This is a genomic window from Hymenobacter cellulosilyticus (assembly GCF_022919215.1).
Lineage (GTDB): Bacteria > Bacteroidota > Bacteroidia > Cytophagales > Hymenobacteraceae > Hymenobacter > Hymenobacter cellulosilyticus.
The window spans coordinates 4,728,844-5,647,870 of sequence record NZ_CP095046.1 but is presented as its reverse complement, the minus strand read 5'-3'; the positions used below and the strand labels follow the sequence as shown (position 1 = coordinate 5,647,870).

Annotated in this window: 847 protein-coding genes, 4 tRNA genes, 3 rRNA genes and 44 pseudogenes (2 of these 898 running past the window's edge); 442 read left to right on the top strand and 456 right to left on the bottom strand. The window is 59.3% G+C overall.

The annotated features are described in order from the left end of the window. The 3 genes from MUN79_RS27620 to MUN79_RS27610 form a co-directional block, all read right to left on the bottom strand. Positions 1-340 carry the 5' portion of a DMP12 family DNA mimic protein gene (locus tag MUN79_RS27620; protein WP_244675665.1) on the bottom strand. It extends 35 nt beyond the left edge of the window, so the window shows 340 of its 375 coding nt (coding positions 1-340); its start codon is at positions 338-340; its stop codon lies beyond the left edge, outside the window. A gap of 9 nt (positions 341-349) precedes the next feature. Further along, entirely contained in the window at positions 350-1,105 is a 756-nt protein-coding gene (locus MUN79_RS27615; RefSeq protein ID WP_244675664.1) for an urease subunit beta, read from the bottom strand. A gap of 87 nt (positions 1,106-1,192) precedes the next feature. After that, complete coding sequence (locus tag MUN79_RS27610; protein WP_244675663.1) at positions 1,193-1,777, bottom strand: urease accessory protein; 585 nt, start codon at positions 1,775-1,777, stop codon at positions 1,193-1,195. Positions 1,778-2,089: 312 nt separating this feature from the next. Here MUN79_RS27610 and MUN79_RS27605 point away from each other — a divergent pair, with 312 nt between their 5' ends. Both MUN79_RS27605 and MUN79_RS27600 read left to right on the top strand, forming a co-directional pair. After that, complete coding sequence (locus tag MUN79_RS27605) at positions 2,090-4,270, top strand: PAS domain-containing protein (RefSeq protein WP_244675662.1); 2,181 nt, start codon at positions 2,090-2,092, stop codon at positions 4,268-4,270. Continuing rightward, entirely contained in the window at positions 4,192-5,157 is a 966-nt protein-coding gene (locus MUN79_RS27600; protein ID WP_311136803.1) for a response regulator, read from the top strand. Before MUN79_RS27605 ends, MUN79_RS27600 begins: the two co-directional genes overlap by 79 nt. A gap of 10 nt (positions 5,158-5,167) precedes the next feature. On the opposite strand, the gene MUN79_RS27595 is transcribed toward MUN79_RS27600, so the two are convergent. Further along, on the bottom strand, positions 5,168-5,902 hold the full coding sequence (locus tag MUN79_RS27595) for a LytR/AlgR family response regulator transcription factor (protein WP_244675661.1): 735 nt from the start codon (positions 5,900-5,902) through the stop codon (positions 5,168-5,170). Between the two features lie 189 nt (positions 5,903-6,091). On the opposite strand from MUN79_RS27595, the gene MUN79_RS27590 reads away from it, so the two are divergent. Together MUN79_RS27590 and MUN79_RS27585 are read left to right on the top strand one after the other, a co-directional pair. Beyond that, positions 6,092-6,514, top strand: a complete 423-nt coding sequence (locus MUN79_RS27590) for a hypothetical protein (protein ID WP_244675660.1) — start codon at positions 6,092-6,094, stop codon at positions 6,512-6,514. Positions 6,515-6,712: 198 nt separating this feature from the next. After that, positions 6,713-7,207 (top strand): hypothetical protein, encoded by a 495-nt coding sequence (locus tag MUN79_RS27585; protein WP_244675659.1) that lies wholly within the window; start codon positions 6,713-6,715, stop codon positions 7,205-7,207. Between the two features lie 71 nt (positions 7,208-7,278). On the opposite strand, the gene MUN79_RS27580 is transcribed toward MUN79_RS27585, so the two are convergent. Beyond that, positions 7,279-8,823, bottom strand: coding sequence for a hypothetical protein (locus MUN79_RS27580; protein WP_244675658.1), 1,545 nt, complete (start codon positions 8,821-8,823; stop codon positions 7,279-7,281). A gap of 94 nt (positions 8,824-8,917) precedes the next feature. On the opposite strand from MUN79_RS27580, the gene MUN79_RS27575 reads away from it, so the two are divergent. The 12 genes and pseudogenes from MUN79_RS27575 to leuB all read left to right on the top strand — a co-directional run bounded on the left by MUN79_RS27575 (position 8,918) and on the right by leuB (position 22,190). After that, positions 8,918-9,226, top strand: a complete 309-nt coding sequence (locus tag MUN79_RS27575; protein ID WP_244675657.1) for a hypothetical protein — start codon at positions 8,918-8,920, stop codon at positions 9,224-9,226. Positions 9,227-9,332: 106 nt separating this feature from the next. Further along, positions 9,333-10,229: a branched-chain amino acid transaminase gene (locus MUN79_RS27570; RefSeq protein WP_244675656.1), complete on the top strand. Its 897-nt coding sequence runs from the start codon at positions 9,333-9,335 to the stop codon at positions 10,227-10,229. Positions 10,230-10,344: 115 nt separating this feature from the next. Further along, on the top strand, positions 10,345-12,006 hold the full coding sequence (gene ilvD, locus MUN79_RS27565; RefSeq protein WP_244675655.1) for a dihydroxy-acid dehydratase: 1,662 nt from the start codon (positions 10,345-10,347) through the stop codon (positions 12,004-12,006). Positions 12,007-12,094: 88 nt separating this feature from the next. Then, positions 12,095-13,761, top strand: a pseudogene (ilvB, locus tag MUN79_RS27560) (biosynthetic-type acetolactate synthase large subunit). A gap of 147 nt (positions 13,762-13,908) precedes the next feature. Beyond that, complete coding sequence (gene ilvN, locus MUN79_RS27555) at positions 13,909-14,514, top strand: acetolactate synthase small subunit (RefSeq protein ID WP_244675654.1); 606 nt, start codon at positions 13,909-13,911, stop codon at positions 14,512-14,514. A 288-nt stretch (positions 14,515-14,802) separates the two neighbouring features. Continuing rightward, a complete protein-coding gene (gene ilvC, locus MUN79_RS27550; RefSeq protein WP_244675653.1) occupies positions 14,803-15,867 on the top strand; it encodes a ketol-acid reductoisomerase in 1,065 nt (354 codons plus the stop codon). Then, positions 15,860-16,752: pseudogene (locus MUN79_RS31550) on the top strand (pyridoxal-phosphate dependent enzyme); the annotation flags it as partial. The gene ilvC and the pseudogene MUN79_RS31550, both read left to right, overlap by 8 nt. A gap of 81 nt (positions 16,753-16,833) precedes the next feature. Beyond that, positions 16,834-17,133 (top strand): hypothetical protein, encoded by a 300-nt coding sequence (locus MUN79_RS32145; protein ID WP_375378276.1) that lies wholly within the window; start codon positions 16,834-16,836, stop codon positions 17,131-17,133. Between the two features lie 466 nt (positions 17,134-17,599). After that, positions 17,600-18,766 carry a 2-isopropylmalate synthase gene (locus tag MUN79_RS27540; protein ID WP_244675652.1) on the top strand — a complete coding sequence of 389 codons (1,167 nt, stop codon included), beginning with the start codon at positions 17,600-17,602 and terminating at the stop codon, positions 18,764-18,766. A gap of 159 nt (positions 18,767-18,925) precedes the next feature. Further along, a complete protein-coding gene (gene leuC / locus MUN79_RS27535) occupies positions 18,926-20,320 on the top strand; it encodes a 3-isopropylmalate dehydratase large subunit (RefSeq protein ID WP_244675651.1) in 1,395 nt (464 codons plus the stop codon). 164 nt (positions 20,321-20,484) lie between these two features. Continuing rightward, positions 20,485-21,081 (top strand): 3-isopropylmalate dehydratase small subunit, encoded by a 597-nt coding sequence (gene leuD / locus MUN79_RS27530; RefSeq protein ID WP_244675650.1) that lies wholly within the window; start codon positions 20,485-20,487, stop codon positions 21,079-21,081. Beyond that, complete coding sequence (gene leuB / locus MUN79_RS27525) at positions 21,069-22,190, top strand: 3-isopropylmalate dehydrogenase (RefSeq protein WP_244675649.1); 1,122 nt, start codon at positions 21,069-21,071, stop codon at positions 22,188-22,190. Before leuD ends, leuB begins: the two co-directional genes overlap by 13 nt. Before the next feature lie 79 nt (positions 22,191-22,269). Here leuB and MUN79_RS27520 read toward each other — a convergent pair whose 3' ends face one another. The 10 genes from MUN79_RS27520 to fbaA form a co-directional block, all read right to left on the bottom strand. Then, complete coding sequence (locus MUN79_RS27520; protein WP_244678403.1) at positions 22,270-23,319, bottom strand: carbohydrate-binding protein; 1,050 nt, start codon at positions 23,317-23,319, stop codon at positions 22,270-22,272. Further along, the gene (locus MUN79_RS27515; RefSeq protein WP_244675648.1) at positions 23,247-24,272 is read right to left on the bottom strand and encodes a glycosyl hydrolase family 18 protein; all 1,026 of its coding nucleotides are present in this window, start codon (positions 24,270-24,272) and stop codon (positions 23,247-23,249) included. Before MUN79_RS27515 ends, MUN79_RS27520 begins: the two co-directional genes overlap by 73 nt. 126 nt (positions 24,273-24,398) lie before the next feature. After that, positions 24,399-24,566, bottom strand: a complete 168-nt coding sequence (locus MUN79_RS32405) for a T9SS type A sorting domain-containing protein (RefSeq protein ID WP_511177048.1) — start codon at positions 24,564-24,566, stop codon at positions 24,399-24,401. Further along, positions 24,548-26,326 carry a glycosyl hydrolase gene (locus MUN79_RS27510; protein WP_244675647.1) on the bottom strand — a complete coding sequence of 593 codons (1,779 nt, stop codon included), beginning with the start codon at positions 26,324-26,326 and terminating at the stop codon, positions 24,548-24,550. Before MUN79_RS27510 ends, MUN79_RS32405 begins: the two co-directional genes overlap by 19 nt. Positions 26,327-26,473: 147 nt before the next feature. After that, on the bottom strand, positions 26,474-28,300 hold the full coding sequence (locus tag MUN79_RS27505) for a carbohydrate-binding protein (RefSeq protein ID WP_244675646.1): 1,827 nt from the start codon (positions 28,298-28,300) through the stop codon (positions 26,474-26,476). Beyond that, a complete protein-coding gene (locus MUN79_RS27500) occupies positions 28,297-28,923 on the bottom strand; it encodes a hypothetical protein (protein ID WP_244675645.1) in 627 nt (208 codons plus the stop codon). Before MUN79_RS27500 ends, MUN79_RS27505 begins: the two co-directional genes overlap by 4 nt. A gap of 122 nt (positions 28,924-29,045) precedes the next feature. After that, positions 29,046-30,152 carry a carbohydrate-binding protein gene (locus MUN79_RS27495; RefSeq protein WP_244675644.1) on the bottom strand — a complete coding sequence of 369 codons (1,107 nt, stop codon included), beginning with the start codon at positions 30,150-30,152 and terminating at the stop codon, positions 29,046-29,048. 32 nt (positions 30,153-30,184) lie between these two features. Next, positions 30,185-30,472: a glycoside hydrolase family 16 protein gene (locus MUN79_RS27490; RefSeq protein ID WP_244675643.1), complete on the bottom strand. Its 288-nt coding sequence runs from the start codon at positions 30,470-30,472 to the stop codon at positions 30,185-30,187. Between the two features lie 554 nt (positions 30,473-31,026). After that, on the bottom strand, positions 31,027-31,560 hold the full coding sequence (locus tag MUN79_RS27485) for a TetR/AcrR family transcriptional regulator (RefSeq protein WP_244675642.1): 534 nt from the start codon (positions 31,558-31,560) through the stop codon (positions 31,027-31,029). A gap of 303 nt (positions 31,561-31,863) precedes the next feature. Continuing rightward, positions 31,864-32,949: a class II fructose-bisphosphate aldolase gene (gene fbaA, locus MUN79_RS27480; RefSeq protein WP_244675641.1), complete on the bottom strand. Its 1,086-nt coding sequence runs from the start codon at positions 32,947-32,949 to the stop codon at positions 31,864-31,866. Between the two features lie 307 nt (positions 32,950-33,256). On the opposite strand from fbaA, the gene MUN79_RS27475 reads away from it, so the two are divergent. From MUN79_RS27475 to MUN79_RS32140, 4 genes and pseudogenes are all read left to right on the top strand, one after another. Continuing rightward, positions 33,257-34,303: a LacI family DNA-binding transcriptional regulator gene (locus tag MUN79_RS27475; RefSeq protein WP_244675640.1), complete on the top strand. Its 1,047-nt coding sequence runs from the start codon at positions 33,257-33,259 to the stop codon at positions 34,301-34,303. 347 nt (positions 34,304-34,650) lie between these two features. Further along, positions 34,651-35,826 carry a thrombospondin type 3 repeat-containing protein gene (locus MUN79_RS31540; RefSeq protein WP_311136617.1) on the top strand — a complete coding sequence of 392 codons (1,176 nt, stop codon included), beginning with the start codon at positions 34,651-34,653 and terminating at the stop codon, positions 35,824-35,826. Beyond that, complete coding sequence (locus MUN79_RS27465) at positions 35,814-36,305, top strand: OmpA family protein (RefSeq protein ID WP_244678402.1); 492 nt, start codon at positions 35,814-35,816, stop codon at positions 36,303-36,305. Before MUN79_RS31540 ends, MUN79_RS27465 begins: the two co-directional genes overlap by 13 nt. A gap of 224 nt (positions 36,306-36,529) precedes the next feature. After that, positions 36,530-37,860, top strand: a pseudogene (locus tag MUN79_RS32140) (carboxylesterase family protein). A gap of 289 nt (positions 37,861-38,149) precedes the next feature. Here MUN79_RS32140 and MUN79_RS27450 read toward each other — a convergent pair. From MUN79_RS27450 to MUN79_RS27430, 5 genes are all read right to left on the bottom strand, one after another. After that, a complete protein-coding gene (locus MUN79_RS27450) occupies positions 38,150-39,325 on the bottom strand; it encodes an acyltransferase family protein (RefSeq protein WP_244675637.1) in 1,176 nt (391 codons plus the stop codon). A 932-nt stretch (positions 39,326-40,257) separates the two neighbouring features. Further along, a tRNA-Arg gene (locus tag MUN79_RS27445) sits at positions 40,258-40,331 on the bottom strand. A 124-nt stretch (positions 40,332-40,455) separates the two neighbouring features. After that, on the bottom strand, positions 40,456-40,719 hold the full coding sequence (locus MUN79_RS27440) for a TVP38/TMEM64 family protein (protein ID WP_244675636.1): 264 nt from the start codon (positions 40,717-40,719) through the stop codon (positions 40,456-40,458). Next, positions 40,719-41,165: a TVP38/TMEM64 family protein gene (locus MUN79_RS27435; protein WP_244675635.1), complete on the bottom strand. Its 447-nt coding sequence runs from the start codon at positions 41,163-41,165 to the stop codon at positions 40,719-40,721. The genes MUN79_RS27440 and MUN79_RS27435 overlap by 1 nt, the downstream gene beginning before the upstream one ends. 112 nt (positions 41,166-41,277) lie before the next feature. After that, positions 41,278-42,159, bottom strand: a complete 882-nt coding sequence (locus MUN79_RS27430) for a DUF2167 domain-containing protein (RefSeq protein ID WP_244675634.1) — start codon at positions 42,157-42,159, stop codon at positions 41,278-41,280. A gap of 172 nt (positions 42,160-42,331) precedes the next feature. Between MUN79_RS27430 and MUN79_RS27425 the strand changes: the two genes are divergently transcribed. From MUN79_RS27425 to MUN79_RS27405, 5 genes are all read left to right on the top strand, one after another. Beyond that, positions 42,332-43,471, top strand: coding sequence for a cystathionine gamma-synthase (locus MUN79_RS27425; RefSeq protein WP_244675633.1), 1,140 nt, complete (start codon positions 42,332-42,334; stop codon positions 43,469-43,471). A gap of 148 nt (positions 43,472-43,619) precedes the next feature. Continuing rightward, positions 43,620-44,102, top strand: a complete 483-nt coding sequence (locus tag MUN79_RS27420) for a GDSL-type esterase/lipase family protein (RefSeq protein WP_244675632.1) — start codon at positions 43,620-43,622, stop codon at positions 44,100-44,102. Further along, positions 44,099-44,302, top strand: coding sequence for an SGNH/GDSL hydrolase family protein (locus MUN79_RS27415; RefSeq protein WP_244675631.1), 204 nt, complete (start codon positions 44,099-44,101; stop codon positions 44,300-44,302). The genes MUN79_RS27420 and MUN79_RS27415 overlap by 4 nt, the downstream gene beginning before the upstream one ends. A 108-nt stretch (positions 44,303-44,410) precedes the next feature. Next, positions 44,411-45,394: an MBL fold metallo-hydrolase gene (locus MUN79_RS27410; protein ID WP_244675630.1), complete on the top strand. Its 984-nt coding sequence runs from the start codon at positions 44,411-44,413 to the stop codon at positions 45,392-45,394. A 393-nt stretch (positions 45,395-45,787) separates the two neighbouring features. Next, on the top strand, positions 45,788-48,631 hold the full coding sequence (locus MUN79_RS27405) for a TonB-dependent receptor (protein ID WP_244675629.1): 2,844 nt from the start codon (positions 45,788-45,790) through the stop codon (positions 48,629-48,631). An 89-nt stretch (positions 48,632-48,720) separates the two neighbouring features. Here the strand turns inward: MUN79_RS27405 and MUN79_RS27400 are convergent, their stop codons facing one another. Both MUN79_RS27400 and MUN79_RS27395 read right to left on the bottom strand, forming a co-directional pair. Next, a complete protein-coding gene (locus MUN79_RS27400) occupies positions 48,721-50,199 on the bottom strand; it encodes a hypothetical protein (RefSeq protein WP_244675628.1) in 1,479 nt (492 codons plus the stop codon). 166 nt (positions 50,200-50,365) lie between these two features. Further along, entirely contained in the window at positions 50,366-51,310 is a 945-nt protein-coding gene (locus MUN79_RS27395; RefSeq protein ID WP_244675627.1) for an OmpA/MotB family protein, read from the bottom strand. 484 nt (positions 51,311-51,794) lie between these two features. Here MUN79_RS27395 and accD point away from each other — a divergent pair, with 484 nt between their 5' ends. The 7 genes from accD to MUN79_RS27360 all read left to right on the top strand — a co-directional run bounded on the left by accD (position 51,795) and on the right by MUN79_RS27360 (position 57,823). Beyond that, on the top strand, positions 51,795-52,679 hold the full coding sequence (gene accD, locus MUN79_RS27390; RefSeq protein WP_244678401.1) for an acetyl-CoA carboxylase, carboxyltransferase subunit beta: 885 nt from the start codon (positions 51,795-51,797) through the stop codon (positions 52,677-52,679). 224 nt (positions 52,680-52,903) lie between these two features. Beyond that, positions 52,904-53,644, top strand: coding sequence for a YiaD family glycine zipper/OmpA-like lipoprotein (locus MUN79_RS27385; RefSeq protein WP_244675626.1), 741 nt, complete (start codon positions 52,904-52,906; stop codon positions 53,642-53,644). A 492-nt stretch (positions 53,645-54,136) separates the two neighbouring features. Next, positions 54,137-54,811, top strand: coding sequence for a YiaD family glycine zipper/OmpA-like lipoprotein (locus MUN79_RS27380; protein WP_244678400.1), 675 nt, complete (start codon positions 54,137-54,139; stop codon positions 54,809-54,811). A gap of 143 nt (positions 54,812-54,954) precedes the next feature. Then, entirely contained in the window at positions 54,955-55,713 is a 759-nt protein-coding gene (locus MUN79_RS27375) for an endonuclease III domain-containing protein (protein WP_244675625.1), read from the top strand. A 65-nt stretch (positions 55,714-55,778) separates the two neighbouring features. Next, complete coding sequence (locus MUN79_RS27370) at positions 55,779-56,762, top strand: radical SAM protein (RefSeq protein ID WP_244675624.1); 984 nt, start codon at positions 55,779-55,781, stop codon at positions 56,760-56,762. Positions 56,763-56,867: 105 nt separating this feature from the next. Further along, positions 56,868-57,386, top strand: a complete 519-nt coding sequence (locus tag MUN79_RS27365; RefSeq protein ID WP_244675623.1) for a gamma carbonic anhydrase family protein — start codon at positions 56,868-56,870, stop codon at positions 57,384-57,386. 98 nt (positions 57,387-57,484) lie between these two features. Further along, positions 57,485-57,823 (top strand): hypothetical protein, encoded by a 339-nt coding sequence (locus MUN79_RS27360; protein WP_244675622.1) that lies wholly within the window; start codon positions 57,485-57,487, stop codon positions 57,821-57,823. An 89-nt stretch (positions 57,824-57,912) separates the two neighbouring features. On the opposite strand, the gene MUN79_RS27355 is transcribed toward MUN79_RS27360, so the two are convergent. Then, positions 57,913-58,713 carry a hemolysin family protein gene (locus MUN79_RS27355; protein WP_244675621.1) on the bottom strand — a complete coding sequence of 267 codons (801 nt, stop codon included), beginning with the start codon at positions 58,711-58,713 and terminating at the stop codon, positions 57,913-57,915. A gap of 70 nt (positions 58,714-58,783) precedes the next feature. Further along, the gene (locus MUN79_RS27350; RefSeq protein WP_244675620.1) at positions 58,784-59,242 is read right to left on the bottom strand and encodes a CNNM domain-containing protein; all 459 of its coding nucleotides are present in this window, start codon (positions 59,240-59,242) and stop codon (positions 58,784-58,786) included. 227 nt (positions 59,243-59,469) lie between these two features. Between MUN79_RS27350 and MUN79_RS27345 the strand changes: the two genes are divergently transcribed. The 3 genes from MUN79_RS27345 to MUN79_RS27335 all read left to right on the top strand — a co-directional run bounded on the left by MUN79_RS27345 (position 59,470) and on the right by MUN79_RS27335 (position 64,072). Next, a complete protein-coding gene (locus MUN79_RS27345; RefSeq protein WP_244675619.1) occupies positions 59,470-61,683 on the top strand; it encodes a protein-disulfide reductase DsbD family protein in 2,214 nt (737 codons plus the stop codon). Between the two features lie 705 nt (positions 61,684-62,388). Next, positions 62,389-62,853 (top strand): Lrp/AsnC ligand binding domain-containing protein, encoded by a 465-nt coding sequence (locus MUN79_RS27340; RefSeq protein ID WP_100337573.1) that lies wholly within the window; start codon positions 62,389-62,391, stop codon positions 62,851-62,853. A gap of 259 nt (positions 62,854-63,112) precedes the next feature. Beyond that, positions 63,113-64,072: an energy transducer TonB gene (locus tag MUN79_RS27335; protein ID WP_244675618.1), complete on the top strand. Its 960-nt coding sequence runs from the start codon at positions 63,113-63,115 to the stop codon at positions 64,070-64,072. Between the two features lie 80 nt (positions 64,073-64,152). Here the strand turns inward: MUN79_RS27335 and trxA are convergent, their stop codons facing one another. From trxA to MUN79_RS27310, 5 genes are all read right to left on the bottom strand, one after another. Beyond that, a complete protein-coding gene (trxA, locus tag MUN79_RS27330; protein WP_135464677.1) occupies positions 64,153-64,482 on the bottom strand; it encodes a thioredoxin in 330 nt (109 codons plus the stop codon). Between the two features lie 192 nt (positions 64,483-64,674). Continuing rightward, positions 64,675-65,061: a hypothetical protein gene (locus MUN79_RS27325; RefSeq protein ID WP_244675617.1), complete on the bottom strand. Its 387-nt coding sequence runs from the start codon at positions 65,059-65,061 to the stop codon at positions 64,675-64,677. A 69-nt stretch (positions 65,062-65,130) separates the two neighbouring features. Then, positions 65,131-65,565, bottom strand: coding sequence for a DUF1731 domain-containing protein (locus tag MUN79_RS27320; protein WP_244675616.1), 435 nt, complete (start codon positions 65,563-65,565; stop codon positions 65,131-65,133). A 59-nt stretch (positions 65,566-65,624) separates the two neighbouring features. Then, positions 65,625-66,047 carry an NAD-dependent epimerase/dehydratase family protein gene (locus tag MUN79_RS27315; RefSeq protein ID WP_244675615.1) on the bottom strand — a complete coding sequence of 141 codons (423 nt, stop codon included), beginning with the start codon at positions 66,045-66,047 and terminating at the stop codon, positions 65,625-65,627. Positions 66,048-66,162: 115 nt separating this feature from the next. Then, complete coding sequence (locus tag MUN79_RS27310) at positions 66,163-66,687, bottom strand: GbsR/MarR family transcriptional regulator (RefSeq protein WP_244675614.1); 525 nt, start codon at positions 66,685-66,687, stop codon at positions 66,163-66,165. Positions 66,688-67,029: 342 nt separating this feature from the next. Between MUN79_RS27310 and MUN79_RS27305 the strand changes: the two genes are divergently transcribed. After that, a complete protein-coding gene (locus MUN79_RS27305) occupies positions 67,030-67,476 on the top strand; it encodes a YsnF/AvaK domain-containing protein (RefSeq protein ID WP_311136802.1) in 447 nt (148 codons plus the stop codon). A 47-nt stretch (positions 67,477-67,523) separates the two neighbouring features. Next, positions 67,524-68,393 carry a YsnF/AvaK domain-containing protein gene (locus MUN79_RS27300; protein WP_244675612.1) on the top strand — a complete coding sequence of 290 codons (870 nt, stop codon included), beginning with the start codon at positions 67,524-67,526 and terminating at the stop codon, positions 68,391-68,393. Between the two features lie 69 nt (positions 68,394-68,462). On the opposite strand, the gene MUN79_RS27295 is transcribed toward MUN79_RS27300, so the two are convergent. The 6 genes and pseudogenes from MUN79_RS27295 to MUN79_RS32310 all read right to left on the bottom strand — a co-directional run bounded on the left by MUN79_RS27295 (position 68,463) and on the right by MUN79_RS32310 (position 73,756). After that, positions 68,463-68,783: a hypothetical protein gene (locus MUN79_RS27295; RefSeq protein ID WP_244675611.1), complete on the bottom strand. Its 321-nt coding sequence runs from the start codon at positions 68,781-68,783 to the stop codon at positions 68,463-68,465. 133 nt (positions 68,784-68,916) lie between these two features. After that, entirely contained in the window at positions 68,917-69,918 is a 1,002-nt protein-coding gene (locus MUN79_RS27290) for a hypothetical protein (RefSeq protein WP_244675610.1), read from the bottom strand. Positions 69,919-70,043: 125 nt separating this feature from the next. Continuing rightward, entirely contained in the window at positions 70,044-70,820 is a 777-nt protein-coding gene (locus MUN79_RS32325; protein WP_262922955.1) for a DNA polymerase III subunit alpha, read from the bottom strand. Between the two features lie 11 nt (positions 70,821-70,831). Continuing rightward, entirely contained in the window at positions 70,832-71,923 is a 1,092-nt protein-coding gene (dnaE, locus tag MUN79_RS32320; protein ID WP_262923087.1) for a DNA polymerase III subunit alpha, read from the bottom strand. After that, positions 71,915-72,090 (bottom strand): annotated as a pseudogene (locus tag MUN79_RS32315) (hypothetical protein); the annotation flags it as partial. The pseudogene MUN79_RS32315 and the gene dnaE, both read right to left, overlap by 9 nt. Positions 72,091-72,169: 79 nt before the next feature. Next, positions 72,170-73,756, bottom strand: coding sequence for a PHP domain-containing protein (locus MUN79_RS32310; protein ID WP_262922954.1), 1,587 nt, complete (start codon positions 73,754-73,756; stop codon positions 72,170-72,172). 635 nt (positions 73,757-74,391) lie between these two features. Here MUN79_RS32310 and MUN79_RS27280 point away from each other — a divergent pair. Both MUN79_RS27280 and MUN79_RS27275 read left to right on the top strand, forming a co-directional pair. Next, a complete protein-coding gene (locus tag MUN79_RS27280; RefSeq protein WP_244675609.1) occupies positions 74,392-74,892 on the top strand; it encodes a fatty acid desaturase in 501 nt (166 codons plus the stop codon). Beyond that, the gene (locus MUN79_RS27275; RefSeq protein WP_311136801.1) at positions 74,892-75,380 is read left to right on the top strand and encodes a fatty acid desaturase; all 489 of its coding nucleotides are present in this window, start codon (positions 74,892-74,894) and stop codon (positions 75,378-75,380) included. The genes MUN79_RS27280 and MUN79_RS27275 overlap by 1 nt, the downstream gene beginning before the upstream one ends. Positions 75,381-75,464: 84 nt before the next feature. Here MUN79_RS27275 and MUN79_RS27270 read toward each other — a convergent pair whose 3' ends face one another. The 12 genes and pseudogenes from MUN79_RS27270 to MUN79_RS27215 all read right to left on the bottom strand — a co-directional run bounded on the left by MUN79_RS27270 (position 75,465) and on the right by MUN79_RS27215 (position 86,532). After that, on the bottom strand, positions 75,465-75,611 hold the full coding sequence (locus MUN79_RS27270; RefSeq protein ID WP_244675608.1) for a LysM peptidoglycan-binding domain-containing protein: 147 nt from the start codon (positions 75,609-75,611) through the stop codon (positions 75,465-75,467). Positions 75,612-75,709: 98 nt separating this feature from the next. Further along, positions 75,710-76,264 (bottom strand): hypothetical protein, encoded by a 555-nt coding sequence (locus MUN79_RS27265; RefSeq protein ID WP_244675607.1) that lies wholly within the window; start codon positions 76,262-76,264, stop codon positions 75,710-75,712. A gap of 101 nt (positions 76,265-76,365) precedes the next feature. Next, positions 76,366-76,629: a LysM peptidoglycan-binding domain-containing protein gene (locus MUN79_RS27260; protein ID WP_244675606.1), complete on the bottom strand. Its 264-nt coding sequence runs from the start codon at positions 76,627-76,629 to the stop codon at positions 76,366-76,368. Between the two features lie 14 nt (positions 76,630-76,643). Further along, positions 76,644-76,811, bottom strand: a complete 168-nt coding sequence (locus MUN79_RS27255; RefSeq protein ID WP_244675605.1) for a LysM peptidoglycan-binding domain-containing protein — start codon at positions 76,809-76,811, stop codon at positions 76,644-76,646. Between the two features lie 178 nt (positions 76,812-76,989). Further along, positions 76,990-77,991 carry a LysM peptidoglycan-binding domain-containing protein gene (locus MUN79_RS27250; RefSeq protein ID WP_244675604.1) on the bottom strand — a complete coding sequence of 334 codons (1,002 nt, stop codon included), beginning with the start codon at positions 77,989-77,991 and terminating at the stop codon, positions 76,990-76,992. Beyond that, positions 77,955-78,293 carry a transglycosylase SLT domain-containing protein gene (locus MUN79_RS27245; RefSeq protein ID WP_244675603.1) on the bottom strand — a complete coding sequence of 113 codons (339 nt, stop codon included), beginning with the start codon at positions 78,291-78,293 and terminating at the stop codon, positions 77,955-77,957. The genes MUN79_RS27250 and MUN79_RS27245 overlap by 37 nt, the downstream gene beginning before the upstream one ends. Positions 78,294-78,770: 477 nt before the next feature. After that, positions 78,771-81,782, bottom strand: a complete 3,012-nt coding sequence (locus MUN79_RS27240; RefSeq protein ID WP_244675602.1) for an outer membrane beta-barrel protein — start codon at positions 81,780-81,782, stop codon at positions 78,771-78,773. 97 nt (positions 81,783-81,879) lie between these two features. Then, positions 81,880-82,519: pseudogene (locus tag MUN79_RS27235) on the bottom strand (O-methyltransferase). A 26-nt stretch (positions 82,520-82,545) separates the two neighbouring features. Continuing rightward, positions 82,546-83,307, bottom strand: coding sequence for a DUF4184 family protein (locus tag MUN79_RS27230; protein WP_244675601.1), 762 nt, complete (start codon positions 83,305-83,307; stop codon positions 82,546-82,548). Between the two features lie 68 nt (positions 83,308-83,375). Next, entirely contained in the window at positions 83,376-83,825 is a 450-nt protein-coding gene (locus MUN79_RS27225; RefSeq protein WP_244675600.1) for a YDG/SRA domain-containing protein, read from the bottom strand. A 266-nt stretch (positions 83,826-84,091) separates the two neighbouring features. Beyond that, positions 84,092-85,324, bottom strand: coding sequence for a M16 family metallopeptidase (locus tag MUN79_RS27220; RefSeq protein WP_244675599.1), 1,233 nt, complete (start codon positions 85,322-85,324; stop codon positions 84,092-84,094). Between the two features lie 176 nt (positions 85,325-85,500). Further along, positions 85,501-86,532: a glycosyltransferase family 9 protein gene (locus MUN79_RS27215; RefSeq protein WP_244675598.1), complete on the bottom strand. Its 1,032-nt coding sequence runs from the start codon at positions 86,530-86,532 to the stop codon at positions 85,501-85,503. A gap of 142 nt (positions 86,533-86,674) precedes the next feature. Between MUN79_RS27215 and MUN79_RS27210 the strand changes: the two genes are divergently transcribed. Then, entirely contained in the window at positions 86,675-87,973 is a 1,299-nt protein-coding gene (locus MUN79_RS27210; RefSeq protein ID WP_244675597.1) for an aminopeptidase P N-terminal domain-containing protein, read from the top strand. Positions 87,974-88,274: 301 nt separating this feature from the next. After that, positions 88,275-89,729, top strand: coding sequence for an OmpA family protein (locus MUN79_RS31535; protein WP_311136615.1), 1,455 nt, complete (start codon positions 88,275-88,277; stop codon positions 89,727-89,729). 31 nt (positions 89,730-89,760) lie between these two features. On the opposite strand, the gene MUN79_RS27200 is transcribed toward MUN79_RS31535, so the two are convergent. From MUN79_RS27200 to MUN79_RS27170, 7 genes are all read right to left on the bottom strand, one after another. Then, entirely contained in the window at positions 89,761-91,038 is a 1,278-nt protein-coding gene (locus MUN79_RS27200; RefSeq protein WP_244675596.1) for an alpha/beta hydrolase-fold protein, read from the bottom strand. Between the two features lie 179 nt (positions 91,039-91,217). Next, positions 91,218-91,778: a DUF4252 domain-containing protein gene (locus MUN79_RS27195; protein ID WP_244675595.1), complete on the bottom strand. Its 561-nt coding sequence runs from the start codon at positions 91,776-91,778 to the stop codon at positions 91,218-91,220. Positions 91,779-91,844: 66 nt separating this feature from the next. Beyond that, entirely contained in the window at positions 91,845-92,666 is an 822-nt protein-coding gene (locus tag MUN79_RS27190; protein WP_244675594.1) for a hypothetical protein, read from the bottom strand. Further along, positions 92,597-93,331, bottom strand: a complete 735-nt coding sequence (locus MUN79_RS27185; RefSeq protein WP_244675593.1) for a hypothetical protein — start codon at positions 93,329-93,331, stop codon at positions 92,597-92,599. Before MUN79_RS27185 ends, MUN79_RS27190 begins: the two co-directional genes overlap by 70 nt. Before the next feature lie 245 nt (positions 93,332-93,576). After that, positions 93,577-93,984 carry an EVE domain-containing protein gene (locus tag MUN79_RS27180; RefSeq protein ID WP_244675592.1) on the bottom strand — a complete coding sequence of 136 codons (408 nt, stop codon included), beginning with the start codon at positions 93,982-93,984 and terminating at the stop codon, positions 93,577-93,579. A 99-nt stretch (positions 93,985-94,083) separates the two neighbouring features. Further along, a complete protein-coding gene (locus MUN79_RS27175) occupies positions 94,084-94,500 on the bottom strand; it encodes a hypothetical protein (protein WP_244675591.1) in 417 nt (138 codons plus the stop codon). Between the two features lie 68 nt (positions 94,501-94,568). Next, on the bottom strand, positions 94,569-94,964 hold the full coding sequence (locus tag MUN79_RS27170) for a hypothetical protein (protein ID WP_244675590.1): 396 nt from the start codon (positions 94,962-94,964) through the stop codon (positions 94,569-94,571). A gap of 187 nt (positions 94,965-95,151) precedes the next feature. On the opposite strand from MUN79_RS27170, the gene MUN79_RS31530 reads away from it, so the two are divergent. From MUN79_RS31530 to MUN79_RS27145, 6 genes and pseudogenes are all read left to right on the top strand, one after another. Then, positions 95,152-95,739 (top strand): helix-hairpin-helix domain-containing protein, encoded by a 588-nt coding sequence (locus tag MUN79_RS31530; RefSeq protein WP_311136614.1) that lies wholly within the window; start codon positions 95,152-95,154, stop codon positions 95,737-95,739. Next, positions 95,727-96,887 (top strand): PHP domain-containing protein, encoded by a 1,161-nt coding sequence (locus MUN79_RS27165; protein WP_311136613.1) that lies wholly within the window; start codon positions 95,727-95,729, stop codon positions 96,885-96,887. Before MUN79_RS31530 ends, MUN79_RS27165 begins: the two co-directional genes overlap by 13 nt. A 42-nt stretch (positions 96,888-96,929) precedes the next feature. After that, positions 96,930-97,927: pseudogene (locus tag MUN79_RS27160) on the top strand (glycosyltransferase family 9 protein). A gap of 100 nt (positions 97,928-98,027) precedes the next feature. Further along, a complete protein-coding gene (locus MUN79_RS27155) occupies positions 98,028-98,261 on the top strand; it encodes an OsmC family protein (protein WP_244675589.1) in 234 nt (77 codons plus the stop codon). After that, positions 98,231-98,482, top strand: coding sequence for an OsmC family protein (locus MUN79_RS27150; protein WP_244675588.1), 252 nt, complete (start codon positions 98,231-98,233; stop codon positions 98,480-98,482). Before MUN79_RS27155 ends, MUN79_RS27150 begins: the two co-directional genes overlap by 31 nt. 13 nt (positions 98,483-98,495) lie before the next feature. Then, complete coding sequence (locus MUN79_RS27145) at positions 98,496-98,759, top strand: UBP-type zinc finger domain-containing protein (RefSeq protein ID WP_244675587.1); 264 nt, start codon at positions 98,496-98,498, stop codon at positions 98,757-98,759. A 79-nt stretch (positions 98,760-98,838) separates the two neighbouring features. Here MUN79_RS27145 and serS read toward each other — a convergent pair. Then, positions 98,839-100,112 (bottom strand): annotated as a pseudogene (gene serS, locus MUN79_RS27140) (serine--tRNA ligase). A 445-nt stretch (positions 100,113-100,557) separates the two neighbouring features. On the opposite strand from serS, the gene MUN79_RS32130 reads away from it, so the two are divergent. From MUN79_RS32130 to MUN79_RS27120, 4 genes and pseudogenes are all read left to right on the top strand, one after another. Beyond that, positions 100,558-101,397 (top strand): transcription termination factor Rho, encoded by an 840-nt coding sequence (locus MUN79_RS32130; protein WP_375378201.1) that lies wholly within the window; start codon positions 100,558-100,560, stop codon positions 101,395-101,397. 61 nt (positions 101,398-101,458) lie between these two features. Then, on the top strand, positions 101,459-101,644 hold the full coding sequence (locus tag MUN79_RS27130; protein WP_244675586.1) for a hypothetical protein: 186 nt from the start codon (positions 101,459-101,461) through the stop codon (positions 101,642-101,644). After that, positions 101,629-102,750: pseudogene (gene rho, locus MUN79_RS27125) on the top strand (transcription termination factor Rho); the annotation flags it as partial. The gene MUN79_RS27130 and the pseudogene rho, both read left to right, overlap by 16 nt. A gap of 119 nt (positions 102,751-102,869) precedes the next feature. Beyond that, positions 102,870-103,538 carry a DsbA family protein gene (locus MUN79_RS27120; protein WP_244675585.1) on the top strand — a complete coding sequence of 223 codons (669 nt, stop codon included), beginning with the start codon at positions 102,870-102,872 and terminating at the stop codon, positions 103,536-103,538. Positions 103,539-103,556: 18 nt separating this feature from the next. Here MUN79_RS27120 and MUN79_RS27115 read toward each other — a convergent pair whose 3' ends face one another. From MUN79_RS27115 to MUN79_RS27100, 4 genes are read right to left on the bottom strand one after another with little or no spacing between them, the layout of a single operon-like run. Further along, entirely contained in the window at positions 103,557-104,180 is a 624-nt protein-coding gene (locus tag MUN79_RS27115) for a hypothetical protein (protein WP_244675584.1), read from the bottom strand. A 6-nt stretch (positions 104,181-104,186) separates the two neighbouring features. Next, positions 104,187-105,140 carry a UbiA family prenyltransferase gene (locus tag MUN79_RS27110; protein ID WP_244675583.1) on the bottom strand — a complete coding sequence of 318 codons (954 nt, stop codon included), beginning with the start codon at positions 105,138-105,140 and terminating at the stop codon, positions 104,187-104,189. Between the two features lie 33 nt (positions 105,141-105,173). After that, positions 105,174-105,962 carry a class I SAM-dependent methyltransferase gene (locus MUN79_RS27105; protein WP_244675582.1) on the bottom strand — a complete coding sequence of 263 codons (789 nt, stop codon included), beginning with the start codon at positions 105,960-105,962 and terminating at the stop codon, positions 105,174-105,176. An 8-nt stretch (positions 105,963-105,970) separates the two neighbouring features. Next, positions 105,971-106,420, bottom strand: a complete 450-nt coding sequence (locus tag MUN79_RS27100; RefSeq protein ID WP_244675581.1) for a hypothetical protein — start codon at positions 106,418-106,420, stop codon at positions 105,971-105,973. A 145-nt stretch (positions 106,421-106,565) separates the two neighbouring features. Here MUN79_RS27100 and MUN79_RS27095 point away from each other — a divergent pair, with 145 nt between their 5' ends. The 10 genes from MUN79_RS27095 to MUN79_RS27050 all read left to right on the top strand — a co-directional run bounded on the left by MUN79_RS27095 (position 106,566) and on the right by MUN79_RS27050 (position 114,113). After that, complete coding sequence (locus tag MUN79_RS27095; protein ID WP_244675580.1) at positions 106,566-107,219, top strand: hypothetical protein; 654 nt, start codon at positions 106,566-106,568, stop codon at positions 107,217-107,219. Then, the gene (locus MUN79_RS27090; protein WP_244675579.1) at positions 107,216-107,515 is read left to right on the top strand and encodes a winged helix-turn-helix domain-containing protein; all 300 of its coding nucleotides are present in this window, start codon (positions 107,216-107,218) and stop codon (positions 107,513-107,515) included. Before MUN79_RS27095 ends, MUN79_RS27090 begins: the two co-directional genes overlap by 4 nt. Before the next feature lie 52 nt (positions 107,516-107,567). Then, the gene (locus MUN79_RS27085) at positions 107,568-109,199 is read left to right on the top strand and encodes a DUF4153 domain-containing protein (RefSeq protein WP_244675578.1); all 1,632 of its coding nucleotides are present in this window, start codon (positions 107,568-107,570) and stop codon (positions 109,197-109,199) included. A 179-nt stretch (positions 109,200-109,378) separates the two neighbouring features. After that, positions 109,379-109,651, top strand: a complete 273-nt coding sequence (locus tag MUN79_RS27080; protein WP_244675577.1) for a hypothetical protein — start codon at positions 109,379-109,381, stop codon at positions 109,649-109,651. Between the two features lie 31 nt (positions 109,652-109,682). After that, the gene (locus tag MUN79_RS27075) at positions 109,683-109,919 is read left to right on the top strand and encodes a hypothetical protein (RefSeq protein ID WP_244675576.1); all 237 of its coding nucleotides are present in this window, start codon (positions 109,683-109,685) and stop codon (positions 109,917-109,919) included. Between the two features lie 25 nt (positions 109,920-109,944). After that, a complete protein-coding gene (locus MUN79_RS27070) occupies positions 109,945-110,349 on the top strand; it encodes a hypothetical protein (RefSeq protein ID WP_244675575.1) in 405 nt (134 codons plus the stop codon). Positions 110,350-110,435: 86 nt separating this feature from the next. Next, positions 110,436-110,822, top strand: coding sequence for a hypothetical protein (locus MUN79_RS27065; RefSeq protein WP_244675574.1), 387 nt, complete (start codon positions 110,436-110,438; stop codon positions 110,820-110,822). Beyond that, positions 110,819-111,154 carry a hypothetical protein gene (locus MUN79_RS27060; RefSeq protein ID WP_244675573.1) on the top strand — a complete coding sequence of 112 codons (336 nt, stop codon included), beginning with the start codon at positions 110,819-110,821 and terminating at the stop codon, positions 111,152-111,154. The genes MUN79_RS27065 and MUN79_RS27060 overlap by 4 nt, the downstream gene beginning before the upstream one ends. A gap of 77 nt (positions 111,155-111,231) precedes the next feature. Beyond that, the gene (locus MUN79_RS27055) at positions 111,232-111,624 is read left to right on the top strand and encodes a hypothetical protein (RefSeq protein WP_244675572.1); all 393 of its coding nucleotides are present in this window, start codon (positions 111,232-111,234) and stop codon (positions 111,622-111,624) included. 116 nt (positions 111,625-111,740) lie between these two features. Next, on the top strand, positions 111,741-114,113 hold the full coding sequence (locus tag MUN79_RS27050) for a transglycosylase domain-containing protein (protein ID WP_244675571.1): 2,373 nt from the start codon (positions 111,741-111,743) through the stop codon (positions 114,111-114,113). 38 nt (positions 114,114-114,151) lie between these two features. On the opposite strand, the gene MUN79_RS27045 is transcribed toward MUN79_RS27050, so the two are convergent. The 4 genes from MUN79_RS27045 to MUN79_RS27030 all read right to left on the bottom strand — a co-directional run bounded on the left by MUN79_RS27045 (position 114,152) and on the right by MUN79_RS27030 (position 117,473). Then, a complete protein-coding gene (locus tag MUN79_RS27045; protein ID WP_244675570.1) occupies positions 114,152-115,270 on the bottom strand; it encodes a hypothetical protein in 1,119 nt (372 codons plus the stop codon). 108 nt (positions 115,271-115,378) lie between these two features. Continuing rightward, complete coding sequence (locus tag MUN79_RS27040) at positions 115,379-116,296, bottom strand: TIGR01777 family oxidoreductase (protein WP_244675569.1); 918 nt, start codon at positions 116,294-116,296, stop codon at positions 115,379-115,381. A 99-nt stretch (positions 116,297-116,395) separates the two neighbouring features. Then, positions 116,396-117,073, bottom strand: a complete 678-nt coding sequence (gene folE / locus MUN79_RS27035; RefSeq protein WP_244675568.1) for a GTP cyclohydrolase I FolE — start codon at positions 117,071-117,073, stop codon at positions 116,396-116,398. Further along, positions 117,066-117,473 (bottom strand): 6-pyruvoyl trahydropterin synthase family protein, encoded by a 408-nt coding sequence (locus tag MUN79_RS27030; RefSeq protein ID WP_244675567.1) that lies wholly within the window; start codon positions 117,471-117,473, stop codon positions 117,066-117,068. Before MUN79_RS27030 ends, folE begins: the two co-directional genes overlap by 8 nt. Before the next feature lie 318 nt (positions 117,474-117,791). Here MUN79_RS27030 and MUN79_RS27025 point away from each other — a divergent pair, with 318 nt between their 5' ends. Beyond that, positions 117,792-118,469 carry a DNA repair ATPase gene (locus MUN79_RS27025; protein WP_100337622.1) on the top strand — a complete coding sequence of 226 codons (678 nt, stop codon included), beginning with the start codon at positions 117,792-117,794 and terminating at the stop codon, positions 118,467-118,469. Positions 118,470-118,546: 77 nt separating this feature from the next. Here the strand turns inward: MUN79_RS27025 and MUN79_RS27020 are convergent, their stop codons facing one another. From MUN79_RS27020 to MUN79_RS27010, 3 genes are read right to left on the bottom strand one after another with little or no spacing between them, the layout of a single operon-like run. Then, the gene (locus MUN79_RS27020) at positions 118,547-119,137 is read right to left on the bottom strand and encodes an inorganic diphosphatase (protein WP_244675566.1); all 591 of its coding nucleotides are present in this window, start codon (positions 119,135-119,137) and stop codon (positions 118,547-118,549) included. 10 nt (positions 119,138-119,147) lie between these two features. Further along, positions 119,148-121,556, bottom strand: a complete 2,409-nt coding sequence (locus tag MUN79_RS27015) for a M1 family metallopeptidase (protein WP_244675565.1) — start codon at positions 121,554-121,556, stop codon at positions 119,148-119,150. Between the two features lie 50 nt (positions 121,557-121,606). Beyond that, positions 121,607-121,906 (bottom strand): hypothetical protein, encoded by a 300-nt coding sequence (locus MUN79_RS27010; protein WP_244675564.1) that lies wholly within the window; start codon positions 121,904-121,906, stop codon positions 121,607-121,609. A gap of 354 nt (positions 121,907-122,260) precedes the next feature. On the opposite strand from MUN79_RS27010, the gene MUN79_RS27005 reads away from it, so the two are divergent. Beyond that, the gene (locus tag MUN79_RS27005) at positions 122,261-122,665 is read left to right on the top strand and encodes a hypothetical protein (RefSeq protein ID WP_244675563.1); all 405 of its coding nucleotides are present in this window, start codon (positions 122,261-122,263) and stop codon (positions 122,663-122,665) included. An 86-nt stretch (positions 122,666-122,751) separates the two neighbouring features. Here the strand turns inward: MUN79_RS27005 and rplS are convergent, their stop codons facing one another. The 9 genes from rplS to MUN79_RS26960 all read right to left on the bottom strand — a co-directional run bounded on the left by rplS (position 122,752) and on the right by MUN79_RS26960 (position 130,958). Beyond that, positions 122,752-123,108 carry a 50S ribosomal protein L19 gene (gene rplS, locus MUN79_RS27000; RefSeq protein WP_100337626.1) on the bottom strand — a complete coding sequence of 119 codons (357 nt, stop codon included), beginning with the start codon at positions 123,106-123,108 and terminating at the stop codon, positions 122,752-122,754. Between the two features lie 182 nt (positions 123,109-123,290). Beyond that, positions 123,291-123,968: a tRNA (guanosine(37)-N1)-methyltransferase TrmD gene (trmD, locus tag MUN79_RS26995; protein ID WP_244675562.1), complete on the bottom strand. Its 678-nt coding sequence runs from the start codon at positions 123,966-123,968 to the stop codon at positions 123,291-123,293. Continuing rightward, positions 123,929-124,585: a ribosome maturation factor RimM gene (gene rimM / locus MUN79_RS26990; protein ID WP_244675561.1), complete on the bottom strand. Its 657-nt coding sequence runs from the start codon at positions 124,583-124,585 to the stop codon at positions 123,929-123,931. The genes trmD and rimM overlap by 40 nt, the downstream gene beginning before the upstream one ends. A gap of 95 nt (positions 124,586-124,680) precedes the next feature. Then, on the bottom strand, positions 124,681-125,226 hold the full coding sequence (locus MUN79_RS26985; RefSeq protein WP_244675560.1) for a 30S ribosomal protein S16: 546 nt from the start codon (positions 125,224-125,226) through the stop codon (positions 124,681-124,683). Between the two features lie 261 nt (positions 125,227-125,487). After that, positions 125,488-126,246: an acyl-CoA desaturase gene (locus tag MUN79_RS26980; RefSeq protein WP_244675559.1), complete on the bottom strand. Its 759-nt coding sequence runs from the start codon at positions 126,244-126,246 to the stop codon at positions 125,488-125,490. Positions 126,247-126,464: 218 nt separating this feature from the next. Then, positions 126,465-127,178, bottom strand: coding sequence for an RluA family pseudouridine synthase (locus tag MUN79_RS26975; RefSeq protein WP_244675558.1), 714 nt, complete (start codon positions 127,176-127,178; stop codon positions 126,465-126,467). A 34-nt stretch (positions 127,179-127,212) separates the two neighbouring features. Next, positions 127,213-128,028, bottom strand: coding sequence for a 3-methyl-2-oxobutanoate hydroxymethyltransferase (gene panB, locus MUN79_RS26970; RefSeq protein WP_244675557.1), 816 nt, complete (start codon positions 128,026-128,028; stop codon positions 127,213-127,215). Positions 128,029-128,223: 195 nt separating this feature from the next. Then, positions 128,224-130,506, bottom strand: coding sequence for a putative LPS assembly protein LptD (locus tag MUN79_RS26965; RefSeq protein WP_244675556.1), 2,283 nt, complete (start codon positions 130,504-130,506; stop codon positions 128,224-128,226). Next, positions 130,473-130,958: a hypothetical protein gene (locus MUN79_RS26960; protein WP_244675555.1), complete on the bottom strand. Its 486-nt coding sequence runs from the start codon at positions 130,956-130,958 to the stop codon at positions 130,473-130,475. Before MUN79_RS26960 ends, MUN79_RS26965 begins: the two co-directional genes overlap by 34 nt. A 377-nt stretch (positions 130,959-131,335) precedes the next feature. Between MUN79_RS26960 and MUN79_RS26955 the strand changes: the two genes are divergently transcribed. The 14 genes from MUN79_RS26955 (at position 131,336) to MUN79_RS26890 (ending at position 142,712) form a co-directional block, all read left to right on the top strand. Further along, complete coding sequence (locus tag MUN79_RS26955; protein ID WP_311136612.1) at positions 131,336-131,980, top strand: N-acetylmuramoyl-L-alanine amidase family protein; 645 nt, start codon at positions 131,336-131,338, stop codon at positions 131,978-131,980. A gap of 72 nt (positions 131,981-132,052) precedes the next feature. Further along, a complete protein-coding gene (locus tag MUN79_RS26950) occupies positions 132,053-133,039 on the top strand; it encodes an MlaD family protein (protein ID WP_244675554.1) in 987 nt (328 codons plus the stop codon). A 262-nt stretch (positions 133,040-133,301) separates the two neighbouring features. Beyond that, positions 133,302-134,930 (top strand): acyl-CoA carboxylase subunit beta, encoded by a 1,629-nt coding sequence (locus MUN79_RS26945; protein ID WP_244675553.1) that lies wholly within the window; start codon positions 133,302-133,304, stop codon positions 134,928-134,930. 182 nt (positions 134,931-135,112) lie between these two features. Further along, the gene (locus MUN79_RS26940; protein WP_244675552.1) at positions 135,113-135,655 is read left to right on the top strand and encodes a hypothetical protein; all 543 of its coding nucleotides are present in this window, start codon (positions 135,113-135,115) and stop codon (positions 135,653-135,655) included. A gap of 326 nt (positions 135,656-135,981) precedes the next feature. Beyond that, entirely contained in the window at positions 135,982-136,614 is a 633-nt protein-coding gene (locus tag MUN79_RS26935; protein WP_244675551.1) for a helix-turn-helix domain-containing protein, read from the top strand. 124 nt (positions 136,615-136,738) lie between these two features. Further along, positions 136,739-137,320 (top strand): HPP family protein, encoded by a 582-nt coding sequence (locus MUN79_RS26930; protein ID WP_244675550.1) that lies wholly within the window; start codon positions 136,739-136,741, stop codon positions 137,318-137,320. Between the two features lie 74 nt (positions 137,321-137,394). Beyond that, positions 137,395-137,673, top strand: coding sequence for a hypothetical protein (locus MUN79_RS26925; RefSeq protein ID WP_244675549.1), 279 nt, complete (start codon positions 137,395-137,397; stop codon positions 137,671-137,673). A gap of 92 nt (positions 137,674-137,765) precedes the next feature. Further along, a complete protein-coding gene (locus MUN79_RS26920) occupies positions 137,766-138,365 on the top strand; it encodes a DUF2268 domain-containing putative Zn-dependent protease (protein ID WP_244675548.1) in 600 nt (199 codons plus the stop codon). Between the two features lie 132 nt (positions 138,366-138,497). Then, entirely contained in the window at positions 138,498-138,884 is a 387-nt protein-coding gene (locus MUN79_RS26915; RefSeq protein ID WP_244675547.1) for a hypothetical protein, read from the top strand. Next, positions 138,866-139,021 (top strand): hypothetical protein, encoded by a 156-nt coding sequence (locus tag MUN79_RS26910; RefSeq protein ID WP_244675546.1) that lies wholly within the window; start codon positions 138,866-138,868, stop codon positions 139,019-139,021. Before MUN79_RS26915 ends, MUN79_RS26910 begins: the two co-directional genes overlap by 19 nt. Before the next feature lie 189 nt (positions 139,022-139,210). Then, a complete protein-coding gene (locus tag MUN79_RS26905) occupies positions 139,211-139,765 on the top strand; it encodes a helix-turn-helix domain-containing protein (RefSeq protein WP_244675545.1) in 555 nt (184 codons plus the stop codon). Positions 139,766-139,836: 71 nt separating this feature from the next. Beyond that, positions 139,837-141,177, top strand: a complete 1,341-nt coding sequence (locus MUN79_RS26900) for a thiamine pyrophosphate-binding protein (RefSeq protein WP_244675544.1) — start codon at positions 139,837-139,839, stop codon at positions 141,175-141,177. Next, positions 141,090-141,563 carry a thiamine pyrophosphate-dependent enzyme gene (locus tag MUN79_RS26895; RefSeq protein ID WP_244675543.1) on the top strand — a complete coding sequence of 158 codons (474 nt, stop codon included), beginning with the start codon at positions 141,090-141,092 and terminating at the stop codon, positions 141,561-141,563. Before MUN79_RS26900 ends, MUN79_RS26895 begins: the two co-directional genes overlap by 88 nt. Before the next feature lie 264 nt (positions 141,564-141,827). Then, a complete protein-coding gene (locus MUN79_RS26890) occupies positions 141,828-142,712 on the top strand; it encodes a transglutaminase-like domain-containing protein (protein WP_244675542.1) in 885 nt (294 codons plus the stop codon). Positions 142,713-142,906: 194 nt separating this feature from the next. Here MUN79_RS26890 and MUN79_RS26885 read toward each other — a convergent pair whose 3' ends face one another. After that, on the bottom strand, positions 142,907-143,515 hold the full coding sequence (locus tag MUN79_RS26885; RefSeq protein WP_244675541.1) for a redoxin domain-containing protein: 609 nt from the start codon (positions 143,513-143,515) through the stop codon (positions 142,907-142,909). A 15-nt stretch (positions 143,516-143,530) separates the two neighbouring features. After that, on the bottom strand, positions 143,531-144,199 hold the full coding sequence (locus MUN79_RS26880; RefSeq protein ID WP_244675540.1) for a 4'-phosphopantetheinyl transferase family protein: 669 nt from the start codon (positions 144,197-144,199) through the stop codon (positions 143,531-143,533). Between the two features lie 157 nt (positions 144,200-144,356). Between MUN79_RS26880 and MUN79_RS26875 the strand changes: the two genes are divergently transcribed. From MUN79_RS26875 to MUN79_RS26840, 6 genes and pseudogenes are all read left to right on the top strand, one after another. Continuing rightward, positions 144,357-145,292: a WD40 repeat domain-containing protein gene (locus MUN79_RS26875; RefSeq protein WP_244675539.1), complete on the top strand. Its 936-nt coding sequence runs from the start codon at positions 144,357-144,359 to the stop codon at positions 145,290-145,292. 109 nt (positions 145,293-145,401) lie between these two features. Continuing rightward, complete coding sequence (locus tag MUN79_RS26870; protein ID WP_244675538.1) at positions 145,402-146,424, top strand: DivIVA domain-containing protein; 1,023 nt, start codon at positions 145,402-145,404, stop codon at positions 146,422-146,424. A 163-nt stretch (positions 146,425-146,587) separates the two neighbouring features. Continuing rightward, entirely contained in the window at positions 146,588-146,959 is a 372-nt protein-coding gene (gene folB / locus MUN79_RS26865) for a dihydroneopterin aldolase (RefSeq protein ID WP_244675537.1), read from the top strand. A 204-nt stretch (positions 146,960-147,163) separates the two neighbouring features. Continuing rightward, a complete protein-coding gene (locus MUN79_RS26855; protein WP_311136611.1) occupies positions 147,164-150,148 on the top strand; it encodes a M56 family metallopeptidase in 2,985 nt (994 codons plus the stop codon). A gap of 129 nt (positions 150,149-150,277) precedes the next feature. Further along, positions 150,278-152,859 (top strand): annotated as a pseudogene (locus tag MUN79_RS32125) (DUF5916 domain-containing protein). Between the two features lie 171 nt (positions 152,860-153,030). Further along, complete coding sequence (locus MUN79_RS26840) at positions 153,031-153,420, top strand: VOC family protein (RefSeq protein WP_244675536.1); 390 nt, start codon at positions 153,031-153,033, stop codon at positions 153,418-153,420. Here the strand turns inward: MUN79_RS26840 and meaB are convergent. Beyond that, entirely contained in the window at positions 153,415-154,389 is a 975-nt protein-coding gene (gene meaB, locus MUN79_RS26835; protein ID WP_244675535.1) for a methylmalonyl Co-A mutase-associated GTPase MeaB, read from the bottom strand. The genes MUN79_RS26840 and meaB overlap by 6 nt on opposite strands. Before the next feature lie 222 nt (positions 154,390-154,611). Here meaB and MUN79_RS26830 point away from each other — a divergent pair, with 222 nt between their 5' ends. The 4 genes from MUN79_RS26830 (at position 154,612) to MUN79_RS26815 (ending at position 157,802) form a co-directional block, all read left to right on the top strand. Continuing rightward, positions 154,612-155,361 carry a hypothetical protein gene (locus tag MUN79_RS26830; protein ID WP_244675534.1) on the top strand — a complete coding sequence of 250 codons (750 nt, stop codon included), beginning with the start codon at positions 154,612-154,614 and terminating at the stop codon, positions 155,359-155,361. Beyond that, positions 155,271-155,966, top strand: a complete 696-nt coding sequence (locus MUN79_RS26825; protein ID WP_244675533.1) for a DUF5723 family protein — start codon at positions 155,271-155,273, stop codon at positions 155,964-155,966. Before MUN79_RS26830 ends, MUN79_RS26825 begins: the two co-directional genes overlap by 91 nt. A 275-nt stretch (positions 155,967-156,241) precedes the next feature. Further along, positions 156,242-157,099: an SDR family oxidoreductase gene (locus tag MUN79_RS26820; protein WP_244675532.1), complete on the top strand. Its 858-nt coding sequence runs from the start codon at positions 156,242-156,244 to the stop codon at positions 157,097-157,099. 130 nt (positions 157,100-157,229) lie between these two features. Then, entirely contained in the window at positions 157,230-157,802 is a 573-nt protein-coding gene (locus MUN79_RS26815) for a Crp/Fnr family transcriptional regulator (RefSeq protein ID WP_244675531.1), read from the top strand. Between the two features lie 139 nt (positions 157,803-157,941). Here the strand turns inward: MUN79_RS26815 and MUN79_RS26810 are convergent, their stop codons facing one another. The 4 genes from MUN79_RS26810 to MUN79_RS26795 form a co-directional block, all read right to left on the bottom strand. Next, the gene (locus MUN79_RS26810) at positions 157,942-159,045 is read right to left on the bottom strand and encodes a YncE family protein (RefSeq protein ID WP_244675530.1); all 1,104 of its coding nucleotides are present in this window, start codon (positions 159,043-159,045) and stop codon (positions 157,942-157,944) included. A gap of 125 nt (positions 159,046-159,170) precedes the next feature. Beyond that, entirely contained in the window at positions 159,171-160,232 is a 1,062-nt protein-coding gene (locus MUN79_RS26805; RefSeq protein WP_244675529.1) for a hypothetical protein, read from the bottom strand. Positions 160,233-160,299: 67 nt separating this feature from the next. After that, positions 160,300-160,836, bottom strand: a complete 537-nt coding sequence (locus MUN79_RS26800; RefSeq protein WP_244675528.1) for an NUDIX hydrolase — start codon at positions 160,834-160,836, stop codon at positions 160,300-160,302. A gap of 682 nt (positions 160,837-161,518) precedes the next feature. Beyond that, positions 161,519-162,250 (bottom strand): L,D-transpeptidase family protein, encoded by a 732-nt coding sequence (locus MUN79_RS26795; protein WP_244675527.1) that lies wholly within the window; start codon positions 162,248-162,250, stop codon positions 161,519-161,521. 232 nt (positions 162,251-162,482) lie between these two features. Here MUN79_RS26795 and MUN79_RS26790 point away from each other — a divergent pair, with 232 nt between their 5' ends. The 4 genes from MUN79_RS26790 to MUN79_RS26775 all read left to right on the top strand — a co-directional run bounded on the left by MUN79_RS26790 (position 162,483) and on the right by MUN79_RS26775 (position 164,467). Next, the gene (locus MUN79_RS26790) at positions 162,483-162,929 is read left to right on the top strand and encodes an alpha/beta hydrolase (protein ID WP_244675526.1); all 447 of its coding nucleotides are present in this window, start codon (positions 162,483-162,485) and stop codon (positions 162,927-162,929) included. 17 nt (positions 162,930-162,946) lie between these two features. Beyond that, entirely contained in the window at positions 162,947-163,444 is a 498-nt protein-coding gene (locus MUN79_RS26785) for an alpha/beta fold hydrolase (RefSeq protein WP_244675525.1), read from the top strand. 271 nt (positions 163,445-163,715) lie between these two features. Next, complete coding sequence (locus MUN79_RS26780) at positions 163,716-164,087, top strand: glycerophosphodiester phosphodiesterase (protein ID WP_244675524.1); 372 nt, start codon at positions 163,716-163,718, stop codon at positions 164,085-164,087. A 23-nt stretch (positions 164,088-164,110) separates the two neighbouring features. Next, on the top strand, positions 164,111-164,467 hold the full coding sequence (locus tag MUN79_RS26775; RefSeq protein WP_244675523.1) for a hypothetical protein: 357 nt from the start codon (positions 164,111-164,113) through the stop codon (positions 164,465-164,467). A gap of 102 nt (positions 164,468-164,569) precedes the next feature. Here the strand turns inward: MUN79_RS26775 and MUN79_RS26770 are convergent, their stop codons facing one another. The 3 genes and pseudogenes from MUN79_RS26770 to MUN79_RS26760 all read right to left on the bottom strand — a co-directional run bounded on the left by MUN79_RS26770 (position 164,570) and on the right by MUN79_RS26760 (position 166,064). After that, entirely contained in the window at positions 164,570-165,076 is a 507-nt protein-coding gene (locus tag MUN79_RS26770; RefSeq protein WP_244675522.1) for a GNAT family N-acetyltransferase, read from the bottom strand. A 127-nt stretch (positions 165,077-165,203) separates the two neighbouring features. Next, positions 165,204-165,646 (bottom strand): annotated as a pseudogene (locus MUN79_RS26765) (DUF6428 family protein). Positions 165,647-165,713: 67 nt separating this feature from the next. Then, positions 165,714-166,064, bottom strand: coding sequence for an ArsR/SmtB family transcription factor (locus MUN79_RS26760; RefSeq protein WP_244675521.1), 351 nt, complete (start codon positions 166,062-166,064; stop codon positions 165,714-165,716). A 271-nt stretch (positions 166,065-166,335) separates the two neighbouring features. Between MUN79_RS26760 and MUN79_RS26755 the strand changes: the two genes are divergently transcribed. From MUN79_RS26755 to MUN79_RS26745, 3 genes are all read left to right on the top strand, one after another. Continuing rightward, entirely contained in the window at positions 166,336-166,533 is a 198-nt protein-coding gene (locus MUN79_RS26755; protein WP_244675520.1) for a hypothetical protein, read from the top strand. 104 nt (positions 166,534-166,637) lie between these two features. After that, a complete protein-coding gene (locus MUN79_RS26750) occupies positions 166,638-167,129 on the top strand; it encodes a J domain-containing protein (RefSeq protein ID WP_244675519.1) in 492 nt (163 codons plus the stop codon). After that, positions 167,108-167,380: a hypothetical protein gene (locus MUN79_RS26745; protein WP_244675518.1), complete on the top strand. Its 273-nt coding sequence runs from the start codon at positions 167,108-167,110 to the stop codon at positions 167,378-167,380. Before MUN79_RS26750 ends, MUN79_RS26745 begins: the two co-directional genes overlap by 22 nt. An 86-nt stretch (positions 167,381-167,466) precedes the next feature. Here the strand turns inward: MUN79_RS26745 and MUN79_RS26740 are convergent, their stop codons facing one another. From MUN79_RS26740 to MUN79_RS26730, 3 genes are all read right to left on the bottom strand, one after another. Next, positions 167,467-168,258 carry an SDR family NAD(P)-dependent oxidoreductase gene (locus tag MUN79_RS26740; protein WP_244675517.1) on the bottom strand — a complete coding sequence of 264 codons (792 nt, stop codon included), beginning with the start codon at positions 168,256-168,258 and terminating at the stop codon, positions 167,467-167,469. A 153-nt stretch (positions 168,259-168,411) separates the two neighbouring features. Then, the gene (locus tag MUN79_RS26735; RefSeq protein ID WP_244675516.1) at positions 168,412-170,028 is read right to left on the bottom strand and encodes a T9SS type A sorting domain-containing protein; all 1,617 of its coding nucleotides are present in this window, start codon (positions 170,026-170,028) and stop codon (positions 168,412-168,414) included. 797 nt (positions 170,029-170,825) lie between these two features. After that, positions 170,826-171,557 (bottom strand): metal-dependent hydrolase, encoded by a 732-nt coding sequence (locus tag MUN79_RS26730; protein ID WP_244675515.1) that lies wholly within the window; start codon positions 171,555-171,557, stop codon positions 170,826-170,828. Between the two features lie 280 nt (positions 171,558-171,837). Here MUN79_RS26730 and MUN79_RS26725 point away from each other — a divergent pair, with 280 nt between their 5' ends. Beyond that, on the top strand, positions 171,838-173,076 hold the full coding sequence (locus MUN79_RS26725) for an NHL repeat-containing protein (RefSeq protein ID WP_244675514.1): 1,239 nt from the start codon (positions 171,838-171,840) through the stop codon (positions 173,074-173,076). Further along, positions 173,019-173,474 carry a T9SS type A sorting domain-containing protein gene (locus MUN79_RS26720; protein ID WP_244675513.1) on the top strand — a complete coding sequence of 152 codons (456 nt, stop codon included), beginning with the start codon at positions 173,019-173,021 and terminating at the stop codon, positions 173,472-173,474. Before MUN79_RS26725 ends, MUN79_RS26720 begins: the two co-directional genes overlap by 58 nt. 88 nt (positions 173,475-173,562) lie before the next feature. On the opposite strand, the gene MUN79_RS26715 is transcribed toward MUN79_RS26720, so the two are convergent. The 4 genes from MUN79_RS26715 to MUN79_RS26700 all read right to left on the bottom strand — a co-directional run bounded on the left by MUN79_RS26715 (position 173,563) and on the right by MUN79_RS26700 (position 176,321). Then, complete coding sequence (locus MUN79_RS26715) at positions 173,563-174,885, bottom strand: T9SS type A sorting domain-containing protein (RefSeq protein ID WP_244675512.1); 1,323 nt, start codon at positions 174,883-174,885, stop codon at positions 173,563-173,565. A gap of 131 nt (positions 174,886-175,016) precedes the next feature. Beyond that, positions 175,017-175,358 carry a hypothetical protein gene (locus MUN79_RS26710; protein WP_244675511.1) on the bottom strand — a complete coding sequence of 114 codons (342 nt, stop codon included), beginning with the start codon at positions 175,356-175,358 and terminating at the stop codon, positions 175,017-175,019. 106 nt (positions 175,359-175,464) lie between these two features. Beyond that, complete coding sequence (locus MUN79_RS26705) at positions 175,465-175,935, bottom strand: hypothetical protein (protein ID WP_244675510.1); 471 nt, start codon at positions 175,933-175,935, stop codon at positions 175,465-175,467. 47 nt (positions 175,936-175,982) lie between these two features. Further along, positions 175,983-176,321, bottom strand: a complete 339-nt coding sequence (locus tag MUN79_RS26700) for a winged helix-turn-helix transcriptional regulator (RefSeq protein ID WP_244675509.1) — start codon at positions 176,319-176,321, stop codon at positions 175,983-175,985. 173 nt (positions 176,322-176,494) lie between these two features. Here MUN79_RS26700 and MUN79_RS26695 point away from each other — a divergent pair, with 173 nt between their 5' ends. Then, on the top strand, positions 176,495-177,265 hold the full coding sequence (locus tag MUN79_RS26695; protein ID WP_244675508.1) for an MBL fold metallo-hydrolase: 771 nt from the start codon (positions 176,495-176,497) through the stop codon (positions 177,263-177,265). A gap of 266 nt (positions 177,266-177,531) precedes the next feature. Here MUN79_RS26695 and MUN79_RS26690 read toward each other — a convergent pair whose 3' ends face one another. The 5 genes from MUN79_RS26690 to scpA form a co-directional block, all read right to left on the bottom strand. After that, positions 177,532-177,834: a GIY-YIG nuclease family protein gene (locus tag MUN79_RS26690; protein ID WP_244675507.1), complete on the bottom strand. Its 303-nt coding sequence runs from the start codon at positions 177,832-177,834 to the stop codon at positions 177,532-177,534. Between the two features lie 196 nt (positions 177,835-178,030). After that, complete coding sequence (locus MUN79_RS26685; RefSeq protein WP_244675506.1) at positions 178,031-178,744, bottom strand: hypothetical protein; 714 nt, start codon at positions 178,742-178,744, stop codon at positions 178,031-178,033. A 437-nt stretch (positions 178,745-179,181) separates the two neighbouring features. Continuing rightward, entirely contained in the window at positions 179,182-180,546 is a 1,365-nt protein-coding gene (locus tag MUN79_RS26680) for a hypothetical protein (RefSeq protein ID WP_244675505.1), read from the bottom strand. A gap of 5 nt (positions 180,547-180,551) precedes the next feature. Next, complete coding sequence (locus MUN79_RS26675) at positions 180,552-181,625, bottom strand: hypothetical protein (RefSeq protein ID WP_244675504.1); 1,074 nt, start codon at positions 181,623-181,625, stop codon at positions 180,552-180,554. A 38-nt stretch (positions 181,626-181,663) separates the two neighbouring features. Then, positions 181,664-183,799: a methylmalonyl-CoA mutase gene (gene scpA, locus MUN79_RS26670; protein ID WP_244675503.1), complete on the bottom strand. Its 2,136-nt coding sequence runs from the start codon at positions 183,797-183,799 to the stop codon at positions 181,664-181,666. Between the two features lie 267 nt (positions 183,800-184,066). Between scpA and MUN79_RS26665 the strand changes: the two genes are divergently transcribed. Both MUN79_RS26665 and MUN79_RS26660 read left to right on the top strand, forming a co-directional pair. Continuing rightward, positions 184,067-184,570, top strand: coding sequence for a hypothetical protein (locus tag MUN79_RS26665; RefSeq protein WP_244675502.1), 504 nt, complete (start codon positions 184,067-184,069; stop codon positions 184,568-184,570). Beyond that, positions 184,549-185,070: a hypothetical protein gene (locus MUN79_RS26660; RefSeq protein WP_244675501.1), complete on the top strand. Its 522-nt coding sequence runs from the start codon at positions 184,549-184,551 to the stop codon at positions 185,068-185,070. Before MUN79_RS26665 ends, MUN79_RS26660 begins: the two co-directional genes overlap by 22 nt. A 421-nt stretch (positions 185,071-185,491) precedes the next feature. Here the strand turns inward: MUN79_RS26660 and MUN79_RS26655 are convergent, their stop codons facing one another. Then, positions 185,492-186,709, bottom strand: coding sequence for a methylmalonyl-CoA mutase family protein (locus MUN79_RS26655; protein WP_244675500.1), 1,218 nt, complete (start codon positions 186,707-186,709; stop codon positions 185,492-185,494). 891 nt (positions 186,710-187,600) lie between these two features. Between MUN79_RS26655 and MUN79_RS26650 the strand changes: the two genes are divergently transcribed. The 4 genes from MUN79_RS26650 to MUN79_RS26635 all read left to right on the top strand — a co-directional run bounded on the left by MUN79_RS26650 (position 187,601) and on the right by MUN79_RS26635 (position 191,758). Next, positions 187,601-188,362, top strand: a complete 762-nt coding sequence (locus MUN79_RS26650) for a 5'-nucleotidase C-terminal domain-containing protein (RefSeq protein WP_244675499.1) — start codon at positions 187,601-187,603, stop codon at positions 188,360-188,362. A gap of 227 nt (positions 188,363-188,589) precedes the next feature. After that, a complete protein-coding gene (locus MUN79_RS26645; RefSeq protein ID WP_311136610.1) occupies positions 188,590-189,459 on the top strand; it encodes a bifunctional metallophosphatase/5'-nucleotidase in 870 nt (289 codons plus the stop codon). Between the two features lie 142 nt (positions 189,460-189,601). Next, a complete protein-coding gene (dnaA, locus tag MUN79_RS26640; protein WP_244675498.1) occupies positions 189,602-191,095 on the top strand; it encodes a chromosomal replication initiator protein DnaA in 1,494 nt (497 codons plus the stop codon). Positions 191,096-191,134: 39 nt separating this feature from the next. Continuing rightward, positions 191,135-191,758, top strand: a complete 624-nt coding sequence (locus MUN79_RS26635) for a hypothetical protein (RefSeq protein ID WP_244675497.1) — start codon at positions 191,135-191,137, stop codon at positions 191,756-191,758. Positions 191,759-191,808: 50 nt separating this feature from the next. Here MUN79_RS26635 and MUN79_RS26630 read toward each other — a convergent pair whose 3' ends face one another. The 3 genes from MUN79_RS26630 to MUN79_RS26620 all read right to left on the bottom strand — a co-directional run bounded on the left by MUN79_RS26630 (position 191,809) and on the right by MUN79_RS26620 (position 192,821). After that, complete coding sequence (locus tag MUN79_RS26630) at positions 191,809-192,234, bottom strand: hypothetical protein (RefSeq protein ID WP_244675496.1); 426 nt, start codon at positions 192,232-192,234, stop codon at positions 191,809-191,811. 159 nt (positions 192,235-192,393) lie between these two features. Beyond that, complete coding sequence (locus MUN79_RS26625) at positions 192,394-192,648, bottom strand: OsmC family protein (protein WP_244675495.1); 255 nt, start codon at positions 192,646-192,648, stop codon at positions 192,394-192,396. A 29-nt stretch (positions 192,649-192,677) separates the two neighbouring features. After that, entirely contained in the window at positions 192,678-192,821 is a 144-nt protein-coding gene (locus MUN79_RS26620) for an OsmC family protein (protein WP_244675494.1), read from the bottom strand. Positions 192,822-192,928: 107 nt separating this feature from the next. Here MUN79_RS26620 and MUN79_RS26615 point away from each other — a divergent pair, with 107 nt between their 5' ends. The 6 genes and pseudogenes from MUN79_RS26615 (at position 192,929) to MUN79_RS26590 (ending at position 199,481) form a co-directional block, all read left to right on the top strand. Further along, positions 192,929-193,444, top strand: coding sequence for a hypothetical protein (locus MUN79_RS26615; protein ID WP_244675493.1), 516 nt, complete (start codon positions 192,929-192,931; stop codon positions 193,442-193,444). A 64-nt stretch (positions 193,445-193,508) separates the two neighbouring features. Continuing rightward, a pseudogene (locus tag MUN79_RS26610) lies at positions 193,509-195,001 on the top strand (GH3 family acyl-acid amido synthetase). Between the two features lie 5 nt (positions 195,002-195,006). After that, positions 195,007-195,447: a hypothetical protein gene (locus tag MUN79_RS26605; RefSeq protein WP_244675492.1), complete on the top strand. Its 441-nt coding sequence runs from the start codon at positions 195,007-195,009 to the stop codon at positions 195,445-195,447. Positions 195,448-195,558: 111 nt separating this feature from the next. After that, positions 195,559-196,119 (top strand): SMI1/KNR4 family protein, encoded by a 561-nt coding sequence (locus MUN79_RS26600; protein ID WP_244675491.1) that lies wholly within the window; start codon positions 195,559-195,561, stop codon positions 196,117-196,119. Between the two features lie 393 nt (positions 196,120-196,512). After that, positions 196,513-196,977, top strand: coding sequence for a 3-oxoacyl-ACP synthase (locus tag MUN79_RS26595; protein ID WP_244675490.1), 465 nt, complete (start codon positions 196,513-196,515; stop codon positions 196,975-196,977). A gap of 215 nt (positions 196,978-197,192) precedes the next feature. Continuing rightward, entirely contained in the window at positions 197,193-199,481 is a 2,289-nt protein-coding gene (locus tag MUN79_RS26590; RefSeq protein ID WP_244675489.1) for a GH92 family glycosyl hydrolase, read from the top strand. Positions 199,482-199,498: 17 nt separating this feature from the next. On the opposite strand, the gene MUN79_RS26585 is transcribed toward MUN79_RS26590, so the two are convergent. Continuing rightward, positions 199,499-199,981 carry a hypothetical protein gene (locus MUN79_RS26585; protein ID WP_244675488.1) on the bottom strand — a complete coding sequence of 161 codons (483 nt, stop codon included), beginning with the start codon at positions 199,979-199,981 and terminating at the stop codon, positions 199,499-199,501. Positions 199,982-200,114: 133 nt separating this feature from the next. Here MUN79_RS26585 and MUN79_RS26580 point away from each other — a divergent pair, with 133 nt between their 5' ends. From MUN79_RS26580 to MUN79_RS26570, 3 genes are all read left to right on the top strand, one after another. After that, positions 200,115-201,281: a 1-deoxy-D-xylulose-5-phosphate reductoisomerase gene (locus MUN79_RS26580; protein WP_244675487.1), complete on the top strand. Its 1,167-nt coding sequence runs from the start codon at positions 200,115-200,117 to the stop codon at positions 201,279-201,281. A gap of 147 nt (positions 201,282-201,428) precedes the next feature. Continuing rightward, complete coding sequence (gene rseP / locus MUN79_RS26575) at positions 201,429-202,769, top strand: RIP metalloprotease RseP (RefSeq protein ID WP_244675486.1); 1,341 nt, start codon at positions 201,429-201,431, stop codon at positions 202,767-202,769. Positions 202,770-202,847: 78 nt separating this feature from the next. After that, positions 202,848-203,381 (top strand): DUF6702 family protein, encoded by a 534-nt coding sequence (locus MUN79_RS26570; RefSeq protein WP_244675485.1) that lies wholly within the window; start codon positions 202,848-202,850, stop codon positions 203,379-203,381. Positions 203,382-203,636: 255 nt separating this feature from the next. On the opposite strand, the gene MUN79_RS26565 is transcribed toward MUN79_RS26570, so the two are convergent. Beyond that, a complete protein-coding gene (locus MUN79_RS26565) occupies positions 203,637-205,664 on the bottom strand; it encodes an OmpA family protein (RefSeq protein WP_244675484.1) in 2,028 nt (675 codons plus the stop codon). 267 nt (positions 205,665-205,931) lie between these two features. On the opposite strand from MUN79_RS26565, the gene lon reads away from it, so the two are divergent. The 4 genes and pseudogenes from lon (at position 205,932) to MUN79_RS26545 (ending at position 212,267) form a co-directional block, all read left to right on the top strand. Continuing rightward, entirely contained in the window at positions 205,932-208,439 is a 2,508-nt protein-coding gene (gene lon / locus MUN79_RS26560) for an endopeptidase La (RefSeq protein ID WP_244675483.1), read from the top strand. 364 nt (positions 208,440-208,803) lie between these two features. Then, entirely contained in the window at positions 208,804-209,874 is a 1,071-nt protein-coding gene (gene porQ / locus MUN79_RS26555; protein ID WP_244675482.1) for a type IX secretion system protein PorQ, read from the top strand. 125 nt (positions 209,875-209,999) lie between these two features. Continuing rightward, positions 210,000-211,411 (top strand): annotated as a pseudogene (hslU, locus tag MUN79_RS26550) (ATP-dependent protease ATPase subunit HslU). Between the two features lie 127 nt (positions 211,412-211,538). Continuing rightward, positions 211,539-212,267, top strand: a complete 729-nt coding sequence (locus MUN79_RS26545) for an SDR family NAD(P)-dependent oxidoreductase (RefSeq protein WP_244675481.1) — start codon at positions 211,539-211,541, stop codon at positions 212,265-212,267. A 58-nt stretch (positions 212,268-212,325) separates the two neighbouring features. Here MUN79_RS26545 and MUN79_RS26540 read toward each other — a convergent pair whose 3' ends face one another. From MUN79_RS26540 to MUN79_RS26460, 17 genes and pseudogenes are all read right to left on the bottom strand, one after another. Next, the gene (locus tag MUN79_RS26540) at positions 212,326-213,960 is read right to left on the bottom strand and encodes a RagB/SusD family nutrient uptake outer membrane protein (protein WP_244675480.1); all 1,635 of its coding nucleotides are present in this window, start codon (positions 213,958-213,960) and stop codon (positions 212,326-212,328) included. A gap of 19 nt (positions 213,961-213,979) precedes the next feature. Continuing rightward, complete coding sequence (locus tag MUN79_RS26535) at positions 213,980-217,144, bottom strand: SusC/RagA family TonB-linked outer membrane protein (protein ID WP_244675479.1); 3,165 nt, start codon at positions 217,142-217,144, stop codon at positions 213,980-213,982. A 394-nt stretch (positions 217,145-217,538) separates the two neighbouring features. Continuing rightward, positions 217,539-218,054 carry a hypothetical protein gene (locus MUN79_RS26530; protein WP_244675478.1) on the bottom strand — a complete coding sequence of 172 codons (516 nt, stop codon included), beginning with the start codon at positions 218,052-218,054 and terminating at the stop codon, positions 217,539-217,541. A 39-nt stretch (positions 218,055-218,093) separates the two neighbouring features. Beyond that, on the bottom strand, positions 218,094-219,731 hold the full coding sequence (locus MUN79_RS26525; protein WP_244675477.1) for a SusD/RagB family nutrient-binding outer membrane lipoprotein: 1,638 nt from the start codon (positions 219,729-219,731) through the stop codon (positions 218,094-218,096). 26 nt (positions 219,732-219,757) lie between these two features. Beyond that, a complete protein-coding gene (locus MUN79_RS26520; protein WP_244675476.1) occupies positions 219,758-221,902 on the bottom strand; it encodes an outer membrane beta-barrel protein in 2,145 nt (714 codons plus the stop codon). A 38-nt stretch (positions 221,903-221,940) separates the two neighbouring features. After that, the gene (locus MUN79_RS26515) at positions 221,941-222,456 is read right to left on the bottom strand and encodes a TonB-dependent receptor plug domain-containing protein (RefSeq protein WP_375378275.1); all 516 of its coding nucleotides are present in this window, start codon (positions 222,454-222,456) and stop codon (positions 221,941-221,943) included. Between the two features lie 10 nt (positions 222,457-222,466). Beyond that, on the bottom strand, positions 222,467-222,994 hold the full coding sequence (locus MUN79_RS26510; RefSeq protein ID WP_244675475.1) for a carboxypeptidase-like regulatory domain-containing protein: 528 nt from the start codon (positions 222,992-222,994) through the stop codon (positions 222,467-222,469). A 279-nt stretch (positions 222,995-223,273) separates the two neighbouring features. Continuing rightward, entirely contained in the window at positions 223,274-224,755 is a 1,482-nt protein-coding gene (locus tag MUN79_RS26505; RefSeq protein WP_244675474.1) for a SusD/RagB family nutrient-binding outer membrane lipoprotein, read from the bottom strand. Positions 224,756-224,791: 36 nt separating this feature from the next. Beyond that, a complete protein-coding gene (locus MUN79_RS26500; RefSeq protein ID WP_244675473.1) occupies positions 224,792-228,025 on the bottom strand; it encodes a SusC/RagA family TonB-linked outer membrane protein in 3,234 nt (1,077 codons plus the stop codon). A gap of 278 nt (positions 228,026-228,303) precedes the next feature. Further along, positions 228,304-229,379, bottom strand: a pseudogene (gene prfB / locus MUN79_RS26495) (peptide chain release factor 2). A 95-nt stretch (positions 229,380-229,474) separates the two neighbouring features. Continuing rightward, entirely contained in the window at positions 229,475-230,560 is a 1,086-nt protein-coding gene (locus MUN79_RS26490) for a branched-chain amino acid aminotransferase (RefSeq protein ID WP_311136609.1), read from the bottom strand. Between the two features lie 66 nt (positions 230,561-230,626). Next, positions 230,627-231,178 (bottom strand): cob(I)yrinic acid a,c-diamide adenosyltransferase, encoded by a 552-nt coding sequence (locus MUN79_RS26485; RefSeq protein ID WP_244675472.1) that lies wholly within the window; start codon positions 231,176-231,178, stop codon positions 230,627-230,629. 93 nt (positions 231,179-231,271) lie between these two features. Beyond that, positions 231,272-231,983 (bottom strand): annotated as a pseudogene (locus MUN79_RS26480) (ABC transporter ATP-binding protein). An 18-nt stretch (positions 231,984-232,001) separates the two neighbouring features. Further along, positions 232,002-235,055 carry a tetratricopeptide repeat protein gene (locus MUN79_RS26475; RefSeq protein ID WP_244675471.1) on the bottom strand — a complete coding sequence of 1,018 codons (3,054 nt, stop codon included), beginning with the start codon at positions 235,053-235,055 and terminating at the stop codon, positions 232,002-232,004. A gap of 9 nt (positions 235,056-235,064) precedes the next feature. After that, a complete protein-coding gene (gene gatC / locus MUN79_RS26470) occupies positions 235,065-235,352 on the bottom strand; it encodes an Asp-tRNA(Asn)/Glu-tRNA(Gln) amidotransferase subunit GatC (protein WP_135397914.1) in 288 nt (95 codons plus the stop codon). Between the two features lie 27 nt (positions 235,353-235,379). Beyond that, positions 235,380-236,222 (bottom strand): lysophospholipid acyltransferase family protein, encoded by an 843-nt coding sequence (locus MUN79_RS26465; RefSeq protein ID WP_244675470.1) that lies wholly within the window; start codon positions 236,220-236,222, stop codon positions 235,380-235,382. Between the two features lie 78 nt (positions 236,223-236,300). Further along, positions 236,301-236,885 (bottom strand): NUDIX domain-containing protein, encoded by a 585-nt coding sequence (locus tag MUN79_RS26460; RefSeq protein ID WP_244675469.1) that lies wholly within the window; start codon positions 236,883-236,885, stop codon positions 236,301-236,303. A gap of 442 nt (positions 236,886-237,327) precedes the next feature. On the opposite strand from MUN79_RS26460, the gene MUN79_RS26455 reads away from it, so the two are divergent. Both MUN79_RS26455 and rnhB read left to right on the top strand, forming a co-directional pair. Next, positions 237,328-237,570 carry a hypothetical protein gene (locus tag MUN79_RS26455; protein WP_244675468.1) on the top strand — a complete coding sequence of 81 codons (243 nt, stop codon included), beginning with the start codon at positions 237,328-237,330 and terminating at the stop codon, positions 237,568-237,570. Between the two features lie 118 nt (positions 237,571-237,688). After that, positions 237,689-238,264 (top strand): ribonuclease HII, encoded by a 576-nt coding sequence (rnhB, locus tag MUN79_RS26450; protein WP_244675467.1) that lies wholly within the window; start codon positions 237,689-237,691, stop codon positions 238,262-238,264. Positions 238,265-238,516: 252 nt separating this feature from the next. On the opposite strand, the gene MUN79_RS26445 is transcribed toward rnhB, so the two are convergent. From MUN79_RS26445 to MUN79_RS26430, 4 genes are all read right to left on the bottom strand, one after another. Further along, a complete protein-coding gene (locus MUN79_RS26445; protein ID WP_244678394.1) occupies positions 238,517-238,789 on the bottom strand; it encodes a response regulator in 273 nt (90 codons plus the stop codon). A 225-nt stretch (positions 238,790-239,014) separates the two neighbouring features. Next, positions 239,015-239,443 carry a sensor histidine kinase gene (locus tag MUN79_RS26440; RefSeq protein ID WP_244675466.1) on the bottom strand — a complete coding sequence of 143 codons (429 nt, stop codon included), beginning with the start codon at positions 239,441-239,443 and terminating at the stop codon, positions 239,015-239,017. Then, positions 239,413-240,555, bottom strand: a complete 1,143-nt coding sequence (locus MUN79_RS26435; protein WP_244675465.1) for a sensor histidine kinase — start codon at positions 240,553-240,555, stop codon at positions 239,413-239,415. The genes MUN79_RS26440 and MUN79_RS26435 overlap by 31 nt, the downstream gene beginning before the upstream one ends. Before the next feature lie 30 nt (positions 240,556-240,585). After that, positions 240,586-240,951 carry a CZB domain-containing protein gene (locus MUN79_RS26430; protein WP_244675464.1) on the bottom strand — a complete coding sequence of 122 codons (366 nt, stop codon included), beginning with the start codon at positions 240,949-240,951 and terminating at the stop codon, positions 240,586-240,588. A gap of 206 nt (positions 240,952-241,157) precedes the next feature. Between MUN79_RS26430 and gcvT the strand changes: the two are divergent. Further along, positions 241,158-242,262: pseudogene (gcvT, locus tag MUN79_RS26425) on the top strand (glycine cleavage system aminomethyltransferase GcvT). 215 nt (positions 242,263-242,477) lie between these two features. Then, positions 242,478-243,194: a 2-phosphosulfolactate phosphatase gene (locus MUN79_RS26420; protein WP_244675463.1), complete on the top strand. Its 717-nt coding sequence runs from the start codon at positions 242,478-242,480 to the stop codon at positions 243,192-243,194. A 266-nt stretch (positions 243,195-243,460) separates the two neighbouring features. Here MUN79_RS26420 and MUN79_RS26415 read toward each other — a convergent pair whose 3' ends face one another. Both MUN79_RS26415 and dtd read right to left on the bottom strand, forming a co-directional pair. Further along, the gene (locus tag MUN79_RS26415; protein WP_054411554.1) at positions 243,461-243,787 is read right to left on the bottom strand and encodes a nucleotide pyrophosphohydrolase; all 327 of its coding nucleotides are present in this window, start codon (positions 243,785-243,787) and stop codon (positions 243,461-243,463) included. A 340-nt stretch (positions 243,788-244,127) separates the two neighbouring features. Next, a pseudogene (gene dtd, locus MUN79_RS26410) lies at positions 244,128-244,588 on the bottom strand (D-aminoacyl-tRNA deacylase). Positions 244,589-244,611: 23 nt separating this feature from the next. Here dtd and MUN79_RS26405 point away from each other — a divergent pair. Both MUN79_RS26405 and MUN79_RS26400 read left to right on the top strand, forming a co-directional pair. Continuing rightward, positions 244,612-244,929 carry a hypothetical protein gene (locus MUN79_RS26405; protein ID WP_244675462.1) on the top strand — a complete coding sequence of 106 codons (318 nt, stop codon included), beginning with the start codon at positions 244,612-244,614 and terminating at the stop codon, positions 244,927-244,929. 97 nt (positions 244,930-245,026) lie between these two features. Next, on the top strand, positions 245,027-246,163 hold the full coding sequence (locus tag MUN79_RS26400; RefSeq protein WP_244675461.1) for a hypothetical protein: 1,137 nt from the start codon (positions 245,027-245,029) through the stop codon (positions 246,161-246,163). Between the two features lie 18 nt (positions 246,164-246,181). On the opposite strand, the gene mltG is transcribed toward MUN79_RS26400, so the two are convergent. The 3 genes from mltG to MUN79_RS26385 all read right to left on the bottom strand — a co-directional run bounded on the left by mltG (position 246,182) and on the right by MUN79_RS26385 (position 249,647). After that, on the bottom strand, positions 246,182-247,252 hold the full coding sequence (gene mltG, locus MUN79_RS26395) for an endolytic transglycosylase MltG (protein ID WP_244675460.1): 1,071 nt from the start codon (positions 247,250-247,252) through the stop codon (positions 246,182-246,184). Between the two features lie 21 nt (positions 247,253-247,273). Then, positions 247,274-247,876, bottom strand: a complete 603-nt coding sequence (locus tag MUN79_RS26390; RefSeq protein WP_244675459.1) for a class I SAM-dependent methyltransferase — start codon at positions 247,874-247,876, stop codon at positions 247,274-247,276. A gap of 316 nt (positions 247,877-248,192) precedes the next feature. Continuing rightward, positions 248,193-249,647 (bottom strand): helix-turn-helix domain-containing protein, encoded by a 1,455-nt coding sequence (locus MUN79_RS26385; RefSeq protein WP_244675458.1) that lies wholly within the window; start codon positions 249,645-249,647, stop codon positions 248,193-248,195. 241 nt (positions 249,648-249,888) lie between these two features. Between MUN79_RS26385 and MUN79_RS31525 the strand changes: the two genes are divergently transcribed. From MUN79_RS31525 to aceA, 3 genes are all read left to right on the top strand, one after another. Beyond that, the gene (locus MUN79_RS31525; protein WP_311136608.1) at positions 249,889-250,227 is read left to right on the top strand and encodes a hypothetical protein; all 339 of its coding nucleotides are present in this window, start codon (positions 249,889-249,891) and stop codon (positions 250,225-250,227) included. Beyond that, positions 250,179-251,522, top strand: a complete 1,344-nt coding sequence (aceB, locus tag MUN79_RS26380; RefSeq protein WP_311136607.1) for a malate synthase A — start codon at positions 250,179-250,181, stop codon at positions 251,520-251,522. Before MUN79_RS31525 ends, aceB begins: the two co-directional genes overlap by 49 nt. A gap of 194 nt (positions 251,523-251,716) precedes the next feature. After that, on the top strand, positions 251,717-253,009 hold the full coding sequence (gene aceA / locus MUN79_RS26375; protein WP_244675457.1) for an isocitrate lyase: 1,293 nt from the start codon (positions 251,717-251,719) through the stop codon (positions 253,007-253,009). 368 nt (positions 253,010-253,377) lie between these two features. On the opposite strand, the gene MUN79_RS26370 is transcribed toward aceA, so the two are convergent. Continuing rightward, on the bottom strand, positions 253,378-254,553 hold the full coding sequence (locus MUN79_RS26370; protein WP_244675456.1) for a ribonuclease D: 1,176 nt from the start codon (positions 254,551-254,553) through the stop codon (positions 253,378-253,380). Between the two features lie 147 nt (positions 254,554-254,700). Further along, the gene (locus tag MUN79_RS26365; protein WP_244675455.1) at positions 254,701-255,198 is read right to left on the bottom strand and encodes a hypothetical protein; all 498 of its coding nucleotides are present in this window, start codon (positions 255,196-255,198) and stop codon (positions 254,701-254,703) included. A gap of 213 nt (positions 255,199-255,411) precedes the next feature. Here MUN79_RS26365 and MUN79_RS26360 point away from each other — a divergent pair, with 213 nt between their 5' ends. Next, positions 255,412-255,666 (top strand): hypothetical protein, encoded by a 255-nt coding sequence (locus MUN79_RS26360; protein ID WP_244675454.1) that lies wholly within the window; start codon positions 255,412-255,414, stop codon positions 255,664-255,666. Positions 255,667-255,723: 57 nt separating this feature from the next. On the opposite strand, the gene MUN79_RS26355 is transcribed toward MUN79_RS26360, so the two are convergent. After that, on the bottom strand, positions 255,724-256,143 hold the full coding sequence (locus tag MUN79_RS26355) for a DUF2721 domain-containing protein (RefSeq protein ID WP_244675453.1): 420 nt from the start codon (positions 256,141-256,143) through the stop codon (positions 255,724-255,726). Positions 256,144-256,398: 255 nt separating this feature from the next. Here MUN79_RS26355 and MUN79_RS26350 point away from each other — a divergent pair, with 255 nt between their 5' ends. Next, on the top strand, positions 256,399-258,861 hold the full coding sequence (locus tag MUN79_RS26350) for a M14 family metallopeptidase (RefSeq protein WP_244675452.1): 2,463 nt from the start codon (positions 256,399-256,401) through the stop codon (positions 258,859-258,861). A 76-nt stretch (positions 258,862-258,937) separates the two neighbouring features. Here the strand turns inward: MUN79_RS26350 and MUN79_RS26345 are convergent, their stop codons facing one another. The 4 genes and pseudogenes from MUN79_RS26345 to MUN79_RS26335 all read right to left on the bottom strand — a co-directional run bounded on the left by MUN79_RS26345 (position 258,938) and on the right by MUN79_RS26335 (position 261,575). After that, positions 258,938-259,255, bottom strand: a complete 318-nt coding sequence (locus MUN79_RS26345; RefSeq protein ID WP_244675451.1) for a hypothetical protein — start codon at positions 259,253-259,255, stop codon at positions 258,938-258,940. Positions 259,256-259,519: 264 nt separating this feature from the next. Then, positions 259,520-260,442: pseudogene (locus MUN79_RS26340) on the bottom strand (S-adenosylmethionine:tRNA ribosyltransferase-isomerase). Positions 260,443-260,468: 26 nt separating this feature from the next. After that, entirely contained in the window at positions 260,469-260,747 is a 279-nt protein-coding gene (locus MUN79_RS31520; RefSeq protein WP_311136606.1) for an S-adenosylmethionine:tRNA ribosyltransferase-isomerase, read from the bottom strand. 48 nt (positions 260,748-260,795) lie between these two features. Beyond that, the gene (locus MUN79_RS26335; RefSeq protein WP_244675450.1) at positions 260,796-261,575 is read right to left on the bottom strand and encodes a class I SAM-dependent methyltransferase; all 780 of its coding nucleotides are present in this window, start codon (positions 261,573-261,575) and stop codon (positions 260,796-260,798) included. Positions 261,576-261,823: 248 nt separating this feature from the next. On the opposite strand from MUN79_RS26335, the gene MUN79_RS26330 reads away from it, so the two are divergent. Then, positions 261,824-262,441 (top strand): hypothetical protein, encoded by a 618-nt coding sequence (locus tag MUN79_RS26330; protein WP_244675449.1) that lies wholly within the window; start codon positions 261,824-261,826, stop codon positions 262,439-262,441. Positions 262,442-262,615: 174 nt separating this feature from the next. Here the strand turns inward: MUN79_RS26330 and priA are convergent. From priA to rpsF, 7 genes and pseudogenes are all read right to left on the bottom strand, one after another. Further along, positions 262,616-265,152, bottom strand: a pseudogene (gene priA / locus MUN79_RS26325) (replication restart helicase PriA). A 109-nt stretch (positions 265,153-265,261) separates the two neighbouring features. After that, complete coding sequence (locus tag MUN79_RS31510; protein WP_311136603.1) at positions 265,262-266,533, bottom strand: thioredoxin domain-containing protein; 1,272 nt, start codon at positions 266,531-266,533, stop codon at positions 265,262-265,264. Next, entirely contained in the window at positions 266,470-266,805 is a 336-nt protein-coding gene (locus MUN79_RS31505) for a hypothetical protein (protein ID WP_311136602.1), read from the bottom strand. The genes MUN79_RS31510 and MUN79_RS31505 overlap by 64 nt, the downstream gene beginning before the upstream one ends. 44 nt (positions 266,806-266,849) lie before the next feature. Then, a complete protein-coding gene (locus tag MUN79_RS31500; RefSeq protein WP_311136601.1) occupies positions 266,850-269,525 on the bottom strand; it encodes a GSCFA domain-containing protein in 2,676 nt (891 codons plus the stop codon). A gap of 302 nt (positions 269,526-269,827) precedes the next feature. Beyond that, positions 269,828-270,271, bottom strand: a complete 444-nt coding sequence (gene rplI, locus MUN79_RS26310) for a 50S ribosomal protein L9 (RefSeq protein ID WP_244675448.1) — start codon at positions 270,269-270,271, stop codon at positions 269,828-269,830. Between the two features lie 21 nt (positions 270,272-270,292). Continuing rightward, the gene (rpsR, locus tag MUN79_RS26305; protein WP_100338887.1) at positions 270,293-270,544 is read right to left on the bottom strand and encodes a 30S ribosomal protein S18; all 252 of its coding nucleotides are present in this window, start codon (positions 270,542-270,544) and stop codon (positions 270,293-270,295) included. Between the two features lie 4 nt (positions 270,545-270,548). Then, a complete protein-coding gene (rpsF, locus tag MUN79_RS26300; protein WP_244675447.1) occupies positions 270,549-270,926 on the bottom strand; it encodes a 30S ribosomal protein S6 in 378 nt (125 codons plus the stop codon). A gap of 382 nt (positions 270,927-271,308) precedes the next feature. Between rpsF and MUN79_RS26295 the strand changes: the two genes are divergently transcribed. From MUN79_RS26295 to MUN79_RS26185, 23 genes and pseudogenes are all read left to right on the top strand, one after another. After that, positions 271,309-271,635, top strand: coding sequence for a c-type cytochrome (locus MUN79_RS26295; protein WP_244675446.1), 327 nt, complete (start codon positions 271,309-271,311; stop codon positions 271,633-271,635). After that, a complete protein-coding gene (locus tag MUN79_RS26290) occupies positions 271,605-272,582 on the top strand; it encodes a cytochrome c3 family protein (RefSeq protein ID WP_244675445.1) in 978 nt (325 codons plus the stop codon). Before MUN79_RS26295 ends, MUN79_RS26290 begins: the two co-directional genes overlap by 31 nt. 237 nt (positions 272,583-272,819) lie before the next feature. Further along, positions 272,820-275,848, top strand: a pseudogene (locus MUN79_RS26285) (TAT-variant-translocated molybdopterin oxidoreductase). Positions 275,849-276,066: 218 nt separating this feature from the next. After that, a complete protein-coding gene (gene nrfD, locus MUN79_RS26280; RefSeq protein ID WP_375378200.1) occupies positions 276,067-277,413 on the top strand; it encodes an NrfD/PsrC family molybdoenzyme membrane anchor subunit in 1,347 nt (448 codons plus the stop codon). Then, positions 277,406-277,930, top strand: a complete 525-nt coding sequence (locus MUN79_RS26275) for a DUF3341 domain-containing protein (protein WP_100338892.1) — start codon at positions 277,406-277,408, stop codon at positions 277,928-277,930. Before nrfD ends, MUN79_RS26275 begins: the two co-directional genes overlap by 8 nt. Beyond that, positions 277,930-278,652 carry a c-type cytochrome gene (locus MUN79_RS26270; protein ID WP_244675444.1) on the top strand — a complete coding sequence of 241 codons (723 nt, stop codon included), beginning with the start codon at positions 277,930-277,932 and terminating at the stop codon, positions 278,650-278,652. The genes MUN79_RS26275 and MUN79_RS26270 overlap by 1 nt, the downstream gene beginning before the upstream one ends. A 2-nt stretch (positions 278,653-278,654) precedes the next feature. Then, a complete protein-coding gene (locus tag MUN79_RS26265; RefSeq protein ID WP_244675443.1) occupies positions 278,655-279,986 on the top strand; it encodes a quinol:cytochrome C oxidoreductase in 1,332 nt (443 codons plus the stop codon). A 94-nt stretch (positions 279,987-280,080) separates the two neighbouring features. Next, a complete protein-coding gene (locus MUN79_RS26260; protein WP_244675442.1) occupies positions 280,081-281,151 on the top strand; it encodes a cytochrome c oxidase subunit II in 1,071 nt (356 codons plus the stop codon). A 26-nt stretch (positions 281,152-281,177) separates the two neighbouring features. After that, positions 281,178-283,040, top strand: a complete 1,863-nt coding sequence (locus tag MUN79_RS26255; RefSeq protein ID WP_244675441.1) for a cytochrome c oxidase subunit I — start codon at positions 281,178-281,180, stop codon at positions 283,038-283,040. Between the two features lie 171 nt (positions 283,041-283,211). Beyond that, positions 283,212-284,291 carry a COX15/CtaA family protein gene (locus MUN79_RS26250; protein WP_244675440.1) on the top strand — a complete coding sequence of 360 codons (1,080 nt, stop codon included), beginning with the start codon at positions 283,212-283,214 and terminating at the stop codon, positions 284,289-284,291. Between the two features lie 51 nt (positions 284,292-284,342). Beyond that, positions 284,343-285,194, top strand: a complete 852-nt coding sequence (gene cyoE, locus MUN79_RS26245; RefSeq protein ID WP_244675439.1) for a heme o synthase — start codon at positions 284,343-284,345, stop codon at positions 285,192-285,194. 9 nt (positions 285,195-285,203) lie between these two features. Then, positions 285,204-285,791, top strand: a complete 588-nt coding sequence (locus tag MUN79_RS26240; protein ID WP_244675438.1) for a cytochrome c oxidase subunit 3 — start codon at positions 285,204-285,206, stop codon at positions 285,789-285,791. Between the two features lie 22 nt (positions 285,792-285,813). Continuing rightward, positions 285,814-286,587 carry a cytochrome c oxidase subunit 3 gene (locus MUN79_RS26235; RefSeq protein ID WP_244675437.1) on the top strand — a complete coding sequence of 258 codons (774 nt, stop codon included), beginning with the start codon at positions 285,814-285,816 and terminating at the stop codon, positions 286,585-286,587. A gap of 47 nt (positions 286,588-286,634) precedes the next feature. Beyond that, complete coding sequence (locus MUN79_RS26230; protein ID WP_244675436.1) at positions 286,635-286,976, top strand: cytochrome C oxidase subunit IV family protein; 342 nt, start codon at positions 286,635-286,637, stop codon at positions 286,974-286,976. Positions 286,977-286,979: 3 nt separating this feature from the next. Then, entirely contained in the window at positions 286,980-287,654 is a 675-nt protein-coding gene (locus tag MUN79_RS26225; protein ID WP_244675435.1) for an SCO family protein, read from the top strand. Beyond that, a pseudogene (locus MUN79_RS32120) lies at positions 287,629-288,182 on the top strand (DUF420 domain-containing protein). Before MUN79_RS26225 ends, MUN79_RS32120 begins: the two are co-directional and overlap by 26 nt. A 41-nt stretch (positions 288,183-288,223) precedes the next feature. After that, positions 288,224-288,469 carry a CAMCR motif-containing small membrane protein gene (locus MUN79_RS26215; RefSeq protein WP_244675434.1) on the top strand — a complete coding sequence of 82 codons (246 nt, stop codon included), beginning with the start codon at positions 288,224-288,226 and terminating at the stop codon, positions 288,467-288,469. A 361-nt stretch (positions 288,470-288,830) separates the two neighbouring features. Further along, complete coding sequence (locus tag MUN79_RS26210; protein ID WP_244675433.1) at positions 288,831-289,976, top strand: hypothetical protein; 1,146 nt, start codon at positions 288,831-288,833, stop codon at positions 289,974-289,976. A 616-nt stretch (positions 289,977-290,592) separates the two neighbouring features. Next, a complete protein-coding gene (locus MUN79_RS26205) occupies positions 290,593-291,045 on the top strand; it encodes a hypothetical protein (RefSeq protein ID WP_244675432.1) in 453 nt (150 codons plus the stop codon). Beyond that, a complete protein-coding gene (locus MUN79_RS26200) occupies positions 290,931-292,076 on the top strand; it encodes a histidine kinase dimerization/phospho-acceptor domain-containing protein (RefSeq protein ID WP_244675431.1) in 1,146 nt (381 codons plus the stop codon). Before MUN79_RS26205 ends, MUN79_RS26200 begins: the two co-directional genes overlap by 115 nt. A 32-nt stretch (positions 292,077-292,108) precedes the next feature. Further along, entirely contained in the window at positions 292,109-292,453 is a 345-nt protein-coding gene (locus MUN79_RS26195; protein WP_244675430.1) for an ATP-binding protein, read from the top strand. A 167-nt stretch (positions 292,454-292,620) separates the two neighbouring features. After that, positions 292,621-293,010, top strand: a complete 390-nt coding sequence (locus MUN79_RS26190) for a hypothetical protein (RefSeq protein ID WP_244675429.1) — start codon at positions 292,621-292,623, stop codon at positions 293,008-293,010. Next, positions 293,010-296,156 (top strand): DUF8818 domain-containing protein, encoded by a 3,147-nt coding sequence (locus MUN79_RS26185; RefSeq protein ID WP_244675428.1) that lies wholly within the window; start codon positions 293,010-293,012, stop codon positions 296,154-296,156. The genes MUN79_RS26190 and MUN79_RS26185 overlap by 1 nt, the downstream gene beginning before the upstream one ends. Positions 296,157-296,262: 106 nt before the next feature. Here the strand turns inward: MUN79_RS26185 and MUN79_RS26180 are convergent, their stop codons facing one another. The 4 genes and pseudogenes from MUN79_RS26180 to MUN79_RS26165 all read right to left on the bottom strand — a co-directional run bounded on the left by MUN79_RS26180 (position 296,263) and on the right by MUN79_RS26165 (position 300,714). Then, a complete protein-coding gene (locus MUN79_RS26180) occupies positions 296,263-297,885 on the bottom strand; it encodes a tyrosinase family protein (protein WP_244675427.1) in 1,623 nt (540 codons plus the stop codon). Then, complete coding sequence (locus tag MUN79_RS26175; RefSeq protein ID WP_244675426.1) at positions 297,882-298,256, bottom strand: hypothetical protein; 375 nt, start codon at positions 298,254-298,256, stop codon at positions 297,882-297,884. Before MUN79_RS26175 ends, MUN79_RS26180 begins: the two co-directional genes overlap by 4 nt. A 366-nt stretch (positions 298,257-298,622) precedes the next feature. Further along, positions 298,623-299,129: a hypothetical protein gene (locus MUN79_RS26170; protein WP_244675425.1), complete on the bottom strand. Its 507-nt coding sequence runs from the start codon at positions 299,127-299,129 to the stop codon at positions 298,623-298,625. Beyond that, positions 299,096-300,714, bottom strand: a pseudogene (locus MUN79_RS26165) (beta-N-acetylhexosaminidase). The gene MUN79_RS26170 and the pseudogene MUN79_RS26165 overlap by 34 nt, the downstream one beginning before the upstream one ends. Before the next feature lie 126 nt (positions 300,715-300,840). On the opposite strand from MUN79_RS26165, the gene MUN79_RS26160 reads away from it, so the two are divergent. After that, a complete protein-coding gene (locus MUN79_RS26160) occupies positions 300,841-302,625 on the top strand; it encodes a hypothetical protein (RefSeq protein ID WP_244675424.1) in 1,785 nt (594 codons plus the stop codon). A gap of 12 nt (positions 302,626-302,637) precedes the next feature. Here MUN79_RS26160 and MUN79_RS26155 read toward each other — a convergent pair whose 3' ends face one another. From MUN79_RS26155 to MUN79_RS26130, 6 genes and pseudogenes are all read right to left on the bottom strand, one after another. Continuing rightward, the gene (locus MUN79_RS26155) at positions 302,638-303,996 is read right to left on the bottom strand and encodes a DUF58 domain-containing protein (RefSeq protein WP_244678393.1); all 1,359 of its coding nucleotides are present in this window, start codon (positions 303,994-303,996) and stop codon (positions 302,638-302,640) included. Positions 303,997-304,061: 65 nt separating this feature from the next. Next, a pseudogene (locus MUN79_RS26150) lies at positions 304,062-304,953 on the bottom strand (AAA family ATPase). A 306-nt stretch (positions 304,954-305,259) separates the two neighbouring features. Next, positions 305,260-306,666 (bottom strand): DUF4350 domain-containing protein, encoded by a 1,407-nt coding sequence (locus MUN79_RS26145; protein WP_244675423.1) that lies wholly within the window; start codon positions 306,664-306,666, stop codon positions 305,260-305,262. A 12-nt stretch (positions 306,667-306,678) separates the two neighbouring features. Next, on the bottom strand, positions 306,679-307,377 hold the full coding sequence (locus MUN79_RS26140) for a DUF4129 domain-containing protein (RefSeq protein ID WP_244675422.1): 699 nt from the start codon (positions 307,375-307,377) through the stop codon (positions 306,679-306,681). A gap of 179 nt (positions 307,378-307,556) precedes the next feature. Then, positions 307,557-308,516, bottom strand: a complete 960-nt coding sequence (locus MUN79_RS26135) for a hypothetical protein (protein ID WP_244675421.1) — start codon at positions 308,514-308,516, stop codon at positions 307,557-307,559. Between the two features lie 13 nt (positions 308,517-308,529). Then, on the bottom strand, positions 308,530-309,480 hold the full coding sequence (locus MUN79_RS26130; RefSeq protein WP_244675420.1) for a stage II sporulation protein M: 951 nt from the start codon (positions 309,478-309,480) through the stop codon (positions 308,530-308,532). A gap of 252 nt (positions 309,481-309,732) precedes the next feature. On the opposite strand from MUN79_RS26130, the gene MUN79_RS26125 reads away from it, so the two are divergent. Then, on the top strand, positions 309,733-310,458 hold the full coding sequence (locus tag MUN79_RS26125; RefSeq protein ID WP_244675419.1) for an RDD family protein: 726 nt from the start codon (positions 309,733-309,735) through the stop codon (positions 310,456-310,458). A 118-nt stretch (positions 310,459-310,576) separates the two neighbouring features. Here MUN79_RS26125 and MUN79_RS26120 read toward each other — a convergent pair whose 3' ends face one another. From MUN79_RS26120 to MUN79_RS26095, 8 genes are all read right to left on the bottom strand, one after another. Continuing rightward, positions 310,577-311,686: a DUF4394 domain-containing protein gene (locus MUN79_RS26120; RefSeq protein WP_244675418.1), complete on the bottom strand. Its 1,110-nt coding sequence runs from the start codon at positions 311,684-311,686 to the stop codon at positions 310,577-310,579. Between the two features lie 8 nt (positions 311,687-311,694). Beyond that, entirely contained in the window at positions 311,695-312,579 is an 885-nt protein-coding gene (locus MUN79_RS26115; RefSeq protein ID WP_244675417.1) for a DUF4394 domain-containing protein, read from the bottom strand. A 235-nt stretch (positions 312,580-312,814) separates the two neighbouring features. Next, on the bottom strand, positions 312,815-313,372 hold the full coding sequence (locus MUN79_RS26110; protein ID WP_262922953.1) for an SDR family NAD(P)-dependent oxidoreductase: 558 nt from the start codon (positions 313,370-313,372) through the stop codon (positions 312,815-312,817). Beyond that, entirely contained in the window at positions 313,369-313,545 is a 177-nt protein-coding gene (locus MUN79_RS30455) for an SDR family NAD(P)-dependent oxidoreductase (RefSeq protein ID WP_262922952.1), read from the bottom strand. The genes MUN79_RS26110 and MUN79_RS30455 overlap by 4 nt, the downstream gene beginning before the upstream one ends. Before the next feature lie 171 nt (positions 313,546-313,716). Further along, a complete protein-coding gene (locus MUN79_RS26105) occupies positions 313,717-314,196 on the bottom strand; it encodes an RDD family protein (RefSeq protein ID WP_244675416.1) in 480 nt (159 codons plus the stop codon). A gap of 123 nt (positions 314,197-314,319) precedes the next feature. Further along, a complete protein-coding gene (locus MUN79_RS30450) occupies positions 314,320-314,631 on the bottom strand; it encodes an arginase family protein (protein ID WP_262923086.1) in 312 nt (103 codons plus the stop codon). Continuing rightward, positions 314,517-315,218, bottom strand: coding sequence for an arginase family protein (locus MUN79_RS26100; RefSeq protein ID WP_262922951.1), 702 nt, complete (start codon positions 315,216-315,218; stop codon positions 314,517-314,519). The genes MUN79_RS30450 and MUN79_RS26100 overlap by 115 nt, the downstream gene beginning before the upstream one ends. 57 nt (positions 315,219-315,275) lie before the next feature. Continuing rightward, entirely contained in the window at positions 315,276-315,575 is a 300-nt protein-coding gene (locus MUN79_RS26095; protein WP_244675415.1) for a putative quinol monooxygenase, read from the bottom strand. Positions 315,576-315,962: 387 nt separating this feature from the next. Between MUN79_RS26095 and MUN79_RS26090 the strand changes: the two genes are divergently transcribed. Together MUN79_RS26090 and MUN79_RS26085 are read left to right on the top strand one after the other, a co-directional pair. Continuing rightward, entirely contained in the window at positions 315,963-316,802 is an 840-nt protein-coding gene (locus tag MUN79_RS26090) for a type 1 glutamine amidotransferase domain-containing protein (protein WP_244675414.1), read from the top strand. A 450-nt stretch (positions 316,803-317,252) separates the two neighbouring features. Beyond that, on the top strand, positions 317,253-317,741 hold the full coding sequence (locus MUN79_RS26085) for a Crp/Fnr family transcriptional regulator (RefSeq protein WP_244675413.1): 489 nt from the start codon (positions 317,253-317,255) through the stop codon (positions 317,739-317,741). Positions 317,742-317,945: 204 nt separating this feature from the next. On the opposite strand, the gene MUN79_RS26080 is transcribed toward MUN79_RS26085, so the two are convergent. The 4 genes from MUN79_RS26080 to MUN79_RS26065 form a co-directional block, all read right to left on the bottom strand. Then, positions 317,946-320,582: a beta strand repeat-containing protein gene (locus tag MUN79_RS26080; protein WP_244675412.1), complete on the bottom strand. Its 2,637-nt coding sequence runs from the start codon at positions 320,580-320,582 to the stop codon at positions 317,946-317,948. Positions 320,583-321,405: 823 nt separating this feature from the next. Next, the gene (locus MUN79_RS26075; RefSeq protein ID WP_244675411.1) at positions 321,406-322,200 is read right to left on the bottom strand and encodes an SDR family oxidoreductase; all 795 of its coding nucleotides are present in this window, start codon (positions 322,198-322,200) and stop codon (positions 321,406-321,408) included. A gap of 98 nt (positions 322,201-322,298) precedes the next feature. Further along, positions 322,299-323,228: a helix-turn-helix domain-containing protein gene (locus tag MUN79_RS26070; protein ID WP_244675410.1), complete on the bottom strand. Its 930-nt coding sequence runs from the start codon at positions 323,226-323,228 to the stop codon at positions 322,299-322,301. A 472-nt stretch (positions 323,229-323,700) separates the two neighbouring features. After that, entirely contained in the window at positions 323,701-325,242 is a 1,542-nt protein-coding gene (locus MUN79_RS26065) for a bifunctional GNAT family N-acetyltransferase/carbon-nitrogen hydrolase family protein (protein ID WP_375378274.1), read from the bottom strand. A gap of 366 nt (positions 325,243-325,608) precedes the next feature. Here MUN79_RS26065 and MUN79_RS26060 point away from each other — a divergent pair, with 366 nt between their 5' ends. After that, complete coding sequence (locus tag MUN79_RS26060; RefSeq protein ID WP_244675408.1) at positions 325,609-325,986, top strand: hypothetical protein; 378 nt, start codon at positions 325,609-325,611, stop codon at positions 325,984-325,986. A 129-nt stretch (positions 325,987-326,115) separates the two neighbouring features. On the opposite strand, the gene MUN79_RS26055 is transcribed toward MUN79_RS26060, so the two are convergent. From MUN79_RS26055 to MUN79_RS26005, 11 genes are all read right to left on the bottom strand, one after another. Continuing rightward, on the bottom strand, positions 326,116-326,940 hold the full coding sequence (locus MUN79_RS26055; protein WP_244675407.1) for a hypothetical protein: 825 nt from the start codon (positions 326,938-326,940) through the stop codon (positions 326,116-326,118). A gap of 109 nt (positions 326,941-327,049) precedes the next feature. Next, positions 327,050-327,706, bottom strand: coding sequence for a CoA transferase subunit B (locus tag MUN79_RS26050; protein ID WP_244675406.1), 657 nt, complete (start codon positions 327,704-327,706; stop codon positions 327,050-327,052). 81 nt (positions 327,707-327,787) lie between these two features. Then, the gene (locus MUN79_RS26045; protein ID WP_244675405.1) at positions 327,788-328,117 is read right to left on the bottom strand and encodes a cupin domain-containing protein; all 330 of its coding nucleotides are present in this window, start codon (positions 328,115-328,117) and stop codon (positions 327,788-327,790) included. An 11-nt stretch (positions 328,118-328,128) separates the two neighbouring features. Next, positions 328,129-328,833, bottom strand: a complete 705-nt coding sequence (locus MUN79_RS26040) for a CoA transferase subunit A (RefSeq protein ID WP_244675404.1) — start codon at positions 328,831-328,833, stop codon at positions 328,129-328,131. A gap of 253 nt (positions 328,834-329,086) precedes the next feature. Then, the gene (locus MUN79_RS26035; protein WP_244675403.1) at positions 329,087-330,040 is read right to left on the bottom strand and encodes a bifunctional riboflavin kinase/FAD synthetase; all 954 of its coding nucleotides are present in this window, start codon (positions 330,038-330,040) and stop codon (positions 329,087-329,089) included. 53 nt (positions 330,041-330,093) lie between these two features. Continuing rightward, positions 330,094-330,909 (bottom strand): tRNA pseudouridine(55) synthase TruB, encoded by an 816-nt coding sequence (gene truB, locus MUN79_RS26030; RefSeq protein ID WP_244675402.1) that lies wholly within the window; start codon positions 330,907-330,909, stop codon positions 330,094-330,096. After that, positions 330,906-331,694 (bottom strand): undecaprenyl-diphosphate phosphatase, encoded by a 789-nt coding sequence (locus MUN79_RS26025; protein WP_244675401.1) that lies wholly within the window; start codon positions 331,692-331,694, stop codon positions 330,906-330,908. Before MUN79_RS26025 ends, truB begins: the two co-directional genes overlap by 4 nt. Then, on the bottom strand, positions 331,695-332,021 hold the full coding sequence (locus tag MUN79_RS26020; protein WP_244675400.1) for a DUF3098 domain-containing protein: 327 nt from the start codon (positions 332,019-332,021) through the stop codon (positions 331,695-331,697). It lies immediately after the preceding gene. 83 nt (positions 332,022-332,104) lie between these two features. Beyond that, positions 332,105-332,998: a cell division protein FtsX gene (locus tag MUN79_RS26015; protein WP_244675399.1), complete on the bottom strand. Its 894-nt coding sequence runs from the start codon at positions 332,996-332,998 to the stop codon at positions 332,105-332,107. A 124-nt stretch (positions 332,999-333,122) separates the two neighbouring features. Continuing rightward, complete coding sequence (locus MUN79_RS26010; protein WP_244675398.1) at positions 333,123-334,985, bottom strand: translocation/assembly module TamB domain-containing protein; 1,863 nt, start codon at positions 334,983-334,985, stop codon at positions 333,123-333,125. Positions 334,986-335,044: 59 nt separating this feature from the next. Further along, on the bottom strand, positions 335,045-337,729 hold the full coding sequence (locus tag MUN79_RS26005) for a DUF748 domain-containing protein (protein WP_244675397.1): 2,685 nt from the start codon (positions 337,727-337,729) through the stop codon (positions 335,045-335,047). Positions 337,730-337,966: 237 nt separating this feature from the next. Between MUN79_RS26005 and tsaD the strand changes: the two are divergent. The 7 genes and pseudogenes from tsaD to MUN79_RS25975 all read left to right on the top strand — a co-directional run bounded on the left by tsaD (position 337,967) and on the right by MUN79_RS25975 (position 343,914). Further along, positions 337,967-338,976 (top strand): annotated as a pseudogene (gene tsaD / locus MUN79_RS26000) (tRNA (adenosine(37)-N6)-threonylcarbamoyltransferase complex transferase subunit TsaD). Positions 338,977-339,209: 233 nt separating this feature from the next. After that, on the top strand, positions 339,210-339,644 hold the full coding sequence (smpB, locus tag MUN79_RS25995) for an SsrA-binding protein SmpB (protein ID WP_244678392.1): 435 nt from the start codon (positions 339,210-339,212) through the stop codon (positions 339,642-339,644). A 167-nt stretch (positions 339,645-339,811) separates the two neighbouring features. Continuing rightward, positions 339,812-340,615, top strand: coding sequence for a C40 family peptidase (locus tag MUN79_RS25990; RefSeq protein ID WP_244675396.1), 804 nt, complete (start codon positions 339,812-339,814; stop codon positions 340,613-340,615). A gap of 203 nt (positions 340,616-340,818) precedes the next feature. After that, the gene (locus tag MUN79_RS25985) at positions 340,819-341,316 is read left to right on the top strand and encodes an HNH endonuclease (protein ID WP_244675395.1); all 498 of its coding nucleotides are present in this window, start codon (positions 340,819-340,821) and stop codon (positions 341,314-341,316) included. Between the two features lie 260 nt (positions 341,317-341,576). Next, positions 341,577-341,804, top strand: a complete 228-nt coding sequence (locus tag MUN79_RS31485) for a hypothetical protein (protein WP_311136599.1) — start codon at positions 341,577-341,579, stop codon at positions 341,802-341,804. Continuing rightward, the gene (locus MUN79_RS25980; protein ID WP_311136598.1) at positions 341,783-342,643 is read left to right on the top strand and encodes a fatty acid desaturase family protein; all 861 of its coding nucleotides are present in this window, start codon (positions 341,783-341,785) and stop codon (positions 342,641-342,643) included. Before MUN79_RS31485 ends, MUN79_RS25980 begins: the two co-directional genes overlap by 22 nt. Positions 342,644-342,969: 326 nt before the next feature. Then, positions 342,970-343,914 carry a fatty acid desaturase family protein gene (locus MUN79_RS25975; protein WP_311136597.1) on the top strand — a complete coding sequence of 315 codons (945 nt, stop codon included), beginning with the start codon at positions 342,970-342,972 and terminating at the stop codon, positions 343,912-343,914. Between the two features lie 91 nt (positions 343,915-344,005). Here MUN79_RS25975 and MUN79_RS25970 read toward each other — a convergent pair whose 3' ends face one another. Then, positions 344,006-344,884 carry an alpha/beta fold hydrolase gene (locus MUN79_RS25970; RefSeq protein ID WP_244675394.1) on the bottom strand — a complete coding sequence of 293 codons (879 nt, stop codon included), beginning with the start codon at positions 344,882-344,884 and terminating at the stop codon, positions 344,006-344,008. A 373-nt stretch (positions 344,885-345,257) separates the two neighbouring features. Here MUN79_RS25970 and MUN79_RS25965 point away from each other — a divergent pair, with 373 nt between their 5' ends. From MUN79_RS25965 to MUN79_RS25955, 3 genes are all read left to right on the top strand, one after another. Then, entirely contained in the window at positions 345,258-346,889 is a 1,632-nt protein-coding gene (locus tag MUN79_RS25965) for a glycosyltransferase family 39 protein (protein WP_244675393.1), read from the top strand. 176 nt (positions 346,890-347,065) lie between these two features. Further along, positions 347,066-347,824 (top strand): class I SAM-dependent methyltransferase, encoded by a 759-nt coding sequence (locus MUN79_RS25960; RefSeq protein WP_244675392.1) that lies wholly within the window; start codon positions 347,066-347,068, stop codon positions 347,822-347,824. A 21-nt stretch (positions 347,825-347,845) separates the two neighbouring features. Further along, positions 347,846-348,817: a glycosyltransferase family 2 protein gene (locus MUN79_RS25955; RefSeq protein WP_244675391.1), complete on the top strand. Its 972-nt coding sequence runs from the start codon at positions 347,846-347,848 to the stop codon at positions 348,815-348,817. A 19-nt stretch (positions 348,818-348,836) separates the two neighbouring features. Here the strand turns inward: MUN79_RS25955 and MUN79_RS25950 are convergent, their stop codons facing one another. Beyond that, positions 348,837-349,433, bottom strand: a complete 597-nt coding sequence (locus tag MUN79_RS25950) for a hypothetical protein (RefSeq protein WP_244675390.1) — start codon at positions 349,431-349,433, stop codon at positions 348,837-348,839. A 176-nt stretch (positions 349,434-349,609) separates the two neighbouring features. Between MUN79_RS25950 and rpsA the strand changes: the two genes are divergently transcribed. From rpsA to cphA, 3 genes are all read left to right on the top strand, one after another. After that, positions 349,610-351,706, top strand: a complete 2,097-nt coding sequence (gene rpsA / locus MUN79_RS25945; protein ID WP_244675389.1) for a 30S ribosomal protein S1 — start codon at positions 349,610-349,612, stop codon at positions 351,704-351,706. Positions 351,707-351,921: 215 nt separating this feature from the next. Further along, a tRNA-Cys gene (locus tag MUN79_RS25940) sits at positions 351,922-351,992 on the top strand. Between the two features lie 269 nt (positions 351,993-352,261). After that, a complete protein-coding gene (gene cphA, locus MUN79_RS25935) occupies positions 352,262-354,901 on the top strand; it encodes a cyanophycin synthetase (protein ID WP_244675388.1) in 2,640 nt (879 codons plus the stop codon). A gap of 143 nt (positions 354,902-355,044) precedes the next feature. On the opposite strand, the gene MUN79_RS25930 is transcribed toward cphA, so the two are convergent. Beyond that, positions 355,045-355,992, bottom strand: a complete 948-nt coding sequence (locus MUN79_RS25930; protein WP_244675387.1) for a DUF8428 domain-containing protein — start codon at positions 355,990-355,992, stop codon at positions 355,045-355,047. 113 nt (positions 355,993-356,105) lie between these two features. Here MUN79_RS25930 and MUN79_RS25925 point away from each other — a divergent pair, with 113 nt between their 5' ends. Next, complete coding sequence (locus tag MUN79_RS25925; RefSeq protein ID WP_244675386.1) at positions 356,106-356,708, top strand: methyltransferase domain-containing protein; 603 nt, start codon at positions 356,106-356,108, stop codon at positions 356,706-356,708. 405 nt (positions 356,709-357,113) lie between these two features. Next, entirely contained in the window at positions 357,114-357,938 is an 825-nt protein-coding gene (gene kdsA / locus MUN79_RS25920) for a 3-deoxy-8-phosphooctulonate synthase (protein WP_244675385.1), read from the top strand. Between the two features lie 105 nt (positions 357,939-358,043). Here kdsA and MUN79_RS25915 read toward each other — a convergent pair whose 3' ends face one another. Both MUN79_RS25915 and apaG read right to left on the bottom strand, forming a co-directional pair. Continuing rightward, positions 358,044-358,814: an O-methyltransferase gene (locus MUN79_RS25915; protein WP_244675384.1), complete on the bottom strand. Its 771-nt coding sequence runs from the start codon at positions 358,812-358,814 to the stop codon at positions 358,044-358,046. Between the two features lie 154 nt (positions 358,815-358,968). Further along, positions 358,969-359,355: a Co2+/Mg2+ efflux facilitator ApaG/CorD gene (apaG, locus tag MUN79_RS25910; RefSeq protein WP_244675383.1), complete on the bottom strand. Its 387-nt coding sequence runs from the start codon at positions 359,353-359,355 to the stop codon at positions 358,969-358,971. A 107-nt stretch (positions 359,356-359,462) separates the two neighbouring features. Between apaG and MUN79_RS25905 the strand changes: the two genes are divergently transcribed. Continuing rightward, positions 359,463-360,128 carry a uracil-DNA glycosylase gene (locus MUN79_RS25905; protein WP_244675382.1) on the top strand — a complete coding sequence of 222 codons (666 nt, stop codon included), beginning with the start codon at positions 359,463-359,465 and terminating at the stop codon, positions 360,126-360,128. Between the two features lie 277 nt (positions 360,129-360,405). Here the strand turns inward: MUN79_RS25905 and lepB (MUN79_RS25900) are convergent, their stop codons facing one another. The 11 genes from lepB (MUN79_RS25900) to MUN79_RS25850 form a co-directional block, all read right to left on the bottom strand. Beyond that, on the bottom strand, positions 360,406-360,672 hold the full coding sequence (gene lepB / locus MUN79_RS25900; RefSeq protein ID WP_244675381.1) for a signal peptidase I: 267 nt from the start codon (positions 360,670-360,672) through the stop codon (positions 360,406-360,408). Next, complete coding sequence (gene lepB / locus MUN79_RS25895; RefSeq protein ID WP_244675380.1) at positions 360,653-361,606, bottom strand: signal peptidase I; 954 nt, start codon at positions 361,604-361,606, stop codon at positions 360,653-360,655. The genes lepB (MUN79_RS25900) and lepB (MUN79_RS25895) overlap by 20 nt, the downstream gene beginning before the upstream one ends. A 161-nt stretch (positions 361,607-361,767) precedes the next feature. Continuing rightward, positions 361,768-362,466, bottom strand: a complete 699-nt coding sequence (locus tag MUN79_RS25890) for a 4-hydroxy-tetrahydrodipicolinate reductase (RefSeq protein ID WP_311136596.1) — start codon at positions 362,464-362,466, stop codon at positions 361,768-361,770. Continuing rightward, complete coding sequence (locus MUN79_RS25885) at positions 362,463-363,113, bottom strand: DUF5683 domain-containing protein (RefSeq protein ID WP_244675379.1); 651 nt, start codon at positions 363,111-363,113, stop codon at positions 362,463-362,465. Before MUN79_RS25885 ends, MUN79_RS25890 begins: the two co-directional genes overlap by 4 nt. A 13-nt stretch (positions 363,114-363,126) precedes the next feature. Continuing rightward, positions 363,127-364,089: a ParB/RepB/Spo0J family partition protein gene (locus MUN79_RS25880; RefSeq protein ID WP_244675378.1), complete on the bottom strand. Its 963-nt coding sequence runs from the start codon at positions 364,087-364,089 to the stop codon at positions 363,127-363,129. Positions 364,090-364,444: 355 nt separating this feature from the next. Further along, the gene (locus tag MUN79_RS25875; protein WP_244675377.1) at positions 364,445-366,082 is read right to left on the bottom strand and encodes a family 43 glycosylhydrolase; all 1,638 of its coding nucleotides are present in this window, start codon (positions 366,080-366,082) and stop codon (positions 364,445-364,447) included. A gap of 53 nt (positions 366,083-366,135) precedes the next feature. Next, positions 366,136-367,188, bottom strand: a complete 1,053-nt coding sequence (locus MUN79_RS25870) for a glycoside hydrolase family 43 protein (RefSeq protein ID WP_244675376.1) — start codon at positions 367,186-367,188, stop codon at positions 366,136-366,138. 157 nt (positions 367,189-367,345) lie between these two features. Further along, complete coding sequence (locus tag MUN79_RS25865) at positions 367,346-368,764, bottom strand: RagB/SusD family nutrient uptake outer membrane protein (RefSeq protein ID WP_244675375.1); 1,419 nt, start codon at positions 368,762-368,764, stop codon at positions 367,346-367,348. Between the two features lie 195 nt (positions 368,765-368,959). Next, entirely contained in the window at positions 368,960-369,667 is a 708-nt protein-coding gene (locus MUN79_RS25860) for a SusC/RagA family TonB-linked outer membrane protein (protein WP_244675374.1), read from the bottom strand. After that, a complete protein-coding gene (locus MUN79_RS25855; protein WP_262923085.1) occupies positions 369,553-371,973 on the bottom strand; it encodes a SusC/RagA family TonB-linked outer membrane protein in 2,421 nt (806 codons plus the stop codon). The genes MUN79_RS25860 and MUN79_RS25855 overlap by 115 nt, the downstream gene beginning before the upstream one ends. Before the next feature lie 688 nt (positions 371,974-372,661). Further along, a complete protein-coding gene (locus tag MUN79_RS25850) occupies positions 372,662-373,762 on the bottom strand; it encodes a glycoside hydrolase 5 family protein (protein ID WP_244675372.1) in 1,101 nt (366 codons plus the stop codon). Positions 373,763-374,216: 454 nt separating this feature from the next. Between MUN79_RS25850 and MUN79_RS32115 the strand changes: the two are divergent. The 5 genes and pseudogenes from MUN79_RS32115 (at position 374,217) to MUN79_RS25830 (ending at position 377,398) form a co-directional block, all read left to right on the top strand. Continuing rightward, positions 374,217-374,842, top strand: a pseudogene (locus MUN79_RS32115) (family 43 glycosylhydrolase). After that, on the top strand, positions 374,842-375,285 hold the full coding sequence (locus MUN79_RS30440; protein WP_262923084.1) for a family 43 glycosylhydrolase: 444 nt from the start codon (positions 374,842-374,844) through the stop codon (positions 375,283-375,285). Before MUN79_RS32115 ends, MUN79_RS30440 begins: the two are co-directional and overlap by 1 nt. A 198-nt stretch (positions 375,286-375,483) precedes the next feature. Next, positions 375,484-376,065, top strand: a complete 582-nt coding sequence (locus tag MUN79_RS30435) for a LacI family DNA-binding transcriptional regulator (RefSeq protein ID WP_262922949.1) — start codon at positions 375,484-375,486, stop codon at positions 376,063-376,065. Beyond that, positions 376,056-376,526 carry a LacI family DNA-binding transcriptional regulator gene (locus MUN79_RS30430; protein ID WP_262922948.1) on the top strand — a complete coding sequence of 157 codons (471 nt, stop codon included), beginning with the start codon at positions 376,056-376,058 and terminating at the stop codon, positions 376,524-376,526. The genes MUN79_RS30435 and MUN79_RS30430 overlap by 10 nt, the downstream gene beginning before the upstream one ends. 290 nt (positions 376,527-376,816) lie before the next feature. Continuing rightward, positions 376,817-377,398: a hypothetical protein gene (locus tag MUN79_RS25830; RefSeq protein ID WP_244675370.1), complete on the top strand. Its 582-nt coding sequence runs from the start codon at positions 376,817-376,819 to the stop codon at positions 377,396-377,398. An 86-nt stretch (positions 377,399-377,484) separates the two neighbouring features. Here the strand turns inward: MUN79_RS25830 and MUN79_RS25825 are convergent. After that, positions 377,485-378,290 (bottom strand): annotated as a pseudogene (locus tag MUN79_RS25825) (ParA family protein). A 102-nt stretch (positions 378,291-378,392) separates the two neighbouring features. Then, the gene (locus MUN79_RS25820) at positions 378,393-379,073 is read right to left on the bottom strand and encodes a metal-dependent hydrolase (protein ID WP_244675369.1); all 681 of its coding nucleotides are present in this window, start codon (positions 379,071-379,073) and stop codon (positions 378,393-378,395) included. A 155-nt stretch (positions 379,074-379,228) separates the two neighbouring features. On the opposite strand from MUN79_RS25820, the gene MUN79_RS30425 reads away from it, so the two are divergent. The 6 genes from MUN79_RS30425 (at position 379,229) to MUN79_RS25800 (ending at position 383,437) form a co-directional block, all read left to right on the top strand. Next, on the top strand, positions 379,229-379,714 hold the full coding sequence (locus MUN79_RS30425) for an ABC transporter substrate-binding protein (RefSeq protein WP_262922947.1): 486 nt from the start codon (positions 379,229-379,231) through the stop codon (positions 379,712-379,714). Further along, positions 379,711-380,235: an ABC transporter substrate-binding protein gene (locus tag MUN79_RS30420; protein ID WP_262922946.1), complete on the top strand. Its 525-nt coding sequence runs from the start codon at positions 379,711-379,713 to the stop codon at positions 380,233-380,235. The genes MUN79_RS30425 and MUN79_RS30420 overlap by 4 nt, the downstream gene beginning before the upstream one ends. Beyond that, positions 380,232-380,894: an ABC transporter substrate-binding protein gene (locus tag MUN79_RS30415; RefSeq protein WP_262922945.1), complete on the top strand. Its 663-nt coding sequence runs from the start codon at positions 380,232-380,234 to the stop codon at positions 380,892-380,894. Before MUN79_RS30420 ends, MUN79_RS30415 begins: the two co-directional genes overlap by 4 nt. Positions 380,895-380,988: 94 nt before the next feature. After that, positions 380,989-381,318 carry a carboxypeptidase-like regulatory domain-containing protein gene (locus MUN79_RS25810; protein WP_244675368.1) on the top strand — a complete coding sequence of 110 codons (330 nt, stop codon included), beginning with the start codon at positions 380,989-380,991 and terminating at the stop codon, positions 381,316-381,318. Positions 381,319-381,323: 5 nt separating this feature from the next. Continuing rightward, on the top strand, positions 381,324-381,626 hold the full coding sequence (locus MUN79_RS25805; RefSeq protein WP_244675367.1) for a hypothetical protein: 303 nt from the start codon (positions 381,324-381,326) through the stop codon (positions 381,624-381,626). After that, positions 381,542-383,437: a TonB-dependent receptor plug domain-containing protein gene (locus MUN79_RS25800; RefSeq protein ID WP_244675366.1), complete on the top strand. Its 1,896-nt coding sequence runs from the start codon at positions 381,542-381,544 to the stop codon at positions 383,435-383,437. Before MUN79_RS25805 ends, MUN79_RS25800 begins: the two co-directional genes overlap by 85 nt. Before the next feature lie 144 nt (positions 383,438-383,581). On the opposite strand, the gene MUN79_RS25795 is transcribed toward MUN79_RS25800, so the two are convergent. From MUN79_RS25795 to pyrG, 3 genes and pseudogenes are all read right to left on the bottom strand, one after another. Then, positions 383,582-384,151, bottom strand: coding sequence for a DUF6438 domain-containing protein (locus tag MUN79_RS25795; protein ID WP_244675365.1), 570 nt, complete (start codon positions 384,149-384,151; stop codon positions 383,582-383,584). Between the two features lie 295 nt (positions 384,152-384,446). Further along, entirely contained in the window at positions 384,447-385,820 is a 1,374-nt protein-coding gene (yidC, locus tag MUN79_RS25790; protein WP_262923083.1) for a membrane protein insertase YidC, read from the bottom strand. An 836-nt stretch (positions 385,821-386,656) separates the two neighbouring features. Further along, positions 386,657-388,301 (bottom strand): annotated as a pseudogene (pyrG, locus tag MUN79_RS25785) (CTP synthase). A 316-nt stretch (positions 388,302-388,617) separates the two neighbouring features. Here pyrG and MUN79_RS25780 point away from each other — a divergent pair. The 4 genes from MUN79_RS25780 (at position 388,618) to MUN79_RS25765 (ending at position 392,611) form a co-directional block, all read left to right on the top strand. Next, complete coding sequence (locus tag MUN79_RS25780; protein ID WP_244675364.1) at positions 388,618-389,937, top strand: D-alanyl-D-alanine carboxypeptidase/D-alanyl-D-alanine-endopeptidase; 1,320 nt, start codon at positions 388,618-388,620, stop codon at positions 389,935-389,937. 59 nt (positions 389,938-389,996) lie between these two features. Next, the gene (locus MUN79_RS25775) at positions 389,997-390,410 is read left to right on the top strand and encodes a hypothetical protein (RefSeq protein ID WP_244675363.1); all 414 of its coding nucleotides are present in this window, start codon (positions 389,997-389,999) and stop codon (positions 390,408-390,410) included. Beyond that, positions 390,407-390,670 (top strand): hypothetical protein, encoded by a 264-nt coding sequence (locus tag MUN79_RS25770; protein WP_244675362.1) that lies wholly within the window; start codon positions 390,407-390,409, stop codon positions 390,668-390,670. The genes MUN79_RS25775 and MUN79_RS25770 overlap by 4 nt, the downstream gene beginning before the upstream one ends. Before the next feature lie 306 nt (positions 390,671-390,976). Further along, complete coding sequence (locus MUN79_RS25765) at positions 390,977-392,611, top strand: PA14 domain-containing protein (protein WP_244675361.1); 1,635 nt, start codon at positions 390,977-390,979, stop codon at positions 392,609-392,611. 98 nt (positions 392,612-392,709) lie between these two features. Here the strand turns inward: MUN79_RS25765 and MUN79_RS25760 are convergent, their stop codons facing one another. From MUN79_RS25760 to serA, 4 genes are all read right to left on the bottom strand, one after another. After that, positions 392,710-393,759, bottom strand: coding sequence for a nucleotidyl transferase AbiEii/AbiGii toxin family protein (locus tag MUN79_RS25760; protein ID WP_244675360.1), 1,050 nt, complete (start codon positions 393,757-393,759; stop codon positions 392,710-392,712). A gap of 12 nt (positions 393,760-393,771) precedes the next feature. Continuing rightward, a complete protein-coding gene (locus MUN79_RS25755) occupies positions 393,772-394,371 on the bottom strand; it encodes a hypothetical protein (protein ID WP_244675359.1) in 600 nt (199 codons plus the stop codon). A 95-nt stretch (positions 394,372-394,466) separates the two neighbouring features. Continuing rightward, positions 394,467-394,952 (bottom strand): hypothetical protein, encoded by a 486-nt coding sequence (locus MUN79_RS25750; protein ID WP_244675358.1) that lies wholly within the window; start codon positions 394,950-394,952, stop codon positions 394,467-394,469. A 50-nt stretch (positions 394,953-395,002) separates the two neighbouring features. Beyond that, the gene (gene serA, locus MUN79_RS25745) at positions 395,003-396,934 is read right to left on the bottom strand and encodes a phosphoglycerate dehydrogenase (protein WP_244675357.1); all 1,932 of its coding nucleotides are present in this window, start codon (positions 396,932-396,934) and stop codon (positions 395,003-395,005) included. An 89-nt stretch (positions 396,935-397,023) separates the two neighbouring features. Between serA and MUN79_RS25740 the strand changes: the two genes are divergently transcribed. Together MUN79_RS25740 and bamE are read left to right on the top strand one after the other, a co-directional pair. Then, on the top strand, positions 397,024-397,734 hold the full coding sequence (locus tag MUN79_RS25740; protein ID WP_244675356.1) for a hypothetical protein: 711 nt from the start codon (positions 397,024-397,026) through the stop codon (positions 397,732-397,734). A gap of 85 nt (positions 397,735-397,819) precedes the next feature. Further along, positions 397,820-398,398 (top strand): outer membrane protein assembly factor BamE domain-containing protein, encoded by a 579-nt coding sequence (bamE, locus tag MUN79_RS25735; RefSeq protein ID WP_244675355.1) that lies wholly within the window; start codon positions 397,820-397,822, stop codon positions 398,396-398,398. A gap of 11 nt (positions 398,399-398,409) precedes the next feature. On the opposite strand, the gene gloA2 is transcribed toward bamE, so the two are convergent. Further along, on the bottom strand, positions 398,410-398,799 hold the full coding sequence (gloA2, locus tag MUN79_RS25730; RefSeq protein ID WP_244675354.1) for an SMU1112c/YaeR family gloxylase I-like metalloprotein: 390 nt from the start codon (positions 398,797-398,799) through the stop codon (positions 398,410-398,412). A 73-nt stretch (positions 398,800-398,872) separates the two neighbouring features. Further along, positions 398,873-399,586 (bottom strand): DUF421 domain-containing protein, encoded by a 714-nt coding sequence (locus MUN79_RS25725; protein WP_244675353.1) that lies wholly within the window; start codon positions 399,584-399,586, stop codon positions 398,873-398,875. Positions 399,587-399,773: 187 nt separating this feature from the next. On the opposite strand from MUN79_RS25725, the gene MUN79_RS25720 reads away from it, so the two are divergent. Continuing rightward, positions 399,774-400,454 (top strand): alpha/beta hydrolase, encoded by a 681-nt coding sequence (locus tag MUN79_RS25720; protein ID WP_244675352.1) that lies wholly within the window; start codon positions 399,774-399,776, stop codon positions 400,452-400,454. Between the two features lie 75 nt (positions 400,455-400,529). On the opposite strand, the gene MUN79_RS25715 is transcribed toward MUN79_RS25720, so the two are convergent. Continuing rightward, entirely contained in the window at positions 400,530-400,823 is a 294-nt protein-coding gene (locus MUN79_RS25715) for a hypothetical protein (protein WP_244675351.1), read from the bottom strand. Between the two features lie 345 nt (positions 400,824-401,168). On the opposite strand from MUN79_RS25715, the gene MUN79_RS25710 reads away from it, so the two are divergent. Next, positions 401,169-402,026 (top strand): pirin family protein, encoded by an 858-nt coding sequence (locus tag MUN79_RS25710; protein ID WP_244675350.1) that lies wholly within the window; start codon positions 401,169-401,171, stop codon positions 402,024-402,026. 196 nt (positions 402,027-402,222) lie between these two features. Here MUN79_RS25710 and MUN79_RS25705 read toward each other — a convergent pair whose 3' ends face one another. The 4 genes from MUN79_RS25705 to MUN79_RS25690 all read right to left on the bottom strand — a co-directional run bounded on the left by MUN79_RS25705 (position 402,223) and on the right by MUN79_RS25690 (position 405,336). Further along, positions 402,223-403,431, bottom strand: a complete 1,209-nt coding sequence (locus MUN79_RS25705) for an alpha-amylase family glycosyl hydrolase (RefSeq protein WP_244675349.1) — start codon at positions 403,429-403,431, stop codon at positions 402,223-402,225. Further along, positions 403,407-403,661, bottom strand: a complete 255-nt coding sequence (locus MUN79_RS25700; protein WP_244675348.1) for a hypothetical protein — start codon at positions 403,659-403,661, stop codon at positions 403,407-403,409. Before MUN79_RS25700 ends, MUN79_RS25705 begins: the two co-directional genes overlap by 25 nt. 76 nt (positions 403,662-403,737) lie before the next feature. Beyond that, positions 403,738-404,151: a DUF983 domain-containing protein gene (locus MUN79_RS25695; RefSeq protein ID WP_244675347.1), complete on the bottom strand. Its 414-nt coding sequence runs from the start codon at positions 404,149-404,151 to the stop codon at positions 403,738-403,740. A gap of 231 nt (positions 404,152-404,382) precedes the next feature. Continuing rightward, positions 404,383-405,336 carry an aldo/keto reductase gene (locus MUN79_RS25690; RefSeq protein WP_244675346.1) on the bottom strand — a complete coding sequence of 318 codons (954 nt, stop codon included), beginning with the start codon at positions 405,334-405,336 and terminating at the stop codon, positions 404,383-404,385. 214 nt (positions 405,337-405,550) lie between these two features. Between MUN79_RS25690 and MUN79_RS25685 the strand changes: the two genes are divergently transcribed. The 3 genes from MUN79_RS25685 (at position 405,551) to MUN79_RS25675 (ending at position 407,406) form a co-directional block, all read left to right on the top strand. Continuing rightward, the gene (locus tag MUN79_RS25685; protein WP_244675345.1) at positions 405,551-405,952 is read left to right on the top strand and encodes a YciI family protein; all 402 of its coding nucleotides are present in this window, start codon (positions 405,551-405,553) and stop codon (positions 405,950-405,952) included. Between the two features lie 132 nt (positions 405,953-406,084). Then, positions 406,085-406,888 carry a penicillin-binding transpeptidase domain-containing protein gene (locus MUN79_RS25680; protein WP_244675344.1) on the top strand — a complete coding sequence of 268 codons (804 nt, stop codon included), beginning with the start codon at positions 406,085-406,087 and terminating at the stop codon, positions 406,886-406,888. Between the two features lie 59 nt (positions 406,889-406,947). Then, complete coding sequence (locus tag MUN79_RS25675) at positions 406,948-407,406, top strand: hypothetical protein (protein WP_244675343.1); 459 nt, start codon at positions 406,948-406,950, stop codon at positions 407,404-407,406. A 47-nt stretch (positions 407,407-407,453) separates the two neighbouring features. Here MUN79_RS25675 and MUN79_RS25670 read toward each other — a convergent pair whose 3' ends face one another. Both MUN79_RS25670 and MUN79_RS25665 read right to left on the bottom strand, forming a co-directional pair. Further along, entirely contained in the window at positions 407,454-408,200 is a 747-nt protein-coding gene (locus tag MUN79_RS25670) for a FlgD immunoglobulin-like domain containing protein (RefSeq protein WP_244675342.1), read from the bottom strand. A gap of 5 nt (positions 408,201-408,205) precedes the next feature. After that, positions 408,206-410,500, bottom strand: coding sequence for a TIM-barrel domain-containing protein (locus tag MUN79_RS25665; RefSeq protein WP_244675341.1), 2,295 nt, complete (start codon positions 410,498-410,500; stop codon positions 408,206-408,208). Positions 410,501-410,618: 118 nt separating this feature from the next. On the opposite strand from MUN79_RS25665, the gene MUN79_RS25660 reads away from it, so the two are divergent. Both MUN79_RS25660 and MUN79_RS25655 read left to right on the top strand, forming a co-directional pair. Continuing rightward, positions 410,619-410,969: a hypothetical protein gene (locus tag MUN79_RS25660; RefSeq protein ID WP_244675340.1), complete on the top strand. Its 351-nt coding sequence runs from the start codon at positions 410,619-410,621 to the stop codon at positions 410,967-410,969. A 76-nt stretch (positions 410,970-411,045) separates the two neighbouring features. Further along, positions 411,046-411,399, top strand: coding sequence for a hypothetical protein (locus MUN79_RS25655; RefSeq protein WP_244675339.1), 354 nt, complete (start codon positions 411,046-411,048; stop codon positions 411,397-411,399). 182 nt (positions 411,400-411,581) lie between these two features. On the opposite strand, the pseudogene ggt reads toward MUN79_RS25655, so the two are convergent. From ggt to MUN79_RS25645, 3 genes and pseudogenes are all read right to left on the bottom strand, one after another. Next, positions 411,582-412,663 (bottom strand): annotated as a pseudogene (ggt, locus tag MUN79_RS25650) (gamma-glutamyltransferase). A gap of 128 nt (positions 412,664-412,791) precedes the next feature. Continuing rightward, positions 412,792-413,181, bottom strand: a pseudogene (locus tag MUN79_RS31480) (gamma-glutamyltransferase); the annotation flags it as partial. 237 nt (positions 413,182-413,418) lie between these two features. Next, a complete protein-coding gene (locus MUN79_RS25645; RefSeq protein ID WP_244675338.1) occupies positions 413,419-414,198 on the bottom strand; it encodes a hypothetical protein in 780 nt (259 codons plus the stop codon). Between the two features lie 232 nt (positions 414,199-414,430). Between MUN79_RS25645 and MUN79_RS25640 the strand changes: the two genes are divergently transcribed. From MUN79_RS25640 to MUN79_RS25630, 4 genes are all read left to right on the top strand, one after another. After that, positions 414,431-416,200: an alpha-amylase family glycosyl hydrolase gene (locus MUN79_RS25640; protein ID WP_311136595.1), complete on the top strand. Its 1,770-nt coding sequence runs from the start codon at positions 414,431-414,433 to the stop codon at positions 416,198-416,200. A 20-nt stretch (positions 416,201-416,220) separates the two neighbouring features. After that, complete coding sequence (locus MUN79_RS31475; protein WP_311136594.1) at positions 416,221-416,472, top strand: alpha amylase C-terminal domain-containing protein; 252 nt, start codon at positions 416,221-416,223, stop codon at positions 416,470-416,472. Between the two features lie 367 nt (positions 416,473-416,839). Continuing rightward, complete coding sequence (locus MUN79_RS25635) at positions 416,840-417,571, top strand: helix-turn-helix domain-containing protein (protein ID WP_244675337.1); 732 nt, start codon at positions 416,840-416,842, stop codon at positions 417,569-417,571. A 119-nt stretch (positions 417,572-417,690) separates the two neighbouring features. Further along, positions 417,691-418,401: an SDR family oxidoreductase gene (locus MUN79_RS25630; RefSeq protein WP_244675336.1), complete on the top strand. Its 711-nt coding sequence runs from the start codon at positions 417,691-417,693 to the stop codon at positions 418,399-418,401. A gap of 191 nt (positions 418,402-418,592) precedes the next feature. On the opposite strand, the gene MUN79_RS25625 is transcribed toward MUN79_RS25630, so the two are convergent. Beyond that, positions 418,593-419,066, bottom strand: a complete 474-nt coding sequence (locus MUN79_RS25625) for a YdeI/OmpD-associated family protein (protein ID WP_244675335.1) — start codon at positions 419,064-419,066, stop codon at positions 418,593-418,595. Positions 419,067-419,093: 27 nt separating this feature from the next. Continuing rightward, positions 419,094-420,140, bottom strand: coding sequence for a glycosyltransferase (locus MUN79_RS25620; RefSeq protein ID WP_244675334.1), 1,047 nt, complete (start codon positions 420,138-420,140; stop codon positions 419,094-419,096). A gap of 191 nt (positions 420,141-420,331) precedes the next feature. Between MUN79_RS25620 and MUN79_RS25615 the strand changes: the two genes are divergently transcribed. The 3 genes and pseudogenes from MUN79_RS25615 (at position 420,332) to MUN79_RS32105 (ending at position 422,771) form a co-directional block, all read left to right on the top strand. Continuing rightward, a complete protein-coding gene (locus MUN79_RS25615; RefSeq protein ID WP_244675333.1) occupies positions 420,332-420,643 on the top strand; it encodes an alpha-glucosidase domain-containing protein in 312 nt (103 codons plus the stop codon). Next, positions 420,583-422,355, top strand: a pseudogene (locus MUN79_RS32110) (glycoside hydrolase family 31 protein); the annotation flags it as partial. The gene MUN79_RS25615 and the pseudogene MUN79_RS32110, both read left to right, overlap by 61 nt. A 23-nt stretch (positions 422,356-422,378) precedes the next feature. Then, complete coding sequence (locus MUN79_RS32105; RefSeq protein WP_375378273.1) at positions 422,379-422,771, top strand: DUF5110 domain-containing protein; 393 nt, start codon at positions 422,379-422,381, stop codon at positions 422,769-422,771. Positions 422,772-423,769: 998 nt separating this feature from the next. Here MUN79_RS32105 and MUN79_RS25600 read toward each other — a convergent pair. From MUN79_RS25600 to MUN79_RS25585, 4 genes are all read right to left on the bottom strand, one after another. Then, a complete protein-coding gene (locus MUN79_RS25600) occupies positions 423,770-424,855 on the bottom strand; it encodes an esterase/lipase family protein (RefSeq protein ID WP_244675330.1) in 1,086 nt (361 codons plus the stop codon). Beyond that, positions 424,852-425,781 carry a T9SS type A sorting domain-containing protein gene (locus MUN79_RS25595; RefSeq protein ID WP_244675329.1) on the bottom strand — a complete coding sequence of 310 codons (930 nt, stop codon included), beginning with the start codon at positions 425,779-425,781 and terminating at the stop codon, positions 424,852-424,854. The genes MUN79_RS25600 and MUN79_RS25595 overlap by 4 nt, the downstream gene beginning before the upstream one ends. 130 nt (positions 425,782-425,911) lie before the next feature. After that, the gene (locus MUN79_RS25590; protein ID WP_244675328.1) at positions 425,912-426,769 is read right to left on the bottom strand and encodes a rhomboid family intramembrane serine protease; all 858 of its coding nucleotides are present in this window, start codon (positions 426,767-426,769) and stop codon (positions 425,912-425,914) included. A 59-nt stretch (positions 426,770-426,828) separates the two neighbouring features. Continuing rightward, the gene (locus MUN79_RS25585) at positions 426,829-427,899 is read right to left on the bottom strand and encodes a SusC/RagA family TonB-linked outer membrane protein (RefSeq protein ID WP_244675327.1); all 1,071 of its coding nucleotides are present in this window, start codon (positions 427,897-427,899) and stop codon (positions 426,829-426,831) included. A 154-nt stretch (positions 427,900-428,053) separates the two neighbouring features. Between MUN79_RS25585 and MUN79_RS25580 the strand changes: the two genes are divergently transcribed. The 7 genes from MUN79_RS25580 to MUN79_RS25550 all read left to right on the top strand — a co-directional run bounded on the left by MUN79_RS25580 (position 428,054) and on the right by MUN79_RS25550 (position 436,630). Continuing rightward, complete coding sequence (locus MUN79_RS25580; RefSeq protein ID WP_244675326.1) at positions 428,054-428,365, top strand: hypothetical protein; 312 nt, start codon at positions 428,054-428,056, stop codon at positions 428,363-428,365. Between the two features lie 70 nt (positions 428,366-428,435). Next, complete coding sequence (locus MUN79_RS25575) at positions 428,436-428,723, top strand: hypothetical protein (protein ID WP_244675325.1); 288 nt, start codon at positions 428,436-428,438, stop codon at positions 428,721-428,723. Positions 428,724-428,898: 175 nt separating this feature from the next. Then, a complete protein-coding gene (locus MUN79_RS25570) occupies positions 428,899-429,645 on the top strand; it encodes an arylamine N-acetyltransferase family protein (RefSeq protein ID WP_244675324.1) in 747 nt (248 codons plus the stop codon). A gap of 377 nt (positions 429,646-430,022) precedes the next feature. Beyond that, positions 430,023-431,561, top strand: coding sequence for a glycoside hydrolase family 10-like protein (locus tag MUN79_RS25565; RefSeq protein ID WP_244675323.1), 1,539 nt, complete (start codon positions 430,023-430,025; stop codon positions 431,559-431,561). 374 nt (positions 431,562-431,935) lie between these two features. Continuing rightward, complete coding sequence (locus MUN79_RS25560; RefSeq protein WP_244675322.1) at positions 431,936-434,920, top strand: SusC/RagA family TonB-linked outer membrane protein; 2,985 nt, start codon at positions 431,936-431,938, stop codon at positions 434,918-434,920. Between the two features lie 46 nt (positions 434,921-434,966). After that, on the top strand, positions 434,967-435,863 hold the full coding sequence (locus MUN79_RS25555) for a RagB/SusD family nutrient uptake outer membrane protein (RefSeq protein WP_244675321.1): 897 nt from the start codon (positions 434,967-434,969) through the stop codon (positions 435,861-435,863). After that, positions 435,860-436,630, top strand: a complete 771-nt coding sequence (locus tag MUN79_RS25550; protein WP_244675320.1) for a RagB/SusD family nutrient uptake outer membrane protein — start codon at positions 435,860-435,862, stop codon at positions 436,628-436,630. The genes MUN79_RS25555 and MUN79_RS25550 overlap by 4 nt, the downstream gene beginning before the upstream one ends. Positions 436,631-436,703: 73 nt before the next feature. Here MUN79_RS25550 and MUN79_RS25545 read toward each other — a convergent pair whose 3' ends face one another. Then, entirely contained in the window at positions 436,704-437,132 is a 429-nt protein-coding gene (locus MUN79_RS25545) for a Fur family transcriptional regulator (protein ID WP_244675319.1), read from the bottom strand. A 192-nt stretch (positions 437,133-437,324) separates the two neighbouring features. Here MUN79_RS25545 and MUN79_RS25540 point away from each other — a divergent pair, with 192 nt between their 5' ends. Further along, positions 437,325-437,462 (top strand): hypothetical protein, encoded by a 138-nt coding sequence (locus tag MUN79_RS25540; RefSeq protein WP_244675318.1) that lies wholly within the window; start codon positions 437,325-437,327, stop codon positions 437,460-437,462. Then, a complete protein-coding gene (locus MUN79_RS25535) occupies positions 437,450-438,508 on the top strand; it encodes an acyltransferase family protein (protein ID WP_244675317.1) in 1,059 nt (352 codons plus the stop codon). The genes MUN79_RS25540 and MUN79_RS25535 overlap by 13 nt, the downstream gene beginning before the upstream one ends. Positions 438,509-438,535: 27 nt before the next feature. Here the strand turns inward: MUN79_RS25535 and MUN79_RS25530 are convergent, their stop codons facing one another. Then, the gene (locus tag MUN79_RS25530) at positions 438,536-441,646 is read right to left on the bottom strand and encodes a PAS domain S-box protein (protein WP_244675316.1); all 3,111 of its coding nucleotides are present in this window, start codon (positions 441,644-441,646) and stop codon (positions 438,536-438,538) included. Between the two features lie 550 nt (positions 441,647-442,196). On the opposite strand from MUN79_RS25530, the pseudogene MUN79_RS32100 reads away from it, so the two are divergent. Next, positions 442,197-442,549 (top strand): annotated as a pseudogene (locus MUN79_RS32100) (DUF2059 domain-containing protein). Between the two features lie 73 nt (positions 442,550-442,622). On the opposite strand, the gene MUN79_RS25520 reads toward MUN79_RS32100, so the two are convergent. The 4 genes from MUN79_RS25520 to MUN79_RS25505 form a co-directional block, all read right to left on the bottom strand. Beyond that, positions 442,623-444,254, bottom strand: coding sequence for a 3-(methylthio)propionyl-CoA ligase (locus tag MUN79_RS25520; protein WP_244675314.1), 1,632 nt, complete (start codon positions 444,252-444,254; stop codon positions 442,623-442,625). 242 nt (positions 444,255-444,496) lie between these two features. Then, positions 444,497-444,679, bottom strand: coding sequence for a hypothetical protein (locus MUN79_RS25515; RefSeq protein WP_244675313.1), 183 nt, complete (start codon positions 444,677-444,679; stop codon positions 444,497-444,499). 2 nt (positions 444,680-444,681) lie between these two features. Next, a complete protein-coding gene (locus MUN79_RS25510) occupies positions 444,682-445,212 on the bottom strand; it encodes a hypothetical protein (protein WP_244675312.1) in 531 nt (176 codons plus the stop codon). A gap of 96 nt (positions 445,213-445,308) precedes the next feature. Beyond that, positions 445,309-448,605, bottom strand: coding sequence for a serine hydrolase domain-containing protein (locus tag MUN79_RS25505; RefSeq protein ID WP_244675311.1), 3,297 nt, complete (start codon positions 448,603-448,605; stop codon positions 445,309-445,311). A gap of 609 nt (positions 448,606-449,214) precedes the next feature. Between MUN79_RS25505 and MUN79_RS25500 the strand changes: the two genes are divergently transcribed. Further along, positions 449,215-450,930: a cellulase family glycosylhydrolase gene (locus MUN79_RS25500; RefSeq protein ID WP_244675310.1), complete on the top strand. Its 1,716-nt coding sequence runs from the start codon at positions 449,215-449,217 to the stop codon at positions 450,928-450,930. Between the two features lie 425 nt (positions 450,931-451,355). On the opposite strand, the gene MUN79_RS25495 is transcribed toward MUN79_RS25500, so the two are convergent. Continuing rightward, positions 451,356-452,366, bottom strand: a complete 1,011-nt coding sequence (locus MUN79_RS25495) for an alkaline phosphatase D family protein (protein ID WP_244675309.1) — start codon at positions 452,364-452,366, stop codon at positions 451,356-451,358. 208 nt (positions 452,367-452,574) lie between these two features. Between MUN79_RS25495 and MUN79_RS25490 the strand changes: the two genes are divergently transcribed. Next, entirely contained in the window at positions 452,575-453,870 is a 1,296-nt protein-coding gene (locus MUN79_RS25490) for a carboxypeptidase-like regulatory domain-containing protein (protein ID WP_244675308.1), read from the top strand. Positions 453,871-453,946: 76 nt separating this feature from the next. Here the strand turns inward: MUN79_RS25490 and MUN79_RS25485 are convergent, their stop codons facing one another. Further along, positions 453,947-454,663, bottom strand: a complete 717-nt coding sequence (locus tag MUN79_RS25485; RefSeq protein WP_244675307.1) for a 3-ketoacyl-ACP reductase — start codon at positions 454,661-454,663, stop codon at positions 453,947-453,949. 100 nt (positions 454,664-454,763) lie between these two features. After that, a complete protein-coding gene (locus MUN79_RS25480) occupies positions 454,764-455,714 on the bottom strand; it encodes a bifunctional helix-turn-helix transcriptional regulator/GNAT family N-acetyltransferase (RefSeq protein WP_244675306.1) in 951 nt (316 codons plus the stop codon). A 229-nt stretch (positions 455,715-455,943) separates the two neighbouring features. On the opposite strand from MUN79_RS25480, the gene MUN79_RS25475 reads away from it, so the two are divergent. From MUN79_RS25475 to MUN79_RS25450, 6 genes are all read left to right on the top strand, one after another. Then, positions 455,944-457,821 (top strand): DUF885 domain-containing protein, encoded by a 1,878-nt coding sequence (locus MUN79_RS25475; protein WP_244675305.1) that lies wholly within the window; start codon positions 455,944-455,946, stop codon positions 457,819-457,821. 471 nt (positions 457,822-458,292) lie between these two features. After that, positions 458,293-462,498, top strand: a complete 4,206-nt coding sequence (locus tag MUN79_RS25470; protein ID WP_244675304.1) for a T9SS type A sorting domain-containing protein — start codon at positions 458,293-458,295, stop codon at positions 462,496-462,498. A gap of 170 nt (positions 462,499-462,668) precedes the next feature. Then, positions 462,669-464,453 carry a DUF885 domain-containing protein gene (locus MUN79_RS25465; protein WP_244675303.1) on the top strand — a complete coding sequence of 595 codons (1,785 nt, stop codon included), beginning with the start codon at positions 462,669-462,671 and terminating at the stop codon, positions 464,451-464,453. 177 nt (positions 464,454-464,630) lie between these two features. Further along, on the top strand, positions 464,631-465,260 hold the full coding sequence (locus MUN79_RS25460; protein WP_244675302.1) for a flavin reductase family protein: 630 nt from the start codon (positions 464,631-464,633) through the stop codon (positions 465,258-465,260). A gap of 98 nt (positions 465,261-465,358) precedes the next feature. Beyond that, positions 465,359-465,781, top strand: coding sequence for a DUF4126 family protein (locus MUN79_RS25455; protein ID WP_244675301.1), 423 nt, complete (start codon positions 465,359-465,361; stop codon positions 465,779-465,781). Continuing rightward, on the top strand, positions 465,754-465,918 hold the full coding sequence (locus MUN79_RS25450) for a hypothetical protein (protein ID WP_244675300.1): 165 nt from the start codon (positions 465,754-465,756) through the stop codon (positions 465,916-465,918). Before MUN79_RS25455 ends, MUN79_RS25450 begins: the two co-directional genes overlap by 28 nt. A 66-nt stretch (positions 465,919-465,984) precedes the next feature. Here MUN79_RS25450 and MUN79_RS25445 read toward each other — a convergent pair whose 3' ends face one another. Together MUN79_RS25445 and MUN79_RS25440 are read right to left on the bottom strand one after the other, a co-directional pair. Next, positions 465,985-466,287: a hypothetical protein gene (locus MUN79_RS25445; RefSeq protein ID WP_244675299.1), complete on the bottom strand. Its 303-nt coding sequence runs from the start codon at positions 466,285-466,287 to the stop codon at positions 465,985-465,987. Further along, the gene (locus MUN79_RS25440) at positions 466,275-466,439 is read right to left on the bottom strand and encodes a hypothetical protein (protein ID WP_244675298.1); all 165 of its coding nucleotides are present in this window, start codon (positions 466,437-466,439) and stop codon (positions 466,275-466,277) included. The genes MUN79_RS25445 and MUN79_RS25440 overlap by 13 nt, the downstream gene beginning before the upstream one ends. 155 nt (positions 466,440-466,594) lie before the next feature. Here MUN79_RS25440 and MUN79_RS25435 point away from each other — a divergent pair, with 155 nt between their 5' ends. Then, on the top strand, positions 466,595-467,194 hold the full coding sequence (locus MUN79_RS25435; RefSeq protein ID WP_244675297.1) for a Dph6-related ATP pyrophosphatase: 600 nt from the start codon (positions 466,595-466,597) through the stop codon (positions 467,192-467,194). A 111-nt stretch (positions 467,195-467,305) separates the two neighbouring features. On the opposite strand, the gene MUN79_RS25430 is transcribed toward MUN79_RS25435, so the two are convergent. The 5 genes and pseudogenes from MUN79_RS25430 to MUN79_RS25410 all read right to left on the bottom strand — a co-directional run bounded on the left by MUN79_RS25430 (position 467,306) and on the right by MUN79_RS25410 (position 472,558). Further along, complete coding sequence (locus MUN79_RS25430; protein WP_244675296.1) at positions 467,306-468,214, bottom strand: RES family NAD+ phosphorylase; 909 nt, start codon at positions 468,212-468,214, stop codon at positions 467,306-467,308. Positions 468,215-468,396: 182 nt separating this feature from the next. Continuing rightward, a pseudogene (locus tag MUN79_RS25425) lies at positions 468,397-469,415 on the bottom strand (MBL fold metallo-hydrolase). 107 nt (positions 469,416-469,522) lie between these two features. After that, positions 469,523-471,088, bottom strand: coding sequence for an HTTM domain-containing protein (locus MUN79_RS25420; RefSeq protein ID WP_244675295.1), 1,566 nt, complete (start codon positions 471,086-471,088; stop codon positions 469,523-469,525). A 114-nt stretch (positions 471,089-471,202) separates the two neighbouring features. After that, on the bottom strand, positions 471,203-471,937 hold the full coding sequence (locus MUN79_RS25415) for a hypothetical protein (RefSeq protein WP_244675294.1): 735 nt from the start codon (positions 471,935-471,937) through the stop codon (positions 471,203-471,205). A gap of 225 nt (positions 471,938-472,162) precedes the next feature. Beyond that, entirely contained in the window at positions 472,163-472,558 is a 396-nt protein-coding gene (locus MUN79_RS25410; protein ID WP_244675293.1) for a hypothetical protein, read from the bottom strand. A 292-nt stretch (positions 472,559-472,850) separates the two neighbouring features. On the opposite strand from MUN79_RS25410, the gene MUN79_RS25405 reads away from it, so the two are divergent. The 4 genes from MUN79_RS25405 to MUN79_RS25390 all read left to right on the top strand — a co-directional run bounded on the left by MUN79_RS25405 (position 472,851) and on the right by MUN79_RS25390 (position 476,018). Further along, positions 472,851-473,276: a thiol-disulfide oxidoreductase DCC family protein gene (locus MUN79_RS25405; protein ID WP_244675292.1), complete on the top strand. Its 426-nt coding sequence runs from the start codon at positions 472,851-472,853 to the stop codon at positions 473,274-473,276. A 48-nt stretch (positions 473,277-473,324) separates the two neighbouring features. Further along, positions 473,325-474,329 carry a zinc-binding dehydrogenase gene (locus MUN79_RS25400; protein WP_244675291.1) on the top strand — a complete coding sequence of 335 codons (1,005 nt, stop codon included), beginning with the start codon at positions 473,325-473,327 and terminating at the stop codon, positions 474,327-474,329. Between the two features lie 108 nt (positions 474,330-474,437). Beyond that, positions 474,438-474,704, top strand: a complete 267-nt coding sequence (locus tag MUN79_RS25395) for a hypothetical protein (RefSeq protein WP_244675290.1) — start codon at positions 474,438-474,440, stop codon at positions 474,702-474,704. Between the two features lie 186 nt (positions 474,705-474,890). Further along, positions 474,891-476,018, top strand: coding sequence for a metallophosphoesterase (locus tag MUN79_RS25390; protein ID WP_244675289.1), 1,128 nt, complete (start codon positions 474,891-474,893; stop codon positions 476,016-476,018). Here MUN79_RS25390 and MUN79_RS25385 read toward each other — a convergent pair. Continuing rightward, a complete protein-coding gene (locus tag MUN79_RS25385) occupies positions 476,015-477,406 on the bottom strand; it encodes an FAD/NAD(P)-binding protein (protein WP_244675288.1) in 1,392 nt (463 codons plus the stop codon). The genes MUN79_RS25390 and MUN79_RS25385 overlap by 4 nt on opposite strands. A 199-nt stretch (positions 477,407-477,605) precedes the next feature. Next, positions 477,606-478,571, bottom strand: a complete 966-nt coding sequence (gene rfaD, locus MUN79_RS25380) for an ADP-glyceromanno-heptose 6-epimerase (RefSeq protein WP_244675287.1) — start codon at positions 478,569-478,571, stop codon at positions 477,606-477,608. Positions 478,572-478,725: 154 nt separating this feature from the next. Here rfaD and MUN79_RS25375 point away from each other — a divergent pair, with 154 nt between their 5' ends. The 4 genes from MUN79_RS25375 to lpxB all read left to right on the top strand — a co-directional run bounded on the left by MUN79_RS25375 (position 478,726) and on the right by lpxB (position 482,335). Next, positions 478,726-479,643: an ABC transporter substrate-binding protein gene (locus MUN79_RS25375; RefSeq protein WP_244675286.1), complete on the top strand. Its 918-nt coding sequence runs from the start codon at positions 478,726-478,728 to the stop codon at positions 479,641-479,643. After that, positions 479,640-480,647 carry a FecCD family ABC transporter permease gene (locus MUN79_RS25370; RefSeq protein WP_244675285.1) on the top strand — a complete coding sequence of 336 codons (1,008 nt, stop codon included), beginning with the start codon at positions 479,640-479,642 and terminating at the stop codon, positions 480,645-480,647. The genes MUN79_RS25375 and MUN79_RS25370 overlap by 4 nt, the downstream gene beginning before the upstream one ends. A 93-nt stretch (positions 480,648-480,740) precedes the next feature. Then, entirely contained in the window at positions 480,741-481,157 is a 417-nt protein-coding gene (locus MUN79_RS25365) for a 6-pyruvoyl trahydropterin synthase family protein (protein WP_244675284.1), read from the top strand. A 68-nt stretch (positions 481,158-481,225) separates the two neighbouring features. Next, the gene (gene lpxB, locus MUN79_RS25360; protein ID WP_244675283.1) at positions 481,226-482,335 is read left to right on the top strand and encodes a lipid-A-disaccharide synthase; all 1,110 of its coding nucleotides are present in this window, start codon (positions 481,226-481,228) and stop codon (positions 482,333-482,335) included. Positions 482,336-482,518: 183 nt separating this feature from the next. Here the strand turns inward: lpxB and clpX are convergent, their stop codons facing one another. The 4 genes from clpX to MUN79_RS25340 form a co-directional block, all read right to left on the bottom strand. Further along, complete coding sequence (gene clpX, locus MUN79_RS25355) at positions 482,519-483,748, bottom strand: ATP-dependent Clp protease ATP-binding subunit ClpX (protein ID WP_244675282.1); 1,230 nt, start codon at positions 483,746-483,748, stop codon at positions 482,519-482,521. A gap of 235 nt (positions 483,749-483,983) precedes the next feature. Continuing rightward, positions 483,984-484,691: a ClpP family protease gene (locus MUN79_RS25350; RefSeq protein WP_100339045.1), complete on the bottom strand. Its 708-nt coding sequence runs from the start codon at positions 484,689-484,691 to the stop codon at positions 483,984-483,986. A 182-nt stretch (positions 484,692-484,873) separates the two neighbouring features. Continuing rightward, positions 484,874-486,205, bottom strand: a complete 1,332-nt coding sequence (tig, locus tag MUN79_RS25345) for a trigger factor (RefSeq protein ID WP_244675281.1) — start codon at positions 486,203-486,205, stop codon at positions 484,874-484,876. A 101-nt stretch (positions 486,206-486,306) separates the two neighbouring features. Then, positions 486,307-486,388, bottom strand: a tRNA-Leu gene (locus tag MUN79_RS25340). A 317-nt stretch (positions 486,389-486,705) separates the two neighbouring features. Between MUN79_RS25340 and MUN79_RS25335 the strand changes: the two are divergent. The 13 genes and pseudogenes from MUN79_RS25335 to MUN79_RS25275 all read left to right on the top strand — a co-directional run bounded on the left by MUN79_RS25335 (position 486,706) and on the right by MUN79_RS25275 (position 502,518). Further along, positions 486,706-488,911: pseudogene (locus MUN79_RS25335) on the top strand (RelA/SpoT family protein). Positions 488,912-489,059: 148 nt separating this feature from the next. Then, entirely contained in the window at positions 489,060-489,533 is a 474-nt protein-coding gene (locus MUN79_RS25330; RefSeq protein WP_375378197.1) for a Fur family transcriptional regulator, read from the top strand. Then, a complete protein-coding gene (locus tag MUN79_RS25325; protein WP_135398235.1) occupies positions 489,530-489,877 on the top strand; it encodes an STAS domain-containing protein in 348 nt (115 codons plus the stop codon). The genes MUN79_RS25330 and MUN79_RS25325 overlap by 4 nt, the downstream gene beginning before the upstream one ends. Continuing rightward, positions 489,877-491,160: an adenylosuccinate synthase gene (locus tag MUN79_RS25320; RefSeq protein ID WP_244675280.1), complete on the top strand. Its 1,284-nt coding sequence runs from the start codon at positions 489,877-489,879 to the stop codon at positions 491,158-491,160. Before MUN79_RS25325 ends, MUN79_RS25320 begins: the two co-directional genes overlap by 1 nt. 779 nt (positions 491,161-491,939) lie before the next feature. Then, a 16S ribosomal RNA gene (locus MUN79_RS25315) occupies positions 491,940-493,453 on the top strand. Between the two features lie 246 nt (positions 493,454-493,699). Then, positions 493,700-496,607, top strand: a 23S ribosomal RNA gene (locus MUN79_RS25310). Positions 496,608-496,695: 88 nt separating this feature from the next. Then, a 5S ribosomal RNA gene (gene rrf, locus MUN79_RS25305) occupies positions 496,696-496,807 on the top strand. Together the 16S, 23S and 5S rRNA genes form the textbook arrangement of a ribosomal RNA operon. A 378-nt stretch (positions 496,808-497,185) precedes the next feature. Beyond that, positions 497,186-499,246: a BatA domain-containing protein gene (locus MUN79_RS25300; RefSeq protein WP_244675279.1), complete on the top strand. Its 2,061-nt coding sequence runs from the start codon at positions 497,186-497,188 to the stop codon at positions 499,244-499,246. 54 nt (positions 499,247-499,300) lie between these two features. Beyond that, the gene (locus tag MUN79_RS25295) at positions 499,301-499,831 is read left to right on the top strand and encodes a DUF4199 domain-containing protein (RefSeq protein ID WP_244675278.1); all 531 of its coding nucleotides are present in this window, start codon (positions 499,301-499,303) and stop codon (positions 499,829-499,831) included. Positions 499,832-499,890: 59 nt separating this feature from the next. Continuing rightward, positions 499,891-500,403 carry a DUF4199 domain-containing protein gene (locus tag MUN79_RS25290; RefSeq protein ID WP_244675277.1) on the top strand — a complete coding sequence of 171 codons (513 nt, stop codon included), beginning with the start codon at positions 499,891-499,893 and terminating at the stop codon, positions 500,401-500,403. After that, positions 500,396-501,385 (top strand): glycosyltransferase family 2 protein, encoded by a 990-nt coding sequence (locus MUN79_RS25285; protein WP_244675276.1) that lies wholly within the window; start codon positions 500,396-500,398, stop codon positions 501,383-501,385. Before MUN79_RS25290 ends, MUN79_RS25285 begins: the two co-directional genes overlap by 8 nt. A 6-nt stretch (positions 501,386-501,391) precedes the next feature. Continuing rightward, on the top strand, positions 501,392-501,709 hold the full coding sequence (locus MUN79_RS25280; RefSeq protein WP_244675275.1) for a hypothetical protein: 318 nt from the start codon (positions 501,392-501,394) through the stop codon (positions 501,707-501,709). Beyond that, positions 501,694-502,518, top strand: a complete 825-nt coding sequence (locus MUN79_RS25275; protein WP_244675274.1) for a glycosyltransferase — start codon at positions 501,694-501,696, stop codon at positions 502,516-502,518. Before MUN79_RS25280 ends, MUN79_RS25275 begins: the two co-directional genes overlap by 16 nt. Before the next feature lie 210 nt (positions 502,519-502,728). On the opposite strand, the gene MUN79_RS25270 is transcribed toward MUN79_RS25275, so the two are convergent. From MUN79_RS25270 to purB, 6 genes are all read right to left on the bottom strand, one after another. Next, positions 502,729-503,823 (bottom strand): glycosyltransferase family 9 protein, encoded by a 1,095-nt coding sequence (locus MUN79_RS25270; RefSeq protein ID WP_244675273.1) that lies wholly within the window; start codon positions 503,821-503,823, stop codon positions 502,729-502,731. A gap of 810 nt (positions 503,824-504,633) precedes the next feature. Next, entirely contained in the window at positions 504,634-506,388 is a 1,755-nt protein-coding gene (locus MUN79_RS25265; RefSeq protein WP_244675272.1) for a T9SS type A sorting domain-containing protein, read from the bottom strand. 103 nt (positions 506,389-506,491) lie between these two features. After that, positions 506,492-507,169, bottom strand: coding sequence for a LuxR C-terminal-related transcriptional regulator (locus MUN79_RS25260; protein ID WP_244675271.1), 678 nt, complete (start codon positions 507,167-507,169; stop codon positions 506,492-506,494). 419 nt (positions 507,170-507,588) lie between these two features. Then, positions 507,589-508,944 carry a T9SS type A sorting domain-containing protein gene (locus tag MUN79_RS25255; RefSeq protein ID WP_244675270.1) on the bottom strand — a complete coding sequence of 452 codons (1,356 nt, stop codon included), beginning with the start codon at positions 508,942-508,944 and terminating at the stop codon, positions 507,589-507,591. Then, positions 508,893-509,270: a hypothetical protein gene (locus MUN79_RS25250; protein ID WP_244675269.1), complete on the bottom strand. Its 378-nt coding sequence runs from the start codon at positions 509,268-509,270 to the stop codon at positions 508,893-508,895. The genes MUN79_RS25255 and MUN79_RS25250 overlap by 52 nt, the downstream gene beginning before the upstream one ends. Positions 509,271-509,319: 49 nt before the next feature. Continuing rightward, the gene (purB, locus tag MUN79_RS25245) at positions 509,320-510,684 is read right to left on the bottom strand and encodes an adenylosuccinate lyase (protein ID WP_244675268.1); all 1,365 of its coding nucleotides are present in this window, start codon (positions 510,682-510,684) and stop codon (positions 509,320-509,322) included. Between the two features lie 159 nt (positions 510,685-510,843). Here purB and MUN79_RS25240 point away from each other — a divergent pair, with 159 nt between their 5' ends. Further along, positions 510,844-512,988: a transglycosylase domain-containing protein gene (locus tag MUN79_RS25240; RefSeq protein WP_244675267.1), complete on the top strand. Its 2,145-nt coding sequence runs from the start codon at positions 510,844-510,846 to the stop codon at positions 512,986-512,988. 96 nt (positions 512,989-513,084) lie between these two features. On the opposite strand, the gene MUN79_RS25235 is transcribed toward MUN79_RS25240, so the two are convergent. From MUN79_RS25235 to hemG, 3 genes are read right to left on the bottom strand one after another with little or no spacing between them, the layout of a single operon-like run. Continuing rightward, positions 513,085-514,047 (bottom strand): TerC family protein, encoded by a 963-nt coding sequence (locus tag MUN79_RS25235; protein ID WP_244675266.1) that lies wholly within the window; start codon positions 514,045-514,047, stop codon positions 513,085-513,087. A gap of 40 nt (positions 514,048-514,087) precedes the next feature. After that, positions 514,088-514,885 (bottom strand): polyprenol monophosphomannose synthase, encoded by a 798-nt coding sequence (locus MUN79_RS25230; RefSeq protein WP_244675265.1) that lies wholly within the window; start codon positions 514,883-514,885, stop codon positions 514,088-514,090. Positions 514,886-514,903: 18 nt separating this feature from the next. Continuing rightward, on the bottom strand, positions 514,904-516,136 hold the full coding sequence (hemG, locus tag MUN79_RS25225; protein ID WP_244675264.1) for a protoporphyrinogen oxidase: 1,233 nt from the start codon (positions 516,134-516,136) through the stop codon (positions 514,904-514,906). 181 nt (positions 516,137-516,317) lie between these two features. Between hemG and MUN79_RS25220 the strand changes: the two genes are divergently transcribed. Then, a complete protein-coding gene (locus MUN79_RS25220) occupies positions 516,318-516,854 on the top strand; it encodes a D-glycero-alpha-D-manno-heptose-1,7-bisphosphate 7-phosphatase (RefSeq protein WP_244675263.1) in 537 nt (178 codons plus the stop codon). Positions 516,855-516,934: 80 nt separating this feature from the next. Here MUN79_RS25220 and MUN79_RS25215 read toward each other — a convergent pair whose 3' ends face one another. The 3 genes from MUN79_RS25215 to MUN79_RS25205 form a co-directional block, all read right to left on the bottom strand. Next, positions 516,935-517,084 carry a hypothetical protein gene (locus MUN79_RS25215; protein ID WP_244675262.1) on the bottom strand — a complete coding sequence of 50 codons (150 nt, stop codon included), beginning with the start codon at positions 517,082-517,084 and terminating at the stop codon, positions 516,935-516,937. 205 nt (positions 517,085-517,289) lie between these two features. Then, complete coding sequence (locus tag MUN79_RS25210; protein ID WP_167856214.1) at positions 517,290-517,442, bottom strand: hypothetical protein; 153 nt, start codon at positions 517,440-517,442, stop codon at positions 517,290-517,292. A gap of 104 nt (positions 517,443-517,546) precedes the next feature. After that, positions 517,547-518,947 carry a type III PLP-dependent enzyme domain-containing protein gene (locus tag MUN79_RS25205; RefSeq protein ID WP_244675261.1) on the bottom strand — a complete coding sequence of 467 codons (1,401 nt, stop codon included), beginning with the start codon at positions 518,945-518,947 and terminating at the stop codon, positions 517,547-517,549. 390 nt (positions 518,948-519,337) lie between these two features. Between MUN79_RS25205 and MUN79_RS25200 the strand changes: the two genes are divergently transcribed. The 15 genes from MUN79_RS25200 (at position 519,338) to MUN79_RS25135 (ending at position 532,674) form a co-directional block, all read left to right on the top strand. Continuing rightward, positions 519,338-520,243, top strand: a complete 906-nt coding sequence (locus MUN79_RS25200) for an arginase (protein WP_311136593.1) — start codon at positions 519,338-519,340, stop codon at positions 520,241-520,243. 411 nt (positions 520,244-520,654) lie between these two features. Then, complete coding sequence (gene argS, locus MUN79_RS25195) at positions 520,655-522,448, top strand: arginine--tRNA ligase (RefSeq protein ID WP_244675260.1); 1,794 nt, start codon at positions 520,655-520,657, stop codon at positions 522,446-522,448. Positions 522,449-522,519: 71 nt separating this feature from the next. Beyond that, the gene (locus MUN79_RS25190; RefSeq protein WP_244675259.1) at positions 522,520-523,101 is read left to right on the top strand and encodes an LOG family protein; all 582 of its coding nucleotides are present in this window, start codon (positions 522,520-522,522) and stop codon (positions 523,099-523,101) included. A 106-nt stretch (positions 523,102-523,207) separates the two neighbouring features. Next, the gene (locus MUN79_RS25185) at positions 523,208-523,762 is read left to right on the top strand and encodes a glutathione peroxidase (protein ID WP_311136592.1); all 555 of its coding nucleotides are present in this window, start codon (positions 523,208-523,210) and stop codon (positions 523,760-523,762) included. A gap of 161 nt (positions 523,763-523,923) precedes the next feature. After that, positions 523,924-524,865: a 1,4-dihydroxy-2-naphthoate polyprenyltransferase gene (locus tag MUN79_RS25180; protein WP_244675258.1), complete on the top strand. Its 942-nt coding sequence runs from the start codon at positions 523,924-523,926 to the stop codon at positions 524,863-524,865. Positions 524,866-524,994: 129 nt separating this feature from the next. Continuing rightward, positions 524,995-525,669: a type VI secretion system tube protein TssD gene (gene tssD / locus MUN79_RS25175; protein ID WP_244675257.1), complete on the top strand. Its 675-nt coding sequence runs from the start codon at positions 524,995-524,997 to the stop codon at positions 525,667-525,669. After that, a complete protein-coding gene (locus tag MUN79_RS25170) occupies positions 525,558-526,241 on the top strand; it encodes a TNT domain-containing protein (protein WP_244675256.1) in 684 nt (227 codons plus the stop codon). The genes tssD and MUN79_RS25170 overlap by 112 nt, the downstream gene beginning before the upstream one ends. Next, positions 526,238-526,876: a hypothetical protein gene (locus MUN79_RS25165; protein WP_244675255.1), complete on the top strand. Its 639-nt coding sequence runs from the start codon at positions 526,238-526,240 to the stop codon at positions 526,874-526,876. The genes MUN79_RS25170 and MUN79_RS25165 overlap by 4 nt, the downstream gene beginning before the upstream one ends. A 56-nt stretch (positions 526,877-526,932) precedes the next feature. Continuing rightward, positions 526,933-527,556, top strand: coding sequence for a hypothetical protein (locus MUN79_RS25160; RefSeq protein WP_244675254.1), 624 nt, complete (start codon positions 526,933-526,935; stop codon positions 527,554-527,556). Positions 527,557-527,632: 76 nt separating this feature from the next. After that, positions 527,633-528,265, top strand: coding sequence for an SseB family protein (locus tag MUN79_RS25155; protein ID WP_244675253.1), 633 nt, complete (start codon positions 527,633-527,635; stop codon positions 528,263-528,265). Between the two features lie 9 nt (positions 528,266-528,274). Continuing rightward, positions 528,275-528,688: a hypothetical protein gene (locus tag MUN79_RS25150; RefSeq protein WP_244675252.1), complete on the top strand. Its 414-nt coding sequence runs from the start codon at positions 528,275-528,277 to the stop codon at positions 528,686-528,688. 300 nt (positions 528,689-528,988) lie between these two features. Beyond that, positions 528,989-529,591, top strand: a complete 603-nt coding sequence (locus MUN79_RS25145) for a glutathione peroxidase (RefSeq protein ID WP_244675251.1) — start codon at positions 528,989-528,991, stop codon at positions 529,589-529,591. A gap of 268 nt (positions 529,592-529,859) precedes the next feature. Next, positions 529,860-529,994, top strand: coding sequence for a hypothetical protein (locus MUN79_RS30400; RefSeq protein ID WP_262922943.1), 135 nt, complete (start codon positions 529,860-529,862; stop codon positions 529,992-529,994). Positions 529,995-530,152: 158 nt separating this feature from the next. Continuing rightward, a complete protein-coding gene (locus MUN79_RS25140; protein ID WP_244675250.1) occupies positions 530,153-530,446 on the top strand; it encodes a carboxypeptidase-like regulatory domain-containing protein in 294 nt (97 codons plus the stop codon). A 17-nt stretch (positions 530,447-530,463) separates the two neighbouring features. Continuing rightward, a complete protein-coding gene (locus MUN79_RS25135; protein WP_244675249.1) occupies positions 530,464-532,674 on the top strand; it encodes a DUF5686 family protein in 2,211 nt (736 codons plus the stop codon). 404 nt (positions 532,675-533,078) lie between these two features. Here MUN79_RS25135 and MUN79_RS25130 read toward each other — a convergent pair whose 3' ends face one another. Beyond that, positions 533,079-534,401: a DEAD/DEAH box helicase gene (locus MUN79_RS25130; RefSeq protein ID WP_244675248.1), complete on the bottom strand. Its 1,323-nt coding sequence runs from the start codon at positions 534,399-534,401 to the stop codon at positions 533,079-533,081. A gap of 289 nt (positions 534,402-534,690) precedes the next feature. On the opposite strand from MUN79_RS25130, the gene MUN79_RS25125 reads away from it, so the two are divergent. Further along, positions 534,691-535,800 (top strand): CaiB/BaiF CoA transferase family protein, encoded by a 1,110-nt coding sequence (locus MUN79_RS25125; RefSeq protein ID WP_244675247.1) that lies wholly within the window; start codon positions 534,691-534,693, stop codon positions 535,798-535,800. 171 nt (positions 535,801-535,971) lie between these two features. Then, a complete protein-coding gene (locus MUN79_RS25120; protein WP_244675246.1) occupies positions 535,972-536,832 on the top strand; it encodes a hypothetical protein in 861 nt (286 codons plus the stop codon). 226 nt (positions 536,833-537,058) lie between these two features. Here the strand turns inward: MUN79_RS25120 and trpS are convergent, their stop codons facing one another. From trpS to MUN79_RS25075, 9 genes are all read right to left on the bottom strand, one after another. Then, entirely contained in the window at positions 537,059-538,036 is a 978-nt protein-coding gene (gene trpS, locus MUN79_RS25115; protein WP_244675245.1) for a tryptophan--tRNA ligase, read from the bottom strand. A gap of 10 nt (positions 538,037-538,046) precedes the next feature. Then, the gene (locus MUN79_RS25110; protein WP_244675244.1) at positions 538,047-538,709 is read right to left on the bottom strand and encodes a hypothetical protein; all 663 of its coding nucleotides are present in this window, start codon (positions 538,707-538,709) and stop codon (positions 538,047-538,049) included. 37 nt (positions 538,710-538,746) lie between these two features. After that, complete coding sequence (locus MUN79_RS25105; RefSeq protein WP_244675243.1) at positions 538,747-539,115, bottom strand: hypothetical protein; 369 nt, start codon at positions 539,113-539,115, stop codon at positions 538,747-538,749. A 288-nt stretch (positions 539,116-539,403) separates the two neighbouring features. Further along, positions 539,404-540,150: a queuosine precursor transporter gene (locus tag MUN79_RS25100; protein WP_244675242.1), complete on the bottom strand. Its 747-nt coding sequence runs from the start codon at positions 540,148-540,150 to the stop codon at positions 539,404-539,406. Positions 540,151-540,251: 101 nt separating this feature from the next. Beyond that, complete coding sequence (locus tag MUN79_RS25095; protein WP_244675241.1) at positions 540,252-541,169, bottom strand: ribonuclease Z; 918 nt, start codon at positions 541,167-541,169, stop codon at positions 540,252-540,254. 132 nt (positions 541,170-541,301) lie between these two features. After that, complete coding sequence (locus tag MUN79_RS25090) at positions 541,302-541,676, bottom strand: STAS domain-containing protein (RefSeq protein ID WP_044002696.1); 375 nt, start codon at positions 541,674-541,676, stop codon at positions 541,302-541,304. A 100-nt stretch (positions 541,677-541,776) separates the two neighbouring features. Further along, positions 541,777-542,604, bottom strand: a complete 828-nt coding sequence (locus MUN79_RS25085; protein ID WP_244675240.1) for a DUF4198 domain-containing protein — start codon at positions 542,602-542,604, stop codon at positions 541,777-541,779. 135 nt (positions 542,605-542,739) lie between these two features. Continuing rightward, positions 542,740-544,584, bottom strand: a complete 1,845-nt coding sequence (locus tag MUN79_RS25080) for a glycosyltransferase (RefSeq protein WP_244675239.1) — start codon at positions 544,582-544,584, stop codon at positions 542,740-542,742. 152 nt (positions 544,585-544,736) lie between these two features. Beyond that, a complete protein-coding gene (locus tag MUN79_RS25075; RefSeq protein WP_244675238.1) occupies positions 544,737-546,554 on the bottom strand; it encodes an alpha-amylase family glycosyl hydrolase in 1,818 nt (605 codons plus the stop codon). A gap of 176 nt (positions 546,555-546,730) precedes the next feature. Here MUN79_RS25075 and MUN79_RS25070 point away from each other — a divergent pair, with 176 nt between their 5' ends. Continuing rightward, entirely contained in the window at positions 546,731-547,417 is a 687-nt protein-coding gene (locus MUN79_RS25070) for a hypothetical protein (RefSeq protein WP_244675237.1), read from the top strand. Positions 547,418-547,474: 57 nt separating this feature from the next. Here the strand turns inward: MUN79_RS25070 and MUN79_RS25065 are convergent, their stop codons facing one another. The 3 genes from MUN79_RS25065 to MUN79_RS25055 all read right to left on the bottom strand — a co-directional run bounded on the left by MUN79_RS25065 (position 547,475) and on the right by MUN79_RS25055 (position 548,954). Then, positions 547,475-547,924, bottom strand: a complete 450-nt coding sequence (locus MUN79_RS25065) for a YetF domain-containing protein (RefSeq protein ID WP_244675236.1) — start codon at positions 547,922-547,924, stop codon at positions 547,475-547,477. Continuing rightward, on the bottom strand, positions 547,900-548,169 hold the full coding sequence (locus tag MUN79_RS25060) for a DUF421 domain-containing protein (RefSeq protein ID WP_244675235.1): 270 nt from the start codon (positions 548,167-548,169) through the stop codon (positions 547,900-547,902). The genes MUN79_RS25065 and MUN79_RS25060 overlap by 25 nt, the downstream gene beginning before the upstream one ends. A 62-nt stretch (positions 548,170-548,231) precedes the next feature. Beyond that, positions 548,232-548,954 carry a DUF421 domain-containing protein gene (locus MUN79_RS25055; protein WP_244675234.1) on the bottom strand — a complete coding sequence of 241 codons (723 nt, stop codon included), beginning with the start codon at positions 548,952-548,954 and terminating at the stop codon, positions 548,232-548,234. A 299-nt stretch (positions 548,955-549,253) separates the two neighbouring features. On the opposite strand from MUN79_RS25055, the gene MUN79_RS25050 reads away from it, so the two are divergent. Continuing rightward, positions 549,254-549,655, top strand: coding sequence for a DUF6960 family protein (locus MUN79_RS25050; protein ID WP_244675233.1), 402 nt, complete (start codon positions 549,254-549,256; stop codon positions 549,653-549,655). Between the two features lie 224 nt (positions 549,656-549,879). On the opposite strand, the pseudogene MUN79_RS25045 reads toward MUN79_RS25050, so the two are convergent. Continuing rightward, positions 549,880-551,225 (bottom strand): annotated as a pseudogene (locus tag MUN79_RS25045) (YfcC family protein). A gap of 131 nt (positions 551,226-551,356) precedes the next feature. On the opposite strand from MUN79_RS25045, the gene MUN79_RS25040 reads away from it, so the two are divergent. Continuing rightward, the gene (locus MUN79_RS25040; RefSeq protein ID WP_244675231.1) at positions 551,357-551,599 is read left to right on the top strand and encodes a hypothetical protein; all 243 of its coding nucleotides are present in this window, start codon (positions 551,357-551,359) and stop codon (positions 551,597-551,599) included. A 243-nt stretch (positions 551,600-551,842) separates the two neighbouring features. On the opposite strand, the gene MUN79_RS25035 is transcribed toward MUN79_RS25040, so the two are convergent. Beyond that, positions 551,843-553,501 carry a M28 family peptidase gene (locus MUN79_RS25035; protein ID WP_244675230.1) on the bottom strand — a complete coding sequence of 553 codons (1,659 nt, stop codon included), beginning with the start codon at positions 553,499-553,501 and terminating at the stop codon, positions 551,843-551,845. A gap of 309 nt (positions 553,502-553,810) precedes the next feature. Here MUN79_RS25035 and MUN79_RS25030 point away from each other — a divergent pair, with 309 nt between their 5' ends. Further along, the gene (locus MUN79_RS25030) at positions 553,811-554,374 is read left to right on the top strand and encodes a GNAT family N-acetyltransferase (RefSeq protein WP_244675229.1); all 564 of its coding nucleotides are present in this window, start codon (positions 553,811-553,813) and stop codon (positions 554,372-554,374) included. On the opposite strand, the gene MUN79_RS25025 is transcribed toward MUN79_RS25030, so the two are convergent. The 5 genes from MUN79_RS25025 to MUN79_RS25005 form a co-directional block, all read right to left on the bottom strand. Then, a complete protein-coding gene (locus tag MUN79_RS25025; protein WP_244675228.1) occupies positions 554,371-554,895 on the bottom strand; it encodes a hypothetical protein in 525 nt (174 codons plus the stop codon). The genes MUN79_RS25030 and MUN79_RS25025 overlap by 4 nt on opposite strands. Continuing rightward, positions 554,892-555,188, bottom strand: a complete 297-nt coding sequence (locus MUN79_RS25020; RefSeq protein ID WP_244675227.1) for a hypothetical protein — start codon at positions 555,186-555,188, stop codon at positions 554,892-554,894. The genes MUN79_RS25025 and MUN79_RS25020 overlap by 4 nt, the downstream gene beginning before the upstream one ends. A 111-nt stretch (positions 555,189-555,299) precedes the next feature. After that, a complete protein-coding gene (locus MUN79_RS25015) occupies positions 555,300-555,749 on the bottom strand; it encodes a GNAT family N-acetyltransferase (protein ID WP_244675226.1) in 450 nt (149 codons plus the stop codon). A 69-nt stretch (positions 555,750-555,818) separates the two neighbouring features. Then, entirely contained in the window at positions 555,819-556,181 is a 363-nt protein-coding gene (locus MUN79_RS25010; RefSeq protein ID WP_244675225.1) for a hypothetical protein, read from the bottom strand. A gap of 48 nt (positions 556,182-556,229) precedes the next feature. After that, entirely contained in the window at positions 556,230-557,537 is a 1,308-nt protein-coding gene (locus MUN79_RS25005; protein WP_244675224.1) for a PAS domain-containing protein, read from the bottom strand. A 304-nt stretch (positions 557,538-557,841) separates the two neighbouring features. Here MUN79_RS25005 and MUN79_RS25000 point away from each other — a divergent pair, with 304 nt between their 5' ends. The 7 genes and pseudogenes from MUN79_RS25000 (at position 557,842) to MUN79_RS24970 (ending at position 566,099) form a co-directional block, all read left to right on the top strand. Beyond that, complete coding sequence (locus MUN79_RS25000; protein ID WP_244675223.1) at positions 557,842-559,653, top strand: DUF885 domain-containing protein; 1,812 nt, start codon at positions 557,842-557,844, stop codon at positions 559,651-559,653. Positions 559,654-559,883: 230 nt separating this feature from the next. Then, positions 559,884-561,854, top strand: coding sequence for a tetratricopeptide repeat-containing sensor histidine kinase (locus MUN79_RS24995; RefSeq protein WP_244675222.1), 1,971 nt, complete (start codon positions 559,884-559,886; stop codon positions 561,852-561,854). Positions 561,855-562,121: 267 nt separating this feature from the next. Further along, positions 562,122-563,101, top strand: a pseudogene (locus MUN79_RS24990) (aldo/keto reductase). 36 nt (positions 563,102-563,137) lie between these two features. Further along, on the top strand, positions 563,138-563,677 hold the full coding sequence (locus tag MUN79_RS24985) for a DUF4136 domain-containing protein (protein WP_244675221.1): 540 nt from the start codon (positions 563,138-563,140) through the stop codon (positions 563,675-563,677). A gap of 122 nt (positions 563,678-563,799) precedes the next feature. After that, a complete protein-coding gene (locus tag MUN79_RS24980) occupies positions 563,800-564,081 on the top strand; it encodes a hypothetical protein (protein ID WP_244675220.1) in 282 nt (93 codons plus the stop codon). A 131-nt stretch (positions 564,082-564,212) separates the two neighbouring features. Continuing rightward, positions 564,213-564,662: a hypothetical protein gene (locus MUN79_RS24975; RefSeq protein ID WP_244675219.1), complete on the top strand. Its 450-nt coding sequence runs from the start codon at positions 564,213-564,215 to the stop codon at positions 564,660-564,662. Between the two features lie 309 nt (positions 564,663-564,971). Beyond that, positions 564,972-566,099 carry a glycoside hydrolase family 43 protein gene (locus tag MUN79_RS24970; RefSeq protein WP_244675218.1) on the top strand — a complete coding sequence of 376 codons (1,128 nt, stop codon included), beginning with the start codon at positions 564,972-564,974 and terminating at the stop codon, positions 566,097-566,099. 266 nt (positions 566,100-566,365) lie between these two features. On the opposite strand, the gene MUN79_RS24965 is transcribed toward MUN79_RS24970, so the two are convergent. From MUN79_RS24965 to MUN79_RS24950, 4 genes and pseudogenes are all read right to left on the bottom strand, one after another. Continuing rightward, a complete protein-coding gene (locus tag MUN79_RS24965) occupies positions 566,366-567,568 on the bottom strand; it encodes a Gfo/Idh/MocA family protein (RefSeq protein ID WP_244675217.1) in 1,203 nt (400 codons plus the stop codon). 105 nt (positions 567,569-567,673) lie between these two features. Continuing rightward, a pseudogene (locus MUN79_RS24960) lies at positions 567,674-568,357 on the bottom strand (aldo/keto reductase); the annotation flags it as partial. A 161-nt stretch (positions 568,358-568,518) separates the two neighbouring features. Further along, positions 568,519-570,243: a PQQ-dependent sugar dehydrogenase gene (locus tag MUN79_RS24955; protein WP_244675215.1), complete on the bottom strand. Its 1,725-nt coding sequence runs from the start codon at positions 570,241-570,243 to the stop codon at positions 568,519-568,521. 150 nt (positions 570,244-570,393) lie between these two features. Next, positions 570,394-571,272, bottom strand: coding sequence for a pirin family protein (locus MUN79_RS24950; RefSeq protein ID WP_244675214.1), 879 nt, complete (start codon positions 571,270-571,272; stop codon positions 570,394-570,396). Positions 571,273-571,489: 217 nt separating this feature from the next. Here MUN79_RS24950 and MUN79_RS24945 point away from each other — a divergent pair, with 217 nt between their 5' ends. Then, entirely contained in the window at positions 571,490-572,329 is an 840-nt protein-coding gene (locus MUN79_RS24945; protein ID WP_244675213.1) for a hypothetical protein, read from the top strand. A 134-nt stretch (positions 572,330-572,463) separates the two neighbouring features. On the opposite strand, the gene MUN79_RS24940 is transcribed toward MUN79_RS24945, so the two are convergent. Continuing rightward, positions 572,464-574,218 carry a T9SS type A sorting domain-containing protein gene (locus tag MUN79_RS24940; protein ID WP_244675212.1) on the bottom strand — a complete coding sequence of 585 codons (1,755 nt, stop codon included), beginning with the start codon at positions 574,216-574,218 and terminating at the stop codon, positions 572,464-572,466. A gap of 475 nt (positions 574,219-574,693) precedes the next feature. Between MUN79_RS24940 and MUN79_RS24935 the strand changes: the two genes are divergently transcribed. The 7 genes from MUN79_RS24935 to MUN79_RS24905 all read left to right on the top strand — a co-directional run bounded on the left by MUN79_RS24935 (position 574,694) and on the right by MUN79_RS24905 (position 581,773). Continuing rightward, complete coding sequence (locus MUN79_RS24935; RefSeq protein WP_244675211.1) at positions 574,694-575,098, top strand: hypothetical protein; 405 nt, start codon at positions 574,694-574,696, stop codon at positions 575,096-575,098. A gap of 165 nt (positions 575,099-575,263) precedes the next feature. Further along, entirely contained in the window at positions 575,264-575,869 is a 606-nt protein-coding gene (locus MUN79_RS24930; protein WP_244675210.1) for a DUF433 domain-containing protein, read from the top strand. 123 nt (positions 575,870-575,992) lie between these two features. Then, positions 575,993-578,188 (top strand): TonB-dependent receptor, encoded by a 2,196-nt coding sequence (locus MUN79_RS24925; RefSeq protein ID WP_244675209.1) that lies wholly within the window; start codon positions 575,993-575,995, stop codon positions 578,186-578,188. Between the two features lie 190 nt (positions 578,189-578,378). Beyond that, entirely contained in the window at positions 578,379-579,101 is a 723-nt protein-coding gene (locus MUN79_RS24920) for a hypothetical protein (protein ID WP_244675208.1), read from the top strand. A 177-nt stretch (positions 579,102-579,278) separates the two neighbouring features. Then, positions 579,279-580,226 (top strand): sensor histidine kinase, encoded by a 948-nt coding sequence (locus MUN79_RS24915; protein WP_244675207.1) that lies wholly within the window; start codon positions 579,279-579,281, stop codon positions 580,224-580,226. Positions 580,227-580,454: 228 nt separating this feature from the next. Then, positions 580,455-580,826, top strand: a complete 372-nt coding sequence (locus MUN79_RS24910; RefSeq protein ID WP_244675206.1) for a DUF6463 family protein — start codon at positions 580,455-580,457, stop codon at positions 580,824-580,826. Between the two features lie 167 nt (positions 580,827-580,993). After that, positions 580,994-581,773 (top strand): LytR/AlgR family response regulator transcription factor, encoded by a 780-nt coding sequence (locus MUN79_RS24905; RefSeq protein WP_244675205.1) that lies wholly within the window; start codon positions 580,994-580,996, stop codon positions 581,771-581,773. Between the two features lie 254 nt (positions 581,774-582,027). Here MUN79_RS24905 and MUN79_RS24900 read toward each other — a convergent pair whose 3' ends face one another. The 7 genes from MUN79_RS24900 to MUN79_RS24870 form a co-directional block, all read right to left on the bottom strand. Beyond that, a complete protein-coding gene (locus tag MUN79_RS24900; protein ID WP_244675204.1) occupies positions 582,028-582,786 on the bottom strand; it encodes a LytR/AlgR family response regulator transcription factor in 759 nt (252 codons plus the stop codon). A 43-nt stretch (positions 582,787-582,829) separates the two neighbouring features. Further along, on the bottom strand, positions 582,830-583,189 hold the full coding sequence (locus MUN79_RS24895) for a DoxX family protein (protein WP_244675203.1): 360 nt from the start codon (positions 583,187-583,189) through the stop codon (positions 582,830-582,832). Between the two features lie 140 nt (positions 583,190-583,329). Next, complete coding sequence (locus tag MUN79_RS24890) at positions 583,330-584,355, bottom strand: sensor histidine kinase (protein ID WP_244675202.1); 1,026 nt, start codon at positions 584,353-584,355, stop codon at positions 583,330-583,332. Between the two features lie 35 nt (positions 584,356-584,390). Next, positions 584,391-584,915, bottom strand: a complete 525-nt coding sequence (locus MUN79_RS24885) for a DUF2867 domain-containing protein (RefSeq protein WP_244675201.1) — start codon at positions 584,913-584,915, stop codon at positions 584,391-584,393. A gap of 21 nt (positions 584,916-584,936) precedes the next feature. Continuing rightward, a complete protein-coding gene (locus MUN79_RS24880) occupies positions 584,937-585,263 on the bottom strand; it encodes a hypothetical protein (RefSeq protein ID WP_244675200.1) in 327 nt (108 codons plus the stop codon). Then, a complete protein-coding gene (locus MUN79_RS24875) occupies positions 585,221-585,805 on the bottom strand; it encodes a hypothetical protein (RefSeq protein WP_244675199.1) in 585 nt (194 codons plus the stop codon). Before MUN79_RS24875 ends, MUN79_RS24880 begins: the two co-directional genes overlap by 43 nt. A gap of 37 nt (positions 585,806-585,842) precedes the next feature. Beyond that, entirely contained in the window at positions 585,843-586,295 is a 453-nt protein-coding gene (locus MUN79_RS24870; protein ID WP_244675198.1) for an ABA4-like family protein, read from the bottom strand. Positions 586,296-586,470: 175 nt separating this feature from the next. Here MUN79_RS24870 and MUN79_RS24865 point away from each other — a divergent pair, with 175 nt between their 5' ends. Beyond that, on the top strand, positions 586,471-587,154 hold the full coding sequence (locus tag MUN79_RS24865) for a hypothetical protein (protein WP_244675197.1): 684 nt from the start codon (positions 586,471-586,473) through the stop codon (positions 587,152-587,154). 134 nt (positions 587,155-587,288) lie between these two features. Here the strand turns inward: MUN79_RS24865 and MUN79_RS24860 are convergent, their stop codons facing one another. The 5 genes from MUN79_RS24860 to MUN79_RS24840 all read right to left on the bottom strand — a co-directional run bounded on the left by MUN79_RS24860 (position 587,289) and on the right by MUN79_RS24840 (position 592,817). Further along, positions 587,289-587,675 carry a hypothetical protein gene (locus tag MUN79_RS24860; RefSeq protein ID WP_244675196.1) on the bottom strand — a complete coding sequence of 129 codons (387 nt, stop codon included), beginning with the start codon at positions 587,673-587,675 and terminating at the stop codon, positions 587,289-587,291. A 24-nt stretch (positions 587,676-587,699) separates the two neighbouring features. Next, on the bottom strand, positions 587,700-589,922 hold the full coding sequence (locus tag MUN79_RS24855; protein ID WP_244675195.1) for a dipeptidyl-peptidase 3 family protein: 2,223 nt from the start codon (positions 589,920-589,922) through the stop codon (positions 587,700-587,702). Between the two features lie 127 nt (positions 589,923-590,049). Next, the gene (locus tag MUN79_RS24850) at positions 590,050-591,189 is read right to left on the bottom strand and encodes an AMP-binding protein (protein WP_244675194.1); all 1,140 of its coding nucleotides are present in this window, start codon (positions 591,187-591,189) and stop codon (positions 590,050-590,052) included. A 136-nt stretch (positions 591,190-591,325) separates the two neighbouring features. Then, positions 591,326-592,033, bottom strand: coding sequence for a M949_RS01915 family surface polysaccharide biosynthesis protein (locus tag MUN79_RS24845; protein ID WP_244675193.1), 708 nt, complete (start codon positions 592,031-592,033; stop codon positions 591,326-591,328). Between the two features lie 67 nt (positions 592,034-592,100). Next, positions 592,101-592,817 carry a DUF1266 domain-containing protein gene (locus MUN79_RS24840; RefSeq protein WP_244675192.1) on the bottom strand — a complete coding sequence of 239 codons (717 nt, stop codon included), beginning with the start codon at positions 592,815-592,817 and terminating at the stop codon, positions 592,101-592,103. Between the two features lie 181 nt (positions 592,818-592,998). Between MUN79_RS24840 and MUN79_RS24835 the strand changes: the two genes are divergently transcribed. After that, a complete protein-coding gene (locus MUN79_RS24835; protein WP_244675191.1) occupies positions 592,999-593,214 on the top strand; it encodes a hypothetical protein in 216 nt (71 codons plus the stop codon). Between the two features lie 76 nt (positions 593,215-593,290). Here MUN79_RS24835 and MUN79_RS24830 read toward each other — a convergent pair whose 3' ends face one another. From MUN79_RS24830 to MUN79_RS24795, 8 genes and pseudogenes are all read right to left on the bottom strand, one after another. Further along, the gene (locus MUN79_RS24830) at positions 593,291-594,340 is read right to left on the bottom strand and encodes a hypothetical protein (RefSeq protein WP_244675190.1); all 1,050 of its coding nucleotides are present in this window, start codon (positions 594,338-594,340) and stop codon (positions 593,291-593,293) included. A gap of 5 nt (positions 594,341-594,345) precedes the next feature. Next, the gene (locus MUN79_RS24825; RefSeq protein WP_244675189.1) at positions 594,346-594,855 is read right to left on the bottom strand and encodes a hypothetical protein; all 510 of its coding nucleotides are present in this window, start codon (positions 594,853-594,855) and stop codon (positions 594,346-594,348) included. Between the two features lie 81 nt (positions 594,856-594,936). Continuing rightward, positions 594,937-595,305, bottom strand: a complete 369-nt coding sequence (locus MUN79_RS24820) for a DUF6370 family protein (RefSeq protein ID WP_244675188.1) — start codon at positions 595,303-595,305, stop codon at positions 594,937-594,939. A gap of 122 nt (positions 595,306-595,427) precedes the next feature. After that, on the bottom strand, positions 595,428-596,252 hold the full coding sequence (gene menB / locus MUN79_RS24815) for a 1,4-dihydroxy-2-naphthoyl-CoA synthase (RefSeq protein ID WP_244675187.1): 825 nt from the start codon (positions 596,250-596,252) through the stop codon (positions 595,428-595,430). A 64-nt stretch (positions 596,253-596,316) separates the two neighbouring features. Further along, positions 596,317-598,209 (bottom strand): 2-succinyl-5-enolpyruvyl-6-hydroxy-3-cyclohexene-1-carboxylic-acid synthase, encoded by a 1,893-nt coding sequence (menD, locus tag MUN79_RS24810; RefSeq protein WP_262922942.1) that lies wholly within the window; start codon positions 598,207-598,209, stop codon positions 596,317-596,319. A 99-nt stretch (positions 598,210-598,308) separates the two neighbouring features. After that, a pseudogene (locus tag MUN79_RS24805) lies at positions 598,309-598,883 on the bottom strand (chorismate-binding protein). A 47-nt stretch (positions 598,884-598,930) separates the two neighbouring features. Then, positions 598,931-599,542 (bottom strand): chorismate-binding protein, encoded by a 612-nt coding sequence (locus MUN79_RS24800; RefSeq protein WP_244675184.1) that lies wholly within the window; start codon positions 599,540-599,542, stop codon positions 598,931-598,933. Next, entirely contained in the window at positions 599,539-599,982 is a 444-nt protein-coding gene (locus tag MUN79_RS24795) for a hotdog fold thioesterase (protein ID WP_244675183.1), read from the bottom strand. Before MUN79_RS24795 ends, MUN79_RS24800 begins: the two co-directional genes overlap by 4 nt. A 77-nt stretch (positions 599,983-600,059) precedes the next feature. Between MUN79_RS24795 and MUN79_RS32095 the strand changes: the two are divergent. The 7 genes and pseudogenes from MUN79_RS32095 (at position 600,060) to MUN79_RS24755 (ending at position 607,799) form a co-directional block, all read left to right on the top strand. Then, positions 600,060-600,685: pseudogene (locus MUN79_RS32095) on the top strand (histidine phosphatase family protein). 234 nt (positions 600,686-600,919) lie between these two features. Further along, positions 600,920-602,664, top strand: a pseudogene (locus MUN79_RS24780) (pyruvate dehydrogenase complex dihydrolipoamide acetyltransferase). A 184-nt stretch (positions 602,665-602,848) separates the two neighbouring features. After that, positions 602,849-603,865, top strand: coding sequence for a TonB-dependent receptor (locus tag MUN79_RS24775; protein WP_244675181.1), 1,017 nt, complete (start codon positions 602,849-602,851; stop codon positions 603,863-603,865). Continuing rightward, positions 603,862-605,421, top strand: a complete 1,560-nt coding sequence (locus MUN79_RS24770) for a TonB-dependent receptor plug domain-containing protein (protein ID WP_244675180.1) — start codon at positions 603,862-603,864, stop codon at positions 605,419-605,421. Before MUN79_RS24775 ends, MUN79_RS24770 begins: the two co-directional genes overlap by 4 nt. Before the next feature lie 170 nt (positions 605,422-605,591). Next, positions 605,592-606,128: an ATP-dependent protease subunit HslV gene (hslV, locus tag MUN79_RS24765; RefSeq protein ID WP_100336811.1), complete on the top strand. Its 537-nt coding sequence runs from the start codon at positions 605,592-605,594 to the stop codon at positions 606,126-606,128. Positions 606,129-606,143: 15 nt separating this feature from the next. Continuing rightward, complete coding sequence (locus MUN79_RS24760; RefSeq protein WP_244675179.1) at positions 606,144-606,680, top strand: hypothetical protein; 537 nt, start codon at positions 606,144-606,146, stop codon at positions 606,678-606,680. Positions 606,681-606,828: 148 nt separating this feature from the next. Beyond that, a pseudogene (locus tag MUN79_RS24755) lies at positions 606,829-607,799 on the top strand (deoxyhypusine synthase family protein). A 674-nt stretch (positions 607,800-608,473) separates the two neighbouring features. Here MUN79_RS24755 and MUN79_RS24750 read toward each other — a convergent pair. The 3 genes from MUN79_RS24750 to MUN79_RS24740 form a co-directional block, all read right to left on the bottom strand. Then, positions 608,474-609,103: a hypothetical protein gene (locus tag MUN79_RS24750; RefSeq protein WP_244675178.1), complete on the bottom strand. Its 630-nt coding sequence runs from the start codon at positions 609,101-609,103 to the stop codon at positions 608,474-608,476. Positions 609,104-609,447: 344 nt separating this feature from the next. Next, positions 609,448-610,359, bottom strand: coding sequence for a DUF3667 domain-containing protein (locus MUN79_RS24745; protein WP_244675177.1), 912 nt, complete (start codon positions 610,357-610,359; stop codon positions 609,448-609,450). Positions 610,360-610,651: 292 nt separating this feature from the next. Next, positions 610,652-611,962: a cystathionine gamma-synthase family protein gene (locus MUN79_RS24740; RefSeq protein WP_244675176.1), complete on the bottom strand. Its 1,311-nt coding sequence runs from the start codon at positions 611,960-611,962 to the stop codon at positions 610,652-610,654. Positions 611,963-612,111: 149 nt separating this feature from the next. Here MUN79_RS24740 and MUN79_RS24735 point away from each other — a divergent pair, with 149 nt between their 5' ends. Beyond that, positions 612,112-612,666 (top strand): hypothetical protein, encoded by a 555-nt coding sequence (locus MUN79_RS24735; protein ID WP_244675175.1) that lies wholly within the window; start codon positions 612,112-612,114, stop codon positions 612,664-612,666. Positions 612,667-612,722: 56 nt separating this feature from the next. Here the strand turns inward: MUN79_RS24735 and MUN79_RS24730 are convergent, their stop codons facing one another. From MUN79_RS24730 to MUN79_RS24710, 6 genes are all read right to left on the bottom strand, one after another. Further along, positions 612,723-613,301 carry a HEAT repeat domain-containing protein gene (locus MUN79_RS24730; RefSeq protein ID WP_244675174.1) on the bottom strand — a complete coding sequence of 193 codons (579 nt, stop codon included), beginning with the start codon at positions 613,299-613,301 and terminating at the stop codon, positions 612,723-612,725. Between the two features lie 36 nt (positions 613,302-613,337). After that, a complete protein-coding gene (locus MUN79_RS30395; protein WP_262922941.1) occupies positions 613,338-613,463 on the bottom strand; it encodes a hypothetical protein in 126 nt (41 codons plus the stop codon). Beyond that, the gene (locus tag MUN79_RS24725) at positions 613,448-614,071 is read right to left on the bottom strand and encodes an ATP-grasp domain-containing protein (protein WP_244675173.1); all 624 of its coding nucleotides are present in this window, start codon (positions 614,069-614,071) and stop codon (positions 613,448-613,450) included. Before MUN79_RS24725 ends, MUN79_RS30395 begins: the two co-directional genes overlap by 16 nt. A gap of 36 nt (positions 614,072-614,107) precedes the next feature. Continuing rightward, positions 614,108-615,148 (bottom strand): N-acetylmuramoyl-L-alanine amidase family protein, encoded by a 1,041-nt coding sequence (locus tag MUN79_RS24720; protein ID WP_244675172.1) that lies wholly within the window; start codon positions 615,146-615,148, stop codon positions 614,108-614,110. Between the two features lie 418 nt (positions 615,149-615,566). Further along, the gene (locus MUN79_RS24715; protein ID WP_244675171.1) at positions 615,567-616,412 is read right to left on the bottom strand and encodes an SDR family oxidoreductase; all 846 of its coding nucleotides are present in this window, start codon (positions 616,410-616,412) and stop codon (positions 615,567-615,569) included. Between the two features lie 380 nt (positions 616,413-616,792). Further along, positions 616,793-617,695, bottom strand: a complete 903-nt coding sequence (locus MUN79_RS24710; RefSeq protein ID WP_244675170.1) for a helix-turn-helix domain-containing protein — start codon at positions 617,693-617,695, stop codon at positions 616,793-616,795. Positions 617,696-617,859: 164 nt separating this feature from the next. Here MUN79_RS24710 and MUN79_RS24705 point away from each other — a divergent pair, with 164 nt between their 5' ends. The 3 genes from MUN79_RS24705 (at position 617,860) to MUN79_RS24695 (ending at position 619,592) form a co-directional block, all read left to right on the top strand. Next, complete coding sequence (locus tag MUN79_RS24705; RefSeq protein ID WP_244675169.1) at positions 617,860-618,324, top strand: hypothetical protein; 465 nt, start codon at positions 617,860-617,862, stop codon at positions 618,322-618,324. Positions 618,325-618,336: 12 nt separating this feature from the next. Beyond that, the gene (locus MUN79_RS24700) at positions 618,337-618,753 is read left to right on the top strand and encodes a helix-turn-helix domain-containing protein (protein WP_244675168.1); all 417 of its coding nucleotides are present in this window, start codon (positions 618,337-618,339) and stop codon (positions 618,751-618,753) included. A gap of 77 nt (positions 618,754-618,830) precedes the next feature. Further along, positions 618,831-619,592, top strand: coding sequence for an SDR family NAD(P)-dependent oxidoreductase (locus MUN79_RS24695; protein ID WP_244675167.1), 762 nt, complete (start codon positions 618,831-618,833; stop codon positions 619,590-619,592). 140 nt (positions 619,593-619,732) lie between these two features. Here MUN79_RS24695 and MUN79_RS24690 read toward each other — a convergent pair whose 3' ends face one another. The 7 genes from MUN79_RS24690 to MUN79_RS24660 form a co-directional block, all read right to left on the bottom strand. Then, complete coding sequence (locus MUN79_RS24690) at positions 619,733-619,909, bottom strand: hypothetical protein (protein ID WP_244675166.1); 177 nt, start codon at positions 619,907-619,909, stop codon at positions 619,733-619,735. Positions 619,910-620,126: 217 nt separating this feature from the next. Then, on the bottom strand, positions 620,127-620,591 hold the full coding sequence (locus MUN79_RS24685; RefSeq protein WP_244675165.1) for a hypothetical protein: 465 nt from the start codon (positions 620,589-620,591) through the stop codon (positions 620,127-620,129). 93 nt (positions 620,592-620,684) lie between these two features. Then, entirely contained in the window at positions 620,685-621,299 is a 615-nt protein-coding gene (locus tag MUN79_RS24680; RefSeq protein WP_244675164.1) for a 2'-5' RNA ligase family protein, read from the bottom strand. A 6-nt stretch (positions 621,300-621,305) separates the two neighbouring features. Continuing rightward, complete coding sequence (locus MUN79_RS24675) at positions 621,306-621,878, bottom strand: DUF1572 family protein (protein ID WP_244675163.1); 573 nt, start codon at positions 621,876-621,878, stop codon at positions 621,306-621,308. Between the two features lie 176 nt (positions 621,879-622,054). Continuing rightward, positions 622,055-623,338 (bottom strand): outer membrane beta-barrel family protein, encoded by a 1,284-nt coding sequence (locus MUN79_RS24670; protein ID WP_244675162.1) that lies wholly within the window; start codon positions 623,336-623,338, stop codon positions 622,055-622,057. Positions 623,339-623,349: 11 nt separating this feature from the next. After that, positions 623,350-623,700, bottom strand: a complete 351-nt coding sequence (locus MUN79_RS24665) for a hypothetical protein (protein WP_244675161.1) — start codon at positions 623,698-623,700, stop codon at positions 623,350-623,352. A gap of 35 nt (positions 623,701-623,735) precedes the next feature. Then, a complete protein-coding gene (locus MUN79_RS24660) occupies positions 623,736-624,530 on the bottom strand; it encodes a TonB-dependent receptor (RefSeq protein ID WP_244675160.1) in 795 nt (264 codons plus the stop codon). A 663-nt stretch (positions 624,531-625,193) separates the two neighbouring features. Between MUN79_RS24660 and MUN79_RS24655 the strand changes: the two genes are divergently transcribed. From MUN79_RS24655 to MUN79_RS24645, 3 genes are all read left to right on the top strand, one after another. Further along, positions 625,194-625,556: a hypothetical protein gene (locus MUN79_RS24655; protein ID WP_244675159.1), complete on the top strand. Its 363-nt coding sequence runs from the start codon at positions 625,194-625,196 to the stop codon at positions 625,554-625,556. A gap of 9 nt (positions 625,557-625,565) precedes the next feature. Further along, positions 625,566-626,105, top strand: a complete 540-nt coding sequence (locus MUN79_RS24650; protein ID WP_244675158.1) for a PAS domain-containing protein — start codon at positions 625,566-625,568, stop codon at positions 626,103-626,105. Between the two features lie 176 nt (positions 626,106-626,281). Then, entirely contained in the window at positions 626,282-628,342 is a 2,061-nt protein-coding gene (locus MUN79_RS24645; protein ID WP_244675157.1) for a hypothetical protein, read from the top strand. A gap of 184 nt (positions 628,343-628,526) precedes the next feature. Here MUN79_RS24645 and MUN79_RS24640 read toward each other — a convergent pair whose 3' ends face one another. Then, on the bottom strand, positions 628,527-628,922 hold the full coding sequence (locus MUN79_RS24640) for an SMP-30/gluconolactonase/LRE family protein (RefSeq protein WP_244675156.1): 396 nt from the start codon (positions 628,920-628,922) through the stop codon (positions 628,527-628,529). After that, on the bottom strand, positions 628,919-629,548 hold the full coding sequence (locus MUN79_RS24635) for a hypothetical protein (RefSeq protein ID WP_244675155.1): 630 nt from the start codon (positions 629,546-629,548) through the stop codon (positions 628,919-628,921). Before MUN79_RS24635 ends, MUN79_RS24640 begins: the two co-directional genes overlap by 4 nt. A gap of 46 nt (positions 629,549-629,594) precedes the next feature. On the opposite strand from MUN79_RS24635, the gene MUN79_RS31465 reads away from it, so the two are divergent. Beyond that, positions 629,595-629,840, top strand: a complete 246-nt coding sequence (locus MUN79_RS31465) for a DUF2256 domain-containing protein (protein ID WP_311136589.1) — start codon at positions 629,595-629,597, stop codon at positions 629,838-629,840. Positions 629,841-629,938: 98 nt separating this feature from the next. Then, complete coding sequence (locus MUN79_RS24625; RefSeq protein ID WP_244675154.1) at positions 629,939-631,576, top strand: amidase; 1,638 nt, start codon at positions 629,939-629,941, stop codon at positions 631,574-631,576. Positions 631,577-631,662: 86 nt separating this feature from the next. Here MUN79_RS24625 and MUN79_RS24620 read toward each other — a convergent pair whose 3' ends face one another. The 4 genes from MUN79_RS24620 to MUN79_RS24605 form a co-directional block, all read right to left on the bottom strand. Further along, positions 631,663-633,300 (bottom strand): S1C family serine protease, encoded by a 1,638-nt coding sequence (locus tag MUN79_RS24620; RefSeq protein WP_244675153.1) that lies wholly within the window; start codon positions 633,298-633,300, stop codon positions 631,663-631,665. A 364-nt stretch (positions 633,301-633,664) separates the two neighbouring features. Beyond that, positions 633,665-634,276 (bottom strand): GAF domain-containing protein, encoded by a 612-nt coding sequence (locus tag MUN79_RS24615; protein ID WP_244675152.1) that lies wholly within the window; start codon positions 634,274-634,276, stop codon positions 633,665-633,667. An 824-nt stretch (positions 634,277-635,100) separates the two neighbouring features. Next, positions 635,101-635,532, bottom strand: coding sequence for a hypothetical protein (locus tag MUN79_RS24610; RefSeq protein ID WP_244675151.1), 432 nt, complete (start codon positions 635,530-635,532; stop codon positions 635,101-635,103). Between the two features lie 9 nt (positions 635,533-635,541). Then, complete coding sequence (locus MUN79_RS24605) at positions 635,542-636,126, bottom strand: hypothetical protein (RefSeq protein WP_244675150.1); 585 nt, start codon at positions 636,124-636,126, stop codon at positions 635,542-635,544. 175 nt (positions 636,127-636,301) lie between these two features. Here MUN79_RS24605 and MUN79_RS24600 point away from each other — a divergent pair, with 175 nt between their 5' ends. Next, a complete protein-coding gene (locus tag MUN79_RS24600; RefSeq protein ID WP_244675149.1) occupies positions 636,302-638,230 on the top strand; it encodes an ABC-F family ATP-binding cassette domain-containing protein in 1,929 nt (642 codons plus the stop codon). A 96-nt stretch (positions 638,231-638,326) separates the two neighbouring features. Here the strand turns inward: MUN79_RS24600 and MUN79_RS24595 are convergent, their stop codons facing one another. From MUN79_RS24595 to MUN79_RS24575, 5 genes are all read right to left on the bottom strand, one after another. After that, positions 638,327-639,313: a hypothetical protein gene (locus MUN79_RS24595; protein WP_244675148.1), complete on the bottom strand. Its 987-nt coding sequence runs from the start codon at positions 639,311-639,313 to the stop codon at positions 638,327-638,329. A gap of 191 nt (positions 639,314-639,504) precedes the next feature. Continuing rightward, positions 639,505-640,911: a cytochrome-c peroxidase gene (locus tag MUN79_RS24590; protein WP_244675147.1), complete on the bottom strand. Its 1,407-nt coding sequence runs from the start codon at positions 640,909-640,911 to the stop codon at positions 639,505-639,507. Further along, positions 640,845-641,324 carry a hypothetical protein gene (locus tag MUN79_RS24585; protein ID WP_244675146.1) on the bottom strand — a complete coding sequence of 160 codons (480 nt, stop codon included), beginning with the start codon at positions 641,322-641,324 and terminating at the stop codon, positions 640,845-640,847. Before MUN79_RS24585 ends, MUN79_RS24590 begins: the two co-directional genes overlap by 67 nt. Next, a complete protein-coding gene (locus MUN79_RS24580) occupies positions 641,321-642,169 on the bottom strand; it encodes a leucine-rich repeat domain-containing protein (RefSeq protein ID WP_244675145.1) in 849 nt (282 codons plus the stop codon). The genes MUN79_RS24585 and MUN79_RS24580 overlap by 4 nt, the downstream gene beginning before the upstream one ends. A gap of 74 nt (positions 642,170-642,243) precedes the next feature. Continuing rightward, entirely contained in the window at positions 642,244-643,911 is a 1,668-nt protein-coding gene (locus tag MUN79_RS24575; RefSeq protein ID WP_244675144.1) for an alkaline phosphatase PhoX, read from the bottom strand. Positions 643,912-644,101: 190 nt separating this feature from the next. Between MUN79_RS24575 and MUN79_RS24570 the strand changes: the two genes are divergently transcribed. After that, positions 644,102-645,361: a type IX secretion system plug protein gene (locus tag MUN79_RS24570; RefSeq protein ID WP_244675143.1), complete on the top strand. Its 1,260-nt coding sequence runs from the start codon at positions 644,102-644,104 to the stop codon at positions 645,359-645,361. Positions 645,362-645,680: 319 nt separating this feature from the next. Here the strand turns inward: MUN79_RS24570 and MUN79_RS24565 are convergent, their stop codons facing one another. Together MUN79_RS24565 and MUN79_RS24560 are read right to left on the bottom strand one after the other, a co-directional pair. Further along, positions 645,681-646,904, bottom strand: coding sequence for a hypothetical protein (locus MUN79_RS24565; protein WP_244675142.1), 1,224 nt, complete (start codon positions 646,902-646,904; stop codon positions 645,681-645,683). Then, positions 646,885-647,880, bottom strand: a complete 996-nt coding sequence (locus MUN79_RS24560; protein WP_244675141.1) for a DUF2157 domain-containing protein — start codon at positions 647,878-647,880, stop codon at positions 646,885-646,887. Before MUN79_RS24560 ends, MUN79_RS24565 begins: the two co-directional genes overlap by 20 nt. A gap of 224 nt (positions 647,881-648,104) precedes the next feature. On the opposite strand from MUN79_RS24560, the gene MUN79_RS31460 reads away from it, so the two are divergent. The 10 genes from MUN79_RS31460 to MUN79_RS24515 all read left to right on the top strand — a co-directional run bounded on the left by MUN79_RS31460 (position 648,105) and on the right by MUN79_RS24515 (position 659,250). After that, positions 648,105-648,557: a M48 family metalloprotease gene (locus MUN79_RS31460; RefSeq protein WP_311136588.1), complete on the top strand. Its 453-nt coding sequence runs from the start codon at positions 648,105-648,107 to the stop codon at positions 648,555-648,557. Further along, a complete protein-coding gene (locus MUN79_RS24555) occupies positions 648,554-649,558 on the top strand; it encodes a M48 family metalloprotease (RefSeq protein ID WP_311136587.1) in 1,005 nt (334 codons plus the stop codon). The genes MUN79_RS31460 and MUN79_RS24555 overlap by 4 nt, the downstream gene beginning before the upstream one ends. A gap of 349 nt (positions 649,559-649,907) precedes the next feature. Beyond that, a complete protein-coding gene (locus MUN79_RS24550) occupies positions 649,908-650,780 on the top strand; it encodes a M48 family metalloprotease (RefSeq protein ID WP_244675140.1) in 873 nt (290 codons plus the stop codon). After that, positions 650,759-651,364: a hypothetical protein gene (locus MUN79_RS24545; protein WP_244675139.1), complete on the top strand. Its 606-nt coding sequence runs from the start codon at positions 650,759-650,761 to the stop codon at positions 651,362-651,364. Before MUN79_RS24550 ends, MUN79_RS24545 begins: the two co-directional genes overlap by 22 nt. A gap of 324 nt (positions 651,365-651,688) precedes the next feature. Further along, on the top strand, positions 651,689-652,906 hold the full coding sequence (locus MUN79_RS24540; RefSeq protein WP_244675138.1) for a sensor histidine kinase: 1,218 nt from the start codon (positions 651,689-651,691) through the stop codon (positions 652,904-652,906). A 78-nt stretch (positions 652,907-652,984) separates the two neighbouring features. Beyond that, positions 652,985-653,725 (top strand): LytR/AlgR family response regulator transcription factor, encoded by a 741-nt coding sequence (locus MUN79_RS24535; protein WP_244675137.1) that lies wholly within the window; start codon positions 652,985-652,987, stop codon positions 653,723-653,725. A 116-nt stretch (positions 653,726-653,841) separates the two neighbouring features. Beyond that, complete coding sequence (locus MUN79_RS24530) at positions 653,842-654,612, top strand: CPBP family intramembrane glutamic endopeptidase (RefSeq protein ID WP_244675136.1); 771 nt, start codon at positions 653,842-653,844, stop codon at positions 654,610-654,612. A gap of 169 nt (positions 654,613-654,781) precedes the next feature. Then, positions 654,782-655,678 carry an ABC transporter ATP-binding protein gene (locus tag MUN79_RS24525; RefSeq protein ID WP_244675135.1) on the top strand — a complete coding sequence of 299 codons (897 nt, stop codon included), beginning with the start codon at positions 654,782-654,784 and terminating at the stop codon, positions 655,676-655,678. Between the two features lie 10 nt (positions 655,679-655,688). Beyond that, on the top strand, positions 655,689-656,906 hold the full coding sequence (locus MUN79_RS24520; protein WP_244675134.1) for an ABC transporter permease: 1,218 nt from the start codon (positions 655,689-655,691) through the stop codon (positions 656,904-656,906). A 1,009-nt stretch (positions 656,907-657,915) separates the two neighbouring features. Beyond that, a complete protein-coding gene (locus MUN79_RS24515) occupies positions 657,916-659,250 on the top strand; it encodes a M1 family aminopeptidase (protein ID WP_244675133.1) in 1,335 nt (444 codons plus the stop codon). Positions 659,251-659,344: 94 nt separating this feature from the next. On the opposite strand, the gene MUN79_RS24510 is transcribed toward MUN79_RS24515, so the two are convergent. The 3 genes from MUN79_RS24510 to MUN79_RS24500 form a co-directional block, all read right to left on the bottom strand. Continuing rightward, the gene (locus MUN79_RS24510) at positions 659,345-659,554 is read right to left on the bottom strand and encodes a zinc ribbon domain-containing protein YjdM (RefSeq protein ID WP_244675132.1); all 210 of its coding nucleotides are present in this window, start codon (positions 659,552-659,554) and stop codon (positions 659,345-659,347) included. Between the two features lie 22 nt (positions 659,555-659,576). Further along, positions 659,577-660,677: a redox-regulated ATPase YchF gene (ychF, locus tag MUN79_RS24505; RefSeq protein WP_244675131.1), complete on the bottom strand. Its 1,101-nt coding sequence runs from the start codon at positions 660,675-660,677 to the stop codon at positions 659,577-659,579. Between the two features lie 447 nt (positions 660,678-661,124). After that, entirely contained in the window at positions 661,125-661,481 is a 357-nt protein-coding gene (locus tag MUN79_RS24500) for a DUF3276 family protein (RefSeq protein WP_244675130.1), read from the bottom strand. Between the two features lie 271 nt (positions 661,482-661,752). Between MUN79_RS24500 and MUN79_RS24495 the strand changes: the two genes are divergently transcribed. Genes MUN79_RS24495 through MUN79_RS24485 form a run of 3 tightly spaced genes read left to right on the top strand, consistent with a single transcriptional unit; the run spans position 661,753 to position 663,176 of the window. Then, positions 661,753-662,670 (top strand): DUF58 domain-containing protein, encoded by a 918-nt coding sequence (locus MUN79_RS24495; RefSeq protein WP_244675129.1) that lies wholly within the window; start codon positions 661,753-661,755, stop codon positions 662,668-662,670. Between the two features lie 7 nt (positions 662,671-662,677). After that, complete coding sequence (locus MUN79_RS24490) at positions 662,678-662,926, top strand: hypothetical protein (protein ID WP_244675128.1); 249 nt, start codon at positions 662,678-662,680, stop codon at positions 662,924-662,926. Positions 662,927-662,960: 34 nt separating this feature from the next. Further along, positions 662,961-663,176, top strand: a complete 216-nt coding sequence (locus tag MUN79_RS24485) for a hypothetical protein (RefSeq protein ID WP_244675127.1) — start codon at positions 662,961-662,963, stop codon at positions 663,174-663,176. Between the two features lies 1 nt (position 663,177). On the opposite strand, the gene MUN79_RS24480 is transcribed toward MUN79_RS24485, so the two are convergent. Genes MUN79_RS24480 through MUN79_RS24470 form a run of 3 tightly spaced genes read right to left on the bottom strand, consistent with a single transcriptional unit; the run spans position 663,178 to position 664,467 of the window. Further along, positions 663,178-663,696 (bottom strand): DNA-3-methyladenine glycosylase family protein, encoded by a 519-nt coding sequence (locus MUN79_RS24480; protein WP_244675126.1) that lies wholly within the window; start codon positions 663,694-663,696, stop codon positions 663,178-663,180. Then, positions 663,666-663,824 (bottom strand): hypothetical protein, encoded by a 159-nt coding sequence (locus MUN79_RS24475; RefSeq protein WP_244675125.1) that lies wholly within the window; start codon positions 663,822-663,824, stop codon positions 663,666-663,668. The genes MUN79_RS24480 and MUN79_RS24475 overlap by 31 nt, the downstream gene beginning before the upstream one ends. Beyond that, positions 663,811-664,467, bottom strand: a complete 657-nt coding sequence (locus MUN79_RS24470) for a metallophosphoesterase (RefSeq protein ID WP_244675124.1) — start codon at positions 664,465-664,467, stop codon at positions 663,811-663,813. The genes MUN79_RS24475 and MUN79_RS24470 overlap by 14 nt, the downstream gene beginning before the upstream one ends. 210 nt (positions 664,468-664,677) lie before the next feature. On the opposite strand from MUN79_RS24470, the gene nhaA reads away from it, so the two are divergent. Both nhaA and MUN79_RS30390 read left to right on the top strand, forming a co-directional pair. Beyond that, on the top strand, positions 664,678-665,514 hold the full coding sequence (nhaA, locus tag MUN79_RS24465) for a Na+/H+ antiporter NhaA (RefSeq protein WP_262922940.1): 837 nt from the start codon (positions 664,678-664,680) through the stop codon (positions 665,512-665,514). Then, entirely contained in the window at positions 665,459-665,860 is a 402-nt protein-coding gene (locus MUN79_RS30390) for a Na+/H+ antiporter NhaA (protein ID WP_262922939.1), read from the top strand. Before nhaA ends, MUN79_RS30390 begins: the two co-directional genes overlap by 56 nt. Here the strand turns inward: MUN79_RS30390 and MUN79_RS24460 are convergent. Continuing rightward, positions 665,857-666,897 (bottom strand): threonine aldolase family protein, encoded by a 1,041-nt coding sequence (locus MUN79_RS24460; RefSeq protein WP_244675123.1) that lies wholly within the window; start codon positions 666,895-666,897, stop codon positions 665,857-665,859. The genes MUN79_RS30390 and MUN79_RS24460 overlap by 4 nt on opposite strands. 115 nt (positions 666,898-667,012) lie before the next feature. On the opposite strand from MUN79_RS24460, the gene MUN79_RS24455 reads away from it, so the two are divergent. Continuing rightward, positions 667,013-667,195: a hypothetical protein gene (locus MUN79_RS24455; protein ID WP_244675122.1), complete on the top strand. Its 183-nt coding sequence runs from the start codon at positions 667,013-667,015 to the stop codon at positions 667,193-667,195. Between the two features lie 357 nt (positions 667,196-667,552). After that, positions 667,553-667,813 carry a hypothetical protein gene (locus MUN79_RS31455; RefSeq protein ID WP_311136586.1) on the top strand — a complete coding sequence of 87 codons (261 nt, stop codon included), beginning with the start codon at positions 667,553-667,555 and terminating at the stop codon, positions 667,811-667,813. Here the strand turns inward: MUN79_RS31455 and MUN79_RS31450 are convergent. Beyond that, positions 667,786-668,079, bottom strand: coding sequence for a metallophosphoesterase family protein (locus MUN79_RS31450; RefSeq protein ID WP_311136585.1), 294 nt, complete (start codon positions 668,077-668,079; stop codon positions 667,786-667,788). The genes MUN79_RS31455 and MUN79_RS31450 overlap by 28 nt on opposite strands. A 205-nt stretch (positions 668,080-668,284) precedes the next feature. Here MUN79_RS31450 and MUN79_RS24445 point away from each other — a divergent pair, with 205 nt between their 5' ends. The 3 genes from MUN79_RS24445 to MUN79_RS24435 are packed head-to-tail and all read left to right on the top strand — an operon-like array spanning position 668,285 to position 669,491. Then, the gene (locus tag MUN79_RS24445) at positions 668,285-668,776 is read left to right on the top strand and encodes an NUDIX hydrolase (protein WP_244675121.1); all 492 of its coding nucleotides are present in this window, start codon (positions 668,285-668,287) and stop codon (positions 668,774-668,776) included. Then, positions 668,716-668,988, top strand: coding sequence for an NUDIX hydrolase (locus MUN79_RS24440; RefSeq protein ID WP_244675120.1), 273 nt, complete (start codon positions 668,716-668,718; stop codon positions 668,986-668,988). The genes MUN79_RS24445 and MUN79_RS24440 overlap by 61 nt, the downstream gene beginning before the upstream one ends. Positions 668,989-669,008: 20 nt before the next feature. Further along, on the top strand, positions 669,009-669,491 hold the full coding sequence (locus tag MUN79_RS24435) for a hypothetical protein (protein ID WP_244675119.1): 483 nt from the start codon (positions 669,009-669,011) through the stop codon (positions 669,489-669,491). Here the strand turns inward: MUN79_RS24435 and coaD are convergent. From coaD to MUN79_RS24415, 4 genes are all read right to left on the bottom strand, one after another. Continuing rightward, positions 669,488-669,967 (bottom strand): pantetheine-phosphate adenylyltransferase, encoded by a 480-nt coding sequence (gene coaD, locus MUN79_RS24430; protein ID WP_244675118.1) that lies wholly within the window; start codon positions 669,965-669,967, stop codon positions 669,488-669,490. The two genes, MUN79_RS24435 and coaD, sit on opposite strands and share 4 nt — an antisense overlap. Positions 669,968-670,190: 223 nt before the next feature. After that, positions 670,191-671,033 carry a DUF3822 family protein gene (locus tag MUN79_RS24425; RefSeq protein ID WP_244675117.1) on the bottom strand — a complete coding sequence of 281 codons (843 nt, stop codon included), beginning with the start codon at positions 671,031-671,033 and terminating at the stop codon, positions 670,191-670,193. 147 nt (positions 671,034-671,180) lie between these two features. After that, complete coding sequence (locus MUN79_RS24420; RefSeq protein ID WP_244675116.1) at positions 671,181-671,696, bottom strand: NUDIX domain-containing protein; 516 nt, start codon at positions 671,694-671,696, stop codon at positions 671,181-671,183. Positions 671,697-671,716: 20 nt separating this feature from the next. Then, entirely contained in the window at positions 671,717-672,187 is a 471-nt protein-coding gene (locus tag MUN79_RS24415) for a DUF4126 domain-containing protein (protein WP_244675115.1), read from the bottom strand. A gap of 572 nt (positions 672,188-672,759) precedes the next feature. Here MUN79_RS24415 and MUN79_RS24410 point away from each other — a divergent pair. The 6 genes from MUN79_RS24410 to MUN79_RS24385 all read left to right on the top strand — a co-directional run bounded on the left by MUN79_RS24410 (position 672,760) and on the right by MUN79_RS24385 (position 677,016). Beyond that, on the top strand, positions 672,760-672,900 hold the full coding sequence (locus MUN79_RS24410; protein ID WP_244675114.1) for a hypothetical protein: 141 nt from the start codon (positions 672,760-672,762) through the stop codon (positions 672,898-672,900). Between the two features lie 34 nt (positions 672,901-672,934). After that, positions 672,935-673,372, top strand: coding sequence for a PaaI family thioesterase (locus MUN79_RS24405; RefSeq protein ID WP_244675113.1), 438 nt, complete (start codon positions 672,935-672,937; stop codon positions 673,370-673,372). Positions 673,373-673,740: 368 nt separating this feature from the next. Next, positions 673,741-674,061, top strand: coding sequence for a hypothetical protein (locus MUN79_RS24400; RefSeq protein ID WP_244675112.1), 321 nt, complete (start codon positions 673,741-673,743; stop codon positions 674,059-674,061). Between the two features lie 35 nt (positions 674,062-674,096). Beyond that, a complete protein-coding gene (locus MUN79_RS24395; protein ID WP_244675111.1) occupies positions 674,097-675,515 on the top strand; it encodes an ATP-dependent DNA helicase in 1,419 nt (472 codons plus the stop codon). Between the two features lie 122 nt (positions 675,516-675,637). Further along, positions 675,638-676,300, top strand: a complete 663-nt coding sequence (locus tag MUN79_RS24390; RefSeq protein WP_244675110.1) for a DUF4136 domain-containing protein — start codon at positions 675,638-675,640, stop codon at positions 676,298-676,300. Positions 676,301-676,470: 170 nt separating this feature from the next. Next, positions 676,471-677,016, top strand: coding sequence for a DUF1573 domain-containing protein (locus tag MUN79_RS24385; protein WP_244675109.1), 546 nt, complete (start codon positions 676,471-676,473; stop codon positions 677,014-677,016). A 290-nt stretch (positions 677,017-677,306) separates the two neighbouring features. Here MUN79_RS24385 and MUN79_RS24380 read toward each other — a convergent pair whose 3' ends face one another. The 6 genes from MUN79_RS24380 to MUN79_RS31440 all read right to left on the bottom strand — a co-directional run bounded on the left by MUN79_RS24380 (position 677,307) and on the right by MUN79_RS31440 (position 681,382). Beyond that, positions 677,307-677,684 (bottom strand): DUF423 domain-containing protein, encoded by a 378-nt coding sequence (locus tag MUN79_RS24380; RefSeq protein ID WP_244675108.1) that lies wholly within the window; start codon positions 677,682-677,684, stop codon positions 677,307-677,309. A gap of 84 nt (positions 677,685-677,768) precedes the next feature. After that, complete coding sequence (locus tag MUN79_RS24375) at positions 677,769-678,452, bottom strand: YggS family pyridoxal phosphate-dependent enzyme (RefSeq protein WP_244675107.1); 684 nt, start codon at positions 678,450-678,452, stop codon at positions 677,769-677,771. A 145-nt stretch (positions 678,453-678,597) separates the two neighbouring features. After that, a complete protein-coding gene (locus tag MUN79_RS24370; RefSeq protein WP_244675106.1) occupies positions 678,598-679,491 on the bottom strand; it encodes a VWA domain-containing protein in 894 nt (297 codons plus the stop codon). A gap of 124 nt (positions 679,492-679,615) precedes the next feature. Beyond that, a complete protein-coding gene (locus tag MUN79_RS24365; protein ID WP_244675105.1) occupies positions 679,616-680,533 on the bottom strand; it encodes a hypothetical protein in 918 nt (305 codons plus the stop codon). Position 680,534: 1 nt separating this feature from the next. After that, positions 680,535-681,089, bottom strand: coding sequence for a DUF58 domain-containing protein (locus tag MUN79_RS31445; RefSeq protein WP_445991686.1), 555 nt, complete (start codon positions 681,087-681,089; stop codon positions 680,535-680,537). A 26-nt stretch (positions 681,090-681,115) separates the two neighbouring features. After that, positions 681,116-681,382 (bottom strand): DUF58 domain-containing protein, encoded by a 267-nt coding sequence (locus MUN79_RS31440; RefSeq protein ID WP_311136583.1) that lies wholly within the window; start codon positions 681,380-681,382, stop codon positions 681,116-681,118. A gap of 91 nt (positions 681,383-681,473) precedes the next feature. On the opposite strand from MUN79_RS31440, the gene MUN79_RS24355 reads away from it, so the two are divergent. Next, the gene (locus tag MUN79_RS24355) at positions 681,474-681,830 is read left to right on the top strand and encodes a DUF4296 domain-containing protein (RefSeq protein ID WP_244675104.1); all 357 of its coding nucleotides are present in this window, start codon (positions 681,474-681,476) and stop codon (positions 681,828-681,830) included. Here MUN79_RS24355 and MUN79_RS24350 read toward each other — a convergent pair. From MUN79_RS24350 to egtB, 7 genes are all read right to left on the bottom strand, one after another. Next, positions 681,827-682,183: a tRNA-binding protein gene (locus tag MUN79_RS24350; protein WP_311136582.1), complete on the bottom strand. Its 357-nt coding sequence runs from the start codon at positions 682,181-682,183 to the stop codon at positions 681,827-681,829. The genes MUN79_RS24355 and MUN79_RS24350 overlap by 4 nt on opposite strands. 24 nt (positions 682,184-682,207) lie before the next feature. Beyond that, entirely contained in the window at positions 682,208-682,684 is a 477-nt protein-coding gene (locus MUN79_RS24345; RefSeq protein ID WP_244675103.1) for a DUF922 domain-containing protein, read from the bottom strand. 208 nt (positions 682,685-682,892) lie between these two features. Continuing rightward, positions 682,893-683,072, bottom strand: coding sequence for a hypothetical protein (locus tag MUN79_RS24340; protein ID WP_244675102.1), 180 nt, complete (start codon positions 683,070-683,072; stop codon positions 682,893-682,895). Between the two features lie 31 nt (positions 683,073-683,103). Then, a complete protein-coding gene (locus MUN79_RS24335; protein ID WP_244675101.1) occupies positions 683,104-684,258 on the bottom strand; it encodes an MATE family efflux transporter in 1,155 nt (384 codons plus the stop codon). 71 nt (positions 684,259-684,329) lie between these two features. After that, positions 684,330-685,121 (bottom strand): pyridoxal phosphate-dependent aminotransferase, encoded by a 792-nt coding sequence (locus MUN79_RS24330; RefSeq protein WP_244675100.1) that lies wholly within the window; start codon positions 685,119-685,121, stop codon positions 684,330-684,332. Beyond that, complete coding sequence (locus MUN79_RS24325; RefSeq protein ID WP_244675099.1) at positions 685,027-685,428, bottom strand: hypothetical protein; 402 nt, start codon at positions 685,426-685,428, stop codon at positions 685,027-685,029. The genes MUN79_RS24330 and MUN79_RS24325 overlap by 95 nt, the downstream gene beginning before the upstream one ends. 33 nt (positions 685,429-685,461) lie before the next feature. Beyond that, on the bottom strand, positions 685,462-687,810 hold the full coding sequence (egtB, locus tag MUN79_RS32305; RefSeq protein WP_445991685.1) for an ergothioneine biosynthesis protein EgtB: 2,349 nt from the start codon (positions 687,808-687,810) through the stop codon (positions 685,462-685,464). 296 nt (positions 687,811-688,106) lie between these two features. On the opposite strand from egtB, the gene MUN79_RS24310 reads away from it, so the two are divergent. From MUN79_RS24310 to MUN79_RS24275, 9 genes are all read left to right on the top strand, one after another. Next, on the top strand, positions 688,107-688,412 hold the full coding sequence (locus MUN79_RS24310; RefSeq protein ID WP_244675098.1) for a KGG domain-containing protein: 306 nt from the start codon (positions 688,107-688,109) through the stop codon (positions 688,410-688,412). A 160-nt stretch (positions 688,413-688,572) separates the two neighbouring features. After that, on the top strand, positions 688,573-689,112 hold the full coding sequence (locus MUN79_RS31435) for a hypothetical protein (RefSeq protein ID WP_311136581.1): 540 nt from the start codon (positions 688,573-688,575) through the stop codon (positions 689,110-689,112). Beyond that, positions 689,052-689,615, top strand: a complete 564-nt coding sequence (locus MUN79_RS31430) for an enolase C-terminal domain-like protein (protein ID WP_311136580.1) — start codon at positions 689,052-689,054, stop codon at positions 689,613-689,615. The genes MUN79_RS31435 and MUN79_RS31430 overlap by 61 nt, the downstream gene beginning before the upstream one ends. A 134-nt stretch (positions 689,616-689,749) precedes the next feature. Continuing rightward, positions 689,750-690,970 (top strand): aspartyl protease family protein, encoded by a 1,221-nt coding sequence (locus MUN79_RS24300; RefSeq protein ID WP_244675097.1) that lies wholly within the window; start codon positions 689,750-689,752, stop codon positions 690,968-690,970. Between the two features lie 143 nt (positions 690,971-691,113). Further along, positions 691,114-692,274, top strand: coding sequence for a lysophospholipid acyltransferase family protein (locus tag MUN79_RS24295; RefSeq protein WP_244675096.1), 1,161 nt, complete (start codon positions 691,114-691,116; stop codon positions 692,272-692,274). Between the two features lie 203 nt (positions 692,275-692,477). Next, positions 692,478-693,503 (top strand): alpha/beta hydrolase fold domain-containing protein, encoded by a 1,026-nt coding sequence (locus MUN79_RS24290; protein ID WP_244675095.1) that lies wholly within the window; start codon positions 692,478-692,480, stop codon positions 693,501-693,503. 170 nt (positions 693,504-693,673) lie between these two features. Next, positions 693,674-694,210, top strand: coding sequence for a phasin family protein (locus tag MUN79_RS24285; protein WP_244675094.1), 537 nt, complete (start codon positions 693,674-693,676; stop codon positions 694,208-694,210). A 141-nt stretch (positions 694,211-694,351) separates the two neighbouring features. After that, a complete protein-coding gene (locus MUN79_RS24280; protein WP_244675093.1) occupies positions 694,352-695,557 on the top strand; it encodes an ABC1 kinase family protein in 1,206 nt (401 codons plus the stop codon). Between the two features lie 38 nt (positions 695,558-695,595). Then, positions 695,596-696,033: a hypothetical protein gene (locus MUN79_RS24275; RefSeq protein WP_244675092.1), complete on the top strand. Its 438-nt coding sequence runs from the start codon at positions 695,596-695,598 to the stop codon at positions 696,031-696,033. A 45-nt stretch (positions 696,034-696,078) separates the two neighbouring features. Here MUN79_RS24275 and MUN79_RS24270 read toward each other — a convergent pair whose 3' ends face one another. Next, positions 696,079-697,224: a hypothetical protein gene (locus MUN79_RS24270; protein WP_244675091.1), complete on the bottom strand. Its 1,146-nt coding sequence runs from the start codon at positions 697,222-697,224 to the stop codon at positions 696,079-696,081. Between the two features lie 371 nt (positions 697,225-697,595). Between MUN79_RS24270 and MUN79_RS24265 the strand changes: the two genes are divergently transcribed. Together MUN79_RS24265 and MUN79_RS24260 are read left to right on the top strand one after the other, a co-directional pair. Beyond that, entirely contained in the window at positions 697,596-697,964 is a 369-nt protein-coding gene (locus MUN79_RS24265; RefSeq protein WP_244675090.1) for a hypothetical protein, read from the top strand. A gap of 23 nt (positions 697,965-697,987) precedes the next feature. Beyond that, entirely contained in the window at positions 697,988-698,659 is a 672-nt protein-coding gene (locus MUN79_RS24260; protein ID WP_244675089.1) for a hypothetical protein, read from the top strand. A 320-nt stretch (positions 698,660-698,979) separates the two neighbouring features. Here MUN79_RS24260 and MUN79_RS24255 read toward each other — a convergent pair whose 3' ends face one another. From MUN79_RS24255 to hppD, 5 genes and pseudogenes are all read right to left on the bottom strand, one after another. Next, positions 698,980-699,501, bottom strand: a complete 522-nt coding sequence (locus MUN79_RS24255) for a hypothetical protein (RefSeq protein ID WP_244675088.1) — start codon at positions 699,499-699,501, stop codon at positions 698,980-698,982. Between the two features lie 720 nt (positions 699,502-700,221). Beyond that, positions 700,222-701,163 (bottom strand): porin family protein, encoded by a 942-nt coding sequence (locus MUN79_RS24250; RefSeq protein ID WP_244675087.1) that lies wholly within the window; start codon positions 701,161-701,163, stop codon positions 700,222-700,224. Between the two features lie 52 nt (positions 701,164-701,215). Beyond that, on the bottom strand, positions 701,216-701,404 hold the full coding sequence (locus MUN79_RS24245) for a hypothetical protein (RefSeq protein WP_244675086.1): 189 nt from the start codon (positions 701,402-701,404) through the stop codon (positions 701,216-701,218). A 146-nt stretch (positions 701,405-701,550) separates the two neighbouring features. After that, a pseudogene (locus MUN79_RS24240) lies at positions 701,551-703,286 on the bottom strand (phospho-sugar mutase). A 303-nt stretch (positions 703,287-703,589) separates the two neighbouring features. Further along, positions 703,590-704,723, bottom strand: a complete 1,134-nt coding sequence (hppD, locus tag MUN79_RS24235; protein WP_244675085.1) for a 4-hydroxyphenylpyruvate dioxygenase — start codon at positions 704,721-704,723, stop codon at positions 703,590-703,592. A gap of 211 nt (positions 704,724-704,934) precedes the next feature. Here hppD and MUN79_RS24230 point away from each other — a divergent pair, with 211 nt between their 5' ends. The 3 genes from MUN79_RS24230 to MUN79_RS24220 all read left to right on the top strand — a co-directional run bounded on the left by MUN79_RS24230 (position 704,935) and on the right by MUN79_RS24220 (position 706,858). Next, the gene (locus MUN79_RS24230; RefSeq protein ID WP_100336725.1) at positions 704,935-705,333 is read left to right on the top strand and encodes a hypothetical protein; all 399 of its coding nucleotides are present in this window, start codon (positions 704,935-704,937) and stop codon (positions 705,331-705,333) included. Positions 705,334-705,441: 108 nt separating this feature from the next. After that, complete coding sequence (locus MUN79_RS24225) at positions 705,442-705,822, top strand: DUF952 domain-containing protein (protein ID WP_244675084.1); 381 nt, start codon at positions 705,442-705,444, stop codon at positions 705,820-705,822. A 142-nt stretch (positions 705,823-705,964) separates the two neighbouring features. Next, positions 705,965-706,858, top strand: coding sequence for a hypothetical protein (locus MUN79_RS24220; RefSeq protein WP_244675083.1), 894 nt, complete (start codon positions 705,965-705,967; stop codon positions 706,856-706,858). A gap of 61 nt (positions 706,859-706,919) precedes the next feature. On the opposite strand, the gene MUN79_RS24215 is transcribed toward MUN79_RS24220, so the two are convergent. Continuing rightward, positions 706,920-708,836 carry an ABC-F family ATP-binding cassette domain-containing protein gene (locus tag MUN79_RS24215; protein WP_244675082.1) on the bottom strand — a complete coding sequence of 639 codons (1,917 nt, stop codon included), beginning with the start codon at positions 708,834-708,836 and terminating at the stop codon, positions 706,920-706,922. Positions 708,837-708,932: 96 nt separating this feature from the next. After that, on the bottom strand, positions 708,933-709,166 hold the full coding sequence (locus tag MUN79_RS24210; RefSeq protein WP_244675081.1) for a hypothetical protein: 234 nt from the start codon (positions 709,164-709,166) through the stop codon (positions 708,933-708,935). Positions 709,167-709,286: 120 nt separating this feature from the next. Here MUN79_RS24210 and murI point away from each other — a divergent pair, with 120 nt between their 5' ends. The 21 genes and pseudogenes from murI (at position 709,287) to MUN79_RS24105 (ending at position 731,663) form a co-directional block, all read left to right on the top strand. Then, positions 709,287-710,123, top strand: coding sequence for a glutamate racemase (murI, locus tag MUN79_RS24205; protein WP_244675080.1), 837 nt, complete (start codon positions 709,287-709,289; stop codon positions 710,121-710,123). A gap of 92 nt (positions 710,124-710,215) precedes the next feature. Further along, on the top strand, positions 710,216-710,863 hold the full coding sequence (locus MUN79_RS24200; RefSeq protein ID WP_244675079.1) for a hypothetical protein: 648 nt from the start codon (positions 710,216-710,218) through the stop codon (positions 710,861-710,863). A 62-nt stretch (positions 710,864-710,925) separates the two neighbouring features. Beyond that, positions 710,926-711,590 (top strand): annotated as a pseudogene (locus MUN79_RS32090) (endonuclease V). Positions 711,591-711,722: 132 nt separating this feature from the next. Next, a complete protein-coding gene (locus MUN79_RS24185) occupies positions 711,723-712,397 on the top strand; it encodes a Cj0371 family chemotaxis-regulating polar lipoprotein (RefSeq protein WP_244675076.1) in 675 nt (224 codons plus the stop codon). 18 nt (positions 712,398-712,415) lie between these two features. Continuing rightward, positions 712,416-713,594 carry a glutathionylspermidine synthase family protein gene (locus MUN79_RS24180; RefSeq protein WP_244675075.1) on the top strand — a complete coding sequence of 393 codons (1,179 nt, stop codon included), beginning with the start codon at positions 712,416-712,418 and terminating at the stop codon, positions 713,592-713,594. 267 nt (positions 713,595-713,861) lie between these two features. Then, positions 713,862-714,497: a CsgE family curli-type amyloid fiber assembly protein gene (locus MUN79_RS24175; protein ID WP_244675074.1), complete on the top strand. Its 636-nt coding sequence runs from the start codon at positions 713,862-713,864 to the stop codon at positions 714,495-714,497. Between the two features lie 23 nt (positions 714,498-714,520). Then, complete coding sequence (locus MUN79_RS24170) at positions 714,521-714,664, top strand: curli assembly protein CsgF (protein ID WP_244675073.1); 144 nt, start codon at positions 714,521-714,523, stop codon at positions 714,662-714,664. Further along, on the top strand, positions 714,625-714,960 hold the full coding sequence (locus MUN79_RS24165) for a curli assembly protein CsgF (protein ID WP_311136798.1): 336 nt from the start codon (positions 714,625-714,627) through the stop codon (positions 714,958-714,960). The genes MUN79_RS24170 and MUN79_RS24165 overlap by 40 nt, the downstream gene beginning before the upstream one ends. 13 nt (positions 714,961-714,973) lie before the next feature. Beyond that, positions 714,974-716,380, top strand: coding sequence for a CsgG/HfaB family protein (locus tag MUN79_RS24160; RefSeq protein WP_244675072.1), 1,407 nt, complete (start codon positions 714,974-714,976; stop codon positions 716,378-716,380). 251 nt (positions 716,381-716,631) lie between these two features. Beyond that, positions 716,632-717,606, top strand: coding sequence for a hypothetical protein (locus MUN79_RS24155; protein ID WP_244675071.1), 975 nt, complete (start codon positions 716,632-716,634; stop codon positions 717,604-717,606). 220 nt (positions 717,607-717,826) lie between these two features. Next, positions 717,827-718,414, top strand: a complete 588-nt coding sequence (locus tag MUN79_RS24150) for a hypothetical protein (RefSeq protein WP_244675070.1) — start codon at positions 717,827-717,829, stop codon at positions 718,412-718,414. A 105-nt stretch (positions 718,415-718,519) separates the two neighbouring features. After that, complete coding sequence (gene csgH, locus MUN79_RS24145) at positions 718,520-718,915, top strand: curli-like amyloid fiber formation chaperone CsgH (protein ID WP_244675069.1); 396 nt, start codon at positions 718,520-718,522, stop codon at positions 718,913-718,915. Positions 718,916-718,969: 54 nt separating this feature from the next. Next, positions 718,970-720,106, top strand: a complete 1,137-nt coding sequence (locus MUN79_RS24140; protein WP_244675068.1) for a carboxypeptidase regulatory-like domain-containing protein — start codon at positions 718,970-718,972, stop codon at positions 720,104-720,106. After that, entirely contained in the window at positions 720,055-720,507 is a 453-nt protein-coding gene (locus tag MUN79_RS24135) for a TolB family protein (protein WP_244678418.1), read from the top strand. The genes MUN79_RS24140 and MUN79_RS24135 overlap by 52 nt, the downstream gene beginning before the upstream one ends. 686 nt (positions 720,508-721,193) lie before the next feature. Beyond that, positions 721,194-722,009, top strand: coding sequence for a hypothetical protein (locus tag MUN79_RS24130; protein WP_244675067.1), 816 nt, complete (start codon positions 721,194-721,196; stop codon positions 722,007-722,009). Positions 722,010-722,113: 104 nt separating this feature from the next. After that, positions 722,114-724,360 carry a T9SS type A sorting domain-containing protein gene (locus tag MUN79_RS24125; RefSeq protein WP_244675066.1) on the top strand — a complete coding sequence of 749 codons (2,247 nt, stop codon included), beginning with the start codon at positions 722,114-722,116 and terminating at the stop codon, positions 724,358-724,360. 174 nt (positions 724,361-724,534) lie between these two features. Then, positions 724,535-725,482: pseudogene (locus MUN79_RS32400) on the top strand (IPT/TIG domain-containing protein); the annotation flags it as partial. Between the two features lie 69 nt (positions 725,483-725,551). Then, positions 725,552-726,532: a hypothetical protein gene (locus tag MUN79_RS24120; protein ID WP_244675065.1), complete on the top strand. Its 981-nt coding sequence runs from the start codon at positions 725,552-725,554 to the stop codon at positions 726,530-726,532. After that, positions 726,478-728,169, top strand: a complete 1,692-nt coding sequence (locus MUN79_RS24115) for a DUF8696 domain-containing protein (RefSeq protein WP_244675064.1) — start codon at positions 726,478-726,480, stop codon at positions 728,167-728,169. Before MUN79_RS24120 ends, MUN79_RS24115 begins: the two co-directional genes overlap by 55 nt. A gap of 17 nt (positions 728,170-728,186) precedes the next feature. Further along, positions 728,187-730,139: a T9SS type A sorting domain-containing protein gene (locus MUN79_RS24110; RefSeq protein ID WP_244675063.1), complete on the top strand. Its 1,953-nt coding sequence runs from the start codon at positions 728,187-728,189 to the stop codon at positions 730,137-730,139. Positions 730,140-730,700: 561 nt separating this feature from the next. Beyond that, complete coding sequence (locus tag MUN79_RS24105) at positions 730,701-731,663, top strand: T9SS type A sorting domain-containing protein (RefSeq protein WP_244675062.1); 963 nt, start codon at positions 730,701-730,703, stop codon at positions 731,661-731,663. 96 nt (positions 731,664-731,759) lie between these two features. On the opposite strand, the gene MUN79_RS24100 is transcribed toward MUN79_RS24105, so the two are convergent. From MUN79_RS24100 to MUN79_RS24085, 4 genes are all read right to left on the bottom strand, one after another. After that, positions 731,760-732,086, bottom strand: coding sequence for a HesB/IscA family protein (locus MUN79_RS24100; RefSeq protein ID WP_100336708.1), 327 nt, complete (start codon positions 732,084-732,086; stop codon positions 731,760-731,762). A gap of 92 nt (positions 732,087-732,178) precedes the next feature. Beyond that, on the bottom strand, positions 732,179-732,586 hold the full coding sequence (locus MUN79_RS24095) for a hypothetical protein (protein WP_244675061.1): 408 nt from the start codon (positions 732,584-732,586) through the stop codon (positions 732,179-732,181). 88 nt (positions 732,587-732,674) lie between these two features. Then, a complete protein-coding gene (iscU, locus tag MUN79_RS24090; RefSeq protein ID WP_100336707.1) occupies positions 732,675-733,091 on the bottom strand; it encodes a Fe-S cluster assembly scaffold IscU in 417 nt (138 codons plus the stop codon). 92 nt (positions 733,092-733,183) lie between these two features. After that, complete coding sequence (locus MUN79_RS24085) at positions 733,184-734,398, bottom strand: IscS subfamily cysteine desulfurase (protein ID WP_244675060.1); 1,215 nt, start codon at positions 734,396-734,398, stop codon at positions 733,184-733,186. A 162-nt stretch (positions 734,399-734,560) separates the two neighbouring features. On the opposite strand from MUN79_RS24085, the gene mce reads away from it, so the two are divergent. The 3 genes and pseudogenes from mce to MUN79_RS24070 all read left to right on the top strand — a co-directional run bounded on the left by mce (position 734,561) and on the right by MUN79_RS24070 (position 737,276). After that, the gene (mce, locus tag MUN79_RS24080; protein ID WP_244675059.1) at positions 734,561-734,980 is read left to right on the top strand and encodes a methylmalonyl-CoA epimerase; all 420 of its coding nucleotides are present in this window, start codon (positions 734,561-734,563) and stop codon (positions 734,978-734,980) included. Next, positions 734,973-735,566, top strand: a complete 594-nt coding sequence (locus MUN79_RS24075) for an L-threonylcarbamoyladenylate synthase (protein WP_244675058.1) — start codon at positions 734,973-734,975, stop codon at positions 735,564-735,566. Before mce ends, MUN79_RS24075 begins: the two co-directional genes overlap by 8 nt. 281 nt (positions 735,567-735,847) lie before the next feature. Beyond that, positions 735,848-737,276: pseudogene (locus MUN79_RS24070) on the top strand (CCA tRNA nucleotidyltransferase). 188 nt (positions 737,277-737,464) lie between these two features. Here MUN79_RS24070 and MUN79_RS24065 read toward each other — a convergent pair. From MUN79_RS24065 to MUN79_RS24055, 3 genes are read right to left on the bottom strand one after another with little or no spacing between them, the layout of a single operon-like run. Further along, a complete protein-coding gene (locus MUN79_RS24065; RefSeq protein ID WP_244675057.1) occupies positions 737,465-738,052 on the bottom strand; it encodes a GIN domain-containing protein in 588 nt (195 codons plus the stop codon). After that, positions 737,983-740,136, bottom strand: coding sequence for a PspC domain-containing protein (locus MUN79_RS24060; protein ID WP_244675056.1), 2,154 nt, complete (start codon positions 740,134-740,136; stop codon positions 737,983-737,985). The genes MUN79_RS24065 and MUN79_RS24060 overlap by 70 nt, the downstream gene beginning before the upstream one ends. Positions 740,137-740,194: 58 nt before the next feature. After that, the gene (locus tag MUN79_RS24055; protein ID WP_135391453.1) at positions 740,195-740,554 is read right to left on the bottom strand and encodes a PadR family transcriptional regulator; all 360 of its coding nucleotides are present in this window, start codon (positions 740,552-740,554) and stop codon (positions 740,195-740,197) included. A 316-nt stretch (positions 740,555-740,870) separates the two neighbouring features. On the opposite strand from MUN79_RS24055, the gene MUN79_RS24050 reads away from it, so the two are divergent. The 7 genes from MUN79_RS24050 (at position 740,871) to MUN79_RS24020 (ending at position 748,771) form a co-directional block, all read left to right on the top strand. Continuing rightward, on the top strand, positions 740,871-741,038 hold the full coding sequence (locus MUN79_RS24050) for a hypothetical protein (protein WP_244675055.1): 168 nt from the start codon (positions 740,871-740,873) through the stop codon (positions 741,036-741,038). Continuing rightward, positions 741,020-741,862 carry a putative type IX sorting system protein PorV2 gene (locus MUN79_RS24045; RefSeq protein ID WP_244675054.1) on the top strand — a complete coding sequence of 281 codons (843 nt, stop codon included), beginning with the start codon at positions 741,020-741,022 and terminating at the stop codon, positions 741,860-741,862. The genes MUN79_RS24050 and MUN79_RS24045 overlap by 19 nt, the downstream gene beginning before the upstream one ends. A gap of 190 nt (positions 741,863-742,052) precedes the next feature. Then, positions 742,053-742,244 carry a hypothetical protein gene (locus tag MUN79_RS24040; RefSeq protein WP_244675053.1) on the top strand — a complete coding sequence of 64 codons (192 nt, stop codon included), beginning with the start codon at positions 742,053-742,055 and terminating at the stop codon, positions 742,242-742,244. Further along, complete coding sequence (gene porU2, locus MUN79_RS24035) at positions 742,166-744,601, top strand: putative type IX secretion system sortase PorU2 (RefSeq protein ID WP_244675052.1); 2,436 nt, start codon at positions 742,166-742,168, stop codon at positions 744,599-744,601. Before MUN79_RS24040 ends, porU2 begins: the two co-directional genes overlap by 79 nt. Next, the gene (locus MUN79_RS24030; RefSeq protein WP_244675051.1) at positions 744,598-745,404 is read left to right on the top strand and encodes a CARDB domain-containing protein; all 807 of its coding nucleotides are present in this window, start codon (positions 744,598-744,600) and stop codon (positions 745,402-745,404) included. The genes porU2 and MUN79_RS24030 overlap by 4 nt, the downstream gene beginning before the upstream one ends. A gap of 38 nt (positions 745,405-745,442) precedes the next feature. After that, positions 745,443-747,272 (top strand): interleukin-like EMT inducer domain-containing protein, encoded by a 1,830-nt coding sequence (locus MUN79_RS24025; RefSeq protein ID WP_244678387.1) that lies wholly within the window; start codon positions 745,443-745,445, stop codon positions 747,270-747,272. A gap of 242 nt (positions 747,273-747,514) precedes the next feature. Next, on the top strand, positions 747,515-748,771 hold the full coding sequence (locus tag MUN79_RS24020) for an acyltransferase family protein (protein ID WP_244675050.1): 1,257 nt from the start codon (positions 747,515-747,517) through the stop codon (positions 748,769-748,771). Here the strand turns inward: MUN79_RS24020 and MUN79_RS24015 are convergent. From MUN79_RS24015 to MUN79_RS24005, 3 genes are all read right to left on the bottom strand, one after another. After that, the gene (locus MUN79_RS24015; RefSeq protein ID WP_244675049.1) at positions 748,743-749,228 is read right to left on the bottom strand and encodes a dihydrofolate reductase; all 486 of its coding nucleotides are present in this window, start codon (positions 749,226-749,228) and stop codon (positions 748,743-748,745) included. The genes MUN79_RS24020 and MUN79_RS24015 overlap by 29 nt on opposite strands. Next, a complete protein-coding gene (fmt, locus tag MUN79_RS24010; RefSeq protein ID WP_244675048.1) occupies positions 749,225-750,169 on the bottom strand; it encodes a methionyl-tRNA formyltransferase in 945 nt (314 codons plus the stop codon). The genes MUN79_RS24015 and fmt overlap by 4 nt, the downstream gene beginning before the upstream one ends. A gap of 155 nt (positions 750,170-750,324) precedes the next feature. Then, entirely contained in the window at positions 750,325-751,560 is a 1,236-nt protein-coding gene (locus MUN79_RS24005) for an exo-beta-N-acetylmuramidase NamZ family protein (RefSeq protein WP_244675047.1), read from the bottom strand. 48 nt (positions 751,561-751,608) lie between these two features. Here MUN79_RS24005 and MUN79_RS24000 point away from each other — a divergent pair, with 48 nt between their 5' ends. From MUN79_RS24000 to MUN79_RS23980, 5 genes are all read left to right on the top strand, one after another. Next, positions 751,609-752,265 carry an ABC transporter permease gene (locus MUN79_RS24000; protein WP_244675046.1) on the top strand — a complete coding sequence of 219 codons (657 nt, stop codon included), beginning with the start codon at positions 751,609-751,611 and terminating at the stop codon, positions 752,263-752,265. A 56-nt stretch (positions 752,266-752,321) separates the two neighbouring features. Beyond that, the gene (locus MUN79_RS31425; protein ID WP_311136797.1) at positions 752,322-752,822 is read left to right on the top strand and encodes an ABC transporter permease; all 501 of its coding nucleotides are present in this window, start codon (positions 752,322-752,324) and stop codon (positions 752,820-752,822) included. Between the two features lie 274 nt (positions 752,823-753,096). Continuing rightward, on the top strand, positions 753,097-753,723 hold the full coding sequence (locus MUN79_RS23990; protein ID WP_244675045.1) for a (2Fe-2S)-binding protein: 627 nt from the start codon (positions 753,097-753,099) through the stop codon (positions 753,721-753,723). Next, positions 753,720-754,703 (top strand): FAD binding domain-containing protein, encoded by a 984-nt coding sequence (locus tag MUN79_RS23985; RefSeq protein ID WP_244675044.1) that lies wholly within the window; start codon positions 753,720-753,722, stop codon positions 754,701-754,703. Before MUN79_RS23990 ends, MUN79_RS23985 begins: the two co-directional genes overlap by 4 nt. 13 nt (positions 754,704-754,716) lie before the next feature. After that, on the top strand, positions 754,717-756,957 hold the full coding sequence (locus MUN79_RS23980) for a xanthine dehydrogenase family protein molybdopterin-binding subunit (RefSeq protein ID WP_244675043.1): 2,241 nt from the start codon (positions 754,717-754,719) through the stop codon (positions 756,955-756,957). Positions 756,958-757,174: 217 nt separating this feature from the next. Here the strand turns inward: MUN79_RS23980 and MUN79_RS23975 are convergent, their stop codons facing one another. Continuing rightward, entirely contained in the window at positions 757,175-757,951 is a 777-nt protein-coding gene (locus MUN79_RS23975; RefSeq protein ID WP_244675042.1) for an SDR family NAD(P)-dependent oxidoreductase, read from the bottom strand. Positions 757,952-758,147: 196 nt separating this feature from the next. Here MUN79_RS23975 and MUN79_RS23970 point away from each other — a divergent pair, with 196 nt between their 5' ends. Both MUN79_RS23970 and MUN79_RS23965 read left to right on the top strand, forming a co-directional pair. Next, positions 758,148-759,236 carry a PAS domain-containing sensor histidine kinase gene (locus tag MUN79_RS23970; RefSeq protein ID WP_244675041.1) on the top strand — a complete coding sequence of 363 codons (1,089 nt, stop codon included), beginning with the start codon at positions 758,148-758,150 and terminating at the stop codon, positions 759,234-759,236. A gap of 155 nt (positions 759,237-759,391) precedes the next feature. Further along, the gene (locus tag MUN79_RS23965; protein WP_311136579.1) at positions 759,392-761,068 is read left to right on the top strand and encodes a carboxylesterase/lipase family protein; all 1,677 of its coding nucleotides are present in this window, start codon (positions 759,392-759,394) and stop codon (positions 761,066-761,068) included. A 358-nt stretch (positions 761,069-761,426) separates the two neighbouring features. Here MUN79_RS23965 and MUN79_RS23960 read toward each other — a convergent pair whose 3' ends face one another. Then, entirely contained in the window at positions 761,427-762,146 is a 720-nt protein-coding gene (locus MUN79_RS23960; protein WP_244675040.1) for a DUF92 domain-containing protein, read from the bottom strand. Between the two features lie 278 nt (positions 762,147-762,424). Here MUN79_RS23960 and MUN79_RS23955 point away from each other — a divergent pair, with 278 nt between their 5' ends. The 5 genes from MUN79_RS23955 (at position 762,425) to MUN79_RS23935 (ending at position 769,364) form a co-directional block, all read left to right on the top strand. Further along, positions 762,425-763,756 (top strand): Gfo/Idh/MocA family protein, encoded by a 1,332-nt coding sequence (locus MUN79_RS23955; RefSeq protein WP_244675039.1) that lies wholly within the window; start codon positions 762,425-762,427, stop codon positions 763,754-763,756. A 629-nt stretch (positions 763,757-764,385) separates the two neighbouring features. Beyond that, the gene (locus MUN79_RS23950) at positions 764,386-765,864 is read left to right on the top strand and encodes a Dyp-type peroxidase (RefSeq protein WP_244675038.1); all 1,479 of its coding nucleotides are present in this window, start codon (positions 764,386-764,388) and stop codon (positions 765,862-765,864) included. A 35-nt stretch (positions 765,865-765,899) separates the two neighbouring features. After that, the gene (locus MUN79_RS23945; protein ID WP_244675037.1) at positions 765,900-768,281 is read left to right on the top strand and encodes a hypothetical protein; all 2,382 of its coding nucleotides are present in this window, start codon (positions 765,900-765,902) and stop codon (positions 768,279-768,281) included. Positions 768,282-768,300: 19 nt separating this feature from the next. Beyond that, the gene (locus tag MUN79_RS23940) at positions 768,301-768,966 is read left to right on the top strand and encodes an NAD(P)/FAD-dependent oxidoreductase (RefSeq protein WP_244675036.1); all 666 of its coding nucleotides are present in this window, start codon (positions 768,301-768,303) and stop codon (positions 768,964-768,966) included. 101 nt (positions 768,967-769,067) lie between these two features. Beyond that, positions 769,068-769,364 (top strand): NAD(P)/FAD-dependent oxidoreductase, encoded by a 297-nt coding sequence (locus tag MUN79_RS23935; RefSeq protein WP_244675035.1) that lies wholly within the window; start codon positions 769,068-769,070, stop codon positions 769,362-769,364. A gap of 25 nt (positions 769,365-769,389) precedes the next feature. Here MUN79_RS23935 and MUN79_RS23930 read toward each other — a convergent pair whose 3' ends face one another. After that, positions 769,390-770,073 (bottom strand): peptidoglycan DD-metalloendopeptidase family protein, encoded by a 684-nt coding sequence (locus tag MUN79_RS23930; RefSeq protein WP_244675034.1) that lies wholly within the window; start codon positions 770,071-770,073, stop codon positions 769,390-769,392. A gap of 204 nt (positions 770,074-770,277) precedes the next feature. On the opposite strand from MUN79_RS23930, the gene MUN79_RS23925 reads away from it, so the two are divergent. Next, positions 770,278-771,366, top strand: a complete 1,089-nt coding sequence (locus tag MUN79_RS23925; RefSeq protein WP_375378195.1) for a 2Fe-2S iron-sulfur cluster-binding protein — start codon at positions 770,278-770,280, stop codon at positions 771,364-771,366. A 377-nt stretch (positions 771,367-771,743) separates the two neighbouring features. Then, positions 771,744-773,489 (top strand): M3 family oligoendopeptidase, encoded by a 1,746-nt coding sequence (locus MUN79_RS23920; RefSeq protein ID WP_244675032.1) that lies wholly within the window; start codon positions 771,744-771,746, stop codon positions 773,487-773,489. 92 nt (positions 773,490-773,581) lie between these two features. Here the strand turns inward: MUN79_RS23920 and MUN79_RS23915 are convergent, their stop codons facing one another. The 5 genes from MUN79_RS23915 to MUN79_RS23895 form a co-directional block, all read right to left on the bottom strand. Further along, positions 773,582-774,175, bottom strand: a complete 594-nt coding sequence (locus MUN79_RS23915; protein ID WP_244675031.1) for a hypothetical protein — start codon at positions 774,173-774,175, stop codon at positions 773,582-773,584. A gap of 155 nt (positions 774,176-774,330) precedes the next feature. After that, positions 774,331-775,125 carry an alpha/beta fold hydrolase gene (locus tag MUN79_RS23910; protein ID WP_244675030.1) on the bottom strand — a complete coding sequence of 265 codons (795 nt, stop codon included), beginning with the start codon at positions 775,123-775,125 and terminating at the stop codon, positions 774,331-774,333. Between the two features lie 144 nt (positions 775,126-775,269). Next, positions 775,270-775,473 (bottom strand): hypothetical protein, encoded by a 204-nt coding sequence (locus tag MUN79_RS23905; RefSeq protein WP_244675029.1) that lies wholly within the window; start codon positions 775,471-775,473, stop codon positions 775,270-775,272. A gap of 37 nt (positions 775,474-775,510) precedes the next feature. Continuing rightward, a complete protein-coding gene (locus MUN79_RS23900; RefSeq protein WP_244675028.1) occupies positions 775,511-776,152 on the bottom strand; it encodes an NmrA family NAD(P)-binding protein in 642 nt (213 codons plus the stop codon). A 140-nt stretch (positions 776,153-776,292) separates the two neighbouring features. Further along, positions 776,293-777,171 carry a helix-turn-helix transcriptional regulator gene (locus MUN79_RS23895; protein WP_244675027.1) on the bottom strand — a complete coding sequence of 293 codons (879 nt, stop codon included), beginning with the start codon at positions 777,169-777,171 and terminating at the stop codon, positions 776,293-776,295. Positions 777,172-777,474: 303 nt separating this feature from the next. On the opposite strand from MUN79_RS23895, the gene thiL reads away from it, so the two are divergent. Continuing rightward, a complete protein-coding gene (gene thiL / locus MUN79_RS23890) occupies positions 777,475-778,503 on the top strand; it encodes a thiamine-phosphate kinase (RefSeq protein WP_244675026.1) in 1,029 nt (342 codons plus the stop codon). 9 nt (positions 778,504-778,512) lie between these two features. Next, positions 778,513-778,905: a hypothetical protein gene (locus MUN79_RS23885; RefSeq protein ID WP_244675025.1), complete on the top strand. Its 393-nt coding sequence runs from the start codon at positions 778,513-778,515 to the stop codon at positions 778,903-778,905. A gap of 267 nt (positions 778,906-779,172) precedes the next feature. Here MUN79_RS23885 and MUN79_RS23880 read toward each other — a convergent pair whose 3' ends face one another. After that, positions 779,173-779,904, bottom strand: a complete 732-nt coding sequence (locus tag MUN79_RS23880; RefSeq protein WP_244675024.1) for a hypothetical protein — start codon at positions 779,902-779,904, stop codon at positions 779,173-779,175. 121 nt (positions 779,905-780,025) lie between these two features. After that, the gene (locus tag MUN79_RS23875; protein ID WP_244675023.1) at positions 780,026-780,901 is read right to left on the bottom strand and encodes a LysR family transcriptional regulator; all 876 of its coding nucleotides are present in this window, start codon (positions 780,899-780,901) and stop codon (positions 780,026-780,028) included. A gap of 202 nt (positions 780,902-781,103) precedes the next feature. Here MUN79_RS23875 and MUN79_RS23870 point away from each other — a divergent pair, with 202 nt between their 5' ends. Continuing rightward, positions 781,104-782,078 carry a ketopantoate reductase family protein gene (locus MUN79_RS23870; RefSeq protein ID WP_244675022.1) on the top strand — a complete coding sequence of 325 codons (975 nt, stop codon included), beginning with the start codon at positions 781,104-781,106 and terminating at the stop codon, positions 782,076-782,078. A 123-nt stretch (positions 782,079-782,201) separates the two neighbouring features. On the opposite strand, the gene MUN79_RS23865 is transcribed toward MUN79_RS23870, so the two are convergent. From MUN79_RS23865 to MUN79_RS31420, 7 genes are all read right to left on the bottom strand, one after another. Beyond that, positions 782,202-782,597, bottom strand: a complete 396-nt coding sequence (locus MUN79_RS23865; RefSeq protein ID WP_244675021.1) for a hypothetical protein — start codon at positions 782,595-782,597, stop codon at positions 782,202-782,204. A gap of 67 nt (positions 782,598-782,664) precedes the next feature. Beyond that, the gene (locus tag MUN79_RS23860; RefSeq protein ID WP_244675020.1) at positions 782,665-782,964 is read right to left on the bottom strand and encodes a GIY-YIG nuclease family protein; all 300 of its coding nucleotides are present in this window, start codon (positions 782,962-782,964) and stop codon (positions 782,665-782,667) included. A 140-nt stretch (positions 782,965-783,104) separates the two neighbouring features. Then, positions 783,105-784,511 (bottom strand): 23S rRNA (uracil(1939)-C(5))-methyltransferase RlmD, encoded by a 1,407-nt coding sequence (gene rlmD, locus MUN79_RS23855; RefSeq protein ID WP_262922938.1) that lies wholly within the window; start codon positions 784,509-784,511, stop codon positions 783,105-783,107. A 534-nt stretch (positions 784,512-785,045) separates the two neighbouring features. Next, on the bottom strand, positions 785,046-788,810 hold the full coding sequence (locus MUN79_RS23850; protein ID WP_244675019.1) for a PKD-like domain-containing protein: 3,765 nt from the start codon (positions 788,808-788,810) through the stop codon (positions 785,046-785,048). After that, on the bottom strand, positions 788,723-789,664 hold the full coding sequence (locus MUN79_RS23845) for a hypothetical protein (RefSeq protein ID WP_244675018.1): 942 nt from the start codon (positions 789,662-789,664) through the stop codon (positions 788,723-788,725). Before MUN79_RS23845 ends, MUN79_RS23850 begins: the two co-directional genes overlap by 88 nt. Beyond that, on the bottom strand, positions 789,645-790,310 hold the full coding sequence (locus tag MUN79_RS23840; protein WP_244675017.1) for a hypothetical protein: 666 nt from the start codon (positions 790,308-790,310) through the stop codon (positions 789,645-789,647). The genes MUN79_RS23845 and MUN79_RS23840 overlap by 20 nt, the downstream gene beginning before the upstream one ends. 81 nt (positions 790,311-790,391) lie before the next feature. Continuing rightward, positions 790,392-792,620 (bottom strand): GEVED domain-containing protein, encoded by a 2,229-nt coding sequence (locus MUN79_RS31420; protein ID WP_311136578.1) that lies wholly within the window; start codon positions 792,618-792,620, stop codon positions 790,392-790,394. Positions 792,621-792,813: 193 nt separating this feature from the next. Between MUN79_RS31420 and MUN79_RS23820 the strand changes: the two genes are divergently transcribed. Beyond that, the gene (locus tag MUN79_RS23820; protein WP_244675016.1) at positions 792,814-793,620 is read left to right on the top strand and encodes an SDR family oxidoreductase; all 807 of its coding nucleotides are present in this window, start codon (positions 792,814-792,816) and stop codon (positions 793,618-793,620) included. Between the two features lie 72 nt (positions 793,621-793,692). Here MUN79_RS23820 and MUN79_RS23815 read toward each other — a convergent pair whose 3' ends face one another. After that, a complete protein-coding gene (locus MUN79_RS23815; protein WP_244675015.1) occupies positions 793,693-794,157 on the bottom strand; it encodes a hypothetical protein in 465 nt (154 codons plus the stop codon). 322 nt (positions 794,158-794,479) lie between these two features. Between MUN79_RS23815 and MUN79_RS23810 the strand changes: the two genes are divergently transcribed. Then, positions 794,480-794,555, top strand: a tRNA-Lys gene (locus MUN79_RS23810). A gap of 266 nt (positions 794,556-794,821) precedes the next feature. Here MUN79_RS23810 and MUN79_RS23805 read toward each other — a convergent pair. The 5 genes from MUN79_RS23805 to MUN79_RS23785 all read right to left on the bottom strand — a co-directional run bounded on the left by MUN79_RS23805 (position 794,822) and on the right by MUN79_RS23785 (position 798,326). Continuing rightward, a complete protein-coding gene (locus MUN79_RS23805; protein WP_244675014.1) occupies positions 794,822-795,007 on the bottom strand; it encodes a hypothetical protein in 186 nt (61 codons plus the stop codon). A gap of 2 nt (positions 795,008-795,009) precedes the next feature. Next, complete coding sequence (locus tag MUN79_RS23800; protein WP_244675013.1) at positions 795,010-795,744, bottom strand: adenylate/guanylate cyclase domain-containing protein; 735 nt, start codon at positions 795,742-795,744, stop codon at positions 795,010-795,012. Positions 795,745-795,841: 97 nt separating this feature from the next. After that, positions 795,842-796,111 carry an acyl carrier protein gene (locus tag MUN79_RS23795; RefSeq protein ID WP_244675012.1) on the bottom strand — a complete coding sequence of 90 codons (270 nt, stop codon included), beginning with the start codon at positions 796,109-796,111 and terminating at the stop codon, positions 795,842-795,844. Positions 796,112-796,184: 73 nt separating this feature from the next. Continuing rightward, on the bottom strand, positions 796,185-797,000 hold the full coding sequence (locus MUN79_RS23790; RefSeq protein WP_244675011.1) for a pirin family protein: 816 nt from the start codon (positions 796,998-797,000) through the stop codon (positions 796,185-796,187). 678 nt (positions 797,001-797,678) lie between these two features. Then, the gene (locus MUN79_RS23785; protein WP_244675010.1) at positions 797,679-798,326 is read right to left on the bottom strand and encodes an FMN-dependent NADH-azoreductase; all 648 of its coding nucleotides are present in this window, start codon (positions 798,324-798,326) and stop codon (positions 797,679-797,681) included. A gap of 135 nt (positions 798,327-798,461) precedes the next feature. Here MUN79_RS23785 and MUN79_RS23780 point away from each other — a divergent pair, with 135 nt between their 5' ends. Beyond that, entirely contained in the window at positions 798,462-798,833 is a 372-nt protein-coding gene (locus MUN79_RS23780; RefSeq protein ID WP_244675009.1) for a winged helix-turn-helix transcriptional regulator, read from the top strand. Positions 798,834-799,020: 187 nt separating this feature from the next. On the opposite strand, the gene MUN79_RS23775 is transcribed toward MUN79_RS23780, so the two are convergent. The 5 genes from MUN79_RS23775 to MUN79_RS23755 all read right to left on the bottom strand — a co-directional run bounded on the left by MUN79_RS23775 (position 799,021) and on the right by MUN79_RS23755 (position 802,935). Next, on the bottom strand, positions 799,021-799,914 hold the full coding sequence (locus MUN79_RS23775) for an alpha/beta fold hydrolase (RefSeq protein WP_244675008.1): 894 nt from the start codon (positions 799,912-799,914) through the stop codon (positions 799,021-799,023). Between the two features lie 193 nt (positions 799,915-800,107). Then, complete coding sequence (locus MUN79_RS23770) at positions 800,108-800,929, bottom strand: sugar phosphate isomerase/epimerase family protein (RefSeq protein ID WP_244675007.1); 822 nt, start codon at positions 800,927-800,929, stop codon at positions 800,108-800,110. Between the two features lie 268 nt (positions 800,930-801,197). Then, positions 801,198-801,467 carry a LytTR family DNA-binding domain-containing protein gene (locus MUN79_RS23765; RefSeq protein ID WP_244675006.1) on the bottom strand — a complete coding sequence of 90 codons (270 nt, stop codon included), beginning with the start codon at positions 801,465-801,467 and terminating at the stop codon, positions 801,198-801,200. After that, the gene (locus tag MUN79_RS23760) at positions 801,464-801,910 is read right to left on the bottom strand and encodes a LytR/AlgR family response regulator transcription factor (RefSeq protein ID WP_244675005.1); all 447 of its coding nucleotides are present in this window, start codon (positions 801,908-801,910) and stop codon (positions 801,464-801,466) included. Before MUN79_RS23760 ends, MUN79_RS23765 begins: the two co-directional genes overlap by 4 nt. Continuing rightward, a complete protein-coding gene (locus MUN79_RS23755; RefSeq protein ID WP_244675004.1) occupies positions 801,904-802,935 on the bottom strand; it encodes a sensor histidine kinase in 1,032 nt (343 codons plus the stop codon). Before MUN79_RS23755 ends, MUN79_RS23760 begins: the two co-directional genes overlap by 7 nt. 203 nt (positions 802,936-803,138) lie before the next feature. Between MUN79_RS23755 and MUN79_RS23750 the strand changes: the two genes are divergently transcribed. The 5 genes from MUN79_RS23750 to MUN79_RS23730 all read left to right on the top strand — a co-directional run bounded on the left by MUN79_RS23750 (position 803,139) and on the right by MUN79_RS23730 (position 806,693). Continuing rightward, entirely contained in the window at positions 803,139-803,738 is a 600-nt protein-coding gene (locus tag MUN79_RS23750) for a hypothetical protein (protein ID WP_244675003.1), read from the top strand. A gap of 66 nt (positions 803,739-803,804) precedes the next feature. Then, positions 803,805-804,224 (top strand): cupin domain-containing protein, encoded by a 420-nt coding sequence (locus MUN79_RS23745; protein WP_244675002.1) that lies wholly within the window; start codon positions 803,805-803,807, stop codon positions 804,222-804,224. Positions 804,225-804,361: 137 nt separating this feature from the next. Beyond that, a complete protein-coding gene (locus MUN79_RS23740; RefSeq protein WP_244675001.1) occupies positions 804,362-805,291 on the top strand; it encodes an alpha/beta fold hydrolase in 930 nt (309 codons plus the stop codon). Positions 805,292-805,372: 81 nt separating this feature from the next. Next, a complete protein-coding gene (locus MUN79_RS23735; RefSeq protein WP_244675000.1) occupies positions 805,373-805,885 on the top strand; it encodes a RidA family protein in 513 nt (170 codons plus the stop codon). 430 nt (positions 805,886-806,315) lie between these two features. Further along, positions 806,316-806,693, top strand: a complete 378-nt coding sequence (locus tag MUN79_RS23730) for a DUF4260 domain-containing protein (RefSeq protein ID WP_244674999.1) — start codon at positions 806,316-806,318, stop codon at positions 806,691-806,693. A 139-nt stretch (positions 806,694-806,832) separates the two neighbouring features. On the opposite strand, the gene MUN79_RS23725 is transcribed toward MUN79_RS23730, so the two are convergent. The 5 genes from MUN79_RS23725 to MUN79_RS31415 all read right to left on the bottom strand — a co-directional run bounded on the left by MUN79_RS23725 (position 806,833) and on the right by MUN79_RS31415 (position 810,442). After that, positions 806,833-807,045: a hypothetical protein gene (locus MUN79_RS23725; protein WP_244674998.1), complete on the bottom strand. Its 213-nt coding sequence runs from the start codon at positions 807,043-807,045 to the stop codon at positions 806,833-806,835. 524 nt (positions 807,046-807,569) lie between these two features. Continuing rightward, complete coding sequence (locus tag MUN79_RS23720; protein ID WP_244674997.1) at positions 807,570-808,328, bottom strand: MeeY/MeeF family manganese export membrane protein; 759 nt, start codon at positions 808,326-808,328, stop codon at positions 807,570-807,572. A gap of 19 nt (positions 808,329-808,347) precedes the next feature. Beyond that, positions 808,348-809,067, bottom strand: a complete 720-nt coding sequence (locus MUN79_RS23715; RefSeq protein WP_244674996.1) for a DUF2490 domain-containing protein — start codon at positions 809,065-809,067, stop codon at positions 808,348-808,350. A gap of 80 nt (positions 809,068-809,147) precedes the next feature. After that, positions 809,148-810,302 (bottom strand): CitMHS family transporter, encoded by a 1,155-nt coding sequence (locus MUN79_RS23710; RefSeq protein WP_311136577.1) that lies wholly within the window; start codon positions 810,300-810,302, stop codon positions 809,148-809,150. Further along, a complete protein-coding gene (locus MUN79_RS31415) occupies positions 810,299-810,442 on the bottom strand; it encodes a hypothetical protein (RefSeq protein WP_311136576.1) in 144 nt (47 codons plus the stop codon). The genes MUN79_RS23710 and MUN79_RS31415 overlap by 4 nt, the downstream gene beginning before the upstream one ends. Positions 810,443-810,609: 167 nt before the next feature. On the opposite strand from MUN79_RS31415, the gene MUN79_RS23705 reads away from it, so the two are divergent. Then, on the top strand, positions 810,610-811,293 hold the full coding sequence (locus MUN79_RS23705) for a response regulator transcription factor (protein WP_244674995.1): 684 nt from the start codon (positions 810,610-810,612) through the stop codon (positions 811,291-811,293). Between the two features lie 23 nt (positions 811,294-811,316). After that, positions 811,317-812,597 carry a sensor histidine kinase gene (locus tag MUN79_RS23700; RefSeq protein WP_244674994.1) on the top strand — a complete coding sequence of 427 codons (1,281 nt, stop codon included), beginning with the start codon at positions 811,317-811,319 and terminating at the stop codon, positions 812,595-812,597. Positions 812,598-812,787: 190 nt separating this feature from the next. Here MUN79_RS23700 and MUN79_RS23695 read toward each other — a convergent pair whose 3' ends face one another. After that, positions 812,788-813,204 (bottom strand): winged helix-turn-helix transcriptional regulator, encoded by a 417-nt coding sequence (locus MUN79_RS23695; RefSeq protein ID WP_244674993.1) that lies wholly within the window; start codon positions 813,202-813,204, stop codon positions 812,788-812,790. A gap of 177 nt (positions 813,205-813,381) precedes the next feature. Between MUN79_RS23695 and MUN79_RS23690 the strand changes: the two genes are divergently transcribed. Further along, positions 813,382-814,254 carry an SDR family oxidoreductase gene (locus MUN79_RS23690; RefSeq protein WP_244674992.1) on the top strand — a complete coding sequence of 291 codons (873 nt, stop codon included), beginning with the start codon at positions 813,382-813,384 and terminating at the stop codon, positions 814,252-814,254. A 114-nt stretch (positions 814,255-814,368) separates the two neighbouring features. Here MUN79_RS23690 and MUN79_RS23685 read toward each other — a convergent pair whose 3' ends face one another. The 13 genes and pseudogenes from MUN79_RS23685 to MUN79_RS23630 all read right to left on the bottom strand — a co-directional run bounded on the left by MUN79_RS23685 (position 814,369) and on the right by MUN79_RS23630 (position 834,851). After that, entirely contained in the window at positions 814,369-815,718 is a 1,350-nt protein-coding gene (locus MUN79_RS23685; protein WP_244674991.1) for a family 43 glycosylhydrolase, read from the bottom strand. A gap of 32 nt (positions 815,719-815,750) precedes the next feature. Beyond that, positions 815,751-817,319, bottom strand: a complete 1,569-nt coding sequence (locus MUN79_RS23680) for a glycoside hydrolase family 43 protein (RefSeq protein ID WP_244674990.1) — start codon at positions 817,317-817,319, stop codon at positions 815,751-815,753. Positions 817,320-817,334: 15 nt separating this feature from the next. Continuing rightward, complete coding sequence (locus MUN79_RS32085; protein ID WP_262923082.1) at positions 817,335-817,964, bottom strand: glycosyl hydrolase family 8; 630 nt, start codon at positions 817,962-817,964, stop codon at positions 817,335-817,337. A 20-nt stretch (positions 817,965-817,984) separates the two neighbouring features. Further along, entirely contained in the window at positions 817,985-818,641 is a 657-nt protein-coding gene (locus MUN79_RS30380) for a glycosyl hydrolase family 8 (RefSeq protein WP_262922937.1), read from the bottom strand. Positions 818,642-818,842: 201 nt separating this feature from the next. Next, a complete protein-coding gene (locus MUN79_RS23670; protein ID WP_244674989.1) occupies positions 818,843-820,789 on the bottom strand; it encodes an alpha-glucuronidase in 1,947 nt (648 codons plus the stop codon). Positions 820,790-820,986: 197 nt separating this feature from the next. Continuing rightward, positions 820,987-821,847 carry a family 43 glycosylhydrolase gene (locus MUN79_RS23665; protein WP_244674988.1) on the bottom strand — a complete coding sequence of 287 codons (861 nt, stop codon included), beginning with the start codon at positions 821,845-821,847 and terminating at the stop codon, positions 820,987-820,989. A 118-nt stretch (positions 821,848-821,965) separates the two neighbouring features. Then, positions 821,966-823,892 (bottom strand): annotated as a pseudogene (locus MUN79_RS23660) (alpha/beta hydrolase-fold protein). Positions 823,893-823,971: 79 nt separating this feature from the next. Continuing rightward, entirely contained in the window at positions 823,972-825,900 is a 1,929-nt protein-coding gene (locus MUN79_RS23655; RefSeq protein ID WP_244674987.1) for a glycoside hydrolase family 97 protein, read from the bottom strand. A 41-nt stretch (positions 825,901-825,941) separates the two neighbouring features. Next, entirely contained in the window at positions 825,942-827,615 is a 1,674-nt protein-coding gene (locus MUN79_RS23650) for a glycoside hydrolase family 43 protein (RefSeq protein ID WP_244674986.1), read from the bottom strand. 243 nt (positions 827,616-827,858) lie between these two features. Then, complete coding sequence (locus MUN79_RS23645; RefSeq protein WP_244674985.1) at positions 827,859-829,472, bottom strand: RagB/SusD family nutrient uptake outer membrane protein; 1,614 nt, start codon at positions 829,470-829,472, stop codon at positions 827,859-827,861. After that, entirely contained in the window at positions 829,469-832,837 is a 3,369-nt protein-coding gene (locus MUN79_RS23640) for a TonB-dependent receptor (protein ID WP_244674984.1), read from the bottom strand. The genes MUN79_RS23645 and MUN79_RS23640 overlap by 4 nt, the downstream gene beginning before the upstream one ends. Before the next feature lie 234 nt (positions 832,838-833,071). Then, entirely contained in the window at positions 833,072-834,112 is a 1,041-nt protein-coding gene (locus MUN79_RS23635) for a FecR family protein (RefSeq protein ID WP_244674983.1), read from the bottom strand. 142 nt (positions 834,113-834,254) lie between these two features. Continuing rightward, entirely contained in the window at positions 834,255-834,851 is a 597-nt protein-coding gene (locus MUN79_RS23630) for an RNA polymerase sigma factor (RefSeq protein ID WP_262922936.1), read from the bottom strand. Between the two features lie 287 nt (positions 834,852-835,138). On the opposite strand from MUN79_RS23630, the gene MUN79_RS23625 reads away from it, so the two are divergent. The 19 genes from MUN79_RS23625 (at position 835,139) to MUN79_RS30370 (ending at position 851,641) form a co-directional block, all read left to right on the top strand. Beyond that, entirely contained in the window at positions 835,139-835,723 is a 585-nt protein-coding gene (locus tag MUN79_RS23625; protein WP_244674981.1) for a Crp/Fnr family transcriptional regulator, read from the top strand. 98 nt (positions 835,724-835,821) lie between these two features. Further along, positions 835,822-836,199 carry a DUF4260 domain-containing protein gene (locus tag MUN79_RS23620; RefSeq protein WP_244674980.1) on the top strand — a complete coding sequence of 126 codons (378 nt, stop codon included), beginning with the start codon at positions 835,822-835,824 and terminating at the stop codon, positions 836,197-836,199. Positions 836,200-836,672: 473 nt separating this feature from the next. Next, positions 836,673-837,221: an RNA polymerase sigma factor gene (locus MUN79_RS23615; RefSeq protein WP_244674979.1), complete on the top strand. Its 549-nt coding sequence runs from the start codon at positions 836,673-836,675 to the stop codon at positions 837,219-837,221. Positions 837,222-837,571: 350 nt separating this feature from the next. Then, positions 837,572-838,168, top strand: a complete 597-nt coding sequence (locus tag MUN79_RS23610; RefSeq protein ID WP_244674978.1) for an alkaline phosphatase family protein — start codon at positions 837,572-837,574, stop codon at positions 838,166-838,168. Next, positions 838,072-839,112: an alkaline phosphatase family protein gene (locus tag MUN79_RS23605; RefSeq protein WP_244674977.1), complete on the top strand. Its 1,041-nt coding sequence runs from the start codon at positions 838,072-838,074 to the stop codon at positions 839,110-839,112. The genes MUN79_RS23610 and MUN79_RS23605 overlap by 97 nt, the downstream gene beginning before the upstream one ends. Positions 839,113-839,222: 110 nt before the next feature. Further along, on the top strand, positions 839,223-840,170 hold the full coding sequence (locus MUN79_RS23600) for a FecR family protein (RefSeq protein ID WP_244674976.1): 948 nt from the start codon (positions 839,223-839,225) through the stop codon (positions 840,168-840,170). Positions 840,171-840,254: 84 nt separating this feature from the next. Then, positions 840,255-843,548, top strand: a complete 3,294-nt coding sequence (locus tag MUN79_RS23595; RefSeq protein ID WP_244674975.1) for a SusC/RagA family TonB-linked outer membrane protein — start codon at positions 840,255-840,257, stop codon at positions 843,546-843,548. A gap of 145 nt (positions 843,549-843,693) precedes the next feature. Next, entirely contained in the window at positions 843,694-845,202 is a 1,509-nt protein-coding gene (locus MUN79_RS23590; RefSeq protein ID WP_244674974.1) for a RagB/SusD family nutrient uptake outer membrane protein, read from the top strand. Next, on the top strand, positions 845,199-845,294 hold the full coding sequence (locus MUN79_RS23585; protein ID WP_244674973.1) for a RagB/SusD family nutrient uptake outer membrane protein: 96 nt from the start codon (positions 845,199-845,201) through the stop codon (positions 845,292-845,294). Before MUN79_RS23590 ends, MUN79_RS23585 begins: the two co-directional genes overlap by 4 nt. 48 nt (positions 845,295-845,342) lie before the next feature. Further along, entirely contained in the window at positions 845,343-846,179 is an 837-nt protein-coding gene (locus MUN79_RS23580; RefSeq protein ID WP_244674972.1) for a hypothetical protein, read from the top strand. Then, entirely contained in the window at positions 846,098-846,355 is a 258-nt protein-coding gene (locus MUN79_RS23575; protein WP_244674971.1) for a hypothetical protein, read from the top strand. Before MUN79_RS23580 ends, MUN79_RS23575 begins: the two co-directional genes overlap by 82 nt. A 446-nt stretch (positions 846,356-846,801) precedes the next feature. Beyond that, positions 846,802-847,416 carry a DUF434 domain-containing protein gene (locus MUN79_RS23570; RefSeq protein ID WP_244674970.1) on the top strand — a complete coding sequence of 205 codons (615 nt, stop codon included), beginning with the start codon at positions 846,802-846,804 and terminating at the stop codon, positions 847,414-847,416. Then, entirely contained in the window at positions 847,413-847,544 is a 132-nt protein-coding gene (locus MUN79_RS30375) for a hypothetical protein (protein WP_262922935.1), read from the top strand. The genes MUN79_RS23570 and MUN79_RS30375 overlap by 4 nt, the downstream gene beginning before the upstream one ends. 105 nt (positions 847,545-847,649) lie before the next feature. Continuing rightward, positions 847,650-848,264 (top strand): FMN-binding negative transcriptional regulator, encoded by a 615-nt coding sequence (locus MUN79_RS23565; protein WP_262922934.1) that lies wholly within the window; start codon positions 847,650-847,652, stop codon positions 848,262-848,264. A gap of 177 nt (positions 848,265-848,441) precedes the next feature. Continuing rightward, positions 848,442-848,831, top strand: coding sequence for a hypothetical protein (locus MUN79_RS23560; protein WP_244674968.1), 390 nt, complete (start codon positions 848,442-848,444; stop codon positions 848,829-848,831). Between the two features lie 286 nt (positions 848,832-849,117). Next, positions 849,118-849,612: a LexA family protein gene (locus MUN79_RS23555; protein WP_244674967.1), complete on the top strand. Its 495-nt coding sequence runs from the start codon at positions 849,118-849,120 to the stop codon at positions 849,610-849,612. A gap of 2 nt (positions 849,613-849,614) precedes the next feature. Continuing rightward, a complete protein-coding gene (locus MUN79_RS23550; RefSeq protein ID WP_244674966.1) occupies positions 849,615-850,400 on the top strand; it encodes a Y-family DNA polymerase in 786 nt (261 codons plus the stop codon). After that, positions 850,367-850,912, top strand: coding sequence for a DinB/UmuC family translesion DNA polymerase (locus tag MUN79_RS23545; protein ID WP_244674965.1), 546 nt, complete (start codon positions 850,367-850,369; stop codon positions 850,910-850,912). The genes MUN79_RS23550 and MUN79_RS23545 overlap by 34 nt, the downstream gene beginning before the upstream one ends. A gap of 594 nt (positions 850,913-851,506) precedes the next feature. Then, complete coding sequence (locus MUN79_RS30370) at positions 851,507-851,641, top strand: hypothetical protein (protein WP_262922933.1); 135 nt, start codon at positions 851,507-851,509, stop codon at positions 851,639-851,641. 171 nt (positions 851,642-851,812) lie between these two features. Here the strand turns inward: MUN79_RS30370 and MUN79_RS23540 are convergent, their stop codons facing one another. From MUN79_RS23540 to MUN79_RS23530, 3 genes are all read right to left on the bottom strand, one after another. Continuing rightward, on the bottom strand, positions 851,813-852,517 hold the full coding sequence (locus MUN79_RS23540; RefSeq protein ID WP_244674964.1) for a RibD family protein: 705 nt from the start codon (positions 852,515-852,517) through the stop codon (positions 851,813-851,815). 138 nt (positions 852,518-852,655) lie between these two features. Continuing rightward, positions 852,656-853,870 carry an alpha/beta hydrolase gene (locus MUN79_RS23535; protein ID WP_244674963.1) on the bottom strand — a complete coding sequence of 405 codons (1,215 nt, stop codon included), beginning with the start codon at positions 853,868-853,870 and terminating at the stop codon, positions 852,656-852,658. 286 nt (positions 853,871-854,156) lie between these two features. Next, the gene (locus MUN79_RS23530; RefSeq protein WP_244674962.1) at positions 854,157-855,923 is read right to left on the bottom strand and encodes a glycoside hydrolase family 13 protein; all 1,767 of its coding nucleotides are present in this window, start codon (positions 855,921-855,923) and stop codon (positions 854,157-854,159) included. A 302-nt stretch (positions 855,924-856,225) separates the two neighbouring features. On the opposite strand from MUN79_RS23530, the gene MUN79_RS23525 reads away from it, so the two are divergent. After that, entirely contained in the window at positions 856,226-856,426 is a 201-nt protein-coding gene (locus tag MUN79_RS23525; RefSeq protein WP_244674961.1) for a YqaE/Pmp3 family membrane protein, read from the top strand. Positions 856,427-856,714: 288 nt separating this feature from the next. Here the strand turns inward: MUN79_RS23525 and MUN79_RS23520 are convergent, their stop codons facing one another. The 3 genes from MUN79_RS23520 to MUN79_RS23510 all read right to left on the bottom strand — a co-directional run bounded on the left by MUN79_RS23520 (position 856,715) and on the right by MUN79_RS23510 (position 859,147). Then, on the bottom strand, positions 856,715-857,503 hold the full coding sequence (locus tag MUN79_RS23520; RefSeq protein ID WP_244674960.1) for an MBL fold metallo-hydrolase: 789 nt from the start codon (positions 857,501-857,503) through the stop codon (positions 856,715-856,717). Between the two features lie 274 nt (positions 857,504-857,777). Continuing rightward, positions 857,778-858,338 carry a T9SS type A sorting domain-containing protein gene (locus MUN79_RS23515; RefSeq protein ID WP_244674959.1) on the bottom strand — a complete coding sequence of 187 codons (561 nt, stop codon included), beginning with the start codon at positions 858,336-858,338 and terminating at the stop codon, positions 857,778-857,780. A 5-nt stretch (positions 858,339-858,343) separates the two neighbouring features. Then, the gene (locus MUN79_RS23510) at positions 858,344-859,147 is read right to left on the bottom strand and encodes an RCC1 domain-containing protein (RefSeq protein ID WP_244674958.1); all 804 of its coding nucleotides are present in this window, start codon (positions 859,145-859,147) and stop codon (positions 858,344-858,346) included. A gap of 472 nt (positions 859,148-859,619) precedes the next feature. Here MUN79_RS23510 and MUN79_RS23505 point away from each other — a divergent pair, with 472 nt between their 5' ends. The 5 genes from MUN79_RS23505 to MUN79_RS23485 all read left to right on the top strand — a co-directional run bounded on the left by MUN79_RS23505 (position 859,620) and on the right by MUN79_RS23485 (position 862,666). Beyond that, positions 859,620-860,591 (top strand): class I SAM-dependent methyltransferase, encoded by a 972-nt coding sequence (locus MUN79_RS23505; RefSeq protein ID WP_244674957.1) that lies wholly within the window; start codon positions 859,620-859,622, stop codon positions 860,589-860,591. 108 nt (positions 860,592-860,699) lie between these two features. Then, positions 860,700-861,311 (top strand): phosphatase PAP2 family protein, encoded by a 612-nt coding sequence (locus MUN79_RS23500; RefSeq protein ID WP_244674956.1) that lies wholly within the window; start codon positions 860,700-860,702, stop codon positions 861,309-861,311. A 358-nt stretch (positions 861,312-861,669) separates the two neighbouring features. Next, on the top strand, positions 861,670-861,978 hold the full coding sequence (locus MUN79_RS23495; RefSeq protein ID WP_244674955.1) for a hypothetical protein: 309 nt from the start codon (positions 861,670-861,672) through the stop codon (positions 861,976-861,978). After that, positions 861,978-862,223 (top strand): hypothetical protein, encoded by a 246-nt coding sequence (locus MUN79_RS23490; protein ID WP_244674954.1) that lies wholly within the window; start codon positions 861,978-861,980, stop codon positions 862,221-862,223. Before MUN79_RS23495 ends, MUN79_RS23490 begins: the two co-directional genes overlap by 1 nt. Further along, a complete protein-coding gene (locus MUN79_RS23485) occupies positions 862,220-862,666 on the top strand; it encodes a helix-turn-helix transcriptional regulator (RefSeq protein ID WP_244674953.1) in 447 nt (148 codons plus the stop codon). Before MUN79_RS23490 ends, MUN79_RS23485 begins: the two co-directional genes overlap by 4 nt. Positions 862,667-862,860: 194 nt before the next feature. Here MUN79_RS23485 and MUN79_RS23480 read toward each other — a convergent pair whose 3' ends face one another. The 6 genes from MUN79_RS23480 to MUN79_RS23455 form a co-directional block, all read right to left on the bottom strand. Continuing rightward, positions 862,861-863,499 (bottom strand): CatB-related O-acetyltransferase, encoded by a 639-nt coding sequence (locus MUN79_RS23480; protein WP_244674952.1) that lies wholly within the window; start codon positions 863,497-863,499, stop codon positions 862,861-862,863. A gap of 75 nt (positions 863,500-863,574) precedes the next feature. Then, entirely contained in the window at positions 863,575-863,967 is a 393-nt protein-coding gene (locus tag MUN79_RS23475) for an NUDIX hydrolase (protein WP_244674951.1), read from the bottom strand. A gap of 94 nt (positions 863,968-864,061) precedes the next feature. Next, positions 864,062-864,598: an FISUMP domain-containing protein gene (locus tag MUN79_RS23470; RefSeq protein WP_262923081.1), complete on the bottom strand. Its 537-nt coding sequence runs from the start codon at positions 864,596-864,598 to the stop codon at positions 864,062-864,064. Between the two features lie 5 nt (positions 864,599-864,603). Next, positions 864,604-865,158: a hypothetical protein gene (locus tag MUN79_RS23465; protein WP_244674949.1), complete on the bottom strand. Its 555-nt coding sequence runs from the start codon at positions 865,156-865,158 to the stop codon at positions 864,604-864,606. Positions 865,159-865,929: 771 nt separating this feature from the next. Further along, entirely contained in the window at positions 865,930-867,480 is a 1,551-nt protein-coding gene (locus MUN79_RS23460; protein WP_244674948.1) for a T9SS type A sorting domain-containing protein, read from the bottom strand. Positions 867,481-867,798: 318 nt separating this feature from the next. Then, positions 867,799-868,821: a helix-turn-helix transcriptional regulator gene (locus MUN79_RS23455; RefSeq protein ID WP_244674947.1), complete on the bottom strand. Its 1,023-nt coding sequence runs from the start codon at positions 868,819-868,821 to the stop codon at positions 867,799-867,801. A 387-nt stretch (positions 868,822-869,208) separates the two neighbouring features. Here MUN79_RS23455 and MUN79_RS23450 point away from each other — a divergent pair, with 387 nt between their 5' ends. Beyond that, positions 869,209-869,793: a hypothetical protein gene (locus MUN79_RS23450; RefSeq protein WP_244674946.1), complete on the top strand. Its 585-nt coding sequence runs from the start codon at positions 869,209-869,211 to the stop codon at positions 869,791-869,793. A gap of 60 nt (positions 869,794-869,853) precedes the next feature. Here MUN79_RS23450 and MUN79_RS23445 read toward each other — a convergent pair whose 3' ends face one another. From MUN79_RS23445 to MUN79_RS23415, 7 genes are all read right to left on the bottom strand, one after another. Next, a complete protein-coding gene (locus tag MUN79_RS23445) occupies positions 869,854-870,426 on the bottom strand; it encodes a GNAT family N-acetyltransferase (protein WP_244674945.1) in 573 nt (190 codons plus the stop codon). A 170-nt stretch (positions 870,427-870,596) separates the two neighbouring features. Continuing rightward, positions 870,597-871,220, bottom strand: coding sequence for a hypothetical protein (locus tag MUN79_RS23440; RefSeq protein WP_244674944.1), 624 nt, complete (start codon positions 871,218-871,220; stop codon positions 870,597-870,599). A gap of 18 nt (positions 871,221-871,238) precedes the next feature. Further along, a complete protein-coding gene (locus tag MUN79_RS23435) occupies positions 871,239-873,170 on the bottom strand; it encodes a PKD domain-containing protein (protein WP_244674943.1) in 1,932 nt (643 codons plus the stop codon). 202 nt (positions 873,171-873,372) lie between these two features. Beyond that, the gene (locus MUN79_RS23430) at positions 873,373-874,794 is read right to left on the bottom strand and encodes a ligand-binding sensor domain-containing protein (protein ID WP_244674942.1); all 1,422 of its coding nucleotides are present in this window, start codon (positions 874,792-874,794) and stop codon (positions 873,373-873,375) included. A 118-nt stretch (positions 874,795-874,912) separates the two neighbouring features. Next, positions 874,913-876,772 (bottom strand): DUF5686 family protein, encoded by a 1,860-nt coding sequence (locus tag MUN79_RS23425; protein WP_244674941.1) that lies wholly within the window; start codon positions 876,770-876,772, stop codon positions 874,913-874,915. Further along, positions 876,661-877,455 carry a carboxypeptidase-like regulatory domain-containing protein gene (locus MUN79_RS23420; RefSeq protein ID WP_244674940.1) on the bottom strand — a complete coding sequence of 265 codons (795 nt, stop codon included), beginning with the start codon at positions 877,453-877,455 and terminating at the stop codon, positions 876,661-876,663. Before MUN79_RS23420 ends, MUN79_RS23425 begins: the two co-directional genes overlap by 112 nt. A gap of 468 nt (positions 877,456-877,923) precedes the next feature. Then, the gene (locus MUN79_RS23415; protein ID WP_244674939.1) at positions 877,924-879,501 is read right to left on the bottom strand and encodes a flavin-containing monooxygenase; all 1,578 of its coding nucleotides are present in this window, start codon (positions 879,499-879,501) and stop codon (positions 877,924-877,926) included. Between the two features lie 521 nt (positions 879,502-880,022). Here MUN79_RS23415 and MUN79_RS23410 point away from each other — a divergent pair. After that, entirely contained in the window at positions 880,023-883,214 is a 3,192-nt protein-coding gene (locus tag MUN79_RS23410; RefSeq protein ID WP_244674938.1) for a PAS domain S-box protein, read from the top strand. Positions 883,215-884,667: 1,453 nt separating this feature from the next. Here the strand turns inward: MUN79_RS23410 and MUN79_RS23405 are convergent. Beyond that, entirely contained in the window at positions 884,668-886,398 is a 1,731-nt protein-coding gene (locus MUN79_RS23405; RefSeq protein WP_244674937.1) for a glycoside hydrolase family 2 protein, read from the bottom strand. 306 nt (positions 886,399-886,704) lie between these two features. Between MUN79_RS23405 and MUN79_RS23400 the strand changes: the two genes are divergently transcribed. Both MUN79_RS23400 and asnA read left to right on the top strand, forming a co-directional pair. Next, positions 886,705-887,415, top strand: coding sequence for a PD-(D/E)XK nuclease-like domain-containing protein (locus MUN79_RS23400; RefSeq protein WP_244674936.1), 711 nt, complete (start codon positions 886,705-886,707; stop codon positions 887,413-887,415). A 394-nt stretch (positions 887,416-887,809) separates the two neighbouring features. Further along, positions 887,810-888,847, top strand: a complete 1,038-nt coding sequence (gene asnA / locus MUN79_RS23395) for an aspartate--ammonia ligase (RefSeq protein ID WP_244674935.1) — start codon at positions 887,810-887,812, stop codon at positions 888,845-888,847. A gap of 145 nt (positions 888,848-888,992) precedes the next feature. Here asnA and MUN79_RS23390 read toward each other — a convergent pair whose 3' ends face one another. The 7 genes from MUN79_RS23390 to MUN79_RS23365 form a co-directional block, all read right to left on the bottom strand. Further along, a complete protein-coding gene (locus MUN79_RS23390) occupies positions 888,993-890,837 on the bottom strand; it encodes an endo-1,4-beta-xylanase (protein ID WP_244674934.1) in 1,845 nt (614 codons plus the stop codon). 516 nt (positions 890,838-891,353) lie between these two features. After that, complete coding sequence (locus MUN79_RS23385; protein ID WP_244674933.1) at positions 891,354-892,223, bottom strand: phospholipase C/P1 nuclease family protein; 870 nt, start codon at positions 892,221-892,223, stop codon at positions 891,354-891,356. A 269-nt stretch (positions 892,224-892,492) separates the two neighbouring features. Further along, a complete protein-coding gene (locus MUN79_RS30365) occupies positions 892,493-892,786 on the bottom strand; it encodes a prolipoprotein diacylglyceryl transferase family protein (RefSeq protein ID WP_262922932.1) in 294 nt (97 codons plus the stop codon). 117 nt (positions 892,787-892,903) lie between these two features. Beyond that, positions 892,904-893,485, bottom strand: a complete 582-nt coding sequence (locus MUN79_RS30360) for a prolipoprotein diacylglyceryl transferase (protein WP_262922931.1) — start codon at positions 893,483-893,485, stop codon at positions 892,904-892,906. A gap of 131 nt (positions 893,486-893,616) precedes the next feature. Continuing rightward, positions 893,617-893,811: a hypothetical protein gene (locus MUN79_RS23375; protein ID WP_244674932.1), complete on the bottom strand. Its 195-nt coding sequence runs from the start codon at positions 893,809-893,811 to the stop codon at positions 893,617-893,619. Continuing rightward, entirely contained in the window at positions 893,808-894,314 is a 507-nt protein-coding gene (locus tag MUN79_RS23370; protein ID WP_244674931.1) for an RNA polymerase sigma factor, read from the bottom strand. Before MUN79_RS23370 ends, MUN79_RS23375 begins: the two co-directional genes overlap by 4 nt. 307 nt (positions 894,315-894,621) lie before the next feature. Beyond that, positions 894,622-895,929 carry a flavin monoamine oxidase family protein gene (locus MUN79_RS23365; protein ID WP_244674930.1) on the bottom strand — a complete coding sequence of 436 codons (1,308 nt, stop codon included), beginning with the start codon at positions 895,927-895,929 and terminating at the stop codon, positions 894,622-894,624. A gap of 175 nt (positions 895,930-896,104) precedes the next feature. On the opposite strand from MUN79_RS23365, the gene MUN79_RS23360 reads away from it, so the two are divergent. Then, positions 896,105-896,503, top strand: a complete 399-nt coding sequence (locus MUN79_RS23360) for a hypothetical protein (protein ID WP_244674929.1) — start codon at positions 896,105-896,107, stop codon at positions 896,501-896,503. A 13-nt stretch (positions 896,504-896,516) separates the two neighbouring features. Here the strand turns inward: MUN79_RS23360 and MUN79_RS23355 are convergent, their stop codons facing one another. From MUN79_RS23355 to MUN79_RS23345, 3 genes are read right to left on the bottom strand one after another with little or no spacing between them, the layout of a single operon-like run. Next, entirely contained in the window at positions 896,517-897,722 is a 1,206-nt protein-coding gene (locus MUN79_RS23355) for an AsmA family protein (RefSeq protein ID WP_244674928.1), read from the bottom strand. A gap of 8 nt (positions 897,723-897,730) precedes the next feature. Next, entirely contained in the window at positions 897,731-899,230 is a 1,500-nt protein-coding gene (locus MUN79_RS23350) for a translocation/assembly module TamB domain-containing protein (RefSeq protein WP_244674927.1), read from the bottom strand. Next, the gene (locus MUN79_RS23345; protein ID WP_244674926.1) at positions 899,155-899,760 is read right to left on the bottom strand and encodes an AsmA family protein; all 606 of its coding nucleotides are present in this window, start codon (positions 899,758-899,760) and stop codon (positions 899,155-899,157) included. The genes MUN79_RS23350 and MUN79_RS23345 overlap by 76 nt, the downstream gene beginning before the upstream one ends. Before the next feature lie 881 nt (positions 899,761-900,641). On the opposite strand from MUN79_RS23345, the gene MUN79_RS23340 reads away from it, so the two are divergent. From MUN79_RS23340 to MUN79_RS23310, 7 genes are all read left to right on the top strand, one after another. Then, on the top strand, positions 900,642-901,409 hold the full coding sequence (locus MUN79_RS23340; RefSeq protein ID WP_244674925.1) for a sporulation delaying protein family toxin: 768 nt from the start codon (positions 900,642-900,644) through the stop codon (positions 901,407-901,409). A 95-nt stretch (positions 901,410-901,504) separates the two neighbouring features. Next, the gene (locus MUN79_RS23335; protein WP_244674924.1) at positions 901,505-902,056 is read left to right on the top strand and encodes an SdpA family antimicrobial peptide system protein; all 552 of its coding nucleotides are present in this window, start codon (positions 901,505-901,507) and stop codon (positions 902,054-902,056) included. Between the two features lie 41 nt (positions 902,057-902,097). Continuing rightward, on the top strand, positions 902,098-903,012 hold the full coding sequence (locus MUN79_RS23330) for a sporulation-delaying protein SdpB family protein (protein ID WP_244674923.1): 915 nt from the start codon (positions 902,098-902,100) through the stop codon (positions 903,010-903,012). A gap of 123 nt (positions 903,013-903,135) precedes the next feature. After that, entirely contained in the window at positions 903,136-903,351 is a 216-nt protein-coding gene (locus MUN79_RS23325) for a hypothetical protein (protein WP_244674922.1), read from the top strand. Positions 903,352-903,486: 135 nt separating this feature from the next. After that, entirely contained in the window at positions 903,487-904,107 is a 621-nt protein-coding gene (locus MUN79_RS23320) for a hypothetical protein (protein ID WP_244674921.1), read from the top strand. Positions 904,108-904,319: 212 nt separating this feature from the next. Further along, positions 904,320-905,123, top strand: coding sequence for an SDR family NAD(P)-dependent oxidoreductase (locus tag MUN79_RS23315; RefSeq protein WP_244674920.1), 804 nt, complete (start codon positions 904,320-904,322; stop codon positions 905,121-905,123). A 198-nt stretch (positions 905,124-905,321) separates the two neighbouring features. Further along, positions 905,322-905,720, top strand: coding sequence for a cupin domain-containing protein (locus tag MUN79_RS23310; protein ID WP_244674919.1), 399 nt, complete (start codon positions 905,322-905,324; stop codon positions 905,718-905,720). 93 nt (positions 905,721-905,813) lie between these two features. On the opposite strand, the gene MUN79_RS23305 is transcribed toward MUN79_RS23310, so the two are convergent. The 4 genes from MUN79_RS23305 to MUN79_RS23295 form a co-directional block, all read right to left on the bottom strand. Further along, positions 905,814-905,987 carry a DinB family protein gene (locus MUN79_RS23305; protein ID WP_244674918.1) on the bottom strand — a complete coding sequence of 58 codons (174 nt, stop codon included), beginning with the start codon at positions 905,985-905,987 and terminating at the stop codon, positions 905,814-905,816. Beyond that, entirely contained in the window at positions 905,966-906,337 is a 372-nt protein-coding gene (locus tag MUN79_RS23300; RefSeq protein ID WP_244674917.1) for a DinB family protein, read from the bottom strand. Before MUN79_RS23300 ends, MUN79_RS23305 begins: the two co-directional genes overlap by 22 nt. A gap of 63 nt (positions 906,338-906,400) precedes the next feature. Next, a complete protein-coding gene (locus MUN79_RS30355) occupies positions 906,401-906,565 on the bottom strand; it encodes a WCX domain-containing protein (RefSeq protein WP_445991684.1) in 165 nt (54 codons plus the stop codon). Then, on the bottom strand, positions 906,556-907,377 hold the full coding sequence (locus MUN79_RS23295; protein ID WP_262922929.1) for a helix-turn-helix transcriptional regulator: 822 nt from the start codon (positions 907,375-907,377) through the stop codon (positions 906,556-906,558). Before MUN79_RS23295 ends, MUN79_RS30355 begins: the two co-directional genes overlap by 10 nt. Positions 907,378-907,594: 217 nt before the next feature. Between MUN79_RS23295 and MUN79_RS23290 the strand changes: the two genes are divergently transcribed. The 3 genes from MUN79_RS23290 to MUN79_RS23280 all read left to right on the top strand — a co-directional run bounded on the left by MUN79_RS23290 (position 907,595) and on the right by MUN79_RS23280 (position 914,334). Beyond that, the gene (locus MUN79_RS23290) at positions 907,595-909,196 is read left to right on the top strand and encodes a protein adenylyltransferase SelO (protein ID WP_244674916.1); all 1,602 of its coding nucleotides are present in this window, start codon (positions 907,595-907,597) and stop codon (positions 909,194-909,196) included. 516 nt (positions 909,197-909,712) lie between these two features. Next, positions 909,713-914,026, top strand: a complete 4,314-nt coding sequence (locus tag MUN79_RS23285) for a glycosyl hydrolase (RefSeq protein WP_244674915.1) — start codon at positions 909,713-909,715, stop codon at positions 914,024-914,026. 68 nt (positions 914,027-914,094) lie between these two features. Beyond that, complete coding sequence (locus MUN79_RS23280; RefSeq protein ID WP_244674914.1) at positions 914,095-914,334, top strand: T9SS type A sorting domain-containing protein; 240 nt, start codon at positions 914,095-914,097, stop codon at positions 914,332-914,334. Here MUN79_RS23280 and MUN79_RS23275 read toward each other — a convergent pair. From MUN79_RS23275 to MUN79_RS23255, 5 genes are all read right to left on the bottom strand, one after another. Further along, positions 914,331-914,942, bottom strand: a complete 612-nt coding sequence (locus tag MUN79_RS23275; protein WP_244674913.1) for a DUF3592 domain-containing protein — start codon at positions 914,940-914,942, stop codon at positions 914,331-914,333. The genes MUN79_RS23280 and MUN79_RS23275 overlap by 4 nt on opposite strands. Before the next feature lie 154 nt (positions 914,943-915,096). Next, the gene (locus MUN79_RS23270; protein WP_244674912.1) at positions 915,097-915,825 is read right to left on the bottom strand and encodes a ThuA domain-containing protein; all 729 of its coding nucleotides are present in this window, start codon (positions 915,823-915,825) and stop codon (positions 915,097-915,099) included. 178 nt (positions 915,826-916,003) lie between these two features. Beyond that, entirely contained in the window at positions 916,004-916,504 is a 501-nt protein-coding gene (locus MUN79_RS23265) for a hypothetical protein (RefSeq protein ID WP_244674911.1), read from the bottom strand. Between the two features lie 58 nt (positions 916,505-916,562). Beyond that, the gene (locus MUN79_RS23260; protein WP_244674910.1) at positions 916,563-917,069 is read right to left on the bottom strand and encodes a DinB family protein; all 507 of its coding nucleotides are present in this window, start codon (positions 917,067-917,069) and stop codon (positions 916,563-916,565) included. A gap of 230 nt (positions 917,070-917,299) precedes the next feature. Continuing rightward, a complete protein-coding gene (locus MUN79_RS23255) occupies positions 917,300-918,469 on the bottom strand; it encodes a YncE family protein (protein WP_244674909.1) in 1,170 nt (389 codons plus the stop codon). A 540-nt stretch (positions 918,470-919,009) separates the two neighbouring features. Here MUN79_RS23255 and MUN79_RS23250 point away from each other — a divergent pair. Continuing rightward, a protein-coding gene (locus tag MUN79_RS23250; protein ID WP_244674908.1) for a hypothetical protein crosses the window boundary here: on the top strand, positions 919,010-919,027 show its 5' end (the start). Its footprint extends 663 nt past the window's final position; only the first 18 of its 681 coding nucleotides appear in the window; it begins with the start codon at positions 919,010-919,012; the stop codon falls past the right edge of the window.

Below are 919,027 nucleotides of genomic sequence, written 5' to 3'. Positions count from 1 at the left end.
TTGAAACCGTGAGCAGCCGTAGGATCTTCGTGACTAATTCTCCGGCCTTCCCGGCTTGAAGTTTCTGCTGATACTCCAGCAGCCTTTTTCGTATTCGAAGCTTTGCTTGGTCATCGATAACCCAGTCGTTCTCGCCCCACTGAAGCATACTGTCGTTTTCCTCGTTGATTATATCGAGCACTGCAGTTTGATAGTCCAGAAAGTAAACCTCTTCTTCTGTCAGAATTAGAACATTTTGATGCGTGGCATGGGAAAGAGCCCAGTCGACAACGTCAGAGTATTCCAGTTCATCTTCGTCTACACTTTCATCGGGCACACACAGGAAAAAGCGCAGATTCATTGTCAGCCGCTAAGAATGAAAACGGGCTCCATCTAACTTCGCTTTACCCAAAGCGCCCTGCTTCCCTTCCTCACTCAACTGCCCATCAATCCAGCCGTTGCCGCCATACACGATTCGCTCGCCGCCCAGGGCTACCAGCGTCACGCGCTTCCGCTCCCCGGGCTCGAAGCGTACCGCCGTGCCGGCCGGAATATTGAGCCGGAATCCGTAGGCCGCGGCCCGGTCGAACTGCAGGGCGGCGTTGGTTTCGAAGAAGGGGTAGTGGGAGCCCACCTGCACCGGCCGGTCGCCCATATTCACGACTTCCACTTCCACCGTGTCGCGGTTTTCGTTCAAAATCAGCTCGCCTTCGGTTAGCTGGTACTCGCCGGGCGTGTCGTTGATCAGGTTGTCGGGCTGGGCTACGGCGGCCGTGCGGGTCAGGCCGGAGCCGTAGAGGGCCAGGGCCGGGTCACCGGTTTCGCGGCAGATGGGATGGTGCACCGTGACCAGCTTAGTGCCGTCGGGAAAAGTGCCTTCCACCTGCACCTCGTGAATCATGTCGGCCACGCCGGGCATCACGTCCTGCAAGCCCAGCAGCAGCTTGCCCTTGTTCATGAGCGTGGTCACGGCCTCCCCGTCGCGGATAAACTCCAGCAGCTGGGTGGCCAACAGGGCCAGGGCTTCGGGATAGTTCAGCAGCAGGCCCCGGGCGTAGCGCTTCTGGGCCACGAAGCCGGCTTGGTGCAGCACCAGTTTGTCGAGGTCTTTGGGAGTCAGGTGCATCGCTTGGTAAGGATTGCTAAAGGAGAATAGTGGTTGTAGCGGAGTGGTTTGGGGAAAGCCCGGAGTTGTTCCTCAACTACTGGACAATCACCATTTCATATTCACGTAAATCATCCAGGCGCCATAGCCCACGCAGAGGACGGACGAGAGCAGGATGCTGCCGAATTTCAGGACCCGGTTGACTTTCATGCGCCTGGTAAATGGAATGCTGCACAAGCCGGCCACCACGAACATGCCCAGAATAGAGCCCAGCCCGAACACCAGCATATAAAGAATGCCGGGCAAAGGCCGGCGAATTTCGCTCATCACCAGCAGCACCAGGGCCCCGCTGCCCGCCAGGCCGTGCAGCAGGCCCACGGTGTAAGCCAGGCGGTGCTGGTAGCGGGCCGGGCGCACGTTGATGGGCTTGTCCCAGCCTACCAGCCGGCTCAGGCCCATGGCAATGAGCAGCACGCCCACAGCCGCTTCGAAGTAGCCGGAAGTCAGGAACGTGACCCGGCTGAGCAGCACCACCGAGCCCACCAGTACCAGCATGGTGGTGTGGCCCAAGCCCCAGTAGATACCGTCGCGCAGGGCCTCGGCCGTGGTGTCCCGGCGCGACACCATATTGCCCACCGCCAGCAGGTGGTCGGGCTCGAAGGCGTGCCCCAGGCCGGCCACTGAAGCAAACATAATCGGGACTAAAGCTTCCATGCAGAGCTGCGCATACCAAAGGCTTGAGCGCTCAATATAGAAGATAGTCAGGCTTAGCGCCCGCTGAGCCGCATATTTTCCTTTAAAAAGCCGCGGCCGGTTCGTCTTCCGCGGGCAGGTTCAGTTGCGAATAGGGTTAACGCTGCGGGCCGGATTCCTTTTTTCTCCGCAAGTGTTCAACCAGTCGGGGCCACGGTTGGCGTGGTGCTGGAACCCATTCGGCCAAAAAATTCCTGTGCTTCCGGCATTCTCTATTTCTTGCATAGTTGCCCGATATCGTAGTGCCTTAGTATGTCTGAATTAACCTCTTCCGCAGCTACTCCTTCCCTCGCCGATTTTGCCCAGGCCCAGGCGCGTATCGCGCAGCTTGAACAGGCGCTGCACCAGGCTCACCAGGCCAAGCAGGTCGCCGATGAGCGCATGGCGTATTATGCCAACTACCTCACGGAAGGAGTGGTGCTGCTGAATTCGGAAGGCCGGGTGTTATTGCTGAATGAGCCTTTCTGCCAGTTTTTCGGTGTTCCGCACCCGGCCAGTCAGTGGCTGCAACGGTCGGTGGCCGAGCTCAGTGCCGAAATCACCTTGTGCTGCGACCAGACCCAACAGCTGGTTCACGAGTTTGAGGCCGTGGCGCAGAGCGGGCAGCCCGCCTACGGCAAGCAGGTGCTGCTGACCAACGGCCGGATTCTGGACTGCGACGTGGTGCCCTTGCAGGCCCTGGAAGTAGGCTCGACCAACGTGCTGCTGCGCTACCGCGACGTGACCAGCCAACACCAGGCCGCGGCCGAGCTGCAGGCCATGTCGCGTATTCCGGAGCAGAACCCCAACCCGGTGCTACGTTTCCAGAAGGATGGGGAGCTGTTGTTTGCTAATGCAGCCCTGCGCCACCTACGTGACAATCTTGACGCCGAGAGCCGGACTCAGGTATGGCAATCCTTGCTGGCCGCTGCCGCTCAGGCCCTGGCCACGGATACGTCCCAAACCCTGGAAGTGGCCTTCGGCCCGCGGCTGTTCCGGGTTAAGGTTATGCCCTTCGTGGCGGAAGAATACACCAACCTCTACCTGCAGGAAATTACCGAGCAGCGTGAGGTAGAGCTGCAGATGGCCAAGCAGCGCCAGTTCTACGAAACGATTCTGGATGAGCTGCCGGTAGAGGTCGTGATGCTCGATGCCCAGCAGCGCTACCTCTACGCCAATCCCTACGCCGTGCCCGACGCTGAGGCCCGGGCCTGGTTGCCGGGTCACACCATCACCGAGTTTTGCCAGCGCTACAACTACCCGCTGACACTGGCCGAGCAGCGCCACAGCATGTTTGAGCTGGCCCAGCAAGACGATCAGCTCATCATCTGGGACGATATTACGCCCTATCCCGACGGCATGCGCTGCCACCAGCGCCACTTCAAGGCCATTGCCGGTCCCGACGGCACCCTGCAGTTTATGCTTGGCTACGGGCTCGATATTACCGACCGGGTAAAGGCCCAGCAGCAGCTCCTCGACGAGCAGAAATTCACCCAGCAGGTGCTGGACACCATTCCCAGCCTGATTTACGTGCGCGACGCGGCCGGCAACCTGGTATTTCGCAACCACGCCATGCGCCAACTCCAAGAGTTTCGGCCCTATCGGGCCAAGGCGGCCCAGGAACCCGGCAGCATTGTGGCCCGGGAAGAGCAAGAGTACACCGCCGCCGATGCCCACGTGCTGGCTACCGGGGAAGAAATCAAAAAGGAAGACCCTTACACGCTGCCTACCGGCGAAACCCTGTGGTTCCAGACGACCAAGCGCCCCCTACGCCGGCCCGATGGCACTGTGGAAGTGCTGGGCGTCAGCACCGACATTACTGACCTGAAAGCGGCCACCGAAGCTGCCGAAGCTGCCGCCAAAGCCCGGGAAAACTTCCTGGCCAACATGAGCCACGAGATTCGCACGCCCCTCAACGGAGTGCTGGGCATGGCCGGGCAGCTGGCCAAAACCAACCTCAACGAGCGGCAGCAGGAACTGCTGAAGGTGATTCGCTCCTCCGGGCAGCACTTGCTGGGCATCCTGAACGACGTGCTCGACATGGCCAAGATTACCTCGGGCAAGCTGGAGTTTGAGCAAACCGCCTTCAACCTCTGCGACTCAATGGGGCAGGCCGTGGAGCCGCTGGCGCTGCTGGCCATTGAAAAAGGCCTTGAGTTTAAGGGCACCCCGCTGCGGGAAAGCTGCCCCAACTCCTGGGTGGTCGGCGACCCGTTCCGCCTCAACCAGATTCTGATCAACCTCGTGTCCAACGCCGTGAAGTTCACTGAGCGCGGCACCATCACGGTGGGCGGCTACTACGTGGGCGAAACCGAAACCCACCTGACCACTGAGTTTCGGGTCACGGATACCGGCATTGGCATTGCCCCGACAAAATTGACCGGATTTTCGAAGGCTTTACCCAGGCCTACGCCGATACGACCCGCCGCTTTGGCGGCACGGGACTGGGCCTGAGCATCAGTCGGGTGCTGGTCGAAAAGCTGGGCGGCGTGCTCAAGGTGGAAAGTGAAGTTGGGCGCGGCAGCACCTTCTCCTTTACGCTCACTCTGCCCAAGGCCGAAGCGCCCCGGGCCAAAACCGAGGACGTACTGGATAACGGCTCGTTGATCGGTCGCCGGATTCTGCTGGCCGAAGACAATGAAATTAACCGCGACGTGGCCCGCCTCATGCTGGAAGAATGGCAGGTGCAGGTGGATGAGGCCCCCGACGGCTTAATCGCCGTAGAAATGCACGCTGCCAACGCCTACGACGTGATTCTGATGGACATTCAGATGCCCAACATGAATGGTCTGGAGGCCACGGCCCGCATCCGGCAGCATCCCGACTCGCAGCGCGCCCAGGTTCCGATTCTGGCTCTAACGGCTAATGCCTTCCGGGCTGACAACGAGTTGTACCTGGCCGCCGGCATGAACGACTGCCTGGCCAAGCCTTTCGAGGAAGACGCACTGTATCAGAAGCTGGTCAACCTGGTAGCCTCGGCGGCCCAGCACACCCGCAGCTACGACTTGACCAGTCTGCGGGAGCTGGCCCGCGGCAAGCAGGCCTTTGTCGACAAGATTATTCGCTCCTTTTTGCGCAATATTCCCGAAACCGTGCAGGACCTGCGCCTGGCGGCCGGCGACGGAAACTGGGTGCGGGTAGCAGAGCTGGTGCACCACATCAAGCCCAACCTGGTGCAGCTGGGCGTGGAGGGGGTGGATGAAGCCGTAAAGCAGCTGGAGCAGGCCCGTCACGGTATCGGCGCCTCCGAAACCCGCCTGGCCGCCGTTGGTCACCTGACCACCCGCCTCGACCGGGTGGTGCAGGAGCTACCCACCGAGCTCAGCTCAGAAGGCGCGTAACGGCTACTACTTAAAGACTGCGCAGCTTGCGGAAAAACTCTTCCTGGTAGGATTTGCCCACCGGAATTTCATGGTCGCCGAGCAGGAGCTGGTTGTCTTCGACGGCCTCAATGCGCTTGGTATTGACGATGAAGGAGCGGTGCACGCGCACGAAATGGCTGAATGGTAGCCGCTCTTCCAAGGCCTTGAGCGTGATGTATACGATGTGCTTGTGCTTGGCCGTCACGAACACCGAGTAGGTAGACATGGCCTCGATGTACAGCACCTCATTGAAGTCGAGCTTAACGAGCTTGTTGTTAACCTTAACGAAAAGCTCCGAGTTGTTGGTGGCTGAGCTGCCTTCGGGCAGGGTCGGGGCCGGCATGGCTGCGCGCTGGGCCAGCACCCGGGCCACTGCTTTGCTGAAGCGGGCAAAGTCTACGGGCTTGACCATATAGTCGGCGACGGCCAGCTCGAAGGCGGCGACGGCAAAATCGGCGTGGGTAGTGACCAGGATTACCTCGGGCTGGGGTTCGGGCAGGGCGCGCACCAGGTCCAGGCCGCTGAGGTGGGGCATTTCAATATCCAGAAACAGCAGGTCGATGGGCGTGCCGCTGCGCAGCAGGTTCAAGGCCTGCACCGCATCGGGGAGGGAGGCTACCAGTTCCAGGGAGTCCGTCATTTCCACGAAATGCTCGAGCGTAAGACGATTAATTTCGTTATCGTCGATAACCAGGCAGCGCAGACGAGCAGGGGAAGTAGGCATGAAGAGCGTAAAAAAGGGAGGTGCAAAAGGGCGGGGTAGCGGCAATTCAGTCGTTGGCATAGGCAGCCAGTCCGTTCGGAAAGCCAAAGGTAATGTTGAGCTAAAAGGCCAGCGTCAAGATAAGGTACAATCTACGTTTGCGTCGTTCAGTTTCACAAACACTTCTCGCTAACCTGTTTTTGCTGCCCGATGAAAAACGTACTGCACCTGTTGATTGGATTTACCTTCGCTGCATTTAGCTCCACATCGGCCCACGCTGCCACTCCATTCGCATCGGGCAAGCCTAGCCCTACGGCTGACCAGAGCTACCGGGTCCGGGCCCTGCAGCTTTCCTGCTACTACACCTCGGCCCTGCGGCTGAGTATGAGTCAGGCCACGGCGGTAAAGCAGGCTACCACTCAGGAATTGCAGCAACTCACTCAGCTTGAGGAAGCCGCCGAAGCTGCCAATCCAGCGAAGGCTCCATCTTTTACCACCGAGCAGGTTTTGCAGCAATACGACGCGGCCATGCTGCGTATTCTGACGCCCGATCAATACAACACGTTTCACCTCTTGCAGGCGCGGCAGTCTGGCCAGGTACTACAACTCAATGGCCACCTTGCCCATAGATAAGTGACGTAAGACGGTTGGCGGCTTTCGTTGGCCTAATTCAGGTGCGCATCGGCTTGGCTGGTGCGCACTTTTTTTATACTTGCACGAAAGACCAGCTACAGCGCTTCAGCCTTGAGTAGCAGGTTCTAAGAATAGAAAAAGTAGTTTTTATTAATCTTTTTTATTAATCTTATGGGCCGCTTTTATCAACCCGAGCCCATGAAATACCTGGCTGCATTCTCGCTCATGCTGGCCCTTGCCGGCCCCGTAGTAGCACAGTCGGGCAAGGCTGGGCACGTTCTGGAACAACGGCGGGCCACCTTGGGCACCGACGTACACAAGTTTCGGCACCTGGTGCCCGAGCGGGTCGAGACCAGCACCCAGACGGTATACTACACCAGCAAGCGCGAAAATCTGCAGGTTGGCGGCTACACCGTCACCGGAATCAGCTACGGTTTTTATAAAGACAAGCTTTGCTCAATAGAGTTGCGCGTGATGGGCGACGTGAACTGCAAAGGCATTCACAACCTGCTCCTCACGGAATACGGCCCCAGCCAGCGCGTGGCAGCCAAGAGCGAGAACTGGACCGACCCGCAGGTGACGCTACGCTACACCGAAGTGCCCCAGGGCTTTGCTACCATCGTGCTGGCCAGCAAAACCCTGATGGAGCAGCGCCTGGCCGAAAGCAAGCTGCCCGCTTTTCACAGCGCCTAGCCGCTAAAGCTTCAAACCAAACGTTTTCAGACAGGAGCCCGCAGGGCTCCTGTTTTTGTTTGCGGCAAATCCTACTTCAGTCCCCGGAACTTGCGCTGCATGATTTCCTGAACCGGCACATTCTCAATTTTGCTTTCCAGCCAGGAAATAATGTCGAGGTAGAGGAAGGGACGGCGCTCAAAGGGTTGGGCGGCAATGCGGATTAGCTGCTCCTTGAGTTGAATAAAGGCAGCCTTCAGCTCGTCGGGGGCCACGTCGCCCACGCTGCGCAGAAACTGGAAGATGGCCACCTGCATCTGCTGCTGGTCGTTCATCTTGCCCAGAAAGCGGTACACCGACTTGATTTGGTACTCCAACGCCTCGTCGCGGCCGGCTTCATAGTGGGCAATCAAGTTCAGGATGCGAGCAAAGCACTGAATGTCCTCGCGCAGGCTCACGTCCCGAAACTGGATTATTTTGGTGAGGTACTCAATGGCCTTGTCGTTGTTGCCGCTGCCGAAATATAGGCTGGCAATCTTGTAGTAGAACACGAGCCGGCGGTGCGAATCGAGCTGCACCTGGAACCGGTCGAGGTTGTCGAGCAAGTCAGGAATAAGCGTCAGGCCGGCCGTAAAGCGGCCCTGCAGGAAGTAGGCGTTGATGCGGTTGGTGTAGATGTACAAGAACAGCAGCATCTCCGTATTCGGGTTGGTGCGGCGCTCCGGGTCGGCGGCAAAGGCCTCCAGGGTTTCGAGTACTTCGATGAACTTGCTGAAGTAGAGCAGGTTGTAGAGCGAAATCAGTAGGTTGTGCAGGCCCTTGATGTAGAGCATGGTTTGCTGCTCCTTCATGGGCGGGTTCTGTTCAAACAAATCCACCCATTTCTGGGCGTAACGGAAGCAGGCCGGGAAATTCTGGGTGATGGTATGGTACCACACGTGGGCCTGGTAGTAGTAGAGCCGCTCGTAAAAGCCGGCCTGCTGCATATCTACCGTCGGTAGGGCGTCGTGAAAGTAGGCCGTGATGTTGTCGTAGTCTTCCTGGTTGCGGACGTGCCCGATTTTCAGGTATAACCCGTACATGCGCAGCGCCACGTTAGACAATTCGTGCATCTGGGCCACGTGCGCAGCCGTGTCGGAGGACTCCGCCGACAGCACCTCGGCCCGGCCCCGCAAGCTGCGCGTAATGTATTGCGACTCAATGAGCTTCTCAAAATCCAGGGCCAGCAGGGCAATATGGGGCATTTCGACCTGATGGGCGGTCTGCTTTACTTTCTCCAGCATTTTGAGACTCTGCTGGTAGAGGCCGCGGTTGTAGAGCACCCGGGCGTAGTCGAGCTGCTCGTGCAGCTGAATGTCGAGGTTCTGGCCCGAGTGGTACATGCGCAGGCTGGCCAGCAGCTGCTTGTAAAGGTTGGCCTTCAGGTTGGCCACTTGCACTTTTTTGATAGCCGGCACCTGGGCCAGTACTCGCTCTTCGTCGTAGGCTGCCTGCCCGTCGAGGGCGTCGAAGAGTTGCAGAAACTTCAGGCCTTCGTTGGAGCCCTGACGGTTGGTAAACAGCCGGAAGTGCCGCTTTTCAGAGCGGGTTAAGGACTTAATTAACTGAAAAACAGGGTCAATGCTTTCGTTAGGCATTGTAATGGCTTGTTTGGTAAGTGTTTGTATTTCAGGTAATTGCAGAGATATAAGCTATAATTGGAAATAGTGGTTATCCTACATATTGGTTTTCGTGGGGGCTGCTGCGGCTGCTACTTGCTGGCAGCTTAGGGCACTAGCCGGCTACTTCCGGGCAAGTTACAACTGCTTCCGACTTTGGCTAATCACCGCTCAAATTCCGGAACCCGCAGACAACTCAAACCAGAATCCGTCGCCAGTTATTGCCCGGCAATTGGAATTGCTGACCACCAATTTAAATAAAACCAAGTGGATTGCAGGGCTACGCTTCGTTTGCACCAACCCCGCCGCCCGTCTGCCTTTTGCCATGCTCTTCGCCTTTCTAGTCGTCATTCGGGTCATTATTCCGCCGCCGCTGGGCTGAAGGGACTGCTTTTGTTTGCCACAAACGAGCCTTTCTAAGCCCCGCGCTCAGGAAGGCTTTTTTACTACCTGCTCCTGCCAACTGCTTCCACTTAACCTCACCGTTTATGTATTTCAACAGTAACACCGTCGCCTTCCTGGATGGTGAGTTCGTGCCGGCCTCCGAGGCTACCTGTGGGGCTTACGCCCAGTCGCTGCACTACGGATACGCCGTTTTCGAGGGCATCCGGGCCTATAATACGCCCCAGGGTTCCCAGGTTTTCAAAGCACGGGAGCATTACGAGCGGTTTCACTACTCCTGCCAGGCCATCGGGCTGCCGCTAAACTACTCGGTGGAGGAACTGACCCAGATAACCTACCAGCTGCTGGAAAAAAACGGGCTAACCGACGCCTACATTCGGCCCCTGGCCTACGCCGCCACGCCCAATATGAGCCTGAAGCACGCCACGACCGGCAACCTGCTGATGGCCGTGTGGGAGTGGGGCAAGTACCTGGGCGACCAAAGCCTGCGCCTGACGGTGTCGCCCTACGAGCGGCCCAACCCCAAGGCCGTGCCGATTGAAGCCAAAGTGGCCGGGCACTACGTCAACTCCATCATTGCCAGCTCCGAGGCCAAGGGCCGGGGCTACGACGAAGCCTTGCTGCTGGACATGAACGGCTACGTGGCCGAAGGACCCGGCGCCAACTTCTTTTTCGAGAGAGACGGAGAACTGTATACGGCCCCGGCCGGCAGCATTCTGCGCGGCATCACCCGCAATACTATTATTGATCTGGCCCGCGAAGCCGGTATTCGGGTGCACGAGCAGTTTTTCACCCCGGCCGAGCTGCAAGGCGCGCAAGGTGCCTTCATGACCGGCACCGCCGCCGAGGTTATCGGTGTCTCGTCGGTGGATGATGTGGTGTTTGAAAAGCCTTTTGCCGAAACCATCGGGGCTCAGCTAGCCAGCCGCTACCACGACCTGGTAACTGGTGTGCTGGTTCCGGCGCACCTGGTTCAACGCTAGGGAAGCAGCACCCGCGCCCGGTAGCTGAGCTGCTCTCCGGGTAATATTCTAAAACAAACAGCCCGCATGCCCGGGCGCGTTTCCGCGCCCGACGGCCCAGTCGTGCCCTTTTCAGATGAACAAATACAGCCGCATTTACACCCAGAACGACAGTTTGCCCGCTTCCCAGGCCATGCTTATTGGCTCGGGCTTGTCGGAGGCCGACCTGCGCAAGCCGTTCGTGGGCATCTGCTCCACCGGCTTCGACGGCAACACCTGCAACATGCACCTGAACGGCCTTGCCGACCATGTAAAGGAAGGCGTGCAGGCGCACGGGCTGGTGGGGCTGCGGTTCAACACCATTGGCGTTTCCGACGGCATTACCAACGGCACGCCGGGCATGCGCTACTCGTTGGTGTCGCGCGAAATCATTGCTGATTCCATCGAGGCCATGGCCGGGGCCCACAACTACGACGCGCTGGCCTGCGTGGTGGGCTGCGACAAAAACATGCCCGGCTCTTTGATGGCCATGGCGCGGCTAAACCGCCCGGCGCTGATGGTATACGGCGGCACAATTAAGGGCGGGGAGTTCAAAGGGCAGCAGCTCAACATCGTGTCGTGCTTCGAGGCCTACGGCAAGAAGCTGCAGAACAATATTTCCGACGAAGATTACCGCGGCATTATCAAACACGCCTGCCCGGGCCCCGGGGCCTGCGGCGGCATGTACACAGCCAATACCATGGCCTCGGCGGCCGAAGTGCTGGGCATGTCGGTGCCGTATTCGTCGTCGGCGCCGGCCGTAAGTCAGCAGAAGCGCGAGGAGTGCCTGCGCACCGGCGAGTACCTGCTGCGCCTGCTGGAAATGGACCTCAAGCCCCGCGACATTCTGGTGCGCGAGGCCTTCGAAAACGCCATGGTGCTTATTACGGCCCTGGGTGGCTCCACCAACGCGGTGATTCACCTGATGGCCATTGCCGACGCGGCCGGGGTGAAGTTGACCCTGCAGGACTTCCAGGCGGTAAGCAACCGGGTACCCATGCTGGCCGATCTGAAGCCCAGCGGCAAGTACCTGATGGAGGATTTGTCGGCCCTGGGTGGGGTGCCAGCGGTAATGAAAACCCTACTCAACGAAGGACTGCTGACCGGTGACCTGCTGACCGTGACGGGCAAAACGCTGGCTGAAAACCTGGCCGGTATTTCCGCTCTGGGTGAGGAGCAGGACTTACTGCGGCCGTTTTCGAACCCCATCAAAGCCGACGGTCACATCCAGATTCTCTACGGCAATCTGGCTCCGGAAGGCGCCGTGGCTAAAATTACCGGTAAGGAGGGCACCCGCTTCGAGGGCCCGGCCAGCGTGTTCGACTCGGAGGAAGAATTGAACGAAGGTCTGAGCCAGGTACAGCCCGGGCAGGTGGTGATTATCCGCTACGTGGGGCCCAAGGGCGGACCGGGTATGCCCGAAATGCTCAAGCCGACCTCGGCCATCATCGGGGCCGGGCTGGGCGACAAAGTGGCTCTGGTCACCGACGGGCGCTTTTCGGGCGGCACCCACGGCTTCGTCATCGGCCACGTGAGCCCCGAGGCCTACGACGGCGGGCCCATTGCCCTGGTCCGCAACGGCGACCAAGTGGTGCTGGACGCGGCCAATAACACGATGACCGTGCTGGTAGACGAAGCCGAGCTGGCCGCCCGCCGCGCCCAGTGGACGCCACCGGCCGTGAATGCGCCCCGGGGCGTATTGCGCAAATACATCCGCACCGTGGGCTCGGCCAGCGAGGGGTGCATTACTGATTCGTGAGTCCGTCAAACCCCAAGACTATGTTGATCCAGGAAAAGACAACTCAGCTGTTGCCGGAAACGGCCCTCCAAACGATGTCGGGGCGGAAATGACTTTGCGGGCCCTGCTGGCCGAAGGCGTAGACACGATTTTCGGCTATCCGGGCGGCGCCATCATTCCCATCTACGACGCGCTGTATGACTTCGACGGGCAGCTCAACCACGTGCTGGTGCGCCACGAGCAGGGCGGCATTCACGCGGCCCAGGGCTACGCCCGGGCCTCAGGCAAAGTAGGCGTCGTGTTTGCTACCAGCGGACCGGGGGCTACGAACCTGGTGACCGGCCTGGCCGACGCCCAGATTGACAGCACCCCGCTGGTGTGCATCACCGGGCAGGTTTTTGCGCACTTGCTGGGCACCGACGCTTTCCAGGAAACCGACATCATCAACATCACCACGCCGGTTACCAAGTGGAATTTCCAGGTCACGGAAGCCAGTCAGCTGCCCGAGGCCCTGGCAAAGGCCTTTTACATTGCCCGCAGCGGCCGGCCCGGCCCGGTGCTCATTGATATTACCAAGAATGCCCAGCTCCAGAAGCACGACTTTGCGGAGTATCAACCCTGCAACCACATCCGCAGCTACCGGCCCGCGCCCATTGTGCGGCCCGAGTACATCCGGCAGGCAGCGGAGCTGATTAATCGGGCGGCGCGTCCGTTGGTTCTGTGGGTCAGGGAGTGTTGTTGGGTCAAGCCGAAGCTGAATTTCGCGCCTTCATTGACAAAAGCGGTATTCCAGCCGCCTGGACGATTCTGGGAGCCGGAGCTTTGCCTACCGACCACCCGCTGAACGTGGGCATGCTGGGCATGCACGGCAACTACGGCCCCAACGTGCTGACCAATGAGTGCGACGTGCTCATCGCCATCGGTATGCGCTTCGACGACCGGGTGACGGGCCGCCTCGACAAATACGCCAAGCAGGCCCAGGTCATTCACCTCGATATCGACCCCACCGAAATCGACAAAAACGTGGCCGCTACGGTGCCAGTTTGGGGCGACTGCAAGGAAACCCTGCCCTTGCTTACTGAGCTTATCGAAGCCAAAACGCATCCGCAGTGGCGGCTGCGCTTCGAGCAGTTTCAGGCCGAGGAAGTGGCCGCCGTCATTCAGGACGAGCTGTTTCCGACTTCTGATGAGCTGACCATGGGGGAGGTGATTCAGCAGCTGAATGAGCTGACCCAGGGCGAGGCCATTGTGGTAACCGACGTGGGCCAGCACCAAATGGTAGCCTGCCGCTACGCGAAGTTCAACCACTCGCGCAGCAACATCACCAGCGGCGGCCTGGGCACCATGGGGTTTGCCCTGCCGGCCGCCATCGGAGCCAAGTTTGGCCGCCCCGACCGGCCAGTAGTGGCCATCATCGGCGACGGGGGCATCCAGATGACCATTCAGGAGCTGGGCACCATCATGCAAACCGGCGTGGACGTGAAGATCATCATTCTCAATAACCAGTTCTTGGGCATGGTGCGCCAATGGCAGGAGCTGTTTCACGAGCGGCGCTATTCCTTCGTCAACATCGCCAGCCCCGACTACGTGACCGTGGCCCGCGGCTACAGCATCAGTGGCAAGCGGGTGGCGGAGCGGCAAGAGTTGAAAAGCAGCCTGCAGGAAATGCTGCAGCACCCGGGTTCCTTTCTGCTGGAAGTCATGGTGACCAAGGAAAACAACATCTTCCCCATGGTGCCTCAAGGCTGCAGCGTGAGCGAAATCCGGCTGCGGTAGAAAGGAGTGACGAAGTAGAACAACGTCATGTCGAGCCCAGCGAGACATCTCACGTGCAGCGCTAAAATCATTTGCTATAACAACATCAGCACGCGAAATGCTTCGGCTACGCCTCTGCTTGACGCTTAGTCTAAACAGTGAGAAGCCATGAGTGAGCATCCCATCGACCGGCAGGAATACAACATCACGGCCTACACCGAGAACCAGATTGGCTTGCTCAACCGCATTGCCATCATCTTCTCGCGCCGCAAAATCAACATCGAAAGCCTGAATACCTCGCCCTCGGAAATCGAGGGAATTCACCGCTTCAACATCGTGATTCACGAAACTGAGGACGTGGTGCGCAAGATTGCCAAGCAGATCGAAAAGCAGGTGGAAGTGCTCAAGGTCTACTACAACACCAACCAAGAAGTCATCTGGCAGGAAATGGCGCTCTACAAAGTGCCCACCGATGTCATCGCCGAAAAAGCCTCCGTGGAGCGCCTGCTGCGCGAGTACGGTGCCCGTGCCGTGGTGATCCGCAAGGATTACACGGTATTTGAAACCACCGGCCACCGCGAGGAAACCGACAACCTGATCCGGGTGCTGCAACCCTACGGCCTCATCGAGTTCGTGCGCTCGGCCCGCATTGCCATCATCAAGCACAGCGACGGGTTCAACCGCAAGTTGCGCGAGTTTGAGCGCACCGAGCCCGGCTCAGAAGTCGTGGAAAACGAGTTCCTCAACCGCCGCGACGAGGTCTTTACCATGTAGCTGCATTGGCAGCCGGTTTAACGGAAACGTTCTACCAGTTCGTCATTCCGAGCGGAGCAAAGCGCAGTCGAGGAATCTCGCGTGCCATGGGAATCAATGCCGTTGCAGCGAAGCAGTAGAGATGCTTCGACTCCCCTCGGCATGACGGTCTTTGCAACCAGAATCAACAACGTCAGCACGCGAGATGTCTCGCCGGGCTCGACATGACGCCCACAGGAGGATAAACTAGCAGGCCTTTTAGCTCAAAATCAATTTAACACTCAACATTCACCCTTACCCATTTCCATCATGGCAACCATCAACTTTGGCGGCGTAGACGAAACTGTAATCACCCGCGACGAATATCCGCTGTTCAAGGCCCAGGCCTACCTCAAGGACGAAGTCATTGCCGTGATTGGATACGGGGTGCAGGGTCCGGGTCAGGCGCTAAACCTGCGCGACAACGGCTTCAACGTCATCATTGGTCAGCGCCAGGACTCGCCTTCCTGGGAAAAGGCCCTGCAGGATGGCTGGGTAGAAGGCGAAACCCTGTTCTCCATCGAGGAAGCCGCTGAGCGGGGTACCATCATTGCCAACCTGCTGTCGGATGCCGGCCAGATTGCGCTGTGGCCCACGCTCAAGCAGCACCTGACGCCGGGCAAAACGCTCTACTTCTCCCACGGCTTTGGCATCACCTTCAACGACCAGACCAACATCATTCCGCCCGCCGACGTGGACGTGATTCTGGTAGCGCCCAAGGGCAGCGGCACCAGCCTGCGCCGTCTGTATTTGCAGGGCGGTGGCCTGAACTCCTCGTACGCCGTGTTTCAGGATGCTACCGGTGAGGCCCTGGAAAAGGCCATTGCCCTGGGCATCGGCGTGGGCTCGGGCTATCTGTTCGAAACCGACTTCAGAAAGGAAGTATACTCCGACCTGACCGGGGAGCGGGGCGTGCTGATGGGGGCCTTGGCCGGCATCATTGAGGCCCAGTACCAGGTGTTGCGCCAGCGCGGCCACTCGCCTTCGGAAGCCTTCAACGAAACCGTGGAGGAGCTGACCCAGAGCCTGGTGCCGTTGGTCGGCGAAAATGGTATGGACTGGATGTTCAGCAATTGCTCGGTAACGGCCCAGCGCGGCGCCCTCGACTGGAAAGGCCGCTTCCGCGAAGCCACATTGCCGGTCCTCAATGAGCTCTACGACAGCGTAGCCTCGGGCAAGGAAGCGGAGCGCACCATCCAGCGCGGCTCGACGCCCAACTACCGCCAGGAACTGGAAGTGGAATTGAAGGAAGTCCGGGACTCGGAGCTGTGGCAGACGGGTGCTACCGTGCGCCAGCTCCGCTCCCTGAAGAAAACCGCCGAAGCCGATGCATAGCGAAACTATAGCCCCTTCAGTTCCCGCGGTGCTGCTGGAAAACGTGGAGCAGGCTGCTCGCAACCTGCAGGGCGTGATTTACGAAACGCTGCTCCAGCAAAACCTGGGCCTCTCGGCCGCCTATGGCGCGTCGGTATATCTGAAGCGGGAAGACTTGCAGGTAGTGCGCTCCTACAAAATTCGGGGCGCCTACCATAAGATTGCCACGCTGACTCAGGAGCAGGGCGCCCGGGAAGTAGTATGTGCCAGTGCCGGCAACCACGCTCAGGGTGTGGCCTATGCCTGCCAATTGCTGGGGCTGAAGGGCTATATTTTCATGCCGGCCAACACGCCGGCCCAAAAAGTGAGCAAAGTGCGTCTCTTCGGCCAGGAACAGGTCGAAGTTATCCTGACCGGTAACACCTTCGACGACACGTTTCAGGCCGCCAAGCTTTTCTGCGACGAGCGGGGTAGCGCCTTCGTCCACCCGTTTGATGACTTGGCCATTGTGGAAGGACAGGCCACCGTGGGCTTGGAAATCCTGAAAGCCGCGCCTGCTGCCATTGACTACGTTTTCATGCCCATCGGGGCGGAGGTCTGGCCTCAGGCGTGGGCAGCGTGTTTCGGCAGCTGAGTCCGAAGACCAAGCTCATCGGCGTACAGCCCTTGGGCGCGCCGTCCATGCAGCAAGCCATTCAGGCGGGACGGCGGCAGGCTCTGGCGCACATCGAAAGCTTCGTGGACGGGGCGGCCGTAAAGTGCCCCGGCGCGTTGACCTTCGAGCTGTGCCGGGAACTGCTCGACGACGTGGTTTTAGTGCCCGAAGGTCAGGTGTGCGAAGACCTGCTTAAGATGTACAACGAGGAAGGCATCGTGCTGGAGCCGGCCGGCACGCTCAGCATCTCGGCCCTGCGCCAGTTTGCCGAGGAAATTCGGGGTAAAACGGTGGTGTGCGTGCTCAGCGGCAGCAACAACGACATCACCCGCATGGAGGACATCAAAGAGCGGGCCATGCGCCACCAGGGCCTCAAGCACTACTTCATGGTGACCTTCAACCAGCGACCTGGGGCCCTGCGCCGCTTCGTCAACAACGTGCTCCACCCCGACGACGACATCATCCACTTCCAGTACATTAAGAAGAACAACAAGGAAAAAGGACCGGTTTTCGTCGGCATTGAAGTCAAGAAGCCCCACGAAATCGAGGGAATTCAGCAGCGGATGCAGGAGGAAGGCTTTGCCTACGAGTACCTCAACGGCAAGCAGGACTTTCTAAGCCTGCTGGTGTAGAAGAACATCATGCTGAGCGTAGCCGAGGCATTTCTACTCAATAGTAACTTTCGTTGCCTGTCATCCTGAGCCTTGCGAAGGACCTGCCTCGCCTAAATGATAAGCCTCATTCACTGCATAAAGCCTTTTACTACGCCAGTGGTAAAGGGCTTTTGTATGTTAAATAAAGGTGGGTCAGAACCTGGAGGAAGATCCTTCGAAAAGCTCAGAACGACAGGCGACGCGAGCTAATAAAAGCTGGGAATGCTTCCATTAGCTCACTTTACCCGCTCTTTCACCAAGCCGCTGCAACGCTAATTTTAGCGTTAGCCGTTGTATTTGTGTAAACTATATATAGTTGATAATTAAATAATTAAAAATATAAAGCTCGTTATTGGAAATAGTAGGCGTGCCGAGAAATTGTTTTCCCTGACGCGTTTTACCGGTGTACTTGCGGGCAGCAATTCGCTGTAAGTACTCCGAAAACATGGCTGCTCAGAAAATTCAGATCTTCGATACGACCCTGCGCGATGGTGAGCAGGTGCCCGGCTGCAAGCTCAACCAGGATGAAAAACTGGTTATTGCCCGGCAGCTGGAGCTACTCGGCGTCGACGTAATTGAGGCGGGTTTCCCAGTGTCGAGTCCCGGCGACTTTGCCGCGGTGGCAGCCATTGCGGCCCAAACCCGGGAGGCTACAGTCTGCGGCCTTTCCCGAGCCGTTGAAAACGACATTCGCGTGGCGGCTGAATCATTGCGGCACGCCCGCTATCCGCGCATTCACACCGGTATTGGTACTTCCGAGTCGCACATCAAGTTCAAGCTCAACTCCACGCCCGAGCAGGTAATTGAGCGGGCTGTGGCCGCCGTCAAGCTAGCCAAGTCTTTCGTGGAAGACGTGGAGTTTTATGCCGAAGATGCCGGCCGCACCGACAACGTGTACCTGGCCCGCGTCTGCGAAGCGGCCATCAAGGCGGGAGCCACGGTGCTCAATATTCCCGACACGACCGGCTATTGCCTGCCCGGGGAATACGGCGCCAAAATTAAATACCTGTACGAGAACGTGCGGGGCGTGCACAACGTGACGCTTTCCACGCATTGCCATAACGACTTGGGCTTGGCTACGGCCAACTCCATTGCTGGCGTCATGAACGGCGCCCGGCAGATTGAATGCACGATTAACGGGGTAGGGGAGCGGGCCGGAAACACGGCTTTAGAGGAGGTTGTAATGATTCTGCGCCAGCACCCTTACCTCAATCTGGACACCAGCATCACCACGCAGCTCCTGGCCGAAACCTCGGCCATGGTGTCGCATATGATGGCCATGCCGGTGCAACCCAACAAAGCTATTGTGGGAGCGAATGCCTTTTCGCATTCGAGTGGGATACACCAGGACGGCGTTATTAAGCACCGCGAGACGTACGAAATCATTGATCCGCGCGAGGTGGGCGTGGCGGATTCGTCGATTGTACTAACCGCTCGTTCGGGGCGCGCCGCCCTGGCGTACCGCCTACAAAAAATTGGCTACGACTTCGACAAAACGGCCCTGAATAAGGCTTATGCCTCGTTTCTGCAACTGGCCGACCGTCAGAAAGAAGTAGTGGATACTGACCTGCACATCTTGGTGGAGCAGGAAAACTTAGTGGCCGCCAACTAATACCGTGATGAACGCGCCCCAACAAATCAGCCAGGAAGCGCCGCAAGCCGCTGCCCGTCCACCCCGGTGCACCGATTGGTTTACCTACGCGGGCAAAACCCTGCGGCAAACCAGTCAGCAAGAGGAAGCAGACCGCTCTAAGGCTTCAAAGTAACTAGCATGGCCAAGTCCTTATTCGATAAAATCTGGGATGCCCACGTGGTGAAAGCCATTCCGGGCGGGCTCGAGGTGTTTTACATCGACCGGCACCTGATTCACGAAGTTACCAGCCCGCAGGCTTTCGACGAGCTGCAGGAGCGGGGCTTGCCCCTGAGCCGGCCGGAGCAGATTCTGGCCACCGCCGACCACAACGTGCCGACCCGCAACCAGCACCTGCCCATTCAGGATCCGCTGAGTCGCTCCCAAGTGGATAAGCTCACCGAGAACTGTGAGAAGTTTGGTGTGGAGCTGTTCGGGCTGGGCCACCAGTACCAGGGCATCGTGCACGTCATCGGGCCGGAACTAGGCATCACTCAGCCGGGCATGACCATCGTGTGCGGCGACAGTCACACCTCCACCCACGGCGCTTTTGGGGCCATTGCCTTCGGTATTGGCACCAGCCAGGTCACGCAGGTAATGGCCTCGCAGTGCCTGCTCATCAGTCGGCCCAAGCGCATGCGCATCACCGTGGACGGCCAGCTGCGGCCCGGCGTGACGGCCAAGGACGTGATTCTCTACATTATTTCGAAGCTCGGTACGGGCGGGGCCACCGGCTACTTCGTGGAGTATGCCGGCAGCGCCATTCGGGGCCTGAGCATGGAAGGCCGGATGACGGTCTGCAACATGAGCATCGAAATGGGTGCCCGCGGCGGCCTTATTGCTCCCGATGCTACCACGTTTGAGTACCTGCACGGCCGGCCCTACGCCCCGCAGGGGGAGCGGTGGGAGCAGGCCGTGGAGTATTGGCAGACTCTGTATTCGGAGGAAGGCGCCGAGTTTGAATCGGACCTGACCTTCGACGCGGCCACCATTACGCCCATGATTACCTACGGCACCAACCCCGGCATGGGCATGGCCCTGAGCGGTGCCATTCCGGTGCTGGGCACCGATGGGGAAGCGGCTAGCTTTGATAAGTCATTGGCCTACATGGGCTTTAAGCCGGGTGAGTCCTTGCTCGGTAAGGAAATCAACTACGTCTTTATCGGCAGCTGCACCAACTCCCGCATCGAGGATTTGCGGGCGGTGGCAGCTTACGTGAAAGGCAAGCACAAGGCCGGGCACGTGGAGGCCATCATTGTGCCGGGTTCCAAACAAGTGGAAAAGCAGGCCATAGAAGAAGGCCTCGACCAAGTATTAGCCGAAGCCGGCTTTGAGCTGCGCGAACCCGGCTGCTCGGCCTGTCTGGCCATGAACGACGACAAGATTCCAGCCGGGGCTTACTGCGTGTCGACCTCTAACCGCAACTTCGAAGGTCGCCAAGGCCCAGGGGCCCGCACCTTGCTGGCCAGCCCGCTGGTGGCCGCTATAACAGCTGTAGAGGGCCGTATCGTCGACATCACCCAGTATTTGAATTAACAACCTGCCATTCTGCCGCGCCCCAAGCGTCGCCCGGCACGCAAGCGAGAGGAGGAATCAGCTAGGGAGCTGGCCTTGGGCCCGCCGGACCAGCCCGCTACCGGAAACTGGTTTCTTCTTTCACTTGACGCAGGCTATAGAATCACTTCCATTTCGTCCCACCCATGGAAAAATTTCAAACGCTCCGCTCGGGCGTCGTCCCGCTGCCCATCGAAAACGTCGATACGGACCAGATTATTCCGGCTCGTTTCCTGAAGGCCACCACCCGGGAGGGGTTTGGCCAAAACCTGTTTGCCGACTGGCGCTACCAGGCCGACGGGCAGCCCAAGGCCGATTTCGTGTTGAATAACCCGCGTTATCAGGGCCAGATTCTGCTGGCCGGCAAAAACTTCGGTTGCGGCTCCAGCCGGGAACACGCTGCCTGGGCCTTGTATGATGCGGGCTTCAAAGTGGTTATTTCCAGCTACTTCGCCGACATCTTCCGCGGCAATGCCCTGAACACGGGTCTGCTGCCGCTGCAGGTTTCGGAGGAAGTATTGCAAGGCTTGTTCCGGCAGATTGAGCTGGAGCCCGAAACGCAGCTGGTCGTGGATTTGCCCAGCCAGACTTTGGCTATACCGGTGTGGGATGCCAGCATCAGCTTCGAGCTGGATGCTTACAAGAAGGAGTGCCTGATCAACGGCTACGACGATATCGACTATTTGGTGAGCCAGCGCGACGCCATTAAAACCTATGAACAGCTCCGCAAATGGGTATTTTAAGCAAACGAATCGTGGTGCTGTCGGGTGACGGTATCGGGCCAGAAGTGTGTCAGGAGGCGGTACGGGCTCTGAAAGCCGTAGCCGATAAATTTGGGCACGACTTTACCTTCGATTACCAGCTCATGGGTGCCTGCGCCATCGACGCGACCGGCGACCCGCTGCCGGAAGCTACGCTCGACGCCTGCCGCCGCGCCGATGCCGTGCTGCTCGGGGCCATCGGCGACCCCAAGTATGACAACAACCCCAGTGCCAAGGTGCGCCCCGAACAAGGGCTGCTGCGCCTGCGCAAGTCGCTGGGCCTGTACGCCAACATTCGGCCCGTGACGGCCTACGACCGGCTGCTGGAACACTCGCCGCTGAAGAAGGAGCGGATTCAGGGCGCCGACATGGTCATCTTCCGGGAACTGACCGGCGGGGTGTACTTCGGCGAGAAAGGCCGCAACGAGGACGGCTCGGCCTACGACAACTGCACCTACAGCCGTTTTGAAATCGAGCGGATTGCGCACCGCGCCTTCCAGGCTGCAGAAGCGCGCCGCGGCAAGCTGACGCTGGTAGACAAGGCCAACGTGCTGGAAACTTCCCGGCTGTGGCGCGAAGTCGTGCAGGATATTTCCCTACAGTACCCCAAAGTGCTGGTCGATTATCTGTTTGTGGACAACGCAGCCATGCAGATGATTTTGAGCCCCAAGCAGTTCGACGTGATTCTGACCGAGAACATGTTTGGCGACATCATCTCCGACGAAGCTTCGGTTATTGCCGGCTCCCTGGGCTTACTACCCTCGGCCTCGGTAGGCGACGAAACCGCGCTGTTTGAGCCCATTCACGGCTCCTATCCCCAGGCTAAGGGCAAAGGCATTGCCAACCCCATTGCCACCATTCTGTCGGCGGCCATGATGCTGGAGCACTTTGGCCTACAGGAAGAAGCCAAATCCGTACGCAAAGCCGTGGACAATGCCCTGGAGCAAGGCGTGCTGACCCCGGAACTCAACGCCAAGTCACCTTACACGACCGAGCAGGTGGGCAGCTTCGTGGCCTATGGCATCCTGGATATTCTGGATTGCCAGCTGCACAAGAACAACATTGCTCTTGGTTTGAGCACGATTATTTAAGATTGGTTTGACCATAAAAAACCCCGTCACATATGTGGCGGGGCTTTTTGTGTTTAAGCGAATCTGGTTTGGGCCGGTGCTACTGGGCTTTGATAAAGCGGCGTACCACGCTGGCCTGGTCTTCAGCTGTGAGGCGCAGCGTGTACACCCCGGCTTTCAGGGCCGAAACGTCCAGGTCGGTGGCCTGCAGCTGCCCGCTCAGCACGGTGCGGCCGGTGGCATCAATAATCTGGTAGCGGCTGCCGGCCAGGCTGGTTTCGGCCCGCAAGTGCAGCACGTGCGCGGCGGGGTTGGGGTAAACTTCCAGGCTACGGCCTAGGCTGCCGGCATCGGCAGTAGCCAGCGTCGTTTCGGCGGGCCGGGCGGCGGTGCCCTTCGTGATGCGCAGCCAGTTGAAGTTCCAGCCGCCGGCCTGGGCATACACGCCGAAGCTGTAGGTACCCGCATTTACGTTGACCGTTTGCCGCACCGTAGTCCAGTTTTGCCAGCCGCCGGTGGCGGGAATTGTCACGTTGCCGAGCTGAATGCTGCCCGCGTTTAAATCCGACGACAGGGTGCTGCCACTGGGGCTGGCCACGCGGTACTCGATGGTGTACGTGCCCGAAGTTGGGAAATTGATGTTGGCGTAGGCCATCCAGTCGGTAGCGTCGATGAAGCCCACGTTCTGGCCGCCGCCGGTGTCGGTGGTCGTCTCGGTTTGCACGCCCTGCATGCTGGTAAAGGCTTCGGCTTGGATAGTCGTTGAGGAAGTGGGCGGTGGTGTGGTGCTGGCAAAGCTGAGCCAGTTGACGTTGCACCCTGTCGAAGCTGAGGCGAACAAACGCAGGGTCTGGCGACCGGCCGGCAGCGTCACAGTAGCATTGATGGTTTGCCAGTTCTGCCAGCCGCCCGTGTTGCCTACGTTGACGCTGCCTAGTACCGTGCCAGCGCTGTTGCGCAGCTGCAGCGTAGCGCCGCCGTAAGCCGAAGATACCCGGAAGCCCACGGTGTAAGAACCGGCCGTGGCCACGTTCACCGAGTAGTCGAGCCAGTCGCCGGTTTCGTACCAGGCCACATTTAGTCCGCCGCCGGTGTCGGTAGTCGTTTCGGTTTGGGTGCCCGATTGTGCCGAAGAGCTTTCGGCCTCAATTCGCCCCGGGATGGCCTGGGCTGGGGCGGAGTCACGCCGTTGCGCTGCACGACTACCTGGTTGATGGCCGTGAGCAGGGAGTTGGCGCCGGTAACGTCCTGCGACAGTTCCCAGATCATAATGCCGCTGCCCTGGTCGAAGGCCAAGTTGGTTTTGCTCTTGATGGTCGGGATGCCGTTGTAGCCCACGCCGTCGAAGACGTCGGCATTGGGGCTGGCGCCGCGGGCCAGCAGTTGAGCGTACGATTCCCAGGTGGGCCGGCCGTAGAAGGGCACGCCGAGCACGGTTTTGTTGGCTGGCAGGCCGCGACCCTTCCAGTAGTTGATGGACTGCACCGCGTAGTCGTAGGTGGAGTGGTCGAAGTTGTTGAAGTCGTAGGCCATCAGGTTCAGAAAGTCTACGGACGTAAAGACGCTGTTCAGAATGCTGGCTCCGCCTGTGCCCACCACGGCGGCCGTAAGCAGCTTGCCGCGGCTGTGCATCTCGGTGGAAAGCTGTTGCATCAGCAGGGCGTGGTTGTTGGCCGAAGCCCCGGCGTCGGGGTATTCCCAGTCGATATCCACGCCGTCGAGGTTGTACTGATTGGCAAAGTTGACCAGGTTCGTGACGAAGGTGTTGCGGTACGAAGCATTGGCCCCAATACTCTCGAAGCCGCTGTCGTTGCCGTCGTTCCAGCCGCCCACCGAAATCAGCACTTTCACCCCGTTGGCGTGGGCCAACGAAACCAGGCTTTGGAGCTTGGCGGGGTTTTCAATGGGCTGCAAACCACCGGTAGCCGTGGGGAGCAGAAAGGCGTAGTTGATGTGAGTCAGTTTGCTGTACTGCACGCTGTTCACGTCTCCGGCCCAGGAGGGCACGTAGCCGATAACCCGGAACTGGGCCAGAGTTGGCAGCGTGATAAGGCTGAACAATAGCAGCAGCAAAAGCCTGGAAAGTGAAGAAGTTGTTTTCATAGAGTGGAAATGGTTAGGTGAAAGAAAGCAAAGGGCAAGCCGCCGGAGAGGCGGAGAATTTTGTCATTCGTAAACAGGCAGTGCCACCGGAAGCAGACCTGAATCCGGCTTCCGGTGGCACTGCATTTACTGCTTCACAAACCGCTGCACCAGTTTTTGGTGGTCTTGCGTGAGGGCAATTAGCGTGTAGAGCCCCGGCTTTAACGCGGCTATATTCAGCGGCTGCCCGTCGTAGGAACCCTGCCATACTTGCTTGCCTTCCACGCTGACAATGCTCAGGGCCGCACCGGCCAACGCTGGGTCTGGAGTGAGGCCCAGCGTATTGGTGGCGGGTTAGGATACACTTCTAGCGCCTGCGCCCGGCCAGCGGTAGCCGTTGTGGCCAAAACCTGAGCAGAGCGGGCACTGGTTGTACTGCCTGCCTTGGTAATGCGGATCCAGTTCAGGTTCCAGCCGCCAGCCTGGGCAAACACGCCGAAGTTGTAGGTGCCCGCAGTGACGTTTACCGTTTGCGACACGGTAGTCCAGTTCTGCCAGCCGCCGGTAGCGGGAATAGCTACGTTGCCTAGCTGCGTGGTGCCCGCATTCAAATCGGCTGATACCCGGCCGCCGCTGGGACTGGCTACGCGGTACTCGATGGTGTAAGCACCCGAGGTGGGGAAGGTCACACTGTTGTAGATCATCCAGTCGTTGGTGTCAATCCAGCCCACGTCCTGCCCGCCGCCCGTATCCGAGCAGGCTTCTAGCTGCACTCCGCTCATCGTGCTGTACGACTCAGCCTGCAGCGTCACGGACGAAGTGGCCGGTGGGGTAGTGGCCGGGCCGTACACCTCGATTTCGTAGATGGAATAGCCGTAGGCAGTAGCGCGGCGGGTGCCATAGAGGCGCAGGTAGCGGCCCCGGCCGGCCAGGCCCGTAATGTCGTCGACGCCCCCGTCGCCGTTGAGTACGGTGTGGATGGAGGTCCAGGAAGTGCCGTCCGTGGACGTTTGCAGCTGGTAGTCTTTGCCGTAGGCTGCTTCCCAACTGATTTTTACCCGGGCAATGTCTTTCACCGTGCCCAGATCGAGCTGCAGATACTGCGGATCGGCGAAGTTGCTGCTCCAGCGCGTGGTCAGGTTGCGGTCGATGGCGCTGGCGGCTCCGGTGGCGCTGCTCTCACTCGACGAGGCGACGGCGCCGGTTGGGGTGAGCAGGTTTTGCGGGGCGCTACCACCGCTGAAGGGCAGGCTGACATAGAGCTGGCCCAGCTCTGTAAGCTGCCCCGAAGCGGGAGCCAGCAGGTTGATATTGGGTATTTCATTGTTGCGGCCCGAAAACCAGGCGTAGCGAAACACGGCCGGCTCATTTTCCAGGTAGTTCACCGCGTCGGTCAGGTACTTTTTCTGCACGTCCAGGGTAATCTGGCTGGCGGGCATGTCGCCGCAGGAAAACTCGGTGAGCCAGATGGGCTTGTTATACTTTTTCAGCTCCGCAATTTTGTCGCGCAGCCACCGCTCTTCGCACACGTAGGTGTGCACGGCAATGTAGTCGACCTGGCACGTGGGGCAGGCGGCAAAAAAGGCGTCGAGGTATTGGGTGGGCGAGTAGTAGGTCACGCCGTTTTCCGAGACGCAGTCGCCGCAGTAGTTCACGGCGGGCGACACGAGCTTGAGGTTTTTGCGGCGGGCCACTTCCTGCAGCGTGGGCCAGAGCGCGGCGGCCTGGGTTGGCGTCAGGTTGGCCTGGGAGCGGAAATTGGGCTCGTTGAACCCCAGCAGATATTTGGCCCCGGCGGGAATATTAGCCGCCAGCCGGTCGGCCGTGAACGGGGTACCGTCCAGGTCGCGGCCCCATTGCATGGGCACGTAGTCGATTCCCAGCCCCGGGTAGATAGTGGCCACGCCGGCCTCGGGACGGGAGTACCAGTTGTACCACCAACTGATGCCCGGCGCCAGCGCCTGCATATCGGCCGCCGAGTGGTAGCCATAGGCCAGGCCCCGTTTAGTGCTCTTCGTAGGAGTCTGAGCCTGGGTAAGCTGGGCCAGCAGGCTACGAGTAATCCTAGCAGCCACCAGCCCGCAGTTCTCCGAAACATGTAGTTTTTCATAGCAAAAGGTTAGTAGAAGTGACTGCTCCAACTGGCGTGATGCCTCCCGTGTTCTTGGTCAGGTAGCAAAAAGAAGGACTACCCACCGGTAGTCCTTCTTTTTGCTACCTGGCTATTGCTTGATAAGCTGCCGGGTAAGTTTTTTCTGATCCTTGGTTTCGATTACCAGCCGGTAGACGCCGGCCCGCAAGGCCGACATATCCAGCGCACCTCCGCCCACGACTCCCTGAGCTTTTACTTGCCCGTAAGAATCCAGTACCTGATACGCGCTGCCTTCCAGCTCTGGGCCTGCTTCCAGGCGCACCCAGTCCGTTACCGGGTTAGGATACAGGCTCAGCCGTGCGCTGCTGGCCGCGGTAGTTTCGGGTGCCTGGGCTACAGCAGCGCTGCCCACTTTGGTGATGCGGACCCAGTTGAGGTTCCAGCCGCCGGTCTGGGCATAGATGCCGAAGTTGTAGGTACCAGCCGTTACGTCCACGGTGCGCGACACGGTGGTCCAAGCCTGCCAGCCGCCGGTAGCCGGAATGGCCGTATTACCGAATTGCGTAGTGCCGGCATTCAGGTCCGAGGAAATGGTGCCACCGCTGGCGCCGCTGGCTACGCGGTACTCAATCAGGTAAGAGCCCGAGGTAGGGAAGTTGATGCCGTTCCAGACTAGGTAGTCGCCGGCATCTACGTAGCCCATGTTCTGACCCCCGCCCGCGTCGGTGGTGGTTTCCGCCGTCATGCCGTTGTTTACGCTGGCCGCTTCAGCCTGCAAGGTCACGCTAAAGGACTGGCTGGCCGCAGGCTGCACCCGCAGCGAAGTGGCTTTGTCATTCCAGTTGCTGGTGCCTAATGGGTTGTTTACCAGACAGCCATTGCCGGCCGTCAGAGTCAAAGCAGTGCCGCTGAAGTTGTCGTTTTCGTACAGTACCACCTGGTAGCCGCTGTTCACGGTGAGCGAAGAAATATCGTCGTTCAGGATACCGCGGCTTTGTAGAGCAGCCAGGGTATAGTCGCCCGCAGGCAGGGCCACGGCCGTGCCGGTGTAGTTGCAGTCTTTATACACAGTAGCTACACCGCCCGAGGCCGGAGCCGGGGCCGTGCCCGTAATGTTGAACGTGCCCAGAGAGCCGTAGTCGGAGTAACCTTCGGTAACCGGGTTGCCGTAGCTGGTGCCGTCTATCTGCAGGTAATACGAGCCCGCGCTCAGGTTGGCGCTGAGCGTCGTGCTCAGGCTGCCCTGGGTGTCAAAGGTCCCGATTTGGGTTCCACTGCTGGTAAACAGGCGCCCTACGATGTCCAAGTTGCCGTGCCGGCCCACTGTGTTCAGGTTCAGATTGACCGTGCCGCCGCTGGTGGAAAAAGCGAAGTAGTCCTGGTCGCCGGTCCGCTCGATAATGCCCGAGCCGCTGAGGCTGTTGCCGTTGCGGGCCAGGTTGGTAGCTCCGCTGATGCTGCCGCTATGGTCGTCGTTGCGGTAGCCCACGTTGTAGGTGGCGCTGGCCATAATGGCCAGATCGTCCTGGGTCTGGCTGGCCGAGGCATACTCGCCGCGGCTCCAGTGCGTGACGGGCTTGTAATAGCCCGCGCCCATAATCGGGGCCCAGTTGCCGGCCGAGGAACGGGCGTCGTAATACTCTTCCTTAGGATTGAGGCGGCCGTCGTGGCTCAGGCCCAGGGTGTGGCCTACTTCGTGCGAGGCCGCTTCGCCACCGGCTTTAGGCGAGGTCATAAACACCCAGCAGGGCGTGTCGTCGTTCCAGTTGAAGGACGTCAGATAAGCCACCCCACCCGCGCCCGGCGCCGCCGTATTGGTCGGCGTGATGATGCAGCGCATGCGCATGGTTTTGGGGTAGGAGTTAAACACGGCCTCGTCGGTGGTCACGTTCATGCTGAAGGGCCGGAAATCTTCACTGACCAGCTCCCAAAACTCCTGAATGGCCGCGTCGGTCATGCCCGCCGGGCCGCGTTGATGGGGTTGCCGTTGTTCCAGGGCGTGCCCGACACGTATTGGCCGTCGAAGTCGAGCATGATGCAGCCCCGGGCGCCGGGCAGGCTCTGCAGGGAAACCACGGCGGCGCGGTTGTCGGCGGTGCCAGGCTGGGGTGCCGGGTTGCGGTAGCCCACGGGCTGGTGGTAGTCCACGCAGAGCACCTTGTCTATGTCGACAGGCTGCACCCGTACGTTGCCGCGCGCGTCGGCCGAGTACTGGTAAGCCTGGCGGGTTTGACGCAGAATAATGTTGCCCTGGACTGTATTGCCTTCAATGCGCAGCAGAAACGACGAGCCCGGCACGTTCTGGATTTCGCCCACCAGGTACTCACCGCTACCGGTCAGGTCTTCCCGATGGTTGACTTTGCCTACAAATGCCTGGCTGCCCGACACCCGCAGACTAATCGTTGGAGTTGCCCGCCGGCTCTCGGCCGTGGCTACCTGGCTTTCCAGCTGCCGGACCAGCTCCTGGCTCGAGCCGACCGCGTAGAATGCCCGGCTTTCCTGATTTTGCGCCCAAGCTGGGTTGCTGAGTCCGCCACCGAGCAGCAAGGCTCCTAGGCCATACAGATACTTGTTTTTCATGATGGATAATTTGGTAGGAGTTGGATTGTGGAAAGAGCAGAAAAGGAGCAGAATGAGAATCAGAAGGCAGCAGAATAGCAGGCTGCCCGTTCAGGCAGCCTGCCAAATCCCGTACTGGAAGGTTACTTGCTGAAGCGGCGCGTCAGCTTCTGCTGGTCTTTAGTGACGATAACCAGCGTGTAGAGGCCGTTTTTGAGGTTTGCTACATCTAGGCGGCTGGTGCTCAGCGTGCCGCTGGCTACTACGTGGCCCCGGTCGTTGACAATCTGGTACTGACTGCCGCTCAGGTCCTGGCCCGCCTGCACGTTGAGCTGATTGGTAGCCGGGTTGGGGTACACGCTCAGCTCGGTTGTTACTTCCGGAGCCGTGGTGCTAGCCGGGGCCGTCCGGGCCGTGCCGGCCTTGGTAATGCGGATCCAGTTGAGGTTCCAGCCGCCAGCTTGGGCAAACACGCCCAGGTTGTAGGTGCCCGCATTCACGTTCACGGTCTGAGCCACGGTGGTCCATGTTTGCCAGCCGCCGGTGGCGGGAATGGCTACGTTGCCCAACTGGGTGGAGCCTGCATTCAGATCAGCCGATACCCGGCCCCCGCTGGGGCTGGCCACGCGGTACTCAATCGTGTAGGCGCCCGAGGTCGGGAAATTGACGCTATTGTAGGCCATCCAGTCGTTGGTGTCAATCCAGCCCACGTCCTGCCCGCCGCCCGTGTCTGAGCAGGCTTCCAGTTGCACCCCGTTCATGGTGCTGTACGACTCGGCTTGAATGGTGATGGAGGAGGTGGGTGGGGGAGTGCTGGTTTTCTGATACACCCGCACGTAGTCCACAAACATGGTGGCTGGCAGCTTGCTTTCATCCACGGTCTGTCCTGGCCAGTTACCGGCTACAGCCAGGTTCAGCAGTAGGAAGAAAGGCCGCTGAAATTCTTCGGTGCTGCCCGTGCCGCCGCTTATGTTGATTTCATGGTACTTGATGCCGTCCACAAACCAGCGGATGTAGGCTGGCTCCCATTCTACGGTGTACACGTGGTAATTTTCGGGCGAGGTAACAACGTTGCCGCCGTATTCGGCGTGGCCGTTGCTGTCCCAGTGCACGGTGCCATACACCTTGTTTTCGGCGTTGATGTGCTCCATTACGTCAATTTCGCCGCAGGCCGGCCAGCCTACCTGCCCGATGTTGGCTCCCAGCATCCAGAAAGCCGGCCACAGGCCCTGGCCCAGCGGCAGCTTCATACGGGCCTCAATCTTGCCGTAGGTAAACTGCTTCAGCCCTGGGTTTTCATGCGCGACGATGTATAGGCCATGCCTCCCACATTTTCCCGCCGGGCCGTAATCATCAGGTCCGTGCTGTTGACAGTAGCGTTGGCGCGCTGGTAATACTGCTTTTCATTGTTGCCCCAGCCGCCGCCACCGGTTTCGAACACCCAGCTGGAGCTGATGCTACCATTAAACTCGTCGGCCCAGACTTGCTGGTAGGTTTGGGCTTTTGCCGGAACGTGGCACAATGCCAAGAATGCCGCGGCGCGCCACAGCGTGGTAAAGGTCTTTTTCATGATTGGTGGGATTGGAAGTGAAAGGAACAGATATGCGGAAGCCGGCCGAATACCAAGACTCGGAGTAAGACCAGACTAGAAAGCAAATAGGGAGTGCTAAGCGACGGCGCGAGCAATAGGTGAAGCTGCGCGAGTAGGTAAGAGGGTCGGTAGCAATAGGAGCGTGTAGTCAAATATACCCCTTTCAGCAACTAAAAGCAAGCTGCTAAATAGGTTTAGCAACCCACCAAAGTTTACTCAGACGGGCACTTACACGCTTAAGACACACCTTGTACACAACGTTTAAAGGAGAAATCAAGCTGATTTACAGCTTCTAGGACACAAATACCGCCGTTTAAAAAACACGCAAAAAAGTTTGAGCATCGGCCGGTATTATTGTTATAATTTTAAAATATACGTCGCAATAGTGTAAATCAGGCAAGGTTTGCCTCCATGGGTAGGATACACCTTATCCGAATGCTTGCGGGGATTTGCCCCTGGGCCTAACACAAGCGAGGCCGGACAATAACTGCCCGGCCTCGTTGCCTACTGTTGAGTACGTTGGGGTGCAGGCGCTAGCCTTGCGACTGATACTTCGACTTAATGAAGTCCAGCATTTCCTGAATTTGCTCGTCCGTTTTCTGGGCCTGAATTTTCCATAGGGCATCAATGAGCAGCAGCAGCAAGCTCACTTCCTTGTCGGGCTCCTGGTAGCGGAGCTTCTCGAAGGCCCGGTGCAGCAGGGCCGGTACGGGCTGCAAAAACCGCTCGTGCTGCTTCTGGGCCACTTCGCTGTTGGTCAGCCGCGACTGTAGCTTCCAGAAGTGGGGCTCTTCCTTCACCAGCTTGTAAGGCAGCTCAATCACGCTGTGGATAAGGCCCAGCGGGTCGCGCTCCTCCAGCCAGCCACGGTTGGCCTCGATGATGCGCTTGTAGCCGTTCTTGATGATAAACTCCAGAAGTTGTTCCTTGGAGCCGAAATACTTGAAAATAAGGGCTTCCGAAACACCCGCTTCTTTGGCAATAAGCTGCGTGGGGGTGTGCTCGAAGCCCTTGTCGCCGAATAGCTGCAATGCTACCTGGGCAATATGCTGCTTACGGTTGGTCATGGGCGCGTTTTATTTGGGCGGGGAATATCCCGGCGGGGCTGCTGGTAGCAGGTAAGAGGGCTGCGTAGTTAAAAGGTCACTGGTTCTTAATAACCAGATCGTGGCAGGCGAAGTCGACTGCTGGCAGAACAACCCTGCAAATCTATTAATCTGGGACTAGCTAACCACAACCGTAGGCGGGCAAAAACAGAATTGTTTTGCTTGCTACCCCTCCAGATGGATAGCACTAGTACAAAAAAAGCCCCCGCAAGGTTTTGCGGGGCTTTTTTGGAAGGGGCTAACTGCGCAGAGCGGGCAAATTAATTAGGGGCGGCGATTCACGGCGTTCAGGTCCTCGAAGGCCTGCTTGAGGCGCGCCACGAAGGTTTCTTCGCCTTTGCGCAGCCACACGCGCGGGTCGTAGTACTTCTTGTTGGGCGAGTCAGCGCCGCTGGGGTTGCCGATCTGGCCCTGCAGGTAGGCTTCGTTCTGCACGTAGTAATCCTTGATACCTTCCCACAAAGCCCACTGCAGGTCGGTGTCGATGTTCATTTTGATGGCGCCGTAGCTAATGGCCTCGCGGATTTCCTCCTGCGACGAGCCCGAGCCGCCGTGGAACACGAAATCGATGGGCAGGGCCTCCTCGATGTTGTGCTTCTGGCGCAGAAACTCCTGGGAGTTGTGCAGAATCTTGGGCTGCAGCTTCACGTTGCCGGGCTTGTACACGCCGTGTACGTTGCCGAAAGCGGCAGCAATGGTAAAGCGGCTGCTCACCTCGCTCAGCTGCTCGTAGGCGTAGGCCACTTCCTCGGGCTGGGTGTAGAGCTTCGAGGAGTCCACGTCGGAGTTGTCGACGCCGTCTTCCTCGCCGCCGGTTACGCCCAGCTCGATTTCCAGCGTCATGCCCATCTTGCTCATGCGCTCCAGGTAGCGCTTGCAGATTTCAATGTTTTCCTCAATCGGCTCTTCCGACAAGTCCAGCATGTGGGAGCTGTAGAGCGGCTGGCCGTACTGGGCGAAGTGCTTTTCGCCGGCCGTGAGCAGGCCGTCAATCCAGGGCAGAAGCTTCTTGGCGGCGTGGTCGGTGTGCAGAATCACGGGCACATCGTAGAGCTCCGCCATCTGGTGCACGTGCTGGGCTCCCGAAATGGCGCCGGCAATGCTGGCGCGCTGGTCGCCGTTGGGCACCGATTTGCCGGCGAAGAACTGCGCGCCGCCGTTCGAAAACTGGATGATAACCGGCGAGTTGAGCGCCTTAGCCGTTTCTAGCACAGCATTCACCGTGTTGCTGCCCGTCACGTTGACAGCGGGCAGGGCAAAGCCCTGGGCCTTGGCTACTTTAAACAGGGACTGAACTTCGTCGCCGTGGAGCACGCCGGCGCGCAAGCCGGTAAGCGTTGATTCTGCCATTGAGGGAGAGAAATTAGGGTACGAAAGGGGAATGGAATGAGGAAGAGCTAGAGTACGCGGCGGCCTCTGGGATGGAGCCTTTTCCGGGGCAGCAGTGAGCCTTGCCGCCGGAACTTGCCCGCGCAGAAACCGTACTGTTCAGCTGGATTACCGCCCGGCTAACCGGGCTAAAACAGCCAAAAGCCTCGGGGCTGTGCGGCCCCGGAACTGGGCTAAAGATAAGGCAGATTTCATACACGCGTGGGTTTTGCTGTGAAATTGGCTCTATCTTGAGCCCTGGCATCTGTCCAACCAATTTTCCAAGTGCATGGCAAACCGTCGGGCCTCCATTACTGATTTAGCTAAAGCCCTGAACCTGTCGGCCTCCACGATTTCCCGGGCCCTGGCCGACCACAACGACGTGAGTGAGGCCACCAAGGAAAGGGTGCGGCAGGCGGCCCAGGAACTCAATTACCGGCCCAACCAATTGGCCGCCGCCCTACGCCGCGGCCAGAGCAAAACCTTGGGTGTGCTGGTGCCCCACATTACCGGTAACTTCTTTCCCCACGTCGTGCACGGCATTGCCACCGAGGCCAGCAAGTCGGGCTACAACGTGCTGATCTGCCAGTCGGATGAGGATGTGCGGCAGGAGAAGAAGAACATCGACCTGTTTATGAATGCCCAGGTCGAAGGCATTCTGGTGTCCTTGGCCAATACCACCCAGGATTTCACCCACTTCAACGACGTGAAGGACCAACGCCTGCCACTGGTGTTTTTCGACCGGATTATCGAGGGGTTCCAGGGGCCCAACGTGAGTGCCGTGGTGCTCAACGACTACCTCGGGGCCTACCAAGCCGTGTCTCACCTGATTGAGCAGGGCTGTACCCGGATTGCCATTTTCAGCGGCCCGCTGCACGTTAACATCAACAAGAACCGCTACCAGGGCTACCTCGACGCCCTGCAGGCCCACGGGTTGCCGCTGCGCCGCGAGTACGTGTCGCACCACGCCGATATTAACCTGAAAAGCGGCACCCAGGCCATGCGCAAGCTGCTCAAGCTGCCTCAGCGCCCCGACGCGGTGTTTGCCTCCAACGACCTAGCCATTGTGGGTGCCATGCAGGTAGCCAAGGAGCAGGGCCTGCGCGTGCCGGAGGATATGGCCCTGATTGGCTTCAGCAACGAGGCCTTCACCGAGCTTACTGAGCCTACCTTGACGTCGGTAGACCAGCGCAGTGAGCAGATGGGCCGCACCGCGGTACGCCTGCTGCTCAAGCTCCTGAACCGGCCCGCCACGGCCGCGCCCCTCAAGCCGGTGGTGCTGGAGCCCAAGCTCATCATCCGCGAGTCGTCGGTGCGGCTACCGGCAAATCGCTAATGCTCAGTCAGGGACAACAAGCTGACCGGATAGCCAGCAAAGCAAGATTTGCCAGGGCGCTCTACTATGGAGCTGTCGGGGCCTTAGTAAACTGAGGCCTGACCCTAGGCTCCCGGCGGTTAGAAACGGCACGAATAGTCGGGGAAATATGTCGTCTTAACTGCGTGATTCGCCGTAGAGTGAGTTGCGGAATAAATGTATCATTAGGGCATTTCCTGCCCGCCACCTATTCCGTATACCCTTGTTGGTATATTCCGCTTCGGTGTACTCCTGCTCCCTCGTATGAAGCACTTTCTACTTCGATTTCCTTTTCTGTTAGCGGGGTTGGTCCTGCTGGCCCAGCGGCCGTGGCCCAAACCTCCGAACGGCGCACAGGCCTGGGCCTGGTTGCCAGCGGCCTGCAGTATCAGGGCGACTTTGGCTCCGACTATTGGAAATTCGACAACACCCGCCTGGCGCCGGGCCTACTTATTACTCAATACCTGGGCAAGGGGCTCGACCTCAATAGCCAGGTGTTTTATGGGGAACTAACTGGCCGTCGCAGTCCCGACACGCACTTTGCCACCACGGTGGTCAACGTGAATCTGGGATTTAAGCTGAAGCTCAACAACGGCTGGGCTCTCAAGGAAAATAGTCTTATCCAGCCGTATCTGCTGGCTGCCCCGGGCTTCACCTACGCCAGCCGGGCCGGACTGTTTGGCGGCTCCCGCATCGATCTGGACAAAGGCTACCTTGATTTATTTGCCGCCGCCGGTATCAGCATCCGCCTGGGCCCCGGCGCCAGCCTGTTTGTGCAAAGCGGGCAGCATCTGCCGCTCAATGCCAACCTCGACGGCACCGTGGAGCAGGCCACACCCCGCTGGGCCGACCGGTTTTTGCAGCACAGCGTGGGTCTGACGTTCAACCTAGGCCAGGCTCTGGATATGGATGAGGACGGAGTCTCGGACCGCCTCGATAAGTGCCCAAGTACGCCGGCTGGGGTGATGGTGGATGAAAAGGGCTGCCCCCGCGACGGCGACGAAGACGGTGTACCCGATTACCAGGATGCCTGTGCCACGGAGGCCGGCGTGGCCGAACTACGCGGCTGCCCCGATAAAGACAGCGACGGGGTAACCGACTCGGAAGACAACTGCCCCGATATTGCCGGCACCGTGGAGCTTGGCGGCTGCCCCGATGCTGACAGTGACGGCGTCATCGACCCCGACGACAAGTGCCCCGACACGCCCGCCGGCGCTACCGTAGACGTTTCGGGCTGCCCCGTAGCTGGTGCCAAAGATAGTACCGCGGTTTCGTCGCCCCCGGCAGGTGCGGCCAGCGGCGACACCGACGGCGACGGTGTGCTCAATGCCAAGGACCGCTGCCCCAACAGTGCTGGGCCTGCCAGCAACGGGGCTGTCCCGTGCTTAAGGCGGAAGTCCGCCGGAGCCTGCAGGCTGCTACTCGCTCTATCCGCTTTGCAAGCAACCGGGCCATTCTGCTGCCTTCCTCTTTCCCCACCCTCGACGCCTTGGTGCCGATTTTAAGTCAGTACCCCGACTACTCGCTCAGCATTGCCGGGCACACCGACAACAAGGGGGCAGCCGCCTTAAATCTGGCGCTTTCCCGGGAACGGGCCGCCGCTGCCAAGCGCTATCTGGTGCAACACGGCGTGGCCGAAAACCGGATTGAAATGCGCGGCTACGGTGCCCGTCATCCGCTGGTCAGCAATGCTACGGAGGCCGGCCGCGCCCGAAACCGCCGCGTAGAGTTCGACTTGTTCGTCAGCTCCAGCCCCAATTCAGCTCAGCTCAAATACGGATCAGAGCCTACCAAAGCCGACGTACCAGCCAAGCCCGTAAAAGCCAACCCGGCGCGGAAAAAGCCTGCTGCTAACCGACTGGGGCGCACCCGAAAATCTGCTCCAAAAGCCGGCCCTCGCAAGGCAGCCGGCCCGGTGGCTCCTGCGAAAAAGGCGGCAGCACCGAAAGCTCCCGTCCGCCGTGCCACTCCGCCCCGGGGCTAGCTGACTGAGACATCCTTTCATAAAAATCCCTTAGCAGCCGGCTAAGGGATTTTTTTATGAAACTCCCAGAATAGGCCAGACCGGTCTTAGTGGAAAGTCAACCCAAGCTGGCCGGCAGCTGCTCTCAGGAAGCAATTGGCTGCTTGTCTGATACTTTAAATCCTCTTGCAAATCCGCTGCCCACGTAGTCGTATAAACGGCTTCGGCTATTTCTCCCTTTGCGCATGACTCCTGATAATTTTCCGCATTTCCAGGCACCGGCTGGCCTCATCAAGGGCTGGTACGACGGCCCCGTAGTGCGCGCTACCGGTATTCGCTACGCCCGTGCCAAGCGGTTTGAACCACCCGTGGCCGAGCCGCCCGCTACCACGCCAATTCAGGCTACTTCTCCTGCCCCGGCTTGTCCGCAAGTAGCCGATTCGTTGTTGGCTCCGGCGCTGGGTAGTCTCTTTGCAGGCATTACGTACGATGAAGACTGTCTGCGCCTTTCCATCACCCGGCCGGCCGAGCACCAGCCTCATGAGCAGCTGCCTGTCATCGTGTGGGTGCACGGCGGCTCCTACGTGACCGGTGCCGGCGACCTAGCTGTGTATGATCCGGCCGCATGGGTAAGTGAGCAGCGGGTATTATTCGTAGCAGTGACGTATCGGCTGGGGCTGCTGGGCTTCTTGGGCCAGGAGGGAGGCGCCCCGCCCAATCTGGGCTTGCTGGATCTGCTGGAGGCCCTGCGCTGGGTGCAGCGCAACATTGCGGCCTTCGGGGCAGTCCAGAGCTGGTTACGATGTTTGGGCAGTCGGCCGGGGCCGATGCCGTTGCCCACCTGATGGTGGCTGAGGGCGCCCAGGGCTTATTCAAGCGTGCTATTTTGCACAGTGCCCCGCTGGGTCTTGCGCGCAACCGCCGCGCCATGAACCAGGCCATGTCGGCCGCGGCCGGCACCTTCGAGCCCACTGCCACTCTTGATGAGGTTCTGGCCCGCGAAAGCACGGTAACGCAAGCTGCGCGCCGGTTTGGGCTGAAAGGCGGCATGCCTTTCGGAACCCAGTACGGAGCCTATCCCTTGCCAGCCGAGGCCGATATCGACAAATCCTGGCAGGCCGTGGCACCGCACGTGGATGTTCTTATTGGTGCCACGGCCGAGGAAACCCGGTTTTTCGCAGTTCTCGACCCCAAGTACCGTCGGCTGTTAAGTTTGCCCCTGCTGGGGCGGCTGCTGTCCCGCCCGTTGGTTGCCATCAGCTCGCGCCTGGTGTATCTGAAAGCTACCCGGGCATTTGCGCGGCGACACGCGCGGGCAGGCGGGCGGGCCTACCATTTTGTGGTGCTGTTCCGCCCGCCCGGCAGCGAATTTGGCGCCGCCCATACCATCGATTTACCTCTATTGCTGGGAACCCAAGCTAGTTGGTCCTTTGCCCCGATTCTGGGCACGGCTACCTGGGAACAGGTTCAGGAAGCCGGCCGGCAGGTGCGGCAGCTGTGGGCCGACTTTGCCCGTACCGGCGTGCTACCCGCTCAGGTGGAAATTCCCGGCGTGTTGCGGGTGAGGCAGGTATAGATAAGACGTCAGCTTTATAATTTATACCCGGCCAGTAGCTGGTACAGCTTTTCGAATTAATAAAATGTGCGTAAAACAACCCGCCGAATTACTACATAAACTTATCTGGTAACAGGATAGAGTAGCTGCTGTATTTACCTTATTATTAGCGAACAGCACTATTGTGGTATACGAATTATAGTCGTTAGAAGGAAGATGTAACACTCGAGGTGCTAACATTATGGCTTTATCCGCAATTCCCAATGAATTGCGCACAACATAGGGTCAGTAGAATCAAGTGCTGTTTAGTCTACCGCTCTAAGTATTCAATTAGTCGTTTGCCACCGTTCTGGAATGGTACCTCAACCAAGCGATAAAGTAAGGTTGCTAAACATAAGCTGATGATGAGAACTAGCACGTACCGAATTCCAAAGTTAGCCAGTGCAGCAACCAAGTGGTTTGGAGTCACTATTTCTGCGTAGCCCATGACCCGCACTGCATACATCACGGCGAAATGCACTAGATATAAACTAAAACTTACTTCCCCAATGTAATTTATAATAGGGTTTACTAACAGGCGGAAATTGTACTGACTCAGACCATAGGCCAGCACCATAAAAGCAGCGCCAAATAAATAATGTTTTCCCGCTGGCTCAACACCATGGTAGGGTAGCCCAGTCAATAACAATAATAGACTTACGCCGGCTGCTAATAGCCAAGTTGAAGGCTTTATAGTTTTCGATAAGTCGTTGCGCACTAGTAAAAAATATAGCAAAATGCCGAACCCAAATATCGGTAGTTGACTAGGAAAATAGTAGAATACAAAATCCAGCCAGCTTGGTCGCACGGTCACCAGCACAATAGACAGAAGGGCCGAGGCTAGAATGCTAAATACAATAAAGCGGACGCAATGGTCGACCGTTTTAAGTTTGCTAAATAATAGTGGAGCTAGGCAATAAAACCACATCTCGACGGTAATACTCCAGCCACCAGGCACAATTGAATGAATCCATTCTGGTCGAAGGCCATGGAGGAAGGTTAAATTTGCTAGAAGTGAAGATACCGTAACCATGGGAACATGCACGGTAGTAAAAAAAAGGCTGTAAAAGGCAACACCTAGATAATAAAGTGGTGCTATCCGAAAAAAACGTCGAAGAAAGAAATTTCGGGTAGGGTGCTTTTCTTCTTTGCGCCTCGACATCGACAGCCATAAAGTGAAAGCGCTTGCTACGAAAAAAAGCTGCACGCCCCGGGCACCCTGGGAAATGAATGTTGTCATCATACGTGACAGCATGGGTTTATCGGCGTCGAACAACTCCAAATTATGCACAAGTATCACGCCCAGAATGGCTAAGCCGCGAAGAGCATTTATATACTGAAGTTTTATAGGGGGCTTTATGGTCGCCGTGGCCGTCGTCATAACGAATGGTGCTCTTGCGTTGAAAATACAGTTATTTATATCCCAACAATGGTCGAGGTTGGGCATTGGTAAGAAAGATCTGAGAAGTGAGTATTACTCAGATTTCATGAGAATGAGCCGTGCAGGTTTCCAGCTGTTGTTATTATTAACCTACCGCTATTCGAGTGGCGCTGCATCTGGTAGCCATCAGTTTCTTTCGAATGTAAAGAGACATGGTTACAAAGCTTTATCCATGCTAATGAAGCTTTGCTTGCGCATAGTTATAGGGTAAAGAACCCAATCACACCAGAGTACGAGGCTCTCAAATATAGAGGAACAAGACTTAATCTGGGCATTCGTGGCCTAGCATCACGTTCTTTGGGAAAGATGTGAAGCAGATTTTCCAAAGACTATGACTGGACAAACAAGTGTACTTTTCGCAGAGAGTCAAGCTGGCTTTCGCACGTATCGGCTATAATTTCGTGGCTGGCTAAACGTGCTTGTGGCTTTCTCGTGTAGTAGAGCAAGAAGTACTCGGCGTTTATGATGCATCTAAACTCTTGGAGAAGTTTTCCATCGAAACCGAATGCCAGTGCAGTTGAAGCTTAGTGAAAATTGTATTGGCCTGTGCTGTTCCCAACGTTGCTGTCGTAAGGACGAGCAACCTTGACCCCTACAGGCCACTATCACTAAACCGATTATAAGTACCTAAATAGTATGCCTTGGTGAGCCAAGGTGTTGGACGGCTCGTGGTTATATGGAACTGGCCCGGCTGCTGATGCAGCTGTTTCTGTAGCAGAGCACCAAGGCCAAAACTACCGGGTATGTAACTCAGCAATAGCTAAGCGACCATTCATTTCAGCTGGCAGCCGTGGGGCGGAGGTAAGTACGCCGGCTGTACTGCAAATGCTGAATCAGAACCTAAAGTAGGGCGGGAGTCTATTTTCCCCAAGCAGCGCGCACCTTGCCGCCCACCAAATAAAAAAGGCCTCTAGCAGCATGCTAGAGGCCTTTTTCTGTGGTCGTATAAGGAGTCGAACCTTAAACCTTCTGATTCGTAGTCAGATGCTCTATCCAATTGAGCTATACAACCATTTACCGTTTTGGTGCTGCAAAGATAAGAGCAAAAACTTGGGCTAAGCAAACGGGAAGCGAAAATTCTTCTGAAAAAAGACCCTAAGAAAGCACAAATCGTTGAAAACCAGTTTTAATATTTTTCAACTAGTGGTATTGCTTCGGCTCAGGGCGCGTTTCAGAGCATGGTTAAACACGTAGTACAGCCCAAACAGGGAAATAACGACTAACGCCAGCAGCAGCAGCTTGCCGGTCGTGCCCGTGTCGGGGTTCTTTACTAGGGTAAACACATCCTTGGCCTTGGTACCAAGCCAGTAGAAAAACAAGCTGCGGGGCAGCATTCCCACCACACTACCCAGCAGGAAGCGGCGCCGGTCGATGCGCATCACGGCTAAAATGAACGTCATCAGTGCAAAAGGCGTGACGGGGAAATGCGCAAGAGGAACACCAGCTGCCAACTGTCGTTCTTTAATTCCCGCATCACTGCATCGGCTTTCGGAAAGTGCTTCAGGAAAGTCAGCATTTTGCCGTGGTCAAGGCTGGAGGCAATCTGGTAGCCAGTCAGCGCGGCTAGGGTATAGGCCACCAGCATGCCCGGAAACCCTGCCCAGCCAAAGTAAAAGCCCGTGATAAGCACTGCAAGCGTAGTGTGCATCAGGGAGAATGCCATGGCTACCCCGATAATGACAAAATACAACAGGCTTTGTCCTAGCGAGAGATGCTGCATCAGCTCCTGGTTTCGATAAAGCACGAAACCCAGCGACGAGCTGCCCAAAAAAGGCAGACCCGCCAGCAAAATCATAGACAGCAGGGTAGAGGCATTTTTCTGGAAGAGTTCCCGAAGAAATTTCATGGGCAGGGCGGAAAAACAATCGGGCCGGCTAGGAGCAGCCGGCCCGAAGGTAAAACGAAAGAACTCGGCAGAAGGCTACACGGCTGTGCTGCGGCTCAGGCTGGCGGGGACTTTATTCGCTGGCTGTCTTGGCACCGAAAAAGCGCCGGATAGCCGTCCAGCCGCCGGCTGCCAGGGCCAGGATTACTTTCCAGAACTTTACAATCAACGCGAAGAAGCCCACTTTGGCCAGCACCTTGCCCGCTATCAGACCGCCAATACCGTAGGCCGCTACCTCGTCGATTTCAGGGTTGAAGTCGGCATACTGCTGCCCTTTGGTGAATTCCACGCTCTTGATGATGGCCGGAATAGTGCTGCGGATTTCGGCCAACTGATTCATGCTGCCAATGGCGTTCAGGTTCAGCACCCCCTTGCGGCCCAGCAGGCGCACGTTGTAGTTAAGCGTGTTGTCGGCAGTGCCGCTGAAGCGCAGCTCCTTGGCCCAGTGCAGCACGTTAAGCTTCTGGTCGTAGAAGGGCTTGGCGGCCCAGCCAATGAGCAGTACGCGCCCGAAGCCTGCTTTTTCCCGCTCTTCATTGGCTTCCTCCGTATCGTCCTGCATTTGCTTGAGCAGGTCATCGTAGTTGATGTCGGCCGCGTCGTCGTCTTTCACGTAGCCCGACGGGTCGTATTCGACCGCAAAAGCCCAGCTGTTGGTATCGAGCGGGCCCCGGTCGGCGGGAAACAGCATGCCGAGCGATTCGCCATCGGGGTTGCCCCAGAGTTTGGTCAACACGTAGTCGCTCTGCTTTACGTCGAGGTAACGGAAGCCCTGGGGCACGTTCAGGGAGCCCAAATTGTTGGGTAAAGCCACGTGACCGGTCTGGTAGTGCAGCGTAGCCTGTACCGAATCGATATAGGCTTGCTCACGGGCCGCCGAATCAGGCGGAGTAGGGGCACCTTGCGTGGCTACGCCCAAGCCCAGCAGGGCCCAAAGGAGTAGAAATTGTTTCAAGTAACTATTGCGTTAGGTGTGAACAGGATTTTGCCACCAAGATACGGCTTCACCTGCGGAGCTTGCTCGGGTTTCCCTGGCTTTCGGAAAACTTTTCTCTCAGCTACCTTCTTACCTTTGACGCCCTGATCCTGCGCAACGCGTCCACTTTTCGATTCGTAATAACTCACCCATGAAATTCGGTACCAAAGCCATCCACGCCGGCGTGCATCCCGACCCCACCACCGGGGCCATCATGACGCCTATTTACCAGACTTCAACCTATGTGCAGCGCTCCCCCGGCGACCACAAAGGCTACGAATACTCGCGCACTCATAATCCCACGCGCACCCAGCTGCAGGACGCGCTGGCTGCCCTCGACAACGGTAAGCACGGTTTGGCTTTTGCCTCGGGCATGGCCGCTACCGACTGCGTAATCAAGTTGCTGCAGCCCGGCGACGAGGTAATTTCGACCAACGACCTGTACGGCGGCTCTTACCGCATCTTCACCAAAGTATACGAGCCCCTGGGTATCAAATTCCACTTCGTGCCCATGCACGACATGGAAGCCGTACGGGCTAAGGTAACAGACCGCACCAAGCTGATCTGGGTGGAAACGCCCACCAACCCGCTGCTCAACGTCATCGACATTGCCGCCGCTGCGGCCGTGGCTAAGGAAGCCGGCGCTTTGCTGGTAGTCGACAACACCTTCTCGACGCCTTACCTGCAAACGCCGCTGGAGCTGGGGGCCGACATCGTGGTGTATTCGCTGACCAAGTACATGGCTGGTCACTCCGACACCGTGATGGGCGCCATTGTGGTCAACGACGACGAAGTGCACCAGCGCCTGAGCTTCTACCAGAACGCCTGCGGCGGCACGCCCGGTCCCCAGGACTGCTTCCTGGTGCTGCGCGGCCTCAAGACCCTGCATATTCGTATGCAGCGCCACTGCGAAAACGGCCGTGCTGTAGCCGAGTACCTCAAGGCCCATCCCAAAGTGGAAAAAGTGTTCTGGCCCGGCTTCACTGACCATCCCAACCACGAGGTGGCAGCCAAGCAGATGAACGACTTCGGCGGCATGATTTCCTTCGTGCTGGAAGGCGACCGGAAAGAGGATGCCGTGGCCGTACTGGAGAAATTTCAGCTGTTTTCCCTGGCTGAAAGCCTCGGCGGCGTGGAAAGTCTCTCGGGCCACCCCGCCACGATGACCCACGCCAGCATTCCGGCCGATGCCCGTAAGGCCGCCGGCCTGTCCGACTCCCTGATTCGCCTGAGTGTGGGAATCGAGGACGTGGAGGACCTGATTGAGGACCTCAAGCAGGCCATTGGCTAAACTTATGCCGGGACCCAAGTAAGGGCCAAGCGTAATGAAAACGGACTTTCCCAAGCCAGGGAAAGTCCGTTTTGCGTTTCAGGAGCATGCAGCTGTCAATCTGCGGGCCGCGGGCGGCCGTATATGCGGCAGGTTCTTTCTGCTGCTTATGCGTCTTCTGCTTATTCTTTTTCTGTTTCTTGGGTTCGGCTGCACCCAGGACGGCGTCGAGCGGGCAGTGCCCAGCACCGGCTCGGGCGGCACCGCTTCCAACGGCAGCTTTCTGTCCCTGGGCGACTCCTACACGATTGGGGAAGGCGTAAGCGCCGCCGACCGGTGGAGCGTGCAGCTGGCGCGTTCGGCCGGCCTGGCTACCCCCGATATTATTGCCCGCACCGGCTGGACCACCGGAGAACTGCAGCAAGCCATTGCGGCGGCGCAGATTACAAAAACCTATGATTTGGTGTCGTTGATGATTGGGGTCAACAACCAGTTTCGGGGGCTGCCGCTGAGCAGCTACCGCACCGAGTTTCGGGCGCTGCTGCGCACGGCCATCGGGTTTGCCGCCAACCGGCCCGGGCGCGTGGTGGTGCTTTCTACCCCGACTGGAGCTACTCGCCCTTTGGGCAGAGCTACGACCAGGACCGCGTGACCCGTGAAATAAACCAGCTTAACGCCGTAGCCCGCGACGAGTGTCAGCAGGCGGGCGTAGCCTACGTGGACATAACCGGGCTAACCCGCATCGCCGCCGGGGATGCCAGCGAATTTGCTCCCGATGGCCTGCACTACTCCGGCAAACACATGCAGAAGTGGGCCCAGCAGGCCTTGCTGACAGTGAAAACCCTGCTCTGACAAGGTGACTATACCGAAGACAATTACAGGGAATTACGCTTCTGGGTAAAGTAAAGTGGAAGGCTGGGCGTCTGCGGTCAAAAAACAGGCTGACAGCCTGGACCACCTATGAAAACACCTTCGCAGTTCAACGGTAAGAAGTACCTGAATACCATTCCCACCGGCATGTCGATGGACTACTGGCAGATGATGCGCCGCTGGCTGCGGGGCAAAGAGGAGCGGGAGCCTAAAAAGCCGTTGGGGCCATTCCGGGCCAACGTGGCCGCGCTGGCTGAGCCGGTGCCCGCCACGGCCCTGCGCGTGACGTGGTTTGGGCACTCTTCCACGCTGATTGAGCTGGATGGCAAACGGATTCTGACCGACCCGGTATGGCGGCTGCGGGCCTCCCCACTGAGCATGGCCGGCCCCAAACGGTTCTTTCCCGCGCCCTTGCTGCTGACCGAGCTGCCCCCGCTCGATGCCGTGGTGCTGTCCCACGACCACTACGACCACCTCGACAAGGATGCCATCCGGACGCTGAGCCGCGCTGGCGTGCCGTTTTTCTGTCCGCTGGGCGTGGGTGGGCACTTGCGCCGCTGGGGGGTGCCAGCCGCCCAGATAACCGAGCTGGACTGGTGGCAGGAAGCTAAGCTGACCGACACGCACACGCTGGTAGCCACGCCGGCCCGGCACTTTTCGGGCCGGCGCCTCACCCGCGACAATACCCTCTGGGCTTCCTGGTGCCTGTTGGGCCCCACGCACCGCGCCTTTTTCGGCGGCGACTCAGGACCCTATGAGGCAGGGTTCCGCGAAATTGGCGCGGCTTACGGACCTTTTGATCTGGTGATGCTGGAAATTGGGGCTTACGACGAGTTGTGGGCCGATATCCACATGGGACCCGACCATGCTCTGGCCGCGCACCGGGCCCTGGGCGAGGGCGCATTGCTGCCCTTGCACTGGGCCACCTTCAACCTGGCCTTCCACGCCTGGGACGAGCCTGTGGAGCATTTGGTAGCGGCGGCCGGTCCGGAGGTAACCTTGCTGCTGCCGGCCCCGGGGCAGCGGGTGGAAGTGGCCGACGGGCCGCTGCCGCAGCAGTGGTGGCGCCGGTAAGCTTGGCTATGAGCCACAAGCTGACGAGAAGAGCCGCGGCTTATCGGGCGACGGTGCTAACGGCCTTTGATTAAAGATTTATATCAATATATTACTGCATAATCCTTGGGTAACAGCTTTCTGGCCGCCGGAGTAGCTCGGTGTAATCTGGGCTGTAGTATTTGAACAACGAGCATAACCCGGCGGCTGACAGCACCGGCGGGTGCCGGGGCAGGGCGAATCCGGTTAGCCCAGGCTTCAGCGGGAATAAACCCGACTTTCCATGCAGCTGTAGGGATTAGCATCTATATTAGGCCAGTCAGGCTGAGTACCAACACAACACCATTGTAACCGGGTGTACGGCTTCCCGCAATTCTTGCTAGCCGATTTTCCAACCACTTACATTTTGGTTTTATGAGAAGACGCCTACTCTTTGTCTACACCTTGCTGGCTGGCCTGCTCTTGCTGGTGGTCCGCGCCGAGGCCCAGAATCTTACCGTGACCGGCCGGGTAACTGCCGCCAACGGCTCGGCCCAGCCCGGCGTGACGGTGCTGGAAAAAGGCACCGCCAACGGTACGTCCACCGACGGCGACGGGCGTTACAGCATCAGCGTGCCCGGCGCGGCTACGCTGGTTTTTTCGGCCATCGGCTCGGCCGCCCAGCAGATTGCCGTAAATGGCCGCACCAGCATCGACGTGCGCCTGCAGGATGCCGCTACCGACCTCAACGAGGTGGTCGTAACCGGCTCCCGGGCCACGGAAGGCCGCTCCAACATCCTGACTACCGCGCCGGTCGACGTTATTTCGGCCCGGGAAATCAAGGTGTTTGCCCAAACCGACGTTTCGCAGATCCTGACCTACGTGGCGCCCTCGTTTCAATCGTCGCGCCAGGCCATTTCCGACGGCACCGACCACGTGGACCCGGCCTCCCTGCGCGGCCTCGGCCCCGACCAGGTGCTAGTACTGGTCAACGGCAAGCGGCGGCACTCCTCGGCCTTGGTGAACATCAACGGTACGGTGGGCCGCGGCTCGGTAGGCACTGATTTGAACACGATTCCCAACGCCAGCATCAAGCGCATTGAGGTGCTGCGCGACGGAGCCGCCGCCCAGTACGGCTCCGATGCCATTGCCGGCGTTATCAACATTCAGCTCAAGGACGACACCACTGGCGTGCAGGCCAGCAGCACCGTGGGCCAGACCTACGAGGGCGACGGCCGCCTCTACCAAGCCGACGCCAACGTGGGAATCGGGCTGAATGGCCGCGGCTACCTCGATTTGAGCGGACAGTTCAGCAACCGCAGCTACACCAACCGCACCGGCGCCGACACGGCTCCGCTGATTTACCTGGGTGGCAACGGCGGCAACTACCCCGGCAGCGCCGACACCGAGCAGAAGCGCCGCGAACTAAAGGCCCAGGACGATGCCCTGGTGGCCCAGAATGGCTACGACCGGCGAAACCTGCGCCTGGGTCAGTCGGATGCCCGCAACTACGGCGGCTTTCTCAACTTCGGCTACACACTGGTGCCGGCCCTGGGGCTGGAGGCCTACATTACGGCCGGCGCTACCCACCGTACGGGCAAGGCCGCGGGCTTTTACCGCTTGCCCAACCAGATTACCCAGACCGACGCTACTATTTACCCCAACGGCTTTTTGCCGTTCATCAACACGCTTATCGACGACCAGTCCATCATTTCGGGTTTGCGCACCCGGGTAGCGGGCTTCGACGTGGACTTAAGCAACACGTTTGGCCGCAACGAGCTGCGCTTCGACATCAGCAACACGCTCAACGCTTCCTTGCCGATTGGCCTCAGCCCAACCAACTTTTACGCCGGCAGCATTGCTTTTCGCCAGAATACGAGCAACCTGAACTTCACCCGCCACTTCACCGACGTGGCCGCCCTGAGTACGCTCAACGTGGCCTTTGGCCTGGAGTACCGCGACGACAACTACCAGATTAAAGCCGGGGAGCGGGGCTCCTATGCTAACTACGGCCGCCTGATTGCGCCGGGCACTCCGGCCGCGGCCGGGGCCCAGGTGTTTCCCGGCTACCAGCCCTCCGACGCCGTAAACCGCAGCCGCACCAATACGGCCGGCTATATCGACCTGGAAAGCGACATCACTGAGAAACTGCTGGTAAGCCTAGCCGGCCGCGCCGAGCGTTACAGCGATTTTGGCAACAACGTGAGTGGCAAGCTGGCCGCCCGCTACAGCATTCTGCCCGACGTGGCCGTGCGCGGGGCGTTGAGCAACGGGTTTCGGGCTCCTTCGCTGCAGCAGCGCTACTTTACCAACACCAGCACCCAGTTTGTGCAGGGTGCCCCCAATCAGGTGCTGACCGTCAACAACGACAACCCCATCGTGCGCAACAGCTTCACGCCGGGCGGCACCGGGCAGCAGGGTTTCGGCATCCCGGCTTTGAAGCAGGAAAAGTCCGTGAACTACAGCCTGGGCGTCACGGCCCGGGTGCTGCGCACGGCCAGCGTGACCGTGGATGCCTACCAGATTGACATCAAGGACCGGATTGTGCTGTCGTCGCAGTTTAGCCGCGCCAACGCGACGGTGGCTGCCATTCTGGGCACCTTACCGGTAAGCCAGGTGCAGTTCTTTGCCAACGCCATTGATACCCGCACCCGCGGCATCGACGTGGTGGCCAACAACCGCATGGAGCTGGGCCCGGGCCGCCTAAGCCTGACCATTGCCGCAAACTTCAACAAAACCGAAGTACGCAAGGTCAACAGTTCGTCCACGATTGATGCCGACCAGACCGGCCTGCAGAACACCCTGTTTGACCGCCAGCAGCGGGGCCGCATCGAGAGTGCCCAGCCCCGCAGCAAAATCAACCTGACGGCCGGCTACTCATTCGGGATATTCAGCGTGGAAGCCCGCACGGTGCACTTCGGTTCGGTGGAATACCGCGACGCCCGCCTCGACAACCCCGGCGCCAACAACGGCTTCCTGTTTTCCAGCATCGACCAGACCTTCGCGGCCAAGTGGATTACCGACCTGACCCTGAGCGTGCAGCTCAACAAGGAAATCGGGCTGACCGTGGGCGCCAACAATATCTTCGACGTGTACCCCGACAAATACCGGGTGAATGAGCTCAACAACGAGCAAAACTTTGCCGTGGGCGCCTTGTCCTACAATTCCTCCCGCGACAATACCAACCGGGGCCGCACCATCTACAACCCCAACCAGTTTGGCTACAACGGCGGCTTCTACTTCGCTCGCCTGCTCATCAACCTACCCACGACCAAGTAGCGGGAAGGATTCCGCAAACGCCAAACGGCCGGCTTTCCACTCGCGGAAAGCCGGCCGTTTGGCGTTTACGCCAGATGCGTAATACCCGGTTACTGAGCCGAGCGTAGCAGGCGGGCCACCTGCCGGCCATCAGCAGTGCGGGCGAAGTACAGCCCGGCCGATACCGTGGCTGCGGGCTGCCACACCACTAAGCCGTCGGGGCGGCTGGTGAGGCGGGCTACTTCGCGGCCCAGCTCATCTGTAACAATGACGGCCTGCGTGCGGCGCGCCTCCAGCTGAAACTGTACTTGGTCGTGGAAGGGCAGGGGGAAGGCCGTCAGAACTTGGGGTTGGGCGGTTTTGGTGGCCAACGTTTGCGCCCCCACCCGAAAAGTAAGAGTAGCCACTTCACTGCCTACTGACGGACAACCGTTGTCCTCCAGCGTAACGGCCAGGGAGTAGCGGCCATGGGGCAACGTAGTCGGTACCTGCCAGATTAGTCGGCCCTGGTTAGCAACTGGGCGGGTGAAGGTGGCCTCCGGTAAAAACCACGCTACGTCGCTGTTCATGGTCACGGTCTGCCCGGCGTCGGGGTCAGCGCCGGCAAGGGTGAGGCTAAGAGCCTGACCGGGAGTTACCCGAATGGGTTGACCCAGCGGGAGCGAAGCGTTGCCGCTGGTCAGGGCGCTGAGGATAGGGTTGCGGTTGGTGCCATTATTACGTACGGTATAGATGACATCCCGCGTGACACTGCCGATTTTAATCCACGTCCCATTGAGGAGGCGGAACTCATCAACACGGACTGCTACCACAAAAGGGCCGAGTTGGTTTATGAGCGGCAAGGTCAATAACTCCCCGGTAGCGGCATTAAGCTGAAAATAAGACGCTGCAACGCCGTTGTTTGCTTGAAACGAGAACAAAGGATTTGCCGCTGAAAAGGTCCGGGCCGGGTAGCTGATGGCCTGACCGTTGGCGTCCTGAAAAGTGCCCGCCGCGTAAGACCCGTAGGGAATATCAGCCGCGCAGGTATTCTGCTGGCTCGTATACGTTTGGGGCGGCACTGACTGGTAGACCAGTGAATCACCTTCACTGTCGAAGGTACTAAAGCTGTAGCGGTGCAGCTGGCTGCCGCCCGCGTACGGCAGCGTGTAAGCCGTAAATTTCGGGGAGTTATTACTGATTCCAGTCGAGTTGTCCAGGTAGGCCTCAATATGGAAGGCCCGGGTTTCGGAAGCCAGAATATTGCGTATTCCGTTGGTGCGGTTTTCCTCGTTAATGCTCAGGAGCCAGCGGCCGGGCGGTAGTTGAACCACACCTTCAAAAACGATGAGCTGATACGCAAAGCCGCCGGCGCAGCCCATTCCCGAAATGGGCTGGGTAGAAACTCGATTGAGTGAGCTGGTAAAGCTACCTGCTTCCGTCGTGGAGCAGCCGTTGCGGGCCACCATCAGCGGAATCTGCGCGGTGTAATCGGCTTGCGTAGTTAAGTCGCGGTACAGCCGCGCCCGCACGTAGTATTGGTTGGGCAACGTAGTAAATCTGTTGCGTTCATAGGTCAGGTCGCCGCCCAAGATGTGAGTGGCCTGCACGGCCGGTACAAATCCGAATGCGAGAAGACCGAAAAGGAATAAGAACAGAGGAAAGCGTGATGCCATATAAAGTGCCGAATTGAGAAGAAAATCAGAGTGGACCTACAAAAACAAAGCAGCCTTCAAGGCTGCTTTGCCAAAGTATAATACCAGTTGCCGGTGTCTTTTACTTACCGGTAGAGGTCGAATTCGAGTCCAGAATCTTAAGCAGCTCGTTGAGCTTGGGCGTCAGGATGATTTCGGTGCGGCGGTTCAGAGCCTTGTTGCCGGGCGAGTCGTTAGAGGCCACTGGAATGAACTGGCTGCGGCCCGAGGCTGTGATGCGCTGGGGTTCCACGCCGCCAGAAGTAATAAGACGAGCAATTTCAGTGGCCCGCAGCACGCTCAAGTCCCAGTTGTCCTGCATGGCCGCCGTAGGTCGGCTGAAAGGCACGTTGTCGGTGTGGCCTTCCACCACCACGTTCACGTCGGGCTGATTTTTAAGCACGGCTGCCAGTTGTTTCAGCGCCTCCTGGCCCTTGGGGTCTACCTTCGTCGAGCCGGTCTTAAACAGCAGCTGCTCCGAAAGCGACACGTATACTTTACCATCCTTCATTTTCACCTGCAGGTCGGTGCCCTGAAAGCCGCGCAAGGCATTGCTCACGCTGGCTCGTAGGTCATTCACGGCTTTGTCCTTGTCGGCCAGGGCCTGGGTCAGCTCGGCCAGCTTGGCTTCGCGCACCTTCAGGTCAGCATTTAGTTTGTCGATATCGGCTTTGCTGCGGCGCAGGTTGGTATCCAACTCGCCCAGCTCGGCCTCCCGGCGGGCCAGGTCCTTGGCTACTTTATTGTAGTCGGCCGACTTATCGGCCATGGCCCGGTCGCTGTTTTTGAGGAGCTTATCGTAGCTGTCGGTGAGCTGGGTGTAGAGGGAGCGGGTGCGGCGCAGGGCGTTGCCGGTCTGGGCCGAGTCCTCCACGAGGCGCTTGTTGGTCAGGCGCATCTCGCTCAGCTCGTCGGTAGCTTTCTTAAGCTCGGTCACAGCTTGCCGCTGCTGGCGCTCTGCTTCGGCCTTGCCCTGCTCGGTGGCCTGTTGGCGGGCCCGCAGGTCATCGTATTTTTTGGAAGCCACACAGCCCGGCAGCGCCGTACCAGCTAATACAGCTATGCCGACCAGAAGAGAAGAGATTTTTTTCACGCAGGTATTATCTTGAATAAGCACTATCGGGCCATCCATTCAGAGTGAATCGACATCCCCGAAGCAAGGTAGCGAGGCCGCGCCGGATCTGCCAGCTACAGCTCGCCGCCGTTTGATTTTCGACCTATATTTGTTTACCCTTCCGTGTTTCCTTCCGACTTATTCCCTCCATGCCTATTCTTCCCACGCTGAGCGCCGAAACCGAGGCGCTGCTCAACCCCATTCAGGACGTTCACCTCGACCAATCCATTACGCTTGCGTAAAAGCCCGGAAGCCCGCTGCCCAGTGCATAGCAATGTAATCGGGCCGCTGACTTACCTTTGCCTACCACACATTTGTTGCAAGCAGCAAGACCCAGGGCCGGCCCCGACTCCTGTTCGTCTTATCTTGCAGCTCCCAACTAATCAGAATGTCTACAATGTCTTGGTTTAAGCGCGTAGAGAAAGGCATCGTCACCCCGACGGAGCAGAAGAAGGAGACGCCAGACGGCCTGTGGTATAAGTGCCCCGAATGCAAAACCGTGGCTACCATGGCTGAGCACAAGCGGCTGCTGTATACCTGCGCCAAATGCAACCACCACGACCGGATCGACTCGGCCGAGTACTTTGAGCTGCTCTTCGACCACAACCAGTTCACGGAGCTGGATGAGAACCTGACCTCCGGCGACCCACTTCACTTCGTCGATACCAAAGCGTATCCGCAGCGCGTGGCCGCCACCCAGAAAAGCACCGGCCTGAAAGACGCTGTGCGCACTGCCCACGGCCGTCTCAATGGCCTGGAGCTGGTAGTGGCCTGCATGGACTTCAAATTTATCGGCGGCTCGATGGGCTCGGTAGTAGGTGAGAAAATTGCCCGCGCCATTGATTACGCCCGCCAAAACCGGATTCCGTTCCTGATGATTTCCAAGTCGGGTGGGGCGCGCATGATGGAGGCCGGCTACTCGCTGATGCAGATGGCCAAGACCTCGGCCAAGCTGGCCCTGCTCTCAGAAGCCGGCATCCCCTACATTTCCATGCTCACCGACCCCACCACGGGCGGCGTCACGGCTTCCTTCGCCATGCTCGGCGACTTCAACATTGCCGAGCCCGGCGCGTTGATTGGCTTTGCCGGTCCCCGGGTTATCAAGGAAACCATCGGTAAGGACCTGCCCAAAGATTTTCAGAGCTCCGAGTTTGTACTGGAGCACGGCTTCCTGGATTTCATCGTGGACCGCAAAGCTCTCAAGCAGCGCCTCACCGATTTGCTGACCATGTTGCGCCCCGCGGAAGTAGCTGTGCCTCAAACCCAGCCTACGCTGCGCTAGTTAGTCCCGAATTTTCGGCAAGCTTTTTGGAAAAAGCCCGTTTAGCGCACAACTGGTGCGTTGATCGGGCTTTTCTCTTGCCTCTGGCGAAAAAGATAAACTGTTGTTCAGCTTCGTATAGGCTACTACCTATATTTGGCGAACATTTTGCCAGCAAGTCAAGTAAGCACATCCGGACTGGTAAGCAAACCCGCTCTTTTTTTCTTTCCACCAATTCACTTCTGATGAAATCTCCCAAATCCCTTCTGGCTATGTTCATGGCCCTGACCATGTTCCTCGGCTCCTGCGCCTCCTCGCAGCCCGCCAGCCAGCCCGACCTCTCTACGAACAATGGTACGGGTGCCCGCAAAACGGGTATGAGTAAGACGGCCAAAGGCGGCCTGATTGGTGCCGGTGCCGGTGCTGCAGCTGGTGCCGTGCTGGGCCGCGTAATCGGCGGTAAGTCGGGTACGGCTGCTGGTGCTATTATCGGTGCTGCCGTGGGTGGTACCGGCGGTGCTCTCATTGGCCGCAAAATGGACAAGCAAGCCGAAGAGCTGCAGCGCGACATGAAAAATGCCCGCGTTGAGCGCGTTGGTGAAGGTATCAAAATTACCTTCGACTCAGGTATCCTGTTCGACACCAATAAGTCGGACCTGCGGGCTGCCTCACAAACCGAAATCACCAAGATGGCTGAGGTGCTCAAGAAGTACCCCGATACCAACGTCATCATCGAGGGCCACACCGACAACTCCGGTTCGGATGCCATCAACCAGCCTCTTTCCGAGCGTCGCGCTCAGGCCGTGGCCAACTACACCATCGGTCAGGGTGTAGACGCAGCACGCGTTCAGACCAAAGGGTATGGCTCGTCGCAGCCCGTGGCTGATAATACCACCGCTGAAGGCAAGCAGGCAAACCGTCGCGTAGAAGTTGCCATCTTCGCCAACGAGAAAATGAAGAAGGCTGCTGAAAACGGCACTCTGTAAGCTGCTAAGTACAACTGCATTTTTAAAAGGCCGCGCCAATTTGGCGCGGCCTTTTTATTTTCACTACTGGTACATGAACTAAGAAGGAGCTGTTCGCTGGTCCCTTCAGCTTAAATTAGACTAATTATCAAGCCCCAATTTAAAATTAGAAGAAGCAGGTTTGTAAAATAATAAATAATAGGAGCATGATAATAAAAGACTGGGTTTAAGTAAGCCAGTGACAGCAATAATTATCTGTGTTTTGCCGTTAGAGTAAATAACAAGGTTTTTTAAAAAGCTCATTTAAAGCCTGTGAATGCTGTTTTCGAAGTTTTTTTTGGGCTTAGTACTAGTTTGGCAAGGGGATTGCAAATTGCTTTACAACACGAAAGCAAGCTTGCTACTTGAAGCAGGAACTTTGCTTCAAAAAGAAAAACCTCTGCATATTTACATCATACCAAAAACACAAACCTCAACAAAATGAAAAGCCTTCGTTCGTATATCGCATTTATGATGGCAGTGTTGCTGCTGGGCACTAACTACGCCCAGGCTCAAACGACGACCACGGAAAAGAAGCCTTGGAGCAAGACGGCTAAAGGCGCTATCATCGGTGGTTTGGGTGGTGCTGCTGGCGGTGCCGTTCTGGGCCGCGTAATCGGTGGTAAGTCGGGTACGGCCAAAGGTGCCATCATTGGTGCTGCCGTCGGTGGTGCTGGCGGTGCTCTGATTGGTCGCCGTATGGACAAGCAAGCTGCTGAGCTGAAGCGTGAAATGGCTGGTGCCCGCGTTGAGCGCGTTGGTGAAGGCATCAAAATCACCTTCGATTCGGGCCTGCTGTTTGCTAAGAACTCGGCTGCTCTGACCTCGACGGCTCAGGAAAACATTGCTGAGCTGGCTAAGACCCTCATCAAGTACAACGACACCAACGTAATCGTGGAAGGCCACACCGACACCAGCGGTTCGGACGCCATCAACGATCCTCTGTCGCAGCGCCGGGCTCAGGCTGTAGCCAACTATGCCCAGCAGCAAGGTGTAGACGCTTCGCGCTTCACGGTAACGGGTTACGGCTCGAAGCAGCCAGTAGCCGACAACTCGACCGAAGCTGGTCGGATTGCTAACCGTCGTGTAGAAGTTGCCATCTTCGCTAACGAGAAACTGAAGAAGGCTGCCGAAAAAGGCACCATCTAAGCAATCTAGTTTCTAAGAACAAAAAGGCGGTGCCCTCGGGTGCCGCCTTTTTTTATGCCCTGCTTCTTGGTTCTGCAGCCACCAAGGCCCTAAATGCACCCACGTCAGGCAACCCGTGCCGAGCCCGGACGGTACAACTGTGCATGACTGATGCCTATTCGCTGCCTGCGGCCGACAAGACCTGGCAGAACCACGTGATTCTGAACGATTTTTTTGGCCCCCTGGACCCCAAGCCGCGCCGTACGCCCATGCGGGAGCTGATCAGCACCCTGTTGTCGCACCGCACCACCCACCACGACGAGGAACTGGCCTACGACCGGATGCTGGAGGCTTTCGGAGATTGGGAAGGCGTGTTAGCCGCGCCTACCGCCGACCTGGCCCACGCCATCCGGACCACCCGCTGGCCCGATACGCAGGCACCCCGCATCCAGGAGATTCTGCGCCGGATCAAGGCCGAGCAGGGCAGCTTTACGCTCGACTTTCTGGCGGACTGGCCCGCGGAAAAAGGGCTGGAATGGCTAACCGATATGCCGGGTATCGGGCTGAAGACGGCATCCCTGGTACTGCTCTTTAACTACCAGAAGCCGGTGCTGCCCGTCGATACCCACGTACACCGGGTAGCCCAGCGCGTGGGCATGATAGGGCCAAAAGTATCTGTCGAGAAGGCGCATCAGCTGCTGCTGGCTCAGCTGCCGAAGGATGCGCTGGTACTGCTCAACTTTCACAAGCACAACTACTGGCATGGGCAGCATATCTGCTTTTTCACTAAGCCCGACTGTCCTAATTGTCCCTTAAAAGGGTTCTGCAACTATTACCTGGAGCACTACGGACCGGCTACGCCCGAGGCTTTGGCGGCTACTCCCAAACATTGGGACGTGGGCCGCGGTATTCTGCAGCACTAAGATGGTTGGGCAGCGCTGGGTGCTCCAAGCTTTGCCCACCAACTCCTGCTTACCTTTGGGCCACTATGCGGATTGTTCGTCACCCGGTGCTTTGCAATTATTACGTCACGTACCGGTGCAATGCACGGTGCTCATTTTGTGATATCTGGGAGAAACCCTCGCCCTATATCCAACTGGCCGACGTGGAGCAGAACCTGCGGGACCTGAAGCGTCTGGGCGTGAGCGTGGTCGACTTTACGGGCGGGGAGCCGCTGCTACACCGTCAGATCCACGAGTTTGTGGGCCTGGCCCACGACATGGGCTTTATTACGACGCTAACCACCAATTGCCTGCTGTACCCAAAGTACGCCGAAAAGCTGCGGGGCAAGGTGGATATGCTGCATTTCTCCTTGGACGCTTCCGAGAAGGAAGTGCACGACAAAGGCCGCGGCGTGGCCTGCTACGACTTCGTGCTGGAAAGCATCCGGGTGGCCAAAGAGTTGGGGGAGCGGCCCGATATTCTCTTTACCGTGTTCCGGGAGAATCTGCACGACCTAGAAGCCGTGTACCGCGACATTGCTCAGCCCAATGGCCTGATGCTGATAATCAACCCGGCCTTTGAATACAACAGCGTGGAAACCGGGGAGCAGCTAACCACAGCGGAGCTGGATTATCTGTCGGCCTTCGGTAAAAAGCGGGGCGTATATTTGAATGAAGCCTTTATTCAATTGCGCAAAGACGGGGGCAACCACGTCGCCGCTCCGGTGTGCAAGGCTGCTAGCACCACGCTGGTCATCTCGCCTAGCAACGAGCTGGTGGTGCCCTGTTACCACTTAGGGGAGCAGAAATTTCCCATTCAGGGCCAACTTTACGAGTTGTATCAGTCGCCGGAAGTAGGGCGGATGGTGGCCCTGGAGGGGCGGCTGCCCCAGTGTGAGGGCTGCACTATCAACTGCTACATGCAGCCCAGCTTCGCGGTGGAAATCAACAAGTATTTCTGGCAAGCCTTGCCCAGCACGCTGAAATACAACGTGCAGAAAGGTACCTGGCGGCGGATGCTGGCCCGGTAGAGGTGAAGTAGAGGACTAGTGAGTTGGTGAGTTTTTCGTTCTTGCAGCCCTGTTTGTTCTGTTAGAACATCAACTCACGATTTCGCCAGCTCACCACTTCATCCTATGCCCGCTCTGATTCTGCCCGTGCACGGCATTTTGCCAACCTGGGGCGCCAACTGCTTCGTGGCCGACAACGCCACTATTATCGGCGACGTGATCTTAGGCGCTGATTGCACCGTGTGGTTTAACGCCGTTATCCGCGGCGACGTGAACAGCATCCGCATTGGCGACAAAACCAATATTCAGGATGGGGCCGTGCTGCACTGCACCTACCAGAAGGCTGCTACCACCGTCGGGTCCCGGGTCAGCATCGGCCACAAAGCCATTGTGCATGGCTGCACCATTGAGGATGATGTGCTGATCGGGATGGGCGCCATTGTGATGGACCAGGCTGTGGTGGGGCAGGGGTGCATTATTGCTGCCGGGGCCGTGGTTCTGGAAAATACGCAGTGTGAGCCGGGCTACTTGTACGCCGGAATACCAGCCCGCAAGATCAAGCCCGTAACGGAAGAGCAGCGGGCCAACCTAAGCCGCACCGCCGACAACTATGTGCTGTACGCCAGCTGGCTCAAGCCCGAGTAGCGGAGCAGCTTCGGATTAGTTGTGAGGGCCGCAAATTATGCTGTTATTGATTTCCATATTCTGGGCATACTGTTCAGGACCCATTCAACACATTCTTTGTGAAAAAGCCTTACTCTCTTTTCCTCGGCGGCCTGATGGCCGTTACCACCTTTACTTCCCAGGCCCAATCCGTAGCTCATCCGTCAGCACCAACTGAGCTGGTAGCTTCTGCTACGTCTACAGCTAGCACGGCTCATCCTACTCCTGAGCCCGTAACGGCGCCAGCCCGGCAGGCGGCGGCCGTCCTGGCAGTGGCTCCCGAGCAGCGCCAGGCCGAGCAGCAGGCCACGAAGCAGCCCGAGGCACCAACTAAGCCCACCAAAGTCTCCAAGGGCGTCTGGATTGCCATTGGCGTCGGAGTGCTGCTGGCAGTTTTGCGGATTGTAGCGGCGAGCTAGACTATTGTACAAGCTAGATACAAGCATAAAAAAAGCCCGTTCTTGACTAAGAACGGGCTTTTCTGTAGTAAACGGCGACTTGCGCCGACTTACATATCCAAACCTTCGCCGGGTTCCAGTTCGCGCTCCTCATCGGCTGTAACCCGAAGCTGTACCAACTCCACGGCCCGGCGGGAGCGTTGCAATACCCGAAACTCGTAGTTGTCGAGCACGGCCACGTCGCCTACTTCCGGAATATTGCCATAGATGACGTTGAGCAGGCCACCTACGGTTTCGTAGTCGTCGCCCTCGGGCAAGGGGTAGGGCAGGTACTCGTTGGCGTCGGAAATCGGGGTAGAGGTATTGACGCGGTAGTCGGTTTCCGAAATCTTCTCGACAACCGGTACCTCGTTGTCATACTCATCCTGGATTTCGCCCACCAGCTCCTCCATAATATCCTCGATGGTCACAATGCCCGAGACCCCGCCGAACTCATCCGAGACGATGGCCATGTGGGTGTGCTTGCGCTGAAACTGGCGCAGCAGCCGGTTGATTTTCTTGGTCTCCGGGACGAAGTAGGCCGGGCGCATGATTTTGGACAGCACAATCGGCTCGTGGCGACGCACAATCGGCAGCAGGTCCTTCACGTAGAGCACGCCCACGATGTTGTCGATATTGTCTTCGAACACCGGAATGCGGGAGTAGCCTTCGTTGTAGACGATTTCCAGGATGTTGTCCTGGGGCGTAGCCACGTCGATGGCCGAAAGCTTTGTGCGGGGCACCATGATCTGCTTTACCATCCGGTCGTTGAACTGGAACACGTTCTCGATCAGCTCGTGCTCCGACTCCTGGATTTCGCCGCTTTGCTTGCTTTGATCCAGCAGCAGGCGCAGCTCTTCCGAGGTGTGCACCTCGGTGCCATGCGTGGCGCTACCCCAAACAAGCCGGCTACGATATTCGACAGCCGGTCGAGCACCCAGATCAGGGGAAGGTGACAAACGCAAAGGCCCGCAAGGGGATGGCAATGGCCATGGAAGTCGTTTCGGGCTTCTGAATTGCCAGAACCTTGGGTGCCTGTTCGCCGAGCACGATGTGCAGCACGGTAATCAGGGTAAACGACGTGAACAGGGCAATTTTGTGAACGGCCGCGTCAGAAACGGTAATGTTGAGCTGGTGAATAATCGCCATGACGACCTCCGCTACTACGCTTTCCCCGATCCAGCCCAGCGCCAGCGAAGCCAGGGTAATGCCCAGCTGGGTGGCGGATAAGTAGTAGTTCAGGTCGTGCAGCATGCTCTCGACCAGCTTGGCCAAGCGGTTTCCTCCCTGCGCTTTTATCTCAATCTGTGACAGGCGGACCTTAACGAAGGCAAACTCAGCGGCTACGAAAAAGCCGTTTATCAGCACCAACAAAAACGTCAGTAGTATTTTTAATCCCATATGTGCGGGAGCAAGACTCGACCGGCCTGGCTTCCTTTGTAATGCAAAAGTACGAGATTCTACCCAAGCGGTTCCGGCTCAGTTGCTATCTGCTGCCGGTTGACCACCGCTGCGGGCGGGGCTGGCAGGGCCAAGCGGGGCTGGGGTGCAGCCTTAATAATAAGATTGTGACACTTCCTGCCGTACTTTGTTTGTTTCCAACGCTGTCGTTGTTCTAACTCCGCTTCATGCTTTTTAGTAAAAAAATACTGCTATCCCTGTGGTTCCTGCTGCTGCTAATTGGTCAGGCTGCCGCCCAGGTGCTCACGCCCGCCAAGCTCAGCGTTGCCACCAGCCAGTCCACGGCCAAGGCGGGGGAGGAGGTCGACCTCATTGTCAATGCCCGCATTGATAACACCTGGCACCTCTACGCCACCGACTTCGACCCCGACCTGGGGCCTACCGTTTTTGCCTTCACCTTTGCCAAAAGCCCCGCCTACGAGCTGGTGGGGAAGCCCAAGTCGGTAGGCGCCAAAAAGAAGTTTGACGACGTGTTTAAAGGCGACGTCACGTACTTCGAGAGAACCGGGCAGATCCGGCAGCGCATCCGCGTGCTACAGCCCGGCCCGCTGACCGTCAAGGCGGACGTCGAATACCAGAGCTGCACCGACGTAGACGGCCGCTGCATTCCCGGCAACGAAACCCTAAGCTTCGGGCCCATCGAGGTGAGTGGGACGGCCGTTGCGGCCGAAACGCCAGCTGCTACCGCGCCGCCGGCTGCGGCTGCTTCCTCGGCCGCTACTCCTGCTACGGCATCAGGCGCCACTGCTGCTACCCCGGCTCCACTTCCCGATACGGCTGCAGTAGCTACGGCCCCGGCTTCAGCCACAACCGAAGCGCCGACGGCTGTGGCTCCTGCTGCAACACCGGAAATAGCCACCGGAGCCGCTGCGGTGGCCGCCACGACTTCCAATCAGCCCGCTGGTACCGGCATGAGCTTGTGGAAATACCTGCTGCTGGCCTTCGGTGCCGGCCTGGTAGCAGTACTCATGCCCTGCGTGTATCCCATGCTGCCCATGACGGTTTCGTACTTTACCAACAAGAGCAGCCGGGGCGAGGCCATCAGCAAGGCCTTGGTTTACGGTTTGTCTATCATCAGCATCTATACCGGCGTGGGCGTGGTAGTGAGCCTGCTCTTTGGGGCCGATGCCGCCAACGTTATCAGCTCCCACTGGCTGCCCAACCTGTTGTCCTTCGTTATTTTCCTGCTGTTTGGCATGTCGTTTCTGGGCATGTTCGAAATCAATGCGCCCAGCAGCTTGGTCAATAAAGTAGACGCTAAAGCTGATAAGGGCGGCTGGTCGGGCCTGTTTTTCATGGCGGCCACGCTGGTGCTCGTATCATTTTCCTGCACCGTACCTATTGTCGGCTCAGTGGCCATTGCGGCGGCTAACGGCGAGTTGCTGCGGCCCACGCTGGGCATGCTGGCCTTTTCTACGGCGTTTGCCCTGCCCTTCGTGCTGTTTGCCCTGTTTCCTACCTGGCTGAAGTCCATGCCCCGTTCGGGCGGCTGGCTCAACACGCTGAAAGTGGTGCTCGGTTTTGTGGAGCTGGCCATGGCCTTTAAGTTTCTGAGCTCGGCCGACCTGTCGTACCACTGGGGCCTGTTGCCGCGGCCGGTTTTTCTGGCTATCTGGATTGTGCTGGCGGGTTTGCTGGGCCTGTACCTGCTGGGCAAAATTCGCCTGCCCCACGACAGCGACAATCCGCGCGTGAGTGTGCCTCACCTGCTGTTAGGCGCCGTGGCGTTGTCGTTTATGCTCTACATGGTGCCCGGCTTGTTTGGCGCGCCGCTCAATGCTCTCTCAGCTTTGGCTCCGCCGCCTGCCCGCCAGGATTTCGCCTGGCTTAGCTCGGGCCAAGCTCCGGTGCAAGCCGCCGCCAACACGCTTTGTACTACCCCACGCTATGCTGATGCCTTGGAGCTGCCGCACAATTTGTCGGGCTACTTTACTTTGCAGGAAGCGCTAGAATGTGCCCGGCAGAAGAACAAACCCATCTTCGTGGACTTCACCGGTCACAACTGCGGCAACTGCCGGGTAATGGAAGCAGGCGTGTGGAGCGACCCGCGTGTGCTGCAGCGCCTGCGCGACGACTACATCATCGTGGCCTTGTATGCTGATGATAAAACTGAGCTGCCCGCCGACCAGTGGTACACCTCCAAGCGCGACCAACGCGTGAAAAAGACCCTGGGCGAGCAAAACCTGGATTTCCAGATCAGCCGCTTCAACATGAACGCCCAGCCGTACTACACTTTGCTCAGCCCCAGCAGCACTCTGGAAAATCCGGTAGTTCTGACCTCAGCGGTGACGTATGAGTCGGATGTGAACAAGTTTATTGCGTTCCTGGACGCGGGCAAGGCCCAGCACCAGCGGCAAAGCGCTGCCGTGGCACGCCAGTAAAATAAGGTCCTGATACCGTTTATTTTCCTCGCAAGGAAAAGCCGAAGTGGTATTGAGTAAGTCTACTCTTATTCAATGCTACTTCGGCTTTTGCGCATTTTATCATTTAAGCTAAGCAACCTTTTGCCTGATTTTGTACTCCCTTATTGTCAATGGGCATTATATCCGGTTGTGCAACTGTTTTTCCCCGAATGACTACTGCTATACCCGTTCCGAACTATCACTTGGTTAGGCTTGGCCTTTTATATGCCAACTTTCAACTTCTTCTGTTTTTTGATTTCCTTTGCACCCAGTTGGGTTTCAGAAGCAGAGAATTGACAGCTTCTACCGCAGATTATTACTACAAAAAAAGGCTGCACCCACCCAGATGCAGCCTCTTGAAGAACGTACCCACCCAGATACGTCCTGGTTTTTCCCTCCTCACATTGTCCAACTGATCAGCTGTAGAAGAAGGGTTCGAACCTCCACGGTGTAGTTAGCCGGCCGCCGGACCAGTTTCTCCCAATTCACCACCCCGAGAGAGGAGGGCATGTCTGCCAGTTTCATCATTCTACAAGATGGTCCAGCACCGTTTGCGTTGGATTGTAACAAATTTAGTATTTCAATTGAATACATAAAATAATTGCAGACATATGGCATAAACTTTACATAATTTTTAGTATCACTGACGAAGATTTGCAAATTAGGCAATCAACCCGCTGAAAAATGGCCCGCAATTACGAACTTGACGACACCGACCGCAAAATATTGGCCCTTCTGATCGAGGATGCCAAGATTCCTTACACCGAAATTGCTCGTAAGGTGCACGTTTCAGGGGGCACCGTGCACGTCCGAATGGCGCGTTTAGAGGAATTAGGCATTGTGAAGGGGGCTACCCTCAAAATTGATTACCAAAAGCTAGGCTATGGCGTAAGCGCATTCCTGGGAATTTATCTGCTGAAAAGCTCGGTGTATGCCAGCGTGGTAGAGCAACTTCGGGAAATTCCCGAAGTCGTGAGCATTCATTTTACCACCGGCGCTTACGGCGTATTTGCCCGCCTGGTATGCCGCGACACCCAGCACCTGCGCGACGTACTGCACGACCGGGTGCAGCTTATCGAAGGAATTGAGCGTACCGAAACGCTTATTTCGCTGGAAGAAACCATGAATCGGGCAATTCAGCTGCAGTAAGTACGTATTTCTAACAGCGTTTTTACAAGGGCCAGCTTCCTGCTTAACGGCGAGGGAGCTGGCCCTTCTGTGTCTATAGCGGCATCGAAGTCAGTTTTTTGATTGTGCACTATTCCTGGAAACCAGATCTGTAAATTTCGAGTACCCGAGTATAGTGAACTAGCCGTGAATACCGTAGATTTAAAGTCTGGTTTACCGCTACTTGGCTAGAACCAAGTAAGTAAGTATCTTTCGTTAGCTGATTACTGTCTGCAAATCCATGAAAGCGCTACTCATTGCATTTTTGGCGACGGCAGCCTTTTTGCCCACGGCCCGCGCGCAGAGCCTGCCTGCCGTTTATTTAAATGCCCGCGACGAGGAAACCGTACCGGATAGCGCCACCCACTACCGCGTTGTGGACCGTAAGAAAGGGGAGGGCGGCTACGCCATGCGTGACTATGCCCTCAACGGTACGCTGCTGCTACGGGGTACTCTTACGGGCCTCGAGCCGGCCGTGCGCAATGGCTTGTTTACCTGGTATCATCCGAATGGTAACAAGGCCGGGCAAGTGCACTACCACAACGACGAGGCCGACGGCGTGTACGTGTCGTGGTATGAGGATGGCAAGGTGAGTCAGCGCGGGGAGTACACCGACGGGATGCGTACGGGCAAGTGGATTAGTGTGCACCGCAACGGGCAAAAACGCTCTGAGGGTACGTACGTGGCCAGCCGCCCGCACGGCGAGTGGCGCTACTACTACGATACGGGCCAGCTTAGCGCCGTGGAGCGGCTCGAAAACGGCCGGAGTACTAATCTGAAGTTCTTTAATCTGGAAGGGGAGCTGTATGCCGGAGTGCCACGCCGCCGGCAGTCAGCCGAGTTTCCGGGCGGGCAGGCAGCTCTGATGCAGTATTTGGCCCGCAATACCATTTACTCCAAAGCGGCCCGTCGTAAGAATATCACCGGCAAAGTATACGTCTCGTACACGGTGGGCGAAGACGGGCGGGTAAGTCAGGTACGGGTGGTGCGCGGCCTGGCGCCCGAAGTAGATATCGAAGCCCGCCGGGTGGTGGCCGCCCTGCCGGCCTTCAAACCCGGACGAGAATACAACGTACCCACCGCCATGACTTATACCTTGCCCATCATGTTTGCGCCCAACTTCAAGCTGTTTGGCGGCGTGAAAGCTACCCAGACACCTCCCTCCGAAGCCCGGGCCGGCAACCCCGACGAGAGCTACTAATCCTGCTTCCCAGCCGCAAAAAAGCCCTGCCGTTCCGGAGAACAGCAGGGCTTTTACTATGTAGTGGGCCGCTAAACGAGTTAGGCGGTTACCTGGGCATCCAATTTCTGGGCCAGCACGTGCTTGGGCACGGCGCCTACTTGCTTGTCCACGATCTGACCGTTTTTGAACACGAGCAGCGTCGGAATGCTGCGAATGCCAAACTTGGCCGAGGTCTGGGGGTTGGAGTCTACGTCGACCTTGCCAATCACGGCCCGGCCTTCATATTCACCGGCCAGCTCTTCAACTACCGGGCCGACCATGCGGCACGGACCGCACCACTCGGCCCAGAAATCCACGAGCACGGGTTTGTCGGAGTTGATAATCTGGTCGAAGTTAGCATCGGTAATCTCGATGGCTTTATGTCCCATGACAATAGGGGGTTTGTGGTGACAATGAAAATGCTCCTTACGAAACTTGGGGCTGCAAGGTAGCAGATTGGGAGTTCAACAAGTCCCGCGCCGGAAAGTTTCACCGGCCAGCTTGTCATATTTCCCTCACCGGGCGGAAAGCTTCGCCTCTGCCGGTAGCTCACGGCCAAGCCAAGTAGGAGGGAAGAAGAGTTACGCTTTTTTATCGACCACAAACTGATAGGCGCGGGCATACTCCTGGGCGCGGTGGCGGAGCTTATAAAACACATACAGATTAAAGAAGTGCATGGCGCCTAGAATCAGGATGATGGTGCCAATCTTGATACTAAGCGTTTCGACGCTGGCCTGGTAGCTGCTGATTTCGTCAGTACTGCGGAGCGTCAGAGTGGCATACCCGATGTTGATGAGGTAAAAGCCCATGAGTAGAAGCTTGTTGACCGAATCAGCCAACTGCTCGTTGCCGTGGAAGATATCGACCAGAAACGTGCGGCCGTTCGTGAAAAGCGTGCGGGCTACCCATACCGTGAGCAGGACCGTGACGGGCAGATATACCCCGTAAACGAGCAAGTGGTAATTCATGACAGAGAGGAGTTAGAAGTGAAAAAAACAAACGAATAAGAAGCACAGAAGCTCAGCCGGTCGAAAAAGCTAGGGCAGCTGGGGTACCAGGTCGGCCAGGGCCAGGTCGCAGGTCGGAAACTGGAAGGCAAAGCCCGCCTGGGTTAGCCGCTGGGGCACGACTTTGCGGCTTTTCAGAATAAGCTCGGTCTCGGTTCTGAGCAGCAGGGCGCCAATTTCGAGCAGCCACCGGGGCTGGGGCAGGTGCAAGCGTGGCCGGTAGTAATGGTCGAGCAGGCCATTAAACTCCTGATTAATCAGGGGAGTAGGCGCACAGAAATTGAAGGTGCCATCCAGGTCGGGGCGGGACAGCAGAAACTCCACGGCGCGGCAAAAGTCCAGCACGTGGAGCCAACTTACCCACTGCCGGCCCGTGCCCTGCGGCGTGCCCAGGCCATACCGCGCCAGGCGCGCCACGACGGGCAAGGCGCCACCATCAGGACCCAGGACAATGGCTGTGCGCAAGGCCGCGCGGCGCGTGTGGGGAGTAGCAGCCTGCCAAAACTCCGCTTCCCACTGCTGAGCTACCGTTTCGGAGAAGTTGTGACCAATAACCCGGCCGCCTCTGTGTTGGCGGGCTCCTTGCCTTCGGTGTGGGTATAAATAGTGGCTGTCGATAAGTTGAGCCACACCGCCGGCGGATTCTGGCAAGCCCCAATGGCTTGGCCAATGACCCGGGTGCTTTCGGTGCGGCTGCGGGTAATGGCGTCCTTGTTGGCCGCGGTGTAGCGGCAGTCAACTGTGCGGCCCGCCAGATTAATTACTACTGCGGCTCCTTCCAGCTCCGCGGCCCAGGGCCCAAGCGTGCGCCCGTCCCACTGCACACCCCGCGCCTGCGGCTGGCGGCTAAGCACTACTACGGAGTAGCCCAGTTGGGTGAAATAGCGCGTCAGGTGTTGACCCAGGAACCCATTACCACCGGCGAGAATCATTTTAGGCCGTGTCATAAAGCTGTGTTGTTGGTAGGCTGAAGAAAGGCGGACAGACAGGAAAATAGAATGGATTATGACTTGTATGAAACTTTCAGTAAAATTTGAAAGAAATAAGTAAAAAAATAGGCCCTTATGGTTGGCTGGGGCGCATGAGCTTCATGAAGGTGCTGAGAAACCAGTTTTCATCGGCTTTAATCAAGGTAGCAGCGGCTCGGTCGGCAAACTCCGCAAAGTTGTGGATGCTGCCAATCATTTGGGTAAAGGCCTCGGTTTCTTCGGCTGTAGCAGTAGCGGAAGGCTCTACCTGACTGATTTCACTGAGCACACGCATGATGGGTTCCAACTCCCGGCGGCGGCGTTCTTTTAAGATAAGCGTGGCTACCCGGTGAATATCTTTCTCGGCCGAAAAGAACTCGCGCCGCTCGCCGGGCCGCAGTTCCTTGCGCACGATACCCCAGTCCATTAGGGCCCGCACGTTCATGTTCACGTTGCCCCGCGAAATCTGGAGCTGGTCCATAATGTCCTCGGTGCTCAAGGCTCCCAACGATACCAGCAGCAGGGCATGGACCTGGGCCATGGTGCGGCTCACGCCCCAGGCCGAGCCCAGTGTGCCCCAGCCTTCGATGAATCTGCGCTTAGCTTCGTCGAGTTGCATGGCTCAAATGTAGGAGTATCTATCAAACTTTCAATAAATATTGAAAATTAATTTTGCGGCTACTCTGCTATACTTTCCTTTGGATAGATAATAAAAAATCATGCTTTAATTCAAATCTATGCTAGCTGGTTTTGTCCAATTCATTCGATAAGCGTATGCAGAAGCTTAATATCGGCTACGGAAGCTAAAAGGCTGCTTATTAAAATATTAGTATGTAAAAATAGAGGTAATTATAGTGCTAAAAAGTAGCCAGAGTAAGGCGGCTTAGGGAACTCGACAGTAGGAACCATCGAAAAACGGGAGCGTAAGATTGGGCCATGGAACCCAACCGCCCATCCGCTAATTTTTCCGAAACGCCCCGGCAGGCCGCTGCCCCGGACAACCCTGGTAATACCGGTCATCGAAGAACAGGCCGTTATCAACCGGGAGGTGGTGGAAAGTGGTCGGGTACGCCTGTCCAAGACGGTTCACGAGCGGGAAGAAATGCTCGAAATTCCGCTGCAGCACGAGGAAGTGCTGGTAGAACGAGTACCCGTCAACCAGTTTGTGGCCGACGGAGCCCCTACGCCCGGCCTGCGCTACGACGGCGACACCACAATTATTCCGGTGCTGCGCGAAGTAGTAGTAACGCGCCTATTGGTGGTGGAGGAAATCCGGGTGACCAAGCGCACTCAGACTACCACGCTTACTCAGCCCATTATGCTGCGGCACGAGGAAATCCACGTTGCCCGCAATTCGGCCGACGGAGCCGGCCCGGCCGCAGCGCCAGGAACGGCGCCCATTCAGTAAAACAGAAAACACAACCTATTCATACCCCAACCCTAAATTCTTTCACAATGAACCAGACCGTAGTAGGATTCTTCGATAATATTCAAGCCGCTCAGCAGGCTTCGGCCCAACTTATTGCTGCCGGTTTTACTCAGGAAAATGTTGACATCTCCTCGGGCGGTGCCGCTACTGCCGGTGGCAGCACCAATAGCAGCAACTACCAGAACACCAGTGGCACAACCACCGAGGCCGTAGGCGACGCCGCCGGCCGTACCGGGGACAGTGTGAGCAACTTCTTCAGCAACCTGTTTGGTGGCGACGATACCGAAGATGCCCGCCGCTACTCGCACGTAGCCCGGCAGGGCCACTCTATTTTGACTGTACACTGCCAGTCGGCAGAGCACGCTCACCGGGCTGCCGAAATTCTGGATAATGCTGGCGCCGTTGACGTGGATGAGCGCGCGGCACAAACCGGCTATGCCGGAGCTAACAACCTGCAGGCTGGTGCCACTACGGGCCAAGAAGGTCTGTCGGCCCAGGTGATTGAAGAAAACCTGCAGGTAGGCAAGCGCGTGGAGCAAACCGGTGGCGCCCGTCTGCGGAGCCGCATCGTGGAGCGTCCGGTAGAAGCCAGCGTACGTCTGCGGGAAGAGCACGTAAGTGTGGAGCGTCATCCCGTAAACCGCCCCGCTACGGAAGCCGATTTCAATGCCTTTAAGGAAGGCGAAATTGAAATCACGGAAAGCGCCGAACGTGCTGTAGTAGGCAAAGAAGCCCGCGTAGTAGAAGAAGTAACCTTGGGCAAGGAAGTAACCGAGCGAGAGGAAACCATCCGTGACACGGTGCGCAAAACCGAAGTAGATGTAGAGCGCATCAACGACGCCACGACTCAGCGCAGCGGCTATACCACCGACGAGGAGCAGCGCCGTAACTCGTAGATAAGTGAACAATGAAATGAAAAAGGGAGCCAGATTCTGGCTCCCTTTTTTGGGTTTACAAATGGCTATTTACTTGGCCGCGGCAGCCCGTAGCTTATCTAACGCATCAAGATCTGCTTCGCCCTGCGCGGCGCTTACCCATTGCCAGAGTGGTTCCCCAGCCGTAGCGGGAATAGCCGATACTTTTAGGTAGTTCAGCTTGGCAGCATTCGGTACCAGCAGTTGGCAAGGGTTGGGCGTGGCTACGCCCAAACACAGCCGCAGCATCCGGGCATAATAGGGCCAGGGCAGCTCCAGGTATTCATTCGGCCGCAGCTTCCCGACCTCTCTGCCTTCCACAAACACGGGAATGGGCGCCGGGGAAGCATCATTCTGGCGGTACAGATACACATAGGCCGTATCGAGCCGGGTAGGGCGGGGCGTAGCGGATTGGGGAAAGGAGCCATTTGGCCCGTCCGCATATCGAGGGCATAAGGGGTTGGCTCGCCGGTATGGTTCTGGGCATATACGGTGCCTACTCCAGTTACCATTGACCGGACCTGGGCTTCCGATTTGGCGCGTATATACTCCGGGTCGAGCGGCTTTTCGCCCACAAACGTGAAGAAGTTGCCTTGGCGTACCAGAGGAAAATACCGCTTTTCGTGCTGAATGTAGAGCTGCTCTCCATCCGCAAAACCCAGGCGGGCTGGCGCATAGGCTGATTCTTGCCCTTGGCGTCTACAGTTACCGGCCGAAACCGGGCCACACCACGCCATAGCCGCCGGCCGTCGAGGCCTCGCAGCCGCAAGGGCACTGTGTCGGCGTGCACGGTCAGGGTGGTATCGGGACGGTTGGCCAAGAATTGCTCGAAGCTATAATACACGCCAGGCCGCGGCGCTTGTCGCAGAATGGCAGGTAAGGGTGTTTTCTTTCCGGCCGCAGTGAGCGTAACGGGAACATCAGTGGCGAGTTGTGAAAGCGCCCGGGCAGGCGATAAGTTGGTTTGGGCCCAGTCGGTGGCCGCTACCTGTCCCAGGCACTGCTGCAGCAGCAAGGCCAGGTGCATGGGATGCTGGGCGGTGGTTTCCAGGGCACGCTTGGCGGTGCGGGCCGCCACACTCCGAACAAAATGGTAGCCGTCGGGTCGGTGCTCGTACACATCGGCCGCCAGATCAGCACTGGCCTCTTCCGTTATTTTGCCCATCTGCTCATTGATCCGCAGCTCCCGCACGCAAAGCACCACGGCATGGTCGCCAGTGCGGGCGGGCAGCTGCTTGCGCAGAAAAGAGCTGAGCTCAGCTTCCAAGCCGTTGAGAAAGAGTACCGCTGCCTGCCGGTTATCAAGGCCGCGGTAAACCAACCCCACCGTCGGAGATTGGCCGGGCCGCCCATCCACGACTTGCTCCACGTGCAGCACCCGGTCGGGCAGTACAATTTGTTGCTGACCTAAATCAAGGTAGTAAGTCTGAGCCCGGGCCGGACCAGCCAGCAGACTACAGAGGGCCAGTAGAAAAAGGTAAAACTGAAAACGGGTAGATGTCGGCATAGGCTAAAAGATTGACAAATCCGGAATAAGCAAACGGGTAGTAAGATAAGCCGTACCCGTATACCGAAGCGGCTTGCAGAAGTGTGCTGCAAGCCGCTTTGCTATATGCTATATAAGTGCCGCGTTTAAATCAACTGGCAGGCTTCGATTTCCATGGCCCGCATCCGGCGAATGAATTCCTTGGGTTCGATGCGGTAGCGCCGCGAATAGGTGTCGACAGCAAGGTGCTCGTGGGGCTCGGCGAATTTGATTTCGAGCTTTTTCGAACCCGCGCAGCCTTCCACGGCTTCCATAAACCGGTCCATGAAAGGCTCGGTGATGGTGCGTAGGTCGAGCTGCACCCGCACACCGTTGGCGAGCTTTTCGGCCACGTTGAACAGGGGCTCCATGGTCAGAATCTTGAACTCGAACTGGTCGGAGTCGCGGAAGCGCTGGGCGTATTTGCCCCGAATGTACATGGGCGGTACCTGCTCCTTGTCGTAGTTGCGGGGGTTAATCAGGGCCGAGAAACGGCTGTAGTCGTCGCGGAACAAGGCCAGGTTCAACGACGACTCGTAGTCTTCCACGCTGAACGAGACGAAGGGCTGACCGGTCTTGGTGGTTTTGAACATGACGTTCGAAATCAGGCCGGCTACCGTCACCTCGCGGTTTTTATAGTTCTCCACCTTGTCCAGCCCGCAGGTGCAGTAGGAGTCGATTTCGAGCTTGAAGTCGTCGAGTGGGTGGCCCGAGAGGTAGAAGCCTACCACTTCCTTTTCACGGCGCAGCTGCTCAGTAGCGGGCCAGGGCTCCATGTCGGCCACCTTGGGCAGGGGCATGGCTACCGCGCCAAAAGCCCCGCCGCCAAACAGGCTTTGCTGGGCCGAATCCTGGTCGGCCTGGTACTGCTGGCCCATGCGCACGGCCTTGTCAATCAGGTTCTGGTCGCCGCTGGGGCTTCCACGAACTGCCGGCGGTGGTAGCGCTCAAACGAATCGAAAGCGCCCGACAAGGCCAGGCTTTCGAAGGTCTTCTTGTTGACGGCCCGCAGGTTGACGCGCTTGGAGAAGTCGAAGATATCGGTGAACGGGCCTTTCTTGCCGCGTTCCGCTACAATGTTCTCAATGGCGGCCTCACCGGCGCCCTTCACGGCGGCCATACCGAAGCGGATCTGGCCCTTTTCGTTTACGTTGAACTTGAGAATGGATTCGTTCACGTCGGGCCCAAGTACGGCCACACCCTGGCGGCGGGCTTCCTCGATAAAGAAGGTCACCTTCTTGATATCCGACATGTTGTTGGTCAGCACGGCGGCCATGTACTCGGCCGGGTAGTTGGCCTTGAGGTAGCCGGTCTGGTAGGCCACTACCGAGTAGGCAGCCGAGTGGGAGCGGTTGAAGCCGTAGGCCGCAAACTTCTCCATCACGTCGAACACCTCGTTGGCCTTCTTTTCCTTGATGCCGTGCAGCTCGGCCGCGCCCTTGCAGAACTTCTCCCGCTCCTGGGCCATCTTCTTCATGTCCTTCTTACCCATGGCCCGGCGCAGCAAGTCGGCACCACCCAGGGAGTAGCCGGCCAAGATCTGGGCGGCCTGCATAATCTGCTCCTGGTACACCATGATGCCCTGGGAGTAGTTCAGAATGGGCTCCAGCAGCTCGTGCGGGTATTCCACTTCCTCGCGGCCGTGCTTGCGGTTGATGAAGTTCGGAATGAACTGCATCGGGCCGGGCCGGTACAAGGCGTTCATGGCAATCAGGTCCTCAATGTTGGTCGGCTTGAGGTCCTTGAGGTACATGCGCATGCCCTCGGATTCAAACTGGAACGTGCCAATCGTGTCGCCGCGCTGGTAAAGCTCGTAGGTTTTGGGGTCGTCGAGCGGGATGTCGTCGATGTTGATATCGACGCCGTGGTTCTTCTTGATCAGCTCCAGGGCATCGACGATGATGGTCAAGGTTTTTAGGCCCAGAAAGTCCATCTTCAGCATCCCGGCACTCTCAATCACCTTGCCGTCGAACTGCGTGACGAGCAGGTCCGAGTCCTTGGAGGTCGAAACCGGAATGTACTTGGTAATGTCGTCGGGGCGATGATGACGCCGGCCGCGTGAATACCGGTGTTGCGCACCGAGCCTTCGAGCTTTTCAGCCAGGCGTAGGATGTGCCCGCGCAGGTTGTCGGCCGCGTCGTCGCGCCGGATCATGTCCAGCTCCTGGTTTTCAGCAAAGGCCCAGCCAGCGTGGTGCCGGGCTTTTCGGGCACCATCTTGGCCAGCTCGTTGGTCAGGGCAGGGGCAGCTCCATGGCCCGGGCCACGTCCTTGATACTGGACTTGGCGGCCATGGTACCGAAGGTGATAATCTGAGCCACCTGGGTTTTGCCGTACTTATCCACCACGTAGTCAATCACGCGCTGGCGGTTCACGTCGTCGAAGTCGATATCGATATCGGGCATGGACACGCGCTCCGGATTGAGGAAACGCTCGAACAGCAACGAGTACTTAATCGGGTCGATGTTGGTGATACCCACGCAGTAGGCCACCGCAGAACCGGCGGCCGAGCCCCGGCCCGGCCCTACGGCCACGCCCACGCTGCGGCCGTGGTTGATAAAGTCCTGGGTGATAAGGAAGTAGCCCGCAAAGCCCATCGTCTGGATAATGCGCAGCTCGTAGTCCAGGCGCTCCTCGATTTCGGGCGTGCGCTCGGAGTAGCGGGGCGGCTTGGTCATCGTCACGACGCCTTTGCCGGCACTTGGCCCGAAGGCCCCCACGTAGGTCAGCTCGCGCAGAAACTCGTCGGCGTTGGCGAAGGCCGCAGGAATGGGGAAGTTGGGCAGCAGAATGTCGCGCTGCAGCTTGGGCGGCGTGATTTTATCAACGATTTCGTTGGTGTTGTCCACGCTTTCCGGCACGTCGCTGAACAGCTGGTTCATCTGCTCCTGGCTCTTGAAAAAGAACTGGTCGTTGGGGAAACCGAAGCGGGAGCGGGGCTTGGGCATCTGAAATTCCTCGTCGATGCGCATAAGCTGGCGCCGCACGGAGTCGTCGGACGAGGCCAGGGGGCGCAGGTTGTCGAGGTGGTCGTAAAGCACCTTTTTCTCGCCCGAAATCAGGCGGAAGTACTTGGTCTGGAAGTCGCCGACCGGGATGCTGTACTCTTCCCCGGTATTCACGCACAGGAGCAGATCGTGGGGCGCAAAGTCCTCCTGATTGACGTAGTGCGAGTCGTTGGTGCAGATGACCTTAACGTTGTACTTCTTCGCCCAGCGCAGCAAAATCTGGTTCAGGTCTTCCTGGCTTTTGCCGGTGTTGTCGATGTTCTCGATGCCGTGGCGCTGGATTTCGATGTAGTAGTCGTCGCCGAATACGTCGAGCCACCACTTGAGCTGCTTCTCGGCTTCCTCCTCACTTTTCCAGAGCAAAGCCTGGGGGATTTCGGCGCCGATGCAGCAGGAAGTGGCAATCAAACCTTCGTGGTACTGCAGCAGCAGCTCCTTGTCGATACGTGGGTACTTGGAGTACACGCCCTCAATAAAGCTCATGGAGCAGAGCTTAGCCAGGTTCTGGTAGCCGGCCTGGTCCTTGGCCAGCAAGAGCTGGTGGTGACGCACGTCCCGCTCGCCTTTTTCCCGGCTGAAGCTTTTCTTGTGCCGGTCTTCCACCAGGTAAAACTCGCAGCCCACGATGGGCTTCACGTTGTACTTATTGGCTTCGGCCACGAAGTTGAAAGCCCCGAACATATTGCCGTGGTCGGTGAGGGCTACGGCGGGCATGCCGTCGGCCTGGGCCTTTTTCATCAGGGCTCCGATGCTGGCCTGGCCGTCGAGCAGGGAGTATTGGGTATGGCAGTGCAGGTGCGAGAATACGGGCATGGGCAAACAGGCCCCGGGCCATTAGGACCCGAAGCCGAAAGTAAAGTTACCGCCAAATGCGGGGTCAGGAAAGATTGCGCGGCAAGTGGTTTTTGCGTACTAACACCAAAAGGAGGGCCTTGGGTGCCGTCCTCGACAGCTGAAGCGCTCAGGTAGCAAAAAGGTGAATCGGGCAGCTTGGTTAACAGTTGACTGGGGCTGAAGTGTACTCAGAGTAGAAAACTTTCCTCTCCAAGCAGAAATAGTCTGCAACTGGCTTTTATGGCTCTGACCAACTGAAAGTCTCTTTCTGAGCAGATAGCCTCGTTTCGGCGTTGCAACTAAGCCAAGCAAACCATAGTCTACAAAAGCTCATCCGTAAGAATCTGGCTATCTTGCTCCAACTATTGGACTTATTCCGCGTCCCGGGCCGTTATAGTTCAGCCTTGCTATGCTAGCCCTCGGCTTCTTTATTCGATATGCTCTTTCGGCCGTTGCCCCCGGGGCGCGGCGCTTTCTTATTCCTCGGGTAGCTATTTATTGTTGTCGTCATCCCCGGTCGAGCGGTTCGGCCAGTATTTGCCCATGAAGTATTTGGTTGCCCTCACCGACCCGGTCTACGACCCGGCGGCCCCGTTTCCCGGCTGGATGCCTGGTTGCTGCAGTTTATTCAGGACAAGCGGGACCTGCCGTTTGTGTACCTCATCCTGGAAATATCGGTCACGCTGCTGCCTTTGGTGGCCCTGCTGTTTGTGCCCGGGTTGCCAGCGGGCTGGTGGTGGGCGGCGTTTGCCGTGTATATGGGTTTGACCACCTTTTACTTCAAAGGTCCGTTTGGGCTGATGCTGCATTGCACCAGTCACCGCATCCTGTTCAAGAAAAAGTACAGCCGGCTCAACCACTACATTCCCTGGGTTATCGGGCCGCTGTTTGGGCAAACCCCCGAAACCTACCTGACCCACCACCTCGGCATGCACCACCCCGAGAATAACCTGCCCGACGACGAAAGCTCCACCATGTACTACCAGCGCGACTCGGTAGCCAGCTTTGGCCGCTACCTGGTCGATTTTTTCCTGCTGGGCATTCCTAAACTGGTGCTGTATCTGGGGCGGACCAGCAAGCCCAAGCTGCGGTTTCGGCTGCTGCGCGGGAGGTAATCTACCTGCTGACTTGCCTGGGGCTGGCCTTCGTAAACCTGCCCGCCACGCTGGCCGTGCTGATTCTGCCCGTCATCGTGACCCGGGCCGTGATGATGCTCGGCAACTGGAGCCAGCACGCCTTTATTAACGCGGCCACGCCCGACAACTGCTACACCAACAGCGTGACCTGCATCAATACCAAGTACAACCACAAGTGCTGGAACGACGGTTACCACATTAGCCACCACCTCAAGCCCGCCCTGCACTGGACCGAACACCCGGCCCACTTCCGCAAAAACCTGGACCAGTACACACAGAATCAGGCGGTAGTGTTCGACGGAATTCACTTCCTGCACATTTTTGCCTACCTGATGACCCGCCGCTACGACTTGCTGGCCAAGAACTTCGTGAACCTGGGCGGGCAGTATCAGTCTGACGCCGAAGTAGTAGCCTTTCTGAAGTCGCGCACCCGGCGCATAGCCCGGCTGGCCCACAAGTGGCCGTAGCTGCGTAAAGCTGACCAGGGACTAACAACAAAAAAGGGACGCTGTAGCAGCGTCCCTTTTTTGTTGGGTTAAGCCAGGTTGGTCTTACTTGGCTGGGTTCAATACCAGCACTTCGCCAATCTTCACGGCCCCGGTTGGCTTGTTGTTCCATTCCTGCACCTGAGCCGGGGTTACGCCGTAGTGGCGGGAAATGCTGAACAACGTCTCGCCCTTCTGCACCGTGTGCCGCACCTGAGCTGCAGTAGCAGCACTGACCGGGGCCGGGGCCGGGGCCGCTGCTGTTGTGGCGGCCGGAGCTGCTTTAGCCGTTGCCGGTGCCGTAAGCGGGGCTACCTTAAAGCCCGTGGCTGGCTTGGCCGCTCCGGTTTTCGATGAAGCCAGGGAATTGGCAGCCGGAGCTGGTTTAGCAGACTTCGTCGGCTTAGAAGGCGCGGGGCTATGGTACCCATCGGCTCGGAAGCCGGGGCCGCGGCTACTACCGGAGCGGGCCGGGAAGCACCCACGAAGCCCGAGGCCCGCAGCCGCTCGGTGGCGGCTTTCAGGTCGGGGTTTTTGGCGGCGCGGGCGTCGAAGTTGCGAAACTGCGGGCTGCGCATCAGGGTCTGGAGTTCAATCTGCCAGGGCTGCTGGCGCAGGCGCTGGGCCAACACCTGCTGCTGCTCCCGGGGCAGGCTGGCCGTGTAGTGGCTCAGGCGCTGGTTGAGGGCCGGGATTTCCTGCAGAGCCGTTTCAATCAGGGTAACAGCCCGGGTGTCGCTGGGCTCAAAGTAAATTTCGCGTAGCTGCCGTACGCTGGCTTGCACCAGGCCCGACATCACCCGCACAGAATCTTCGGAAAGGGCGGCCGGAGCCGGGGCCGTGGGCTGCTGAGCCTGGGCCGCCAAGGGCCCGTAAGCAGGCCGCCAAACAGGAGTACTCGAAAGAAGGGACGCATTCGGAAAATCAGAGAATAAAAATCGGAAACCGTTCAAAGATACTGGATAAGCTACTTAGCAGCCTTAATAACGAGGACTTCTCCCAACTTCACGTTGGTATCGGCCTTGTTATTCCACTCCATTACCTGCTTGATGCTCACGCCGTAGCGCCGGGCAATGCCGTACATCGACTCGCCGGCTACCACCGTATGATTCACCGGCGCTGCCGAGGCTACCGTTCCGTCTGCCGGGCTAGCCTCGGAGCTGCCCGCAGCGGCTGTGGGCGCGGCTACCCGCAGCACCTGACCCAGGCGCAACGAAGGGCTGGCCGGCAAATTGTTCCAGGCAATCAGGTCCGCGGGCGCAGGCCGTACTTGCGGGCCACGGCGTAGAGCGTTTCGCCCTTCTGTACGGTATGCTGCCCACTGGCCGGCACCGGTTCTACTACAGTAGTCGTGGGAGCCGGGGAGGAAGCAGGGGCGGGGTGGGCCGCGGTGCTGGCGGGCGTAGTTGCCACCGGGGCAGGAGCAGCTACCGGGCCGTAGGGGCTTTGGGGGTTGCGGGCGGGGCAGTTTTTACGGGCTCAGCCGCTACAGCTTCTTCCTCGGGCTCATCGGCCACGGGAGTAGTTGTAGGCAGCGGCTTTTTGGGCTGCGCTGCCGCGGGAGCTTCTTTCGGTGCGGGGGTAGCCGGAGCTACCGTTGGCTTGGCCGCTGTAGCCTGGGCAGCTCGTTCAGATTCTCCATGTGGTCATCTGTTGCGCTATCGGCCTGAGTTACCAGGGTTTTGTCGGTGTTGGTCGTAGCTGAATCCGCGTCCTCGCCGTCTTCCAGAATCCGGTTGGCGGCGGCCGTTGTGCCCGTGTAAGGCTCGGCTTCGTCCTTTACTTTCTCTTTCTTCCGGACAGGCTTGGCCGAGGCGGTAGCGGGAGCGGCAGTTGACGAGGTCCGCTCGAAAGCGGCCAGGGCGGCCGCATCGTCGCTCTTGGCGTATTCAATGGCTACTTCCTTGGGCCGAGTGTGCTGCAGCCACAGAATGCGGCCGGGGCGCAGCTCCTCGTTGCGGGGCATGCGGTTTTTGCTCCAGATGGCCTTGGCGCGCACCCCGTACTTTTGCGACACGGTGGCTACACTTTCGCCGGGCTGGGCCACGTGGTACTCTACGGCAGCCTTGTCGCGCTTCTTCTGCACGAAGTAGGGCTGGCCCACTACGATGTTGTCGAAGGCAAACAGGTCGTTGTACTGCATGAACTTACGCATCTTCATGCCCGCCCGCTGCGCCAGACTTTCCTTGGTGTCGCCGGGCAGGGCAATGATGGCACGCAGCCCGTTCACCTGCACAAACTCGGCGTTTTCCGGGTCAGGCGCGGGCTCGTGCAGGAGTTGGCCGGCGGCGGCGGTTTTCTGCTGGGCCGCCATAGCCGTCAGCTGCAGCGGGTCCGTTACGGGCACCAGGATGGTATAGGCCTTGTCGAGCGGCACGGGGCCGTCGTTGAGCAGCCACCGGTTGTGCTTGGCCAGCTCCTGGGGGCTGGTTTGCAAGGAAGCCGCCAGGGCCGAGAGTTGCTGCCCAGCCGCGGCCGGAAACTCGGCCAGCAGCATCGGGGGCTTAGGATTTTGGCCGCAGGCGGGCTCGAAGGCAACTTTATGAGCCAGGAAGGTCAGGATATACGTATGGGTCTGCTCCGTAATTTCCATCTCGGTAGCCCCGGGTCGGTTGGCAGGGCGTAAGGCTTGGCGCCGGTCAGGCCCAGGTTGTAGCTGAGCAGGGTGTTAAGCCAGTTGTGAAACGTATTGTTGTTGCGCAGAAAGTACTTAGCCGCCGCCCGCGACGACACTACGATGTGCTTGCGCTCATCCACCACGTCGTTGACCAGCACGCCCAGCTCCGTAGCCGACTCCCGCTTGAACTGCCAGTAGCCCACCGCGTCGTGAATAGACTGGGCCTCGCCCTGCAGGCCGCTTTCCTGGAGCACCAGATAGCGAAAATCCAGGGGCACGCCCTCAGTTTGAAACACCCGGTCGATGAGGGGAAGTGGGCGTCGGCCAGGTTTACGCGGGCCTGAAACGAAGGCTGATAGCGCCGGATGGCATCTACTTTCTGTTGGACGGCGGCCCGGCCCCCATCGGTGAGACGCAGGTGCAGACCGGCAAAATACAGGTCCGAGGGAACCGTCACGCTCTGGGCTGCGGCCAGCAGGGGCAGCAGGCAGAGCAGCGTGAGTATAAGTCGTTTCATAGGAGGCACACACGGCCGTTCTGGCTTCAATCCTACTGAGGACCAGCGCCGACCGTGTACAAAGTAGGCGAAAAAACGGTGGATACGGCAGAAAATGGCGTAAAAATGCTCATTTTTCAGGCTGCAGTGCCGCTCCCAAACCCGTGGCGAGGCGTGCCCGGTGCAAAATTCGGGCACTAAAAACCCCACCGGAGCCGCTGCTTTTGCCAAGCTGCCGCCCTGGTGGGGTTGGATGGAGTTACCCGAAAAAATGAAAGGCCCTTAACCGCCAAACCCGCTGCCGGGCCCGCCGCCACCGCCGGGCGGACGGCCGCCGGGAATGCCGCCGGGGGGCCAAACTGCCGGTTTCCGTCGCGGGGGCATCGGTGGGAGCCGCGCCCGAGCCGCTGAAGTTGCGCAGGTTGTAGGTAAACATTACCATAAAGTAGCGCTGCAGGATGTTGGTGCGCACGTCTTCGGTGTAGGCGTCGGTGATGTTGCGCTGAATGCTGTTGTTCTGGGCCAGCAGGTCGAAGGCATAGAGCCGGATTTCAGCCTGCTGCTTGGCAAACAGCTTTTTGCCCAGGCTGGCGTTCCAGAGTACGAAGTTCTGATTGTAGCCGGCCGTCAGGCCCGAGAGGGCCACGTGGTTTACTTCCGACTGCAGCGTCACGCCTTTGAGCAGGATCCAGTTGAGGCGCAACGTGGTGTTCTGGCGGAAATACTGGCTGTTGCTGTTGCTCTGCACCGTATTGCGGGCGTAGGTCTGAGTAGAATTCGACGACAAGGTGAAGTCCAGCTCGGGGCTGATGTTGCTGCTCAGCACCGCGCCCAGGCCAAAGTTGGGGGAACGGTTGTAATTCAGTACCCCGTTGACGAAGCCCGGCGTCTGGCTGAAGCTGGCCGAGGCGTTCAGGTTCAGGTTCGACTTAATAACCTTCAGCGGCAGGGTGTAGTTGGCAAACGAGCGGAGCGAATACTGATTGTTCAGGTTGACGGGCCGGATGATGGTACCGCCGGCGGGCACAATTACGCCCGTGCCGTCGATGGCCGTGGGGCGCTGCACCACCGTGGTGCTGTTGGCAATGGAGTTGTCGGTGTAGGAGCCGCCAATCAAGGCAAAGAAGGAGCGCGAGGTTTCGGGCTGGGAGGAGGAGTAGCGCAAAAACAGGTTGTGCGAGTATTCCTGGGCCAGATCAGGGTTGCCGGTCCGGATCTGCAGCTGGTTGGAGTTATTTACCACCGCCTGCAGCTGGTTGATGCTCGGGTTCTGGGTGCGGGTCTGGTAGTTGAGGCGCAGGTTCTGGTTGCGCGAGAATTTGTACTGCACCGAGGCGTTGGGCAAAACGCTCCAGAAAGGCCGGTCCGTGGTAACGGTTTGCGGAAACTCCTGCTCATTGTGCAGCTGGGCGTATTGCACCGACGTGCCCACGGCCCACTCCAGCTTCTCGAACTGGTAGCGGTAAGTCAGGCCGCCGGAATTGGTGATGTAGCGGCTGGTAAACACGTTGCTAAGCTGCTCATCGAGTACCTGCTGCTCCCCGTTGAGCAGGTTGTAGGTTTTCTTGTCCGAATCGTTGGGCGAGTAGTTCAGCGTGTAGTTCAGCTGCAGCTGGCTTTTCAGGCTGATGGGCTCGGTGTAGTTGGCCGAGCCGTTCCAGGTCCAGCCCACCTGGTCGAGGCGGGAGTACTGGTTGGTTTGGCTTAGTCTAATGTCGGGCCGGGAGGTGTAGTCGAAGTTGTCCGAATACAGGTAGTTATCCGCGTCCCGGTCGTTGTAAGTGGTATTGAGGCCCAGCGAGAAGGTGCGGCCGCGCTTGGCGAAGCGGTGGCGGTACAGCAGTTGGTTGGTGAAGGTAATGCCGTCCTGGGCCGAGTTGTAGCGGCTTAGGTTGGCGCTCTGCACGCTGTCGGGCACGTCGGAGAAGCCGCTCAGGAAGGTGTTGCCGTCCAGGTTACTGTCGCTCGAATTGCGCTGCATCGTGAAGCGCGGCTGCCACAGAATCGAGTTCGTGCTGTCGATTTTGTAGTCGAGGCGCAGGTTGAAGCGGTTGTTGATATTGCGGGCCGAGCCTTCCGAAATTTCGTTGTAGCCCAGCGTGCGCAGCAGCGGCGACTGGCGGCTGTAGGGCGAGTAGAAGGCACTGTCGCGCACGTTGTAGAGGCGGTTGGTAGTGCTGTTGGAGTTGTTGTCGCTCAGGTTGAAGAAGTAGCTGGCCTGCACATCTACTTTCTTGCCCCAGGTATCGGAGAAGTTCAGGCCCACGGCGTGGGTGGTAGAAATGCCGCTGGCCTGGTTTACCAGGAAGTTGCCGGCATTACTGCCGCCCTGCTGGCCCTGTCCGCCGCCGCGGTTGCCGCCCTGTCCACCCCGGGCCCCGCCCTGGCCGCCGCGGGCTCCGCCGCCGCCCTGGGCCGAGGTGCCAATTACGCCCAGTAGGTCATCAGTACCGAAGTTCTGCTGGTTCACGTTGTTGGACTGGGCCACCACCGAAAAGCGACGCGTACCCTTGAACGAGTTCAGGTTGCCGCTGACCTGGTACTTGCCGTCGGCCAGGGAATTGGTGCTGCTTGGGCCGTAGCCGGCCACGATGCGCCCAAACTGTCCGTTGCGGAAGTTGGGCTTGGTTACGATGTTGATGGTTTTCTCGGTGTTGCCGTCGTTGAAGCCGGTAAACTGCGACTGGTCGCTGCGGCGGTCAAACACCTGGATTTTGTCGATGGCCTCGGCCGGCAGGTTTTTCAGCACGGCGTCCGGGTCGCTGCCGAAAAACTCCTTGCCATCTACCGTAATGCGCTGCACCTGCTCGCCCTGGGCCTGCACTTTGCCATCCTGCACCACCACGCCGGGCATTTTGGTAATCAAATCCTGGGCGTTGGCATCGGGGTTGGTTTTGAAGGCCCGGGAGTCAAACTGCGTGGTGTCGCCCTTCTGCACGGCGGCGGCGGCCTGGCCTACCACTTCCACGCCCTTAAGCTTTACCTGACTGGTGGCCAGCGTGAGGGAACCCAACGCCACGGGGCCATTGGTTACTTCCACCGGCCGACGCAAGGTAACGTAGCCCAGAAAAGAAGTCGTCAGCACGTAGCGGCCGGGCGCAGCCGGTATTGAGAAGCTGCCCGTCGGGTCCACGGCGGTACCAGTCTTGGCCGAGTCGGGCAGGCGCACCAGCAGCACGTTGGCCCCAATCAGCGGCGACTGGTCGGTGATGTCGACTACGCGGCCGGAAACGGGGTAGGTTTGTGCAAATCCGGGCAGTGCCCCGAGCAACAACAACAGAAGTAGAGCTACTTTTCTCATTATACTATTCAGCCTGAAGCTCCATAGACGCGGCTTCAGGGCAAATGTTTAATGAGGCCCGGGAAAATTACTGTTTGCGTACCATCAGGAGCCCGTCGCGCAGGGCAGAAACACATTCTCTACCCGCTCGTCCTGCTGCACAAAGTCGTTGAAGGCCCGCACGGCGTGGGCGTCTTTGTCGGCCGGCTTCAGGGGTAGGAAGGCAGTGCTTTACCGCTCCAGAGCACGTTGTCGATCAGGATAAAGCCGCCGGGGCGCACCTGTGGAAGCACCAGCTCGTAGTAGCGCGCATTATTGATTTTGTCGGCGTCAATAAACACCAAATCCCAGGGCTCGGTGAGCGTAGCCAGCACAGCCGTAGCGTCGCCAATGTGCAGGTGAATCCGGTCGGTGAGGCCCGCCTCGGCCACGTAGCGCCGGATGCGGGCTTCCAGCTCAGGGTTTTGCTCCACGGTGTGCAGTTCGCCGTCGGGCAGCAGCCCCTCGGCCAAGCACAGGGCCGAGTAGCCCGTAAACGTGCCCAGCTCCAGCACGCGCCGGGGCCGCACCATGTGGCTGAGCATGCTCAATACCCGGCCCTGCAAGTGGCCCGAAAGCATGCGCGGGGCTAGCACCTGCACGTGGGTTTCGCGGTTGAGGCGGCGCAGCAGCTCGGGTTCGGGCGAGGAGTGGGTTTCGGCGTAGGTCTGCAGTTCGTCGGGATGCACGGCGGAGAAAAGTAAATTCAGGAAAATCAGGAGTCAGTACCAGGAGCCAGGGCCAAACGGCGGCGCAGCACGCCGGCCGCTACGAGTAGGCCCACCAGCCCGGCACTCATGCCCGTTACCAGTACCGAGTTGGCATCGAAGGGCCAGATGCGGGCCGAGTAAATCATAAATGGGCCCCAAAGCAGCACCAGCACGGCGCCGGTGGCCAGCCAGAACGTGAACCGGGTGCGGGTAGGCGGCAACGGCGGAGTGGGCTGAGCAGGCAATTGCAGCACGTACCATAGAATGCTGCCCAGGCCGATAAACGTGCTGACGTATTGCAGAAACTGGTACAGGGGCCACTCGGGGCCGAAACCCGGCAGGGTTTGGCGTAGCCAGGCCCAGTGCAGCACTACCAGGCCGTCGTCGTGGGTAAACCAGTCCCAGAAAATGTGCGACAGGCAGCCCAGCAAGGCCCCCAGCAGCACCGGCCCCGAAAACAGCCGCCGCCAGCCCCAGCGCCCCGCGGTGAGCGGCAGCAACCGGGACCGGAACATGGTGGGCAGGCATTGCACTAAAGGCAGCTTCACCAGGTTATGAAAAAGCCCGGCAAAGACCAGCACCAGGGGCAAATCCAGCCAGAAAATGCCGGCCCAGGTGTGCCCGTAAATACCATCGGGCCGCAGCCGCAGAAAATACTCGAAGTCAGGAGCCATAGCACCCAGCACCAGGGCCGTAGCCGAAAGCCTGCGCGGCCCGACACGAAACAGAGGTAAAACCAGGGCCGGATGGGCGGGCGTGAACGGCATGCCGCTAACAGTTCAGGGAAAGATATATAAGCAACCAGAACGCAAATAACGGCAAAGCCCGCCAGGCTCTACGCTTCTCCAGGCAGAGGCCGTAGCGTAAAGAGCCAAATATAGAAGCCCGAACGGCCCCGCACGTACTGGGCGGCCGTTACCTGGTATAGTCCCTCGTACCGGTATACCAGCGTGCCGTCTTCGGTGGCAACTTTGTGCAGGACCCGTACCGGAAGCTGGGTTTCCAGGCTTTTGTGAAATGCCTGGTTGCGGGCCGTCAGTTCCTGGTCGGCTACCTGATGGCCGGTTTTGGGGTCCCGGCCGCCGTGGCCGGCGTAGAGAATCTGGTCTTCGCCAAACACGTCATCCTCGTACTGCCCGGCCAGCACAATGGAATCGACCCCCTCGGCTGGTATGCCGCTGACGCCCGCCCGTAGCGGCCGGTGCAGCCCTGCCGCACTCAGGGCCAGCCGCGAAGCAAACGTGTCGCCGGGCCGGTAAGTACCAACGTGACCAAAGATGCGCAAAATGGTGAAGTGGTGAGATAGTGAAATGGAGAGTTGTCGTTTAACGACACCTCTCCTTGCGAGGCTGAAAGCTGAAGTAATCCGTCTTATGAAATGTGCCGAGCAGCCTTAAGGGGAAAGCCCTTTCCCGTTCGTTCGGCAAAGGGCTTTCTAAGTCTAGGGCGTCTGTTACTAGCAGAAGACGGATTGTTTCGTTCCTTGCAATGACAGGTAAGGTTTGGTCGTCAGAGCGAAAAACTCACCATCTCACCATTTCACTATCTCACCTACTCTGGTAAGTACTGCAGCACGCTCAGGTTGTCTTCGCGCAGCACGTCGTTGGCTAGATCACGCAGCTCCTCGGCGGTAATCTGCCGTATCTGGGCAAATACCTCGTTGATGGATTCCACCCGGCCCAGGTCCAGGGTGCTTTTGCCCAGCAGCTGCATCATACCGCTGTTGCTTTCCTCCGACATGGCCAGCTGGCCCATCAGCTGCTCTTTTACCACGTGCAGCTGATTGGTAGTCAGGGTTTTCTCGCGCAGCAGCTTCAGCTCCTTGTTGACCAGCGAAATGGTGCGGGCCACCTGCTTTTTCTCGGTGCCAAAGTAGATGCCGAACAAACCCGTGTCGGTGTAGGGGCTGTAAGTCGAGTCGATGGTGTAGACCAGGCCGTACTTTTCGCGCACCGCCAGGTTCAGGCGGGAGTTCATTCCCGGCCCGCCCAGCAGGTTATTCAGCATGAAAAACGGAATCCGGCGCGCGTCGCCAATGGCGTAGGCCGGCCCGCCGATAATGCAGTGGGCCTGATTGATCGGCTTGCGCTCGGTTAGCTCTACCTGCTGAAAGGCCGTGAAGGGCGTGCGGGGCCGGGCGCCCAGCTTGGCCGGAATCGGGGCCAGATACTTATCGGCCAGGCGCTTCACCTCCTTGAAGGGCAGGTTGCTTACCGAGCTGAACGCCAGCCGGTCGGTGCGCACGTTGTCGGCCAGAAACCGGTAGAAATCCTGCTGCTGAAAGCCCGACACACTCTCGCGGGTGCCCAGGATGTTGTGGCCCAGGGAATGGTTGGGGAAAATCACGTCGTCGAAGTCGTCCACAATGGCGTCCTCGGGCGCATCCTGATACATGCTCATTTCCTCCAGAATCACGCCGCGCTCCTTCTCGATTTCCTTTTCCGGAAACACCGAGTTGAACGTCAGGTCGGTCAGCAGCTCAAAGGCCCGCTCGAAGTGGGTGCTGAGCAGCGAGGCGTAAAAGCAGATTTTCTCCTTGGTGGTATAGGCATTGAGCTCCCCGCCCACGGTTTCGAGGCGGTTCAGGATATGAAAGCTCTTACGCTTTTCGGTGCCTTTGAACGCCATGTGCTCCCAGAAGTGAGCCAGACCGAGCTGGTGCGGCTTCTCGTCGCGGGAGCCAATGTCGAGCAGAAAGCCGCAGTGCGCAATCTTGGTGTGCAGTACTTGTTTATGTAGAACCCGAATGCCGTTGGGCAACTCGTAGAGGTCGTAATCAGACATTGAATAGGGTCTTGAAGACTGGAGCCGGCCGCCCGAAAAAGTGGTTGGGCCGGAAAAGATATTAACCAGCAAGCCACGCCGCTGGTTTCATCCCGGCAAAGGTAGATTGTTAATGGGCGGAGTTTATGTGCTCAGGTGCGAATGTGGAGCAATGACACGAGTTCTACCACAACTCATTAAACCGCTTCCGCCTCGGCCAGGGCACTGAGCAGCTGACTGGTTTCGATGCCGTGGGCGCAGTGAAAGTGGTTCAGGGGGCATTTGCGGTAGCCGTGCAGGCCGCAGGGCTTGCACTCCAGCTCCTCGGGCAGCTCCACCACCCGCGAAAAGGGGCTGAGCGGACCAAACCCAAAGAACGGTACCGTAGAGCAGTAAATGGCGCAGGTAGGCGCGCCCTGGGCCGAGCATAGGTGCATGGGCGCCGAGTCGTTGACGTAGTTCAGCACCGCCCCGCGCATTAGGGCCGCCGAGGCCAGCAAGGACAGCTTACCCGCCAAGTTGACCACTCCGGCCCGGCCGCTGGCCTGCAACAGCGCCTCGCACTCAGCCACGTCCGGTGGCCCGCCGATAAGGAACACGGTGTACTTGGGCGGCAGGGCCCGCAGCAGCTTCAGCCACTGCTCCCGCGGAAACTGCTTGGTAAACCACACCGACGTGGGAGCAATGCACAGGTAGGGCTGCCCGTTTGCTAGCTCGGCGGCCTGAGCGGCGGCAGCTTCGTCGGCGGCCGAGGGGTAGAGGCGGGGCGGGGTCAGGGGCCCGTCGTAGGCCGGGTCGAGCAGGTGCAGGTTGCGCGATACCTCGTGTACGCCCGCCCCGATGACGTGGGGAATGGCCCGGGTGAAGCGGAAAGCAAACGGGTTCTTGTCGAAACCCACCCGCTCGGGCGCGCCCGAAAAAGCCGTCAGAAAGCCCGTGGAGGCAAAGCGCTGCAGGGTAATGACGCGCTGGTAGTCGGCCCCGCGGATTTGCTGCAGCAGGTGCCACAGGCCCCGGTACTTATCTTTTTTCTTGTCCCAGATCAGCACCCGGCGCACGTGCGGGTGGTCTTTTACCAGGCCCTCGTTGCCCTTGCGCACCAAAAAGTCGACGGGCGTATCGGGCTCGGTGGCGTGCAGGCGCTCCAGCAGGGCCGTAGCCAGAATAACGTCGCCGATAAAGGCGGTTTGGATAAGCAGAACGGCGCGGCGGGCAACAGGATTGGGCATAGACGAGTAGCAGGCTGCAAAGATACCGCGCCCCGGCCCAGGTTCAAGCGGTGCGCACGGTCCGGTGCACGTATAAGCATTCTATTAACTTGCAGCCGGCCCGCCGCCGGTGGGTCTTTCGTTTGCACTCTAACCTCATCCCATGCGTTACGGCCCCATCGATCCGCAGCTCTTTATTCAGAATCGGCGCAATTTTGTTCAGCAGCTGCCCCCGGCGTCGCTGGCCATTTTCCACTCCAACGACACGATGCCGACCAACGCGGACGGCACCATGGCCTTCCGTCAGAACAATGACCTGTTCTACCTCTCCGGCGTGGATCAGGAGGAAAGCATCCTGGTGATTTTTCCCGACGCCAAACTGCCCCAGTACCGCGAAATCCTGTTTCTGAAGGAAACCAGTGAGCATATCCTGGTTTGGGAAGGCTACAAGCTGACCAAGGAAGACGCCCGTGCCCAGTCCGGGGTGCGCACCATCCTGTGGCTCGACTCCTTCGAAACCGTGCTGCCGGCCCTGATGAACGAGGCCGAAAACGTGTACCTCAACTCCAATGAGCACATCCGGGCCGTGGTGGAGGTCGAAACGCGGGATGCCCGCTTGGGCAAAAAGCTGCGCGAGGCATATCCGCTGCACCAGTATCGCCGCGTGGCCCCCCTCATGCACCACTTGCGCGCCATCAAGAGCGAGGAAGAAATCCGACTAATGCGGGAGGCGGCCAACATCACCGAAAAAGCTTTCCGCCGCCTGCTGGGCTTTATCCGGCCCGGGGTGTGGGAATACGAGATTGAAGCCGAGATTCTGCACGAGTTTGTGCGCAACCGCAGCCGGGGTCCAGCCTACGGCAGCATCATTGCCTCCGGGGCCAATGCCTGCATTCTGCACTACGTCAGCAACGACCGGGAGTGCCACGACGGCGACGTGCTGCTGATGGACTTCGGCGCTGAGTTTGCCAACTACGCCGCCGACTTGTCACGCTCCGTGCCCGTGAACGGCACCTTCACCAAGCGGCAGCGCGCCGTGTACGAGGCCGTGCTGCGAGTCATGAAGCACGCCACCTCCCGCCTGGTGGCCGGCAACAACATCGAGGACTACCACGCCGAGGTGGGCCGCACCATGGAGCAGGAGCTCATCAAGCTCGACTTGCTCAACGAGAATGATGTAAAGAACCAGGACCCGGCGGCCCCGCTCTACAAAAAGTACTTTATGCACGGCACCAGCCACTACCTGGGCCTCGACGTGCACGACGTGGGCGCCAAGTACCGCGTGTTCGAGCCCGGCATGGTGTACACCTGCGAACCGGGCATCTACATCCGGGAGGAAGGCCTGGGCATTCGCCTGGAAAATGATATTCTCATCACCAAGACCGGCAACGAGGACCTGATGAAGAACATTCCGCTTGAGGCCGACGACATTGAACGCCTGATGCACGAGGCCCGCCGCTAGGCTTATTTTTATTAAAATCCCGTGGCCCAGCAAGAGCCGCCCGCAATCCGGGCGGCTCTTTTTGCATTGTGAGCTTTCCCGGAAAATTAAAATATATCGATTTTCTGCAAAAAAATCTGCGCTGCCCGGAGTCATTGAGAAGCAGGCAGAAAGCTGCTGTGTGCGGGCTTTTTTAGGTAAAAAGCAGGGGGCAAAGACAACCTTCTCGCATTCGAAAAGTATAGTTCGGTACCTATGTTTGCGGCACCGCGCCTGTTTTGCGCCCCGCAGGCAGGCGTTTTTGTCACCCAAATCCGTTCTCATGAAACGTTCTCTAACCTCTTCTCTCGCCCTGGGACTGACGCTGCTGGCGGCGGCCCCGGAAGGGCACGCGCAGACAGCCGACCGTAAAACGGCCCTGAGCCTCTACGGCAGCGCGTATCAGTACAAGGGTAGCCTCGGCTCCGACTTCTGGAACTGGAGCAATAACTCCTACGGCCCTGGTATCAGCATCAACCGCTACCTCACGCCCGGCCTCGACCTGGGACTGCAGGGCGCGTACGTGGAGCTGAAGGGCACTCAGAGCCCCAGCACGCTTTTCAGCACCAACGTGGTGAACGTGAACCTGGCCTTCAAGCTGAAGCTCAACAACGGCTGGGCGCTGAAGGAAGACGCCGTGGTGCAGCCCTACCTGCTGGTAGCCCCGGGCATTGCCTATACCAGCCGCGAAGGCCTGGTGCGTGGCACCCGCATTGACGAGGATAAAACGTATTTCGACGCGTTTGGCGCGGCTGGTATCAACTTCCGCCTCAGCGACGCCGTGGGCCTGTTCGTGCAGACCGGGCAGCACATTCCGCTGAATGCCAACCTGGACGGGGAGCCGATTCGGGACGATGACAAATTTGATGACCGCTACCTGCAGCACACCGTGGGCCTAACCCTGGCCTTCGGTAAAGCCAAAGACACCGACGGTGACGGCGTGCCAGACCGCAAAGACAAATGCCCCGATACGCCTACCGGCGTGGCCGTGGATGAGAATGGCTGCCCCCTCGACGGCGACGGCGACGGTGTACCAGATTATCAGGACAAGTGCCCCACTGAAAAAGGCCTGACCACGCTCGAAGGTTGCCCCGACCGTGACAACGACGGCGTGCGCGACAGCGAAGATGCCTGCCCCGACACGCCTGGTACGCCCCAGATGCGCGGCTGCCCCGATACCGACAAGGACGGCGTAGCTGATCCACAGGATAAGTGCCCCGACACCCCTGCCGGTACGCAGGTAGATGCCAATGGCTGCCCGCTGGTACTCGACCAGGACAACGACGGTATCCTCGACAACGTGGACAAATGCCCCAACACGCCTGCCGGCACCCGCGTGGATGCCAATGGCTGCCCCTTAGTAGTTGACCCCGCCCTGCGCAAGCTGGAAGTGCCCGTGCGCTTCAAAACCAACAGCACCGTAATTGAGCGCAGCTCCTACCCTGCCTTGAACAAGATGATTGAAGCGCTGAAAACCCACCCTGAGTACGGTATCCGCGTAATCGGCCACGCCGACAGCCGCGGCACCGACGAGTACAACCAGGGCCTGTCGGAGCGCCGCGCCGAATCGGTGAAGCGCTACTTCACCGGCAAGCAGGTAGAAGGCAGCCGCGTCGTGACGGAAGGTCGTGGCGAAGGTGAGCCTGCCGCCCCGAATACCTCGAAGGCCGGTATGTCGCAGAACCGCCGCGTAGAGTTCAAGTTTGAATTCTTCACCCTGCCCCAGCCCTCTATCTAACCTGTTGGGTTGCTGCCAAACAAAAAGGGCCTCACCAAATCGGTGAGGCCCTTTTTTGTGCGCTACGGCTTCGGGGAGAACCCTGTAGCTCTGCTATTTTCTGCCGGGCTTCGGGCAAGTCCTGAAGGCGCAAAGCGACGGTATAGTACTGCAGGGCTTTGGCCTTGTCGTTGCGCGCCTCGTAGTAGGCAGCCAGGCTGGCGTGGGCGTTGTAGCTCTGGGGGTAGTTTTTTAGGTTCAGCTGCAAAAACTGGTAGGCTTTTTCCCAGAGCTTTTGCTGCATATAGCCCCAGGCGTACATATTCATGGTTTCCTCCGGCGGCAGCACGGCGTAGCCATACTGCTGCGAAAGCTCCGCATAATGCCGCTGCACGGCCGCTACCGTAAAGCTCGGGTCGGTAACAGAAGTGGGCAAAGCAAGCTCCTTGTACTGAAAGAAGCCCCGTAGCGCATCGTGTTGGGCTGGCAGCGCCACGGAGAAGTGGGTGTCATCGGGGTAATATTTCCACTGCCACGTCAAGCCGCTGGGTTTCTGCTTCCGCAGCAGGTCGACCAGGGCCAGGTTGGCGCGGGTGTGCCGCGTGGTTCCGGTGGTGTCGCGCCGCACTTGAGTGGTATCGAGGCCGGGCTTTTCGGTGTGTGCCACGGCTAGAAACAGCTTTTGCCCGGTAAACTTGCGCTGCACAACCGCCGTGTTCAATTTATGTAGCACCAGCGTATTGTCCCACCACAGACTGGGTTCGATGGCCAAGTACGCGTTGAACAGCTTGGGTCTGGTTGCCAGGGTGTTCAATACGGCCAAACCACCCAAAGAATGGCCCACCAGCAGCCGGTAGGGCACCGTGGGATACTTCGCCTCGATATAGGGCAGCAGCTCGGTTTCGAGAAAATTCAGGAATTTTTCGCCGCCGCCAGACAAGTTCAGCGTGCGGTCTTCGGCCCCGTCCCAGCGCTTAGTCGAGTGCGTGGGCGTCAAGTCGCGGGTACGGGTGGGATAGGGGTGGGGAATCCCGACGATTATCATTTCCGGACCCTTGCCGCTCAAGTTTAGCTGCTGGTTCAGAGCCGTGACGTACGAGAAATTCAAGTCGCCGTCCAGCAGATACAGCACCGGGTAGCGCTTGGGCGCATAGCCTACTTCGGCCGGCCCGGGCGGTACATAAATCCACACGCCCCGCTTTTCCTGCAGCACCTTGGAGGTCAGGCTGTCGATGTGGCCTATTTCAATTTTCTTACGCTGGGCCCAAACTGTGCTGGCTCCAAATTGAAGCAGCAGCAGGATTCCCACTGCTTTCAGTTTCCACTGCATAGCTATTAACGGGTTAAATAAGCCACTACTTTGTGCGGGTTAAGGATCAGGCAGATAAAGTATTGGATTTATTATCGGCGCACAACTGCTGAGCGAGTTCTGGCGCAGCGGCGACCTTTGAAAGCACAAAAAAGCCGCCCGGTTACCGAGCGGCTTTTTATACTAAGAATTAAGTGGTCCTACTTGGAAAGCTCCCCCGATACGCTGGGCAGAAACTTTACCAGCTTATTAACTTGGTCCTGGGTGAAGTCGCCGGAAATAGCCACCAGCATAAACGATTCGGGCGCGCCCTGCACGTTGCCGGTTGCAACTACCTCTTTTACTCGGTCGCCCTGCTGCCTGGCCGAGTAGCGCATTACGGTGGTGCCGGCTTCGGCCGTTACGGGCAGGGGCGTGTAGCGCTCATTGGCCAGCAGGCCGTCTACTTCCTTAGTCAGTCCTTCAGCCACCAGTTCGCGGGCACTGCCCGAAGTAGGGGAGAAGGTGAGCACCTTCACGCTGCGCACCGACGAAATGGCCTGGGTCAGGTCGTTGTCGCCGCCCAGGTTGCCGAGCTTGAGCAGCAGCAGGCGGGTAGTGAGGCCAGCCGACCAGTCGGTGGCTTTAAAGCCCGAGCGGTTTTCGTATTTGTTGAAGAATTCGGCCACGGTGCGGGCGGGAGTGCCGGGGCCACTGGTGCGGCAGCTGCTGGCGGCCAGCAGCGCAACGAGCATCCAGAGAGTTAGGAGACGGTTTTTCATAGCGTAAAAAAAGGCAAAAAGAGGAAACTGCCTTTCCCATACGCAGCCCCGGCCGGGCCGTTGGCTTTAATCAAAATCTACGGTGTTGATAAAAAACACGTCCCGGCCGCTCCAGTTAGGGGCCCGCACGTGCTGGTAGCCGAAAGCCAGAAAGCGGCTGCCGTACCAGGCTTGCATGTTGGTATCACTGGTGCTGGTCGATTTTTCCTTGATGCCGGGCTTAAGCGTGGTTTGCACGGGTACTTCCAGATCATTAGGTGAAGCCGTGGTACGGTCCACAATCTTATAGCGAATGTGATGGTCGTCGATATAAGTCAGGGCGTAGCGCCGGCCGTCGGGTAGGGGCCGGATGCGCACCGTTTCCTGGAGGTGAAAGTTTTCTACATCCTTTAGAACAAAGGTGTTGTCCCACAATAGGTTGCCCCGCCGGTCAAAGCCGCAGACAATGGCATGCGTAGTTCGGTAGCCATCGAAGTTGCGGGAGTTGCTCGTGAAGCCAAAGCCGTAGCGGTTGTAGGTGTAGTGCGGCGTGTAGATTTCGGCCACCAGCACGTAGCCTTCGGGGCTGGGCAGCAAATCGTGCATGAGCAGGCGGTAATGCAGGCGAAACTCCCGGTCGGCGGCCAGCCGGCGGGCCCCGCGCTGCCGCAGCCGGGCCTGGCGGTTAGGACTCATGAAGTCGAAGAAGTGCTTCAGATGCAGAAAGTCGTAGAATCGTAGCGACGGCCGGGCTCCGCTGGGCGTCAGGGGCTGGGTCAGGTCGGTGGCAAACAGGCCCTGGGAGTAGCGAATGTCGCGCAGGGTGTAGGTGCCCGCCATCAGCCCGTTGGTAGAGTCGCCGGGGCTGAGCTGGGCCGTGAGCAAACTCCGGTTGCTTTCGGCCTGCACAAACTCGCTGTGCAGGAGCTTGCCCTGGGGGAAATCTGCTTGACCTGCAGCCGGGATTTGACGCCGTTATTCTGGCTTACCACAAACTTGATCTGGTTTGCTACCGAATCGGTTATAAACGTAAACTGGCTTTCCAGGGCCTCGTACACGGCGGGCAAGAACTCAAACTCTCCCGACTGCAGCTTGAGCAGGAGCACTGTGAGGTGCTGCTCCAGCTGCACGGTTACAAACAGGTTCCCGTCCAGGGCCTTCATGCTTTGTACCCTGTGCGTCAGCTTGGTGTCGTAGGTGGTAGTGCGAATCTGGCCGGTGCGGCTGTTCAGGGCCGCAATCCACAGCTTGTTGCTCAGGTAGTCGTCCTGAAACAGGGCATATACCATGGTTCCTTCGCCGCATATTTCCGTTAGTTGAAACCGCTCTGGTACTTCCAGCGGCTTTTCCCAGCGGCTATGCAGCGCCTTGTCCAGCTTCTGAAATACGTAGGAGCTTTTGCCGGTAATTTTGGCTTCGCGCTCCACGAGCAGCACCACGCTGCTATCCTCCGGAATGGCCAGCACCTGCACGTCGCTGGAAAACGACTGCAGATCCAGCTCCAGGCGGGCCGTTTGTCGGGGCGCGTCCGGGGCAGCTCCTGGGCCCGGGCTCGGCCCGGCAGCAGGCTCCACAGCAGAAGCAAAAGGAGTCGGAGTACGGGTTGTTTCATAGTCGGTTGGGTGCCACCACGTCTACCCTGATAGCAGCACGTGGAAGATACGAGGAAGGCGACAGATAGTCACGTGGGTTGCTTATACAGATGCACAACTCGCCGCGTTTCCACACAACACGCTGCGCGGGCTGTTCTGTTCACGGGCACAAAAAAGCCTGGCTGCCCCAAAAGGCGCCAGGCTTGGTTGGTTACCGCGGCCAGTCGTTAGCTGCCAAGTTCGAGCAGCACGTCAAACTCCTCGGCCCGCAGCGGCATCACGCTCAGGCGCGACTGCCGCAGAAGCCCGATCTGGGTGAGGCGGCTGTCCTGCTTGATCTGAGCCAGCGCCACGGGGCGGGCCAGGGCTTGGTGAGGCCGCAATTCCACGGCCACCCAGCCGCTGCCCGCCTCGGCGGTGGCGTCGGGGGCGGCCACGGCACTTACCTGGGCAATGCCAACCACGGTTTTCTCCGTGACGCTGTGGTAAAACAAAACGAAATCGCCGGGCTGCATCTGCAGCAGGTAGTTGCGGGCCTGAAAGTTGCGCACTCCGGTCCAGTCGGTGCGGCCGTCACGGGTGAAGTCGAGCCAGGAATAGGCGCTGGGTTCTGATTTTACGAGCCAGTAATTCATGAAAGCAAAGCGGAAAGCAAATGGAAAAGCCCGGCAAAAGAAAACTGAAAAAACGTCAGTTCAGCTTTTGCCGGGCTTTTTACCCAAATAAGCAGGGCCTTATTCGACCCGGCGAATTTTGAGAACATCATCCTGCAGGGAAATAATCTGCAGGCCGTAACTGGCGCTTTGGCCGCTGGGCGTGACGCGCAGCTGCTGGTTTCGTTCTATTATCCAGCGCCCGGGAAACACGGCAATGCCATCCGTAGGCGAGGGGCCGCGTCCGATAAATACGCCGTCGGCCTCCAGACGGAAGCCGTAGCGGGGGCGGGAAGCGGGCAGTTCAACCGTTTCGGGCCGGAATATTTTAATGTCGCTGCCCGGCTGCTCTTCCTCCCACGACTCCTGCCAGCCCCGGCCCTGCACCTGGGTTTCAAACACAGCCTGGCTCACGGTGGGAGCCGCCGTGTCGGATTCTTTCTCACAGCTGGCCAGCAGCATGGGGACGGATAGTAAAAACAGTAAGCGGCGCAACATAGAATAAGTGAAAAAACCAGGAATATAGAGCAGATGGTATAAAGTGCGCTAAGGTTGCACGGCCTTCGTTATTCGACGCGCTTTACTTTGAGCACGCCGTTTTCCAGGGACACAATTTCGAGCTTGTAGTCGGGCTCTTTCTTGTCGTCGAGGCTGATGCGGATGACGTTGGAGCCTTCCGCTTTCCACTGGCCTTTGCGGCCTTCCAGGCCGTCGGTGGGGGCAATGTCGTACTGGGTAAACAGGCCGTTGTGGTCGAACTGAAAGCCCGTACGGCCCCGGGAAGGCGGAAACGCGTAAGTGTTGGGGCGGTACACGCGCACGTCGTCCTGGTCTTCCTCGTGGGCGTGCAGCCAGGTGCCTTCCAGACGCTTGAGTTCGGGCGACGAGGCGCGCGAATCGGTATTGCAGGTGCCTGCCAACAAAAACAAACTCATGGAAGCCAACAACAGGATTAGGCGCATACCGGCAAAGGAAAATTGAACAACAGGTCGTCCGGGCCCCGAAATGGCCCGTAGGAGCGAATGTACGACTTTGGCCCGTACCTTTGACGGGCCGCTGCCTCGTGGTTTTTGGGTACTGTTATCTGTTTCGGGCTTTTCGGTCCGGCATTACCCCACCAAAAACCAATAACTACAAACCAGAAACCAAGTGGATAACCGCGCCCTCATCCGTGCCTTTCGTCTGGCTGCCTCCCTCATGGAGCTGCACGAGGAAAACCCGTTTAAAATCCGTGCTTACGAAGGCACAGCGGCCACCCTGGAGCGGCTGGAGCTGCCCGTGGCCGACATGGACCGCACCGGCCTACCCGACCGCACCGGCCTGAGCAAGACGGCCGCCGCCAAAGTGGCCGAAATGCTCGACACGGGCACGTTTGAGGAATTGCGCAAGCTGCTGGAAGCTACCCCGCCCGGCGTGGTGGAGATGCTCAACATCAAGGGCATCGGCCCCAAGAAAATTCGGGTGCTGTGGCGGGAGCTGGGCGTGGAGAGCCCCGAGCAGCTGCGCGAAGCCGCCGAGCGGGATGAGGTGAGCAAGCTCAAGGGCTTTGGCAAAAAAACCCAGGACACGATTCTGGCTGCTTTGGAATTCAACCAGGATAGCCAGGGCAAATTGCTCTACCCGCAAGCCGAGGAACTGGCCGAAGACCTGGCCCGGCGCCTGCGCGAGGCCCTGGGCACCGACTCGGTAGCCGTGGCGGGGAAGTCCGTCGTCGCCTCGAAATCGTGGAAACCGTGACCCTGGTGGCGGCCACTGCCCAGCCCTGGCAGGCCCACGAGCTGCTCGGCCACCTCGATGGCCTCACGCCCGATGCTCAGCGCTCCGGTCCGTTTGCCTGGCGCGGCACGGCCACGGGCGTGAAAGTAGAAGTGTATCTGGTTAGCAAGGAAAATTTCGTGAATCAGCTGTTTCTGCACTCGGCCACCGAGGCTCACCTGTCGGAGCCACTCACGGGCAGCCGGGCGGGCTCGTTGCGGCAGCTGGTCAAGCAGGAGAAATTCTACCAGGAAACCGCCATTTACGAGAAGGCCGGCCTGCAATACGTGGAGCCCGAGCTGCGTGAAGGTCTGGGCGAAGTAGCCCTGGCCCAGGAGCACAAACTGCCCACGCTGCTGACCGACGAAGACCTGCGCGGCTCTTTACACAACCACAGTACCTACTCCGACGGCGCCCACACCCTGCGCCAGATGGCCGAGTTCCTGCGCGACCAAGGCTACGAGTACCTAGGCATCTGTGACCATTCGCAGGCTGCGCACTACGCCAACGGCCTCAGCCCCGAGCGGGTGCGGCAGCAGCAGCGCGAAATCGACCAGCTCAACCAGGAGCTGGCCCCGTTCCGCATCTTCAAGGGCATCGAAAGCGACATTCTCGGCGACGGCAGCCTGGATTACACCAACAGCGTGCTGGAGACCTTCGACTTCATCGTGGCCTCGGTGCACAGCAACCTGCGCATGGACGAGCGTAAGGCCACCGAGCGGCTGCTGCGGGCCATTGCCAACCCCTATACCACCATGCTGGGCCACCCCACGGGGCGGCTGCTGCTGCGGCGGGAAGGCTACCCCATCAACCACAAGGCCATTATCGACGCCTGCGCCCAGCACAACGTCATCATCGAAATCAACTCCAACCCCTGGCGCCTCGACCTAGACTGGCGCTGGGTGCGCTACGCACTGGACCAGGGCGTGAAGCTTAGCATCAACCCCGACGCCCACCACACCAACGGCTACGCCGACATGCGCTACGGCGTGATGATGGGCCGCAAGGGCGGACTGACCAAGGACATGACCTTCAACGCCCTGAGCGCCGAGGAAATGGCCGCCTACTTTGCCGAGCGCAAGGCCAATATCAAGCCGCCCCTGGAATACAAAGACTCCCTGTTCGGGTAAATTGCCTGTCCGCCCTGCTTCCGGCGGCCGTGAGTAGCTTTTATGAAGATTCTGGTTCTGCGCTTTTCCTCCATCGGCGACATCGTGCTGACGACCCCCGTGGTGCGGGCCCTCAAGCAGCAGGTGCCCGGCGCCCAGGTGCACTATTGTACCAAGCCGGCTTACCGCAGCATTATCGAGCCCAACCCCTACGTGGATAAGGCTCACTACCTCACCGGCTCCTTGGCCGAGCTGGTAGCCGAGCTCAAGCAGGAGCAGTTCGACTTTGTGGTAGACCTGCACAATAACCTGCGCACCAGCATTCTGAAGCTGCGGCTGGGCGTCAAGTCGTCCAGCTTTGATAAGCTCAACTGGCAGAAATGGCTGCTCGTCAATGCCAAGGTGGACGTGCTGCCCCGGGTGCACATTGTGGAACGGTACCTGGCTGCCGCAGCCCCCTGGGCGTGCAAGACGACCGGCAGGGCCTCGACTACTTCATTCCACCCAAAGATGAAGTGGACCTGGCTACGCTGCCGGCCGAATTTCAACGGGGCTATGTAGCCTTTGCCATCGGGGCCCAGCACGCCACCAAGCGCCTGCCTACCGAGCGAATCATTGAGCTTTGTGCCCAGCTCGGCCGCCCCATTGTGCTGCTCGGCGGCCCCGAGGACGAAACGACCGGCCACATTGTGGTGCAGGCCCTGGAAAACTCCCCCACTCACAACCTTACTTCTTTCCCGGTTTACAACGCCTGCGGGCAGTATTCCCTGAATCAGTCGGCTTCCCTGGTACGGCAGGCTCAGCTGGTAGTCAGCCACGACACGGGCCTGATGCACATTGCCGCGGCCTTTCATAAGGAGATTTTCAGCGTGTGGGGCAACACCGTGCCGGAGTTTGGCATGTATCCCTACCGTACCGAGTTTCGGGCGCTGGAAGTGCCGGGCCTGTCGTGCCGGCCCTGTTCTAAGATTGGCTACGCCAAATGTCCGCAGGGCCATTTCCGGTGCATGCGCGACATTGAGTTCGACCTCGACCTGCCACCCACCCACGACGGCCGCTAGCTCGATGCGCGGTGCCCGGCGGGGCAAAGTATGCGGAATTACCTATCTTTTCTCTTCGAAGCCCAGCAGCAATTGCGGGCGGAAGCTAAAAGCGCATACTATGTTACTAGACAAACACGTGCTGGTGCGCGTTGGGGCCGATGCCCTGCAAGCCGATGTACAGGCCGGCCGCCACACGTATATCATTGATGAACCCGTGGAGGTAGGCGGGCAGGACCACGGCCCCACGCCCTACGATTTGCTGCTCAGTGCCCTGGGGGCCTGCACCGCCATTACCCTGCGTCTCTATGCCAACCAGAAAAAGTGGCCCTCGAAGGCATTGAGGTGCGCCTGAGTCACCAGCGGGTGCACGAGCACGACTGCGAAAAGTGCGAAGAAGCCGGCCAGATGCTGGAGGAAGTTACCAAGGAGCTCCGCCTTATTGGGCCGCTCACCGAAGAGCAGCGTCAGCGTTTGGAAGTTATTTCTCAGAAGTGCCCGGTGCAGAAAACCCTGATGAGCGGCCTGCGCATCACCACGCGCCTAGTGCCCGAAACTGAATTATTATCCTCCTAACCTTTGCTGCACTATGGCTCTTTGTCAACACCTTTCCGCCCTTGAAACTCTGGTTCCGGCCGCCGACTACAGCTGCCCCGAGTGTGTAGCCCAGGGCGACACCTGGGTGCACCTGCGCGTGTGCCAAAGCTGCGGCCACGTCGGCTGCTGCGACCAGTCGAAAAACAAGCACGCTACCAAGCACTTTCAGGCCACCTCTCACCCTGTCATTATTTCGGCTGAGCCCGGCGAGCAGTGGGCCTGGTGCTACCAGGACCAGGCTATGGCCGAGTACTAGTTCTGTAACTCCCCACTAAAAAAAGCCCCTGCTACAATCGTAGCAAGGGCTTTTTAGTAGGCAGCTGGAAAAGGCCGGATTAGCCGATTTTGCTGAAGCCGCAGTAGCTGTGCAGCACTTCGGGCAGGTGAATGCCGTCCTCGGCCTGGTTGTTTTCCAGCAAGGCCGCCACGATGCGGGGCAGGGCCAGGGCCGAGCCGTTGAGCGTGTGTAGCAGCTGCATCTTGTTGTTTTCGCCGCGGTAGCGCAGCTTGAGGCGGTTGGCCTGGTAAGTTTCGAAGTTCGAAGCCGAGCTTACTTCCAGCCAGCGGCCCTGAGCGGCGCTCCACACTTCCAGGTCGAAGGTCAAAGCCGAGGTGAAGCCCATGTCGCCGCCGCAGAGGCGCAGCACGCGGTAGGGGAGGCCCAGCTTCTGCAGCAGCCCTTCGATGTGGGCTACCATGCCTTCCAGGGCCTCGTAGCTTTTCTCGGGCTCGGTAATCTGCACGATTTCTACCTTATCGAACTGGTGCAGGCGGTTGAGGCCGCGCACGTGGGCTCCCCAGGAACCGGCCTCCCGGCGGAAACAGGGCGTGTAGCCGGCGTTGCGAATCGGCAGCTTCTCGGGGCAATGATTTCGTTGCGGTAGAGGTTGGTGATGGGCACCTCCGCCGTCGGAATCAGGTACAGGTCGTCGGCGGTGGAGTGGTACATCTGCCCTTCCTTGTCGGGCAGCTGGCCGGTGCCGTAGCCGCTGGCCTCGTTTACCAGAATCGGGGGCTGAATTTCGGTATAGCCGGCGTTGCGGGCTTCGTCAAGGAAAAAGTTGATCAAAGCGCGCTGCAGCCGGGCACCCTGACCTTTGTACACCGGAAAGCCCGCGCCGGTAATCTTGTTGCCCAGGGCAAAGTCGATGATGTCGTACTGCTCAATCAGGTCCCAATGGGGCTTGGCACCGGCTCCCAGCTCGGGCTTAGTACCTACTTCCCGTACTACCTCGTTATCGTCGGCCGAGCGGCCTTCGGGCACGCTGCTGTGCGGCACGTTGGGCAGCTTATACAGGAGCTGCTGCAAGCCTTCCTCTACCTGCACCAGCTCGTCGGAGTGGACTTTGGTGAGCTGCTTTAGCTCGGCAGTACGAGCTTTCAGCGTTTCGGCCCCGACTTTGTCGCCGCTTTTCATCAGGCCTCCGATTTGCCGGGCCAGGTCGTTGGCTTCGGCCTGGGCCTGGTCGTGCTCGGTTTGCAGCTGCTTGCGGCGCTGGTCCAGGTTCAGAATGGCGGAAACGTCGGCCTCCGCGGTTTTGTAGTGTCTTTTGGCCAGGCCAGCCAGGACCAGCTCGGTATTATCTCGCAGAACAGAAACTTGCAGCATAAGGCAGAAAACGCGGTTTTGAACAGGGGCAAAAGTAGGTTTTTTTGAATAGGCTTTCGGATAAAAACACGATTGGGCCGCTAGTGTAACCTAAAACGGGGTTTGCCGGTAAGCAGCAATACCAATGCCGTGAGGCTCGGCCGAGAGTGACTCCAAACTACTGGGCAGAGCTTCGCACCAATCCGGTAAAAAAAATGTATCCCATTTGGCGGTTCGGGCGTATTACGCTAACATTGCGTAAGCAAGCCGGCCGCTGATGCCGGGCCCGCAGTCAGTTTTTATTGCGCACGGCCCGATTTATCTCCAGCGCCTCCCCTCCCTGATTACCCCCTTTCATTCCGAACTACTGTGCTTCGCGCCGCCTTGCGGCTGCTTTTGCTGCCCGGATTGGCCTGTGTTGCTTTGAGTCGGTTGCTCCGCCCGTTTTTTCTCCCAGTTTTAGTGTATGTACAATATTGAAGAGTTGAAGGACCGTCTGCTTTCTGAGTTGAAGGAAATAGCGGAAGAACTGAACGTCGGTAACTTCAAGAAGCTCAGCAAGCAGGATCTGATTTATAAGATTCTCGATCAGCAGGCCATCACGCCGGCCGACAAGCTCCCCAAAAAAGTGAAAACCGGGGACGACAAGCCGGTAGCTGCAGCACCCCTGGCTTTCTCGGATGTAGCCGTGGCTGCGGCCGCGCCTGAACTGCCGGCTCCGGTAGCTGTAGCGCCCGCCCCGGCCCGGGCTAATTCCCGCGCGCCCCGCACCACGCCGCCCCGCCGCGACAATGGCGTAGCCCGCGCAGCGGCCGCAGCAGCTCCCGTTGTGGCTTCGGCCCCCGAGGTGGCGGCTCCCGCTGTCCTAGAAGCAGTGGTGGCTGAGCCCGTCGGCGCCGCTCCCGACGCGGCCGCCCGACCTATCAAACCGTATCAGCGCCCTGAGCGCCGTACTCGCGCCGAGGCCCGCAACCGGGCTGAAGAAGCGCCGGCAGCCGTAGCTGAGCCGGAGGTAGAAGAACAAAATAATGCAACTGCAGAGGTAACGGCTCCAGCGCCGGCTGAAGTAGCCGTGGCAGATGCACCTGTCGCTGTAGCCACTGAAACCGCTGTAGCGCCAGCCCCGATTATTTTCCGCGAGCCTCGGCCTGAGCAGGCCAATGGGCAGCCGCGGGAAGGCCGGGAAGATGGCCGTGAGCCCCGCAACTTCCGGGAAAACCGTGAAACTCGCGAAAACCGCGAACCACGGGAGCCCCGCACCGATGCCCCCGTGAGCCGCGTACGGATGCCCCCGCGAAGCTCGTGAGTACCGCGCTGATGCTCCTCGTGAGCCGCGTGAAAACCGGGACCAGCGTGAGCCCCGGGCTTTGCGCGATTCGCCCCGCGAGCTGCGGGAGCCGCGCGAAGGTCGGGAAGGCCGCCGCGAAGACCGGTTTGCTGCCCGCGACCAGCAGCGGCAGTTGCGCCAGGGTGGTGAGCAGCGCCAGCCGGGTGAGCCCCGCCCCAGGGTGAACAGGCCCAGCAGCGCCCCCGCAACGATTTCGACATTGTAATTCCCAGCGAAGGTACCCTGGAAATGATGCCCGACGGCGGCTACGGCTTCCTGCGGTCACCGTTTTACAACTATCTAGCTTCACCCGACGATATTTACGTAGCGCCCCAGCAGGTCAAGCAGTTTGCTCTGAAAGCTGGCGACACGGTAAAATGCACCATCCGGCCGCCCCGCGAAGGTGAGAAGTACTTTGCCTTGGTAGGCGTGGAAGGCATCAACGGCCGCACGTTGGAGGAAGCCCGGGACCGTATCCCGTTTGCCAACCTCACCCCGCTGTTTGCCGAAGAGCGCCTGAAGCTTTCGACCAAGTCGAGCCAGCTGAGCACCCGAATTCTGGACCTGTTTGCCCCCATTGGTAAAGGTCAGCGCGGTCTGATTGTGGCCCAGCCCAAAACCGGTAAAACGGTGCTGCTGCAGGAAATTGCCAACTCGATTTCCGAAAACCACCCCGAAGTCTACCTCATCATCCTGCTGATTGATGAGCGCCCGGAAGAAGTAACGGACATGGCCCGCTCGGTGAAAGCCGAGGTGCTAAGCTCCACCTTCGACGAAACGGCTGACCGCCACGTCAAGATTGCCAGCATTGCCCTGGAAAAGGCCAAACGCCTCGTAGAGTGCGGCCACGATGTGGTAATTCTGCTCGACTCGATTACCCGCCTGGCCCGCGCTTACAACACGGTGCAGCCCGCTTCGGGCAAAATCCTGTCGGGTGGTGTGGACGCCAATGCCCTGCACAAGCCCAAGCGCTTCTTCGGTGCGGCCCGCAATGTGGAGAATGGCGGCTCCTTGACCATCATTGCTACGGCCTTGATTGAAACCGGCTCCAAGATGGACGAGGTTATTTTCGAGGAATTCAAGGGCACCGGCAACATGGAATTGCAGCTGGACCGCAAGCTGGCTAACAAGCGCATCTTCCCGGCCATCGACGTGCCGGCTTCCGGTACCCGCCGCGAAGACCTGCTGATGAACCGCGACGAGCTGAACCGTATTTGGGTGCTGCGCAAGTTTATGGCCGACATGACTGCCTCGGAGGCCATGGAATTCCTGAAGGACCGCATGAAAGGCACCAAGGACAACGAGGAGTTCCTGCTGTCGATGAACGGCTAAGTTCAGAGTTGATTTATATAGCAAAAGGCCAGTGGAACCTCGTTTCACTGGCCTTTTCGTTTTATCCGCGGCAAACATTTGCCTTCCTTTGCCGGTCTTACCGCTTTGCCGAACCTACGATGGAACAAACTCCCGACCTGCCCGAGCTTCTCTACATCTTCGACCCGCTCTGCGGCTGGTGCTACGGCATGAGCCCGGTGGTGGAGCAGATTCAAAATGAGTTTCAGGGCCGCCTTACCGTGTCAGTGCTCAGCGGCGGCATGGTTACGGGCCTGAATGTAGGCTCGATTCGCCAGGATTGGGAGTACATCAGCGCAGCGCTGGAGCAGGTAGAAAAAGTAGCCGGGGTGCAGTTCGGGCAGGCTTTCCGGGAACTGGGCGCCGAAGGCAGCCGTGTGCAGGATTCCGAGCCGCCGAGCCGGGCCCTGACCGTTTTCCGCCAGCTCGACCCCTATAATCAAACGGCCAGCTTTGCCCACGCCCTGCAGCAAGCCTACTTTGGCGAAGGCAAAGACCTCAACGACCCGGACACCTACGCCGTGCTGGCCGCTGATTTTGGGCTGAACGTAGCGGAGTTTCAGCGGCGCTGGGCACTGCCCGAAACTGCCCAGGCCACGCGTCAGGAATTTGCCGCCGTGGGCCGTATTGGAGTGCAAGGGTTTCCTACCACGATTCTGCGCGTCGGCAACCAGGGTTACCTGCTGGCCCGCGGCTTTATGCCCTACGACGCTTTTGCCAGCAGCATCGAGCAGGCGCTGCAGCAGGCGGCGGAAGAAGGAGCTAAGTAAACGAGCCGGGAATCCCGCTTAGCTGCCGAAGCCGGGCAGGTGCACCACCTGCTTTTTGAGCGGCGACCAGACGATGCGTTTCCGGTCTTCCTTGCCGACTAAGTACTGGAAGCTGACGGCGTCGGGGCGTTGGCGCAAATCGTCCCAGGTGGGGCGGTCCAGCTCGCCGGGCGCGTACGTTTCCTTGGGGCCAATGGCGGGCTTGCGGAAGTTGGACTCGGCGAAAAAGGTGTTGAGGCGGCGCCGCACAAAGGCTTCGCGCTCGGCCTGGGTGGCGGTGGCCGTTTTCATTTCGTACACCATCGAGGCCTCCAGGTCGCCGGGGCTGAGCATTTCCCGGAAAATAACCTGGCCCGCAGCATCGGTAATGGTAATAGAAACCTCGCCGTTGAGTACGGAAGCGCCCCGCAATACGGCCATAAACTGATCGGGAGTACCGGGGGCGGAGAATACGTGGCGGGCCCGCACCACCTGCAGCGTGTCCGACTGGGCCGTGACCGAGCGGGCCCGGGTGGTATCCAGCGGCTCGGCGGCTGTAGCTACGGAATCGGTGGTGACGGCCGCGCCGTTGTTCTGCGACGAATCGGTGGTAGAGCAGGCTCCGGCAAATAGCAGCAGAGAGGCAAAAGCAGCGTAGCGCATCGTTTTTTACGTTTTATCCGCCCAAATACGAAGTCCAGCGGGGAGTGTTGAGCTAAGCACCGCCACTGGGGTAGTAGGGCCGGCCAGCAGCGCCCAGAAAAACATCAGCACAAACGCCGCACTTAAGCACAACGACGAGACTTGGTTCATACGCATAGTGTGCTCGAAGTCGGCGGCGGCGGGGCTGTGCCACACGGCCCAGGCCCAGCGCCCAAACAGCACCACCACTGGCCCGGTAGCTACCAGGAAAATCAGCAGGTTGCGAAGTTCGTCGCGCTGCCAATACGTGAAGCCCAGCAGCAGTGCCCCGCTCAGCAACCCCACGGCGGCAAAAACGAAGGTGCCGCGCAAACCCAGCCACAAGCTCAGCGTCAGGTCGCCGCGCTGCCGGTCTTCCTGGTGCTGATACACCTGGGTGAGCGGGTAGGAGCCGCACAAAAACAGCGTGCTGACCAGGGCCAGCAGCAGGTTGGTAGGTGCCAGAATGGCGGCTGAATCTATGCCCACGCCGACCTGGGTCATCAGAAAAGTGAAAGCGCCCTGAAACACGACGACCACGAAGGTGCTCAGAAACGGGTATTTCTTGAGCCGGACTCCTTCGTAGCTGTAGGCTTTCGAAACCAGCAGATACACCGCCACCAGGGCTGCAAACAGCGGAGACAGAAGCCAACCGCCCAGCACGGCCAGGGCATCAAAGAGCCAGACCAAATGAATCAGCTCCTCCGACACTTTGGGCGGCTGTTTCAGGCCCCCGATGCTGCCTTCGTCCCGGTCGTAGTAGGAGTTATAGCCGTTGGATGCCGGGTAGGCCAGCAGGTGTAGCACCACGAACACGCCCAGGGCACGGGTCCCGTCTACGGCCCGGGGCAGGGCGCTGAGCCCAAACCAGTAAACCGGCATCAGGTACACGGAAAAGGGAATGCGCAGCAAGGGCAGCGCCCGGCGGTAAGCAAGCAGCATAGGGCAAATGTAGGTTGTAAGCCTTTACCACTCTTACCGCGGCCGGCCAATCAGGTAGGTTACTTCCGGGCCCCAGCTGTGCCGCACCTTGCCCGCCTGCCACTCAAAGCGCTGCTCAGGGTCGGCGCGGCGGGCCAGGGCCAGCAGCTGCTCGGGCGGGTACATGCGCAGAATAGACACGGTGCCGTCCCATATGGTAAACAGGGGAATCAGCGGAATCAGGTAGGTAAATAGCAGCCGGGTTAGGCTGAAGGGGCGGATAAAGGGCGTAATCAGCAGCTGGGCCACGGGCAGCACCGTCCAGGCCAGCAGGATTTCCAGCCAGTGCTTGCCCGCTCCTTCGAATACGCCTATGCCCGCGTTCTGCCGCACGGCATCGGCCAGTAAGGCTTCGGCGGCAGTCGGGGAGAAGTGGTGAAAAGCGGAAAATATTGTGCGAAAGCCAGTCAACGTCGGCGGCACCGCCAGGGCATCAACCGGCGTGGGCTCGAAGTCAATGGCCGGGGCATTGCGTTCGGCCAGCAGCTGCCAGGCGGCCGGCTGGGGGTACAAGTCGGTGAGCGTGACCTGCAGCTCCCGCAGCTCGGGGTACTGCCGCAGGGCCAGCGTGACGCCCTCGGTGCCGCCCCCGGCCCCAGCCCCCAGTTCCACCAGCCGCTGCTGCCCCGTAGCTTGTAGGGCTTCCCGCAGCAGCGGCACGATGGGCTTATACGTATCCAGGACGCTGATCATAAAGCGCAGGTAGTCCATCATGCCCGCCCGGATAACGCCGGGAAACCAGGGCAGGTCCTCAAATTCGAATAGCTGAAGGCGCAGGCGCATGCGGAGGTTTAGGAGGGAGAAGGGAATGCAGAACGCAGGTATTTTCGGTTAGACCACAGCGTCACCAGGTAAGCCGCCAACATCCAGGGTCGGCAGACCTCCAAAGCCCAGCCTAAGCTCACGTCGAGTAGTTCGGACCAGGCTGCCCGTACGTAGGGTACGGGTAGAAATGCACTCAGGGTTATGCCCGCCAGCAGTAGGAGCCAGCGCTGCCAGGCCGGCCAGCTGGGTCCGTAGCCCCGCAAGAGTCCAAGTGTCAGCAGCAGAATAAAGAATACCGGCCAGGAAAAATTGAAGGCCATACAGAATAAAAAGGCCAAGGTTGCCTGCAAATTCTCCAGAGCCTCGGCTAACTCGGTCTGCTCGGCATTACTGCCTCTGAAATCAGCCGATAAAGGTATCCACAGCAGCGCCCCAACAATGAGAATAAGCAGATACTGGCTTAACGTAGCCAGCATTATGCGACTCAGGGCACGCCAGCGGTTGGCACTAAAGGGAGCGGAGTAAGTCATAGAATGGCAGAGCTTGAAAAATGTTCAGTAGGAAAGGCTTGCAATGTATCATTTCTCTATTAGCTTTGCATTACAAAGTGCTCTGAAAGACATGAAGCCAGCTACTGATCCACTCGCTCAACTCACCGAGATTCGCGCCATTATGGAGCGGTCTTCCCGCTTCTTGTCGCTCAGTGGCCTGTCGGGGGTAGGGGCGGGCGTGGTGGCGCTGGCCGGGGCGGCTGTGGGGCACTGGTATCTGCAAACCCACTTTGGCACCCGGGGCTTTCTGCGTCTGATGGAAGGCTCGGAGGCCGACCGGCAGGCGGCGCTGCCCTTTTTGCTGGGCTTGGCCGTCGTCATGATTGCGCTGGCCTTGCTGGTAGCCTTCTACTTTACCTGGCGCCGGGCCGCCCAGGAAGGCCGCACGCTGTGGGATGCCCCGGCCCGCCGGCTGGCCCTGAGCCTGGCCATTCCGCTGGTCGCAGGCGGCTTGTTCTGCGTGGGGTTGTATCTTCGCGGCGCGGCGTCGTTCGTGGTGCCGGGCTTGCTGTTGTTTTACGGCCTGGCCCTGCTCAACGCCAGCAAATACACCCTCGACGAAATCCGGCTGCTGGGCCTCACCCAGATGGGCCTGGGCCTGGTGGCTGTGCTGCTGCCCGGCTGGGGCCTGATTTTCTTCGCTCTGGGTTTCGGGCTGGGCCATATCGGCTACGGCTTAGTTATGTACAACCGCTACGAACGGGCCCCGCGGCCTACGCTGTGAAACACCTCATCCATACGCTCAATAAGGCTTTCGACAACCGGGTGCGGTTGGGCGTCATGGCAGTGCTTATGGCCAACGAAACCGTGAGCTTTAATGAGCTGAAAGATGCCCTCGACTTGACCGACGGCAACCTGGCCAGCCACGTGTCGGCCCTGGAAAAAGCGGGGTATGTGCTGGTCAATAAGCAGTTTGTAGGCAAGAAGCCCAACACGACGTATCAGGCCTCGAAAGAAGGAAAATCGGCTTTTCAGGACCATCTAACGGCCCTCGAAAAATTACTGCGCGGCTCGGCGTAGTTTTTTTGTCTTTCAACTTTGAAATACAAAGTTCTTTTAAATAAAATATACCATGACAACTCTAACCTCGGCAGCCGCCGAATGGCCGGCGGCCAGCCGCCCGGCCGCTCAGCCTTTCCCGCTCACTGCCCTGCAAAAGCTGCTGCTGCCGGTGGGCGCCATTCTGTTCGACGTCCTGTTCTGGCAGGAGCGCATGGCCCTGAATATGCTGCTCTACACCGTATTTGTGGTGGGCGGAGTGCTGGCGGGCCTGCCCCGGCACTCGGCCGTGTGGCGCTCGGGGTACTTCTGGCTGACGCTGGGCGGCACCGTACTCAGCGCCCTGATGGTGGCCGTGTACGGCTCGGGCGCGGCCCAGCTGAGTGCCGTGGCTTCCCTGGCCATCTGGCTGGGCTACGTAAATCAGGCTCACCTCAAGCTGGTAGGCTACGCTCTGCTCACGGGCCTCAGTAACCTGCTGCCGGCCACCCAGCGCCTCACCCAGTTTGTACGCCTGCCCCGTAACCTGGATGGGCGCGTAAGCCGCACGCGCTACTATGGCCGTTTGCTGGTGGTGCCGCTGGCTGCCCTGCTGGTATTTCACGTGCTATTCGCTATTGCCAACCCGAAGTACAACGACTTAGCGGGCCGGCTACTAGATGCTATTGGCGAGTTCCTGGACCAGATTTTTGCGTGGCCGTCGGTGCTGCACCTGCTGTTTTTCGCCCTGGGCTTGGTGCTCACGGCCGGGGCCATCTTCATCATTCCGGTGCATTTTTTCGCCGACCAGGAGTCGCGCTTCGGGGAGTTTGTGCGCCGCAGCCGGGACCGGGTGGCCTCGTTTGCAGTGCGCCGCCCCGATTTCCGCGCCAAGACGTTTCATGTGTTGGACCTGCGCAAGGAGTACCTGATGGCCCTGAGTTTGATTGGGTTGGTCAACGTGCTGCTGCTGGTTGTCAACGTCATTGATATCCGCTGGATCTGGTTTGGCTTCGTGCCGACCCCGGGCTTCGACCTCACCCAGTTTGTGCACGAAGGCACCTACGTGCTGATTCTGAGCATTCTGGTAGCCATGGGCATTGTGCTGTGGTTTTTCCGCCGCAACCTGAACTTCTACCAGCCCGGTTTGCCCTTGCTGCGCCGCGCCGCCACGGTGTGGGTGCTGCAAAACGCGGTGCTGGCCGTGTCGGTGGGGCTGCGCAACTACTACTACATCCAGTACACGGGCCTGGCTTACAAGCGCATCGGTGTGTACGGCTTCCTGCTGCTGACCTTTTTCGGGCTGGCTACGGTGCTGCTCAAAATCTGGCAGCGCCGCTCGGCCTACGCCCTGTTCCGCCTCAACGCCCTGGCCGCTTACGCCGTGATGGTGCTGCTGGCCTGCGGCAACTGGGAAATCTGGATTGCCCGCTACAACCTGCAAGCGCGCTTCGCGAAAGTGGATTATGGATTCCTGCTCGACATGCCCGACCGGGTACTGCCCGAACTGGCGGCCCGGCAGGCCTCGCTGAGCGGCCGCCGGCTGGTGCAGGAGAACAACTACAACACCTGGGTTCCGCTGCCCGAGGCCGACGCCCGAGAGCAGCTGCAAAGCCGCATCCGGCAGTTCCGGGCCCAGCAGGCCCGGCGCCACTGGCCCAGCTACACTTGGGCCGACTACCGGGCCGCGCAGTATTTCGAAGCCCATGCTACAGTTCAGCAGTAGCGGCTCTTCCAGCTTAGGCGCTGCCCACGCCAACATATGCGCTGATGTCGAAAGCAGTTAAACCCCAGTCCAGTCCAAGCCTAGCCCGGTGGCTGCGCTACAGCTTTGGCTATACGGCAGCTTGTATGGCAGCTTGCACGCTGGTCTGGTACCTGTGTGCAGAACAGGGCAACTGCTTCATGATGGGCCAAAGTGGTGGCAGTGGGCTACTGCTAATTCTGCTCATGTGCTTGGTGCTGGGGTGCGTGCTGGTATCACAACAGGCCATTCCGGCGGCCTGGCCGGGGGTAGGACCAGGCAATGTACTCGAAGCCGGTTGGCTCCGACTCCTGGCCCTGACGTGGTGGGTGGCGCTAGAGCTGCTGCGCGTGGCGTGGTGGGCGCTGAATGTGCTACTGCTGCTCTACTGGTTGTTGAGCGTCGCCGACGACGGCCGGCCGTGGTACAGCTGACAGGATTATTTCCTCTTTTCCAACATACTCTATGATACAATTCGCTTTAAGCCTGCTCATGGTGCTGCTCTGCGCCGGGGGCGTACTGCTACTGGCCCTGGTGCTGGCCTGGCAGGAGCGGGCCGCCTCACCCGACGTGCGCCGGCAGCGCCTGCTGTATCTGGTGCTGCCCGTGGCCAGCGCCGTGCTGGCTCTGCTGCTGGGGGCCGTGTTCCTACTCATGACCATCTGGTCGCCCCAGGGCGCCGACATTCTGGCCAGCCTGTAATTATTTCTTCCTCATTTCTCTGCTTATGACTACCACCATAGCCGCGCCGGCTGAAATATCTACTACGGGCCGCTGGCTGGCCGGGGCCCAGCAACTTAAGGACACCCTAACCATCCTCGGCATGAACATCCTGCTTTTGTTTGGGGTGCTGTGCGGTATTGCCATTCCCGGCCTTGTGCTCTACTTCCTGCGCTGGAAGCTGGTCCGCGGCAAGGGCCGCCGCCAGTCAGCCGCGACGCACTGGGCAATTACGCTAGTCCATGAGCTCTGCTGCGGCCTGCTGTTTATGTCGGCCGATATGCAAAACGAGCTGCACGAATGGGGCGCGGGCCTAGCCGTGGGCTACCTGCTGGGCTGCCTTATCAGTCTCGCCGGCCTAATCGAAAACCTGGGTTCGGTTTCCCCTGCACCCACCACAACTCCCGAATGAAACCTACTACCGAACGGCAAAGTCCGCACCTGCATCCTGTGGGATTGATACCACCGCCCACCTGCTTTTTGCATAGCTCCCAGCGTATGAAACCCCTACCGAATCCTGCCTCCGTCAAATGGCCTTCCGCCGGCCGTAGCCTGGGTATTCTGGTGGCCGTAGTGGCCGTGCTCTGGCTTTGGCTGCAGCTCCCCGACTTTTACCAGGCCGGCCACCGCGCCTCCGAAACCGGACAGTGGCTGGCTGAACTGGTATACAATGACTGGAGCGCCCTGGCCCTGATGCTGGTGGCCAACGTGCTAGTAGCCCGCTATACAACCGCGCCCATGTGGCGACTGGGCCACAGCATCGAGCTGCAGGGCATGCGCGGCGCCTTTGTATTCGTGCTCGGTACGCTGTTTCACCTGGTCGTGGCGGGCTGCGGAGTGGCGGTGCTGGTGCTGGGCAGCGGCTGGCTTGAAACCGGCGCATGAGTACGCTGCTGCATCTGGGGCGGCTAGTGCTGCGCGTGGCTCCGCGGCGGCTGTGGTGGGCGCTGGGCGGGTTGGTGTTTTGCCTTGCCAACCTGATATTTAGTCACGAGATATGGCCGAATACGCCTTCAGCCAACTCGTTTTTCGTCGTCGGCGCAATGGGTTGCGGTGTGCTTTTGCCCTGGTTGGCCGCGCGAATAGCGTGGTTAGTCGCCGAGGAAGTTGAAAGCTTTTTCTGGAAAGCCTTGTGGCGTCTGGCCGCTATTATCGGCTACGGCGGAGCAGCCATTTTAACCTTATTAGGCATCATTGCGCTGCTTGTTAAGCTTTAAGGAGCAGGAAAGGCCATCGGCCCAAGGCCGCAAATTTTCTTAGCTTACGGATCCACCCGTCAACTTTGCCCCACCCGATGGCCCGTACCGCGCTGCTTGTTCTGCTGTTTCTGGCCTTAGCTATAGAGCTTGTGCTCACCGCCGGTGGCTTCGCGGCACCTGATCTGGTCTTAGCTAAATTCGGGGTAGGAGCCACCGTCGATACCCGCTTCATGGCCTTTGCGCTGGCCTGGCTGCTGCTATTTGTCTCCTTGGTAGATGCGGTGGCCTTATGGCAGGTGTGGCGTCGGCAGCCGCAGTATCCCACGCTGTGCTACCTGCTCGGGTTCTGGTGGATAGGCATCGGGCTGGGCCTATACCTGGGCTACGGCCGCCTCGACAATCTGGCCCTGGATACGGGCAAAGGTCTGCTCATTGTGCTGGCTACCTGGGCCACTCGCCGGTCCGCCGAGCTGGGCGCTAGGGGCTAGCAGGTGCAAATAGCCGCGCCGTAATGGTGGCATCCGCTTATCGGGCCGCTGCTAACTGGTATATTTGCACTTCAGTTGCCGGGAGCTCAGGCTCCTCCTGACTATATCTGTCCCGAATGTCCGCTTCCGAACAACCGAAACCCACTCCGACCACTGCCCCCAAGCGCCGCTGGCCCAACCTCGTTTCGCGGGCCGTCTGGGGTCTTTTTGTGGTGTCGGTCGGCGTTTTTCTGCTGTATCCTATCCTGGTAAAAAGCAACTTTCTGTTTCTGTTCGGCAAGTCGCCGAGCCTGGAGGAAATGGAGAGTCCCAAGGTGGAGCAGGCTTCCGAGCTCTACACCGCCGACGGCGTACTGATTGGCAAATACTTCCGGGAAAACCGCTCCCCGGTGCCATTCAACCAGATTTCGCCTCTGCTGGTCAAGGCCCTTATTGCTACCGAAGACATCCGCTTCTACGAGCATTCCGGCATCGACCTTACGGCTTTGGCCCGGGCCGTAGCCGGCGGCGGCCGCAACGGCGGCGGCTCTACCATCACCCAGCAGCTGGCCAAGAACCTCTACAAAACCCGCCGCGGTGAGCGGGGCCTACTGGGCCACATTCCCCTGGTCAGCACCCTGATCAGCAAAACCAAGGAGTGGCTGACGGCCGTGGAGCTGGAAAAGCGCTACACCAAAGAGGAAATTCTACGAATGTACCTCAACACCGTGGAGTACGGCTCCCAGGCCTTCGGTATCAAAGTCGCGGCTAAAACCTTTTTCAACACCTCGCCCGACAGCCTCAAGCCCGAGCAGGCTGCCATGTTGGTGGGCATGCTCAACAACCCCACGGCCTTCAACCCGCGCTTCCACCCTGAAACGGCCCTGAAACGCCGCAACCTGGTGCTGGAGCGCATGGGCCAGGCCGGCGTACTGACTGCCAAAGCCACCGATTCGCTCCAGCAGCAGCCCATCGTGCTGCAGTACCGCGTCGAGAAGCATATCGATGGGCCCGATACCTACTTCCGCGGGGCCGTGAGTCAGTTCGTGAATAAGTGGTGCGAGGCCAACGGCTACGACATGTACCGCGACGGGCTGAAAATCTACACCACCATCGACTCCCGCATGCAGGCCCACGCCGAGGACGCCGTGCAGGACCGCATGAAAAAGCTGCAGCAGCAGTTCGACCGGTTCTGGAAAAACCGCGGCGGCAACCCCTGGGTGGATGACGAGGGCAAGGAAATTCCCGGCTTTATCGAAACTCAGATCAAGCGCACCGAGCTGTATAAGGAGCTGGCCGCCCGCTACAAAGGCCAGCCCGCCCGCCTCGACTCGGCCCTGCACGCCAAGCGCCCGATGAAGGTCTTTACCTGGAAAGGTGACGGCGACACCACGCTCGTTCTCTCGCCCCTCGACTCGCTGGCTTACTACAAGCATTTCCTGCACGCGGGCATGATGACTATGGACCCCTTCACGGGCCACGTCAAGGCCTGGGTGGGTGGCATCAACTACCGCTTCTTCAAGTACGACCACGTGAAGCAAGGCCGCCGCCAGGCCGGCTCCACCTTCAAGCCCTTCGTCTACCTCACCGCCCTCGACAACGGCTACACGCCCTGCGACCGAATCCGGGACCAGCGCGTGACGATTAAGTACGTCGAAAATGGCAAGGATATGGAGTGGCAGCCCGACAACGTGACCCGCGAATATACCGGCAGCAACATGACGCTGCGCCACGCCATGGCCCGCTCGGTCAACTCCGTTACGGCCCAGCTCACCGAGAAGGTAGGCTGGGAAAACGTGGCCAAGTACGCCCACAAAGTCGGCATTAAGAGCCCACTGCTGCCGGTGCCCAGCATCGGTCTGGGCTCGGGCGGCGACGTGAACGTGTACGAAATGGTGGATGCCTACAGCACTTTCGTCAACAACGGCTTCCAGAGCGAGCCGCAATTTATCACCCGCATCGAAGACCGCAACGGCAACGTTATTCACCAGTTCGACCCCAAGCAGAAGCGTGCTATTCCGTCCGAAACGGCCTGGCTGATGCTCTACATGCTGCGCGGCGGCATGGACGAGCCCGGCGGCACCTCGCAGGCTTTGTGGGAGTACGACCTCTGGAAAAAGGACAATCAGATTGGCGGCAAGACCGGCACTACTTCCAACTACTCCGACGGCTGGTACATGGGCGTCACCAAGGACCTCGTGACCGGCGTTTGGGTAGGTGGCGAAGACCGTAGTATCCATTTCTACGGCTCCCAGCAGGGGGAAGGCGGCCGCATGGCTTTGCCCATCTTCGGCACCTACATGGAAAAGCTTTACAAGGACGAAGAGCTGGATATCACCATGGGCCCGTTCCCCAAGCCAGCTTCCAAAATCACGAAGAAGTACATCTGCGTAACGGAGTCGGAGCCGCGCCGCCGCCGCGCTGAGCCCGTGGACACCATTGCCACCGACAACCTGCTGGAGCAGTTAAATACCGAAGGCGCCGCCGTGCCCGACAGCATCAAGCTGTAATAGGGCGCAGCTACTGCTTTTCGCCGCTCTCAATCGGCTTAGCTAACTGTCGCTTTATTCCCTTCGGGCTTTTTTCTAGAAAGCCACAGCCCACCAACGGCCAGTGCTGCCAGCGTGACCGAAAGCAATTGAAAACGCCAGCGCCAGTAGTCGGGGCTGGTAAGAGGCTGATGAGGATGCAGCGAATTACTCCAGGCAATAAAGGCATCGGCAATGGGTAGCTGGCCCAGCAAGTAGTATTTGCCGCTGCTGTCGTGCCAGGGCAACCCAAAGGCTTCGATACTGTTGCGCAAGCCCAGGGCAGTAGTCGTATCACCAAAGCGCTGCATGGTGCGGCGCCCAACCAGAGAGGCCGCCCCGCCCACGCCCCAGATAACAGGGCCAGAATCAATATCCTCGGCGGCGGGCGCGCCCGCCGCAGCTTCTGTTATGCCGGGCAAGCCCAAACGGCTGGTTAAAAACAAGGCCCGGTAGCGACGGAAGTGCGGCCGGGCATACGTTGAGTCAATCTCAAACAGAAAGTTGAGTAGCTGGCTCTGCGAAGAGCCCCGGGCTGGCACCAGCACAGCTCCCGACCCCGCTTGTACTTCGTGCGGAATCAAACCATGAAGGTCCAGTCGTGTATTCACTCTTTCGAGCCAGCGCTGAATCAGGAGTTGGTAGCGGGGAGTATAGATACGGTCGTGCCAGGCCAGGGCAGCTACGGCCATGACGCCGTCGGCAGGCCAGGCCGCCCCGGCGTACGACTCCAGGTAAGGATTGGCACTGGCTTCCAGAGCACCGGCAATCAGCGCGCACTGCTCTTTAAACCGGCGTTGGTTTGCAGAGTCTCGCTCAGCCGGGGGCAGGGCTGCCAGGTAGCGCCCTCGCACGTAGCCTGACCAACCCTGGTAAAAGGCGCCGTAGGGGAGAGGTAAATCCGGATTGAAAATGGACTGAGCAACCGGTGACTGAATTTCTTGCAGCGCCCATCGGGCTTCAGTCTGAGCCTCCCGGCGCAGGGCAGAACCAACTGGCAGGTGAGGCAGCAATTCTATCCAGGTAAGGGCATAAAGTGAGTTGAGGTACACCAATCCCTCTGGATACAGCTGCTGCATCCGCTCACCGGCTTGTTTCTGGTGCAGCTCTTCGCGCAGAAAGTGCAGTTGCTGCACCACCTCCTCTTCTACGGGCTGTGGCTGGGGTGAATAATAAAGACGGCAATTCAGATAGGCTAGCACACTCAGCACGCCGACTGCCAATGCTCTCACCAGCCACCGCATGGGCTATTCGCCGCCGCCGTAGAATGACTGCAGAGCCGGCTTCAAATCAGGATACTCAAAGCGGAAGCCGGTACCCAGCACCTTGGCCGCACTAACCCGCTGGGAGGCCAGAATAATTTCGCTCATCTCGCCCAGCACGAGCTTCAAACCAAATGCCGGTACTTTGGGCAGCACCAGGGGACGGTGCATTACCTGGGCCAGTACTTCCGTGAACTGCTTGTTGGTAACCGGATTTGGCGCCACGCCGTTGTAGACGCCCTGCCACTGGGGCTCTTCCAGGGCCTGAATGAACAGACGGCACACGTCATCAAGGTGAATCCAGGACATGTACTGCTTGCCCGAACCCAGCGGTGCTCCAGCCATCAGCTTGATGGGCCGGGCCATAGCTGGCAATGCTCCACCTTGGGTGCTAAGTACAATGCCGATGCGGATAATAACGGTCCGGATGCCCATTTCCTGCACCGGCTGCACGGCCATTTCCCACTGGTGGGCCACGTCGGCCAGAAAGTCGTCGGCTGGGGCCGGGGGCGTGTCCTCATTCACCAGCCGGTCGGCACTGTCGCCGTAAATGCCGATGGCCGAAGCCGACACGAAAGTGCGCACGTGGTGACGGTCCTTTGCTAGCTCCCGGGTAAGCAGGTCCGTACCGCCCAGGCGGCTGGTCATAATATCCCGCTTGCGCTCATCCGTCCACTTGCCCTCCGACACGCTGGCACCGGCCAGGTTGATGATATAGTCGGCGTATGGCACAGCTGCCTCATCAATGGTGCCGTGCTGCGGGTCCCAACGGAAGCTGCGGTAGCGGCTTTGGCTGGGCGTGCGGCTGAGCAGAGCTACCTCGTAGCCTGCGTCAATCAGCATTTCGGCCAAGCGGGTGCCAATCAAACCGGTACCACCCGTGATGAGAACTTTTCGGGACATGTTAATAAGCGCTAATGAGCCGGCCAGTTGCCGGACATGGGCTGGATAAGCGGAAAACAGGCCGCAAGCTACTCCTTAATAGCCAACGGTGTATCACGTTCATTTGCCCAGCAGCCGTAAAAACTCGGCCCGCAGTGCGGCATCTTCCTTAAACACCCCACCGTATTCCGCCGTCAGGGTGCTGCTACTCGTGTCATTCACGCCGCGGCTCATCACGCATAGGTGGTCGGCTTCGATGAGTACGGCCACGTTTTCGGTGCGCAGGGAATTCTTGAGTTCCTCGGCAATCTGCCGGGTAAGGCGCTCCTGCACCTGGGGCCGGCGGGCGTAGTACTGTACCACCCGGTTTAGCTTCGACAAGCCCACCACGTGCTCCCCGGGCAGGTAGGCCACGTGGGCCTTACCCATAATCGGAACGAAGTGGTGCTCGCAGCACGAAAACACGGTAATATCCTTTTCTACCAGCATCTGCTGGTAACCATAGCGGTTCTCAAACAGCTTCACGTCGGGGCGGTGCTGGGGGTCGAGGCCCCGGAACCATTCCTGCACGTACATCTTGGCTACCCGGCGCGGCGTGCCCTGCAGACTGTCGTCGGTCAGGTCCAGGCCCAGCAGCTGCATGATCTGGTGGAAATGCTCGGCGATGCCAGCAATTTTTTCCTCTTCCGACAAGGCAAACGCATCGGGCCGGAGAGGGGTACGCAGGTCCGGCGACAAGTGGGAGTCGGCCGGCCCGAAGCTGTGCGCGGCTGCCGCCGCTGACACGGAATTATCCATGGTATTCAACAAAGTTGCGGTCCGTTTCATATAGCGTGACCGACAGGGCGAGGTGGGGCTCGACATGAGCCCGCAGCCGGTTCCAAATCACGACAGCAATATTCTCGGCCGTAGGGTTAAGCTCGCGAAAATCCTCGGTGTCGAGATTCAGGTTCCGGTGGTCAAAGGTATCCAGAATCTCGCGTTTGATTAAGTCGCTGAGGCGCTTCAGGTCATATACGTAGCCCGTGGCCGGGTCTACCGGGCCGGTAAGGCGCACAGTCACCTCGTAGTTATGCCCATGATAGTTAGGGTTATTGCACTTGCCGAATACGCGGGCATTGTGCTCGTCGCTCCACGCCGGGTTGTGCAGGCGGTGCGCAGCGTTAAAATGTTCAGTTCGACCAACGGTTACATGCATAGATTCTTGGAACTGGTAATACGGGCTTTTGTTTTGATTTCCAAATAGATTAAGCGGTTTTTGTGCAATGAAGCAGTTTTACTTATTCCTGTTTTAAGGATATGTCATTTGAATTATGGGAATATTAGATAGCCTCTATCCAATAAAATGAATATTCTGCAAAAAAAATCAAGTTTGTGTGCGTCAACATCTGATGAGTCTGGTTAAATTTGGTGAGTTGGATTCCTCCGCCGGAGCCCACACCACCTTTTGTAAACACTTTCTCTTTAACTTTTTCATTTCACTATGAAACCAGGCGTACTCCTCTCTCTACTCCTGATGCTGTTGCTATCAGTGACTGGCTACGCGCAGAAATCGCCCGTAGATGAAACAGACATGGCCATCAAGGGCATTCCTCGTAAAGGCCAGCGTGTTACCATCCAGCTGGACAGCAAGCGTGTTGACGATTCGTGGCAAAAAATGCTGAACGAAAAATTCGGCAGCAAGTTCAAGTCGGACAAGGGTGTATACACCATGGACGGCGTTGTAATTGAAGACATCTCCAAGACCCCGATCCGTGTGATCAGCAAAGTAGATGCTACCCCAACCGGTACGACCGTATGGTGGTCGATTGACTTGGGCAATGCTTACCTGAGCAAGGACGCTACGCCGGTGCAGTGGAAGGCTTCGGAGAAATACCTGAAGGATTTCGCCCGCATGCTCTACCGTGAAGACTTGGCCGTGCAGGTTTCGGAAGCTGAAAAGGCTCTGGTTTCTTCGCAGAACAACCACATGGCTGTTATCAACAAAGCTGACGCCATCAAGAAGGACATCGAGAAGAACAAGCTGAAGAAGCAGGAAATCCAGCAGCAGCTGGCTCAGAATGCCGCTGAACTGCTCCAGTACAACAACCTGGTGGACATGAACCTGAAAGAGCAGGAAGCTGCCCGCGCCGACATTGTCAACATGCGCGTAGCTCTGGAAGCTGTTAAGGAGCGCATGAACAAGATTGAGTAGTGTACCCTACTCCCCAACAAAAAAGCCCGGTCGAGAGTCGACCGGGCTTTTTTGTTGAATAACTAATTCGTCAGCGGCTATTTCATGGCCTGGCGCACCTGTTGCTCGGCGGCCTTTTCATCCTTCCAGCCTACCAGGCGGATTTCTCCCATCCGGCCCTGGTGCTGAAACCACTGGCCCACGGCCTCCTTGGCGCTGGGAAATTGCTTTACCAAAGCTTTCCATGAAGTAATGCCAGGCAGAATCTGCTGGCTGGGCCGGGCCGGTACGGCTATTAATACCTGTTCCAGCACGCCATTATCGTCGAGAGTGAGCAGGCCGATGGGCAGCACTTCTACCACCGTACCCTCTGGCTGGGTTTCAGCCAGTATCAGGGCCTGCAGGGGCATGCTGGTGCTGGGCAAGCGGGTACCGGGGATAAAGCCCTGGTTGCCGGGGCAAGGCAGGAACTCAACCACATGGTCGAGGCCCGCCCTGCGCACAGGAACAAAGTCTTTTTTGCCGGTGTCGTAGCGCTGGGCGTGGTTGCTGCCAGCGGGTACTTCCACCACAACCTGCAGCAGCTTGCGTTCGGGCGAAAACGTGGGTAGCTCGGCATAATTAGGCTGGCAGCTGCTCAGCCCCACCATTCCTAAACCCACGATAATAATCCCGAACGCAAACCGCATAGGCACAAGGTTACTGAGCTAAGTATTGGTTGAGCTGCTGAAACGGATTGAGCTGATCCAAACGCAGAACAAAGCGAATCCGGTCCGTGAAGTCTTTGCGGCTGCTGGGCAGGCCATCGGCGTACTGCGAACCGGCTACGGGCAGATACAACTGAAATATATCCCGTATCACGGGCAGTACCAAGCCCGCGTCGTAATAGAGCCGCTGGCTATTGACTTTGCCATCCAGCTGGAAACGCTCATCCGTAGCTCCGAAGTCGGCAAAGATACCCAGGCGCGTCACCGGCAGATCGGCCTGCAGGTTGAGCGTGCTCAGCCACTTCTGGCTGTATACTGGCAGGAAAGCCTTGAAAGCCCCGTCCCGGTCGTCGGTCTGGTGTACCTGGGCGGTGAAGGCGTGCGAAATCTGCTGCCGGTCCAGGAAGGGCGTTTGCCGACGGTAATCGGGGCTGCCGCTCAAGCCCATGACAAAGTCGGAGGAGCTGTCGAGGAAACGGCCACCGAACAAGCGCACCGACACCCGTTTCTTGGGCGAATAAAACCGCTGGTAAGCAGCCGAAGCGCGCAGCAGAACGGCATTGGTCGAGTTGGTTTCCTGCGAAATGGTCGAGGTCAGCTGGTTAAGCTCTACATGGGCGCTCCATTTCTGCAGGGCGTTGCCGCCTTCTACCCCGTACTCACCCGTTTGGATGCTCATGGTTTCGTTGCCGCGGTCCTGCAGGCGCACGGCCGTGTTGGCTAGCCGGATGGTGTGCTGGGGGCCATCATAGGCCGAGAAAGGCAGCTTCAGGGTAATGCTGGGCTCTACCTTAAAGTACCGCTCAAAGCGCTGTAGCGTCAGCCCGGTCACGATTTGGCGCACCACGGAGTTGGGCAGCACGCTCACGTTTACGTTGGCAATACCGTTGAGCTCGTTACGGTTGAAGCTGTACATCGGCATCAACAGGTAGTTCAGGTTTTTGGGCGTTAGCGGGTTGTTATAAAACGCCGCGCCCAGCATGAGCTTGTCCGAAGTATTGGCCCCAATAACCGGCGCCCAGTTAATAGTCGACCGGTCCCAGCGCTCCACGCCGGCTAGGGGCTTGATGCTGATGGGCTCGAAGCGGCGCAAGGATCCGCTGATTTTCATTCGGTCGTCGCGGCGGTTGAGCTGGGGCGTGAGGTAATTGGCGTCCACTACCACGGCGGCCACTCCTTCTTTGCGGAAGTTAACCTGGGCCTCGTCCTGCTCGTCTTCGGTGCCAATAAGCGTGGTCCACTGGGTTTCGAGCACCTTGCCTTCAGCATCCACAGTGCTGACGGGCACGGCAAACGGGGCGGGCGAGTCATTACGCACCAGCACCTTTACCTGCGTATCCGTTATCTGGATATCGGACACGGCCGCGTCGTAGCGGTGGGTGTTTTGCAGCATGTCCTTGAAAAACCAGTCGAGCTGCTGCCCCGTGGACGATTCGAAGACGGCCTGCATATCCTCGGGGTAGGGGTGGCGGAACTGCCACTGGTCGTAATAGGCGTGCATGACCTTGTCGAACTGTTCCTGCCCCAGGTAGCCGGCCAAGTACCTCAGCAGGGCCGCCGTCTTCAGGTACACAATGAAGGCGTAGTTATTCTTGCCAAATTTGTCGGCCCGCGGGCCCGCTACCGGCTGGTCGAGGCCACGGCTGGCTACAACCTGATACGGCACTTGGCCCAGAGCTGAGGTTGGCAAGCCGTCGATTCCCAGCTTTGTCGTCAGGGCTTTAGATTTAAGCATCCCGCCGAACATACCACCTTGCGGGTCGTCGCGCTCGGACACGCGGGCATCCACGTAAGAGTTGACACCTTCATCCATCCAGGCGTGGTCCCGCTCATTCGAGCCCAGAATACCATAGAACCAGTTATGGCCTACCTCGTGCACAATGGCTGAGGGTAGGGTTACGGTCACCATCGGGTATTCCATGCCGGAGCCGGCACTTAGGGCCCCATCCACGGCCGTGGCAGCCGAGTATGGGTATTCGCCTACCCACTGCGAGTAGTAGGTCAGCGCGTCGTTCACGTCCTGCAGGCCCTTGATCCACTTAGGCGCGTCTGCGTTGGTAAAGAGCACCCAGGACGTAACCTGCCGGCCCGAAGGTAGCGTCACACCGCTTTTCAGCACGTTGAAGCGCTTGTCGGCAAACCAGGCAAAGTCGTGGACGCGGTCCTGCACGTAGCGCAGGGTCTTGGTTTCCGAAGATGAGGCCGGGAAGGAAACGTCCTTGCCAAAGTCGGCTGCAGTTTTCTTCAGGGCCGTGGCTTCCGCCAGCTTGTCCATGCGCTGCTGCTCATCGGGGTTCTGCAGTACGCCCGTGGCACCTACGGTATAGTTGGCCGGCAGCGTGATGCGCACATCGAAGGAGCCAAACTCGGAGTAGAACTCGCCCTGGTCGAGGTAAGGCATCTGGTGCCAGCCCTTCTTGTCGTATACGGCGGGCTTGGGGTACCACTGGGTTATCTGATAAGACTGCTCGACGTGGCCGAAGCGGGAAAACGAGTCCGGAATCTTGACGTGGAAAGGCGTCGAGATGGTGGCCTTGGCGCCGGGGCCAGGGGCTGGGGCAGAATCAGCTTGGCAATGTCCGGGTTTTCGGGGTCGTAGGCGAGCTGGGCGCTCTGGCCGTTTACCTTAAAGTCGAGCTGGTCGATGTAGCCGCGCTGGGAATCCTTGGCAAACTCAAACTTACGGCTCCCGTTGCGTAGCTGCTGCTTGGCAAAGGCAGTAGACGTGTTCTTGTAGGCGTTGGGCCACAAGTGAAACCAGATGTAGGTGAGCTGGTCGGGCGAGTTGTTAGTGTACTGCAGCTCCTCAGTGCCCGGAGCTCGTGCTGCTTGTCGTCGAGCGTTACGTCGATGGAATAGTTGGCTTCCTGCTGCCAGTACCCCTTGGGGGCCGGACTTTGCTGGGCAATAGTCAGGTAGGGGAGGGTGAGCAGGATAGCGCCGGCAAATACTTTTTTCATGAAAGGAGAGCAGGGTAGAAAGGAATCGGTAGCGAAAGTACGTTTTCGGGGCCGGAAAAGCTGCGCCGCAGATAACCTCATCGGCAGGAGCCCGTTTACACAGCCAAAGTACCGCGACAACCTTACCGCCAAAACCCCCGCTACCATGGAAAAGAAAGAAGTGCAACACCAAGTCCACCTCGATGCTGCTACGGGCATGCTCACCGGCAACCTACAGGAAGTAGCCTCCCACGCCGGGTTCGACAACGTGCTGCAACGCTGGATTCAGGACCTCAAAGATGTCGACAACCCCGAGCTGCACCAGCTCATCGTGGACCTTCAGGAGCTGAAAGCCCACTTCGGCTCGGGCACCTACGATAAAAACGTTATTGGCCGCCTGCTGGGCCGCCTCGGCGAAAACACCATCAAGTCTGCCGTGTTTGCCGACGGTAACACCAAGCCTCGCGTAGAGCAGCTCGGGGAGGCCCTGCTGGCTGCTGCCAAGCAAGTGCAACACACCCAGACCAGCGCTGAGCAGGATCTGCAGAATAACAACCAGCCGAACAGCTAAACCAGCTGTTACTGAATCAGCTTAAACGCAAAAAAGCCGGCTCCTTTCACAGGAGCCGGCTTTTGTACTTCTAAAGAGAAGCGGGATTAACCGCGACGCTCTTTGATTTTGGCAGCTTTGCCCGACAGGCCACGCAGGTAGAACAGACGAGCGCGACGTACTTTGCCGCGACGCACCAGCTCGATCTTGTCGATGTTGGGCGACAGCAAAGGGAAAATACGCTCGGTACCGATCTGGTTCGAGATTTTGCGCACAGTGAAGGTTTCGCCGTTGGTGCTGGCGTTTTTGCGCTGGATAACAACACCCTGGAACTGCTGAATACGCTCCTTGTTGCCCTCGCGAATTTTCACGTGGACGTTAACGGTGTCGCCGGCGGCGAAAACAGGGAAGCTGGCGCGGCGCTCCTGGGACTCCTGCTGGATAAAATCGAGTAATACGCTCATGGCTGGAAAAACTTGAAAAAGGACGGCGCCGCCGCCCAAGGGGTTTCGCTTAAAGAGGCGCAAATATAGCGCTCTGTTTTGATGATTACAAATGGCAGAAATTGTTCAGTAGTGGATTATGGAGCTGCGGAAGGCTTTACGGCGCAAAAACCAACATTCAGCTCATTAACCACTTAACAAATTTATTCTGCCAGTAAGTCGGGGCGGCGCTGACGCGTCCGTTCCACGGCTTGTTCGTGGCGCCAGGTCTCTACCAGCGGCGTGTTGCCGGAGAGCAGAATATCGGGCACCTTTTCGCCCCGCCATTCCGCGGGTCGGGTGTACACGGGTGGGGCCAGCAGGTTGTCCTGAAACGAGTCGCTCAGGGCTGATTCCTCGTTGCCGAGCACGCCCGGCAAGAGCCGTACCACGGCGTCTACCAGAATAGCTGCGCCTAACTCGCCTCCGCTCAGCACGTAGTCGCCCACGCTGATTTCGTGGGTGATGTAGGCCTTGCGAATCCGCTCATCCACGCCCTTATAATGGCCGCAGAGAATGAGCAGGTTGCCAGCCAGGGAAAGCCGGTTAACCAGCGGCTGACGCAGCGTCTCGCCGTCGGGTGTCATGTAGATGACGGCATCGTAGCTGCGTTGGGCCAACAGCTCGTCGAAGCAAGCGGCAATGGGCTCTACCCGCAGGACCATACCGGCTCCGCCGCCAAAGACGTAGTCGTCAATCTGCCCGTGCTTGTTGATGGCGTAGCGCCGCAGGTCGTGCACGTGAATTTCGGCCAGTCCTTTCTCCTGGGCCCGCTTCACAATGGAAACGGCGAAAGGGCTGGTCAGCAATTCAGGCTGGCAGGTGACGATGTCGAGGCGCATAGCTTACTTCTGGTCCGCCGGCTCCTCGTCCTCAGTTTCGGGCCCGTCGAATTCGTCGGGCTCGTCCCGCTCCCGGAAGCTGGGCTCAGGTACACGTCAAGCAAGCCCTCAGGCAGATTCACGTAAAGCTTTTTCTCTGCCTGGTCGGCACGGGAAACCAGCTCGTCCACCACCGGCACCAATACTTCCTTGCCCTTGTAGCGCATGCCCATCAAATCCTGCTGGGGCATCTCGTAGAAGGTTTCCACGGTGCCCAGCTCGCCCAATACGGCATCAACTACGGTGTAGCCAATCACGTCGTGGAAGTAGAACTGGTCGTCTTCCAGCTCGGGCAGCTCGGCCAGCGGGCGGTAAAGCTTGGCGTTGCGCAGGGGCTCGGCAGCCTCTATCGTGTCGATGCCAGTAAGCTTGAGCAGGGCCCGGTCGTCGGCCTGGGGCTGGAGCTTGTCCACGCCGTACTCCACGAGCTTGCCAGGTTTGCCGGGCAACTCCAGGTACACCGATTTCAGGCTCCGGTACTCATCCAGATCGGCCACGTCCATAAAGGCTACTACAAAGCCTTTCAGGCCGTGCGTTTTGCCCAGGGAGCCCAGCAGGTAGCAGTCGTCGATAGTCATGCGAAAAGGGAGAAGTAAGGTCAAAAAAGTAGGGAGTCTGGAAGCGGCGCTGCAGGAGCACCACCCTTCCAAACTCCCTGACTCTGGGCTAGCGCTTAGGCGCCGGCTTCCTCGGTGCCTTCGGTCGAAGCAGCAGCCTCGGTCGTTTCACCTTCGGCAGCTTCAGCAGCGGGGGCAGCTACGGGCGTATTCTTGATACGCAGCGCTTCGGCGCGAGCCTCTTTAACTTTGGTCTCAGCAGCCAGAGCAGCCTTGCGGGCTTCGTCCTTAGCAGAGCCCAGCGAAGTGCGCTTGCCTTCGATTTTGGCGTCTTTCTGCTCTTTCCAGGCAGTGAAACGCTCGTCGGCTACGTCTTGCGAAATGGCACCTTTGATAACACCCAGCTGCAGGTGCTTGCGGTACAGTACACCACGGTAAGAGAGCATAGCACGCACCGTATCGGTGGGCTGGGCACCTTTCATGATCCAGTCGAAAGCTTTGTCGCCGTCGAAGTTGATGGAAGCAGGGTTGGTGTTGGGGTCGTAGGTACCGATTTTCTCGATGAAACGGCCGTCGCGGGGAGCACGGGCGTCAGCTACTACGATATCGAATTGAGCGGCCTTTTTACGGCCACGACGGGCGAGGCGGATTTTAACTGCCATAAACCGGGTTGGTTAAGCGACGCAACTCGTGCGTCTGGTTGAAAATGAGGTGCAAAGGTAAGGGAAAAGGTGAAGTTGTGAAAGGTGAAGTTGTGATTGTGCAGTATATAGTTTCGAATGCTTCTATGTGGTCAGAGGAAACGTCCCAACTATAGAAAAGAAACGAGTCCCGCCAGCCTAGACTAGAGGGACTCGAACTATGTTGCTGCTAGAAAAGGCTATAAGGTAAATTCACCATTTGCCCTTTTGCAACCTCACCACTTAAGCGGCGGCTTTCATCTTCTGAGCGGTTACTTTGCGCTTGATCTTGATGATACCAGCCTTATCTAAGGTCCAGATAACCGAGTAGGTTGGGTCGAATTCCCACCACTTCACACCAAAGTTGACGCGCATGGGCAGCTTGTGGTGGTTGTTCTGGAACAGCTCGCCGAAAGCCAAGAAGTCCAGGGCCAGGGTGTTCTTGCTGTGGTCGTGGTTGTCGAAGTTCTGGTAGCCATACTTGTGGCCGCCCCAGTTGACAATGGCACCGTGAATGGGGCCCATCAGGAAGTGAATCGGGAGCAGCAGGTACATCCACCAGGCGGTAGCAAACTGCACGTAGAAGAGCACGTAGAGCGTGCCCCAGCCCACGCGGGAGTACCATTTGTCGCCGATGTTCTCAATCAACGACCACTCGGGGTAGTCGCCCTCGAAACGCTCGGCGGCGGCGTAGTTGCGGTTCAGCACGTCGTTGTAGATGTTCTTGGTCTTCCACATCATGCTGAAGGCATTCGACGAGAACAGGGGCGAATGCGGATCCATTTCCGTGTCGGAGTAGGCGTGGTGCATGCGGTGCAGCAGCGCGTACGCCCGCGGCGACAAAAACGACGAACCCTGACAGATGTAGGTGAACAGGAAGAAGAACCGCTCCCAGAATTTGTTCATCGTGAACATCTTGTGGGCGGCGTAGCGGTGCAGATAGAACGTCTGCGTGAAGAGCGACAGGTAGTAGTGCGCTACAAAGAAAATGAGTATCGGCATGGGCCAGAAAAATTAGGGACGCTCTAGAAGTCGGCAGCAAACTGCCCGCACAAACCCAACGGTTGGCTATAAGTTCACATTTGCCAATACAAACCTACGGCCACGCTGACGGGCGGTCAATTATTTGACCTAAAACGCCAAAATCTTATTCAGGCCGGCCGCAAGTGCCGCGGGGTAAGCACCGCCGGACCTGTTGAGTCCAGCTAAAGCACAAACTTCTAGACGGTGTAGAAGGTTTGGGCAGCCTCCCAGTGGGCCATTTCCGGCACCGGGGCCCGGAAGCACATAGCCTCTTTCGTAACCGGGTGTTCAAACTCCAGCTGCCGGGCGTGCAGGGCAATGCTCACGTCGGGCAGGGGAGCCAGGAAACCGTACTTCACGTCGCCGACGATGGGCGTGCCCAGGCCCGTGGCCAGCTGCACCCGAATCTGGTGGGGGCGGCCGGTAATAGGATTCACCTGAATCAGAAAACGGTTGCCGGCCTGGCCCAGCACCTGGTAATCCAAATCCGCTTTCAGGCCCTGAGGGTGCATTTTGGGGTAGGCCTTGGTCACGTTGCGAATTGGGTCTTTCACCAGCCAGTGGGTGAGGTGGCCGCTATTAGGCTCGGGGCACTTGCCTACCAGGGCCCAGTAGGTTTTATGCACCTTATTGTCCCGAAACATTTCGTTTAGCCGGCTCAGAGCCTTGCTGGTTTTGGCCAGGGCCACGACGCCGCTCACGGGCCGGTCGAGACGGTGGGCCACGCCCACGAAGGCCGCCCCGGGCTTTTTGTATTTAAACCGGAGGTATTCGGCAGCTTTCACCGACAGCGGCTCATCCCCGGTGTTGTCGCCTTGCACGAGCACGCCGGCGGGCTTGTTGAGGATAAGCAGGTGGTTGTCTTCGAACAGAATTTCTTTCTGCTCCGACCAGATATTAGGACGATTCACGCGGTAAAGGTAAGCGGCAGACGGTTAGCAGCGGTTAGTAGGCTTCCTCGGCGCTGGGGAAGTCATGACTTTTCACGTCCTGCACGTAGCGCGTCACGGCATCATGCATCAGGTCGGCCAGCTCGGCGTAGCGGCGCAGGAAGCGGGGCTTAAACTCCTTGGTAATGCCCAGCATGTCGTGCACGACCAGCACCTGCCCGTCCACGTTGGGGCCGGCCCCAATGCCGATAACCGGAATAGAGAGCTTTTCGGCTACTTGCTTGGCCAGGGTCGACGGAATCTTTTCGAGCACCAAGGCAAAGCAGCCCAGGTCTTGGAGCAGCTGGGCATCCTCGATAAGCTTCTGGGCTTCGGCTTCTTCCTTGGCCCGCACGGTGTAGGTGCCAAACTTGTAGATGCTCTGGGGCGTGAGGCCCAGGTGGCCCATAACAGGAATGCCAGCCGTCAGAATCCGGGTAATAGACTCCTTGATTTCGGCACCACCTTCGAGCTTGATGGCGTGTCCGCCCGATTCCTTCATAATGCGGATGGCCGAGCGCAGCGCCTCCGAAGAATTGCCCTGGTACGAGCCAAATGGCATGTCTACCACCACCAGGGCCCGCTTTACGGCCCGCACCACCGACTGGGCATGGTAAATCATCTGGTCCAGGGTGATGGGCAGCGTCGTTTCGTGGCCGGCCATGACGTTAGAAGCCGAGTCGCCGACCAGCAGCACATCGATGCCCGCCCCGTCGAGGATGGTGGCCATCGAGAAATCATAGGCGGTAAGCATCGAAATCTTTTCGCCCCGCCGTTTCATGGCCAGGAGTTGATGCGTGGTAACGAGCTTAACTTCTTTGTGCTGCGACATCAGAGAGGACTGCTAAAGCGGAAGGGAAAGGAATAAGGGCAAAGCTGCGGATTTTTTGGCAGAACCAGCGCTTTGGGTGCCGGTCAGCCGCCCTTACCTGGTTTGCCCAAAGCGCAGCGGCTAGGGAGTACCCCACAAAAAAGCTGCCCGCCTCCTGGTGAAAAGAGGCGGGCGGCGCAGGTAGTTACAGCAGAATTAGCGGTTCCAGAAGCTGCGGTTGCGGTTGAGCTTCAGGTCCTGCAGCAACGACGACTTGGCCGAAATCGTCACGCCGTAGCCCCGGAATTCGCCGAAGGGCGTCCAGGTCCCCGAAATTTGCCAGCAGTGTAGGTCCCGGTAGAAATCCAGCATAGGGGCCACGGGCCGCTTGCTGATAAAGTCGTAGCTGGTGGTATAGCCAAAGCGGAAGTTGGGCGTCAGCTTTACCGAGCCCGTAACGTTCAGCGAAGCCCGGGCAATGGCGCGGGGCCGGAGGTAAGTGCCACGGGAAGGAATGGGCCCGGGGTCAGTGTAGTTGATGGCAAAGCTGGAAGTCAGCTCCCAGGGAATGTCGAAGTCCACGTACTCCTCGTACGGATTGATACGGTTGGGGGAGCCCAGGGTGTTGGTCGGGGCCACATCCCGCTTTACGGTCGACTTTCGCTTGCCCTGCGAAGGGTTGAACTGGTAGTTCAGGGAGAAGTCGGCAGTCTGCAGGCGGGCCAGGCGGCGGCTGGACTGCTCCAGCAGGAACCGGTTCAGCTCGCGGCCGGTAGAGTCGCGCTGGTAGAAGGAGAAGCTGGCAGTGGCATTCACACTCAGCTTGCGGGCCACCTGGGTGTGAAAGTTCATAAACAGGGGCTGGAGATTCAGGGAATCGGCGGCTATGTTATAAGCCGTACTAAAGTCCAGACCATCAATCAGGCTGACTTTCTCAAAGGGCGTCGTACCGGTCGTGTCGTTGTTGTTGCGCACCTTCATTTCCACCTGGTTGTTTAGGGTGAAAGAAATTGCGCTGGCCCGGATCGTATTCGGTGTTGAATACAGAAAGTTGTTGTAGCGGGAGAAGCTTAACGGATTGAGGATGCGCCCCCGGCTGTCACGCTGGTTGTACGACTGGCCCTGAGCGTTGGTCAGGCTGCCAAGATCCGGGTTAACCCAGTTCAGGCTGGAGCGCCCGGTGTAGTCGGGTGAGTAGCTGTAGCTGACGCTGGGGGTAAGCTTGTGGCGGATAGCCTGAATCTTGTGCGTGCCCTTGCGTACCAGCGTGCCGTAGAGGTTGGTCGTCAAGCTCAGGCCTGCCGCGCGTTCCGACACCACATTGAAGCCCCGTACCGTATCGATGCGGATGGCCCGGGCCACTTCGTTGTATTCGTAGCTAAGGCGCTGCCCAAACCAATACTGCCGATACCGGACCGAAGGCGTCAGAATGATGTTTTTGAGCACCGGATAGTTGCCCAGCGAAATCTGGAAGTCGTGCTGCATGCCGTTGCGGGCGTTGCGCAGGAAGGGCCGCAGGTTGGAGAAACGCACCGGAATTTGGCTGCCCTCATTGGTGCCACCCAGCAGGGGCAGGCCATTCAGGGTACGGGCCGGAATCTGGTTGCTGAGCTCATTGCGGGCCTGTAGGTCGTAGCTGATGGAAAGCTGCTCGTAGAACTTGCCCTTGGGCGTCAGGCCAAACCATTCGTAGGGGTACTGCCGGGCCACGCCCACCGTCACGCTGGGCAGGGTAAAAGTCATCAGCCCGTTCGTATTCTGGCTCTGGGTGAGCTGCACGTTGTAGTTGACCGGCGAGTTGCGAATCGTCTTCGAGTACTGAATGGTCGAGTTGAAGGCCGCCGCCAGGTACCGGCGCTGGTCGTAACTGTTCTGCCGGTTGAAGTCGGGGCTGCCCGCCGCCACGCTGGCCGAGAACCGGCCGCCACCGGGCCGGGGCGTAGGCGTGTGGTTCCAGTTGACCCACAGCGTGCGGGCCGAGCGGGGCTTGCGGTACTCCGGGTTGGTATTAATCGAGTTCGAGGGCAGAATAATATCCGGCGGACGCACGCTGTAGGAGAAGTTCAGCAGGCCATTGTAGGAGTAGCGCTTCAGGTACTGGGTTTCGGCCATCAGGTTGTAGCCCCCAAAGGAGTTGCCGATACCCGAGTAGATGTCGCCGGTCAGGCGCACGCCCACGTTGTCGTTGACCACCCAGTAGTAGCCGCCGTTGCGCAGGGCAAAGCCCCGGTCCGACGTTTGGCCGAAGGTAGGAAACAGCAGGCCCGACGCCCGGCTTTTGCCCGGGGTGGGGAAGTAGCCAAACAAAAAGCCCAGCGGCGTGGGAATGTCGCCGATAACCATGTTGAAGGGCCCGGTAACCACCTTTTCCTTCGGAATCATCTTCATCCGGGTGGCATTGATGAAGAAGTGCGGGTTTTCCAGGTTGCAGGTGGTGTAGCGCCCGTTGCGGCCGAATATTTCGTTCAGCTCGTTTTTCTTGATGGTTTCGGCGTGCACGTAGCCTTCCCCTGCTGGGTTACGGCCTCGGCAATCTTGCCGCGCTTGGTTTTGAAGTTGTAGTTGATGCGGCCCGCCGTATAAGTGCCGCCACCGTCCTTGAACACGGGCTTGCCGGTAACCTTCCCGGTTGTATCGGCGGCGCCTTCGGCCGTGAGCAGGTTCTTGCTGTAGTCGATGGTGATGCGCTGGGCCTTCAGCTCCATGTCCCCGTAGTCGATGTCCGACTTATTGTACAGCCGCGCCACTTTATTCTGCACTTCGAACCGAATCGAGTCCGTCGCCGAATATTTAATGGTGGTTTCAATGTCGCCTTTGGGCCGGGCCGAAACGCGCAGCGAGTCGCCGGCGCGGCTGGTATCGGTGGCCGTTACCAGAGGGCGGGTGCGGACGGTATCGGCTCCTAAGGCAGAAGGGCGGCCTGCACCCGCGGGGGCGCTTAAGCCGGGCATACCGCCTGGGGCCGGAATCCTAGTTCTGCGCTGCGCCCAGGTCGTGGCAGTACTGCCGAGCCCGAGCACAACAACGAGCAACAGAGGTGCCCAGGTACGATAGAAAAGACGGAATGCGGACAGGATAGACAGCGTAGACAGGGCCACGTGGTTTTTATCGTTTATTTTGTGGCTGTTTGCAAAGGTAACGGGTAGCTGCCCCAACTAACGAACTCCGTGCGGAATATTGTCGCTCTTTGCCTGTCGGGCCTGTTTTTTCTTTCGGGCTCATCGGGAGCGGTAGTGCCGGGTGCGCCCGGGCTGCCGCCCGAAAAATACCATCTGCGTACCGTCGTGCTTGATGCCGGGCACGGGGGAAGGACCGTGGCTGCACCGGCGTGAAGGCGCGGGAGGCCGATGTATCCCTGAAAATCATCCTGGAGCTGGGCAAGATTATCGAGGAAAACATGCCCGATGTGAAGGTGGTATACACCCGCAAGACCGACGTATTTGTGGAGCTGGCCGACCGGGCCGGCATTGCCAATAAGCACGGGGCCGACCTTTTCATCAGCGTGCACTGCAACGCCAGCGCCCCTTCGGCCTTCGGCACCGAAGTCTGGACCATGGGGCCGCACAAGACCGACGCCAACCTCTCGGTGGCCAAGCGCGAAAACGCGGTTATTCTGCAGGAAGACAACTATAAGGAGCGCTACAGCGGCTTCGACCCCACTTCGCCCCAGAGCCACATCCTGTTTTCGCTCTACCAAAGCGCCCACATGGTCAACAGTCTGCGCTTTGCCCAACAGGTCGACCGGCAGTTTCGCACTACCGTGAAGCGGCACTCGCGCGGAGTCAAGCAGGCCGGCTTTCTGGTGCTCTGGAAATCCACCATGCCTTCGGTGCTGATTGAAGCTGGCTTTCTGACCAACCGCACCGAAGAACAGTATCTAAACGATAAGTCGGGGCAAACGTATATGGCCTCGGGCATCTACCGGGCTTTCCGGGATTATAAAACGGAACTGGAAGCCATGAACGATGAATAGCCGGCTTCAATCCACTTTGAATTGAGTTAGCGTTTATTACCTGCCCGTTACACCCTCAAGATCTGACGCAGCGTGTCAAAAGAAATTAAAGTGGCCCTGCTGGGCATTGTTGCCCTGGCAGCCTTATATATCGGGTTCAACTTCCTGAAAGGCAGTAACCTCCTCTCGTCGGACCGAACCTACTTCGCCCGCTACGACAACGTCGACGGCCTGACTGTGGGCAACCCGGTTATTCTCAACGGTATCAAAGTGGGGCAGGTCAAGAACATGGAGCTGCTGCCCGAAGACCGGAACCGCATCCGCGTGTCGTTGGAGCTGCAGAAGGGCATCACGGTGGGCGACTCCACGGTGGCCAGCCTCTCGGGCTCGTTGCTGGGTAGCAAGACCATCACCTTGTTTCTGGGCAAGAACTCCAAGGTGTACGACGGGGGCCAGGAACTCAAGTCCTACACCGTGGCCAGCATCACCGACGCCTTCCAGGCCAAGGCCCTGCCCGTGCTCGGCACCGTAGACTCAACCCTGATGAAGGTCAACGGCTTTTTGAGTAAGGAAGCCAAGGTAAGCCTGCAAGCCACGCTGCTCAACGCCCAGGGTTCAACGGAAGCCCTGAAAAACCTGCTGATTATGAATCAGCGCAACATCAACCAGATTACCACCAACATGGCCACGCTCACGGCCGAGCTGAACAAGACCAGCAAGAAGTTTGACCGGATTGCCTCCAACTTCTCCCAGCTGAGCGACTCGCTGAAAAGCGCCCCGGTAGGCCCGGCCATGCGCAAGCTCAACGCCACCATGACCGAAGCGCAGAGCTCCATGACGGCCCTGAACAGAGCCATGACCGACCAGAAAGGCTCGTTGGGCAAGCTCATCAATAATGACTCGCTCTACACCAACCTCAACGCCACGGCCGCCAGCTCCAACGCCCTGCTTGTCGACTTGAAGGCCAACCCCAAGCGCTACGTACACTTCTCGGTGTTTGGCGGGGCGGCAAAGACAAGACCAAGAAGGAAACCACCAAAAAGGCCGACGGCGAAATCAAAGTTGAGGAAAAGAAGGTAGAAACCACGCCTTCCATCGGCGCCACCGACTCGACCGTTAAATAGCCACTTCATCACCAGTAGCGCGAAGCCGCCGCTTCGCGCTACTTGCTTACCTTTGAATCCGCCTTCCCAAGGCGGATTTTTTTATGCACGCACTCACGGTGAGATGGTGAAGTGGTGAAATGATGAGTTGAGGTTTTGACGGCGCAAAACCGCGCCAGCTGAACAACAACTCACCATTTCACCACTTCATCACTTCACTACTTTCCTCCCCACCCACGATGAACCTGGAATTCAACAAAAACGAAGACAGCATTAAGCAACTGACCTTTCAACTTTCCCAGCGCCTGAAAAGGGTGCAGCTCGGCGGCGGCGAAAAGCGCCTGGCCGCCCACAAGGCCAAGGGCAAGCTCACGGCCCGGGAAAGAATCGAGTACCTGGTTGATAAAGGTTCGGCCACGGTTGAAATCGGCGCTTTTGCCGGCGAGGGAATGTATAAGGAGGAGGGAGGCTGCCCCTCGGGCGGTGTGGTGGTCGTCATTGGCTGGGTGCAGGGCCGGCAGTGCGTGATTGTGGCCAACGACGCCACGGTGAAGGCCGGGGCCTGGTTCCCGATTACGGCCAAGAAGAACCTGCGGGCCCAGGAAATTAGCATCGAAAACAAGCTGCCCATTATCTACCTCGTCGACTCGGCCGGGGTGTATCTGCCGATGCAGGACGAAATCTTCCCCGACAAGGAGCACTTCGGCCGCATCTTCCGCAACAATGCCGTGATGAGCTCCATGGGCATCGTGCAGCTGGCCGCCATTATGGGCCCTTGCGTGGCCGGCGGCGCCTACCTGCCGATTATGAGCGACGAGGCCATGATTGTGGACGGCACGGGCTCGGTGTTCCTGGCGGGTTCCTACCTGGTGAAGTCGGCCATCGGCGAAACCATCGACAACGAAACCCTGGGCGGGGCTACCACCCACTCCGAAATTTCGGGCGTGACGGACTATAAGTTTGCCACCGACGAGGAGTGCCTGGACCACATTCGCAACATCTTCGATAAGCTCGGGGCCAGCCCCACGGCGGGCTTCTCGCGCAAAGCGCCCGTGGCTCCGGCCAAGGACGAAAAGGAAATCCTGGGCCTCTTGCCGTCGGACCGGGTGAAGCCCTACGACATGATGGACATCATCGAGCGGCTGGTCGACAACTCGGAGTTTGAGCCCTACAAGGACCTCTACGGGCAGACGCTGATCTGCGGCCTGGCCCGCATTGATGGCTGGGCCGTGGGCATCGTAGCCAATCAGCGCAAGATTGTGAAGACCAAGAAGGGCGCCATGCAGATGGGCGGGGTTATCTACTCCGACTCGGCCGACAAAGCCGCACGCTTCATCATGAACTGCAACCAGAAGAAGATTCCGCTGGTGTTTCTGCACGACGTGTCGGGCTTCATGGTAGGCTCCCAGAGTGAGCACGGCGGCATTATTAAGGACGGGGCGAAGATGGTGAATGCCATGGCCAACTCGGTGGTGCCCAAGTTCTCGGTTATCATCGGCAACAGCTACGGGGCCGGCAACTACGCCATGTGCGGCAAGGCCTACGACCCCCGCCTCATCGTGGCCTGGCCCACGGCCCAGCTGGCCGTAATGAGCGGGGCCGCCGCCGCCAACACGCTGCTCCAGATTCAGGTGGCCTCGCTTAAAGCTAAAGGGGAGGAAATCACGCCCGAGGCCGAAAAGGAGCTTCTGGACCGTATCAAGGCCCGCTACGAGGAGCAACTCTCGCCCTACTACGCCGCTGCCCGCCTCTGGGTCGACGCCGTTATCGACCCGCTCGAAACCCGCAAGGTGATTTCGGAAGGTATCAGCATGGCCAACCACGCGCCCATTGAGAAGCAGTACAACGTGGGCGTAATTCAGGTGTGATGACGAGGAGGTGGCTTATATGCTGTCTAGTTTCGCTTTGGACGAGCAGCTGTTCGTCCAAATCGGAAGCGGTCCAGGATGAGGCGTATGAGCCGCATGAGCATCCGCCACCCCCACCACCTCCGCCGCCGGACAGAGTTTGGAACCGGGTCGACTCTATCGCACATTACGAGGAGGGACACGTGTATCCAGCTTTCGCGCTGGCGAGAACCGTGGATTACCCCCGGCAAAAGCTGCCCTCCAGTTTACGATACCGGGGCTTTTTCTACGATGAAACGACCATTGGCATGCTGGCTGCGAAAAACAGCATGGTCTTCGCCTTCTCGCGGTTTAACAACCCGCTGCACTTCAATGAGAAGACCGGAAAAATGGAGGACATTGTGATTGACGATGAGTCCCAGGATAATTTCTTCTTTCAGATAAACGGTAAAAGCCGCCATTTTCGTCTGACTAACAATCAGCTGCTGCAAGCCAAGCTAACGGATGTTACCAGTGCTTTTGCGGCCTTGTCTGCGTCTAACGGTAATAACTATCGAATCCAATCGGGTAGTCTTGAAGGCTGGCTTATCGATGATTCAACTTGGCGAGTAAAGCTGAATGCCTCTTATCAGGATATGTGGAATGACTCAATCCAGATTGTTCGACTGAAAGTCAACCAGTTATTTCGAGTGGCTAAGCCAGACACTGGTATGTGGCAGTACATACATTCGCGAGAGGAGAAATAGATATTCACGTTGCATAAACTCACCCGGCCCGCCGCAACGCCCGTTGCGGCGGGCCGGGTGAGTTTTGGGCCGCATTGAGACCTGCTCTAATGGGGCCAGTGTCGCAGCCCGGCCGCGACTTATGGCTTATTGCTTACTTGGTAGAAGATAGTGTGAAATTCTCTACAGTCTTCTACCAAATTTGGTAGAAGCATATGGTATAAAATAATCATCCTTCTACCAGTCTTGGTAGAAGCGTAACTAAATTCTGTTATCTGCGTCTACCTGCTGGGCCTCCCCGGTTATTGTCCAATTAGCGGTAATAATAGTATTTCTAGCCTTATCCTATGCCTGCTGCTCCTACTTCCTTACCAGTTGACCTGAGCCTCACAGCTGCCATACGGGCTCATCTGGTGTTGTCGACGCGGCAGCTGGCTCGCTACCTGGGCGTGTCCACGGGGTTTGTTTCGCACGTGGAGGCCGGGCGGCGGGGGCTGCCTCCAGCCCTGGCTCCGCGCTTGCTGCGGCTCAGTGCCCTGTTGCCGCCGCCCCTGGGGCAGGGGCCCCCGGCTTTGCCCACGCCAGATTCTTTCGATCCGCAGGCCCCGCTGCCTCCGCCTGATGCTCAGCTGCCAACGCTTCCCGTCCCGGCCCCGGCTTCTAAGCAGTTGCAGCGCCGTCTGCACGACTGCCGGTTGCTGCTGCTAACGCATGGCCAGGAGCTGGCTCGGTTACAGGCCCGCGCCACGCTGTTGGCCCGCCGTCGTTACGGGCTGGCTCAACTTCAGACGGTCACCGCCTTTCCCGAACCGGCCGAGGCCGTACATTATGCCCGTTGGCTGGCCGAACTGGTGGCCGATCTGGCCCTGACAGAACCTCACCCAGCCAATGCCGCGGCAAGCTTCCACGTGCTGGCGGCCCGGGTAGCCGGGCTGCGGGCCGAGGTAGCCGCGTTGGCAGCCAGCGGTGCGGGAGAGTAGAGGCCAGTAGAACCAGGCGGCATAGCCGTATTCTGGCCAGCTGGCCCGGGCCTGATTTTTCCTCCCCGGCTGGGTTTTTACCTTTGCCCGCGAAAAATAACTGTTGGCCAACCCAACGATGACCATGCGAAGAAGACTGCGGGAGCCTGCGCGCCGGATAAAGCTGATTGTCTACGAGGAGATGCTGTTCGATTACAAAGAGCACATCTGGACGTTTCTGGGCTCTTTTGTCGGCATCGGACTCATTGGCCTGCTGAACAGCTACGTGCTGGAGCGCACTGATACGCTGTGGATAATTGGTTCGTTCGGGGCAACCTCCGTTTTACTGTACGGCCACATCAACTCGCCGCTGGCCCAGCCGCGCAATCTCATTGGCGGCCACCTGATCGGCGCCTTTATTGGCGTCACGGTCCAGAAGTTGGTAGGCGGGGAGCTATGGCTGGCCGCAGCCCTGGCCGTGTCCTTGACCATTGTGAGCATGCAGATTACCAAGACCCTGCACCCGCCCGGCGGCGCTACTGCCCTGGTTGCCAACATAGGCTCGGCCCAGCTCAAGGCCCTAGGTTACTGGTATATGCTCATGCCAGTGCTAACGGGCGTCGTCATTCTGTTGCTGGTGGCCCTGGTGTTCAACAATATTACGGGCACGCGCAGCTACCCCCGCAACAAGCACTGGTACAAGATCTGGCAGCGCCGATATATGTAGGTTGTTGAATATTGGCGTAGCTTGCAGAACCCCTTATAAAACATGGGTTTACTATGCAAAGAATATGTAGCCTGTTGCTGGTTGCCGGTAGCATCAGCACGGCGGTAGCCCAGGGGCCCCGCCCGCAGAAAGTGTTTACCGAAGACATCGACCGGTTCTGGGTGGCCTACGATAGTGTGCAAACCACCACCGACCATGCCCGGCAGCTGGCCTTCGTTACCGATCTGTACATCAAGCCGGGTACCGCCGGGCTGGCCGCCTTCATAAAAGTCCGGGACAATTCGGCCGAAAGATGGGTGACGCTGATCAATAAGTATCCCGGTATTGGGCCTCGATTCGGCCCAATACGCTAGCCGTAAAAAACAGCGCCAAGGATTTTGAGCAAAGCATCCGGCGGTTTAAGCGCCTGTATCCGGAGCTGCGCGATGCCAGCCTTTACTTCACCGTGGGCGGGTTGAACTCCGGCGGCACGGTAGATGGGAATAAGGTGCTTATCGGGACGGAAATAGCCACGGGCAATCCCCAAACGGACGTATCGGAGTTTACCAACCCGTGGCTGGGCTCAGTCTTCAAGGCGCAGGCGCAGAATAACATCGTGTCCTTGAACGTGCACGAGTATGTGCATACCCAGCAGCAAACGAACGAAGACGACATGAACTTGCTGGGGAAGGCGCTGAAGGAAGGAGCCTGCGACTTTATCACGGAGCTGGTGATACGCCAGCCCCTGCAAACCAATTACATTCTCTACGGAAATGCCCACGAGAAAGAGCTAAGGGAAGCCTTCAAGCAGGAAATGCTGACCGCCAACTACAGCCAGTGGCTCTACAACGGGTCCACGCTGGGCGCCAAGGCCGATTTGGGCTACTTCATGGGCTATGCCATCTGTAAGGCCTATTATGCCCAGGCCCGCAATAAGCGGCAGGCCATCAAAGAAATCATCGAGCTGAAGTACGCCGACCCGGCTGCCACGGAAAGCTTCCTGCGGCAGTCGGGCTACTACCCGGAGGGCTGGGACAAGGCCACTCGACCACCCGTCGGCCGGTGAGCTGGTAATCTGACGAAGTGGGCTAACCTGTTGCCTGCAGGCTCACCAAGGCCTTGGCTTAGCCAGAATATAGGCGCGGACCGATGTTGGGAAAGGAGGCGGCGTTATCTTGCAAGCTAATCCAGACTCTTTATGAGCAACTTTCCAATATATGGTGGCATTGCGGTGGTCGTAATGCTGGTGATGCAGTACCTGAACAAAGCCGCCAAACAAGGCCCGCGGGTAGACGCCGAGGGAAATAGCGTGCTGCTGCCCCGGTTTTATGGGGTGCTGGGCCTGCTAGCCGCCGCGGCTGGCACCGGGGTGCTGCTCTACGGCCTGTTTGATTACAATCCGGAAAACATTGGTCCGCAGTTGGGCCTCTTCGCGCTGTTTGCCGGCTTGGGCCTGCCCCTGGTTTTGATGGCCTATGTGCACCGCCTCACCCTGACCCGGAAGGAATCCGGCAAAAGAATATGTTTGGGCAGGAGAAGTTTGTTCGGTGGGACGAAATCCAAACCGTGCGCTACGGCGCCATAAGCACCGAGCTCAAAATCAGTGACGGCACCCGGCAAGTGAAGGGGCATATCCATCTGGTGGGCATCAACCAGCTAATTGAAAAGCTGACCCAGCAGCTGGGCCGCTCCCGGGCCGAACTGGGCATTCCGGGTTTGTAAGACTATTCTAAAACTGTAACAAATTCATAATGAACGGGCGGAGACAACTCGCCTGCTCCTATAGTAACTAGTCTCGTCGCTCGGTTAACCCTGTCGCCTTTTGGAGCGGCTTACCCGAGCCGCTTATTTCCCGGTGGCCGCTTAGGCTGCTGGGAGTGTTATTGCTTACAATCTATACCTAATACCGTTATGGCTATTTCCCCGACTGCCGAGCCGTTGCTGCTCGTGGTGCGCACGTATTATGGGTTGGCCCAGCAGGAACTGGCTGATTTTCTGGGCGTGTCCCGGGGGCTGGTAGCCCTGGTCGAAACCGGCCGCCGGACGCTGCCACCCCCGGCCGAAGTCCGACTGGCCTTGCTCAGTGCCCACGTGAGTCGTGAGGCTACCTGCCCGGCGTCATCGTTGCCGGCGCCTGCCTGGGAGCCCCTGCAGCTGCATCAGCGCAAATGCCTGCGCCAAGCCCAGGGCCTCCGGCAGGAACTTGCCCAACGCCAAACTCAAACTGCCCAGTATCAGCGCCGGCTCCAGACCTTGCCGGCGCTTTACCAAGCCTTGCTACCTACCACGCCAGATGGGGCAGAGACGAAACTTTGGCTTCAAAAGATAGAAACCCAGGCCCGCCACGGCTTGGTGGAATGTGGGCCCGCAGCGCAGGCTTTGCTCACGGTGCGGATTGCAGCCCTGGAGTTTGAAGCCGCTGAGGTTGGTCGGCAGCTTGCCGCCGGGGCCCAGCCTGTGGCTTAACGCACCCGGTGCAGCCCACCAATTTAGTTTGCACCCGTATAGCCCTCGGACTTTATCCTATCCGGAAGACTATGGCCAAGAAAACCGTCTCAGAAATTATTGTCGATACGTTGATGGCCGCCGGCGTTACCCGGGTGTACGGTGTAGTCGGCGACTCGCTCAACGGCATTACCGACGTGATTCGGGCCCGGGAAGGCATTGAGTGGATTCATGTGCGCAACGAGGAAGCCGGCGCTTTTGCCGCCGGGGCCGAAGCCCACGTAACGGGCAGTCTGGCCGTGTGTGCTGGCTCCTGCGGCCCCGGCAATACTCACTTGCTCAACGGCCTCTACGACTGCCACCGCAGCCGGGTGCCGGTGCTGGCCATTGCCGCCCAGATTCCCAGCGTCGAAATCGGGAGCCAGTACTTCCAGGAAACCCACCCCGAAATCACCTTTAAGGAGTGCAGCGCCTACTGTGAGCTCATTGGCCACCCCGACCAGACCGTGCGCTGCACCGAAATTGCCATCCAGACGGCCCTGACCCAGCGTGGCGTGGCAGTGCTGGTGGTGCCCGGCGACATCAGCCACCAATCGGCCGAAGCGCCCGAGCCCCGCCTGCCAGTGCTGCGCAGCAAGGCCACGTTGGTGCCCGGCATGGAAGAGCTGCGCGCCGCCGCCGACTTGCTCAACACCAGCGACAAAGTCACCATTATGGCCGGGGCCGGCTGCGCCCAGGCCCACGCCGAACTGCTACAGGTGGCCGAAATGCTGGGCGCCCCGGTGGTACACGCGTTGCGCGGCAAAGAATACGTGGAGCCCAATAACCCCTACGACGTGGGCATGACCGGTTTGCTGGGCTTCACCTCGGGCTACGAGGCCCTAATGGACGCCGACGCCATGCTCCTGCTCGGCACCGATTTTCCCTACGTTCAGTTTCTGCCCCAGGAAGCCCGCACCGTGCAGATTGACGTGCGGGGTGAGCATATCGGCCGCCGGGCCCGGGTGGAAGTAGGCCTGGTGGGGGATGTGGCCGCCACCCTGCAGGCCCTGCTGCCGCTGCTGAATCATAAGTCGGACCGCCGCCACTTGGAAAAATCCCTGGACAACTACCGCGAAGCCCGTCAGGACCTCGACGAGCTGGCCGTGGGCGAATCGGGCGACACAAGCATGCACCCACAGTACGTGGCCCGGCTGCTTAACGAACAGGCTGCCGAAGACGCTATTTTCACCTGCGACGTGGGCACGCCTACCATCTGGGCCGCCCGGTATTTGCAGTTCAACGGCAAGCGGCGCCTGATTGGCTCTTTCAACCACGGCAGTATGGCCAACGCCATGCCCAGGCTTTGGGTGCTCAACTGGCTTTCCCCGGTCGTCAGGTTATTGCCCTGGCCGGCGACGGAGGCTTTGCCATGCTCATGGGCGAGTTGCTGACGCTGAAGCAGCTGAAGGCCCCGGCTAAAATTGTCATCTTCAACAACAACAGCCTGGCCTTTGTGGAGCTGGAAATGAAGGCCTCGGGCCTGCTGCACTACGGCACCGACCTGGAAAACCCCAACTTCGCGGCGCTGGCTGAGGCGGCCGGCATCCGCGGCATCCGCGTCACGGATCCGGCGGCACTGCCCGCGGCCATTGCCGAAATGCTGGCTCACCCCGGCCCGGTTATTCTGGATGCCGTGGTGAAGCGCACCGAATTGTCGATGCCACCCACGATTCAGAAGGATCAGGTGCTGGGGTTTAGTCTCTACACGCTTAAAGCCATTATGAGCGGCCGGGGCGACGAGGTGCTGGAGCTGGCTAAAACTAACCTGCTCCGGTAGAAAAGCGCTGGAACCGGAAACTCATTTCGGGGCTGCTGAAGTATTTGGGGGCTAGCGGTACTCAACTACGTAGCGTCCTAGCTGTTCTGAATCTGCCACCGTACTTTGACCTAGCAATTGGCTACCATCCTTTTCTCGGAATTGAACAATATTCCCCCGGATATATGTTAATTCCTAGCAGCCAGCCGCGGCAGAACCGCGCTGGTTGCTTTTATTTGCTCTTTCCCGCCTATCGGGGCTCCTCGGCGACCCGCTTACCAATCCATGACCAACAAAGAAATTAAAGCCCTCATTTCCCTGCTGGACGATCCGGAAATTGCCCCGCAGATTCAGGACCGTATTCAAACGCTGGGCGAAAGTATTATCCCGTTTTTAGAAGAATCCTGGGAAGAAAGTCTCGACCCGCAGCAACAGCAGCGCCTCGAAGACCTGATTCATAACCTACAGTTCGAGGGCCTGCAGCAGCGCCTGCGGGTGTGGCGCGACTCGGGCGGCGAAAACTTGCTGGAAGGTATGTGGCTGCTCAACTCCTATCAGTACCCTGACGCTGACCTGCAGGCCCTGAACCGCGCCATTGAGCAGTTGCGTTTCGAGGTCTGGACTCTGCTGCGCCCGGATATGCACCCCGCCGACCAGGTGCAGGTGCTGAATCACGTGCTGTTTCGCAACCATAAGTTTGCCGCCAACACCCAGAATTTTCACTCCCCGGCCAACTCCATGCTCCATCTGGTGCTCGAAACTCGCCGCGGCAACCCACTCACGCTCTGCGTGATTTATCTGTTGGTAGCCCAGCGCCTTGAGCTGCCGGTTTACGGTGTGAACCTGCCCAATCTGTTTGTCCTCACCTTTCAGCCCAAGGACAAGGCATTCCCGGCCTTTTACATCAACTGCTACAACCGCGGCCTGATCTTGTCGCGCACGGATATCGAGCATTACGTGGCCCAGCTCAACCTGTCGTCCAACGACATTTTCTTCGAGCCCTGTTCCCACCTCGATATCGTGCGCCGGGCCCTGCGCAACCTGATGCTCAGCTTCGAAAAGATGCAGGAACCCGCCAAAGCCATTGAAGTCAGCAAGCTGCTGGCCATTCTCACCGATGAAAGCGGCAACCCCACCGACAACGAAGCCGGAGCCGAAGACGAGGACTAGCCTTATCTGGCTGAAGGGCAAAACCATCGGGTCATTGCGAGCAAAGCGAAGCAATCCGTCCTCTGAAATGTGCTCAGCTTTCTAATGTAAAAAGCCCTTTCCCGTTGCCAACGGAAAGGGCTTTTTGGTAACAGGGCGTGTTGTACTGCGCAGAGGACGGATTGCTTCGTTCCTCGCAATGACGCGTTGTCCTACTACTTTTTAATCAAGCAGCCGGCGGCGCGCTTGTCGGGGACGCCGGCGGGACGACCAGCCAGCAGGTTGTCCAGCACCTGGGCCAGGTACTTTTCCTTGGCGTAGGCTTCTACCTGAGCATTGTCGTCGATGGCGCCTTTGTAGCGAATCACGAAGCCCGTTCCGGCCGGCACTAGTACCACTGCTTCGGGCGTTTTGGTAGCTCCCAGCAGCGTGCTGACCTTCTGGCCTTCGTCGGTAAGGTAAGGGTAGTCGTCGGCGCCGGTGGTTTTCATCTTCAGCTTTTCCGAGTCTGCTGCGTCGGCCGTGGCCTCCAGATTGATGGGCGTATTGATGAACAAAAATTGTACGCCCCGGCCGCTATAAGCCGAGTTCAGCGCGTTCAGGCGGTTCTGGTAAAGCTTGGAAAAGGCGCAGTTCGGATTCACGAACACCACTACTACGGCCTTGTTTTTGGCGTAGCTGCTTAGCGTCACGGCGGTATTGGTGGGGCTTTGCAGGCTAAAGTCACTGACCGAGCGGGCATCCTGGGCGCGGGCCACACCCACGGCAAGAGCGGAAAAAACCAGGGCTACGGCAGCAATTAGGGAAATTCGGCGAAAGGTCATGTAGAAAGACGAAAGTCAGAAGGAGGGAGGCAACTCGTCTTCCACGCAGTAGGTGAGGACGTAGTCGGAGGCAAAGCGCTGGTAGTGAATCTGGTGTTGGCTGCGGAAGTTTTCGAACAGCAGGTGCCCCGTCAACACACCTGCCTCCCGCAGCTCAAACGGGTTGAGCCGAATTTGCTCTTTGAACACCAGGCCCCGGCGACTGTGAAGCTTATAGAGCGTCTCTTTGGCACTCCAATAGAGACTGTGTTTCGCTACTTCGTCGCCGGTGTTGGCTAGCTCGTCTTTCGATAAAAACCTGGGAGCCAACATTTGCGCTTTGGTGCGCACCATTTCAATATCTGTGCCAACGCGGCCGCGGGTGGCTACGATGCCCGCCACCCACTGGCCCGAGTGCGACAACGAAACCGCGTAATCAGGCAATTGCTCGAAATATGGCCGGCCGTTTTCGTCGTTGCGCAGCACAGCTTGGGCCCCGGGGCCCAGGGCCGAGAGCAGGGCGTGGGCCAGCGTCCGGCCGGCCAGCCACTGCAAGGTACGGGCCTCGTCGCGGGCGGTGGGCTGCAGCTGGCTGTAGAGCTCCGGCCGGGGCACCAGCTGTAATAAGTCGGCGGGCTGCTCCGTGAGGTTCCACAAGCCCAGCAGGGCATGATCGGACAGTGGCGTGACGGAGTGCAGGGGCATAACTACTATACGATGGGCCGGTCGGACCAGACTTTAGGGCCCGCAAAATATAAACCGGCTGAAGAGAAATGGCCGGACAGATAACCCGACGGCCGACATATACCGGGCTGCCTCGCCAAAACTGGCGTATTTTTGCCCTAAATCCTAACCCTAGCCCATGCCGCTGCTGTATCGTCCGGAGGTTCACAAACTTGCCACCCTAAGCGGCCACCACGACTGCGTGTACGCCCTGACCGGCGACCCGGAGCAGCCCACGGTGTATTCGGCCGGCTCCGACGGCTTTGTGGTGGCCTGGAACACTGACCAGCCCGAGCAGGACGGAGAGCTGGTGGCCCGGGTTGAAAACTCAGTATACGCCCTACGTTACGTGCCTGGCCGCCACTTGCTACTCATCGGCCACAACTTTCAGGGCGTGCAGGTTATCGACTTACAGCAGAAAAAGCTAGTCCACGCCACGGCTCTGCCGCCGGTGGCCATCTTCGATATTGCCTACTCCGAGGCGCGGCAGCGCATGTATGTGGCCCTGGCCGACGGTACGCTGGCCGTGCTGCACGCCCAGGATTTTCGGCTGCTACAGCTGCTGCGCCTTTCCGAGAAAAGTCTGCGCTGCCTGGCTCTGCACGAGGAGCGGAATGAGCTGGCCGTGGGCGGCAGTGATATGCTGATTCGGGTACTGGATGCCGCTTCGCTGGAAGTGAAATATACGCTGGAGGGCTCCACCAACTCGGTTTTTACCGCCGCCTACTCACCCGACGGGCGCTGGCTGCTGACGGCCGGCCGCGACGCCCACCTGCGCATCTGGGACGTGGCGAATGAGTACCGGGAGCAGCAAACCATTATTGCCCACCTGTTTGCCATCAACCACGTGGCCTACAGCCCCGATGGGCAGTTTTTTGCCACCTGCAGCATGGACAAGTCCATCAAGCTCTGGGAGGCCGACAGCTTCCGGCTCCTGCGCGTGCTCGACAAGGCCCGGCACGCCGGCCACGGCACTTCGGTAAACAAGTTATTTTGGTCCGGACCGCGGAAACGGCTAGTTTCGTGTAGCGACGACCGAAGTCTTGCGGTTTGGCAACTGGTGCAGAGTAGCTAGGAGTGCGGCCGGCAGTTGAGACTTAACCCGTGCAAGAGCGCGCCGCCCGCCGGCCGCCGTTTCTGCCCGCTCCCTCTTTCTTTTCCAGTACTTCATTCTCAGTACTCCCATGAAAATTACCGCCCTCGATATCCGGCAGAAGACCTTTGAAAAGGCCTTCCGCGGCCTCAACAAAGAAGAAGTAGAAGCTTTCCTGGTGACTCTGTCGCAACAGTGGGAGCGAATGGGCGACGAAAACCGGGAGCTGCGCCTCAAGCTGGAGCACGCCACCCAGGAAGTAAGCAAGATGCGGGAAGTGGAAACCTCGCTTTATCGCACCCTCAAAACGGCCGAGGACACCGGCAACAGCATTACTGAGCAAGCCCAGCGCGAAGCCGAGCTGCGCGTGCGCGAAGCCCAGCTCAAGGCCGAGCAGATCTTAGCCGACGCCCGGCAAAAAGCCCGGCAGGTAGTGGATGACGCCTACAAGCAGGCTGAGCGTACCGTAGGGGAGATGAAGACGGAAGTAAACGGGCTGGGCCAGGAGTGCCAGCGCCTGGAGGGCCACCTCGAAGGTCTCGTGCGGGATTTGCAGCGCCTGGCCAACGACACGATAGACAAGGTGGAAAAAGTGAAAGCTCGGCCGAAAACCGAGGCGGCTGCCATCCTTTCCCGGGCCGCTAGCGTAAAGGTGAGCAAACCTGATACCTCACCCGAAACCGATACTGCCATGTACGTAGGCTCTGCTTCCACCTCTTCCGTAGCCGCCGTAGCGGGTGCTACTGCTGCCACTGCCGGCGGCGTAGCCCTGCGCGACACGCCCGCTGCCCGCCCCATCGGGCCGCAGCCCGGCAGCTACAACCCCAAGCCGGGTCAGCAGCCCGACCCCGGCGCTCCGGCCCAGACGCCCGGTCCCGATATCGAGCCCATGCGCACGCCCAACGAAAACCCGGGCCACGTAGATCCCTCGCGCATCTACAACCCCGAGCCGTCGCGCGTGCCCGAGCCCGATTCGCCCCGCATCGAGCCCACCGCCCCGGATATTCAGCCCATCGGCCCTGGTCACCCCGAAATCACCCAGCCTTCGCCGGCCACACACCCAGGCATGGCGGCGGCCGCTACTGCCGAGAAGTCATTCTTCGACGAAATATAGGTTTTGCCTTTCGGTAGATTTTTCGAATAAGCCGGCTTTAGCGGACGATTAACAGGGAAGCCTGCCTCTCGGGGCGGGCTTCTTTTTTATAAAGCAATGGGAAGTAAGTGCAGCTAAGAAAAGCTCACCGCTTCACCCTCTCACAAGTTCACCACTTCACCATATGGGCCAGATTGCACTGGAAGGAATGGAGTTTTTCGCCTACCACGGCTTTTTCGATGAAGAGCAGAGGCTCGGCAACCGCTACAGCGTTGACCTCTACGTTGGCACCGACCTGCACGCGGCGGGCACTTCCGATGATCTAGCTTCCACGGTCAACTATGTGGACTTATACGGTATAGTGAAAACGGAAATGGCCGTGCCGGCTCGGCTGCTGGAGCACGTCGGCCACCGCATCCTGGACCGGGTGCTGGAGCAGTACCCCCACGTGAAATCGGTGAAGGTGAGCGTGGCCAAGCACAACCCGCCGTTTGGGGGTGTCTGTGCCCGCTCCCGCGTAACGATGAAGCGGAAGCGGGCGAAGGTGCAACCGTAATGCAAGAGAAAAGTCTTTTGTTGAAAACCAGCTTAACAGCTGGTTTTATTGCTTTTAACGCCGTTCACCAAGCTGGGCATGCCTGCTTGATGAGGCGTACCGCGAAGGATATACGAAATAAATCGTAGATAAAATTTGCTTCTACGATCAACTTCGTATATGTTTGATGTACGAAGTAGTTCGTATCAAGAAAAGCACCCCGTTATGAGTAAGGCATCCCTTCCCAAACCCACCGAATCGGAACTTGAAATCCTGCAGGTACTCTGGCAGCACGGCCCGAGCACCGTCCGGTTCGTGAACGACGAGCTCAGCCAGAAGCGCGAAGTAGGTTACACCACCACGCTGAAGCTGTTGCAGCTCATGCTCGACAAGGGCCTGGTGCTGCGCGACGACGACAGCCGCACCCACGTGTACCGCGCTGCCGTGCGGGAAGAGGAAACCCAGAGCCAGCTGCTCGACCGGTTTGTGGAAGCTGCCTTCGGAGGCTCGGCCATGAAGCTGGTAATGCAGGCCCTGGGCAACCGCCGCACCTCCAAGGAAGAGCTGCGACAGATCCGGACGCTGCTCAACGAAATCGAAGAGGACAAACCCGAAACTGAGAAAGGAGGCCCGATGAACTGGCTTGAGAATACCTTGTCGCCGGAGCTGGTCCGGGCCGTGGGCTGGACGATTGTGCATTCCCTCTGGCAGGGTGCTATTGTAGGTTTGGCGTTGGTGGGGCTGTTGCTGGTGCTGCGCCGGCACTCGGCTCAGGTGCGCTACAACGTGGCCGGCCTGGCCCTGGTCATTATGCTCGGGCTGGCGCTGGTTACGTTTGGGCGGCACTACGCCCTGGCTCTGGCCAACCACACCCCGGCGGCCGCCGCTTCGGACATAGTACCGGCTGGTGAGGCCACAGGCCTGAGCTTGCTACAGCCTTCAGCGGCCACGTCGGCAGCAGTTGCCGAGCAGTCGGTGTCGTTGCTCGAAACCGGGCGGCAGTACTTCGACCAGCACCTGCCCCTGATTGTGGCGGCGTGGTTTCTGGGTTTGCTGGCCATGACGCTGCGTTTGCTCGGCGGGCTGGCCTACGTGCAGCGCCTGCGTCACTACCGTGTTGAACCTCTCTCGGAGCAGTGGAACGAGCGTTTTAAGGCCCTGGCCCAGCGTGCCGGCATCAAGCGCACGGTGAGCCTGCTGGAGTCGGCGCTGGTGAAGGCCCCGCTAGTGGCCGGCCACCTCAAGCCCGTGATTCTGCTGCCTCTAGGCACAGTAATGGGGCTGAGTCAAGCCCAGCTGGAAGCCATTCTGGCCCACGAGCTGGCTCACATTGCCCGCCGCGACTATTTGATGAACATTCTGCAATCGGTGGCCGAAATCCTGTTTTTCTACCACCCGGCCGCCTGGTTTATTACGGCCTGTATGCGCACGGAGCGCGAAAACTGCTGCGACGATGAGGCTACGGCCATCTGCGGCGACCCGCTGACGCTGGCCAAAGCTCTGGCGGCCCTGGCCGAAATGGGGCAGGACGTGTACCCCGCGCCCCGTCTGGCTTTGTCGGCCGTGGGCCCCGATGGTTCCCTGCTGGGCCGCATTCGGCGGCTGGTGCAGCGCCGGGCTGCACCTACTTTCTCCGAGGGCTTCATGGCGGCCTTGGTGGTAGTTGGCGGCCTGGCTTTGATTGGCCTGACCACCGTGGTAGCCATGGCTAACCCCCGACCCTGGCCCGAGCGCGCCAAGGAACTGGTAGGCGCCGTATTTGGTCCTGAAAACAGCATTTGGAGTAATAGTCTGCCTACGTTTCAGGGCGCTACCGCTCCAACGGCAGCCGTAGCCGCTGCTGCCGACGATGACGACAAGAAGAAGCGCAAGTCGAAAGGCAAAGACGACAAGCACGTGGTAATTGTGCGCGACGCCGAAGACGGGCAGACACTGCGCCGCGGCAAAGATGGGGGCACTGTGGTCGTGAAGCGCGACAAGAAAGGCCGCGTCACGGAGCTTTACGTGGACGGGCAGCGCATCGACATGGATGAGCCCAAGCCTAAGACCAAGGCTAACAGCACGGAAATTATTCGGCTGGCCCCGAAAAGCGGCACGGCCCGCCGCTCGGGTTCCAATTCAAACTTCAACTTTGACTTCGACGGCCGCAACTACGGCATGTCGGCCCGCGACCAGGAAGAGTTGCGCAGTTCCATGCGCCGCCTGGAACAGGACCTGGCCCGCAGCAGCGACGATTTTCACCGCAGCACCGCCAAGGGGTTTGTCTTCAATGACGGCAACGGGGTAGAAATCCGCACTGGCAGAGACGGGGTGAGCATCAACTCGGACCGCATAACGGCCAAGGCACTACAGGAAGCCGAGACTTCCCTGCGCGAAGCCGAGCGCAACGAAACCGATGCGGAAGCGCGCACTAAAATTCGCGAGGAGCTGGACCGCATCCGGGAGCGGCGCGAGGAAATGCGGGAGCGGCAGCAGGAAGCCAGCGAGGCAGCCCGGGAGCGGCAGGAAGCTGAGCGCGAACGGCTGCAAGCCGACCGTGAGCGGTTGCAAGCTGATCGGGAACGGCGGCAGGCTGAACGGGAACGGGCCCAGGCCGAGCGCGAACGGGCCCGCGCCATTCGGGAAGAGCAGAACCATAAAGTGGAAGAAGCCATGATTGATGAGCTGGAAAAAGACAAGCTCATCAAGGACAAGAAATACTTCCAGCTGGTCCTGAAAGGCAACGAAATGGTAGTCGACGGGCAGAAGCAGCCCGACGCGGTAGCGGCCAAGTACCGCAGGCTGTTTGAGGACGGCACCGGCCGCACCATCGGCACCAATGGTTCGGTGGTGTTCAGCAACACCGGCTCCAACCGCAACCGCATCTATTCCAATACTACCGGGGGCTCTAGTTATATGCCCGAGCCTCCAGCGGCGCCCCGTGCCCCTAAGGCTCCGCGTAGCAGCAGCTTGGCTCCTACTCCACCCACGCCGCCCCGGGCCCCGCGGGCACCCCGCAACGTGAAGGTAAATTCGGTAGCCCTGGGTGACCAGCTGCGCAAAGACGGCCTGATTGAGGCCGGAGCCCGCTCGTATCAGTTTCAGCTCAATGCCTCAAGCATGACGGTGAACGGACAGCGGCAGCCGGAAGAAACGGCGAAGCGCTACCGGGAGCTGCTCGGCAAAAACGACGGCAAAAGCTTCAATATGGACGTCGTAATTACCGAATAGCACGGTCTGTTTCAGAAAGGCCTGCCCGCCGGCAGGCCTTTTTTTATGGCCTTAAGCCAAGCCGTGAGGCAACCATTAGGTATTGGCTATCATCTATAGCACCACTCTCCACTCCTTCATTTTGTGTTCATGCATTTACGTGTACTCATCAGTTGTTTTTTAGGGCTGCTTACGTACACGGCGGCCGCGCAAACGTCCGCACCGGAGGCCGCTACGCCGACCGCTGCGGCCGTGCCGGCTCCCAAAAAACACCTGCAGGCTCTACGCATCACCACGCCGGTGAAGCTGGATGGCGTTCTGGACGAACAGCTGTGGCAGCAGGCTCCCATTGCTACCGACTTTATTCAGAACCGGCCCAACCCCGGTCCGCCCGAGAAGCACAAGACCGAAGTGCGCGTGCTCTACGACGACGCCAACCTCTACATCGGGGCCGTGATGCACGACGCGGCCGGCGACTCCATCATGCGGGAGCTGACCGCCCGCGACAATTTCGGCAACACCGACTTTATCGGCATCTTCCTGGATACCTACCAGGACAAGCTCAACGGCTACGGCTTTTTCGTGACGACTGGCGGGGTACAGATGGACGCCCGCTACTCGCCGGCCGGGGGCGAAGATTTCAACTGGAACGCCGTGTGGGACTCACGCACCACCGTGAAAGGCAACGACTGGTACGCCGAAATGAGGATTCCGTACTCGGCCATCCGCTTCAGCAAAACAGCCGAGCAGGTGTGGGGCCTCAACTTTATGCGGCAGCGCAAGCGCGACAACCAGGCCTTTTTCTGGAATGAGGTAAAGCCCGCCGTGGATGGCTTCGTGAACCAGTGGGGCACGCTGGAAGGCTTGCGTAACATTGAGCCCCCGCTGCGCCTCTCGCTGACGCCCTACATTTCGGGCTACGTCAACCACAACCCGCTTAACGAAGAGGGCACGCGCCGCACGACCACCAGCTTCAACGGCGGGGCCGACGTGAAGTGGGGCATCAATGAAAGTTTCACCCTGGACGCAACCCTGGTGCCCGACTTTGGGCAGGTGCAGAGCGACAACCAGGTACTCAACCTCTCGCCCTTCGAGGTGCAGTTTGCCGAAAACCGCCAGTTCTTTACCGAGGGCACCGAGCTCTTCAGCAAGGGCAACCTGTTTTATTCCCGCCGGGTGGGCGCCACGCCCATCGGCTTCTACAACGTGGAAGCCGGAGACCGGGAGAAAATCGTGCGCAACCCTGCGGAAACCCGCCTGCTGAACGCCACCAAGGTGTCGGGCCGTACGAGCAAGGGGCTGGGCGTGGGCGTGTTCAACGCCGTGAGCAACGATGTGTACGCCACGATTCAGAACACCGAAACGGGGCAGGAGCGGGAGGAACTGACCCAGCCGTTCAGCAACTACAACATTGCTGTGCTGGACCAGTCGCTCAAAAACAACTCCTACGTTTCGCTCATCAACACCAACGTGACGCGCTTTGGGCGCACCTACGACGCCAACGTGACGGGCGGGCTGTTTCGCTTCGCCAATAAGAAAAACTCCTACGCCGTGGATGGCCGTCTAGTGTATTCGCGCCGCCGCGGCTACTTTTTCCACGATGAAGAGCAGGTCGACGACCAGGACGGCTTTAAGTACCAGGTGGGCGTGAGCAAAATCAGCGGCAACTTCACCTGGGCTTCAACCAGGGCATTGAGTCGCACACGTATAATCCCAACGACCTGGGCATTCTGTTCGGCAACAACAACATCAGCCAGGGCCTGTATGGCAATTACAACCACTACAAGCCCTTCTGGAAGGTCAACAACTTCTACTCTTACTTCGGCCTCGACCAGTCGTACCTCTACAAGCCCACGCTCTACCAGAAAACCAACCTCTACGGCGGAGCCAATACCACCTTCACCAAGAGCTTCATTACCACGGGCTTCAACTTCGACGTGAACCCCATCAACCGCGACTATTTTGAGCCCCGCGTAAATCCGTTGGGCAAATTCTACGTGCGGGTGCCGGCCAACGGCAACTTCGGGGCCTTTGTCTCGTCGGATTACCGCAAGAAGCTGGCCCTGGACTTGAACGCCGGGGTGCGGGTATATGGGGAAGACGACCGGTTTGAGCGGCCCCGCCGCCTGGGCATCGGCTTCGGCTTTTCGCCCCGCTACCGCGTCAACAACAAGCTCAACTTCCGCTACAGCCTCGACTGGAGCACCAACCGCAACCAGATTGGCTACGTGAATCCCTCCAGCGGCGACGACGGCAGCCTGAGCAGTGACTACCCCGAGGACAAGAAGATTCTGGATGAATTTCCGGAGGCCATCCTGCTGGGCCGCCGCCGCGTGGTCACGGTTTCGAACGTGCTGACGGCTGCCTACACCTTCACCAACCGGATGTCGCTCACGGTGCGTACTCGCCACTACACCAGCACGGTGCGCTACCTGGGCTTTGCCCGCCTGGCTCCGGGCGGGGAGGAAACGCCGGTAGACTACACCCGCAACCGTGACAATACCTTCAATGCTTTCAACATCGACGCGGTGTACTCGTGGTGGTTTGCGCCCGGCTCCCAGATCAGCATCGTTTGGAAAAACGCCGGCTCGACCTTCCTGCAGGCCAACCAGGCCACGCCCTTGTACTTCGACAACCTGAGCAACACCATCAACACCCCGCACAACAACTCGGTGTCGGTAAAAATCCTGTACTACCTCGACTATCTGGCCCTGCGGCCGCGCCGGGCTTAGGTCGTGAGCTTTTTTCGAAAGAGTCCGCCGGAAACGGCGGACTCTTTTTTTGTGGCGTAGCTTTAGGAGAAACCAGGGAAAAATATCCATTTGCCAAACCCGCCGCAAACCTGCTCGGGCGCACGAACCCCGTAAGGCAAAGCCACTACCACCCTCTATCCGACTTCAACAATGCAGCTAGGTTCTATAGCCTTATTAGTGCGTGACTACGACGAGGCCCTGACTTATTACGTCGGGGTGCTGGGCTTCCGGCTCCTGGAAGATACTGACCTGAGTCAGGGCAAACGCTGGGTACGCGTAGTGCCTCCCGGCGCCGAAACCGGGCTGCTGCTGGCCCAGGCCAAAGGCGAAGACCAGGAAAAAGCCGTTGGTAACCAGTGCGGCGGCCGGGTCTTCCTGTTTCTGCACACCGCCGAGTTCTGGGCTGACTACCACCGCCTGCACGCCCGGGGCGTACAGTTTCTGGAGGAGCCCCGCCAGGAAAGCTACGGCCACGTGGCCGTCTTTGCCGACCTCTACGGTAATAAGTGGGACTTGCTGGAAGTGCAGCGCGGCTTATAAGCCCAACAGCTCAGCGGCGGCCCCAAAGGCCGATTTGCTGCCGTCAATTACCTGCTGGCGCAGAGCGGGCAAATGCTGCTGCACGCTGGCCTTGGCATAAAACTGCTCTTCCAGGCCCTGGCGAATGGCCTCGTAGAGCCAGTGCAGGTTTTGCTCCTGCCGGCGCTGCTGGAAGTAGCCGCTCTGCTGGGTTTGCTGCACGTACTGCTCTACCACCTGCCACACCTCGGGCACGCCCCGGCCGCTCAGGGCCGAGCTGATGGTCACCACCGGCTGCCAGCCCGAGGGAGCCAGTGGGAACAGGTGCAGGGCGTTCTGGTACTCGCGGCGGGCCAGCTTGGCAGCCGTTTCGTTCTGCCCATCGGCTTTGGTAATGGTTACCGCATCGGCCATTTCCATAATGCCTTTCTTGATGCCCTGCAGCTCGTCGCCGGCCCCGGCCAGCATGAGCAGTAGAAAGAAGTCGACCATGCCGTGCACGGCGGTTTCGCTCTGGCCCACGCCCACGGTCTCGATGAAAATAACGTCGTGGCCGGCGGCTTCGCACAAGATCATGGCCTCGCGGGTACTGCGCGTAACGCCACCCAGGCTGCGGCCCGCCGGCGAAGGCCGGATGTAGGCCCGCTCGTGAGCGGCCAGCTGGTTCATCCGGGTTTTGTCGCCCAGGATGCTGCCGCCGCTGCGCTGACTTGTGGGGTCGACGGCCAGTACGGCCAGGCGCTTGCCCTGCGTGAGCAGCGCCAAGCCCAGGGCTTCGATAAACGTACTTTTGCCCACGCCCGGTACGCCCGTAATACCCACCCGCACCGAGCGGCCGGCATGGGGCAGCACCCGGTCGAGAACCTGCTCGGCCAGGCGCTGGTCGGAGGGCAGGGTGCTTTCCACGAGCGTAATGGCCCGACTCAGCACCATGCGGTTGCCGGCCAGGATGCCTTCGGCGTACTCGTCAACGGAAAAGCGCTTAGCCAAGAGAGGGGAGTTTTGGAAAGAAAGCCCGGTGCTGGCAACTGCCAAGGCCGGAAGAGGTTTACATTTGCCGGCACGACAAATCCTGCTGGTACGCAAAATAACGGGCGCCGACCACACTTCCGGTGAACCCGGCACGCTGTCAGTCAGTATTTAGTTGTAAGCTTTTTGCAATCAATGGCTTGAAGATTATCGGCCTTCGACTTCTTATCCTCTTTCTGCCCCGTGAAAAATATTCGTTTTGCCCTGCTAACCGGCCTGGGGCTGCTGGCCGCCACCAGCCTGCGGGCCCAGACTGAGATGAGTTCTTTCTCCATTGTGGGACGGGGCGGCGTAGCTAATACCTTCGCCAGCGACTACCAGGCCATCGGGGTAAACCCGGCCAACATGGCCCGCATGAACAACGCGGTGGTGGCTTTTTCCATCGGGGAAGGCGGCGTGGGCATCAGCTCCCAGTCGCTGACGCGCAGCCAAGCCTGGCGCTTTCTGCGCAACTCCGACCAAGCCCTGACCAAGGCCGACAAGCTGGAGCTGGCCCAGGCTTTTACGTCCGACAACACCTTCAACTTCAACGCTGATGTGACTACGGTGGCCGTGTCGGCTTCCTTTCCGGTGTTGGGCAGCTTTGCCTTCAGCAACCGGCAGCGTATGGTGGGCCACATGGGCCTGAATAAGAACGCGGCCGAAATCCTGTTTCTGGGTCAGGAAGCCCCAATTTATGCCAACTATAACCCCGCCACCTCGCCGCTGATAACCGAGTCGCTGGCCGGCACCACGTTTCAAGGTACCTGGTACAACGAGTTCAACTTTGCCTTTGCCCGCCGCCTGGTTACCCTGCCGCTGTTCCGGCTGTCGGGGGCGCGGGCTACCGCTATATTCAGGGCGTGGGCATTGTGGACGTGCGCATCGAGCCGGGCAAGATTACGGCCTACAGCGCTATGTCGCCGCTGTTCGATATTGACTACGGCAAAGTAGTAAGCAACGCTTCTTTCAACCGGCAGGAGCGGGGCAATGGGCTGCAGCCGGTGGGCAAAGGCAACGGCTTCGATTTGGGCCTGGCTATGGAAGCCGGCAAAATGCTGCGGGCCAGCCTGTCCGTCACCGACCTGGGCCACATGACCTGGGAAGGCAACCTGCTGACCGCCTCCGACCAGAAGCTCAAGAAGCTGCGCTCCAACGGCGTCGACAACTACGACTTCCTGGCCGAGGCCACCAAGATTTTTGCCTCCGGCACCGACAGCGTGTTTGTGTACCAGCCCAGCCAGGAGTACCGCGCCGACTTGCCCACCAAGCTGCGGGCCGGGGCCGGCCTGCGTATCACCAACCGCCTGGAGCTGGGCCTCGACGTGACCTTGCCGCTAAATGAGGTGGCCGGCAACATTCCCAGTCCCTTCGTAGGCGCCGGCATCGACTTCAAGCCCACCAAGTACCTGCGGCTGAGCAGCGGTATTGCGGGCGGGGCCGGTTACGGCTTTGCCCTGCCGCTGGGCGTCACCTTCACCACAAGCATCTACGAATTCGGGTCAGCACCCGTGATGTGCCGGGCCTGCTGGCCGATAAGAACCCCTACGCCTCGGTAGCGGCCGGTTTCGTCCGGTTCCGGTTCGGGGAAATCAAGGAATAGCATTGCCGGCGGGATGAGCTAGGCGAAAAGGTGATTTACGATGAATACGAGTGGTTTTTAGCTGCTTTGAGCAGTAGCTGAACGTGGGCCCGTTGACATTTGTCAGCGGGCTTTTTTGATAAATGTCAAAGGACTGCGGGGTGGGGCTGCGCCACCTTTGTGCTGTCGGAATAACCCGCCGAAGTGGCGCCGACTCACCCTTTTTCATTCCGCAAAACCACGTACTACGTCATGTCCAAAATCATCTTAATCACCGGTACCAGCACGGGCTTTGGTAAGCTCATGACTACCACCCTGGCTGCTGCCGGCCACACCGTGCTGGCCGCCATGCGCGAAACCACCGGCAAGAATGCCGCCGTAGCTCAAGAACTGGCCGCTTTGCCCCGCGTGGAAGTCGTAGAGCTCGACGTTACCAGCGACGACTCGGTACAGCAGGCCGTAACTCAGGCCCTGTCCCGACACGGCCGCATCGACGTGCTGATCAACAACGCCGCCGTGACCGGCTACGGCCTGCTGGAAGCTTATTCCCTCGACCAGATTCGTCGCATGTTCGACGTGAATTTCTACGGCGTGTTGCGCACCTACCAGGCCGTGCTGCCGGCTATGCGGCAGGCCAAGCAGGGTCTGGTTATCAACATTACCTCGGGCGCCAGCGGCCACACGTTGCCCTTCATGATTCCGTATCTGGCTTCGAAGTTTGCGGTGGAAAGCGTGACGGAAGGGCTGCAGGACGAACTGCGCGACTACAACATCGAGAACGTCAGCATCCAGCCCGGCGTGTATCCTACGGAAATGAATTCGGGCGTCAAGCCCGGCGTTAATGCCGATAAGGAAGCCATTGTGGCCGAGTACGGCGAGGCGGCCGCTGATAAGTTCAACGCTATGGGCGCCGGGCTGTATGGCAAAATGGTTGCCTTCGACATGAACCCTCAGGCCATTGCCGACGGCGTCTTGCACCTGGTGGACATGCCCGACGGCACGCGCCCGTTGCGCTACCCAATCGATGCCATTGCCGAAGGTACCGACAAAGAGTTCATCGACGCCCGGGCGGCCATCAAGGCCAAGTGGCTGACCAAATACACAGTCTAAGTGCCCCAGTAGGTAGCCCTCACTGCCAACACTGCTCCGCGGTTGGCAGTGAGGGCTAGCTGAAAACTCAAACGAAGGTAGCGCGCTGCTCAAGGAAAATTCCTGGGCGGTGTGCTACCTTCGTTGGCGTATGTTTGATGTGTTTGCTACCTATCTGCAAAGCAAGGCCAATTTTACGGCGGAAGATCTGGAGCGTGTTCGGGCTGCGAGTGTGCTGCGGCCGCTGCGGAAGCGCCAGTATCTGCTGCAGGCCGGCGACGTGCTGCTTGCCCATTCTTTCGTAACGGCGGGCTGCCTGCGCACTTATTCTGTGGATCCTAAAGGGGCCGAGCATACCATGTACTTCTCGGTTGAAAACTGGTGGGCCGGCGACCAGGAAAGCCTCACCACGGGGCTGCCCTCGCGCTTCAACATCGAAGCTATTGAGGACTCGGTGGTAGTTCAAATCAAAAAGGAGGACTTTGCCCAGTTGCGTCGGGAGGTGCCGCCCCTCGATAAAGTCGTCAATGACATTTTGTACCGCAGCTTTGTGGCCGCTCAAGGCCGGATCCACTCGGCCATCAGCTACTCGGCCGAGGAAAAGTACCGGGAGTTTCTGCAGAAATATCCCGGGCTGGCACTGCGCGTGCCCCAGCACATGATAGCCTCCTTCCTGGGTATAACAACGGAAACGCTCAGCCGCATCCGCCGGCATTTACACTAAGCTAGTTGGCCGCAGGTGGAGCTTATTTTCGGAAAGCTGAAAAATAAGCTCCACCTGCGGCTATAAAAAAGCCCGGCCGCCTAAGCGGCCGGGGCTTTTTGGGCCGACGAAAGCCGGCTTCAAGCTAATGAATCAGGGCTTAGCGCACGAAGTTGGGCAGGCCAAGCTTACTGCGGCGGCCTCCCAGCTTCAGGCCATCGTCCACGTAGCCACAGGCTTTGCCAGCAGCGTTGGGGTCCTGAATGAGGCCCAGGAAAGGGTTGTCTTCGCGGGCCACGTAGATTTTGCCGTCGGGCCCCAGCTGCAGGGCGCCAATCTTGCGGTTGGCCGAGGTGCCCACTTTTACCGCGTTTTCCTTGCTTTTGGTCGTCAGGTCGAACTGCCAGATTTCGGCTTGCCCACCGCCCTTGCCGTTGCAGGTGCCGTAGAGCTTGGTGCCATCGGGGGAAAACTCCACGCCGTAGGCTTCCTCGTAGGTGCCAAACTGCCGCGGGTTGCTGACTTTGCCGGTCATGTTGTCAAAGTCAAACACCTCGAATTTGTTGCTTTCCCGCCAGATAGCCGAGGCGATTTTGCGACCATCGGGCGAGAATTTCAGGCTGCCAATAGCGTTGCGGCCCGGTCCGGCGTTCATACTGCCCACGTTGCTCAGAATGGGCTTGGTTTCGACGCCGTCGGCCGTAACCAGGTAGGAGACGAAGGCATTAGAATTCCAGCGGTGGCCCACCACCCAGATGTCGCGGCCGTTTTTGTGCTTCACGGCGGCCAGCTTCTCGGCCACCGGCGAAATGAGCAGCATATTGGCCCGGGGCACGTCGCCAAAGCCATCCTCCCGGGTCATGTCCACTACGGAGTAGCGCATGCCGTTCTTGCCGCCCTGGGGTGCCGTGGTGAAGATGTAGAACACGTTGCCGCTGCCGGGGTCGGGCACAATTAGGGCGCTCTGGCTGCTAGATTTGCTGCCCATCAGACCCTTGCCGTTGAGCATAATCTGGTGCTTGCGGTTGTAGACCACTTCGCCATCGGTGTAGAACAGCAGCTGGCCCTGCTGGTTGGTAGCCACCGAGGAGCCTTCGTAGGTACTCATCTTGCCATCGAGCAAGGGGGTAGGGGCGGCCGTGCCGGAAAACTTCAGGCCTGCCTGCCCGCCAAAGTACCAGATGGATTGCTCGCCCTGGGCGCGGGCGGGAGCAGAAGCGGCCAGACTGGCCAGGAAAAGCAGAAAAAGGGACAGACGTTTCATATACGGGAAGCTCTACGCAGCCTGATGGTTGGCGGCTGCGCAGCGGCAAAGTAAGAATTGAAATCCGTGCCAAACTGTACTGAGCTGCGGCCCGGGCCCAGGGCAAGGGTGAGTAGTCCGGGAATTTAGGCCGAAGTGGTCCGTATGGCGGTGGTCAGAATGCCTACAAAGTCCTGGGGCGCGTCTACGTACAGGGCCAGGGTGCAAGTGGTTGTGCGTAGGCCATAGATGCCGGTGACCGTAATGGGTACGTGGCAGGTAAGCAGCACGTTGGGAGGCGTCAGCAGGGGTTTGGCAAGGTTAAGGGTGGCGGCGGGCAGCTTGTCAGGGTCACGCAGCAGCTCGGCGCGGGCAATAGCCGCCCGCGGCACCGTAAACGACCACACCAGGCCGACCCGGATACGCACGTAGTCGGCATCTACCACTACGGGCTTCTGCAGGGCCGCGGCCAGGTGACCCACCAGAAAGATCAGGCTGTAAAGGCTCAGGACAAGCAAGACAACGGCCGCCCCGTAGCTCCAACGGACCACCAAAAAGTGTACGGCAAGGGCTTCGGCCACCGTTACCAGCAGCAGGGTGCCCAGAATGGCTACGAAAGCTGATTCACGGTGCACCGTGAAGCGCTGCCCACAGCCGGGCTCAGGTGCCCTAAGCCAAAAAAACAGGCCGTAGCGGAGCATCAGTATTTCCCCCACCACGGGCCGGAGCGGAGTTCCGAAAACCGTTTGAAAGGCAGCTTCCAGGTTTAGAGCCAAATCGGGCTGCTGGCTGCGCGCCAGGCGGTAGGCCCGAATCAGGCTTCGCAGGCGCCAGAGCATTAGCAGCCCCAACAGCGGCTCGGCCAGCACCCATGACTGCCGCACCCAGGCTAGGTACGTTTGCTGCGGGGCGGGCAGCACCACGGTGGCCAGGGCTACGGCAGCCACAAAAGCCCCAGTCAGCGTAAAGGGGCTGAGCCGGTAGGGGCGCACGAGGCAGAAGTAGTAGAGCAGGGGCAAGCCCACCACCAGGTCGAAGGTAACGGCCAGGGGCAGGGCAGGTACGGTGGTAAACTGCCGGTGCCGGGTTATGAGGAGCTCCACCAGAACAACCAGCACGGTAAGGCCCAGAAATGCCAGGAGCGGCTTGCGGGTAGGGTAGGCGTTGGCGTGCATGCAGCGTAGTCCCGGCAGGGCATTGGTTACCACAAGAAAGGCGGAAAAATGCGCCGCTGCAATGCCTGGCCTTTTTATACAGGGCAGAACCCGCTACCCTCTAAATAGCCCACTCCCCGGCCAGCAGCCGCGCTACCAGGGGCTGAATAATCCGGTAGCTGGCGCCCCAAAGCTGGTAGGGCCCCACGCGGTAATAGTCAACCAGCATCCGCTGCTCCCAGCCCGGCAGCTGCCACCATTCCTGCACGTGAGTAGCCGGATCAGCTAGGGTGCGCAGGCTGATTTCGAGTACTTCGGCAATTTCGGGAGCCTGCCACCACCACGTTTCGGGCCGGCGGATGCTAGCCAGAAAGGGCGCAATGTGGAAGCCGCCGGTAAACGTGCTAAGCTCGGGCAGCGCGGTCAGAACGCGGATGTCGGTGGGTTGTAGCCCCACTTCTTCCTCCGCTTCCCGCAGGGCTGTAGCCAGCAACGACTCGTCTTCCGGGTCGCGCTTGCCGCCAGGAAACGCCAGCTGCCCGCCGTGAATGCCCCGTTCCCCGCGCCGTACCAGTACCAGCTGCAACTCCCCGGCCGCGTCGCGGTACACGGGCACAATGACGGCTGATTCGCGCAGTTGAATGGAGGAATTATTCATGGGTGAGAGACATGATAGACTACGCTGGCAAAAATAGCAATGCAATATTATATCAGCCTTAGCCCTTGCTTGCAGTATTAGTCAGGTGCCGATGAGGTGTCTAGTTTTATATAGTTATTCATTGTTTTCCAGTTGCTGTACCAAAAATCCTTTATAATAAGACATTCTACCGAGGTTAAGCAGTCAATTAGTTTGTACGCCAGGCCTAGTTTGCCGTCGGGAGCAGTTGTGGATACGTACTTTGTATAGGTTATAGTCTTGCTTTTGGTCCACAGGAATGAGAATGTTGTGATTTCGATGTTGCCCGTACTGTGGTCAATAATGATTGTTTTTGCTAGTTTATTTATGCGTTTGGCTCTGACAACGACAGGGATGTAATAAAATAAAAATACAGCCAGGATAGTAGGAAATATATTTAGTGCTAGTGATAGTACTAGGTTGTTGTTGCCGGAATAGAAATACCAAAATAGGCCTGGTATTATGAGGAGAAAAACAGCCAAGCTATACACAGTATCTCTGGTTTTTTCATGCTTATACTTATAAGCCAATGCATCGGCTTCAAAAGTTATTTTATTCACACTAGACAAATTTTCTACAGGAAAATACTTCCTCAAATTGGTATACTGGTAAAAGTAACAACTTGGGGATGGTACCTACAAATCCGGGTTGTCCTAGTGTTCATTTAGCGCACCACATACGCGCCATTCGCCTGGATTTCCACGGTTGGCAGCGTCAGATGTTGGTCAAAATAAGCAAAGCCGGGCTGCAGGCTCTGCCAGAAGCTGTAGTGCTTGTTGGTTTGATACCGCTCCATATTCTGGGCGTTCAGCTCGAAGGGGAAGATGTGAATCTGCAGATCCTGCTGCCCGGCGCAGCGCGCTTCCAGGGCCAGCAGGTATACTTCCTGCACGCAGTCGTCGGTGATGGGCAGGCAGCCTACCGTCACGTCGGAGCCGTGCACGAAGATGTGGTTGCCGGGGTCGGGGCCGCCCAGAGCCCGGTCCGAGGCGTTGGGATAGTCCAGGCCCAGCGACATGTAATACGTGCTGATGGGGTTGAACCGGTCGATGTGGTAGAAGCCCTCGGGTACCTGATTGTCGCCGGCATGGCGCTTGGGGCCCAGGCTGCCCGAGGTGCCGGCCACGTGGTAGCTGCGCAGCAGTTGAAACGTGGCGTCGCCCTGGTTGCGCGCCCAGACTTCGAGCCGCCGCCCAATCTTGAACACCCGGAAAAACACCTCCAACCGGGCCGGGTCGATGCGGCGGCCGCGCAGCAACTGCTGCAACTGGGGCCACTTGCGGGCATAGGCCAGTTTTACGCGGGGGTAGGTGAGCTGATATTCCCGCAGCGCCGGGTTGGGCGGACAAGCGGCCACCAGCATCCATAGGCTGGCAGCCAGAAAAAGGATTCGCATGAGACGGGAGCCCGGGAAAAGCGTATAGCAGATACTACGGCCAAGCTGAGCTGTATCAAAGAACGGCAGATTCCTAATGGAAAGTATACTATATAGAAGATAAATACGGTTGAGCTTCCCTTGGCAGTTACTCGCAGTTTTAAGCCCTTGTAAGCACTATAAGCCGGATAATATCTTGGGCCAGGGCTCATTAATTTCTTCACGCTAAATCCGTTTGCCTTAAGTCTATATCATGGCTGAGTCCCATTACCAACCCGATGTGCTGGGTTCCGAGTTTGAGCAGCAAGTCATTCAGCAGCCCGCCGACTACGAAGGCGCGGTGGTGTGCACGCTGGTGCGGCTGCGGGAGCAGGCCCCGGGCCCGCGGGCGGTGCTGTACGTACACGGCTTCACCGACTACTTTTTCCAGCGCGACATGGCCCTGGAGTACCGCCGCCACGGCTTCCGCTTCTACGCCCTGGATTTGCGCAAGTACGGCCGTTCCTGGCTGGCCCATCAGGCACCCAACAACGTGCGCGACCTGCAGGAGTACTTTCCCGATCTGGACGCGGCGCTGGCTAGGATGCAGGCCGAAGGCTGTACTGCCATCGTGCTCAACGGGCATTCCACGGGGGCCTTATTACGGCTCTTTACGCCCAGGAAGGCGCTCAGCGGGAGCAGCTGGCGGCCCTGTTTTTGAATAGCCCGTTTCTGGACATGCACCAAAACTGGCTTAACCGTCGCCTCGGCGTGCCCCTGGCTGCCCGGCTGGGCCGCGTAGCACCTGATTTTCAGCTGCCAGCTAATCTGCCCACCGAGTACGGGCGCAGCCTGCACCAGCAGTACCAGGGCGAGTGGGACTATAATCTGACCTGGAAGCCTATCGAGGTGTTCCCCGTGAAGCTGGGTTGGCTGCGGGCCATTCATGCCGGGCACCGCCGCGTAGCCCGTGGGCTGAGCATTCCGCAGCCCATCCTGGTGCTGCATTCCGACAAAACTGTGACTTCCTCCGGCGACAGGGAGCAGTACACCCGGGCCGATGGCGTGCTGAATGTGCGCCACATTCGGGAGCTAAGCCCGCGGCTGGGGCCGCGCGTAACGGTGCAGGCCATTCCCGGCGGCATTCATGACCTGGTGCTTTCCCGACCGGCGGTGCGGGCCCACGTCTACCAGGTACTATTTGAATGGCTGACTACCGTACTGCCTTCAACCTAAGGGAGCGGGATATCAATGAGTGGGTACGCCTAGCGGGGTGTTAACCACTTTGCCCGAAGCTTGTTAGATGCTTGGGCCGGCAGGTTATCAGGCAAGAGCTCAGGCAGAGTATGAAAATCAAATGCGGGGTTGTAATGCTGGGTGTATACCTGCTCCGAACGGTGGTGGAGGCGCAATCCGTGGGGGAGTCGCTGCGGCGAGTGCCGGGGCAAATGGTGGTGCTAGGCCATGCCGGCTCGGGGTTTTTTACGCCCTGAATCCGTTTAATCCTTTGCCGCCGAGTAGTCTGCGCAGCGAGCTGAAAGCCCTGCGGGATGGGGCCGAGGGGCTGGAAATCGACTTGCAGCTCAGCCAGGACAGCGTGCCGGTGCTCTACCACGACACGACACTCGATACCATGACCAAAACCGGCAAGGGCTGCACCAACGAGTATTCCGCGGCCGAGCTGACGCATCTGCAGTTTCGCGGCGGCTGGCCCTACGACTGGTTTCAGCACGAGCGGCTGGTAACCCTGGATACGCTGCTGGCGCGGCTGGCCCGGCGGCCGCAGTTTCCCTACCTGCATCTGGATTTGCACGAATCCTTGCCCTGCCTTTCCCCGACCAGACCCGGCGCAACTCAGCGGCCCTGGCTCGGCAAATAGTCCGGTGCCTACAGCGCTACCAGGTGCCCGCCGGCCGCGTGCTGATTGTGTCCGACCGGGTATCGACCCTGCAGCACTTTCGCCGCCTGTGGCCCGCTTTGCCCCTGGGCTACGAAATTACCAGTCAATACGCGGCTAACCTGACCGTAGCCCAGGCTGAAAAAGTAGATGCCGTGGTACTCAACGAAGAGCTTACTACCCCGCAAAATGCGGCGCAGGCCCACGCAGCTGGGCTGGCTGTGGTCACCTTTGGTTGCCGGTCCCGGCGCGGCATCCGCAAGCTAGTAGCTGCCCAGCCGGACGCGTACGAGGTAGACAATGTCGGGAAGCTGCTTCGCCTCCTGGGCCGCCCGGCTGCTCCCGCTACCAGTAGCCGCTGACTTGGCCCTACAGCCCAAAAAGCCCCGACGTGCCATACACCGGGGCTTTTTGGATAGAGTTTAGGCTTACCGCAAAACCATTTCGGGCTGTGCTAAGGGCCGTTATACCGTGGGCTGGGCGGCGCCTACTACGCTGCTGCGACGCTCCAGCAGCACCGTGTCGCGCCAGATGCCACCCAACTGCCCGATTTTCTCCCGGCGGCCCACCAGTCGAAATCCGGCGGCTTCGTGGAGGCGGATACTGGCCGTGTTTTCGGGGAATATGCCGGCCTGCAGGGTCCACATTCCCTGGGCTTCCGACTCGGCTACCAGCGCTGCCAGCAGCTGCCGGCCCACGCCCTGGCCCCGAGCATCGGCGGCCACGTACACGCTTACTTCCCCCACGCCCCCGTACACGCAGCGCCCCGATACCGGCGACAGCGCCGCCCAGCCCAACACCCGGCCCGCGTCGTCTACGGCTACCAGGCGGCTGTGGCGCAGGTGGCCCTGGTCCCATTCGTCCCAGCTGGGTGCGGTGGTTTGAAACGTGGCGTTGCCCGTGGCCAGACCAGCTTCATAAATGGCTTGGGCCTCGGGCCAATGGGCGGCAGTAAAGGGCAAAATCGTCATGGCAGAGTGTAGGTAGCTTTAATGGCAAACGTAGTCGGCCCGCCGTAGCAGGCCGGCGTTTTAATCGGGAAAAAGAAGATTTTCTGCTGCTTAGCGGCGTTTTGCTAGGCTTAGCTGAAAAGCTGCTTTAGCAGCACCCGCCGCCCGGGGCGCATCCCGCTACCTGCAGCTGGGGCAAAGCCTGCAGGTGGGCAGGAATACCGCAGGCATCCTGGGCCAGGCAGGCCGTTTGCTTGGGCGTCAAAACGAAGTCCTGGCCGTCGAAGGTCAGGCCAAACTTGCCGATGGTTTCCTGTTGATACTCTACCTCGATGTCCAGGTCTTCCCGGCCAGAATTTTCTCCGACAAAGTCAGGATGTGCAGAAACTTCTGGGGTGCCAGGCGGTGGTCGTAGTCGCCGGCTTCCCAGAGCTGGAAGTTGGCCACGGTTTCCCGCCGCTCTACTCCGCCGCAGTCAATAAAATGCTTGCTCACCAAGCCTACCTCGGTCACATGAAAGTGGGAGGGCAGGTATTCGCCGCCGGGCAGTCGGAAGTTGACGGCCGCAAGCCCGGCCAGGCTCTGCTTCATTTCGGAGATTTTCATGGTCGTAAGGAGTGGGAGTATAGGATGGAAAAATTCTTGAAAAAGAAACGAGCTAGCAGGCGCAGGCCTCCGCTGAGCCCCCGGCCGTAGTGCTTGTAGCCACTTCGAAAAAGGCCGAAAACTGCTGGTAGACCGCGCGCAGCAGCTCCGTGTTGAGGCAGTAGCAGACCGTTAGCCCGTCGATTTCGCCCTGAATCAGGTCCAGGGCTTTCAGCTCCTGCAAGTGCTGCGACACTGTGGTGCGCGACAAGGGCAGCTCGGCGGCAATATCACCGGAAATGCAGGTTTGCTTGGCCGCCAGCAATTGAATGATGGCCACCCGCGCCGGGTGGGCCAGGGCTTTGGCCATGCGGGCCAGGTACTGCTGGTCGGCGGTAAAATCGGCACTTTTTGAAAAGGTCATGATGAACTATGAAGTATGACGTAAATATACGTCATACATTGAAAGTTGTACTCCGCCTTCCAGAATTTTTAAGGTAAGTCAGCTAGCGGGCCGGGCCCCGACCAGCTTCGCCCTACTACGCCGGATAGAAAATATAGCCTTTGGCAGATGAAAACGAGGCGCTCAGCCAAAAGCCTGACAGGGCTGCGGCTAGTTGCTTCTCTTTGAAAGAAATAAGGCGCTGCCGGTCGGCGTCGTAACCATTCTTCTCCCACCTTTCACCGCTTTTGTCATGCGTATTTCCGTATTCCGCCGGGTTTCTACTTTCGTGGCCGTGTTGCTGTTGTTGTGTGCTTCGCTGAGCGCAGTGGCTGACACGCCTTACCAGCGGGCCCGGCAGCGGGGTCGTCGTTACGTTCACCGCCCCATCTATAAGCACTACCAGAGCCCGACGCGGCAACGCGGCAGCCTGCTGGCGCTGTTCCGCTAACTGGCTGCCCAAACCCGGACTGAAGCCGAGAAATTAAATGGCTGGGCTATAGGGCCGTCGGGCGGGGTTCGTTATTTTAAGGCTTTCCTTGAACGAATCCGGGTATGCAGGATTATTACCGCCTTCTGGGTGTGGATGTTACCGCCTCGCAGGTTGAAATTGAGCAGGCGTACCAGCGCCAGAAAACCCGCCTGAGCCGCCGTACCGCCGACCCGGCCATGCAGGCCCGCCTGCGGGAAGTGCACACGGGCTACGAAATTCTGACGCACCCGGGCCGGCGGCTGGCCTACAACGTGCTGCTGGCCCAGGAGCCCGAGCCCGAGTTGCCGCCCGACCCCACGGCGCTGATGATGGCGCGCTATGCCCCGGCCGCCCGCTGGCTCAACCTGGCCCTGGTGGCGTTTTGCCTGCTGCTGGCCCTCGACTGGCTACTGCCCCCGCGGGAGTTTGCCCGCGAAACCGTGCTGACCCGGCAGATTGTGTCCGTGTCTTCGTCGGCCTCCGACCCGCAGATGGCCTACGACGTGACCACGCCCGCACGGCGTTTCGGGTGCCCAGCCGCTATGGGCACCGTGTGCGTGAAGGCATGCAGGTAACGGTAAGCCAAACGCCGCTGCTGGGCGTAGTGCGCCGCATCAGTGCCCCGCCCACTACGTTGGGCGAGTACCCTATTTTTAAGGCCTCGGGCGGCAATATCTACGGCTCGTTTAGCCCATTGCTCGGAGTGCTGCTGGTGGTAGCCACGCTAGGCCTGCTGCCGGGCCGCTCCCCGGAGATGCGCGTCAATACGGCGGTGGTGGGCTTCCTGCTGGCCGTAGTAGCCTTGGTGGTGCTCATCTGGTTTTAAGCCGAAGCTGATTTTGAAAGTGTAAACAAAAAGGGCCTCCCGCTACCGGGAGGCCCTTTTTTGTAAATCACAGAATAGCGAAGCTGCTAGGCAATGCTGCGAATCACGCCGCCGTCGACGCGTACGGAGGCGCCGTTGGTGGCCGCGGCCAGGGGGCTGGCCAGGTAGGCTACCATCGTGGCAATTTCGTCGGGGGTGGCGAAGCGCTGTAGCAACGACGAGGGCCGGGCATTCTGGAAAAAGTCGTGCTCGGCTTCCTCCTTGGTTTTGCCTTCGGCCGAGAGCTTGGCCAGAAACTCCTGCACGCCTTCCGAAGCCGTAGGTCCCGGCAGCACCGAGTTGACCGTGACGTTGGTGCCTTTAGTCAGCTCAGCCATGCCGCGGGCTACACCGAGCTGGGCGGTTTTGGTGGTGCCGTAGTGTATCATTTCCTCGGGAATCTGCAGGCCCGATTCGCTGGAGATGAACAGAATCCGGCCCCAGTTCTGGGCCAGCATCAGCGGGAAATACTGCCGGGACAGCCGTACCCCGCTCAGCACGTTCACCTCGAAAAACCGCAGCCATTCCTCGTCGGTGATGTCGGCGAAAGGCCGGGGCTCGAAAATGCCCACGTTGTTCACCAGAATGTCTACCGTGGGCACTTCCCGCAGCAGGTTCTGTACCTCTTCGGCCTTGCCGAAGTCGACGGCGACGCCCCGCACCCGGGCTTCGGGCGTGGCGGCCAGAATAGCAGCCCGGGCCTCGTCGATGCGGGCCGTGGTGCGCCCGGTCAGAATAACTTCGGCGCCCTCGGCGGCCAGGCGTTGGGCAATAGCCAGTCCGATACCGGCCGTGGAGCCGGTAACCAGCGCCAGTTTATTGGTGAGTTGTAAATCCATCTTAGAAGTAAAGTAGCAGCCTACAATCCTTCTTAAACCAGCCCGGCCGGATTTTGTCTTCTACCAACCAGCCAAAGGGAAAAAGCATAAGCCGCCCGCCCAACTGAGAATTCAGCCAAGCGGACGGCTCTAGCCAGGCGCGTATATCAGCCCTTAGCGCACGTTCACCAGCTGCGTCGTCACTTGCTGATTATGCTCCAGATTGAGCACGTACAGGCCACCGGGCAGGCCGGCGGTATCAAACGTTGCATCGGTATTGCCGGCCGTAGTGTGCAGGGTTTGCTGGGCCACAACGCGCCCGAACGGGCTCAGGAGCGTAGCCTTAAATGCCTCATCAGCCACCGGGGCCTCGATGCGGAGCGTAAAGCGGCCCTGCGCCGGGTTGGGAAATACGCTCGTCACCAGCGGGGCAGGCTGGACTTCCCGGCGCGTACCGGCACTTTCCAAACGGGCCAGATAGCCGGCCGTGGCGGGGCTGGAAGTGGCATAAGGACCAAACTGGCAGCTGCCCGTGGCAATGCCCGCCGTGTATACCGTGTTGCGCCCGTCCAGAATCAGGCTGGTGCCGGTGCTGCTGCCGGGGCCGCCCACTAGCGTGGTGCGCGCCACTTGCCCAGTGGCCTGCAACTGGGTGATGAAGGCCTGCCCGTTGGCCTGGGAGCCGGTGAGGTAGGCACAGCCCGCGGCCTTATCCACGGCAATATCGGTGGGGAAGTCGTAGTTGGGGCCGCCCAGGGCCGTAGCCCATTCCGCCTGACCCTGCGGGGTGTAACGTGCCACGAAGATGTCGGCGCTGCCGGTGCTGGTGAGCGTGCTAGTCCCAAAGGATGTGGTGCCGCTAAAGCTGTCGGCCAGATAGACTTTGCCGGCGGCATCGGTGCCCAGGCTGCGTCCGTCGCCGGAGCCGGCCGGGGCCAGCGCCCACCGCAGCTGGCCCTGGGCGGCATCAAAACGCAGCAGAAACAGGTTGCTGTCGGAGTTGGCGGGCTGCAGGGTGGTGCCGTCGATGGTCAGCGTGTTAAAGAAATTGCCGCTCACGTAGCAGTTGCCAGCCCCGTCGACCACCGTGGCCCGGCCCGCGCTCAGCGCGTAAGCTCCGGCGGGAGCGTCCCACACCTTGGCCCAGCGCACCGCGCCCTGGGAGGAATAGCTGGCCAGAAACGCCCGGTTTTGGCGGTTGCTGAAGCTCAAGCTGCCAAAGCGGACGGTGGCCCCACTCACCGTGCCCGTTACGAAGCTGTTGCCGCTGGCGTCCACGGCCACCGACCAGCCCTGGTTCGGAGTAGTGTTCCGGTCGGGAGCGGTGCTGCTAACCTGCCGCGCCCAGCTAACCGTGCCCGTCGGGGTAGTTTTGAGCAGCAGCACGTCGGCCGCGTCCAGAGTCTGGGAAACGAGCAGGGTGTTGCGACCATGGCTAAGCGTGCCACGGAAAGAACCCGTCAGGTAGCAGTTGCCGTTGCGGTCCACAGCCAGGCTGTTGGGCAGCCCGTCAATGCTCACGTTGAACTGAGTGACTTGCTGCACCTGCCCGCTGGCGTCGAGGCGGGCTATGTACAGGCAAGGGCCGGGGCTGGTGAGCACGCGGTTGCCGAGTTGCAGGCGGTTATCAAAGCGGCCCGTCAGGTAAAAATCTCCGGTGGGCGCGCAGGCAATATCGGTTATGGAATTGACGCCTTCCACAGTACGCAGCCAGCTCCAGGTCGGGGTTTGGGCAAGGGTAGCAGCGGAGGCCAGCAGAAAGAGGGCGAAAGTGAGGAAGAGTTGTTTCATAGTAGCGCGGCGCGGATGGGAGAATGAGAAAAATGGGTGAAAAGTGAAATGGTAAAGTCAAAGGGAAGCCCGGCCGCGACCTTGCCGCGGAGTAGGGGAAGACTAGCTGAGTAAGAAAGGGAAGAGGCCGACAACTGGCAGAATTGCCGTAGCTCCACACCGGGAGCAGGGCCAGGAAGCATAACGATAAGGCCGCACGAGGGCAGCGGCCCGCACCATAGTCAGAACCCGCTTATAATACAGGCCTGGGTTTAGCTAAGATGTTAACAATCTGCTGTATGTCCAACTTCAAACGGTAGCGCCTTTGCGACTCGCTACTCAACCTCTCCGTACAACTGCAACCGGAGCCCGGTACCACGATCCAACTACTTGTTCTAAAAATGAAATTATTAAATCTTATTTATAAATGACATTATCCAAGAAAAAGAATTTCGTCCTGCCCACCGTGGCACGGGCCTAGTGCCCAGCTTGTTGGTGGGCTGTTAACACTCGTTACAGTCGAGCCGGAAGACGGCGTATGTCAAGGGGCAAGCTCAGAATAGAAAAGCAGCGGCCAGAACCTTTTTACTAGGTCCAGCCCCACCTCTAAAAAGCCGAACTTCCCTTTGCCGTCGACCGGGTAAAAACCACCTAGGCTTTGATTTGAGCTTAAAAGAGAGTGAATCAGGACAGGCATTGCAGCCTCCATTATGCTGCGCCAAGTGACCTGAACTCTTGCTGAAAAAAATCTTTCGGAACTCGCTACTGCGCCGTCCTATCAGCAGCCTCCCGCCCGCTTGTATTACCTCTTGTATTACCTACAGACTTCCAAGGTCCAGGACAGCGCCGGCTTGCAGCTCGTGAACTTCTACTGCATCGGCGGGCGAGAGGTGCTGCCGGAGCTGCTCAGGCGTGCCCAGCAGTGAGGCAAACGTGCCGTAGTGGAACGGCACCACGTGGCGCACCTGCAACAGGCGGGCAGCCACGGCGGCTTCGCGCGGCCCCATCGTGTACCGGTCACCAATGGGCAGTAGGGCCACGGTAGGCTGGTAGAGCTCAGCCAGCAGGCGCATGTCACCAAACAGGGCCGTGTCGCCGGCCGCATAAAGCACCACGTCGTCCGACAGGTGCAGGATGTAGCCGACGGCCTCGTGCTGAAAGCCGGTTTTAGAACCGGGCAAATCAACGTGGGCCGCGTGGTGGGCTACGGTCATGGTCAGGCGCAGATCCAGCACGTCGATGCCGCCGCCCACGTTCATGGGCTCCAACTGCTCGGCGGGCACGCCCTGCTCAGCGAGGTAAAAGCGCACCGGAGCCGGAGCCACCACCCGGGCCCCGGTTCGGGCCAGCAGCGCTGGCAGCTCGGGGTCGAAATGGTCGTCGTGGCCGTGGGTGATGAGCACCAGGTCGGCGCGCTCGGGCGTGCGCAGCGCCGCGGGCACGTAGGGGTTGCCGGTCAGCCAGGGGTCGAGCAGAATGATGCGGCCCTCGGGCGTAGTAATGCGGAAGCTGGCGTGACCCAGAAACTGTAGTTGGGAGGAAGCAGACATACGGATAGGGGTAGCGAGGGCGCAAAATAGCAGCGGAGTGCTACACCCGTACCATCAGGCAGCTGCTGGCTGGTATTTTCTGAATCCCGGGTAGCTCTTGAATTATCCCGTTGGTCAAGTATCCTGAGGCGCGGCAAAAGACCGTTTTTTCTACTGGTTTTCCAGTATATATCGGTTTGTCTGGTTAGTAATCAAACTTGGCTTTCTAACTTCGACTCACTTTCGTCCTGCCAAGGACTATTCAAACACTACTTATTCATCTCATTCCACCCCACTTATTATGTCGTTTTCTACTTCCTTTAAGCCGCTCCTGCCCCGTCTGGGCCTGCTCGCCTTGCTGGGCCTGACTTCTTTGGCAACCCAGGCGCAAACCGCTCCTACCTGGGCCAGCGTGCAGCGCGTCGGCGCTGCGACTGCCAACAGCGGCAGCTTCGGCCGTAAAATTGCCCTGGCGCCTGACGGTAGCCAGTTCGTGACGGGCTTCTTCGAAGGCACGATTACGCTGGGCACGGTCACGCTGACGGAGGGACCCGGGGCCGGCGACGGCCACATGTTCCTGGCCAAGTATAACCCCGATGGTACCGTTGCCTGGGCTACTGCCTTGGAGTCGTCCAACGGTGACGTGTATAGCAACGTGGCTGCCGATGCTGCCGGCAACGTGTATATCGTCGGGTACTTCGCCGATGATCTGACCCTGGGCAGCACCACGCTCACCAGTGACGGCAACGATGCCTACATCGCCAAGTACAACGGCCAAGGCGTGCTGCAGTGGGTCCGGCAGGGCGGCAGCGAAGGTGCCTTCGCGCAGGGCGTAGCTGTCGACGCCAGCGGCAACGTGCTTATTGCCGGCGACTTCAATGACGCCATTAGCTTTGGCGGCCCGACAGTGACGGGGGAAGGTATTTTTCTGGCTCGCTTGTCGCCAACCGGCACCGTGGTGCAAACAAACGTAATCGGGACCCTGGGCCTGGCCAACGACCTGGCGCTGGACGCGGCCGGCAATGCCTACATTACCGGAAGCTTTGGACAAACGGCCTCTTTTGGCACCATCAGCCTCACCAGCGCGGGCGAGAGTGATATGTATGTGTGCAAAGTGAGTCCGGCCGGTGTTATCCTGTGGGCCCAGCGCGACGGTGATGCCTTCGAAGACAGCGGCCTGAGCGTAGCCGTGGATGCCAACGGCAACCCCGTGGTGGCAGGCTTCTACAATGGAGTAGATATCGGCAACGACAATGACAGCGGCATTTACGTGGCCCGCTTCACTACCCAGGGCAGCCCCGTCTGGACCAAGCGGATCAAGCCCTCCGCACTAGGTGAATACGTAGCCAACGAGGTAGCCTACGACAACCGCGGCGGTTACTACGTGACCGGAGGCTTCCAGGGCACCGCAGCGTTTGGCTCTACGGTTCTGAACAGCGTGGGGAAAGCCTGTTCGTGGCCCGCTTCGACAGCCCCGGCAACGTGCTGTGGGCCGATAAAGCCAACGGCGCTACTACCGACGACCTTTCCACCGGCCTAGGATTAGCCACTGACAAGGATGGCAATGCCTTCGTTACGGGCGCGGTCGTAGGCCGCATCACCTTCGGCAACCTGCCCGCTACTACCGGCGACCTGGGCGCTATAGTTGCCAAGCTCAGCGCGGGCGGCACCGTGGCTAGCACTCGCACAGCGCCTGTTGCCAGTAAGCTCAGCGTGTTCCCCAACCCGGCTTCCGGCAGCGCTACCCTCACGCTGCCAGCCGGTGGGGGGCGCCTGGTGCTGAGTGATGCCCTGGGTCGTACGGTGCGCGAGCAGCAGCTGCCCGCCGTAGCGGGTGCCTGCCCCGTGTCGCTCGAAGGCCTCACGCCCGGCGTATACCAGCTGCGCGCCACGCTGGCCAACGGCGAAGTTGCCCACGCAGCTTTGAGCGTCCGCTAGGCAACCTACACTGCTTACCACAAAAAGAGCCCGGCTAGGCAGCCGGGCTCTTTTTGCTTTATAATACTGCCCATCAGGGCCAGCAACCTTACTGCTTGACCAGGCGCTGGTTGACAATACCGGCCGTGGTTTGGAGCCGGATGCTGTACACGCCCGCGGGCAGGCCGTTCATATCGAAGGTGTGGGCGGTGGTGCCGGCTGGCAGCACTACCGTGCGCACGGTCTGGCCCAGGGGGTTGAGTACCTCGGCGCTGCGGGCGGCTCCATTCCAGCGCAGGGTTACCGGGCCGGTAGTCGGATTCGGGTAGGCCTCGGCGGCCAGTGCCCCAGCGGCTTTGCTCTTGTTGGTCAGCAGCACAAAAGCCGAGTAGGTGTAGAGGTCGGAGTTGATGTAGCCGGTGCTGCGGTTGGGCTCATACACCTGGCTCAACAGGCGCAGCAACTCGCCCGTGGCCGCGTAACGCAGCACCAAACGTTGGCCGAACTCCAGGCTCCAGGCGTTGTTTTTCCATTCTTCCGAGGTGTACTCCGTGTTGTAGCCCTGGGTGTCGTAGGTGTGCTTGTCGCGAAAGGTGTTCTGCCAGGTACCCGTCGCAAGAAACTCTTCGGCCGTCACGATATAGCTGTCATTAGCCCCGTAAACATACGTATAGCGCGACGCCGGCTGCCATTGGCTTTGCCACATTTCCACCAGCACCGTGCTGTTCTGCCGCTTGCTCCAGTTGTGCCAGGTGTAGGTGTAGCGGGCTTCATCCTGCCAGGCACCCTGTTTCCAGGCTTGCTGCACCATCGAGGTCCACTCGTTGTTGGCCGACACAGTGTAAGTCAACTTATGGGAATTGACGAAAACTCCCATGTCGAAGTCCTGTACTACCTCAGTAAGCAGCACGCCGGCTGGGTTGTAGGTCAGCTGGTAACGGCTGCCGTCATTGGTGCGCCAGGCCGTGCCGGTCCACTCCTGGTACAACGCCTCGGTGATGTTACCATAGGAGTCATAGATAACCGCGTAGTGCCCGGTGTTGACCCAGGCTGAGCCGTTCCAGGTCTGGTACACTTCCTCCGTGTTCAGGCCCTGGGCATTGTAGCTGTAGAGGCTGCGGTACTGCGGCTCCTGGGTAGCCGAGTCGGCCACTGCGTCCTGGGTTAGGCGACCCTGGCTGTCGTAGGCGTAGGTTTCCACCGTGGCCTTGGTCCAGCTGTTGTTGGTCGAGTTCCAGGTGTGGTGCACGGCCCGGCCGGGCTTGGTGCTGTTTGTAAAGCGGCGCGCCGTAGGAGCGGAGGCCGACTTGCCCAGCCGGAGCAGCGACTCGTGCTCGGGGCGGCCGGTGGGCTGCTGGGGCCGGGCCATTTGGGCCGTAGCGCCCACTGCGGTGCCGAGCAGGAGCCCGGTAACAAGGGTAATAATGCGCATAAAGAGGATAAGTGAAAAACGAAAAAGCAGGCTAAGATACAGCCGTCTGGCTACCCGAGCATGACTCACTCGCGCTGCCGATGGTTGCATGCCCACCGTGGTACAGTAGGCCCGGTCACAAAAAAGCCCGGCTAGAGTAGCCGGGCCCTGGTAATGCCGCATATTGATACTAATCGAGCAGTGCTTTTAGCCCCAGATGGGCTGCCAGGTCTGCTCGGCCACGGCCGCGGTATTGGTCGAGAGAAAGTCGTTGTAGAGCTGCTCGGCCTGGCCCTGACTAAGCAACGGGGGCCTTCGATGGGCAGTACCAGCAAGGCTGCCCCGGGAGCCAGCTCCAGGGCGGTGCTCAGTTCCCGCTGCAGCTGGCTTACGTCGCCCTGGTAGGCTTCCTGAATTTTAACGACGGTCAGGGGCTGGCCCTGGTGCTCGATGCGGGCAAAGACGCCGGCCGGAATAATGGGGTTGGGTTCCATGAACAGATAACGGAGGTGGTGCACTGGCTCTACGCAGAACCCCATCCCTGCGGTCAGCTGACGGTGGCAAAACCCATCCTGAGCCGCTACGCTGAGGAGCAACTGCCTACAGAATGCGGGTAACGTCCAGCTGCCGGAACCCGACGACCGCCTCCGGCAGCTGGGTACGGCTCAGCAGCTGCGCCAGCGGCTTGGGCAGCTGACTGACCAGCAAAGGCACCACCGGCCGGGCCACGAGGTGGTAGCGGGTGTCGGCGCGCTCGTGCAGGCGGGTTTTCTCGAAGGAAAACAGGCCGCGACGGGCGTAGCGGGCAAAGCTCTGGTAGCCCCCGGCCTGCTCGGCCCCGTCTTCCACTGCAGCGGCCTCAGCAGCGGTGGTGTCGGGTAAGGTCAGGAAATATTGGTGCAATTCGAGCAGCACTTCCTGGGAGGCCGCCACCGATTCGGGCAGAATGCCGCCGCCGGAAGCCACGTGCAGGACGTGGCCCTGACTGTCCACGGCAAACCAATCAATGTCGGCGTCTTCCTGGTCTAGTTCGTCGATGCGCATAGCGGAGGTGAAGTTGTGAAGCTTCAAAAGTAGCGGGAAAGTTCGGCCGTGCGGCCCGCCGGCCACGGGCGCCCTCAGGAAATCTGCACCACGCCTGCAATGTGCGTTACGGCCCACTGGTCGAGGCGGTGCAGAATGGGGCCCAGCTCGGCGCCCTTGGTCGAAAGCTGGTAGGTGACTTCGGGCGGAAAGCCGTTGTGCACGGTGCGCTCCACCAGGCCAGCCGCTTCCAGCTGCCGCAGCTGCTCCAACAGCACTTTCTTGGATACCCGCGGGATGTCGCGCCACAGCTCGGTAAAGCGCCGGGGACCCGAAAACAGGTGGAAAAGGATAATGGGCTTCCACTTGCCCGCCAGCAGACCCAGGGCCACGCGGGTGGCGCAAAATTCGACATCGTGGTAGGTATGGCGCATGGCTGGCAAACGAAGTGGGAAACAAAAAGGTGAACAGGTTACCAGTTGGTAACCTTCTTGGGGCAAGGTAGGAGGCTATCTACTTTTGACTTGTTCGGAATGGGCCGCTAGCCGTATCGGTTCCGCTCAGTGTCACTCAGTGCTCAGACTGCCACTCTTAACCCGCTTTTCTCATGCAAGTTCAACTAATTCGCAATGCCACGCTACTGCTCAAGGTGGCGGGCAAAACCCTGCTCGTCGATCCGCTGCTGGCACCCCGCTTCCAGTACGACCCCATCCCGCAAACGGCCAACACCGTGCGCAACCCCACCGTCGACCTGCCCTTTGCTGCCACCGAGCTGCCCGCCCTGCTGGCTTCCCTCGACGCGGTGCTGCTCACCCACACCCACCTCGACCACTGGGACACCGTAGCCCAGCAGCAGCTGCCCAAAGATCTGCCCATTCTCTGCCAGCCCGCCGACACCGAACTCCTGCGCACCGCCGGCTTCACTCAGGTACTGCCCATCGACACCCAGTTGGAGTGGGAAGGAATCCGCGTTTACCGCACCAGCGGGCAGCACGGCCGGGGCGAAATCGGGCGGCAGATGGGCACTGTGTCGGGTTTCGTGGTGGAAGCCGAGGGGCAGCGCCTCTACATTGCCGGCGACACCATCTGGTGCGAGGAGGTGGAGCAGGCCCTCGACCTCTACCACCCCAACTTTATTGTGGTCAACGCCGGCGCTGCCCAGTTCCTGCAAGGCGGTGCCATTGTCATGACGGCCGCCGACGTAGCCCAGGTAGCCCGCCACGCCCCGCAAGCCAGCATCTACGCCGTGCACCTGGAGGCCGTGAACCACTGCGCCGAAGACCGCGCCACTACCCGCGCCTACCTCGCCCAGCAAGGCCTCACCGCCCGCGTCCACGTGCCTGCCGACGGCGAGTGGCTGACTCTTCAGCCCAACTAATACCCACTCCCCGCTTACTCCCCTCTATCTATTCAAGAAGCCCTTTACCATTTGCTGGTAAAGGGCTTCTTGTCGTTGGCATCAAGGGTAGTGGGGTAGAAGAGGCAGGTCCTTCGCAAGCTCAGGATGACAGACGAGGGGACCTTCGTTATCCACTACTCAAAGGATTTTTACAGCAAAATAATCATCTGTCATCCTGAGCGGCGCGAAGCAGAGCGAAGGACCTGCCTCCCCTAAGTGACAAGGCATATTCCCTGCTCCAAAGCTCACAGCTCCGCATAATTCAGCGTCAGCCACTGCGGATTCTCCACTGCAATCAGTGCATCCTTCTTCGCCCGCGTCCAGCCTTTAATTTCCTTCTCCCGGGCAATGGCGCCTTCGATATGCTCGAAATACTCGACATAGACCAGATTGTAGCAGTAGTAGTGCTCGGCAAACGTGCTGGGGTTGCCCCGGTTGTCAAAGTGCTCCTGCACCCGGCGCCGCACATCATTCGTCACGCCGGTGTAGAGCGAAGTCTTGGCCGGGTTCGTGACGATGTAGACGTAGTAGCCGTGGGCGTTTAGCACGTTGGTATCAGACTTGGTGGGGTAAGCGAGGAAGGTCCTTCGCGTTGCTCAGGATGACAGACGGAGAAAAGCAGACGGAGAAAAGTGGGTGAAAAACGGAAGACGGAAAAAGATTGAGGATGAATGGCCGGCTATAAAAGGCTGACGATAAGCAGTAAATGATAGGAGGCGGGCGAAAAGATGGGCGGCAGACGGGCTACTTGGCGGGCTCGCCCGGTTTGGGGCTTGCGTTGTCCTCGGGCGCCTCGGCTTTGGCGAGGCGGTAGAGCTTCTGTTTGACTGGGGCGGTGGCGAAGGCCACTTTGGCGGCCTTGCTCAGCTGCTGTCCGAAGCTATAGGCCGCGTTCTGGAGGCGCACGTAGTCGTCAGAACCTTCGGTGTTGGCGCCCTTGCGGATTTCCTGGGTGGTATCGGCCCGGTCGAGGTCCTTGCTCAGCTGCTCCAGGGTGGCCAGCTTGGCCGCCGTGAAACCGTGCTTGCTCAGTTCATCTTGGTCGCGGGTGGCGGCGCTGAGGGCCGTGGAGAGCAGGGCCCGCATCTTGTCGTGCTTCTGCCGGGCCTGGGCGTACTGCTTTTTACCGTACTGGTCGAGGCGGCCGGGGTTCTTGGGAAAGGCCTGCTCCACGTAGTAAAACAGGGCCTGCACCTGGGTCCGGGACTGTTCCATAAGGCTTTCCACGGTCTGGGTGTCCTCGCGCAGATCGGCGCGCAGCAGGTTGCCGGAAGTGGCCTGCTCGGCCGCCTCCAGGGCCGCCAGCCACTGCTGCCCAAAGGCGGCGGTAAAGGTGGGATTGAAGGCGGTGAAGGCCGCCAGATCGGTAAGGTAATGCCCGTGCATGGTGCGCATCTCCTGGCGCATCTTGCTGTCGGTGCTGAGGTACTGCCGCACCTCGGGCTTGTTCTTTTTCATACGGATAGCATAATAATAATGAATACTATCCGTAACATTAACTAAAGTCGTCTGCGCTGGCAATAGCCTATAAGCCAGTTCGGTACGCAACGGCCTATTGGCCCTATGAACAAGGAGTAGGGCGGTACAAATGCTGGCCCCTACGGTGTGAATGATCTTCTAAGACCCTTGAACGAGCTACTAAGCCGCGTGAATCCTCTTCTAACGGGCGTGAATGATCTTCTAAGCAGTGTGAACGATGTTCAAAGATGCGTGAACGACCTCCTAAGACCCGTGAAGCATCTTCGAAGCACCGTGAATGACATTCTAAGCAGTGTAAACGAGCTTCGAAGCAGCGGGAGTGGCCGCCGAGGCGGCGGGGGCGGGGGAGAAACGAAACCGGCCCGCTGGTGGGCGGGCCGGGGGCAGATTATCCTTATTAAGATTCTCAACTAGCTCTATCTTCTCTCCCTTGCTTTTAATTTAAGAAGGGCTCCATTGATTTCTTCTGTTACACTTGCTTCTATTTCTGTGATAGATTTTAGATTGCTAATATCTATTCCTGTGTCTTTGAATAGTGAGTCCTCTAGCATCTTTAAATATGTCATAAATATTGAGACTCGTTCTTTTCTCAAATTCATTCTGGCATATAAATTTGATTTTCTATTTATGTCATTAGTTAATTCAGATATTTGCTGCCAGGTTTCTGCGTCTTCTATTGCTGTGTCATACATGCATTCTTCAGTGTAAACTAATGTATCGGTTAAAATTCTAATGTAATATCCTCCAGATTTTGTAGCTGCTACTGCCGACTGTTCGGTTATTTCTCCAGCTGAAAGAGATTTAGTTAAACCTTTCTTAGTTAGATGGTCAATAACCGTTGTTATTTGAGAAATGGTTATGGCGCACTTTGAGAATTTATCAAAAATATCATTGATAGTTGTATTCAATGTAGAAGCATTCGAAGCTCTATCTACTAAATATGATAGGATATATAATCGTAATAGCCTGAGTTTTTTAGAGTTTAGCTTTGAGTCAAATAAGTTAATGCAGTCTGTAGCATCCTCTCTAAAATGCCTCCAATAGCCTAGCATAGATCCTTTAAAGACTTCGTGGAAAGGAAAATGATATTTGTCACCCCCACTCAAGTACCTTTGTATTGCTGTGTCTGCATGGATATGGCCTGATGTGAGAAGGTTAGTTACTAAGCCTATCCCTTTCCTTATATTTAAGTCTGATACAGAATCAATGTACTGACCTGTGCCTTCGTCAAGAATACTTTTTTGTACTATGTCAAAGAATGAAGCAAGGTCAGATACATTCAAAGTTATTCCATTGGCAAATGGAATTTTTCCTTGTTCCTTCTCTAGTATCTTTTTAGAATAAGACAGTCTTCTCGACAATACTTCCCTAAAAGGTGGGGCGTCAATCCATAGCTTTCTTAGTTCATAAGCATTAAAAGTCGAATTTGAGCTGTGTTTTACAAAAGTTGTGTCTCTTATACTAACAAATACATTTACGTGTATTCTCTTTGATAATGCCAATCCCTCAGAGAATACTGAGGTTTCTAGCTTTTCATCCTCGTATAGGTCAACGTTATCTAAAACTACAACACATAGATGATGCTTTACAAGATACTTAAATACTTTGTCTACATATGGTTCTTTGTGGTCTAGGTCTTTTTTGATTAGATCATTAAAAATAACTTTATTAAACTCTTCTTTATTGAGGAATATTGGCGCATAAGGCCCTCTTGCTAACGCAGCTATTTCGTCACTGTACGCTGGCTCTATTGTAGTTTTGTATTCTGTATTTTCATACAAATACTTTAATAATTCTTCATATATAAAAATTCTGGGTTTCCTGTTTGCCCCATCTTTTCAAAGTCTATGTAAATCCAGTGTGATTTTGTTTTATTTAGTAGCTCCTTTCCAGATATTAGTTCAAAATGTTTCAGAAAAGTGGACTTGCCGGATCCTACTGATCCTATCAATAAAGTGACCGGAGGAGCAAATGTGGCTTTAGGTGCTTTTAAAATATTGCCAATATGGTCTCCGTCAGGTTTGTCTTTCTTAATCCTTTTTGCGCTGTTGTTTTGGTCAAATATATTTGGCTTAGGGTCTGCCAAATGCATTCGTAGTACGCTGTCGTATTTAGTTCTTGATTCAGTAGAGACAAAACATTCACCAAGTGCATCTGTATTCTCTAGTAGTGCATCTGCATAAAGAGCATTGTCCAGTGCAGGGGTTATATATTCAGCTATGCTATTCCTGTCTATTCTCATGCTTTTATAATTGGATATATTTATTAGTCTATTTTCTGGTGATATAGGTTTGTTATTTAACGAATCTAGGCTTTTGTTGCTGACTCTTACAAGTGAGAATATATCAAATAGTTGTTCCGCATGACCGTATTTGTCGAAAGGAAATAAAATATTTGCATAAGTTTCTTGGGTTTTATTTACGGCCGAATAAAAGCACCAACAAACTCCATTAGTAACGACCACTATGTCTGCTTCTTTTTCTAATGCATAATTTTCTGCTTGCTTTATTGCATCAGCAATTTCTCCTTGTCCGAGCACAGTTCCATTTAGTTTTAACTTGCTTTTGAAGCTTGGGTTTGGGAAAGAGGCTCCCGCCCTTTTTGCTTCTACTACGATTGTATAGTCGCCAGATTTTAGAATATAATCTACAAAATTTGCTTTCTCTCCTCTTGCGAATGATTCAACATCGATGTTGCCATATTGCCAGGATAGGAACTCTCGTATTATTCTGTCTATAATATCAAACCTGGTTTGAGCTTCGTTTATTGAGGTTATATCTCGATTTTGAATATATTTTTTTATCTCGTCAAAGGATTCTGAGGCTTCTGACCAATCTTGGAAAACGTTATGAGTAGCCATTTTGAAATATAACTTTATGAAATGAGCATGTACTAAATTTACTCCTCCAGCTTCCGCAGAATCTCCTGGGCCGCCACGGCAATGACCGTTCCCGGTCCATAGACGCCGACGACGCCGGCATTGTAGAGGAAGTCGTAGTCCTGGGCGGGGATGACGCCGCCGGCAATGACGAGGATGTCTTCGCGGCCGAGCTGCCGCAGCTCCTGAATCAGCTGGGGAATCAGGGTTTTGTGGCCGGCAGCGAGGCTGCTCACGCCCACTACGTGCACGTCGTTCTCGGTGGCCTGGCGGGCTACTTCGGCGGGCGTTTGGAACAGGGGCGCGATGTCCACGTCGAAGCCCACGTCGGCAAAGGAAGTGGCAATAATCTTGGAGCCCCGGTCGTGCCCGTCCTGGCCCATTTTGGCCACCATCATGCGGGGGCGGCGGCCTTCGGCCACGGCAAAAGCATCGGCGGCGGCGCGGGCCTTGGCAAACTCCTCGTCGTAGTTCATCTCGGCCGAATACACGCCCGAAATAGCCCGGATGGTAGCCTGGTGGCGGCCGTACACGGCTTCCAGGGCATCGGAAATCTCGCCCAGGGTAGCGCGCAGGCGGGCGGCGCTGACGGCCAGTTCCAGCAGGTTGCCCTGTCCGCTGCGGGCCGCGTCGGTGAGAGCCGTCAAGGCGGCTTTTACCGCCTCGGCATCACGCTCGGCCTTGATCTTGTTGAGGCGCTCAATCTGGGACGTGCGCACGGCGGCGTTGTCGATGTCGAGCACGTCGATTTGCTGCTCGTCGCCCAGCTGCCGGTCGGTGAGGCGGTACTTGTTTACGCCTACCACCGTTTCCTTGCCTGAGTCGATGCGGGCCTGCTTGCGGGCCGAGGCTTCCTCGATGCGCATCTTGGGCAGGCCGGTTTCAATGGCCTTGGCCATGCCGCCCAGGCTTTCCACTTCCTGAATCAGGGCCCAGGCTTTGTCGGCCAGCTCGTGGGTCAGGCTTTCTACATAATAGGAACCGCCCCAGGGGTCCACGACGCGGGTAATGTCGGTTTCGTGCTGAAGGTAGAGCTGGGTGTTGCGGGCAATGCGGGCCGAGAAGTCGGTGGGCAGGGCAATGGCCTCGTCGAGGGCGTTGGTGTGCAGGCTCTGGGTGCCGCCCAGGGCCGCGGCCAGGGCTTCCACAGCGGTGCGGGCCACGTTGTTGAAGGGGTCCTGCTCGGTAAGCGAGTAGCCCGAGGTCTGGCAGTGTGTGCGCAGGGCCAGGCTTTTCGGGTTCTGGGGGTTGAACTGCTTCATGAGCTTGGCCCAGAGTAGGCGGCCGGCCCGCAGCTTGGCAATTTCCATGAAGTGGTTCATCCCGATGGCCCAGAAAAAGGACAGGCGGGGCGCAAACTGGTCCACGTCCATGCCCACGGCCAGGCCGGCGCGCACGTACTCCAGGCCGTCGGCCAGGGTGTAGGCCAACTCGATATCGGCCGTGGCTCCGGCTTCCTGCATGTGGTAGCCCGAGATGCTGATGGAGTTGAACTTGGGCATGTGCTTGGCCGTGTAGGCGAAGATGTCGGCAATGATGCGCATGCTTGGCTCGGGCGGGTAGATGTAGGTGTTGCGCACCATGAACTCCTTCAGAATGTCGTTCTGAATGGTACCTGCCAGCTTCTCCGGCGTTACGCCCTGCTCCTCAGCGGCGGTAATGTAAAAAGCCATAATCGGCAGCACCGCCCCGTTCATGGTCATCGATACCGACATCTGGTCCAGCGGAATCTGGTCGAACAAGATCTTCATGTCCTCCACCGAGTCGATGGCTACGCCGGCCTTGCCCACGTCGCCTTCCACGCGGGGGTGGTCGGAGTCGTAGCCCCGGTGAGTCGCCAGGTCGAAGGCCACCGACAGGCCTTTTTGGCCGCCAGCCAGGTTGCGGCGGTAGAAGGCGTTGGATTCTTCAGCCGTGCTAAAGCCCGCGTACTGCCGGATGGTCCAGGGATTCTGCACGTACATCGTGGCGTAAGGCCCGCGCAGATAAGGCGCCGTGCCGGCCCCGAAACCCAGGTGGTCGAGCCCGGCTACGTCCTGCGCCGAGTAGTGGCTTTTCACCGTAATGCCCTCGGGCGTGGTAGTGCCATCGGTAGCGGGAGCCAGGGCGGGCAGGGGAGCGGCGTTGTAGGGAATGTGGGCGAAGTCGGGTTTCATCGGGGCAAGCGTAGAGCCGGGAGGCGTAAACAGAATGAGGCAGGAAAGATACTTGGTTTAACGGGAAAGAATTTTTCCAGTCGCTTTAGGAATCGGAGATGTTATTCTATATTTGACTACCGATATCACCTTTTATTCAATAAGTGAATGAATAGAAACTTACTCTCCTGGTATTCCTGTGTTGTATCAGTCGTAGTAGGAGCAAGCTTACTGGTTGCTGATCCTGCCCAGGCACAAATAGGCCGCCAGCCCGGCTACATTTTGCCTGTGGCCGGCGACACCGTCCGGGGAACTGTAGTAATAGGCCGCTCCCAACGCAACGCCCAGGTCTGCGAATTTGAAGCCGCTGGCCAAGCCGCAATCAGAGAGTACCAGCCCGCCGAGCTTCGCGGCTACGGTACCACCGCCGGGCTGAGCTACGAAAGCCAGACGGTGCCGTTGATTGCCGGTGCAGCGGCCCAGCCAGTGTTTCTGGAAGTCGTTACCCGTGGGGCTCTGACCTTGTACGCACTGCAGAACGGTAACGCGGAGCGGTTCTTCCTGGCGGGTTACCGGCCGGGCAAGCTGGTGGAGCTGGAGCTTCGTACTGCCACGATAAAGCGCGGAGCCCAGCAATTTCTGGTCAAACAACGGCTTTACCAAGACACGCTGGCCCAGGCATTCCAGGCCTGCCCGGCTCAGGCCCGGCGGACGAACACTGTGGAATTCCGGCTGGCCGATCTAGAAAAAGCGGTGCGCAACTACAACCTGTGTGCCTCCCCCAGACGGTAGGTAAGAAAGCTGCCAAGCGCGGCAGCTTTGACTTTGGTTTAGTGGCCGGCCTGAGCGTTTACGACCAGTTCATCATGGGAAAGGGGAATAACACCAGCGACTACGACCAGGTGTACGAGGGGAAAAGCACTCTGAAAGCCGGGCTGGAAGCAGTCTATACACCAGGTTTTAAGGGAGCTCCCTTTACGGTGCGAGCTGCCTTGGTATACGAGCCCGGGCGTACTTTTACTTCCGAGCGTAGTTTCTATCCCCAGGCGGCGGTCAACAAGAAGGCGCTCATGGAGCTTGACTACGCGGTGCTTTCGGCGATGGTACGCTACCGCATTGGTCAACACCGCCTGCGGCCATACCTTGAAGGCGGCTTGTCCCTCAATATGCTTGTCCGCGTGAAACAGGACTACGTGACCTATACGACTACTGGCAATAATACTTATTATACCAACGAACTGCTAGGATCTCATTTCGATCTTACCTACGGGGGGAAGCCGGAGCTGGAGTAGAAGTAGCGATGCCTGCTGGTAACACGTTGTGGTTGGGGGCACGGGCATCAGCCTCGCCAGGCCCATCCGTAGCGGTAGACGGTTCCACTCTAAGAAGTGTTTCCCTCTTGATAGGCTACACGCTAGGCCGCTAAACCCGCAAGCATCCTGCACCCCGCTACCCGACTGGCAACGAATCCTATCAGCATCAGCGTGGGGCTTGGGTGCCGGAGTAGGTGCTGAGCTGATACTGCCTGGGGGCGGCCTCTGTCAATCAGACTGCGGGCAGAGAAAAGCACTGGCCCGGCTAACCAGGAGCTTTCCTCAACCTTCACGAATGTCAATTTTCTGGTGGGCCACTCTCTTACCAAGTAAGCCTACAGTGCCCAAAAAAAGGCCGTTACCACGCGTGGTAACGGCCTTTTTTGCATTGTGAGGAGGTTTAGCGCCGGCCTTGTAGGCGGGCCAGCACGTCTTCGGTGCTATACCCTTCCACCGTAAATTCCTTGAACCCGAAAAGTGACACGGCTTCCTGCATCGTGTCCAGGTCGGCGGTGAGCAGGGTGGGCGGGATGAAGTCGGGCTCATCGACGGGCACGCGACATACCACCCGGGCAAAGTGCCCAAACTGGTCGGGCGTGGCATACATCAGCGTAGCGGCTTCGGGCGTCGAAAACAGCACCGAGAGGGTGCCTTCCGGGTGGCTCGCTTTCAGGGCTAACCGTTCCTGCATGGGCAGTAGCCGCAGAAAAGACTCCAGAATCAGCTGGTTGGTGTGGGTGCCCAGCAGCACCACGGCCGCCCGGCGGCGCTTCTTCTCGCGGCGCTGGAAGTGCAGGGCCGTAGCCAGCCGCAGCACCTCCGATGGGTAGGCCGCCCGCGTCGAGTCAAAGTCCTTGCTGCGCAGCAGGCGCTTGGGGTTGTAGTCGAAATGCTCCTGGGCGTTCTGAAACCGGTTGGTGCCCACAATCACCTGCTCGCCGGAAGCAATACGCTGAAACTGAGCCTGGGCCACCACGTGCAGCTCCTGCAATACCATACCCAGGGCTGAGGGCAGTCCACCGGCAGCATCGACGCGCTGAAACAGGGCCCAGGCGTCCTGGGCCAGCTGATCGGTAATGGTTTCGAGGTAGTAGGAGCCCGCCGCGGGGTCGGCTACGCGGTTCAGACCGGCTTCTTCCCGCAGAATCACGGGCAGGTTGCGGGCCAGGCGACTCGAAAACTCGTTCGGGCTTTGGTAGAGTCGGTCAAAAGGAGCCACGCTGACGGCCGTAGCCCCACCCAGCACGGCAGCCATGGTTTCGGTCGTGACGCGCAGCAGGTTGGTATGCGGGTCGAGCGTAGTCTGGGACCAGGTGGAGGTAACGGCGAAAATAGGCAGGGTCGGGGCCAGGTCCGTGGGCAGTTCGAAAGCGTGCAGCAAGGTGGCTAACAGGCGGCGCAGGGCTCGCAGCTTCGCTATTTCAAAAAAGTAGTTCGGGTTCAGGGCTATCTGTATCTGCAGGGCAGCCGCTACCTGGGCCCGGGTTACGTCGGCCGCCGGCAGCTGCTCCAGATACGTAGCCGCCGCCGCCAACACGAAGCCGATTTGCTGGGTAACGGTGCCGCCGCGGTTGGCAAAGAATGCGCCGTTGAGCGTCAGGGCCCGGAATTCCGGCATAGCGCTGGTGAGTCCTAGCACCGTGCGCAGCTCGGCCAGCTGGTGGGGAGGTCGGGGCATGGTCCGTCACGGGGTCGAAGCGCAGGAAGCCGCGTAGCGAAGAAGTGCCGGTAGCCAGCAGGCGTTCCACAAAGCTGGCCACGCCCAGCCGGACGGCATAGCCCACGTACGTAGTGGCCAGCGGCAGTTTCTCGTGCAGGTAGGTCACGTCGAAGGCGGCGGCGTCGGTCAGCTCGAAGTAAACCCCATCGGCGCCACGCTGCAGGGCATCGGCGGCCTGGTCGATGGCCGTGTGGCCTTTATCGGCGGCGCCCACGGCGTAGGTCGGCACGTTCAGCCAGTCGGTGCCGGAGCTGGTGGCCCCGGTGGTGGGCAGTAGATCCAGGGCTTCCCGATGATAAAAAGGCTGCACTACCAGGCCGTCCGGGGTGGTCCACTCCAGCGTTGCCGGGTCGGCCCCTTTCAGGTCGCGGCGGATGCGTTCCTGCCAGGCCGCGGTGCTGATGGACTCAAATTCGGAAAAGGAGACGGGCGTAGCGCGCGGGGTGTCGGCCATTGGGAGGGTGGTGAAGCCAGAAAACGGAACTGCCGGATCGGACGGCCTAAAGATACCGGATTGGCCTTAGAACAGCCACCGCAAAGACTGGCGGATGGCCGGGTTTGCCTAAGACTTTATCTGCCGGCGGCCAGCAGGCCCGCTTTCATGGGCTGGGAGTTGACGACTTCAGGGCTCTGGTTTAAGTTCTTAGGCACGGCGGTGCTGCTCCGTTCGCTTATTTCGCCGGAGTTCGGAGTCAAGACTGATTCTGGCACTACTACGTACTGTTCGGCGTTAACCTCACCAAATAAGTCTGGCTGCCGTACCTTTGCCTTCCGCCTATTCCTACTTGCATGTCCTTTTTCCGTTCCAACGTCTCGGCGCTGAGTTTCCTGCTGGCGGCCTCGCTCACCTTCGGCTGTCAGCGCGGCGTGTATCAGGCTAAGCCGGCTCTGGGTTCCGTAACGGCTCAGCCCGTTAGTAAGACCCAGCCCGAAGACCCCAAGGCCGCTGCTACCATCGAGCCCTACAAGCAGCGCGTTACGCAGCAGATGACCGAAGTGCTGGGCGTGGCTCCAGTGGCTATTACCAAGAACAACGGGGAGTCGCCGCTGGCTAACCTTGTGGCCGACGTGCAGCGGGAACGGGCCACCCAGGCCCTGGGCCAGCCCATCGACGTGGGCGTGATGACCAACGGCGGCCTGCGCGCCGCCTTGCCCGCCGGTCCCGTTACCATGGGCTCCATCTTCGAGCTGATGCCTTTCGAAAACGAGCTAGTGGTACTTGATACGCCCGGCCCGGTAATGCAGGAAATGCTCAACTATGCGGCCCGCATTAAAATGGCGCTGTCGAACGTGACCTACACCGTGGGTGCCGACGGGAAGGCTGCCAATGTGCTTATCGGCGGCAAGCCCTTCGACCCGAGCCGCACCTACACCATCGCCATTTCCGACTACCTGGCCGGCGGCGGCGACCAGATGGTGTTCTTCAAGGCTATCAAGCCCCGTAGTACTGGCGTGCTGCTGCGCACAGCCATTGTGGACCACATCCGCAGCCTCACCAAGCAAGGCAAGCCGCTGGAAGCCAAAGTTGAAGGCAGAGTGAAAGTAATGTGATTTGAATGTGCTGATGTGAAAATGTGCTCAGGTGCTGATTAGTAGATGGGTAACTGACCGTAGTTTTTATCCATACTACAGAAAGCAAGCCGCCTAACACATTTTCCACATTTCTCACATTCAACTCACATTAGCACCTGAGCACATTTCCCCATTAGCACCTTAACCAAGATGAACCGTCGCGATTTTATCAAGCATACGTCGCTGGGGCTGCCGGCCTGGGCCTGATGGGCCTGAGTTTGCCCGCGGTAGGCCGCGATACCAAAAACGTGCGCCTGACCATTCTGCACACCAACGACATGCATTCGCGCATTGAGCCTTTTCCGGACAACAGCGCGCAGTGGGCCGGCATGGGTGGTATGGCCCGGCGCGCCAGCCTCATTGAGCAGATTCGTAAGCAGGAGCCCAACGTGCTGCTGCTCGACTCGGGCGACATCTGGCAGGGTACGCCCTACTTCAACTTCTTCAACGGGGAGCTGGAGTACAAGCTGATGACGCAGATGGCCTACGACGCCAGTACCCTGGGCAACCACGACTTCGACAACGGCCTGGAAGGGCTGAAAAAGCAGCTGCCCAACGCCGGCTTTCCCTTCCTGATTGCCAACTACGACTTCTCCCAGACCATTCTGGCCGGGCAGTTCAAGCCATATAAGGTGTTCGAAAAGGCCGGCATGCGCATTGGTGTGTTCGGTATCGGCATTGAAATGCAGGGCCTGATTTCGGACCGCAACATCGGCGGCACCAAGTACCTCGACCCGGTGGCTGTGTCGCAGACCATGGTGGCCACGCTGCGCGGTGCCGAGCGGTGCGACATGGTGATTTGCCTTTCCCACCTGGGCTACAAGTACGAAAGCGCCAAAATCGACGACCACAAGCTAGCCGCTCAGGTGCCCGGCATCGACCTGATTTTGGGTGGGCACACGCACACGTTCCTGGAAAAGCCCGACGTAATAGAAGGCGCTGCCGGCCGTAGTACGCTGATTAATCAGGTCGGCTGGTCCGGCATTCACCTGGGCCGCCTCGACTATTCCTTCGAGCACGGGACCAAACGCCTAGCCGTGGCCAGCTCAGCCGTAGTACCTGTGACGACGGCGTGAGAAAAGCAAGGAAAACAGCGTTTTTTTGTATCCTGACTTTTCCACATTTTTGTCTCCCCTAGAAAAAACGGCTCCGAAATGGGCCGTTTCTGACCCTATTGTCCGCCCGCTAAGCACTTGTTGCTTTTGTCTTAACTAATTGATGCTGAAGGATTGCCGAACCGTATGGGCCAACTGTCTTCGCGTCATCAAGGCTAACATTGGTGAGCAGAGCTTCCGCACGTGGTTTGAGCCAATTGTGCCGGTGCAGCTCCACAATAACGTTTTGATCATCCAAGTGCCCAGCCAGTTTTTCTACGAATGGCTGGAGGAGCACTATGTCGATGTATTAAAGAAAGGCATCTACCAGGAGCTGGGGCCGGAAGGGCGGCTGGAGTACTCCATTGTGGTAGATCAGGGCAACAGTCAGAACAAGCCCCGCACGGTCAATATTCCCACGGCCCGCAAAGCTGCGGCTCCTACCCAGGCGGCTTCGACGGCCGGAGCCATTGCGGCTAGTGCCCTCACCGGCTCGGCCCGCAACGTGGCCGCCGCCGCTGCTGCCCCGGATACCAGTAATACCCTGCGCAACCCGTTCGAAGCCACCAAGGCCATTGACCGGAACTACGTGAAGTCGCAGCTGAACGGTACGTACTCGTTTGAGAACTACGTGGAGGGCGACTGTAACCGCCTGGCCCGCTCAGCCGGCCTCGCCGTGGCCAACAAGCCCGGCACGACCTCCTTCAACCCGCTGATGGTATACGGTGGCGTGGGGTTGGGCAAAACGCACCTGGTGCAGGCCATTGGCAACCATATCAAGGCCACCTCGCCCGACAAGTTCGTGCTCTACGTCTCGGCCGAGAAGTTCACGAACCAGTTTATCGAAAGCCTGCGCAACAACGGGGTGCAGGACTTTGCCAACTTCTACCTGCTGGTTGATATCCTGATTCTGGACGACGTGCAGTTCCTCTCGGGCAAGGACAAAACCCAGGAGATGTTCTTTCATATCTTCAACCACCTGCACCAGGCCGGCAAGCAGATCGTGATGACCTCCGATAGGCCACCCCGCGACCTGAATGGCTTGGAAGACCGACTTCTGTCGCGCTTTAAGTGGGGCCTGACGGCTGACTTGCAGAGCCCCGACTTCGAGACCCGCATGGCCATCATCCAGAACAAGATGGAGCAGGACGGCATCGACATTCCGCCCCAGGTGGTGGAATACCTGGCCCACTCGGTTAATACCAACGTGCGGGAGCTGGAAGGCGTGCTGATCTCGCTGGTGGCCCAGAGTAGCCTGAACCGCCGGGAAATTGATCTGGAAATGGCCAAGCAGGCCCTACGCCACATCATTGAGGAAGTGGAGGCCGAGGTGAACCTGGACTTCATTCAGAAGACCGTGGCCGAGTACTTTGGCATTTCCCTGGATTTGCTCAAGGCCAAAACCCGCAAGAAGGAAGTCGTGACGGCGCGGCAGGTGGCCATGTACTTTGCCAAGGAGCACACCAGCCACTCGCTCAAAAGCATCGGTTTCCATTTCGGCGGCCGCGACCATAGCACCGTCATCCACTCCGTCCAGACCGTTTCGGACCTGATTGACAGCGACAAAAACTTCCGCAACACGATAGTGGACCTGCGCAAGAAGTTTGCGGGCAAGTAGACTGGCCGGATGGGAGCCCGCAGCATTACTTTCTTGCTGGTGTCTGCCACACTTGGCCTGACAGTAGCAGCCTGCAGTGGTCCGGCCGCCGAGAAAACTGGCGCGGTGAAAGAAGCTGCACAAGTTCCGATAGCCGCTATTCCTCCGAGTGAGCAACCGCCCTGCCTGCTACCGGAATACGACCTGAAAATGGTTGAGGCGAGTCCCAAAACAGCTGAGCAGGCCAAGTTGAGCACTACGCTGGTAGCCGAAATGGTGCGCCAGAACCCCCAGTTGCCTCGTCTTTTTAAAGACTATAATAAGTACTGGGAGCTGTACGCCCTGGACACGGTGCGCTGCAAAGAGTTTATGATTGTGTCTTACCTGTACCGGCACGAGGACTGCTGTTCCGATGTCTACTACGTGACGTTCAGCCCCGACGGAAAAAAGGTAATCGACTGGGCTACTATTGCAAATACCGGCATGGATGGCATGTGGAGCGCCACGGCTACTATGAATACTCAGCAGATTCGGCTCCGCGTTACGGAGTTGGAGCAGGATAGTGAAGACGATGGGCAACCAGGATTCTGGGACTCGGTGGTGACCGACTACTCTGTTACTCCGCAAGGAAAGTTTGTCCGCGCCCGAGTGGATAGTGTGCGCATGAGGCAAGCTGCCCGGTAATAGAAAAGCCCGCTGCAAAGCGGGCTTTTCTATCTCTATGTCGTTACTCGCTAGATACGTGGGGCCGGGGCCGTTTCGCGCAGGGTGATGTTGTACTGGGCAGCGAACTGCCGGATTTCGTTGCGGAAGTTTTCCCGGCGCTTCGGGCCTTTTACCTCTCGCAGGTTCAGCGTGTACAGGTCGTTGGAGTGCAGGCGGATGCGCAGCTGCATGGGGGCCAGGTCAATGGCCTCGATGTCCTCGGCGGCGAAAACCTGCTTGGGCCGGAACAGGCCGCCTTTGTGCACGATGTAGCCGGGCGTAAACTCCAAGTAGCTCTGGGTACCGAAAATTGGCGCATTGTGTACCAACACGTAGCCAATGTACACCAAGCTGAACACCAGGAATACGTAGTGCAGAAAGTGGTAGTCCAGGTGGCCTTCGTCGGAAACAATCAGGAACAGCGTGTAGGCAATCCAGAGGCCGCCAATAAGCATCTGCCCCAGAAAGGAACCTTAGACGTGTCGGCGGGCCGCAGCCGAATGCGGGTGGTTTTGGTAGCGCGGGCATAAGAGAGTAGAAGTCTGACAACAAAGTAAACGAAAAACCGGCAACGCGACGGGCGCAGCCGGTTTTTATCAGAAATCAGGCAATGCTTACTTCAGCGTGGCTGAGGCCAGCTCCATTTCGGGCACGGCGCTCAGCAAAGCCGAAATGGGGCAGTGCAGCTTGGCGTTTTCGGCCTGCTTCTGGAATTCTTCCTGGGTGATGCCTTCCACCTCGCCTTCGGTGGTCAGCGTGATTTTAACCACCTTGGGCACTTCGCCGGAGGTGTCGAGCGTCACTTTCGACTCGGTGCGAATCTGCTTAACCTGGGCTCCGGCTTTGGTCAGCTGTCCGGTCAGGAACATGGTGTAGCAGCCGGCGTGGGCGGCTCCGATCAGCTCCTCGGGTTGGTGCCCTTCTCGCCCTGAAACCGGGCGCCCACCGAGTACGGCGCTTTTACCGTGCCGCTCTGGGTCGAAATTTCGCCGCTGCCTTTAATGTCACCGTTCCAAACGGCATTTCCGCGCTGATTAATCATGGTAGTGCTGGTATAGTTGAGGTTGTGTAACTGAATATACTCATTAGCGGGCGGCGGAGTTGGTGCAATTCCACTTTACACCCCATCTTGCCTACTTTCCGGCCTTTATGAGTTCATCCACTTCTGCCCAACCTGCTCCCTTAATCCGTTTTCGGCAGCTGATTATCGGGCTGGGCTGGCTGGGATTTGGGCTGTTTGTTGCAAATGAAATAGCGAATGGTGAGCCATTTGAAACCACTAACCACACGCTGTTGCGGACCTTTGATGTCGCCAAAAACATCCTGTTTGCCTTGTGGCCGCTGGGCGTATGGCTGCAGGTCAAGTCCCGGCTTGGTGATTTCTGGCGTTTTCTGACCGGTGTTTTCCTTCTGCTCCTGGTAATTCCCATAGGGCTATACTGCAGCTTACTGATTGTCTTGGAAGATACCGCTGTCTGGCAGGACGAGCTGGTTCACTATGAGTCAGTAAACCCGCCCGTGCGGATTGTGCAGCAGCACTACTACAGTGGGTTTGCCACCTCTGATATGCAATATCGGGTCGTGAAAATCACGCCGCTGTGGGGGCCCTGGCAGCACGTAGAACCCGCCGACTCAGCCCGCTTTCCCGAGGAGCACTACCGCTAGATTCACTTCAGGCACCAAAAGAAGTCCGTACTTCGCCTCGGTTCACTTAGTACTTTTTGCCTTTATGGGTCTGAAATCCGCCCTGAGCCGCCCGCTGGCCGCCTATATTCACCACCGCTACCAGCAGTGGCAGCAAAACCCCGTAGCTACCCAGCAGCGCGTGTTCCGGGAGCTGATTGCAAAGGGGAGAAACACGGCTTTCGGGCGCGACCATGACTTTGCCGCCATCAATGCGCCCGCCGACCTGGCCCGGCAGGTGCCCGTGCGCGACTACGAAGCCCTGGCCCGTACTTCGAGCGGGTGAAGCACGGGGAGGCCGACGTGCTCTGGCCCGGCAAGCCCGAATACCTGGCCAAAACCTCCGGCACGACCTCGGGCGCCAAGTACATTCCCCTGACCAAGGACAGCATTCCGAACCACATTAACGGAGCCCGGGACGCCCTGTTTCACTACATCCACGCCACGGGCAAAAGCCGGTTTCTGGATGGCAAACTGATGTTTTTGTCGGGCAGCCCGGAGCTGGAGAAAGTGGGCGGCATTCATACCGGGCGGTTGTCGGGCATTGTGAATCACCACGTACCGGCCTATTTGCGGCGCAATCAGTTGCCGACGTACTCCACCAACATCATCGACGACTGGGAAACCAAACTCGACCATATCGTGGAAGAGACGTTGCCCGAGAATATGACCCTGATTTCGGGCATTCCGCCCTGGGTGCAGATGTACTTCGACAAGCTGGTGCAGATTACGGGCAAGCCGGTGAAGGACATTTTCCCGCAGTTCGACCTCTTCGTGTACGGGGGCGTCAACTTCGAGCCCTACCGGGCCAAGCTGTTCGAAACCATCGGCCGGCCCGTGGACAGCATCGAGCTGTTTCCGGCCTCCGAAGGCTTTCTGGCGTTTCAGGACGAGCCCGGCAACCCTGGCATGCTACTGTTGCTCGACGCGGGCATATTCTACGAATTCGTTCCCGCCGAGCAGTTCTTCGAGCCCAATCCGCCCCGCCTTACCATCGGGGAAGTGGAGCTGGATAAGCAATACGCCCTGGTGCTCAACTCCAACGCCGGCCTCTGGGGCTACAGCATCGGCGACACGGTGCGCTTCGTGAGCCTGAGTCCGTACCGCGTGGTAGTCAGTGGACGCATCAAGCACTTCTTGTCGGCCTTTGGTGAACACGTCATTGGGGAGGAAGTAGAGCAGACGCTGCGCGAGGCCATGAGTCAGTTTGCGGAAGTGGAAGTCGTGGAATTCACCGTGGCCCCACGCGTGAGCTCCGACCCGCAGCAGCCGAGCCGGCACGAGTGGCTGGTGGAGTTTGCCCGCCCGCCCCACGATGCTGCCGCCTTTGCCGCCGCCCTGGATGCCGGCCTGCGCCGCCGCAACGTGTACTACGACGATTTGCTGGCTGGCAGCATCCTGGCCCCGCTGCAGCTCACGCCGCTGCCGGCCGGGGCGTTTCAGCGCTACATGAAAAGCCTGGGCAAGCTCGGCGGACAGAACAAAGTGCCCCGCCTGAGCAACGACCGAAATATTGCTGACGCGCTGTCGGGCGTTTAGGCCCTATGCGCATTGCCTTCGACCTCGACAATACCCTGATCTGCTGCGGCTACAATTTTCCGCTGGAGCCCAAACGCTCGGTTTGGGCCCGGCTGCTGGGTGGGGAACCCCTGCGCCGGGGCATCGTTGAGCTCCACGACTTTTGCCGGGCCCAGGGCTGGGAAGTGTGGGTATACACCACCTCATACCGCCGTCCTTGGTATATCCGCAAGCTGTTCTGGTTCTACGGCTTGCGGCTGGATGGTGTCGTGAACCAGGCGCGGCACCAGCGGGAAGCCAAGGCGCGCTGCACCAAGCACCCGCCCAGCTTTGGCATCGACTGGCTGGTGGATGATGCGCCGGGCGTAGGAATAGAAGCTGAGCGGCATAACTTTCGGGCCGTCATCATTTCACCCGAGGCCGATGATTGGGTCAGGCAGGTAAAAGCGGCGTTGCTGAGACCGTGAAGCGCTGAGTAAGTGGCAAGATTAGCCAGACAAGCCGATTTAAAGTAAATACCCATTATGCCAAACGCCATAAGCTGGCCGGCTACCCTTCGGCAAATCAGCCGGGAAGTCTTGTCGGATCCATACTTTATCAGCGGGAAGCTAGCGGCTCTAATTACCCCGCAGCAGCGCCAGGTGCAGTGGTTTGGGGCTCCGGGCGCTCCGGAAGCAGAGCTGAATGCCTTGGAAGCAAGACTGCAAATAATGCTGCCGCCTTCCTACCGGGCGTTTCTGCAAGCTTCCAACGGTTTCGGCCCGCTTGACAGGTTTATCTGGCGCCTCAAGCCCAGCGCGGAAGTCGACTGGCTGGTGAAGACAGAGGCTGACCTGGTGGAAATGTGGGAGATTGATGTCGAAACGGTGCCCAGCGTGCCGGACGAGGAGTACTTCATCTACGGCGCCGAGCAAAATAAAATCCAGGTGCGTGGGGAGTACTTCCGGGGCTTGCTAATGGTATCAGACTGGGGCGACGCCGGGTTTCTGGCCCTCAATCCCGATGTGCAGCACCAGGGCGAGTGGGAGGCCTGGCACTTTGCCCACTGGATACCCGGCGCCGCGCGTTACCGCTCGTTTGCCGAGCTAATCAAGGCCCATTTGGCGGCTTATCGGGCTATGAAAAGTGGAGCTAAGTAATTATGAAGCGGGGAGAAATAAGAATTGTTGCTACTGTACATGGGTACATGCCGGCCGGAGCCTGTGAGTTTGATGTCACGGTTTGCAAAGGCACAATCAAGTACGGTCTGCATTTCTATAGTGATGTTGCCGCTTGGAAAAGCTTTGGCGAAAGGCTCACTACCTTTTCAGGATATGCAGCTGATCAGGCGCAAGTCGAGTTAGGCTCCTTGGCATCGTCAACGTACCTGAGCCTGTGCGCCTCTCGGCAGGGTTGAAGGTGGTGATGAGTGAGGAGGATGAAAGCCCGCACCGTTGCCGGCTTGAATTTACAATTGGGGCCGAAGTAGCGTCTTTAAATAAGCTGGGCCAGCTGCTAGGCAGTTGGCAGGTTGAAAATGATTCAGAAATAGTATGGGAAGCCTACACGAGCTAACAAAACAAACTCTCTACACGCTCTGCGAGCACTACGTCCAGGACCGCCTCAACGCTTGCCTAGCTGCTATTCAAGCTGCCCAGGAATCGGCCAACAGCGAAACCAAGAGCAGTGCCGGCGACAAGTACGAAACCGGCCGCGCCATGGCCCAGAACGAGCGGGACCGAAACCTGGTGCAGCTTCAGCAGGCCCGGCAGCTCCAGGGCGAGCTGCAGCGCATCGACCCCACCAAGCCCTGCGACACGGTGCGGCCCGGGGCCCTGGTCCATACCTCGCTGGGCTGGTTTTTTATCAGCATCAGCGCCGGTAAGCTCACCGCGGAGGGCACTGACTACTTTGCCGTGTCGGCCGTAGCACCCGTAGCCGCGGCCCTGAGCGGCAAACGGGTGGGGGAGGAAGCCGTGTTCAATGGCAAGCGGATTACAATAACCGCAATTCACTAGTATGCATGAACTACTGGCGTCACAACGCTTGATGCGGGTAGTTGCTGCTGGGGGCTATCCGCTTGAGGGCCTAGGCGCGGGTGAAGTTGCTAAAATGTTTAAGCAGAGTTGCAGAGGTTCAGGAAATCCGGATATTGGGGCCCAATGAGTTGCCTGACTGCCTACCGGCGGCTCTGGCTTTCGGTTTTCGTACTCTCTTGCGTTATTCCGCCCAAATGCTAAAAACGTTTTTCGTGCTGGCCGCCTGTTGGCTGGTAGTTGCGGGGCCGGTCCAGGCCCAGTCGGCCCCGGCCGACCTGGCGCAGTGGGTCAATCCACTGATGGGCACTGATTCTAAGCCCGAATTATCGAACGGCAACACTTACCCGGCCATAGCCCTGCCCTGGGGCATGAATTTCTGGATGCCCCAAACCGGTAAGATGGGCAGCGGCTGGGCTTACCAGTACTCGGCCGACAAGCTGCGGGGCTTTAAGCAAACCCACCAGCCCTCGCCCTGGATGAACGACTACGGGCAGTTTGCCCTGATGCCCATCACCGGCCAGCGCGTATTCGACGAGGATGACCGGGCCAGCTGGTTTTCGCACAAAGCCGAGGTAGCCGAGCCCAACTACTACCGCGTGTACCTGGCCGACCACGACGTGGTAACCGAAATTGCACCTACCGAGCGCGCGGCCCGCTTCCGCTTCACCTTCCCGCAGACCGACAGCGCCTACGTCGTGATTGATGCCCTCGATAAGGGCTCCTACGTGAAGGTGCTGCCTGCGCAACGCAAGGTTGTAGGCTATACTACCCGCAACCGGGGCGGTGTGCCAAAGAACTTCCGGAACTACTTCGTACTGGAATTTGACCACGATTTCACCAGCACGGCCCTCTACCAGGACAAGAAGCTGGCTGGCGGCACGCTGGAAGTAACGGCCGACCACGCCGGCGCCGTCGTCGGCTTCAAAACCCGCAAGGGCGAGCGGGTAAACGCCCGGGTAGCTTCTTCGTTTATCAGTCCCGAGCAGGCCGAGCTTAACCTGCGCGAAATTGGTGACCGGGACTTTGACGCCGTGCGCCAACAGGGCCGCGCCGCCTGGAACAAGGTGCTGGGCCGCATCGAGCTGGAGGGCGGCACCACCGACCAGCGCCGCACGTTTTACTCCTGCCTGTACCGCTCCCTGCTGTTCCCGCGCAAGCTCTACGAGCTGGATGCCAACGGGCAGGTAATGCACTACAGCCCCTTCAACGGGCAAGTGCTGCCGGGCTATATGTACACCGATACCGGCTTTTGGGACACGTTCCGGGCTTTGTTTCCCTTTCTCAACCTGCTGTATCCGGAAGTAAACACTGAAATTCAGCAAGGCCTGGCCAACGACTACCGGGAAAGCGGCTGGCTGCCCGAGTGGGCCAGTCCGGGCCTGCGCAACGTGATGGTGGGCAACAACTCGGCCTCGGTAGTGGCCGATGCTTACCTGAAAGGCATTCGGGGACAAGACATGAACGTGCTCTACGAAGCCCTAACCCACGGCGCCAACAACCCCGGTCCGCTGACAGCTGTGGGCCGCGCCGGTATTGACTATTACAAGAAGCTGGGCTACGTGCCCTACGACGTTAAAATCAACGAAAACGCGGCCCGTACCCTCGAATACGCCTACGACGACTTTACCATCTACCAGCTGGCCAAGGCGCTGAACCGGCCGAAAAAGGAAATCAACCTTTACGCCAAGCGCAGCCAGAACTACCGCAACCTGTTCGACAAGCAAACCGGCCTGATGCGGGGCCGCAACCAGGACGGCACTTTCCAGACGCCCTTCAACCCCTTCAAATGGGGTGACGCTTTCACCGAGGGCAACAGCTGGCACTACACCTGGTCGGTATTTCACGACGTGCAGGGCCTGATTGACCTGATGGGCGGCAAGCAAAAGTTTGTGGCTACGCTGGACACGGTCTTTACCCTGCCGCCGGTGTTTGACGAGTCGTATTACGGCGAGGTCATCCACGAAATCCGGGAGATGCAAATTGCCAATATGGGCAACTACGCCCACGGCAACCAGCCCATTCAGCACATGCCCTACCTCTACAACTACGCCGGCCAGCCCTGGAAAACCCAGTATTGGGTGCGCGAGGCCCTGACCCGCCTCTACCAGCCCACGGCCGACGGCTACTGCGGCGACGAGGACAACGGGCAAACTTCGGCCTGGTACGTGTTTTCGGCCCTGGGCTTCTACCCCGTATGCCCGGCTACCAATCAGTATGTGCTTGGCGCCCCGCTTTTTCCGAAGGCCACCCTGCACTTGCCTTCCGGCAAAGACGTGGTGCTGAACGCGCCCCGGAATTCGGCCGACAACCGCTACGTCAACGGACTTACGCTCAACGGGCAGGAATACGACAAGAACTGGCTCAGCCACGAGGAGCTTATGCAAGGCGCGGTACTCAACTTCGACATGAGCCCCACGCCCAACAAAAGCCGCGGCACCCAGGCTTCGGCCGCGCCGTACTCCTTCTCGCCGGCCAAAAAGTAAGCGTTGGGCAGGCTGCCTTACAGCTTGGGCAGTAGCCCCGAAATGCCTTTGATGTTCAACCGCACGAAGTTTTTGACTCGCTCAAACTTGGCCGTAGTTTCCTCCAGCTCCTCATCCTTGTCGAGCTTGCTGGGGCGGTGGGTTTCCAGCAAATCGAAGATGCTAGCGGCAATATCGATGTAGCCCAGAATCATCAGCAGCAGGAGTTTCTTCTCGTCTTCCTGGTAGTTTTTGGTGCGCACGGCCTTCACCAGGCTGTCGAGCTGGTTGGTTTCATCAATGTACAGGTCGCGCAGGTAGAGGCGCTGCTGCTGGTAGTCGGCCAGTTGCTGGGGCTCGGTTTGGGCCGCCGAGAAGGGGAAGGACGTGGTGAATGACGTGGCGGCGCGAAAATCCTTTTCGGCGGCGTACACGGTTTCGAGGTGCTTTTGTAAACTGGTCCACAGCCCGTTGCGGGCTTTGTCGAAGGCGGAAGGAGCGGCGGGAGCGGAATTGGTCATACGGCTATGGAATACGGCAGCGGCAAAAGTACGTGGTTCCGGGGCGCTTCCGGGCCGGGTTGTACCACGAACGCAAAGTTCGGCTTACTTTTGTCTGGGGCAACCCCACCATGCCCGTAGCTTTGCACTTCCCATGTCCTCTCCTTTGAAACGCGTCACGTTGCTGGGTTCCACCGGCTCTATCGGCACCCAGGCTCTCGACGTTATCCGTGCTCATCCCGGCCGCTTTCAGGTCACTACGCTCTCGGCCCACTCCAACGCTGAGCTGCTGATCCGGCAAGCCCAGGAGTTTCGGCCGGCCGTAGTGGTTATCGGCGACGAGCAGAAGTACGAAGCCGTGAAAACTGCCCTGGCCGGGCAAGCCACCGAAGTGCTGACCGGCATTACGGCCCTGACCGAAGTAGCCGGCCGCCCCGACACCGACATCGTGCTGACGGCCATGGTGGGCTATTCGGGCCTGCTGCCCACGGTGGCTGCCATTCGGGCCGGCAAGGATATAGCCCTGGCTAATAAGGAAACCCTGGTCGTGGCCGGGCAGCTAATCACGCGCTTGGTAAAAGAGCACGGCGTGGGCCTCTACCCGGTTGACTCCGAGCACTCAGCTATTTTCCAGTGTCTGGTAGGGGAGGAGCGCAACCCGATTGAGAAAATCATCCTCACGGCTTCGGGCGGGCCGTTCCGGGGCCGCACGGCCGAGCAGCTGGCTACCGTTACCAAGGCTCAGGCTCTGAAGCACCCCAACTGGGACATGGGTGCCAAAATTACCATCGACTCGGCCTCGCTCATGAACAAGGGCCTGGAGGTTATTGAGGCCAAGTGGCTGTTCGGGCTCAACAATGACCAGATTGACGTGGTAGTGCACCCACAAAGCATCATTCACTCGCTGGTGCAGTTTCAGGACGGCTCCCTGAAGGCCCAGCTGGGCTTGCCAGACATGAAGCTGCCCATTCAGTATGCCCTGGGCTACCCCGAGCGGCTGCCCTCCGACTTTCCCCGCTTCTCCTTCCTGGATTACCCCGACCTCACCTTCGAGCAGCCCGACCGCGCCACGTTCCGCAACCTGCCCCTGGCGTTTGAGGCCATGCGGCAGGGCGGCAACGCGCCGTGCGTGCTCAACGCGGCCAACGAAATTGCCGTAGCCGCCTTTCTGCGCGACGAAATCGGGTTTCTCGAAATGCCGAGCCTGGTGGAAAGCTGCCTCACGAAGGTTTCGTACCTTGCCGAACCGTCGCTGGACGACTACGTGCTGACCGACCAGGAAACGCGCCGCGTGGCGCACGAACTGGTTGGCCGCCGGTGAGTGTTGTCTGGCAGGTAAGAGTCATGTCGACCAACGGGAAACATTTCGCCTGCAGTAGTAAATAATTACTCTTGCGGTAGAGATGCTTCGCGGGGCTCAGCATGACAACCCCATAATTTACCTTTCTCCTCAATACCAAGTTTCGCTTTGGAAGTATTAATCATGGCCGGCCAGATGTTGCTGGGCCTTTCTATTCTGGTGGGTTTGCACGAGTTCGGGCATTTCGCCGCCGCCAAGTACTTCAAGATTCGCGTCGATAAGTTCTACATCTTCTTCGACTTCCTGTTTCCGATGCCGGGCGTGATGAACTTCGCCCTGTTCAAGAAGAAAATCGGGGAGACGGAGTACGGCCTGGGCTGGTTTCCGCTGGGTGGCTACGTGGCCATTCACGGTATGATCGACGAAACCCAGGACGCCGAAAGCCTCTCGGCTGAGCCCCAGCCCAACGAGTTTCGGGCCAAGCCAGCCTGGCAGCGCCTGATTGTGATGCTGGGTGGCATCATCATGAACGTCATCACGGGCATCGTCATCTTCTCGGCCCTGACCTTCATTTACGGAGAAAGCTACCTGCCTGCTTCCGAAGTACGCTACGGCGTGGTGCCCAACAAGCTGGGCGAGGAAATGGGCTTCCGCACCGGCGACAAAATCGTTAAAATCAATGGCCGGCCCTTCACCGAGTTTAATGAGGTGTACAACACCGATGTAATGCTGAGCTCCAATGGCTACTATACCGTGGACCGCAACGGGCAGCTGCTGGATATCCCGATTCCTCCGGGCTTCATGGACCGCCTAGCCGCTAAGGGGCAGACCGCCTTTGTATTGCCCCGGAACCCTTTCGTGGTAGGACAGGTGGTTTCGGGCAGCGGGGCGGCCAAAGGTGGCCTGCTGACCAATGACCAGATAACTACTGTAGCAGGCAAACCGACCCAGTTTTTCCCCGAGCTTCAGGCTGCCTTACTAGCCAGTGCTGGCAAAACAGTGCCGGTGCAAGTGACGCGCAACGGGCAGGCTATTACGCTGCAGATTGCCGTGGATGAGGAAGGCCATATTGGCTTTATGCCCAAATCCCTACTGAAAGACGCTACTCGTACCTACGGCCTAGCCGCCTCAGTGCCCGCTGGTACCAAAAAAGCCTTCGGGGTAATAACGACGCAGATGAAAGCCTTTGGCCAGATTCTCAGTGGCAATGCCTCGTTCACCAAGAACATCGGCGGCCCCGTAGAAATTGCCCAGCAGTACGGCGGGCAGTGGGAGTGGGAGCGGTTCTGGACCCTGACGGGCATGCTGTCCATGGTGCTGGCCTTCATGAATCTGCTGCCGATTCCGGCCCTCGATGGCGGCCACGTGGTGTTCCTGCTCTATGAAATGATTGCCGGCCGCAAACCTTCCGACGCCTTTATGGAAAACGCCCAGAAAGTCGGCATGGTCCTGATTCTGGGCTTGATGGCCTACGTGCTGGTTATCAAGCAAGTGCTAAAGCTGTTCTAACCGGCCGCATGCCGGGAATCTTTTGGCGCAAAGCCGTGCTCCTGTAAAGTGGCACGGCTTTTCTTTGCCTACCCGTTTATGACTTTCAATCGGATGAACCTACCATCAACTTTCTCTGGCCGCTGGTGGCTCCTGGCAGCTTTGCTCGTAGTGCTGAGCTTGCCCGCCCTGGCCCACGCGTACCACGCCAGCATTATGGAAGCGCGCTACAATGCTCCAAAGCAGCAGCTGGAAATCAGCCTGAAAGTATTCACCGACGACTTCGAAAAAGCCTTGTCGGTGGGGCAGCTCAAGCCTATCAGTTTCGAGCAGACACCCCGGGCCCAGATGACGCAGCTTGTCACGGAGCTGCTGCGCAAGTCCCTGGCCTTTGGCACCCGCCCCGGCGAAACCCTGCCGCTGCAGCTAATCGGCTTCGAAAAGGACCACGAGGCGCACTGGCTCTATTTGGTTGTGAAGCTGCCTAAGCCCACCAACACCCTCGTGCTGCGCCACAAGCTGCTGCTGGAAACCTTTGCCGACCAAATGAACATCGTGAACCTCGACGCCGGCGGTAAAAAGCAAAGCGCCCTGTTCCGCGACGGCAACGAAGAGCAGAAGCTGGTGTTTTGATGTGCTAATTCTTAATGTGGAGAACGTGCAGGATGTGCCATTGCGAAGCCAAAGGCTGAAGCAATCCATCCTCTGAAATGTGCTAAGCCTTCCAAAGTGAAGAGCCCCTAATCGTAGATAACGGTTAGGGGCTTTCTGGTAAAAGGTCGGTTGTCACCAGTAGAGGACGGATTGCCACGGCTTTCGGCCTCGCAAGGACACGCTCTTTTCATTTCTCACATTCAACTATATCAGCACATTCCCCACATTAGAAAACTACTTCCAGTCCAGGGTACCGTCGGCTGGTTTCTTGTCGTCGCCGGGTTTGGGTTTGTCCTCCTCGGGCTTGATGAGGCGGAATTCCACGCGGCGGTTGATGCGGGCATCTTCCTCTGTTACTTCCTCTTTCAGGGGCTGGGTGCTGCCGTAGCCCATGCTTTCAATGCGGTTGGGCTTGAGCTTGCCCTTCGTTTCAATATAGCGCCGGATAGCCTCGGCCCGGTCTTTCGACAGGTTCTCGTTGAAATCCGGGTCGCCCTTGGAGTCGGTATGGCCCTTAATGCTCAGCCGGAACGTGGGGTGGTCGACCATGAACAGGGCAATGCGGTCCAGAATCGGGTGCATGGCTGGCCGGATGGTGGCCTTGTCCTGGTCAAACTCAATGTTTTTGAAAATCAGCGGCAGGCCGTAATCAATGGAATTGGTTACGAGCTTCATGACCGTGTCGCCCTTGAGTTCCAGCTGCTTTTCTACGGTGAAGTAATCCGGGCTCTGAATCAGAATCACGTAGTGCGAGCCTTCAATCAGGTCGAAGTCGAAGGTGCCGTCGGGGCGCACGTATTTGCTGGCTACCTCAATGCCGTTGTCGGTATCAATAACGCTGACGATGCCGTTGAGCGGCTTGCTGGTCACGGAGTCTACCAGTGAGCCTTCAATGTGAGTAGTAGCCAGGGGCTGGGCCTCCATAGGCAGCGGAAAGGAGTAGAGGTCCAGGTTTTTCATGTCCTTGGCCTCCGACCGGGCATAGTACAAGTCCTTTGATTCGGAGTCGATGGTGAAATAGTACTCCGAACCTTTGCCGTTTACCAGCGGCCCGATGTTGCGCGGCTCCTGCCAGCGGCCCCGCACCCGGTAGGTTTTGTAGATATCGAAGTCGCCGTAATTAAGCAGCTGTCCGCGCGAGGAGAAGTACAGCACGTTGTAAAGTGGATGGTAGTAGGGGCTCACCTCACTTTCCCGGGTATTCACCACCGGGCCCAGGTTCTGCGCCTTGGTCCACTGCCCGGCCTTGTTTTTGGCCGTATACCAAATGTCCGACAAGCCAAAGCCGCCCAGCCGGTCGGAGGCGAAGTAGAGCGTGTCCTCGTTGCGCGACAACGTCGGCTGGGAGTCCCAGGCCGGAGAGTTGACGGTGGTGCCCAGGGTTTTGGGTGTGGTCCACTGCCCGTCTTTGAATGTGGACACGTACAGGTCGCAGTTGCCGTGGCAGGTGGGGCACTCACAGCGGGCAAAGTACAGGGTCTTGCCGTCCTTGCTGATGCAGGCCGAGCCCTCGTTGTATTGCGAGTTAATCGGCTTAGGCAAGGGCTCGGCATCGGTCCACGACACGCCTTCCTTGTGCGAAGTATACAGGTCTTCGTCCACGGCGTCCTGGATGCCACGGGTTTTGCGCTTGGAAGAGAAAATCAGCTGGTCGGCGCCGGCGTTCAGCGTGGGGCCGTAGTCTTCCCGCTTGGAGTTGATGGCGTCGCCCATGCTCGTGTACACGCCCTTGGGCGGGTGAAACGTGGCAATGCTCTTGCGGTACTCCACGATGTCGTAATACACCTTGAGCGGCACGTACAGATCGGCTTCCTTCTGCTCCAGCGAGTCGTAGTAGAGCTGGATCTTCTTCACATCCTGGCGGTGGTGCTTCAAGGCCAGGCGGTAGTAAGCTTTGGCTTTTTCCTCGTTGCCGGCCTTTTCCCAGAGCTGAGCCAGGCGCCAGAGCAGGGGCGTATCCTTGGCAAAGTTTTGAATGCCGAACAGAGCCACGTAGCTTTCCAGCAGGCTCCGGGCCTGGTTGTAGTTGCGGCGCTTTTCAGCCTTTTGAATGGCTTTCAGGGCTTTTTTATCCTGAAAGTACGCCAGCTTGTTGATGTTGATGAAGTCCGGCGTGCCGTCGGGGCGCACCCGCAGCTGCCGCGTCACTTTGCCCGTGAGCTTGCGCGTCGGTGGGGCCGATTTTTTTTGCTGGGTATGCCCGGTTCCGAGGAAACCAAAAAAGAGCAAGAGGGTGAGCAGCGGGCGTAGAGAGCGGGGCATAATTCAATAAGGCACGAGCACCGGCCCAAACGGCGCGGCGAGAAGTCAAAAATAGGAATTTTATCATCTACTCCGTGCCGGCCCGGCTGCCGGAGTGACCGGGCCGTGTGCCGCCTTGGCCGATTCTATTTGGGCAAAACTGTATTCTCGTCCGTGGCATAGCACTTGACAAAGCCGTATATTCGGAAGCTCGCTCGCTTCGTTTTGTGTGTTGCCTGCTTTAGCTGTCATTCTGGCACCGCTTTCCTATTCCCGACCTACATACCTATGAGTTCATACGATCCGCGCAAGCCCAAGACGACTACCCTGCTCATGACCGAAGATCCTGCCGAAATGGTGTCCATTGTGGCCGCCGACCCGGACCAGCCTTTGTCGGAGCAGGAGTCGCCGGAGTTGCTGCCGCTGCTGCCCGTGCGCAATACCGTGCTGTTTCCCGGCGTGGTGCTGCCCGTCACGGTTACGCGCAAGAAAAGTATCCGGCTGGTGCGCAAGGCCTACCGTGGCAACAAGATTGTGGGCGTAGTAGCCCAGAAAAATACCCAGAGCGACGACCCCACGCTGGCCGATTTGTTTGAGGTGGGTACCATGGCCCGTATCCTGAAGCTGCTGGTGCTGCCCGACGGCAACACGACCATCATCATTCAGGGCCAGAGCCGCTTCCGCATCGAGGAGCAGACTCAGGACACGCCTTACCTCACGGCCCGCGTCAGCTACTTCCCCGAGACATTTCCCAACAAGAATTCCAAGGAAGTCAAGGGCCTGGTGTCGTCGTTGAAAGACGCGGCGGCCAAGATGCTCAAGCTCAACCCCGAAATTCCGCAGGAAGCGCAGGTGGCCCTGGACAATATTGAGTCGCCGGCCTTTCTGACGCATTTCTTGTCTTCCAACATCAACGTGGAAGTGGGCCTCAAGCAGAAGCTGCTGGAAATCAACGACGGCGTGGAGCGCGGCACCATGCTGCTGGAGATGATGATGAAGGAGATTCAGCTTCTGGAAATCAAGCACGAAATCCAGACCAAGGTCCACACCGACATCGACCAGCAGCAGCGCGACTATTTCCTGCGCCAGCAAATCAAAGTGCTGCAGGACGAACTCGGCTTCGATGGCCCCGACCAGGAAATCGAGAAGCTGCGGCAGCGTGCCAAGGACAAGAAGTGGCCCGAAGCCGTGGCCAAGCACTTCAATAAGGAGCTCGAAAAGCTGGCCCGCGTCAACCCCCAGGCTGCCGAGTTTCCCATTAGCGTCAACTACGTCGAGTTTCTGCTGGATTTGCCCTGGGCTGAGTACACCAAGGACAACTTCAACCTGAAGCGCACCAAGAAGATCCTCGACCAGGACCATTACGGCCTGGAAAAGGTGAAGGAGCGTATCATTGAGTACCTGGCTGTGCTCAAGCTCAAGCAGGACATGAAAGCGCCCATTCTGTGCCTTTACGGGCCTCCCGGCGTGGGCAAAACCTCTTTGGGACGCTCTATTGCCCAGTCATTAGGTCGCAAGTACGTGCGCATGAGCCTGGGTGGGGTGCGCGACGAGGCCGAAATCCGGGGCCACCGCAAAACCTATGTGGGGGCCATGCCCGGCCGCATCATTGCCCAGATCAAGAAGGCCGGCGCTTCGAACCCGGTTATCGTGCTCGATGAAATCGACAAGATTGCCTCCGACTTCCGCGGCGACCCATCGTCGGCTTTGCTTGAAGTGTTGGACCCCGAGCAGAACTCGACTTTCACCGACAACTACCTGGAGGTGGAGTACGACCTCTCGAAGGTGCTTTTCATTGCCACGGCCAACTCCCTGGACACCATTCAGCCCGCCCTGCGCGACCGGATGGAAATCATTGATTTGACTGGCTACACGCTGGAGGAGAAAACCCAGATTGCCAAAAAACACCTCTGGCCCAAGCAGCTCACCGAGCACGGCCTGAGCCTGAAGGACGTGACCATCACCACGCCCGCTTTGCAGCGCGTTATCGACGATTACACCCGCGAGTCGGGGGTGCGGAGCCTGGAGCGCAAGCTCGGGGCCGTGGCCCGTAACATTGCCAAGAACAAGGCCATGAAGGAGCCCTTCCCCGAAAACCTGGAGCCCAAGGACGTGAGCCGCATCCTGGGCGCCGCCATTTTCGACCGGGACCTGTACCAGGACAACGAAACGGCCGGCGTGGTAACGGGCTTGGCCTGGACGAGCGTGGGCGGCGACATTCTCTTTATCGAAAGCCTGCTTAGCCGGGGCCGGGGCAAGCTCACCTTGTCGGGCCAGCTTGGCGACGTGATGAAAGAGTCGGCTATTACGGCGCTCAGCTACCTGCGCAGCCGGGCCGAAGAGCTGGATATCGACTACCGCATCTTTGACCAGTACGACCTGCACATTCACTTCCCCGAGGGAGCCGTGCCCAAAGACGGACCCAGCGCCGGTATTGCCATCTTCACCAGCATAGCTTCGGTGTTTACCCAGCGCAAAATCCGCAGCCACCTGGCCATGACCGGCGAAATCACCCTGCGTGGTAAGGTACTGCCAGTGGGCGGCATCAAGGAGAAGATTCTGGCCGCCAAGCGCGCCGGTATCAAGGACGTTATCCTTTGCGAGAAGAACCGGAAGGACATCAACGAAATACCGGCCGACTACCTCAAGGACCTGACCGTGCACTATGCCGACCGGGTCGATGACGTGCTCAAAGTGGCCCTGCTTGACGAGAAGGTGGCCCACCCCATCAAGCTCATCGTGCGCGACGAGCCGGCTATGGCCCCGGGGCCAGCGTGGAAGTGGCTTAAGCGGTAGTCTGAGGCTGAGCTAATGATACTCGTGGGAAGGTTGGGAAATTCCTCCCGGCCTTCCCACGATTGTTATAGAGCCTGATCAAGTCCCTCGGTCTATATCTTTTTGTTTTGATGCCGGTAGGAAGTCCCGGAGCCTATATTTTTTTGTTTCTAAGCCCTGGGGCAGCCCTTGAGTACTAAAACAGAAAAATATAGGCTCCGGGACTTCCCCGGGTCTTCCAACGATTGTTTCTGAGCTCGGGGGAGCAGCCGAGCTCTAAAACAATTGTTGGAAGACCCGGGGGAGTTCTTTAACCTGCCAAACAATAAAAGCAGCGGGTCGGGCGTCTTACCCAGGATGCTTTCCAATCAACTATCTTAGAGGTATGAATCGACTGCTACACCGCTCAGCTTTGGTGCGCATTACTGTATTAGGGTTGGGCTGCCTGCTGGCCCGGCCAGCCGCGGCCCAAATAGGCGGGCAGCAGGCGTTTTCCTTTCTCAATCTGCCGCCCAGCGCCAAGCTGGCTGGGCTGGGTGGGGTCAACGTTTCGTCGCGCGATGCTGACGGCACCATGCTCTACGGTAATCCGGCCCTGCTCAACAAGGAAATGGACGGCCGCTTAGCCTTAGGCTACGTCGATTTCCTGGCCGATATTAAGCAGAGCACGGCCACGTACGTGTTCAATACCGAGCGGGCCGGCCGCTTTGGTCTGGGCCTGACCTACCTCGACTACGGGCAGTTTGAGCAGTTCGACGCAGCCGGCAACAGCCAGGGCCAGTTCTCGGTTAGTGAGTACGCCTTCGGGGTTTCCAATGCCTACACCAGCGGTAACTTCACCCTGGCGGGCACGCTGAAGCTGGCAGTGTCGGGCATTGCCGGCAACCATTCGGTGGCCACGCTGGCCGATGTGGGCGCCCTGTTCAAGCACCCTACTCAGGATTTCAACGTGGGCCTGACCGTGCGCAACGCCGGAATTCAGCTCAAGCCCTATGCTGGCGCCGAGCGGGAGCCCATGCCACTCGACGTACAGATCGGGGCATCGATTAAGCCCGAGCACATGCCGCTGCGCATCTCTATTTCGGCCCACCATCTGCAGCAGCTCGACATTGTATACCTCGACCCCACCATTCGCGGGCAGCTCGATGAGGATGGTAATGAAGTGAAACCTAAGAAAAGCCTGGGCGACAAAATTGCGCGGCACTTCGTGGTCGGTGGGGAGCTGATTCTGGGCAAGAACCTGAACGTGCGCATGGGTTACAATCACCTGCAGCGCCGAGAGCTTCGCCTCGAAAACACCGCGGGCGGCGCTGGTATCAGCTTCGGTGTGATGCTGCGCATCAGCCAGTTTCAGCTCGATTATACCCGGGCCGGCTACCATGCTTCCGGGGCGGCCAATTACTTCACCGTAGCCCGCAACATCGATACCCTGTTCAAGAAGAATGACTCGCAATAGTCATTGCTTGCGCTTACCGGATGGTGCAACCTTCCGGGGCGCCACCTGTTTCCTGCCAACCTTTCGCCGCAGTTCCTGGTAACAAGGAACTGCGTTCTTTTTACCTAGTCTGCCTCTCTCCACCTATGCTGGACTCCGCCACCTTCCTTACCCCCGCCCAGATCGTTGCCGAACTGGATAAGTACATTATCGGTCAGCACGACGCCAAGCGTCACGTCGCCATTGCCCTGCGCAACCGGTGGCGCCGCTTGCACGCGCCGCTGGATATGCAGCGCGAAATCGTGCCCAACAACATTCTGATGATTGGCTCCACCGGGGTCGGCAAAACCGAAATTGCCCGCCGCCTGGCCAGCATTGCCGACGCGCCTTTTACCAAAGTAGAAGCATCCAAATTCACGGAAGTAGGCTACGTGGGCCGCGACGTGGAAAGCATGGTCCGCGACTTGGTCGAGCAGTCGGTGAATATGGTCAAGCAGCGCCGCAAGGAAGAAGTCAAGGTCCGGGCTGCCCAGGCCGTAGAAGACATCATCCTCGATGCTCTGATTCCACCCGTAACCGGTAGCGGGCTGGCTACTACCAAGCCTTCCGTGGGCTTCGGCACCGAAGGCAGCATGCCCGACTCCGACTATGAGCTGAATGAGCGGACCCGGGAAAAATTTCGCCTCAAGATTCGCAACGGCGAGCTTGAAGACCGCAAGATTGAAATCAAGGTGCAACAGAACAGCTCGCCCGGCATTGGGGTGGTAGGCGGTCCGGCGGGCCTTGATGAAGCCTCGCTGTCGGGATTACAGGATATGCTGGGCAGCATGATTCCCAAGAAAACCCGCAAGCGTAAAGTCACCATTGCCGAAGCGCGGAAGATTCTGCTTGATGAAGAAGCGGCCAAGCTCATCGACATGGACGAGGTAAAAGACGAAGCCATTCGCAATGCTGAAAATGCCGGTATCATCTTCATTGACGAGATTGACAAAGTAGCTAGCCGGGCCGGTAAGGGTGGGGGAGGTGGCCCCGACGTTAGCCGGGAAGGGGTGCAGCGCGACCTGCTCCCTATCGTGGAAGGCAGCGCCGTCAACACCAAGTATGGCGTGATCCACACCGACCACATCCTCTTCATTGCCGCCGGAGCCTTTCACGTAGCCAAGCCCAGCGACCTGATTCCGGAATTGCAAGGCCGCTTTCCTATCCGCGTTGAGCTGCAAAGCCTGACCAAGGACGACTTCTTCCGCATTCTGAAAGACCCAAGAACGCCCTGACCAAGCAGTACGAAGCCTTGCTGCAGGCCGAGGAAGTTCAGCTTTCCTTCGACGACGCGGCCCTGGAACGCTTGGCTGAAATTGCTTTTGAGGTCAACTCTGAAGTCGAGAACATTGGGGCCCGCCGCTTGCACACCGTCATGAGCCGCTTGCTCAACGACATTCTGTTTGATGTGCCAGACGTAATTGGAGCCCACGCCCAGATTCAGATTACCAAAGAATTGGTGGAGGAACGGCTCCGGGACATGGTCCGTAACCGGGACCTGAGCCAGTATATTCTCTGAGTCGGTAAGCCACTGAAGTGGTAAAATAGCAAGTGCCGTTCAACGGTTAAGGGAGTCTGCGCGTACGTATGCGCACCTTCCTGGCCTTGAACGGCACTTGCTATTTCATCACCTCACCACTTCACCAATGCACTATTATATCATTACGGGCGCCAGTCGCGGCCTTGGCAAAGCTTTGGCGGAAGCCGTGCTTCGCCAGCCTGGTACTACCGTCGTAGGGGTATCCCGGCACGCAACAATTGAGCACGAGCGTTACCTGCACCAGCCTTTGGACCTCTCTGATATTGCAGCCGTAGAGAATAACCTGCACAAGGTATTTCCACGTTGGACGGATGCGGCCAGCGTTACGCTCATTAACAATGCGGCCGTAGTAGGCGAAATTGGTTACGTGGGCGAGCAGACGAATGAGCACTACAACTTCGTATTCGATGTCAATCTGGTAGCCCCGGCTATGCTGATGAACACGTTCCTGAGTGCCTATTCCGGGCTTACGGTTCCTCGTACCCTACTCAACATCAGTAGTGGAGCCGCCCAACGCCCCGTCGATGGCTGGGCCGCCTACTGCGCCTCCAAAGCTGCCCTAGATGCCTTGACTGCTACAGCCCACAAAGAGCAGGACCTGCGTGGGTCCGGAGTGCGTGTTCGTAGCTTGTCGCCGGGCGTTATCGATACCGGCATGCAGGAGCATATCCGCGCCGCTGATCCAACCAGCTTCAGCGAGGCTGCCCGCTTTGCCGACTACCATGCGCAGGGCCGCTTAGCTTCCGCTGAAGATGTAGCGGGCCGAATTATAGTCTGGCTCCAGCGCCCCACGGCTGAAGCTGAGCCGGTGCTACTCCGTTTGGCTGATTTGTAAGGTCATAAAAAAAGCCCCGACCATACGGCCGGGGCTTTTTGTTACCTACGAATTCTGACTAGTAGCCAGGGTTCGGGGTCAAGCCTGGGTTCGTAACCAGTTCGCTGGCCGGAATCGGCCAAACAAACAGGTTGCTCCCGTAGGCTACTGGTGCAACAGCAGGAGTGGGGAAGGTACCACCACAGGTGTAGAAATCGAAAGAGGTTAGCTGACCAGCGTTACCGTCAATCTTGGCAGGTATACCGCCGCCCGGAACCGGGCTGAAGATAGATTTCTCACCGGATAGACGGTGGATATCATCCCAACGCATGCCCTCACCTACGAACTCGATACGGCGCTCATTCAGGATTGCCTGTGTGAGAGCTGATCCGGTTAAGGAGCCTACCGCATAACGGTCAGCTGTTGCCACTGCACGGTTGCGTACACTGTTGAGGTAAGTCAACGCTTGTACCTCGTTAGCACCACCAAGGCGGGAAAGAGCTTCAGCCTGGTTTAGTAAAACTTCTGCGTAGCGAATCAGCGGCGCAAAGTCGCTGCTGGTGGCTGCATCTGTATACTTTCTGGTAACGTAAACAATCCGTACACCGTCCTTCTGCATCAGTTCAGTACGGCGCGTATCAGCACAGGTGAAGAATGGCGCGTTATACAGGATAGGGCTTACTGCCAGTAGAGACCGGCCATTGATACCACCATTGGCTGGGGTAGCAGATGCGCCATACACGTTTGCTAGTGCTCCGTTGGTGCCAGCGTTATCATCCGCGCTGTTTTCAATTGAGAAGATGTTCTCAGAAGTTTGCACGATGCCACCTGGGAAGGCCGCCCGTGGCGTTGCAGCCAGGGTATAGCGGAACGTGGTATTACCCGTGATAAGCTTATCACCTTCTTTCACCGCTTCTGCCCATTCCCCTTGGTGCAAACGCAGACGCTGCTTCAGAGCAATAGCGGCACCTTTCGTAGCGCGAGATACCCGTAAGCTACCGGCACGCGTTGCTGGGAGATTGGCTTCTGCGAAGTCCAGGTCGGCCAGCATTTTGGTGTAATCCTCCGCTACCGTTCCACGACCTACTGTTTTGGCTAGGTCCAGTGCCTCAAGAGTGTTTATTGCCGTTTCACGATAAGGCACACCCATTTGGCTACCCTTACCGTCAGAGTAAGGGCGTGAGAAATGAATTACCAACTCATGGTGCGACAAAGCACGCAGGAAGCGCATTTCGGCTTCGTAATCGGCTGCTAACTGGGGAGTGATAAGGCCATTTGCTGCTGCTTTACGAACACCCTCAATCGTAACGTTAGCTTGGTTGATAACCGAATAGAGGTTAGACCACATGGCTACTACGTTCGGGCTAGAGGGGTTAATCGAGTTTGCAAAAACAAGATTAAAGAAGCCCGCCATGTCTGATACGTCTTCACCACGGGCATCATCCAAAGCATTGGCAGCGGCACCAAAAGGATAGCCTCGCACCGCCAGAGCTTGACCGTTCAATGGATCGTAATAACCCGATTGCGCGGCGTTGTAAACGCCGGTTACGGCTAGGGCAATGCGCGCCGGGTTAGTAAAAGCATCTGCCTCAATTAGTGTGTTCTGAGGTCGCAAATCTGTTACCTCTTTATCACACGAGCTCAATCCCAAAGTAGCAGTAAACGCTAAAGTGGCAAGACAGGCTTTAGGGAAAGAATTAATAAAATTTTTCATTTTATTTCAGAAGCTAGGTTTAGAAAACAACGTTGATGCCACCAGTGAACACGCGCTGTTGCGGGTTGCTGTTGAAGTCGACGCCTGCTTGCTGGTTGATAATCGTGTTGTTCGTTGAGTTGGCATTGGTGTTCACTTCAGGGTCAACACCTTTGTAGCCAGTAATAGTTGCAATGTTCTGACCTTGTACGAATACCCGTACCCGGCTCAGACCCACAACACTTGTGTAGCGCTGGGGCAGCGAGTAACCTAGGGTCACGTTCTGCAGACGGATGAAGTCGCCTTTCTCCACGAAACGGGTCAGGGCATTGTTTTCCTGGTTGATGAAAGCACCGTTACCCTGTACAATTTTCGGGGTGTTGGTTACGTCACCTTCCTTCTGCCAACGATCCAGAATTTCGGTCGAGTTGTTCACGAAGTCCATGCGCAGCAACTGCTGACGGCTCTGGTTGAAGATTTTGTTGCCACCGCTGTAGCGCAGGAATACGTCCAAGTCAAAGCCTTTGAAGGTCAAGGTATTCGACAGACCACCGAAGAATTTCGGGTTGGTCTGGCCCAGGATGAACTTGTCGCTGAGAGCCAAAGGAGCCGTAGCTACCAGGGCTGCACCAGGGTTGCTTGGATCGTAGAGGTAGTAAGCGCTCTGACGGGCGCCGCGGTCGGTGCTAGCCTGAATCAGGGTACCGTTGCCACGCTTATAGATTGGGTAGCCATTAGCAGGGTTTACACCCTGATAATCGTAACCGAACAAGGCACCAATCGATTCGCCAACACGGGTAATGTTGAACGGCGAAACGATGTCTTCATTATTGCTCAGAGCAGTAATCTGGTTTTTGTTGGTCGAGAAGTTGAAGCTGGTTGACCAGGTGAAGTTCTCCTTCTGGATGTTCTGCGTGTTGATGGTTACTTCAAAGCCCTTGTTGTACAATGCACCTACGTTGGCACGGTACGAGCTGTTTTGAGGTATACCAGCAGAAAGAGGAGTTCTAACGGCCAGAATAGCACCATCGATGTCATTGTAGTAATAGTCGATGTTGGCATTGATGCGGCCGTTCAGGAAGCCTAAGTCGACACCTACGTCTGTCTTCTTAGAAGTTTCCCATTCTAGCAGTGGGTTGCGGAACTGGGTGTAAGCCGAGCCGTTTTGTGAGCCATATTTGCCGGATCCATAAAGACCTTCATATGGGAAGTTGCTGCCAAGCTCAGTGTTACCAACTTGGGCATAGCTACCACGGATTTTGAATTCATTCCAGAAGGAAGTTACTCCCGAGTTTTTGAAGAAAGGTTCTTCCGAAACACGCCAGCCCACGGAGCCGCCGGGGAAGTAGCCCAGACGCGTAGAAGTTGGCAGTGATGACAGCTTATCCGCCCGCACCGTAGCACTTATCAAGTAACGGTCTTTTAAGGAGTAGTTCAACCGGCCGAAGTAAGAGGCCAAGCCGTTCTGACCATTACCACCGAAAATAGTAGGCGTAGTCAAAGTACCGCTAACAATGCTGTTCGGGCCCAGATCCCGGTCCGAGAGGCCGGTGCCTTGAGCCTGGTAGAAGTAGTCTTCAGTCTTCTGGAATTCAGTACCGATTACCGCGTTGATTTTGTGAATCTCGGCGAAGCTCGTGTTGTAAGTAGCCGTATTGGCAATGTTCCAGCGTACCGAAGGACCGAAGCCTTGGAAAACAGAACCGTTCACGCTACGACCATCGCCAGCGCGAGGATCTAGGTATTGGAAGTCGTCATTCATCTGGGTGTCGGTACCCAGCTGTGAACGCAGACGCAGGCCGGTAACAGGCTCAACCTCCAGGTAGGTATTACCCAGGATGCGGTAGCCGATTGAGCGGTAGATGTTATTCTCCAGGGGGAAAATAATGTTCGTGTAAGCAAAGGAAATAGGGCTACCGTTGTTGCCTTCGCCAATAGCGCCAGCAGCATTCTGGAAAGGCGTGCCATCGGGGTTACGCGACGGTACGTTGGGGAACAGCGACAGAGCGTTGGTCACGTTACCCGACAAAGCGTTGGGATTGGTGTTCAGACCCAGGGTCTTGGTCCGGGACAGACCCAGATTCATACCCAAGCGCAACCATTTCTTTACCTCCGTATCCACATTCGAGCGGAAGGTAAAACGCTGCAGCGAGTTCTGTTTTACTACACCGTCTTGGTCGGTATAGCCAGCAGAGAAGTAATAGTTAGTTTTTTCGCTAGCACCCGAAACCGATACCACGTGGTTCTGCTGAAAGCCAGTGCGGAACACTTCGTCCTGCCAGTCGGTGCTTACAAGATTGCCGTTGGCATCATAGTAAGGAGCAGCCAGGAGCTTGGTGCCTGCAGGCGGATTTGCGTTGCGCTGTTTCTCGTTGCTGATGGTAATGAAATCTTCAGCACCCAGAACCTCATAACGCTTAAGGGTCTGTGCTACACCTACGTAAGTATCATACGATACTGCTGTCTTGCCGAGGCGGCCTTTCTTGGTTGTAATTAGAATTACGCCGTTAGCAGCGCGCGAACCGTAGATAGCCGTCGACGAGCCGTCTTTCAGTACTTCGTAGGACTCGATGTCGGCGGGGTTGATGTCAGCCAGCGCATTGGAGAAGCCAGCGCCCAGAGCACTGGTGTTACCCGTGAAGATAGGCTGGCCGTCAACTACAATCAGAGGAGTAGTACCCGAAGAAATCGAGTTCGTACCACGAATCTGGATGCGAGGCTGCTGACCCAACAGGCCCGAGGGAGCCTGTACCTGTACACCGGCAGCACGACCAGCGAGCTGCTGGGCAAAGCTTGGGGTAGCCAGGTTAGCAACAGCTTCACCTTGTACCGAGGCAATAGAGCCCGTTACATCACGGCGTTCCTGCGTGCCGTAACCCGTAACAACAACTTCGCTCAATTGCTTGCTATCACCGGCCAGGCCGATGTTGAGCTGATCTTCCGTTCCAATAGCACGCTCCGTCTGGATGTAGCCAATCGAGCTAAATACCAGTGTGCCCCCTGCTGGTGGAACGCTCAGGGTATACGTTCCGTCAGAATTAGTAGAAACCCCGTTCGTAGTGCCTTTCAAAAGTACCGTCACACCTGGCAGGCCTTCCCCTGACTGGCGGTCGGTAACCCGACCGGAAATATTCCGGTTCTGGGCAGTCACCTGCTGTAACAAGGTGAGCATGAGTAGTAAACTCATGAATAGAATTTTTTTCATGCAGAAAAAAGTTTGGGTTAAAATATAAGCGGGGGCGAAAAAACCGCTTTTACTTCTTAAAAATACTCACAGTTAATCGAAACTATACTGTCTCCTTACTTTTTTTTCGTCACTACTTATTTTTGAGGACGTCCTGTGAATAATCATATATACCATTCCCAATATGGCTTTGAAACTTAATCGGGTATGATTCTAATGGATTATTGGAATCAGAATATAAATTTTTAATCCATTTCTAATTCTAAAATTATGTCGCAAAAAGAAGGGCTAACATTCCTAAGAATGTTAGCCCTTGCTATTAATTATGTTACGGACGGTAACTAGGGATTACGGAATACAGCTATAGCTGCATAAGGAGCCAGAGTCTGAGTTCCAGTTGGAATATTCATCGCATTTACCGGCGCCAAAATGATCCGGCGCCCCCCTCTACTACATATTCAAATGTGAAGACAATAGCATCATTCTGCAGGATCAGGTTGTTGGTCACATCCGGTCCTCCGGCCGGTATCACCGGAACCAGGTTAGAACCCGAAAGGCGCTGCAAATCCTTCAAAGCTTCAGAGCTATTTAAAGTAACAGTAGCCGGGAAGGTGCTGTAGTCACCAACTTTTACGCGCGGCCCAATTGTCGCACCACGGCGGTAGCTCTTGTATACCTCAACGGTCTGCAGCTTTAAGTCGCGCTGCTGGCCTGGGTCGATGGTAAATTCGAAGACGGGACGCGTTGTAGTAGGAGTGGTAGCGGCCCGGGCCGCAGCGTAGTTGAAGAAGTCTTTCCCGGCAGTAACCTGAGGAAAGATGGCGGGCACGCTCTCAACGGCCGGCGCTGGCAGTGCATTTTCATCCTTGCAGGAGCTGAGGGCTCCGCCGGAGGCAACAAGTAGCAACAAGCCAAAAACTATTTTTTTCATGGAAGTCAGAGTTGTGATGGTTGAACAGCAGAGCAAACTCTAGTTTATATCCCAGAAAATACGGTCGGTGTAAACGTTCACCTGCTTTGGGGCATTGGGGTTGGCCGTCAAATCGTCCTGCCGGTAAGGCAGACGAATCGGGTACCCACCCGTCAGCTGCGTATTAGGCTCGCTTGGGCTGCCGGGCAGCGTAATGGCTGGGTAGCCCGTGCGGCGGTAGTCCGTATAGATGTCTTCCCCGAAGCCCCAGCCTGCCTTATACTTCTCCTGCATGATAATACGCAGCTTACCAGCTGTTGTGCTTTCCGCATCGTAGCGGGCTAGGACGTCGGCGGTATAGCCCTCGATGGTTTGAGGGTCGCTTTCCGAGTCCGGTCCGGAAACTGGGATAAGCGGGCTACCGTCGGCGGCGGCAATGGTATTTACTTTATCGAAAGCTGCTTTGACCCCGGCTTCCAGAGCAGTGCGGGCCGCCGTTGGATTGTTCAGAATCGTGAGCTGAGCTTCGGCCTCAGTGAAGCGGCGGCTGGCGTGCGTCAGGAAGCGCTGGGCAACTACGCCTTTGCCCGAATTTACATCGGCCACACCGCCACTGCCATTATCATATTTACCGCCTACGGCATAAAGCCCAGGGAGCGTCCGAATTGTGGAGTTGTTTTGGTTATTGTTAGGACCGAAGCTGCCAACAAGCACCGTAATAAACCGGCCCAGCTGGAAATCAGCCAGGGGCTGTGACGCCGGTGAGCTAACCTGGTTGTAGAAGTAATACCGCAGGCGGGGGTCATCCTTGCCACCATTGTCGGCATTGGCCAGCATCATATCGACGTAGAAGAAACGGCCGATAAGGTTTTCGCGGCTGGCTGTTACGTAATCAGCAATGTAACCCAGGTTGCGGTTTTCCGGCGTGGTCGAGGCGTTGTACTTAAACTCGTAGTCGTCCGCATTGGTCGTCATCAGGTCCTGGGCCAGCACCGCGCTAACCTTGGAGCTCAATGATTCCGAGCCTAGAACGGGAGTTGGGTTCAGCCGAATCTGGTTGTAAAGCTTCAGCTTCAGCGTGCGACCCATGCGGGCCCACTGCGCCACATTCCCTTTGTAGATCAAGTCAGCCGAGCTAATGCCCGGTGAGCTAACCTTCTTGTCCAGGTTGGCTAGGCCAGCATCAATCAGAGTGAACAGATCCTTATATATATCCGAGTCCTTGTCAAACTTGGGGGCCCGGTTGGCGGCGCCTTGCAGAGCCTCCGAATAAGGAATGTCACCCCACATGTCCACCATCTGGCTTACCACGAAAGCTTTCTGGATTTGGGCGATGCCCACGTAATCCCAGCTCTGCGAAGCGGTGCCCTGCTTAATTACCTGCTCGTTGTTGATCAAGCAGTCCGAATAAAGCCCGGCCCACTGGTTGCCGAAGGAGCTGCCGTCGGGCGTGTACGAGCCGACGTCGCGGGTGCTAGCCAGCTGGTTGACCAAAGTGGAAGTAGCCTGGCTCAGGCCAAGGGCACTCAGGCCCAGATAAACGCTCATCGAGCCTTGCGTCGCGGGCAGAATCTCCTGCAACCGCGCCGAAGTGGGGTTCAGGGGGTCGACGTTGATGTCGTAGAAATCTTTGCAACCGGGCGTAGCGGCCAACAGGCTCAGCAGACCCAGTGCAGCGGTACCTTTACGTAAATTCATATAAGAAGAAAGCAAGAAGGTCAGGACTAGAAGTTAACCCGCAGGTTCACGCCGTAGCGACGTACCGAAGGAGAGTTGGTGTATTCGATGCCCTGCACGTTGGAACCAGAGTTGTAAGTGCTGGTTTCAGGATCGAAGTTGGTGTACTTCGGAATGTTAGGGGAATACCACCACAAGTTGCGGCCCGACAAAGAAATGTTGATGTTGCCAAAGGGCGTCTTCTGCAACAAGGTCTTGGGCAGGTCGTAGCCCAGGGTGATTTCACGCAGACGCACAGTGGTAGCATCATAAATAGACTGCTCGGCCTGACCGCCAATACCGGCAGAACCCGCACCGAAGTAGTAATCGTTCAACGAAATAGCCCGGTTGTTCGGAATGGTGTTGCCATTGCCGTCACGAATAGGCTGGTGAGTGTTAGGGTCGCCCTGCACACCTTTAATTACGAAGAGCTGCTCACGGTCCTCGGTGTCACGGGTTACCCCGCGGCCCAGCTCCGACTGCAGCGTGGTCGAATAGATGCTGCCACCCTTGCGGTAGTCAATCAGGGTGTTGAGGGTAATGCCCTTGTAGGTGAACGTGTTGATGAAGCCCATCAGGAAGTCAGGGTTCGGGTTGCCCAGGATCTTTGGTTCCAGTGCCGGAATCAGACGGCCCGTGTTGGGGTCTACCAGCAGATTACCCTGGTCGTCGCGGTCAGCATTGGAGCCGTAGAGCGAGCCGTAATACTGACCAGGCTGCAGAATAGGCTGCACGAGGCCCGAGCCAAAGCCTGGCTCAATAACCAGCAAGTCGAGGCCGTCGGTCAGGCTTTCCACAATGTTCTTGTTGCGGGTGAAGTTGAGCGTGCTCGACCAGCGGAAGCCCCGCAGATCTACTGGCACCACCGTAGCAGCCAGTTCGATGCCCTTGTTCGAGATTTCGCCGAAGTTGGTCAGCAGTACACCGTAGCCCGTAGCCGAAGGCAGGGTTACTTCTCCAATCTGGTTGGTCGTTCTGCGGTCATAAATCGAGGTGCTGATAACCACGCGGTTTTTCAGGAAATTCAGGTCAGCACCAAATTCCAGTTCCTTCGTGAATTCGGGGGTCAAAGCCGGGTTACCAATCTGTGAGCTCAAAGCCAGAGCTGGTACTCCGTTGAAGGGGAAGTCGGTAGTGCCGACGTTGTTGCCGTAGCGGGGGTTGTTGATGTAGCGCGTCAGACCGGCCGAATAGGGGTCTGCGTCGTTACCTACGCGGGAATAGCTGGCCCGAACTTTACCCGAGGAGAACCAGGGCAGGTCCAGCTTCAGGGCTTCCGAGAATACCAGCGAGCCGCTGGCGCTATAGTAGAAGAAGCCGCGGCCGGTTTCGCCGATTTCGCCATTCTTGTTCAGGGTCGACGATTGGTCGCGACGCAGCGTACCGTTCAGGAAGGCCCAGTCTTTGTAGCCTACGCCTACTTCACCCAGCATACCCATCAGGCGCTTTTTGCGGAACTGCGGACCGTAAGGCTGAATAGCCGTTGTGTTGCCCAGGTTGTCGATACCGAAGATGATGATACCCGTACCCAGGAACGAAGCTGCCTCAAACTGGCGCTGGTTGATCTGGTTGCCGATGAGAGCCCGCAGGCTGATATCCTCGGTCAGGTTCTTATCAAATGTCAGGGTTACCGTCTGCTCCAGTTCGGTGTTCTGCAAATGGTCTTCCACAATACGGCCGGTGCCATATTTACCCGTGTTGCCGGGACGAATCGTCGAGCGGCGCGCGTCGGTGTAGGTGTTCAAACCACCACGGTAAGCCAGCGTCAGCCATTCCTTGATGGCGTAGGAGCCCGTGAGGCTCGAAGAAACCCGGTCTACCCGCGAGGTGTAGGAGTTATTGGTAGTCGACCAGATAGGGTTGTCAGCCTGGGTGGAAAGCCAGCCGAACACGGAGCCATTGGTAATCGGGTCGGTGTTAGGCAGGTTCTGCAGGTCCAGGTTGCGGGGAATAAACAACAGACGCGACAAGGCCGAAGAGCCGCCTTGGGCGCTGCTACCGCCTACGAGCGGGCCGCGCTGAGCCGAGTTGGTGTAGGTTACGTTGCCCCCGATGGTGAACTTATTGTAGAAGCCCGAACCGCCGGCGCTGATGTTGTTGCGCACGAACGAGGAGTTCGGGATAATACCCGTGTTGTCGGAGCGCGAAAGCACCGCCGTGAATTTGGCGTTGTCGCTGTTGCCCGTCAGGGTTACAGAGTTGTCATACTGACGGCCAGTGTCGAAAAAGTCCCGAACGTTGTTGGGTGCTGCCTGATAAGGAATGGTTGAGCCAGCAGGAATGTCGGGGAAGTTGGGGTTGCCAGCCTGGGGTGAGCAATCGTAGCGGGGGCCTGAGGGCTACCGAAGCGTGGACCCCACGAGCCGTTCGTCGTGAATGGCCCCAGGAAGTTAGAGCCGGTGCCGTAGCTGTTCTGGTAGTCGGGCAAGCCGGCTACTTTTTCCAGGGAGAAGGAAGACGTATAGCCCAACTGAATGCCTTTGGCACCCCGCTGGTTGCTACCCGTTTTGGTGGTGATAATGATAACGCCACCAGCAGCGCGTGAGCCATAAAGTGCCGCTGCTGCTGCACCTTTCAGAATCGTCTGCGACTCAATGTTGTTAGGGTCAATATCAACGGCCCGGTTGGAGTTGATGGTACCTTCTACCAGCACGTCATCGGAGTCGAACTGGCTGTTGTCAAAAGGAACGCCGTCAATAATGAACAGTGGGCCGTTGCTACGGGTCAGGGAAGTATTGCCCGAATGATGATGCGCGTAGAGCCTCCGGGGTGCTGCTGGCGCTGGTCACGTTTACACCCGTGACCTTGCCTGCCAGGGCCCGAATAGCATCCGGCTCCGATTTCTGAACCAACTGGTCGGCCTTAATCTCAGATACTGCATAGCCCAACGCCCGCTTTTCGCGCGAAATGCCCAGAGCCGTTACAACTACTTCGTTTAGCTCCTCCGTGTTTACCGCCAGCGTAACGTCAATCGTATTGCTAGTGGTTATGGCCCGCTCTTGCGAACCGTAGCCCAGTTGCTTGAAAACCAGAGTAGTCGCATCCGCAGGAACCGACAGGGTGTAACTTCCTTCTGCATTAGTAGCGGTGCCAATGCTGGTACCTTTTACCAATACGCTGGCTCCAGGCAAGCCATCGTTGGTGGCGACATCGAGTACTCGTCCTGATATAACCCGATTCTGCGCCCAAGCGCTTCCAATCAGGGTTAAGGACAAGAATAAACTCATTAGTAAGAGTTTTTTCATGAAAGAGTAAAATGAAAATGAAACAAATAAGCGTGTACTAGGGCGAAATCGTAATCCTAAAAATAAGGATTATTTCTTACTCAACATTGGCAATATACATCCACCCTGTTTCTGGGTTCAAGTTTATTGCATGAATGAATAACTACGCAGTAGCCTGGGAGGTCTTCGTTAGCAGCTGTTCTGCTAAGTAAAATCTTGTTGGGCATCTATAAGCGGTTAGCACAAAAAAGAAGGGCTGCCAATCGATGGCAGCCCTTCTTTAAACAGATTTTCCGAAGATTACTTCTTATCCCAGAAAATACGGCTAGTAACAACGTCGCCACCAATAGCAGCCGAGGCCGCATTGTAGTTGGCGCCATTAAGGTTAGCCTCAGTTGTGGGGTATGGGAGACGTAATGGAATTTCCGAAATGGCTTTGGCTGGCTTCTCCAGTTTTGGCGAATCTAAACGGCGCCACTCTTTCCAAGCCTCTACTGGGTTATTGTAGAGAGCTACCCATTTCTGGTAACCAATCTTCTCCTGCCAGGTAGCAGGAGCAGTGCCTCCGTTTGGCTTGGCAGTAGCGTAAGCAACGGTTGGGTTCTTCAGATAAGCAGTTGCCTCAGCTGTAGTACCGCCCCACTCCGTGACAGAGGCAGTTACCCCCGCATTGTAGTGGTCTGCAGCGGTACCAGTACCACCAATGGTGTAACCACGCTCCTGAGCTTCAGCCAGCATAAATTCAACCTCGGCGTAATTCATTAAGGTGCCAGCAAAGGTTGGATCTTCCAGAATAGCACCTGGTGCCGAGTTGTTGGCATACACGTTAGGAGCTCCGTACGTACCACCCTTGAAAACTGCAGGCGTAGTAGGAGTAGCTGCAGTGAAAGGCTTGAAGTACTCGTCGATGCGTGGGTCACCCCATGCATTGAGCTTGTCGATAAACGTGTTAGCGCCTACGAAGTCAGCACGGCCGCTCTGAACCAGCGACACATACAGAGGATTCGTATTGGGCACAGCCGACAGGTACTTCAACTTAGCGTTATCCTCGTTAGAAGAGAGAAGCTTCGACAGGTCAGCTGCTGCCTCTTGAGCCAGGGTTTTGGATGTAGCAGCATCGTCATCAGCGATGGTCAAAGCCAGACGCAGCTTCAGCGAGTTAGCAAACTTCATCCAACGCGCCATGCTCCCTGAGTAGTAAAGATCCGCAGTACCCAAACCAGTTGCGGTTGACTTCATCGACGTAATTGCCGTATTCAGACGCTTGATGAGGTCGGTATAAATAACCTTGTCATCGTCGTACTTCGGAGTCAGGTTTTCAGAATTCAGCGCGGCCGAATACGGAACGTCGCCGAAGGTGTTTACCAGAACCGACCACGTATATACTTCCAATACCTCAATGCAGGCTATCTGATTAGCTTTAATATCGGCATTAAGAAGGTTGTCAGCAGCAATAATACGCTTGCCTTCGTTCAGGTCGCTAAGCACATCCCGGTACAAGGGGTCCCAGAAGTTGCGGTTGATCTGACGAGTAGCAATGATGTACTGGCTTTCGTCTGGGTAAGTCGTTTCAGCCCAATACTGAACGTACAGACGGAAAGGGTTGATGTTGTAATCTGGAGTGTTGATTGTATTCGACAACATCCGCTCAGCATTGCTGACCAGGGAAACCCCAGGAGCTGTAGTAGCAGCCTTCGGGTTGATGTTATCGTAATCTTCCAGCTTGCTGCACGAGGAGGCAAACAATACCGCCGGAATGCAGAATAGAAGGGCCTTTTTCATTGTTCTCTTTCGGTTAAGATGTCGGTCGACTTTCAATTAAAATGAAAATCGCAGGTTAAATCCAATGTTTCTGGTCGTTGGATAGCTACCAGACATGTAACCCTGACCCAAGTTGCCGCTGCTCAAGTTATCTTCTGGATCAGCGTAGGGAACGTTCTTCTTGATGATCCACAGGTTACGACCAGTCAGCGAAATGTCAACGCCTTTGATGCCTCCCACCTTAGCTACCAACGGAGCTGGCAGCGAATAGGTCAGCGAAGCTTCTCTGAGTTTAACAAAACCAGCGTCGTAAACGTGCATTTCCTGAGGCTGGTTGTAGCCATATACACCTTCGCCGTTTTCAACGCGAATGTCATTTTTCGAGCCGTCGGCCTTCACACCTTCGAAGATGATACCACCACCTTCAGCAATTGGCAGACGCGAAGGGTTGCCCAAATCGTTGAGACCAACCGTTTCTGGGTACAGACCCGTGCCGAAGCCATAGTAGGTGTCCAAGTTGAAGAGCTGACCACCTTTTTTAACGTCCAGCAGGAAATACAACGAGATGCCTTTGTAAGCTACGGTGTTCGAGATACCGCCAGTCCAGTCAGCATTAGGGTTGGCAATAACAGTCGTGGCAGGGGAAGGAACGTACAGGCCGTTCTCACCAACCAGTTTCTCTCCGTTCAGGTACGTGAAGCCAGCACCACGGATAGTACCGAAAGGTTGGCCAATCGTAGCGTTCGACGAAACACCACCCTGATAGGTAGCAATAACAAGGTTGTCGGTACCTTCTTTCAGGCTCAGGATTTTATTGCGGTTACGAGTCCAGTTGGCATTTACCGTCCAGCTGAAGTTGTCGTTTTTAACCGGCGTAACAAAAGCCGTCAATTCGATACCCTTGTTTTCTACTTCACCCGAGTTTACAAACTTGTTGTTGAAGCCGGTAGTGGTAGGCACCAGAATGGGAATGATCTGATTGATGGTGCTCGAACGATAAAGCGTTACGTCAAAGCCCAAGCGGCTGTTGAGGAAGGCCATTTCAACACCTCCTTCAGTGCTGCGGGTTCTTTCGGGAACCAGCTCAGCATTGTTCTGCGTGTTAGGCAACGAGAACAGGGGAACCGAGCCATAGCCACCTACGGGAACGTTGATTTCGGTACCCTGCTTGTTGTAGCTGTTGAAGGTCGAGTATGGCGCGGCATCAGAGCCTACTTCGGCATAGTTGAGGCGGGCTTTACCGTAGGACAGCCACGATACATCCTTCAGCAATTCCGAGAAGACGAAGCTACCAGCTACAGAAGGATAATAGTACACGTTCTTGCCTTCTGGCAGCGTCGAAGATTTGTCTCTTCTACCGGTTACGTCAAGGAAAGCAAGTTCCTTATAACCAAAAGTACCGCTGGCGAAATAGCCATCCACACCCCAGCGACGGTCAGTCTCAATTGGGGGGCTCAAGGGGTTAACCGAGTTCGACAAGGCATACAGACGCGGAACTACCAAGCCACCGGAAGTGAGAGAGTAGTTCGAGCCATCCTGCTGTCTTCTGTAGTTAGCACCTACCAAGCCACGGAAGCTGAAATCTTCCGTAATGTTCTTGTTGAAATTGACAATCAGATCGTAGTTGGATTCACGGGAAGTGCGGTCGTAGCGCGAGTAGAAAGGAACACCGGTGCTGCCAATAGCATTGCGCTCTTCCTGCTTCTCATCGTACGAGTCCAGCGTTACGCGGCCCATTACATCTACCCAATCAGCGATTTTGTAGGTAGCTACAATGTTACCGAAGTAGCGGTAGCGTTCATCGTTTTCGGCATTCTCGTAACGAATCCAGTACAGGTTATCCGAGTAGATAGGACGAATATCCGTAGCACTGCGGGGGTTCCACGTAATGTTCTGCTTGTTACGGAAGTAAGCCTCTTTCTGCTCTTTAATGTCAACGTTGGTCTGGAACCACTGACGGAACTGCTGCATCGGGTTCCAAGAGTCGTAACCCGTACCATAACGGCCCAGGCCCTGAGTCTTGGTGAAGTTGATAGCAGCGCTGGTAGTCAGCTTAGGCGTCAATTTAAACGAGGCCGCGAAGTTGGCCATGTTCTTCTTGATTTCGCTGTTTGGCAGGATGCCTTTGTCGTTCGTGTTGGTATAACCCAGTTTGAAGGTCGCAGTCTCGTTGCCACCATCGATGGTGATGTTGTTGTTCAACGAAACGGAGTTCTTCAGTAGGTACTCCGGGCCGTTTTCGGCAGCAATCCAGGGAGTAGCCTGACGGTAAGTAGGCGAGGTAGGGTCGAGTGAGTTCCACTGGTGAACCAGCAGGTTACGGTCGAATTTAGCACCGTAGGAAGCATCTTCCGTGAAAGGAACAACCAGGTCTGGAACACCGTCGCCGTTCATGTCACGCTGGTTGAAGTACTCGTCTTCGTTTGGGCCATAATAAGCACCGTAGCCAGCACCGTACTCTTTCTGGTACTTAACGAACGTGCTCTTATCAACGAAGCCCATTTGAGCACCTGTGTTGATCGTAACGCCCAGGCCACGCTTGCCTTTCTTGGTCGTAATCAGGATTACGCCGTTCGAAGCCCGCGAACCGTACAGAGCAGTTGCAGCAGCACCCTTAAGAACGGTTACTGAAGCAATGTCATCCGGGTTGACGTCAGCACCGGTATTGCCGTAGTCATAACCACCACGACCCGAAGTCTGGTCCGAGTTGTTGGTGTTGGTGTTCGCAATCGGAACTCCATCGACTACGAACAAAGCTTGGTTGTTGCCATACAGCGACTTTTGGCCGCGGATAACAACGTTCGTCGAACCACCCAGGGTATTGTTCTGCTTGATGTTAACACCAGCAACTTTACCCGACAGCGAGTTGATGAAGTTGGGGTTACGAGCTTTCGTTATGTCGTTCCCTTCTACCTGCGTAGCCGAGTAAGGAAGCGAGTTACGAGTTCTTTCGACACCCAGTGCGGTTACCACAACTTCGCCAATCTGTTTGGTGTCAGTTGCCAGACCGATGTCGATGGTCGAGGAGGCCCCGATTGGCCGCTCAGTGGCCGTATAGCCAATAGAAGTAAAGGAAAGCGTGGTCGCCGAAGCTGGTACACTCAGGGAGTACGTACCATCCGCGTTTGTGGAAGCACCAATAGTGGTGCCTTTCACCAGCACGGTAACTCCGGGCAATCCCTGACCGTTGGCCTGGTCAGTGACCCGTCCCGAAATGGTCCGATCCTGCGCGATGGCCTGCTGCAACAGGCTAGTCATCAGCAGGATGACCATAAATAAGAGTTTTTTCATTTGACTTTTGGTTTGGTGAGTGAAAAGGTAAAGAGATAGTTGTGAAAGTGGGCGAATAAGGCAAGTATAGCGGGAAAAACCGCATTTAGCAACTTTTAGGAAACATAGGGAAGCCACTAGTTATGACTAGTTTCCCTTACCAACAGCATCACTCGTCCGCTCCCGGGTGCTAAAAAAGCGCGCACCGGATATGTACAAGTTACTAAATCCGGCGCAGAAAAACAGGTTTCAAGCTAATAACCGTTAGTATATTTACTTTCAGTGATATAGCTGTCAGCCTAGTTTTGCATTAAGAAGCCCTTGATGTACTCATCTAGGTCGCCATCCAATACGGCCTGCACATCGGTGCGCTCAATTCCAGTACGCAGATCCTTAATCAGCTTGTAGGGGTGCAGCACGTAGTTGCGGATCTGAGAGCCAAAGTCGATGCGCTTCTTGCCCGCCTCGATTTTGTCACGCTCGGCATGGCGCTTATCCATCTCAATCTGGTACAAGCGCGACTTAAGCATGCGTAGGGCGTGCTCTTTGTTCATGAGCTGACTCCGCTCAATCTGAACAGCAATGATGATTCCCGAGGGAGCGTGCGTGAGCCGTACGGCTGTTTCTACCTTGTTCACGTTTTGCCCGCCGGCTCCACCAGCCCGGTAAGTGTCCCAGGTAATGTCGGCCGGATTGATCTGGATGTTGATAGTCTCATCGACCACCGGATAGGCGAAAACCGACGCGAAAGACGTGTGGCGGCGTCCACTGCTGTCAAAAGGGGAGATGCGCACGAGGCGGTGCACCCCGATTTCACTTTTGAGGTAGCCGTAGGCAAAGTCGCCGTCTATTTCCAGCGAAGCTGACTTGATACCGGCGCCTTCTCCCGGCTGGTAGCTTAGCTGCCGCACGCTGAAGCCGTGCTTTTCGCCCACATGATGTACATGCGCATCAGCATCTCGGCCCAATCCTGACTTTCGGTGCCCCCGGCGCCGGGGTTGATGTCGATGATGGCAGAAAGCTGGTCCTCCTCGTCGGAGAGCATGCGCTTAAACTCCAACTGCTCGACTAGCTTCTGCGTGGCATCAAACTCTTGCTGAATTTCGGCCTCCGTAACGTCGCCTTCGCGGTAGAAGTCAAATAAAACTTCTATTTCACCAACGGCTTTATCGACCTTCTCAAAATCGTCAGTCCAGACTTTGACGCTTTTAATGTCTTTCAAAATAGCCTCCGCTTTCTTGGAATCATCCCAGAAGCCGGGGCTGTTGTCTGTTTTTCGGTTTCTACGACCTGGGCTTTGCGGTTGTCGTAGTCAAAGGTACCTCCTCAAGGCCTCAGCGCGGCCCTTCAATTCCTTAACCTGATCTTGGGTCATGGGAAAAAAAGATGAATGTTGAAAAATGGGTGTTAAGCAAAGGTAACTAATGCAAAACGCCCGCCGCCGAATAGTTCTCGGTGACGGGCGTAGCCCTAAAAACGCGGTTTAAAACCGTTATACCTGCACCATCCAGTGGTGAGTATCGGGGCCTCACCGGTGCGAATGTCGCTTAGTATAGCACTGGCTTTCTGGGAAAACGAGTTGGCTGTTGGCGTGGGCAGGCTGTAATCCTGGCCCTGGTAGCCGATAGTAGCAATGGGGGCAATGGTAGCGGCTGTACCCACTCCAAAGGCTTCCTGCAGCGTACCGTTGGCTTGAGCGGCCATTATTTCCGTAGCCGACACCTTGCGCTCTTCCACGGTCATGCCCAGGTCGCGGGCTACTTGCAGCACGCTCTTACGGGTAATGCCATCCAGAATTGAGGTGCTCAAGGCGGGCGTGATAACCTTGCCGTCGATAACGAACATCACGTTCATCGTGCCCGACTCTTCAATAAATTGGTGAGCCGACGAGTCAGTCCAGAGCAGCTGGTGGTAGCCTTCCTGCTGAGCCAGCTTGGTGGGCCACATGGCCGCGCCGTAGTTGCCGGCCGCTTTGGCATAGCCCGCACCGCCTTCGGCCGAGCGTACAAACTTTTCTTCAAAACGTACCCGCAACGGCTTGTTATAATACAAGCCAACCGGGCAGGTGAAGATCATGAAGCGGTAATTATCCGAAGGCCGAACCCCAATGAACCCATCGGTGGCAAACATAAAGGGGCGGATGTACAAGGCACTGCCCGGAGCTTTGGGCACCCAGTTGGCGTCGAGGCGAATAAGCTGAGACAAGCCTTGCATGAACAGTTCCTCGGGCAATTGAGGCATGCACATACGCTCAGCCGAAAGGTTAAGGCGCTGCAGATTGTCGTAAGGGCGGAACAAAGCAATTTCGCCCTGCGGATTCTTGTAAGCCTTCATGCCCTCAAAAATGGCCTGACCGTAGTGCAGGGCCGAGTTGGCGGGGCTTACGGCCATGTCGCCGTAGGGCACAATCTGAGGCTCCTGCCATTCGCCATCCTGATAGTCGACAACAAACATGTGGTCGGAGAAAACCTTGCCGAATTCAAGGTTGGCTGGATCTAGCTCCTGAAGGCGCGAGGCCGTGGTACGCTGGGTCCGAATAGTGAGTGTGTCGAGCATAATGCAGGATAGTGGGAGAGTGGGAAAAGAGCGGGTGGGAAAAGCGGGAGTCTTCCTGAAACGGGCCTAGGCAAGGCGCGGTTTCCAGGTAACTTCTTCGGCATTCAATTCGTGCGCCATCTGGCGGCTGAGCACGAATAAATAGTCCGACAAACGGTTGAGGTACATCACCACCAGGTCGGCTACGAACGAGTCTTCGCGCAGGGCAATAACCAGGCGCTCGGCGCGGCGGCATACGCAGCGGGCCACGTGAGCATAGGATACGGACGGGTGGCCGCCGGGCAGAATAAACACGCGCAACTCAGGCAAACCTTCGTTCATGCGGTCCATTTCGCGTTCCAGCAGCAGGACATCTTCCTCGTGCAGGTCAGGAATCTTCATCTTCGACTTCTCAGGGTCGGAAGCCAGGGAAGCGCCCATGGTGAAGAGCCGGTCCTGAATTTCCTTGAGCAGGTCGCGGCGGTTTTGATTGACCTCTTGGTCGCGCACTAGACCGATGTAGGAGTTGAGTTCATCGACGGTGCCGTAGCACTCGATGCGCAGGCTGGACTTAGGAACCCGGGTGCCCCCAATCAGGGAAGTGAGGCCTTTGTCGCCGGTTTTAGTGTAGATCTTCATGCAATGAGCGAAGGACAGAGGGCAGGAGCTGAGGTTGCAGAAAAAACAAGAACAAAAAAATCAGCTCAATGTCGGCGCCTCGGCCTTGAAAAGTCACCTGAGGATGTGGGAGGCCACCTTGTCATTGGGCACATCCGACTCCACTTGCCCGTCGCGCAGGCGGACGATTCGGTGGGCAAAGTTGGCAATATCTTCCTCGTGCGTAACCATGATAATGGTGTTGCCTTTGGCATAGAGGGCCTCAAACAAGTCCATAATCTCGTGGCTGGTCTTGGAATCGAGGGCACCGGTCGGTTCGTCGGCGAGCAGCACGCTGGGGTCGTTGACCAGGGCCCGGGCAATGGCTACGCGCTGGCGCTGACCACCCGACAGCTCGTTAGGCTTGTGCTTGGCGCGGGTATCCAGCCCGACGCTGCGGAGCGCCAGCATGGCTTTCTCTTCGCGGTCCGACTTGCTGTAGCCGGCATAAATCAGGGGCAGAGCTACGTTGTCGAGAGAAGTAGCCCGGGCAGCAGGTTGAAGCTCTGGAAAATGAAGCCGATTTCCTTGTTGCGCACGTCGGCCAGCTGATTGTCCGACATACTGCTGACGTTCTTGCCGTTCAGGATGTAAGTACCACGCGTGGGTGTGTCTAGGCAGCCCACAATGTTCATCAGCGTGGACTTGCCCGAGCCCGAGGGCCCATGAAGGCCACGTACTCACCCCGCTGGATGGTAATGGTAACTGACCGAAGCGCCTGAATGAGCTCGGTGCCCATCTGGTATTCCTTCGCAATGTCGTGCGTTTCAATTACAGGATGTAGCATAAGCAGCCAGGTTTAGTCCTAATTCCAGGGGTTGGCCGACGCCGTTTGACTGGCTCGCCGTGCGTTGTACTGTGTAAGAAAGGTACTGTATTCTGCGGGTGAAAGCAATGGACGCAGCCTTTCCAGAGAAGCTGCGGCGTACTCACTTAAACCGGCCGGAATGGCTGCCAGCGTGTAAGCCTTCAGCAGGGGCACCGACTCAGGGTTGTATTCCAGGCCCTTGAGCAAGGCATTGTAGGCCGGCATATCCTGCTGGCGGCTCAAGTAAAAATCAGCCGCGGCTACTACACCTTCTTCCAAAAATGGTGCTTCCCGCACGAGCTGGTCGAAGAGCTTTGCGGCTTGTACGGCATTGTTGTCTAACTGAGCCAAGCTGGCCTGGTAGTAAAGCCGGTACGGCCGGTCTTGGCGGTGAAAGTAGCCTTGCTGCACCACATTGCGCAGCGGCGCCAGTTGCTTGCCTTGCAGATACACCTGACCGCGCAGCACGTTCCAAGCCGAAGCTGCAGTGGTTTGGGTGGCGGGTTTGGGGGCAAACAGCTCAATGGCCTGCTGGGCTGCTGGTAGCTGGCCGGCTCGCAGGGCCCGTGGAATCTGGGCCAGCAGCGCCGCCTCCCGCGAAGCCGGGGTGCCAAGTGCTGCTGCCTGGGTAATCAGGCTCCCGTGATTCAACGAACTGCCCCGCAACACCAGATATTGGGCCTTCACGGAGTCGGGTGCCGTAGGATACTGGGTGTTGAAGTCCAGCGTCAGAATATTTAGCAGCCGCTGGGCCCGCTGACTAAGTGCAAAGGTCTTATCGGGCAAGGCTTTCAGGGCGGAAGCTCGGGCTGAGTCCGGCTGATTGAGCAAAGCCTGGGCATACGCCCGGAAGAGGGCTGCTTCCAGGTAGCCGTTACGGTTGGCATCGGCTAAGCGGGCCGCCGCCGGTGCGTACTGCCGCTGCTCCAGCAACCACAAGCCCCATAGGTTCTGATAGTAGGCACTGCCCGTGGAGTTGCCTGTGGTAAGGGGCAGCAGTGTGGCTTGGGCCGCAACGGGTTGGCCGCTGTAGTGCTGGGTAAGGGCCCGCAGAAAAGTCAGTTGGTCGAAATAAGCACTGTTTTCGGGTTGCTGAGCCAAACGCTCGAGTAGCTTCAGCTGACTTTTGTCAGCCAGGGCAGCGCGGTGCAGGGCATCGTGGTAGAGGCGGGCAAACTGGGCCGTCGTCAGCACGGGAGAGAGTAGCGTAGTAGCTTCTGGCCGGCGGGGTTGCCCGCTTAGCAGGTTTAGCAAAGACACGTTGCTGGCCCAGCCGGCATTGTCGGCCGCACTCTTGCGCTCGGCAATCAGCTGACGTGCGGCTTCGGCCTGCTGGGTTTGAATCAGAAAAGCCAGCCGATTGGTTTCGACGGCCGGGCTGTTGGGAGCCAAGGCTTCGGCGCGCCGCAGATAATAGTCCACCGAATCGGTGAGGGTAGAGCGGGAGTAGAGCTGGGCTAGGTCGTTGGCCAGGCGGGCACTGCGCGGCGTGCTCTTGATGCCTTGGCGCAACACATGCAGCCGGTCGAAAAAGTCGGTAGGCTCATTGTAGAGAGCTGCCAGGCGCAGGGAAATCTTTTCCGAAGGCGCCCGGCTTAAGGCACGCCGCAGGGCATTTATTTCATTCTGCCGCTGGGAACGGAAATGGTACAGCGCCGCCCGGCCCATACTGGCGCGGTGGTTGTGCTGGTCAAGCACGTCACTTTCGGCGTAGTACCGCTCAGCCAGCAAGGCCAGTCCTTCGGTATTGGCTTGCTCCTCGCTCTGCAGGCGGGTCAGGTCACCCACGTTGTTGAAGTAGCCGGCCTGCACCTGGTCGAGTACGAAGAAGTTGTTACGCATCTGAACAGCCAGTAAGCTGCCTATGCCCACCACGTACACGATATAGAAGGGCAGCCGTTTGGGCTCGTACACCACCCAGAACACGCGCAGCTTCTGCCGAATCAGGGTAACAAAGTTGAAGAGCAGGTACAGCAGGAAGGCCGCACCCACACAAAGCAATGCCAGAGCGGTAAAGTCGCGGGCGGCGCTGAGCAGCGGGTCATTAGCCGTGGCAAAGGCAAAGCCCAGAAAGCCTGCCGCCACCGTGAGCAGCACCAGATACAGCAGCTGGGCGGCTTCGAAGGGCACAAACTCCCCGTAGGTAGCCGCCCGGCGGCGCAGGTTCAGCCAGCTGATAATGGCCGCCGGGATGAGCAGCACCAGTGGTTCGAGGTTGACACCGGGCAGAATAAGCAATTCCCCATTGTTCCAGTAGTACAGCAGCAGTGTGCCCAGGTAGAGGAAGCTGGTAAGCAGAAACGGCAGAATGCCGTAGCGGCTTCCGGGGTTTTCGGCTTGGGAATTAAACCACAATAGCCCGTAGATATTCTCAATGCTGAGCCAAAGTACGAGCAGTGCCACGGCCGCTGCGCCACTGCTTGTAGCGTAGCTTACTAAGTGCAGAGCCGTGGTGTCGGTCGGATTGTCGCTGCGCTGAAATACGAGCGTGGCCAGACCTGCCACGAGCAAGGCAAAGGTCAGCAGACGGCGGACCAGGGAAATATCGGTCCAAAAGGCGTGAAACACGAAGGCCGGCACGCCCAGGGCCAGCAAGGTCAGAATAAGGAAGTACTGCTCCCGCGAGTCGAAAATGCCGAGCATATCGGCATTAAAGGACATGAGCAGGAAAAACAACAGCGCCATACCCGCCACAAACGACAACCGGGGCAGGGTGCTGATAACGGCCAGGTAAAACACCAGGGCCACAGCCAGCAGCCCCAGCAGGGCGACTGCCGCGTCGGGCCGCACGAAGGGTCCAGTTATGTCGTGCGTCGCGCTAACCAAGTAGCCATTGACGCGCACTGGCAACTCATCCAGGCCTACCCGCACGTGCTGCAGCACGGTGGGCACGGGCTTGAGTTGGGCTACTTCCTGCACCCGCAGCGTATAGTCGTCGCCGGTGAAGTAATAATACAAGGCCAGGGCCAGCGCAATACCGGCCAGCAGGCCGAGTATTCGGAGAATAATACGCCAGCTGGAAGAGCGGGGAGAAGAAAGCAGGAGCGTCAAGACAGAAGGTTATTCCAGCACTTTAGGTACGCGGAAGTAGTCGGAATCCTTGCGCGGGGCGTTGCGCAGGCCTTCCTGGTGACTTACCGAGTTACGGGCTTCATCGGGGCGCAGTACATTGATTTCGTGCGACAGATGCACCAGCGGCTCCACGTTGGTCGTGTCCAGCTCGCTGAGCTGGGCCACCCAGTCCAGAATCTTGTTCAGGTCGCCGAGCATCTGCTGCTCTTTCGTAGCGTCGAATTCGAGGCGGGAAAGATGGGCCAGTTTGCGCAGGGTTGATAAATCGGTGCTCACAGGTAAAAGGAAAATAAGGAGTTCAACTTAAGAATTGGGCAGAACCTGCTCCGGGCTTGGCTGCAGGTCCGGGTCGACGGCAGGTGCCACGGGGCGTTTGCCCAGGCGGGAAGGTTCCGGAATGCCGGCAGCCTCGGGACGAAACGCGCTGGCAATAGTACGAAAAGCTTGGTCCCGGATGCGGGGCACGTCGGCATTGGTCAGGCCCTGGGTGAAGATAGGCTCGTGAATTACTACCTGCAAGGGCGTGTAACGTACCCGGATACCGCCAACATCGGGCATAAACCGGTGGTTCAATGGCATGGAAACTGGCACGATGGGCACGCCAGTAGCAATGGCCAACTGAAAGGCCCCGTCCTTGAACGGACCCATTTCCTCGCCGGGCTTTTTGGAAATGGTGCCCTCCGGAAAAATCACCACCGAGCGGCCGGCTTCCAGACTTTGCTTGGCCTGCACCATGGCTCGGCCCCGGCTCACGGCGCTGTTGCGATTCACGGTGATATAAACGCTGCCGAAAATGGGCCCCCAGAGCGGCACCTTAGCCAGGGCACTCTTGCCAATGATGTTCAAGAAGCCCGGAATGGCCTTAAATAGGACCGGAATGTCAATGTAAGAGCTGTGGTTGGAAACGTAGATGCAGGGCTGCTCGGCCGGTAGCGGCTGTTTGCGGACGATATCCACGGGCATGCCCCACATACGAATGGCAAACGATGACCAGCCCCGGTTGATGGCGTGCAGGTGGCGGTGCAAGGACGGCTTGCGGCCCAGCAGCACCTGAATCGGATAGGTGACCACGAAGGGCAGCACAAACCAGAACGTGCTCCAGGTGGTGTAGATGCGGTGCCAGAGGTAATGCAACAGTCGACGCATACCGGCAAAAATACAAGCTATATTCTTAGAAGCAGTTTGCCGGCAGGTTTTCGGCCGTGCCGCAGACGGGCTGGGCCGTTACTGAACCTGCCGGCTTTGCAATACCTTTTCGGCCTTAAGCAAACCCGCCACGCTGATGGCGTCGGTAATTCGGTCGTCCATTACCATGGCCACGGCTTCGGCCAGGGGCAGCTTCCACAGGCGCAGGTCCTCGGTTTCCTCGGGCTCTACTTCGCCAGCTTCGAGGTCTTCGGCTAAGTACACAAAGCCTTCCTCATCGGTTACCGAGTTGGAAGTGTGCAAACGGGCAATTTTGGTCCAGCGCTTGGCCGTGAAGCCGGTTTCTTCCTTAAGCTCCCGCTGGGCCGATTCCAGGACGTCCAGCTCAATCGGGCCACCACCCATCGGAATTTCCCAGGAGTACTCATTCAGCGGGTAGCGGTACTGGCCCACCAGCCAGGTATTTCCTTCCGCGTCCACGGGCACGATTCCCAGGGCCTTGTTCTTCATCGATACCACTCCGTAAATGCCCCGGCCCCCTTTAGGGTTGATAACCTGATCTTCCCGCACCCGAATCCAGGGGTTCTGATAGGTCAGCTCGGAGCTAAGAATTTGCCACGGATTGCGGGTTTCGTCGAAGTCGGAAGAAGGAATATGGCTCATATGAGAAGGTAAGTCAGAACTGCTGAACTACGTAAAGGTAGTATTTCGCTGCTAGCCCAGAAGGGCATTTCATGTCCATCGGGCTACAAGCCGGGTTAGTCGGGTGAGAAGCCGCGTTTGACAAAAACACCCCAATAAACGCCTGACACCAAGTAGTTTTGTCGTAGAAAGGAACCAGCACAGATAGAGGTTGTGGAAAGGAAGTCTCTGTCTTGTGTACACTCCGACCGGGTCAAGGAGTAGGGTGGATGAATTTCTTCCGGTCGGTGCAAAATTAAGAGCCGTTGCCTAGAGCAGCGGCTTTTTTTGTGTTCAAATTTTCCTGAGCCCTACGCCAAAATCTTGTTAGGCCCTAGGCCGGCCAGGCCTCAACCCCAACGCTGTGGGGTGCGTACCAGTCAGTAATTGGCTGTTTACATCCCAGCCGGTACCGGATATTTTTATGGCAAATCAACCCAAAAACCAGTCCGCCCAGTCCCAGCCCGGAGACCCACTGTTCAACCTGAAGCACGCCCAAGCAGAAGCCGAGCTGGCCCAGAATACCGGCGGTCTTGGTCCGATAACCAACGAGTACATTACTACTGATGAAGATGCTGCCCTCGACGAAGGCCCCCGTGATAAGCAGGGCAACCGTCGTGGTGAGCCGGATCTACCCGACGCCGGTACTACTGCTGGTCGTCACTAAGCTTTAAAAACGCGTACCCCAAAAAGGGCCTCTCCGGTTGCTGCGGCAGCCGGGGAGGCCTTTTTGTTTGCGGACCGGATTGGGTGGCCCGATGGTGGCGTCCTACCTTTGTCGGTATATGCTGCTTGCCTCCCACACCGGACTCCGCCTCGAAGCGGGCCTCGACGAAGCCGGCCGCGGCTGCCTGGCCGGCCCGGTCTTCGCCGCCGCCGTTATTCTGCCGCCCGATTTTGCTCCTGCTTACCTCAACGACTCCAAGCTGATGACGGCCAAGCGGCGCGAAACCATCCGCAAGGAAATCTGCCGGGAGGCCGTGGCTTGGGCCGTGGGCGAAGCCAACACCACCGAAATTGCCTCCATCAATATTGCCCAGGCCAGCTACCTGGCTATGCACCGGGCGGTAGCTTTATTAACGCAGGTTCCGGAGCATCTGATTGTGGATGGCAACCGGTTCCGGCCGTATCTGGGCATCGAGCACACCTGCTTTGTGAAAGGGGATGGGCGCTACCGCAGCATTGCCGCCGCTTCGGTGCTGGCCAAGACCTTCCGCGACGACCGAATGCACGAGTTGGCTCTGGAGTTTCCCATGTACGGCTGGGAGCAGAATGCCGGCTACCCCACCGAAAAGCACCGCGCCGCCATCCGGGAGTACGGCCCTAGCGAGCATCACCGCATGGGCTTCCGGCTGCTTTGAGTGGTGAATTTGTGAGATGGTGAACTCGTGAGTTGTCGTTCAGTTAGCGCTTGTTATGTTAAGCGGCGTGAAGCAAAGGACCTTCCTTCGGTAAGTGTCAGCCCCAACTTAACGTAAAAAAGCCTCTTCCTACGTTTGTGGGAAAGGGCTTTTTTACGTTGATAAAACCAGTAGTCAGGTAGGTGGGGAGAAGCCTTCGCAAGCGCCAGTTGAACGACAACTCACGAGTTCACCATCTCACAAATTCACCATTTAATCTTTCAGGCGGAGCAAATCTAGGAAGAGGCTGAAACCGTCGACGGTGGAGCCGCCTTCGCCGAACTTATCGAAGTTGAGGGGCTTGATAATATAGCCGCTCACGGCCAGGTCCCGGGCTTTGAGACGGTCGGTTTCCAGGTCGGAGGTGGTCATGATAAATACGTTCAGGCCCACAAATTCGGGGTCGGAGCGCAGAGCGTCCAGCAGCTCCAGGCCGTTCATGCGGGGCATGTTGATGTCGAGCATTACCACGCTGGGTTTGCTGATCTGGTTCTGCCCGCCTTCGCCCTTAAGGAGCTGCAGGGCTTCACGGCCGTTTTTGGCGATGTGGAGGGGACGTTGATATCGTGTTTACGTAACTCCCGCTGCACATTCATGATATCCATCTGGTCGTCTTCAACGAGCAGAATACTGGGGGCAACTTCGGCGGTAGACATATTGGGAAAGGAAAAGTCGAATCTAAATCTGCCTTCTATACGGAAGTTTTAATATTCAGACGGTCTTAGGAGCCGATTGAGCGGCTGTAATTCGGCGTTCGGCGTGCATAGCCCGCTCTTTGGGCCAGGTGAAGATGAAGGTAGCCCCTTGTCCTTCTGAGGATTCGACGTGAATGGTACCGCCCTGCCGCTCCACGATTTTCTTAACGATGGCCAGGCCCACGCCCGTACTTTCCAGCGTGTCGCGCTCTACCAAAGTCTGGAAAATGACGAAAATCCGCTCGTGGTACTCCGGGTCGATGCCCGGGCCGTTGTCGGCAATAGAAAAGGTGTACTGTTGCCGGTCTTCGCGGCAGCCAATACGCACCACGCCCTGCTCAGGACGGTCATGGTACTTCAGGGCGTTGCTGATCAGGTTGGTGAAGACCTGCTGCAGCTGCACCCGGTTCGAGGTCATGGTGGGCAGATACGTGGGCAGTTCCACCCTGAAACCGGTCGGGGGGCCAGGGAATCTACGATTTCGTTAAGCAGTTCCCGCACATTGATTCGCTCATCGGCCTGCTTGGTGCGCCCAATACGGGCCAGGTCTAGGATGCCGCTGATCAGGTTTTCCATGCGGTGCACCCGGGTCCGCATCAGCATCAGAAATTCGCGGATATGGTCGGGGACGTCCTTGCCCATGTCTTCCTCAATCCAGCGGGAGGCGCTTTCAATGCCCCGCAGCGGCGCTTTCAAATCGTGCGACACCACGTAGGCAAACTGGTCGAGCTCCTGGTTGCGGCGCTCCAGCTGGGTGATGGTCGAGTCGATGGTGCGGGCCATGACGTTGAGCGAGTCGGCCAGCTCGGTGAGCTCGTCCTGGGAGGTATCCTGAATGCGGGTGTTGTAGTCGCCGGTGGCAATCTGGGTCGACAGGCCCACCATCATATCAATGCGGTGCGCAATGAGGCGGGTAATGTAAGACGCCCAAAGCAGGCCGATGCCGATGGCCAGCACCGTGACGATAATCGAAATCAGGCGGGTCTGGCGAATACTGTCCTCCAGCTTCTGCCGCACTTTGTCGCGGTCGGCCAGCTCGGTGCGCTCGAAGCCGGCAAACAGCACCCGAATCTGGTCCATGATCTGCTTGCCCGTCAGGCTTTCGGCCAGCTGCCGGTGGGCCATGCCCTCCATGCCAATCTGGTTGGGGTTGCGGCGGCGGGCCTCGCGCTTTTCACTGATGAGCAGGTGAGAGTAAGCCGACCACTGCTGGTACAGGCGCTGGGTGCGCTGGATGCGGGCGTACTGCGGGTCGTCGAGTGCTATCTGGCTGCGCAGGTTCGCAAACTGCTTCAGCAGCTCCTGTTCCCCTTTGTAATAGGGCTGAAGCACGGCTTCGCTGCCAATGAGCATAAACCCCCGGAAGCCGGATTCCATGTCGATGATGTTGCGAAACAGTGTGGACGCCTCGGCCGTGATAATCTGGGAGGCCTGGACCCGCTCGGAGTTGCGCAGCACCTGGCGCGAGAGCTGGTAATTGACGAACACGACCAGGGCAAACAGGGCCGAAATGACCAGGAAGCCGGCAAATAACTTGGTGGAAAGCTTAAGCTTCATGCAGCGCCGCTACGGAAAGGACTGGTTGAGTTAGCGAGGCGTACGCAGCTTGTCCTGGATAGTTTGCAGCAGCTGCGTGATTCGGTCGGTGAGGGGGAGCAACTCGGTCAGGCCCTCGCGAGCCTGCTCGGTAAAGCCCTGCAGGTACATGTCCATGAGCTGATTGGCCTGGGCATGCACCTGCCGGTGAGCCCGGTCCAGGGCGGCCCATTCGGGCACGTGGCCCCACTCGCTGCGGCGGCGCTCCGTAATCCAGATGCCGAGGCTGCACTGGTCCGGGTCACGGGCCGGACCTTCGGCCAAGGCACTGCCGTAGAGAAAAGAGCGGAGCTTGGATTTGAACAGCAGGTGCTTGAGCATTGCCGTTTCAAAGTCCTGTTTAATATCTGAATCCATAAATAACTGCCCGCGGGCGGCATGCTGAAAGAGAAGGGCAAAGGTAGCCAACCCGGCAAAAAAGGTGGTTACGCCCCGGCGAGTCGTAGCAGAAGTGGGGCGTACGGATGAAGTCTGTACGATCCGGCCGGGGGAAATGGCTAATTTCGCCCGGTCCTTTCTAAGGGACCTACGCAAACCACCTTCTCTACTTCCCAACCCGCCCCATGGCCGAAGAACTCAAAACCGTTGTCCTGAATGACGTGCACCAGCAGCTAGGTGCCAAAATGGTCCCCTTTGCCGGGTATAACATGCCCGTGCGCTACTCCTCCGACCTGGAAGAGCACCGCACCGTACGGCGGGCTGTGGGTATTTTCGACGTGTCGCACATGGGCGAGTTTCGGGTGCGTGGCCCCAGGCCCTGGACCTGATTCAGCGCGTAACCAGCAACGACGCCAGCAAGCTCGCCGATGGCAAGGCTCAGTACTCCTGCCTGCCCAACCAAGAAGGCGGCATCGTGGACGACCTGCTGGTGTACAAGCTGGCCGACGAAGACTACATGCTGGTCGTAAATGCCTCCAACATTGAGAAAGACTGGAACTGGATCAGCCAGTTCAACACCGGCGGGGCCGAGCTTGAAAACATTTCCGACCAGACCAGCCTGTTCGCCGTGCAGGGTCCTAAGGCGGCCGAGGCGCTGCAAAGCCTGACCGACGCCGACCTGAAAAGCATTCCGTACTACAGCTTCGTGCAGGGCACGTTTGCTGGCGCGCCCAACGTCATCATCTCGGCTACGGGCTACACCGGGGCCGGCGGCTTCGAGCTGTATATCCCTAACGAGCACGCCCAGCAGGTGTGGGACAAGATTATGGAAGCCGGGCAGCCCTTCGGCCTGAAGCCCATCGGGCTGGGGGCGCGCGACACGCTGCGCCTGGAAATGGGCTTCTCGCTCTACGGCAATGATATTGACGACTCGACTTCGCCGCTGGAGGCGGGCCTGGGCTGGATTACCAAGTTTACCAAGGAGTTTACTAACTCGGCCAACCTCAAGGCTCAGAAGGAGCAGGGCGTAAGCCGTAAGCTGGTGGCTTTCCTGATGGATGGGGCCGGTATTCCGCGCAGCCACTACGAGCTGGTAAACGAGGCCGGGGAGAAAATCGGGGAGGTGACTTCCGGTACTCAGTCCCCTCGTTGAGCAAGGGTATAGGCCTGGGCTACGTGAAAACCGAGTTCAGCGCGCCCGGCGGCCAGATCTTCGTGCAGGTGCGGGGTAAGAACTTCCCCGCTACGGTGGTTAAGCTGCCCTTCGTGAAAGGCACGGAGGAGGCGTAACTGGCTTTCTGCTTAGCAATTGTACCTGTCATCCTGAGCAAAGCGAAGGACCTTACCACGTCAGAGCAAAATCGTTGTTACGACCCATGCTAACGTGATAAGGTCCTTCGCTTTGCTCAGGATGACAGTAGTGCTTGGAAACGGCTGCGGGGGCGGTGCTTCTGCAAGCTCGGAATGACGTTCCTATTTCATTTTTCTTACCTAATACCTTTTGCATGCCCTCAGTTGATATTTGCTTTAGTCCGGAGCTGTTGCCGTTGTACCAGTTGGAAGGGAAGGTGGCCGTGGTGGTGGATATTCTGCGGGCAACCTCCTCGATTGTAACGGCCCTGGCGGCGGGCGTGACCCATATCGTGCCCTTCAGTGAGCTGGAAGACTGCCAGGCGCTGGCTGCCCAGGGCTACCTGACGGCTGCCGAGCGGGACGGGCGGCAGGCGGCTGGCTTCGATCTGGGCAACTCCCCGTTTGGCTACCTCGACGGGGTGCTGCCGGTGCAGGGGCGGGGCGTGGCCATTACAACTACCAACGGTACCCGGGCCCTGCACTTGTCACTAGCGGCAGATGCCGTGGTAATCGGGGCTTTTCTGAACCTGGAAGCCGTGGCAGAGTTTGCGCGCCAGCAGAACAAGGATGTAGTGGTGGTGTGCGCGGGCTGGAAGGGAATGTTCAACCTGGAAGATACCGTCTTTGGCGGGGCCCTGGCCGAGCGCCTGGCTGCCACGTTTGACACGAGCAGCAGTGACGCGACGCTGGCCGCCCTGCACCTGTGGCAGCAGGCCAAGCCGGGTCTTGCGGGCTACCTGCTACAGTCGGCGCACGTGCGGCGGCTCAATTCGCTGGAGGCCAATAAGGACTTTGACTACTGCGTGCAGGTGGATACGCACCGGATAGTGCCTATTTGGCGCGACGGGCGCTTAGTGGTAAACAGCTAACCCCAGCGCGTAGGCTGCAATCAAAAAACAGGGCGCCCGGAAACAATTTCCGGGCGCCCTGTTGGCTTATCGGTCGGCCCTGAACCGGTTTCGGACGGCCAAGAAATCATTTCGGACGGTCTTGAACCGGCTTCAGACACCCAAAAAACCATTTCGGACAGTCAAGAAACCATTTCGGACGGCCCAGAATGGCTTTCGGACGGTATTGAAGCGGCTTCGGACGGCCTTGAGCAAGCTTCGGACACTTTTACAGCAGAGTGCCTCGGCTAGCGGAGCTTCTCGTTTTGCTGGTGACGGGTGGCGTCGCGCTGGGTTTTCTTTTCCAGATTGCGCTGCAGGGCCTCGGTGAGGTTGACGCCGGTTTGGTTGGCCAGGCAAATGACGACGAAGAGCACATCGGCCAGCTCGTCGGCCAGCACTTTGTCTTTATCCGACTCCTTGAAGGACTGCTCCCCGTACTGCCGGGCAATGATGCGGGCCACTTCCCCGACTTCCTCGGTAAGCATGGCCATGTTGGTCAGCTCATTGAAATACCGCACCCCGGTGGTCTGAATCCAGGTATCCACGGTTTTTTGGGCTTCTTCGATGGTCATAGGTGGTGAAATGGTGAGGTGGTGAGATGGTGAGTTTTTGTTCGGCTGGCGCCCGTTCCTGTCTTTGCCAGGACGCAGGACATTCCGCGCATCAAGCGGCGTCAATCCGTCCTCCGCGAAGGTAGGCACAGCCTTTCACCGGCAAGCCCTTTTCCTGCTGTCATTGCGAGGCGCACCCGTGGCAATCCTTCCTCTACTAGTGACAAACGTTCTTTTATTAGAAAGCTCTAACGCCAGAGCAAACGGTAGGACTTTTCAGTTTAGAAAACTCGGCACATTTCAGAGGACGGATTGCTTCGCTTTGCTCGCAATGACACTAGAACATCAACTCACCATCTCACTATCTCACCATCTCACCTTTCGGGGAGTCGAGGACGATGGTGACGGGGCCGTCGTTGAGGAGCTCTACTTTCATGTCGGCGCCAAACTCGCCGGTGGGCACGGGCTGGCCGAGCAGGGTTTCGAGCAGCTGCACAAACTGCTGGTAGAGCGGAATGGCCACGGGGGGCGGGGCGGCACCGGTGTAGCTGGGGCGGTTGCCTTTGCGGGCATCGGCCAGCAGGGTAAACTGGCTTACGACCAGCACCTGCCCCTGAATGTCTTGGACGCTGCGGTTCATCTTGCCTTCTTCGTCGCTGAAAATGCGCATCTGCACGAGCTTGCGGGCAATCCAGTCGAGGGATTGGGTGTTGTCGTCGGGGCAAAGCCGGCCAGCACCAGCAGGCCGGGGCCAATCTGGCCGGTGATGCGGCCTTCCACAGTGACGCTGGCGCGGCTGACGCGCTGAATAACTACTCGCATAGGGCGGGAAGCGGAAAAGCTGAATGTTGGGGTGGGTTGCCGTACTTCGCGGAGCCAACCGGCACCACGTACCCCGCATGACGGCCACGAAGAACGACAATCCGACGAGAAAAAACGCCCTTTTCCTGCTGCTGAGCCTCGTGCTGGTAGCGGCAGTGCGCCTTTACGGCCTGCGCCACGCGGCCCTGCCCGACTACGACTCGGTGCGCAACTGGCAGATTGTGCAGGAAATAGCCCAGGGGAATTTTCGTAATCTGTTTCACCACGGCAGCCCGGCTTTTCGGTACTCTACGTGCCGGTGGCCTGGGTCACGACCAACTTTCACGTGTTTCAGCACCTGAATGCCCTGCTGGCCGTGGCGGCGGTAGGGCCCTGGCGTGGTTTGTAACCCGAATAGCCCAGCTCAAGCCCTGGGAAACGGCCCTGCTGACGCTGTTTGTGGGCTCCTCGGTGTTCCTGACCTTCTCCGGCCGCGACTTTACCATGGGCTCGGCTTCGCTGCTGGTGTTTGCCGGGTTGCTGCAAGCGTACTACCAGCGGCTGGAAGAGCCCAGCTCCCGGCAGCTGCGGCGGGTCGCGCTCTGGCTGGCGCTGGGGCTGAGCATCAACTACAAGTTTATCCTGACCCTGCCGATTCTGGGCGTATTCGAGCTGTTGCAGCGCGACGGACTGCTCTGGCGGCAGCGCAACTGGCTGCGGGTGGCCCTTATTCTGGCCGCGCCGTTTGTGGTGTTCGGGCTGATTGGGGTGCTGGCCGGGCTGCCCTGGTACCGGTGGCCGGCCGTGTACTACAACGTGCTGTTTCCGGGCGCGCCTAATGCCGCCGGCCGGCAGGGCAGCGTACAGCTGGATTTTACCTTCTACCTGTGGTTTCTGGCGCGGTTTGAGTCGTGTCTGGTGCTCCTGGGAGTGCTGCTGGTGCCGTTTCTGTGGCGGCGGGAGCTGTTCCGGGAGTTGAGACGCATCAATCTGGTGCGCTACCTAGCCGTGTGGGCTTACTCGTATCTAGCGGGCATGTCGTTGCTGCTGAAAGCACCGCGGGGGCTGCTGCTGGCTTATAGCCTTTTCTATATCCTGGCTTTCCTGTCGCTGCGGCGAAAGGTGGGCGGGTGGCGCTTTGTCGGGATATTACTGCTTGCCTGTACCTTCAATATAGGTTGGGTTCAGGAAGAAGTGTATGCTTATACGCCCAGCAGCTACCCGCAGGTGGCCGAGTGGCTGCGGGCCCATCGGGCAACGAAAGTAGTGAGTACCGTAGGCCTGGGCCTGGCGCCGTTCGGAATTGACTCGGTGGTGAGCATTACCTCCGAAAAGCAGCTTCCGGCTTTGCGCAAGCGCGGTTTTCAGTACGTGCTGCTGGATGATTACTACAGGGTAACCAATGTGCAGCAGTTCGACTCGCTGCGTCAGCAGAAGCCCTTGGCTATTTGGCCGGAGCCCATGCTGACCTCCTCTCTGCTGGCTCTGGAGCACATGGAATACACCGGCCTGAGCGTAGAAGAGACTATGAGACGGCAGCATATGATTGAGAGGCTGAAGCTGAAGCGGGAGCTCAGGCTATACCGGCTGCAATAAAACCAACACTAAGGCATCTTACCGCAGAATCTTCAGGCTGTCAAGGGTATGCTGGTATTTGCGGGCATTGCGCTTGTGGTCGGCGTAGGTTTCGGCGAAGTCCGAAAAGCCGCTCCGGTCGGGTCGGGCGCAGAAGAAGTAGTACTTGTGGGCTGCGGGCTTGAGCACGGCGTTCAGGCTGGAGCGGTTGGCTGAGGTGATGGGGCCGGGCGGCAGACCTTTGTGCTTGTAAGTGTTGTAGGGCGAGTCTACGAGCTTATCCTTGTTGAGCACCCGTTTCACCCCGAAGTTGCCGATGGCCCAGAGCAGAGTTGGGTCGGCCTGCAGGCGCATGCCGCGCTTGAGCCGGTTCAGGTACACGCCGGCAATGATGGGCTTGTCGGTGGGCTCCGAGGTTTCGCGCTGCACGATGCTGGCCAGCACGTGTACCTGGGTAGGCGAAAGGCCCAGAGAATCGGCCCGCTGTCGGCGCTGGGGCGTCCAGAACCGTTGGTGCATGGCCGCCGCCGAATCCAGAAACTGAGTGGCCGAGGTGTTCCACTCAAACTTGTAGGGTCCTGGCAGGAACATCGTCAGAATGGTGGTCGTGTCGAGGTGGTAGCGGCGCAGCAGCAGACCGTTGTCGTTGAGCAGGCGGCGTAGCTGGGCTGAATCGGCTTCGAGCTGCCGGGCCACCTGGCGCACGAGCTGGGGCTTGTACTTGAAGGCGTCGAGGGTGAAGGCCACCGTATCCTGGGGGCCCTGAGTGAGCTTGTCTACCAGGGCCGAGTTGCCCAGCTCCGGGGTCAGCAAATAGCGGCCGGGGCGCACGTGGGCCGGATAGTCGCGCCACTGGGCTACCTGCCGGAAGGTTTCCGGGTCGCGCAGTAGTTCGTGCTTTTCCAGGGAATCCAGCACGGCCTGGTAGGAAGCACCGGTACGGATGTAGAGGTAGGCCGGGCCGAAAGCCGAAGCAGCCACATTGGGCTTCCACAGAATCTGCCAAGCCTTAAAGCCAACGATGCCGCCGGCTAGCAGCAACAGCAGGAGCAGAACCCGGCCGACCCGCCACCAGAGCGGAGTAGCTGTAGAAGTATGTTGTTGACTCAAAATGCTGAAATACGGCTTGTTTTAGGGCTTCACGGCCTTGGCCACCACCCGCTGCCACACAAAGGTAAAGTCTGCATCGGGAAGCTCCCGAATCTGGAACTCCCGTTGGGCCTCCGCTGAGGCCTGCCGGAACTCCTGGCGAACCAAGTCAGCCGTTGCGCCCGTGCAGCCGGCTTTTTCCAGCCAGTCGTTGAGCTGCATGGCCCCGTCGGGGGCTGCTTCTTCGATTTTCTCTACTTGCAGACCTGCCATTTCTAGTGCGGCCTGCCACTCCCGCGGCTCCAGGTTGCGGGCGTGGGAAGGGTCCCGCAGCTTTTCCACGTAATTCTGCCACTGGTTTAGCTCCGGCTTATTATCGGGCACGGAGGTGTCGGCCAACAAAAACCGGCCACCGGGCCGCAGTACGCGGTGCACTTCGGCCAGAAACTGCGGCACGGAATCGAAATGGTGGGGCGCTACCCGGCACGTGACGATGCTGAACGAAGCATCGGGAAAGGGCAGCTGCTCGGCTGCGCCTTCCAGCCAGGTTACGTTGGTCAGCCGTTGTTCCTGCTGCCGTTTCCGGGCCTCGGCCAGCATCCCGGTCGACACATCCAGCCCACCACCGACTGTACGTAGGGGCAAAGGCCAGGGCCGTGAAGCCCGTGCCGGTGGCTACGTCTAGTACCGTATCGGTGGGCTGGCAGTCGGCGTGCTCCAGGAGCCACCGCAGCAGCGCCTCGCTCCAGGTGTTCCACTGCGTGTTGTAGTGCGTAGCCTGGCGGTCAAACTGTTCTTTTGCGGACGACATAGCGGTTAGTTGTTGGATGCTGATTATTAGTAGAACGTCATGTTGAGCCACGCGGGACATCCAGCGTGGCTTCATTGGATTAGTAATCAGACGTCAGCACGCAAGATTCCTCGCGGGGCTCGGAATAACGTTCTTTCTGACAACGAACAACTAAAATTTACCCCGCATTGACCAACGTGGCAATGGCGGCTTCGATATCCTTGGTGCGCTGCTTCCGCTCGATTTCCACGGGGCGGCGGCCCGTACTTCGCAGTCGTAGATGGCGCACCGCTCACAGGTCTCGTTCACGATACGCACTGGAATGGCCAAGTCTTCGAGGAAGTTGATTTTCTGCCGGAGGTTGTCGTCGTTGAGCAAACCTACCGTCACACTTACGGCGGGCTCGTCGGGGCCGCCGGCCCGGGCCAGGGTCAGGCACAGATACTCGTCGTCGGTACCAAAGTAGTGGGAGCGTTGGGCCGAAATAGCCGTGTTTGGCGCGCCGGAAAGCGGCTCCTGCCGCAACTCCGAAATCAGGCGCAGCGACACCCAGCGGCGACAGTAATGCTCGTGCAGCTCATTGCCGTGGGGGTTGTGCAGGCGGGAAAGGTGCAATTCCTTGGTCAGCAGAAAGCCCGCGTTGGCGTTGGCTTGGTCGAAGCGCAGGAAAAACAGGCTCTGCAGGCCGAAGTGCCGGGGCAGCAGGTTGGTGATGCGCTGCATGAACATCTCCGGCGACACGTCATACTTGGTAATCAGGTCCAGAAATGCCGTCGGGTCCCACTTTTTGCTGGCAAACAGCTTCTGGAAGTCCCGGGTGAGGCTTTCTTCCTCCATCAGCAGGGCCCCAGCAAAATAGGAGGCCTTGAAGTTGTTGAGCACCTCGTCGAAGCTGCGCACCGGGAAGGAGGCATTCACATAGGGCCGCTCTCGCAGATTAAGGTAGTTGAAGGCCAGTTCCCGGCCCAGCACAAAGGCCTCCTGGGCCCGGGTAAGGCCGGGGCGCATGAGCAGGCGCTTGGTTTTGGGCTGAAACACAGACCGCAGCCGGCCCAGGCTAACGTACTCGCCCAGCTTGGTGCGGTCCACGATGTAGCCATATTTCTCGGTCAGAACCTGTTCCAGCTGCCGGGTGGCAAAGGGTGCCGCTACCATCAGCTTTTCCTGCCCGATGAAAGTGCGCACATCCTGTTCCAGCTCTTCGAAATAGTTGTCGTGCATCTCCTGATAGGAGCGCAGAGCCGCCAGAAAGAAGTGCTCCTGCCGCATTTCGTAGTTGCGGGCAATTTCGAACAGCGTCCCGATGAAGGCATTCATCTTGGCTGGGGCATCCGAAATCAGCTCCACGATGCGCACCGGGTCCAGCCCGAACATCTCCAGCGGAAACTCCTTGAGCAGGTCCGACTGCAGCAGCTCAGAAATGGGCTCCAGCTTGCGGCTCAGGGTGAGAGAAGTAAGCTGGTCGTAGCTTACTTCCAGCACTTTGCTCAGGCTCAAGATTTTATCGGCCTTAGGATACTTCTTGCCCTTCTCTATTTCATTCAGGTACGACACCGACACGTCGCAGGCCCGCGCCAGCTCGGCGGGAGTGAAGCCGCGTTCCTGCCGTAGCTCGCGCAGTTTCAAACCGAAAATTAACCGGACAACCTGACCGTGACTAAGCATAAGGGAATACAGAAGTAGGCTCCACACCACCAACCAAGGCAGCAGGAACGGCTACAAGAAAAAGATATTGGGCTAAAAGCCTAGCAAAAGTAGGTAAAAACCAACTTTTATAAACTTTAGCGAATATTCGCTTGAATAATAAAATTCGCTAACGTATGTTTGGTTATATTCTTTCCCGCTTCTCTCCAAAAGCATCCAGCCTATGTTACCTTTCGCCGACTCCCAAACCCTAGTTTCGCCTCCTGCCTACCTCACGCCCGAGCGGGTGAAAGTGGTGGGTGCCTATTCGCCTGAGTTTGCCGAAATCCTCACGCCCTCGGCCCTAGCCTTTGTGGCCGAGCTGCACCGCCGCTTCGACCGTACCCGCCGCGAGCTGCTGGGGCGGCGGGAGGCCCGGCAGCGCGACTTCGAAGCCGGCATTCTGCCCGATTTCCTGCCCGAAACCCAGATGATTCGGGATAAGCCCTGGACCGTAGCCCCCATCCCGCCGACTTGCAGGACCGCCGGGTGGAAATTACCGGGCCGGTGGAGCGCAAGATGATTATCAATGCCCTGAACTCCGGAGCTAAGGTGTTTATGGCCGATCTGGAGGATTCTAACTCCCCAACCTGGGCCAACGTTATAGAGGGGCAGCGCAACCTGCGGGACGCCGTGCGTCGGACCATTTCCTTGAGCACACCCGCGAAAGAGTACAAGCTCAACGAGCAAACCGCTACGCTCGTGGTGCGGCCCCGGGGCTGGCATTTGGTGGAGAAGCACGTGCTGGTAGACGGGGAGCCTATTAGCGCCTCTATGTTCGACTTCGGGCTGTACTTTTTCCACAACGCTCACGAGCTGTGTGCCCGGGGCAGTGCGCCCTATTATTACCTGCCCAAGATTGAAAGTCACCTGGAAGCCCGGCTGTGGAACGACATTTTCGGCTTTGCCCAATGGTCGTTGAAAATGCCCAAGTGCACCATCAAGGCCACGGTGCTGATTGAGACGCTGCCGGCTGCTTTTGAGCTCAACGAAATTCTCTACGAGCTGCGGGAGCACAGTGCGGGCCTGAACTGCGGGCGCTGGGACTATATCTTCTCCTACATCAAGCGCCTGGGGCTGAAGCCAGAGTTTCGCCTGCCCGACCGCGCCCAGGTAACTATGTCGGTACCTTTCATGGCGGCCTACTCACAGTTGGTTATCCAGACCTGCCACCGCCGCGGGGTGCACGCCATCGGGGGCATGGCCGCCCAGATTCCGATTAAGAACGACCCGGAAGCAAACGAAGCCGCCCTGGAGAAAGTGCGGCTGGATAAGGTGCGCGAAGCCAAAAACGGCCACGACGGTACCTGGGTGGCCCACCCCGGCCTGGTACCGGTGGCCTTGGACGTGTTCAATGAACTCATGCCCCAGCCCAACCAGATTGACAACAAGCGCGAAGACGTGAAGGTAACCGCCGCCGATCTGGTGCAAGCGCCCCAGGGCACCATTACCGAGGAAGGTCTAAAGCTCAATATCGACGTAGCCATTCAGTACCTCGAGGCCTGGCTGGGCGGTAACGGCTGCGTACCGATTTATAATCTGATGGAAGACGCTGCTACGGCCGAAATCAGTCGGGCGCAGGTGTGGCAGTGGCTGCATACGCCGGGTACTACGCTGGCCGATGGCCGTGAAATTACCGTGGAGCTGTACCGGTCCTACGTGCCCCAGCAGCTGGAGAAAATACGGGCGCTAGTAGGGGAGGAGCGCTACACCAAAGGACAATACCTGCCGGCCGCCCGCCTGTTCGACAGCCTCGTGACCAGTGAAAAGTTTGTCGAGTTCCTGACCGTGCCGGCTTACGAGCAGCTGCTAAGCTAAGCCTGCCTTCTGAGCAGTAGGTCTTTTGCCTGATTCGCACGAGCAAAATCGTGCGCCACTTCTTTATTGCCTTTCCTTAAAAGCGGCTTTTCAGCCTGCCAGGCCCCGCTTTGCCTTTTCTGTCCGCTTTCCAATTCATCCTGTTCAAGCCTTTCTTTCCACCCGCAGGCCGGGCCTGCCCAACCTTCTCTCCCATGAACAAGCAAGAACGTATTGCCGCCATTAAGCATGACTGGGCTACTAATCCGCGCTGGCAAGGTGTAGAGCGGCCCTACTCGGCCGAAGACGTGGTGAAGCTGCAGAACTCCATCCGCATCGAGTATACTCTGGCCCGGCAGGGAGCCGAGCGGCTCTGGAAGCTGCTGCACTCCGAGCAGTACGTGGCTGGCCTTGGGGCCCTGACCGGCAATCAGGCCGTGCAGGAAGTGCAAGCTGGCCTCAACGCCATTTATCTCAGTGGCTGGCAGGTGGCCGCCGATGCCAACGGGGCCGGTCAGATGTACCCCGACCAAAGCCTGTACCCAGTAGACAGCGTACCAAATGTAGTGCGGCGCATCAACAACGCCCTGCTGCGCGCCGACCAGATTCAAAACCTGAGCGGAGAGGGCCACGTGCATTGGCTGGTGCCCATCGTGGCCGATGCTGAGGCGGGTTTTGGGGGCAACCTCAACGCGTTTGAGTTGATGAAGATGATGATTGAGGCCGGAGCCGCCGGGGTGCATTTCGAGGATCAGCTGTCCTCGGCCAAGAAGTGTGGGCACCTGGGTGGCAAAGTGCTGGTGCCCACCCAAGAGGCCATCAACAAGCTGGTAGCCGCCCGCCTGGCGGCCGATGTGCTGGGCGTGCCCACGCTGGTGGTAGCCCGCACCGACGCCGATGCCGCCGACCTGATTACCTCCGACGTAGACGAGCGGGACCTGCCCTTTGTAGTGACGGACGAAGAGCGGACCAGTGAGGGGTTCTACCGGGTGCGGCCCGGGGTGGAGGCCTGTATTGCCCGCGGCCTGGCCTATGCGCCGTACGCTGACTTGCTCTGGATGGAAACCTCTCACCCCGACTTGGAGCAGGCCCGGGCCTTTGCCGAAGGAATTCATGCGCAGTTTCCGGGCAAGCTGCTGGCGTATAACTGCTCCCCTTCATTCAACTGGGCGGCCAAGCTGAGCGTGGCGCAGATGGAAACCTTCCGGGAGGAGCTGGCCGCTCTGGGCTTCAAGTTTCAGTTTATTACCCTGGCCGGCTTTCACGCCCTCAACACCAGCATGTTTGAGTTGGCCCGGGCCTACCGGGACCGAGGCATGGCGGGTTACTCGGAGCTGCAGGAGCGGGAGTTTGCCCTTCAGAAGCAAGGTTTCAAAGCCGTCAAGCACCAGTCATTCGTGGGTACAGGCTACTTCGACGCCGTGCAGAGCGTTGTTTCTTCCGGCAAAGCCAGCACTTCGGCTCTGGTAGGCTCTACGGAGGAAGCTCAGTTTCAGAGTGCCCACTAAGTATGATGGCAACACCAAGCTAGGCTAAGGCTTACTATACAAGAAAGGCCTCTTCATACGAAGAGGCCTTTCTTGTAATTCAGCGGTTATGAGCAATATTTTGGCGGAATGAAATGTCTATAATTAATGATTTTAGTGTCTGTTATACAATTGATTATTGGAGGAATACCTGAAACAATAGAGTCTGGTTTTTACTGATTTTTGTTCGAGCAGGCCCTAATACATAGGTATATTTGAATCAAGTATACGAAGTAGATAATCAGCTATAGTTAAACCTTCGTGGGTTGCTTATATAGTGGTGCAGTAACTTATTTTAAAAAAGAAAGCCGCCTTAACAAGGCGGCTTTCTTTTTTGGGGCCTAGAGTTTCTAAAACGGCTCGGCAATCTGGCCATAGTCGAGGCCGTGGCGCTGGCAGGCTTCCTGCAGGATGGTTTTCTGCCAGGGGCGCAACACTTGGTCGGCGCCCAGCTCCACGATGTCGGCCACGAGGCGGTTGGAGAGCACCAGGTTAGCCACGTACACGTTGATATCGGCCGTAATAAGCCCCTTGAGTTGGGTTAGAAGCTGCTCGCGGGCATCAGCTTTGGCTGCCTTATCGCCGGTAAGGCGGCGACGGAAAGGAAAGCGGCGCTGCTCACCAGTTTGGGCGGGCTCGGGCACGGCCACAAACTTATCGGGGGAAAGAGCCGCCAGCTGCTCCAGATACGGCGTGCGCTTCAGCTCGGGGTGCAAGCCGCGGGTGTTTTTCCAGTCATTGGCGTCGCGGGGAGTGTCGCGTACCAGCTCCGAGAGCCGGTCGTTGGCAAACACCATGTACGGCGGCTTGTCGAGCTGCCGGGCTACCTGGTCGCGCAGCATGTACAGGTCGCGGAACAGGGGCAACTCGCCGGGCAGGATCCGGTATTTGCCCGCAATGCGCAAGTAAGGCCGGTCGTCGCGGGTGTAGCGTACCTCCTCCAAAGCGGCGTTTTCCTGTTCGGCCCATTCGGTGCGGCCCAGTTCGTCCAGCTTGGCTTTGAGGCGGTCGGCCAGCTCAAACAGGTAGAGCACGTCGTTGGCGGCATACACCTTCTGGGCCTCGGTGAGGGGACGCTTCAGCCAGTTCGACTTCTGCTCACCCTTATCAACCTCCAAACCCAGTTCGGCCTGAATCAGGCGGCCCAGGGAAATGTTGTTGTCTGACTCGCCCAGCAGGGTGTACTGCACGCTGGTGTCGAGAATGTTGCGCACGTGTACGCCGTAAAGCTCATCGAGGAGCAGAATGTCGGACTTGCAGCTGTGGAATACCTTTTCCACGGCCGGGTCGCGCAGCAGGGCCCAGATGGGCTCCAGCTCCTGGGCCGGGTTGGTCAGCGGAATTGGGTCGAGCAGGTAGACTACCTGCCCGTCGTAAATCTGGATCAACGCCAAGTTGCGGCCGTAGCGGTGGCGCATGTCGTCGAATTCGAGGTCAACGGCCAGGCGCTTGGCAGTTTGCAGAGCGGTGCCGGCCTGCTCCATTTCGGCAGCGGTGGTCAGGTACTGAATAGTAGGTGTAGACATTCAGGCAAATAGAAAGGCAGCGGCAAGGCTGCTAGATGATGGCTCAGGCCATTTTGGTAAAGGTAGGCAGCCGAGGCAAGCAAAACCAACCCGCCAGCCCCCGGTGCCCAACTGGGCATTGCCGGCGGGAAAGTAGCAGAATGCCCGTTACAAATCAGCCTGGGCCTCGTCTTCCTCGTCGTCTTCGTCGTGGTGGCTGAAGTCCAGCTCCCGGGCTACCCGCAGCGTTTCCTGGATAACTTCCTCCATCAAGGCCTTGGTATCGGCGTCGAGGGTGCGCTCAAACAAACCCAGCAGCAGTTCGCCGTCCTCATTTACGTAGAGGTTGGTGTAGAGCTTTTCAAACAGCTTGGCGTCCTTGGTAATGACAGCGTCAATTTCATTCACCGACTTCGCCTTCAGGGCCCGGTGCATCACGTCCATCACCTTGCGGCTTTCCTCATGGTCGCCCAGGTCGGCCAGCAGCTTGAGAATGGACATGGCCACGGCCAGGCGCACCCGCTCGAAGCGGAAGGCAATATCGGCCTTGCCGGCCTGCTCGAAAGTTTTGTAGGCGGCCAAGTCGGCGGCCGACAGGTACTGGGCAACTTCGGCCTCCGTGCGGAAGGCCTCGTGCAGGAGCTGTTCGTAGAAAGTGGTGCTCATCGGGAAAGAAAACGAAGGGACTCCACCCGGTAAAAACAGGAGGGGAACCAAATTAAACGGCAGGATTCGGCGGTAGACCGTAACCCAGAGGCCCAAAGGTACGATTGCAGAAGAAGCTTAAGGCTCTTCCGCTCACGCTGGCTGCCAACTTGGTGGCTACCGTCGTGGTTAGTCCCTATTGATTTTCTGGTTTCACCCTAAATTCTTACCCCGATGACGCATAAAACGAAATGGCTGGTTTTTGCCCCTTCCGGACTAGTCGTAATTGGCTTTGGCGCCTGCCTTATTCAGTGGGCCACCGCCATGAAGCAGGAAGGCAAGCCCACTTCCCAATGGGTGGGAGCCGGTACGCTGGCGTTGGGCGTGTTTAATGCCGGCGTCAGCCTGTTCGGCCGGGGTGTGGCCGAAAGTGTACTGTATCAGATCCGCGAGAAAGACGCCACGCCGGGTGAAGGCAACCAGCAGTAAAATGCCTTTTCGGAAGCCGTAGCTTCGGAAGCAACGAGCAGCGTTTAACTCAGCAGCTTATGCCTGATGAGCTAAGCGCTGCTCCTCGTTTTCTTCCAGGTCGTTGAGCTCAATCTGTAGGGCCACGACCGAAATCTGGATTTCGTAGAGCGACATGCCCAATGAAACCAGCAACGCCAGCAGGCTGCCGCCAAACACTACCGCCCCGGCCGAGTTGAAGCCCGCATAAATCAGGAACATGGCCAGCACGCAGCCCAGCATGGAGCCTACGCCCACGGCCTGCATGTTGCGCACCATCTCCACCCGCCGGCGCAGGTTGTGTATCTGCTGAATCAGGTGGGGGCTATGGGTGGTCTTGTACTGCGTCTTGAGCGTGCGCACGATGTTGACTAAGGCCAGAAAGCGGTTGGTGTAGGCCAGTAGCAGCAACGACAAAGCGGGAAAAAGCAAGGCTGGCGTTGTAAGGGTAATTTCCATGGGCAATGCGGTAAGCAAAATGGGCATTTCGGCCGACTGCGGACTTCTACTTTTGTGGAAGACCGGCAAAGCACGTGGCCTAAAGTAGCCGCAGAATCAATAGGTTTGGCCTGCCCGCCGGATTTCCCGCCGTTTCTCTTCCTTGACACCACACATGCATACTCGTAAAGTACCGGCTCTTGTTCGAGCCCTATTGTTGCTGCCGCTCTTATTGCTGGCGGGCCGCGTAGTGGCCCAGGCGCCGGTGGGGGCAGCTTGCTTACGCCGTCACAATTTCTGGGCTACCCGCTGGGCAGCCGCTTTACGCCCCACGCCCAACTGCTGAATTATGTGCAGCAGGTAACCCAAAACTCTGGCGGACGGATGCGGGTGCAGCCCTACGGCGCTACTTACGAAGGCCGGCCATTGGAAGTAATTCAGGTAGGAACCCCGGAAAATCTGGCCCGACTAGAGGAAATCCGGCGAAACAACCTGCGACGGGCGGGCTTGGAAACCGGCACGGTGCAAAAGCAGATGCCAGCCGTGGTGTGGCTCAGCTACAACATTCACGGCAACGAGGCCGTGTCGTCGGAAGCCGTGATGGAAGTGCTCTACGACCTGGCTAACCCGCAGAATACACAGGCCCAGCAGTGGCTGCAAAACGTGGTCGTGCTGATAGACCCCTGCGTGAACCCCGACGGGCACGAGCGGTACGTGCAGTGGTATAACCGGGCCCGCAGCGCCCAGCCCAATGCCTCGCCCTACGCCTGGGAGCACCACGAGCCCTGGCCCGGCGGCCGCTACAACCATTATTTCTTCGACCTGAACCGGGACTGGGCCTGGCAAACCCAGCAGGAAAGCCAGCAGCGCGTGGCGCTCTACAACCAGTGGCTGCCCCAGGTGCACGCCGATTTCCACGAGATGAGCGTGGACGACCCGTACTACTTCTCGCCGGCCGCCAAGCCCTTCCACGAGGATATCACGCCCTGGCAGCGCAATTTCCAGAACGTCATCGGCGACTATAACCGCAAAGTGTTCGACCAAAACAACTGGCTCTACTTCACCCGCGAAACCTACGACCTGTTCTATCCAAGCTACGGCGACACCTACCCCAGCTTCAACGGCGCCATTGGCATGACCTATGAGCAGGGCGGCTCGGGCCGGGCCGGGGTGCGCGTAGCCAAGGCCGACGGCGACACGCTCACGCTGAGCCAGCGCATTGCTCACCACCACGCTACCAGTCTGGCTACCATTCAGGCGGCCTCCGACCGGCAGCCCGAGCTGGTACGGGAGTTTGAGAAGTACTATACCAACGCCCGCACCCAACCCCGCGGGCCTTACAAGGCCTTCGTGCTCAGTGGGAGTGCCGCTCCGGGCCAGCTGCAGGCTCTTACCCAGTACCTCGACCGGCAGCAGATTCAGTACGGCTACGCGGGCCGCAAGCTCAGTACCCGGGCTTTCAGCTACGCTACCGGCAAAACCGAGAACCTGCAGATCAAGGCGGAGGATATTGTAGTCAGCATGTATCAGCCCAAATCGACGCTGGTGAAGGTGTTGTTTGAGCCCCGCCCGGCCCTGGAAGACTCCCTGACCTACGACATTACGGCCTGGGCCTTGCCGTATTCCTTCGGGTTGAATGCCTATGCCTTGACCTCACGATTGGAGGCCAGCGCCAAAAAGCCGGTTGCTCCCGTAGCTACCAGCGTTGCCCCAGTCGAAAAACCCTACGCCTACGTGGCTCGGTGGAGCAGTTTGCAGGATATGAAGTTTCTGAGCCGGCTGCTCCAGCAGCGGGTGAAGGTGCGGGTTGCCCAGCGGGCTTTTGAGGCGGAAGGGCAGAAGTACCAGCCCGGCACTCTCATACTTACCCGTACGGGCAATGAAACTCTGGGTGCCCGCTTCGACCAGCTGGTACGGGCCCAGGCCGATTCAACCGGCGTGCAGGTGCAGGCCGTGGGCTCGGGCTTTTCGACTAGTGGCGCCGACCTGGGCTCGGGCTACGTGCGCTACGTAAGTCGGCCCAACGTGGCAGTGGTAGCCGGGGAAGGCGTTTCGGCTACGGCTTTTGGCGAAGTATGGCACTTCTTCGAGCAGCAGTTGGGCTACCCCGTCACGGTGCTGGGCGCCGACTACCTGCGCACGGTGCCCCTACAGAAGTTTGACGTGCTCATCCTGCCCGATGGCAACTACGCGGATATTTACCCTGAGAAAAGCCTGGAGGCCCTGAAAGCCTGGGTACGCGGGGGCGGTAAGCTGATTGCTCTGGAAGGGGCCGCGGCTTTCCTGGCCAACAAAAAGGACTTCCTACTCAAAACCAAAGCCCCCGACAGCACTGCTAAAGCCCGCACCGCCTACCAGCAGCTGCGCCGCTACGCCGAAGCCGAGCGGCAGCAGATTGGGGAACGAGTGCAGGGCAGCGTGTACCGCGTGCAGCTCGACAATACCCACCCGCTGGCGTTTGGCTACGGCTCCACGTACTTTGCCCTCATCCGCGACACGCTTAATTACCGCTTTTTGGAGGCCGGCGGTTGGAACGTTGGTGTGCTTAAGCGCGACAACTACGCCGCCGGCTTTACCGGCCGCAGTGCCCGCCGCAAGCTCACCGACACCTTCGTGCTGGGCACCCAGGAGATGGGCCGGGGGCAGGTCGTGTACTTAGCCGATAACCCATTGTTCCGTGGTTTCTGGCAGGGTGGCAAGCTGATTTTCGGCAACGCGCTGTTCTTTGTGGGGCAGTAAAGTCGGCCACTTACTACCAGCAAAAAGCCCCGGCCAACGAATTGGCCGGGGCTTTTTTGGGTAAGACGCGGTTAGACTAGTCTACTACGTCCTCAGCTTTATTTTTCACGGCCGAAGCACCTTTCTTCACGACTTTGCCGGTTTTCTGGGCGCCTTTTTTCACAACCTGGCCGGTTTTCTTACCAGCGTATTTGGCGTCTTGCTTGGTGTTGTAGGCAGCCTGACCCGCTTTGGTGCGGCCCGAACGGCTTTCTACTTTCACCGTGCCATTGTCGCGCACTTCAGCGGTGGTTTTGGCACCGGTGGCGTCGTCACGAACTACAGCCTTATTGTCCTGCGCGTGCGCAGCAACCGAAAATGCTACCATAGCCAGCAGCAGAGTTATCTTTTTCATGATGAAGAGTCGTCGTTAGAAATAGGGAATTCTAGGTCCTTATACGGGTCCGATAAAATAGGTTGTATCTACCCGTACAACCAATAAGCTCAACTAGTGTGGAGCTTGAGCCAGCACATTGGGCCTGAGGTAAAAGCACTGTCTGAAAATGCGCACTGAGGCAGCAGGCTTACTTTTTTCATAGGCAGCAGGGAGCTAAGGGTGAAGATGCGGAGGAATATTCACCTGAGTATATGAAGAAGCCGTGAAGCTTTAGGAAAGCAGTTAGGGCAGCAGCAGGGAACTGTCGCCGTAGCTCAAAAACCGGTAGTCGTGGGCCAAGGCGTGGTCGTATACCCGGCGCCAGTCGGGCCCGATAAGCGCCGCCACAAGCAGCAACAGGGTGCTTTCGGGCTGGTGAAAGTTGGTGACCAAACCCTGGATAACCCGGAACCGGTAACCCGGGGCAATCAGTAGCTGAGTGGTAGCCTGAATCGTGTCGGCTCCGCTCTGTTCCAGATGGGCCAGCAGGGCCTCAAGTGCCTCCTGCAACGGTACTACCCGAGTTTCCTCGTACGGTTGCCACTGCGTAACGTGCCAGATGGGTTCCGTGGTAGGCTGCTGCGTGAGCCGGGCGCCAAGCCAGTACAGGCTTTCCAGGGTGCGCAGGCTGGTGGTGCCAACGGCAATAATAGGCCGGGGCGCGTGGGCTAACAGCTGGCGCAGCAAAGCCGCGTTTACGGCAATAGGCTCGGCGTGCATGGCGTGGTCTTCCATCTGGGCGGCTTTCACCGGTTGGAAAGTACCGGCCCCACGTGCAGAGTTAGCTCAGCCGTAGCAATACCCCGGGCTTTGAGGTCGGCAAAGACGGCGTCGGAAAAGTGCAGGCCGGCCGTGGGAGCCGCTACGGCCCCTTCGTGGGCCGCGTACACCGTTTGGTAGCGCACCGCGTCTACGTCCGTGTCGGCGCGGTTGAGGTAAGGGGGCAGGGGCAAATGCCCGGCGGCACGCAAAACTTCGGCGAAAGGAGCTTCGGCTGGCTGCCAGCTAAATTGAATCAAGGAATAGCCGTCGGCAGCTTCCACACGCTCGGCCGTCAGTACTGCTTCGGCATCGTTCAGGGTAAAAGCCACCTGCACCGGACCAGCTTTCCAGCGCTTACCGTTACCGACCAGGCATTTCCAGACGCAGCTGCCGGTTTGCTGCATGGCCAGCTCTACCGAGCGGTGCGGGGCTACCGGCTCCAGGCAAAACAGCTCCACGATGCCCCCGTCGGCTTGTGGCAGAACAGGCGGGCCCGCACCACTTTGGTATTGTTGAATACGAGCAGTGCGTCGGCCGGCAGCTCGGTGGGCAGGTCGGTGAAGCGCCGGTCCTGCAGGCTGCCTTGGCGGTACACCAGCAGCTGCGACTGGTCACGGTTAGGCAACGGTTCGGGCGCGATGCGCGCCGCCGGCAGCTCATAGGTATAATCGAAGATGGAAAGCAGGCGTGGGTCGGGAGTGGCTGACATAGCCACAAAGGTACGCCGAGGCGCCGGCTTCGTCAGTACGGCTAGCTGCTACTTGGGCCGCCGGAAAAACATCAGGTGCTGCTGGGGCAGGGTTTCGATGCTTTCAATAAACTCCAGGCCCACGGCCTTCATTTCCTTACGGGCCTGCTCCACGCTCATCTTGTGAATGCGCTTGATGGGTACTTTAGGGTCTTCGGCCCGGTATTCGGCCAGGGCTACCCGGCCGTTGGGCTTCAGCGCCGACTTAATGGCCCGCATCATTTCCCGGGGGTGGTCAAACTCGTGGTAGGCGTCCACAATCAGGGCCAGATCCACACTGTTAGCCGGCAGATTAGGGTTTTGTACCGTACCCAGCACCGGCTCCACGTTGGGGGCGTTGTTGCGCTCCTTGTTGTCCTGCAAGTAGGTTATCATCTCGGGCTGGATATCCACGGCCAGGACCTTGCCCTGGGGTACGAGGGCACTCATCCGAAACGAGAAGTAACCCGTGCCCGCACCAATGTCGGCTACTACATCAGTAGGTTTGAGGCGCAGGGCTTTGAGCAGCACGTCGGTTCCTTCTTCCTGCTCCCGTCCGGAGCGCTCCAGCCAGTCGGCGCCCTCGTGGCCCATAACGTGCGCAATCTGCCGGCCCAGGTAATAGCGGCTGATGCCGTTGGGGTCGGCCGGCGGACGAATCTCATAGCCGGTGGTGTCGGGCACGGAGGACTGCCGGCGTTGCTCGGCCGCAGTGGCCGCGGTACTTTCACTCAGCGGCTGGGTACAGGCCTGAAATAGCAGAAGACTCAGAGCCCAGGAGCCCAAGAGGGAAAAGGAAGGAATAGTCATACGCACAGGTGCAAATAAACTGTGTTCGGACAAACATCCATGCGAGGGGAAGGGTTCGTTCGGGCTGTAGCGGTTGAGCTACGAAGAAATATTCACCATATTTTATATTGGTAAAGACCGTTGTGCTTAGGGAGTTGGCTGTTGGAAAGAGGATAAAATTCAGTTTGAAAAAGACAAAGTCGGGCCACTATTTATATTTTTGCCCGTAGAAAGCCTGTTTTCGAACTCTTCACCAACTTCCTTACCACATGAAACACGTATCCGGACTCCTACACAAGCTGACCGCCTTCGCGGCAATTGTCGTTGCGCTGAGCAGCTGTAATCGGGCTGAGTATGCAATGCTGCCCAAGACTTCATCGTACCACGGCACCGCCAACCGGGCTGTAAGCGTGAAGCCCGCCCCAGTAGCTGCTACTCCCGCTCCAGAAGTAGCTGCCGTTCCGGAAGCTGCTCCCGCAGTTGCCCCCGCTACCGTAGCCTCGGCTCCTGCTGCCCCCGCTACTGCTTCTAAGGCTGTGTCGGCTGCTCCCGCTGTAAAGGAAGCCGCAACTGTTGCTGCCGTGCAGCCCGCCACTAAGGCTCAGGCTAGCCGCAAGCTGAACCTGATCGAACGGTCGATTGTGGCGAAAGTGGCCAAGAAGGCTGAGAAGCTGAGCAGCAAGATGGAAGTGAAAAAGCATAGTGAAGTAGCTAGCACCAACAAGCTGCAAGGCAAACTGCGCCAGGGTGTAATCCTGTTGCTGGTAGGTCTGCTGATTGAGATTCTGGGTGCGGCCACCGGTATCGGCCTCATCTACGTGCTGGGTGCCATCATTGCCCTGATCGGCTTGGTGCTCATCATCCTTTACCTGCTCGACGAGTTGTAGGACTTACCGGGTATACAATAAAAAGCCCTGCTGGCAGCTGCCAGCAGGGCTTTTTTGTTTCTACATCCACCCATATGCTGAGTTCACCGGGGCTAGCTTTACTCTACTTTACGTAGTTGACGCGGTGCTATTCATAATGGGCCCAGATAAACAGCTCCATGGATACGCTGCCCTCTACATTGGGTCGACATCAGCCACGAGGCGGGCCTGCTTGAACTCCTTCTGGTCTTTTACCACGTTCATAGCCTCTATAATCTGAGCTTTGGCGTGCTTGAGCACCGTGTGTTCCCGGTCGAGCTTGATGGTAATTTCCTGCAGATAGAAGTTCCGAATCCTGAAGATGTACGGCGCTTCCGGCCCCAGCACGGCCTCCCGGCCCAGGCGGAATACCAGCTCCTGGGTTAGCAGAATGGCGGCTTGCTCGGCTACGAGCTGATCTACGTGCTTTACTGTAAGCCGAATCACGCGCATGAAGGGCGGAAAGCCGTACTCGCGCCGCTGGGTTATTTCGTACTCATAGAATTCGAGGTAGTCGTTACGGATGACTTTGTCGAAAATCACCTGAGCCGGGTCGGCCGTCTGGATAATAACCTTACCCTTCTTGCCTTTGCGGCCGGCCCGCCCGCTCACCTGCACAAACATCTGGAAGGCCCGTTCGTGGGCCCGGAAATCGGGGTAGTGAATGATGCTGTCGGCGTTGATGATGCCCACCAGGCTCACGTTGGCAAAGTCCAGGCCCTTGGTCACCATCTGGGTACCCACCAGCACGTTGGTCGTCTGCTGCTCGAAGTCGGCAATAATTTGCTGGTAGGAGTTCTTGGCCCGGGTCGTGTCGAGGTCCATGCGCTGCACGTTGGCCTGGGGCAGCATAATCTTAAGGTCGTCCTCAATCTTCTCGGTACCGAAGCCCACAGTCTTCAGGTTGCGGGAGCCGCAGGCGGGGCATTCCACCGGCATTCGGTCGTGGAAACCGCAGTAGTGGCAGCGCAGCTCGTGGGCGTGTTTGTGGTAGCTCAGGCTCACGGCGCAGTTCTTACACTTCGGAATCCAGCCGCAGTCGAGGCAGGAAATGAAGGGCGAGTAGCCGCGGCGGTTCTGAAACAGAATAACCTGCTCTTTCAAACCCAGCTTCCGCTCGATTTCACTCAGTAGCTCGGGCGTGAAGTGGTTGAGCATTTTCTTGGCGTCGCGCTGCTTGCGCGTATCCACCAGCTCAATTTCGGGCAAACCTGCTTCGCCAAAGCGTTTGCTGAGCGTAACCAGGCCCCAGCGCCCGGCTCGGGTCTGATAGTAGGTTTCCACGGCCGGCGTGGCCGAGCCCAGCAGGGTTTTAGCGCCCTGGAAGTTGGCCATCATCAGGGCCACTTCCCGGGCGTTGTAGCGCGGCGAGGGGTCATACTGCTTATAGCTGCTCTCGTGCTCCTCGTCCACGATGATGAGGGACATATTGTCGAAGGGCAGGAACACAGCGGAGCGCACGCCTACTACCACCTGAAAGCGGCCCGACAACACCCCATTCCACACTTCCACCCGCTCATTGTCCGAGAACTTGGAGTGGTAGACGCCCAGGCGGGTGCCGAATACGCGCATCAGGCGGGTTACAATCTGGGCCGTGAGGGCAATTTCGGGCAATAAGTACAGCACCTGCCCGCCGCCTTCCAGAGCCTTGCGGATCAGTTCAATATAGATTTCGGTTTTGCCCGCACCCGTTACGCCGTGCAGCAGCACAATGTCCTTCTCCCCAAACTGCTTGAGCACCTCATCGTGGGCCGCCGTTTGGGCCTCGCTCAGGGAGAAGTGAATCTTGGCCTCCGGCGAGTCGTCCATCGGGAAGCGCGACACAATGACGTCGAACTGCTCCAGGACCCCGTTTTTAATCAGCGTGTTGACGGCCGAAGGGGAGAGGTGGGGGCTGCTGGTCAGAGCGGCCTTTTCCATTCCCTGGTGGTTGGCGTGCACGTTCTGGTACACCGGCACCCGCTGCAGGTAGCGCATCAGCACGTCGAGTTGCTTGGGCTTGCTGGCCATTTTGGCAAACAGCTCCTCCAGCACATTATCCTCCACGAAATGGTGGGCCAGCCGCACTTTCTTCACCACCTTGGGTGAGTACTTATCGGCCAAGTGCTCAAACAGAAAGATGACGTCCTTCTGAATCAGCGACTTAATGACCTTGTGAAAGTTGGTGTTGCCCAGCAGGTCGCCGACTTCGGTAAAGGTCAGGGCCTTGCCATCCTCGGAGCTGAGTACGGCCACAATCCGCTCTTCCTGCTCGCTGAGCGGGTAGGGGTTGTTTTCGGGCTCGAAAGCCGGATGCAGTTGAATGCGGGACTCAGAGCTGAGCTTCAGCGCCGAGGGCAAAGCCGCGTTGATGACCTCGCCCAGGGTGCACATGTAGTAGTCGGCCATCCAGCGAAACAACTTCAGCTGGGCCTGAGTCACCACTGGTGCATCGTCGATAAACTCCAGGATGTATTTGGCCTGGTACTGGGCCGGCGGCGTTTCGTGCACGGCCGCCACAATGCAGCTAAGCGTTTTCTTGGCCCCAAACTGCACAATCACGCGGCCCCGATGACGACTTCGTCGTTCATCTCGTAGGGCACGCGGTAGGTATACAGCTTGGGCAGCGGCAGGGGCAGAATCACGTCCACAAACAGCGTGACGCGGTCGGCTCCGGCGGCTTCCGGCTGGGCAAAGTCAAAGGAAAGGCTCAACGGACAGATCAGCTAACAACAGGACCGCAAAGGTAAGCCGAATTGCGGGCCGCAGGTTTCTCTGGGCTTGGCAATTCGGCTTATGTCGGTCAGAGCCAAGAAGTAAAAGTTAGCCAGCACCCGGCGCAGGCAGCTGGGCCAAAGCATCCGCAACGCTATATACCGGCTGCTGACAGGCCCGGTTGAAGCACACGTACAGGGTAGTTTGCCCGTTCTGGGCCGTGCGGTGCAGCAGCAGCGGCAACTCACTGGCCTCTGTGGTACCGGCTACCACGGCATGGGGCAAAAAGTGCCGGCCAAGCTCCTCCCGCAAGGCTTCTGCGTCGGGACCTACAATGGCAATTTCGGCCATGGGCTGCAGCAGAGCTGCATACAGCGCCGCCCAAGTGGTCAGGTGCTGGGGCTCTTTCACCACCAGCTCCTGAACCTGGCCCAGCATTCGTGCGGCTAGCTCCCGATACTCTTCTTTTTCGAGGTGCAGGCTCAGCCGTAGCAGGTTGTGAGCCATAACCGAGTTGGAAGCGGGAATGACGTTGTCGAACAGCTCTTTTTTGCGGGCAATCAGCGTTTCACCCGCGTCGTCGGTGTAGAAGAACTGATTTTCCTCAGGGTCGAAAAAGTGGTCCTGCACGTACTGCGTCATGGTTTCGGCCTCCTGCAGCCACTGGGCGTCGAAAGAAACCTCGTAGAGGCTAATATAAGCTTGAATAACCAGGGCGTAGTCTTCCAGGAACCCGTCGATGGTGGCACGGCCGGCTTTGAAGCTGCGGCGCAGGCGCGGGCCCTGCCGCAGGTTGGTTTGCAGAAACCGGGCGTTTTGCAGGGCCAATTCTAGGAAGCCAGCTTCGCCAAACGTCCGGTAGGCATCCACCAGCCCGCTTAGCATCAAAGCATTCCAACCCGTGAGGATCTTGTCGTCGAGGCCTGGGCGCACCCGCTGATTGCGGGCCCGCCGGATTTTCTGCTTCCACTCGGCTACTATGGCCTCCAGTACCGCCACTTCCAACTCGTGCTCGGCGGCAAAGTCGGCGTCGGACTGCCGGCGGTGCAGAATGTTGCGGCCGTGTTCCCAGTTGCCCAACGCAGTGCAGTTGTAATAGGCCGAAAACAAAGCTTCCTCGTCGCCGAGAATCTGCTGCAGTTCCTCTTTGGTAAACACGTAAAACTTGCCTTCCTCGCCCTCACTGTCGGCATCCAGCGACGAATAGAATCCTCCCTGCGGACTTGTCAATTCCCGCTTTACAAACGCTATGGTGTCGTACACCACGTCGCGGAACAGTGGGTCCTGAGTCAACTGGAAGGCTTCGGAATACAGGCTCACCAGCTGCCCGTTGTCGTAGAGCATCTTCTCGAAATGGGGCACCAGCCACTCGGCATCCACCGAATAGCGCGCAAAGCCCCGCCTACCTGGTCGTAAATGCCACCCCAGGCCATTTCGCGCAGCGTCAGTAGGGTTTGGTTGAGTACCAGCTGGCTGCCGGTACGAGCATAGCAACGCAGCAGAAACCGCCAGATACTGGGCATCGGAAACTTTGGGGCCCGGTTCATGCCGCCTTTTTCCGAGTCGAAGTGTACGCCCAGGTTGTAAACCAGCAGCTTGAACTGTTCCTCCGATAAAGCTGCATCTGCCAGGCCTGCCCCATACTTCTCCAAGTCACTAGTTCGCAGCAGGCGCGCAAACTCTTCGGCCGACTTGTCTAACTCAGCCCGGTGTTCTCCCTGGTAAGCCTCCCCGATACTCTGCAGCAGTTGACCCCAGCTACGGGCGGGAAGTAGGTTCCGCCGTAAAATGGCTTAGCCTCCGGGTTCAAAAACACATTCAGGGGCCAACCGCCCGGTACGCCCATGGCCTGCAGGGCATCCATGTACACTTGGTCCACATCGGGCCGCTCTTCCCGGTCCACCTTGATGCAAACAAAATGCTCATTCATGAGCTGGGCCAGAGCCGGATTCTCGAACGACTCCCGCTCCATTACATGGCACCAGTGACAGGCCGCGTACCCGATGCTCACAATGATGGGCTTTTGCTCGGCCCGGGCTCGGCTCAGCGCTTCCTCACCCCACGGGTACCAATCCACCGGATTATGGGCGTGCTGAAGCAAGTACGGGCTGGTTTCCTGACTAAGGCGGTTGGTGTGAGCCGGCTGAGAAGACGACATAGAAATGGAGCTGGGGTGAAAAGACAAAACCCGGCTGTTGAGGCCGGGTTTTGGTTTACGAAGCAGGTGGCGTTTCGTCGGCCGCTGCGGGTTTTTTCCGGGGTGGGCGGCTGCGCTTCTTCGGAGTTTCTGCCTTAGGTTCTTCAGGCGCCGGCTCTGGTACTGGCGGAGTCGCTTTGGATTTCCGGGGCGCTGCCTTTGGGGCAGCTGCTTTGGGCGTGGCTGCTTTAGGGCCGGAGTTGGTTCCACTGGAGCCACGGCTGCCTTTGCCCGTGAAGGACGAGGCTTCCTGGCTGGTTTCGGTTTCTCAGCGGTTTCCGTAGCTTCAGTAAGCTCTGGTACTACTGCTTCCACCGGTGCTGTTTCCACGGAAACTACAGTTTCAGCAGCCGGCTCGGGTACTGCTGCGGGAGCAGGCTGCTCGACTGGGGCTGACTCGGGTACTGCTGCTTCCACCGGAATCGACTCGACTACAGGGGCAGCTTGCTCTGCGTACAGCGGGGCCGGCTTCCTACGCGACTTGGTCGGAGGCGTGGTTATTACCCGGTCTTTGGTATCCCGGGGCTTTTTCTCCGTGGCCAAGCTGCCTTTACTGCGTCCCTTCAGGCCGCGGCGTTTTGGTGCCTCTTCCTCTTCCGGCTCATCCATAGGCTGCAGCCAGTCTACATTCGGAGCGGGCTGAGGCTTTGCCACTACCGGGACGGCAACAGGTGCAGGTGCTTCGGCAGGAGTAGGCTCAGGCGTAGGCTCTGGTGCCACGGGTTCCGGAGTCGATTCATCTGCCACATTTGGTTCTGCCGAGGTAGGTGCCGCAGGCGAAAGGGTTTCTGCCGGGGCTAACTGCTCGGCTTCCGCTGGTTCAACAGCGGCCGTAGCTGAAACCGAGGCTGCAGCAGCGGCTTCGGCTGCTTGCTGAGCGTAAAGCTGGGCGGCCTTTTTGCGGGCCGTACGCTTGGCTCCGCCCCGGCTCCGTCGTTTTTTCTTAGGGAACTGCGGTACTTCGCTTTCTAAAGCGAGGTCTAGGCTTTCTTCTCCCGACGCTTCCTCCTCGTCGTCATCCTCCGACTCCGGTTGCTCAATTGCCACCTCTGAGGCTGTATCAACTACTGGTGCGGCTACAGGCACTACTTCCGCTACGGCGTGGGTAAGCGGAGTCTCGGGTTCACCAATATCAATGCGCTCCTCATCATCGTCCTCCTCCAATTCGGGTTCGGGCAGGAGCTCAGGCTTGGGTAAGGGCAAAGCGGCCAGTTGCTGCTCAAGCTCCCGAATTTCGGCGCGAACATCAGTTTGGCCAGCCAAGCGGTGCAGCCGGGCGAGGGTTGCTTCCAGGAATTCCCGATGTTCCGGGGCTTCCGGATATAGTGGGCGGTGGCCCAGAGCTTGGCGCACGGCTTCCCACTCTTTGCGGAAGCGGCCAAAAGCAGGGTCGAAGTAGGTACGGGTGAAACGCTCCCAGATGTAGTTCTCGGCCACATCCGAGGGGTGCAACATATCAGCCGCATAAAAGCGGTAGTCCCGCAAATCGTCCAGCAGCAGTTCGTAGGCCGGGAAGTACGACACGTCGGGTAGCAACTCACTCAGGTAGTGGCAGGCCACGCGCAGCACCGATTTGCTTACCGAGTTCAGGGGCAGCGTATCCTTCAGGTGCCGCACGGGGCTTACCGTCAGAATAAAGCGCAGCTTCGGGTTGGCCCGCCGCAGGTACGCGTGGGTTTCGGCTACGGCGTTGATAATCTCATCGGGCGTCAGCAGTACTTTCTCGAACTTCTCAGCCGGTACTTTGTGGCAGTTGTTGACTACCTCATCAGTTTCCAGCAGGCGGTAAGCATAAGCCGAGCCCAGCGTAAGCATGACTACATCGGTGCGCTGCAAAAACTCGCCGACTTCCTGTACCAATCCCTGAATCCGCTGCAGCAGCGTCACGGGCGAATCGGCCCCGATGCTTGCGTGCAGGTCGTAGCTTTGCCAGCGGCCCCGGGCTTCCACCAGGTGCTGCTGCCAGTCCATGTCTTCACCGGCGGCCGCGCGAAGCAGCTGGCACGCCGAAAGAGGGTTGAATACGGTGCCAAAAGGATTAACCAGGGTTTTGACCTTGGCAGCTGCCAGGCGAGACCCAATTGTATCCGAAAAGCACGAGCCCACCGTCAGCACTTGGGCCGAGAGCGGCAGCTGTTGGGGGTGCGGCGTAAGCGGTAATTCAGTACGGAACATTCTATAGGTATAAGGCCTAACTACGGCCAACGAACAGGCAACCTACTCAACTCTGCCCGTTCAGCCAAAACCGAAACCGACCAGGAGCAGGGAGAGGCCCTGGGAAAGCCTACGGCCTTCTGGGCCTCATGGATCATCTTGCCCTAGCACCAAAGGTATACACCTCTCATCAAGAAGATGTTTCCCAAAGAGAAGCTAGGGTAAAACTGCTGCTTTAATCCAGAGGAAAAAGCAAACCAGCCAATAGCAAAAAAGCCTGACTACCGCGGTAGTCAGGCTTTTTATTACTCTATGCAGGTAGCTTACTCAGCTACTACGTTGAAGCGCACCTGGTGCTTTACTTCTTTATGCAGGTTGATGGTAGCCGTGTACTCACCAGCCGACGCAGGCTCCTGATCGAAGGAGATGCGCTTGCGGTCTACGTCTACGCCCTTAGCTTTCAGAGCCTCGGCCAGCTGCAGGGTGGTCACGCGGCCGAAAATCTTGCCGGTTTCGCCCACTTTGGCTTTGATTTCGAAAGCAGCCTCACCGATTTTGTCGGCAATAGCCTGCGCGTCACCTTTGATCTTGTCGGCTTTGTGAGCAGCCTGACGTACGTTCTCGGCAACGATTTTCTTGTTGGTCTTGTCGGCCAGAATAGCCAGACCCTGCGGCAGCAGGTAGTTACGACCGTAACCAGACTTTACAGTAACGATGTCGTTCTTGTAGCCCAGGTTCTTTACGTCGTCTTTCAGAATTACTTCCATGTCAGTCTCTGTAAGAAAAGTTTACTTCAACGAATCGGTTACGTAGGGCATCAAAGCCAAGTGACGGGCTTTAGCCACGGCTTGAGCAATTTTGCGCTGGAATTTCAGGCTGGTGCCGGTGATACGACGGGGCAGAATGCGGCCCTGCTCGTTCACAAACTTCAGCAGGAAGTTCGGGTCTTTGTAGTCCACGTACTTAATGCCGTTCTTCTTGAAGCGGCAGTATTTCTTGCGCGTGTCCTGCTTGTGGATTTTCTCGTTGGCTAGGCTCATGGTCTTATTGGGCTACGGCTTCCGATTGTTGTTTAGCCTTCTGCTGGTTCATCTCGCCGTTGCGACGACGCTGGCTGTAGGCCACCGCGTGCTTGTCGAGAACAGTCGTCAGGAAGCGGATGATGCGCTCGTCGCGGCGGAATGCCAGCTCGAGTACGTCAACGATGTTACCTGAGCCAGTGAACTCCACCAGGAAATAGTATCCGGTGTTTTTCTTCTGGATTGGGTAAGCCAACTTCTTGAGGCCCCAGTTTTCGGTGTGGATAATGTCGGCGCTATTTTCCTTAAGCACCTGCGAGAACTTCTCGATCGTCTCTTGCACCTGCGTCTCGTTCAGAACGGGAGTTAGGATGAAGACCGTCTCGTAATTTCTTACTTCCATTAGACGGGATGAAAAAATTAAATGAAAAAATGAATCAGGGCGCAAAGATACTACTTATCCGGGCTTATCCTCAAGGTGCCTGGTAAATTTATCTGAGTAGTTGAAATTAAAGGCCCTAGGTAGGGAAATTGCCAAACCTTTGAAGCTAAGATAAGTTAGCAAAGGGAGTAGTATTAATCCGAGGGAGCTGAAAGCTCAAGTGTAGAAGGGCATAGTGTATTCCTATTATATAAGGAGATACGCGGCAGGGTTTTTTAGAATGATTCTAAGCAAGCCACAATGGGCGAAAATTAGCCCAGGCAGGTTTGCGGTCTGCGATTCCCGACCTACATTTGTGGCCTTGAAGTACCCCTGCCTTTCTTTTTCCCAGTCACATTGTGCTATGAATAGCATCCGACTTCGTCCTCTCTCCCACGTCTTTCTAGCTCTGTTTCTGACATTTGCTGCGGTGGGTTCCTCCACCGCCCAGCAAGCAGAAACAGTTCCCGTTGCTACCGCACCGGCTGCTAGCAAGGATGGCGTGACGCCCGGCTCTACTGCCGCCGCCGCCCCAGCCGCCGCTGCGGGTGCCACCACCGGTGATGCCGCTGCTATCAGCGCTGGCAACACACTGTTCACGCAAAACTGCGCCCAGTGCCACGCCATCAATGAGGTAGTAGTAGGCCCGCCCTTAAAGACGTGCACAAGCGTCGCCCCATTTCCTGGTTGATTCCGTGGATTAAGAACTCCAGCAAAGTTGTTGCCAGCGGCGACGAGTACGCGGTGAAAATCTTCAACCAGTACCAGAAGCAGCAGATGCCGAGCTTCCAGCTCTCCGACGCTGAAATCACCTCGATTATCTCCTACGTTGCTGCCGAAAGTGACAAGCCGGCTACGGCTGCCGCTGGCGGTGTAACAGCTGAGAATGCTGGCAAAGTTGATGGTGCGGATGGTGGCGCTGCCGCCGGAGCCGGAACGGGCAACAGCACGATCGACATTCTGCTGATTGTATTAGTAGTAGTGCTGCTGGTGTTGGTGGTAACCTTGGTTATCATCGCCAACATCATGAAAGACGTGCTGCGCGGCCGCAAGGATCTCGATGGTCGCGACGTGGAGCAATTGGAGCAGCGCTTCGACTTCAGCAAGATCTACAAGTCGCCTGTAGTGCGCGGTTTGGCTCTGGGTCTGTTTGTTCTCGTTGTGTTGTATGAGTCGGTACAGGGCGTAATGGCCATCGGCTTGGCTCAGGGCTACCAGCCTACCCAGCCTATTGCTTTCTCGCACAAGCTGCACGCCGGTGAAAACCAGATCAACTGCTCGTACTGCCACACTTCGGTATATAAGAGCAAGAGTGCTAACATTCCTTCGGCCAACATCTGTATGAACTGCCACTCGCAGATCAAAACGGAGTCGCCCGAAATCAAGAAGATCTACCGCGCTATCGAGCGCAAGCAGCCGATTCAGTGGGTTCGTATTCACAACCTGCCCGACTTGGCTTACTTCAACCACTCCCAGCACACCCAAGTAGGTGGCATCGAGTGCCAGACCTGTCACGGTCCAATTCAGAACATGGAGGTAGTGTACCAGTATTCGCCCCTGACCATGGGCTGGTGCATCAACTGCCACCGCGAGACTCCCTCAACACGAAGGGCAACGGCTACTACAACAACCTCGTGAAACTGCACGATGCTGCTAACAGCGGTGCTCCCTTCACGGTGTCGTCGAACGGCGGTACGGAGTGCTCGAAGTGCCACTACTAGCCTGACAAGGTCTTAGGTGCCCGGAATGCAGCCACTGCTTCTGGTGCGCCTAAGACCTGTTTTCTTCTTTAAAAACACGCATACCAACTTAGAGACTTACCGGACCAGAATCCAAGTCGCTAAGTCCCTAAGACCCTAGTCCCCAAAAAACACGATGCAAGAGTCGCCTAAGTACTGGAAGGGAATTGAGGAACTGGAAAGCTCACCGGAGTTTGTCAAAAACGCGTTCAGCGAGTTTGGCGATTTCCTGCCGGTGAAGGAATCCCACGGCTCTTCCGACGCCGCGGTAGCCCCGCGTCGCGACTTCCTCAAACTCATGGGCTTCGGTATTGCCGCTGCTACCCTGGCAAGCTGCGAAACCCCGGTCCGCAAGGCAATTCCATACCTCAACAAACCCGAAGAGGTTGATCCAGGTATTGCCAACTTTTACGCTTCCACTTATTTCAACGGTACCGACTACAACGCTGTGTTGGTAAAAACCCGTGAGGGCCGTCCGATTAAGCTAGAAGGCAACCCCGGTTCGCCTATCACGCGTGGTGGCCTGTCGGCCCGGGCTCAGGCCTCGGTACTGAGCCTCTACGACAAAGGCCGTCTGCAGCACTTCGCTATCAAAGGCAAGAAAGCGGCTACCGACCAGGTTGACCAGGAAATCCGCACGAAGCTGGCCGGTGTTACCGGTCGTATTGCCATCGTGTCGCCAACCATCATCAGCCCCACGACCAAGAAGGTAATTGCTGAGTTTGCCTCGCGCTACCCCAACACGGAGCACGTGATGTACGATGCCAACTCGCAGTCGGCATTGCTCCGCGCCAACGGTGGGGTGCTGCCTTCCTACGATTTCAGCAAGGCTGCCGTAATCGTAAGCTTGGGCGCCGACTTCCTTGGTACTTGGCTCTCCCGGTTGAATATGCTCATCAGTATATCACCAACCGTAAAGTTTCGGCCGAGAAGAAGACGATGAACCGTCACTTCCAGTTTGAATCGGCAATGACGCTGACGGGTGCCAACGCCGACGTGCGAGTGCCGGTTAAGCCTTCGGAAATGGGGGCTACGGCTGTTGCTCTGTACAACGCTATAGTTGGGGGTGGTGCTGCTGCCGGTTCAGCCCAGCTGAAAAAAGCTGCTGCCGAGTTGCGCGCCGCTGGTGCCCGTGGCTTGGTAGTTTCGGGTTCAAACGACGTAGCAATCCAAACGCTCGTTACGGCTATCAACCAGACGCTTGGTAGCGCGGCTGTTGACGTGGCTAATCCTTCCATGCTGCGCCAGGGCGACGACGCCCGGATGGTGCGCTTGGTAAATGATATGAATGCCGGTACCGTAGGTGCGGTTATTTTCTATCACGCCAACCCAGCTTACGATCATCCGCTGGCTGCGAAAGTGCAAACTGGTATTGCCAAGGTTCCGGTAAGCATTTCGCTTAATGACCGTTTGGACGAAACCGGCTCCCTGTGCTACTACGCTTGCCCAGACCACAACTTCCTGGAGTCGTGGAATGACTACGAGCCTAAGCGTGGCTTCCTGAGCTTAGCTCAGCCTGCTATTTCGCCTTTGTTTGCTACCCGTCAGGCGCAGGATAGCCTGCTAACCTGGGCTGGCAATCCGCAGAGCTACTATAACTACCTACGCGCTTCGTGGCGCGGCCTGCTGGGCGGCAACTTCCAGGCAGGTTGGGACAAGGCAGTGCATGATGGGGTAGCCCTTGGCACCCTGTCGCCGGCTCCAGTTGCTCAGGTTGCTCCCGCCATGAGCCCTGCTCAGGCAGTAGCCGCTATCGGCTCCGCTCCTAAAGGCTCGGGTGTTGAGTTGGCCATCTACGAAAAAGTAGGTATCGGCTCGGGCAATTGCGAAGCCAACAACCCCTGGCTGCAGGAGTTGCCTGATCCAGTTTCGAAAGCAACCTGGGGGAACTACGTAGCTGTTCCCCGTGCTATGGCTGTGAAGAACGGCTGGGAGCAGGGCGACGTGCTGAAAGTAACGGCTAACGGCGTTTCGATTGAACTGCCCGTGCTGGTTCAGCCTGGCCAGGCCAACGATACGGTAGGCATCGCCATTGGCTACGGCCGTAAAATGGCTGGCAAAGTCGGCGACAACGTGGGTGCCAACGTGTACCCAATGGCTTCGATGCGCGACAATAACATCATCTTCGCCAACAACGTAACGTTGGAAAAGACTGGTGCTCAGTCGCCCATTGCCCAGACCCAGACGCACCACACCATCATGGACCGCAAGCCAGTGGTTCAGGAGTCGACGCTAGCTAAATACATTGAGAACCCACGGGAGGTAACTGAATACGATAAGATTGCTACGCCGGAAGGCTTAGAGAAACCCAACAAGGTTTCGCTGTGGCAAGATTACGAATACAAGAACCACCACTGGGGTATGGTTATCGACCTCAACTCCTGCATCGGCTGCGGCTCGTGCGTGGTTGGTTGCCAGGTTGAGAACAACGTTGCCGTAGTAGGTAAGCAAGAGGTAATCAACCGCCGCGAAATGCACTGGCTGCGTATCGACCGCTACTACAGCTCGGACGCTAGCAAAGAGGATTTCGCCGAGAAAGGCAAGCTGGATACCTACAAGGCTATGGAAGATCCGTCGGAAAACCCGTCGGTTATTTTCCAGCCTATGCTTTGCCAGCACTGCAACCATGCTCCTTGCGAAACGGTGTGCCCTGTATTGGCTACTACCCACAGCTCGGAAGGTCTCAACCAAATGACCTATAACCGTTGTGTTGGTACCCGTTACTGCGCTAACAACTGCCCATACAAGGTTCGTCGCTTCAACTGGTTCTCGTACTACTCGAACGAAAAGTTCGAAGACGTAAACGGCCATATGTTCACCGACCTGGGCCGCATGGTACTGAACCCTGACGTAACTGTTCGGGCTCGGGGTGTGATGGAAAAATGCTCGTTCTGCGTGCAGCGCATTCAGCTTGGTAAGCTGGAAGCCAAGAAGCAGAAGCGCCGTCCGAAAGATGGAGAAGTGGTAACCGCCTGCGCGCAGTCGTGCCCCACCCAAGCTATTGTATTCGGCGACATGCGTGATCCGGAGTCACAGATTTCGAAGATCATCCGTCGCGAGGATGGTGAGCGGGGCTTCCACGTGCTGGATGCCATCAACGTGCAGCCAAACATCACGTATCTGACCAAGATCCGTAACACGGAAACTGAAGTTCGCAACGCTTAATCACAGGGTCAAGGAGCTTAGGATTGTAGGGTAGGGAGATGACCGACCAATGGTTCGGAACAGACGAGAGCCTCTACAGTCCTAAGCCCCCAACTAACCAACTAAAACTATGCAGCACGTATCGCCTGTACGGGAGCCGCTCGTAACCGGGGGAAATCGTACCACGACGTCACTCAAGACGTGTGCCGCCAGGTAGAAGCCGCCCGAATGTTCGGTGGATGGCCGCCCTGAGCGTTGCGCTCTTTTTCCTCGGCGTTTTCCTCTACTCTGTGTACCGCACCCTGTGGTATGGTATCGGAGAGTGGGGTTTGAATAAAACTGTCGGCTGGGCCTGGGACATCACCAACTTCGTATGGTGGGTAGGTATCGGTCACGCCGGCACACTGATTTCGGCAGTGCTCCTGCTGTTCCGTCAGAAGTGGCGGAGCTCCATCAACCGCGCTGCAGAAGCTATGACGATCTTCGCCGTAATCTGCGCCGCTATGTTCCCGGTTCTGCACATGGGTCGTCCGTGGCTTGCTTACTGGGTATTCCCGCTGCAGAACACCTTCGGCTCGCTGTGGGTAAACTTCAATTCGCCGCTGTTGTGGGACGTATTCGCTATTTCGACCTACTTCACTGTGTCGCTAGTGTTCTGGTACACGGGTCTGGTACCCGACTTCGCTACCATCCGCGACCGTGCTAAAGGTCCAATTGCTAAAGTAGCTTATTCGCTGCTGAGCATGGGCTGGACGGGTTCGGCCAAGCACTGGAGCCGCTACGAAACCGTGTCGCTGATCCTGGCCGGTGTTTCGACCCCGCTGGTACTGTCGGTACACACCATCGTATCGATGGACTTTGCAACCTCGGTTGTTCCGGGCTGGCACACGACCATCTTCCCTCCCTACTTCGTGGCTGGTGCTATCTTCTCGGGCTTCGCCATGGTACTGACGCTGATGCTCATTACCCGGGTAGTATTTAAGCTGGAAGATTATATCACGATGGAGCACATCGCACTCATGAACAAAATCATGATGATTACGGGCTCTATCGTAGGTGTGGCTTACATCACCGAATTCTTCATTGCCTGGTATTCGCAGGTTGAGTTTGAGCAGTACGCATTTATCAACCGTGCTACTGGTCCTTACTGGTGGGCTTACTGGTCGATGATGACCTGCAACGTAATTACTCCCCAGCTGGTGTGGATTCGCAAAGTACGCTACAGCATCCCGCTGACTTTCGTACTGTCGATCATTGTAAACATCGGTATGTGGTTCGAGCGTTTCGTAATCATCGTGACCTCGCTGCACCGCGACTACCTGCCCTCGAGCTGGGTAATGTTCTCGCCCACGATTATCGACATCGGTATCTACGTGGGTACAATGGGCTTGTTCTTCACCCTGTTCCTGCTCTTCGCCAAATTCTTCCCTGTGATTAACATGGCCGAAGTGAAGACCGTGCTGAAGTATACGGTGGATAACGGTCCGACCTACACTGGTCATGACCCGCACCACGACCTGATTCACAAGCCAACCACCCACGGAGTGCCTGCCAATGCTCCGGTAAACTACAATAAGCATGACTAAGCGCTTCGCCCTCGGCATCTTCGACGACGAAGACGTGCTGATGCACGCCATTGAGAACGTCCGCGCGGCGGGCGTTAAAATCTATGAAGTGTTTACCCCGTTCCCCATTCACGGCATTGATGATGCTCTGGGTATCGAACGGTCCCGCTTGCCCATCGCCGCGTTCTTCTACGGTATGTGCGGTCTGGCCTTCGCACTGTGGATGCAGATCTACATGCTGGGCTTCGACTGGCCCATGATTATTGGTGGTAAGCCGCACATTGCGCTGCCCGCCTTCATTCCAGTATCCTTCGAATTGACGGTATTCTTTACCTGCCACGGCATGGTAATTACCTTCTACACGATTAGCAAGCTCTACCCACGCTGGAGAACTCCGGTACTGGACGTGCGCTCGACGGACGACAAGTTCGTAATGGCCATTGAGATCAACGAAAGCACTGACCTCAACAACCTGAGCAAGCTGCTGCGCGAGAATGGCGCCTCGGAGGTGAACGAAAAAGAAATGACTAAGAACTAATGACGCACACGCTGAAACTAGGTCTGCAAGCGTCGGCTATTCTATTTGCCTCGGTGCTGACTACAGCTTGTAACAAGGCTGATGACACCGGCTTGGAGTATGCGCCGCAGATGTACGAGCCTATTGCCTACGAGCCTCTTAAGCAGATTCATACCAATACGGTGAACCCGATGGGACTGAACATGCGCACTCCAGTAGTGGGCACGGTTCCAAGCGGTAAGCTGGCTTATTACTCGCACATTCCTAAAGATAGTGTAGGTACGGCCGAGCGGCGTCTGCGCAATCCTTACTCCTATACCAAAGCTAATTTGGAAGAGGGTAAGGTTCTGTATACCCGTATCTGTTCACATTGCCACGGTGAATCCGGCGCTGGTGACGGTCCGGTAGGTCAGAAGTTCAAGGGCGTTCCGAATTACGCGGCTGGTTCTTACAAAACCATGAATGATGCGCACATCTACCACGTAATTCAGTGGGGACGTAACCGCATGATGCCTCACGGCTCGATCGTGAATCCTGAGGAGCGCTGGAAGATAGCCATGTACGTCCGCGTACTGCAAGCTGGCAAAGGCCCCGATGGGCTGGCTGACTACGTAAAAGTTAGCCGCGACTCGAGCGAAATGACGGACCGCGCTACCCAATCCCCAGTATTGGAAGCACAGGCTGATAAAGGTTCAACCACTCCCGGTCAAGGTGACCAGGCACGAAACGGAACGGCGAACTAACTATGGCAACTCTGACGCATCAAGAAAGCGCCACGGCTGAATACCTGGAGCTTTCGCCGAAAACCCGCAGAACCTTCATCAGCATCATCGTTGCTGGGGTAGTACTGCTAGGAATAGGTCTTATTATTGCCGCCATGAACAAGGGCGGTGGACATGAAGCTGCTGGTGCAGTCCACGGTGCTGCTCACGCAGCCGGTCCGGAGGCTGGCGCTGGCGCGGCTCATCATGAGGGCAGCCCTGTATGGCTGAAGCGCTTGTTGGTGAGCTTGTGGCACAACAACGTATTCTTTGTAGGTGTATCGGCTATCGGTACCTTCTTTGTAGCACTGCAGTATGTAGCCTACGCAGGTTGGTCGGTAGTTATCAAGCGCCTCAACGAAGCCATGAGTGTATGGCTGATTCCAGGTCTGATCATCTTCCTGGTTGTATTTTTCGCTGGTCGTCATGACCTGTTCCACTGGACTCACGATGGTATCATGGATCCGAAGGCGGAAAACTATGATGCCATTATTGCTGGTAAGAGCGGTTTTCTGAACACGCCATTCTACCTGATCCGCATGGTAGTATACCTGGGTATCTGGTGGTTCTTCACCGAGCGTTTGCGCAAGCTGTCGTTGGCTGAAGATCTGAACGGTGGTACCGAGTATTTCCACAAGAGCATCAATGTAGCTGCCTTGTTCCTGGTGTTATATGCAGTAACCTCGTCCATGTCGGCTTGGGACTGGGTAATGTCGGTTGACGTGCACTGGTTCTCAACCATGTTCGGCTGGTACGTATTTGCCTCTTGGTGGGTATCAGGTATCGCTGTTACAACTCTGACTGCTATTTACTTGAAGCAGGCTGGCTACCTGAAGTTTGTTAACGCCAACCACCTGCATGACCTTGGTAAGTTCATGTTCGGCTTCAGCATCTTCTGGACCTACGTTTGGTTCTCGCAGTTTATGCTGATTTGGTACGCTAACCTGCCTGAGGAAGCGGTTTACTACAACCAGCGTCTGGGTGGCTTTAATGGTGCCTACACCTGGATCTTCTTCTTTAACCTGGTTATTAACTTCGCTTTTCCTTTTCTGGTGCTCATGCGTCGTGATGCCAAGCGTCAGATGATCATGTTGAAGATTGTAAGCATTGCGATTTTGATCGGCCACTGGTCAGATTTCTATCTAATGCTGATGCCTGCAACTATGAAGGGCGAGAATGGGTTCGTCATAGAGATTGGCGTTGCCCTGATTTTCTTGGGTAGCTTCCTGCTCCTGTTCACCAAGCGCTTGGCGCAAGCCTCCCTGGTACCGGTTAACCACCCGTTCCTGGACGAAAGCGTGCACCACACGACTTAATTAGACATGAGTATTGAGAAGTGAGAAGTTAGACTGTAATGTGTAACGGAACTCTCACTTCTAACCTCTCAACTCTCACCTCTTCATTCAACTAATGATTGCTCTTGGTATTCTTCTGGTACTCGTGCTGCTGCTGGTCGTATTCGGCTTGCTGTTCCGTATCCAGATATTGACTTCCATTTTCTCGGGTAGCTCTGCGCGCGAGATTGGCACGAGTAACCGCGTCAACGCCATCCTCTTCATCATCTTCATGATTGTTGGTGGAGCTGCGTTTGCTTACTCCTTCATCGAGAACTATGGCAAGATGAACCCGCCGATTGCGTCGGTTCACGGCTTTGAGATGGAGCGCCTGTTCTGGACTACGATGATCATTATTGGCATCGTGTTCGTTCTGACTCACATTGCGCTGTTCGTGTATTCGTACAAGTACCAGCACCAGGAGGGTCGTCGCGCTTACTTCTTCCCTCACAACAACAAGATCGAGATTATCTGGACCGTAATTCCGGCCATCGTAATGGCTGGTCTGGTATTCGCTGGCTGGAAAGAGTGGACCAAGATTACCGGTCCAGCTCCTAAAGACTCGGTAGTACTGGAAGTAATGGGCAAGCAGTTCAACTGGCTTGTGCGTTACCCCGGTCGGGATCAGAAGTTGGGCGTGGTAAACTACCGCTTGATTGACGCCACCAACGAGTTCGGCTTCGACCTCAGCGACAAGAGTGGTTTGGACGACTTCGTGGCCGGTGAGATTCACGTGCCCAAGGGACACCCAGTGCTGCTGAAGATTCGCTCACGCGATGTACTGCACGCTGTCTACATGCCGCATTTCCGCGTGCAGATGTACGCTGTGCCCGGTATGCCAACTAAGTTTTGGTTTACTCCAACCAAGACGACCGATGAGATGCGTGCTCAGCTAGGTAACCCCAAGTTCAACTACGAGCTGGCCTGTAACCAAATCTGTGGTCGTGGTCACTTCGCCATGAAGCTGAACATTGTTGTGGATGAGCCAGACGATTACGTGGCTTGGTTTGCCCAGCAAAAGTCCTTCTCGGAGCAGAACCCTGATGTTCTGGCTAGCTTCAAGCAGAAATCGGATAAATTGGTAGAAAAGGAAAACGCTTCAGCTGCTGCTGTTGTTGTAACTCCGGCTGCCAAGGCCTCGCTCTAATTCTTATTTAACGCACGCTCTCTTCTATGGCTGCTAATCTTCCTACTCACTCGCAAGTGCAGGGTGGCATCGGGGTAACCGAGCCAAGTACTACGCACGACGAGCACCTGCACCACGACGAGCACCATGATCAGCACTGGCTGTTCAAGTACGTCTTCAGTCAGGACCACAAAGTAATTGCCAAGCAGTTCCTAATTACGGGTATCTTCTGGGCAATCATTGGTGGTACTCTTTCCAGCTTGTTCCGCCTACAGCTCGGCTGGCCCGAGTCGACCTTTGAGTGGCTGTCGCCATTCCTGGGTAAGTGGATCGAAGCTGGTAAACTCAACCCCGAGTTTTATTTGGCTCTGGTCACAATGCACGGTACCATCATGGTATTCTTCGTGCTAACGGCTGGCTTGTCGGGTACCTTCTCCAACTTCCTGATTCCGCTGCAGGTTGGTGCCCGCGACATGGCTTCGGGCTTTATGAACATGCTTTCCTACTGGTTTTTCTTTATCTCCAGTGTTATCATGTTCGCCTCGCTGTTCATCGAGACGGGTCCTGCCGCTGCTGGCTGGACAATTTATCCACCGCTGAGCGCTCTGCCCCAGGCTATTCCCGGTTCGGGCTTGGGTATGACGCTGTGGCTGGTTTCAATGGCGCTGTTCATCGTGTCGCAGCTGCTGGGTGGTGTTAACTACATCACTACGGTAATCAACCTGCGTACTCGCGGCATGTCGATGTCGAAGCTGCCCCTGACCATCTGGGCCTTCTTCCTGACGGCTATCCTGGGTCTGCTCTCTTTCCCAGTTCTGTTCTCGGCCGCTCTGCTGCTGATCTTCGACCGTTCGTTCGGTACGTCGTTCTTCCTGTCGGATATCTACATTGCCGGTCAGGCACTGAACCACCAGGGTGGTAGCCCAATTCTGTTCCAGCACTTGTTCTGGTTCCTGGGTCACCCCGAAGTATACATCGTTATTATGCCTGCCATGGGTATGGTATCGGAAATCCTGGCAACCAATTCGCGCAAGCCAATCTTCGGCTACCGCGCTATGATTGGCTCGCTGCTCGGTATTTCGCTGCTCTCGTTCGTTGTGTGGGCTCACCACATGTTCGTAACCGGCATGAACCCCTTCCTTGGTTCGGTGTTCATGTTCCTGACGCTGATTATTGCTGTACCATCGGCTGTAAAGACTTTCAACTGGCTGGCGACCCTGTGGCGCGGTAACATCCGCTTCACCACCGCCATGCTGTTCTCGATTGGCTTTGTGTCGCTGTTCATTTCGGGTGGTCTGACCGGTATTATCCTAGGTAACGCTGCCATCGACATCCAGATGCACAACACGTACTTCGTGGTAGCTCACTTCCACTTGGTAATGGGTTCGTCAGCCTTCTTCGGTCTGTTTGCTGGTGTGTATCACTGGTTCCCGAAGATGTTCGGCCGTATGCTCGACGAGAAGCTTGGTTATATCCACTTCTGGCTGACCTTCATTGGCGTATACCTGGTGTTCATGCCAATGCACTACGTTGGTATTGCTGGTTTCCCCCGTCGTTACTACGCTTGGACTGGTTTCGACTCGTTCAGCCAGTTTGCTGACTTGAACAAGTTTATCTCGGCTGCTGCTATCCTGGCCTTCCTCGGTCAATTCATCTTCGTCTTTAACTTCTTCTACAGCATTTTCCGCGGCCGTCGGGCTACCGAAAACCCCTGGAAGTCGACGACGCTGGAGTGGACGACGCCGGTGGTTCCTGGTCACGGCAACTGGCCCGGCGAAATCCCTGCCGTATACCGTTGGCCCTATGACTATAGCAAGCCCGGTGCCGCTGAGGACTTCATCCCGCAAAACGTACCGTATTCGCAGACCCAGTCTTCGAACTTGCCTTACGAGCGCGACACCGAAGAATAGCCTGCTAAATGCCATCTGAAACGGGCCGCTGTATTCACGGCGGCCCGTTTTTTATTACCCAGACATGGGGAAATCCGGTACCGGCATCACCGGCTGGGTTTCCCCATTTTGCTGTCTAATCAAACCGTCTTTTCGATTGTTTCATTAGTAGCATAAGCACTCGTAAAGACTATGATTGTACCCGCATTTGTGCGCCGCTTCCGCCTGATTGGAATCGTAACCGTAGTGGCTGTTTACATCCTGATTATGGTAGGGGGAGTAGTGCGCAGTACCGGCTCTGGAATGGGTTGCCCTGACTGGCCGAAATGCTTTGGAACCTGGATTCCACCTACGCAAGCCAGCCAGTTGCCCGCCAACTACAAAGAAATCTACACGGCTCAGCGCGTAGCCAAGAATCAGAAACTAGCTAAAACGCTCCAACGGCTGGGCTTTAAACAAGTGGCCGGCGAGATTTTCGCCCACCCCACGCAATACATAGAAACCGACTTCAACGTCACCAAGACCTGGATTGAGTACGTCAACCGCTTGGTAGGGGCCCTGATTGGGGTGTTTGTTTTCTTGACAGTCGTGTTTGCGCTACCGTACTGGCGGCGTGACCGAAGCGTATTTTGGTTGTCTTTCTGGTCCTTCCTGCTGACCGGAGTTCAGGGTTATCTGGGGTCGCTGGTTGTATCAACCAACTTGCTGCCTATCATGGTGACTATTCACATGGGTCTGGCGCTGCTTATTGTAGCCTTGCTGATCTACGCGGTAATACGCTCCCAGCGCGAGACGGCCACCTCAGAGCCAGTGCCCGTAGCTCCTGCTATGCCCGCATGGCTGTGGCTGATTACGCTACTTACCTTTGCCCAGATCGTGCTGGGCACTCAGGTGCGCGAGGAAGTAGATATAGTAGCTAGCACGGCCAACTATCTGAACCGCACGGCTTGGGTTGAGCAGTTAGGCAACGTCTTTAAGGTCCACCGCACGTTTTCAGCTTTATTGCTGCTCCTGAATGCCTACGTGGCTTACCGGTTATATCAGTTGCCCTCAAATCAATTGCGCCGAATGGCTCTGCTGAACATGGGGCTAATTGGTCTGGAAATCGTTGCGGGCATTACGCTGGCGTACTTTGCCTTACCGGCGCTGGTGCAGCCCATTCATCTCACGGTAGCTACCGTCTTATTCGGAACCCAGTTTCTGACTATTGTTCTGTATAGTCGGGCAACGAAATTCGAGCGGCAGGCCGCTTATCCGAGCGTTGTTGCGTAACTTTGCGGCCCCGTTTGAGGCTGATCTGGCGGGAGTTTTGATTGCGTAAGAATGACGAAAGCCAAAGCCTATTTCCAGTTAATCAAGTTCCGACTGGCATTAACGGTGGCCTTTTCTAGTGCCATCGGCTACTTGCTCGGTGCGCAGGAGTTTGATTGGAGCCGGGCCTTGCTCGTATTGCTGGGCGGACTGGCCGTGACGGGCTCGGCCAACACCATCAATCAGATTCACGAAATTGACCTTGACAAGCTCATGAAGCGCACGGCCAAGCGGCCGTTGCCGACGGGCGTACTGTCGGCTGCTGAAGCTTGGGTCTTTGCCCTTGTGATGGGCATTGCGGGGTTGTTTATCCTCGGGTACTTTTTCAACACGCTGGCGGCTGCGCTTTCCCTGCTGTCGTTGATTCTGTACGGCTTCGTATATACCCCGCTCAAGACCATTTCTCCTATTTGCGTGGCCGTTGGAGCCATTCCGGGTGGGATGCCGCCGCTGCTGGGCTGGGTGGCCGCTACGGGCGTGCTGGGTACGGAAGCCTGGGTGCTGTTTGGGATTCAATTCATGTGGCAGTTTCCGCACTTTTGGGCCATTGCCTGGGTTTTAGATGAGGACTACAAGAAGGCCGGCTTCAAGATGCTGCCCACCCCGGGCGGCAAGGATTTGCGGACGGCTTTCCAGATCATGACTTACACGCTGCTGCTGATTCCGCTGAGCTTGCTGCCCCTGCAGCTGGGCATGGCGGGCAAAACCTCAGCGCTGATTGCCGTGGTCTGTGGAGTCCTGTTTTTGATGCAGACCTTTTACCTGATGCGAACCTGCTCTAAAAAGGCTGCCATGCGCATTATGTTCGGGTCGTTTCTATACCTGCCAATCGTGCAGATTGCGCTGGTTTTTGATAAAATTTAACGTTTCAGGATGGCAACTTCCGAAATTTTGCAAGACAAAGAAGCCGGCACGGGTACCCACCCCAAGCGGCTGCTACTGTGGCTGATGATGATCAGCATTACGATGATTTTTGCTGCCTATACCAGCGCCTACATTGTGCGGCGGGAGGAAGGCAACTGGCTGGAGTTCGATTTGCCGGGCGGCCTGCTCTACACCACTGTTGTGATTCTGCTCAGTAGCGCGACTATGCAGTGGGCTTACTTTTCGGCGCAAAAGGACGAGGTGCGCCGGGCCCAAATCGGTCTATTCCTGACGTTTGTACTGGGCCTCGTGTTTCTGGTCGGGCAGTGGAACGTGTGGGGAGACCTGGTAGAGAACAAGATCTTTTTCGGCGGCGTAGACGCAAACCCATCTGGCTCCTTCCTCTATGTGCTGACCGGCGTGCACGGTTTTCACTTAATTACGGGCCTAATCTTTCTGCTCATCGTATTGCGTAAAAGCCTGAACTATCAGGTACATTCCCGCCAGATGCTCTCCATTGGCAATGCCACAATCTACTGGCACTTCCTCGGCGCGCTTTGGTTGTACCTGTATTTGTTCCTACTTTTGAACCACTGATTTCGTTTTTACTTCGCTCGTTATGTCCACCACCTCCACGACGCAGACGCTTCACAACAACGCCTCCATCGAGCGGCCCCGCTCCGGGACCTGGGATGGCGGCAATGAACCCTTTAAGGCTAGCTATGGCAAGCTGATGATGTGGTTCTTCCTGCTGTCGGATGCCTTTACGTTTGCTGCCTTCCTGACAACCTACGGGTTGATGCGCCACCGCCACCTGGCTTACACCGGTGACCACGCCAAATTTGAGTTTTCCACGGCGTACTGGCCTATCCCCGACAAAGTTTTCAACTCCTTCCCCGGTCTGCATGGCATGGATTTGCCGTTGGCCTTCGTGGCGTTGATGACGATGATTCTGATTTTCAGCTCCGTGACGATGGTACTGGCCGTAGAAGCCGGCCACCGCATGGACAAGGCCGACGTACAGAAATGGCTGTTGTGGACGCTGCTCTTCGGGGCTACGTTCGTAAGCTGCCAGGCCTGGGAGTGGAGCCACTTTATCCACGGTACGGACGCGGGCACCAAAATGCTGGACGGTACAATTTTCCATGGTGCTAACCTGCAGATGAACCAGTACGGTCCCGTACTATTTGCCGACCTGTTCTTCTTTATCACCGGCTTCCACGGCACTCACGTATTTAGCGGTCTGGTGCTGCTGACCTGGGCTTTCATCGCTACCACCAACGGTACTTTTGAAAAGCGTGGCCACTACGAGATGGTAGAGAAAATCGGTTTGTACTGGCACTTCGTAGACTTGGTGTGGGTATTCGTATTTACCTTCTTCTACCTCGTTTAATACGAACCCGTTTCGTCACTTCACTTCGCTTTTAATTCCCTACTCATATGGCTCATCACGCAACTGACCACACCCAGCCAACCGGTGAGATTCCGCGCCCCGTTACGGGCTGGATCTGGAGAACATTCTTTGTTCTGGTCGGCATTACTGCCCTGGAATTTGCCGTAACCTTTATCATGGACCCGAGCACCTTCCGGAACTCGATCCTGATTATCCTCACCATTTTCAAGGCTTTCTTTATCGTGGCTGAGTTCATGCACCTCAAGCATGAGACCAAGGGCCTGATCTGGTCCATCATGATACCTATGGCTTTGCTGATCTGGCTGATGGTGGCCCTGATTACCGAAGGCTCGGCTATCGGCGAGACCATCTACAACGCGTTTAAGTAACCAATGCGGCCCAAGCAAACCCTGGTCCTGGGCCTCATTCTGCTATTGCCGGTACTAGCGTTTTTGTTTCTGAAAACCTTCGGTACCAATCGTTTCGCGCTGCCAACTTACCTGCCCGACCGTGTCGATTCGACGCTGGTAGGGGGGAAGTGGCAGCGCGATACTGTTTTTCATACCTTGGCTGATTTTCGACTGCCCTCACAATCGGGGCGCGTGATAAGCCGGCAGGACCTGAATGGCGGGCTCTATGTGGCCAATTTCTTTTTTGCCACCTGCCCCGGCGCTTGTCCACGGGTGAGCAGCCAGATGATGCGGGTGCAGGAGAAGTTTCGCAAGGAGCCCCGCGTAAAGCTCGTATCCTTCACCGTCGACCCCGAGCACGACTCGGTAGCCGTGCTGGCCCGCTATGCCGAGCAGTACAGCGCTATTGCCGGGAAGTGGTTTTTCCTGACTGGCAACAAAGCTGAGCTATACCGGTTAGCAACGCAGGAGTTTCGCCTGCCGGCTCCCTCGGGTACTGCCCCGGGCATTGTGCACAGTCAGAACCTGTATCTGGTGGACCGCAACCACCAGGTGCGGGGCATTTATGACGGCATGAAGCCGCGGGAGGTAGAGCGCCTCATCACCGAAATCAGCGTTTTGCTGTACAATTATGACCACGACAAGTCCGGTCGTTAATCCAGGGAACAACGCCCGGATCAAGGCCATCATGATTACCCTTGGAGTGGCTATACCAGTGGTAGTAGCCATTCTGCATTTCTACTCCAAGTCATTTCATATTGCCGGTGCCCAGGTAAAATTTCTGCCGGCCGTAAATGCGGTGCTCAATTCCCTGACCGCAGTATGCCTGCTGCTGGGTTTCTACTTTATCCGGCAGAAACAGGTACTGAAACACCGGGCGATGATGGGCACGGCCTTCGTGCTGGGTGCCCTGTTCCTGGTTTCCTACGTGGTATACCATTCCCAGGTAGACTCCACTGTCTTTGGGGGAAGGGACTGATTCGCGGCATCTACTACTTTATCCTGCTGACCCATATTCTACTGGCAGCCGTAACGGTAGGTTTGGTGCTGTTCACGCTGTACTTCGCCCTGACGGAGCAGTTTGCCAAGCACCGGCGCATTGCCCGCTGGACCTTTCCCATCTGGCTGTACGTTTCGATTACGGGCGTAATCGTGTACTTCATGATTTCGCCGTACTATACCTGATTCGCAGGCAACTTTTTCTCACGCAGTAGGTTTTCAAATAGATGAAAAAGATAGGAGCTGGATTATTTGCCCTGATGCTAGCCGTGCTGTTGAGCGTGGCCCCACTGGGCGCACAAGCACAGTGCACCATGTGTAAAACACAGGTGGAAGCTGCCCGCACCGAGAAGGACTCATACGATACCTCGGGCCTGAATAAGGGCATCGTGTACCTGATGGCCATTCCTTACCTGCTGATTGGCACGGTAGGTTACTTCTGGTACCGCAACAGCCACAAGAAAAAGAAGTAAGGCCTGAAGCCGCCTGACTCTTTCCGGTTTGGCAGTATGCAACAGCTAGAAAACGAAACCGTGTTTTGCTCACACTGTTGTTTCGCTAAGTCAGGTGGTGATGCTGTGCTTTTTTGGTGGCATACGCCTCCGGACCTCCGTCTGATAGGCTGGTTTGCAAACTTCTACGAATAGGAAATGCCGCCCTTTGGCGGCATTTTTGTTGGGCCCCGGTTCCAAAATTTCTCTGTTGTAGCCATTACGTATTACCTCTGCTGTTGAAGTCGTCCCGTTTTTCACCCTTTGTCGTGCTGCTGGTGGCCACTCTCTGCTTTGTGGGGCCTTCCTGAGCAACCAGTACGGGACGCGCGCTTCCGGCGTATTGCTGCACACCGACGTGGTGCGCCTGCAAAACCTGGTGGAAGGGGCCGAGCAGGTCGCTCAGCGCGAAGGCACGGATGTGGCCCGGCGCCTGCTGAGCGGGGAGCTCAACTTTGGCACTTTGGTCGGCCGTACTACCTACCCCTGCTTTGTCTTCCGCGGCGAGAAGCTCCTGTACTGGTCGGACCATACCACCCGGCCCGAGCCCGAGAATGTAGGCCAGCCGTTCCGCGAGAAGCTGGTGGAAATGAAGTTTGGCTACTATCTGGCGTTCCGGCAAACGGCGGGCCCCTACGTAGTGCTGACGTATATTCCGCTGGAAAAGCGCTACGGTATAAGCAACCGATATTTGCGGGAAGGGTCGGAAAAGGCTCTGTTTCGCGGGCTCAACGTGCGGATTATGCCCAACATGCCGGGTTCCCGCCTGCCGTGGCTTCGTTCCCAGGAAGGCAAGTATCTGTGCTCGGTGGAGAGCTTGCAGAGCAACCCCATAACGGGCAAATACCTGCTGCTCGCCTTTCTGGGGCTAGGCACAGGGCTTTACATTGTGGGCTGGCTGGTCTTGGCCAGGCGCCTTCTGGGCCAGGGTCGTATTCTGGCCGGTACCGCCAGTATCGTGGTGCCGCTGGCGGCTTATCGGGCGGTATTGCTTTATCTGGGCCTGCCTTTTTCCATTGTGGAACTGCCGCTCTTCGACCCGCGCCTGTATGCCGCGTCCTGGCTTTCCCCCTCCCTGGGCGACCTGCTCATCAATGCCCTGCTGCTCACCCTGACGGCATATTACCTGCTGCTGCTGTTTCGGCGCTACGGTATGGTGCGGCAGCTGCGCCACATTCAGAACTTTTGGGGGCGGGTGGTCAGCGGGGCCGTAATAGTTATGGCTTTCTGGGGCTACTGGAGCTATTGTTCCGGTTTTACGCCAATAGTTTCAATAACTCCCAACTGGTACTGGATATCACCCAGAATATTCAGGTTTCGAATTTTAAGCTGCTGCTGGGCCTGGCCATCGTGCTGCACACGGGTAGCTATTTGGTTGGGTTTTATATCCTGTCCCAGCTTTTCATTGCCATTGGCCGGCCCTCTACCCGCCGGCTGGGCGCTGCTTTACTGGCGGTTTCCACTTTACTGTTCCTGCCTACGGGTGTAGCGCTGGGCCAGTCGACGGCCATTCTGCTGGGCCTCACGCTGCTGTTTTTCCTGGTGGTACGCATCACCGGGCTCAAGCAGATTGCCTCCATCGTGCCCTATCAGGTGTATCTGTTCATCTTTCTGATGCTGGGTATCAGCTCGGCCGTTGGGGCGCTGGCGTTGTACGAGCATTTCGACCGGCAATTGGTGCTGACCAAACAGAAGATTGCCGGGAACCTGCTGGTAGATAATGACCTGCAAGGGGAATACCTGCTGGCCGAGCGTACCCGCGAAATGGCCGCCGACCCGCTGATTCGGGCCATGCTGGCCAGCCCGTTTAGCAATCAGGACGTGGTGCGGCAGAAGATTGTCAAGTACTACCTGCGCGACTATTTCGACAAGTACGAGGTGAAAGTAACTCTGTTCGACCCATCCGGCAAGCCGATTCAGGAGCCCAAGTCGACAGTTCAACTGGGTGCGATGCGCCGGCAGCTGCTGCGCGCGGCCGTAGCTACCGACCAGCCCGACGTCTACCTCATTCGCAACCCCAACTCGTTTAGTACCCGGCGCTACGTGGCCTTTGTGGCCGTGCCGAGCCCGCGCGGGGCAATAGCAGCGTGCTGCTAGAGCTGTCCTTGAAAAAGCTGGCGGCCTACAGCGTGGTGCCGGAGCTGCTGGTTGACCAGAAGTTCTTCCAGCCCAGCCTGGGGCCAGAGCTCAGCTACGCAGGCTACGAAAATGGCCGTCTGGTGTACAATGAGGGCGACTTCGACTACGTCAACCAACTCTCGGCCCAGCAACTGCTCGACCCGCGTCTGTACAGCTCCGGGTTGTCAGTCAAGGGGTTTCACCACCTGGCCGTGCGCGGCCCCCAGAACCGCACGGCGGTAGTCACCACGGCAACGTACTCCGTAGCCGACTGGCTGGCCAACTTCTCCTTCTTGTTTTTGCTGCACACCTTTTTCTCCCTGGTGTGTATCGGGGTTACATGCTGGCCCGGGGCCGATACTTCGAGGCTTTCCGCACCAACTTCAGCACCAAGATTCAGCTGTTTCTCAACTTTGGCATTCTCGTGCCCCTGGTGGTAGTAAGTATTGCCACGGCCAGCCAGGTGACCAACTCCTACAAGCGCGACTTGCTGCGCACCTATGAGCGGCGGGGGCGAACGGTGCAGGAAAATCTGCTCAAAAACCGCGGCGTACTGGCCGACACTGCCAGCCGTACAGCCCTGGTGGATCTGGCCGAAAACGTGTCGAGCCTGACCGAAACCGACCTGAACCTCTACGATGCCCAGGGCGTGCTGCTGGTAAGCAGCCAGCCCCTCATCTTCGAGACGGGCCTGCTGAGCCCTTTGATGAATCCGCAGGCCGCCGCTGCCTTGGCCGAACAGGCTCAGCCCCGGGTGCTGCTTACCGAGCGGGCCGGCTCCCTGTCCTTCAACTCGCTGTACCTGCCGTTGCGCACGGTTATCGGGCCGGAGCGGGCCAACGTGGTGGTGGGCTACGTGGGCATTCCGTTTTTCGACTCGGAAAAAGAGCTGGACAACAAGCTCATCGAGCTGATTTCGACCATTCTGAACATCTTCACCGTGATGTTCATCCTGTTCCTAGTGCTGACTTTTATTGCCTCCCGGATGCTGACTTCGCCGCTGAAGGTGCTGACCGAGAAGCTGCGGCATACCACCCTGACCGGGCAGAACGAGATGCTGGCCTACGAGTCGTCAGACGAAATCGGGCTGCTGGTGCGCGAGTATAACGCCATGCTGCTCAAGCTGGAGGAAAGCAAGCAGGAGCTGGCCACCCAGGAAAAAGAGGCCGCCTGGCGCGAAATGGCCCGGCAGGTAGCCCACGAAATCAAGAACCCGCTGACGCCGATGAAGCTGAGCCTTCAGTTTCTGCAGAAGGCCATTGCCGAAAAACGGCCCAACGCCGAGGAGCTGATTAGCCGGATTTCCCAGACCCTGATTACCCAGGTCGACGTGCTCAGCGACATTGCCACCTCGTTCAGCAACTTCACCAACCTGCCCGCCATGCGCCCCGAGCGGCTCGACGTGGCTTCCATTCTGCGCCGCTGCGTAGGCCTGCACCAGGGGGAGCCCGGGGCGGCAAAATTGACCTGAAACTGACGTCGGAGGCCGAAGACGGGCAGTACGTGGTGTTTGCCGACGAGAATCTGCTGGTGCGCACCTTTAATAACCTGCTCATCAATGCCCTGCAGGCCGTGCCCGAGTCGCGCAAGCCCTTGATTCAGGCCCAGCTCGAAATCGTGGAAGAGGACCGGGTACGGGTGTGTATTCAGGACAACGGGGCCGGGATTCCGGAGAACGTGCGCGACAAAGTGTTTGTGCCGAACTTTACGACCAAGGAATCCGGCTCGGGCATCGGGCTGGCCGTGGCCCGGCGCGGGATTGAAAGCGCGGGCGGCAAAATCTGGTTTGAAACGCAGGAAGGCATCGGTACCACGTTCTGTATTGAGCTGCCGCTGGCTCCAGCGTAGCTTTGCAAGCGCCGGCCGCCTAAGTTCTGGAGCCGGTACAAGAAGAACCGCCTTGTTCCGGGAGTTCTAACCCCAAGTTCTCCTGGCGGCTGGCACGAAATGGCTGCCGTTGCGCGTTGTTGAGCCGCATTACTACCCGCCGAGAATTAACCCGTTGCCAGTACCGAATGATCAGCAGCAATACGCTTCAATTCCTGCGCATTTGCCTGTTGGTGCTCGGAGGGCTGCTGGGCGTACAGGCGGCCCAGGCCCAGCAACAACGGGACGTGCCATCATCGCGGCGCTGCCGCTGGGTGCGCCTCACCCCGGGCCGCGACACAACCAGCTTTACGCTGACGGATTCGGTGACCATTGTGCCTTCTTCCGTGAGCGTCCTGGGCCGCTCCGTGGACTACGACACCCGCACCGGCCGCTACCGGATAGTGCGCCCGGCGCCGGCCGCCGCTCCTGATTCCACCGGTGCCATACCAAGCCCCGTGGCCGACTCGGTGCTGGTGTGCTACCGGGTGCTGCCGCTGCAGCTGGCCGGCCCCGCTACCGGCGGCCCCGTTCTCTGATGGACAGCGTGGGCTTCGGACGACGCCCGTTCGGGATGCAGGATTTTGCCGTCAAGGAGCAGATTCTTAGCACACCGGGCATCAACAAGACCGGTAATTTGTCGCGCGGCATTTCCTTTGGCAACACCCAGAACGTATTTGTCAACTCCTCGCTCAACCTGCAGCTCGACGGCAAGCTCACCGACGACATCACGCTTACGGCCGCCATCAGTGACCAGAGCGTGCCGTTTCAGCCCGAAGGCAACACCCAGCAGCTCCAGGAATTCGACCGGATTTATATCACCCTGACTCATCCGCGCTGGAACCTAACGGCCGGCGACGTGGTGCTGCGCAACAAGCCCGACTACTTCCTGCGCTTCTACAAGAATGTGCAGGGCGCCGCCATCGAAGCTAACCTGACCACCAAGCCCGGCTACCGCAGCACGACCACGGTGGCAGCGGGCGTGGCCAAGGGCAAGTTTGCCTCCATCGACATTGCGCCCATCGAGAACGTGCAGGGGCCGTACCGCCTGCGTGGCCCCAACGGCGAGCAGTTCATCATCGTGCTGGCCAACTCCGAGCGGGTGTACCTCGACGGCCGCCTGATGACCCGGGGCTTTGATTTCGACTACGTCATCGACTACAACCAGGCCGAGGTAACGTTTTCGCCCCAGCACCTGATTACCCGCAACTCCCGCATTAAGGTCGACTTCGAGTATTCCGATTTCAACTATGCCCGCTCGCTCTACCACCTGAGCCACTACCAGGAAGTGGGTAAGCTGAGCGTGCACGCCAACTATTACCGCGAAGCCGACAACCCCGACAACTCGCCCAACCTGACCCTGGACGACACCACCCGGGCCCTGCTGCAGCGCGTAAGTGAAAACGTGAGTCAGGTGAGCGCGCCCGGGGCTACTGCCGAGCAGTACGACCGGCGACAGGTGCAGTACAACCAAACCGAAGTGCTGGACCCCGGCACTCAGCAGCTGGTCAGAATCTACACCTACCCGCCCGACTCCACCCGGCAGGTGTACACGGTGCGCTTTACCGACAAGGGCACGGGCGGCGGCAGCTACAACCTGAGTACGCGCTATACCAATGCCAACGGCCGGGTGTACGAGTACGTGGGGCCGGGCCGGGGGCGCTACCTCGACGAGCGGCTCTTGCCCACACCCCTGGAAAAGCAGATGGTTTCGGTGGGTGCCAATTACCGCCTCGATTCCACTACGGCTGTCTTCGTGAACGTGGCTTCCACGGCCCTCGACCTCAACCGATTTTCGCCCCAGGCCGATAAGGGGCAGGCCCTGCACGTGGGCTACACCGTGCTGGACCGCACGCTGGCCCTGCCTGTGCTTAAGTCCTACAAGTTTCGCAGCGCCCTGGATTACGAGTACACCAGCCACCGCTTCGCACCCATCGACCGGTACCGGGACATTGAGTTTGACCGCAACTGGAGCACCACCAGCACTGTGCAGGGCAACGCTACCCGAAGGGCAGCGCGGGAAGACAACGTGCTCAATTTCTCGGTGGGCGCCGTAAAGGATGCCAACAACCTGATCAACTACCGGGTGACGCGGCGCTACCGGGCCGACGAAGTCAACGGAATTCAGAACTGGCTGGATGTGGCCCAGAAGGTGGGGGACGTAGAAATGCGCGCCGGCCTGTTTTTGCTGAGTACCGAAGCCGGGCGGTTCCGCTCGCAGTGGGCCCGCGGCGAAGCCGCCGCCCGCTACGCCCGCGGCCCGATTGTGCCCGGCTACGCCTACCGCTTCGATAAAAACCGGGTGGCCCTGCCCAGCGGCGACTCGCTAAGCTCAGCCAACTACTTCGACGAGCACAATGTGTTTGTGCAAAGCCAGGACAGCGCCAAAACCCGCTACCGCCTCGACTACACCTACCGGCGCGACCAAACGCCTCTGCTCAACGAGCTCCAAACTCGCGGGCAGGCCCAAACCTGGCAAGGCACCCTGGCTACCCGCCTGGGCAAGAACCAGGACCTGAATCTGCTGGCTACCTACCGCGACCTGAGTGCCCGCGACAGTGCCCGCCAGAGCACCGTGCTGGGCAAAATCGACTGGAACGCCACGTTTCTGCAGAATGTGCTGCGCTCGGAGCTGAGCTACAGCGTGGCTACCGGCCGGGAGCTGCGGCGCGACTTTTCCTTTATTGCCGTGGTAGCGGGGCAGGGCACTCACTACTACCAGGATACCAACAAGGACGGAATTCAGCAGAAGGACGAGTTTTTTGAAGCTCAGACGCCCGAGGCGCAATACCGGACCTACATCAAGGTATTTTTGCCCACCGACGACTACATCGTGGCCTTTACCAACCGCTTCGGCTACCGCCTTACCCTGAATGCCCCGCGGCAGTGGCGCGACCAGCCCGGCTGGCGCAGCCTGCTGGCCCGATTCTCCACCATCAGCAGCGTCACCCTCGACCGGCGCACCATCGACAAAAGCCTGAGCTCCCGCCTCAACCCGTTTGCTTTCCAGACAGCCGACACGCTACTTCTGTCGCTGAATAAGCAGCTGCGCAATACGCTGTACTTCAACCGCTCCAACCCGATTTTTGGGGCCGAATTTACCGTGCAGCAAACCCAGCAGAAGGTGCTACTTTCCCAGGGCTTCGACCTGCGCAACCTGGCCAGCCAGTCGGTGCTGCTGCGCCGTACGCTGGCCCAGTCCTTTACCGGGCGACTCAATACGGCCCGCAGCATCCGGGAAAGTATTTCCGACTACTCGCCGACCCGCAACTTCCGGCTGCTGATTTACGAAGTGACGCCCGAAATCAGCTACCAGCCCAACAGCACCCTGCGCTTCACCGGTACCTACCAGCGCCTCGACAAGCGCAACACCGCCGGCCCCGACCAGGATATTCGCGGGGTGTTTGATGAGCTAGGCCTGGAAACACGCGTCAGTCAGGTGAGTAAGCGCACGGTGAGCGGCACGGCCCGCTACGTGCGCGTAGGCTTCGATGACGACCAGACCTCGCTGGTGGCCCTGGAAATCCTGAATGCCCTGCGCCCCGGCAGCAACTTCACCTGGAACCTGAACGTGGAGCAGCGCCTGAGTAACGGCTTGAACATCACCCTGGCCTATGACGGCCGCAAGCCCAACGGGCTGGCCCCCATTCATACCGGCCGCATGCAGGTGTCGGTGCTGTTTTAGCCCGGCGCTGCTATGCCAATGCCCCGAACCGGGCTGCCTGGAACCAACCAGGCGCACCAATTCGGGGCATAACAAGTAGGGCAGCTGCGGGCTGGCGTCGGCGCATCTAGCGGATTTCCACCTGCATCTTGCTCTTCACGGCCTGCACGGTCTTGGCCTGGGAAGGGTTGACCTCAGCCCGGGCAGCCACTGGCCGGCTGCCGGCGCGGGTAATCAGCTCCACGGTGATGTTGTCCAGGGTTTTCTCTTCTTCACGCAGCGTGGTGAGCGGGAAAGCAGCCTTTACTTCCAAGTGGGTCTGGCAATTGATGCAGGAGCCCGAGTCCCAGCGGCTCAGCACGGATTTGTAACCGATAAGCTCTTTCTTTCCGTCCTTTTCCGCAAAAGCCGCGATGATAAAGGAGCCCTTGATGGGCGCCTTGTTGACCTGGGAAACGTGCAGCACTTTGGCGTCGGGGGCTGGGGCCGCTACGGCCGGAGTAGCTTGCGCCGTAACCGGCACCTCAGCCAAAGAGCCGACCGTATACGTGTAGCCCAACTGGGTTTCGATATTGATACAGTCGTGCGAGGTGTAGAGCGGTCCGTCGTTGTCGAGGCCGTGCTTGAATGGGTTCAGAGCGGTATCCAGAGTCAGCTGGGTGTCGGGAGCAATGCCTGGGGTGGGACCCTGCGCATCCGAGGAACTCGTGCCGGGGTACGAGGCAATAATTTCGAGCTGGTCGGTGGCTTGGTGCTGCTGCTGCCACAGCCAGAAAACCCGGTCGATGTTGCAGTGGTGAAAGTAGAAGATGGGGTCCAGGGCAGCGGTGTCGTTTTCGCCCATGTCGCCGTTGGCATCCTGAATCAGTGACAAGTCGGTGCCTGGTACGTCGAACCCGCCCACGGCCAGGTGAATATCGTTGTGGGGCTGCTCCAGTGGCATCACCTGCTCGGCGGCGGGCTTATCCTTGTTCCATTCCTGGGCCGAAGTTGTGTTGGAAAACACCGTGTAGTTGGGCGCCTGCAGGCACTGCTGAAACTCCGCCAAAATTCCAATCGGGTTGTCAGTGCCATTGTAGAAGGTGTGCTTCATCCACTGCACGACGTTGGAATCAAGCAAGCCAATGTTCTTCTCCGTATCGGGATACTGCGCGTTATGGGCGGTGGTAGCGGCCTGGTCCTGAGGCGTTCCTACGAGGCCCGACAGCGGGTAGCGCACCGTTTGGTAACCGATGGGCTTCGAGTAATTTGGGTCGTCGGGGTTGTTCTGATTATCCGTTTGCACAGCATCGACGATGGCCACCGGCAGCGTGAAGGACCGCAGCGGGTTCGGAATCACAACTCCGTCCAGCGGGTAGGTTTCGGCCGTGAGTACCTTCGGAATGCCGGTGCTCAGGGTGTAGCTGTCGGTTTCGTCCCAATACGGCAGCGTCACGTCTTCGCAGCCGGGAATGCTGCGCAGCGCCTCCTCAATTTTCAGGCAATACACCCGGTGCCAGGTCGGAAACAGCACGTTGCCGTGGTTGCAGTAGCCGCCCCAATAGGCTCCGTTGGTAGCGCCTTCGCCCCGGAAAGGCTCCCCGTGGTAGCCACCCAGATTGAAAAACGACTTAAGATCATCGGCAGGCAAGGTCTTGATACCGGCCCAGGCCCGGATTAGGTCGTCGAGGGGCTTGGTATTACCGGCGTCGTACTCTTTTTGCAGTTCGGTTACGGAGTAGCGGGTGCGGATAGCGGAGGGAGAATTCATGCGGAAACGTTAGATTTAATGCGTGATAAGGTGGTAAAGGAGAATGTGTTGAGCAGGGAGCCCGCAACCAGGGCGGCAATGCCGGCCAACGCCAGCCACGAGCTCAGGCCCAGGCCGGTGCGGGCCAGCAGAATACAGCCCGCGCCCACTATACTGCAGGCAAAAGCCGCATACCGCTGCGCGGCCAGCTGCCGAAAAAGCAGGTATAAGTGAATCAGCAGCAGTCCGACCAGGCCGGGTAGCATCCAGGGCTGGTAGGAGGGCAGCCAGGTAATGCCGATGCTGCCCAGCACGCTCATGTAAGCCGCCCAGCAAAGCGGGCATTTGGGGAAGAAGGCAATGCCGATGCTGACCAGGGCAGGGGGAACCACCTTGAGTAAGTGGCTGGCCGTGACGCGGGCTTTGCTCGCAGGGGCCGGCGGGGCGGGCTGCGCGCAGCCACAGGAGCAGGAATTTGGTAGAGTAGCGGTTTGCATGCTGGTCAAGTGCCTGACTTGTTGATCGAAGCAGAGCAAATGTAGAGCTTGCCCAAAGCCGCTCTGCACGTAGAAAAGCCCGTTTTCAGAACCGCGTATTAATACTTGGTTGAGGTTTGTCCAGGGCTTCTTCGGCCAGCTGAAGACTGAGGCGCACACAGAAAAGCCGCTCCTGACAACCATGATTCTGGCTGCCAGGAGCGGCTGTTTTCTTGCAGTAAGAAGCTTAGCTACGGCGGGTTATTTCCCGGCCTTACAGCGTCAGGAGCTTGCGCAGGTGGTTGACCACGGCCAGCTCAGCCTGACCCGCGGGGCCTTGGCCGCGTCCAGCTGCTTAAGGGCCGTGGCCTGCCAGGCGGCGGAGGGCTTCTGGCCTTTTTCCAGCATCTGCAGACGCTCCAGGCCCAGGGCCGAGAGCAGCCGCAGCTGGGTTGAAAGCGGGGCATATTCCCACAAGCTGGAGCCTTTCAGCAGCAGCGGCTGGAGTTTCTGGTCATTGCTTTCCCAGGTGCGGAGCTGGGAGTTCAGGAATGACAGCAGGGCCTTAGAGCTGGCGCCCTTAAACCGCTCGGCGGCCGGGGCCAGCTCCAGATACTGATTCAGCCCTTCCACGGCCACCCCAAACTGCCGCGCCGCTTCCGACTCGGCCGGGGCCGCGTCTACCAGGCGAGTGAGTGGGGTAGTGGGCGTATAGGTGAAGCCCTGGAAATGGCGCTTGTACTCTTTTACGGGCTCTAGTACCCCGGCCAACGTGCGCAGCGCGGCCACGTCGCGGCCCCGGCCAGTTGCGCCAACAGCTGCTCCGGGGCCTTGCGGTGCCGCAGCCCCAGGGTTTCGAGCTCGGCCGAAATCACGCCCAGGCGGCGGTACATATCGGACACGTCGCGCACGTAGGCCGCCGACCACAGCCGCTCGGCCACCGCCGCGGCCCGGGGCCAGATGCGGCTTTCGATGATGACGCTGTCGGCAAACTCCGACCACATAGTCGCCTCACCGCCCAGAATCAAGCCTTTCTGGCTGGCTGAGAGGGGCGCATCGGCCGGCACCGGGTCGTTGAGGTAATGGCTGGCGGCTGTCAGGTTCAGGTCCAGGTAGTAGCCGTTGGAGAGCAGCGCAGCGTGGCCCTGCTTGGCGGCGTCGTAGAGGCCTTTGCGCCCGCGCCAGCTCTGAATAACGGCATCCTGAGGCAGGCCCGGACCCAGGATTTCGTCCCAGCCCACCATTTTCTTCTGGTACTTGGTTACAAACTGCAGAATGCGCCGGTTGAAGTACGTTTGCAGGGCGTGCTTGTCGAGCTGCCCGTTGTCCTTGAGAAAGCCGTTTTCCTTCGACCAGGCCATAATGCGCGGACTGCGCCGCCACTGCCGCCCGTCGTTTTCGTCGCCGCCGATGTGGAAGTACGGGTCGGGAAACAGCGCCGTCATTTCACCCAGTACCTTGTCGATCAGCTGGTAGGTGGTTTCCTTCGTGGGGTCCAGGGCAATGTTGAGCGTGCGCCAGGTCTGGGCCGGGCCGTAAGTGGAGTCGATGGAAGCCAGCTCCGGATACGCGGCCATCCAGCTGGTAGTGTGGCCGGGCATGTCGAACTCCGGAATCACCCGAATGCCGCGCTGGGCCGCGTACTGAATAACCTCGCGCACCTGCGCCTGGGTGTAGAACTGCCCGCCTACCTGGTGCAGGCGGGCAGCACTTTGCTTTCGACCCGAAAGGCCTGGTCGTCGGAAAGGTGCCAGTGGAGCACGTTGAGTTTCACGGCGGCCATGCCGTCGAGGTTGCGCTTGAGCACGGGCAAGGGCATAAAGTGCCGGGCAGCATCAATGAGCAAGCCCCGCCACTTGAAGCGGGGCGAATCGGCAATATCGACTTCGGTAAAGCCAAGTTCCTTTTTCTCCGTGCTTAGTAGCTGGCGCAGCGTAGCCAGGCCGCGCAGAATGCCCAGGTGGGTGTTGGCCGAGAGAGAAATGCCCATGGGCGTAACGCGCAGGCTGTACATTTCGTCGTCGCCCAGAACGGACAGCTGCCCGAGGTGGCCGTAGTAGATGGTCAGGTCGGCGCCGGCGCCGGAAGTCACGAACTGGGTAGCCAGGCGCTGGTTGTTGGCTTGCCGACCCAGCCAGTTGCCAAACTCCGTCAGTGTGGGCCGCAGCGCCGAATCAGCCTTAGGTCCTTGCAGCTGCACCCGCCACTGGCCTTTCAGCGCAAAGCGGCTTTTGCCCCACTGCACCATGGATGGCACGGGCAGCAGGCCCCGCGTATCGGTTACCAGGGGAGCCTGGGCCGCCAGCGGAGAGGCCTTCAGGCACCAGAGAAAAACGACGACTATAAACCGGGACAGAAGGGGACGAATCAGCATAAGCAAAGAAAGCAGCGAATGTTAAAGGTACGCAACGACCGGGCCTGAGTGCACGAAACCGGCTATGATCCGCTATTTTGGTGCTTTTATCGGCCCAGCGGCCCCTTCATCGGACTTATACCAAGTATGAAATCTGCCTCCCGGCTTGCGTGGCTTCTGTGCGTGGGTATTTTGTTGAGCACGGCTTTTCACACCTGGGTGTGGCACAAGGAAAAACTTGAAATCATCAGTTCCGACACGGCGGGCTATTACCTCTACCTGCCCGCAGCCCTGATTCACCACGACTTGCGGCAGCTCAACTTCCGGGACGAGATGATAGCCAAGTACCGGCCCACGCCCCGGTTTGAGCACGCCCACCGCGACTCGGTGTCGGGCAACTTCGTGCTGAAGTATTCTTCCGGTCTAGCGTTGCAGGAGCTGCCGTTTTTTCTGGTGGCCCACGCCCTGGCCCAGCCCCTGGGCTACCCCGCCGACGGTTATTCGCAGCCCTATCAGTGGGCGCTGCTGGTAGCCAGCTTGCTGGTGGCCTTCGGGAGTTTGGCCCTGGTGCGCCGGGCGCTGCTGCCGCGGTTTGGGGAGTGGCCCACCGCCCTGACGCTGCTGATTCTGGTGCTGGGTACTAATTACCTGGTGTACAGCGCTGGGCAGGGCGCTATGACCCACAACTGGCTGCTGGGCTGGTACGCGGTGCTGCTGCTGCTTACGCCCAGCTTTTACCGGCGGCCCACGCTGGGCAAAGCCCTGGGAATAGGCGCTACAGTGGGAATAATGACTTTGACGCGTCCTACCGAAATTCTGGCCGTGCTGCTGCCCTTGCTCTGGGGCTTGCAGGTTAGCCAGGCCGCGTGGCAGGAGCGGCTGGCGTTCTGGCGCCGCCACGCGGGCCTGCTGGCGGCAGCCGTGCTTGCCGGCGGCTTGCTGGTGAGCATTCAGCTCTTTTACTGGCACTACGCCACCGGCTCCTGGATTTACTACAGCTACGTGGACGAAGGCTTCGACTGGCTCAAGCCCCACATCTGGGAAGGAGTGTTCAGCTTCCGCAGCGGCTGGCTGATGTACTCACCTATGTTGCTCACGGCCCTGGTGGGCTATGCGGCCCTGCGCCGGCAGCAGCCCGACGCTTTCTGGGCAATGGTGGTGTATCTGGTGCTGTTTATCTACGTCACGTTTGCCTGGCAGCAGTGGACCTATGGCGGCGCCCTGGGTTCCCGGGCCATGATTCAGAGCTACGCCGTGCTGGCCTGGCCGCTGGCGGCGGCCTTGCACTGGCTGCTGGCCCGGCCCCGCTGGGCGGCGGCTTACGGGGTGGTGGCCGTGGTGGGCTGCTACTACAGCGTCTGGCTGATTTTCTCGGGCTTGGTGTTTGTCGGCGACATGACCCGGTCTTACCTCTGGCGCATCTTGTTCCGCTACGAGGTGCCCGTCGAAACCCGCCTGCTGCTGGACAGCAACTCGGAGTTTACCGGCACGCCTGCCAAAGTCCGGGTGCTGTGGAAGCAGGATTTTGAGCAGGAAAAACTCGGGCTGTGCGGCACTCCGGCCCTGGAAGGCAACTGCTCCCTGGCCCTGGATTCCCTGCATCCGCAAAGCACGGAGTACGTCCTGCCCGCCCGCCCCGGCGACTTCGAGTGGGTGCGGGCCTCGGCCGTGGCCAAGGCCAACTACAAAGAGTGGGAAATGCCCCGCATGACCCAGTACGTCATCCGGTTTCGGCGCGGTACGGAGGTGGTGAAAGAGCGCACGGTACGCCTGCAGCGCGCCCTGGAAGACAACTGGCCGCGGGAGCTGCACTTCGATATGCGCCCCCCGAAGGATGATTTCGACAACGTGTCGGTCGTGTTCCTGTACTACGGCACCAAAACCGGCCTGCTGCTCGACTCGGCTACGCTCACGGCTTTCGACGAGGAATAGCAGTTGCGCGTCCTAAATCAACCCCCGCGACTTAAACTCCAGGTAGCGGTTGATGGTATTGACGGTGAGCTGCTGGGGCGGGGTGAGCAGGCTGTAAATACCGTAGCGCTGCAGCTCGCGCACAATCTGGCGCTTCTCCTGGGCAAATCTCTCGGCAATGGTCTGGTTGTACACGTCGGCCGTGCTGGTCGCGGGCTGGTCGAGGTAGTGCTGCAGCTCGGTGTTTTCGAAGAACACCACCAGCAGCAGATGGTCTTTGGCCAGGCCCCGCAGGTAAGGGAGCTGGCGTTGCAGGCCGTTGAGGGTTTCGAAGTTGGTAAACAGAATCAGCAGGCTGCGCTGCCGGATTTTAGACTTGATGTTGGAGTACAGCAGCTGGTAGTCGGTTTCCAGGTAGCGGGTGCGCTGCTTGTAAAGCACTTCCAGAATCTTCTGCATGTGGCCCGCCCGCCGCTCGGCCGGCACCACGGTGCTTAGCCGGTCGGCAAAGGTCAGCAGGCCGGCCTTGTCGTGTTTGAGCAGGGCAATGTTGCTGACCACAAGGGAGGCGTTGATGGCATAATCCAGCAGGCTCAAGCCCTCAAACGGCATGCGCATCACCCGGCCTTTATCAATGAGGCAGTACACTTGCTGGGCCCGCTCGTCCTGGTAGTGGTTCACGACCAGCGTATCGGTGCCGGTACCGGCGCGGCGGGCTGTGGCTTTCCAGTTGATGGTGCGCGGGTCGTCGCCAGGCACGTAGGGCCGGATTTGCTCAAACTCCATGCTGTGGCCCACCCGCCGGATGCGTTTCACCCCGATTTCCGTAAGTCGGTTGCTGATGGCTAGCAGCTCGTACTGGCGCATCTGCAAAAACGACGGATACACGGGCACCACCTGCTCCTGCCCGTAGCGGAAGCGCCGCTGCGCCAGCCCCAGCGGGGATTTGACAAACACGTTCAGGGCTCCAAACTGATACTCGCCCCGCCGCACCGGCCGCAGCTGGTAGTGAATGATGCTCGTTTGGCCCGCCGGTATCGTCGCCCGAAACAACACGTCGCGGCGCTGAAACTGGGGCGGAATCTCGTCGATGGTTTCCGTCGTGACCGGGAAGCGGTAAGTGTTTTCCAGGTAGATGGCCACGTCATTGTCGCTACCGTTGGCCAGCTTGTCGCCCAGCACCCGCCGGCCAAACACCCCGCCGGCTCCGGTGCGCGCCGGGGCATACAGCAGCAATAGGTCAACCAGCGTCAGCACCACCAGCAGGCCCAGCACCAGCTGCATGGGCACCAGCAGGGCCGGCCAGAAAAAGGCTACCACCAGCCCGAAGACCACGGCCAGCAGCAGCAGGAAAAAGCGCAGGGTCAGAAACAGGGATTTCAAAGCGGGCAGTCGGAATACAGGCGTGGCGGAACCGCGAAAACGGCTAATCCGGGTGGTTAGAACAAGCTGCGGGGCTAGCGGGGCACTTCAATCTGCTGTACTATCTGCTTGACCACGTCGTCGGCCGTCTGGCCTTCCATCTCGCGCTCGGGCGTGAGCAGAATGCGGTGACGCAACACGTGGGGTGCCAGGTACTGCACGTCTTCCGGCGTCACGAAGTCGCGGCCCCGCAGGGCGGCCAGGGCTTTGGCCCCGTTGAGCAAAGCCAGGGAAGCCCGCGGCGAAGCCCCAGATACAGGCTTTTGTGGGCCCTCGTCTGACCCACGAGCCGGGCAATGTATTCCAGCAACTGGGGCTCTACGTGCTGGCGCTGCACCTGCTGGCGCAGTTCGCGCAGGTCGTCGGCGGTCAGCACGGCCTGCACCTGCTCGGGGCCGTGCTGCCCAGGCCCGCGTGGTGGCCCTGCAGAATGGCTACTTCCTCGTTTAGGCTGGGGTAGCCCACGTTCAGCTTAAACAGGAACCGGTCGAGCTGGGCCTCGGGCAGGCGGTAGGTGCCTTCCTGCTCAATCGGGTTCTGGGTAGCCAGCACCACAAACGGGTCGGTCATGGCGTAGCGCGTGCCGTCCTGAGTTATCTGCCGCTCTTCCATCACCTCAAACAGGGCTGATTGGGTCTTGGCCGGGGCCCGGTTGATTTCGTCGATGAGCACGATGCTGGCGAAGATAGGGCCGGGCCGGAATTCAAATTCCGACTTATTGGGCAGGAATACAGCCGTGCCCAGCACATCGGATGGCATCAGGTCGGGAGTAAACTGCAGGCGGCTGAACGACACGGCCAGGGTGCGGGCCAGCAGCTTAGCCGTAAGGGTTTTGGCTACGCCGGGCACGCCTTCCAGCAGCACGTGCCCGTCGGCCAGTACGGCGGTCAGCAGCAGTTCGGCCAGGTCATGCTGACCCACAATCACCTTGCTTAGCTCCCGCCGGATGGCCTCGGCGTGGCGGCTCAGGCTGCTTAGGTCGGTGCGGGGAACAAAGGCTGCCGGAGCTTCGGGCGCCGCCGCTGGGGCAGATGGCTCAGCGGCCGGAAAGGGAGAGTCAGAGGTGTTTTCCATGGGAAGAGGCCGCGAAGCGACTCGGTAGGGGAAAAATGTCAGTGAGAATTATTTAATTAACGCTGTGCTATACTGGCGTGAAATAGGGATTTATAGCCAATGAAGCTCGTGTCGGAATAATGAAAAAACGGTAAAATCATAATTTGAGGGATAGTACAATTATTTGCTGACGGCTTGGCGAAATTCGTGCAAGGCGTGACTAAGCAGCAGCAGTTCCGCATCCGAAACCTGCGGCGCCGTGCGCACCATGTTGATGCGGCGCACCAGTTGCTCCACTGCCGGCAAGGAAACACCGGCTTTTTGCGCCAGCCGTTCCCTGGCTTCAGTATCGTTCAAATCAAGGGCTGGCTCGTTGAGGCGCTGCCGCAGAAACTCCAGAAACAGCCCAATTTTCTTCTCGGCAATCAGGGCGTGGTTGCCACCCTGCCGGTAGAGGCTGGCCACGGTACGGGTAAACTGCAGCGTGGTGTTGGACAGAGGATTTAGAATCGGGATGACGCGCTGCCGCCGCCGGGCTTCGAACAGCACGAAAAGCAAAGCGCCCATTAGGCTTAGGTATAACGCTTGGCGCAGGGCGTCGTGGGCCAGCAGCACCCGCAGCAACGACTGTTCACCCTGCCGGCCCTGCTTCTGGTACTCATCCCACCACACCGGCCGACCAGCGGGCAGGTAGGAGAGGGCCGCAAAAGCCAGGTTGCTGGTGGGCGGCTGCAGCACGAAGTAGTTGGTAAACGCCAGCGGCACGGAGCAGACGTACACGTGGCCCCGGCCGTGCGGAATTCGCACCAGTACGGCCCGGCCTTCCGCATCAGCCGCCAGCTGAGTAGCCCGCAGGCCGTTGTCGGGCAGAATCCGGTAGGAGGCGCCTAGGTGGGGAAAACGGTAGGAGCGGCCTGCCGCGCGGGCTAGTGTGGGGTTGGTCAGAAACAGCTCGACGGAGTCGTTGAGCAGGCCTTTGGGGGTATTGTTGCGCAGGCGGGGCTTGCCCAGAAACGGGGCCGTACGGAACCCCAGGGTGTCGGCAAACCTGGTATCGAACTGCTCGGCGGCAATAAATACGTCGTTGCCGCGGTACACGTGCCGGAGCAGGGCGCGGCTATCGGTCGGGCTCAGGTTGAAGTTGTCGTTAACAAACAGGTAGGTTGCCTTGGGGAAGTCTGATTCGGCCAGCCCCTGAGCGTAGTCACTTTCCTCTTCTGCCGTTTCTGGCGTGGCCGCGGGCTCCTCGCGCACCGAGGCTACAGAATCGGTGGTAGCAACAGCAGCGCTATCTGTGTCGGCAACCATTTCGTCCTCCAGATACACTTCCCCGTCGGCAGTAGGCGTCCCTTCGTCCTCGCCTTCGAGCTGACTGTAAATCGGCAGCCGAATGGGCTTTACCTGGCGGGCCGGTACACCCATTACTTCGGGCAGCATTTGGTAAAGCACGTAGGTGCCGTAGGGAATCTTGTCTTTGTTCTGGTATGTGGGCCGCCAGTCCAGGGGCTTGGGGCGGTGATACTCCACGGCTATGTAGGCTCCAAACAGAATGGCCAGACCCAGCAGATACCAACGGAAAGTCGTCATGGGGCAATGATGCTAGGCGGCGTGGGGCACGGTGGACAGCTGACGCTGGAAGGCCACGCGTACGTCGCGGGCCAGCGTGTAGTGGCTTAAGGGCAAATCCTGCTGCTCGCCGTACCACACGTATTCAAATTGCTGGGTAAGCTCCCGGAAGGCTGGCCGCAGCTGACCGGCTTTCAGCTCCTGCAAGTAGTCGTGGTTGGTTTTGTCGGGCTGCCACTGAATCAGGCCCTGGTCGGTGAGCTGCTTGAGCACAAATAAATAGCCCAGGCGCACGGCCAGACGGTAGTTGCCGACAGCCTCGGCTTCGGTCAGCAAGGCGTCAAAGTCAAGCCCGTGGATATCTTCCGTGGTCGTATCATAGGGCATGGGCATAGTGCGCGGAGCCCGCCCGAAAGCGCGGGTCAGATCTACCTGCATCAGCTTGAGCACCACAAAAACCAAAGCCACCACCAGCAGGGCATAAATGCCGTACTCCCACACGATTTTGCCACCGCGCGTCGAGAGCACCCCGCTGAGCCAGTGCATAACCCGGGCCCAGAACAGGTCCCAACTGCTTTGCTCGCTTTTTACTTCCACGTACTGAAAGTCGCGCTGCTCGCGCAGCTCCCGCAGCCGTTCGGGGCCGGGCGACGCAGCGGAACCACTGTGCTGCGGTCGGCGGGCAAGGGGTGCACGGTAATTTCCGGCTTGCCGGCCGGCTTCTGGGCCCAACCGGCCGTGCCGGCCAGAAGTAGCAACAGCAGGAGCAAACTCCCACCGAAAAAACGCCGCCGAATTCGCAAGAGCACTACCAAGGAAGCTGAATATAGAACGGAATCGAGCCGGTGGGCCGGGCCCGAAGCTGGCCCACAAGGGCGAAAGATAAGGCAGAAGCGCCCGGAAGACAGGAATTAGTACTCACCTTCTTCATCGGGGCGGTATGCCTGGTTGTAGGCCAGGGGTGCCGAGCCCTGACCAATAGTGCCAATCAGGGAACGTAGCCCCAGGCCTTCCTTGCGCTCCACCAGGTTGAAATACTGAAAGCTGCTGGCCATCAGCGGAATGGCGTAGGTAAACATGATGCCCAGCGCGTACAGGCACTGCGTCAGAATGCCCAGTACATCGGAATCCAGCCCGGGGATTTTTAAAATCTTGCCGAGCAAAACAGCATACTGCGGCAGCATAAACACGATGCACAGCATACCCTGAATCATTCCCGTCACCACCAGCAGCCCAGCCGTCGACCACCACTTGCCCTGCACCAGGTAGAAGCTGCGCCGCAGACTCTGCCACAGGTTGTCTTCTTCGAGCCACAGAATGGGGAAAAACAGCGTCAGCGGCACCATGACGTAAACGAAGGCCGGGAAAATAATCAGGAAGAGCACCCCAAAAAAGGAGGTAATGGCCATCAAGGCTACCAAGGCGATGCTCACCAGCATGTAAATGCCGAGCAATAGGGCAAACGCCCCGAACATGCGGCCTATCCGGCTCTTGATGACCTGCCACACTAGCGCGGGCGTAGGCACGGTTTCCGTGGTGAGCAGGATGCGCAGGTAGCCATACACCGTACCCATCAGCAGCGTGCCGGCCACCAAAGCGCCAAGCATCGTCAAACCAGCTCCGGAGAAAAAAGCGCCATTACTGAACTGGGGTGTGTTGCCTGAATTACTGCTGCCAATCCCATTGAACGCCGTGTTGGTCAGGATACCCATGCCGGCCCCCATGATCAGCGCGGCGGGCAGCACGAAGTACACCAGGCACTTGCCCAAGGGGCGCCAGTGCGCGGTAATAAACTCAAACGTGGCCGCTATTTTATTGCCAAAATCCCGCTCCTGCCGAAAATCCGCCGCGGTGGTAAAAGTCGATTTCATAAGGGAAGAAAGCTCAGGAAGTGGCCGCCCGGCGGGCCAGCTGCCGCGGATACAGAATAAAGTACCAGATGATGAAGGCGGCCGAGCTGCCAATAATGAGCAAGCTTAGCAGCATGGGCATTTCGGTGTGACGCGTGACGAAGCCTTCCAGAAAACCGGCCGTAATGAAAATCGGGACCAGGCCCAGGGCCAGCTTCAGCCCGTCGCGGGCACCCTGCCGGAAGGAGTCGGCCCGGGAAAAGGTGCCGGGAAACAGCAGGCTGCGCGCCATGACCAGCCCGGCCCCGCCGGCCAGCACCACGGCCGATATTTCCAGCGTGCCGTGTATCCAGATGGTGAGCAGGGACGGGAGCAGCACGCCTTTCTGGTAGAAGAAATACTGAAAAGCGCCCAGCATTACCCCGTTTTGAAACAAGGCCCACACCGTGCCCAGTCCCAGCGTAGCGCCTAGGGCGTAGGCCGTCAGGGCCACGTAGATGTTGTTCATGGTGATGTAGAGAAACATGGGCGCCTCGCTCATGCCTTTGTAGACGGCCATTGGGTCGCCCCGCTCGATGTTCTCGATGGTACGGTTCACATATTCGTCGCCCAGTACCACGCGCACAAAGGTGTCATCGTAGGCCGCCGAGAGTACACCCAGCAGAGTGAAAACTGTGAAGAGGACCAGGGACCAGGCCATGGCGCGGTGGTGCCGGGCCACCAGCAAGGGCAGCTCCTGTTGCCAGAAGTGCCCGAAGCGCGTGGTGTTTTCGCTCTTGTTCTGGTAGAGCTTCTGGTGCAGGCGCGCCGTCAGGTCGTTGAGGTAGCGCGTGGTGGTCGAGGCGGGGTAAAACGTCTGGGCGTAGGCCAGATCGTCGGTCAGCTCGATAAAGCGGGCCGCCAGCTCGTCGGGGCCGGCGGGTAGCTCATTTTCGTAGCGCCGCCACTTGGCCTCATTTTGCCGAAGAAATACCGCCTCACGCATATAAGTAGGTTGATAACTGGAAAAGCCGAACTAAACCGTAGCGCCAGGCAGCTGAAAAGAAAGAGCCGCCGGCTGGGCTGCCGACCCTCGTATCAAATAAGGCCAGCCCGGTAGCCGCAGAAGCTGGGGCTGGATGTGCGAAGATTGGTAAATTTTTCGACCCGATTACCTTTACATAAGGACTAAATTGCGTCCTTGGTCGGCCTTCGGGCTTTACTATCTTCGGTTCCTATTCTCACCTGTTGCCTTATTATGAGTACTATTCGCGTCCAGACTACCCAGAACGTTACGCTCGAATATGAGGTGGCCAGCGTTGGGGAGCGTATCGTGGCCAACATTATCGACACCCTGATTCTCATCGGCTGGGGCGTGGCCTGGGTGCTGCTGTTCACGGCCCTGGGCATCAAGGAAGCCGGTATGGCGGCGGCGGTGGCCTTGGTGGTAGGTTTGCCCTTCATCTTTTACCACCTCGCCTGCGAAGTTCTGTTTAATGGGCAGAGCCTGGGTAAGAAAGCGCGCCATATCAAAGTAATCCGCCTGGATGGTACCCCGCCCCGCATCGGCGACTACCTGCTGCGCTGGGTGCTGCGCATCGTGGATATGGGCTTTATGAGCGGCCTGATTGCGGTAATTGTTATTCTGACTAATGGCAAAGGCCAGCGCATCGGTGACCTGGCCGCCGGTACCTGCGTGGTGAGTACCCGCCCGCGCCAGGATGCCGGTAGCTTGCTGGCCCCGGCCCTGACCGACGCTAACTACGTGGTAGTATTTCCCCAGGCTGCCCTGCTGGCCGACCACGATGTGGCTACCATCCGCCAGCTGCTGGCCAAAGGCCTGGAGCGGGACAATTATGTGTTTATCAATGAAGTGGCCAACCGCGTAAAGGAAGTGACTGGCGTGCAGACTGATTTGAACGATGAGGCCTTCCTGCGCACCATTCTGCGCGACCATGCCCACCTGGCCGCCGAGGGCAGCTAAGATGCGCTGACGCTGACCGGTCCACCGGACAAGACCTGTATGACTCAACAAAAAGCCCATCCGCTAGCAGCAGATGGGCTTTTTTATTGGCGGCTTTAGTCAGCCGAAGTGGTTAGGCTTAGTTCAGCAGTACCCCGCGCTGGGTGCCGGCCGACTTGCCGTCGAGCAGGAGCTGGAAGAAGTACACGCCCTGCCGCAGGTCCGAGGTATTGTTCCAGCGCACAGCCTGTGTGCCAGCGCCCAGGCGGCCGGCTTCAATCCGGTCGACCTGACGGCCCAGGGCATCGGTTACAACCAACGTAACCTGCGCCGCGGAGGCCAAAGTGAAGGCGACGCGGGTTTCGGCCGTTACGGGGTTGGGGTACAGGCCCAAACCGGCTACCTCTTCCCGGTCGCGGGTACCGGTGGTAACGCCGGTAGCGGCGGCCACGGCAATGTCGCGGACGGTGATGCCGTTGCCGATAGCGCCCACGGCAGTAGCAGCGCCGGTGGTCAGGTTCACGGTGTAGAAGTTGCTATTGGCCGAAGTGCCGGTAGTAGCCACCATGTAGGCCGAATTAATGCCCACGCCCGTGCTGTAGATATCCAGGTCCACGTTGGCCGGGTTGGTGTTGGCCACGATGCCGGAGCTGCCCACAGTGGTCAGCTGCCCGTCGGCGGGCGGGTTGGCCGTGCTCTGGGTGTTGAGCAGGTTCAGGGCCTCGTCGTAGTTGTAGAGCGTGGTACCGGTGGTGGAGCTGGCACCCGTGAAGCTGTTGGTATAGGCCACGGCCCCGATGGTAGGCGTGTTGGTGCCCGTGGTGTAAGCGACCGGACCATCGGTAGCGGCCAGCGTCCCGGTTACGGGGTTGAGGCGGAAGTTATTGCGGTTGGCGCCCACTACCCGAATCCGGTCCACGGTAGGGTTGAAGTCGAAGCCGATGCTGCCCGTACCCAAAGCCAGGGCAAAGACGCCGCTGGTTGGGGTAGCCACGCCGGTCGTGCCGTTGATGGTGTACAGCTGAGCCGTCTGGGCCGTGGCGTTGTAGCCCAGTGCGTAGAGGGCGTTATTCAGCGGCCGTACGTCGAGGCCCACCAGTGTCTGGCTGGCGTCTACGCCGGTAATGCCCGTAGCAGTACGAATCAGGCCGGGCTGGGCCGAGTCGAAGGTAACCAGGTTGGTACCAGCCAGGGCGTATACCAGCTGGCCCGTAATGGCGGGCAGCGTGGCGGGCCGGCTGATGGCCAATGCCAGATCTACGAAGCTGAAGGCGTTATTGCCCCCAGCGTCCCGGCGGCCGTAGCGGCGCCAGTCGTCAGATTCACGGTGAAGAGCTGGTTGGTAGCCAGCAAGGTGTTGGGCGTGATGGTCGAAACCGACATGTAGGCCACGTTCTGCCCGTTGGCCGGATTGAAGTAGATGTCGAGGTCCGAAACCTGAAAAGCGGTGTTGATAGGTACCCCTAATTCTCCGACCGTGTTGAGGGTGCCGTTGTTAGGCGGGTCCTGGCGCACCAAGCGGTTAAAGGAATCGTCGAGGTTGTAGAGCGTGGTGCCCGTAGCGCCAATATACGAGTTGGTATAAGCCGACGAGCCCACTCCGGGCGTCTGGCTGGCGTTGGCATCGGTAGTGGAGTAGGCCAATGAGCCGTCGGTGGCAGCAATACCGCCTGTCACGGGGTTGAGGCGGTAGTTGGCCCGGTTAGCGGCCGTCACCCGGATGCGGTCCACGGTGGGGTTGAAGTCGAAGCCGATGCGGGCGGTGTTAGTGCCCAGGGCCAGGGTAATCAGGCCGCCCACGGGCGTAAGAGCGCCCGTAGGGGCGAGGATGTAAAGCTGGGCGTTGTTGGTCGCAGCTGCGTCGTTGTACCCCAGCGCGAAAATCTGACCCGTAGCCGGGCGCGTGTCAATGCCCACCAGGTCCTGGTCGGCGCCCAGGCCGGTAATCGGCACGGAAGAGGTAAACGTGCCCGGGGCCGTTACCTGGAAGGTCGCCAGGCTGTAGCCATTGAGCTGGCTAACGGTAAGTCCGTAGGCAGTTTGGGCCGAAGCGGGGTTGATGGCAGCCGTGAGGCCCAGGGCCGTCAGGCCGAGAAAAGCTTTGCCAAAAGCACGTAGTGGGTTAGTAACGGTTCGTTTCATGATAAACAGGAATGGGGTGTTAAGAATAAGACGGCTGCGGGCGCGCCCTGAGCTACTTGATACGACTCTACGGGTATACCGACGGCTTTGGATTGCATTTAACCCATTTTTAATCTGCACCCGGCTTTTTTGCGGCCCCGCTGGCTGCTTAGGCTTAACGAGAGAGCTTAAAGCAGCAAAGGCAGCCCCGGGAAGAGGCTGCCTTTGCGAAGAGGAATTGACGGACCAGGACAGCCTACCAGGCCACGGGTTTGCCCTGCCAGGTTACAAAGCTGCCGTTTTCCTCGGCGTGGAGCTGGTCGGTGAGGCGGATGATGCCCCGGGCCGAGTCGGCGGCGGGTAGGGCCGCGCCGGTGCCACCCATGTCGGTCCGCATCCAACCTGGGTCTACCATAATGGAAATGATGCCGTAGTGCCCCGCTTCGGCCGCCAGGGTGCGCATGTACATGTTCATGGCGGCCTTGCTGGCGCTGTAGTGGTAGTGGCTGCCCGAGGCCTTCAGCTCCAGGGAGCCCAGGCCCGACGACAAGCTGACCACCCGGCTTTTGTGGCCAGCCTTGAGCAGGGGCAGAAACTGCTGGGTTACCAGCAGCGGCCCCACGGCGTTGGTGCCGAATACCTGCATGGCGTCGTCGTAGCGCAGCTGGCCCAGCTTCTGGGTTTCCTGGGTGTCTTCAATGCCTGAGCCCGGGTGGCCCGGCAGAATTCCGGCGTTGTTGATCAGGATATCGAGGTGGTCGGTGGCGGCGGCTACCTGCTCGTAGGCGGCGGCCAATGACTCGGCCCGGGTCACATCCAGGGCAGGGTCACGAGCTGGCCGGGGTATTGCTGACTGAGGGCCTGCAAGTCGGTGGCACCTTCGGGCTGGCGGGAGGCGGCAAACACCTGGTCGCCGCGCTCCAGGTACTGGCGGGTGAGTTCGAGGCCCAGGCCGCGGTTGGCCCCGGTAATAAGCACAGATTTCATGGGTGGAGAGCTTAGTTATTACACAATCGGAAAGGGGCAAAAGCGGGTTTGCCGCCGGAAGTTTAGGTAAATAAAAGCCGGTTTGGGACTACTTCTGCCCGGCCGCCGCGAAAAAGCCGGTCGGGAACGTTCCCGACCGGCTTTTTCGTCAAAAGAATAAAAAGCCCGGCCTTAGTCCAGCTGCACTACCCGGGTCTTGGATAGCCGGTCGTGCAGGCCAGGACTGGTTCCCAGAAAGGTAAAGGCCTCTAAGGGAATCATCCGGCACAGAGTCCGCTTCAGAATGTCGTTGGGCTTGGGCTTGGAGCCGTCTTCCATTACCACCCGGGTACGGGTAATGAGCTTGCCCATGGTTCGGCCCGTAGTTAGCTCCAAAGAGAAGTAATACACCGCTAAAAGCAAGAGGGTAAACGCACAAAATCCCGCATTACCCATCTTGAAAATAAAACCCGCCAGTCTAAAGGAGAGCAGAAAAAAACTTACGATGGAGAAGCTTAAGTAGAAGGTAACAAGATCTATCAGGTTATTGGCGAAGCGCTGGCCCGAGGTGGCCTCCGTCAGGGCCAGGGGCGAGTTGAGCAGATCGGCAAAGACGGACGGATTTTCGACACGTTCATCCGGGTAATCCTGGTCAGCGTAATATTGTTGCATAGTGCGGCAGCATAAGTTGAGCCTACAAGATGCGGATAAATTGCTTTGTCTTTTGCCTGATAAAAGCAGTTCCTTCCTCTGGCCGGAAGGAAGTAAATCTGAGCCAGGGAAGGTACAACCCCCTTACGCAGTGAGCCCGGCAATAAGGGGCTGCAGACCCGCCACAAAGTTCCGGGTAATTTTGCCGTCGGGGTCCAGCGTGGGGTCCAGAATCGTGATGTCGAGTCCTGCTGCCAGCGGGGATTGTAGCAGCGGCAGCAGCAGCTCGGCCAGCTCGGCGTAGCTCAGGCCGCCGGGCTGGGGCGAATCCACGGCGGGCATCAGGGCATTATCGAGCACGTCCACATCAAGATGAATCCAGAAGCCATCCAGCTTCTGGTCGGCGGCATACTCCAGGAAAGCCTCAGCACTTGCCCGAAGTCCCCGGCGGCGCAGCTCCACCAGGTCCAGGTACCGAATGGGGAGGCGGTTATGGCCGCCACGTAGTCTGGGTCCATATCCCGGTTGCCGACGCTCCAGGCGTGTTCGGGGCGCACGTAGGGGTGCTGCCCGCCCAAAGTGGTAAGCTTTGTGGGGCCCCGCCCCGTTACCAGGGCCAGGTCCATGCCGGCCGCGCCGCCCGTGGCCGACAAGCCCGGCCAGGCATAATCGGTGTGCCCGTCCAGAAAAAACAAGCCGTAAGTGCCCACCGCTTTTAGGCCCAGCATAGTGCCCAGCAGAATGCTGCAGTCGCCACCCACGACCACCGTAAAGGCTCCGGGCCGCACCAGTTCCGCAAGGCACGCGGCCAGCTGCTGCGAGTACTGGGCAATGGCGTCGGCATTGCGCACCCCGGATTCCGGATCCAACTGCCCGGTGTAGGGTGGGGCCGGCACGGTGCGCACGAGCTGGGGCTGCAAGGCTGCGTGGAAGCCCCACTGCTTCAGCCAGGCCGGCAGCTGGTCTACGGCGGGGGCCGTGCCAGGGGTAAGCTCCTTCAAGCCCAGGTTGCTGGGCGCTTCAATAAGGTGCACAGTGGGCATGGGACAGAGAATTGAGTAAGAACTGCTCGAATAGAAGACGCATGCCCAGGCAGTACGCTACTTGATTTTTAGTTCTGGAATCAGGGGGTCGGTATCAAGCAGTTCCAGCTCCTGCACCATGGGCAGGGTACCCTGCTTGTACTTCAGGAAATGCGGGGTCTTGATGTGCGCCTGGTAGGCGGCCTCGGTGGCATACATCTCAAGAATGGTCAGGTGATTAGGCCTTTTTCGCTCGAACACCGCATACAAGGTCAATACCCCCGGCTCTTTGCTGATGGAAGCTTCAATTTCTTCCTTCAGCAAGGCCTTGTAACGGGTGAGCTGGGTCGAATCCACCACGATTCGGGAGAGGCGCACCTTTTGGGGCTTCTGCCCTGCGCATGGGGGCGCCAGCTGACTATGGCCAAAACCAACCCAAAGCCTAGAGCCAGTTTTGGTAATACGGAGGAAAATTTCATGGGAAAAATCAATAGGGTGAAACCCAAATCAGGACGGTAATTCTGCTCTGAAGCCTGCCGGAAGTACGGGGACAAAGCCGGCCAGCCGACAACCAGGCTTACTAAGTTACGCGGCTGCTTCCTGGAAGGCTGCCAGGATATTGGGGCAAGGCAGCGTTCCGCACCCAAAACTTGTGACCTAGGTCACCGTTCTGCCGCCGCCTTCCGCCGGACCTTTGTCTAGTAGATTTCACCACGTGCCAGCCAGCTTTCTGTTCGGGAAACTCCTGCTGAAAATCGGGTCAAGATGGCGCCCATGATCCTGCTTCAGCAAGACGATGGCAGCGGCTTGCAATCTACCCACGAAAACGAAACCCACGCACATGCACACCCACAAGCTCGCCACCATCCTGGGGCCCTGCTGCTGCTGATTGGCAGCCTCACGGCCCAGGCCCAAAAGCAAAACCGATCAACGATGAAAAAGAAAATTTTATTCGTGGTGACGAGCCACGATACGAAAGGTAGCACCGGCGAGAAAACCGGATACTACCTGAGCGAAGTCTCCCACGCCTGGAAAGTGTTAACCGCGGCCGGCTACGAAATTGATTTTGTAAGCCCCAAAGGCGGCAACCCGCCGGTAGATGGCTTTGACCTGACGGATCCTGAGAACAAGGAGTTTTGGGAAAATAAGCAGTACCACCAGAAGATTTCGCACAGCCTGAAGCCCGCCGAGGTTCGGCCGGAGGAGTATGCGGCCATCTACTACGCCGGCGGGCACGGCGCCATGTGGGACCTGCCCGATAATGCCGCCATTGCCAGCATTGCCGCCGCTATTTATCAGCGCAACGGCCTGGTAGCCGCCGTGTGCCACGGGCCCGCGGGGCTGGTAAACATCAAGCTAAGCGACGGCTCCTATCTGGTTGCTGGCAAAAAGATAAACGGCTTCAGCAACGAGGAAGAAGCCCTGGTGAAGCTGACAACCGTCGTGCCTTTCCTGCTGGAAAACAAGCTCATCGAGCGAGGCGGGCAGTACGAAAAGTCGGCCCCGTGGCAAACCCACGTAACCAGTGACCAACGCGTGATTACGGGTCAAAATCCCCAATCGGCCAAGGCCGTAGCAGAAGCTATTCGGGACGGCCTGAAATAAAAGAACCCCTGTTTTCCGACGAAAGGGCTTATTCCCTCGTGTACACCACATGAGCGAATAAGCCCTTTTCGTGTGCTTCTCAGCCAGGATCTGCCAATCAGGTCCGCGCGGGAGCACATCGCACCGTAAGACTTTATAAGGAGCCTTGCATCCACTATCCCAGTCCTTTTTATTTGTCTGGCTAATTTCTCGCTTTAGCCTTTCACCCGTTGGCTGCGCGTGCCTGACAACGGTTCTTTGCTTGTCCACGGCTTTCCTGCTCGCATTCGTGGTGACGCACGCGGCCGCCCGCTAAAAGCGCGAATCGCCCGGCGGGCTCTACTTGACCATATAAGCTGGGGCAACTCACCGTCATAAACCCAAATGGAATTCGCCCCTTTTCTGCGTCGGCATATCGAGGAAATAGTCCCGCTTTCTGAGGAAGAGTTTGAGGCAGTTGCCAGGCATTTCGTGCCACGAACCGTTGCCAAGCAGGAATACCTAATCGAGGTAGGCCACCGGGTAACGACAGAATTCCTAGTGGTGAAAGGTTGTTTGAAAACTTCCGCCTACGATGCGGAAGGGAAAGAGTACATCGTGCAGTTTGCCCTCGAGAATTGGTGGGTGTCGGACTACCCCGCGTTAACCCACAAGGCTAGCGCCGGAATGGCCGTGCAGGCGTTGGAGCCGAGCATCGTGCTGGAGCTTCCCGTGGAGCAGCGCGACAATATGTGTCAGCAGGTACCCGCCATGCACATATTCTTCGGCAATAAAGCCTTGCGGGGCTATGTGGCGGCCCAAAACCGGGTGCTTTCCTTGCTCCGCAATTCGGCTAAAGAGAAGTATGAGTTGCTACTGGGCCAGTACCCTGAGCTGTTTCAGCGCCTGCCCAAGAAAACCCTTGCTCACTACTTAGGGGTGTCCCGGGAGACATTAAGCCGCCTGGAAAAACGGGGTTAATGGGGTTCTCCACGCGGGGCGTTACTCGGTACCGTGGCCCCAGGGTAGGAGGGTACGGCCTCAGGCCGGGCCAAAACGAGCAAGGCCTCAACTACACGGGTTGAGCCCTTGTCGGGGCAGTGTCGCGGCAGTTCTCTTATTCTACCACTAGCTTGGCGCTCATCTTACCCGCCCGCACCAGGTAAAGGCCCGGGTGCAGCCCGATCAGGTCGAGGGCTGTGTGGTGCTGGCTTGTTCCCGCACTATGCGGCCGGTCAAGTCGAGTACCTGCACGGGGCCCGTAGCGTTCTGGACCTGCACTGCGTCCCGGGCCGGGTTAGGCACTAGGCGCAAGGTAGCCGGAGCCGTAAGGGCGCAGGCCAGCACGGCCACTGGCGAGAAGCTTTCCTTGCCGTCCAGATCCAGCTGGCGAAGCCGGTAGTAAGCCGTGGCCGCCCCTGGGGCCGCCGTCAGCAGGGTGTAGCTCTGGCGCTGGGCGGTAGTGCCGACGCCGGGTACAAAGCTGATTTTGGTGAATGAGCGGGCATCCAGGCTCCGTTGCACTTCGAAGCCGGCATTGTTTTCTTCCGAAGCCGTCTGCCAGGTCAGGCGCACGCCGGCCGGGACGCAGGCTGCTTGGAAGCCAACCAACGAGACGGGAAGGGTCCCGGGTGGAATCGTGTTGGGAATAAGGTTGATGCCTGCTTCCGAAGTGCCGTAGCCGCTTTTAAAGGCCGTGGCGTTAATCGGGTCGGACGTTTGCAGGGCCGGCGACATGGCGCTCGTCGGGAAGGTGATGTCCGTGTTGAATGAACCATCGGCCCCTGTAGTCAGCGAGCCAATGTAGGCGCTGGGCTCACCGTGGGGAAAGCTCTGCCCGTCCCCGGCAAAAACTTCCCCGTTCTGGTTGGTATCCGTGGTGTTGTCGCCCCGGTAAAATTCCACTACCGTACCGGCAAACAGGGTTTGGCCGGCCGTGCGCCCCACAAACCCTTCCACGTGTAGCACGGTGTTGCCCCCGACGGTGGTCACGTTTTTCTTCGTGATAATGGGGTAGTTCATGCCCCCATTGGCTTTGTTCATATCCAGGGTGCCGTCGTTAGGCGTCACACCGTCGCCCTGACCGTAGGCGCTGTTGCCGCCGACGCGGTAGGTGGCCGGCGTGTAGTCAATGGCAATCAATCCCTGGCCGCCCGTAGTGCCGTCACCGTTGCCATAAATAGCGTTTTGGGTGACCTGCACGTTGCGCTGACCATAGTTAATCACCACGGCCGACGACTGGTTGCCGCTGATAATGTTTTTGCTGATAACGTCGGTGTTGGAGCTCTGGCGGCCGTCGGCGCGCAGCAGGTAATGGATGCCGGAGCCTTCGAGGCGGCTGCTGGTACCTCCCTTGCCGTTCCCCTGAATTGTATTGTTGCTGACCAGGTTGTTTCGGATGGCGCTAATCTCGAACTGAATACCGCTGCTGTTGCTGTCCCGGATCAGGTTTTCGGTAATGGTCAGCGGCCCCGAGGCAGCTTGGTCGCCCACTGAGATATTGTCGCCGCCCGCCGTGGTCCGGCCGGCCTGCAAAAACTCGTTCTGGGTGATGGTATAGCCGCTGTTAGCATCATTAAAGCCACCCGAATAATTCAGGTTGGACGAGCCGGCGTGGGCGAATATGTTGTTGCGGACGGTACCAGAGGGGTTGCGCAGATACAGCAGAATGTTGCTGGTCAGATTGGCCGAGGGAGCCGCAATGGAGAAGGCCGTGGTACCAAACGCATTGCCTTCGATCAGCAGATTGGTGCCCGAGTCGGCCTGCACGCCGTAGGTGCCGCCGTGAATCGACAAGCCCCGCACCACCATGCTGTTGCCATTCAGGGTTAGGCCGATGGTGCCGCCCAGCACGGCCAGTTCCACTTCCGGACCCGCCACCCGGGCCAGGGGCTTGCTTTCCGTACCCACAACCCCACCGGTTCCCAGTTGGACCGAGTTAGAGTTGGAAAGAGTGGTCTGAGTGGTGCCGTCGATGGCGGTGCCGGGGTCGGTGAGGGTAGGTAGGGTAGAAGCCAGGGTAATCAGGGCGCGGCTGCTGGTCGTGGAAGCCGCGCCGCTGGCATTAGTGAGCTGGTTGTCGAGGCCTGCCCGTAAGCCGGGCCGGGCTGTCCCGTCCGAAATCATGAAGATGCTGGTTTCCTGCCCGGCCGGAAAGTTGGTCCCCGTGGCTGTGCCCGCGTTGCTGAACTGGCGCTGGTCGATGGCGGAATTCGACAAGGCGTTGGCGTTGAGTATAAACTGCCGCAACGAACCCTGGCCCGCATCGTTGGTGTTCACCACCACGTCGAAGCTGAAGCCAAAGTCGATGTTCGTAAAGTTTTCGTTGTCATCGGCGTCGGTTACCGTCGTTTGCACCTGGGCGCCGGTGTTTAAACTACCGGAAGTGGTGTTGCCGACATCGGCCTGCGTTGGGTCCTCGCCGCCCACGTAGTTTGGGTCGTCCACCTGGCTATTCGGATTGTTACCTGTGTAGCGCTTCCGAAACGTGACGACGGGTATCAAATTGGTGGCCGTTCCCCGGCTGGAGGTTACCGAACCGCTAACCACCCGCACCACGAACGTACTGTTTCCCGTGGAGTAGGAATAGCTCCAGGTTCCATCGGCTGCGGCGGTAACAGCGGTAACGAACGTGCCGCTCCGGTAAATTTCAATCCGGGCCGGGCGGCCCACGAAGCCCCCAGTGGTGGAGTAAGGCGCCCCACTGCCGCCGCCGTAGTTGACGTCCTCAAAGACGCGGCCGGAAAGGGTGCCAGCTGTTGCGGAGCTGGCGCAAAGACCCAGGGGCAAAAGAAGCCCTAGCAAGCGGAGTGTATGCTTCATAGAGTAGGATAGAGTCGGGGACAAAAGAGCTTTTTGCCAACAGTAGCGTGCTGGCACGTCCGACAAAGCTACATCTAGTATATAGTAATATTATAATCTACGCCGCCCTTTTTCAGACAAGAGGCTTCAATGAAGACAGCGGCCCCAGCTCACGAGAAAGACCAAACGAAGCCGCTAGCCTTCAGATAGCTTCCCACGGAAGTGTAAAAAAGCGCGTAGTGGTCACTCGGCACAGCCGAGCGACTGCGCAGGGAAGGTGTTATGTTTAACCACCGTTTTCGTGAACTGGGCAGCGCAGAGATTGGCCTAACCAAATTTGCTTAGGGGTGGTGCGATAGTTTGGTAAAGGCAAAGATTCCCAGAGCCAACCCAATGCTGAGAGCCCATTCCATCCATGTACTGTATACCAACCGGCGGCGAAAAAGCCAGCTCAGTAGCCCGATGTGCAGGGCTACACACCCTGCTGAAATCCAGTCGCCCGCCCTATCTCCAGATGCGCCACAGCAGTAGGTGAAGAAATACACAAATACCCCAACGACTTGCCACGCAAAATACCCGACAATCGAGAGGGCGAGGCGCAACACAGAGAGTAGTAGCGGCCCTATTCTGGAAGAGAGTTTCGTGGCAAGCGTCGGTGGCTGGTGGTCGGTCATAGCGGGAGCAAAGTACCCGATAAGCGTTAGGCAACCTTTCGTTTTTTATTCCGACCGTTTCGCTGAGCTAGAATCATAAGCAAACGGGCCGGTTGTTTCTTCCCTCTTCATGGGTAATCTAGGCCGGTCGCAAGTTTTATCGCTATGTAGGGGGAAGGCAAGCGGGCAACTTACCGCGCCGAGACATTCCCCTGGGGCTGGGCAAAAGCCTCAATTACGCCCTTGCTCATTTGCTTGAGCAGCACGCCGGGGGCCAGGCGACTCATGTAGCGCATGACGCGCGACAGGCCGGGGTAGATTTCCAATCTATCCTGCTGGAGCCCTTCAATGGCTTGGGCGATGAGCTTGCCCGGATCCATTAACATGCTCTCGTCCATCACGCCGGCAAACGGGTCCGCCAAGGGCGTTTTTGCGGCGGGCGCGACCAGTTCAAACACCTTTACTTGGGTAGGTTGCAGTTGCACTCGCAGGGCTTTGGTGTAGGCGCGCAGCCCCGCCTTGGTACCCCCGTAGATGGGAGCCAGCGGAAATGGTGTTAAGGCCAGGCCCGAGGTAACGTTTAGGATGGCGGCTGTCTGTTGGGTTTTGAGGTGCGGCAAGAATTGCTGCACCATGCGAATAGGACCCGACAGGTTGATTTCGACTTCCCGGGTGAGGTCGAGCAAGTCCAGCGTCGGGTCTTGCAGGTTTAGCTTGCGCATCTCCCCGGCGTTGTTAATCAGAATGTTGAGCGCCGGAAATTGGCTGACAACCTGTTGGTAGAGGTGCTGGATAGCCTGCGGGTCGCTTACATCACTTTGAAAGGTGTGCACGCGGGGCAGGCGGCGCTTGGTGTCGTCGAGCTTGGCTTGGTTGCGGCCCGTGATGAGCACGGTGTTGCCCAGCTCTAGTAGCCGGGCCGCAAACTCGTAGCCGAAGCCGCTGGTACCGCCGGTAATGAGGATGGTGTTGTGACGTAAATCCATGGGTTGGTAGGGGAATAATGACCGGGCAAAGGTCTGCCCGGAAACCAACGGGGTGTTTGCGTCTAGCAATCCATCTTTTGCAAAATTCACACCTTGGTCTACAGCCGGAAGGCGCCGGGCGATAAGGAAGTCTGCCGCTTGAAGAAGTTGGAAAAGTGCGCGACTTCCGCAAAACCGAGGCTGTCGGAGATTTCTGAGATGTTCCAGTTGGTTTGCTTCAGCAGCAGCTTGGCTTCCTGGATGACGCGGCCGGCAATCAGCTCGGTGGTGGTGCGGCCGGTATTTTCCTTCAGCACCTTGTTCAGGTGGTTGACGTGCACGGCCAGCTGGTCGGCGTAGTCCTTGGCCGTGCGCAGCCGCAGCTTCTGCTGCGGCGTTTCGATGGGAAACTGTCGCTCCAGCAGCTCCGCAAACAGCGAGCTTACCCGCGTCGCGGCCGTGTGCGCCGGGTAGAGCGCCGTGGCCGGCTGCAGCTTCTGCCCCCAGTGAATCAGCTCCAGCACGTAGGTGCGCAGCAGGTCGTACTTGTAGGCGTAGGCCGAGGTAATCTCGCGGGCCATCTTGCGGAAAAGGTCGTGGAGTTCAGCGTATTCCTCGTTCGTAAGGGCAAAGACGGGGTAGCCGCCCGGCTGAAAGAGGGGCAGTTCCTCCAGCCGCACGCCGCTCTTGGCGGGCAGCAAAAATGCGTCGGTGAACACGCAGAAGTAGCCGTCCTGCTCCTGATCTTCGGGCAGCCAGTGGTAGGGTACCTTGGGGGTGGCAAACAGCAGCGCGTGCTGCTCTATTTCCACTACTTTATCCGCGTACTCAGCCCGGCTGCGGCCCCGGATGAGGCTAATCTTGTAATACGCCCGCCGGTCATATGGCATCGTCGGCTTCTCGCGGTGGTGCCGAAAGAGGTCGGCCACGTTGAAGACGTTGAAGTGTCCGATTTCCTGCTGAATATCGGGCGGTAACAGGGTGTGCAGTTCCGCGCCAGCCGCTGTAGCCAACTGCTGGTAAAAAGCGTCAAGCGAAGTAGTTTGCATAGGTTGAGGGTTGCGAAATCCAAAGGTAGGACTTCTGGGCAAGGTAAGGCTGGCCGCGCGCAACTGCTGGCTCCGGGTGCCGGCCTTGACTAAATGGTTGGGTCGAAAAGTCGCTCCCTATTTGACAGAAAAGAACAAGGGCTAGAGGGGACCTAGCAAAAACGCTCCTTTTCCTGAACTGCCGCCTATGCACTTCTATTTGCATGGCAAAACAGCTCTACAGACCAGATTGAGTTCAAAAAACGGGTTCACCTTTCAACGTACCCGAAATTCGAAGTGGAGATGAGTTTCGGGTACTGTTTTGGTAGAGGTTTCCTCCGCATTCGGCAGGCTCATTGGGTAGCTACAGATATAGCCGCTACCCGAGACTTCCCTGGCACGCGAACTACAAAGTTCGCGCTGCTATCTAACCATAAAAAAAGGCCCCGCATCATTCGTGATGCGGGGCCTTTAATCTTAGCTACTTATAGCCTTATCCGGCCGCAATGGCTTTGCGCTTGCTTACGCGGGGGTGACGCTCGTCGGTGCCCTGGGCCAGCAGCTCGTCGTCGCGGTCCGACTTCTTGATCGTCCAGCTCAGCGAGTAGAGGTCCTTGCGCCGGTCGCGCAGGTTGCGCACCGCCCCGCTCGTGTTCAGGTCCTTGAGCAGGTCCAAATCCAGATCGGCAATCAGGGTCATCTCCGTATTAGGCGTGGCCTCGGCCACGATGGCGTCGTGGGGGAAGGCGAAGTCCGAGGGGCTGAACACGGCGCTCTGCGAGTACTGAATGTCCATGTTTTCAACCCGGGGCAGGTTGCCGACCGAGCCGGTGATGGCCACGTAGCACTCGTTTTCAATGGCCCGGGCCTGGGCACAGATCCGCACGCGCTGATAGGCGTTCTTGGTGTCAGTCCAGAAGGGCACGAACAGGATTTTTACGCCCTCGTCGGAGAGCATACGAGCCAGTTCGGGGAACTCCACGTCGTAGCACACCAGGATGCCGATTTTGCCGAAGTCGGTGTCGAAGCACTTGAGCTTGTCGCCGCCGCGCATGCCCCAGTAGGAAGCTTCGTCGGGCGTTACGTGCAGCTTGTACTGCTCGTCCACGGTGCCGTCGCGGCGGCAGAGGTAGGCCACGTTGTGCAGCTTGCCATCCTCGTAGACGGGCATGGAGCCCGCCACGATGTTGATGTTGTAGCTCACAGCCAGCTCCATCATCTTGGCCTTGATGGGCTCGGTGAAGGCCGCCATGGCCCGGATGGCCACCGCCGGCGAGTCCTCGTTGGTGAGGGCCATGAGCGGGGCGTTGAAGAACTCGGGGAACATCACGCAGTCGGACTTATAGCCCGAGACGGTGTCAACGAAGAATTCCATCTGTTGCAAGAGGTCTTCCAGGGAGCGGGTGGCGCGCATCTGCCACTGCACGATGCCGATGCGCACGTTGCTTTTCTGGTTGCCAATGAGCTTTTCCTCTTCCTCGTAGTACACGTTGATCCACTCCAGGAGCGTAGCAAAGGCCTTGCTTTCGGAGTCGTAGGGCAAATAGCCGCGGATGATTTTGCGGACGTGAAACTCGTTGGAGAGCTGGAAGGTGAGGATGGGGTCGGTGATTTCCTTGTTGCGCACCATCTCCACGTACTTGGCCGGTGTCATCTCGTTGGCGTAGGCCGCGTAGCCCGGAATCCGGCCCCCGGCCACCATGGCCCGCAGGTTCAGGTTTTCGCAGAGCTCCTTGCGGGCGTCGTAGAGGCGGCGGCCCAGGCGCAGGCTGCGGTACTCGGGGTCCACGAACACGTCGACGCCGTAGAGCGTGTCGCCGTCGGGGTTGTGGGTGTTGAACTTGCCCTGCCCGGTAATCTTGGCGTAAGTGTGCTTGTCGCCAAACTCGGAGTACTGCACGATGATGGCCAGGGCCGCAGCCACGACCACGCCGTTGTCCTCGATGCAGATCTGCCCCTCGGGAAACTTGCGGATCAGAGCGCCGAATTCCTCGGCCGACCAGGAGCCTTCCATGTTGGAGTACACCTTGTCCATGATGGCCTTCACAGCCTTGAAGTCGGACCGGCGCAGGGTGCGCAGCACCAGCTTGTGGGCTGGCACCGCCGTGGGCGTGAGCAGCTCCGGAACCGAGGGTTTATCAGCAGCAACTTTCTTAGCGTGGCTGCCGCTCGTTTTGCCATTTGCAGAAGTGGCCATATAATAGGAAGGAAGAAGTGTCGAAAGAAGGTGGCAAAGATACCAGGATAGAAGCCCCGGGTTTCATTTTACGAGGCCACAACAACTTAGATGGGAAAATAGCTCATCCGGCACTGGTTTCGGTTTGCCCTTCGGCTATACTTGTGTCCTGCTTTCCAAATGCCGGTGGAGCTGAGTCCCAGCTTTCCTACTTCTCGCTTTGCCATGCGCCCAGAAACCTCCCTGCCCATCGTATTTCCCCTTGGGTTTGTGGCCTTCTGGCTGCTGATGTGCTGGGTTGTTTCTCTGAGCGGCTGGCGGCAGCTGGCCCGGTATTTTCCGGCTGGCAACTATCCTAGGGCGGTATTTCACCAGTCATTCTGGCTGCAGTCGGCTACGCTTCGGCGGCCCGATGCGGTGCTGTCCGGGTCCAGGTACGGCGGCGTGCTGCGAATTCAGTACGGACCTGAGGGTCTGCGGCTGTCCGTGCTGCCGACGTTCCGCTTTGGGCATCCGCCCCTGCTGATTCCGTGGTCGGCCATTGGGGTACCCCAGGAGCGCCGCGGCACCTGGGGCTGGGAACCTACTACGTTGTTACCGTGACGCTACCCGACAAAGCTGGCGAAGTAGAAATTCAGTTTATCCGCCGCCTGCTGGTCGATACTATTGCCGATTATCTGCAGCTGGCCACTTTAGGTACAAGGTAGAATCAAGCCAGTGCAGCAGTGGAGTTTAGTCGCGCGGACGGGCAAATACCGGAATGAAACGCCGGGCCCCGCCGCTCGACTCCAGGCGCGGGTGCTTTACCTTTTGTTCGTCGTAGTAGTAGGAGTTGCTCATGTACTGGGTTTCCAGCGTAAACAGGGCCGGGGCCGCCGACTCGGGCAGGGCCGGGCGCGGCAGGACGGCTCCCCAGCTTTGGTTGTCGAGCCGGACGATGGCCGCGTCGGTGATGCGTAGCGAATCCAGGTTGCTGGAGCGAGGGCTGAGCGTATCCATACCCGCCGTGACTTTCACCAGCTGGTACGCTTCATCGTAGCCCTTGGGAATGGTCAGGGCCAGGCGGGCGGGGCCTGGCTGCTGGTAGAGCGACTCCAGGGCCAGCCAGTAGCCCAGCTGCCCGAAGTTGGCGCTGTTGGCGGTATAGTACCGGAAGTCTGGGCGTAAGACCGTGGCGGGCGGTTGAGCAGCGTTGATTTCCTGTATACCTACGCGCTGGCCATTTTCGAAGAACTCCATATAATCGTGCCCGGTACCCTGCTTGGGGTATTTGAACTGCGCAAGCTGGCCGGGTTGGAGCTTCACCCGAAGCAGCACCTTGTGGGTTGGTACGGTGATAAACTGCGTGTTCTTCTCCTTGAAGCGCAGCAGCCGGATTTCCAGCGCTACCTCGCGGGCCACTTGGTTGTAGAGCAGCAGGCGGTGCGTGAGCTTGGGCATCTGTTGCTCCCACACGTCCCAGGCCAGGAAATTCTTCGACCAGATGCCCACCACAATCTGGCTGGCCCGGGCAGGCAGCTGGAATAAGAACAGCAGCACAACAAGGTAGATTCTCATACGGAGTGGTGGTGGGCTGCAGGGGAAGAATGTCCTGGCAGAGGTGGAAAATACAAGCGGGGACCTAAAGTCCCCGCTTAAACTTACAAATGCACGGGCTGAGCCGGTATTAAATTACCATTTCCGGTACGCCGGCCGCCGGAATCACCAGCTTGCCGGCTGTAGCGGCCTGAATCTGCTCTACCGATACGCCCGGGGCCCGCTCACGCAGCACGAAGCCGTCGGGGGTAATATCGAGCACAGCCAGCTCCGTCACGATTTTCTTCACGCAGCGCAGGCCCGTAATGGGCAGGGTGCAGGCGGGCAACAGCTTGCTACTCCCATCTTTGGCTACGTGCTGCATGGCCACGATGATGTTCTTGGCCGAAGCCACTAGGTCCATGGCGCCGCCCATGCCTTTCACCATTTTGCCCGGAATCTTCCAGTTGGCAATGTCCCCGTTTTCGGAAACTTCCATGGCGCCCAGGATGGTCAAATCCACGTGCTCCCCGCGAATCATGCCGAAGGAGTCGGCCGAGCTGAAGATGCTGGAGCCAGGCAGGGTCGTGACGGTCTGCTTGCCGGCGTTAATCAGGTCGGGGTCCACCTGGTCGTCGGTGGGGAAGGGGCCCATGCCGAGCAGGCCGTTTTCACTTTGCAGCTCCACGTTGATACCGGCCGGAATGTAGTTGGCTACCAGCGTCGGGATGCCGATGCCGAGGTTGACGTAGGAGTTGTCTTTTACTTCCTGAGCTATTCGTTTGGCAATGCCGTGTTTGTCAAGCATAAGGGTCGTTCTGGGGGCGCGGGGTAGGCGCCCGGTCGTGGGAGTTGGGTAGGGTAAGGGCCTCGGGGAAAAGGAAAGTCACTAGGCGCTTTCACCTCCAATGGGGCCGTAGAGGATGGCCCAGGTGGCAAAGTCGGCCGAAAACACCTCGAAAAAGTGGGGCATGCCGGCCGGCACAAAAAGTAGGTCGCCGGGGTGGCACTGAATCATTTCGCCGGCCCGGTTGAAGACGGCCTCGCCGCTGATAACGACGTAGACCTCGTCCTGGGGGTGGGGCGTCTGGGTGTCGACTTCACTGGGCGCGAAATACTCGGTGCGCATGCTGCCGTGGCGCAGCAGCACGGTGAAAGGAGGGTTTCCTTCCTTCTGAATTTTGGCCTGGGCCTGCAGCAGGGAGATATTCGCGTCCATGGGAAGGCGGGTTAGATGGTAGCCGGGCGCACGGTACGCTGCTCGATGCGCTTCTCGTAGTCTTTGCCCTGGAAAATACGCTGCACAAAAATGCCCGGCGTGTGAATCTGGTTGGGGTCCAGCTCGCCGGCGGGCACCAGCTCTTCCACTTCAGCTACGGTAATTTTGCCGGCGGTGGCCATCATGGGGTTGAAGTTGCGGGCCGTACCCTTGTAAATCAGGTTGCCGGCCGTGTCGCCCTTCCAGGCCTTCACAAAAGCAAAATCGGCGTGCAGGGCGGTTTCGAGCAGGTACATCTTGCCGTTGAACTCCCGGCTTTCCTTGCCTTCGCCCACCTCGGTGCCGTAGCCCGCCGGGGTGTAGAAGGCCGGAATGCCCGCTCCGCCGGCCCGGCACCGCTCGGCCAGGGTGCCCTGCGGAATCAGCTCGACTTCCAGCTCGCCCGAGAGCAGCTGCCGCTCAAACTCGGCATTCTCGCCCACGTAGCTCGAAATCATCTTGCGTACCTGCTTGGTTTGCAGCATCAGCCCGATGCCGAAGTCGTCGACGCCAGCGTTGTTGCTGATGCAGGTCAGGTTTTTGACGCCGAGGCGCAGGATTTCCTGGATGGAGTTTTCGGGAATGCCGCACAGGCCGAAGCCGCCGAGCATCAGGGTCATACCATCGGTGAGGCCGTGCAGGGCCGCCTGGGCATCGGCTACTACTTTGTTAATCATGGGGTGGGAAAGGAGGGTTTGCGGGTCGAAAATAGCAAGATGCCCGGGAAATGAAGCAGCCCGGCCTTCTGGACAGAAAACCGGGCTGCTTCATCGGGTATCAATTCAGGACGCAGCAGTTAGAACGTCATTCCGAGCGGAGTCGAGGAATCTCGCGTGATGATGTCTGATTACTACTCAAACGATGCCACGCGAGATGTCTCGCTTTGCTCGACTTGACGGACTAATTTAAGAGTAACAGACCAAGCCTAACTCAGCCGCCGACCAAGTGCTGACGGGCGTCCTCGGCATCCTGAGCCAGCTGGGCTTTGAGCTCGTCGAGGCCGTTGAACTTCTGCTCGTCGCGCAGGCGGGCCACCAGCTGCACGGTCAGGGGCTGGTCGTAGAGGTCACCGTCGAAGTCGAGCAGATGGGTTTCCACGGTCTGATCGAGGTTGCCGGCCACGGTGGGCCGTACCCCGATGTTGAGCATGGCCTGGTGGTGAGTGCCAGCGGCAGTGGTGGCCATAACGGCGTACACGCCCCGGGCCGGCACCAGCTTCAGGGGCTCTTCTACCTGCATGTTGGCCGTGGGGAAGCCAATAGTGCGACCCAGCTGCTTGCCGCGCACCACGGTGCCGGTCAGCGGATAGCTGTAGCCCAGGTAGCGGTTGGCGGTCAGAATGTCGCCGGCTTCCAGGGCCCGGCGGATGCGGGTGCTGCTGACAGCCAAAGCATCCACGTCCTCGCGCGGAATTTCCTCTACTTCCAGGCCGTAACGGTCGGCATGCTGACTCAGGTGCTCGAAGCTGCCTTCCCGGTTTTTGCCGAAGCGGTGGTCGTAACCAATTACCAGCTTACGCGCGCCGACCGTGTCGAGCAGAATCTGCTGGATGTACTGCTCCGAGGTCAGCTCCGAAAACTCCTTGGTGAAGGGCACGATCAGCAGATAGTCCACGCCGAAGTCAGCCAGCTGCTTGGAGCGTTCTTCCAGCGTAGAGAGCAGCTGAATGTTCAAGGGCTCGGGATGAGCCAGGGGCGGCTCCAGTACCAGGCGCGGGTGGGGCCAGTAGGAAATGACCACCGAAGGGCCGCCGGTTTGCTTGGCTACTTCCAGCAGGCGGCGCAAAATCTTCTGGTGCCCCAGGTGCACGCCGTCGAAAGTGCCGGTCGTAACGGTGGCATTGCCGAGGTGAGGAAACTGCGCCGGGTCGTGAAAGACTTCCATCGGAGGAAAATAAGTGTAGTGGTGAATGAGCGAAGCCTCGCCCGGGTAGCTTTTTACGAAGCCGAAGCCGTCGGGTCTGAGTCGGGAGCCGGATTGGTGCTGGCCTGGAAATACTCCAGGCCGGCGCGCTGCTCGGGGCGGCGGGCTTTGGCCGGGCGCGGCGGCCGGCTGGCGTCGCCCTCGGGCTGCGGCGGCCGCAACGCTTCCAGGGTTTCCATCGTCAGGGCATCTTCCACGCGGTACTCCCCGATGCGGGTGCGGATAAGCTTGGTCAGGTGAGCCCCGCAGCCCAGGTGCAGGCCAAAGTCGCGGGCCAGGCTGCGGATGTAGGTACCCTTGGTGCACACCACCCGAAACTCCACGTCGGGCAAGTTGATGCCGGTCAGCTCAAACTCCTTAATGGTTACTTCCTTGGACTTAATTTCGGCCGTGTCGCCGCGGCGGGCCACTTCGTAGGCACGCTCCCCGTTGATTTTCACCGCCGAGTACAGCGGCGGCGTCTGCTGAATCGGGCCGGTAAAGGCCAGCGCCGCTTCCTGTAGCTGCTCGGGCGTGATGTGGGCGTAGGGCAGCTCGGCATCGACGGGCGTTTCCAGGTCAAACGACGGGGTGGTCTGGCCCAGGCGGAAGGTGCCGGTGTACTCTTTTTCCTGGACCTGAATCAAGTCAATCTGCTTGGTTTTCTTGCCCGTGCACAAGATCAGCAGGCCGGTAGCCAGCGGGTCGAGGGTGCCGGCGTGGCCGATTTTTTTGATGCGCAGTGTGTTCTTGACCTTGCGCACCACGTCGAACGAGGTCCAGGTCAGGGGTTTGTCAAGCAGCAAAACCTCGCCGGTTTCAAAGTCGAACGTGCGTTGGTTTTCGCTCATATCAGGTGCAGATTAATTCCCAGGGCAATCATTACCAGAATGGTAACGCCCACGATGATGCGGTACATGCCAAAAGCCCGGAAGCCGAACTTCGACACAAAATTCACAAAAGACTTCACCGCCAGCAGGGCTACAATGAAGGCCACGACATTGCCGAACGCCAGCACTTCGAGGTCCTCGACCTTAGGCGCATTCACCTTGTAGGTCTTGTACATCTCGTAGGCCGTAATCACGAACATGGTGGGCACGGCCAGCAAAAAGGAGAAGTCGGCAGCCGAGCGACGGTCGAAGCCCTGGGCCAGGCCACCCACGATGGTAGCGGCCGAGCGCGACACGCCGGGCACCAGGGCCAGGCACTGAAACAAGCCGATTTTGAGGGCCTGCAGCGTACTGGGCGTGGTCACCTGCTTGCGCGACTCACTAAACCAGCGGTCCACGAAGAGCAGCACAATGCCGCCCACTACCAGCGACGAAGCCACTACCGTGACGCTTTTGAGCAGGTCAGCAATGACATCCTTGAGCAGAAAGCCCAGCAGACCGAAGGGCAAGAAAGCCACGGCCAGCTTCACGTAGAAGTCGAAGCTCTGCAGAAAGCGGCGCCAGTAGAGCACCACCACCGACAGAATAGCGCCGAACTGGATGGATGTAATGTAGGTTTCGGTAAACGGTAATTGGCCGATGCCCAGCAGGTTGGCCACGATAATCATGTGGCCGGTGCTGGAAACGGGTAGAAACTCGGTTAAGCCTTCGACAATAGCCAGAATCAGGGCGTGCCAGTAGTTCATTTAGGAACGCTTGTAGGTAGGAGCCGTGGGAGCGGGGGCTACCGGAGCGGCCGGAGCTATGGGCTGGGCGTTAACTTCGGCGCGGGTGACGGTATCGGTAGCTACAGGCGCGGCGTCGCCGGGTTTGGCCATAATGGCCCAGAACTCAATGATAAAGCCCACGGCCAGCAGAATCGGGCCCAGGGTAATGCCTAGGAAACCTTCGCCGTAGTCGGCCGAGTCCAGGGTCATGGTAATAAAGCCAGCTGCCAGAATAGCTAGCCCGAGCCACATCAGGCGGTAGTTGCGCTTGCCGAAGGCAAAGCGGGGAGTTTGTTTCGGTTCCATATTCGTGTGTGAAGCGTAAGGTTTGGTGCGTAGTGCTTTAGGTTGTAACGTCACGGCTGGGGTGCTGTACACCGTGCACTAGCTTAGTATAAATCGTCGAGCGACATGCCCAGGTACTTGCGCACGGCGCGGTAGGAGCTCAGAAAGCCGATGCCGCAGCCCAGCAGCACCATGCTTACCATCAGGATGCCAATGAGGCGCTCGTCGCGCAGCAGGCGCAGCTCTTCCAGCTGCAAATACGCGTACTGGAGCCCGGCCAGCAGCAGCAGAGCCGCAATGGCGCCGCTGGCAAAGCCCTGCCAGGTAGCCCGCCGCAGGAAAGGCCGCTGAATGAAAAAGGAAGTGGCACCCACCAGCTGCATGCTCCGAATTAGGAAGCGCTGGGAGAACAGGGCCAGCTTGATAGTATTGTTAATCAGCACCGTAACAACCAGCGTGAGAACCAGGGCAAAGCCTAATAGCACCAGGCTGATCTTGCGCAGGTTCTTGTTGACCGAGTCAATAAAGCTCTGCACGTATTCCACCTCGTACACGCCCGGCTCGGCCCGTAGCTCCTGCACGATGCGCCGCATCTGGGTCGAATCGGTGTAATCGGCGCTGATTTTCAGCAGGTAGGCGTCGCGCAGGGGATTGTCGCCCAGGAACTGCACGGCGTCCTCGCCGGTCTGGTCCAGAAACTGCTTAGCGCCTTCTTCCTTGGAGAGAAACCGCACCTGGGGCTGGTCGTTTTTGTAGGCCACGTACTTCTTGCGGCTCAAGTCCTGCTGTAGCCGAAGCAGCTGGGTTTCGGGCAGGTCCCGGTCGAGGTACACCTGCATTTCGATGTTTTCCTTGACCAGATTGGAGAGCTTGTGGGCGTGAATCAGCAGCAGGCCAAACAAGCCAATGACCAGCAAGGACAGCGTAATGCTGAACACTACCATCAGGTGCGGGTAGCTGCCAAGCTTTTTCTTGCGGGTCGGGCGGTTTTGGGCCATACGGGCAAAGGTAACTTTTGGAATGTTGAATGTGAATGTTGCGGGCGGATTGTTGCTGGTTAATTGAGGAATTAGCCAATCGACCAGCCGCATTCAACAATCAGCTTCCTCCGTGCAGCTTCACCTAGAGAACGGTACGCGGGTCGTCGTCCACGTTGAGCACCTCGCGGGCCTTGCGGGCAGCGGCGGCCCGCCGGCTTAGCCGCTTGCGCGAAAACAGCTCCCGGAACGAGTCGAATTGTTCGGTGTTGAGCAAGCTGATTCCAGCCCGGGCCTGGTTGGCCCGCGCCGCCTCGTCGGTGGTGGTAATGTTGTTGAAGTCGCGGGGCGTGGTTTCGTAGCGCAGCTTGGCCCGGAATTTCCCATCGGGCCGCAAGTAGTACTCTAGGCTCAAATCGCCGAGCAGGGAAGCCTGGCCGGTGGTGTTGGGTGTGCCGTCGGGATTGACAGTGCCGTTGGCCCCGCTATTGAAGCCGCCCTCCCGGGTTACGCGCAGGCGGCCGTTGAGGAAGTTGTAGCTCAGGCGTACCTGCAACGCCTGCAGCTGCTCGGCCGTCAAGCCGTTGATGTTAAAGTCGATTTCCAGGTTTTGGTCAATCTGGGAGGTGAGCAAACCCAGCTGAGTGCTCAGAATCTGGCCCAGACTGTTCTGTACCGTGTTGTCGTTGCCACGCAGGCTAATCTGGGTGAACTGTCCGGGCGGTGAGAGCTGCTTGAACACCAGCAAGCTGAATACCTGGCGGTTGAGTTCCTGCTCGTCGTTGCGCAAGGACGATGTGAAAGCCGCTAGGTCGCCTTCCAGGGACGAGGGCGCGTCGTTGAACTCCAGGTTCAGACGAATCACGGGCAGCAGCAGCGGGCCGGTCAGGTTCATCACGGCCGTTACTGGCACCACGGCCCGGCTATTGAGGGCGGCCTGCCCCAGAATTGGGGCCAGGGACGTGCGCTGGGTGTAGGCCGCCGTAACGTTCATCTCGCCGGCCAGCGGGTCGCCATTCCAGGAAATGGTACCGCCGGGGCGCACCACGAATTCCTTGTTAATCAGACCCTGCAGCGTAAAGTTGTAGGCCCCGCGCACAATTTCAATCTGCCCGAACATGTTGAAGTCGCCGCGGGTGTCGATGTTCAGGCGCAGCTGTCCGGCAGCCGTGCCCCTGATTACGTCGCCGGTGCTTTCGTCCAGCAGGATTTCCACGTAGGCATCGGGCGTCACGTCCAGGTTCATGTTCAGGCGCAGGCCCGACAAGTCTATCTTTCCCGCGGCAGCCGTAGGTACCTTCACGGTGGTAACTGTGTCGCGCAGGTTGCGGTTTACGAACTTTATATAGTTGGCTTGCTGAGCTTTAGCTGCATTATCGAGGGGCAGCGACAGACGGGTACCCGCGTCGCTACGGGCCCGCACATTCACAACCAGGTTGTTGGTAGGCCCAAAGATTACCGCGTCGCCGGTGGCGTAGGCCGTGCCGAAGTACAGTTCGTTGTCTTTGCGGGTCGTGTTGAGTACCAGGAGCTTGGCAAAGCTGGCCCTGAGGCCCAGGCGCATGTTCTGGAAGCCCTGGTGAAAGATGTTGCCGTCGAGCGTACCGGTGTTGCCCAGCGGGTCGCGCAGCTTGATTTCCCGGAAGTTGATCCGGTCCTCGCTGAAGCGGATCCGGTCGGAGAAAGTGTAGGTGGTGCCCAAGTAGATAAACGTGAGCTTGCCGTTGGTCACGTCCACGTTGCCGGTCAGGGTGGGTGCGGCCAGGCGACCGGTCAGGCGCAGAGTGCCCGCGGCCGTGCCGTCCATGTCCTTAAAGAGGAAATTGAGCAGGGGCTCGGCCAGCTTCACCGGGGCATTGTCGAGCACAGCCGTTACGTTGAGCTGCTGTTCCTTGGCCTGGGGAGCGTAGGTCCCGGCCACTCGCACCACGCGTTGCTCGTTGCGCAGCACGTCGGCATCTACAAGGAGTTGCCCGTTGCGGTTGTTCCACTCACTGCTGCCGCGCACGTTGCCAATCAGTACCTTATCAAACTGCAGGGAGTCGATGCCGAGCGTGCTGTTAATTTTCAGGGGCCGTACACGCCGCTGATGGTGCCGGCCGCATTCACCCGGCCTGCCAGGTTTTGCGTGGTCAGGGAATTGAGCGTGGTCAGGTCGAAGTCCTTGACGGCCAGTTGCAGCTGCTTGCTGGGGTCGGTAGAAAGAAAGCCTTGAGCACTGATGCTCTGCGGGCCGTTGCTCAGGGTAAAGTTCTGAATGTTAAACTCTTTGCCGCCGCCCGAGATAATGACGGAGTTGTCAGCGGCAATATTCCAGTCCTTGCCCAGCAGGTTCACGCCCGACTGCCGGAAGATGATTTGCACGGCCTGGGGCAAGAAAACCAGGGAGCCATTGATGGCCGCCTTATTGGTCGTGTTGGTTTGGGCTAGGGACGTGGAAAAGTTGATGCGCTCCTGGTCCCAGACGCCTTCCACGTAGAATTTCTCGGTGTTGCCCAGCCCAGGCAGCACCTGCCGCTCGGACGTAATGTTGGCCTGAGCCAGCACTTCGGGCTGGTAAGGCAGCTTGCTGGTGTTGAATTCAAAGTCGGTATTCACGGCCCGCACACTGTCGTACTGAATGCCGTTGAAGTGGCCGGCCAAGGAGAAAATCGAGGTGGGCCCGTTGCGGAAAGAGCCGTCGATGCGGGAGAAGTCCGACACGGTGAGGCTGGGCACAAACAGCTGCAGCACCGGGTTGGCCTGCTTCAGGTACAAATCCAGGGCAATCTGGTAATCCTGAATGGGGCGCTGCTGCTTGCGGCGGTAGTAGTTGGCAATAGCCGCGTCGTTGCTTTCGAAGTTGAGCTGGTACTCGGTCAGCAGCGTTTGCACGTCCCGGGCTACGGTGCTGAAGTTGAAGTTGCCGGCGGCCGTAAGGTTGAGCACCTCCGAGCGGACCGTCACGCGGCGCTGGGCTCCGGTGCGCTGACTCACCACGTCGAACGTGTCGATGGGCACGGTGCGGCCGGCAAAGCTCAGGCGGGAATTGCGCAGGATGGCCCGGCCAATGAGGTTGTCGAGCTTGAGGCCCTCAAACTGCACGTCGGCGGTAGTTGCCACCACCACGCTTTGCTTGGTCAAACCCAGGGCCTGCAGGTCGGCGCGCCGGATCCGGGCTTGCACGTCAAACGCCTGCCGGGCCTTGTTCAGGTCGATGGTGCCGTTGGCGTCAATCTGCAGGTTAGGGTCATTCACGGCCAGCTGACCATCAAACGACTGGCGGCTGAACTGCCCGTTGGTGGTGATGTTGCGGAAGCGGTAGCCATTCAGCCAGATGCTCTGCACGCTGGCGTTGGCCTTGAGTCGGGCCCGTTCGGGCGTGAAGCCTACGCCTTCCACCCGGCCGTTCATGGTGATGTCGCGCACCATGGTTTCGTCGCCGAGCAGCTTGCCCAGCTGGAAAGCTGTGGTCTTTACCTGCCCTTCGTAGGTGGAATAAGCCGGGTCCGTCTTGAACTTGATGTTCACGTCGGATACCACCTCGCCCAGGGCCGTGCGGAAGGCGCCGTTGGCCACGAAGTCGTTGTAGAAGCCCAGAAACTGCCCGTTTAGGCGCACCGTGCCCAGGCGGGCCACGTAGGGCCAGCCCGAGGCCGGAATGTAGCGCCGGATGTCGCGCCCGTCAATAACCGAAGGCTTGAGGCGCATTTCCACGAAGCTTTCCTTCAGGTTGGGCAGGCCCTGCACGTTGATGTTGCCCCGCACCCGGGTGTTCTTGCCGTACACCACGTCCAGGTTCTTGGTCGTGAAGTTGGTTACGTACCCCTTGGCCTCGCCCGAAATCAGCACGGTTTCCTTCAGGTCCCGGATAAAGGGCTGGGGCGCAAACAGGGCAATGTCGTCGGAGTATACCCGCGACGAATCCAGCCGGGCCGTGACTTTCACCGAGTCGTTAAAATCAACGAAGTTGAGGAAGTGCTGGTAGTTGAACTTGATGTAGGGCCGCAGCCGGCTGTTGCCCACGCGCAAATCCAGGCCATCAAATTCCCAGAACTTGTCGCCGTAAGTCATGTTGGCCGTCAGCTCTTTCAGCCGGGTTTTGGACGGGGTATCCACGGCCCGCAGCCCGTCAATCTGGGCGTGAATCGTGTCGCCGCGCAGCCACAGCTGGCTCACGTCGCCGTAGATACTGTCGATGTACATGTGGGCGTAGTCGATGGTACGCCCGTAGGATTCGGCCCGGGCCACGTTGCGGCGGTCCAGCACGAAGCGGCCGTTGCGTAGGGCAATGGCCTTAATCTTAAAATCGAACGGCTTGCTGGCAACCTTGGTCGTGTCGGTGGGCCCAATCAGGCGCTTGACGGCGGCCAGAAACTGCGACAGGTTGGTGGAGTCGGGCTGGTTGGCATAGGTTATCTGCGCAAAGCGCGGCTCTTCCAGCGTGAGCTTGCCTACGTGCAGGTGAGTGGGGTCGAAAAGGGAAAACAGCTCGATGTCGGCGTCGGCCTTGCCAATGTTGAACAACTCGCCGCCCTGCCGGTCTAGCACCCGCACGCCTTCCAGCACCACCCGGGTAAAGGGGCGCACGTCCACGCGTCCCACGATGACGCGCTGCCCGAGCTTTTTGGTCAGGATGGTAGCCGCCCGGTGGGCCAGGTTGGTTTGCACGCTCGGAATTCGCAGGGCTATCAGCGCGCCACCTACCACCAGCCCCAGCAACAGGAGCAGGCCCAGCAGAATTTTAAGCGTGATAGAGACGAACCGGGGCACAGATAAGGAACTAGAGAATGTTGGGCTTACGTACGAAGATGCGGGATTTGCGGCAATGGCTGCCTGGCTGGCAACATAGTTTCCAAACCAGGGCCGAAAAGCCCCAGCCGCTCTTTACGCTACACAGACACTGGACAAGCGGCTTGGTTTAGTGTTTTAAACGACCTTTGTAGTAAAATTATGCAGCCATCCGCCGTAAAACAGGCGGTAGTACTGCTCCTAACTCTTCTGATACGCATGCAATTCCCCGTCATTCTGGCTATCGAGTCTTCCTGTGATGATACGTCGGCGGCCGTAATGGCTGGCGGCGAAATCCTGGCCAACGTAGTAGCCACGCAGCAAGTGCACGAACAATACGGCGGCGTGGTGCCGGAGTTGGCCTCCCGCGCCCACCAGCAGCACCTAATTCCGGTGGTACAGGAAGCCCTACGCCGGGCAAAGGTAGACAAATCCGCCCTCGACGCGGTGGCTTTCACCCAAGGTCCGGGCCTACTCGGCTCCTTGCTGGTGGGCAGCATGTTTGCCAAAACCTTTGCCCAGGCCCTGGGCAAGCCCCTGATTGCCGTCAACCACATGCGGGCCCACATCCTGGCTCACTTCATCCGGGCCCCGCGGCCGGCGTTTCCGTTTTTGTGCCTCACCGTCAGCGGCGGGCACACCCAGCTGGTCATCGTACGCAGTCCCATGGACATGCAGGTTATCGGCCAAACCATCGACGACGCGGCCGGCGAGGCTTTCGACAAAACAGCCAAGCTGCTGGGTCTGCCGTATCCCGGCGGCCCCCACCTGGATAAGCAGGCCAAGCTGGGCAACCCCACGCGCTTCCCGTTTCCGTTGGGGGCCATGCCCGGCTACGACTTTTCCTTTAGCGGCCTGAAAACCTCGGTGCTCTACTTTCTGCGCCAGCAAACGGCCCAGAATCCGAACTTCGTGCAGGAAAACCTGGCCGACCTCTGCGCCAGTATTCAATACACCATCATTCAAACCCTGCTCCGCCAACTCGTGCGGGCTGCTCAGGACAACGGGCTAACCCAGATTGCCCTGGCCGGGGCGTGGCGGCCAACTCCGGCCTGCGCGCCGCCCTGACCGAGCTAACCGCCGAAAAAGGGTGGGAGGTCTTCATTCCCGACTTCGAGTTCTGCACCGACAACGCCGGCATGGTGGCCATGACGGCCCACTTCCAGTTCGAGGCCCAGGACTTTGCCGAGCCACTGGTCAGCCCCGACCCGCGCCTGAAGCTCACGTAGAACGGCTTGGCTGCGGCTCAAGTGGTGCGGACGTTGTTTGCCCAGGCGGCGCGGCTGTTATTGTTCAACGATGAGACGCAAATAGGCGTCTCTACCGTATTCGGTTCGCCCAATCCCGCGAATTTGCGTACCTACGCTACTCTTTAGAATACCCGCCGCGCCGTGCAAGCTGCGCGGCGGCATTTGCACCCCATCATGGCCAAACAAAAAGACGATACCCCAAGCGCGTTAATATCCTGAACCGCCGCGCCAGCTACGAATACAGTTTCCTGGCCAAATACGACGCGGGCATGATGCTGCAGGGCACCGAAATCAAAAGCATCCGGGAAGGCAACGTGAACATGCAGGACGGCTTCTGCACCTTCCACCCCGACGGCTCGCTGTGGGTGCACAACCTGAGCATTTCGCAGTACACCCTGGGTACCTACAACAATCACGAGCCTAAGCGGGAGCGGAAGCTGCTGCTCAACAAAAAGGAGTTGCGCCAGCTCGCCAACAAAACCCAGGAGCAGGGCGTCACCATCATTCCCGTGCGCCTCTTCGTCAACGACCGGGGCTTTGCCAAGCTCGAAATTGCCTTGGCCAAGGGTAAAAAGCTCTTCGACAAGCGCGACGATATCAAGGCCAAAGACCAGAAGCGCGAAATGGACCGCGCCCGGGAATACTAGCGGTGAGATTGTGAGTAGTGAAATGGTGAGTTTTAAAGAAGATATTTGGCTGGCTGAGTTTTAAGCGGGAGCTTCGCGGATTGTTATACACAGGTGCTGTTCGTGGCAATGATCTAGCATTGCTACACCAAAACTCACCATCTCACCACCTCACCATTTCACCATCTGTGAACCACGGAATCTGCGCCCTGAGCGTCGTGCCGGTGCGGGCCGAGCCTGCGGATAAAGCCGAAATTGTTACGCAGCTGATTTTCGGCGACTGTTACACCGTGCTCCAAACCCAGGGTAATTGGCAGCAAATCCGGACCACGGCCGACAACTACGTGGGCTGGATGGACCCCAAGCAGCACCAGCCCGTGACGGCCGAGTACCTGGCCGCCTGGAGCGCCCAGGACCACCCCCGCAGCCTCGATGTGGTGCAAGTGGTGAGCAATGCCCAGGTCCGCATTCCAGTAACCATCGGGGCCCGGTTGCCCTTTTTCGACGGCATGACGTTGCGGCTGGGCGAGGAAAACTACTTCTATAACGGCGCCGCTACCAATCCCCAGAACGGCCACGGTCTGCAAGGGCCCATCGATAAGCGCCTGGCCCTACTGCTCAAGGCCGGTCATATCTTCCTCAAGGCGCCTTACCTGTGGGGCGGCCGCAGCCTGTTCGGTATCGACTGCTCGGGTCTGGTGCAGCAGCTCTACGGTCTGATCGGGGTACAGCTCCCCCGCGACGCCCGCCAGCAGATTGACCACGGCCGCACCGTGCACTTTGTGTCCCAGACCCAGCCCGGCGACCTGGCCTTTTTCGACAACGCCGAGGGCAACATCGTGCACGTGGGTTTGCTGCTCGAAGACCAGCAGATTCTGCACGCCAGCGGGGAAGTCCGCATCGACCCTTTGGATCATAACGGTATCTTCAACCGGCAGCGCCAGAAGTACTCCCACAAGCTCCGCCTCATCAAGCGGATTCTGGCCGACTAAAGGGCAAGGGCGCGAAGGCACTAGGTTAATACGCAACGGGTGCTTTGGGCAGTAGCAGGCCAGACTATATTCCTACCGCAGCTCTTCTATATAGCGCCGCCAGCTGACCACTTTCGTCGGAGGAAACTTAAGCCCGCCGCTATTGTTAATACGCTTAGAATCATCTAGCTTTCGCTGTATCAGATGATCTTTTCACCGAGCGTATGGACCAAAAAGTGCTAGTTCTCAATGGCGACTACACCGCCATTACGCTGTGCAGCGTGCAGAAGGCTTTTGTGCTACTCTTTCTCGACAAAGCCGAGATGATAGCCAAGTCGGAGCACGGGGTGCTGCGTACCATTTCTTCGGCTTATCCCAAGCCCAGCATTATTCGCCTGCAGCGCTACGTGCGGGTGCCGTACAAGGGCATTGCCCTGAGCCGGCACAACATCATGAAGCGGGACCATTTTGAGTGCCAATACTGCGGCTCCACCAAAAATCTGACCCTGGACCACGTGCTGCCCCGTTCGCGCGGCGGTGAGTCGTCGTGGACCAACCTGCTGACGGCCTGTGCCCGCTGCAACCACGCCAAGGGGCACCGTACACCGTCGGAAGCCGGGCTGACCATTAGGCAGGTTCCGAAGAAACCCACACTGTCGGGTTTCCTCAGGCTCAGTGCCGGCACCATCGACCAAAATTGGCATGCCTATTTAACCAACTAACGCCGGGAGCAGCAGCTTCCGGCTTTTTTTTTCCTTTTATGTTGGGTTTGGGCCCCAGCCTGCGGTGTCTTTGCTGGGGCGCAGCAGGCTAGGGGCTCACATAGGTAGGAGGCTAACTTCCAGATTTGCAGCGGAAAGCCGGTGTTTGGCACTATTGAGCAATAAGGCGGTATTGTACAAAATGTGGGCGTAGCGCACCAATTACGGTGCAGCTGCTGTTTAGAGCGGTATCTTTGCAGTAGTCCACCCAGCCTTTATTCATGTCAGCAGTACCCAAGTTTGCGGCTTCCCGCTCTTTTCACACCGAGTTAAAAAACCGCATCAACGCCTACTTCGAGGAATCGGGCATGGAGCCCACGGGCACTACCAGCCTGTTTGTCAAGGCCATTATCCTGACAACCATCTTCGTGGCGCTGTATATCCACGTGGTGTTTTTCACGCCCTCGACACTGCTGGCCCTTATTGAATGCGCGCTGATGGGGCTGTAGGCTCGGCCGTGGGCTTCAACGTAATGCACGACGGCTCGCACGGCTCGTTCAGCAAGTCCAAGTTCGTGAATCAGTTTGCGGCCTTTACCCTCAACGTACTAGGCGGTAGCAGCTTTATGTGGAACATGAAGCATAACCTGATTCACCACATGTACACCAATGTGGACGGCTTCGACGACGACATCGACGCCCAGCCCTGGCTGCGCTTGAGCACCACGCAGCCCCGGCACCGCTTCCACAAGTTTCAGCACCTGTACTTCTGGTTTTTCTACGCCCTGCTCTTCATTGCCTGGATTTTCTTCATGGACTACCAGAAGTACTTCAAGGGCAAAATAGGGGAGGTGCCGATTAAGAAAATGACGGCCACCGACCAGGGCGTGTTCTGGGGTTTCAAGGCCCTGCACCTGTTCCTGTTTATGGCTATGCCTATTTACCTGCTCGGTTTTTGGGCTTGGCTGGCGGGCTTTGTGGTTTTCGCCACCGTGGTAGGTTTCACCATGAGCATCGTGTTTCAGCTGGCGCACACCGTGGAGCACGCAGCCTTCCCCATGCCCCACGAAACGACCAATAAGCTCGAAGACGAGTGGGCTATTCACCAGATCAAGACGACGGCCAACTTTGCTACCGATAACAAAGTCATCAGCTGGCTGGTAGGCGGCTTGAATTTCCAGGTCGAGCACCACTTGTTTCCCAAGATTTCGCACGTGCACTATCCTGAAATCAGCAAGATCATCAAGCAGATGTGCCAGGAGTTCGGGGTGACTTACAACGAGTACCCGAAGATGCGCTACGCGGTGGCTTCCCACGTGTCGTTTCTGCGGCAGATGGGCCGGGCATAAGCTGGTCGGAATACAGGACAAAAGCCGGACTTCAAACTAAAAGTCCGGCTTTTGCGTTGATACTGTTGACTTTCTCTCAGCAGAAACTCAAAAAGTATAGTAGATATCCGCAAGGTGTGGACGTCAGAATAAGTGCCAGAGGCGGCTGCCCGGGCACTGACCCAAGCTGCCAGCAGCTGGGTTGCACAATCCATTCCCTTGTTGATGGCCCTACCCAAATTCGCTCCTCCGCGTAATTTTTACGCCGAGTTACGAGCCCGTACAAACCAATATTTCGAAGAAGCCGGCAAAGCCAGCACGGGGGCTTCAGCATTGCTGGCAAGGCCTTGTTGCTGACATCCGCCTTTGTGCTGCTGTACGTGCACCTGGTATTTTTTACACCCGCCACCGGATGGGCTCTGCTGGAGTGCGTGCTGCTGGGCGGCGTTATTTCCGCTATTGGCTTCAATGTAATGCACGACGGGGCCCATGGCTCGTTCAGCAGCAACAAGTGGCTCAACCACTTCGCCGCTTTTACCCTCAATATTTTGGGCGGTAGCAGCTATATGTGGAATGCCAAGCACAACGTAGTGCACCACATGTACACCAACATCGAAGGTGCCGACGACGACATTGACATCCGGCCCTGGATGCGCATGAGCGTAGGCCAGCCCCGCCACAAGCTGCACCGTTTTCAGCATTTATACTTCTGGTTTTTGTACTGCATGCTGTACATATCCTGGATTTTTGTGATGGACTACCAGAAGTATTTCACCAAGAAAATTGGGGATATGCCGCTGAAGAAGATGGACACCACTGACCACCTCATTTTTTGGGGCTTTAAGGTGCTAAACCTCTTTCTCTACATTGCTCTGCCTATTTACACGGTAGGCTTTCTGGGCTGGCTGGCCGGCTTTGCCGTTACTACCTGCTTTGCAGGTCTGGTACTGAGTCTGGTGTTTCAGCTGGCGCACACCGTGGAGCACACGGCTTTCCCGGTACCCCACGAAATAACCGGTAAAATGGAAGATGAGTGGGCTATTCACCAAATCAAGACGACGGCCAACTTTGCTACCGACAACAAAGTCATCAGCTGGCTGGTAGGCGGCTTGAATTTCCAGGTTGAGCACCACCTGTTTCCCAAGATTTCCCACGTGCACTACCCCGCCATCAGCAAGATCATCAAGCAGATGTGCCAGGAGTTCAATATCGAGTATATCGAGTACCCCAAGATGCGCTACGCTGTGGCTTCCCACGTGTCGTTTCTGCGGCAGATGGGCCGAGCCGCTTAGGCGTTCGGCATATAGCATTTATAAAAAAAGGCCCGCTCATTGAGCAGGCCTTTTTTGTTACTTCTGATTAGAAAATAGCTCCTGGGTATTTCTAGAAGCCTTGACGACCGGTAGCCGAGGTGCCAGCAGCGGAGTGAACCCCTACAAAATCTAGCAGATCCTGGTTGAGGCGGTCCTTTTCCGTAACAAACAAGCCGTGGGGAGCCCCATCGTATTCGATGTACTGGGCATGAGGCACGTACTGGGTCATGCGCTGCCCGCTTACCTTAATCGGCACCGTTTCATCGCTGGTGCCGTGGATAACCAATGCCGGAACCTTAATGGCCTGCAGATCCTGGCGGAAATCGGTGGCGGCAAAGGCGTACACGTCCTGCTCAGTGGCCCGGGGTGAGGCAATCTGGCACATGGCCTGCATCCAGTCCAGCGTAGCCTGGCTCACGGGGTGGCTCAGGGTGCCCACGCCAAAGAACTGTTTGCCAAAGGTGGACAGGAAGTCGAACCGGTCCTTGTGCAGGCCCTCAATCATCTTGTCGAAGTTTTCCTTGGGCGCCCCATCGGGGTTGTCATCGGTTTGCAGCAAAAAGGGCGTCACGGCCGCGACAAAGGCTACCCGGCTTACCCGGGCACCGCCGTGGCGGCTCATGTAGCGGGCCACTTCCCCGCCGCCCATCGAGAAGCCTACCAGGGTTACATCCTGCAGGTCAAGCTCGTCGAGCACAGCCTTCAGGTCGTCGGCCAGGGTATCATATTCGTTGCCTTCCCAGGTTTTGGATGAGTTGCCGAAGCCGCGGCGGGTGTAGGCAATAACGCGGTTGCCGTGCTTGGGCAACTCCGCCAACTGGTATTCCCACATTTCGTGGGAGGCGGGCCAGCCGTGAATCAGAACGATGGGGTTACCCTGTCCTTGGTCGGTATAATGAAGTTTTACGTCGTGGCCGTTGGCATCCTTGCCGGCAGTGATGTAGCTCATGGAATAGAAGGTGTGGTGGTAGGTATCAGATTCAGAATCAATACTGACCCGCTTCCTGCCGAGTTGCCAAGCGTATTTTCACGCAGGAAGCAGTGCTAAATGCGTTGTCAGGTTAACGGCTGGTATGAGTCGGTAAACCGCTATAATTACCAGATAAGAATGGTATCAACAAGCCAAAATTTTGAACATAATAGGGGTAGCTCAAGCAACGGTCCGTAGCAAGTAACCTGCCCCCGGATAACATGGCGGATACAGACAGCTTTTCACCGTGTAATTGCCAGCCCAGCTGCTACCTGTCAGGACTTGCACAGAGCTTAATCAGAACGCTTTTTGGTGCATATTGCACGTTCAAACATACCGTTGCGCGTACAACATGGCGTTTTATCAGTCACTTACAACGTTTACAGAGTTACCGGAAGCGAAGCAGCGTCAGTGGGCAGTAGGCGGCTTCTTCGCTCTGCTGCTGCTAGTAGGAGTTTTTATATTCAAGGATTATGGCGTTTCCTGGGATGAGTCCATTGACCGGATAAATGGCCTGGTGAATGCCAAGTACATGCTCGACCAAGTGGCTCCCGAATGGGTGTCTCAGCAGGCCTTGTTAGTCAACGTACCCGAGTTTCACTCGCATGAGGAAGTCGACCACGGCGCCTTGTTTCACTTGCCCTTCGCCTTCATCGAAATCATGGCTGGCGGCATCGATTCGCGCACGTACTACCTGATTCGCCACTTCAGCATCTTCCTGTCTTTCGTGCTGGGCACCTGGGCGCTTTACAAGATTGCCCTTATCCGCTTCCAGAGCTGGAAGCTGGGCCTACTGGCTGCCGCGCTCCTGGTTTTGTCGCCCCGCATCTTTGCTGATGCCTTCTACAACGGCAAGGACCTGGTGTTTATGGCCTTTTTTACCGTGGCCGTCTACACGCTGGTTCGGTTGCTGGAACGCCCCACCGTGGGTGCCGCCGTGCTGCACGGTCTGGCCACGGCCATTGCCACCGACATGCGGATTCTGGGCTGTATGCTCTTTGCCCTGTCCCTGGGCATGTTCGTTCTGGAAGCCATCTACGCCACCGATTCCCGCCGCCGCAGCCTGTTGCTCAAGGTGTTTGGCGTGTACTGCGTAGCGACTGTGGCTTTCACCATCATGGGCTGGCCTTTTTTGTGGGAAAAGCCCTTTATGAAATTTGCGCTGGCCTTCGAGAAGATGCGGCGCTTCCGTTGGGAAGGCTCGTTGCTATACCTGGGCGAAGAAATAATGGGTACCAACCTGCCGTGGCACTACACTCCCGTCTGGATTGCCATCAGCACGCCGGTAGCCTACACACTGGCCTGTGTCATCGGGGCACTTGCCTACGTGTATGCGCTGCTGCGTAGTGGTCTAGGTACGCTACGAACCTTTGCTGGCCGCCTCGATTTGCTGTTCAGCGGCTGGTTTGTGCTGCCCATCCTGATGATCATCGTGCTGCACTCGGTTATCTACGATGGGTGGCGCCATATGTATTTTGTGTATCCGGGGCTGCTGCTGCTGGCCGTGCGCGGCGTGGCGTGGCTCTGGGAAGTGAGCCGCTCCCACGCGCTGCTGCGCCGCGTAGCGCTGGGCTTGGCGCTATTGGCCGGGGCCGAAGCCGTTCTGACAACGGGCCGCATGGTTGCTTCCCACCCGCACCAGCAGGTGTATTACTCGTTCCTGTCAGCCGAGCAGGCCGGCGACCTTTTTGAGCGGGACTACTGGGGCCTTTCGTTTCGCAAAGGGCTGGAGTGGATACTGGCGCACGACTCGGCGTCTACTATTCCGGTCGACTGCGCCTTTCCGATTCTGCTTGAGAATAATATGGCCATTCTGAAGCCCGAGGACCGGAGCCGTCTGCAGATAAAGCCCGGGGACCGGAACGCCTATTACTTTGCCAGCTACCGTACGCATCCGCAGGCTTACCCCGACTCGATGGGCTCCGAGCTGCACAGTATCTACACCAACGGCATCAAGATTCTCTCGGTTTACCACCGCTGGTAAGGTTCCGGAGCGGCCAGCAACGGGCTTTGCCGATTGGGCGCTCTGAAATAATTTCAGCATTTTTGCTGGCCTGACCATACGCTACATAGCCGGATTTCTGCCACGCTTGCTTGGCCCGGAATCTTGGTTGAACCCAGCTTCATGGCTTGACATGCGCGCACCTATTCGGCAGTAGAATGAATATTGAATACGAACTGAAGTATCACCAGATTGAGGAAAATTACTGGTGGTTTCAGGCCCGGCGCGACATGGTGTTTCGTCTTGTTCAGGACCTGAAGCTGCCTAAGTCGGCCGCTATTCTGGAAATAGGCTGCTCGGGCGGCCCGCTGATGCAGCGCCTGGCTGCTACCGGCTACACCGACCTGACGGGTATCGACGTTAGCGCGGCGGGTATTGCCGTGGCCCAGCAGCGTGGCATTCCCAACGTTTCGTGCATGGACGGCGCCCACCTGGATTTCCCCGACAATGCCTTCGATCTGGTTATTGCTTCCGACGTGCTGGAGCATATTCAGGACGAGGCCCAGGCCCTGCGCGAGTGGATGCGGGTGCTGCGCCCCGGCGGCCAGATCCTGATCTTCGTGCCGGCTTTCTCTTTTTTGTGGGGCAAGCACGATGTGGTCAATCAGCATTTTCGGCGCTACAGCGCAGCCCAGCTCACGGCCAGTATCCGCGGAGCCGGCTTACTGGTTAAGCGCAGCTCGTACTGGAACGTGGGCTTGTTTTTCCCGACGGCGGCCGTGCGCCTGCTCAACCGGTGGCAGCCCAAGCCCGAAGCTTCAACCGAACCCCTGAAGGACGACTTCTTTGCCACGCCGCCGCTGCTTAATACCTTGCTGCGTGGTTTTATTACGGCCGAGAACCGGCTGCTCCAACTTGTCAATGCGCCCGTGGGCGTCAGCGTTTTTGCCCTGGCCCGCAAACCCCAGGCTGCCTAACCCTTCTTTTCTAACTGCCCCGTGGATCTATCCATCGTCATTCCTATCTACAACGAGGAAACCAACCTGCCGGCCCTGAATGCGCGCGTCAGCGCTGTGCTCGATGCGCTGCCCATGCAAACCGAGCTGATCTACGTCAATGATGGTTCGCACGACCGGTCCCTGGAAATGATTCGGGAAATGGCCGCCCGGGACCCGCGCATTCACTACATCACCTTCAGCCGTAACTTCGGCCACCAGATTGCCATTACTGCCGGTCTGGATTTGTCGTCGGGTGCGGCTGTGGTCGTCATGGACGGCGACCTGCAGGACCCGCCGGAACTGATTGCGGAGCTGCACGCCAAGCTCAACGAAGGCTATGAGGTAGTGTACGCCAAGCGCCGTACCCGGCAGGGTGAAAGCGCTATTAAGCTGCTGACGGCCAAGGTGTTTTATCGTCTGCTGGCCCGCATTACCTCCGTAAACATCCCGCTCGATACAGGTGACTTCCGCATCATGAGCCGCAAGGTGGTAAATGCCCTGAAGCAGATGCCGGAGCAGAACAAGTTTATCCGGGGCCAGATTGCCTGGATTGGCTACCGCCAGACCTTCCTCGAATTTGACCGCTCGGAGCGGGCCGGCGGCGTACCCGGCTACACCTACAGCAAGCTTATCGGGCTGGCCATGGACGGCATCACCAGCTTCTCGGATCTGCCCCTGCGTATGGCTACGTTCAGCGGGTTTGTCGTGTCAGGAGCGGCTTTCCTGGTTATGCTCTACGCCATTTACGCCCGGTTCTTCCTGTTACATTCCGGGACGGGCTGGCCTTCTATCATGGTCAGCGTTCTGTTTTTGGGCGGCGTGCAGCTGATGGCCGTCGGGGTCATTGGTGAGTACATTGCCCGCCTTGGGGCCAACTCCCGGCAGCGCCCCTTGTACATCATCGACGACACTGATATTCCTGGTGCTATGCCCACCGAAAGCAAATCGGTAGAACGGGCGTTGCGCGGGTAGCTAGGCCACGCCAATACGTTCAGGCAATCCATAGACGAAGCCGCTGGGAAATCACCCAGCGGCTTTTTTCTTTTCGCACAAACAGCAACGCACCCTCGCCGGAGTCACCACCCCCTACAGCGTGTACAAAACAGGCTTCGGTGAAGTCTGAGTTGAAGATGACCCGGGAAAGCGTAATTCCTATGCTCAACGCTGGAAAGTGAGCTGACCGTCGAGCTACCATAACCCGAAAATGATTCCGTTTTAGAAGGCTAGTCAGCTGGGGCGGGAGTGGAGCCGATTCGGTTACCGAGTCTGCAAGAGTTGCTACGAGCCTTTTCTGGGTGGCAGAAGCCACTCGACCAGTCCCTATTCTACGGTAATAAGGCCATTGGCTTTTCTTGCCAAAGAGCGAATCTGCTACGTAGAGCGGTACTTCAGAAGTGTCGCTGGCGTGAGCTCCCGGCCGTGGCGGAAGAGACATTCGATGAGCCGCAATGAGTTCGTCAAACAAATCTTCGAGTACCTGCGCCTCCTGCTGGCGGTAATAGGCCGGGTCGGGCACGCGTGTATCGGTGGCCTTTTGACAAGCGCCGCTCAGCAGTACCAACGCCCCAATTATCAGCCAGTTCTTCATCCGCTCAAAGTAATGCTTTTCAGCTGGTTTGGTCTCTAGTAAACTTGCCGCAAACTCTGTATCTTTGCCGCCCCGCCAGGGTGGCGGGGTCTGGGGCTGTGCCTCAGGAAGTTACTCATAACGCGGACCCGGATTTGATCCTAAGCCGGCCGTGTATAGTAGGATCAACCAGTATTATGGCAGTAGAAGTAGTTGACAACTTCGATTGGGACAACGTCGGAGCTTCGCAGTTCGGTGGTAACTATACCGCAGAGCAGCGCGCCGAGATGGAGCAGATGTACGGCGACACGCTGACAACTGTGCAGGAAGAAGAAGTGGTAAAAGGTACCGTAGTAGGTATCACTGACCGCGACGTAATCCTGAACATCGGCTTCAAGTCGGACGGCTTGGTGCCCCTGTCGGAATTCCGCGACCTGACCGACCTCAAAATCGGTGACCAGGTTGAGGTATTCATCGAAGACCAGGAAGACTCCAACGGTCAGCTGATCCTTTCGCGCAAAAAGGCGAAGATCAAGCAGGCTTGGAAGTCTATCTACGATGCTCTGGAGAATGACACCATTCTCGAAGGCGTAGTAAAGCGTCGGACCAAAGGTGGTCTGATCATGGATCTGGATGGCGTAGAAGCCTTCCTGCCCGGCTCGCAGATTGACGTGAAGCCTATCCGTGACTTCGACATTTATGTCGGCCGTCGTATGGAAGTGAAGGTTGTGAAAATCAACGCCGCTTTCGACAACGTAGTAGTATCGCACAAAGTCCTGATCGAAAAAGACCTCGAGAAGCAGCGCGAAGCTATCCTCAACAACCTGGAGAAAGGCCAGATCCTCGAAGGCGTTATCAAGAACATGACCAACTTCGGTGTGTTCATCGACCTTGGTGGTGTCGACGGTCTGCTGCACATCACGGACATCTCGTGGGGCCGCATCGCGCACCCTTCGGAGGTTCTGCAGCTCGACCAGAAGCTCAACGTGGTTGTTCTGGACTTCGACGAAGCCAAAAAGCGTATCTCGCTCGGCCTGAAGCAGCTGACTCCCCACCCATGGGATTCGCTTGTAGCCGAGATGGGCGTAGGCTCGAAGGTGAAAGGCCGCATCGTGAACGTAGCCGACTACGGCGCGTTCATGGAAATCATCCCCGGTGTTGAAGGTCTGATCCACGTTTCGGAAATGAGCTGGAGCCAGCACCTGCGCAACCCGCAGGACTTCATCAAGCAGGGCGACGTAGTAGAGGCTCAGATCCTGACCCTCGACCGCGACGACCGCAAGATGAGCCTGGGTATCAAGCAACTGACCGAAGACCCATGGACCCGCGCTGACTTCGGCACGAAGTACGCCGTAGGCTCCAAGCACAACGGTCTGGTGCGCAACCTGACCAACTTCGGCCTGTTCGTAGAACTGGAAGAAGGTGTAGACGGCCTCGTGCACGTGTCCGACCTGTCGTGGACCAAGAAGATCAAGCACCCCTCCGAAATGGTGAAGGTGGGCGACCGTCTGGACGTACAGGTACTGGAGCTCGACGTAGCCAACCGTCGTCTGGCCCTGGGCCACAAGCAGCTGGAAGAAAACCCCTGGGATACGTTCCAGACGGTATTCACTCCCGGCTCAGTTCACAAGGCTACCATCACCGAGAAGAATGACCGTGGTGCCGTGCTCGAGCTGCCTTACGGCATCGAAGGCTTCGCGTATCCTAAGTCGCTGCAGAAAGAAGACGGCTCGCAGGCTGAGAACGGCGAGCAGCTGGACTTCCGCGTAGTTGAATTCTCAAAGGATGACCGTCGCATCGTACTGTCGCACACGGCTGCTTACAACCAGCAGGCTGAAGAGGATAGCCGCGCTTCGAAATTCACCAAGAAGAAGCCTGCCGGCGGTGCCGGTGCTGCTGCTCAGGGTGAAGGCAAGCTGAGCGACCTCAAGAAGCCCGCCGCTGGCGAGAAGTCGACCCTGGGTGACCTGGATGCTCTGTCCGCTCTGCGCGACAAGATGATGGGCACCGAGCGTCAGGCTGGTGAGCAGAAGCTGCAGGCTACGGCCCCCAAGGCTGAAGCTCCCGCTGCTGCCGAAGCTCCTGCCGAAGGTGGTATCCTGGCGGCCGTAACCGGTGCTGCCTCGGCCGCATTCGACAAAGTATCGGAAGTAGCCGGCGACGCTCTGGACGCCGCTACCCACTCCGCCGCTTTCGAGAAAGCCAAGGAAGTAGCTGGCGACGTAGTTGACCGCGCTAAGGACCTGTTGGCTGGCGACGACGCTGCTGACAAGAAAGACGAGGAGAAAGCCTAAGCTTTTTGCAAGTCAATAGTAGAAGAGGCCCCGGCGCAAGTCGGGGCCTTTTTTATGCTTCGACCAGCGGGCTTGCCGTTGACTAGCTCAAGTTAAGCCGTGCAGATAATTCTTTTGCCAGAAAGCCAACGGCTTAAGCTTGAAGAAAAGGAAAAACGCTGAGTTGATTTGGAAAAGGAAGAATATGCCGTAGCTTTGCAACCCAATCCACACCCGGTGACGTGACCGAGTGGCTAGGTAGAGGTCTGCAAAACCTCCTACAGCGGTTCGAATCCGCTCGTCACCTCTCTTTTTTAGTTCCTGTTTTCAGTAGCTCTGTGCCCCGGTCGATTAGCCCCGACCGGGGTTTTTTGCTTTCTAGGCAGTTGATATAGTAAACTATACATATTTTTTCGGGGATTTATACGGAGACTTCCGAGCTGATTCGCTGAAACTGAAAGGGTTTGCGGCCAAGGCAGAAAATCAGCCGGAATAGGGTTTCCTAAATCATTATCCCTACATTTCATTCCCGCGTAAAAGCGGGCACGCAACTACTCTTTCTCTTCCTTTCATTCTATGAAAATCATTGACCTCCGCACGATGCGCGGCCCGAGCTACTGGTCCGTCAAGCATTACAAGCTGATTGTAATGAAAGTCGACCTGGGCGAGCAGGCCGATGTGTGGTCGAACCACTTCCCGGTCCTGGCCGAGCAATTACCCACGCTGCTGCCCGAACTTGGGCAGGTTCCGGCTAACGAAACCGAAAAATCAGTTCATAAGCATCCGCCGCTGACCGTAGATCAACTACTGGACGGTGAGCCACTGGGCCACGTTATTCAGCATGTGGCCCTGGCCCTGCAGCGCATGGCTGGCATGCCCGTGTACTGGGGCAAGTCGTATCCGGCCCACCAGCCGGGGGTGGAGTTCGTTGTATTTGCCTATCAGGAGGAAAGAGCCGGCCGCGTAGCCGCCGAGGCTGCCGTGCAACTGGTATCGGACCTGTGCGAAGGTAAAGCAGTAGATGTAAAGGCTACGGTAGATGAACTGCACGAAATCCGGGAAGACGAGTTTGTGGGTCCTAGCACCTGGAGCATCGTGTCGGAGGCGGCCTCGCGCAATATTCCCTACATCCAGCTTAAGAACAGCAACATCATCCAGCTGGGCTACGGGGTAAACCAGAAGCGTATCTGGGCCACCACAACCAGCTATACCTCCCACGCCGGGGTAGAGGTAGCCGGCAATAAGAACCGCACCAAGGCCATGCTCCGCGACTCGGGCGTGCCCGTGCCTAATGGCACCACGGTATACTCCGAAGCTGGTCTGCGCGACGCCATTGAAGACCTGGGTTTTCCCATCGTGACCAAGCCGCTGGACGGCAACCACGGCAAGGGGGCTACTATCCGCATTATGAACTGGGAAGATGCCGTGGAGGGCCTAAAGGCCGCCCAGGTGTACTCTCGCGCCGTAATTGTGGAGCAGTTTATTGAGGGCGACGACCACCGCCTGCTCGTGGTAAACGGTAAGCTCATTGCGGCCGCCAAGCGCACTCCGGCCGCCGTAACCGGCAATGGCACCAACACCATTCAGGAGCTGATTGACGAAGTAAACAAGGACCCGCGGCGTGGTATCGGCCACGAAAAGGTGCTGACCAGCATCAAAGCCGATCAGCACACGCTGGATATCCTCAAGTCTCAGGACCTGACCCTGGACTCGGTACTGCCCGATGGGCAGCAACTGTACCTGAAAAGCACCGCCAATATCAGCACCGGTGGTACGGCCACCGACGTCACTGATCTGGTGCACCCCTACAACGTGCTCTTGGCCCAGCGCGTGGCCGGCATCGTAGGTCTCGACATCTGCGGCATCGACGTGCTGACTTCCGACATTGCTATTCCGCTGAACGAAACCCGGGGCGCTGTCATCGAGGTAAATGCCGCCCCGGGCTTCCGGATGCACATTTCGCCGGCCGAGGGCCTGCCCCGCAACGTGGCCGAGCCCGTGGTCGACATGCTGTTTCCGCAGGGCACCAATGCCCGGATTCCGATTTTTGCAATAACGGGCACCAATGGCAAGACCACCACTACGCACCTGTTGTCGCACATTGTAGCTTCCAAGGGGTATAAAGTAGGTCATACCACTACCAGCGGCATCTATATTCAGGGTGTGCAGCTGCAGAGCGGCGACTGCACCGGTGGGCAAAGTGCGGAGTTCGTGCTCAAAGACCCAACGGTAAACTTTGCAGTGCTCGAAACGGCCCGCGGGGGTATGCTGCGCTCCGGCCTGGGCTTTCACACCTGCGACGTAGCCATTGTGACCAACGTAGCGGCCGACCACCTGGGCATGCGCGACATCTACACCGTAGAGGAAATGGCCCAGGTAAAAGGCGTGGTGCCCCGCACGGTGCGCAAAAACGGCTGGGCTGTGCTCAACGCCGACGACGACCTGGTGTACGCCATGCGCGAAAAGCTGGAATGCCGCGTAGCCCTGTTCAGCATGAATGAGCATAACCCCCGCATTCGGGAGCACGTCGAGCACGGCGGAATTGCGGCTGTGTACGAGGAAGGCTACATCACCATTTATAAGAACAGCTACAAGCTGCGCATCGACCGGGCTGCTGAGTTCCCCATCACGTTTGGCGGGCGGGCTACCTTCAACATCGAAAACTCCCTGGCCGCGGCGCTGGCTTGCTACTGCTACGGCTTCGACCGGGACGACATCAAGCAGGCAATGCGCACCTTCGTGCCATCGGCTGCCAAGACGCCGGGCCGCATGAACGTCTACAAGTTTCCCAACTTCGAGGTCATTGTCGACTACGCCCACAATACGCACGGCGTCGAGAAGTTTGCCGAATTCCTCAACGCCACCGAGGCTACGCGGAAAGTAGGGGTGGTGTCGGGTCTGGGTGACCGGCGCGACGAGGATACCCTGAGCTTTTCACGCGTGGTAGGCAGCGTCTTCGACGAGGTGGTGCTGCGCCAGGACCGGGACCTGCGCGGTAAAACCAAGGAAGAGCTCAAGGAGATTATGATGCACGGCCTGCGCCTGGACAAGCCCGAACTGCCCATCACCTACATCGAAGACGAGATGGACGCCATTGACCACGTGCTGAACACGGCCCAGCCGGGCTCAGTCGTGGTGCTCTTCACCGAGAACATTAAGGCGACGCTGCAGAAGCTGGATGAGTTTGAATCCCGCGTGGCCGTATCGGCTTCGTAAGAACGAAGGAATTGTCAGCACAAGTCAACAAAAAAGCCCCGCAGCAGTGCGGGGCTTTTTTGTTGACCTGAAGGTAAGCTAGAAGTTAAAGCGGGCTGGGAAGGTAAATCAGCCACAGCCGAAAACTTCGTTTTAAGCGGGGGTTACTTCAGCGTGAAGGTCGACTTGCCAATCATCACGCCGCCCGAATACAGCTCTACAGTGTGCAGGCCAGTCTTGTAGGGGGCACCTTTGGCGTAAAGAAACTGCACGGGCTGCCGGGTATTGTCGAACACGATATCCTGCTTGGCCGTGTAAAAAGCCTCCGAGCCTTCAATCATGAAGGTGCCGCCGCCGGTGCTCAGGTTGTAGAGTGCCGCGCCGTCGGGCTCAATCAGGCGCATCATGATTTCCTTGGTTTCCTTCGGCGACACGTCGTTGCGGGCCAGGTTGAAGGTCACCTTCACCTTTTCCACGCGCTTGGCCTTAAACTCGTTGTCGTCGTCGTCCTTTTCCTTGTTGCGCGAGTTCACGACGCCCACCCGGATGTTTTCGGCCTGCAGGCGCGAGGCAATGCTCACTTTTTCGGCCAGCTCCTGGTTGGAGCGCACTACGGTCGTAATCGTGTCGGTGAGGCGGTTCTGGCGCTCTTTCAGCGTGTTGGTTTCGGTATACAGCGCCTCGTTGTCGCTCTTCAGCTGGGCAATTTCCTCGTCCTTTTTCCGCAGCTGGTTTTCGAAGTTGGCGGCCCGCTGTTTAAAGCGGCGCTGCTCGGAAATCGAAAAGCTGCCGGCTTTAAAGGAGCGCAGCTTGAGCAGGTCGGCATTGATGGACGCAATTTTAGCCTCCAGCGAGTCATTAGCCAGGCCCATGCCCTGCACTTCCTGGCTCTGCCGCTCAAAATCAGCCTTCAGGGCTTCGTATTGCTTGATTTGCTCTTCCAGCTTGGCATCCTTGACTTTGATATCGGCGGTGAGCTGCTCGTTTTGTTTGCCCTTTTGCTGGTTCATGTAAAACAGCACGCCGTTAATACCCAGCAGAACCAGGATCAGGGCCACTATCAGCAGGACGCGGTTGTTGTTCTTGGGCTCGGAGCTTTGGTCTTGTTCCATTGCGGGAAAGGGTTAAATGAAGCCCGGACAGTCCGGACGGTGGGTTACCTTTATGCACAAAAATAAAGGGATTGCCTACCTAGGCAAGTTTCGCGAATAAATACTACATCCGCATGCACTCGGATTTACAGCTTGACGCCGCTTACTGGAATGGGCGCTACACTGCGGGCCAAACCGGCTGGGACACTGGCGCGATAACGCCCCCGTTGCGGGATTATTTTCAGCAGCTGAGCCTGCCACGCACGGCCCGCATCCTGATTCCGGGGGCGGGGCGGGGCTATGAGGCTGAATATCTGCATACTGCCGGTTTTGAGAATGTTTTCGTGGCGGATATTGCTCCGGAAGCCTTACGTGACCTGCACCAACGGGTTCCGGGTTTCCCCTCCGGCCATCTGCTGGAACAGGACTTTTTCGCGTTGCCCACAGCTCCAACTTACGATTTAATTGTGGAGCAAACCTTTTTCTGTGCCCTCGACCCCAGCCTGCGGCCCTCCTACGCCCGGCAGTGTGCCGCGCTGCTCCGGCCCGGCGGCACGCTCATGGGCCTGCTCTTCGACACCGAGTTTGCCCAGGCCGGCCCGCCGTTTGGCGGCAGCAAGGCTGAGTACGAAGTTTACTTTGCGCCGTATTTCGATTTGGTACACTTCGCGCCGGCCTACAATTCCATCAAGCCCCGGCAGGGCAAGGAGCTGTTTATTTGTTTGAAGCGGAAATAAAGCTACCGTGAATCGTTCCATACCGGTTTCGCACCTTATCAAATGGTTGGGTAAGGTAATGAATGTGGTAGTGCTGCTGGTATGCGGCGCGGCTACGGTGTGGGCTGCCCAACTTTATTGGATACGTCGAGCCTTGCCTTACGACTCCAATGGGAATTATTACCACTCCCAAACCAGAATTCGCTACAGTGCCGACATAGTGCCGGTTGCTGGCGGTTTGACGCTGCTGTTCGGGACCCTAACGTTGCTTCTGCTGTTTTCTGCTTATCGTCTGTATATAGCAGGACCCCGGCGTCGAAGTCGCTAGCGGTTTTATCCCATCTTTGCAGGACATTTACTGCCCCGTCATCTTCGTTTTCAGCGACGGTATTTTTGCTCATTATATCCGTATTTCTGCCTTTTGCCATGATAGAGTCTCTCGCCACCGCACTGCCCCATTTCCGCAATACTAATTCCGGCCAGTTTTTCCTGATGGCCGGGCCCTGCGTGATTGAGGGCGAAGACATGGCCCTGCGCATTGCTGAAAAGGTCAAGCACATGACCGACAAGCTTCAGATTCCCTACATCTTCAAGGGTTCTTACCGCAAGGCCAACCGCTCCCGCCTTGATTCCTTCACCGGCATCGGCGACGAAACGGCTCTGCGCATCCTGCAGAAAGTCGGCCGCGAAATCGGGGTGCCCACGGTCACCGACATTCACGAGTCCGACGAAGCAGCACTGGCAGCTGAGTACGTGGACGTGCTCCAGATTCCGGCTTTCCTCTGCCGGCAAACCGATTTGCTGATTGCGGCAGCCAAAACCGGCAAGGTCGTTAACGTGAAAAAAGGCCAGTTCCTGAACGGGGAGTCCATGCAGTTTGCCGTGGATAAAATCAAGCAGTCGGGCAATGACCACGTGATTCTGACCGACCGGGGCAATTCCTTTGGCTATTCCGACCTGGTCGTCGACTTCCGCAATCTGCCCGCCATGCGCAGCTTTGGCGTGCCCGTGGTAATGGACGTAACGCACTCCCTGCAGCGGCCCAACCAGGCCAGCGGCGTCACCGGCGGCCAGCCCGCCCTGATTGAAACCATTGCCAAAGCCGCCATTGCCGTGGGCACCGATGGCCTCTTCATCGAAACTCACCCTACACCCGCCACAGCCAAGTCGGACGGGGCCAACATGCTGGCTCTCGACCGGCTGGAAGACTTGCTGGTAAAGCTAACCCGGGTACGGGAAGCCATTCGGTAGATTCAGAGTAAGAAATATACTGCTGGCGAATGTCGGTAGCAGAACAGCCCGCATCTTTTGCCTGGTTACGTACCGGAGCGGAAAAGGCGGGCTGTTCTGCTACTATTAGGGGGCCAGTTGCTTCACGCGGTTGAGCAGCTTGTCTACCGCATGGTCGAAGCGCAGGGTAAAGTGCTGCTTAGGCTGATTGGTCCGGAAAAACACCAGCCCGATAAAGAACAAGTCGATAGTGAGCCGCACATCCGGGTGCGCCTTGATGGTGTGCCAGGCCCGCTCCATTTCCGCCGACCAGTGAATATCGTCCAGCACGAACACGCTCCGCTCGGTGCGATAGGGCAGACACTGCTCAAAGTACCGCACTGTGGGCTCGTAGCGGTGGTTGCCGTCGAAAAAGGCGAAGTCCAGTGGGCCAGGTAAGGCTGCCAGGGCTGGGGCCAGGGTTTCATCCAGGTTACCTTCCCGCACCTCGATATTGTGCAAGTTCAGACCTTCGAATGTCTGCCGCGCCACAGCTGCCGTTTGCGGGCAGCCTTCAAACGTCAGAACCCGGGCCCGGGAATCGGCAGAAGCCAGGTAGGCGGTAGTAATGCCCAGAGACGTACCCAGCTCCAGAATGGTGCGCGGCTGAAAGTGGTTGACCAGCCGAAACAGCAGTTGCCCGAAGGGGCGGGGCTTGGCCGCCGCGCGGGCAATACTGCTCAGGCTGCGCTGCCTACCCGCCCCCGTGTGGGAGCCGGCCCCAAAGTCCCGGACCGTTATCAGCGTCGTATCTTGCCGCAGCTGCTCCCGGCGGGCCTCAATTGGGCCGTAGGCGGCAAAGGCGCCATCGTGGTGAATAACGTGGGTGTAGAGCCCAAAAACGAACGGGGAATGCAACCCATGTGCATTCCCGAGCGGAATAAAAAGCGGATGTAGCTGAAAGCCTGGAAAAGCAAGAATGAGTGCGTAGGGCCTAGAGTTAGAGTGCTTGGCAAGTTGTATATCACCTCCCGGGCCCAGCACTAGGCTCTGGGCGCGAGGCACGCAAAACCTAGTTCAGGCGGTAGGGAACCACCAGGGTAAATTCTGGAATGTCGACGCTGAACTCGCGGCCATCCACGAGGCGCTCCATCTGGTAGGAGCCGCACATCTTACCCAAGCCCGACTTGAGGTTGCAGCCCGACACGTACTGGTGCGACTCGCCGGGCTCCAGCACCGGCTGCTGGCCCACGACGCCTTCGCCTTCTACTTCGCGCACTACGCCGTTGGCATCGTAGATATACCAGTGGCGGCGGAGGAGCTTCACGGTGTATTCGCTGCCGTTAAGAATATCAATCTTGTAGGCAAACACGTAATGCTCCTGGGCTGGACTGGAATAGTCTGGCAAATAATTGGTCGTAACGCTAACGGTAACGCCCTGCGTAGTCGTCGTATTCATGGCTCCTGTGCGGTTCTGTGAAGGACTAACAACAGTGTCCGGAAATTGGTTTATCTACGCAGCGGCGCCCCTACAAGGACGGCCAACCCGCAAAAAACTTTCCCCTTATGTCCGTAAAGATAGAAGAAAGCTGGCGCAAGGTACTCGCCGACGAGTTCGAAAAACCATATTTTCAGCATCTGCTAAATTTTGTGCGGGGCGAATACGCCACCACCACGGTTTACCCGCCCGGCCCCGCCATCTTCCACGCCTTCGACGCCTGTCCCTTCGACCAGGTTAAGGTCGTGATTTTGGGGCAGGACCCCTACCACGGCAAGGGCCAGGCCAATGGCTTGTCGTTTTCGGTGGCCGATGGAGTCCGCACCCCGCCGTCCCTGCAAAACATCTTCAAGGAACTGCAGGACGACATTCCTACCAGCACTCCGCCCGCCAATGGCAACCTGGACCGCTGGGCCCGGCAGGGTGTGCTGCTGCTCAACGCGACGCTCACGGTTCGGGCCAAGGAGCCCGGCTCCCACCAGAAGAAAGGCTGGGAACAGTTTACTGATGCCGTAATTCAGCGCATTTCGCAAGAAAAAGAACACGTCGTCTTTATCCTGTGGGGAGCCTACGCCCAGAAGAAAGGCGAAGTCATCGACGAGAAGAAGCACCTGGTTATTCGCTCTGCTCACCCGTCGCCCTACGCCGCCGACCGGGGCTTTTTCGGCTCCCGGCCCTTCAGCAAAACCAACGCCTACCTCCAACAGCACGGCGAGCAGCCAATCGAGTGGTAGGCAAGCTCTGCCATGAGAATTCGCTACATCCTGCTCTGGCTACTGGTAACGGTACTGCTAGCAATTCGCACCTATTACAATTACCAGCACAACCATTATCAGGACTTCGCTGCGTTGGCTGTATTCGCCTATTCGCTCGGCCTGTTCCTGCTTGTAGTTGTCGCACGCTGGCTTTTCAATAGGCTAAAGTGAGTTGTGCAAACTGAGCCTGTAAATGAAAAGACCCACTGAAGCTATTCGGTGGGCCTTTTCATTTGCGCAGTAAGAAGCGAAGCGCCTAGTCGATGAAGTTGAACAGGCGGTTCCAGCGGATTTTGTGGAAGAAGTCGGCGTAGGGGTCAACCGACATCCAGATCAGCACGGCCTTGCCCACAATGTGGTCCTCGGGCACAAAGCCCCAGTAGCGCGAGTCCAGCGAATCGTGGCGGTTGTCGCCCATCATGAAGTAATAGTTCTGCTTGAAGGTGTAGCTCGTCAGCGGCTTGCCATTCTGCATGAGCACGTTGTTCTCCAGCGTCACGCCCTCATTGTGCTCGTAGCGCATGATGATTTTCTGGTAGATGGGCGTGTTTTCCGGAGTGAGCTGCACCGTCTGGCCTTCCTTGGGCAACTGTAGCGGGCCGTAGTTGTCCTTGTTCCAGGTTTTGGCTACGCCGTAAGGGCCGGCGTGCTGTGCGGGTAATCGGGGTTATTGGGAAATACCTCGGCCTCCCCTGACCGGCCGGCGCCTGATCCAGTACCACACCTTTGATAAAGGACTGCTTCTTGAAGAATTCGGCCGTCTGCGGGGTAGCATCCACCACGTAAGCGGGGCCCATCTGCGTCATCTGGGGCTGAGGTACGCCAGTAGGACTGTTGAAATCGGAAATGCCCTGTTCCTGAAATACTTTGTCGCGCACGGGCTCATTGACCTGCAGAAAATAGCGGTTCTGGCTCTGGGGCGGATCAACGGCCGGCTTGCCGTTCACATACACCTGCAGATTCTTGATTTCCAGCACGTCGCCGGCTACGGCTACGCAGCGCTTGATGTAGTTAGTGCGCAGGTCGGCGGGGTGCATATCCTCGAAGGGCACGTTGAAAACCACTACGTCATTGCGCTTTACTTCCGAAAAGCCCGGTAGGCGGTAGGAGGGGAGCTGAATGGCGTCGGAGTAGCTCTTGACGTTGAAGCCCCACAGCGTCTGGTGCGTCAGCGGGACCTGCAGGGGCGTTTGTGGGGTGCGCGGGCCGTAGTGCAGCTTGCTCACAAACAGATAATCCCCGACCAGCAGGGAGTGTTCCATCGACGGCGTGGGAATAGTGTAGGCCTCAAACGTAGCCCACCGAATCAGGGTGGCGGCTATGACGGCAAACAGAATGGCGTCGCCCCACTCCCGAAAGAAACCCTTAGGCTTTTTATGCGGCGTCGAAGTATCGGTGTTGGTAGCAGCAGCGGCGTTGGCAGCGGCAAGGCGCTCCTCCCAGGATTGAACAGCCATATGTCGGCAAGATGAAAGCGAATTGGCAGCCTGGTCAGGCTGCATTAGAACGCTGTAATATCTGAATAAATATGCGGGAAGCATACTGCTTCCCGCCGCTGCCGGGCCGCCCGCTATGCCGGCGCCCCGTTAGCAGTCGTATTACAATCCCAGCAAATCTTTCATTCCAAATACGCCCTGGTGGCCGGGCAGCCACTCGGCAGCCAGTAGGGCCCCAGCACGAATCCGTCGCGGGAATGCGCCTCGTGGGAAAGCTCGATCTGGTCGACGCCGGAGGTATAGGTCACGATATGGGTGCCCACCACCTGACCTTCGCGTTCCGAGATTATGGCCAACTCGCTCGGGTTCTGGGTGGCTTCGTTGCGCCAGGTCGTCTTGCTGGGGAAGTGGCGCAGAATGCCTTCGGCCGCCGTCAGGGCCGTACCGCTGGGCTGGTCGACTTTCTGGGTGTGGTGAATTTCCCGAACTTGCACGTCGTAGCCGCCAAACTGGTGCATTTTGGCCGCGATGTACTCGTTGAAGTGGAAAAACAGGTTGACGCCCACGCTGTAGTTGGAAGCATAAAACAACGCTCCGCCTTGCTGCTGGCACAAGGCCTGTGCTTCGGCAAAGTGATGCAGCCAACCCGTGGAGCCGCATACGACCGGCAAGCCCTGCCGCAGACAGGCCATAACGTTGGCAAAGGCCGCATCGGGGTGGGTAAACTCAATGGCCGCATCGACGGTCGAAGAGTTGAAATCAGAGATGTGCACCTCGGGGCGCGTGGGGTCGACGATACCAACAATCTGGTGGCCACGGGCCACCGCTTGGGCTTCGATGGCCTGGCCCATTTTGCCGTAGCCAATCAGGAGCAGCTTCATTTAAGGGGGCGCCTGGAGCGCGTATTATTCAAGGTAAGAGTAAGGGAGAGGCCCGGCGTAACAACGGCCGTGGGCATCCAGATCAGGGTGGGCTGCCACTGCAAACCCAAATCGTCGCTGATGTCGAAGTCCTTGAGGTGGGCATCGACGATGGCATCGAGAATGGTTAGGCCGTAGGCCACGGCCGAGTAGGCAATGAATACGTCGCGCTGGGTGCGGTATACGCTCAGGCCGCGTACGGCGCGGGTGCTGTCCGGAATTAAGTCCGCGTTCGGGCCGGAGGGCTTGCGTCCGGCGGCAAAGTCTTCCAGGGCCGTCTCGTATTCTTTGTAGCGGCTCTGGTAGAAAAACTCGCCGTAGAGCGTACCGCCGATAGCCCCGTACACCAGCGGCAGCTTCCAGAATTTGCGGTTATAGATCTGGCCCGCGCCCGGTAGCATAAGGGCCAGCAACCCAGCCTTGGAAGGCTCCGTCATGGCGATGCCAAACAGCTTGGCCGTGCGCCGGGAGGCATCCGTAACCGTTGGAGTGCTGACTACGGCCGAGTCGGGGCCGGCTGTTATTACCTGGGCCCGGACGGGCGCTGCGCCGGCCAGCAGGGCGGCTAGTAGTGCGCCCGCAGTTAGTTGGCTCCGATTCCCGGTCATCAAATAAGGTCGCTTAAGCAGGTTGCAGAATATGCAGAATGCGCTGCATGTCTTCTACCGAGTCAAACGCAATTTTGATTTCACCATTGCCCTGGGGCCCGGGCTTTACCAGAACCTTGCTGCCAAACCGGTCGGAGAGGAACCGCTCGGTGCGACGCAGCTCGGCCACGGGAATTACCACTTGCGTTTCCTGCACAGCCTGGCCATTAGGAGCATCGGCTTTCTTGGGCGCCACCAAACCGGCGCGTACCAGCTGCTCCACCTTGCGCACCGACAGCTCTTCGGCCACGATGCGGTGAAACAAAGCCAGCTGTTGTTCCGCGTCGTCGATGTTGATCAGGGCGCGGGCGTGGCCCATAGAAATGACCGTGTCGCGCAGGCCGATCTGGATATCCGGCGGCAGCTTGAGCAGGCGCAGGTAGTTGGTCACCGTCGAGCGGTTTTTGCCGACCCGGTCGCCCAACTCTTCCTGCTTGAGGTTGCACTCGCTCACGAGGCGCTGGTAGCTCAGGGCTATTTCAATAGCGTTGAGGTTTTCGCGCTGAATGTTCTCAATCAGGGCCATTTCCAGCATTTGCTGGTCGTCGGCCTTGCGAATGTAGGCGGGAATCGAGTCGAGGCCGGCCAGCTTGGAGGCCTGCAAACGCCGTTCACCCGAGATGAGCTGGTAGGCGTTGGTGCCGGTTTGGCGCACCGTCACGGGCTGGATAATGCCCTGAATCTTGATGGATTCAGCCAGTTCCTGCAGCGCTTCCTGATCGAAGTGGGTGCGGGGCTGGTAGGGGTTAGCCTCAATCTGCCCGACGGGAATAAAGCCTACGGAGTTCATGGGGTGGGGCACAAGGCCGACCCGGTCGCTCTTTTTCTCGTAGCTGCCTTCAATGAGGGCGTTCAGGCCGCGGCCCAGACCGCCAATCTTGCGTTTGGCTGCAGCGGGGGCCGCCGGAGCGTTTTTCTCTTCGTTCTTCTCTGACATACCGACATTCCACGCCCACCCAATACCAGGTGAAAGCGGGAGTCAAAAATACACAAACCCTTGGGAAGCGGCTGAAAAATGTTCCACGGGTGCGAAAAAAACGTGGAACATAGCCCGGAAGGTTTGGCTGTCAGCAGTTGTGCGGCAAGGGTGCGCTGTGCAACGGGCCTGGTTGGTCGTAGGCTATGTGCTGTCAGGTGGGTGAGAATGTTGCTATTCTTATAGGGCTAGGAGGCAAGCCCTATAAGAATAGCAACCGATTCTGTAAACGAGCAGCCGCTAGAAACCAGAAAGGCCGGCGAATCTCGCCGGCCTTTCTGGTTGTATTGCAGGGGCAGTAGCGGAGTTATCAGGACTATTTGCCCGTAGCTTGGGCGACGGGAAGCTGGCTGTCGAGGCGGAAATTCTCAAACATGGCCGTAGCTGAGGCTGGGCCTTTGGCCAGGATTCCGGCCCGAACGCCCCGGTCCCAAGGAGGAAGGTAGGTGCCATTGATGGGAGCCGTGAGACCGGGTAGGTTTTGCCAGGTTTTGCCGCCGTCGGTGCTCCAGGTAAAGCGGAACAGGTTGCCATTCTGGGCCTGCAAACGCAAGGTCACGGCCGAAGAAGTAGGCAGTTTTGCTTCGCTCAAGGTTTTTTGCTTGCCTTTTTCGAGCTGCCAGAGCTGGAGCTTGCCGCTGCCGGCCGTCAGGGCCAGGGTATTTTCCGGGTCGCCGTGGGCGGCAATGCCCGCAATTGTGCCGGCGGGTAGCTTCGAGGGGTTCAGCAGGGTCGTGGTGGCAGTGTAGTCGGCGGTAGTGGTGTGCTGGCCCAGAACGGCGCCGCTGTGCTGGGGCCGGGCCGTGAGCAGCAGCTTGCCGCCCTGCAGGGCTACAGTGGGCCGCTCCTCGACGGGCCACTGCCAGGAAGGTAGCAGGGTGGGCTGGTCGAACTCGTCGGTGAGGTTGCGGGGTGCCACGGGTGCGCTTTGGGTTGGAACGGAGTTGCCGCTCTTGAAATCGGGCCAGTCATTGGCCGTCCAGGTAAACTCGCTGATGACGCCCTGCCGGCCCACAAACTCGAAGCTGCGGGTGTCGTAGGCGTGGTGCAGCATGTACCAGCGCTTGCCGCGGTTGAACACGGTGCCGTGGCCGGGGCAGGCCCATTTCTCGTTCTTGGTCAGGATAGGGTTCTTTTCATACTTTTCCCAGGGCCCGAGCAGGCTTTTGGAGCGGGCCACGCCCATGCCGTAGGTGCAGGTGTGGCCGCAGCAGCCGTTGCCGGCATAAAAGGCGTAGAAATACTCATTGCGCTTGATCATGCACACGCCTTCCACCAGGTTGCCCTCCCAGGGCGCGGTGTTGCGAAACAGCTCCTTTTTCTCGCCCACCAGAGCAGTGTGCTCCTCGTTCAGACGTTGGGCCCAGATAGGTGTGGGCTGCTGTACGCTGTTGCCGTCTTCCTTCCAGATCAGGTAGAGCTGCCCGTTTTCATCCCGCATCGGAAACCCATCGATGGAGCCGTCGGGCTGGGCCACCATGGGGCCGTGGTCGGTGTAGGGGCCCTCGGGACGGTCGGCGCTGGCTATGCCCACGGCCAGGTTGCCGCCCTTCTTATGAGCTGTATAATAGATGTAGGTTTTGTTGCCTTCCTGGCTGATTTCCGGAGCCCAGAAATAGTAGTCGGCCCAGGCCGGCAGCTCCCCGGGAAATACGTGTCCCACCAGCTTCCAGTCGGTCAGGTTCGTGGATTGCAGCAGCGGGAACACCGGTCCCCAGTTAGACGACGTAGCCGTGGCCCAGTAGGTGTCGCCCACTTTCGTAATGGACGGGTCGGGGAAGTCGCCGGGCAGCACCGGATTCACGATGGAAATTGCCGGCAACTCTTCTTCGGCAATCGTTTCGGCCGTAGTGGCCGTGGGGGTGCTCACGCTGGTAGTAGCGCTTTGGCAGGCGCCGAGCAGCAGGCCCAGGCTGAGCAGCAGCGTGGGCGAGGACTTGAGTAATTGAGCCATGAAAGAGAAAAACAGTCAGGGAAAGAGCGTAAGAGGTGAGGAGGCGCGAGGCGTTATTCGCCGGCCGGCTTAGGCAGGGCCGTGGCCGTGGCTACGGGCGTGCCGAAAGCCGGCGTGCCATCTGCGTTCCAGGTAAACTTTTGCATGCGCGGGCTGCGGTTGTCGCCGCATCCTTGTCCGGGCTGAGGGTTGGCGTGGTAAAGAATCCAGTCCTCGGTGCCGTCCTTGCTTTGGAAAAAGCTGTTGTGACCGGGGCCAAAAGCCCGACCAGCCGGGTTTTTCACAAAGACCGGCGTGGCCGACTTCGTCCAGGCCGTAAGCTTCATGGGGTCGGCGGTGGCGGAGGCCGTGAGCATGCCCAGCGCGTAGTCGTCGGTGCTGCAGTGGCTGGCCGAGTAGATGATAAAGGTTTTGTCGCCGTGCTTAAGCACTTGCGGACCTTCATTTACGGCAGGAGTGCCGTTTTGCTCCCAGCTGTACTCGGGCCGGGAAAGCTCGACTCGGGGCCCAACAAGCGTCCAGGGGTTGCTCATTTCGGCAATATAGAGGCGCTGCACCTGGCTGCTGGCCACCTCATGGCCCGACCACAGCAGGTAGCGTTTGCCGTTCTGCTCCAGCACCGTGCCGTCGATGGCCCACAGATCCTGGCCAGGCACGGCTATGCGGCCTTTATCGACCCAGGTACCGGTGGTGGGGTCGGCACTGGCATTTTCCAGCACGTTGATGCGGTGCCCGTCGCAGCAGAGCGGGTCGGCGGAGTAGTAGATGTACCACTTGCCGTCGAGGAAATGCAGCTCCGGAGCCCAGATGTCGCGCTGGTTGACGCCGGTCTGCTGGGGCGTCCAAACCACGGTGCTAACGGCCGAGCCCAGCTCCGACATTTTTGCCGTCTTGCGAATCGTCAGGTTGTTGCCGGTCGTGTGCATGTAATAGTACACGTCGCCCCGGCGGATAACCCACGGGTCGGGCCCAACGGTAAGCAACGGGTTGGTAAAGGTGGTCGTGGTCGTCGGCGTGACGGGCGGCGGTGCCGGAGTAGCAGCCTTCTGGCAGGCCAGCGTCAGGGCCAGCAGGCTCAAGGGAATCAGGCGGGAAAAGGAAAACATAGCGGGTGGGATTAAGGAACACAAAATCCGGACAAGGATACTACCAAGTACGTGGAATACGACTCCGGTTTAAAAGCTCAGCCCTGTAGCTTGTCGAAAATGAAAAGGCCGTTCCGGCAAGGCCGGAACGGCTTTTCTCTCCTTGGCTAAGGGCTGACTACCATTGCGGGTTCTGTTGCAGCCGGTTCAGGTCGACTTCGGTTTGCAGCAAGGGCAGCAGGCGCGACTTGCCGGGTACGAAGTTGTTGAAGTCCGGGTCGCGGGCCTTGAGCAGGTTCACCGAAGCCGCGTCGTTGAGCATATCCCAGCGCTGCAGGTCAAACCAGCGCACCCCTTCGCCCGTGAGTTCGGTTACCCGCTCGTGCATCAGCTGGGTGCGCAGCGCTTCCCGGGTCATAGTCGTCGGTAGTGGCGTCAGACCGGCCCGCTGGCGTACCTGGTTTATCAGCGGAATGGCCCCGGCCTGGTTGTTTTGCTCATTCATGGCCTCGGCCTGAAGCAGGAGCACATCCGCGTAGCGCATTACCCGCTGGTTGATAGGCGAGTCGAAATCCTCAAACGTGCGGTAGTAGTCGGTCTGGTACTTGCGCCAGTACACGCGGGAGCGGTTGCGGGCATCTTTGCCATAGCGGGTCAGAAAGCCTACGCCGTACACCAGCGTATCGGCATCAGAGGCCAGGGTAGTGGGAAACTGGGTTTGGTCGCGGCGGTTGTAGAACACGGTAGCGGCCAGGCGCGGGTCGCGCTGCCCGGTGGCGGTGGGTTCCTGCAAAAACTCGCGCACCACCCAGGGCCGCACCTCGCCGTCGTTGAAGCCAAAGCCGGGCACGCCCCAGAACTGGGAGCGTTGCCCACCCTGGGAGGAGGTAGCGTCGGGGCCCCCGCCGGCGTCATTACCGCCCTTGCGCTCATCAGAAAACTGCACCTCGAAGATAGACTCCGAGTTGTTCTCCGTCGTGTGGCGGAAGTTGTCGGTGTAATTCGGTACCAGGCTATATACGCCGGAGCTGATCACCTGTGCGAATTGTGCTTGCGCCTCTGCCCAGCGTTTGTTTTGCATGTGGGCCTTGCCGAGCAGGGTAGTGGCTGCGCCTTTGGTGGCCCGGCCCACGTCGGTGCCGGTGTAGGTAGCGGGCAGGTCGGGCTGGGCGGCGGTCAGGTCACTCACCACCTGGGCCCATACATCGGCCTCCCGACCCTGCGGGCTGCTTTGGCTCAGGTTGGTAGAGTACTGCGTCACCAGCGGCACGTTGCCGTAGAGCGACACGAGGTTGTAGTAACATAAGGCCCGCAGGAACCGCGCTTCGGCCACGATGCGCTTTTGCAGCTGCGCGTCCATGCCCTGAATGGTAGGCACCCGGTCAATTACCTGGTTGCAGCGGAGAATGGTGCGGTAATGGTCGCGCCAGATGTTGTTCGACACTTCAAAGTCGTAATTCGTCTGGATGAAGTGGGTAAAGTCGGCCAGTTCGCCCCAGGGGCTTTGGCTAAAGCCGGTGTCGTCGCGCAGGTCAAAGGCAAAGTTGAGCCAGCGTCGGTACATGCCCAGGCCCTGCAAGCCGGCGTAGCAGGCCACGGACCCCGAACCGCGTCGTCGGAGGTTTTCCAGGCCGACTCGGTAGTGGGAGAATTAGGGTTGGGTTGATCGAGCAGGTTTTTCTCGCAGGCCGTGGCGCTCAGCAGTAAGGTGCTAGCCAGCCCGAGGCGGGTCAAGAGAGGCAGAAAAGAAGCTTTCATATGGGAGGCTACTTAAAAGTAAAGAGAACCGGGCTTAGAAGCCCGCCTGAAGGCCCAGCGTGAAGGAGCGCAGGTTGGGGTAGGAGCCTTCATCAATGCCACGGGCCAGGTTGTTGCCAACGGTGTTGAAGGCCCCGCTACCCACCGTTTCGGGGTCGTAGCCAGTGTAGTCGGTCAACGTAAACAGGTTCTGGGCCGTGGCCACAATGCGCAGCGAAGCCACGTACTTGGTGCGTTCCAGCGCCGCCTTGGGCACGGAGAAGGCCAGTTGCAGGTTCTTCAGGCGCAGATACGAGCCATCTTCCAGCCAGCGTGTCGAGTTGAAGCGGGCGTTGTTGCCGGCCGCGTCGCCGTTCTGGGGGCCACCCGACTTAATAGCCCGTGGCGTGGTGTTCGAGGGGTTGGTGGGCGTCCAGGGGCTGAAGTCTGCGCGGTAGTTGCTGTTGTCGGCCGTGTTGTCGGTCAGGAAGCGGCCCAGGTTCATCACGTCGTTGCCCTGCACGCCCTGGAAGAAGGCCGTCAAGTCGACCGGACCGTAGCCCAGGTTCAGGTTCAGGCCATACTGCACCTTTGGAAACACCTGGCCCACGTGCGAACGGTCTTTCTCGTTAATGATGCCGTTATTGTCTATATCCTTGTAGCGCACGTCGCCCGGAGCCAATCCGGCCGGAATGTTGGCCTCCCCGGTCTGATAGATACCGTCGAACTGGTAGAGAAAGAACGAGCCCACCTCATGCCCCACCTCGGTGCGGGTAATTTCGCGGGGCCACCGGTGAAGAAGTTGGGGGCGCCGGCGCCTTCAAGGCCGGTTGTACCCAGGTCCAGCACCGTGTTTTTCAGCGTAGTCACGTTGGCCGTAGCGCCGTAGCGGAACGTATGGCGGTCGTCGTTGTAACCCAGAACAGCTTCCACGCCCTTGTTTTCGAGCTTGCCAATGTTGCGGAACGGGTTGGGGCCGGCGTTGCCAAGAACAGAGGGCAGGGGCGGGTTGATTAACGCATCTATGGTTTTTGATACATAATAATCAGCCGACAACGTCAGGCGGTTTTCTAGGAACCCGATGTCGAAGCCCACGTTGGTTGTATTGCGGCTCTCCCACCGAATTCCTCGGCTGGCGTAATTAGTTTGAATGGCTCCATTTTGAATAGCGCCGCCCAGTACATAGTTGGCGTTAGTGTTGATATAGCCCTGCGAAAGGTACGACCCGCCAAAGTCGCCACTGAGCAGGTCGTTGCCGAGGCGGCCGTAGGAAGCCCGCAGTTTGAGGTCGGAAACGCCGGTGATGCCTTCAAAGAAAGCTTCCTTTGACACCCGCCAGCCCACGGAAGCCGCGCCGAAGTTGCCCCAGCGGTTGTCGACTTCAAAGCGGGAAGAGCCGTCGCGACGGAAAGCAGCGGTCAGCAGATAGCGCTGGTCGTAGTCATAGGTGGCCTGGCCAAAAAACGACTGCTTACCCCACACATACGACGAGCCGATGGCCTGGGGCGTGGTGGTGCCAGCGCTCAGTTCCCAGAAATAGGTGGGGCCATTGCCGTAGCCGAAGTTTACACCCCGGGTAAAGTCCTGCTGGAAGCGCTGCTGGCTGTAGCCACCCACCACGGTCACGTTGTGGTTGCCGAAGCTTTTGTCGAAGGTGAGCGTGTGCTCGGCCATGCCGAAAAACTCAGTGCCCTGGTTTTCCCCGAAGTTGGAGAGCTGCGTAATGTCGTTCTGGCGCCAGATGCCGTACTGCCGCTTCTGCTGGTCGTGGAAGGCGTGGAACTCCGTGGCCAGGTTGAGGCGGTAGCGCAGGAAGTCGAAAATCGAGACCTCGCCGTACACGTTGCCTTGCAAGCGGTTTGAGGTGCCCGTGTCGTTGAGCAGCTCTTGCGAGGCAATAGGGTTCAGGCCAAACGTGCTGGCGTTGCCGTTGCCGATGCCAAAGCCGCCGGGCGTCGTGGGGTCATACACCGGAATGACGGGCAGCATCTGCACCACGTTGTAAAACGGCGAACCATAGAAGGGAATGACGTTCAGGCGGGTCTGGTTGGTGCGCGAAAGCATGGCGTTTTCCCCGAACCGGAACCGGCCACGGTTAAAGCCCGTGTTGACGCGGACGCTGTACCGTTCAAACTCCGGCCCTCTCACCGTGCCTTTCTGATTGAAGTAGCCCCCAGTTACGTTGAAGGTCGAGTTGGGTCCACCGCCCGAAAAACCTAGGTTGTAGTCCTGAATCGAGCCTTGCTTGAAAAATTCCTCCTGCCAGTCGGTGTCTACGCCGGCCGGAAGGTTGGCCGCAAACGGCTGACGCGGCAGGCCGGCATTGTCGTAGGCTTGGTTGTTGATGGCCGCCCACTGCGACGCATTCATCAAATCCAGGCGCCGCACCAGGTTTTGCACACCGCCCGTCACGTTGAAATTGATGGCGGTAGCGCCTGATTTGCCCTTTTTGGTGGTAATGATAATTACCCCGTTGGCCCCCGAAGCTCCGTACGGCGCCAAGGAGGCAGCGTCCTTGAGTACCTGCACCGATTCCACGTCGGCGGGGTTGAAGTCGCGCTGCCCGCCTTGGCTCTGCACCCACAGCCCGTCGATGACGTAGAGCGGACCGCTGCCGCTGGCAATAGTGCCCAGGCCGCGGATGTTGATGTTGGGAGCCTGCCCGGGCTGGCCGGAGTTGGTGACCTGTACGCCCGGCATGCGGCCCTGAATGGCTTCCCCAACGGAAGCTACCGGTGCCCGCCTTACTTCCTGGGCGCTGACACTGGCCACCGAACCGGTTACGTCCTGGCGGTTCTGAACCAGATACCCCACAACTACTACGTCATTGAGCAGCTTGGCATCCACGCCCAGCGCCACGTTTACCTCACTGCGCCCACTGACGGGCACGTCCTGGCTTAGGTAGCCCACAAAGGAAAAAGTCAGGGTAGCGTTGTCGCCTACGGTAAGCGTGTAACGCCCATCGGCATCAGTGGTGACGCCGTTGGTGGTGCCTTTTTCGAGTACGGTGACGCCCGGCATGGGCTGGCCTTTCTCATCGAGTACCCGTCCGCTTACCGGAGAAGCAATGGGTAGGGTTGCCGGGAGGGCATCCGGAGCAAAGCGGGGGGAGTAGCCGCTTCAGCGGAGGCGGCCGGGAGCAGGAGCAGGCCGCACAGCGTGGCGGGTACTGTCAGCCTACGTATTCTGAGTAGGGAGTCCTTCATAGCTGAAAATGGGTAGGATTGAGGAGGAAAGAGGTGGGGAAGTACTACAAACGTTTGCAGGGAAATTCAAGAATTGCAAACGTTTGCGTTGTATGGGAGAGAAAGGGGAATGGAATTGGGATGGAAATCAGGAGCTTCAAAATGGTTTGGTGGATACGCAGCCGTAGGGTAAGCGGGCTGACAGGGCTAATATTAGCTCGTAACTATAGATACTAATTTAAGCAATGTCAAGAAATTATATAAAATATTTAGAGTTGAACGCTAGGGTTGTGCTTAGCTCAGCAGTTCAGTCCTGACTTGCGGGGCTCTCCATCAGCATGGCTGGGGAAGTATGAAAGAAGCAACTATGCTACGCAGTTTTATTCGCAAACGTTTGCATGACTAGGCTCAAGCCTTCTCATTGAACTTCGAAGTATGTTATAGAACAATGGCGAAAATGAGTTCTGAAGATCAGCTACATATCGTTCCGTATGTGCCGATGTGTCTCCCGCGGATTTTGTTTTGGCTACAGCTGTACCTGGCGCTGCCGTCATCTAAATTCATATGTGGAGTTATTTGCCATTCAGCTTGCGGATCAGCTCTGTTTCCTCTTTGCGGTAAGGGGTGCCGTCCCGCCGGAACACCTCGTGAAACCATTCAGCCGGTTCACTGCCATCGGGTATCGGGGTTTCCCACTGGTACTTGGTATTGGTCTTGCCATCAACCAGGCCCCAGTTGATGGCTCCCACGTTCTGAGTCTTTAGCATGGGCATGATGGTAGCAAAGCGCGAGTTGCGGGGCCGTGCCATGTACTCGGTGCAGATGAGGGGGCGGCCGTGAGTTTCCAAGAGCTCTATAAGGCGCTGGTGGCTAGCTACATCATCGTAGCTATGGTAGGTGATGATATCCGAGTGCAGCGCCTGGTAGGTGTTAAGAGTCTGAAAATCCCAGGCCCACAAGCCCACGCTCAGGGGCTGATCGGGGTTTACTGCCCGAGCCCAAGCAAACACGTTGCGCACCAGGGGCAGGGAGGAGGTAAGCTTACCCGAGTTGCCGGGCTCGTTGTATAAGTCCCAGAGTAAGATTCGCTTGTCGTGCTTAAAGCTGCTAAGCACGTCCTGCACGTAAGGCTTCAGAGTCATAAAAGTTGCTGAGTCTCGGGAAGCCGGGTCGCCGGGATCCTGCAGCCAGCCGGAGTTATGGATTCCGGGTTTCGGCACGGGCTGGGCCCCGATGGCTGCCTGCTTGTTCCAGCAGTCGTCGAAAAAGACGAACATGGTCTGGATGTGGTGCTTATCGGCCAGGGTCAAGTACGTATTCATCCGGGCCTTAAACCCTTTGGGGTCCTGTTTCCAGGCTAGGCTGTGCAGAAAAACCCGCATCGTGTTGAATCCGATGCCTTCGGCAAAACCCAGCTCCCGGTCAATGGTGGTCGGGTCGAAGGTGTCAGCCTGCCACATTTCGAGTTGATTGATGGCCGTGCTGGGCGTGAAGTTGGCCCCACTGATCCAGCTATGCGCTTTGTACCAGGCTTTTGCCTTTTCCACCGTCCAGCGCTGTCCGACGGTCTGAGCAGCATTAATAGCTGGGGCGTTACTTCTTACCTTAGTCTTTTGGGCATCAGCACTGCCGCAGGCCAGTAAAACGGTAAGGAACAGTATAAGCTTCTTCATAAGCTAAGAGACGGTACGTTTACAAACGTTTGCGTGTAAGAAGTAAGGGCTTTGTTGCTTGATGCTGCAGTGCTGGAAAAGCTGGCGTTCTGATGACAAAGAGAATATAGGCCTTATTTTTCTAAGATATATTCTATATTGGTCCTGCTGCTTTGCTATTTCAAGGTTTATACCTAATGGCAGCATACCCAATAAGACGTGTCTCGGCCGTCAATTTGCAAGGTATTATGGCCTTGATTAGGTAACTCTACGTAGATAGCCACGCAAACGTTTGCATGTTGTTCAGCTATTATCAATAAATGCACCCGCACGCTGGTAAAAGACAGCTATATAGGCGAGGCTAGGATAGTCAGTAGCTCCTGCCCTGCATGGTACAATTCTAGCTTGTTCTGCTAGCCGAAAACGCCCTGGATACGTCTTGCCCGCCATTCGCTCATCCCACCAACTTCCTCTCATGCCTTCTCGTCGTCATTTCCTTCAGCAAGCCACCAGCGGCCTCGCTGCGCTGGCTTTGCATAGTCAGGCCCTGGCCCGCGCCGCGGCCCGCACGTATACTAATCCGGTGTATGCCGGCCAGTTTCCCGACCCCTTTGTGTTGCGCCACCAGGGCCGCTACTATGCTTTCGGGACCACCGGCCAGGGACGAACGGCGGACGGGCGCATTTTTACGGTGCTTACTTCCACTAATCTGGTCGACTGGAAGCCGGCTGGCGGTGCCCTAACCCCGCCGCAGGGCGCTACGGGAGCCGACTTTTGGGCCCGGAAGTAATGTACCACCAGGGCACGTTCTACATGTACTATTCTATGGGGGGCGGCGCTATTGGCGCTGCGGTAGGGCACCGGCTGCACGTGGCCACCAGCAAAACGCCGCAGGGGCCTTACACGCAGGTGGCCCTGCTCGACGTGCCCGACAGTAAGTTTACGATTGATGCCCACCCGTTTCAGGATACCGACGGGCAGTGGTATCTGTTCTACGCCCGCGACTTTATCGACTCCGACAACGGCTACCGCCCGGGTACCGGCCTGGTTGTCGACCGGCTCATTGATATGACCCGCCTAGCCGGGAAAGCCGCACGGTGATGCGGGCCCGGCACGACTGGACGGTGTTTGAGAAAAACAGGCTTATGCCGCTCTACGACAACCGCACGTTTGCCGAGTGGCACACGCTGGAAGGTCCTTTTGTGCGCAAGCACGGCGGCAAATACTATTGTTTCTACAGCGGGGCCAACTTCCTTACGCCCCGCTACGGAGTCGACTACTGCGTGGCCGATTCGATTATGGGACCTTATGCGGATACCGGCGCGGAGAAAGGGCCCCGAGTGCTGCACGCTGTAGCGGGCCACGTACGTGGCCCTGGTCACCATTCCCACGTGTTAAGCCCGGATGGCAAGACTGAATATCTCGTGTACCATGCCTGGGATAAAGCCATGAAGGAGCGGCAGCTTTGCATCGACAAGCTGGCCTGGACTGCCCAGGGGCCCCGCTGTCAGGGGCCTACGTATACGCCGCAACCGTTGCCTTAAGAAAGTAGGCGTAGTAAAAGGAGTTTTAGAAGATTTTCTGGTGGCCTTGCCAGCTAGGCATGAGCCTCTTACGAGTACTGTTTGGGAGGGTAGAGCGCAAATTTTCCGCAAATTTTGTTTTGCTTGGACAGCTATTTGCGTAGGCGTTGCGCAGACAGTGCAGAGCACTGCTTTTTCATTTTTTAATTTAATACGATTGTGGCCCGCGCAAAAGCTTCTATCTCAGATCTGGCGAAGCAGCTGGGCGTTTCGGTTTCTACTATTTCCCGGGCGCTCAGTGACCACCCTACCATTAGTGCGGCTACCAAGAAAAAGGTCTGGAAGCTGGCCCAGGAGCTACACTACCAGCCCAACCACATGGCCGCGGGCCTGCGCAAAGGCCGTAGCAACCTGCTCGGCGTGATTGTGCCGCACATCGATGGGCACTTCTTCACTATGGTAGTCAAAGGCATCGAAACCGTGGCCACCAAGGCGGGCTTCAACGTGATGATCTGCCAGTCGAATGAGGATGTGAAGCACGAGCAGAAAAACATTGAGTCTCTGCTCAGCGCCCAGGTGGAAGGTATTCTGGTGTCGTTGGCGCGCAACACGCTCGACTTCAAGCATTTCGACAAAGTGCGCAAGCAGGAAATTCCGCTGGTGTTTTTCGACCGGGTGCTCGACGGGCTCGATGTTAGCGCCGTGGTTATCGACGACCGGGAAGGGGCGTATCAATCAACCAAGCACCTGGTTGCCCAGGGCTGCCGCCGGATTGCGCATTTCGGGGGCCTTTGCACCTGAATATCTACAAGAACCGCCGCCTGGGCTACATCGACGCGTTGCTGGAGGCCGGCCTGCCCATAGACGAAGAGCTGGTTTTTCACTGCGACATGACCCAGGAAGACGGGGTAGCGGGCATGCAACGCATGTTGCAGCTCAAGAAGCGCCCCGACGCCATCTTTTCGGCCAGCGACTTTTCCGTCGTAGGGGCCTTGCAGGAGCTGAAGCGGCAGGGGCTGCGGACCCCGCAGGATATAGCGCTGGCCGGGTTCAGCAATGAGACGTTCACCTCCATGACCGAGCCCATGCTGACTACCGTCGACCAGCGCTGTGAGCAGATGGGGCAGGCGGCGGTGCGACTGTTTCTGGAGATGCTCGAAGAGCGCAGTGCCCTGTTTTCGCCCCGCCGCATCGTGCTGCAGCCCGACCTGCTGATTCGCGGCTCGTCGTTGCGGGCTGCTAAGGAAGTGGCGGTAAAGTAGGGGTGGCAACGCCTGCTGACCGCGTGGCAAGGAGCAATAACTGAGTGACAATGCGTTGTGTCGAGGCGTCATTGAAGCGTAATGGGGCGTCAACGACCAATGACGAGGCGACAACGTCCCGTAGCGGGGTGTCATTGGGGAGCAACCGGGTGTCAATGCGTGCTACCCATGTAATAAGGCATTGTGTCGGGGACGCCGGGCTACTGCGGGGCTATTATACGAAGTCTGTTTCGTGCTGTTGATATAGTAGCGCAACGTACCTTCGGTAAAATAAGGTTGGGTATAAATCCATGCTAACCAATAAAAAGATGGGATTGGATATTGGCGTAAGTACAGATAAGGATGAAGAACTGTATTCGGACGATGAGCATGACTACTTTAACGAGCACAGTTTAAGCCGAACCTTCTGCCAGCTTATGGGGAGGAGTAATGTCGTGGAGCACGAAACCGAGCTTGACCAAATCAGCCGGATAACGGGAGTGGATATTGCGCCTTTATATGACATGAATAACTACCCGCATGAGGAGTATCTGGACTTTCGGGTCGCAGTGGCGGAATCAGAAGAGGAAAGAACTAAGATTCTTACTGAAGCTCAAGCGGATAAAGAGCGGTTAACGGGAAATGTTGATACAGTCAAGCAAATGCTGCTTCACTTAATTGGAAAGTTGGAAACCATTCCAAACCTGCCAGCGCTGCTGCTGCCTACTGACTTCGATTCCCTGGGTAACGAAGCCTACTTCTCGGACTTTAAAGTTGATAAAGGGCAGGGCTACATTGGCAATAACTTTGGGCAGGACCTGCGGAATTTTAGTCGGCATTTAGACTATGCAAAAAGCAAAGGCGTCACGACCGTTTGGTTTAATTATGGCTGATAAAAACCATAAAAGCATATAATATGGAACAAGAAAGGCCGGCGAGATTCGCCGGCCTTTCTTGTTCTGCTTAAGAATAATAAGCCCTACGCGGCCTCGCCTTCCGTGGCTTCCGGCGCACTAGCTTCCACGTTCTTTTCCACGATTTCGCGGGCCAGGTTGAGGTAGCTGATGCTGCCCTTGCTTTCAGCGTCGTGCAGAATGACCGGAATGCCGAACGAGGGAGACTCCGAGAGCTTCACGTTGCGCGGGATGATGGTATCGAAGACGAGTTGCTGGAAGTGGAGCTTTACTTCTTCCACCACCTGGTTGGAAAGGCGCAGGCGCACGTCGTACATCGTGAGCAGAATGCCCTCGATTTCCAGCTCCTCGTTCAGGCGGCTCTGGATGATCTTAATGGTGTTGAGCAGCTTGCCCAGGCCTTCGAGGGCGAAGTACTCGCACTGCACGGGCACAATCACGGAGTGGGCGGCCGTCAGGGCATTCACCGTAATCAAACCCAACGACGGGGAGCAGTCGATGATGATGAAGTCATACTGATCGATGAGGGGCGCAGGGCGTCCTTCATCTTCTCCTCGCGGTTGGGCAGGTTGATCATCTCCACCTCGGCGCCTACCAGGTCAATGTGGGAGGGCATCAGGTCGAGATGGGGCAGAATGTTGGTGTTCAGGATGATGTCCTGGGCATTGATGCCATCCACCATGCACTCGTAGATGCTGTTTTCGATGTCCTTCGGGTCGAAGCCCACGCCCGAGGTGGCGTTAGCCTGCGGATCGGCATCCACCAGGAGCGTCCGGTACTCCAGCGCCGCCAGACTGGCTGCCAGGTTGATGGCCGAAGTGGTTTTGCCGACTCCGCCCTTCTGATTGGCTACCGCAATGATTTTTCCCATGAGTTGTAGAAGCTGTGAGCTACGTTAAAGATAGCCGTTAGCTTGTCGATAGTTAATGTTCAAAGGTAAAAAGCTGGCTGCAATGAAGCGGCGGCCGGCCTTTTACAGGGTAATGGTTTCGCCGACTTTCATCAGCACCAGCTCTTTACCGGCCGCCGAAGCTTTGGCCTGCGTCTCGGCGTGGTCGATGGCAATGGGCGGGAAGGTGTCGAAGTGCATGCCGATGATTTTGCCGGCGCCGGTCCAGTCGGCGGCTACCAGCGCGTCGTCGATGCCCATGGTGAAATGGTCGCCGATGGGCAGCAGGGCCGCATCCAGCTTGTACCGCTCACCGATGAGCTTCATATCGTAGGTCAGGGCCGTGTCGCCGGCGAAGTACAGCGTCTTGCCTTCCGACTCAATGATAAAGCCCGCCGCCAAGCCGGCGTAGGAACCATCGGGCAGGGAGGAGCTGTGGGCCGCGGCTACCAGCTTTACCGTGCCAAAGGGCAGCTTGATGGAGCCGCCCAGGTTCATCTGGTAGGTCGCCTTGAGGCCTTTCTCGCCAAACCAGCTGAGCAATTCCACCATGCCCAGCAGCTCGGCGCCGGTGTTCTGGGCAATTTCGACGGTATCGGCGACGTGGTCACCGTGCCCGTGGCTGAGGAAGATGTAGTCGGCCTGAATGGCAGCTACGTCGATGTCCTTGGCCAAGGGGTTGAGCCGGATAAAAGGATCAAAGAGGATTTTGCTGCCACCGGTTTCGAGCAGAAAGCTTGCGTGGCCGTAGTACGTCAGGTTCATAAGGGAGCGGGTTTGCCGAAAGTTGCTAAGAAAACTGCTTTGCGGGCAAAGCGGCCGTAAAAAAGCAACCCCCGACGGAAAGACAACAACTAATAGCCAAAAGCTAGTAGCTATACGCTTAGTTTTGCACAAATATAAGCGATTCCCCCGTTCCCATGCTGTTGTCTGCACGTCGTTTTGCCGGTTATGTTGTCCCGTTGCTCACGGCGTTAGCCAGCTGCGGCGGCCCCAGCCAAAGCACCGATGCGCGGCGCGTTTTCCGCTACAACCAGCCCGAGGCCCTGACTTCCCTGGACCCGGCGTTTTCCAACAAGCAAGCCAACATCTGGGCCGTAACCCAGCTCTACAACGGCCTCGTGGAGCTGGACTCAACCCTACAGCCGGTGCCCTCCGTGGCCCGGCGCTACGAAATATCGGCCGATGGCCGGCACTACACCTTCCACCTGCGGCCCAACGTGCGCTTTCACGATGCGGAGGTATTCGCGGGCGGCAAGGGCCGGGCCGTGGTAGCCCAGGACTTCGTCTACAGCTTCCGGCGGCTGCTCGACGCTACGACGGCCAGTCCCGGCGGCTGGATTTTCCGGGGCAAGGTGCTGGAAAACGTAGCCGGGAGCCGTCGGATACCTGCTTTGTGGCCGTGAACGACTCTACGCTGCGCATCCACTTGCAGGAGCCATTTATTCCGTTTCTGGGCATTCTGGCCATGCCCTACGCCTACGTGGTGCCGCGCGAGGCCGTAGCCAAGTACGGCAAAGACTTCCGGGAGCATCCCGTGGGCACCGGGCCTTTCCGGTTTAAGGAGTGGGACGAGGGCAACGCCATTATCTACCACCGCAACCCCACCTACTGGAAAAAGGACGAGCAGGGCCGGCAGCTGCCCTACGTCGACGCGGTGCAGATCAGCTTTATTCAGGACCGTAAAACCGAGTTCCTGACCTTTATGCAGGGCAAGCTCGACTTTCTTTCGGGTATCCGGGCCGGCAGCCGGGACCTAATTATGCACCCCGACGGTACGGTGCGGGAAGACTTTCAGGGCAAGTTTCGGCTGCAGAAGGCTCCGTACCTGAACACCGAGTACCTGGGCTTCCAGCTCGACCCGACCAACCTGCGCGGGAGGCGGCCAGCCCCGCCCTGCGCGACAAAAGGGTGCGGCAGGCCTTGAGCTACGCCCTGAACAAGCCCGAGCTGATTGCCTACTTCCTCAACAACGTGGGCGTGCCGGGCCACTCAGGCTTCGTGCCGTCGTCCTTGCCTTCCTACAGTGAGCAGCTGGTGCCGGGCTACACGTATCAGCCCCAAAAGGCGCGGGAGCTGTTGCAGGCGGCGGGTTTTGGGCCCCAGAATCCGCTGAAGCTGCGCCTGGGTACGGTAGCTGAGCGCAAGGAGGTGTGCGAGTATCTGCAGAAGAAGTGGGCCGAGGTGGGCGTAACGGTGAGCATTGAGGTGAATCAGTCGGCGGCCCAGCAGGAAATGGTCGACAACGGCCGGGCGGCCTTTTTCACCAAAAGCTGGCTGGGTGACTACCCCGACGCGGAAAACTACCTGGCCTTGTTCTACAGCAAGAACTTTGCCCCGGCCGGACCCAACAAAACCCACTTCAAAAGCCCTGAGTACGACCGGCTGTACGAGCAGGCCATCCGGGAGCAGGATGTGGCTAAGCGCTACGCCCTATATCAGCAGATGGACCGGATTGTGGTGAACGAGTCGCCGGTGATTCCACTGTACTACGACCAGGTGGTGCGTCTGACCCAGAACAACATCCGCGGCCTGACACCCAACCCCATGAACCAGCTGGTGCTGGAGCGGGTGCGTAAGGAGTAGGGGCAGAGCGGGCTTTATTTGGAGGAATACCGCGGCGGGCTAAACCCATCCGTAAACTAACGGTTGTTGGTATATTCACCCAGGCCTATTCTCCATGACCTACCGCTACCGGCTGCTTTTGTTTTTTCTTTTCGGGCTTACGTTTCACCTGCAGGCTCAGACGGTGGGGCAAATCAGCGGGACAGTGCGCGACCGGGCCACCCAGGAAGTGCTGCCCGGCGTGACGGTGGTGCTGGAAGGCACCGACTTCGGCACGGCCACCGACGAGCAGGGCCGTTATAAGCTGGCCGGCGTGCCTACTGGCTCCTACAACCTGCGGGCTTCTTTTGTGGGCTACGAGGCCCTGCTGCGCTCCAACGTGAGCGTAACCAGCGGCAACGCCAACATTATCAATCTGGAGCTGAGCGCCGGGCCAAGCAGCTAGGCGAAGTGACCGTGACGGCCAGCCGCGCCATTCGGGTGGCTACAGCCGAAACCCCGCTGAGCGTGCAGCGCCTCAATACCGAGGAAATCAAAACCTATCCGGGCGGCAACTTCGACATCTCCAAAGTGGTGCAGAGCCTGCCCGGGGTGGGCGGGGCGGCACCGGCGGCACGGCCGGCTTCCGCAACGACATCATCATCCGGGGCGGGGCCCCCAACGAAAACGTGTACTACCTCGACGGAATTGAGGTGCCGGTTATCAACCACTTTGCCACCCAGGGCAGCACTGGCGGCCCGGCCGGCATCCTGAACGTGTCGTTTATTGAGGACGTGACGCTGAGCAGTTCGGCCTTCGAGGCCCGCTACGACAATGCCCTGAGCAGCGTGCTGCAGTTTCGGCAGCGCGACGGTAACCCCGAGCGGGTGCAGGGCAACGTGCGCCTAAGCGGAACCGAGGTGGCCGGCACCCTAGAAGGCCCGCTGGCGAAGAATACCACCTTTCTGGTGTCACTGCGCCGCTCGTATCTGCAGCTATTGTTCAAGGCTTTGGACCTTCCCATCCGGCCCAATTACTGGGATTCGCAGTTTAAGGTAACCACCAAGCTTTCCGACAAAACCACGCTGACGGCCCTGGGGCTGGGCGCCCTAGACCATTTTGAGCTGGCGGCCCCGCGCAATTCCTCACCCGATAAGGAATATCTGCTGCGCTCCACACCCACCTACGACCAGTGGAACTACACCACCGGCCTAGCGTTGCGCCACCTGCTGCCCAGCGGCTACCTAAACGTGGCCCTGAGCCGCACCCAGCTGGAAAACAAGGTCGACCTGTTTGAGGGTGGCACTGGGAAAGACGAAGCCAACCGCGTATTGCTGACCCGCTCGGGCGAAACCGAAAACAAGCTGCGCGTGGACGTAAACCGCACCGCCGGCCGCTGGCAGTACGCCTACGGGGCCAGCGGGCAGCTGATTCACTACGACAACCGCTTTCAGCAGCGCTTACGCCGCGAAATACGGGATGAGCAGGGCGCAGTGGTGGCGCCGGGCGTCACGGTCAGCTTTGCCTCCGACCTGGATTTTGTGCGGTTCGGGGCATTTGCCCAGGCCACGCGCACCTTGCTGCCCTCGGGCCGCCTCACCCTCTCGGCCGGGGTGCGTACCGATGGCAACTCCTTTACCGACGACGGCCGCAACCTGCTGCGGACGTTGTCGCCGCGGGTTTCGGCGGCCTACGCCCTCACCGATAAGCTCAACCTGAATGCTTCGGTGGGGCGCTACTACAAGATTCCGCCTTCTACGATTCTGGGTTTTCGCGACAATAATGGCCGGCTGGTCAACCAGGGCAACCGCTACATTCGCTCCGACCACTATGTGGCCGGTCTGGAATTGTTGCCCCGGCCGAACACGCGCTTTACTCTCGAAGGCTTCTACAAGAGGTACAGCAACTACCCGGTGAGTGTGCGCGACGGAATATCCCTGGCCAACCTGGGCGGCGACTTCGCGGCTCTGGGCAACGAGGCCGTAACCAGCACCGGCCGGGGCCGGACTTTCGGCGGGGAGTTCTTTTTCCAGCAGAAGCTGACCAGCAAAACCTTTGCGGTGGTGTCCTACACCATTTTTCGCAGTGAGTTCAGCGGCCTCGACAACCAGTACCGGCCCTCGGCCTGGGACTCGCGCCACCTGGTATCGGGGCTGCTGGGGCGTAAGCTGGGGCGCAATTGGGAGGTCGGCCTCAAGTACCGCTTTGCCGCCGGCTCGCCCTACACGCCCTTCAATTTGGAGGCTTCGCGGCAGAACTACCTGACCATCGGCACCGGTATTCTCGACTATAGCCAGCTTAATACCCAGCGCCTGGGCTCTTTTCAGCAGGTTGACTTCCGCCTCGATAAGAAGTACAACTTCCGGCGCCTGACCCTGGACTTTTACGTCGACGTGCAGAACGTGCTGCTGGCCAAGTCGCCGGCCACCCCGAGCTACAGCTTCCAGCGCACCGACGACAACACGGCTTTCATCACCACCGACGGCCAGCCCCTGCGCCCCGACGGCAGCAACGCCCTGCCCATTCTCATCGACAACGCCAGCGCCCTGGTAACGCCCACCATCGGCTTCATCGTGGAGTTCTAGCAGCTGGTATAAAACAGCTGTCATCCTGAGCAAAGCGAAGGACCTTATCACGGCAGAACGAGCGTCGTAACAACGGCTTGTTCAAGCGTGGTAAGGTCCTTCGCTTTGCTCAGGATGACAGACCAAACAGTGACCGTCCCCCACCTACCTATCCGCGGCGGCATTGGTGCCTCCGGATACCTTCTCGATTTCGGCTCCAACAAACTTGAGCAGGGTTTCCAGTTCGGGAGGGGTTCCTTCCTCGGCCTGCACGGTTTTGAGTTGTCCGTTGGCCTGCCGGATGCTCAGGATGGTGGCGGGCAGGTCGGTTGAGCCCTGGGAGTAGCGTTCCTCGTAGGTGGCAAAGTTGAGGCGGCGGGCATCGTCGAGAATCTTGTTGACGGTGGCCAGGGGAATTTTCATTTCGTGGGGACCGGTCAGAGGCACGTAGCGGTAGCCGATGTACGACACGTGGCCGTCGGAGAAAATGGTGGCCTCATAGTGCGGGCAGGTACCAAAGCAAGGGGTCCGCTTGAAGACAATGACGGGCACGGCCTCCACTTTTTTGGCGGCCACGGGCTTTTTGGTTACCACCTTTACCTTGGTCTTGACTGGCTGCCGGCTTAGCGAGACGGTTTTGGTCTTGGCCTTATTCTTATCGGCGAGCAGGTTCTGGGCGGGGGCGCTAACAGCCCCTAGCAGGGCGGCAAGCAGCAAAGCAAAGGAGAGGCGCATAGACAAGGACATTAAAAGGTGAGCGGCCAGGTAAGTTCCAAAAAACGAGCCACTAACCAACTACCTACGCCCGGAATACCGGCTGCGGTTTGGGCTAGGTCAGCAGAGCCTGAACAAGCAGCCCGGAAGTGGGCTTCTGCTGCTGTGGAAGCATAGTCAAACCACCTCAGATGCCTGCCGTCCAAGCGCGTGCGCTAAGGCCAGCCAATAGTGGGAGAACAGGCCGCAAACGCACAACGCCTTTCCACCGGGCGGTGAAAAGGCGTTGTGCGTTTACGGCAGCGCTTAGAGGAGACTACGAGCGGCGCGTGGGCTTGCGGGGCTTGTCGCCTTTGGGCTCCCGGGGTTCACGGGGTTCCGAGCCACCCTGCTTGGCCTGGGCCTCGCGCTCCTGGGCGGCCTTCATGGCCTCGGCCAGGCGGGCTTGGAAACCTGAGGGCTTCTTGTCCTTGTTCTTCACCTTGTTGGCTTCGAGCTGGGCGCGCAGCTTGGTTTCATCCACGAAGCTACGGGTGATAAACTGCTGACCGAAGGTGACCATGTTCGATACGAAGTAGTACCAGGTCAGACCGGCGGCGAAGCTGTTCAGCACGAACATGTAGATAACCGGCATTACGTAGCCAATAACCTTCATCTGGCCCTGCATCTGGGTGTTGACCTGGTTGCTCTGCCAGGTCATAAGCAGGGTGGAGGCCGTCATCAGCAGGGTGAAGAGGCTGACATGGTCGCCGTACCACTTGATGTAGAAGGGCAGCTTGATGAACACGTCGTAGCTGCTCAGGTCCTTGGCCCAGAGGAACTGTTCTTGGCGCAGCTCAATAGCGTTGGGGAAAAACTGGAACATGGCCAGCAAGATCGGTATGGTGAGCAGCGTAGGTACGCAGCCAGCCAGCGGGCTTACCCCAAAAGTGGAGTAAAGCTTCATCGTTTCGCTCTGAATCTTGGTCTGGTCGTCGCCGTACTTTTCCTTGAGCGCGTCGATTTCGGGCTTCAGCACTTTCATGCGGGCCTGTGAGACGTAGGTTTTGTAGGTCAAAGGCCAGGTCACGAGCTTGATGAGCAGCACGAGCAGGGCAATGATGATGCCGTAGGAGCCGATAAACTGCTCCAGGAAGTGGAACACGGGCAGAATCACGCCCTTATTCACCCAGCGGAAAATGCCCCAGCCCAGGTACACGTTGCGCTCGAAGCCGGGGGCCACGTTTTCCAGAATCGGCAGGGAGTTGGGCCCAAAGTAGTAGCGGAAAGTCGCCTTGTTGGCTTGCACGTCGGCTACCGGAATAGCCAGCGTAGAGCTCATCGTTTTGAGGTAAGTCGAGTCTTCCAGGTCTACTTTGGAGTTGAACTGCCCGTTGCTGAACTGGTTATCGGCAATGATACCGGCAATGAAGAAGTCGTGCTTGTGGGCAGCCCACTTCAGAGGCTCACCAATTTTGATTTCCTCGGGGTTCTCGGAAGCTTCAACCAGAGCACCGTGGTCGTCGGAGGCCAGGTAGTGGTTGATGGTCGAGTGGTTACGGTTCTGCTTGGCATCCTGCTCGGTCTGGCGCACGTGGTCCACGAAGCTGAAGGTAAGCGGCTCGGCGGCCAGCGTGCTGGCCACGCCGGGCATGCGCAGGGCGTAGCCCACCTCGTAGGAGTCGTCAAATAAGGTATAGGCCTGCTCAATGCTGCCCCGGCCACGGCGGCCGTGAAGGTCAGCTGCTGGCCTTTCCGTTCCCCGCTGGTCACGGCCTGCACGGCGGCGGGCTGGAAGTACAGGTCGGAGAGCTTGATGGTGCGGCCGTCGGTGGTACGGAAGCGGGTGTCGAGCTGGGCACTCTGGGCGTCGAGCAGGTCGAGTGGCTTGCCGAAGAAGGTCTTGTACTTATTCAGGCGCACGGCCTCTACCCGGCCCCCCTTCGAGGAAAAGGTTACCGTCAGGTTGGCGTTCTGCAGCTGCACCTGTTGGGCTGTGCCCTGGCTGGCGGCGGCAAACGCGCCCAGCGTACGGGCGGCCGTAGCCGAGTCGAGCGGGGCAGGAGCGGCCGCGCCGGCCTTGCTGGCGGCCGTGGTAGCCTTGGCGGCGGGTTGTTCTTTCGGCGGCTTCGGCGAGAAGAAGAACAGGTAGACGAGGAGCAAGGCCGAAATCAGAAACAGGCCGGTTGCTTGGTTTTTGTCCATCGAAGGAAGGTACTGACGGGAAAAAGTGAGGGGCGCCGGGCGCCACGAAACGCAAAGGTACGGGGAAAGCACGGCTTGCCTCAAAAATCCGGCGAGCCAGGACAAAGGTCGGGATTGGCAGATGAATATTCGCAAACCGGCGTATTTGGCAGAAGCGGCCTGCCGGGCCCTGTCATGGCGGACGGCGCTAAGCCATTCGTGCTCCGGAACGTGCAGATTATGTTGAAGTGAAAAGCCCTTTACTACCGCGGTAGTAAAGGGCTTTCTAATAAAAGAGCGGGTCGTGCTGGGCAGCGGACGCCAGGCTTCGTCCTGCCCGCCACGACGTGTAGTTCCCGTAGTTTAGAACTCGTTCTTGTGGTGCTGGATGGCGGCTTTCACGAAGCGCACGAACAGCGGGTGCGGGTTCTGAACCGTGCTTTTGAGCTCGGGGTGAAACTGCCCGGCCACAAACCACGGGTGGTTCGGAATTTCGATGACCTCAACCAGGCCCGTATCGGGGTTGGTGCCAGAGGGAACCATGCCAGCTTCCTCGAACTGCTTCAAAAACTCGTTGTTGAACTCATAGCGGTGGCGGTGCCGCTCACTGATGTGGTTACGGCCGTAGGCCTTGGCCGCTTTCGAGCCCTTGCGCAGTTCACAGTCGTAGGCGCCCAGGCGCATGGTGCCGCCTTTCTGGGTGATGTTCTTCTGCTCTTCCATCATGGCAATGACGGGGAAGGGAGAGTTGGGGTCCATTTCCGTCGACGAAGCGCCTTCCAGCTGCAGCACGTTGCGGGCAAACTCCACTACCGCGCACTGCATGCCCAGACAGATACCGAAAAACGGAATCCGGTTTTCGCGCACGTACTTAATAGCCGCTACCTTGCCCTCGAAGCCCCGCTCCCGAAGCCGGGTGCTACGAGCACGCCGTCCACACCGTGCAGCAGCTGCCCGATGTTTTCGGCCGTCACGTGGTCCGACTGGATGCTGCGCACCGTGACCTTGCACTCGTTTTGGGCGCCGGCGTGTACAAAAGCCTCGTTGATGGACTTGTAGGCGTCGGGTAGCTCCACGTACTTGCCTACCAGGGCAATGGTGATTTCCTCGGTGGGGTTTTTGAGGCGGCCCAGAAAGTCTTTCCAGATTTCCAGGTCGGGCTGGGCGTGGCCGCCGGTCAGCTTCATTTTCTTGATTACCCGCTCGTCGAGGTGCTCCTTGAGCATGAGCAGGGGCACCGAGTAAATGCTGTCGGCATCGAGAGCCTCGATAACCGAGTTGATTTTCACGTTGCAGAACAGCGCAATCTTCTTGCGCATCTCCATCGGAATGGGGTGCTCGGAGCGGCACACCAGAATGTCGGGCTGCAGACCGGCCTCACGCAGGTCGCGCACCGAGTGCTGGGTGGGCTTAGTTTTTAGCTCGCCGGCCGCGGCCAGGTAGGGCAGCAGGGTGAGGTGAATGACGACTGAATCGTTGGGTGGCAGCTCCCAGCGCAGCTGGCGGACGGCCTCCACGAAGGGCAGGCTCTCGATGTCGCCGATGCAGCCCCGATTTCGGTAATGACGATGTCGAACTCGCCTTTTTCGCCCAGCATGAGCATGCGGCGCTTGATTTCGTCGGTAATGTGGGGCACTACCTGCACCGTTTTGCCGAGGTAGGCACCTTCGCGCTCCTGCCGGATTACGTGGTCGTAGATGCGGCCGGTGGTGACGTTATTGGCCTGGGAGGTCGGCACGTTCAGGAACCGCTCGTAGTGGCCCAGGTCCAGGTCAGTTTCGGCCCCGTCGTCGGTCACGTAGCATTCGCCGTGCTCGTATGGGTTCAGCGTGCCCGGGTCGATGTTGATGTAGGGGTCGAACTTCTGGATGGTGACCCGGAAGCCCCGGGCCTGCAAAAGTTTGGCGAGGGAGGCGGCAATGATGCCTTTACCCAGGGAGGAAGTCACGCCGCCGGTAACAAAAATGTACTTGGCGGTAGTCGCGGGAGTGGGGGTTCTGTCTGGCATAACAGGACGCAAAGCTACTCAAATATGTGGGAGGGGCGCGGCGCAAATCTGAATCTTGTCGAGAATAGTTGGGAAATCAGGTTGGGGAAAAGCCCCTTTCCGTGCCTGGATATAGGGTGGCAGCCGGCCGTAATAACGCCCCAAAATTTCCATTTTCAATTAAGCCTTTACTTCAACTCCCTGGCCCTAAGTGCCACACCGCCGCCGGGCTGGAGCGGGGCGCAAAAAGCGGCAAAATCTGTGGTTGAGTTTGCATATTGCGCGGCTCAAACCCGCTGCTCATGTCCCGCTGCCTGTTGCTAGTATCTTTTTTGCTGTGCGCGTACCTGCTGCCCGCGGCCCGGGCCCAAAGCTCAGCCGACGACAACGTGGCCGAAACCGCATTGCGGCGGGGCAAAGGTCCCCGCTGGCTCAACAAACTACTGACCGGCTCCGCGGTGTTGAGTCAGCACCACGTGGGCTCAGCATCACCGATGCCATTACGGGCGAGGCTATTTATGAGCTCAACAGCGCGGAGTATTTCCAGCCGGCCAGCACCATGAAGCTCTTTAGCCTCTACGCCGGCCTGCATCTGCTCGGCGACTCCCTGCCCAGCCTGTGCTACGTGGTGCGCCCCGATTCGCTTGTCTTCTGGGGCACCGGCGACCCGACCTTGCTGCACGGCGACGTGCCCAGCCGCCGCGCCTTCACGTTTCTGCAAAACCGGCCCGAAAAGCTGTTCTATACCGCCATTCCCAGCGTGGAAGCCTTCGGGCCGGGCTGGAGCTGGGACGACTACAACTACTACTTTTCCCCGGAGCGCAGCCCATTGCCGCTGTATGGCAACACTGTGCGCTTTTATGCCCGGCCCGGCCAGCCGCTGCGGGTAGCGCCCCGCATCTTCGCGGCCCTGGTGGAAGCCGCCCCGCCCGGCGCCAGCAGCCCCGACCATGTGCGGCGCCCCTTGCTCGAAAACCACTTCGTGGTGTATCCTTCCACCCGCAGCTGGGTGGATGAAACCCCTTTCCGCACCGGGCCCGACGTGGTGCTGCGGCTGCTGCAGGACACGCTGCGCCGCCCAGTGCTGGCCCTGCCGTGGCGCCCCCGGCACCAGGACAGTATCCGGACCCTGCCCGGCTTGCCCGTCGACTCACTGTACCGGCGCATGCTGCAGGTGAGCGACAATTTCCTGGCCGAGCAGCTACTACTCATGTGCTCCAGCCGGCTGGGTTCGGACTCGCTCAATACGGCCCGCGCCATCCGGGCCGTGCGCCAACAGTTTCTGGCCGACCTGCCCGATGCCCCGCGCTGGGTCGACGGCTCGGGCCTGTCGCGCCTGAACCTGGCCACTGCCCGCGACCTGACGGCCCTGCTGGTGAAGCTGCACCGGGAAGTGTCCGAGCCCCGCCTACTGAGCTTGCTAGCAGCCGGCGGCGGGCACGGCACCCTGCGCCGCGGCTACCACGACGCCCGCGGCACGTGGTTCTGGGGTAAAACCGGGACGCTCACCAACGTGCACAACCTCAGCGGTTACCTACGCACCCGTAAGGGCCGGCTGCTGGCCGTGAGCTTTATGAACAATAACCACGTGGCCGAAACCGGGGCCGTGCGCCGCGAGATGGAGCGGATTCTGGCCCAGGTTCGGGAGCGGCTCTAGTCCCGCCGCACTTAGTTGAAGCCTCCTTCCTTTTACCGGTCTTCGTAAACTGAATACCCATGCGCCAATACTGTCAAATTATGTGGGCCGTAATTGGCTTGCTGAGCTTACCGGCCTGTCAATCAGGAGGGAAGGAGGATAAAATTCGGGCCGCTCAACCTCACGCCGCGCCGGTTGCACCCGAAGCGCCGCCCCGGGTTGCTACAGCCTCGACCGCGCCGGTAGACTCCGTGCGGGAGCTGGCCCGCTTCACGCCGGCCGGCTACCGGGTCGAAGCCGTGAGCCAAGGAGATTTAAACCGGGACGCGTTTCCCGACCAAATAGTGGTGTTGCGTTCATTGGCCGCCGATAGCAGCACCATGGGCGACGAGACACCGCGGCCGCTGCTCCTGCTGCTGGGCTCGGCTACGGGCCGCTACACCCTGGGGCCCGCAACGATAAAGTGGTGCTCTGCACCGGCTGTGGCGGCATGATGGGTGACCCGTTTCAGGGCATAGCCATCAAAAACGGTTACTTCTCCTTGGAGTACTACGGCGGTAGTGCCTGGCGCTGGACGCACATTACTACGTTTAAATACGACCCGGCCCGCCGCACCTGGTTTTTGCACCGGGAGGGCGGCGAGAGTTTTCACGCCACCGACCCCGACAAGGTGGAGTCCTACGGCCGTACCATCCGCGACTTCGGCCGCGTTGCCTTCGCCGACTACGACAGCAACAAGCAGTTTGGTCAGTAAGCCAGCCGGGCTGCCGGGCTGCTTGCTGGCTTACGCGTGCCAGCGTTCTGCGCCGTCGAGCTAGCGCCGACTAACTGCATTTTTGACAGGAACGAAAAGTTAGGCTATCTGAGCTATGGGGAACGGATTGGTAGTCTGTTATTTGCATTTTATCCAGAACGGTAGGCTAGTTATCAAGGTAAAGCATGGTTGAGTTGGCATGACTGCCCGATTATCGGTAGATTCATGCCGCCATTTGCTGCTGACCGGCTAAAACCTTCTCTAGTCTGCCGGTTTGTCAACTGTATAACCTTAAACTATTCCGCTGTGCGTCGCTTGATACTTTGCTCGCTGGTGACCGGTCTTTGTGCCGGCGCAACAACAACGGCTCTGAGTGCCACCACGTCTGGTCACGACCTTGGCGGCTCGCCGTTTCTCTTCACTTCGCAGCCCGCGCAAGGCGCCGGTTCGGGCCTGACTGGCAGCTACTTTGCCAATGGTAGTCTGGCCGGAGCGCCTCTGCAGCAGCGCGTAGATCCGTCTATCAGCTTCAACTGGGGCACGGGTGCTCCCGGCCCCGACCTCTCGGACGACAACTTCTCCATCCGCTGGGAAGGGCTGCTGGCGGCCCCGGCCACGGGCAGCTACCGCTTCATCGGCAAAACCGTGGATGAAGTGCGCGTGTGGGTCAACGGCAAGAAGATCATCGACACCTTCAACGGCAATAAAGTCGGTGCCACCGGTAGCAGCGGCATTGCCCTGGCCGCCGGCGAGAAAACAACCATCAAGATTGAGTTTGCCGCCGGCGAAGGCGAAGCCCAGTTTCAGATGATGTGGGCCCCGCCCGGCCAAGGACCCCAGGTAATTCCAACTGCTTATCTGTATCCGCAAGGCTCTTCAAGCCTGCCCGACCCGGCCGGTACGGCGGTAGCGGCGGCTCCGGCCGCCCCAAAACCCGCGCCTGCTGCCCCGGCTAAAGTGGTAGCCAAAGCCAAAGTAGAGCCCAAGCCCCGCGAGGCCAAGCCCGCTCCGGCCCCGGTAGCCAAGCCCGAGGCGAAAGTAGCTAAGGCGGCTCCGGCCCCGGCTAAACCCGATCCGGCCATTGCCAAGGCTGAAAAAGCCACGGCCAAAGCTGCCGCGAAGGCCGCCAAAGAAACTCCGCCAGCCCCGGCTCTGGAGCCCGGCGTGTACGTGCTGACCTCGCGCACCACGGGCAAACCCCTCGAAATCGACGACCCTTCGCGCCCCAACAGCCGTATCTACAACGGGCTGGGCACGGCCAGCAAAGAGGCCGATAGCCGCAACCAAGAGCCCCAGTGGCGCATTGAGCGGCTGGCCGACGGCTTCTACCGCCTGGTGGTACCCGGCAACAACCGGGTGCTGGAAGTACTGGGCAGCTCCACTTCCAACGGGGCCGAAATGGATTTGTGGCCCTACTACAGCGGCAACAACCAGGTATGGCGCATCGAGCCCACCGAAAACGGCTACTATAAGCTGCTGGCCAAGCATAGCAACAAGGCTCTGACGGCCAAGGACTCGGCGGCAGGTACCATACAGCAGTGGCGCTATACCGGTAAGGAAAACCAGATGTGGAAGCTCAAGCCAGCCAAGTCAGAGGAGCCTACGGCCGTGGCCATGGCCAGCAGCAAGCCCGGCGTAGGAGCCAATAAGATGAGCATCTACCCCAACCCCAGCAACGGCGTGGTGCAGCTGCGCTACGAACTGCCCGAGGAAATCCCGATGGGCTGGGTGCTCTACAACCAGAATGGCGCACCGGTCCGCGTGTCGGACTACCGCCGCCAGCCCAAAGGTGCCCATCACCAGACCCTGGACTTTACGGGCCTGCCCGCCGGCGACTATAACCTGCGCATGACCGTGGGTACCGTCACGACCCGGGAGCAGCTGCAGCTGCGCAACCCGAAAGCTGACCCGGTGCCTACCGCGCCGCTGGGCAGCAACTAAAGCAGCTGACACGATACCAACAAGAAAGGCGGCTCCCACGGGAGCCGCCTTTCTTGTTGGTATCGTGCCTGGGCACCCAGCCGACGCACGCGGACCGGCTACCTGAAAAGCTTGTTAAAGGCGTCGCGCCAGGACCAGGGTAGTTTGGTAACCGCAGAAGATTTGGTGCCTGAGGCCTGAGCAGAGCCCGAATCGGCTAGTGTGGCTGCCTTCGCAACGAGTTTTGGTTGTGGCTTGAACTTGGTGGGCACGGGCAAGTGTGGTAAGGCCTGTTCGAAGCCAGCCTGCTGAAATGCTTCCCGCACTTGCGCCTCGAAATCGGACAGGTGAGTTGGCAGGTTTGTCTCGTTGGTTAGAAACTCTGCTTGCTCGCGAAAGTAGAAGATAATATTACGCCCCCGGGGCTGTATTCCATGCCGCCAAGCATCCCAGGACGCGGAAACACCGTCGGGAAACAGCGGTGCCAGCTTGCCCGCTACTAGGTGGCGTAGGCGGTGGACATTGGTCTCATCGGTCTGGCACTCGTCGACTAGGGCCTGCAGAGCTTGCTGACGGGTCGTGTAGGTGAAGTCGGGGTGGCGCAGCAGGTGAATCAGGTCGAAAAGGTCCTTGAACCGGGGGCGCACCAGCGTTTGGTGAATTTTCCAGGAAATCTGCAGCGCCAGCGGGGCCGTGTGTGGCACCAAGAACGGCTCCCCGTGCAAAGGACGGTAGAGCAGGGGCACGCTAGGTACGCTCAGGGGCAGGTTGAAGGAAATATCGAGCGGAATTTCATCGAGCTTTTCCTCGCCGTCGAGCCAATAAGCTAGGTCGGTATTGACGGTCGGGAAGTCGTCATCCATGGCGTAGTCAATCGTGCGCCAAAACGCGTTTTCCCGGAAGCTGCGGAACCTCACCCCGTCGTGGGCGGCTTGCTCGGTAACCTGCACTACCCAGTCGTTGAACACCTCCCGGGCACTACTGACTTCAGCCAGCGGCTCCATATACAGCCAGTCCAGGTCGCCGGGGATACGGTCGGCAGGGTTGGCAAAGTACTGCCGCGTCACGTAGCTGCCCTTGAGCATGAAGGGTAGATTGAGCTGGGCGGCCCGGCGAATAAAGGCTTCGTAGACCAGGAATTCGCGCTGTTGTACGGTTAAAATATCCATACTCGACTAGGATTAGTTTGGCAGCCAGCCCTGGTCGAGCCCGCTGTTGCTGTCGTAGAGGCAATATTCGGCCTGCTGCTTTTGAATGGGCCACTCGGGCTGCAAGGCGTGCTGCAGCTGCGCCAGCCGCTGCCGAAACACCGTGGCCGGGCCAAATTCCCGCAGCGTAACAAAGCGCGTCGCGGCGGCATCTTTCAGGGCATTGCGCGACAGGTGCGCGCCGTGCTGGGTACAGACGGCCAGCAACGAGGACACCTGCTCATACGGTACCCGGCCGTGCCATTCGTAGTAGGGCCGAAACGCTGCGCCGGCCGCCGGAGTAGCTAAGTAGGGGTAGTCAGCCGGCACCTCAATCTTGACCCGCTGCACCGGTAACTGGCGAAACCCTAGTAGCTCGGCATCGGCGGTAGCGGCGGCCAGGGCGGCGGGCAAATCGGGAAGGAGCAGCACCTTACTGAGCATGGGCTGCTGCTGGTGCTGCCCCCGGGCTAGCTCAATCAGCAGGGGCTTGGCTTGCAGCGCTTCGCAGGCTCGCACGAAAGCACGTACCTGGTCCGCGGATAAGCTGCCCGTCGTAAGGTGAATTTCGAACGGAAACAGGGCAACTGACATACTTTGAAGCAACTTACTTTGGTCAAGCCTTGGTTGAGCAACTGGAATTCAATGGGGCGCTTCGCCTGGCACAAGCTCTGACGCTGCGGAGTATGTCAGCAGGTTTGATACAGCCAGATATACTTGCTGCCATTCCAATAAATCATGCCGATTGGGCCCTCTTCATTGCCCATTTCGATGGTCGGGTAGCGGAGTTTTACGGTGCGCTCGGCTAGAGTGTCCGTTTTATCCAGTAGTATCTCAAACGTACTCGGCTTGGTGTATAGGCTCCAGGAAAAGAAACCGGTAAAGCTACCCTGCAGCAGTTCTGGCCCCTTGCCTCCACCCAGTAGATGGTGCTGGGGAAGGCCCTGATGTAAAATCAGAATTCCCCGGCTTTGGGTTTGCTTGCGGGTGACCAAGATGGCCACGTCCTGTTTTCCGTCACCGTTGAAATCGGCTTGTAAGAAACCGGGCTGGAGGTAAGAAGTGCGCGCGTAGGTTTTCTCCAGCCCAGACTGTTGCCAGCGGGTTTGGGCCCAGCCGGGTAGTGCAGCGGCTGCAGAAGCAAAAAGGTTGGTTGCTACAAGGAACGCAAGCATAAGAGGGCCGGTGTGTGACTGAAAGGTTTTCTCGTTAGCCGTAATCCTGCTTAGTACAGAACCCGAAACTTAATGGTGTGCTCTACCTCGCGCAGGGCCTGAATCACCTCCTGGTCGTACTCCTGGTTGATGTCGGTAATCACGTAGCCGATCTGCTCGTTGGTTTTCAGGTACTGTCCCAGGATGTTGACGTGGTGGGCGGCCAGCACGTTGTTGATGCGGGCCAGCACGCCGGGCACGTTAGCGTGAATGTGAATCAGGCGGTGAGCCTGCTGGGTCGGCAGCTGAATGTTGGGGAAGTTGACGCTCTGCTGGGTATTGCCAGTGTTGATGTACTGCATAATCCGCTCGGGCACAAACTCGGCAATGTTGCGCTGGGCCTCGGCCGTGCTGCCGCCGATATGGGGCGTGAGCAGCACGTTGGGCAGGCCCCGCAGCTCGCTTTCAAAGCCTTCGTCGTTGGTCTTGGGCTCGTAGGGAAACACGTCGACAGCCGCGCCGCCGAGGTGGCCGCTGCGCAGGGCCGCGGCCAGGGCCGGCACATCCACCACGTGGCCGCGGGCGTTGTTGAGCAGGATGGCGCCGGGCTTCATCAACGCCAGCTCGGCGGCGCCAATCAGGTTGGTATTGTCCTTGCGGCCGTCCACGTGCAGGGTCACGATGTCGGCTTGCTGCAGGAGCTCCTGCAGGGTGCGGCAGCGCACGGCGTTGCCCAGCTGCAGCTTTTCGGCTACGTCGTAGTAGAGCACCTGCATGCCCACGGCCTCGGCTACTACTGACAGCTGAGAGCCGATGTTGCCGTAGCCCACGATGCCCAGCTTTTTGCCCCGGATTTCAAACGAGCCCTTGGCCGACTTATCCCACTCGCCCTGGTGCATCTTAGGGTTTTTCTCCGGAATGCGGCGGGCCAGCACGATGATTTCGCCCAGGGCCAGCTCGACTACCGAGCGGGTGTTGGAGAAGGGCGCGTTGAAGACAGCCACGCCGCGCTTCATGGCCTCGGTGAGGTCAATCTGGTTGGTGCCGATGCAGAAGGCGCCGATGGCAATCAGGCGGTTGGCCCGTTCCAGCACCCGCGCCGTTACCTGGGTTTTGCTCCGGATACCCAGAATGCTTACGCCCTCGATGCGCTCCAGCAGCTCCTCTTCGTCGAGGCCGCCGGGCACGGAATCAACCTGGTAGCCTTCGGCGCGAAACAGCTCGGCGGCGCGCACGTCGGGGTTTTCGAGCAGCAATACCTTAATGCGGTTTTTGGGGTAGCTCAGGGTCATGGGTAGCTTGTTCTGATAGAGAAACTCGTCGAAAGAAGGCAGCACTTCGTCGGCGCGGGCCACTACGGCTTCGCGGCTGACGTTTTCGGTAAAGGCATAGAAGCGGTTGGCCAGGCCGGCCTCCCGGATCTGGTAGTCGGTGTAGCCGTCGCCGAGCACGTACACGTCGCCTTCGAGGTCGAGCTGCTGGAGCTGCAGAATCTTGCCCCCGTCGCGGCTCAGCACGTTGTCGGGGTCGAAGCCGCTGATGCGGCCCGTCTCGTCGAAGGTAAAGGTGTTGGCCAGCACGTGGTCGGCCTGAATGCCAAAGTCGGCCACCACAGGCTCGATAAACTCCCGGAAGCCGCTGCTCACGATATAAACCCGGCCCGGAAACCGCTCGAAGAAGCTGCGGTTGCGCACGATGCTTTCCGAAACCTTGCCCTTGAGCTGCGCCACCAGCAGGGGCAGATGTTCGCGCCGGGCCGGCAGCAAGGCCAGCCGCTGCTTCAAGGACTCCGAGAAGCTGAGGTTGCCGCTCATGCCCTGGTCGGTGAGGGCCCGGATTTCGCCGACTACTTTCTCCCGGTCGGGGTGGCCCTGCAGGGCAATGTCGGCCAGCTCGTCCAGGCCTTCGACCTGGGTAAAGGTGCTGTCGAAGTCGATGATGAGGTAGGGCAGCGTGGCGGTTGGTTTGGGCATAGCGGCGGTAATATCGGGCACAAAACCCATTCGGCCCGGGAAAATTCTTGGGGGAAGTTTACAACCTTTGCCCAGGTTGCCTGCTCATTCTTAAAATGTCCTTACCTGTAGTAGTCGTTATGAAGAAGTTCACGCTATTTTTCCTTGGTGCCCTAGCCGCCCATTTCAGCTACGGGCAGCGCACCGAATTCTCGATTCACCTGAACTCGGGCGCGGCGGCTTACCGTGGAGCGGCGGCCAGCAGCAACTCCACCATTATTATGCCCACCCTGGGAGCCGGAACGGGACCTTACACCACCAACGCCTACGGCCGCCGCCCGGCCTTTTCCTACGGGCTGGCCGGGCAGTGGCAGCGCCTAACCGGCGGGCAGAACCTGCTGGGCGTGCAGGCCGGCTACGACGTGCTGCGCAGCCGGGTGCAAATCACTTCGGTTCTCGACCGAAACAGCAACGTTATTCAAACTGATGGCCACACCACGCTAACCAATAATTTCATCAATGTGCATCCCTTTTTTGGTCACCGCTTTGAGCTGGGTAGCGTTGCGCTGGATCTGACGGCCGGGCCGGAAGCGGGCTATCTGCTACACAGCGAGGAGCGGGGCGAGGCCGTGAGCGGCAAGGGGGTGAGCTACACCACCAAGCGGGGCCATGCCCACCCCGATGTCGACGTGCGCGGCCGCCTCAACCTGACGGCCTACTACAAGGAAGTTGGTTTGTCGCTGGGCTACTCGTATGGGCTGACCAACTATGGCGGTGACGTAGCGGGTGAAGCCAATGAGGTGTATTCCCAGGCGTTTCGGGCGGGGCTGTCGTTTCGGTTGACCAAGTAGAGGCGGCCGCCTGAGTATACCTGTTGAAAGCAGCGCAACGTTTGATGCCCGTACCCATCTACTTTTCCTTTTGACCTTATCGTCGTTGAAACGCTTTCTAAAGGGCCTTGCTATTGTGGGCAGCCTAGTACTGGGCTTCGTACTATTTGTGGTAAATACCAGCGTCGTCCTGGACTTTTTCTTCTGGCGCGACGTAGCTGGTAAGGTCACTGCGGCCCGGATACGGCGGGTGCAACCGGGCATGAGCATGCGGCAAGTGGTGCACATTCTGGGGCGGCCTTACACTATGCTTTCCGAGGAAGGCAGTGAAACCTATAACCTGAGCATGCGCAGCACTAACAAGCAAGGCGCCAACGAAACCGACACGCTAGATATAGAAGCCTGGATGCGCCAGGCCACAGCTGATTCGGCAGTGCATAGCAGTAGTGTGGGTAGCACCCCTGCCCACGACCGGAGTACGACGTTTACCTACACCCGCCCGGTAGCGTGGGCGGGGCGCTACCCCATGCTGTGGGTGCATTTCGACTCTTCGGCCCATGTTTCGAGCGTATACGCCAAAGTTTACCGGCCTTATTCCGTGCTCGACGATGAGGTTATCTACTCCTTGAGTCCGCCATCCGAATGGAATAGTAATCTAGATCACCTGGAATCTACGTTCGACTAAGCAACGCCGCGCTACTGCTCGTAAAATTCCACCGGCAACCCGTCGGGGTCCTGAATGAAGGTGAAGCGCCGGCCGGTAAACTCGTCGGTCCGGATGGGCTCAGAACTTACCTGGTGCTGGTCGAGCCAGGCCACGGTGGCTTCCAAATCGGAAACAGCGAAGGCCAGGTGGCGCAGGCCGGTGGCTTCGGGCCGGCTGAGGCGGCGGGGCGGCTCGGGAAAGGAAAACAGCTCGATGACGTAGTGCCCGTTGAGCGCCAGGTCCAGCTTGTAGGACTGCCGCTCGGCCCGGTACACTTCCCGGATAATGCTGAGGCCCAGCACCTCAGTGTAAAAGCGCTTCGACACGGCGTAGTCGGCGCAGATAATGGCAATGTGGTGCACGTGCAGCAGTGGAATCATGCTCAAAGGTACGGGCACCGGCCAGGAAGGGCCACGGCTGTTTAGAGTTCCCACGAATGAATGCCAACCGGCCTTAAGCTATTCGCTTGGCTTCGCAGGCCGGAGTCCACTGGTCGTCCTGGCACACGGGACAGCGTGCTACGCCCTGCTTGGGCAGCTCCCGCACCTTGCCGCAGGTGGCGCAGGCGTGAGGCCCGGCCTGCGGGGCGTGCTGGTGCAGCTGGGTAAGGCGCTCGGGCCAGATGGGCAGGCCGGGCTGTACATCCTCATCCGTGTAAAAGTAGGCGCTGACCTCCCCGGTAGCCTCGATGTAGGCCCGGCGCACCTGGCCCAGGTGCTCTACCTGCAACTTGCGCAGCTCCCCGAACAGCTCTTTCTGAGTCAGATTCTGCTGCCGGAACTCCTCGATACAAAGGCTGCCGTCCTCGATGAGCAACACGGGTTTGCCTTCCAGCCAGTTGCTGAAGCGCGGATACTTTTCGGTAGCCTTGTTAAAGAGCAGATACAGCACCGGCACCACCACGAACACCACCGCCGCGTGCAGCAGGGGCGTGTCGTCGTAGAGCATGGCGTCGCCGGCGGCTGAGCCCAGAGCCAGGATGATGCTGAGCTCGAAGATGGACAGCTGCCGCACCCCGCGCCGGCCCGTGACGCGCAAGGCCCCGATAACCATAAGGTAGGTAAGCACACAGCGCACTACTACTTCCAGCAGAAACAGGGGCGGAGCATCATCCGAGAACAGGATTCGGTTCCAATCGAAGGGTTGGATAGCGGCGGCTATAAGCATAGAGTAACAGAATAGTTGAGCTTCCTAACGCAAGCCCGCCGCGTATAGTTGAGTTGTTTTGATTAGAAAGCCTTAACAATCAATTAAAAAACAATTAAAAGTGTGGCTATGATGTAAGCCCGGCTATATCATAATGCCGGCTGGGGAGTATACCTATGCAGGCAGTTTTCCGGCCCGGCCCCACGCTATGACCCGCAAAAACAAACCCTTCGAATTTGTTCTCGAATCCGTAACCCAGCACGGCGTGGCCGACGGGGTGGAAGAATTAACTCTGCATACCAACGCGGGCGAGATGCCTGCCCGGCTTCATCCGGCCGGAGAAGGCGCGCCCGCCGTGGTGTGGGTGGGCGGCGCCGGCGGTGGCCTCGATGGCCCGGCCTGGGGCCTGTACCCGCGCCTGGCTGCCCAACTCACCGCCCACGGCATTGCCTCGCTGCGGGTGCACTACCGCCGGCCTAACTACCTGGAAGAGTGCGTGGCCGACACCATGCTGGCTGTGCAGTACCTCGCGCTCCAGCACCACTACCGCCGCATTGCCTTGGTGGGCCATTCCTTCGGCGGGGCTGTGGTAATAGCGGCCGGGGCCCTGAGTGAAGCGGTAACGGCCGTGGTAGCCATGAGCAGCCAGACCTACGGCACCAACCTGGCCCCGCAGGTGAGCCCGCGGCCGTTGCTGCTGCTACATGGTACGGCCGACGAAATCTTGCCCGCTACCTGCTCCGAAATGATTTACGCCCGGGCCCGGGAGCCCAAGGAGCTGAAACTGTACCCCAACTGTCGCCACGGCCTAGACGAGTGCCGGGAGCAGGTAGACCACGATGTGGTGGCCTGGCTCCGGCAGCAGCTGCAAGGCCCCGAAAAGGGGTAAGAGCCAAACAGCACAACGCCCGGCCGCAACTGGTGCGGCCGGGCGTTGGCAACTATCCGGGACGGGGCGTGCTGCCTAGTCTTTGGGCTTGATTTTGTCCTTGCGACGCTTGTCTTTCACTTTCACGTCATTGGGCACCGTCTGTACCGGCGGGGCCTGCGTTACGGTCGCGGGAGCCTGGTCCACAGTAGTTGTGGTCGACTCCACGGTGGTCGTGGCGGGCGTGGTGGGTGAGGCAGGCGTCGCGGGGGTGGCCGGGGTAGCCGGCGTCACGGTCGTTTGCTTGGTCGTGGTAGTCGTAGTCGACTGCGCCTGGGCAGAGTATGCACCCGTGGCGAGCAAGGCGGCGAAAACAAATAGCTTCTTCATGGGAGCAAAAAGTTTCGTGGAACCATAAACCGGTTGTGGTTGAAAGCCGGTCTTGAGTTGCCTCTAACGTAGCTCGACGGGGAAGGTTGGAGATGGATAATTTTTTAATATACATATTACTATGTAAGAGCCGCTTAGTACTGTAAAAAAACCAAGGACTGATCTGCAACAAGGACAGTTCTAGTTGAGGTCAGGGAGGGTCGGCTAGGAACAGTGGGCACAGACGGCGAGCAGTATCTTCCGGAGAAAAGGCACGTAGAGCAAAAACGGCGGAATAGTTGACCTGACTCGGGACAAAACGAGTTGCGGCCGGTTTATCAGCCATACTCCTGACTTTAGCATCTCATGCGCACCATCAAGAAAATTCACCGCGCCGCGTACTCGCCCATTGCCGACCTGAAAACCTACTCGCCGCTGCCCTCGCGCACCCTCGACCAGGTCGACCCGTTTCTGTTTCTGAACCACCACGGCCCCCAGACCTACAAGCCCCGCAACAACGGCCTGCCCTTTGGGCCCCACCCGCACCGCGGCATGGAAACGGTCACCTTCATCCTGGAGGGCGACATTATGCACAAGGACAGCGGGGGCCACGAAAGCGTGATTACCGCCGGCGGGGTGCAGTGGATGACGGCCGGCCGCGGCCTGATTCACGCCGAGGTGTCGTCCCAGGAGTTCAAGCAAACCGGCGGCCCCCTGGAAATTCTGCAGCTCTGGCTTAACCTGCCGGCCCGCCTCAAAATGACCGAGCCGCGCTACATCGGCCTGCAGAAGGAAGATATTCCCAGCCTTTCGCTGGACGAGGGGAAAGTAACGGTCAACCTGATTGCCGGGGAGTGGGAGGGGCATAAGCCCGCCTTCGAAACGCTGTCGGAAGTGCAGCTGAACACGATTTTCTTCCAGCCCGGCGGGGAAATAACCGTGAACGTGCCAGCCGCTCACAACATCTTTTTCTACATCATTCGCGGCCAGCTCACCGTCAACGGCCAAACCGTGGACGCCCTGAACCTGGTGGAATTCAACAACGACGGCGACGCGCTGCGCATCCAGGCCGGCCCGGCCGAAAGCGTGCTGCTCTTCGGCCACGCCCAGCCTTTCGACGAGCCGGTGGTAGCCCAGGGGCCTTTCGTGATGAACACCGAGGAGGAGATTCACCAGGCCTACGACGACTACCGCCGCGGCAAATTCGGCCAGTGGCAGCACTAGGAACTGAAGCCGGAACCTTGTGTCATTACGAGGACGCAGGACGAAGCAATCCGTCCTCTGAAATGTGCCGAGTTTTCTAAACTGAAAAGCCCTTTCTCGTTGTTAAGGGAAGGGGCTTTCTGGTAAAAGGGCAGGTAGTACTGCGTAGAGGACGGATTGCCGCGCTTCGCTCGCAATGACACGTTGGGAGACTAGGTTATTGTTTCTGCCGCTCATACACCACGTAGCCGTGGGGTGGCAGAGGGAGCTTGGTGTCCGCTGACAGGCGCTGAAGCTTACCGCTGAACAGCTCCCGGTAGTTGCCTTCTAGGTTCTGGTTCTGGGGCAAAGCCCACTGCCGGGGCTTGGCGGCCACGTTAACTGCCACCAGCACCGTTGCCTCGTTTTTGCGGCGGCTGAAAGCATACACGTCGGTAGAATCCGGGGTGGGCAGGGCCGTAAACTGGCTGCACGCGTCGCCGTTGAGCAGGGCCGGGTGGTGCTTTTTAAGAGTCAGCAGCTTAGTGTAGAAATTTTCCAGCGGGTAATTGCCCCAATTGATGGTGTCTTTGTCGAAGAAGGCTAGGCGCTTTTTGAGGCCGGCTTCCTGCCCGGTATATACCATGGGCATGCCGGGCAGCAGGGCCGCCAGCACGGCCATAGGCTGCACATTGGGACCCAGGCGCTCATACTCGCTCCCGTCCCAGCTGTTGATGTCGTGGCTGCTGGTAAAGTTCATCAGGTACACGCTCGGCGGGTACATACGCCGCTCCCGGGCCCGGTACACGTTGATATCGTAGGCGGGGCGCTGATGACGGGCCACGCTGTCGAGCACGTCGTGCAGGCGCAGGCCGTAGGTCATGTCAAAGGCTTTTTCCAGCAAGTGGGTGTTGGGGTCAAACTCGCCGGGCTTCAGGAAAGTCGGGGGAAATAGCTCGTCCCACTCGGCCAGCATAAACACGGGCTTTAGCTTCTCCAGCTCGGCCCGGGTTTGCTCCCAGAAGGGCGTGGGCACCAGGCCGGCCACGTCGCAGCGGAACCCGTCGAAACCGCCTTCCCGGACCCAATAAGCCATGCTTTCCCGCATGTAGCGCTGCAGCTCGGGCTTGCTATAGTCGAGGTCAATAACGTCCTGCCAGTCGGCTACCGGCGGGCGAAACTGGCCGCTGGCGGTTTTGGTAAACCAGTCGGGGTGCTGCTGGGCCAGCTTACTGTCCCAACTGGTATGGTTGGCCACCCAGTCCAGAATGACGTGCATGCCCAGCTTGTGGGCTTCGGCTACCAGGTGCTGCACGTCCTGCATGGTGCCCAGCTCGGGGTTCACGGCCCGGTAGTCGCGGATGGAGTAGGGGCTGCCCAGCTGGCCTTTGCGGTTCTGCTGGCCAATGGGCTGAATCGGCATCAGCCACAGAATGCCCACGCCCATTTTCTGCAGGTGGGGCAGCTCGGCCTCAAACGCCTTGATAGTGCCCTGGGGGTATACTGCCGGATGTTGACCTCGTAAATGCTGGCGTTGCGGGCCCATTCGGGATGCTGCACGGTGAACTTGGCCGGAATGTCGGCGCACTTCGTGGTGGTTTCGGCAGAGGGAGAGGAACAGGCCGCAGCCAGCAGCAGGCCGGCACCGAGCAGGGTGGAAAGAGGACGGTAAAGCATGCGGGCAAGTAACCTTTTTCGTTGGCAACGCCCTAGCCACACCCGAAAAAAGCCGGTAGCTGCGGCAATGCTGCGTTTACTCCTGATACGACGAGTTCGCCGGGGTACGGTGAGTAGCGTTAGGATTATAGCGCACGCCGCCAAACAGATACAGCATAATGGCCCGCGAATACCGAAACACCAGTGGCATAAGGGCCAGGCTGGCCACGGCCACCGTCAGCACATAGACCCACACGGCCGGGTCGCCGAGCACGTAGTAGCACAGCACTCCGCTGAGCGTGAAAATGGCCACTGAAAAGGCGTAGCTTACGTACATGGCGCCCCAGTAAAAGCCCGGCTCAGGCTCAAAGGCCTGCCCGCACACGGGGCAGTGCTCGTGCATGCGGGCAAAGTTGGAGCTCAGGGCCGGGTTGGTAAACAGTGGCCCCTCGTGGCAGCGCGGGCAGCGCAGCGCCAGGCAGGCCAAAGCGGATGATTCAATGCGGGGCATGGCAAACGGGCGTAAAGACGAAAGGAAGCTTGCCGTTTTCCTACGCACAGAACCCCGGTGTGGCTGCCTGAAGCTCCAGATTAAGCCCCGTTGCCAACAAAAAAGTCCCGGCCGGCTACCCGACCAGGACTAACAAGATGCAGAGGAATTACGGAAGTAATTCAAGCCCCTACGAGAGCCTGCCCGGGAGGCGCCTAAGGCTGGTTTCTACCGGGCGGCACTCTTACCAGCTTACGCACTAGCCTCGCCCAGCTGCTGCAGGTCGTCGGCGCTGAGTTGCAGCTCGGTTGACTTAAGCAGCTCCGTGACTTGCTCGGGGCTGGTGGCGGAGGCAATGGGCGCCGTCAGGCCGGGTTGGGCCATAATCCAGGCCAGGGCCACCTGGGCGGGCGTGGCCTGCAGGCGGGCCGCTACCGCGTCGAGGGCACCCAGAATGCGCAGGCCTTTGTCGTTGAGGTATTTCTGGCCTACGCCACCGCCCCGGGCGCTTTTCTGCAGGTCGGCCTCCGAACGGTACTTGCCAGTGAGGAAGCCCGCAGCCAGGCCGTAGTAGGGAATCACGCCCACGTTGTGCTCCTGCACCAGCGGCAGCAGGTTTTGCTCGAAGTCGGCGCGGTCGTAGAGGTTGTAGAGAGGCTGCAGGGTTTCGTAGCGCGGAAAGCCGTGCTGCTCACTGGCGGCCATGGATTCGCGCAGGCGCTCAGCCGTAAAATTGGAAGCGCCGATAACCCGCACCTTGCCTTGCTGCACCAGCTGGGCATAGGCTTCCAGCGTCTCGTCTACGGGCACCGTGGGGTCGTCCTTGTGCGACTGATATAGGTCGATATAATCGGTTTGCAGGCGCTTGAGCGAGCCTTCCACGGCCCGCAAGATGTAGTCTTTGGCCAAGCCTTTGTTCTCGGCGTTTACTTCCCAGCCTACTTTGGTAGCAATAACCACGTCGTCGCGGCGGCCGCGCTGCCGAAGCCACTGCCCGATAATAGTTTCCGACTCGCCGCCCACGTGCCCGGGCACCCACACCGAGTAGCCGTCGGCCGTGTCAATGGCGTTGCCGCCGCCCGCCACGAAGGCGTCCAAGATGCGGAAGGAAGTAGACTGGTCGGCCGTCCAGCCGAAAACGTTGCCGCCCAAAACCAGCGGGGTAATATGCAGGTCGGACCGACCCAAGGTGCGTGTAGAAGCCATAGAAGTACTGAGTAGTCAGGAAATGAAATCCGCCAGGGCCGGCGGCAGCGTAGTACTACTGGTTACGGAGCAAATTGTTTTGCCCGGCGGCGAATGGTGCGCGGTAAGTGCCTTAGCACCCGAAGTCCAGCCGAAAGCAGCGGGGCCAACGACTACTTCCGCCCCTGCTTGCCGTACACATTGGTAGTCCTGTCACACTTAAGTCCGCTTTCCCATGAGCAAACATGGTTTTCTCGTCCTCGCCCTGCTGCTAAGCTTGGGCGCCGCCCCGGTGGTGGCCCAGTCAAAGAAGTCGGCTCCCAGTCGCGCTACCCCGGCTAAAACCTACTACCTGGTGTTGCTCAAAAACGTGGCCCAGCGCCAGGCCGATGTGGAGATGCAGTCCACCATCCGGGCCGGGCACGCGGCGCATCTGCAGCAACTCACCAAACAGGGCCGCCTTACGCTGGCCGGGCGCTGCCCCGGGCCCGACAGCGCCCTGGGCGGCATGTACATCCTGCGGGCGGCCAGCCTGGAAGAGGCTCAGCGCCTCACCCAGGCCGACCCTGCCGTGCAGGCCGGCAGCCTGAGCATGGAAATTTATCCGTGGGAAAATCAGGATCTGGGCCGGCCTTAGGGAGCGGTAGCAGGGTCGGAGCTCCGCACTAACTTTTGGGCCTGGGCTGGGAATTCTCATATTTGGGCACAAAGCTTGCCAGGGCGCTTCCTCTGCCCGCGGGGCTCTACCCTTATACCAGCCTGTTGCCTGATGCGTTTTCTGGCCCTATTCCTTGTGCTGCTCAGCAGCTTTAGTGCCCGCGGGCAAGCACTTACGGAGCGCGACTTCAAAAAGTACTTCGACAGCTACGGTCTGCGCGGCTCGTTTTTGCTCTACGACCAGAAAGCTAACCGCTACACGGCCTACGACGTGGCCCGCTGCAACCAGGGCTACCTGCCCGGGGCTACGTTCAACATTCCCAACACCCTGATTGGCCTCGAATCCGGCGTGCTGTCCGATACCAGCCACGTCTTTCCCTGGGACCAGGTGAAGCGCGACCAGGCCGCCTGGAACCGGGACCTGCGGCTGGGGGCGGCCCTGCGCCACGACTGCCAGCCTTGCATGCAGCAGATTGCCCAGGAAGTGGGTGTGCCCCGCTACCAGCAGGCCCTGCTCCGGCTCAAGTTTGGGCAGATGGTGGTGACGCCCGAAGTGCTGCAAACCTTCTGGACGGCCGGTATTTCGCGCATTTCCCAGTTTCAGATGGTAACGTTTCTGCGTCACCTCTACGCCGAAAAGCTCCCGCCCGCGCCCCACAACCAAGCCCTGACCAAGCAGCTGTTTTTGCTGAAATCTACGCCGCAGTTCAAGCTCTACGGTACCAGCGCCTGGACCCAACGGGCCAAGCTCACCAATGGCTGGTTTGTGGGCTGGCTCGAGCAAGCCGGCAACGTGTACGTGTTTGCCCTGAACGCCGAGCCCAAGGACGGCAAGCCCGCCGACGAAAAGTTTATGGCCGGCCGACAGGCCATTGCCGAGCAGATTTTGCAGGAAATGGCTTTGCTCACCAACTAAAAGCGCCACCCAACCGCCCGGGCCCTACGGCACTCCGGCTGTGACCCGGCCTCTACGCCATGAAGTGGAACGTGCGAGAATGGCTGCAGCGCTACGGCCCGGCCGAAATCCTCTCAGTGCTGGCTACGCTGGGCGCGGCCGGCGTGGCGTATCGGCTGAGTGGAAGCTACGTCAGCACGGCGCTGGCGGGCACCTGGGCCGGCAACGTGGCTTACTTCGGCTACATTCTGGCCCTGGATATCTGGCACACGCGCCGGCAGCTGCGTGCTGCCGGACAGTTATACACGGGCCGGACGCTGCTGCGCAATCTGCGGGCTCTGGTCGTGGAATTCGGTCTGGCCGAGGTGTTCGATAGTTTTCTGGTACGCCCGGCGCTGATGTACTATTTGCCCCGCGCCGTGGGTAGCCTGGCAGGCGGCATTCTGCTGGCTAAGCTCCTGGCCGACGTCACCTTCTACGTACCGGCCATTATCAGCTACGAGCTCAGCAAGAAGCGCCTGCGCCGGTTTGAGAAATAAGCACCTGCGTCTTGGGAAGGTAATGGGGTTTAACGAGCAATAAGCAATTATTCGCGCAGCAGCACCAGGCGCTGGTGCTGTTCCTGCATTTCGGCCGTGTACACGCCATTCGGCACGGGCTGGCCCTGGTCGTTGGTGCCGTCCCAAACCACAGAATGTACTCCGGCTGCTTGCTGTTGGGCCTCGAATGTGCGCACCACCTGGCCCGCGGCAGTACGGATGCGCAGCGGGTAGCTGCCGGGCGCGTGCAGGGTGTAGCGCAGCTCGGTGCGGCCGCCGAAGCTACGGTTGCTGGGGGCTTCCAGGGTCAGCACCTCGGGGGCCGGACTGCTTAGCCGCTCGTTCAGCCTCAGCCCCTGAATCGTAACCCGCACGGGCTTTTCGTCCAGCAGAAAATGCACCAGCACGGTTTGTTCGGCTGGGTTGTACTGCCAGTCGGTGGCTGGCACGGTCTGCCCGTCGATGAGCACGGCCGTGGGCGCGGCCATTACGCGCGGTATTTCCAGGTTGACGGTGCGCCACACCGGGCTGCCGGCGTAGCCATAGCCGCTGCTGCGCACCTGCACCACAGCCTGTGCCCGGCCCAGCAGTCCGGCGAAGGAAATGGACTCGTAGTTGCCGAGCTGCTTGACCTGTGCCGATTTGCCGTCGTCATCATACAGGGTGAAGCTCGATTCGGGCACTGTGGAGTCCGCGTAGTAGCGCACGTTCAGGGTATCGGTGCGGTAGTGGGCGGTGCTGGCTACGTAGGGTGCCCGGGGCAAGAAGGCGCCGGCCCGTACCAGCAGCGGCACTTGGGCTAGCGGGGCTGGTATGCCCACCGTTTGGCTGCCGCTGTAGGTGTGGTGAGTGTAGAAATCAATCCAGCGGCCGGGGGTAACACCACATTGCGGCGCCGTTGCCCGGGCTGCAGCACCGGCGCCACCAGCAGCTCGGAGCCCAGCAGGAACTGGTCGTTGACGTTGGCCAGGGACGCGGTGTTGTTGGCTCTGACCTCCTGGCGCTGCCGGGCCGTGAGGCGGGCCAGGCCCCAGCTGCTGGAGGCCTTCAGGTTCCAGCTCCAGTCGCCGCCTTCTTCCGTAAAGCCAGCCGCCTGTTCTTCCGGCGTCAGGGGCTGGGGAGTGGCCGACCGTACGTTGGTAGGCACCGGCAGCGTGACCCGGCTGGTAGGGCCATAGTTCATGGGGCGGGCCAGGGGCGTACCGGTTTCCGAGTTTTCCCAGGCCAGGGTGTAGAGGTAAGGCAGCAGTTCGTAGCGCAAATGGGCGTAGCGGCGCACGATGCTACGGTAGGGCTCGGGGTACCAGTACGGTTCGGGGGCCACCACGCCGTGGGGCCGCATAATGGGGCCGAAGCTGGCCATTTGCAGCCAGCGCGTGTACAGTTCCGAGTCGGTGTTGGAACCGGCAAAGCCGCCCGCGTCGGAGTGCATGTAGCCCACGCCGCCCATTCCCATGCTAAGCATAATAGGCACCTGCGCCTGCAACCCCGACCACGACCGACTCACGTCGCCCGACCACGGGAATACCGAGTTGCGCTGCATGCCCGCCCAGCCCGAGCGGGCCAGGTTAAACAGGCGCTCCTGCGGGTAGTGCTGGATGTAGCCATCCTGCAAAATGCTGGCCCAGGCCTGACCATACGCATTGTGAATCTTACGAGTAGGGCCCGGGTTGTAGAACATGTCGGCGGGCTGGTTTTCCGGCTCTCCTAAGTCGCTCCACCAGCCGCCCACGCCGTCTTGCTTGAGCCGGTCGTACTGCTGCCAGAGCCACTGCCGGGCCGCGGGCCGAAACATATCCAGCAGCGTAGCCGGCCCTGCCCAAAACGATTGGACGGTATAGGGCTTTCCCGCCGCGTCGCGCCCTACCAAGTCTTGGCTGCGCACCAGGGAGTCGTTGAGGGAGGTGCGCATCACGTAGGGCTCCGAAATCAGGATGGTTTTGACGCCGCTGGAGTCCAGGCGGCTCAGCAGGCGCTTGGGGTTGGGAAACTGCTGGGGCTGCCAGCGGAAGTCACCCTGCCGGGTGGTGCCCCCAAACCAATAGAGGTCCAGCACCAGGGCATCGAGCGGGAAGTCCGCCTGGCGCATGCGGCGGGCCGTCTGGAGCATTTCCTGCTCGGTTTTGTAGCCGAAGCGGCTTTGAATCAGGCCCAGGCCCCAGCGCGGCGGCAGGGGCTGCCGGCCGGTCAGCCAGGTGTAGCGGTCCAGAACAGCGGCGTAGGAGTCGCCGGCAATGATAAAATACGCCAGGCTGCCCAGGTTTTCGGCGCGGTATTCCAGCGTGTTTTTTTCGGTGGCACCCAGGTCGAGCTTCCCGGGGGCGTGGTTGTCAAAAAATAACATGTAGCCCCGGCTGCTAACCACCGTGGGCAAAGTCACATTCAGCGTTGGCTCCCCGTTCTGATAGCCGTAGTGGGCCTCGTTGTAGAGTGTAAGCTTCTGGCCACGCCGGTCCAGCGGCAAAGCCCGAGAGCCGGTGCCGTAGAGGTGCTCGTCGGGCGTGAGCCGGAAGGAGATGCCCACGCCGCCTGAGATGCCATTCTGGGGAAGCTGCTGAAAAGCCCCGGCGGCATCGGCTACCAGAACTTCGGCGTCGCGGCGGTAGCTGATGCGGAGCGGGATCTTTTGAATGACCACCTCCCCGGGACAGGCCATTTTGACTCGAATATCGGTGGGCGACACGAGCACCCTGCTGCAAAAATCCTTACCGTAGCGGGCCAGCAATTCCGGGCTTGGCGGTCCGTCGCAGCCTGGGCTGCAGCTTAGGTTGAGCCGAGAGGATGGGGGCTGAACTACGCTTACCGAGGGAATTTCCTGTACGGACTGACCCTTGGGAAAGTATTCTACCCGCACAATGCTTTCGTTCCAGGGCCGGATGCGCAGTGTGCCGCCGTTCGTACTTTTAATAGTGAGTATTCCATTTCGATACGAGTGGCTCTGATAATTGCCAAGGCCCTGCCTTGGGCCCGCACTTTCCTGGCGCGCAAACGGGTCCTGGCTGGGCGGCCCGCCACTTTCGCGCTGCGCTACGCCGGGCAAAGAAGAAAGGAAAAGGCCCAGCAGGACCCCGGCGCGGCGAAAAGACGAGTGCATAGCAGCAGAACGAATGAGGACGCCAAGATACGGCCTTAGGCAAAGCCTGCCCAAAGCCGGGAGCAACGACGTGCGCGCCCGGCCCGTACAGAAAAGCTCAACCCCAATTCCTACGACCATGGCCCTTTCCTCCGACAACCTCAACGACCACCTCTATTCCACCAACCTCACGTTGAGCGACCTGTTCAACAACCACACCTTCGCCCACGACCCCAGCGGCCTGATTCCGATTCTGGACAGCTGGGGCCCGCAGCTGCAAAACTCCAACAGCGCCGTGCTGCAAGCCGCCGCCGGGGAACTGGGCCAGCTGAAAGCCTCCCTGCAAAACGGCGACCGGGCCGGGGCTGCCGCGCTGATGCAGCGCCTGGGCGAACAGGCTTCCCGCTCGGCCAGCAACACCCACGACTGGGCCGGACCCACCTGCACAACGGCATCGGCGACCAGCTGCGCCACCTGGGCCAGTTGCTGATTATGGCCGCCGGCAACCTTAAATCCCTGGTTGCCTAGCCGCTCTTTCCTCACGCTTTCCACCAAAACCCTACCTCATGGCCACGCCAACCGATAACCCCGAAAACCACCTCAACGCCGCCATCAACGTGCTCAACGGCAACATCCAGCAAGCCAGCACTGAGGGCCTGAGCAATATTCAAGACTGGATTCGTACGCTCAGCCAGAGCGGCGAGGCCGTGCACTCGGAAATTCTGCAGGAGCTGCGCAGCCTGCAAAGCCATATCACCAACAACGACGTCGACAGCATCGGCAGCTCCCTGTTCACGTTGGGTGAGCAGGTCACCGGTGCCGCCGACTCCCAGACCGAGTCTATTGCCACCCGCCTCAACCTGCTGGGGCAAGCCCTAGCCAACGCCGCCCGCCAGCTCAAGCCCGCCGACCAGGCCTAGGTCTGAAGTATTTTTCTTAGCCTGTCATCCTGCGTGACAAGGTTCAATAAACGTATAAAGCCCTTTATCGGTGGTCCGATAAAGGGCTTTTCGCTTTAGAAGACTCAGCACATTTCAGAGGACGGATTGCTTCGTTCCTCGCAATGACACGGGTAGGTTGGACGTCAAAGTCACCGTATCACCTAATACCCCAGGGCCGTATCGTCGCCGCGGGGGTCGGCGCCGCCTTCGAGGCGGCCGTCGGGCAGGATGCGGATAGCATCTACGCGGCCCCAGGCATTGCGGGGGTGCAGGGTGTAGCCGCGGCGCTGCAGGGAATCGGCGGTGGCGGGCGTGAGGGCCTCGGCTTCCACATCGATGTAGTCGGGTAGCCACTGATGGTGCAGGCGGGGCACGCTCACGGCCTGCTGCATGCTCATGTCGTAGTCGACGACGTGCAGAATGGTCTGCAGCACGCTGGTAATAATGGTGCTGCCGCCGGGCGTGCCCACCACCATCTGCAGCTTGCCGCCCCGGGTCAGAATGGCCGGCGTCATCGAGGACAGCATCCGCTTGCCGGGGGCAATGGCGTTGGCGCTGCCGCCCACCAGGCCGTAGGCATTCGGCACCCCGGCTTTCGAGGAGAAGTCGTCCATTTCGTTGTTCAGCAGAAAACCCGCCCCGGCCACCACCACCTTGCTGCCGTAGGCCCGTTGAGCGTGGTGGTGCAGCTTACCGCGTTGCCCTGGCTGTCCACGATGCTGTAGTGGGTGGTCTGGTCACTCTCGTAGGCCGGCAGGCCCGGGCCGGCCGTTACCTCCTTGCTAGGCGTGGCGCGGTGGGGCAGGGTGGTAGCCATGCGCTGCTTATTGTAGTTCTTATCGAGCAGCTGGGCTACGGGCACCCGGCCAAAGTCCGGGTCGCCGAGGTAGGTGGCCCGGTCGGCGTACACGCGGCGCTGGGCCTCGGTAATCAGGTGCACGCCCGTGGGCGAGTGCCAGCCGGCTTTCTTCAGGTCGAAGGGCTCCAACATCTGCAGCATTTGCAGCAAAGCCACTCCGCCGCTGCTGGGCGGTGGAAACGTGCTGACTTCGTAGCCCCGGTACTGCCCGTGCAACACGGTGCGCCACTTGGGCTGGTAGCTCTTGAGGTCCTGCTTGGTAATAATGCCCTTGCCCCGCTCCATTTCAGCCGTGAGCAAATCGGCGGTGCGGCCTTCGTAGAAACCAGCCCGGCCCTGGTCCCGGATGCGGGCCAGCGTCTGTGCCAGCTCCATGTAGCGGATTGTGTCGCCGGGCTGCCAAGTGCCATTGTCGGCGGCCAGGTAGGCCAGGGTTTTCTTGGGTTGTACTTCAGGAAAATAGCCCGGTTGGCATTCAGACCCGACGCTTCCTTGGCAGTCAGGGCTAGGCCGTGGGCGGCTAAATCCACGGCCGGCTGGACCACTTCGGCCCAGCTAAGCTTGCCCAGCTTCTTGTGCAGAGCCTCCATGCCCGCCACGGTGCCGGGCACGCCCACGGCTAGGTGGCCCGCCGTGCTCAGGTCAGGCACCACGTTGCCCTGGGCATCGAGGTACATGTCGCGGGAGGCGGCGGCCGGGGCGGTTTCCCGGAAGTCTAGGGCGCCTTCCTGCCCGTTATTGCCCCGGTAGAGCAAGAACCCGCCGCCGCCAATGTTGCCCGCTACGGGCAGGGCCACGGCCAGGGCAAACTGCACGGCCACGGCCGCATCGTAGGCATTGCCGCCCTTGCGCAGAATCTCCAGCCCGATGCGCGAAGCTTCCGGGTGGGCCGACACGACCATGGCCTTGGCCGCCGTTACGCCCATGGTTTGGGTCACCGGGGCGGCGGGTACCGTAGTAGCAGAAGGGGCAGAGGCCCGGGAGCAGGACAGCAGCGCCGCCAGGGCAAGCAGGGAAAGGCGAGAGTTCATGTGGTGAAGATAGAACTGTCGGCGGCAAAAAACGCGGCCCCACCCTTGCCCAGCCAGCAATACGTCGGTCTTCACCTTATGACTTCTCCCGCCGCTAAAAGCAGCTAGCTAGGTAGGCAGGCCCAGCAGGTAGAGCTTGTTGCCCCGACCCGTAATCCGGCCTTTTTCCCAGGTGTAGCCTTCGGTTTCGAGGCCGGCCAGCAGCTCGTCCATATCCTGCAGGGTGTAGGTGCGGGCGTTGGAAACGGCTCCATCCCAGGCAAAGCAGAGCGGAATAATTGGAATCAGGTAGGTGAAAACTAGCTGCCGCCAGGTGAGAGGCCGGGCAAAGAGTGTGAGGAAAAAGGCCATCAGGAAAATGAGCGGCAAAGAAACCCACCAAATGGCCGTGGGCAGACTGTTGTCGCTCATTTCGTAGATGCAGATGGGTTGCCGACTGTCGCGGGCGTTTTGCAGAATAGCCCGGGCCAGCGCCGGCTGCATGTGGTGAAAGCTGCCCGTCATGGTCCGCACGCCGGGTAAGTCGGCTCCTACGCGGCTGGCGTCTACGGGCGTAGTGCGGTAGGAGAGGCTGGGCGTGTTGGCTCTGTTTATTGCGGCGGCTACTTCAGTGTTGGGATATAAATCAGTCAACACCAGGGCCAGGTCCCGGTGGCCAGCTTGCCGCAGATTGGCCAACACCTCCAGCATAGGGCCGCCGCTACCCGAGCAGAGGTCCACAAGGGTTGGCTGGCGGCTATGAGCCAGCGCCCGGGCCACGAGTTTGGTTAGCTCCTCGGGCGAGCCAATGGCGCGGTGCATCACCACCATCAGCCGGGTGAGGCAGGTTCGCAGCCAGCCGGGAAACCAGGGAAAGTCCTCCAGCTCAAACAGGTGTATTCTCTTCATCTGATGCGGGCTCTGGCTTAATCAGGTGAATATAGCCCCGCAATAGTAGTCAATGTATGCCCAATAGCCCGCTCAGATTGGGTTGGATTGCCGTAAACGGCGTAATGCGTCAACCAAGGAAAAGCCTTGGCAAATCCAGGCATTGAACCCCGTCCGGCGTAATGCTACCTTGCGCCTGCCCGGCCGTACTGCGGCGGGAATCGTAGTTTTGGCTTCAACCTCTCCCGTTGTTATGGAATCTTCTTCGCTGACTGCCGCCGCCGAACCCACGCTGCCCCTGGTGCAAAACGACCCCTGGCTGGCGCCCTACGAACCAATATTACAGCAGCGCCAGCAGCGGCTGGAGCAGCGCTTAGCCGATATTATTGCCCAGTGCGGCTCCCTGGCCAAGTTTGCCACTGCTCATCAGCGCCTGGGCCTCAACTACGACGGCCGCCGCCGCGGCTACTGGTTCCGGGAGTGGGCCCCGGCCGCTACCTACCTGTCTTTAATTGGCGACTTCAACAACTGGGACCGGGGCGCCACGCCTCTGCAAAAAGGTGCGGATGGGGTCTGGGAAGTGTTTTTGCCCGATAAAAACCACAAGGACGCCCTAACCCACGGCAGCCGCTTCAAGGTGCACGTGGGCGCGGCCAACGGCGGTAAAGACCGGCTGCCGGCCACCCTGCGCCGGGCCGTGCAGGACGAAGAAACCAAGGACTTCGCGGGCCAGGTGTGGCGCCCGGAAGTTCCGTTTGCCTGGACCGACCAGAAATTCCGCATTCAGAACTACGTGCGGGAGCCCTTCATTTATGAGGCCCACGTGGGCATGGCCACCGAGGAGCACCGCCTGGGCACCTACCGCGAGTTTGCCGATAACATCCTGCCCCGGGTGCAGCAGCTGGGCTACAACTGCATTCAGCTGATGGCTGTGATGGAGCACCCGTACTACGGCTCCTTCGGCTACCACGTGGCCAATTTCTTTGCCGCCTCGTCCCGCTTCGGCACGCCCGAAGACCTCAAGTACCTGATTAATGAGGCCCACAACCGCGGCATTGCCGTTTTACTCGACGTGGTGCATTCTCACGCCGTGAAAAACGAGGCCGAGGGCTTGGCCAACTTCGACGGCTCGGGCGGGCAGTATTTCCACGAAGGCGAGCGGGGCAACCACCCCGGCTGGGACTCCAAGCTCTTCGACTACAGCAAGCCCGAGGTGCAGCAGTTCTTGCTGAGCAACCTGCGCTATTGGCTCGAGGAGTTCCACTTCGACGGCTTCCGCTTCGATGGCGTGACCAGCATGCTCTACCACCACCACGGCGAGGGCGTAGCCTTTGGTACCTACGACCAGTATTTCGGCCCCGACGTGGATGAGGACGCCGTGCTCTACCTACAGCTGGCCACCACGCTGGTACACGAGCTCAAGAAAGGCGCCCTGCTCATTGCCGAAGACATGAGCGGCATGCCCGGCCTTTGCCGCCCAATTCAGGAAGGCGGCATCGGCTTCGACTACCGCCTGGGCATGGGCATTCCCGATTACTGGATTAAGCTGCTCAAGCACAAGCGCGACGAAGACTGGAACCTGGGGGAGCTGTGGTACACGCTCACCAACCGCCGCCTGGGCGAGAAAACCGTGGCCTACGCCGAAAGCCACGACCAGGCTCTGGTGGGCGACAAAACCCTTTCGCACTGGCTCATGGATGCGGCCGTGTACCACAACATGCACAAGGACGACCCCAGCGACATCGTAGCCCGGGGCCTGGCCTTGCACAAGATGATTCGGCTCCTGACCCTGGCTTTGGGCGGAGAGGCCTATCTGAACTTTATCGGCAACGAGTTTGGCCACCCCGAGTGGGTCGATTTCCCGCGGCAGGGCAACAACTGGAGCTACCAGCACGCCCGCCGGCAATGGTCGTTGGCTGACAATCCTGACCTGAAGTACCAGTTCTTCCAGGCTTTCGACCAGGCCATGGTAACCACAGCCCGGCAGCGCCGCCTGCTTTCGGCCCGCCGGCTAAGGAGCTGAATCAGGACAACAATAATCAGGTGCTCATCTTCGAGCGGGGCGGCCTGATCTTTATTTTCAACTTCCACGTCAGCAGCAGCATCTTCGACTACCGCTTCTTCGTGCCCCAGCCCGGCCGCTACCGCATCATTCTGACCTCCGACGCGGCCCAGTTCGGCGGCTTCCAGCGCGTGGATGATTCGATTATCTACGAAACCTTCCAGGAAGACGAGGTCAACAAGCTGAGCCTCTACGTGACGAACCGCACCGCCTTGGTGCTGGCTCGGGTGTAGCAACTCCCGGTCGGTTTTGACGAGCTAGAACAACCTCAAGGCTGCCGGGCAAGCTGCGGTACCGCACTTCCTGAAAGTGGCAGTGCGGTACCGCATCAGCAAAATCGAAGGCCGACATGATTTCCGGAGAAGCCCCGACGATTGAAGCTGCCTTATATCTGCACATGAAATCCAATTCCCTTGCCGCCTTTTACGAAGCCTGTGCTCCAACTCCGGAGTCCGCAGTTGGCGTGTTGCCGCCGCCCGATATGGGGCAGGGAGTGGGGCATTTCAACGTGTTTGCGTTGGCAGACCTGCGCGGGGCAGCCCCAATGACGTTTAGCCGGCGGGACTACTACAAAATTACCCTCTGCCGGGGCGCAGTCAGGTGGAGTATGCCGACCAGGCTCCACACGTCGGCGCCAGCACCTTGTTTCTGGTGACGCCGCGCGTGCCCTACCGGTGGCTGCCGCTCACCGAAGATTTTGCGGGCTATAGCTGCCTCTTCGACGACGCGTTTCTGCTGCCCGCCCGGAGCGGGGTAGTGCTGGCGGAGCTGCCGATTTTTCAGCCCGGAGCCTACCCGGTGTGGGAAGTGGCCGAGGCCGACTGTGTGGCTATCGAAGCTATTTTCCAGAAGATGGCGCACGAACTCGGGTCGGGCTATGCCTACAAGCACGACTTGCTGCGCACCTACCTCTGGGAGTTGATTCACCTCGTGCAGAAACTGCAGCCGGCTCCCGCCCCGCTGGCAACGCACAGCGCCGCCGAACGGGTAGCTGCCCAATTCACGGAGCTGCTGGAGCAGCAGTTTCCGCGCCACAGCCCGCAACCGCCGCTGCGCCTGCGCACCGCCACCGACTATGCCCACCAATTGGCCGTGCACGTCAATCACCTCAACCGGGTGCTGAAGGAAACGACGGGCCACACCACTACGGCTCTTATCAGCCGCCGCCTGACGCAGGAAGCCAAGCTTTTACTAAAGCAAACCGCCTGGAGTATTTCGGAAATTGCCGATAGCCTGGGCTTTGCCGATGTGGCCCACTTCTGCACCTTTTTCAAGCGCCACGCTGCCCAAACGCCGGGGGACTTTCGGCGCTTAGCCGTGTTCGGACTCTGACATGTTTGAAATCTAAAACAGATGGGTTGACTGGCGAAGTTTACCCGCTGCTTACCCGCCGGACCTTTGTGGGGTACCAACTCACCTCCCTAATTCAGGAGGCTAAACCTACAGGCAACATGGCAAACAAGAAAATTGCGCTGGTCACCGGCGGCAACAAAGGCATCGGCTTCGAAATTGTGCGGGAGCTGCTGCAGGCGGGCTGCCGGGTGTATCTGGGAGCCCGGCAACCTGCCAAAGGTGAGCAAGCCGTAGCCAAGCTGGCCGCCGAAGGCGACGTCCGGTTTCTCGAAGTAAACTTGGCTGAGCCGGCAACGCTCGACGCGGCAGCGGCCCACCTGCAGCGCGAGGAAGGCCACCTCGACATTCTGGTCAACAATGCGGGCATCAATGTGGCCGGTGACGGGGCGCCTAGCACGGCCGCCGTGCGCAGCGTGGAGCAAGTGCTGCAAACCAACTTCCTGGGCACGCTGGCCGTTACCCAAACGTTTTTACCACTAGTGAAGCAGGCCGCGGCGGGGCGCATTGTCAACGTCTCTAGTCCACTGGCCTCGCTCACCCTCAGTGGGCAGAACGACTGGGGCCTGCTGGGATACTCGGCCTCAAAAGCCGCCCTGAACATGCTCACCGTGCAGCTCGCCTACGAGCTACGGGATACCGCCATCAAGGTAAATTCCGCCAACCCCGGCTACACAGCCACCGACCTGAACGGCTTTGCCGGCACCGACACCCCCGCTCAAGGAGCGGCAGAGGCCGTCCGGCTGGCCCTGCTACCGACCGATGGCCCTACCGGCACAACCTCCGCTGTGACTGGCCCATTGCCCTGGTAAGAGCTTACCGACGAGTGGCAGCTAATTGTATGTGGTCGGCTCGAATACTGATGCTTGGCCACCGCCGGGTAAGCGTAGAGCTTCCGGGCTCTTGCCCGCGCTGCCGGCCGCCACCTGTTTAGCCCCGTTAATAACCCCTGCTAACACCACAAAGGCCGTCGATACGGACGGCCTTTGTGGTGTTAGCAACGTTAGTCAAGCTTTTTGCCCGCGCTAATCAGCTCAATGGACTCCTTGATGCGGCGCATGCGGGTTTCGGGCTTCTTGGCGCGCTCTATCCACTGCACGTACTCGCGGCGGTAGGGGTAGGGCAGCTGGTCGAACTTGGTCCGGTAACCCGACTGGGACAGCGCACGGGCTAGGTCCTCGGGCAGCTCAAAAGAAGCTTCCTCCGTGTCGAGCTGAATAACTACTTCTACTTCGAGGCCCCAGGTTTTATCGATGGCCCGGCGGATTTGCTTGCCCACGGGCAGCATGTACTCGCCGTCCTTGTTCTGCACCAGCGTCAGCCGAAACGGAAACCCGTCGATGGTGCCGCGCACGTGAAAGGGCGGCTTCTGCTGAAACGTCTCGCCGGGCGCGAAGGGAATCAGCACCTGGACGCCACCGTCGGTGTCGTCTAGTTCCAGGGTAGCTGCAAAGCGTTGTTCGAAAGATTCGGACATGTAAAAGGGAATAGGGTGGGCCGCTAGTTAGGAGCGGGGAGTCACCTGGGTCAGTGCGGCGTTGAGGGCCGTAGTGTCGTCGGCCGCAACTACCCGAATCCGGGCCGCGGGAATATTGTAAAAGGACGTCAGGCGCTGGGCCAGGGTTTCAGTGGTAGCCAGCACCAAGTCGGCCCGGCGCAAAGCTAAGCGTTCCAACTCCAGAATCCAGCCCCGGTCAGCCGGCGAGTCGCGGTCGGCGGCCAACGACTGCACGTGCAGCACCATGGGCCGGCCCGTGAGCTGCCGGATTTCCAGGGCCGCCAGCCAGGCGTGCCAGTCGGCGGCATACACCACGCCAAACGGCTGACTTACGGCCAGCGGAGTCGCAAAGCGCGCGTACTGAATCACCCGAAAGTTGAGGTCGGCGTCGTTTTCGGCGTTATCCAGCGCTTTAAGGGCCTGCACGAATGAAGCCTGGGCGGCGGTTTGCGCGTCGGCCGGGGTAGAAGCCACGGGCTGGCGGCTGGCGGTTACCGGTACCGCAGCTTCTTCGGTTGCCGGCAGCGTCAGGTTATCGGCCGTTTGGTCAAGTGCGGCGGCTTCTTCCGGGCCTACCTCAGCTGAGGCCTCGGCAAAGATATCCTCGTTCAGTAAGTCCGGGCTGGCCGCTGGGGCTGCCTTAGCTGCCGGCGGAATCGGATTAGCGTTAGTCAGAGCGGTACCCTGCACCACGGGCAGAGCAGGGTCAATGGCCGTACCCTGCAGGGCCGAAGCCGCGGAAGCTTCCGGAGCAACCGATTGCGCATCGGCCCCGGCGTAAGGCGCGGCCGGCGCCTGCCACGAGCCCGGCGCCGCCACCCGGCGCGAGGTAGCTGCGGCCGCCAGCTGGGCCGCACTCAGCAAGTTAAGCCGGATAACCTGGTCGGCCGAAGTCAGCGCGGCCGAGTCGGGCAGCTGGGGCACAATCACGGATACGGGTAAGTGCTCGGCCAGCTGGCGCGAGAGCTCCAGGGCTGGCGTGGTGGCGGGAGCGGCCGCCTGCGCCGCTTCATCCCAGCCCAGCAATAACACATTGAGAGAATTGCTTTCCATAAGAATCAGGCGGTAACGGCGAAAGAGAAGCGAAAGAAAAAGGGCCTGGTAGCCCTGTAATACGGTTTCAGCGGTTGGAACGCTAATGTTAGGCAAAATTCGCGGGAATCATTTTTACCTTGCAGGCTTAATTGTTGTGCTTCCGGGCGGACCGGAGTTTTTTTTGCCCACTTCTTCCAGACGACCCATCGATGGCCGATTCGATTCAGGACAATAACTACATGGTCAATGACCTGGCCGCCAAAGGGAAGCAGGAGTTCTTCCCCGGCCAAGTCCTTTCCTGCACCCAGCAGGGGCCCGATTTCCTCTTCACCTGCGACAATGGCGTGCAACTTAGCGTGCAGGTCATTACCGACAAAATTTTACGCTTCCGCTACGCCACCGAAGTCGGCTTTGCCGCCGACTTCAGCTACGCCGTGCTCGCCGACCAGCCCGGGCGGCGCTGGAGTTTCTGGAGTTTCGCGAGAAGCCCGACCATTACCGCATCACCACCGAGCGCCTGATCTGCACCATCAGCAAGCAGAACGCCGCCTCCCGGGTGCTAGACCGCTCGGGCACGCTCCTGTCGGCCGACGAGAAAGGCTTCCACTGGGAGTACGACTACGAAACCGGCAACGACATCGTCAAGATGAGCAAGCAGGTGCAAAGCGGCGTGCACTACTACGGCCTGGGCGACAAGCCCGACAACATGAACCTGCGCGGCAAGCGCTTCACCAACTGGGGCACCGACACCTACGGCTACACCAAAGGCTCGGACCCACTCTACAAGAACATCCCGTTCTACCTGGAGTTGCAGCAGAAAATTGCCCACGGCATCTTCTTCGACAACACCTTTAAGGCCAGCTTCGACTTTGCCGCCGAGCGGGCCGACGTGACCAGCTTCTGGGCCATGGGCGGCGAGATGAACTACTACTTCATTTACGGCCCCACGCTCACGGAAGTCACCCAGGAATACACCCGCCTGACCTGCCCGCCCGAACTGCCGCCCCTGTGGGCCCTGGGCTACCACCAGTGCAAGTGGAGCTATTTCCCCGAAAGCACCTTCCGCGGCATCGCCAAGGGCTTCCGGGACCGTAAAATTCCCTGCGACGCCCTGTATCTGGACATCGACTACATGGACGGCTACCGGTGCTTTACCTGGAGCCCGGCCCACTTCCCGACCCCAAGAAGATGGTGAAGGAGCTGGCTGAGGATGGCTTCAAAACCATCGTCATCATTGACCCCGGCATCAAGATTGACCCCAACTACAGCGTCTATAAGGAAGGCCTCGAAAACGACTACTTCTGCCGCCGCGCCGACGGCCCGCTGATGAAGGGCTCGGTGTGGCCCGGCCTCTGCAACTTCCCCGACTACACCCGCCCCGACGTGCGCGAGTGGTGGGCGGGCCTGTTCAAAGGCCTGATTCAGGAAGACGGCGTGCGGGGCGTGTGGAACGACATGAACGAGCCGGCCGTGTTCGAGAAGGGCACCTTCCCCGACGACGTGCGCTTCAGCTACGACGGGCACTCGGCGTCCCACAAAAAGGCCCACAACATCTACGGCATGCAGATGGCCCGGGCCACGGCCGCCGGCGTGAAGCAGTTTAGCTACCCCAACCGGCCCTTTACCATCACGCGCAGCACTTACGCCGGCGGGCAGCGCTACTCCTCGGCCTGGACCGGCGACAATATTGCCAGCTGGGAGCACCTGTGGCTGGCCAACATTCAGTGCCAGCGCCTGAGCATCTCGGGCTTCAGCTTCGTAGGCTCCGACGTGGGCGGCTTCATCGACACGCCCGACGGGGAGCTGTACGTGCGCTGGGTGGCCCTGGCGGCTTTCCATCCGTTCTTCCGCACCCACAGCTCCGGTGACCACGGCGACCAGGAACCCTGGAGTTTCGGCGAGCAGTACTTGGATCTGGCCCGCAGCTTTATTGAGCTGCGCTACCGCCTGCTGCCCTACATGTACACCACCTTCTGGCAGTACGTGCAGAATGGTACGCCCGTGCTGCGGCCCCTCACGTTCCTCGACCAGAACGACACGGAAACCTACCTGCGCATGGCCGAGTTCAGCCTCGGCGACCACCTGCTCGTGTGCCCCATCACCCAGGCCGGCGCCGACGGCCGCTGGATGTATTTGCCCCGCGGCGACTGGTTCTACTACTGGACCGACGAGGCCAAAGCTGGCGGTGCCGAAGTGTGGGCCAGCGCCCCGCTCGACCGGATTCCACTGTTCGTGAAGGCCGGCGCCGTGATTCCGATGTACCCGCTGATGCAGTATGTGGGCGAGAAAAAGGTGGAAGAGCTGACCCTGCACGTGTACTACAAGCAAGGCTCCGAAACCAGCGTGGTCTACGACGACGGGGGCGAAGGCTACGGCTACCAGCAAGGCCAAAGCACCACCCGCCGCTTTACCGTAACGGGCACCGCCACCAGCCTGACCATCACCCAGGCCACGGAAGGCGACTACCAGCCCAGCTTCACCACTTACCGCGTCTTGCTCCACGGCCTAAGCTTTACTGCTGCTCAAGCCGCGGTTGATGGAACGGACGCCACTCTAACCGAGGAAACTACCGAAACGGGGCTGCTGGTGCCTGCGCTGAGCATCACTAGTGCCTTCACTACGCTAAGCCTGACGGGCAAAGTCAGCTAGCCCAGACGTGGCGCTACGGCCGCCTAGCCAGAATGGAAGCCCCGGGTCGGATTTGACGGCCCGGGGCTTTTTCGTGCTTGCTCGTTCGGTTGCTACGGCCGGTAGCTCCCTGCTATCGGGCCCGTTTATCCTGCCAAAGCGGGTATTGGTGTAATAAATTTCAATTGGCTGAAGGCTGATGCTATGTTTGTATCATCACAAAGGGAATAGCAGATAAAAGGTATTTTATAGAGTGTTTTATAATCTGGTAAACCAGTTGCATAGCTGAATTATAACGTTGTAAGTAATTTGAAATTATAAGTCGGGAGAAGTGCTCTATTTTTTAACTCTGTGAATTTTATAGGTTGTTATTTTATTGCAAGTGAGTGTTAGGTTAAAGTTATTGTTAAGCAGCAGTTTATTATTAGTGTAGATAGCTATTTTATTAGGATTAATTATTTTATGAAGGGCCGGTCCGGGATTATTCCGGGCCGGCCTCTTCGTGTAGGGGTGAAGCAGCGGGGCAAGTAAGCCTCCGGCGCCAGAGCGAACTGTGAAGAAGTCCTGGCGGAAGCCCAATAGTAGCCATTGATAGGCTTGCCTGATGTGCTATTTCTGTGCACTGGTTGCCGCACAGCCCTGCCGAACCCGAAATCAGCCGGATAGGTATCCGAACAGGAGGTTGGTCCTTAGAAAGCCCGGCTTGGTGTAATAAATTTCAAATCAGCTCAGGCCTGCTTTATGTTTGTATCATCAGAAAGGCACTAAGAACTCAACAACGAAATAAGCAAAAGGATATGAAAAAGCGTTATTGGACTAGGGTTACTTCCGTTATTAATAACATGTTTGATTTTATATTATTTGAGCTGTAAGGTTTATTGATATTTTATATTGATTGTTATTTAGTATTATAGTTATTAAACGTATTTTTAATTATTAGGTATTGTTATTTATAAAAAACAACCCGGCCGATTAACGGCTGGGTTGTTTTTTTATGTGCTAAGTACGTGCACTGCGTTTTAATGCTTATAGCTGTTCACGCAGGTACTGGTAGACTTCCGGGTTAGAAAGTAAACCCGCGTGGCTTTGCTGGGCAAACACCCGGGTTTGCACCTGAGCCTCGGGGGCAGGGCCGGGTCCCCAAACACGCGGCCTAAGGCGCTGCCGGCCCCTACCAGTCCGTCGCCGAAGTAGTGATGCAGCGCTGAGGTAGCCGTTTTGAGCAGGGAACCTACCAGCACGTGGTAGCGCACCCCGGGCAGGGGCGGAACGACCGTGCGGGGCGGCATCAGCAAGTCGTCGGCGTGGGGACTCTGCCAGTCGGCATCCACCAGAAAAGCATGACGCAGGTCTTTGATACCATTACTGCGCTGGTCCATGGCCTTGCTCAGAAAGCGGGTCGGAGCCACGTTTATTTTGCGCAGCATCACGGAAGTCAGGTGGCTGTTCTGCTCCAGAAATGACCCCTCGTTGGGCACGCCCAGCAAGAACACTGACCGTAGTCGGTGCACCCACTCCAGGGACGGCCCATCGGCCGGGTGCGTGCCATAGTAGCCCGCGCTACGGATGACCAGACCACCCATCGAATGCCCGACCAGCACCAATTCTCCCACGCCTTCGGGATGCTGATTTACCAGTTCGGTAAGCAATTCGGCCAGCTGCTGGCCGTTCTCAGAAATGTGCAAGCCGCTGTTGTAGCGGAGGTACAGGCAACGCACTCCGGCTTCGCGTTGCAATAAGGGGCCGTAGCGGGGCGTATCCGGGGTGCCGGTTTGCCAGATCATCTCGTCGCCCATCAGGCCGTGCAAAAACACGACGGTCGTGAGCGGCGGACCGGGCAGGTGCAGGTCGGCCACGGCCACATCAGCTCCCAGCTGGCGGAAGCTCATCTGGATGGCACGCGGATCGTGGCGGGCCGCTAGCTGGTCGCCGATGGCTCCGTTGAGAATCGGGAGAGTAAAGTGGCGGTACGACTGCCCGGTGTGGTAGAGGTAGTCGAGGCCCTGAGCCGGAAGCGAAACCGCCCTTCGGGCCGCCGCCGAGAATCGGCGCCAGCGCGAAGGGCGGTCGGAAGAATCACCGGAAGGTGAGGTTATATCGGTCACTGCAGCAGGAGTTTGTGAACTACCGGTCCTTCGGGCGTATCAAGGCGCAGGGTATACAAGCCGGCCTTTTGCCCCCGTAGGTCTACGGTGCGCTGGCCCGTAGCGTTGACGGGTGCCGCCGCGCCACGGTACACTACCCGGCCCGCTACGTCGGTAACGGTGTAGGCCGAGCGGGTCCAGCTGGCGTCACGGGCGGTGCTGAGCGTAAACAGGCCCGTGTTGCTGGGGTTTGGAGACACAGTAATGGCTGCATTGCGTGCAGCATTCACGGTAGCCAGGGCCGTACCGGCTACGGTCACGTCATCAACGAAGAGCACGGTGCCAGCCATGGGCTCGTCCGCAGTGCTGGATGAAAAGATGATCTGGATGGTGTCCGGAGCAATGGAGGACTCGTATTCCAGGGGTACTGATGCCAGGGTGTATCCGTTGGCGGGGGTAATCAGCAGTTCACCGCTGGCTACCAGGCTCTGCTGGCCATTTACGGTTTTAGTCAGAACCACCTGAGCGGCGGGCATGTCGGCGGCGGCGTTGGCACCGGTAAGCTTGTAAAAGAACTCCACACGGGCCGGACGGCCGGTGAAGGAAATGCCTCCGATGGTGTTAGAGGCCGGGTTAACAGTGCCCCCAATGCCCAAGATACCGGGGAGCATACCAAGCAGCACGTTGTTGGTATTGGCCAGCCGGGCCGCGTAGGTTCCGCCGTGGGCGTCGGTGGTGCGGGTGGTAGCATTCACGGCAAAGGGTAAGCCGGGAATAACGGCCTGGGCTACGTCATCGGTCGTGAACCAGTCGGTGGGCGCCTGGTAGGGGCCGCGGGTTTCCCAGTTTTCGAGGGTGCCGTTCGACAGAGCCTGGGCCGAGGCCGCAGTCAGGGTTACGGCAGTGGTCAGAGCCGTCAGGAAAAGGCGTACGAATGTTTTTTTCATAGCACGTAAGTAAAAAGGTAGATGAGTAATGCGTTTTGTTAAGCTAGATGTGAAAACGGGGCTGGGGGTTGCCAGCTGGCCAAAGGTAGAACATAGTTTATATGAAGTACAATCACATCTTAGGGTGACACTATTTTACTGGAGCCGGCTTGCGCGTGAATAGTGCGTAAAGCAGCCCCAGCAGGCTACCCGTGAGTAAGCCCCCAAGGTGAGCCGCATTGTCAGTCGGGCCGCTGCCTTCCAGTCCCGCCTGCAACTGACTGGGTACAAGCAGCAGAATCAGCCAGAACAATCCGTAGCGCTGCTGCCGGCTCAGCGGCACGGCACCCGTCAGAGCGAGGGCCAGCAGCAGGCCGTACAGCCCGAAAATAGCCCCGGAAGCCCCCACCGAGTTGACGCCCAGCGTGTGCCACCAGGCGCTGGTCAGGCTGCCGCCCACCCCGCTGAGCAGGTAGATCAGCAGCAGCCGGAGCGGCCCGATCAGGAATTCCGTCAGCCGACCCAGGAACAGCAGGGCCAGGCTGTTAAGTAGTAAATGGGTAAGTCCGCCGTGTAGAAAGCAGCTGGTCAGCAGCCGCCAGGGCTGCTGATGCAGGCTCAGGGGCGAAAAGTTGGAACCCCAGCTAATGAGGTCGGTGGCCCGGGGCTGGAAAGCATCTACTCCCGCAGCCACCATCAGGCCAAACACGAGGAAGTTCAGGGCTAGCAGGAGCGGGGTGCCAAAGTAGGAGGTCGAAGGCCAGAGCAGGCGCCCGAGCGTGTCGGCGGCCAGCTGGTACCAGGGCTGCTCGGCGGCTGGTGGTACTGCGGGCTGGTGGGGCTCAACCAGCTCGGTGGGTACCAGGCCGCGCTGCTGCAGTTCCCGCACGGCCGCCGCGCCCAGGGCTGGCGGGTAGCGGCGGGCATTCTGGGCAAAGTACAGCAGCTCCGCATCGGTTTTCTGGGCGAATAGCTCGGCTAATGTTGACTCGGCAGCCATAGTGGTCATAAAAGCCGGAAGAACGGGAAAAGTTTGGCGGCGGCGCTCTTCCTCGGCCGGGTCAGCCTTTACTTGGTAGTCACAATCACGGCGCCGGAGTGCGCCCGGGGCCCAAACGTGCGCACCGCCATTTCGGGCCCCAGCACCGTCACCCGCTCAATGTCGGCGGGGTCGAGGCGAGTTACCTGGCTTGGGGCCTCACCGGTTTGCGGGTCGCTGGCCAGCAGCTCGCCGTCCAGCACGTATACCGGGTTGTGGCCGGGCCGGGTAGGCGGCAGCTCGGTTAGGATTTGCATGGCCGGCGCTACCCGGGCGTGGGTCTTGGTTACGGTGCCCGGCTTGAGGCGCTGCGCCACTGGCACGCCCAGCAAGGCCTGCCGCATGTACAGCACCGAGTCGTTCATGAGCATGGCATACTCATTCAGCACCGGGGCCCCCACTTTGTAGGCATTGCGCTGGGCTTCCAGGGTCGTCACCCGAATAGTAGCCACGTGATGCATCTGGCTGAGCTCCCGCAGCATGGTGGGCTGCAGACGGTGGCTGTACACGAGGGCACTGGTCAGCCGCCGCCACTTGTCGAGGGCTATGTCCACGTGGCCGGGAAAGGTAGCGTCGGTTTTTTCGGCTACCACCTGGTCGAACAGGTAGCTCGACTGATTTTCGGCTTCCCAGAAACGGCGGGCCAGAATCAGGAACTTGCGCTGGGCGGTGGTATCGGCCCGCTCGGCAGCGGGCAGGGTAGTAGGCATGGTTTGCAGCTGCACGGTGGTCAGCGAGTCGAACGAGGGTAGCATATGCGTGGCCACCGCTACCAGCTGCGCCGGCTTCGGCTTGGCCGGCGCCGGCGGCTGGGGCGCCGTGGGCCAGAAGAACAGGCCGGCTGCGGCCAGTACCAGGCCCGCGCCCAAGGCCGGCACCAGCCAGTTGCGGGCCGGGGCTTCTTCGTAGGAAGCCTCCGCGGCGCCGGCGGTGGCCGGTGGGGGCGGCGGAGTTACCGAGATGCCCCGGCGGCTTAGCTCGTGCCGGGCCCGGACGATTAGATCGGCATGGTAAAAGCCCGGGTTCTGTACCAGGTACAGCAGCTCCGCGTCGGTTTTGGAAAGCAGGAAATCAGAGTTCGGAGAAAGCGGGGCAGACATGAGCGAAGCTGAACTATACGAGCACGTATCAACCCGTAAGTTGGTAAAAACCGCGGGCAAAACCAGCGGCCGGCCTTAAACCAGCCCGGCCCATCGGCGTATAGACCAAGGCACGGCCCCGCGGCGGTGCTTTCCCAACTAGCCCCACCAGCTCATGCAAGATCCTGAGGAAATACCCACTGACGGCCGCAACATTCAGCAGGCCAGTACTTCGCAGTCGGAGCAGCGCCAGCCCGAGGGCCGGCAGGCGCCCGGTACCACCGAGGCCCTACGCGGCCTTAATGCCGACGACAACTCCGGCAGCGGCGGCACTGAAGGCGGCCACGAAATCAAGGGCAAGCGCGTAAGCACCGGCCCCAACTACGACCAGCCCGGCAACGCGGCCGACGGCGACGTGGGCGGCAGTTCCACTTCGGCCGGCACCGGCGTATCGGGCGGCGAAACCGGGCAGGTGCCGCAGCTGTAGCACCCGGCCCATCTTTTTACCTGAGGCTATACTGGCTTCTTCTTTCCACCCCACCTAATCTATTCTCATCATGTCGAACAAACCCAATAACCCCAACAATACGTCCGAAGACAGCGGCGCTCAGCGCGTAAGCACCACCAACCACGGTCAGGACGGTACCTCGAAGAACGAGGCCTTTGCTGCCGCCCAGAAAGCCCAGCAGGAAGAGCAGGACCAGCAAAATGATGCCACCACCAGCACCCAGAGCAACATGGGCAACGGTGACGGTATCCGCGGCGAGTACGGCGACGCCAGCCAGACCAACGGCATGGAAGGCGGCAACAAAGACGAAGCCGATACCCGCAAAAACCACAACTAAGCCTTTTCGGCCTCCACAATACGTTTGAAAAACGCCGCTCCGCCGCTGCTCGCAGCCGGAGCGGCGTTTTTTTATGCGCGGGTTCGGCCGGGCTTCGGTAGTTTCCGAATCCGCGGTTGAATGGGAAGCCGTGCCCGGCCTTATATTGGCCCGCTTCACTTTCCGCCTTCTTGCCATGAATCCGCAGCCGTATCTGGACCGCCTACAGTATGCTGGAGCAACCAGCGTGAGTTTGCCAACCCTGCGGGACTTGCAGGCGGCCCACTTATTCCGGGTGCCTTTCGAAAACCTGGACATTCACCAAAGCCGCCCAATCGAGCTGGGCGGCAGCTACGCCAAAGTGGTGGAGCAGCGGCGCGGCGGGTTTTGCTACGAGCTCAACGGCGCTTTTGCCAAACTCTTGCGGGCCCTGGGCTTTGAGGTCAAGCTGATTTCGGGCCGGGTGCACAGCGCCAAAAACGGATTTGGGCCCGAATTCGACCATATGGCCTGCATCGTCACCCTGGCCGGCACCGATTACCTGGTCGATGTAGGTTTCGGCGAGTTTAGCCTGGGTCCGCTGGCGCTCCGGCTCGACGAGGAGCAAACCGACCCGCGTGGCCGGTTCCGGCTGATCCGCCACGATGAGCAGTATCTGCTGGTGCAAAAGTTCGACGGCACGGACTTTCGGCCCGAATACCTGTTCAGTGAAACGCCGCGGGAGCTAACTGAATTTGCCGGAATGTGCCACTTTCACCAAACCAGCCCGGCGTCGCACTTCACCCAAAAGCGCCTGTGCTCCCTGGCCACTCCCAGCGGGCGAATCACGATTACCGGCAACACCCTTCGGCTAAAAGAAGGGGAGAAGCTGACCGAAACCGAGCTTGCCGGCCCGGCGGAGTTTAACCAAGCCCTGCGGCAGTATTTCGGCATACAGCTCTAACATAACCCCATGCGGGCCAAAGGGTGCATTTAAAGGGATGAGCCGGGTTTTCTGCAAATGCTGCGCCGGCAATTCAGCTTCAGCGCCCGATTTTAGCAGGGCAACTGCGGCGGGCGGCTACGGGGTGCGTAATTTGCAGACGTTTTCTCCGTTTCTGTGCTGATGTTCCGACTGTTTGCCGCTGGCCGCCCCACTGCTTTTTGGATTGCTTTCTTCTTGATTCTGCTCGGCTTCGGCCGGCCGCTCCGGGCCCAGGACGGGCCGCCCAAGCGTGAGCTGCGCGGGGTCTGGATTGCCACCGTGGAGAATATTGACTGGCCCAGCAGCCGCACCCTCACCCCGAGCAGCAGCGCCGCGAGTACCGCCGCATTCTGGATGTGCAGCAGCGCAATGGCATCAACGCCGTGTTTGTGCAGGTGCGGCCCGCCGCCGACGCCTTTTACCAGAGTGAGCTGGAGCCCTGGAGCAAGTGGCTGACCGGGCAGCAGGGCAAGGCGCCCAGCCCGGCCTACGACCCACTGCCGTTTCTGATTGAGGAAGCCCACGTCCGGGGCATGGAGTTTCACGCCTGGTTTAATCCCTACCGGGCCAGCATGGACTCCGTGACGCGCCGCTTGGCTCCCAACCACCCGTTTAAGCAGCACCCCGAGTGGTTTTTGCGCTTCGGCGGCAAGCTGCTCTTCAATCCCGGTTTGCCCGAAGTCCGCAACTACATTACCCAGGTCATTCTGGACGTGGTGCGCCGCTACGATATTGACGGGGTGCATTTCGACGACTACTTCTACCCGTACCCCGAGCCGGGCCTGAAAATCCATGACGAGGTGGCGTTTAAGCAGTACAATCCCGACAGCCTAAAGCTGGCCGACTGGCGGCGGCAGAACGTGAACAAGCTCATTGCCGGTCTCCACGACACGATTCAGGGCACCAAGCGCTGGGTGAAGTTCGGCATTTCGCCCTTCGGCGTCTGGATGAACAAGTCGGCCCACCCCGAGGGCTCCGACACCCGGGCCGGGCAGCCCAGCTACGCCAACCTCTACGCCGATTCCCGCCTCTGGCTGCAGGAAGGCTGGATTGACTACATCGTGCCCCAGCTGTATTGGAGCACCAACTTTAAGCTGGTGCCCTACGCCACGCTGCTGGAGTGGTGGACACGCAACCACTTTGGCCGCCACCTCTACATCGGGCAGGGCGCTTACCGCATGCTGGAAAACACCCGCTCCGACACGACCTGGCGCAACCCGCGCGAGTTGCCGCGGCAGGTGCGCCTCAACCGCTCGTACCCCACCGAAGTCAGCGGCAGCGTGTTTTTCAGTGCCCGCTCCCTGATGTCCAACCCGCTGCACACCCGCGACTCGCTGCGCCAGAATCTGTTTCGCTACCCAGCCCTGGTACCCACCATGCCCTGGCTCGATGCCGTGCCGCCCCGCCCAGCCCAGAACCTGGTGCTGACCCGGGCCGGCGCTGTTACGACCCTGAGCTGGCAGCCCGGCCCGGTGGCGGCCGATGGGGACGTGGCCCGCTACTTCGTGGTGTACCGCTTCACCAAAGACCAGCAGCCTACTCCCGACGACCCGCGCAACATCGTGGCCCTGGTGCAAAACCACCCCGGCACCGCGCCCATGCTGGTCGATACCAGTGCCGCGCCCGGCACCGACTACGCCTACTACCTCACGGCCGTGGACCGGCTGCACAACGAAAGCACTCCGGTGCGGGTGACCACCCAGGGCAAGGCGGCCGAAATCATCGTGGCCCAAGCGCCCACAGCCGCGCCGACGGCTACACCTGCGCCGGCGCGGCCGGTACCCACACCCCGTCCGGCGGTAGTGCAGGCCGACGCAGAAACCGCAACGGAGACCAAAGTGAAAGTCAAAACCAAGAAGCGCGGCTTTTTTGCCCGGTTGTTTGGTAAAAAGTGAGTGCATCTGTACCGCTCTAAAAGCCCGGCCCGACAGCCGGGCTTTTTTGTTGGCTGCCAGCGGTAATGAGTTGGGTATAGCTCTGATTAGCAGCAGTGGAGGAGGTATTATCTATATAGTGCAATTATTATATGGCTTTGGGTAAGGCTTTTTGGTGCTTTTCGCCATCCATTCGAGCATCTGGGAGTGAGTAATTACTCATCAAGCAACCTAAAAACCCTATTTGGCAACGTTCCCGACAACGTTTGCATAAAATAATCCGAGTTAATTCTGTGGTTTCTGGCTGATTACGGCAACCTTATGAGAGAGGTGCGTGCTAACTCACGCCCGTTGGTTCTTCGACAAATCTAACTTTCCACCCAACCCCTTTCCTCATGAAAAACTGGTTACTACTTATGGTGCTGCTGCTCGGCCTAGCCGGGCAGGCCTGGGCCCAGCAGGCTCGGCAGCTCACCGGACAAGTACTTGATGAAGCCTCGGGCCAGGGCTTGCCCGGCGTGACAGTAGTGGTGAAAGGCACCACCATCGGTACCGGTACCGATGCCAACGGGGGATTTTCGCTGAGCCTGCCCGCCGGCACCGAGCCTACACTGGTGCTCAGCTACGTAGGCTACCTGGCTCAGACGGTGACCGTGGATAATTCCAATACGGTAAAAGTTCGGCTCAAAACCGACCAGAAGGCTCTGGATGAAGTGGTGGTAATCGGCTACGGAGAGGTGAAGAAAAGTGACGTGACGGGCGCCATCGTGTCGGTGAAGGAAGCCGACCTGAAGAAGATTCCGGCCGCCAACGTCATGGAAACTCTGCAGGGCCGCCTGCCCGGCGTGGATATCACCAGCGCCGGCGGCTCGGCCGGGGGAGCCGTCAACATTGCCGTGCGCGGCAACCGCTCTATTCTGGCCAGCAACGGTCCGCTCTTTATCGTGGACGGGGTGCAGTATAACTCCATCCAGGACATCAACCCCAATGATATCCAGAGCATGGAAGTGCTGAAAGACGCCGCTTCCACGGCCATCTACGGGGCCCGGGGCGCCAACGGCGTTATCATCGTGACCACTAAGAAAGGGGCGGCCGGCAAAACCACCATTTCCCTGAACTCTTACTACGGCATCACCGACAAGGTATACTACCCCAAGGTGAACAACGGGGCCGAGTACGTGGCCCAGAAGCGGGAAGCCAACCGCACTACCGGCAACTGGAGCAGCCCCGCCGACGACTCGAAAATCTTCACGCCGCTAGAACTGCAGGCCATTGCCAACGGCACAACCACCGACTGGGCCGACCTGCTGCTGCGCAACGGCGTGCAGCAAGAGCACCAGATTGGCGTAGGTGGTGGTTCGGAGAAAACCAAGTTTTACCTCTCCGGCGACTACTACAACGAGCAGGGCTTGTTCCGCAACGACAAGCTGAACCGCTATTCCTTCCGAGCCAACATCGACCAGGCCATCAACGACAAGGTGCGCATCGGCCTGCAAAACCAGCTCACCTACTACAACCTCGACGCCCGGCGCGACCCTACCAACCTGGCCAACAAAATCAACCCGCTGTTTACGCCCTACGACGCCAACGGCAACTTCGTAAACTACCCCAACAACGCGGCCTTCCTCAACCCGCTGGCCGACGAGCAGACCGACGCGTATTCCAACAACACCCGCCGGACCCGCACGTTCTCGACGGCCTACGTGAGCTACCAGATTCTGCCCAACCTGAACCTGCGCTCCAACGTGGGTTTGACGCTGTCGAATGAGCGCACCGGCATCTACCAGGGGCAGTACTCCATCGACCGGAACGGCCAAGTCAACCAGGCTTCCTACGGCACCGGCTTCGAAACCAACTGGAGCTGGGAAAACATCCTGAACTACAACAAGACTTTCGGGGACCACTCCATTTCGGCCACCGGCGTCACCTCGCTGCTGACGTTCAACCTGGAAAAATCGACGGCGCAGGGCCGCGGTATTCCGGTGCCTTACCAGCAGTATTACGCCCTGGCCAACGCCGCCCAGGTTGTGACACCCTACACCAACCTGACGCGCAGCAAGCTGCTCTCCCTCACCGGCCGGGTGCAGTACGGCTTCAAGAGCCGCTACTTGCTCACGCTGACTGCCCGCGAAGACGGCTCTTCTAAGCTCTACCAGGGCAACAACTTTGCCTTCTTCCCCTCGGCCGCCGTGGCCTGGCGCATCATCGACGAGGAGTTCATGAAAGGCCTAACGCCCGTAACTGACCTGAAACTGCGCGTGAGCTACGGTAAGGCCGGCAACTACGACGTGGACCCGTATTCATCGCAGAGCGTGCTGACGCGCATTCCCTACAGCTTCGGCGAAACCAGCGCCGCTGGCTATGGCTTCGACAAGCGCGTGGGCAACACCGAGCTGGGCTGGGAGATTTCCTGGACCAAAAACGTCGGCCTGGACTTCGGCCTGATCCGCAACCGCGTTACGGGCTCCATCGACGTGTACGAGACCATGACCAAAGACCTGCTGCTCGACAACTTCCTGCCCTCGACCACGGGCCGTGGCAACATCATCGAGAACATCGGGCAAACCCGCAACCGGGGCGTGGAAGTAGGCATCAATGCCCTGGCCGTAGAAACGCCCGACTTCCGCTGGAACGTGGGCGTGACCTGGTTTAAAAACCAGGAGCGCATCCTGGAGTTGGGTGGCGCCGACGATTTGGTCAACAACCGTTTCGTGGGCTACCCCGTGCGCGTGTTCTACGACTACGAGAAAATCGGCATCTGGCAAAACGACGAGGCCGACCTAGCCAAAACCTTCGGCCAGAAGCCCGGCCAGATTAAGGTGAAAGATATTTCGGGTCCCGACGGCGTGCCGGACGGCAAAATCTCGGCCGCCTACGACCGGCGCGTGCTCGGCTCGGCCGTGCCCAAGTGGAGCGGCAGCTTCAACAGCGACTTCAGCTACAAAGGCATCGACCTCTCGTTTCAGGTCTTTGCCCGCATCGGCCAGATGATCAACTACGAGTACGCCCAGATCTTCGACCCCCAGGGCATTGAGAACAGCGGCGTGCACAACTACTGGACCCCCGAAAACCCCAGCAACGAGTACCCCCGCCCCGACGCTGCCCTCTCGAAATCGACGATGCAGAACAGCCTCTACGGCACCACGCTGCAGTACCGCGAGGGTTCGTTTGCCAAGCTGCGCGGCGTAACGCTGGGCTACAACCTGCCCAAGGGCTGGCTGGAGAAAGTGGGCGTGGGCTCGGCCCGCATCTACGTGCAGGGCAAGAACCTGTACACCGTCAGCAAAATCGACAACTACGACCCCGAGCGGGCGGCCCCATCACGACGCCCATTCCCCGCGTCGTACTGGCCGGTATTAACCTGGGATTCTAAGGGTTAAGTTGCTAGTTGTCAGAAATTAAGCGTCATACTCAAAGACGAGCCTCATGAAATTCTCGAAATACATATATAGCACCCTGGCGGCCGTAGCGCTGGCCGGACTTACCTCCTGCGAAAAGCAGCTGGAAGAGTACAATCCCTCGGGCCTGACACCCGAATCGGTGTATACCACGCCGGCCGGCTTCGACAATCTGGTGAATGCCGCTTACTCCTATACCCGCTGGTGGTACGGCAAGGAAGACGGCTACAGCATGTCGGAAATGGGCACCGACCTGTGGCTGCGCGGGGCCGGCGACGTAAACCCCGACCTGACCGACTACACCACGCTGCAATCCAGCTCCCGGGCCGTGGAGTCGCTGTGGAGCAAGCTCTACATCGGCATCAACGTCTGCAACGCCGGCATCAGCCGGGTAGGGCAGTCGGGTATGAGCGACGCCACGAAGAAAGTCCGGGAAGGCGAGCTGCGCTTCCTGCGGGCCTTCTACTACTGGCACATCGTGGAAAGCTGGGGCGGTGTGCACTTCACCACTGCCGAAACCCTGGGCGCAGTCAAAACGGCCAACCGCACCCCGGTGGACGAGTTCTACAAGCAGATTTTCGAAGACTTGGCTATTGCCGTAGCCAACCTGCCCAACACGCCCCAGGTCGCCACCGAGTACGGCCGCGTGACCAAGCCGGCCGCTGAGGCCTTCCTGGCTAAGATGTACCTGACCCGGGGCGACAACCAAAAGGCTGCCGAGCTGGCCCAGAAGGTTATTTCTGGCTACAGCTTCAGTCTGCAGCCCCGCTACGCCGATTTGTGGTCGATGAGCAACCTGGAAAACAAGGAAATCGTGTGGGCCGTGAATTATTCCCGCGACCTGACCCTGAACGACCGGGTGGATGCCAACCTCTACCCCGACGGCCACTCCCGCGGGGGAACAACGGCCACCTGGTGTGGATGATGAAGTATGACGACCAGCCCGGCATGAGCCGCGACATTGCCAACGGCCGGCCGTTCAACCGTTTCATGCCCACCAAGTTCCTGCTCAACCTGTTTGATGAGACCAAGGACTCGCGCTACGCGGCTTCCTTCCGCACGGTGTGGCTGGCCAACACGGCCGTCACGACGGGCACCAAACCCCTGGCAGTAGGCGACACGGCTATTCTGGCAACTAAAAAAGTGGTTTCCACAGCTGTGCGCAACGCCAAAAAGTACCGCATCTACGACGTCAACGACATCTACAATGCCAACGGCACGGGCAAGAACCGCCTGCAGTACGTGTGCCTGCGCAAGTTTGACGACCCCACCCGGCCCACGCCCCAGGAAGAGCAGAGCGCCCGCGACGCCTACGTGATTCGCTTGGCCGACGTGTACCTGATGGCGGCCGAAGCTAACTTCAAGCTGGGCAATACCGCCGACGCCGTCAAGCAGATCAACGCGGTGCGGGAACGGGCTGCCCTGCCCGGCAAAGTAGCCGACATGCGCATTGCCGCCGCCGACCTCAGCCTGGATTTCATCCTGGATGAGCGGGCCCGGGAGCTGGCCGGCGAGCAGCTGCGCTGGTTTGATTTGAAACGCACGGGCAAGCTGGTGGAGCGGGTAAAGAAAAACAACCCCGAAGCCGGCGCCAGCATTCAGGACTACCACCTGGTGCGGCCGATTCCGCAGCGCCAGCTGGATGCCGTAACCAACAAGACCGAGTTTATCCAGAACCCCAACTATCGGTAGGAGCGAAGCACTGCAAGCAAAAGGCCCGTCTGGTATATCAGACGGGCCTTTTTTTATAAACTAGCGTTGCTTTCTACACCGCGTGACACTGCTCGCACACACCCGACATCAGGTAGTCGCGGTGAACGGCCTGGAAGCCGCCGGGCAGCTGCACGGCCGGAATTGCAACCTGGTTGAGGCAGTACGTGTGCTGGCAGACGGAGCACTTGAAGTGAACGTGGTCGTCGGCGTGGGCCTGCTCGGTGCAGGTGGCCGAGCAGGCGGCGAAACGGATAACGTCGGAGCTGTCGAGCACCCGGTGAATAACGCCCTTCTGCTCGAAGGTGCGCAGGGTGCGGTAGAGGGTAATCCGGTCGGTGTCGGCTTCCAGCGCCTGCTCGATGTCGTTGCTGGAAAGGGCAAAGGCCTTGCTGAACAACACGGCCAGCACCGCCCGGCGCATGGGCGTCTGGCGGAGGCCGTGGCGGGCGAGAGTCAGCGAAATGTGGTCGGGAGTTGCCATGAAGTTTCCAAAAGTACGAGGTTGGCACCGAAGCGCGAATGCACCGCCCGGGAGTAATCCGGCCCCGGAGTAACAACGCTACGGCCAAAAAGTGCGCACAGTGGCTGACATGCCGAATTTCGCCATCTTAGCCAGGCGTTCAGCGGCCCAAAGCTCTGCCGCGAATAACTATCCAAGCCCTATTTTTCTGCTATGTCCCATTCGTCCGCCACTGCCCCGGTTTCCGCTACTGCTGCCGTTGTCCCCGAGCCTCGCACTGCTACGCTGCCCGGCCGCCTGCTCTCGCTCGACGTGTTTCGGGGCTTACCGTCATGGCCATGCTGCTGGTAAACAACCCCGGCGACTGGGGCCACATCTACGCCCCGCTGGCCCACGCCGAGTGGCACGGCTGCACGCCAACCGACCTGATATTTCCCTTTTTCCTGTTTATCGTGGGCGTGTCCATCGTCTATGCCCTGGACTCGGCCCGGCAAGTCACGCCCCACGGGCCGCTGCTGCGGCGCATTGCGCGGCGGGCGGCGGTGCTGTTCGGGCTGGGTTTGTTTGCCTCCCTGTTTCTTGATTGGGACCTGAGCACCGTCCGGATTCCGGGCGTACTGGCCCGTATTGCCCTGGTGTTTCTGGCCTGCGGAGTGCTGTTCGTGAAAACTACCTGGCGGCAGCAACTGGCCGTATTGGCCCTGCTGCTGGTGGGCTACAACGTGCTGCTGCAGCTGGTCCCCGTGCCCGGTGTGGGAGCCGCTAACCTAGAGCCGGCCACCAACCTGGGCGCCTGGCTCGACCGGCTCGTGCTAGGCGAGGCTCACCTCTGGAAGGAAAGCAAAACCTGGGACCCCGAAGGCCTGCTCAGCACGCTGCCGGCCGTGGGAACAGGCCTGCTGGGTTTGCTGGCCGGGCAGCTGCTGCGCCTACAGCGCCTGGACGCAGCTTCGCGGGTAGCCTGGCTCTTTGTGGCCGGGGGCGCGGCCCTGCTGCTGGGACTGGTGTGGAATAGCTGGTTTCCTATCAACAAAAGTTTGTGGACCAGTTCCTTCGTGCTGTATACCGGCGGCATTGCGGCCCTAACGCTAGCCGCCTTTTACTGGCTGATTGACGTGCAGAACTACCGCCGCGGCCTCACGCCCTTCGTCGCTTTTGGCGTGAATGCCATTACCGCCTTCTTCCTCTCCAGCCTGCTGGCCCGTGGCCTGAACCGGTGGCAGGTTACGGGCCAGCAGGGTCCCACTGGCCTGCAGAACTGGCTCTACCAGACCTTCTTCGTGCCCTACATTGCCGACCCCTACCTGGCTTCACTGGCCGGCGGCCTGGCCTGCGTGCTGATCTGGCTCGGGGTGCTCTGGGTGATGTACCGGCGCGGCATCATCATCAAGGTCTGAGCATAGCGTGGCCCGGCCCGGAGCTGTCTACGCCGTTGGGGCCGGAGCCTTGGGCAGGGTTTGGGCCAGGGTGATAAGCTTTTCCTCCAGCTCCTGAGCAGCTAGCACGCACACGGTTTCTATCTTGGCATACAGGGAATTAAGCGTCGTCATGGTTTCTTCACTGGCCCCGTCGCCCACGTCGGTCGGTATCAGATTGACGGCCAGGGCCTGAATGGCTTTAGCCTTGTCCTCAAACTCCGGGTTCATGCCCATGGTGGCAAAGGTGGGAATGATGGAGTGCGTCGCCATTTTCAGGGCAATCCACTGCTTCTCGTCGATGGCCTTTTTCATGGTCTGGACCAGCTGCGGAATCTCCTGCAAATAGAGCCGGATCATTTCGGCCATGCGCGCGTCGCTCTTGGTAATGCGCTTGAGGTAGTCGAAGTTGACATAGGTCAGCGCCTGGGTTTGCAGATCTTCCCGGGTGAGCATGTCCGCTGTCTTGTCGTGGTCGGAGTTCTGCAGGTACTTTATAATCTTGCTGTAGAGCAGCTTGTCGTCGATGGGCTTGGAGATGTAGTCGTTCATGCCCACGGCCTTGCACTTCTCCACGTCTACCGTCGTCACGTCGGCCGTGAGTGCAATGATGGGCACCTTCAGGTTCAATTGGTTACGGATGTACTCGGTGGCTTCGAAGCCGTTCATTTCCGGCATCTGCAAGTCCATCAGCACCACGTCGAAGCTGGTTTTGCGCAGCTTCTCCACGGCTATTTTTCCGTTGCCGGCCACTTCCATTTCAAAGCCGAAGTCCTCCAGTAAGGTTTTCATCAGCAGCTGGTTCAGGGCAATATCTTCCACGACCAGAATCCGCACGTCCTTGAAACCAGCTTCCAGCTCAATGTCGGGCGCCAGCTCGGCTTCGGCTTTTTCGTGGGTTTTGTCGAAGCTCAGAATAAAGCTGAACGTGGAGCCCGCGCCCACCTTGCTTTTCACGTTGATGGTGCCGCCCTGGGGCTCCACCAGGTTCTTGACAATGGCCAAGCCCAAGCCTGTGCCGCCGTAGAGCCGGCTCGTGCCGCTGGTGGCCTGCTGAAAATCGTCGAAGACGGTGCCCAGCTTGGACTCCTCGATGCCGATGCCAGTGTCGGTGACGGCAAACTCCAGGATGACCTTCTCTGCATCCTGCACCAGCATCCGCACGCCCACGGTTATCTGGCCCTCACTGGTAAACTTGACGGCGTTGCTCACCAGGTTCAGAATCACCTGGTGCAGGCGCACCGGGTCACCGACCAACACCTCCGGAATCCGGGAGTCGTAGTCCATCACCAGAGCCAGGTTTTTCTCCTGAATCTTGGTTTCGAACAGGTGCACCATGGCCGTCACGGAAGCCGAAAGCTTGAAGGGCACCTTCTCGAAGGTCATCTTGCCCGCGTCCACCTTGGCCAGGTCCAGAATGTCGTTGATGAGCACAATCAGCGTGTCGCCGCTGAGCTTGATGGCCGTCAGGTATTCCTTCTGCTTGTCGGTCAGCTCGGTTTTGAGCACCACCTTCGTGAAGCCGATAATGGCGTTCATCGGCGTGCGGATTTCGTGGCTCATGTTGCTCAGAAACTGCTGCTTGGCTTTCACGGCCGTTTCGGCAATGGCCGTGGCGGTTTCGGCCTTGGCCTGGGCTTCCTCGGCCAGTACGGTGGCCCGCTCAGCCGCTATTTTGGCCTCGGTCAGCTCGGTGGCAATGCGCTTCTGGTCGGTTACGTCCCGGGCCACAATCACAACGCCGAGCACCGTGCCCTGGTCGTTTTTGTACACTGAGCCGTTGAAGAGGACGTCAGTCAGCTTGCCGTCCTTGTGGCGCAGCGTCAGGGGTGAATCGGCCACGGTGCCTTTGGCAAACACCTCCTGGTACACTTCCCGGGCCATTTGCGGGTCGGTGAAGTACACGAAGAAGTCGGAGCCGATGAGCTGCTCCCGGTCCATGCCGGTGATGTTGACCGTGGCCAGGTTCATGTCCGTTATTTTGCCTTCCGGACTAATGGTCACCAGCGGGTCGCGGCTGGCCTCGATCAGGCCGCGGGCGTAGTTAGCCACGCGCAGCTCGGCGGCCCGCTTTACTTTCTCATCGTTCTGGAAGGCCAGCTCTTTGTTGGCCAGCACGAGCTCGGCGGCCCGCTTTTCCTTCTCATCATTCTGGAAAGCCAGCTCAATATTGGCAATGCTGAGCTCGGCAGCCCGCTTTTCCTTCTCGTCGTTCTGAAACGCTAACTCCTCGTTGGCTACACTAAGCTCCTGGGCCCGTTTCTCTTTCTCGTTGTTCTGAAAGGCCAGCTCCTCATTGGCAATGCTGAGCTCGGCAGCCCGCTTCTCCTTCTCATCGTTCTGAAACGCCAGTTCTTTGTTGGCAATACTTAGCTCCTGGGCTCTTTTCTCCTTTTCATCGTTCTGAAACGCCAGCTCGGTGTTGGCAATGCTCAATTCCTGGGCCCGCTTTTCCTTTTCGTCGTTCTGGAACGCCAGCTCCTCATTGGCAATGCTCAGTTCCTGCGCCCGTTTTTCTTTCTCGTCGTTCTGAAAGGCCAGTTCCTTGTTCGCAATGCTGAGCTCAGCCGCCCGCTTTTCTTTCTCATCATTCTGGAACGCCAGCTCCTCGTTGGCGATGCTCAGCTCATCGGCCCGCTTTTCCTTCTCATCATTTTGAAAGGCCAGCTCAATATTGGCAATGCTGAGTTCGTCGGCCCGCTTTTCCTTCTCGTGGTGCTGAAAGGCCAGTTCTTTGTTGGCAATACTTAATTCGGTAGCCCAGTTTTTCTCGGCAATTTCCCGCATCACGATTACCGCTCCCAGCAGCTCGCCCTGGTCGTCCTTGTACATCGAACCGTCGAAGAGCACCTCCGTCAGCGTGCCGTTGGTGTGCAGCAGGGTAAAGGGCACGTTGGAAACGGCCCCGCCGGCTACTACCTCCGCGTACACTCCCCGCACCAGCTCGGGCTCCGTGAAATAAGAAAGGAAATCGGAGCCTACTAGCGTGTCGCGGCCGATACCTGTAATCTTGACGGCCGCCTCGTTGGTATCCATGATGGTGCCCTGCAGGTTGACCGTAACCAATAAATCCTGGCTGGCTTCAATCAACCGGCGGTACTTCTTTTCGCTTTCCTTCATAGTTCTGGTCTTACAGTCTCAGCAGCAGCATTCTTGCAATTGCCCGCTGGCAAAAAAGAGAACTGGGTCGTCCGGAAAAAGCGTGGTGTGTCGTAGTTTAGTGCAAACTACGAGCGGCTACTTTCTTTGTAGAAGTTTGAGAACCATGTAAGGTACTCATTCTGCAGGCAAGAAAATTTATATTAGCTGAGTGGCTGTTGCCAGCACGATGAAGCAGGTGCCGCAGGAAAGAAAACTTCCGGCTTAATAGCAACTCAAGCAGTATCTTGCACCCGCTTAAAGCACCTGGTTGCTTTACCCGATTTATTCGCTGTGCCGCCCTGGGGTGGGTTATAAGCGCCAACTCGCTTTTTTCATTTGGAACGGGGCCGCCTCAACGGGCCGTCTGTCAATCCTGCTTACTTTATTTACCGTGCGTATCTTGTTTCCCCTGGCCGTAGCAGCCTTACTGCTGACCGCCCCGGCCGTGCAGGCCCAAACCACTACACCTTCGCCAACGGCTACTAGCACGCCGGCCCAGCGCAAAGCCGCCGAGGCACTGCTGAGCACTATGCAGGTCGAGAAAACCCTGGTGACGGCCATCGACCGGGTGATGACCATGCAGATTCAGCAGCGTCCGGAAATAGCGCCTATGGAGCCGGAAATGCGGGCTTTCATGACCAAGTACATGAGCTGGTCGTCGCTGAAAGACGAAATGATCAGCCTGTATGCCGCTGAGTTCAGCGAAAAGGAGCTGCAGGAAATGACCAAGTTCTACGCCACCCCACCGGGCAGAAGTTTGTGTCGAAGCAAGGCTTCCTGATGCAGGCCGGCATGGAGCTGGGGCAGCGCCGGGTGCAGGAAAACCTGCCCGAGCTGCAGCGGACCCTGGAAGCCAAGATGAAAAGCCTGGAGCAGAAGTAACGGCTTCCTGTCACAAACCATAACGGCCGGCGCCCTGCTTATGCGGAGCGCCGGCCGTTATGGTTTGTGGTATTTACACTGCGGGAAATTCGTAGCCGGCGAAGTCCTGGCGGAGCTTGGTTTTGAGCAGCTTGCCGGTGGCGGTGTGGGGCAGCTGGTCCACAAATTCTACGGCGTCCGGCTTCCACCAGTGGGCCACTTTCCCCTCGAAGAAGTCGAGCAGCTCTTCTTTGCTGACCTGGGCTTCGGGCTTCCGCACCACCACCAGCAGGGGCCTTTCGCTCCACTTCGGGTGGGGCAGGCCGATGACGGCCGCTTCGGCCACGCCGGGGTGGGCCACGGCCAGGTTCTCCAGATCAATCGAGCTGATCCACTCCCCACCCGACTTGATGACGTCCTTCGAGCGGTCGGTGATGTTCATAAAGCCGTCGGCATCAATGGTGGCCACGTCGCCGGTGCGGAACCAGCCGTCGGGGGTAAACTGCGCGCGGTTATCGGACTCGTAGTAGCCGCCGGCCACAAAGGGCCCGCGCACGAGCAGGTCGCCGAAGGCTGTGCCGTCGTGGGGCAGCTCCCGGCCCTCGTCGTCCACGATTTTCATGTCGATGCCGAAAATGCTGCGGCCCTGCTTGGTGCTGATGGCAAACTGCTCGTCGGGGCTGAGTTGGAGCTGGTTGCTTTTGGGTGTATTGACGGTGCCCAGCGGGGAAGTTTCGCTCATGCCCCAGGCGTGGCGGATGCTGACGCCCAACTCCTCGTCGAAGGCCTTGAGCAGGGCTGGCGGGCAGGAGGCCCCGCCCACTATCATCTTGGTAAGGGTGCGGAAGCGGGCCTTTTTCTCCCGCATAAAGGTGAGCAGGCCAAGCCAGATGGTCGGCACGCCGGCTGAGAACGTTACGCCTTCGTTTTCGAACAACTCAAACAAGCTGGCCGCGTCGAGGCCGGGGCCGGGCAGCACCAGCTTGCAGCCTATCATGGGCGCCAGGTACGGGATGCCCCAGGCGTTGACGTGGAACATGGGCACTACGGGCAGAATCACATCGCGGGCCGAGCAGTTGAAGCAGTCGGGCAGGCCGGCGGCGTAGCTGTGCAGCACGGTGGAGCGGTGGGAGTAAAGCACGCCCTTGGGCTGGTCGGTGGTACCGGAGGTGTAGCAAAGCGAGGAGGCGGTGTTCTCATCGAAAGTGGGCCACTCAAACTCGGTGCGGTGGGCGGCCAGTAGGTCTTCGTAGCAGCGGATATCGGGCAGGGCGCTGGCCTCGGGCATGTGGGCGCGGTCGGTCAGCAGCACCCAGCCTTCCACCTTCGGGCAGTGCGGAGCCAGCTTTTCTACCAAAGGCAGAAAGGTCAGGTCGAAGAAGATAAACCGGTCGGCGGCGTGGTTGATGATGTAGATGAGCTGCTCGGCAAACAGGCGGGGGTTGATGGTATGACACACCGCCCCGATGCCCGACACGCCGTAGTACAACTCGAAGTGGCGGTGGTTGTTCCAGGCCAGCGTCCCGATTCGGTCCCCGTTCTGCACGCCCAGCTCGGTTAGGGCATTGGCCAGCTGTTTGGCCCGCTGGTGGGCGGCGTGGTAGGTGTAGCGGTGGATGCCGCCCTCGGTCAGGCGCGTCACGATTTCAGTGTCGGCGTGCCATTTGGCGGCGTGCTGCAAGAGCCCTGCAATGCGCAGGGGCTCGTTCATCATTAATCCGTGCATAGTGTTGGGGTGGGGTAGGGTTAATGTGCGGATGTGCTAATATGGAGAATGTGCTGATGCTTTCCGTGTCATGGCGAGCAAAGCGCGGCCATCCGTCCTCTGAAATGTGCGGAGTAAACGGAAGTGAAAAGCCCTTTACTCCGGCTGGAATAAAGGGCTTACTAGGTAAAGAGCGTGACTACCTGCGCAGCGGACGGATTGCTTCGGCTAGCGCCTCGCAATGACACTGGGAGATAGGGCGGTTATGGGAGCTTGTACCAAAGCCCGGTGCCATCTTCCTCGAAGCCGACTATCCCCTCGTTTTTCGCCAAATAGAGCGTACGGACTACTTTAGCGCGGCGTGTTGAGCGGCTGTTTTCATCCGTAGAGCGGGATTTCAGCACTTCGGGGTAGGTACGGGGGCCAAGCGTCAGGTTGAGGACCACAGTCAGGTCCAGGTAGGCATAGTCCTTAGGAGCGCCAAATATGATTTCTTGTAGGGGAAAGGAGAAATATATTGGATGCCAGCCCAGAAGTAGGTAGCCGCCAGAGAAGGTGAATTACTTGATCCTGCCGGGTACAAGCCTATCCTAAGCAAACGAATCTGGTGCCGGATTGAATCGGTGATGGTGGTAACCAGGGTGCCGCCCACGGTGCTAGATTTGGTGATGTAGTCGAACTGGATAGAGTCGGTGCGCTCGGCCAGCACGTTAAACTGCTGTTTCCGGTCCCTCTTTTTGGTAAACAGCCCGAGACTATACTCCACCATCTCCTCGTTTACCTCCGTGATGCGGTAGGTGCGCACCTTGCCATCCTTGGCGTGGCCGAAGCGCAGCACATCGCCGATGCGGTAGGGCTGCCAGGCTAGCTGGTCGGCCGACATTCTATACTCCGGGTCCGGCTCCGACTCGCGGGAGCAGGCAGTAAGCAGGAAGGCCGCCAAGCCAGCGATAGGTAGCAGGGTAGGAAGACGCATCATAAAAGGATTAGTTAAAAAATAGGCAAAGAACCGACAATAAGCCTGGGTAGGATCCGCAACCCGTGCCAAAGGTTGCATAGGTCTTGGTTTTGGTGCTTACTCCTCCACTGTCGTCTCCACTTGCTGCTTTTGCGTCTTACGAATACTTTCCAGGGCCACCTGCAGAATATCAGTGCGCACGTTCAGCTCGCCGAGCTTGTTGTTGCGCCGGGTCGGATTTACGCGGTTGGAAAGAAAGACGTACACCAACTCTTGCTCAGGGTCGACCCAGAAGAAGGTGCCGGTGAAGCCCGAGTGGCCGAAGCTGCTGGCGGAAGCGTCGTGGGCGGTGTTGCCGGCGGGCTGGGCGGCTTGGCGGTCGAAGCCCAGGCCGCGGCGGTTGCCCTGGTCGCAGAACTGGCAGCGGGTGTACTCGGCCAGTATTTCGGGCTTCAGGATCTGCTGGCCGCCGTACTGCCCTTTCCAGGCGTAGGCCTGGGCCAGCTTGGCTACGTCGTTGGCGTTGCCAAACAGGCCGGCATGACCGGAAAGGCCGCCCATCAGGGCCCCGCCTTCATCGTGTACGGTGCCGTGGAGCTGCTGGCGGCGGAATACGGAGTCGTACTCGGTGGGGGCCACGCGGCTGCGCGGGAAGCGGCGGGTAGGGTTGAAGCCCAGGGTAGTAGCGCCCAGCGGGCCATACACTTGCTGCTGCAGAAACTGGTCGAAGGGCTGGCCGGTGATGCGCTTGACCAGCAACGGGTAGAGGTAAAACGACAGGTCACTGTACACGTAGCCGGGCTTGTCATTCAGAGGCGACTCGCCAATTTGCTTTACCAGTTGCTCGGGCAAATCCTTGCGACCCCAGAGCTTGGTCGCTACCTGCAACGGGAAGCGGGCCGAGGAGTCGGGGCGGAAAAAGCGGCGGCTGAGCCGGGCATCGGGAGCCGGTTTCTTGTTCGGGTCGGGTTTGCGGAAGCCGGCAAACAGCCCGGCGAAGAATCCTTTAGGCTGGGTGTAGCCCTGCCAGAACGAAATCCAGGCTTTCAGGCGGGCCTGGTGGGCCAGCACGTCGCGCAGCTTCAGATCCTGCTTGTTGGTGCCCTTAAATTCGGGGAAGTAGAAGCCCAGGGTTTGGTCGGGGCTGAACTTACCCTGTTCCTGGAGCTTGAGCAGGGCCGGAATGGCGGCCGTGGCTTTGGTCAAAGAAGCCAGGTCGTAGAGGTCCGTGTTGCGCACCGGGCGGCTGGGCTTGCCGGCCTGGGCGGGAGCATCGGCAAAGCTGAAGGTGCCGTAGCTTTTGCGCAAGACCACCGTACCCTGGCGGGCAATGAGCACCTCGCAACCAGGCATGGCGCGGGCGGCCATAGCCTTGTTTACGATGGAGTCGACGCGGGCTTCGAGGGTATTGCTCATGCCCGCGTCCTCGGGGAAGCCGTAGCGCAGGCGCTGCCCGCCCTTGGTGGTCAGGCCGTAGCCGCGCACGTACTTGTCGGTCACCGTTACCGGCAGCTTACCGCTGGCCCCGATGCCGCCGAAAATCACCTGGGCCGTTATTTCCTGGGCGTTGCGGCTTTCCTGGTAGGCTAGCAGCACGGCGTCAGCCCGGTCCAGGTCCCGAATTTTGGCCACGGCGTAGGCGTTGCCAAACACGCTGACGATGACGCGCTGCTTGGCGCTGGTCAGTTCGCGCAGCATCAGGTTGGTTTCGGGCGTCACGCCGAAGTTGGTAGCCGGCAGGCGGCCCAGATTATTGACGCCCACCAGCAGAGTGTTGTAGTGCTGCAGGGTGGTCCGCATCTGGGTCATCTCGTCCAGGGTAGCCGTGGCCGACAGCCAGTAGTGGTCCACGGTAGCGTAGTCGGCCGTGAGGCGCTGGAAGTCGGTGGTGTCCTTGGTGCCGATGGTGAGCGTGGCCAAGCGCAGGGTGTCGAGGCGCTGCAGGGGCAGGAAGTTTTTTTGGTTGCGCAGCACCGTTACGCTCAGGCTGGAAAGCTTCTGGCTCAGGGCCTGGGCATGCACCGGGTTGAGGTCCTGGTAGAGGGTACGCAGCTCGATGGGGCGGTACTTGTCGAGGCCAGCCCACTGCTTCAGGGCCAGTACTTTGCGGCAGCGGGCATCAATATCTTCCTGCTTGAGCTGCCCGGCGTTGATGGCCGCCCGCACCATTTTTAGGGCCAGGGGAATGTTCTTAGAGAACTCCAGAATGTCGTTGCCGGCCAGCAAGGCGCGCAAGTCGGCCTCGCCGGGCGGGTACTTATTGATGACGCCCTTCATGTTCATGGCATCCGTAAATATCACGCCCTGAAAGCCCAGCTGCTGCTTAACCATGCCCGTCACTATGGGCTTAGACAAAGTGCTGGGCATGCCCGTGGAGTCGAGGGCCGGGATGTTGAGGTGGGCAATCATGATGCCGCCCAGGCCCCGCCGCATCAGGCTGTGGAACGGGAAAAGCTCCAGAGTATCGAGCCGGCGGCGGTCAACGCGCACCAGGGGCAGGGCCAGGTGGGAATCGGTGTCGGTGTCGCCGTGGCCGGGGAAGTGCTTGGCCACGGCCAGCACGCCCGCGTCCTGCATGCCGCGCATATACAGGTAGCTTTTCTCGGTCACGTTTTCGCGCTGCTCGCCCCAGCTGCGGAAGCCGATGACGGGGTTGGCCGCGTTGTTGTTCACATCCACCACCGGGGCAAAGTTGACGTGCATGCCCAGGCGCTTAAACTGGCCAGCCACTTCCTTGCCCATGTCGTAGAGCAGCTGATTGTCGCGGATGCCGCCCATGCTCATCTGATAGGGAAACCGCACGATGCTGTCCAGGCGCATGCCCGCGCCCCATTCGGCGTCCATGGCCACCAGCAGGGGGACTTTGCTCTGGCTTTGGTAGCGGTTCAGCAGCTTGCTCTGCCGCACCGGCCCGCCCTGGAAAAAGATGAGTCCGCCGATGCCGTACTGCTGAATCAAGGCCGAAACCGAATCCTCGTCAATCCGCTTGCGGTTGGAGTAGGCCGCCACCATAAACAGCTGAGCCACGCGCTGGTCGGGCGTGAGCGTCTTCATCACCGAATCAACCCAGCGCGAGGAGCTAAGCTGAGCCGCGAAGGGCACCGGCTGCGCCCCGCGCGCTTTAACCGGGGCAGCGGCTTTGCCGGCAACCGTTTTAGCCGGTATGGTCGCCGGAGTTGGCTGGGCCGCGGCCGTCTTCCGGGCTTTAGCCTTGGCGGCGGCCGCCTGCGCTTCGCGGTAGTCGAGGATTTCCTGTCGCCGCCGGGCTGCCGCGCTTAGTTTGCCGCGCTTGGCTGTCGTACGGGAGGTTTTCTTGGTAGCGGAAGATTTTTTGCGGCTTTGCGCGGCGGTATCCGGAGCATGAAGTAAGGTCAGGAGCAGCCAAAAAAGCGGAAAGAAGCGGAGACAAGTCAAAATAGGCGCAGAACTAGTGGAACGGCGAATTTACGGGAAAGCGCAACTTACCACTTGCCGGGTAGCACCGCCCACCGCCGCTGCCCGCCGGCTACGGAGCTGCCGCTAGCTGGGCCCGGGGTTAACAATACCCTGGTTTCCAGAACGCAGCCCGAATATGCCTTTTTAAATACCTGACAGAAAGTATTTTATTATTGCGTCTATAGACGCAATTTAAGTAGCCTTTTTTCGATTGGCACCGTACATTTAGAAGGAACAGGATTCTGGAAAGGCAATTAGCCTTTTTAACTGATTGACCGGCTAGCTTCCTGTTGCTCTGCCCTTTCTAGTAGCCTTCGTTGCTTCCCGTTGCAACGCCCCGTGCCCCGATTTACACCAGTTGGCGGCCCTGCTCTATTGCCACCCCGCGGCAGCATGCCGCCCCACTGACTACCTATTGCAACTATTGCCTGCAGGCAACCCCTCCGGGTTGTCGACCTGGCTGTGCTATGTCCTATCCACTACCGCCGAAGTTGTCGGCCGAATCTGGTTTTTGTTGCCGCTTGCCAGAAGCAGCCCACCTATTGCCGCAACCCGCTTTCTATTCACTCTATTCTTTCACCACTTCCCATGAAAACCCTGAAAACCAACCCCACCCGCCCGCGCCACGCGTGGGTGAAATGCCTGCTGCTGGGCCTGGCTACTACCGGCAGCCTGAGTGCTATGGCCCAAACGCAAACGGCGGTGCAGCAGTACGGCCAGCTGAAAGTAGTCGGCAGCAAGATTGTCGACAAGAATAACCAGCCCGTGAGCCTGGCCGGCAACAGCCTGTTCTGGAGCAACGACGGCTGGGGCGGCGAGAAGTACTACACGGCCAACACCGTCAGCTGGCTTAAAAACAACTGGAACGCCAAGGTGGTGCGCGTGGCCATGGGCGTCGAGGACGCGGGCGGCTACATCAGCAACCCGGCCGGTAACCGCCAGAAAGTGAAAACCGTGGTAGATGCAGCCCTGGCTCAGGGCTTGTACGTCATCATCGACTGGCACTCGCACCACGCCGAAAGCTACCAGAGCCAGGCCATTGCTTTTTTTCAGGACATGGCCCGCACCTACGGCAATACGCCCAACGTTATCTACGAAGTGTATAACGAGCCGCTGCAGGTGTCGTGGACGGGCGTTATCAAGCCGTATGCCGAGGCCGTAGCCGGCGCCATCCGCGCCATTGACCCCGACAACCTGATTATCGTGGGCACGCCCACCTGGTCGCAGGACGTGGACGTGGCGGCAGCCAGTCCCATTACGCGCTACTCCAATATTGCCTACACCCTGCACTTCTACGCGGCCTCTCACAAGCAGAGTCTGCGCGACAAAACCCAGGCGGCCCTGAATCGGGGAGTGGCAGTGTTCGTGACCGAATACGGTACCACCGAAGCCTCGGGCAATGGCTACGTGGATGCGGCCTCCACCCAGGAATGGATGAATTTCCTAAAGCAAAACAGCATCAGTCACGCCAACTGGGCCTTCAACGACAAGGCCGAAACCGCCTCGGCCCTGAAGCCCGGCACCAGTTCCACCGCGGCCTGGTCGGATAGCTACCTGACACAGTCGGGGGCCCTGGTGAAAGGCTACATCCAGAACTGGAACGGCACCACCAGCGGCGGTGGGGGAGGCGGAGTCGTAACCCCGCCGCCAACTACCAGCGGCACCATCGTGCAGGCCGAAAGCTACAACGCCATGGCCGGCGTGCAAACCGAAACGACTACCGACACTGGCGGCGGGCTGAACGTGGGCTGGCTGGACCCCGGCGACTGGATGGCCTACACCGTGGACATTCCCACGGCCGGCGACTACCTCATTCAGTACCGCGTGGCCAGCGCCAGCGGCGGGGGGCGCATCAGCCTGGAGCAGAACGCCGGTACCACGCAACGCGGTACGGTAAACGTGCCGGCCACCGGTGGCTGGCAAACCTGGACTACGGTTTCGCACACGGTTACGCTGCCCGCAGGCCGGCAGGATATTGCCATTGGCGTACCGGCCGGGGGCTTTAACCTTAACTGGTGGAGCTTCGCGAAAGTAACCACCAGCGCCCGGCAGGCGGCCGCCACCGAAATGCTGTACCCCAACCCGGCCCAGAAGCAGCTTACCGTAGCCCTGCCCGCGTCCTCGGGCTCGGTGCAGGTAGCTATTCTCGACGGGCAAGGCCACGAAGTAAGTCAGCGTCGGGTGTCGGGCGCCGCAGCTGGCCAGCAGCTGCAGCTCCCGGTGGAAAGCCTGAAGCCGGGCGTGTACCTGGTCCGCATTGTCAGCAACGGGCAGGTCGAAACCCACCGGTTTGTAAAGGAGTAAGCGGTACCAGTACCTAAAAAAAGCCTGCCGGAAGTGTTCCGGCAGGCTTTTTAAGTTTTATAGTCGCCCTACAACACGCAGGCCCGGAAAAGGAAATAGATGAAACCCCGATGCCTGGTCACCAAAACCCCGACCTATAGTTACCAAAATCCCGATGCGTGGTCCCACTCGTCCGCGGTGTAGCCCCAACGATCCGCGGTGTGGCCTCATCCGTCCGCGGCCTGGCCCCGGTCGTCCGCGGTGTAGTCTCGATGCTCCGCGGTGTAGCCGTAGTGGTTCGCGGTGTGGTCCCGGTCGTCCGCGGTACAGATTTAATGCTCCGCGGTGTAGCCCCGGTCGTCCGCGGTACGGACGCAACGCTCCGCGGTATAGTCACAACGTTTGACCGGCGGTGAGAAATTGGGTCTGACCCCGCGTCCCCGCCGCTAGTTGACCTCGATTTCCTGGCTATAGAATTCCTGGTCGTCCTCGCCTTTCAGGGCTGCCGTGACCAGCAGCTTTTTGCCCTGCTGCCGGAAGCGCAGCACCCCGTAGTGCTTCTGATTTACCAAGGGGCCTACCCGGTACTGGTTGGGCTCCCCCGCGTTTTGGGTGGCCGAGTGGGTCAGGCCGCTGGCCGTAATTTCGTAGATGGGCTGAGCCCGGCCGGCCAGGGTTATCTTCGACATCTCCCCGATGTGCCGGTCGCCGCTGAGCAGGATTACCCCCTTGGCCCGGCTCGATACCAGCAGGCTCAGCAGGCGTTGGCGAGCGGCCGGAAAGTTGGCCCACTTCTCATAAGGATGCTCCTGGGCCAGAAACTGGATGCCGCTGCCGATGATGTGCACGTCGGCGTCGGAGCCGGTGAGCTGCTGCTTGAGCCACTGCCACTGGTCCGCCCCCAGAATGTCGCCGGTGGGGCTAGGCAGGTAATTGCGCGCAAAGCCGCGCTCCAGCGGATCCAGGAAATAGCGGTTGTCGAGCAGAATGACTTTCACTTTTTTCTTGCCGAGGCGGTAAGTGTAGGCCGCATACAAGCCCTGCTGCTTTCGGCGGGCACTTTCCCTCGGCTCCTGCAGAAAATCGAGGGCCAACTGCTGGCTCTGCTGCTTAAACGGGTACTCCTTGCCGGCATCGTTGCGGCCGTAGTCGTGGTCGTCCCAGGTGCCGATAATATTAGGCACCTGCTGGCGGAACTGCCGGTAGCCGGGCTGGTTGAGCTGGGCAATGTACTTGGCTTGCAGAGCCTGCATGTCGTTGGTGTCGCCGTAGATATTGTCGCCCAGCCATACCCACACGTCGGGTTTTTCGCGGCCAATAGCGGGCCAAAGCGGCTGCGGCAGCTCCACCCGGTTGCAGGAGCCAAAGGCCACGGTCAGCACTTTGGACTGCTGCGCCCGGGCCGGGGAGCCAGGCAGGAAGGTCAGCGCGAGCAACAAATACAGCAGGTGTTTCATGGCGCAAAGATGCCGTTTGTCGGCCGGCGGCGGTGTGAACAATGTGTTAAGTCCAGCAGTCAAGTCCGGTCAAGGGAACTATCCGGCAAAACTTTCCCTGTCGTAAGCCGAAGCGGTCCTACTTTTGCAAGGCCGCATACGCCCGCCGTTGGCTTGGTCGTTACCAAGGCCGGGGCGCCTGCCTCACGTACCTTTTTTCGCCGTTCTGATGACTTCTGTTGCTCTCGTTTCCGCCGCTGCCCGGCCCCGCCGGTTCCGGCCCACGTTTCTTTTAGTGCTGCTCGGGCTGCTCCTGGCCCAGTTTACCCAGGCCCAGCAGCTGCGGGGCGTTGTGCTGGATAAGGAGTCCAATCAGCCCCTGCCGTTTGCCAGCGTATCGGTGCCCGGTACCACGATGGGTACCACCACCAACACCGAGGGCGAGTTTACGCTGCGGGTTACCAAGCTGCCCATCACCCTGCTCATCACCGAGCTGGGCCACGTGCGCGACACGCTGCGCGTAACCTCGGCCGCCGAGCCCGTTCGGGTAGCGCTGGCCCCGGCTACCATCACGCTGCCCGAGGTGAAAGTAGGCAGCTACGCCTTCCGCCTCGTCGACCGGGCCTTCCGCCAGCTGCAGCGCAACTACAACCGCAAGTTCTACGGCAAAGCTTTCTACCGCCAGACGACCCGCATTGCCGGGGAGCCCACCGAACTGCAGGAAGTGGTCTGGAACGTGAAGTCGACCACGGCCCGCATCGAGGGCACGGCCATTGCCCAGGGCCGCTACGCCGCCAAAGCCAGCCTGACCAGCTTCAGCAACTTTTCCCTGTACACCAAGTCCTACGGCCTCTTCGACGCCAAGGCCGATACCACCAAGTCGCTGGCCCTGCTCAGCCCCAACGTGGTGAAAAACTACCTGCTGGAGCTCAAAGGCGTAGTGGCCGGCCCCGACTCGACCAAGGGTGGTATTGCCGAAATCGACTTCGAAACCCGCCCCGAGCTAACCAAATACAAGGCCCAGGGCACTATCTGGATTGACGTGGATAGCTACAAAGTGGTGCGCTACCGCATGAGCACGCCTAACTTCACGGCCACTACTTCCAACGCCAACCAGAAGTTCAGCAACACCAAGCTCGACATCGAAATGTCGTTTCAGAACACGGAGGATGCCGTAGCGCCGCTGGAATACATGAAGGTGAACCTGGCCGCCGATTTGACCTCACCCGGCAAGCCCGTCACCCCGCTTACCGTGTCGTCATTCACCTTCTTCTACGACACCAACACCACGCCTACCTCGATTCCCTACGCCCGCGTGAGCGTGGACGACCGGGACCTGGCCGCCATCAAGAGCATTAAGTACGACCCCGAATTCTGGGCCAACAACCCGGTGGTAAAGCGCACCCCGGTCGAAGACGAAGTAATTCAGTCGTTCGAAAAGAAAGGCGCTTTCGGAACCATGGTACCCAAAGCAGAGGCCAAGCCCGACGTACGCATCAGCAACGACGGCCGCATCATCAAGTAGCACCGGTCAACGGTTTCAAGCAAAAAAGCCCGGAAGTCGCTCCGGGGCTTTTTTGTTAGGTGAGCAGTAGGCTAACCTAGGGGTTGGTGCTCCACATGCCGGCCTCCTTGATAAAGATGCGGCGGTTAAGCTTGAGCTGGGAAATGATGAACTCGGCCAGGTCTTCGGGCTGCATTACCTTCTCGGGGTTGCCGTCGGTGAGCTTGTTATTGATGGCCAGCTCGGTAGCTACGGTGCTGGGCGTGAGGGCCGAAACCCGGATGTTCTGCTTACGCACTTCCTGCATCAGCGACTCGGTTAGGCCCAGGATGGCAAACTTCGAGGCGCTGTAGGCGCTGGTGGTAGCGGCACCGCGCTGCCCGGCCGTGGAAGCAATGTTGATAATGTCGCCCGTTTCTCGCGCTATCATCTGGGGCAGCACGGCCCGGGTGGTATAGTACGTGCCCAGCAGGTTCACCTGAATAATATGCTCCCACTCGGCCGGCTCCATATCTACCAGCTTGGCGAAGGTGCCGATGCCGGCGTTGTTAATCAGAATGTCGATGGTGCCTAAGTCGGCCAGGGCCTGGGCTACGGCGGCTTCCACGGCGGCCCGGTCGGCCACGTCGGCCACCACGACCAGGGCCCGGCCGCCCTGCGCCTCGATTTCCTGGGCTACAGCGCGCAGCTGCTCTTCCGAGCGGGCCAATAACGCCACCTGTACGCCTTCCTGGGCCAAGGCCAGGGCTACGGCGCGTCCAATTCCTTTTCCGGCGCCCGTTACCAGGGCAGTTTTACCGTTGAGTGCTTCCATTGCGGGTTGGGTGTGATGAGTAAATGGCTTGTATAACTCAGCACGGGCTTTCTGGTTGGGGCCGCGGCCAAAAAACAGTGTCCGTCCGGCGGGAGCAGCCCTATTTCAGCAGCAGCTCCATCTGAATGTTGCAGCGCTCATACGGGGAGGCGGGGCCCGACACGGTTTTGCGGAAACCCAGCTTGTGGTACAGATTCAGGGCCGGACCCAGCTTGGTATTGCTTTCCAGATACAGCCGCCCAGCGCCCAGCATAAGGGCTTTGGCCACCGCCGCTTCGCCCAGCCGCAGACCGATACCCAGGCCCTGCGCCGCCGGCGATACGGCCATCTTGGCCAGCTCGTACGTGTCGTCACTCATTTTAATCAACGCGCAGGTGCCCACGATCCGGCCTTCGTACTCGGCCAGCAGAATGTGCCCGCCGCGCTGCAGAATGTATTCGTCGGGGTGGTCCAGGGCCTTGAGGTCGGCTTCCTCTAGGCGGAAGTAGCGCTCAATCCACTCGGCGTTGAGCCCCTTGAAAGCCGGTTGGTGCTCGGGAGCGTAGTCGAGGATGCGGACCTGCCCGGCAATGCGCTGGTCGCGGATGGCCTTCACCCGGGTGGCCAGGCTGCGGCGCGACAACGCGTATTCCATTTCGCCAATAGCCAGCCAAAGGTTGTGCCGGGTTTCGGTCAGCAGCTCCTCGGTAGCCTGACGCACGTCGGTGGCTTGCTGCTGCAGGGCCGGCCACAGCTCGGTTCCGGTGGGCGTGAGGCTTACGATGCTGCGGCGCTGGTCAGCCTCGCCGCGCTGCACGCTCACCAAATCGTGCTTCGCCAGCTCTTTAAGCACCTGGCTAACTGCGGCGTGGGTATGGCCGATGCGCTCAGCAATTTCCCCAACGTGCAGCTCGGGCTGGGAGGCCACCGTGTAGAAAACGGGAAACCAGCGCGGCTCGAAAGGAACGTGATACAGCGCGTATACGGCCGCGGCCTGGCTGGTCATTTGCTCATTAAGGCGGCGCAGGCGGCTACCGAGAGCTGCCGGGCCAAGTTGCTCGAAGAAATCCATGCTGCAAGTGTAAGGGTTTGTGTAAGTACTTACAAGTATTGAAAGAAGAAACTTGACAAGCCAGCTTGCTGCCTGATACAGCGCAGGAAGGAAAAGGCCGCGGTGGCAAAGACTCAACTGTAGTAGTTCTCAAAAGCTGGCCATAGCGCAGCTTTAGGCAGCTGGTTGCGTCTTTTCAAGCCAAACGCTTTACCTTCCTGACCTCAACTACCACACACATTCTCTCAGAATGAAAAAACTTGCTCTGGGCGGCCTGCTCGCCTGTGCGCTGCTGGCCAGCTGCAACCAGCAAAAGACCGGCGACCAAAACGGCACCACTACTGGCGCTGATGCCAACGTGAAAGACCTTAAGACGCTGTTCGAAAACTACTGGGAAGAGCAGGCCAAGCTGTTTCCGATGAGTGCCACGGCTCAGGGCGACAACCGTTACAACGACCAGCTGCCCAACGACCAGACCAAAGCCTTCCGTGACGGCCTAGGCACGTTTTATCAGCGCTACCTGACGCAGCTGGGCAAGTTCAACCGCGACGAGCTGTCGGCCAACGACCGGGTGAGCTACGACCTGTTTCAGTATGATCTGCAGATGCGCCTCGACGGCCTGAAACAGGGCATCCTGGTGGGCAGCGACTACCCCGGCAGTTGGATGATTCCCTTCAGCCAGTTTGGCGGCCTGCCTATTTCGCTGGGTCAGTACGGAGCCGGCACGGGTATTCAGCCCTTCAAAACCGTCAAGGACTACGACAACTGGCTGGGCCGGGCCCACGGCTTCCCAGTATGGGCCGACTCGGCCATCAGCAACTTCCGCCAGGGCATGAAAGCCGGCGTGGTGCTGCCCCGGGCCCTGGTCGAGAAAATGATTCCGCAGATGCGCAACTTGGTCGTGACCGACGCCGCCAAGTCGCTGTTCTATGGTCCGGTCGACGCCTTTCCCAAGGATTTCAGCGTGGCCGACCGCAAGCGGATTTCTTCCGCCTACCAGGAAGCTATTCTGACCGAGCTTTCGCCCACGTATAAGAAGCTGGCTGACTTTCTGGAGAATGAATACCTGCCTAAGGCCCGCGCCACTACCGGCATCAGCGGTTTGCCCGACGGGGCTGCCAAGTACCGTTACCTAGTAAAATACTGGACGACAACGGACAAAACGCCGGAGGAAATCTACCAGACGGGCCTGGCCGAGGTGAAGCGGATCCGTTCGGAAATGGAGCGGGTCAAGACCCAGGTGGGCTTTAAGGGTGACTTGCCGGCTTTCTTCCAGTACATGAAGACCGACAAGCAATTCATGCCTTACAAAACGCCCGAGGATGTTCTGGGCGCTTTCCGGGGCATTCAGTCCCGCATCACGCCCAACCTGAAAAAGATGTTTGGGCGCACGCCCAAAACCGGCTTCGAGATTCACCAGACGGAGGCGTTCCGGGCAGCTTCGGCTTCGGCCGAGTACAACCAGGGCACGCCCGACGGCTCCCGTCCCGGCATTTTCTACGTCCCGATTCTGGACGCTACCACCTTTAATACCACCTCGGGCATGGAGTCGTTGTTCCTGCACGAAGCCATTCCGGGTCACCACTACCAGATTTCGCTGCAGCAGGAAAACCAGGATTTGCCTAAGTTTCGCCGCTTTGCCTGGTACGGAGCCATGGGCGAAGGCTGGGCCCTGTATACCGAAAGCTTGGGCAAGGAGCTAGGCCTCTACACCGACCCCTACCAGTACATGGGTGCGCTAGGTGACGAAATTCACCGCGCCATTCGTCTGGTGGTGGACGTGGGCATGCACACCAAAAACATGACCCGGGAGCAGGCCATCAAGTATATGATGGACAACGAGGCCATCAACGAGCAGGGCGCCACGGCCGAAATCGAGCGGTATATGGCCATTCCGGGGCAGGCACTGAGCTACAAAATCGGCCAGCTCAAGATTCGGGAGCTACGCGAGAAATACACCAAGCAGCTGGCGGCCGGAGCCTCGGGCAAGCTACGCGAAAAGTACCCGCACCAGAATGGGGAGCATTTCAGCCTCAGCGCTTTCCACGACGAGCTGTTGAAGGATGGCGTGATGCCCCTGCAGGTGCTGGAACGCAAGATGGACGACTGGGCCACGGACCAGAAATAACGGCATGGTACTCTACCAAACACAAACGGAAAGCCTCCCAGGCTTTCCGTTTGTGTTTATAAGCCATTTAGCCGAGTTGTCTTTGATAGGAAACAACCCGGGGCTGAACTTTGCTTAGGACATAGTACAAAAGCTAGAAAATTGTCGGGCTGCTTTTGAGCGGGCACAGTCAGGTATTGTTCACCTTCGAAGATAATTTAGAACGCTAGGATATTGCTAAATCATGGTAAATGGGCTCATTGTACTCCATGTCTGGCCAGTAGTAGTACGTTGTTTAGCGTTATATAGTGTCATTTTGGATATATATGAGTTTTGGTTTAAAATTGGAATATGTTAAGAATGCTATAATATCTGTATAAATAAGGTAAGATACTGATAGTCACAGAGTAAATTTGCACCGTCGAGCTGTGCTTTTTTGGAAGTATAGTTCAACGCCTGCTCTGTTTCTACCATTCTAGCATACCTATGCACATGTTTACTGCTTCTGCCCGGCTTATTCCGGGCTGGAGCCGCCTGACGCGTCTTGGCCAAACGGCCCGGCTCTGGCTGGCTCTTGCTCTCTTGTTACCTGCTGCTACGACCTGGGCTCAGCGCGTCCGGGGCAGCGACGGTAACCGCACCGTGACGACGGGCACCATCATCGTCAACGAATACGCCAAGGTTACGGCCGACGCGGCGGCGGGGGCTACTCTGCTGCGGGTCAGCAACAACACGCTGAACGCCAACAGCCGCTTTCCCGGGGCCCTGACCCAGGGAGACCTGATCCTGCTGATTCAAATGCAGGGTGCCAGCATTGCTACGAATGACGCGGCCTTTTACGGTACGGTATCGGCGTATAACAATGCCGGCCGCTACGAGCTGCTGGAAGTGGCCTCCGTATCGGGCACCGACGTTATCAACCTGACGTGCGGCCTGAAGTACGACTACACGGCTGCCGGCCAGACCCAGGTAGTACGTCTGCCGCGCTTCAGCACGCTCACCGTGAACAGCGGAGCCGCCGTGAGCGGCGCAGCCTGGGACCGGACTACCGGATTGGGTGGCATCGTGGCGATGGAAGTAGCTAACGGAACCATTGTGAACGGTACCATTACTGCTACCGGCCTGGGTTTCCGGGGTGGTGCGGTCGACAATAACTCGGAAGATGCCAACAATATAGTGATGGGCTTCCGCAGCACGGCGTCCACCTTCGGGGCTGAAAAAGGGGAAAGCATTGCCGGCGCCGGCGTAGACTACGACGCCTTGGGCGGCCGCTACGGCCGTGGCGCCGCAGCCAACGGAGGCGGGGGCGGCAACTCCCACAACGCGGCCGGCGGCGGCGGCGCCAACGTGGGCCTGGGCACCTGGACCGGTTTGGGCAACCCCGACCGGGGCACCAACAATGCGTACGACGACGCCTGGAATCTGGAAGGATCGGGCTTTGCTACCTCCACTTCCTCCGGGGGCGGCCGGGGCGGCTATAGCTACGCCTCTGCCAACCAGAATGCCTTGGTGGTAGGGCCGGGAGCTAGCAGCTGGGGCGGCAACGACCGTCAGAATAACGGTGGCTACGGCGGCCGGCCACTCGAGAACCGGGGCCGGCTCTACCTGGGTGGCGGTGGCGGCGCCGGCGACGGCAACAACACTGTATCTACCTCCGGCGGCAACGGTGGCGGTCTGGTATATCTGCTGACCGGCGGAGCCGTATCGGGCTCGGGCTCGGTATTGGCGAATGGTACGACCGGCTTCCGCGGCAACAATATCCCAACCTCGGGCGGCACGGATGCTGCCGGCGGCGGCGGTGGCGGTGGTAGCATTGTACTGCACGTCAGCGGCACCATCACCGGCATTACGGCCAGCGCTCAGGGCGGCACCGGCGGCTCCCAGCGCGACGCCGGCGTCGAGTCGGAAGGACCCGGCGGCGGCGGTGGCGGCGGCCTGATTCAGTATACCAACAACTCCGGCACCAACTTTACGACCCAGGTGCTGGGCGGGGTAAGCGGTACTACCTCTTCCACCGGCCTGACGGAATTTCCGCTCAACGGTGCCACCCGTGGTGCCAGTGGCCTAGTGCAACCCGTGCTCTACAACGCCCAGTGCGCCGTGGCCGACGTGACCACCAGCATTGTGCCCCTGACCAACCCCACGCCGGCCGGCCAGCCCGGCGGTTTTACCGTAAGCTTCAGCAACACCGGTCCTAGTGGCGCCAACGAGGTGATTGGGCAGGTAAAGCTGCCCACCGGGCTGTCCATTCTTTCCATCAGCAATGGTGGGGTGTACAATCCTGCTTCGGGCTTGGTCGATTATCCGGCCCTGACAAACCTGACCAACGGCCAGGTTTTCACGTCGACCATCCGGTTTACCACGCCGCCGGTTCCTTCTATTGTCGCCTACTCGCTGATTTATACCACGACCGGGCAGGGTGCTAACACCCAGACCGATACCGGATACGACTCCTTCGCCGTGACGCCGGTGGCCGATGTGACGACCACCATTACCGGTCCTGCGGTGCTGGGCCAGGGTCAGCCTTCGGGCACCTACACCGTCAACTTCACCAACAACGGCCCCTCTACCGCCACCAACGTAGCGCAGTCCATCCGCCTGCCAGCTGGCAGCACCAACGTTTCGGCGCCAGGTGCCCAGTCGATAGTAGTGAACAACGGGGTTATTGTCACGTATCCGGCCACTACGCTGGAAAGCGGTGCCACCAGCTCGTACCAGCTCAGCTTTACAGCCCCCAATACTTCGGGCCCCGTAACGCTGGTCAGCTCCACGGGTACCAGCACCAGCCAAGGCCCGAATACGGCCGCTGACCAGTTTACTTTCAACGCCACCGTAACGACTACTGCCGCCGAGCTGCAGGCCACTATTTCGGCCGAGTCTGGCACCGTGCTGGCTGGGCAGGAGGGCGTGTTCAACGTGGTTTTCCGCAACAACGGCCCCAATACGGCTCCCGGAACCGCTGCTCAGGTGCAGCTGCCAGCCGGCCTGGTCCTGACGGATGCGGCTGGTGGATCCTACAATCAGGGTACCGGCCTGCTCACTTTCCCCAACCTTACCTCCTTAGGTAATGGCTCGACCTTCTCGCCGGTAATCAGGTTCACGGCGCCAGCTACGGCCACCACCGTTAGCGCCACGGCTTCCATTACCTCGAATGCCTTCGACTCGAACACCAGCAACAACAGCGCTACGGCTCCTATTACCGTAACGCCGGCGGCCGACGTGGTAACGACCATCAGCGGCCCAGCTACGGCAGCGGCCGGCTCTTCGGTGACCTACACGGCAACGGTGCAGAATAACGGCCCCTCGACTGCCAACAGCGTAGCACCCACCGTTCAGCTGCCCCGGGCTCTGCTTTCGGTAACGGTTCCGGCCGGCGCCAGCTACAATGTCAATACCGGTATTGTAACGCTGCCCACTATCGGGACGATGAACAACGGCGACAAGCAGGATTACACCATCAGCTTTACGCTGCCCAACAACAATCAGCCGGTGAGTGGGCAGGCCCGCAACACGGCCACCACCACCGACGCTGCTGCGCCCAACAACAACGGCAGCCTGGCCGCCGCCAACGTGACGACCATCGTGACGCTGCCCTCCGGCTCGTGCTCCGGGTCTACCTTCAACAGTCAGCCGGCCACGCAGGGCCTGTACGCGGAGTACTACAAAGGCTACTTCAGCGACAACTTCTCCTTCTTCAACACCAATACGCCCGCACTGACCCGCACCGTGGGCAACGTGAGCTTCAGCAGCCGCGCCGGCTGGGGCGACATTACCTCAGCCATGAACTCGGGCACGGCATCCGACCCGGACAACTACTCGTCGCGGATGCGGGGCTACATCACCATCGTTACGGGGGGCACCTACACCTTCACGCTGTATAGCGACGATGCTTCCTGGCTCTGGATTGGCAACAATGCCCGGGATACCAACCTGCAAGCATCAAAAGCTGTGGTAAATGCCGGCGGCAACCACTCCGCAGGCTTCTACACGGGGGTTATCAATCTGGCCGCCGGTACCTATCCGGTTACAATTCTGTACGGGGAAGGCTCCGGTGACAATGTGCTGACCTTCAACTATAACGGACCCGATACGGGCGGTAGTGCAGTGGCCGTGCCTGGCTCGGCGCTGTGTTCTACGCAGTTCAGCGGCCCGCTGCCCGTGGAGCTGACCCAGTTTACCGCTACGCCCAGCAACCTGGACGCCCAGCTCAGCTGGACTACGGCTCAGGAGAAAAACAGCGCTTATTTTGCGGTGGAACGCTCGGTAGCCGGCCAGCCTTTCCGGGCTATTGGTCAGGTAAAAGCCCAGGGCACCACTACCCAGGCTCAGCGCTACGCCTTTGTGGATGCCGGTGCGGCCCGTTTGGCTACCACCGTGTACTACCGCCTGCATCAGGTGGATAAAGACGGCAGCAGCACCTACTCGCCGGTACGCACCGTGCTGTTTGGAGCCGGCGCCGCCGACTTCTCCGTGGTGCCTAACCCAACGACCGACAAGCTGCGCGTGCAGTTCACCGACGCTACCGTGCAAGCCACGGCTACGGTGTACTCGGTGCTGGGCCAGGCTCTGCTGACTCAGGCGCTGAACTCGAGCGGCCAAGCGGAGCTGGATGTGCGGGCCCTGCCCGCCGGCAGCTACGTACTGCGCCTGCTCACGTCGAACGGCTCGACCCGCAATTTCCACTTCGTGAAACAGTAGTCTACACCGCGGCGGCTCCCGGTAGCGGGAGTCGCCGCAGGTAACGCAAATGGCCCCGGCCGGTACGCAGCATGCGCTGTAGTGCCGGCCGGTGGTGTTTCTGGGCTGGCAAGAAAGTGGGAAACTAGGACCGGCAGCGTGTATCTTGGGCTAAAATTCTTCCGCAACTAATGAGAAAGACCATCCTGACCGGCGTGGCGGTTTGCTCCCTGCTGGCCTCGTTTACCCTACCGGCGTTGCGCCCTCAGCGCCCGGCCGATGATGACAAGCGCCTGGCCGCGCTGTTCGACGCCTATTGGGAGAAAAACAACCGCCTGTTTCCACTCAGCGCCACTTCCCAGGGCGACAACCGCTACAACGACCAGCTGCCCAACGACCAAACCAAGGCCTACCGCGACACACTGCAGGCCTTTTACCAGGGCTACCTAGCCAAGCTGGGTAGCTTTAAGCGGGCCCAGCTTTCGGCCAACGACAAAATCAGCTACGACATTTTCCAGTACAAGCTCCAGACCGAGCTTAATGGACTCCGGCAAAATGCCTGGCTGACGCCCTTCAAGCAGTTCTGGGGCCTGCCCATTTCCTTTGTGCAGCTGGGTTCGGGCGAAGGGGCCCAGCCTTTCAAAACGGTGCAGGACTACGACAACTGGCTGGTGCGGGCCCGGCAGTTCCCGGTGTGGGCCGACTCGGCCATCAGCAACTTCCGCCGCGGGGCCAAGGCCGGCGTGGTGCTGCCCCGGGCGCTGGTGGTTAAGATGATTCCGCAGGCCCAGGCCCTGGTGGTGGCCGAGGCCCCGAAAAGCATTTTCTACGGCCCTATCAATAAGCTGCCGGCCAGCTTTTCGGCCGCCGACAAGCAGCGCCTGACCACGGCCTACCAGCAGCTCATTCTGACCGACATTGTGCCCACGTATAAGAAGCTGGCCGATTTTCTGCAGAACGAGTACCTGCCCAAAGCTCGCACTACTACCGGCCTGGCCGACGTGCCCGGAGGCCCCGAGCTGTACAAGTTCTACGTGAAGAACTGGACGACGACGGACAAGACGCCGGAGGAAATCTACCAGACGGGCCTGGCCGAGGTGAAGCGGATTCGCTCGGAAATGGAGCGGGTCAAGACCCAGGTAGGCTTCAAAGGCGACTTGCCGGCTTTCTTCCAGTACATGAAGACCCACAAGCAATTTATGCCTTACAAAACCCCCGAGGAAGTGCTGACGGCCTACCGGGGCATTCAGGCCCGCATCATGCCGGCCCTGCCCAAGTACTTCAGCCGCCAGCCCAAGAGTGCGTTTGAAATCCGGCAGACGGAGGCATTCCGGGCAGCTTCGGCTTCGGCCGAGTACAACCGCGCCGCCGCCGACGGCTCCCGTCCCGGCATTTTCTACGTCCCGATTCTGGACGCCGCCACCTTTACTACGCCGGGCATGGAGTCGTTGTTCCTGCACGAAGCTATTCCGGGTCACCACTTCCACATTTCGCTGCAGCAAGAAAACACTGCTCTGCCCAAGTTCCGGCGGTTTGGCGGCTACAGCGCCAGCTCCGAGGGCTGGGCCCTGTATACCGAAAGCCTGGGCAAGGAGCTGGGCCTCTACACCGACCCTTACCAGTACATGGGCGCGCTCAGCAATGAAATCCACCGCGCTATCCGCCTGGTAGTGGATGTGGGCATGAACACCAAGGGCATGACCCGGGAGCAGGCTATTAAGTACATGATGGACAATGAGGCCATCAACGAGCAAAGAGCTACGGCCGAAATCGAGCGGTACATGGCTATTCCAGGCCAGGCCCTGAGCTACAAGATCGGGCAGCTCAAGATTCAGGAGCTGCGCGACAAGTACAAAAAGCAGCTCGGCGCCAAGTTCAGCTTGCGGGCTTTCCACGACGAATTCCTCAAGGACGGCATCATGCCGCTGGCCGTGCTGGAACGGAAGATGGATGCCTGGGCTGCCGCCCAGAAGTAACCTTTTTACAACCGAAAACTGCCTCCTTTCCAGCTGCGCCAGCGGCCGGGAGGGAGGCAGTTTTGTGAATAAACCAGATGTTATGATGAAAGCAAATCAGAACGAGGGGCCAGACCGTAACTGCAGGCTGAACAAAAGCCGGGGTTGGCGGTCCTTGCTGAGAACTAACTGCTTGCCATGCGCCACCTGACCGCCGCCGATATTGCCGCTTTCGAAAAGATTTACCGCCTCAACTTGGTCAACTCCATTACCGGCTACAAGCCCGCCAACCTGATTGGTACGGCCTCGGCCGCGGGAGCTACCAACTTGGCCATCTTCAGCTCGGTAATTCACCTGGGCTCGGCCCCGGCAGTGCTGGGCATCGTCACGCGGCCTGCTACTGTGCCGCGCCACACCTACGAGAACATCAAAGCCACCGGCTGCTACACCATTAATCACGTGCCGGCCGACCGGGTAGCCGCCGCCCACTACACCTCCGCCGAATTTGGCCGCGACGAGTCTGAGTTTGATCAGTGCGGCTTTACGGCCGAGTACCGCGACGATTTTCCGGCTCCATACGTGGCCGAATGCCAGATTGGTATTGGCCTGCGCCTGAAAGAAGAGTTGCCGATTCACAACGGCACGGTGCTGCTGGTGGGTGAGGTAGAGCACGTATACCTGCCCGAAACCGTGCTGCGCGCCGATGGTACCCTGGACCTGCAGCAGGCCGGAGCCATCTGCATTTCCGGCCTCGACGGCTACCACCAGGTTACGCCCCTGGCCTCGTTTGCCTACGCCCGCCCCGGGCAGGGCCCGCAGCCCAAGTAAGCGGGCGGCAGGAGAGAAGTAGCTCGTTGGGCCAACGTCAGCGGCGGTGGTGCGTTAAAGAAGGCTCCATCTTCTTTCGCACTCTATTTCTTTCTGATATGGCTTCTCCTTTCTGGAAAACTCTGAGCTTGGGTACGCTGGCCGGGCTGCGCAGCATGACGCCGCTGGCCGCCCTGAGCAGCTCCTTCGCCAAACACCGCTCCGATGCCCTGGGCGCGTCGCCGTTGCGGCTGCTGCAGTCGGGTGTGGCCGCCAAGGGCCTGACGGTGCTGGCTGCCAGTGAAATGGTAGCCGACAAGCTGCCCGGTATGCCCGACCGGATTACGCCTACTGCCTTGCTGGGTCGTGGCTTGTCGGGGGCAATAATGGGCGCCATGCTCTACAAGTCGAAGCGCCGGTCCGGTTTCGGTGGTGGTTTGCTGGGGCATTGTCTGCCGTGGCGGGCACTTATGGTAGCTTTTACCTACGCAAAGAACTGGGCAAGCAAACTAAGGTGCCCGACACCGTGTGGGCCCTGGTAGAAGACGCTACGGTGTTTGGCAGCAGCAAGGCTGCCGTTAGAAACGTAGCTGCTACTACTGCCCGCCGCGACGCCCATGTGCCGCGCCACCGGCCCGCCCAGCCTTCTTATCACGCCAATTATCCTTCGCTGTTCTAAGGCTGGCAAGCTCTGAAACGTAAAAATGCCCGCAGTCCAGTAAATTGCGGGGCATTTCTGCGGAAATCAGTACTGGTTATTGGGTGCGGCCGGAGCTGCCGTTGCGGTCGGTCGTACCCGTGTTCTGGGTCGAGCCAGGGGCGGTGCTGGGGCCGTGCTGTTCTGCGAAGGGGCCTTGGTATCGTTCAGGCTGTTGTTGTTGGTAACCTTGTCCACCGAGTTGGGCGTGCCGGAAGCGGCCTGGGGGGAAGTCGAACTGTTGCCGCCCGGCGACGAGTTCATGGCGTTGTCGGTTGATTGAGCCTGGTCGGCAGCCGAGCCTTCGCCACCAGCGGCCGGTGCGTTCTGCTGGCCGTTTACGCTGTCCATATTGGTTTCAATGGAGCGGGCCGGGGAGCCGTCGAGAAGTCGTTGACGTTCTGCCGGTCTTCGCCGGGCGTGCCGCCCCGGTCGCAAGCCGTGGTCAAAGAAGCCGCGGCGCCCAGCACAGCAGCCAGCACAAAGCGCTGAGTGAGTTTCATAGTTCAGGTGTTTGGAGTACAGTGTAGACTTGGAAATCAGGTATACGCAAAATCTGTCCTCCATAGCTGAAGTAGGCAGCCCCTTGATTTGAATCTGGTCAAAAGCCGGGCCTTGCGCTATCCTATTCCGGCCTTCGAACCCGTAGCTTTGCCGCATGGCTATTCCAGCATTAATGAACTGGAGCGGGGGCAAAGATTCGGCCCTGGCGCTCTACCACGCCCTGCAAGACCCGCGCTACGAGGTTCGGCACCTGCTTACCAGCGTTAACAGTCACTACCAGCGCGTGTCCATGCACGGGGTGCGGGTGGCCTTGCTCAAAGCCCAGGCCCGGCAGATCGGCTTGCCTCTGACCAAGCTGGAGCTGCCCGAGGCCCCCGACATGGCCGACTATGAGCAGCTCATGCGGGCCACGCTGGCACCGTTACAGGCCCAGGGCATGCACCACGCCATATTCGGTGACATTTTTCTGGCCGACCTGCGCCACTACCGTGAGGAGCAGCTGGCCCGGGTCGGAATGCAGGCCGTATTTCCGCTTTGGGAGCGCAGCAGCGCCGATATTCTGCGCGAGTACCTGGCCCTGGGTTTCCAGGCAGTTGTGGTGTGCGTAAACGAGCAGTGGCTCGACCAAAGCTTCTGCGGCCGTTTGCTCGACGAAAACTTTCTGCGCGACTTGCCGCCGGGGTGGACGCCTGCGGGGAAAACGGCGAATACCACAGCTTCGTCTTTGCCGCGCCGTATTTCCGCGAACCTATAGCCTTTGAGCGGGGCGAAATTGTGCGGCGTACTTACCCGGCCCCGGGTGGCGGCGAAGCCGGGTTCTGGTACTGCGACCTGCTGCCCGCAGCAGCGCCGATTGGCTAACTTGTCAGCACTGCGGGCCCTGCACCCGCCACTGGCCCGCGTCGTAGCGGCAATCGGTGGAAATGCCGCCCTCCCGCAGCACCCAGTTGCCGGGGCGGCCCAGCCACTTGAGGCGGCCGTCGGGCAGCACGGAGTTGGCAAAGTCGTGGGACTGGACGTCGATGGTTTCCGTTTCTACCCGGTTGACGGTCAGGTACTCCACATACTGTAGGCGAAGCTTGCCCGTGTCGAGGCAGCTGGGGTGCAACGCCAGGTTGTGGGCCGGGCTGGGCATCGCCGCTGATGGGTAGAGCAAACCGTCGAAAGCAGTACCCAACTCGCAGGCTTCCGCAATGGCTACCGACAGCCGGTAGTGATGGTGGTTGTCGTCGTGCACCGAGCGGGTAAAGGCCTTGGTCAGGAACTCGGCAATGGGTTGTACTACCGCAGGCAGTTGGGCCAGGGCCTGAGCCAGAGCCTTTTCCCGGTCAGAGTGCGGGTCGTCGGCGCACACGTCGGCGTAGCCAAAGCTAGCCAGACGCAGCGGCTGCTGAGTTTGCCAGCGGCTAATAACAATCTGGTCCTTGGGCTGCACGCTGGCCTCAAAAAACGGTGGGTGCCAGGTAGCGCTGCAGTAGAACATGGGCTGTCCGGCCCGGTTAGCCCGCTGGTCGGCGGTTACAAGCTCGGCGGGCGGGTAGGAAACGTGCTGCAGATGCGTGGGCGGCTCGGTACAGGCTTTGCCGCGGTACAGCAGCAGGCCGGGGCCAAACTCGATGAGGCGGAGCGGGTGGCCCTGCAGTAGGTCCCGAATCCGCTCGGCCAACTCATCAATGGAATGTTTGCGCAAATCCAGATGCTGGAGCGACGCTATTTTGTGCCTGGTTTCCTCCACGGCAGACCCCTGGCGGGCGTCGGGTTGGGATACGGCCATATATACTTATGCGTGGGTGTTTGGCAAAGAGGGGCAAAAAGGGCGGGGCGCAGAAAAGGGTAAGCTTTTGAAGGGTAGTAACGGGACCATCACACTAAGTGGGCCGAAGCATCCCTGCCGCAGGTACAGCAGAGATGCTTCGGCCAACTCAGTACAACGCGCTGATCCCGTGAGTCAGCTTTCTAGAACTCGTAGGAGTCCCGGTGGCGGCGGGCATAATCGTCGGAGTGGTCCTGGTGTTTGGGGCGGCGGGCTTTATCTTTGTCGCGCAGCAACAGATAACCCAGGCCGCCTACCAGCGCCGCCCCAATAATCCATTTGGGCAGCGGGGCCTCGGTGGAAGGCGGTACGGATACCGTACCGGTTTCGTCGGCTACAACCGGGTGACCCACGTAGCGGCCCTGCTTGGGTACGGCTTGCTGCTCAAAGTGCAAAGCCAGATCATGCAGCTGCCGGCGCAGTTCTTCGCCATGCATCGGTATTCCATGACCCGTGGCGGCAATCTGGGGCTCCAAAGCTGCCAGCTTTTCCACCGAGGCGCGCGACTGGGCCCAGTCCTGGGTGAAGTAGGCGGGCGGGCCGTGCACTTCCTGGCGCTGCTCCCACACGGCCGTCCCCGACTCCTGCTGCACCGTTACGAAGGCGTCGCCGGCAATTAGGGTGCGGTCGTACTCCCGGAAAAACGATACGTGGCCGGCGGTGTGGCCCGGCGTCGGAATCCAGCGCCATTCTGACAAGAAGGGCACCGTACCGTTGAGGGGCAAGGGCTGCACCCGGGAACCTAGGTCAATAGGCTTTTTGGGGTATAGAAACGACATAGCGGCCATGGCTCCACCACCCACCGTGGGGTCTGGGGCGGATACGACGAGCGGCCCGTTAGGTAAGGCAGCTCCAGCGGATGGGCATACACGGGTACGTTCCACTCTTCGGCCAGCGTGTGCAGGGCGCCTACGTGGTCGAAGTGGCCGTGGGTGAGGATGATGGCCGACGGCGGGTTGTTGGGACCGAAAATAGCTTCGGCATTCTCCTTGATTTTGGCCGCCGAGCCGGGCAGGCCGGCATCAACCAGCACCCAAGGCTCCAGGGGCGAGGAGGTGTCGCGCACGAAGTACAGGTTTACAAAGACGTTGCGCAGACCCCACACGCCGGGCACGACGGCCTGCAGGGCGGGGGTATTGGCGCGGGTTGCGGTATTTGGCATACGGACGAGATTGAGTAGGGGAAATCAGTCGGCCGGCCCCGACCAAAGCCCGGAGCAGCGTTCAGAAGTACGCAGACTGCGCGGTTTGGATAAGGAAAATACCGGATTTAGGGAATAGAGTCGGCGGCGCTGTCGAGGTTGGCCGCCGTGGGCTGTGGAGCTTCGCAGGTGCATAATACCTCCCGTTTGGGTGTGGCAACCTGATAGTTAGGCAAGGATACTTCCTTCATATACACTACCTCCAAACGCCGCAGCGGCGGGTGCACCGGGTTTTCGTGCCAGATGCGCAGCAGGTAGTTGCAGTAATAGGGCCGCATGTACTCGTTGGTCACAAACAAGTAATTTTCGCTGTATTTGCGCCACCGGTCGTTCTTGAATAAGGACACCACCGAAGCGGGCTTCTGCTCCGTCATCGGCTGCCCGTCGCGGTTCAGGTCTACATGCTTGCCGTCGGCAGTGGTGCCGTCCAGAATGTACCAGCCGTCGTCTTTAAACACGGCTGGTGCAAACATGCCCCAGTGCTGGTCTACGCGAAACAGGTAGCCAAACCAGCGCAATGAGTCCGACATGTACAGCGAGGGCCGGTTGACGCTGTCCAGGTTCCACCAGATGACATAGCCCAGCAGCACGGTTACCACGGCATTGCGCACGCCGCGCAGCATGGTGCGGGTGCTGTCGGGCAGGTCCCACTGATGCTCCACCCGCAGGCGTAGCGGCACCCGAAACCGGGCCAGGCGGGGCCGTAACAGCGCCGTTCGGGCCGCCACCCGGGGACCCAGGCGTTGGGCTCCCAGGGCAAAGCGCTTATCCAGCCAATTCATGGCCGCCGGCGGGAGCAAACCCAGCACGGAGGCCATATTGATCAGGAAAAACAACCCCACAAACAGCGTCAGGCTAATGCCCAGGTGAAAGCCGTACATCACGCCCACAAACACCAGTCGCCACCACGTGACCCGAAACGGAATGAAGAGCAGAAACGGCAGCAGCAGCTCGGTGTAGTAGGTAGCGAAAGTGAGAAAATGCAGCAGCTTAGGATAAGGGTACAACAGCTTGCCGCCCGGCATTAATACCTGGTCTAAGCTCAGGGCATAGTAAAGGGCAGTGCCTTCCGTGGTCCATTCCGGGGCGCTTTTCAGCAGGGCCGTGCACCAGTACACCAGCGCAATTTGCACGATGTAGGCCACGGTGGCCGCGCTGAAATAGGTAAGCTTGGCAGGCTGCTCCCGGCCGCGGGCATCCAGGGAATACAGACGGCCCCAGGGCAGAAACAGTCCCCAAAACAGCAGCATGCGCAGTAAGTCGTCGCCGCCCTGCCCGATTAAAGGGTTACGATTCTGCACCGAAACTAGCAGCAGCCAGGTCAGCAGGGTAGCCAGGCGGGTGTGGTAGCCCAATAGTAGGCACACAGCCGCTAGGGCTTCGAGCAGAAATAGCACGGCTTGCACGCCCCACAGGCCGCTAATAGCGTGTAAGGACAACTGGTAGGGGTTCCAGCAGTACTGATAAAGCACGTGCAGCGGCAGCACGCCCATGTTGGCATAGTGGGCTTCCAGATCGGTGCTGCGGATGCCTACGTCCAGCAAAATAACGGCGCCCAGCGCTATGCGCATCAGGGCCAGAGCGCGCAGATCAACTACGAAAGGACGACGAAGTAAAGTAAGGAAAGCGGGCATATACTGCCACGTGTGCGGTTAGGTAAAAGAAAAAGGCGGGAAAGCTCGCCATCGGTTGGGATGGTGGGCTTTCCCGCCCTTACGTAGTTGCGTCGGTTTTAGACGCAATACGGCTTAGCGCGTGGTTGAGCCGCTGGTGCTGCCCGAAGTGGTGCCGGACGTAGTACGGCCCGAAGTAGTACCGGAAGTGGTACGGCCGGCAGTGGTGCTGCCGCTGGTAGTTGAGCGGCGCGAACCGGAAGTAGTGGAGCCCGAAGTAGTGCCCGAGGTGGTGCGGCCGCTAGTCGTGCCAGACGTAGAGCCGCTGGTGCTGCCCGAAGTAGTACCCATGCTACCGGAAGTGGTACCCGAAGTCATCGAGCCCGAGGTAGAGCCGGAAGTACTGGAGCCCGAAGTCGTTGTCGAGCCGCTGGTGGTGCCGTAAGTACCCGATGTGGTACCGCTGGTAGTGCCCGCCGTCATCGAACCGGACGTGGAGCCGCTGGTCACAGAACCCGAAGTAGTACCCATGCTGCCCGAGGTGGAGCCGCTGGTCATCGAACCGGCGGTAGAGCCACCACCGGTAGAGCCTGAAGTGGTTGTCGAGCCGCTGGTGGTAGTGCTGCCGCTCGTGGTAGAGTAGGTGTCCGAGCTAGAGCCCGAGGTCGAGCCGCTGGTAGTACCATAGGTGCCCGAGGTGCTGCCGCTAGTCGAGCCCGAGCCGGTCATATCCGAGCTAGAGCCGGAGGTGGAGCCGCTACCGGTAGTGCTGGTGCCGGTTTTGCTGGCGTTGCAGCCGGTCATCAAGTTGGCGCTTACTAGGGCCGAAGCTACCAGAAGGGCCAGGGGAGCAAAAGGTTTCTTTTTCATAGCAGGAGTAGTGAGTAGGTTGAAGGATGGAAGGAATGCAAAGCAAGACGAAGACATTTCCTTATGTGGCCCTGCCAGATAAGGCACTGAAGCCGAGTATTGTACCGGGCGCTGCCCAGCTTCGGAGTAACTAATGCCGAAGCTAGAGCAAGACCGGAAAGCTGCGAAAAAGGGCAACTACCGCTTGGTAATTACCCTTTTACTGCATCTGTTGACTAGTCGATATTATTGGCCGCCAGTAGTACCACCGGTGCTGCCCGTGCCGCCGGCGGTGCTGCCGCCAGCCGTGGTACCACCGGCTGTAGTTCCGCCCGTGGTAGAGCCGGTACCCATGTCGCCACCCGTAGAGCCGGAGCCAGCCGTAGTGCCGCCCGCCGTAGTTCCGCCGGCGGTGGAGGAGCCGCCCATATCACCGCCGCCACCCATGTCGCCGGTTCCGCCCGCGCTGCTCGAATCAGAGCTCATGGAAGCATCGTTGGTTGTGGTGGCTTCTTCGGTGGCCATGCTGGAGCCGCCACCGTTTTCGGCGGTGCCGCTGCCGTTGTTGTCGCCGCAAGAGCTAAACGAAAAGGCCCCCACACTGAGGGCTGCTGCCAGAATCATTATCCGTGGTTTGTACATAGGAGTAGGGCAAGAGAACGGTGAAAGAATAGTTTTGCTTTTGCTATACGGCTCATTAATACGCTATAACCAAGAAAATGTATAAAAATAAATACTGAATTTTTGCGATAAACCCTGATGCGAAAACTACGCAATGGTTAAGCTTGCCAAGTCCGGATACAGAAACTATGGTTTGAAAACCGGACCAAGGCCCCAAAATCGGGCTTGCAGGGGCAGATAAGGTTCCTGGATGAATCGGGTAGCTTACTTTTGAGCTATTACGTTGTTAGCTCGTACTCCTGCTCCCTGCTTTATGACTGCTCCCACTGCGATTATCCTGTTCGACGGCGTCTGTAACCTCTGCAATGGGTTTGTGCAGTTCGTGATTCAGCACGATCCGCAAGGGCACTTTCGGTTTGCGTCCCTGCAATCAGCCACGGGACAGGCGCTGCTAGCTGAACACGGTCTGACCCTGGGTGCCGCCGGCCCCGAAACCGTGATGCTGGTAGAGCAAAACCGTATTTTTACCCATTCCACGGCGGTACTGCGCATTGCCCGGCAGCTCGGCGGCGCCTGGATGTTGCTCTATGCCTTTATCGTAGTGCCCAAAGTTCTGCGCGACGCAGCTTACCGCTTCGTGGCCCGGCACCGCTACCAGTGGTTTGGTCAGCGTGAGGCCTGCATGCTGCCCACCCCGAACTGCGGCAGCGCTTTCTGGCCTAAAGCACAGTCCTTCTAATTCGTCCTTTTTCTCCGCCCTTAATTTCCCAACCCGCCGCTTTCCCTCATGCAAGCACTCCAACTCAACGGCATCAACGAGCCCCTCCACCTGCAGGAAGTTGATACGCCCAGCCCCGGCCCGGGCGAAGTCCTGGTCGAAATTCATGCCGCCGCCCTCAACCACCGCGACGTCTGGATTCAGAAGGGGCAGTACGCTGGCCTGCGCTATCCCTGTATCGTAGGCTCCGACGGGGCTGGTATCATCACGGCCGTGGGGCCCGGCGCCGATGCGTCGCTCCGGGGCCAGTCGGTACTTATAAACCCGGGCCACAACTGGGGCGACAATCCCGCTGCTCAGGCCCGGGGCTTCACGATTCTGGGCTTGCCCGAGCAGGGTACGTTTGCCCAATACGTGCGCGTGGCGGCTCACTACGTCTGGCCGCTGCCGGCGCATCTGTCGTTTGAGCAGGCCGCCGCTTTGCCCCTGGGCGGTGTTACGGCCTACCGGGCCGCCTTTACCCGGGCCAAGCTGCAGGCCGGCGAGCGGGTGCTCATCACTGGCATCGGTGGGGGAGTAGCCCTGCTGGTTTTGCAAATGGCCGTGGCCGTTGGGGCCGAAGTCTGGGTCACGTCGGGTTCGGCCGAGAAGCTGGAGCGGGCCCGGCAGCTGGGCGCCAAAGGCGGCGCTAACTACAACGATGAAAAGTGGGCGGCGGCCCTGGTCAAGCAAGCCGGAGGCCCCTTCGACGTGATTATCGACAGCGCCGCTGGTCCGGGCTTTGAGGCCTTGCTCGATGCAGCGGCTTCGGGGGGACGCATCGTGTTTTACGGTGGTACCCAGGGCGCTATTACCCAGTTGTCCCCGGCCAAGATTTTCTGGAAGCAGCTCAATATTATGGGCTCGACCATGGGCACCGAGCAGGATTTTGCCGACATGATTCGCCTCGTCGAGCAACACAAGCTCGTGCCGGTAGTAGATCAGGTCTTTGCGTTTGCCGACGGCGAGGCCGCCATGCAGCGTATGGCTGAAGGCCAGCAATTCGGGAAAATAGTGCTGAAAATCAAGAAGTAAAAAGCGTGATAAATAGCGGTTTTATCCAGGTATAAGGGAATGTTAGCCGAGGGTTTTATGTTACTTATGCAGCCAACAGTAAGACGATTTTAAAGCTGCTAGAAGAAGATGAAAAACCCCGTTGAGTACCTGGAGAACCACGTTTTTGAAGCCCGTCGTCCGCGTAAGGAGCTACAGCAGGTGGTAGCCTACGACGACGCGGTGCGCGCCATTGAAGCAGCGCTGGCTGACGCGGAAAAATACAAGTATCTGCTGATGCGGGCCCTGCGCCGTCACGCCGACGATACCCGTCCCGCCCAGCATGCTTCGGCCGGTACTTCCACACCGGTACTGCCACTCTACCCCGATGGGGCCGACCACGAGCAGGCGGCTTAAGAGCCTCTTTGCCTTTGCTCTATCTTATATATTCAGCGGGTGACTTCCTTCACGGGAGTCACCCGTACTTGTTTATGATGGTGCCAATAAGAAAACCAGCTCGGCACTAACAACATCACCGGTCCTGAACTCGAAAAAGGAGGTAACCGTGGCGTCGGATGCCGCAGGGGTAACCATGGGGTTTGTATGCACTACTTGTTCAGCCGGATATTAGTACTGATTCTGGTAGCTGTTGCCTGTCCGGGGCAAGGGCAGCGCTTTGCGGCCATCGGCGACTATGGTTCGGGCAGCCGCGCCGAGCAGGAAGTGGCGGCTCTGGTGCACAGCTGGCGGCCCGACTTCGTCATTACCCTGGGCGACAACAACTACGACCTGGGTGAGGCCACTACCATCGACACCAACATCGGGCAGTTCTACCACGATTATATCGGTAATTACCAAGGTAAATACGGGCCCGGAGCAACTGAAAACCGGTTTTTTCCTTCCCTGGGCAACCATGATATCTACACCGGCAACGGGCAGCCGTACCTGAGCTACTTTAGCCTGCCGGGTCAGGAGCGCTACTACGACTTCGTGCGGGGTAATGTGCATTTCTTTGTGTTGAACAGCAACAGCTCCGAGCCCGACGGCATTGACAGCCGCTCCCGTCAGGCGCAGTGGCTGCAGCAGGGCCTGGCCGCCTCCACCGCCCCCTGGAAAGTAGTGTACCTGCATCATCCGCCGTATTCTTCGGGAGAGCACGGCAACACGCCCGAAATGCAGTGGCCCTACTGCCTCTGGGGCGCCTCAGTAGTGCTGGCCGGCCACGACCACCTCTACGAGCGGATTATGGTCAACGGGCTGGCGTATTTCGTCAATGGGCTGGGAGGAAAAAGCATATATTCCCTGCACCGCCCGGTGCCCGGCAGTCAGGTGCGCTACAACGACGACTACGGCGCCATGCTCTGCACTGCCACGCCTGACAGCCTGGTGCTCCGCTTCATTACCCGCGCCGGCAAAGTCATTGATACGTACTCGTTGCAGCAGTCCGGGCAGGCCTTTGGCCCGTTGGCCCGCACTTCTGGCGGCCTATTAATACTGCCCAACCCTCTAACCGAAAACGCAGCTATTGAAGTGCGGGTGCCGGTAACAGCCGAAACAACGCTGCGCGTGCTCGATACTACCGGGCGGGAAGTCGTCGTGCTGCACCGGGGGGTGCTGGCAGCTGGCCCGCACCGCATTCAGTGGCAGCGCGGCCGGCTGGCCCCAGGGATGTACTTTCTGCAGCTGACCAACGGCTGTTCTACCCAAACCGTACGGGCCGTGGCGCTTTAATCTGCCTCGAAAATATGGTGCAGATGCTGGGCCAACGCCGCAGCCTGGGTGCGCAGTTCTGGTACGGCCGTCGACTCAAAATAGGCTGGCCGCCGGCTAGGGCCTAGAGTATAGAACACTTCGGAAACCTGGCCTTGCGCATTGCACAAAGCCCCGTGCGCATCGGTTCTGATGCCTAGGTGCAGAGCGTCGGGCACCAACTGGTCGGCCGCGCGCAGGCTGCCAACCAACGGGTCCGGAATCCGGCTGTAGTCGAGCAAGGGGCCGGTGCAGGAAATAACGTGCTGCACCAGCAGTTCCTGGCTCTGCCCGCGTCCGGCTACCGTCACCCGCAAGTCGGCCTCCTGCGCTTCGATGTGGGTTACTCTGCCCAGCTGCATTTCCACGATGCCCGCGTCCAGCATCTGCTGCACGGCCGCCGCGTTCTGGGGCGGACTGCGGTGCCGTACCACCGACCAGATAGACGCCACGTGGCGCAGAAACCGGGCCTGCTCGGCCGGGGGCCAGGCCTGCCAGATTCGTCCCAGGTCGGGGCGCAGGGAGTCAATGACCGGGCGCCAGTCCTGACCCTGCTGCTGGGCCTGCCGCACGTGGCGGCGCACTACTCGCACTACCTCGGCCACCGTGGCGAGTCCGGTCAGCTCCTGGGCGTAGAAGCTAGGATACGACCGGTCCAGTGGCCCGTGAACGGACGGCCACCGCCCACTGCGGGCCACTACCGTCACGGGGCCGTGGTGCCCGTCGGCGGCCAGGCCCAGCAGCACATCCACGGCCGTCAGGCCCGAGCCAATCAGCAGCACCGCGTGGTGAGGAGCAATATTTTGCAGGGCCTGCGGGCCCCAGGGGTTGGGGTGGTAGCCGGGGTGACTTCTGACGGCGGGACTTAGTCTGAGGTCGGGAGCCGGTGGGAAGTTGCCTAGGGTCAATACCACGTGCTGACTTAGAATTTCGTGGCCGTCGGCCAGGCGCACGGTGGCCGCTGTAGCATCCTGGGCCAGGGTTGCCACCACTGCTTTTTGGTGGTGAGCGAAAAAGCGCATGCCGTTTTCGGCGGGCCAGGCCAGCACATTCTCCGTGAGCTGCTGCAGGTATTTGCCGTAGGTCTGCCGGGAGCAGAACCCATTAGTGCACGCCGGGGCGTGGCTGCTCGCCAGCCAGTCGATGAAGTGGTTGGGTTCCTGCGGGAAGGCGCTCAGAAACGGGGCCCGCACGTTGAGCAGGTATTCCTTGCGCCGGGCCGAATACGCCAGCCCGGGCCCGGTCAGGGCCCGGGGCTCCACGATGTGTACGTCTACCGGGTAGGGGCCGCCGGGCAGGCGGGCCAGCTGGACCATAAGCATGGAGCCGGAGAAGCCTCCGCCCAGAATCGTGATGGTTCGTCGTGACACCTTGGCTGGTTGTGGGGGTGGGAGCAGGCGGGCGGAATTCGGGTAGAAAATGCGGTGAAAAGCTAAGCCTAAAAAAGTCGGCGCCTTCGAGAAGACCAAAACTCAGGGCAAAAACAAACCGCCCGGCCGTACACTACATGCGGGCGGGCGGCGGGAAGTACGGAGCTCAACGGGCAAAAAGCCTGCTGGGGCCGAAATTTTATAGGTACTGGCCCGGCACCAGGTAGTTGCGCACGTAGTCGTCGATGCCGTCCTCGAGCCGGGTGAAAGGCCGGTCGTAGCCAATGCTGCGCAGCTTGCTCATGTCGGCCTGGGTGTAGTACTGGTAGGTGTCTCGAATGTCCTCGGGCGTGTCGCGGAAGCGGATGTCGGCGGTGCGGTCCAGGGCTTTGAATGTGTTCAAAGTCAGGTCCAGGAAGGTCCGGGCCTCGCCGGTGCCCAGGTTGTAGATGCCCGAGTGCTGGCGGTTGTGCATCAAAAAGTAGCACACTTCCACCACGTCCTTCACGTACACGAAGTCGCGCTGCTGCTCCCCATCGGCGTAGTCGGGGTTGTGGGAGCGGAACAACGTCATGGAGCCCGTCTGCCGGATCTGCTCGAAGGCGTGGAAAATCACCGAGGCCATGCGGCCCTTGTGGTACTCGTTGGGGCCGTAAACGTTGAAAAACTTCAGCCCTGCCCAGAAAAACGGCTTTTCGGGCTGATTCACGGCCCAGTTGTCGAAGTCGTTCTTCGAGTCGCCGTAGGGGTTCAAAGGGCGTAGCAGGGGCAGCAGGGCGTCGTCGTCGGAGTAGCCCAGGGTGCCCGAGCCGTAGGTAGCGGCCGAGGAGGCGTACACCAGCGGTAGCTGGTACTGGCAGCAGGCCCGCCACATTTTCTGGGAGTATTCCAGATTGAGCAGGTCGAAAACGGCCTTGTCCTGCTCGGTCGTGTCGGTGCGGGCGCCCAGGTGGAAGATGAACTCCACTTCCTCGTGGTTCTTGTCGAGCCAGTCGAAAAACTCGTTGCGGTCCACGTATTCGCGCAGGTGCTTGCCCTTGAGGTTAATGAGCTTGCGCTCCACGGCGAAATTATCCACCACCACGATATCGTTGAAGTTGGCGGCGTTCAGGCGGGTAACAAGGCAGCTGGCAATAAAGCCAGCCGCTCCGGTGACAACAATCATAAGGCTGATATTTTGGCCAAAAGTAGGGAAAAACGCGGGCTGAGTCGCAGAGGTAGGCAGTGCGAGCTTTGTAGCTCGCGTTCCTCAACGACAAACCTGGTAGTAGATGGTTCAGATACGCGAACTACAAAGTTCACGCTACTACCTTTGGCCCATGATTCGTTTTCTATTGCCTTTACTTATCCTGAGTGGCTTATTGGGCGGCTGTCAGTCGAATGACAAGCCGGCTGCTACCGCTGTTACAACGCCCGCCACCCAGCAAGTCACCGACGACCTGGGCCACCAGCTCACCCTTCCGGCCCGCCCGCGCCGCATCATGTCCCTGGCGGCTTCCATGACGGAGATGCTGTTTGCCGTGGCCGACACCGCCACGATTATTGCCCGCACCCAGGTGTGCGACTACCCCAAAGCGGCCCTGCGCAAGTGCGTTATCAATAGCTACCCGCTCGATATTGAGGGCCTCGTGGCCCTGCATCCGGAAGTCGTGTTTACCACCGAAGGCATTACATCCCTCGACGATATTGCCCGTCTCGAAAAGCTGGGCATTCCGGTGTATTGCCAGCGGTATCTGAAAGTGGATGACATTTTTCGGGGCCTCACGGATCTGGGCCGCATTCTGGGCCGCCCTGCCCAGGCCCGGAAGCTGACCGACTCCCTGCGGGCCGAGCTACACACGGTGGCTCAGGGCTCATCAGCCTCGGCCGCCCGTCCGCGCGTACTGGCCATTACCTGGCAGGACCCGATTTATGTGTACGGCGAGAATACCTTGTTTACCGACCGTATTCGCCTTGCCGGGGGGCAGAATGCCGTAACCGAGCATTTTGCCCAGCCTTACCCGGCCCTGACCCGGGAATACATTCTTAAGCTCAATCCTGACGTGCTCATTGGGGGCAGCTTCGGCAAGCTTGATAGTACTTTCTTCAAAACCTACCCCGAGCTGCGCCGCATTAAGGCTTACCAGTCGCGCCGCGTGTACGGCATTACCGGCGACCTGATGGAGCGGCCCAGCCCCCGGGTGGTGGAATCGGTGCGGGAGCTGCACCGGCTGCTCTGGTCGCCACCTGCCCCATGACGCGCCGGCCCGCCCCCTGGATTCTGGCTAGCCTTGGCCTGCTGCTGGTATTGGTGGTGCTGGGGCTGCGCATCGGCAGCTTCGCCACCGACTATGCTTTTATTGGGCGCACGTTGCTGCATTACAACGCCAACGACCCGGCCCAGCTGGCGCTGGTGGAGCTGCGGCTGCCGCGTATCGTTATGGCCTTGCTGGCCGGAGCCAGTCTGGCCGTGAGTGGCTACCTGATGCAGGCGATGGTAAATAACGCCCTGGCCGACCCGTACCTGCTGGGCACGGCTTCGGGCGCCTCGCTGGGGGCCATTCTGTGCTTTTCTTTGCTGACCAACGTGACGGTGGCCGGTATTTACCTGCCGCCGGTAGCTGCCTTAGCTGGCGGCCTGCTCACCACGCTGCTGGTAGTAGCCCTGGGCAGCCAGCGGGGGCAGCTCATTCCGGGGCAGCTGCTGCTGGCAGGCGTGGCCATCAGCTCCCTGACGGCGTCTTTGGGCGGGCTTTTATCATTTCTGGCCAGCTCCGAGGGGCAGCTGCGCACGGTGGTGTTCTGGGCTATGGGCAGCTTCGAGCGGGCCGGCTGGGACGTGCTGCCGTATCCGGCGGGGGCGTTGGCGCTGGCTCTTTTCCTGCTGGTGTTTCTGCAAAAAGACCTCAACGTGCTGTTGCTGGGCGAAGAGCGGGCCCGCACGCTGGGTGTGCCCGTGGCCCGCACGCGCTGGCTGCTGGTGGTGCTGGCAGCCATGCTCACGGGGTGCGTGGTGGCTTTGTGCGGGCCCGTGGGCTTCGTGGGCCTGATGGTGCCCCACCTCACCCGCTGGCTGCTGGGCGTCACGGGGCGGGCCAATCTGTTGTTCTGCGCCCTGCTCGGGGCCGACTTCCTGCTGGGCTGCGACCTGCTGGCCCGCCTGCTTTATCCGCCGGCCGGCTTACCGGTCGGGTTGATTACGGCCTTATTCGGCGTACCGTTCTTCGTATATTTGCTGCGCAAAAAGCGCGTAGCGCTTTAACCGGGGTATTTGCCGGTTGCAGCCGGCGGTGTTTGCCGGGCCTTTTCTGGCAGCTGCAGCCCCCAAATGCCCTTCCACTTCAGTACCCAACGAATGATTTACGTCAGCCGGCAGGAGCATTTCAACGCCGCTCACAAGCTCTATAACCCTGCCTGGACCGAGGAGCGCAACAAGGAAGTATTCGGGCCCTGCGCCAATACCAACTGGCACGGCCATAACTACGACCTGATTGTGACTGTGAAAGGCCAGCCCGACCCGGAAACCGGCTTCGTCATCGACCTCAAGCAGCTCAGCACCATTATCCGGGAGCATGTAGTAGACCAGGTAGACCACAAAAACCTCAACCTGGACGTGCCGTTCATGAAGGACCAACTGGCCAGCACCGAAAACCTGGTGGTGGCCTTCTGGCAGATTCTGGCCCGCGAGATTCCCAAGATTTCCAGCGCCCAGCTGCACTGCATCAAGCTCTACGAGACTCCGCGCAACTTCGTGGAATACTACGGGGAGTAGATACCTAAATGCGCCCTGGATGATTGCCATGATTCAGGGCTAAGCTTTCCAGGCCGAAATTCAATCGAATGAAGTATTATCTGATTGCTGGTGAGCGTTCCGGCGACTTCCACGCTTCCCATCTTATGCGCGAGCTGCGGCAGCAGGACCCCGAGGCCGAGTTTCGGGGCTGGGGCGGCGACATGATGCAGGCGCAGGGCGGCACGCTGGTGCACCACTACCAGGAAATGGCCATTATGGGCTTCTGGGAAGCAGCAACCAGCATTCTGAAGTTTCGGGGCTACCTCAAGGAGTGCCAGCGCGACATTCAGGCCTACCAGCCCGACGTAGTAATTCTGGTGGACTACGCCGGCTTCAATATGCGGGTGGCCAAGTTTGCCAAGGAGCAGGGCTTCAAGGTATTCTACTACATTTCACCGAAAATCTGGGCCTGGAACCAGGGCCGCGTACATAAGGTGAAGGCGGTAGTCGACAAGATGTTCGTGATTCTGCCCTTTGAGTCGGAGTTCTACCAGCGCTTCGACTACAAGGTGGACTATATCGGCAACCCCACCGTGGACGCTATTGCCGAGCACGTACCCTCCACCGATTTTCACCAGCGCAACAACCTCAACCCGCAGCGGCCCATTATTGCGGTGCTGCCCGGCTCGCGCAAGCAGGAAATTGAGGAGATGCTCTACGAAATGACGGCCATTATTCCGCCGTTTCTGGACTATCAGTTTGTGGTGGCCGGCGTTACCAACCTGGACCGGAACTACTACGCCAACTTCGAGCGCAACAACGTCCGCATCCTCTTCGACCAGACCTACGACCTGCTGAGCTACGCCCAGGCGGCTCTGGTCACCAGCGGCACGGCGACGCTGGAAACGGCTTTGTTTAACGTGCCCCAGGTAGTATGCTACCGCACTAGTGCCGTGTCGTACGCCATTGGCAAGGCCGTTATTAAGGTGCCCTACATTTCCCTAGTCAACCTGATTGCGGGCAAGGAAGTGGTTAAGGAGCTTATTCAGGGCGAATTCAACTCCCGTAACCTGGTGACCGAGCTCAAGAAAGTGCTGCAGGACGAGGAGTTCATTGCCCGCCAGAAAGCCGGCTATGCCGAGCTGCAGGAGAAGCTGGGGCGTAACAACGCCGCCAAGAAAGCCGCCGAGCTGATGGTAGGGTATCTGAAGAAGTAGGAAGAGGGAAAAGCTGGAATCATGCTTTAGCTGGCTGCGGTCACCCTTTGGTGCATCGGAGCTATGCTTTGGAAGTCTTGAGCAGTAGCAAGTGGGAGTTTGCGTCGGTTTTGGGAGAGTATGTAAAACAGAAAGCCCCGGCAGGATATCCTGCCGGGGCTTTCTGTTTTGCTGTAGTTGCCTCTACGCAGCGCGCAGCTGCTTCAGCGGCGACTTCTCGAACTTGCCCTGGGCGTAGTCAAGGTCGATGATAAGCTCCTTGGCATCAGCGTCGGAGGGCATGTCGAACATGGCGTCGGTCATGATGCTCTCGCAAATGCTGCGTAGGCCGCGGGCCCCGAGGCGGTACTCGTCGGCTTTGAGCACAATGTACTCCAGGGCTTCTTCAGTAAAGCTCAGCTCGATGTTCTCCATCTCAAACAGGCGGCTGTACTGCTTCACAATCGAGTTTTTGGGCTCGGTCAGGATTTTGCGCAGGGTGGCGTGGTCCAGCGGGTTGAGGTGAGTCAGCACAGGCAGGCGGCCAATGAGCTCGGGAATCAGACCGAAGGCCTTCAGATCCACGGCCGTCACGTAGCGCAGGAAGTTGTTGGTATCTACTTTCTCCGAGAGCTGAGTCTTGGCAAAGCCCATGGGCTTGGTGTTCAGACGGCTCTTGATAATCCGGTCGATGCCCACGAAGGCGCCGCCGCAGATGAAGAGGATGTTCTCGGTGTTGACCGTAATCATCTTCTGTTCGGGGTGCTTGCGGCCGCCGTGGGGCGGTACGTTCACCGTGGTACCTTCCAGCAGCTTCAGCATGGCCTGCTGTACGCCCTCGCCGCTCACGTCGCGGGTGATGCTGGGGTTGTCGCTCTTCCGGGCAATCTTGTCAACTTCGTCGATGTAGACGATGCCCCGCTCGGCGGCTTCTACGTTGTAGTCGGCAGCCTGGAGCAGGCGGGTCAGGATGCTTTCCACGTCTTCACCCACGTAGCCGGCCTCGGTCAGCACGGTTGCGTCGGCAATACAGAAAGGTACCTGCAGGATGTTGGCCAGCATTTTAGCCAGGAAGGTCTTGCCCGTACCGGTTTCGCCCACCATGATGATGTTCGACTTCTCGATGGTCACCTCATCCTTGCCAGCCGTCTTGGGCTGCATCAGGCGCTTGTAGTGGTTATATACGGCCACCGACATCACCTTTTTGGCCTCGTCCTGGCCCACCACGTACTGATCCAGATACTCCTTCATTTCCCGGGGTTTCACCAGGTTGAACTTAGGCGTCTTGGAGTTCGAGCGGATTTTGTTCTCCTCGTTCAATATCTGCTGGGCCTGACCCACGCACCGCTCACAAATGTGGGCGTTGATGCCGGAAATCATGACCGAGACATCTTTTTTGCTCTTACCGCAGAAGGAGCACGTTATATCTGCCATTGCTTGGACTCTCAGAATAGGGTAGGAAAGCCTCGTTTTGCCCGAAGCCAACTCAAAGGTACGAAAACGCAAACGCCGTACGTAGCAAAAAAAGTTGCTAACTGTCGGGTCTCTACTTAAAAGAACCAAAAGCCCGCCCCGGGTTGTCAACCGGAAGCGGGCTTTTGGTTACTTATTACACGATCATACTTCGGCGGTGCATCGGTATGACGTTCAGCGGTGGGAGAGGAGCAGCTTACGCCGTCTTCTTCTCCAGTACTTCGTCGATCAGGCCATACTCTTTGGCTTCGTCGGCACGCATCCAGTAGTCACGCTCCGAGTTGTCGTAGATTTCCTGGTAGGTCTTGCCGCTGTGCTTGGCCAGAATGTCGTACAGCTCTTTCTTCAGCTTGAGAATCTCACGGGCCGTAATTTCGATGTCTGTCGACTGGCCTTGGGCGCCACCCGAGGGCTGGTGAATCATGACGCGGGCGTGGGGCAGGGCCGAACGCTTGTCTTTGGCGCCACCGGCGAGCAGCACGGCACCCATCGAAGCAGCCAGACCGGTGCAGATGGTAGCCACATCGGGACCCACGTACTGCATCGTGTCGTAGATGCCGAGGCCAGCGTATACCGAGCCGCCGGGCGAGTTGATGTAGAGCAGGATGTCCTTCTTGGCATCAGCCGACTCCAGGAAAAGGAGCTGGGCGGTAATGATGTTGGCAATATAATCGTCGACGGCCGTGCCCAGGAACACGATACGGTCCATAATCAGGCGGGAAAATACGTCGATTTCAGCGAAGCGCGTGGGGCGTTCCTCAATTACCGAGCGGGTCATACCCGTGGGCAGCATCATTCCGGAGCGCACCTGGCCTTCTACGTGGTTCAGGTACTGATCCACGCCCAGACCGCTGAGGCCCTGTCCTTTAACGGCAAATTTGCGGAACTCTTGTTTATTCAGCATGGGAAAAATGTAGGGTAGAGAAGATTAGAAGTGAGATGCTAGAGCTCAGAACTTAGACTTGGACGTAGGCAAACTACTCTGGGTTTTACGTTCTGACTTCTAAACCTGCCGGGCAACAAAAAAGCCCTGACTGGCAAGTAAGGGCTTTTTTGTTGGTTACAAAACCAGATGCTGGCTAAGGCTTAGCTCGCACCCTGAGTCCGGAAGTCCTCGGCCGAAATCGGGTTGTCATTAACAACAACTTTGCCGCGCAGGTTTTCGATGACTTTCTCTGCCAGAATGGCTTCGTACTCCTGTACGTAGTTCTTGCCGTTGTCCTGACGCAGGTAGTTATCAGCGAAGCCGCGAACCGACTCCTGCAGCTCCTCGCTGATTTCGGGCAGGTTGAACTGACCCATAATCTTCTGCATGGTGCGCTCGATGATTTCCTCGTTCGACACCTTTAGGCCTTGCTCCTCAACTACTTTGTTGCGGATCATGGACCACTTCAGCTCCCGCTCGTAGTCGGCGTAGTGCTCTTCTACCTGCTCGGCGGTCAGCTTGCCTTCGTTGGCGCGTACCAGCCATTTCTTGAAGAACTCCTGGGGAATCTGCACCGTGGTGGCGTCTACCATCTTGTCGATGATCTGACGATTTACCAGGTTTTCAGCCTCCCGGTCGTAGTTTTCCTGCACCGTGGTGCGCACTTTCTCGTCAAACTCCTCTTTCGAGGTCACGATGTCCTTACCGAATACCTTGTCGAACAGCTCCTGGTCATGCTCAGGCTTAGTGGTACGGTTGATTTTCTCAACATTCAAGGTGTACTCGCCGCTAATGTTGGCAGCTTCCTCCTTAGAGTGACCCGAGAAGCTGGCAATAGCCGAAGCGTCGCCGCCGAAAGCGTCCGACAGGTCGAAGGTCAGCACGTCGCCGGGCTTTACGCCGATGAATTTCTCTACGCCGTTTTTCACCTTGTTGATGGGCAGCAGAACAGGACGCTCGGTAGCTTCGTCGTCGCCTTTTTTCAGCTTACCAAACAGGTAGTCACCTTCTTCCGAAACTTCGGGGTTGGTGCTTTCGCCAAACTGACGACCGATCTGGTCGTAGGTTTCTTCCAGCGTAGCATCGTCAACCGACACCTGATGGCGGTCGATGGTGATAGACTGGTCGGCGGGCAGTTCGAAGTCGGGCAGCAGGCCCAGCTCAAACTTGAAGTCGAAGTCCTTATCGGTATCAAAATTCACGTCGCTGGGCACGGGCAGGGGCTCACCGAGGATTTTGATGTTGTTTTCTTTGATGTAGCCGTCAACCGCTTTGCCGAGCAGGCTGTTGATTTCCTCGCCCAGAATGCCTTTGCCGTACATCTTGCGCACCAACCCTACAGGTACTTTGCCGGGGCGGAAGCCTTTGATCTGGGCCTTTTTGCTGTATTCTTTCAGCTTCTCGTCCACGGCGGGCGAGTAGTCAGCTTCCGTCAGGTGTACTGTCAGGATGGCACTAAGCTGATCGTCGTTTTTGTCGAGGGTGATATTCAAAACGGGGTCGTCGGTTAAAGTAAACGAATCGAAAGGCGGGCGAAAAAGAAACCCCCAACGGGTGGGTTGAGGGCTCAGGGTACTTGTTAAAAATTAATCTGTGCGGATGGAGGGACTCGAACCCACACGCCTTGCGGCACCAGATCCTAAGTCTGGCACGTCTACCAATTTCGCCACATCCGCGGTTCCTCGGCCTACTGCCTCGGGGCCGCAAAGCTACGCAAGCAGATGGAATATTCAAACCAAGCTTCAAAATTGGAACAGAAAGTGGGCGGTAAGCTGGTTTTAGTTTGCTAAGGCATTGGTAGCGCGAACTTTGTAGTTCGTCTGGCAAAACAATTGGCGTGGATTCAGGCGAGCTACCAAGTTCGCGTTGCTGAAAACCGCAAGGATTTCCGGCTCGACTTTGTTATAAATGCAGCCTGGGCATGAAACCCGCCCGGCCCTTCGTACTTTCGTAAGCGTAGTAAATACCGAAGCCTTGGGCTTCACCCCGCATAATGGCCACTCTGATTGACCCCGAAGTAGAACGCAACGAGATTCTCCGCCACTACCGGCGCCTGTTGCGTACCGCCAAACCCTACCTGTCCGGCAACGACGCCAAGCTGATTAAAAAGGCGTTCAACACCTCCCTGGAAGCCCACAAGGAGATGCGGCGCAAGTCGGGGAGCCCTACATTCTGCACCCGCTGGCCGTGGCTCAGATTGCGGTAGAGGAAATTGGCCTGGGCACTACCAGCATTGTGGCGGCCCTGCTGCACGACGTGGTGGAGGACACGCCCTGGGAAATTTCGGATGTGGAGCGGGAGTTTGGCCCCCGCGTAGCCCAGATTGTCGACGGGCTGACCAAGATTTCGGGCGTCTTCGAGTACGGCACTTCCGAGCAGGCCGAGAACTTCCGCAAGATGCTGCTCACCTTGTCGGAAGACGTGCGCGTCATCCTGATCAAGATTGCCGACCGCCTGCACAACATGCGCACGCTCGACTCGATGCCGCGCCATAAGCAGCTCAAGATTGCCTCCGAAACCATTTACCTCTACGCCCCGCTAGCCCACCGCCTGGGTCTTTACGCCATCAAGAGCGAGCTGGAGGACTTATACCTGAAGTATACCGACACCGAAGTCTACAATGACCTCACCAATAAAGTGCGGCAGAGTCGGGGCGCCCGGAACCGCTTTATTAAGGAGTTCGTAGCGCCTATTGATGAGGAGTTGAAGGCCCAGGGCTTTGGCTTCGAAATTAAGGGCCGGCCTAAGAGCATCTATTCCATCCTGCGCAAGATGCGTAAGCAGAACGTGACTTTCGACGAAGTCTACGACCTGTTTGCCATTCGCGTCATCCTCGACGTACCCCAGGAACAGGAAAAAGCGGCCTGTTGGCAGGTCTACTCCATCGTCACCGACTTTTACCAGCCCAACCCTGACCGGCTCCGCGACTGGGTAAGCACGCCCAAGGCCAACGGCTACGAGAGCCTGCATACCACGGTCATGTCGCGCACCGGGCAGTGGGTTGAGGTCCAGATTCGCAGCCGCCGCATGGACGACATTGCCGAAAAAGGCTACGCGGCCCACTGGAAATACAAGGATACTGGCTCAGTGCAGCCCGAATCGACGCTTGAAGCCTGGATTGCCAAGGTGCGGGAAATGCTCGAAACCAACAATTCCAGCGCCCTGGAATTCATGGACGAGTTCCGCCAAAACCTCTTCGTCAAGGAAGTCTACGCCTTTACGCCCAAGGGCAAGCTGGTAATTCTGCCCGACAAGGCTACAGCCCTCGACTTTGCCTTCGATATCCATACCCACATTGGCCTGCAGTGCCTCGGGGCCAAGGTTAACCAGAAGCTGGAACCCCTGAGCTACCAGCTGCGCAACGGCGACCAGGTCGAGATTCTGACCTCGCACAAGCAGCGCCCCACTGAGGAGTGGCTGCAGTACGTTATTACGTCCAAGGCCCGCACGAAAATCAAGGAGTGGCTGCGCGACGATAAGAAGGCCAAGGCTGAAGATGGCCGCTTCATTGTGGAAAAGCGCCTGGAGCTGCTTGGCATCGAAAACAACCAGGATAACCTGAACCGCATGTTGGCTCACTTCAACATGTATAACCCCAGGACTTCTACTACCGCATTGCCGTCGGACAGCTCGACGGCCGTGAAATCAAGGAAAGCCTGTTTGACCCGGCCAAGGAAGCACCACGTAGCCCGTCCATTCTGGAGCCCAAAGCCTTCGACCAGGAAGTGCAGAAGCTGCGCGGCGTGCGGGCCGATATGTTGGTGATAGGGGAGGAAACCCAGAAGTTTGACTATACCATTGCGCCCTGCTGCAACCCAATTCCCGGTGACGACGTGTTCGGCTTCGAAACCGAGCAGGGCATCGTGATTCACCGTACGTCCTGCCCCAAAGCCGTGGCTATGATGTCAAACTACGGCAACCGCATCGTGCGCGCCAAGTGGACCGACCAGCTCGAACTGGCTTTCCTGGCCGGTATCCGCATCAAGGGTTCCGACCGGGTCGGCTTGGTCAACGACGTAACCCGCATCATCTCCAACAGCCTGAAGGTGAACATGCGCTCCATCACCATCGACTCGAACGACGGGTTCTTTGAGGGCCAGATTATGGTGTTCGTCAACGACACTGACCACCTCAACAAGATGATTCAGCGACTTTCCAAAGTGAATGGAGTGCTGCTCGTAGAACGTTTTGCTTCGTAGGGTACTAAAAAGTTTAAAAAGTAATAAGCGGTATAAAAGCTGGGGCAGAACAAAGATGGGCCGGAACTATGCGTTACGCCACCGGTTATAGCCTTCGAAACGCGTTGCTTTCACTACCTTTGGTACTCCTTATATATAAGGTCACATAATGTTGGATAAAGAGAAGTTTGAGGAAGTAAAGAAGATCTTCACTGCTTACCTTGAAAATAAAGGCCTGCGCAAAACCTCTGAGCGGTATGCCATTCTAGAGGAAATCTACTCCCGGACCGGCCACTTCGACGTCGAAGAGCTGTACGCCGGCATGAAAGACCAGGGCCTGCAGGTCAGCCGCGCCACGGTCTATAATACCCTCGATTTGCTCGTAGAGCATGGCCTTGTCAGCAAGCACCAGTTTGGCCGCAATCTGGCCCAGTACGAGAAATCCTACGGCTACCGGCAGCACGACCACGTCATCTGCACGGAGTGCCACAAGGTCGTCGAATTCTGCGACCCGCGCATTCACGGCATCCAGACCATGGTCGGGGAGCTTTTGAATTTCCATATCTTGCACCACTCATTAAACCTCTACGGCGTTTGTGGCGACTGCCGCGCTAAAGCAGCCGCCCGCGCAGCCAGCGAATGAAAACTGAATCCACCGTAAGCAACGGCATCCTGCACGTGCGCCTGACCGGCGACCTGATCGGCAGCCCCGACACCCAACAGCTTCTCCAGTCCGTCGACGACCACCTAGGCGAATCAGTAATGCTCTGCGCTGTTGATTTGTCGGGTGTGCGCTACATCAATAGCACCGGCATTGGCGTCTTGGTTTCCTTACTCACCAAGTTTCGCAGCCGCGGCGGTGAACTAGTCCTCATCAATCCCGCCGACCATCCCCGCAAGATGCTGGCTCTAACCAAGCTCAACGCCATCTTCACCATTGCTGAAAACGAAACGGCAGCCGCCGAAGTCTTAAAATCTGCTAGCTAATGCCCGTTGACGTACTTGTAGGCCTACAGTGGGGCGACGAAGGAAAAGGAAAGATTGTTGACGTGTTGGCGCCTACCTACGATGTAGTAGCCCGCTTTCAGGGAGGCCCCAATGCGGGTCATACCCTCACCTTCGACGGAATCAAGCACGTGCTGCACCAGGTTCCGTCGGGAATTTTTCACCCGCATATTATTAATGTCGTCGGCAATGGCGTGGTTCTCGACCCGGTTGTGTTCCGTGTCGAGCTCCAGAAGCTCACCGACCGGGGCGTTGATTGGGGCAAAAACCTGTATATCTCCAAAAAGGCCCAACTCATTCTGCCTTCCCACCGCGCCCTCGACCGAATCCTGGAAGAAGCCCGCGGTGGTGGCAAAATCGGTTCGACGCTAAAAGGCATCGGGCCTACCTACCAGGATAAAATCGGCCGCACCGGCCTGCGTGTTGGCGACATTCTGCTGGCCGACTTTCAGGAGCGCTACAACGAAGCCATAGCTCGTCATGCCACCCTGGCCAGCTTCCACGGCCAGCAGCTCGACATTGAGCAGGCCGAAGCGGAGTTTTTCTCCGCCGTCGAGTTCTTACGCACCCTGCAGCTGGCCGACACAGAATATCTATTGAACGATCTGCTTCGTCAGGGCAAGCAAATTCTGGCGGAAGGTGCTCAGGGCTCCTTGCTGGATATCGACTTTGGGACTTACCCCTTCGTTACTTCCTCTAGTACGGTTGTTGCCGGCGCCTGTACCGGCCTGGGTATTGCCCCCCGCCATATCGACAAAGTATACGGAATCAGCAAAGCGTATTGCACCCGCGTCGGCAGTGGCCCGTTTCCAACGGAGCTCCATGATGAAGTAGGAGAGCAAATCCGAGCTGCCGGCCGCGAGTTTGGTGCTACTACTGGCCGGCCACGTCGTTGCGGCTGGATTGATTTGCCAGCCTTGCGGTACAGCATCATGCTGAATGGCGTAACCGAAATCCACCTCATGAAGGCCGACGTGCTGGATGAGTTCGATGAAATCCGTATCTGCACCCATTACCGCAATCCAGAAGGGGAGGAGACCAACCAGCTTCCGGACCTCGGCGACTTACAAACCATGAAGCCTGTTTACACGAGCTTGCCTGGTTGGAAAGTCAACCTCCAGCAGATTGACTCTGCTGAAGCACTACCCAAAGAGTTAAAAGAGTACGTACAGTTCTTGGAGGCTCAGCTGGAAGTGCCTATCAGCATCGTCAGCGTAGGCCCAGACCGGGTAAGTACACTGCACATGGCAGAAAGGGTACTGTAGCACACCCATTTCAGAGAGCGGCAGGAAGATATTCTTCCTGCCGCTCTTCTATTTTACCAGCTCGTAGAAGTAGATCGTTATGGATGTGAAGATTTTTTTACTCATCGTGAACTAATACTCCCAAGTAATAGGTTATCCCACAGCCTACTGACAGTGTCCTTGCTGATTCAAGGCCGGCCTTCAACGAAAAAGTTGTGGTTTGGGTTTGGAAGTAAAAGCAGAATGCTGCACTTTTGCACTCCCAAATCAAACGGACGAGGGGCACAGACACACGAAAGAAGTCTTCGAAAAAAAGTTTTCGCTTGAAGTTGGAAAGTAGCAAACAAGGTTCTTACCTTTGCACTCCCAAATCGAACGGAAGCGGGCTATGAACCACGAAGAAAAAAGTTTTCGAGTTTGTTTGGAAAGTGAAAAGAAAGGTTGTTACCTTTGCAACCCGCTTCAAGAGGAAGAGGGAATGAGAAACGAAAACGAGCTGCTTCGCTGAAAAAAAACTTTCACGAGTGCTTGCCGAAACGAAAAAGCTTCTTACCTTTGCAACCCCGAACGGAACGACGCTCGGCACAGTAAGAAGAAAAGACGCTAGCTTGGCTAGCCCACGGTTACGACAACAGGTTGTAACACACGTTCTTTGAATAGTTGGAAATGACAAATAGGTAAGGCTGTTCTCTAGCAATAGGGAAGAGCAAAACAAGCGACAACGAAACGAGACTTACTCGTTATACGAGTCGGATCAGCACTCGACATCAGCTTGTGTTCGCACAAGTGTAGGAATTTATACAATGGAGAGTTTGATCCTGGCTCAGGATGAACGCTAGCGGCAGGCCTAATACATGCAAGTCGAACGCAGGGTAGCAATACCTTGAGTGGCGCACGGGTGCGTAACGCGTAACCAACCTGCCTACATCTGGGGGATAGCCCGCCGAAAGGCGGATTAATACCGCATAACCCACTGAGACGGCATCGTCTTACTGGTAAAGATTTATTGGATGTAGATGGGGTTGCGTGCCATTAGCTAGTTGGCGGGGTAACGGCCCACCAAGGCGACGATGGCTAGGGGACCTGAGAGGGTGATCCCCCACACTGGCACTGAGATACGGGCCAGACTCCTACGGGAGGCAGCAGTAGGGAATATTGGGCAATGGACGAGAGTCTGACCCAGCCATGCCGCGTGCCGGATGAAGGCCTTCTGGGTTGTAAACGGCTTTTCTCAGGGAAGAAAAAGGGGATGCGTCCCAAACTGACGGTACCTGAGGAATAAGCACCGGCTAACTCCGTGCCAGCAGCCGCGGTAATACGGAGGGTGCAAGCGTTGTCCGGATTTATTGGGTTTAAAGGGTGCGTAGGTGGCCCGTTAAGTCCGGGGTGAAAGCCCACTGCTCAACAGTGGAACTGCCCTGGATACTGACGGGCTTGAGTCCAGACGAGGTTGGCGGAATGGATGGTGTAGCGGTGAAATGCATAGATACCATCCAGAACCCCGATTGCGTAGGCAGCTGACTAGGCTGGTACTGACACTGAGGCACGAAAGCGTGGGGAGCGAACAGGATTAGATACCCTGGTAGTCCACGCCGTAAACGATGGATACTCGTTGCTAGCGATACACAGTTAGTGACTTAGCGAAAGCGTTAAGTATCCCACCTGGGGAGTACGCTCGCAAGAGTGAAACTCAAAGGAATTGACGGGGCCCGCACAAGTGGTGGAGCATGTGGTTTAATTCGATGATACGCGAGGAACCTTACCTAGGCTAGAATGCGCGTGACCGGCTCAGAGATGAGCCTTTCCTTCGGGACACAAAGCAAGGTGCTGCATGGCCGTCGTCAGCTCGTGCCGTGAGGTGTTGGGTTAAGTCCCGCAACGAGCGCAACCCCTACTGTTAGTTGCCAGCGGATCATGCCGGGGACTCTAATAGGACTGCCTGCGCAAGCAGTGAGGAAGGCGGGGACGACGTCAGGTCATCATGGCCCTTACGCCTAGGGCTACACACGTGCTACAATGGACGGTACAGAGGGTCGCTACACAGTGATGTGATGCCAATCTCACAAAGCCGTTCTCAGTTCGGATCGGAGTCTGCAACTCGACTCCGTGAAGCTGGAATCACTAGTAATCGCGTATCAGCAATGACGCGGTGAATACGTTCCCGGGCCTTGTACACACCGCCCGTCAAGCCATGGAAGTTTGGTAGACCTGAAGCTGGTGCTCGTCACAGAAGCCAGTTAGGGTAGAACAAGTAACTGGGGCTAAGTCGTAACAAGGTAGCCGTACCGGAAGGTGCGGCTGGATCACCTCCTTTCTGGAGCGGTCCGACTCGTGAGTGAGTCCTCCTTCGTTGCTCGACTTCAATGAATACCTATTGGTCATTTCCACTATTCAGATTTTCGAAGAGTAGGCTTTCATCGGCTGCTCTTCCCCTTTGAAGCAAAATGTGCTTCATAAGTTCTTTGACGTAGGAAAACGAGTAAGAAGAAAACAACATCGCTGTTGTGGGCGCAAGCCGACAACAGCCGTAAGAGCTCTTCCTGCCGCAAGGCGGGAAGTTACAGAAGTAACGAAGGGCACACGGGGGATGCCTAGGCTCTCAGAGGCGATGAAGGACGTGATAAGCTGCGATAAGCTTGGGGGAGGGGCACATACCCGTTATATCCCAAGATTTCCGAATGGGGCAACCCCTCTAGTTGAAGACTAGAGACCATCTGTTTACAGAATGGGGCAAACCCGGGGAACTGAAACATCTAAGTACCCGGAGGAACAGAAAATAACAATGATTCCCCAAGTAGTGGCGAGCGAACGGGGACGAGCCCAAACCGGGTTGGTTACGGCCAGTCCGGGGTTGTAGGACCTCAACATCTGATTACATTACTTTAGCTGAACGACGTGGGAAAGTCGACCATAGACGGTGAGAGTCCGGTAAGCGAGCTGGTAGTGTACGGTAGAGGATTCCTGAGTAGGGCGGGGCCGGAGAAACCCCGTCTGAATCCAGCGGCACCATCCGCTAAGGCTACATACTCCTGAGAGACCGATAGTGAACTAGTACCGTGAGGGAAAGGTGAAAAGAACCGGGAATACCGGAGTGAAAAGAACCTGAAACCGTGTGCTTACAAGCGGTCGGAGGCCTTTAGTGGGCTGACGGCGTGCCTTTTGCATAATGAGCCTACGAGTTACTCTTCTCTGGCAAGGTTAAAGACGTTGACGTCTGGAGCCGCAGCGAAAGCGAGTCTGAATAGGGCGCAGAGTCAGAGGAGGTAGACGCGAAACTTTGTGATCTACCCTTGAGCAGGATGAAGGTTGGGTAAAACCAACTGGAGGTCCGAACCAGTTTCCGTTGAAAAGGATTTGGATGACTTGAGGGTAGGGGTGAAAGGCCAATCAAACTGAGAAATAGCTCGTACTCCCCGAAATGTATTTAGGTACAGCGTCGGCGTTGAGTTACTAGGAGGTAGAGCTACCGATAGGACTAGGGGGTGTCATAGCCTACCGAATCCTGACGAACTCCGAATGCCTAGTAATATAGCCGGCAGTGAGGCTTGGGGTGCTAAGGTCCCAGGCCGAGAGGGAAAGAACCCAGACCATCTGCTAAGGTCCCTAAATTCGGACTAAGTTGAACAAAGGAGGTCCACTTGCTTTGACAGCCAGGAGGTTGGCTTGGAAGCAGCCATTCCTTTAAAGAGTGCGTAACAGCTCACTGGTCGAGCGAGAGGGCATCGATAATACGCGGGCATCAAGTCCGGTACCGAAGCAATGGATTTACGCTATGCGTAAGTGGTAGGGGAGCATTCTGGTCAGCGGTGAAGGTGTTCTGTCAGGGATGCTGGAGCGGCCAGAAAAGCAAATGTAGGCATGAGTAACGATAAGGCGGGTGAGAAACCCGCCCACCGATAGACTAAGGTTTCCTGATCAACGCTAATCGGATCAGGGTTAGTCGGGACCTAAGGCCACGCCGAGAGGCTACGTCGATGGACAGCTGGTTGATATTCCAGCACTTACTTCATTCAGTGATGCAGTGACGCAGAAGTGAAAGTACCGCGGGCGGACGGAAGTGCCCGTTGAAGTGCGTAGGTATAGGGTTGGTAGGTAAATCCGCCGACTTTGCTGAAACATGATAGTACCTGGCGGCTTCGGCCAACGGGATAGTGTACCTAATCAGACTGCCAAGAAAACCTGCTAAGCGTTTTAACAATGAAGTAACCCGTACCGCAAACCGACACAGGTAGTCAAGGAGAGAATCCTGAGGTGCTCGAGTGAATCACGGCCAAGGAACTCGGCAAAATGGTCCTGTAACTTCGGGAGAAGGGACGCTTCCTGGCAGCAATGCCAGAAGCCGCAGTGAAAAGGCCCAAGCGACTGTTTAACAAAAACACATGACTTTGCGAACTCGTAAGAGGAAGTATAAGGTCTGACACCTGCCCGGTGCCGGAAGGTTAAGAGGGGAACTTAGTCGCAAGGCGAAGGTTTGAATCGAAGCCCCGGTAAACGGCGGCCGTAACTATAACGGTCCTAAGGTAGCGAAATTCCTTGTCGGGTAAGTTCCGACCTGCACGAATGGTGTAACGATTTGGGCGCTGTCTCAGCCGTGAGCTCGGTGAAATTGTAGTCTCGGTGAAGATGCCGAGTACCCGCCACGGGACGGAAAGACCCCGTGCACCTTTACTATAGCTTGACATTGACGCTGGGTAACACATGTGTAGGATAGGTGGGAGACTGTGAAGCGGTGGCGCTAGCCATCGTGGAGTCAACGTTGAAATACCACCCTTGTGTTGCTTGGCGCCTAATCTCTAACCGGGAAACAGTGTCTGGTGGGTAGTTTGACTGGGGTGGTCGCCTCCAAAAAAGTATCGGAGGCTTTCAAAGGTCCGCTCAGTACGCTTGGTAACCGTACGCAGAGCGCAATAGCAGAAGCGGGCTTGACTGTGAGGCCTACAAGCCGAGCAGGGTCGAAAGACGGATATAGTGATCCGGTGGTTCCGCATGGAAGGGCCATCGCTCAAAGGATAAAAGGTACGCCGGGGATAACAGGCTGATCTCCCCCAAGAGCTCATATCGACGGGGAGGTTTGGCACCTCGATGTCGGCTCGTCACGTCCTGGGGCTGGAGAAGGTCCCAAGGGTTCGGCTGTTCGCCGATTAAAGTGGCACGCGAGCTGGGTTCAGAACGTCGTGAGACAGTTCGGTCCCTATCTGTGGTGGGCGTTGGAGATTTGAGAGGACCTGACTTTAGTACGAGAGGACCGAGTTGGACCAGCCGCTCGTGCACCGGTTGTGACGCCAGTTGCAGCGCCGGGTAGCGACGCTGGGATGAGATAAGCGCTGAAAGCATCTAAGTGCGAAACTCACCTCAAGATGAGATCTCCCATAATAAGAGTCGTGGTAGACTACCACGTTGATAGGCTGCAGGTCGAAGGTCCGAAATGGCCGAGCCGAGCAGTACTAATGACTCGAGCGCTTCTAGTAGACCAAGCTCTTTTGTTTCTTTTTCTTCTTACCCGTTTCCTGCGTCAACGATTTGACAGTTTCACTAGCATGTGATCCTGACACCAGTAATGGTGGCTTTAGCACGGGTGTTCACCTCTTCCCATTCCGAACAGAGCAGTTAAGCCCCGTAGCGCCTATGGTACTGCCTTCACCGGCGGGAGAGTCGGTCGCCGCCAACCTTTTTCCAAGCCCTGCCCCTCGCGACTTCGTGCTGCGAGGGGCAGTCGCGTTTTAGCCCCTCCCTGGCCCCAGCTGCCTCGCGGCTTACTATAGGCTGGCATTGACTGGTTGGGGCATCCGTTGAGTCACTGGTTTTGGCAGAGAGGAAATGTACTGCTGAGTATAGTCGAAGTAATGTGGTGGCAGATAGTACTCGATGTTTACTACCTATACTAAGACTGTAAGTGTTTGATAATAATAATTATAAGGATTTTCTGGACTGTTTGCTGGTAACATTAAGCCGCTTTTTGCTCGTTCTGTTAAGGAAATTAGTGCATACTAATGAATAGGTGAGGTGTCTTTGGGTGTTACATTCACAGACTCATCTCAAGCATCTGATGGCATTAACTTATCCGTGGTTTTTATTGGGGCTTTTGGCTGTTGCCATTCCAATTGTAATTCACTTTTTTGAATTGCGCCGCCCTCAGCGTGTTTTGTTTACAAACGTTGGCTTCATTCGTGAAATAAAGCTGGTTACTGCACGGCAACGAAAACTGAAGCACCTCTTGATACTGGCCGCCCGAATCGGCTTTGTGTCATTTTTGGTGTTGCTTTTTTGTCAGCCTTTTATACCGGCTCCTGAGCAACGGCAGCAGGCAGGTGGAGTAGTAACGGCTATAATTGATTCTTCACCGAGTATGGCGGTTGAAGGGGAAGATGGGCAAGCCCTTTTTGATCATGCTATTGAGCAGGCTGATGAGCTGCCGGCCGTGTATCCGGCTTCTGCACGATACTTACTACCAACTACTTCTAATTCGTTGTTGACCCAAAGCGCTTTTCAAACCAGCTTGCAACGGGCAAGCATATCGGGACAGGCGAAAAGTGTGACGTCCTTATTGGATAAATCCCAACGAGTGGCTGACGTGCGGCAGACTTTTGTGTTTTCGGACTTTCAAAAGAACACGTTTGATCTGCGTGCTATTAGCGCTGATAGTCTAAACCAAACGTATCTGGTGCCTTTGCCTGGTAAGCGGGCGGCAAACGTCTACGTGGATAGCGTGCTGCTGGATGATGCGTTTGTGCGCTCCGGGTCCGACATCGGCTTGCGGGTGCGGCTTCGTAATGGTGGCGCCTTGGCGGCTACGGATTGCCAGGTAAAGGTATTTGTCGGGAATCGGCAGGTAGCTGCCTTCCGTGCCGCTGTTAATGCTCACGAGAGTACCGCTTCTACCGTTCGAGTGCGTTTGGAAAGCTCTGCAGTGCAGCAATGCCGTGTAGAGGTAGAGGATTTTCCGGTTACGTTTGACAATACCTACTTTTTCACCTTGCAGGCTTCGCCACAAATTGGCATACTGAACGTAACCGGGCCACGGGAAACAGCTGTGAGCCGCGTGTACCGCAACGAGTCTATGTTTGCGCTTTCTAATAACAACAGCCAGACGGTTGATTATAACCAGCTGAATGCAGCTAACCTGATTGTGCTGGAAGAGGTGCCCAGACTAGGAAATGCCCTGCAGGAAAACCTATTGCGGGCCGTAAACCAAGGTGCTACACTGGTAATAGTGCCGCCAGCAGCTGGTCCAGATGCCCAGGGCGAGTACAGTCATTTGTTTCGCGGTCTGGGAATAGGGGGCGTACAGTGGCAAGTAAGCCCCGGGTCTGCGCCCGTGCTGCAGGATGTGGCGGCACCGTCTCTGCAAAACCCGTTTTTCCAGGATGTGTTTAGTGCCTCAAATCAGCGGGCGGTAATGCCTAAGGTCGCGCCGGTACTACGCTGGTCACGTTCGGGGACTGACGTTTTGAAAATGCGCAACGGAGACGGATTCTTAGCAGGATTTCCGAGCGGTAAGGGAAATGTGTATCTATTTGCGGCGCCTTTTGGGGCTGCTTACTCGAACTTTACCCAGCACGCGCTATTTGTACCCGTCATGTACCGTTTAGCGATGCGCAGCTACCGGTCGGAGCAGCGGCTAGCTTACCGCTTGAATCAGGGCACTATTGCATTGGGAGTACCGGTGCAGGGTGATAAGCAGCAGGATGAGCCGGTAGTAAGTTTGCGTAAGGATAGTTCAACGGTAATTCCGGCCCAGCGGTGGGAGGGCGGCAGCTTGCGCCTGACGCTGCCAGCTGCCGTGCAGGAACCAGGCTTTTATCAGGTAGAATATAATAATAAGGTATTGACGACGCTGGCTTTGAACCTGAGTAAAGCCGAGTCGGAACTGTCCTACTATTCTGCTGCTGAGCTGCGGCAACTGATCGGCTCTAAACGGCCCAACATCCAAGTGTACGAAGGCGGTACCGACCGTTCCGTGGCCGCACACTATAAAGCCCAGCGGGTAGGAACGCCTCTATGGCGCTACTGTTTGCTACTTGCTCTAGGCTGCTTATTGGTAGAGGTGCTGCTGCTGCGCTTTGCAGGTAGCCGTAAGTCCCAGCCAGCAGCGGCAGTGGCTGCGTAAGGCTCAGAGTTTGGGCAAAGTCCTCTATCTTGCTGCCTCACTTGTTTTCCGGCTGTGTCCTCTGAAGTTTCCCCCACCGCTACGGTAATGCGTACGGCCCTGCTTTTTAGCCTAGGAGCCGGTTTGGTATGTACGGCTTGGATTGCCGGGCTCCTGCTGTCGGGTAATGACCCATTCGGCCCTAAACGGCTCATGGTCATTTTTGTGCCTCCGCTGGCCGTTATTGCTAGCCAGTGGTTTCTACGGCGGTACTTTCAGCCCGAAGGACCCGGATTGAAGCGCGCTATTGGGACGGGCCTGCTGACGGCTGTGTTATCTGCTTCGCTTTCCGGGATGGGAGTGTATGGGCTAGCGCAGGTAGCTGGGCCCGAGGAAGTAGAGAAAAGCAAGGCCGCCATGCTCAAAATTGCGGAGGGCTCCCGGGAAGAGTTTGTGCGGCGACCAGGAGGCAAAGAGCAGTATGAGCGGACAATTCAGGGCCTGAAGGCGGTAAACGCGCAAGGACTGGCTACAGATGATTTTATGAAGAAGCTTCTGTTTGGGTTGCTGTTAAGCATCCCAGGCGGAATTTTTCTGCGCAAATAATTTTCAGCTGACCAATCTTTCACCACTTACTCAGAATTATGGAAACTACTGCTACTCCCGTGTCCCCTGTTGCGGTTGGGATTCGCTACGGCCTTATTACGGGCCTGTTGTGGATTATTGTTGACTTTATCCTGCGCGCGACGGAGCTGTCTTTTAAGTATTCTATCTATGTCACGGCCAGCATTGCTGTGTATGCGCTGGGCATTATCCTGGCTCACCGCTTTTTCAAGCAGCAGAATCACGGGTTTATGACCTATGGCCAGGGCATTCTGATTGTAGTAGTGCTGTCCTTGATTTCTGGCTTTATTTCAAGCCTGTTTAACTACGCCTACGTCAACTTTATTGACCCGGACTATCCTTTGCGGATGCGCACCGATATGGAAGCCTGGATGAGCTCCATGCCAGGTGTGCAGGAGGAACAGATCCAGAAAAGCTTGGAAGGCCTGAGCGACGAGAAGATGAAGTCTCCACTGCAGATCGGTAAGAGTACGTTGGGAGGCGCTTTTGGCGGGCTTATCACCGGCCTGATCGTGTCTATTTTCACCAAGCATAAACGACCCGAGTTTGAGTAAGCGTTTGTCGTCCCAATTCCCCGTTGAGCTCTCCATTGTCATTCCCCTGCTCAACGAAGCCGAGTCTTTACCAGAACTCACGCGCTGGATCAACCGAGTGCTGACCCAGCACGGGCTGACTTATGAGGTGATTCTCATTGACGACGGCTCGACAGATGCTTCCTGGGACGTGATTGAAGAACTATCCCAGACCGATTCGCACCTACGGGGCATCCGGTTTAACCGCAACTACGGCAAATCGGCGGCCCTGAACACGGGCTTTCGGGAAACGACGGGCCGCGTGGTATGCACCATGGATGCCGACCTGCAGGACTCTCCCGAGGAGCTGCCGGAACTCTACCGCATGATAGTGGAGGAGCGCTACGACCTAGTGAGCGGCTGGAAAAAGAAGCGGTTTGATCCCCTGAGCAAAACTATTCCGACCAAGCTTTTCAACGGCGCCACCCGCTGGATTTCGGGCATTAGCCTGCATGACTTCAACTGCGGCCTGAAAGCCTACGACCAGCGCGTAGTAAAAGGCATCGAGGTGTACGGGGAAATGCACCGCTACATTCCGGTTATTGCCAAGTGGAACGGCTTCGGCCGCATCGGCGAAAAGGCCGTGCAGCACCAGGAGCGCAAGTACGGCGTAACCAAGTTTGGACTGGAGCGGTTCGTGTACGGCTTTCTGGATCTGATGTCCATCACCTTCGTAAGCCGGTTTCGGCGGCGGCCGATGCACTTCTTCGGCACGCTGGGCTCGGTGTCGTTTCTGGTGGGCATGCTTATTACCCTGTGGCTGGTTATCGAGAAGGTGTACCTGGCCAATCAGAACCTGCGGGCCCGGGATGTAACCGACCAGCCGCTTTTTTTCCTGGCCCTGGTAGCCGTTATTGTGGGTATGCAGCTCTTTCTGGCCGGCTTTCTGGCCGAAATGGTGCAGCTCAACGGCCCGCGGCGGAACGATTACCTGATTCGGGACCGAATAAACTTACCTGACTAATAAGCTGTGGCACGCGTCGTAATCATCGGGCCGGCGTATCCGTTGCGGGGCGGCCTGGCTACTTATAATGAGCGGCTGGCGCGGGCCTTCCGCGACGCCGGCGACGAGGTGCGGCTGGTCACCTTCAGTCTGCAGTATCCCGGCTTTCTGTTTCCGGGCCAGACTCAGTTCAGCACCGAAGCTGGCCCTAGTGACTTGGATATCGAAGTCAGCATTAATTCGGTGAACCCGCTGACGTGGTGGAAAGTGGGGAGAAGCTGCGGCGCGAAAAGCCTGACCTGGTCATTTTCCGGTTCTGGCTGCCGTTTATGGGTCCGGCCCTAGGCTACATTGCCCGCCGCATTCGCCGCAACCGTCACACCCGCGTGGTGGCCATTACCGACAACGTAATACCGCACGAGAAGCGTCCGGGCGACCGGCCCCTGACCCGCTACTTCCTCTCGGCCTGCCACGGTTTCGTTACGATGTCGCGCTCGGTGCTGGCTGATTTGCGTCGCCTGCACTTCAAGCAACCGGCCCAGTATCAGCCTCACCCGCTCTACGACAACTTCGGGGCGCTTAAGGCCAAACCTGTGGCCCTGCAAGCCTTGCAGCTCGACCCAACGTTTGGCTACCTGCTGTTCTTCGGCTTTATCCGGGCATACAAGGGGCTGGATATACTGCTCGAAGCATTTGGTGATGCGCGCCTGCGCGAGTTGCCCGTCAAGCTCATCATTGCCGGCGAGTACTACGAAGATGCCGCGCCCTACGAGGCGCTAATCAAGCAGTACGACCTGGAAAGCCGCTTGGTGCGGGCTACCGACTTCATTCCGAACGAGAAAGTGGCCGACTACTTCTGCGCCGCCGATATGGTAGTGCAGCCTTATAAAAACGCCACCCAAAGCGGCGTGTCGCAGATTGCCTACCACTTCGAGCGGCCCATGCTGGTAACCGACGTAGGCGGCCTAGCCGAGCTGATTCCCGACGGAGAAGTGGGCTACGTAGTAAAGCCCACCCCCATAGCCATTGCCGACGCCTTGGTTGATTTCTACGAGCACCAGCGCGAGTCAGAGTTAGCCGCGGGCGTATGGGCCAAGAAAAAGGAGTTTTCGTGGAGTGAGATGGTAGCGGCCCTGAAGGCCGTGGCAGGGTAGAAGGTGAAGGTTTTCGAAGGCCATCCAATTTCTTCTGTCATCCTGAGCAGAGCGAAGGACCTTCCTCACCTATACCACAAAGCTTAATACCAACACATAAAAGCCCTTCACTATCGGCGTAGTGAAGGGCTTTCTGGTAAAAGGCAGTTCGTCACCAGCAGAGGACGGATTGCTTCGGCTTACGCCTCGCAATGACACGGTTGCTCTACGCTACACCGGCACGCTGGCCCGCACAGCTTGGAATACTTTCTCGGCCGGCAGCTCTTCCATGCAGCTGGTACCTAGCTTGCAGGTGCCGCGGTAGAAGCACACGCACTGCCGGTCGGGCTGCACGAGCTGGCCCCGGCCGTAGAGGTCGAATTCGTAGGGGTTGAAGATGTTGTTCATTAGCACCGTGGGCTTTTGCAGGGCAATGCTGATGTGCATGGCCATGGTCACCTGAGTCACGATGCCGTCCATCTGGTACATTAGGTTGATGAACTGCTCCAGGGGGAAAGTGCCCAGGTAGGTGGCGCCCGTGGCGGCCTGCAGGCGCTGGTTGCGCTCATCCTCGGCCGTACCGCCCAGCAATACGGGTGCGTAGCCGGCCTGCTGCAGCTGGGTAATCAAGCTGAGCCACTTCTCATCGCTCCACAGCCGGGTGGTCCACCGGTCGCCGCAGCCAGTGTTGAGGCCGATGCGGGGCTTGCCCATGGACAGGGCATTCCAGTTGTAGCCCTTGTCCTGGTGGTTATCGAAGACGTACTCCTCGTGCTGAAACTCGAAGCCGCAGAGCTCGAAGATTTCCTGCACGTAGGGCTTCTGATTCAGCTGGCTGAGCTCATCAAACACCCCGGTCAGAAACTTGTGGTTGGCCAGTTCGTTGCTGGGCCAGGCCACCCCGTTGGGCAGCAGGGTGTAGCCAAACTTCTGCTTGGCCCGAATCGTGTCGTGCAGGGCGCAGGCTTCCTTGTCCTTGTCCAGGTTCAGCAAGAGGTCAAATTCCCGGGCCTGCAGGTGCAGCACGCTGGTCAGCTCCAGCTTTAGAATCTCGTCGATGGCCCCGGCCGGTAAGATGGCCGGCGTGTGCGTCAGCCAGGTGATTTTGGCCTGTGGATACTCTTGGCGCAGGCGGCGCAGCAGGGGCGTGGTCCGGATTACGTCACCGATGGCGCCGAGCTTGATGATAAGGATACGCTCCTGCACAGGAGCGTACTCGGGGCAGCCGGCGCACTGGTAGCCGTGCTCCTTGTTGGGGCGGCAGGGAATATCACCGCGGAAATGGCGGCAGTCGGGATGAACGGTGATGCCGTTGAGGGAGGCCATACGGGAAGGAAGTATCCGGCAAAGGTAGCCGAAGGCGGGAAGCTTGCCGCAGTTCCCCAGCAAAAAGGCCCGCAGTAATACGGGCTTGCGCCATTGTGACGTTTGAAGGCGTGACGTTTAAAAATATCGCCACCTCAAACGTCACAACTGGCTCTACTTCTCTTTGAGCTATGTCCAGGAAGCTCTCCGGCCACCGTGTCCCCGTTCCTAGCACATTATCCAGCAGGTTGTTCGGGCCCACTTTGGCCTCAGCCCGCTCATCCATGGCCACTGCGGCACCCGACCCGTGCCGCAGTGGCCATGGATGAGCGGGGAGAGCGGTATATGCCAACGGCGGCGTGGCTGCGCTTTCATCATCTGATACAGGCCCTGCCCGCACCCTAGGGCCCCGCACCCGTGCCCTGCGCCTCTGTTTCGCCTGGCGAATGAGGACCGGAACCAGCGGCAGTTACAACTGCAGGGCATTCAGAAATATTCGTTGGGCCAGAAACTCACCTGCTGCCAAACACCACAGGCCTGGCTATGCCTGCAAGCCCTACTAGCCCTGCAGGTAGCTTTCCCAACGAGCGGGGCCGGCGGTGGCTGGCCGACTTCGCTGCCGAAGCCCAAGATACCCTGCAGAGTGATGCCGCTGCGCCTGCGGGTGCTAGCCATTGAGGGCGCGAAATGGCCAAGCTGCTGGCTGGGGACGAACCCCCACCGCTGACCCACTGGCCGCGTAAAGCTTCAGCAAAAAGCCCCGGCGCACACTAGCGGTGCACCGGGGCTGTTCCTAGGAGAAGGCAGACTTGTCTACCCGGTCGTCATAGTTTACTCTACAACTACCTGGGCACGGCTCAGACCGGCTTCGGCCAGATACACACCCGGAGCCAGGCCTGCAGTGGGCAGCTGCACTTCCTGCTTGCCAGCGGCAATGGTAGCCTGCCGCACTACCCGGCCCAGCGCGTCGCGCAGCACCAGAGACTGAGCTACCGTGGCTGCCGTAGGCAGACGGAACGTAGCGGCGGCACCGGCCGCAACAGGGTTCGGGTACAACGCTAGCGGCGCTACGCCCGCTACCTGCCGCACGCCCAAGGGCCGGCCAGCATTACTGAGCTTAGCCACGAAGAAGTTGAAGCCAGAGCTAGATGGGCTAGTGAGCGTGGTAGAACCAAACGTTACGCTGCCGGATTGCAGGCTGCCTGAGGTTATCAGGTTGCCAGCTGCATCCAGTGCTATGTCCCCTAAAACATAGTTGCCATTCGTGCTGACGGTCGGTGCGAGCTGGGCATACTCCCAGTTTCCGGTCGTAGGGTTAAAGCGGGCCACAAAGTTCCGGTCCACAGTAGGGTTGACCAGCGAAATGCTGCCAAAGGTATACGTAATGGCATCCGGCAGATCACCCACAATTACGGCGTTGCCTTGCGCGTCCGCGGCTAGAGCGTACGTGTTGTTGGCACGGTTAGGGTTACCGCTGTGGCCGATGGTACCTACTGCGCCCCACTGGCCGGTAGGGGAGAGGCGGGCCACAAAGGAGTCTTCACCCACGGTACGGTTGCCCAACTGCAGCCCGGTATCAAAGCTTTCTGCGGCTAACCATACATTACCAGTCCGGTCGTATTGCAGATCATTTACGGCGTAAGGGATAGTGTTACCAGCGGTTCCTTCCGATTCAACAACCCAGGCTATCTGGTTGGCAGCACTGATTTGTGCAATGATGCATTTAGACTGGGTGGCGCTGGTGGAGGTAATGATGGTGCTGCCCAGCGTTAAGGACGTGTTGCGGATACGGAAGGCTATGGCTACCTGGCCCTGCGGACCTACAACAGCGTCATTTACGGTAAAGCGGGCCGAGCTGGCGGTGCCGGCGCTAGCCACCCCCACGGCGCTTACCCACTGGCCTGCGGCGTTGAGGCGGGCCACAAAGAAGCCGTCGTTGGCGGCAGTGGGCAGCGTAGTGCTGCCAAACGTGACGCCACTACCGCTGTATTCACCAACTACCACGAGGTTGCCGGCCACATTGTCCCAGCCCGAAGCCTCGATTGAAGCTCCAGATACCCCGGCCAGCCACTGCGGCTGCCCATTGGCATTGAGACGAGTAATGAAAGAAGCCGCGTCTTTGGTAGTCGTGTAGGTATAGGTGCCCACCGTCAGTACCCGGCCCCCGTTAGGCGAGAGTTCATCGTAGGCGGTGCCGCTGGCGTAGACGTCACCAGCCGAACTAACGGCAGTCTGATCGAAGCTTACGCCCTCGCCGTTGCTGGTGGCCTTCAGGGCCCAGAGCCACTGCTGGGTGGGGGAAAGCTTGGCTACGAAACCACTGGCATAGCCTGAGCCGCCGGTGAGGCTGGTGTTGCCGAATACGCGGGTAGCGGGGGCTCCGCTACCAAGGCCGTTCATGAGGGACCCAGTCACGTATTGATTGTTACCGGCATCAATGGTTATGCCGCTGCCCACTGCTCCAGTGTCATCGGTAGGAGTGGGGTTGGTGGGGGCTACGGCACCCGTCCAGGTGGGGGTTTGGGCTTGGGCAGCAGATAAGCCCAGCGTGAGAGCCAGACCAAAAGAGAAGTAAATGTGTCGCATCGGGCTAAAGTAGGAGCGAGAAGAAAAAGCGGAGCCACAAAGCTCGGCCTGCTCGCTATCGGCCGCAATACCCACAAGTAGGTATTTAGGCGCAGGGTTTCTGCTAAATCAGGTCGAAGGCCTGGGCGTACTGTACCAGGTCGTAGCCCGACTCCAGGCGGAGCTTCTGCTTGATGTTGCGGCGGTGGGTTTCGGCTGTTTGTACCGAAATGAACAGGGTTTGGGAGATTTCCGGGGCGCTGCGGCCCAGGGCCAGATAACGCAGCACTTCGCACTCGCGCTTGGTGAGCTGGCCAAACTTGCTGTGGTTTTTGCGCAGAAAATTGTTTTCCTCCAGCAGCCGCGTCGCCTTAATAGACACCGAGCTGGTCGCATCAATTGGGCAGGCAAAGCACAAACCCAGCAGCGGCAGGCCGTCGTCACCGCGCAGCAGGATACGAATTGAACTCAGATACCAGCTCCAATCCGGGCTTTGGGTAGTGCGCACCTGCTGAAAGAAGGTTACTACCTGGTTCAGGTCATTCTGCTCGAGCAAGGCCATAATCTTGGGCAGGTACTCAGCCGATTCCTGCTGATTAAAAAAGCGCGAATGATACTCGGGCCCCATGGCAATTAGCTCAGCCAGCGTGGTGCGCAGCAGTTGCAGGCCCGGCCGCGACATGTATTCCACGGATTGAGTCCGGATGTTATGCACGATAACCACACCGGGGTAGAAATCGGCAGTGGCGGCTACTTCAGCAATTTTGGCGGCAATCAGAGCGGTGTGTGAGTTGGGTAGCATAGAGCGGGAGTAGGGCAATTCCGGATAAAAATAGGCGTTTATCAATATGGTAAAAGAGTAGTGCTGCTCTCTCACTATTGACGGTGCGCTTTACCCGACCAACGGGCTGGAATACTCGGTGAGTCCTGTGCCGACGTTGTTACTAGACCGGCTACGCTGCCTTTCCAGTATCTCAATTCGCCTCATCTGGTAAGCTGTCGTCAGCAACTCATCGCGCTCAATCCCGGGATGCGTCTGCCCGTTTTCAAACCAGCCGAAACAACTCTGCCGCTGTCTAGAACTCTACTAGGGTGAAGCTCAAAAAAATCCCTGGCTTACGCAGCGGTAAGCCAGGGATTTTAGAAAGCCATAGCGCTTTACTTAACTGGGGTGATGGAAGTCCGAAGCTTTCCTTTGCCCTACCGGTTTGTGCTGAAAGTCTATTCTACCACCAGCTGCACGCGGCTCAGGCCGGCTTCGGCCAGGTACACGCCCGGGGCCAGGCCGGCGGTCGGCAGCAGGACTTCCTGCTGACCGGCGGCAACAGTAGCCCGGCGCACCGCCCGGCCCAGCGCGTCGCGCACGACCAGAAGCTGAGCAGCCGGAGCGGGTCCGGAGAGCCGCAGGGTAGCGGTTCCGGCGGCGGCCGGGTTCGGGTACACCGCTAGCGGCGCCGTGCCGGCGGCCTGGCGTACGCCCAGGGTCAGGCCCGTGGTGCGGGCTACTAGGCCGGTATTGTCGGTGGAAGTCGTCGAGTTCAGCTTGGTGGTGCCGATGGTCGTCGTCGACAGGTAAAGCCCGGCAATAGTAGCCTCCCCGGAGCTGGTCAGGTCCAGGTCTACTACGGCCTCGTCGCTGCCGGCCCCGGCCCGCAAGGCCTGGGTCCAGTCTGAGCCGGCGCTGTTGAGGCGGGCCACAAACAAGTCGTTAGAGAAGCCGTTGACATCCGCATTTGAGAGCAAAATGCTGCCAAAAGAAGCCGTAGGACCGGTAAACACCCCGCCGACCGTGGCCTGCCCATTGGCGCTGACGGCTACCGCCAGGGCCGTTTCGGAGCCGCTGCTGCCGGCTCGTACGGCCTGGCTCCAGGTGCCGACTGGGGTAAAGCGGGCGGCAAAGATGTCGGAAGAACCGGTAGTGCCACCGGCATTCGTTAGCGTAAACGTCCCGAAGCTAATAGCCGAACTGCTAAAAGAACCTGCGACGGTGGCATTGCCGGCCGCATCCAGGGCCAGGCGGCGGGCCTGGTCGGCGGCCGGCCCGCCGGCCCGCACGGCCTGGGTCCAGGCACCGGCGGCGCTTAGGCGGCCCACAAACACGTCATTCGTCTGCCCGCTGGGGTCGGCATTGACCAGCGAGAATGTGCCCAGGCCCATCGTCTGGCCCCGGAATGAGCCCGCCACGACCACCGTGCCATCGGCGGCTAGCGCCACTCCTTCGGCCCGGTCGTCGCCACTGCCGCCGCCGCGCACGGCCTGGGTCCAGGTGCCAGCGCTGCTCAGGCGGGCCACGAAGATATCGGCGTTGGTCGTAGAGGGGTTAACGTTGGTGAGGGTCGTCGTCCCGAAGCTGGTGGTTGTGCCGTAGAAAAAGCCCGATACTACGGCCTCACCCGCGGCATTCAGCGCCAGGGCCGAGGGGAAGTTGACTCCGCCAGTGCCCCCGTGCACCGCCCGCGTCCAAGTGCCCGCGCTGCTAAGCTGGGCCACGAAAACCTCCGCGCCGCCGATAAGATTAACCTTGGTCAGCACGGTGGGACCAAACTCGGCGGTGGCGCTGTAAAAGCCGCCCAGCACGGTGGCGGTGCCATCGGCGGCCAGGGCCAGGTCAATAGCGTAGTCCTCGGCCGTGCCCCGGCCCGTACGGCCTGGGTAAAGGCCCCGGCGCTGTTGAGGCGAGCCACAAATACGTCCCGGTTGCCGGCGCTGGTCAGCGTGGTGCTCCCCAGGGTGATGGTGCCGGTGAAGTCGCCGGCTACGATGGTACCACCGGTGCCGTCGGTGGCAGTGGTCAGGATGCGGGCATTGCCGGGGCCGGTAGCGGCGGCCACCCATTGCCAGCTCTGGGCCCGGGTCAGGCCGGGGCCTGCCAGCAGCGCCGCCAGCAGTAGAAATCTTTTCATAGAGGTGAGAATAGCAGAAAATGTAAATTTTGGTACGGGCGTAAAGTCGCTAGATGCCCACGTAGGTGTGGGGCGTAATAGCGCGCAGCTCTTGCTTGACAGCGTCAGCCACGGTGAGTGTCTCAATAAATTCAGCAATGCTAGCCTGCGAAATAGCCTCCCCGGTGCGGGTCAAAGCCTTCAGGGCGTTATAGGGGTCGGGGTAATTCTCGCGGCGCAGCACCGTCTGAATGGCCTCGGCCACCACGGCCCAGTTGGCCTCCAGGTCGCGGTGCAGGGCCTGCTCGTCGAGGGCCAGCTTGTCGAGGCCGCGCTGCAGGGAGTTTAGCGCAATCAGGATGTGGCCCAGCGGCACGCCCAGGTTTCGCAGCACGGTGGAGTCGGTTAGGTCGCGCTGCAGGCGGCTGATGGGCAGCTTGGCCGAGAGGTGCTCCAGCACGGCATTGGCCACGCCCAGGTTGCCCTCGGCGTTTTCAAAGTCAATCGGGTTCACCTTATGCGGCATGGCCGACGAGCCCACTTCCCCGGCCTTGATGGTCTGGCGGAAGTAGCCCATCGAAATGTACTGCCACACGTCCCGGGCCAAGTCGATAAGAATGTTGTTGAGGCGCTTGAGCCCGTCGCAGGTAGCGGCCAAATGGTCGTAGTGCTCAATCTGGGTGGTAGGCTGGCTGCGGTGCAAGCCCAGGCGGTTGTTCACGAACACGTCGGCGAACTGCTTCCAATCCACCTGCGGGTAGGCTACCTGGTGGGCGTTCAGGTTGCCGGTGGCCCCTCCAAACTTGGCGCCAAACGGTACCTGGGCCAGCAGCTCCACCTGGGCGTCGAGCCGGGCCACGAACACCTGAATTTCCTTGCCCAAGCGGGTGGGCGAGGCTGGCTGACCGTGGGTGCGGGCCAGCATCGGAATGGTTTCCCAGTCGGAGGCGCGGGCGGCCAACTGGTTGCGCACCTGGGCGTAGGCGGGCAGCAGCGTGTGCAGCAGGGCGTGCTGCAAACTCAGCGGAATAGCCGTATTGTTGATGTCCTGGGAAGTCAAGCCGAAGTGGATAAACTCCAGATAATTGCCCAGCCCCAGAGCCGTAAACTGGTCCCGCAGGAAGTACTCCACGGCCTTCACATCGTGGTTGGTTACCTTCTCGTGGGCTTTTACGGCTTCGGCATCGGCCTGCGAAAAGTTCTTGTAGATACCGCGCAGCTGGCCAGATATGTCGGCCGGCACGCTTTGCAGCTGAGGCAGGGGCAGTTCGCAGAGAGCAATGAAATACTCAACTTCGATAAGCACCCGGTAGCGAATCAGGGCCAGCTCGGAGAAGTAGGCCGCCAGGGGCAGCGTTTGGCGGCGGTAGCGCCCGTCGAGAGGCGAAACGGCGGTCAGCGGGGAGAGGGCGGCGTAGTCGGCAGCAGCAGTCATGCGTAAAAAGAAGTTGGCCAGAGTGCTCAAAGGTAGCGAATGAGGCGGCGCGGCTACGGTTAGCGCAGCGGTTTTCGCTACCTTTGTTACCCGAGCGGCAGCGGGTTCGGCACAACATTGGCATACGCCTACCGCTCTTTTCTTCCTCTCCTCGTTCGCGTGACTTCAGCTACTAAGAAAAAAATAGGCATTGGTCTGGGCATCCTCGTGGTGCTGCTGGGCGTGGCCTTGGGCGTGTTTTTGCTCAAACGACAAAAGCTTCTGGACTATGCCCTCCAGCAGGTAAAAGCCAAAGTAGAACGGAAATATCCCGTTTCCCTGGCATTGGGCGCGGCCCGCTTTACCGACCTGAACACTGTGCGCATCGACGGCATGAGCATGGTGCCGCTGGCTACTCCGGCCGACACGCTGCTGCGGGCCCGCCAAATGACGGTGTCCCTGAGCGTGCGGTCCTTGTTTGCCGGCCGCCCCGTGTTCAGCAACCTGGAAATCAGCGACGCCCAGCTGACGGCCCGCAAAACGGCCCGCTCCGATAACTTCTCCTTTCTCTACAAGAAAAAAGGTGCGCAGCCGGCCACCCCGCGCGACACGACTAAAGGCGTGAACTACGGTCTGCTAGCCAACCAGCTGTTGGAAGGCGGCTTCGACAACATTCCCGAAGAAGCCGATTTTCGCAACTTCCTGGTCACCTTCGAAAGCCCGCGCCACCAGGCCCGCATCACGATGCCGCGCATGGCCATTGAGGACGGCGACATCAGCGGGCAGGTCACGGCCGTTATCGACTCGGTCGAAAACCGCGTGGGCGTACAGGGCCACGTGGAGCCCGGCGACTACGCTCTTAATGCCGAGGTGTTCGGCCTGGAGCGCCGGCCGGTGGTATTGCCCTACGTGCTGCGCCGCTACGGAGCCCGGGTACAGTTCGATACGCTGCGTCTCAGCTTGACCGATAAGGAACTCGACGATGACGAGTTGACCGTGCGTGGTACGGCTTCGGCGGCCAACTTCATTGTAAATCACCCCAAGCTCTCGGACCGGGACGTACGCTTTCCCCGCGGCGGCATCGACTTCGTGGCCCGGCTGGGTCAGGCTTTTGCCGCCTTGGATAAGGGCACGAAAGTGAGTTTGAACCGCATGGATTTCTTTCCCGTGGTCAGCATCCGCAAGCTGCCGGTGAATGAGCGGGTGATTGGCAAGATGGTGAACGGGGTGCGCCGCCGCAGCGAAGCCCTGGCCGGCTTGCAGGTGAAAGCCGACGTGGAATCGGCCGAAACGCCGGCCAACACATTCTTCGAGGCCTTGCCCGAAGGTATGTTCAACACCCTGGAAGGCATGCAGGGCGAAGGTACGCTCACCTACCGCCTGCACCTGAACCTGGACATGAACCAGCTCGACAGCCTGGAGTTTAACTCCGGCCTGACGCCCAAGAACTTCCGCATCAGCCGCTTCGGCCGCGAGAATCTGAACAAGCTCAACGAGGACTTTCCCTACACGGCCTATAACGACCAGGGCGACTCGATCAAAACCTTCACGGTGGGCCCTTCCAATCCGAAGTTTACGCCCTACAGCGACGTACCGGATTACCTGAAGAATGCCATCATGACGGCCGAAGACCCGCGCTTCCTGACCCACAAGGGCTTCATGGAAAAGGCGTTTGTGAAGTCGGCCATTCAGAACATCAAGGAAAAGCGCTTTGCCCGCGGCGGCAGCACGATTTCGATGCAGCTGATCAAGAACGTGTTTCTGACCCGTCAGAAAACCGTTACCCGCAAGATTGAGGAGGCCCTGATTGTGTGGCTGATTGAAAACACCCGCTTAGTGTCGAAGGAGCGCATGTTTGAGGTCTACCTGAACATCATCGAGTGGGGCCCGAAAGTGTATGGCGTCAACGAGGCCGCGCGGTTCTACTTCGATAAGCAGCCCAGCAACCTGAACCTGTCGGAAAGCCTGTACCTGGCCAGCATTATCCCGCGGCCCAAGCGCTACCAGGCGTCGTTCAACCAGTATGGCGAGATGCGCAGCGCGGCCCGCTACTTCCTGCGCCTCATCGCCGACCTGATGGAGCGCAAGGGCATGATTTCGGAGGGCGACCGGCAGAGCGTGACCTACAACCTGAGCTTCCCCGGCCGTGCCCACGGCTCCATCTTCCGCGCCGTGCGCCCCGATACGACCCGCACCGTTTCCGCCGCCGACTCCGCCCAGTTTGAGCCGCTCAACCTGATTGACCTGCTCGGCGGAGAAGCCCCCGACGCCGGCGTCAACACCAACGTGGCCCCGCCGGCCTCGACCACCCCGCCCAAGGAATAGGGCGGAGAAAACCAAAAGAAAACCCCGGCAGCGGCAGCTGCCGGGGTTTTCTTTTGCAGTAGTTAAGAAAGGGCGCCTGACCAAAGGCAAACATTTCTACTCCTTGGTGCTGCTATCCACGGGGCCGGGGGGAATAAGCGGGCTGTCTTTTTTGGGAAAGAGCAGGGACAAAACTACCGAGCCCAGCAGCAGTACGCCCACCACGCCCAGGGAAATCGTCATTGGCAGCTCGTAGTATTCGGCAACGAGCAGTTTGCCCCCGATAAAGACCAGGATAAGCGAGAGGCCGTAGTGCAGGTAGTGAAACAGCTGCATCAGGCCCGCCAAGGCGAAATACAAAGCCCGCAGCCCCAGCAGAGCAAACACGTTGGATGTATAGACAATGAACGTGTCGCGCGAAATGGCCAGGATGGCCGGGATGGAGTCGGCGGCAAAGACCACGTCGGTGGTTTCGACCATGACCAGCACTACAAAGAGGGGAGTGGCAAACAGCAGCCGCTCCTTGCGGACGAAAAACTTGCCGCCTTCCATCTTGCTCGTAATAGGCAGATGGCGGCTTAGGAACTTGACTACCGGGTTATCGTCGGGGTTTATTTCGGGCTCCCCGGCGCTCAGGGCCATACGAATCCCGGTATACACCAGGAAGGCACCCAGCACGTACATCAGGAAGTGAAATTTGGCCAGCAACGCCGCCCCAGCCAGAATAAATATGGCCCGTAGCACCAAGGCCCCAATGACGCCCCAGAACAGGATGCGGTGCTGGTACTCCTGCGGCACCTTGAAGTAGGTAAAGATCAGCAGGAAGACGAACAGGTTGTCAACGCTCAGCGACTTCTCAATCAGGTAGCCGGTAAGAAATTCGAGGCCGGCCTGCTGGCCCATGGTGCGGTACACCAGGTAATTAAAGGCCAGGGAAAGCGCTACCCAGAAGGCACTCCAGGCCAGCGCCTCCCGGATGCGGACCACGTGCGCCTTGCGGTTAAACACCAGCAAGTCCAGCATCAGCATCAGGAGCACAAAGGCATTGAAGCCAACCCAGAACGGGAGTGAGTTTTCCATAAGCTTAGCATACGCGGCCGTTGTACCGCCTATGCTAGGCTTACCGGGTTTCGCGGGCCGAGGTTGCGGCTGGAACCGAAACAGTTGGCTCCGAGGCAGCGGCCGGGTTCCGCTCAAACGTGCGGAACAGGCTGCTGAGCTTCATTTGCACCACTCCAAACAAGGCCTCCTGGAAAATTCCCTTGGTCATTTTGGACGTGCCGCGGGTGCGGTCGGTGAAGATAATCGGTACTTCCTTGATGCGGAAGCCGTACTTGTAGGCCAGCCACTTCATCTCAATCTGGAAGGCATAGCCCACAAAGCGGATGCGGTCCAGCGGAATGGTGCGCAGCACCCGGGCCGTGTAGCACTTAAAGCCGGCCGTGGCGTCGGCAATGGGCATGCCGGTAATCAGGCGCACGTAAGCCGAGGCAAACCACGACATGAGTACCCGGTCCATGGGCCAGTTTACCACGTTTACGCCCTGAATGTAGCGGGAGCCAATAGCTAGGTCGTAGCCGTCGGTGGCGCAGGCCTCGTAGAGGCGGATCAAATCGTCGGGGTTGTGCGAGAAGTCAGCATCCATCTCAAACACGTACTGGTAGTTGCGCGCCAGGGCCCAGCGGAAGCCGTGAATGTACGCCGTGCCCAGGCCCAGTTTGCCGCTGCGCTCTTCCAAAAACAAACGGTCGGGAAATTCCTGCTGCAGGCCGCGCACCACCTCGGCGGTACCGTCGGGCGAACCATCGTCGATAATGAGCACGTCGAAGCCTTTGGGCAGGGAAAACACTTTGCGGATAATCAACTCCGCGTTTTCCCGCTCATTATAGGTTGGTATCAGGACGAGCCCGTCATTCATTGGTCAAAGATAAAAGATTCAGTTTGCGCCCTGCGCAATTTTTTCCGCTAAAGCCCGGGCGTGACGAATGCAGTCTGGCACGCCCACGCCGGCCCGCCAGTTGGCCGTGCTGTGTATGCCCTCCGCCACCAGCGCATCGGCTGCCGCGTGCGCTGCCACAATGCGGTGGTCGAACTGCGGAATGGCCCGCTCCCAAGAGTACCGGTATTGCCACAGGGGTTGCACTGCCCGGATGGCGTAGAAGCGGCTCAGCTCGGCATGCACCTGCTGGAGCTGCTGCTCGGCCGGTTGCCGGGCCTGGGCCTCATACTGCGTACCTCCAACAAACGTGGTAAACAAAACGTGTCCGTCTGGCACCCGATTGGGATAAATGGAGCTGGTCCAGATGCTGCCGGCGGCGTAGGGCTGCTCCACTTTGGGGTGCAGGGCCCCAAAACCATCGAGCGGGTGGGTAACGTCGGCCCGGCGGTACGCAGTGTACACGGCCGTCATCGGGGGGTGGTACACGGCTTCCAGCGCGGCGGCGGCGGCCGGAAACAAGGGCTGCAGCAGCGGAGCGGCGGCGTAGGTCGGCAGGGCCAGCACCAGGGCATCGTAGGGCGCTAAATCCTGCTTACAGCTCGTTTCGAGGGTGTACTGACCCGTAGCCGTACGCGTCAGCTTGGTTACAGCGGCCCCAAAGTGGACGTTGGTCAGCTGGGTGGCAAGCGTCTTGGGCAGCACGGCCAGGCCTTCCCGAAGGGAGATGATCCGGCGGCGGGTGCCGGGCGTACCGCTCTTGGCCAAGCCTTTGAGCACCGAGCCGAAAGTCTGCTCCAACTCCACCATTTTGGGAAACGTCTTGTGCACCAGCAGCTGCTCCGGGTCGCCGGCGTAGATGCCCGAAATGAACGGGTTAAGGGCATAATCCACGATTTCGGAGCCGAAGCGGCGGCGGAAAAACCCGGCCAGCGTTTCGGTGGCGTCGGGGGCCTGGGCCGGGCGGCGCAGCTCCCGCAAAATATTGAATTTGGCCTTCAGACTGAAAAAGCCGCTCAGCAGCAGGCCGGGCGGGGTGCCAGGCAGCTTCTGGTACTTGCCGGCCCGCAGCACGTAGCGGTTGGCACTCACGGCAGCGGTGTCCTGCAGCTGGTCGGTGAGGCCCAGGTGCTCAAGTAGCTCTTCTAGCTCGGGGCTGAGCTGCAGGGAGTTGGGGCCGGTTTCGAGCAGGTAGCCGTCGTGGTGCTCGGAGCGGATGTTGCCACCGGGCAAGGGCTGGCATCAAACAAGTCGTAGGCCACACCGGCCCGTTGCAGGTAAAAGGCCAGGGTAAGGCCCGAAATACCACCCCAAGAATAGCAATCCGCATTATGCACTACCGTTGATATGCCGTAAAGGTAACCCGCGCCGGGCAGTTAGGTGCCCTCAGACCGGAATCCGTAGCTTTGGCGCTATGAAGCCAGCAGCAGCCGGGCCCGTTGCCCGCGAAAAAGCCGTGTTCCTGGACCGGGACGGCGTTTTAAACCATGAAATCGGCCATTACGTGTGGCAGCTCGACGAATTTGTCATTGCTGATGGCGTGCCCGAAAGCCTGGCGCGCCTGAAGGCCGCCGGCTACCGTCTGATTGTGGTAACCAACCAGGCCGGTATTGCCAAGGGCTTGTACACGGCCCGGGAGGTGCAGGCTTGCCACCAAAAGCTGCAGCAGGCCTGTAATAACGCTATTGATGCCTTTTACTTTGCCAGCGCCCACCCCAGCGAGAGCGAGTCATTGATGCGCAAGCCCGATTCGCTGATGCTGGAAAAAGCCATAGCCCGGTTTCAGATCGACCCTGGCCAAAGCTGGATAGTGGGCGACCGGCTCCGCGACCTGCAGGCGGGGGCTAAAGTCGGGGTGCGGGGCATTCTGGTGGGCGAAGGGGAGGAAGTCCGGCCCGAGCTGTACGCGGCAGACCTGCGCGCCGCAACAAATATTATTCTGGGTAGCTAGTCCTACAAGAGTTATAAACGGCAACAGCCGGCTTTTCACGCGAAAGGCCGGCTGTTGTGCGTAGGGGAAGAAACCAGGAACTACTGGCGCTCGGGCTGCTGCTCGGTGCTGGCCATAATGGGCGAAGCAACCTGGGTGGCCGGCTTGGTGGTCGAGTAAGCCGGACACTTGGTGCGGCAGGAGCTGAAGACGGAGAGGCATCCAACAGCTACAATCAACAGTTTTTTCATGTTTAAGTACAATTCGCGAAATTGGGAGATGCGCAAATGGAAGGGTTGGGAATGGTTTACTACGAGCTAACGATTCCGTAACCTTCAAATTGTACTCATTCGTTCAAAAGCTGCCACCGAACCTGCACCAACCAAAACGCCGGCTTCCTGCTAAGCAGAAAGCCGGCGTTTTTATAGCCGGGACTAGCTGAAAAGCTACCGAAAACTACTGACGCTCAGCGGGCGTAGCGGCCGAGGCCGTAATCGTCGAGGAAACGCGGTTGGCGGCTTTGGTGCTGCTGTAAGCGGGGCATTTCGTCTTGTTGCACGCGCTCAGACCAACGAGGGCCACGGAGGCCAATAAGAGTAGCTTTTTCATCCCAAGAAAAACCAAATGTGTTGTAAGAGAAAGTAGTTCAGCACCAAAAGTACAATTTCTGGCCCGGACCTTCAACCATCCGGACCAGAAATTATAGCGCTATTTTAATTCTGGTAGCCCAGAATTCGCATCATTGATTCGCCTTCCTGCTGCTCGGCAAACACCCGGTCGGTGAGGTTGCCGTCGGCGTCGCGGTCCAGAATTACCATTTTCGGGGCCGGAATCAGGCAGTGCTTGATACCACCGTAGCCCGAGAGGCTTTCCTGGTAGGCGCCGGTGTGGAAGAAGCCCACGTAGAGCGGCTTGGCGTCGGTGGGCTTGCGCTCGGGCAAGAACACCTGGTAGATGTGCTTTTCGGCGTTGTAGTAGTCCTGGGAGTCGCAGGTCAGGCCGCCGAGCTGCAGCTTCTTGTACTTCTTTTCCCAGCCGTTCAGGGCCAGCATAATAAAGCGCTGGTTCAAGGCCCAGGTGTCGGGCAGATTGGTGATAAACGAGCCGTCAATCATGTACCAGAGCTCCTTGTCGTTCTGCAGCTTCTCGTCCAGGATGCTGTAGATGGTAGCGCCTGACTCGCCGACGGTGAAGATGCCGAACTCGGTGAAGATGTTGGGCTCCGGCACGCCTTCCTCGCCGCAGATGCGCTTGATGGTGCGCAGAATCTCCTCAATCATGTAGGGGTAGTCGTACTCCTTCTGAATTGAGGTCTGAATGGGCAAACCGCCGCCGATGTCGATGGTGGTGAGTGTGTCGCACACCTTGCGCAGCTCGCAGTACTTGTGCACGAAGCGGCTCAGCTCCGACCAGTAGTAGGAGGTGTCCTTGATGCCGGTGTTGATGAAGTAGTGCAGCATCGTGAGCTCGAAGCGCGGGTCGTTCTTGATTTTCTGCTCGTAGAGCGGAATGGCGTCGGCGTAGCGGATGCCCAGGCGGGAAGTGTAAAACTGGAAGCGGGGCTCCTCGTCGGAAGCCAGGCGCATGCCCAGGTTGCACTTCTCGCGCACGTTGTCGTGGTAGTACTCCACCTCATTGGGCGAGTCCAGGATGGGCATGCAGTTCACGAACCCGTCGTTGATCAGGCGGGTAATTTCCGACTTGTAGGCCTCAGGCTTAAAGCCGTTGCAGATGATGTAGGTATCCTTCGTGACCCGGCCCTTGTCGTACATGGCCCGGATGATGTTGGTATCAAACCAGGACGAGGTTTCGATATGGACCCCGTTTTTCAGGGCCTCTTCCACCACGAAGCTAAAGTGGGAAGCCTTGGTGCAGTAGGCGTAGGAATACTGGCCCTGGTAGTTGGTTTTCTCGATACCAACGCGGAACCACTCCTTGGCCCGCTGAATCTGGGAGGTGATTTTGGGCAGGTAGGTGAGGCGCAGTGGCGTGCCGTATTTCTCGACCAGGGCCATCAGGTCGATGTCGTGGAAGCGCAGCTCGTTCTGCTCGACGTGAAACTCCTGGGTTGGAAAATCGAAGGTTTGGGAAATCAGGTCGTGGTAGGTATCCATTCGAAGTAGAGAGGGAGGAAACTGATGTTAAGAAACAGTCAACGGAGCCGGATAAAGGGCATTAACTCGCCACAACGCTCGTTGTTAGTAACGAAGTGCCGCGGGTGAAAAAAACTTTGCCTGAGCTGACGGACCGGGGATTTTCAACTGGTCGAGCTTTTGTCGAACTTAGTGCCCGCAAAGATACCCCGCCCGCGGGGTTTTGGTTGTGCTTTGTTCGTTGGTCGCGGCGGAAGGTCCGTACGCGTCAAGCCTGAGGGGAATTCCCACCCACTCAATCGGCAAGCATCTAACCCTTTTACCTTTTATTGCCCATGTAAATATGCGCCGCATTAAGCTCATCGAAGTCCGCTCCGAACTAGGAGCCGGTACTCGTGGGGCCAGTCTGGGGTGGATGCCCTCCGGATTGCCTGCCTGAACAAAGGTTCTGACTATTTCCGCCGCTTCAACGCCGTCGCCGTGCCGGATCAGAACCACGTGTTGTTCGACAAAAACCATTTCCCTTTTGCCAAGCACATCGACTCGGTGTATACGGTGCAAAAGGCTATTGCCAACAACGTGGAGCAAACGCTCCGCTTCGGCGAATTCCCGGTAGTGCTGGCCGGCGACCACAGCAACGCCGCCGCCACCATTGCTGGCATCAAGGCTGCCAATCCCTACAAGACGCTGGGCGTCGTCTGGATTGATGCCCACGCCGATATCCACTCGCCCTACACCACGCCCTCGGGCAACATGCACGGCATGCCCCTGGCCATGGCTCTGGGCGAGGACAACCGGCAGTGCCAGCGCAACGAGCTGGACCCGGAAACCGAGTTTTTCTGGCGTCGCCTGCAAAATCTGGGCGAAGAAGGCCCCAAGGTCAGCCCCGAGCATCTGGTGTACGTGGTCGTGCGCGACACGGAGCACGAGGAAGATGCCGTCATCGACCGCCTCGGTATTAAAAACTTCAAGCTGCCCGAGTTCAAGGCCAAAGGCGCCCGGCAGGTGGCCCGCGAAATCTACGAGCGGCTCCGCTTCTGCGACCTGGTCTACATCAGCTTCGACGTGGACTCGCTCGACTCGCGCTTCTCCAAAGGCACCGGCACGCCCGTGGTGGATGGCCTGAATGTGGACGAAGCCATCAGCCTGTGCCGCGCTCTGCTCGACAACGACCGGGTAGTATGCTTCGAAATGGTGGAAATCAACCCGACGCTGGACAACGAGAATACCATGGCCAAGAATGCCTTTGATATCCTCGAAGCCTCAACTGATGCAATTCTGGAGCGCCTGCGCATGGAAGACGTGACCAGCCGGTAGGAGCAGAGGGGTGGGCTGTAAGCTGTGGCTACACCAGAGAAAAAAGCAGATTGAAAGCTACTACAGCAGGGTAAACAATTGCCTATTAAATTAAATGATGTTTACCAAAAATGGTAAACTTTGTGATTGATTTTTGTCAATTGTTTACCTAATGGTAGCCAGTAGGCTGTAATTTGGAAGGATGTCTACCCGAACTGGTAAGCAAAGTCATAGTTTGTTAGTAGCTGTTTACCCAACATCCTTTTAGGTTGAAAGTACGGTTGGGCAAGCTAAGAAACGGGCTGCTGCTTTGGTAAAAGCTGTGTGCAGGTTCTTGTTTGAACCCGACTTGGCTTCCGCTACTTTTGCGCATTCAACTTTCCGCCGCATTTCCCGGAGCCCCTGGCGGAGCTCCTATTTAATAAGCACCCCGTGCAACAACTCGAACAGGACATCAGAGCGGCGCTGAGCGCGGCTATACAGCAGGCTTTTAGCGTTACGGTTGCGGCCGACCAGCTCGTGATTCAGCCCACGCGCAAGGAATTTGCCGGCTCTTTCACCCTCGTAACCTTCTCCCTGACCAAAACCCTGGGCAAAGGCCCCGAGCAGATCGGGCAGGCTCTGGGCGAGTGGCTGACCGGCAACGAACCCCGCATCAGCGGCTTCAACGTGGTAAAGGGCTTCCTGAATCTGGAAGTAGCCGACCAGGAGTGGCTGCGCCTCTTTCAGGGCCTGGTGCAGCAGCCCGACGGCGCCCCGGTACGTACCGGCGGCCCCCAGGACGTGGTGGTGGAGTATTCCTCGCCCAATACGAACAAGCCCCTGCACCTGGGCCATTTGCGCAACAACTTCCTGGGCTACTCGGTGGCCGGGATTCTGGGTGCTACCGGCGCTACCGTCACCAAGGCTAACCTGGTCAATGACCGGGGCATTCACATCTGTAAGTCGATGCTGGCCTACCAGCAGTACGGCCACGGCGAAACCCCGCAGAGCGCAGGCATCAAGGGCGACCATCTGGCTGGTAAGTACTACGTGCTGTTTGAGAAGCACTACCGCGAGCAGGTAAAGCAGCTTGAAGCCGAGGGTGTGGCCGCCGACGTGGCCAAGCGCCAGGCCCCGATGATGCTCGAAGCCCAGGACATGCTGCGCGCCTGGGAAGCCAATGACGAAGCCGTAGTGAACTTGTGGAAGCAGATGAACGGCTGGGTGTACGAGGGCTTCAACGAAACCTACACCACCATTGGCGTCGATTTCGACAAATACTATTACGAGTCGGGTACCTACCTGCTGGGCAAGGAGCGCGTAGAGGAAGGCCTGCAGAAGGGCGTGTTCTTCAAGAAAGAAGACGGCTCGGTGTGGGTTGACCTCAAGGAGGAAGGTCTCGACGAGAAGCTTTTGCTGCGTGCCGACGGCACCTCGGTTTACATCACCCAGGACCTGGGCACGGCGGAGCTCAAGTACCAGGATTTTGGCTACGACCTGAGCGTCTACGTCATTGCCGACGAGCAGAACTACCACATGCAGGTGCTCAAGGCCGTGCTCAAAAAGCTGGGCAAGCCCTACGCCGACGCCATTTACCACCTCAGCTACGGCATGGTGGATTTGCCCTCGGGCAAGATGAAGTCGCGCGAAGGAACGGTGGTCGATGCCGACGAGCTGGTGCGCGAAGTGGTGGAAGCCGCCAAAGCCGCAACCCTGGAAAAAGGTAAAATCGAGGGCCTGACCGAAGACGAGCAGGCTCAGCTGTTTCACACCCTGGGCCTGGGCGCGCTGAAGTACTACCTGCTGAAAGTCGACCCCAAGAAGCGGATGCTTTTCAACCCCGAGGAATCGGTGAGTCTGGAAGGGCACACGGGTCCGTTCATTCAGTACTCCCACGCCCGGATTGCCCAGTTGCGCCGCAAGGCCGAGCAGATGGGCGTTAATTCCACTGCTGACTTCCTGAGTATTGGCGACCTGCAAAAGTCGGAGCGGGAAATGATAGAGGAGCTGGCCCGCTACGCTAACGTGGTAACCGAAGCCGCCCGCACGTTTTCACCCGCCATAGTGGCCCAATATGCCTACGACCTAGCCAAAGCCTACAACCGGTTCTACGCCGAGGTACAGGTGCTGGCCGAGCCCGACGAAGCCAAGCGGGCTTTCCGCGTAGCCCTGTCAACCCAGACGGGCCGCGCCATCAAGGCCAGCATGAAGCTGCTCGGCATTGAGGTACCGGAGCGGATGTAAAGCTCCTGAAACGCCCCTCTTTGCGAAAGGAGGGGCGTTTTGATTTTCACCTGATTCAAAAAACTGACGATATGAAAAGCGTTGCCGTGTACTGTGGGGCCAGCCCCGGATTCAATGAAGTGTACCGCCAGCAGGCCGACCTGATGGGGCAGGAGCTGGCCCAGCGGGGCATCACGCTGGTGTACGGTGGGGGCCGGGTGGGTTTGATGGGCGCCGTGGCCGACAGCGTTATCCGCAATGGAGGCAAGAGCATCGGCGTGATTCCCGACTTCCTGGCTGATAAGGAGCTGGCTCACCTGGGCCTGACGGAGCTGCACATCGTGAAAAGCATGCACGAGCGGAAGCTGCTGATGGCCGAGCTGGCCGAGGGCTTTATTGCCATGCCCGGCGGCTTTGGTACCCTGGAAGAGCTGTTCGAGGTTCTGACCTGGGGCCAGCTGGGGCTGCATAAAAAGCCCAGCGGGGTCTTCAACGTGCAGGGTTTCTACAACCACCAGCTGCAGTTTCTGGACCACATGGTGACCGAAGGCTTCCTGCGGCCCGAAAACCGCGCCCAGCTTCAGCAGGACGATACTCCCGCCGGCCTACTCAACAAGATGCTGGCCTACGTGCCTACGGACCTGGAAAAGTGGCTTACCGAGAAGCGCACCTAAGCGCTAAAAGGCCCTACCTTGTCTGGCGCGAAACATTGCTTTGCGCCGGAGAGTTACGCTGGTGCCGCAGCCGTGCCCGCTTTTTTTCAGCCCTACTCTTCCTGCTATGAAAACTGTCGGTATTCTGCTGCTTGGTTCCCTGCTGGGCGCCTGCGGCTTATCTTCTCCCTCCACTTCATCTACCCCTTCCGGCTCCATGACCAGCTCTGCTCCCGAAACTGCCGCCCGCGGCTCCGTCTACGACTTTACCGTGCAAACCATTGACGGCAAAAGTGTGCCGCTCAGTCAGTTCAAGGGCAAAAAGCTGCTTATCGTGAACGTGGCTTCGGAGTGTGGCTACACGCCCCAGTACAAGGAGCTGGAGGAGCTCTACAAGAAGCACGGCGACCGGGTGACGGTGCTGGGCTTTCCGGCCAACAACTTCGGCGGGCAGGAGCCGGGCTCAAATGAGCAGATTGCCACCTTCTGCGAGAAAAACTACGGCGTGACTTTCCCCATGTTTGCCAAAGTCTCGGTAAAGGGTGATGACACGGCCCCGCTCTACCAGTTCCTGGCCGACAAGTCCCGGAACGGGGCCATCAGCGACGCGCCCGACTGGAACTTCTGCAAGTACCTGGTCGACGAGCAGGGGCAGGTAGTAGGCTTTTACCCTCGAAGGTAAAGCCCATGAGCGACGAGCTGGTAGCGGCTATTCTGAAGTAATTTTTTGCCTTTTTTCTGAGCGTCATGCCAAGCGTGCCGAAGCACCTCTTCCGCAGTAAGTAGCTTACTAGGGCTGGGAAGGTGCTTCAGCCCGCTTGGCATGACGTTTTGTTGTTTTCTATGTCTACCATTCCTGCTTCCGCTTCTCCCGCGCCGGCTAGTCCGGCCAAAGCCTGGATTTCCGCTTTTCGGCCCCGCACGCTGCCCCTGGCCCTGGCCAGCATCATGATGGGCGGCTTTCTGGCCGCTGCCCACGGGCAATTTCGGGGCGCGGTAGTGGGCCTGGCCGCCCTGACCACCATTTTGCTTCAGATTCTGAGCAACCTGGCCAACGACTACGGCGACTCTCAGAACGGGGCCGACAGCGTGCATCGGGAAGGGCCGCAGCGGGCCGTGCAGTCGGGCGCTATTACCCCGGCCCAGATGAAAAAGGGCATGGTCGTGTTTGGGGTTTTGTCGTTTCTGGCCGGCATCAGCCTGCTGTGGGTGGCATTGGGGCTTTCGGGTCTGTGGGTGTTTCTCTCGTTTCTGGTGCTGGGCCTCTCGGCCATCTGGGCGGCCGTCAATTACACGGCGGGCTCCAAGCCCTACGGCTACGCCGGCCTGGGCGACTTGTCGGTGTTTATCTTTTTCGGGCTGGTGGGCGTGTGCGGCACGTATTATCTGCAGGCCCGGGAGCTGCCGCTTGGCGTGCTGCTGCCGGCGGCGGCCCTAGGCTGCTTTGCCACAGCCGTGCTGAACGTGAACAATATCCGGGACATTCGCTCCGATGAGCTGGCCGGCAAAATCACGATTCCGGTGCGGCTGGGGCCGGTGCGGGCCCGGCGCTACCACTGGCTGTTGCTGGTGCTGGGCCTGGGCGCAGCCATTGTCTATGTGGCCCTTACCTACCATTCGCCCTGGCAGTGGCTGTTTCTGCTGGCCGCCCCGCTGCTGCTGCGCAACGCCCGCGCCGTGTGGCAGCGTCAGGATTCGATGCAGCTCGACCCGCTGCTGAAGCAGATGGCCCTGACTACGCTGGTTTTCACCCTGCTGTTTGGGCTGGGCCAGGTGCTAGGATAAGCTAAAAATCGAGGTGCCCGGCCGGGGCTGAAATCGGCAGGTAGCAGACCTTGGCGCCGTGGCCGGGCTTGGTTAGGCGTAAGTTTCTATCTTGCCAACGCTATGTTGTAAGCTTATTCCCGATTGTCTATGGCTTCCTTTTATGCTGAGCTCCATTTGGAGGGTGTCGTTATTCCCATGCTGCAGTGCTCCTACAGCTTCCAGCAAACCACCGATGCCCGGGGCCGCGTCACGACCCGGGTGCGGCAAGGACCCCTGCAGCTGCTGCTCGACGTGCCCGACGACGGGGCCGAGCTGCTGCTGAGCTGGGCCGCCACGCCCTTCAAGCCCTTGGCCGGTCAGGTCGTGTTCTACGACGACTCCCAGGCCCGCTTGCCGCGCGAAACCATCCAGTTTGCCGCCGGCCAGTGCGTGCACTACGAGGAGGTGTTTCACGCCGCGGCGGGTGAAGAAGGAGCCTACACGTGCCAACTGACCATCACCGCGCCCGAGTTTGAGCTGCTCTCGGGTGGGCCCGCCGCGCCGGCACTGGCGGCTGCTCTCGGTGCCGCTAAAATGCCAAGCCTGGCGGCGGTGCCGTCACTGGCGCTGGCGGCTGCTGCGGCTGTTTCCTCTCCGGCCGCTGCGGCCAAGGCCTTTGTAGCCGAGTACACCCTCAGTGAGTTTGCCAAAACCATCGGGGAGCCGAGCACATGCAGCCGCCGGAGGTCATCGAGCAGATTTACGGGCTGTTCAACGCTGCTTCCGCTGCTTCCGCGCCCGGCAAGCCCTCGGCTCCGCACTGGAAAGCTGTGGAAGATTTAGTGTGCAGCAGCTACTACGTGGACCCGGCCGATGGTCAGTCCAAACCGTTGAACGGGCACTGGCCCCCGGCAAATGGCGGGTATCAGCGGCAGATGGTGCAGCTGAAAAAAGGCGACACATTCGACCGGTACCAGGGCGTGGTGGTGGATAAGAAGCCGGACCCGGCTGATCCTACCAATAAGGTGCCCCTGGAGGCCGGCGACGAGTTCGACGTAACGTTTGTCGGCACCTTTATGTCGCCGATGGGCAAGGCTGGCACGCCATCCGTACCGCAGTCGTTTGAGTCGCGGGCCCTGGACCGGGCCGAGGATAAGTACCCCTTGGCCTACACTGCGGAGGTGCTGAATGATATACCAGTCGACCTGGTGGAAGGGGAGTTGGCCGAAGTAATACCCTGGTACGGGCAGCCGGGCGGCGGCACGCAGATGCGGCTGCTCTTCAAGGACGATACGTGGCGCTACCAGGAATGGAAGCAGATGCAAGACCAACGATTCATAAAGGTTGACCTTAAATCGTCGCCCAGCGGCGAGTATAAGGTATTGCCGAACAACCGGGCGAAAAAGCTGAAATGACGCAGGGCACGCTTATACCGACGGAAACGCTTTTCATTGAGCGGGTAGGAGTGGTAGACTCGGTCACCGTGCTGGTTGAGCCCGACGAGGAGCTGCGGGAACTAGGCTGGCAGCGCAAAACCACCGTTACCCCGCATGTGCTGCCCACCCAGTTCTACATGGGCAACAAGTGGGTGGTTTCCCATACTTCTCCCACGACAGGGCAGTTGGTCGAGTGGAACTGGCAGCAGAAGCTGTTTCGGGATACGCGCTACCCGCAACGGCTGTGCCTAAGCACCCGCGGCTTCGCCAATAAAGCGCTGCTGAATAGTATAGCGGCGTTATTCCTGCGGTTGGAACCTGCCAAGCAGCCGGTAGCCGGCAGGATCAGGCCCCACGAGTACCTCGTGCAGCTGCCGGCTACTCGCTCGGGCCTGGGCGGATTCGATGGCACGCCGAACCTGCACTACTACACTGCCAGAGGGGAGCAATACCTGGCGCTGTACGCCCAGCGCTATGCCGTGAATGAGCGCCGCGTGGAAGGAGCTTCCTTTGTCAACCTCTACGAAATTGTGCAGGTGCGGCTCGACGAAGAGCGTTTTTTGCGTCTGATCCGCCAAGCTTTGGAAGCTGCCTATCATCTGCCGCTCTACTAACCTACTAGCTGGCACTTTGGCCCTACCGCCGGTGCCCTTACTCTTCGACCTTTGCTATGGGAACTCCGTCTCACCCACCTTTGATTCGCCGGTTGTCCCCGGTTGAGCGGGTTGTGATTACGCCCGTGCCGGTGCCCAATCAGCCCCTGATACCAACTCAGCCGCTGGACACCGCCCTGCCCGTGCAGTTTGCTAGTGGCAAGGGTTGGCAACTGACGCACCGCTGCCCTAGCACCGGAGAGCAGGTAGAGTGGAACTGGCAGTACCAGGAGTGGTTCAAAGAAGGCCAGGCATTGAGTACCTACAAGCTCCGCGACCAGCCGTTACTCGACGAACTGGCCAGTGTTTTTACGTGGCTCGAACCGCGCTACGAGGATACGCCCATGGGGCAGTATTACGAGTATCACCTCCTTACCCGGCCCGGCGCCGAGCCGTTGCCTACCAAGCAGGCTGCCTTTCCCGGGGTGCATTACTACACCAACGCGGCCGGTACCGCGCAGTTTCTGGCCTTGTACCAGATGAGCTACCAGTACGATGTGGAGCAGCCCGAGCGGGCATTTTTTCAAGTCGCTATTTACGAAATCGTGCAGGTAGCAGTAGCCAACGAAGAAGAGCTAGGGCACCGAATTGGCCGTGCCCAGCAAGCTGCTATTCGTCACAACCGGCTGATTGCCGGCTAGCGAAGCCCAGAGTAGCCCCCGCAGTGCCCGACCTGCCTCGATTGTCTATCTTGCCCCTTACCCTTCTTTTCTACCTATGGAATCTTCCGTGCCCCGCAGCTTTATTGATGATCTGGTCAGCTACTTCGACCAAAAGCAGGAAGTGCAGGCCGCTTATTTTGCCTTTCTCTACAGCTCCGTTAGCCAGACCCACGACCTGTTCTTAGGCGTCGAGCACGCGGGCGAACTGGAGGGTATCAAAAAGATGAGCTTGTTTATCAAGCAGGTGTACCTGCCCCAGGCGCCCATGTTTTTTGCCTCGTCGGAGGAAGATGCCGAGCTGTTTGCCACCGTACGGGAGCAGGGCCTGCAGTTTTTTAGTCGGCAGGAAGGGCGGGGCATCGAGCAGGAACTGCTCAAGGGCCTCTTCGACCAGCAGCGCGACCGGGCCGAGCTAGTCGGGACCGTGCGAAACCACGGCGTGTACGCCCTGGTGCATAAGGCTCCGCTAGAGCAGAAGCAACTCGTGGTGCAGTCCTTTTCCAAAGACGGAGAAGAGTTTACGCCCCTGTTTACCAGCCCCGATATGCTGCCGCTGGGCGGAATCGGTGCGCCGCCCGCCGGCATGGTGCTGGCCCGCCTGGTGTGGAGCAAGCACCTGGCCGGGGCCGCGCCCCGCCCGGTGGTGCTCAATCCGGATACGGCTTTTGAGGCCAGGTTTGAGTTGTAAAAGCAGAAGATGACCACTCCTTCGGCCCACAAGCCCGGATACACAGCCCAGGAGCAGCAGCTTCTGGAGGAAATTTTTCGGGAGCTACGGGACTTCACGGCCCTGCTCGACTGGCCGGCACGCTTACCGTTTGAGGTCGGCCGCTCGTTTGTACTGGCGAAGCTGGGCAACCCGGTGCAGTGGACTCTCAGGCTCACCCAGCGGGTCGGCAAGGCTACCGACGCCGTCACAGCGCAGCTTTTTCTGGCCAGACGGATTCAGGGCACGGACAAGGAAAAATGGTCGGTGGCGGAGGGCGGCTTCTGCATCAGCCACGGCCCTGCCGAAAAGGTAGCCGCCGACATTGTTCGGCTAAGCGAAAACCTGCAGCCCGTGCAGCAGCAGCTCTACGAAGATTACTATGGCACCTTTTACAACCCGTAGGGGAGGAGCCTAGGCAGCTTTACTAGTTGATGCAGTCCTAGCCACCGGTACTAAATTGCCAAGAAAACGGAACCAGAAAACCAGTCAGTGGTGCCGAGTGGACTCCCTGGGGCTGACGCCATGCCTCGCCAACCAAAGCAAAGCCACTTACCGGCAGAAAAAAAAGCAGAAACTTTGCGCGAGCGTAAAGTTTCCGGGCGGGCTTTTCGTCTATAGCAGAAACCGGGGAATACCGCAGGCCTTCGTTGCCGAGGGCCGCGCTTCTCTCACCTGTAGCGGTAGTTACCCGGCCCGTACTCTATGGCTTCATTTCGTCAAAAACTTCTTAAGGCGCTGTACCCGCTGATTATGCGCCTTTCAAAATCCGGCAGCCGGGGCAAGGTGCTTGAAAACAAGCAGCCGGCCCCGCCACCCGTATCCTTCTACTCCCTGGCGGGCCACCTCAACTCGGGCCAGAAATTGTCCTTCGCCGACCTGCGGGGCAAGCAGGTGCTGCTGGTCAACACGGCGTCCAACTGCGGCTACACCAACCAGTACGAGGAACTGCAGCAGCTTTCCGCACAGTTTACCGACGATTTGGTCGTCCTGGGCTTTCCGGCCAACGACTTCAAGGAGCAGGAGCAGGCCGACGACCACGCCATTGAGCAGTTCTGCCAGGTTAATTTCGGCGTGACCTTTCCGCTGATGAAAAAAAGCGTCGTGGTCAAACAAGGCGGGCAGAATCCGGTTTACCAGTGGCTGACGCAAGCCCGCCAGAATGGCTGGAACGAGCAGGCGCCCGATTGGAACTTCTCTAAATATCTCATCAGTGCCGACGGTAACTTGACGCACTATTTCGGCCCGGCCGTTTCGCCCCTGAGTGAAACAATTGTAAAGACTATCCGGCCGCGGCAAATAGTGTAATTTTTAGGGCGTAGCTTTGCGTCCTTCTCCCCGCTCTACCTTATCCCACCAATTCCTACGCTGCTGCCCCGATTCGGCTCACCGGCTCAGGCATGCCTTTTTCGCAACGAAGTTCGCCAAAACTGCCTGGCAGTAACTTGGTTAGAAGAAGATGTGCGGGTAGTATTATAATTTTTTTGCTGCGACTTTTCTTTTTTCGGCATTTCTGCTTCACGGCTAGTTAAGGCCGGAGTGCTGAGGCGTTTATAAACTTTCCAGGAGTTGTGTTATGCAACAAGCTACCCACTCTCAACCCGAACCGCAATCCGCAACCCTCTATTCCGTGGTGTTTTATGTGGGCCTGTTGGGCTTCGTCGGCCTGTCCATCTTCTTTACTCCCCTCATTCAGCTGCTGGCCGACTAAGTAGCGGCTGCGCCTGCACCCGGGCCAGCCCGGTGCAACTCCCCGGGGCGGTTCGGGCTCCTGAGGCCAAACTGCCCCGGACCGGAGCCGCCTGTACGCCCATTCTCATTGCGAAGAAGCGCCGCCATCTGGTTTGACGTTTCTGCTTCCTGTTTTCTATGAAACGATTTATACTCCTGCTGATTTTCGGACTGGGCCTGCTCGCGCAGCCAACTGCCGGACTGGCCCAGCGGATCCTGTTTAGCGGCCAGATTACCGAGGCCGCCACCGGGCAGCCCGTGCCGTTTGCCTCCGTCTTCGTGAAAGGCAGCAGCGTGGGCACCACCGCCGACGACCAGGGCCGCTACCAGCTGAGCGTACCCCAGCCCATCGACTCCCTGTCAGCGTCGGCTATGGGGTACCGGGCCAAAAGCCGGGCCGTGGGCGGCAGGTTCAGCAAACCGTCAACCTGACCCTGGCCTCGGCGGCCGTGTCGCTGGGCGAAGTGGTGGTACGTTCCACCGAAAATCCGGCGTTTGCCATCCTGCGCAAGGTGCAGCAGCACAAGCGGCAAAACGACAAGGCCCGGCTCGACGCCTTCGAATTTGACAGCTACAACCGCATCGAGGCCAGCCTGTCGGATATCACCGACCGCCTGGCCCGGCGCAAGGTGATTCGGGACATTACGACGATGGCCAGCGCGGTGGGGGAGATGGGGCGCAATGCCCAGGGCAAACCCACGGTGCCGGTATTCGGGTCGGAAGTGGTGTCGCGCTACTACGTGCGGCACCGCCCGGTGCGGGAGCGGGAGGAAATCCGCCACTCCCAGCTCTATGGGGCCGCCCCGCGCGACGGCACAGTCTTGTCGCAGCTGCTGGGCTCCTCGTTTCAGGACTACGACTTTTACCCCAACTGGCAGGTGGTGATGGGCAAGGACTTCATCTCGCCCATTGCCGACGGCTGGCGCATCACCTACGATTACGACCTGGAAGACTCCGTAATGGTGGGCCAGGACCGTTGCTACCAGCTCAAGGTGTTTCCGCGCCGGGCTCAGGACCTGGCTTTCACCGGCCGTATCTGGATTACGACCGGCACTTATGCCCTGCGCAAGCTGGATTTGACCGTCGACCCCAAGGCCAATATCAACTTCGTCGACCAGATCCGCATTCAGCAGGACCTGACGCCTACTGCCGCCGGGCCCTGGCTGCCGAGCCGCACCCAGGTAGTGGTGGGCCTGAAGCCCACGCCCAAGCAAACCGGCCTGCTGGTGCGCTTCACCACGATTAACTCCCAGTTTGTGGTGCAACAGCCCCACGAGCTGGCCTTTTATGACCAGCCCCTGGCCACGGCCGCCGACGCGCTGAAAGTGCCCGTCGGCTTCTGGGAACAGCACCGCCCCGATACGCTCACGGCCCAGGAAGCCCGCACCCTTACCGTGCTCGACTCGGTGGGCAAGCTGCCTTCGGTGCGCACGTTTCTGGAGCTAGCCGATTTGGTTGTGAACGGCTACCAGCCCCTGGGCAAGCGGGAGCTGGTGGAGTTTGGACCCGTGCTCTATAGCTACAATTGGAACAACGTGGAAGGCAACCGCCTGCGGGCCGGCCTGCGCACCACGCCGGCTCTCAGCCCCGACTGGCTGGCCCAGGGCTACCTGGCCTACGGCACCCGCGACGGGGAATTCAAGTACGGCCTCTCCGCCGACCGAATCGTGAACCGGCCCAACTGGACCGTGCTCAGCCTCAAGCACAGCCGCGACGTGGACCTAGTAGCCCTGCTCGACAACGACATGGCCCTGGAAAGTCCCTTGTTTGAGGTAGCCGCCCGCTTTGGCAACATCAAGCCCCTGCTGCCCCTGTGGCGGGAAGTGACCAGCGTTTCGGCCCAGTCCGACCTGTTTCACAACTTCACCCAGAAAGCCACGCTGCGCCACCAGCGTTTCGACCCGCTCTACAATTTTGCCTACTACACCGGGCCCGCCCAAACGCCCGACGCACCCACCGCCCACCGGTTTCAGCTCTCGGAAGTGGTACTCGAGTCGCGCTACGCCCCGGGCGAAGTGCTGGTGCAGAACCAGAACCACCGCACGGCCGTGGGCCTGATGAAGTGGCCGGTCTTTACCCTGCGCTATACCCTGGGCCTGGACGGTGTACTGGGCAGCGACTTTGCCTACCACAAGTTTAACTTTGCCATGACCCAGAGCTTACCCCTGGGCCAGCTGGGCCGCACTGAGTACGTGCTCGACGCGGGCTATATTCCCAGTACGGTGCCGTACCCGGTATTGAAGGCGCACCTGGGCAATGAGTCGCCTATCTACACATCGAGTGCCTACAACCTGATGGGCTACTTCGAGTTCGTCAGTGACCGGTACGTGTCGCTGCACGCCGAGCACTATTTCGAAGGGCTGCTTATCAATGCCGTTCCGCTGCTCAAAAAGCTGGATTGGCGCCTAGTGGCCACGGGCAACGTACTGCAGGGTAGCCTGCGCGAAGCCAACCGCAACACCACGCCCCTGGCCGACGCCAGCGGAATTGCCACGCCCACCTTCCGTTCCCTGGGCGCTACACCTTATGTGGAAGTCGGCTACGGCGTAGAAAACATCCTCAAGTTCATCCGCGTCGACTTTCTGCACCGCCTCACCTACCGCGACCTGCCCGACGTGCGCACCTTCGGCGTGAAAGTCTGCGCCCAGTTTAAGCTGTAGCCCTCGGTGGACTATTCTGGAATCGGGAATGGCTTCTCTCATACTTGGCGGCGTCCTGAAAGAGAGCAGGCGCGCCGAATTACACAAAAAAGCCCCTGACTTGTCAGGGGCTTTTTTGTGTAATTCGGCGCGCTATTCGGCGCTGGGAGCAGCCTGCGGAGCCGTTTCGGGCGAGCCTTCCGGGCGGGGGCCACGGCCACTTCGGTTACGGCCGCCACGCTTGCGGCGCTTGGGCTTGTCGCCGTTTTCGCCTTCGGCCCGGGGTTCCCGAACTTCTCCTTCCGGCCGGGGAGCGCGCGGCTCCCGTGGCGGCCGTGCTTCACCCTCCGGGCGCGGCGGGCGCTGATAGGGAACGGCCGGAGCACCACCAGCATCAATAGCAGCCAGGGCCGCCTGGGCGTTGGCTATGCGCTCCTTGTGGCGCGGATCTTTCGAATCGGCGTCGCGGCGGGGTGGGCGCCCACCTTCGCCCCGGGCGCGCCGCCTTCCGGGCGCGGGCCGCGGCTGCCACCGCCGGAGCGGCCACCACGCTCGGGCCGTCCCCCGACTTTGCCGCCCAGGCCGCTGAAGCGCTTGGGGTCAAATTCGGGTGCCGGGCCCAAACCCAGTTCCTCGGTAATACTTTGCTTGTCGACTTCGCGCTCAATGAGCTTTTCAATCTTGAGCACGCGGTCCTGGTCCTGGTCGGCAATGAAGGTAATGGCCGTGCCTTTGGTGGCGGCCCGGGCCGTGCGGCCAATGCGGTGCACGTAATCTTCGGCCGCGCGCGGGATGTCGTAGTTCACCACGTGGCTCAGGGAGTCGATGTCGATGCCCCGGCTGAGTACGTCGGTCGCCACCAGAATCGGAAACTGCTTGTTCTTGAAGTCGCGCATAATCTGCTCGCGCTCCTCCTGGGTGCGGTCCGAGCTGATGCCCTGGGCCACGTAGCCCAGCTTGTTGATGGCCCGCACGATGCCGGCCACGGCAGCCTTCTGGGAGGTAAAGAGCACCATGCTCTGCACTTCCTGGGTTTTGAGCAGGTGCTCGAGCAGGTAAATCTTCTGGCGGTCGAAAGCCATGTAAAACTGCTGATCGATGCCGGCAGCGGGCTTGGACACGGCCAGGCGAATTTCCTCGGGCTCGTTGAGAATCTGCTTCGAGAAGTCCCGGATTTTGTTGGGCATGGTAGCCGAGAACAGCAAGGTCTGCCGCTCCTTGGGCAGCTGGCGCACGATGTTCAGAATATCGTCCGAGAAGCCCATGTCCATCATTTTGTCAGCCTCGTCGAGCACCAGGTACTTGATCTGGTCAAACTTGACGTAGCCCATCTGCAGGTGGGCAATCAGGCGGCCGGGCGTAGCGATGATGATGTCGGCTCCGCTGGTCAGGGCGCGCTTTTGCTGCTCCCAGTTCTCGCTTTTGCCGCCGCCGTAGATGGCAATGCTGCTGGCTTCCACGAAGTAGCCGAAGCCCGTTACCTGCTCGTCGATCTGCGTGGCCAGCTCGCGCGTGGGCACCAGAATCAGGGTGGAGGTAGTGCCGTGCTTGGCGTGGGAAATCTTGTCGAGCAGGGGCAGCAGGTAAGCGGCGGTTTTGCCGGTGCCGGTCTGGGCGCAGGCAATCAGGTCTTTGCCTTCAATAATTTTGGGAATGGCCTGCTCTTGGATAGGCGTGGCATTCAGGTAGTTCATGGCATCCACGCCGGCCAGCAGGTCGTCGTGAAGATTAAAATCAGAAAACTTCAAGGTTCAGCTAAATAATTGTGAGAAAAGGCTGACCCTGTTTTTCGGCCAGCGAACCGCTTGATTTGGGAGTAAATATACAGGATTTCCTAGGCCTGCTGTTCAGGTCGGCAGCCGCGGCCGGCAACGGGTAAAACCCAATAGATTTGCCTTCGGATTCAGCAAGCCGGCAGTTGGTACCCGCTGCCGCTTCTAGTTGCTCTCCCAGTCAATAGTCAGTAGCCCAACACCCAATGTCACTTTCCAGTTCTGCCGCTCCCGTTACCGCCCTTTACCTTTTGCCGACCTGCTGGTGCTGGAGCTGGCCAGCGTGCTGGCCGGGCCGCAGGTGGGGCAGTTTTTTGCCGAGCTGGGCGCCACCGTCCTCAAAGTGGAAGCCCCGGCCGGCGACGTGACCCGCACCTGGAAAACCCGCGCCGAAACCACCGATTCTGACGTGTCGGCCTATTTCAGCTGCGCCAACTGGGGCAAACAGTCGGTGGTGCTAGACCTGACCACGGCCGCCGGAAAAGAACAAGTGCAGCAGCTGGCCGCCCGCGCCGACGTGGTAGTGGCCAGCTACAAGCCCGGCGACGCCGAAAAGCTGGGCGTCGACTACGCCACGCTTCGGGCCCAGAATCCAGGGCTGATTTACGCCCACCTCACCGGTTACGGCCCGGCCGTGGCCCGGGCCGGCTACGATGCCGTGCTACAGGCCGAGGCGGGCTTTATGCACCTGAATGCCAAGCCCGGGCAGGAACCGCAGAAAATGCCCGTCGCCATGATTGACCTGCTGGCCGCGCATCAGCTCAAGGAAGGCCTGCTCACGGCGCTTTACCACCGCTGCCGCACGGGGCAGGGTAGTCTGGTGCAGGTTTCTTTGCTCGACAGTGCCCTGGCGTCGCTGGCCAACCAGGCGGCTAGCTGGCTGGTCACGGGCCGCGACCCGCAGCCGCTGGGCTCGGGCCACCCCAGCATCGTGCCCTACGGGACGGTGTATGCCGCCGGCAACGGCCGCAGCCTAGTGCTGGCCGTGGGCGCCGACCGGCAGTTTCGGCATCTGTGCCAGGCGTTGGGCCGGCCGGAGTGGGCTACTGAGGCGCGGTTTCAGACCAACGAAGCCCGTGTGGCCCACCGCGCGGAGCTGGAAAGCCTGCTGCAGGCCCGGGTTGCCGAAGTAAATGGGGACGAGTTGCTAAGCCAGCTGGAGGAGCTGGGCGTACCGGCCGGGGCCGTGCGCACGGTGGGGGAGGCCCTGGCGCTGGAGTCGGGCCAGCAGATGCTGCTGCCGACGGCCGAAGCTGGCTTTCAGGGACTTCGGACGGTGGCTTTCCAGAGCAGCAGCTGGCCGCGGGCGGCAGCGTTGGTTGCGCCACCGCACCTGGGTGAACATACCGCCGAGGTAATTGCAGGCCAGGAATAGGAAGTTGGATACAACTACGAAACCGTCAGTTTGCGTAGGTAAAGGCAGGAAATAACCGGAATTGGCCTTGCACCTACGGCCAGCCGGTTGCTACATTCCCATTCGGACGCCTCGGAATCGGCTGCGGCTGGCTTCCGGACCGTCTTTTTGTTCATCGTACTGCTCTGCCTTATGCCCCATACGACCCCGCCAACTGTAACGTCCCTCGTTGAGAATCCGGCTGCCGCTCCGGCCGCGCCGGCGCCCGAACCCAGTGCCGAAAAAAGCCCAGAGGCATCGGCCGGCGCCACAGCTACCAACAACCTGCCCACCTCGGCGCCCGGCTCACCGGCGGAAGCCCCGGCCGACCGCCTCGACCAGATATTTGAGGGCTTGCAGCAGAAGTCCATTGCCAAGCAGGCCATTTTCCGCAACACCCGCGCCGCTTTCGACATGCTGCGCCTCGTGTCGCAGGAGCTGGTGGTAGAGCTTAGCCGCAAGATTACGCCCGTCGACTCGAACGTGCTGATTGAGTACAGGCCCGTGAACGACATGGAGTTTCACATCAAGTTCTCGGGCGACCTGCTCATCTTCGTGATGCACTCCAACATTGTGACTTTCCCCGAAGACTACGGGCCTATGGCGTCCAAATACGTGGAGGAAGACTTCCGGCGGCGGTTTTTTGGCCACATCATGGCCTACAACTTCATGGCCGACAGCATCAAGTACCAGCGCATGAACGACCCGGGCTACCTGGTGGGCCGCTTGCTAGTCAACATCGACAGCCACTATTTCCTCGAAGGCGTGCAGCAGCTGGAGCTGCCCGACAACGACATGGCCGACAACCTGATTACGCCCGACATGATGCGCCTGTTCGTGGAAAGCGCCATGATTGCGGCCGTCAACAACGACCTGATTGCTCCGCCCATGCAGGACATCCAGAAAATTACCGTCAAGCAAAAAGTCGAGAACCAGCAGGTAAGCCGCGGCAGTAAAGTCGGTTTCAGCTTTTCCAACGAGCAGCACCAGTCAATCGACGGGTTGGTGTACTAGCAGTGAGCTAGTGAGGTGGTGAAATGGTGAGTTGACGTTCAAACGTGCTCTGTCATTGCGAGCGAAGCGCGGCAATCCGTCCTCTGAAGTGTGCTGAGTGCTCCTAACTGAAAAGCCCTTTCTCGTTGCTACGGGAAAGGGCTTTCTGGTAAAAGACAGGAATACCTGCGCAGAGGACGGATTGCTTCGGCCTTTGGCCTCGCAAGGACAAGCGGCTTTTAGTTACCTACCGCCGCAGGTAGCCTACTTTTTCCCGCACTTTGTTCAGCACTTCGCTGCCGTAGGCCTGGGCTTTGCGGGCACCCTCGGCCAGTCGCTTGTCGACCTCGGGCAGGTTGCTCATGTAGAAGTTGAACTGTTCCCGCTCGGTGGCGAAGCGGGTCCGGATAACCTCGTAAAGGGCCGTCTTGGCATGGCCGTAGCCGTAGCCGCCACGCAGGTAGTTCTGGCGCATTTCCTCGACTTCGGCCGGGGTGGCCAACAGGGAAAACAGCTTGAAGGTAATGTCGGTATCGGGGTTTTTGGGGGCTTCCAGCGGGGTGCTGTCCGAAATAATGCTGCGGATGTTCTTGAGCAGGGCTTTGTCGTCCTGGAAAATGTCGATGATATTGCCGTAGCTCTTGCTCATCTTCTGCCCATCAAGGCCGGGAACCGTCATCAGCTCGGCATCCACGCGGGCCTGGGGCAGCACGAAGGTTTCCCCGTAGCGGTTGTTGAAGGTCGAGGCAATGTCGCGGGCTATTTCCAGGTGCTGAATCTGGTCCTTGCCCACGGGCACCACTTCCGCGTCGTAGAGCAGAATATCGGCCGCCATCAGCACGGGGTAGGTAAACAGGCCCGCATTCACGTCCGAGAGCCGGTCCGACTTGTCCTTGAACGAGTGGGCGTTGGCCAGCATCGGGTAGGGCGTAAAGCACGACAGATACCACGTCAGCTCGGCCACCTGCGGCACATCCGACTGCCGGTAGAACAGGTTCTTCTCGGTGTCGAAACCACAGGCCAGCCAGGCGGCGGCCACCGCGTAGGTGTTCTGGCGCAGCAGCTCGGCGTCGCGCACGGTGGTCAGGGAGTGCAGGTCGGCAATGAAGTACAGGGATTCATTGGCCGTGTGTTTAGACAGCGCAATGGCGGGCAGAATGGCGCCGAGCAGGTTGCCCAGATGGGGGCGGCCAGTGCTCTGAATGCCGGTCAGGATGCGGGACATGGAAAAGGAATCAGTTGGTAGTTGTCGGGGAAGAAACCGGCCCGTCAGTTGCCCCCGAATTGAGGGCGTGAATGAGCTTGGGTAGGTTTTCGATGGTAATAAGCTTGTCGGTGACAAGTTTGGTCAGGTCGGACCGGCCGGCAAGATAGGGTAATAGCGCCTCCCGAAACTTCTTCCCGCTGCCAGTCAGACTGCTGGCTGGCAACGGCGTAATGGTCGTCTCGCCGGCCTTCCGCAGCAGATAAAGCTCGTAGGATCTATTTCCACCCGTAGGTACTCCAGTAGCGCCGACCATAGCAGGTCCGGCCACAATGTAGTGCAGCCGCATGAGTACTACCTGGCCACTATCCACTTGCTCTACAAAAGCCTGGTCAATGGTGTCGCCATCCAGCCCTTTGTCTACCGGAAAGCCACCGGCCTTAATGAACTGTTGGGAGCCCAAGCGAAACGACTGGACGTCATCTAAACCCAGCTTCTTGGTTTTACCGTTGCCGGTCTTCACCAGCAATTCTGTGCAGCCTCGCAGCTTCAGGCTGCCCTCCACGCGTTGTGTAGGGTTGCCGGCCGGAATGTATGAACCGGGTTCAAATGAATTGAACAAAGACTGGGCCTGGGTAATGTGGGAAATGAAGGATAGCAGCAGGCTGGCAGCCAGCAACAAACTCTTTTTCATAGAAACTAGTGACGGATTGCGGTGTTGGGGCAGTCGATTAATTGTAGTAGGGAACGGCCAACGTGTAAGGCTGACCGGTATTCAGGGCGCGGACAATGCCTGACAGATGGTCCAGGGCTACTTTTCGTTTTTCAACCAACTCTATCAGGTCGGGCCGTTCGGTGAGGTAAGGCAATATGGTTTCCCGGAACCGGGCTCCCCCGCCCGAAAGGCGGTTGCCATTAATGCAAGTAGTCGTACTGCTATTGGCCCGGCGTAGTAAATAAACTGTCTCAATAGTGCCGTTATTTGGTGTCGACCCAGGCATGTTCAGCCAATACTTGTAGCGCATAGCCAGCACCTGCCCACTATCGAGTAGCTCCACAAAGGCCCGGGTTACTACCTTTCCGTCCAGCCCACCTTTCACGACAAAGCCCCGGCGGTTACGTACTTCCGTGGTCCAATTTGAAAGGAGGAAACCTGCTCCGGCGTAAATCCGGTAGTGTAGCCGGTAGCGTCTTCGGCAATGAGCTCCGTATTGCTGTTCAGCTTAAGCTTGACTTGCCGGTGTACTTCAGGGCTGTTACTTAACGTGTAGGATCCTGGTTTAAAGGATGTGAAGTTATACTGCGCTGATACCAGTTGGGGTAAAAGCAAACTGGCCAGAAGCAAAGAAAAGCGCATAGAAACTCTTAAAAAGAAAGTACGGGCAAATTTACACGCTCACATCGGCTGCTGCTTCCTGCTGCAGCTCAACCGTTCCCTCCACGCCCAGGTAGCGGTCAATCAGGAAGTGGGCCAGGTAGAGCACCGGCGTAAGCAGAATAGCCGCGGCGAATTTGTACCAGTAGTTGGTGTTGGCCACGTCCAGTACTTGGTCGAAGGTCCAGTTGCCGAACACGTAAAACGCCACGAACAAGACCACGAAGCTGTCCACAAGCTGGGACACGAGCGTGGAACCGGTGGCCCGCAGCCACACGAAGCGGCCCTTAGTAGCGCGGCGCAAAGCCTGAAATACTGTGGCATCCAGCACCTGCCCGATGGCAAAGGCCGTGAGCGAGCCGGCAATAATACCCAGGCCCTGCCGGAAAATCATCTGGTAGGCAAAGTCAATGTTGATGGGCTTACCCTGCGGGTCTTTGCTGTTTACTTCCAGCCAGAAAGCGGCCGGCGGCAGCTTGGTAGTGGCATAGATAACCAGGAAGGCAAACAGAATCAGAGCGGCCGTGAGGTAGCTCACGCGCAGTACGCCCTCCTTGCCGAAGTACTCGTTGATGATGTCCGTGGTGACGAATACCACGGGCCAGATCAGTACCCCCGCCGTCAGGTTGTCGGGCCGGCCGATAAGGGGCTCCAGGGAGAAAATCTTCACGCCAATAATTTCGGCCAGCAGGGCATTGACAATGAAAATGCCGCTGAGTACCAGATAGAGCTGGTTTTTCTTATGCGCGAAAGTCTTCAAGGAAGAGAGCTTAGAAGTGAGAACCCAGAACTCCGAAGCAAAAACTCAGAGCAGGTACGTCTTCTAAGTTCTAGCTTCTAAGTTCTGAGCTCCGATAAAGTTTACTCCGGAATGCTGACCGTTTTGCCTTCCGTAGCTAACTCTACGGGCTCGAAAACAGCCTCTGCTTCTACCAGCAGGGGTTCCAGGTCGCGGTAGCGGGAGGAGAAGTGCCCGATGAGCAGGTGCTTCACCTGGGCTTTTTTAGCCAGTAATGCGGCCTGCCGGGCGGTGGAGTGGTGGGTAGTAGCGGCCCGGTCGCGCATTTCTTCCAGGAAAGTAGCTTCGTGGTAGAGCAGGTCGACGCCGCGTACCAGCTCGGCGGTACTCTCGGTGTAGAGCGTGTCGGAGCAGTAGGCGTAGCTGCGCGAGTGGTTGGGCGCGGTGCTCACGGCCTCATTGCTGACCAGCAGGTTGCCGGCTTCATCGAGCAGGTCTTCGCCCTGGGCCAGGCGGCTGAGCTGGGCGGCCGTGAGGCCCTCGGGCAGGCGGGCCTTGTCGAGGTGGCGGCGCTTGGGTTTTTCCCGGAACAGGTAGCCGCAGCACGGAATCCGGTGCCGCATGGGCAGCGTGTGCACCGTCAGGCGGTGGTCCTCATACACGAGCCGGTGCTGATCGGGTTCGACGGCCGTAAACTGCAAGTCGAACGAGAGCTGGGTGTGGGAGTAGCGAAACTGCGTGGTCAGAATCTCGTCCAGGCCGGCGGGGCCGAAGAGCTGCACCGGCTCGGTGCGACCCTGCAGGTGCATGGTCGAGAGCAGGCCAAAAAGCCCAAAGAAATGGTCGCCGTGCAGGTGGGAAATGAAAATGGTATGCAGGCGCTGGTGCCGGACTTTGTACTCCACCAAGCGGCGCTGGGTGCCTTCGCCGCAGTCAATCAGGTAGGAGTGGTTGCCTACCGTGAGTACCTGCGCCGTGTGATGCCGATTCAGAAAGGGTGTGGCCGAGGCACTACCCAGGATTTTCAACTCAAACTCCAAAATAAGCTGGTAGCTAGTAGCGGATGGCTGTTCGCTTTTTTAAAGATGAGAAAAAGAAAAAAGCTGCTGGCCGTTAGTTGCTAGTTTAGACAACTAACAGCTAACCGCCAACAGCTTACCGCTTCTAATAAACTACTCTTTGCTGGTCAGGTCACGCTCGATGGCGTGCAGGAAAATCCGGTCAATGCCTTCTTCCACGGTGGGCAGAATGTGCAGTACCGACTCCAGCTTGGAGATAGTGATAAGCTTCATAACGTGGTCCTGCAGGCCGGTGAGCACGAGCAGGCCGCCGGTGGAGTTGCACAGCCGGTTGGCAATCAGGATAGAGCTGAGGCCCGACGAGTCCGTGTACTTCACGTTGCTCAAGTCCAGGATCAGGTTGTTGATGCCTTCAGCATTCAGCTTCACGAATTCCGATTTCAGATCGGGAGCTACAGTGGTGTCGAGCTTCTTCTCGTCAATGGTGATAATCGTGTAAGTTTCCTTTTTATCAATCGAGTACTTCATGCCGTCGGTGGTTCGAGTTTAATAGAGTTGCGAAGGTAAGAAAAAAATGTTCGAGTACAGAAGGCCTGTAGGGCACTCAAGGTATACAAAAAAACAGAAATTATTGTGTGCTCCGTTTGGCTATTCCAAACGTCAGCGTAGCCCAGGTACTTTGCCAATCGGCGACTTTCCGGTCAGTGGCTGCATCCATATACACAGAACTAACCATGTAGTTGCCCGGGCTGTTAAGGCGAAACAGCACCCGGCCGTTTTTGTTGGTATACAATTTACTGATCTGCGTGGGTTGGCCGGCCGTGCGCTGCCACACCTGTACCAGAGTGGCCGGCAAAGGCTTGCCGTTGTAGCGTACCAGGCAGGTTAAGGAGGCGTCAGGCTTAAGCAAATAGGGGTTTTGCTCGGGAATAATTTCCAGGGGCTGGCCGGTACTCCAGGCGTGCACGTTGCTAGTATCGGGGCGGCTCGGACCCACCTGCACCAGGGTTTTGGCGCAGCGCCGGTACAGCTCCCGGCCTGGCTTACTGGTTTCGCCGCGCTGCTGGCGCAGGTAGCTAACCCGCTCTAAGCCATTGTCTTTGAGGTAGGTGTTAAACTTCTCCGCGTCGAGCTCCAGAAAGGCGTTGTTGGTACTAAAGGACAGCAGGTGCACGCCCGGCTGCACAACCTCAACCGAGGTGTTGAGCGTGTCCTGCTGGGTGGCCATCCTGGTCAGGTCCACGGTATCGTTGGGGGCGTAGTGCACGAAGCTGGTGAGCCGGGCCGATTTGCCAGGCCAGCGGTGACCGGTAAAATTTTCACCCACAAATACATGCAGGTTAATTCTGGTGCCCGGAGCTACAAAAAAATGCGACGGCAGCAGCCAGAACTCGTGGGCCCAGGCCGTCGCCGCGCACAAGGGTAGTAGCAGAAACATAATTTGCAGACGGCGCACGGATTAATTTTCTGGGATAAGAATTAAGAAATGATGAAGCGGCCGTAATTAGCTTAAAATGCAGAAACATTTAAAGCAATTACGGCCGCTTTAGGAATTAATACGGAGGCATAATTCCGTATTAATCAACAAAAATTACTGTCTTTCCAGCGCCAGTGCATAGGCCCGGTCGTAGTGTACGCGCAGGTTTTTCCAGTCGTAGAGCTCGGCGGAGCTTTCTACGTTGTTGCGCTGCATGATTCGCTCCCGACGGTTGAGCTGCACGAAGTTCCAAAGCATCTCGGTCAGCTCCTCGGCCGACTCATCAAAGCTGCGCTCCTGCCGCTTGACTACGTAGATGCCCTTGGCCTCGTGGTCGGGCACGGTTTCCATGACATAATCACCGAAGCCCGACAGGTCGCTGGTAATGGCCGGTACGCCGCGGGCTACGCACTCGAGCGGGGTGTAGCCCCAGGGCTCGTAGTAGCTCGGGAAAATGCCCAGGTGGCAACCCCGCACAAACTGCCCGTACTCCATGCCAAACAGGGGCGAGGTGGGCGAGACGAAGTCGGGATGGTACACGATTTTGACCCGGTCGTGCCGGTTGTTGACCAGGTTGGCGCGGCGCAAAAAGTTCAGGATGTCGTCATTGGCATCATCCACCAGGTTGTGGGTGATGACCGGGGGCAGATTCGTCGTTTTCCAGCTTTGCAGGGTCCGGCGGTAGCGCAGCTTCCAGTAGTCGTCCACGAGGGCGTCGAGGTCGGGCAGACGGTGGTCGGTGCTGGCGGCAGCGGCGTAAAAGAGCCGCTCGCCGACCTGCCGCTCAATGGCCTCACAGGTTTCCTGTACCTCATCCAGAATGGCCCGGCTCTGCAGCACCTGCGGATTGATGCTGTGAAAAGGCCGCTTGGTGATAAAGAACATGACCACCTGGCCTTCCAGCCCGCTTTGCTGCAGGCGGTAGTTGAGGCGGGCTAGAGCTTCCAGGGTCAGGTCGAAGCCCTTGTTGTGGTACTCGTAGCGGCCCGAAGTGAAGAGGTAGAGCGTGTTGTCCAGATCAAACGAGTAGCTCTGGAAGAAGTGCGCCATCACGAACTCGTGAATCTTGGACTTGTAGAGCTGGTGCAGGTTCTGAAACTCGTGCAGGGCCACAAACCGCTCAATGTTCAGGCCGTTGGGCAGCACCGCGTCCGGAATCCGGTCGAGCAGGTAGATACACTCGCGCACGGTCAGCTCACTCACCGTGGTGAAAACGTGGCTGCCGTGGGCGGCGGCCCGCTCAATGCGCACGGCGGTTTCAATATTGAAATGCACTGCCTCGGCCGCCCAGTTCACCTGCATGAGGTGGTCGTAGAAGTTGGGGTCGTTCATGGCCAGGTAGCGGCCCAGCAGCGTGGCGTGCGTGGTAAAGACGATGTGCACCGGCACCTGGTCGCGACGCAAATCGGGGATGGCCACACCGGTCATCCACTCGTGGAAGTGGGCAATGACGCGCTTGGGCGGCACCACGGCGTTTGTAAGCAGGTGCAGAAAGTGCTTGACCTGGTGGCCAAAGGCCTCGACCTGGTGGAGCAGATCGTCGTTGTCGGGCGTCGGGATGCCGTGGTGGTTCCACAGGTCGGCCTTGATCTGCCCGAGCCGGTCGTACACCTGGTAGGGGTTGATGAGCACCACGCGGGGCTTGCCCGTCACGAGCCAGTGGCCGTAGCACACCTCGTAGCCCTCGGCCCGCATCTGGCGCACGGCTGCCGCAAACGGGTCATCGGCGGGCAGCTGGTTGAAGGCGTAGTCGTCGAGGGCTTCAAACTCGCCTTGTGCCTGCTGCGTGAAATAGGGCCCGATCAGGCAGTACCGGTCGTCCCAGCCTAGCACGGTGGCCGGCACTTTCGAGCGAATCACGGTGTAGATGCCGCCGACCTGGTTACAGACTTCCCAGGCAACTTCCACGAGCAGAGCGTCGGGTGAAATGGCTTCGGGGGTGGGGAGCGGAACTTGCATGCGGTGGGTTTTGGCGTGGATTGGCAAGATAGGTTTCTGGCGGAGTTTTGACGTGAAAAAAACGCAGGGCTTAGCCGAAACCGGGATTTTTACTTCCGGCTTGGGCCAAACCCTGCGCTAGAGCTACTGCGCAACGGGGTGTACAAGTGTGGTTAAGCGCCTTGCTGCGAAATAATCAGCACCGAATACGGCGCTAACCCAAAAGTCGCGTGGAAAGGCAATCCGTCGTACTCGCCCTCCGTAGCTTCCGAATCCACGCTTTCAAAATTGCCGAACTCCTCGTCGTAGCCTTCCCAGTCGCTGTTGAAGCGTACGCGCCACTGCCCGCCGGCTGGCAAGCCGATGGTGTAGGCCGGGTGGGTCTGGTCGGCGAAGTTGGCCAAGATGATGGTTTCGTCGCCGGCTCCGCCCTGGTCCCAGCGGCGGAAAGCCAGGATTTTGTCGGAGTCGTTGAGGTGGGTTATGTCGGTGTGTTGGCCCAGCAGGCCCCGGGTCTGGCCGTCGAGGTTGCGCCGCAGCCGGATCAGGTCGCGGTACAAGTGCACCAGGCCCGCGTGCTGCTCGGCGTGCTCCCACTCCAGGGGCTGGTCGTCGGAGAAGTAGCCGTCGGCCAGCATTTCCTGGCCCTGAAACATCATCGGGATGCCGGGCGCGGTAAATACCAGGGCGGCACCGAGCGTGGCCCGCTTCTTGGGAAACCAGCTGTGGGCGTCGCCGGGCATGATTTCCTCGGTCACGCGCGACTTGCCGTTGGCCACTTCATCGTGCGACTCGGTGTAGATAATGCGCTGAAACGCGTCGCCGTTGTAGGCGTGCGCCAGGATTTCGGCCACGGCGGGCAGGTGGCGGTCCGCGTCGTGGGGCGTAGTCAGCGCGTCGCGCACGATGTTGACGAAGGCCGCGTCCCACTGAGCCGCAAAGCCTTGCCCGTCCTGCTCGGCGGTGCGGGTGATGTAGGGGTTGCCCTGCAAGTCCTCGGCAATGGTAATCTTCCAGGGCATTTTCGCCTGAATTTCCTCATTGATCCACTTCATCAGGCTCCAACCCTCGGGCAGGTCGCGGGCGGGGTCGTTGGAGCCGTCCACGTTGCGGATGTGGGAAATTGAGTCGCAGCGCAGACCATCCACGCGGTAGTCTTCGAGCCACATCAGGGCATTGTCGCGGATATAGCGGCGCACTTCGGGGCGGCCGTAGTCGGGGCGGTTGTGGCCCCAGGGCGTTTCGGCGCGCCAGTCATTGTAGAAGTAGATGCCGCCGCCGTCGTTTTCCTGCCAGCCGTCGAACTGCCACAAATCCAGGTCGCCGGGCCCAAAGTGGTTATACACCACGTCCAGAATGACGGCAATGCCGTGGCGGTGGGCCTGCTTGACGAGCTCCTTAAAGGCCTGGGGGCCGCCGTAGTCGGTTTCGAGGGCAAATGGGTGAGCCGGGTTGTAGCCCCAGCTGCGGCCGCCGGGAAACTCGGTGGGCGGCATGATTTCAATGGCGTTGATGCCCAGCTCGCGCAGGTAGCCCAGCTTCTCCACCACGTCCAGAAAGGTGCCGGGGCGACTGGGGTCGGGGGCGTTGAAGGTGCCCACGTGCAGCTCGTAGATAACCAGCTCATTCCAGGCTGGCATCTGAAACTGGTCGTCTTCCCAGTCGAAGTCGTGGTTGGGCACCACCGAGTTGCCGGCAGAGTGCGTCACTTCGCGGGCGTAGGGGTCGTGGCGGGTTAGCTCGTTTTTGCCCGTGCGCAGCCAGAATTTGTACTCGGTGCCCGGCCCGAGGTCAGCCACGTCGGCAGCCCAGTAGCCGTCGGCCTCGTGGGTGAGCGGGTGGGTGGTGTGGTCCCAGTCGTTGAAGGGGCCAACGACGGCCACGGCGTCGGCGTTGGGGGCCCACACGCGGAAGGTGGTGCCGGAAGGGTGTGGTAGAGCGCCCATGCCGGCTTGCAGCGTGGGTGCGGGGGATAAAGCAGTTGCGGGCATTGGAAGCAGAGGGTAACACGACCTTTACAGCTGGTCGCTACCGGCTTCTAACTGGTTTTCTAGTGTTGAGGTTATCGGGCAAAGCTCAACGGGTTGAAGCTGAAGTAGAAAAGCCCCGAGCAGCCTTAGCGGCAGTACCCGTTGCGGGGCAGCGGAAAAATACCGTGCTTGAACCCATGAACGCACCCGACGCCGCTGCTCCCGAACGAACTACGCTCTACGACCGTCGCCACACTCGGCGCCAGCGGGCCAAGGCTTTGTCCCACATTGTCCCGGCCCTGGTGCTGCTGACCACTGCCCTGGCCGCCGTATCCGGTGCTGAGCCGCTGACGGCCGTGACCATTCTTGAACTCGTGGTAGGGGCGGGCTATATTTTGCTGCTGCTGCGCGAAATGCGCCACCTCAAGCACCACCCGCACCATACCGAGCGGGTGGCCTGGCTGGAAATAGCGGGAGCCGGCATTCTGGCCCTGGAAGGCTACCACATCCTGCACCGTCACCACGCGGCCGACCTGCTGCGCGGCACGCACACGTTTCACATTCTGCCTTACCTCTACTTTCTGATAGCCGGGTTCTACCTCTTTCTGGCCTTCAATCTGTACCGCATCACGCAGCGCCGTCACCTGCACCTGCATGCCGAGGGATTTGGCGGCCGGCTGGGGCTGCTGAGCCGGGAGTTTCACTTCAGCTGGGCGGAAGTAGCGGCCGTGGAGCCCAGCGGCGCGGCCGAGCTTATCGTGCACCGCACCGACGGCACCCGGCAGCAGATTTCCTTTGCCCACCTGCACGACGGCCCCGCCCACCGCGACCGGCTCGTGGCCCATGCCCAGCAGCTGCATCAGCACCAAGCAGAAGGCCGGTAAGCGTAGGTTTTGCTACACTGCCCGGCCTTGCCAATCCTGGTTTTACTCTACTCCGCCTCAGGCCGGCACTACGGCCGGCGACCATTCCTCGTGCTGGCAGCGGGAGCAGGTTCCGGGCTGCTGTTGCCGGGAGTGCTGCACATTGCCACAGTGGCAGCAGGCGTAGGTATCGGGGGCTTTGTGCTGGTCGCGCAGAAAGTCGTCGTCCCAGCTTGGAATCAGGGTCAGGCCGGGGCGGGGCGGGCTCTGGGGCACAATGGTGAAGGCGCCGCTGGCCTCCATGTACATGCGCCGGACCTTGCCCAAGTTGTCGTAGCCCTTCTGGCGCAGCTCGGCAAACACCCGCTCCTGCGACAAGACCGATTCGCGCATGGCATCGTACTGCAGGCAGCCATCCTCAACCATCGCCGATACCTGGCCCTGGGTGACAGTCTCAAATTTTCTGTTTCGATACGACTCCCAGAAAACCAGGCGCTGCACGGCTACAATAACTGCCGCAATAAGCAAGGCGGGCAGCAAGCCCCGATCGGGGCCTGAATGGGTACCCCGATGGCGGCGGCAATAGAGGAAATGGCGGCCAGCTCGTGCCGGCTCAGCTGCGACGACATCCGCTTGCCCATCAGGCGCATCGACACCACAATCAGGATGTAGAGAAAGATGGCGCGAATGGCTACTTCCAGCAAAAAGCTCCAGGGCACCTGCCCCAGAATAATGCGCATATAATCGGTGAGGTGAATTTCTTCGGGTTTCATGCAAAAGAAGATAAGCCCTGCCCGGTGAGCGGGGGCGTTTTTAATAGAATAGGATACTTGCTTTAGTGGGCTTCGGCTTCCTGCTCCACCAGGCTCTGGGGCTGCACAGCGTAGGTCCACTGCTGGTGGCCGCAGTTGGTGCACTGGGTTTTGGCCGATACCTGGTGCTGCACGTTGCCGCAGTAGAGGCAGGCGCTCAAGTCCGACTCCTGCTGTTGCTCGTCGCGCAGGCGCTCATCCCACTCGGGCAGCACGCTCAGGCCGGGCCGGGGCTCCTGGTAGCGGAATACGCTGAAGTGCCCGCCCGATTCGAGGTACACCCGGCAAAGCTGGCCCAGGTGCAGCACATCTTTGGAGCGCAGATGGGCAAATACCTGCTCGTGGGAAATATCCATCTTCTTCATCTCAGCAGTATTCAGCACCCCGTTTTTGAGCAGCAGGCTCACGTCGCTTTGCACCACCACTTCCACTTTGCGGTTTTTTAAGGCCAGCCAGTTTACTCCCCGCTGCAGCAACAGCACCGTGCCCAGCAACACGAAGGCCGGCAGCAGGCCCCGGTCGGGTATCTGAGCCGGCACGGCAACAATGGCCCCCAGCGTAAGCATTACAGCCATTTCGGTAATGGTAAGCTGGGCCCCCATACGCTTGCCCAGCAGCCGGATGAACACCAGCAGCACGAGGTAGATAATCAGGGTCCGCAGGACCACTTCGAGCATGTACTCGCCCGGGGCATTGCCCAGGACAATGCGTTGCCAGTCACCTAAGTGAATTTCCTCTTTTTTCATTGTTTCCCCGCTCTGTTTAAATGGTGTAGTCTGCCGGGGCCCCTCCCTGGGCCAAAGCAGAATTACTTGAACGGCAAGGGTATGGCGGGGAGTTATAGGGAAAAAGGCGGATTTCCCTCCGTAGAAAAACGGGTTGTACTCCGACGGGAATCTGGGAAAAAACCGGCCGGAGTACTCGCCATAAAATTGTCGGGCGGGAATAAATAGCGGAGTTTTGCTGTTATAATCAGTTGCCGGCTGCCCCGGCCTAATCGGCTACTCAGCGCCCGGCACGCTGTTTTTATCCTTACTCCGCACTCATGGCTCGTCCCAAACCAGTCACCTACGGCCTTTATTCCTGGACGCCGGATTTCGGCTTCCGCTACATTCACCCCGCCAACCGCCGCACCTTCGAGTGGCTGGAGCCCATGGGCAAGCTGTTCGAGAAAATCGACGAAACCGAAGACTGGATTCTGCTGCGCTACGACGAGCAGCAGTTCAAAGTCAGTGGGGAGCTGTTCCAGGAGCTCCACGACAAGCCCCCGTTCAGCTTCGGCGACCTGGTGGAAGAAACCAACCCGGAGCCCGGCCGCCCCGCCCACCGCGGCCTGATTTCGGACGTGTACTGGAATGAAGCCCAGCACCGGGCCAGCTTTCAGCTCGTAGAAAAGAAGCGCAAGGTGAAGCGCGTATTCGAGGCCGACGAGCTGCGGCTGAGCTGATTTTTAAGGTACTAATGTGCTGACATGCTAATGTCTATCCTATGTCATTGCGAGGCGTAGCCGTGGCAATCCGTCCTCTGAAATGTGCTGAGCTTCCGTAAGTAAAAAGCCCTTTCCCGTAACAACGAGAAAGGGCTTTCTGGTAGAAGGTCATTTGTCACCAGCAGAGGACGGATTGCTTCGTCGTACCTCCTCGCAATGACAGGGAATCAGCACATCCGCATTTAACTCAACCCAATAGCGACGCCGATAACAACGGCAGTAGCGGCCAGCGCCAGCAACGCCAGATACAGCGGCAGCACGAACTTCCACCACTGGTCGAAGCGGACTCCGCAGGCGGCGACGATGGCAACCAACGCGCCATTGGTGGGCGTGATGAGCTCACACAGGCCGGCGCCGTACTGGTAGGCCAGCACCGTGACCTGGCGGGCAGGCCCAGTAAGTCGGAGAGGGGAGTGAGGATGGGCATGGTCAGCACGGCCTGCCCGCTCACGCTGGGTACGGGCAGGTGCAGGGCCGTATGCACCCCAATCATGCTCAGGGCCGAGAGCGTGACGGGCAGATGGGCCAGGGGCGCCGAGAGGCTGTTGACAATGGTGTCCACAATATGCCCCTGCTCCAGGACCACGAAAATAGCCCGGGCAAAACCGATGAGCAGGGCCGAAAAAGCCAGGTCGCGGAAGCCTAGGATAAAGGCGTCAGCGGTGCCGTTGAGGCCCAGGCCGCCGATGAGGCCAGCCAGCACGCCTAGTACGAAAAACAGCGCGCCCATCTGCTCAAATTCCCAGCCCAGGTTGAGCACCCCGTAGGTAAACACGGCGAAAGTCAGCAGCAAAAGCAGCAGCACGATGCCGTGCCGGCCGGCCCCGGCGGAGTCGGCTTCCTCCGCGGGAGCCGCTTCCGGAATCACCCGGTTTTTGGCTGCGTAGCGCATCGTACCCCCAATCCAGACCACTAGAGCCAGGGCCAGAAATGCCAGCCGAAAGCCCGCGCCCGAGAGCAGCGGCAGTTGGGCCAGCTTCTGGGCAATACCGACCTGGAAGGGGTTCAGGGGACTAAATGACGCGCCCACAGCCGCCGCTCCGATGCTCACGGCTGCGGCCGTAATAACCGGGTAGCCCAGGCGGCGCATCAGTACCAGCAGCACCGGAATCAGCGGAATAATTTCCTCCTGCATGTTTTCCAGCGCGCCCATCGTAGCAAACAGCAGGGAAATGATGGGGATGACCAGCACTTCCTGCCCTTGCAGCTTGCCCAGCAGCCAATCGACGCCCCGGCGCAGGGCTCCGGTTTGGTCGATAACGGTGAAGGCCCCGCCGGTCAGGAACACGAAAAAGATAACGGCGGCGGCGTCGGCCATGCCCTTGGGAATGTCGACCATGGCAGCCAGGGGCGAAACCGGGGTGGCGGGCACGCGGTGGTAGGAGCCGGGTACCACCACGTCGCGGCCGGTAGCCGTGTCAGCCTGGCGGGCAAATTCGCCGGCAGGCAGCACGTAACTCAGCAGCGTGGCCAGCAGAATAAACCCGACGAGCAACACAAGCGGGTGGGGAAAGCGGAGGGTCTTCATCAAGGAAGCAAAGGGTGAGAAGGGGCAATAATTCGCGAAAAATAGAAGTTATCCGCGAGCTACTGCCGAACTTTCCGGGAAGTGTCCCGGGCCGGAACCCGCATCAGGCCGGGCCGGTTGTGTCAGCTCGTATGCGTTTAGACTCCTTCAAACAGTTGCCCATGGGCCAGCAGGCCGACGTACTGCGTCGGAGCGGACACTTCTTGTCCGACCGGCGGCAGGACAGCTTCGAGCTGCAGCTCTACGCCCTGGGCGACTTCTACGCCGAGGTCTGGCGCAGCAACGGGGAAGAGCACATCCTGTTCATCCACCTCTTCCAGGACTCGCACAACCTGACACCTTACCTGGAAAGCATCCGCCTGCCGGAGGTGTGAGCTGCCCATTCGGTGGGTCTTCTAATGGGCTTGCCCTCGAATCGTTTGTCATCCTGAGCCCCGCGAAGGACCTTCCTCGTCTACCCAAAGAAGCTTGTACCAATGTAAAAAGCCCTTTACAACCTAGCGTGGTGAAGGGCTTTTTACATTTTGATTATCTGCAGTGGGTAAACTGAGGAAGGTCCTTCGCTTTGCTCAGGATGACAAACGACTAAGAAGCTGTCAGCAGCTTCTTAACGAACCCTACTTCTGTCCGAACCGGGTGCCGAAAAAGTCGCCGGGGTTCCAGGTGGGGCGCTGTTCGGCCTGGGCTACCTGATAGCCGATGAGGAAGTTGAGCTGCACGTACTTTTTGCCCGCCTCGAAGTCGAAGGTGCCGTTGATGTCGTCCTGGGGCTTGTGGTAGGTGGCCGCGCGCCAGGCTTGCACGGTTTTGCTCAGGTCGTTTTTGCCGTCGGCGGTTTTGTTGCCATACTTGATGTGCAAGGCCGGAATGCCCTGCAGCACGAAGCTGTACTGGTCGGAGCGGATAAAGCGGTTTTGCTCGGGCTCGGGGTCGGCCTCCACGCTCAGCTTCAGGTACTCGGCGGCTTTATTGACGGGCTCGGCCAGGGTCGAATGCTGGGCGCCCAGCGGCACCACCGACAGCAGCGGGGCAATGATGGTGGGCATGTCGGTGTTGATGTCGGCCACGATTTGCTCCTTGGGCACCGTGGGACGGGCCGCGAAGTAGGCCGAGCCCAGCAGGCCCAGCTCCTCGCCGGTCTGCAGTACCAGCAGCACCGAGCGTTTGGGCTTCTCCTTTTCCGGCAGGCGCGAATAAATCCGGGCAATTTCCAGCACGCTGGCCACGCCCGAGGCATTGTCGTGGGCCCCGTTGTAGATAGAGTCGCCCTTCACCGGCTCGCCCACGCCTAAGTGGTCGAGGTGGGCGCTGTGCACCACGTATTCCTCCCGCAGCTTGGCGTCGGAGCCGATTATCTTGCCTACCACGTTGTAGCTGTCCAGGTCCTGGTAAGTGGAATTGTTCACCGCCTTCAGCGAGCTGCCCAGGGCTACCGAGGCCGGCCGGCCCGTGCGTAGGGCGGCGTAGGCGGCGGTGGTATCGGTGGCGGCGGTGCGCAGCAGGGTTTGCAGGGTGCCCGTACTCACGGCCCCGAGCAGGCGAATACCCGGCGCAAACGAGCGGGAAGCGGCTACTTTGCCATCGGTGCCCAACACGCTGAACACGCCCTGCCGGAAGTTGGGCAGCGTGGCCTTCGGACTTGGCGAAGCTACCAGCACCCCCACGGCTCCGTGGCGCACGGCGTTCTGCAGAATGGCCAGCACGTCCTGACTAGCAGCGGCTACCGTGGAGGGAAAGGCCTTGGGTGCCCCGCGCAGCACCACCACCACCTTGCCCGTCACGTCGAGGCCGGCGTAGTCGTCGTAGCTTAGTTCGGGGGCGCTGATACCGTAGCCGGCAAATACCAGCGGGGCTTCCACCGTAGCGGCGGCGGTTTCGGGGTTAGGGTAGAGCACGAATTCCTTGCCCGGTGCCAGCGGCACGGCGGCTCCGGTGTTAGGGCGAAGCAGCAGGGAAGAAGTGCCTAGGTTATTGAAAGCTTTGCGCAGGCGCACCCGCTGCACAAACGTGCCCGCGTCGCCGGCGGGCTGCACGCCCAGGCTTTGCAGATGGCTGGTCACGTAGTCCACGGCCATTTGGTAGCCGGGCGTGCCGGGGCGGCGGCCCAGCAGCTTATCGTCGGCCAGGTACTGAATGTGAGCCTTCAGGTCGGTGGGCGACACTTTTTGCAGGGCCTTGACAACTTTTTTGTTGGGGCGCAGCTGCTGGGCCGGGGCAGAATAGGAAAGCAAGCCGCTGAAGGCCAGCAGCGCGAGGCGAGAAGAGGTGGAGAACATAAGCAAGTAAGCAGAGCGGAAAGCAGGGAGCCGCAGCCCAACAGCTGCCGGGCACCCCGCAAAAGTTGTCTTAAACGGCAAAAAACGGCGCGCGTCGGAAATTTTCTCAGTCGGCCCACAGTTAGCTAGATATAGGTGGTCGTTACGCTTCAGCTTAGGCTAAGATTTGTGTAACTTGCTGCCGCGTGGGCCGACGGTCCATTTTGCCCCGATTCTCCCTGTTTTGACAGCTCTTGCCCGATTACCGTCGGGCTAGCCGGGCGGGGCTTGCTTTGTAATTTCTTTCCGCAGTTTCAAAAAGTACTATTTATGATTAGACTGGAGCAGTTCACCCAAGCCGATTTCAAACAGCTTATTGAGTGGATTACAGATGAAGAGTTGTTGATGAACTGGTCAGGGTCACTGTTCTCCTTTCCCCTGACCGAGGCCAGCCTGGCCTGGTACATCGAGGATACCAACGACTTGCATACCTCGGACGCCTTCGTGTATAAGGCCATCGACGATACGACCAACGAGGTAGTGGGCCATATTTCCCTGGGCGGTATCAGCCGCAAAAACCGCTCGGCGCGCATCAGCCGGGTGCTGGTGGGCAACAGCCAGGAGCGGGGCCGGGGCATATGCCAGGGCATGATTAAGGCGGTGCTCGAAATCGGGTTCGAGCAGCTCGGCCTGCACCGCATCGACCTGGGCGTGTACGACTTCAACCAGGGCGCCATTGGCTGCTACACCAAGGCCGGCATGACCCTGGAAGGCACTTCCCGCGACAGTCTCTACTTCAACGGCTCGTACTGGAGCCTGACGGAAATGAGCATGCTGGAAGCCGAGTGGGAGCAGCGCTACGGGCAGCGCAAGGTATTACAAGCCGCTCGTTAGGTTGTTTTGAACAAGTACCAGCCGTGGCCCAGGGGCTTGACTACAATCAAAGACTCGGGGTTCATGGCTGGTACTTTGCGTTTGTCGGGCTCGTAAAGCAGACCCACGGTGTTGTCAATCAGACCGCCGATGACGAAGGCAAAGCAGGCGTCGCAGTCGGTGCTCTTGCGCGTGACGCGGCTGATGTACAGGGATTTGAGCAGGGCGTTGATGGCCGGGTCTGCGTTGGCCGCGGCTTCACCAGCAGAGTCAGAGGCAAAGTAGGCCCCGGTTTGGAGCAGGCGCACGGTTTTCTCGAAATCGGCCTGGCGCCGGGTGAAGTGGGCTTCGATATCGGCGTCGGAGCCTACCCAGAGGCGAATGTTGCCCACCGTAAAGTCGTACTCGGCCCGGGGGTGGGTCTGGTTGTAGCGGGCCCGCTCGGCGGCGGGTAGCCCTTCGAGCACGGTGAGCATCTGCCGGCCGAAGTTGGTCATGCCCAGCCCGCGCACAGCCTGCAGCTTCCAGGCGTCCTGCTTCACAAAGTGCAGGTAAAAGTCGTTGCCCCGGTGGAGTCGCGCAGCTCCACGGCCACCACGGCGGTGCTGTCGGTTTGCTGCACCACTTCGCAGGTGCGGCGCAGGTGGGCCGGAATCTGCTGACCCAGGGTTTGGCGCTTGGCCTGCTGCTGCACCTCGCAGCAGATGTAGGCGGGCAGCTCGGGCCAGCCTTCCCGGGCCACGAAGCGCTGGGCAATGCTGAGCGGCGGCAAGGCCTGCTGGGCGTGGCCGCTAAAAGCCAGAAGCAGCAGGAAAAACAAGGAAACGTATTTCATCAGGAAGGAGCCAAACCCACGTGCCGCCAGGTGAGTAGCGCCCCATGTAACTCCTAAACTTACCAGAAACCAGAAACATTCCGGTTACCGACGCGCCGGAAAAATAGGATTTCAGGCCCGCTCCATGTAGATGTGCGGAATATTGTCTTCCAGGTACATTTCCCCGCGCTGCTCAAAGCCGAAGCCCTGGTAGAACGTGGTCAGGTACTGCTGGGCCCCGATTTTGATGGGCTGGGTTCCAAACAGCTGCTCGCAGTGGGCAATGGCCTGCCGCATCAGCTCCTGGCCCAGGCCGTAGCGCCGCCACGCCGGCGACACCACCACCCGCCCGATGCAAACTTGCTCGTAGCACTGGCCCGCGTCGAAGAGCCGGGCGTAGGCGGCCAGCTGGCCTTCGGGCGTGTGCCCCAGCAGGTGGTAAGCCACCTGGTCCTGCCCGTCGATGTCCTGAAACGGGCAGTTCTGCTCCACAATGAAAACCTCGGTGCGCAGCTGCAGCACGGCGTACAGCTCGGGCAGGGTCAGGTCGGTGAATTTTTTGCTGGTCCAGGTCAGGGTCATGGCGGCGGAAGAAGGGATGAAGGCAGGGTTGGGTTGCTCGAAATACGGGTTATATACTCTCAGTCGCGGCTAGGCTGCCCCGGCGTTGGAACGCTCAATCTTCTGCAACAGCCTCTCAATCTGGTCGGCGTACAGGTCGACCTGCTCCAGACCGGCGCGCGACTCCTCGATATGGCCCCGCTGGTACTGGGTCACGAGCTTCTGGCTGGTGTTGAGCATGCCCTGAATGGCGCGCTCAATTTCCAGCACCTCCGGCCTGGAGCCGTATTTGGGCTTGACCACCGTGGTAAGCCACTGGGCCAGGGGATTGTCGCGCAGGGAAAACAGGGACGGTTCGGCTTCGCGCACGCCGTAGAGCACGGAACGCAGCCGCGACTTGAACAGCACCTGCTTGATGCGGGCCTGCTGGAAATCCAGGGCGGTTATATCCATGGCTGAGGGAAAACGGGGCCCGAGGGCAAAAGTGATACGGCCATCAGCTTAGGATGCATCCTGGGCATTTTCCTGACTTTTTTCGATGGCCTTGCGGGCCAGCACCAGGTCGGTAACGTCGTAGGCAAACACGGTAATGCCGGCTTTCTGGCCGTGCTCCGAGAATTGCTGGTATGTGAAGTTGAGAAACAGCTGCCGGGCCGCGGTGCCCTCAGGGCCTTCCAGCATGATGGAAATTTCGTTGCCGTAGAAGGTTTCCCCGGTGTTGTACACGTTGTCGAGCAGGTCCACGAAGCCTTGCTCCACTACTTCGGGCAGGGCTTGCACCACGGTGTTGCCCACCAGCTGCCGGCCCCGGAACAGCGCCTGGTAGCGCGGGTTTACAAACTCGAAGGTGTGCTCAGCGCCGCGCAGAATGCAAATCAGGGCCGGGGCTTGCTCAAATAAGTTGTGGAAGGTTTCCTTCTGGCTCTGGGCCAGCTGATACGCCTGGTAGGCCTGATCCGAGAGCATTGACTGTTGCTCATTGGCTTCCAGCAGCTCCTGCACCATTTGTTTCTGGTCGTGAATATCGGTGCCGCAGCCCACCCACATGGTAATGTCGCCGGCAGCGTTGCGGCGCGGCGTGGCCCGCACCAGCACCCAGCGGTACTGCCCATCGTGGCGGAGCAGGCGGTATTCCACCTGGTAAACATTGCCCGTCGAAACGGAATCGTTCCAGGTTCGGGCCACGGTGGGGCGGTCTTCGGGATGTACTGAGTCCAGCCACAGCTCGCCCAGGGCCTGCTCGGCGTCTTTGCCCGTGAAGGTGAGCCAGCGTTGGTTGAAAAAGTCGCGCTGCCCGTCGGGCGTGGCCGTCCAGATCAGCACCGGCAAGGATTCCAGAATGAAACGGGTACGGTCCTGGGCTTCGGCTAGCTCCCGCTCGGCGGCCAGGCGCTGCTGCTGGGCCCGGTACTGCTCGGTCACGTCCTGGGTGCGCTGCAGAATGTAGAGCAGCTCGCCGCTGTCGTTTAGCACGGGGTAGTGCGTAGCCTGCCAGTAGAGCTCCTCAAAGCCGCCGCCGCGCTCGGCCGGCACTTCCAGGTCGTAGCGAATCACGGGCATGGAATGTGGCTCCAGGAAGCGGCGCACGTGGTCCTGCGACTGGAAGATAATGTCGCCCTGGTTTTGGTCAACGGAAGGAAATGCCTCAAAAAAGTCGCGGCCGATAATTTCTTCCCGCTTTTTCAGCGACACCTGCACGTGGCTGTCGGTATTGTCGAGGATGGTGACGTCGGGCGTCATCAGCATCAGGTTTTCGGGCAAGGACCGGAACAACTGTTGGTAGTCGACAGTGGGAGTAGCGGCAGGCATACGGGCAGAGTCTGGGGAGGTGGTGAATAGCTCGGGAGCTGTTCACCAGGCAAATCGGGAGAGGGACAAAGGTACGACCGGGAGGCGGAAAACGGGTGCTTGCGCAGTAATTAATGTAGGAACATTAATTGGGTTTGGCTGCCCAAGCTGCCACCGTCCTGATGTGGATTTGATGAGGTAGAATAAACTTTTCCTTACCAGGTTTTATCGGTCAGAGGCTACGAGTGGTGTAGCTCAACAGTAGATAAACGGCGTTGCCGGCCCATCTTGTTGCAAAGCCATTGGCAGATGCCTTTCTTTCGGCATGAAGAAAATTATACTGGGAATACTGGCGGCGGTGCTGCTCGGAGTGGCCGCGCTGGTAGTGAATACTATCTGGTTCAAACCCGTTTTTATACGGCTGTTCTACGAGAAAGTGTTTGCCCAGGTCGCCTTCGACTCGCCCGAGCTGCTGTCCAGCCTGCGCCTGGTGGAGGGCTTGGGAATCCAGGGGCACAACCGCAAGCTCAACGACGCTTCCGAGGCCGAGGCCACCCGTACCTTCACCCGCCTGCGCACCGACCTGGCCACCCTGCACCGCTACGACACCACCGGCCTGCGCGGGCAGGACCGCCTTAACTACCAGGTACTCGACTGGTTTATGACCAACCAAGTGGCGGGAGAGGCCTTTCGGTATCACAACTACCCGGTCAACCAGCTGTTCGGGGTGCAAAACGAGTTCCCCAACTTCATGGCCAACGTGCACCAGGTGCACAACCGCCGCGACGCGGAGTACTACAACGAGCGGTTGGCGGCAGTGGGCCGCAAGTTTGAGCAGGTGCTGGAAGGGCTGCGGATCCGGGAGCAGCACGGCGTGGTGCCGCCCACCTTCGTTATCGACAAGGTAGTGGCCGGCATGCAGGCCCTGGTGGCCCAGCAGCCCGAGCAGAATATTCTCTACACCTCCCTGGCGGAAAAGCTGAAAAAAGCCGAGGGCCTGGATGCCGCCGCCCAGGCCGAGCTGCTGGCCGAAGCCAAGCGCCAGATTCAGAGCTCGGTGTATCCGGCCTACCAGCAGCTCATTACCTACTTCACGGAGCTGCGCCCCCGCTCGACCAACGACGCGGGCGTGTGGAAATTTCCCAACGGGGCCGCCTACTACGCCCAGTGCCTGCGCACCAGCACCACGACCAACCTGAGCGCCGCCCAGATTCATGCGTTGGGCCTGAAGGAAGTGGCCCGCATTACGGCCGAAATGCAGACGATTCTGCGGGCTCAAAGAGTGGCCGGCGCCGACAGCGTGGGCACGGTTCTGGCCCGGCTCGGGGAGGAGCCCCGCTTTCTGTACGCCGACTCCGACAGCGGCCGGGCCCAAATTCTGGCCGACTACCGCCGCATTCTGACCGAAGTGGATAAGGGCCTGGCCAACGCCTTCCGTATCCGGCCCAAAGCCGCGCTGGAAGTGCGGCGGGTGCCGGTATTCAAGGAGAAAACCTCGGCCGGCGCCTACTACGAGCGGGGCGCCCTCGACGGTTCCCGCCCCGGCGTGTTCTACGCCAGCCTCTACGACGTGAAAGCCACGCCTAAGTTTGGCATGCGCACGCTGGCCTACCACGAAGGCATTCCGGGGCACCACTTCCAGATTGGCATTCAGCAGGAGCTAAAGGGCTTGCCTACGTTCCGCAAGCTGGTACCCTTCACGGCGTATACCGAAGGCTGGGCCCTGTATGCCGAGCGGGTAGCCTCGGAGCTGGGCTTCGAGCAAGACCCCTACGACAACCTGGGCCGCCTGCGCGCTGAGCTGTTCCGTGCTGCCCGCCTCGTGGTCGATACCGGCTTGCACGACCAGCGCTGGACCCGGGAACAGGCCATCCAGTACATGCGCCAGGCTACGGGCATGGCCGAGTCGGATGTGGTGGCCGAGGTGGAGCGCTACATCGTGATGCCCGGGCAGGCCTGCGCCTACAAGATGGGCATGCTCAAGATTCTGGAGCTGCGCGAGCTGGCCAAGCAGCAGCTCGGCACCCGCTTCGACCTGCGCGACTTCCACGACGTAGTGCTGCAGAACGGGGCCTTGCCGCTGGAAATTCTGGAGCAGGTCGTGCAGGACTACATCCGCGCGAAAAAAGCGGCGTAGCCGTCGCCGGTACTGTTGAGGTAGAAAACAGGAATAGGCTTGACTTACAGCAAGTCATGGTCGGATGCAGGGCCGGGCGGGCGCATCTCAGTTTACCCCTGGGTTACTAACCAGGCTGCATAGCGAGGATTACGCTATTTACCCGGATATTCGCGGCTGTAACTGGGGCGCTTTGCCGCTCTCGGTTGGTTTATCACGCCATATTGCCTAGGCCTGTTTCCTACCCGTGCATGTATTCTTGCTTCCGCTGCCTGCGGACTCTTTTACTCTTATTCCTTCTTGTTGCCGGTAGCAGCCGCCCTGCCTTTGGGCAAAGCCCGGCCCTGGACAGTCTGCGCCGCCTGGCCGCCCAGCCCCAGCCCGATACGAGCCGGGTGCTGCTGTTTTGCGCCATCAGCGACCAGTACTGGGTGTTGCGCACCGATTCGGCCGAGGCCTATTCCCGCCGGGCTTTAGCTTTGGCCCGCCAAACCCGCTACGTGCACGGGGAAGGCGAGGCCCTGAACCGGCTGGGCGCGGCCCTGCGCGAGCGAAACCTGGCCCGGGCTCTGGAGTTATTTCAGGAGTCGCTGCAGCTGGCCGAAGCCCACCACGACCTGCGCCTGCAGGCCCAGAACCTACGCAGCATCGGCATTATCTACGTGTACCTGCGCGACCGGCAGCAGGGCCTATCGTACTATTTTCAGGCTCTGCGCATCGGGGAGAAGCTGCACGACGAGCGGCGCATGGTCATTGAGCTTAGCAACATTGGCCTGGCCTACGACCTCTACAATCAGGTGGACTCGGCTAGCTACTACCAGGAACGGGCCTACGCCCTGGCTCAGCGCCTACACTCGCCTACCAACTACATTCTCTACGGTCTGGGGCAGGTGGCCCGCAAGCGTGGGCAGCTAGCCCAGGCCCGCCGCTATTACCAGCGCAGCATCGTGGAATCGGCCGCCCTGGGGCACCAGCGCAGCAGCAACTTTGCCTACGTAGGCCTAGCCACGCTCTACCAGCAGCAGGGCCGCCTCGATTCCAGCATTTACTACGCCCGGCTGGGAAGTCAGGCCGCCCAGCGCAACGGCTTTCTGCGGGGCGTGCTCAACGCCAGTGCCTTGCTGACCCAGGACTTCAAAACCCGCGGCCCCGCCGACAGCGCCCTGAAGTATCAGACGTTGCTGCTGGCTATGAAAGACACGCTCTTTGGGCAGGAAAAGGTAATGCGCCTGCAAAACATCAACTACCAGGCCCGGCAGCGGGAGCAGAAAGCCGCCGCGGACCAGGCCGCCCTGGTGGCCCGGTACCGCACCTACGGGCTGATTGGGTTGCTGGCCGGGCTGCTGGTTCTGGTGGGGTTGCTGGTGCGGCACTACCGGGTGCAGCAGCGGGCCAATGCGGCGTTGCAGGCTTCTTTGGCCGAGCTCAAAACGGCGCAGTTTCAGCTGGTTCAGCGCGAGAAAATGGCCTTTCTGGGCGAGCTGACGGCCGGCGTGGCTCACGAGCTGCAAAACCCGCTGAGCTTCGTCAAGAAATTCGCCGAGGTCAGTACCGATTTGGTGGACGAAATCAACGGGGCCCAGCGCCTGGCCCGCGACGGTCAGCTGGAACGCGAAATTCTGGACGGGCTGAAGCAGAACATCATGAACATCAGCACCCACGGGCAGCGGGCTACAGCCATTATCAAGGGCATGCTGGAACACGCCCGTACCGGCAGCGCCCCGCGCGAGGCCACCGACCTGAACTCGCTCATCGAGGAAAACCTGCGCCTGGCGTACCAGGCCGCCCAGAACCAGCACCCCGGGTTTGAGGCTACGCTCACCCGCCAGCTCGCCCCGACCTTACCCGCCGTGGCCGTGGTAGCCCCCGACCTGGGCCGGGTCTTGCTCAACCTCTGCACCAACGCCTTATATGCTGTGCGTCAGCGGCAGGAGCAGGAGCCGTCAGGCCGGTACGCGCCGGCCGTGACGGTCAGCAGCCAGCAACTGGCCACGGCCGTCGAAATCCGCGTGGGTGACAACGGCGTGGGCATTTCGGCCGACGTTCGGGCCAAGATTTTTCAGCCCTTCTTTACGACCAAGCCCGTGGGCGAAGGTACCGGTCTGGGGCTGTCGTTAAGTCACGACATTATCAGCACGGGCCACGGCGGGCAGCTAAGCGTGGAGTCGCGGGAAGGGGAGGGTACCACCTTCATCATTACTTTGCCACTGACGACGGTTTAGTATAAAAAACGCTCGTCTGGAAAGCACAACGCCCGCCTGGTTCTAAGGCGGGCGTTGTTGTTATCATGCAGGCTGTAAGTTGTTGGTGTTAAACAGTATATACTTCATGATTGCTCCCTGAAAGAAGAGTCTCAATGCCCAGCTTTGAGCGTCGCCAGAGTTTAGGCCGGTCAACACGGGGTTGGCTCCAAAGCTTCCGCAGGCGTATACCATCGAACACCACCGCGGTGCCTTATCTGCTACTACGACTTTAAAACACCACGCGCTATGGACTATGTTCGCTTAGGGGCCTCGGGCCTCAAGGTTTCTAAAATTTGTCTCGGCACCATGACCTACGGGCGCCCCACCGAGCGGTGGCCCTGGGCTCTGGACGAGGAGCAGAGCCGCCCCTTTATTCAGAAAGCCCTGGAACTGGGTATCAACTTCTTCGACACGGCCGACGTGTACTCCAACGGGGCAGCGAGGAAGTAGTAGGCCGGGCCCTGCGCGACTTTGCCAAGCGCGACGAGGTGGTGCTAGCCACCAAAGTATATAACCCCATGGGGCCGGGTCCCAACCAGAAAGGCCTTTCGCGCAAGCACATCATGAGTGCCATTGACGCCAGCCTGCAGCGCCTGGGCACCGACTACGTGGATTTGTACCAGATTCACCGCTGGGACTACGACACGCCCATTGAGGAAACCCTGGAGGCCCTGCACGACGTGGTAAAGGCCGGCAAGGCCCGCTATATCGGCGCCTCGTCCATGTTTGCCTGGCAGTTTGCCCAGGCTCTGTACCTGGCCGACAAGCACAACTGGACCCGCTTTATCAGCATGCAGCCCCACTACAACCTGGTGTACCGGGAGGAAGAGCGCGAAATGCTGCCCTTGTGCGCCGACCAGAACATCGGCGTGATTCCCTGGTCGCCGCTGGCGCGGGGGCTGCTCACGGGGCAGCGCAGCAAGGAGCGCAACGAAACCGAGCGGGCCCGCACCGATGCCTTCGGCAAAAGCCTCTACGGCCGCGACGACGATTTCACGGTGGCCCACCGGGTGACCGAAGTTGCCCAGGCCCGGGGCTTGCCCAACGCCCAGGTGGCCCTGGCCTGGATGCTTTCCAAGCCCGTGATTACGGCCCCCATCGTGGGAGCCAGCAAGCCCGGCCACCTGGAAGACGCCGTAGCGGCCCTCAGCGTGCAGCTGTCGGCCGAGGAAATACAGCGGCTGGAGGAACCGTACCAGCCGCATCCGGTGCTGGGATTTTCGTAAGGGCAACATCCTTCCGGTTTAACTCACTTTCTAGCTATGAAAACCCTGCTTATCGTTTTGCTGCTCAGCGTGGCGGCATGTTCTCCGGTGCGGGTCGAATCGACCAGCCAGACGCCGGGCGTAGACTTTACGGCCTACAAGACCTACAACTTCATGGACGTAACGGCCCGCAACGAATCGGCTTTTAGCGGGGGCAGCGGCCTGAGCATCGACCACCTCAAGCAGGCCGTGGCCCGCGAAATGGAGCGCCGCGGCTACCAGCGCGCCGACTCTCCCGACCTGTGGGTGAACATTGGGGTGGTGAGTGAGCAAAAGACCCAGACCCGGGAAACCACCATTCGGGATGCGCCCCGCTATATCGGGCAGCGCCGCTACCGTTGGGAAAGCCAGCAGGTGCCAGTCCGGGAGTACACCGAGGGCACCGCTACGGTCGACGTGGTGGATGCGGCCCGCAACGAGCGAATCTGGCAGGGCGTAGCGGCCAGCGCTATCGGCAAGGACACCGGAAAGCTCGTCGAGCGTATCAATGAGGGCATTACGGCCATGTTCGCCGAATATCCGGTGCAGCCCCAGTAAGCGGGAAAATAGCCCCAACAGGTCACCAAACGCCCCGGAGCCTCGTACTACTGCTGGCGACGGCTACTCAGTGGCCTTCCCGCACCCTAAAGTATTTACCCGCTTTCAAGTAACTTCTGACGATGACCAAGAAAAAGAAATCCAACCGCGCGGTCCTGATCGGGACGTCTATTGCCGCCGTGGCCGGCGCGGCAGCTTACCTCAGTTATTCGCAGGGTAGCTGGCCCTTTAAGGGCCGTTCCGCCAGTTTGGGCAGCACTCCAGGCGCCCCCATCAGCAACTCCGGCCAGGGTGAGCCCCAGGTGGACGTGGCCCTGACCAACGAGGTGGCCAGCTACACCGAGCACAACCCCAACAATGCCGGCGACTTCACCGACGACGGCGCCACGGGCAACGCCGATTAGAAACCTTTTTGGGAAGGAAATTCGGCAGCTAAAAAAGCCCCCAATCTGGGCCAGGGCGAAAGACCCGGGCCGTAATGAACCGGCCTGAGTGGAGTTTTGTAGTATTGTAGGCAATTTCCATCCTACTTCGAATGACTACAAAGTTCCTAGCTACCCTGACATTGGCCACCGGTCTGCTGAGCAGCTGCGAAGACGATTCGGTGCAGCCCGATCTTATACCTGTTCCGCGGGAATCCTCTATCACCGTGGAGGTTTCTGAGAAAGGGGCCGCTCCTTACGCCTTGAAAGAGGCCCACGTGCTGACCTCTAACTACAAGTCTGCCGCCACCTCCTTGGTTATCAGCGGCAAGCTTAACAGTGGGCAGCTTGTCGAGTTGAACTTCAGTCGCACTCCTAGCAGCTCGGCTTCACCCAACTCAACCAATGAGCTGACCGCTCGCCTAGGCACCGAGTTGGGAACTGCCACGAGTGGCACTACCACTTACAATTCTCAAACAAAACTGGTTGATGGTTCCTTCTCGACTACCTTTTCAAGCACCGGTCAAATCACGGGCGTATTGAGAGGAGTCCCGGTACAATAAGCTGCTTTATCGATTCTGATAGCCGTAAAAAAGCCCCAACGCAGTTGTTGGGGCTTTTTTTATGTGCTTTTCACTCATCCATGCCACGACCAGTTGGCGGGGTGCTATCACAAACGATTACGGTAGTTTATTTGGGAAAAGGATCAATTTAAAGTGATTATGGCCAGTATTGGGCTTCTATATTTGGCAACAGCAAGTCTTCCTAATCCTGGCCGAAGTTCGGCACTTATTAGTGTCAGACGTCCTTTCGACCAGGGCTTGTATCTGCTTTTTCTCATCAGCTCTACCTAACCTCATCCCACCTCAGAAATGCCCGCCCGTCCTCATCTTGCGGCCGCGCCCCGCGCGCTGCTAGCCAGCTTGGCACTGCTTGGCGCCTGCCAAAGCAACCCGGCCCAAACCGACGAAACCACCGCCACAACCCCGGCCGCCACGGATGCCGCCGCTAAGCCCGATTCTACCGGTAAGAAATACCTGGCTCAGCCTTTGGTAAAAGACATCTACACGGCCGACCCCTCGGCCCACTTCTTCAACGGCCGGATCTACATTTACCCGTCGCACGACATTGAAACCGGCATGCCGGAGAATGACAACGGCGACCATTTCGCCATGCGCGACTACCACATTCTGTCCATGGACAGTGTTGGCGGCAAAGTCACCGACCACGGCGTAGCCCTCGATATAAAGGACATTCCCTGGGCGGGTCGTCAGCTTTGGGCCCCGGATGCGGCTTTCAAGAACGGTACCTACTATCTGTACTTCCCGGTAAAGGACAAGCAGGACATCTTCCGCATCGGGGTGGCTACCAGCAAGTCGCCTACGGGTCCGTTCAAGGCTGAGCCCAAGCCCATGGAAGGCAGCCTGAGCATCGACCCGGCCGTATTTACCGACACCGACGGGCAGACCTACATGTACATGGGTGGCATCTGGGGCGGTCAATTGCAGCGCTGGCGCACCGGTAAATACGACGGCAGCAAGCCCAAGGAGCAGGAGCCAGCAGCTAGTGAGCCTTCCGTGGGCCCACGCGTAGCCCGTCTCGGCGCCGATATGAAGCAGTTTGCCGAGCCCGTGCGGGAAGTCAAAATTCTGGACAAAGAAGGCAAGGTGCTGCTCTCGGGCGACAACAACCGTCGTTTCTTCGAAGGCGCCTGGATGCACAAGTACCAGGACAAGTACTACCTGACGTATTCCACCGGCGACACCCACTTCCTGGCTTACGCCACCGGCACGTCGCCCTACGGTCCGTTTACCTACCAGGGCACTTTCATGAACCCCGTACAGGGCTGGACGACCCACCACTCCATCGTGGAAGTGAAGGGCAAGTGGTACATTTTCTACCACGACACCCAGCTGTCGGACAAGACCTGGCTGCGCAACGTGAAAGTGACCGAGCTCAAGCGCGGCGCTGACGGCAGCTTGGCGCTGATTAACCCGTAAGCTTTGCTTCGTAGCACACCAAAAAGCCGCCTGAACATTGGTTTAGGCGGCTTTTTTTATGATGCAAAAAACGTGTCATGGCGAGCGAAGCGCGGCCATCCGTCCTCTGCGGAGGTAGTCCCGCTCTTTATTCAGAAAGCCCTTTCTCGTTGTTACGGGAAAGGGCTTTTTACTTACGGAAGCTCAGCACATTTCAGATGACGGATTGCCACGGCTACGCCTCGCAATGACGGAAAAAGAGTGCCGCCTGTTATTGCAAGGCTTTTCTACCGGCTATTGGTCTTGTCCAAAACCTGCTGCACATCTTTGGTCGAAACCTTCTGGCCGGTTTCGGCGGCGCGGTAGATAGCCTGGAGCAGCTGGATGTCGCGCAGACCCATTTCGCCGGGCACGCGAGTGGGCTTGTTGTTAAGGATGCAGTCGGCGAAGTCGTCCATCTGCCGGGCCTGCTGGGGCACGTTCTGAATGTTCATCGGGCCCTGGCTGGTGCGTCCCTCGATGCCGCCGTAGCCAAAGGCGGGCTGCAGCTCCAGAAAACCCTTGGCGGTTTCGGCCCGCAGGCGGCTGTTCATGTTTTCGGCGTAGGAAGTGCGGCAGTTGGCCACGGAGCCGTCGGCAAACTGCATCTGCCAGTTTACGCCCGCCTCTACTTCCTTGAACAAGCCTTTGGGGTCGGGGTTGGCCGCCAGCTTGGCCGTGACGGACACCGGAATTTCACCCTTGGTATAAATTACGCCCTGCAGGCAGTAAATGCCCATATCCATCAGTGGTCCGCCACCGGCCAGCTCCTTGTCCACGCGCCAGGGCGTGTCGTTGTTGAAGCGGAAGCCGTTGTCGGCCACCAGACTTTTGATGGGACCCAACTCCTGATTCTGGCCCAGACGCATCATTTCCTGGTGGTGGGGCTCAAAGTGCAGGCGGTAGCCGATGCTGAATTTCTTGCCGGCTTTCTGCATGGCCGAAATCATGCGGCGGCAGTCCTCGGCGGTGGGGGCCATGGGCTTTTCGCAGATAACGTGCTTGCCGGCCTTGGCGGCCCGCTCCACGTACTCGGCGTGCATAGCCACGGGCAGCACCACGTACACAATATCCACGTCGGGGTTGTCGACAATCCGGTCGAAGGTCTTGTAGTCGTAGACGCTCTTATCCGGGAGGCTATACTGCTTTTTCCACTGCGCAGCCTTGGCCGGCGTACCCGTCACGATGCCGGCCAGCTTGCAGAGCTTGGTTTGCTGCAAGGCCGGTGCCAGCTGGCCGGTGCTGTATTTGCCTAGCCCCACCAGGGCTACGCCCAGCTGCCGGCCGCTTTGCAGAGCTTCCAAGCTAGCCGGGCCGTAGCTTACTTCCTCCAGCCAGCTCAGGGGCCCGCCCAGGGCCGAGGAGCCAACCAGCGTAGCGCCCAGGCCCAGGGACAAGGTGCGGACAAACTCGCGGCGGGAAGCGGAGGATAAAGAATCAACGGGTTTCATAGCGCAGTAGCTTAGTACGCAGGTAAGTACCTCTCTAAGCAGCTGCGGGTTACGAAAAATACCGGGGCGGCCAGTTGTTTACCATTCCTGCTCCTGCTTCCGTCCCTACAAGTTTTGCACGTAAGCCGCCATTTTTTCCCGCGTAGCGGCATCAGGCAAGGGGCCGGTGGCGGCGGCCAGGTTATCGGTCAGGTGCTCGGGGCGGCTGGTGCCCGGAATAACGCAGGTGACGGCCGGGTGGGACAAAATGAACTTGAGCAGAAACCCGGCCCAGGTGCTGACACCCAGCTCGGCCGCCCAGGGCGGCAGCGGCCGACGGTACAGCTTTTCCAGTAGGACGCCCTCCGAAAAAGGCCGGTTAATCAGCGTGGCCACGCCCAGGTCGGCCGCGGCGGGCAGCAGGCGCTGCTCGGCGTGCCGGTCGAGGATGGAGTAGTTGAACTGCACAAAGTCGAACGACTCGCGCCGCATCACCCGCTCCAGCTCCTCGTGCCGAGAGTCGGTGTAGTGGGTGATGCCCAGGTAGCGCACTTTGCCGCTGGCTTTCCAGGCGCGCAGCAACGGCAGGTGGGTTTGCCAGTCGAGCAGGTTGTGAATCTGCATCAGGTCAACCCGTGGGCGGCCCAGCTTGCGCAGCGAATCCTGCATCTGCCGCCGCCCTGCTTCCCGGCCCTGGGTCCAGACTTTGGTCGCGTAAAAGAAGCTGTCCGGGTTGGGTAGCTGGGTGGTAATAGCGCCCACGACTTCCTCGGCCCGGCCATACATCGGCGAGGAATCAATGAGGGTGCCGCCCCGGCCCGGAGCGTTTCCAGGGTCTGAACGTGGCGGGACGGTGGGGGATTATCGGCCACGTCGAAGGTTTGCCAGGTGCCCAAACCCACGACGGGCAAGGCTTCCTGGGTAGAGGGAATCAGGCGGGTGAGCATGGCGGATTTGGTGGGGTAAGAGAATTACTGCTGGCGCAAGGCCCTGAGCAGCTCGGCCGCGTTGCGCTGGGCCCGGGTTTTCTCCTGGGCCGTGAGTGTAGGCTTGAGCAACAGGTCGAAGATAGGCTGCTGGGCGGCCGGCAAGCCCGCGCGCTTTACCTGCCGGTCCTGGGGCTTGAGCTTTTGCACCAGGGCCGTAGCTTCCCGCAGGGCCTGCTCGGGCGTGGGCCGGTTGGCGGCAACGGGCGTTTCGGCCGAGCCCCCATCCAGGTAGGTCAGCTCCAGAACGCAGCCTTTGTAGGTGTTGCCCTTCGGCGCTTCCTCCGACGGCCCCGAGGTAATGGACGTGCTGTCGGTGGCCAGGTACAGCCGGCGCCCGTCGGGCGAAAGGGCCACGTCGCGGTAGCGCACCGGCCCGCGGAAGTACATCAGCGTGTCGGACCCGATGCGGGCCCCGTTGTCGGTGAGCTTGAGGCGAATGAGCTTGCCCTTTTTCAGGGCCGGAATCAGTAGGGAGTTTTGCCAGCCGGGAATGGCAGCGGCCGTGTACACGGCCAGGCTGCTGGGTGCTTCCGAGTTCCAGGTGGGCTCGTTGGGGCTGTGGGCGCGGGTTCGGGTTAGCACGGTAGTCAGAAACTGGTTGCTCAGCGGGTAGAGCGAGTACAGCGGGTCGCGGTAGTTGGGCCCGATGGCAGCCGCATTGGCTTTTTCGCTCCCAATGGTAGGGTAAGTCGTATGCCAGCGGCCGGGCAGCTGCTCGTGGTCGGAAGCCCCGGCAGCCAGCCCATCGTAGTTGCCGTCGGCCAGGCCGATAACCAGCGGGTGCCCGTAGTTTTTTCCTTTTTCCAGCAGGTTAATCTCGTCGTCCGAATACGGCCCGTGCTCCGAGGAATACAGCCTCCCGACACCTCCCACCACGGCGTAGGCCAGTCCCTGCGGGTTACGGTGGCCGGTGGTCCAGACGGCGTTCTGCCGCTGCTGGTTGAAGGGGTTGTCGTTGGGAATCCACTGGTCGGCGGAGTTGAGGTCGGCGTCGGGTGCCAGGTTGAAGCGCAGCACCTTGCCCTCGTAGGCGGTAGGCTGCTGGGCGTGGTTGGGGCGGCCCCCATTGTCGAACTGCCCCGCGCCCAGGTCGCCGATTCCGTAAAACAAGTAGCTCTGGCTTCCGAACGGCGCTACCAGCAGGCGGCCCCCGTTGTGGTCGTTGCTGCCGGGTATCGTGTCGCACATGATTTCGGGGCGGTCCAGGGTCTGGGTTGTGGCATCGTACTGGTAGCGCACCAGCCGGGTCGTAAAGAAGTTGCCCCCGTACTTGGGCTTGCTGCCCTTGCCTGGCTGCTGGGCGCCGGCAAACCGGTAGAGGTAAGCCAGATACACGTAGGGCTGGCCGCTGAGCAGCTGGGGGTGTAGGGCCAGGCCCATCAGCCCGCCCTGGGGCCAGGGTTTGCCGCCGTCTTGCTGGTCCGGAATCTTGTCGTAGCGTGGAAACTGCCGCTCCTTGCTCAGGTCCAGCACCACCTGCCGGGCTCCGGTAGCGGGGTTGATGCGGCTCACGCGGTAGCCCCGGGCCTCGGTAACCCACAGGAAGTTGTCGGGGCCATACACCACGGCCCACGGGTCGCTGAGCTGCTGGGCCACCACGCGCTGGGCAAACCGTTCCCCGCGTGGGCCCGTCACAACCGTTTGGGCCGCCGCCGACAGATGAAGCAGAGCACCTAGGCTCCCAAGCAGCAAAAATCGTAACCGCATCAGCATAGAAATTGGGCCGGAATTATCCTTAGTATCAAGCTCAGTACTTACTGCCTGGCGCCGACTTATGTTATTCTTGACCTTGGCAAAAATGGCAGGGAGCCGGTGGTAGCCGGCTCCCTGGTGGTGCTTTTCTAGGCAAGTAATGGGCTATTCGTCTTCTGGAAACGTGCCCATGCCGCCGCTTTCGAAGTCGGCAATGGCCTGCACTAGCTCCTGGTTGGTGTTCATGACGAAGGGGCCGTAGGTGGCCAGCGGCTCCTCAATAGGCTCCCCGGCCAGCACCAGCAGCACCGTATCTTCGGTAGCCGTGAGCTGCAGGGCCGGCGAGTCCCAGCCGAACACGACGAGCTGCTTGGTCGTGGCCTCCCGGTTGTCGTGCAGCCGGACGCGGCCCCGCACCACGTAAATGCCCACGTTGAACTCGGCCGGCAGGCGCAGCTCGGTTTGGGCTCCGGCCGTCAGTTGCACGTCGAGCAGAGTGATGGGGGAGAAGGTTTCGGCCGGGCCCAGCACGTCGGCGTAGCTGCCGGCAATAACCCGGATCTGGCCCTGATTCTCGCCTACGGGCACGCTGGGAATAGCCTCGGCCCGGATGTTCTGGTAGCGGGGCGGGGCCATTTTGTCGCGCTTGGGCACGTTTACCCAGAGCTGCAGCAATTCCAGGGTGCCGCCCTGCCGGGCAAACTCCGCCTCGTGGCGCTCCTCGTGCAGCAGGCCCGCGCCGGCCGTCATCCACTGCACGTCGCCGGCGCCGAGCTTGCCGCTGTGGCCGGCCGTGTCGCGGTGAGCCAGGGCGCCTTCGTACACCACCGTCACGGTTTCGAAGCCGCGGTGCGGGTGGGGTGGGGTGCCCAGGGGCTGGTCGGTGGGGGCCACGGGCATAGGCCCGGTGTGGTCGAGGAGCAGGTAGGGGCTCAGCTGCCGGATGCGGGGCCCGGGCATGGGGCTGGTCACGTCGAAGCCGTCGCCGACCTGCTTTTTGTTGCCGTCAATGATTTGGAATATTCTGCGAAAGGTGGTTTCCATAGGGGAGTAGTACGCTGGTCAGGAAAGGCGGATACCAGCAATACGAAGAAACGGCCGGGGCGGAATGTTTTTCTGACAGCTCCCAAGGCCAAGAAGTTGTTTGAAAACCTCGCCCGGCAGGGCCGCAAGCTGAGCCGTTTGCAGAAGCTCGGGCGAATGACGAAGTTGCCGGCCCTCTGCTACGGCGGAGCCCTATTCACGACTTAATTCCGGTGTAATGAAATTCCTGCTAGCTGCCCTGCTACTGCTTTCTACTTCCCTGCACGCCCAGAGTGACCTCAAATTCGAGCACGGCTTGCCGGACAGCGAAGACAAATGGGTGGCCTTTCCGGCCGATAAGGACGGAAACTACAACTACGGCTTTGTGTACATCGACGCCCAGGCCGGCCCCACGCTGAACCACGAGGGCAAGTTTAAGATATCCAGTCAGGGCACCTTTATTCCCGAGAAGGCAAAGAACGCCATGGTCAAAATCCGGCTTCAGGCCAGCCCAGCGAAGGTGGCTTTTATTCCGGCGGCTAAGCTGGCCGAGCTGCGCCAGCCTGCTACTCCCGAGTGGCTCAGCGTCTATAAATCCGACACTACCTCGGCCAAGCACTTCTACCAATGGGGCTTTTTCTACAACGGCTGGGGCGCCTCCGATAAGGCCCTGACCTTTCTGAGCAAGGCCCAGGCCCTGGACCCCAACTACCAGGGCCTGGACCTGGAAATGGGCTACGCCTACAATGCCCTGGAGCAGTACGACAAGGCCATTTCGGCCCTCACTCGTGCCCTGACCACCTCCTCCGACCAGTGCTACCTCTACAAGGAGCTGTCCTTTGCCGAGATGCACGCCGGCCAGCTCGATAAGGCCGCCCAGACCTGCAAAAAGGGCCTGGCCGCCTGCTCCGACAATGCCATCAAAAGTGAAATAGCCTACAACCTGGCCTTCCAGTTCTTCGAGCGGCAAGACAAAGCCAACTACAAGTACTGGTCTGGCGAGGCCCGGAAGTGGGCCACTAAGGGGGACCAGATCAGCCAGGCCCTGCACCAGCTGGATGAAATCAGCCGGAAGTAAGGCCTGAGCTAAGCTCACTGCCGCCCTGGTCTACTCCGCTTGGGCGGCCCAATAAAAAAGCCGGAACCTGCTGCAAGCAGAAAGTCCCGGCTTTTTTATTGGTGTTCTACTGGTTTTTCAACCAGCGGCTAGCCCTATTGAACCACAACCTGGGCCCGGCTCAGGCCGGCTTCCAGTAGGTACACGCCGGGAGCCAGGCCGTCGGTGGCAACGGCTGCTTCCTGCCGACCGGCTGCAATGCTGGTCTGACGCACAGTTTGGCCCAGCGCGTTGCGCAGGGTAACAGGCTGTGGGCTGGTAGCGGGTGAGGCCAGGCGCAGCGTGGCGGCAGTGCCCGCGGCTACAGGGTTAGGATACAGGGCCAGGGGCTGGGTGCCTGCGGCCTGCCGCACGCCCAGCGTAGCGCCGGCATTGGTCAGCTTGGCCACAAACATGTCACGGTAAGAGCCCACTACCGTGCTCGACCCGAAGGGAATGGTGCTGGCGAAGACGTTGCCGCTAACCAGCAGGTTGCCGGCTTGGTCGAGGGCCAGGGAGTTGAACGTGTACTGGGGGTTGCCGTTTGGAGAGGTAGCGGTAGGCCCCTTGATGGCGTACTGCCACGTGCCGTTGGTATTGAAACGGGCCACGAAGGCACCCCGATCCGTGAAGCTCAAGGCCCGGGTGCCAAACGAATAGGCATAGGCCGTTCCCGTCTGACCTTCGGCGGAGCCAATGAGCACTGGGTTGCCCTGGGCATCGACTGCCATATTGTTGCCGCCCGCAAAACGGCCGCCGTTCGAGCTGGTGACTGCGCCGGCCAAGTTCCACTGTCCGGTGGTTGAAATGCGGCCTACAAACCCGATGGTGTTGGCCGGCAGCGTAAGGCTGCCGATCTGCCCTCCGGCGTTGTCATCGTTCATGACCCACACGTTGCCGTTGGAATCGTACTCAATATCGGCCAGGTCCAGGGAAGACGATGAACCGGAAGACTGGGCCACCCACTGCCACTGCCCGGCGGGGCTCAACTGGGCCACCACCATTTTGTCGATGCTGCTGGCATTGATGGTGGTGCTGCCCAGGGTGACCGAGCCGGCTTGCACCCCTACGGATACCGCTACCTGGCCCTGGGAGCCGATGGCAATATCTTCGCCGGTCACGTCGCCGTTGCCTACGGTGCGGACGCCCAGCGCGCTGGTCCACTGGCCAGCCTGGCTGAGGCGAGCCACGAACAGGGCGTCATCGTCGAGAACGGCGGGAGCGGGCAGCGTGGTGCTGCCAAAAGCAACGCTGCCGCCGCTGTAGGAGCCGGCTAACACCAGCTCCCCATTGACCGGGTTCAGGACCATGCCCGAGCTGCTCGCTCCGTTGACGGCCGTTATCCAGATGCACTGACCGCTGCTGTTGAGGCGGGCCACAAACATGCGCTCCTCCTGCGTATTCGGCGTCAGGTTGAGGGTGACGGTGCCGATGCGAATGGAGGTGGCCTTATCATCTACCGGGCCTTCAATGAAGATGTCGCCGGCGGGGGTTACCACGATGTCGCCCATGAATATGGCGGGGTTGTCGGTGGGGTCGTTGGCGTTCTGGACGGAAATGAGCGTAGCCCACTGCCACTGCCCGGCCGCGTTCAGCTTGGCTACGGCCGCGCTGGTGCTGGTCGCGGTGGAGCTGAGGGTGGTGCTGCCAAAGTTGCGCACCGAGGCCGCGCCGTTGCGTGGCTGCAGGCCCACACCTACGTAGCTGTTGCCGGCCGCGTCGGTCACGATTTCCCGGGCCCGGGCTTCGCTTTCGTTGGTAGGGGTGGGGTTAACAGTTTGGGCGGCCCACTGCCAGGTAGGCGTTTGGGCGTGGGCGGCCGATAGGCCCAGGGTGCAGGCAAGGCCCAGCGAGAGTAAAGAGTTGCGCATAGAAGTGGTTAAAAAGGCAGAACAAGTAAGGGGCAAAGTTCCGGGCCGGGCCGGGGGAGCGCAATACCCACTTCTAGGTATTTTGGGCCGCCCACGATGAGCTGAAGGTGCGCTTTGCCAACCAGGGCCGAAAAGCCACTTCAGGCCCCAAGCCGAGCAACTGAGGCCAACCCGCACCGGCCGCACGGCCCCACCTGGTACATGCTGGGTGGGGCCGTGTTGGTGTGAAAGCCACCGCCGCTGCTTCGGAGGCCACGTCGGTACCTACGAAAGCTCCTGTGGACCCTGCGGAAGGTAGTGGGGTAGCTTCGGAAGGTACCCGGGCGGGTTCCGAGGCCCGGTAGGCAGGTTTGAAAGCCTCTTGGGTAGCTTCCGAAGCTACCCGGGTGAGCTGGGAAAGGAGGCGAGTGGGCTCGGAACCTGTCGGGTCAAAGCGGGTAAGGGGAAGTTGCCGCCGTTGTGTTTCTTTGCCGGTATGCTCATCCTATTCCTGCTGATTCCGCTGACGGCCATTCTGCTGCTGCTCTGGCTGGTTACCCAGAAGAACATCTTCGGTAAGCTGATGGGCCTGCTGTGGGCTATTCCCCTGGCCCTGGCGCCCGTTGCCCTGCTGGTGCGGTTTCTGACCGACAAGCAGGAAACCGAACGGGCGGATATCTACGGCGACTATGTCATTGACCGCAGCAAGTTCGCGGGCAAGCAGGCCGACTGGCAGTACAATCATTACCGCTTTACCATCACCCCGCACAACGAGTTGATCTTTCACGAAACCCGGGGCAGAACACCTTCAGAACCCACCGCGTCCCGGTTTCTTTTCTGCCCGCCTACCAGATTCCTCGCCTGGTTTTATCCGACGGACCGCCCCGCCATCATATCCTGAGACACAACCCCACGCTCTACCGCACCACCTGGGGGTTCTACTATGTGTTTTATTCCCCCAAGTTTGGCAATGTCTTCTTCGCCAAAAGTCATTGGAAACCAGTCTATTAGCCGGGCCAGTTTGCCGAATCTGCTGGTCACGGAGTTACTAAGCCAGAAATAAAGGATGCCGTATTACAAGTGGTATTGGGACGAAACGACGGGGACTATTCCAACTAATAGCTGGGGCACCTCCTGGCATTACTACGAAACTGATGGTGCCGGAACGGTCGTCCGGCAGGTGGAAGTCTTTGCCAATGGCCAGGCGCTCAAATACGATGCGGAATACGACGAGGATAGGTATGGCGGCTTGGCGGAAGCGCCCATTACGGCCGCGGACGTGGAGGAATTTGGGCTGATTAGCATCGACGGCAGGGAGTTCGGGCAGGTGTGGGTGAGTACTTCGTATGACCGGTATCCGGAAATAGTCGTCACCACGGATTGCCTGTGGGGCCAGCCCCGGCTCGATGGGCGCCGGCTGGCCGTGGGAGATATTGTCTGCCTGGTCGACAGGTACCAGAGCCTGTCCGAAACCTTAGCCGACTTTGAGCTTTCCTTGCAGCAGATCAAACAGGCGCTGCGCTACTGCCGCACCCTGCAGTGCGTGCAAGACTTGCCATTGCGGTTTTGTCACAACTGCACCTTGCGCGTCCGCCAGGATGATGTATCCGACGGGGAGGAAGAGGACAACTGGGTGCGGGCCGAGCGGTTGTACCAGCAATATTTTGCATGAGTCCCGGTATATCTAACAAGCTATATTCTACGCTTCATCCCCCTGATCCGACACTTCGGTAACCTTTAGTTTCAGCCGGGCCGGCGGCCGCTCACCTTTGAGCATCACTTCGCCGCTACCCCGATGAAACGTCTGCTACCCCTGTTCCTGCTGCTGCTGACCCTGGCCTTTGCCACGCAGGCCCAAACTACAACCACGCTTACCGGCACCGTGCGCGACGCCAGCGGCCAGCCACTGCCCGGCGCCAACGTGTTCCTGAAAACCACCTTCGACGGGGCCAGCACCGACACGCTGGGCCGCTTCCGGTTCAGCACCCGCAGCACCGGTACCCTGCCCCTGGTCGTTACCCTGCTCGGCTACCAGCTGCAGGAGCAGCCCGTAGCCCTGACCGGCACCGCTCAGCGCTTTACTATTACCCTCAAAGCCGTGCGCAACCAGCTCGGCGACGTAGTCATCACCTCGGGCACCTTCGAGGCCAGCGACACTAAGCGCAACACCACTTTTTCGTCCCGGGACGTGGTAACCACCGCCGGCGCTTCGGCCGACGTGGCCGGGGCCCTGAACACCATGCCCGGCACCACCCGCAACGGGGAAGAAGGCAAGCTATTCGTGCGTGGCGGAGCAGCCGGCGAAACCCGGCAGTATCTGGATGGGGTGCCCCTGCAAAGTCCCTACAACGCGGCCGTGTCGGGCATGCCGGCCCGGGGGCGCTTCTCGCCCATGCTCTTCAAGGGCATGGCCTTCAGCACCGGCGGCTACTCGGCCGAGTACGGGCAGGCCCTGTCGGCGGTGGTGGCCCTGACTTCGGAAGATCTGGCTCCCGAAACCCAGACCGGCATTTCCCTGCTCTCGTTGGGCAGCCTGAGCCTGTCGCACCAGCACCGCTTCGAGCGGGCCTCGGTGGCCGTCACCGCCGACTACATGAACATGCGGCCCTACTTCGGGCTGGTGCCCCAGCAAATGCTGACGGCCTATGAGTCGGGCGGCGGCTCGGTAGCCTTGCGGCAGAAAACCGGCGAGCTGGGCATGCTCAAAGTGTACGGGGCCTACACCCAACAGCGCATCGGGGCCCGGCAGCCCAACGCCGAGTGGGAAGGCGGCCAGCCCGTGAATTTGAGCTCCAACAACACCTACCTGAACACCACCTTCCGCAGTCCGCTGGTGCGGGGCTGGTCGGTGCAAACCGGGGTGGCCGCCACCCGCGACAATCAGACCTCCAGCGTCACCACCCGCGACGCCGCCGCGCAGCAAGACCGGGAGCAGAGCATGCAGGAGCTGGAGCAAAGCTTAGTGGGCCGCCTGATGCTGACCAACGACTCGGCCAGCGCCTACTGGAACCTGAAAGTGGGTCTGGAAGGGTTGGTGCAGCGCAACGAGCAACGCTTCGTGGCCGAGCCCTATCACAAAACCCTGGGCCAAAGTGAGCAGCGCCTGGCCGGCTTTGCCGAGTCGGATATTGCCTTCAGCAACCAGCTGGTGGGCCGGGTAGGCGGCCGGGCCGAGTACTCGGCCGTGCTGGGCCGCTGGAACGCTGCGCCCCGCCTGGCACTGGCCTACCAGCTCAATGAGAGAAGCCAGCTTTCGGGCGCCTGGGGCTACTTTTTTCAGAACCCCGGCACCGATTTGCTCCTGCGCGTGGACAGCCCCGAGCGGCTGCGCTTCGAGCGGGCCCAGCACCTGCAGCTTACCTACCTGCGCACCCACGACAACCGCACCCTGCGCCTGGAAGCCTACTCCAAAACCTACGCCCACCTCGTGCGCTTCGACCTGCAGGGCGTGTACAACCCCCAGCAAGTACTTGCCGCCGACCCGGCCAGCTACCGGAGCACCGGCACCGGCTACGCCCGCGGCCTGGACCTGCTGTGGCGCGACAAAAAGACCGTGAAGAATGCGGATTACTGGGTAAGCTACGGCTTTATCGACACCCGCCGGCAGCAGCGCTTCGACCCGGTGCTGGCCGTGCCGACCTTCGCCGCCCGCCACAACCTGAACCTGGTGGGCAAGTACTGGGTGGGCAAGATGCACACCCAGTTTGGGGCCACCTACACCTACAACAGCCCCCGCGTTTACTACAACCCCAACCGCCTGAGCGGCTACAACCAGGACCGCCTACCCAGCTTCCAGGACCTGAGCCTGAACGCCAGCTACCTGACCAAGCTCTGGAACAACTTCACCATCGTGCACGTGAGCTGCACCAACGTGCTGGGCCGCCAGAATGTGTACGGCTACCGCTACAGCACCACTAAGGATGCCAGCGGACAGTACGCCAGCACCGCCGTGCTGCCCTCGGCCCCCGCATGCTCTTCGTGGCCCTGCTGATTTCGATTAACAAGAAAAATCCGGCCGATACCAACGTGGCCCCCGACTAGCTGAGCCCGCCCCGCCGACGCTTCATCCGCCTGATCTGACGCTTCGGTAACCTTTCGTTTGAGCCCAGGCTGCTGCCGGCCACCTTTGGAATATACTTTTTCACTTACTCCGAAACCTTTCATCCTTAACGCTTCTCGCCATGAATCCTCCCTTGCTCATCCTCGCCCTGGTCGCCGCTTCTTTCTCCGCCGCGGCCCAGCAGCCCGCCCTCAAAGCCGCTGCCGCCACTACCGCCACTGCGGCCCCGGCCGGCTATACCGACATGATGGCCGCCACCATCACGGAGCTGAACAGCACCGGCGACCCGGCCCAGCTCCAGCAAATCGTCAGCAAGTTTGAGCGGGCCGCCGCCGCCATGCCCACCGACTGGCTGCCCCAGTACTACCAGGCTTATGGCCGCATGCTGATCAGCTTCCAGGGCAAAGACAAAGAGGAAGTGAAAGACAAGTACCTCGATCAGGCCGAAGCCTCCCTGGCCCAGGCCCGCAAGCTGGGCGGGGAAGAGTCGGAGCTGCTGGTGCTGCAGGCCTACATTCACCAGGCCCGGCTGGGAATCTCGCCCATGGCCCGCTCCATGAAGTACTCGGGCTTGGTGCGGGAAGCGCTGGAGCAGGCCAAAAAGGCCAATCCGGCCAACCCCCGCATCTATCTGGTGGAAGGTAACAACCTCTACTTCACGCCCAAGATGTTCGGCGGCGGGCCCGACGTGGCCAAGCCCGTGTTTGAGCAGGCCCTGGCCCGTTACGCGGCCTTCAAGCCCGCCACGCCTTTGATGCCCACCTGGGGCGAGCGGCAGGTGCAAAGTCGCCTAAAATCCTACGCCGCCCAGCCCGCCGCTGCTCCCGCGCCGGCCGCCAAGTAAAGTTTGTTGATCCTCCCAAATGATGCCCCGCCTAGCTAAGCAGCTGTCAGACGGGGCATCGTGTTTTCCGGCTCATTAGGTCCATTTTCTTTGCTTCGCCGCCAGCCTCTATCTTGCCATGCTTTCCTTGCCTTTTTCGTTTCCTGCCGCTTCACGTATGTCTGACCGTGCCCCACTTTGCCGCCGCTACGGGCCAAGCGCTCCTGGCAGCGGTTGCTGCTGAGCCTGCTGGCCGTGTCGGTTACTATCAGCTTTTTCACCTGCCTGAGTTGCCTGGATAACCCGCGCAGGCTGCTGGTAAACTTCGGGTTCACGTCCATTTACACGGTGGGGCTGTGGCTAACCAATGGCTATGCCGTCGACTGGCTCGACAAATACGTGGGCTGGAAACAAGCGCCTGGCAGGCGGCTGTTGTACACGCTGCTGGTGTCGCTGGGCGGCTCATTTGTGGTGATTGTACTGGTCCAGGCGTTAATTGTGCTCTACGAGCACGACAGCCTGAGTGAGCTATGGTCGCCGCGGCGGGCTGGGTCTTACTTCTTTCCACTGGCTACCACGGCCATGATTTCGCTGTTTCTGCACAGCCGCTCATTTTTGCTGGGCTGGCGCGAGGCCCTGCTGCGCAACGAGCGGCTGCAGAAGGAAATGGCCCAGGCCGAGGCCGAGTCGCTGCGCCAACAGCTCGACCCGCACTTTATGTTCAACGCCCTGAACGCCCTGACTTCGCTCGTAGAAGAGGAACCCAAGCTGGCCGTGCGCTTTATCCGCCAACTCTCGCAAGTGTACCGCTACGTGCTCGATGCCCGGCAGCGGGAGGTGGTACCCCTGGCCGACGAGCTGGAATTCGCCAAATCCTACCTGTTTCTGCAGAATATCCGCTACGGCGCGGCTTTGCACGTGGAGCTGCCTAGGCCACAAGAGGTGCCGGCCAACGTGGTGGTGCCGCCGCTGAGCTTGCAGCTGCTGCTCGAAAATGCCCTCAAGCACAACGCGGCCAGCGTGAGCCAGCCCCTGCACCTGCGCATAGCCCTGGACTGCGCCGGCAAGTGCCTGACGGTAAGTAACACGCTGCGCCCCGCCGCCTGGCCCCCGGCGAATCCCTTGGCATTGGGTTACCCAACCTGACGGCCCGCTACGCCCACCTTACCGCCGAGCCCGTGCGCGTGGAGCGCACCAAAGCAGAGTTCATCGTGACGCTGCCGGTGTTGAGCTTGATGTGAGTATTAACGTGCTAGGGGCTACTTTTCCTCTAGATAAAGCAGGTACTCTTGTTTTGCTTTCCTGATAGTTGTGGGAACGAGAACCGAGGAATAGACGAGTATATTTGACCGAATATTCCAAATATCAGATACTATGAAGCGTTGGATTGGACGGACCCTGCTAGGCATCGGGCTGCTGCATACGGTATTTGCAATAGTGGTTTTTAGCCCGATTTGGGCGGCGCTTGTTCGGGAAGGCCTGTTGAATACCGTAAACCAGCAGCCTCTGCGCGAAGCCGCTTACTGGTTTCTGTTCTTTGGGTTTGTGGTCTTGCTGTTGGGCGCCTTGATTGACTGGTGCGAGGCACAGGGAAGCCGGCTGCCAGTGTTTTTAGGCTGGGGGCTGTTGGCCATGACCATAGTCGGGGTGGTCGTGATGCCCGTCAGCGGCATGTGGCTAGCTCTTATTCCCGCTATCGGCCTTATCCGCCAGCAGGCGGCACCGGCACTGAAAGAATTAGCCTAAGCGTTTGAGTGCTGGCGCTGAGGCAGTTCACCACTTGCCATGCTGTGACGTTGGTCGGCGGCGTTGCAACCAGAAGAGGGTAAATGGTATTGCGGTGAGTTCTGCCGCGCCTGCTTACCCTGTTCACCCGTCAGTTCATCTGCTTCCCATTAGCCTAATAAATAAGAATGAATGCCTTCGTGATTGAAGACGAGCCGCTGGCAGCCCGGCGCCTGACCGATTTGCTGCGCCGGCAACGTCCGTCGGTGGAAGTACTGGCCACGGCCGATTCGGTGGAGGCCGCCGTGGTGCTGCTTCAAACCGCTGCTACGCCGCCCGACGTGCTGTTTCTGGATATTCACCTTTCCGACGGGTTGAGCTTCGAGCTGTTTGAAAAGGCCGAGGTGCGCTGCCCGGTTATCTTCACCACGGCCTACGACGCCTACGCCCTGCGCGCCTTCAAGGTCAACAGCATCGACTACCTGCTCAAGCCCATCGACGAGGACGAGCTGCAGGCCGCGTTGCACAAGCTGCAAAGCTTGCAGCGGGCTGCTGCCGTCCCGGCTCCGGCCTTCGACGCTAGTCTGCTGACCCAGGTGTTGCAGCAGCTGCAGCCCCAGAACCAGTACAAAAAGCAGTTTGTGGTAAAAGTAGGGGAGCATCTGAAGGTGATTCCGGTAGACAACATCAGCTACTTCTTCAGTCTGGAAAAGGCCACCTTCCTGCAAACCCGCGAAAACCGCCGCTTCGTTATCGACCAGACCCTGGAGCAACTGGAAAAGCTGCTGGACCCGCGGCAGTTTTTCCGCCTCAACCGGGCCTACTACGTGCAACACGACGCCATTCAGGACATCATTCACTACACCAACAGCCGCCTGAAAACCGTGCTGGCCCCCGCCGCCCCCGAAGGCGACGTGCTCATCAGCCGCGAAAGAGTCCCCGCCTTCCGCGCCTGGCTGGAAAGGTGAGGTGGTGAAATAGTGAGATGGTGAGTGGATGTTCGGCTGGCGCGAATAGGCACTGTTTCCTGTCATTGCGAGGAAGAATGACGAAGCAATCCGTCCTCTGCTAGTGACAAACGCCCTTATACCAGAAAGCCCCTTCCTACACGCCGTAGGAAGGGGCTTTTCAGTTTAGAATACTCCGTACATTTCAGAGGAAGGATTGCTTCGCTCTGCTCGCAATGACACGGTTTTATTTCTCATATTTTCCACAGTAAAACCTACCCCTCCAGCCAAGACTTGAAGGCGCCGGCTTTTTCCTTGCTGACCATGACTTCCTCGGTGGGAGCGGGGGTGAGGTCGAGCTTGAGCTTGCCGTTGAAATGGGGGTGCAGGCGCTGCACGGCCTGCAGGTGGGCAATGTATTGGCGGTTGAGGCGGAAAAACTGATTGGGGTCCAGCAGGCTTTCCAGTTGCTCCAGCGTGTAGTCGACCACGAAGCGGCGGCCGTCGGTGGCTACCAGCGTCGTGACTTCGTGGCGGCTCTGAAACCAGGCTACCGCGCCCACGGGGCAGGGCAGCAGCTGCTCGCCGGTGCGCACCAGAAAGCGGGTTTTGTACTGTCGCTCGGGCCGGGGCAAACTGTCGCGCAGACTTTCCAGCTGCCGGGCCGGGGCGGCGGGCTGCTGCCATTCGCGCAGCTTGGCCAGCGCCGCCTGCAACTCGGCCAGCTTGATGGGCTTGAGCAGATAATCAATGCTGTTGGCCTTGAAAGCACGCAGGGCGTAGGCGTCGTAGGCGGTGGCAAAAATGACCGGGCTGCGCACCACCAGCTGGTCGAAGACGTCCAGGCTCAGACCGTCGGCCAGGTGAATGTCGGAAATGATAAGGTCGGGGGCGGGGTTCTCCGTAAGCCAGGCCACGGCTCCGGCCACCGTGTCGAGTACGGCGGCCACGTGGGCGTCGGGGGCGGCTTGGAGCAGCAGGCGCTGCAGCCGCTCGGCGGCCGGATACTCGTCTTCGAGCAGTAGTACGGTCATTGTCGGAAGCGAAGAGGTCTGGGCCGGCGGCTGTGGTAAGATATTACAACAGGTCCGAATCGGGGAGGTAGACGGCAAAGTACCAGACCCAGTCAATAAAGAACAGTTGCAGCGGGATACGAAACCATAAATAGACCGGGCCATAGCCGTCGTCGGTTCCGGTTTCGTAGTTGAGCCAAGTGCGGGCCGCGTGAATATTGGCCGGCAAAACCAGCACGAAAAACCAGATGAGCAGCTCGCCGGTGGTAGGGCGCAGGCTCGGTACCAGCAAGCCGATGGCCGCCGCTATTTCCAGCCCTCCCGTAAGCCAGACCACGGCTTTGCGGGCCGGCACAAAGTCGGGCAGCATCAGCATCATGCCCTTCGTGAAGGCAAAGTGCCCGGCCCCAGTGAAGAGCAGCATAGCGGCCATGGCCCCGTTGCCGGCCAATTCCGCTCCCCGCGGCCGGTTATCAGGTACGAGCCAAGCACCAGCAGGCTGAAAACGGTCAGTAAAACAACTAAGGGTTTCATAGCGAGGTAGTTGACAACCGATAAAACGGGTTAGGCCGGCAGTAGGGGCAGATATACCGTAAAGGCCGCCTCCGTGGCTTCGATGCGCACCGGCCCGGGGGCCTGCAGCAGCTCGTAGCGGTGCCGGGTGTTTTGCAGGCCCAGCCCGGTGCTGGGCCCCAGGCCGGCGGCCCGGGGCCTGAACGTGTTCTGCACCACGATATAGCCACTGGCTTCGTCGGCCCGGATGGTGATGTCTAGTGGATGCTCCCGGCTGACTACGTTGTGCTTCAGGGCATTTTCTACCAGCAGTTGCACGCTCAACGGGGCCACCTGTCGGGTGAGCAGTTGGGGCGGAATCTGCTGCGTAACGCGTAGATTGTCGCGGAAGCGGGTTTTTTGCAGGGCTACGTAGGTTTCCACAAAGGCCAATTCCTCGCTCAGCGGCACGGTGGGCCGGTCCCGGTTCAGCAGCACGTAGCGGTACACATCGGCCAGCTGGGCCACAAAGTCCTGGGCCGGGGCGTTGGCTTCGTCGATGAGGGCGGCCAGCGTATTGAGGCTGTTGAAGAGAAAGTGCGGGTCGAGCTGGTTTTGCAGGGCTTCGAGCTGGCTTTGCACCCCGGCCCGGGTCAGCTGCTCGGCCCGGCGCACGTTGTGCTCCCACTGCTCAAAGAAGTGGATGCTTTCGTAGAGCATCATCACCAGCAGCGTTGGAATCAGGTTGAAGGTAATCTGGGTGAACAGGTCCCGGGCCGTCAGGAAAAAATAAGCCGGCAGCAGCAGGTGCAGAAAGGCCACCAGCGCCGCGCTGCCCGCGGCCGTGTACAGCACGCCCAGCAGGGTGAGCAGCCACAGCCGCCGCCGGGTTTGCTCTACCCGGGGGAAACGGCGCAGCAGGCGGTTCCAGATGGTGCTGGTGCCCAGCCAGAGCGTGGACGTAAAAAGCAGGGAAACGGCCAGGTGCACCAGCACCATCACCATATTGGGCCGGGTGGGCAGCTCGCGCAGACTGAGCAGGGCAATGAGCACGGCCAGCACCGGAATGCCCAGCAGCCGCAGACGACGGTCGTTCATAGGCGTAAAGATGCCACGGCGGCTGGTAAACTAAATTAAGCCGTGATGGGCGGAGCAGAATGGCGTAGGGCGTAGCGCAGCAAGGCCGGCACCACCAGGTGGTGAAACGGCCGAATCAGGGCAAAATAGGCCCGGCCAAACCAATTATGAAACTGCACCACCGTCGTGACGACAACCGCCGGCTCGGCCCCCGCTACCAGCACTGATGCCCGAAAGTTGAGATGCCGGTCGTCTTGCCCCAGAATAACTTCCTGGGCACTCACGCTGAATACCTGAAACGGCCCAATCCGACTGCCAGTCACCAGCGGCGTCCCGTAGGCTGGGAGGTTTGCAACGGGAAACGTCGTCAGGCCGAAGGGGCGCACCAGCCAGTCGCGCAGCTGCATGAGGCGGCGCACCCAGGCCGGCCCTTGGCCAAACAGCCGCCAGGCCACCGCCTCGGCTTGCTGGGGTAGGTAAGCGGGCAAAGCTACTCGGTAGGCGTCGGTGTAGTCGGCGGGAGTGGCGGCTAGGGCGCTGTGGAGAGGTAGGGGCACGAGGTCAACGGCAAGGCGGGACATGGCAGGTTGGGGAAGATGGGTTTAGCTTAGTTTCCACAAGGGCAGCCCCTGCAGGGCGTGCACGTACAGCCACCCAATGGCCCCGGTGTAGAGCAGCGTAAAGCTCATAATGCCAAGTAATTGCCCCCGGTTTTGCAGAGTGGGGAAGTAGCGGGCCAGCAGCCAGCCAAACAAGGGCAGGGCCTGCAGGGCGTGCAAGCCCAGGAAATGAGCCGCCCGCAAATCGCCGTGGCGGGTGCTCCAGCCCAGCACCGGCAGGCCCGGTCCGCCGTCGGCGGCGCCCACCGTGTGGCCCAGGTGGTGAATCATAGCTCCGCCCACGGCGCTGCCCACCAGAAACAGCACCACTCCCAGTCGCAAGCCCCACACGTAGGCCGGGGGCCAAACGGCCGGTAGCGCAGCGTGAGCACTAGGGCCCAGACCAGCAGGCCGGTGTTGAGCATGATAAAAATGCCCATCAGGCTAAACAGCATTCCATCAAACGCTGAAGCTACGTTGAAGTGGGACGTAGTACCCCGGGCCGCCTGCAGGTAAATCACCCCGATTTCGACTAGAATGCTGATGGCCACGCCCCAGCTGATGCGGTGCACGGCCCGCTGGGGCCCGGCGGGCAAATCGGCCAGCAGCCAGCCCAGGGTCCAAAGGTAGATAATATCGGACAGCGCAAACTTCAGGGGCTTAAACCACACGTTCAGACCCAGCACGCTTCGGTCGTCGAAGGGCAGCAGCACCAGGGCCAGCACTACCAGCGGCACGTGCAGCCACCCCGCGCCCGATAACACCGGGTTGGCGCGGTGCAGCACCGTGAGCCACTGGCGCACCGCGCCCACGGGTGTGGAGGTGGCGGGTGCCGCCGTTGAAAGGCGGAAAGGAAGGAGGAGCGTTTTCATAGTAGCGGCGGTTGAGTGGAAAGAGCAAAAGCGGTACTCAGGTCAGCGCCGGAGCCGGGGCGGGCAAGGCGTAGAAGCGGCGCAGCAGGTGGTAGAGCAAAAAGCCGACGGGCCCGAAGAGAAAAGTCAGCAGCAGCGCGGGTACCAGCAGCAGGTGGGGCAGGCCCCGGCGCTGGGCGTCGCGGCTAACCCAGGCCCCCACAGCCAGATCAAAGCAGAGGTAATGCACCCAGCCGGCCAGCAGCGCCCACGGGTCCTGAAACAAGGCCGCCACGTCGGCCAGGGAGCCAAAGCCGCCTTGCTGGGCCGCGCCGCTGAAGTAGTGCCACCCGATGCAGGCGGCGTAGAGTGCGGCCAGCACCAGCGGCAGCGCCCCGCTGCCCACTACCCAGCGCGTGACGCGCCAGCGCGGGGCAAAAATGAGCAGCAGCCAGCCCGGCAAAACCAGGTTGGTGGCCAGGTGAAAAAGCGAGTCGGGGGATAGGGTCATGGCGGTAGTGCTAGGATGTAGGTCAAACTTCTGGAAAGAACCGCGGTTATCCAGCCACAAAAAGGGTGAAGCAGCCCGTTGCGGGGGTGAACCGGCGGAAGGTCGCGGGTGAGCAACTCGCCCAAAATGCCTCCTTGTGCACAATACCCCCGCTTGCCTTTCGTACTTTGCGCCCGTGAAACACGCGTTGAAGACTTGGCTGCTCCTGGGCGTCCTGGCCGGACCCCTGCCCCTAGCGGCCCAGGACGCCGACTCCACCTCGTCGCTAAAGAAGCAGGCCCACCGCCGCATCGTGTTCCAGTTCGACAACCGCTACTCCATTATCGACGGCAAGCTCGTGGGCATCAACGGGCTCAAGCTGGCCGTGGAATGGCGGGGCCGGCTGCGGGCCGGGGCCGGGGGCTATTTGCTCAGCAACGGCATTCCGTCGCAGGAAGAAGTGCCGGCCCACTACCCCAGTGGCACTCGTTCTGAGCTGCGGTTTCGCTACGTGGCGGCCTACGCCGAGTACCTGTTTATCCGGTCCAACCGCTGGGAGCTAAGCGCCCCGCTGCAGCTGGGCGTGGGCCGCTTTTTTACCAATTTCACCGAGCCCAGCGGGGCCCAGAGCAAGGATACCAAATCCACGGTGTGGCTGATTGAGCCGTCGGTATCCAGTCACTTCCGGGTGTTTCCCTGGTTTGGCATCGGGGTGGGCGCGGGCTGGCGCGAAACCCTTTTTGTGAGTAGCAACCTGGATGAAACCCTGGACGGCCCCATCTTCTACGGCCGGATAAAGCTGTTTCTGGGAGATTTGTACAAAACGGCCCGCTTCCGGCGCAAGCTCTTCTCCCAGCAGCATTTCCGCTACCAGGAGTAAGGCACTCCGGCGGCCGGTTCAGGCGGCGCAAAATCCGGTACTTCAAAGCCTGATAACGCCCAAAAGCCGGCTTTCCACTTAAGGAAGGCCGGCTTTTGTATACTGGGCAATAGGTCGGGCCGCCGCCCGCGGCGCTATTTTGGGCCCGACGAGGTGGTCAGGCGGCGGAGCAGAATGTGGGTGGCCTGCTGGTTTTTCACGCCGTTGGGCAAGGAGTACACCTGCACCACTTCCCAGCCCCGCTTGCCCATGTAGTTGAGCGTGCTCAGCGGGGTCGAAAACACTTCAATGTCGCCTACTTCGCGCTTGGCCATGTCACTGTCGCCGAGCTTTTCGTAGCCAAAGCCGAAGTCCACGAAAATGTCGCCGCCCTTGGTTTTAGTGGGCTCGTTCAGGAACTCGGTTTTCAGCAGCTCGCAGTACTCGTAGCGGGCCACGTTGATGTTGGTGGTTTGGGCGTGGGCAGCCGGGGCGGCCAGGGCGCCGGCCAGCAGCAGGGCCGGAAATAGAAGTTTTTTCATGGAGTCAGGGGTCGGCCCGAAGCCTTAGTTGTAATTAGGTAAGAACTTGTACTTGCGGCTGTACTCGAGCATCTGCTGGGCAAAATCGGAAGGGTATTCCACCTTCACGTCCACGATTTTGCCGTTCTGCTCCACCGGCACCAGCTTGGGCTGGATAAAGCCGGCGTAGGGCGCAATGTTGAGCTTTTCGTAGCGGGCCAGTACTTCCTTGTGCAGCACGGGGTCTACTTTCACGCCGTAGGTTTCAATCAGGTTTTTGGCCGCCGCGTAGTCGCCCTCACTGGTCAGGCGCTGCAGCTCGCGCAGGAGCTGCCCAAACAGGCCGCGCAGCTTCTGATAGTCGTTGATTTTGAAGTAGGTTTTGCCATCCTTGGTCACCTTCTCGATGACGTTGGCCTTCTTGCCCTTTTCATAGGCCCATTTGGCTACCATCTGGCGGTTGCGCATGTGGGCTTCCTCCACGGTTTCGCCCAGGGGCAGGCGCACGAGCTGGCCCATCAGGCCGTTGCGGATGTAGTTGTCGTACTCGGCCTTGCCCACTTCCAGGCTCGGCACCACGCCCAGCTGCACCAGCTTGTTGTCCATCAGGTAATACAGGGCCACCAAATCGGCGCGGCCTTCCTCGATGGCCGAGGCGTAGCTTTTCAGGGTTTCCTTGGGCGTGCCCACGCCGGGGTTAATCTGGCCCGAGGCGTGGCCGATTACCTCGTGCATGTCGGTGTGGAGCTTGCCGGCCAGGCCGGCAAACTTGCGGGCCCGGGCTTTTTCCTCCGCGGAGTAGGCAAACTCGTCGAGCGAGCCGCCAGCGTCGGCCTGTCCGTAGGCGTCCACGATGTTGCCCAGATTCACCGACTTCGAGCCGTGCTCCTTGCGAATCCAGGTGGCGTTGGGCAGGTTGATGCCAATGGGCGTGGCCGGGGCCGCGTCGCCACTTTCCACCACCGTGGTAATTACCTTGGCCGTGATGCCCACCACGTTCTTTTTCTTGTGCTTGGGCAGAATCGGGGAGTTGTCCTCAAACCACTGGGCCTGGTCGCCGATGGCCTTGATGCGCTTGGTGGCCTCCAAATCCTTGAACGACACCACCGACTCGTAGGAGGCGCGGTAGCCCAGCGGGTCGCCGTACACTTCGATAAAGCCGTTTACCACATCGGTACGGCTCTTGGTGTCGCGCACCCAGGCAATGTTGTAGTCGTCCCAGGTTTTCAGGTCCCCGGTGGTGTAGTAGTTGATCAGGCGCTGCAAGGCCAGCTTCTGCTCGGGGTTTTCGGCTACTTCCGCCGCCTTGCCCAGCCAGTACGCTACCTGGGTTAGGGCCTCGCCGTACATGCCGCCCACCTTCCAGGTGCGCTCCACTAGCTGGCCCTTCTCATCCTTCATCAGCTTGGAGTTCAGGCCGTAGGAAACGGGGCGCGGGTCTTTCTTGTCGATTTTCTTGGCGTAGAAATCCTCAGCTTCCTTCTGGGTCACGCCCTCGTAGAAGTTGTTGGCCGAAGTAGCTACCAGGTCCGCGTCCTTTTCCTGGTTTACGCGCTTGGCCGACACGTTTGGGTCAAAGATGATGGGCGTGATGACAGCCAGGAACTGGTCTACGGATTCGCCTTTTTCCAGGGGTAGCGTGCTGCTGTCCACGCTTTTGACCAGCTGGGCAAAATACGCCGGGCTGCACTCGGGCACAAACTTGCGGGTGGAGTAGTGGTGGTGCACGCCGTTGCTGAACCACACCCGCTTGGTGTAGATGTTGAGCTTGTTGGCCTCATCCACGCGCTGGGTGTTAGTCGTGCCCGCAATCTGCTGTTGGTTGGCGGGCCAGATGGCCTCCAGCGTGCGGCGTACCCGCAGGTTGTGCTTAAAGTTCTGGTCGTAGGAAATTTCCCGGCCGCACAGGGCCGCTTCGTAGAGGTAATAAAGCAGCTCTTTCTGCTGGGGCTCCAGGGTTTCGAAGCCAGGCACCTGGTAGCGCAACACGCGCAGGTCGGCAAACTGCTCACTGACCACCTGGAAGGGGGCATTGTCGGCCGTTGCTTCCGAAGCCACGGTGGTCAGGCTGGCTGCGGCAGTCCCGTCCTGGGGCCGGCGGGAGGCATTGGTTTCAGCAGAAGCTGCCTCCGCGGGGGAGTAGAGGCAGTGGTAGTAGCGGTGGTGCTGGCGCAGCCGCCACCCAACTGGGCGGCCAGCAGCAGCGCGGCTACCGAAATATAGGTACGCTTCATTGCAGGAATTGCGGTGGAAAGTTGTACAAATCAACGTCTTTTTTCACATAAGTAAGAGGTTGATTTGCGTTAACGGCCCCGCTTTTATGCCAATTTTGGCAACTGGCGCGGCCGCCTGCCAGCTAGAGCAGCCAGGCACAGTCGTTTTCTAGCTCTGGGCTTTACCGGTGGGGCGCGTCGGGGCGGGAGGCAGCCGTGGCCCGGAGCGTGTTCAGCCGGTCGAGCTTGCCGGAGGCCGTGGTTCGAAACTGCGGCACGTACACCAGCTCCCGGGGCCGCTCGTAACGCTCCAGTCGCTCGGCCAGCAAGGCCAGCAGCTGTTTAGCCTGGGCCTCGGCAAGGGGCGCCCCTTCCAGGAAAGCCGTTACCTGCTCCCCCAGGCGGGCATCGGGCCGGCCGGCCACGAAGGTGCGGCGGTTGGGCAGGTTCAGCTCCACCAGAGCCACTTCCAGCACTTTTTCCACCTTTTCGGCCTGCACCTTCACCCCACCGGAGTTGATGACGAAGTCGGCGCGACCCAGCCACTCAAAGGTGTGCTCGTCCAGCAGATGTACTTGGTCGTTGGTCGTAATCAGCTGGTCATCGGTCACGTCGGCGCGCACGGTGAGGCAGCCGCGCGGGTCCTGGTCGATGTGGATGCCGGGCAGGGCGCGGTAGGTGTGCGTAGCCTCGGGGCCGTTGAGGCGGCGCAACGCAATGTGGGAGGCCGTTTCGGTCATGCCGTAGGTCAGGTACACCGGTACTTTGAGCTTTTGCAGGGCTTGTTCCAGGCTGCTTTCCACCGTGGCCCCACCCACCAGAATGGCCTTCATCCGGTTCAGGCGCGGCAGGTTGGCCGGCGTGAGCACCTCGCGCAGCTGCAAGGGCACGAAGGAGGCAAAGTCGAACTCAGCCGTGGCCGGCACCAGGGCCAGCGGGTCGGCGTGGGGCTCCACGATGGTCATATGCAGGTTCAGCTCCAAGCCGCGCACCAGCATCATCATGCCGCCCACAAACTCGCAGTTCAAACACACCAGCATCCGGTCGCCGGGACCCAGGTCGAAGTAGTCGCCGGTGCGGCGGGCCGAGGCCACCAGCTGCCGCCGCCGCATTGTCACCGACTGCGGCTTGCCGGTGGAGCCCGAGGTGCGCAGCCCGAATTCCAGGGCGCCATTCAGCCACTGCCGGCAGAAATCCAGCACCTTGGCCTCGTAGCCGTTCAGGTCCACGGGGCTATTGGCGGGGTATTGCTTGATATCGGAGTAGCGAAATTCCCGACCGTTGAGCAGCAGGGAGTCGGGGAGCAGGGGCGTAGCAGACATGGGAAAAGCGGAAAAGTCAGCGGCAAAGATTCACGTAATACAACCATCTCCGCATACGAAGCTCCCGCCAGAAAGCTTTCCGAATGTGGTTGAAGCTGGAAATCAAGCGCCTGTAGTTACGAGTTGGGCTTCTTGGCTACTTGCTGCTGTAGTACGAGTCGTTGATAAAGGTGGCTTTCTTGGCCATGGCCTTCTGCCAGCCGTGGGGCAGAATAGTTAGCTCCCGCTCTTCGAGCAAGGCCAGCTTTTGCCGCACGGCCGCCTGCAGTGGCGCCGGCAGGGTGTAAAAGGCTTTGTCTACCTGTATGTTGCGCTGAATGTCCAGGTCGCCGGCCTGGTGGCGCAACACTATTTTCCGGCCCCGGTAATAGATAATGAATTTAACGCGGCCGTCGTCGGCACCCTGGGCGGCGGTACCATACACCAGAATCGGGTCAATTACCGCGTCGTGGTCGTAGTCCTGGAAACTGGCGAACTTGGTCCAGAACCAGATAGAGGTTTCCTCTTTCTCCGTTGAAATAAAGTCGTTGACCTCCCAGCTTTTGGTCAGCTTGCCGCTCGTTTCCCGCAGCGTCACGGCCTTGATACGGCTGCTGATGGGCTTTTTTTCCTCATCGAGCTGGTCCCGGCTTTCCGTCAGCACGCAGTAGCTTACCCCGGTTTTGTCGGTGTTTTTGTACACCCGAAAAATGGGGTATACCACGCTCAGTGCCGGCCGGCTGGCCTCGGGTAACAGGGCTGCTACCTCGGTCGGGGAGAGGATAACGCTGCTCACAGGTGGGGTTTGGGCGAGGCCCGAACTCCCGGGCCAAACGGCCAGCAGTAACAGAGTACGAAGGTTCATGCAAAGAAAATCAGGGACAGTACCGGCGGCCGGGCAAGAAGCGGAATAGGAAACCAGGCTCGGGCGCTTATTCTACCGGGTAGGGCTGCCAGGGAATGTCGCGCCACGGGCTCACGCGCGACTCGAGCAGGTAGCGGGCTATTTCGGCAATGTCGCCGTGGCTGTCGTTGTCCACGTCCCACATCAGGCGGCCCGCCACGAAGCCGGCCGCAAAACTATCCCAGGAGTCATAGTCGCGCAAGGCCAGGCGGGTGCCCGCGTCGATAAAGGGCCAGGCCTGCTCCCAGCTCAGGTAGCCGTAGTCGTAGCACCAGCGGGCCACGTTCACCAGGCGGGCGTAGTCCCAGGCTCCCACGTTGGTTACCGCGCGCGACTTCAGGAAGGGGTTGGCGGCAAACCGGTTGTACCACTGCAGCGACTCGCGTTTGAGCTGGCCCTGAAATTTGTGGCGGTGGCCTTCCTGCCGCAGGCTTTGCAGCACTTCCAGGGCATCGTCGGTGTCGTAAATGCCCCACCACTGGGCCGTGGCGGCCTTGCGCTCTACTAACTCCTCGGGTTTGAGCTGGGGTAGAATCCGGATAGGGTTGTCGCCGTAGAAAAACAGGATGGCGCCAGTGGCCAGGGCCCGAATTTCGGTGGGCGTGGGCTGGCGCACAGGCTGGGTCAGGTCGAAGCCGGCCAGGTCCCGGGCCCCGTATTGCCGCAGATTCTCGTTTTCGAGCTCAATGGCGGCTATTTTCTTGTTGCTCAGAAAAATGGACACGGAGCGAAGCCATTCACGCATAAGCTAGCGGTAGAATAAAGAGGATATAAGGCGGCAAAAAGTCTATTGCCGCCGCTAAATAGCCAAAACTCCCGCACTTGCCACATGGTACCCGCCTGGGCCGGCAGGCGGGAGGGCCGCTTGAGCTTGACAGTGAACCCAATAAAGCTGTATCTTAGGTAACCACCATCCCCCAAACGCCATGTCTGCCACCAGCCCCACTCCGTTTGCCTTGGTTCGCACCTTCGTCTTCCGCCGCTACCTCACGCTGCGTAGCATCGCCGCGCCCGTTCAGGACCCCGCCGCCGAAGCTGCCCGTAAAGCCCGCAAGCGCCGCAAGAAGCAGGCGAAGCACGAGCGGCTCCGCAACTTTTTCGGCTGGTGTGAGGGCTGCGCCGCGTACGGGTCAATATTTTAGAGAGTCAGCACAAGCAACAAGCGCCACCCAAGCCGGGTGGCGCTGTTTTTTTGTGGGCAGGTTAGACTGCTACGCGTCAACGCGGCTCCAGGTAGAGCAGCGTCGAGCGGTAGGGCTTGGCGGGCGTGTACTTGTCGTTGATGATAAAGTAGCCCCGGCGGTAGGCCGCAATTCCCTCCCAGTTGTAAGCCATGTACTCGGCCGGAAATTCCGCCAGGGGCTTCCACCGGTAGGCTTTGCCGCGGCGCTTAAGCTCAATGAGGCGGCAGTAGCTGCGGTAAGTGCCGGCCTGTTTCACCAACGCACTGTTTGGGTCGGTGTCGGTGGGGCGGTAGGCTTTATCGTCGTCGCCTTTGAAGAAATAGTTGAGGGCCGTAAACCGGTTTTTACCAGTGGGCGTGAGGTCCGTAATCCGGAAGGGTAGGGGCAGCAAGGCAACGGGCGGTAGCGGAGTCAGGGCTCCGGGGAGTTGCTTGCTGAATGGATAGGCGAAGTTGCCGGCGGCAAAGGAGTTGAACTCGAAAAACGCGGTAAGGCTCTTTTTATCCTGCACCAGGGCCTCAAAGCCGGCATTGTAGATGCGGCTGCCGTCGGGAGCGGTAGGCTTAACCACGGAAACCAGAAAATCGGGGTTCATCACCACGGCCGAGTCCTGCAATTGGCCCTGCAGCAGGTAGCAGTTGGGCGAGGCGGTGGCGGTTTCTACCGCCAAATACACCGTCGGGCCATCTACCAGCATGGCTTCCAGGCCTTCGTACACCTGCCCGGCGGCCACAATCTTATCCTTGAGCAGCTCCAGGCCGGCCAGGTGGTACTTGCGGTAGGGCAGCACGTAGGCCGTATCGGTAAGCTTACGGTCTAAGTCGGGCAGGCCAATGGCGTAGAGCTTGCCTTCGGGCTTGTCCGCGTCCAGCAGGCGGCTTTCGGATAACAAAAACAACTGGTTCTGGCTGACAAACAGGCCCGAAAACTGATTGTCGGGGCTGGCCAGCTCCCGGGGTAGCGTGAGGGGCTGCACCCGCAGCTGGGTAGTTTGCTGGGCTTGGCTGCTTAGGGGCAGCACCGCCAGCAGGGCGGCCGTGAGGCATGACTTTAGCCTGCGGCGGAAAGAATGAAAATAACGCAAAGCAGTTAGATAGTAGTGGCAATCATGGTTGTTGCCATCGTCATGTAGTAGTTGGCGCAGTGAATGGCCATCAGCACCAGGGTTTCTTTGCTGGCAAAGGTTTCGAATAGCTCGGAGCTGCTGACCGAGTAGTCATTGTTGATTTTGTTCCATTTGAAGTCGGGGCGGATGGTCAGCAGCTCCTGACCGTGCTTGTCGAGCAGCACGTAGCCACTCTTGGTCAGTCCCTGGTTTTTGAGCACGAAGGCCCGGTTTGTGCCGCCCAGGCGGGACTTCAACACGATGTTGCCGTCCCAGTTCATCTTGAAGCTGAGCACCACCACATCCCCGTCCTTGGCCTCGATGGTGGTGCCCCAAAAGCCCCGGGGCTCGATGCGCAACGACGGGCCGTTGGTCAAGACCAGCATGGCTTTAAAGGAAAACCACTCGGTGTACTTCAACTCGCCGAGCACGGCGGCCTCGGCCAGCAGGGTAAAGGTGCGCGTGTCGGTTGATTTTATCAGGTAGTCGGCCATGGGTTAAGCAGCAGGGGGATGAAAGACGTCTGAAACAGCGGCACCAGTAGTACCGCCGTGGGGCTCGGCAGCAGAGGCCGGCTATTTGCCGCTGGGCGCAGCGGGCAGGAGTTGGAAATAAGTGGCCTTAAACCGGTTGTCGACCACTTCGCCCTGCACCTCGGCTTGCCGGATAGCCTGGCAGAAGCCGTCCTTGGCGTGGGCGTCGCCGTGCGAGTCGATGGTGGTGCCATCCACGAAATAGGCTTTGCCATCGAAGCGAATGGCCAAATCACAGCTTTTGCCCGGCAGCCCCAGCTTGCACTGCCCGCAGGAGGCTTCCACTACCCGCACTTCTTTGGTTTTATCAGGCCCGGCGGGTGTTGTGGCCCCCGCAGCGGTAGCAGACTGAGCCCGGACTGCCGCAACCGATGAAAGGCTGAGCAGCAGCAGGAAAAGTAATGATTTCATGAGGCAGGAGTTTGTAATGAGGCAGCGGCAATATAACGAAGGACTGGCCCCGCGTAAAAAGAAAACTGCCAGCCCTGGGCAAGGGCCGGCAGTTAAAAGAGAGCCTAGGGAGTACCGCTCGGTTACGGAAACTTCGGAAACTTCGAGAAATCAGGCTTGCGCTTCTCGATAAAGGCGTTTTTGCCTTCCTTGGCTTCCTCCGACAAGTAGTAGAGCAGCGTGGCGTTGCCGGCCAGCTCCTGAATGCCGGCCTGCCCGTCGAGCTCCGCGTTGAACGAAGACTTAAGCATGCGCAGGGCCAGCGGGCTTTTCTCCAGAATCTTTTTGCACCAAGCCACCGTGGTTTCCTCGAGTTGCTCCAGGGGTACCACTTTGTTTACGAGGCCCATATCCAGGGCTTCCTGAGCGTTGTACTGGTCGCAGAGAAACCATATTTCGCGGGCCTTTTTCTGCCCCACCACGCGGGCCAGATACGAAGCGCCGAAACCGCCGTCGAACGAGCCCACGTTGGGGCCGGTCTGTCCGAAGCGGGCGTTATCAGCAGCAATGCTCAAATCGCACACCACGTGCAGCACGTGGCCGCCCCCGATGGCCCAGCCGGCCACCATGGCTACCACGGGCTTAGGAATCGAGCGAATCATTTTCTGCAGGTCCAGCACGTTCAGGCGGGGTACGGTGTCTTCGCCCACGTAGCCGCCGTGGCCCCGCACGCTCTGGTCGCCGCCTGAGCAGAAGGCCTTGCCGCCCTCGCCAGTAAGCACCACCACGCCGATGTCGGTGCGGTTGCGGCAGATGTCCATGGCCTCAATCATTTCCTGCACCGTGAGCGGGGTGAAGGCATTGTGGACCTGGGGACGGTTGATGCTGATTTTGGCGATGCCCTCGTGGAAGGTGAAGAGGATTTCGCGGAACTCCTTAATCGGGGTCCAGGTGATTTGTTCGGCCATAGAAGGAAGGAAAAAATCGTTGTTCGTGCCCGTCAGGCGCAGCCCGACGGGTAGAGTAACAAGGTTAAATGAAAGCAGTTTTCACGGCTTTGCGGTATTCTTCGAAGAAAGCGGCGTTAGTGGCGCTGTCGGTGGTGATTTCCAGCAGTGCCGCGCCGCTTACGGGTGCAAAGAAAGCGGATAGCGCCAATTTCAGCTCGGCAAAGGTACCGGCCGTGAAATAGCGCAGGTTGAAGTCGCGGCAGGTATTTTCGGCCGTTAGGGGCTGGTGGGTTTCGAAGAACTCCTCCAGCTCCGGCTGCTGCCGCGGCCCGTCGATAAGGCGGAAAATGCCCCCGGCGTGGTTGTTAAACAGAATTACGCGCAGGTTGGGCGTCGGGTAGTTTTGCCAAAACGCGTTCCGGTCGTAGAAAAAGGCTACGTCGCCGGTCATCAATACCACGGGCCGCTCGGGCTGGGCCAGGGCCGCGCCCACGGCCGTGCTGTTGCAGCCGTCGATGCCGCTGGTACCGCGGTTGGCAAACACCTCCACGCTCCGGTTTTCCGGCATGCCCAGAATGTTGGCGTAGCGCACGGCCATGCTGTTGGCCAGGTGCAGGGCCGTGCCATCGGTGAGGTGGCGCAGGGCGTGCTGAAAGGCCGTGAATTCGTTGAACGGCTGGTCGGGCCGGGCCAGAAAGTCGGTTAGAAATTCCTTGGCCCAGCTTTCGGCCTTGTACCAGGGTGTGCGGTAGGCCGTTTTGGTGGCCGCGTCTTTTTCCGTCAGGGCCCAGCCGCTCGTCGGCCACGTCAGCCGCGACGTATTCGCGACGGGAATCGAACCCGTATCCGGCGTTTCAGCATCGTTGTGACTGTCTGCTGTGCCTTTCGCAGCCGCGGTGTCTTCGGCCGAGGTCAGGCCGCCGAATAAGGAGTAGTCGGTAGCGACCAGCAGCTCGAAGAAGGTGGTCGGGTCGAGGCGGATGATGCGGGTCAGGGACTTGAACGTGTCGGCCACCGGCCCGGCGGCCTGCACGTGCCAGTGCTGGGCGGGCTGGGCCTCGCGCAGGTACAGCTTCAGGGCCTTGGAAATCAACGACTGGCCGAAGGTGATAAGCAGGTCGGGCCGCAAAGCTTCCTTCAGGCCCGGCTCGGGCACGGCCATAAACACGTCCTGCTTGCCCAGCGGAGCCGTGCGCAGGTCGTAGTTGGCTCCCACCGGCTGGTGCAGGTTGGAAATAACGTCGCCCACCACCGGAATCTGGTAGGCGCCCGTGAACTGGCGTAAGGCCAGCAGCAGCGCGTCGGAGTGCGGCTGCTGCCCGGCCACCACCAGCACGCGGGGCGTCTGGCGCAGCGCGTGGCGCAGGGCCACCAGCTCCGGCCCCGGCAGCATGGGTTTGGTAGCCGTTTCCTGAATAACGCGCACAGCCTCGAAGGTCAGCTCCTCGCCGGCTTTGGGGTAAAACGGCTCCCGCAGCGGCACATTTACCTGCACCGGTCCGGCCGGAAACTGCTGGGCCAGATTGATGGCTTCCGACACGATGCGGGCCGAGTGCCACTTGGCATCCGCGTGCGTGGTATCGGCCGGAAACGTGAACGTGCCCTTGGCGTGGGCCCCGTACAAATCGGCTTGTCGGATGGTTTGCCCGTCGAGCTGATCTATCCATTCCGGCGGCCGGTCGGCGGTAAACACCACCAGCGGAATCTGCTGGAAATAGGCCTCCGCTACGGCCGGCGCATAGTTCAGGCCCGCCGTGCCCGAGGTGCAGACCAGGGCCACGGCCCGCCGCTGACTTTGCGCCAGGCCCAGCCCAATAAAGGCCGCGGCCCGCTCATCAGGCACAGTGCGCACCTTAATGCGGGGATGGCGGGCAAAGGAAATCGTGAGGGGCGCACAGCGGGAACCCGGCGACAACACCACGTCGGTAATGCCCATCTGCGCACAGATTTCCGCGATATTATAGACTGCCTGCATAGGTGAGATAGTGAAATGGTGAGCTAGTGAGGTGATGGAGTGGTGGCGCAGCTCCGCGCCTGCGGAACAACAAACTCACCATTTCACCATCTCTCCATCTCACCGCAAGATGGCGCCAATCGTGCTTAGCTTCATTTCGGTTTCCTGCCATTCGCGCTCCGGGTCGGAGTCGATCGTCAGCCCGGTGCCTGCATACAGAACGGCCTGCTGGGGTGAAGTTGCAGGCAGCGCAAGTTTACGAATAAGCGCGAAACGCCGGCCTGGGGCAGATTTACTGGGCCCAAAAAGCCGCTGTAGTACGCCCGGTCGTAGCCTTCGTGTTCCTGCAAAAAGCTCAGGGCCGCCTGTTTGGGCATACCACCCACGGCCGAAGTGGGGTGGAGTAAGCGCAGCATGTCGGTACCCAGGGTAGGGAAGGGCACTTGGCGCAGGTTCACGGCAAAGTCGGTGCGCAGGTGCAGCAACTGGCCCGCTACCACCGTGCGGGGCCCGGTTTCCTCGTATTCGCGCAGGCGCAATTGCTTGAAGCAGCTCACGATGTAGCGCGCCACCAGGGCTTGCTCCTCAATTTCCTTTTGCCGCCAGATGGCGTGCTGGGGCAGGGCGCCCGGGGCCAACGCCTGAGTGCCGGCCAGGGCCATGGTACGAAACACGCCCTGCTCATCCACTTCCACCAGCACTTCCGGCGAGGCGCCCAGCCAAGTGCCCGCGCCCGGCGCACTCACCAGCGACACGAAAGCCCGGGGTAGCGGGAGCACAAATCCCGAAAAGCCCGCAGCGCGTCGAAGTTTTCGGGCAGAGGCCGCCGCGCCGCCCGCGACGACACTACTTTTACTACCTGTCCGCTTTTAATGGCTTCCACGCCGGTTTCCACCAACTGATAATACTCCTGCTGACTGGCCGTGTGCGGCACCGGCTGGGTGCTCAGGTGCCAGGGCAGGGGCGCAGGGTTTTTGGCGTGCTCAGTGGCCAGAAATGCCAGCAGCTGGCTGGCCCGGCTGTCGGTCGGGTCGAGGTGGAGCTGGTCGGGTACTTCGGCGTGCCAGTAGATGTCGGCCGGCAGAAACAGGGCCGGGTTGTGGTCGGAGTCGCGGAACGGAAAAAAGGCGAAACCGGCCGGCGCTTCCGGCGTCAGGGCCGGGGGCAGGCCCGTCAGCGCTGCTTCGGCCGACAAGCTCAGACACAGTTGGGCGTGCTCACTGCCGGGTAGGCGCCAAACCGCCACCGGCAGTTGCTGCTGCAGGGCAAAGGTAAGCAGCTGCTGAAGCTGCTGGGGCGGAGCCGGCACCGGGCCCGGCCAGGAGGCTACCGTCCGCGGCTGCGGTGTGCTCATGCTTTGGGCTCGGCGCTGGCCGGCAAGTCGATTACGGCCATGGTAATGCGGCTTACGCACACCAGCATACCGGTTTCCTCGTGGGTGATGCGAATTTCCCAAACCTGGGTGCTGCGGCCCACGTGCAGGGCCGTGGCCCGGCCCACTACCCAGCCTGAATGCACTCCTTTCAGATGATTCGCGTTGATTTCCAGCCCCACACAGGCTTTTTTGCGTACGTCAACCTGCAGGGCGGCCCCAATGCTGCCCAGGGTTTCGGCCAGGGCCACCGAGGCGCCGCCGTGCAGCAGGCCCATGGGCTGGTGGGTGCGGTGGTCTACCGGCATGCGGCCCACCAGCAGCCGGTCGCCGACTTCAGTTATTTCAATACCAAGGTGTTCGCCCAACGTATTGCGGCACCAGGCGTTGAGCTGGGCCAGGTCGGCGGTAGGATGTGCCATGCAGTATGTGCGGAAATAAACGGATTTAGGGCCTCGAAGCAGTACTTTCGGGGCCAAACAACAAAGCTAGCGGGAAAGTGAGCGTCAAAAAAATATACCTCATCCGACACGGGCAGACCGATTTCAACGTGGCCGGCATTGTGCAGGGCTCGGGCGTCGATTCGGACCTGAACGCGGCCGGCCACCGGCAGGCGGCCCACTTTTTTGCGGCCTACCAGCACCTGCCCTTCGACAAGGTGTACACGTCTACGTTGAAGCGCACCCATCAGTCGGTGCAGGCTTTTCTGGATCTGGGTTTGCCCCACGAAGAACACAGCGGCCTCAACGAGATTAGCTGGGGCGTGCGCGAGGGCATGCGCATCACGCCCGAAGAAGACGAGGAATACAATGGGGTGCTGCAGCAGTGGCGGCGCGGCGAAACCCACGCCCGCCTGCTCGGGGAGAAAGTCCGGATGAGGTAGCGGCCCGGCAGCAGCCTTTTATTGAGCTCTTGCGCAGCCGGCCCGAAGAGGAAACCGTGCTGGTGTGCATGCACGGCCGGGCCATGCGCGTGCTGCTCTGTCAGCTGCTCAACTACCCCCTCAGCGCTATGGACAGCTTCGAGCACCGCAACTTGTGCCTCTACAAGATTCACTACACCGGCAGCCTGTTTTCCGTGAATAGCTTTCTGGACGTAGCGCATTTGCAGGACTGCCCCAGCTAGGGCCCGGCTGCCGTACTTGGGGATGCCCAAACCCTCGGAAGTCGTTGGGTTAAAAGCTCCTAAAGAAGGACGTAGGCCGTTAAGACAGCAAATAGCAATATGCCAATACTACCGGTTGGGGTTAGGAAGGCGAAAATTCGCTGTTCTGCCTATCCGTCCGAACGCTACGTTATTGTTTGCACCCGAAGATTTTCGGGCTAATTTTGACCCTACACAACACACTCGAAGACGCAGATGGCCGAAATCATAAAAATGCCCAAAATGAGCGACACCATGACCGAAGGGGTCATTGCGGCGTGGCTCAAAAAGGTGGGTGATAAAGTCAAATCCGGGGATATCCTGGCCGAAGTAGAAACCGACAAGGCCACGATGGAGCTGGAAAACTACGAAGACGGCACCCTGCTCTACATTGGTCCTAAAGAAACCGAATCGGTGCCCGTGGATGGCGTGTTGGCCATTGTGGGAAAAGAAGGAGAAGATATTTCCGGCCTGCTAAGCCAGATTCAGGGCGGTGGCGCTGCTCCCGCTCCGGTAGCGGCCGAAGCTCCAGCTGTTGCCCCGGCACCCGCTGCCGAAGCCCCGGCTCCCGCACCTGCTGCTCCCGCCCCAACTCCAGCTCCGGCGCCCGCTGCGCCGGCGGCTGCCAGCAACGGCAAAAAGGCTACCGTTATCCGGATGCCCAAGATGAGCGACACGATGACGGAAGGCACCATTGCCTCCTGGCAGAAAAAAGTAGGCGACAAAGTGAAGTCCGGCGACGTGCTGGCCGAAGTCGAAACCGATAAGGCGACGATGGAGCTGGAAAATTACGACGACGGTACGCTGCTCTATATCGGTCCTAAAGAAGGTGAAGCCGTAGCTGTGGATGGCATTCTGGCCATCATCGGTGAAGAAGGTGCCGACATTCAGGGCCTGCTCGGTGGCCAGTCGGGCGGGGCTGCTGCTCCCGCTGAAGCTGCTCCTGCCGACGCTGCTCCTGCTGCCGCTCCGGCTGCTTCAGCTCCGGCCGCTGCTGCCCCCCAGGCTGCTACTACTGGTGGCCGTCTGTTTGCCTCCCCGCTGGCTAAGAGCATTGCCCGCGAGAAAGGCATTGACCTGACTACTATTAAAGGCTCGGGCGAAAACGGCCGTATCGTGTCGCGCGACCTGGAAAGCGCCCAGCCCAGCGCCGCTCCCGCCGCTCAGCCTGCTGCTGCTCCGGCTCCGGCCACCGCTCCCCAGGCTACTCCGGCCCCGGCTGCTGCGCCGCAGGCTGCCGCTCCGGCTCCGGTCGCTGCTCCCGCTGCTCAGCCCGCCGACGGTACCTATACCGACACGCCCGTGTCGCAGATGCGCAAGGTTATTGCCCGCCGCCTCTCGGAAAGCCTGTTTACGGCCCCGCATTTCTATCTGACGATGGAAATCCTCATGGACCGGGCCATGGAAGTGCGTACCCAGCTCAACACCCTGTCGCCGGTGAAGCTCAGCTTCAACGACTTGGTTATCAAAGCCGCTGCCGTGGCCCTGAAGCAGCACCCGGCCGTCAACTCCTCGTGGCTGGGCGACAAAATTCGCCAGAACAAGGTGGTCAACATTGGCGTGGCCGTAGCCGTGGACGAAGGTCTGCTGGTGCCGGTAGTGCGCAACGCCGACGGTAAAGGCCTGGCTGCTATTGCCACCGAAGTGAAAGAGCTGGCCGGCAAAGCCAAGAGCAAGAAGCTGCAGCCCGCCGAGTGGGAGGGTAGCACCTTCACCATTTCGAACCTGGGCATGTTCGGCATCGACGAGTTCACGGCCATCATCAACCCCCGGATGCCTGCATCCTGGCCGTGGGCGGCATCAAGCAGACGGCTGTGGTAAAAGACGGTCAGCTGGCCATCGGCAACATCATGAAGGTAACCCTCTCGTGCGACCACCGCGTGGTGGACGGCGCTACCGGCGCGGCCTTCCTGCAGACGCTCAAGAGCCTACTCGAAGACCCACTGCGTTTGATGATCTGATAACGTCAGGTAGTAATTATTGCCAATAACAAAAAAACCAGCCCGAACCGGCTGGTTTTTTTGTTGCCTAACCTACTTCATTGCAAAAGCGCTATACTTGCTGGCAAGGGGCTTTATTGCCGTGGCCCCGCAGTATTCACTAGTGTAATGGAAATATGCGGAAGAATGTAGTTGCAGTAGCCATGTGCCTGACCAGTGTTACGGCCTGGGGCAAAGTCAGACGACGCTAAGTGGGGTGGTAAAGGATGCCGCGGGCCGACCCGTAATCGGCGCTACGGTGGTGGAGAAAGGGACGAACAATGGCACGGCAACCGATAATGCCGGCCGCTTCACCTTGTCGTCGCGCGCCAGCAGCCCGCGCTTGGTCATCAGCTCCATCGGCTTTGCGCCCCAGGAAGTAGCGACCGGCAGTGGGGAAATCAGCGTGAGTCTGGCCGAGGCTACTACCAGCCTAGGCACGGTGCAGGTGGTGGGCTCCCGCAGTCAGAACCGCTCCGTAACCGATTCGCCCTCCCCGGTCGACATCATTGATTTGCGGGAGGTAACGACCCGCACCGGGCAGCTCGATGTAAACCAGCTGCTGCAATTCGTGGCCCCGTCCTTCAACTCCAACCGCCAGACCGGCTCCGATGGGGCCGACCACGTGGACCCGGCTTCCTTGCGCGGCCTGGGCCCCGACCAGACCCTGGTGCTCGTGAACGGCAAACGCCAGCACCAGTCGGCTCTGGTGAACCTGTTCGGCTCCCGCGGCCGCGGCAATACGGGTACCGATTTGAATGTCATTCCGGCCGCCAGCATCGAGCGAATCGAGATTCTGCGCGATGGCGCCGCCGCCCAGTACGGCTCCGACGCCATTGCCGGGGTGATTAACATCGTGCTCAAATCATCGGTGAAAGAGCTGACCACTAGTGTAAACTACGGTGCTTACGACGCCAAATACCGCTTTGACGACCAGAAATTCGACGGCGGCAACTTCAATGCCAACGTCAACTACGGCGTGGGCCTGGGCGAGCGGGGCAGCTTTGTCAACGCCACGCTCGATTTCAACCAGCGCCAGCACACCCAGCGCGCTAACGTGCCCAGCATAGACGGCCTACTGCGCCGCGAGTACGGCGACCCGCAGGTGTCGAATGCCTCGGCGTACCTGAACTCCAAGTTTGCCGTGGATGAGCGCACGTCGGTGTACGTGTTCGGGGCGTGAACAAGCGTAAGGGCGACGCCTTCGCCTGGACTCGCTTTGTCAATGATGACCGTAACGTGCCGGCTATTTACCCTAATGGCTTCGACCCCATTATTACCAGCGACATCTGGGATGCCTCAGCCGTGGTGGGCCTGCGCACCCGCCTGGGCGAGTGGGACGTGGATATCAGCAACAACTTCGGCTCCAACCGCTTCGAGTACGGGGTGCGCAACTCGCTGAATACGTCCCTGGGTGCCAGTTCACCCACCAGTTTCGACGCGGGCGGCTTCCAGCTACAGCAGCAGGTGCAGAGCCTGGGCCTCACGCGCAACTACAAAACCGTGCTCCAGGGCCTTAACGTGGCCGCCGGCGCCGAGTGGCGCCACGAATGGTACTCACTGTTTGCGGGCGAGCAAAGCTCCTGGGCCAACTACAATACCGACCCCGACGTGGAAGTCACCGGCGGCTCCCAGGGCTTTCCCGGCTACCAGCCCGGCGACGCTATTAAGGCCGAGCGCGATAACCTGGGCGTGTACCTCGACGCCGAGCTGAGCATCACGCCCCAGTGGCTGCTTGCTGCGGCCCTGCGCTACGAACACTACACCGACTTCGGCGGTACGCTCAACTACAAAGCCTCCACCCGCTACAACCTGACCGAGTTTTTGACCTTGCGCGGTACCTACAGCACCGGCTTTCGGGCGCCTTCCCTGGCCCAGATCAACTTCAACTCCACCTTTACCAACTTCGTGAACGGGCAGCCGGTGGAAGTGCTGCTGGCCCGCAACAACAACCCCGTCACGCAGAAGCTGGGCATTCCGAGCCTGCGGCAGGAAACCTCCAACAGCGCCAACATCGGCCTGACCAGCCGCATCGGCTCCTCGCTGACCTTGACCCTGGACGGCTACTACATTCAGGTGAAAGACCGGGTGGTGCTCACCAGCCAGTTTGCCGCCCGCATTCCCGACCCCAACGACGAAGACAACACCATCCTCGACCCGGTTATTGGGGCCGACCTGGAGGCTTTGAACGTGGGACAGGCGCAGTTCTTTGCCAACGCGGCCGATACCCGCTCCCTGGGCCTCGACGTGGTGCTGAGCCACACCGCCACGCTAGGCACCAGTGGGCGGCTCAACTCGACGCTGGCGGCCAACTTCAACCGCCTGCGCATCGACCGGGTGCAGACCTCGGGCCGCCTCACGGGCCGGGAGGAGGAGTTTTTCGGGGCCCGGGAGCAGGCCTTCGTGAAAGCCTCGGCCCCGCCGTCCAAGATCAACCTGACCTTCGACTACAAAGTCAGCAAGTGGGGCGCACTGCTGCGCTTCGTGCGCTTCGACGAGGTGACCCTCATTGGCTGGAACGGCAAACCGATGAACTTTGACCCTCGCATCACGACCGACCTGACCTTAAGCTACTCGCTCAGCGACCATATTCAGCTGGCCATCGGCAGCTCCAACCTGGGCAATGTGTATCCCACACTGTTCGATCCGCAGCAGACGGAAAGCGGCGGCGCCTGGGACCCGGTGCAGATGGGCGCGAACGGTCGGTTTTACTTTGCTAAATTGCAGGCCCGTTTCTAAGCAGGCGCCAGCTACCTAGTACCTGTCATCCTGACGAAGGAAGGACCTTATCTGGTTAAAACGAGTCGTAACAATGCTTCTCGTTCCAGCCAGATAAGGTCCTTCGCTTTGCTCAGGATGACGCATGTTTTGGGCAAAAGCTGACGGGTCACCGACAACTGATTACACCTATGAGAATCCGCTCCACTACCGTGCTCGGCATCCGCCACAACGGCGAAATTGCCCTCGGCGCCGACGGCCAGGCCACTATGGACAAGCACGTGGCCAAGAGCAACGTGCGCAAGGTGCGCAAGCTCCAGGACGGCAAAGTCGTCACGGGCTTTGCCGGCTCCACGGCCGACGCCTTCATGCTGCTCGACAAGTTTGAGGAAAAGCTCAACGGCTACGGCGGGCAGCTGCGCCGGGCCGCCATTGAGCTGGCCAAGGAGTGGCGCAAAGACCAGTACCTGCGCAAGCTCGAAGCCATGATGGTCGTGGCCGACAAAGACGAGCTGCTCATCATTGCCGGCACCGGCGACGTGCTCGAGCCCGACTCCGACGTGGCCGCCATCGGCTCGGGGGCCATGTATGCCCAGGCCGCCGCCCTGGCTCTGAAGAAGCACGCGCCCCACCTCACGGCCCGCCAGATGGTGGAAGATGCCCTGCACATTGCCGCCGACATCTGCATCTACACCAACCACAACCTGATGATTGAACAGCCCAGCTAAGGCCTGGCTGTCGTCTTGAAGCTGCCAAACGTTCTGACCGTGGCGAAAAAGAAAAAGTTTGACTTCCAGGCCCTGGGCGAATCAGTGCGGGCCGACACGCAGGCGTTTCTGGATACGTATGGCGCCCAGCACCCCGAGGACGGTCCCATTGTGGCCTTCTGCCTGTACTTCGATTCGCAGGGCTCCGTCAACAGCCTCGTGCTGCCCCACAAGGCGCTGGCTCAGCAGGTTGACGTGAATGATCCGGCCGCCTGGTATCAGTATGCCGACCACGTTGAAGCCCCGCAGTCGGAGCGCACCGAAGAGTTGCTGAGCGGCTACGAGGAAGCGTTTTGGCAGGAAGAAGAGGACGAGGACGAGGACGAGGACGACAGCGAAGCGCTGATTCAGCAGTTTCACCAGATGATAACCGAAGTTACGCCCCGCCTGAGCTTCGATAAGCTGCCCCGCACCGACGACTTCGTCTTTTACGCTACTGGCATGGACGAGGACTACGATGCCTGGAACGCCACCATTCCGGCGGCCCTGTTGAAAAAGCATTTCGACCAGTAAGCCGCCCTGCACCACCTTTTTTGTGAGCAACCCAGCCGCAATGGTACGCTATTCAGATTCTTGGATATAGTGTACAAACATTGAACGATTCGGAGCTGCTATTTGATTGTAAACCGCACACCCACTACTACAGAACAACCCGATTTCGATGAACGTAACGAACTTCCTCAAGCACCACTACCGCCACTTCAACGCCGCTGCCCTGATTGACGCCGCCGAAGGCTACAACAAGCACCTGGCCGAAGGCGGCAAGATGATGATTACCCTGGCCGGCGCCATGAGCACCGCCGAAATGGGCATCCAGCTGGCTGAGCTTATCCGCCAGGACAAGGTGCAAATCATCAGCTGCACCGGTGCCAACCTGGAAGAGGATATCTTCAACTTGGTAGCCCACGACTTCTACGAGCGGGTGCCCAACTACCGCGACCTGACGGCCGCCGACGAGCAGGCCCTGCTGGAGCGTCACATGAACCGCGTAACCGACACCTGCATTCCCGAAGAGGAAGCCATGCGCCGCCTGGAGCACTCGGTACTGAAGTTCTGGGAGCAGGCTGACAAAGCCGGTGAGCGGTACTTCCCCACGAGTTCTTCTACCAGATCCTCAAGTCGGGTGAGCTGGAGCAGTACTACCAGATTGACCCCAAGGACTCCTGGATGCTGGCTGCCGCCGAGAAAAACCTGCCCATCATCTGCCCCGGTTGGGAAGACTCCACGCTGGGCAACATCTTCGCCGGCCACGTCATCAGCGGCGACATCCAGAACGTGCACACCGTGCGCACGGGCATTGAGTACATGATTTACCTGGCCGACTGGTACACCCAGCAGGCTACCGAGGAAAGCAAGGTCGGCTTCTTCCAGATTGGCGGCGGCATTGCCGGCGACTTCCCCATCTGCGTGGTACCGATGCTGCACCAGGACCTGGGCCGCACCAGCGTGCCGCTGTGGGGCTACTTCTGCCAGATTTCGGACTCGACCACCTCGTACGGCTCGTACTCCGGTGCCGTGCCCAACGAGAAGATTACCTGGGGCAAGCTGGGCCAGGACACGCCCAAGTTCATCATCGAGTCGGACGCTACCATCGTGGCCCCGCTGGTGTTTGCCATGGTGCTGGGGCAATAGTTGTTTGCCTAACGTTTCGTAAAAAGCCCGCCGCTGACGTTCAGCGGCGGGCTTTTTACTGATTAGTATACTTGTATTTACGCCGAAGCCCCAGGAAATCAGCTTAAGAAAAGGTGCTTCATTGAGAATCTGTCAGGACGAAATCCAGTCCTCCGTATGGCGGTACCGACTCAATCCCACGGTATCAAATTCATCTCTGCCATATCCGGCTGTTACGCCTAACTGCCGTAACAGCCGATTGATAGAGCCTGCTGTAGCTTCAGACCGCCAACCCCGCTCCCCGGATTGCCACCAAATGGCTGCCTGAGTTCCGGTCCCTCCAAAGTAGTCTGCCTCTACATACCCAAGACAGACCGGGCCGATGAGGGTCAAAAGCTTCGCTTCTATTCGAGTAGTCAAAAAGACAAATGGCGCAATGGCTTCTGACTGAGCATAGTCGTTCAGTTCATCGTAGAGGTCATCCGTCATCGGGAGAATAGACAAGCTATTCCCAATGGCCACAGTACTAGCACCAGGCCATTGATTCGCCAGTAGTTGTGCATCCGCTGTGCGACCAATAAAAGCTCGGAGAGTATAGCCCATGTGAGTTCTTGTTTAGACGCTGTATCGGGCCGCCTACTTTTTCGCGCCGTCATTGGTGGGTTGCGAAAACCACTTCGGGTCGTAGAGGGCCTTTACCGCGTCAGACTCGTCGATATGCAGCTTGACTTGCTCCAGCAGGTTGAGCTTGAGCTGGCGGGCGGCGGCTTTGCGTAGCTTTTTTTCCTGCTTGCTGTCGTCTTGCACGGCCCCTTTGCTCTGGCCCTGGGCGTCGCGGGCGGCGGTGTAGGCGGCTTGTAAGGCGGCGGCCTGGGCAGCCAGGTCGGCCCGAGCTCGGCCTTGAATTTCTGCGTCAGGGTGGCGGTGCGCTCCAGCAGGGTGGGCAGCGTGAGCAGCGTGGCCTTGTTGTATTCCTTGCGGCCCTTGGGCAAAAACTCCGTCAGGGCGGCGGCATTGGGCTTTTTGCGCTTAAACTGATACTCCACATCCACTAGCAGCTCATTCTTGGCAAAGGCTTGGAAGTCGGCCAGCAGTTGCTGCACTTCGCCGGTGCTGCCTAGCTGCTCGCCGATGGCCTCGCTTTGCTCGGCCAGAAAGCGGGCGTAGGTAGTGTGGTGGGGTTGCAGGGAGCTAATCTGGGCGGTGTAGCGGCCTTCCTGGTTCTGGCTCGTGAGGCGGCTCAGGTGGCCGGCCATCAGGTCGCGGAAGTCTTCGCGGCTGAAGCGCGGGGAAAGAAACGGATTCTTTAAAAAAGGTAAGAACATAGGGGTAATGATAAGTGATGGAACCTGAGCAATATATCAGCTTTTAAAGCTGAACGGCTACCGTCCCCGTAGAAAAAACAGGCCGCTCCGCCGCGAGTCAGATGCCGTCGTAACTGTTTACAACGGCATCTGACACGCGGCGGAGCGGCTTGTAAAATCATACAAGACCCTTGGACATCTGTCGGGGGCCGTCGGCGGGCGAGCGGCTTCCTGCGGCACGTGTCGGATGGGCTTGTAAACAGGTACGAGGGCAGGTAACGTAGATGCGGGAGACGGTAAAAAAAGCCCGCCGCTGACCTGCAGCGGCGGGCTTTGCTACCGGGGCAAAAAGCGGCAACGGACGCCTAGGGCCGGGCCGGCGCGGGGGCTGCCTTGGCCTGCTGCTTTCGGAGCAGGTACTGCCCGTATTCCTTTTTAACGGCATCTGGTTGCCGGCTCATCATGATATACCCCATCAGCATGGAGGGCAGCATAATGCCCAGCAGGAAGGGAAAGAAGCCTCGCAGCAGCCGGCCCGCCAGGCTCATACCGGTATGGGCCAGCATGGCCCCATAGGCCCAGGTGGCATAGCCCAGACTGAGGGCGGATACCACGTAGCTCACTAGCTGAACCTGCGGCGTGCCGGAGTAGAAATACACGATGGGGAAGGTGAGCAGGGTCAGAAAATTGCAGATAGCCGTGATAAAGGCCACGATGACCAGGCACTCGGCGTAGTTGTAGCCCCCGCGGCGCAGAAACAGGCGGGCAAAGATGGCGATGAGCGGCACCAGCCCCACGTACACCCAGCTCATGTACTTAGCCATGAAACTGGCAGCGTCCTTTTGCGCCAGCCACACGGCCTCGGGCATGGCCGGGTCGCGGGGCGGCACTATGTCGATGTGCAGCACGGCGAAAAGAAAGGCGTAGGTCCCGGTCACGAGCAGCAGCAGGGACAAGGGCGGAAAGTGGTACTTGCGCTGCCCGGCCAGGTAACTGCGGATGGTGGTGCCGGGCCGGCGCAAAATGTTCCAGATGGAGTGCTGAATGCCCTTGTCCACGTGCCAGATGCTGTGCGGAATCTCGTGCAGCATGTGGGCCAGGTTGAGGCGGTGAGTGTGGTGAGCATCCTGCCCGCAGTGCCCGCAGAACCGCTCGGGTACGTGCGTGCCGCAGTTGAGGCAGGTGGCGGGGCCGTGCCCGGGGACGTGGCCTCCCGTGGCCCCGTGCCCGGAGCCGGCCAGGGCGAGGTCAATAGCAAAAGTAGATGTGGCTTCCATATAAAGCAGAGTGGATATTTTTGAAAGAAAGCCACTTATTCCAGAAGTTGCAAGCAAAAAAGCCTGCCGCTGAATTCAGCGGCAGGCTTTATAATACTTACAGGTACCAGTCGCGGCACCCGGACTGGGAATAGATTGGCTTACTACGGTGGCGTCATGTCGACCACCGGGAGACATCTCGCGTGCCCTGGTAATTAGAATGAGCCTGGCCACATCAGCACGCGAGATGCTTCGTCACTGGCTTGATGCGCCACATGCTCTGCATGACGGTCTTCTTGAAAGTTTAGCAAGCTTACGCCAGCTCCGCTACGCGCACTTCTTTGGGCATTCCCACGGCCTCGAAGGCCTGGCTCAGATCCAGCATTAAATCCTGCGGGTCTTCCACGCCAATGCTGAGGCGGATCATCTGAGCGGTAATGCCCATCGTGCGCTGGTCTTTGACGGTGATATCAGAGTGGGTCATGGTGGCCGGGTGCTCGGCCAGGCTTTCGGTGCCGCCCAGGCTTACGGCCAGCTTAATCAGCTTCAGGGCGTTGAGGAAGCGGAACGCCTCGGCCTCGCCGCCCCGGATGTCGAAGGAAATCATGGAGCCCGGGGAGAGGCAGTGGCGCTGGTAGATATCCTGTTGCACGGGGCAGTGCTCGAGGTGGGTGAGGTAGTAGGTGCGCTCCACCAGCGGGTGGGCCCGGAGCCAGTCGGCAATAACCTGGGCCGAGGTAGCGGCGCGCTCCATGCGTAGCTTCAGGGTTTCGAGGCTGCGCATCAGCATCCAGCCGGTATTCGGGTCGCACATGGTGCCCATAAAGGTGCGCATGGCCTTGATTTCCTTCATCAGAGCCTTGGAGCTGAGCGCGGCCCCGGCAATCAGGTCGGAGTGGCCGCCCAGAAACTTGGTGGCCGAGTAGAGCACCACGTCGGCGCCGTGCTTCAGGGGGTGCTGAAACACCGGACCCAGGAAGGTATTATCTACCACGAGGCGCACGGGCTTGTCGGAAGAGCCATACTTGCGGGCCAGGGCGGCGCAGGCTTCCAGGTCTACGAGGTGGTTGGTGGGGTTGGCCGGCGTTTCGACGAAAATCATGGCCAGGCGGCCGGGCGCAATGGCCGCGGCCTGGGCTTCGAGTTCCTGGGGCGTGGCCGTGGGCAAAAAGCCCTGGGCCTCGATGCCGAACTTGCGCAGCACGTTCTTGAGAAAGAAGTCGGAGCCGCCGTACACGGGCTCGGAGTGCAGCACTACGTCGCCGGGCTGCAGCAAAGCCAGTAGGGTGGTGCTGATGGCAGCCATGCCCGAGGCGAAACTCGCAGCTTCCTCGGCCCCGTCCCAGAGCGTAAGCCGGTGCTCCAGGATTTCGAGGCTGGGGTTGTTGAGGCGGGAGTAGATCAGGCCCATTTCCTCGTCGGGGTTGGCCTGGCGCAGGCCGTAGGCCAACTCGAAGAAGGCCTTGCCTTCCTCGGCGCTGGTGAAGACGAAAGTGGAGGTCTGGAAAATAGGTGGTTTGATGGCGCCTTCGCTCCAGGCGGGCGTATAGCCGTAGCTCATCATCAAACTCTCGGGGCGCAGCTGCTGGCCGCCGATGTGGGCGTGGTCATGGGGGTTAGTCATGAGAAAAGGGTTGGGTGGGATGGAAGATTGGGTCCCACGAAGGTAACTTTTCTCGGGAAGTAGGCGGGCGGCGGGGTTGGTTGCCCAAGATGCTGGGGTAGCTTTGGGGCGTGTTCTTGTCAACCTGCTTTCCCTACGCCGCCAGTTCTATGTCAAAGCTTACGTTGTTCTTGCTGCTCCTGCTGCTGGATACGGTTCCTCAGGCTTTTGCTCAAACCAAGCCCCGCCTGACGCTGACCATTATTCCGACCGATTATTCAAATAATGTCTCAGTAGGCCCGGTTATCAGCTTTGATCATACCGGTTGCTTTTACGTCCTGCTTACCAATACTTCAGAGCGGCCAGTTAACTTGTTCGAAGAGTGGAACAGCTGGGGCTATTTTGGGCTGTCATTTGACCTGACGTACACCGATGGCCGTAAGGTGCGAGCGGTGAAAGCCGGCCGCGGGTGGGACAAGAATTTTGCTTCTACGGTAACCATTGCGCCGGGCGGCTTCTTCGTATTCCCTGTAACTTTTAACACAGACCCCAAAATTGGTGACGTATGGCAAAATTCACCGCGCAGCAAAAAAATCAACGGGCCCGGAGTTAGCTGCCGGATGCGGGCTGTTTACTCTATTGAAAGCAGTAGGGAAGCCACGGAGCATAAGGCCTGGACGGGCACCATTACCTCGCCCGAGGCCACGTATACCATCTGGCCCTAAGGATTCATCAACTCCGCTCAGCAGGCCCTCACACGTGAACTGTAGCCGGGGTTGAATTAGTCAGTAGCCGCCGCATACTGATCCACAAACTGCTGGATTAACTTTTCATCCAACGCGCCTTTAGCACCGCTCCCCACGGGGATATTATTCAGCCGGTTCCAGTCGAGCTTGAGGCTTTCCCACTGCTGCTGAATATGGCGGATTTCGGCCGGGGTGTACGTGAAGGTTTGAGTTTCCAGAATGGTCAGAATGTGCATCTGCACTTCCCAGCTATTGCCGGCTGCCCCAAATAACGCCCGAAACAAGGAGCCCAGGTGCCGGCGACAGTTCAGCTGCTCCAGCGCATAAGCCAGGGTGCCCCGGCTGCGCAGGTTGGCGGGGTTGTGCAGGGCGCAAAGCAGAGGTGCCACGGCCCAACTGGCCCGGTTGTGCCGGAAAGTGAGAGCCGCCGCATTGCGAATGTGGGCGTCTTCGTGGTCGAGCAAGGACACCAGAAACCGGTGGCACCGGCGCTGCGCCGTTTTGCTGAAGCCCCCGCCAAAGTGGTACAGCGCCTGACAGGCCCCGTACGCCGCTTCCCGGCTACCAGAAAACACGGCAGCTTTCAAACGGGCTAAACGGTCTTTTTTACGCATAGGCTAGGAGGGAAACACGCAAAAGAAGCTCTGGGCTCAGAAGTTACAGGCGTCAGTAGTGCCCGTCAGCTCGGCCCAGCGGGCACTCAGGAACTTGGCATAGCGCAGCGGCGGTAGGCCGTAGCTCCCGATAGAGTAGCCCTCATTTATTTCAATGACCAACGTGGCCCGGCAGCGGTAAGGCCGATGTCGAGGGCGTAGGCTTTGGGCGCTTCGGAATAGGCCGCCACGGCAGCTTCTACCACGCGCGGGTCGAAATGGGCGCGCCAGTCGCCGCGGTAGGGCTGGGCGGCCAGCACCTCGCCGTAGCGCACGAAGCAGCACCACTCGGCCACGAACTGCACGGGCTCGGCACACCATACGGGCGTATTTTCGGCCTGGTCGCCGCAGCCGGCCAGGTCGCGAAAGTGGCGCACCAGCACGCCGGTAAACTTTTTGCGGGCCAGCCGGGGCTTCACAAACACCGGCCACTGCGAAGGGTCGGCGGCTACCTCGTTGATGGTCGATTGCCACAGGCGCCGCCCCAGAAACGGGGCCAGCTCGGCTGGGTAGTCCAGGGCGGGCGGCACGGCGCAGCCCAGGGCCCGAAGTGCGCCTTCCACGTCATCAATATGGCTGACGACAATGTCTTCGGGCTCGTCGTGGAGTAGTTCGCTGAAGCGGTGGAACGGCACAATTTCCCAGCCCATCTGCCGGAACCCGTCGGCGGCAGCAAAGCAGTTGGTGCTGGCCCATTCGCCAGTCGCGTCCTGGTTGATATAAGCGCGCATAAGCAGCGGTAGACGAATTCGAGCGGAAAGCGGGACCTACTTCTTGCCCCGGTAATCGGCAATGATGCCTTCGGCAATCCAGTTGGCCAGGGCTTGCCGGTTGTCGGCCACCACGAAGCGGCGCTGGTCTTTCTGGTTGCGGATGTTGCCTAGTTCCATAAAAACGGCCGCGGCGTGGCTGTTGCGCACCTCATACAGGTTGCTGCGCTCCGACACGTTGCCCGAGTAGGGGCGGTTGGGCTGGGAGCGTTTGTAGCGGCTGGTAAAGACCCGGTGAATGTTGCGGGCCAGCCGTTCGCCCGTGGGACTGTTGGCGTGGTGGTAGAAGAACACGTCGATGTTCTGGCCCTCGCTGCGGCTGTCGACGTGCAAGGCCAGCAGGCGCTGGTAAGCTCCTTTGTGGCGGGCGTGCAGCCGGTTGACCTGGGCAATGCGCTGGCGCAGGCGCTGCACCTGGCTGAGCGGGATGCGCAGATTGGGGTACTGCACTTCGTCGTAGTCCATGGGCAGCACGTTCTCGTCGCGTATACCGTCGTTGGGGTCCTGCACCATCACGTACACCGTAGCGCCGTATTCGAGCAGCACCCGGGCCAGGCGCACGGTCACGTCGTAGGCGTACTCATCCTCGGCCAGCTTGTAGGAACCGTACTTGCCGATGGCGCCGGGGTCGGGGCCGCCGTGGCCGGAAGACAGGTAGTACACCGCACCCCGCAGCGTGCCGTAGCGGGCGGCGGGGGCCCCGTAGCGGGGGCCAAACAGAACCGATTTGCTGATGGGGCCTTTGCCCACGACTTGCGGAGCGGCGGTGGCGGTACGGGCCGTGCGGGTGCTTCGAGTGGTGCGGGCTGGGGTTTTGCGGGTAACGGCGCGCTTGGGCAGCAGGTAGGTACGGCCGGTAACCAGACCGTTGCGGCGGGTCAGGTTTTTCCTATTGAGCTGCTTAAAGGAGGCTCCATACTGGCGCGGATTTAGGCCGTTGCGCAGCAGCAGAGTTTCTACCCCGTCGCCGTTGCGGGCTTTTACGCGTCGGTAGGAAGACTGGGCAAAGGTCTGCACGGTCAGCAGACTCAGGAGCACTAATAGAAAGTAGGCAGTTCGCAAAAGCACAAGGGTGTAGGAAGGCAACAGGAGGCAATAGTCGTATTCACCCCTTGTCAACCCACTGGGTTCCGACCAAAGACAAAAGCTCTACATACGGCAGACAGCCGGCTCTTGCCATACGATACTACAAAAGAGGCAGTAAATCTTCAGAATATAGAATATAAAATGCCCCTACAGCGGCAGCTTGTCCTGGCGAGGCGCAGCCAACGCCATCCATCCACTGGAATGAACTAAACGCTCTTACGTGAAATGCGCTGACCATTCAGGTGCTTTGCCGGCGCTGCAAGCAAAAGCCCTTTCCCGTGCGAAACGAGAAAGGGCTTTCTAATAAAGGGAATGTTGTGCTGCGCAGCGGACGGATGGCGTCGGCTCAGCCTCGTCAGAACCGGAGGTATTAGTTGTCAAACCCCGTGGCCGTAGCCAGGGCTTGCCACTGCTGCATATCCTGCTGCACGGCCCCGATTTTATTGGCCGCCATCTGGTAGGCATCTTCGCCCAGGAACAGGTGCAGGGGCTGGTCGGGGGCTTCACTGGCTTGAATCAGCACGGCTACGGCTTTTTCCGGGTCGCCGGGCTGGTTGCCGTTGAGCTGCTCATCGTGCAGCGCCTGCGAGTCGCGCACCGACTGGTAGGCCCCGATAGGTGTCTGGGGCCGGCCGATGGAGCCGGTTGCCAAAAATCCGGTGCGGAAGTAGCCGGGCTTCACCGTAGTGGCCTGAATGCCGAAGGGCCGGACCTCGGCGGCGTAAGACTCGGTGAGGCCGTCGACGGCAAACTTGGTGGCACAGTAGATTCCCCAGCCGGGAAACGAGCCAAAAAATCCGCCGACGGAGGAAATATTAAACACCCGGCCCGCGCCCTGGGCCCGCAGGTGGGGCGTGGCAGCGCGCAGCACATTGAGCACGCCAAACACGTTGACCTCAAAGTTCTGGCGGGCTTCCTGGTCGGAGAGCTCCTCCAGGGCGCCTACCTGGCCGTAGCCCGCATTATTGACCACCACATCGAGGCGGCCGAAAGTGCTGATGGTAGTGGCAATGGCCTGCTGCACGCTTGCCTCGTTGCCAAGGTCCATGTGCAGGGGCAGGAAATTCGGGTTGTCAGTCGGGGCGGCCTGCTGCAGCTCGCTCAAGTTGCGGGAAGTGGCCGCCACCCGGTAGCCCCGGGCCAGCAGCTTCTGCACCAGCGTCAGGCCCAGACCTTTCGAGGCTCCGGTTACAAACCATACGTTGTTGGGTATCATATCCTAGTTGTTGAATTTCGGAATCGGGAAAGAGCGGAGTGCTCAGGGCCAGGCTGGCAAATAGGTAAAGCATAGGAAAGACGGGTAAGGACCGGTAGACAATCACTTGAAGAGACGGGCGAGGCCGCCATTTATTGCAACCGACCCCCAAATAATTCCACTTTTCTTTCTTAGGGGCACAAAATGCCACCTCAGCCCGGATGAGGGAGAACAGGTAGGGGCGGGGCGCGGTAACGGGCTGGCCGTGGCGGCCCACCCTGGGTTTGGCCGCTGACAAAGTAGCTGGCGGAAGGAGGCATACTTGCTCATTTGGTACAGAGCAAAAGTAGTGTGCTCCATAGCCGGGAGGCTTGCCGCAATCAAACCAATGCTTGCGAAAATCAAACAGAGCGCACGGCCGTGGGCGTGGTGCCGGCCTGCTTGCGGAAAAAGTTGTTGAAGTGGGCCGGTTCCTCGAAGCCCAGGCTGTAGCTGATTTCCGACACGTTCCAACTCGTGTGGCGCAGCAGGGCGTGCGCTTCCTGCGTGAGGCGGGCGGCAATCAACTGAGTAGTGGTTTTGCCGGTTACTTCCTTCAGGGCCCGGTTCAGGTGGTTGACGTGCACGGCCAACTGCCCGGCAAAGGCATTGGCCGTGCGCAGGCGCACCTGCTGGCCGGGCGTTTCAATCGGGAACTGCCGCTCCAGCAGCTCCGTGAACAGGGAGGCAATGCGGGTGGCGGCGTTGCTGTCCTTGTAGAGCGTGGTGGCGGGCTGCAGCTTCAGGGCGCTGTGAATCAGCTCGAAGACGTAGTTGCGTAGCAGGTCGTACTTATAGGCGTAGTCCGAGTCTATTTCCGCGGCCATCTTGGCAAACAGCTGAGCCGCGGCCTCGCGCTGGGCGTCGGTGAGGGAGTAGAGCGGCTGCCCGCCAGGCCGGAACAGCGGCAGCTCCAGGGCGCCGGCCAGCTGGTAGCGCTGCAAAAAGGCCTCGGTAAAAATGCAGAAGTAGCCCGATTGGTTGTCGTCGAGCGGCTCCCAGTCGTAGGGCACCAGGGGGTTGGCAAACAGCAGGGCGTTGCCGCGAATTTCAACCGTCTTATCGGCGAAATGGTAGTTGCTGCGGCCCGTAACGAGCGTTATCTTGTAAAAGTCCTTGCGGCTGTAGGGCAGGTGGCAGGCCGAGGGCCCCACAAAGTCGTCGAGGCGAAACACGTTGAAATGGCCGATATCCTGCTTGAGGTTGTCGGGCAGCCAGTGAATTTTCTGCCGGTAAAAATCTTCGAGCGTCTGCGGCTTGGACATGGGACGAAGTTACGCAAATCAAACACAAGGGTAAGTTGCGTAGCAGGGTTAATGCGGCGGCATTGAGGTAAAAGTCCGTGTTGCCCGTCTTTCTTTTCATATTGAGGCAATGTTTCCCTCCAGTAAACTCCAATAAAGTATCATCCTCAAACCAGAGACGCACAATGGGCTTCCGGGAGTTTCTGTTTGGCCGGCAACTGCGGCTGGAAGACGAGGTTTTTGGCAGTCTGCTATACTTCGACTGCAAAAATCCCGAAAACAACTACTTCGAGGGTAAGCGGCTGTTCACTCCAACCGGCACCCGCATCGAGGTGTTGCTGACCGCCGGACCGTCCGGACCCAGCACCGCCCAACACGCTTTTTACGAGCAGATAGAGGCACAATATCCGACATTGCTGCCTGCCCTGGCCTGGCTGATTACTACGGAGGTCCGGAACTGGCAACCAGACTTTGAAATTCAGAATTTTGTTGAGGAGTTTCAGCCCACACTTCTAGAATTGCCGGCAATCAGTAAGGCAGCGGGCCCGGTTGACTGGGAGCTGAGCTTTGAAACCATCCACGACCAGAACCATACATTTGTCGTCAGCCGGCAGGGATTTACGCCCTATAAGGTTCAGGTCGACGGCTAACTCTTTCTTCGCATGCCCACTCCGATTCCCAAGAAGCTGCTGGCCCGCCAGCACGAAATAACGGCTGACTACCTGCGCCTGCTCGACCAGCACCTGGCCGACATTGCCGCGGGCCGGGCCACGGAAATGTTCGAAGTCCGGGACTTTGCCGACCAGCTCTGCATTCATCCCACCCACCTGAGCAATACCATCAAGCTCACGACCGGCCACGCGCCCTGCTATTTCTTCGAGGCCCGCATCCTGGACCTGGCCCGGCAGCTGCTGCTGGACCCCAGTCGCTCCGTGGCCGACGTGGCCCAGAGCCTGACCTACGACCCGTCGAACTTCACCAAGTTCTTCAAGCGCTTTGCGGGCTGCACGCCCAAGCAGTACCGGGAGCAGGTGTGGGAAGCGCAGCGGCTGGCCAAATCGGAAACGGTCACCATTTAAACTGAAGCTCTCACCATACGCCGGCGCGGGCCTCGCCCCACCTTTGTCTTGTTCTACATTCGTAATCAAGACAAGCCATGAGCACTTCCAAAATTGCCCTCGTAACGGGCGGCAGCCGGGGCCTGGGCCGCAACAGCGCCCTGCACCTGGCCCAGGCCGGCCACGACCTGATCCTAACCTACCGCACCCAGCAGGCCGAAGCCGAGGCCGTAGTCGCCCAGATTGAGGCCCTCGGCCGCAAAGCCGTAGCCCTGCCCCTGGACACGAGCCAGATAGCCTCCTTTCCGGATTTTGCTCAGGCCCTTCGCCAGCAGCTCAGCCAGCACTGGCAGCGCTCCACATTCGACTTTCTCATCAACAACGCCGGCATTGATGCCCGCTCGGCCTTCGCCGAAACCACCGAGGAAGACTTCGACAACCTGCTCAACGTGCACTTCAAGGGCGTTTATTTCCTAACCCAGCAGCTGCTGCCCCTGCTGGCCGACGGCGGTGGTATCGTCAATTTCTCCACCGGACTGGCCCGCTTTACCACGCCCGGCTACGCGGCGTACGCCTCCATGAAGGGGGCCGTCGAAACGCTGACCAAGTACATGGCCAAGGAGCTGGGCATCCGGGGCATCCGGGCCAATATTGTAGCCCCGGGTATCATTAAGACCGATTTTACCGCCGCTGCTCGGGCGGCCTACCCGCAGTTGGAAGAGTATATGAGCGGCAACACGGCCCTGGGCCGCATCGGCGAGCCGGATGACATTGGGGGCGTGGTAGCCTTCCTGTGCTCCGACGCGGCCCGGTGGGTGAATGCTCAGCGCCTGGAGGCTTCGGGTGGCTATTCCCTGTAATGTCCCGCAGAATCAGAAAAGGCCCGGCTGAATCTCAGTCGGGCCTTTTTATAAGGTGCAGGTCCATTCAGAACTGGCTCTAAACAAAAACTGCCAGTCCCGGGCAGGAATGGCAGTTACTGGAGGAAAGCGGGGCGCAGCTACGCCTGGCGCAGACGAGACTTCTGAAACGCCTCAAAGCTGCTGCGCAGGGCGGCCAATACGGCCGCGTACTGGCGCCTGGCATCCTGACTGGATTCCAGCTGCTGCAGACGCGTATCAATCAGGTCGCAGAACTCATCCCGCGAGAAGCGGGAACTGGGGGTATTCTTTTGCACAGGACAAAAAGAGAAGAAATGCCGCAAATAGAAGAGGCGTAAAGTGCAATAATAGCAATTTATCCTACGCAAGATGGTGAGAAAAATCGATGCTTCTCAAGCTCGACAGTGGTGAAAGGCGTTGGACAGCCCTTGCAGCCCGGTAAACAAAAACGGCTCCCGGATAAACCCGGAAGCCGTGAGAAGCCGTTGAGGCGTTACGGTTGAGCTACAGGCTCTAAAAGCGGAACAGCGGCCGAGCCGGGTTCCAGATGCCCCACGGAATCATAAGCAGCACCAGAATCAGGGCCACGGTAAACCACACGAAGGCGCGCTTGTGCTTGAGCACCGGGTCGGTGGCTTTCTTGGACAGGGTGCGACCCACCTGGGCGGCAATGACGGCCAGAATCATGGTGGCAATGTGTTCGACGCCCCAGAAGCGGCCAATCGGGTCTTTCATCACGGCTCCACCGGCCGTTTCAAAGGCTTTTACTCCGAATGGGCTCAGGCCGAAGTAAAGAATCAGGCCCAGCAGCAGCTGTAGGTGCATAGAGCCCACGAAGGCGGCACCCATGCCGTTGTCGGCGCCCAGGTAGGGCTTGCGGCCCTGCCAGCCGCCCAAGGCGCGGAAAACGGCAATCAAACCAAAAATAACCACCAGCCAGCGGCTCCAGGAGTGCAAAGTGAGTACGGCGTTGTACATAAGCAGAAAGGAAGAGTGAAGGGGTAAAGGTCGGATGCGGAAACCAGAATGCCGCGCCTATTCGGCAAAAAGTAGGCGCCGTGCCCGGCAAGCTTACTTCTTGGTGATGGACACGCTGATGTGCTGACTAAGCGCCGTAACCGGAATGGGAGCCGGCGCGGGCGGCAGTGGGGCACCTTCGAAGGGAAACAGCTCTTCGCACAAGAACAGGTCGCCTTCCTGCCGCAAAATGGCCAGGTTGTCGAGCGTGAGCCGGAGGTTGAAGGTTTGCTGGTTGAGGTACTGCAGCACGGGACCCAGCAGCTCGGGCGTGGTATCGTGCAGGGCCAGGGAAATATGAGGCAGCCAGCACTCGGGGCCGCTAAACTTATCGGTGCGCAGGCACAGCGGGGCCGTGGCCTGAATGACGCGCTGGTGCAGGTGGTTGAGCTCGTTGGTGCGCAGCACCGGAATATAAATCACCGGATTGGGCCCCGGAAACACGCCCAGGCCGGTGGTGTGCACCTCGAAAGGCGTGGTAGCGGCGGCCACTTCGCGCAGCACATTCTTCAGGGCCGAAAGCTTACGCACTCCTGCCAGCTGGTAGGTAATGTGCGGGTCGGGGGTGGCCTGCACGTCGTCGAGGCCGAACTCCATTTCCAGCCCCTTAATGATGCGGTTGATGCGGGCCGCGTACTGCGGCGTAAGCAAAGTGGTAATGGCGAGCATACTCTGCTAAACTGCGGAAGGGCCCGCCGGGTTGAGGCGGGCGCGCATTTGTTGGTTGAATTGCTCACTCTGGCCCCGGGGCACGCTCAGGGTGCGCCAGGCCTGGCCGCGCAGGTGCTTGGCCAGCTGCACCACCTGCCCGCTGTGGTAGGCGTAGTGCGTGGCCTGCCGCTCCAGGGCCGCCAGCACCGTGTGTTCCTCGCCCCGGATGGTAACGGTGCGCAGCAAATCGGCGGGTTGCAGTTCCTCGAGCAGGGTGAACAGGATACCCCAGGCGGCTTCCCAACCCTGCTGCAACCCGGCTACCGCCGCCACCGAGGTCGGCTCCTCAAATTCCTGGTCGCGCTGCCGGTCGGGCTTTTCGCCGTCGGTGGTCAGAAAGTCGGTGAAGCGGGAGCGAAGGTTGCCAATCATGTGCTGCACGATGACGGCGGCGCTGTTGGCGCCGGGCGCGGGCACCACTAGCCACTCGGTTTCGGAAAGCTGGGCCAGAGCCCGGTCCGTGAGGGTTTTGTAGGCAGTGAAGTTGTGGCGCAGCGTAGTCAGCACGGCCTGGCCCAGGGCATCGGAAGTAGACATGGCAAATCAGGTTACGAGGCGGAAAGGGAGAGCAAGGAACACAAAAACCCGCAGTTTTGCCCCGGCCCCTAAGGGAAGCTCTGGCCGTTGTAAAACCGCCGTGCTTTACTCATAAAAAAGGCTGCTCCGGGGTGGGAGCAGCCTTTTTGGCAGAGGTTTATAAAGCGGATACCAGCTTAGCCGCCTTCCTTCTGGTCGTCGTTGCGGATGCTCTTCTTGGGCCGGGCGGGGCGGTTTTCGAGCTTGCCAAACTGGTAGTTGAAGCTCAGGCGCAGGTTGCGGTTGAGAAAGTAGGAGTTGTCGGTGTAGGTGAACTGCTCCGAGGCCAGGTCGTTGCGGAAAATCAGCTGGCGGTTGAAGGGGTTGATGACGGACAACGTAAGGCTCCCTTTCTTCTGGAACAGCTCCTTTTTCACGGCCACGTTGTAGCTGCGGTAGCCCGAGGAGCGGCCCTGCAGCTGAATTCGGCGGGAATTGAACAGACCCGTAAACTGGGCGCTCCAGCCGTTGTCGAACTGCCAGGCCGAGGTGATGTTGGCGTTGTGCATCGTGCCGCCGTTTTCCAGGTTCAGGGCCGCGCTGCGCACCCACATGTAGTAGTAGTTCACGTTGCCGCTCAGGTTCCACTTGGGCGTCAGCTTGGTCGAGCCCGACACGCTCAGGCCGTAGGTGGCATTGCGGGCCACGTTCTGAAACGTGGTGTACAGCACCAAAGCCGAGTCGACGGTGGGCAGCAGGTTCCGGGCCGGCACGTTGCGCGACAGGGCCTCAATGGCGTTGTTGGTTTGGCGCCAGTAGCCGGAAAACGTGAACGAGCTTTTCTTAATGTAGGTGTTGTAGCCCAGCTCGTAGGCGTCGGTCAGCTCGGGGGCCAGGCTGGGGTTGCCGGCCATGATATTGCGCGGGTTGCTGGTATTGATGTAGGGGTTGAGGTAGAAAATGCTGGGCCGCTGAATCCGGCGGGTGTAGCTGAGCTTAAGCTTCTGGTCCTTGGTCACGTCCCAGGCTGCCATCAGGCTGGGCACCACATTGGTATAGTTGGTTTGCAGCGTGGCGCTGTTGGTCATAAAGTCGCCGTCGATGCGGGTGTGCTCCACGCGGGTTCCGAACTTGAAAGTCAGGGTTTTGCCCACCGCAAAGCCGTAGGTCAGGTAGCCCGCGTACACGTTCTGGTCGTAGCGAAACTGGTTGGAGCGGGAGGGTACCAGCACGAAGCCCCGGCCGTCGAGGCTGTCGGCCTCGATGCGGTAGTCGCTGCTGACGGTGCGCAGGATGCTTTTGGCCCCAATTTCCAGCGTTTTAGTGCTGTCCAGGGGCTGCACGTAGTCGGTCTGAAAGGTGGCTTCGCGGTTGCGGTTGTCGTTGAAGCTGTTTTCGCGGTAGTCCACATAGTCGCGCCCGTCGGCCCAGCGCTGCTGCTGCAGGTCGTAGTCGGTTTCGCCTTGATTGACAGTGTACAACGCCAGAAAGCTCAGCTCCTGCCGGGGCCGCCCAGGGTTTTGACGTAGCCAAAGTTGAGGTCGAGGTTGTTGTTTTGGTTGTGCGTGTCAATGTCGCGGTTGTTTTCGTCCAGGCTGGTCGGCGCGGCGTAGCGCGTAAACTGGCTGCGGGCGTTGGTGTAGCCAAACAGGTTGCCCCGCACGCTCAGGTTCAGCGCGTCCTTGGGCGTGAGGTCGTAGTCGAGGCCCAACTGCCCGTAGCCGCCGCCGCCCAGGTTGGTGAAGTTTCCGCTTTGCTCCAGGGTGCTGTACTGGCCCTCGGGCAGGAAATCGGTGCGGAAACTCCGGTTGCGGGCAATGTTGAGAAACAGGTTGCTGCCCACGTTGGCATTCAGCCCCAGCTTGCCCTTATGGCTGTTTAGCGTAATACTGCTAAATGCGCCCGGGTGCCCACGGCGGCATTTACCGAGCCATTCACGCCCTCCAGGTTGTTCTTCTTGAGGATGATGTTGACGATGCCAGCCGAGCCTTCGGCGTCGTACTTCGACGAGGGCGAGGTTATAACTTCCACGCTCTTGATCTGGTCGGCCGGAATCTGACGCAGGGCGTCGGCCAAGTTGCTGGCCATAATGGCCGAGGGCTTGCCGTTCACCAGCACCCGAATGTTGGACGAGCCCCGCAGCTGCAGATTGCCGTTGAGGTCTACCGTGAGCAGGGGCACTTTCTGCAGCACGTCGGCCGCGCTGCCGCCCGAGTTGGTAATGTCCTTTTCGGCGTTGTACACGATACGGTCCACCTTATTTTCGACCAATTCCCGCTCCCCGGTTACCTTCACTTCGCCCAGCTGCTGCACCGTGGGCGTCAGCTTGATTGCGCCCAAATCTACCTCGGCCTCACTGCTGGCAAAGACGACACCCGCCACCGTACGGGGCTGAAACCCGACGAAGCTAACCACCACCTGGTAGCGGCCCGCCCCGATTTTGGTAAGCGTAAACCGGCCCTGGTCGTCGCAGGCGGCTCCGTCCAGGGTTTTGCCGCTGGCCTCGTCCAGGAGGGCCACGGTGGCAAACTCGACCGGCTGGCTGGTTTTCTCATGCACCACCCGGCCCAGCAGCCGGCCTTTACCGGTTGCACTCACGCTGCTTGCCGAACTGGCCGGCTCCAGACCCTGGGCCCGTACCGAGCCGCTGGCAAGCTGCGCTACGAGCAGCACGGTTGGCAGTAGCCGCAGGCCACGGGGTAGGCAGACAAAAGGAATTGCGAAACTGCGGGTAGGGTAGAGGGTTGGGGTCATGGCGCAGCCGGTTTCATGTATTACGAAGTATTTCGTACTGCAAACATATACGAATCGATTCGTATTTCGAAAGAAACAATACGATATTTTTCGTATGTATATTATTCCAACAAAGGATGAGGAGGAGGAAAGTCTAGCAAAGACTCCGGGCTCAGTATATAGGATGCTTCAGATTAGAAGATATTTTTTCAAAGCTCGTTCCCGTGCCTTTAATTGGGCGCGTAGCAGCAATAGTTGATGCCATTAAACTAGTAGGGTACTTAGGGGAGGAACATTCCGGCGCCGACTAACCATTAGTCGTGTAATAGGATTATAGGAAGTAGATAGAGTTAGCAGGATAATGGGGCGGCAATGGCTTGGCGCGGAAGTCTGATCTGGGCAAGCTTGAAATATATCCGAGTGAAAATCAAGCCGAACGGAATATTTGCCCGCAAGCTCAACAGCATGGTGAACTTTTGAGATTTTCTGGCGTTGGTCGGGGTAGCATCTTTGTAAGAATCAACTTCATTTAGAACTGAATTACTGCCGGGCTCCGTTGGTTACTCCAGTCAGCTCTGAAGCTGATAGAATTCCTTTATCCCTATGGACGAAACTTTATTTGACGTCAATCTGCAGCAGCTTCCTGATGAGTACCTCACCGGGGAGTGGTGCGTGGCCGAGCGGGTGCTAAACCGGAGTAGTCCGGACAGCGCCCTGGCCCAGGCCACCCGGCTGCTGCTGACGCCCGGCGCCCTGCAGGTGCACGCGCCCACCCAGCACGACACGGGGCAGTGGTCGGTGCAGCGCGACGCGCTGCTCAACCGGCCCTACCTGGAGCTACAGTTGCTGCAGGAAGAAACCAAGGCTCTCATTACGCGGCTGCGGCGCTCGGCCGACGGCTTGCAGAGCCAGCTTAACTTGTATTTTCAGTCGGGTATGGAGCTGCAGCTCGCCCAGCCTTGTTGATTTCTGTTCATGGTCAATTCTGAAGCTATTTCCCCTGAGGAACAAATCCGTCGGCAGGCCGAGGAGCAGTTCCGGTTTCTTGCCGATTTCATTCCGCAACTGGTCTGGTTTACCGACCCCACCGGCTTTCACACCTACTTCAATCAGCGCTGGATTGACTATACCGGCTATTCGTTGAAGGACAGCGTGGGGCCCGATATGTGGAACAACCTGCTCCACCCCGACGACCAGCAGAAGGCCCGCCAGATCTGGGGCCATTCCCTGGCTACCGGCGACTTTTACGAAATCGAGTACCGGTTTAAGGGCAGAGATGGCGAGTACCGCTGGTTTTTGGGTCAGGCCCGGCCCCAGTACGACGAAGCCGGGCAGATCAAGCAGTGGTTTGGCACCTGCACCGACATTCACGACCAGAAACTCACCGAACTGGCCCTGCGCCGCCGGGAGCAGGACCTGGAGCGGGCCTACGCCGACCTGGAAGTGAAAGTAACTTTCCGCAACCTGGAGCTGGAGCGGCAGGTGCAAGAGTTGCGCCAACGCTTGGGTGAGTAAAAGCCATTCTATAGTTAAAACAGTCCAAAAAGGCTTCCCCAACCGGGAGGCTTTTTTTGTGCCTGAACAAAGTAGCTGGTTGGCGAGTAAGCATTCCGTGCGCTGCCCCCGAATGCCGGGAAACCTCCGCAGTAGGGTTCTGCGTTAAGGTCATTTTTTCATTTCCCGTCTTTCCTGTGAATCCAGTTCCCACTGCCCCACCCCCGCACGAGTCGTTGGCTTCGGGAGGAAAGACCAGGCGCCGCTGGCCCTACTGGGCAGGCGGCGCGCTCCTGCTGCTCGTGGCGCTGGTGAGCCTGGCCTCGTTGCTGCTGGACCCCTGGCTGCGCACGACCCTGGAAAAGCAGGTAGCCGCCAAAAGCCAGGGCCGCTACCGCCTGCACATTGGGGAGTTGCACACCAGTTTATGGGGCCGCTCGGTGCAGGTGCGCAATATCCGGTTGCGGCCCGCCAAAGCCGGACCACAGAGTAGCTCAACCGCGCTGCCCCGCCTGCTGGCCGACGTGCCCGAGCTGCGCATCACCGGTATCGGTCTGGGCGCCCTGCTGCGCGGGGCCCTGGTTCCCATCGATTCGGTGGTGCTGGCCGGGGCCCGGCTGCGGGTGCTGGAAGTGCCCCACTCGGCCACGCCCCGCCGGCCCTTGCACGAGCAGCTGCCCCCGCACCTGCGTGACGGCCTGCGCATCGGGTATCTGGGCTTGCTGCGCTGGCAGGTGGCGTACGGGCCGGCGCGTGTGCCACTGGCCAGTGTGCGGCAGGCCAGTTTCTCGGCTCAGGATATTCTGTTGAGCGCAGCCGGCGCCGCCGACTCGCAACGGGTAGGTTACGCAGTTGCTTTAAGCGGGAAAATTAGTGGGGGCGTGGGCACAGTAGCCGAACATCGGGTTGCCATTGGCCGCGCCCAGTACTCAACCACCCGGCAGCAGCTCACGCTCGACTCCGTGCGCGTCCGGTCCCAGCAGGATATCCAGCAGCAGGGCCGTGCCATTCGGGTGCAGCTGCTCCTGGCCCGGCTGCAAGTCAGTGGCCTGAGCAGCGCCGAGCTGCGGCGGCGGGAGCTGTACCTGGATTCGGTAGTTCTGACCCGGCCTTGGGTGGCGGCCGCCCTGCCGCTGCAGCCCCCACCGCCCTTGCACGAGGTGGTGGCGCCGTTGCTCCGGCAGTTGGAAATAGCTCATTTGCGCATTGCCGCCGGCCAATTGCGCCTCACGGCCATCAAGCCTAAGCCCCGTATTCAGGACATTCAACTACAGGCCGAAGCCGTGCTGCTTTCTGCGGCCGGAGCCCAGGACAAGCGGCGCATGTGGTACGCCCGCAGCTGGCACGTGCGCACGGGCCGGGTCCAGAGTACGGTATCGGCGCCGGTGTACTGGCTGGGCATTCGCAGTACCGAGTTGGCGACCCGCACGGGTCTGGTGCAAGCCAACGGCATAAGCATTCGGCCCACGATGAGTCCGGCGGCCCTGGCCCACTACAAAGGCCACCAGACGCCCCACATTACGGCGCAGGTTCCGCAGGTGAAGGTTTCGGGCTTCGATTTCGCCGCTTTCAGTCATAGCAATGCCCTGCTGGCCCAATCCGTCGAGCTCCGCAAGTTGCGTGTGCTCATTGCTGGCGACGGCCGCTTTCCCCTGAACCCGCGGCCTTCCATGGTCACCCAGGAGTCGTTGGCCAAGCTGCCCGTGCGGCTGAACCTGCGGCGAATGGTGCTGAAAGACGGCTACATCGGCACATCCTACGTGGGGGCCAAAACTGGGGAAAGCGGGAGTGTAGTCTTTAGCCGTATTCAGGTGACGCTAAGCAACGTAACCAACGACCCGCGCCTGATGACCCGGGCCACGCCCCTGGTAGCGCGGGCCAGCGGCTGGCTGCAAAACAACTGGTATGCCGCTGCCACTTTCCGCATCCCGGTACTCGACCCCAACGGCGCCCACAGCGGGGAAGGCACCTTTGGCCCGGCTTCCATCACCCTGCTCAATACTGTAACGGCGCCCAGCCGCCTGATACGCTTTGAAAGTGGCAATGTACACCGGGCTACCGTGCAGCTGCAGGGCAGCCGGCTGGGCATTACGGGCACCATGCGGGCCGAGTATTCCGATTTGAAAATGGCCCTGCTCAGCCAGCAGGGCGGCCCCGACCAGAAAACGCTGACAACCAAAATCGGCTCCAAGCTGCTCAACGGCATCGTTATCCGGGACAAAAACCCGCGGGGCTGGGGCCGGACCAGCTTAAAATAGGCTCGATGCAAAGCCGCCGCGACCCGCGGGTATCGGTGTTTTCGTTGTGGCGGCAAGGTTTGGTCAGTGGGCTGCTCAACAGTATTGGGGTACCCAAAAAAATGGCGCAAAGCATCAGCGAGAAACCCTGAAGGCCGTTTTGCTGCTGCTTTGCGCCGGTGCTCCGGGCTGGGTAAAAGTGGGGCTACTTAAATTTCAGCTTGATGATCGTGTAAGCGGATACCGGCGGAGTCGTCTGGGCCTGCAGCTTGTCCAGGTTGGAATAGAGCACGTAGGTTTCGGAGTCGTTGCGCCGGGCCAGGGTGGTGGGAAACTGTGGCAACGTCTCGAACGTGCCCGTCACGGCCACATCGGCAAAAGCGTTGGTCGTCGCCAGCCGGTACACTTTCGACTGCGAGTTGGTGACGGCGTACAGGGTGGAGACATCCTGCAGGGAAAGGCCGTCGATGCCCACCAGGTTTTGGCTGGTGGCAATCTTAGTAAAGGTGGCGGGGGCGTTAAGCGGAACTTTGAACAAGCTGCCGTCGTCGGTCTTGGCTACCAGCAAGTAGCCATCGGGGTGAAACTCGATGCCATTCAACCCAAACTTGTCGGCGGGGCCCGCAGGCGCTCATCTTCCAGAAATACGGAAGCTGCCCCCACAGCATCCACTTTATAGATAATGGGAGCGAAGCTGTCGGTGATATACGCGTTGCCTTCGCGGTCAACGGCCACGTCGTTAGCGAAGTGGTTGACGCCGGGGCGCAACCCGCCCAGATCTACGTAGTTGATTGTACGACCAAGGTTATCGAAGCTGGCCAGGGCCGCGAGCTTGTTCTTGGTGGCCGCGCTGGTACGGTCCGTATTATAGCCCGGGTCGGCTACGGCAGCCAGCAGGCGGTTGCGGAGCTCATCAATTTGCAGCCCAACGGTCGAAATCAGCCGCTCGTCGGTTGCAAAGGAACTGTAGCCCTCGGCCCGCACCTGCCCCACGCTACCGGTAGTTTGGGAGCTGACCAGAAACCGGCCGTTGTTGGTGTCAAACTCCAGGCCCTCGGGGTAAAGGTTGCTTTGGGTAAAAGGCAGCGCATCGGGGCCCTCGGGCGCCACTACGTTGCCTTGTTCCACGGTGTTATCTAGGCAGGCCGATAGGCCCAAGGAACTGAGTAGCAGCGCAGCCTTGGTCAGCAGGCCTCGCTTACGGGCAAAGGAAACAGTAGAAAGCATGATGAATAACCTGAAGTAGAACTAGAAAAAAGAGTTGCGGGGCTGTGTGATAGTAGAGCAGGATTCAAAACCTTCGGTTGCAAGCCCAGTTGCCCTAGCAGCTCGTATTGGTTTATATGTCCCCTTCCTCCTCATTGCCCGTAAGCTGGTCAAAGGTAACCTGCCGACCAAAATCTGCGCTACCTGCGGCCGGCCGTTTGAGTACCGCAAGAAGTGGCGCAACAGCTGGGATGAGGTGCGCTACTGCGGCGAAAAGTGCCAGCGCAACAAGCCCGGCGCGCCGGCCGCCTAAGCTTCCTGATGGGCTCCGCTGGGTAAGAACTGCCAAGGCCCCGTGTATATTGCTCAAAACCGGCGGCCGGGCGTATCTTGACCGCAAAAATTCCCTCCATGAACCGACGCCTCTTTCTGCGCAACAGCGGCCTGGCCAGCGTGGCCCTTTCCACCTGGTCGCTGAGCGGCTGCGCTGCCGAAACCAACGATACTGACGCGGCCGTGGCCGTCGACCCCGAGCAGGGCGCCGGCACCGACAGCTTCGAGCTAAGTGAAGCCACTATTACCGACCTGCAGTCCAAGCTCAAAAGCGGCAAGTACACGGCTCGCCGCCTCACCGAGCTGTATCTGCAGCGCATCGAGGCTATCGACCGAAACGGCCCCCGGCTGCATTCTGTTATCGAAGTCAACCCCGAGGCCCTGCAGCTGGCCGACGCCCTGGACAAGGAGCGCAAAGATGGCAAGGTGCGCGGCCCGTTGCACGGCATACCGGTGCTGATCAAAGACAACATTGACACGGCCGACCAGATGCAAACTACCGCCGGGTCGTTGGCCTTGGCTGGGCACAAAGCCAAGCAGGATGCCTTTATTGTGCAGCGCCTGCGGGCTGCCGGAGCTGTGATATTGGGCAAAACCAACCTGAGCGAGTGGGCCAATTTCCGCTCGACGCGCTCTACCAGCGGCTGGAGCAGCCGCGGCGGTCAAACCAAGAATGCCTACATCCTCGACCGGACGCCGAGCGGCTCCAGCTCGGGCTCGGGCGTGGCGGTGGCCGCCAACCTCTGCGCCGTGGCCATCGGCACCGAAACCGACGGCTCGGTGGTGTCGCCGGCCTCGTGCTCGGGCATTGTGGGCATCAAGCCCACTGTGGGGCTGCTCAGCCGCTCGGGCATCATCCCGATTTCGGCCACCCAGGATACGGCCGGCCCCATGGCCCGCTCCGTGCGCGACGCGGCCCTGTTGCTCGGTGTGCTTACCGGCGCCGATGCTGCCGATGCCGTAACCCAGGAAAGTACCGGCAAAAGCGCTGCCGACTACACCGCCTTTCTGAAGCCCGACGGTCTGAAAGGCAAGCGCGTGGGCGTGGAGAAAAACCACCTGAAAGGCAACTCCGACGCAATTCCGCTGCTGCAGGCGGCCCTGGAAGTGCTCAAAGCCCAGGGGGCCACGGTGGTGGAAGTAGAGGTGGAGAAGCAGACGGACCCGCTGGGCGAGGCCGAGTACGACGTGCTGCTCTACGAGTTCAAAGACGGCGTGAACAAGTACCTGAGCACGGCCGGCGCTTCGGTCAAGACCGTGGCCGACGTGATGCGCTTCAACACCCAGAACAAGGCCAAGGCCATGCCTTTCTTCCAGCAGGAAATCCTGGAAGCTGCCGAGAAAACCGACGGATTGGGCAGCACCAAGTACCAGGCTGCCCTGAAAAAGTCGCACGGCGGGGCCCGGCAGGCCCTGGACTCCGTGCTGCGCGACAACCGCCTCGACGCCATTGTGGCCGTCACCAACGGCCCCGCGCCCTGCCTCGACCTGATCAACGGCGACTCCTGGAAAGGTCCGGGCTTTTCGTCGCCGGCGGCCATGGCCGGCTACCCGCACATCACCGTGCCCATGGGCCAGGCCCACGGCCTGCCGGTCGGCTTGTCGTTTGTGGGCGGAGCCTACCAGGAAGGACCCTTGCTCAGCTTGGCCTACGCCTACGAGCAGGCTTCAAAAAAGCGCGTGAAGCCGCAGTTTGGGGCTCCTTTCGTGGGGTAAGCAGGCGGTCTGCCAACTTTAAGCAGCAAAAAAAAGCGGCAGCTCCACCCGGGAGCTGCCGCTTTTTTGCCGTTACTGGCAGAGCGTTAGTCGACGAACTTGAGTTGCAGAGCGTCGGAAACCTGCTCGGCAGGAATGGCGAAGCCGATGCCCTCGATGCCGCGGCCCACAAGCTTGGCATTGACAATGCCCACGAGCTGGCCGCTGCGGCCGACCAGGGCCCCGCCGCTGTTGCCGCCGTTGATGCTCACATCGGTTTGCAGGAACGAGTGGCCCTCAATCTTGCGCCGGCCGCTGATAATGCCCTTGGTGATGCTCTGGCCTAGCTCTTTGTCGGCCGGGGTGCCAATGGCAAACACGTCGGCGCCTAAATCGGCACTGGCGGCGCTGGGAAGCAGAAAGGCGCTGAGGCCATCCACGTCTATCTTTACGAGAGCCAGGTCCATGTCGGGGTTTACGCGCACCACTTTGCCTTTGGCTTCGATGCCGTCGGCCATGCGCACCTTTACTGTTTCCTCTTCTCCTACCACGTGAGCATTGGTCACCAGGTAGCCGTCGGCGGAGATAATGCAGCCGCTGCCGTGCCCGTCCGTGGTTTCGATGGTTACCACGCACTTGGCCGCTGAGCCCACGCCGTTGTCGCCCGTAAGCTTGAGAGCAGCCGCGCGGTGAATGGCAATGGCGGGCAGCTTCTCATCGGCAGCGGCCGTGGCCGCGCTGTTGCCGGCGGGCTTGGCCAGGGCCGCAGCTACTTCCTTGTTGCCCATGAAGGTGTAGAGCGAATTCTCGAAAGCATCTTCGAAAGAAGCGCTGCCGCCGCGCTCAAACTTGAAGCTGCTGCCGGCCGTCTTTTTCTCGAATACTGTCTGCCGGTTCTGGTTTACCAGCTTCCAGGTTATTTCCACGGCGCAGGAAGTTTCGTAGTGCGCCAGATGCTCGTACTTGTTGGTTGCCTTGATGTTGTACTTGATGTCGCGCATCTCGCCCTGCAGAGTGTAGCGGGAGTTGGCGCCGGTCGAGAATACGCTTTTGCCTTCCGAGGTCGGCACGGTGTAGCCCAGATCTTTCAGGGAGCCGTTCACGGTAGCTTTGAGGTGCTCCACGTCTACATCCAGCGACTTGCCGAAGTAGAGAATCTCGGCGGGCTCGTCCCGAATCATGAAGTTGCCCATTTTGTCGCCGCCCTTGATGCGCACGTTCATCAGGCCGCACTGCACGGTTTGGCTGCCAGCCACGGCCTTGGGCAGCATAATCATGTCGGGCTTTATTTCACTTTTGTTCAGGCGCTTATCGGAGCCGGTAATCTTGTCGACTGCGAAGCCGCCCAGGCCCACGAGCAGGCCCGTGCCAGAGTAGGATTCAGCCGGCGTGCCATCCGCATTCGTGCGAAAGGCCGAACCGATTCCGCCCAAAACGGGCACCCAGTTCAGGTAGATCAGCGCATTTTTCTTGTCGGGATAAAGCACCTCGGAATAGTCCTTGTAGCCATCATGCTTGATTTTTACTTCCGAATTCTTTTTGCGCTTCACCTTGATGATGACGTCGGTGCTGCCCGCAATGGGCTTGGCTTTGACAATGCGCTCATTCACGTAGTAAGTGCTGCCCGCCGGCTGCCCCACCACGCGCACCGACTGCGACGGGCTGGATATAATGGTGGCACAGCTTTGCAATAAGGTGGTGCCCAGCAGCAAGCTGCTGATAACAGGGGTAAAAGGTTTCTTCATGCTGAAGCTAAAGAAGATGGGATAGAACGGAAAAATACAAATGCCACAGGCAAATTTGGTCGAATGTAATGACGAAATCCTATATCGTTGAATATTATTTTATCTAACCCCGGCGAAAATTATTGATTTGTTCAGCTTAGAATGCAATGTGTGTAATCAACTGATTGAGAGTCTGGTAATAAGGGTTAGTAAGGAATTTCGGGGGCACAGGTTTATCGGCCCAATATTGCGGGCTGGGCAAGGCTTAGGGGCACAGGTGGAAATACGGCCGGGAGCTTGCCGCCAGAAGTAGCAGGTACCGGGCAGCTTACAATTTTCAGGGGCAAGCCTGGGGGCCTGGCACAGATCCTGATGCGGCGGTAGCCTAGTCGGCTAGGACCTGCTCAATCGTGCGGTTAAGCAAGCTCGTGAGCTGTGCAGCTTCGTGATGAATAGCCAGCGTATCAATTGGCTTACCGGTAATATCTATAGCGGCCCCGCTGCTGCCGATTTCGGCCAGCAGCGTCAGGCTGTGCACCAGGGAGGGTACGGTGGGGTAAAGCTTGTCGCCGGAGGTCAGTAGCGTGACCCCCACCCGCCGCAGCTCCAGCAGGAGCATCACCGTGGTAGCCAACTGCTGGAGTAACTCCTGTTCGTCGGGTGAGAAAACTCGGGGCTGGCGGTCAATAACGCAGAGAGAACCAATGTTGTAGCCTTCCGGGGTTTGCAAAGGATGCCCGGCGTAAAACTCCATGTGCAGGGCCTGCTGTACGCTAGGGTCAACCAAGGTGCAGGGATGCGTGCTCAGGTTCTCGAATACCGTGACCTGGTTGTGCAGAATAGCCACCGAACACAGGCTTTCGGTACGCCCAACCCGCCCCGCATCAGGCAAGCCGAAGTTGGCCTTAAACCACACGCTGTCTTCCTCCACCAACGAAACTAGGGCAATGGGCGTCCGGAAAAGCTTGGCCGTCAGGGCGGCCAGATCGTCGAACAAGCTTTCCGGGCCGTACCTACTATCTGGTAACGGCTCAGGGCAAGCAGGCGGTCCTCTTCGTTGCTGGGAATTAAGGACGGTTCAACAGGAGGCATTCAGATAACTACGGAGAGGAATACGGGTTTATACGGGTGGAAATATAATTAGATGGATAGGAATTGTTGAATGTTTTGTCGAGGGGTGCGCGTGGCTTTTTTGCTAGTGAGCTGGCCAACAACAAGATAAAAGCGGCCAGGACGTTTTGCATTCAGAAGGGTGTTTTCCCGGAGCTCCACCCTACAGCAGCATTGGGAAATATGTTTAGGGGAATTGTACCTGGAATACTCGCTGCCTACAGAACGCCGCTTTGTTTTGCCGGCTCAGGTCGTGCCGTTTACCGTCCGATTAGCTCACTGATTTCGGTAGGGGCCACCCACGGATACTGCGCAATTAAGTAAGTGCCTAGTAGCGTAAGCAGGATTGATACCCAAAGAACGGTTAGAGTAAATCCGGTTAGTGTGTAGGATGCCACAAGATGTACTCGAAAGAACAGATAGGCACTGAGCCCGCCAAGTGGTAAAGCTGCCAGAAAGCAGAGCAGCAACTGTGAGGGCTCTGGCTCAAGTTGTACTAGAACCCAGATGGCAAGTGGACCCGTCAGAATCAGTAGGAGCACAGCCACAACCGATGACAATGGGGTAGTGGCTTTCGTGCTGGACCCACCGTCTAGCACAGCAAACAACAGGCTGAGAATAGCTTCCAGAATTTCCATTAATGAGTAAGGTATAGCACCGGGAAGTGTAACTGGAATAAGTCAAGGTGTTGGCGAAGGGAAGAATCTTGCGTCAGCGACGCCGAAGCTCCCAGCTTTCGGCCACGCATTCGAAGGTATTGTCCCTCAGGAAAAACAGAAAGTGGTGAAGCCGGGCAGAGTCAGCAGCCGGGCCCAGGACCACGACATCGGGCGGGAAATCGGTTTGCCAGTCGGTAAACAGCTCGTAGAACTCGCCCCACGGCAGTTGTAAAGTGGTGTACCGGTGCTGCCCAAGATAATACCCTTCGTCATTCAGGGCGTTGAAGGAATACTTGTGGCAGCCTCGAAACGTCAGACAGCCCCGCTCAGCTTGCGGGAACTGTTCAAACAGGATATCATTCCAGGAAAACTCTAATTGTAGCGCCTGTCCCTCCACGGTAAGCACAGGCTGCGGGGCATTAGGTTCGGCGTTCCACTCGTGGTTGAGCCGCTGGTAGCGGAGAGCTTTGGATGTGCGGAACATAGAAGCGAATCACTTTTTCGGACGATTATACCACCTGTAGTCTTCCCACCGCTTCAGCTTACGCCAACGCCTAGGCGGGCTTTGGGGTGTTTCGCTGGCAAAGCCTAGGTATATCCCTCCTAAATCTACCAGCACTCTAAGCAAAGAGTCAACGGCGTATTCCTGGTCGCTGTATTGGTATACTTCAATTGTATCCTTGGTGCTAGTAAACTCTATGGCGTAAAAATGCTCGAATACGGAAGAGGAGGACCAACTCACGACAAACGTCCAGTCGTGGAGATGCGTGTAGGCCGATCTTGCTCTGGTAAAAGCGTCCCTGGCGGCAGCGGCGGCCTCGTACTGCTGGGTTGCAAGAAACCGGGCTTTTTGCTTATCGTACGCCAGCTCCAGTTGCTCGCTGGCAGCCGCGTCGGCATTGAGCAGTTGTAGCGCGCAAGAAGGGGACGCCATCAGATCGGGTAGGGAGCCGTTGGCCAGATGCACGGTGGCCACCAGCGAAATATCTAAGCCCGTCTGGGCCTTGTACTGCTGTTTGATTTCGGAAAACACTGGCAAGCCCTGTTCAAAATGAATTGCTGTAACCCTTATTCCCATGTAGTATAAAGTATAAACTATGGATTCGGCTGGCCGTGAACAGAACAGCAGCCAAAAAGCGTTTAGGCATAAAATTGTGGCGCTTACGGAAAGCTTATCTGTAGCTAAGTAGTGGTCGAAGGTTGGGTACCCTGCCTAAACCCGTACCTTTGCGCCCTGATACACGCAAAGTAGGATGATTTCCATTACTGACCTCGATTTTCACTTCGGCTCGCGTACGCTCTACGACAAGGCCAGCCTTCATATTAAGCCCAAAGATAAGATTGGCCTGATCGGGCTCAATGGCCGGGGCAAATCCACGCTGCTGCGCATTCTGGTGGGCGAGTACAAGCCCGACGGCGGCAGCATCTCCATGAGCAAGGACGTGAGCCTGGGCTTCCTGAACCAGGATTTGCTCAGCTACGACTCCCACGAGCCCATCCTGATTGTGGCCATGCAGGCCTTCGCTGAGGCCCTCGACGTGCAGAAGAAAATTGACGAGGTGCTGCTCGAGTTCGAAACCAACTACACCGACGACCTCGTGGACAAGCTGGCCACCCTGCAGGACCGCTTCGAGGCCCTCGGCGGTTACACCATGCAGGCCCGGGCCGAGGAAATCCTGGAAGGTCTGGGCTTTACCACCGAGGAGCTGCAGAAGCCGCTGAAGCTGTTTTCGGGTGGCTGGCGTATGCGCGTGATGCTGGCCAAAATCCTGCTCCAGCAACCCTCCTTGCTGCTGCTCGACGAACCGACCAACCACTTGGACTTGCCCTCCATCAAGTGGATTGAGAACTACCTGGCCGGCTACGAAGGCGCCGTTATTATCGTGAGTCACGACCGGGAATTCCTGGACCGCACCACCAACACCACCGTGGAAGTAACCGGCGGCAAGCTGGTGCCTTATGCCGGCAACTACTCCTTCTACCTTGAAGAAAAGGAGGAGCGCAACGCCATTCAGAAGGGGGCTTTCGAAAACCAGCAGGCCCAGATCAAGCAGGCCGAGCGGTTTATTGAGCGATTCAAGGCCAAGGCATCGAAGGCCAAGCAGGCCCAGAGCCGGGTAAAGGCCCTGGATAAGCTGGAGCGCATTGAGGACGTGGCCGCCGACGACGCGAAGGTGAACATCAAGTTCAACTTCACCGTGACGCCTGGCCGCCACATCCTGCGCATGGAGCACGTAGGCAAAAAATACGGCGAGAAGCTCATCTTCCGCGACACCCACGTGCACATCGAGCGGGGCGACAAAATCGCGCTGATTGGGGCCAACGGTAAAGGTAAGTCGACGCTGATGCGCCTGGTGGCGGGGCAAGAGGCGCCCACCAACGGCAACCACCAGCTGGGCCACAACGTCATCATGGCGTTTTATGCCCAGCACCAGCTCGAAAGCCTGCGCATCGAAAACGAGATTCTGCAGGAAATGGTGGAAGCCGGCTCCAAGCGCTCCGAAATGGAGCTGCGCTCGGTTCTGGGTTCCTTCCTGTTCACCGGCGACGAGGTCTACAAGAAAATCAAGGTGCTGAGCGGGGGCGAGAAAAGCCGCGTGGCGTTGGCCAAAACCCTGATTTCGGAAGCCAACTTCCTGTTGCTCGACGAACCGACCAACCACTTGGACATGCAGTCGGTGAACATCCTGATTCAGGCCCTGGACCAGTACGAAGGCACCTACATCGTGATTAGCCACGACCGGTTCTTCGTAGAAAACGTGGCCAACAAGATCTGGTACATCGAGGACTACCAGCTGAAGGAGTACCCCGGTACCTACGCCGAGTACGAGCAGTGGCAGGAAGACCGCGAAAAGGCCGCTAAGAAGGCTGGCTTGGCCTCGCCCTCGGCTCCCAAGCCGGTGAAGGAGGAGAAAAAGCCGGTTTCCAGCTCGGAGCGCGAAGCTAATCAGCACGAGCTAAAAAAGGTGAATAAGGAGCTCAAGGAAATCGAGGGCAAGATTACGACCCTGGAAAAAGAGCTGGCCATCTACGAAAAGCAGCTGGCCGACCCGAACATCTACAACAACACCGCCCAGCTGAAAGACGCCACGATGAAGTTTGAGCAGGTGAAAAAGGAGCTCAACCGCACCAACGACCAGTGGGAAAAGTTGGCCGAGCGCGCCGAGCAACTCGATAAGTAAACACTACTTGCTTTAGTGAAAAGCCCCGCAGTAACCTTGGTTGCTGCGGGGCTTTTGCTTGTTTATTGGGCAGGTAGGCGGTGCTACCGCTGGGCCTTACGGATGGTTCTGCCGAACCTCAACCTGGTTGCCGACACCATTCTGAATGGTGGTGCTGCTTTGTCCCGAAATACCCTGGTAAACTTCCGCCGAGTTGCTGATGCCCGTTTGCTGCTGCCGGGCAAAGTGGCCGTTGCCGTCCTGGTCAATGTAGGCCGAGTTTTGCGCGGAGATGTCGCCGCCACCCTGCGACTGGTAGGCGCGGTTGTCATTGCCCTCCTGCTCGATAGTAGCCGTATTCAGGCTGGGTGAGCCACCTTCCTGGCTCTGCTCGGCGAGGTTGCGGTTCCCGACCTGGCTGGCCGTGGCCGAATTGCCAAAGCCCTGCTGGCGCTGGGTCAGGCTGTTATCGTTGCCGAGCTGGGCGCCCGTGGCCGTGTTGGAGCCGCCCTGGTCCTGAACAGCGCTGTTCCGGTTGCCGACGGAAGCCAGCGTCGCAATGTTGCCCAGGCCAGACTGCTGCTGATACGCCTGGTTATTGTCGCCCACTTGCAGAATGCCCGCCTGGTTTACCCGGCCGAACTGAATCTGCTCGGCCACGTTGCGGTTGCCCGTCTGCGCGGCTCCTGCCTGGTGACCCGAGCCCCGCTGGGCCTGGGTTAGTTCGTTGCGGTTGCCCAGTTGAACACCCGTGGCCGTGTGGTTAGGCCCGATTTCCTGGGTTTGAGAAATGGTGTTCCGGTCGCCGAGCTGGCTGGCCGAAGCCGTGCTGGAAGCGGCACTCTGGTTTTGGGTAACGGCGTTGCGGTTGCCGACCTGCGCCGAGGTGGCCCGGTTGTAGCTGCCAGACTGATTTACCTCCAGCGTGTTGAGGTTGCCCAGCTGGGTGCCCGCCGAGCTGTGGCCATTGCCAACCTGGGTAATCTGGGCCCGGTTGTCGAGGCCGGTTTGCTGAAGGGTGCTGGTGTTGTCTTGTGCGTGCAGGCTGGTGGTGCAGAGCGCCAACAGACCTGCCCACAGGCTGCGGTGGGTAGCTTGTGTCATAAAGTAAACTGGTATGAAGGTGAAAGAATGGTCGAATATAGAAGAAAATAATTATAAAAAATATAAAAATAGTTTCATAAAAATTCCAGCAGTTGACATAGGTTCACGAAGAGCCAACGCCAGCTGCTGGATTTTGAAATACGCTGGTTGCCCAGCTTACCGGGGCCAACTAAAGTTGAGTAGGCTTCTGCTTAATAAGCGGAGGCAGAAGCGTCGTTGAGGGATTTGAGGAAGGCAATAACCGCCTGCTGCTCAGCCTCGTTGAGGTGGAGCTGGTCGGCGGCTAGTGTCTGGGTAGGCACGTCGAGGCCCAGGCCCTGGCCGCCCCCACGGTTGTAGAAATCCAGCACCTGTTCCAGGGTTTGGTAGGCCCCGTTGTGCATATAGGGCGCTGTCAGGGCCACGTTACGGACGGTGGGCGTCTTGAAGGCGTTGCGCTGGTGAGCAATGCCGTAAAGCAGGAACTTGCCCTGGTCGGCGTCCAGCGCAAGTTTTTGCAGGTCGTTGCCGGGCACGCCTAATACCTCACTTTCGGTCTTGTCGTAGAGTGGGGGCACGGTGCCGTTGAACAAGGGCATGTAGTGGCAAGTGCCGCACTGGGCTTTGCCCATAAACAGGTTAAAGCCCAGTACTTCCTGGGAGCTCAGCACGGCCGTATCGCCGCGCATGTACTGGTCGAAGCGGCTGTTGAGGCGTACCAGGCTACGCACGTAGGCAGCCACCGCCCGGCGAATGTTGGGCTCCGAAATCGGTTGGGCTTCGGAGGCAAAGGCCTGGGCAAAGAGCTTCTGGTAAGTGGCTTTTTTGCGCAGCAGGACCGGAGCTTCGCTGAGCTTTCCGCCCATTTCGGCCTTGTTCGACACCACCGCGTGCACCTGATCTTCGAGGAAATGCACCCGGCCGTCGGCAAACTGCTCGGTTTGCAGGCCGGCATTCAGCAACGTAGGTGTGTTGCGGGGCAGCTCGGCACCAGCCTGTAAGGAAAGGTTTACCCGCAGCCCGTCGGTGTAGGCGCGGTCGGGCACGTGGCAGCTGGCGCAGGAGCGTCCTGCGCGGCCCGAGAGCAGGGGCTCCCGAAACAGGGCTTCCCCCAGAGCCAGCACGGCCGGGGTCGGCGCGGCAGCGTCGGTAGGCGCAAAGTAGGCCGGTTCGAAGGCATTGGCGGCAAAGTAGCTGACGGCCTGAGCCCGGATAGCGCGCCGGGCGGGCACGTAGGGAATCTTGAGTTGCTGCTGGGCCTGTTGCAGGCCGGCCAGGGCTGGGTTGAAGCAGCGCACAAAAAACCGGGCCCGGTCAAACCGGTCGAAATCCTGGCCGGGTGCTGCTACGGCTGCCCGGCAGCGGGCCAGCTGGGCGCGCAGGGCCGGGGGTACATTGAACAAGCTCAGCACCTGGGTCGTGGATTCCAGGGTGGCAGCGGCCTCGGGCAGGGACGCATGGGCGGCGGGGGAGTCGAAGCCGGAAAGGCCTTTGGAAGCCAGCCGGTAGAGGTTGAGCCGCACCGCGTCGAATACTTCCGCGTCGGTGAAGGCTAGCATGGGCGCCTGCTGCTCGAGGTGGCGCACCTGATAGAGCATGTTGTCGATTTCCTGGTGCACCAGGTCGCGGTTGGCCCGGTCGTCGGTGGGGCGGCGTACACGTATTCCTCCAGCACCTGAAAGCCGGAGGGCGGGATTACCTCATCGGGCTCCCCGGCCTCGGTTTCGGGCAGATTGGCCCCGTTGAGGCGCTGGGCCGCGTGCGGATAGTAGTATTCGACGGCAAACTCCAGCTGCTTGTACTCGGTGCGGCAGGCGGCAAACTGCCGGCGCAGGGCCGTGGTATCGGCCGAGTAAGCTACGTCCTGAAACCGGGTCAGCTGGTCGTGAAAACGGCGTAGGTGCAGCGTGTAGTAGTCCTGCACCTGCTCGACGGGCGTTTTGTGGAGCACGGCAAAGGAAAACAGCAGCGTGGCCAAACCCAGCAGCAGGGCCCGGAAGGGGCCGGAAAAGCAAAGCAAAGGGCGGTTCATTGAAAATAGATGTGCGCCTGGGGCAACAGGGCCTCGGCGCGTTGGCGGGCTGCCGGCGTAAAGGCATTGCCCTTCACAATAATGGTTTTGAGCTTGGTCAGGCGGCCCAGGGAACGGGGCAGGCCCTTGAGCTGGTTGTCGTTGGCAATCAGAATTTCCAGGTTCTGCAAGTCGCCCAGGCTGTTGGGCAGGGCCTTGAGCTGGTTGCCCGACACAATGAGCACCTTGAGCTCCCGGCAGCCACCCAGACTTTTGGGCAGGGTTTCGAGCTGGTTGTTGGCCAGATTTAGCTCCTGCAGGCGGCCCAGCTGGCCCAGCTGCTCGGGCAGGCGCTGGAGCTTGTTGTCATTGAGGTAGACGTAGCGCAGGCTCTGCAACCGGGGCAGGGTCGCGGGCAAAAACAGCAGCTGGTTGTGGGAGCTGTCCAGGTATTCGAGGCGGCTGAGCTGGCCCAGCTGCTCGGGCAGGGAGGTGAAGTTGTTCCAGGCCGTGAGCAAAAACCTCAGGCTGTCGAGGCCCCCGATGCTGGGCGGCAGCTCGGTCAGCACGTTCTGGTCGATTTGCAGCTGCTGCAGGCGGTGCAAGCGGCCCAGGTCGGCGGGCAAATCCAGCAGGCCGTTCTTGTTGACGAACAGCACCTGCAGACTGTCGAGCTCGGTAAGGCTGGCCGGCAGGTGGCGCAGGTGGTTTTCGTGGGCATAAAGGCGGCGCAGGCTGCCGAGGCGGGCCACGCTGGCCGGCAGCAGCTCCAGGCTCTGGCCCCGCACGTTGAGTTCCCGCACGCAGGCCGGGCGGCTCAGGGCATCGGCCAGGGTAAAGGCGGCCGGATTAGGGCACTGGGCCAAGCAGGTGTTGCCCGGCAGAACCTGCCGGGCAACACCAAGAAAAACCAGAAGTTGAAGAATTCGAACCAGCCTCACTACTGCTTGATGAAGGGACGAGTCGTGGACGTGGTAGCGGTTTTCACCACCAGCGTGTAGTGGCCGCTGCGCAGCTTGCTTACCGGTACGCGCAGGCTGTTGAGGCCCTGGTTCAGCGTGGTCGTCTGCTCCAGCACCCGGGCACCCAGGCTGTTATACACCTGCAGCGTGGCCGTTTCCTTGCGGTTGTTGGTCAGCTCCACGGTCAGCTCGGTACCGGTAGCGGGGTTGGGGAATACGTCGGCCTTGGCCAGTTCGGGGCGGCCTTTCTCCGTGGCCAGCGTCGTGCCCAGTATGCCTTTGCGGCTGATAACCAGGGTAGTCGACTTGTTGAATACGACCGACTGACCGGCGGCATCCGTCGTAGCCAGGGTGTTGGTAGTAGCGGGGTTCTGCATGGAGATGAACATGAATTTCTCGTCGGGCGAGAAGGTCATGCCCGTGGGCTCACAGCCGTTGGGCGTTACGGCAAACACCTCCACGGCGGGGTTGGCCTCCGTGTGGCAGGGGCGCACTACCCACACGTGGTTGCGGCCGCCGTCCTGCAGCACGTAGAGGTTGCCCTGGGAATCGAAAGTCAGGTTGTCGTTGCCAGTGCCCCAAGCCTCGTTCACGGTAGCCGTGCCGTAGTTGATGGGGTAGGTACGGTTGGTAACGGTAGGCGTGTTGCCCACGAAAATCTCGAAGTTGCTAACCGTCGCGCCGTCGGTGAAGCGGTAAGTAGTGCCGGGGCCTTTGGCGGTAAAGTAGATCTGGCCGGTAACCGGGCTGATTTCGATGTCTTCTACGCCGTTGAAGCTGGTGGCGCCCAGGGCCAGGGCCGAAGCCGTGGTGTTGTTGCACTCGGCCGGCGTACTGTTCGGAATCTGAATCCAGGTGCCGGTGGTGGCAGTGGCTACCGTGCCGTCGAGCTTGAGGGCGTACAAGTTGCCGTTGCCCAGCTGACCGGCCGTGGTGGCCACGTATTTATACACGAAGCTGTTGGCCGAGCCGTCGTCGGCGCCTTCGTAGACGGTGCGGCGGTCGGGGGCTACCACGATGTTCTCGTGCTTGATGCGGCCCATGCGCCAGAGCTTGTCGGGCGTGCCGTTGCCGTCCTGGTCTTTTACGGCGTGGGTAGCCGGGTCAATTTCCACGTTCCAGCCAAAATCCATGTAGCCGTCGCCGTTGCTGTCGGTGGGAGCCGTCGGGGCGTTTTCCTCGCAGGTAATTACCGTGTTCCAGGGCGTCACGCCGCCCGAGCAGTTGTTGAACGTGCCAACCACGGGGCCGAAGTTCACGGGGTGCTTGGCCGTTACGTTCCACAGCTTGGTGGTCGTGTTGAAGCTCAGGTCGAGCATGCTCACGCCCGAAGTAGCCATTGAAGAACCCTCGTGGTTGACGGACAGGTAGCCGTTGGCGCTGCTGCCGTTGATGGGCACGTAGCCGGTAAAGTCAAAAGACTCTTTCACGTTGCCATCGGCAGCGGTAGAGTAAGCCGCTCCGCCCTGTAGCAGCATCTGAAAAGTGTGGGTAGCGGGAATACGCAAGTCCTGGGGCTGGGTGGAGGGCAGTACCGAGGTAAAGCGGCTGATGTGGTCGGTGGGCAGGGTAGGGCAGGGCGTCTGAGCCCGGGCGGCGAGGCTGGCCAGCACGGCGGCAGAGAAGAGGGTAAGCGTCGGTTTCATAGGAAGCTGGTGAGGTGTTGAATGGTGCCGCAAGTACGAAAGGGACTATTGCGCTTGTTTTACGCCCGGGTTAAGGCTTCATCAACCTCCCGTGAAGTTAACGTTATCAACCCGGCTCAGGAAATATTGCCGCCGCCCCGGCGTTGGGACCGTACTACGTAAAATTCCAGTTCGCGCTACCTTCGCCTTTATGCTCCGTTATTCCCTGCCCACTGTTCTGCTGCTTGCCACTGCCTGCGTTCCGCTCGGTACGCCCATTACCGACCCCAATGCCCCGCGTGGTAGTCAGCAGCAGCGCCCCCCGGAATATTACGCCGATAAAACCCTGCGCTACGAGGACTATACCTACAGTCCCGACGTGCGCTCGGTGCAGTGCTACGTGGCCACTGGCCAGAACACGGAGATATTCCAGCCCCCGGTGGTGCCCATCAGCCAGCAGCAGCCCATCGTGCTGGAGTTCGACATGCTGGGCAACGGCTCCCAGCGCCTCACAGCCAAGCTCGTGCACTGCGACGTGGACTGGAAGCCCTCGGTGCTGACCGACCTGCAGTTTCTAAGTGAAATCAACGAGTTTCTCATTACCGACTATCGTACCGGCGTCAATGTGAAGGTGCCCTACTACCACTACCGCATGCAGGTGCCGCGGGTCAAGCTCAGCGGCAACTACCTGCTGGTCGTGAGCAGCGGCGGGGGCACGCCAGTGGTTTCGCGCCGCCTGCTGGTGTATGAAAACGGGGTGGAGGTAGCCATGCGCCAGGGCATTCCGGTGGGCGGGCAGGAGCGCTACACCCTGCAGCAGGTCGACTTCTCGATTGGCTACAACGGGCTGAACCTGGTGAATCCCAGCCAGGAGGTGAAGGTGATGCTGCGCCAGAATTTCCGCTGGGACAACGCCAAAACCAACCTGCGGCCCACCTTCGTGCGCGACGCCGAGCGCCGCCTCGACTACCAGTACTTCAACTTCGAAAACGCCTTCCCGGCCAGCAGCGAGTTTCGCTACTTCGACATGCGCTCCTTGCGCACCATGGGGGCGGGCATGGCCGAGCTGGACCCTACCACTTCGCCCCGCACCGTGGTGCTGAGCCCCGAAGCCACCCGCAACGGGCAGAGCTACACCCAGTTTGAGGACATCAACGGGCAGCGCCTGTTCGAAAGCCGGGAGTATGGCAATGGCGACACCAATGGCGACTACGCTAACGTGACGTTTCAGCTGCGGGCTCCGCAGGCCGCTCCCGGCCCGGTGTACGTCTTCGGCGCCCTCTCCGACTGGAAGCTCCAGGACGAGTTCAAGCTGACGTATAATACCGAGCAGCAGCAGTACACCGGCACGGCCTTGCTCAAACAGGGCTACTACAACTACTATTACGTGGTGGGTAAAGCCGCCGGCGCCCCGATGACGTGTACTTCGAAGGCAGCCACCAGGAAACCGAAAATCAGTACGACTTGCTAGTATACTACCGCCCGCCAGGCACCCGCGCCGACCTGCTGATCGGCTACCAGAGCATCACCGTCAACAGCCGCCGGCCGTGAGGTGAGATAGTAAAATGGTGAAATGGTGAGTTGTTGTTTTGTCGCGTCTGTCATGGCGAGCTTGCGAAGCCATCCGTCCTCTGAAATGTGCTGAGTTCCCTAAACTGAAAAGCCCTGACGTTAGCGTAACGTCAGGGCTTTCTGGGTAAAAGAGCGGTTGTCACTAGCAGAGGACGGATGGCTTCGCTCTGCTCGCCATGACACGGCTAAAAGAACGATAAACTCACCATTTCACCATCTCACCACTTCCCCTCCGCGCCGCCGCCACCGGACTCGCCGCCGCCGAACTGGAAGCCGGGCTCGTGGGGCTGCAGGGAGCTTTCGGTCACGTGCGACATGACCAGGGACTCCAGGTTTAGCTGACTAAAAGCGGGGCTGCCGGCGGGCTGGGAGGTGAGGCCGTGGCGGGCGGGGCGCAGGTAGCGCAGGGCCCAGCCCGACAGCCCGATCAGGAACAAGCCGCCCAGGGTGAGGGCCCATTCCGGGGGCAGCACCGAGCGGTAGAAGCGGTAGGTATAGATGGAAAAGCACAAACCCAGCAGGCCCGCGTAGAGTAGAATCCGGTCGGCGCGCCGCAGGCCCTGGTAGAGGTAGACCAGCGGAATAGCCACGGTAAAGAGGTAGAACAGCGGGGCAAAGGGGATTTGCTGTGAAAACTCCAGATGATTGAGCAGGGCATTGGCTTCGCGTACCACCAGGTAGTTGCCGGCCAGGTAGAAGAAGGCCAGGGTCAGGGCCTTTACCGTGCGCACGGCCGGGCGGTAGTAGAGGTAGTCGGGGCGGCGGGTGAGCTGCCGCACCAGCCAGTAGCTGCCGACGCAGGCCAGCATCAGGGCAAAGGGCAGCAGGGCCCGGCCCAGCGGCAGCCGGAGCACCACCGCGCCCACAATGCCCAGGTAGAGCAGCTGGGTGAGGGCAGCAGCCAGCGGGTCGGCGTAGCGGATGATGGCCGTCAGCATCACCACGGCCAGCAGCGCCAGCAGGGGCCAGAGCAGCCCGTACTCTTGCAAATCGTCCAGGTCGATGGAGTGGGGCATTAGCAGGTCGTACCCGATAACGAGGGCCACGGCGAAGTAGGCCACGCCCAAGTAGAGCAGGGCGTTGTCGACGCCGGAGCGGTAGAGGTGGTTAGAGGAAATAAGCACTTCCAGCAGCAGCAACGAGCCCCCGCCACACAGCAGGCAGCCCAGCAGCCCCCGCACCTCCTCCGAGTCGCCCCGGGGGCTGCCGATTCCCATAACGGCCAGAAAGACCAGTCCCGCGGCCGTCATATTACCCAGGCAGGTGAAAATGAACAGGGCAATGCGGATAAACAGGTGGGGCTGGTAGAACTCGCTCGGAAACGCCTCCCCAATGGCCTTAACCTGTTCCGGCAACAGCAGCTTGGCCTTACCCCAGCGCCGGGCCGTGTCCTGCACCAGCCGGTTGAAAATCCACTCTTCGTTATATGCCTTCTTGCTCATGGCTGCCCACAATTTTTTTCAGATTCAACAGTAGCAAGATTACGCCCACGGCCGAGGCCGGAAAGTACACGAAGGCCGTTACTTCAAAATCCCGGTCCAGTTCCGACAGCTGGAAGTACAGGTAGGTTACGGCTATGTAGCCGTAGAGGGCTCCCAGCAGCACAAACACGTAGGAGTGGGTGCGCCGGGCATACCAGTACAAAGCCGCGCTGAGCCCGATAATGAGCAGCGCCGCCAGCACCGGCGGCAGAAAGCTCGCCTCGAAGTGGCCCCGAAACATGGCCGTCAGCAGCGCTATCAGGGCCAGGTTGCTGCCCAGCAGCACGTAGGTGTAGCTGAAGTGCTTTTTCTTGTCCTGGTATTCCGAGGCCAGCCCCACCACGGCCAAGCAGAGCCCCAGCCCAATAGCAATGGCATCGAGGTGGGGCAGCGCGTAGTTGTTCGACGTGAAGGCCGACAGCGGGGCCACGGACACGCCCACCCAGGCCGCCAGCCCGGTAATGGCCATCGAGAGCACGCCGCGGTGGTCGAACCGGTAGGCGCAGGCAAAGAAGACCAGGGTGGGCAAAATCACCAGCAGGCCGTAGCGGGTGCCAAACACGTTGTACTGGTACTGCAGGTAGCCCAGCAGCGTGAGCAGCGTGAGGCAGGCCAGCAGCAGGGCATAGTCGGCCCCGGTTGAGTTGCGGGCGGCCTGCCAGGTAAACGGCTGCCGCTTGCGGTAGGCATAGGTGAAGCCAGCCGCCGAAAGCAGGCCAATGAGGGCTACAATCACGCCGTGCCCGATGGTGTCGATGTTCTTGTAAATCAGCAAGCCCAGGCCCGTGCTCAGCAGCGTGACGCCCAAGGAAAGGAAGGTGCGCAGCTCATAGTAGAGCGAAAAAGGCTTTTCCCGCTCGTAGGTGCCGATGGCGTCGGCCTGCTCGGCGGAAACAAGGTGGGCGGCCCGCAAAGCAGCCAGAATTCTTTCAGTCATAGAGAATAGGGGTGCGCCCGGTAGAGGTCAGCGCAGTAAACATAGGGGTTTTCTAATGCCTGAACAGTAGTTGCCTTGCCCTGCCATATCCCTGGTAAAGGTTCCTGAAGCAAAGAATGTACGGCCTGCCCGGGGTTGAATTACCGCCCGGGGCCATTCGCAGCGGGGTGTAACCAAAGCGTGCGGCTGGCGTTGCAGGACCACACACCGTTCCTCTCCCGCCTATGAAACCCACCTTGCCTCTGGCTACTGCTCTGTTGCTGGCTTCAGCCTGCTCCACCAATCCCGTTACCGGTAAAAAGGAAGTGATGCTCGTCTCCAAAGGCCAGGAGCTGGCCATGGGGCAGCAGTCGGACCCGGCCGTAACGGCGCAATTTGGCCTGTATCCGGACCAGAAGCTGCAGAACTTTATCAACGAGAAGGGCAAGGCCATGGGAGCCATTTCCCACCGCTCCGACCTGACCTATCAGTTCCGCGTCGTCGATTCGCCGGTGATTAATGCCTTTGCTATTCCCGGCGGCTACGTGTACTTCACCCGCGGCATTATGGCCCATTTCAACAACGAGGCGCAGTTTGCCGGCGTACTGGGCCACGAAATCGGCCACGTCACGGCCCGGCACTCGGCCAAGCAGCAAACCAACGCCATTATCGGGCAGGTGGGCCTGATGGGGCCATGATTGCCTCGCCCCGCCTGGCCCAGTTTGGCGAGCAGGCCGCCCAGGGCATGCAGCTGCTCTTCCTCAAGTTCGGCCGCGACGACGAAAGCCAGTCTGATGAGCTGGGCGTGGAATATTCGTCGAAGATTGGCTACGACGCTTCCCAGATGGCCGACTTCTTCCAGACCTTGCAGCGGGAGCAGGAAAAAAGCGCTGCCCAGCCCGTGCCCGACTTCCTTTCGACCCACCCCAACCCGGCCGACCGCTACAACCGCGTGCACCAGCTGGCCGACCAGTGGAAGCAGCAGAACGGCAACCCGCAGAACCTGAAAATCAACCGGGACCAGTACCTGCGCCTGATTGACGGCATCGTGTACGGCGAGGACCCACGCCAGGGCTTCGTGGAAAACAACGCCTTCTATCACCCCGAGCTGAAGTTCCGCTTCCCGGTGCCTAGCGGCTGGAAGCACCAGAACACGCCCCAGCAGTTTCAGATGGCCGACCCCGCCGGCAAGGCCCTGATGATGCTGGCCCTGGCCCCCGGCGCCTCCCTCGACGAGGCCGCTCAGGCCATGGTCAAGCAGTTCAGCCTGCAGCCCACCGACTCGCGCCGCACCACCGTCAATGGCTTCCCGGCCCTGGCCTTCGTGGCCGACCAGGTGCAGCAGGACCCGCAAACCGGGCAGTCGGTGGCGGGCGTCCGGGCCCAGGTTTACCTGATTCAGGACGGAAAAACCATCTACGCCCTGCTCGGCGCCGCCGCTCCGGCCGACTTTCCGGCTTACCAGCCCACGTTTAGCAGCACCATGGAAGGCTTTGCTCGCCTCACTGAGCCCGATAAGCTCAACCGCCAGCCCGAACACGTGCGCATCAAAACCCTGAAGCTGCGCAGCTCCCTGAGCCAGGCCCTCAAAACCAACGGCGTGCCCGAAGCCCGCCTAGAGGAAATGGCCATTCTCAACGGCATGCAGCTCAACGAGCAAGTCAACGCTGGCTCCCTGATAAAGGTGGTGGGCAAGTAAGGGCCAAGCTTTACCAGAACGTCATTCCGAGCGAAGCCGAGGAATCTCGCGTGCTAACGTTGCCAAAGTATGTATCATGCTGAGCCCCGCGAAGCATCTCTACCGCTTCGTTGCTTTGCTAATTCAATAGCATTGCGGGAGAGATGCTTCGACTCCGCTACGCTGCACTCAGCATGACGGTCATGCATGTCGGCTTTCTAGGTTGGCAGGTTTTTTGGCTTAGCCTCTCTAACCGCCCCGTTTCACGGCGGTCAGGGAGCAGTTCTCCCGGTTTGCAACCCTGCCCGCGGGGCGGCCGTTGCAAGCTCATCCTTCCCCATTCTACGCGGCTCCGGGCCGCTTCTCTACTATGAAATCTTCCCTGTTGCGCGGCCTTTCCACCGGTGCCCTGTTGCTGGCCTTGCTGCCCCTGAGCAGCTCTACGACTTCGGCCCCTACCGAAAAACCTTTCCGCTATTACCTGGCCCCCTTGCAAGGCCCTAAGCCCGACCCGGCCGTGCTGGCTCAGTTTGGCCTTTACAGCAACGCCACCCTGCAACGCCTCATCGATACCAAGGGCCAGCAGATGAACAAGGTGTCGGACCGCCCCGGCGACTATGGCTTTACCATCGTCGATTCGCCGGTGATTAACGCCTTTGCCACGCCCGACGGCCACGTGTATTTTACCCGCGGCATCATGGCCTACTTCAATAATGAGGCGCAGTTTGCTGGCGTACTGGGCCACGAGCTGGGCCACATTACGGCCCGCCACGGACAGAAGCAGCAGAGCCGTTCCACTATTGCCAACATTGGCCTGCTGCTGGGTTCGGTGGTGTCGCCCAACTTGGTGGGCCGCTTTGCTCAGCCGTTGTCGCAGGTCGTGGGCCTGGGTTTGCTCAAGTACGGCCGCGACGCGGAGAATGAGGCCGACGTGCTGGGCGTGAAATACTCGACCAAAATCGGGTACGATGCCTCCAACATGGCCGACTTCTTCCAAACCCTGCAGCGCACCGAGCAGCAAAGCGGCGCGGGCGGCGTGCCGACTTTCCTTTCTACTCACCCCAACTCAGCCGACCGCTACACCCGCGTAAAAGGTCTGGCCGCCCAGGCCAAGCAGCAGGTGGGCTCAGCCAAGCTGAACGTGAACCGGGATGCGTATCTGCGCTCCATCGAAGGCCTGCCCTTCGGGAAGACCCGCGCCAGGGCTTCGTGGAAGGCGGCGTGTTTTACCATCCCGACCTGAAATTCCGCTTCCCGGTGCCTTCGGGCTGGAAAACCCAGAACTCGCCCGAGCAGTTTCAGATGGCCGAGCCCAATGGTAAAGCCCTGATTGCGCTGCTGCCCGCTCCTGGTAACTCCCTGGACGCCGCCGCCGAGGCTCTGGTGACCCAGCTCAAGCTGCAGTCGGCCCAGGCCAGCCGCACGACCATCAACGGCTTCCCCGCCGTGGCTATTCAGGCTGATCAGGTGGGCCAGGACCAGAGTGGGCAGCAGGGCATTACGGCCCGCACGCTCACCTACCTGATTCAGGACGGCCAGAGCATCTTCGCCCTTATCGGCCTGACCTCACCTTCCTCGTTTGGCACGTATTCCGGTACGTTTAGCAGCGTAGCCCAGGGCTTCAGTCGCCTCACCGACGCTAGCAAGCTGAACCGCCAGCCCGAGAAAATCCGCATTAAAACGGTGAAAACCGCTACTACGCTCGGCGCCGCTTTGGCCGCTAATGGCATTCCTTCGGCCCGCCGCGAGGATATGGCCATTCTCAACGGCATGCAGCTGACGACGAAGCTGCCCGCCGGCACCTTGTTTAAGGTAGTTGGGAAGTAGCAGGTCGGAATTAAGCGTAAGCAGAAAGCTCCGCTGAGGTATTCCTCGGCGGAGCTTTTTTATGTACAAATACGGATCCGCATGGATTCGCCAGCATCAGAGCCTAGAAGTAAGCTGACAGGAGTGCAGCCTGCAGGAAAAGCAATGTTGGCGGGCAGCATCACTGCCTGAAATAAAATTGGCACCTTGCGGTCAGGTGTATAATTTAAAACTACCCGGCTTTCTCAAGTCTAGTTTGCTACAATGATAAAGGAGACGACTCTGCGCAGGCTCCGACAGCTGCTGCTTTATGCTTCGCTGAGTTCCGGGCTGCTGCCACGACCGGTGGCACAGGCGCAATCTGTAGCAGAAACCTCTAACAGCCCGGCGCGTCTGATTGACCAGCAGGGGCGGGTCTGGGAAGCTGCCGTGCCCGGATTGCGGCTGACGGAAGGCAGCCGCAACACCCGCTTCACTACCCGTAACGGGCTGAGCAACGACACCGTCTCGGCCCTTGCGCAGGACGCGGCCGGGCAGGTGTGGGTAGGTACTCGCGAAGGGCTGCTGGTGCTGGAAGGAGGCGGTTTCCGCGAAATCACCTACCAGGAAGGCTTGCCCAGCAAGCAAATTACTGCTTTATATCAAGCCCCCGAAGGTCTGCTCTGGGTGGGTACCCGGGCCGGGGCGGTACGCTACGAAAACCGCCGCCTGACGCTCGAAACGGCCCTGCGCGGACTAGATGTGCAGTTTATCGGGGAAGATGCGCAAAGCTGGGTGTTCGTGACCCGCCAAGGCATTCGTCGCCTGCCTAAGGAGCAGCCCTTCAGCTGGCAGTGGTTGGGCTGGCTGGCGGCCGGGGCCGCGCTGCTCGGTGGCGTGCTCTGGACCCGTCGCCGCCGGCAGCGGGGGCAGCACGTGCAGCTGCGCCTGGCCCAAACCGAGCAGCAGGCCCTGCTGGCCCAGATGAATCCGCACTTCGTCTTCAACTCCCTGCAGTCCATTCAGAAGTACATTCTGCGCCACGAGTCGGAAGCTGCTCAGCATTACTTAGCCCGTTTTGGCGGCCTGATGCGCCTGATTCTGGAACAGTCGCGCCAGCCGCTGCTCACCGTGCGCACCGAGTTGAACCTGCTGCGCACCTACCTGGAGCTGGAGGCCCTGCGCTTCGAGCAGCAGTTTACTTACGCCGTAATGGCCGACGACACCCTGCTGGAAGAGGAAATTCCGGCCATGCTGCTGCACCCTTTCGTCGAAAATGCCGTGTGGCACGGCCTGGCCCACCACACCGGGCAGGGCCACGTCGAGGTTCATCTGAGCAGGGAAGGGGAGTACCTGGTGGCGGTAGTGCAAGACAATGGTGTTGGTCGGCAGCGGGCTGCCGGGCAGAGCGGCACCCACGCCGGCTTTCCGTCCCGGGGCATGGGCATCGTGCAGGAGCGGGTGGCCTTGCTCAACCAGCAGGCCCGCCACCCCATTACTATCGAAATTATTGACCTAGGTAGGCCCGGTAGTACCGCCCAGGGTACCCGCGTGGTGGTGCGCATTCCGCGGCAGCATGCCTAAAGCGGCGCGGCGGTTGGGTATAGGCTTCAACCTATATACCTTGCTGCCAACTCCGCTACGTACTGCCTGCCTCTGCCCGTGACCCGCACTATTCTTATCGACGACGAAACCAACACTCGAACCGCGTTGCGCGCCCTGCTGGAGCATTATTGCCCCGAGGTCACGATAATCGGGGAGGCGGCCTCGGCCGAGGAAGGCTTGCAGCTGCTGCGCCAGCAAACGCCCGATCTGCTGTTTCTGGACGTGGAAATGCCCCTGGGCTCGGGTTTCGACCTGCTCGACATGCTGGGCACGGCCTCCTTCGACATCATCTTCACCACGGCCCACGACCGGTACGCCCTGCGCGCCATCAAGTTTTGCGCCCTGGACTACCTGCTCAAGCCGGTGAGCGTAACTGACCTGCGCGAAGCCGTGGCCAAAACCCAGCGGCAGCAAGCTCCGGTAGCCGCCCAGCTCCACACCTTCTACGACAACATGCGGGAGCGTACGGGTTTAGCTGGCAAAGTCGTTTTGCCTACCATGCAGGGCTTCGAAGTGGTGGAAGTGGCCCACGTGGTGCGCTGCCAGGCCGACGACAACTACACGCTCTTCGTGCTCGAAGGCAAGGAGCGGATTTTGGTCAGCCGCACGCTCAAGGAGTACGAGGAGCTGTTTGCCGACTACGGCTTTATCCGCGTCCACCAGTCCCACCTCATCAATGCGGCCCACGTGAAGCGCTACATCAAGGGCAGCGGGGGCTACGTGCAGCTCACCGACGACTCCATCATCGAAGTCTCGCGCCGCAAAAAGGACGAGCTGATGAAGCGTTTCCAGGTCTGAGGCGGCCTGCCCGATACTACCGCCCCGCCGCAACCGGCCAGCAAGCAGTTGCGCAGTTCAGTATGCCTTTATTTGGTCTTTTTTGAGCTGATCAACTACTTCAACACCTTGAATTTATGCCGGCGCCCGTGCTCATTCCGACTGAACAGTACTTTAAGCCATTTGCAGGCCGGTATGTAGATTTAAACGCCAGAACCGGCGGCTGGCTGCTGGCTTTTTTCAGTCTCACCCGCTTTGCGCTGGTACTGCAGGCCAACGTCACCAAAAGCTACCAGGTGGTGGCCCTGATTTTCGTGGCCATGATTCTGCTGCCCTTCCTGCTGCTGACCCGGGCCGGCCGCCGGCAAATCGGCCTGGTGTGGCCCGCGCGCTGGGGCGGCGTACTGCTCGGCGGTGTGCTGGGCGTGGTAAGCTGCGCGGTGCTTTTTTATTTGGCCACGCTGTGCTTCGGCCTGACAGGTAGCAACCCCTTGGTTTACATTTCCCGCACCTACCGGGTGCCGATTGTGCTGACTGAAGACACCCGCCGGCTGTTTTTCCTGATTTACGCCGGCATCAGTATGCTGTTTAGCCCCATCGGAGAAGAGCTCTTCTACCGGGGACTAGTGCACGAATGCTTCCGGGCGAGCATGGGCAATGCCCGGGCTACGCTGCTCGACAGCGCCGCGTTTGCCGGGGTTCACCTCGCGCATTTTGGTCTGGTGTACTCAGGTTCAAGCTGGCACTTTCTGCCCGGGCCCAGTCTGCTCTGGGTGGCGGCGCTCTTCGTCAGTTGCCTGTTGTTTTCCCTGGGCCGCGCCAAAAGCGGCTCAGTGCTGGGTGCCATAGTGGCGCACGCGCTGTTCAACGTGACGATGAGCTACTTCATCTTTTACCACATCCTTTGAGTGCTAGGGCGTCGCCCCGGTCCGGCGGGGCCTCGCCCAGGCCTGCCGGATTCTAGCCGGCACCGACCACTTACTCATTTCACGTTGCCGGGCGCGGGTAAGAAAGGCATGTTTACGGCAGAAAACCGCGTGGCAGGCGCCACGACACCGCTCCTAAACTCCTATCCGCATGGACCTAATCATCAAAAACCTGTCGAAGACCTACCCCAACGGGGTGAAAGCTCTCGACAACGTGAGTCTGACCATTCCGCAGGGCATGTTTGGTTTGCTCGGCCCCAACGGCGCCGGCAAAAGCTCCCTGATGCGCACCATTGCCACCCTGCAGGCGCCCGACAGCGGCAGCATCCACCTCGACGCCATCGACGCGCTGCACGACCAAATGGCCCTGCGCCGGGTATTGGGCTACCTGCCCCAGGAGTTTGGCGTCTACCCCCGCGTGTCGGCCGAGGACTTGCTCGACCACATGGCCGTCGTCAAGGGCATTGTGAACCGCGGGGAGCGGCGCGAGACGGTGAAGGCCCTGCTGGAGCAAACCAACCTCTACGAAGTGCGCAAGCGCAGCATCAGCACGTTTTCCGGCGGCATGAAGCAGCGCTTTGGCATTGCCCAGGCTCTCATCGGAAATCCCCTGCTCATCATCGTCGACGAGCCCACCGCCGGCCTCGACCCCGGGGAGCGGAACCGGTTTTACAACCTGCTGAGCGAAATTGGGGAAAATATCATCGTCATTCTGAGCACCCATATCGTGGACGATGTGCGGGAGCTGTGCCGCAACATGGCCATCATCAACCAGGGGCGGGTGCTGTTTGCCGGTCAGCCCCAGGCCGCCATGCAGGAGCTCAAGGGCCGCATCTGGGAAAGAACCATCGAGAAGGCTGAGCTAGCCGAGTACCAGCAGCAGTACCAGGTGATTTCGACCAAGCTGCTGGCCGGGCAACCCCTGCTGCACGTGTGCGGCGACGATTTGGAGTCGGCTGGGTTCCAGGCCGTGGAGCCCAGTCTGGAAGACGTGTTTTTCTCCACCATTCAGGGGAAAGCTGTGCAGTCAACTCTTCTCCACGCCTAAGCCCACTGCCATGTTTACCGCTTTTCTCCGCTTCGAGTTGGCTACCTGGCGCAAGCAGCCGCTCACCTATATCTTCCTGGCCGTTACCTTCGGAATAACGTTTCTGGCCATGCTCTGGCCCAACCTGCAGATGGGCCAGGACCTGCGCAATCTGAACGTCAACGCGCCCTTCGCCATCCTGAGCCGGGCCGGGGCCATGACCATGCTCTGCCTGCTCTTTATCACGGCCATCATGGCCAGCACGGCCACCCGCGACTCGGGCTCGGGCTACGCCCAGGTGCTGTATGCCGCCCCGCTCGAAAAGGGCGGCTACCTCTGGGGCCGCTTCACGGGCGGGGTGCTGGTGGCCGTGCTGGCCCTGCTGGGCATGCTGCTGGCTATTGTGCTGGGTACTTTGCTCAACGAGCCCGCCCGGGTGGGCGCGTTTCAACTGGCGCCCTACCTGCAGGCCGTCAGTCTGTTTATCGTGCCCAACGTGGTGCTGGCCGGGGCCATTGTATACTGCCTCACAGTGCTGACGCGCAACACGGTCTACGCCTTCATTGGCGCCCTGGGGCTGATGATGGGCTTTGTGCTGGTCGGTTTGCTGACGCCTAATCTGGACACGCCGGCCAGCGTGCTGCTGCTCGACCCCTTTGGCCTGCGTACCCTGCACTCCCTGACCAAGTACTGGACCGTATCGGAGAAAAACACCGCGGTGCTGGATTTCGCCGGCCCGCTGCTCACCAACCGCCTCGTGTGGCTGGGCATAGCCGGCGCCCTGATGGGCCTGACCCACGGCGTGTTTTCCTTCACCACTTCCACCGGCAAAGCCAAAAAGCAGCGCCTGGCCGATGCTCCCGCTCCGGTGCGTGCCGCCGCGCCCACGCCCCGGCCCCAGGTGCAGCCCCGCCACGACCGGGGTGCCGCCCTGGTACAGCTCACCCAGCAGGCCCGCCTCGACCTGTTTGGCATTCTGAAAAGCGTGCCGTTCTGGATTCTGCTCGGCCTGGGCCTGCTCAACCTGCTCAGCGTTGCGGCCACGGGGCGGAGCGGGAAGGTGGGCACTTCTACCCGGTCACCTATACCATGCTCGACCATATTAATGGGACCTACGCCACCTTCGTGCTGGCCGTGCTGGTGTACTACGGCGGGGCCCTGGTGTGGAAAGAACAGGACGCCCGCCTCGACGGTATCCTGGACGCTTCGCCCCGTCCGTCGTGGGTGCCTTACGCGGCTAAAATGCTGACGCTGGTGGTTATCACCGCCTTTCTGACGACGATGGGCGTGCTGGTGTGCGTGGGCGCCCAGGCCCTGCAGGGCTACACCAACTTTCAATGGAGCCTCTATGGGCAGGCCGTGTTTGGCATCGAGTTTACCCGCTACCTAATGGTCATTGTGGGCACGGTGTTCTTGCACGTGTTGCTGCGCAACAAATTCCTGGCCTATGGCCTGACGGTGGCCATCATCCTGCTGCAGGCCATCAGCGGCGCCGCCCTCGATTGGAACAACAACCTCTTCCGCTTCGCCGACACACCCACCTTTACCTACTCCGACATGAACGGCTTCGGGCCTTTCGCCGAAAGCATCGTGTGGTTTAAGCTCTACTGGATGTCCTTTACGGTGCTGCTCGTGGCCCTCACGGCCGGGCTGTGGGTGCGGGGCCGGGCCGTGAGCGGAGCATTCAGTGCTACGCAATTGCGGCAGTCCTTTACGCCCACGCTGCGGGCTGTGGCTGCTACCGGGCTGGTTTCTTGGCTGGGCCTGGGCGGCTGGATCTACTACAACATCGACGTACGCAACGACTACACTACTGAGGCTGAGGACCAGGCCCTGCAGGCAGATTACGAAAAGCACTATAAGCGCTACGAGCACGCCCCGCAGCCCCGCGTAACGGCCGTGAATCTGCAGGTAGACCTCGCGCCCGAAGCCCGCGCCGTGCAGGTACGGGGGCAACTGACGCTCAAAAACAAAACCGGCCGCCCGCTCGACACCCTGCGCCTGTCCTACGGTACCTACCTGGAAGACTTCCAGTTCAGTATCCCCGGCGCCCGGCCCGTGCTCAACGACCAGCGCCTGCACTTCCGCAGCTTCGTGCTCCAATCGGCTCTGGCCCCCGGCGACTCCCTGGTACTCGGCTACTCGGCTCAGTATCAGGCCCGGGCTTTGAAAACAAAGTTTCCCGGCCCCTGATCAATGGCAACGGCACCTTCCTCAATAACTTCGAGCTAGCGCCCACCATTGGCTACACCCGGAATATGGAGTTGGAAAGTGCCACCGACCGCGCCAAGTTCGATTTGCCCGAACGGCTCCGCATGGCGCCCCAGTCCGACTCGGCTGCTTACGCCAATAGCTACATTTCCACCGACGCCGACCGGTTGCGCTTCGAGGCCACGGTCAGCACCAGCCCCGACCAGATTGCCATAGCCCCGGGCTCTTTGCTGAAGGAATGGCAGCAGAACGGCCGCCGCTACTTCCACTACCGCCTGGCCCAGCCGGTGCTCAACTTTTACTCCATCACCTCGGCCCGCTATAAGGTGCGGCGGGAGCGGCAGAACGGCGTCGACCTGGAAATCTACTACCACCCCGGTCACCCCTACAACCTGGACCGGATGATGAACTCCATGCGCGCCTCCCTGGCGTACTACGGCCAGCAGTTTGGGGTGTATCCGCAGCAGCAGGCCCGCATCATCGAGTTTCCGCGCTATCAGAAGTTTGCCCAGGCGTTTCCCGGCACCATGCCCTACTCCGAAGGCCTCGGCTTTATTGCCCAGCCCAGCCCCGAAGACCGCGACGTGGACCGCACCTACCGGGTGGTAGCCCACGAAATGGCGCACCAGTGGTGGGCTCACCAGGTAGTAGGGGCCGCCGTGCAGGGTGCCACGTTTATGTCGGAATCTGTTTCCGAGTATCTTTCCACCCTGATGCTGGAGCGCCAGTATGGTGCGGCCCGGGTGCTGTCGGTGCGCCGTCATTCCCTCGACAATTACCTGCGCGGCCGGGCCAGCGAGAAGGTGCGGGAGCTGCCTTTGCTCTATAACGAGGACCAGCCCCACATTCACTACGCCAAGGGTGCCGTGGCGCTGTATGCCCTGCGCAGCTACCTGGGTGAACAACGCCTCCACGGCGCGCTCAGCCAGTTTGCGCGCGACTACCAGGGCCGTCCCGCCCCGTATCCTACTTCCGAAGATCTGTACGGCTACATCCTGCGCGCCACGCCCGACTCCTTGCAATACCTGGTAACCGACCAGCTCAAGCGCATTACGCTCTACGACAACCAGGTGCGGGAAGCAGCCTACCAGCGCCTGCCCGACGGCCGCTACCAGGCCATCATCCAACTGGAGGCCCACAAGCGCTACGCCGACGCGCTGGGCAAGGAAACAGAGGCTCCGTTGCACGACTACATCGACGTGGCCTTGTACGGCGCTGGGAACAAGGTGCTGGTCCGCCAACGGCTGCTGGTCACCAATTCCCGCAAAGTAGTACGGCTCACCGTCGCCGCCCTGCCCGTGAAAGCCGTGGTCGACCCGGACTACCTGCTCATCGACCGGAAACCGGAAGACAACAGCCACGACGCTATTCAGATCAACTAGCTAAACCCTGGCTGTATCCCGTAACACAAAACGCCCCGACCACATTGGCCGGGGCGTTTTGTATTGTGAAACTCTGCTGGAAGTCTAGCCTGAGCTAGGCCTTCTTCAGAAATTCGGTTTTGAGCACCATCGTGGAGCCACCCGCGCGGCCCTCGATTTCGGCGGGGCTGTTGGTTAGGCGAATGTTTTTCACCACCGTGCCGCGCTTCAGGGTCAGCGACGAGCCTTTCACCTTAAGGTCCTTGATCAGCGTCACCGAGTCGCCCTCGATGAGCAGGTTACCGTTGCTGTCTTTTACGTCCATAAGCTCTTTGGAAGTAAAAGGGTTATACGTTGAAGCGGAAGTGCATGATGTCGCCGTCCTGAACCACGTAGTCCTTGCCTTCCACGGCCATCTTGCCGGCTTCCTTGATTTTTACCTCGGTCTTGTACTCCTGGTAATCGGCCAGCTTGATAACCTCGGCGCGGATAAAGCCTTTCTCGAAGTCGGAGTGGATAACGCCCGCCGCGGCCGGAGCTTTGTCGCCGCGGTGAATGGTCCAGGCCCGTACTTCCTGCACCCCGGCCGTGAAGTAGGTAATCAGGTTCAGCAGCTCGTAGGAGGCACGAATCAGCTTGTTCAGGCCCGACTCGGTGAGGCCGTACTCGGCCAGGAACATTTCCTTTTCCTCGGGGTCTTCCATATCGGCAATCTGCTCCTCAATGGCCGCCGATACCAGCACCACCTGGGCGCCTTCGGCCTTCACGTGCTCCCGCAGGGCGGCTACGTGGTGGTTGCCGTCGGTCTTGATGCTGGCTTCGTCCACGTTGGCCACGTAAATCACGGGCTTGATGGTGAGCAGCTGCAAATCGGCTACGGCTTCGAGCTCCACCTCGTCGGCCTGCACGGCGCGGGCATTCTGCCCAGCTTCCAGGGCCGCCTTAAAGCGCTGCAGCACCGCTACTTCTTTCTTGGCTGCCGCGTCGCCGGCCTTGGCCGAGCGCTCCGACTTCTGCAGCTTTTTGTCGATGCTTTCCAGGTCCTTGAGCTGCAGCTCGGTGTCAATAACGTCCTTGTCGAACACGGGGTCGACGCCGCCGGCTACGTGCACGATGTTGGGGTCCTCGAAGCAGCGCACCACGTGAATGATGGCATCGACCTCGCGGATGTTGGCCAGGAACTTGTTGCCCAGACCTTCACCCTTGGAAGCGCCTTTTACCAGGCCGGCAATGTCCACAAACTCGATAATGGTGGGCAGTACGCGCTTGGGGTTCACCAGGGCTTCCAGAATCTGGAGGCGCTCATCGGGCACGGTAATCACGCCCACGTTGGGCTCGATGGTGCAGAAAGGATAGTTGGCCGATTCGGCCTTGGCGTTCGAAAGGGCGTTGAACAGCGTGGACTTACCCACGTTCGGCAAACCGACGATTCCGCAGCGGAGACCCATAATAGTGAAATGGTGAGTTGGTGAAATGGTGAGCTACGCCCTACAGGCGCAATTCGAGGGGCAAAGGTACGGCTGTTTTTCGGGGAATCCTTGGTGAATATAAAGGCAGCGAGCAGAGGGCAAAGTAGAACGTCATGCTGAGCGCAGCCGAAGCATCTTTACCGCAATGGTAACTTCTCCGTCTGTCATCCTGAGCAAAGCGAAGGACCTTCCTCGTCTATTCCACCACCGGTAGTACCACCTTTTACCGCTACAGCGAATAGCTTTTCACATTGAATGAACCGCAGTAGGATAGCGAGGAAGGTCCTTCGCCTTGCTCAGGATGACAGAGAATAATTTGGTATAGGCCACAAAAAACGGCGCGCCTTGACCCGGAGGTCAAAGCGCGCCGCGCGAAGGATCTGAAGTACTAAAAGGAGTAGAGCAGTGTTTCGCTAAAAGTCGGGGCTAGTAGTTGTCGTCGGAGCGGTTGGGATTGAAACCCGGCTCGCCGCTTTCGTAGTTGTCGTAGGCGGGGCGGGGGCGGTCCAGCTCGGCTACTTCCTCTTCGGTAAGCAGCTCTTCGCGTACGTAGTCCACCGCGTCCTGCAGGGCGTCTACGAACTTGGCAAAGTCTTCTTTGTAGAGGAAGATTTTGTGTTTCTCGTAGGAAAACGTGTCATCATCGCGCAGCTTGCGCTTGCTTTCTGTGATGGTGAGATAGTAGTCCTGGCCGCGCGTTGCCTTTACATCAAAAAAGTACGTGCGTTTGCCAGCTTTAATGCGTTGGGAGTAGATTTCTTCCTGATCGTGACGGTCTTCCACGGTGCCTTCAAATAGGTTGATTTATTCCAAGATGATTGAATTGCAACCCAAAGTAAAGTGTTCCAAGCGTATATAAAAATATTGAGGTCAACTTTTTTCCACAAAATGCCGGGTATCTTTGTTTTAGGCCTTGAGGCTTTTGCAGGCGGCTTTTTTGGACGCGGAAGGGAAAAATCTAGATAAATGCGGAAAGCAGGATTATATCCAGCAAAGTCTATGTACGACGCTGCCGGCTACTATTTCATCATCTCACCACTTCATACCTTCACCGATGTCCCAACCGCTTGATCTGGCCGCCGTCCGCTCGTTTGAGAACCTGGAGTTTCTGGCCCGCCAGCTCGTGGAAGGCTTCATTACGGGCCTGCACCAGTCGCCCTACCACGGCTTTTCGGTGGAGTTTTCGGAGCACCGCCTCTACAACCCCGGCGAAAGCACCCGCCACATCGACTGGAAGGTGCTGGCCCGCACCGATAAGCTCTTTGTAAAACGCTACGAAGAGGAAACCAACCTGCGCTGCCACATTCTGCTCGACGTGAGTCCGAGTATGTACTACCCGGCCCCGAGCCACGACAAGCTCCGCTTTGCCGTGCTCTGTACCGCGGCCTTGACCACGCTGTTGCAGAAGCAGCGCGACGCGGTGGGCCTGGTGACCTTCGCCGACCAGATTGAGCTGCAGACGCCCGTGCGCTCCACCACCTCGCACCGCCATACCCTGCTGCTGACGCTGCAACAGCTGCTGGAGCGCCCCGCCGCCCCGCGCCGGGCCACCGACGTGTCGGGCGTGATTCACCAGATTGCCCAGCAGATTCCCAAACGCTCGTTGGTGGTTTTGTTTTCCGACATGCTGGGCCGCAACCCCGAAGAGCAAACCGCCAGCCTGGCCGCGCTGCAGCACCTGCGCCACCAGCAGCACGAGGTGTTGCTGTTTCACATCATGGACCGAGCCACGGAGTCGGAATTTGCTTTTGCCGAGCGGCCCTACCTGTTTGAGGACGTCGAAACCGGGGAGCAGGTAAAGCTGCAGCCGGCCCAGGTGCGCGAGCAGTACCGCGCCGCCATGCAGCAGTACGAGCAGGAGCTGGCCCTGCGCTGCGGGCAGTACCGCATCGACTTCGTGCCCGTCGACATCCGGGAGCCGTTCGACAAGGTGCTGTACGCGTATCTGGTGAAGCGGGGCAAGGTCCGGTAATGGGGGCGTGGTACTGCCGCGTCTGCGGCCTCGACTACGACGTGTCGCCCTGGGGCCGAACGACGACACGCCGGACTACGGCACCTGTGAGTGCTGCGGCGCCCAGTTTGGCGTCGACGACTACTCGGTGGAGAGCAGCCGCAGCTTCCGGCAGCAGTGGCTGGCCGAGGATGCTGCCTGGTTTTACCCCAACCTGAAGCCCGCCGACTGGCAGCTGGAAACCCAGCTGGTCCAGATTCCGAGCCGCTTCCGCTAGCGGCTCACCTCTTATTTTCTTAACCTGCCCTGTTGTGCTGGACTATATTCTTTTGCTCGTATTCGTGTGTTTGCCCTCAGCCCTGCTCACGGGCTACATAGCCCACATGAACAACCGCTCTTTGTGGCGCTGGATGCTGTTTGGCCTGCTCGTGCCCGGCATAGCTATTTTCGTGTCCATGGTCGTCACCTACTTCGACCAGAAGCGGGCGGCCGAAAACAACCCCGGCTCGGACCCCGACACGCGGTAGGCTACCCCTCGGGCGTATTGTCCAAGGACTGCCAGAGGTATTTGCTGGCCAACGTGCGGTAGGGGCGCCAGGGCTCGGCCAGCTCGGTCATGCGGCGCAGCAGGGCCCGGCCGGTTTCCTCTAGTCCGTAATGTTTGCGCATGGCGTTCTGAATGCCCAGGTCGCCTTCGGGAAACACGTCGGGCTGGTCCAGGGCAAACATCTGCAGCATTTGAGCGGTCCAGCGGCCCACGCCTTTAATCTGGGTCAGGTGCTGGGTAAAGGCCTCGGCTTCGAGCTGACTGAGGTGGGCGTGGTCGAGCTGACCCTGCTGGGCAAAGCCGGCAATGGCGCGCAAGTAGCCCGCTTTCTGGCGCGAAATGCCGGCGGCCCGCAGGTCTTCGTCGGTGAGCAGCAGCAGGGCCGCCGGCTCGGGGTAGCCGTCAGGCGAAAACAGGCCCTGCACCTTTTTCCAAATCGCCGCAGCGGCTTTGGTCGAAATCTGCTGGCTTACAATGGCGCGCAGCAGAGCCAGGTACAAATCTTCGTGGGGCTGGGCTTGATGAAGCGGCCCCGGTCAATCAGCGCGGCCAAAACCGGGTCGGCTTGGCGCAGGTGGCGCAGGGCGGCTTCAGTAGCAGGGGCGGGGTTCAGCTCAGACTCGGTCACTGTCGAGAGGATTAGTGGGCACGGAAATAACCTGCAGCACGTCGCCATTGGCTTTGATCCTGACCCCGGTTAGGGCCTGGCCGTACACGGCGCCGGTGTCGATATTCAGCACGTGGTGAATCGGGTCAAAGTCGGCGGCTCCGTTGGTGGGCGTGTGGCCGATGACCTGGAGCTTGCCAATGTTGCGCAGTGGCCCGCGCCGCCACAAAATACCGTCGGGGTTGTCTTCGTCGAGCGGATTGGGCGTGTCGGCCAGCCCAGCGTGGCTCACAAACACGAACTCACTTTCCCAGAACAGCGGCCGTTGCTGCAGCCAGGGCAGGTGCGTAGCCAGCAGTTCGGGGTGCTGCCGGTACTGACCCACGGTGAGGCGCCCACCCCAGAGCAGCCAGTTGGGGTAGGGGCCCTGGGGGCCGTAGTGGCGCGTCATGCCCACCTCGTGGTTGCCTTTCAGAAAAATGGTGCGCTCGGGGTGGCGGGCGCTTAGGCGCATAGCTAGCTCCACGGTGTCGGGGGCGAATTTGCCGCGGTCCATCAGGTCACCCACCTGGATTAGTAGCTCCTGCTCGGGTTGCCAGTGCTGGAGCAGTTCCAGGAAGGTGTGGTAGCAGCCGTGCACGTCGCCGATAACAAACAGATTCATAAGGTAGAGCAGAGCCAAACTGGCCGGAGGAAAGAAAAAATGCGGCGCGCGGGGCCCCCACGGCGTAAAGATGGAAGTAAGTTCTTAGTAGTAGGTTTACGGACCACTTAATTCTGCGGCTGTCTGCGGCAGACCAAGCTTATCCGCCCTCTGCCCGCGTCTTACTCTGGCTTGCCGGTCGGTGAGTTTTCTTTCCCTAGCTTTTACCTAATGCCGTTACGCCAAATCCTTGTCCCGATTCGGGAGCTGTCCGAAAGTGGTAAGCTGTCTGGCCTGCTGCTGTTGCTGGCCACCGTTATATCCTTGCTAATAAGCAATTCGGGTCTGGGACAAAGCTACCTGCATTTCTGGGAAACCCCGCTGGGCTGGGGGCCGCTGGAAAAAACCTTGGCTCACTGGGTTGACGACGGCCTGATGGTCGTGTTTTTCTTTTCCGTGGGCCTGGAAATCAAGCGCGAAGTTCTCTACGGGGAGCTGACCGACATGCGGCAGGCCCTGCTGCCCATTCTGGCGGCGGTTGGCGGCGTGCTGGTGCCGGCGGGTATCTATCTGGCCTTCAACGTCGGCACGCCCACCAGCCACGGCTGGGCCGTGCCCACGGCCACCGATATTGCCTTTTCCCTGGGCATTCTGTCGTTGCTGGGCGAAAAAGTACCGCTCGGCCTGCGGGTTTTCCTTACTGCCCTGGCCATCATCGACGACCTGATTGCGGTGCTCATCATTGCCCTGTTCTACACCGCCGGCCTCGACCTGACGTATCTGCTGGCCGCCGCCGGCATCTTTGCCGCGCTGGTCGTGCTCAACCGGCTCAAGGTAACCTGGCTGCCGCTGTACTTTTTACTGGGCCTGGGCCTGTGGTTTTTCGTGCTCAAATCGGGCGTGCATGCCACTATTGCCGGCGTGCTGCTGGCCCTGACCATTCCCACCGACGCCATTGAAAAGCTCGAAGCCGCCCTGCACAAACCCATCAGCTACCTGATTCTGCCCATTTTTGCGTTGGCCAATACGGCCATCGTCATTTCCTCCGAGTCGGTGGGGAACTGCTGAGTCCGTTGGGGCTGGGTGTGGCGCTGGGGCTGCTGCTGGGCAAGCCGCTGGGTATTTTCGGGCTACCTGGCTTACGGTCAAAGCTGGCATTTCGGCCTTGCCCGAGCGGGTTACCTGGTTTAAAATGCTGGGCCTGGGCCTTACCGCCGGCATTGGCTTCACCATGGCCATCTTTATTGCCAACCTCTCGTTTCACGAACCGTCCCGGGTAGACCTGGCTAAGCTGGCCGTCATTCTGGGCTCCCTGCTGGCGGCCGTGGCCGGCCTTGTTGTGCTGCACTTCGCCGATAAGGCCGACGAAAGCGAGGCTCCCGTCGGCCTTTCGGAGGCAGAAATAGAGGCTTAAGCCGGTACGCTCAGGTTTTGCAGGGCGTGGTTTACCCGCTCTATCATCGTGTCGTCCACGTCGAGGTGGGTTACGAAGCGAATCATCTGGGGCCCAAACGACGAGGCCCGGATGCCCTGCTGCTCCAACTGAGCCAGGAAGGTTTCGGGGGCAATTTCGTCCTGGAGGCGGAAAATGGCTAGGTTGGTTTCGATGGGCAGAACCTCGGCCACGTAAGGCAGAGCAGCCAGCGTAGCACCCAACTCCTGGGCCCGGCGGTGGTCGTCGGCTAGGCGCGCCACGTTGTGCTCCAGCGCGTAAATGCCGGCCGCGGCCAGAATCCCGGCCTGCCGCATGCCCCCGCCCATCACCTTGCGAATCCGGCGGCATTTGTGAATAAAGGCCTTGGAACCCAGCAATACCGAGCCCACCGGCGTGCCCAGCCCTTTCGACAAGCACACCGAAATCGAGTCGAAGTACTTACCGTAATCGGCGGCGTCCTGTCCCGTAGCTACCAAGGCGTTGAAGATGCGGGCCCCGTCGAGGTGCAACGCCAGGCCGCGGCGCTGGGCTACTTCGGCAATGCTGGCAATGGCTTCCATGGAATAACAGCTGCCGCCGCCCCGGTTGCTGGTGTTTTCCAGGCAAATCAGGTTGGAAGTCGGGTAGTGCACGTTGTTGGCGGGCCGGATGGCGGCTTCCACCTGGGCGGCCGTCACGCGGCCCCGGTCGCCGGGCAGCAGGGCCACCGAGGCGCCTGAGTGAAAAGCAATGCCGCCCACTTCCCACAAATACACGTGGGCCGTCTGCTCGCAGATGACTTCCGACAAGGGCTCCGTATGGGCTTTAATGGCAATTTGGTTGGTCATGGTGCCGGAAGGACAGTACAGGCCGGCCTCCAGCCCGAAGCGGGCCGCCGACATTTCTTCCAGCTCGCGCACCGTCGGATCTTCCTCGTACACGTCGTCGCCGACGGGAGCATGAAGCATGGCGTGCAGCATCTCGGCCGAGGGCCGGGTGACGGTGTCGGAGCGTAAATCGATAATGGGTTCAGACATAGCTGGGAGCAAAACGAAAGGATGAAGACAAGGAAGAACGGGTAACTGTTTCCCGATTCAAAAATAAGACTTACTTTTGCCCCTCCTTTACAAAAAGACTTTAACCGACCCGGATATGAGCGTCACCCGACTGAAGCGTAAGCACCGCAAGAACATTGCGCGTGCCAACAACAAGCAGCGTATCATCAAGCAACTGCTGTTGACCCCCGTTCTGAAGAACGTGGACTTGGATGAACTGAAGTCCCGTTTCAACGGTGGCTCGGCTTCTGCAGCTCCTGCTACCACGACTGAAGCCTAAGTCGTTGCATCCGCAAGGATGCTGACAGCCCGTACGCCAGGCCGATGAGCAGGGCATAGTTTCCAGGTCGGAAAGCGCCCGTTCAGCGGCCCGCTCTCCGCATCGGCGGGTTTCGTACAGACTTCAATAAAAAGCGCTTTTTTCTCCGGAAAAAGGCGCTTTTTATTTGCGCTTATCATAGAGAACTTCTGTGTCATTGAGAGGAAGAATGACGAAGCCATCCGTCCTCTGAAATGTGCCGAGTTTTCTAAACTGAAAAGCCCTGACGTTACGCTCACGTCAGGGCTTTCCGGGTAAAGGTCATTTCGTACTTTGCCGAGGACGGATTGCTTCGTCGTGCCTCCTCGCAATGACGGAATGGGTAATTCACTCACTGCCTCCCCGCCCAGCGGCGCGCAAGCCCAGCTCTATGGCCTGCAGCTGCTGGACTTTGCCCTGGGCAACTTCGAAGCGCAGCATCGTCCGGACTTTGTGGAAGCCATGCATGCCCGCCGCGCCCGGGTTCAGGTGGAGCAGGCCCAACTTGGGGTCGGGCATGACTTTGAGAATGTGGGAGTGCCCGGAAATAAAAAGTCCGGGGCGCTCCTGGGTTACCAGCGGGCGGGCGGCGGGGAGTAGTGACCCGGGTAGCCGCCAATGTGCGTCATCAGCACCCGCAGGCCCTCTATTTCGAAGTTCTGTACCAAGGGCTGGGTCTGGCGCACGTCGCGGCCGTCGATGTTGCCGTATACCCCGCGCAGAGGCGCTACGGCCTCCAGTGCTTCGATGACGGCCGCGGTGCCGAAGTCGCCAGCGTGCCAGATTTCGTCGCAGCCACGCAGGTGGTGCAGGATGCGCTCATCCCAGTAACTATGGGTGTCAGAAAGTAAACCGATTTTTTTCATGGCTGCGTAAAAGTAAGGCCGTTCTAGAGCTTACGCCTAACCCGTGGTTTGGGAAAACCACCGTTGCGCTAGGGCCGGCAACAGAACCGGCTGCATCCCGTATCTTGCCCAGCTTTCCCTGATTTCCGTTTGCCGATTTTTATGCTGTGTTTTGCAATGGACCTCGGCGCCACTTCCTCATTTTCTGCCCTCTGATTACCCTGCGATGAACGTCTTCATCAACGATATTCCGCTGATCATCAAAAAGAACAGCGAGAAAATATACAAGCACCGCTACGACCTGATTCTGAACGCGGAGGATGAGTTCAGCTCCAAAGATCTGATCGGCGATGTGCTCGTGCGCGACGTCACGGACCCCTTCATCGACCGGATTCTGCGGCTGATGGAAGTAAAGAAGCTTAAGCGACTTAAGTCGCTGACGCTGCTGGCCCGTAAGAAAAAGCGGCTCATTCTGCACCTGAAAGACCAGTTCCGCATCGTGAAGGCCGCCGGTGGCCTGGTGGTGAAGGACGGCATGGTGCTGATGATCTACCGCCTCGGCAAGTGGGATTTGCCCAAGGGCAAGCTCAAAAAGGATGAAGATCCTGGCCTGGGGCCCTGCGCGAAGTGGAGGAGGAGTGCAACATTAAGGTGGAAATGGGCGAAGAACTGCCCAGCACCTGGCACTCTTATGCTTACAACGGCAACAAAATCCTGAAAAAGACGAATTGGTATATCATGAGCTGCTCCGACGACTCCTTGATGAAGCCTCAAGCCGAGGAATACATCGAGGAAGTGCGCTGGATGACGCCCCAGGAGGCTTTAGGCGTTCTGGATGAAGCGTACGCCTCTATTGCTTTGGTCGTGCGGCATTACCTGGGGGAAACCTCCGGTAAGGAGTCGGCCAAAGAGCCGGCCAAAGAAAAATAATTTACCCTCAACCCCCGCTTATGCGCCCGTTCCGCTACCTACCCTTCGTTCTGTTGCTGAGCGGGTTTGCCGCCTGTACCGGCAGCCAGAATGCTTCCGAAAACAGCGCCCCCCGCACCGAGCAGGGTACGGCGGCTAACCCGAGCCAGCTGGATATGCCCTCTTTGGTTGGTAAGAACATCGACCAGGTGCGCCGGGCCCTGGGTGCGCCCCAGGAAAGCAAAGATGAGGCTATTGGCCTGGAACCGAATGCCGAGCAGATGAAGTCCACGAAGGGTGCCGACTGGATCAACACCTTCGAGAAAAACGGCTCTACCATCGTGGTTACCTTCAATGCCAAGTCGCGCAAGGTGCTGGATATGGTGCTGATCGGCTCCGACGAGGACGAACTTATGCGCCGCGGCAACCTGGTGATGACTGCGCCCGAGTACATTGTGCTGCCCGTGCCAGACCCCAAGCGGCCCCAGGCCATTTCTGGCGTCCGGATGGTGTCGCGCCGCTAGCTGGCAGTCGGTGGCTGATAGGCTGGTAGCGGGAAGGGCACAAAGGTGTCCACGTTGCCACCGAAGCGGTGAATTTCGCGGATAATGGTGCTGCTAATGGCGGCCAGAGCCGGCGAGGTAATCAGGAACACTGTTTCCAGTTCGGGATTCATGTGGCGGTTGGCCTGGGCAATGGTGTTTTCGTATTCGAAATCAGTGGTATTGCGCAGGCCGCGGAGCAGAAACTTGGCGCCTACTTCCCGGGCAAACGTAGCCGTCAGCCCTTTGTAAGCCTGCACCCGTACTTGCGGCTCATCCCGAAACACCTCCTCAATCATGCCTACCATCTGCTCCACGGGCAGGTAGCGCGACTTGCTGCTGTTGTTGCCGATGGCGATTATGACTTCGTCGAAAAGCTGGGTGCCGCGGCGTACCACGTCGAGGTGACCATTCGTGAACGGGTCGAAGGAGCCAGGAAAGAGAGCAATGCGCTTCATGCTTCGCAGAGTTTGAGGTTCGTAGCGCGAAGGTGGGAAAAACTAGGTTATTGCACCTTGTAATCTGGCATTATGAGGCCGACGTGCTCTACCGGCTGAAATGAACTGCACCTGTTATCAGAAAGCCCTTTCTCGTTGTTGCGGGAAAGGGCTTTCTGATAACAGAGCGAGTTATACTGCGCAGGGGCAGATTCCTTCGGCTAATCATATGGCTGGGGCTATGCTATTCGCACAGATGCAGGCTGTAGAGCTCGAAGTAGCGGTATTCGAACAGGTCGTTGAGGCGGTAGCTGTACACCAAGTCGAAGGGACGGTTACCGAAGCGGATGTTGCGGATGTATTTGCGCAGAATGGTAAAGAGCTCGGAGTCGTGCATCAGGTCACCCCATACGACCACGCCGTCCTGGTCAGGGTTGAGCTGCAGCTCCTGCATCACCAGAATGGTGTAGTAAATCAGGTCTTCAGGCGTGGCAAAGGCAAAGACGTTGCAGAACTCCAGGCGCTTGTCACGCACGGCCACAATGGTTACTTCCTGATGGCCCAGGCTTAGGTAGAGCCGCCGGGGAGCTCCCACCTCACTCTGGTGAATGATGCCTTCGAGCAGGGCGCTGGTGTGGTGCAGCATCTTGCCCGTGGGGTAGGTGGCGCGAAACCAGCTGGTCAACGCTTTTTCGGCGGCAAATACGCTGACCATTTCCAGGCTGGAATGGCCGTAGCGGCCTACGGTTTCGTGCTCCGGGTCGAGGGCGTGGTGCAGGCGCAGGTAGGCGGCCTCGTCGCCGGGGCGCAGCAGGGGGGCAGGCAGCAGCGTAAAGGAGCGGTTTTGCACGGCCAGCCGCACCTGGTTCCAGCTGGTTTGGCTGAGCAAGTCATTTTCCTGGGCCAGGGCCTGCAGCTGTTCCGCCCAAGAGGCCTGTGGGTTCAGCGCATAGTCTTCCAGGGCCACAAACTTGTTGCGCCGGATATCGGCCACGCCCAGGCGCAGGCCATTGGCCCCGGCAGTCAGGTAAAGGTTGCAGCCGGCCGGCGAGGCTGTTTCCAGCGTTTCGTCACGCAGGGACTGCAAAGCAACAGGCGGAGCGAAAAGTGGCAAGGGGCGGCAGACAAAGTGGAAGAAGACACGGCAGGACGGGCAAGTAGCGGCAAAGAGGCCGTTAAAGGTACGAAAGGCCCGCAAACCGATTTACTTCCGGAAAGCTAGTCTGCCGCAGCGCTACTGAAACAGGATGTGGGGAATGAATACGTCGTCGGGGCTGATGACGTGGCGCATGATGGGGTGCACCTGGCTGGGCAGCAGGGCGCCCAGCTGCCGGGGCGTAAGAAAAGCCAGCTCAGTCAGCAGCTGGGTATCCGGGCCGTGCTCGGGGTCGGAGCCTAGGCGGGGGGTAGCGGTTTCATCTACCAGCTTCACTTCAAAAAACAGCTCCAAAGCCTGCAAGTCAGCGGTTTTGAACTCGTGCAGGTGCAGAAAGCGGCCCACGGTTACCTGCAAGCCCGTTTCTTCCTGGTACTCCCGGCGCAGGCACTCCTGAATAGTTTCGCCGAACTGCCAGCCTCCGCCGGGCGGCGACCAGAACGGCAGCCCACCTGCCAGCAGGCCCCGGTGGGCGGTCAGCAGCATGGCGCCCTGGTGAATCAGCATGCCGCAGGCCCGCACCCGTACTTGTCCGGTATAGGCCTGAAGCAGTGAGTCGGGAATGGCAGCAGAAGCGGTGGAGGGAGGAAGCATAGGAAATCAGCAAGAGGGAATTAAGGATTGGCGGGCGGGGAAGGGCGGCGAAAAAACAAACGCCGGAACCGGCCAGCTAAGTATAGCAGCAGCACGATTACCAACCCGGCCATAATCAGCGGCAGGAACAGCCCCAGTACAGAACCGACAATGGCCAAAAAGTTTTCCAGGGTCGCCAGAATTGGGTTGCCGAAGCCGGCGGTAGTAGCCGTGGAGCCCGCCCGCAGCAGGGCCGTCCCACTCTGGACCATGCCGGCCGTGCCGCCGCCCACCAGTATGCCCAGGCCCCAGCGCACCATTGGGTCGAGGTGGGGTAGGGCCGAGGTCATGAGCAGGGTGCCGGCAATAAACGAGGCTGGCGTGGTAATGGTATCCAACAGGTTGTCAATGACTGGCACGTAATAAGCCAGCATTTCGGCCAGCGTGGCAGTAGCCAGCACCCCGAAAGCGGGCCAGGTACCCAACCACTCGAAGCCTGCCGACGGCGCCATGAAGCCCGTGAGGTAAGCCAGGTTGGCGGCCAACAGGGCACAAAGACTCGAAAGCCGCTGCAGGCTGCCAGCGCCAGGCCTAGTCCCCGGCTACCAAATAGTCTAGGTGTTCCATGTTCTTGCCATTTCAATGTTGCTACGCCCCATACGCGAAGCGCCGCCAAAAAAGCGCATTTTCCCGGTAACCGAGTAAGCAACGGCCTGTTGCGTAGCGTGCTGCCTTACTAGGAAGAGCGTTTAACAGCCGCCTTTTCACCTTTCCTATTGCCCAATACGTAGGAAACGACATCTGTTTCACCTTCATTGTCTTCGCCCATGAGTTCTTCACCTGCCCCTTCCTCCGGTGTGGCTACTGCATCCGCTGCTTCGTCTATGGTTGAGCAATTAGCGCAGCAACTAAGCTCGACGGTAACGGCCCAGGCCATCTACGGCACCCCGGTAGAGCGGGAGGGAGTCACGGTTATCCCGGTAGCTAAGGCCCGCTATGGCTTCGGTGGGGCGGGGGCGGCGGTGATGCCGAGGGCAAAGCCGGAGCTGGTTCCGGCGGCGGTGGTGGCGTTTTGCTTACCCCCGTGGGCTACATCGAAATCCGTGAGGGCCGCACCCAGTACCGGCGCATTCAGTCATCGGCTGTGCCATTGGTGGCTGTTAGCGGCCTGGTTGCCCTTCTCTTGCTGCGCAGCGTGCCCAAGCTGCTGAACAAACGCGGCTAACCCTAGCTGCCGGCGCTGTGCGTACCTTTGGGCAATGAGTACTTCTGCCCATCCTGAATTGAACGTCGAAAGCCTCGAAGTTCGCATCCGCCGCAAGCTGCAGCGCCAGCACTTTATGCACCTCATTGGTGCCGACCTCACCACCATTGAGCCCGGCCGGGTGATATTTGAGCTGCCGCTCGAACAGCGCCACCACCAAAACCTGGGTTTCGCCCACGGCGGTTTAGTAGCTACCATGGCTGATCTGGCCGCCGGCTTTGCCGCCGTGACACTGGTGCCCGACGGTACCGGCGTGGTCACGGCCGAACTGAAAACCACCTATCTGCGGCCCGGCATGGGCAATACGCTGCGGGCCATCGGCTGGGTGCTTAAGCCCGGCCGCCGCCTGCACTTCTGCGAAGCCGAGGTGTGGTGCGACGACGTGCTGATAGCTAAAGCGTCGGCAACTATGGCCGTCGTGGAGCCGCAGTAGGGCTAAAATTCTGCAGCCACCCTTTCACGAACTAAAGTTGCAGCTGGCTCTGCCCTTACCACGGAAGATTGAGAGTCAATTATTCGGTGAGTATCTGAAAGGAGTATGTCGCCAGTTCAATGGTCATTTGTAGGCAAATAGTCCCTCAGGCTTACAAAAGTAGGCTGTCTTACAAGTCTGGGTACATGTCAAAATCATTACTGCTTATCGTTTTGCTGTTGCTAGCTAGCTGCTCCCAGGACAAAGCAGTGCCAGACAACGTCATGCAGTCTGCTCAACGAATTCCGCTGCCTCCGCCCGACGATAGTCTACTGCTGGCGAACATTTATCAGCTTCAACAGCAAGTAGCAGTAGAGGGATTAGTGCCTATGCTCCATTCACTTGATTCCGTAGCCTGCCGGAGTGACGGGTACGTAACAGAAGCAGTAGATGAGGCAGCAGCCACTATCTGGCACCAGCAGTTTACGCTGCTGCTAAAGTATTTGCAGCAGCATCCTGAGTCCTGCCTGAGGGAGCGGGTCGTGTGGGGGACCAGCGCCCATATGTCTACCGCCGACAACCGGGCGCAAGCCCTGGCTACTTTCCGGGCCACGGCGCTAGATAGTGCGCGCCGGGCGGGACTTTCTAGCACCGAAATGGTGTTCTTGCAGAAGATTCTGGGCGAGGTCAATCCGGCCCGGCTCGACTAAATGGCCTTTGCGGCCCGCTTCCCTTTTTCTTTTCTATGCTTTCTGTTCGCACTCCCTCCGTTCGCGACTTTTTTGCTTTCGAACCTACCCAGGACCAGGCCACGCTGTTTTATAAGCTCGACGAGTTTCTGAAAGACGATTTGCCCGGCCGTAAGGTGTTCGTGCTCCGCGGCTACGCCGGTACGGGCAAAACCACCGTGGTCAGTGCCCTGGTGCAGTGGCTGCACCGCATGCAGCGCAAATACACCCTGATGGCGCCCACCGGCCGTGCCGCCAAGGTGATGAGCGCCTATTCGGGCGTAGGCGCCAGCACCATTCACAAGAAAATCTACCGCCAGACCTCCGGCACGCCCTCCCAGGGCCTCTCGTTTCAGCGCCAGCCCAACCGTACCACCGACACGCTCTACATCGTGGACGAAGCCTCGATGATTTCGGACGAGAAGTCGTTCGGCGAAAACGGCCTGCTCGACGATTTGATGGGCTTCGTGTTTGAAAAGCCCAGCAACAAGCTCCTCGTTATCGGCGACACGGCTCAGCTGCCACCAGTGGGCCAACTCCTCTCCCCAGCCCTCGACCCAGAGCTGCTGACTCACCGGTTTCGGGCCAAGGTGGACGGCGTGGAGCTGCGCCAGGTAATGCGCCAGGCCGAGGAATCGGGCATTCTGATGAACGCCACGGCCCTGCGCGAAGAGCTGCGTCAGGAAAATCCCAGTATCCAGTTCTTCACCAAGGGCTACCCCGATATTTTCCGCGTCGGTGGCGACAAGCTCGAAGACGGCTTGCGCTGGGCCTACAAGAACTTCGGTCACGAAAACACGACCATCATCTGCCGCTCCAACAAAAACGCCAACCTCTACAACCAGATGATTCGGCGCACCTTGTTTGATGCCGAGGAGGAAATCGAGGCCGGCGACTACCTGATGGTGGTGCGCAACAACTATTTCTGGCTGCCCAAAGACTCGGAAATGGGCTTTCTGGCCAACGGCGACTTCGTGCAGGTAACCAAAATCGTGCGGCGGCAGGATGAGTTCGGCTTCCGTTTTGCCGATGCCCGCGTGCGGTTCGTGGATTACCCCGACGAGGAGGAGCAGGAAGTAAAGCTGCTGCTCGATACGCTGCACACCGAAAGCCCGGCCCTGCCCGCCGACCGGAGCAATGAGCTCTATAAAGTCATTTCCGAGGATTACGCCCACCTCACTACCAAGAAGGACAAGAGCGCAGCTCTGCGCAAAGACCCGTACCTGAATGCCCTGCAGGTAAAATTTGCCTATGCCCTGACCTGTCACAAAGCCCAGGGTGGACAGTGGCAGGCCGTTTTTGTCGATCACGGCTTTCTGAAGGACGACATGGTCAACAGCGAGTTTGCCCGTTGGCTTTACACGGCCGTTACCCGGGCCTCCGACCGGCTTTTCCTGCTGAACTTCAACCAGAAGCTCGTGGGGACGCTCCGGTAGAAAAGGATTACTAGAAATTTGATAGCACATAAATGTGATTTACTATCACATATAGTGGGGATGTGTAGGGGTTGAGGCGGCTGTAGCTTGCCGTCGAATTCAACTCCTACACATTCTCAGCTATGAAAAGCCTAATTCTTGCCGCCCTGTGCGTGCTTCTGATGGTAACCGGGGCTTCGGCCCAGACCCGTGAAATTTACACGAGTCCCAAATTCAGTGCGTTGGCCAAAAGTCACAAGACCCTGGCCGTGTTGCCCTTTGCCGTGACCTTACAGCTGCGGCCTAATGAAGTTGCCAAAAACGGCGGGCCGGAAGGCGTAGCCAAGCTGGAGCAGCGTGAAGGGCTGGACGTGCAAAGTGCCCTGCAGTCGTATTTTCTCAAGCGCAAGGAGGAGAATGACATGACCGTGGATATTCAGGATCTGGCCCGTACCAATGCTTTGCTGGCCCAAAACGGGGTTACGGCTGCCAATGTGGCCCGGTTTACTCCCGAGCAGCTAGCCAAGTTTCTGGGCGTGGACGGCATCATTTCCGGCACATTCACCAGCACCCAGCCCATGTCGGCCGGCGCGGCGGTGGCCATGTCCATGCTGGTAGGCATGAGTGGTCCTACCAACACGGGCAAGCTGATGATTAACATCAACGACGGTGCTACCGGTGAGCTGCTCTGGAAGTACGACAAGTCCCTGTCGCGCGGCTTTGGCAGCGACACGAACACCATCGTGACGACTATTATGCGCAAAGCTTCCCGCCAATTTCCTTACTCCAAGGAGTTTAAGGGCTAGCGCTGCAGCCGTTAGTCCACCGGTTCCGGGGCTTCAGCGGAACCTCATGCAACACAGGTAGGTTGTGGGTGAAAATGACTTTATTGGCGGTGTGAAAATTGGCAGGATAGTTGGCCCACACCCCAAAATCCTTAAATTTGTTAACCTCAACTTACTAACGAAATCACCTCATGAAAAAAGCACTCATTCTGGCTTTGTCGCTTTCGCTGGCGGGCTTAGCCGCCCAGGCGCAGTCGGCCGCAGTGAAGCCCGCCAACGCGCAGGAGAAAGTAGTTGGCCCCCAGATTCAGTTTGACGAAGTGAAGTATGACTTCGGCTCCATCAAGCAGGGCGACGTGGTAGACCATACTTTCAAGTTCAAGAACGTAGGCACCCAGCCCCTGGTGATTTCCAATATCGGCGTAAGCTGCGGCTGCACCACCCCCGACTGGACCAAGGACCCCATCATGCCCGGCAAGAGCGGGATGATTTCGGCCAAGTTTAACAGCGCCGGCAAGATGGGCATGCAAAACAAAGTGCTGACCGTAGAGTCGAACTCGGCCGGTGGCAACGCCATGGTATCGCTGGTAGGCGAAGTAAAAGACGCTGCCTCCGCCAACGCCTCGCCCACAATGTCTGTCGAGTCGAAGGCAAACGGGGTGATGGACGAGAAAGACGCCAAGCAGAAATCGAAGATTGGCGACAGCAAGATCAAAGCCAAGCGTAAGTCATCGTAGTCCGGTTCTATTGAATATAAAAAAGGGCGTTCCGCAGCTGCGAAACGCCCTTTTTTATGTGGTATAGCAGCCAAATATGTGTCATTGCGAGGAAGCATGACGAAGCAATCCGTCCTCTACGAAGGTAGGCACTGTCCTTACCCAGAAAGTCCTTTACTACCGCAATAGTAAAGGGCTTTTCACTTCAGGACACTTGGCACATTTCAGAGGACGGATTGCTTCGTTCCTCGCAATGACAGGAAGAAAAGGCTATTTAATAAAAGGCTTTACCTGGGCGGGTAACTGGCTTGCTATACCTGCCGGGCGGCCAGGAGCAGACTGATCCAGCCGGCAATGAGAAGCAGGCCACCCAGCGGGGCAACGGCACCGAGCTTGGTAATGCCGGTAAAGCAAAGCGTGTAGAGCGAGCCGCTGAAGATGAGCACGCCGCCCAGCCATAGCCAGGCCGTAGTGCTCAACGTTTTTAGATCAGGACGGAAAGCCAGCAGGATGCCCACTGCCAACAAAGCCAGGGCGTGGTAGAACTGGTAGCGGACGGCGGTTTCAAACGTGTCGAAGCGGCCGGAAGCTTCCAGCATTTTGCGCAGACCGTGCGCCCCGAAGGCGCCGATGGCTACACCCAGGCCGCCCAGCAGGGCCGCTAGTTGAATAATAAGTCGAGCAGTCATTCTAGGAAAAGTTGTGTGAGGAGTGGGGTGCTACTGGGGTGGTTTTAGCTGTCCGGAAGGGTTCAACCAGTAATCCTGGGGAAATCAGCTGGCCTGACCGTAGTTGCGGGCACCAAAAATAGCGCTGCCCACCCGAATCAGCGTGCTATCTTCGGCCAAGGCTAGGCGGAAGTCGGAGCTCATGCCCATGGATATTTCCTTGAAGGCGGGCTGCTGGGCGAAGTAGCGGGCCTGCAGCTGCTCGAAGTAGCTGCGCAGCTCGCCAAATTCCCGGCGCAGCTGGGCCTCGTCGTCGGTATTGGTAGCCACGCCCATCACGCCTGCAATCTGCACGTGACGCATGGCCTGATAAGCTTCCGACTCCAGGATTTCCTCGGCCTCGGGCAGGGATAAGCCAAACTTGGTTTCCTCGGCGGCAATATGAAATTGCAGCAGGCACTGAATCACGCGGCCGTGCTTAGCGGCCTGCTTCTCGATTTCCTGGAGCAGCTTAAGGCTGTCGACGCTTTGAATGGTGTGCACGAAGGGAGCCACGTACTTCACCTTGTTGGTTTGCAAATGGCCGATAAGGTGCCACTCGATATCAGCGGGCAGCTCGGGCTGCTTGGCTACCAGCTCCTGCACCTTGTTTTCGCCAAACAGCCGGGCCCCAGCATCGTAGGCTTCCTGGAGCAGGGCTACAGGGTGAGTCTTGGTAACGGCCACCAGCCGGGCCTTGCTGCCCTGCAACTGTTGTTCGAAGTAGCGAAGATTATCGGCTATGGGCATTCTTTTTTAACGTGAAGGCTGGAGAGCAGCGGCTAATTGATGTAGTAACAGACCAAGCCGTACTAGCCACAAGTACAGAGCGGCTAGTCTTCCAGGGAGTTGGAGAGAAAAGTGTTTTTCAGGCCCAGCCAGAGCAGCCACAGGCCTACGCACCAGAACAGATAAATCCGGTAATAGTCTTTGGTGTTGCGGTAGCGGGTCTGCTTGATTTCCGACTTTTCGTACTGGTCGATGCGGCGGAACACGTTGCGCAGGGCGTTATTGTCGGAGGCGCGGAAAAACTGGCCTTCAGCGGCCTGGGCCAATTGCCGCATGGCTGTTTCGTCGAGGCGGGTTTCCACGTAGCGGGGCGGCCGGTTTCGTCCTGCCCGTAGGGCACGTAGCCATCCTTGCCCAGCCCGATGGTGTAGATTTTTACCCCAAAAGCATGAGCCAGTTGGGCAGCCGTGAGCGGGTCGAGGTTGCCGGCGGTGTTTTCGCCATCCGAAATCAGAATGCAGACCTTGGTGCGGCTGCGGGAGTCACGCAGGCGGTTGGTAGCCACGCCCAGGGCCGTGCCAATGGCCGTGCCGTCGTTGGCAATCATGCCCAGCTGAAGGCTCTGCAGGTTCTCCCGCAGCAGCTCGTAGTCGGTGGTAAGCGGAGCCATGGAATATGCGTCGCCGGCAAATACGACCAGCCCGATTCGGTCCCCGCTACGGCCGTCCACAAACTCCCGGGCCACGCGCTTGGCGGCCTCCAGGCGGTTGGGCCGCAGGTCCTGCAGCTCCATCGACGACGACACGTCTACCAGCAGCAGAATATCAATGCCCTGCCCGGTTTGCACCACTCGCTCGTCGGTGCGCTGGGGCCGGGCCAACGCCACGATGCCAAAAGCCAAGCTCAAACCTAGCACGATGTCGGGCAGAAACCGCAAGCTGGCGCTGTAGTCGCGGCGCAGCTGCCCGGCCACGAAGGCCACACCCAAGCGCGGCCGGCGCCGGTGTACCAGCAGCCAGCGGACCAGAAACAGCACCGGAATCAGCAGAATCAGCAGCAATAGGCGGGTTGCTGCCAGGTGTAGCTCGTGAACGTGGCATAGCGCAGTCCATCTACCGCGGGGGCCAGGAAGCGTTGCCAAAGCTGATTCATGCCGGAAAGGTACGGGAAAACAAGAGGACCGGCTACGCCCGCAGCTGGGCCGATACTAACTCGTAGCGCCGCTCGGCAAAGTCGCGCAGCAGCACGAAGGCCAGGTCGGTTTCAGCTTCTTCCTCGTTGAACTGGTTGCCGTAAATCACCCGGTCGGTGATGCGCAGGGCCGTATTTACGTCGTGGTCGTTTTCGTAATGCGCTACAATTTCTCTGGTGGTCAGGCTGTTAATCGTGTTGTCTTCGAGGCCGGTGAGGTAGTTTTTCCAGAGTGTAATGGCCCGCTCCATGTTGGTCAGGGAGCGGGAAAGGGTAAACCGCTCGATGTGGCGGGCATATTGAGCCAGGAAATAGACGTGGTTTTTGCGCAACCGGTAACGCTGGTAGCGCAGGCGCAGCGTGCGACGAAACCCCACAAAGAAGCTGCCCAGCACCAGGGCCAGCACACCGGTACCCGCCAGCCAGTAAGGGTAGTTGAACCGCGTGGGCACGGGCAGCAGGGTGGTATTCTGCTGCAGGACCGGGGCTTCACCGCCGGCTGCCGCGGCTGTGCGCAGCAGCCGGACCACGGCGCTGGTGCTGGCCACCGTTACCGTGTCGCGGCCGCGCAGAATAGTGACCGGCAAACCCAGGCTCTGCACCGAATCCAGGGCGAAAGTGCGCAAGTGGTAGACGGTCCGGTCGATGCTTTGGCCGCGTAGGGTGCGGGTGGGGTAAAAGCTCTTGCCCACGTATTCAAACGGTTTGAACTCGGCCGTAGAGTCGGGGAAAATAACTTCCAGCTCCGGGGAGTGAGCGTAGCTTAGCTCGTAGTCGATGATTTCGCCCACGCGGGTGCTGGGCCGCATAAAGCGGCTGCGAGGCGGGTCGGCCCCGGTAGTGGAGGCCGCCGTGGGCTGGCTTAGCAAAACGGCCGCCACCCCCAGAATATAAGCTGCAAAGCGGCGCATATCAGGCCCGGCCACCCCGTTGATTACGCCGTCGGAACAGCCGTACCAGCTGGGGCACGAAGTCGACGTCGGTGGCAATGGACAAGTACTCGGTGCGGTGGCGGCGGCAGATCTGCCCGATTTGTTCTCGGTTCTGCTCGTAGGTAGCCCGGTACCTTTTTCGGAAAGCTTCCGCCGACGTATTGACCCACACGGTGCGGCCCGTTTCCTGGTCGAGGAGGGGTACGATGCCCAGGGGCGGAAATTCCTGCTCCCGCTTGTCGAGCAGCTGCACCACCACCAGGTCGTGCTTGCGGGCCAGCATGGTCAGTTCCCGCTCGTAGTTAGTGTCAATAAAATCGGAAATCAGCAGGATAATGCTGCGGCGCTTAAGCAAACCCAGGGCCTGCTTGATGCCGCTGCCCACGGCCGTCTGCCGGGAGCGGGGCTCCAGTTCAAACAGCCGCTTAATCAGGGAATAGGCGTGACGAATTCCTTTGCCGGGAGCCAGATATAGCTCTTTCTGGTCTGAAAAGGCCATAATGCCAAGCTGGGCATCCTGGCGGGCGGCGGCCAAGGCCAGAATGCCGCAGATTTCGCGGCCTACGTCCAGCTTGCGCCGCCCTTCGGCCCCACCTGCTGGGAGGCGCTGACGTCGAGCAAAAGCAGAACCGACTGTTCCCGTTCTTCCTTATAGGTTTTGACGAAGGTGCCGTGGCCTTTGCTCGACACGGCCCAGTCGATGGCTCGCACCTCGTCGCCGTACTGGTAAAGGCGCACGTCGTCGAATTCCAGGCCGGTGCCTTTAAAAACGGAATGAAAATCGCCCTGCAGCTGAGCATCCGCCGCCTTCAGGATGCGTATTTCCATCTGCCGAAGCTTCCGGACAAGTTGTTGGAATGGAGTGGCGGCCGGTGAATTCATTTCAGCTAAACTACGGGTTCCTCCTAACTTTGCACACGTGAAAAAGCTACCTGTCTGCCTGGTCCTGATTCTGAGCGTGTTGCTGACCTGTTGTCAGCGGCCCGAAGAGCCTATGCCACCTTCGTCCCTGCTGCCCAAGGAGAAAATGGTGCAACTGCTCGTCGAGCTGCACCTGAACGAGAGTCGGGTGGAAGCGGCACACCTGCGCGCCGACTCGTCCCAGGCCCTGTTCAACCAACTGCAGAAAGACATGCTGTGGCGCCACGAAGTGTCGGATTCGGTCTTTTGGCAGAGTTACCGCTATTATGCGGTGCACAACAAAGACCTCGACGAGCTCTACGGCATCGTACTCGACAGCCTGGCCGCCCGCAAATATGAGCTCGGGGTACGTTAAGGCTGCTTACGCCAGGCGGCTGCCATTGGGCACCGGGGCGGCCAGCGTGGCCAGCACAATGTGGCCCTCGGCGTCGGGGCACCGGTAACGAGCACCTCCGAGCGGAATGGCCCGATTTGCTTGGTCGGAAAGTTGACCACGCAGAGCACCTGGCGGCCCACCAGTCCGGCGGGGGTATAGTGTTGGGTAATTTGGGCGCTGGAGCGTTTCTGGCCGATTTCGGGTCCCAAATCAATCAAGAGCTGATAGGCGGGCTTGCGGGCCTCAGGAAATTCGCGGGCCTCCAGAATCGTGCCCACCCGCAGGTCGACGCGCTCAAAATCGGCCCAGGTAATGGTCGTAGCAGAGTTCATGGCCGCAACTTAGCAAACCCGAAGCTAAGGTTTGGAGGCAAACTGCTCCAGCAAAGCCAGGCGCTGCTGCACCTGGGTTTCCCAATAGGTCTGCTTGGCAGCATTTAAGCCGTGGTTGGTTTCCCGGTCGTAGTTGAATTCCTCGCGCTTCCAGGCCGAGAAAGCCGCGTTAGTAAGGTTCTTAAACGCCGGGTTCAGGTGCTCACAGTCAAGCTTGATGATGCTGATTTTCTGGCGCAGCATCCGGGCGTGCAGCTCCGTGATGTTGAAGTGCAGCTGCTCATGACGCAGCAGCTCCGGCGTGGCCTTCTTCTTGTCGCGCGCCCACGACTCGCTAGGCATAAACACCGCCCGGACCTCCGACGAGAATACGTAGTCCTTACAGCCCACCTGCACGTCAATGTTGGCTGCCGTCAGGGCCGCCATCTGGTCGGCGGGCAGGGGCTTGCCCTGAAAGTCGTCCCAGGTCAGCGGCCGGCTTGCCGACCACGGAATAAGCACGGGCGCAGGCGGGGCAGCAGGTTTAGCCGCCGGACCTTGCTTGGGCCCTGGGGAAGTAGCAAAAACGACAGTATAAAAGAGAGAAAAGGCATTCACTACAACGAAAAAGTGCAATTAAACAATCTCAGGCCTACGAGTTGGCAAGAAAACTACTTTTGTCGCATTTCAATTCCGTAGGCCGGAAATTATCCGCCTTTTTCACCATGTCTTAGTGGATAGCTGCCGGTACTGGAGTAGGAATTACTAGAGAAGCGCTGTGTTGACGGAAGCGCCACAGCAGCAGAATTGCTACCAGCGACAGGCCCGTGAGCAAGCCAAACCACACCCCGGTAGCCCCCAGGTTCAGATGAAATCCCAGCCAGTAGCCCAGGGCAGGGCCACGGCCCAATACGCCAGCAGGGCCACAATAGACGGTATTTTCACGTCTTCCAAACCGCGCAAGGCCCCAGACCCACTACCTGCATCCCGTCGGAAATCTGGAACAGGGCCGCAATGAGCAGCAGGGTAGTGGCCTGGGCTACTACCTCGGCCGGCTGGTTGTACAAATGCGGAATCAGGTCGCGGCCCAGAATGAGCAGCAGGGCCATGACGCTCATAAACAGGAAGGTAATCAGGTAAGCCGCAAAGCCCGCCTGCCGGGCGTTCTGCGCATCGCCGAGTCCCCGGAAATTACCAACGCGAATCGTGGCAGCGGCCCCGATGCCGCTGGCGGCCATGTAGGTTACGGAGGCAATGTTGATGGCAATCTGGTGGGCGGCCAATGATGTCGCGCCGAGCCAGCCTATCATGATGGCCGAGAAGCTGAAGGCACCCATTTCGAACATCATCTGCACGCCAATAGGGGCTCCCAAGCCCACCAGCCGCCGAATGGTTGGCCCGTGGGGCTGCAGCCAGTGCGTGGCGGCCCGGTAAGGGGCCAAGCGCTTGGCTCGCAGAACATAGGCGCCCATAAACACGGCCATGAGCACGCGGGCGACGAGTGTGGCCCAGGCCGCGCCCATCATGCCCAGCTTCGGAGCCCCGAAGTGGCCGAAGATCAGCATGTAGCACAGCAGCGCATTCACCAGATTGGCTACCAACGAGAGGACCATCGACTGCAACGTGAGGCCCAGGCCCTCGGCGTACTGCTTGAAGCCCTGAAAAATCATCAGGGGCAGAAACGAAATGAACAGGACCCGCACCCAGGGCGCAGCCAGGGCCACTACTTCGGCTGGCTGGTCAAGGTATTTCAACAGTGGGGCCACGCCAAAGCCCAAGCCGGCGAGCAGCAGGCCGGCTATGGTGCTGAGCCAGACGCCGCTGGTGAGCAAGCGGCCCAGCGCCGTGACGTCGCGCTGGCCATTGGCGGCGGCCACCATCGGGGTAATGGCAAAGGTGAGGCCCGTACCCAGAATCATGATTACGGTGCTCACGCTAATGCCCAGCGACACGGCCGCCAGGGGAACCTTGCCGGTAGTACCGACCATCATACTGTCGCACACGCCCACGGCAATGTGGCCCAACTGGCTGAGCACTACCGGAAAAGCCAGCAGGAGAGTAGGAATGATGTGCGGACGAATCTGGGCGAGTGACATAAAGCAGGGCAAAACGAGGCGCAAAGGTACAACAACGCCCCGCCCGGCTGGCGGCCATGAAGAATTAGGCCCTAAGGCCCCAGCAGTACTGCCTGCATGCGCCGCAGCGCCTCCCGCAGCAAGGGCTCCGGCACGGCATACGACAGGCGGAAAAAACCCGGCGCATCACAGCTGGCCCCATCTACCACCTCCACGCCTCCCATCCGCAACTGCTCGGTTAGCGCCGCCGAAGCGGCAGTGGGCAGCAAGCCGGGTTGCAGAAAGGCCCGGAAATCGGGGAAGGTGTAGTAAGTACCCGAGGGAAGCGGCGGCTGAGGCAGAGGTAGCGCGGCCAGCCACTGCCGCATGATTTCCCGGTTGGCCTGCAAGCCTGCGCACAGTTGCTGGCTAATTTCGTCAGCCTGCTCAGTGGCCGCCTGCGCCGCCGCCTGCGACAAAGCCGCCACTGCCGCGCTAGTGCTAAACTGCCAAGCCTTGGCAGCTTCCAGCAGCGGCGCCGGAGCTACCAGGTAACCCACGCTCCAGCCAATCAACGCCAAAGACTTCGAATAGCCGCTGACTACCACGTGCTGCTGGTGCGGGTCGGGCAGCGCCAGCAGGGAGGTCACCGGCTCGGGGCCGAAGTTAATGCCGTCGTAAATCTCGTCGGACACGACCAGGAGCCGGGGCCACTGCCGGGTAATCTGCAGCAGGGCTTCCCACTCCGCGCGGCTGTACACGCGGCCGGTAGGATTGTTGGGGTTGCTCAGCAGCAGAATCCGAGTTTGCTCAGTGAGGGCCGCCTGCAGCTGCTCGGGTTGCCAGGCGTAGTCGGTGGCCGGGTCGAGCGGCAGGGTGCGCAGCGTGCCGCCAGCCTTTTCCACCAGCCCCGGAAGCCAAACCAGTTGGGCGTCGGCAGCAGCACTTCGTCCCGGGCTGCAGGGCGGCTTTAAACAAGGCAAACAGCGCCGGCTTGGCCCCAGGAGTCACGAGTACCTGCTCGGGTGCTACCGTCGCGCCCTGCTGCTGGTAGCGTGCTGCAATGGCTGCCCGCAGGCCGGCTTGCCCTTCGATGGGGCTGAGGGGTAGTTCGGCCAGCAAAAGAGCCGCGGCCTGCGTTACGGCCGCGGCGGGTGGGGCAAAGTTGCCGTAGCCCGAGGCCAGGCTTATTATTTCCGGGAATGTCTGCATGCCCAAAGCTAGCCGCCGCGCGGTTATTTCAAATCAGAACCACCGCAACTTACGCCCGGGGCGCCAATACCACATCGGCGAAATAGTCGTGCTCGTCGGTAAAGAAATGCTGCACCTGCAGGCCCGCGTCGGAAGCCAGTTGCTCGATGAGGCGGCGGGTAAACTTGTAGGAATTTTCGGTGTGAATAACCTCCCAGGCCTCGAAATCAACGCTTTGCCCCAGCGCCCCAACTGCACCTGCTGCTGCCGGGTACTGACCAGAAACGAGCGAATGGCCCCGCTCAGCGGGTCGTAGTCGGTGTAGTGCTGCCAGTGAGCCAGGTCAAAGTCGGCGTCCAGTTCCCGGTTCAGGCGGGTGAGCAGGTTCAGGTTGAAGGCCGCCGTTACGCCCTGGGAGTCGTCATAGGCAGCCCGAATCTGGCGCGGGTCTTTCTGCAGGTCGAAACCGATAAGCAGCCGGTCGTTGGCCGACAGAGGCCGGGTCAGCTCGTGCAGAAAGCTGTGGCGGTCGGCGGGTAGAAAGTTGCCAATATTGGAGCCCAGAAACAGCACGGCCTTACGCCCCGGCCGCGCGGCCATCAGCGTGAGGGCCGTGGCGTAGTCTGACACCTGGGGCTCGACCTGCAGGGCCGGCAGCTCCTGCTGCAGACTACTGACCAGCCCATCGAGGGCCGCGGCGGAAATATCCACCGGTACGTAGGTGAAGCTGGCGCCGGTTTCGAGCAGGTGACGCAGCAAGATCTTGGTTTTGAGCCCGTCGCCGGCTCCCAGCTCCAGCAGAAAGAACGGCTCGGCCGGGTCGGCGGGGCGCAGGGCCTGCCCAATGGCCACCTGGTGGGCCGTCAGCAGCCCGAACTCGGTGCGGGTGGGATAGTACTCGGGCAGAGCCATAATCTGCTGGAACAGCTCACTGCCCGCGTCGTCGTAAAAGTACATCGACGACAGGGTTTTGGGGAAGCGGCTCAGGCCTTCGGCCACGTGGCGGGCCAAATCGGAGGAAGCAACGGGGAAAGGGTAGGGGCGGAAGACGCGGACATGCGGAAAGGGGAGTGAGAGAGAAGAGCAGGCTAAGAGCTTAGCGTGCCAGGCGGATGCCGGTAAACTGCCAGCGCTTGTCGGCGTGGAAGAAGTTGCGGTAGGTAAGGCGGATGTGGCTTTCGGGCGTGGCGCAGGAGCCCCCGCGCAGCACCAGCTGGTTGAGCATAAACTTGCCGTTGTACTCGCCCAGCGCCCCCGGGCCCGCTCGTAGCCCGGATACGGATGGTAGGCCGAATAGGTCCATTCCCAGGCGTCGCCGAGCAGCTGGTGGCACTGGTCGGGGTCGGCATCGGCCGGCAGGGGCTGGGGGTCAAAGCTGCGGCTTTCCAGGAAGGTGCCAGCAGCGGCCTCGGGCCGGAAGCGGCGGGCGGCTACTTCCCATTCCTGCTCGGTGGGCAGGCGGGCTCCCTGCCAGTGGGCGTAGGCATCGGCCTCGTAAAAGCTGACGTGGGTAACCGGGGCGTTCAACTCGAGGGGGCGCAGGCCGTGGTGGGTAAACCGGAACCACCCCTCGGGTCGCTGCACCCAGTAGAGCGGGGCTTGCCACTGCTGTTGCTGCACCAGCTCCCAGCCTTCGCCCAGCCAGTAGCGAAAATCAGCGTAGCCCCCGGCCTGGATAAACTCCAAGTATTCACCGTTGGTCACCAGGCGGTTTTGCAGGACAAAGTCGGGTACTAGGACCTCGTGGGCGGCCTGCTCATTGTCGAAGCAAAAGCCCGGGCCTTCGTAGCCGATACGGTACACCCCGCCGGGAATGGGCAGCCAGCGGGCGGCTGGCAGGGGCGCGGCCGTCGGCTCCGGCGCGTCGGTGGCCGCGGGCAGGTAGGCCGGCGCCAGCGGACTGGTGCTCAAGATGTACTTGATGTCGGTTACCAGCAGCTCCTGATGCTGCTGCTCGTGCTGCAACCCCAGCTCCATGACCTCGGCAAAGGCGGCCGGCAGCTCGTGGCCGGCCTGCAGCAGCTCGGCCATGCAAGCGTCTACGTGGGCCCGGTAGGCGTACACCTCGTGCAGGGCCGGGCGCGACAAAGTGCCCCGGTCAGCCCGATTTACGCGGCTGCCCAACGAGTTGTAGTAGGAGTTGAACAGAAAGGCGTAGTCGGGGTGAAAAACCTGGTAGCCGGGCTGGTACTGGCTCAGCAGAAACGTTTCAAAAAACCAGGTGGTGTGGGCCAGGTGCCATTTCGGCGGGCTCACGTCGATGACGGGCTGCACCACCGTGTCTTCCGGCAGCAGGGGCCGGCAGAGGGCCTCCGTCTGGTGCCGGACGGCGCGGAAGCGGGCCAGAAACGTATCGGTGCCCAGGGCAGCGGCCGGGGAAGGAAGCAAAGAGGAGGTTGTCATACGGGAGAACTGAGGGCGGAAAGGTAACCGGAAACCAGGAAATGGGTTTTGGCTAAACCCAACTAAGCTTGGGACTTATACGTTGCTGGCTTAGGCTAAAGCCAGGTAAGTAGTTCAGTTATAAGCTCAAGTGGGTACTTATCGCGAAGCTTAACTAGTAAGTACGCAGAGCTCATCGGTAGTAGTTGGTATTTTGGCGTTTAGAGGTGGTATTTGGGGCAAGATGACTATCCTTGTTACAGTCCCCCGTTAGAAGGGGCAAGTCACTCATCCGTTCTTCCAAACCCTACAAAGCTATGAATACGAACAACTCAGCCCGCGGCAACTCGTCGCAGCAAGGCGGCCGTCAAGCTGCCCGCAGCACCACTAGCAAAACTACACCAGCCGGCAAGAGCCTTCGTGGCTTTGCCGCCATGGATCCGGCCGAACAGCGCCGCATCGCCAGCGAGGGCGGTAAAGCCTCGCATGAAAGTGGCCGCGGCCACCGTTTTACTTCAGAGGAAGCCCGTGAAGCTGGCCGTAAGGGGGCCAAGCTAGTCGCGGACGGAGCAACCAGGGCGGTGCCACCCGATAGTTTCCTTCTGAAGTATCGACGACTTTAATCCGTCGTCTTTAAGCCGACAAGCCCCCGTGTTCTACACGGGGGCTTGTTCTTTTTCCAGCAATTTGAGTTGGGCCCAAGCAAAAGCGGGGAGTTTGCTGTTTCTTCCCCGTTATTAGCCTCCGTTTGCTTTTATGCTCCAGCTTTCCTACTCCCGGCGCGTGCTGCGTTTCAACTTTCCCGCCCGCACTTCCCGCGGCGCCCTGACCGAGCACCACGCCTACTACCTGCGCCTTACCGACTCGGCCCAGCCCGGCCGCGTGGGTGTGGGCGAAGCCGCCCCGTTGGCCGGCCTCAGCCCCGACTACGGCCCCGAAACCGAAGCCCAAATAGCTGAGTTTTGCCGGATGTTCAACGCGCAGCACTTAGCCGAAATCAGTCCTGAGGCAGCGCTGCAGATGGTGGGGCCCGAGTTGCCGGCTCTGCGCTTTGCTCTGGAAACCGCCGTGCTCGACTGGCAGCAGGGCGGGCATCGGCAGCTCTACGACACGGCTTTCAGCCAGGGGCAAGCCGGTATTCCCATCAATGGACTGGTCTGGATGGGCGACGCGGCCTTTATGCGGGAGCAAATTCAAAAAAAGCTGGCCGACGGCTACTCCTGCCTCAAGCTCAAAATCGGGGCATCGACTTTGCTACCGAGTTGCGGCTGCTGGCCGAAATCCGGGCCGTGGCCCCGGCCAGTCAGCTCACCCTGCGCGTAGACGCCAACGGGGCTTTCGGGCCAGATGAGGCCCTGGGCAAGCTCGAGCAGCTGGCCCGGTTTGAACTGCACTCCATCGAACAACCTATCCGGGCGGGCCAATGGGACGCCATGGCCGCCGTATGTCGGGCCTCACCTATTCCGGTGGCCCTGGACGAGGAGCTCATTGGCGTGATGGATGCTGGGCAACAGGAAGCGCTGCTCGACCATATCCGGCCCGCTTATATCATTCTCAAGCCCACGCTGCTGGGTGGCCTGGCCGCTTCCCGCCACTGGATAGATCTGGCCCAGGCCCGCGGCATTGCCTGGTGGCTTACTTCGGCTCTGGAATCCAATGTGGGACTGAACGCCATCAGCCAGTTTGCCGCCCGGTTTGCCCCGCCCGAATTTCCCCAGGGCCTCGGTACCGGCCAGCTGTATACCAACAATATAGCCGCGCCCCTGACCATTCAGCGCGGCCACCTGTACTACGAACCCGGCGGCTTCTGGGGCAGCTTGGAATAACCATACCGGTGGGCATACGGGTGGGCGAAAAATTTGCTATCTTACCAAGCCCCCACGTTCCCACCATGTCCCGCTTCCGCCTACATAAGTCGAGTTGCAGTAGCCTACTCGGGCTGCCCTGGCGACTTTTACTTTTGCTACTGGCTTTCGGGCTGCTGGCTGGGTCCGTTGCCGCCCAGGGTACGGTGCCGTTTCGTTTCGTGAAGCCCAAGGCTACCAAAGTGAAATTTCGCTTTGAAATGGAGCGGAACCTGATGGTCATCAACGCCCGCCTCAATGGGCAGGGACCGTTTAACTTTTTGCTGGACACCGGCGTGGGCACTTCCCTGATTACCGACCCCAGCCTGCGCTCGGCCCTGAAACTGCGTATCGGGCGTAGCTTTCGGGTGGCAGGTGCCGGCAATGAGGCCCCGCTGGAAGCCTCCGAAACCAACAACGTGCGCGTGGAGCTGCCGGGGGTGGAGGCCAAGTCTATGCTGTTTCTGATTTTGTCGGAAGACATTCTCAACCTGTCGGGCTACGTAGGCATGCCCATTCACGGTATTCTGGGCGCCGACGTGTTTCGCAGCTTTGTGGTAGAAGTGCGGCCCTCCGAAACCCTCCTGGTGCTGCACGACCCGGCCCAGTTCCGCAAGCCCCGTGGCCGCCGCTGGACGTCCGTGCCGCTGGATATTGAAGGCAACAAGCCCTACCTCACCGCCGAAGTACAGGTAACCGACTCGCTGCACCTGCCGCTGAAGCTGGTGCTGGACACCGGCGCGGGCCACGCGTTGTCGCTCGAAACGACTTCCAGCAACTTATTGAGCCTGCCGCCCAAGCGGCTCCGCTCCCAGTTGGGCAGGGGCCTCAACGGCTTTATCAATGGCTATCTGGGCCGCGTGTCGGGCATGAAGCTCGGGCGCTATCAGCTCAACTCCCTGCTCACGTCCTTTCCCGACTCGACGGATGTGGCCATGCGCGCCGACGTGCCCCGCAACGGCAACGTCGGCTTTGAGCTGCTCAAACGCTTCGATATCATCATCGACTACACCCATAACTACATGCTGCTGCGGCCGAATATGCTCTACCATGAGCCCTTCGAGCACGATATGTGCGGCATGGATCTGGTGGCGGCCGGCCCCAATTTTCGCCGCTACGTGATAACCCGGGTGGTGCCAGACTCGCCCGCGGCCAAAGCGGGGCTGAAAGTTGATGATGAGATTCTGTCGATCAACTTGCTGCCGGCCAGCGCTTTTTCCCTGACCCAGCTCAGTCGCCTGCTGCACTCGACCGACGGCCGCAAAATCCTGCTGATCGTGCAGCGACCCAACGGCGAGCTGACGACCGCTCAGGTACAGTTGAAGCGCGAAATTTAGCCCGTCAGCGGCCAGCAGTAGTGGAAGTAGGTTGGTGTAAAATGTTGGGTGTAACGCCTGTTCCGGGGCCCCAACCGTATATTTCTCTACCTTAGAAGCCCGACCTTTCCTTCGCCACCCATCTTCTCGCCCGTTTTTGCCTGATGCCCACGGCCCCTTCGCCCGCGCTGCCGACCCCGCCGCCTGAAATCCGGGCCAATCAGCACATTTACTCTGATTATTTCGACGAGGAGTTTGTCTGGGAGCTCGATAAGAACATCTTGCAGCTGCTCGACCGGGTTTGGTTTCGCTCCGAGCTGGTCGGCTTCGAGAACTACCCCCAGCGCAACAACCCCGACAAGCCCCTGATTTTTGCTTCCAACCACTCGGGCATGGCCTTTCCCTGGGATGCCATGGTGGCTCTTTCGCACTTGTGGCGCAAGCTGCCCAATCTGAGCGACCTGCCCCGGCCGCTGTCGGCGCCCATGTTGTCGCAGTCGGCCCTGATGAACCCGTTTCTGGTGCGCAACTTCTGGAAGCGCTGCGGCTGCGTGGACGCTACTACCCTGAACTTCGAGACGATGATGTACTACCGGGAGCACAACCTGATGCTGTACCCGGAGGGCGTGCCCGGCATCGGCAAAGGGTTTAACCGCAAATACCAACTGCAGCGCCTGGCCACTAGCATGATCCGGCTGGGTATTCAGCACCGCACCGACATAATCCCGTTCTACACCATCAACGGCGAGTACCTCAACCCTTATGCTTACAGCTGGGACTGGCTCAATAACCTGAGCAAGAAAATCGGCATTCCCTTTATTCCCGTCGGGCCCATTATCTTCATGGTGTTGCTGCAGCCCTGGTTTTTCTACATGGCGTTTCCGGCCAAGCTCACCTTCGTGCTGGGCTCCCGCATCAAGCCTTACGAGTTGACCGGCAAAGCCCACGACGAAATCAGCCGCGACGAATACGAGGACCTTTCCAGCCAGGTGCGGGCCCGGATGCAGGCCGAGATGGACGCGGCCGTGCTGCGCTACGGGCAGCGGCCCTACCGCTGGGGCGAAATCTGGCAGCGTATCCGCGAAAACTGGCGCTCCTTCCCGTTTTTTCTGCCCTTTGCCTGGCCGGCGCTGTTCACTGAGTTCGAGAAGCAATACACCGAGAAAGGCAAGCGGGGCATCCGCCTCGACCTGACCAGCCCTGGCGCCTGGCTGCGCATGATCTGGCGCAACCCGTTTACCATCAGCTTCTTTATTCCCATTCTGGGCTGGATTCCCATTGCTATTCGCGGGTATAAAGGCCACAAGCTAGGCCAGAAAATGTAACCGGGCTGGTATAAACTATAAATCGGGCGCGAATATCGAAACCTGTTCTGTCTCAGTCAGTAAAAGACAATATCTTACCTGGATGCTGCCTACGTGGCGGCCGTTCTGCTTTCCAAAATACCATGCCTGGCTGCGTGGTAGCGCCGCCCTGTTTTCGATTTCCTGATCCTAATTTCCGCCCTCAAATGCCTTCCCCCCAGCATTTGCTTCTCAAACAATTCCTGACGGCGGCCACTGCGCCGCTGGCCCGGCGCCAGCCCAGCATTGCGGCCATGCGCCTGAGCCTGGAAATCGGCAGCCTGTTCCAGTTCCTGCCCTGGGGCGTCCACTTCGACTGCTTTTCCCTGGAAGGCATGGACGCTGAGTGGATCAAGCCCGAAAAGGCCGATCCGCGCCGTGTGTTGCTGTACCTGCACGGCGGCGGCTACGTGCTGGGCTCCCTCAACACGCACCGGGGCGTGGTAGGTGCCTTGGCCCAGCGCTGCGAAATGCATGCCTTGACCATCAACTACCGCAAAGCACCCGACTTTCCCTTTCCCGCCGCCCTCGACGACGCCCTGCTGGCTTACCGCTGGCTGCTAAAGCAGGGTTACCCGGCCCAAAACATCATCGTGGCCGGCGACTCGGCCGGGGGTGGACTGGCTCTGGCCCTGCTGCTGGCCCTGCGCGACCAGAAAGAACCACTGCCTGCGGCTGCCATTGGCCTCTCACCCTGGACGGATCTGGAACTGCCCACGGGCACTATCCGGCGCGTGGCTGATGAGGAATTGCAGCTGCTCGAAGCCCTGGCCATTCGGGGTTGGGGTGGCCTCTACGCTACCGACGTGCCGCTAACCGCGCCGTTGGTGTCGCCGGTGCAGGCCGACTTACACGATTTGCCCCCGCTGCTGCTCCAAACCTCGGATGCGGAGGTCCTCTACGACGACGTGCTTCAGTTTGCGGCCAAGGCCCGGTGCGCGGGAGTGCCCGTCACGCTCCAGGCCTTTGCGGGGCTGGTACACTGGTGGCACCTGTTCTGGCGCTTTCTGCCCGAAGCCCGCACCGCCCTCGATCAGGCTGCTGCCTTCACCAAAGGCATCTGGGCCGCCCAGGCCGCCGCGGCGCAGGTAGTGAAAACGATGCGCCACTCTGCCCGCAAACCGGGTCCTGAACTGCGGCCCGGGCCCGGCTTTAAGCTAGGCTTAGGCTTCCGAAGCTGGCTGACCCCAAAACAGGAAGGCAACCCGTAAAAGCTCGTTTATGAAAACGCCGCCGCAAAAATTCTCTCCTCAGAGCCAACTATATAGCGTTGTTTTTGTAGGTTTACCAAAAATAGTCGGCTTGCATACTACTTTTCCGGGCTGACGTTACTCCAGCGTTGTTTTTCCATTCCCCCAACCTTTTTTAACCGTTTAGCACCATGGAAGATTTGTTTAAGAAATTCATCAATGCCGGCGTTGGTTTCGTGTCGCTGACCAGTGACCGGGTGCAAACCACCATCGACGCGCTGGTAAAGGAAAGCAAGCTGTCGGAGGAGGAAGGGAAGAAGATTATGGACGACCTGAAGAAGAACTCCGAAACCAAGCGCAAGGAGCTCGAGCAGCAGTTCAGCAGCATTGCCAGCAAGCTGATGAAAAGCGTAGGCGTCGCTTCTAATGCCGACGTGGAAGAGCTGAAGCGCAGCGTGAAAGCACCGGCCAAATCGTCGGGCGCTACGGCTGCTGCGGCCAGCAAGGGCGGCGCCAAAACGGCCGCTAAGCCTGCTTCGAGCACCACGACCAAAGCGGCCGGCGCTACCAAAAAGGCCGCTGATAACGTGAGCAGCGCTGCTGGCACGGCCCAGAAGTCTGGTGCTGCTAAAGCAGGTGCCGCCAAGTCGTCGGGCAGCAAGTCGGGTGGGGCCAAGAAGGACACACCAGCCGCTCCGGCCGGCGGCACCGACACGTCGGCCGCGTAGTTGCGCCCTTCGTCACCCTATTACCTGAAAGCCAGCGCCTGCCTTTGCGGGGCGCTGGCTTTTTTGTGCCCAGGCCGGTATTGCTCGGGTGCAGCGCTTATTTTGCATTCCTAAACTCGTCCTTTCCCTGTTCCCGCCCGCATGTTCAAAAACACGATTTCCAATCTGGGCCGCATCCGGCAGGTAGTCGAGGTACTGGTGCGCTACGGGTTTGAGGATGTGGTGACTTCCACGGCCCTGCGCCGCCTTATTACCCAAAAGCGCCGCCTTTCCTGGCAGCACGCCGAGCGGCCCGTGTTTGAAACCAGCCGTTGGGAGCGGGTCCGGATGGTGATTGAGGAACTGGGGCCCACGTTTATCAAGCTGGCCCAGGCCATGAGCAACCGGCCCGACCTGCTGCCCGAGGCCCTGATTGACGAGTTTCAGAAGCTGCAGAGCGACGTGCCGCCCTTCGACGTGCGCGTGGCCCGGGAGATTATCGAGCGGGAGCTGGGCCAGCCGATTACGGAGGTCTTCAGCGAATTCGACGAAAAGCCCCTGGGCTCGGCCAGCATTGGACAGGTGCACCGGGCCAAGCTGCTCACGGGCGAAGACGTAGTGGTGAAAGTGCAGCGGCCCGACGTGCAGGAGAAAGTGCGCACCGACCTGAGCCTGCTGCACGAGCTGGTGCGCCTGACGGCCGGCTTTCTGCGCAACCATGGCCTGAGCAACCCCCAGGACATCGTGGATGCCTTCGAGCGGAGCATGATGAAGGAGCTGGACTACACCTCCGAGGCCCGCAGCATGGAGCAGTTTCGCAAGCTCTACGAGGCCTACGAAACGTTTTATATCCCGAAGCCCTACCGGGAGCTTTCCACGGCCAAAATCTTGGTCATCGAGTTCGTGTCGGGCTGCAAGATTACCGACAAGGCCCAGCTACTGGAGTGGGGCCTGAGCCCGGAGAAGGTAGCCGAAACGGGCATGGACATCTACCTGACTCAGATTTTCGAGTTCGGTATCTTCCACGCCGATCCGCACCCGGGCAACGTGCTGGTGCGGCCCGACGGCACCATCGTGCTTATCGACTTCGGCATGGTGGGCAAGCTGAGCAAGCAGCAGAAGTACGCGTTTGCCGGGGTCTTTATCGGCATGGCCCGGCAGGATGCGCGCAGCATGGCCCTGAACTTCCGCCGCCTGGCTCTTACGGCCGATATTCCCGACATGCGCACGTTCGAGGCCGACCTCAACGATTTGATTGAGGACTTCACCATGCTCGACGTGAAGGAAATGAGCATGAGCGACCTGGCCGACCGGCTCCAGGTTATCATCTACGACTACAAGCTGCAGGTGCCCGGGCCGTATTCCTGATTCTGCGGGCCCTGGTAATACTCGAAGGCATTGGCAAGGTGCTGCACCCGCGCTTCAACACGTTCGAGTTTGTGCGGCCCTACGGCGCCCGGATTATTGCCGAGCAGTACTCCACCGAAAACATCCTGAGCGAGGCCCAGTACACCGGCACCCAGCTGCTGGCCCTGATTCAGACCCTGCCGGCCGATGTGCGGCAGATTATGCGCAAGATTTCGCGCGGAGACTTACGCCTGAAAGTGGAGCTCAGCGGCTACCAGGCTCTGATGCGCACGGCCGACCAGCTCGTGTCGCGCACCATCATTGCCCTTATTGCCGTAGCGTTTCTGCTGTTCTCGGGCCTGAGTTTGCTGGGGCGCTACTCGCCCGAGATGCGCTACTTGCACGGCATCCCGGTCATTACCTGGTGGAGCCTGGGAATTACCGGCTTTCTATTCCTGATCCTGCTGATTCTGGGCACCAAAAGGCGTAAGGATTAATCAAGGACTACTCTGCTGGCCTGCCCCACCTAAAGCCGGAGTGTATTACCTGGACCCGAAGAAAAAACCAGCTTGTAAAGTCAAAATGCTGATATAGGGCACCGCAATTGTGCTATGCACGTACCGCCAATGGTATTGAGCCGACAGGCGCCAAGCCGTGGTGCTAAATGACTTAACCCAGATGCCCGCCGTAACATCCACAAACGGGTCAATGGTAGACTCCCCAACGAACTTCTCCGTTACTGCTGCCTTGGACGCTACTTGGGTAGTCACCAGGGATTCTTGGTCGAAGAGCACACTGGTGGCAATGCCCAGCGCTACGAATGGACTCACGGAATGAGTTTGGAGAAACCGGCGGCCTACCGTAAGAATAGGCGTCAAGCGGCGGAAGCGGTAGTCAATTGCTTCGGTAGTAAGGACGGGCTGGGGGTAGGTGATGTAGGGGCCAGTGTGCGACACCGACTGGCTTAAGCTCAGCTGCCCGCTGACTTGCGTTCCGCCGGGGCTCACTTTCACTGCTTCCACCCCCAGCATGTAGCCCACATCCGGAATGGAGCGGTCGGGTTGCATACTCCTGGAACTGAAGTGAAGTACCGTTAGGGTAGGGCCGCCCACGAGGCCGTAATAGGTGAGCCATCCGTAGGCCGGCCCTTTCACCGCCCGCTCAGGTTGCGACGAAGAAGCACACTGGTTATAGACTTCAATCTGCCGCTGTATTTCGGCCTGGTAAAAGGGCTTGCTTAGCTCCTGGTCGGAGGTTTGCTGCAAGCCGGCGCACCTGGACAGGTAGCGGTGAAACAACAGGTGCCAGTTCTGGGGTGTCAGCTCAAAAAGCGTGTCCTGGGCGGCAGGGCGCAGCAGCAGGTCATTGCCCGAGGACGAATACAGGCCAACGGTGCCGGTGCGAAGGGGAAATGTAAAGCGCACCGAGTCGGCGCCGCTGGCCAGCCGCACCACGCGGCTCAGGAGCGCCGGGCGTTGCCCCACTCTGTAGCCCCGCACCTGGGCGGCCCGAAACGTAGTGGGCAGAGAGTCGGTAGGGCGGTATAAGGCAATCTGCCGGTGGTCGGTTTCGATGAGGGTACCACGCAGCGAGTCGCCGCTAAGGGTAAGAACGTAGCCGGGCAGCCCCTGAGCCTGGGTAGCCACTGCCAGACCCAGGAGCAGGGCCGTAGTATAGAAGTGCTTCAACGGAAGTAAAAAAAGCTAGAATAAAACCGACCTGAATAGCAGCCGAACAAACCTTAGCAAGTGAATAAGTGCGCAAAGTACGGAATCGAACAAGAGCCGAAAAGTAAATCCAGTTTTGTTGCTGACTAAGGGACGAGGCCTGCTGCTATTAGCTTATTACGTGCTTACTGCTGGTCGTTTATAGTTTTGTGAGGTCTAACGAAATAGGGTTAAAGTGTTTGTTTTTAGAAGTATATATTCATGAAGCTTTTGTCTGCAAAGTCCGAAAAGTCGTCTTTTTGCCGGCGCAAAGTATATAGCTATTGGCCGATGTCGTCCAACTTGCCCCCGTCTACCGCTGATTGGTAGAGCGCATTTAGCCGACAAACGCCATGTACTCCCTGCCTTTCCTTTCCGTCCGCCGCTGGCTTGCTACCCTGCTGCTGAGCGGCATTATGCTGCCCGCTCTGGCTCAGTCGGGCCACGACCAGGAGCTGTTCGAAACTCAGAAGCGCCTGACCGTGGGCGTCACCAAGTTTGCCGAGGCCCGCACCAGTCTGAAGGCCTTCATCGGGGCGCGGGCCGTGTGGGTGCAGAAGCAGGAGGAAACCCCCGACCAGCTCACGGCTGAATTTGCCCTGCCGACCCGGGCCCTGGGCAGCCTCGACTCGTTGGCGACGGGCATGGGCTACGTGCTGGAAAACAACCTGAACGCCCAGAACCTGACGTCCCGCCTGCAAGACCTGGGGCCGAAGAAGTAACCGAAACCGCTCAGTTGGCCCGGGTGGAGAAAGAGCTGCAGTCGGCCCGGCTGAGTGAAACCGAGCGGCAGCGCCTGGAAGCCGAGCAGGAACGCCACACCAGCAGCCTGACCCGCCTGCGCCAGCGGCAGCAGGCCATTCGGAGCCATGCCGGGCAGGCCTACGTGACCCTGCGCCTCTACGACGAGGTGAGCTTCCCGACCGGCAACCGCAAGGTGAGCTTCGTGAACATGCCCGGCGTGGAGTACAGCTACCTGCGCCTCGACAACCCCAAGCCCGGCCTGACCAGCCGCGCCTACCAGGGCTACGCCATCAAGTACATGTTTACCCGCGGCAAGAGCTACTTCAACCTAGGCGTATACAAGCCGGTGGTGAAAACGGCCGAGCCCGAGTTCGTCAATGAGCTGTTCGTCATCAACTTCGGGCAGGATTTCTACCCCCGCAACTTCGGCCGGGGCCGGCGTAAATTCCTCAACCTCTACACCAGCTACCAGGTGGGCGGCTTCATCCTGAACCGCAACAACGACGAGCAGAACGAGTTTATCCCCAACCTGAACCTGGGCCTGGGCATCGAGCTGATTAAGACCCGCCACATTCTGCTCGATACCAAGGCCAGCTACTTCGTGCCCCTCTACGACCACAGCCGCGACCTGCGCGGCATCCTGGGCCAGGCCTCGTTCAACTTCGTGTTCTAACCCTGCCCCAGCCACGCTGCTTTTCTGAGCTATTGACCCCAGCGGGGCCCGACCATTTAGGTGGCGGGCCCCGCTGACGTTTGGCATCCGTTGCCGCCGCTTAGAACCTCGTCACCGGTCCTTAGTACATCATTGCCGCTGTTTAGAAGATGGTTTCCGCCGCTTAGAGGCTCGTTGCCACCGCTTAGAAGATGGTTGCCGGAGCTTAGAGAGTCGTTTCCGCTGCTTAGAAGGTCGTTTCCGCCGTTCCTAAGATCATTTCCGCCCTGTCTTAGCTCGTTCCCGCTGCCTCTGCGCTGGTTAACGGTGGAGTAGGCGGCTTACTCGGGGGCGTCGTAGAGGGTGACGGGCAGGGCGAGGTAGGCAGCCAGCTGAGCCGCTAGATCAGTGGCCTGCGACTTCTGCCGGTACGGGAACTTGCCGACGACAATGCCGCGCCGGTTAGCGGCCTTGGAGGAGAGCATCACAATGTAGTGTTCCTGCGGGTTGTTGGTCTGCCAGCGGCGCCTACCGGCAATTGGGTATTCAGAAAAGTACTTTACCGTAATACCAGAAAGGGAGGGTAAGGGCTGCCAGTCGCCCAAGTTGAAACCCAGGAGGGTAGGGCAGCTGCGGTAACGATTACCCGTTTTGTCAAGGACAAAGTGGAAGGAGCTGAGCCCCAGACCAAGGCCAACCAGCACCAATACACTGCCCATAAGAAGAAAGAGTATATGGGCCGCACTGGCCAAGCCGCCCATGCGGCAGCATAGCAGGCCCAAAGCCGCCAAGATGAGCGCTACATAGGTTTGGGAGGAATCAGGCGGGGCAACAGTAGTTTCGAAGCGCGGGACTGAATTCATGAAGTGGTAGGCAGTAAAGAGTCCGGACAGCTTGAAGGGCGGTAGGTTTACAATTACGCTGCTGAATAATCCACGAAGCTTACGTGTAGCGCTTCGGCCAGCAAGACACCAATCTGGAGTGCCTCTTCGTGGTCGGCCAATGAGTATTCTTTGACGATAATTCCTTGCTGAGAATCACGCACCGACAGCAGTAGCACGTAGAACTTGGTGCGAGTTGTGGTAGAATGCCACTGCTCTGCCCGGGGCTGGAAGTGTGAATAGCGGAGTGATTCTTCAGCACTACCCGCTCAATGGGCGGTAATATTTGCCACAAGCCAAACCGAATCCCGCCTAGTGAATCGTAAAACTGGTGCCGGCTTTTTACGAAGTCGAAACGAACTCCGGAAGTATAGGGTGCCAGCAGATAAGCGGCCAGCAGCCATAAAACGCCCGCAATTGGCTGATGCGCCACGAACTGACTGATGGCAACTGGTACCAGCAGCCAGGCCAGCCAGAGCTGACCGGAGAATTGCCATTTGCGCGTACGGTGAATGGTGAGAACAGCGGGGCGAACAGCCATGCAGATACAAAAACAGCCCGGTCTAATGAGTAGACCGGGCTATGCAAGCTACGGAATCGAGCTGGCTTACTTGAGCTGCATGTCCTCGATGATGAGGTTGATGTAGTCGGTGAGCTTCTGGTTGACCTGGTCGAAGTCCACGGCCGACTGCAACGGGTGCCTCATGCTGAAGTAGAACTCCTAAAAGGCCACGCCAAGGTCCAGGCGCAGGGTCTGGCTGGATTGGACTGGCCGCTTATTTGGTCCCCGAGCGAGACGAGCGACTGGTCGTAGCGCAGTTCCAGGCTCAGCACCGGTAAGGCGGGATAGTAGAGCAACATCCCGGCCCCGGCTGCCAGGCCGATAGTGCTGGAACCGGGCGGAAGGAGCTTCTGGGTATCCGGGGTAGGCTGGTTGGAGTTCTGATACCTATCCGTGGAGCGGTTAGCCAGGTTGAGGCCGTAGCTGGCCCCGGCATTCAGGTAGGGGCGCAAGGCGTGGTAACCGGCCGTATAGCGGAAAAAGACCGGAACCTGAAGCTGGGCATAGTGAATATCCAGTTGGCGGGTAGTGGTGTACGTCGCGTAGCCGTTGTAGAAATCAGTAGCGCCGTAACGGCTGCGCAATGCCACATAAACCGCCTCTACCTGGGCCGAAAAACGACTCTTGGTGGCAACGTGTAAAAAGAGGCCGGCCTGGTAACCCGTAGCTTGGCTGCGCTTGCCCGCGCGAACGGCCGGGTCCAATTTGAAGTCGGATACGTTGCCCCCGGCTTTAAGGCCAATAGAAGTCCGCATACCCGTGGACTTGACCACTTTACTGGCGCGTTGGGGCTCCCGGCAGGCATTATAAGCCATAATCAGGCTCGTCATACCCGCGTGAGAGTAGGGGTAGCGGCGCTCAATGGCAGTAGTGGAAAAGTCCAGAGTGGGGCAGTCGGTTAGTTCCCGCAGGAGCGTGAGGCGGGCCGTGGCAGCGGGCACCTCCACAACGTAAGCCGCGCTAGCCGGCTGCAGGAAATACGTATTATTCCCCTCGGCATTGGGTCGGGTGTACAGGCTGACGTAGCCCCGCACCAGCAGGCCCATAAGCTGCGAGGACTCCCCGGCCGCCCCCACGCGCATACTAACCCCGATGGGCCGGCCGTGTCACCATAGCTGGCTACTTCGGCGGCCGTCAGGGTAGTTGCTGCCGCGCCGGGCCGGTACAAGCGAATGGTGGCAAGCTTATTCCCGGAAGCTGGATAATACCCCGTAGCGTGTCGCCGGCCGTCGTTACTACATAATCCGGAAGAGGGGCCTGGGCAAAGGCGCGGGTGGCCCCCAAACCCAGGACGAACACCAAGGCAGCTACAGCTACTTTCATATGGAAGGACTGAGAAATCGATAAAATCAGGATAAATATCACTGCGAACTGCCCGCAAGATACAGTAGGAATACAATGCACACTCCAATAAAAAGCCCGGCTTCATCAGCCGGGCTTTTTATTGGAGCTATAGCGAAAAGGGCCGCTTACTTGAGCTGCATGTCCTCAATAATGAGGTTGATGTAGTCGGTCAGCTTCTGGTTTACTTGGTCGAAGTCCACGGCCGACTGCAGGGGGTGCTTCACGCTGAAGTAGAACTTGATTTTGGGCTCGGTGCCCGAGGGCGGGCCGAAATCTTGCTGCCGTCGGCTAGGATGAACTGGAGCACGTTGGAGCTTTCCAGGCCTGTTGCGCGCTCTTCGCCGGTTTGCAGATTCCGGATAACGCCGGTTTTGTAGTCGCGCAGCTCTACTACGGGCGAGCCGGCAATGGTCTGGGGCGGGTTAGCGCGCAGGCCGGCCATCATTTCCTGGATTTCCTCGGCCCCGCGCTGGCCTTTCTTTGTCAGCGAAATCAGGTCTTCCTTGTACATGCCGTAGGTAGCGTACATTTCCACCATGGCCTGGTACAGGGTCTGGCCTTTGTCTTTGGCCACGGCGGCCATTTCGGCTATCAGGGCGCAGGCCGATACGGCGTCTTTGTCGCGCACGAAGGAGCCAATCATGTAGCCGTAGCTTTCCTCGCCGCCGCCGATGTAGTTTTCCTTACCCTCCAAGTCGCGGATGATGCCGGCAATGTACTTGAAGCCGGTCAGGGTCTGGTAGGCCTTCACGCCGTGGGCCTGGGCCACGTCGCCGAGCACGTCGCTGGTTACGATAGTGTAGACGATGAAGTCGTTGGGCTGCATCTTGCCGGCTTGCTTGCGGGCCGAGAGCAGGTAGTGGGTCAGCAAAGCGGCCGTTTGGTTGCCGTTGACCAGCAGCCACTCGCCCTGGTTGTTTTTCACGGCAATACCCACGCGGTCCGCGTCGGGGTCGGTGGCAATAACCAGGTCGGCGTCCTGGGCTTTGGCTTGGTCGAGGGCCATTTGCATGGCTACTTTCTCCTCCGGGTTCGGCGACTGAACCGTGGGGAAGTTGCCGTCGGGCGTGGCCTGGGCTTCCACGATGCTCACGTTGGTAAAGCCCAACTGGGCCAGGGCCTTGGGCACGAGCGTAATGCCGGTACCGTGCAGGGGCGTGTACACGATTTTCAGGTCGTGCTGGCGCTGAATGGCGGCGGGGTTGATGCTCAAGGCCTTCACCTGCTCCAAATACGCGGCGTCAAGCTCTTCGCCCAGCCAGTGAATACGGGACTCGTCGCCCTGGAACTTCACCTGGTCGGGGCTCTGAATGGCATTGACTTCCTGGATGATGTTCTTGTCGTGGGGAGCTACCACCTGGGAGCCGTCCTGCCAGTACACTTTGTAGCCGTTGTATTCCTTAGGGTTGTGCGAGGCCGTAATGACGCAGCCGCTCTGGCAGCCCAGGTGGCGGATGGCAAACGACAGCTCGGGCGTGGGGCGCAAGTCACTGAACAGGAAGGCATGAATACCGTTGGCCGAGAAGATATTGGCCGCAATGCGGGCAAACTCCCGGCTGTTGTTGCGCGAGTCGTGGGCCAGGGCCACCTTGATTTCCTGGTTCGGGAACGACTTAAGCAGGTAGTTGCACAAGCCCTGGGTAGCCATGCCCAGGGTGTAGCGGTTCATGCGGTTAGAGCCGTTGCCCATGATGCCGCGCAGGCCCCCGGTGCCGAATTCCAGGTCGCGGTAAAACGCGTCGTTGAGCGTTTCCTCGTCGCCCGAGTCGAGCAGCTGCTGGATATTGGCTTTGGTGTCGGAGTCGTAGTTGCCGGTCAGCCAGGTATTGATTTTGGCTTGGATGTCGGAGGTCAGGGCCATGAATGGGAAGGATAAGTTGTGCGGGTAACAGAACGAGCGTAAAGAAAAGAGGTTTTTTTTATGTCCTTGCCAGGCCCGTGTCCTTGCGAGCTTGCTAGTGACAACCCCATTTACCCACAAAGCCTTTGTGTCGGTCATTGCGAGGAAGAATGACGAAGCAATCCGTCCTCTGAAATGTGCTGAGCGGCCTTATGTGAAAAGCCCTTTACTCCGGCTGGAATAAAGGGCTTTTTGGGTAAAGAGCATTGGTCACTTCGCAGAGGACGGATTGCTTCGTTCCTCGCAAGGACAAGAGACAAAGACCTACAAGTTGCCGCGCAAAGCTTGCTCCCGCTCGATGCTTTCAAACAGGGCTTTGAAGTTGCCTTTGCCGAAGCTCTTGGCGCCTTTGCGCTGAATGATTTCGAAGAACACCGTGGGGCGGTCCTCCACGGGCTTGGTGAAAATCTGAAGCAGGTAGCCTTCCTCGTCGCGGTCCACGAGCAGGTTCAGCTCTTTTAGCGAATCAATTTCCTCGTCGATGCTGCCGATACGCTCCACCAGGTCTTCGTAGTAGGAGGCCGGCACGCTGAGGAACTCCACACCGCGGCGGCGCAGCTCGGCCACGGTGGCCCGGATGTCCTTGGTAGCAATGGCAATGTGCTGCACGCCGGGCGAGTGGTAGAAGTCGAGGTATTCCTCAATCTGGGACTTTTTCTTGCCCTCGGCCGGCTCGTTGATGGGGAACTTCACGTAACCGTTGCCGTTGCTCATCACCTTGCTCATCAAAGCCGAGTATTCGGTGCTGATGTCCTCGTCGTCGAAGGTGAGCAGGAGCTTAAAGCCCATTACTTCCTCGTAGAACTTCACCCAGGTGTTCATTTCGCCCCAGCCCACGTTGCCGACGCAGTGGTCGACGTGGAGCAGGCCCACCTGCGTGGGCTGGGGCACGAGGCCTTTCTTGGCCACGAAGCCCGGCATGAAGGCGCCGGTGTAGTTGGTGCGCTCCACGAAGGTGTGCACGGTTTCGCCGTAGGTATAAATGCCCGAGAGCGTGACGCTGCCGAACTCATCCTCAATGGTAAGGGGCTCGAAGGCCGAGCGGGCGCCGCGCTTGGTGGTTTCCTCCCACGACTTGCGGGCGTCGTCCACCCACAGGGCCATTACCTTCACCCCGTCGCCGTGCTGGGCCACGTGGCGGGTGATGTCGGAATCGGGCAACAGGGAAGTAGTGAGCACAAAGCGGATTTTACCCTGCTGCAGCACGTAGCTGGCCCGGTCGCGCAGGCCGGTTTCGGGGCCGGCGTAGGCCACCAGCTCGAAGCCAAAAGCCGCCTGGTAGTAGTAGGCGCTCTGCTTGGCGTTGCCAACGTAAAACTCCACGTAGTCAGTGCCTTTCAGGGGCAGGAAATCGTGGGTGGGGTGGGCCTGCACCTCAGGCGAAGTCATTGTTTGCATGGCTGGATAAAAGTAAGGATTCGGGTGGAAACCAGGGTTGTCTGGGTAAAAATACGGGTTTGCCGTAATTCGTTCCTATTTCCCGCGGAGTGGTCCGCCGAAGCCAAAGTTCGTACTTCGGCAAAAGGTCGGTATGGCGTTTGCGGGTTTTGCTGCGTACAATTGCAGAATCCTACGCACCTTTGCGCATTAACACTTTTTTCCCGTAGCTATGAATAAGGAGGAACTCAACCAGGCCCTCGTTGCGCTGATCGAAAAAAAGCAGGAGCTGCACAAGCTGACCTACGACGACGCCCGCTACGACGACGTGGAAGAAGAACTGCACGATCTGGAAGACGATTTCAATGACCAGTACGGCCAGTACCTGGAGGAAGTATTAGAAAAAGTACACGAGCAGCTCTGCCCCGATACCGACGTATTGTTGCCCACGGCCTATTTGCCCAACGACATTAAGGGTGACACTGGCTACCTGCCCTCCCACAAGGAAGGCGTCTGGGTCGACTCCGACGAGTTTCCCGGCAAGGAAGCCCGCCTCGTGCTGGTGCCCAACCCCACGCGCCTGATTTTGTCGGTTGGCAAAAACGTGCGCAAGGAGGTCTGGAAGGCCTAAACAACCGTTATTCGGTAGGCGCTACCGAGCGTGCAAGGCTTCGGCATCAAGCTTTACCAGCCCGTAAAGTCTGAAGCCGGAGCCTTGCTGGTTTATGGGCTACACCTTATGAGCAATTCGCCTTCCACTCTTCCGCCAGCTTTTATCTACCGCCTGGCCGAAGCTGCCGACTGGGAGCAGGCCCAGCAAACCGGCTTTTTCGCCAGCGCCGACTTAGCCGCGGAAGGCTTTATTCACGCGTCCGACCAGGAGCAGGTACTGGCTACGGCCGCACGCTACTACGCCGGGCGTCAGGACATCGTACTGCTGCAGATTGACGAAAACCAGCTGCGGGCGGCCGGAGTGCGGGTAGAGCGGGAGTGGGTGGCAGCCCGGGGCGAAGCCTTTGCCCACGTCTTCGGGCGTATTCCGCGGGCAGTTATTACCCGGGCCTGGGAGTTGATGCCCACGGTAAGCGGCAATTTTGAGCTGCCCGCCGCGTTATCGTAACTAGTACAATGCCTATATATCCGGCTGGCTGCTTATGTTTGGTCGGGCAGGAGCAGCCCTGCCAGCAATACCAGCGCCGCACCTGACACCTTGGGACCCTGGCCGGGCTCTGAGGACTCTATACACTATTTCCTTTTAGCCTATGAACCGCCGGTATTCTTTACGCACTGGGGCCGTGGCTGCCCTGCTAGCCCTGGGTGCACTTACCAGCTGCGGGCCGTCCTATTACCTGACGGTGAAACCCCAGCAGCCCGACAGTGAGTGGCCCGATGGCCGCCCGTCGCTGAGCACCAATTTCGACAGCGTGGAGGTGCAGGTGTGCTACTCCCACGTGCGCGACAAGGAATTGATGTTTGAAGTCGAAATTCGCAACGGTTCCTTGCGCGAAGTGGCCGTGAATCCGGGCACGTTCTACTACATGCCCATTATGCTGGACCGGAAAACGGCGAAACAAAACGCCGTAAAGCTGAACGCCAACGTGCCCTACGTTCCGGCCCAGGTTTATGCCGTCGACCCTGAGTACCGTATTAAGGTCCTGAGCGCGAAGCTGGAGGCAGAAGCCCGCAAAGCCAACGGTATCAGCATCTGGGACTGGATGAGTGTGGTTTCCACCGTGGCCGAGGAACTGACCCCGGTGAAAGGCACCGAACAGGAAAAGCAGCAGGAGCTGCAGCGGCGCGAGGAACGGCGAATCAGCGACGCCGCCTTTGCCGAGCAACAGCATATAGACCACGCCATAAAGGCCGACCAAGCGGTGCTGGAAAAACAGTACTGGGAAGTAAAGATCCTGCGCAAGCACATCCTGAAGTCCGGGGAACTGGTGCATGGCTACGTGACTTTTCCAGTGTACGACCAGACCCTTCAGCTGCGCGTGGCCATGCCTCTTGGGGAGCGGACGTTACTGTTCGACTTTGACCAGGAACGCAAGAAAGTCGGATACGGGCCCGCGCCCACAACTCCGGTGGTGGCGTCACGGCCCTCGCCACCCGTTTTGGAAGCGCCCAGCCCACCTAAGGCTGCAGCTACGACGGATTAACCCAACAAAAAGCCCCGCCAGGAATCTGACGGGGCTTTTTGTTGGGAAAAGAGCGATGGCGCTACACGAAGTCGGCCAGCTCCAGCCACCGTTCTCCCTTCGAGTCGAGGTCTTTGTCGGCTTGCTTGAGCTCGGCGGCCCAGTCGGCCAGCTCCTTATGGGAGCCGGTGCCGGCGTTGAGCTTTGCAATCAGCTCCTGCTTGCGGGCTTCGAGCTTTTCGATGTCCTTTTCCAGGGTTTCGTACTCTTTCTTCTCGGCAAAGGTGGCCTTGCGCTTGGGCGCGGAGCCAGCCGCTGCAGCCGGAGCGGCTACCGGAGTCGCCACTGGAGCTACGCCGGCCGCGGCTTTGGCCGTCTGGGCCTTTTCGCGAGCATACTCGGCCGAGTTGTGCTCCTTCTGCCACTCGCGGTAGTCGGTGTAGTTGCCGGGGAACTGCCGGATCTGGCCGCCGGGCTCCAGCACGAATACGTGCTCCACCAGGGCGTCCATGAAGTACCGGTCGTGCGAGACGATAAGGATGCAGCCGGCAAAATTCAGCAGGAAGTCCTCCAGAATGTTGAGCGTGATGATGTCCAGGTCGTTGGTCGGCTCGTCCAGAATCAGGAAGTTGGGGTTCTTGATAAGCACGCGCAAGAGTTGCAAACGGCGCTTTTCACCCCCGCTGAGCTTGCTGACCATGGTGTACTGCTGGGCCGGCGGAAACTGGAAGTGCTGCAAAAACTGCGAGGCCGTCACGACTTCGCCGTTGGCCATTTCCACCACTTCGGCCACTTCCTTCACGATGTCAATCACGCGCTGGGTTTCGTCGAACTCCAGCTCGGTCTGGGTGTAGTACCCAAATACCGTCGTCTGACCAGCATCCACGGTGCCGGAGTCGGGCTGCAGCTTGCCGGTGAGCATGTTCAGCAGCGTCGACTTGCCCGCCCCGTTAGGCCCGATCAGGCCAATCCGGTCCTTTTTCTTGAACACGTAGCTGAAGTCGTCGAGCACGACATGGTCGCCGAACTGCTTGTGCAGGTGCTCTACTTCAATGATTTTACCGCCCTGGCGCGTGGTTTTCACGCTCAGTTCCATCTGGGGGCCGCTGATTTTGGTCTTGGCCTTTTCCTGGGTTTCGTAGAAGGCGTCGATGCGGGCTTTCTGCTTGGTGCCGCGGGCCTGGGGCTGGCGGCGCATCCAGTCGAGCTCCTTACGCAGCAGGTTGCGGGCTTTCTCCACTTCGGCCACTTCAATCTGCTCCCGTTCGGCCTTTTTCTCTACGAAATAGGAGTAGTTGCCCTGGTAGCGGTACACCTTGCCCTGGTCCATCTCCACGATTTCGTTGGCGACTTTGTCCAGGAAGTACCGGTCGTGGGTCACCATCAGCAGCGTCAGGGAAGGAGAGGCCAGGCGGCCTTCCAGCCACTCGATGGTGTCGAGGTCCAGATGGTTGGTGGGCTCGTCGAGAATCAGCACTTCGGGCTCCTCAATCAGCACCCGGGCCAATGCCACGCGCTTGCGCTGCCCGCCCGAGAGCATGCTCACCTTGCGTTCCAGCAGCTCGCCCAGAATGCCCAGGCGGCCCAAGATCTGCTTGACCTGGGCTTCATAGTCCCAGGCGTTGAGCGAGTCCATGAACTCCATTACCCGCTGTAAGTCGTCGGGCTTGTGATTGGGGTCGTTTACGACGTGCTCATAGTCGCGGATGGCGGCTAGCGTGTCGTTCTGGGAGGCGAAGATGGTGGCTTCCACCGTCATGTTCTCGTCGAACACCGGCTGCTGGCCTAGAAAGGCCACCCGAATGCCCTTGCGCACGCTCACCGAGCCGGTGTCGGGCTGCTCCAGGCCGGCCAGGATTTTGAGCAACGTGGTTTTGCCGGTACCGTTGATACCAACCAGCGCCACGCGCTGCCCTTGATTCAGACCAAAGCCCAGCTCACGGAAGAGCCAGCGGTCCGCGTAATTTTTTGAGAGGTTTTCTCCGGAAAGCAGATTCATGCCGCAAAGGTACGGCACTGAACGCGGGAAGCCAGACGTCAGCTCAAATAACCCGGTAGTGTGCCGTTACTTAGGGCCTGAAGTTTGGGGAGCAGGCTAGATAACCCGAATCCGGTCCACGTTTCGGTCGTCGCGCAGAATTTCCAGGCCTTTGTAAGCTAGCGGGCGGCCCGTGTTGGTGGTCAGCTCGCCGCCGGCGCTGTGGCGGTCGGCTACGTCGAGTACCAGTTGGGTGTATTTGCGCTCCCCGAGCTCAATAGCGACGGGGCGACCGTGGCTGGAATCGAAGGTGCCCAGGGCGCGGTCAATTTCTTCCAGTATTTTACTCATGGGTGGGACGGTGGGCGTGCGGAGTGCCCTAAGATATAATTTTGACAACATAATTTGTACTGGCCGGCATTTATTTCGCGTTACCAGCCCCTGGTCAAAAAGGCCTTACCTTCGCCCCGTATGGCACCTTCTTCCACTTCTTCCGACCTCAGCACCCGCCCCATCGGCGTGTTCGACAGCGGCATTGGCGGCCTCACCGTGGCCCGGGCCGTCAACCGCGTCCTGCCCCACGAGCAGCTCGTGTATTTCGGCGACACGGCCCACCTGCCCTACGGCGACAAGTCGACGGCCGCTATTCAGGCCTACAGCATCAAAATCTGTGACTTGCTGCTCAAGCAGCACTGTAAAGTCATTCTGATTGCCTGTAATTCGGCTTCGGCGGCGGCCTACGAGCTGGTGCGCGAGTACGTGGGCTCCAAGGCCCGGGTGCTCAACGTCATTGACCCCATCGTGGCCCACGTGGGCGCCACCTACGCCGACCGGACCGTGGGCCTGATTGGCACCAAGCAGACCGTCAATTCCAACGTGTACAAGAAAAAGATTGACGACCTCGACGCAGGCGTGGAGCTGCGGTCCTTGGCCACGCCGCTGCTGGCCCCCATGGTGGAGGAAGGCTTTTTCAACAACACCATCAGCGAGAATATTATCAGCTCCTACCTGGCCCAGCCCGTGCTCGACGACATTGAGGCCTTGGTGCTGGCCTGTACCCATTATCCGCTGATTCAGGACCAGATCAAAGCCTATTATAAAGGAGACGTGGCCGTGCTCGATGCCTCCGATGTGGTAGCCAGCCACGTGAAGCAGTATCTGGAAGCCAACGGCCTGGCAGCCAAAGCCCAGAAAACTCCGCCCCGGCACCAGTTCTACGTATCCGACTTCACCCGCTCGTTTGAGGAAAGTACCCGGATTTTCTTCGGGCAGGAAGTGCACCTGGAGCATTACCCCTTGTGGGAGTGAAGCAGCGGGAAAGCAACTCTCTAAACCGAATATTATAGTAAACTGCTGGTCCAGGGCGATGGTCAACCAAAGCATCAACTCCTGATCCGGATATGAATCCTGCCCACTACCCGCCAGAAGTTTACACCCTGTTGTACGCCGATGAAGCTGGCGAAATTGTTGGTTTGGAGGAGGTGCAGCTACTGGAACCCGTTCCAACCGGGCGAATTCCCGCCTTGGTGGGCCTGCTGACCAGCACTGACCGGTATCTGGCTTACCAGTGTGGCCTTATCCTGGCGGCCTGGGGCGTGAAGCACGGGGTTGACTACCTGCGGCAGCTGCTGGAAACCCGTATCGACAAAACGACTGCGCTAGAGCCGCATCGGTTGTGGGGCGAAGACAACGTGTACGATGTCATTGCGGAGGCGCTTTCACTGGCGTGGCGGTACTCGGCCTATGATAAGGCAGAAATCGTAGCCATCTTGGCCGAGGTTCTGGCCCTGTACGGGGAGTGCTACTTCGAAAGCAAGCTGAAGCACGTGTTGCTCAACAGCAGCATTCCGGAGCTGGCCCCGGCCGTCAAGCAGGCCCTGCAGTTGGCCGTGGTACACCAACGCTACTATCAGGCCAGCCAGCTGCTGCCCGTGCTGGCCAAGTATGATAAAACCTACGCTCTAACCCTTGTTGGTCAATTCGAGAAGCTGCTGGGGCAGGATAAGCGGATTCAGTACAATCTGGAAGAAATGCGGACCTATCTATAGTCGACAACAGGCTAGTGCTACTGGCAGCATCCGCGGTGAGCCCTAACTTAATCTACTTTCTCATGCTGACTGAGTCTGAAGCCGTAGCCCTGCAAGAGATGCTGCGCCAACGCGTTATTGCCACGGATGCTTTCCCGGCCCCGGTGCGCCTTATTGCAGGGGCCGACGTGGAGTACGACAAGCACAGCGACTTGATTGCCGGGGCCATTGTGCTGCTCGATGCCGATACTAAGGCCGTGCTGGAAGTGGCCACGCACGTCATGCCGGTTGCGTTTCCCTACGTGCCCGGCCTGTTTTCCTTTCGGGAGATGCCCCGCTTTTGGCTGCTTACCGCAAGCTGCAGCAGACGCCCGACGTGCTTATTTGTGACGGGCACGGCCGGGCCCACCCCCGGCGCTTTGGCCTGGCCTGCCACCTGGGCGTGGAGCTGGACTTACCCACGATTGGGTGCGGTAAAACCCGTCTGACGGGTCACTACGAAAGCCCGGCTGCCGAACGGGGCGCCTTTTCCTCACTCACCGACGAGCAAACCGGAGAACAGCTGGGCGTGGTGCTGCGGACCCAGACCGGAATCAACCCGGTCTTTGTTTCCACCGGGCACCGTGTAGGCCTGGCCTCGGCTGCCCAGTTGGTGCTGGACCTGAGCATCACTGCCCGCCTGCCCGAAACCACCCGGCAGGCCGATGCTTACGCCCGGCAAGCATTGCTGGCGGCGCTGGCTAAATAAGTGCTTCACTGAAAACCACGGCATCCGGCCACCGGCGGTGCAACCTGCGTAGTCTGGCCCAGGACTTTTATATTGCTGGCTGTAGCGGCCATTCCTTGCCGAATGCCGTAACGCTCCCAAACTCCCACTGCTATGAAAAAGAATTATTACCGCCTCGGCGACTGGCGCCGCAACGTGCTGCTGGCCGCTGCCGCTACCAGCCTGGGACTGGGCGTGCTGCCCGCCTGCTCCTCCGACTCCAACCGCACCGAACAGCAGGAGTGGGGCAGCGGCAACCAGGGTAGCTACTCGGAAGGCGTCATCACCGAAATGACCGAAACCTCGCCGGGCCAGTGGAAAATTACCGCTGAGCGGCCCGCCGGCAAGGAAGAAGTAGCGGCTATTATGCGCCACTACGACGGTAAAGTTGATACCCTGCAGGGAGCCGCCCTGCAGCGGCAGATGCAGGATTACAGCCGCCAGTACCCCGAAAACCGCGTGGGTGGCACGGGCATGATGGACGTACTGATGTGGAGCGGCATCGGCTACATGGCGGGCCGCTTCTTGACGCCCAATCCTGGCTATTACGCCAACCCGGGTATTATGCAGGGCAATGGCAGCTGGCGGCAGCGTGTGGATCAGGAGCGCAATCAGGGCCGGGGCTTCTTTGGCCGCGGCTTCAGCAGCAACACGGCCGGCCGGAGCTCGGGCATTCGGCCCAGCACCTCCGTGTACCGCTCGGCGGTGCGCAGCAGCAGCGGGCCGCGCTACAGTCGCAGCAGCGGCTTTGGCAGCCGCGGGGGCGTGCGGGGTAGTTTTGGTGGTTAACCTACGCAAGCAACTGCCATGAAGACGATTCAGCTGGTGCCGCTGCCTGGCAATGTGGGGCCCGCCGTGCGCGCCCTGGGCTGGGAGTGGGCCGTGGAAGAAGCATGTGAAAACTACGTGGCCCAGGAAGCCGTGCTGCTGCCCGAGGCCGAAGCCGATGCCCTGCTGGCCGCCGCCGACACGCTCTATGATATGATGGTGCGGGCCATTCCCGACCCGGTGCCCGACGACCTGCTGCGGCTGCTGGCTATTCCGCCCAACCTTTGGGCCGCCGTGCGCCACTCCTGGAACGACGACCGGCACTGGCACCTTTACGGCCGGTTCGACCTGGCCAGCACCCCCGAGGGTCCCAAGCTTATTGAGTTCAACGCCGATACAGCAACGAGTATTCCCGAAACAGCCGTGGTGCAGTGGGCCAGCCTGGTAGCGGCCGGGCAGGACGAGGACGACCGGCAGGCCAACGGGCTTTTCGAAGGACTGGAGGCCCAGCTTCGCGAGTGGCACAGCCTGAACTCCGACCTCGACGCGGCTTTGCTGCTGGTGTATCTGCCGGATAGTGCCGAGGACGAGGCCAACTGCGCTGTGGTGGCCGAAGCCGCCCGGGCCGCGGGCTTCCCCCAGGTGCACGTGTGCCCCGTGGATGCCATGCAGGTGTCGGTAACTGGGGCGGAGCGGGGCGTATGGGCCGAGGTAGAGCCGGGGGAGTGGGTCCGGTTTGGCTTTGTGTTTAAGCTCGTGCCCTGGGAGATTCTGGCCGAGGAAGAGCCCGAGCTTACCGCCGACTTAACCCAGCTGCTGCTGAGCCGGGACGTTATTATTGCTAATCCGGCCTACTCCCTGCTATTTCAGAGCAAAGGGCTGCTGGCCTGGCTCTGGCAGGCGTATCCGCACCACCCGCTGCTGCTGGAAGCCGCTTTTGAAGACCTGAGTGGGCACTACGTGCGCAAGCCCTTGCTGGGGCGGGAGGGGCAAAACGTGGCCGAGATAGACGGCGGCAGCCTGCGCCGGGAGCAGCCCGGCGAGTTTGGTCAGCAGCCTCAAGTGCGGCAGCGCTGGGCCCAGTTGCCACGCGATGCTCAGGGGCGGCAGTATCAGGCCGGGGTGTTCTGGGCCGGCGAGGCCTGCGCCGTTAGTTTCCGGCGTGAAACGGGCGTCATCACCAACTTATCGGAGTTTGTGCCTCACGTGCTGGAATAAAGCCGAGCAACTACACCTTAGTCTAGTTACAAGTAAACTGCCCGCTGCTTTTCTAATTGATTGACAATTGGAGGGTTAGCGGGCGGTTTTGTTGTAAAATTGCTGCTTTTTATAACTGTGTCATTAAATATTTGAATAAAAACGAGTGTTATAGCTTGTATTATTCTTTTAAATAATTAAGTTTATTCGTCAAAGCAGTCGGCCGAATCTTTAACGGCAGCTCTTACTTATTCTTTCTTTCTCTTTTTCAACGAAAGCTATTGAGCTATGGCTACCCGTGTACCTACCCCAAAGAAAGTCACTGCCCCTGTGGTGGCCCCGCCCCAGGCCCTGCTGGCCTTGTGGTGGCGCCCCTGGATGATGGGACTGGGCTGCTGGCTGCTGATGGTAGTTGCTACTTCGGCGGCTCAGGCCCAGCAGGCCTCGCCACCGGCAGCACCCAAAGTGGCTAAGGAAGCCGAAGCTGCGCCCCTGCCAGCCAAAAAGCTGGAGGAAGCCCTGCAACTGCTGCTCAAAGCCACCAAGAAGGACAGCAGCCAGGTAGCCACGCAGCGGCGGCGCTTCCGGCCCACCGAAATTGAGGGCTTGGTCATGGACCAGACCATTACCAAAGTGGGCCACGACTTCTACGATGCCTTCTACAGCATCTGGGAGGCCCCGGCTGACGCCGGCGACTTTACCATCCTGATTCAGGAAAAGCCGGCCCGCGGCACCAGCACGCTGATTTCGGTGACAGTGAATGACAGTGAGCTGCTGGAGCTGCCGCTGCAGCCCAAGCCCGAGGTGATTGAGGAAACGGCCAGCTACGCCTTTGAAGTCACCACCCAGTTTCTGCTGCAGGCCCGCAACGACAGCCGCCTGCTGGAACAGAACGGCAACCGGCAGCCCGCCGAAGTTTTCTGATACACACCTGTTTGCTAGCTGGTATGAAGCAACTCCTACTTTCCGGTCTGTTCCTGCTGTTCCTCTTGCTGGCCGGTTCCGGTCCGGCCGCCGCGCAGGACTTTGTGTATGAGCCCAAAAACCCGGCATTCGGGGCGGCAACACCTTCAATTATTCCTGGCTGCTGAGTGCCGCCCAGGCTCAGAACACCATTGCCGACCCGGCTGCGTCCACTTCGCTCAACCCTTTTCAGCAGGACCCGCTCAAGCAGTTCGAGCAAAACCTGAACCAGCAAATTCTGGGGCAGCTGGCCCAGCGCCTGATTGGCAACCAGCTGGGCGCGGCCGGGCAGGGCCTGCAGGAGGGAAGCTACTCCGTGGGCGCCTACCGCATTAACGTGGTGCCGACCAGCGGCGGCTTCTCGGTTCAGATAACCGACTCCAATACCGGTAATCAGACCACCGTTACCATTCCGTACTTCTAAGCTGCCAAATAGTATGCTGTTCGCTGCTTGTCGTCGTGCGTTGTTGGGGGTGTTGGTGCTGGGAGGAATTAACGGTTGCGCGCCGTATTTTCATCAACCACTGACCGGACAGAAAGCCCGCCTGGGCGCCGACATCCGGGCCAGTGAGGAGTTGCGCCGGCTGCCCGTGCCCAAGGAGCGCATTGTGGCCGCCGTGTATAAGTTTCGGGACCAGACCGGGCAGTACAAGCCCGCCCAAAACGGCTCCAGCTTTTCTACGGCCATTACCCAGGGCGGCACGAGCATTCTGCTGCGGGCCTTGGAAGAGTCGCGCTGGTTCAACCCCATTGAGCGCGAAAACCTGGGCAACCTGCTCAATGAACGCAAAATTATCCGCTCCAGCCGGGCCGAGTACCAAGAGCAAACCGGGCAGCGCCAGCCCAATCTGCCGTCCCTGCTGTTTGCCGGTATCATCCTGGAAGGCGGCATTATCTCCTATGATGCCAACGTCATTACGGGCGGGGCGGGGCTGCGCTACTTTGGCGCCGGGGCCTCGGGCCAGTACCGCCAAGACCGCGTAACGGTGTACCTGCGCGCCATCAGTACCAGTACCGGTGAAATCCTTAAAACCGTGTACACCTCCAAGACGATTCTCTCCCAGCAGGTAGACGCCAGCCTGTTCCGCTTCGTCGACTTCAAGCGCCTGCTCGAAACCGAAACCGGGTTTACCTATAATGAGCCCACGGAAATGGCCGTGAAGGAAGCCATTGAAAAAGCCGTGGAAGCGCTGGTCTACGAGGGCATTCAGGAACGGCTCTGGAGCCCGCAGAATGAAGCCGACCGCAACGGCCCGAGTATGCTGGCTTACCAGCAGGAGAAAAGCGAGAATCAGAATATCGACGTGCTGGGCCGTGTGCAGCGTGACCGGCGCGGCACCGTTGGTATTGGCCTGAGCGCGGCCACGGTGCGCTACAACGGTGATTTCAGCAACCCCCAGATGCGGGCCGCCGGCGAACTATCAATCCGCTATACCAAAACCCCGGGGTCCAAATTGTCGGCAGGGCTCAACCTGGGCCGCTTCGAGCTGGCCGCCGGCGACTTCTACCGCGAAACCTTTAATTACGCCGAGCTGATCGGGATTTACCGGCTGTTTCCGCGCGACCGGTTTACGCCCTACCTGCTGGCCGGCGGCGGTATTACTTCCCGCAACCAATCAACCGACCCACGGGCCGTGCTGGGGCACGTCACGGGTGGGGTAGGAGTGGAGTTCCTGCCCTCTGACCAGCTTGGCCTGAGTGTGGGCCTCGACAATCACTACTATTTCACCGACCGCCTAGATCATCTCAAGCTTGGCAGCTACAACGACTCTTACTGGAGCGCCAAAATCGGCTTGACCTTCTATCTGGGCCGGTCCGGGGCCGCCAACCTACGCCAGCCCTAACAGCCCCAAGACTATAACTAAACGTTTCTGACGTGCCGCTTCCCTCACTGGGTGCTGGTCGAGGACGCATGTGCAGTAAAAAAGGGAATATATTATATAATTTAAGCAATAAATATTTTAACAAAATTTATTGCATAGACTTGTTTTGTAATTATGTCCATATATATTTGTGTTATTCCTCCGGAGGGAAGCATTATACAGTAAGGTGCTTTCGGCACACCCCCTTCTTCAACCTTATTACATTCCCACTCATGAAAACTTTGTCTTTTCTGACCGTAACCTTATTGGTTGCCGGTGCAACACACGCCCAAAACAACACGCAGTCTTTGTCGCAGACCGGCAACAGCAACATGGGTACCGTTACCCAAACGGGTAGCAACAGCAGTGCCGGGGGCACGCAGGTTGGTAACAGCAACCAGCTGACCCAGACCCAGGGAGAGGCCGCAGGCTACGGCAATACGATGAATGCCGCCACTACTTCGCAGCGGGGCAATAATAATAAGGCAACCCAGTCGCAGTTCGGCTCCGGCAACCAGGCCGCTATTACCCAGGGCGACGGAGTGCCAACCGACAATGCCAACGAAGCCGTTCAGTTGCAGATTGGCTCGCAGAACCGGGCTACGGCTACGCAGCTAGGCGGCACGAGCTACTCGTATCAGGAGCAGCGGGGTGGCAGCAACAACGAGGCCTTTGTAACCCAGTCGGGTGGCGACGGCAACTACGCCCGCCAGGTACAGCACGATGCAACTTCCGGCTACGGTACCAACGACAACCGGGCTATTATTGAGCAAACCGGCAACTCCAACCGCAGCGAGCAGGATCAGATGGGGAATAACAACCGGGCCACCGCCATTCAGAACGGTAGTTTCAACCAGGCATCTCAGACCCAGGGCTCTAATTTCGATGGCAGCTACAACAGTACCGCGCTTATTAATCAGCTGGGCAACTCCAACGTTGCTACCCAGTCGCAGCGGGGCGATAACCAGCGCGCTACCATTGAGCAGGAAGGCAGCCTGAACACGGCTATTCAGTCGCAGGGCAACAGCATAGGCAGCGTCGGCAACCGTGCTTACATCGACCAGGACGGGGACAGCCACTACGCTCGCCAGATCCAGACCGGCGTAGGCAACCAGGCTGATACCTGGCAAGGTGCCAACAACAACACCAGTGATGTAAGCCAGGTTGGCAATAACAACACCAGCGTCGTTCGGCAAAACCATCCCTAAACGAGGTGGCGCGTTAGTCGCTACCACCCCCGATGCAAAGAGCATCTTGCCCAGCAATTGCTAGCAAGATGCTCTTTGCCGTTAGAAGTGAAGAAATATCTTATTTGTATTTTATTTCTAAAAAATAACCTTATTTTTATAGCGGTATCCTGGTTTCAACCCGGCTTATCCGCCCGCTTATTCTTATTTATCTTCTTTCAACTTGTTTTGGTCGTACTTTATGAAAACAGTATTTCGGCTAGGAATGCTTGTGCTCAGCGGGCTTGGCAGCCACCTAGCCCAGGCCCAAACCAGCCGTGACCCGGAAGACATCAGCCAGGGCCAGCTGCTAGTGCAACAGTCGAATGGGCAGGCGCTGTCGGCTCCCGAAGCCAATCCGCTGACCAACCAGGCCCTGCTGCAGCAAAACGGCAGCCTCAACCAAAGCAGCATCGACCAGCACATGCTCGGGGTAGGACGCGGCAATACGGCTTCCATTACCCAAAGCGGGGCCAATAATGCCGCGGCCATTCTGCAGAGTGGAGCCGCAAACCGCACCAGCATTACCCAAGTAGGAGCCAGCAACGTGGCCGCCAGCGAAATAACCGGCTACAACACCGAGTCAGAGATTGTGCAGCGCGGCAACGGCAACCGAGTTGACCAGCGCCTGAGCGTGGACGAGCGCCGCTACAGCGTGGAGCAGATGGGTAACAACAACAACCTGGTGCAGCGCGAGAGTGGCAGTACTGCTCCCGGGTACGAGGTAACAATGAAAGGCAACGGTATCCGCATCATCATTGAGCAGGGCCGGGCCACGACGATGCCCTAAGTAGGCTGAGCGCTGAAAAGCTCCGGTCGGAATAGGCCAACCGGAGCTTTTTTAGGGCTTGGCTAACGGGTTGTAATATTTCATTTTGCTAGAATTCAGCTGTTTATGAAGTACACATCTATTCTGGGAGTATTCCCATTGGTAGGAGGGCTGCTCGGCCAAAACGACCCCCAGCCGTCAGGTCCCACAGGGCAGGCCCAGCTCGAAACCCACCGGGAAGGTGACCGGCTCACGTTGATTGGGCACTGCCACAATCCGGGTGCCGAGCCCATAACGCTGCGCTACGAGCTGCACACCGACAAACGCGGCCCCGCCGGGACTTCCCGCAATGCGCAATCGGGCAATTTTACCGTGGCTCCTCATCAGACAGCTACCTTGTCGCAAACGACTATCAATGTGGCCTCAGCCGACTTTTACCGGGTGCGGCTGCGCGTGTTGAGCCTGCAGGGCAGCGTCGTTTCCGAAGATTCCCTGGTGCACCAGCCCGGGGCCCGGCCCTGATACTGCCGCCCCGCCGTTTCCTGTCCTGACTTTCCCCGCCCATCCCACCTTTGTATGCTTCCTTCGTTACGTGCCGTTGCACGCCTGTTGCTGGTTGTGCTCGTAAGTCAGAGCCTGCTGGCCTGTGAGGAAAACACCGTTGAGCCCGCCCGCTATGGCAATCTGCAGGGCGTAGTGCTCGATGCCAATAACAACAATGCTCCCCTGGCCAACGCCGTAATCACGACCAACCCGGCCACGTCTTCCTTTACCACCGACGCCGAAGGACAGTTTTATTTGCCCAACGTTCTGATTGGCAAGTATGCCCTGGCTGTCAAGAAAACCGATTATAAAACGGAAAACGTGAATGTGCAGGTAGACGAAGGCGGTACCACCATTGTGCGCATTCCGCTGGAAAAAGCTTCCGGCACCAACCGGCGGCCGAATGCTCCCAGTAGCCCCAGCCCCGCTGACCGTACCACCGGCCAGAGCACCCGCGTAGTGCTGCGCTGGCGCGTCACGGACCCCGACAAAACGGATTCGCTACGGTCCGACGTGGTCCTGTTTGAAAGCAACACAACCGACCGGCGGCAGCTGCTGACCAACACCCGCGACACCAGCGTGACCGTGGCCGACCTCAAATACAACACCACCTACTTCTGGCAGGTAACCGTGCGCGACAAAGCCGGTGAAACGGTGCGAGGGGAGGTGTGGAGCTTTCAAACTGGCCCACTGCCCGACAACCGTTTCTTATACGTGCGCCAGGTAGACGGCAACACCGACATCTATTCTTCCGACAATGCCGGCGCCAATCTGCTACGGCTTACCACGTCGGCCTTTGTTGAAACAGCCCCGCAGCTGAGCCCGGTCCGCAGCCGCATTGCTTATGCATCCAATGCTACGGGGCGCTACCAGCTCTATACCATGAACCGGGACGGCTCCGACCAGCGGCAGCTCACGCCCGACATGGTACCCGTAGAAGGCTATAATAACTTTGGCATTGCCTACCACTGGTCGCCCGACGGCTCCCAGCTCATCTATGCCAGCTACGACAAGCTCTGGCGCATTAATCGGGACGGTACCGGCCTGACGCAGCTGGCTTCGGCCCCAGCGGCCGGCACTTCCGGGAGTGCGACTGGACGGCGCAGGGAAATAAGATCTTGGTGCAAACCGTCGGGGCCAATATCTACGACTCGGAATTCTATACTATGAATGCGGATGGTACCGGTCTTACGCAGGTAGTCGGCAACTTGGCCGGGCGCATGGACTCACCTTCGTTCAGCATTGATGGCCGTACTATTCTCTATACCCGCGACGTGGACGGGTACGAAAATGCCAGCGGCCGGCAGCTCAATGCTCACATTCTGATGCAGCGCCTGGATGGAACGGGCCTTGTCGACTTGTCTGTAGTTCCCTCCGGCTCGGGTACGAACGGAGGCAAACCTGCTGGCACCAACGACCTGTTTCCCCGCTTTTCACCCGATGGTGCGAAGATTATCTTCGTCAATGTCAACAACGACAATCAGTCGGCACCGGAAGTATGGGTAATGGACATTGATGGCCGCAACCGCACGCGGCTGTTTCAGAACGCCAATCTGCCAGATTGGAAATAGCCTGTTTTGTATTAGTTTATTTGAAACCGAACCCCATCTGCCAGACCCGAAGTGCATCAGGTCTGGCAGATGGGGTTTGTGGCGTTAATACCTACGCTCTTAAGTCGAGGCTTCCAGAAAATATATGCTCCTCTCTATTAGGTCACTATAATTTAATATAGGACAACCTAGCATTCTAGCTGAACTACTAGCCCAGGTTCCTTGTATCAACCCCGCCTGAAAGTCGTTGTATAAGGCTTGTCGGAAGAAGCGCAGAAGAGCAAACTCGTTTCTAGCGACAAACTAGTTAGCAACCTTTCGACGTAGAGGAAAATATTGCTGGCCTTGAAATGTCCGGCATCTACAAAAAATGATGCAACTTTGCGCTGTGGAACCAAATATCATGCTAAATGCATATTTAATGGAATACTATAATTTAACTATAAAGTTAAATTTGAATGCTTCGTTAAAAATTGGCTGATATAGCACATATATTCGACAAATACTGCATTTGGCACGAAATATGGTCGTGGAGCGCATGTCAAAAAAAAGCTTGGGTACTTTTTTATCACGAAAAAATACCATCTAACCTGTGAAATTTAGTAATCTATTTCCTGGGTTTGCGCGTAATGACGTTGAGTTTTGGCCCTAGGCTTAACTGTTCTTCTTTTCTTTTTTTCCTTTCGTAACCTTTACCTGAACATACTATGAAAAACCCTTACTTGAGTGCCCTGCAGTGGGTACAAAAGCCGCACTGGCGGTTTTTACTGCTGCTCTTGCTGGCTCTGCCGTTTTTGGGACAGGCTCAGACCCTTACCGTGAGCCCAACCACTACTCCAACTAGCCCCGACGAGTACGGCTCAGTTGCAGTAGGTGCAGTATCCAACCCTGCCAAGCAGTACACGGTTACGGCTACGGACCTGGTGGGAACCATTTCGGTGAACCTGGCAACTGCTCCTTCTTTCGAGGCCAGCGTCAATGGAACGGACTATTCCACTAACATATCCCTGCCTGCTACGGGTGGTACTTTCTTTGTGCGCTTCCGGCCTACTACCGTTGGTACTACTACCGTAGATCCTAGCAACGGTCGTATCATCGTAACCGGTACGGACGCCTTCTTCGGCAACATCTCTCGTAATATCTTTGTACGGGGCACTGGTACACCCGGCACTCCTACCATCGATGTAACGCCGGACGCTCGTATTTTCACGCCTACGGTAGTAAACACCACTTCGGCGCCCCAGGCTGTAGCTGTTACGGCCTCTTCGCTGACGGGTCCTATCACCGTTACGGCTCCCAATGGCTACCAAGTAAGCAACGCCAATGTAAATGGTGGTGCTTATGCAACTACTCTGCAACTGCAGCAGACGGATGGTGGCAATGTAAACACGACGGTAAACATCCGTTTTGCTCCTACCCAGGCTATTGCTTACAACAACGTAAGCGTAACCTTCGCTAGCCCTGGTGCTGCTACCAAATCGGTGGCCGTTTCGGGCACCGGTACCTTGCCTCCCCCGTCCTGACTGCTACGCCTTCTTCACTGGGTGATTTCGGCCAGGTAACGGTTGGTACTTCGAGCACTATCATCCGCTCGTTTACCGTTAGCGGCCAGGACCTGCAAGGTCCCGTGACCATTACGCCTCCGACCGGTTTCCGCATCCGCATTGGTTCGAACTTCTTCACGACCAGCGCTATTACGCTGACTCCGACCAACGGTACGCTGACCAGCACCCAGATTGATGTTCGCTTCAATCCTACGGCCGTTCAGAGCTACAACAGCAATGTAACGGTAGCTTCTACCAACGCACCAACGCGCTTGGTGAATGTAACTGGTACCGGCACGGCTAGCTCGGGTACTCCCGTAGTACTAGCAGAGCCAGGTGCCCTGACCTTCGGTGCCGTTACTAGCAGCGGTGGCACAGGTACCCGTAGCTTCGAAGTAAGTGGTACGGACCTGACCTCGGGTATCGTTCTGACGCCTAGCATTGGCAACATCGAAATCCGGAATGCTTCGGCCGGTGGTAGCTTTACCAAAGGCCCGCTAACCATCAACCCCGTGAACCGGACGGTTGCTTCGCAGGTAATTGAGGTGCGCTTGGTAGCTCTCGTTGCTCAGGGCAATTTCAACCAGCGCATCGACATCACCAGCGAAGGTGCTGAGCCTACTTTGGTGTCAGTTACGGCTGTGAACAACAGCGGTGCTATTTCGGACATCTCTGTTTCGAACCCTAACGGCAACGAATTTACCTTCGTAACCCGTCCTACTACTCAATCGGCATCGCAGTCTTACCTGCTGGCTGGTACCAACCTGATTGATCCACTGATCGTGCGTCCAATCGGTCCGAATGCAGGCTACTTCCAGGTTTCGGAAGACAACCAGAACTTCTTCTCGGAATTGTCTTTCACGCCCGACGGCCAAGGCAACGTAACCCAGCGTCCAATTTATGTGCGCTTCGTGCCCGGTGTCAACGCCGTGACGGTAACTGCTACTATTCGTAACTCGAGTGCTCCGGCTCCCGACTTCGACGTATCGGTGACGGGTATCAGCGAGCCAACCATTCGTTTGGATCGTGGCATCGGTGCTTTCCCCGACAACATTGTGAAAGGCACGCAGACAGCTCCTACCAGCGTTCGTCTGGACGGCTTCTTGCTGGCTGGTGAGGTTAACGTACGTTTCCCTGCTGATATCAACGACCGTAACCCTACCCAGACGCCACAGTTCCAGTTCTCGTTGGACAATGGTGCTACTTACGTAACCCAGGCCTCTATCACGCCCGACGATCAGGGTAACTTTACCCGCAACGTGCTGGTGCGTTATGCCCCAACCCGCGTTGGTAACGCCGCTCAGGAACTGCTCTTCAGCAATGCCAGCTTCTTCAACGGTAATGAGTTTGCCCTGACCAGCGGCTTCGGTCGTACCACAGGCTTCTCTATTGCTACGGAGCCTACTGTACAGTCGACTGCTTCTATCGTTCGCAACGGTGGTTCGGCGACCATCACCTTCAACCTGTCGAATCCACCTGCCGGCACTAGCTACGGTCAGAACCGCTTGGTGATTGCCAGCAGCACTTACGAGAAACTGCCAACCAGCCTGTTCCCCCGCGATAAGCAGAACTTCAACCCTGGTACCACGGAAAATGGTGCTTACCGCTTTGGTAGCGGTACGGCTATCGAAGCTTCGTCGAACACCTATGTTGTGTTCAGCGCTGCCTCGGATAACTTCACCGTGACCAACCTGGATCCTAACCTGACCTACTACTTCTTCGCTTTCGAATTCAACAACGACGGCGTACTGAATGCTGAAAACTACCGTGTGCCAAACAACGAGCCCCAGAACCCACTGCCCGTGGAACTGGTTGAGTTCACGGCCAAGGTGCGTGACAACAGTGTAGTGCTGAACTGGGCTACGGCCAGCGAAACCAACAACCGCGGTTTCGAAGTACAGCGCAGCTCGGATGCCAAGACCTTCACGACGGTTCTCTTCAAGAAAGGTGCTGGCACCGCTACTACCCGCACGAAGTACGATGCAGTTGATACCAAGCCGCTGGCTGGCGTATCGTACTACCGCCTGAAGCAGATTGACGAGGATGGTACGGCTTCTTTCTCGAAGACGGTGGTTGTAACGACCAAGCTGACGGAAGTAAGCGTGTATCCTAACCCGACGCAGGGTGCTGATGTAGTAAACGTAGCACTGCCCTCCGGTACCACGGATGGCCTGCTGGTTCGCATCACCGACCTGACCGGCCGTGAGATTCGCCAGGCTCGCTTGACGAACCAGGGTGAGTTGAACACGCAGGATCTGAAGCCCGGCACCTACATCATCATCGTTGGTGAAGGTGAGGCTAAAGTGAGCCGCAAGCTGATTAAGAACTAGTTTAACTAGCTCTCCAAGTAAAAAGGCCTCCCGGTTACGGGAGGCCTTTTTTTATGTTCTATTGTGCGAATTAACTATTGCGTAACAAAGGCCATATAAATCGACAATGGTATTATATCTACTTTTAATGGATAGATTGCTGCTTTCATATCCTTCTCTTTATCTGTTTCTTGCATGATTAAAACCAGTACTCAACCCGAATTGAAGTACCAAGCTAAGCTGGCATCCAGGATGGCTTTGCTATTGTTTATCTTATTATACCCATTGCTAGGGTGGGGACAGAGTTACTACCCGCTCAGCAGCGGAGACTACTCTGAGTCATTTTCCGATATAGCTACCTGGACTAGTATATCAACCTCAGGTCGGGCCGCTAACTACTTCAGTAGTGTAGGGATAAATAATACGACGGGTACCATTCCGAACGGCACCAGAATAACTGTTAGCTCGGCCACGTTTGCCTCGGGTACTAGTGGCGGTGTGCAGAAAGGAACCCAGGCTTTACTATTTCTGACAACTGGAAATGACGTTTCCTCTGCGGTAGCTATCGACCTTAACTTGAACTTCGCTGGCCGAATTGCTGGCGCCCTGGCATTTGATTATGCGCAGGTAAGTAACTCGTCGGGAAGCCGGCCCGGTGGACTAAAAGTATATTATAGTACTGACGGTACATCTTACACGGAAATTGCCGCGGCGGCCATTGTTGTAGTGAATAACGTTACCAGCTCGGGTACAATTAACGTTGCTTTGCCCAGAGCATTAGATAATGTTAGCACCGCCCGGCTTCGCTTCTACAATTATCCTGCGCCTAACACCAGTGCTAGTGGCAGCCGGCCGAAAATAGCAGTAGACAATATTAGCGTAACCAGTACGGCTCCGGCCCCCACCCTTACATCTCTGGACCCTAGCACAAAGCCAGCAGGCAGTGGTAGCTTTACGCTTACCCTCAATGGGACTAACTTTGGCAGCAGCGCCACAGCTTACTTCGATGGTGCGGCCCTTACTACTACGTACGTCACAGCCACTCAGCTCACGGCCGCTGTACCAGTCAGCACCATTGCTACGGCAGGTGTTTTCCCAGTTACGGTTAAAAACACCACTACAGGAACCGCCTCTAATGCGCTGGACTTCACGGTAAGCCCCAGCGCCGCCAACTCGGTTACGACCACTGCCATTCCAGCTTCTACTTACTGTGTGGGTAGCACAGGAGTAACTGTTTCCATACCGTTTACTTCCTCCGGTACTTTTAGCGCTAACACCTATACGGCCTACATCGGCACGACCAGCATCGGAACCTTGGTTAGTGACGCCAATGCGGGTACTATTAACGCTGTTATTCCGGCTTCAGTAGCGTCGGGTGCAGCTTATCGGATCCGGGTTGATGCCAGCAACCCGGCTACCACGGGCGCCGATAATGGCGCTAACCTGACGGTAGTGAATTATCAGACCAACGAGGTGAGTGCCCTGACTGCCTCGGCCGGCAATGCTCAGGCTAGTCTGAGTTGGACAGTCCCCGGTTCATGCTTTACGCAAACGGTGCTGGTAGCCAGCACGGCCAATATCACGGTCAGCCCTGCGGGCACGTTTACGGCCAAAGAGGTCTTTGGCACGGGCACTGACTTAGGAGGGGGACAATTTGTGGTATATGCCGGCTCGGGCACCACTGCTACGGTGACTGGTCTGGCGAACGGCACCACGTATTTCTTTAAGGCTTTCACTACTAACGGGGACGGCTACAGTACCGGGGTGCAGACCTCAGCCACTCCCTTTTTACCACCGCCGGCTCCTACCACATTTACCCCGGAGACGGGGCCGGTCGGCACGGTCATTACGATTGCTGGGTCCAACCTGAGTTCCATCACCGGCGTGACGGTTGGGGGAGTGGCGGCTACCAACGTGTCAGCTACGGGTGCAGCTGTGACGGCAACAGTGGCTCCGGGCTCCGTAACCGGGGCCGTCGTCTTGTCCGACGGCGCTACCACGTACCCGGCCACGGGCACTTTCACCGTCACGACGGCTCCTGCCGTGACGACGGCACCCGCAACAAACATTTCGTCTAACTCGGCTACGTCGGGGGGCAGCGTCACGTCGGGTGGTGCTACCATTACAGCCCGTGGGTGGTGTATGGCACTTCGCCCAACCCGCGAATCGGTGGCAGCGGCGTCATGCAGGTAACGGCTTCGGCTGCTTCTGGTACTTTTACGAGCACCCTCACGGGACTGGCCGGCAATACCCTCTATTACGTGGCTGCTTACGCCACCAATAATGTGGGCACAAGCTACGGCGCGGATGAGTCGTTTACGACACCGGGCAGCCCATTGCTGAGCTATAATTTTAATGCAGCTACCAACCCGGAAAATCCTTCCACGGTCGGACCCAATGTTAGCGGCAGCCCTTTCAAGCGCAGCCTGGATCTGAGCCCTACGTCGACCGGAGACTTCCGCTCCTCGGGCTTCCCTGTCACCACCACACTGTCGGACACGACCAAGGGCTACTACGAGTTCCGGCTGACGGCTGCCCCGGGCTACCAGATTACGCCGGCCAGCCTAACCCTGCAGGACCGGGCCTCGGGCACCGGCCCCCAAAAGTGGGAGCTACGCACCGACCTCGATACATTTGGCGCTACCGTAGGTGCCGTTCAGAGTTCAAGCAGTGGGTACGGCACCGTTAAAACGGTTTCGCTCACCAGCCTGGGCGCTTTTTCGGGTACCGTTGTCTTTCGCATTTATGGCTACAGCACAACCAGTGCTGGGGGCACCTTCGGCGTCGACAACGTGAATCTGTACGGTACGACGCAATTGGTTTCAAACGCCGTTTCAGCGCCCGGCTTCAACGGTACCGCCTTTTGCGCGGGCGCCACGTTCAGCGCCACGTTTACTGCCACTGGTCCGTTTGGGGCTGCCAACAGCTTTATAGCTCAACTCTCGGATGCCAGCGGCACGTTTGGCCCCACACCGACTGAGGTCGGCCGCCTGGACAACAACAACGCCACCTCGGAGCAGACCATTGCTATTACTATTCCGGCTACCACAGCCAGTGGTACGGCTTACAAGCTGCGTATCGTGGCCACCGACCCCAATACTGCTGGCGTAGCTTCGGCCGCTTTTGCGGTGGTTAATAGTCCCGGGGTAAACGTGACGCCCACCGCCGACCAGACCCTTGGCATCAATGTAAACGGAACTACGCTAACGGCCAATGAAACACCGGCTGCTACCTCGCGGCAGTGGTATTCCGCCCCGTTACCGGGCGGTGCGGCCACGGCCATCAACGGGGCTACGGGCACTACCTATACCCCGAAGTTTGCTGCTGCCGGCGAGTATTACGTGAAGGTAATTTCCTCCTTTGCCGCCTGCGGTTCAGTAACCAGCAACGAGGTGAAAATTACCGTAGCCGCCGCCACTCCCGTGCTTACCGCTACGACCACGCCCGCCACGTCGCCCACGGCCATTAGCGGCTTGAGTACTACTGAGGGCAGTCCCTCAGGTGGCAAGTCGTACACTCTGACCGGCTCTAATCTTGATGGTACCCCGGTCATTATCACGGCGCCGGCAGGCTTCCAGGTTTCAACTACGGCGGCCTTCACCGGCATTACTACCGATGCCAATACGCTCAGCCTGACGCCTACGGGTGGCAGCATCAACCGGGACATCTACGTGCGCCTGACCGGTACTACGGTTGGCTCCTACAGCGGGACTATTACCAACACTAACGGTACGCTCTCCGCGCCTGTGCTGGTGTCGGGCACCGTGTCGGCAGTAGTTGCGGTGCGCTGGGATGGGGCGGCGACGGAACCAGCTTTGCCGACGCACTAAACTGGAGCACCGACCAGGTGCCTACTACGGGCGAAGAACTATTGCTCGACCATACCTTCGTAAGCGGGGCCTATACGATGACCCTGCCAGCGGTAACCACGGGAACCCTGTCCCTGGGTTCGTTGACCATCAACCCCAACGGCGGAGCCAGCATTACGGCCATCCTGCCGAACACAAACACGGTAGTTGATTACCTGCGCTTCACCAAAGCCTCCAACGCCCTGGTCATCTACGGCGGTGGCACCTTTATTAACAACTCCGGAGCGGCATCCGGTGGCAGTGGCAACCCGGTAGACGTAACGCCAGCCGGGCAAAACTTTATCATCTACAACGGCGGAACGTACGTGCACCGCACTACCCGCGGGGTAGGAGCTCTGCTCGACAATATTTCCACCGCGGCCGGTACCGAAACCGGACTGGTACACTTCGATGTGCCCGCGGGCAGCAGCTACAGCATTCCGGCCACGGGCCGCACCTACGGCAGCTTGTCCCTGACCTACCCGGCCACCAGCACCTTGCCCAGTTCTGGCTTTTTCCCTTATCTGACCAGCGGCAACGGGGCCCTTGTGGTGCGTGGCAACCTGACTACGGGCGCCAATGTGAGCTTCACCGTAGCGTTGAACAACGATATGTCCGTAGCTGGTAATCTGGTCAACAATGGGCGCTTCCGGTTTGAGCCTACCTCCCTGACCGCGCCGCGCCGCCTGATTTTCAATGGCAGCAGTGCTCAAACCATCAGCGGGTCCGCCTTCACCCAGAGCAATACCGGAACGTCGTATCTGGGCTTGAACGTGATTCTGCAAATCAACAATCCGGCGGGGGTAATGCTGGGGACTGGCATGGTCCTAAACGCGCTGGGCAATGCCAACAGCGGCGGCTTGGAACTGCTCAACGGCGTACTGACAACCTCCGGCTCGGCCATGCTCAAGCTTGCTGCCGGCGCCGTGCTTCTGCCTGCCCAGCTCTCGGCTACCAGCTACGTGAATGGGCCGCTGCAGCGCGAAATCGACGCTACCCCGGCCACGGCTGCCCCGGCCAGCTACCTGTTTCCTATCGGTCAGAACGGCAAATACCGCCCCCTGACGCTGAACGTGGCCTCCCTGGATGACCTGACAACCTTTACGGCCACCCAGAATGATGCTACTTTCCCCGACCGTCGTCTCAACGGCGACCTGGCCCGGGTGTCGCGGGTGCGCTACTTCAGCGTGGTGCCCACGGTGGTTCCAGCGGCGTTCAGCGGCACCGTTACGCTGAGCTTCGGAGCTGACGACGAGGTAACCAATCCGGCGCTGTCTTCCTTCGTTATCGGTAAAAACAGCGGCAGCGGCTGGGACAATATTGGCCGCAGCACCAATACCAGCACCATGCTTACTTCCGGCGTATTTACCTCCTTCAGCGACTTTGCCCTGGCCAGCACTGATCCGTCCGTTGCCGACAACCCACTGCCGGTTTCCCTGATCAGCTTCACGGCCCAGCGCCAGGCCCCGGGTGTCGCTATTCGTTGGACGACGGCTTCGGAAACCAACAGTGCCTACTTCGACGTGCAGCGCAGCCTTAACGGCCGGGACTTTACCACTTTGAAGGTAGTAGCCGCACAAGGGCAAAGCAGCCGCATGCAGCAGTACTCGGTGCTGGATCAGCAGCCCGCCGCTAGTATGGCCTACTACCGCCTGCGCCAGGTCGATCTGGACGGCAAAGCGTCGTACTCCGCAGTGGCCATCGTAGAGGGCCTCTCCGAGCTTCAGCTGTTTCCCAACCCGGTACAAAACCAGCTCACGATTCGCGGCGCCAATGCTTCGGCTGAGCCCCTGCAGGTCAGCATCACCGATCTGACGGGTCGGCAGGTATGGGCCGGGTCTTGTGCTCCCGACGGCACCGTGAACCTGCAGGGTTTAGCGCGGGGTACGTACTTAGTCAGGGTTATAACGAACGGCCGCACGACCACGCACAGAATTACGCGCGCCGACTAATATAGAACCCCATCCTCTCAAGAAAGCCCCTTCCAACAAAGGGGCTTTTTTATATTTTATATTTATTGGTAGATTGTCCAACGAATAGCACTACTATGCGGTACGCCGACCTTTGCGCGTCGTGAGTATATGCTTATTCCTTTTGGCTTGTACTTTTCAATGTATGCTCAGCGCCATAGCTCTGTTGCCAAATTGAAGAATTGTTCCAAAAGTACCTTTTGCAAACCCTAAGCTCTTGCCTATGAAACCTACCGCAACTTTTCTGCTGCTAACTACTGCACTTCTGTGCCCTTTCTTAGGGTGGAGCCAGTCCTATTTGCAGCAGAGCTTTGAGCCGAATGGCAACACCAACCCAACCGGCACCCGAACCCAACTGCTATACACCAATACGGGTACTGCAAATACGGGCTTGTTCACGGGCACCCTGGCACAGGCCACCTCTGCCAACAACGCCAACGTTGCCCCCTCACGGCTAATGTCTATTCGGATGGCAGCACGGGTTTTGGGGTAGTCAACAACAAGGGAGGTGGATCAGAGAGTGCTACGCTTACCTTCGACAGAGTGAACTTTCCTGTAACAACAGGTAATTACCTTTCCCTACGCCTGGCTTCTTACGCCACCAATAACAATGGCGGGATAGATAACTCCTTAACCGGTGGTAGCACTTCTAATGGAGTATCAGTTAGAATAGCCTACAATGGCTCCTCTACCTTCACCAATACGTTGGAAGTAAGAGGTGGCAACAACGGTTCCGTGTTTGATTTCAACGCAGAAGGTACGGCCGCACCCACTACGACGGTCAACGCGGCACCTGCTTCCCCCACCATTGCGGTTTCCCCCAATGACTTGACGAATGCTGGTACCGTACCAACGTCTGGAGGTCAGGGTTATTCTACCGTCAGAATCAATTTTGGGGCTGCTATAACCAGTGTGCAGGTACAGATTTTCATCTCGGCGACTAACAAAACCGCCGTTTTCATCGATGACGTCCGTATCGGTAGCAACGGGCCCTTGCCGGTAGAGCTCGTCTCGTTCAATGCGGCCCGCCAAGCCGGTGCGGTACAGCTACAGTGGACTACGGCCAGCGAGAAAAACAACGACCGGTTTGAAGTACAGCGCAGTGACAACGGTCAGCAATATACTACGATCAGCACTGTGCGTGGCGCTGGCACCAGCACCAATGCTACGTCTTACAGCTTCCGGGATGCCGAGCCTTTATCGGGCGTGAGCTACTACCGCCTGCGCCAGGTAGACCAGGATGGTACTAGCTCCTATTCGCCGGTGCGGGTAGTTGGCGCGGTACTAGCCGTGGCTTACCCCAGCCCCACCTACGACGTGCTGAACCTGCCTGCTACTAGGGTCGGGACGCCTTACCGCGTGTTCAATATGCTGGGCCAGGCATTGCTGGAAGGCAAAGTGCCCGTCACGGGCATTATCAACGTGCAGGGCCTGCGTTCGGGCGGGTACTTGCTCGAAGTAGGTACTGGCCAGGACAGAGTTGCCCAGCGTTTTGCCCGGGAATAAATAACCCCTATGCTCATAAAAAAGGCTCCTTCCCACGCGGGAAGGAGCCTTTTTTGTATGTGCTTTAGCCGCGCACTTGAAGCGCAGCAGGGGAGGCTATACGGAGAAGCTTTCCCCGCAGCCGCAGGTACGGGAAGCATTGGGGTTATCGAAGTAGAAACCTTTGCCATTCAACCCGTCCGAAAAATCGAGCTGGGTGCCGGCCAGGTAGAGGAAGCTTTTCATATCTACCACCACCCGGACGCCTTTGTCTTCAAACTCCTGGTCCATGGGCTTTACTTCGTTGTCGAAGTCGAGCTTGTAGGACAGGCCCGAGCAACCACCCCCGGCCACGGAAGCTCGCAGGCGGTAGGTTTCGTCAAGCTGAGCGTCAGACATCAGGCGCTCTACTTTCTCCTTGGCTTTGTCAGAAACGGTAATCATGGGACTCGGTATTGAGTAGGGGAAACGTAACTGGTAAACAATGGGGCCGGAAAAAGAGTGCTCTTCCTACCGGTTTTGCCCCGGGCTACGTCTTACGACGACGGATTGAGCACAACACTAAACACGGTAATAGTGTTTAGGTCGCGCCCGTAATACAGCTTGTCGAGCGCCTCGTAGGCATTGTGCGCCCGGAAGTAAGACGTTTGCAGCTCTTTGTCGCCGCGGGCCCGCCACTGAATCGTGTAGGAGCTTTCCGTGTCGCGCAGGCGCTGCACATAAGTCAGCATCTTGCGCAGAGCGTCGAGCTTGTCGTAGCCTTCCTCGTAGCGAAACAGGAAGCTCTGGTGGTGCCGCGGATTGACGGTAATCAAGTCCAGGCGCACCAGATTATCCAGCTGGCGGTACTCGAACAGCAGATTGCCCGGACCCATGCCCAGATAATCCTCAATCTGTTTTTGAATGCGGCTGCTTTCGACGTGAATGTCGGGCGAAACTTCCATTGACTAGAAGGAGAGAGGTAAGAACTCAGAAGTGAGAAGTCAACCCAATAAAGCAGGCTGGCTTCTCACTTCGCTGTACTTCGTTCTACTAGTGGTGAGCTTTCGACTCTTCCAGGGCGGGCATGCCGTTCTTCACGCGGTAGTCGTTGATAGCCGACTTAATAGCGTCTTCGGCCAGCACCGAGCAGTGAATCTTAACGGGCGGCAAGGCCAGCTCTTCCACAATCTCCATGTTGTCGATGGCCAGAGCCTCGTCCACGGTTTTGCCTTTCAGCCACTCGGTAGCGAGCGACGAAGAAGCAATGGCCGAGCCGCAGCCGAAGGTCTTAAACTTGGCGTCGGTAATGGTATTGGTGGTTTCGTCAACCTCGATCTGCAGGCGCATTACGTCGCCGCACTCAGGAGCGCCGACCAGGCCGGTGCCCACGTTCTTTTTGCTTTTGTCCAGCGTGCCCACGTTGCGGGGGTTGCTGTAATGGTCGATTACCTTATCGGAGTAAGCCATGGCTTTATTGGGTTATTCGTTTTTGGTTGTTTGGCTTTGGGTTGCAGTTGCCGGTCAATATAACACAGCAACAGCAACCACAGGTCAAACTATTAATGCTCAGCCCACTCAATCTTGCTCAGGTCGATGCCTTCCTTGAACATCTCCCACAGGGGCGACATTTCGCGGAGCTTGGTTACGGCCTCTTTTACGTGATTGATGGCGTAGTCGATTTGCTCTTCGGTGGTGAAGCGGCTCAGGCCAAAGCGCAGGGAGCTGTGGGCTAGATCGTCGCTCAGGCCCAGGGCCTTGAGTACGTAGGAAGGCTCCAGGGAGGCCGAGGTACAGGCCGAGCCCGACGAAACGGCCAGATCTTTCACGCCCATCATTAGGCCTTCGCCTTCCACGTACTTAAAGGAGATGTTGGTTACGTGGGGCAGGCGGTGTTCGCGCGAGCCGTTCACGTAGCTTTCTTCCAGGGTCAGCAGCTCACGCTCCAGCTTGTCGCGCAGGGCCGAGAGGCGGGCCGTGTCGGCGGCCATTTCCAGGCGGGCCAGCTCGCAGGCTTTGCCCAAACCCACGATGCCGGGCACGTTGAGCGTACCGGAGCGCATGCCGCGCTCGTGGCCGCCACCGTCCATCTGAGCGGTAACTTTCACCCGGGGGTTCTTGCGACGCACGTACAGAGCACCTACGCCCTTGGGGCCGTACATCTTGTGAGCCGTGAAGGCCATAATGTCGATACCGTCGGCAATAACGTCGACCGGAATCTTGCCTACAGCCTGCGTGCCGTCGCTCATGAACAGGGCACCATGCTTGTGGGCAATAGCGGCAATTTCACGAATCGGCTGAATGGTGCCGGTTTCGTTGTTGCCGTACATGATGGTCACCAGAATGGTTTCGGGCGTTATGGCTGCTTCCAGCTCGGCGAGGCTGATGAGGCCTTCCTCGTTGACGGGCAGGTAAGTAACCCGACCACCCAGCTTCTCGATGTGCTTGCAGGTATCGAGCACGGCTTTGTGCTCGGTGGTAGCGGTGATGATGTGGTTGCCCTTCTGAGCGTACATCTCAAACACTCCCTTGATACCCAGGTTGTCCGACTCGGTAGCACCCGAGGTGAAGATGATTTCCTTGGAGTCGCAGTTGATGAGCGAGGCAATCTGCTCGCGCGAATAGTCAACGGCTTCCTCGGCAGCCCAGCCGAAGGGGTGGTTGCGGGAAGCGGCGTTGCCAAACACCTCGGTCAGGTAGGGCATCATGGCCTCCAACACGCGTGGGTCCAGCGGAGTGGTAGCGTTGTTGTCGAGGTAAATAGGTAGCTTGAGCATGGCTCGGAGTATGTAAATCAGCGAAAAACCAGAGTAAGCAGGCGAATCCTAGTGGAGAATGATTCGCAGGTAGAACACAAAAACCAGGAAACAGGTTTTACTTTGCCTCACAAAAGTAGATATATTCCAAATAGCCTCCACCAGCTTCCCACCCCAACTTTCATGTTTACCAATCTGGAACACCTCGGCCTAGCCGTGCACGACCTTGAAGCGGCCACGGCGCTGTATACAACCCTGCTCGGGCAGCCCCCTTATAAAAAGGAGCATGTAGCCAGTGAAGCCGTGGATACCGTGTTTTTTCAAGTGGGCGGCTCTAAGATTGAGCTGCTGGCCGGTACCTCGCCCGATAGCGCCATTACCAAGTATCTGAGCAAAAGGCCCGAGGGGATTCACCATGTAGCCTTCGAGGTAGATGATATTCGGGCCGAAATGGAGCGGCTGCGGCAGGAAGGCTTTGTGCTGCTGAATGAGGAGCCTAAGCGCGGGGCCGACAACAAGCTCGTCTGCTTTGTGCATCCCAAAAGTGCGGCGGGCGTACTGGTAGAGCTCTGCCAATCCATCAGCGCCACCGACCATGAATAGCAATACCAACAGTAATTTCTTCCGTCAGGAAGTAGATGCCGCCGTCGATGCCCTGCTGCTGCAGCAGGTTATCCTGTACCCGACCGATACGGTGTGGGGCCTGGGCTGCGACGCGGAGGTGCCGCCGGCGGTGGAGAAAGTCTACAAAATCAAGAACCGGCCCGCTGAGAAAGGCTTTATCGTGCTGGTGGCCGACGAGGCCATGTTTGCCAAGTACGCCGCCGTCGTGCCCGCCAATCTGCCGGAGCTGCTGGCCAGCCAGGAGCGGCCTACTACCTATATAGTGCAAGGCAGCCGCCACCTGGCCCCCAACCTGCTGGCTCCCGACGGCACCGTGGGTTTGCGCGTGGTGCTGCAGGACGAGTTTACCCACAAAGTGGTACGCCGCCTGGGCCACGGGCTGGTTTCAACCTCGGCCAATATAAGTGGAGAACCTACGGCGGCTATTTACGCGGAAGTTAGTCCGGCCATCGTGCGGGCCGCCGACTACGTGGTAAGCTGGCGGCAGGACGATGAAACCCGGGCCCAGCCTTCCCGCATCGTGCGCGTACTGCCGGATGGCGGACTGGAAGTAATCAGAAATTGATGCATTAACGCAAAAGACGTGTCATTGCGAGGCACAGCCGTGGCAATCCGTCCTCTGCGAAGTTCGACCTGAACTTTTACTGAAAAGCCCTTTCCCGTTGCCAACGGGAAAGGGCTTTTCACTTAAGAGAATTCAGCACATTTCAGAGGACGGATTGCTTCGCCATGCTCGCAATGACACAAGGTTGGCCTTAGCGCATTCGCACATTCTGAATTAGCTCTTCAACCAGTCGATTATTAACCTCCTACCTTTGCGGCCGTTTGACTTTTGGCTTTGCGCATATGACTACTCCCCAGCTTCCCGACCTTCCCTTGTTTCGCACCATTGCCGAGGCCGCCGGCGAATTGGGCTATCCAGCTTATATAATCGGGGGCTTCGTGCGGGATTTGGCTTTGGGCCGCGAAAGCAAGGACGTGGACGTGGTGTGCGTGGGCGACGGTATCAAGCTGGCCCAGGCCGTGGGCCGCAAGCTACCGGGCAAGCCCCGGGTGACGGTGTTTAAGAACTTTGGTACCGCCATGCTGCCCACGCCCGAAATCGAGGTGGAGTTTGTGGGCGCCCGCAAGGAAAGCTACCGGGCCGAAAGCCGCAAGCCCGAAGTGGAAGCCGGCACCCTGGAGGAAGACCTGGCCCGCCGCGACTTTACCATCAATGCCCTGGGCCTGAGCCTGAACCCGCTGACTTCGGCACCCTCGTGGACCGCTACGACGGCATGGGCGACTTGCAGCGCCGCATCATCCGCACGCCCCTCGACCCGGACATTACCTTTTCCGATGATCCGCTGCGCATGCTCCGGGCCGTGCGCTTTGCCACCCAGCTCGATTTCGACATCGAGCCCGACACATTCGATGCCCTGGCCCGGAATAAGGAGCGCATCAAGATCGTGTCGCAGGAGCGAATTACGACCGAGCTGAACAAGATTATCCTGGCGCCCAAGCCCAGCTACGGCTTCAAGCTGCTGTTTCAGTGCGGGTTGCTCCAGCTCATCTTCCCCAAGATGGCCCAGCTCTACGGCGTAGAAAAAGTGGGGCAGCACGCCCACAAGGACAACTTCTACCACACCCTGCAGGTGCTGGATAATGTAGTAGCAGCCGGCGGCGACCTGTGGCTGCGTTGGGCCGCCATCCTGCACGACATTGCCAAGCCCGCCACCAAGCGCTATGATAAAAAGGTGGGCTGGACCTTCCACGGCCACGAGGACAAGGGGCCCGCTGGGTGCCCGGCATTTTTACCGACCTCAAGCTGCCGCAAGGGGAGGAGATGCGCATGGTACAAAAGCTCGTTCGCCTGCACCTGCGGCCCATTGCTTTGGTCAAGGAAACCGTGACCGACTCGGCCGTGCGCCGCCTGCTCTTCGAGGCCGGCGACGATATTGACCGGCTCATGCTCTTATGCCGGGCCGATATTACAAGCAAAGACCACCAGCGCAAAGAGCGCTACCTGCGCAACTTCGGGCTGGTGGAAGAAAAGCTAAGGGAAGTAGAAGCCAAGGACCACTTACGCAACTTCAAGCCCGCTATTACCGGGGAAGTCATTATGGAAACCTTTGGGTTGAAGCCTTCCCGGGAAGTCGGGGAGCTTAAAGAGGCCGTATTGGAGGCCATTCTGGACGGCAAGATCCGGAACGAGTATGAGGAAGCCTTTGCCTACCTGTTGCAGCTCGGCCAGGCAAAAGGACTTCCTCCGGGTCACCTTCTCACTCACCAGTAAGTAAACCCATTTTTCTCGTGTCGTTGCTGGTAAGATGCCGGCCAGGTACCAATGGTTGCCTGGCCGGCATTGCCTTTTCCTAGTAATAATGATGCCAAAGCTAGCCGGAGCCCAATGAGGGTAGCGTGAAGTATGGGCCCCGGCCGGCAGTAGTTTACAAACCAGAGTAATTAATCGGACCCATGCGGCTACTCATTATCGGTGCTGCGCAGGCGGGTCACGCGCGAGGAGCCCGAAAGTTCTTTCTGTACCCGCTCGGGCGAGCCGGCGTATTCCACGCGGCTGGCGCCGCTAAGCTCGGCCCGCAGGCGGCTGGCCACCCGCACCCGAGCTTTGCTCATGCCTGAGAGGTCGAAATCAGCCGTTTGGGTGTTCATGCGCAGGCCCTGTACCTGGCAGGCCCCGGAGCCTTCCACGTTCAGGTCGTTGGCCGTACCCCGCAAATCGGCGCGGGAAGCACCGGTCAGGTCCAGGTCGAGGCGGGGTACGTTCACGTCGAGTACCGCGTAGCAGGCGCCCGACTGCTGCACCTGCAGAGACTGGCCGTTGAAGCCGGCCACGTTGGCCTTGGAAATGCCACTCAGGTCAAGCGACGTCAGCTGAGGCATCTGCACCCGAATCAGGATGGGCTTGTGGTTGCCCTTAAGGCCCGAAAAGAAATTATTCCGGTTACGGTCCCGAATCAGCAGCTCGTCGCCGTCGGTTTCTACCCGCAGGTTGCGCAGGTCGCGCTCATCACCGGCGGCTTCCACCTTGAATTCGGGGCCCTGGCGCACATACACCCGGTAGATGCCCCGGCCTCGATGGTGCGGAAGCCCTTCAGGTCGAAGGTGCGGCGGGCCGAGCCGTAGCGGCTGGGGTCGGAGGAGAAGCCTTTATCGTCGATGTCGATATCCACGTCTACGCCACCATCCTCGTCTTCGTCGGTATTGACCCGAATCCGGAAGTTTTCGTCGCCGGAGTTGATGTCTACCGTCGTATCGGTGCTGTCGTTATCGGTCGTTTCCGAGTCCTCGTCGTCGTAGTTGCCGAAGCTGTCCTGCAGGTCTTCGCCGGTGCAGTTAAGGCATTCCAGCTTATTGCCGGTGAGGCGGTAGGCATGCTTGTAGGCATCGTTAGGGCGCTGCTCGTTCAGGAAGTCGTCGTCGTCGAGCATGGAGGCAAAGCTCTGGCTCATGCGGAACGTCTTGTTGCGGGGTAGGTGCACTAGCAGGCTCACGTCCTGGTCGCGGAAGGCGGCGCCGGGGCGGTAGGTGAAGTGGTCATCAAAGACCAAGGTGGTATCGTTGCTCTGGCGTACGGTGTAGCTTACCGAGCTAATGGCAACCTGCCGGGCATTTTCCTGGGTAGGGCCACTGGCCGAGAAGTTCTTGTCAACTCGCACGGCGGCTCCGCTGTCGGCGGCGGCCAGCTCTACATCCACCCACTGCGAGGAAGAACGGTCCATCCGGCGGGCATCGAGGAAGAGGTGGGGAGTAGCGGCCAGGGCCGGGAAGTTCTGATTCTGCACCACTTCGGCTTCTTCTTCGAAGTTGCGGGCAACCTGGGCAATGGCCACGGACGAACCCACCAGGCCCAGCAGCCAGAGCCCGAACATGGTCAGGTTAGCGGTGCGGCTCAGCACTGAGCGGCGCAGTAGCAAGCCCAAGCCAGCCAGCATCATAGCCAGGGGAGGAATGGCCGTGACCAGGAAGAAAGGCAGCAACGACCAGGAAGGAATGGCATTGAGCGCCACGTAAGCCGGAGTGTCGAAGAGCATAATGTTCTGGCTTTCCGGAATCATGCCCAGGCCCACGCCCAGGGCAATAACCAGGGCCAGCAGGATGCCGAAACCCGTGATGGTCATCAGAATGCCGATGAAGATGCGCAGGGCCGAACCGATGAAGTTCAACAGGGGCCGCACGTTGTGGAAGAAGTTCTCCAGAAAGGCACCCACGGGGCGGTTGTTGCCCGCGCCGTCGAGGCCAGCTTCGGGATTACTGCGCAGGTTGCTGTCGAGGCTAGAAAGGGTCAGCGCGTCGCCCCGCATCCGCATCCGGTCAGACACGGTTTTGGCTTCGGGCAGCAGAATCCAGAGCACGATGTAGAGCGGGATGGCAAAGCCGCCGGCAAAGACGAAGGCCACGAACAAGACCCGAATCAGCACCACGTCCACCTTGAAGTAGGCCGACAAGCCGGCCGAAACCCCGCCGACCTTGCCGGTGTCGGTGTCGCGGTAGAGCTTCTTGAACGTGGGGTCCTCGTCGGCGGAAGTCGCGTCGTACTTCTTGGGCAACGCAATCCAGAGGATGATATAGGCAATCAGGGAGAAGCCCGCTACGTTGCCGCCGAAGTCGTCGTGACGGTCACCCAGGGCAATGGGCGGGAAGATCAGGAAACCCAGGAAGGCCAGCCGAATCCAGAGCGGATTGACGGCGAAGTAGTGGGCAATACCGGCGGCAACGCCCGCAATCTTGCGGTTGGCCATGTCGCGGTACAGGCGCTTGGGCTCCGTATCGGCGGCTGCGGCCGAAGCGGCGGCGCCTGCGGCCTTGGCGTAGTTGGTGTACACCTCGGGGCCACCGGCCAGGGCTGCTTCCTCTTCCTCGGCGTCGTCGGCCGACTGGAAGTCGCTCACGCGGCCCATTTTGCCAACCATCTCCTGCACGTCCTCCAGGGTAATTACCTGCTTGGTAGACGAGGTGCGAGCGGCAAACAGCTCGGCAATCCGGCCCTCAATGTCGGCCACGATTTCCTCGTGCCCGCGGTAGCCGGAAAAGTGGGCTCGTACCTCGGCCAGGTAGCGGCTCAGTACGTCGTAACCATCTTCTTCGATGTGGAAGATGAGGCCTTGGAGGTTAATGCTGATATTCTTTTTCATCTCAGTGCTGCAAATCAAGAGTAACTCGAAAGGAATGGGCCGGGCCAACTAAGTGCCGCTAGGGCGTTGGGGTTGCGGCGCCATTGAGGTGAGGTTTTTGGCGGATGATGCGAATCGAATCCTGTACTTCCTCCCAGGTCAGGCGCAGTTGGTGCAGAAACTCCTGGCCGTCCTGGGTGAGGGTGTAATACTTGCGGGGCGGTCCGGAGGTAGACTCTTTCCAGGTATAATCAAGCAAGCCGGCATTTTTGAGGCGGGTCAGCAGTGGATAGAGCGTGCCTTCCACTACGATCATGCGGGCGGAGGTCAACTCCTCCAGCATGTCGGACGCATACACCTCGCCGCGGGCAATGATTTCCAGGATGCAGAACTCCAGGATGCCCTTCCGCATCTGCACTTGGGTGTTCTCTACTTTCATGGGCTGTGGCAGAAATCGGTGAAGAATGAAACAAAGATAATAGAAGGTACTATGCGACGCAAGGTACTAGCTGAAATTATTTTTAGTACCTGGCTATACATAGTTCCGCGGCGGTTCGGGCAGCGGATTTTTTCAGCGGAAATTAGATTGCTCTAGGCAGTGCTAAGCTGGATATAATCTGCCTTTCAGCGCGTTAAAGCGGGTCTTGGAGGTGGAGCTGGCTGGCCCGTAGTCCCGGAGTATTTCGGCTACGCACTATTAATAAGTATCTTGCGTTGCTGCTGCGCACCAACCGCGTTTTATTCATTACATCTCTATGCTGCACTTCTCCCGAATTGCCCCCGTCCTGCTTGGGGCAGGCCTCATCCTGGGGCTGACCACGGCCGTCCGCGCCCAATCCACCGATCTGACGCCCAAGTACAGCAACGACTTTCTCAACATCGGGGTAGGGGCAGAGCCCTGGGCATGGGCAACGTACAGGTGAGCCTGGCCGGCGACGCCACGGCCGGCTACTGGAACCCGGCGGGCCTGCTGAATCAGAAAGCCAAGTACGACGCGGTGCTGATGCACTCGGAGCTGTTTTCGGGCATTGTCAAGAATGAATACGCCGCCTTTTCCATGCCCCTGGACGATAAAAGCGCCATCGGGGCCAGCATTATCCGCGTCGGGGTCGACAATATTGCCGATACCCGGGCCCTGGTCAATGAGTACGGCCAGATTTCCTACGACCGGATCAACTACTTCTCGGTGGCCGACTACGCCCTGCTGCTTTCCTACGCGCGCAAGCTGGGCAACATAGAAGGTCTGAAGCTGGCCGGTAACGGCAAGATTATCTACCGCAACGTGGGCAGATTTGCCAATGCCTGGGGCTTTGGCATTGATGCGGGTCTGCAGTACGACTATAAGGGCTGGCGCCTGGGGCTGATGGCCCGCGACATTACCACTACGTTCAATGCCTGGTCTATCAACTCGGACGAGTTTCAGGGCGTGGCGGCGCAGAACGACTCTATCCCGACCAACAGCACTGAAATTACCCTGCCCCGCTTTATCCTGGGCGTGGGCCGTAGTGTGAAGCTGCCCGGCCAGATTACCGCCCTGGTGGCCGTCGACCTGGAAATGACCACCGACGGCAAGCGCAATACGCTGGTATCGAGCGACGCGGTGAGCATTGACCCCAAGGCCGGCGTGGAAATCGGCTATAAGGATCTGATTTTCCTGCGCGGCGGGGTAAGCAACTTCCAGAAGATTGACGCGGCCAAGTCCTTTGATGGCAAAGGCGGCTGGCGGCCCAGCCCAGTCTGGGCGTAGGGGTAGCCTTCAGCGGCCTGCGCCTGGACATGGCCCTCTCGCGCCTGGCCGTAGAGCGGGTTGATGGCCAGAATGCTACCAACTCGGTTATCGTGTCCCTGGGCTACGGCATTAAGTAAACTCCTGCTTTTTCTGATGTATCGGCGCCGCGGCACACACCGGCGGCGCCGTCTCTTCTTATTTCGTCTCTATGACACACCCTTACCGAGTTCAACAGCTGCTGCGCTGGTACCTGCTGCTCGCCATTGTGCTGTTAGGCAGTTCGCACGCAGTTACTGCGCAATCGGGGCCTTACGGCAACGAGTGGATTGTGCCCAATCAGCAGTACTACAAAATCAAGATAACCAGGACGGCCTCTACCGCCTTGATTACAACTACCTGACTCAGGCTGGTATCAGTGGCGTCAATCCCCAGCGGTTCCAGCTTTGGCGCCGGGGCAAGGAAGTGGCCATTTACGTGGGGCCCAACAACCCGACCACCCTGACGCCTGCTACCTACATCGATTTTTACGGGCAGCGCAACGATGGCGCTCTGGATGTGGGCATGTACAAGAACCCGCAGGACCACTACCAGAAATACTACAGCCTCTACACTGACACGGCCGCGTATTTCTTGACTTGGTCGGCTACCACCAACGGCAAGCGTATGGCCGCTTCGTCACTGGCACCAGTAGGTGGAGCTCACCCGTATTGGCTGAAAGACAGTCTGTATGTGCGGTCGGAGAGATACGGGGAGGGAAATGATGAAAGCATAGCGTATAAGCCTTGGGGTGAAGCGGGGGAAGGCTTCTTCTCAATTAGTCATGGAATAGGTAGCAATGGTGGTAATCCAATGCCGTTCGAACACAATGCCTTCCCCGGCATGCTCACTACCATGGCCCCCACACCCCGGGTGGAAATGCTATTGATAGGGGCCACACCCAATGACCACGAGTTGACCGTGTCGCTCCTGCAGCCTACGGGTGGGTTGCGCAATATTGAGCCGCCTTTTGTGATTAAGGGCCTGGGGAGTCGTAAGGTGCGGTATTCTTTGCAGCGTAACGAGATTAACCCCGTTAAGTATCGGTTCGAAATTAAGGTAAACGGTGCCTTGACTCCTAACGAATCGAACTGGTTTCGGATGGTGTACTTGCGTGCCATTTACCCACTGGCCAGCACATGGACCACGGGCAAGCGGGGAGTCGAGTTCCAGAACGACTCTACCTTGGGCTCAGCTCCAGCCTTTTACCAATTAGACAATGTGCCTGCTTCAGTACTAGGATTTGACCTTACGGATCCTTACAACGTGCAGCGTATCGAGCCTACTGCCGGCACTGGTACCCGTCGCAACTACGTGTTTCCAAGTGCAATTGCTACTAATGTCTCGCGCCGTCTGATGCTCTCTGACCTGAGTAAAGTGCTGGTGCCTCAATGGCCAGCGCAGCGGACTCAGTTTCGGACCATCAATCCAGCTTCGTATAACTTCTTGGTTGTAAGTAGCGCAGAGCTGATGGCACCGACTGGCAACTCCAAAAACCCGGTCCAGGACTATGTCGACTATCGGGCTGGTCGTTATCAGACGCTACTCGTGACCAGTGAACAGCTCTACGACCAGTTTCACTACGGGGAAAAATCGGCGCTGGCTGTCCGGCAGTTTGCCCAGTACATGCTCACCAATTCCCGCGAGAAATTCCTGTTGCTACTTGGGCAAGGCGTGCGCTCAGGCGAAGCCGTAGAAAAAGTAGAGGGACAGGGACCGACCAGGAAAGTAACTGTATACTACTACCGCCAAAACCCGGAGCGGTACCGGGACCCTATCGACACGGGGCCCCTCACCAAAGACTTAGTGCCAACGAGCACCCGCAGCGCTTCCGATTTGTTTTTCACGGCCGACTGGGCTCGCAACGACTACGCCGGGCGGATGGCTACCGGGCGCATTGCGGCCAGTACTCCCGCCGAAGTCCTGGCGTACCTGGAGAAGCTCAAGCAATACGAGAAAGACTTGGATGCTTCCACCGAGACTCAGGCGTGGCGGAAAAACACCCTGAACCTGCTGGGAGCAGTTAAAGAGGAGGAGTATCCCAGATTCCTGCGCTACCTGAACACTTACAAGAACAAGCACATTGAGCGGCCGCTTTTTGCTGGCAAAGTGCTCAATACGTACTCCAGTGCTGGTTTTGCCTCGTTCAAAAATATTTCGGCTGAGCTGAATGCGGGGCTAGGCATGATTACCTATTTCGGCCACGGCGACCCAGCCGTGCTACAACTCGACCTAGGCAACATCAACGACCCCTCCCTGGGCTATAACAATGTGGGGAAATACCCCATCATGTTTGTCAATGGCTGCGCGGCGGGTAATGCCTACCGCGCCTCGCGGGCCCGCTACGCCCAGGACTGGGTGCTGGCCCCGCAAAAAGGCCTAGTGGGCCTGATGAGCGAAAGTGGCGCTGGCTACGAAGATGATCTGGACGCTCTTCAGCGGTCGGTGTTCCAGGCCCTGCTCAACGACCCGGCCTGGTACGGGCGCCCGGTAGCGCAGGTCCAGAACGAGGCAATCCGTCGGTTGCAGCGCAACGGTTCGGTTTCCGAGTCGGCCATCAGCTCCTGGATGGGTACCGTGTGGCACGCTGACCCCGCTCTGCGCATGTACTCGCCCCAGCAGCCTGACTACACCTTCGGGACTCCAGCCATTGAGATACGCTCGGTGGATGCTGACCCGTACGGGCCAAGTCAGGTAGCTACAAGATTCTCATCCGGGTGAAAAACACGGGCAAGGTCAACTTCCGCAGCGAAAAGCTCGATATCACCATCGTCCGCTCCTTCGACAAGGTTCTGAGCGACAACCGGGCCGATGAGACGGAAACGTTCAGCGTAAATCCGCCGGTGGCAGTGGGGGATACGACCTATACGTTCATCCGGGATAATCCTCTGGCCCCGGCCAAAGTGTTCGGCAACAATACCTTTACCGTTATCCTCGACGGTCAAAACAAGATTGCCGAACTCAGCGAAACCAACAATCAGGCAAAGTACGACTTCGTGTTTCTGCAGGAAGGCGTTACGCTGCTGAATCCCCCGGAATTTGCCCTGGTAGCCCCCACCAACGTACGACTGGTAGGTCAGACCAACGACCCCGCCGGTCCGGTTCGTGGCTTCGAGCTGGAGCTGGATACGGTGCCCACGTTTAATAGCGCCGTAATTCAGCGCACCAAGATCAATGCGGCCCTGCTGGCCGACTGGCGCCCTAAGCTGCCCACCCTGGCCGGCCGCGACAGTGTGGTGTGGTACTGGCGTATGCGCTTCGAGACGCCGGCGGATGGGGAAGCCAACGAATGGAGCACCAGCTCATTCCGGGTAGTGCCCGGTACTACCGGCGGCTGGTCGCAGAGCCACCACGGGCAGTTTAAGCGCGATGAGCTGACGGGTCTGAACGTAGCTACGCCCTCGGGCAAGTGGAGCTTCGACCCGATTACCCAGGCCCTGACGCTGCAAACGAAGGGTGGGGCGACGGCACGGCTGTTACCTATCAGCCAGGCTACGGCATTCAGCTCGGTTCCGGGCCGGTAGTCAACGCGGAGTGCGGCGTAAACTTCCCCAATATTTTGGTGGCTGTGTATGATGCGGCCTCGCTGAAGCCCATGCGCAACATTGGCGGCGGACCCTACGACTCCTGCGGACAGGCTACCAATCGGTACTACCATTTCGCTAGCACTAAGGATGCCGCCGATAACATCAACACTCCGGCCCGGCAGGCCCAGCTGCTACGGTTGCTGACTAACGTGCCCCAGGGAGCTTATGTGGCGCTGGTTTCCCTGAACAAAGTCAACTTCAGCTCTTTCTCTCCGGCTTTGAAAGCGGCCTTCACGGCCCTGGGTGCCCAGCGCGTCAACACGCTGCAGGACAGTGACCCGTACGCTTTATTCGGCCGCAAGGGCGCTGGCCCGGCCCAGGAAGCTACGGCCTCGACCAGCAGCACCGTGCCCCGCAACAGCCAGATTATCACGCTGAACGGTACGTTGAACACCTTTGCCTCCAGCGGCTCCCTCACCTCGGTGCGTATCGGCCCGGCCCAGGAGTGGACCACCCTGCACCACACCATTCGGGTGGAGCCTTCCGACAGCTACAAGCTGCAACTAGTGGGCTTCGATGCCCAAGGCGCGCGCAAAGTGCTGGATGACAATATTACCATTGCCAAGCGGGAATATTCGCTGGCCGGCGTCAGTGCCGCTACGTACCCTTATCTGCAGCTGGTGCTGACGGCCACCGACAACGTGAACCGTACGGCCCCGCAGATAGAGCAGCTACTGGTAACTTACCGGGGCTACCCCGAGGGCATCGTGCGGCGCGACTCGGTGCTGGCCAAGATGCCCAAGGCGTATGACCCGGCGGCTCTGGCTGAGCAGGCTGCAACAGGCTTTGTTAAGGTGCCCGTGATATTCCAGAACGTATCTGCTTTGCCCTTTGGTACTCCGCTGAAAGCTACGTTCACGCTGCGCAACGCGACGAAGGAAGTCTCGACTGAGATTGATGTGCCTACCCTGAATGCTAATGGAGCCGTGACCATCAACGCCGAGCTAAATTTGCGTGGGCAGAACCTGTACGGCGACATCAGTGGCTCCATCACGCTCAACATCAACAAGGAGGGCCGCCGCTTGCCGGAACTGTTTTACTTCAACAACGAGCTGGCAATTCCGTCCTTCAAGGTAGAAGACCGCAGCGTGCCGCCGGTGCTGGACGTGGCTTTCGATGGGCAGCGCATTCTCAATGGGGACATCGTTTCGCCGCGGCCGGTTATTTCGGTGGTACTGACCGATGAAGACCTGCAGCAGCCTATCACCGACCGCAACGCCTTCGACTTGATTCTGACCCCGCGCAACGGGCCCCCGGAAAAGGTGGACCTGACGGCGGCCAACGTAACCTTCACCACCAACCCGGCCAAGGGGACGGCCCGCATTGATTACGAGCCCGGCCAGGACAAGCCGCTCCGCGACGGGCAATACACGCTGGAAGCCCAGGGCCGCGACGCCACGGGCCGCACGGCCGGAGACGAGAACTACAAGGTGCAGTTCGAGGTTGTCAACGCCTCTACCATTACCAACATCTTCCCGTATCCCAACCCAATTACCCACAAAGCCAAGTTCGTCTTTACCCTGACTGGGTCCGAGCTGCCGCGCAACATGAAAATTCAGATCATGACGCTGACGGGTAAGGTGGTACGCGAAATCATGATGCAGGAAATGGGCATGGTACGCATCGGCAACAACATCACCGACTACGCCTGGGACGGCACCGACGAGTACGGCGACCGGCTGGCCAATGGTACTTACCTGTACCGCGTGGTGATGGATGATCCGCAGAACAAATTTGAGCGCCGCAACACCGTGGCCGATAAAGCCTTCAAAAACGGCTGGGGCAAACTCGTGCTGCTGCGCTAAGTGCAGCTACGGAGTGAACTTTACAAAAGAGGCAGCTGATCCGGCTGCCTCTTTTGCGTTGGGAAGGGCTTTGCTGATTGAAGCCAACCATAAGCAGGTGCCGGGAATGCCTCACCAGACTAGCCAAACTGGTCAATAGTACCCGAGTAGGTTTGCTGCCGGGAAAACACTTGTTTTACCGCATTTCCAGCCTGTAGCAGCTCCCACCTGATCTTGCTGGCTTTTCCAATTTCGCTTTGTGCATGCCCGCTTCCCCTGTTTCTGCTCCCTCCACGCTACACTACCTCGACGGGCTGCGCGGACTGGCCGCCGCCGTGGTGGTCCTGCATCACTTTGCGGGCTTTTTCTATCCCGCCCTGCTTTCCGGCGACTCCTACTCCGCTCATCTTGACGGAGCGGAAATTGCCATAGCCGCTAGTCCGGCCAACATACTGATTGGCGGCAACTTTGCGGTCTGCCTGTTTTTCGTGCTGAGCGGGCTGGTGCTGAGTGAGAAATTCTGGCGGACCGGGACGCTGGAGTCGCTCCGGTCCCAGGCCTGCCGCCGCTATGTGCGCCTGATGCTGCCCGTCACCTTTGCTGCCTTGGTGGCCCTGGGGCTGTGGGTGGTGGGCGCCTACCGCAACACGGAAGTAGCCGAGTTAACCCTTGCCAAGCGCTTTGGCGAGTACTGGGCCGAGCTGCCGGGCTGGAAACAGGTTGCCCACGACTTGGTAGTAGGCATTCCGCTGGGCGGCGAATCAAGCTACAATCCGGTGTTCTGGACGCTGAGCATCGAGCTGTTTGGCTCCTTCGTGGTTTTCGCCTTGCTAGCCTTGTTTGGCCGGGTGCGCCACCGCAGCGTGGTTTACCTAGTGGCCCTCGGCTTTCTAAGCATTTCAGAGCTGAACTTCTACTACGCCGGCTTTATTCTAGGCGTTTGGCTCAACGACCGGCGCCACCACGGCGGTCTGCCCCGGCCGGCCCGGCCCTGGCTGGGAATCGGGCTGCTGGCGGCCGGGGTGTTCCTTGGTTCCTACCCAACGGCCGACGTTATTCGGGTCGACGATACGCTGTACAGCTTTCTGCAGCCCGACTGGCTCGGCAACGAGCGGGCCATTCAGCTGTGGCACCTGCTGGGAGCCACGCTGCTGCTGCTGGCCGTATTTGCCTTGCCCGGCGTCCAGCGGCTCCTGAGCAGCCGCGCCCTGCGGGGCCTGGGCGCGGTTTCCTTTTCGCTCTACCTGCTGCACTTCCTGGTGCTGGGCTCGTTTTCCAGTGCCGTATTTCTGGCTTTGCAGCCCGCGCTAGACTACCATTTGAGCGTAGCGCTTACCGGGCTGGCCACGCTGCCGGTGCTGGCGCTGGTATCCTACGCCATGTACCGGCTCGTCGACTTACCTGGTATTCGGCTGGCGCAGGGGATTTATGACCGATTCTTCCGGCCTGCCGCTGAGCCCGAACCGGCAGTAGGGCGTACCGCCGAAGCCACTACCGCCGCCGAAGCGTCACGAAGCTGAAGGCGTAGGCGTGCTTGTCGTCGGGCTCGTGCCGCTCCCGGGTTTCCTCGCGCCACTCCAGCGGCGAGAGGTCCGGAAACACCGTGTCGCCCTCGAAGTCGTGGTGCACTTCGGTCAGGTACACGGTGTCGGCTGCGGGCAGGGCCTGGCGGTAAATTTCCCCGCCCCCGATAACGAAGATTCCCTCGTCGGTAGTGCGGGCCGTTTCCAGCGCGTCGGGCACCGAATAAGCCATTTCGCAGCCCTCGGCCTGCCAGTCGGCCTGCCGGGTCACCACGATGTTGCGCCGCTTGGGCAGGGGCCGGCCAATGGCTTCAAACGTGCGCCGCCCCATGATAATCGGGTGGTTGAGCGTCAGGCTTTTGAAGTGCTTCAAATCGTCCGGCAAGTGCCAGATCAGCTGATTGTCCCGCCCGATAACGCCGTTATCGGCCACGGCTACTACTAAGGCTATCATACGGCCGGGGCGTTAAGAACGGCACTATTGAAACCCCGCAGGAATTCCACCACGGGCATCCGCTTCTTGCCTTCGAGCTGCACGTCGAGCAGCTCGAGTTGTCCCTGGCCGGTGTGCAGGCGCAGAAACGTGCGGCCGTCGGTGGTCCAGGTGCCGAGCGCTTCGGCGGCTTCCGTCAAAGCTTTGGCGCGGAAAATCTTGAGGGTGCGGCCGTCGGGCAGCTGGGTGAAAGCCGTGGGAATGGGGGAGAGGCCCCGCACCAAATTCACCAGCGCAGCGGCGGGCTGCTGCACATCGAGGCGACCAGTTTCCTTCTGAATTTTGGGTGCTGAGCGTAATTCCTGCCCCATAGCCTGCGGAATGCTGGGCGCGGTGCCGTCGGCTATGGCCTGCACGGTGCGCAGGGCCAGCTGGGCCCCGGCGGCTTTCAGCTTCTCGTACAACGCTCCGAAGTCATCCTCGTCGGCAATGGGCACCACGTCCTGGAAAATCAGGTTGCCGGTGTCAATTTCGTGCTGCAGGAAAAACGAGGTTACGCCGGTTTCCTTCTCGCCGTGAATCAGAGCCCAGTTGATGGGCGCTGCACCCCGGTACTGGGGCAGCAGCGAGGCGTGAATGTTGATGGAGCCCAGCCGGGGCATGTTCCACACGGCCTCGGGCAGCATACGGAAGGCCACGACCACCTGCAAGTCGGCCGCGTAGCTGCGCAGCTCCTGCTGAAACTCCGGCGACTTCAGGTTGGTCGGCTGCAGCACCGGAATGCCGTGTGCTACCGCCGCCTGCTTCACCGCCGACTCAGCCAACTGCCGGCCCCGGCCCGCGGGCTTATCGGGTGCCGTGATGACGGCCACCACGTCGCAGCCAGGCCAGCTGTGTAGGGTTTCAAGCGTGGGCACGGCAAACTCGGGCGTACCCATGAAGATGAGGCGGAGAGGGGTCATGAAAAGAACAGAAGGAAAAGAGCGGGTTAAAATCGTTTGTCATCCTGAGCAGAGCGAAGGACCTTATTATAGTTGAACAAATCGAAACAACGATTATCGTCTATATCCTATAAGGTCCTTCGCTCTGCTCAGGATGACAGGCGAAAAAAACGGGTTTATTTGAAGTCCGGATACAGCAGGTACTTCTTCCGCACGGTCTTGTACTGGCTTAGCGCCGGTTCCCAAGCCTTGCGAATTTCCTTTTCCGACTTGCCCGCCACCACCATTTCCCGGAGCGAGTTGGTGCCGGTCAGCTGCTCGAAGTACTTGCCGAAGAATTTGTCCTTGGCTGAACTCTGCTTGTAGAAGTCAATGAGGTAGCGCAGGGTAAAGCCGCCCGATTCGGCCATCGGGAGCTTGCGCAAGTCCTGCCCGTAGCATTTCTGCCCGTTCAACGGCGGCTGGGGCGAGCCGGTGGTGGGTCGGGGCGTGAAGCTGAACGGCCGAGAAGCAGGCTGGGTAGGGGCACCGATGAACTCGAACGGGGCTTCCGTACCCCGGCCCACACTCACGTTGGTGCCCTCAAACAGGCAAATTGTGGGGTAGAGCAGCACGGCGTGGGCGTTGGGCAGGTTGGGCGAAGGCCGCAGCGGCAGCTCGTAGCGCGTATCGTGGGTGTAGCCCGCCACCGGCACCACCGTTAGCGGGCATTGCTTGCCACCGGCCAGCCACTTTTCGCCGTTGATCATCTGGGCCAGCTCGCCCACGGTCAGGCCGTGCACCACCGGAATCGGGTGCATGCCCACGAACGACTTATGCTGGGTCTCCAGCACGGGGCCGTCCACGTAGAAGCCGTTGGGATTGGGCCGGTCCAGCACGATGACGCTCTTGCCCTGCTCGGCGGCGGCTTCCATCACGTAGTGCATGGTGCTGATAAAGGTGTAAAACCGCACCCCCACGTCCTGAATGTCGAAGATGAGCACGTCCACGTCGGCCAGCATTTCGACCGAAGGCTTCTTGCTTTTGCCGTAGAGCGACTTCACGGGCAGGCCGCTGCGGGTGTCGCGCCCGTCCTTGATGGTGGCTCCGTCGGCTTCTTCGCCACGAAAACCGTGCTCAGGCGCAAAAATGGCTTTTACCTGAATGCCCTGAGCCAGCAGCGTATCTACCAGGTGGGCGCGGCCCACCATCGAGGTCTGATTCACGACCAGGCCCACCCGTTTGCCTTGCAGCTGGGGCAGGTATTTGCCGAACTGGGCCGCGCCCATCTGCAGGCCAGCCGCAGCCGCCGGAGTCGTTTGCGCAAGGGTTTCGCGCGTTATACCGTGCTTGGCCAGGCGGGCGGCCGAGGGGCTACAGTCGCCCACGAAGAGCGTCAGGCCGAGAAGGCCGCAGAAGATTGAAGAAGGCATCAGGAAACGAAGCTAGGAAACTGAACGTAGACGCGTAGCTTTACGGCAGTGAACATCTCGCGGTACATATCCAATAAGATTGACGGAGCCGACACCGGGTCTTTTACCTCGTCGGTGACAAAAATAGCCATTATCAGCATTGCGCTGGGGGTGGCCGTCATGATTGTGTCGTTTGCCATCCTGGAAGGATTCCGCAATGAGATTCAAAGCAAGATCTTTTCCTTCGGCGCCCACCTCCAGGTCAGCAAGTACGATACCAACAACTCCCTGGAAGTCGAGCCCATCGGCGGGCCCCGGCTAATCAAGGACTTACACCGCTTCAAGCAGGTGCAGTCGACCCAGTCGTTTGCCCGCAAAACGGCCATTATCAAGACCAAGGAGGAAGTGCTGGGCGTGGTGCTCAAGGGCATCGACGAAAAAGACGGCGCCTCGCCGATGCGGACCAATCTGGTAGCCGGCAAATTCCTGTCCTTCCCCGATTCGGCGGCCAGCAACGACGTGCTGCTCAGTCGCAAGGTGGCCGACAAGCTGCGGCTTAAAGTGGGCGACGAGGCCCTGTTCTACTTTATTCAGAACCCGCCCGGGTGCGCAAATTCAACGTCAAGGGCATCTACCAGACCGGCCTCGACGAGTTTGACGAGGTCTACATCATCGGCGACATCCGTCAGATCCGGGAGCTCAACGCCTGGCCTGACTCGCTCGTAGGCGGGGTGGAGGTCGTGCTCAAGGACTTCAATAAGCTCGACCCGGTTTCGGACAACATGTACGAAAACCTGCGCTACGACCTGAAGCTCGACAAAATCACCGACCAGTACGCCCAGCTCTTCGACTGGCTGAAGCTGCTGAACCGCAACGTAGTTATCTTCCTGATTCTGATCATCTTCGTGGCCACCTTCAACATGGTAGCCACCATTTTCATCATGATTCTGGAGCGCACCAACATGATTGGGGTACTCAAGGCCCTGGGCGCCACCGACAACCAGATTCGCAGCATGTTCTTTTACCGCGGCCTGAGTCTCACGCTACGGGGCATGGTCTACGGCAACCTCATCGGGCTGGGCTTCTGCGCCATTCAGTACTTTTTTCACCCCATCCCGCTCGACCCGGAAAACTATTACATGGACCGGGTGCCGATTTTCTGGGACCCCACGATGGTGGTGGTGCTGAACGTGGCCACCTTCCTGACGTCCCTGCTGGCCGTGCTGATTCCGACCTACCTGATTTCCCGGATTCGCCCCGTAGCCGCCATCAAGTTCGACTAACCATTCTGCTAGTCAAGCAACATTTCCCCGAGCCCTTTGTCATTCGTTGACGAAGGGCTTTTGCTTTTTTGAGCCTGCGGGCGGCATTGGGTGGGGTAGAGGAAAGCGTTGGTAGATGTCTGGTTGGCGCTAAACCGTTTTAATCGGCCCAAATTTTCTTTAGCTCCACCTTAACCCGCCGACCCTTTCCGTAGTTACAAGAACAGGCGCAATGCGCAGTAGCGCTGCCGCCGCTGTTCTGGGCCTTTCCTCCGACTTTCCTTTCCTGATGTCTATGTCTTCCCAATCTGACCAGCCGACGCCCCGCGACGAGGGCCGGCGCACCTTTCTCAAGCAGTCGTCGCTGCTGACGGCCTTCACCCTGGTACCGGGTCCGGTAATCCAGGCAGCCAGCTTCGAGCTGGACGAAAAAGTGGCCGGGGCTTTCGAAAAAGTACCCCTGAAGCTGGAAGTAAACGGCAAAAAATACAAGCTCGCCGTAGAGCCCCGCACCACGCTGCTGGACCTGCTGCGCGAAAACCTCAACCTGACCGGCACCAAGAAAGGCTGCGACTACGGCCAGTGCGGGGCCTGCACCGTGCACATCGACGGGCAGCGCGTCAACAGCTGCCTGAGCTTTGCCGTGATGCACGACGGTAAGAAAATCACCACCATCGAAGGGTTGTCGGAAGGAGACAAGCTGCACCCCATGCAGGAAGCCTTCGTCAAGCACGACGGGTTCCAGTGCGGCTACTGCACGCCCGGCCAGATTATGTCGGCCGTGGCCTGTGTGCGCGAAGGCCATGCTGGTTCGGAAACCGAAATCCGCGAGTATATGAGCGGCAACATTTGCCGGTGCGGGGCCTACTCCAACATTGTGGCGGCCATTCAGGAAGTGAAAAACGGAGGACAGAAGGTATGAACCAGTTTCAGTACGTGCGGCCCACCAAGCAGCAGGCCGCCATCGACGCGGTAACCAAGGACCCGAGCGCCAGTTTCATTGCCGGCGGCACCAACTTGGTGGATTTGATGAAGCGCGGCATTGCTACCCCCCAGAAACTGGTGGATATCAACCGCCTGCCCTTGGCCCGCATCGACCCCGACCCGGGCAAGCTGCGCATCGGGGCCCTGGCCCTGAACTCGGCCGTGGCCGATGACAAACAGGTGCGGGCCCGGCAGCCGCTGCTGGCTCAGGCCCTAAACGCCGGGGCCTCGGCCCAGCTGCGCAACATGGCCACCGTGGGCGGCAACATGCTGCAGCGCACCCGCTGCCAGTATTTCTACGACACGACCATGCCCTGCAACAAGCGGGAGCCCGGCACCGGTTGCGGAGCCCTGGAAGGATTCAACCGTATGCACGCCATCTTCGGCTTCTCCGACAAATGCATTGCTGTGCACCCTTCCGATATGAGTGTGGCCCTGGTGGCTCTGGATGCTACGGTGCTCGTGAGCGGGCCGAACGGTGACCGGCGCATTCCCTTCGCCGACTTCCACCGCCTGCCCGGCGACACGCCCGAGAAGGATACCAACCTGGAAAAAGGTGAGCTGATAACGGCCGTGGAAGTGCCCGACGGGCCATTTACCAAGTACGTGCACTACCAGAAGATACGGGAGCGGGCCTCGTACGCCTTTGCCTTGGTTTCGGTAGCGGCGGCCCTGGACATTGAAAACAACACCATCAAGGCGGCCCGACTGGCCATGGGCGGTGTGGCCCACAAGCCCTGGCGCCTGACCGCTGCCGAGCAAAGCTTGGTAGGCAAGCCTGCCACGGAGGAGAGCTTCCGGCAGGCGGCGGAAATTGCTATGCAGGGCGCCAAGGCCTTCAAGCACAATGCCTACAAGCTCAAAATGGGCCCGAATGCCATTGTGCAAGCCCTGCGAACCGCTGCTTCGGCTGCTTAAGAACTGACATCCCATGAAAGACCAAGCGCAAAACAAGCAGATAGGAGCCGGGATGGACCGGGTAGATGGCCGGCTGAAAGTCACCGGTGGCGCCAAATACTCGGCCGAGTACGAGCTGCCCAACATGGCCTACGCCGTGCTGGTGGGCAGCACCGTGACCAAAGGCCGCCTCACCAGCGTCGATACCAAGGCGGCCGAGCGGGCCCCGGGCGTGCTGGCCGTCATTACCCACTTCAACTCGCCCAAGGTACCAGGCTTCGATACGGCCGGTAAAGACCCGTCGCAGCCCGCAACGGTAGGCGGGCCACTGAAGATTTTCAAGGACGACAAGATTCATTACAACGACCAGCCTATTGCCGTAGTCGTGGCCCATTCCTGGGAACAGGCCCGCTTTGCGGCCCGGCTGGTAAAAGGCCAGTACGCCAAGGAAAAGCACAAAACCAACCTGGAAGCCAACGCCTCGGACGCCTTTCTGCCCACGGCCGCTAAGAAGAATCCGAAGCACCCGATGAACGACTACCAGCGCGGCCAAACGGATGCTTACAAGACGGGCGCCATCAAGCTGGAAAGTGAGTACGTCATTCCCACCGAGGTGCATCACCCCATGGAGTTGCAGGCCATTACGGCCCACTGGGAAGCCCCCGACCGCCTGACGCTCTACGACAAAACCCAGGGCACCCTGGCCACCCGCCGCGACTTTGCCAAGGAGTGGGGCCTGCCCGAGGAAAACGTGAAGGTTATTGCCACCTTCGTCGGTGGAGCTTTCGGCAACGCCCTGCACAGCTGGCCCCACGAGTCGGCCGCCATTATTGCCGCCAAGGTGGTGAACCGGCCCGTGAAGCTGGTCCTGACCCGGGAGCAGATGTTTACCAACGTGGGCTACCGGCCTTATACCTGGCAGAAGCTGGGCATGAGCGCCACGCCCGACGGTAAAATCACGGGCATTACCCACGAGTCTATCGGGCAGACTTCTACATACGAGGAGTTTACCGAGTCGACCCTGGCTCAGACCCGGATGATGTACCAGTCGCCGAACGTGACCACGCGCTACCGCCTGGCTTCGCTCGACGTATGCTCGCCCATCTGGATGCGGGGCCCGGGTGAGGCTACCGGTGCGTTTGCGCTGGAGTCGGCGATGGACGAAATGGCCTATATACTGAATATGGACCCGATGGAGTTTCGCCTGCGCAACTACACCGAGCAAGACCCGGAGAAGAACAAGCCCTGGAGCACCAAATTCCTGAAGGAGTGCTACCAGCTCGGTGCGGAGCGAGTTGGCTGGAATAAGCGCCAGCTCAAGCCCGGCTCCCTGCGCGACGGAGAATGGCTGATCGGCTACGGCATGGGCGTGGGTACTTTCGGGGCCCACCGCGGCGCGGCCACCGTGGGCGCCCAGCTGCGGCCCGACGGAACCGTGCTGCTGCAGTGCGCTACCACTGACATTGGCCCCGGCACCGGCACCGTAATGACCCAGATTGCAGCTGATACGCTGGGGTTGGACGCCAAGAAAATTCGCTTTGAGCTCGGCAATTCGTCGTTCCCGAAAGCTGGTACCCAAGGCGGTTCCTCCACGGTCAACAGCGTGGGACCCGCTACCCAGGAAGCTTGCCTAGCCCTGAAAGACAAGCTACGGCAGCTGGCTGGTGCCGGCAACCCGGCCTTTGCTTCGGCCAAACAGGAAGATGTAATGCTAACCGACGGCTACCTCGCCCTGAGCAGCAGCCCCACGACCCGCGTAGCCTACGCCGACCTGATAAAGCAGGGCGGCGACAAAGCCGTGACGGTGGAAGCCAAGCCCGGCGGGGAAGGGCAGAAGTATTCCATGTACTCGTTTTCGGTGCATTTTGCCGAGGTGCGGGTGCATGAGCTGACCGGCGAAGTACGGGTGAGCAAGCTGGTATCTTGTGCCGACGCGGGTACGATTATCAACGAGAAAACGGCCGGCAACCAGATGAAGGGTGGCGCCGTGGGTGGTATTGGTATGGCTTTGATGGAGCACGCCGTCATCGACGACCGGTATGGCCGCTACGTCACCAAGGACTTTGCCGACTACCACGTGCCCGTACACGCTGATTCCCCCGACGTGCAGGTAGCTTTCGTGAATAAGCCCGACCCGTACGTCAACGCCCTGGGCACGAAAGGCATCGGCGAAATTGCCATCATCGGCGTGGCCCCGGCCATTGCCAACGCCGTGTTCAACGCCACCGGCAAGCGCATCCGCGAATTGCCCATCACCCCGGATAAGCTGATTTAGGGAATGTGCTGAGGTGTCAACCTTGTGTCATTGCGAGCGAAGCGCGGCAATCCGTCCTCTGCGAAGGTAGGCCCGCCCTTTAACCAGAAAAGCCCTGACGTTAGCGTAACGTCAGGGCTTTTCTGTTAATGCAGCTCAGTACATTTCAAAGGACGGATTGCTTCGTCGTGCCTCCTCGCAATGACAGAACATTAAACTCACTACTCACCATCTCACCTCAAGCCCCTTGGGCCATCATGCGCATGAAGCCGCCGTCCATGACGTAGGTGGAGCCGGTGACGTAGTCGGAGTCGGCGGAGGCCAGGAACAGGGCTAGCTTGGCAATTTCCTCGGGCTGCCCGGCGCGCTTCATCGGGATGCGCTGCTCTTTTTCCTTGCGCTCCTCGGGGTTGTCCATGGCCGACTGGTTCATGGGCGTCATTATCATGCCCGGGGCAATGTTGTTAACGTTGATGCCAGCTTCGGCCAGCTCCAAAGCCATGGCGCGCATCAGGTTGCGCAGACCGCCCTTGGAGGCGCAGTAGTCGGCAGTGCCGGCCGAAACCACCTCCTCGTGAATTGAGGAGACGTTGATAATCTTACCCTTGCCGCCTTGTTGCTGCCGGTGCTGGATAAACAGCCGCGCGAAATAGAAAGGCCCCATCAGGTTAGTGCGGATGGTTTTCTCGAACTCTTCGGGCTCCATTTCGGCCACGGGCTTTTTCGCGCCGGGCGCAGCGGCGTTGTTTACCAGAATATCGACGTGAGAAAACTCCTGCAGGGCCCGGGCAAACAACTCGGCTACCTGCCCGGCCTCACTCACGTCGACGGGCAGCACCAGGCCGCGGCGGCCGGCTTCTTCCACTGCCTGCCGGGTTTCGTCGGCGCCCTGCTGGTCAGTGTGGTAGCAGATAACGACGTCGGCTCCAGCTTGGGCAAAGGCAATGGCCGTAGCCCGACCGATACCGGAGTCGGCCCCGGTTACCAAGGCCACCTGGTTGAGAAGTTGCTTCATGATGCAATTATTAGGATTTGGAAAGGCAAGCCGAAAGGCTACCTTAGTCGGCTGGTCGCGTTACGCCAGATACGTGTTGGGAAATACTGACCCCGCCGGGGAAGGTTACGTTGAGCGGGAGTTGGCTTTAACTGCCGAGCTCAACAACTCACCGCCCTTCGGCGTAGTAGACCCAGGATAATTTCCGCCCCGCGCTATGACTGATTATTACGCCCTCTTTCGTCCATTACTGGAATCGGGGCGGGCCGCGTACTTTGTGTACCAGCCCGCTGAGCACCGTGTAGTGTACGTCAGTGAGGCTTTCCAACTGATAACCGGTGACCCGGCCGAGCACGTCAACGACGACCTGCCCCACTTGCTCAAGCGCCTGCACCCCGATGATCAGCAGTATCTGGCCTCTCAGCTGGAACAGGCTCAATTCAACCAAGTGCTCGAAGGCCTGGAACTGCGCATGGCCCGCTCAAATGGCAGTACTCTGTGGCTGTCGGTCAACCTGTGCCGGGTGCAGGGTCCGGATGGGCAGGAATACCTCACCGGCAGCGCCCTGGACGTAACCCAGGGCAAGGAGAATACCCTCAACCTGCAGAAGTTCGGCACGAAGAAGAACGCCGTGCTGGAAATTCTGTCCCACGACCTGGCCGGTCCGCTCCAGATGCTGCAGCAGCTGACCGAGCAGCTGGAGCTCGAAACCCAGGGCAACCTTTCGGCCCACGCCCAGAAAATGGTGAGCCTGATGCAGCGCACCTGCCGCGACAGTGTCAACATGATTCACGACTTCGTGGATGCCGAGTTTATGGAGTCCTCCAGCGTGGAGCTCAACCTCACGCGCACCGACCTGGTGGTGTGGGTTGGATTACTGCTGGAAGAGTATCAGCGTTCCGAAAGCCTGCTGCACCTGCAGTTTAATTTTGTAGCGCCCGACTATCCGGTGTACGTGAACATAGACATTGACAAGTTTCATCAGGTCGTCAACAACCTGGTTTCCAACGCTGTTAAGTTTACGCCCGACGGCGGCCAGATAACCGTGCGCGTGGAACTGGACAACACCCTGGCGCGAGTAGTCGTGGCCGATACCGGCGTGGGTATTCCGGCCAAATATCAGCCCGTCTTGTTCGACAAGTTTACCAAGGCCCGGCGCCCCGGCTTGCGCGGCGAGAAAACCACTGGCCTGGGCATGTCCGTGATTCAAACCATCGTGGAGCTGCACCAGGGTCAGATTACCTTCACCAGCACCGAAGGGGAGGGCAGTACCTTTGTGGTAGATCTGCCCGCAACCACCGCTTAAGCATTCGGGCTGCCGGCCGGGTTGCTTGTATCAATATTGTCGAATCACGCAGCGAAGCTCTTCCGGTCACCCAGGGCTGCTGCTCATTGCTGTTTGCTCCCTGTATGAATTTGCTTCAACATTCTACTTCCGCAAGTAACCGGCTTTCTTTTGCAGTGGCCAAGACGGCTGTTTCGGCCTGGTACAAAACGGGAATAAAGCTGCTGGCTGGTTTGCTGCTGAGTCAGGCCGTGCCGCTGCCTGCTTCGGCGCAAACAGCCAAGACTGCGGCCCTCACGGCCAACCAGGTGCGGGTGGCGGAAGGTGTGCTCGAAGGCAGCCGCACGGCCGCTGGTATCCGCGAATTTAAGGGCGTACCATTTGGGGCCCCGCCGGTGGGAAATCTGCGTTGGAAAGAGCCTCAGCCCGTGGCCAAATGGACCGGGGTGCGGGCCGCCAAGCAGTTCGGTCCTCGGGCCATGCAGCTGCCCCTGTACGGCGACATGAACTTTCGTTCCAAGGGCGTCAGTGAGGATTGCCTGTACCTGAACGTCTGGACGCCGGCCAAAACCGCCGGGGAGCGGCTGCCGGTGCTGGTGTATTTCTACGGCGGCGGCTTTCAGGCCGGCGACGGCTCCGAACTGCGCTACGATGGTGAAAGTATGGCCCGGCGCGGTATCGTTACCGTCACGGTGAATTACCGCCTGGGCGTGTTCGGCTTTCTGGCCCACCCCGAGCTCTCCCGGGAATCGGGGCATCAGGCCTCCGGCAACTACGGTTTTATGGACCAGAGCGCGGCCCTGCGCTGGGTGCAGCAGAACATTGCCGCGTTTGGCGGCGACCCGCGGCAGGTCACCATCGGCGGCGAATCGGCGGGTTCCATGTCGGTTAGCGCCCAGATGGTGACGCCGCTGGCCAAGAACACCTTTGCCCGCGCCATCGGCGAAAGCGGCTCGATGCTGAATACCGGCTTCGGGCCCGTGCCCCTGGCCGAAGGCGAGCAGGCCGGGGTGGCCTTTGCCACGAGTGTCGGGGCCAAGTCCCTGGCCGAGCTCCGGGCGCTGCCGGCCCAGCAGCTGCTCGAAGCGGCCGGCAAGCCCGGCGCGGCGCGGTTTGCCCCCACTCTTGATGGCTACTTCTTCCTGCGCAAGCCCACCGAAACCTTCGCCGCCGCCGAGCAGGCCCGGGTGCCGCTGCTGGTAGGCTGGAATTCCCAGGAAATGAGCCCCGGGTTTCTGCTAGGCAAGGAGCCGCCCACGGCCGATAACTTCCGCGCCGCGGTGCAAAAGCTCTACGGCAGCCGCGCTGACGAAGCCCTGCAGCTGTACCCTGCCACCACCGATACCCAGGCTGAGCAGTCGGCCACGGACCTGGCTGGTGACCGGTTTATTGCCTACAGCACCTGGAAGTGGGCCGATGCTCACCTGCAAACCAGTGGGCAGCCCGTGTACCGCTACCTGTACGCTCGCCCCCGCCCGGCCATGACGGCCGCCATGGGCAATGCTACGGCCGGCCTAGCCGGCGGCGTGATTAAAAACTCGGGCAGTGCGCCCAAGGCTCCGCCGGCGAAGGGGGCTGTGCACTCGGCCGAAATAGAATACGCCCTGGGCAACCTCTCTACCAACAAAGTCTACGCCTGGACGCCCGACGATTACAAGGTGTCGGAAACCCTGCAGAGCTACTTCGCCAACTTCATTAAAACCGGGGACCCCAACGGCAAAGGTCTGCCCGCCTGGCCCGTAGCCAAGGGTACCGGCCCCGTACCGATACTGCGCGTAGACGTGACCACCAAAGCCGAAACCGAAACGCAACGGGCCCGCTACCTTTTCCTGGATCAGCAGGCTGGTAAGTAGAGGTGTGTTTCGGGGCTGACTAGCCAGTACAGGCGTGGTTTCTTAATAACTTGGAACTAGGGATAATGCTATACAACCAGCGGCCAGACGAAGGACTATCAGTGGCCAGGACGTCAGACTGCAGTTATTGAGAAAGCATCTTACCAGTTCAGATGGAATAAGGTGCAATTCAACTAGAATTTACTGCGGCTCAGCGACAACACTTTTCGGGTCAAAGACGAAATGCCGAACTTGCACCCGATAGTTTTTTCAATGGTGAGTGGGGTTTTCCTCCGGGTGCTGCCTCTGCAAGGGCAGCACCTAGGAACTCCAGCTTAGGTCCCAGTGCCGAAAAACTGCCAATTTTGACACTCTGCCGCTACCACAGCCAGTAAAGCAGCCCGGCCGTCAGGGCCCCCACCGCCGTATTCAGGGCATTCACCGCGTTGTTGTTCAGGTACGCTCTACGCTCTACCGTAGCCCCCAACAGCGAATCGGCCAGGTTGCCTACCGCGCCAGCCACCAGCACCCACACCAGGGCCCGGCTCCAGCCCACCCCCAGGCAGTACACTACCGCAATCAGCAGGCTACCCGCTAGGCCCAGCAGGGTGCCTTCCAAACTCACCACGCCGTTTAGTCCGCGCGTATCGGGCCGCCAGGTCCAGGCGTTGTAATAGCGTCGCCCGTACATGTTGCCTAGCTCCGACGACAGGGTATCGGCGGTAGCGGCGGCAAAGCTACCGGCCAGCATCACCTGAAACAGCGGCTGCTGCGCGGGCCACGCCCAGGCCAGCAGCCCCGCCAGCCCTGCCACGCCCGCGTTGGCCAAGGCCTGACCGGCCGTGCGCCGGCCCTTGTTTTCTTCGGCCAAACCCAGCCGCCGTTTCTCGGCTACTTTCCAGGCCGATGCTCCGGTGCCGAGCACGAAAAACAGCGCCAGTTCGCCCACGCCCCAGAAGCCCGCCCCCAGGAAAATCAGGACGCCCAGCACCACGCCGGTCAGGCCCGCGGGCAGGGTCAGCTTGCCCGCCCACACGCTCAAGGCCATGCCGGGTAGCAGTATGACCAGCAATATGGCCCATTGGAGCTCTGGTGTCATAGGCTGAGAAGTCGGGTGAAGAAGAGAAGCTGGCTAGCAGCAGGGGTGCAAGCCAAGGCGAAAGTACGGCTCCAACTGTTTTTGCCCCAGTCCTGACATCGTTGCCGGGAACGTTTGCAAAGATAAAAGCGCGGATTTGCTTCAAAGTCAGACGGAATCATGCCAGCTTAAGAAAGCCAACCGGCCGCGGCCTAAGCCGCTGATTACGTGGCCGCCGATTCAACTTCGGCGCGCCGCCGGCCACTGCAGTTTCCGTCCTTTCTAACCCTCCAATTCCCATGCGTCGCAGAACCTTTATTCAAACCACCGGCACGGCCCTGGCCGGTACTTTGCTCACCGACAACGCGCTGGCTTCGGCCCTGGCTGGCTCCCGCAAACGCGTAGCCATGGTGGGCACCGGCCACCGCGGCCTGGGCATGTGGGGCACCTCCGTCCTCAAGGAGTTTGGCAACCAGATTGAGTTTGTGGGCTTGTGCGACATCAACCCCGGCCGGGTCGAAACGGGCAAGAAAATGCTGGGCGTGAATTGCCCCACCTTCACCAATTTCGACCAGATGATGAAGCAGACCAAGCCCGAGCTGCTCATCGTGACCACCGTCGATTCGACTCACGACGAGTTCATCATCAAGGGCATGGAGTACGGGGCCAATATCGTGACGGAGAAGCCCATGACCACCGACGAGAAGAAGTGCCAGGCCATTCTGGACGCCGAGCGTCGCACCGGTAAAACAGTGATGGTGACCTTCAACTACCGCTACTCGCCCCACCGCCAGAAAATCTACGAAATGCTGCGCAGCGGCGTCATCGGCACGGTCACCTCGGCCGACTTTCACTGGTACCTCGACGTGCACCACGGGGCCGACTACTTCCGGCGCTGGCACCGCCGCCGCGAAAACAGCGGCTCCTTGCTCGTGCATAAGGCTTCCCACCATTTCGATTTGCTCAACTGGTGGCTCGACTCCGACCCGGAATCGGTGTACGGCAACGGGCAGCTGAATTTCTACGGCAAAAACAACAGCTTCCGCCACACCCACTGCCGGCCCTGCCCGCACAAGGATAAGTGCCAGTTTTACTGGGACGTGACCAAGGACGAGCGCCTGACCAAGATCTACGTCGATAACGAAAAGTACGACGGCTACCACCGCGACGGCTGCGTGTGGCGCGAGGACGTAGACATTTTCGACAAGATGGCCGTGCAAATCAAGTACGCCAACAATGTGCAGGTCAGCTACTCGCTCACCACGTACTCGCCCTACGAGGGCTACCGGATTTCCTTTAATGGGACCAAGGGTAAAATCGACGCCTGGATCAAGGAAAAGCAGCCCTGGGAAGCCGAGAAGTTCGACGAGATTCAGCTCACTACCAACTTCGGCAAGCGGGAGCTGATTCAGATTCCGAACACGGAGGAAGGCCACGGCGGTGGCGACGTGCGCTTGCGCAAGCAAATCTTCAGCCCCACCGGCCAGGACCCGTTCCGGCAGGCCGCCCGCAGCCGCGACGGGGCCCTGGCGGTGCTCGTCGGTATTGCCGCCCGCAAGAGCATCGACACCGGGCAGCCCGTCCGCATTGCCGACCTGACCACGCTTAAGCCCCAGGTGCAGCGGGCGTAACCTACCGTTTTGAAAACAAGCAGGCCGAGTTGGAAACCGCGTTTCCAGCTCGGCCTGACTACTTATATGCTACGCCCAACATCTTGGGGAGGCAGCATTAGTCATCAAAACCCATTTATAGATTACTACTGGAACCGGGAATATATGATAAATAATATTGATTTATACATTGATATTTTAGGATGATTTTTTTAGCTTTCTGACCATAAACTTGCTAGTTATCTAGTCACTAACTCTGGCGCCCTGCGCCCCTAAGTACCCGCCGGCCACACCTCCGCGCGGTGTAGTTATTTCCGGGTCGTGCGACTTCCGCACCACTTTTCATGGTTTATCGGCTTCACGTTCTGTGCGCGCAGCGGCAGCAGGCAACGCTATGCTCTTAAGTCAGGAAAAGAGGGCTAACTGCCTGGTAGATATGCTGATCTGAGCCAGTCCGCACTACTGACATTTTCAGTGTCACTTTCTGGCAAAACCTGGCTTGGGGATAACACTAGACATGGGCCGGGGCAGCAAATAATCTGCTATAACCCGCACTGGCTCATTACCAGAGGGATTTTTGGCCCTCTGGCCAGCTCAGCCCACGCAGCACGATGTGACTTTCAGATTCCTCATCTTTTCCTATCTGCACCATGCCTGCCATTACCTATCAAGCCGCCATCGACAAGTACGGAGACGTACAGGGCAACATCATCAAAGGCCACGGGCGCGACCATGCCGCGCTGCTTTTTGTAGAGTTTACCAACCCGGCCCCGGCCCGCGAGTGGATCCGGTCATTGCGCACGGGGGAGGCCGGGGTTCGCCTCACCTCCACGGCCGACCAGCTGAGGGAAACCCTGCGCTTCAAGGAGTTTGGTATTCCTGGCAATCTGTTTGCCATGCTGCTACTCTCGGCCTCGGGCATTCAGAAGCTAGGCCAAGCCGTGCCCCAGGAAGCCAACCAGACGCCGCAGCTAGCCGCGCAAGGATTGCCGCATCAAACGGTTTTCGAGCAAGGTATGCGTTCGGCAGCGGCCCGCCAGCGGCTCAAAGACCCCGACCCAAAACAGTGGGAAAAGGGCTGGTTTGAGTCCGGTACCGACACGCCTACCCCCATTGATGCCCTGCTGCTGCTGGCCGATGACGATTGGGAAGGGGTGCAGCACGCCGCCCGCGCCATCCAGGAAAAGCTGCCCGCTGCTGGTGTTGAGCTCCGCCTGGTCGACTGGGGCCACTCGCTGCGCAATGACAACGGCGACGGTATCGAGCATTTCGGGTACGCTGACGGGGTGAGCCAGCCTATTTACCTGCAACAAGATGCTCCTAACCACGAGCCGGAGGGAACCGCCAAGGATACTCCCTTATGGGAAGATGTGGACCGTTGGGACCCCACGCTGCACACGCCCGAAGAGCTGGTGCTGGTGCCCGACTCCCTCGGTTCCGGAGCCGGGGCCATGGGCAGCTTCATGGTGTACCGAAAGCTACAGCAGCAGGTCACGGCATTCAAGGAAGCAGAAGAAAGGCTAGCCCGCCGCCTGGGCCTGGCTCCCGGTGACGAAGAGCGGGCCGGGGCCATGCTGGTGGGGCGCTATGAGGACGGCACGCCTCTGGTGGAGCGCGGTGCTCAGGGGCTGATTAGTCCTATTGTCAACAACTTCACCTACGCCGAGGATGAAAAAGGCAGCCGCTGCCCGTTTCACGCCCACATTCGCAAAACCAACCCCCGGGGCGAAACTAAGCACCCCGAAGAGCGGCTGCATATGATAACCCGGCGCGGGATTCCGTTTGGCAGCGCCGAAGAAGCTAAAAAGGAAGACGGCAAGCCCGTGGGGCTGCTCTTCATGTGCTTTCAGCGCAGTATTCAGCAGCAGTTTGAGTTCATTCAGAGTAGCTGGGCCAATGACGCAGATTTCTTGTTTGGGCAGAACAAGCCCGGTATTGACCCCATCATTGGGCAGGTAGATGTGGGAGAGGACCGGGGTAAATACCGCTTCAATTATACCTACGGAGCCTCGGGCTGCCGCAAAAGCAGCTTCGGAGGATTTGTGTCCTTGCTCGGGGGCGAGTACTTCTATGCTCCTTCCCTGAGTGGGCTGGATAAGCTGGCCACCGCGCCGGAGGGGGCAAACTGATTCTGGGCAATTCTGGCTATCCAACTTTCTGCCGTATGAACCTATTGCAACAAGTACAGGTCCTGAGCGCCCGGCTGGCGCCCTTGGGCTGGGGTGCGCTTCTGCTGCGTCATGGTCTTGATCTGGGCGCTTCCGACCTGGAAGCCGAGCTGGCCCGCCCGCTGCCGGGTATCGACCGGGAAGGGGTGCCGGGGTTTGCTGACTTTCACGCCGACGCCACCCGGGGCGTGGAGCCCGGCAATCCGGCCCAAAGCCTGTTATATCACGCGCTGGCCAGCCCGGCCGTGCATCCTACTCCCAACGGTCTGCCCGCTCCCAACCCGGCCGCCTACCCAACCCTGGAAGAGCTGGATGCCCTGGAAAACTATATTTATGCCCGGCAGCAGCTTGCGCTGAACGCCGCCGAGCTGGCCCGCCTGCGCGTGGTGGTTTTTGCCTACCAGTACCGCACGGCGGCCCGCACCGGCCACGGCCTGTATGCCGACCTGACGTACTCCCGCACCGGTATTGCCCGCGTGGGTACCAGCCCGGCTCACTACGACCCGCGCCGCCGCAGCTTCTGGCCCGTACCCGCTAATGGCCGTGCCCGACAAGATATTGCCGCTATGGGAGCCCGCTACGGGGCTTTTCTGGCCGTGCAACGCCAGTTGAGTCCGCGCGAGGTACTGGTAGGTGGCCTGGCCAATGACGCCGATGCGGGGCGTAGGTTCTGGATTCCGCGGCACAAGCTCTTTGCCGGACCCGAGTGCCTGCCCGGGCTGCACCTGACCCTGGAGTACGGGGAGTTTCACCTGAATGAAAAGCTGCGCCGGATTCACTTGGCCTCGGTGCCGGGTGCTATTAAGCCGCTGCCAGGCTTCAATATTGACCAGCCACCATTTGTGCGCAGCAGCAAGAGCGGAACCACGTTTGTAGAGTTGCAATCTGCAGGCAGCAGCCTGCTGGTACTGCCCGTCGTGTCGGGGCGGCTGGTCGAACTAGCCATCCAACGCCGTAGCACTACCAATACCGATGAGATTGTTCGCTATAAAGTACCCAAAGCTATTGTGCATCACCCTCCGCAACCAGAGGATAACCGCTATGGCTTAGCTTCTTTTAAAATTACAGCTCGAACAGGAGTCCGCTTGGCTCCCGAATACGTCAATATGCGGCATGAGGTAGTAGCCGATGCCACTGGTAAGCTTAGGGTTGATGACTTGAATGCTTGGTCAAAAGATGACTATGAGGAGAAGCTCAACGATGGGGACTATGAGGCCGCTCATTTTCTGGATAACTCGGCCGACGGCTGCGTGGGCGTGAAAGTGGCGGGGCTGCCCCACGATATGGCAGATCCGGTAGCCGCTTATTCCCTGGTTACGGCTCCCGACTTTTTGCCTTTGGTCGACCAAACCACGATTTTTACCTGGGCTACCCAGCTGCAGAATGGGCAAAGAACCCATTTTGCGCAGGGCAGCCCTAACCCGCTGAGTCGGGGCCGCTGGGCCGCTAACCCCGCCATTTTGCGGCCTGATACCACTTCCGCCGCTTTCGATCCGGCCGACGAAACAATGACGGCCGTGCTCAATCACCGGCAGCTGGGGCCGCGCACAAGTCAACTGGCGGCTCCGCCTACCGTGGCCGATGAGGCCGTGAGCTACCTGCCCGATGCGGGAGCCAACGTGTTTGCGCCCGGCTGGGACGTGTCGTTGAGTAGCGACGAGCAGAGCGGAGTGTTTTTTATGACCTCTTTGGGCCTGGGTAGTCCGTTTCCGGAAGATGCCAAGCTGTGTGCCGCGCTCAACTCCTTCTGGCCCGCTGCCGCACCGGATGCCTCGCGCACTTTTGGGATTACGACCTTGGCGCCCACGGCCCAGCCGCTGCTGGATACTGAACTGGGCTACCATCCCCGCCACCGCTTGGTGCAAAGCAATACCGTGGCGGCCCGGCCTGGCTGGGACGGGGAATTCGGCCCGTTTCTGGAGCAGCTTGACCAGGGTTTGTTTGTTAACTACGCCGACCTGGACCGTTCCGACTACGTCAGCAATACCCTGGCGGGCCTGCTGCACCTCGACGATCTGAGCCGCATTACCGCCGAGGAAATGATTGCCAGGATGGAGGCGTTGCGAGCCTGCATCCGCCAGCTGCCCGGCTCGGGCGACATGGTCAGCACCACCCGGCTGTTCCTGGTAGAAGCCGAGGCTATTGCCGACTGGGCTACTGTCGCTACCCGGTTTGATGGACGGCTTACAGGATCGGGCTACCGCTATGTGTTTGTGGATATGGACGCTGAAATTCAGAAAGACCCATCTGACCAGCGGCGGCAGCGGCGTAAGGTTAAACGTCGTTTCGAGTGTCAATTGGCCATGCAGGGGCGTAAAGCCACTCTGCTGGTCTACGACGATGATGCCATCCGGCAGCCAACTGTGGTAAATCCGTGAGTATTCAGCAGGGGCATATATGCTGGTAGCCAACTCTGTACTGTCGGTGGTAGATGTGCTGATAGTCGGGGGCGGACCGGCGGGCAGTGCCGCGGCTATTTGGGCCGCCCGTGCGGGCGCCCAGGTGGTGCTGCTCGAGCACCGGGCGTTTCCCCGTGCCCGGCCCGGCGAAACCTTACATCCCGGCGTGGAGCCTATTCTGCACCAGCTGGGTGTGGCGGCAGCCGTGAATGCGGCCGGGTTTCTGCGCCACTCCGGCTACTGGGTGCGCTGGGGTGACAGCGCACCCCGCTTCGAGCAGTATGGCCACGATGCCCACGGGCCCTGGCTGGGCTACCAGGCCGAGCGTGCCACTCTCGATGCCGTATTGCTTCGGGAAGCAGTCCGCCTCGGGGTACAGGTACGCCAGCCATGCCAGGCCCTGGATTTGCTGCGCGCCGAAGATGGCCGTCCGGTCGGAATTCGTACCTCCCAAGGCCTGATAAGGGCGCGGGTGATACTGGATGCCTCCGGGCGGCAACAGTGGCTGGCCCGCCGCCTTCGCCTCACTATTATCCCCTATTCAGCGCCGCTGACAGCCTACTACGGCTATCTGTACCAAGAAGCAGCGGCCCGGCAGGAGCCTTCGTTGCTGACCGATGCCGGGGGCTGGCGCTGGACAGCCCCCTGCGCCCCGACCAGCTAGCCTGGGTGCGCCTGACCTACGCGCCCGGCCCGCGGCCGAGCCTGGATGCTTGCCTGGGAAAGAATTCGGAGTTAGCCGGTCTGCCGCCCCTCGGTACGCCGGTGCGTGGCGAGGACGTGACGTGGCGTTTGGTACAACCCGCCGCCGGGCCGGGCTACGTGCTGGCCGGCGATGCCGCCGCCATCCTGGACCCGGCTGCCGGCCACGGCGTGCTCAAAGCGTTGATGTCGGGGATGATGGCCGCGCAAACGGCGGTGCAGATGCTTACCGCCGGTGAATCACCCGAGCCAGCCGCCGCTTATTGCGCCTGGCTTACCGCCTGGTTTGAGCACGACGCTGCCCACTTGCGTAAGTGGTACAGCCAATTAACCGTTCTGGTAGGCAGCGAACTTGCATAGGCCCGCTGCCTGCCGGGGGTGTGGCTTACTTAGTATTTAGCACGCTGGCCTGCAAAATAAGGTTGGGGTCGGGGCAGAGTTGAGCCCAGTGCTCCTGCTCGGCTGGTAGGGCCACGCCCGGGAAGTCGCCTTCCCGGCCCAGCATATTGGCAATAACCTGGAAGTGGAGGTGGGGCGGCCAGTCGCCGTTTTCGGGGTGGGGGCCAACTTCGGCAAATTTCTCGCCTTTTTCCAGGGTCATGCCGGGGCGCAGCAAGGCCACTTCGGCCCGGCCCAGGTGCCCGTAGAGCGTGTAGAACGTGGTGTCTTCGAGCTCGTGCTGCAGAATAACAGTGGGGCCGTAGTCGCCGAAGTTGTCGTTGTCGGCCACGCTGTGCACTACCGCCTCTAGCGGGGCCAGCACCGGCGTACCGGCCCGCAGCCACACGTCTACGCCCAGGTGCAGGGAACGGGCCGGCACGGCCGGGTCGCCAAAGAGGCCGGGGCTGCGGCGGTAGATAACGCGGTTTTCGAGGTAGCCACCCACGCCGATCAGCGCGTTCTGGTCTTCGAGCAGCCGGGCTACCAGCGCTTCGAAGGCTTCGGTGTCGCGCAGGTCGGCGGTGGCCAGAATAGGGTTGGCAGCAGTAAAATCGAGGCGGGCTACTTCGGGGGTATTCAGGTCGACGGGCAGCACGGGCCCGAATTCGTGCTGATGCCGTTCGAGCAAGGGGCAAGGGCAAAACCAGACATAGGTAAAATCGTTAGTTCAGGGGGAGGAGGTAGGCAGGCCGCAAGCTAAACCCTTCGCGCATGCCGACCAAGCCGCCCCATTTACCGTACTTTGCGCACCCAGCGCCGAAACGCGCCGGTTTACCCTGATTTTTCCTCTCCAATCCCCGAAGCAGTACCCCCGATGAGCAGCCCGTACCTGATGCTTAACGTTGTGGAAATCACCCACGAAACCGCCGATGCCGCCACCATTCACCTCGAACGGCCCGACCGCCAGCCCGTAGCCTGCGAGCCCGGCCAGTTCCTGACCCTGATTCTGCCCTGCGGACCGGGTGGCAAAAAAGAACGGCGGGCGTATTCGCTCAGCAGCACCCCATCGGAGGCCCCGCGCCTGTCGGTTACGGTGAAACGGGTAAGCGGTGGCCTGGTCAGCAACTACCTGCTCGACACGGTGAAAGTAGGCCAGCAGCTGGAAGTAATGCCGCCTTTGGGCAACTTTACCCTCAAAACCAGCCCCAAAGCGGCCCGCTCCATCGTGCTGGTGGGCGCCGGCAGCGGCATCACTCCACTTATGTCCATGCTCAAGGCCGTGGTGCGCGATGAGCCCCAGAGCCACGTGCTGCTTGTGTACGGCAACCGCAACGAGGAATCGGTAATTTTCCGCCAGCAGCTTCAGCAGCTGGAAGCCCAGGCCGGCGGCCGCCTGCAGGTCGAGCACGTGTTCAGCCAGCCTACCAGCCCCACTTCGGGCCACCGCCACACCGGCCGCCTCAACCGCACTACGCTGCTGCGCATTCTGGAGCAGCGCCACCAGTTTCCGGCCCAGCAGGCCGAATATTACCTCTGCGGCCCCGAGGGCCTGATGACCGAAGCCCGTGCCGCCCTCGATTTGCTCGGGGTGCCCGCCGCCCGCATTCAGCGCGAGAGTTTCGTGGCTGCGGCCGAAACCAGTGAAGCCGCCGCCGGCCAGCCTTCCGGCCACGGGGACGTATCGGATGCGGCCGACGACAAAATCACGGCCCACACCGTCACCATTCACTACGAGGGTGCTGAGTACGAAATCGAGGTGAAGCCCAGCCAGACCATTCTGGAAGCGGCCCTCGACCAGGACATCGACCTGCCTTACAGCTGCCAGGCCGGCCTGTGCACTGCCTGCCGCGGCAAGTGCCTCTCGGGCAAAGTGCATCTGGATGAGCGCGAAGGCCTGTCCGATTCGGAAATGAAGCAGGGCTACGTACTGATTTGCGTTGGCCACCCCGTAACCAGCGACGTGGTTATCGAAATTGACTAAGCCAAAGGGCCGGTCGTGCTGAACGCAGCGAAGGACCTTGTTGCACCTGAACGACTTGTTTCGGTGTGAGAAGGTCCTTCACTGCGTTCAAGACGACAGATCAGGTGTCAACAGCCGTCCGATACCTGCTGCGCGGGGCTTAACGGGGCGTTCTGGTTTGCGCAGGTCGGCGTCCCAACATTTCGGGAGCTACCTGGTTAAACTTTGCCGCGTTTTCTGGTCAAAACAGGTCAACGACTTTTCTTCGACTACCGTAGAAACAAGGTTCCGCAGCGGCCCGGGAAAGAAAGTAGTGTTTTCCCGGCCCTTTGCATCTAGCTAAAGCTGTTTAAAGTTTAGCTTACATTCGTTTCGTCTACCGACGTATCTTGCTATTCATGATGAATACCGCCTCCGAAACTGTCCTCGCTTCGGCCACTGATACGCAGCGCCCGCCGCGTCAGTATTTGCCCGAGTCTTTCTCCGTAACCGACTGGGAATCACTTGAGCCTTATTTTGTGGAACTCCGCGACCGGCAGATTGCCTCGGCCCACGAGCTGGAGCGCTGGCTGCTGGATCGGAGCGAGCTGGAAAGCGTGCTGAGCGAAGACCTGGCCTGGCGCTACATCCGCATGACCTGCGACACGCAAGATCAGGACCGGGCCGACTCGTTTCAGTACTTCGTCAGCGAGATTGAGCCCAACGTGGCGCCCTACGACCACGCCCTCAACGAGAAGATGATCGGCTCGCCGTTTCTGGACGGCCTCGACCCGCAGCGCTACCGCATTTTTGTGCGCTCGGTGCGGCAGGCTCTGGAAATTTACCGGCCCGAGAACATCCCGCTCAAAACCGAAATCAGCACCAAGCAGCAGCAGTACGCCGCCACCGTGGGCGCCATGACTGTGACCCTGGACGGGGAGGAAATGACCTTGCCCCGGGCTTCGGACCGCCTGAAGAACCCCGACCGGGCCGTGCGCGAAGAAGCTTACCGGGCCGTGCAGCAGCGTCGTCTGCAGGATTCCAAGCCCCTGGATCAGCTCTTCACCGACCTGGTAACCCTGCGTCACCGCATGGCCCGCAACGCCGGGTTTGCCAACTTCCGCGACTATATGTTTGCCGCCCTGGGCCGGTTCGATTACACCGCCGAGGACTGCTTTGCTTTCCACCGCGCCATCCGCGAAACCGTGGTGCCGCTCATTGACGACATTGATCTGGAGCGTCGGCAGGACCTGAACCTGCCCGAGCTGCGCCCCTGGGACCTCGACGTGGACGTAACCGGCAAAGCGCCGCTGCGCCCCTTCGAAACCGGTGCCGAGCTGCTCGAAAAGACCATCACCGTGTTTCAGCGCCTCGACCCGTATCTGGGTGACTGCCTGAAAACCATGCGGCAGATGGGCCACCTCGATTTGGAGTCGCGCAAGGGTAAGGCCCCGGGTGGTTACAACTACCCGCTGGACGAAACCGGCGTGCCGTTTATTTTCATGAACGCCACTTCCTCGCTACGCGACGTAATTACGATGCTGCACGAGGGTGGCCACGCGGTGCATTCTTTCCTGACCCGCTCCCTGCCGCTGTCGGCCGACAAGCATCCGCCGTCTGAAGTAGCCGAGCTGGCCTCGATGAGCATGGAGCTGATTTCGATGGATCAGTGGGACCTGTTCTTCCCGGATGAGGACGAACTGCGCCGGGCCAAGAAAACCCACCTGGAAAGCGTCCTGGAAACCTTCCCCTGGGTGGCCACCATCGACAAGTTTCAGCACTGGGTGTACGAAAACCCCGAGCACACCGAAGCCGAGCGCCACGCCCAGTGGACGCGCACCTTCGACGAGTTCAACCAGCGTACCGTGAGCTGGCAAGGGCTGGAAAACTACAAGCCCTACCTCTGGCAAAAGCAGCTGCACCTCTACGAAGTGCCTTTCTACTACATCGAGTACGCCATGGCCCAGCTCGGAGCCATTGCCGTGTGGCGCAACTTCCGCCAGAACCCGCAGGAGGGACTTGAAGCCTATAAGCGCGCCTTGGCATTGGGGTACACCGCGCCCATCGGCGAAATCTACGCTGCCGCCGGTATCCGCTTCGACTTCAGCACCGAGTACCTGCGCACCCTGGCCGACTTCGTGCGCGAGGAAATGGCCAAGCTGTAAGGCGAATTTTCAAGTCAAAAGCAAAAGCCCCAACACGTGACGTGTTGGGGCTTTTGCTTTTGTCAGTCTACTTCTGAATTCGAAAAGGCTACTTACTCTTTCAACTCAAACAGCGGCAAAGGCTGGAGCTTGCTGTATTTGCCGCCGAGCTTGCCCAGGGCATCCTGGTGGAGCTGGAGGTAGTTGTTGAACTGCTTGGCGGCCCGGTCGTAACTGACGCGGTAACCGACCACCTGTCCGTCAGCCGTCTGGATGTCGTTGGTGAGCTGCTGCACGGTGGCATCGGGCTGACCGGCGGCGGGCTGGGCGACGTTGTAGACCGCGCGGAGCACCGAGTCCTGGGCTGAGTCGTAGGCGTCAATCTGCTCCGAGACGCTCATGCTTTGCTGGTCGTAGCGGCGGCTTTTGAGCCTGTCGTTGGCCCGGGCCAGGGCTTTGAGCTGGGCTTTGTCGGCGCCGGGCTGCTTTTCCAGGGCTTGCAGCACCTGGCCCGTGGCCTGCATCTTGGCGTCGTCGCTGGCCGTCATGCGGCTCCAGCGGGCATCCACGGAGTCGCGTAGCACGTCGAGCTGGGCTTTGGCAGCAGCGGGCGAGGTTGGGTCCACGGTTTTGTTGGAACGGTCAGTTTTGCAGGAGTTCAGGTTGCTCAGCAAAACGAGCAAGGCGAGCGGCAGGAAGAGTTTCATAGCGGCAAAAACGTCAATAATCCCTAAAATATTCCGTGGTCAGGAAAGTTGCGCGGAATTTACGGGTGATGAGTCGTTACGCTGCGCTCAAAGTCGGTTTCCGGGCTGGAGTTGCTGCTTATTTGCCAGCAACCCCAGCCCGGAACCAGCCTCCGTTAGCCAGCGGCCGGTTGCAGGAAGCTCAGCACAGCGGCCAGCACTTGTTCGGGCTTTTCCTCAAACATATAGTGGCCGCTGTCCAGGATACCAACGACCTCGACGTTTTCGGCTACGTAGGGCAAGCTCATTTGCAGGTAGCTGTACGACACGTGGCTGCCAATGCCCAGCACCGGCATCGAAAGGCGGCCATAGGTGTTGGCGTCGGCAATATCCTGCTCCAGGGCCTGGTACCAAGCATTGGCCGCCCGAATGTTCTCGGGCTGGTTGTAGACGGCTGCGTACACGGCCCGGTCGAAGTCCGTCATCTTGCTCTCGTCCAGCATCACGTAGCGGAACAAGTAGTTGAGCAGGAACTCAAACCGGCCGGCCAGCAGCTGTTCGGGTAGCTCCTTTACCTGGTTGAAGGCCATCCACCAGACGTAGGGCTGCTGCCCGTTCATTTTGCCCGTAAAGGCGCCGGGCGCTGGCAGCAGGGGCATCTGCCGCATTCCTTCGCTGGGGTGGGCCCCGTCGGCCAGGATAAGTTTTTCGGTGGCCTGCGGGTAGTTGAAGCCAAAGCTGCTGGCTACCATGCCGCCGATGTCGTGGCCCAGCAGGGAGGCTTTTTCCAGGCCCAGGTGCCCCAGCAGCTCGTAAATGTCCCGGGCCATGGTCTTTTTGTCGTAGCCCGTGGCGGGCTTGTCGGAGCTGCCCATACCGCGGATATCGACGATAATAACGCGGTAGTGCCGGGCCAGCTCCGCAGCAATGGGATGGTAGGAAAACCAGGTCTGGGCCAGCCCGGCAGGCACACCAGGGCCGGGCCGCGGCCACCTTCCACGTAGTGCAGGCGCACCCCATTGACGGTGGCGTAGTGGTTGGTAAAGCCGGGCAGGCGCTTGATAAGCTCCTCGTCGGAGTAAATGCCCAGGTCGGAATAAGTGAATTGCATGGCCTTAGGCGGTTAGAAAGGTGACGGGGTTGGTCCAGGACAATTCCGGGTAGCGGCCGTTGTCGAGGGGCTGGTTCTGCACGCTGAACATGCTCAGCATATATTGCATCTGCTGCCAGTTGGCGTAGAGCTGCTGCTCACCGGCGGGATTCGCAGCCCGCACGTGCTGAATAGCCGCGGCCAGGTCGGCACGGGCACCCAGGCGCACCAGCGCGAACTGCCCCGGCCGGCTTGCTCGGCAATAGTCACCAACTCGCGCGGACTAGGCTGAAAGCTGGCAATGCGCAGGAAGCGGGCGTAGTCGGGTCTAGGGCGGCCGCCGCGGTAAAGGCCGCCGTGTCGTCCATCGTGGTGAAGTCAATTTGCCAGTCGGCATCTTCCCAGTAGCCCACCTGCTGCTGCTTGAAGTCGAGCAGGGGAATGTTGTAGGTCAGCACTTCGGCAAAGGCCCCGTTGAGAATGGACGTGGCGGCAATGGGCGCTTGGTCAATAATGGCCTGGAGCTCCCGCCGCAGGTCGAAGTTGCGGTTCAGGCCCGGAGCCTGCTGGGTGTAGTCGCTGGCAAAATCGGAAGGGATGAAGCGGGGTACGCCGGCCGCCACGGCCGCATTCAGCAGCTGGGTCTGGGTGTCGATGATAACCTCGCGCAGACCAGCCAGGGCCGATAATACGCAGCTGGCCCCGGCGCAGGCGCGGGTAAGAGCTACTGAGTCCGAGAAGTCGACGGGCTGCACCTGCACGCCCTGCTGGGTTAGGCGGTCAATCTTAGCGGGGTCAGTTTCGGGGCGCACCAGGGCCCGTACGGGGGCGTTGCGCTGCCGCAGAGCCGTTACAATGCGGTGGCCCAGGTCGCCGGTGGCGCCGGCTACTACGATAAGTGAGTCCATGTGGAAGAAGGGTAAGGGAGTGAATCGGTGGCCGCAGGGCTGCGACCTGTTTGACTACCCCAAAGGTCCGGCCGCGCCGCCCGGCTGGCAGCCCCATTCTTGCCCTTTACTTACACATTCCTGCGCTTTTGCCGCCCGACCTAGCCTTGCTGAAACGCCCGGGGACTCAGGCCGACGGCCCGCTTGAAAGCTGTGGCAAAATGAGCCGGCGAGGCAAAGCCCAGCGCGTCGCCGATGGCGGCTACCGGCAGCTCCCCGGCCCGCAGCAGGGTGCGGGCCCGCCCGATTTTCCACTCCAGCACGTATTGGTAGGGCGAGCGGCCGGTGGTGTGCTTAAAGCGGCGGGCAAAGTGAAACACGCTCAGGTTCGCCAGGCCCGCCAGCACTTCCAGGGTAACGGGAGCTTCCGAGTGGGCCTCCAGGTAGGCATCTATCCGGGCCAGCACCACTGCCGAAAGCCGGCCACCGGATGCCCCCGCCGTGCGGCGCTCAAACGTGGCGTGGTGCTCGATGAGGTGGTAGCAGAGCGTCGTTGCCAGCGACTCGGCGTAGAGCTTCCCCAGCGTATGCGCCCGGTCTGTGGCGGCCAGCAACTGCTGCCCTAGCTGAGCCAGCAAGGCATCCTCGGAGCGAAACCGCTCCTGCAAGGCAAAATAGCACAGGTCCAGGTCGCGGCGGGCGCGGGTTTCCAGGGCTTGGGCGTCGAGGTGCACGTGGATAATATCGGCCGGACCATCCCAGCCAAATGGGCCGTATTCCCCGCCTGGGTATAAGCCAACGTCCCCGCTGCGGAATTGATCTTCTTCGACCCGGGACCCGGTGCGCCGACTAGCCACCACGGGCTGGGTGCCCTGGTGCACCAGCAGCAGGTGATGCTCGTGGGCGTGGGCAGGCAGGGTGGTAGCGGGCAGCTGGTAGCGCTCCAGGCGCACGCCCGGCCAGTTGAGGGCGCTACTGCTGGCCAGGGCCGGCTGCTCGTACAGTTCAGAGGTGTAGGTACACGTGGTATAATCCGGCATAAGTGGCAAGTAACAGCTTCCGGCGCAGAATAGTTAACCTCGGCAGGCGGTAGAGCAAGCAGGTTTTCTGGGGCGCTTTCCGTTTTTGAGCAATTGTAAAAGTGTAAAGCAACTATAGACCGGTAAGTCCTCGTGGGTTTTACTTTCCGTTTTTGCCAATGCTTAAAAACAGAAAGCAAAGCCTGCGAAACCTCCGGCGGCTAGGGTGACTGTGCAAGTCAGCGGGTGTTTCGCAGCACGGTCCGGGGCAAATCCGTATCAGTTTCAGCATTCTATTCATTCAGTACCGTACTTTTGCCTGCTATGAGTGACATCACCCCCCTGGAAAACCTTGGAGAGTTTGGCCTGATTCGCCGGATTCAGGAAACTGTAACCCTGCGCCAGCCCAGCACCAGCCTCGGCATCGGCGACGACGCGGCCATTTTGGCTCCCGCAGCCGGCCACGACCTGGTGGTCAGCACCGATCTGCTAGTGGAAGGCGTCCATTTTGACTTAACGTTCTGCCCGCTCAAGCACGTGGGCTATAAGGCCGTGGCCGTCAACGTGTCGGATATTGCGGCCATGAATGCCACTCCAACTCAAATTGTGGTCGGTCTGGCCATCGGCAGCCGCTACTCGGTGGAGGCCATTGACGAGCTCTATGAAGGCATGCGGCTAGCCTGCGAGGCTTATAATGTGGATTTGGTGGGCGGCGACACGACCGCCAGCCGGGGCGGCCTGACCATCAGCATCACGGCTATGGGCCAGGTAGCTCATGGCCAAGCCGTGCGCCGCAGCGGGGCTCAGCCCAACGACCTGATTTGCGTAACCGGCGACCTGGGCGGGGCCTTTCTGGGTTTGCAGGTGCTGGAGCGCGAAAAAGCCGCCTGGAGCGCCGACCCCGACATGCAGCCCGAGCTGAGCAAATACCCCTACGTATTGCAGCGGCAGCTGCGCCCCGAGGCCCGTATGGACGTGGTGCACGAGCTGCGCGACCTGGGCGTGGTGCCCACCAGCATGATTGACGTGTCCGACGGGCTGGCTTCCGAGGTACTGCACCTGTGCAAAGCCTCAGGCACCGGGGCGCGGGTGTTTTCCGAGAACCTGCCCGCCGCCAACCCCATGCTGGAAGTGGCTGAGGAGTTCCAGCTCGACCCTATCATGTGCATGCTCAACGGCGGCGAAGACTACGAGCTGCTCTTCACCATCGCGCTCAAAGACCACGACAAAGTCAAGAACCACCCCGACATCACCGTGCTCGGCCACATGACCGAAGCCAGCGACGGGGTAAACCTGGTTACCAAGCAGGGGCAGCCTATCCCGCTGCGCGCCCAGGGCTGGCAGCACTTCTAAGCCCGGAGCGTGAAGACATTCGGGTTATTGCTGGCCCTGTTGTTGTTTCTGGTCATAGGCGTTGGTAGCTCAGAAGATGTTAAAGATCTGGAGCAGCTGCTGAAAAACGGGCAGACACTTCCGGTTCCGGTTGCCAAGCTGGAGTCCGGTCGTAAACGGCACGCGGTTGGGTTCTTGCTGAACGGCAATCTGAAGTTCCTGCCGGTGTCCGGAACCGAGTACACTACGATTACGCTGGGCGACACTATGTCGGTTGTGTATGACTCCGGCACGGGCCATATAATGTGGCCTGAGGATGTTACCGTTAGTGAGCTTCGGAAGAAGCGCCAGCAGAAATCAGCTTCCCTGCTCATAATGGCTGTTTGCGCCGGGTGTCTATTGTGGCGGATAAAGCCACTATAATTCGCCCGCTGCCAAACGCACATCAGAGAAGGTCACCCGTGCAGGGTGGCCTTTTTCGGTTTTAGCGGCTGAGGCCCAGGGAGTCGCGCCAGCGCAGGTCGGCATTGCTATGGGTGCGCCAGTAATCGAGCAGGATGGTTTTGCGACGGGTGGCCCGGGTGGTCAGGCGCACGGGCTGGGCCGTGCCGGCTCGGTCGGAGTAGGTTTCTTCCCAGCCCAGAATGCGGTGCGGAAAAGCCTGGGTGAAGTAAATGACCAGCGTCCGGTCTAGCGGGCGGGGTAGCTGATGGTATAAGCCAGCGCCGCCGCGCCGCCGAACCGTCCGACCGGAGCGTCGGTCAGGCTGAGCGTGGCTGGGGTAGGGCGCAGGGGCTGGTGCTGCAGACGGCAATAGATGGTGCTTGGAATGAGCTGCTGTTGGCCGGTAGGCAAGGCTTCGGGGTGCAGGCGGATCTGGTTCCAGAGGCCGTCTTCCAGCACGGCCGGGCCCAACTTGCTTTCCACGTCGCCTTCCGATTCGAAGTAGGACTTCTGCGACAGGGCGTAGCCCGCGCCGCGCTGGTTGAACTGGGTGAAGGCGTTGCCGCACCATTCCTGCACCGAGGTGCTGACCTTAACGGTGCTCAGCTTGGGGTCGAGGGGCGTGAAGACGGACGTGAGAATGGAGTAGGGGTAGATGCCGGTCAAAAACTTCTCGCTTAAGTTGAGCTTCAGCACTGGCAGCACATCCTGGGGCGAGGCGGCGGGGTTGTCCAGCTTCACCTGCCTTTTCTTCGACAAATCCTCCGTCACGAAGACCAGCACCGCCTCCGCCTGACGCATTTCGCCGTAGCGGGCCTGCTCCACCGCGTAGCTCGTTAGCTCGGCCTTGCCCTGCTTCCAGTAGTGGCTGAACTCGGGCGTGGGCGTGAAGCGGCTGGGTTCTTCGGCTGTAGAGGAAGCTGAGCAGCAACTGAGCAGCAGGAGCGGGAGCAGGGTAGGTAGGTGGGTGAGGCGCATGAGCAGGAAGTTTTCGGCGCGTGATAAGGTGGTCGGGTACCAGCAGCGGGGAGCAAAAGTAAAGTTATGCCAAGCGCCGCTAGGGCAAAGCACATACTTTCTCTGTCTCTGTAGCCAGCCGCTATTCAGGTGCTAATGCCCCAGCCTGGGCCAGTAAGTGTTGAAGTACGGCGGAGTTATCTTCGCGCCGCCACACTGAATATACCGCCGACTCGTGCGGCAGCTCGATAAAGCGTAAGCCCGGCAGCGGACTGCTGGCGTAAGACAGCGGCAGTACCGATACGCCCAGGCCCGCGGCCACCAGATGCAGCATCGTGGACCCAAAGTCTGACGTGACGGTGCCCCGGGGCTGAAATCCATATTGCGCAAATAGCCCCCGCAGCGTCTGCACGTAGGCCGATGGACCCGTCAGGGCCGGCAGCACGAAAAGCTCTTCCCGCAGGGCGGCCAGAGAGGTAAACCCTTCTGCCTGTGCCCAGTGCTGCTGGGGCACTACCAAGGCCAGCTGCTCGGCAAAGACAGGCTCCGATATGAGGGCCGGGTTCGTCGCCGGTTCGCGCCAAAAGCCCACGTCGACCTGGTACGTAAGCAGCGGGTGCTCCGATTCGGTGGCGCTGACTTCGAGCAGGTCGAGTTGTACTGAGGGGTACTGGGCCGTAAAGCGGGCCAGCAGCCGCGGCAGCCACCCGTAAGCCGCCGCCCCAACGTGGCCGATACGCAGGCTGCCCACCTCCCCACTACTGACCTGCCGGGCGTGGCGGTGCACGGCGTCGAGTTCCGTCAGCAACCGTTGCCACTCGGTGCGCAGCAGCTGCCCGGCGGCCGTGAGCTGAACCTGGCGCGGCGTGCGCTCAAACAGGGGAAAGCCCAACTCCGCTTCCAGGCGCTGAATGTGGCGGCTGAGCGACGATTGACTAAGCTCCAATTGCTCGGCGGTCTGCCAGAAGTGCCGCTTCTCGGCTAGCAGTAGAAAGTAGCGTATCTGATCCAGGTTCATTGATGCAAGAACTGCATCAATTGCCACATTTTGAAAATTGGACTGCATAGAAGCCCGCTATAGTTTTGCGCATCTACTGACCGTAATACTTAGCGCCAGTCAGCATGTTTCACCCCGGAATAGAATCTAGTCGGGGCGCTTTACCGGCCGTCTTACTCCCTCTTCACCCGATTTCTTCTCCTTAATTTCCCAAGCAAATTCTATGACCTCTGAGCATAAAAAAATCGAACTAGCCGTCGTAGGCCTGGGTGGAGTCGGTGGGTACTTTGGCTTCAAGCTGGCGCAGCACTACGCGGGCTCAGCCGCCGCTCGGGTTACGTTTGTGGCCCGGGGCGCCACGTATGCCGCCGTACAGGCCCGGGGGCTGACGTTACTTTCGCCCGAGCACCCAACTCCCGTCGCGCACCCCGCCCGAGTGGTGGAAACGGTGGCCGAGCTGGGCGCAGTGGATCTGCTGCTGCTGTGCGTGAAGGAGTATGACCTGGAGGCGCTGTGCCGCCAGCTGCAGTCGGCGCTACCCGCCGGCGCGGTGATTTTGCCCCTGATGAATGGGGTAGACATCTATGACCGTATCCGTCGGCTGTTGCCGCAGGCCGTCATTTTGCCCGCCTGCGTGTATGTGGCGTCTCACCTGCACGACACCGGGGTGGTAGAGCACCGCGGCAATCCGGGCAGTATTATCGTGGGCCCGGACCCCCAGCATCCCGCCGTTGACGCCCGCCCGCTGCTGCGCACTTTGACCGAAGCGGGCATTAACCTGGAGTATCAGGCCGATGCTTTTCCCGCCATCTGGACGAAGTTTTTCTTTATTGCCAGCTTTGGCCTGGTGTCGGCGCGCTATAACCGCTCTATCGGGCAAGTCCTGGAAGACCCGGCCCTACACGCCCGGGCCCGGAGCCTGATGCAGGAAATAGCGGCAATTGCCCAGGCCAAAGGCATTGACCTGCCCGCTGATATCATTGAGCGGACCTTTCAAAAAGCCGCTACGTTTCCCTTCCATACGCCCACCTCCCTGCAGCTGGACGTACAGGGCGGCAAAACCCGTACGGAGTTAGACCTGTTTGCCGGCGCCATTCTTACCTATGGGGAGGCCCTAGGCCTACCAGTGCCAGCAACCCGGCAGATATACCAGGAAATTCAGGCGCTGGCTACACCCAGCGGGCAACCGGCCGCCTGAGCTTTCCTGAGGCCTTAACAAAAGAACGTCATGCTGAGCTTGTCGAAGCATCTCTCCCGCAGCAGTAAACAGATTTTACTATTGCACGCGAGATGCCTCGGCTGCGCTCGGCATGACGTTCTACTAACTAAGAACTAGCTCCGGCTTAGTCTTCGGGTAGGGGATGAAGACGAAGTTGGTGAAGTCCTCGTCGAGCACGAACAGACAGCAGTACTCGTTAGGGTCCTTGTAGGTCTGCTCGAAGGCTTCGATGCCCTCCTGGCCCACGATGCCCTGCTGCACGAACAGCTCCAGGTAGGAGGCAAACACATGCCATTCCAGGTTGGCCTCGTCGGCATTGACCAGCAAGCTACCCAGGGGAATTTCGCGCTTGGCGAAGATGAAAATCGGGTATTTCGAAATGTCCATCTTCCGCACCTGGGAAGAAGCTTCCATGATGGTGTCGGAAACCATGGCAAAGTCCTTGGAGATGGTGCCGAGGTATTTGCCGTTCAGTTCGGGGTCGTTGGCGTAGTCCATGTAGAAGATGGGTTGTCGTTGTTTAAACTGTCATCCTGAGCAAAACGAAGGACCTTATCACGTAGGCTTAGGTCTGGATGAAAGCCCAATCAGGATTGCTGGCAACAATTAAGGAGTCTTTCTTGGCCCGCGTCCAGCCTTTCAACTCTTTTTCACGAGCAATAGCTGCTTTGCTGTCGGTATACTCTTCGAAGTGCACCAGGTTGTAGCAAAAGTAGCGGCCGGCAAAGGTTTGGTCGGTGCCCCGGTTGGCGTAGTGTTGCGCCATGCGCTCCGGTAAATTGCTGGTGATGCCGATGTATAGGACCGTTTTAGCTGGGTTGGTGGTGATATAGACGTAATAGGGTATTATGCTATTAATAACCATAAAACAGTAGTGTCATCCTGAGCACAGCGAAGGACCTTATTAAATTAGAACAAGCCGTTGCAATGATAATTGTGCTGGCGTGATAAGGTCCTTCGCTTTGCTCAGGATGACATATACCTCCTAAACGCAACCAATTGCGGCTACTTCAGTTCCAGCAGCACCACATTCTCCACGTGGTGGGTGTGCGGGAACATGTCCACGGGCCGCACGCGGGTGACGGCGTACGCCTCGTCGAGCATCTCTAGGTCCCGGGCCTGGGTGGCGGGGTTGCAGCTGACGTAGACGATGCGGGGGGCGCGCATTTCGAGCAGGCGGGCTACCACGTCGGGGTGCATGCCGGCCCGGGGTGGGTCGGTGATGACCACGTCGGGGCGGCCGTGCTTCTGGATAAACTCGGCGTTGAGCACGTCCTTCATGTCGCCGGCGTAGAACTCGGTGTTGGTTACCCCGTTGATTTCGGAGTTGATATAGGCGTCTTTCACCGCCGACTCCACGTACTCCACGCCCACCACGTGCCGGGCCTGCCGGGCCACGAAGTTGGCAATGGTGCCGGCCCCGGTGTAGAGGTCGTAGACCAGCTCGGAGCCGGTGAGCTGGGCAAACTCGCGGGTGAGCTTATACAGGTTGTAGGCGCCCTCGGAGTTGGTCTGGTAAAACGACTTGGGGCCCACGCGGAAGCGCAAATCCTCCATCTGCTCGTGAATATGGGGCTCGCCCTTGTAACAGACTACGTCCAGGTCGTGGAAGGTTTCATTGCCCTTGTTGTTGAGCACGTAGTTGAGCGAGGTGATTTCGGGGAACTTCTCCTGCACGAAATCCAGCAACGGAAACAGGGCCTCATGGGCGTAGTAGCACTGCAGAATTACCATCAGGTCGCCGGTATTGGCCGTGCGGATGATGAGGTTGCGCAGGAAGCCTTCCTGGGTCACGAGGTTGTTGAAGGGCAAGTCGTGCTCCAGGGCGTAGTTGCGGATGGCCAGCCGGATCTGGTTCGAGGGGTTGGGCTGCAGCCAGCAGTGCTGCACGTCAATGATCTTGTCGAAGCGGGCCGGGGTGTGGAAGCCCAGCACGCGCCGCTCGATCTGCTCGCCGGCCTGAATCTGCTCGTTGGTCAGCCAGCCGTTGTGGCTGAAGGTGTATTCGAGCTTGTTGCGGTAGTACTGCAGGGCCGGGGAGTGCTGAATGGGCTCCAGCTCGGGCAGCTGCACCTTGCCGATGCGCTGCAGGTTGTCCTGCACCTGCTGCTGCTTGAACTTGAGCTGGGTATCGTAGCCCAGGTGCTGCCACTTGCAACCCCCGCAGGTGCCGAAGTGCTGGCAGAAAGGCTCCACGCGCAGGTCGGAGTACTTGTGGAAGTGGGTGGGCACGGCTTCCAGGAAGCTTTTCTTGGCGCGGGTAATGCGCAAATCCACCACGTCGCCGGGGGCCACGCCGGTGACGAAGATGACCAGATTATTGTGCCGCACCAGGCATTTGCCCTCGGCCACCATGTCGGTGATTTCAATTTCGCGGAGCGTTTCCGCCGGGTATTTTTTCGATTTCCTCACGAGGGCAAAGGTAACCACGGATTGGCTACGCCGAACTTCGTTTCAGACGGATTCTGCGGCCCCGGCGGATTTTATGGATAACCCTGTTAGTGCCTCCGAGTCGTCCCGTTCGTTTGTCAACTCCTGGGCAACAGTTGCCTAACTCTTGCCCAAGACTTAGGCAACTGTTGCCCAAGAGTTTCAGGTACCCGCGAGTAGCGCAAACTTTGTAGTTCGCGTGCCAGAACGACTTCTAATGACGCGGGGCACGCGAACTACAAAGTTCGCGCTACTGTCACACCGCGCCCTTCAACGTGACATAGTTATGTTATGGTCAAAACATAGTTATGTTTCGCCCAAAACATAACTATGTTTTCCTCTGAACATCCCTATGTCGGCTTAAAGGCCCGGCGGGGATGCAGTAGTGAGCTGGCGGCAAAAACGAGAAGAGGCGGCCCGCCCAGGGCCGCCTCTTCAAGAACAAGTAATAAAAGCAAAACCAGATAATCGTCCCCAAAATCCGACTAATCCGGAAAATCCGTCGAATCTGTAGTCCTACTTCACTACTTCAAACCAGCCCTTGTACGACTTACCGTTTTTGAGCTTGAGTAGGTAGTAGTACACGCCGGCGGGCTGCTGCTCGGCCTTCCAGTCGTTGGTGTAGCTGGCCGTTTTGTACACTTCCTTGCCCCAGCGGTTGAAGAAGCTCATCGAGTAGCCCGAGTACAGGCCCAGGTTGCGCACAAAGAAGGCATCGTTCACGCCGTCGTTGTTGGGAGTAATGATGTTGTAGAACACCAGGTCGTTGGTGAAGTTGACGCAGGCGTCGTTCGACGAGGACGTCAGGGCGGCCGAGTTGTCGGCACTCACGGCCAGTACCCGGAAGCACTGGTCGAAGCCGGCCGAGCTGCTGGCGAATTCATACTCCAGCGTAGTGCCCGGTACGGTGGCTACCACCTGGGCGGGGCCGGTGCCGGCGGCGCGCAGCAGCTGGTATTCCTTGACCGCGAAGCCCTGGTAGGCCGTCCAGCTCACCTTCACGCGGCCCTCCTGCCGGCCGTCCTTGCTGCCTTCGGTAGCGGTGGCGGTGGTGTAGATGGTGGTGTGTTCCTGACTGGCCAGCAGGGCGCCGCAGTTGTTGAGCAGCTCCACGCGGTAGTCGTAGGCCCGGGCGTCGGCGTCGGCACTGGGGTCGGTAAAGCCAGTGCTGGTATTGGGAACCGCCGTGCTCACGGCCGTGAAGGCCCCGGTGCTGCCGGCATCGCGCCGCAACACCCGGATCTGGTTGGCGTTGCCCGCGTTGTTGGGCACGGCCAGGGTCAGGCTAATGGACCGGTCGCCGGGCAGCACCGAAGCCGCCCGCAGGGCGATGCTCACGTTGTCGGGGCGCACGGTGAGCGTCGCGCGCGGACCCTCGCAACCCAGGCTGCTGGTTTCAGAAAGGGCCACCGTGCGGGCCTCGCTGCCGGCCGGGAAGCTGACCGTAACCGCGTTGGTGCCGTTGCCGCTCACCACGCTGCCTCCGGTCACGACCCAGTTGAAGGTCGAGCCCGGCGAGTTGGGCACCGAGTACTGCTGATTGGCAAAGCCCGTGGGGCCGGGGCAGATGCTGGTGGGGCCGGTAATAACCTTGGCTACCGGCAGCGGGTCGACGGTAAACTGCCGGGTGTATACCGGGCCGGCGCAGCCGCTGGTGTTGGTTTCCTGGGCCGTGACGGTATACGTGCCGGGCGTGGTGGTGACAATAGCCACCGTGTTGCCGGAGTTGGGCACCGGCGTTCCATTCACGGTAAAGGCATAGGAGGAAGTAGCCGCGCCCGGCAGCGTGAAGCCGATGACGCCGCCCACGCAGACCCGGTCGGGGCCGGTAAAGCCCAGGTTAGCGGCCGGCGAGGGCAGAATCGTCACGTTCAGGAGCTGGCTCTGGCCGAAACAGGTGATGGCGCCGCCCTGGGGGTTGCTGGTTTCCGTGACGGTAATCGTGCCCGTGCCGGGGCCGTTCCATTGCACCTGCACCGTGCCTGGGCCGGTGCTGAGTTGGGTTCCGCCGGTAATCTGCCAGGCGTAGACCGAGCCCGTGGTAGGCGTTACCGAGTAGGTGTAGGGGCCGTTGGCCACACACACGCTGGCCGGGCCGGTGGGCGTTTCCGTGTTCAGGCGCTGATTGATAACCACCGGGAAGGACACTGGGTCGGAGTCGCACTGGAACTGGTTACGGGCCACGGCCTGCACGAGGGCATTGGCATTAGCCGCGCCCCAATTCACGGTAATGCTGGCCGTGCCGTCGCCGCTGGTAATGGTGCCGCCTACCACGCTCCAGTGGTACTCGGTGCTGCGCGGGTTCCGGATGCTGTACACCACGCCCTGAATGGTGGGACACACGGATGCCGCGCCCTGGATATTGTCTACCAGAGGCCGCGGGTTGATGGTCACTACTACCTGGTCGGTTTGAGTGCAGCCCTGGGCCGTGGTAGCCGTTACGGTATAGGTGCGGGTAATGGGGCTCTGGGTGGTATTCACGGCCGTCAGCTCGGGCCGGGCGGCCGAGGCGCTGCTCAGGCCGGTAGCCGGGCTCCACTGGTAGGAATAGCCCGCCAGGGCCGCCGAGCCCAGCGTTACTTTCGTTCCGTCGCACAGGGCCGCATCCGCGCCGGCGTTGGCCACGGCCGCGGGGTTGAGCGTTACCGTTACTGCATCAGTGGCAGTACAGCCTTGGGCAGTAGTAGCGGTGAGGGTGTAGGTAAACTGCTGGGCCGTGGTGCCGGTATTCGTCTGTTGGAAGACGGGCTGGGCGGTGGTAGTGCTGCTCAGGCCCGTGGCCGGGCTCCACTGGTAGGTGTAGCCAGCCAAAGCTGCCGAGCCCAGGGTCCTGGCCTCACCCGAGCAGGTTGCCAGGTCTGTGCCGGCATTGGCAATGGCGGCCGGGTTCACCGTTACCAGTACCATTTGGGTAGCAGTGCAGGCCTGGGCAGTAGTCACGCGCAGGGTGTAAGTGGTGGTAATTGGGGCCGAGGTGGTGTTGGTCAGCGTAACGGTAGGGGCCACGGCGGCGGGGTTGCTCAAGCCGGTGCCCGGGCTCCACTGATAGGTGCTGCCGGCCACGGCGCTGGCCGGGTTGCCCAGCACGGCCGACCCGCCCGAGCAGAACGTCTTGCTGGTACCGGCATCGGCCACGGCGGCGGGGTTGAGCGTTACGGTTACTGCATCAGTAGCGGTGCAGCCTTGGGCGGTGGTAGCCGTCAGGGTGTAAGTAAACTGCTGAGCCGCAGGGCCAGTGTTGGTCAGCAGGAAAGTAGGCTGGGCGGCGGTAGTGCTGCTCAGGCCCGTAGCCGGGCTCCACTGGTACGTGTAGCCGGCCAAAGCTGCCGAACCCAGGGTTTTCGACTCCCCGGAGCAAGTAGCGGCATCTGTGCCCGCGTTGGCAACGGCGGCCGGATTCACCACCACGTCCACAAAGGCTGAGGTCGAGCAAAGCTGGTTGGTCGTGACAGTCAGGGTGTAGCGTACGGTTTGCGGGGTCGTGCCGGTATTAGTCAGGGTCACTGTAGGCGAGGAAGAAGTCGGGTTGTCCAGGCCGGTGGCCGGGCTCCACTGGTAGCTGCGGCCCGCCAGCCCGTCGGCTGGAGCGCCCAGCACGGCCGAGCCGCCCGAGCAGATTGTCTTGCCGGTGCCGGCATTAGCCACGGCGGCCGGGTTTACATTCACCACCACCACATCGGTAGCCACGCAGCCTTGGGCGGTGGTAGCGGTAAGCGTGTAGGTCAACTGCTGGGCCGTGGTGCCGGTATTCGTCTGTTGAAAGACGGGCTGGGCGGTGGTAGTGCTGCTCAAGCCCGCGGCCGGGCTCCACTGGTAAGTGTAGCCGGTAAGCGCCGCCGTGCCCAGGGTCCTGGCCTCACCCGAGCAGGTTGTTACGTCCGCCCCGGCGTTGGCTACGGCATTCGGGCTTACCGTGATGGTTACTTGCCGCGACGTGGTGCACACCCCGTTGGTGCTGGTCACGGTGTAAGTCGTAGTTTGGGTGGGCGACACAGTAATGCTGGGCCCCGTCGCGGTTTGGTTGCCGCCGGTCCAGGTATAGGAGGCGGCGCCGCTGGCCGTCAGGGTAGTAGAGCCGCCCGGACAAATGGTGGCACTGGTGGGCGTTACGGCTAGGGCACTGCCCGCCCGGATGTCAATGTCCCGCGAGACGGAGTCGGAAGGGCAGCCCAGGGTGGAAACGCCTTGCAGCGTCAGGTGGCCCGAGCCGATGTTGGTCCAGCGTACCTGCACCGAGCGGCCCGAGTTGGAACCCTGAATGGTGCCGCCCGAACCTTCCACAGGTAGGTGGCCGGCGCCGGCCCCGCGGCAGTGTAGGTAGCAGCCTGGCTTTGGTCGCAGACTATAGCCTCGCCCTCGATGCCGGTGGGGCCAGCGGCACGGTTTACCCTGATCTGGAAGATGTCGGCCACGCTTTTGGCCCCGCAGGCCTGGTCGGTGGCCGTTACAACCACGTCGTAGAGCGTGCTGCGGGCGTTACCGCAACGGGAGTTGAAGCTGAACAGGCCACTAACGCTGCCCCCGCTGCCGGTCACCGTCACGCTGCCGGTGGGGTTGCCCGGCTGCACCACGCCCTGGCTGCCGCCAAAGCTGGCGTCGTAAGCCCCGGCACCATCGAGCAGCACGCTGTTCACTTTTAGGTTGATGGGGTTGCCATCGGGGTCAGTGGCCGCCAGATTGAAGTTCAGGGTTTCGCCTTCTTCGATGGTAAATACCTTGTTGGTCAGCGTGGCGGCCGTAAACTGCGGGGCCTGGTTGGGTTGGCAGGTGCGGGATACCAGCTGAATTTCGCGCCGGGTAGAGCCAATCAAGACCTCGTTGCCATTAATCCGGCGGAACTCCTTGACTTCGACCGACACCACAAAGCGGCCCTGCTGGGAGGTGGCGTAGCGGCTCAGGCCGTTGCTGGCGTTGAGAAAGGCGTAGTTGCCGGCGCCGGGGCCAAAAGGAGCCGTGGCCGAGTACCCCGAAATGTAGGTCACACTGGGCGGCGGTGGGGTAAAGACGTTGGAAGGCGGGCCGCCAATGGCCCCTGGAATGTTGTAGGGCGCACTGAAGCTGTAAATCAGCCGGTCCCCGTCCAGGTCCACCGCGTTGTTGACCACGATGCTGGTATCACCCTGGCAGATAACCACGACTGCCGTATCCGAGAAAGTCGGCGAGTTGTTGGGCAGCAGGGGGGCGCCATGTCGGCGAAGATGGTCTGGTTCTGGTTGTCGGGCTGCAGCAGATTGTTGATGGAGCGGTTGCGCGTGCCGTCGGTATACACCGCGTAGTAGCCTTCGAAGGCCACGGGTAGCTCCACAATGGCTTCGTAGCGGCACAGGCGCACGGGTGGGGGCGGGCCGCCGGGCAGCGAGCAGCCCCGGGCAGGGGCGGCGTGATGGAAGGATTGGAAATCCGGGGCAGGCGATAGGAACCCTGGGGCTGGGCGTCGACCTGCGAAGGCCGGCCGGGGCAGGTTACCTGGGCGCAGTTGAAGTTCTGGGCCGCCTGCCCGCTATTGATGCGGGTTCCGTTCTGCTTATTATAGATATTGACGAAGATGTTGCAGCGGCCGTCGGGCACGTTCGAGACATCCGCCGTGTTGCCGCACTCCCAGTTGATATACAGCAGCACCGTAATTCGGTAGCGGTAGGGCGTAGCCGAGGACGAGCCGTTGGCATCCAGATACTTATAGCTCATTTCCCCGCCCACCAAATGGGAAGCCGCGGCAGGAGCTGCGGCCAGCCCGGCCAGAAAAAGCAATACGAGGAAGCTGCGTAGTAGAATTGTTCGCATAGAGGGAGGTGTGGGAAAAGAGCGTAGCCCGCTATGAGGTAGCGGGCTACTGAAAAATTAGGACGGGCAGAAAAACGCAGTTTACTGGCGCTCCACGCGCCGCACGGCCGAGTTACCGGCGGCATCCGTTAGCCGGACCAGGTAGAGGCCCCGGGGCAGGGTCGTCAGGTCCAGGTCGGTATCGGCGGCCGGGTGCAGGCGCAGGGTAGTCGTCAGTAACTGGGCGCCCAGCACATTGTGCACGGTGACCTGGTAAGTGCCCGCCGCGGCGGCATCGGCCAGGCGCAGGTGCACCATGCCGCTGGGCGTGGGGTTGGGGAAAATGCTCAGGGACGGCAGCATTCGGGCCTCGGCCGTGCCGCTGACCACGTCGATGCGGACGGAGTAGTCCTCGGTTTCGGTGTTGGCCTGATTGGTTATGCAAGGCTGCGCCTGGTTATTGTTGGCCCGCATCTGCACCCGCATGCGGGTAAAGCCCACCACGCTGGCGTTGTTGGCAATCATAAATAATACCGACGAATTCTGCGTCGAGATATTATTGATTAGCAGCTCATTCGTTTCGAATACGCCATTGCGGTTCATATCCAGCCACATGGAAGTAATCCGCTGGAAGTTCTGGTTCGTGCTGGTCGTCAGTGTATAGGTCTGGCCCTGACGCAGCCCGATGGTCTTGTCAATGTAGTTGCCGTAGCCGGAGGCGTCGGCTCCGGAGGTATTGCTGAAGGCCACGCCCGAGCCGGTTACGGCCACGCTGGTAAGCCACACGTTGTTGTTCTGGCCCGTCGAGGCGCAGTACGTCACGCAGGGTACGGATACGGTCAGGTAATTCGTGCGCGTCACCGTATTCTGGCCAAAGGCGTTGGTGGCCGTCAGCGTCACGGTGTAGTTGCCCGAGGTGGTGTAGCGGTGCGAGGGATTCTGGTCAGTGCTGGTGGTGTTGTCGCCGAAGTTCCACAGCCAGGCAGTGGGGGCATTCTGGCTCTGGTCGGTAAACTGCACGGGGTTCACGCAGCTTGTCGGCACGTAGCTGGAGGTGAAGCTGGCCACCGGGGGATTCGTATTGGCCACCACCGTTATGGTGTAATCCTCGGCTTGGCCCAGCTGGGGCTCGGCGCAGGGGCCGGCCGGAGCACCCACGTAATCCGAAATAACGCGCAGCCGCAGGGGCTGGCCTTTCACGGCCGAACTGGGGATGGTGATGCTGCCGCTGGGATTGGTGCGGTTCAGGGCCTGGTAGAGCAGCTCGGTGCTGCTGAAGCTACCGTCGTTGTTCAAGTCCAGCCACACGCGCGTGTCCTGGGGGTTACTGGGGCCGGTTGTCACGCTCAGGGCGTACGCGTTGCCCTCGGTAAGCTGCGCACGGCTGCCGCAGGTGAAGTCTTCGTAGCCGGCCTGCCCGTTCAGCGAAGCTTTAGTCAGCGGGCCCAGCGTAAACTGGGTGATGCCGTAGCCGCAGCAGTAAGCGGCCGTGTTGGGCGTGCAGCTGGCTGTCACCGGCACGGCCGCATTGTACTCGATGTAGTTGGTGCGGGTACGCACGTTGGTACCGGCCGCGTTGGTCACGGTCAGCGTCACGGTGTAAGTGCCGGCCGTGGTGTAGCAGTGCGAGGGATTCTGGGCGGTGCTGGAGGTGTTGTCGCCGAAATTCCACAGCCAGGAAGTGGGGGAGTTCTGGCTCTGGTCGGTAAACTGCACGCAGCCCGAGCAGGTCAGGGTCTGGTTGGCCACAAATTCGGCCACCGGCGGCGTACTGTTGGCCCCTACCGTTACGGCGTAGTCCTCGGTCTGGGAGTATTGCGGCATCGAGCAGGGCGTGGGGAAGGGCGAGTTGCTGTAGTCGGCCGCTACCCGCAGGCGCAGGCGGGTATTGAGAACGGTGCCCACCGGCAGGCGCAGGGTACCGGTATGCACTTTCTTGGCGTTGGAGCTGAATACCAGCTCGGTCGTGCTGTTGAGCGTGCCATCGTTGTTGAGGTCAATCCAGACCCGTACGTTCTCGTCGGTGCTGTTATTGGTCCGGATGCTGATGGGGTAGTCGGCGCCCACGGTCAGAGCCGCGTTCTGCGTGCAGGAATAATCCCGGTAGCCGTCCTGTACGCCCGTCGAGTTGTTGTTAATCGAACCCAGCGTTACGTTCAGAATTCCCATTCCGAACGGGTAGCTGCTGCTCGGGGCTCCAGCGGGTGTGCAGGCCGAGGTGGCCGCCGGGCACTGGGCGCGGGCATTTGCCCCGAGCAGCAGCAGGGCCGCCAGTAGTATATAGCCCCTAAAAATCGGCGCACAGCGCCCCACGCGTAAAGTTTTTGTCATATAGTCCACCGGAAAGGAAAGCAGGTCCCCGTTGCCTAAATGTAGCGACTAAATCCTATTTGCGGAAATGGCTGACAACGAGTATATAGCTCAATATGACCGACGAAAAACTCCGGTGGAGCCTGCAAAAAGCCGTAGTTTTGGCCCATGCTGGCCGTTGAGTTTCGCCAGCAAACATCCAATTTATAGTGTTATGAAAGGAAAAGTGGTGCTTATTACGGGGGCTACCTCCGGCATTGGTCGGGCCTGCGCGTTGGTGTTTGGCCAGGCCGGAGCCCAGGTCGTTATTACGGGCCGCGACGAAGCCCGCCTGACCGCCACCCGCACGGAGCTGCAGCAGCAGGGCATTGCCTGCCATGCCGTACGCGCCGACGTGGGCGTGGAGGCCGATTCGGCCCGGGCCGTAGCCGAAACCATCACCGCTTTCGGCCGGCTCGACGTGCTGATCAACAACGCTGGTATTTCCATGCGGGCTATGTTTCAGGATGCTGACCTGAGCGTGATTCAGCAGCTGATGCAGACCAACTTTTTCGGAACAGTTTACACTACCAAGTTTGCCCTGCCTCATATTCTGGCTGCCAAAGGGTCCATTGTGGGTATTTCCAGCATAGCCGGCTACCGGGGCCTGCCCGGGCGTACCGGCTATTCGGCTTCCAAGTTTGCCATGCAGGGCTTCCTGGAGGCCTTGCGTACCGAGCTGCTGCCCCAGGGCGTACACGTGCTGGTGGCTTGCCCGGGCTTCACCGCGTCCAACATTCGCCAGACCGCCCTGGCCGCCGACGGCTCGGCGCAGGGGGAGTCGCCGCGCGACGAGGGCAAAATGATGACCAGTGAGGAAGTGGCCCACCACCTGCTGCGGGCCGTGCAGCAGCGCCGCCGCGACCTGGTCCTCACCGCTCAGGGCAAGCTAACGGTCTTCCTCAACAAGTGGCTCCCCGGCCTGGCCGATAAGCTGGTGCTCAATCATTTCCGCAAGGAAGAAGGCTCGCCGGTAAAGTAATTTGCGAGAAGCCCCTATAAAGAAGCCCCGTCATTCACCATGACGGCGCTTCTTTATGGCGAAGAGCCGCTGTTAGTCGACCAGCAGCAGGTCGTTGCGGCGAATGTAGGCGTCGCGGTTGCGCCACTCTACCCGGTACCAGATATCCTGCTGGTCGCGCACGAGCAGCCGGTCGCCGGCCCGGGCCGTGGTCAGCCACGCCGCTCCGGCGCTGGGGCCACCCATCAGAGCCGCGTGGGGGCGGGCCACTAATCCTACGGTAGCAGGCCGCAGGAAATTCAGATAGAAGCCCACGCCTAACAAATAGAACCCATAGCTCAGCCATAACCCCCGGCTGGCGCGGTGGCGTACCAGCAGAAAAACACCCACCAGTACGGCTCCAATCAGCAGGCCCTGCAGACCTGAGTAGTAGTAGCGTCGGAAGGTGATAAGCAGCTTGGTTTTCCAGGTATCGGGGTAGCCGGCCAGCCGGTAACTCTGGGCTAGCTCCGTCATCTTGCGCCAGGTTGCATACGTGGGCTTGCGACGGTGTGCCAAGCTCAAGTAGTATAGAGCCGCTGGATAATGCCCCAGGCCTTCCTGAATATACGCCATCCGCAGCAGTACCCGGGGCGAGGTAAGCCCCGGTGCAGTTCTTGGCGATATAGCGGGTAAGCCGCCTGGTATCGGGCTCGCGCAAACAGGGAGTCTGCCTTGGTTATTGCGGAGCTATGCGTTTGACTGCAAGCGTCTTGGCTTCCAACAAGCGTTAGGAATAAAAAAAATAGGGCGTTTTTAAGCAAAGCGTTTGGAAGTTTAAACGGACACCTCTACTTTTGCATCCGCAATCAGGGAAGAGAGTTTCCGAGTGCAAATAAACGATTCTGTAGCTCAGCTGGTAGAGCAATACACTTTTAATGTATGGGTCCTGGGTTCGAATCCCAGCGGGATCACCAAAACCTCGTTTGCGCAATGCAGGCGAGGTTTTTTTGTTATCATATAACACTGTGGGTTTCTACCCCGCTGCAGGCGGCTCGTTTAACAATATAGGCTGCTTGGCAAAACGACGCTACTATGTTCTCAATTTTGCTGGTTGCCAGTGCCCGCGGCCTCAGCACTTCCTCTAAGCCATTGGGCGTGAAAGCATTCTTGCTGCGCGGCCGCTGTATATCGCCCTTGGCATATTCCTGAAGCCAAAGGCTGGGTTATAAGCAGGAGGTCTTTATTGCTCGGCCTGAGTGGGCATCAGGGCTACCTCGTACAGGCAGTGCTCACCTTTTTTTCCTTTCAGCGGCGTCCGGATGCTTCGGGTAACAGCCAGATCCGGCCCGGCCGCATCAACCACGGCTTGCGACACGAGAAAGTACGTGCCGAACTCTTTGTTGGCGCCTTCAATCCGGGCCGCCACGTTTACGGTATCCCGATGGTGGCCAGCTTGCGAAAGCCCCGCCCCCCAATATGGCCCACTACGGCAGGCCCATAGTGCAGCCCCAGACGGACTCGGAAGCTGCGGCCGTACATCTGCTCCAGGTAATCGTTGAGCAGGCTTACCTGCTGCATCATCGCCTGACCAGCGGCTAAGGCATCAGTTACGGCGGTGGCTGGCTGCTTGAGCCCAAATACAACCATAAGTCCATCCCCGATATAGTCGCTGATGTGGCCGTGGTGGGCGCGCACGACTTCGCCCATCAGTTCGAAATAGCGGTTCAAGACGTGCACGACGTCAAAGGGCGGTACCGCGTCGGCAAAGGAAGTATACTCCTCGATGTCGGAAAACAGGACGGCTACCTGCCGCTGAGTGCCTTCCTGCTGGTCGGGGTGGGTCAGGGTGTGGCGGGTCAGCTCGATATCCAATGCATCTAGAAGGGGACGGCGCAGACGGAGGGGGCCCGCGGTAGTCGTTTGGCAGGCCAGGCGCACCGAGGCCGGTAAGTGCAGGCGGTCGGCCAGGGCCTGCTCATCGGCAGTGCGCGGCGAGCAATGAGCCAAGCCTTCGAGCACGTGTACACGACAAGTAGAACACTGGGCGCGGCCCCCGCAGGCGTGCACGTGCGGCACGTGTTGGCGCAGCGTCGCGGCTAAGATGGTTTCACCGGGCGTGATGTTCAGGTTTCCATTATCAGGCAACAAGTGCAGCGGAAACATAAGCGAATAGAGCGTAACGGACGAGTAGGAGGACAAGTATAGCCTGACGCCAAAGAGCTAGTAACCAGGCGACAATAGGGCGGTTGGGCGTTAGAGCTTATGCGCGGCTAGCTACCGGGTAATGCCCGCGCACATAGTGCATCAGGGCGCCCACAGTATCCACGGGCACTTCGTCCGGGATGGTGAGGTGGAAGTGGCGCTCCACTTCCAGGATAATGTCCACCACGTCGACCAGGTCGAAGTGCAGCTCGTGCATCAGGCGGGTAGAGGAATGCAGCCGGCCGAGGGCAACCCGCTTGCGGCGGCTAATCAGACGCCGAACTTGCTGGTCGGGATTGGCGGGCCAGCGGGATGAAGAAGCAACCATACGAAAAAAGAAAAATTAGGCGGCTAACCAAAATACCTTGTAGTCAGCTCACGCCCGGTACTTGTTTACTGTTCTAGAGCACGATTCTCTGGCTTGCCGGCAGCGTGGCAATGTGCTTGAGCCGGCCTTGGCGGTAGTCCTGGTACAGCCGGTGAATGTCGTCGGTGCTGTCTCCGATAAAGGGGCCATGTGAAACCATGCTCTCCCCGGTCGGCTGGCCGGCGTAGAGCACAAACCGGATACCGGCTTCCCCGGCCGTTATCGGTAGTTCGCTCAGCTCCTCGGAGGCCGCTACATCCAGCCAGCCCACTTGGTCGACTTGCAGCAGGCTGGCCTCTTGCCCCACCTTGGCGCTTCCCTGCAGAACATATAGCAGCGTGTTGAAATTGGCTGGCAGCTGCAGTGTCGTCGTTACCCCGGCTTCGATGCGGATATCGGCCACGATGATGGGGACGTAGTTTTTGACGGGGGAGGTCAGCCCGGCCAGCGTGCCACTGTAGAGCTTTATCTCGACGCCATCCTTCTCCGAGGTGGGCACATGCTCCAGCGGCAGGTCCTGCACCCGGGGTGGGGCCCACCGGTCTTTCTTGGGCAGGTTGACCCACAATTGTAGCAGGCGCATCCGGGCTATTTCGTCAATGGTCTCGGTATGCACAATGCCGCTGCCGGCAGTCATCATCTGGAAGTCGCCGCCCTTCATCCGGTGAGCCTCATCCCCGATTTCGCCTTCCAGAAGCAAGGACACCGTTTCGAAGCCCGCGTGGGGGTGCGGTCCGCCCACGGGCGTCGTATCTTTCTTGTCCAGCCGGTCGTCCATCAAAACAATGAACGGGTCACTTTGGGCGTAGCTGCCGTTGATAACGGCCCGCGCCGTGTGGTCAGGCCCCATAAAGCCGGTATGACCGGCCGGAGTGTTTATGCTTACTACTTTGCGTTGGAGTGCCATGGCTACTCTGTACTAAAGGTGAAGAAGAAACTACCACGCGTTGGGGCGAGCTACAGCGAGAGTAGCGGGCAAGGGCTGGTAGTGTTTGCGTTGGGAAAATCCAAAAAGTGGCGGGCTTACGTGCCAGGAACTAGCAGGAACTGGCCAGTGCTGCCTGTAGGCGCGGTGTGTGGCCGGTGGTGCTCACGCACGGGTAATGATGACCACGGGTATAGGCTCGTTAGCAATGGCAGGTCTGGGGAAACGACCGTTCCGAGCGGCCCGGCTCCCAGGCTTTGAATTTGGCAGTGAGTTGTTTGGCGCCGCAACGGAGCACGGATTCTACCTTGGGGAGGAGCAGAAAGCACCAAACCAGGCAGTCGAGAAATCCGGCTATACCAGTTAAATCGTCGAGCAGCTGGGCAAGCATATCAACCCACCAGCCAGAGCTGCTGACTGACCGCTGCGTGGTCTGGGCAGGATGAACCGGAGCTGAATGGCGCAGGGCTGGCCGCTGCTGGTAGCGGCTCTTACGCACACGAAGTGAGAAACTTCCGGAAGCGTGGGGCATGGTAATCGGGGCAGAAAAGGGACGCAGGCAGCAGGCAGGAAGTGTGGAGCGCTGTTCCTGCCTGGAGTTGCTTACAGACTGATACTGGCCAATGCTTTGGGAAGGGCCGTTTCTTGCAGGTCGGGAATGCTGGTGCCTTCCACACGCACCACCGTCACATCGGTCATCCCCAGGAAAGCCAGCACGGACTTCAGGTAAGGCACCACAAAGTCGTAGGCGGCCATGGGGCCTTCGGAATACACCCCGCCACTCGACATGGCTACATATACTTTTTTGCCTTTCACCAAGCCTTCGGGCCCAGCCGCCGAGTAGCGGAAGGTGAGGCCCGCGCGGGCAATGTGGTCAATCCAGGCCTTGAGGGTCGAGGCAATGCCGAAATTGTAGAGCGGAGCCCCAATAACGATAGTATCGGCGGCCAGTAGCTCGGCAATGGCTTCGTCGGAGTGGCGCACGGCGGCTTGCTGCTCAGTGGAACGACCTTCGGCGGGCGTGAAGAAGGATTGTAGGTGAACCTCCTCTAGGTGGGGAAAGAGCTGCTTGGTCAGGTCGCGGACCGTAACGGAGCTGCCGGGATTTTCGGCTACCAGTTTTTCAACGAGTCCATCGGCCAGCTGGGTGCTGTAAGACGCTGCCCGCGGGGGCTGGAGAGAATTTGCAGAATCTGCATGATAAAAGGGATAAGGGAATGGAGAAGTGCCTGCTGCGTGGAGGCGGGACAAATGTAGAAGGATTTGCTTACATAAAGTAAGTAAGTGATAAAATGTTTTTAGAGAATAAAAAGAAAGTAGTTACCTTTTGGTAAGTGTATTTTTATTTTTTGCGTACTTTTACAGTAGCAGCAACTTCGGTATCCCATGGAAATACATTCTCACACGCACTGCTTGAGCGCCATGCCGGCGCTGCGCCAGGCATTAGCAGTGCTTAATGGCAAATGGAAGCTCCCCATACTCATGGCCATCCGGGCCGGTAGTAGCCGGTTTGGCGAGATAGAGCGCAGTGTACCAGGTATCTCGGGCAAGGTGCTGGCCAAGGAGCTCAAAGACCTGGAAGACCACCGGCTCCTGCAGCGCATCGTGCATCCGGGCCCGCCCGTCGCGGTTAGCTACGCCGTACTGCCGTATGCCTTGACCCTGGACCCCATCATTTTTATGCTGCGCGACTGGGGTTCCCAGCACCTGCAGCTGTTAGAAGGCACCGCACCCGGTAGCGCTTCAGCCAAGCCGTAGTACCTGGTGGCTAACAGCCCACAGGAAATTTTATATCGGGCACTTACAGTAGGCCCCTCCCTAAAGAGCACGCAGCCTCAAGCCGTGTGCTCTTTAGCACCTAGCGGTAGTTGCGGGTTAAACGGCTGCCTTACTTCGTTCAAATGATTACAATGCCAGCTGGTACCGTCGACGTGCCTGGTTGGGGCTAGCGTGGGGCTTTGCTGGTGAGAAAAGCCAAGATGTGGCGAGCTACTACCTCCGGGGCTTCCCGGTGGGGAAAATGCCCAACCCCCGCCAGCACCAGCCGCTGATAGCCGGCGGTAAAGTATTGGTCGAGCCCCTCCGATTCCTGGGGCGCGTCGCAGGTGTCGGCACCTCCCTGCAGCATGAGCGTGGGAGTAGTCAGGTCCTCGATGGTGTGCAGGCGCTTTTGCAGGGCGGCGTAACGCGGGTCGGTGGCCTCGCCGGGCAGCCACCGGGAGCGGTAAGCCTGCAAGGTAATTTCGGCCCAGTCAGGCTCACTAAAATAAGCCGCCGTGGCCGTAAATTCCGCTTCGTCAAACCAACCGGGCGGGCTCCAGGTGTCCCATTGGATGCGGGCAAAGCCTACCGGATCCTGGCGCACAGCGGCGGCTCCTGCCTCGGTGCACATAAACCACTGGTACCAGAAGAGTCGGGACTGGGCAAAATCAGGTAAGGTAAAGCGGCCCTTTGGCTGATACGCCAAAGCCAGGGCCACAATGGCCGTGACCCGCTGGGGAAACAGCGCGGCCAGCGTATAGGCGGCGCGAGCTCCCCAGTCGTGCCCGACGACGGCCACCTGCTGTATCTGCAAGGCGTCCAGTAAGTCAATAGCGTCCTGGGCCAGGGCCACGCCAGGCGCTACGCGGGGCGTTTCGTCGGCCAGAAAACGGGTGGGCGCCGTACCGCGCAACGTCGGAATGATAGTGCGCCAGCCGGCGGCCTGCAGGTGCTCCGCCACCGCCCGCCACCCGCGGGGCGCATCAGGCCAGCCATGGAGCAGCAGGACGGGCGGCCCATCGGCGGGGCCTCCTTCCTCATAGGCTAGGCTAAGCACTTCGGTGCGGATAGTAGGCATAAGCAGTTGACAGCAGACTAGTCTGTTCGGGTTAGGTGAAATACGGCTAGGGGCCTGTGGGAGCTGATTAGTGACCCTACGCTATGCGGAGCCGGGCGGCCTCAGCCAGGGAAGAAAAAGCCGCGCGGTGGTACTTCTCATGCATCTCCCGCCGATTTGCTCAGTATGGGCAACAGGTGCGCATAAAGCGCGCCTAATCCGTGAGAAGTTTAGTGCCCAGCAGCTTTTTCAGATACGCCAGGCTTCTTTCCGCCTCATCCACTTGCCCGCACTCGACACTAAGGAATATCTCCCGGTCGAGCGGATCCAGGATTTTAATAACCCGCTCCCAGTCTACTTCGCCCTCCCCGCAGGCACAACCCACCGGAGTGCCCGTTACCAGACCGCGCTCCGCCTGACTCTGTTGCTGACTGATGTCTTTTGCGTGGACGTGTACAACATGCTCCCTTACCCGCTCCAGCCCCTGGTATGGATCTTCCAGGCCTGCCAAATAAAAGTTGCCCGTATCCCAGTTGACGCGAATCCAGGGTGAGGGGACCAGGTCCACCAAGCGCAAAAGTCCGGCAGAAGTACAACTGTAAGTACCGTGGGGCTCCAAACAGATAAATACCTGATGCCGCTGGGCTACAAAGTTGGCCTTGGTCAAGGTGTACTTCATCAGGGTGTGGGCCAGCTCATCATCCATCCAGTCGGGCTTATTCATGTCATCGGTATTCACGAATTTAGCCCCGCAAGCAGCCGCAAACACAATGGCCTGGGTTAGGCGAGGTACGGCAGCTTCGGGTTTCATCAGGGGGCTATGCCCGCTAATGCTGCTCACTTGCACGCCAGCTCTCCGGCAAATATCGCGCATGAGCAAGGGGTCTTCCTGCGTCGAGAAGGAGTGGAAAAAGTCGACCTCGCTCAGCAAATCCCAGCCGGTGTGGATCATGGGCTCCACGTATTGATAGCCTAATTCGGCAGCCTTTTCCACACCCCATTGAAACCCCTGGGCTGCGTGCTTAATGTATTCCATGTTAAGAGTAAGTCGATAGCGTGCCATTGATTCAGAGTTATGTAACAGGATCAGTATGACCTAAATATAGTAATTGTAGACTCTTATAAGTACAATCATATAAGTAAATTAATATTCGTGTGGGCCCATCCTGCCAGGCGCCTACGTCCGAGTCGAATAGGCCCGCAGCATTGCGAACCTGTCGGCCTCATCGGGACCGGCCGGCGAGTATAGCGCAGACCAATGCCGCGTCGCACATGCTGCACACCCGCGCTAGGGCACTTGTCAGCTACCGGTGGCCCGCATGTAGGGGGCGTTGTGCCAGCAGCTGCGCCACGATGTGCCTTCTGTCGCGGGCTATGGGCAAGGCAGTAGCCTGTACATAGGCGACCTGCCCGTGCAGCGCCGTGATAAACTCTTGCTGAACAACATAAGAGCGGTGCAGCTGAACAAATTGAGTGGCGGGGAGCAAGTCCAGCAACGCTTTCAGGGTCTTATGCACGGTTAGGACGCGCTTATCCGTGAGGAAAAGCTGCACGTAATTTTGCAGACTTTTCACGTACATAATATCCCGAACGGCGACGCGATGCACGATGCCGTCTTCTTTAAAAAACAGGTGGGGTGCGCTTGCCGGGGGAAGAGCCGCTCATGCCAGGTTCTGGCTTTTGAAACGGCTTTCTCAAAATCTTCTAAGAAAATCGGCTTCAGCAAATAGTCAATGGTGTTGCCCTTATAGCTCGACAGCGCATAGTCGGCGTAGGCTGTGGTAAAAATCACCAGCACGGGCATATCCACTATCAGTTCGGCAAAGCGGATGCCCTTGATACCGGGCATTTCAATGTCCAGGAAAAGTAAATCTATTTCCTTGTTTCGAATGAGCGGCAGCGCGTCCAGGGCATTGGCGTAGTCGCCCACGGGGTGCAGGTAATCGAACCGCTTGATAAATTCCAGCAGCCCTTCGCGCGCAATGCGTTCATCGTCAATAACCAGGCACCTTAGCATGGGCTCAATTTTACTTCCAGTTGTACGCAAAACAAACCATCTTCCTGCCGCAGGTCCAGGCGGTGGCAGCCGGGATACGCCAGGGCTAAGCTTTCCTGCACGTGCTTCAGTCCCAGTCCATTGTATTCCCCGAGCGGGGACGCCTCCCGGCACGTGTTGCGCAGCTCAAAGGTGAGCTGCCCGTCCGGCGTCAGGCTCTGGGAGTGCCGGACGTAGTATTTCCCCGCCGTATTGGGCAGGACGTGCTTGAAGGCATTTTCCACAAACGTAGCCAGCAGGAAGGGAGAAATGCAGAACGTATCGTCGGCGGGAGTGGCATCAAAGACGACTTGCAGGTCGGCTTCGCGCTGTTTTAGCTGCAATTCAAAATAGGCTTGCAAAAAGGCTACTTCCTGGCGCAGCGCAATGGTTTTCTTCCGCGACTCATAGGCATAATAGCGCAGAAGCTTACTATAGGTAGCAAGCAGTTGCAAGGCTTCGTTTTTGTCCTTGTGAATGAGGAAGTGCAGGTTGTTGAGCACATTGAAGGTGAAGTGCGGGCTCAGCTGGTTGCGCAGCAAGTGCATTTCCATTTCCAGCGCCTGGCGCTTGAGCATCTCCAGTTCCTTTTCCCGGGTAAAGGACTCCTTATACTTCTCAAATAAGTAGTGCAGGCAGCAGACAAACCCGCTTATAATAAATAAACCAAAAATGTTCGGCAGCGAGTCATGAAACAGTTCCTGGGCGACGGCCGTGGGCAGCAATGCCTTAGCCCAGATGTAGCCCTGAGCAGCTAGGACCAGGGTGAGCGTTCCGCACAATATCAGTAGGAGCAGAAGCAGGCCTAGCGTAGGCAGGCGGCCGATGAAGCGCTGGGTAGCGGGCCGGGACGCATAGTGGAAGTAGAGCCGGAACGTGGCCAGCACCGACAAGGTGTAGAGCAGGGCTGCGCTAAATGGCAGCGACTCGCTAGTAGCCAGTTGCAGCAGGATACCCAGGAAAAAGAGCGCCCAGAAGAAGGAGGTGATTTTACGCTTGCTTTCCATGAGTAAGGACGACCATCGGAGAAGCGCAAAGAACGGACGATAAGTGAAGGGACCCAAACGGTTCGTCAATGCCAGAAAGCTGCTCGTCAAAAGTCTGCCGGCCGGCGCAGTTCGTCAACGGATAGCTACCACTGGTCAAAAGCTGCGTGCACCCGGCCAGGAGGCCATCTACTTTTGCTTCCTCACAAAAGCACCTGAACGCTATGTTGAGAATTGCACTTCCTACCGCCGGCCTGTTGCTGGCCACGACCCTGCCGACCCTCGCCCAGCAGCCCGCTGCGCCCGTGGCCCTGTCCGTTGGCGTGGTAAACAGTTACCGCTTTCAGACTACTGACAGCCGCCTTGCCAATTACTACGGCCTGGGAAGCAAAATCCAGGTAGTGCTGCACGACAAGTGGCGGGTCGGCTTCGCGCAGCTGACCAGCCTCGCGCCCAAAAACCTACTGACAACGCCTGGCCTGGGTTCGGGCCACACCCGGCTGGCTGAGTATGCCGTGCGTGGCGGGGCCAAGTGGCACATTGCCTCTAGTGCCTACGCGCTGGGCGATATTCAGGCAGGTATTGGCACCTTACACCAAGGCAGCAGCCTGGAAGGACTAGCAGACAGTAAGAGCTCCTTCTTGACAGCCGCAGCCGAGGTAGGCCTTGGCTATCAGGTGACGCCGTTTTTGGCGCTAGAAGCCGGGGCCAGCTACCACCGCTACTTCAATGGCAACGAGCTGCCCGTGGCCACCAAGGAGCTGAACAACCTTAGCGCCGAGCTTTCCCTAGTGGGTACTTTGGGCTTGACAAAGCAGCGCTAAAGGATAGATGGGCTTCGTCTGCCACTACCGCTGCACCCTGATTTTCACCTCTTAATAGATCAGAAAATGAAAAAGCACCTGCTTTCCGGCACCCTTACGCTGGCGGTAGTAGCCGCCTGTCTGGCTTCTGCGCCCGCCCGGGCCCAAACCCAACCACTACCCACGGGCATTCGGCGCGTGGCGCTGCAGCGGCATGATCTGGCCACGCCCGGCCGCGAGGCCGTGCAAACCCGCATCGAGTTTGACCCGGGCGCGGCCTTTGGGCGGCACAACCACCCCGGGGAAGAACTCATCTACGTTCTGGAAGGCGAGCTGCAGTACCAGGTCGATGGCCAACCCCCGGTTACGCTCAAAGCCGGCGAGGTCCTGTTTATCCCGGCTGGCACGGTTCACGCGGCCCGGAACGTCGGCAAGGTCAAGGCCTCGGAGCTGGCCACTTACCTCGTGGAAAAAGGCAAGCCGATTCTAACGCTGGTGAAGGACTGACGCCGCTTTATTCTGAACGCTGAAATACTCACGCGCTGGCAAAGCCTGTCCTTGTCTCTGCCACTGACGAGTGCACGTGGCGGCCCGCGCCTGGCCCGCCTCTATTCCATTCAAGCTTTTTTCACCCCCTTTCTCGTATGAAAAAGACGTTTAAATCTATCCGCTTCGTCGCCCTGGCTTTGCTGTTATCGGGCTTGGCGCTGACGGCCACCGCCCAAACCAAGCGCCCGGCCGGCAGCCTGGGGCGGGCCGAGTACATCGAAGTGGAGCCCAACGTCCGGCTGCACGTCACTGACCTGGGCGAAGGCAAGCCGGTAGTCCTTATCCACGGCTGGCCCCTGAGCGACGCCATGTACGAGTACCAGTACGCCCACCTGGTGCAGAAGGGCTTCCGGGTTATCGGCATCACCCTGCGCGGCTTTGGCCTCTCCGATAAACCCGCGGGCAAATACACCTACGACGTGTTTGCCGATGACATCAAGGTGGTGCTCGATAAACTCAAGGTGGAAGGCGCCACCATCGGCGGCTTCTCCATGGGCGGGGCCACGGTAGTGCATTACGTGGCCAAGTACAAAGGTGCCCACGTGAGCCGCATGGCCTTGTTTGGCGCCGCCGCCCCACTCTGGACCAAGCGGCCCGACTTCAGCTACGGCCTCTGGACCAAGGCCGACGTGGATGGTCTTATCACGCTCAACAACACCAACCGGCCCCAGCTTTTCGAAAATTTCGGCCAGATATTTCCCGCCTCGCCCACCAGTGTTTCGCCCGGACACGGCGCGTGGCTGGGCACTATTCAGGCGCAAGCCTCGCCCTACGCCATGGGCGAATGCCTGAAGACCCTACGCGACTCCGACCTGCGCGCCGACCTCAAGCAGATCAGCATGCCCACGCTGATTTTGCACGGCAAACAGGATAAAATCTGCTCGTATCAGCTGGCCGAGCAGATGCACGCGCTGCTGCCCCAGTCCCGGCTGGTACCGTTTGAGAAAAGCGGCCATGCTCTCTTTATCGAAGAACTGGAAAAGTTTAACGACGAGCTGGTGGGCTTTATGAGCAAGCCTTCCTAATACCGTCCGGAAACGGGCCGGAGGAAGACAAATGCCGACTTTCTCCGGCCCGTGTTACCGTCGCTTTTTAGCCCAGCACGCATGAAAAACCTGTTGCTTGTCATTCTGTTGGGGGTAGCCAGCCCGGCCGTTGCCCAATCCCCGGAAGCAAAGCTTACCCGACTCGGGCTACCATTGCCGCCGGTGGCCGCCGCTATTGGCAGCTACGTGGATGTAGTGCGGGTAGGCAACCTGCTGTTTCTCTCGGGCAAGGGTCCCCGCCAACCCAACGGCAACTACATCAGCGGCCGGCTCGGCGCGGACCTGACCACGGCGCAGGGCTACGAAGCAGCCCGCCTTACGGCCTTGCTGCAGCTGGCCGTGCTGAAAAAGGAACTGGGCGACCTAAGCCACGTTCGGCGCATCGTGAAAGTCAACGGCTATGTGCTTTCCGCCACTGGTTTCGCCGAGCAGCCTCAGGTGCTAAATGGCTACTCTGACCTGCTGATTCAGGTATTTGGAGACCGGGGCAAACACGCCCGCACGGCCATTGGCACCAACGCCCTGCCCTTGGGTATGGCTCTGGAAGTCGAGATGGTAGTGGAAGCCGAGTAAGAGTAGGAGGATCTGGGTTGGTCGGTTCCAGCCCATTACCAGCTTCCCTGCCAGAAGCCTACGTGTTGATTATAGTGCAGTTTCCGGGGTAACCAATCGGGCTCCGTTAGGATATATTGCCTCTGGTTTGGGCATCAAGGTTCCTTTGCGCAGCCGCATTCGTGCCCAATTAAACACAGAGTGAGTAGCACTCTTAGGCAACTCCTGAGGCTGTTGCCAGTTAGAATCTAATCTATTGCGGCCCGACCAAGTCTTGCTCAAAACTCTTCGAGTTGGGTTCCCCATTACTATAACTGATTCAAGAGACCCTACTTATAGTTGGTAAGGGGCTTTTAGCTATTGCACTTCAGTTTTCTTAGCTTATGTTATCGTCGGGCAGGGGGAAAGCGGCCGACATTTGGGTATTGGTTTCACGTTTTACTCCGGTCCCATGAAATTGCTCCTCAAAATCGAAGAACTCGCCCAACTGTTGCTGGCCCTGTTCGTCTTCACGTACCTGCCCTACGCGTGGTGGGTGCTGCCCGCTACTTTTCTGCTGCCCGACCTGAGCATGCTCGGCTATGTGGCCGGGCCGCGCGTAGGGGCAGTGTGCTACAACCTGGCCCACCACAAAGCCCTGGCCCTGGCCGTGGGCGTTGCCGGCTGGGTGCTGGGCCTGCCGCTGCTCGTGCTGGCCGGCACGGTGCTGCTGGGCCACAGCGCCTTTGACCGCCTGCTGGGCTACGGCCTCAAGCACACCACCGGCTTTCACGATACCCATCTTGGACAGGTGGGAGCCAAACATGTAGGCACGCACTCCACGCACTAAATGCTTTTCACATGGGCGAAGACCATGTCAGCTGTTCGTCTCTTCGTGCTATCTGATAACCACAGTGGAGCAGCCCTAAACATAAAAAAAGCCCTTACGCTACGTAGGGCTTTCCTCATTAAAAGAAATCAGCGGCGGCTTACCGGATAAAGAAACCTTTGGCCTCCCAGGCAGCAACATTCTGGGTTCGTACAAAGCGGGTTTCTATATGGCCCCAGGCATCAATTTGATACATCACCGTCTTGCCAGCTTCGCGAGCCTGCAGCGCATCTCGTTGTTCAGCAGAGGATAAAGGCGGGGCAAGGGATTCAGCGGGTTTGCGCACCCGGGTGCGTTTGGCGGATTCAGACATACGGGGATAACAGAAGAAGCTTGGAAAGGTTCATACCCCATAGATGGCTTATGCCTTTTGCGTAGCAAACTTACTAAGTTTAGAGCACTATCTCTACAAATAAGTGGCTCTCTATCATTGAGTATTGCTAGGCCCACTGGGGAAACTTCACCTCTGACGTGTTGACGCACCTAAGTACATGCACGAGGGCGAAGCTTCCTTTAGCGAAGTGCAAACGGTGGATGTCACCAGTATTTTTGAGTAGCCTTTTCAACCAGTATTGCCTGCAATCAGTAGTTGAGCAACCCAGAGTCACTTCTGGGCTCTAAACGGTGACCTACCCACGCGGCTGGTATGTGGCAAATACGACTGTAGCTGCTCGCCGAACTTTGTATCCACGTAAGCACGGAGTTATTTTTCCCTGTCAGCGGACGCACGACTTGTATACTCAGGATACATCTTTTTTCTGCCGCCAAGTCAAGCAGTTTGTGGCGCTGGACAAGAAAGGTGCAGCAGGCTCGGCAAGCATAGCGCGTACGCACGGCCTATCGGGCCCTTTGCTGCTTCAGCCAGGAGGCCAGCAGGGGTAGCGCAAATATGGCCACTGTAAGTACCGTAAGGCCCGCATCGGCTGCCTCGCTGCTTAAAAAGCTGCTTACCGGATGTTGGGGGAAATAATGCTCGAACAACGAGAGCAGCAGTTTGAGCCCCAGAATACCGATGATGATAAAGGCCGCAGTTTCCAGGAACGGATACTTGGCCATCAGCAGCACAAAGGCCTGGGCCACCAGCCGCATAGACAAGATGCCGATAAACACGCCCAAACAAATCAGAATCAGGTTGTCGGTGAAAGCCACGACGGCAAACACGTTGTCGATGCTAAAGGCCAGGTCCATGAGCTCAATCAAAGCCACCGTGGCCCAGAACTTGCCGAACAAACCCAGGGTGCGGCGAAAAAACCAGCTTTGCTGCTTGTCCTCCATCTGCTCCTGATCCGCCGGGCCGCTTTTCGCCCGGAAATAATCGTAGGCCAGATAGAGCAGGTAGAGGCCACCCAGGGGTTTGAGAAACCAGAACTCAATCAGGAAAGAGGCGAACAGAATGCACAGGCCCCGAAACACGTAGGCGCCGATAATGCCGTAGCGCAGGGCTTTCTTGCGCTGCTCCTTGGGCAGGTCGCCGACCATGGTAGCCAGCACCGCCGCGTTATCCACCGAGAGCAGGCTTTCGATGATTACCAGGTTGCCCACAATGGCCGCGGCGCCGAGCGGATTGTCGAGTATTTGTTGCAGGTACTGTTGCATACGGAAGAGAAACGTGAGCTTACTGGGGCAGGAAGCGGGGACGGCGCTCGGGCTTGTCGGCCGACCAGCCAAAGTCGTGGCGCAGAATGAAGGCCAGGTAGTTGGGCCGGTCGGCGCCTCCGTTGAACTGGGTCATCCAGAGCAGCTCGCCGCCCAGGTGCTTGTTGAGCACGTAGCCCACGCCGCCCCACACCCGGTTGCTGTCGAAGGGGTTCTTCTCGTCGCTGAGGCGTATTTCATCCTTGATGGTGACGTACCATTTTGGGTTTTCCACGGCCCGGGGGCCCAACGGCAGGCGCAGCGAGGCTAGGTAGCGGAAGCGCAGCCGGAAGTCGCCGGGCGTCCAGCGCTCCTCGATGCGGTAGCGGTGCAGCAGCCGGGCCCGGCCCAGCTTGTTGTTGACGATAAGCTGCTGGTAGAGCCGGTTTTCGCGGTTGTCCAGCTTCCGGGTTTGCTCCGCATCGGCGTAGGGCTGCAACTGTAGGTACATGTAGCCGGCCGCCACCGACATGGGCAGGCTCTTGAGGTTGTATTGCAGGTTTACCAAACCCAGGAGCAGGCGCTTGTCGGTCAGGCCATTATAGGCGCGGTACTGGGCGCCCAGGTTCACGTCGAAGCGCTGGTTCAGCGAGTACGTGCCGGTGTATTGCAGCCAGCCGTTGTATTTACCCCGGTTTTGGGCCTGGGCGGGCCCGTTGGCCAGCACCAATAGTAGCAAGAAGAACAGTATCTTTTTCATAAACAGACAGGAAGCTGCGGCCTTCCCCGGCCGTGGGGTGGGAGGTAAGAGGGAGAAATCAGGTCAGAAAGAAAAGTGGCCTAAAAAGGCACGACGCCCAGAATCAGGCAGGTCAGAAGCATCACCAGCACAGTGCCGCAGGCCCATTTCAGGGTGAAGCGCTGATGGTCGCCGAAGTCGACCTCGGCCAAGCCGGCCAGCAGATAGGTGGAGGGAACCAGGGGGCTGAGCAGGTGCACCGACTGCCCCAGCAACGAGGCTCGGCCCATGTCTACCACGCTCACACCAAACTGCGCGGCGGCCTTCGTGACCAGGGGCAGAATGCCGAAATAGTAGGCATCGTTGCTCATGAAAAACGTGAAAGGGGCGCTGGTGATACCCGTCAGGATGGGCAGGTGGGGCCCCAGCGAATCGGGAATCAGCGTCACGATGGTCAGCGACATGGCGTCCACCATCTTGGTGCCGGCCAGAATGCCGGTGAAAATGCCGGCCGCAAACACCATCCCGGCCACAATCATGGCGTTGCCGGCGTGTGCGTTGAGGCGGCCCCGCTGCTCGCCCAGCCGGGGATAGTTGATGAGCATGCCCAGGGCAAAGGCCGTCATAAACAGCACCGGCAGCGGCACGATGTCCATGAACAAGCCCACGAGCAAAGCCAGGGTCAGCAGCGCATTTACCCAGAGCAGCTTGGGCCGGCGCAAGGCCAGCTCTTCGGGATGCGCCTCGGCTACCAGCGTCTCGGCTTCTTCGGTAATGACGGTGATGCCCAGGCGTTTTTGCTCACGCTTGCCGAAGATGTAGGCCACAAACAGCACCCAGCCCGCCGCCACAACCATGGCCGGAATCAGGGGGGTGAACACCTGGGAACTGTCCAGGTGCAGGGCCGAGAGGACGCGGGCCGTGGGGCCGCCCCAGGGCAGAATGTTCATCACGGCACTCGACAGAAAGGCGGTAGCCGTGAGGATGAGCGGGTTCATTTTCAGGCGGCGGTAGAGGGGCAGCATGGCCGCCACCACAATGATGTAGGTGGTGGTGCCGTCGCCGTCGAGCGAGACGGATAAGGCCAGCACGGCCGTGCCCAGCACTACCTTGAGCGGGTCGCCGCCCACCACTTTGACAATCCGGGCCACGATGGGGTCGAACAGGCCCGCGTCGGTCATGATGCCGAAGTACATGATGGCGAAAATCAGCATCACGCCGGTGGGCGCAATCTTCTTGACGCCGTCGAGCATCATGTCCCCGATTTCGGCCCGAAAGCCCCGATGAGGGCAAAGACAATGGGAATCAGAATCAGCGCCGTCATGGCAAACATGCGCTTGGACATAATCAGGTACATGAACGTACTGATCATCAAAAAACCCAGCAGAGAAAGCATAGCAACAGAAAAAGAGGGTGGGCAGGAGGGGCGTTTGGCAGTAGCGGGTCGAAACCTGGAGCGAGTATACCGGCCGATTTAGAATACATTTGGAAGCCGTTGCTTCTTTGCTCTTACCTGAGTGACCATTCACTTATCCTGCCCTCCGCTCTTCTGCCCGCCCGCCTATGAAATTACTAATCGTCGAAGATGAGCCTGAACTGGCCGCCGGCATGAGCAGCTACCTGCGCGGGCAGCACTACGTCTGTGAGCTGGCCACGACCTTCGATCAAGCCCAGGAGATGATGCTGCTCTATGACTACGACTGTATTCTGCTGGATCTGACGCTGCCGGGCGGGGACGGGCTGGCGCTACTGCGGGAGCTCAAGGCGCAGCGGCCCGAAGCCGGGGTCATCATCACCTCGGCCCGCAACGCCGTCGATGACCGGATTGCCGGGCTGCACCTGGGCGCCGACGACTACTTGCCCAAGCCGTTTCACTTGCCCGAACTCAGTGCCCGCGTGGCGGCTATTGTGCGCCGCCGTCGCTACAACGGCGCCAACCTGGTGAGCGTGGGCGAGCTGCAGGTGGATGTGGCCGCCCGCGTAGCTACGTTGCAGGGCCAGCCGCTGAATCTGACCCGCACCGAGCTGAATTTGCTCTTGCTGCTGCTGGCCAACCAGGGCCGCGTCATCAGCAAGGGCGCCATTGCCGAGCACCTTTCCGGCAACGACGCCGAGCAGTTTGATACCTACGAAACGGTGTACGCGCACGTGAAAAACCTCAAGCGCAAGCTCACCGAGGGCGGGGCTCCCAACTACATCCGCATGGTGTACGGCCTGGGCTACCGCTTCGACCCCGACCTGGCGTAGCCAATCAGTACTAGCCCGGCCGCATGAAACTGCTCACCCGCACCACCCTGATTTTTCTGCTCTACGCCAGCGTGGTAGCCGGGGCTGGCACGCTGGTGTACTACGGCCTGATTCACAAGCTCTACTACGCCTACGTCGACCGGACCCTGAGCCGGCGCAAGCTGCGGGTGCAAAAAGCTATGCGCCTGTACCTGCACCGCCCCGCCGATTTGGCGTACTGGCATCAGCTGGACCATAACGTGGAGTTTGTGCCCCTGCCGGCGCTGCCCCCGCGCCGCGCCGACCAGCTCCGGGTGCGGCTGATGCACAACGAGCTGACGGGCAAAAGCCAGCCCTACCGCCAACTTTCCTCGGCCGTGCTGTTTCAGGGGCGGCCCTACGAGCTGCAAATCCGCGTTTCCCTGTTCGACACCCAGCAGCTGCTGTTGCGCATCGTGCTGGCGGGCGGGTTGTTGTTTGGATTGCTGGTGCTCGGGTTGTTTGGGCTGCAGTTTGTTCTCAACCGCCGGCTGTGGCAGCCTTTTTATGCCCTATTGGAGCAGCTGCAGCGCTACAAGCTCAACCGCAACGAGCCGGTTACGCTGCCGGCCACTTCCATCCGGGAGTTTCAAGAGCTACAAGAAGCCGTGCAGCTGCTGCTGCGCCAAAACCAGCACGTGTACCGGCAGCAGAAGGAATTCACGGAAAATGCGGCCCACGAAATCCAAACCCCATTGGCCGTGCTGCGCACCCAGCTCGACTTGCTGGTGCAGGCGCCCGGCCTGACCGAAGAACAAGCCGGCCACATTGAGGCCATCATGGGCGTGACGCAGCGGCTCACCCACCTGACCAAAAGCCTGCTGCTGCTGGCCCAGCTCGACAATCAGCTGTTCTTCCCCGCCGAAACCGTGGACGTAGCGTCCATTTTGCGCACGCAGCTGGCCCACCTGCAGCCCCAGGTGGCGGGGCGGGGCATTACGCTGGAAATCGACATTGCTGCTAGCGTACCGCTGCAGATTCACCGCGGGCTTTTGGAAGTGCTGATCAGCAACCTGCTGGTCAATGCCATCCGGCACAACGTGGCGCAGGGACATTTGCTGGTGCGCTTAACGCCGGAGGCCCTGACGGTGGAAAACACGGGCCAGGAGCAATCCTTGCAGGAAGCCGGCCTGTTCCACCGCTTCCACAAAGCCTCCGACAGTTCTTCGGAGGGAGTTGGCTTGGGCTTGACTCTGGTACAGCAAATCTGCACCAATTGCGGACTGCCGTTGCGCTACAGTTACGTGGCCCCGGGGCGTCATCGCCAACAAGTGTTGCTCCTGTAACAGGTAGTACAAAGGGAAAAAGCGGACTGTAGACGATAGATTGTCCAGTTGGCTTATTGCGTATTCTACCTAGGCATCCGACACGCGAAACTGGGGAAAGTGTACTTGCCCAGGCGGTTGAAATGCTCGTAACGGGCAGGCGACAGCCGAGCTAGGTCTTCGGCGCGCACCTCAATTCTACGCTTCTTGTTTACGCCAGGGCCTTTGCGCGGGCGAGCCCTTGGTAATTCTCCACGGCCGCGTCTTTCTCCGTCTGGAGTTCGGCCAGCAAGCCCGGGTCAACGATGGTCGGGCAATGCTTGGCTCCCCATAGGATCAGCTCTATCAGGATGGGGACGGTATCCACGCCTTTTTCCGTCAGGCGGTAGGTGAACTTGGATTTCTTATCGGTGGCCACGGCCTTGGATACGATGCCCTGGGCCTCAAGGCCCGCTAAGCGGTCGGCCAAGATATTGGTCGCCATTTTTTCGGCCGACTGCAGGAATTGCCCATAGGTAGACTTGCCGGCGAACACCATGTCCCGCAAAATCAGCAGGGTCCATTTGTCCCCGAGCACGTCGAGCGAGGTGCTGATGGGGCAAGTAGAACGCTGTTTTAGCTCCTTCATAAAAAAGATTTAGGTTTACTTGCTTTTTGCAAGTTAATTGGCTCATCTTTGCACTTGCAAATCGCAAGCAAATATACGAGGGTTTTGCCCACGCTGGACGTCACCCTATTTATTCTGCTTCGCCCCGTCTCACCATTCTGCCGACCACGCAGTCGTGGTCATTAACCACTGTCTACCATGATTCTAGTAACTGGCGCCACCGGTGGCTTAGGCCACGAAACCATCGATTCCTTGCTCACCACCATCCCGGCCTCGGAAATCGCCGCCCTGGTGCGCGACATGAGCAAAGCCCAAGACCTCGCGGCGCGGGGCGTTGACGTCCGGCAGGGCGACTACCTGGACTATTCCTCGCTGGTGTCAGCCTTTCGGGGCGTTGATAAGTTACTGCTGGTTTCGGCCGTGGCCTTTACCGACCGGGTGAGCCAGCACCGCAACGTCATCGACGCCGCGAAGGAAGCTGGGGTAAAGCACCTGTTCTACACCAGCATTCAGCGCGACACCGATTTTGTGCTGCCGGAGGTCACGGAAAGCGACCTGGCTACAGAAGCCTACCTCAAAGCGTCGGGGCTGATTTACACCATTCTCCATAACGGCTACTACCTGGAAGGCCTGGGGTATCTGATTGGCAGCGAGGTGCCAGAGACGGAGATACGCTTCCCGGCCGGAGAAGGCAAGATAGCCTTCGTGAAGCGAACCGACTTGGCCGCCGCCACGGCCGCGCTGCTGACCAGCGAAGGGCATGACAACCAGGAGTATACCCTGGCCGGGAGCGAAGCCTATTCGTTTCACGACGTTGCCCGGGAACTCTCCACGTTAGCGGGCCGGCCCATTGCTTACACCAGCAGCGAACTGGAGCCCTACATCGCACAGAAAGTAGCCGCCGGCTTCCCCGATTTCGTTGCCACTTTCTTCGCCCAGTGGGGAGCCGCCACCAAGCACGGCATGCTGGCGGGCACACATGATACCGTGGAGCGGTTGCTGGGCCGTAAGCCAACTTCGCTACGGGAATACCTGGAAACAACGTATTTCCCGGGTACTAACCGCTCGTAGCGACGGCCAATACTTGGTGCTTCAGTCCAACGAACTGATTCCTGTCATCCACCAGAAGGAGTGTCTTTTGCAAACTCATCTAGGCATCTACTTCATACGGGCGGGTTAGCAGTTTCACTCAAAACGCACCCAATCCACTTCCACAGCCCCTTCCTTGGATTTCGGCGCTACATAGAGGGCGTGCGTACCGGGCTTAAACGACAAAACCGGGGCTTTGACGTCCTGCCAGGCACCGCCCTTGGGCACGGTTACTTCTGCCAGGATTGGCCCCGCCGCATGATTCAGTCGAATCTGTAGGGTAGCCCCGGTAGCAGAGGCAGCCCGGAGCAACACGGTTTTGGGCTTCTGCGGGCTAAACGCAACTCCACCGTACTGCACCCAGCCGCCGGGGCCGGTGAAAACGGTTTTCCAGCCCCGGAAAGGATTGGCCGGGTCCAGGAAAGCAATGGCCGCGCCCTGCTCACTCAACTGGCTGTAGCGGTCCAATTGAATTTTCTGCCGGGCATCGGTCAGGCCGACGCCGCGCAGAGTGGGCTTCACCTTGCGAATCGAACCGTCGGCGGCGAAGGATAGGCTGTCAATTCTAACCGAGCGGTTCTTGTCAAACTCCGGCGACAAATCATTGTGGTGGTAGAACAGGTACCACTGGTTTTTCAGCTGCAGCAGTGAGTGGTGATTGGTCCAGCATCCAGTCGGCGATTCGTCCATAATAACACCCTTTACCGTGAACGGGCCCAGCGGGCTGGTACTGGTGGCGTATTCGAGGCGCTCGGTCTTGTTCTCGACGTGCGGATAGGTGAGGTAGTAAATGCCCTTGCGCTCAAACACGTAGGGGCCTTCCTTCAAGCCCTTGGTGGGCAGCTCGCCCAGCGTTTTGGGTTCGGAGGCCAGCGCCAGCATGTTCTCTTGCAGCTTGGCCCCATAAATTTCGCCCTGCGACCAGTAGAGGTAGGCTTGACCGTCCTTGTCGATAAACACGTTGGGGTCGATGCCGTGCACGCCGGCGATGGGCGCGGGCTGGGGCAGGAAGGGGCCGGTGGGCTTGTCGGCCACCGCCACCCCAATCCGAAAGCCCTTGCTCTGGGTAGTATCGCGAGGCGTGGTGGGGAAGTAGAAATAGTACTTGCCGTTGCGGAAAACGCAGTCGGGTGCCCACATGCTGTAGCTGTCGGGCTTCACCCAGGGCACTTTGTTTTGGGTGACAATGACGCCGTGGTCGGTCCAGTCGGTAAGGTTGGCCGAGGAGAAGACGTGGTAGTCTTCCATGCAAAACCAGCCAATTTTGCCCCGCCCCGGCCCGCAGGGAATATCGTGCGAAGGATAGACGTACACCCGGTCGCCGAATACGCGGGCCGTGGGGTCAGCCGTAAACTGGCTGGTAATGAACGGATTTTGGGCACGGGCGGGCTGAAGAGTAGTAAGAAACAAGGCTGCCAGCAGTCCGCAAAGTATTCGGTTGCGCATGAGGTTGGGGTTGGGAAGCGAGTGGGAAATGCCTACTTGCTCAGGTGGTCTTCCAGGCGGAAATAATCGAAATCGGCGTACCCGCCCGCTGTTTGGGTGGAGTAGTTAAAGAGACTGAACCGGTAGCCCATGAAGTGCGGCAGCGTGTAAGCCATTTTGAGGGGCTTGCCCACGGGCTGCCAACTTTTGCCATCGAGGCTGTAGAAAAAGGTGGCCACGTCCCGGCGGTCCTGGAAGTCGCACTCGATTTTGAAGTACACCTTGTTTTGCGTCAGGGGCAGGCGCTGCAGCTCCACTGGCTTTTCCGATTCGGCACTGACCATCACAATGGCTTTGCCTCCCTGACTGGCCTGCACGCCCACTAGCCCGTAGCGCTTCTGCAGCACCCCCAAGCCAGCAAAGTCGCCGGGACGTAGATGCGACACATCCAGGGCCGTCGTGCCGGCGCAGGTGGGCCCGATGGTGCGCTGCGTGAGGGTATTGCGGGCCAGAAGAAACGAAGTATCGACCCGCCCGGTGGTAAGGCGCAGGTAGCCCGGGCGCTCAGTTACCGACCAGCGCTTGTTGTCGGGGTTGTGGTTCCACTGCCACACCAGCGGCAGGGCTGGTTCGCCGGCGCGGCGCGTAAACTCATCGGACGCCACCAGGCCCGGCAGCAGGCTTTTATTGGCGGGCAGGTTGAGGGTTTCGGGCACTTTGCCCGCCGGATTGCCGAGCACCGGCCAGCCGTTTTCCCATTGCACCGGCACCAGGTACGGGATGCGGCCCACGGCGCCAAAATCACGGAACAAGTAGGCGTACCACTTGCCCTCGGGCGTGTCGATGAGGCCGCCTTGGGCCACGCCGAGGTCTTGTAGAGCCAACCGGCCTTCGTAGGGGCCGGTTATTTTATCGGCCCGGTGCACGACCACCGTGCGCATGCCGTCCTTGGGCCACACGATGTTGAAGAGGTAGTACTTGCCGTTGACTTTGAACAGCTGTGAGCCTTCGGCCGGTAGGTTGATGTTGGGGCCGGCCGGGGCGCTGGCATTTTCGATGATGGTTTGTGGCGTGGTGCCCGGCTTCAGGCCCGCCGCGTCGGCGGTAAGTTCGGCCAGTTGCAGCTTGCCCGCGCCGTACACCATATACACCCGGCCATCGTCGTCGAAAAACAGCGAATGGTCGTGCATGCTCGGCTGAAAGGAAACTGCTTTCCAAGGGCCTTTCTCGATGTTCTTGGTGGAATAGACGTGAGTTTTGCCGGTAGTCTGGGCAAAGGTGCTGACATAGTACGTGCCCTGGTGGTAGCGCAAACTGCTGGCCCAGGAGCCGCGCCCGTAGGTGTTTTTGCCGTTGGCGAGGGTCATGGCGTCCACACTGGCCAGGGTGTCGTAGGCGTAGCTCACCAGCTTCCAGTTCACCAGGTCCGTCGATTTCATGATGGGCACCCCCGGACTCATGTGCATGGTGGTGCTGCTCATGTAGTAGGTGTTGCCCACCCGAATCATAGACAGGTCGGGCACGTCGGCATGCACCACGGGGTTGCGGGCCGTTGGGCTCTGCGCCCACGCCACCGGCCCCCCAAGGCACAGACTAGTCAGCAGCAACAAGTAGTTCTTCATCGTTGACCTTAATAATTAGCGCGTTTGGGGCTTGATGACCTGGTAGTTGCCGCTCAGGTGCATGAGGCTAAACAAGTACAGCAGGCCGTCGTAGTAGGGGTCGAAATAGCCGTCTTCGTAGGGCGCCAGCTTGGCGTTCCAAAGGGCGTGCACGAAATCCAGTTGCGGCGGGGCTGGGCGCATGAGCGAGGCCGAGGCCGAGGTAGCCACCAGGCCGAGCGAGTGGCGCAGCTTTTTCACCTTGCCGGCCGGCAAAATAAAATCAGGCCGTGAGCCGTCCACGTTGAATTGGTCTTCGAAGGTGTTGAGACCTTTGCTGCGCAGGAAGCCCTGGAAGCGTTGCGCGTACTGCTGCTGCCAGGCCCGGTCCTTGCCAAACCACACGTAGTCCATGGCAATGTTCATGGGCACGCGCCAGGAGTCGTAGCGGAACGCGGCGGGCGCCCACCGGGTCGGGTGGGGCTGGCCGCTAAACTCGGTGTAGTCGTAGTTGAGGCCGGTGGGGGAAGCGCAGGCGCGGTGCAGAAACACCCGCGACGTATCGGCGCAGTCCCGGTAAAACTGCTCGTGCCCATCCTTGGCGTATTCGGCCCACACTTCCAGAAAAGCCGGCACGTGGTACGAGGGGTCGGTCCAGTTGTACATGTCGCCGACCGGCACGAAGCTTATCTGCTTGTGCTTGGTATTGAAGAGGTTGTGCACGTCGCCGGTACCGTCTTTTTTCCAGGAGGCATCCAAGATGCGGCGGGCTTCCTTGTAGTAGTTGATGCCCGTCGCATTGCCCACCGATTCGAGGCAAACAAGAGGCTGGTCACGAAGTACAGCTCGCCATCCGAGGCCGGCCCTTCCGAGTTGCGCTTCATGGTGGCCGTGTTGATGCTCCAGGCAAAGTAGCCTTCCAGCGGACCGCTTTGGTGCTGCAAATACTTTTTCGACCAGCGCCAGAGGCGGTCAAACACTTCCTTTTTGTTGAGCTGCACCGCTACCATCATGCCGTAGGAAAGGCCCTCGGTGCGGGCATCCTCGTTTTTCACATCCGACACGTAGGCCATGGAGTCGCCCACTGCGAAGTACACTTTGTTGGGCCCCTCAAACACGTCGTGGTATGCCTGTGCCACTTTCTTATCGATGTCAGCCTGGCTGTAGCCCGCTTCCCGCAGCAGGTTAGGGTACTTATTGGTGTAAAAAGCCGCGGTGCTCGTTGGTTTCTTCCGGGGGCTAAGGCGCTGGCCGAAGCTAGGGCTGGCACCCACCGTGAGCAGACCCACCACCGCCAAAAGGGTGCATTTTGTGCCAAGCAAGCGGGCAAAAAGGTTGTTCATAAAGCTATGTTTCAAAGAGTAGCGTGGGACGCTGAGAGCTTAGGAGTCGCATGCGTAGCCATATAGGTACCGCAACCTGAGGAAGTAAGAGGTGACATTCCGTTTGACCAGGCAACGCCGTACACGGCCGGGGCAAAGTCAAAGCCGCATTTGTCGTTCAGAACCACGGGCTGGCAGTTTTGACAAGTGCAATAAGAACGACTAAGGCTGGCGAGGTGGCCGCGGCGGCGTGTCGTTGGCAATGAGTGTTTCCAGCGTGTGCATGGGCGGCTCCACGGCGGCCGGAATGGGCAAGCGGCTGAACTGCTGGAAGTACAGCAAACAGGCGTCTTTCCACACCACGGCGTTGCCGCTTTGGGTGCGCAGCTTGTTTTGCACCACCCCGAACCGCTCGGCGTCCACGTAAGGTTGGGCCTGGTCCCAAGTGCGCTGAAACTGGCGCACTTGCTGCACGCCGTGCTCGTAGTGCAGGGCCAACTCGTCCCACAGCGTGCGGCCGCTCTTCATCTTGAAATCCCAAGGCAGGTGGTGGAACCACAGCAGGTACTCGTCGGGGCAGGTGGCGGGGTTGTTGAACTGCGTGGCCAGCGGCTCGTGGTACTGGCTCACCGCGTCGCTGCCCGTCTTGGTGCGGTCGAAACCCACACCGTTGGCCGACGCCTGGTGATAATAGGGCGGGGTCCAGTCGGCGCGCATACCGGGCGGCGCCCACCACGGGCCCGGTCCGTAGTGATGGTGAGTGGCCGACATAATATGGTGCAAGCCTAACGGCATGGAGTAATCGACGATTGCCTCGCGGCTCGCCAGCATTAATTGGGTTATGGGCGTCAGGAACTTGGTGTTCCAGTCGGCGGCCGAGGTAGCGGGCTGCGTTGGGCCGCTAGCTGCGTTTTGGAAAGTCAGCTTGAGCCACTCTTCGGCGAGTTGGGCGCTTTTGGCGCTGCTGTTCCAGGCTAGTCGCCCGAAAGCGTACCAGTTGGCCTGCGCGAAGTCGTGGCCCGTCCAGTTGGTGTCCAGGCCCACGTTGGACACGCCGGCCATGGCCGAGTGGGCTTGTCGGTACACACTGCCGTTGGTGCAGCGGGCCACGGTGCTGCCGGGGCCGGCCTGGTAGGTGTCACTTTGCAAACACTCTTCCCACATCGGCGCCAAATAAGCCAAGTCGATGGCGTGCCCGAGGTACTCCTGCGTGATTTGAAACTCGGGCATGACGGCCGTCTTTTTCAGCGCCCCAAACAACGGGCTGAATGGCTCCCGGGGCTGAAAATCTACCGGCCCGTTCTTCACTTGAATGATGACGTTGTCCCGGAATTTGCCGTCGAGCGTCACAAACTCGTTGTAGGCTTGCTTGGCGCGGTCCTTATCGTTGGGGCTGTACACGAAGGCTCGCCACATCACCAGGCCACCGTAGGGCTTCAGCACATCGGCCAGCATGTTGGCGCCGTCGGCGTGGGTGCGGCCGTAGTCCTGCGGACCAGGCTGCCCTTCGCTGCTGGCTTTCACCAGGAAGCCACCAAAATCGGGCACCTGCTGGTAAATCTCCTTCACCTTGCTACGCCACCAGTTGACAACGGCTGGGTCCAGCGGGTCGGCGGTTTTGAGGCCGCCAAGCAGCACTGGCGAGGAGAACTTCACGGACAGATAAGTCTTCACACCGTAGGGCCGCAGCACATTAGCAATGGCTTTCACCCGGCCCAAGTATTCGGCGGAGAGTATCATGGGCGAGGCATTCACGTTATTGAGGACGCTGCCGTTGATGCCCACTGAGGCGTTGGCCCGGGCGTATTCCTGCCACAGGGTTTTGTCGCGCTTGGTCACGACCAGGGCACTGTCCTTGCGCCAGAAGATGGACTTGCCGGCATATCCCCGCTCCACCGACCCATCAGGGTTGTCCCAATGGTTGAGCAGGCGAAGTTCATAGGATGGATTGGAAACACCATCTGTCACCGACTGGCCGGTTTGCTGGCGCCGCAATAGCTCAAACACCCCGTACAGGATGCCACGTTCGGTGGCGGCCTGCACCCCTTGCGCACTCAACCGAAACCCGTCGTGTTTTATAGTCTTATCCTTGCGGAGGGTAAGCGTGACGGTGGCGCCGGCGCTACCCTGCCAGCTCTGCTGCAATTCCTGCTTCGCTGTAGCGAGCAAGGCTGAGTTTTTGATAGGAACTACTACCGTTACCGGGGTTGCGGCATGTGGGCGCAACCAGAGTTGGTGGCCGTCTTCGGCGTGTAGTTCCGAGGCTGCGCTTAGAGAAAGAAGAAAGAAAAGAAGTTTGTTCACGGGTGGGATACGGAGGGTGGTTCTTCGGCGGCTAAGGAGCCTAGATTCTTACTTCACGGGCGCTACACCCTTGGTCGTCTGCACGATGGGCTGGATAGTGCCGTCCGGGTTGTAGCGCAAATAATCCACGCAGATAGAGCGGCGGTAGCTGCCGCCGGTGGGCAACGAGCCATTGTGGTAGAAGAAGTAGCTCTGGCCCTTGTAATCGATAATGCCCGGGTGGGTGGTGAAGCTGTTAGGCACATTTTCCTGGATGATGCCGCGGTACGTCCACGGCCCAGCGGCGCTGGGGCGGTGCAGTACTCTATCATTTCGGGCTTGGTGCCCTCGCTGGCATACACGAGGTAATAGAGCTTCTTGCGCTTGTACACCCAGGGACCTTCGATGTAGTTCTTAATATTCAGCACCGTGATGGGACCAGCCAGCTCCGTCAGGTTGTCCTTAAGTTTCACCCAGCGGCAGCTTAAGTTGCCCCAGTACAGGTAGGCTTGCTTATCATCATCGATAAAAACGGTGGGGTCGATGTCGTCCCAGGCGTGCGGCTTATCCTTGGTCATTTCGTTGGTAATAAGGGCCTTGCCGATGGCATCCTTGAACGGCCCCGTGGGCCGGTCCGACACGGCCACGCCGATGGCCGCCCCACCTTGGCTGTTGGCGTCCTTCTTATGAAAGGTCGACACAAACCAGTAGAACTTGCCCTTGTGATAAACGCACTGGGCCGCGTAAGCGTCGCCGGTGGCCCAGGCAAAGGTCTTGGGCGAAAGGCGCTTGCCGTAGTCTTTCCAATGCACCATGTCGGTGGTGGAGTAGATGCGCCAGTCGGGCATTTTGTAGTTGGTTTCCTGCGCCGAAGCCGTGTCGTGGCTGGTGTAGAGAAACAGCGTGTCGCGGTACACCAGCGGGGCCGGGTCGGCCGTAAACACGTCCTTGATAATGGGATTTTGCGCCCGCAGGGGAAGTAGGTCCCAAGAGTTAACAGGACAACAAGGCAGATATTTCTCATCGGATCAGGTAGAGGGGTAGGAAAACGAAACGGGCTGTCTAAAACAGCTTTTGCGCAAACAGGTACAAATCATGCCGCCACACGGGCCAGGTATGGCCACCAGGATACTCGCTGTACCCGTACTTGATACCCAGCATATCTAGTCGGGCCCGCATCACCTTGTTGTTGGCGTAGGCAATGTCCTCGGGCCGCCCATCGAAAGCCACAGCTGCTTGAGGTTGGCATTGATGGTGCCCGCGTTGGCTTGCATAAAGGCGTACTGCGGGTCCGACAGCGCGGGGTTGTTGGCAAAGAAGCCCGAACTGAACACGCCGAGGTACGGAAACATATCCGTGTTGCGCACACCGGCGTAGAGCGTTTGCAAGCCGCCCAGCGACAAGCCCGCCAAGGCCCGGTTCTGAGGGCCGGGCGCCACTCGGTAGCTGCTTTCCACTACCGGTAGTACGGTTTGCTTGAGCTCGTCTTCGAAGCGTTTCAGCGTCGGTTCGCCGAAGCTTGCCAGGCCGCCGGGGCCGCCCATGTTGCCGTCGAGCATCACTACGAGCATGGGCTTTGCCTTTTTCTCGGCCAGCAGGTTGTCCAGAATCAAATCGGCTTTGCCTTGCCGAGCCCAGCCGGTTTCGTCTTCGCCCCCGCCGTGCAGCAGGTAGAGCACCGGGTACGTAGTGCTGGCATTGGCCTCGTAGCCCGGCGGCGTGTACACGTAACACTGCCGCCAGGAGTTGGTGACTTTCGAGTAGAACCGCTTGAGCCGCACCTCCCCGTGGGGCACGTCTTTCAGGGCGTAAAAACCCGTGCCGCGGCCGGGCACCTCGAGGCCGCTGGCCATGCGCCCCATGCCGTAGAAGGTGGCGCTGGCGGGGTCAGCCACGGGTAGCCCGTCGAGCACCAGCGAATAATAATGCAGGCCCCGGCTTAGCGTGTCGGTCGTCACCGTCCAGGTGCCGCTGCTGTCTTTCGTCATATCATATTTCCGGCCCAAATCCAGCTGTACGCGCTGCACACCAGGGGCCTGGAGGCGAAACACGGCGCGGTTATCGGGCAAGAGCTGGGGGTATTTCGCATTGCGCACGTTGGTGGCTGCGGGCGCGCCCAGCACGGTGTAGGTGGGCAGGGCAGCTACGTCCACGGGCTTGAAGAGCTGCTGTGCGAACATGTAGAGGCCGTTTTTCCAGACTTTGAAATCGTGCCCGCCGGCTTCGAGGTAGTACACGTGCGGCACGTTGTGCTCGTAGAGGTAGTCGTGGGTGCGCTGGCTAACGGGCAACAGGCCGTCCTGGTCGCCGCAGGAAATCCAGAGCAGCTTGAGCTGCTTTTTCGCCTTTTCGGGTCGGGTACCAATTGCTCGGGCAGCTTGGTATTGGGAGCCGAGGAAAAGCCGCCCACCCAGGCAAACCGGTCGAGGTTGCCCAGTCCGAAATTCAACGACTGTCCGCCGCCCATCGACAGCCCGGCTAGGGCCCGATTTTCGCGGCTCCGGAGCACGGGGTAGTGCTTTTCGACGTAGGGAATAAGGTCGGTGAGCAGGTCTTTTTCGAAGTTGGCAAAGGCCGCCACCTTGTCGGGACTGAATACGTTGCCCAAGGCCCGGTCATCCTTCATGGCGCGTCCATTGGGCATTACAACCAGCATGGGCCTGAGCTTGCCGGCCGCGTAGAGGTTATCCAGAATCACCTGGGGCCGGCCGCCCCGGAGCCACTCCTTTTCGTCGCCGCCGATGCCGTGCAGCAGGTAGAGCACCGGGTACTTTTTCTTTTTAGAATACCCCGGCGGTGTGTAGACCAGTGCCTTGCGCACCGAGCCTACCGTTTTCGAGGTGTAACGGATGCTGTCCAGCCGGCCGGTAGGGCTGCCCGCGGTGGGTTGGTCGAAGCCCTTAGGTGCTTCCAGTAGCATTTTTTGCGCCGAGGCGTTGCTTACGCTCAAGAAGACCACGCTCAGGATAAGGGACAGGACGTTTCTCATAGCTTGGAGTCGGTTCATCGGCTTGTAGTCTACTAGCCAATGCGTGAGGCATAGCAGGACTATTTAGGCCCTGCGTAGGTTAGGGCTGAACCACAAAGCCGCCACGGGCCGGTAGTGTCACACTTAGGGTAGCGCTGCCCACGGGCCGGGTGCTGAAGCTGCGGTTGGTGGCGCCGTCGGTGATGAGCGTACCTCCGGCCAGGCCCAGCTTGCCCAGGTCGAGTTGCAGGGTTTTGGGCGCGTCGGTGCCGTTGATGCCGGCCACGTACCACCGGCCGTCGGGGGCTTGGCGGGCTATTACTGCATACTGACCGGGGTAGCCGTCGAGCAGCTTCACATCGGCCCAGCGCGGTGGCAGCTTTTTCACGAAGTCCTGCACGTAGGTGGGTTGCGCGGCCATGCCCTCGGGCACCTCGGCATAGTGCTGAATGCCCGACTGAAACAGCACCGACAAGGCCAGCTCAAAGGCGTTGGAGGTGCGACGCTGCTTGCCGTTTATTTCGGAAAACGCCATGGGCGTGAAGTCCATCGGCCCCACGGCGTTGCGGGTAAAAGGCAGGGTGGCGCAGTGGGTAGCTTCCTGGTCGGTATTGGCCTGGTCGAAGGTCAGAAACTCGAAGCCGCGCACGGCCTCCATGGTCATCAGGTTGGGGTAGGTGCGGTTCCAGCCGCGCGGGATGGTGGTGCCGTGGAAATTGACCAGCAGCCCGGCCTGAGCCGCGTCGGTGAGCAGGTCCTGGTAGTAATTCATAAACGACTGCCCGTCGCCGCCGAAAAAGTCGATTTTCACGCCCGCCACGCCCATTTTCTTAATGCGGGCAAACTCCCGCCGCCGGCTTTCAGGCTCGAACAGCACCTTGGTGGGCGTTTGCGGGGCCTCGTTCCAGCTGCCGTTGGAGTTGTACCACACCAGCAGCCCCACGTTTTTGCTCTGAGCGTACCGGGCCAGCTCGGCCGTCTTCTCGTAGCCGATTTGCGTGTCCCAGAGGGCATCTACTAAGCAGTAGCGCCAGCCCATCGTGGCCGAGTAGTCGATAAAGCGGCGCTGCACGTCGTAAGTCGTGTTCTTGTCGCCTAGCAGCACCCACGACCACGACGATTTGCCGGCCGCTTCGGTGAGCACGGGCGTTTTAGCCGGTGCACTCAGGTCGGTAGTCAAGGTCGATTCCACGATGGGAGCCAGCGAATTACCCACCACGATAACGCGCCAGGGCGTGCGCCAGGGCAAACGGCTTTCGGGCAGCAGCGGGGCCTGGGGCGTAGTTCGTTCCGGGGCCTGCGGAAAGGCAATGCTGTAGTCGGCATCGGGAGCGGTGTGGGCCAGGTGGGTGCCGCAGTAGCTGCGGTCCATACCCGCCTCGGTGAGCAGCACCCAGTGCCCGCCCGTCTCAAACAAAGCCGGAAACGACCAGCCCTGCCCGAGCGAAGACGGCGTACCGGCCGCCACGCCGCGCTGGTAATATTCCTCGTACGAGGGCTGGGTATTGGCAAACCCAGTCTGCGCTTTAGCATGTGGGTGCAGCCAGCCCTTGGCAGTTGCCGGCAGGTGGAAGCTGGTTTTCTCGGCCGTAATCCGCTGCAAATCGGCGTTGTTGCCCTCAACAAGGTACTGAAACGCCACCCCGTCGTTCGACACCTGAAACACGACGCTCAGCGTGGGCGCCCCGGCCTTGCCCGCAAAGCGCACCACGCGGCGGTTGGCCCGGTAGCGGCAGGCAGCGCGCTTGTCGGTGGCCAACTGGTAGTCATCGGCTACGGCTTCCACCTTGTCGGCTTTGGTTAGTTTCAGGCCCTGGGTAAGGTCGGCGCTGGCCAGCTGCAAACCCAGGTGCGAAGGGCGCAGCAGCTCGGCGGCGCGGTAGCGCACAGCGTAGGTAGGTTGGCCCTGGGCAGTGATATCCACGCGCACCTGCACGGCCCCGTCGGGGCTGCTGACGAGAACGGGCTCGGCGGCCTGAGCGGTTGCGGCAACAAGCATAAACGCGCCAAAAAAGAAAGCTAAACGCATGATAGGCAGGCTAGGAAAGAGGTACTTGGCTAAGTCGAGAGCTACTTTTTGTATACCGGGTCGTTGCCCGCGTATTTAAGCCACGTAAAGGAGGCGGTGTTCGTGGTGGGCTGGCCTGAGGAAGTGGCGTACATCCCGAACAGGCAGCCGATAAAACCGCCCGCCTCCTGGGTGCTCAGAAACCGGGCGTCTACTTTGTCTTTGAGCGTCGTCCAGGTCTTCCCGTTTTCCGAGAAGTGGAAGCTGTAGGTGTCGGCCTGGGCCTGAATGCGCAGCTGCACCCGGGCCGTTGCCGCCGTGAGCGGGGCTTGGGCAAGCAGTTCGGGCTGCTTCGCGTCGGCGGGCTTGCTTTTGAAGAGCTGGAGCACGGGCTTGCCGTTGTCCACCGACTTGCAGAGGTAGTAGAAGTGCTTCTCGTCCTGGAAGACAACCAAGCCGGCCTTTTCGTGGGCCGCTTTCGGCGCGAAGTTCAGCTCGGTTTCGGTGGTGCAGTACAAATGCTGCTGGCGCTTGCCAACGAAAGCCGGGTTGCCGGTTTCGGCGCAGGTTTCGGGCTTGAGCTTCAGGGTAAGCCCCCGGGCCTTGCTCAATGAGAAGTTGCTGCTGTCGACGGTGCGCAAAAAGAGCAGGGCTGGGTCGAGTTGCTTTTCGAAGGTGAGGGTATAGGCGAAGTTGCCGCTCTGGGGCCGGGCGCCGGGCTGCTTCACCTCTGCAAAGTTGGCTTTGTAGGAATACTGCACGCCGTTGGGCCCCGGATCCATCACCGGCCACTCGTCTTTCCACACCACGGGCACGATGAAGGTCTCGCGGCCGGTGTTGTAGTAGTTACCCTCGTAGGGCCGCACGGCCAGGAAAATGGCGTAGGTCTTGCCATCGGGCCCTTCCACAAACTGCGCGTGCCCGGCCGAGGTGATGGGGTCTTTGCGGTCCTTGGGCAGCTCGCGCTGGGAGAGAATGGGGTTCTTCTCGTAGGGCACGAATGGCCCCAGGGCAGACTTGCTGCGGAACACGACCTCCGTGTGGTTGACCGACGTGCCGCCCTCGGCTGCGTAGAGGTAGTACCAGCCATTGCGCTTCATCAGGTGGGGGCCCTCAATCCAGACCGGCTTTTTGCTCAGGTCCACGCCGCCATTTACCACAATCTTGGCCTCGCCCACGGTTTGCAGGGTTTGCGGATTCAGCTCAATCATCTTGATGGAGCGGTGCCCGTCGTAGAGCGGTTTGTTGTCGGGCGGGTCGCTGTTGTAGATGACGTAGGCCTTGTCGCCCTCGAAATACAGCGAGGGGTCGATGCCCTTTACCTCGGGCAAAAAGATGGGGTCGCTCCAGGGGCCGGCGGGGTTTTTGGCCGTCACCACGAAGTTGCCCTTGTGGTCGATAAGCGTGCAGGTGACGTAATACGTGCCATTGTGAAACTCAATGGCCGGGGCAAACAGGCCCCGCGTCATCCGGTCGCCCAGGAAGTTCATCTGTGAGGGCCGGCTGATGACGTTGCCCACCTGCTTCCAGTTCTTCAGGTCCCGGCTATGCATCACCGGAATACCGGGGAAGTAGGAAAAGGTGGAGTTTACCAGGTAGTAATCCGGTCCTACCTTCACAATGCTGGGGTCCGGGTAGAAGCCAGTCAGGATGGGATTAACCAAGTCAATCGATTGTGCAAACAGGCTAGCGGTTTGCAGCCACAGGGTGGCTAAAACGGTCAGAAATACTTTCATGCTCTTGATTTTCGGGCGTACACTTGCCCGGCGAAGATACAGTTTAGGGGCTATGGCGAAAAGCTAGTAAATCCTGGGCTTATTTCTTCAGGTTCGTCAGCATCTATACCAACGTCGTCGCCGCGGCTGACGGAACGTGTGGTACCTAGAGCGGGCTGCCTGCACTGGATTGCTCACGCACCATAAAGCCGGCTTACCGCCTTCTGCAAGGTGGCAAGCCGGCTTTTTTAAAGCAGTTAGGAATCAATACCCGGGATTTTGGGCCAGCTTCCAGGTTTGGGCATCGTTAAGGGAAATGGGCAGTAGGGGCGTAGGATTCACGGACGGCTCGGTGGCCACGTGCGACAGGGCCCGCGCCCGGACCTCAGGCGGTAAAATGCCCATGTAGCGGCCCGTCCGAATCAAATCCCACAGCCGGAGCGACTCTTCCCCGAATTCCACCCGGCGCTCGTGCCAGATGGCGTTCAACAGGGCCTGGCCCGACAAGCTGGCGGACAAATCCGGCAGTGTGCCGGCCGGGGTATTAGCTGGTTCGTAGGCCAGCGAGCCCAGCGTGGTGCCGGGTGGGCGGGTGGAGTTGCGGGCCCGCTGCCGCACCTGGTTTACCAGCGCCACTGCTTCGGCGGGTTTGTTGAGCTGGGCGGCAGCTTCGGCTTTCATCAGCAAAATGTCGGCGTAGCGCAGCTTACGAATGTTCTGCGGGCCCGACTCCGGAGCGTTGGGCGCAATAATGGCCGCCTTGCGGTTGAAATAGCCCGTGGCATTCTGGGTCAGGTCGATGGGCTGAAGAATGCCCAGCACGATGTCGTTGTTCTTGATAATCGTGACTTCGCGGCGCGGGTCGTTGGGCTCAAACTCATCGACCAGGCTCTGCGTGGGGTTGTTGAAGCCGTAGCCAAACGTGCGGCGGTTGTTCTGAAAAATATTGCTGGTCGTGCCCACCGAGATGGGGCCGTAGCCGTCGTTGGAGGTGGCAAACTGGATTTCAAACAGCGACTCGCTGCTGTTCTCGCCAATTTCCTGGTGAATGGCCGCGTAGTTGGGCAGCAGGCTGTACTGCCCGGAGCTGATGATGGTGCTTGTCAAATCGTAGACCTCCTGCCAGGTGTGGTTGTTGCCATTCACGGTGCCCAGCTGGTACAGTATGACGCGGGCCAGGTAGCCGGTGGCCGCGCCCTTGGTGGCCCGGCCGTTGTCGGCGGCGGCGTAGCCGCTCTTTTCGGGCAGCAATGCAGCCGCGGCTTTCAGGTCTTTTTCAATGAAGGCGTAGGTCTGGGCGATGGTGGCGCGGGTCGCGTTGGGCGCCTCGGCGGGCGTCACGGTTTTTTCAAACAGCGGCACGCCCCCGAAGCCCTTCACCAAGTTGAAATAGAAATACGCCCGCAGAAACAGCGCTTCGCCCTTTAGGCGCGCTTTCAGACCCGCGTCGATGGTGCCCGCGTCGATGTTGTTAATCACCGTGTTGGCCCGGGCAATGCCGGTGAAGCTGTGCACCCACAGCGTCGTTACGGGCGGGTTAGAAGGCGGAATGTTCCAGGTTTTGAGCTCAATTAGGGACAGGAAGTCACTGGGCGAGCTGCCGCCTTTCTCGGAATCGTCGGTCATCAGGTCCCCGAACATCCATTCGAAGGTTTGGGCTACGTACTGGCCGGTGGGGTCGCCCCACTTGGGGCCCTGGTCCCAGGCGGCCACGTCGTAGACGGCGTTAATGGCTTGTACGGCGTTGGTAGGGTCCCGGAAAAGCTTGTCCTGGGTGGTCGTGCCCAGAGGCTCCTTGTCCAGAAAGTCCTGGCAGCCCGAAGCCAGGGCGGTAGATATCAGCAGGCCGAGCAATGCGGCGGCGCGGGTGGGTTTCATAGGAAGAGGGTAGGACGTAAGTAGTTAAAACTGCACGTTGAAGCCCAGGCGGTAGGTGCGGGCCTGCGGGTAGTTGCCGTAGTCCACGCCGTAAGCCAGGGGTTGTTGTAGAACGCCGCGGTTGATATCTCGGGGTCGTAGCCCGTGTACTTGGTGAGGGTAAACACGTTATCAACCGAGACGAACACCCGGGCGCCGTTCACCTTTACCTTGCCCAGCAACGACTGGGGCAGCGTGTAGCCCAGCTCCATGTTGCGGGCGCGCAGGTAGCTGGCATCCTCCACGTAGCGGCTGCTCATGCGGTCATTGCCGTTGGTGTCGGTCGAGGTTACGCGGGGCTGGTTGCTGTTGGGGTTGCTGGGCGTCCAGCGGTCCATGCGGCTCGCGTAGAAGTTGCTCCATACGCCCACAAAGTCGGCCGACTTGTTCAGGTTGAAGGCTGCCCCGTTCAAAGCTTCGGCACCCTGCACCCCGTAGAGCAGCACCTTGAAATCGAAGCCGGAGTAGTTCAGGCTCAGCGAGCCGCCGTAGGTAAAGTCGGGCGTGGCGCTGCCCAAGTAGGTGTAGTCGGCGGCCGTAATCTCGCCGTCGCCGTTGACATCCTCATACCGCACGTCGCCGGGTTGGGCACCGGGCTGCACCAGCGTCCCGTCGGGGTTTCTGTACCCGTCAATCTCGCCCTGATTGTGAAACACGCCCTGGGCCTGCAAACCGTAGAAAAACGCTATTTCGCGGCCCACGTCGGTGAGGGTGGTGTTGTTGATTTGCGTCAGCACGTTGCCGCTGGCAATGGGGTTGCCGCCGCCCAGGCTGGTCACGACGTTGTTGATTTTGGTGAAGTTCAGCCCCACGTTGTACTGGAGCTTGCCTATCTCATTGCGGTAGTTCAGGGCCAGTTCCAGGCCGCGGTTGCGCAGGGCGCCCACGTTGGCAGGCGCGGGGGCCTGGCCTACGAAGTCAGGCACCGGCGATAGAGCAATCATGTCCTGGGTGCGGCGCTCGAAGTAGTCGGCCGTAAAGATCAACTGGCTGTTGAACAGCTCTGCATCCAGGCCTACATCGGTAGTAATGGCCGTTTCCCACTTCAGGTCCGTGTTATTAATCTGGCTGATGGCTAGGCCCGGGGCAGCTACTCCATTGAAGGAGTAGGTCTGGTTGTTGCTGGCCACCGAGGCATAGCCGTAGTTGGGGGCCGCGTTCTGGTTGCCGACCTGGCCGTAGCTGGCCCGCAGCTTTAGTGCCGACAGGTAGCTTACACCCTTGAGGAACTGCTCGTTGGAGATGTTCCAGGCCGCACCTACCGACGGGAAGTACCCTTTGCGCACGGGCCCCAGGAACTTCGAGGTCTGGTCCAGGCGCAGGGTGCCCGTCACCAGGTAACGGTCCCGGAAGTTGTAGTTGGCACGGCCGAAGTACGAGGCTAAGCTCCCGTCGTACTGCGAGCTGCGCACCACGTTGCCGGTGCTGCGCGAGGCCGACGCGTATTGCAGCGAGGCATCGGCCGGCACATTGAAGGCCGTAATGGAGATGCCGTTGCCGTAGCCGCGCTGGGCTTCCTGGCCCAGAGTAGCCGAGAAGGAGCTGTTGTCGGCGAAGGTCTTGGTGTAGTTGGCGTAGTTCGACCACACCCACGAGACGTTCTCACTGCGCGTCTCGATCAGCGCGCTCTGGGCCCGCTGGTCTACCGGGCCGATGTAGTACTGCGGCTGGTATACTTTGGGGTGGTTGTTGAAGTAGTTGATGCCAAACGTGGAGCGGAACGACAGGCCTTTAAATAGCGCAATATCGAGGTAACTGCTGCTGAACAGGTTGTTGTTCTGCAGCTTGTTGAACTGCTGCTCGTCGAGGTAGCGCGGCACGTTTAGCGCATTGCGCGTGATGACGTCCTCGTTGTAGGTCCCGTTGGGGCCAAATGGGTTAAGGACGGGGTTGGTTTGCAGGGCGTACTGCAGCACCAGATAGGGCTGCGAGCCGCCCTGCCCATCACCGCTGCCCGTCTGTTTGTTGTTGGTGAACGTAGCTCCCACGCCCGCTTTGATGCGCTTGGTGAGTACGATGTCGTCATTCACCCGAATCACGTACTTCTTGAAGCCCGAATTCTTGATGATGCCGTCTTGCTGGAAGTAGCTGCCGCTCACCAGGTAGCGGTTTTGTTCGGTGCCACCCGAGGCCGACAAGCTGTAGTTGGTAATCAGGCCTTTCTGCGTGACCAGGTCTTGGTAATCAATGCCTTCGGCGTTGGTTGCAATGGCATTCTGCAGCTGCGGGGCGTAGTCGGGCAGGGGCTTGCCGGCGTTGGTGAAGGCTTCGAGCACGAGCGTCGAGTACTCGGCGGCAGTCGTCAGGGGCAGTGTGCGCCGAACCTGCTGAAAGCCCGTGTAGCCCGACAGATTGAACTGCGTGGCGCCGGCCTTGCCGTGTTTGGTGGTGATGAGCACCACGCCGTTGGCCCCGCGCGAGCCGTAGATAGCCGTTGCCGAAGCATCCTTTAGAATCTCCGTCGACTCGATGTCGGCGGGCAGCAAAAAGCTGATGTCGCTGGTCTGGATGCCATCCACCACGTACAGCGGGTCACTGTTGTTGATGGTGCCCACGCCCCGCACCCGAATGCGGGTGCCCGAGCCGGGCTGCCCGCTGTTGGAGGTTACTTCCACGCCGGCCGCCCGGCCTTGCAAGGATTGCACGGGGTCGGAGGTGGCTACCTGCGTAAGCTGCGCCCCGCTTACGGAGGCCACCGAGCCGGTCAGGTCGCTTTTGCGCGCCGTGCCGTAGCCAATGACCACCACTTCGCTCAACGCCTGCGCGTCTTCGGCAAGCGTCACGCGCAGCGTGGTAGTAGCCCCGGTCACGGGCACTTCCTGACGGGCATAGCCCACGAAGCTGAATACGAGCACGCTGTTCTCAGGGGCTTGCAGCGTAAAACTGCCGTCCGGACCGGAGCTAGTGCCGGTGGGAGTGCCTTTCACAACTACCGTTACGCCTGGTATACCATCCCCTTTGGCGTCGACCACCCGCCCGGAAACGCTGACGTCTGGCCTACCGGAATCGTTTGCGGAACTTGGCTGAGAAGACGCCCGCAAGACCACGCGCTTATTGGCCACCTCATATTGAATCTTGAGCGGGGCCAGCACCTGGTCCAGCACAGCTAGCAAAGGCGCGTCCTGGGCATTGATGGTCACTTTGCGGTCGGCGCCAACCAGCTGCTGGCTGTACACAAACCGGATATTGGCCTGCCGGGCAATCTGGCTGAGGGTTTCCCTGATCGTTTGTGCCTCTACCTGCAGCGTAATTTTTTGCTCGAGTACTCCTTGGGCCAAAGTCAGGCGCGATGCAGCCGGGCTCGCCGCAGCGGAATGCGCATCCACTGTTAGTGCCGGCAAGCACACAATTGCCGTTTGCAGCAGAAGGGCCCCCACCGCAGACCGGGTGGGCGGTGGAAATTGTACAGTTTTTTTCATGGAGTAGGGGAGGTTGTGGGAATTTGAAAAGAGGAAAAAATGAGTCTTACTTTCGCAATCGATTGAGTAAGTATTTTTCGGTGTGTGAGGAGCGGGGTAGTAGTAATGGGCTCAGCTGCCAGGTTCAGCTTGCGGGCAAACCTAGCCGCCTAGTTGGTCCTGGCAGCCTTCGCTGTGAATCAGGATGTTGGCGTCGGAAAGCGTGTAATAGGCACCCAAGGACTTGCACAACAAGCCCAGCTTTTCAAACAAAGGCTCGTCGTAGAAGGTGATGCTGACGGTGCAGCTGGCCAGCCTGGCCTTGTCGTACACGATGTTGACCCCGTAGGCTTTTTCCAGCGCCTCTAGCACCTCGGCTACGGGGCGCGCCTCAAACTCTAAGGGCTGGGGAGCCAGCAATACCGGCCGATCCACCAGCTCCTTTTTCAGGCGCCGCTGGGCTGCCGAGTACACTACCTGCTGGTTGGGCAGCAGCAGTACTCCCAGGGCAGCGGGGTTTGTGGGCGAGGCATCTAGCTGCGCGCCCTCCCGGGTCTGGACGGCCACCTTGCCTTCCCGCACTGCCACCGACGCATCTTGGCTGGCCGCGTAGGCTTTCACGCGGAAGCTAGTGCCAAGCACGGTGGTAACCACTTGTTTGGTGAACACCAGAAAGGGCCGCCTGGGGTTTTTGCTGACCTGGAAAAAGGCCTCGCCCTCCAGGTGTACTTCCCGTCGGGGGCCTGCCAGGGCCGTGCGGTAGCGCAGGCTACTGCCTGGGTGCAAGCTGATGCGGCTGCTGTCAGGCAGTCGGAAGTACTGGATTTGTTGGGTCGGGTTAGTTCGCAGCAGCCACCCATTAGCGGAAGTAACTTGGTCGAACTGGGCGGGTGACTGCAAACGCTGGGTAGCCAGCATCAGCAGGCCCAGGCTGACGGCCAGTAGGGCCAGCGCCGCGGCCCAGCGCAACGGCGTCGATTGCCACATCGTTACCACCCGGGGCTCCGGTTTGGCCGGGCGACGATTTTGCATCAGTCGCGCCCAGATGGCCTGTTCTACCTCTTCCTGGTTTTGGGCGTGCAGGGCTGGTCCGTCCGCTTGTTCGAGCCGGTCGTACCAGTGCTCAACCAACGCCTGTTCCTGGGGCGTACACCGGCCATTGAGGTAGCGTTGCAGAAGCTTGTGAAATTCGGATTCCGTCACGGGTCGAAGGGTTTGGCGGGGTACTGACTAAGAAGTCAGCTAAGTCGCCGATTACCCTCAACCTAACCCCAATTTATTTTTCACCCAACTAGCATAATCTATGTGTTTATACAAGTAAACTGTTTATTGCCAATAGGTTAGTTTACATAAAAAACCAAAAGGGCCACAGCAGCAAAAGAAAGTTGCGCAGGTAGCGCCGCATGAGCTTGAGCGACTTGCGCAGGTGGTACTCTACCGTTTTCTCCGACAAATTCACGCGCACCGAGATTTCGGGGATAGTGTACTGCTCCAGCCGGCTCAGGCGAAAGACCTCCTGGGCTTTTTCGGACAAGTGCTGCATGCCCGCGGTCAGCGCCTCGTTCAGGTCATTAAGTGCCACGGCGGCTTCCGTGCCCGTGTCGGCTTCGTTCAGATGGAGGCGGCAGAACAGCTCGTAGCTCGTCCGGACCTTCTCGGATTTGATGTAGTTGATGATGCGGTAGCGAAGGGCCGAAAATAAATAAGAGCCTAATTGCTCAATCTGAGCGGTAGTGCGCTTGCTCCACAGGTTTTCGAACAAATCCTGCACCAGCTCCTCGGCCACCTCCCTGTTCTTCAGCTTCCCGTACGCAACGTTGAAAAGCGGATAGCTGTAGCGTTTATATAGCTCGGCAAAGGCTGTTTCATCCCCGGCCTGCATTGCCGCAAGCAGAACAGCATCCGTTTGGGAAGCATAAGATGGTACAGCAGCAGACTTCACCCAACTTAAAATTTAAGCAACACTATCAACTAATAACGAATATACAATTGAATGTCAGATAAGTCTACTACCAGGCCTCGGCGCTTGCTTATCTGGTGCTTGAGTGCACTGGGCAACCAGGCGTAGGGGGTAAGGAGGCCGTCGAATTATCTGCACCGTTAATTATTATAGGCATTACTTAGTGGCCAAGTCTCGAAACATGGATGGGTTTTACCGTTGCCGGGCGTAACGCCTGGCTTGGTAGGCTACCCGAGTTACGAGCGTATCCCGACTCTATTTTGCTGGCTATGCATCCTCTGCGCACGTATCTACTTCGCTTTGTGCCCGACCTTACGGAGGCCGACTGGTATCCGCTGAATCAGGCCCTGCGCCCGCTCCACCTGCGCCGCGGGGAACACCTGCTGCAGGCCGGCGACTCCCTGCCCGTGTTGGCCTTGCTGCTCCACGGGACCTGTCGCCTCTACTACCCTCGTCCCGATGGGGAAGAACGTACTACGTACTTCTTCTTCGAAAACCACCTGCTCGGCGACTATGCCGGCTGTCTGACGGGGCAACCAAGTCAGCTCAGCATTCAGGCCCTGGTCGATACGGAATTAGTCGTTTTCGACTACGCCGTGTTGCGGCAGCTCTACCAGGAGCGGCCGGTATATGAGCGTTTCGGGCGCCTGCTGGCCGAATACCACCTGCTGGGCACCGATGCCCGCCTCGTCGAGCAGTTGCTGCTTTCCCCGGAAGAGCGCTACCGGGCGCTGCTGGCCAGCGGCAAAACCAAGATTCTCGAACGCATTCCCCAGCATCTGGTGGCTAATTACCTGGGAATTACGCCCGTTTCGCTCAGCCGCATTCGGGGACGGGTGACGCGGGGAGACTGAGCAGGCGCAGCGCTTTTCTTAGCTTATGTTATCGTCCGCCAGCGGGAAAGAGGCCGAATTTTGCAGCGTTACTTTTCACCTCTTTTCAGCTACTACCCATGAAATTGCTGCTCAAAATCGAAGAACTCGCTCAAGTGTTGCTGGCCCTGTTCGTCTTCACGTACCTGCCCTACGCGTGGTGGGTGCTGCCCGCTACTTTCCTGCTACCCGACCTGAGCATGCTCGGCTATGTGGCCGGGCCGCGCGTGGGGGCAGTGTGCTACAACCTGGCCCACCACAAAGCCCTGGCCCTGGCCGTGGGCGTGACCGGCTGGGTGCTGGGCCTGCCGCTGCTCGTGCTGGCCGGCACGGTGCTGCTGGGCCACAGCGCCTTTGACCGGCTGCTGGGCTACGGCCTCAAGCACACCACCGGCTTTCACGATACCCACCTCGGACAGGTGGGAGCCAAACAAGTAGGCGTGCCCCTCACTAACTAAACTCTTTCTTACCGGCTAATAACCGTTTGCCGCATCTAAACCGACTGTCGCGTTTATTGAGCTTGACTTGCAAGAAGTTATAATAGTTACAGTTGCACTATAACCGCTATGTCATTGGGTGTTACTGGTCAATAAGGTAAACCTGGGCATTCAGTATGCCCACCTATAAAGAACGAACCCATAGGGGGCAGGGGAGGCCAGCCCGGTAATTGATTAGGGGCAGTTGCTAGGTAACGTGGGCTTGGTCCCGCTCACCCGACGCCATCTGCTCGGGCTAGCTTAGTGCCGGAGCGGGAACAACAGAACAGAGCAAAATTTATCGGGTACTTTTTCTGAAGCGGGCCAACGGCAGGAGTACACGCTGCCTGGCTGGTTTACGCATTTGTTACGCCCTGATGAACCTTGTATGATTACTGCAAACGGGGCCTGCTAACACGTGCCGGGGCGTTTACATTTGGTGCAAACAATGCGCCGTGGCTACTGAGAATTTACTTGAGTTGTTCGAGCGAATCCGCAACAACGACTACCAGGCTTTCGAGCAGGTGTTCGAGTCGCAGTGGCGGGAACTGTACCGCTACGCCTACAAAGTGCTGCGCCACGCAGCCGATGCGGAAGACCTGACCCAGGAGCTTTTTTGTGACCTGTGGGCCAACCGGACGCAGCTGCGCGTGCACTCCAACGCGCCCGGCTACCTGGTAGGAGCGTTGCGCAAGAAAATTCTGACCCGGTTCCGGGATGCTACTATCCGCAGCCGCCACCTGCAGGCCGTGGGGGCCGCTCAGCCGCACAGCACCGAAACAACTTTTGCCCGCCTGGTGGGCCACGACACGCTGGCGGCCATTCAGGCCCGGGCCCAGGGACTGCCACCCAAGGAAAAGGAAGTGTTTTTGCTGGGCATGCTAGGCGACTTCTCGGTCAAGGAAATAGCCGAGAAGTTTGCCACCTCGGAGCAGACTGTCCGCAACCAGCTCAACAGCGCCCTGCACAAGATGTCGCCCTTTCTGACCAAGCTGCTGAGCTGAGTGCAGACGGGGCAGCGGCCTATGTTACCTCTTCGTTAAATCCAAGCGGGGGAATGGTTGGAAAGGAGTGGGTCTGCAACTGGTAGAAGTGGATGGCGGCCCGGGTAGGCCATAACGGCCGCCTCCATCTTTCAGTCTTTTATCGGGTCAGAACGCCACAGGCTGCTGGTAGCCGGCAGTGTGCCACAGCCGGCCGGCGTTGTCCGAACTCATCTTTCTTTCCGCTTGGGTTTGCTTGGGGCTTAAGCCCTGGTAGGCCTGTATCCTCGTATGATTCAAAAACTATTGCTCTCTGCCCTGTTGCTGGGCAATGCTTCGGCTGCAGTTGCCCAGGGTACCCAAAGCCTAAGTTGCTGGTCGGCATCATGGTCGACCAGATGCGCGCCGACTACCTGCCCCGCTTCTACGACCAGCTCGGCAACGACGGCTTCAAGCGCCTGCTGCGCGAGGGATTTCAGTGCCGCAACACCCATTACAACTACGTGCCCACCGTGACTGGTCCGGGGCACAGCTCGGTGTATACCGGCACCACGCCCCGTTACCACGGCGTAGTCGGCAACTCCTGGTACGACCGGCGCCTGCGCCGCGACGTGTATTGCACCGACGACTCCACGGTGCAGCTTGTGGGCACCCCGAAGGGCATGGGCGTATCGGCCCGCAACCAGGTGAGCACCACCCTGGGCGACGAAATGAAGATGGTGTCCAACGGGCGCAGCAAAGTCATAGCCTTGTCGCTCAAGGACCGGGCCTCGGCCCTGCCCGCGGGCCACATGGCCGACGGGGCCTTCTGGTTCGACATGAACACCGGCGACTTCATTTCCAGCACCTACTACATGCCCGCGCTGCCCAAGTGGGTGGCCGACTTCAACGCCCAGAAAAAGGCCGACTACTACCGGCAGCAAACCTGGACGCCCCTGCGCGGCCCGAGGCCTACCTCAACAGCGTAGCCGATTCTAACAGCTTCGAGCGGATATTCAAGGGCAAAACGGCCGCCACGTTTCCCTATGACCTGAGTAAGATAGCCCCGCTCAATCCGCCCGCCTACGAGGCCGTTAACATTTCGCCCTTCGGTAACAACCTGCTCACCGACCTGGCCCTCACGGCGCTGGCCAACACGGACTTGGGCCGCGACGACGTGCCCGATTTGCTGGCCATCAGCTACTCCAGCCCCGACCCGGTGGGCCACACGTTCGGGCCGCTGTCGAAAGAGGAAAACGACCTGTACCTGCGCCTGGACCTGGAAATTGCCCGTCTGCTGCAGGCTCTCGACAAAACCGTGGGCAAGGGCAACTACACTATTTTCCTGACCGCCGACCACGGAGCCAGCGAAGTACCCAAATACCTGGCCCAGCACCAGGCCCCGGCTGGCGCCCAGAACCACGCCACGCTCAACAAAGGCGCCGCCGACTTCCTGACCCAGCAGCTCGGGCCCGGGCAGTGGCTGGAGACGGAACGCAACAACATGTACTACCTCAACCGGCCCCTCATTGCCAGCCGCAAGCTAGAGTTGACCCGGGTGCAGAACCTGCTGGCCGACTACCTGCGCGAGCAGCCCGGCATTGCCCAGGTGAATACCACCGCCCAGCTCTTGACCAGCAGCACGGGGGCTTTCCTGGAAACCAAGCTGCAAAACGGGCTCTACTACCAGCGCTTCGGCGACGTGCGCTTCGAGCTTTCCCCGGGCTGGACCTGGGAGCTGGGCGTGGGCGCCACCCACGGCTCGGGCTACCTCTACGACAGCCACGTGCCCCTGCTCTGGTTTGGGGCCGGCATCACGCCCGGCGTCAGCTACGAGTACCACAGCATCACCGACATTGCCCCACGGCCGCCATGCTGGTGGAAAGCAAGCTGCCCAGCGCCTGCACCGGGCAGCCCATTGTGGAAGTGCTGAGTACAACTACTCCGAAGAAGCGCCGCAAGTAGCCGCGGCCATTCAATATTACGCTTTCGTTATATCAGGCTGATTGGATAGTTACTCCGCTCAGCTTGTGCAACTTGGTTATGAAGCCCCGCAAGTTCCGCCGCCACCGCCTGCCCACCCGCCTGTTGTACTCCCTGCGAAGCCGCGCCCGCCGGCAGCAGCAGCGGGAGCAGTGGCTGGACGCGCTGGCTGCTGCCCCGGAAGATGACGAGCTCCTAAACGAGGAGCTAACTGCCGAGCGGCAGGCCCGGATGCTGCGCCACATCCGTACCCGCACCCAGGCCCCGGCGCGGGTGCAGCCGCTGTGGCCGGTGCTGAAACTGGCCGCCGTGCTGGTACCCTTGCTGCTGGCTGCCGCGGCCTTCTGGCTCCGTAAGCCGGGCCCTCAACTGCTGCGCTACGCCACTGGGGTAGGGGAGCAGCGGGAAATTGTACTGCCCGACCGCAGCCGTGTGTGGCTGCGGCCCCGCTCGGAGTTGACCTGCGCGGCTACGTTCGGAAAGGTGCGAACCGTGCAGCTGCGCGGGGAGGCCTTTTTCGACGTGACCAAGGACCCCAAGCATCCATTTGTGGTGCGCACCAGCACGGTGGCGGTGAAAGTGCTGGGCACGTCCTTCCTGGTGAAGGCCTACCCGCAGCTGCCCGCCGCTACCGTGCTGGTGCGCACCGGGCGGGTGCAGGTGGCCCACCAAAACCGCCTCCTGGCCGTGCTGCGGCCCCAGGATCAACTTATATATAACGCTAGTACGCATCAGCTTACGCTTTCCCAGAATGAGGCTCCGGTGGACTTAGCTACCCGCCGGCTGCTGGCCTTTGAGCAGGCGTCATTACCCGAAATTTTCTTTCTGCTCGAGACCTACTACCCCGTGCAGTTCGAGTTGCCCGCTACGGCCCCAGCGGTGGCCCTGACCGGTACGCTCGACCCCGCACTTTCCGCCGACCAGATTACCGACGTGCTCAATACCCTGCTGCAACGCCACCACCTGCGCATCAGCAAGCGCACCGCCACTACTTACCAGGTAGAATAACCCCAAGCCCAGCTGCTTTTCCTTTTTCTCCAACCCCTTACTGCGGGCCGGGCCGGCCCCGCCTTGCCCAAACCTTACCACCGTATGACGCACCTGAACTACTTACGTTACGGCCAGAAGCACAGCCGCAAGCTGCTGCTGACCAGCGCCCTGCTGCTGGCCGAAATCAGCCTGCCCCAGCTCAGCCTGGCCCAGAAAGCCAATGCCGAGGTAGCCTATTTTGCCGTGCAAACCGGCTCGCTGGCCACGGCCCTGCAGCGCTTGCAGCGCGAAGCCGGCGTAAACATCGTGTATGAGTCCACCGACCTGAAGGAAACGAAGGTGGAAGCCTCCGAATTCCGCGGCGCCAAGGTGAGCGAGATTCTGCGCCAGCTGCTGCAAGGCCAGGCGTTGCGCTTCGAGGAGAAGCAGGGCGTCATTATCCTGCAACCGGCGGCCTCCACTCCGGCTCCCGCCAAACCCGCCCGCCGCGCCGCCCAGGAAGTGAAGGGCAAGGTAACCGAAGCCAACGGCACCGGCATTCCCGGTGTGACGGTGATGGTGAAAGGAACCTCGGTGGGCACGGTGACCAACTCGGCCGGCGAATTTCTGCTCACGGTGCCCGACGGGGCCGAAACGCTGGTGTTTTCCTTCGTAGGCTACGTGGCCCAGGAAATACCCCTGCAAGGTCGTGCTGTGCTCGACGTGACCCTGCAGCAGGATTTGAAGCTGCTCAACGACGTGGTGGTAATCGGCTACGGCTCGGCCAAGAAGGGCGAAGTCACCAGCTCAATTACCAACGTGGACCCGCGCGAATTCAACCGCGGCGTGGTGGCTACCCCCGACCAGATTCTGCAGGGCAAAGTGGCCGGCCTGAACATCACCCGCAGCGGTGACCCGAACGCCACGGCCTCGGTGGTGCTGCGCGGGGCTTCGTCGTTGCGCACGGGCCAGGCCCAGGAGCCGTTTTACGTTATTGACGGCGTGCCCGCGGCCAGCATCAACCTGGTAGCGCCCGACGACATCGTGAGCATCGATGTGCTCAAGGACGCTTCGGCCACGGCTATTTATGGGGCCCGAGCCGCCAACGGGGTGATTATCATTACGACCCGCCGGCAGAAGCCTAACGCGGCCGTGAGTTACAGCGGCTACGTGGGCGTGGAACAGGTATCCAACACGATTGACATGCTCAGCGGGGACGAGCTGCGGCGCTACCTGGAAGTAAACGGCAAGAGCTTGAGCCCGGCCGACAACGACGAGGGCACCAACACCGACTGGCAAAAGGAAGTGATGCGCACCGGCATCAGCCACAACCACACCATCAGCTACGGCGGGGGCTCGGAGAAGTCGGCCTTCAACGCCAGCGTCAACTACTTCAAGCGCGAGGGCGTGATGAACACCTCCGACAGTGAGCGGCTCATCGGCAAAATCAACCTCGACCAGAAAACCCTCAAGGACAAGCTCCAGCTGCGCTTTACCCTGACCAACTCCCTGCTCAAGCAGCATTTGATTTCGGATTTGGTGTACCGCAACATGTTCACGCATTTGCCCACCACCAACATCCAAAACCCGGACGGAAGCTACAAGGAAAACCTGACCCGGACCCAGTACTACAACCCAGTGGCCTTGCTGGAACAGAACCAGGAAGAGCGCAAAATCAACACCCTGCTGGGCAATGCCAGCGCCCAGCTCACCATTCTGCCCAACCTGACCAACACGCTCAGCCTTTCGATGCAAAACGAGACGGTGAAGGGCGGGGCCTACCAGGGCCGGGAGTCGCCGGTGCCGAACAGCAACAACGTGACCGGCCTGGCGGCCAAGGGCCTGGCCCGGCGCTACAGCGTGGACAACACCCGCAAAATCCTGGAGAACTTCCTGACCTACAACCCGCTCAACAACGAAACCCACGACCTGAAAGTGCTGGTGGGCTACTCCTGGCAGGAAGACAAAAACGGGGACGGTTTCCAGACCGATACCCGCGGTTTCGTCTCGGACCAACTGGGCTACAACAACCTGGGCCTGGGCAACCCCGGCGGCGTGACACCGAACTATGACGCGGCCATTGCCGGCTACAGCCTGGGCATCAGCACGCTGCGCCTGATTTCGGGCTATGCCCGTCTGAACTACGGCCTGCTGGACCGCTACTTCCTGCAGGTGTCGGTGCGGCGCGACGGGTCCTCGGCCTTCGGCTTGAACAACCGCTGGGGCACCTTCCCGGCCGCTTCGTTGGCCTGGAACCTGGCTGGGGAAAACTTCCTCTCGGGCCTGACCAAGCTCAATGAGCTCAAGCTGCGCGTGGGCTACGGCATCACCGGCAACTCTCTGGGCTTCGACCCGCTGATTGCCACCCAGCGCTACAGCAGCGTGGGTACCTTCTACTACAACGGCGCCTTCATCAAGGCCATCGGTCCGACCCAGAACCCCAACCCAGACCTGAAATGGGAAGCCACCGGCATGCTGAACGTGGGCCTGGACTTCGGCCTGCTGGATAACCGCCTGAGCGGCACGGTGGAGTACTACGACAAGCGCACCTCCGACCTGATCTGGAACTACCCGGTTTCGACTACGCAGTACTTCGTGAACACGCTCTACACCAACGTGGGCGAAATCAGCAACAAGGGCCTGGAGCTGACCTTGAACGCCACGCCGGTGCAAACCAAGAGCTTCCAGTGGAGCCTGACCGGCACCTTGGCCCACAACGTGAACAAGGTGGAGAAGCTGGCCAACGAGCAGTTCCGCCTCGACCAGGTGTACACGGCTTACCCCGGCGGTTCGGGCCAGAGCGGCATTTCGACCCAGGTGGTGAAAACGGGTTACCCCATCGGCCAGTTTTTCTTGCCCGAATACGCCGGACGCGACGAAAACGGCCTCTCGCTCTTCTACAAGGCCGACGGCACCACGACTGGCTCGCCCGCCCTGGCCGACTACCGCTACCAGGGCAACGCCCAGCCCAAGCTGCTCTACGGTTTGAGCAACACGGTGAGCTGGAAAAGCCTGGACCTCAACTTCTTTCTGCGCGGGGTGCAGGGCAACAAGATTCTGAATGCCACGCTGGCCAACCTCAACATCCCGGCCCAGTCGACGGCCAACAACCTGCCGGCCTTTTCCCTGGACGAGCCCTACGCCGACAACCGCGCCAACTACTACTCCAACCGCTACCTCGAAGACGGCTCCTACCTGCGCCTCGACAACGTGACGCTGGGCTACAATCTGCCCATCAAGAACGAGTACGTGAAGCGGGCCCGCCTCTACGCCACCGGCCAGAACCTGGTGACCATCACCAAGTACCGCGGCATCGACCCGGAAATGAACCTGGGCGGCCTCACGCCCGGCCTCGACAACAACAACTTCTACCCCAAAACCCGCTCCTACGTGCTGGGCGTGAACCTGGACTTTTAACGAGGGCAGAACAAAATAAAGAACGTCATGCTGAGCCTGTCGAAGCATCTCTACCGCTTCGTTGCAACGGCTTTTGATTAGCACTGCACGCGAGATGTCTCCCGCTGGTCGACATGACCAACTACCAGATTTCAACGAACAACTCATGCCTACCAACCATACTTCCCGCTTCCTGACCCTGGCCACGGCCCTGACCGCGCTGCTCACTGCCGCCGGCTGCACCGACTTGGACGCGCCCATCGAATCGGAATACACGCCCAGTAACTTCCTTTCCACGCCTGAGCAGTTTATTGCCGCCTCCGGGCCGGTCTACAGCCAGATGCGCGGGGAAGTGGCCAAAGCCTACTGGAACCTGCAGGAACTCAGCACCGACGAGGCCGTGATTGTGGCCCGCAACGGCAACTACTACGACGGGGCACGCTACCAGCAGCTGAGTTTGCACACCTGGAACCCGCAGAACGAGTTTGTGCGCGTGGCCTGGGAGTGGGGCTTCAGCGGCATCAGCACCTGCAACCGCACCCTGGCTTTGTTCCAGAACACGCCCGACGGGGCCTTCAAAACCCAGTTTACGGCCGAGCTGCGCACCATGCGGGCCCTGTACTACTACCTGATGATGGACCTCTACGGCAACATTCCGCTGGTGCCCGAGTTCGGCTCCACCGAGCAGCCCGCCAATGCCAGCCGCCAGCAGGTATTCGACTACATCGAGCGGGAGCTGAAAGAGGCCCTGCCCAACCTATCAGCCGAAGTATCGGCCCAGACCTACGGGCGGCCCACCCAGAGCACGGCCCAGGCGTTGCTGGCTAAGCTGTATCTGAACGCCGAGGTCTACACCGGGCAGAAGAAGTACTCGGAGGCCATTGCGGCCTGCAATGCCATTATCAAAGGCAAAAAGCACAGCCTGGCGGCCAACTACATGGACGTGTTTGCAGTGGAAAACGGCCCCCAGGTCAGTGAAATCATCTTCGCCGTGCCCTTCGACGCCAACCTGGCCCAGGGCAACATGATGTCGCGCTTTGCCCTGCACCAGCAGATGAAGGACAAGTTCAACCTGCTCTTCACGCCCAGCAACGCCAGCCTGACCTGGCCCGAGTTTTTTGCCCTCTACAAGGAGCCCAATGACACCCGCAACCAGCAGTGGCTTTCGGGCAAGCAGTACCTGGGCGACGGCCGCACGCCCGTGCTCATTGCCACCACCAAGAAGGGCCTCGACTCGCGCTACACCGGCGCCGACGGCAACGACAAAATCAACTACCACCTGGAGTTGAGTGACAAGCTCACCTTCCGCGACCCGGCCAAGTTCGACGTGGGCAACGACGAGCTGGGCAAGGCCCAGGGCACGCGCAACATCAAGTACTACCCCGACAAGTCGTCCACCTCCCGCGACCAGGGCAACGACCTGGTGCTGCTGCGCTACGCCGATGTGCTGCTGATGAAGGCCGAAGCCCTGCTGCGCGGCGGCCAGGACCCCGACGGAGCCACGCCCAAAGACCTCGTGAACCAGCTCCGGACCCGCGCCCAGGTACCGGCCTTAGCTACCGTCGATTTGAACTCCCTCTTCGAGGAGCGCAGCCGCGAAATGGCCTGGGAAGGCTGGCGCCGCAATGACCTGATCCGCTTCGGCAAGTGGGAGTCGGTGTGGGGCAGGGCATGAAAACCAACGCCGACACCTACCGGCGCATTTTCCCCATTCCCACGACTGAGCTCACGCTCAACGCCCAGCTCAAGCAGAACACCGGCTACTAAGCCCGTTTCGCCTATTCTTTTCCAACCCTTCCCCAACCAAAACCTAACATGAAAACACTCTTTACCAAGGCGGCCCTGCTCGCCACGGGCCTCACGCTCTCGGCCCTGACCGGCTGCGACAAAACGGCCGAACAACTGGATGTAGCGCCCAAAGCCGCGGCACAGTCGGCCGATGCTACGGCAGCTTTCAAGGCCAGCCTGGCCCTGCGCTGGGCCCCGGTGCACTACCAGGACACCGACGTAACCGGGGACCACGGCCTGAGCGGCAAGGGCGACTATATTACGGCCATCAACTTCGACGGCGACTGGTCGGGCACCAACAACTGGAACAACCTGGCCTCGCGCGCGGCCACGGCCCACGGCTACTACTCGGTGGTCGAAACCGGCACCCACTGGTTTATCACCTACGCCTTCTTCCACCCCCGCGACTGGACCGATAACGTGCTGCTCTACAACATCGACGAGCACGAAAACGACCTGGAGGGCCTGCTGGCCGTGGTCCGGAAGGACGGCAGCACCTACGGCAACCTGCAGGGTATCGTCACAGTAGCCCACTCCGATTTCTACTCCTTCGTGCCCGCCGGCAGCCCGCTGCAGGCCAATCAGGAAGACGTGGACGGGAGCCTGACCATGGAGCAGTTCAACGGCGGCCTGCACCCCGTTACGGCCCAGGAAGCCAAGGGCACGGCCTCAAAGCCTTTCCGTACTACAAGCTCAACGGCGACGGTATCAAGTACTTCCCCTCGGCTACGGTGGCCGAAGCCCCGGCCAATGCCGACGACCGGGACGTGCAGTATAAGCTGGTGGACATCTTTGAGCCCAACGGCCTCTGGGACCAGCGCTTCAATACGGCCCTGTTTACCAGCCCCGACGGCGGCTTCGTGAAAAGCAAGGGCAACGGCGGGGCCAACGCCCCCTGGGCCTGGGACGACGGCAACGACGTGCCCGGCCGCGGTGAGCTGGCCACCGATCCGGCCAAGCTGGTGAACAGCTACTTCAAGAACCTGGGCTCGTTCGACCTGAACTACCTGGACAACAAGTACAAGGGTATTTCCCGCTAATCCTGTTGTGTATACCATAAAGAGGCTGCAACCAGGCGTTGCAGCCTCCTTGCTATTTCGGAAAATCGGCCGGTAGAACCAGGCCGCGGAAGCCAGCTGTGGTGCCTGCCCGGTGCAGCGAAGAATGGTGCGGGCTGCTCTGGCCAGGGCCAATGGTAACAAAGACTTTACCCAGCGGTGCAAAAATATCTGTGACCTTTGCGGGCGAATACGGGACTGGGCGGAAGGTGAGCCGCCGGCCCGTTTCGGCAAACAACCCCGGTGCTGCAACGCTGGGTTTTGCATTTGCCGCCTGTACGCAGCGCTGCGAAGCTTCTAAGACGATACTCCCTGCGTGCCAGAAAGGCCCAGGCCGTCATCGACAAGGCAATTAGCAGTAGGAAAGTTACCACGACCCGGTTTCTTTGTCCGGCTTTATCCTTCCTACGCTTTCCTCCCAACTCCGTATGCGCCCTGCCGACACTCGCCACCGTGGCCCACACCCGGCCGATACCCGCTTGTTTGCGCCCGCCTGGGTACCGGTGCTGCGTAGTGCCGTTCAGGACCTGTCCTGGCTGCTAACGCGTGGGTATCCGCCGGCCGCAACCCTAAAGCTGGTCGGTGACCGCTACGGGCTAACCGAGCGCCAGCGCTGGGCCGTGGGCCGCGCCGCCTGCACCGACGAGCAACACACCCGGCGCGCAGCCACGCAACTGCCGGCTGCTGATCTGGCCGGCCGCCCCGTCGCCATCGACGGCTTCAACCTGCTTATCACGCTCGAAGCTGCCCTCAGTGGTGGCGTGGTGCTGCGGGGCCGGGATGGGGCCCTGCGTGACTTGTCGAGCGTGCATGGCACCTACCGGGCCGTGCAGGAAACCGACCGGGCCATCCGGCTCGTGGCCGCCGCGCTGCTTCCGCTCCGGCCGGGTCCGGTGCGGTGGCTGCTCGATCAGCCCGTTTCTAACAGCGGCCGGCTCGCTGCCCGTCTGCACGAGCTGGGGCCCACGCTGGGCTTACCCTGGACGGCCGAGGTCGTGTGGAACCCGACCGCGAACTGGCCGAAACGACGGACCTCGTCGTGACTGCCGACTCCGCCGTGCTCGACCGCGCCGGGGCCTGGCTCAACCTGACGGCTCTGGTGTTTCAGGCGGAGCCGCCGCGCTGGCTGCTCGACTTGAGTGCAAGCAACCCGGAGGAACATGCGGGGTAGCTCCGGGAAAAACTTGACCCTGACCAGTAGATAGTGTTGGGCTAACGTTCTTTTTGCTACTCTTGCCCCATCACGAATCAGTCGCCTTTAGCCGGTCTTCGCTTTATGTATACCCCTGCTGCTTTCGCCGAGCCTCGCGTTGAGGCAATGCATGACCTCATGCGCCGGTACTCCCTGGCCAGCGTCGTGGCGATGACCGGGAGCGGCTTGGTAGCCAACCATATTCCGCTGCTCATCCAGTCAGATTCCACGCCGTATGGTACGCTCCAGGGGCATATTGCCCGGGCCAACCCCTTGTGGCGCAGCTTTCAGCCGGAAGTAGACGCCTTGGCCATCTTTCAAGGGCCTGATGCCTACATCACTCCGGAGTGGTACGCTACCAAGCAGGAAACGGGCAAGGTGGTGCCGACCTGGAACTATGCCGTGGTGCACGCCCATGGAACCTTGCGCATTATCGACGACGCTGCCTGGGTGCGCCACCAGATTGAGCAGCTCACCGCGGCCCATGAGGCGGCCAGTGCCACTCCCTGGGAGCTGACTGATGCGCCGGCCGGCTTTATTGAGAGCCTGCTGCCGGCAGTTGTCGGCATTGAAATCACGATTACCCGCCTGGAAGGCAAATGGAAAGCCAGCCAGAATCAGCCCGAATGCAACCGCGCCGGAGTGGTGGCGGGTTTAACCGCCCGGCAGTGCCCCACGACCCTGGCATGGCCAGCTTAGTAGCCGGGCATAATGTTCTGCCATGTAAGTCGATTTCATAACCGGCCGGAAGGATACAAGTCTAGTCCACGCGCATATCCTCACAGGAAGTAACCCGCTTTTTAGGAGTATGAACAGAAGAAACTGGTCTTTCCTGCTTAGTTCTTATTTTTGCCCAACTCAACCTCACTGCTTCTGATGCATCCGTTATTCGACTCTCCGGTTCTGCGCATTGACTATCACCAGGTGCATGATTGGCTGTACGTGACGTGGAAGAATGAGCAGAATGAGCAGAGCGTAATGGAAGGCTGCCGGCAGATTCTGTCTTTTCAGGAGCAGCAGCACTGTGGAAAGCTGCTCATGGATAGCTCGCAGGTGAGCAGCATGTGGGAGCACGCCGCCGAGTGGGGCGCTCAGGTTTGGTTTCCGGCGTTGCAGCAAACCGGGCTGCGCTACGTGGCCTGGGTGTACTCGGCCAGCTTTTATAGCCGCATGTCGTTTGATCTAGCTATCAAAGATGTAAAGCAGCCCATTGTGCTAACATTTGACGATACAGCCAGCGCGGAGCACTGGCTAGCCCATGTGTAGCCTCTTTTAGAAGTAGCCGCGTACCGGTTGGCAGCAGGTGCCCATCAATGCTATAGTCCTAGCTTATCCACTAAGCTTAGAGGTAGCATCCCGGCAGCACTGCGCAAACTCCGCTCAATAATGGCGGGGTGTTACACCTTGTGGGTGACGTGTTGGGACGGTCCGCTGGCTTTAAGAAACTTGCTTTCATATAGGACTTCTTTCTTCAACTAACAGCGTTTATTCAGTCAATAGGTTGCTATTTATTTTAGTTATTTTGTACTAATATTATTAGTCGTTCGTATACTTGTGGACACGCCTACTGTCTGCCACCCATGCGCAACGTCGAATTAATCCCGGTTCACGATTCCCAAACCCCTTTCTGCTCCCCCTTTTTAGCTGCTCAGTAGCGGCTGGTTATCCTTCCCCGGCCTCTGACCATCAGGAAGATCTGTTTGACCTGAACCGCCTGCTGCTGCGCCACCCGGACGCGACTTACCTGGTGCGGGTAAGCGGGGAAAGCATGAAAGATGCCGAGATACACGAAGGCGACCTGCTGGCCGTAGACAAGCAAATGGAAGCCGACCACAACCACATTGTTGTGGCCGTGGTGGACGGCGAGTGCACGGTCAAGCGCCTGGTGTGCGAGCATGGTACCTGGTGGCTCAAACCCGAGAATCCCGACTACAAACCCTGGGAAATTCACGATGCCGGCGCCGTCAAGATCTGGGGCGTAGTCACGCACGTGCTCCATGAGCTGGTTCCCGGCAAACTGGCAGCCCTGCTGCGCACCCGCGACTAGCCATGTTTGCCCTAGTCGACTGCAACAACTTTTACGTCAGCTGCGAGCGGGTTTTTCAGCCCCGGCTTGAAGGCCAGCCCGTTGTGGTGCTTTCCAACAACGACGGATGCCTGATATCCCGTAGTGCCGAAGCCAAGGCCCTGGGTTTGCAGATGGGTGACCCGTATTTCAAGGTCAAACCCCTGCTGGAAGAGCACAAAGTAGCCGTATTTTCCAGTAACTACGCCCTCTACGGGGATATGTCGCGCCGGGTAATGTGGTACTTGAGCCAGGTGGCACCGGCAGTAGAAGTCTACTCCATTGATGAGGCTTTTCTGGACCTGCACGGCATGGAGCGCTTCGTGGTCAGCAGTCTGGATACTTTTGCCCGGCAGGTGCGCACCAATGTGCTGGCCCGCACCGGTATTCCTACCTGCGTGGGCATTGCCCCGACCAAAACGCTGGCTAAGCTGGCCAACCGGCTGGCGAAGAAAAACCCGGAACTGGGCGGAGTGTGCTACCTCGACACGGCCGTGCGCCGCCAGTGGGCCCTGGAGCAGGTGGCGGTGGAAGACGTCTGGGGCATCGGCCGGCAGTACGCCCAAAAACTCGCTGCTGCTGGTATCACGACTGCGGCGCAGCTGGCGGCTTGTTCCGAGGCGTATGCCCGCAAGCACCTGGGCGGGGTGGTAGGAGCCCGGCTGGTGCGCGAGCTGCAGGGCTTTTCGTGCCAGGGCCTGGCCCCAGTGAGGACGGCACCCTGTCGCGGCGCAGCTTGTGTTGCTCCCGCACCTTCGGCCGCCCACTGACCGAGTTTCCCGACGTTGCGGGCGCCGTCAGCGCCTTTGCCTCCAGGGCGGCCGAGAAGCTGCGCCGCCAAGGCGACGCGACCCACCTCATCACCGTGTTTTTGAGCAAGAGCCGCTTTGGACTGGAGGCCCCGCCTTACTCATCCTCGGCCGTGCTGACGCTCCCCGTAGCTACCAACGACACCCTGGAACTGGTGCGGTTTGCGCGGGCGGCGCTTAAGCGTCTATGGCTGCCGGGCAACCGCTACACCAAGGCGGGGGTGATACTCGATGGGCTGGAGCCGGCAAGTCAAACCCAGCTCACGCTCTTTGAACCCGGCCCGGTTTCGGCGCAGCGGACCCGGCTGATGGCCGAGCTTGATGCCCTGAACCACCGCTTTGGCAAAGGCACCGTGAAACTCGCTGCCCTGGTGCTGCCTCCAGGACAGCCGCATGTGCCCTGGAAGGGGCAGGCGCAGTGGCGCACCCCGCAGTATACCACTCGTTTGGAAGATTTGCTTCTGGTGGGCTAAAGGGATACCCTGCGCCTAAGCAGTCCACCGGCCGCTTGCCGTAAGCCCGCAGCTAATGGAGCGGCTGCCAATAAGCTTCCAATAAGGAGGACCGGGCCCGTACCAGGCTTGCAGCATCACCTTCCTCAGGAATAATAGGAGTAAGCTCAATTCGAGTTCTAGTGGTGCTTAGCAATAGATTTATAAGGTGCTACCCGCAGGCATAACTGTCTGCAGTGAATCATTTTTACCTAGCCTTGGTGTCAGAGGGCTACTATTATCAAGTTTTTGTTGTGTGCAAGAGGTTGTATTTCGATGATTTGTCAGGGGTGAAGTCAAAAGCGCGCGTTTTTTTATTGCCTGCGTGGGAGTAAGACCACGGTTAGGTCTCTTGTAACTGAAACGTTTCATCTGAAGGGACGCAGCAAGCTTGAGCTTCTCTACTATTACTCACCGGGTCACCCAGCGGTTGGCCCATCCTTTTCTCCTTCCTGACATTTTTAAAAGCTAGCCTCTCTGAGTCCATCCAGCCCGCCCAGCTTATCACGACAACTATGCCCTAGGGCTGTGAGGAAATGGGGACTTGCTTACTCGGTACACCACCACATTTTTTCCATGAAAAACGCATCTTACTACTTCGCTATTGGCTTTACCGGTTTGCTGACCAGCTTCGGCTTATTCAGCACGTATGCCCAGTCCGTTGCCGCCATCGACAAGCCCGCATGGATAGTACCGCGTTTTAGCGGCTAGGCTGGTAGTCAGCGCCGACGCGCAGCCCAAGCTGAACTGGCTCAGCCGGAATGAGAAAGACTCTGGTGCGAAGAACCACGCAGAAACCGGTGTCCAAAATCAGAGGTTTTGAACACGGCTTCTGCGTGGTCATGTACGCACCGGGCCTTACGGCGACGCCTGACTACGTGTTTACGAATGCTTGAAGTGGTATTTCAGCCAGATCACGTCATTATCCAGTTGCTGTACTTCACTGAGAAACAGTCGCGTCGCGGGGCCTTTGGTCAGGTATTCACTGACTTCAAAGGTGGTCGGCGACTTGGGTGTGCCGTCGGCAATAGGCAGGAGCAGCAGGCTTAGCTCATCAATCAGCCCTGCATTCAGCAACGAGCCGTTCAGGTGGCCGCCACCTTCCAGCATGAGCGTTTCAATAGGGAACAGCTCGGCAAGCTGCTGCAGCACCAACGTAAAATCGACCTCGGTCTTCCCGGCAAACAGGTAGGAAATGTGTTTCTGCTGCAGGTAGTATAGGTAGTCGTTGCTTACCTGCTCGGTCAGTACTTCAACAATATGGTCGCCGTGCGTTGTATTACTTTCCCAGCCCAGCTTGCCGTGGGCATCCACGGCAATGGCAAAAGCGGTGGCGTTTGGGTCGCCGATAAACGGCTCCCGGGCTATGGGGTGTGGGGCAGGCCGCAGCTCCGGCTGCACGCCACCCGAGAAGTCGCGTTCCATCGTAATACGTCCGCACATCCAGGCCTGGCTGGTAAACGTGACGTGGTACTTCTCAAAATACCCGGCGAAGGTCTTGGTTAGCTCCTCGTCCTGCCAGTTGGCTGAGAGGATTTTGCCGTCCACGGAGGACATCATGTGGCAGATAACATAGGGTCGTTTCATACCCTACGTATACGGCTACGGTGGGCCCGCGGTAGAAATCCAGCTGCAGGAGGCGGCTGCCCCGCAGCCGTCAAGGCTCAGAACTCAGGTGGTTTTTATTCCAAAGCGGGCCCCGGAACGCACTTGTTGAGCAATACTTTAGAAAACCCTTGACCGTGGACTATACTCCACGGTGCTTCTTGGGGCATACCTTGCTTGCAACCCCTGACCCCACGACAACTTCCTCCCAGGCCCTGGTAACCGGAGCCAACGACCACCCTGCCGCGCAGCATCAGCGGAGGTGCTGAATAACTGCGTGAGCTTAGGGTTGAAAATCCAGGTGCTGGTTGAAAAACGGCAGGACGTGCTGGTAGATTCGTCCTTGCGGGCCCATGACGCCGCTACCATGCGTGCCCTCATACTCCTGGGCTGTATGGCGAATCCCGAAGGCCCAAAGCCACTGACTGAAGGTGCGGCAGGTGGGAGGGATGTGGCGTACTTCGTCCTGCGCCCCCAGTCGAAGGCCAATGCTCGCAGCTGCCGCAAGCTGGCCGTGTGGGTAGGCAGCAAGTAGGTCGGGGTGCTTGCTATCCAACGCGCAAGAGCTGCATCGCGCCGGACGAGGCTGTCGGCCTTCAACGAGCCGGGCAGATCGGCCCCAAACGGGCGGGCGCTCGGGTTGGGTGAGAAGGCCCGGGACACGGCCACCGTAGACTGAGCCGCGTGGTTGCCGGTCAGGCCCGCCGGGCTATCGGCCTGCAGGGCCTGGGGCAAACCCGGCCCAGGCAGGTAGCTGGGATGCGGCCCGACCAAGGCCGGGCTCAGGGCGTACGCCGCGGCCCAGGTGCCGGGGTAGCGCAATGCCAGTCGCAGGGTGCCGCCCCCGCCCATGGAGTGCCCGGCCAGGCCCCGGCTGCCGGGTCGGGCCAAGGTGCGAAACTGCCCGTCGATAAAGGCTATTAGTTCGCGCGCGGTGAAGTCGCCCCAGGCTCCGTTGGTGGCCGAGTTGGCGTACCAGCTGCCCCCAAAGCGGGTCTGCTCATTGGGTACGACCAGGATGAAGGGCCGGATCTGCTTGTCGGCAATGGCCTGATCCAGCAGGGCTTTCATCCCGTCTTTGTGAAAAATAAGGCTGTCGTTCCAGGTAAAGCCGTGCAGGTAGTACAGCACCGGGTAGCGCTGCTGAGGATTGGCCTCGTATCCGGCCGGCAAGTACACGCTCACCCGGCGGCGCGGGTTTTCTCCCCCGGGATTCCGCGCCAGCACTTTCGAGTCGAGATACGTGACCACGACGCGGCCGGCCGGCGGGTTCTGTTGGGCCAACAGGGAAGACGAGCTTAGGAGAGTTAGTAAGACGAAGAAGAGGTTTTTCATACTCACACTAGAAGGGTGGTTCGGTGCACCGGGCCTCGCAAATAAGATATACAGGGCGCTGGGACCGAATTTTCTGGCTGATGGGACGACGGATACCTTGCTTGCAAAAATGCCGGAGCCAAAAAGAATACCGGCGGGGTTCTGGTGCAGCCTATTCAACGCTACGGGATAACCTTCCCGGTGTATCAGCCCCGGCTGGCTGGCTGGAAGGCCGGGTTGGAAAGTAGTAGCTCTGGTAGACGCGGGCCGGGACCGGCGTAGGCTTACCTTTTCCCCGTCAGCCTTCCTACTTCGCGCGTAGCACCACTACGTCCATGGCCGGCACCGTTACCGTAGTGGCTGCTTTCCTCGTGAAGGCGTCACGGTACTGGCGGGCGGTGAGTGACGCATGGGTAAATGAGGCTGGCTGGCTGCCGCGGTTGAACACCACTAGCACGTCGTCCTGGCCCAGGGTGCGGCGGAAGGCATACACTTGCCGGGCATCGTCGGTGGCTACCGTGGTGAAGCTGCCCCGCTGAATGGCCGCGGACTGCCGACGCAGGGCAATAAACTTCTGGTACCACCCAAACAAGTCCTGGTTAAAGCGCACCTCGTCGGGGGCGTGGGTGCTTTGGTCCGGGTTGGCTTTTTCGGACTCGTACTGCTGGCCGGCCCACAGCATGGGTTTGCGGCAATCCGGGTCGTTGCTGCCCCACATGCCGGCCTCGTCGCCGTAGAAAATCATCGGTGAGCCCAGATACAGCAGCTGAAAGGCGGCAATCAGCTTTTGTTTTTGCAGCTGGGCGGCCGTGGGCTTGCGGGCGTTGTAGCTCTTGTTGTTGCTTTTCTGGCTCCAGTTGAAATAGTCGCCCCAATCGGCCATTTTCTTGCCGTCCGGGTTGGCTACCGCGCTGCCGATGCGGGTGGCGTCGTGGCTATCGACCAGGTTCTGCATGTTCAGGGCCACGCCGGGACCGAAGGCTTCGCGCAGTTCCTTGAGCTTGGCGTCAAACTGCGTGACGGTGGCTGCCTTGGCCTCTTGCACGAAAAAGTCGTGGACGGCGAAGGCAAAGTTGTAGTTCATGGTGGCATCAAACTCGTCGCCGCTCAGGTAGGGCTTGGTTTTCTCCACCGGAAACACCAGCTCGGCCGTCATAAAGGCCTGGGGGTTGAGGCTACGCACGTGCTGGCGCCAGCTTTTCCAGAACGGGTGCCCCACGTCGTAGGCAACGTCGAGCCGCCAGCCGTCGATGCCGTGGGCGGCGCCTTTGTTCATCGGGTTCATCCAGCGCCGGGTGGCGTTGAAGATGTACTCTTTGGGCCCGGCCACGATGCCCGTGGCGTCTTCCTTCAGCTCCGGCAGCGTTTTGACCCCAAACCAGCCGTTGTACTCAAAGCGGGTGCCCTTGGCCGCGTCGCGCCAACTCGTTACCATAAACCAGTTGGCGTAGGGCGAGGCTTGCTGGTTTTTCTCCACGTCCTGAAAGGCGAAGCTTTTCGCGCCCAGGTGGTTAAATACACCGTCGAAGATGATGTGCATCTTGCGCTGGTGCACCTCGTCGATGAGCTTGAGCACCAGCAGATCCGCCTTGGTCCACACCCAGGTATCGGCCTTGAGCGGGTCTTCGGTGGCCATGAGTTTTTTGTCGCCTTCCGGGTCGGGGCCGAAAGTGGGGTCGACGTGGTGGTAGCACAGCGCGTCGTACTTGTGCGAGGAGGGTGACCAGAACACCGGCGTCAGGTAGAGCGCGTTTACGCCCAGTTTCTGCAGATAGTCGAGCTTATCGAGGATGCCCTGCACGTCGCCCCCGTAGCGGCGGCGCTGAATGTTGTAGTAAATGTCTTTGCCGTTTTTCTGCTCGTAGGGCTGCAGCTGGTACCAGTCGCTGTGCCAGGGATGAATCTGGAAGGCCGAGGAGTCGTCAAACGGGTAGGCGCCGTTCTGGTCGGTTACCTTGGGGTCGTTGCGCGGGTCGCCGTTATGGAACCGTTCGGGAAAAATCTGATACCAGACCACGCCCTTGCTCCACTCGGGGTGAAATCCGTTTGCGCCCGGCCAGGCAAAACGAAGCAAAGCAGCACCAGCACGACCAGCAGCCGTTTTGATAAGAGGTTCTTCATGAAGGGCAACACAGGTGGCAGCAAGCCGGAACGGCAGGCAAGAAGTAAAATTAGGGAAAGAAATAATGCAGGGCCGTCGGCGCTGAGGCTGGCGGCATTAGTTTCTGCCCAACCCGGAGCCACTGACACCGGGTGCCCATTCACGCGTATACAAGGCCGAAGGCCATAGGTAAGCCCCTGCCTCGGGCTGGCCAGTCTTCCCGGTTTGATTGAAATTCAATAGGTTTACAGTCTCACGATTCTCCCTGCTGTGTTATGCTATTCGCCATTCTATTGCCCGGAATTTCCATGATTTTCCGGGGCCACGTGCTGAAGGGAATTCTCTGCGGTATTCTGCACCTGACGCTGATCGGCTGGATTCCGGCAGCCATCTGGGCTGTGGCTTCCTACCGGGAAGATCAGGCCGAAAAGCGCCACCGCGAAACCCTGCAGGTGCTTCAGCAGCAGCGGCAGTAGCCCTCGGCTTACGGCGAATTCAGCTTCGCTGATCCACGCTTAGGTCAGGCTTGACCACCTGCTTGCCGTTGGCTACGCCTTACAGGGAAACCGCCGCCTACGTCCCATTTTGTTACCCAGCCCTCGCAAGGGAGTCGAACTCAGAGCTTCTGCTTCTTGACTACCGACGACGGATTCGAACACGTTAGTTAGCGTTTAAGCCAGCAGACACGCTGTTTTCTGTCTTAAGAAAGGCATTACCGCACGTCCTGTCATGCCCGGGGCGCGCCAGGACGTGCGGAAGTTGCCTTACTGAGCTGCCGGATACCAGTTGCGCAGTCGCACGTCGATTTTCTTGTTGGCAGTGTTTACCGCTTTCTGAAAGGCGGCCACGTCGCTCAGACCGTTCTGGCCGCGGTAGTGGTAGGGATACACAATGCCCGGCTTGAAGGCTAATACGCCCTGCGCCGCCTGGTTCACATCCATGGTGTAGGGCAGGTTCATGCACACAAACGCCACGTCGATGCCTTTGAGGGCGCGCATTTCGGCAATGTCTTCCGTGTCGCCGGACAGGTACACGTTTTTGCCGCCCAGACTGAGCACGTAGCCGTTGCCCCGGCCTTTGGTGTGCATCGCGTCGGCTGCTTCAGGCAGGTTGTACATTGGAATGGCCGCAACCTGCAGGCCCAGCGTATCGAGCCGCTGACCATTGCGCAGAATGCGTGCCTGCGCCTTGTATTCCGCCGGCAGCTTGTCCGCCACGGCTTGGGGCACCACCAGCAGGGCCTTGCCCAGGGAGAGGCCAGAGAGTGTCTTTGGGTCCAGGTGGTCGCCGTGAATGTCGGTAATCAGCACCATATCGGGGGCGGCCAGCCCGGCATAGGCTTCCGAACCGCCGTAGGGGTCCACGTAGATGGTCTTTCCGTTCCAGGTAAATACCACGCTGCCGTGAGTAATGGGCTGCACCGTAAGCGGCCCTTTTTTCGTGGCAATCTGGTCGGCCGCTACGCGCGGCGCAGTGGTAGCGGTAGGAGTCTGGGCTTGGGCCTGAATAGCAAAAGTAGCCAGAGCGGCCGTGAGTAAAAGGGTTGGTTTCATCAGTTTTCTGCCGGTTGGGTAGGAGGGATGAGCGAGTTTTCTAGTAGCAAGGCGTTGCCGCCGCTACCGAAAGTCGTGACCATAACCGCCCCGCCGCGCACAAGTTCAGGTCAGATGCCCGCGTAGCCGATGTTGCCCTATTATGCGGAAGGTTGCGCATCCGTGTTCAACCTGACGGTAGCTTAAGCAGTTATAGCGCCGGCTGGTAATAGAAAAAGGGTGGCATAGAGCCGGCAGTGCTGCCGGCCCCATGCCACCCTTTTGCTCTCTGGAACTAGTACAGGACGATTTTCTGGGTCAGCACGCCGGTCCGGGTGATGATTTTGGCCACGTAAATGCCGGCTGGCAGTTCCGCTAGCTCCAGCTGCGCCTCGGGGCCCTGAGCCGAGCAAACCCGTAGTAGCTGGCCCGTTTCTCCCACAATCTGCACCTGCACCGTTTCGGTGGTGCCAAGGTGCAGGCGCACCTGGCCGTGGGCGGGTACTGGGTATACATTCACCGCAGGCTGAGCGGTGGCAGAACGGGATGACAGCGCAATGGGGCAAACCAGGGAGGCCCGCACCGGGGTAAGAGCATTGGTCGAGCCACCGTCGCCCAGATTGCCCAGTCCGCCACTGCCGCTGCCCCAGGCCGTGCCGTCACCCTTGATAAAAAAGGAAAAATCATTCCCGACGGCCAGGCCACTGAAACCCGATGCCGCCACCTGTACGGGCGTTGGAGCGTCGGTAGTAGTGCCATTGCCCAGTTGCCCGGACCGGTTGTAGCCACAGGCCCACGCGGTGCCATCGGTTTTCAGAAAGAGCGAGTGAAAACGACCCGCGGCAATGGCTTTCACATCGGTCAGCCCGCTACCGGAGTCGGAGTGTTTACGCGCATGGTAGCCCCGGGGGTACCCGAGCCTACCCCGCCGTAATAGTTGCTGCCGCAGGCCAATACCGTCCCGTTGCTTTGCAAAAACAGCGAGTGCGCCCGATACTCCCGGGAAGCGGCTATAGCAGTAATGTTGCTCAGGCCCGGAATCTGGGTCGGAGACTTCAGTATTTCCTCATTTCTTCCTCCTCCCAACTCGCCGTCCAGGCTTTGGCCGAGCCCCCACACCGTGCCGTCGCTTTTCAAAAACAGCGAATGGACGTAACCCGCGGCAATGGCCACAACCCCAGTCAGCCCATTGATCTGCATCGGAGTAGTGAGATAAGCCGACGTATTTCCCGTACCCAATGCGCCGCCTTGGTTGGAGCCGCAGGTCCAGACCGTGCCGTCATTCTTCAAAAAGAGCGAGTGCCGATAACCCGTGGCAATGGCCTTGACGTCCGTTAGGGTGCCTACCCGCACCAGAGTAGAATAGTTAAGCTGGTCGCCGACGCCCAACTGGCCGGCGGTATTGCCGCCACACCCCCAGACGGTACCGTCGGTTTTGAGAAACAGGGACGTTTCGTCGCCGCCCGCCACGGCTTTCACGCCGCTTAGGGAGGGAACCGTAATGGGCAACTGCCGCTGCCTGGTGGTACCGTCGCCGAGCTGGCCCACGGTATTCTGGCCCACGGTCATCACGTTTCCGCTGGCGCATACAAAGAGCGAATGTCCGGTTCCGGCCGCCACCGACTGCGCCCGCGCCGTCGAGCAAAGGGCAAAAAGGCCGACCAAAGGCGTCAACCGTAACAAAAAGGGTAGGGTTTTTCTCATGCGAATAATCTGCTATACCATGCAAAGGAGCCGTCAAAGTTCGGGACGGCACGCAGCGGTGGCAATACCCACTTTCAGGTATTTTGGAAATACGCGAGCCTAATAACGGGCTGAAGTGCTACGCCTGGGCCGCCTGCTGCTTACCCGGGCCCCAAAGGTGGGGGTGCTGGTGCCAGCCAAGGCCGGACGAACTGTATCAGCACGTGCTAAACCGGTGCCGGTGGGCTACGCCGGTAGCGCAAAAATCCGTTTGCAAAAGAAAGAACTCCCTTTGACAAATGTCCGCCGGGAGGCACTGCAAGACCTTTGTATCGGCTTGGAACCACAGGCAGCCGCAGCGCGCCGGCCCGCTGCGGCCCTGTGGTGAAGGCTGCTTAGCCATGGCTTGGCTTTAAACCAAAATGTACTCTTGCACCCTCTCACAATAACAGCAATGAAAACCGAAGAGCTAATTCGCAATATCAATTATTTTATAGCAAAGAATGGCCCTGATAAAGAGGATTATCAAGCCCTTGATAATTTAATGAATTTGTTTGGGGAAAGAATCAAGGACAATGCAATTGACTTAGCCGAACTATCAAGCTTAAAGCAAAGCTGTGGCTTTCTGCATACCACCCAGAGTATTATGGGCCATATCCTGCAGAAGCCGTTTGGCTATGCCGGCGACTTCTCCATAATTGACCGAATCTACACGCGTGATTCGTCGAGCGAATATCATAAGTGGGATGATTATTCCTTGGCCAACTCAGCTGCGCAGGCAGTTCGGAACAGAAAAAAGTATTTTAAAGACCATGTTTCGAGCAAGCTGCACCAGAGCGTGAAGCTGCTGAACATAGCCAGCGGCCCCGCCAGAGACTTATATGAGCTGTATGCTGAAAATCCGGGCTGTCAATTATCCACTACCTGCGTTGAAATGGATAAAGCCGCAATAAGCCATGCCCAGCAGTTAAATAAGCAGTATTTAAATCAGATAGAGTTTGTAAATAAAAATATATTCCGGTTTCAGACCGAAGATAAATACGACATAATCTGGTCGGCGGGCTTATTTGATTATTTCGATGATAAGGCTTTTGTATTGCTTATAAAAAGATTTGCAGGCTGGCTGGCGCCGGGCGGAGAAATTATAATTGGCAATTTTAATGAGGATAACAATCCGAGCAGGTGTTATATGGAAATCTTCGGTGACTGGCGGCTTAATCATCGCACCGAGGAGCAGCTGATTGACCTGGCGGTGGCGGCAGGCTTTAGCAGAGAAGATATTTTCGTCGGCAAGGAGCCCGAAAACATCAATCTGTTTCTGCACCTGAAAAAAGGCGTGTTGTCGTCAGGTATAAACACCGACAACTTAGGAAGAGAATATAGCCGGCGCGGTGCCGCAGCGTTGGCAGTAGCAGAAACGGTTTGATAGGCCGCCGCGGCCCTAACCCTTCCGCCGCCTTCCGCTGCTAGAAGCCAGCCGCAATGACTTTGCGCGACCTGCCTTTACCTCAACATAGTTAAGCTAACCGACCCTATGACTTACTCTAGTGTCCTTGCGGCCTCCCAATCACGGATGGTGTTGCGCTTGGCCAAGCTTATATCTACGCTGGCCCACCCTTTCATTACCGGGCCGTTGCTACTGGCCTGCGTTGCTTTTCGGGCCGTGGATGGGCGTACCGCTGGCTGGATGACCGGCGGAATGCTCGGGCTGGTCATGGTGCCCATCACACTGTGGAACTACCAGCAGATTCGCGCGGGAGCCTACTCTAGCCTCGACGTTTCGGACCAGGAGCAGCGCCACTCGTTTTACCCGCGACTGATCGGACTGCTGCTGTTGGCTATTACTACGCTGACAGTGGTTTTGCCGGTCAGTACTGCCGTGCGCGACGGGCTGAGCGTGCTTTGCCTGATGCTGGTGGCTTGCTTTGGGCTTACCTTTCTGCTCAAGGTTTCGCTCCACGCGGCTATTACGTTTTTTCTGACCAGCGCCTTATATTCCGTGCAGCCGGAGTGGGGCCTGGCGGCGCTGGTTGCCTCAACCCTTGTTGCCGCCTCGCGGCTGGTGCTGGGGCAGCATACGTTGTCGGAGCTGCTGGCCGGTACCGCACTGGGTTTGGGCACGGGTGTGCTGCTCGTACTGAGTTGAGGCTGAGGCGAGTGCGGCAAATAGGCGGCTGGCATGGAGTAGTTTAACAGGTTCGGTGGCAGACTCCTTTACTACCAATCGGGCTGCAAAAACCTGAAAAACGCCACGGGTATGTAGGCTGCCAAGCCTATCTACCCGTGGCGTTTGGTGAAAGCAGCTAATCACGTATTCTGGCCGGCCGGCAGTCAGGCCCGCTGCTACAGCCTACCGGCAAGCACGGTTGAGGTTAGCTAACTTTAAGACGGATAAAAGTAGCTGGGTTTCATATAAATGCTGATTTTTGCCACTTATCAGTTTGTATAACGGGGTTTGCCCGCCGCCCCGAGTCGTTAGTTTACTGACCTTATCTGTATTGCTGATGGAACCCTTATTTCAGTTTCGCACGGCCGAGCTTCTCGATAATACCCAGATACAGCTGCACCAGCAGCCCGGATTTTTACAAGCTACCGGCCTATGGAAAAATGCCGGGAGCTTCGTGGAGTTTACCGACTATTTTTTAGACGGGGTCCAGATGACAACCTGGAAGGGGCAGCTGCAGAAGCCCTTCCAGGTCGAGCTGACCGTCGAGCGGCCGTGGCTGGCCATGTATTTTCAACTCGGCGGTCAGGTGAGCACGCGCGCCTGCGCCTCGCGCCCCTTGCTTATCGGCGAGGGCAGCACAACCTGATGGCCGATGAAGCTCCCACCAATTACTACACCTTCGAGGGGCAGGGCTATAGCAGCTTCTCGGTGCATATTACCCCGGCTTTCTTCACCGAGCTGGTAGGCAGTAACCCCGACTGGCTAGCCCAGCACGAGTCGCGCCTGGCCCGGCAAGAACCCTTTGTGCTGCTGCCCCAATGCGCCTCTGTTTCCCCGACGCAGCGGGCCTTAATCGAGCAGATCATGGCCTGCCCATACGGGGGGCGTTGAAGAAGCTGTTTCTGGAAGCGCGCTTTCTGGACTTGTTCATCGAGCAGCAAGCCCTGCTGCGCCAGGTGCAGCGCCGCGCTGCCGGCTCCCGCGACCGGGACACGCTGCACGCCATCCGCGAGTTTTTGGACACGCACTACGCCGAGCCGCCGAGCTTGCTGGAGCTGGCCCGCTTGTTTGGCACGAACGACTTCAAGCTCAAGAAGGGCTTTCGCGAACTCTTCGGCACGACCGTGTTTGGCTATGTGGCCGAGCGCCGGCTCAGCGTGGCCCAGCAGCTGCTGCTGCTCACCGACGAGCCCGTGCAGCAGGTGGCCGAGGCCGTGGGCTTTGTCAACCCGGCTCATTTTGCCACCGCCTTTCGCCGGCGCTTCGGCCAGGCACCCTCACAGCTTCGGCGAGGCCCTAAGTCTCAGGTACAGGAGTTGGCAGCGTGTTCCTAGCAAAAGGCTCTACGGAGCCTTTTTTAGTGGACTTAAGGGGCTGAGCATTGCTTGGAAAAGGCAGCGCTACGGCGGCGTCATACGCCGGCAGGGCAGCCCACTCGGTTGTGCCTTTTACCGGAGTAAGCCGCAGTTATGGCCCGCCGTCAGCGGAAACTTTCGCAAATTCGGCGCGCTTGCTTTGGGCTACCAGCTTAGGCCTGCTGCTCTTTCAGGGCGGCCAGGAACATGGCGGCATCCCCGGTCAGCAGGGAGGTGTAGCGGGTAATTTTCTCAATTGGCCAGTCCCACCACGCCACTGCCAGTAGCTGCGTGATGGTGGCCGGATCAAACCGTAGGCGAATCACCTGAGCCGGATTACCGCCGACGATAGTATAGGGGGCAACATCGCGCGTTACGACGGAATAGGCACCGATAATAGCGCCGTCCCCGATGGTTACTCCGGGCATAATGCTGGCCCGGTAGCCAATCCAGACATCGTTGCCAACGGTTGTGTTGCCTTTGCTCGGATACGACTTTCCTTCCATGGCAGAAGCCCAGTCTTCGCCAAAAACGGCAAAGGGATACGCGCTGACGGCAGTAGCCAAATGATTGGCCCCGTTCATAATGAATTCTACTCCGGAGGCCAGCATGCAGAACTTGCCGATGGTGAGACGGTCGCCGGTGAAGTCGAAGTGGTAGCGAACCTGCTTCTGAAAATTTTCGACCGTCTCAAAGTCGTCGTAGTAGGTATAGTCTCCGACCGTTATGTGAGGATGATGGATGATGTTCTTCAGAAAGCAAAGCCGCTGGTAGCCACTAAGCGGGAAGACGGTAGAGGGCGCAACAGGCATAGAAGCAAGAGCTTAGTACGTGGAAAGAACTGCCGAGGGCAGGCCGCAAGGATGCGGTGCATAGGTGTAGATAGATTAGATAAGCAAGCCGTGGCTATGCAGATGGTCGAAGACGAGCTGGGCTACGGCCGACACCCGGTGGCGGTCGGCGTAGGCCAGCCACTGCATCTCCTCGATTTCCGCCGATGGGTGCAAACGGCCCTGGTAGTCGGCGGTGTAGCAGCGCAGCCGCACGAGCGTGCCCGCGGGCTGCCCGTGGGCCGGGGCTTGAAACGCTGCCAGGAACTGCACCGATTCGGGTACAAGCTCCACGGTAAGCTCCTCTTTTATTTCGCGCCGCAGAGCTTGCTCATCCAGTTCGCCGGCTTCCCGTTTCCCACCCGGGATGTAATACAGGTCGCGGCGGTGGCTGCGCGCCGTCAGAATCTTTCCGTTTTCAATCCGTACCCAGGCTAATTTATCAATCATAACCGTAGTGCTTTTCGTGGCGGTAATGGTGCCGTGTAGCAGGCAAAAGTCCGGCGAGCCTGCCAAGTAGAGCAAGCCCGCCGGACCAAAGGTATTACTTGTCCCGAACCAGGCGTACGGGCAGGTGGGCCGGGTTGTAGCCCACGGCATAGGACCCAAACGCGGCATACGTGTCGCTGGGCAGCTGAATTATCTGAAAGGCTACGGGGCTGTCCTCCGCATTTTTTTCCGCCGTCCAGAGCAGGCAGTTCGTGCCTTCCCCGTTCGGGCTGCCATTGGTTACCTGCAGGTTGGCCGGCACCGCCGTGAAGCCCGAGCTGTTGGTAGCGTAGCCATCCTGTTTCAGCCAGCCGCTGGTGGCCATCAGCTGCCCCAGCCGCCGCTTCGACGCCAGATCAGCGCCGTCCGTCGATTCCCAGGAGTTTAGGGTCAGGCCCTGGGAAGCCAGGAGCTTGACGTAATCCTGTTTGGTAGGAATGCGCCAGCCCGCCGGAACCGGGATGGTATTCAGGTCGGCATGCTTGAAAAATGTGCCGTAATGCGGCTTGGTGCCCACTTTGATGCCGCCGTTGCCCGCGTAGTTGACGCTCATCCATTCCTGGGTTCCAATCGTGACCGTGGGATAATACAGTTTGGCTATTTCAATGTAGGTGCCCGTCGTTGGCGGTTTGGTATAGAGGCCGTCCGGGTCGGTGGGGGCGTATCGGAGCCGGCTACCTTTTGATACCGCACCGAAAACTGATTTGCGCCATCTGCGCGTTGCGCGTCGAGGAAGTTGGTAGCCGTAGGGAAGGTGGTGGCTTGTGGGCTGCGCAGTATACTGACGTAGGCGTCGAGGTCTTTGCGCTGAATGACTGCCTGCTTGTAGCCCGAGTACTTGTTGCTGAACACCCGCATGGTGCCGGCCTGGGCGTGGAAGGTGAGGGTAGAGGGGCTGGCTTTGTACTCCAGCGTGCCCGTAATCCGGTAGAGGTACTGCTTGGTTTCGTCGCTGCTGATGAACACTTCGGAGGTATACTCCACGGCATTTTTACCATCCTTGGTGAATACCATCGTGCGAAATTCGCGGAAGCCCTGCTCTCCCTGAAAGGTGCCTTTTTCCCAGTTGGTAGTCAGCGGACCGGCATTATGGCTGGCAAACCACGTTCCGACCAGCTCATCGGGAATAGAGCTAAACGGGGTGTCCGGCACCGGCTCAGTGGTCGGGTCGGGCGCGGGGCCGGGGCGGCGTCTTCTTTGCAGCTGCTCAATAGGTTGGTCAGCAGGGCGAGGGGAACAAGCAGGGTGAAAAATTTTGTGCGTTTCATAGCTGGAAACAGGTAGGAAAGAGAATGGAAAAGTGTGTTAGGTAGTAGTAGCCAGTGCCTTGGGTGGTGAGTCTAGCAGGGCTGGCCGGGTATAATTCCGCGCTGAAGGCTTGCGCTGCATAAAGCACAGCTCATCGTCCTGGTCGAGAAAAGCGCGGGGGAAGGGGCCGGGCCAGCATGCCCGGCACACTCGTCTACTGTTATTGGGGGGCTGAACTTGCCGAGCCAGACGGCGTGATAATAGCCTGCTGCTCAGGAAGCTTTATTTGATAATGCAAAGCTAGGGTACTACCAGAGCAGCGGCTTTTGCCAAACGGATTTCAACTTGTCACCAGCGGATTTACTTCGCGCTGAGCAGCAAGCCGGCGGCCAGCCGATAGAAATAGAGAATATGCGGTGCGGTGCGTGCCTACAGTCCGCCATTGGCATTGGCTAGGCCATAACAGGACCCGTCGAGTGAGCAGTGCTGCCGACGCTGGTTTAAAAGCCACAGAACCAAGCTGTCAACCCGAAGGGTAGCCGCTCCAATAGCGCAGCTGCTGATTGCGCATATCAGGCCGTGGACTGCCCTTCACTAGGATAGGAAGCGTCAAAAGTTGTTTTGTCGACTGTAAATGCCTAGCAGTTAAAAATTTGCTATGAAAATCATTCAACTCTAGTGCACGAGCAGACGAACCGTTTGCCGGCCCGCCCGCACGAAGTAGGCTCCGGGGGCTACATGCTGCAAATCGAGCGTGGTGGTGCCGCCGGGCCACTGACGTACTACCCGGCCCAGCGTAGAAACCAGGTATACCGGGCTTGTTGGTGGGGCAAACCGCAACTGCACCACTGTGCGGCTGGCAGGGTTGGGGAAAGCCAGGAGCGCGGGACTTCCGGCCGCGGCTGTTTCCACGGGCAGGGGCTGACCCGCAGCCAGCTTCACCACCCAGTAGTCGCCGTAGAGCGGACCGCCCTGGTTAGGCTGGCTTTTGTCGCCGGTCGCGTTGGAGTTCGACATTCCTCCGAGCAAATAGCCGCCATCGGGGCTGGGCTGCAGTTGCACCAGGCGGGCCGTACCGTCGCCGCCCCAGCCATAGGTCCACTGCTGGGTTCCGGAGCCGTCCAGCTTGACTACGGCGTACGTGGCGGCGTTGGCATCGAGGCTGCCCCCGAGCAGGCAGCCGCCGTCGGTGGTGGGCAGCAGGCAGTTTAGCAGGTCTTCGCGGGCGGTGCCCACGGTCTGGTCCCAGAGCTTGCGGCCCTGGGCATCGGCTTTGAGAACCCAGTAGTCCCATTCGCCGAGGCGGGGCTGGGTTTTGTCGCCGGAGGCGCCGGAAGTGCAGCGACCAGCCAGCAGCATAGTGCCCGCGGCGCTGAGCTGCAGGTCCGATAGGTAGTCCGAGCCGCTGCCGCCCCAGGTCCGGTCCCAGAGCTTGCCGCCCTGGGCATCGGTTTTGAGTAGCCAATAATCCCAGTCACCCTGGTTAGGCTGCGTTTTATGGCCCGAAACGCCCGAGCGGGAGGAGCCGCCGAGCAGAAGGCTGCCATCGGCCAGCACCTGCACGTTGGCCAGCGTTTCTCCGCTGCTGCCGCCGTAGGTGTGGTCCCATTGCTTAGAGCCTTGGGCATCCAGCTTGAGCAGCCAGTAATCGTTGCCGCCCTGGCTGGCCTGGCTTTTATCACCCGAGGCGGGCGAGTTGGAGTTGCCGCCGGCAAGGTAGCCGCCGTCGGGCGTTGCCTGCAGGCTGGTCAGAATGTCGTTGCCGGAGCCGCCAAAGGTGTGGTCCCAGATTTTGGTGCCCTGCGCGTCGAGCTTAATCAGCCAGTAGTCTGTGGTGCCCTGGCTGGGCTGGCTTTTGTCGCCGGACACCGGGGAGGAAGAGTAACCGCCAATCAGGTAGCCACCATCCGCCGTGGGTACTATCCGGGCGGCGCCGTCGTAGGCGCTGCCGCCCAGGGTCCGGTCCCATTGCTTGGTGCCCGCCGCGGTTACTTTTACCACCCAGATGTCTTCCTCACCCCGGCCCGGCTGGCTTTTATCACCCGAGGCAGGCGACGCGGAAGTACCGGCCAGAATATAGCCGCCATCGGCAGTAGGCAGCAGGCTCGCCAGGCGCTCTTCGTCGCTGCCGCCGAAGGTGTGGTCCCAGTTTTTGGCGGGCACTTGGGCAGCTGCGGTGCCGGCCAGCAGCAGGCTGGCAACTAACAGGGTAAAGGTAGGTTTCATGGCCGCGTAGAGAGGAGGGATGAAGCAGCACGCTGCCCGAGCGGCACCGGGACGGGTGCGTAGCAGGCAGCGAGGCAACCAACACCAGAGGCTTTTTCTCTGGCTGTTAGCGTTCTGCAAATTTACCCTGCCGCTTGGGCGCAAACCTTCGCCAAACGGATTCCCTCTTGTCTGTGTCGGATTATTACCAGGTGCCGAAGAGCGGCTTAGCACACCCGCCGGACTAGTTCACCAGAACTCAGAACCTAGTTTAAGTAGAGCAGTGCCGGCCGGGGCTGGTTGGGGGCCGCAAAAGGCGTTGTGAGTAAAACGTGCGGTCTACCGGGCTTCCAGCAGGGTGGGCCAATGGCTTGTTTCCAACTCGACGGGCTGGTGCTTGGGACCCCGGCGGAACTGAGAAGGGGCTTGGCCGAAACGCTGGCGAAAGGCGGTGGCAAAATGAGCCGGGTTGACAAAGCCCACGGCCTCGGCCACCTGCTGCACGGGCTCGTCGGTGAGCAGCAGCAACTGCTGGGCCACGCTGAGCCGGCGCTCGGCCACATAGCCAAACACGGTCGTGCCGAAAAGCTCGCGAAAGCCCTTCTTGAGTTTGAAGTCGTTCGTGCCAAACAGGCGGGCCAGCTCCAGCAGGCTCGGCGGCTCAGCGTAGTGCGTGTCCAAGAACTCGCGGATGGCGTGCAGCGTGTCCCGGTCGCGGGAGCCGGCAGCGCGGCGCTGCACCTGGCGCAGCAGGGCTTGCTGCTCGATGAACAAGTCCAGAAAGCGCGCTTCCAGAAACAGCTTCTTCAACGCCCCCCCGTACGGGCAGGCCATGATCTGCTCAATCAACGCCCGCTGCTTTAGGGAGATAACCGTGCCCGGCGGCAGCAGCACGAAGGGCTCCAGCCGATCCAGGCGGGCCTGGTGAATGGTCAGCCACTCTTCGTTGCCCACCACCAGATCGGTAAAGTACTCTGGCTCGATATGCACCGAAAAGCAGTTATAGTCCTGCCCTTCAAAGGTGTAGTAATTCTTGGTTTTCTCGTCGCCCATCACGTTCTGGTGCCCATGGCCGATGTGCAAGGGGCGGGAAGCGCAGGCTTTGGAGTTGATCTGGCCGTCGAGCTGGTAGAGCATGGCCGTCCAGGGGCGCTCCACGTCCAGCTCTAGCTTCAGGGGCTGGTGCAGGTGGCCCGTCATGGTCGTGAGCTGAATTCCCCGCAGGAAGTGGTCTGTGAAGGTAAGCCGGCCGTTGGCGCTTTGCCAGGTAGAATCAGCCTGGAGCATACCCGCGTGCTGGTGCACGGTTGTCTGGCAGTTGTCGGTAAACTCGGCCGTGCGAAACTGAAAGAAGGGTTCCATAAGGGCTAGCAGATAAGGGTGACAGGGAGCCGACCGACGCCGGACGCGGGATTCGGTTAATAGAAGATAGCATTTCTGGCAAAAATGGGAAGCTGCCGCACGCCAGGCAATAGCACAAATATGTGAGAGGACCCCCAAAACCATGGCTAAAAAGAAGCTTAAGCGCTTTTCGACCAGCTGAGGGGTAGCTAAAAATCCGGGAGGCAGAAATGGGAATCCGTTTGGGGAAAGTTGGCTGGAAAACGGCCGCCTAGCTTTACTCTCGCCAGCCGGAAGCCTGCTGCCCAGCCCGGCTGGCGACACGCAGCCCGATGAAACAAGGCGAGTAGCTACCCAACACCGCCGGGGCACCCGATTTTTCCGCACACCACTTACCTGCTTTTGTCTATGCCCCGATTTGTGCCGGTACCCCCGCCGGCTACCCCCGTTCCGGCCCTGGCTCTGCTGCCGGAAGCCAGTCGTCCCGTAGTGGTGCTGGCTATGGGCCAGTATTTCTACTTTCCCACGCTGGGCTACTGCCATAGCCGGATACACCAGGCCCGCCACGTCACGGGCCGGGCCACGCTGGGCCAGCACGGCCTGCGGCTGCAGTTTACATCTTTGCTGGACGCGGTGCACCTGCACATCGACCGGGCGCAGCTACAGGCTGCCTGGGTGGGCAGCTACCAGCTCCGCTGCCAGATGGCGGCCGACGCGCCTACCCGGGTGGTGTACTGCTGTGTGCGGGAGGAAGAACCGGGCAACGGCATCAGCCGGCTGCATCTGAGCACCTCCACGCCCCAGCTTACCGGTGGAGTTACCATCACGGCCTACGACCTGCAGCGGCAGTTGCTAAGCGGCTACTACGAGGTGCGGGCTCTGGACCAGCCCACGCCCACCCGCCGCGCCGGCCTTACCGCGCCCCGGTGTACCATAGTGCTGGCCGGCGACTTTGAGTTTCTGAGCGTGCAGCTGCCTGCTCTGGCCAAGTAGCTTATTTCCCGGGGCTGCGGCAAGCATTTTAGCGTCCGCAGCCCCGGGAAATCATCGTTGCTACTGCAGCTGCCAACTGTCCCATTCCTCGAACAGCAGCGCGTACAGGTACTCGTCGGCCCAGGCGCCCTGGCACCAAGCGTTTTTCCGGAAGTGAGCCTCGCGGCGCATGCCCAGCCGCTCCAGCAGCCGGGCACCAGGGTGGTTCAGGCAGTCGGTGGTGGCTACCACGCGGTGCAGTTTTAAGTCCTCGAAGCAGTAGCGCAGCAAGCGGTGTGCGGCCTCCAGGGCGTAGCCCCGGCCCTGGGCAGCAGCCACCAGGGTAATGCCTATTTCGGCGGTGCGGGGCTGCTGCGGCTCCAGGCGTAGGGCGCACATTCCCAGCAGCGTAGCAGTAGCGCGCTCCGCTACGCCCAGCGTTGCCCAAGAACCCGGCAGAGCTGGCACCGGCGCCTGCGCATAGCCGGTCAGAAAATCAGCAGGCCCGGCCGTGGCGTCCGGTTCCCAGCGATGGTAGCGGACCTGCTGCTCCCCGGCAGTCCGATGGGCTGCGAAGGCCGCCAGGTCGGTGGGCTGCAGGGGGCGCAGGCACAAGCGTGAGGTGGTTAAAGCAAAAACGGTTGGTGTGTTCATTCGGAATAGAAGAGTAAAAGCGAAAAAGACTGGAGAAGCTCCCGTTTGGGGCTTCTCCAGTCCATTCAGAGCGGGCAGCAGTAAGGCTAAGCCAGTAGAAGACCGGGACACATTCTAGCCGGGCCCCGCGGGTTTTCAGCGTAGAATAAGTAGGTAAAAGCCCCGGCGCTTTACAGCAGCTTCACGTTTTCAAAGCGCCCATCCAACGCAAGCTGCCAGGTGGTGGCGGCAGTAGGAGTAAGGCTGAGCGGACTAGGCACAAAGGCAAAGTCTACGTGGTAGGTCCCGCTGAGCAGCCCGTGCCGGGCGTCGTACTGGGTGATGACGACCGAGCCGCTACTGGGGTTGGCAGCGCTTAGCCCGTTTGTGTACGTGTGGGGTTGCCGGTTTCCGCCCGCCGAGGCCACATACGTGTAGTGTACCGTAACCGGGCCGTTGGCCCCGTAAGCCGGGTCACGCAGGGCATAGGTACCGGAAAGGCCGGCGGCGAGCTGTTCGCGGGGGATGCTCAGCACCAGCTCTTCCGACTCCCCGGCTTTGATTGTCAGGGCCAGAGTAGTGCCAGTTTGTTGGGCTGTGCCCTGCAGCTCGGCGGCGGGACGAACAAGCTGGGCAGCCTGTGCCGGCTCGACGCCCAATATCGTGCGGAAGGAGTACGCATGCTCAAAGTGGGGCGCCGGTGCGGGCTCAGTTTTGCGGCAGGCCCCGCACAGGACCAGAGCAGCGCCCAGCAGGATTACAAGCAGGCTTCGGAGGTACATGGTAGGCCGGGACAGGGCAGGGGATGCAGGCATGACACAGGTAGTATTGGCCTAGTTGCTGGCGAAGTAGATATTCGACCACGACTTCCAGGCGCCGGCATACACGCCCTTCCAGTCGCCGGCGGCGGGGGAGTTGGCCGCGCCGTTGCCGTTGGAGTCGCCGCCGCGCGAGTCGTCTTTGTAGGAAGTAAAGGTTACGCCCGTACCGGCGGCATTCTGCAGCTGCTCGGCCGCGCCCCGCAGAAAGACTTCGGTGCCGGGCAGGAACTTGAGCGTCACGTTGTTGCCCAGGCGCAGGGTTTTGCCCGCTACCAAGTCAAGGTTCTGCAGGTTGACGAAGGCCACTTCCGTTTCCTCCCAGCTCAGGCTGGCCTTGGTGGCGTTGATATCCCAGTAGGTTACAATGCCCTGGTACTGATTCTTCTCGGCGGTGTTGAGCGGGTTATGGAAGCTGTTGGAATTATCCAGATCCAGGCTGGAGGCAATGGACAACGGCCGAACGTTGTCGAAAAACACGTTGTCCTGAATAACGGTACCGGCTTTGGCACGGGAGGCGTCGAGCGTGGCTTCCGTCAGGCCATCATCCTGCCCATTGTGGGCAAAGGTGCAGTGGGTGATGCTCGCCGCAGCGCCGAACAGGCTGATGGTGCTGCCCCCGCTGCCGCCGTAGAGCAGCTGGCAATAGCTAAGCTCCGACTCGGCGCTGCTGCCGGCCAGAATGTTGCGCCAGTCTTTTTTGGCCGGAGCCGAGGCGTTGCCGTCGTGGTTGGTGTCGCCGCCGTGGGCATCGTCCTTGTAGGAAGTGAAAATCACGGGCTGCGCGGCCGTACCCTGGACCGTGAGGTAGCCCCCAGCATTAAACTGCATCAGGGCGTTGGGCAGCAGCTTGAGCGTTACGCCGGCATCCAGAGTCAGGTGGGACTCCCAGTTGGTGTCGTCCAGCACAAAAGGTACTTCAGTTTCGCCCCAGCTCAGCTGCTGCGACCGGGCCGAGGGGTCGGTTACCCAGATACCGTTGTAGTCGTTTTTCTGACTGGCATTCTGCGGGTTCTGGAAAGAGTTGGAGTTGTCGAGGCTGAACAGGGTGTTCACGCGCAGGGGCATCTCGTTGTCGAAGAAGACGTTGCTGGTAATAACCACATTGGCCGTGGCCTCGCCCGCACTCAGGGCGCCGCGCATGCTAGCTCCCCCGCCGCCGCTGTGGGCAAAAGTAGAGTTGCGGATGCTGGCATCGGCCCCGTTCAACCCCAGGGAGTAGCTGTTGGTCCCACCGCCGCCGGCGTACAAAAACTGGCAGTATTCCAGGCGGGAGCCGCTTTTACCGTTCAGGTTGACATGGTCCCAGTCCTTGCGGGCAGGTGCTGTGGCACCGGCATCGGCGTTGGTGTCGCCGCCGTGGGCATCGTCCTTGACAGAGGTAAAGAAGATAGGCGCCGCCGCTGTACCTACCGCTTCCACCCGGCCCGAGCCGTTGAGCGTCAGCTTGCTGCCGGGCTTAAACTTGACTACCGTGCCGGGTTGCAGGGTCAGCACATTGTTTACGCTGATGTCGCCATCTACCACGTACACATTGCACGACTCCCAGGTGGTAGCGGCCCCGATGGCGCTGGTAACCGGAATAACCTGGCGGGTGCAGCCCGAAGCAACGCCCACCGTGATGCGCTGGCTGGTGGTGTCGACGCCCCCGGCCCCGGTTGCTCGCAGCTTCACGCGGTACACGCCGGCCTGGGCATAGGCATGGCCAAAGCTGGCCTCGGTCTGGGTGCCGGTGGTGTTGTCGCCGAAGTCCCAGGCGTAGGACGACGCGTTTTGCGACGAGTTCTGGAAGGTGACCGGGCAATTACCCTGACAGGTACTGGCCGTGTAGGCAAAGGCTGCTTTGGGCTTGGGCGCCACGGTTTCGGTATCGTCCTTTTTGCAGGAGCTAAGGCCAAGGGTAGCTACGGCTGCCAGCAGGGGCAGTCGGGAAACAGTAAAATGCATAACAACAGGAAAATGAAGTGAGAAAAATCGGAGGAAAGGAGGGGGCGTGCTAGGCCCGCAGGGGCGCATTGTAGCTGCGTTTGCCGCCCGCTCTTTCTCTTGGGGCAGCAGGCGAGTGGCAGGCTGACAGGCGTTCATAAATCGTTAGGCAAAACTACCGGGTGCCTGTCCAGCGGGCTTTTGCCAAACGGATAAGTGATTTTCAAAAGCGGATTTTGTCCGCCGCGCCAGCCTGGAAAGTGTCTGGCCCGAGGCCAGACATAGCCACAGGAGTGCCGTAGCCGGCCCGGTAGCTTACTGGGCCGGAAACAGGACAGTCGTATGAGTGGTAGGCGCGGGTAGCCGGGTGGTGCTTATTCCTTGCTGAACTGGGCAGTGCGCACTTCCTGCCCAGAAGTGAGGCGCACGTGGTACAGCCCCGGGGCCAGGCCTGCACCAGTAGCTGCACGGGCCCGCTGCTGGGGGCCGTTTGCTGGTGCAGCAGGCGGCCGGCCGAGTCGTACACGGCCAGGGCATAGGCCGAAAGGTCGGAGCGGATTTCCACGGTGGCCGAGGCCGGATTGGGCACCAGGGCCAGGGCCAGTTCGCTCTTCGGCACGCGTTGCGCCGTCACGACGGTTTCGTACACGGCCAGGCCTTGGTCGGCCGTGCCCACCCAGACCTGGAGCCGACCGTTGGTTTGCTGCAAAGCCACCGAGGAAAGCAGGCTGCTGGGCAAAGCCGAGTTAGTCGTATTAAACTGCTGCACCACGGCGTGGCGGTTGGTGTCGTACACCAGCAGGCCTTTGGGAGCCGTGCCCGCCGTGCCAAAGCTTTCGGTAGCCACCCACACCCGGGCCGGGTTGCCGGGGTCGGGAGCCAGGCCGCCCAGGGCCACGCAACTGCTGGGCGTAGGCGGGCTTACCCAGCCATTATCCAGCGTCAGCAGGGTACTGGTGTTGCAGGTGCCCACCACCACGGCGCCCAGGTCGTTGACGGCTACGCCGTGCACGCAGTTGTAGCCGGCCAGGTTGTTATAGCGAAAGGAAAAATTCAGCGTGTGCAGCCCGTATACCCCGCTATTGGTGCTGTTGCAGTTGGTGCCAATCCAGAGCATGTTGGCGGTTTCGTCCAGGGCCAGGGAGGTTACGGCATCTTCTTTCAGGCCGGAGTTGCTACTGTTGAACTTGGTCCAGGAGGTGCCGTCGAAGCGGGCCAGGCCCCGGCTGCCGGCCAGCCACACCGTGCCCGTCTGGCTGACTACCAGCTCCGTAATAGTCAGGTCGTTGGGGCCAAACAGACCCACGGGCAGCTTGGTCGGGTCACTGAAGTGGGTCCAGGTAGTGCCGTCGAAGCGGCTCAGGCCCTTGTCGGTGCCCACCCACACGATGCCGTTGCGCGCAGCCAGGCACACCACGTTGCTGGAAGGCAGGCCGTTGGCAGCCGTGAAGGTGGTCCAGGTAGAGCCGCGCCGGTGTTGCACGGCGTGCTGGGTGGCTATCCACTGGCTGCCGTCGGAATCAAAGGCCACCTCGCGCACCACGTTGCTGTGCAAAGGCGAGTTGTTCACGTTCAGAATTTGCCACTGGGCGGTAGCGGCCGTGCCCGTGAGCAGCCCCACAAGCAGGATAAAATGGGTTTTCATAGCTGGAAGTTGGTTGGGTAGGCCGCCGGAGAAACCTGGCCGCGCCTGGTGAAAAATGACGGGTGTGCCAGCAGAAGCCTGCCGTGCAGAAAGCCTGGTTACAGCCGAAACTGGGCACCTACTTTGACTCCGAAGTTGTTGGCATTGGCACTGTTGCGGTAAGTAAGCCGGTGAATAAAATCCACCCGGATAAGCTTGCCGATGTTCTCCAGACCGTAGCCGACCTCCACGTAAGGCTGCCGGTCGAGGGTGGGAATGCGGGGCAGCTCGTGGCCCTGCTCGTCGTGGTGGGGCTGGGCCCGGTTGGCCGCCGAAAGCCCCCGTATAGTACATTGGCCGTGCCCACCAGCCGCCAGTTTAAGGCCCGGATTCCGGGAATACTGTTCAACACCAGGCCCTCGAAGTGCTGGTCCAGCCGCAACGACACGCTGCGGTCGGTGACAAACTCGAAGTAGTTCATCAGGTTGAAGGCGTTGGCGTTGTAGAAGGGTGTTTGGTTGCCGAGTGGGGTTTTGAGCACCAAATAAGGCACCGCCGACGGAATGTAGCTGCCCTCCAGGCGGTAGCCCAGGCGCCCCAGCTGGCCCACCGATACGCTGTGCGTTAGCAGCAGATTCAGCTTCTGGTAAGCAGGGGAGGGGTTCTTGGTGAAGGCATTGCGCCAGCCCAGCGTATAGCGCAGCGTAGCCACCGGCCAGCGCTTCAGGCCCACGGAGCGGCGGCGATTGTCGCTTTGCACCAGGTTTTCATCCCGGGCGTAGCGCGCCTCCAGCACCAGCTCCGACAACGTGAGGTGGCGGCCCAGCAGAGCCGTGGGGCCGTGGTCTTCCGTGGCGTAGTAGGCAAAGTCGTGCAGGGGAGTAATGTCCTGGTGGCGCAGGGTCAGCGTCTGGGTAAAGCCCCGGAGCAGGTCCCGCTGCAGGCTGGCCGCGTACAGGTCGCGCAGAATGGGGCGGCCCTGCTGCACCCGGCCCCAGCGGGAGGCGGCCAGAAACAGGTTGTTGTCGGGCAGAAAGTCGTTGTCGAGCAAGGCCACCTGCTCCAGGTCGTGCCGGTATTCGAGGCTGAGGACCGTCCAGTGCCGGCGCTCGGCAATTAGTGCCGTTTTCAGGCCGTACTTCAGGCGGGCGTCCCGGCTGCCGTAGGCCACGTAGCCCTGCGTAAGCCAGTTGCGGCTGAGGTCGGAAGTGGTGCGGAAGCCCACGCGCAGGCGGCTGCCTTCGTAGTCGTTGTGGGCGTAAGAGGTAAGAATCGGGCCCAGGTCCCAGCGGCCCACGCGCTTGTAGCCGTTTACCAGCAGCTCCACCCAGTCGAGCAGGTTGCGCACCGAAGGCAGCTGCCGGGCCGAGTCCAGCACGGCAAAGGTTTGCCGCTCCGAAAGGCTGAGCGTATCGGGCCGGTGCGCGTCGAAGTAGCCGGAAGAACCCGGCGGCAAGCCGCTGGCCTGCGCCTGCCCGGCTTCCCGCTCCGCTGATTCCGGTAGCGCCGAAACGATGGGCTGGTCATAAAACCCGGGCTCGGAATGCAGCCGGTTGCGCACAAAATGGCTGTTGACCGTCGTGAATCGTACTTGCGTGGCGGCCTGCTGCCGGTAAGGCTGCACGCTCACCACTAGCCGGGTGCGGACCGGCAGCCCGGGGCCGTCGGCCGGCGAAGTCATGTCCTGAAACAGGCGCAGGTCGCTGACGAAGTTGAGGTTGGCCTTGGGACTGGCCACCAGGTCGGCCCGGCGCAGCGCGTAGTTCTGGGCCGTAATCCAGATGGTGCCCTGGAAGGCCAGATCATGGGCGCGTTTGGGAGAAACGGCGAGCTGGTAGCACCAGTCCGGCCCCAGGAAAACCGAGTCCTGAAGCTCGTAATCGTAGGTTAGCCGGCTGCCTTCGGCCAGGGGCGAGGCGAAATCCTTACCCAGAATATTGAGCCAGTTGGCATAGAAGTCGAAGTTCTGAAAGTTGGAGCCCAGCAGCTCGGCAGCCACCGAGCCTTCCCGGGGGCCGGCCCCCGCATCTGCCGGTGTAGCAGGTCTTCGCGCCGGCGCAGCGGGGCATACGTCTGGTACACCCGCGAGCTTACCTCAGACGCGAAAAGGGGCAGCGGAGCGTCCGGATCGGCTGCGGCGGCCGCGCCCTGGCGCTGGGCCAGCGCCCGGATGTCCCGGACGACTTTGCGCCGGGCCAGGCCCTGGGGTACGTGCAGCAGGCTGGTTTCAATGCGGTTATAGGAATCATACTCGGCAGCCTGCAAGGCGTGGCGGGCGTTGCGGGGCTTGTGCTTTTGTACTTCGCGCAGGATGCGGAACGCCGGATTCTCGGGCTGGCGGGAGTACACCATTACCTCGGCCAGCACGTGGCGGTCGGGCTTGAGCCGAAACAGCACGCTTTGCTCACTTGCCGCACTCAACGGCTGCCGCAGCGCGACAAACCCCAGGGCCGACGCCGCAATAGAGTCGGCGGCACCGGATAAGGCCAGCTTGAAGCGTCCCTCCAGGTCGGCGGTGGTGCCCGTGCTGGTTTTGGGGATAAAGACCGACGCAAACGGCACGGGTTCCCCCGTCGCGGCTTCTACTACCTGCCCGCTGACTACGCGGTGCTGAGCCGCCGCGGGCCGGGCGCAAAAAACCAGGAAAAGCAGTGGGACTACTAGTCTCGTTAAAAATGCCATTAGAATAATTGATTATGCGAGCCCGAAAAGCCCGACGCAAGGCTGGGCGCCGCGGGCCCCACTGGGCTCCTGCTGTTGATTAGCTGGTAAGTGCTTACCAGGCCCACTAGCTGAGCCGTAGCCACGACAGTAGTGCTTAAAGCCGCCCTGCGTATCGGGTTTTATCAGATGCCTCAAAAGTAGAGTGGGCGGCCGGGCCCGGCTTTGGCCAGCCGGATTCCCACCTTTCTGTCGCGGATTTTGTTCAGTGGCACCCCGCTAGCCTGACCCAGTGGCTATTTCCTGCCGCTATTTCTCCCCTGCAGCCAACGGCAAGAATACAGCCAGCACCAGATGGTACAGTGTAAACCAATGCCGGCCCACCCCGCTAATTTTGGCGCTTAGCGGGGCGGTCCGGCATTGGTAGTTGTCAGCACCGGCCTTCAATGGCCCACTGAGTGCTCCGGCCGTACATATGCAAAGCCAGTGCTAGGCTACCGGCTCTGCCACTAGCTGTTGCATGAGTTGTTGCAGGCCCTGGTGCTGGGGCAGAAGGGCCGCCAGCCGCTGCAGCTCCGTCAGGTGCTGCTGGGTGAGCGGCATGGGCATGCCGTTGGTGAAGTAGCGCACATTCCGCTCGAAGCGGGTGCGGGCGTCGGGCTGGCTGCCGGGGCCTTCCATGCGGAACTGAGCCGGGGCCAGCAAGCCGAAAAACAGCTCCTGGGCCAGCTCCGGATAGCGCGGCAGGGAAGGGGCCACGCCCAGGTTGGTGGCCAGCAGCTCGGCCACTTCCTGGCAGGTGGTAATGCGGCGGAACTGCCGGAACTGCTGAAACGAGGCCAGTCCGGCCGCCATTTCGGAAGCCGTGGGCGAGGCGCAGGTTCCGCTCCAGCAGCCGGCAATCCAGCGGGCCTGCAGCTCGGCCGACACAAAGTAGGAGCCGATCTGCTCAAACATGCCCATGAAGGCAACGTTGGGCAGGGCCGGGTGAAACGTGAAGTCGTGCAGGTCCAGAAACTTCTGGTCAAGGTTGACGGCCCGGCGCAGGTCTTCAGCCAGGAAAGGCAGGTGCAGGTCGTAGCCCGTGGCCAGGATAATGGCATCTACCGGCAGCTCCCGGCCGTCGGTGAGTACCACGGTGCCCGGGGTGTAGGCCCGCACCCCGGGCACGGCCTGAATACGGCCTGCCGCGACGAAGTCGAGGTAGTCGTGGCACTGCGAGACGCCGGCTTCCAGCAGACTGTCGGCCGGCCGCAGGCCGCCGTAGTCGGCCGGGTTGCCCACGGCGCCGAGGATAATCTGCTTCAGCCCCTCGGCGGCTTCGGCCGGGGGCAGGGCCTGGTTGGCGTAGCCGGCAAAGCGGCTGAAGGCCAGCTGGTCGGTCGGCACGCCGTGCATGATTTTGCGGGCAATATAGCGGGGTTTGCGGCTTGAGGAAATAACAGTCGTATCCTCGTTGCGGGCCACGTCGCTGGCAATTTCCAACCCGCTGATGCTGTTGCCGACGACCAGCACCCGCTGCCCCCGAAATTCTTCCCGGCCCCGGTAGTCGAACGAGTGCAGCACCCGGCCCCCGAACTGGTCGAGGCCCGGGGTAGTGGGGTAGGCGGGCTTGTTGTAGCGGCCCGAGGCAACGATGACGTGCGAAAACAGCTCCGTCTGCTGCTCACCCGATGAACTGACGCTCCGCAGCACGTAGTGTCCCTCGGGGCTCCGGCTAAGCTGCTCCACCCGGGTATTGAACCGCACGTGCGCCATAACGCCAAACTGCTCGGCGTAGCCGCGCAAATAAGCCAGCACTTGCTCCGTGGGCGGAAACATGGGCGTGCCGCTGGGATAATCATAATCCGAAAACGACATCTTGATGTGGCAGGAATTGGCGGGCATGCCCGGCCACTGTCCGCTGTGGGCCGCGCCCTGGTTCCACTGCCCGCCCAGAGCGCTGCTTTGCTCAAACAGCACTGGGGTCAGCCCCACTTCGAGCAGGGATTTGGCTGCCGTAATACCACCCGGACCGCCACCAATAATGGCAACTTGACGGGGCGAAAAGCTAGAAGATGTGTGCATTGCGTTAAAAAGTATGGTAAGATAGATTTGTGCGAAAAAGCGGCTGGCGAAGAATAGAGGGTAGTTGAAAGAGCCTATAGCCCTTGGCAAACAAGACCTAAGTGGCCGTGGGGCTGGTCTTCGCAGTGCCCCCGACAGTAGCCAGATAGCCAGTAAAAAAGCCCGCTGGAGAAGCTGCCCAAGCCCGGCAGGGTGCCGTCTATCCGTCGAGCTCCCAAACCCCGGCCCCGGTATTTCTGGCGGTCATGCAGCCCGTCGGGACGGGCTGAACTACACCCGACGCGGCCCGACGGCGCCCTAAAACCAGTGCGACAAAAGTAGCTGCGGGGTAAGCCTAACTGCCTTTGCCTGACGGATTCTCGCTTTTCTATCCCGGATTTTCTTTGCCCGTCGCCGCGGCCCGCGGACCTCCTGTTTCGGGCTGACTGGGAGCAACCGGGTACCGCCGAGCCGCACTTATCCAAAGTGGGCGCAGCTTTTTCCTGGGGCACGCGTACCTTCACTGCCCACACTGCGCTGCTATGCTTCCTGCTTCCTTGTTTGAGGACTTCGACCTGTTCCCCGCCGAATCATTGCTACCAGCGCTGCTCGACACTTCGCCGAACGGTATACTGCTCTGCACGCCGGTGCTGGATGAGGCCGGAGCCCTGGCCGATTTAGCGTTTGCCTACCTCAATCCGGCCGCCCAGCGCCTGCTCGGGTTGCCGGCCCAGCCCCCGGCTACTTACTTGCAGCAGTTCCCCAATAGCCGCACCGATGGCAGCTGGGCCGCCCTCGCCGATTCGTTTGTGTCCGGTGAGCCGGGCCATTTCCCCTTGGCCTCTTTGGGTGGCGGGCCCACGCAGCGCTTCCACCTGTCGGGCCGGCGCGTGGGCGGCGGCCTGCTGATCAGTCTCACCGAGGCGGCCGTTCCGCTGCCGCGGTCGGCCGAGAGCGTGCGCCTGGAAAAGCGCAGCCGGCAGCTCGAGCGCTTCGATACGGTGCTCGAAGGGCTGCAGGAATTTGTGTACCTGTTCGACCTGCAGGGCCGCTTCCGCTACGTCAACAAGCCTTTGCTGGACTTATGGGGACTCACCCTGGAGCAGGTCGTGGGCAAGACCTTTTTCGACCTGCAATATCCCGCCGAGCTGGCCGGCCGCCTGCAGGCCCAAATCCAGCGGGTTATTGATACCCGGCAGGCAATAGCCGACGAGACGCCTTACACCAGCCCGGCCGGCCAGCTCGGCTACTACGAGTACTCTTTTGCGCCCCTGCTGAACGCCGAGGGCGTGGTAGAAGCCGTCGGGGGCCGCACCCTGGCCGTGACCGAGCGGCGGGAAGCCGAGGCCGCCCTCCGCAATAGTGAGGCCCGGTACCGCACGCTCTTCGAGTCCATCGACCAAGGCTTCTGCGTGATTGAGGTGCTGTTTGCTCCGGATGGGCAGCCTTACGATTACCGCTTTCTGCAAATCAATCAGGCATTTGAGCAGCAGACGGGCCTGGCCGATGCCATAGGGCACACCATACTAGAGTTGGCCCCTGGCTTCGAGCAGCACTGGTTTGACATCTATGGGCGCGTGGCGCTGACCGGGGAGCCGGTGCGCTTCGAGCAGCGGGCCGAGCAGCTGCACCGCTGGTACGACGTGTATGCCTTTCGCCTCGGGGAGCCCGAGCTGCGGCAGGTTGCCGTGCTCTTCACCGATACCACCGCCCGCAAGCAGTTTGACGAGGCGTTGCGCAAAACCCAGGCCCAGCAGGCGTTTCTGCTGGAGCTCAGCGACCAGCTGCGTCCCTTAGCCGATCCGGCCGATATTCAGTACCACGCGGCCTGCGCCCTGGGCCAGTACCTGGGCGCCAGCCGCGTGGGCTACGCCGAAGACCAGGGCGACAACCAGCACATCGTCGTCACGCGCAACTACACCCAGCCCGGTGTGCCTGGCCTCGAGGGACGCTACCACTACGACGATTACGGCCCCGAGCTGTTGCGCGCCTTTCGAGAGGGACGTACCGTAGTGCGCCCCGATATTGCCAACGACCCGTGGCTGACGGCTGAGGAAAAAGCTGCCCACGCCACCTTGCAGCTCGGCGCTACCGTCAACGTGCCCCTGCTCAAAGACGGGCAGCTGGTTGCCGTGCTCTTTATGCATTACCCGCAGGCCCACGCCTGGACTACCGACGAGCTGACGCTGCTGGAAGAAACAGCCGAGCGTACCTGGGCCGCCGTGGTGCGTGCCCGCACCGAAGCTGCCCTGCGCGAATCGGAGGAGCGGTTTCGGGTGATGGCCGATTCCGTGCCGCAAATTGTCTGGATTACGGACGCGGAAGGCAATACGGAGTTCTTCAACCGGCAGTGGAGCCGCTATACTGGCGTGCCGTATAAAACGGGCACAGCCGCCGCGGTGGCGGGCTCCTTTGTGCACCCGGAGGATGGAGCCCGCACGATGGAGGCGTTTGAGCAGGCGCGGCAAACCGAAAGCGTATTTCAGGTTGAGCACCGCATTCAGGCCGCCGACGGCAGTTACCGCTGGTTTCTGGTGCGCGCCGAGCCCTACCACGACCCGCTCAGCGGCCAGATTACCCGTTGGTTCGGCTCATCCGTCGACATTCACGACCGCAAGCAGGCGGAGCAAGCCATGCGGCAAAGCGAAGAGCGGCTCCAGCAGGCCTTGTCCATCGACACGGTAGGCGTGTTGTTCTTTGACTTGGAAGGCGGCATTCACGACGCCAACTCCGCTTTTCAGCGCATGAGTGGCTACAGCCGCGCCGAGCTGGCCCGCGGCGGAGTAGACTTGGACACGATAACCGCCCCCGCGTTTCTGCCGGCCACGCACCGGGCCCTGCAGGAGCTGCGCACCGTGGGGGAAAGCACGCCCTTGGAAAAGCAGTACCTGCGCCCGGATGGCTCCAGCTGGTGGGGACTGTCGGCTGGCAAGCGCCTGAGCGAAACCGAGTGCGTTAAGTTTGTGCTCGACATCACCGAAGCCAAACAGGCCGAAGCCGCCTTGCGCGAGTCCCAGCAGCAGCTCCAAGCCTTCAATGCCCAGCTGCAGCGCATGAACGTGGACCTCGACAACTTCGTCTACGCCGCTTCCCACGACCTGAAGCAGCCGGTCAACAACCTGGCGGGCCTCTTTGAGGAGGTCCGCCGCAGCGTCACGTTTACCGACCCGGCTGAGGAGCAGGTCCTTGTGCCTATGATCCAAGATGCCCTGTTGCAGCTCAGCATCACCATCGACGATTTGGCAGCCCTGGGCCAGGCTCAGCAGCTGAGCGAGGCGCCGGCCGAACTGATTTCCCTGGCCGAGCTGACGGAGGAGGTCGTCAACACCCTGGAGCCGCAGGTACGCGCGGCCCGGGCCCGCATCACCACCGACTTTGCTGCCCGCCCGGCCCTGTCTTTTGCCCGGGCCAACCTGCGCACGATTCTGCTCAACCTGCTGGGCAACTCGCTCAAGTACGCCGACCCCGAGCGGCCGGCCCGCATCCACGTGTCGGTGTGGGTGGAGCACGGGCAGCCCGTGCTGGTGGTGGAAGATAACGGCCTGGGCTTCGATGCCACCAAACACGGGGCCGAACTGTTTCGCTTGTTCCGTCGGCTGCACACGCACACGGCCGGAACCGGTGTGGGCCTTTACCTGGTCAACCGTATTGTGGAAGCCAACGGCGGCTCCATCGAGGTAGACAGCCAGCCGGGCGAAGGCGCTACGTTCCGCATCCGGTTTGGTAGCGCATAACGAACGGCCAGCAAGCCGCTGAAATCCATTTCTTGATTGCGTTAAGCTTGTAACTGTGGCCCGCATGGGACGTGGCCGCGCCCGCCACCCAGCCTCTCTGCCGGTTAAGGTTGCGTTGCCGACCAGCGCAGCATGTTCAGCAGCAGCTGTTGGCCGACCAAGTTGGCCCGGTTGCCGCGCGAAGTGTCCAGGGAGGTCAGGGCGGCGTTTTCCCCGTCGCCCTCGGCTTTTTTGCCGGCTTTCACCCCGCGCAGAGTTGAGAACATATCCAGGGCGCAGAGGATGATGCGGCCCCGGCCGTGGGGCACCACGCTCAGGGCCGAGTATACTTCTTTCTTGTGGTCGGAAACGCAGCCTACGATGGTTTCGCCGTTGAACAGACGCAGGCCCAGGCGGGTCCGGTCGTAGGTGGCAAAGCACTGATATTCCCAGTTAAACACGCAGCTCTGGGGCAGGCCCGCAAACAGCGGGTGGCTTTTGACGAAGTAATTACCGCCGTACCAGCTGGTGCCCAGCTCCTTGAAGCCGCGGTAATCCACCACTTCCTTACGGCCCAGATGCGTGGTCCACTTGTCGATGTTGCCCACCACAATCAGCGTGTGGCCCTCGTTCACCCACTCCAGAATGTCGGTGACCAGCGGGTTGCCGGTTTGCTGCGGATTGAAGGCCCCAACCAGCAAATAGTCGCCCACCGGCCGCCCCGACTTGAATTCCTTAAAGGAATTGACGCCGACGGACTTGAGGTAGCCGCTGAGCACCCCGCTGGTATCGGCCACCATGCCAGTAGCAGGAATGCCGGCCGTGTTCAGGCGCACAGCGTAGAGCTGGTCGTCGCCCGAGGCAACGACCGTGCTGCCGCGCAGCAACTCGGCCCGCACGGTGGTATAGCCACTGCTGATGGGCACGATGGGCAGCCCGGCCGTGAGAAGCTCCCCGTAGCGGGTGCCGCCGCTGACCTTCACCGCTACAGTTTTAGCGTAGACCACCCGGCCCTGCTCGTCGGTGGCCTGCACGCGCAGCTGGTACTTGCCTTTCAGGTCAACTTCATTGATGAGGTGGAAGTCGGCCCGGCAGGTGTCGCCCACGCCCAGCACTTTGCGGGGCAGCTTCACGGCCACGTACACGGGGCGGTTGTAGCGGGCAATGAGCTGCACGTCGCCCTTGGGGTTGCGGTAGTTGTCGACGATGCCGGAGTGGTTTTCCAGCATCATGCTTTCCCAGCCGTTCACGGCGTAGCCGTCGGTGATGTTGTTAAGGCGGATATTCTCAATGGTGCGGCCCTGGTAATAGTAGGCCGTGTTGCCCATGGCCGTGGTTAGGGCATCCACGGTGGGGAAGGCCTGGCGGAAGCCGGGCGTGTTGGTCAGAAACTGGTCATAGGCATCGTACCACTGCAGGTAGCTGGCGCTTTCCCAGCCGATATCCTTGCCGGTTTTCAGAATTTCGTCCCGGATCAGCTGCAGGCGGGGCGGCGTGCCAATGGCCCCATCCTCGCCCCAGTAAATGATTTCGTCCTTGTGGTCGGTGTAGCGCAGGTACTTGTTGGGCCCCGAGTACAAGGCGTTGTTGTACACCCCAGGGCCACCGGCGTGGTGCTGGTCAAACCAGCCGTAGTCGTAAAACTGCTGGTCGTAGGGCCGCAGGTGGAGCTTGAAGCGGGGTTGGGCTTGAGCGTCGGGTCGCCGTTGGAGGAGTTGTAGGTGAGCAGGCGCGTGGGGTCGAGCTGGTGGGCGGCGCTCATCTCGGTGCGGTCCTGGGGCTCGGGCGGGGCACCCCGCTCGTTGTGGAAGTTGTAGATGATAAGCGAGGGATGGTTTCGGTCGCGGCGCACCATGCGCAGCACTTTCTCGGTGCGGGCCGCCAGGTAGAAGTCCGCCTGCTTTTTGCCCAGCGAATCGGTGGCGTTCATCAGGTTGGCCGGGTACTGGTTGCCGCCGGGCTCCTCGAAGTAGAGCAGCCCCAGCTCGTCGGCATAGTCGAGCACGTTGGTCTGGCCGATGGTGCGGTGGAAGTTGAGCATGTTCAGACCCAGGGCCTTGGCGGTTTCCACCTGCTTGCGGGCTAGCGCGTCGCTAGGCGCAATGCCGTTCACTGGCCAGAAGCCCCAGGAAATGGCGGTGCGCAGCACAATGCGCTTGCCGTTGAGGAAAAACTGCTGGTCGCCGCCGGCTACGTCCCGGGCCTCAAACCAGCGAAACCCGAAGCGCTGCCGGTAAGTGTCGGTCTTGCGGTCAGCACCGGTCCAGGTGGCCGTTACCTCATACAGATTCGGGCTTTCCATGCTCCAAAGCTTGGCCTCGGGCACCTTTACTGTCACCGTTTTGGTACTCAGGCCGGCCGGTATTTGGGCCAGGGCCACGTTCTGGCTGAACACCGTTTTCTGCGTGCCACCGTGCTCTTTCACTTCCAGCCGGAGCGTGCCACTGCTGGGCTGGCCAGCGTAGTTGGCGGTAGTTACCTGCACATCTACCTCGCGCAGGCTGGGCTTGTTTTGCACGAACACGTCCTGCACAAATACCGGCGGCGTGGCCACCAGCTCCACCTTGCCCGTGATGCCGCCGAAGCCGTGGGTGGGCTGGGTGCGGTAGCTGCCCCACATAAAGTTCTGGGAGTCGCGCCAGTCGAAATTGCCGTTGGGGTCGGTGATGCGCACGGCCAGCTCGTTGTCCTGCCCGTAGCGCACCAGCTTGGTCACGTCAACTTCGAAGGGCGTACCGCTGACCAAGTCGTAGCCGGCCAGCTGCTGGTTCACAAACACCTCGGCCCGGAACCGCACGCTCTCGAAGCGCAGCACCACCCGCTGCCCCTGCAGGGCGGCCGGCACCGCCAGCTTGGTCGTAAACCAGGACACGCCCAGGTAATTGCCGCTCAGTCCAAACAGGTTACCATTTTGCCCCCAGTGGTACTGTTCCACGGTTGCGGGCAAATGCACGGTTTTGCCCTCCGCCTTGGTCAGCGCGGCCCAGCCGCCGGTCGGCAGGTGCACCGGCAGCGTTGCCACCTCCACGGGCGGGGCATACAGCCGGTCTTGCACCCAGGGCGCGGCCGGGTCCAGCCACAGCCGCCAGTCCTGGCCGGATAAATCCCGCACGAAGCGGCCTTTATCCGGCTGGGCCTGAGTGGGTAAGCCCAGGCTGCACAGAATGGCAAGCAGCAACTGGCGAAAGAAGGCGGGAATGGTCATAGAGCAAAGGAATACTTAACCGGAAAGGAAAGTCGAAGTCAAAGGACGCCGTGCTGAGCTTGCCGACGCACCGTGACTGCCAAAGTAAGGGCAATTACTGCGGCGGCAGTGCTGCTTTAGCCGGACACAGGGCTAGTGTTGATTAGGGCTGGCTAAGCGCGTGGCTTATAGGTTGTGTAGTCCTTGGCGCTGCAGAGTTGCCGAAGCTGTATATAGAAGCCTGCGGGGCGGAGTAAGCACTGCTTTGTCTAAAATATCGTAGAAATGCCGGGACATTGTCCGGCTTCTCGCTGTTATCAGTTCTCTATGCCAACAACCGACTCCTTCCGCCGCCCCGATCTGCTGCGCCTGCCCTACGACGATTACCGAGCCCTGCCCGCCATTGCCAACTCCGACCTCTCGCGTCTGCGTGATGCGCTGAATGGGCGTTACCAGAAGCCCTCGGCCATGAACGGGGCGCTGGGCCTGGGCACGGCGTTTCATACGGCGCTGCTGGAACCGGAGCTCTACGAGGCGGGCCAGCCCGGCATCAACGATTCGCTGATCTGGTGGATGGTAGAAGGCGTGAAGCTGGACCCCTACCTGAATGATTTACTGCTGCGCGGCACGCCCGAGCCCAGCTGCATCTTTACCGAGCCCACCACCGACACCGTCTGCAAGCTGCGCGCCGATCTGGTAGCGCCCGAAACCGACCGGGGCTACACCATCATCGACTTCAAGACGACCATGGCCCGCGACTACAACCACTTTCTGGCCCAGTGCAGCGGCTACGACTACGACCGGCAGGCAGCCTTTTACCTCGATGCCCTGCAGGCCGACCAGTTTTTGCTGGTTGGGGTGCAAAAGGTCGAGCCGTTTAGCCTCTTCACAGTGGAAGTGCCAACCTATATGCTGGAAGAGGGGCGGGCCAAATACCTGCGCCTGCTGCAGCTGCTACAGCCCGGAGCCGAGGTTCCCAGCTACCTCAGCGCGGCCGTGCGCGACGTGCGCGACGGTCTGACCAACGATGCTGAATAGATGTTTTAATCGGCTAACACACGTTTGTACGTAATTAAGTGCTGGAAAAATATTGTGCTTATTTTTTAGCAAGTAGTTGGAAGTCTAAAATTTTATTTCTTACTTAGCAATGCAAAGACAATAGCGCAAGCCATGCAACTTTTCAATAACGTGCTTTCTAATAATAACTCGAACAATAATTTGTTTGAGACTGGAAGGCCGTTGTTCATATAAAGGAAAAAGAACAACTCAGTAAGTAAGCCTTCCGAATAACGGAAGGCTTTTTTTTTGCCTTCACCACCCGTCAGGGAATTTCTCGGATTTAAAAAACTGCCTTCGGGGCGGACGGCTTCTTATTGCCTTTCCCGTCCCGGCTTACCCCGCAAAACCTTCACTTCATAACCCTTCTACCCCTATGGAAACCGTTCTGACCACTTCCCTCACCCTGGCGCCCGCCGAGCTGCTCAAAACCGAAGAGGCCATCAGCTTCGTCAAAGACTCCTTTTCCCGGGAGCTGAGCCGGCAGCTGCACTTGGTGAAAGTATCCTCGCCCATTGCCGTGCTCGATGGCACCGGCATCAACGACGATCTGAACGGCATTGAGCGGCCCGTCCACTTTCCCATCAGGGCCCTGGATGAGCGACGCGCCGTGGTGGTGCACTCCCTGGCCAAGTGGAAACGCCTGCGCCTGCAGGAGCTGGGCATCGAGGCCGGTAAGGGCCTGCTGACGGACATGCGCGCCCTGCGCCCCGACGAGGACTACTCGCCCATTCACTCAATTTATGTGGACCAATGGGACTGGGAAAAGCACATTACAGCCGAGCAGCGCACGATTTCCTACCTCAAAGCCACGGTTGAGAAGATCTATGCGGCCCTGAAAGCCGTGGAGCAGCAAGTGAGTGAGCAGTACCCCGAAATTGAGCCCGTGCTGCCCGAAGCCATTACCTTCCTCTACGCCGAGGAGCTGCTGCAGCGCTACCCCGACCTGACGCCCAAGCAGCGCGAGCACGAAGCCGCCAAGGAGTACGGCGCCATCTTCCTGATGGGCATCGGTGGGGAACTGAGCCACGGCGAAATCCACGACGGCCGCGCCCCCGACTACGACGACTGGAGCACCCCGAACGAAGCCGGTCACTACGGCCTCAACGGCGACATCGTACTCTGGCACCCGGTCTTGGAAACGGCTTTCGAAGTGTCGTCAATGGGTATTCGGGTCGACAAGGCGGCTCTTACGCGGCAGTTGGAGCTGCGCGGCTGCCCCGAGCGCAAGGACCTGCACTTCCACAGCCTGCTGCTCCAGGGCGCGCTGCCCCAGAGCATCGGCGGGGGCATCGGTCAGTCGCGGGTGTGCATGTTTATGCTGCGCAAAGCCCACATCGGCGAAGTACAAGTGAGCATATGGCCCGAACCCGTGCGCCGGGAGTTGGCTGCCAACGGAATTGAGCTGCTGTAATTTGTCTGCTTAAATAAAAAATAATAGCCGTGTAATTAACTTACACGGCTATTCCTGTTGCGGAATAAGTATCGTTGAATTTAATTAATCAGGTTTGAATTAATTAATGAATTGCTCACCGATAATTTAGGTAACGGTCCAATGCTTATTGTACGAGCAGCTTTTTCGAGGATACCGTCTGCCCATTAATTAGCTGCACCACGTAGAGGCCAGGGCGCACATTTAGCTGCATGTTCACAAACGACTGATTGCGCAGAGCGACTTCCTGCACCAGCTGCCCGCGCACGTCGAGCACGCGCACGGCGCTCAGGGTTTCGGTGCTCCGCAGCGTGAACTGCCCGTTTACAGCTGGGTTAGGCGAGAGGCTCACCGTCGCGTCGTCGGCTTTTGATACCCCCAGCACGGTGGACTTCACGTAATTCTTGAGCCACACCATGGCCGAGCGTTCCGAATTGTCATCATTCACCAGGAAGGCGCCCTGGGCTGTGCGCCAGTGGCCGGGGCGGTAACCCCACATGGTTACGCCCTTCACGGCCGGGTGCAGCCAGAATACGGGAAATACGCGCTGGTATTCGGCCAGCTGCACGGCATCATCCAGCTGGTTCTGGGCATTCACGCCGTCGATATCGAGCTCGGTGATGTAGAGTGGCAGGCCGGCCGAAGCCAGAGTGTTCAGGTTGGTGTTCAGGTCGGCGGCAGGCAGGCCGCGGGTCGAGAAGGCGTGCCCCTGAATGCCCACGGCATCAATCAGGTTGCGGGCCTTGAGCAGGTTCACGATGCCCAGGTAGCGCTGGGCGCTGGTAGCCGTGTTTTCGACGCTGTAGTCGTTGAGCATCAGCTTGGTAGTCGGGAAATACTGCCGGGCCAGCTGGAAGGAGGTAATCACCCAGTCCCAGCCGGTGGTGCCGCTGCCGCCCAGGGCTTCAAGGTAGTTGCCACCGCCGCTGTTGGGTCCCGGGGGTTGGTGGAGGGGCTCATTCACCACTTCCAGAAAGTCGATGGCGGGGTAGCGCTGGGCCACGGCGGCATACCACTGGTTGATTTCGGCCAGCTGCTCGGCCGCGGGCAGCGTGGCAATCCAGGTGGGCTGCTGACTGCCCCAGGTCAGCACGTGCATGCGGAAGGGGTAGCCGTTGTCCTTGGCCAGCTTGTAGGCTGCGTCCAGCTCGGTCCAGTTCATCACGTCCCGGGTAGCTTCCACGCTGCCCCACTTGCCGGCGTTTTCGGGTACCACCTGATTCCAGTAGGCCGAGAAGTTGGCCAGCTGCGGGGCGCTGTGTACGCCGCCCAGAAACTTAGGCTTGCCCGTGGCCATGGGCGGGCCAACCGGCGTGAAGGGCGGGGGTGGCGGATTCACCGAGCCCTGCTGCCCGTTGTCGAGGTTGTTGACGGTGAAATACAGGCCCGTTTGCCCAAACACGATTTTGTCAATATCGAAGCCGTCTTCCCGGGCCCCGACCTGGAACGTCTGGGTGAGGCTGCCGGCTGCTACGGTAAAGGAAATCGGGGTTTCGGCGCCGCCAATCTTAGACATGTTTACCCATTTCCAGACGTTGCTCTGGGCCGAGCCGGCCCCGTCCACGACCTGGGTGCCGGTGGTATAGCCCACGCCAGCCACCTGGTTGATGGTAATCCAGTCGTTGTCGTTGGTGGGCGACTTGGTGCCAAAGCCGTTGCCGTAGTAAAAGCTGTCGTCGTTGGCGGTAGCGGCTCCCACCCGCACCCGGGCGTAGAGGTCATAGGTGCCGGGACCGGGGAAAGTGACGCTGTAGGTAATCACGCGGGCGGCCGTGCCGGGGTTCTGGGCGGCAATGGTGGCCGTGGGTACTACCGTCACGTAGGTTACGCCGGCCGCCGTGGGCGAGGTCCAGTCAGCGCCAAGTGTGCCGGATTCGGCCTGCAGGGGCACCGGCGCATTCTGGGCCGAAGCGCCGGTTAGGCCCGCCAGGAACAATGCGGCCGAGAGTAGGTAGGGTCGGGGTGTACTCATGAAAATGGGAATGAAATTGGTGGGATAGGAACGGAGTAGGAGAGGCGCTAAAGTGCTATTTAACCCTCTGCGGTGCTAAAAATAGAGTAGGATAGAGCTTCAGCAATGAGCTGAAAAGCCCCTGATTACCAGAAAAACTATGCAACCGTTTGTGATAGTGAATCGGTATCGGTTGTGATAGTTGAGCCCGGTAAAATAATTTCTTAACGTGGATAGTAAGCACCCACTCACCTGGATTGGGCGGCGGAATACTCAGGGAGAAGCGGAGCATTTTCTCGGAGTACTGAACTCACGGTCAAAGCGCATTGTCAGCGGCTGATGAATGGATTTGGCACGTTGGTAGAAGCGGTGGTGGGGTAGGCGGGAAGGACTTTCGGCTGCGCCTCAGGATGACAGATGTGGAGGCTGCGGCTCCGTTAGGCTGCGTTGCAGATTATTGCGGACGCAAAAAAGCCTGTTCCCACCGGCTTACGCGGCAGAAACAGGCTTCTAGCCGGACTTTTTAGCTCCGGAAGCTTAGAATTCCATAAACGAGGAGAAGTCCACCAGCTTGCCCGATTGAATTAGCTTGAGCTCTTCCTTCAGGTTGCTTTGGCTGCTCTTGGTCGTGTACTCAGTGTCGAGCTTGGTCAGGTCGGGCTTGCCGGCGTTTACCCAGGCTGTATACCAGAAGTTGGCGGCGGCCTGTGCGGCCGTGCGCAGCTGCCGCTCTTCCATGCGCTTGAGCGAGTTGTGGAAGCTTTCGGTGTAGGCGGCCGTGCGCACGTTGCTGTTGAACACGTTCTTTTTGGGTTGGCCCTGAGGGTCCAGCTCATACATATTGGTAGCGCCCACCTCGGTCTGCAGCTTTTTCTCGATGCTGAGCAGCGTGTCGGCCGCGGCGTGGCTCTGGGTGATGATGCGCCAGGTTTCGGCCACCGGGTCCTGAATCAGCTGGGGCTCCTTGAGCTTGAAATTGTAGGTTTTGCCAAACTTCTCCACCATCTGCGACTCGTAAAACGCATGAATGCCCTTCTGGCCGGTAAGCTGCCCATCGTGGTTGGAGGAGGTGTGCAGGGGCTGGGTGGCGTCGCCGAGGTAGTGGCCCAGGTCGGCGGCAATGAAGAGGATGTCTTCCTTGCGGCCGTTTTTCATGGCCTGAGTCAGCTTGCCCAGCATGTCCTGGATAAACCAGGGCAGACGGCCGTTCTTGTCCAGAAACGCCGGCTCGTACTTGGCGTAGGCTTCCTGGGAGGTGTGGGGCACCTGGCCCGGCTCCCCGTAGTGCTCCAGATCCACGAAGTGGCGCGGGCCCTCGGCTTTGTCGCTGAGCGTGTACTTGCGCAAGTCCGGCACTACCGACTCCTGCACCATGAAATCGACGTGGTTGTAGAAGAAAGTGCGCATGGCCGGGGCAGGGCCAGCACGGCGGCGCGGTTGATGCGCTCATGCCCCAGGTACCCCAGGCAAAGAGGATGGAGGGCGTAATCAGCAGCAGTGCCGTGACGGAAAGCCAGCGGCGGGCACGACGGTAAAAATGTTGCATTGCGGTGGAATAAAGAACAGACAAGACGGCAAATGTCAGAGCTTTGCGGCCAAGAAAAAAGCCTTCTTCCGGGAAAAGCCGCCGAACTCCGGAAGTCGTCTTAAATGTCCTATTGCGGCTGGCTTGGCTACTATTGCCGGGTCGGCTTGGCCTCCAAGTTAAGAGCATTGCCTACGGCCGAATCCTCTTCCCTCCGGTGCTGCCCCGAGGAGTTATTCGGCCACTTGCCGACCCGCAGCAGCACCCACAAACCCAGGGCTAGCAGGGGCAAGCTAAGCAACTGGCCCATGTTGAGGGCCAGGCCCTGCTCGAAGGCTACCTGGTCTTCCTTCAAAAACTCCACGCCAAAGCGAAACGAGAACAGCAGGGTTGTAAACCAGCCAAAGAGTAGGCCCGCGGCGTTTTGTCCTGGTGCTTTTTCCACAACCGGTAGAGCAGCAAAAACAGAAAAACGCAGAACAGCGACTCGTACACCTGAGTAGGGTGGCGGGGCACGGCCATCTGCGCGGCAGCGGGGGCGGCTGGTCCGCCGGAAGCAGGTTCAGGCTTTGGCCGCGGGGGCCGGGCTGCACCAGCACCGCACCGGCCGGTACCGGAAACGTGGGAACCTGCAGGTGTTCGGTATCCCGGGGAACACCAGGGCCCAGGGCACCTGCGTGGGGCGGCCCACAATTTCTGAGTTCAGCAAATTGCCCAGCCGGATGCAGGCCCCACCCACGGCTACCACCAGCACGAGGCGATCCAGAACCCAGAGGTAGTCGAAGTGGTGGCGGCGGCTGAACAGCCAGGTAGCCAGCAAAATGCCGATAGTGGCGCCGTGACTGGCCAGGCCCGCCCAGGGAAAGACAAGAAAGATTTCCAGCGGGTGCCGCGAGTAGTAGGCCCAGTCGTAGAAGAGGCAATGGCCCAGGCGGGCCCCCAGCACCGTGCCCAGCAGCACGTAGATAGTGAGGACATCAACCCATTTGGGCGCCACCTTTTCGGCTTGGTAGATGTGGGTTAGAATAAAGCTGCCCAGCACAAAGCCGCCGGCGAAAAGCAGCCCGTACCAGGTGAGCTGAACGAAACCAAAATCGTAGATGACCGGGCTGGCCGTCCACGTCAATGCCGCAAGCAGGTTCATGGTGAGAAGAAATAAGGTGATGGTAGCAGGCCCGTGGGGCCATTTTTTGGGCAATGAAGGTCCATCCCAGCTCTTTTGTGGCCGGGGTAAGCGTGTCGGGCTGGCAGAGGGGAAAAAGAAGGCCGCGCGTTTTAGCAGCTGCTAAAGCCGAAGGACAAAAGCGCGAGGCTTAGCTGGAGCAGTACCCGCCGGGGGCGCAGCGCCCAGCGCGGCTTGGGGAGGGGCTGAGGCAGCAGGGCAGCAAGCTGGGCTTCGCTCCACAGGTCGTGCTGCTCCACGTCTTGCTTATGGGCTTCCCACAAGGGTTTGAGTTCTTCCAGGTTCATAATAATTGCAGCTTCAGGTACTTTCCCAGCTTGCCTTTGATGCGGTGCAGCCGGGTGCTGACGTTCGTGGCGCTCATCTCGACCAGAGCGGCTATTTCCGGGTAGGAATATCCTTCCAGGTGCAGCAACACCAGGGCTTTGTCCTCGGCTGAAAGCTGGTGAATGGCTTCCTCCAGCAGGTGGCCCGCGGCAGCCGGGTCCACAAGGTCTTCGGGGTTGGGCAGCTGCTGCAGCTGCTCGGTCCAGCGCACCCATTCCGGCTGGGCCTTCTCGCGCCGGACGCGCGAGAAGATGGTGTTGAGCGCCACCCGGTACATCCAGGTCGAAGCGTGGGCCGCACCCTGGAACGAGGGGTAGGACTTCCAGAGCTGCAGCACGATTTCCTGAAAGGCATCCTGCCGGTCTTCCACTCCCGCGTAGTAGAAACGGCACAGGCTGTGCAGGCGCCGCTGCTGCGTCGATAAGAGGTGAAGGAATTCCTGCTGGAGCGCGGCGGACGACACGGAAAATAGGAATGAGAAAGGCGGACAGAAATATTAGTCGCCGAAAGCCAGCTAAAAATCACACCTGGGCGAAAAATATTTTCGCCGGGTGCTAAGCATGGGGTCAGCAAGGCCCGTTGCGGCAGCAGAAAGGCTTAATCCGCTGGTGTCGTAGGCGTGGCTTAAGGTACTGTATTCACCGTTGCCAGGGAGGCCCGCACCTTCTTCCGAAGGGGTTGTCACATGTTTCTGCTTAAAAAGAAAAAGTGTGACAGGTCTTGTCACACTTTCGCCGCGCACACACAAAAGTGTGACACCTGCTTACCTGTTAAGCCAAGGAGGCGAGTAAGCGCCGAGCTGCCTGCTGTCCGCTGCTGAAGGCGGCTTCCACCGTGCCCATGGCCGGCCCGGAGTACAGCGCCTCGCCGGCAAAAAACAGCGTGTCCTCTACCGGTGTGGTCAATACTTGCTGGGCCTGCTCCGAGTCAACCGTGGCGTAGGCGTAGGCGCCGCGGGCCTGCGGGTCAGCACCCCAATTGACGACGCGTTGAGCCACCAGCTGGGCGCGGAGAAACTCCGGCGAAGTGGCAAACAGGTAGGCCAGGGCACTCAGGGCTTGCTCCAGGATTTCTTCGTCGGAGGCGGCACGGAGAAGGTCGGCGGCGGGGCCGGCCAGCCAGCCCGTGAGCAGGGGGCGCGGGTCGGGCCGCTGTGTCCACCAGGTGGGCACGGGGGCATCCGAAAACAGGAATTCCAGCTCCGGCATGGCGTGCCCGACTGCGGCCGATTCCTGTTCCCAGAAGGCCGTGCCGAATTCGAGCATAATCTTGATGACGGGCCCAAACCCCAGGGTGGCCACGGCCCGGCGGTAGGCGGGAAGCTCGGGCACCAAGGCCACGTGGCCGGGCGTATCGGCCTCGGCCTGCAGCACGCCCAGGGGCAGGGTTACGAGCAGCTTGGCCGCCTGGTAGCGGCGGTCCTGGTTGCAGCCGACCGTAACGTGCCCGCGCCGCCAGCTGATTTGCTCTACCACCGTGCTGAGCTGAATCTGCCCGCCGGCGGCTTCCACTTCCCGGGCCAGGTAGGCCAGCAGCAAACCGTAGCCGCCCTGGGGTCGGGGCGAGTCTTCGGCCCCGCCTTCCGACCATTCGTCGCGCAGGGCAAAAGAGCTGACGCGTCGGGCGTCGGCGGCATCGTAGCCCTCGGCAAAGCTGGTGACCATGCTGCGCAGCTCCTGGTACTGGTTGCCGGGAAAGTACTGGGTCAGAAACTCAGCCAGGGGCATATCCTGGGGCAGCTGGTGGAGCTTTTCCAGCAGCAGGGGCATGTCTTCCAGGAAGGTTTCGGCGGTGGAAAGCTGGCCGTGGCGCACCTCGTAAGTGAGGCCCTCGGTGTCATGGCAGGGCGTACCGGTGGCTTCGAGCAGCTGGCGGGTGAGGGCCACCTCGCCGTGCAGGAACTCGGCCCCGGCCTCAGTAGGGCCGGAAACGCCCCCGTCCGAAAAAGTATGGATACGGCCGCCAATGCGGTTACGGGCCTCGAGCACGAGTACGCGGCGGCCAGCCTGGGTTAGCTCCCGGGCGGCCAGCAAACCCGCCGCGCCCGCGCCGATGATGATAATTTCGGGGTCAGTCATTCAGTAAAACGGAAGAGCCTTTCGTACAGGCTCCTTTTATAGGTGTTGGTAAGTAGCGCCAGGAATTCAGGGTGAAACAGCTATACTGCTTGAACGGCTATTGCCCGCATTCATTAACCTTGATAACAACATGAACAGTACGAAGCCTGTTTTTGTACTCCTTTTCCTGCTTTTCTTGGCCTCTCGTAGCTACGGGCAGTCTGTTGTTGGCACGTGGCAGGTAGGGACGAAAGTCGTCAGTAATGGCCCGCAGGCCAGCGATGTATTCAAGGCCGACAAGACGTTTGAATACCAGGTAAACACGGATGACGGCTTGCAGCGAATTCGCGCTATCGGCGGCACGTATACCACCGGGCGCGGCTACATTGAGCTTCGGGTTGCCTATACCACCGAAATTGTCGGCGGAACGCTAGAGCGTAGTCATATCAATGTAAGCAACGACTCCTGGACCCTGGAAGGCGGCAAGCTGGAAAAGCGCAAGCTGGCAAAACCAGTTACGGAGGTCCTGGAAATAAAATTCCTGAGTACGGAGGTTCTGACCATCGACGAAAACAAGTTCTACCGGATACGGTAAGCGCCAGCCGGCTTCAGCGCTGCAGGTTTACGGTGCTGTCGAGGCCCTGGGTGATGAGCAGCTGCCGGAACTGCTGGCGCAGGATGGCCTGCTGCTGGCGCTGCTCATTGCCCTTGAACAGGCGCACCGAGTAGCGGGTAGCGGGCGTCAGGCGCTGCAGGTTTACGTAGGTCAGGCGGTGGTTGGGGCGGCGTAGGGGCTCACTCTGCTGAATTCGCTCGATGCGCTTCTCGTTGTCGCCAAACAGGGCCTGCATGGGGTTGAGGCCAATGTACAGATTAGCCCGCCCGTCCAGAAAGTAGCTGCCGCTGATTTGCATGTTGCTCAGGTTGCTATTCAGGTTCAGGCTCGGAATCAGGACCTGGGTGCGGTTGAGGATAAACTCACTGCTGAAGGGCTCGAAGTACAAATGGCTGGTGCGCTGCTCGCGCATGAATTTCAGGGTCTGGGTCAGGGCTTCCACATTGTGCAGCTCCAGGTCGCGCATATCGGCCTGCACGTAGCCCACGGTTTGTTCGAGCCGGGGCAGATAGGTAGAGTCCAGGTCGGTGCGCAGGTCGACGGCGCAGCGCATACTGCCCCGGATGTTGTCCTGGTCGGGCAGGGTCAGGCCGATGGCCAGGCCGGCGGCAAACAGGTCAGGCAGCTCCACGTCCTGCAGGCGCATCTGTAGCTGCAGCGGGTGGTGCTGGCGGTTCACGTTGAGCAGCATGTGGCCCTGCACGTCAATCTGGCCCCGAAATGCCCGCATCGAGCATTTGTCGACCCGCGCCACTCCGTCGCGCAGGTGGGAGAGGAGCTCGAAGCTGCGGCCCCGCACGGCGCCGTAGTTTACCCGGTCGGCCTGCACGTGCACCACGGCCCGCAGCACCCCGTTGGTCAGAATGGAGCCCGGGGCCAGCTGCTGCCGGCGGGCGCGGCGCTCGGCCCGCCGGGCCAGGCGCAGCACGGGCAGGGGCACAGATTTATCCTCGGGGTTGAGGCTGGCCAGCAGCAGTAGCAGGCGCTGCACGTCCAAATCTTTATAGTGCAGGTTCAGGTCCACGTCGGCCGCCGTCACATGCACTCCTTTGACGCGCACCAAGGCTGAGGCATGGCCTGAGCCCCCGCGGGTGGTGGAAAAGTCCAGGGCCGGCAAACTCAGCTCCGGACCGGTTTTAATGAGCTGCAGGTGCAGATTCTGCAGGTTTTCGCCGGCTTCGAGCTGCACCGTGGTCATGTCGCAGGTCAGCGTGCCGTTGGCGGCCAGCAGCAGCTCGCGCAGGGCCGGGCTGGCCGGAGCCTGGGCCGAGCGGCGCGGGGCCGGGCTATGCGCGCCATGAGCCGGCGGTAGTTTACCGTATCATAGTGCATATTCAAAGCAAACTGAATGGGGGCCACCTGCTGCAGCGTATCTGTGGGCCACGACACGTTGCCCCGCATCTGGGCGCCCCACACCCGGGCGGCCAGGTTTTGCACCTCCACCCGCTGCCCATCGTGTAGCACCGTCAGGCCCACCTGCTCCAGGGTATCGGCGGCCAGCACCAGACGGTTGCAGCGCAGGCCCACGTGCAGGCGCACCCCGGGCGGAATAAGGCTGCCGCCCAGCGTGGCCATCTTGGTAGATGCCGCCGCGGCCCGCTGCCGGGCCAGCAGGCGGGTGGCCGCGGCCGAGGGCCGCAGCAGCTCCCGCAGCCGCTGCACACGCAGCTCGTCCACGGCGAAGTTGCCGGCAACCTGCATGTTGAGGCGCTGCCCGGTCAGGTAGTCCAACAGGTTGGTGGTGGTGGCCGAGGCCTGAAACCGCATGTGGTCCAGCACGCCCGAGGCGTGGGAAAGCGTCCAGATACTGTCGCGCAGACCCACGCGCACATTCAGCTCCGAGAAGTCCACGTTGCGGTCCAGCACCACAAAGGAGGCGTTTTGCAGAGTCACCTGGCCCTGTACCGACAAGCTGGGCTGCCCGATCATAGCGGCAGCGCTGCCGTCGTCAGTGGGCGGCAGCAGGCCGTGCAGACGAATGTCCATTTCGGCCGTGCCGTGCCGGGCCCGCCACTGGCCCGGGGCCACCACCACCGCCAGCTGGGGCAGCTCGGTGCGCCCGCGCAGCCGCCCACTCACGAAGGGCCGGGTAAAGTCGCGCAGGGTCAGGGCCACGTTGAGCCGGCCCGCCGACGAATACACGCGGCAGTGCTGCACCGTGAGCGAAGTAGTTTTGAGGCTGTGCGCTTCGCCGTTGTCGTAGGTGGCCTGCAGGTCCCAGTGGTCGATGCGGCGTTTAGGGTCGGGCCAGAGCAGGCGGGCCCGGCGCAGCCCGAAGGTCAGCACGTTGCGGGGCCGCACGGTGGGGCCAGTCAGGCCCGAGATGGTGTAGCGGATGTGAGCTTTGCTCGGGCTGGTTGCCCCGGCAATGTAGGGTTCCAAGTTGGCCGGCAGGGCCGCGTGCAGTACTTCCATCAGCGGCTGCTGGCCCTCAAAGGTAAAGTTCAGCAGGGTGCCGGGCTGGTTGGCTACCGTGGTGTGAGTGCCCCGGATGCGGATCGTGTCGCCGTTGAGCGTAGCCCGGGTGTGATGCAGGGTGCCTAGGCGCTTCTTAAACTCCAGGCGGTAATTCACGGAAGCCCACACCGGCTCCTGCTGAAACCGGGTGCCGCGGCTGTTGCGCAGGTAGTTCAGCTCCCCGAGCAAAGTACCGCTGGCCCGCAGCACGCCCCGGCGAATGGAAGCCGCCAGCCGGGCCTGGCGCACCTCGGCCCGAAGGCGCTGTGAGCAAAGTCGTTGCGGGTCTGAATGCGAAAGTTGTAAACCAGCAGGGAGTCTAAGTTCAGGTCCAGGGGCGGACCGGCGCCTTTGCTGGTGTGGCGCTGCTTGCCGTGCAGGCCCCAACTGCGACCCAGCGAGTCGACCCGCTCCCGGAAAGACACGTCGCGCACGGTGAGCCGCGTGATTTGAATCTGCTTGTGCCAGAGGCTGCGCAAATCCAGGCGCATATCGGCCCGGCCCACACGCAACACCTCGTGCTGCTGCTGAAAGGAGGTGTCGCTTAAACTGATGTGGTGCACCGAGGCAGTGAGGTGGGGAAAGTCGTGCCACAGGGAAAAGCTCACCTCGAACGGGGCCAGGGCCAACTCCGAGCTGCGCGCAATCTGCTCCCGCACCCAGCGTTCCAGGTAGTGCCGGCCGTAGCCCGTGCCCAGCAGCCACCCGACCCCGCCTAGCGCAAGCAGCAACAAGAATAGTCCGGCCAGCAGAAAGCGCCGGAAAAGCAACAATTTCATAGAGGAGGCCGCTAGGTCCAGGTACGACAGCTTCCTGCAAGACCAGAATCACCTGATATACGCATGCTGCCGGGATTAGCTACACTCAGTCAACCATCCGCCACAGCCCGCAAATATCCCAAGATAAGAATTACCGGCCGCTATAGGCAGATTACTGCTGACTAGACAGAAATACCAAGCGCTGGTTGGCCTCTCATACAAGAGTAGTACTGCGATGCGTTCAGCCCAAGAATGCTACCGGATAGCGGACGAAAATAAAAAACTTTCTAAAAAACTAAAAAACACTTGCTGTTCTAATTTATAGATGTATGTTTGTGACAGATATAAGTACAAGCAACTACGCATTACCTGTTAACAACTATCATTAGCTTACAATTATTCACTACCTGTTTTATCCTGAAAATCCTCGGCGGCCTGAAGTAATCTCCGCTAAGCATCCCCAAGCAATCCTGTTGAATTTGCTGACTGGCTGAAGCTGCCTTGCATTGCTGCTTGCGCTGTATTAGCTGTGCAGCACCCGCATGAGCCATGAGTTCTACTGCGCGCCGTTTCCGTCAAGGTTTTGCCGGAAAGGTAGACCTACGCTGCGTAGTTGCTTTCTGGAGGGCTAGGTGCTGACTTACAGGGCAATGTAGCTTGGTTCAGAAACTTGGTGCCGGCCGCGTTTATGATAAAGTAATTAAAATTGCCCAACAACTAAGCGCATTTAGTTTGGCTATTTCAAGCCAAAATGTTACAGGCAAAAGGCAGAATATCTGTCAGCTTTATATCAAAAATTATTTTTTTACTGGTGAGCGAAAGGTATTCCCCGGTGCCTTGAGCAGACATCTTTCTTCATTTCTTTTATTATTTCATCTTTTTCATCATTAACACATTTTATCATGATTAATTATTTTCGTAACGCCGTTTTTACCAAAGGTCTAAGCGCTATTCTGGCCACGTCTTTTCTCACGGTGAGCTGCTCCAAAGATGAGCTGGCTGCTCCCCAAAATTCACTTTCTGAAGTAGCTGCTAAAGGCTATTCGGGAGAGGCATTGTTCAAAGGCATTCTTCTGCTGGAAGGCGAAGTCGCCAAGCAGCTGCCCACTCTACAGTCGTTCCGTCTGGCCCTGGAGAAGGAGCAGGCCCAGAACCCAACTTTTGCCAAAGCCCGGGCCGAGCACAATGCGCAGTTGGTAGCCGCAGTTCGTACCCTAGATCCAACGTACTTTGCCGAACTGCAGAAAGCCGTTAACTCCAAGAGCTTTGACCAGATCAATGCGGCCCTGCGCAAAGGTGGCTCCCTGATTCAGGCCGTAAAGTTGGCCGGAAAAGGTGACGCCTCGAAAGTAGCCAAGCTGCAAAAGAGTCTGAAGTCGCTCGACTTGAAAAAATATGATTTTTCAAATCAGGATGGCGTAGCTCGCTTCATGCAGGATGCCAAAGCCAAGGCTGGCATAAATGACACCGGAGCAGAGAGCCTGCAGGCGGTTCAGGACGAAGTCAGTGTGGCCTACGTGTGGGACATTGCCGTGGCCATCGAATTGGCCTGGGTTATTGCTCTGGCTTTTGTAGTGGTACTCGGTGCCGATCAGGAAGGGTCTTCTCCCGCTGCCTCATTTGAGCAGGAAACCCTGGTGAAGGACATTGCCTTTAAATTGGCGCAGTAAGTAGCATAATTCCGGGGGGGATTCGTTGCAAGGGCCTTGGTATTCTTTTACTAGAGTGCCAAGGCCCTTAAGGCTTTTAGCTAGCTAGATATATTATGAAAACTAAAAATATACTTCTCTATAACAGTGTCCTCCTGGGCTTTGCCTTTCTGCTGCTCAAAGTCGTATATGCGGCGGCTGGGCCTAATGTGACCGAATCTTCCTTTAAGGACAATTACGATATCTTTTCCTTTTTCCCGGAAGGCTGGGGGTTCTTCACGCGTAGTCCCCGGGGTGACAAATACGTCTTATACAAAGTAGAGTCGGCCCAGTCCCTGACGCCGGTGCATTTCAAGAACGCTTCCGCGGAAAGTCTTTATGGCTTTTCCCGCAAAAGCCGGCGGGTGAATATGGAGATAGGGCGGGTGGCCTCCCTGGTCAAAATGGATAGCAGTTGGGTCAGAGTAGAAGACAATGACCAGATTATTGCGGCCGTCAAATTCCATGGGCGCGAAATAGCACGTTCGGCGTTCAATCAGAAACAATTCCGGTTTATCGCACCGGGTACTTACATCCTGAAGAAATACAAAATAGCGCCCTGGTCCTGGGCAAAGTATCCTGATAATTTCAAGAAGTCTGCCTACGTAACGACCATTATACTGCAATGAAAAACGGCCTTGTTTCCTCCTATATCGCCTTCCTGGATGGCATGGCTACCCGGAAGCCCTTCTTCCTTTTTGCAAGTCTGGCGCGTACCAGCCTGGCCATCGGTACGTTGATTACGCTGCTGTTGAGCAGCCCGGATATTCTCTTTGATGAGCTTACCTTCGGCAAAACCAGCTTTAACCCGGCCCTAGAATACCTCAACATTTTCACCTATTTCGGCTTTGCACACATGACGGCCTACTACGGCGTGTGCATTATCGTGCTGTTGGCGGTTGTATCCGGATTTTACCCGCGGGTAACTGGCATTCTGCACTGGTTGGTCTCCTTTAGCATTTTCCGGTCGGCCCAGATTCTGGAGGGCGGCGACCAGATTACGGTAATTATGACCTTGCTTCTGATTCCGATAACCTTAGCCGATTCGCGTACCAACCACTGGCAGCTGTTGACTGCTCAGGTCGCGCAGCAGGCCAACTACTTCGTTGCCAATGTATCCTGGGCAGTTATCCGGCTGCAGATGGCTGTTTTGTATCTGCAGGCCAGCGTCGAAAAAGTTTATAAGCTGCAGGAGTGGAAAAACGGTACCGCCATTTACTATTTCCTCAATGACCCGGTATTCGGCTATCCCGACTGGCTGGAGCAGTTGATGGCGCCCCTGCTGACCAATGCCTACGTCGTGTCGGGGTTGTCTTGGGGCACTATCCTATTCGAGATTATTCTGGCCGGGGCCATCTTTATGCGCCCCAAACTCCGCGCAAAGCTGCTGCTGCCCGCTATTGGATTTCATTGTTTCATTGCCGTGGCCTTCGGCCTGGTAAGCTTTTTCTTTGCTATGACGGGTGGTTTGCTCTTGTTCCTGTCTACCAAAAAGATAGAGGGTAAAATTGCGCAGGCTCTGGCCAAACGAAAGGTGGTAGCACCGGACCGCGCCCCGGCCCTTCAGCAGATGGCTGCCGCCTAGCCAAATAGGGCCGCGCAACCCAGGCGGCGGGTAAATCCGGTAGGTGGATTTTCTTCCAACCTGGCAGTACGTCTTGCGTTGAAAGCTGAGCAGTTCTTTTGTCTTCTGTTTTCCGTAGTCGCCATGAAATACTTCCGTGCCAAATCGGACCCGGCCGTTCCATCCGCCGACCCGAAGCAAAAGCCCCAGCCCCCGTCCGAACCAGCCGAGGCAGCTCCCTTGCCCGCTTCGGAGCGGGAAGAAACCGACTCAGACCCCACGCCCGAAAACGCCCAGGCCCTGCCCGACGAGCTCACCGACCCCGGCGCCAGCCGCAACGGCGACGCCCACCCGCTGTAAAGTCAGCAGCGGCGTTACCGGCACCGGCGGGCAGGTTATAGCGAGAGGCAGGGCGCTGGATACAAAAAATACAAATTGCTTTGCCAACGGAGGGTGTAGGAGCGGGCAATAATCCATATTTTTGCCCGCTCAAAATTGATTTTCCGTTTCCTGCCATTTCTCCCGCATGATGAAATTCTCCTACCTGACGCTGGCCGCTTCCCTGCTTGTGCTGGCTGGCTGCAACCAGACTCCGCCCGCTACCGAGCAGTCGACTCCCGAAACGGCTGCTGCTACGCCCGCCACACCAGAGGCGGCCCCCGCCGCTGCTGCTGCCCCGATACGGTAGCTGCCGCCACAACTCCGGCTCCGGCCGCGGCTCCGGCTGCCAGCGCCACCCAAAACCTGACCGTCAGCTTTTCCTTTAAGCCCGGCCCGGCGGGTCCCGACCGTAAAACGGCCGCCCATCTGGTCGTAAAGGGCGGCAAGGGTCAGGATATTGACCTGGGTCAGTTTAGCGGCAAGCCCGACGTGGTTACCAAGGAAAAGGCCAAGCTGGCCGGCTTCCCCGGCGACATGCTCATGGGTTTCCGTAGCTACGACCCCGGCTCGGGCACCAGCTACGACCTGGCCGTGATGAACGTGGGCGGCAACACGCTGCGCATTGTGCAGCGCAAGGTGGAAGAGTCGGCCGACAAGACTCCCGAGTTCCAGACCTCGCGCGAGGTTCCGCTGCCCGCCAACTCCGTGGTGCAGGTAGCACCCGCCAAAAAGTAGCTTCTCTTTGGCTGGCTTTGTTTAGCCAGCAGCAAGCCCTGACCGCCGTGGTGGTCAGGGCTTTTTTTATATCTCCTTCAATTCGGGAAATACTTGGTTTAAGCTGATCTGTAAGCGGTTAATAAAAAGATAATACTGGTTTTAACGGAAACGATACCGCCGCCAGGGCGTAAGAAAAGCTTCACTCTACTACCAATCCAACCTAAACTACTATGGCTAACGAACAGAAATTTGCCCTCATCACGGGGGCTACCAGCGGCATTGGCTATGAGCTGGCTAAGCTGCTGGCGCAGGATAAGTACAACCTGGTGATTGTGGCCCGTAACCAGCAGGAGTTGGAGAACACGGCTGCCGAGTTCCAGCAGCAATACGGCATTCGGGTGGTACCCCTGGCCAAGGACTTGTTTAACCGCGAAGCGCCGTTTGAGGTCTACGAAGCGGTGCGGGCCCAGGGCATTGAGGTGGAAGTGCTGGTGAATGACGCCGGACAGGGCCAGTACGGCGAGTTCGTGGAAACCGACATCAACCGGGAACTGGATATCATTCAGCTCAACATTGGGGCCTACGTGGTGCTAACCAAGTGCTTTTTGAAGGAAATGGTAGCCCGGGGCTCGGGCAAGATTCTGCAGGTTTCGTCTATCGGCGGCGAGCTGCCCGGTCCGCTGCAGTCGGTCTACCACGGCACCAAGGCCTTTGTCACGTCCTTCACCGAGGCCATTCGCGAAGAAACTAAGGACAGCGGCGTGACCATCACGGCTCTGCTGCCCGGCGTAACGGATACCGACTTTTTCCGCAAGGCCGATATGGAACGCTCCAAGCTGGTGGCCGAGGGCAGCAAAGCCGACCCTGCCGATGTGGCCAAGGACGGCTACGAAGCCCTGCTGGCTGGCAAGGACAAAATTGTGTCGGGCCTGAAAAACAAGGTGCAGGTAGCCATCAGCAACGTTATTCCCGACGACCTGGTGGCGGCCAACATGCACCAGCAGGGCAAACCCGTAGACGACGAAAGCAAGTAGCCGCGCACGTTTTTTGTGGCTCAACGAAAAAGCCGGACCTGCTCAGGTCCGGCTTTTTTTGTGTTGGCACGACCCTCATAATTTGGGTGTTCGGCTTGATGATTAATTGAAAAGTCCTATATTACTCTCGTTATTACGGGGTTAGGGCAGGGTGCTCAGCCTGACAGTTCAATTTGTTCTACTTGTAATCCAACGTCCATGTCTACTCCCGATTCCTTGCTCGGCCCGATGAAGGGCGCTACTCACCGCGAAGTTGGCGGGGTTCAGGTTGATGTGGTGCAAACCGGGGCCGCCCGGGTAAAGCGCATCGTGTATCCAGTCGGGTTTCGGTGGTCCCGGAATCTGAAGGAGATTATGGGTACGCCGCTGTGCATGCACGCCCACGTGGGGTTTCTGGCCGCCGGCCGCATCAGCATTCAGTATGCCGACGGCGTAACCGAGGATTTTGTGGCGCCCCAGGCCGTGGCCATCGAGCCGGGTCACGACGGCTGGGTAGTAGGCGAGGAGCCGGCCGTGCTCATCGAGTTCGACTTCGAAAAACAAACCGTGGAGCGCCTGGAGCTACCGCTGCTGCACAGCCCCAGCGCAATTTCGTAGCGGCATTCAGGCTTACAAAGTGTTCAATACCAAGCAAACCCCGACCAGCCAGCCTGGTCGGGGTTTGCAGCTTTCATAGGCCGATTGACGAGCTTATTCGGGCTGGGAGGTTTCGTCGGCGGTGGGGCCGTAGATGTAGGGTACCGGCACGTCGAGCAGGCGCAGGTAGACGCTCAGCTGCCCGCGGTGATGAATCATGTGGCTGATGAGGTGGCGCACCACCTCGGCTCGTGGCTGGTTTACAATCACGTAGTCGCCGCTGCGCATGGTCCATTGCTGCTGCAGGTCCTCGGGGTGGCATGCAGCAGGCCGGTGTGGGCGGCCTCCACGCGCTGCGTGAAGTAGGCCAGCAGTTCCTCGGTGCTCGTAATGGGCGCTACCGGCGCATCGTCGAACACGGCAACATCCAAGTCGGTGGTGTCGAGCGTGTCCTTAATCCAGCCGATGAGGTCGGCGGTGTGGCGGGCCAGGGTACCCAGCGTCATCGACTTCACGTGGGGCTGCCAGTCGAACTGCGCCACGGGCACACGCTCCAGAACGCGGCGGGTGAGCTTGGCTTCTTCGAGCAGCTCGGTGCTGAAGGCGTGGGCGAGGGGGGCTACCAGGGTAGTTTCCATGAGCTTACAGGGGTTTGGGTTGATGAATACCCAAACTTCGCGGCCCCTGGTGACAACCCTATGTCAGTAGGCTTCGGCGGGTACGCAAAAAAAATCGTGGGCGGCCCGGGCCAACTCCTGCACTTTCGTCTGTAGCTCGGCTGGGGCCTGCACGCGCACGTGCCCGGCAAAGAGCAGCAGCCACCGGCTGAAGTGCTCCAGGCAGCCGGGCACCAACGTCATTTCCACCCAACCGTCGGCATCGGGGCCTGGTCTTGCTTCCAGCCGTAATAATGCTTGTATTCGTGTACCTGCCCGAGCACCTGGGGCCCGAAGCGCACCACGGCTACCTGGGTCTGGCGCTCCTCGGCCAGCGAGGCCCAGTACGACTGCAGGGTGTCGGGGCGGGGCTCAAACGCTTCGTCGAGCACCTGCAGGCCCGCAATCCGGTCGAGGCGGAAGTCGCGGAACTCCTGGCGCAGGCGACAAAAAGCCACTACGTGCCAGTGCTGGCCAAAATAGACGCCAATGGGCTCTACGTCGCGGCGGGAAGGCGTGCCCTGATGCCCGGCGCGGTACTCCAGGCGCACCACCCGCTGGCGGGCAATGGCGTCGAGCAAGGGCTGCTGGGTGCCAAAAGCCAGGGCTGGAGCCGCGGCCGCGGAGCGACGGGCGCCGCCAAAGATGCGGATGCGGGAGCTCAGGGTTTCCACATAGTCGCGGTCGGGGCGGCGGAGCACGGCGCGCAACTTGTCCATGGCCGTCTGGCTGAGCTGGGCCGTGTGCGCATCGGTGAGCTGGGCGGCCAGCTTTTCGGCCGTGAGCAGGGCCGTGGCTTCTTCGCGCGTAAACATGACCGGCGGCAAACGGTAGCCCTCGGCCAGGGAATAGCCCAGGCCCGCTTCCCCGCTGAGCGGCACGCCGGCTTCTTCCAGGGTGCGCAGGTCGCGGTAAATGGTGCGCAAACTCACGCCGTAGCGCTGGGCCAGCTCGGGCCCTTTCACCACGCGTTTGGCCTGGAGCTGAATCAGCAGGGCAGTAATACGGTCGAAGCGGTTCATAGTGCCCCTAAAATAGCCATTATCAGTGGGCCGTGCTACCTGAACCATGGGAGTATGGCAGTAGCCGGTAAACATACGGGTCGAAACCAGGTTGGCGAACTTGCGGCCGTCGTTTACACGTTTAACACTCTACAGCAATGCTGCGGCAGGCTCGTCAAGGCGAATTACGGCCCGGAAAAGTCGTTTTTGCCCACCCAGTACTTACTACTCCTGAAGTATGTCAATCAATTCTCTGACCATAGATCAAGCCCCGTTTCAGAATTCCTTCGTGGAGGAAATGCGCGGCGAAGCGTCCTTCGACAAACGGCCGCGAGCGGTGCCCGGCTACCTGTATTCCCGCGTAACGCCCACGCCCGTGGCCGACCCGCGCCTGCTGGCCTGGTCCGACGACCTGGCCGCCTACCTGGGTCTGGCCCGGCCCGCTGAGCGCGGCCCCGCCGTGGATGCCCTGGCCGGCAACCTCGTGACGGGCAGCATGAAGCCCTTCGCGGCCCGCTACGGCGGCCACCAGTTTGGCTCCTGGGCCGGGCAGCTCGGCGACGGCCGGGCCATTTCCCTGGGCGAAGTAACGGCCACCGACGGTACGCCCTGGGAAATCCAACTCAAAGGTGCCGGCCCCACGCCTTACTCGCGCCGCGCCGATGGGCGGGCCGTGCTGCGCTCCTCCCTGCGCGAATTTCTGTGCAGCGAGGCCATGCACTACCTGGGCGTGCCCACCACCCGGGCCCTGAGCCTGGTAAGCACCGGCGACAAAGTTGTGCGCGACATGTTCTACAACGGCAACCCCCAAGCCGAGCCCGGCGCCATTGTGGCCCGAGTGGCGCCCACGTTTGTGCGTTTCGGCAACTTTCAGATGATGGCCTCGGCCGCCGAGCTGGACAACCTGCGGGACTTGGCCGCCTACGTCATCCGGCGCTATTACCACGAGCTGGGCGAGCCGTCGGAGGAAGTATATGTGCGTTGGTTTGAGGAAATCTGCCGCCGCACGGCCGTCATGATTGCGCACTGGATGTCAGTAGGCTTCGTGCACGGGGTGATGAACACCGACAACATGAGCATCCTGGGCTTAACCATCGACTACGGCCCTTACGGCTGGCTGGAGCCCTACGACCCCGACTGGACGCCCAACACCACCGACTTTGGCTCGCGCCGCTACGCCTACGGGCAACAGCCCAACGTGGGCCTCTGGAACCTGTGGCAGCTGGCCCGGGCCCTGGCCCACCTCATTCCCGACCCCGAACTGCTGCGCCCTGGCCTGGACTTGTACTCGGCCACGTTTGAACAAACCCGCCACGAGATGATGCTCCGCAAGCTGGGCCTGACCAACCTGCAGCCGGAGGAAGACAAGGCCCTGTTTGAAGCTTTGCATGAGGCTTTGGGCGAGTCGGAAGTGGATATGACGCTGTTCTTCCGCCGCCTTTCACACACGGTTCCGGCCGTGCTGGCGAATCCGGATTCGGCCGAGGCCGCGTGGGGGGAAGTGCTGGCGGCGGCCACGTACTCGGCCTCGGCGGAGGAGGAAACCCAACTGCGCCAATGGCTGGGCCGCTACCTGGTGCGCCTACAGCAGGAAACCGCCGCGCCCGAAGCCATTCGGGAAATGATGCTCGGCGCCAACCCTAAATACGTACTGCGCAACTACCTGGCCCAGCAAGCCATTGAGGCTGCCGAAGCCGGCGACCTGTCGGTGCTGAACCGGCTGATGGAGGTGCTCAAAACCCCCTTCGCCGAGCAGCCGGAGCACGAGGAACTGGCCGCCAAGCGCCCCGACTGGGCCCGCGAGAAGCCCGGCTGCGCCACCTTGTCGTGCAGCTCGTAAATTCCGCAAGTGTGCCGTAAGCGCAATGCGTGTGCGCACAATAATTAAGGCAGAGGCCGTGGGTAATAGCATCTATTACTCACGGCCTTTTTGCATAATAGCTGGTTGCTGTAACTTTTAGTGCCTGTTGCTGGGCTGCAGAAGCTCGACAGAATATACGCTTGCGTAACACGGACAAAGTGAGCGGCAAGCAGCGCTGGTTAGTTAGGTTACGGGTGCTGAATTGTGCCTAAAGAGTTTATTTTGAGCGAATAGTAGGGCTAAATGGATAAAAATTTAGCTTTGTAGAGCTGCATTTTCTTGCAAATAGTGCCCGTTAAAGGCATTGCTGATATCACACTGCTTCGCTACAGAAGCTTGATCAGCTTAGGGCGGAAATTGCACCCGGAATATCTGGATAAGAATGCCCCTCAGCTCCCGTGCCCCGTGCGGTTTGAGCTGCCTTACTGTCGCTGCCGACAGTCCTTTGCCCGCCGCTCTATTCTCTTTTCATAATCCCACCAAACCTTTCTGATTATGGGTATATCCCTACCTAACCGCCTGCCCGGCAGTGGGCCGGCGCAGCTGGTGCCCCCGCGCAAGTCCCGGGGCCGCACCTGGAAAACCCTGGCCCTGGCCGGCCTGAGTCTGGCTCTGAGCGCCGCCCCGGCCCTAAGCCAAATTGTGCCCGTGGGCGCGGGCAGCTACACCACCCAGTTTCCGGGTACCGACGCCGCTGGGCGCAACGCCGTGCCGCCCGGCTCCCCGCTGGTAAGCGGCGTGGCCGCCACCAAGCCCGTGCCCACCAACGAGTTCTGGTCGGCCAAGCTGCAAAAGGACCACGTTAGCAACATCTTCAACTACCCGCTGGCCCTGCGCACCCACGAAACCGGGCTGGTGGTCAACTACATCATTCCGCCTTCCGGCCCCAAGGAATACCGGCAGCCCAACAGCGACGTCATGGCCGTAACCGTGGGCGTGCAGGGCCTGAACGCCGTGCGCGCCACCGTATCGGACTTTTCGGACTGGACCGTGACTATGAACTGGCGCAGCAACTCAAACGACTTCAACGCCACCGTGGGCATGGGCATGCCCTTCGTGTATTTCACCAAAGGCGCCGCCGACGTGGCCGTGGTGAAAGTGACGGTGGGCACGGTGACGATTAACAACGAAATGCTGCTGATCCGGGACTCCTACAACGGGGCCGACTACGCCGTATACGCCCCCGTAGGTTCCACCTGGACCAACAATGCAGGCACCTATACCTCGACGCTGAACGGGAAGACCTACTGGTCGATGGCCTTCCTGAACCCGACGGCCGCCGACGCGCTGGCCGCCGCCAACGATTATAAGAAGTACGCCTACGTTTTCCCGGCCAGCACCACCGTAAGCTGGCAGTACACGGAAAGCACCGCCGTGGTCAAAACGACCTTCACCGTGACGCCTTCCGTGAAAGAAGGTACCGCCAACACCGTGCTACAGGGCCTGCTGCCCCACCAGTGGGGCTACCTGGCCAGCGGCTCGGCCCAGCCCGCGGGGCAGGTGTATCCGTCGGTGCGGGGGCAGCTGAAAATGCTGGCTGCCAACACGTTTTCGACGTCCTATACTTTCCACGGCGTGCTGCCTACGCTGCCTTATCTGAGCAACTACAGCGCCGGTTTCAGTCCGGTAAAGCTCAACGACAAGGTGAAGTCCCTGCAAAACAACGGCCTGGCCGAGTGGACCGACTCCTACAACGAGGGGCAGGAAATGAACAAGCTGATCCAGACGGCCCGCATTGCGGATGAGGCCGGCAACGTGGAAGCCCGCAACAAGATTCTGGCTACCATCAAGACCCGGCTGGAAGACTGGCTGTCGGTGGAAGGCGGCGAAAAGGCGTTTCTGTTTTACTACGACACCAAGTGGTCGACGCTGCTGGGCTACCCGGCTGGCCACCACCAGGACGACAACCTGAACGACCACCACTTTCACTGGGGCTACTTTATTCACGCGGCGGCCTTCGTGGAGCAGTACCAGCCCGGATGGGCCAGCCAGTGGAGCGAGATGGTGAACATGCTCATCCGCGACGCGGCCAACCCGAGCCGGACCGACACCAAGTTTCCCTTCCTGCGCAACTTTGACCCCTACGCTGGCCACGCCTGGGCCGATGGCTTCGCCAGCTCGCCGATGGGCAACAACCAGGAGTCGACCTCGGAAAGCATGCAATTCAACTCGTCGTTGATTCACTGGGGCGCCATCACCAACGACAAGGCTACGCGCGACCTGGGTATCTACCTCTACGTGACCGAGCAGACGGCCATTGAAGAGTACTGGTTTGACGTGAATGACCGCAACTTCCGGCCCGACTACGCTTACAACGCCACTGGCCGGGTGTGGGGCGCAGGCTACGACGCCGGCACTTTCTGGACCTCCGACATCCGGGCCGTTTACGGCATTCAGCTTTATCCCATGCACGGCGGCTCGCTTTATCTGGGGCTGAACAAGCCCTTCGTGCAAAAGCTTTGGACCGAAATTACCCAGAACACCGGCATCCTGCAGAACGAGGCCAACCCCAACACCTGGCACGACTTGCTGTGGGAATACCTGGCCTTTATTGATCCGGTGAAAGCCATTCAGCTCTACGATTCCTACCCCGACCGCGCCATCAAGTTCGGCGTTTCGGATGCCCAGACCTACTACTGGCTGCACGGCATGAATGCCCTGGGCCAGGTGGACGCCACCGTGACGGCCAACAACCCCGAGGCGGCGGTATTCAACAAGAACGGCCAGAAAACCTACGTGGCCCAGAACTACGGCAGCACGCCCATCACCGTGACCTTCTCTGACGGCTACGTGCTGAACGTGCCGGCCCGCAAGCTGGCTACCAGTCGGGATGTGGCCGTGGCCGGCACCCTGACCGCCAGCGCCACGGAAGTAGCCGCCAACGGTAGCGTGACGCTGAGCGTGGCTACCACCGGCAGCGGCATTACGGGCGTAGAGTTCTTCGACGGGGCCACCTCGCTGGGCACCGTAACGGGTGCACCCTACACCAGAACGGCTGCCAATTTGCCCGTCGCCATTCATAACTTCTACGCCAAGGTCTACGCCGGCACCTCGTTCAAAGTAACCAATATTGCCACGGTGCAGGTGGGTAAGCAAGTGTCGTTTACCGGCTCACCCCAGGCCGTGCCCGGCACCATTGAGGCCGGCAAGTACGATTCTTACCCCGGCGGTAAGGGCCAGGGAATCTCTTACAATGACGCTTCGGAAGGCAACCAAGCCACGTACGAGCCCGCGCCAACCGTTGCCTTCCGTACCAACGAAAACGTGGATGCCGTAACCGACCCGGCCGAAGGCGCTACCGTGGGCTGGGTGGATGCCGGCGAATGGCTGGAGTACACCGTCAACGTGTCGGCGGCGGGCACCCACACCTTGGCTTTGCGCTACGCGGCCGGCAACGCCACCGGCGGCGGGCCGTTCTTCCTCTCGGTAGATGGCACTCCGGTGGGCGGCGACCAGACCGTGACGACGACCAGCAACTGGGGAACCTGGGCCACCAAAACCATTACCGGCCTCAACCTGCCGGCCGGGGAGCATGTGCTGCGCCTGACCTTCACCCAGGGCGGGCTGAACATCGGTCGGATGACCTTTACCTACACCGGCACGGGTACCAGCAACACGCCGCCCACGGTTAGCCTGACTTCGCCGGCCAACAATGCCAGCTTTGCCGCTCCGGCCAGCATCACCATTACCGCCAACGCGGCCGATGCAAACGGCACAGTGAGCAAAGTGGAGTTCTTCCAGGGCACAACTAAACTCGCCGAAGACCTCACGGCACCGTACAGCTTCAGCTGGACCGGTGTGGCCGCGGGTACCTACTCTATTACGGCCAAGGCTACCGACAATGCCAACGCCAGCACGGTTTCCAGCGCCGTGAGCGTGGTGGTAACCGGCGGCTCAACGGGCGGAACCTGCACCGGCGGACCCACCAACGGCGACTATACCTACTCGGTATCCGGGGCCAGCAGCAACCCCACGCTGACCTTCGTGCCCGGCCGCAGCGGCGTAGGCAGCCCCACGCTGCTGCTGTACTACGGCACTAATGCCAATGGGCCCTTCCCGGGCTACACGGCCCAGCCCAACACGCCCTTTACGCTGACGGCCAGCGCCGGCCAGACCGTGTATTTCTACTACACCTACAGCGTGCCCGAGGGCGGGGAACGGAACACTAGCAGCACGCCCCATAGCGTGGTAGTCGGCAACTGCGGCACGGGCACTACCAACACCCCGCCTACGGTTAGCCTGACTTCACCAGCCAACAATGCCAGCTTCACGGCTCCGGGCAGCATCACCATTACCGCCAACGCGGCCGACGCCAACGGCACGGTGAGCAAAGTCGAGTTCTTCCGGGGCACCACCAAACTAGGCGAAGACCTGACGGCGCCGTATAGCTACAGCTGGACGGGTGTAGCGGCCGGCACCTACAGTCTCACGGCCAAAGCCACCGACAATGCCGGCGCCACCACGACTTCGGCGGCCGTAAACGTGACCGTAACCGGCGGCACCAGTACCGGCGGCTACTGCGCTACCACCGCTGACTTCAGCTACGGCGCCGTGACCAGCGGCGGCAATGTTACGTTTACCTTCCACCCGCTCGGGGCTACAGCTGGCGGTAACCTGGCCATCCTGTATCTGCGGGAAGGCTCGGCCGGCGGCTACCCGGGCTACGCCATGACCAAGAACTCGGCCGGGGACTTCACTTTCACCAAGACTATTGCCAACGGTACCGTAACCAGCCTGTACTTCACCTACCAGGTGGGGCCGGTGGGCCCGAGCGCAACACGGCCGCCTCGCCCTTCAGCTACACGGTAGGCACCACCTGCACCCAGGCCCGGACCGCTCTGGCTACCACGTCGGCTTCCAAGGTTACCGACCTGCTAGTGACGCCTAATCCCAGTGCGGGCAAGCTGGCCGTTCAGTTCACGCTGAGACAGTCGGAAGCCTACACGCTGGCCTTGTATGACTTGCAGGGCCGCCTGGTCAAGACGGTGGCTAGTGGTATGGCGGCTGGGACCCAGGTAATTCCGGTGCAGGCCGGGGAGTACCCGGCGGGCGTGTATTTGCTGCGCCTTACGACGGGCAAGCAGGTGCTCACCCAGCGCCTCGTGCTCAGCCGCTAGGCGCAGGAGGATTGCAGACTTGCTAACAAAAGCCCCGGCCGGTATGGTCGGGGCTTTTTTTTGTGGTGGGGCAATGACCTGGGGAGCCGGGCATTCGAGTGGGCGGCAAGCCGGGCTAGAGTACCTGCTTCTCCTTTTCTTGCGCAGGGAACTGCCGGAGCAGACTGCCAGGCTGGCGTAACGTCGTCTTCGGCGGTGGGCTGCCGGGGGCCGATGTCAGAAAAGGTGAGCCAGAGGCCGTAGACGATAATACCCAGCCCAATCAGAACCAGCGCTACGGTGCCTGAGGCCAGGGACTGGGACCCGATAATGACCTGGTGCGGTTGGGTGGGGTGATAGAGAATGGGCACTTGCGCGCCGATGCTGGCGTGGTGAACGTCGTGGGCTTGGGAGGGGCGGGCGGTTATCCAGCCGTGGGTGGGCGAGTAAAAGCGCACCAGGGAGTAGGTGTATTCGTGCTTCTCGTCCCAGTGGCGCTCCACGATGGTGGCAGTGGCGGGCCGGCCGATACGCCGCATCCGCAGGCGGTGGCGCTGGTTGCGCAGAGCGTCGTAAAGCATCAGGGCGCCCATGCCCATTGCGCCAACGGAAACTAGGCTAAGACTCATGTAGTGCGGGTGTTTGGGGAAAGGTGCTTGGTGTCTGCACTGTAGTAGGCCGGGGCTAGCGGGCAGGTTCGGACGGTTCAGGTGGCGGGCTGGGTGGTGTTGCAGGCGGTATGGGTCTTGGTTTTCGGACTGGGGAATGGCACCGTGCTCATGGCTACTGGCCCATGGCGTAGCGGATGCCGCCCAGCAGGTGCTGCAGAAACAGGGGCTCCTGGTAGCTTTCCGGGGTGTGGCCCCCGGCAGTATAAAAGGCCCGGCCTCCGTCGTAGGCGTGGTACCAGGCGAAGGGGTGGGCCGGGCCGTTGGTGCCGCCCGAGTAGGTGGTTTCATCCACGGTAGCCAGGATGGTAAGGCCGGAGGTGATGCTTTTGAAGTTGTACCACTCGTCGGTGCGGGGCCACTCGGCGGGCAGGTGGGCGGTGGCGGGGTGCTGCTGGTTGAGGACGCGCACGGTGGCGGGCTGCACCTTGGGATGGTTTACGAAGTAGGCGCCCACCAGGCCGTTGAACCAGGGCCAGTCGAACTCGGTGTCGGTGGCGGCGTGGACGCCCACGAAGCCGTGGCCGGCGCGGATGTAGCGCTCAAAGGCCGTTTGCTGGGGTTCGGTGAGCACGTCGGCGGTGGTGTTGAGGAAGACGACGGCCTGGTAGGCCTTGAGCTGGCGGGAAGTGAAGCGGGTGTTGCTGTTGGTGGTATCAACGCGGAAGTTGTTTTCCTGGCCCATCTTCAACAGGGCCCGCAGGCCGTCGGGGATAGACTTGTGACGGAAGCCGGCCGTGCGGTAGAACACCAGGATGGCCGGAGCGCGGCGGGCCGGCGAGGGCGGCGGGGTAAAGGCGCTGCTGAGAAGGGTAGCCAACAGGAGCAGGAACAGGCTTTTCATAGCGGAGTAGATAAGGCCGGGCGGTGGGGAGTTGCTAGCGGTCCGGTGGCTCCGAAGTACGCAAAAAGCGCAGGGATTCCGGCTATTCCGGGGCTGCGGTTGGAGAAGGGAGCCGGAGTGCTAACGCAAAAGCCCCGACCAGGGCCGGGGCTGCAGGGAGTAACACTAGAGGCCGGGCTTAGCGGTAGTCCTTGTCGTCCAGCTTTTCCATCACGAAGCCGGGGAAGGAGTGGCTCTTATCGTACTCGGCCAGGGTTTGGTAGAGCTTCTCGCTGTTGAAGCGGGCCAGCTTGCCGATGCCGACGCCGCCGAAGAGGCCCAGCATCAGGCCGTAGCCCAGGGGCGTGACGGTAACGGTGGTGGTACCCGAGTTGGTGGTTTTGGTGCCGGTTTGGGAGGCGACGAAGCCAATGACGCCCACGCCGGTAGCCAGCCATATGATGCCGCCGGTTTTCTTACGATTGAAGAGGTGAATGACGGCCCGGGCTTCCTTGTCGTCGGCGTAGCGCTTGTTGAGGTAGTCCTTGTACTTCTCGGTGGTTACCTGCCCGGGTCCGAGCAAGGGGGTGGTAGGCGGGGCCGGAGCCGACGCGGTGGGAGTGGTGGTTTGGGCAAAGCTACCCAGGGCCAGGCTGCCCACCAGAGCAGCGGTCAGGGCGCTGCGGCGTAAAAATGACATCAAATGAAAAAGTAAGCTGGAAAAAACAAAGAGAGTAAGCGGTAAATGTAGCGGGTTTCTAAGGGGATTCCCGGAGGTGGAAGCTATTCCCAGATGCCGAGCAGGCGGCGCACCAAGATGAGCTGGCCCAGGTGGTAGCTGTTGTGGTCGGCGATGAGCATGCCCTCGCGCAGCAGGTTCTGGCCGGTGCCGTGGGGGAAGGGGCCAGCAGGTCGAGGGCGGGGTTTTGGAGCAGGCGCAAGAACTCTTCCCGGTCGTGGGTGATCTGGGCGACGGTGCGCTGGAAGGTGGCCTCGTCGACGGGCTGGGTGCGCGAGGGCCAGTAGGCGGCGGGCCAGTCGAGGGTTTCGTAGGCGGGGTTGCGGCTGAAGTCGAGGATGTCGTACTGGGCGATGCGGATGTGCTCGACGAGCTCCCAGATGGTGTAGGGTACTTCGGGCACGCGCTGGTTGAGCTTATCGGCGGGAATACCCGCGCAGGCGTCTTCGAGGGCGCCGTGGGCAAAGCCTTTTTCGAGCAGGTAGCGGAGTTCCTCAACGAGGCGGTGGCGGGTAGAAAGGTCCATAGGGGCAGTGGAAAGGGGAAAAGGAAGATAGGAAGACCAACCAAGGTGAGCGGCCGGGGCAGCGGCCTAAAAACGACGCTAGTCGAGGTGCTCGATGAGGATTTTGGCGTCGTAGAAGGTGGTGTTCTTGAGGAAGGCTTCGAGGGGCGTTTCGATGCTGAGGGTGATGAAGCCGCCGGCGGGGTCTTTCAGGATTTTGAAGGGGTAGAAGCGGGTTTTGAGGCGGCGCTTCAGGGCGTGGGGCGCTTGCAGGGAAAAGGCGTAGATGCTGCGGTCCTTGGTGCCGGCGTAAAGAGTTTGGGTGGCCGCGTCGGGGCCGTAGCAGGTGTAGGTGGTGAATAGCTCGGGCAGGGCCGACTGGTAGGTGGTGGTTTTGTCGTAGATGGTACCATAGGCGCCGGTGATGTAGCGCTGCCCGTCGGGAGGAACTCGAAGATGCGGCCGTCCAGCTGGTGGTTGCGCTGGGAGAAGCTCTGCTGGGAGCCGATGAGGGTGCCGGCGGGCGTGAAGCTATAATAGGTGTAAACCATGGGAAATACGTACAGAGCCATGCCCACCAACTCGGTGCCAGAGCCGGGCACCTGGTAGAGGCGTTGGCCGTACCAGTCGCGGTTGTTCTGGTAGGGCAGCGGGGCTTTGGTGGCCCGGTCGTAGATGCGCAGGGTGGGGCCGTTGTTGTCAGTGGTGGTGATGTAGAGCAGGCCATTACTAGACAGCACGGAAGTCAGGCCGCGGGTGGGCTGGCTGTAGTTTACCCGCACCTCATCGAGCTTGGTGAGGCTGGCCGCGTCGTAGATAAAGACGCGGCCGTCTTCGGTGGGGAGGTACAGCTCGCGCCGCCCCTGGAAGGTAGCCAGGCTGCCGTGTTCGACGCTTTGGCCTACCTGAATGGTTTTGACAATCTGCTGGGCGGCCAGGCTGTACTGGCTGACGATGCCGCCGCGGCTGAAGAAGTAGAGGGTGCGGCTGGGCTCATCGAAGAGCACGTCGTAGAGGTGGGCGCGGGCCATGAGGACGCCCGGGCGGCGGAAGATGACGGTATTGCTTTCGATGGTCTTGCCCGAGGCCAGCACGCCGACGACCTGGTACTGGACTTCGTCGGAGTAGGGAATGGAGCCGTCGGCGTAAGTGACGGTGGGCGCGGCGGGGTTGGTGGGCTGAACGGAGTAGGTGGTAACGGGGGCGTTGGTTACTTCCCAGCGCTTGAGGCGGTATTCCTTGACGTCGGGGTTGTTCAGGGCCGACCAAGTAAGCACGGCGGTGCTGTCGTTCTGCAGTTGGGGAACTTGCAGGGCAATGCTGGTGGTGAGGGGAACGGGCTGAGGGTCTTCCTGCCGGGCGGATTCGCAGGCGGAAAGGCAGAGTAGTAACAGAATGAATAGGGCGGAAAAACGATGCATGGAGGATGAATAAGGATGCTTAAGCGAATAAGAGGGAGTAGGAGCCGACTAAAAGTAGCGGGTTTGGATGGGGTGGGCAATGGGGACGCGGTAAATTAGGGGTGGCACCTGGCAGCCAGTAGCTGGCTGGTGGCAGGAAGCATCTGACCCACGGCAGCAGAAGGATGGCGCACGGCAGGAGAAGAGTGGCGCACGGCAGGAATAAAGTGGCGGGTGGCAGGAGTAGAGTGGCGGGTAGTAGGAGGTAGGTGACGGATGGCAGGAATAAAGTGGCGGGTAGCAGGGGAAGAGTGGCGGTTGGCAGGCGGTTGGTGGCGGGCGGCAGAGGCTAGGTGTTGGGTGAAAAATAAACCTGGGGAACAGGGGGTGAATAGTGTGGAGCTGCTATATATAAATGGTAGCTTTTGTGGCCGGTCGTGACGGGCCGGATTTGCTTCACTCTTATTTATTTACGCGTTGAGTTATGAATACCAAACAGCAGAATCAGATTACAATGTATGAGGCGGTGCTGCGCTTCTTTCAGGGGCGGGCGAGCCGCTGGTGACTATCAAGCGCATT

Bases quoted from the DNA above. Each gene is read 5' to 3' on its own strand.
- MUN79_RS27615 (WP_244675664.1), bottom strand. From the start codon at position 1,105: ATGCACCTGACTCCCAAAGACCTCGACAAACTGGTGCTGCACCAAGCC.
- MUN79_RS27610 (WP_244675663.1), bottom strand. From the start codon at position 1,777: ATGTTTGCTTCAGTGGCCGGCCTGGGGCACGCCTTCGAGCCCGACCAC.
- MUN79_RS27605 (WP_244675662.1), top strand. From the start codon at position 2,090: ATGTCTGAATTAACCTCTTCCGCAGCTACTCCTTCCCTCGCCGATTTT.
- MUN79_RS27595 (WP_244675661.1), bottom strand. From the start codon at position 5,902: ATGCCTACTTCCCCTGCTCGTCTGCGCTGCCTGGTTATCGACGATAAC.
- MUN79_RS27590 (WP_244675660.1), top strand. From the start codon at position 6,092: ATGAAAAACGTACTGCACCTGTTGATTGGATTTACCTTCGCTGCATTT.
- MUN79_RS27585 (WP_244675659.1), top strand. From the start codon at position 6,713: ATGAAATACCTGGCTGCATTCTCGCTCATGCTGGCCCTTGCCGGCCCC.
- MUN79_RS27580 (WP_244675658.1), bottom strand. From the start codon at position 8,823: ATGCCTAACGAAAGCATTGACCCTGTTTTTCAGTTAATTAAGTCCTTA.
- MUN79_RS27570 (WP_244675656.1), top strand. From the start codon at position 9,333: ATGTATTTCAACAGTAACACCGTCGCCTTCCTGGATGGTGAGTTCGTG.
- ilvD (WP_244675655.1), top strand. From the start codon at position 10,345: ATGAACAAATACAGCCGCATTTACACCCAGAACGACAGTTTGCCCGCT.
- ilvN (WP_244675654.1), top strand. From the start codon at position 13,909: ATGAGTGAGCATCCCATCGACCGGCAGGAATACAACATCACGGCCTAC.
- ilvC (WP_244675653.1), top strand. From the start codon at position 14,803: ATGGCAACCATCAACTTTGGCGGCGTAGACGAAACTGTAATCACCCGC.
- MUN79_RS32145 (WP_375378276.1), top strand. From the start codon at position 16,834: ATGGAGGACATCAAAGAGCGGGCCATGCGCCACCAGGGCCTCAAGCAC.
- MUN79_RS27540 (WP_244675652.1), top strand. From the start codon at position 17,600: ATGGCTGCTCAGAAAATTCAGATCTTCGATACGACCCTGCGCGATGGT.
- leuC (WP_244675651.1), top strand. From the start codon at position 18,926: ATGGCCAAGTCCTTATTCGATAAAATCTGGGATGCCCACGTGGTGAAA.
- leuD (WP_244675650.1), top strand. From the start codon at position 20,485: ATGGAAAAATTTCAAACGCTCCGCTCGGGCGTCGTCCCGCTGCCCATC.
- leuB (WP_244675649.1), top strand. From the start codon at position 21,069: ATGGGTATTTTAAGCAAACGAATCGTGGTGCTGTCGGGTGACGGTATC.
- MUN79_RS27515 (WP_244675648.1), bottom strand. From the start codon at position 24,272: ATGAAAACAACTTCTTCACTTTCCAGGCTTTTGCTGCTGCTATTGTTC.
- MUN79_RS27505 (WP_244675646.1), bottom strand. From the start codon at position 28,300: ATGACCGACGCGGCCATTCAGGAGTTTTGGGAGCTGGTCAGTGAAGAT.
- MUN79_RS27500 (WP_244675645.1), bottom strand. From the start codon at position 28,923: ATGAAAAACAAGTATCTGTATGGCCTAGGAGCCTTGCTGCTCGGTGGC.
- MUN79_RS27495 (WP_244675644.1), bottom strand. From the start codon at position 30,152: ATGAAGCTGCCGCTGGGCCAGGGCCTGTGGCCGGCTTTCTGGATGCTG.
- MUN79_RS27490 (WP_244675643.1), bottom strand. From the start codon at position 30,472: ATGAAAAAGACCTTTACCACGCTGTGGCGCGCCGCGGCATTCTTGGCA.
- MUN79_RS27485 (WP_244675642.1), bottom strand. From the start codon at position 31,560: ATGACCAACCGTAAGCAGCATATTGCCCAGGTAGCATTGCAGCTATTC.
- fbaA (WP_244675641.1), bottom strand. From the start codon at position 32,949: ATGGCAGAATCAACGCTTACCGGCTTGCGCGCCGGCGTGCTCCACGGC.
- MUN79_RS27475 (WP_244675640.1), top strand. From the start codon at position 33,257: ATGGCAAACCGTCGGGCCTCCATTACTGATTTAGCTAAAGCCCTGAAC.
- MUN79_RS27450 (WP_244675637.1), bottom strand. From the start codon at position 39,325: ATGCCCAACCTCGACCATTGTTGGGATATAAATAACTGTATTTTCAAC.
- MUN79_RS27440 (WP_244675636.1), bottom strand. From the start codon at position 40,719: ATGACGTTCATTTTAGCCGTGATGCGCATCGACCGGCGCCGCTTCCTG.
- MUN79_RS27435 (WP_244675635.1), bottom strand. From the start codon at position 41,165: ATGAAATTTCTTCGGGAACTCTTCCAGAAAAATGCCTCTACCCTGCTG.
- MUN79_RS27425 (WP_244675633.1), top strand. From the start codon at position 42,332: ATGAAATTCGGTACCAAAGCCATCCACGCCGGCGTGCATCCCGACCCC.
- MUN79_RS27420 (WP_244675632.1), top strand. From the start codon at position 43,620: ATGCGTCTTCTGCTTATTCTTTTTCTGTTTCTTGGGTTCGGCTGCACC.
- MUN79_RS27410 (WP_244675630.1), top strand. From the start codon at position 44,411: ATGAAAACACCTTCGCAGTTCAACGGTAAGAAGTACCTGAATACCATT.
- MUN79_RS27405 (WP_244675629.1), top strand. From the start codon at position 45,788: ATGAGAAGACGCCTACTCTTTGTCTACACCTTGCTGGCTGGCCTGCTC.
- accD (WP_244678401.1), top strand. From the start codon at position 51,795: ATGTCTTGGTTTAAGCGCGTAGAGAAAGGCATCGTCACCCCGACGGAG.
- MUN79_RS27385 (WP_244675626.1), top strand. From the start codon at position 52,904: ATGAAATCTCCCAAATCCCTTCTGGCTATGTTCATGGCCCTGACCATG.
- MUN79_RS27380 (WP_244678400.1), top strand. From the start codon at position 54,137: ATGGCAGTGTTGCTGCTGGGCACTAACTACGCCCAGGCTCAAACGACG.
- MUN79_RS27375 (WP_244675625.1), top strand. From the start codon at position 54,955: ATGACTGATGCCTATTCGCTGCCTGCGGCCGACAAGACCTGGCAGAAC.
- MUN79_RS27370 (WP_244675624.1), top strand. From the start codon at position 55,779: ATGCGGATTGTTCGTCACCCGGTGCTTTGCAATTATTACGTCACGTAC.
- MUN79_RS27365 (WP_244675623.1), top strand. From the start codon at position 56,868: ATGCCCGCTCTGATTCTGCCCGTGCACGGCATTTTGCCAACCTGGGGC.
- MUN79_RS27350 (WP_244675620.1), bottom strand. From the start codon at position 59,242: ATGGGATTAAAAATACTACTGACGTTTTTGTTGGTGCTGATAAACGGC.
- MUN79_RS27345 (WP_244675619.1), top strand. From the start codon at position 59,470: ATGCTTTTTAGTAAAAAAATACTGCTATCCCTGTGGTTCCTGCTGCTG.
- MUN79_RS27340 (WP_100337573.1), top strand. From the start codon at position 62,389: ATGGCCCGCAATTACGAACTTGACGACACCGACCGCAAAATATTGGCC.
- MUN79_RS27335 (WP_244675618.1), top strand. From the start codon at position 63,113: ATGAAAGCGCTACTCATTGCATTTTTGGCGACGGCAGCCTTTTTGCCC.
- trxA (WP_135464677.1), bottom strand. From the start codon at position 64,482: ATGGGACATAAAGCCATCGAGATTACCGATGCTAACTTCGACCAGATT.
- MUN79_RS27325 (WP_244675617.1), bottom strand. From the start codon at position 65,061: ATGAATTACCACTTGCTCGTTTACGGGGTATATCTGCCCGTCACGGTC.
- MUN79_RS27315 (WP_244675615.1), bottom strand. From the start codon at position 66,047: ATGACACGGCCTAAAATGATTCTCGCCGGTGGTAATGGGTTCCTGGGT.
- MUN79_RS27310 (WP_244675614.1), bottom strand. From the start codon at position 66,687: ATGCAACTCGACGAAGCTAAGCGCAGATTCATCGAAGGCTGGGGCACA.
- MUN79_RS27300 (WP_244675612.1), top strand. From the start codon at position 67,524: ATGAACCAGACCGTAGTAGGATTCTTCGATAATATTCAAGCCGCTCAG.
- MUN79_RS27290 (WP_244675610.1), bottom strand. From the start codon at position 69,918: ATGCCGACATCTACCCGTTTTCAGTTTTACCTTTTTCTACTGGCCCTC.
- MUN79_RS32310 (WP_262922954.1), bottom strand. From the start codon at position 73,756: ATGCCCGTATTCTCGCACCTGCACTGCCATACCCAATACTCCCTGCTC.
- MUN79_RS27250 (WP_244675604.1), bottom strand. From the start codon at position 77,991: ATGGAAATTACGGAGCAGACCCATACGTATATCCTGACCTTCCTGGCT.
- MUN79_RS27230 (WP_244675601.1), bottom strand. From the start codon at position 83,307: ATGCCGTTCACGCCCGCCCATCCGGCCCTGGTTTTACCTCTGTTTCGT.
- MUN79_RS27220 (WP_244675599.1), bottom strand. From the start codon at position 85,324: ATGTCTGATTACGACCTCTACGAGTTGCCCAACGGCATTCGGGTTCTA.
- MUN79_RS27215 (WP_244675598.1), bottom strand. From the start codon at position 86,532: ATGCCCAATCCTGTTGCCCGCCGCGCCGTTCTGCTTATCCAAACCGCC.
- MUN79_RS27210 (WP_244675597.1), top strand. From the start codon at position 86,675: ATGCGTTACGGCCCCATCGATCCGCAGCTCTTTATTCAGAATCGGCGC.
- MUN79_RS31535 (WP_311136615.1), top strand. From the start codon at position 88,275: ATGAAACGTTCTCTAACCTCTTCTCTCGCCCTGGGACTGACGCTGCTG.
- MUN79_RS27200 (WP_244675596.1), bottom strand. From the start codon at position 91,038: ATGCAGTGGAAACTGAAAGCAGTGGGAATCCTGCTGCTGCTTCAATTT.
- MUN79_RS27195 (WP_244675595.1), bottom strand. From the start codon at position 91,778: ATGAAAAACCGTCTCCTAACTCTCTGGATGCTCGTTGCGCTGCTGGCC.
- MUN79_RS27180 (WP_244675592.1), bottom strand. From the start codon at position 93,984: ATGAATTACTGGCTCGTAAAATCAGAACCCAGCGCCTATTCCTGGCTC.
- MUN79_RS27175 (WP_244675591.1), bottom strand. From the start codon at position 94,500: ATGTTGCGCCGCTTACTGTTTTTACTATCCGTCCCCATGCTGCTGGCC.
- MUN79_RS27170 (WP_244675590.1), bottom strand. From the start codon at position 94,964: ATGCGCCTAATCCTGTTGTTGGCTTCCATGAGTTTGTTTTTGTTGGCA.
- MUN79_RS27155 (WP_244675589.1), top strand. From the start codon at position 98,028: ATGTTACTAGACAAACACGTGCTGGTGCGCGTTGGGGCCGATGCCCTG.
- MUN79_RS27145 (WP_244675587.1), top strand. From the start codon at position 98,496: ATGGCTCTTTGTCAACACCTTTCCGCCCTTGAAACTCTGGTTCCGGCC.
- MUN79_RS32130 (WP_375378201.1), top strand. From the start codon at position 100,558: ATGTACAATATTGAAGAGTTGAAGGACCGTCTGCTTTCTGAGTTGAAG.
- MUN79_RS27120 (WP_244675585.1), top strand. From the start codon at position 102,870: ATGGAACAAACTCCCGACCTGCCCGAGCTTCTCTACATCTTCGACCCG.
- MUN79_RS27115 (WP_244675584.1), bottom strand. From the start codon at position 104,180: ATGCGCTACGCTGCTTTTGCCTCTCTGCTGCTATTTGCCGGAGCCTGC.
- MUN79_RS27110 (WP_244675583.1), bottom strand. From the start codon at position 105,140: ATGCTGCTTGCTTACCGCCGGGCGCTGCCCTTGCTGCGCATTCCCTTT.
- MUN79_RS27105 (WP_244675582.1), bottom strand. From the start codon at position 105,962: ATGCGCCTGCGCCTTCAGCTATTCGAATTTGAGGACCTGCCCTGGTTT.
- MUN79_RS27100 (WP_244675581.1), bottom strand. From the start codon at position 106,420: ATGCTGGCTACGTTAAGCCAGTATCTGCTTATTCTCATTGTTGGGGCG.
- MUN79_RS27095 (WP_244675580.1), top strand. From the start codon at position 106,566: ATGAAGCCAGCTACTGATCCACTCGCTCAACTCACCGAGATTCGCGCC.
- MUN79_RS27085 (WP_244675578.1), top strand. From the start codon at position 107,568: ATGACAACTCTAACCTCGGCAGCCGCCGAATGGCCGGCGGCCAGCCGC.
- MUN79_RS27080 (WP_244675577.1), top strand. From the start codon at position 109,379: ATGATGGGCCAAAGTGGTGGCAGTGGGCTACTGCTAATTCTGCTCATG.
- MUN79_RS27075 (WP_244675576.1), top strand. From the start codon at position 109,683: ATGATACAATTCGCTTTAAGCCTGCTCATGGTGCTGCTCTGCGCCGGG.
- MUN79_RS27070 (WP_244675575.1), top strand. From the start codon at position 109,945: ATGACTACCACCATAGCCGCGCCGGCTGAAATATCTACTACGGGCCGC.
- MUN79_RS27065 (WP_244675574.1), top strand. From the start codon at position 110,436: ATGAAACCCCTACCGAATCCTGCCTCCGTCAAATGGCCTTCCGCCGGC.
- MUN79_RS27060 (WP_244675573.1), top strand. From the start codon at position 110,819: ATGAGTACGCTGCTGCATCTGGGGCGGCTAGTGCTGCGCGTGGCTCCG.
- MUN79_RS27055 (WP_244675572.1), top strand. From the start codon at position 111,232: ATGGCCCGTACCGCGCTGCTTGTTCTGCTGTTTCTGGCCTTAGCTATA.
- MUN79_RS27050 (WP_244675571.1), top strand. From the start codon at position 111,741: ATGTCCGCTTCCGAACAACCGAAACCCACTCCGACCACTGCCCCCAAG.
- MUN79_RS27040 (WP_244675569.1), bottom strand. From the start codon at position 116,296: ATGTCCCGAAAAGTTCTCATCACGGGTGGTACCGGTTTGATTGGCACC.
- folE (WP_244675568.1), bottom strand. From the start codon at position 117,073: ATGGATAATTCCGTGTCAGCGGCGGCAGCCGCGCACAGCTTCGGGCCG.
- MUN79_RS27030 (WP_244675567.1), bottom strand. From the start codon at position 117,473: ATGCATGTAACCGTTGGTCGAACTGAACATTTTAACGCTGCGCACCGC.
- MUN79_RS27025 (WP_100337622.1), top strand. From the start codon at position 117,792: ATGCTGTTGCTATCAGTGACTGGCTACGCGCAGAAATCGCCCGTAGAT.
- MUN79_RS27020 (WP_244675566.1), bottom strand. From the start codon at position 119,137: ATGCGGTTTGCGTTCGGGATTATTATCGTGGGTTTAGGAATGGTGGGG.
- MUN79_RS27015 (WP_244675565.1), bottom strand. From the start codon at position 121,556: ATGCCTTACCTCGACCAGGGCGAGTTCTACTCCGAGTTTGGCTCCTTC.
- MUN79_RS27005 (WP_244675563.1), top strand. From the start codon at position 122,261: ATGGAAAAGAAAGAAGTGCAACACCAAGTCCACCTCGATGCTGCTACG.
- rplS (WP_100337626.1), bottom strand. From the start codon at position 123,108: ATGAGCGTATTACTCGATTTTATCCAGCAGGAGTCCCAGGAGCGCCGC.
- trmD (WP_244675562.1), bottom strand. From the start codon at position 123,968: ATGCGCCTCGACATCGTCACCTGCCAGCCTGAATTGCTGACCAGCCCT.
- rimM (WP_244675561.1), bottom strand. From the start codon at position 124,585: ATGACTATCGACGACTGCTACCTGCTGGGCTCCCTGGGCAAAACGCAC.
- MUN79_RS26985 (WP_244675560.1), bottom strand. From the start codon at position 125,226: ATGGCAGTTAAAATCCGCCTCGCCCGTCGTGGCCGTAAAAAGGCCGCT.
- MUN79_RS26980 (WP_244675559.1), bottom strand. From the start codon at position 126,246: ATGCCGATACTCATTTTCTTTGTAGCGCACTACTACCTGTCGCTCTTC.
- panB (WP_244675557.1), bottom strand. From the start codon at position 128,028: ATGTCGCAGCACAAAGAAGTTAAGCTCGTTACCACGCATCAACTCCTG.
- MUN79_RS26960 (WP_244675555.1), bottom strand. From the start codon at position 130,958: ATGCCCGGCTTAAGCGCCCCCGCGGGTGCAGGCCGCCCTTCTGCCTTA.
- MUN79_RS26945 (WP_244675553.1), top strand. From the start codon at position 133,302: ATGAACCTGGAATTCAACAAAAACGAAGACAGCATTAAGCAACTGACC.
- MUN79_RS26935 (WP_244675551.1), top strand. From the start codon at position 135,982: ATGCCTGCTGCTCCTACTTCCTTACCAGTTGACCTGAGCCTCACAGCT.
- MUN79_RS26930 (WP_244675550.1), top strand. From the start codon at position 136,739: ATGCGAAGAAGACTGCGGGAGCCTGCGCGCCGGATAAAGCTGATTGTC.
- MUN79_RS26915 (WP_244675547.1), top strand. From the start codon at position 138,498: ATGAGCAACTTTCCAATATATGGTGGCATTGCGGTGGTCGTAATGCTG.
- MUN79_RS26905 (WP_244675545.1), top strand. From the start codon at position 139,211: ATGGCTATTTCCCCGACTGCCGAGCCGTTGCTGCTCGTGGTGCGCACG.
- MUN79_RS26900 (WP_244675544.1), top strand. From the start codon at position 139,837: ATGGCCAAGAAAACCGTCTCAGAAATTATTGTCGATACGTTGATGGCC.
- MUN79_RS26890 (WP_244675542.1), top strand. From the start codon at position 141,828: ATGACCAACAAAGAAATTAAAGCCCTCATTTCCCTGCTGGACGATCCG.
- MUN79_RS26885 (WP_244675541.1), bottom strand. From the start codon at position 143,515: ATGACCTTTCGCCGAATTTCCCTAATTGCTGCCGTAGCCCTGGTTTTT.
- MUN79_RS26880 (WP_244675540.1), bottom strand. From the start codon at position 144,199: ATGCCCCTGCACTCCGTCACGCCACTGTCCGATCATGCCCTGCTGGGC.
- MUN79_RS26875 (WP_244675539.1), top strand. From the start codon at position 144,357: ATGCCGCTGCTGTATCGTCCGGAGGTTCACAAACTTGCCACCCTAAGC.
- MUN79_RS26870 (WP_244675538.1), top strand. From the start codon at position 145,402: ATGAAAATTACCGCCCTCGATATCCGGCAGAAGACCTTTGAAAAGGCC.
- folB (WP_244675537.1), top strand. From the start codon at position 146,588: ATGGGCCAGATTGCACTGGAAGGAATGGAGTTTTTCGCCTACCACGGC.
- MUN79_RS26855 (WP_311136611.1), top strand. From the start codon at position 147,164: ATGAGTAAGGCATCCCTTCCCAAACCCACCGAATCGGAACTTGAAATC.
- MUN79_RS26840 (WP_244675536.1), top strand. From the start codon at position 153,031: ATGCAGCTAGGTTCTATAGCCTTATTAGTGCGTGACTACGACGAGGCC.
- MUN79_RS26820 (WP_244675532.1), top strand. From the start codon at position 156,242: ATGTCCAAAATCATCTTAATCACCGGTACCAGCACGGGCTTTGGTAAG.
- MUN79_RS26815 (WP_244675531.1), top strand. From the start codon at position 157,230: ATGTTTGATGTGTTTGCTACCTATCTGCAAAGCAAGGCCAATTTTACG.
- MUN79_RS26810 (WP_244675530.1), bottom strand. From the start codon at position 159,045: ATGAAACGTCTGTCCCTTTTTCTGCTTTTCCTGGCCAGTCTGGCCGCT.
- MUN79_RS26800 (WP_244675528.1), bottom strand. From the start codon at position 160,836: ATGAATAATTCCTCCATTCAACTGCGCGAATCAGCCGTCATTGTGCCC.
- MUN79_RS26795 (WP_244675527.1), bottom strand. From the start codon at position 162,250: ATGCGAATCCTTTTTCTGGCTGCCAGCCTATGGATGCTGGTGGCCGCT.
- MUN79_RS26790 (WP_244675526.1), top strand. From the start codon at position 162,483: ATGGCTGAGTCCCATTACCAACCCGATGTGCTGGGTTCCGAGTTTGAG.
- MUN79_RS26785 (WP_244675525.1), top strand. From the start codon at position 162,947: ATGCACCAAAACTGGCTTAACCGTCGCCTCGGCGTGCCCCTGGCTGCC.
- MUN79_RS26770 (WP_244675522.1), bottom strand. From the start codon at position 165,076: ATGACGATTTTGCCCTTTACTGCCGCCCATTGGCCCGAGGCCCAAGCC.
- MUN79_RS26760 (WP_244675521.1), bottom strand. From the start codon at position 166,064: ATGACCTTTTCAAAAAGTGCCGATTTTACCGCCGACCAGCAGTACCTG.
- MUN79_RS26755 (WP_244675520.1), top strand. From the start codon at position 166,336: ATGCGTATTTCCGTATTCCGCCGGGTTTCTACTTTCGTGGCCGTGTTG.
- MUN79_RS26750 (WP_244675519.1), top strand. From the start codon at position 166,638: ATGCAGGATTATTACCGCCTTCTGGGTGTGGATGTTACCGCCTCGCAG.
- MUN79_RS26740 (WP_244675517.1), bottom strand. From the start codon at position 168,258: ATGGATTTACAACTCACCAATAAACTGGCGCTGGTTACCGGCTCCACG.
- MUN79_RS26735 (WP_244675516.1), bottom strand. From the start codon at position 170,028: ATGAAACAACTCTTCCTCACTTTCGCCCTCTTTCTGCTGGCCTCCGCT.
- MUN79_RS26730 (WP_244675515.1), bottom strand. From the start codon at position 171,557: ATGTCTGCTTCCTCCCAACTACAGTTTCTGGGTCACGCCAGCTTCCGC.
- MUN79_RS26725 (WP_244675514.1), top strand. From the start codon at position 171,838: ATGTCGTTTTCTACTTCCTTTAAGCCGCTCCTGCCCCGTCTGGGCCTG.
- MUN79_RS26715 (WP_244675512.1), bottom strand. From the start codon at position 174,885: ATGCGCATTATTACCCTTGTTACCGGGCTCCTGCTCGGCACCGCAGTG.
- MUN79_RS26710 (WP_244675511.1), bottom strand. From the start codon at position 175,358: ATGGAACCCAACCCCATTATTCCGGCCGGCGTCTTTGCCCGCATCGAG.
- MUN79_RS26700 (WP_244675509.1), bottom strand. From the start codon at position 176,321: ATGCGCCATACCTACCACGATGTCGAATTTTGCGCCACCCGCGTGGCC.
- MUN79_RS26695 (WP_244675508.1), top strand. From the start codon at position 176,495: ATGCAAGTTCAACTAATTCGCAATGCCACGCTACTGCTCAAGGTGGCG.
- MUN79_RS26685 (WP_244675506.1), bottom strand. From the start codon at position 178,744: ATGAAAAAGAACAAGCCCGAGGTGCGGCAGTACCTCAGCACCGACAGC.
- MUN79_RS26675 (WP_244675504.1), bottom strand. From the start codon at position 181,625: ATGGCTACTCATAACGTTTTCCAAGATTGGTCAGAAGCCTCAGAATCC.
- scpA (WP_244675503.1), bottom strand. From the start codon at position 183,799: ATGAAACCCGACTTCGCCCACATTCCCTACAACGCCGCTCCCCTGCCC.
- MUN79_RS26655 (WP_244675500.1), bottom strand. From the start codon at position 186,709: ATGCCGGAATTCCGGGCCCTGACGCTCAACGGCGCATTCTTTGCCAAC.
- MUN79_RS26650 (WP_244675499.1), top strand. From the start codon at position 187,601: ATGTCCTTTTTCCGTTCCAACGTCTCGGCGCTGAGTTTCCTGCTGGCG.
- MUN79_RS26645 (WP_311136610.1), top strand. From the start codon at position 188,590: ATGGGCCTGAGTTTGCCCGCGGTAGGCCGCGATACCAAAAACGTGCGC.
- dnaA (WP_244675498.1), top strand. From the start codon at position 189,602: ATGCTGAAGGATTGCCGAACCGTATGGGCCAACTGTCTTCGCGTCATC.
- MUN79_RS26630 (WP_244675496.1), bottom strand. From the start codon at position 192,234: ATGCTTATTGGCGGCCTCTGGATTGCCTACACGCTGTTCCTGATTGTT.
- MUN79_RS26625 (WP_244675495.1), bottom strand. From the start codon at position 192,648: ATGTTCCTGACCGGACAGCTGACCAAAGCCGGAGCCCAGGTTAAGCAG.
- MUN79_RS26620 (WP_244675494.1), bottom strand. From the start codon at position 192,821: ATGATTAATCAGCGCGGAAATGCCGTTTGGAACGGTGACATTAAAGGC.
- MUN79_RS26615 (WP_244675493.1), top strand. From the start codon at position 192,929: ATGAGTTCATCCACTTCTGCCCAACCTGCTCCCTTAATCCGTTTTCGG.
- MUN79_RS26605 (WP_244675492.1), top strand. From the start codon at position 195,007: ATGCGCATTGCCTTCGACCTCGACAATACCCTGATCTGCTGCGGCTAC.
- MUN79_RS26595 (WP_244675490.1), top strand. From the start codon at position 196,513: ATGGGAAGCCTACACGAGCTAACAAAACAAACTCTCTACACGCTCTGC.
- MUN79_RS26590 (WP_244675489.1), top strand. From the start codon at position 197,193: ATGCTAAAAACGTTTTTCGTGCTGGCCGCCTGTTGGCTGGTAGTTGCG.
- MUN79_RS26585 (WP_244675488.1), bottom strand. From the start codon at position 199,981: ATGACCAATTCCGCTCCCGCCGCTCCTTCCGCCTTCGACAAAGCCCGC.
- MUN79_RS26580 (WP_244675487.1), top strand. From the start codon at position 200,115: ATGTCCTCTCCTTTGAAACGCGTCACGTTGCTGGGTTCCACCGGCTCT.
- MUN79_RS26570 (WP_244675485.1), top strand. From the start codon at position 202,848: ATGACTTTCAATCGGATGAACCTACCATCAACTTTCTCTGGCCGCTGG.
- MUN79_RS26565 (WP_244675484.1), bottom strand. From the start codon at position 205,664: ATGCCCCGCTCTCTACGCCCGCTGCTCACCCTCTTGCTCTTTTTTGGT.
- lon (WP_244675483.1), top strand. From the start codon at position 205,932: ATGAGTTCATACGATCCGCGCAAGCCCAAGACGACTACCCTGCTCATG.
- porQ (WP_244675482.1), top strand. From the start codon at position 208,804: ATGAATCGACTGCTACACCGCTCAGCTTTGGTGCGCATTACTGTATTA.
- MUN79_RS26545 (WP_244675481.1), top strand. From the start codon at position 211,539: ATGCACTATTATATCATTACGGGCGCCAGTCGCGGCCTTGGCAAAGCT.
- MUN79_RS26540 (WP_244675480.1), bottom strand. From the start codon at position 213,960: ATGAAAAATTTTATTAATTCTTTCCCTAAAGCCTGTCTTGCCACTTTA.
- MUN79_RS26535 (WP_244675479.1), bottom strand. From the start codon at position 217,144: ATGAAAAAAATTCTATTCATGAGTTTACTACTCATGCTCACCTTGTTA.
- MUN79_RS26530 (WP_244675478.1), bottom strand. From the start codon at position 218,054: ATGAAAAAAATAGTTTTTGGCTTGTTGCTACTTGTTGCCTCCGGCGGA.
- MUN79_RS26525 (WP_244675477.1), bottom strand. From the start codon at position 219,731: ATGAATTTACGTAAAGGTACCGCTGCACTGGGTCTGCTGAGCCTGTTG.
- MUN79_RS26510 (WP_244675475.1), bottom strand. From the start codon at position 222,994: ATGAAAAAACTCTTACTAATGAGTTTATTCTTGTCCTTAACCCTGATT.
- MUN79_RS26505 (WP_244675474.1), bottom strand. From the start codon at position 224,755: ATGAAAAAGGCCCTTCTATTCTGCATTCCGGCGGTATTGTTTGCCTCC.
- MUN79_RS26500 (WP_244675473.1), bottom strand. From the start codon at position 228,025: ATGAAAAAACTCTTATTTATGGTCATCCTGCTGATGACTAGCCTGTTG.
- MUN79_RS26490 (WP_311136609.1), bottom strand. From the start codon at position 230,560: ATGCTCGACACACTCACTATTCGGACCCAGCGTACCACGGCCTCGCGC.
- MUN79_RS26485 (WP_244675472.1), bottom strand. From the start codon at position 231,178: ATGAAGATCTACACTAAAACCGGCGACAAAGGCCTCACTTCCCTGATT.
- MUN79_RS26465 (WP_244675470.1), bottom strand. From the start codon at position 236,222: ATGCGTCGACTGTTGCATTACCTCTGGCACCGCATCTACACCACCTGG.
- MUN79_RS26460 (WP_244675469.1), bottom strand. From the start codon at position 236,885: ATGAGCCATATTCCTTCTTCCGACTTCGACGAAACCCGCAATCCGTGG.
- MUN79_RS26455 (WP_244675468.1), top strand. From the start codon at position 237,328: ATGGCAAATCAACCCAAAAACCAGTCCGCCCAGTCCCAGCCCGGAGAC.
- rnhB (WP_244675467.1), top strand. From the start codon at position 237,689: ATGCTGCTTGCCTCCCACACCGGACTCCGCCTCGAAGCGGGCCTCGAC.
- MUN79_RS26435 (WP_244675465.1), bottom strand. From the start codon at position 240,555: ATGAAGCTTAAGCTTTCCACCAAGTTATTTGCCGGCTTCCTGGTCATT.
- MUN79_RS26430 (WP_244675464.1), bottom strand. From the start codon at position 240,951: ATGGATTCAGATATTAAACAGGACTTTGAAACGGCAATGCTCAAGCAC.
- MUN79_RS26420 (WP_244675463.1), top strand. From the start codon at position 242,478: ATGCCCTCAGTTGATATTTGCTTTAGTCCGGAGCTGTTGCCGTTGTAC.
- MUN79_RS26415 (WP_054411554.1), bottom strand. From the start codon at position 243,787: ATGACCATCGAAGAAGCCCAAAAAACCGTGGATACCTGGATTCAGACC.
- MUN79_RS26405 (WP_244675462.1), top strand. From the start codon at position 244,612: ATGTTGGGGTGGGTTGCCGTACTTCGCGGAGCCAACCGGCACCACGTA.
- MUN79_RS31525 (WP_311136608.1), top strand. From the start codon at position 249,889: ATGTTACCTTTCGCCGACTCCCAAACCCTAGTTTCGCCTCCTGCCTAC.
- aceA (WP_244675457.1), top strand. From the start codon at position 251,717: ATGAACAAGCAAGAACGTATTGCCGCCATTAAGCATGACTGGGCTACT.
- MUN79_RS26370 (WP_244675456.1), bottom strand. From the start codon at position 254,553: ATGTCTACACCTACTATTCAGTACCTGACCACCGCTGCCGAAATGGAG.
- MUN79_RS26365 (WP_244675455.1), bottom strand. From the start codon at position 255,198: ATGAGCACCACTTTCTACGAACAGCTCCTGCACGAGGCCTTCCGCACG.
- MUN79_RS26360 (WP_244675454.1), top strand. From the start codon at position 255,412: ATGACGCATAAAACGAAATGGCTGGTTTTTGCCCCTTCCGGACTAGTC.
- MUN79_RS26355 (WP_244675453.1), bottom strand. From the start codon at position 256,143: ATGGAAATTACCCTTACAACGCCAGCCTTGCTTTTTCCCGCTTTGTCG.
- MUN79_RS26345 (WP_244675451.1), bottom strand. From the start codon at position 259,255: ATGAAAAAGATAACTCTGCTGCTGGCTATGGTAGCATTTTCGGTTGCT.
- MUN79_RS31520 (WP_311136606.1), bottom strand. From the start codon at position 260,747: ATGTCAGCCACTCCCGACCCACGCCTGCTTTCCATCTTCGATTATACC.
- MUN79_RS26335 (WP_244675450.1), bottom strand. From the start codon at position 261,575: ATGACTATTCCTTCCTTTTCCCTCTTGGGCTCCTGGGCTCTGAGTCTT.
- MUN79_RS26330 (WP_244675449.1), top strand. From the start codon at position 261,824: ATGAAACACGTATCCGGACTCCTACACAAGCTGACCGCCTTCGCGGCA.
- MUN79_RS31500 (WP_311136601.1), bottom strand. From the start codon at position 269,525: ATGTTCCGTACTGAATTACCGCTTACGCCGCACCCCCAACAGCTGCCG.
- rplI (WP_244675448.1), bottom strand. From the start codon at position 270,271: ATGGAAGTAATTCTGAAAGACGACGTAAAGAACCTGGGCTACAAGAAC.
- rpsR (WP_100338887.1), bottom strand. From the start codon at position 270,544: ATGAGCCTAGCCAACGAGAAAATCCACAAGCAGGACACGCGCAAGAAA.
- rpsF (WP_244675447.1), bottom strand. From the start codon at position 270,926: ATGGAAGTAAGAAATTACGAGACGGTCTTCATCCTAACTCCCGTTCTG.
- MUN79_RS26295 (WP_244675446.1), top strand. From the start codon at position 271,309: ATGAATAGCATCCGACTTCGTCCTCTCTCCCACGTCTTTCTAGCTCTG.
- nrfD (WP_375378200.1), top strand. From the start codon at position 276,067: ATGGCCGCCCTGAGCGTTGCGCTCTTTTTCCTCGGCGTTTTCCTCTAC.
- MUN79_RS26275 (WP_100338892.1), top strand. From the start codon at position 277,406: ATGACTAAGCGCTTCGCCCTCGGCATCTTCGACGACGAAGACGTGCTG.
- MUN79_RS26270 (WP_244675444.1), top strand. From the start codon at position 277,930: ATGACGCACACGCTGAAACTAGGTCTGCAAGCGTCGGCTATTCTATTT.
- MUN79_RS26265 (WP_244675443.1), top strand. From the start codon at position 278,655: ATGGCAACTCTGACGCATCAAGAAAGCGCCACGGCTGAATACCTGGAG.
- MUN79_RS26260 (WP_244675442.1), top strand. From the start codon at position 280,081: ATGATTGCTCTTGGTATTCTTCTGGTACTCGTGCTGCTGCTGGTCGTA.
- MUN79_RS26255 (WP_244675441.1), top strand. From the start codon at position 281,178: ATGGCTGCTAATCTTCCTACTCACTCGCAAGTGCAGGGTGGCATCGGG.
- MUN79_RS26250 (WP_244675440.1), top strand. From the start codon at position 283,212: ATGATTGTACCCGCATTTGTGCGCCGCTTCCGCCTGATTGGAATCGTA.
- cyoE (WP_244675439.1), top strand. From the start codon at position 284,343: ATGACGAAAGCCAAAGCCTATTTCCAGTTAATCAAGTTCCGACTGGCA.
- MUN79_RS26240 (WP_244675438.1), top strand. From the start codon at position 285,204: ATGGCAACTTCCGAAATTTTGCAAGACAAAGAAGCCGGCACGGGTACC.
- MUN79_RS26235 (WP_244675437.1), top strand. From the start codon at position 285,814: ATGTCCACCACCTCCACGACGCAGACGCTTCACAACAACGCCTCCATC.
- MUN79_RS26230 (WP_244675436.1), top strand. From the start codon at position 286,635: ATGGCTCATCACGCAACTGACCACACCCAGCCAACCGGTGAGATTCCG.
- MUN79_RS26225 (WP_244675435.1), top strand. From the start codon at position 286,980: ATGCGGCCCAAGCAAACCCTGGTCCTGGGCCTCATTCTGCTATTGCCG.
- MUN79_RS26215 (WP_244675434.1), top strand. From the start codon at position 288,224: ATGAAAAAGATAGGAGCTGGATTATTTGCCCTGATGCTAGCCGTGCTG.
- MUN79_RS26190 (WP_244675429.1), top strand. From the start codon at position 292,621: ATGATCAGCAGCAATACGCTTCAATTCCTGCGCATTTGCCTGTTGGTG.
- MUN79_RS26185 (WP_244675428.1), top strand. From the start codon at position 293,010: ATGGACAGCGTGGGCTTCGGACGACGCCCGTTCGGGATGCAGGATTTT.
- MUN79_RS26180 (WP_244675427.1), bottom strand. From the start codon at position 297,885: ATGAATTCTCCCTCCGCTATCCGCACCCGCTACTCCGTAACCGAACTG.
- MUN79_RS26160 (WP_244675424.1), top strand. From the start codon at position 300,841: ATGAAATCTGCCTCCCGGCTTGCGTGGCTTCTGTGCGTGGGTATTTTG.
- MUN79_RS26145 (WP_244675423.1), bottom strand. From the start codon at position 306,666: ATGACGACTTTCCGTTGGTATCTGCTGGGTCTGGCCATTCTGTTTGGA.
- MUN79_RS26135 (WP_244675421.1), bottom strand. From the start codon at position 308,516: ATGAAATCGACTTTTACCACCGCGGCGGATTTTCGGCAGGAGCGGGAT.
- MUN79_RS26130 (WP_244675420.1), bottom strand. From the start codon at position 309,480: ATGCGTGAGGCGGTATTTCTTCGGCAAAATGAGGCCAAGTGGCGGCGC.
- MUN79_RS26125 (WP_244675419.1), top strand. From the start codon at position 309,733: ATGAGTACTATTCGCGTCCAGACTACCCAGAACGTTACGCTCGAATAT.
- MUN79_RS26115 (WP_244675417.1), bottom strand. From the start codon at position 312,579: ATGAAACGAACCGTTACTAACCCACTACGTGCTTTTGGCAAAGCTTTT.
- MUN79_RS30455 (WP_262922952.1), bottom strand. From the start codon at position 313,545: ATGAAATCTGTGCTTATTACCGGGGCCAACCGCGGCCTGGGCCTCGAA.
- MUN79_RS26105 (WP_244675416.1), bottom strand. From the start codon at position 314,196: ATGCAACAATATTACGCTGACCAGGATTACCCGGATGAACGTGTCGAA.
- MUN79_RS26100 (WP_262922951.1), bottom strand. From the start codon at position 315,218: ATGCCCACTGTGCACCTTATTGAAGCGCCCAGCAACCTGGGCTTGAAG.
- MUN79_RS26090 (WP_244675414.1), top strand. From the start codon at position 315,963: ATGGCGCCCATGATCCTGCTTCAGCAAGACGATGGCAGCGGCTTGCAA.
- MUN79_RS26080 (WP_244675412.1), bottom strand. From the start codon at position 320,582: ATGAAGCATACACTCCGCTTGCTAGGGCTTCTTTTGCCCCTGGGTCTT.
- MUN79_RS26075 (WP_244675411.1), bottom strand. From the start codon at position 322,200: ATGGATTTACGTCACAACACCATCCTCATTACCGGCGGTACCAGCGGC.
- MUN79_RS26070 (WP_244675410.1), bottom strand. From the start codon at position 323,228: ATGCAAACTACTTCGCTTGACGCTTTTTACCAGCAGTTGGCTACAGCG.
- MUN79_RS26065 (WP_375378274.1), bottom strand. From the start codon at position 325,242: ATGGACAAGGTGTACTCCAACATGGAAGGCTCCTGGTCGGCCGAGGAA.
- MUN79_RS26060 (WP_244675408.1), top strand. From the start codon at position 325,609: ATGCGCCCAGAAACCTCCCTGCCCATCGTATTTCCCCTTGGGTTTGTG.
- MUN79_RS26055 (WP_244675407.1), bottom strand. From the start codon at position 326,940: ATGAGAATCTACCTTGTTGTGCTGCTGTTCTTATTCCAGCTGCCTGCC.
- MUN79_RS26050 (WP_244675406.1), bottom strand. From the start codon at position 327,706: ATGCTTGACAAACACGGCATTGCCAAACGAATAGCTCAGGAAGTAAAA.
- MUN79_RS26045 (WP_244675405.1), bottom strand. From the start codon at position 328,117: ATGGACGCGAATATCTCCCTGCTGCAGGCCCAGGCCAAAATTCAGAAG.
- MUN79_RS26040 (WP_244675404.1), bottom strand. From the start codon at position 328,833: ATGATTAACAAAGTAGTAGCCGATGCCCAGGCGGCCCTGCACGGCCTC.
- MUN79_RS26035 (WP_244675403.1), bottom strand. From the start codon at position 330,040: ATGGAAGTCTTTCACGACCCGGCGCAGTTTCCTCACCTCGGCAATGCC.
- truB (WP_244675402.1), bottom strand. From the start codon at position 330,909: ATGAGCGAAAACCAACGCACGTTCGACTTTGAAACCGGCGAGGTTTTG.
- MUN79_RS26025 (WP_244675401.1), bottom strand. From the start codon at position 331,694: ATGAACTACTGGCACGCCCTGATTCTGGCTATTGTCGAAGGCTTAACC.
- MUN79_RS26020 (WP_244675400.1), bottom strand. From the start codon at position 332,021: ATGGAACCGAAACAAACTCCCCGCTTTGCCTTCGGCAAGCGCAACTAC.
- MUN79_RS26015 (WP_244675399.1), bottom strand. From the start codon at position 332,998: ATGGCCCAAAACCGCCCGACCCGCAAGAAAAAGCTTGGCAGCTACCCG.
- MUN79_RS25985 (WP_244675395.1), top strand. From the start codon at position 340,819: ATGGACCAAAAAGTGCTAGTTCTCAATGGCGACTACACCGCCATTACG.
- MUN79_RS31485 (WP_311136599.1), top strand. From the start codon at position 341,577: ATGTCAGCAGTACCCAAGTTTGCGGCTTCCCGCTCTTTTCACACCGAG.
- MUN79_RS25980 (WP_311136598.1), top strand. From the start codon at position 341,783: ATGCGCGCTGATGGGGCTGTAGGCTCGGCCGTGGGCTTCAACGTAATG.
- MUN79_RS25970 (WP_244675394.1), bottom strand. From the start codon at position 344,884: ATGAGCTACATCACTGCCGGCAAGGATGCCAACGGCCACGACGTAAAA.
- MUN79_RS25965 (WP_244675393.1), top strand. From the start codon at position 345,258: ATGGCGTTTTATCAGTCACTTACAACGTTTACAGAGTTACCGGAAGCG.
- MUN79_RS25960 (WP_244675392.1), top strand. From the start codon at position 347,066: ATGAATATTGAATACGAACTGAAGTATCACCAGATTGAGGAAAATTAC.
- MUN79_RS25950 (WP_244675390.1), bottom strand. From the start codon at position 349,433: ATGAAGAACTGGCTGATAATTGGGGCGTTGGTACTGCTGAGCGGCGCT.
- rpsA (WP_244675389.1), top strand. From the start codon at position 349,610: ATGGCAGTAGAAGTAGTTGACAACTTCGATTGGGACAACGTCGGAGCT.
- cphA (WP_244675388.1), top strand. From the start codon at position 352,262: ATGAAAATCATTGACCTCCGCACGATGCGCGGCCCGAGCTACTGGTCC.
- MUN79_RS25930 (WP_244675387.1), bottom strand. From the start codon at position 355,992: ATGGAACAAGACCAAAGCTCCGAGCCCAAGAACAACAACCGCGTCCTG.
- MUN79_RS25925 (WP_244675386.1), top strand. From the start codon at position 356,106: ATGCACTCGGATTTACAGCTTGACGCCGCTTACTGGAATGGGCGCTAC.
- kdsA (WP_244675385.1), top strand. From the start codon at position 357,114: ATGATAGAGTCTCTCGCCACCGCACTGCCCCATTTCCGCAATACTAAT.
- apaG (WP_244675383.1), bottom strand. From the start codon at position 359,355: ATGAATACGACGACTACGCAGGGCGTTACCGTTAGCGTTACGACCAAT.
- MUN79_RS25905 (WP_244675382.1), top strand. From the start codon at position 359,463: ATGTCCGTAAAGATAGAAGAAAGCTGGCGCAAGGTACTCGCCGACGAG.
- lepB (WP_244675381.1), bottom strand. From the start codon at position 360,672: ATGCGCTACGAGCACAATGAGGGCGTGACGCTGGAGAACAACGTGCTC.
- lepB (WP_244675380.1), bottom strand. From the start codon at position 361,606: ATGGCTGTTCAATCCTGGGAGGAGCGCCTTGCCGCTGCCAACGCCGCT.
- MUN79_RS25890 (WP_311136596.1), bottom strand. From the start codon at position 362,466: ATGAAGCTGCTCCTGATTGGCTACGGCAAAATGGGCCAGGCCATCGAA.
- MUN79_RS25885 (WP_244675379.1), bottom strand. From the start codon at position 363,113: ATGACCGGGAATCGGAGCCAACTAACTGCGGGCGCACTACTAGCCGCC.
- MUN79_RS25880 (WP_244675378.1), bottom strand. From the start codon at position 364,089: ATGTCAGAGAAGAACGAAGAGAAAAACGCTCCGGCGGCCCCCGCTGCA.
- MUN79_RS25875 (WP_244675377.1), bottom strand. From the start codon at position 366,082: ATGGCTCAATTACTCAAGTCCTCGCCCACGCTGCTGCTCAGCCTGGGC.
- MUN79_RS25870 (WP_244675376.1), bottom strand. From the start codon at position 367,188: ATGTTTTCCTTTTCCCGCCTGATTCCCTTGAGCCTGCTGGCCCTGACG.
- MUN79_RS25850 (WP_244675372.1), bottom strand. From the start codon at position 373,762: ATGAAGAAGCTTATACTGTTCCTTACCGTTTTACTGGCCTGCGGCAGT.
- MUN79_RS30440 (WP_262923084.1), top strand. From the start codon at position 374,842: ATGCGGGCCCGGCACGACTGGACGGTGTTTGAGAAAAACAGGCTTATG.
- MUN79_RS25830 (WP_244675370.1), top strand. From the start codon at position 376,817: ATGCTAACCAATAAAAAGATGGGATTGGATATTGGCGTAAGTACAGAT.
- MUN79_RS25820 (WP_244675369.1), bottom strand. From the start codon at position 379,073: ATGAACCTGACGTACTACGGCCACGCAAGCTTTCTGCTCGAAACCGGT.
- MUN79_RS30425 (WP_262922947.1), top strand. From the start codon at position 379,229: ATGCTGTTGTCTGCACGTCGTTTTGCCGGTTATGTTGTCCCGTTGCTC.
- MUN79_RS25810 (WP_244675368.1), top strand. From the start codon at position 380,989: ATGACCTACCGCTACCGGCTGCTTTTGTTTTTTCTTTTCGGGCTTACG.
- MUN79_RS25795 (WP_244675365.1), bottom strand. From the start codon at position 384,151: ATGCGCCTCTCCTTTGCTTTGCTGCTTGCCGCCCTGCTAGGGGCTGTT.
- MUN79_RS25775 (WP_244675363.1), top strand. From the start codon at position 389,997: ATGCGCCAATACTGTCAAATTATGTGGGCCGTAATTGGCTTGCTGAGC.
- MUN79_RS25770 (WP_244675362.1), top strand. From the start codon at position 390,407: ATGATGGGTGACCCGTTTCAGGGCATAGCCATCAAAAACGGTTACTTC.
- MUN79_RS25760 (WP_244675360.1), bottom strand. From the start codon at position 393,759: ATGGATATTTTAACCGTACAACAGCGCGAATTCCTGGTCTACGAAGCC.
- MUN79_RS25755 (WP_244675359.1), bottom strand. From the start codon at position 394,371: ATGTCAGTTGCCCTGTTTCCGTTCGAAATTCACCTTACGACGGGCAGC.
- MUN79_RS25750 (WP_244675358.1), bottom strand. From the start codon at position 394,952: ATGCTTGCGTTCCTTGTAGCAACCAACCTTTTTGCTTCTGCAGCCGCT.
- serA (WP_244675357.1), bottom strand. From the start codon at position 396,934: ATGGGTTTTGTGCCCGATATTACCGCCGCTATGCCCAAACCAACCGCC.
- MUN79_RS25740 (WP_244675356.1), top strand. From the start codon at position 397,024: ATGAAGAAGTTCACGCTATTTTTCCTTGGTGCCCTAGCCGCCCATTTC.
- gloA2 (WP_244675354.1), bottom strand. From the start codon at position 398,799: ATGATTCCACTGCTGCACGTGCACCACATTGCCATTATCTGCGCCGAC.
- MUN79_RS25725 (WP_244675353.1), bottom strand. From the start codon at position 399,586: ATGCTTATAGCCGCCGCTATCCAACCCTTCGATTGGAACCGAATCCTG.
- MUN79_RS25720 (WP_244675352.1), top strand. From the start codon at position 399,774: ATGACCCGCAAAAACAAACCCTTCGAATTTGTTCTCGAATCCGTAACC.
- MUN79_RS25715 (WP_244675351.1), bottom strand. From the start codon at position 400,823: ATGAAGAAGCTATTTGTTTTCGCCGCCTTGCTCGCCACGGGTGCATAC.
- MUN79_RS25710 (WP_244675350.1), top strand. From the start codon at position 401,169: ATGCGCACCATCAAGAAAATTCACCGCGCCGCGTACTCGCCCATTGCC.
- MUN79_RS25705 (WP_244675349.1), bottom strand. From the start codon at position 403,431: ATGGGCGTGGGCATTCTGTGGCTGATGCCGATTCAGCCCATTGGCCAG.
- MUN79_RS25700 (WP_244675348.1), bottom strand. From the start codon at position 403,661: ATGCTTTACCGTCCTCTTTCCACCCTGCTCGGTGCCGGCCTGCTGCTG.
- MUN79_RS25695 (WP_244675347.1), bottom strand. From the start codon at position 404,151: ATGCCCCGCATTGAATCATCCGCTTTGGCCTGCCTGGCGCTGCGCTGC.
- MUN79_RS25690 (WP_244675346.1), bottom strand. From the start codon at position 405,336: ATGGCTTCTACACGCACCTTGGGTCGGTCCGACCTGCATATTACCCCG.
- MUN79_RS25685 (WP_244675345.1), top strand. From the start codon at position 405,551: ATGAGCAAACATGGTTTTCTCGTCCTCGCCCTGCTGCTAAGCTTGGGC.
- MUN79_RS25680 (WP_244675344.1), top strand. From the start codon at position 406,085: ATGCGTTTTCTGGCCCTATTCCTTGTGCTGCTCAGCAGCTTTAGTGCC.
- MUN79_RS25675 (WP_244675343.1), top strand. From the start codon at position 406,948: ATGAAGTGGAACGTGCGAGAATGGCTGCAGCGCTACGGCCCGGCCGAA.
- MUN79_RS25665 (WP_244675341.1), bottom strand. From the start codon at position 410,500: ATGCACTCGTCTTTTCGCCGCGCCGGGGTCCTGCTGGGCCTTTTCCTT.
- MUN79_RS25660 (WP_244675340.1), top strand. From the start codon at position 410,619: ATGGCCCTTTCCTCCGACAACCTCAACGACCACCTCTATTCCACCAAC.
- MUN79_RS25655 (WP_244675339.1), top strand. From the start codon at position 411,046: ATGGCCACGCCAACCGATAACCCCGAAAACCACCTCAACGCCGCCATC.
- MUN79_RS25645 (WP_244675338.1), bottom strand. From the start codon at position 414,198: ATGAAGAGAATACACCTGTTTGAGCTGGAGGACTTTCCCTGGTTTCCC.
- MUN79_RS25640 (WP_311136595.1), top strand. From the start codon at position 414,431: ATGGAATCTTCTTCGCTGACTGCCGCCGCCGAACCCACGCTGCCCCTG.
- MUN79_RS25630 (WP_244675336.1), top strand. From the start codon at position 417,691: ATGGCAAACAAGAAAATTGCGCTGGTCACCGGCGGCAACAAAGGCATC.
- MUN79_RS25625 (WP_244675335.1), bottom strand. From the start codon at position 419,066: ATGTCCGAATCTTTCGAACAACGCTTTGCAGCTACCCTGGAACTAGAC.
- MUN79_RS25620 (WP_244675334.1), bottom strand. From the start codon at position 420,140: ATGGAAAGCAATTCTCTCAATGTGTTATTGCTGGGCTGGGATGAAGCG.
- MUN79_RS25615 (WP_244675333.1), top strand. From the start codon at position 420,332: ATGGCCGATTCGATTCAGGACAATAACTACATGGTCAATGACCTGGCC.
- MUN79_RS32105 (WP_375378273.1), top strand. From the start codon at position 422,379: ATGTACCCGCTGATGCAGTATGTGGGCGAGAAAAAGGTGGAAGAGCTG.
- MUN79_RS25595 (WP_244675329.1), bottom strand. From the start codon at position 425,781: ATGAAAAAAACATTCGTACGCCTTTTCCTGACGGCTCTGACCACTGCC.
- MUN79_RS25590 (WP_244675328.1), bottom strand. From the start codon at position 426,769: ATGACCACTATGGCTGCCGAGTCAACATTAGCCGAGCTATTCGCCCAG.
- MUN79_RS25585 (WP_244675327.1), bottom strand. From the start codon at position 427,899: ATGTCTGCCCCGCTTTCTCCGAACTCTGATTTCCTGCTTTCCAAAACC.
- MUN79_RS25580 (WP_244675326.1), top strand. From the start codon at position 428,054: ATGCAAGATCCTGAGGAAATACCCACTGACGGCCGCAACATTCAGCAG.
- MUN79_RS25575 (WP_244675325.1), top strand. From the start codon at position 428,436: ATGTCGAACAAACCCAATAACCCCAACAATACGTCCGAAGACAGCGGC.
- MUN79_RS25570 (WP_244675324.1), top strand. From the start codon at position 428,899: ATGAATCCGCAGCCGTATCTGGACCGCCTACAGTATGCTGGAGCAACC.
- MUN79_RS25560 (WP_244675322.1), top strand. From the start codon at position 431,936: ATGAAAAACTGGTTACTACTTATGGTGCTGCTGCTCGGCCTAGCCGGG.
- MUN79_RS25555 (WP_244675321.1), top strand. From the start codon at position 434,967: ATGAAATTCTCGAAATACATATATAGCACCCTGGCGGCCGTAGCGCTG.
- MUN79_RS25550 (WP_244675320.1), top strand. From the start codon at position 435,860: ATGATGAAGTATGACGACCAGCCCGGCATGAGCCGCGACATTGCCAAC.
- MUN79_RS25545 (WP_244675319.1), bottom strand. From the start codon at position 437,132: ATGGCAACTCCCGACCACATTTCGCTGACTCTCGCCCGCCACGGCCTC.
- MUN79_RS25540 (WP_244675318.1), top strand. From the start codon at position 437,325: ATGTCCCATTCGTCCGCCACTGCCCCGGTTTCCGCTACTGCTGCCGTT.
- MUN79_RS25535 (WP_244675317.1), top strand. From the start codon at position 437,450: ATGCTGCTGGTAAACAACCCCGGCGACTGGGGCCACATCTACGCCCCG.
- MUN79_RS25530 (WP_244675316.1), bottom strand. From the start codon at position 441,646: ATGAAGGAAAGCGAAAAGAAGTACCGCCGGTTGATTGAAGCCAGCCAG.
- MUN79_RS25520 (WP_244675314.1), bottom strand. From the start codon at position 444,254: ATGCACGGATTAATGATGAACGAGCCCCTGCGCATTGCAGGGCTCTTG.
- MUN79_RS25510 (WP_244675312.1), bottom strand. From the start codon at position 445,212: ATGATGCGTCTTCCTACCCTGCTACCTATCGCTGGCTTGGCGGCCTTC.
- MUN79_RS25500 (WP_244675310.1), top strand. From the start codon at position 449,215: ATGAAAACCCTGAAAACCAACCCCACCCGCCCGCGCCACGCGTGGGTG.
- MUN79_RS25495 (WP_244675309.1), bottom strand. From the start codon at position 452,366: ATGAAACACCTGCTGTATTTGTTGCTCGCGCTGACCTTCCTGCCTGGC.
- MUN79_RS25490 (WP_244675308.1), top strand. From the start codon at position 452,575: ATGACTTCTGTTGCTCTCGTTTCCGCCGCTGCCCGGCCCCGCCGGTTC.
- MUN79_RS25485 (WP_244675307.1), bottom strand. From the start codon at position 454,663: ATGGAAGCACTCAACGGTAAAACTGCCCTGGTAACGGGCGCCGGAAAA.
- MUN79_RS25480 (WP_244675306.1), bottom strand. From the start codon at position 455,714: ATGGATTTCTTCGAGCAACTTGGCCCGGCAGCTCTCGGTAGCCGCCTG.
- MUN79_RS25475 (WP_244675305.1), top strand. From the start codon at position 455,944: ATGAAAAAACTTGCTCTGGGCGGCCTGCTCGCCTGTGCGCTGCTGGCC.
- MUN79_RS25470 (WP_244675304.1), top strand. From the start codon at position 458,293: ATGTTTACTGCTTCTGCCCGGCTTATTCCGGGCTGGAGCCGCCTGACG.
- MUN79_RS25465 (WP_244675303.1), top strand. From the start codon at position 462,669: ATGAGAAAGACCATCCTGACCGGCGTGGCGGTTTGCTCCCTGCTGGCC.
- MUN79_RS25460 (WP_244675302.1), top strand. From the start codon at position 464,631: ATGCGCCACCTGACCGCCGCCGATATTGCCGCTTTCGAAAAGATTTAC.
- MUN79_RS25455 (WP_244675301.1), top strand. From the start codon at position 465,359: ATGGCTTCTCCTTTCTGGAAAACTCTGAGCTTGGGTACGCTGGCCGGG.
- MUN79_RS25445 (WP_244675299.1), bottom strand. From the start codon at position 466,287: ATGGACAGCGTAAACGGCCAGCAGAACGCACCGGCCGCTGGTGGCGAA.
- MUN79_RS25440 (WP_244675298.1), bottom strand. From the start codon at position 466,439: ATGAAACTCACTCAGCGCTTTGTGCTGGCTGCTGTGCTGGGCGCCGCG.
- MUN79_RS25435 (WP_244675297.1), top strand. From the start codon at position 466,595: ATGGCTATTCCAGCATTAATGAACTGGAGCGGGGGCAAAGATTCGGCC.
- MUN79_RS25430 (WP_244675296.1), bottom strand. From the start codon at position 468,214: ATGGCCGTATCCCAACCCGACGCCCGCCAGGGGTCTGCCGTGGAGGAA.
- MUN79_RS25420 (WP_244675295.1), bottom strand. From the start codon at position 471,088: ATGCCCGCTTTCCTTACTTTACTTCGTCGTCCTTTCGTAGTTGATCTG.
- MUN79_RS25415 (WP_244675294.1), bottom strand. From the start codon at position 471,937: ATGAAAAAGAAACCTTTTGCTCCCCTGGCCCTTCTGGTAGCTTCGGCC.
- MUN79_RS25410 (WP_244675293.1), bottom strand. From the start codon at position 472,558: ATGTACAAACCACGGATAATGATTCTGGCAGCAGCCCTCAGTGTGGGG.
- MUN79_RS25405 (WP_244675292.1), top strand. From the start codon at position 472,851: ATGACTGCTCCCACTGCGATTATCCTGTTCGACGGCGTCTGTAACCTC.
- MUN79_RS25400 (WP_244675291.1), top strand. From the start codon at position 473,325: ATGCAAGCACTCCAACTCAACGGCATCAACGAGCCCCTCCACCTGCAG.
- MUN79_RS25395 (WP_244675290.1), top strand. From the start codon at position 474,438: ATGAAAAACCCCGTTGAGTACCTGGAGAACCACGTTTTTGAAGCCCGT.
- MUN79_RS25390 (WP_244675289.1), top strand. From the start codon at position 474,891: ATGCACTACTTGTTCAGCCGGATATTAGTACTGATTCTGGTAGCTGTT.
- rfaD (WP_244675287.1), bottom strand. From the start codon at position 478,571: ATGATTGTTGTCACCGGAGCGGCTGGCTTTATTGCCAGCTGCCTTGTT.
- MUN79_RS25375 (WP_244675286.1), top strand. From the start codon at position 478,726: ATGATTCGTTTTCTATTGCCTTTACTTATCCTGAGTGGCTTATTGGGC.
- MUN79_RS25370 (WP_244675285.1), top strand. From the start codon at position 479,640: ATGACGCGCCGGCCCGCCCCCTGGATTCTGGCTAGCCTTGGCCTGCTG.
- MUN79_RS25365 (WP_244675284.1), top strand. From the start codon at position 480,741: ATGATTTACGTCAGCCGGCAGGAGCATTTCAACGCCGCTCACAAGCTC.
- lpxB (WP_244675283.1), top strand. From the start codon at position 481,226: ATGAAGTATTATCTGATTGCTGGTGAGCGTTCCGGCGACTTCCACGCT.
- clpX (WP_244675282.1), bottom strand. From the start codon at position 483,748: ATGGCAGATATAACGTGCTCCTTCTGCGGTAAGAGCAAAAAAGATGTC.
- MUN79_RS25350 (WP_100339045.1), bottom strand. From the start codon at position 484,691: ATGCTGAATAAACAAGAGTTCCGCAAATTTGCCGTTAAAGGACAGGGC.
- MUN79_RS25330 (WP_375378197.1), top strand. From the start codon at position 489,060: ATGTTGGATAAAGAGAAGTTTGAGGAAGTAAAGAAGATCTTCACTGCT.
- MUN79_RS25325 (WP_135398235.1), top strand. From the start codon at position 489,530: ATGAAAACTGAATCCACCGTAAGCAACGGCATCCTGCACGTGCGCCTG.
- MUN79_RS25320 (WP_244675280.1), top strand. From the start codon at position 489,877: ATGCCCGTTGACGTACTTGTAGGCCTACAGTGGGGCGACGAAGGAAAA.
- MUN79_RS25300 (WP_244675279.1), top strand. From the start codon at position 497,186: ATGGCATTAACTTATCCGTGGTTTTTATTGGGGCTTTTGGCTGTTGCC.
- MUN79_RS25275 (WP_244675274.1), top strand. From the start codon at position 501,694: ATGGGTCCGGCCCTAGGCTACATTGCCCGCCGCATTCGCCGCAACCGT.
- MUN79_RS25270 (WP_244675273.1), bottom strand. From the start codon at position 503,823: ATGGCCTCCCTCAACGGCATCACCGTTCATCCCGACTGCCGCCATTTC.
- MUN79_RS25265 (WP_244675272.1), bottom strand. From the start codon at position 506,388: ATGCGACACATTTACTTCTCTTTTGGTCTGGCTCTCACGCTGGGCTTA.
- MUN79_RS25260 (WP_244675271.1), bottom strand. From the start codon at position 507,169: ATGCTACCCAACTCACACACCGCTCTGATTGCCGCCAAAATTGCTGAA.
- MUN79_RS25250 (WP_244675269.1), bottom strand. From the start codon at position 509,270: ATGAAAAGATTTCTACTGCTGGCGGCGCTGCTGGCAGGCCCCGGCCTG.
- purB (WP_244675268.1), bottom strand. From the start codon at position 510,684: ATGACTGCTGCTGCCGACTACGCCGCCCTCTCCCCGCTGACCGCCGTT.
- MUN79_RS25235 (WP_244675266.1), bottom strand. From the start codon at position 514,047: ATGGAAAACTCACTCCCGTTCTGGGTTGGCTTCAATGCCTTTGTGCTC.
- MUN79_RS25230 (WP_244675265.1), bottom strand. From the start codon at position 514,885: ATGAATGACGGGCTCGTCCTGATACCAACCTATAATGAGCGGGAAAAC.
- MUN79_RS25220 (WP_244675263.1), top strand. From the start codon at position 516,318: ATGAAGCCAGCAGCAGCCGGGCCCGTTGCCCGCGAAAAAGCCGTGTTC.
- MUN79_RS25215 (WP_244675262.1), bottom strand. From the start codon at position 517,084: ATGAAAAAACTGTTGATTGTAGCTGTTGGATGCCTCTCCGTCTTCAGC.
- MUN79_RS25210 (WP_167856214.1), bottom strand. From the start codon at position 517,442: ATGAAAAAGCTACTCTTATTGGCCTCCGTGGCCCTCGTTGGTCTGAGC.
- MUN79_RS25205 (WP_244675261.1), bottom strand. From the start codon at position 518,947: ATGGATACCTACCACGACCTGATTTCCCAAACCTTCGATTTTCCAACC.
- MUN79_RS25190 (WP_244675259.1), top strand. From the start codon at position 522,520: ATGAAAAGCGTTGCCGTGTACTGTGGGGCCAGCCCCGGATTCAATGAA.
- MUN79_RS25185 (WP_311136592.1), top strand. From the start codon at position 523,208: ATGAAAACTGTCGGTATTCTGCTGCTTGGTTCCCTGCTGGGCGCCTGC.
- MUN79_RS25180 (WP_244675258.1), top strand. From the start codon at position 523,924: ATGTCTACCATTCCTGCTTCCGCTTCTCCCGCGCCGGCTAGTCCGGCC.
- tssD (WP_244675257.1), top strand. From the start codon at position 524,995: ATGGCTTCCTTTTATGCTGAGCTCCATTTGGAGGGTGTCGTTATTCCC.
- MUN79_RS25170 (WP_244675256.1), top strand. From the start codon at position 525,558: ATGCAGCCGCCGGAGGTCATCGAGCAGATTTACGGGCTGTTCAACGCT.
- MUN79_RS25165 (WP_244675255.1), top strand. From the start codon at position 526,238: ATGACGCAGGGCACGCTTATACCGACGGAAACGCTTTTCATTGAGCGG.
- MUN79_RS25160 (WP_244675254.1), top strand. From the start codon at position 526,933: ATGGGAACTCCGTCTCACCCACCTTTGATTCGCCGGTTGTCCCCGGTT.
- MUN79_RS25155 (WP_244675253.1), top strand. From the start codon at position 527,633: ATGGAATCTTCCGTGCCCCGCAGCTTTATTGATGATCTGGTCAGCTAC.
- MUN79_RS25150 (WP_244675252.1), top strand. From the start codon at position 528,275: ATGACCACTCCTTCGGCCCACAAGCCCGGATACACAGCCCAGGAGCAG.
- MUN79_RS25145 (WP_244675251.1), top strand. From the start codon at position 528,989: ATGGCTTCATTTCGTCAAAAACTTCTTAAGGCGCTGTACCCGCTGATT.
- MUN79_RS30400 (WP_262922943.1), top strand. From the start codon at position 529,860: ATGCAACAAGCTACCCACTCTCAACCCGAACCGCAATCCGCAACCCTC.
- MUN79_RS25140 (WP_244675250.1), top strand. From the start codon at position 530,153: ATGAAACGATTTATACTCCTGCTGATTTTCGGACTGGGCCTGCTCGCG.
- MUN79_RS25120 (WP_244675246.1), top strand. From the start codon at position 535,972: ATGCCCCATACGACCCCGCCAACTGTAACGTCCCTCGTTGAGAATCCG.
- trpS (WP_244675245.1), bottom strand. From the start codon at position 538,036: ATGTCCCGCATCCTGACCGGCATTCAGAGCACTGGCCGCCCCCATCTG.
- MUN79_RS25110 (WP_244675244.1), bottom strand. From the start codon at position 538,709: ATGAAAAAGAGTTTGTTGCTGGCTGCCAGCCTGCTGCTATCCTTCATT.
- MUN79_RS25090 (WP_044002696.1), bottom strand. From the start codon at position 541,676: ATGAAGTACTCGATTGATAAAAAGGAAACTTACACGATTATCACCATT.
- MUN79_RS25080 (WP_244675239.1), bottom strand. From the start codon at position 544,584: ATGCAAGTTCCGCTCCCCACCCCCGAAGCCATTTCACCCGACGCTCTG.
- MUN79_RS25075 (WP_244675238.1), bottom strand. From the start codon at position 546,554: ATGCCCGCAACTGCTTTATCCCCCGCACCCACGCTGCAAGCCGGCATG.
- MUN79_RS25070 (WP_244675237.1), top strand. From the start codon at position 546,731: ATGAACGCACCCGACGCCGCTGCTCCCGAACGAACTACGCTCTACGAC.
- MUN79_RS25060 (WP_244675235.1), bottom strand. From the start codon at position 548,169: ATGAAACCCGAAGAAATTCACCTCACCGATTATATGCGCATTATTCTG.
- MUN79_RS25055 (WP_244675234.1), bottom strand. From the start codon at position 548,954: ATGAAAAAAGAGGAAATTCACTTAGGTGACTGGCAACGCATTGTCCTG.
- MUN79_RS25050 (WP_244675233.1), top strand. From the start codon at position 549,254: ATGGCTCGTCCCAAACCAGTCACCTACGGCCTTTATTCCTGGACGCCG.
- MUN79_RS25040 (WP_244675231.1), top strand. From the start codon at position 551,357: ATGCGTTTAGACTCCTTCAAACAGTTGCCCATGGGCCAGCAGGCCGAC.
- MUN79_RS25035 (WP_244675230.1), bottom strand. From the start codon at position 553,501: ATGTTCTCCACCTCTTCTCGCCTCGCGCTGCTGGCCTTCAGCGGCTTG.
- MUN79_RS25030 (WP_244675229.1), top strand. From the start codon at position 553,811: ATGATTAGACTGGAGCAGTTCACCCAAGCCGATTTCAAACAGCTTATT.
- MUN79_RS25020 (WP_244675227.1), bottom strand. From the start codon at position 555,188: ATGAAATACGTTTCCTTGTTTTTCCTGCTGCTTCTGGCTTTTAGCGGC.
- MUN79_RS25015 (WP_244675226.1), bottom strand. From the start codon at position 555,749: ATGACCCTGACCTGGACCAGCAAAAAATTCACCGACCTGACCCTGCCC.
- MUN79_RS25010 (WP_244675225.1), bottom strand. From the start codon at position 556,181: ATGGATATAACCGCCCTGGATTTCCAGCAGGCCCGCATCAAGCAGGTG.
- MUN79_RS25005 (WP_244675224.1), bottom strand. From the start codon at position 557,537: ATGCCTGCCGCTACTCCCACTGTCGACTACCAACAGTTGTTCCGGTCC.
- MUN79_RS25000 (WP_244675223.1), top strand. From the start codon at position 557,842: ATGAAGAAAATTATACTGGGAATACTGGCGGCGGTGCTGCTCGGAGTG.
- MUN79_RS24995 (WP_244675222.1), top strand. From the start codon at position 559,884: ATGTATTCTTGCTTCCGCTGCCTGCGGACTCTTTTACTCTTATTCCTT.
- MUN79_RS24985 (WP_244675221.1), top strand. From the start codon at position 563,138: ATGAAAACCCTGCTTATCGTTTTGCTGCTCAGCGTGGCGGCATGTTCT.
- MUN79_RS24980 (WP_244675220.1), top strand. From the start codon at position 563,800: ATGACCAAGAAAAAGAAATCCAACCGCGCGGTCCTGATCGGGACGTCT.
- MUN79_RS24975 (WP_244675219.1), top strand. From the start codon at position 564,213: ATGACTACAAAGTTCCTAGCTACCCTGACATTGGCCACCGGTCTGCTG.
- MUN79_RS24970 (WP_244675218.1), top strand. From the start codon at position 564,972: ATGCCCGCCCGTCCTCATCTTGCGGCCGCGCCCCGCGCGCTGCTAGCC.
- MUN79_RS24965 (WP_244675217.1), bottom strand. From the start codon at position 567,568: ATGAAACCCGTTGATTCTTTATCCTCCGCTTCCCGCCGCGAGTTTGTC.
- MUN79_RS24955 (WP_244675215.1), bottom strand. From the start codon at position 570,243: ATGCGGTTACGATTTTTGCTGCTTGGGAGCCTAGGTGCTCTGCTTCAT.
- MUN79_RS24950 (WP_244675214.1), bottom strand. From the start codon at position 571,272: ATGGAAACCACCTTTCGCAGAATATTCCAAATCATTGACGGCAACAAA.
- MUN79_RS24945 (WP_244675213.1), top strand. From the start codon at position 571,490: ATGAAATTCCTGCTAGCTGCCCTGCTACTGCTTTCTACTTCCCTGCAC.
- MUN79_RS24940 (WP_244675212.1), bottom strand. From the start codon at position 574,218: ATGCGCAACTCTTTACTCTCGCTGGGCCTTGCCTGCACCCTGGGCCTA.
- MUN79_RS24935 (WP_244675211.1), top strand. From the start codon at position 574,694: ATGCTCATCCTATTCCTGCTGATTCCGCTGACGGCCATTCTGCTGCTG.
- MUN79_RS24930 (WP_244675210.1), top strand. From the start codon at position 575,264: ATGCCGTATTACAAGTGGTATTGGGACGAAACGACGGGGACTATTCCA.
- MUN79_RS24925 (WP_244675209.1), top strand. From the start codon at position 575,993: ATGAAACGTCTGCTACCCCTGTTCCTGCTGCTGCTGACCCTGGCCTTT.
- MUN79_RS24920 (WP_244675208.1), top strand. From the start codon at position 578,379: ATGAATCCTCCCTTGCTCATCCTCGCCCTGGTCGCCGCTTCTTTCTCC.
- MUN79_RS24910 (WP_244675206.1), top strand. From the start codon at position 580,455: ATGAAGCGTTGGATTGGACGGACCCTGCTAGGCATCGGGCTGCTGCAT.
- MUN79_RS24905 (WP_244675205.1), top strand. From the start codon at position 580,994: ATGAATGCCTTCGTGATTGAAGACGAGCCGCTGGCAGCCCGGCGCCTG.
- MUN79_RS24900 (WP_244675204.1), bottom strand. From the start codon at position 582,786: ATGACCGTACTACTGCTCGAAGACGAGTATCCGGCCGCCGAGCGGCTG.
- MUN79_RS24895 (WP_244675203.1), bottom strand. From the start codon at position 583,189: ATGCTGCTCTTCACTGGGGCCGGGCACTTTGCCTTCACGAAGGGCATG.
- MUN79_RS24890 (WP_244675202.1), bottom strand. From the start codon at position 584,355: ATGAACGACCGTCGTCTGCGGCTGCTGGGCATTCCGGTGCTGGCCGTG.
- MUN79_RS24885 (WP_244675201.1), bottom strand. From the start codon at position 584,915: ATGTCCCGCCTTGCCGTTGACCTCGTGCCCCTACCTCTCCACAGCGCC.
- MUN79_RS24875 (WP_244675199.1), bottom strand. From the start codon at position 585,805: ATGAAAACGCTCCTCCTTCCTTTCCGCCTTTCAACGGCGGCACCCGCC.
- MUN79_RS24870 (WP_244675198.1), bottom strand. From the start codon at position 586,295: ATGACCCTATCCCCCGACTCGCTTTTTCACCTGGCCACCAACCTGGTT.
- MUN79_RS24860 (WP_244675196.1), bottom strand. From the start codon at position 587,675: ATGAAAAAACTTCTATTTCCGGCCCTGCTGCTGGCCGGCGCCCTGGCC.
- MUN79_RS24850 (WP_244675194.1), bottom strand. From the start codon at position 591,189: ATGTCTGCTACGCCCCTGCTCCCCGACTCCCTGCTGCTCAACGGTCGG.
- MUN79_RS24845 (WP_244675193.1), bottom strand. From the start codon at position 592,033: ATGAACCTTCGTACTCTGTTACTGCTGGCCGTTTGGCCCGGGAGTTCG.
- MUN79_RS24840 (WP_244675192.1), bottom strand. From the start codon at position 592,817: ATGCGTGAATGGCTTCGCTCCGTGTCCATTTTTCTGAGCAACAAGAAA.
- MUN79_RS24835 (WP_244675191.1), top strand. From the start codon at position 592,999: ATGTCTGCCACCAGCCCCACTCCGTTTGCCTTGGTTCGCACCTTCGTC.
- MUN79_RS24825 (WP_244675189.1), bottom strand. From the start codon at position 594,855: ATGGCCGACTACCTGATAAAATCAACCGACACGCGCACCTTTACCCTG.
- MUN79_RS24820 (WP_244675188.1), bottom strand. From the start codon at position 595,305: ATGAAATCATTACTTTTCCTGCTGCTGCTCAGCCTTTCATCGGTTGCG.
- menB (WP_244675187.1), bottom strand. From the start codon at position 596,252: ATGGCCGAACAAATCACCTGGACCCCGATTAAGGAGTTCCGCGAAATC.
- menD (WP_262922942.1), bottom strand. From the start codon at position 598,209: ATGCAGGCAGTCTATAATATCGCGGAAATCTGTGCGCAGATGGGCATT.
- MUN79_RS24800 (WP_244675184.1), bottom strand. From the start codon at position 599,542: ATGAGCACACCGCAGCCGCGGACGGTAGCCTCCTGGCCGGGCCCGGTG.
- MUN79_RS24795 (WP_244675183.1), bottom strand. From the start codon at position 599,982: ATGGCACATCCTACCGCCGACCTGGCCCAGCTCAACGCCTGGTGCCGC.
- hslV (WP_100336811.1), top strand. From the start codon at position 605,592: ATGAGAATCCGCTCCACTACCGTGCTCGGCATCCGCCACAACGGCGAA.
- MUN79_RS24750 (WP_244675178.1), bottom strand. From the start codon at position 609,103: ATGTTCTTACCTTTTTTAAAGAATCCGTTTCTTTCCCCGCGCTTCAGC.
- MUN79_RS24745 (WP_244675177.1), bottom strand. From the start codon at position 610,359: ATGGAAGCCACATCTACTTTTGCTATTGACCTCGCCCTGGCCGGCTCC.
- MUN79_RS24740 (WP_244675176.1), bottom strand. From the start codon at position 611,962: ATGACTAACCCCCATGACCACGCCCACATCGGCGGCCAGCAGCTGCGC.
- MUN79_RS24735 (WP_244675175.1), top strand. From the start codon at position 612,112: ATGTCAAAGCTTACGTTGTTCTTGCTGCTCCTGCTGCTGGATACGGTT.
- MUN79_RS24730 (WP_244675174.1), bottom strand. From the start codon at position 613,301: ATGCGTAAAAAAGACCGTTTAGCCCGTTTGAAAGCTGCCGTGTTTTCT.
- MUN79_RS24725 (WP_244675173.1), bottom strand. From the start codon at position 614,071: ATGCGCGCTTATATCAACCAGGACGCGACTGGCGAATGGGCCAGCACC.
- MUN79_RS24715 (WP_244675171.1), bottom strand. From the start codon at position 616,412: ATGATACCCAACAACGTATGGTTTGTAACCGGAGCCTCGAAAGGTCTG.
- MUN79_RS24710 (WP_244675170.1), bottom strand. From the start codon at position 617,695: ATGTCCAAGCCGCAGACGCTCGAAGATTTTTACCGGCAGAAAATTCAC.
- MUN79_RS24705 (WP_244675169.1), top strand. From the start codon at position 617,860: ATGGGCTTCCGGGAGTTTCTGTTTGGCCGGCAACTGCGGCTGGAAGAC.
- MUN79_RS24700 (WP_244675168.1), top strand. From the start codon at position 618,337: ATGCCCACTCCGATTCCCAAGAAGCTGCTGGCCCGCCAGCACGAAATA.
- MUN79_RS24695 (WP_244675167.1), top strand. From the start codon at position 618,831: ATGAGCACTTCCAAAATTGCCCTCGTAACGGGCGGCAGCCGGGGCCTG.
- MUN79_RS24685 (WP_244675165.1), bottom strand. From the start codon at position 620,591: ATGTACAACGCCGTACTCACTTTGCACTCCTGGAGCCGCTGGCTGGTG.
- MUN79_RS24680 (WP_244675164.1), bottom strand. From the start codon at position 621,299: ATGCTCGCCATTACCACTTTGCTTACGCCGCAGTACGCGGCCCGCATC.
- MUN79_RS24675 (WP_244675163.1), bottom strand. From the start codon at position 621,878: ATGTCTACTTCCGATGCCCTGGGCCAGGCCGTGCTGACTACGCTGCGC.
- MUN79_RS24655 (WP_244675159.1), top strand. From the start codon at position 625,194: ATGGACGAAACTTTATTTGACGTCAATCTGCAGCAGCTTCCTGATGAG.
- MUN79_RS24650 (WP_244675158.1), top strand. From the start codon at position 625,566: ATGGTCAATTCTGAAGCTATTTCCCCTGAGGAACAAATCCGTCGGCAG.
- MUN79_RS24635 (WP_244675155.1), bottom strand. From the start codon at position 629,548: ATGCTTTCTACTGTTTCCTTTGCCCGTAAGCGAGGCCTGCTGACCAAG.
- MUN79_RS24625 (WP_244675154.1), top strand. From the start codon at position 629,939: ATGAACCGACGCCTCTTTCTGCGCAACAGCGGCCTGGCCAGCGTGGCC.
- MUN79_RS24620 (WP_244675153.1), bottom strand. From the start codon at position 633,300: ATGAAGAAACCTTTTACCCCTGTTATCAGCAGCTTGCTGCTGGGCACC.
- MUN79_RS24610 (WP_244675151.1), bottom strand. From the start codon at position 635,532: ATGTTCCGCACATCCAAAGCTCTCCGCTACCAGCGGCTCAACCACGAG.
- MUN79_RS24605 (WP_244675150.1), bottom strand. From the start codon at position 636,126: ATGGGAATAAGGGTTACAGCAATTCATTTTGAACAGGGCTTGCCAGTG.
- MUN79_RS24600 (WP_244675149.1), top strand. From the start codon at position 636,302: ATGATTTCCATTACTGACCTCGATTTTCACTTCGGCTCGCGTACGCTC.
- MUN79_RS24595 (WP_244675148.1), bottom strand. From the start codon at position 639,313: ATGACACAAGCTACCCACCGCAGCCTGTGGGCAGGTCTGTTGGCGCTC.
- MUN79_RS24585 (WP_244675146.1), bottom strand. From the start codon at position 641,324: ATGAACCGCCCTTTGCTTTGCTTTTCCGGCCCCTTCCGGGCCCTGCTG.
- MUN79_RS24575 (WP_244675144.1), bottom strand. From the start codon at position 643,911: ATGAAACCGACGCTTACCCTCTTCTCTGCCGCCGTGCTGGCCAGCCTC.
- MUN79_RS24570 (WP_244675143.1), top strand. From the start codon at position 644,102: ATGCTCCGTTATTCCCTGCCCACTGTTCTGCTGCTTGCCACTGCCTGC.
- MUN79_RS24565 (WP_244675142.1), bottom strand. From the start codon at position 646,904: ATGAGCAAGAAGGCATATAACGAAGAGTGGATTTTCAACCGGCTGGTG.
- MUN79_RS24560 (WP_244675141.1), bottom strand. From the start codon at position 647,880: ATGACTGAAAGAATTCTGGCTGCTTTGCGGGCCGCCCACCTTGTTTCC.
- MUN79_RS31460 (WP_311136588.1), top strand. From the start codon at position 648,105: ATGAAACCCACCTTGCCTCTGGCTACTGCTCTGTTGCTGGCTTCAGCC.
- MUN79_RS24555 (WP_311136587.1), top strand. From the start codon at position 648,554: ATGATTGCCTCGCCCCGCCTGGCCCAGTTTGGCGAGCAGGCCGCCCAG.
- MUN79_RS24550 (WP_244675140.1), top strand. From the start codon at position 649,908: ATGAAATCTTCCCTGTTGCGCGGCCTTTCCACCGGTGCCCTGTTGCTG.
- MUN79_RS24530 (WP_244675136.1), top strand. From the start codon at position 653,842: ATGCCGGCGCCCGTGCTCATTCCGACTGAACAGTACTTTAAGCCATTT.
- MUN79_RS24525 (WP_244675135.1), top strand. From the start codon at position 654,782: ATGGACCTAATCATCAAAAACCTGTCGAAGACCTACCCCAACGGGGTG.
- MUN79_RS24520 (WP_244675134.1), top strand. From the start codon at position 655,689: ATGTTTACCGCTTTTCTCCGCTTCGAGTTGGCTACCTGGCGCAAGCAG.
- MUN79_RS24515 (WP_244675133.1), top strand. From the start codon at position 657,916: ATGGAGTTGGAAAGTGCCACCGACCGCGCCAAGTTCGATTTGCCCGAA.
- MUN79_RS24510 (WP_244675132.1), bottom strand. From the start codon at position 659,554: ATGGACGTAAAAGACAGCAACGGTAACCTGCTCATCGAGGGCGACTCG.
- ychF (WP_244675131.1), bottom strand. From the start codon at position 660,677: ATGGGTCTCCGCTGCGGAATCGTCGGTTTGCCGAACGTGGGTAAGTCC.
- MUN79_RS24495 (WP_244675129.1), top strand. From the start codon at position 661,753: ATGTCCCAACCGCTTGATCTGGCCGCCGTCCGCTCGTTTGAGAACCTG.
- MUN79_RS24470 (WP_244675124.1), bottom strand. From the start codon at position 664,467: ATGAATCTGTTTGTTATCGGCGACGTGCACGGCTGCTACCACACCTTC.
- nhaA (WP_262922940.1), top strand. From the start codon at position 664,678: ATGCCGTTACGCCAAATCCTTGTCCCGATTCGGGAGCTGTCCGAAAGT.
- MUN79_RS24460 (WP_244675123.1), bottom strand. From the start codon at position 666,897: ATGTCTGAACCCATTATCGATTTACGCTCCGACACCGTCACCCGGCCC.
- MUN79_RS24455 (WP_244675122.1), top strand. From the start codon at position 667,013: ATGAGCGTCACCCGACTGAAGCGTAAGCACCGCAAGAACATTGCGCGT.
- MUN79_RS31455 (WP_311136586.1), top strand. From the start codon at position 667,553: ATGGGTAATTCACTCACTGCCTCCCCGCCCAGCGGCGCGCAAGCCCAG.
- MUN79_RS31450 (WP_311136585.1), bottom strand. From the start codon at position 668,079: ATGAAAAAAATCGGTTTACTTTCTGACACCCATAGTTACTGGGATGAG.
- MUN79_RS24445 (WP_244675121.1), top strand. From the start codon at position 668,285: ATGAACGTCTTCATCAACGATATTCCGCTGATCATCAAAAAGAACAGC.
- MUN79_RS24440 (WP_244675120.1), top strand. From the start codon at position 668,716: ATGGGCGAAGAACTGCCCAGCACCTGGCACTCTTATGCTTACAACGGC.
- MUN79_RS24435 (WP_244675119.1), top strand. From the start codon at position 669,009: ATGCGCCCGTTCCGCTACCTACCCTTCGTTCTGTTGCTGAGCGGGTTT.
- coaD (WP_244675118.1), bottom strand. From the start codon at position 669,967: ATGAAGCGCATTGCTCTCTTTCCTGGCTCCTTCGACCCGTTCACGAAT.
- MUN79_RS24420 (WP_244675116.1), bottom strand. From the start codon at position 671,696: ATGCTTCCTCCCTCCACCGCTTCTGCTGCCATTCCCGACTCACTGCTT.
- MUN79_RS24415 (WP_244675115.1), bottom strand. From the start codon at position 672,187: ATGGCGCCGTCGGCAGGCTTCGAGTGGTTGGGTACCTGGCCCGCTTTC.
- MUN79_RS24405 (WP_244675113.1), top strand. From the start codon at position 672,935: ATGAGTACTTCTGCCCATCCTGAATTGAACGTCGAAAGCCTCGAAGTT.
- MUN79_RS24400 (WP_244675112.1), top strand. From the start codon at position 673,741: ATGCTCCATTCACTTGATTCCGTAGCCTGCCGGAGTGACGGGTACGTA.
- MUN79_RS24395 (WP_244675111.1), top strand. From the start codon at position 674,097: ATGCTTTCTGTTCGCACTCCCTCCGTTCGCGACTTTTTTGCTTTCGAA.
- MUN79_RS24390 (WP_244675110.1), top strand. From the start codon at position 675,638: ATGAAAAGCCTAATTCTTGCCGCCCTGTGCGTGCTTCTGATGGTAACC.
- MUN79_RS24385 (WP_244675109.1), top strand. From the start codon at position 676,471: ATGAAAAAAGCACTCATTCTGGCTTTGTCGCTTTCGCTGGCGGGCTTA.
- MUN79_RS24380 (WP_244675108.1), bottom strand. From the start codon at position 677,684: ATGACTGCTCGACTTATTATTCAACTAGCGGCCCTGCTGGGCGGCCTG.
- MUN79_RS24375 (WP_244675107.1), bottom strand. From the start codon at position 678,452: ATGCCCATAGCCGATAATCTTCGCTACTTCGAACAACAGTTGCAGGGC.
- MUN79_RS24365 (WP_244675105.1), bottom strand. From the start codon at position 680,533: ATGCGCCGCTTTGCAGCTTATATTCTGGGGGTGGCGGCCGTTTTGCTA.
- MUN79_RS31440 (WP_311136583.1), bottom strand. From the start codon at position 681,382: ATGGAAATACGCATCCTGAAGGCGGCGGATGCTCAGCTGCAGGGCGAT.
- MUN79_RS24350 (WP_311136582.1), bottom strand. From the start codon at position 682,183: ATGAACTCTGCTACGACCATTACCTGGGCCGATTTTGAGCGCGTCGAC.
- MUN79_RS24335 (WP_244675101.1), bottom strand. From the start codon at position 684,258: ATGTCACTCGCCCAGATTCGTCCGCACATCATTCCTACTCTCCTGCTG.
- MUN79_RS24325 (WP_244675099.1), bottom strand. From the start codon at position 685,428: ATGCAGACATTCCCGGAAATAATAAGCCTGGCCTCGGGCTACGGCAAC.
- egtB (WP_445991685.1), bottom strand. From the start codon at position 687,810: ATGACAACCTCCTCTTTGCTTCCTTCCCCGGCCGCTGCCCTGGGCACC.
- MUN79_RS24310 (WP_244675098.1), top strand. From the start codon at position 688,107: ATGAATACGAACAACTCAGCCCGCGGCAACTCGTCGCAGCAAGGCGGC.
- MUN79_RS24295 (WP_244675096.1), top strand. From the start codon at position 691,114: ATGCCCACGGCCCCTTCGCCCGCGCTGCCGACCCCGCCGCCTGAAATC.
- MUN79_RS24285 (WP_244675094.1), top strand. From the start codon at position 693,674: ATGGAAGATTTGTTTAAGAAATTCATCAATGCCGGCGTTGGTTTCGTG.
- MUN79_RS24280 (WP_244675093.1), top strand. From the start codon at position 694,352: ATGTTCAAAAACACGATTTCCAATCTGGGCCGCATCCGGCAGGTAGTC.
- MUN79_RS24265 (WP_244675090.1), top strand. From the start codon at position 697,596: ATGTACTCCCTGCCTTTCCTTTCCGTCCGCCGCTGGCTTGCTACCCTG.
- MUN79_RS24255 (WP_244675088.1), bottom strand. From the start codon at position 699,501: ATGAATTCAGTCCCGCGCTTCGAAACTACTGTTGCCCCGCCTGATTCC.
- MUN79_RS24250 (WP_244675087.1), bottom strand. From the start codon at position 701,163: ATGCGCGTGGGGGCGGCCGGGGAGTCCTCGCAGCTTATGGGCCTGCTG.
- MUN79_RS24245 (WP_244675086.1), bottom strand. From the start codon at position 701,404: ATGAAAGTAGCTGTAGCTGCCTTGGTGTTCGTCCTGGGTTTGGGGGCC.
- hppD (WP_244675085.1), bottom strand. From the start codon at position 704,723: ATGCAAACAATGACTTCGCCTGAGGTGCAGGCCCACCCCACCCACGAT.
- MUN79_RS24230 (WP_100336725.1), top strand. From the start codon at position 704,935: ATGAATAAGGAGGAACTCAACCAGGCCCTCGTTGCGCTGATCGAAAAA.
- MUN79_RS24225 (WP_244675084.1), top strand. From the start codon at position 705,442: ATGAGCAATTCGCCTTCCACTCTTCCGCCAGCTTTTATCTACCGCCTG.
- MUN79_RS24220 (WP_244675083.1), top strand. From the start codon at position 705,965: ATGAACCGCCGGTATTCTTTACGCACTGGGGCCGTGGCTGCCCTGCTA.
- MUN79_RS24215 (WP_244675082.1), bottom strand. From the start codon at position 708,836: ATGAATCTGCTTTCCGGAGAAAACCTCTCAAAAAATTACGCGGACCGC.
- MUN79_RS24210 (WP_244675081.1), bottom strand. From the start codon at position 709,166: ATGAGTAAAATACTGGAAGAAATTGACCGCGCCCTGGGCACCTTCGAT.
- murI (WP_244675080.1), top strand. From the start codon at position 709,287: ATGGCACCTTCTTCCACTTCTTCCGACCTCAGCACCCGCCCCATCGGC.
- MUN79_RS24200 (WP_244675079.1), top strand. From the start codon at position 710,216: ATGAATCCTGCCCACTACCCGCCAGAAGTTTACACCCTGTTGTACGCC.
- MUN79_RS24185 (WP_244675076.1), top strand. From the start codon at position 711,723: ATGAAAAAGAATTATTACCGCCTCGGCGACTGGCGCCGCAACGTGCTG.
- MUN79_RS24180 (WP_244675075.1), top strand. From the start codon at position 712,416: ATGAAGACGATTCAGCTGGTGCCGCTGCCTGGCAATGTGGGGCCCGCC.
- MUN79_RS24175 (WP_244675074.1), top strand. From the start codon at position 713,862: ATGGCTACCCGTGTACCTACCCCAAAGAAAGTCACTGCCCCTGTGGTG.
- MUN79_RS24170 (WP_244675073.1), top strand. From the start codon at position 714,521: ATGAAGCAACTCCTACTTTCCGGTCTGTTCCTGCTGTTCCTCTTGCTG.
- MUN79_RS24160 (WP_244675072.1), top strand. From the start codon at position 714,974: ATGCTGTTCGCTGCTTGTCGTCGTGCGTTGTTGGGGGTGTTGGTGCTG.
- MUN79_RS24155 (WP_244675071.1), top strand. From the start codon at position 716,632: ATGAAAACTTTGTCTTTTCTGACCGTAACCTTATTGGTTGCCGGTGCA.
- MUN79_RS24150 (WP_244675070.1), top strand. From the start codon at position 717,827: ATGAAAACAGTATTTCGGCTAGGAATGCTTGTGCTCAGCGGGCTTGGC.
- csgH (WP_244675069.1), top strand. From the start codon at position 718,520: ATGAAGTACACATCTATTCTGGGAGTATTCCCATTGGTAGGAGGGCTG.
- MUN79_RS24140 (WP_244675068.1), top strand. From the start codon at position 718,970: ATGCTTCCTTCGTTACGTGCCGTTGCACGCCTGTTGCTGGTTGTGCTC.
- MUN79_RS24130 (WP_244675067.1), top strand. From the start codon at position 721,194: ATGAAAAACCCTTACTTGAGTGCCCTGCAGTGGGTACAAAAGCCGCAC.
- MUN79_RS24100 (WP_100336708.1), bottom strand. From the start codon at position 732,086: ATGATTACCGTTTCTGACAAAGCCAAGGAGAAAGTAGAGCGCCTGATG.
- MUN79_RS24095 (WP_244675061.1), bottom strand. From the start codon at position 732,586: ATGGAAGTTTCGCCCGACATTCACGTCGAAAGCAGCCGCATTCAAAAA.
- iscU (WP_100336707.1), bottom strand. From the start codon at position 733,091: ATGGCTTACTCCGATAAGGTAATCGACCATTACAGCAACCCCCGCAAC.
- MUN79_RS24085 (WP_244675060.1), bottom strand. From the start codon at position 734,398: ATGCTCAAGCTACCTATTTACCTCGACAACAACGCTACCACTCCGCTG.
- mce (WP_244675059.1), top strand. From the start codon at position 734,561: ATGTTTACCAATCTGGAACACCTCGGCCTAGCCGTGCACGACCTTGAA.
- MUN79_RS24075 (WP_244675058.1), top strand. From the start codon at position 734,973: ATGAATAGCAATACCAACAGTAATTTCTTCCGTCAGGAAGTAGATGCC.
- MUN79_RS24060 (WP_244675056.1), bottom strand. From the start codon at position 740,136: ATGAAAAAGAATATCAGCATTAACCTCCAAGGCCTCATCTTCCACATC.
- MUN79_RS24055 (WP_135391453.1), bottom strand. From the start codon at position 740,554: ATGAAAGTAGAGAACACCCAAGTGCAGATGCGGAAGGGCATCCTGGAG.
- MUN79_RS24050 (WP_244675055.1), top strand. From the start codon at position 740,871: ATGCTGCACTTCTCCCGAATTGCCCCCGTCCTGCTTGGGGCAGGCCTC.
- MUN79_RS24045 (WP_244675054.1), top strand. From the start codon at position 741,020: ATGGGCAACGTACAGGTGAGCCTGGCCGGCGACGCCACGGCCGGCTAC.
- MUN79_RS24040 (WP_244675053.1), top strand. From the start codon at position 742,053: ATGACACACCCTTACCGAGTTCAACAGCTGCTGCGCTGGTACCTGCTG.
- MUN79_RS24020 (WP_244675050.1), top strand. From the start codon at position 747,515: ATGCCCGCTTCCCCTGTTTCTGCTCCCTCCACGCTACACTACCTCGAC.
- MUN79_RS24015 (WP_244675049.1), bottom strand. From the start codon at position 749,228: ATGATAGCCTTAGTAGTAGCCGTGGCCGATAACGGCGTTATCGGGCGG.
- fmt (WP_244675048.1), bottom strand. From the start codon at position 750,169: ATGACCCCTCTCCGCCTCATCTTCATGGGTACGCCCGAGTTTGCCGTG.
- MUN79_RS24005 (WP_244675047.1), bottom strand. From the start codon at position 751,560: ATGCCTTCTTCAATCTTCTGCGGCCTTCTCGGCCTGACGCTCTTCGTG.
- MUN79_RS31425 (WP_311136797.1), top strand. From the start codon at position 752,322: ATGTACGAAAACCTGCGCTACGACCTGAAGCTCGACAAAATCACCGAC.
- MUN79_RS23990 (WP_244675045.1), top strand. From the start codon at position 753,097: ATGTCTTCCCAATCTGACCAGCCGACGCCCCGCGACGAGGGCCGGCGC.
- MUN79_RS23985 (WP_244675044.1), top strand. From the start codon at position 753,720: ATGAACCAGTTTCAGTACGTGCGGCCCACCAAGCAGCAGGCCGCCATC.
- MUN79_RS23980 (WP_244675043.1), top strand. From the start codon at position 754,717: ATGAAAGACCAAGCGCAAAACAAGCAGATAGGAGCCGGGATGGACCGG.
- MUN79_RS23975 (WP_244675042.1), bottom strand. From the start codon at position 757,951: ATGAAGCAACTTCTCAACCAGGTGGCCTTGGTAACCGGGGCCGACTCC.
- MUN79_RS23970 (WP_244675041.1), top strand. From the start codon at position 758,148: ATGACTGATTATTACGCCCTCTTTCGTCCATTACTGGAATCGGGGCGG.
- MUN79_RS23960 (WP_244675040.1), bottom strand. From the start codon at position 762,146: ATGACACCAGAGCTCCAATGGGCCATATTGCTGGTCATACTGCTACCC.
- MUN79_RS23955 (WP_244675039.1), top strand. From the start codon at position 762,425: ATGCGTCGCAGAACCTTTATTCAAACCACCGGCACGGCCCTGGCCGGT.
- MUN79_RS23950 (WP_244675038.1), top strand. From the start codon at position 764,386: ATGCCTGCCATTACCTATCAAGCCGCCATCGACAAGTACGGAGACGTA.
- MUN79_RS23945 (WP_244675037.1), top strand. From the start codon at position 765,900: ATGAACCTATTGCAACAAGTACAGGTCCTGAGCGCCCGGCTGGCGCCC.
- MUN79_RS23940 (WP_244675036.1), top strand. From the start codon at position 768,301: ATGCTGGTAGCCAACTCTGTACTGTCGGTGGTAGATGTGCTGATAGTC.
- MUN79_RS23925 (WP_375378195.1), top strand. From the start codon at position 770,278: ATGCTTAACGTTGTGGAAATCACCCACGAAACCGCCGATGCCGCCACC.
- MUN79_RS23920 (WP_244675032.1), top strand. From the start codon at position 771,744: ATGATGAATACCGCCTCCGAAACTGTCCTCGCTTCGGCCACTGATACG.
- MUN79_RS23915 (WP_244675031.1), bottom strand. From the start codon at position 774,175: ATGAAACTCTTCCTGCCGCTCGCCTTGCTCGTTTTGCTGAGCAACCTG.
- MUN79_RS23900 (WP_244675028.1), bottom strand. From the start codon at position 776,152: ATGGACTCACTTATCGTAGTAGCCGGCGCCACCGGCGACCTGGGCCAC.
- MUN79_RS23895 (WP_244675027.1), bottom strand. From the start codon at position 777,171: ATGCCGGATTATACCACGTGTACCTACACCTCTGAACTGTACGAGCAG.
- thiL (WP_244675026.1), top strand. From the start codon at position 777,475: ATGAGTGACATCACCCCCCTGGAAAACCTTGGAGAGTTTGGCCTGATT.
- MUN79_RS23880 (WP_244675024.1), bottom strand. From the start codon at position 779,904: ATGCGCCTCACCCACCTACCTACCCTGCTCCCGCTCCTGCTGCTCAGT.
- MUN79_RS23875 (WP_244675023.1), bottom strand. From the start codon at position 780,901: ATGAACCTGGATCAGATACGCTACTTTCTACTGCTAGCCGAGAAGCGG.
- MUN79_RS23870 (WP_244675022.1), top strand. From the start codon at position 781,104: ATGACCTCTGAGCATAAAAAAATCGAACTAGCCGTCGTAGGCCTGGGT.
- MUN79_RS23865 (WP_244675021.1), bottom strand. From the start codon at position 782,597: ATGGACTACGCCAACGACCCCGAACTGAACGGCAAATACCTCGGCACC.
- MUN79_RS23860 (WP_244675020.1), bottom strand. From the start codon at position 782,964: ATGGTTATTAATAGCATAATACCCTATTACGTCTATATCACCACCAAC.
- MUN79_RS23840 (WP_244675017.1), bottom strand. From the start codon at position 790,310: ATGCGAACAATTCTACTACGCAGCTTCCTCGTATTGCTTTTTCTGGCC.
- MUN79_RS31420 (WP_311136578.1), bottom strand. From the start codon at position 792,620: ATGACAAAAACTTTACGCGTGGGGCGCTGTGCGCCGATTTTTAGGGGC.
- MUN79_RS23820 (WP_244675016.1), top strand. From the start codon at position 792,814: ATGAAAGGAAAAGTGGTGCTTATTACGGGGGCTACCTCCGGCATTGGT.
- MUN79_RS23800 (WP_244675013.1), bottom strand. From the start codon at position 795,744: ATGTTTCCGCTGCACTTGTTGCCTGATAATGGAAACCTGAACATCACG.
- MUN79_RS23795 (WP_244675012.1), bottom strand. From the start codon at position 796,111: ATGGTTGCTTCTTCATCCCGCTGGCCCGCCAATCCCGACCAGCAAGTT.
- MUN79_RS23790 (WP_244675011.1), bottom strand. From the start codon at position 797,000: ATGGGGCCTGACCACACGGCGCGGGCCGTTATCAACGGCAGCTACGCC.
- MUN79_RS23780 (WP_244675009.1), top strand. From the start codon at position 798,462: ATGGAAATACATTCTCACACGCACTGCTTGAGCGCCATGCCGGCGCTG.
- MUN79_RS23775 (WP_244675008.1), bottom strand. From the start codon at position 799,914: ATGCCTACTATCCGCACCGAAGTGCTTAGCCTAGCCTATGAGGAAGGA.
- MUN79_RS23770 (WP_244675007.1), bottom strand. From the start codon at position 800,929: ATGGAATACATTAAGCACGCAGCCCAGGGGTTTCAATGGGGTGTGGAA.
- MUN79_RS23760 (WP_244675005.1), bottom strand. From the start codon at position 801,910: ATGCTAAGGTGCCTGGTTATTGACGATGAACGCATTGCGCGCGAAGGG.
- MUN79_RS23755 (WP_244675004.1), bottom strand. From the start codon at position 802,935: ATGGAAAGCAAGCGTAAAATCACCTCCTTCTTCTGGGCGCTCTTTTTC.
- MUN79_RS23750 (WP_244675003.1), top strand. From the start codon at position 803,139: ATGTTGAGAATTGCACTTCCTACCGCCGGCCTGTTGCTGGCCACGACC.
- MUN79_RS23745 (WP_244675002.1), top strand. From the start codon at position 803,805: ATGAAAAAGCACCTGCTTTCCGGCACCCTTACGCTGGCGGTAGTAGCC.
- MUN79_RS23740 (WP_244675001.1), top strand. From the start codon at position 804,362: ATGAAAAAGACGTTTAAATCTATCCGCTTCGTCGCCCTGGCTTTGCTG.
- MUN79_RS23735 (WP_244675000.1), top strand. From the start codon at position 805,373: ATGAAAAACCTGTTGCTTGTCATTCTGTTGGGGGTAGCCAGCCCGGCC.
- MUN79_RS23730 (WP_244674999.1), top strand. From the start codon at position 806,316: ATGAAATTGCTCCTCAAAATCGAAGAACTCGCCCAACTGTTGCTGGCC.
- MUN79_RS23725 (WP_244674998.1), bottom strand. From the start codon at position 807,045: ATGTCTGAATCCGCCAAACGCACCCGGGTGCGCAAACCCGCTGAATCC.
- MUN79_RS23720 (WP_244674997.1), bottom strand. From the start codon at position 808,328: ATGCAACAGTACCTGCAACAAATACTCGACAATCCGCTCGGCGCCGCG.
- MUN79_RS23715 (WP_244674996.1), bottom strand. From the start codon at position 809,067: ATGAAAAAGATACTGTTCTTCTTGCTACTATTGGTGCTGGCCAACGGG.
- MUN79_RS23710 (WP_311136577.1), bottom strand. From the start codon at position 810,302: ATGATGCTCGACGGCGTCAAGAAGATTGCGCCCACCGGCGTGATGCTG.
- MUN79_RS31415 (WP_311136576.1), bottom strand. From the start codon at position 810,442: ATGCTTTCTCTGCTGGGTTTTTTGATGATCAGTACGTTCATGTACCTG.
- MUN79_RS23705 (WP_244674995.1), top strand. From the start codon at position 810,610: ATGAAATTACTAATCGTCGAAGATGAGCCTGAACTGGCCGCCGGCATG.
- MUN79_RS23700 (WP_244674994.1), top strand. From the start codon at position 811,317: ATGAAACTGCTCACCCGCACCACCCTGATTTTTCTGCTCTACGCCAGC.
- MUN79_RS23695 (WP_244674993.1), bottom strand. From the start codon at position 813,204: ATGAAGGAGCTAAAACAGCGTTCTACTTGCCCCATCAGCACCTCGCTC.
- MUN79_RS23690 (WP_244674992.1), top strand. From the start codon at position 813,382: ATGATTCTAGTAACTGGCGCCACCGGTGGCTTAGGCCACGAAACCATC.
- MUN79_RS23685 (WP_244674991.1), bottom strand. From the start codon at position 815,718: ATGCGCAACCGAATACTTTGCGGACTGCTGGCAGCCTTGTTTCTTACT.
- MUN79_RS23680 (WP_244674990.1), bottom strand. From the start codon at position 817,319: ATGAAGAACTACTTGTTGCTGCTGACTAGTCTGTGCCTTGGGGGGCCG.
- MUN79_RS32085 (WP_262923082.1), bottom strand. From the start codon at position 817,964: ATGTACAACTGGACCGACCCCTCGTACCACGTGCCGGCTTTTCTGGAA.
- MUN79_RS30380 (WP_262922937.1), bottom strand. From the start codon at position 818,641: ATGAACAACCTTTTTGCCCGCTTGCTTGGCACAAAATGCACCCTTTTG.
- MUN79_RS23655 (WP_244674987.1), bottom strand. From the start codon at position 825,900: ATGCGTTTAGCTTTCTTTTTTGGCGCGTTTATGCTTGTTGCCGCAACC.
- MUN79_RS23650 (WP_244674986.1), bottom strand. From the start codon at position 827,615: ATGAAAGTATTTCTGACCGTTTTAGCCACCCTGTGGCTGCAAACCGCT.
- MUN79_RS23645 (WP_244674985.1), bottom strand. From the start codon at position 829,472: ATGAAACCCACCCGCGCCGCCGCATTGCTCGGCCTGCTGATATCTACC.
- MUN79_RS23625 (WP_244674981.1), top strand. From the start codon at position 835,139: ATGCATCCTCTGCGCACGTATCTACTTCGCTTTGTGCCCGACCTTACG.
- MUN79_RS23620 (WP_244674980.1), top strand. From the start codon at position 835,822: ATGAAATTGCTGCTCAAAATCGAAGAACTCGCTCAAGTGTTGCTGGCC.
- MUN79_RS23600 (WP_244674976.1), top strand. From the start codon at position 839,223: ATGAAGCCCCGCAAGTTCCGCCGCCACCGCCTGCCCACCCGCCTGTTG.
- MUN79_RS23595 (WP_244674975.1), top strand. From the start codon at position 840,255: ATGACGCACCTGAACTACTTACGTTACGGCCAGAAGCACAGCCGCAAG.
- MUN79_RS23590 (WP_244674974.1), top strand. From the start codon at position 843,694: ATGCCTACCAACCATACTTCCCGCTTCCTGACCCTGGCCACGGCCCTG.
- MUN79_RS23585 (WP_244674973.1), top strand. From the start codon at position 845,199: ATGAAAACCAACGCCGACACCTACCGGCGCATTTTCCCCATTCCCACG.
- MUN79_RS23580 (WP_244674972.1), top strand. From the start codon at position 845,343: ATGAAAACACTCTTTACCAAGGCGGCCCTGCTCGCCACGGGCCTCACG.
- MUN79_RS23570 (WP_244674970.1), top strand. From the start codon at position 846,802: ATGCGCCCTGCCGACACTCGCCACCGTGGCCCACACCCGGCCGATACC.
- MUN79_RS23565 (WP_262922934.1), top strand. From the start codon at position 847,650: ATGTATACCCCTGCTGCTTTCGCCGAGCCTCGCGTTGAGGCAATGCAT.
- MUN79_RS23560 (WP_244674968.1), top strand. From the start codon at position 848,442: ATGCATCCGTTATTCGACTCTCCGGTTCTGCGCATTGACTATCACCAG.
- MUN79_RS23550 (WP_244674966.1), top strand. From the start codon at position 849,615: ATGTTTGCCCTAGTCGACTGCAACAACTTTTACGTCAGCTGCGAGCGG.
- MUN79_RS30370 (WP_262922933.1), top strand. From the start codon at position 851,507: ATGAAAAACGCATCTTACTACTTCGCTATTGGCTTTACCGGTTTGCTG.
- MUN79_RS23540 (WP_244674964.1), bottom strand. From the start codon at position 852,517: ATGAAACGACCCTATGTTATCTGCCACATGATGTCCTCCGTGGACGGC.
- MUN79_RS23535 (WP_244674963.1), bottom strand. From the start codon at position 853,870: ATGAAAAACCTCTTCTTCGTCTTACTAACTCTCCTAAGCTCGTCTTCC.
- MUN79_RS23525 (WP_244674961.1), top strand. From the start codon at position 856,226: ATGCTATTCGCCATTCTATTGCCCGGAATTTCCATGATTTTCCGGGGC.
- MUN79_RS23520 (WP_244674960.1), bottom strand. From the start codon at position 857,503: ATGAAACCAACCCTTTTACTCACGGCCGCTCTGGCTACTTTTGCTATT.
- MUN79_RS23505 (WP_244674957.1), top strand. From the start codon at position 859,620: ATGAAAACCGAAGAGCTAATTCGCAATATCAATTATTTTATAGCAAAG.
- MUN79_RS23500 (WP_244674956.1), top strand. From the start codon at position 860,700: ATGACTTACTCTAGTGTCCTTGCGGCCTCCCAATCACGGATGGTGTTG.
- MUN79_RS23495 (WP_244674955.1), top strand. From the start codon at position 861,670: ATGGAACCCTTATTTCAGTTTCGCACGGCCGAGCTTCTCGATAATACC.
- MUN79_RS23490 (WP_244674954.1), top strand. From the start codon at position 861,978: ATGGCCGATGAAGCTCCCACCAATTACTACACCTTCGAGGGGCAGGGC.
- MUN79_RS23480 (WP_244674952.1), bottom strand. From the start codon at position 863,499: ATGCCTGTTGCGCCCTCTACCGTCTTCCCGCTTAGTGGCTACCAGCGG.
- MUN79_RS23475 (WP_244674951.1), bottom strand. From the start codon at position 863,967: ATGATTGATAAATTAGCCTGGGTACGGATTGAAAACGGAAAGATTCTG.
- MUN79_RS23460 (WP_244674948.1), bottom strand. From the start codon at position 867,480: ATGAAACCTACCTTTACCCTGTTAGTTGCCAGCCTGCTGCTGGCCGGC.
- MUN79_RS23455 (WP_244674947.1), bottom strand. From the start codon at position 868,821: ATGGAACCCTTCTTTCAGTTTCGCACGGCCGAGTTTACCGACAACTGC.
- MUN79_RS23450 (WP_244674946.1), top strand. From the start codon at position 869,209: ATGCCCCGATTTGTGCCGGTACCCCCGCCGGCTACCCCCGTTCCGGCC.
- MUN79_RS23445 (WP_244674945.1), bottom strand. From the start codon at position 870,426: ATGAACACACCAACCGTTTTTGCTTTAACCACCTCACGCTTGTGCCTG.
- MUN79_RS23440 (WP_244674944.1), bottom strand. From the start codon at position 871,220: ATGCCTGCATCCCCTGCCCTGTCCCGGCCTACCATGTACCTCCGAAGC.
- MUN79_RS23435 (WP_244674943.1), bottom strand. From the start codon at position 873,170: ATGCATTTTACTGTTTCCCGACTGCCCCTGCTGGCAGCCGTAGCTACC.
- MUN79_RS23430 (WP_244674942.1), bottom strand. From the start codon at position 874,794: ATGAAAACCCATTTTATCCTGCTTGTGGGGCTGCTCACGGGCACGGCC.
- MUN79_RS23420 (WP_244674940.1), bottom strand. From the start codon at position 877,455: ATGGCATTTTTAACGAGACTAGTAGTCCCACTGCTTTTCCTGGTTTTT.
- MUN79_RS23415 (WP_244674939.1), bottom strand. From the start codon at position 879,501: ATGCACACATCTTCTAGCTTTTCGCCCCGTCAAGTTGCCATTATTGGT.
- MUN79_RS23410 (WP_244674938.1), top strand. From the start codon at position 880,023: ATGCTTCCTGCTTCCTTGTTTGAGGACTTCGACCTGTTCCCCGCCGAA.
- MUN79_RS23405 (WP_244674937.1), bottom strand. From the start codon at position 886,398: ATGACCATTCCCGCCTTCTTTCGCCAGTTGCTGCTTGCCATTCTGTGC.
- MUN79_RS23400 (WP_244674936.1), top strand. From the start codon at position 886,705: ATGCCAACAACCGACTCCTTCCGCCGCCCCGATCTGCTGCGCCTGCCC.
- asnA (WP_244674935.1), top strand. From the start codon at position 887,810: ATGGAAACCGTTCTGACCACTTCCCTCACCCTGGCGCCCGCCGAGCTG.
- MUN79_RS23390 (WP_244674934.1), bottom strand. From the start codon at position 890,837: ATGAGTACACCCCGACCCTACCTACTCTCGGCCGCATTGTTCCTGGCG.
- MUN79_RS23385 (WP_244674933.1), bottom strand. From the start codon at position 892,223: ATGCGCACTTTCTTCTACAACCACGTCGATTTCATGGTGCAGGAGTCG.
- MUN79_RS30360 (WP_262922931.1), bottom strand. From the start codon at position 893,485: ATGAACCTGCTTGCGGCATTGACGTGGACGGCCAGCCCGGTCATCTAC.
- MUN79_RS23375 (WP_244674932.1), bottom strand. From the start codon at position 893,811: ATGAACCTGGAAGAACTCAAACCCTTGTGGGAAGCCCATAAGCAAGAC.
- MUN79_RS23365 (WP_244674930.1), bottom strand. From the start codon at position 895,929: ATGACTGACCCCGAAATTATCATCATCGGCGCGGGCGCGGCGGGTTTG.
- MUN79_RS23355 (WP_244674928.1), bottom strand. From the start codon at position 897,722: ATGACCACGGTGCAGCTCGAAGCCGGCGAAAACCTGCAGAATCTGCAC.
- MUN79_RS23345 (WP_244674926.1), bottom strand. From the start codon at position 899,760: ATGAAATTGTTGCTTTTCCGGCGCTTTCTGCTGGCCGGACTATTCTTG.
- MUN79_RS23340 (WP_244674925.1), top strand. From the start codon at position 900,642: ATGATTAATTATTTTCGTAACGCCGTTTTTACCAAAGGTCTAAGCGCT.
- MUN79_RS23335 (WP_244674924.1), top strand. From the start codon at position 901,505: ATGAAAACTAAAAATATACTTCTCTATAACAGTGTCCTCCTGGGCTTT.
- MUN79_RS23330 (WP_244674923.1), top strand. From the start codon at position 902,098: ATGGCTACCCGGAAGCCCTTCTTCCTTTTTGCAAGTCTGGCGCGTACC.
- MUN79_RS23325 (WP_244674922.1), top strand. From the start codon at position 903,136: ATGAAATACTTCCGTGCCAAATCGGACCCGGCCGTTCCATCCGCCGAC.
- MUN79_RS23315 (WP_244674920.1), top strand. From the start codon at position 904,320: ATGGCTAACGAACAGAAATTTGCCCTCATCACGGGGGCTACCAGCGGC.
- MUN79_RS23310 (WP_244674919.1), top strand. From the start codon at position 905,322: ATGTCTACTCCCGATTCCTTGCTCGGCCCGATGAAGGGCGCTACTCAC.
- MUN79_RS23305 (WP_244674918.1), bottom strand. From the start codon at position 905,987: ATGCGCAGCGGCGACTACGTGATTGTAAACCAGCCACGAGCCGAGGTG.
- MUN79_RS23300 (WP_244674917.1), bottom strand. From the start codon at position 906,337: ATGGAAACTACCCTGGTAGCCCCCCTCGCCCACGCCTTCAGCACCGAG.
- MUN79_RS23295 (WP_262922929.1), bottom strand. From the start codon at position 907,377: ATGAACCGCTTCGACCGTATTACTGCCCTGCTGATTCAGCTCCAGGCC.
- MUN79_RS23290 (WP_244674916.1), top strand. From the start codon at position 907,595: ATGTCAATCAATTCTCTGACCATAGATCAAGCCCCGTTTCAGAATTCC.
- MUN79_RS23285 (WP_244674915.1), top strand. From the start codon at position 909,713: ATGGGTATATCCCTACCTAACCGCCTGCCCGGCAGTGGGCCGGCGCAG.
- MUN79_RS23275 (WP_244674913.1), bottom strand. From the start codon at position 914,942: ATGAGTCTTAGCCTAGTTTCCGTTGGCGCAATGGGCATGGGCGCCCTG.
- MUN79_RS23270 (WP_244674912.1), bottom strand. From the start codon at position 915,825: ATGAAAAGCCTGTTCCTGCTCCTGTTGGCTACCCTTCTCAGCAGCGCC.
- MUN79_RS23265 (WP_244674911.1), bottom strand. From the start codon at position 916,504: ATGTCATTTTTACGCCGCAGCGCCCTGACCGCTGCTCTGGTGGGCAGC.
- MUN79_RS23260 (WP_244674910.1), bottom strand. From the start codon at position 917,069: ATGGACCTTTCTACCCGCCACCGCCTCGTTGAGGAACTCCGCTACCTG.
- MUN79_RS23255 (WP_244674909.1), bottom strand. From the start codon at position 918,469: ATGCATCGTTTTTCCGCCCTATTCATTCTGTTACTACTCTGCCTTTCC.